Annotated in this window: 785 protein-coding genes, 6 tRNA genes, 1 other RNA gene, 2 pseudogenes and 2 riboswitches; of the genes and pseudogenes, 303 read left to right on the top strand and 491 right to left on the bottom strand. The window is 66.7% G+C overall.

Annotation, left to right across the window (positions count from 1 at the left end; genetic code table 11):
• Nucleotides 1-2,398, bottom strand: a 2,398-nt coding sequence (locus tag K3A84_RS08475) for a strawberry notch-like NTP hydrolase domain-containing protein (protein WP_225008882.1), incomplete at its 3' end; no start/stop codon positions are given.
• Between the two features lie 77 nt (nt 2,399-2,475).
• Nucleotides 2,476-3,378, bottom strand: coding sequence for a DUF7146 domain-containing protein (locus K3A84_RS08470; RefSeq protein ID WP_225008881.1), 903 nt, complete (start codon nt 3,376-3,378; stop codon nt 2,476-2,478).
• A 125-nt stretch (nt 3,379-3,503) separates the two neighbouring features.
• Between K3A84_RS08470 and K3A84_RS08465 the strand changes: the two genes are divergently transcribed.
• Nucleotides 3,504-4,166, top strand: coding sequence for a lytic transglycosylase domain-containing protein (locus K3A84_RS08465; protein ID WP_225008880.1), 663 nt, complete (start codon nt 3,504-3,506; stop codon nt 4,164-4,166).
• 12 nt (nt 4,167-4,178) lie between these two features.
• Nucleotides 4,179-4,382, top strand: coding sequence for a DUF5818 domain-containing protein (locus K3A84_RS08460; RefSeq protein WP_225008879.1), 204 nt, complete (start codon nt 4,179-4,181; stop codon nt 4,380-4,382).
• A 158-nt stretch (nt 4,383-4,540) separates the two neighbouring features.
• Here the strand turns inward: K3A84_RS08460 and K3A84_RS08455 are convergent, their stop codons facing one another.
• The gene (locus K3A84_RS08455) at nt 4,541-5,275 is read right to left on the bottom strand and encodes an NAD(P)H-dependent oxidoreductase (RefSeq protein WP_225008878.1); all 735 of its coding nucleotides are present in this window, start codon (nt 5,273-5,275) and stop codon (nt 4,541-4,543) included.
• Nucleotides 5,276-5,359: 84 nt separating this feature from the next.
• The gene (locus K3A84_RS08450) at nt 5,360-6,490 is read right to left on the bottom strand and encodes an epoxide hydrolase family protein (protein WP_225008877.1); all 1,131 of its coding nucleotides are present in this window, start codon (nt 6,488-6,490) and stop codon (nt 5,360-5,362) included.
• A gap of 89 nt (nt 6,491-6,579) precedes the next feature.
• Between K3A84_RS08450 and K3A84_RS20625 the strand changes: the two genes are divergently transcribed.
• The gene (locus K3A84_RS20625; RefSeq protein ID WP_404823122.1) at nt 6,580-6,981 is read left to right on the top strand and encodes a helix-turn-helix domain-containing protein; all 402 of its coding nucleotides are present in this window, start codon (nt 6,580-6,582) and stop codon (nt 6,979-6,981) included.
• 55 nt (nt 6,982-7,036) lie between these two features.
• Here the strand turns inward: K3A84_RS20625 and K3A84_RS08440 are convergent, their stop codons facing one another.
• From K3A84_RS08440 to K3A84_RS08410, 7 genes are all read right to left on the bottom strand, one after another.
• Nucleotides 7,037-8,026 (bottom strand): NAD(P)H-dependent flavin oxidoreductase, encoded by a 990-nt coding sequence (locus K3A84_RS08440; protein WP_225008876.1) that lies wholly within the window; start codon nt 8,024-8,026, stop codon nt 7,037-7,039.
• A gap of 48 nt (nt 8,027-8,074) precedes the next feature.
• Nucleotides 8,075-9,010: an electron transfer flavoprotein subunit alpha/FixB family protein gene (locus tag K3A84_RS08435; RefSeq protein ID WP_225008875.1), complete on the bottom strand. Its 936-nt coding sequence runs from the start codon at nt 9,008-9,010 to the stop codon at nt 8,075-8,077.
• Nucleotides 9,010-9,756, bottom strand: coding sequence for an electron transfer flavoprotein subunit beta/FixA family protein (locus K3A84_RS08430; protein WP_225008874.1), 747 nt, complete (start codon nt 9,754-9,756; stop codon nt 9,010-9,012). The genes K3A84_RS08435 and K3A84_RS08430 overlap by 1 nt, the downstream gene beginning before the upstream one ends.
• 123 nt (nt 9,757-9,879) lie before the next feature.
• On the bottom strand, nt 9,880-12,489 hold the full coding sequence (locus K3A84_RS08425; RefSeq protein WP_225008873.1) for a TonB-dependent receptor: 2,610 nt from the start codon (nt 12,487-12,489) through the stop codon (nt 9,880-9,882).
• Between the two features lie 89 nt (nt 12,490-12,578).
• Nucleotides 12,579-13,325: an SDR family NAD(P)-dependent oxidoreductase gene (locus K3A84_RS08420; protein ID WP_225008872.1), complete on the bottom strand. Its 747-nt coding sequence runs from the start codon at nt 13,323-13,325 to the stop codon at nt 12,579-12,581.
• Between the two features lie 2 nt (nt 13,326-13,327).
• Complete coding sequence (locus K3A84_RS08415) at nt 13,328-14,416, bottom strand: LLM class flavin-dependent oxidoreductase (protein ID WP_225008871.1); 1,089 nt, start codon at nt 14,414-14,416, stop codon at nt 13,328-13,330.
• Between the two features lie 61 nt (nt 14,417-14,477).
• Nucleotides 14,478-14,852: a nuclear transport factor 2 family protein gene (locus K3A84_RS08410; protein ID WP_225008870.1), complete on the bottom strand. Its 375-nt coding sequence runs from the start codon at nt 14,850-14,852 to the stop codon at nt 14,478-14,480.
• A gap of 281 nt (nt 14,853-15,133) precedes the next feature.
• Between K3A84_RS08410 and K3A84_RS08405 the strand changes: the two genes are divergently transcribed.
• Nucleotides 15,134-15,868 (top strand): TetR/AcrR family transcriptional regulator, encoded by a 735-nt coding sequence (locus tag K3A84_RS08405; RefSeq protein WP_225008869.1) that lies wholly within the window; start codon nt 15,134-15,136, stop codon nt 15,866-15,868.
• Nucleotides 15,869-15,877: 9 nt separating this feature from the next.
• Here the strand turns inward: K3A84_RS08405 and K3A84_RS08400 are convergent, their stop codons facing one another.
• On the bottom strand, nt 15,878-16,762 hold the full coding sequence (locus K3A84_RS08400) for an enoyl-CoA hydratase/isomerase family protein (protein ID WP_225008868.1): 885 nt from the start codon (nt 16,760-16,762) through the stop codon (nt 15,878-15,880).
• Between K3A84_RS08400 and K3A84_RS08395 the strand changes: the two genes are divergently transcribed.
• The 6 genes from K3A84_RS08395 (at nt 16,729) to K3A84_RS08370 (ending at nt 21,650) form a co-directional block, all read left to right on the top strand.
• Nucleotides 16,729-17,559, top strand: a complete 831-nt coding sequence (locus K3A84_RS08395) for a glucose 1-dehydrogenase (RefSeq protein ID WP_318248292.1) — start codon at nt 16,729-16,731, stop codon at nt 17,557-17,559. The genes K3A84_RS08400 and K3A84_RS08395 overlap by 34 nt on opposite strands.
• Nucleotides 17,560-17,683: 124 nt before the next feature.
• Nucleotides 17,684-18,211, top strand: a complete 528-nt coding sequence (locus tag K3A84_RS08390; RefSeq protein WP_225008867.1) for a flavin reductase family protein — start codon at nt 17,684-17,686, stop codon at nt 18,209-18,211.
• Nucleotides 18,212-18,282: 71 nt separating this feature from the next.
• Nucleotides 18,283-18,960, top strand: a complete 678-nt coding sequence (locus K3A84_RS08385) for a 3-oxoacid CoA-transferase subunit A (protein WP_225008866.1) — start codon at nt 18,283-18,285, stop codon at nt 18,958-18,960.
• A 16-nt stretch (nt 18,961-18,976) separates the two neighbouring features.
• Nucleotides 18,977-19,615 carry a 3-oxoacid CoA-transferase subunit B gene (locus K3A84_RS08380; protein WP_225008865.1) on the top strand — a complete coding sequence of 213 codons (639 nt, stop codon included), beginning with the start codon at nt 18,977-18,979 and terminating at the stop codon, nt 19,613-19,615.
• Nucleotides 19,616-19,617: 2 nt separating this feature from the next.
• Entirely contained in the window at nt 19,618-20,409 is a 792-nt protein-coding gene (locus K3A84_RS08375) for an enoyl-CoA hydratase/isomerase family protein (RefSeq protein ID WP_225008864.1), read from the top strand.
• On the top strand, nt 20,406-21,650 hold the full coding sequence (locus K3A84_RS08370; protein ID WP_225008863.1) for an MFS transporter: 1,245 nt from the start codon (nt 20,406-20,408) through the stop codon (nt 21,648-21,650). Before K3A84_RS08375 ends, K3A84_RS08370 begins: the two co-directional genes overlap by 4 nt.
• Nucleotides 21,651-21,654: 4 nt before the next feature.
• Here K3A84_RS08370 and K3A84_RS08365 read toward each other — a convergent pair whose 3' ends face one another.
• The 15 genes from K3A84_RS08365 to K3A84_RS08295 form a co-directional block, all read right to left on the bottom strand.
• A complete protein-coding gene (locus tag K3A84_RS08365; RefSeq protein ID WP_225008862.1) occupies nt 21,655-22,437 on the bottom strand; it encodes an enoyl-CoA hydratase-related protein in 783 nt (260 codons plus the stop codon).
• On the bottom strand, nt 22,434-23,846 hold the full coding sequence (locus K3A84_RS08360) for a 3-hydroxyacyl-CoA dehydrogenase (protein ID WP_225008861.1): 1,413 nt from the start codon (nt 23,844-23,846) through the stop codon (nt 22,434-22,436). The genes K3A84_RS08365 and K3A84_RS08360 overlap by 4 nt, the downstream gene beginning before the upstream one ends.
• 28 nt (nt 23,847-23,874) lie before the next feature.
• A complete protein-coding gene (bioB, locus tag K3A84_RS08355; RefSeq protein WP_225008860.1) occupies nt 23,875-24,921 on the bottom strand; it encodes a biotin synthase BioB in 1,047 nt (348 codons plus the stop codon).
• 2 nt (nt 24,922-24,923) lie between these two features.
• A complete protein-coding gene (locus K3A84_RS08350) occupies nt 24,924-25,358 on the bottom strand; it encodes a hypothetical protein (RefSeq protein ID WP_225008859.1) in 435 nt (144 codons plus the stop codon).
• On the bottom strand, nt 25,355-26,722 hold the full coding sequence (locus tag K3A84_RS08345) for an acetyl-CoA carboxylase biotin carboxylase subunit (RefSeq protein WP_225008858.1): 1,368 nt from the start codon (nt 26,720-26,722) through the stop codon (nt 25,355-25,357). The genes K3A84_RS08350 and K3A84_RS08345 overlap by 4 nt, the downstream gene beginning before the upstream one ends.
• Nucleotides 26,722-27,231, bottom strand: a complete 510-nt coding sequence (locus K3A84_RS08340) for an acetyl-CoA carboxylase biotin carboxyl carrier protein (protein WP_225008857.1) — start codon at nt 27,229-27,231, stop codon at nt 26,722-26,724. The genes K3A84_RS08345 and K3A84_RS08340 overlap by 1 nt, the downstream gene beginning before the upstream one ends.
• A gap of 70 nt (nt 27,232-27,301) precedes the next feature.
• A complete protein-coding gene (locus K3A84_RS08335) occupies nt 27,302-28,759 on the bottom strand; it encodes a pyruvate carboxylase (protein ID WP_225008856.1) in 1,458 nt (485 codons plus the stop codon).
• A gap of 49 nt (nt 28,760-28,808) precedes the next feature.
• On the bottom strand, nt 28,809-29,300 hold the full coding sequence (locus tag K3A84_RS08330; RefSeq protein ID WP_225008855.1) for an acetyl-CoA carboxylase biotin carboxyl carrier protein: 492 nt from the start codon (nt 29,298-29,300) through the stop codon (nt 28,809-28,811).
• Nucleotides 29,301-29,303: 3 nt separating this feature from the next.
• The gene (locus K3A84_RS08325; protein WP_225008854.1) at nt 29,304-30,434 is read right to left on the bottom strand and encodes an acyl-CoA dehydrogenase family protein; all 1,131 of its coding nucleotides are present in this window, start codon (nt 30,432-30,434) and stop codon (nt 29,304-29,306) included.
• Nucleotides 30,435-30,463: 29 nt separating this feature from the next.
• Nucleotides 30,464-31,654: an acyl-CoA dehydrogenase gene (locus tag K3A84_RS08320; RefSeq protein ID WP_225008853.1), complete on the bottom strand. Its 1,191-nt coding sequence runs from the start codon at nt 31,652-31,654 to the stop codon at nt 30,464-30,466.
• Between the two features lie 12 nt (nt 31,655-31,666).
• Nucleotides 31,667-32,479 (bottom strand): enoyl-CoA hydratase/isomerase family protein, encoded by an 813-nt coding sequence (locus K3A84_RS08315; RefSeq protein WP_225008852.1) that lies wholly within the window; start codon nt 32,477-32,479, stop codon nt 31,667-31,669.
• Between the two features lie 10 nt (nt 32,480-32,489).
• Nucleotides 32,490-33,332: an N-acyl homoserine lactonase family protein gene (locus K3A84_RS08310; protein ID WP_225008851.1), complete on the bottom strand. Its 843-nt coding sequence runs from the start codon at nt 33,330-33,332 to the stop codon at nt 32,490-32,492.
• Nucleotides 33,329-34,258: a PhlB family protein gene (locus tag K3A84_RS08305; protein ID WP_225008850.1), complete on the bottom strand. Its 930-nt coding sequence runs from the start codon at nt 34,256-34,258 to the stop codon at nt 33,329-33,331. The genes K3A84_RS08310 and K3A84_RS08305 overlap by 4 nt, the downstream gene beginning before the upstream one ends.
• Nucleotides 34,259-34,271: 13 nt before the next feature.
• Nucleotides 34,272-35,423 carry a thiolase C-terminal domain-containing protein gene (locus K3A84_RS08300; RefSeq protein WP_225008849.1) on the bottom strand — a complete coding sequence of 384 codons (1,152 nt, stop codon included), beginning with the start codon at nt 35,421-35,423 and terminating at the stop codon, nt 34,272-34,274.
• A 2-nt stretch (nt 35,424-35,425) separates the two neighbouring features.
• Nucleotides 35,426-36,538: a thiolase C-terminal domain-containing protein gene (locus K3A84_RS08295; protein ID WP_225008848.1), complete on the bottom strand. Its 1,113-nt coding sequence runs from the start codon at nt 36,536-36,538 to the stop codon at nt 35,426-35,428.
• A 238-nt stretch (nt 36,539-36,776) separates the two neighbouring features.
• Here K3A84_RS08295 and K3A84_RS08290 point away from each other — a divergent pair, with 238 nt between their 5' ends.
• Genes K3A84_RS08290 through K3A84_RS08270 form a run of 5 tightly spaced genes read left to right on the top strand, consistent with a single transcriptional unit; the run spans nt 36,777 to nt 42,458 of the window.
• A complete protein-coding gene (locus K3A84_RS08290; RefSeq protein ID WP_225008847.1) occupies nt 36,777-37,856 on the top strand; it encodes an amidohydrolase family protein in 1,080 nt (359 codons plus the stop codon).
• On the top strand, nt 37,753-39,411 hold the full coding sequence (locus tag K3A84_RS08285; protein WP_225008846.1) for a class I adenylate-forming enzyme family protein: 1,659 nt from the start codon (nt 37,753-37,755) through the stop codon (nt 39,409-39,411). The genes K3A84_RS08290 and K3A84_RS08285 overlap by 104 nt, the downstream gene beginning before the upstream one ends.
• Entirely contained in the window at nt 39,408-40,301 is an 894-nt protein-coding gene (locus K3A84_RS08280; RefSeq protein WP_225008845.1) for an alpha/beta fold hydrolase, read from the top strand. The genes K3A84_RS08285 and K3A84_RS08280 overlap by 4 nt, the downstream gene beginning before the upstream one ends.
• On the top strand, nt 40,294-41,499 hold the full coding sequence (locus tag K3A84_RS08275) for a thiolase family protein (RefSeq protein WP_225008844.1): 1,206 nt from the start codon (nt 40,294-40,296) through the stop codon (nt 41,497-41,499). Before K3A84_RS08280 ends, K3A84_RS08275 begins: the two co-directional genes overlap by 8 nt.
• Nucleotides 41,500-41,510: 11 nt before the next feature.
• Nucleotides 41,511-42,458, top strand: coding sequence for an SDR family NAD(P)-dependent oxidoreductase (locus K3A84_RS08270; protein ID WP_225008843.1), 948 nt, complete (start codon nt 41,511-41,513; stop codon nt 42,456-42,458).
• Here K3A84_RS08270 and K3A84_RS08265 read toward each other — a convergent pair.
• Nucleotides 42,455-43,117, bottom strand: a complete 663-nt coding sequence (locus K3A84_RS08265) for a TetR/AcrR family transcriptional regulator (protein ID WP_225008842.1) — start codon at nt 43,115-43,117, stop codon at nt 42,455-42,457. The genes K3A84_RS08270 and K3A84_RS08265 overlap by 4 nt on opposite strands.
• Before the next feature lie 170 nt (nt 43,118-43,287).
• Between K3A84_RS08265 and K3A84_RS08260 the strand changes: the two genes are divergently transcribed.
• From K3A84_RS08260 to K3A84_RS08245, 4 genes are all read left to right on the top strand, one after another.
• The gene (locus K3A84_RS08260; RefSeq protein ID WP_225008841.1) at nt 43,288-44,379 is read left to right on the top strand and encodes an LLM class flavin-dependent oxidoreductase; all 1,092 of its coding nucleotides are present in this window, start codon (nt 43,288-43,290) and stop codon (nt 44,377-44,379) included.
• A 1-nt stretch (nt 44,380) separates the two neighbouring features.
• A complete protein-coding gene (locus tag K3A84_RS08255; protein WP_225008840.1) occupies nt 44,381-45,604 on the top strand; it encodes a cytochrome P450 in 1,224 nt (407 codons plus the stop codon).
• Between the two features lie 104 nt (nt 45,605-45,708).
• Entirely contained in the window at nt 45,709-46,020 is a 312-nt protein-coding gene (locus K3A84_RS08250) for a 2Fe-2S iron-sulfur cluster-binding protein (RefSeq protein WP_225008839.1), read from the top strand.
• Between the two features lie 2 nt (nt 46,021-46,022).
• On the top strand, nt 46,023-46,421 hold the full coding sequence (locus K3A84_RS08245) for a globin (protein ID WP_225008838.1): 399 nt from the start codon (nt 46,023-46,025) through the stop codon (nt 46,419-46,421).
• Between the two features lie 233 nt (nt 46,422-46,654).
• Here K3A84_RS08245 and K3A84_RS08240 read toward each other — a convergent pair whose 3' ends face one another.
• Together K3A84_RS08240 and K3A84_RS08235 are read right to left on the bottom strand one after the other, a co-directional pair.
• Nucleotides 46,655-48,091, bottom strand: a complete 1,437-nt coding sequence (locus K3A84_RS08240) for a tyrosine-type recombinase/integrase (protein ID WP_225008837.1) — start codon at nt 48,089-48,091, stop codon at nt 46,655-46,657.
• Nucleotides 48,092-48,277: 186 nt separating this feature from the next.
• Nucleotides 48,278-48,895, bottom strand: a complete 618-nt coding sequence (locus K3A84_RS08235; RefSeq protein ID WP_225008836.1) for an SOS response-associated peptidase — start codon at nt 48,893-48,895, stop codon at nt 48,278-48,280.
• On the opposite strand from K3A84_RS08235, the gene K3A84_RS20520 reads away from it, so the two are divergent.
• Nucleotides 48,894-49,169 carry a DUF6771 family protein gene (locus K3A84_RS20520; protein WP_318248291.1) on the top strand — a complete coding sequence of 92 codons (276 nt, stop codon included), beginning with the start codon at nt 48,894-48,896 and terminating at the stop codon, nt 49,167-49,169. The two genes, K3A84_RS08235 and K3A84_RS20520, sit on opposite strands and share 2 nt — an antisense overlap.
• Nucleotides 49,170-49,502: 333 nt before the next feature.
• Here the strand turns inward: K3A84_RS20520 and K3A84_RS08230 are convergent, their stop codons facing one another.
• The 14 genes from K3A84_RS08230 to K3A84_RS08165 all read right to left on the bottom strand — a co-directional run bounded on the left by K3A84_RS08230 (nt 49,503) and on the right by K3A84_RS08165 (nt 60,012).
• Nucleotides 49,503-49,853 carry a thermonuclease family protein gene (locus tag K3A84_RS08230; RefSeq protein ID WP_225008835.1) on the bottom strand — a complete coding sequence of 117 codons (351 nt, stop codon included), beginning with the start codon at nt 49,851-49,853 and terminating at the stop codon, nt 49,503-49,505.
• 180 nt (nt 49,854-50,033) lie between these two features.
• Nucleotides 50,034-50,195, bottom strand: a complete 162-nt coding sequence (locus K3A84_RS20620) for a hypothetical protein (RefSeq protein ID WP_404823127.1) — start codon at nt 50,193-50,195, stop codon at nt 50,034-50,036.
• A complete protein-coding gene (locus K3A84_RS08225) occupies nt 50,152-50,826 on the bottom strand; it encodes a helix-turn-helix domain-containing protein (RefSeq protein ID WP_225008834.1) in 675 nt (224 codons plus the stop codon). The genes K3A84_RS20620 and K3A84_RS08225 overlap by 44 nt, the downstream gene beginning before the upstream one ends.
• 95 nt (nt 50,827-50,921) lie before the next feature.
• The gene (locus K3A84_RS08220) at nt 50,922-52,472 is read right to left on the bottom strand and encodes a YfjI family protein (RefSeq protein ID WP_225008833.1); all 1,551 of its coding nucleotides are present in this window, start codon (nt 52,470-52,472) and stop codon (nt 50,922-50,924) included.
• A complete protein-coding gene (locus tag K3A84_RS08215; protein ID WP_225008832.1) occupies nt 52,456-53,379 on the bottom strand; it encodes a DUF7146 domain-containing protein in 924 nt (307 codons plus the stop codon). The genes K3A84_RS08220 and K3A84_RS08215 overlap by 17 nt, the downstream gene beginning before the upstream one ends.
• Entirely contained in the window at nt 53,376-53,552 is a 177-nt protein-coding gene (locus K3A84_RS08210; protein ID WP_225008831.1) for a hypothetical protein, read from the bottom strand. The genes K3A84_RS08215 and K3A84_RS08210 overlap by 4 nt, the downstream gene beginning before the upstream one ends.
• Before the next feature lie 165 nt (nt 53,553-53,717).
• The gene (locus K3A84_RS08205) at nt 53,718-53,906 is read right to left on the bottom strand and encodes a helix-turn-helix domain-containing protein (protein ID WP_225008830.1); all 189 of its coding nucleotides are present in this window, start codon (nt 53,904-53,906) and stop codon (nt 53,718-53,720) included.
• A 321-nt stretch (nt 53,907-54,227) separates the two neighbouring features.
• Entirely contained in the window at nt 54,228-54,509 is a 282-nt protein-coding gene (locus K3A84_RS08200; RefSeq protein ID WP_225008829.1) for a hypothetical protein, read from the bottom strand.
• A gap of 600 nt (nt 54,510-55,109) precedes the next feature.
• On the bottom strand, nt 55,110-55,997 hold the full coding sequence (locus tag K3A84_RS08195) for a hypothetical protein (protein ID WP_225008828.1): 888 nt from the start codon (nt 55,995-55,997) through the stop codon (nt 55,110-55,112).
• 112 nt (nt 55,998-56,109) lie between these two features.
• Complete coding sequence (locus K3A84_RS08190) at nt 56,110-56,508, bottom strand: hypothetical protein (protein WP_225008827.1); 399 nt, start codon at nt 56,506-56,508, stop codon at nt 56,110-56,112.
• A gap of 80 nt (nt 56,509-56,588) precedes the next feature.
• Nucleotides 56,589-56,963 (bottom strand): hypothetical protein, encoded by a 375-nt coding sequence (locus K3A84_RS08185; protein ID WP_225008826.1) that lies wholly within the window; start codon nt 56,961-56,963, stop codon nt 56,589-56,591.
• A gap of 9 nt (nt 56,964-56,972) precedes the next feature.
• Complete coding sequence (locus K3A84_RS08180) at nt 56,973-57,548, bottom strand: type IIL restriction-modification enzyme MmeI (RefSeq protein WP_404823121.1); 576 nt, start codon at nt 57,546-57,548, stop codon at nt 56,973-56,975.
• 198 nt (nt 57,549-57,746) lie between these two features.
• Nucleotides 57,747-59,030: a tyrosine-type recombinase/integrase gene (locus K3A84_RS08170; RefSeq protein ID WP_225008823.1), complete on the bottom strand. Its 1,284-nt coding sequence runs from the start codon at nt 59,028-59,030 to the stop codon at nt 57,747-57,749.
• Between the two features lie 301 nt (nt 59,031-59,331).
• Complete coding sequence (locus K3A84_RS08165; protein WP_225008822.1) at nt 59,332-60,012, bottom strand: DUF2490 domain-containing protein; 681 nt, start codon at nt 60,010-60,012, stop codon at nt 59,332-59,334.
• Nucleotides 60,013-60,274: 262 nt separating this feature from the next.
• Between K3A84_RS08165 and K3A84_RS08160 the strand changes: the two genes are divergently transcribed.
• The 7 genes from K3A84_RS08160 (at nt 60,275) to phoB (ending at nt 67,528) form a co-directional block, all read left to right on the top strand.
• A complete protein-coding gene (locus K3A84_RS08160; RefSeq protein ID WP_225008821.1) occupies nt 60,275-61,447 on the top strand; it encodes a sensor histidine kinase in 1,173 nt (390 codons plus the stop codon).
• A gap of 92 nt (nt 61,448-61,539) precedes the next feature.
• The gene (locus K3A84_RS08155; RefSeq protein WP_225008820.1) at nt 61,540-62,586 is read left to right on the top strand and encodes a substrate-binding domain-containing protein; all 1,047 of its coding nucleotides are present in this window, start codon (nt 61,540-61,542) and stop codon (nt 62,584-62,586) included.
• A 16-nt stretch (nt 62,587-62,602) separates the two neighbouring features.
• The gene (pstC, locus tag K3A84_RS08150) at nt 62,603-63,985 is read left to right on the top strand and encodes a phosphate ABC transporter permease subunit PstC (protein ID WP_225008819.1); all 1,383 of its coding nucleotides are present in this window, start codon (nt 62,603-62,605) and stop codon (nt 63,983-63,985) included.
• A 7-nt stretch (nt 63,986-63,992) separates the two neighbouring features.
• On the top strand, nt 63,993-65,252 hold the full coding sequence (gene pstA / locus K3A84_RS08145) for a phosphate ABC transporter permease PstA (RefSeq protein ID WP_225008818.1): 1,260 nt from the start codon (nt 63,993-63,995) through the stop codon (nt 65,250-65,252).
• Nucleotide 65,253: 1 nt separating this feature from the next.
• The gene (pstB, locus tag K3A84_RS08140) at nt 65,254-66,066 is read left to right on the top strand and encodes a phosphate ABC transporter ATP-binding protein PstB (protein ID WP_225008817.1); all 813 of its coding nucleotides are present in this window, start codon (nt 65,254-65,256) and stop codon (nt 66,064-66,066) included.
• Nucleotides 66,067-66,077: 11 nt separating this feature from the next.
• Entirely contained in the window at nt 66,078-66,764 is a 687-nt protein-coding gene (phoU, locus tag K3A84_RS08135) for a phosphate signaling complex protein PhoU (RefSeq protein ID WP_225008816.1), read from the top strand.
• A 74-nt stretch (nt 66,765-66,838) separates the two neighbouring features.
• Nucleotides 66,839-67,528 (top strand): phosphate regulon transcriptional regulator PhoB, encoded by a 690-nt coding sequence (phoB, locus tag K3A84_RS08130; protein WP_225008815.1) that lies wholly within the window; start codon nt 66,839-66,841, stop codon nt 67,526-67,528.
• Between the two features lie 28 nt (nt 67,529-67,556).
• On the opposite strand, the gene K3A84_RS08125 is transcribed toward phoB, so the two are convergent.
• From K3A84_RS08125 to K3A84_RS08020, 22 genes are all read right to left on the bottom strand, one after another.
• The gene (locus K3A84_RS08125; RefSeq protein WP_225008814.1) at nt 67,557-67,829 is read right to left on the bottom strand and encodes a DUF1467 family protein; all 273 of its coding nucleotides are present in this window, start codon (nt 67,827-67,829) and stop codon (nt 67,557-67,559) included.
• 14 nt (nt 67,830-67,843) lie between these two features.
• A complete protein-coding gene (locus K3A84_RS08120; protein ID WP_225008813.1) occupies nt 67,844-69,496 on the bottom strand; it encodes a ribonuclease J in 1,653 nt (550 codons plus the stop codon).
• 24 nt (nt 69,497-69,520) lie between these two features.
• Nucleotides 69,521-70,303 (bottom strand): type III pantothenate kinase, encoded by a 783-nt coding sequence (locus K3A84_RS08115; protein ID WP_225008812.1) that lies wholly within the window; start codon nt 70,301-70,303, stop codon nt 69,521-69,523.
• 35 nt (nt 70,304-70,338) lie between these two features.
• A complete protein-coding gene (locus K3A84_RS08110) occupies nt 70,339-71,052 on the bottom strand; it encodes a biotin--[acetyl-CoA-carboxylase] ligase (RefSeq protein WP_225008811.1) in 714 nt (237 codons plus the stop codon).
• A gap of 22 nt (nt 71,053-71,074) precedes the next feature.
• Nucleotides 71,075-72,538, bottom strand: coding sequence for an NADH-quinone oxidoreductase subunit NuoN (nuoN, locus tag K3A84_RS08105; protein ID WP_225008810.1), 1,464 nt, complete (start codon nt 72,536-72,538; stop codon nt 71,075-71,077).
• Nucleotides 72,538-74,073: an NADH-quinone oxidoreductase subunit M gene (locus K3A84_RS08100; protein ID WP_225008809.1), complete on the bottom strand. Its 1,536-nt coding sequence runs from the start codon at nt 74,071-74,073 to the stop codon at nt 72,538-72,540. The genes nuoN and K3A84_RS08100 overlap by 1 nt, the downstream gene beginning before the upstream one ends.
• The gene (gene nuoL / locus K3A84_RS08095; RefSeq protein ID WP_225008808.1) at nt 74,070-76,130 is read right to left on the bottom strand and encodes an NADH-quinone oxidoreductase subunit L; all 2,061 of its coding nucleotides are present in this window, start codon (nt 76,128-76,130) and stop codon (nt 74,070-74,072) included. Before nuoL ends, K3A84_RS08100 begins: the two co-directional genes overlap by 4 nt.
• Before the next feature lie 3 nt (nt 76,131-76,133).
• Nucleotides 76,134-76,439, bottom strand: a complete 306-nt coding sequence (gene nuoK, locus K3A84_RS08090; protein WP_169492928.1) for an NADH-quinone oxidoreductase subunit NuoK — start codon at nt 76,437-76,439, stop codon at nt 76,134-76,136.
• Nucleotides 76,439-77,056 (bottom strand): NADH-quinone oxidoreductase subunit J, encoded by a 618-nt coding sequence (locus K3A84_RS08085; RefSeq protein ID WP_225008807.1) that lies wholly within the window; start codon nt 77,054-77,056, stop codon nt 76,439-76,441. Before K3A84_RS08085 ends, nuoK begins: the two co-directional genes overlap by 1 nt.
• Nucleotides 77,057-77,068: 12 nt before the next feature.
• Nucleotides 77,069-77,554 (bottom strand): NADH-quinone oxidoreductase subunit NuoI, encoded by a 486-nt coding sequence (gene nuoI / locus K3A84_RS08080; protein WP_225008806.1) that lies wholly within the window; start codon nt 77,552-77,554, stop codon nt 77,069-77,071.
• Entirely contained in the window at nt 77,551-78,594 is a 1,044-nt protein-coding gene (nuoH, locus tag K3A84_RS08075) for an NADH-quinone oxidoreductase subunit NuoH (protein ID WP_225008805.1), read from the bottom strand. Before nuoH ends, nuoI begins: the two co-directional genes overlap by 4 nt.
• Nucleotides 78,591-80,600 (bottom strand): NADH-quinone oxidoreductase subunit NuoG, encoded by a 2,010-nt coding sequence (nuoG, locus tag K3A84_RS08070; protein ID WP_225008804.1) that lies wholly within the window; start codon nt 80,598-80,600, stop codon nt 78,591-78,593. Before nuoG ends, nuoH begins: the two co-directional genes overlap by 4 nt.
• Nucleotides 80,600-81,895 carry an NADH-quinone oxidoreductase subunit NuoF gene (gene nuoF, locus K3A84_RS08065; protein WP_225008803.1) on the bottom strand — a complete coding sequence of 432 codons (1,296 nt, stop codon included), beginning with the start codon at nt 81,893-81,895 and terminating at the stop codon, nt 80,600-80,602. Before nuoF ends, nuoG begins: the two co-directional genes overlap by 1 nt.
• Before the next feature lies 1 nt (nt 81,896).
• Nucleotides 81,897-82,565 (bottom strand): complex I 24 kDa subunit family protein, encoded by a 669-nt coding sequence (locus K3A84_RS08060; protein ID WP_225008802.1) that lies wholly within the window; start codon nt 82,563-82,565, stop codon nt 81,897-81,899.
• A gap of 6 nt (nt 82,566-82,571) precedes the next feature.
• On the bottom strand, nt 82,572-82,769 hold the full coding sequence (locus K3A84_RS08055; RefSeq protein WP_225008801.1) for a hypothetical protein: 198 nt from the start codon (nt 82,767-82,769) through the stop codon (nt 82,572-82,574).
• Entirely contained in the window at nt 82,766-83,116 is a 351-nt protein-coding gene (locus tag K3A84_RS08050; protein WP_225008800.1) for a nuclear transport factor 2 family protein, read from the bottom strand. The genes K3A84_RS08055 and K3A84_RS08050 overlap by 4 nt, the downstream gene beginning before the upstream one ends.
• Nucleotides 83,113-84,324: an NADH-quinone oxidoreductase subunit D gene (locus K3A84_RS08045; protein ID WP_225008799.1), complete on the bottom strand. Its 1,212-nt coding sequence runs from the start codon at nt 84,322-84,324 to the stop codon at nt 83,113-83,115. The genes K3A84_RS08050 and K3A84_RS08045 overlap by 4 nt, the downstream gene beginning before the upstream one ends.
• Nucleotides 84,321-85,178, bottom strand: a complete 858-nt coding sequence (locus K3A84_RS08040) for an NADH-quinone oxidoreductase subunit C (protein ID WP_225008798.1) — start codon at nt 85,176-85,178, stop codon at nt 84,321-84,323. Before K3A84_RS08040 ends, K3A84_RS08045 begins: the two co-directional genes overlap by 4 nt.
• A 13-nt stretch (nt 85,179-85,191) precedes the next feature.
• Nucleotides 85,192-85,749: a NuoB/complex I 20 kDa subunit family protein gene (locus K3A84_RS08035; protein ID WP_225008797.1), complete on the bottom strand. Its 558-nt coding sequence runs from the start codon at nt 85,747-85,749 to the stop codon at nt 85,192-85,194.
• The gene (locus K3A84_RS08030; RefSeq protein ID WP_225008796.1) at nt 85,746-86,132 is read right to left on the bottom strand and encodes an NADH-quinone oxidoreductase subunit A; all 387 of its coding nucleotides are present in this window, start codon (nt 86,130-86,132) and stop codon (nt 85,746-85,748) included. Before K3A84_RS08030 ends, K3A84_RS08035 begins: the two co-directional genes overlap by 4 nt.
• A 189-nt stretch (nt 86,133-86,321) precedes the next feature.
• On the bottom strand, nt 86,322-87,752 hold the full coding sequence (locus K3A84_RS08025; RefSeq protein WP_225008795.1) for a coniferyl aldehyde dehydrogenase: 1,431 nt from the start codon (nt 87,750-87,752) through the stop codon (nt 86,322-86,324).
• Between the two features lie 25 nt (nt 87,753-87,777).
• Nucleotides 87,778-88,569 carry a prepilin peptidase gene (locus K3A84_RS08020; protein ID WP_225008794.1) on the bottom strand — a complete coding sequence of 264 codons (792 nt, stop codon included), beginning with the start codon at nt 88,567-88,569 and terminating at the stop codon, nt 87,778-87,780.
• Nucleotides 88,570-88,699: 130 nt separating this feature from the next.
• Here K3A84_RS08020 and K3A84_RS08015 point away from each other — a divergent pair, with 130 nt between their 5' ends.
• Entirely contained in the window at nt 88,700-89,893 is a 1,194-nt protein-coding gene (locus K3A84_RS08015; protein ID WP_225008793.1) for an acetyl-CoA C-acyltransferase, read from the top strand.
• Nucleotides 89,894-89,967: 74 nt separating this feature from the next.
• Here K3A84_RS08015 and K3A84_RS08010 read toward each other — a convergent pair whose 3' ends face one another.
• Nucleotides 89,968-90,453, bottom strand: a complete 486-nt coding sequence (locus tag K3A84_RS08010) for an SH3 domain-containing protein (RefSeq protein ID WP_225008792.1) — start codon at nt 90,451-90,453, stop codon at nt 89,968-89,970.
• A 121-nt stretch (nt 90,454-90,574) separates the two neighbouring features.
• Between K3A84_RS08010 and K3A84_RS08005 the strand changes: the two genes are divergently transcribed.
• The 4 genes from K3A84_RS08005 (at nt 90,575) to K3A84_RS07990 (ending at nt 93,688) form a co-directional block, all read left to right on the top strand.
• On the top strand, nt 90,575-91,603 hold the full coding sequence (locus tag K3A84_RS08005; RefSeq protein ID WP_225008791.1) for a 2-hydroxyacid dehydrogenase: 1,029 nt from the start codon (nt 90,575-90,577) through the stop codon (nt 91,601-91,603).
• A 137-nt stretch (nt 91,604-91,740) separates the two neighbouring features.
• The gene (locus K3A84_RS08000) at nt 91,741-93,057 is read left to right on the top strand and encodes an ammonium transporter (RefSeq protein WP_225008790.1); all 1,317 of its coding nucleotides are present in this window, start codon (nt 91,741-91,743) and stop codon (nt 93,055-93,057) included.
• Nucleotides 93,058-93,103: 46 nt separating this feature from the next.
• On the top strand, nt 93,104-93,382 hold the full coding sequence (locus K3A84_RS07995; RefSeq protein WP_225008789.1) for a type II toxin-antitoxin system CcdA family antitoxin: 279 nt from the start codon (nt 93,104-93,106) through the stop codon (nt 93,380-93,382).
• 6 nt (nt 93,383-93,388) lie between these two features.
• A complete protein-coding gene (locus tag K3A84_RS07990) occupies nt 93,389-93,688 on the top strand; it encodes a CcdB family protein (RefSeq protein ID WP_225008788.1) in 300 nt (99 codons plus the stop codon).
• Between the two features lie 4 nt (nt 93,689-93,692).
• Here K3A84_RS07990 and K3A84_RS07985 read toward each other — a convergent pair whose 3' ends face one another.
• The 6 genes from K3A84_RS07985 to K3A84_RS07960 all read right to left on the bottom strand — a co-directional run bounded on the left by K3A84_RS07985 (nt 93,693) and on the right by K3A84_RS07960 (nt 102,206).
• Nucleotides 93,693-94,691, bottom strand: coding sequence for an aromatic ring-hydroxylating dioxygenase subunit alpha (locus K3A84_RS07985; RefSeq protein WP_225008787.1), 999 nt, complete (start codon nt 94,689-94,691; stop codon nt 93,693-93,695).
• A 261-nt stretch (nt 94,692-94,952) separates the two neighbouring features.
• Nucleotides 94,953-96,362 carry an NAD(P)H-dependent flavin oxidoreductase gene (locus K3A84_RS07980; protein ID WP_225008786.1) on the bottom strand — a complete coding sequence of 470 codons (1,410 nt, stop codon included), beginning with the start codon at nt 96,360-96,362 and terminating at the stop codon, nt 94,953-94,955.
• Between the two features lie 175 nt (nt 96,363-96,537).
• Nucleotides 96,538-97,665 (bottom strand): peptide chain release factor 2, encoded by a 1,128-nt coding sequence (gene prfB / locus K3A84_RS07975; RefSeq protein WP_225008785.1) that lies wholly within the window; start codon nt 97,663-97,665, stop codon nt 96,538-96,540.
• A 438-nt stretch (nt 97,666-98,103) separates the two neighbouring features.
• Nucleotides 98,104-98,649, bottom strand: a complete 546-nt coding sequence (locus K3A84_RS07970; protein WP_225008784.1) for a peroxiredoxin — start codon at nt 98,647-98,649, stop codon at nt 98,104-98,106.
• Nucleotides 98,650-98,735: 86 nt separating this feature from the next.
• The gene (locus tag K3A84_RS07965; RefSeq protein WP_225008783.1) at nt 98,736-101,276 is read right to left on the bottom strand and encodes a penicillin-binding protein 1A; all 2,541 of its coding nucleotides are present in this window, start codon (nt 101,274-101,276) and stop codon (nt 98,736-98,738) included.
• 57 nt (nt 101,277-101,333) lie between these two features.
• Entirely contained in the window at nt 101,334-102,206 is an 873-nt protein-coding gene (locus K3A84_RS07960) for an N-acetylmuramoyl-L-alanine amidase family protein (protein WP_225008782.1), read from the bottom strand.
• A 635-nt stretch (nt 102,207-102,841) separates the two neighbouring features.
• On the opposite strand from K3A84_RS07960, the gene K3A84_RS07955 reads away from it, so the two are divergent.
• A complete protein-coding gene (locus K3A84_RS07955) occupies nt 102,842-105,724 on the top strand; it encodes an Rne/Rng family ribonuclease (RefSeq protein WP_225008781.1) in 2,883 nt (960 codons plus the stop codon).
• 272 nt (nt 105,725-105,996) lie between these two features.
• Here the strand turns inward: K3A84_RS07955 and K3A84_RS07950 are convergent, their stop codons facing one another.
• Nucleotides 105,997-106,626, bottom strand: coding sequence for a class I SAM-dependent methyltransferase (locus K3A84_RS07950; protein WP_225008780.1), 630 nt, complete (start codon nt 106,624-106,626; stop codon nt 105,997-105,999).
• A 166-nt stretch (nt 106,627-106,792) separates the two neighbouring features.
• Here K3A84_RS07950 and K3A84_RS07945 point away from each other — a divergent pair, with 166 nt between their 5' ends.
• From K3A84_RS07945 to zapE, 4 genes are all read left to right on the top strand, one after another.
• Complete coding sequence (locus tag K3A84_RS07945) at nt 106,793-106,996, top strand: Flp family type IVb pilin (protein WP_225008779.1); 204 nt, start codon at nt 106,793-106,795, stop codon at nt 106,994-106,996.
• 85 nt (nt 106,997-107,081) lie between these two features.
• A complete protein-coding gene (locus tag K3A84_RS07940; protein ID WP_263626154.1) occupies nt 107,082-107,864 on the top strand; it encodes a succinate dehydrogenase iron-sulfur subunit in 783 nt (260 codons plus the stop codon).
• 34 nt (nt 107,865-107,898) lie between these two features.
• Nucleotides 107,899-108,357, top strand: a complete 459-nt coding sequence (locus K3A84_RS07935; RefSeq protein ID WP_404823126.1) for a PaaI family thioesterase — start codon at nt 107,899-107,901, stop codon at nt 108,355-108,357.
• Complete coding sequence (gene zapE / locus K3A84_RS07930; protein ID WP_225008777.1) at nt 108,357-109,490, top strand: cell division protein ZapE; 1,134 nt, start codon at nt 108,357-108,359, stop codon at nt 109,488-109,490. Before K3A84_RS07935 ends, zapE begins: the two co-directional genes overlap by 1 nt.
• 217 nt (nt 109,491-109,707) lie before the next feature.
• Here zapE and K3A84_RS07925 read toward each other — a convergent pair whose 3' ends face one another.
• The 13 genes from K3A84_RS07925 to K3A84_RS07865 form a co-directional block, all read right to left on the bottom strand.
• Nucleotides 109,708-111,960, bottom strand: coding sequence for an EAL domain-containing protein (locus K3A84_RS07925; RefSeq protein WP_225008776.1), 2,253 nt, complete (start codon nt 111,958-111,960; stop codon nt 109,708-109,710).
• A gap of 98 nt (nt 111,961-112,058) precedes the next feature.
• Nucleotides 112,059-113,948: an XrtA/PEP-CTERM system amidotransferase gene (locus tag K3A84_RS07920; protein WP_225008775.1), complete on the bottom strand. Its 1,890-nt coding sequence runs from the start codon at nt 113,946-113,948 to the stop codon at nt 112,059-112,061.
• A gap of 4 nt (nt 113,949-113,952) precedes the next feature.
• Nucleotides 113,953-115,491, bottom strand: a complete 1,539-nt coding sequence (xrtA, locus tag K3A84_RS07915) for an exosortase A (protein ID WP_225008774.1) — start codon at nt 115,489-115,491, stop codon at nt 113,953-113,955.
• A complete protein-coding gene (locus K3A84_RS07910; protein WP_225008773.1) occupies nt 115,488-116,687 on the bottom strand; it encodes a TIGR03087 family PEP-CTERM/XrtA system glycosyltransferase in 1,200 nt (399 codons plus the stop codon). The genes xrtA and K3A84_RS07910 overlap by 4 nt, the downstream gene beginning before the upstream one ends.
• A gap of 10 nt (nt 116,688-116,697) precedes the next feature.
• Nucleotides 116,698-117,741 (bottom strand): FemAB family XrtA/PEP-CTERM system-associated protein, encoded by a 1,044-nt coding sequence (locus tag K3A84_RS07905; protein WP_404823120.1) that lies wholly within the window; start codon nt 117,739-117,741, stop codon nt 116,698-116,700.
• Between the two features lie 4 nt (nt 117,742-117,745).
• Nucleotides 117,746-118,579, bottom strand: a complete 834-nt coding sequence (locus K3A84_RS07900; protein WP_225008912.1) for an XrtA system polysaccharide deacetylase — start codon at nt 118,577-118,579, stop codon at nt 117,746-117,748.
• Between the two features lie 58 nt (nt 118,580-118,637).
• Nucleotides 118,638-119,882, bottom strand: coding sequence for an XrtA/PEP-CTERM system-associated ATPase (locus K3A84_RS07895; protein WP_225008772.1), 1,245 nt, complete (start codon nt 119,880-119,882; stop codon nt 118,638-118,640).
• Between the two features lie 12 nt (nt 119,883-119,894).
• Entirely contained in the window at nt 119,895-121,580 is a 1,686-nt protein-coding gene (locus K3A84_RS07890; protein ID WP_225008771.1) for a preprotein translocase subunit YajC, read from the bottom strand.
• 5 nt (nt 121,581-121,585) lie between these two features.
• Nucleotides 121,586-122,608 (bottom strand): AAA family ATPase, encoded by a 1,023-nt coding sequence (locus K3A84_RS07885; RefSeq protein WP_263626215.1) that lies wholly within the window; start codon nt 122,606-122,608, stop codon nt 121,586-121,588.
• 17 nt (nt 122,609-122,625) lie between these two features.
• Complete coding sequence (locus K3A84_RS07880; RefSeq protein WP_225008769.1) at nt 122,626-124,143, bottom strand: XrtA system polysaccharide chain length determinant; 1,518 nt, start codon at nt 124,141-124,143, stop codon at nt 122,626-122,628.
• A gap of 24 nt (nt 124,144-124,167) precedes the next feature.
• Complete coding sequence (locus tag K3A84_RS07875) at nt 124,168-124,815, bottom strand: XrtA/PEP-CTERM system exopolysaccharide export protein (RefSeq protein WP_225008768.1); 648 nt, start codon at nt 124,813-124,815, stop codon at nt 124,168-124,170.
• 208 nt (nt 124,816-125,023) lie between these two features.
• The gene (locus K3A84_RS07870; protein ID WP_225008767.1) at nt 125,024-126,250 is read right to left on the bottom strand and encodes a pyridoxal-dependent decarboxylase, exosortase A system-associated; all 1,227 of its coding nucleotides are present in this window, start codon (nt 126,248-126,250) and stop codon (nt 125,024-125,026) included.
• Nucleotides 126,247-127,773: an acyl-CoA ligase (AMP-forming), exosortase A system-associated gene (locus K3A84_RS07865; protein ID WP_225008766.1), complete on the bottom strand. Its 1,527-nt coding sequence runs from the start codon at nt 127,771-127,773 to the stop codon at nt 126,247-126,249. Before K3A84_RS07865 ends, K3A84_RS07870 begins: the two co-directional genes overlap by 4 nt.
• A gap of 100 nt (nt 127,774-127,873) precedes the next feature.
• On the opposite strand from K3A84_RS07865, the gene K3A84_RS07860 reads away from it, so the two are divergent.
• From K3A84_RS07860 to K3A84_RS07845, 4 genes are all read left to right on the top strand, one after another.
• Complete coding sequence (locus K3A84_RS07860; protein WP_225008765.1) at nt 127,874-128,824, top strand: GNAT family N-acetyltransferase; 951 nt, start codon at nt 127,874-127,876, stop codon at nt 128,822-128,824.
• A gap of 38 nt (nt 128,825-128,862) precedes the next feature.
• Nucleotides 128,863-129,132 (top strand): acyl carrier protein, encoded by a 270-nt coding sequence (locus K3A84_RS07855; RefSeq protein ID WP_225008764.1) that lies wholly within the window; start codon nt 128,863-128,865, stop codon nt 129,130-129,132.
• Nucleotides 129,133-129,332: 200 nt separating this feature from the next.
• Nucleotides 129,333-129,905: an alpha/beta hydrolase family protein gene (locus K3A84_RS07850; protein WP_225008763.1), complete on the top strand. Its 573-nt coding sequence runs from the start codon at nt 129,333-129,335 to the stop codon at nt 129,903-129,905.
• Nucleotides 129,902-130,690 carry a hydrolase 1, exosortase A system-associated gene (locus tag K3A84_RS07845; protein WP_225008762.1) on the top strand — a complete coding sequence of 263 codons (789 nt, stop codon included), beginning with the start codon at nt 129,902-129,904 and terminating at the stop codon, nt 130,688-130,690. The genes K3A84_RS07850 and K3A84_RS07845 overlap by 4 nt, the downstream gene beginning before the upstream one ends.
• A 71-nt stretch (nt 130,691-130,761) precedes the next feature.
• On the opposite strand, the gene trxB is transcribed toward K3A84_RS07845, so the two are convergent.
• The gene (gene trxB, locus K3A84_RS07840; RefSeq protein WP_225008761.1) at nt 130,762-131,736 is read right to left on the bottom strand and encodes a thioredoxin-disulfide reductase; all 975 of its coding nucleotides are present in this window, start codon (nt 131,734-131,736) and stop codon (nt 130,762-130,764) included.
• A 194-nt stretch (nt 131,737-131,930) separates the two neighbouring features.
• Between trxB and K3A84_RS07835 the strand changes: the two genes are divergently transcribed.
• Nucleotides 131,931-132,668 (top strand): hypothetical protein, encoded by a 738-nt coding sequence (locus K3A84_RS07835; protein ID WP_225008760.1) that lies wholly within the window; start codon nt 131,931-131,933, stop codon nt 132,666-132,668.
• A 175-nt stretch (nt 132,669-132,843) separates the two neighbouring features.
• Here K3A84_RS07835 and K3A84_RS07830 read toward each other — a convergent pair whose 3' ends face one another.
• A complete protein-coding gene (locus tag K3A84_RS07830; RefSeq protein WP_225008759.1) occupies nt 132,844-133,626 on the bottom strand; it encodes a tyrosine-protein phosphatase in 783 nt (260 codons plus the stop codon).
• A 121-nt stretch (nt 133,627-133,747) separates the two neighbouring features.
• On the opposite strand from K3A84_RS07830, the gene K3A84_RS07825 reads away from it, so the two are divergent.
• Nucleotides 133,748-134,719, top strand: coding sequence for an alpha/beta hydrolase (locus K3A84_RS07825; protein ID WP_225008758.1), 972 nt, complete (start codon nt 133,748-133,750; stop codon nt 134,717-134,719).
• Here the strand turns inward: K3A84_RS07825 and K3A84_RS07820 are convergent.
• The 4 genes from K3A84_RS07820 to K3A84_RS07805 all read right to left on the bottom strand — a co-directional run bounded on the left by K3A84_RS07820 (nt 134,716) and on the right by K3A84_RS07805 (nt 137,937).
• Nucleotides 134,716-135,099 carry a response regulator gene (locus K3A84_RS07820; protein ID WP_225008757.1) on the bottom strand — a complete coding sequence of 128 codons (384 nt, stop codon included), beginning with the start codon at nt 135,097-135,099 and terminating at the stop codon, nt 134,716-134,718. The two genes, K3A84_RS07825 and K3A84_RS07820, sit on opposite strands and share 4 nt — an antisense overlap.
• A complete protein-coding gene (locus K3A84_RS07815) occupies nt 135,096-136,175 on the bottom strand; it encodes a PAS domain-containing protein (RefSeq protein ID WP_225008756.1) in 1,080 nt (359 codons plus the stop codon). The genes K3A84_RS07820 and K3A84_RS07815 overlap by 4 nt, the downstream gene beginning before the upstream one ends.
• Before the next feature lie 134 nt (nt 136,176-136,309).
• Nucleotides 136,310-136,744, bottom strand: a complete 435-nt coding sequence (locus K3A84_RS07810) for a hotdog fold thioesterase (RefSeq protein ID WP_318248289.1) — start codon at nt 136,742-136,744, stop codon at nt 136,310-136,312.
• On the bottom strand, nt 136,741-137,937 hold the full coding sequence (locus K3A84_RS07805) for a M20 metallopeptidase family protein (protein WP_225008755.1): 1,197 nt from the start codon (nt 137,935-137,937) through the stop codon (nt 136,741-136,743). The genes K3A84_RS07810 and K3A84_RS07805 overlap by 4 nt, the downstream gene beginning before the upstream one ends.
• Before the next feature lie 177 nt (nt 137,938-138,114).
• Between K3A84_RS07805 and K3A84_RS07800 the strand changes: the two genes are divergently transcribed.
• Together K3A84_RS07800 and K3A84_RS07795 are read left to right on the top strand one after the other, a co-directional pair.
• On the top strand, nt 138,115-139,362 hold the full coding sequence (locus tag K3A84_RS07800) for an acetyl-CoA C-acetyltransferase (protein WP_225008754.1): 1,248 nt from the start codon (nt 138,115-138,117) through the stop codon (nt 139,360-139,362).
• Between the two features lie 131 nt (nt 139,363-139,493).
• Entirely contained in the window at nt 139,494-140,474 is a 981-nt protein-coding gene (locus tag K3A84_RS07795) for a sensor histidine kinase (RefSeq protein WP_225008753.1), read from the top strand.
• Nucleotides 140,475-140,518: 44 nt separating this feature from the next.
• Here K3A84_RS07795 and K3A84_RS07790 read toward each other — a convergent pair whose 3' ends face one another.
• Nucleotides 140,519-141,853: a M28 family peptidase gene (locus K3A84_RS07790; protein WP_225008752.1), complete on the bottom strand. Its 1,335-nt coding sequence runs from the start codon at nt 141,851-141,853 to the stop codon at nt 140,519-140,521.
• 117 nt (nt 141,854-141,970) lie between these two features.
• Here K3A84_RS07790 and K3A84_RS07785 point away from each other — a divergent pair, with 117 nt between their 5' ends.
• From K3A84_RS07785 to K3A84_RS07770, 4 genes are all read left to right on the top strand, one after another.
• On the top strand, nt 141,971-142,762 hold the full coding sequence (locus K3A84_RS07785) for a dienelactone hydrolase family protein (RefSeq protein WP_225008751.1): 792 nt from the start codon (nt 141,971-141,973) through the stop codon (nt 142,760-142,762).
• 85 nt (nt 142,763-142,847) lie between these two features.
• Nucleotides 142,848-144,779 (top strand): calcium-binding protein, encoded by a 1,932-nt coding sequence (locus K3A84_RS07780; protein ID WP_225008750.1) that lies wholly within the window; start codon nt 142,848-142,850, stop codon nt 144,777-144,779.
• Nucleotides 144,780-144,877: 98 nt separating this feature from the next.
• On the top strand, nt 144,878-146,551 hold the full coding sequence (ettA, locus tag K3A84_RS07775; RefSeq protein ID WP_225008749.1) for an energy-dependent translational throttle protein EttA: 1,674 nt from the start codon (nt 144,878-144,880) through the stop codon (nt 146,549-146,551).
• Nucleotides 146,552-146,761: 210 nt separating this feature from the next.
• A complete protein-coding gene (locus K3A84_RS07770; protein ID WP_225008748.1) occupies nt 146,762-147,727 on the top strand; it encodes an RcnB family protein in 966 nt (321 codons plus the stop codon).
• A gap of 82 nt (nt 147,728-147,809) precedes the next feature.
• Here the strand turns inward: K3A84_RS07770 and K3A84_RS07765 are convergent, their stop codons facing one another.
• Nucleotides 147,810-148,172, bottom strand: coding sequence for a winged helix DNA-binding protein (locus K3A84_RS07765; RefSeq protein ID WP_225008747.1), 363 nt, complete (start codon nt 148,170-148,172; stop codon nt 147,810-147,812).
• Between the two features lie 382 nt (nt 148,173-148,554).
• Between K3A84_RS07765 and K3A84_RS07760 the strand changes: the two genes are divergently transcribed.
• Both K3A84_RS07760 and K3A84_RS07755 read left to right on the top strand, forming a co-directional pair.
• On the top strand, nt 148,555-149,232 hold the full coding sequence (locus K3A84_RS07760; protein ID WP_225008746.1) for a prolyl hydroxylase family protein: 678 nt from the start codon (nt 148,555-148,557) through the stop codon (nt 149,230-149,232).
• On the top strand, nt 149,226-151,097 hold the full coding sequence (locus tag K3A84_RS07755) for a DUF885 domain-containing protein (protein ID WP_225008745.1): 1,872 nt from the start codon (nt 149,226-149,228) through the stop codon (nt 151,095-151,097). The genes K3A84_RS07760 and K3A84_RS07755 overlap by 7 nt, the downstream gene beginning before the upstream one ends.
• Here K3A84_RS07755 and K3A84_RS07750 read toward each other — a convergent pair.
• Genes K3A84_RS07750 through K3A84_RS07740 form a run of 3 tightly spaced genes read right to left on the bottom strand, consistent with a single transcriptional unit; the run spans nt 151,076 to nt 154,210 of the window.
• Complete coding sequence (locus tag K3A84_RS07750; protein ID WP_225008744.1) at nt 151,076-151,663, bottom strand: DUF1003 domain-containing protein; 588 nt, start codon at nt 151,661-151,663, stop codon at nt 151,076-151,078. The genes K3A84_RS07755 and K3A84_RS07750 overlap by 22 nt on opposite strands.
• A 34-nt stretch (nt 151,664-151,697) precedes the next feature.
• Entirely contained in the window at nt 151,698-152,594 is an 897-nt protein-coding gene (locus K3A84_RS07745) for an SGNH/GDSL hydrolase family protein (protein ID WP_225008743.1), read from the bottom strand.
• A complete protein-coding gene (locus tag K3A84_RS07740; RefSeq protein ID WP_225008742.1) occupies nt 152,591-154,210 on the bottom strand; it encodes a lysine--tRNA ligase in 1,620 nt (539 codons plus the stop codon). Before K3A84_RS07740 ends, K3A84_RS07745 begins: the two co-directional genes overlap by 4 nt.
• A 192-nt stretch (nt 154,211-154,402) precedes the next feature.
• On the opposite strand from K3A84_RS07740, the gene K3A84_RS07735 reads away from it, so the two are divergent.
• The 3 genes from K3A84_RS07735 to K3A84_RS07725 all read left to right on the top strand — a co-directional run bounded on the left by K3A84_RS07735 (nt 154,403) and on the right by K3A84_RS07725 (nt 157,209).
• The gene (locus K3A84_RS07735; protein WP_225008741.1) at nt 154,403-155,713 is read left to right on the top strand and encodes an O-acetylhomoserine aminocarboxypropyltransferase/cysteine synthase family protein; all 1,311 of its coding nucleotides are present in this window, start codon (nt 154,403-154,405) and stop codon (nt 155,711-155,713) included.
• Between the two features lie 75 nt (nt 155,714-155,788).
• A complete protein-coding gene (locus K3A84_RS07730; RefSeq protein ID WP_225008740.1) occupies nt 155,789-156,358 on the top strand; it encodes a hypothetical protein in 570 nt (189 codons plus the stop codon).
• 68 nt (nt 156,359-156,426) lie between these two features.
• Entirely contained in the window at nt 156,427-157,209 is a 783-nt protein-coding gene (locus tag K3A84_RS07725) for an SDR family NAD(P)-dependent oxidoreductase (protein WP_225008739.1), read from the top strand.
• A 296-nt stretch (nt 157,210-157,505) separates the two neighbouring features.
• Here K3A84_RS07725 and K3A84_RS07720 read toward each other — a convergent pair whose 3' ends face one another.
• Nucleotides 157,506-158,306, bottom strand: a complete 801-nt coding sequence (locus tag K3A84_RS07720) for a flagellin N-terminal helical domain-containing protein (RefSeq protein WP_225008738.1) — start codon at nt 158,304-158,306, stop codon at nt 157,506-157,508.
• A 148-nt stretch (nt 158,307-158,454) separates the two neighbouring features.
• Between K3A84_RS07720 and K3A84_RS07715 the strand changes: the two genes are divergently transcribed.
• A complete protein-coding gene (locus tag K3A84_RS07715; RefSeq protein WP_225008737.1) occupies nt 158,455-161,202 on the top strand; it encodes an ATP-dependent DNA helicase in 2,748 nt (915 codons plus the stop codon).
• The gene (locus K3A84_RS07710; RefSeq protein ID WP_225008736.1) at nt 161,199-161,744 is read left to right on the top strand and encodes a SixA phosphatase family protein; all 546 of its coding nucleotides are present in this window, start codon (nt 161,199-161,201) and stop codon (nt 161,742-161,744) included. The genes K3A84_RS07715 and K3A84_RS07710 overlap by 4 nt, the downstream gene beginning before the upstream one ends.
• 48 nt (nt 161,745-161,792) lie before the next feature.
• Here the strand turns inward: K3A84_RS07710 and K3A84_RS07705 are convergent, their stop codons facing one another.
• The 5 genes from K3A84_RS07705 to rpmF all read right to left on the bottom strand — a co-directional run bounded on the left by K3A84_RS07705 (nt 161,793) and on the right by rpmF (nt 165,004).
• Entirely contained in the window at nt 161,793-162,251 is a 459-nt protein-coding gene (locus K3A84_RS07705) for a MerR family transcriptional regulator (RefSeq protein ID WP_225008735.1), read from the bottom strand.
• 11 nt (nt 162,252-162,262) lie between these two features.
• Entirely contained in the window at nt 162,263-162,562 is a 300-nt protein-coding gene (locus tag K3A84_RS07700; RefSeq protein WP_225008734.1) for an integration host factor subunit alpha, read from the bottom strand.
• A 142-nt stretch (nt 162,563-162,704) separates the two neighbouring features.
• Nucleotides 162,705-163,682, bottom strand: a complete 978-nt coding sequence (locus K3A84_RS07695; protein ID WP_225008733.1) for a beta-ketoacyl-ACP synthase III — start codon at nt 163,680-163,682, stop codon at nt 162,705-162,707.
• A complete protein-coding gene (plsX, locus tag K3A84_RS07690) occupies nt 163,679-164,794 on the bottom strand; it encodes a phosphate acyltransferase PlsX (protein ID WP_225008732.1) in 1,116 nt (371 codons plus the stop codon). The genes K3A84_RS07695 and plsX overlap by 4 nt, the downstream gene beginning before the upstream one ends.
• A 30-nt stretch (nt 164,795-164,824) precedes the next feature.
• Entirely contained in the window at nt 164,825-165,004 is a 180-nt protein-coding gene (gene rpmF / locus K3A84_RS07685) for a 50S ribosomal protein L32 (RefSeq protein WP_225008731.1), read from the bottom strand.
• Nucleotides 165,005-165,225: 221 nt separating this feature from the next.
• Between rpmF and K3A84_RS07680 the strand changes: the two genes are divergently transcribed.
• Nucleotides 165,226-165,615 (top strand): MAPEG family protein, encoded by a 390-nt coding sequence (locus tag K3A84_RS07680; RefSeq protein ID WP_225008730.1) that lies wholly within the window; start codon nt 165,226-165,228, stop codon nt 165,613-165,615.
• Between the two features lie 43 nt (nt 165,616-165,658).
• Here K3A84_RS07680 and K3A84_RS07675 read toward each other — a convergent pair whose 3' ends face one another.
• Together K3A84_RS07675 and K3A84_RS07670 are read right to left on the bottom strand one after the other, a co-directional pair.
• A complete protein-coding gene (locus K3A84_RS07675; RefSeq protein ID WP_225008729.1) occupies nt 165,659-166,330 on the bottom strand; it encodes an MBL fold metallo-hydrolase in 672 nt (223 codons plus the stop codon).
• A gap of 38 nt (nt 166,331-166,368) precedes the next feature.
• On the bottom strand, nt 166,369-167,097 hold the full coding sequence (locus tag K3A84_RS07670; protein ID WP_225008728.1) for a S24 family peptidase: 729 nt from the start codon (nt 167,095-167,097) through the stop codon (nt 166,369-166,371).
• Nucleotides 167,098-167,198: 101 nt separating this feature from the next.
• Here K3A84_RS07670 and K3A84_RS07665 point away from each other — a divergent pair, with 101 nt between their 5' ends.
• Together K3A84_RS07665 and K3A84_RS07660 are read left to right on the top strand one after the other, a co-directional pair.
• Nucleotides 167,199-167,387: a hypothetical protein gene (locus K3A84_RS07665; protein WP_225008727.1), complete on the top strand. Its 189-nt coding sequence runs from the start codon at nt 167,199-167,201 to the stop codon at nt 167,385-167,387.
• Nucleotides 167,377-167,748 carry a hypothetical protein gene (locus tag K3A84_RS07660; RefSeq protein ID WP_225008726.1) on the top strand — a complete coding sequence of 124 codons (372 nt, stop codon included), beginning with the start codon at nt 167,377-167,379 and terminating at the stop codon, nt 167,746-167,748. Before K3A84_RS07665 ends, K3A84_RS07660 begins: the two co-directional genes overlap by 11 nt.
• A gap of 111 nt (nt 167,749-167,859) precedes the next feature.
• On the opposite strand, the gene K3A84_RS07655 is transcribed toward K3A84_RS07660, so the two are convergent.
• From K3A84_RS07655 to K3A84_RS07630, 6 genes are all read right to left on the bottom strand, one after another.
• Entirely contained in the window at nt 167,860-172,395 is a 4,536-nt protein-coding gene (locus tag K3A84_RS07655) for a hypothetical protein (protein ID WP_225008910.1), read from the bottom strand.
• A gap of 56 nt (nt 172,396-172,451) precedes the next feature.
• Entirely contained in the window at nt 172,452-174,392 is a 1,941-nt protein-coding gene (locus K3A84_RS07650; RefSeq protein ID WP_225008725.1) for a hypothetical protein, read from the bottom strand.
• Nucleotides 174,389-176,365, bottom strand: coding sequence for a heme-binding protein (locus K3A84_RS07645; protein ID WP_225008724.1), 1,977 nt, complete (start codon nt 176,363-176,365; stop codon nt 174,389-174,391). Before K3A84_RS07645 ends, K3A84_RS07650 begins: the two co-directional genes overlap by 4 nt.
• Nucleotides 176,365-177,780, bottom strand: a complete 1,416-nt coding sequence (locus tag K3A84_RS07640; protein ID WP_318248288.1) for a multiheme c-type cytochrome — start codon at nt 177,778-177,780, stop codon at nt 176,365-176,367. The genes K3A84_RS07645 and K3A84_RS07640 overlap by 1 nt, the downstream gene beginning before the upstream one ends.
• A gap of 220 nt (nt 177,781-178,000) precedes the next feature.
• Entirely contained in the window at nt 178,001-179,437 is a 1,437-nt protein-coding gene (locus tag K3A84_RS07635) for an aldehyde dehydrogenase family protein (protein WP_225008723.1), read from the bottom strand.
• 82 nt (nt 179,438-179,519) lie between these two features.
• Complete coding sequence (locus tag K3A84_RS07630) at nt 179,520-181,184, bottom strand: acetolactate synthase large subunit (protein ID WP_225008722.1); 1,665 nt, start codon at nt 181,182-181,184, stop codon at nt 179,520-179,522.
• Between the two features lie 340 nt (nt 181,185-181,524).
• Here K3A84_RS07630 and K3A84_RS07625 point away from each other — a divergent pair, with 340 nt between their 5' ends.
• The gene (locus tag K3A84_RS07625) at nt 181,525-183,219 is read left to right on the top strand and encodes a hypothetical protein (RefSeq protein WP_225008721.1); all 1,695 of its coding nucleotides are present in this window, start codon (nt 181,525-181,527) and stop codon (nt 183,217-183,219) included.
• A gap of 9 nt (nt 183,220-183,228) precedes the next feature.
• Here K3A84_RS07625 and K3A84_RS07620 read toward each other — a convergent pair whose 3' ends face one another.
• Entirely contained in the window at nt 183,229-184,191 is a 963-nt protein-coding gene (locus K3A84_RS07620) for a D-2-hydroxyacid dehydrogenase (protein ID WP_225008720.1), read from the bottom strand.
• A gap of 58 nt (nt 184,192-184,249) precedes the next feature.
• Complete coding sequence (cysS, locus tag K3A84_RS07615) at nt 184,250-185,713, bottom strand: cysteine--tRNA ligase (protein ID WP_225008719.1); 1,464 nt, start codon at nt 185,711-185,713, stop codon at nt 184,250-184,252.
• Between the two features lie 146 nt (nt 185,714-185,859).
• On the opposite strand from cysS, the gene fsa reads away from it, so the two are divergent.
• The 6 genes from fsa to K3A84_RS07585 all read left to right on the top strand — a co-directional run bounded on the left by fsa (nt 185,860) and on the right by K3A84_RS07585 (nt 192,794).
• Complete coding sequence (gene fsa, locus K3A84_RS07610) at nt 185,860-186,513, top strand: fructose-6-phosphate aldolase (protein WP_225008718.1); 654 nt, start codon at nt 185,860-185,862, stop codon at nt 186,511-186,513.
• Nucleotides 186,514-186,555: 42 nt separating this feature from the next.
• Entirely contained in the window at nt 186,556-188,373 is a 1,818-nt protein-coding gene (gene cobT, locus K3A84_RS07605) for a cobaltochelatase subunit CobT (RefSeq protein WP_225008717.1), read from the top strand.
• Between the two features lie 67 nt (nt 188,374-188,440).
• Nucleotides 188,441-189,148, top strand: a complete 708-nt coding sequence (locus tag K3A84_RS07600) for a nitroreductase (protein WP_225008716.1) — start codon at nt 188,441-188,443, stop codon at nt 189,146-189,148.
• Between the two features lie 23 nt (nt 189,149-189,171).
• Entirely contained in the window at nt 189,172-189,843 is a 672-nt protein-coding gene (locus K3A84_RS07595; RefSeq protein ID WP_225008908.1) for a nitroreductase, read from the top strand.
• Nucleotides 189,844-190,006: 163 nt separating this feature from the next.
• Nucleotides 190,007-192,055 carry an adenylate/guanylate cyclase domain-containing protein gene (locus tag K3A84_RS07590; protein WP_225008715.1) on the top strand — a complete coding sequence of 683 codons (2,049 nt, stop codon included), beginning with the start codon at nt 190,007-190,009 and terminating at the stop codon, nt 192,053-192,055.
• On the top strand, nt 192,042-192,794 hold the full coding sequence (locus K3A84_RS07585) for a hypothetical protein (RefSeq protein ID WP_225008714.1): 753 nt from the start codon (nt 192,042-192,044) through the stop codon (nt 192,792-192,794). Before K3A84_RS07590 ends, K3A84_RS07585 begins: the two co-directional genes overlap by 14 nt.
• Nucleotides 192,795-192,814: 20 nt before the next feature.
• Here K3A84_RS07585 and K3A84_RS07580 read toward each other — a convergent pair whose 3' ends face one another.
• A complete protein-coding gene (locus K3A84_RS07580) occupies nt 192,815-193,504 on the bottom strand; it encodes a DUF4197 domain-containing protein (RefSeq protein ID WP_225008713.1) in 690 nt (229 codons plus the stop codon).
• Between the two features lie 70 nt (nt 193,505-193,574).
• Between K3A84_RS07580 and K3A84_RS07575 the strand changes: the two genes are divergently transcribed.
• The 4 genes from K3A84_RS07575 to K3A84_RS07560 all read left to right on the top strand — a co-directional run bounded on the left by K3A84_RS07575 (nt 193,575) and on the right by K3A84_RS07560 (nt 199,327).
• On the top strand, nt 193,575-195,740 hold the full coding sequence (locus K3A84_RS07575) for a primosomal protein N' (RefSeq protein ID WP_225008712.1): 2,166 nt from the start codon (nt 193,575-193,577) through the stop codon (nt 195,738-195,740).
• On the top strand, nt 195,741-196,790 hold the full coding sequence (locus tag K3A84_RS07570; protein WP_225008711.1) for a glycosyltransferase: 1,050 nt from the start codon (nt 195,741-195,743) through the stop codon (nt 196,788-196,790).
• Nucleotides 196,787-198,358 carry a cryptochrome/photolyase family protein gene (locus K3A84_RS07565; RefSeq protein ID WP_225008710.1) on the top strand — a complete coding sequence of 524 codons (1,572 nt, stop codon included), beginning with the start codon at nt 196,787-196,789 and terminating at the stop codon, nt 198,356-198,358. Before K3A84_RS07570 ends, K3A84_RS07565 begins: the two co-directional genes overlap by 4 nt.
• A 138-nt stretch (nt 198,359-198,496) precedes the next feature.
• On the top strand, nt 198,497-199,327 hold the full coding sequence (locus K3A84_RS07560) for a 23S rRNA (adenine(2030)-N(6))-methyltransferase RlmJ (RefSeq protein WP_225008709.1): 831 nt from the start codon (nt 198,497-198,499) through the stop codon (nt 199,325-199,327).
• Between the two features lie 37 nt (nt 199,328-199,364).
• Here the strand turns inward: K3A84_RS07560 and K3A84_RS07555 are convergent, their stop codons facing one another.
• Both K3A84_RS07555 and ada read right to left on the bottom strand, forming a co-directional pair.
• Nucleotides 199,365-199,865, bottom strand: coding sequence for a ferritin-like domain-containing protein (locus K3A84_RS07555; protein WP_225008708.1), 501 nt, complete (start codon nt 199,863-199,865; stop codon nt 199,365-199,367).
• A 54-nt stretch (nt 199,866-199,919) separates the two neighbouring features.
• On the bottom strand, nt 199,920-200,960 hold the full coding sequence (gene ada, locus K3A84_RS07550) for a bifunctional DNA-binding transcriptional regulator/O6-methylguanine-DNA methyltransferase Ada (RefSeq protein WP_225008707.1): 1,041 nt from the start codon (nt 200,958-200,960) through the stop codon (nt 199,920-199,922).
• A gap of 96 nt (nt 200,961-201,056) precedes the next feature.
• On the opposite strand from ada, the gene K3A84_RS07545 reads away from it, so the two are divergent.
• From K3A84_RS07545 to K3A84_RS07510, 8 genes are all read left to right on the top strand, one after another.
• Entirely contained in the window at nt 201,057-202,607 is a 1,551-nt protein-coding gene (locus K3A84_RS07545; RefSeq protein WP_225008706.1) for a S1C family serine protease, read from the top strand.
• Nucleotides 202,608-202,777: 170 nt separating this feature from the next.
• Nucleotides 202,778-203,332 (top strand): F0F1 ATP synthase subunit delta, encoded by a 555-nt coding sequence (locus K3A84_RS07540; protein WP_225008705.1) that lies wholly within the window; start codon nt 202,778-202,780, stop codon nt 203,330-203,332.
• 32 nt (nt 203,333-203,364) lie between these two features.
• Nucleotides 203,365-204,894, top strand: coding sequence for a F0F1 ATP synthase subunit alpha (gene atpA, locus K3A84_RS07535; protein WP_225008704.1), 1,530 nt, complete (start codon nt 203,365-203,367; stop codon nt 204,892-204,894).
• A gap of 63 nt (nt 204,895-204,957) precedes the next feature.
• A complete protein-coding gene (locus K3A84_RS07530) occupies nt 204,958-205,830 on the top strand; it encodes a F0F1 ATP synthase subunit gamma (protein WP_225008703.1) in 873 nt (290 codons plus the stop codon).
• Between the two features lie 61 nt (nt 205,831-205,891).
• The gene (locus K3A84_RS07525; protein ID WP_225008702.1) at nt 205,892-206,470 is read left to right on the top strand and encodes an LbetaH domain-containing protein; all 579 of its coding nucleotides are present in this window, start codon (nt 205,892-205,894) and stop codon (nt 206,468-206,470) included.
• A 207-nt stretch (nt 206,471-206,677) separates the two neighbouring features.
• Nucleotides 206,678-208,129: a F0F1 ATP synthase subunit beta gene (gene atpD, locus K3A84_RS07520; protein ID WP_225008701.1), complete on the top strand. Its 1,452-nt coding sequence runs from the start codon at nt 206,678-206,680 to the stop codon at nt 208,127-208,129.
• Nucleotides 208,130-208,195: 66 nt separating this feature from the next.
• On the top strand, nt 208,196-208,453 hold the full coding sequence (locus tag K3A84_RS07515; RefSeq protein WP_225008700.1) for an ATP synthase F1 subunit epsilon: 258 nt from the start codon (nt 208,196-208,198) through the stop codon (nt 208,451-208,453).
• 67 nt (nt 208,454-208,520) lie between these two features.
• Nucleotides 208,521-208,982, top strand: a complete 462-nt coding sequence (locus K3A84_RS07510) for a GNAT family N-acetyltransferase (RefSeq protein WP_225008699.1) — start codon at nt 208,521-208,523, stop codon at nt 208,980-208,982.
• Between the two features lie 228 nt (nt 208,983-209,210).
• On the opposite strand, the gene K3A84_RS07505 is transcribed toward K3A84_RS07510, so the two are convergent.
• Nucleotides 209,211-210,455 (bottom strand): S8 family serine peptidase, encoded by a 1,245-nt coding sequence (locus K3A84_RS07505; RefSeq protein WP_225008698.1) that lies wholly within the window; start codon nt 210,453-210,455, stop codon nt 209,211-209,213.
• 174 nt (nt 210,456-210,629) lie between these two features.
• Between K3A84_RS07505 and K3A84_RS07500 the strand changes: the two genes are divergently transcribed.
• A complete protein-coding gene (locus K3A84_RS07500; protein WP_225008697.1) occupies nt 210,630-211,301 on the top strand; it encodes a response regulator transcription factor in 672 nt (223 codons plus the stop codon).
• Nucleotides 211,302-211,448: 147 nt separating this feature from the next.
• On the opposite strand, the gene K3A84_RS07495 is transcribed toward K3A84_RS07500, so the two are convergent.
• Both K3A84_RS07495 and K3A84_RS07490 read right to left on the bottom strand, forming a co-directional pair.
• The gene (locus tag K3A84_RS07495; RefSeq protein ID WP_225008696.1) at nt 211,449-213,989 is read right to left on the bottom strand and encodes a TonB-dependent receptor; all 2,541 of its coding nucleotides are present in this window, start codon (nt 213,987-213,989) and stop codon (nt 211,449-211,451) included.
• A gap of 114 nt (nt 213,990-214,103) precedes the next feature.
• Complete coding sequence (locus K3A84_RS07490; RefSeq protein ID WP_225008695.1) at nt 214,104-215,705, bottom strand: tetratricopeptide repeat-containing sulfotransferase family protein; 1,602 nt, start codon at nt 215,703-215,705, stop codon at nt 214,104-214,106.
• A gap of 92 nt (nt 215,706-215,797) precedes the next feature.
• On the opposite strand from K3A84_RS07490, the gene K3A84_RS07485 reads away from it, so the two are divergent.
• The gene (locus K3A84_RS07485) at nt 215,798-217,075 is read left to right on the top strand and encodes an amino acid permease (protein ID WP_225008694.1); all 1,278 of its coding nucleotides are present in this window, start codon (nt 215,798-215,800) and stop codon (nt 217,073-217,075) included.
• A gap of 13 nt (nt 217,076-217,088) precedes the next feature.
• Here the strand turns inward: K3A84_RS07485 and K3A84_RS07480 are convergent, their stop codons facing one another.
• The 3 genes from K3A84_RS07480 to K3A84_RS07470 all read right to left on the bottom strand — a co-directional run bounded on the left by K3A84_RS07480 (nt 217,089) and on the right by K3A84_RS07470 (nt 221,218).
• A complete protein-coding gene (locus K3A84_RS07480) occupies nt 217,089-218,213 on the bottom strand; it encodes an acyltransferase family protein (RefSeq protein WP_225008693.1) in 1,125 nt (374 codons plus the stop codon).
• A gap of 64 nt (nt 218,214-218,277) precedes the next feature.
• On the bottom strand, nt 218,278-219,882 hold the full coding sequence (locus K3A84_RS07475; RefSeq protein WP_225008692.1) for a phytoene desaturase family protein: 1,605 nt from the start codon (nt 219,880-219,882) through the stop codon (nt 218,278-218,280).
• 154 nt (nt 219,883-220,036) lie between these two features.
• Complete coding sequence (locus tag K3A84_RS07470) at nt 220,037-221,218, bottom strand: aromatic ring-hydroxylating oxygenase subunit alpha (protein ID WP_225008691.1); 1,182 nt, start codon at nt 221,216-221,218, stop codon at nt 220,037-220,039.
• Between the two features lie 76 nt (nt 221,219-221,294).
• Between K3A84_RS07470 and betI the strand changes: the two genes are divergently transcribed.
• The gene (betI, locus tag K3A84_RS07465; protein ID WP_225008690.1) at nt 221,295-221,897 is read left to right on the top strand and encodes a transcriptional regulator BetI; all 603 of its coding nucleotides are present in this window, start codon (nt 221,295-221,297) and stop codon (nt 221,895-221,897) included.
• On the opposite strand, the gene K3A84_RS07460 is transcribed toward betI, so the two are convergent.
• From K3A84_RS07460 to K3A84_RS07435, 6 genes are all read right to left on the bottom strand, one after another.
• Complete coding sequence (locus K3A84_RS07460) at nt 221,878-223,284, bottom strand: M20/M25/M40 family metallo-hydrolase (RefSeq protein WP_225008689.1); 1,407 nt, start codon at nt 223,282-223,284, stop codon at nt 221,878-221,880. The two genes, betI and K3A84_RS07460, sit on opposite strands and share 20 nt — an antisense overlap.
• A 566-nt stretch (nt 223,285-223,850) precedes the next feature.
• A complete protein-coding gene (locus K3A84_RS07455; RefSeq protein ID WP_318248286.1) occupies nt 223,851-224,840 on the bottom strand; it encodes an NADPH:quinone oxidoreductase family protein in 990 nt (329 codons plus the stop codon).
• A 75-nt stretch (nt 224,841-224,915) separates the two neighbouring features.
• Entirely contained in the window at nt 224,916-226,505 is a 1,590-nt protein-coding gene (locus K3A84_RS07450) for a flavin monoamine oxidase family protein (protein ID WP_225008688.1), read from the bottom strand.
• A 57-nt stretch (nt 226,506-226,562) separates the two neighbouring features.
• A complete protein-coding gene (locus K3A84_RS07445; RefSeq protein ID WP_225008687.1) occupies nt 226,563-227,018 on the bottom strand; it encodes a c-type cytochrome in 456 nt (151 codons plus the stop codon).
• Between the two features lie 55 nt (nt 227,019-227,073).
• Nucleotides 227,074-229,026 (bottom strand): tetratricopeptide repeat-containing sulfotransferase family protein, encoded by a 1,953-nt coding sequence (locus K3A84_RS07440; protein WP_225008686.1) that lies wholly within the window; start codon nt 229,024-229,026, stop codon nt 227,074-227,076.
• A 151-nt stretch (nt 229,027-229,177) separates the two neighbouring features.
• Complete coding sequence (locus K3A84_RS07435) at nt 229,178-231,715, bottom strand: TonB-dependent receptor plug domain-containing protein (RefSeq protein WP_225008685.1); 2,538 nt, start codon at nt 231,713-231,715, stop codon at nt 229,178-229,180.
• Between the two features lie 286 nt (nt 231,716-232,001).
• Here K3A84_RS07435 and K3A84_RS07430 point away from each other — a divergent pair, with 286 nt between their 5' ends.
• On the top strand, nt 232,002-232,520 hold the full coding sequence (locus tag K3A84_RS07430; protein ID WP_225008684.1) for a Rid family hydrolase: 519 nt from the start codon (nt 232,002-232,004) through the stop codon (nt 232,518-232,520).
• 22 nt (nt 232,521-232,542) lie between these two features.
• On the opposite strand, the gene K3A84_RS07425 is transcribed toward K3A84_RS07430, so the two are convergent.
• From K3A84_RS07425 to K3A84_RS07415, 3 genes are all read right to left on the bottom strand, one after another.
• Nucleotides 232,543-233,463, bottom strand: a complete 921-nt coding sequence (locus K3A84_RS07425; RefSeq protein WP_225008683.1) for a response regulator transcription factor — start codon at nt 233,461-233,463, stop codon at nt 232,543-232,545.
• A gap of 2 nt (nt 233,464-233,465) precedes the next feature.
• Nucleotides 233,466-234,959, bottom strand: a complete 1,494-nt coding sequence (locus tag K3A84_RS07420; RefSeq protein ID WP_225008682.1) for an ATP-binding response regulator — start codon at nt 234,957-234,959, stop codon at nt 233,466-233,468.
• A 195-nt stretch (nt 234,960-235,154) separates the two neighbouring features.
• The gene (locus tag K3A84_RS07415; protein WP_225008681.1) at nt 235,155-235,358 is read right to left on the bottom strand and encodes a hypothetical protein; all 204 of its coding nucleotides are present in this window, start codon (nt 235,356-235,358) and stop codon (nt 235,155-235,157) included.
• A gap of 178 nt (nt 235,359-235,536) precedes the next feature.
• On the opposite strand from K3A84_RS07415, the gene K3A84_RS07410 reads away from it, so the two are divergent.
• From K3A84_RS07410 to glgX, 8 genes are all read left to right on the top strand, one after another.
• Nucleotides 235,537-237,555 (top strand): TonB-dependent receptor plug domain-containing protein, encoded by a 2,019-nt coding sequence (locus K3A84_RS07410; protein ID WP_225008680.1) that lies wholly within the window; start codon nt 235,537-235,539, stop codon nt 237,553-237,555.
• Complete coding sequence (locus tag K3A84_RS07405; protein ID WP_225008679.1) at nt 237,555-238,082, top strand: cytochrome b; 528 nt, start codon at nt 237,555-237,557, stop codon at nt 238,080-238,082. Before K3A84_RS07410 ends, K3A84_RS07405 begins: the two co-directional genes overlap by 1 nt.
• Before the next feature lie 304 nt (nt 238,083-238,386).
• Complete coding sequence (locus K3A84_RS07400) at nt 238,387-240,810, top strand: glycogen/starch/alpha-glucan phosphorylase (RefSeq protein WP_225008906.1); 2,424 nt, start codon at nt 238,387-238,389, stop codon at nt 240,808-240,810.
• A gap of 7 nt (nt 240,811-240,817) precedes the next feature.
• On the top strand, nt 240,818-242,986 hold the full coding sequence (glgB, locus tag K3A84_RS07395) for a 1,4-alpha-glucan branching protein GlgB (protein WP_225008678.1): 2,169 nt from the start codon (nt 240,818-240,820) through the stop codon (nt 242,984-242,986).
• Entirely contained in the window at nt 242,983-244,245 is a 1,263-nt protein-coding gene (gene glgC, locus K3A84_RS07390) for a glucose-1-phosphate adenylyltransferase (RefSeq protein ID WP_225008677.1), read from the top strand. The genes glgB and glgC overlap by 4 nt, the downstream gene beginning before the upstream one ends.
• A 127-nt stretch (nt 244,246-244,372) precedes the next feature.
• On the top strand, nt 244,373-245,818 hold the full coding sequence (glgA, locus tag K3A84_RS07385; RefSeq protein WP_225008676.1) for a glycogen synthase GlgA: 1,446 nt from the start codon (nt 244,373-244,375) through the stop codon (nt 245,816-245,818).
• On the top strand, nt 245,815-247,443 hold the full coding sequence (locus K3A84_RS07380; RefSeq protein WP_225008675.1) for an alpha-D-glucose phosphate-specific phosphoglucomutase: 1,629 nt from the start codon (nt 245,815-245,817) through the stop codon (nt 247,441-247,443). The genes glgA and K3A84_RS07380 overlap by 4 nt, the downstream gene beginning before the upstream one ends.
• Nucleotides 247,440-249,266 carry a glycogen debranching protein GlgX gene (glgX, locus tag K3A84_RS07375; RefSeq protein WP_225008674.1) on the top strand — a complete coding sequence of 609 codons (1,827 nt, stop codon included), beginning with the start codon at nt 247,440-247,442 and terminating at the stop codon, nt 249,264-249,266. Before K3A84_RS07380 ends, glgX begins: the two co-directional genes overlap by 4 nt.
• Here glgX and K3A84_RS07370 read toward each other — a convergent pair.
• Nucleotides 249,246-249,914 carry an RBBP9/YdeN family alpha/beta hydrolase gene (locus K3A84_RS07370; RefSeq protein WP_225008673.1) on the bottom strand — a complete coding sequence of 223 codons (669 nt, stop codon included), beginning with the start codon at nt 249,912-249,914 and terminating at the stop codon, nt 249,246-249,248. The genes glgX and K3A84_RS07370 overlap by 21 nt on opposite strands.
• A gap of 389 nt (nt 249,915-250,303) precedes the next feature.
• Here K3A84_RS07370 and K3A84_RS07365 point away from each other — a divergent pair, with 389 nt between their 5' ends.
• From K3A84_RS07365 to K3A84_RS07345, 5 genes are read left to right on the top strand one after another with little or no spacing between them, the layout of a single operon-like run.
• Complete coding sequence (locus tag K3A84_RS07365) at nt 250,304-251,050, top strand: DUF2334 domain-containing protein (RefSeq protein ID WP_225008905.1); 747 nt, start codon at nt 250,304-250,306, stop codon at nt 251,048-251,050.
• Between the two features lie 27 nt (nt 251,051-251,077).
• Entirely contained in the window at nt 251,078-252,286 is a 1,209-nt protein-coding gene (locus tag K3A84_RS07360) for a glycosyltransferase (RefSeq protein WP_225008672.1), read from the top strand.
• Nucleotides 252,287-252,298: 12 nt separating this feature from the next.
• Nucleotides 252,299-253,228, top strand: coding sequence for a hypothetical protein (locus tag K3A84_RS07355; RefSeq protein ID WP_225008671.1), 930 nt, complete (start codon nt 252,299-252,301; stop codon nt 253,226-253,228).
• On the top strand, nt 253,225-253,755 hold the full coding sequence (locus K3A84_RS07350; RefSeq protein ID WP_404823118.1) for a DUF2141 domain-containing protein: 531 nt from the start codon (nt 253,225-253,227) through the stop codon (nt 253,753-253,755). The genes K3A84_RS07355 and K3A84_RS07350 overlap by 4 nt, the downstream gene beginning before the upstream one ends.
• A 7-nt stretch (nt 253,756-253,762) precedes the next feature.
• Nucleotides 253,763-254,941, top strand: a complete 1,179-nt coding sequence (locus K3A84_RS07345) for a glycosyltransferase (RefSeq protein ID WP_225008670.1) — start codon at nt 253,763-253,765, stop codon at nt 254,939-254,941.
• Between the two features lie 154 nt (nt 254,942-255,095).
• Here the strand turns inward: K3A84_RS07345 and K3A84_RS07340 are convergent, their stop codons facing one another.
• The 3 genes from K3A84_RS07340 to K3A84_RS07330 form a co-directional block, all read right to left on the bottom strand.
• Nucleotides 255,096-257,489 (bottom strand): TonB-dependent receptor, encoded by a 2,394-nt coding sequence (locus tag K3A84_RS07340; RefSeq protein WP_225008669.1) that lies wholly within the window; start codon nt 257,487-257,489, stop codon nt 255,096-255,098.
• A gap of 210 nt (nt 257,490-257,699) precedes the next feature.
• Nucleotides 257,700-259,073 (bottom strand): alkaline phosphatase family protein, encoded by a 1,374-nt coding sequence (locus K3A84_RS07335; RefSeq protein ID WP_225008668.1) that lies wholly within the window; start codon nt 259,071-259,073, stop codon nt 257,700-257,702.
• 17 nt (nt 259,074-259,090) lie between these two features.
• On the bottom strand, nt 259,091-261,391 hold the full coding sequence (locus K3A84_RS07330) for a TonB-dependent receptor (RefSeq protein ID WP_225008667.1): 2,301 nt from the start codon (nt 261,389-261,391) through the stop codon (nt 259,091-259,093).
• Nucleotides 261,392-261,657: 266 nt separating this feature from the next.
• Between K3A84_RS07330 and K3A84_RS07325 the strand changes: the two genes are divergently transcribed.
• Nucleotides 261,658-262,086: a DoxX family protein gene (locus tag K3A84_RS07325; protein ID WP_225008666.1), complete on the top strand. Its 429-nt coding sequence runs from the start codon at nt 261,658-261,660 to the stop codon at nt 262,084-262,086.
• Between the two features lie 76 nt (nt 262,087-262,162).
• Nucleotides 262,163-262,753, top strand: coding sequence for a nitroreductase family protein (locus tag K3A84_RS07320; protein WP_225008665.1), 591 nt, complete (start codon nt 262,163-262,165; stop codon nt 262,751-262,753).
• 19 nt (nt 262,754-262,772) lie between these two features.
• Here the strand turns inward: K3A84_RS07320 and K3A84_RS07315 are convergent, their stop codons facing one another.
• Nucleotides 262,773-263,897 (bottom strand): L,D-transpeptidase family protein, encoded by a 1,125-nt coding sequence (locus K3A84_RS07315; protein WP_225008664.1) that lies wholly within the window; start codon nt 263,895-263,897, stop codon nt 262,773-262,775.
• Between the two features lie 139 nt (nt 263,898-264,036).
• On the opposite strand from K3A84_RS07315, the gene K3A84_RS07310 reads away from it, so the two are divergent.
• From K3A84_RS07310 to K3A84_RS07295, 4 genes are all read left to right on the top strand, one after another.
• Entirely contained in the window at nt 264,037-264,729 is a 693-nt protein-coding gene (locus K3A84_RS07310) for a murein L,D-transpeptidase catalytic domain family protein (RefSeq protein WP_225008663.1), read from the top strand.
• 254 nt (nt 264,730-264,983) lie between these two features.
• Nucleotides 264,984-266,156: an efflux RND transporter periplasmic adaptor subunit gene (locus K3A84_RS07305; RefSeq protein WP_318248285.1), complete on the top strand. Its 1,173-nt coding sequence runs from the start codon at nt 264,984-264,986 to the stop codon at nt 266,154-266,156.
• Between the two features lie 10 nt (nt 266,157-266,166).
• Nucleotides 266,167-269,295, top strand: a complete 3,129-nt coding sequence (locus K3A84_RS07300; protein ID WP_318248284.1) for an efflux RND transporter permease subunit — start codon at nt 266,167-266,169, stop codon at nt 269,293-269,295.
• The gene (locus tag K3A84_RS07295) at nt 269,292-270,713 is read left to right on the top strand and encodes an efflux transporter outer membrane subunit (RefSeq protein WP_225008662.1); all 1,422 of its coding nucleotides are present in this window, start codon (nt 269,292-269,294) and stop codon (nt 270,711-270,713) included. Before K3A84_RS07300 ends, K3A84_RS07295 begins: the two co-directional genes overlap by 4 nt.
• Here the strand turns inward: K3A84_RS07295 and K3A84_RS07290 are convergent.
• Nucleotides 270,703-271,176: a hypothetical protein gene (locus K3A84_RS07290; RefSeq protein ID WP_225008661.1), complete on the bottom strand. Its 474-nt coding sequence runs from the start codon at nt 271,174-271,176 to the stop codon at nt 270,703-270,705. The genes K3A84_RS07295 and K3A84_RS07290 overlap by 11 nt on opposite strands.
• A 215-nt stretch (nt 271,177-271,391) precedes the next feature.
• Between K3A84_RS07290 and K3A84_RS07285 the strand changes: the two genes are divergently transcribed.
• The 3 genes from K3A84_RS07285 (at nt 271,392) to K3A84_RS07275 (ending at nt 272,701) form a co-directional block, all read left to right on the top strand.
• Nucleotides 271,392-271,817 (top strand): organic hydroperoxide resistance protein, encoded by a 426-nt coding sequence (locus tag K3A84_RS07285; protein WP_225008660.1) that lies wholly within the window; start codon nt 271,392-271,394, stop codon nt 271,815-271,817.
• 4 nt (nt 271,818-271,821) lie between these two features.
• Complete coding sequence (locus K3A84_RS07280) at nt 271,822-272,298, top strand: MarR family transcriptional regulator (protein ID WP_318248283.1); 477 nt, start codon at nt 271,822-271,824, stop codon at nt 272,296-272,298.
• A gap of 253 nt (nt 272,299-272,551) precedes the next feature.
• Nucleotides 272,552-272,701, top strand: coding sequence for a hypothetical protein (locus K3A84_RS07275; RefSeq protein WP_225008659.1), 150 nt, complete (start codon nt 272,552-272,554; stop codon nt 272,699-272,701).
• A 35-nt stretch (nt 272,702-272,736) separates the two neighbouring features.
• Here the strand turns inward: K3A84_RS07275 and K3A84_RS07270 are convergent, their stop codons facing one another.
• The 44 genes from K3A84_RS07270 to rpsL form a co-directional block, all read right to left on the bottom strand.
• On the bottom strand, nt 272,737-272,997 hold the full coding sequence (locus tag K3A84_RS07270; protein WP_225008658.1) for a hypothetical protein: 261 nt from the start codon (nt 272,995-272,997) through the stop codon (nt 272,737-272,739).
• A 104-nt stretch (nt 272,998-273,101) separates the two neighbouring features.
• Nucleotides 273,102-273,896 carry an NUDIX domain-containing protein gene (locus K3A84_RS07265; protein WP_225008657.1) on the bottom strand — a complete coding sequence of 265 codons (795 nt, stop codon included), beginning with the start codon at nt 273,894-273,896 and terminating at the stop codon, nt 273,102-273,104.
• Between the two features lie 382 nt (nt 273,897-274,278).
• Nucleotides 274,279-274,605 (bottom strand): Grx4 family monothiol glutaredoxin, encoded by a 327-nt coding sequence (grxD, locus tag K3A84_RS07260; RefSeq protein WP_225008656.1) that lies wholly within the window; start codon nt 274,603-274,605, stop codon nt 274,279-274,281.
• A gap of 29 nt (nt 274,606-274,634) precedes the next feature.
• Nucleotides 274,635-274,868 (bottom strand): BolA/IbaG family iron-sulfur metabolism protein, encoded by a 234-nt coding sequence (locus K3A84_RS07255; RefSeq protein WP_225008655.1) that lies wholly within the window; start codon nt 274,866-274,868, stop codon nt 274,635-274,637.
• On the bottom strand, nt 274,868-275,191 hold the full coding sequence (locus K3A84_RS07250; protein ID WP_225008654.1) for a DUF1476 domain-containing protein: 324 nt from the start codon (nt 275,189-275,191) through the stop codon (nt 274,868-274,870). The genes K3A84_RS07255 and K3A84_RS07250 overlap by 1 nt, the downstream gene beginning before the upstream one ends.
• A 179-nt stretch (nt 275,192-275,370) precedes the next feature.
• A complete protein-coding gene (locus tag K3A84_RS07245; protein ID WP_225008653.1) occupies nt 275,371-275,973 on the bottom strand; it encodes a hypothetical protein in 603 nt (200 codons plus the stop codon).
• 121 nt (nt 275,974-276,094) lie between these two features.
• On the bottom strand, nt 276,095-276,553 hold the full coding sequence (locus K3A84_RS07240; protein WP_225008652.1) for a hypothetical protein: 459 nt from the start codon (nt 276,551-276,553) through the stop codon (nt 276,095-276,097).
• A gap of 144 nt (nt 276,554-276,697) precedes the next feature.
• On the bottom strand, nt 276,698-278,968 hold the full coding sequence (locus K3A84_RS07235; RefSeq protein ID WP_225008651.1) for a prolyl oligopeptidase family serine peptidase: 2,271 nt from the start codon (nt 278,966-278,968) through the stop codon (nt 276,698-276,700).
• A 132-nt stretch (nt 278,969-279,100) separates the two neighbouring features.
• Nucleotides 279,101-281,254 (bottom strand): prolyl oligopeptidase family serine peptidase, encoded by a 2,154-nt coding sequence (locus K3A84_RS07230; RefSeq protein WP_225008650.1) that lies wholly within the window; start codon nt 281,252-281,254, stop codon nt 279,101-279,103.
• Between the two features lie 131 nt (nt 281,255-281,385).
• On the bottom strand, nt 281,386-281,811 hold the full coding sequence (rplQ, locus tag K3A84_RS07225; RefSeq protein ID WP_225008649.1) for a 50S ribosomal protein L17: 426 nt from the start codon (nt 281,809-281,811) through the stop codon (nt 281,386-281,388).
• 114 nt (nt 281,812-281,925) lie between these two features.
• A complete protein-coding gene (locus K3A84_RS07220; RefSeq protein WP_225008648.1) occupies nt 281,926-282,990 on the bottom strand; it encodes a DNA-directed RNA polymerase subunit alpha in 1,065 nt (354 codons plus the stop codon).
• 118 nt (nt 282,991-283,108) lie between these two features.
• Nucleotides 283,109-283,498 (bottom strand): 30S ribosomal protein S11, encoded by a 390-nt coding sequence (rpsK, locus tag K3A84_RS07215; RefSeq protein WP_008065643.1) that lies wholly within the window; start codon nt 283,496-283,498, stop codon nt 283,109-283,111.
• A 54-nt stretch (nt 283,499-283,552) separates the two neighbouring features.
• On the bottom strand, nt 283,553-283,921 hold the full coding sequence (gene rpsM / locus K3A84_RS07210) for a 30S ribosomal protein S13 (protein ID WP_225008647.1): 369 nt from the start codon (nt 283,919-283,921) through the stop codon (nt 283,553-283,555).
• Between the two features lie 344 nt (nt 283,922-284,265).
• Complete coding sequence (locus K3A84_RS07205) at nt 284,266-287,217, bottom strand: beta strand repeat-containing protein (RefSeq protein ID WP_225008646.1); 2,952 nt, start codon at nt 287,215-287,217, stop codon at nt 284,266-284,268.
• A 220-nt stretch (nt 287,218-287,437) separates the two neighbouring features.
• Nucleotides 287,438-288,793: an NADP-specific glutamate dehydrogenase gene (gene gdhA / locus K3A84_RS07200; RefSeq protein ID WP_225008645.1), complete on the bottom strand. Its 1,356-nt coding sequence runs from the start codon at nt 288,791-288,793 to the stop codon at nt 287,438-287,440.
• A gap of 173 nt (nt 288,794-288,966) precedes the next feature.
• Nucleotides 288,967-289,950, bottom strand: a complete 984-nt coding sequence (locus K3A84_RS07195; protein WP_225008644.1) for an SRPBCC domain-containing protein — start codon at nt 289,948-289,950, stop codon at nt 288,967-288,969.
• 47 nt (nt 289,951-289,997) lie between these two features.
• On the bottom strand, nt 289,998-290,642 hold the full coding sequence (locus K3A84_RS07190) for an adenylate kinase (protein WP_225008643.1): 645 nt from the start codon (nt 290,640-290,642) through the stop codon (nt 289,998-290,000).
• A gap of 30 nt (nt 290,643-290,672) precedes the next feature.
• On the bottom strand, nt 290,673-292,040 hold the full coding sequence (secY, locus tag K3A84_RS07185; RefSeq protein ID WP_225008642.1) for a preprotein translocase subunit SecY: 1,368 nt from the start codon (nt 292,038-292,040) through the stop codon (nt 290,673-290,675).
• 191 nt (nt 292,041-292,231) lie between these two features.
• Entirely contained in the window at nt 292,232-292,750 is a 519-nt protein-coding gene (gene rplO / locus K3A84_RS07180) for a 50S ribosomal protein L15 (protein ID WP_225008641.1), read from the bottom strand.
• An 89-nt stretch (nt 292,751-292,839) separates the two neighbouring features.
• The gene (locus K3A84_RS07175; protein ID WP_225008640.1) at nt 292,840-293,895 is read right to left on the bottom strand and encodes an acyltransferase family protein; all 1,056 of its coding nucleotides are present in this window, start codon (nt 293,893-293,895) and stop codon (nt 292,840-292,842) included.
• 184 nt (nt 293,896-294,079) lie between these two features.
• Nucleotides 294,080-294,256, bottom strand: coding sequence for a 50S ribosomal protein L30 (gene rpmD / locus K3A84_RS07170; RefSeq protein ID WP_225008639.1), 177 nt, complete (start codon nt 294,254-294,256; stop codon nt 294,080-294,082).
• 6 nt (nt 294,257-294,262) lie between these two features.
• On the bottom strand, nt 294,263-294,991 hold the full coding sequence (gene rpsE, locus K3A84_RS07165) for a 30S ribosomal protein S5 (protein WP_225008638.1): 729 nt from the start codon (nt 294,989-294,991) through the stop codon (nt 294,263-294,265).
• Nucleotides 294,992-294,993: 2 nt separating this feature from the next.
• Nucleotides 294,994-295,344 carry a 50S ribosomal protein L18 gene (gene rplR, locus K3A84_RS07160; protein WP_225008637.1) on the bottom strand — a complete coding sequence of 117 codons (351 nt, stop codon included), beginning with the start codon at nt 295,342-295,344 and terminating at the stop codon, nt 294,994-294,996.
• Nucleotides 295,344-295,877 (bottom strand): 50S ribosomal protein L6, encoded by a 534-nt coding sequence (gene rplF / locus K3A84_RS07155; RefSeq protein ID WP_225008636.1) that lies wholly within the window; start codon nt 295,875-295,877, stop codon nt 295,344-295,346. Before rplF ends, rplR begins: the two co-directional genes overlap by 1 nt.
• Nucleotides 295,877-296,272 carry a 30S ribosomal protein S8 gene (gene rpsH / locus K3A84_RS07150; protein ID WP_225008635.1) on the bottom strand — a complete coding sequence of 132 codons (396 nt, stop codon included), beginning with the start codon at nt 296,270-296,272 and terminating at the stop codon, nt 295,877-295,879. Before rpsH ends, rplF begins: the two co-directional genes overlap by 1 nt.
• A 10-nt stretch (nt 296,273-296,282) precedes the next feature.
• Nucleotides 296,283-296,588 (bottom strand): 30S ribosomal protein S14, encoded by a 306-nt coding sequence (gene rpsN / locus K3A84_RS07145; protein WP_225008634.1) that lies wholly within the window; start codon nt 296,586-296,588, stop codon nt 296,283-296,285.
• A gap of 27 nt (nt 296,589-296,615) precedes the next feature.
• Entirely contained in the window at nt 296,616-297,197 is a 582-nt protein-coding gene (gene rplE / locus K3A84_RS07140) for a 50S ribosomal protein L5 (protein WP_225008633.1), read from the bottom strand.
• Entirely contained in the window at nt 297,190-297,507 is a 318-nt protein-coding gene (rplX, locus tag K3A84_RS07135) for a 50S ribosomal protein L24 (protein ID WP_225008632.1), read from the bottom strand. Before rplX ends, rplE begins: the two co-directional genes overlap by 8 nt.
• Nucleotides 297,507-297,875 (bottom strand): 50S ribosomal protein L14, encoded by a 369-nt coding sequence (gene rplN / locus K3A84_RS07130; RefSeq protein ID WP_225008631.1) that lies wholly within the window; start codon nt 297,873-297,875, stop codon nt 297,507-297,509. The genes rplX and rplN overlap by 1 nt, the downstream gene beginning before the upstream one ends.
• 124 nt (nt 297,876-297,999) lie before the next feature.
• Nucleotides 298,000-298,269 carry a 30S ribosomal protein S17 gene (rpsQ, locus tag K3A84_RS07125; RefSeq protein ID WP_225008630.1) on the bottom strand — a complete coding sequence of 90 codons (270 nt, stop codon included), beginning with the start codon at nt 298,267-298,269 and terminating at the stop codon, nt 298,000-298,002.
• A 10-nt stretch (nt 298,270-298,279) separates the two neighbouring features.
• A complete protein-coding gene (rpmC, locus tag K3A84_RS07120; RefSeq protein WP_225008629.1) occupies nt 298,280-298,486 on the bottom strand; it encodes a 50S ribosomal protein L29 in 207 nt (68 codons plus the stop codon).
• A 9-nt stretch (nt 298,487-298,495) separates the two neighbouring features.
• Entirely contained in the window at nt 298,496-298,930 is a 435-nt protein-coding gene (rplP, locus tag K3A84_RS07115) for a 50S ribosomal protein L16 (RefSeq protein ID WP_225008628.1), read from the bottom strand.
• Nucleotides 298,931-298,933: 3 nt separating this feature from the next.
• The gene (rpsC, locus tag K3A84_RS07110; protein ID WP_225008627.1) at nt 298,934-299,644 is read right to left on the bottom strand and encodes a 30S ribosomal protein S3; all 711 of its coding nucleotides are present in this window, start codon (nt 299,642-299,644) and stop codon (nt 298,934-298,936) included.
• Between the two features lie 3 nt (nt 299,645-299,647).
• Nucleotides 299,648-300,025, bottom strand: a complete 378-nt coding sequence (rplV, locus tag K3A84_RS07105) for a 50S ribosomal protein L22 (protein WP_039334363.1) — start codon at nt 300,023-300,025, stop codon at nt 299,648-299,650.
• Nucleotides 300,025-300,303, bottom strand: coding sequence for a 30S ribosomal protein S19 (rpsS, locus tag K3A84_RS07100; RefSeq protein ID WP_169492438.1), 279 nt, complete (start codon nt 300,301-300,303; stop codon nt 300,025-300,027). The genes rplV and rpsS overlap by 1 nt, the downstream gene beginning before the upstream one ends.
• A gap of 6 nt (nt 300,304-300,309) precedes the next feature.
• Nucleotides 300,310-301,146 (bottom strand): 50S ribosomal protein L2, encoded by an 837-nt coding sequence (gene rplB, locus K3A84_RS07095; RefSeq protein WP_225008626.1) that lies wholly within the window; start codon nt 301,144-301,146, stop codon nt 300,310-300,312.
• A gap of 13 nt (nt 301,147-301,159) precedes the next feature.
• Entirely contained in the window at nt 301,160-301,465 is a 306-nt protein-coding gene (locus K3A84_RS07090) for a 50S ribosomal protein L23 (protein WP_225008625.1), read from the bottom strand.
• Entirely contained in the window at nt 301,458-302,081 is a 624-nt protein-coding gene (rplD, locus tag K3A84_RS07085; RefSeq protein ID WP_225008624.1) for a 50S ribosomal protein L4, read from the bottom strand. The genes K3A84_RS07090 and rplD overlap by 8 nt, the downstream gene beginning before the upstream one ends.
• Nucleotides 302,082-302,084: 3 nt before the next feature.
• On the bottom strand, nt 302,085-302,840 hold the full coding sequence (rplC, locus tag K3A84_RS07080) for a 50S ribosomal protein L3 (protein WP_225008623.1): 756 nt from the start codon (nt 302,838-302,840) through the stop codon (nt 302,085-302,087).
• Between the two features lie 275 nt (nt 302,841-303,115).
• Nucleotides 303,116-303,427, bottom strand: a complete 312-nt coding sequence (gene rpsJ, locus K3A84_RS07075) for a 30S ribosomal protein S10 (protein WP_011444906.1) — start codon at nt 303,425-303,427, stop codon at nt 303,116-303,118.
• Between the two features lie 154 nt (nt 303,428-303,581).
• Nucleotides 303,582-304,772, bottom strand: a complete 1,191-nt coding sequence (gene tuf, locus K3A84_RS07070) for an elongation factor Tu (RefSeq protein WP_225008622.1) — start codon at nt 304,770-304,772, stop codon at nt 303,582-303,584.
• Nucleotides 304,773-304,923: 151 nt separating this feature from the next.
• On the bottom strand, nt 304,924-306,996 hold the full coding sequence (gene fusA / locus K3A84_RS07065) for an elongation factor G (RefSeq protein ID WP_225008621.1): 2,073 nt from the start codon (nt 306,994-306,996) through the stop codon (nt 304,924-304,926).
• A gap of 99 nt (nt 306,997-307,095) precedes the next feature.
• Nucleotides 307,096-307,566 (bottom strand): 30S ribosomal protein S7, encoded by a 471-nt coding sequence (gene rpsG, locus K3A84_RS07060; protein ID WP_225008620.1) that lies wholly within the window; start codon nt 307,564-307,566, stop codon nt 307,096-307,098.
• Nucleotides 307,567-307,650: 84 nt separating this feature from the next.
• Complete coding sequence (gene rpsL / locus K3A84_RS07055) at nt 307,651-308,022, bottom strand: 30S ribosomal protein S12 (protein ID WP_169492430.1); 372 nt, start codon at nt 308,020-308,022, stop codon at nt 307,651-307,653.
• A 400-nt stretch (nt 308,023-308,422) separates the two neighbouring features.
• Here rpsL and add point away from each other — a divergent pair, with 400 nt between their 5' ends.
• Together add and K3A84_RS07045 are read left to right on the top strand one after the other, a co-directional pair.
• A complete protein-coding gene (add, locus tag K3A84_RS07050) occupies nt 308,423-309,556 on the top strand; it encodes an adenosine deaminase (protein ID WP_225008619.1) in 1,134 nt (377 codons plus the stop codon).
• A 210-nt stretch (nt 309,557-309,766) separates the two neighbouring features.
• Entirely contained in the window at nt 309,767-312,166 is a 2,400-nt protein-coding gene (locus tag K3A84_RS07045; RefSeq protein ID WP_225008618.1) for a TonB-dependent receptor, read from the top strand.
• A 64-nt stretch (nt 312,167-312,230) separates the two neighbouring features.
• Here the strand turns inward: K3A84_RS07045 and K3A84_RS07040 are convergent, their stop codons facing one another.
• A complete protein-coding gene (locus K3A84_RS07040) occupies nt 312,231-313,304 on the bottom strand; it encodes a hypothetical protein (RefSeq protein WP_225008617.1) in 1,074 nt (357 codons plus the stop codon).
• Nucleotides 313,305-314,087: 783 nt separating this feature from the next.
• On the opposite strand from K3A84_RS07040, the gene K3A84_RS07035 reads away from it, so the two are divergent.
• From K3A84_RS07035 to K3A84_RS07025, 3 genes are all read left to right on the top strand, one after another.
• Nucleotides 314,088-314,909 carry a kinase gene (locus K3A84_RS07035; RefSeq protein ID WP_225008901.1) on the top strand — a complete coding sequence of 274 codons (822 nt, stop codon included), beginning with the start codon at nt 314,088-314,090 and terminating at the stop codon, nt 314,907-314,909.
• Between the two features lie 76 nt (nt 314,910-314,985).
• Nucleotides 314,986-315,204, top strand: coding sequence for a hypothetical protein (locus K3A84_RS07030; protein WP_225008616.1), 219 nt, complete (start codon nt 314,986-314,988; stop codon nt 315,202-315,204).
• A gap of 174 nt (nt 315,205-315,378) precedes the next feature.
• On the top strand, nt 315,379-315,645 hold the full coding sequence (locus K3A84_RS07025) for a glycine zipper 2TM domain-containing protein (RefSeq protein WP_225008615.1): 267 nt from the start codon (nt 315,379-315,381) through the stop codon (nt 315,643-315,645).
• 24 nt (nt 315,646-315,669) lie between these two features.
• On the opposite strand, the gene K3A84_RS07020 is transcribed toward K3A84_RS07025, so the two are convergent.
• The 4 genes from K3A84_RS07020 to K3A84_RS07005 all read right to left on the bottom strand — a co-directional run bounded on the left by K3A84_RS07020 (nt 315,670) and on the right by K3A84_RS07005 (nt 317,909).
• The gene (locus K3A84_RS07020; RefSeq protein WP_225008614.1) at nt 315,670-316,224 is read right to left on the bottom strand and encodes a helix-turn-helix domain-containing protein; all 555 of its coding nucleotides are present in this window, start codon (nt 316,222-316,224) and stop codon (nt 315,670-315,672) included.
• Between the two features lie 91 nt (nt 316,225-316,315).
• Nucleotides 316,316-316,762: a hypothetical protein gene (locus K3A84_RS07015; RefSeq protein WP_225008613.1), complete on the bottom strand. Its 447-nt coding sequence runs from the start codon at nt 316,760-316,762 to the stop codon at nt 316,316-316,318.
• Nucleotides 316,763-316,867: 105 nt separating this feature from the next.
• A complete protein-coding gene (locus K3A84_RS07010) occupies nt 316,868-317,224 on the bottom strand; it encodes a hypothetical protein (protein WP_225008612.1) in 357 nt (118 codons plus the stop codon).
• A 64-nt stretch (nt 317,225-317,288) separates the two neighbouring features.
• Nucleotides 317,289-317,909 carry a helix-turn-helix domain-containing protein gene (locus K3A84_RS07005; RefSeq protein WP_225008611.1) on the bottom strand — a complete coding sequence of 207 codons (621 nt, stop codon included), beginning with the start codon at nt 317,907-317,909 and terminating at the stop codon, nt 317,289-317,291.
• Between the two features lie 355 nt (nt 317,910-318,264).
• Here K3A84_RS07005 and K3A84_RS07000 point away from each other — a divergent pair, with 355 nt between their 5' ends.
• The 7 genes from K3A84_RS07000 to K3A84_RS06970 all read left to right on the top strand — a co-directional run bounded on the left by K3A84_RS07000 (nt 318,265) and on the right by K3A84_RS06970 (nt 327,123).
• On the top strand, nt 318,265-319,911 hold the full coding sequence (locus K3A84_RS07000) for a sensor histidine kinase (protein WP_225008610.1): 1,647 nt from the start codon (nt 318,265-318,267) through the stop codon (nt 319,909-319,911).
• Nucleotides 319,908-320,531, top strand: a complete 624-nt coding sequence (locus tag K3A84_RS06995) for a response regulator (RefSeq protein WP_225008609.1) — start codon at nt 319,908-319,910, stop codon at nt 320,529-320,531. Before K3A84_RS07000 ends, K3A84_RS06995 begins: the two co-directional genes overlap by 4 nt.
• Before the next feature lie 88 nt (nt 320,532-320,619).
• A complete protein-coding gene (locus K3A84_RS06990; protein WP_225008608.1) occupies nt 320,620-321,000 on the top strand; it encodes a hypothetical protein in 381 nt (126 codons plus the stop codon).
• A 255-nt stretch (nt 321,001-321,255) separates the two neighbouring features.
• Nucleotides 321,256-322,251, top strand: a complete 996-nt coding sequence (locus K3A84_RS06985; RefSeq protein ID WP_225008607.1) for a sensor histidine kinase — start codon at nt 321,256-321,258, stop codon at nt 322,249-322,251.
• A gap of 116 nt (nt 322,252-322,367) precedes the next feature.
• Nucleotides 322,368-324,125, top strand: a complete 1,758-nt coding sequence (locus K3A84_RS06980) for a type I secretion system permease/ATPase (protein WP_225008606.1) — start codon at nt 322,368-322,370, stop codon at nt 324,123-324,125.
• Nucleotides 324,122-325,468: an HlyD family type I secretion periplasmic adaptor subunit gene (locus tag K3A84_RS06975; protein WP_225008605.1), complete on the top strand. Its 1,347-nt coding sequence runs from the start codon at nt 324,122-324,124 to the stop codon at nt 325,466-325,468. The genes K3A84_RS06980 and K3A84_RS06975 overlap by 4 nt, the downstream gene beginning before the upstream one ends.
• An 11-nt stretch (nt 325,469-325,479) precedes the next feature.
• On the top strand, nt 325,480-327,123 hold the full coding sequence (locus K3A84_RS06970; RefSeq protein WP_225008604.1) for a TolC family outer membrane protein: 1,644 nt from the start codon (nt 325,480-325,482) through the stop codon (nt 327,121-327,123).
• 320 nt (nt 327,124-327,443) lie between these two features.
• On the opposite strand, the gene K3A84_RS06965 is transcribed toward K3A84_RS06970, so the two are convergent.
• The 5 genes from K3A84_RS06965 to K3A84_RS06945 form a co-directional block, all read right to left on the bottom strand.
• Nucleotides 327,444-330,056, bottom strand: a complete 2,613-nt coding sequence (locus K3A84_RS06965) for a VCBS domain-containing protein (protein WP_225008603.1) — start codon at nt 330,054-330,056, stop codon at nt 327,444-327,446.
• Between the two features lie 432 nt (nt 330,057-330,488).
• A complete protein-coding gene (locus K3A84_RS06960; RefSeq protein ID WP_225008602.1) occupies nt 330,489-331,181 on the bottom strand; it encodes a glutamine amidotransferase in 693 nt (230 codons plus the stop codon).
• A gap of 49 nt (nt 331,182-331,230) precedes the next feature.
• A complete protein-coding gene (locus K3A84_RS06955) occupies nt 331,231-331,392 on the bottom strand; it encodes a hypothetical protein (protein WP_225008601.1) in 162 nt (53 codons plus the stop codon).
• 321 nt (nt 331,393-331,713) lie between these two features.
• Nucleotides 331,714-331,872 carry a hypothetical protein gene (locus K3A84_RS06950; RefSeq protein WP_225008600.1) on the bottom strand — a complete coding sequence of 53 codons (159 nt, stop codon included), beginning with the start codon at nt 331,870-331,872 and terminating at the stop codon, nt 331,714-331,716.
• 154 nt (nt 331,873-332,026) lie between these two features.
• Entirely contained in the window at nt 332,027-333,622 is a 1,596-nt protein-coding gene (locus K3A84_RS06945) for an isocitrate lyase (RefSeq protein ID WP_225008599.1), read from the bottom strand.
• A gap of 169 nt (nt 333,623-333,791) precedes the next feature.
• Here K3A84_RS06945 and K3A84_RS06940 point away from each other — a divergent pair, with 169 nt between their 5' ends.
• The gene (locus K3A84_RS06940; RefSeq protein ID WP_225008598.1) at nt 333,792-335,192 is read left to right on the top strand and encodes a helix-turn-helix domain-containing protein; all 1,401 of its coding nucleotides are present in this window, start codon (nt 333,792-333,794) and stop codon (nt 335,190-335,192) included.
• Here K3A84_RS06940 and K3A84_RS06935 read toward each other — a convergent pair.
• The 4 genes from K3A84_RS06935 to K3A84_RS06920 form a co-directional block, all read right to left on the bottom strand.
• Nucleotides 335,189-336,325 (bottom strand): ABC transporter permease, encoded by a 1,137-nt coding sequence (locus tag K3A84_RS06935; protein ID WP_225008597.1) that lies wholly within the window; start codon nt 336,323-336,325, stop codon nt 335,189-335,191. The genes K3A84_RS06940 and K3A84_RS06935 overlap by 4 nt on opposite strands.
• Entirely contained in the window at nt 336,325-337,269 is a 945-nt protein-coding gene (gene ccmA, locus K3A84_RS06930) for a heme ABC exporter ATP-binding protein CcmA (protein WP_225008596.1), read from the bottom strand. The genes K3A84_RS06935 and ccmA (K3A84_RS06930) overlap by 1 nt, the downstream gene beginning before the upstream one ends.
• A gap of 192 nt (nt 337,270-337,461) precedes the next feature.
• Entirely contained in the window at nt 337,462-338,448 is a 987-nt protein-coding gene (locus K3A84_RS06925; RefSeq protein ID WP_225008595.1) for an HlyD family secretion protein, read from the bottom strand.
• The gene (locus tag K3A84_RS06920; RefSeq protein WP_225008594.1) at nt 338,445-339,065 is read right to left on the bottom strand and encodes a TetR/AcrR family transcriptional regulator; all 621 of its coding nucleotides are present in this window, start codon (nt 339,063-339,065) and stop codon (nt 338,445-338,447) included. Before K3A84_RS06920 ends, K3A84_RS06925 begins: the two co-directional genes overlap by 4 nt.
• Before the next feature lie 297 nt (nt 339,066-339,362).
• On the opposite strand from K3A84_RS06920, the gene K3A84_RS06915 reads away from it, so the two are divergent.
• The 4 genes from K3A84_RS06915 to purQ all read left to right on the top strand — a co-directional run bounded on the left by K3A84_RS06915 (nt 339,363) and on the right by purQ (nt 343,265).
• Nucleotides 339,363-342,071 carry a calcium-binding protein gene (locus K3A84_RS06915; RefSeq protein ID WP_225008593.1) on the top strand — a complete coding sequence of 903 codons (2,709 nt, stop codon included), beginning with the start codon at nt 339,363-339,365 and terminating at the stop codon, nt 342,069-342,071.
• Nucleotides 342,068-342,262 carry a hypothetical protein gene (locus K3A84_RS06910; RefSeq protein ID WP_225008592.1) on the top strand — a complete coding sequence of 65 codons (195 nt, stop codon included), beginning with the start codon at nt 342,068-342,070 and terminating at the stop codon, nt 342,260-342,262. The genes K3A84_RS06915 and K3A84_RS06910 overlap by 4 nt, the downstream gene beginning before the upstream one ends.
• Before the next feature lie 86 nt (nt 342,263-342,348).
• On the top strand, nt 342,349-342,585 hold the full coding sequence (gene purS, locus K3A84_RS06905) for a phosphoribosylformylglycinamidine synthase subunit PurS (protein ID WP_225008591.1): 237 nt from the start codon (nt 342,349-342,351) through the stop codon (nt 342,583-342,585).
• Nucleotides 342,585-343,265 carry a phosphoribosylformylglycinamidine synthase subunit PurQ gene (purQ, locus tag K3A84_RS06900; protein ID WP_225008590.1) on the top strand — a complete coding sequence of 227 codons (681 nt, stop codon included), beginning with the start codon at nt 342,585-342,587 and terminating at the stop codon, nt 343,263-343,265. The genes purS and purQ overlap by 1 nt, the downstream gene beginning before the upstream one ends.
• Nucleotides 343,266-343,306: 41 nt before the next feature.
• Here purQ and K3A84_RS06895 read toward each other — a convergent pair whose 3' ends face one another.
• The 5 genes from K3A84_RS06895 to K3A84_RS06875 all read right to left on the bottom strand — a co-directional run bounded on the left by K3A84_RS06895 (nt 343,307) and on the right by K3A84_RS06875 (nt 347,333).
• A complete protein-coding gene (locus K3A84_RS06895; RefSeq protein WP_225008589.1) occupies nt 343,307-344,401 on the bottom strand; it encodes a zinc-binding dehydrogenase in 1,095 nt (364 codons plus the stop codon).
• A complete protein-coding gene (locus tag K3A84_RS06890) occupies nt 344,398-344,952 on the bottom strand; it encodes a cupin domain-containing protein (protein WP_225008588.1) in 555 nt (184 codons plus the stop codon). The genes K3A84_RS06895 and K3A84_RS06890 overlap by 4 nt, the downstream gene beginning before the upstream one ends.
• A gap of 20 nt (nt 344,953-344,972) precedes the next feature.
• Complete coding sequence (locus K3A84_RS06885) at nt 344,973-345,755, bottom strand: SDR family NAD(P)-dependent oxidoreductase (RefSeq protein WP_225008587.1); 783 nt, start codon at nt 345,753-345,755, stop codon at nt 344,973-344,975.
• A gap of 79 nt (nt 345,756-345,834) precedes the next feature.
• Entirely contained in the window at nt 345,835-346,500 is a 666-nt protein-coding gene (locus K3A84_RS06880; protein WP_225008586.1) for a TetR/AcrR family transcriptional regulator, read from the bottom strand.
• Between the two features lie 47 nt (nt 346,501-346,547).
• Nucleotides 346,548-347,333, bottom strand: a complete 786-nt coding sequence (locus K3A84_RS06875; protein WP_225008585.1) for an SDR family NAD(P)-dependent oxidoreductase — start codon at nt 347,331-347,333, stop codon at nt 346,548-346,550.
• 125 nt (nt 347,334-347,458) lie between these two features.
• Between K3A84_RS06875 and K3A84_RS06870 the strand changes: the two genes are divergently transcribed.
• The 6 genes from K3A84_RS06870 (at nt 347,459) to K3A84_RS06845 (ending at nt 353,057) form a co-directional block, all read left to right on the top strand.
• A complete protein-coding gene (locus tag K3A84_RS06870; RefSeq protein WP_225008584.1) occupies nt 347,459-348,631 on the top strand; it encodes an aminotransferase in 1,173 nt (390 codons plus the stop codon).
• Nucleotides 348,632-348,746: 115 nt separating this feature from the next.
• The gene (locus K3A84_RS06865; protein WP_225008583.1) at nt 348,747-349,019 is read left to right on the top strand and encodes a hypothetical protein; all 273 of its coding nucleotides are present in this window, start codon (nt 348,747-348,749) and stop codon (nt 349,017-349,019) included.
• Nucleotides 349,020-349,095: 76 nt separating this feature from the next.
• Nucleotides 349,096-350,211 carry a CaiB/BaiF CoA transferase family protein gene (locus K3A84_RS06860; protein WP_225008582.1) on the top strand — a complete coding sequence of 372 codons (1,116 nt, stop codon included), beginning with the start codon at nt 349,096-349,098 and terminating at the stop codon, nt 350,209-350,211.
• Nucleotides 350,212-350,248: 37 nt separating this feature from the next.
• Nucleotides 350,249-351,007 (top strand): DsbA family protein, encoded by a 759-nt coding sequence (locus K3A84_RS06855; protein WP_225008581.1) that lies wholly within the window; start codon nt 350,249-350,251, stop codon nt 351,005-351,007.
• Nucleotides 351,008-351,084: 77 nt separating this feature from the next.
• Entirely contained in the window at nt 351,085-352,020 is a 936-nt protein-coding gene (locus K3A84_RS06850; protein ID WP_225008580.1) for a calcium-binding protein, read from the top strand.
• A 98-nt stretch (nt 352,021-352,118) separates the two neighbouring features.
• Nucleotides 352,119-353,057, top strand: coding sequence for a calcium-binding protein (locus tag K3A84_RS06845; protein WP_225008579.1), 939 nt, complete (start codon nt 352,119-352,121; stop codon nt 353,055-353,057).
• On the opposite strand, the gene K3A84_RS20515 is transcribed toward K3A84_RS06845, so the two are convergent.
• Both K3A84_RS20515 and uvrA read right to left on the bottom strand, forming a co-directional pair.
• On the bottom strand, nt 353,054-354,946 hold the full coding sequence (locus tag K3A84_RS20515; protein ID WP_225008578.1) for a heparinase II/III domain-containing protein: 1,893 nt from the start codon (nt 354,944-354,946) through the stop codon (nt 353,054-353,056). The two genes, K3A84_RS06845 and K3A84_RS20515, sit on opposite strands and share 4 nt — an antisense overlap.
• Nucleotides 354,947-355,096: 150 nt before the next feature.
• Complete coding sequence (gene uvrA, locus K3A84_RS06835) at nt 355,097-358,021, bottom strand: excinuclease ABC subunit UvrA (protein ID WP_225008577.1); 2,925 nt, start codon at nt 358,019-358,021, stop codon at nt 355,097-355,099.
• A 307-nt stretch (nt 358,022-358,328) separates the two neighbouring features.
• Here uvrA and K3A84_RS06830 point away from each other — a divergent pair, with 307 nt between their 5' ends.
• The 3 genes from K3A84_RS06830 (at nt 358,329) to K3A84_RS06820 (ending at nt 363,088) form a co-directional block, all read left to right on the top strand.
• On the top strand, nt 358,329-359,873 hold the full coding sequence (locus K3A84_RS06830) for a M10 family metallopeptidase C-terminal domain-containing protein (RefSeq protein ID WP_225008576.1): 1,545 nt from the start codon (nt 358,329-358,331) through the stop codon (nt 359,871-359,873).
• A 162-nt stretch (nt 359,874-360,035) separates the two neighbouring features.
• Nucleotides 360,036-362,723 (top strand): beta strand repeat-containing protein, encoded by a 2,688-nt coding sequence (locus K3A84_RS06825; protein ID WP_225008575.1) that lies wholly within the window; start codon nt 360,036-360,038, stop codon nt 362,721-362,723.
• Nucleotides 362,724-362,881: 158 nt separating this feature from the next.
• Nucleotides 362,882-363,088: a hypothetical protein gene (locus K3A84_RS06820; protein WP_225008574.1), complete on the top strand. Its 207-nt coding sequence runs from the start codon at nt 362,882-362,884 to the stop codon at nt 363,086-363,088.
• A gap of 6 nt (nt 363,089-363,094) precedes the next feature.
• On the opposite strand, the gene K3A84_RS06815 is transcribed toward K3A84_RS06820, so the two are convergent.
• The 4 genes from K3A84_RS06815 to K3A84_RS06800 all read right to left on the bottom strand — a co-directional run bounded on the left by K3A84_RS06815 (nt 363,095) and on the right by K3A84_RS06800 (nt 367,686).
• Nucleotides 363,095-363,823: an ABC transporter ATP-binding protein gene (locus K3A84_RS06815; protein ID WP_225008573.1), complete on the bottom strand. Its 729-nt coding sequence runs from the start codon at nt 363,821-363,823 to the stop codon at nt 363,095-363,097.
• Nucleotides 363,820-364,782 (bottom strand): FecCD family ABC transporter permease, encoded by a 963-nt coding sequence (locus K3A84_RS06810; RefSeq protein ID WP_225008900.1) that lies wholly within the window; start codon nt 364,780-364,782, stop codon nt 363,820-363,822. The genes K3A84_RS06815 and K3A84_RS06810 overlap by 4 nt, the downstream gene beginning before the upstream one ends.
• Complete coding sequence (locus tag K3A84_RS06805) at nt 364,782-365,633, bottom strand: ABC transporter substrate-binding protein (RefSeq protein WP_225008572.1); 852 nt, start codon at nt 365,631-365,633, stop codon at nt 364,782-364,784. Before K3A84_RS06805 ends, K3A84_RS06810 begins: the two co-directional genes overlap by 1 nt.
• Before the next feature lie 139 nt (nt 365,634-365,772).
• Nucleotides 365,773-367,686, bottom strand: coding sequence for a TonB-dependent receptor plug domain-containing protein (locus K3A84_RS06800; protein WP_225008571.1), 1,914 nt, complete (start codon nt 367,684-367,686; stop codon nt 365,773-365,775).
• 110 nt (nt 367,687-367,796) lie between these two features.
• Nucleotides 367,797-367,993, bottom strand: a riboswitch (cobalamin riboswitch).
• A 193-nt stretch (nt 367,994-368,186) separates the two neighbouring features.
• Between K3A84_RS06800 and K3A84_RS06795 the strand changes: the two genes are divergently transcribed.
• The 7 genes from K3A84_RS06795 to K3A84_RS06765 all read left to right on the top strand — a co-directional run bounded on the left by K3A84_RS06795 (nt 368,187) and on the right by K3A84_RS06765 (nt 377,875).
• Nucleotides 368,187-369,404: a cell wall hydrolase gene (locus K3A84_RS06795; protein ID WP_225008570.1), complete on the top strand. Its 1,218-nt coding sequence runs from the start codon at nt 368,187-368,189 to the stop codon at nt 369,402-369,404.
• Between the two features lie 166 nt (nt 369,405-369,570).
• Nucleotides 369,571-369,897, top strand: coding sequence for a hypothetical protein (locus K3A84_RS06790; protein ID WP_225008569.1), 327 nt, complete (start codon nt 369,571-369,573; stop codon nt 369,895-369,897).
• A 258-nt stretch (nt 369,898-370,155) separates the two neighbouring features.
• Nucleotides 370,156-371,118, top strand: a complete 963-nt coding sequence (gene mdh, locus K3A84_RS06785; protein WP_225008568.1) for a malate dehydrogenase — start codon at nt 370,156-370,158, stop codon at nt 371,116-371,118.
• 257 nt (nt 371,119-371,375) lie between these two features.
• Nucleotides 371,376-374,219, top strand: a complete 2,844-nt coding sequence (locus tag K3A84_RS06780) for a 2-oxoglutarate dehydrogenase E1 component (RefSeq protein ID WP_225008567.1) — start codon at nt 371,376-371,378, stop codon at nt 374,217-374,219.
• Between the two features lie 56 nt (nt 374,220-374,275).
• Nucleotides 374,276-375,496: a 2-oxoglutarate dehydrogenase complex dihydrolipoyllysine-residue succinyltransferase gene (odhB, locus tag K3A84_RS06775; RefSeq protein ID WP_225008566.1), complete on the top strand. Its 1,221-nt coding sequence runs from the start codon at nt 374,276-374,278 to the stop codon at nt 375,494-375,496.
• Between the two features lie 155 nt (nt 375,497-375,651).
• The gene (lpdA, locus tag K3A84_RS06770) at nt 375,652-377,052 is read left to right on the top strand and encodes a dihydrolipoyl dehydrogenase (RefSeq protein ID WP_225008565.1); all 1,401 of its coding nucleotides are present in this window, start codon (nt 375,652-375,654) and stop codon (nt 377,050-377,052) included.
• A gap of 184 nt (nt 377,053-377,236) precedes the next feature.
• Nucleotides 377,237-377,875, top strand: a complete 639-nt coding sequence (locus K3A84_RS06765; protein ID WP_225008564.1) for a trimeric intracellular cation channel family protein — start codon at nt 377,237-377,239, stop codon at nt 377,873-377,875.
• An 87-nt stretch (nt 377,876-377,962) separates the two neighbouring features.
• Here K3A84_RS06765 and K3A84_RS06760 read toward each other — a convergent pair whose 3' ends face one another.
• The 7 genes from K3A84_RS06760 to K3A84_RS06730 all read right to left on the bottom strand — a co-directional run bounded on the left by K3A84_RS06760 (nt 377,963) and on the right by K3A84_RS06730 (nt 383,489).
• On the bottom strand, nt 377,963-378,958 hold the full coding sequence (locus K3A84_RS06760) for an NADPH:quinone oxidoreductase family protein (RefSeq protein WP_225008563.1): 996 nt from the start codon (nt 378,956-378,958) through the stop codon (nt 377,963-377,965).
• A 106-nt stretch (nt 378,959-379,064) separates the two neighbouring features.
• Nucleotides 379,065-379,667, bottom strand: coding sequence for a 3-isopropylmalate dehydratase small subunit (gene leuD, locus K3A84_RS06755; protein WP_225008562.1), 603 nt, complete (start codon nt 379,665-379,667; stop codon nt 379,065-379,067).
• A gap of 40 nt (nt 379,668-379,707) precedes the next feature.
• Entirely contained in the window at nt 379,708-379,872 is a 165-nt protein-coding gene (locus tag K3A84_RS06750) for a hypothetical protein (RefSeq protein WP_225008561.1), read from the bottom strand.
• A 60-nt stretch (nt 379,873-379,932) separates the two neighbouring features.
• Nucleotides 379,933-380,433: a DNA-deoxyinosine glycosylase gene (locus K3A84_RS06745; protein WP_225008560.1), complete on the bottom strand. Its 501-nt coding sequence runs from the start codon at nt 380,431-380,433 to the stop codon at nt 379,933-379,935.
• Nucleotides 380,430-381,494 (bottom strand): zinc ribbon domain-containing protein, encoded by a 1,065-nt coding sequence (locus tag K3A84_RS06740; protein ID WP_225008559.1) that lies wholly within the window; start codon nt 381,492-381,494, stop codon nt 380,430-380,432. Before K3A84_RS06740 ends, K3A84_RS06745 begins: the two co-directional genes overlap by 4 nt.
• A 106-nt stretch (nt 381,495-381,600) precedes the next feature.
• Complete coding sequence (leuC, locus tag K3A84_RS06735) at nt 381,601-383,031, bottom strand: 3-isopropylmalate dehydratase large subunit (protein ID WP_225008558.1); 1,431 nt, start codon at nt 383,029-383,031, stop codon at nt 381,601-381,603.
• An 89-nt stretch (nt 383,032-383,120) separates the two neighbouring features.
• Nucleotides 383,121-383,489, bottom strand: coding sequence for a hypothetical protein (locus K3A84_RS06730; RefSeq protein ID WP_225008557.1), 369 nt, complete (start codon nt 383,487-383,489; stop codon nt 383,121-383,123).
• A 149-nt stretch (nt 383,490-383,638) separates the two neighbouring features.
• Here K3A84_RS06730 and K3A84_RS06725 point away from each other — a divergent pair, with 149 nt between their 5' ends.
• Both K3A84_RS06725 and K3A84_RS06720 read left to right on the top strand, forming a co-directional pair.
• Nucleotides 383,639-384,154, top strand: coding sequence for a sterol desaturase family protein (locus K3A84_RS06725; protein WP_225008556.1), 516 nt, complete (start codon nt 383,639-383,641; stop codon nt 384,152-384,154).
• A gap of 5 nt (nt 384,155-384,159) precedes the next feature.
• On the top strand, nt 384,160-384,915 hold the full coding sequence (locus K3A84_RS06720) for a COG4705 family protein (protein ID WP_225008555.1): 756 nt from the start codon (nt 384,160-384,162) through the stop codon (nt 384,913-384,915).
• On the opposite strand, the gene K3A84_RS06715 is transcribed toward K3A84_RS06720, so the two are convergent.
• From K3A84_RS06715 to K3A84_RS06655, 13 genes are all read right to left on the bottom strand, one after another.
• Nucleotides 384,902-385,438, bottom strand: coding sequence for a hypothetical protein (locus tag K3A84_RS06715; RefSeq protein ID WP_225008554.1), 537 nt, complete (start codon nt 385,436-385,438; stop codon nt 384,902-384,904). The genes K3A84_RS06720 and K3A84_RS06715 overlap by 14 nt on opposite strands.
• Before the next feature lie 200 nt (nt 385,439-385,638).
• The gene (locus tag K3A84_RS06710; RefSeq protein ID WP_225008553.1) at nt 385,639-387,492 is read right to left on the bottom strand and encodes a calcium-binding protein; all 1,854 of its coding nucleotides are present in this window, start codon (nt 387,490-387,492) and stop codon (nt 385,639-385,641) included.
• Between the two features lie 126 nt (nt 387,493-387,618).
• Nucleotides 387,619-387,969, bottom strand: a complete 351-nt coding sequence (locus K3A84_RS06705; protein ID WP_225008552.1) for a YbaN family protein — start codon at nt 387,967-387,969, stop codon at nt 387,619-387,621.
• Nucleotides 387,970-387,976: 7 nt separating this feature from the next.
• Nucleotides 387,977-388,393, bottom strand: a complete 417-nt coding sequence (locus tag K3A84_RS06700; RefSeq protein WP_225008551.1) for a SufE family protein — start codon at nt 388,391-388,393, stop codon at nt 387,977-387,979.
• 42 nt (nt 388,394-388,435) lie between these two features.
• Nucleotides 388,436-388,609: a hypothetical protein gene (locus K3A84_RS06695; RefSeq protein ID WP_225008550.1), complete on the bottom strand. Its 174-nt coding sequence runs from the start codon at nt 388,607-388,609 to the stop codon at nt 388,436-388,438.
• A 33-nt stretch (nt 388,610-388,642) separates the two neighbouring features.
• Complete coding sequence (locus K3A84_RS06690; protein WP_225008549.1) at nt 388,643-388,879, bottom strand: hypothetical protein; 237 nt, start codon at nt 388,877-388,879, stop codon at nt 388,643-388,645.
• A 14-nt stretch (nt 388,880-388,893) separates the two neighbouring features.
• Nucleotides 388,894-389,208, bottom strand: a complete 315-nt coding sequence (locus K3A84_RS06685) for a hypothetical protein (RefSeq protein ID WP_225008548.1) — start codon at nt 389,206-389,208, stop codon at nt 388,894-388,896.
• Complete coding sequence (locus K3A84_RS06680) at nt 389,205-389,528, bottom strand: hypothetical protein (RefSeq protein ID WP_225008547.1); 324 nt, start codon at nt 389,526-389,528, stop codon at nt 389,205-389,207. Before K3A84_RS06680 ends, K3A84_RS06685 begins: the two co-directional genes overlap by 4 nt.
• A 37-nt stretch (nt 389,529-389,565) precedes the next feature.
• On the bottom strand, nt 389,566-389,850 hold the full coding sequence (locus K3A84_RS06675) for a hypothetical protein (RefSeq protein ID WP_225008546.1): 285 nt from the start codon (nt 389,848-389,850) through the stop codon (nt 389,566-389,568).
• A 30-nt stretch (nt 389,851-389,880) separates the two neighbouring features.
• Nucleotides 389,881-390,258, bottom strand: a complete 378-nt coding sequence (gene pspC / locus K3A84_RS06670; protein WP_225008545.1) for an envelope stress response membrane protein PspC — start codon at nt 390,256-390,258, stop codon at nt 389,881-389,883.
• A gap of 1 nt (nt 390,259) precedes the next feature.
• On the bottom strand, nt 390,260-390,565 hold the full coding sequence (gene pspB, locus K3A84_RS06665) for an envelope stress response membrane protein PspB (RefSeq protein ID WP_225008544.1): 306 nt from the start codon (nt 390,563-390,565) through the stop codon (nt 390,260-390,262).
• Nucleotides 390,566-390,569: 4 nt separating this feature from the next.
• Nucleotides 390,570-391,403 carry a phage shock protein PspA gene (pspA, locus tag K3A84_RS06660; protein WP_404823124.1) on the bottom strand — a complete coding sequence of 278 codons (834 nt, stop codon included), beginning with the start codon at nt 391,401-391,403 and terminating at the stop codon, nt 390,570-390,572.
• Between the two features lie 2 nt (nt 391,404-391,405).
• Nucleotides 391,406-391,564: a hypothetical protein gene (locus K3A84_RS06655; RefSeq protein WP_225008543.1), complete on the bottom strand. Its 159-nt coding sequence runs from the start codon at nt 391,562-391,564 to the stop codon at nt 391,406-391,408.
• A gap of 191 nt (nt 391,565-391,755) precedes the next feature.
• On the opposite strand from K3A84_RS06655, the gene pspF reads away from it, so the two are divergent.
• The 3 genes from pspF to recF are packed head-to-tail and all read left to right on the top strand — an operon-like array spanning nt 391,756 to nt 394,155.
• On the top strand, nt 391,756-392,793 hold the full coding sequence (gene pspF, locus K3A84_RS06650) for a phage shock protein operon transcriptional activator (RefSeq protein ID WP_225008542.1): 1,038 nt from the start codon (nt 391,756-391,758) through the stop codon (nt 392,791-392,793).
• Entirely contained in the window at nt 392,793-393,020 is a 228-nt protein-coding gene (locus tag K3A84_RS06645) for a hypothetical protein (protein ID WP_225008541.1), read from the top strand. Before pspF ends, K3A84_RS06645 begins: the two co-directional genes overlap by 1 nt.
• A gap of 49 nt (nt 393,021-393,069) precedes the next feature.
• A complete protein-coding gene (gene recF / locus K3A84_RS06640) occupies nt 393,070-394,155 on the top strand; it encodes a DNA replication/repair protein RecF (RefSeq protein WP_225008540.1) in 1,086 nt (361 codons plus the stop codon).
• Here recF and K3A84_RS06635 read toward each other — a convergent pair.
• On the bottom strand, nt 394,152-394,829 hold the full coding sequence (locus tag K3A84_RS06635) for an arylesterase (RefSeq protein ID WP_225008539.1): 678 nt from the start codon (nt 394,827-394,829) through the stop codon (nt 394,152-394,154). The genes recF and K3A84_RS06635 overlap by 4 nt on opposite strands.
• Before the next feature lie 117 nt (nt 394,830-394,946).
• On the opposite strand from K3A84_RS06635, the gene K3A84_RS06630 reads away from it, so the two are divergent.
• Nucleotides 394,947-395,633: an ABC transporter ATP-binding protein gene (locus K3A84_RS06630; RefSeq protein ID WP_225008538.1), complete on the top strand. Its 687-nt coding sequence runs from the start codon at nt 394,947-394,949 to the stop codon at nt 395,631-395,633.
• A complete protein-coding gene (locus tag K3A84_RS06625) occupies nt 395,630-398,167 on the top strand; it encodes an ABC transporter permease (protein ID WP_225008537.1) in 2,538 nt (845 codons plus the stop codon). Before K3A84_RS06630 ends, K3A84_RS06625 begins: the two co-directional genes overlap by 4 nt.
• Nucleotides 398,168-398,171: 4 nt before the next feature.
• On the opposite strand, the pseudogene K3A84_RS06620 reads toward K3A84_RS06625, so the two are convergent.
• The 5 genes and pseudogenes from K3A84_RS06620 to K3A84_RS06600 all read right to left on the bottom strand — a co-directional run bounded on the left by K3A84_RS06620 (nt 398,172) and on the right by K3A84_RS06600 (nt 401,354).
• A pseudogene (locus tag K3A84_RS06620) lies at nt 398,172-398,613 on the bottom strand (SRPBCC family protein).
• Between the two features lie 10 nt (nt 398,614-398,623).
• On the bottom strand, nt 398,624-399,271 hold the full coding sequence (locus K3A84_RS06615) for a glutathione S-transferase family protein (RefSeq protein WP_263626150.1): 648 nt from the start codon (nt 399,269-399,271) through the stop codon (nt 398,624-398,626).
• Complete coding sequence (locus tag K3A84_RS06610; RefSeq protein ID WP_225008535.1) at nt 399,271-399,759, bottom strand: VOC family protein; 489 nt, start codon at nt 399,757-399,759, stop codon at nt 399,271-399,273. The genes K3A84_RS06615 and K3A84_RS06610 overlap by 1 nt, the downstream gene beginning before the upstream one ends.
• Nucleotides 399,756-400,541 carry a VOC family protein gene (locus tag K3A84_RS06605; protein WP_225008534.1) on the bottom strand — a complete coding sequence of 262 codons (786 nt, stop codon included), beginning with the start codon at nt 400,539-400,541 and terminating at the stop codon, nt 399,756-399,758. The genes K3A84_RS06610 and K3A84_RS06605 overlap by 4 nt, the downstream gene beginning before the upstream one ends.
• A gap of 156 nt (nt 400,542-400,697) precedes the next feature.
• On the bottom strand, nt 400,698-401,354 hold the full coding sequence (locus K3A84_RS06600; RefSeq protein WP_225008533.1) for a glutathione S-transferase family protein: 657 nt from the start codon (nt 401,352-401,354) through the stop codon (nt 400,698-400,700).
• 79 nt (nt 401,355-401,433) lie between these two features.
• Between K3A84_RS06600 and K3A84_RS06595 the strand changes: the two genes are divergently transcribed.
• Nucleotides 401,434-402,414 carry an AAA family ATPase gene (locus tag K3A84_RS06595; protein WP_225008532.1) on the top strand — a complete coding sequence of 327 codons (981 nt, stop codon included), beginning with the start codon at nt 401,434-401,436 and terminating at the stop codon, nt 402,412-402,414.
• 53 nt (nt 402,415-402,467) lie between these two features.
• Here K3A84_RS06595 and K3A84_RS06590 read toward each other — a convergent pair whose 3' ends face one another.
• Genes K3A84_RS06590 through fmt form a run of 3 tightly spaced genes read right to left on the bottom strand, consistent with a single transcriptional unit; the run spans nt 402,468 to nt 405,243 of the window.
• Nucleotides 402,468-403,583 carry a zinc-binding dehydrogenase gene (locus tag K3A84_RS06590; protein WP_225008531.1) on the bottom strand — a complete coding sequence of 372 codons (1,116 nt, stop codon included), beginning with the start codon at nt 403,581-403,583 and terminating at the stop codon, nt 402,468-402,470.
• Nucleotides 403,583-404,338 carry a tRNA pseudouridine(38-40) synthase TruA gene (gene truA, locus K3A84_RS06585; RefSeq protein WP_225008530.1) on the bottom strand — a complete coding sequence of 252 codons (756 nt, stop codon included), beginning with the start codon at nt 404,336-404,338 and terminating at the stop codon, nt 403,583-403,585. Before truA ends, K3A84_RS06590 begins: the two co-directional genes overlap by 1 nt.
• Nucleotides 404,335-405,243: a methionyl-tRNA formyltransferase gene (gene fmt, locus K3A84_RS06580; protein ID WP_225008529.1), complete on the bottom strand. Its 909-nt coding sequence runs from the start codon at nt 405,241-405,243 to the stop codon at nt 404,335-404,337. The genes truA and fmt overlap by 4 nt, the downstream gene beginning before the upstream one ends.
• 51 nt (nt 405,244-405,294) lie before the next feature.
• Here fmt and recR point away from each other — a divergent pair, with 51 nt between their 5' ends.
• The 4 genes from recR (at nt 405,295) to K3A84_RS06560 (ending at nt 409,095) form a co-directional block, all read left to right on the top strand.
• The gene (gene recR, locus K3A84_RS06575) at nt 405,295-405,891 is read left to right on the top strand and encodes a recombination mediator RecR (protein WP_225008528.1); all 597 of its coding nucleotides are present in this window, start codon (nt 405,295-405,297) and stop codon (nt 405,889-405,891) included.
• A gap of 106 nt (nt 405,892-405,997) precedes the next feature.
• Nucleotides 405,998-406,567, top strand: coding sequence for a peptide deformylase (gene def, locus K3A84_RS06570; protein ID WP_225008527.1), 570 nt, complete (start codon nt 405,998-406,000; stop codon nt 406,565-406,567).
• 159 nt (nt 406,568-406,726) lie between these two features.
• Nucleotides 406,727-408,265 carry a DNA recombination protein RmuC gene (gene rmuC / locus K3A84_RS06565; RefSeq protein ID WP_225008898.1) on the top strand — a complete coding sequence of 513 codons (1,539 nt, stop codon included), beginning with the start codon at nt 406,727-406,729 and terminating at the stop codon, nt 408,263-408,265.
• 179 nt (nt 408,266-408,444) lie between these two features.
• Nucleotides 408,445-409,095: a hypothetical protein gene (locus K3A84_RS06560; protein WP_225008526.1), complete on the top strand. Its 651-nt coding sequence runs from the start codon at nt 408,445-408,447 to the stop codon at nt 409,093-409,095.
• 167 nt (nt 409,096-409,262) lie between these two features.
• Here K3A84_RS06560 and K3A84_RS06555 read toward each other — a convergent pair whose 3' ends face one another.
• The 32 genes from K3A84_RS06555 to ccmA (K3A84_RS06400) all read right to left on the bottom strand — a co-directional run bounded on the left by K3A84_RS06555 (nt 409,263) and on the right by ccmA (K3A84_RS06400) (nt 443,471).
• The gene (locus K3A84_RS06555; RefSeq protein ID WP_225008525.1) at nt 409,263-410,900 is read right to left on the bottom strand and encodes a family 43 glycosylhydrolase; all 1,638 of its coding nucleotides are present in this window, start codon (nt 410,898-410,900) and stop codon (nt 409,263-409,265) included.
• Nucleotides 410,901-410,969: 69 nt separating this feature from the next.
• Nucleotides 410,970-411,653, bottom strand: coding sequence for a spermidine synthase family protein (locus K3A84_RS06550; RefSeq protein ID WP_225008524.1), 684 nt, complete (start codon nt 411,651-411,653; stop codon nt 410,970-410,972).
• A gap of 37 nt (nt 411,654-411,690) precedes the next feature.
• Nucleotides 411,691-412,608, bottom strand: coding sequence for an NAD-dependent epimerase/dehydratase family protein (locus K3A84_RS06545; protein ID WP_225008523.1), 918 nt, complete (start codon nt 412,606-412,608; stop codon nt 411,691-411,693).
• Complete coding sequence (gene proB, locus K3A84_RS06540) at nt 412,608-413,741, bottom strand: glutamate 5-kinase (protein ID WP_225008522.1); 1,134 nt, start codon at nt 413,739-413,741, stop codon at nt 412,608-412,610. Before proB ends, K3A84_RS06545 begins: the two co-directional genes overlap by 1 nt.
• Before the next feature lie 93 nt (nt 413,742-413,834).
• On the bottom strand, nt 413,835-414,896 hold the full coding sequence (obgE, locus tag K3A84_RS06535; protein WP_225008521.1) for a GTPase ObgE: 1,062 nt from the start codon (nt 414,894-414,896) through the stop codon (nt 413,835-413,837).
• Nucleotides 414,897-415,007: 111 nt separating this feature from the next.
• A tRNA-Ala gene (locus K3A84_RS06530) sits at nt 415,008-415,083 on the bottom strand.
• 115 nt (nt 415,084-415,198) lie between these two features.
• Entirely contained in the window at nt 415,199-415,936 is a 738-nt protein-coding gene (locus tag K3A84_RS06525; protein ID WP_225008520.1) for a hypothetical protein, read from the bottom strand.
• Between the two features lie 202 nt (nt 415,937-416,138).
• A complete protein-coding gene (locus tag K3A84_RS06520) occupies nt 416,139-416,879 on the bottom strand; it encodes a Bax inhibitor-1/YccA family protein (RefSeq protein WP_225008519.1) in 741 nt (246 codons plus the stop codon).
• 123 nt (nt 416,880-417,002) lie between these two features.
• Complete coding sequence (proC, locus tag K3A84_RS06515; protein WP_225008518.1) at nt 417,003-417,803, bottom strand: pyrroline-5-carboxylate reductase; 801 nt, start codon at nt 417,801-417,803, stop codon at nt 417,003-417,005.
• Nucleotides 417,804-417,820: 17 nt separating this feature from the next.
• Nucleotides 417,821-418,324 (bottom strand): type III secretion system chaperone family protein, encoded by a 504-nt coding sequence (locus tag K3A84_RS06510; RefSeq protein ID WP_225008897.1) that lies wholly within the window; start codon nt 418,322-418,324, stop codon nt 417,821-417,823.
• Nucleotides 418,325-418,501: 177 nt separating this feature from the next.
• On the bottom strand, nt 418,502-420,517 hold the full coding sequence (locus K3A84_RS20510) for an SPOR domain-containing protein (protein WP_225008517.1): 2,016 nt from the start codon (nt 420,515-420,517) through the stop codon (nt 418,502-418,504).
• 199 nt (nt 420,518-420,716) lie between these two features.
• Nucleotides 420,717-422,207: a cell division protein FtsZ gene (gene ftsZ, locus K3A84_RS06500; protein WP_225008516.1), complete on the bottom strand. Its 1,491-nt coding sequence runs from the start codon at nt 422,205-422,207 to the stop codon at nt 420,717-420,719.
• 172 nt (nt 422,208-422,379) lie between these two features.
• Nucleotides 422,380-423,663 carry a cell division protein FtsA gene (gene ftsA, locus K3A84_RS06495; RefSeq protein WP_225008515.1) on the bottom strand — a complete coding sequence of 428 codons (1,284 nt, stop codon included), beginning with the start codon at nt 423,661-423,663 and terminating at the stop codon, nt 422,380-422,382.
• Between the two features lie 4 nt (nt 423,664-423,667).
• Nucleotides 423,668-424,663: a cell division protein FtsQ/DivIB gene (locus K3A84_RS06490; RefSeq protein WP_225008514.1), complete on the bottom strand. Its 996-nt coding sequence runs from the start codon at nt 424,661-424,663 to the stop codon at nt 423,668-423,670.
• Between the two features lie 6 nt (nt 424,664-424,669).
• Nucleotides 424,670-425,632, bottom strand: coding sequence for a D-alanine--D-alanine ligase (locus K3A84_RS06485; RefSeq protein WP_225008513.1), 963 nt, complete (start codon nt 425,630-425,632; stop codon nt 424,670-424,672).
• Nucleotides 425,629-426,522 carry a UDP-N-acetylmuramate dehydrogenase gene (gene murB, locus K3A84_RS06480; protein WP_225008512.1) on the bottom strand — a complete coding sequence of 298 codons (894 nt, stop codon included), beginning with the start codon at nt 426,520-426,522 and terminating at the stop codon, nt 425,629-425,631. The genes K3A84_RS06485 and murB overlap by 4 nt, the downstream gene beginning before the upstream one ends.
• A complete protein-coding gene (gene murC, locus K3A84_RS06475; RefSeq protein WP_225008511.1) occupies nt 426,519-427,931 on the bottom strand; it encodes a UDP-N-acetylmuramate--L-alanine ligase in 1,413 nt (470 codons plus the stop codon). The genes murB and murC overlap by 4 nt, the downstream gene beginning before the upstream one ends.
• Nucleotides 427,928-429,127: an undecaprenyldiphospho-muramoylpentapeptide beta-N-acetylglucosaminyltransferase gene (gene murG, locus K3A84_RS06470; RefSeq protein WP_225008510.1), complete on the bottom strand. Its 1,200-nt coding sequence runs from the start codon at nt 429,125-429,127 to the stop codon at nt 427,928-427,930. Before murG ends, murC begins: the two co-directional genes overlap by 4 nt.
• Complete coding sequence (locus K3A84_RS06465; protein WP_225008509.1) at nt 429,124-430,359, bottom strand: FtsW/RodA/SpoVE family cell cycle protein; 1,236 nt, start codon at nt 430,357-430,359, stop codon at nt 429,124-429,126. Before K3A84_RS06465 ends, murG begins: the two co-directional genes overlap by 4 nt.
• A complete protein-coding gene (gene murD / locus K3A84_RS06460; protein ID WP_225008508.1) occupies nt 430,356-431,702 on the bottom strand; it encodes a UDP-N-acetylmuramoyl-L-alanine--D-glutamate ligase in 1,347 nt (448 codons plus the stop codon). Before murD ends, K3A84_RS06465 begins: the two co-directional genes overlap by 4 nt.
• 4 nt (nt 431,703-431,706) lie before the next feature.
• Nucleotides 431,707-432,771: a phospho-N-acetylmuramoyl-pentapeptide-transferase gene (gene mraY, locus K3A84_RS06455; protein WP_225008507.1), complete on the bottom strand. Its 1,065-nt coding sequence runs from the start codon at nt 432,769-432,771 to the stop codon at nt 431,707-431,709.
• The gene (locus tag K3A84_RS06450; RefSeq protein WP_225008506.1) at nt 432,772-434,241 is read right to left on the bottom strand and encodes a UDP-N-acetylmuramoyl-tripeptide--D-alanyl-D-alanine ligase; all 1,470 of its coding nucleotides are present in this window, start codon (nt 434,239-434,241) and stop codon (nt 432,772-432,774) included.
• Entirely contained in the window at nt 434,238-435,689 is a 1,452-nt protein-coding gene (locus K3A84_RS06445; protein ID WP_225008505.1) for a UDP-N-acetylmuramoyl-L-alanyl-D-glutamate--2,6-diaminopimelate ligase, read from the bottom strand. The genes K3A84_RS06450 and K3A84_RS06445 overlap by 4 nt, the downstream gene beginning before the upstream one ends.
• Nucleotides 435,686-437,422 (bottom strand): peptidoglycan D,D-transpeptidase FtsI family protein, encoded by a 1,737-nt coding sequence (locus K3A84_RS06440; RefSeq protein WP_225008504.1) that lies wholly within the window; start codon nt 437,420-437,422, stop codon nt 435,686-435,688. Before K3A84_RS06440 ends, K3A84_RS06445 begins: the two co-directional genes overlap by 4 nt.
• Nucleotides 437,419-438,228 (bottom strand): hypothetical protein, encoded by an 810-nt coding sequence (locus tag K3A84_RS06435; RefSeq protein WP_225008503.1) that lies wholly within the window; start codon nt 438,226-438,228, stop codon nt 437,419-437,421. The genes K3A84_RS06440 and K3A84_RS06435 overlap by 4 nt, the downstream gene beginning before the upstream one ends.
• A complete protein-coding gene (gene rsmH / locus K3A84_RS06430) occupies nt 438,225-439,220 on the bottom strand; it encodes a 16S rRNA (cytosine(1402)-N(4))-methyltransferase RsmH (RefSeq protein WP_225008502.1) in 996 nt (331 codons plus the stop codon). Before rsmH ends, K3A84_RS06435 begins: the two co-directional genes overlap by 4 nt.
• Nucleotides 439,217-439,717, bottom strand: a complete 501-nt coding sequence (locus K3A84_RS06425) for a division/cell wall cluster transcriptional repressor MraZ (RefSeq protein WP_225008501.1) — start codon at nt 439,715-439,717, stop codon at nt 439,217-439,219. Before K3A84_RS06425 ends, rsmH begins: the two co-directional genes overlap by 4 nt.
• Nucleotides 439,718-440,044: 327 nt before the next feature.
• The gene (locus tag K3A84_RS06420) at nt 440,045-440,749 is read right to left on the bottom strand and encodes a GldG family protein (RefSeq protein ID WP_225008500.1); all 705 of its coding nucleotides are present in this window, start codon (nt 440,747-440,749) and stop codon (nt 440,045-440,047) included.
• 44 nt (nt 440,750-440,793) lie between these two features.
• Complete coding sequence (locus K3A84_RS06415; protein ID WP_225008499.1) at nt 440,794-441,120, bottom strand: hypothetical protein; 327 nt, start codon at nt 441,118-441,120, stop codon at nt 440,794-440,796.
• Nucleotides 441,121-441,177: 57 nt separating this feature from the next.
• Nucleotides 441,178-442,176 carry a cysteine synthase A gene (locus tag K3A84_RS06410; protein ID WP_225008498.1) on the bottom strand — a complete coding sequence of 333 codons (999 nt, stop codon included), beginning with the start codon at nt 442,174-442,176 and terminating at the stop codon, nt 441,178-441,180.
• A 54-nt stretch (nt 442,177-442,230) separates the two neighbouring features.
• Entirely contained in the window at nt 442,231-442,893 is a 663-nt protein-coding gene (gene ccmB / locus K3A84_RS06405; protein ID WP_225008896.1) for a heme exporter protein CcmB, read from the bottom strand.
• A gap of 2 nt (nt 442,894-442,895) precedes the next feature.
• Nucleotides 442,896-443,471 carry a heme ABC exporter ATP-binding protein CcmA gene (ccmA, locus tag K3A84_RS06400; protein ID WP_225008497.1) on the bottom strand — a complete coding sequence of 192 codons (576 nt, stop codon included), beginning with the start codon at nt 443,469-443,471 and terminating at the stop codon, nt 442,896-442,898.
• A gap of 48 nt (nt 443,472-443,519) precedes the next feature.
• Here ccmA (K3A84_RS06400) and K3A84_RS06395 point away from each other — a divergent pair, with 48 nt between their 5' ends.
• Nucleotides 443,520-443,813, top strand: coding sequence for a 4a-hydroxytetrahydrobiopterin dehydratase (locus K3A84_RS06395; RefSeq protein WP_225008496.1), 294 nt, complete (start codon nt 443,520-443,522; stop codon nt 443,811-443,813).
• Between the two features lie 3 nt (nt 443,814-443,816).
• Here the strand turns inward: K3A84_RS06395 and K3A84_RS06390 are convergent, their stop codons facing one another.
• The gene (locus K3A84_RS06390) at nt 443,817-444,614 is read right to left on the bottom strand and encodes an SDR family oxidoreductase (RefSeq protein WP_225008495.1); all 798 of its coding nucleotides are present in this window, start codon (nt 444,612-444,614) and stop codon (nt 443,817-443,819) included.
• A 34-nt stretch (nt 444,615-444,648) separates the two neighbouring features.
• Nucleotides 444,649-445,266, bottom strand: coding sequence for a DNA-3-methyladenine glycosylase family protein (locus tag K3A84_RS06385; protein ID WP_225008494.1), 618 nt, complete (start codon nt 445,264-445,266; stop codon nt 444,649-444,651).
• 128 nt (nt 445,267-445,394) lie between these two features.
• Here K3A84_RS06385 and K3A84_RS06380 point away from each other — a divergent pair, with 128 nt between their 5' ends.
• On the top strand, nt 445,395-445,712 hold the full coding sequence (locus K3A84_RS06380) for a 2Fe-2S iron-sulfur cluster-binding protein (protein WP_225008493.1): 318 nt from the start codon (nt 445,395-445,397) through the stop codon (nt 445,710-445,712).
• An 87-nt stretch (nt 445,713-445,799) separates the two neighbouring features.
• Here K3A84_RS06380 and K3A84_RS06375 read toward each other — a convergent pair whose 3' ends face one another.
• The 4 genes from K3A84_RS06375 to K3A84_RS06360 form a co-directional block, all read right to left on the bottom strand.
• Complete coding sequence (locus K3A84_RS06375; protein ID WP_225008492.1) at nt 445,800-446,402, bottom strand: hypothetical protein; 603 nt, start codon at nt 446,400-446,402, stop codon at nt 445,800-445,802.
• A 94-nt stretch (nt 446,403-446,496) separates the two neighbouring features.
• Entirely contained in the window at nt 446,497-447,426 is a 930-nt protein-coding gene (gene argC, locus K3A84_RS06370) for an N-acetyl-gamma-glutamyl-phosphate reductase (RefSeq protein WP_225008491.1), read from the bottom strand.
• Nucleotides 447,423-447,779, bottom strand: coding sequence for an SH3 domain-containing protein (locus tag K3A84_RS06365; protein ID WP_225008490.1), 357 nt, complete (start codon nt 447,777-447,779; stop codon nt 447,423-447,425). The genes argC and K3A84_RS06365 overlap by 4 nt, the downstream gene beginning before the upstream one ends.
• A gap of 56 nt (nt 447,780-447,835) precedes the next feature.
• Nucleotides 447,836-449,245 (bottom strand): leucyl aminopeptidase family protein, encoded by a 1,410-nt coding sequence (locus tag K3A84_RS06360; protein ID WP_225008489.1) that lies wholly within the window; start codon nt 449,243-449,245, stop codon nt 447,836-447,838.
• A gap of 53 nt (nt 449,246-449,298) precedes the next feature.
• Between K3A84_RS06360 and K3A84_RS06355 the strand changes: the two genes are divergently transcribed.
• From K3A84_RS06355 to K3A84_RS06335, 5 genes are all read left to right on the top strand, one after another.
• Entirely contained in the window at nt 449,299-450,114 is an 816-nt protein-coding gene (locus K3A84_RS06355; protein WP_225008488.1) for a DUF4163 domain-containing protein, read from the top strand.
• Nucleotides 450,115-450,166: 52 nt separating this feature from the next.
• Complete coding sequence (gene map / locus K3A84_RS06350) at nt 450,167-450,994, top strand: type I methionyl aminopeptidase (protein WP_225008487.1); 828 nt, start codon at nt 450,167-450,169, stop codon at nt 450,992-450,994.
• Nucleotides 450,995-451,319: 325 nt separating this feature from the next.
• A complete protein-coding gene (locus K3A84_RS06345) occupies nt 451,320-451,658 on the top strand; it encodes a P-II family nitrogen regulator (protein WP_225008486.1) in 339 nt (112 codons plus the stop codon).
• Nucleotides 451,659-451,806: 148 nt separating this feature from the next.
• Nucleotides 451,807-453,216, top strand: a complete 1,410-nt coding sequence (gene glnA / locus K3A84_RS06340) for a type I glutamate--ammonia ligase (RefSeq protein WP_225008485.1) — start codon at nt 451,807-451,809, stop codon at nt 453,214-453,216.
• Between the two features lie 278 nt (nt 453,217-453,494).
• A complete protein-coding gene (locus tag K3A84_RS06335; protein WP_225008484.1) occupies nt 453,495-454,232 on the top strand; it encodes a TonB family protein in 738 nt (245 codons plus the stop codon).
• Between the two features lie 149 nt (nt 454,233-454,381).
• On the opposite strand, the gene K3A84_RS06330 is transcribed toward K3A84_RS06335, so the two are convergent.
• Nucleotides 454,382-455,254: an OmpA family protein gene (locus K3A84_RS06330; RefSeq protein WP_225008483.1), complete on the bottom strand. Its 873-nt coding sequence runs from the start codon at nt 455,252-455,254 to the stop codon at nt 454,382-454,384.
• Between the two features lie 317 nt (nt 455,255-455,571).
• Between K3A84_RS06330 and K3A84_RS06325 the strand changes: the two genes are divergently transcribed.
• Together K3A84_RS06325 and K3A84_RS06320 are read left to right on the top strand one after the other, a co-directional pair.
• A complete protein-coding gene (locus K3A84_RS06325) occupies nt 455,572-456,069 on the top strand; it encodes a CHAP domain-containing protein (protein WP_225008482.1) in 498 nt (165 codons plus the stop codon).
• A 201-nt stretch (nt 456,070-456,270) separates the two neighbouring features.
• Nucleotides 456,271-456,903 carry a lysozyme gene (locus tag K3A84_RS06320; RefSeq protein WP_225008481.1) on the top strand — a complete coding sequence of 211 codons (633 nt, stop codon included), beginning with the start codon at nt 456,271-456,273 and terminating at the stop codon, nt 456,901-456,903.
• 3 nt (nt 456,904-456,906) lie between these two features.
• Here the strand turns inward: K3A84_RS06320 and K3A84_RS06315 are convergent, their stop codons facing one another.
• Entirely contained in the window at nt 456,907-459,153 is a 2,247-nt protein-coding gene (locus tag K3A84_RS06315; RefSeq protein ID WP_225008480.1) for a putative bifunctional diguanylate cyclase/phosphodiesterase, read from the bottom strand.
• A 179-nt stretch (nt 459,154-459,332) separates the two neighbouring features.
• Between K3A84_RS06315 and K3A84_RS06310 the strand changes: the two genes are divergently transcribed.
• A complete protein-coding gene (locus tag K3A84_RS06310) occupies nt 459,333-459,482 on the top strand; it encodes a lmo0937 family membrane protein (protein ID WP_225008479.1) in 150 nt (49 codons plus the stop codon).
• 115 nt (nt 459,483-459,597) lie between these two features.
• Nucleotides 459,598-461,022 carry an aldehyde dehydrogenase family protein gene (locus tag K3A84_RS06305; RefSeq protein ID WP_225008478.1) on the top strand — a complete coding sequence of 475 codons (1,425 nt, stop codon included), beginning with the start codon at nt 459,598-459,600 and terminating at the stop codon, nt 461,020-461,022.
• 228 nt (nt 461,023-461,250) lie between these two features.
• On the opposite strand, the gene K3A84_RS06300 is transcribed toward K3A84_RS06305, so the two are convergent.
• The 5 genes from K3A84_RS06300 to K3A84_RS06280 all read right to left on the bottom strand — a co-directional run bounded on the left by K3A84_RS06300 (nt 461,251) and on the right by K3A84_RS06280 (nt 470,382).
• Nucleotides 461,251-465,441: a translocation/assembly module TamB domain-containing protein gene (locus tag K3A84_RS06300; protein ID WP_225008477.1), complete on the bottom strand. Its 4,191-nt coding sequence runs from the start codon at nt 465,439-465,441 to the stop codon at nt 461,251-461,253.
• Nucleotides 465,441-467,615, bottom strand: a complete 2,175-nt coding sequence (locus K3A84_RS06295) for an autotransporter assembly complex protein TamA (RefSeq protein ID WP_225008476.1) — start codon at nt 467,613-467,615, stop codon at nt 465,441-465,443. The genes K3A84_RS06300 and K3A84_RS06295 overlap by 1 nt, the downstream gene beginning before the upstream one ends.
• A gap of 43 nt (nt 467,616-467,658) precedes the next feature.
• Nucleotides 467,659-468,507, bottom strand: a complete 849-nt coding sequence (locus tag K3A84_RS06290; protein ID WP_225008475.1) for an arginyltransferase — start codon at nt 468,505-468,507, stop codon at nt 467,659-467,661.
• Nucleotides 468,508-468,699: 192 nt separating this feature from the next.
• On the bottom strand, nt 468,700-469,959 hold the full coding sequence (locus K3A84_RS06285) for a threonine ammonia-lyase (RefSeq protein ID WP_225008474.1): 1,260 nt from the start codon (nt 469,957-469,959) through the stop codon (nt 468,700-468,702).
• Nucleotides 469,960-470,007: 48 nt separating this feature from the next.
• Nucleotides 470,008-470,382 (bottom strand): VanZ family protein, encoded by a 375-nt coding sequence (locus K3A84_RS06280; protein ID WP_225008473.1) that lies wholly within the window; start codon nt 470,380-470,382, stop codon nt 470,008-470,010.
• A gap of 113 nt (nt 470,383-470,495) precedes the next feature.
• Here K3A84_RS06280 and K3A84_RS06275 point away from each other — a divergent pair, with 113 nt between their 5' ends.
• Together K3A84_RS06275 and K3A84_RS06270 are read left to right on the top strand one after the other, a co-directional pair.
• Entirely contained in the window at nt 470,496-471,392 is an 897-nt protein-coding gene (locus tag K3A84_RS06275; RefSeq protein ID WP_225008472.1) for an NAD(P)-dependent oxidoreductase, read from the top strand.
• Nucleotides 471,393-471,537: 145 nt separating this feature from the next.
• Nucleotides 471,538-473,259: an amidohydrolase gene (locus tag K3A84_RS06270; protein ID WP_225008471.1), complete on the top strand. Its 1,722-nt coding sequence runs from the start codon at nt 471,538-471,540 to the stop codon at nt 473,257-473,259.
• A gap of 229 nt (nt 473,260-473,488) precedes the next feature.
• Here K3A84_RS06270 and tatC read toward each other — a convergent pair whose 3' ends face one another.
• The 7 genes from tatC to K3A84_RS06235 all read right to left on the bottom strand — a co-directional run bounded on the left by tatC (nt 473,489) and on the right by K3A84_RS06235 (nt 478,212).
• The gene (gene tatC / locus K3A84_RS06265; protein WP_225008470.1) at nt 473,489-474,292 is read right to left on the bottom strand and encodes a twin-arginine translocase subunit TatC; all 804 of its coding nucleotides are present in this window, start codon (nt 474,290-474,292) and stop codon (nt 473,489-473,491) included.
• Nucleotides 474,289-474,705, bottom strand: coding sequence for a Sec-independent protein translocase protein TatB (tatB, locus tag K3A84_RS06260; RefSeq protein WP_225008469.1), 417 nt, complete (start codon nt 474,703-474,705; stop codon nt 474,289-474,291). The genes tatC and tatB overlap by 4 nt, the downstream gene beginning before the upstream one ends.
• A gap of 25 nt (nt 474,706-474,730) precedes the next feature.
• On the bottom strand, nt 474,731-474,979 hold the full coding sequence (locus K3A84_RS06255) for a Sec-independent protein translocase subunit TatA (RefSeq protein ID WP_225008468.1): 249 nt from the start codon (nt 474,977-474,979) through the stop codon (nt 474,731-474,733).
• A gap of 56 nt (nt 474,980-475,035) precedes the next feature.
• Nucleotides 475,036-475,641, bottom strand: a complete 606-nt coding sequence (gene scpB, locus K3A84_RS06250; protein WP_225008467.1) for an SMC-Scp complex subunit ScpB — start codon at nt 475,639-475,641, stop codon at nt 475,036-475,038.
• Nucleotides 475,638-476,459, bottom strand: a complete 822-nt coding sequence (locus K3A84_RS06245) for a segregation and condensation protein A (RefSeq protein WP_225008466.1) — start codon at nt 476,457-476,459, stop codon at nt 475,638-475,640. Before K3A84_RS06245 ends, scpB begins: the two co-directional genes overlap by 4 nt.
• 13 nt (nt 476,460-476,472) lie before the next feature.
• On the bottom strand, nt 476,473-477,492 hold the full coding sequence (nagZ, locus tag K3A84_RS06240; RefSeq protein WP_225008465.1) for a beta-N-acetylhexosaminidase: 1,020 nt from the start codon (nt 477,490-477,492) through the stop codon (nt 476,473-476,475).
• Nucleotides 477,493-477,561: 69 nt separating this feature from the next.
• Nucleotides 477,562-478,212, bottom strand: coding sequence for a TetR/AcrR family transcriptional regulator (locus K3A84_RS06235; RefSeq protein ID WP_404823113.1), 651 nt, complete (start codon nt 478,210-478,212; stop codon nt 477,562-477,564).
• Nucleotides 478,213-478,287: 75 nt separating this feature from the next.
• On the opposite strand from K3A84_RS06235, the gene K3A84_RS06230 reads away from it, so the two are divergent.
• The 4 genes from K3A84_RS06230 to K3A84_RS06215 all read left to right on the top strand — a co-directional run bounded on the left by K3A84_RS06230 (nt 478,288) and on the right by K3A84_RS06215 (nt 482,164).
• Nucleotides 478,288-479,049, top strand: a complete 762-nt coding sequence (locus tag K3A84_RS06230; RefSeq protein ID WP_225008464.1) for an SDR family NAD(P)-dependent oxidoreductase — start codon at nt 478,288-478,290, stop codon at nt 479,047-479,049.
• A gap of 97 nt (nt 479,050-479,146) precedes the next feature.
• A complete protein-coding gene (locus K3A84_RS06225; protein ID WP_225008463.1) occupies nt 479,147-480,331 on the top strand; it encodes an acyl-CoA dehydrogenase family protein in 1,185 nt (394 codons plus the stop codon).
• On the top strand, nt 480,324-481,385 hold the full coding sequence (locus tag K3A84_RS06220; protein ID WP_225008462.1) for a phosphotransferase: 1,062 nt from the start codon (nt 480,324-480,326) through the stop codon (nt 481,383-481,385). Before K3A84_RS06225 ends, K3A84_RS06220 begins: the two co-directional genes overlap by 8 nt.
• On the top strand, nt 481,382-482,164 hold the full coding sequence (locus K3A84_RS06215) for an enoyl-CoA hydratase/isomerase family protein (RefSeq protein WP_225008461.1): 783 nt from the start codon (nt 481,382-481,384) through the stop codon (nt 482,162-482,164). The genes K3A84_RS06220 and K3A84_RS06215 overlap by 4 nt, the downstream gene beginning before the upstream one ends.
• Before the next feature lie 44 nt (nt 482,165-482,208).
• On the opposite strand, the gene K3A84_RS06210 is transcribed toward K3A84_RS06215, so the two are convergent.
• The 3 genes from K3A84_RS06210 to K3A84_RS06200 all read right to left on the bottom strand — a co-directional run bounded on the left by K3A84_RS06210 (nt 482,209) and on the right by K3A84_RS06200 (nt 485,423).
• A complete protein-coding gene (locus tag K3A84_RS06210) occupies nt 482,209-482,934 on the bottom strand; it encodes an SPOR domain-containing protein (protein WP_225008460.1) in 726 nt (241 codons plus the stop codon).
• A gap of 4 nt (nt 482,935-482,938) precedes the next feature.
• Nucleotides 482,939-484,690, bottom strand: a complete 1,752-nt coding sequence (argS, locus tag K3A84_RS06205) for an arginine--tRNA ligase (RefSeq protein ID WP_225008459.1) — start codon at nt 484,688-484,690, stop codon at nt 482,939-482,941.
• A 64-nt stretch (nt 484,691-484,754) separates the two neighbouring features.
• On the bottom strand, nt 484,755-485,423 hold the full coding sequence (locus K3A84_RS06200) for a hypothetical protein (protein WP_225008458.1): 669 nt from the start codon (nt 485,421-485,423) through the stop codon (nt 484,755-484,757).
• Nucleotides 485,424-485,542: 119 nt separating this feature from the next.
• On the opposite strand from K3A84_RS06200, the gene ispH reads away from it, so the two are divergent.
• From ispH to rnhA, 3 genes are read left to right on the top strand one after another with little or no spacing between them, the layout of a single operon-like run.
• Complete coding sequence (ispH, locus tag K3A84_RS06195; RefSeq protein WP_225008457.1) at nt 485,543-486,523, top strand: 4-hydroxy-3-methylbut-2-enyl diphosphate reductase; 981 nt, start codon at nt 485,543-485,545, stop codon at nt 486,521-486,523.
• Between the two features lie 11 nt (nt 486,524-486,534).
• On the top strand, nt 486,535-487,521 hold the full coding sequence (gene thrB / locus K3A84_RS06190) for a homoserine kinase (protein WP_225008456.1): 987 nt from the start codon (nt 486,535-486,537) through the stop codon (nt 487,519-487,521).
• Nucleotides 487,518-487,949, top strand: a complete 432-nt coding sequence (gene rnhA / locus K3A84_RS06185) for a ribonuclease HI (protein WP_225008455.1) — start codon at nt 487,518-487,520, stop codon at nt 487,947-487,949. The genes thrB and rnhA overlap by 4 nt, the downstream gene beginning before the upstream one ends.
• Here rnhA and K3A84_RS06180 read toward each other — a convergent pair.
• The gene (locus K3A84_RS06180) at nt 487,946-489,037 is read right to left on the bottom strand and encodes an NAD(P)/FAD-dependent oxidoreductase (protein ID WP_225008454.1); all 1,092 of its coding nucleotides are present in this window, start codon (nt 489,035-489,037) and stop codon (nt 487,946-487,948) included. The genes rnhA and K3A84_RS06180 overlap by 4 nt on opposite strands.
• Nucleotides 489,038-489,044: 7 nt before the next feature.
• Complete coding sequence (locus tag K3A84_RS06175) at nt 489,045-490,007, bottom strand: alpha/beta fold hydrolase (protein ID WP_225008453.1); 963 nt, start codon at nt 490,005-490,007, stop codon at nt 489,045-489,047.
• A gap of 108 nt (nt 490,008-490,115) precedes the next feature.
• Between K3A84_RS06175 and K3A84_RS06170 the strand changes: the two genes are divergently transcribed.
• The 7 genes from K3A84_RS06170 to K3A84_RS06140 all read left to right on the top strand — a co-directional run bounded on the left by K3A84_RS06170 (nt 490,116) and on the right by K3A84_RS06140 (nt 497,389).
• The gene (locus tag K3A84_RS06170) at nt 490,116-490,616 is read left to right on the top strand and encodes an A24 family peptidase (protein WP_225008894.1); all 501 of its coding nucleotides are present in this window, start codon (nt 490,116-490,118) and stop codon (nt 490,614-490,616) included.
• Between the two features lie 81 nt (nt 490,617-490,697).
• Entirely contained in the window at nt 490,698-491,741 is a 1,044-nt protein-coding gene (cpaB, locus tag K3A84_RS06165; protein ID WP_225008452.1) for a Flp pilus assembly protein CpaB, read from the top strand.
• A gap of 53 nt (nt 491,742-491,794) precedes the next feature.
• Nucleotides 491,795-493,396 carry a type II and III secretion system protein family protein gene (locus K3A84_RS06160; protein ID WP_225008451.1) on the top strand — a complete coding sequence of 534 codons (1,602 nt, stop codon included), beginning with the start codon at nt 491,795-491,797 and terminating at the stop codon, nt 493,394-493,396.
• Between the two features lie 14 nt (nt 493,397-493,410).
• The gene (locus tag K3A84_RS06155) at nt 493,411-494,076 is read left to right on the top strand and encodes a CpaD family pilus assembly protein (protein WP_225008450.1); all 666 of its coding nucleotides are present in this window, start codon (nt 493,411-493,413) and stop codon (nt 494,074-494,076) included.
• Between the two features lie 3 nt (nt 494,077-494,079).
• Nucleotides 494,080-495,357, top strand: a complete 1,278-nt coding sequence (locus tag K3A84_RS06150; RefSeq protein ID WP_225008449.1) for an AAA family ATPase — start codon at nt 494,080-494,082, stop codon at nt 495,355-495,357.
• Between the two features lie 22 nt (nt 495,358-495,379).
• The gene (locus tag K3A84_RS06145) at nt 495,380-496,351 is read left to right on the top strand and encodes a type II secretion system F family protein (RefSeq protein ID WP_225008448.1); all 972 of its coding nucleotides are present in this window, start codon (nt 495,380-495,382) and stop codon (nt 496,349-496,351) included.
• An 18-nt stretch (nt 496,352-496,369) separates the two neighbouring features.
• Entirely contained in the window at nt 496,370-497,389 is a 1,020-nt protein-coding gene (locus K3A84_RS06140; RefSeq protein ID WP_225008447.1) for a type II secretion system F family protein, read from the top strand.
• Between the two features lie 45 nt (nt 497,390-497,434).
• Here the strand turns inward: K3A84_RS06140 and K3A84_RS06135 are convergent, their stop codons facing one another.
• The 9 genes from K3A84_RS06135 to K3A84_RS06095 form a co-directional block, all read right to left on the bottom strand.
• Nucleotides 497,435-498,442 carry a fumarylacetoacetate hydrolase family protein gene (locus K3A84_RS06135; protein ID WP_225008446.1) on the bottom strand — a complete coding sequence of 336 codons (1,008 nt, stop codon included), beginning with the start codon at nt 498,440-498,442 and terminating at the stop codon, nt 497,435-497,437.
• On the bottom strand, nt 498,439-498,897 hold the full coding sequence (locus K3A84_RS06130; RefSeq protein ID WP_225008445.1) for a MarR family winged helix-turn-helix transcriptional regulator: 459 nt from the start codon (nt 498,895-498,897) through the stop codon (nt 498,439-498,441). Before K3A84_RS06130 ends, K3A84_RS06135 begins: the two co-directional genes overlap by 4 nt.
• 108 nt (nt 498,898-499,005) lie before the next feature.
• On the bottom strand, nt 499,006-499,899 hold the full coding sequence (gene mtnP, locus K3A84_RS06125; protein ID WP_225008444.1) for an S-methyl-5'-thioadenosine phosphorylase: 894 nt from the start codon (nt 499,897-499,899) through the stop codon (nt 499,006-499,008).
• Entirely contained in the window at nt 499,880-500,527 is a 648-nt protein-coding gene (locus K3A84_RS06120) for a TetR/AcrR family transcriptional regulator (RefSeq protein WP_225008443.1), read from the bottom strand. The genes mtnP and K3A84_RS06120 overlap by 20 nt, the downstream gene beginning before the upstream one ends.
• Nucleotides 500,524-501,396, bottom strand: a complete 873-nt coding sequence (locus K3A84_RS06115; protein WP_225008442.1) for a crotonase/enoyl-CoA hydratase family protein — start codon at nt 501,394-501,396, stop codon at nt 500,524-500,526. Before K3A84_RS06115 ends, K3A84_RS06120 begins: the two co-directional genes overlap by 4 nt.
• Nucleotides 501,397-501,470: 74 nt before the next feature.
• A complete protein-coding gene (locus tag K3A84_RS06110) occupies nt 501,471-502,256 on the bottom strand; it encodes an SDR family NAD(P)-dependent oxidoreductase (protein ID WP_169491682.1) in 786 nt (261 codons plus the stop codon).
• A 26-nt stretch (nt 502,257-502,282) separates the two neighbouring features.
• Nucleotides 502,283-503,455, bottom strand: coding sequence for an acetyl-CoA C-acetyltransferase (locus tag K3A84_RS06105; protein ID WP_225008441.1), 1,173 nt, complete (start codon nt 503,453-503,455; stop codon nt 502,283-502,285).
• A gap of 93 nt (nt 503,456-503,548) precedes the next feature.
• Nucleotides 503,549-504,505, bottom strand: a complete 957-nt coding sequence (locus K3A84_RS06100) for an acyl-CoA dehydrogenase family protein (protein ID WP_225008440.1) — start codon at nt 504,503-504,505, stop codon at nt 503,549-503,551.
• Nucleotides 504,502-505,641, bottom strand: a complete 1,140-nt coding sequence (locus K3A84_RS06095) for an acyl-CoA dehydrogenase family protein (protein ID WP_225008439.1) — start codon at nt 505,639-505,641, stop codon at nt 504,502-504,504. The genes K3A84_RS06100 and K3A84_RS06095 overlap by 4 nt, the downstream gene beginning before the upstream one ends.
• Nucleotides 505,642-505,743: 102 nt before the next feature.
• On the opposite strand from K3A84_RS06095, the gene K3A84_RS06090 reads away from it, so the two are divergent.
• From K3A84_RS06090 to K3A84_RS06050, 9 genes are all read left to right on the top strand, one after another.
• Nucleotides 505,744-506,550 (top strand): crotonase/enoyl-CoA hydratase family protein, encoded by an 807-nt coding sequence (locus K3A84_RS06090; protein WP_225008438.1) that lies wholly within the window; start codon nt 505,744-505,746, stop codon nt 506,548-506,550.
• A gap of 2 nt (nt 506,551-506,552) precedes the next feature.
• A complete protein-coding gene (thiL, locus tag K3A84_RS06085) occupies nt 506,553-507,431 on the top strand; it encodes a thiamine-phosphate kinase (RefSeq protein WP_225008437.1) in 879 nt (292 codons plus the stop codon).
• A gap of 109 nt (nt 507,432-507,540) precedes the next feature.
• Complete coding sequence (locus tag K3A84_RS06080) at nt 507,541-509,655, top strand: sodium-translocating pyrophosphatase (protein WP_225008436.1); 2,115 nt, start codon at nt 507,541-507,543, stop codon at nt 509,653-509,655.
• A gap of 162 nt (nt 509,656-509,817) precedes the next feature.
• Nucleotides 509,818-510,588, top strand: a complete 771-nt coding sequence (gene cobA, locus K3A84_RS06075; RefSeq protein ID WP_225008435.1) for a uroporphyrinogen-III C-methyltransferase — start codon at nt 509,818-509,820, stop codon at nt 510,586-510,588.
• Nucleotides 510,585-510,881, top strand: coding sequence for a DUF2849 domain-containing protein (locus K3A84_RS06070; protein ID WP_225008434.1), 297 nt, complete (start codon nt 510,585-510,587; stop codon nt 510,879-510,881). The genes cobA and K3A84_RS06070 overlap by 4 nt, the downstream gene beginning before the upstream one ends.
• A 2-nt stretch (nt 510,882-510,883) precedes the next feature.
• Nucleotides 510,884-512,536: a nitrite/sulfite reductase gene (locus tag K3A84_RS06065; protein ID WP_225008433.1), complete on the top strand. Its 1,653-nt coding sequence runs from the start codon at nt 510,884-510,886 to the stop codon at nt 512,534-512,536.
• The gene (locus K3A84_RS06060) at nt 512,529-512,957 is read left to right on the top strand and encodes a DUF934 domain-containing protein (protein ID WP_225008432.1); all 429 of its coding nucleotides are present in this window, start codon (nt 512,529-512,531) and stop codon (nt 512,955-512,957) included. Before K3A84_RS06065 ends, K3A84_RS06060 begins: the two co-directional genes overlap by 8 nt.
• Before the next feature lie 28 nt (nt 512,958-512,985).
• Nucleotides 512,986-513,807 carry a phosphoadenylyl-sulfate reductase gene (locus K3A84_RS06055; protein WP_225008431.1) on the top strand — a complete coding sequence of 274 codons (822 nt, stop codon included), beginning with the start codon at nt 512,986-512,988 and terminating at the stop codon, nt 513,805-513,807.
• Nucleotides 513,808-513,891: 84 nt separating this feature from the next.
• Nucleotides 513,892-515,211, top strand: a complete 1,320-nt coding sequence (locus K3A84_RS06050) for an ABC1 kinase family protein (RefSeq protein WP_225008430.1) — start codon at nt 513,892-513,894, stop codon at nt 515,209-515,211.
• A gap of 19 nt (nt 515,212-515,230) precedes the next feature.
• Here the strand turns inward: K3A84_RS06050 and K3A84_RS06045 are convergent, their stop codons facing one another.
• From K3A84_RS06045 to K3A84_RS06015, 7 genes are all read right to left on the bottom strand, one after another.
• Nucleotides 515,231-516,034: a TrmH family RNA methyltransferase gene (locus K3A84_RS06045; RefSeq protein ID WP_225008429.1), complete on the bottom strand. Its 804-nt coding sequence runs from the start codon at nt 516,032-516,034 to the stop codon at nt 515,231-515,233.
• A gap of 40 nt (nt 516,035-516,074) precedes the next feature.
• On the bottom strand, nt 516,075-516,371 hold the full coding sequence (locus K3A84_RS06040) for an HPr family phosphocarrier protein (RefSeq protein WP_225008428.1): 297 nt from the start codon (nt 516,369-516,371) through the stop codon (nt 516,075-516,077).
• A 3-nt stretch (nt 516,372-516,374) separates the two neighbouring features.
• Nucleotides 516,375-516,779, bottom strand: a complete 405-nt coding sequence (locus K3A84_RS06035; protein ID WP_225008427.1) for a PTS sugar transporter subunit IIA — start codon at nt 516,777-516,779, stop codon at nt 516,375-516,377.
• Between the two features lie 160 nt (nt 516,780-516,939).
• On the bottom strand, nt 516,940-517,863 hold the full coding sequence (gene rapZ, locus K3A84_RS06030) for an RNase adapter RapZ (protein ID WP_225008426.1): 924 nt from the start codon (nt 517,861-517,863) through the stop codon (nt 516,940-516,942).
• A 94-nt stretch (nt 517,864-517,957) separates the two neighbouring features.
• Nucleotides 517,958-518,398, bottom strand: coding sequence for an HPr kinase/phosphorylase (locus K3A84_RS06025; RefSeq protein WP_225008425.1), 441 nt, complete (start codon nt 518,396-518,398; stop codon nt 517,958-517,960).
• A complete protein-coding gene (locus tag K3A84_RS06020; protein ID WP_225008424.1) occupies nt 518,395-519,981 on the bottom strand; it encodes a sensor histidine kinase in 1,587 nt (528 codons plus the stop codon). The genes K3A84_RS06025 and K3A84_RS06020 overlap by 4 nt, the downstream gene beginning before the upstream one ends.
• A complete protein-coding gene (locus K3A84_RS06015) occupies nt 519,968-520,759 on the bottom strand; it encodes a response regulator transcription factor (RefSeq protein ID WP_225008423.1) in 792 nt (263 codons plus the stop codon). The genes K3A84_RS06020 and K3A84_RS06015 overlap by 14 nt, the downstream gene beginning before the upstream one ends.
• A gap of 285 nt (nt 520,760-521,044) precedes the next feature.
• Here K3A84_RS06015 and K3A84_RS06010 point away from each other — a divergent pair, with 285 nt between their 5' ends.
• Both K3A84_RS06010 and K3A84_RS06005 read left to right on the top strand, forming a co-directional pair.
• On the top strand, nt 521,045-522,649 hold the full coding sequence (locus tag K3A84_RS06010) for a phosphoenolpyruvate carboxykinase (RefSeq protein ID WP_225008422.1): 1,605 nt from the start codon (nt 521,045-521,047) through the stop codon (nt 522,647-522,649).
• A 162-nt stretch (nt 522,650-522,811) separates the two neighbouring features.
• A complete protein-coding gene (locus tag K3A84_RS06005) occupies nt 522,812-523,663 on the top strand; it encodes an SDR family NAD(P)-dependent oxidoreductase (RefSeq protein ID WP_225008421.1) in 852 nt (283 codons plus the stop codon).
• A gap of 17 nt (nt 523,664-523,680) precedes the next feature.
• Here the strand turns inward: K3A84_RS06005 and K3A84_RS06000 are convergent, their stop codons facing one another.
• Both K3A84_RS06000 and K3A84_RS05995 read right to left on the bottom strand, forming a co-directional pair.
• On the bottom strand, nt 523,681-524,367 hold the full coding sequence (locus K3A84_RS06000; protein ID WP_225008420.1) for a nitroreductase: 687 nt from the start codon (nt 524,365-524,367) through the stop codon (nt 523,681-523,683).
• A 57-nt stretch (nt 524,368-524,424) separates the two neighbouring features.
• Nucleotides 524,425-525,015, bottom strand: a complete 591-nt coding sequence (locus tag K3A84_RS05995; RefSeq protein WP_225008419.1) for a J domain-containing protein — start codon at nt 525,013-525,015, stop codon at nt 524,425-524,427.
• 39 nt (nt 525,016-525,054) lie between these two features.
• On the opposite strand from K3A84_RS05995, the gene K3A84_RS05990 reads away from it, so the two are divergent.
• Genes K3A84_RS05990 through K3A84_RS05970 form a run of 5 tightly spaced genes read left to right on the top strand, consistent with a single transcriptional unit; the run spans nt 525,055 to nt 528,404 of the window.
• Entirely contained in the window at nt 525,055-525,327 is a 273-nt protein-coding gene (locus tag K3A84_RS05990) for a BolA family protein (protein ID WP_225008418.1), read from the top strand.
• Nucleotides 525,320-525,763: an NUDIX hydrolase gene (locus tag K3A84_RS05985; protein ID WP_225008417.1), complete on the top strand. Its 444-nt coding sequence runs from the start codon at nt 525,320-525,322 to the stop codon at nt 525,761-525,763. The genes K3A84_RS05990 and K3A84_RS05985 overlap by 8 nt, the downstream gene beginning before the upstream one ends.
• Entirely contained in the window at nt 525,760-526,650 is an 891-nt protein-coding gene (locus K3A84_RS05980; RefSeq protein ID WP_225008416.1) for a pirin family protein, read from the top strand. Before K3A84_RS05985 ends, K3A84_RS05980 begins: the two co-directional genes overlap by 4 nt.
• 27 nt (nt 526,651-526,677) lie before the next feature.
• On the top strand, nt 526,678-527,505 hold the full coding sequence (locus tag K3A84_RS05975) for an SDR family NAD(P)-dependent oxidoreductase (RefSeq protein ID WP_225008415.1): 828 nt from the start codon (nt 526,678-526,680) through the stop codon (nt 527,503-527,505).
• 2 nt (nt 527,506-527,507) lie between these two features.
• Nucleotides 527,508-528,404, top strand: a complete 897-nt coding sequence (locus K3A84_RS05970; RefSeq protein WP_225008893.1) for an alpha/beta fold hydrolase — start codon at nt 527,508-527,510, stop codon at nt 528,402-528,404.
• On the opposite strand, the gene K3A84_RS05965 is transcribed toward K3A84_RS05970, so the two are convergent.
• On the bottom strand, nt 528,401-529,447 hold the full coding sequence (locus tag K3A84_RS05965) for a DUF2332 domain-containing protein (protein ID WP_225008414.1): 1,047 nt from the start codon (nt 529,445-529,447) through the stop codon (nt 528,401-528,403). The two genes, K3A84_RS05970 and K3A84_RS05965, sit on opposite strands and share 4 nt — an antisense overlap.
• A 54-nt stretch (nt 529,448-529,501) precedes the next feature.
• Here K3A84_RS05965 and hisG point away from each other — a divergent pair, with 54 nt between their 5' ends.
• From hisG to nusB, 3 genes are read left to right on the top strand one after another with little or no spacing between them, the layout of a single operon-like run.
• Nucleotides 529,502-530,176 carry an ATP phosphoribosyltransferase gene (gene hisG, locus K3A84_RS05960; protein WP_225008413.1) on the top strand — a complete coding sequence of 225 codons (675 nt, stop codon included), beginning with the start codon at nt 529,502-529,504 and terminating at the stop codon, nt 530,174-530,176.
• Nucleotides 530,176-531,465, top strand: a complete 1,290-nt coding sequence (gene hisD / locus K3A84_RS05955; RefSeq protein WP_225008412.1) for a histidinol dehydrogenase — start codon at nt 530,176-530,178, stop codon at nt 531,463-531,465. Before hisG ends, hisD begins: the two co-directional genes overlap by 1 nt.
• Complete coding sequence (gene nusB, locus K3A84_RS05950; protein WP_225008411.1) at nt 531,462-531,914, top strand: transcription antitermination factor NusB; 453 nt, start codon at nt 531,462-531,464, stop codon at nt 531,912-531,914. Before hisD ends, nusB begins: the two co-directional genes overlap by 4 nt.
• Nucleotides 531,915-532,033: 119 nt before the next feature.
• Here the strand turns inward: nusB and K3A84_RS05945 are convergent, their stop codons facing one another.
• From K3A84_RS05945 to astD, 4 genes are all read right to left on the bottom strand, one after another.
• Nucleotides 532,034-532,408, bottom strand: a complete 375-nt coding sequence (locus K3A84_RS05945) for a VOC family protein (protein WP_225008410.1) — start codon at nt 532,406-532,408, stop codon at nt 532,034-532,036.
• A gap of 89 nt (nt 532,409-532,497) precedes the next feature.
• Nucleotides 532,498-533,976, bottom strand: coding sequence for a glycerol kinase GlpK (gene glpK, locus K3A84_RS05940; protein WP_225008409.1), 1,479 nt, complete (start codon nt 533,974-533,976; stop codon nt 532,498-532,500).
• A gap of 58 nt (nt 533,977-534,034) precedes the next feature.
• On the bottom strand, nt 534,035-535,324 hold the full coding sequence (locus K3A84_RS05935) for an N-succinylarginine dihydrolase (RefSeq protein WP_225008408.1): 1,290 nt from the start codon (nt 535,322-535,324) through the stop codon (nt 534,035-534,037).
• A gap of 4 nt (nt 535,325-535,328) precedes the next feature.
• Nucleotides 535,329-536,744 (bottom strand): succinylglutamate-semialdehyde dehydrogenase, encoded by a 1,416-nt coding sequence (gene astD / locus K3A84_RS05930; RefSeq protein WP_225008407.1) that lies wholly within the window; start codon nt 536,742-536,744, stop codon nt 535,329-535,331.
• Between the two features lie 88 nt (nt 536,745-536,832).
• Between astD and K3A84_RS05925 the strand changes: the two genes are divergently transcribed.
• The 9 genes from K3A84_RS05925 to K3A84_RS05885 all read left to right on the top strand — a co-directional run bounded on the left by K3A84_RS05925 (nt 536,833) and on the right by K3A84_RS05885 (nt 546,468).
• Nucleotides 536,833-537,765 (top strand): LysR substrate-binding domain-containing protein, encoded by a 933-nt coding sequence (locus K3A84_RS05925; RefSeq protein ID WP_225008406.1) that lies wholly within the window; start codon nt 536,833-536,835, stop codon nt 537,763-537,765.
• A 271-nt stretch (nt 537,766-538,036) separates the two neighbouring features.
• The gene (locus tag K3A84_RS05920; protein WP_225008405.1) at nt 538,037-538,390 is read left to right on the top strand and encodes a hypothetical protein; all 354 of its coding nucleotides are present in this window, start codon (nt 538,037-538,039) and stop codon (nt 538,388-538,390) included.
• Between the two features lie 80 nt (nt 538,391-538,470).
• The gene (locus K3A84_RS05915; protein ID WP_225008404.1) at nt 538,471-540,447 is read left to right on the top strand and encodes a TonB-dependent receptor family protein; all 1,977 of its coding nucleotides are present in this window, start codon (nt 538,471-538,473) and stop codon (nt 540,445-540,447) included.
• Between the two features lie 16 nt (nt 540,448-540,463).
• Nucleotides 540,464-541,876: a PepSY-associated TM helix domain-containing protein gene (locus tag K3A84_RS05910; RefSeq protein WP_225008403.1), complete on the top strand. Its 1,413-nt coding sequence runs from the start codon at nt 540,464-540,466 to the stop codon at nt 541,874-541,876.
• A gap of 64 nt (nt 541,877-541,940) precedes the next feature.
• Nucleotides 541,941-543,230 carry an aromatic ring-hydroxylating oxygenase subunit alpha gene (locus tag K3A84_RS05905; protein WP_225008402.1) on the top strand — a complete coding sequence of 430 codons (1,290 nt, stop codon included), beginning with the start codon at nt 541,941-541,943 and terminating at the stop codon, nt 543,228-543,230.
• Nucleotides 543,215-543,796: a TetR/AcrR family transcriptional regulator gene (locus K3A84_RS05900; protein WP_225008401.1), complete on the top strand. Its 582-nt coding sequence runs from the start codon at nt 543,215-543,217 to the stop codon at nt 543,794-543,796. The genes K3A84_RS05905 and K3A84_RS05900 overlap by 16 nt, the downstream gene beginning before the upstream one ends.
• A 111-nt stretch (nt 543,797-543,907) precedes the next feature.
• Nucleotides 543,908-543,981: transfer RNA gene (locus K3A84_RS05895), tRNA-Gly, on the top strand.
• A 206-nt stretch (nt 543,982-544,187) separates the two neighbouring features.
• The gene (locus tag K3A84_RS05890; protein WP_225008400.1) at nt 544,188-545,792 is read left to right on the top strand and encodes a sensor histidine kinase; all 1,605 of its coding nucleotides are present in this window, start codon (nt 544,188-544,190) and stop codon (nt 545,790-545,792) included.
• Nucleotides 545,773-546,468 carry a response regulator transcription factor gene (locus K3A84_RS05885; RefSeq protein ID WP_225008399.1) on the top strand — a complete coding sequence of 232 codons (696 nt, stop codon included), beginning with the start codon at nt 545,773-545,775 and terminating at the stop codon, nt 546,466-546,468. The genes K3A84_RS05890 and K3A84_RS05885 overlap by 20 nt, the downstream gene beginning before the upstream one ends.
• Nucleotides 546,469-546,480: 12 nt before the next feature.
• Here the strand turns inward: K3A84_RS05885 and K3A84_RS05880 are convergent, their stop codons facing one another.
• Together K3A84_RS05880 and K3A84_RS05875 are read right to left on the bottom strand one after the other, a co-directional pair.
• Nucleotides 546,481-547,881, bottom strand: a complete 1,401-nt coding sequence (locus tag K3A84_RS05880) for a hypothetical protein (RefSeq protein WP_225008398.1) — start codon at nt 547,879-547,881, stop codon at nt 546,481-546,483.
• A 41-nt stretch (nt 547,882-547,922) separates the two neighbouring features.
• Nucleotides 547,923-548,663 carry a glutaredoxin family protein gene (locus K3A84_RS05875; protein WP_318248282.1) on the bottom strand — a complete coding sequence of 247 codons (741 nt, stop codon included), beginning with the start codon at nt 548,661-548,663 and terminating at the stop codon, nt 547,923-547,925.
• A 72-nt stretch (nt 548,664-548,735) separates the two neighbouring features.
• On the opposite strand from K3A84_RS05875, the gene K3A84_RS05870 reads away from it, so the two are divergent.
• Complete coding sequence (locus K3A84_RS05870; protein ID WP_225008396.1) at nt 548,736-549,146, top strand: MerR family transcriptional regulator; 411 nt, start codon at nt 548,736-548,738, stop codon at nt 549,144-549,146.
• Here K3A84_RS05870 and maiA read toward each other — a convergent pair.
• From maiA to hppD, 3 genes are read right to left on the bottom strand one after another with little or no spacing between them, the layout of a single operon-like run.
• Nucleotides 549,143-549,781 carry a maleylacetoacetate isomerase gene (gene maiA / locus K3A84_RS05865; RefSeq protein ID WP_225008395.1) on the bottom strand — a complete coding sequence of 213 codons (639 nt, stop codon included), beginning with the start codon at nt 549,779-549,781 and terminating at the stop codon, nt 549,143-549,145. The genes K3A84_RS05870 and maiA overlap by 4 nt on opposite strands.
• Nucleotides 549,778-550,335 (bottom strand): VOC family protein, encoded by a 558-nt coding sequence (locus K3A84_RS05860; protein WP_225008394.1) that lies wholly within the window; start codon nt 550,333-550,335, stop codon nt 549,778-549,780. Before K3A84_RS05860 ends, maiA begins: the two co-directional genes overlap by 4 nt.
• Nucleotides 550,332-551,450: a 4-hydroxyphenylpyruvate dioxygenase gene (hppD, locus tag K3A84_RS05855; protein WP_225008393.1), complete on the bottom strand. Its 1,119-nt coding sequence runs from the start codon at nt 551,448-551,450 to the stop codon at nt 550,332-550,334. The genes K3A84_RS05860 and hppD overlap by 4 nt, the downstream gene beginning before the upstream one ends.
• A gap of 131 nt (nt 551,451-551,581) precedes the next feature.
• On the opposite strand from hppD, the gene K3A84_RS05850 reads away from it, so the two are divergent.
• Nucleotides 551,582-552,043 (top strand): Lrp/AsnC family transcriptional regulator, encoded by a 462-nt coding sequence (locus K3A84_RS05850; protein ID WP_225008392.1) that lies wholly within the window; start codon nt 551,582-551,584, stop codon nt 552,041-552,043.
• A 54-nt stretch (nt 552,044-552,097) separates the two neighbouring features.
• Here K3A84_RS05850 and K3A84_RS05845 read toward each other — a convergent pair.
• A tRNA-Leu gene (locus K3A84_RS05845) sits at nt 552,098-552,184 on the bottom strand.
• Nucleotides 552,185-552,325: 141 nt separating this feature from the next.
• Nucleotides 552,326-553,120, bottom strand: a complete 795-nt coding sequence (locus K3A84_RS05840; RefSeq protein ID WP_225008892.1) for a zinc-ribbon domain-containing protein — start codon at nt 553,118-553,120, stop codon at nt 552,326-552,328.
• A gap of 204 nt (nt 553,121-553,324) precedes the next feature.
• Between K3A84_RS05840 and ftsE the strand changes: the two genes are divergently transcribed.
• Genes ftsE through K3A84_RS05815 form a run of 5 tightly spaced genes read left to right on the top strand, consistent with a single transcriptional unit; the run spans nt 553,325 to nt 557,539 of the window.
• On the top strand, nt 553,325-554,062 hold the full coding sequence (gene ftsE, locus K3A84_RS05835) for a cell division ATP-binding protein FtsE (protein WP_225008391.1): 738 nt from the start codon (nt 553,325-553,327) through the stop codon (nt 554,060-554,062).
• A complete protein-coding gene (locus K3A84_RS05830; RefSeq protein ID WP_225008390.1) occupies nt 554,059-554,988 on the top strand; it encodes a cell division protein FtsX in 930 nt (309 codons plus the stop codon). The genes ftsE and K3A84_RS05830 overlap by 4 nt, the downstream gene beginning before the upstream one ends.
• Nucleotides 554,989-554,999: 11 nt before the next feature.
• Nucleotides 555,000-555,548 carry a YdcF family protein gene (locus tag K3A84_RS05825; protein ID WP_225008389.1) on the top strand — a complete coding sequence of 183 codons (549 nt, stop codon included), beginning with the start codon at nt 555,000-555,002 and terminating at the stop codon, nt 555,546-555,548.
• Between the two features lie 10 nt (nt 555,549-555,558).
• Nucleotides 555,559-556,278 (top strand): lysophospholipid acyltransferase family protein, encoded by a 720-nt coding sequence (locus K3A84_RS05820; RefSeq protein WP_225008388.1) that lies wholly within the window; start codon nt 555,559-555,561, stop codon nt 556,276-556,278.
• On the top strand, nt 556,271-557,539 hold the full coding sequence (locus K3A84_RS05815) for an NRAMP family divalent metal transporter (protein ID WP_225008387.1): 1,269 nt from the start codon (nt 556,271-556,273) through the stop codon (nt 557,537-557,539). Before K3A84_RS05820 ends, K3A84_RS05815 begins: the two co-directional genes overlap by 8 nt.
• 17 nt (nt 557,540-557,556) lie before the next feature.
• On the opposite strand, the gene K3A84_RS05810 is transcribed toward K3A84_RS05815, so the two are convergent.
• The 17 genes from K3A84_RS05810 to K3A84_RS05730 all read right to left on the bottom strand — a co-directional run bounded on the left by K3A84_RS05810 (nt 557,557) and on the right by K3A84_RS05730 (nt 573,853).
• Entirely contained in the window at nt 557,557-558,480 is a 924-nt protein-coding gene (locus K3A84_RS05810; protein ID WP_225008386.1) for a prephenate/arogenate dehydrogenase family protein, read from the bottom strand.
• Complete coding sequence (hisC, locus tag K3A84_RS05805; RefSeq protein ID WP_225008385.1) at nt 558,477-559,610, bottom strand: histidinol-phosphate transaminase; 1,134 nt, start codon at nt 559,608-559,610, stop codon at nt 558,477-558,479. Before hisC ends, K3A84_RS05810 begins: the two co-directional genes overlap by 4 nt.
• 57 nt (nt 559,611-559,667) lie before the next feature.
• Nucleotides 559,668-560,369 (bottom strand): hypothetical protein, encoded by a 702-nt coding sequence (locus K3A84_RS05800; RefSeq protein ID WP_225008384.1) that lies wholly within the window; start codon nt 560,367-560,369, stop codon nt 559,668-559,670.
• A 163-nt stretch (nt 560,370-560,532) separates the two neighbouring features.
• Nucleotides 560,533-561,945 carry an ammonium transporter gene (locus K3A84_RS05795; protein WP_225008383.1) on the bottom strand — a complete coding sequence of 471 codons (1,413 nt, stop codon included), beginning with the start codon at nt 561,943-561,945 and terminating at the stop codon, nt 560,533-560,535.
• A gap of 21 nt (nt 561,946-561,966) precedes the next feature.
• Nucleotides 561,967-562,305, bottom strand: a complete 339-nt coding sequence (locus K3A84_RS05790) for a P-II family nitrogen regulator (protein ID WP_225008382.1) — start codon at nt 562,303-562,305, stop codon at nt 561,967-561,969.
• Nucleotides 562,306-562,498: 193 nt separating this feature from the next.
• Nucleotides 562,499-563,209 carry an endonuclease/exonuclease/phosphatase family protein gene (locus K3A84_RS05785; protein ID WP_225008381.1) on the bottom strand — a complete coding sequence of 237 codons (711 nt, stop codon included), beginning with the start codon at nt 563,207-563,209 and terminating at the stop codon, nt 562,499-562,501.
• 14 nt (nt 563,210-563,223) lie between these two features.
• Nucleotides 563,224-563,781, bottom strand: a complete 558-nt coding sequence (locus tag K3A84_RS05780) for a pyridoxamine 5'-phosphate oxidase family protein (protein WP_225008380.1) — start codon at nt 563,779-563,781, stop codon at nt 563,224-563,226.
• Nucleotides 563,781-564,653, bottom strand: a complete 873-nt coding sequence (locus tag K3A84_RS05775) for an alpha/beta fold hydrolase (RefSeq protein WP_225008379.1) — start codon at nt 564,651-564,653, stop codon at nt 563,781-563,783. Before K3A84_RS05775 ends, K3A84_RS05780 begins: the two co-directional genes overlap by 1 nt.
• Before the next feature lie 47 nt (nt 564,654-564,700).
• A complete protein-coding gene (locus tag K3A84_RS05770; RefSeq protein WP_225008378.1) occupies nt 564,701-566,227 on the bottom strand; it encodes a peptide chain release factor 3 in 1,527 nt (508 codons plus the stop codon).
• Between the two features lie 40 nt (nt 566,228-566,267).
• Nucleotides 566,268-566,672, bottom strand: coding sequence for a hypothetical protein (locus K3A84_RS05765; RefSeq protein ID WP_225008377.1), 405 nt, complete (start codon nt 566,670-566,672; stop codon nt 566,268-566,270).
• Nucleotides 566,669-567,562 (bottom strand): aldose 1-epimerase family protein, encoded by an 894-nt coding sequence (locus K3A84_RS05760; RefSeq protein WP_225008376.1) that lies wholly within the window; start codon nt 567,560-567,562, stop codon nt 566,669-566,671. The genes K3A84_RS05765 and K3A84_RS05760 overlap by 4 nt, the downstream gene beginning before the upstream one ends.
• Before the next feature lie 60 nt (nt 567,563-567,622).
• Entirely contained in the window at nt 567,623-570,022 is a 2,400-nt protein-coding gene (gene pheT, locus K3A84_RS05755; protein ID WP_225008375.1) for a phenylalanine--tRNA ligase subunit beta, read from the bottom strand.
• A complete protein-coding gene (gene pheS, locus K3A84_RS05750; protein WP_225008374.1) occupies nt 570,019-571,107 on the bottom strand; it encodes a phenylalanine--tRNA ligase subunit alpha in 1,089 nt (362 codons plus the stop codon). The genes pheT and pheS overlap by 4 nt, the downstream gene beginning before the upstream one ends.
• A 45-nt stretch (nt 571,108-571,152) precedes the next feature.
• The gene (locus tag K3A84_RS05745; RefSeq protein WP_225008373.1) at nt 571,153-572,049 is read right to left on the bottom strand and encodes a helix-turn-helix domain-containing protein; all 897 of its coding nucleotides are present in this window, start codon (nt 572,047-572,049) and stop codon (nt 571,153-571,155) included.
• Nucleotides 572,050-572,234: 185 nt separating this feature from the next.
• On the bottom strand, nt 572,235-572,594 hold the full coding sequence (gene rplT / locus K3A84_RS05740; RefSeq protein ID WP_169494485.1) for a 50S ribosomal protein L20: 360 nt from the start codon (nt 572,592-572,594) through the stop codon (nt 572,235-572,237).
• A gap of 14 nt (nt 572,595-572,608) precedes the next feature.
• Entirely contained in the window at nt 572,609-572,812 is a 204-nt protein-coding gene (gene rpmI / locus K3A84_RS05735; protein WP_225008372.1) for a 50S ribosomal protein L35, read from the bottom strand.
• A 132-nt stretch (nt 572,813-572,944) separates the two neighbouring features.
• Nucleotides 572,945-573,853 (bottom strand): homoserine O-succinyltransferase, encoded by a 909-nt coding sequence (locus K3A84_RS05730; RefSeq protein ID WP_225008371.1) that lies wholly within the window; start codon nt 573,851-573,853, stop codon nt 572,945-572,947.
• Between the two features lie 51 nt (nt 573,854-573,904).
• Nucleotides 573,905-574,014: riboswitch (SAM-I-IV-variant riboswitch) on the bottom strand.
• Nucleotides 574,015-574,152: 138 nt separating this feature from the next.
• Here K3A84_RS05730 and K3A84_RS05725 point away from each other — a divergent pair.
• Nucleotides 574,153-576,018, top strand: coding sequence for a methyl-accepting chemotaxis protein (locus K3A84_RS05725; RefSeq protein ID WP_225008370.1), 1,866 nt, complete (start codon nt 574,153-574,155; stop codon nt 576,016-576,018).
• A gap of 4 nt (nt 576,019-576,022) precedes the next feature.
• On the opposite strand, the gene K3A84_RS05720 is transcribed toward K3A84_RS05725, so the two are convergent.
• From K3A84_RS05720 to K3A84_RS05710, 3 genes are read right to left on the bottom strand one after another with little or no spacing between them, the layout of a single operon-like run.
• Complete coding sequence (locus K3A84_RS05720) at nt 576,023-577,300, bottom strand: Xaa-Pro dipeptidase (RefSeq protein WP_225008891.1); 1,278 nt, start codon at nt 577,298-577,300, stop codon at nt 576,023-576,025.
• 58 nt (nt 577,301-577,358) lie between these two features.
• Entirely contained in the window at nt 577,359-577,811 is a 453-nt protein-coding gene (locus K3A84_RS05715) for a gamma-glutamylcyclotransferase family protein (RefSeq protein ID WP_225008369.1), read from the bottom strand.
• Between the two features lie 18 nt (nt 577,812-577,829).
• The gene (locus K3A84_RS05710; protein ID WP_225008368.1) at nt 577,830-578,609 is read right to left on the bottom strand and encodes an inositol monophosphatase family protein; all 780 of its coding nucleotides are present in this window, start codon (nt 578,607-578,609) and stop codon (nt 577,830-577,832) included.
• 204 nt (nt 578,610-578,813) lie between these two features.
• Here K3A84_RS05710 and K3A84_RS05705 point away from each other — a divergent pair, with 204 nt between their 5' ends.
• Nucleotides 578,814-579,761 (top strand): helix-turn-helix transcriptional regulator, encoded by a 948-nt coding sequence (locus tag K3A84_RS05705; RefSeq protein WP_225008367.1) that lies wholly within the window; start codon nt 578,814-578,816, stop codon nt 579,759-579,761.
• Between the two features lie 3 nt (nt 579,762-579,764).
• Here K3A84_RS05705 and K3A84_RS05700 read toward each other — a convergent pair whose 3' ends face one another.
• Nucleotides 579,765-580,700 (bottom strand): ribose-phosphate pyrophosphokinase, encoded by a 936-nt coding sequence (locus tag K3A84_RS05700; protein ID WP_225008366.1) that lies wholly within the window; start codon nt 580,698-580,700, stop codon nt 579,765-579,767.
• Between the two features lie 130 nt (nt 580,701-580,830).
• Between K3A84_RS05700 and K3A84_RS05695 the strand changes: the two genes are divergently transcribed.
• The 3 genes from K3A84_RS05695 (at nt 580,831) to gltX (ending at nt 584,595) form a co-directional block, all read left to right on the top strand.
• A complete protein-coding gene (locus tag K3A84_RS05695) occupies nt 580,831-582,498 on the top strand; it encodes an NAD+ synthase (RefSeq protein ID WP_225008365.1) in 1,668 nt (555 codons plus the stop codon).
• Between the two features lie 78 nt (nt 582,499-582,576).
• The gene (locus K3A84_RS05690; protein WP_225008364.1) at nt 582,577-583,008 is read left to right on the top strand and encodes a hypothetical protein; all 432 of its coding nucleotides are present in this window, start codon (nt 582,577-582,579) and stop codon (nt 583,006-583,008) included.
• A gap of 252 nt (nt 583,009-583,260) precedes the next feature.
• A complete protein-coding gene (gene gltX / locus K3A84_RS05685; protein ID WP_225008363.1) occupies nt 583,261-584,595 on the top strand; it encodes a glutamate--tRNA ligase in 1,335 nt (444 codons plus the stop codon).
• Between the two features lie 111 nt (nt 584,596-584,706).
• On the opposite strand, the gene K3A84_RS05680 is transcribed toward gltX, so the two are convergent.
• The 3 genes from K3A84_RS05680 to K3A84_RS05670 form a co-directional block, all read right to left on the bottom strand.
• Nucleotides 584,707-585,267, bottom strand: coding sequence for a YqgE/AlgH family protein (locus K3A84_RS05680; protein WP_225008362.1), 561 nt, complete (start codon nt 585,265-585,267; stop codon nt 584,707-584,709).
• 67 nt (nt 585,268-585,334) lie between these two features.
• Nucleotides 585,335-588,082: a [protein-PII] uridylyltransferase gene (locus K3A84_RS05675; RefSeq protein ID WP_225008361.1), complete on the bottom strand. Its 2,748-nt coding sequence runs from the start codon at nt 588,080-588,082 to the stop codon at nt 585,335-585,337.
• Nucleotides 588,083-588,102: 20 nt separating this feature from the next.
• Nucleotides 588,103-589,809 (bottom strand): class I adenylate-forming enzyme family protein, encoded by a 1,707-nt coding sequence (locus K3A84_RS05670; protein ID WP_225008360.1) that lies wholly within the window; start codon nt 589,807-589,809, stop codon nt 588,103-588,105.
• A 155-nt stretch (nt 589,810-589,964) separates the two neighbouring features.
• Between K3A84_RS05670 and lgt the strand changes: the two genes are divergently transcribed.
• The 10 genes and pseudogenes from lgt to K3A84_RS20615 form a co-directional block, all read left to right on the top strand.
• Nucleotides 589,965-590,888, top strand: coding sequence for a prolipoprotein diacylglyceryl transferase (gene lgt / locus K3A84_RS05665; RefSeq protein ID WP_225008359.1), 924 nt, complete (start codon nt 589,965-589,967; stop codon nt 590,886-590,888).
• On the top strand, nt 590,885-591,928 hold the full coding sequence (locus tag K3A84_RS05660; protein WP_225008358.1) for a class I SAM-dependent methyltransferase: 1,044 nt from the start codon (nt 590,885-590,887) through the stop codon (nt 591,926-591,928). Before lgt ends, K3A84_RS05660 begins: the two co-directional genes overlap by 4 nt.
• 284 nt (nt 591,929-592,212) lie before the next feature.
• Nucleotides 592,213-592,776 (top strand): ubiquinol-cytochrome c reductase iron-sulfur subunit, encoded by a 564-nt coding sequence (gene petA, locus K3A84_RS05655; protein WP_225008357.1) that lies wholly within the window; start codon nt 592,213-592,215, stop codon nt 592,774-592,776.
• Between the two features lie 12 nt (nt 592,777-592,788).
• Nucleotides 592,789-594,078 carry a cytochrome b gene (locus tag K3A84_RS05650; protein ID WP_225008356.1) on the top strand — a complete coding sequence of 430 codons (1,290 nt, stop codon included), beginning with the start codon at nt 592,789-592,791 and terminating at the stop codon, nt 594,076-594,078.
• Nucleotides 594,079-594,109: 31 nt separating this feature from the next.
• Entirely contained in the window at nt 594,110-594,922 is an 813-nt protein-coding gene (locus K3A84_RS05645) for a cytochrome c1 (protein WP_225008355.1), read from the top strand.
• A 105-nt stretch (nt 594,923-595,027) separates the two neighbouring features.
• On the top strand, nt 595,028-595,564 hold the full coding sequence (locus tag K3A84_RS05640; protein ID WP_225008354.1) for an adenine phosphoribosyltransferase: 537 nt from the start codon (nt 595,028-595,030) through the stop codon (nt 595,562-595,564).
• Nucleotides 595,565-595,625: 61 nt separating this feature from the next.
• Nucleotides 595,626-596,327 (top strand): glutathione S-transferase N-terminal domain-containing protein, encoded by a 702-nt coding sequence (locus K3A84_RS05635; RefSeq protein WP_225008353.1) that lies wholly within the window; start codon nt 595,626-595,628, stop codon nt 596,325-596,327.
• Complete coding sequence (locus K3A84_RS05630) at nt 596,324-596,965, top strand: 2-hydroxychromene-2-carboxylate isomerase (RefSeq protein ID WP_225008352.1); 642 nt, start codon at nt 596,324-596,326, stop codon at nt 596,963-596,965. Before K3A84_RS05635 ends, K3A84_RS05630 begins: the two co-directional genes overlap by 4 nt.
• A 37-nt stretch (nt 596,966-597,002) precedes the next feature.
• Nucleotides 597,003-597,076, top strand: a tRNA-Gly gene (locus tag K3A84_RS05625).
• Nucleotides 597,077-597,123: 47 nt separating this feature from the next.
• Nucleotides 597,124-597,420, top strand: a pseudogene (locus tag K3A84_RS20615) (DUF6538 domain-containing protein); the annotation flags it as partial.
• Between the two features lie 171 nt (nt 597,421-597,591).
• Here K3A84_RS20615 and K3A84_RS05620 read toward each other — a convergent pair.
• Together K3A84_RS05620 and K3A84_RS05615 are read right to left on the bottom strand one after the other, a co-directional pair.
• Entirely contained in the window at nt 597,592-597,777 is a 186-nt protein-coding gene (locus tag K3A84_RS05620; RefSeq protein WP_225008351.1) for a hypothetical protein, read from the bottom strand.
• Nucleotides 597,778-597,948: 171 nt separating this feature from the next.
• Nucleotides 597,949-598,221 carry a hypothetical protein gene (locus K3A84_RS05615; protein ID WP_225008350.1) on the bottom strand — a complete coding sequence of 91 codons (273 nt, stop codon included), beginning with the start codon at nt 598,219-598,221 and terminating at the stop codon, nt 597,949-597,951.
• A gap of 230 nt (nt 598,222-598,451) precedes the next feature.
• On the opposite strand from K3A84_RS05615, the gene K3A84_RS05610 reads away from it, so the two are divergent.
• On the top strand, nt 598,452-599,024 hold the full coding sequence (locus K3A84_RS05610; protein WP_225008349.1) for a phage integrase SAM-like domain-containing protein: 573 nt from the start codon (nt 598,452-598,454) through the stop codon (nt 599,022-599,024).
• A 180-nt stretch (nt 599,025-599,204) separates the two neighbouring features.
• Here K3A84_RS05610 and K3A84_RS05605 read toward each other — a convergent pair whose 3' ends face one another.
• From K3A84_RS05605 to K3A84_RS05590, 4 genes are all read right to left on the bottom strand, one after another.
• Nucleotides 599,205-599,405: a hypothetical protein gene (locus K3A84_RS05605; protein WP_225008348.1), complete on the bottom strand. Its 201-nt coding sequence runs from the start codon at nt 599,403-599,405 to the stop codon at nt 599,205-599,207.
• Between the two features lie 124 nt (nt 599,406-599,529).
• Nucleotides 599,530-600,585: a sugar phosphate isomerase/epimerase family protein gene (locus K3A84_RS05600; protein WP_225008347.1), complete on the bottom strand. Its 1,056-nt coding sequence runs from the start codon at nt 600,583-600,585 to the stop codon at nt 599,530-599,532.
• Nucleotides 600,586-600,596: 11 nt separating this feature from the next.
• A complete protein-coding gene (locus tag K3A84_RS05595; protein WP_225008346.1) occupies nt 600,597-601,715 on the bottom strand; it encodes a Gfo/Idh/MocA family oxidoreductase in 1,119 nt (372 codons plus the stop codon).
• Nucleotides 601,716-602,009: 294 nt separating this feature from the next.
• Entirely contained in the window at nt 602,010-606,560 is a 4,551-nt protein-coding gene (locus K3A84_RS05590; RefSeq protein WP_225008345.1) for a beta strand repeat-containing protein, read from the bottom strand.
• A gap of 277 nt (nt 606,561-606,837) precedes the next feature.
• On the opposite strand from K3A84_RS05590, the gene K3A84_RS05585 reads away from it, so the two are divergent.
• Entirely contained in the window at nt 606,838-607,500 is a 663-nt protein-coding gene (locus tag K3A84_RS05585) for a TetR family transcriptional regulator (RefSeq protein ID WP_225008344.1), read from the top strand.
• An 84-nt stretch (nt 607,501-607,584) separates the two neighbouring features.
• Nucleotides 607,585-608,358 (top strand): SDR family NAD(P)-dependent oxidoreductase, encoded by a 774-nt coding sequence (locus K3A84_RS05580; protein ID WP_225008343.1) that lies wholly within the window; start codon nt 607,585-607,587, stop codon nt 608,356-608,358.
• A gap of 36 nt (nt 608,359-608,394) precedes the next feature.
• On the opposite strand, the gene K3A84_RS05575 is transcribed toward K3A84_RS05580, so the two are convergent.
• Complete coding sequence (locus K3A84_RS05575; protein ID WP_225008342.1) at nt 608,395-609,195, bottom strand: crotonase/enoyl-CoA hydratase family protein; 801 nt, start codon at nt 609,193-609,195, stop codon at nt 608,395-608,397.
• Between the two features lie 26 nt (nt 609,196-609,221).
• Nucleotides 609,222-610,004 carry an enoyl-CoA hydratase-related protein gene (locus tag K3A84_RS05570; RefSeq protein ID WP_225008341.1) on the bottom strand — a complete coding sequence of 261 codons (783 nt, stop codon included), beginning with the start codon at nt 610,002-610,004 and terminating at the stop codon, nt 609,222-609,224.
• A gap of 390 nt (nt 610,005-610,394) precedes the next feature.
• Here K3A84_RS05570 and K3A84_RS05565 point away from each other — a divergent pair, with 390 nt between their 5' ends.
• Nucleotides 610,395-612,740 carry a TonB-dependent receptor gene (locus K3A84_RS05565; RefSeq protein WP_225008340.1) on the top strand — a complete coding sequence of 782 codons (2,346 nt, stop codon included), beginning with the start codon at nt 610,395-610,397 and terminating at the stop codon, nt 612,738-612,740.
• Nucleotides 612,741-612,850: 110 nt separating this feature from the next.
• Entirely contained in the window at nt 612,851-614,233 is a 1,383-nt protein-coding gene (locus K3A84_RS05560) for an acyl-CoA dehydrogenase family protein (RefSeq protein ID WP_225008339.1), read from the top strand.
• A gap of 117 nt (nt 614,234-614,350) precedes the next feature.
• Here the strand turns inward: K3A84_RS05560 and K3A84_RS05555 are convergent, their stop codons facing one another.
• Nucleotides 614,351-615,049: a TetR/AcrR family transcriptional regulator gene (locus K3A84_RS05555; RefSeq protein WP_225008338.1), complete on the bottom strand. Its 699-nt coding sequence runs from the start codon at nt 615,047-615,049 to the stop codon at nt 614,351-614,353.
• Nucleotides 615,050-615,171: 122 nt separating this feature from the next.
• Here K3A84_RS05555 and K3A84_RS05550 point away from each other — a divergent pair, with 122 nt between their 5' ends.
• The 3 genes from K3A84_RS05550 to K3A84_RS05540 all read left to right on the top strand — a co-directional run bounded on the left by K3A84_RS05550 (nt 615,172) and on the right by K3A84_RS05540 (nt 618,328).
• The gene (locus tag K3A84_RS05550; RefSeq protein ID WP_225008337.1) at nt 615,172-616,467 is read left to right on the top strand and encodes an acyl-CoA dehydrogenase family protein; all 1,296 of its coding nucleotides are present in this window, start codon (nt 615,172-615,174) and stop codon (nt 616,465-616,467) included.
• 63 nt (nt 616,468-616,530) lie between these two features.
• Nucleotides 616,531-617,445: an SMP-30/gluconolactonase/LRE family protein gene (locus K3A84_RS05545; RefSeq protein WP_225008336.1), complete on the top strand. Its 915-nt coding sequence runs from the start codon at nt 616,531-616,533 to the stop codon at nt 617,443-617,445.
• 16 nt (nt 617,446-617,461) lie between these two features.
• A complete protein-coding gene (locus K3A84_RS05540) occupies nt 617,462-618,328 on the top strand; it encodes an enoyl-CoA hydratase-related protein (protein ID WP_225008335.1) in 867 nt (288 codons plus the stop codon).
• Between the two features lie 73 nt (nt 618,329-618,401).
• On the opposite strand, the gene K3A84_RS05535 is transcribed toward K3A84_RS05540, so the two are convergent.
• Entirely contained in the window at nt 618,402-620,018 is a 1,617-nt protein-coding gene (locus tag K3A84_RS05535; protein ID WP_318248293.1) for an acyl-CoA synthetase, read from the bottom strand.
• 159 nt (nt 620,019-620,177) lie between these two features.
• Between K3A84_RS05535 and K3A84_RS05530 the strand changes: the two genes are divergently transcribed.
• The 7 genes from K3A84_RS05530 to K3A84_RS05500 are packed head-to-tail and all read left to right on the top strand — an operon-like array spanning nt 620,178 to nt 627,711.
• Complete coding sequence (locus K3A84_RS05530; RefSeq protein WP_225008333.1) at nt 620,178-621,980, top strand: class I adenylate-forming enzyme family protein; 1,803 nt, start codon at nt 620,178-620,180, stop codon at nt 621,978-621,980.
• On the top strand, nt 621,977-623,047 hold the full coding sequence (locus tag K3A84_RS05525; RefSeq protein WP_225008332.1) for a phosphotransferase: 1,071 nt from the start codon (nt 621,977-621,979) through the stop codon (nt 623,045-623,047). The genes K3A84_RS05530 and K3A84_RS05525 overlap by 4 nt, the downstream gene beginning before the upstream one ends.
• Nucleotides 623,048-623,099: 52 nt before the next feature.
• Entirely contained in the window at nt 623,100-623,909 is an 810-nt protein-coding gene (locus K3A84_RS05520; protein WP_225008331.1) for an enoyl-CoA hydratase/isomerase family protein, read from the top strand.
• A 4-nt stretch (nt 623,910-623,913) separates the two neighbouring features.
• Complete coding sequence (locus K3A84_RS05515; protein WP_225008330.1) at nt 623,914-624,963, top strand: phosphotransferase family protein; 1,050 nt, start codon at nt 623,914-623,916, stop codon at nt 624,961-624,963.
• Entirely contained in the window at nt 624,960-625,892 is a 933-nt protein-coding gene (locus K3A84_RS05510; protein ID WP_225008329.1) for an alpha/beta fold hydrolase, read from the top strand. The genes K3A84_RS05515 and K3A84_RS05510 overlap by 4 nt, the downstream gene beginning before the upstream one ends.
• Nucleotides 625,889-626,962 carry a DUF2889 domain-containing protein gene (locus K3A84_RS20505; RefSeq protein ID WP_225008328.1) on the top strand — a complete coding sequence of 358 codons (1,074 nt, stop codon included), beginning with the start codon at nt 625,889-625,891 and terminating at the stop codon, nt 626,960-626,962. Before K3A84_RS05510 ends, K3A84_RS20505 begins: the two co-directional genes overlap by 4 nt.
• The gene (locus K3A84_RS05500; RefSeq protein ID WP_225008327.1) at nt 626,959-627,711 is read left to right on the top strand and encodes an NUDIX hydrolase; all 753 of its coding nucleotides are present in this window, start codon (nt 626,959-626,961) and stop codon (nt 627,709-627,711) included. Before K3A84_RS20505 ends, K3A84_RS05500 begins: the two co-directional genes overlap by 4 nt.
• On the opposite strand, the gene K3A84_RS05495 is transcribed toward K3A84_RS05500, so the two are convergent.
• The 3 genes from K3A84_RS05495 to mutM all read right to left on the bottom strand — a co-directional run bounded on the left by K3A84_RS05495 (nt 627,686) and on the right by mutM (nt 633,391).
• The gene (locus tag K3A84_RS05495; RefSeq protein ID WP_225008326.1) at nt 627,686-628,804 is read right to left on the bottom strand and encodes an NAD-dependent epimerase/dehydratase family protein; all 1,119 of its coding nucleotides are present in this window, start codon (nt 628,802-628,804) and stop codon (nt 627,686-627,688) included. The genes K3A84_RS05500 and K3A84_RS05495 overlap by 26 nt on opposite strands.
• Before the next feature lie 91 nt (nt 628,805-628,895).
• Entirely contained in the window at nt 628,896-632,486 is a 3,591-nt protein-coding gene (locus K3A84_RS05490) for a calcium-binding protein (protein WP_225008325.1), read from the bottom strand.
• Nucleotides 632,487-632,578: 92 nt separating this feature from the next.
• On the bottom strand, nt 632,579-633,391 hold the full coding sequence (gene mutM / locus K3A84_RS05485; RefSeq protein WP_225008324.1) for a bifunctional DNA-formamidopyrimidine glycosylase/DNA-(apurinic or apyrimidinic site) lyase: 813 nt from the start codon (nt 633,389-633,391) through the stop codon (nt 632,579-632,581).
• Between the two features lie 60 nt (nt 633,392-633,451).
• On the opposite strand from mutM, the gene K3A84_RS05480 reads away from it, so the two are divergent.
• The 4 genes from K3A84_RS05480 to K3A84_RS05465 are packed head-to-tail and all read left to right on the top strand — an operon-like array spanning nt 633,452 to nt 637,973.
• A complete protein-coding gene (locus K3A84_RS05480) occupies nt 633,452-634,189 on the top strand; it encodes a class I SAM-dependent methyltransferase (RefSeq protein WP_225008323.1) in 738 nt (245 codons plus the stop codon).
• A gap of 13 nt (nt 634,190-634,202) precedes the next feature.
• Nucleotides 634,203-635,762 carry a 2-polyprenylphenol 6-hydroxylase gene (gene ubiB / locus K3A84_RS05475; protein WP_225008322.1) on the top strand — a complete coding sequence of 520 codons (1,560 nt, stop codon included), beginning with the start codon at nt 634,203-634,205 and terminating at the stop codon, nt 635,760-635,762.
• Between the two features lies 1 nt (nt 635,763).
• A complete protein-coding gene (locus K3A84_RS05470; RefSeq protein ID WP_225008321.1) occupies nt 635,764-636,882 on the top strand; it encodes an acyltransferase family protein in 1,119 nt (372 codons plus the stop codon).
• Nucleotides 636,883-636,884: 2 nt separating this feature from the next.
• The gene (locus K3A84_RS05465) at nt 636,885-637,973 is read left to right on the top strand and encodes an acyltransferase family protein (protein ID WP_225008320.1); all 1,089 of its coding nucleotides are present in this window, start codon (nt 636,885-636,887) and stop codon (nt 637,971-637,973) included.
• A gap of 10 nt (nt 637,974-637,983) precedes the next feature.
• Here the strand turns inward: K3A84_RS05465 and K3A84_RS05460 are convergent, their stop codons facing one another.
• On the bottom strand, nt 637,984-638,382 hold the full coding sequence (locus K3A84_RS05460) for a hypothetical protein (protein WP_225008319.1): 399 nt from the start codon (nt 638,380-638,382) through the stop codon (nt 637,984-637,986).
• A gap of 96 nt (nt 638,383-638,478) precedes the next feature.
• Between K3A84_RS05460 and coaBC the strand changes: the two genes are divergently transcribed.
• Together coaBC and dut are read left to right on the top strand one after the other, a co-directional pair.
• Nucleotides 638,479-639,684: a bifunctional phosphopantothenoylcysteine decarboxylase/phosphopantothenate--cysteine ligase CoaBC gene (coaBC, locus tag K3A84_RS05455; RefSeq protein ID WP_225008318.1), complete on the top strand. Its 1,206-nt coding sequence runs from the start codon at nt 638,479-638,481 to the stop codon at nt 639,682-639,684.
• Nucleotides 639,668-640,138 (top strand): dUTP diphosphatase, encoded by a 471-nt coding sequence (gene dut, locus K3A84_RS05450; RefSeq protein WP_225008317.1) that lies wholly within the window; start codon nt 639,668-639,670, stop codon nt 640,136-640,138. Before coaBC ends, dut begins: the two co-directional genes overlap by 17 nt.
• Before the next feature lie 4 nt (nt 640,139-640,142).
• On the opposite strand, the gene purT is transcribed toward dut, so the two are convergent.
• The 5 genes from purT to secB form a co-directional block, all read right to left on the bottom strand.
• On the bottom strand, nt 640,143-641,315 hold the full coding sequence (gene purT / locus K3A84_RS05445) for a formate-dependent phosphoribosylglycinamide formyltransferase (RefSeq protein ID WP_225008316.1): 1,173 nt from the start codon (nt 641,313-641,315) through the stop codon (nt 640,143-640,145).
• A gap of 109 nt (nt 641,316-641,424) precedes the next feature.
• Nucleotides 641,425-642,093, bottom strand: coding sequence for a DUF4136 domain-containing protein (locus tag K3A84_RS05440; protein ID WP_225008315.1), 669 nt, complete (start codon nt 642,091-642,093; stop codon nt 641,425-641,427).
• Between the two features lie 162 nt (nt 642,094-642,255).
• A complete protein-coding gene (gene trpS, locus K3A84_RS05435) occupies nt 642,256-643,272 on the bottom strand; it encodes a tryptophan--tRNA ligase (protein ID WP_225008314.1) in 1,017 nt (338 codons plus the stop codon).
• 11 nt (nt 643,273-643,283) lie between these two features.
• Nucleotides 643,284-644,864 carry a murein biosynthesis integral membrane protein MurJ gene (murJ, locus tag K3A84_RS05430; RefSeq protein WP_225008313.1) on the bottom strand — a complete coding sequence of 527 codons (1,581 nt, stop codon included), beginning with the start codon at nt 644,862-644,864 and terminating at the stop codon, nt 643,284-643,286.
• A gap of 39 nt (nt 644,865-644,903) precedes the next feature.
• Nucleotides 644,904-645,425: a protein-export chaperone SecB gene (gene secB / locus K3A84_RS05425; protein ID WP_225008312.1), complete on the bottom strand. Its 522-nt coding sequence runs from the start codon at nt 645,423-645,425 to the stop codon at nt 644,904-644,906.
• Between the two features lie 269 nt (nt 645,426-645,694).
• Here secB and K3A84_RS05420 point away from each other — a divergent pair, with 269 nt between their 5' ends.
• The 3 genes from K3A84_RS05420 to K3A84_RS05410 all read left to right on the top strand — a co-directional run bounded on the left by K3A84_RS05420 (nt 645,695) and on the right by K3A84_RS05410 (nt 648,286).
• Entirely contained in the window at nt 645,695-646,375 is a 681-nt protein-coding gene (locus K3A84_RS05420; RefSeq protein ID WP_225008311.1) for a Tim44/TimA family putative adaptor protein, read from the top strand.
• Nucleotides 646,376-646,508: 133 nt separating this feature from the next.
• Nucleotides 646,509-647,720, top strand: coding sequence for a murein transglycosylase A (mltA, locus tag K3A84_RS05415; RefSeq protein ID WP_225008310.1), 1,212 nt, complete (start codon nt 646,509-646,511; stop codon nt 647,718-647,720).
• A complete protein-coding gene (locus tag K3A84_RS05410) occupies nt 647,717-648,286 on the top strand; it encodes a Smr/MutS family protein (RefSeq protein WP_225008309.1) in 570 nt (189 codons plus the stop codon). The genes mltA and K3A84_RS05410 overlap by 4 nt, the downstream gene beginning before the upstream one ends.
• Nucleotides 648,287-648,290: 4 nt before the next feature.
• Here the strand turns inward: K3A84_RS05410 and dapE are convergent, their stop codons facing one another.
• On the bottom strand, nt 648,291-649,433 hold the full coding sequence (dapE, locus tag K3A84_RS05405; RefSeq protein ID WP_404823110.1) for a succinyl-diaminopimelate desuccinylase: 1,143 nt from the start codon (nt 649,431-649,433) through the stop codon (nt 648,291-648,293).
• The gene (locus K3A84_RS05400; protein WP_225008308.1) at nt 649,430-650,110 is read right to left on the bottom strand and encodes a glutathione S-transferase family protein; all 681 of its coding nucleotides are present in this window, start codon (nt 650,108-650,110) and stop codon (nt 649,430-649,432) included. The genes dapE and K3A84_RS05400 overlap by 4 nt, the downstream gene beginning before the upstream one ends.
• Before the next feature lie 247 nt (nt 650,111-650,357).
• Here K3A84_RS05400 and K3A84_RS05395 point away from each other — a divergent pair, with 247 nt between their 5' ends.
• Entirely contained in the window at nt 650,358-652,202 is a 1,845-nt protein-coding gene (locus K3A84_RS05395; protein ID WP_225008307.1) for a putative bifunctional diguanylate cyclase/phosphodiesterase, read from the top strand.
• A gap of 3 nt (nt 652,203-652,205) precedes the next feature.
• Here K3A84_RS05395 and yihA read toward each other — a convergent pair whose 3' ends face one another.
• The 5 genes from yihA to rpmH all read right to left on the bottom strand — a co-directional run bounded on the left by yihA (nt 652,206) and on the right by rpmH (nt 655,558).
• Nucleotides 652,206-652,859 (bottom strand): ribosome biogenesis GTP-binding protein YihA/YsxC, encoded by a 654-nt coding sequence (gene yihA, locus K3A84_RS05390; protein WP_225008889.1) that lies wholly within the window; start codon nt 652,857-652,859, stop codon nt 652,206-652,208.
• 29 nt (nt 652,860-652,888) lie between these two features.
• Complete coding sequence (gene yidC / locus K3A84_RS05385) at nt 652,889-654,682, bottom strand: membrane protein insertase YidC (RefSeq protein ID WP_225008306.1); 1,794 nt, start codon at nt 654,680-654,682, stop codon at nt 652,889-652,891.
• Between the two features lie 71 nt (nt 654,683-654,753).
• Nucleotides 654,754-654,963, bottom strand: coding sequence for a membrane protein insertion efficiency factor YidD (gene yidD / locus K3A84_RS05380; protein WP_225008305.1), 210 nt, complete (start codon nt 654,961-654,963; stop codon nt 654,754-654,756).
• The gene (gene rnpA / locus K3A84_RS05375; protein ID WP_225008304.1) at nt 654,960-655,406 is read right to left on the bottom strand and encodes a ribonuclease P protein component; all 447 of its coding nucleotides are present in this window, start codon (nt 655,404-655,406) and stop codon (nt 654,960-654,962) included. The genes yidD and rnpA overlap by 4 nt, the downstream gene beginning before the upstream one ends.
• A gap of 17 nt (nt 655,407-655,423) precedes the next feature.
• Nucleotides 655,424-655,558, bottom strand: coding sequence for a 50S ribosomal protein L34 (gene rpmH, locus K3A84_RS05370; protein ID WP_225008303.1), 135 nt, complete (start codon nt 655,556-655,558; stop codon nt 655,424-655,426).
• 172 nt (nt 655,559-655,730) lie between these two features.
• Between rpmH and K3A84_RS05365 the strand changes: the two genes are divergently transcribed.
• On the top strand, nt 655,731-657,062 hold the full coding sequence (locus tag K3A84_RS05365) for a sensor histidine kinase (RefSeq protein WP_225008302.1): 1,332 nt from the start codon (nt 655,731-655,733) through the stop codon (nt 657,060-657,062).
• A gap of 39 nt (nt 657,063-657,101) precedes the next feature.
• Here K3A84_RS05365 and K3A84_RS05360 read toward each other — a convergent pair whose 3' ends face one another.
• The 4 genes from K3A84_RS05360 to K3A84_RS05345 form a co-directional block, all read right to left on the bottom strand.
• Nucleotides 657,102-659,414 carry a CDC48 family AAA ATPase gene (locus K3A84_RS05360; protein WP_225008301.1) on the bottom strand — a complete coding sequence of 771 codons (2,313 nt, stop codon included), beginning with the start codon at nt 659,412-659,414 and terminating at the stop codon, nt 657,102-657,104.
• Nucleotides 659,415-659,688: 274 nt separating this feature from the next.
• Complete coding sequence (locus tag K3A84_RS05355) at nt 659,689-660,435, bottom strand: class I SAM-dependent methyltransferase (RefSeq protein ID WP_225008300.1); 747 nt, start codon at nt 660,433-660,435, stop codon at nt 659,689-659,691.
• 30 nt (nt 660,436-660,465) lie between these two features.
• Nucleotides 660,466-660,942: a COG3650 family protein gene (locus tag K3A84_RS05350; protein ID WP_225008299.1), complete on the bottom strand. Its 477-nt coding sequence runs from the start codon at nt 660,940-660,942 to the stop codon at nt 660,466-660,468.
• Between the two features lie 54 nt (nt 660,943-660,996).
• Nucleotides 660,997-661,776: a universal stress protein gene (locus K3A84_RS05345; protein ID WP_225008298.1), complete on the bottom strand. Its 780-nt coding sequence runs from the start codon at nt 661,774-661,776 to the stop codon at nt 660,997-660,999.
• Between the two features lie 152 nt (nt 661,777-661,928).
• Between K3A84_RS05345 and K3A84_RS05340 the strand changes: the two genes are divergently transcribed.
• Nucleotides 661,929-662,585 (top strand): HAD-IA family hydrolase, encoded by a 657-nt coding sequence (locus K3A84_RS05340; RefSeq protein ID WP_225008297.1) that lies wholly within the window; start codon nt 661,929-661,931, stop codon nt 662,583-662,585.
• Here the strand turns inward: K3A84_RS05340 and K3A84_RS05335 are convergent.
• Nucleotides 662,582-663,448, bottom strand: a complete 867-nt coding sequence (locus K3A84_RS05335) for a LysR family transcriptional regulator (RefSeq protein WP_225008888.1) — start codon at nt 663,446-663,448, stop codon at nt 662,582-662,584. The genes K3A84_RS05340 and K3A84_RS05335 overlap by 4 nt on opposite strands.
• A gap of 89 nt (nt 663,449-663,537) precedes the next feature.
• Between K3A84_RS05335 and K3A84_RS05330 the strand changes: the two genes are divergently transcribed.
• The 4 genes from K3A84_RS05330 (at nt 663,538) to K3A84_RS05315 (ending at nt 666,858) form a co-directional block, all read left to right on the top strand.
• Nucleotides 663,538-664,248, top strand: coding sequence for a CoA transferase subunit A (locus K3A84_RS05330; RefSeq protein WP_225008296.1), 711 nt, complete (start codon nt 663,538-663,540; stop codon nt 664,246-664,248).
• A complete protein-coding gene (locus K3A84_RS05325) occupies nt 664,248-664,883 on the top strand; it encodes a CoA transferase subunit B (RefSeq protein ID WP_225008295.1) in 636 nt (211 codons plus the stop codon). Before K3A84_RS05330 ends, K3A84_RS05325 begins: the two co-directional genes overlap by 1 nt.
• A 37-nt stretch (nt 664,884-664,920) precedes the next feature.
• Entirely contained in the window at nt 664,921-665,601 is a 681-nt protein-coding gene (locus K3A84_RS05320; protein ID WP_225008294.1) for a glutathione S-transferase family protein, read from the top strand.
• A gap of 123 nt (nt 665,602-665,724) precedes the next feature.
• Nucleotides 665,725-666,858, top strand: coding sequence for an NAD(P)H-dependent flavin oxidoreductase (locus tag K3A84_RS05315; RefSeq protein ID WP_225008293.1), 1,134 nt, complete (start codon nt 665,725-665,727; stop codon nt 666,856-666,858).
• 127 nt (nt 666,859-666,985) lie between these two features.
• Here K3A84_RS05315 and K3A84_RS05310 read toward each other — a convergent pair whose 3' ends face one another.
• A complete protein-coding gene (locus K3A84_RS05310; protein WP_225008292.1) occupies nt 666,986-667,399 on the bottom strand; it encodes a DUF983 domain-containing protein in 414 nt (137 codons plus the stop codon).
• Nucleotides 667,400-667,537: 138 nt separating this feature from the next.
• On the opposite strand from K3A84_RS05310, the gene K3A84_RS05305 reads away from it, so the two are divergent.
• Both K3A84_RS05305 and K3A84_RS05300 read left to right on the top strand, forming a co-directional pair.
• Entirely contained in the window at nt 667,538-668,092 is a 555-nt protein-coding gene (locus tag K3A84_RS05305) for a glutathione peroxidase (RefSeq protein WP_225008291.1), read from the top strand.
• A gap of 11 nt (nt 668,093-668,103) precedes the next feature.
• On the top strand, nt 668,104-668,766 hold the full coding sequence (locus K3A84_RS05300) for a ferritin-like domain-containing protein (protein WP_225008290.1): 663 nt from the start codon (nt 668,104-668,106) through the stop codon (nt 668,764-668,766).
• On the opposite strand, the gene K3A84_RS05295 is transcribed toward K3A84_RS05300, so the two are convergent.
• From K3A84_RS05295 to K3A84_RS05285, 3 genes are read right to left on the bottom strand one after another with little or no spacing between them, the layout of a single operon-like run.
• Nucleotides 668,763-670,328, bottom strand: coding sequence for a DHA2 family efflux MFS transporter permease subunit (locus K3A84_RS05295; protein ID WP_225008289.1), 1,566 nt, complete (start codon nt 670,326-670,328; stop codon nt 668,763-668,765). The genes K3A84_RS05300 and K3A84_RS05295 overlap by 4 nt on opposite strands.
• Nucleotides 670,312-671,382, bottom strand: coding sequence for an HlyD family secretion protein (locus tag K3A84_RS05290; protein ID WP_225008288.1), 1,071 nt, complete (start codon nt 671,380-671,382; stop codon nt 670,312-670,314). Before K3A84_RS05290 ends, K3A84_RS05295 begins: the two co-directional genes overlap by 17 nt.
• Before the next feature lie 5 nt (nt 671,383-671,387).
• On the bottom strand, nt 671,388-671,840 hold the full coding sequence (locus tag K3A84_RS05285; RefSeq protein WP_225008287.1) for a MarR family winged helix-turn-helix transcriptional regulator: 453 nt from the start codon (nt 671,838-671,840) through the stop codon (nt 671,388-671,390).
• Nucleotides 671,841-671,976: 136 nt separating this feature from the next.
• Here K3A84_RS05285 and K3A84_RS05280 point away from each other — a divergent pair, with 136 nt between their 5' ends.
• Both K3A84_RS05280 and K3A84_RS05275 read left to right on the top strand, forming a co-directional pair.
• A complete protein-coding gene (locus K3A84_RS05280; protein ID WP_225008286.1) occupies nt 671,977-672,588 on the top strand; it encodes a lysophospholipid acyltransferase family protein in 612 nt (203 codons plus the stop codon).
• Entirely contained in the window at nt 672,585-673,376 is a 792-nt protein-coding gene (locus K3A84_RS05275; RefSeq protein ID WP_225008285.1) for a DUF1295 domain-containing protein, read from the top strand. The genes K3A84_RS05280 and K3A84_RS05275 overlap by 4 nt, the downstream gene beginning before the upstream one ends.
• On the opposite strand, the gene K3A84_RS05270 is transcribed toward K3A84_RS05275, so the two are convergent.
• Nucleotides 673,351-675,105 (bottom strand): bifunctional metallophosphatase/5'-nucleotidase, encoded by a 1,755-nt coding sequence (locus tag K3A84_RS05270; protein WP_318248281.1) that lies wholly within the window; start codon nt 675,103-675,105, stop codon nt 673,351-673,353. The two genes, K3A84_RS05275 and K3A84_RS05270, sit on opposite strands and share 26 nt — an antisense overlap.
• Before the next feature lie 150 nt (nt 675,106-675,255).
• Here K3A84_RS05270 and K3A84_RS05265 point away from each other — a divergent pair, with 150 nt between their 5' ends.
• On the top strand, nt 675,256-675,891 hold the full coding sequence (locus K3A84_RS05265; RefSeq protein ID WP_225008284.1) for a TetR/AcrR family transcriptional regulator: 636 nt from the start codon (nt 675,256-675,258) through the stop codon (nt 675,889-675,891).
• Here K3A84_RS05265 and K3A84_RS05260 read toward each other — a convergent pair.
• Entirely contained in the window at nt 675,888-676,367 is a 480-nt protein-coding gene (locus K3A84_RS05260) for a thermonuclease family protein (RefSeq protein ID WP_225008283.1), read from the bottom strand. The genes K3A84_RS05265 and K3A84_RS05260 overlap by 4 nt on opposite strands.
• A 126-nt stretch (nt 676,368-676,493) precedes the next feature.
• Here K3A84_RS05260 and K3A84_RS05255 point away from each other — a divergent pair, with 126 nt between their 5' ends.
• On the top strand, nt 676,494-676,673 hold the full coding sequence (locus K3A84_RS05255) for a hypothetical protein (RefSeq protein ID WP_225008282.1): 180 nt from the start codon (nt 676,494-676,496) through the stop codon (nt 676,671-676,673).
• Between the two features lie 4 nt (nt 676,674-676,677).
• Here the strand turns inward: K3A84_RS05255 and K3A84_RS05250 are convergent, their stop codons facing one another.
• Nucleotides 676,678-677,025 (bottom strand): DMT family protein, encoded by a 348-nt coding sequence (locus K3A84_RS05250; RefSeq protein WP_225008281.1) that lies wholly within the window; start codon nt 677,023-677,025, stop codon nt 676,678-676,680.
• A 143-nt stretch (nt 677,026-677,168) separates the two neighbouring features.
• On the opposite strand from K3A84_RS05250, the gene K3A84_RS05245 reads away from it, so the two are divergent.
• Nucleotides 677,169-677,486 (top strand): hypothetical protein, encoded by a 318-nt coding sequence (locus tag K3A84_RS05245; protein WP_225008280.1) that lies wholly within the window; start codon nt 677,169-677,171, stop codon nt 677,484-677,486.
• 5 nt (nt 677,487-677,491) lie between these two features.
• Here the strand turns inward: K3A84_RS05245 and K3A84_RS05240 are convergent, their stop codons facing one another.
• From K3A84_RS05240 to gluQRS, 5 genes are all read right to left on the bottom strand, one after another.
• On the bottom strand, nt 677,492-677,818 hold the full coding sequence (locus K3A84_RS05240) for a hypothetical protein (RefSeq protein ID WP_225008279.1): 327 nt from the start codon (nt 677,816-677,818) through the stop codon (nt 677,492-677,494).
• Nucleotides 677,819-677,870: 52 nt separating this feature from the next.
• Entirely contained in the window at nt 677,871-678,740 is an 870-nt protein-coding gene (locus K3A84_RS05235; protein ID WP_225008278.1) for a 3-hydroxybutyryl-CoA dehydrogenase, read from the bottom strand.
• 75 nt (nt 678,741-678,815) lie between these two features.
• The gene (locus K3A84_RS05230; protein WP_225008277.1) at nt 678,816-679,379 is read right to left on the bottom strand and encodes a cob(I)yrinic acid a,c-diamide adenosyltransferase; all 564 of its coding nucleotides are present in this window, start codon (nt 679,377-679,379) and stop codon (nt 678,816-678,818) included.
• Nucleotides 679,380-679,404: 25 nt separating this feature from the next.
• A complete protein-coding gene (locus K3A84_RS05225; protein WP_225008276.1) occupies nt 679,405-679,632 on the bottom strand; it encodes an HIG1 domain-containing protein in 228 nt (75 codons plus the stop codon).
• Nucleotides 679,629-680,474, bottom strand: coding sequence for a tRNA glutamyl-Q(34) synthetase GluQRS (gluQRS, locus tag K3A84_RS05220; protein WP_225008275.1), 846 nt, complete (start codon nt 680,472-680,474; stop codon nt 679,629-679,631). The genes K3A84_RS05225 and gluQRS overlap by 4 nt, the downstream gene beginning before the upstream one ends.
• A 416-nt stretch (nt 680,475-680,890) precedes the next feature.
• Between gluQRS and guaA the strand changes: the two genes are divergently transcribed.
• Genes guaA through K3A84_RS05205 form a run of 3 tightly spaced genes read left to right on the top strand, consistent with a single transcriptional unit; the run spans nt 680,891 to nt 683,346 of the window.
• Nucleotides 680,891-682,450, top strand: coding sequence for a glutamine-hydrolyzing GMP synthase (gene guaA, locus K3A84_RS05215; RefSeq protein WP_225008274.1), 1,560 nt, complete (start codon nt 680,891-680,893; stop codon nt 682,448-682,450).
• Between the two features lie 10 nt (nt 682,451-682,460).
• On the top strand, nt 682,461-682,904 hold the full coding sequence (locus K3A84_RS05210; RefSeq protein ID WP_225008273.1) for an acyl-CoA thioesterase: 444 nt from the start codon (nt 682,461-682,463) through the stop codon (nt 682,902-682,904).
• 4 nt (nt 682,905-682,908) lie between these two features.
• A complete protein-coding gene (locus K3A84_RS05205) occupies nt 682,909-683,346 on the top strand; it encodes a GNAT family acetyltransferase (RefSeq protein WP_225008272.1) in 438 nt (145 codons plus the stop codon).
• On the opposite strand, the gene K3A84_RS05200 is transcribed toward K3A84_RS05205, so the two are convergent.
• Nucleotides 683,343-684,188: a DODA-type extradiol aromatic ring-opening family dioxygenase gene (locus K3A84_RS05200; protein WP_225008271.1), complete on the bottom strand. Its 846-nt coding sequence runs from the start codon at nt 684,186-684,188 to the stop codon at nt 683,343-683,345. The genes K3A84_RS05205 and K3A84_RS05200 overlap by 4 nt on opposite strands.
• A gap of 327 nt (nt 684,189-684,515) precedes the next feature.
• Here K3A84_RS05200 and K3A84_RS05195 point away from each other — a divergent pair, with 327 nt between their 5' ends.
• A complete protein-coding gene (locus tag K3A84_RS05195) occupies nt 684,516-687,908 on the top strand; it encodes a glycosyltransferase (RefSeq protein WP_225008270.1) in 3,393 nt (1,130 codons plus the stop codon).
• Here K3A84_RS05195 and K3A84_RS05190 read toward each other — a convergent pair.
• The 4 genes from K3A84_RS05190 to K3A84_RS05175 all read right to left on the bottom strand — a co-directional run bounded on the left by K3A84_RS05190 (nt 687,843) and on the right by K3A84_RS05175 (nt 691,440).
• Nucleotides 687,843-689,237 (bottom strand): sensor histidine kinase, encoded by a 1,395-nt coding sequence (locus K3A84_RS05190; RefSeq protein ID WP_225008269.1) that lies wholly within the window; start codon nt 689,235-689,237, stop codon nt 687,843-687,845. The two genes, K3A84_RS05195 and K3A84_RS05190, sit on opposite strands and share 66 nt — an antisense overlap.
• Nucleotides 689,224-689,910: a response regulator transcription factor gene (locus tag K3A84_RS05185; protein WP_225008268.1), complete on the bottom strand. Its 687-nt coding sequence runs from the start codon at nt 689,908-689,910 to the stop codon at nt 689,224-689,226. The genes K3A84_RS05190 and K3A84_RS05185 overlap by 14 nt, the downstream gene beginning before the upstream one ends.
• A gap of 94 nt (nt 689,911-690,004) precedes the next feature.
• Nucleotides 690,005-690,769, bottom strand: coding sequence for a hypothetical protein (locus tag K3A84_RS05180; protein ID WP_225008267.1), 765 nt, complete (start codon nt 690,767-690,769; stop codon nt 690,005-690,007).
• A complete protein-coding gene (locus tag K3A84_RS05175) occupies nt 690,766-691,440 on the bottom strand; it encodes an RNA polymerase sigma factor (protein WP_225008266.1) in 675 nt (224 codons plus the stop codon). Before K3A84_RS05175 ends, K3A84_RS05180 begins: the two co-directional genes overlap by 4 nt.
• 303 nt (nt 691,441-691,743) lie before the next feature.
• Between K3A84_RS05175 and K3A84_RS05170 the strand changes: the two genes are divergently transcribed.
• Nucleotides 691,744-694,896: a beta strand repeat-containing protein gene (locus K3A84_RS05170; RefSeq protein ID WP_225008265.1), complete on the top strand. Its 3,153-nt coding sequence runs from the start codon at nt 691,744-691,746 to the stop codon at nt 694,894-694,896.
• A gap of 116 nt (nt 694,897-695,012) precedes the next feature.
• Here the strand turns inward: K3A84_RS05170 and K3A84_RS05165 are convergent, their stop codons facing one another.
• Entirely contained in the window at nt 695,013-696,182 is a 1,170-nt protein-coding gene (locus tag K3A84_RS05165) for a pyridoxal phosphate-dependent aminotransferase (RefSeq protein WP_225008264.1), read from the bottom strand.
• Nucleotides 696,183-696,330: 148 nt separating this feature from the next.
• Here K3A84_RS05165 and K3A84_RS05160 point away from each other — a divergent pair, with 148 nt between their 5' ends.
• On the top strand, nt 696,331-696,852 hold the full coding sequence (locus K3A84_RS05160) for a hypothetical protein (RefSeq protein ID WP_225008263.1): 522 nt from the start codon (nt 696,331-696,333) through the stop codon (nt 696,850-696,852).
• A 73-nt stretch (nt 696,853-696,925) separates the two neighbouring features.
• On the top strand, nt 696,926-697,714 hold the full coding sequence (locus K3A84_RS05155; protein WP_225008262.1) for a glutathione S-transferase family protein: 789 nt from the start codon (nt 696,926-696,928) through the stop codon (nt 697,712-697,714).
• 4 nt (nt 697,715-697,718) lie between these two features.
• On the opposite strand, the gene K3A84_RS05150 is transcribed toward K3A84_RS05155, so the two are convergent.
• Genes K3A84_RS05150 through K3A84_RS05140 form a run of 3 tightly spaced genes read right to left on the bottom strand, consistent with a single transcriptional unit; the run spans nt 697,719 to nt 703,272 of the window.
• Nucleotides 697,719-699,104 (bottom strand): efflux transporter outer membrane subunit, encoded by a 1,386-nt coding sequence (locus K3A84_RS05150; RefSeq protein WP_225008261.1) that lies wholly within the window; start codon nt 699,102-699,104, stop codon nt 697,719-697,721.
• On the bottom strand, nt 699,101-702,196 hold the full coding sequence (locus tag K3A84_RS05145; protein ID WP_225008260.1) for an efflux RND transporter permease subunit: 3,096 nt from the start codon (nt 702,194-702,196) through the stop codon (nt 699,101-699,103). The genes K3A84_RS05150 and K3A84_RS05145 overlap by 4 nt, the downstream gene beginning before the upstream one ends.
• Nucleotides 702,193-703,272 (bottom strand): efflux RND transporter periplasmic adaptor subunit, encoded by a 1,080-nt coding sequence (locus K3A84_RS05140; protein ID WP_225008259.1) that lies wholly within the window; start codon nt 703,270-703,272, stop codon nt 702,193-702,195. Before K3A84_RS05140 ends, K3A84_RS05145 begins: the two co-directional genes overlap by 4 nt.
• Before the next feature lie 51 nt (nt 703,273-703,323).
• Between K3A84_RS05140 and K3A84_RS05135 the strand changes: the two genes are divergently transcribed.
• Nucleotides 703,324-704,034 (top strand): TetR/AcrR family transcriptional regulator, encoded by a 711-nt coding sequence (locus K3A84_RS05135; RefSeq protein WP_225008258.1) that lies wholly within the window; start codon nt 703,324-703,326, stop codon nt 704,032-704,034.
• On the opposite strand, the gene K3A84_RS05130 is transcribed toward K3A84_RS05135, so the two are convergent.
• The 3 genes from K3A84_RS05130 to K3A84_RS05120 are packed head-to-tail and all read right to left on the bottom strand — an operon-like array spanning nt 704,006 to nt 707,462.
• Complete coding sequence (locus K3A84_RS05130) at nt 704,006-706,147, bottom strand: TonB-dependent receptor (protein ID WP_404823109.1); 2,142 nt, start codon at nt 706,145-706,147, stop codon at nt 704,006-704,008. The genes K3A84_RS05135 and K3A84_RS05130 overlap by 29 nt on opposite strands.
• On the bottom strand, nt 706,147-706,353 hold the full coding sequence (locus tag K3A84_RS05125) for a hypothetical protein (protein WP_225008257.1): 207 nt from the start codon (nt 706,351-706,353) through the stop codon (nt 706,147-706,149). The genes K3A84_RS05130 and K3A84_RS05125 overlap by 1 nt, the downstream gene beginning before the upstream one ends.
• Nucleotides 706,350-707,462 carry a PepSY-associated TM helix domain-containing protein gene (locus K3A84_RS05120; protein ID WP_225008256.1) on the bottom strand — a complete coding sequence of 371 codons (1,113 nt, stop codon included), beginning with the start codon at nt 707,460-707,462 and terminating at the stop codon, nt 706,350-706,352. The genes K3A84_RS05125 and K3A84_RS05120 overlap by 4 nt, the downstream gene beginning before the upstream one ends.
• Nucleotides 707,463-707,837: 375 nt before the next feature.
• On the opposite strand from K3A84_RS05120, the gene K3A84_RS05115 reads away from it, so the two are divergent.
• A complete protein-coding gene (locus K3A84_RS05115) occupies nt 707,838-708,650 on the top strand; it encodes a response regulator transcription factor (protein ID WP_225008255.1) in 813 nt (270 codons plus the stop codon).
• A gap of 53 nt (nt 708,651-708,703) precedes the next feature.
• Here K3A84_RS05115 and K3A84_RS05110 read toward each other — a convergent pair whose 3' ends face one another.
• The 22 genes from K3A84_RS05110 to K3A84_RS05005 all read right to left on the bottom strand — a co-directional run bounded on the left by K3A84_RS05110 (nt 708,704) and on the right by K3A84_RS05005 (nt 734,796).
• Entirely contained in the window at nt 708,704-709,009 is a 306-nt protein-coding gene (locus K3A84_RS05110; RefSeq protein WP_225008254.1) for a helix-turn-helix domain-containing protein, read from the bottom strand.
• Between the two features lie 156 nt (nt 709,010-709,165).
• Nucleotides 709,166-709,453, bottom strand: coding sequence for a hypothetical protein (locus K3A84_RS05105; RefSeq protein ID WP_225008253.1), 288 nt, complete (start codon nt 709,451-709,453; stop codon nt 709,166-709,168).
• Between the two features lie 125 nt (nt 709,454-709,578).
• A complete protein-coding gene (locus tag K3A84_RS05100) occupies nt 709,579-709,728 on the bottom strand; it encodes a hypothetical protein (protein ID WP_225008252.1) in 150 nt (49 codons plus the stop codon).
• A 225-nt stretch (nt 709,729-709,953) separates the two neighbouring features.
• On the bottom strand, nt 709,954-711,177 hold the full coding sequence (locus K3A84_RS05095; protein ID WP_225008251.1) for a glycosyltransferase family 4 protein: 1,224 nt from the start codon (nt 711,175-711,177) through the stop codon (nt 709,954-709,956).
• 122 nt (nt 711,178-711,299) lie between these two features.
• Entirely contained in the window at nt 711,300-712,460 is a 1,161-nt protein-coding gene (locus K3A84_RS05090; RefSeq protein WP_225008250.1) for a glycosyltransferase family 4 protein, read from the bottom strand.
• Nucleotides 712,457-713,635, bottom strand: a complete 1,179-nt coding sequence (locus tag K3A84_RS05085; RefSeq protein WP_225008249.1) for a polysaccharide biosynthesis protein — start codon at nt 713,633-713,635, stop codon at nt 712,457-712,459. Before K3A84_RS05085 ends, K3A84_RS05090 begins: the two co-directional genes overlap by 4 nt.
• Before the next feature lie 20 nt (nt 713,636-713,655).
• On the bottom strand, nt 713,656-715,008 hold the full coding sequence (locus K3A84_RS20500) for an O-antigen ligase family protein (RefSeq protein WP_225008248.1): 1,353 nt from the start codon (nt 715,006-715,008) through the stop codon (nt 713,656-713,658).
• Nucleotides 715,009-715,019: 11 nt separating this feature from the next.
• Nucleotides 715,020-716,156, bottom strand: a complete 1,137-nt coding sequence (locus K3A84_RS20495; protein ID WP_225008247.1) for a glycosyltransferase family 4 protein — start codon at nt 716,154-716,156, stop codon at nt 715,020-715,022.
• Nucleotides 716,153-717,415, bottom strand: a complete 1,263-nt coding sequence (gene wecC, locus K3A84_RS05070) for a UDP-N-acetyl-D-mannosamine dehydrogenase (RefSeq protein ID WP_225008246.1) — start codon at nt 717,413-717,415, stop codon at nt 716,153-716,155. Before wecC ends, K3A84_RS20495 begins: the two co-directional genes overlap by 4 nt.
• 35 nt (nt 717,416-717,450) lie before the next feature.
• Nucleotides 717,451-718,587, bottom strand: coding sequence for a non-hydrolyzing UDP-N-acetylglucosamine 2-epimerase (gene wecB, locus K3A84_RS05065; RefSeq protein ID WP_225008245.1), 1,137 nt, complete (start codon nt 718,585-718,587; stop codon nt 717,451-717,453).
• The gene (locus K3A84_RS05060; protein ID WP_225008244.1) at nt 718,584-718,814 is read right to left on the bottom strand and encodes a hypothetical protein; all 231 of its coding nucleotides are present in this window, start codon (nt 718,812-718,814) and stop codon (nt 718,584-718,586) included. The genes wecB and K3A84_RS05060 overlap by 4 nt, the downstream gene beginning before the upstream one ends.
• A complete protein-coding gene (glmS, locus tag K3A84_RS05055) occupies nt 718,811-720,634 on the bottom strand; it encodes a glutamine--fructose-6-phosphate transaminase (isomerizing) (protein WP_225008243.1) in 1,824 nt (607 codons plus the stop codon). Before glmS ends, K3A84_RS05060 begins: the two co-directional genes overlap by 4 nt.
• Before the next feature lie 14 nt (nt 720,635-720,648).
• Nucleotides 720,649-721,860 carry a hypothetical protein gene (locus tag K3A84_RS05050; protein ID WP_225008242.1) on the bottom strand — a complete coding sequence of 404 codons (1,212 nt, stop codon included), beginning with the start codon at nt 721,858-721,860 and terminating at the stop codon, nt 720,649-720,651.
• A 38-nt stretch (nt 721,861-721,898) separates the two neighbouring features.
• The gene (locus tag K3A84_RS05045; RefSeq protein ID WP_225008241.1) at nt 721,899-724,142 is read right to left on the bottom strand and encodes a GumC family protein; all 2,244 of its coding nucleotides are present in this window, start codon (nt 724,140-724,142) and stop codon (nt 721,899-721,901) included.
• A 20-nt stretch (nt 724,143-724,162) separates the two neighbouring features.
• Entirely contained in the window at nt 724,163-724,900 is a 738-nt protein-coding gene (locus tag K3A84_RS05040) for a polysaccharide biosynthesis/export family protein (RefSeq protein ID WP_225008240.1), read from the bottom strand.
• 32 nt (nt 724,901-724,932) lie between these two features.
• Nucleotides 724,933-726,240: an O-antigen ligase family protein gene (locus K3A84_RS05035; RefSeq protein WP_225008239.1), complete on the bottom strand. Its 1,308-nt coding sequence runs from the start codon at nt 726,238-726,240 to the stop codon at nt 724,933-724,935.
• A 59-nt stretch (nt 726,241-726,299) separates the two neighbouring features.
• A complete protein-coding gene (locus tag K3A84_RS05030) occupies nt 726,300-727,604 on the bottom strand; it encodes a sugar transferase (RefSeq protein ID WP_225008238.1) in 1,305 nt (434 codons plus the stop codon).
• Between the two features lie 158 nt (nt 727,605-727,762).
• The gene (gene nusG, locus K3A84_RS05025; protein WP_225008237.1) at nt 727,763-728,296 is read right to left on the bottom strand and encodes a transcription termination/antitermination protein NusG; all 534 of its coding nucleotides are present in this window, start codon (nt 728,294-728,296) and stop codon (nt 727,763-727,765) included.
• Nucleotides 728,297-728,728: 432 nt separating this feature from the next.
• Complete coding sequence (locus K3A84_RS05020) at nt 728,729-729,502, bottom strand: SDR family NAD(P)-dependent oxidoreductase (RefSeq protein WP_225008236.1); 774 nt, start codon at nt 729,500-729,502, stop codon at nt 728,729-728,731.
• Nucleotides 729,503-729,642: 140 nt separating this feature from the next.
• Entirely contained in the window at nt 729,643-731,076 is a 1,434-nt protein-coding gene (locus K3A84_RS05015; RefSeq protein WP_225008235.1) for an aldehyde dehydrogenase family protein, read from the bottom strand.
• A 29-nt stretch (nt 731,077-731,105) separates the two neighbouring features.
• Nucleotides 731,106-732,221 (bottom strand): NAD(P)-dependent alcohol dehydrogenase, encoded by a 1,116-nt coding sequence (locus tag K3A84_RS05010; RefSeq protein ID WP_225008234.1) that lies wholly within the window; start codon nt 732,219-732,221, stop codon nt 731,106-731,108.
• A gap of 163 nt (nt 732,222-732,384) precedes the next feature.
• Nucleotides 732,385-734,796: a TonB-dependent receptor gene (locus tag K3A84_RS05005; RefSeq protein WP_225008233.1), complete on the bottom strand. Its 2,412-nt coding sequence runs from the start codon at nt 734,794-734,796 to the stop codon at nt 732,385-732,387.
• Nucleotides 734,797-734,976: 180 nt separating this feature from the next.
• Between K3A84_RS05005 and K3A84_RS05000 the strand changes: the two genes are divergently transcribed.
• A complete protein-coding gene (locus K3A84_RS05000) occupies nt 734,977-735,984 on the top strand; it encodes an AraC family transcriptional regulator (RefSeq protein ID WP_225008232.1) in 1,008 nt (335 codons plus the stop codon).
• 3 nt (nt 735,985-735,987) lie between these two features.
• Here the strand turns inward: K3A84_RS05000 and K3A84_RS04995 are convergent, their stop codons facing one another.
• From K3A84_RS04995 to K3A84_RS04975, 5 genes are read right to left on the bottom strand one after another with little or no spacing between them, the layout of a single operon-like run.
• Nucleotides 735,988-736,428 (bottom strand): MarR family winged helix-turn-helix transcriptional regulator, encoded by a 441-nt coding sequence (locus K3A84_RS04995; RefSeq protein ID WP_225008231.1) that lies wholly within the window; start codon nt 736,426-736,428, stop codon nt 735,988-735,990.
• A 39-nt stretch (nt 736,429-736,467) separates the two neighbouring features.
• Nucleotides 736,468-736,920: a MaoC family dehydratase gene (locus tag K3A84_RS04990; protein ID WP_225008230.1), complete on the bottom strand. Its 453-nt coding sequence runs from the start codon at nt 736,918-736,920 to the stop codon at nt 736,468-736,470.
• Nucleotides 736,921-736,924: 4 nt separating this feature from the next.
• A complete protein-coding gene (locus tag K3A84_RS04985) occupies nt 736,925-738,790 on the bottom strand; it encodes an acetyl/propionyl/methylcrotonyl-CoA carboxylase subunit alpha (protein ID WP_225008229.1) in 1,866 nt (621 codons plus the stop codon).
• Nucleotides 738,791-738,794: 4 nt separating this feature from the next.
• Nucleotides 738,795-740,390 carry a carboxyl transferase domain-containing protein gene (locus K3A84_RS04980; protein ID WP_225008228.1) on the bottom strand — a complete coding sequence of 532 codons (1,596 nt, stop codon included), beginning with the start codon at nt 740,388-740,390 and terminating at the stop codon, nt 738,795-738,797.
• Nucleotides 740,390-741,556 (bottom strand): isovaleryl-CoA dehydrogenase, encoded by a 1,167-nt coding sequence (locus K3A84_RS04975; RefSeq protein ID WP_263626145.1) that lies wholly within the window; start codon nt 741,554-741,556, stop codon nt 740,390-740,392. The genes K3A84_RS04980 and K3A84_RS04975 overlap by 1 nt, the downstream gene beginning before the upstream one ends.
• A gap of 95 nt (nt 741,557-741,651) precedes the next feature.
• Between K3A84_RS04975 and K3A84_RS04970 the strand changes: the two genes are divergently transcribed.
• Nucleotides 741,652-742,524 (top strand): LysR family transcriptional regulator, encoded by an 873-nt coding sequence (locus tag K3A84_RS04970; RefSeq protein WP_225008227.1) that lies wholly within the window; start codon nt 741,652-741,654, stop codon nt 742,522-742,524.
• On the opposite strand, the gene K3A84_RS04965 is transcribed toward K3A84_RS04970, so the two are convergent.
• The 19 genes from K3A84_RS04965 to rpsB form a co-directional block, all read right to left on the bottom strand.
• Nucleotides 742,514-742,975: a low molecular weight protein-tyrosine-phosphatase gene (locus tag K3A84_RS04965; RefSeq protein WP_225008226.1), complete on the bottom strand. Its 462-nt coding sequence runs from the start codon at nt 742,973-742,975 to the stop codon at nt 742,514-742,516. The two genes, K3A84_RS04970 and K3A84_RS04965, sit on opposite strands and share 11 nt — an antisense overlap.
• 16 nt (nt 742,976-742,991) lie before the next feature.
• Nucleotides 742,992-744,029: an ACP S-malonyltransferase gene (locus K3A84_RS04960; protein WP_225008225.1), complete on the bottom strand. Its 1,038-nt coding sequence runs from the start codon at nt 744,027-744,029 to the stop codon at nt 742,992-742,994.
• The gene (locus K3A84_RS04955; protein ID WP_225008224.1) at nt 744,022-746,220 is read right to left on the bottom strand and encodes a thiamine pyrophosphate-dependent enzyme; all 2,199 of its coding nucleotides are present in this window, start codon (nt 746,218-746,220) and stop codon (nt 744,022-744,024) included. The genes K3A84_RS04960 and K3A84_RS04955 overlap by 8 nt, the downstream gene beginning before the upstream one ends.
• 82 nt (nt 746,221-746,302) lie before the next feature.
• Nucleotides 746,303-747,427, bottom strand: coding sequence for a glycerophosphodiester phosphodiesterase family protein (locus tag K3A84_RS04950; RefSeq protein ID WP_225008223.1), 1,125 nt, complete (start codon nt 747,425-747,427; stop codon nt 746,303-746,305).
• A 68-nt stretch (nt 747,428-747,495) separates the two neighbouring features.
• Nucleotides 747,496-748,443, bottom strand: a complete 948-nt coding sequence (locus K3A84_RS04945; protein WP_225008222.1) for a bile acid:sodium symporter family protein — start codon at nt 748,441-748,443, stop codon at nt 747,496-747,498.
• Nucleotides 748,440-749,360, bottom strand: coding sequence for a carbon-nitrogen hydrolase family protein (locus tag K3A84_RS04940; RefSeq protein ID WP_225008221.1), 921 nt, complete (start codon nt 749,358-749,360; stop codon nt 748,440-748,442). The genes K3A84_RS04945 and K3A84_RS04940 overlap by 4 nt, the downstream gene beginning before the upstream one ends.
• On the bottom strand, nt 749,357-749,956 hold the full coding sequence (locus K3A84_RS04935) for a GNAT family N-acetyltransferase (protein WP_225008220.1): 600 nt from the start codon (nt 749,954-749,956) through the stop codon (nt 749,357-749,359). Before K3A84_RS04935 ends, K3A84_RS04940 begins: the two co-directional genes overlap by 4 nt.
• Entirely contained in the window at nt 749,953-750,366 is a 414-nt protein-coding gene (locus K3A84_RS04930) for a ketosteroid isomerase-related protein (RefSeq protein WP_225008219.1), read from the bottom strand. Before K3A84_RS04930 ends, K3A84_RS04935 begins: the two co-directional genes overlap by 4 nt.
• A 78-nt stretch (nt 750,367-750,444) precedes the next feature.
• Nucleotides 750,445-750,912, bottom strand: a complete 468-nt coding sequence (gene fabZ / locus K3A84_RS04925; RefSeq protein WP_225008218.1) for a 3-hydroxyacyl-ACP dehydratase FabZ — start codon at nt 750,910-750,912, stop codon at nt 750,445-750,447.
• An 18-nt stretch (nt 750,913-750,930) separates the two neighbouring features.
• Nucleotides 750,931-751,632, bottom strand: coding sequence for an OmpH family outer membrane protein (locus K3A84_RS04920; RefSeq protein ID WP_225008217.1), 702 nt, complete (start codon nt 751,630-751,632; stop codon nt 750,931-750,933).
• Nucleotides 751,632-754,292: an outer membrane protein assembly factor BamA gene (gene bamA / locus K3A84_RS04915; RefSeq protein ID WP_225008216.1), complete on the bottom strand. Its 2,661-nt coding sequence runs from the start codon at nt 754,290-754,292 to the stop codon at nt 751,632-751,634. The genes K3A84_RS04920 and bamA overlap by 1 nt, the downstream gene beginning before the upstream one ends.
• A gap of 256 nt (nt 754,293-754,548) precedes the next feature.
• Nucleotides 754,549-755,673: an RIP metalloprotease RseP gene (gene rseP, locus K3A84_RS04910; RefSeq protein ID WP_225008215.1), complete on the bottom strand. Its 1,125-nt coding sequence runs from the start codon at nt 755,671-755,673 to the stop codon at nt 754,549-754,551.
• Nucleotides 755,670-756,833 (bottom strand): 1-deoxy-D-xylulose-5-phosphate reductoisomerase, encoded by a 1,164-nt coding sequence (dxr, locus tag K3A84_RS04905; protein ID WP_225008214.1) that lies wholly within the window; start codon nt 756,831-756,833, stop codon nt 755,670-755,672. Before dxr ends, rseP begins: the two co-directional genes overlap by 4 nt.
• Nucleotides 756,830-757,558, bottom strand: coding sequence for a phosphatidate cytidylyltransferase (locus K3A84_RS04900; protein WP_225008213.1), 729 nt, complete (start codon nt 757,556-757,558; stop codon nt 756,830-756,832). Before K3A84_RS04900 ends, dxr begins: the two co-directional genes overlap by 4 nt.
• The gene (gene uppS / locus K3A84_RS04895; RefSeq protein ID WP_263626164.1) at nt 757,545-758,189 is read right to left on the bottom strand and encodes a polyprenyl diphosphate synthase; all 645 of its coding nucleotides are present in this window, start codon (nt 758,187-758,189) and stop codon (nt 757,545-757,547) included. Before uppS ends, K3A84_RS04900 begins: the two co-directional genes overlap by 14 nt.
• 95 nt (nt 758,190-758,284) lie before the next feature.
• Nucleotides 758,285-758,842, bottom strand: a complete 558-nt coding sequence (gene frr / locus K3A84_RS04890) for a ribosome recycling factor (protein ID WP_225008211.1) — start codon at nt 758,840-758,842, stop codon at nt 758,285-758,287.
• A gap of 3 nt (nt 758,843-758,845) precedes the next feature.
• Entirely contained in the window at nt 758,846-759,568 is a 723-nt protein-coding gene (pyrH, locus tag K3A84_RS04885; protein WP_225008210.1) for a UMP kinase, read from the bottom strand.
• Between the two features lie 208 nt (nt 759,569-759,776).
• A complete protein-coding gene (tsf, locus tag K3A84_RS04880; RefSeq protein ID WP_225008209.1) occupies nt 759,777-760,703 on the bottom strand; it encodes a translation elongation factor Ts in 927 nt (308 codons plus the stop codon).
• Nucleotides 760,704-760,825: 122 nt separating this feature from the next.
• Nucleotides 760,826-761,581 carry a 30S ribosomal protein S2 gene (gene rpsB / locus K3A84_RS04875; RefSeq protein ID WP_225008208.1) on the bottom strand — a complete coding sequence of 252 codons (756 nt, stop codon included), beginning with the start codon at nt 761,579-761,581 and terminating at the stop codon, nt 760,826-760,828.
• Between the two features lie 531 nt (nt 761,582-762,112).
• Here rpsB and K3A84_RS04870 point away from each other — a divergent pair.
• Entirely contained in the window at nt 762,113-762,385 is a 273-nt protein-coding gene (locus K3A84_RS04870) for a hypothetical protein (RefSeq protein WP_225008207.1), read from the top strand.
• Here K3A84_RS04870 and K3A84_RS04865 read toward each other — a convergent pair.
• The 5 genes from K3A84_RS04865 to K3A84_RS04845 all read right to left on the bottom strand — a co-directional run bounded on the left by K3A84_RS04865 (nt 762,345) and on the right by K3A84_RS04845 (nt 765,911).
• Nucleotides 762,345-763,154: a CDP-alcohol phosphatidyltransferase family protein gene (locus K3A84_RS04865; protein WP_225008206.1), complete on the bottom strand. Its 810-nt coding sequence runs from the start codon at nt 763,152-763,154 to the stop codon at nt 762,345-762,347. The genes K3A84_RS04870 and K3A84_RS04865 overlap by 41 nt on opposite strands.
• The gene (locus K3A84_RS04860) at nt 763,151-763,900 is read right to left on the bottom strand and encodes a phosphatidylserine decarboxylase (RefSeq protein WP_225008205.1); all 750 of its coding nucleotides are present in this window, start codon (nt 763,898-763,900) and stop codon (nt 763,151-763,153) included. Before K3A84_RS04860 ends, K3A84_RS04865 begins: the two co-directional genes overlap by 4 nt.
• Nucleotides 763,901-763,959: 59 nt before the next feature.
• Entirely contained in the window at nt 763,960-764,814 is an 855-nt protein-coding gene (locus K3A84_RS04855) for an alpha/beta fold hydrolase (protein ID WP_225008204.1), read from the bottom strand.
• Between the two features lie 54 nt (nt 764,815-764,868).
• Nucleotides 764,869-765,720 (bottom strand): glycosyltransferase family 2 protein, encoded by an 852-nt coding sequence (locus K3A84_RS04850; RefSeq protein WP_225008203.1) that lies wholly within the window; start codon nt 765,718-765,720, stop codon nt 764,869-764,871.
• 105 nt (nt 765,721-765,825) lie between these two features.
• Nucleotides 765,826-765,911, bottom strand: a tRNA-Tyr gene (locus tag K3A84_RS04845).
• 181 nt (nt 765,912-766,092) lie between these two features.
• On the opposite strand from K3A84_RS04845, the gene rlmB reads away from it, so the two are divergent.
• Complete coding sequence (rlmB, locus tag K3A84_RS04840) at nt 766,093-766,926, top strand: 23S rRNA (guanosine(2251)-2'-O)-methyltransferase RlmB (RefSeq protein ID WP_225008202.1); 834 nt, start codon at nt 766,093-766,095, stop codon at nt 766,924-766,926.
• A gap of 35 nt (nt 766,927-766,961) precedes the next feature.
• On the top strand, nt 766,962-767,798 hold the full coding sequence (locus K3A84_RS04835) for a hypothetical protein (RefSeq protein ID WP_225008201.1): 837 nt from the start codon (nt 766,962-766,964) through the stop codon (nt 767,796-767,798).
• A 121-nt stretch (nt 767,799-767,919) separates the two neighbouring features.
• Here K3A84_RS04835 and K3A84_RS04830 read toward each other — a convergent pair whose 3' ends face one another.
• Nucleotides 767,920-768,192 carry an HU family DNA-binding protein gene (locus K3A84_RS04830; RefSeq protein WP_225008200.1) on the bottom strand — a complete coding sequence of 91 codons (273 nt, stop codon included), beginning with the start codon at nt 768,190-768,192 and terminating at the stop codon, nt 767,920-767,922.
• A 229-nt stretch (nt 768,193-768,421) separates the two neighbouring features.
• Complete coding sequence (gene lon / locus K3A84_RS04825; RefSeq protein WP_225008199.1) at nt 768,422-770,827, bottom strand: endopeptidase La; 2,406 nt, start codon at nt 770,825-770,827, stop codon at nt 768,422-768,424.
• A gap of 238 nt (nt 770,828-771,065) precedes the next feature.
• Between lon and K3A84_RS04820 the strand changes: the two genes are divergently transcribed.
• Both K3A84_RS04820 and K3A84_RS04815 read left to right on the top strand, forming a co-directional pair.
• Nucleotides 771,066-772,103, top strand: a complete 1,038-nt coding sequence (locus K3A84_RS04820) for a hypothetical protein (RefSeq protein ID WP_225008198.1) — start codon at nt 771,066-771,068, stop codon at nt 772,101-772,103.
• A gap of 75 nt (nt 772,104-772,178) precedes the next feature.
• Nucleotides 772,179-774,497 carry a TonB-dependent receptor gene (locus K3A84_RS04815; RefSeq protein ID WP_225008197.1) on the top strand — a complete coding sequence of 773 codons (2,319 nt, stop codon included), beginning with the start codon at nt 772,179-772,181 and terminating at the stop codon, nt 774,495-774,497.
• Here the strand turns inward: K3A84_RS04815 and K3A84_RS04810 are convergent.
• The 3 genes from K3A84_RS04810 to K3A84_RS04800 all read right to left on the bottom strand — a co-directional run bounded on the left by K3A84_RS04810 (nt 774,494) and on the right by K3A84_RS04800 (nt 777,770).
• Nucleotides 774,494-775,438, bottom strand: coding sequence for an MlaA family lipoprotein (locus tag K3A84_RS04810; protein WP_225008196.1), 945 nt, complete (start codon nt 775,436-775,438; stop codon nt 774,494-774,496). The two genes, K3A84_RS04815 and K3A84_RS04810, sit on opposite strands and share 4 nt — an antisense overlap.
• A 140-nt stretch (nt 775,439-775,578) precedes the next feature.
• Entirely contained in the window at nt 775,579-775,914 is a 336-nt protein-coding gene (locus K3A84_RS04805; RefSeq protein WP_225008195.1) for a YbaB/EbfC family nucleoid-associated protein, read from the bottom strand.
• Nucleotides 775,911-777,770: a DNA polymerase III subunit gamma/tau gene (locus K3A84_RS04800; RefSeq protein ID WP_225008194.1), complete on the bottom strand. Its 1,860-nt coding sequence runs from the start codon at nt 777,768-777,770 to the stop codon at nt 775,911-775,913. Before K3A84_RS04800 ends, K3A84_RS04805 begins: the two co-directional genes overlap by 4 nt.
• Before the next feature lie 119 nt (nt 777,771-777,889).
• Here K3A84_RS04800 and K3A84_RS04795 point away from each other — a divergent pair, with 119 nt between their 5' ends.
• Complete coding sequence (locus tag K3A84_RS04795) at nt 777,890-778,375, top strand: DUF4188 domain-containing protein (RefSeq protein ID WP_225008193.1); 486 nt, start codon at nt 777,890-777,892, stop codon at nt 778,373-778,375.
• A gap of 43 nt (nt 778,376-778,418) precedes the next feature.
• On the opposite strand, the gene ffs is transcribed toward K3A84_RS04795, so the two are convergent.
• Both ffs and K3A84_RS04785 read right to left on the bottom strand, forming a co-directional pair.
• Nucleotides 778,419-778,513, bottom strand: an RNA gene (ffs, locus tag K3A84_RS04790) — signal recognition particle sRNA small type.
• A 75-nt stretch (nt 778,514-778,588) separates the two neighbouring features.
• Nucleotides 778,589-778,867, bottom strand: a complete 279-nt coding sequence (locus K3A84_RS04785) for an ETC complex I subunit (protein ID WP_225008192.1) — start codon at nt 778,865-778,867, stop codon at nt 778,589-778,591.
• A gap of 195 nt (nt 778,868-779,062) precedes the next feature.
• Between K3A84_RS04785 and K3A84_RS04780 the strand changes: the two genes are divergently transcribed.
• Both K3A84_RS04780 and K3A84_RS04775 read left to right on the top strand, forming a co-directional pair.
• Nucleotides 779,063-779,269, top strand: coding sequence for a hypothetical protein (locus K3A84_RS04780; RefSeq protein WP_225008191.1), 207 nt, complete (start codon nt 779,063-779,065; stop codon nt 779,267-779,269).
• Between the two features lie 115 nt (nt 779,270-779,384).
• Nucleotides 779,385-779,603 carry a hypothetical protein gene (locus tag K3A84_RS04775; protein WP_225008190.1) on the top strand — a complete coding sequence of 73 codons (219 nt, stop codon included), beginning with the start codon at nt 779,385-779,387 and terminating at the stop codon, nt 779,601-779,603.
• A 180-nt stretch (nt 779,604-779,783) separates the two neighbouring features.
• Here K3A84_RS04775 and K3A84_RS04770 read toward each other — a convergent pair whose 3' ends face one another.
• Nucleotides 779,784-779,996 (bottom strand): cold-shock protein, encoded by a 213-nt coding sequence (locus tag K3A84_RS04770; RefSeq protein ID WP_225008189.1) that lies wholly within the window; start codon nt 779,994-779,996, stop codon nt 779,784-779,786.
• Between the two features lie 168 nt (nt 779,997-780,164).
• Entirely contained in the window at nt 780,165-782,612 is a 2,448-nt protein-coding gene (hrpB, locus tag K3A84_RS04765) for an ATP-dependent helicase HrpB (protein ID WP_225008188.1), read from the bottom strand.
• Between the two features lie 125 nt (nt 782,613-782,737).
• Here hrpB and K3A84_RS04760 point away from each other — a divergent pair, with 125 nt between their 5' ends.
• Entirely contained in the window at nt 782,738-783,754 is a 1,017-nt protein-coding gene (locus K3A84_RS04760) for an aldo/keto reductase (protein ID WP_225008187.1), read from the top strand.
• Between the two features lie 21 nt (nt 783,755-783,775).
• Here the strand turns inward: K3A84_RS04760 and K3A84_RS20490 are convergent, their stop codons facing one another.
• Nucleotides 783,776-786,370 (bottom strand): calcium-binding protein, encoded by a 2,595-nt coding sequence (locus K3A84_RS20490; RefSeq protein WP_225008186.1) that lies wholly within the window; start codon nt 786,368-786,370, stop codon nt 783,776-783,778.
• Nucleotides 786,371-786,678: 308 nt separating this feature from the next.
• Between K3A84_RS20490 and K3A84_RS04750 the strand changes: the two genes are divergently transcribed.
• A complete protein-coding gene (locus K3A84_RS04750; protein WP_225008185.1) occupies nt 786,679-786,828 on the top strand; it encodes a hypothetical protein in 150 nt (49 codons plus the stop codon).
• Between the two features lie 43 nt (nt 786,829-786,871).
• Here the strand turns inward: K3A84_RS04750 and K3A84_RS04745 are convergent, their stop codons facing one another.
• Nucleotides 786,872-787,885 (bottom strand): polyprenyl synthetase family protein, encoded by a 1,014-nt coding sequence (locus tag K3A84_RS04745; protein ID WP_225008184.1) that lies wholly within the window; start codon nt 787,883-787,885, stop codon nt 786,872-786,874.
• Nucleotides 787,886-787,974: 89 nt separating this feature from the next.
• Between K3A84_RS04745 and K3A84_RS04740 the strand changes: the two genes are divergently transcribed.
• Nucleotides 787,975-788,268: a chorismate mutase gene (locus K3A84_RS04740; RefSeq protein ID WP_225008183.1), complete on the top strand. Its 294-nt coding sequence runs from the start codon at nt 787,975-787,977 to the stop codon at nt 788,266-788,268.
• Between the two features lie 34 nt (nt 788,269-788,302).
• On the opposite strand, the gene K3A84_RS04735 is transcribed toward K3A84_RS04740, so the two are convergent.
• Nucleotides 788,303-788,770, bottom strand: a complete 468-nt coding sequence (locus tag K3A84_RS04735) for an Lrp/AsnC family transcriptional regulator (protein ID WP_225008182.1) — start codon at nt 788,768-788,770, stop codon at nt 788,303-788,305.
• Nucleotides 788,771-789,016: 246 nt separating this feature from the next.
• Between K3A84_RS04735 and K3A84_RS04730 the strand changes: the two genes are divergently transcribed.
• The 3 genes from K3A84_RS04730 (at nt 789,017) to K3A84_RS04720 (ending at nt 791,951) form a co-directional block, all read left to right on the top strand.
• Nucleotides 789,017-790,777, top strand: coding sequence for a sensor histidine kinase (locus tag K3A84_RS04730; protein ID WP_225008181.1), 1,761 nt, complete (start codon nt 789,017-789,019; stop codon nt 790,775-790,777).
• A 32-nt stretch (nt 790,778-790,809) separates the two neighbouring features.
• The gene (locus K3A84_RS04725) at nt 790,810-791,811 is read left to right on the top strand and encodes a polysaccharide deacetylase family protein (RefSeq protein ID WP_404823123.1); all 1,002 of its coding nucleotides are present in this window, start codon (nt 790,810-790,812) and stop codon (nt 791,809-791,811) included.
• Between the two features lie 64 nt (nt 791,812-791,875).
• Nucleotides 791,876-791,951 (top strand) — tRNA-Ile (locus tag K3A84_RS04720).
• Between the two features lie 8 nt (nt 791,952-791,959).
• Here the strand turns inward: K3A84_RS04720 and K3A84_RS04715 are convergent.
• Nucleotides 791,960-793,387 (bottom strand): sulfatase-like hydrolase/transferase, encoded by a 1,428-nt coding sequence (locus tag K3A84_RS04715; protein WP_225008180.1) that lies wholly within the window; start codon nt 793,385-793,387, stop codon nt 791,960-791,962.
• Between the two features lie 512 nt (nt 793,388-793,899).
• Between K3A84_RS04715 and K3A84_RS04710 the strand changes: the two genes are divergently transcribed.
• From K3A84_RS04710 to K3A84_RS04690, 5 genes are all read left to right on the top strand, one after another.
• Nucleotides 793,900-794,088 (top strand): hypothetical protein, encoded by a 189-nt coding sequence (locus tag K3A84_RS04710; RefSeq protein WP_225008179.1) that lies wholly within the window; start codon nt 793,900-793,902, stop codon nt 794,086-794,088.
• A complete protein-coding gene (locus tag K3A84_RS04705; RefSeq protein ID WP_225008178.1) occupies nt 794,085-796,490 on the top strand; it encodes a TonB-dependent receptor in 2,406 nt (801 codons plus the stop codon). Before K3A84_RS04710 ends, K3A84_RS04705 begins: the two co-directional genes overlap by 4 nt.
• Before the next feature lie 43 nt (nt 796,491-796,533).
• Nucleotides 796,534-797,916, top strand: coding sequence for an MFS transporter (locus tag K3A84_RS04700; RefSeq protein ID WP_225008177.1), 1,383 nt, complete (start codon nt 796,534-796,536; stop codon nt 797,914-797,916).
• A 44-nt stretch (nt 797,917-797,960) separates the two neighbouring features.
• A complete protein-coding gene (locus K3A84_RS04695; protein ID WP_225008176.1) occupies nt 797,961-798,914 on the top strand; it encodes a TauD/TfdA dioxygenase family protein in 954 nt (317 codons plus the stop codon).
• Nucleotides 798,915-799,114: 200 nt separating this feature from the next.
• Nucleotides 799,115-799,894 (top strand): winged helix-turn-helix domain-containing protein, encoded by a 780-nt coding sequence (locus K3A84_RS04690; RefSeq protein ID WP_225008175.1) that lies wholly within the window; start codon nt 799,115-799,117, stop codon nt 799,892-799,894.
• Between the two features lie 6 nt (nt 799,895-799,900).
• On the opposite strand, the gene K3A84_RS04685 is transcribed toward K3A84_RS04690, so the two are convergent.
• Together K3A84_RS04685 and K3A84_RS04680 are read right to left on the bottom strand one after the other, a co-directional pair.
• Nucleotides 799,901-800,284, bottom strand: a complete 384-nt coding sequence (locus K3A84_RS04685) for a response regulator (RefSeq protein ID WP_225008174.1) — start codon at nt 800,282-800,284, stop codon at nt 799,901-799,903.
• On the bottom strand, nt 800,281-802,320 hold the full coding sequence (locus tag K3A84_RS04680; RefSeq protein ID WP_225008173.1) for a sensor histidine kinase: 2,040 nt from the start codon (nt 802,318-802,320) through the stop codon (nt 800,281-800,283). Before K3A84_RS04680 ends, K3A84_RS04685 begins: the two co-directional genes overlap by 4 nt.
• 164 nt (nt 802,321-802,484) lie before the next feature.
• Here K3A84_RS04680 and K3A84_RS04675 point away from each other — a divergent pair, with 164 nt between their 5' ends.
• Nucleotides 802,485-804,353 carry a sensor histidine kinase gene (locus K3A84_RS04675; protein WP_225008172.1) on the top strand — a complete coding sequence of 623 codons (1,869 nt, stop codon included), beginning with the start codon at nt 802,485-802,487 and terminating at the stop codon, nt 804,351-804,353.
• A 142-nt stretch (nt 804,354-804,495) separates the two neighbouring features.
• Complete coding sequence (locus tag K3A84_RS04670; protein WP_225008171.1) at nt 804,496-805,011, top strand: hypothetical protein; 516 nt, start codon at nt 804,496-804,498, stop codon at nt 805,009-805,011.
• Nucleotides 805,012-805,035: 24 nt separating this feature from the next.
• Here the strand turns inward: K3A84_RS04670 and K3A84_RS04665 are convergent, their stop codons facing one another.
• The 3 genes from K3A84_RS04665 to K3A84_RS04655 all read right to left on the bottom strand — a co-directional run bounded on the left by K3A84_RS04665 (nt 805,036) and on the right by K3A84_RS04655 (nt 809,694).
• Nucleotides 805,036-806,253, bottom strand: coding sequence for a spinster family MFS transporter (locus K3A84_RS04665; RefSeq protein WP_225008170.1), 1,218 nt, complete (start codon nt 806,251-806,253; stop codon nt 805,036-805,038).
• Nucleotides 806,254-806,345: 92 nt separating this feature from the next.
• The gene (locus K3A84_RS04660) at nt 806,346-807,242 is read right to left on the bottom strand and encodes an alpha/beta fold hydrolase (protein WP_225008169.1); all 897 of its coding nucleotides are present in this window, start codon (nt 807,240-807,242) and stop codon (nt 806,346-806,348) included.
• Between the two features lie 91 nt (nt 807,243-807,333).
• Nucleotides 807,334-809,694, bottom strand: a complete 2,361-nt coding sequence (locus K3A84_RS04655) for a TonB-dependent receptor (RefSeq protein ID WP_225008168.1) — start codon at nt 809,692-809,694, stop codon at nt 807,334-807,336.
• A gap of 107 nt (nt 809,695-809,801) precedes the next feature.
• Between K3A84_RS04655 and K3A84_RS04650 the strand changes: the two genes are divergently transcribed.
• Nucleotides 809,802-810,419: a TetR/AcrR family transcriptional regulator gene (locus K3A84_RS04650; protein WP_225008167.1), complete on the top strand. Its 618-nt coding sequence runs from the start codon at nt 809,802-809,804 to the stop codon at nt 810,417-810,419.
• Nucleotides 810,420-810,488: 69 nt separating this feature from the next.
• Here the strand turns inward: K3A84_RS04650 and K3A84_RS04645 are convergent, their stop codons facing one another.
• The 3 genes from K3A84_RS04645 to K3A84_RS04635 all read right to left on the bottom strand — a co-directional run bounded on the left by K3A84_RS04645 (nt 810,489) and on the right by K3A84_RS04635 (nt 815,825).
• Nucleotides 810,489-812,981 carry a TonB-dependent receptor gene (locus K3A84_RS04645; RefSeq protein WP_225008166.1) on the bottom strand — a complete coding sequence of 831 codons (2,493 nt, stop codon included), beginning with the start codon at nt 812,979-812,981 and terminating at the stop codon, nt 810,489-810,491.
• Nucleotides 812,982-813,200: 219 nt separating this feature from the next.
• Nucleotides 813,201-814,451, bottom strand: a complete 1,251-nt coding sequence (locus tag K3A84_RS04640; RefSeq protein ID WP_225008165.1) for a cytochrome P450 — start codon at nt 814,449-814,451, stop codon at nt 813,201-813,203.
• Between the two features lie 249 nt (nt 814,452-814,700).
• Entirely contained in the window at nt 814,701-815,825 is a 1,125-nt protein-coding gene (locus tag K3A84_RS04635; RefSeq protein WP_225008164.1) for an acyl-CoA dehydrogenase family protein, read from the bottom strand.
• A gap of 128 nt (nt 815,826-815,953) precedes the next feature.
• On the opposite strand from K3A84_RS04635, the gene K3A84_RS04630 reads away from it, so the two are divergent.
• Nucleotides 815,954-816,721, top strand: a complete 768-nt coding sequence (locus K3A84_RS04630) for a TetR/AcrR family transcriptional regulator (protein WP_225008163.1) — start codon at nt 815,954-815,956, stop codon at nt 816,719-816,721.
• A 4-nt stretch (nt 816,722-816,725) separates the two neighbouring features.
• Here the strand turns inward: K3A84_RS04630 and K3A84_RS04625 are convergent, their stop codons facing one another.
• The 3 genes from K3A84_RS04625 to K3A84_RS04615 are packed head-to-tail and all read right to left on the bottom strand — an operon-like array spanning nt 816,726 to nt 819,523.
• Nucleotides 816,726-817,868, bottom strand: a complete 1,143-nt coding sequence (locus tag K3A84_RS04625; protein ID WP_225008162.1) for a thiolase family protein — start codon at nt 817,866-817,868, stop codon at nt 816,726-816,728.
• Complete coding sequence (locus tag K3A84_RS04620) at nt 817,865-818,290, bottom strand: Zn-ribbon domain-containing OB-fold protein (protein ID WP_225008161.1); 426 nt, start codon at nt 818,288-818,290, stop codon at nt 817,865-817,867. The genes K3A84_RS04625 and K3A84_RS04620 overlap by 4 nt, the downstream gene beginning before the upstream one ends.
• A gap of 33 nt (nt 818,291-818,323) precedes the next feature.
• Nucleotides 818,324-819,523 (bottom strand): acyl-CoA dehydrogenase family protein, encoded by a 1,200-nt coding sequence (locus tag K3A84_RS04615; RefSeq protein ID WP_225008160.1) that lies wholly within the window; start codon nt 819,521-819,523, stop codon nt 818,324-818,326.
• 119 nt (nt 819,524-819,642) lie between these two features.
• Here K3A84_RS04615 and K3A84_RS04610 point away from each other — a divergent pair, with 119 nt between their 5' ends.
• Entirely contained in the window at nt 819,643-820,653 is a 1,011-nt protein-coding gene (locus K3A84_RS04610; RefSeq protein ID WP_225008159.1) for an NADP-dependent oxidoreductase, read from the top strand.
• A gap of 12 nt (nt 820,654-820,665) precedes the next feature.
• Nucleotides 820,666-820,974, top strand: coding sequence for a 2Fe-2S iron-sulfur cluster-binding protein (locus tag K3A84_RS04605; protein WP_225008158.1), 309 nt, complete (start codon nt 820,666-820,668; stop codon nt 820,972-820,974).
• Between the two features lie 49 nt (nt 820,975-821,023).
• Here the strand turns inward: K3A84_RS04605 and K3A84_RS04600 are convergent, their stop codons facing one another.
• From K3A84_RS04600 to K3A84_RS04590, 3 genes are read right to left on the bottom strand one after another with little or no spacing between them, the layout of a single operon-like run.
• Nucleotides 821,024-821,824: an SDR family NAD(P)-dependent oxidoreductase gene (locus K3A84_RS04600; protein WP_225008157.1), complete on the bottom strand. Its 801-nt coding sequence runs from the start codon at nt 821,822-821,824 to the stop codon at nt 821,024-821,026.
• A 16-nt stretch (nt 821,825-821,840) separates the two neighbouring features.
• Nucleotides 821,841-823,400 carry an AMP-binding protein gene (locus K3A84_RS04595; RefSeq protein WP_225008156.1) on the bottom strand — a complete coding sequence of 520 codons (1,560 nt, stop codon included), beginning with the start codon at nt 823,398-823,400 and terminating at the stop codon, nt 821,841-821,843.
• Nucleotides 823,400-824,836, bottom strand: coding sequence for an aromatic ring-hydroxylating oxygenase subunit alpha (locus K3A84_RS04590; protein WP_225008155.1), 1,437 nt, complete (start codon nt 824,834-824,836; stop codon nt 823,400-823,402). Before K3A84_RS04590 ends, K3A84_RS04595 begins: the two co-directional genes overlap by 1 nt.
• A 216-nt stretch (nt 824,837-825,052) precedes the next feature.
• On the opposite strand from K3A84_RS04590, the gene K3A84_RS04585 reads away from it, so the two are divergent.
• Nucleotides 825,053-825,898: an enoyl-CoA hydratase-related protein gene (locus K3A84_RS04585; protein ID WP_225008154.1), complete on the top strand. Its 846-nt coding sequence runs from the start codon at nt 825,053-825,055 to the stop codon at nt 825,896-825,898.
• A gap of 157 nt (nt 825,899-826,055) precedes the next feature.
• Here K3A84_RS04585 and K3A84_RS04580 read toward each other — a convergent pair whose 3' ends face one another.
• Genes K3A84_RS04580 through K3A84_RS04545 form a run of 8 tightly spaced genes read right to left on the bottom strand, consistent with a single transcriptional unit; the run spans nt 826,056 to nt 834,772 of the window.
• Complete coding sequence (locus K3A84_RS04580; RefSeq protein WP_225008153.1) at nt 826,056-826,880, bottom strand: ThuA domain-containing protein; 825 nt, start codon at nt 826,878-826,880, stop codon at nt 826,056-826,058.
• Between the two features lie 9 nt (nt 826,881-826,889).
• Nucleotides 826,890-827,348: a PaaI family thioesterase gene (locus K3A84_RS04575; protein ID WP_225008152.1), complete on the bottom strand. Its 459-nt coding sequence runs from the start codon at nt 827,346-827,348 to the stop codon at nt 826,890-826,892.
• Nucleotides 827,349-827,399: 51 nt separating this feature from the next.
• A complete protein-coding gene (locus K3A84_RS04570; RefSeq protein ID WP_225008151.1) occupies nt 827,400-828,029 on the bottom strand; it encodes an N-carbamoylsarcosine amidohydrolase in 630 nt (209 codons plus the stop codon).
• Nucleotides 828,029-829,216, bottom strand: a complete 1,188-nt coding sequence (locus tag K3A84_RS04565; RefSeq protein WP_225008883.1) for a CaiB/BaiF CoA transferase family protein — start codon at nt 829,214-829,216, stop codon at nt 828,029-828,031. The genes K3A84_RS04570 and K3A84_RS04565 overlap by 1 nt, the downstream gene beginning before the upstream one ends.
• A 2-nt stretch (nt 829,217-829,218) precedes the next feature.
• Entirely contained in the window at nt 829,219-831,105 is a 1,887-nt protein-coding gene (locus tag K3A84_RS04560; protein WP_225008150.1) for a hydantoinase B/oxoprolinase family protein, read from the bottom strand.
• Nucleotides 831,106-831,120: 15 nt separating this feature from the next.
• Nucleotides 831,121-833,169, bottom strand: coding sequence for a hydantoinase/oxoprolinase family protein (locus K3A84_RS04555; protein WP_225008149.1), 2,049 nt, complete (start codon nt 833,167-833,169; stop codon nt 831,121-831,123).
• 17 nt (nt 833,170-833,186) lie between these two features.
• Nucleotides 833,187-834,095 (bottom strand): hydroxymethylglutaryl-CoA lyase, encoded by a 909-nt coding sequence (locus tag K3A84_RS04550; protein WP_225008148.1) that lies wholly within the window; start codon nt 834,093-834,095, stop codon nt 833,187-833,189.
• On the bottom strand, nt 834,095-834,772 hold the full coding sequence (locus K3A84_RS04545) for a GntR family transcriptional regulator (RefSeq protein ID WP_225008147.1): 678 nt from the start codon (nt 834,770-834,772) through the stop codon (nt 834,095-834,097). Before K3A84_RS04545 ends, K3A84_RS04550 begins: the two co-directional genes overlap by 1 nt.
• Nucleotides 834,773-834,920: 148 nt before the next feature.
• Between K3A84_RS04545 and K3A84_RS04540 the strand changes: the two genes are divergently transcribed.
• Nucleotides 834,921-837,437, top strand: a complete 2,517-nt coding sequence (locus K3A84_RS04540) for a TonB-dependent receptor (RefSeq protein ID WP_225008146.1) — start codon at nt 834,921-834,923, stop codon at nt 837,435-837,437.
• A gap of 94 nt (nt 837,438-837,531) precedes the next feature.
• On the opposite strand, the gene K3A84_RS04535 is transcribed toward K3A84_RS04540, so the two are convergent.
• The 3 genes from K3A84_RS04535 to K3A84_RS04525 form a co-directional block, all read right to left on the bottom strand.
• Nucleotides 837,532-838,524, bottom strand: coding sequence for an enoyl-CoA hydratase-related protein (locus tag K3A84_RS04535; protein WP_225008145.1), 993 nt, complete (start codon nt 838,522-838,524; stop codon nt 837,532-837,534).
• A 111-nt stretch (nt 838,525-838,635) separates the two neighbouring features.
• A complete protein-coding gene (locus tag K3A84_RS04530; RefSeq protein WP_225008144.1) occupies nt 838,636-838,956 on the bottom strand; it encodes a hypothetical protein in 321 nt (106 codons plus the stop codon).
• Nucleotides 838,957-839,122: 166 nt separating this feature from the next.
• Nucleotides 839,123-844,594, bottom strand: a complete 5,472-nt coding sequence (locus K3A84_RS04525; protein ID WP_225008143.1) for an autotransporter domain-containing protein — start codon at nt 844,592-844,594, stop codon at nt 839,123-839,125.
• 320 nt (nt 844,595-844,914) lie between these two features.
• Here K3A84_RS04525 and K3A84_RS04520 point away from each other — a divergent pair, with 320 nt between their 5' ends.
• Nucleotides 844,915-845,259 carry a MarR family transcriptional regulator gene (locus K3A84_RS04520; protein ID WP_225008142.1) on the top strand — a complete coding sequence of 115 codons (345 nt, stop codon included), beginning with the start codon at nt 844,915-844,917 and terminating at the stop codon, nt 845,257-845,259.
• Nucleotides 845,260-845,376 lie beyond the last annotated feature (117 nt).

The raw sequence follows: 845,376 nt of genomic DNA, 5'->3' as shown, positions 1-845,376 counted from the left end.
GATGGGTTCCGGGCGTCGCTGCGCGACGCGAGGGACAGGCCGACCACCGCCAGCTTTTTGGGTTAGCGCGGCGGTCGGCCTGCCCCTCATCGCGAGCAAAGGATACAGTCTGGCCAGGCGGACCTAACCGCTGCTTGGTCCCCTCAAAGATCGACAGCGCTGCGGACTTGGCCCCGGAGTTGAGCGTCCCGCCGGTCTCGCTGTCGACGATCCGCGTGGCTTCCAATGCCTCGGAAAGGTTGGCGTGGATGATCGCCCAGGCGTCGGCGTAGGCGTCGTAGACCGCGACCTGATCGGGTGTGAGGGCGTGCTCGAGGATTTCATATTCGACGCCGGCAAAGGAGAGGGCGCGCGCGGCGTAGAGCCCGAGAGCCTTGAGGTCTCTTGCCACCAGTTCCATGGCCGCGATCCCGCCTACGCGAATGTCGGCGACGAAGGCTTCACGATTGGCGAAAGCCGTTTCCGGCCCCCACAGGCCAAGCCGGGTCGCATAGGCCAGGTTGTTGACGTCCGACGCCCCGGTGGCTGACGCGTAGAGCACCCGTGCGCGCGGCAGGAGGTTCTGCAACCGCACGCCGGTCACACCCTGCTCCGATCCCTTGCTACGCCAGCGCGCGCCCTCGCCGCCCGCGGCATTGGCCATGGCGTGCGCTTCGTCGAAGATGAGGACGCCCGAAAAGTCGGCCCCTGCCCAGCCGAGGATCTGGTCGAGCCGCGTCGCGTCGTTGCGGCCCGATCGCAGCGTGGGGTACGTGACGAACAGAATGCCTTCGCCCATCGACACAGGCGTTCCGAGTTTCCAGCTGCCGAGCGGCTGAATGTCGATGGGCAAGCCACCGAGCGCTGCCCAGTCGCGGCGCGCGTCTTCAAGGAGAGCTTCGTTCTTCGACACCCAGATGTGCCTGCGCTCTCCCCTCACCCAGCGGTCGAGAATGACGCTCGCGACCTGGCGGCCCTTGCCCGCCCCGGTCCCATCGCCAAGGAAGTAGCCCATCCTGTAGGACGCGCCATTGGCATCGGGAACGAGCGTGCAGCCTCTGTCTTCCCGAATGAACTTCCCAGGCAGGTCACGCGCGTGCGCGCTCGCGGCATAGATCAAGGTTTCGAGCTGCGCGCGCGACAGAACGCCCTTGCTGACCAGTCCATCGGGCAGTTCCGGGATCTGGTCCGGGACGGGCGCGGCGATCGAGCCCATTGCCACAGATTCCACGAGTGGCGTCGGATGCTCTGCCGCGCCCTCGATGCGGATACGGCTCGGCCGATAGGGCAGATAGTGCCCGACCTGCTCGGCGAGCGGAGCGGGCTCGATCAGTGCGTCGAACGCGCAGGCAACCGCGCCCATGGCCTTGATCGCAGCGGGTGGAGGCATGACCACGGACTTACTTCGTCCCGACGGCAACAGCGGAAGCCGTCGGGCAGGCAGCACCGGTGCGGTCGCAGTCCCATGGCTGTGGCGAGGCCCGATGCCTGCCACCAGTTCGGCCAGTCGCTCGAGGTCACAGGTCCTCGCGATCAACGGCTTTCCCGTGCGATCGGCCTTGTCGATCACGACAAACCGCGTCGTGATCGATGTGCCCTGGCGGACGAAGGCGCGATCCAAGGCCAGATTGGCCCGCAAGGTTGCCGGGCCGTGCAATGTCGGCAGGAAACGGTGGCAGTCGAACCATTCGGGCAGGATTGCGACCAGTCGGCCTCCGTGACCGAGGCGCTTCCAGGCCGAACGGACGTGCCGGGCGGCGGTCTGTCCGTCGTGGCCGCGTTCGAGCCCGTGAGAATAGGGCGGGTTCATCAGCACGACCGAAGGTACGATCGAGCGTTCGAGCAGGTCGTCAATCAGTTCACCATCATGATCAGTGATTCTTGCCTGCGGAAACAGAGCCCCGAGGCACTCGCGCCGCAGCGCCGAAATCTCGTTGAGCACCAGCCGGACGTCCGCCTTGGCCGCCCAGACCGCCAGCATGCCCGTGCCGGCAGAAGGTTCCAGCACGCATTCGCCGGCGGCAATGCCGGCGGCACGCGCCGCGAGCCATGCAAGACGCGGCGGCGTGGCGAATTGCTGGAGTTCGATCTGCTCCTCGCTCCTGACAGTCTGGCTTGGCACCAGACCGCTCGCGATCTCGACAAGACCGCTGACCACCATCGGGTCTGCGTTCGGGCTGAGCCGATCGTTTCCCTGGAGCCAGAGCACCTGGCCAAGCTCGACAACCGCGTGCGCCTCGCGCACGGACCAGCGACCTTTGGCATCGCTGCCGCCAAAGGCATCGCGCATGATGGCATTGAGAACGCCGCGATCGACGCGCTGAACCGCCGTCAGCCGCGCGGCAACCGCACGCGCAGCGGCCAGCACCGGCGGTTCGGCAGAACAATCGAAAGCAAGGGCGAGACTGGAACCGGACATGGGACCTCCTGACGAAGCCCGCATGCTGTCAGGGCTTCACGGGCCCCGGCCGCCTTCTCTCCTCTCAATGGTCGGCCTCATGATGACGGTCGCTTTGCGCGCAGGACGTCATTCCAGTCGGAGCCAGCCAACTCCGGCCGTCGAATGTGCAATCTGACCGGACGGCCTGCATAAAGGCGCCGTGCGCGCGCTTCGGCAATCTCCCCGCCAGCATCCGCATCGACATAGAGGAAAAGGTCCGTCACGCTTTCGGGGATCGTCACGGTCCCGAAGCGCGCGTTCCCAAGCGCAGCCCAGCACGGCATCGAAAAGAGCTGCGCGGCCGACAGCGCGGTTTCCACGCCTTCGGCAAGGCCCAACTTGCCCTCAAATGGCCATCCCAGCCGCACGGCGCCCGTCCCGAGGTTGCCGAGCGCACGCTTTGCACCTTCAACAGCTGCCTTGCCGCTGCCTTCGGGCGCGAGGAATGTGCGGTGAATGGCGATGACACCGAGATCGGTCCTGACCGCAGCGAGCATGGCGGGCAGGAAGCGGACCGCGCCGCGGGGCCCCAGTGGGGTGCGCGGGTGGAAGCGCAGTTCTGGCGAGCAAGTTTCGATGCCGCGCCCTGCCAGGTAGGCGGCAGCCGGGCTCCCTGCGATGCCATGCGCTTGCTTCCACTGCCGGACAGCGTTGCGATCTGGCGCAGCCTTGCGTGGCTCCGTCGCGGGACTCGGCCACGGTTCCACCTCCGAGCCGAACAGATCGGCCATCTTCACACCCTGACGGGCGAGCGCCTCTATCACCGCGACGGTGGCGCAACCCGCAAAGCAGTGCAGCAGAACGGCCTGTCGACCTACGGAGATACTGAGAGACGGTGTGTGATCCGCATGGGCAGGACATCGGCACATGCCGTGCGCCCCCGTCCACTTGCCGCCGAGTGCCTCCACCAGCCGGCGTGCGCGGACTTCAATATCGTTGGACGTCAAATCTGCTGGCATTGGTGTGCTCCACAAGCTCTGCGCCTGCTCGACAGCAGCCTCCGCTCTGCCCGGCACAAACTGCTTTCACGCTAAACATGTTCCTTATATGTTCTACGCCAAGTCAGGCAGTTTCGGAACGGAACATGGCGAGAAATCACCCCCAGCCCTTCGACCTTCCCATCACTTTGATCGCAATTACCGTAGCGTCAGCAACGCCGACCACGTCGGCTGGCCAGACCCCGATTGTCAGTCGGGCGCAGGCTGATACTGCCGTCTCCATTGACCAATTGACGGGCTTCACGCTGGTAACGCACAAGCCTTGGATCGCGGAAGCCGAGCCATTCGTGCGTGCGCTTGGAGCGGATCGACGGTTTGTCGTCGAAAGTCCTCAGCGAACTGATTCGTCGCTTCAAGAGACTGCGGATTTTCGCCGCGCATCATACCTCAGGTCGATCACGGCCGCCGAAGCCCGTTATGCATTGCCTAATGGGCTGCTCGATGCGCTGGTCTGGACCGAATCCCGGTATAATGCGTTTGCCGTGAGCAGTAGGGGCGCCATCGGTTTAGGTCAGCTAATGCCCGGAACAGCACGGGATATGGGAGTGCGCAATCGACTCGACCCGCTCGCGAACATTGATGGGGCAGCCCATTACCTGCGCCTGTTGATTGACAAGTTCAGACTGATCCACTTAGCGCTCGCCGCGTACAACGCAGGACCAACTGCAGTCGAGCGCTCGGGCGGTATCCCCCTCAACGGCCAGACACCGAGGTATGTGCAGGATGTTCTCCGCCGTTGGAAATTGTGAACTGAGGATCAAGTGAACAGCGCTCGCATTCGTGTCGTCGGAATATTGAGCTGGAGCCAGCGAGGGGCAATGCTGACTACCCTGCAAAGCGAGGTATGGATCATCGAAACCGACGAGGATCTCGACACGTTTCTTGGTAAGACGATCCTAGTTGAGGGGACAATCTCCGGACTTGATCGCCTTAGTGCATACTGGATTGGCGAACTAAAAGGTTAATCCCAACACGACAGGGACATAGATTCCCGCCACACGTAAAAGCGGCCAAAACTATTCAAACAACTGCCTGAAAATATGGGCCGTGCGGCTCTCGCCAACCGTGAATTCTTCTTCCTTGAGTGAATTTCCACTGGCTGGAGAAGCAGCAGCAGCCCTTCTCAATCGATTGGCATATCCCGCACAGCGGCGAGTTTTTCAAAGCGATCCCCGAATTGCGTCAGATCCGGAAGGGGAATGCGCGGTTGCGTATCAAGTGCCAGGAAGCGCCCGGCGAGCTGGTCGAGGCAGGCTTGCCGCTCTTCCTGGGGAAGGTAGGGCGCGTGGTAGGCTCCGAAGGGCTCAATAACTTCAAAGCCGACATAGCCCAGACTTCCCTGGAAAAACGATCGGAGAAATCCGTCAACCAGGGGACCATGCAGCCCTTCCGGGCCGAACATGTATTCCCGGCCCCCAAGGCTGAACGCAGCCGTCGCCTGTTTGCCGACCAAACCGGCGCGCCCGTAAATCGCCTTGCCGCCGTAAAACAGTCCCGAAACGAAGACGCGATCGATCCAGCCTTTCAGAATGGCTGGAACGTTGAACCAGAACAACGGGAACGTGAACACGACCAGATCGGCTGACCTCACCTTCTCGATTTCCTCAAGGACGTCGGAGGACAGCGTTCCCATTTCATAGTTGTGGCGCTGCTCGAGCGCGTAAGTGAGATGGCTCTCATCGCGACGCGTCCCGAAATCCTGCGGTGAGAGCACCGGGTTCCAGTTCATCTGGTAAAGATCCGAATGCAGGAGCTCATATCCCGCTTCGGCGAGACTGACAGCGATGCGGTCGCGCATCGCTGTCACGAATGAGTCCGGCTCTGAATGAGCATGAACGAGAAGTGCTCGCCTCTGCATCTGGGGACCTCCTTGAGCAATCAGGAACTAAGATGTGAAAGGTTCATGGATTATGGCGGGGCAGTTGTTCGCGCAGCAGCGGCTTCAGGATTCCAGCATGGCGTGAAACGCGCGCAAGTCATGCAGCAGCGTGCGAGGTTGTTCTAATGCCGGAAAGTGGCCTCCCTCGGCAAACTCGGTCCAGCGACGGACGTTGTAGATGCCCTCCAGCCACTCGCGCGGTGCGCGATACGGTTCCTTGTCGAACACGGCGATTGCGGTTGGCACCTCGACTTTGCCGCCTCCGAAAGGAGGAAAGCCTTCCGCCGCCATCTCGAGGTAGATCCGTGCTGCACTGCCGGCGCTGTTTGGCAGCCAGTAAAACATGAGGTTGGTGATCAGAGTGTCGATGTCGAATGCCGCGAGCAAACCGCCGCTGGAGTCTGACCAGGCCGAGAACTTTTCGAGGATCCATCCGGCAAGGCCCATCGGTGAATCGGCGTTGCCGATGGCAAGCGAATCCGGCCTTGTCGCCTGGAGCGTCAGGTAACCGGTACCGGCAAGCCGGAACGTTTCCCAATAGTCGGGTGGCACCGCCCCTTCAGGCGGAAAGGCATAAGGCATGTTTACATGCAATGAGCGCACGCAATCCGGGTGGTTGAGTGCGATCCGGCGCCCGATGATGGTGCCCCAATCGCCCCCCTGAATGTCGAATTCATCGTAGCCCAGGACATCGGTCATCAGCGATGCGAAAGCCGCTGCGATGCGTTGCGGTCCCCAGCCCGGTTCTTCAGGCTTTCCCCCGAAGCCAAAGCCCGGGATGGCAGGAATGACCAGATCGTATTGCGGGGCGTCCGGCGTCTCTGTTTCGCTCTGGCCGGTCAGTGCATCGACCAATCCGAGAAACTCGACTTGCGAGCCCGGCCAGCCGTGCAGCAGCAGCAACGGGCGCCCGTGCCCGCCACGCGACTTGATATGGAAAAAATGGAGATCGAGGTCATCGACGCGGGCTTGAAATTGCGGGAACGAATTGATCCAGCTTTCCTGCTTGCGCCAGTCATATTGGGCAAGCCAGTATTGCTGGACTCGCTCCAGGGTTTCCGCATCCAGCCCCGTTGCCCAGTTGCTCCCTGCAAGAAGCGCCGGCCAGCGCGTTCGCGCCAGTCTTTCCGACAGGTCAGCAAGATCGGACTCTGGAACCTCTATCCGGAAGGGCCGAATATTCGCCGAGTTCATACGCTTCGCTCCCTTGCATTTGCGATAGTTCGTCAATCGATGACGGGCAGTTCGGATCAGGCCAGTTGCTCGGCTGACAGGGCATAAAGATGCGAACAGTCCGCCAGAGCGGCGGCCATCATGCCGGACGCCTCAGGCACAATCTGATCGAGATAGAAGGCAGAGGTTGCCTTCTTTTCGAGTGCACGAGACTCATCAGCATGCAGTGCTGCCGAGCGTTCGACCAGCCATCCTGCAACCGCCGTCGCGACCATGCACAGAAACGGCCCGCTCGCCGCAAGGCGGTCATCGACGCTTCGTGTCAGCAGTTGCGCCTGAGGATTTCCGCAGCAGAAAGTCTGCTGATGAGTTCGCATACAAGCCATCTGCAGATTGGCGAAATCGCCTGGCGTGTTGGCTTTACCGATCAAAGCCACTTCGCCCGGATTTTTCGCGAGGCACACGGCTGCTCCCCGTCTGATTTCAGGCGCAATTTGGTCCAGCAAGTATGATTTGGCGCCATACTGCCCCCCCTCGGCTCAACCGATGACAGCCCCATTCGTCGAGCTAAGTTGACGCGAGCCGGCACATCCCGTTCAGTCTTTGCAGGATGTGATCTTCCGCATCGACAACCATGCGTCCGATCAGATCGGAACATGATGGAATATCGTGAATCAACCCCTGCACCTGTCCCAGATAGATAATGCCTACATCCACATTTCCGCTTTCAAGAGCTTCGCGAACCCTCGCTCCGAGCACCAGATGCCGCACGTCTTCGAACCGCGCATCGGGTGCCTTCGAGAGCTCGATCACCTCTTCTGAAACCGAGTTCCGCGCGACACGGCCGGTATTGCGAAACTGACGAAAAATCAGGCGCGTATCCCGCTCATCGTTGGTGAGAATGAACTGCTTGATTGCCCCGTGTATCGGGGCTTCGCGCGTGGCGCAAAAACGTGTTCCCATGGTGACGCCATCGGCACCAAGCGCGAGTGCGGCCACAAGCCCTCGCCCATCGCCGATTCCGCCACTGGCAAGAATCGGAATGGTTACCTGATCAGCTGTTGCCGGTATCAGGATCAATCCAGGTGTGTCGTCTTCACCAGGGTGCCCGGCACACTCGAACCCGTCGATCGAGATTACATCGACCCCTATCCGCTCAGCAGATAGGGCATGCCGAACAGATGTGCACTTGTGCAGGACGACCAGTCCGTTCCCCTTGAAATCCTCTACGTGCTCGCGGGGGGATGAGCCTGCTGTTTCGACCACCCGTACGCCGCTCTCGATAATCGCCCTGCGATAATCCGCATACGGCGGCGGACTTACACTCGGCAGGAATGTCAGATTCACGCCGAATGGCTTTTCGGTCAAGGACCGGCAGCGGTCGATCTCGCGACGCAGATCATCGGGAGATGGTTGCGTCAATGCCGTGAGCATTCCGAGCCCGCCGGCATTCGAAACAGCGGCAGCAAGTTCAGCCCGACCAACCCACATCATTCCGCCCTGAACGATCGGATGTTCAATGCCGAGTAGATCTGTGATGCGAGTGCGCAGTGCCATACTACCTCCGATGGCTGCAAGATGCACTGAGGGAACGGTCGACAACAGTCACACGAGTTTGCCGACCAGTTCGGGCACGATGGTGAACAGATCGCCGACGAGGCCGAGGTCCGCGACCTGGAAGATCGGGGCGTCTTCGTCCTTGTTGATCGCGATGATGGTCTTGGAATCCTTCATGCCCGCAAGGTGCTGGATCGCGCCTGAGATGCCGACCGCGATGTAGACTTCCGGCGCCACGATCTTGCCGGTCTGGCCGACCTGGTAGTCGTTGGGCACATAGCCCGCATCCACCGCCGCACGGCTCGCGCCGATCGCCGCACCCAGCTTGTCAGCCAGCGGAGTGATCGTGGCCGCGAATGTTTCGGCATCCTTCAGCGCGCGACCGCCCGAAACGATGATCTTGGCTGCGGTCAGTTCGGGACGTTCGCTCTTGGCGATTTCCGAGCCGACGAACGTGCTGGTGCCGGCATCCGCCGCACCGCCCACGGCCTCGACCGAAGCCGAACCGCCCGTGACGTTCGCCTTGGCAAAGGCGGTGCCGCGCACGGTGATGACCAGCTTGGCATCGGCGCTTTCCACCGTGGCGATGGCGTTGCCGGCATAGATCGGACGGGTGAAGGTCTTGGGACCTTCGACCGAGAGGATGTCCGACACCTGCATCACGTCGAGCAGCGCGGCGACGCGCGGCGCAACGTTCTTGCCCGTGGTGGTGGCCGGCGCGAGGAACGCGTCGTAATCCGCCATCAGCGAAGCAACCAGCGGCGCGACGTTTTCGGCGAGCGCATTGGCGAGCGACGCGTCGTCCGCCTTCAGCACGCGCGCCACGCCTTCGATCTGCGCGGCGGCGGCGGCGGCGGCGTCGCAGGCCGAGCCGGCGACAAGCGCGGTCACTTCACCCAGCTGCGCGGCGGCGGTGACCACGGCCAGCGTCGCGTCCTTGACGGTCGCGTTGTCGTGTTCGACCCAAACGAGAACCTTGGTCATCAGGCTACTCCTAGTTCCTTGAGCTTGGCCACCAGCGCGTCCACGTCGGCCACCTTGATACCGGCGACACGGACCGGCGGTTCGCCAACCTTGAGCGTCTTGAGGCGCGGCGCAGTGTCCACGCCGTAGTCGGCGGGGGTCTTGACGCTGAGCGGCTTGCTCTTGGCCTTCATGATGTTGGGCAGCGAGGCATAGCGCGGCTCGTTCAGGCGCAGGTCGGTGGTCACCACCGCCGGCAGCGCCAGCTTCACCGTTTCAAGGCCGCCATCGACCTCGCGCTTCACCACCACCGCATCGCCTTCGACGGCAACTTCGTTGGCGAAGGTGCCCTGCGGACGGCCCAGCAGCGCGGCGACCATCTGGCCCACCTGATTGCTGTCGTCGTCGATCGCCTGCTTGCCGGTGATGATCAGCCCGGGCTGTTCCTCATCGGCAATGCCCTTGACGATCTTGGCCACGGCCAGCGGCTCGACCTCGTCATCGGTCTGGACGAGGATCGCGCGGTCCGCGCCCATCGCCAGCGCCGTGCGCAGCGTTTCCTGCGCCTTTTGCGGACCCACCGACACCGCCACGATCTCGGTCACCACGCCCTTTTCCTTGCACCGAATGGCTTCCTCAACCGCGATCTCGTCGAACGGGTTCATGCTCATCTTCACGTTGGCGAGATCAACACCCGTGCCATCCGCCTTCACACGCGGCTTCACGTTATAGTCGATCACGCGCTTCACGCAGACCAGGGCTTTCATTGCGGACAACCTCAGCAATAGCAGGCAAAAAAATCCGGCCGCCCCTGCCTGAGCAAAGACGGCCGGATAACCATGCTTCAGATTTGTGGTGCAATTGCCGACGGGACAATCGCACCCGGTCGATCAGAAGCGGTAGGCGACCGATGCACCGTAGATCGACGGCTTGCCGCGATAACGGATGTTCGTGTCGAGATACGACGATACGCCAGTGGTGTAGACCTTGTTGGTCACGTTGCGGCCATAGACCTGCAGGCGCCAGTGGCCATCAGCCGTTTCCATGCCAGCGCGGAGATCGAGCGTGGCGTAGGAGGGGATGACGAAGTCCGAGCCCGGCAGGGCGTCCGTGCTGAACGTGGCGTTCTGCTTGCCCTGATAGACCAGCGTGCCACCGACAAAGGCATGCAGGCTGTCGCTGACGGGGAACTGGTACTGAACGTCGGCATTCGCGCTGAACTTGGGCGAATAGGGCAGTTCCGAGCCCTTGAAGTTGCCGGTATAGCCCTGCGCGTTGTAGACCGCGATGCCGTCAGGCGTCGTGGAATAATCCGAGGTTACCTTGGTCTTCAGGTAAGTGGCGCTGCCCGACAGGGTCAGGCCGTCCATCGGACGCACCACCAGTTCGCCCTCGATGCCCCAGATGTAGGACTTCGGCACGTTCAGCATCTTTTCCAGCGTACCGAAGACCGGGTCGGAAATCCGGCCGCGGACCTGCTTGTTGGTGTAGTCGTAGTAGAACGCCGCACCATTGAGCTGGACCTTGCGATCAAGCAACGGTGCCTTGAAGCCAGCTTCGTAGGCCACGACCTTTTCCTGCACGGCCGGCGTGTACTGCGAAATGCGCGAGGCGCCGATCGCCGAGAACGTGCCAGCCTTGTAGCCCTGGCTGACCACGGCATAGAGCAACGTGCCCTGATCGAACTTGTAGTTCACGCCCGCGCGGAACGACACGTTGTGCTCCTTGAGGGCGGGCGGATTGACCGGGGTCACGGTCGAATGGCCGGTGGCCGGGTCGATCGGGAAGCAATCGCCGGCAGCAAGCGGACCGGCGCCGAGCAGCAGCGAATAATAGTGCGCCGTGCCCTGGTTGGTATCGCTGGCCGGGTCGTTATAGCAATAGCTCGCGTTCTGCTTGCTGTCGGTATAACGCACGCCACCCTGGACGGTCAGGTTATCCGTGACCTTGTATTCGGCGTTTCCAAAGAACGCATATGACCGCATCCGCGAGGTGAACTCGTTCAGCGTGGTGCGGATGTGGAAATATTCCCCGAATTCAACCGCAGAACCAGAATAGTCATCGAGGTAGAAGTAGTTGTTCTGCGCGGTGGTCAGCTTGTCATAGCTGCCGCCGATGATCCAGTGCAGTGCTTCAGTGTTGCCGGCCAGACGCACTTCCTGGTTGAACGAGGTGACATGACCAAACAGCGACACGTTGGCGACCGAGGCGGTCGTGCCGTCAAGGCTCTGGTTGTAGTCGAGCTTGGAACGCGCAGCCGCCGTGATCGACGTCAGCGTGATCGTGGGCGTCACGTCCACGTCTATGCGACCGGCGAACTGATAGTAGCTGTTCTGCGAAGGCCGCAGGAACCCCGAGGTCCATTCGGCCGAGCGTGCATCGTTGCGGATCGGCGTGCCGAGGATGGCCTGCGCACCGGCCGCCAGCGAAGCGAGCTGCGCCGGAGTAAGCGAGGCGTACGCCGAGTGGGCCAGCTGATCGGGCGTCATGTTAGGAATGTTCAGACGCGCGACCATCCCCGGCTGGAAGAGGAAGCCGTAGTAGGGGTTGAAGCCCGCCGAGCCCGGCGTCGTCAGATCCGCATAACGGCCGGGGTTGACCACGCCGTAGGGGTTGCCCAGCACAGCGCCGCCAGCCCAGGCGTTCGCCGAACCCGCAGCCGCTCCGGCGCTTGGGTAGTAGTTCAGGTACGAACCGGTGTATTGCGGTGCCAGTGGATCCGAATGATCGCGCGAACCGGTGGCCATCAGTTCGATCTTCACGCCATCGGTCGGCTCGATATCCACCGTCAGGCGGCCCATGATCTTGCGTTCATCGCCGTTGGTATCGTCCGGACGCGAGATGCTGCGCTGCCAGGCACCGCCCGAAACGCCCTTCACGGCAAGGCGGGCCGAAACCTTGTCACCCAGCGGCCCGCTGACGAAGCCGCTCAGTTCCGCGCGGTTGAAGCGCTCGAAGGAGGCGTTCATGCCGGCGTGGAAGTCCTTGGTCGGCTTGCCCATGATGTAGTTGACGGCACCGCCGGTCGAACTCTGACCGAACAACGTACCTTGCGGGCCCTTCAGCACTTCGACGCGTTCCACGTCGAGATCGAGCGCGTCGGACATGACCGGCACGTTGCGCGGAATCTGGTCGCTGTAGACGGACACCGAAGGCGCCGCGCCGAAGGTGGCGTCGTAGAGGCCGATGCCGCGCAGGGTGTAGACCGGGGTCGAATAGATCGACTGGGTAAAGGTGAAGCCCGGGACCAGTTTCGAAAGGTCCGCCGGCCCGGCGATACCGCGGTTGCCAAGATCGGCAGCGGTGGCCGCCTGAATGGTCAGGCCGACGCTGTTGGCGGACTGTTCGCGCTTATTCGCGGTGACGATGATTTCCGGAGCACCCGCGCTGTCTGCGCTCGCCTGCGGCTGAGCCTGCGCCTGGGCCAGAGCCGGGCTGGTGGTGGCAATTGCCAGAGCAAGGACTGCTCCACTGGCAAGGAATTGCTTGGTCTGTCGCATCACTAACCTCCCTTATGGTTTCGGGACGGGCGGTTCACCCGCCTGCCCCGCATGCTGAACCGGGCACACTCCTCTGCCCGGCGCCGGTCTCACCCGGCGATCATTCCCCCATCGACGACGTGCTCCGCGCCCGACACGAACGATGCCTCGTCCGACGCGAGAAAAACGACAACGTTGGAAACCTCTTCCGGCTGTGCCATGCGGCCCAGCGGGATTGCATCGGCAGCGCCTCCGCCGCTCTCATCGGTCGCAGCGACCATCATGGGCGTGAGAATGTAGCCGGGGTGTACCGAATTGACCCGAATGCGGTCTTTCCCGTGCCAAACCGCCATCAGCTTGCTCATGCCGCGCACGGCCCATTTGCTGGCGCAATAGGCGGCATTCGCCGAAGCAGCCGTGCCGAGCATTCCGGCGATGGACGAAATGTTGACGATCGAACCGCCGCCTGCCGCAATCATCGACGGCACCACAGCCTGCATCCCAAGATAGACACCCAGCTGGTTGACCGCGCAGACCTGCAAGAACTCCGCTTCGGTGAAATCAAGCAGCCCCTTCACCGGCCCGATAATACCGGCATTGTTGACCAGAACAGTGATCCGGCCAAAGCGCGCCTCAGCTTCGGAAACAACGTTCCGCCAGTCCGCCGCATCAGCGACGTCATGTTCGACGAATATGGCCGCATCACCGAGTTCGCGGGCGATTTCGGCACCTCGCGTGACATTGAGGTCCGTCAGGACCACACGAGCACCTTCGCGCACGAACGCCCGGGCATGGGCTTCACCCATGCCTTGTGCAGCGCCTGTGATCACCGCCACCTTGCCAGCCAGGCGTCCCATGGTCAGGCCACCGCCTCGGCGGCGTCCTGACCGATGTGCGGCGCAACTTCCTTGACCAGCAGCTCCATCGACCGTTCCCAAGGGGCCGGATTGTCGATGTAGTCATGGCTGTAGACCAGCAGCGTGCCAAAAGGACCGCCCAGATCATCGCACCACGCCTGCAGTTTCTGCCGTACGGTCTCCACCGAACCGACGATCCACACATGTTCTGCCAGGTATTCCGCGTCCACCGTCTCGGGATCGACCGAAGGATCGTGCAACAGGCCCTTCAGCACGCCAAAGCGTTTGTAGGTCGGCTTGATATAGCTTTCCCACGCGTGCCCGATGCCGCCCTCGATCGCCAGCTTGCGCGCTTCAGCATCCGTATCTGCCACGATCACGTCGCGAACAACGCGGTGTGCCGAACGGTCGCTCGCGCGCCCGGCTTTCTCCATTTCCTCGCGATAGGTCTGGAAGTGGCTGCGCAGGAATTCGTTGCCGGCATAGACCGAGGCGGGAATGTAACCGTGACGGCCGGCAAACGTGATCGAAGGCGAAGGCGCAGAGAGCCCGGTCATGGCCATCTGCATCTCGCCACCCCAGGGACGGATGTCACGCAAGGGGTGCGCCGGATCGCTCGCCGGGCAGCCTGCGTTCCAGAACTGCCCTTCCATCTGGAAGGGCTCGTTCTTCCACACGCGCTCCATGATATCGATGGCTTCGAGCATCATCGCATGGTTCTTGCTCATGTCGGTAATGCCGCGCAGGGCAGCATCGGTAGGATAGGCCCCGGTGGCCACGCCCAGCATGTAGCGGCCTTCAAGCACCTGACTGAGCCACGCGGTCTGCACCGCCAGCGTGGCCGGATGATGATAGGGCAACAGGTGCGCAAGCGGGCCGAACTTGATCTGCTGGGTCTGGAACGCGGCCGCTGCGATCACCAGTTCCGGACTGGGAATGCTTTCCCAGTCCAGCGTGCCGTGCTCACCGACCCAGTATTCGCTGAAACCGATGCGATCTGCGTGAATCGCCTGACGCACGGCCCACTGGAATACCTGCTTCGCGGTCCGCTCGGGGCGCAGGAACGGCGTCTGGAACATACCGATTTTCATGGGATCGACCTTTCTTCGTTCGGCCTTTGCCAGCCCCCGACGCGGGGTGCCGGACGGGAGATCAGCCGAAATCCTTCCATTCGACGAGCGCGCCGTCGGCAAAGCGCATGAAGCTGCAGAACTTGAGGCGGAACGCCTCGCCTGCATTGCCGAAGCCTGGCAGGTCCACGGCCGGCGTGCCAACATACCAGGCCTGCCGGATCACTGTATCACCCACCACGCAGACCATTTCGGCATCTTCAAAATGCCGATCAGGCACATAACTCGCCGCAAAACCGCGCAAGACGTCCAACAAGGCATCGCGCGAATTGAGGACGAAGTTGCGGTTGTAATGCGAAAAATCGACGTCCGGCGCGATCAGCGCGCCCATCGCGTCGAAGTCCTTGGCATTGTACGCGGCAATCAACCGGCCCGACAGTTCGGCAAGATCAGACATCGCCTTCTCCACACAGGGAGGCAGGGCCGCAGCAGCCCAATGGCCGCAAACACCCTCACCTCACATCATCGGGCCGCCGGACTCGCGACCTTCTCGATTGATGAGCGAAACCTAGATTCCCGACGAAATGCAGTCAATTTTTTTCGACGTTTTATCGGATTTTTTTGGGATAGTCCTAATTTATCCCTGTATTTCCTATGTTTTTGCATATTAAACCGACCCTTGGTCGGCAGCTATTTCCCTGATAGGGACAGGAAAAGCATTCTGAGAAGGCAACGATCATGGCAACGCAAATGCGTGGAACGCCCCCGCGCGAACAGACCCCGTCCACCGCGACAACGGACGGGCGCGGCAGCGACCAATGGGAAGCACTTCTCGAACTCGCCACCAGTCGCCCGAAGCGCGCACCCGATCGCAAGCAGGACCGCAGCAAGCGTACCGAACAGCAGATCCTCAACGCAGCCCTTCGCGTATTTGCGCGCGACGGGATTTCGCGCTCACGCATCGCGGATATCGCCGCAGAAGCAGGCATTTCGACATCCACGCTCTACGAATATTACAAGAGCAAGGAGGATCTCGCCTACGACCTCCCCACCTCGCACCTGGTCTCCTTCTTCCAGGAATATCGCCTGGCTGCCGCAGGCAAAACATCCGCGCGCGAGAAGTTGAGCCTCTATTTGTCGATGTCGGCCGATTTTGCGCGTGAACATGCCGACTGGGGCCGCCTGTTCTATCTGGAAATATGGCCCAGCGTGCTGGTCAGCGAGACGGAACTGCGCCACAGCGTGAACGACTTCGCGCGGATCGCGCTGTTCCTGATCGATGAAGGCGTGCGCCAAGGCGAATTCCCCGAAGGCCGCAACACCTATGAAACGGCGTCCATCCTGCTTGGCGCGGTCAACCAGGTCATCATTACGTGGCTGCTCTATCGCCGGCCGCGTAACCTTACCAAAGCAAGCGCGGAAATCACCGAACGGGTGCTGACGATGATCGCAAACGAACGAACGATTTCATGACCGCAGCGATCAGCGCTCCTCGTAGCGCGCGGACCGCTTTTCCAGAAAGGCAGCAACACCCTCCTCGCCGTCGGGCTTCCCGGCGAGTGTGGCGGACAGAGCCTGCGCCGCAAGATAGGCATCCATCCAGGACAAGCCTTCGGTTGCAATGCAGGCCCGCTTGCGCGCCACGATGGCCGGCAGGCTCTTGGCTGCAATCCGGCCCGCCAAGGCCATTGCCACGGACCGCACCTTGCACGAATCGACGACGTAATTGAAGAAGCCGGTCGACGCGAGTTCGCTGGCGGTAAAGCGCGCGCCGGTAAAGAGCATCTCGCGCACCTTGGCCTCGGGCATCCTGGCAAGGGCAAAGACGCCGCCTCCGCCGGCGACAAGGCCATAGTCGATTTCCGGACAAGCAAAGGTTGCCGCCGATGATGCGACACGCATGTCGCAAAGGCCCGCCAGAATCATGCCCACGCCAACCACGGGGCCGTTGATTGCCGCGATTGTCGGACGCCCGATGGCAGCAAATCCGCTCAGCGCCGCGTTGACGAATTCATAGCGCGCCTTGCGCCGAGCGGAATCCATGCCGCGAAAATCGTGGAGGTCGGCACCACCGCACCACGCACGCGCGCCGGGCAGGGCCGTCAGGACGACAGCCTTGACCTGCCCATCACTTTCCAGGCGTCCGGCTAGGCGAACCATGTCCTCGTAAACAGCGATGGAAACCGCGTTGACCGGCGGGCGGTCGAACGTGACCAGTGCCACACCCTCCGTATCGACCTCGACGACAAAGCTGCCAAATTGCTCCATGTAACCCTCCCGCCTCCGGGCCGCGTCGGCCCAGGTCTTGAAATTTTGTTGGACGCAACACTCCGATGCGCCGGAAACGCTTCCCTTATGAAGCGACAAACGGCATATACCCGAAATATCGTCGCATTTTAAGTGGGAGATTTGGGATGGGAAGGCTTAACGGCAAGGTTGCAATCATCACCGGCGCGGCCCAAGGCATGGGAGCCGAACACGCGCGCCGCTTCATCAAGGAGGGCGCCCGCGTTCTCATTACCGACATCGACGCGGCAGGCGGTAATGCGCTTGCCGGCGATCTGGGTGCGAATGCGGCGTTCTTTCAGTTGGACGTGACCTCCGATGCCGGCTGGGCGGCAGCGGTTGCCGAGGCGGAACGCCGCTTCGGCCCCGTCAGTGCGCTGGTCAACAACGCTGGAATCATCGGATCAGTGGCGAAGTGCGCGGATCTTTCCGAAGGCGAGTTCAACCGCATCTGTGCCATCAACCAGAATTCCGTGTTCCTTGGCACGAAGCACGTTATCCCTTCGATGCAGCGTGCAGGTGGCGGCTCGATCGTCAACATTTCCTCGATTTCGGGCATTGTCGCGATCTACGGCACGCCCAACGTGGCCTACGCCGCCAGCAAGTTCGCGGTCCGCGGGATCACAAAGCAGGTGGCCATCGAATACGGCAAGGACAGCATCCGCGCGAACTCTGTCCATCCCGGCTACATCAAGACCAAGATGATGACCGATGCGCTGGACGAAGAAGGCATCAAGGTCGCCTCGGCTTCGGTGCCGATCGGCCGGGTGGGCGAAGTGGAAGACGTGTCCAACCTCGTCGTCTTTCTAGCGTCGGACGAAGCCGGCTTCATCACCGGTTCGGAGTACATCATCGACGGCGGCCTGACCGCCCTGTGATGCGCAATTGGCGTCGCAGTCCCAGGCTCCGCCGCCACTCCTGCCCTTTGGGGCACAATTCGCTTGCCAGACGCGTTCGACGCGCTAATTATATCCGACGTTTTTTCGGATTTGTGAGTCAGCCATGAGCGATCAGACCCTTGCGGCCCCTCCTACGCCTGACGCAGCGCATCGCGCCGCGTTTCTTGAACAGATGCGGCGGGTGCCCGGTGCAGTGGCGGTCATCGCGGCGCGCGATGGTGACGAACGCGGCGGGCTTGTGGCCACCGCATGGTCGTCGCTCTGCGCCGATCCGCCGATGCTGCTCGCCTGCGTCAACCAGTCGGCCAGCGCGCATGACCTTATCGTGAAGGCTGGCCATTTCGGCCTCAGCCTGCTCTCGATCGATGATCCCGATATCGTCGGGCACTTCTCGGGCAAGAGCGGCCTTTCGGGCGGCGATCGCTTTGTCGAAGGCCTGTGGAGCGATGGTCCGCTGGGCCAGCCGCTGGCGCGCAACGCCGTGGTAGCCTTCGAATGCGAGATCGCGGAAACGCACCGGCATGGCACGCACACCATCCTGATCGGCCGGGTGGGCGACATGCGCCATCGCGAGGATGGCAATGCCATGCTCTATCTGGATGGCAAGTTTACCGAGACGCGCCCGGCCTGAACGCGCCGTAGCCGAATTGATGCGGATGGCATGCCCGACGCAGCGCCATCTGCGGGAGAGGAACAAGGGGCATGATTAACAAGATCGTCGACACGATGAGCGAAGCCGTCGCCGGACTGCATGACGGCGCATCGATCATGATCAGCGGCTTCGGCGACGCCGGCGCGCCTGCCGAACTGATTGAAGCCGTGATCGCGCATGGCGCCACGGACCTCACCATCATCAGCAACAATGCCGGATCGGGCGAGACGGGCATCGCCGCGCTGATCAAGGCCAACCGCGTGCGCAAGGTGATCTGCTCGTTTCCGCGCCAGGCGGCGTCGCACCACTTCGACACCCGCTATCGCGCCGGCGAGATCGAGCTTGAGCTGGTGCCGCAGGGCAACCTTGCGGCGCGGATCGAGGCAGCGGGCGCCGGCCTTGGTGCCATCTTCACCCCCACCGGCTATGGCACGCTGCTGGCCGAAGGCAAGGAAACGCGCGAGATCGACGGGCGCAACTACGTTCTCGAATACCCGATCCACGCCGATTTCGCGCTGGTGAAGGCGCGCGCGGCGGACCGCTGGGGCAACCTAGTCTACCGCAAGGTGGCGCGCAATTTCGGCCCGATCATGGCCATGGCGGCCAGAACCACCATCGTGCAGGTGGCCGAAGTCGTCGACCTCGGCGCGCTCGATCCCGAAGTCATCGTTACTCCGGGCATCTTCGTGAACCGCGTGGTGCGCACCAGCGCCGCCGCGAACGCCTGAAATCAGGAGAGAGCACATGCAGCGCATGGACCGCACCGCACTCGCCGCCCGCGTGGCGCGTGACATTCCCGAAGGCGCCTATGTCAACCTAGGCATCGGTGCGCCGACGATGGTCGCCAACTTCCTGCCCAGGGACAAGGACGTGTTCCTGCAGAGCGAAAACGGCCTGCTGGGCATGGGCCCGGCCCCGGCCGAGGCCGACATCGACTGGGAACTGATCAACGCTGGCAAGCAGCCGGTCACCATCCTCGCCGGTGGTGCCTATTTCCACCACGGTGATTCGTTCGCCATGATGCGCGGCGGGCACATCGACATCTGCGTGCTTGGCGCGTTCCAGGTCTCGGTCCACGGTGACCTTGCCAACTGGCACACCGGGGCGCCCGATGCTATCCCTGCCGTGGGCGGTGCGATGGACCTTGCCATCGGCGCGCGGCAGGTCTTCGTGATGATGGACCTTCTGACCAAGACCGGCGACAGCAAGCTGGTCAATCGCTGCACTTATCCGCTCACCGGCCTCGCCTGCGTCTCACGCGTCTATACCGACGTAGGCGTGTTCAGCGTCGGCCCCGAAGGCGCGCGGGTCATCGAGATGGTCGACGGCCTGACGCTCGACGAATTGCGCAAGATGACCGGTGTAGAGCTGGAAATGGCCTGACCATGGTGGAAAACTTCGTCCTCGGCGCCTTCACGCTGGACCTGTCGGACACCGGCGTTCTCGTCGTCACGTTCTCGCGCCCACCGGTCAACGCTGTCTCGCTGACGGTTTACGAGGATATCGGCCAGCTCGCGGACTTCGTCGAGGATGACCAGCGGATCAAGGCTATCGTGATAACCGCGCCGCCCGGCGCGCGCGCATGGTGTGGCGGGGCGGACCTGCACGAATTCAAGGGCATGACCGCCGAACGGCGCAAGGAACGCTATTGCTTCATCAACGAACAGCTCCCGCGCTTCCACGCCATCGACAGGCCCATGATTGCGGCTATCGACGGTGCCACGGTCGGCGTGGGCGTGATGCTGGCGGGCATGTGCGATCTGCGCGTGGCGAGCGAAAACGCGCGCTTTGCCTGCCCGGAAGTGGATTACGGCCTGGTCGGCGGCAGCGCCGGGCTGTTCGCCACGCTGCGCATGCCCGAGGCAAAGGTGCGCGAGATGCTCTATACCGGCCGCGCGTTCACCGCGCGTGAGCTGGAGCCAACCGGATTCTTCAACTACGTCGTGCCATCGGCCGCCGTGCTGCCGCTGGCGCTCGATCTTGCCGGCCAGATTGCACGCAAGAACACGCCGGTGCTGCGCGCGCGCAAGCGGGCCTCGCTGGAATGGGAAGGGTCCGAATGGATGGACGCCTATCTAGAGGCACAGGAGTTGTCGTCGGCGTTGGTGGAAGACCCAGCGAGCGAGGCGGCGGTTCTCGCCGCACTCGAAGCGGGCCGCAAACGCGCACGCAAATGAACGCGGCAACTGCAGAGTGGCGCAAGGGCTGGCCTAGCGTGGCGCTGACCGCGCTGGGGTTGACCTGCGCGCCGGCAACGCTGCCGGTCTACACCCTTGGCGTGCTGGTCGCTCCGCTTCAGGGGCAGTTCGGCTGGAGCCGAGCCGCCATCCAGGCCGCAATACTGTTCAGCACGGGGTTGGGCCTTGCCGGTGGCCCGCTGGCCGGGTGGATGGTGCGAAGCTGGGGTTTGCGCGCCACCGTGCTGTCCGGCCTTGCTGGCATGGCGCTTTCGCTGCTGGCCTGCGCCGGCATGACCGGCTGGATTTGGCAGCTCTATGCGGCCTACGCCATGATGTCGCTGCTGGGTGCCGGAGCAAATGCCGTCAGCTGGAGCACCTACGTGTCCTCCAGTTTCGACCGAAGCCGCGGCCTTGCACTGGGCGTCGCGCTTTCGGGCACCGGGCTTTCGGCAGTACTGATGCCGCGCATCGCCTCGTTCGGGCTTGGCCATGGCCCGTGGGGCGATGGCAGCTGGCGCGTGGCGTATCTGGCGCTCGCCACCTTCGTGGTCGTGGCAGCCCTGCCGCTGTGTGCGCTGTTCGTGCCCAAGGGGGCAAACGGATACACCAGTCGCGCCCTGCCCGCCGCCTCGGTCGGCATGGACGTGGCCGATGTGGTCCGCACCGCGCGCTTCTGGCTAGTCGGGTTGTCCTCCGCCAGCATCTACATGGCGGTGGGCGGACTCATCCCCAACCTCGTACCCGCCCTCACCGACAAGGGCCTTAGCGCAGCCCAGGCCGTTCAGATCATGGGTGTGATGGGGTTCGCCGTCATCGGTGGGCGGATCGCCGTGGGCGTTCTGGTCGATCGCCTCTGGGCGCCGCTAGTCGCGCTGCTGGTGCTGGTGCCAGCCGCAATCGGCTGTCTGGTGCTGAACACCGCGCAGCCTGCATCGGTTTACGCCATCTGCGCGGCAGCCATCGGGCTTGTTACGGGCATGGAGTTCGACATGCTGGCTTTCCTGATCGGCCGCTATTTCGGGTTGCGCGATTATGCCCGCATCTATGGCCGGCTCTACATGTTTCTGGCAGTGGCTGCCGGCGGATCGCCGATGCTGTTCGGCGCGCTGTTCGACCGTACCGGCAGCTACGCCATCCCTGCTGTGCTTTCAGCGGCCCTGTTCGTGGCGGGCGCTGCGATGTTGCTTGTTCTTGGCAAGTACCCGGACCTGCCGGCAACCGACAAGCCCGGGGCCTGATCGCTCAGCCGTTCGTCCATTCCGCATTGCGCTTTTCCATGAAGGCGGCAATGCCTTCGCGCTTGTCGGCGGTGCCGAACAGCGCGGAAAATGCCTGACGCTCCGCCGCCAGATGCGCTGTGTGCGGCAGGTCGAACGCGGCATTGACCAGCGCCTTGGCCTGGCGCACGGCCACCGGCGCGCGGCCGGCAATCGCCACGGCAATCGCATCGGCACGGGCCAGCGCCTCACCCTCGCCCACCACTTCAAGCACAAGGCCCAGCTGCTGCGCGGTCGTCGCATCGATGGGCTGGCCGAGCAGCACCATGTGCATCGCCGCCATGCGCCCGACGATGCGCGACAAGGTGGCCGTGCCGCCTGCGCCCGGAATGATGCCAAGGTTGGTTTCCGGCTGGCCAAACTTGGCCCCTGCCCCGGCAATCGCGATATCGCAGCACATCAGCAGCTCGTTGCCCGCGCCAAGGCACCAGCCTTCGATTGCCGCCACGATCGGCTTGGGGAATGCCCGGATCTGCGCCCAAATCGCGGGACGAACGTCGGCCAGAGCGCCAACGACGTCCTTTTGGGCCAGCTCGTTAATATCCGCCCCCGCCGCAAAGACTTTGGGCAATCCGCTGATCACGACACAGCGTATCGCAGTATCATCGCGTGCACTGTCGAGAATGTCGGCGATCAGCGCCAGGACCGGTGTTGCCAGCGCGTTGCGCTTGTCGGGGTTGTTCAGGGTCAGCCTCAGAACGCCGTCATCCTGACGATTGACGAGAATGAGGGTTTGCGGATCGGTCATGCCTTGGTCATCCAGTATTCTGAAGGATTGTACATCGGCTGGCCGGTTTCGGCAGCCATGGCGGCAAGCACCTGAACCAGTAGCCCTGCCCCCATCTGCCGGCCCCAGGCAATCGGCCCGAACGGATAGTTCGCGCCAAAGCGTAGCGCATTGTCGATGCCCGCTTCGTCGCTCACGCCTTCCAGCACGGCATCGCCCGCCGCATTGGCAATCTGCGCCAGCGTGCGCAGCACGATCAGGCCGGGGCGGTCAGCCACGCAGTAAGGCGCCAGCCCCCAGCTGTGGAGCACCGAAGCGGCGACCGCGGCCGCCGCTTCGTCAGACGCGGCAAACGCGGCAGCCGAGGCGGATGCTGCATCGAACCAGTCAAGCAGCGCCACCGGACGACCGGCTTCGGCGCTTTCGGCCCGCGCGGTGCGCCCGCGCGAGAAGCGCACCAGCACGCCGCCTATGTCCAATTTATCCGCGCGTGGAAGCGCCCCTTCCGGCTTGGCCGGAACGCTGGCAAGCTCCGCGGCCTCCACCGGCACGGGCGTCGGCACCGCGGCGCCATCGGCATAGTCATAAATGCCGCGGCCAGTCTTGCGCCCCAGCCAGTTGGCATCGACCAGCGCGGACTGCACCAGTTGCGGGGTAAAGCGGGTCTGGCCGAAATAGGATTCGTACACCGAGCGGGCGACCGCGAAGTTCACGTCCTGTCCGATCAGGTCGGTCAGCTCCAGCGGCCCCATGCGAAAACCCGCGCCGGCGCGGAACAACTGGTCGATCACCGCCGCTTGCGCGCCCTGCTGCTGCAGGCAGCGGAACGCCTCAGCATAGAACGGGCGGGCCACACGGTTGACGATGAAGCCGGGCACATCGGCCACGGGCACCGCCACCTTGCCCCATGCGCGGGCGAGATCGGCAATCGCCTCCGCCACGGCGGGAGCGGTCGCCGGGCCGGAGACGACCTCGACCAGTTTCATCGCCGTTGCGGGATTGAAGAAGTGCATGCCCACGAACCGGCCGGGTTCAAGCAGCGAACGCGCCAGCCGGGCAATCGGCAACGACGAGGTGTTGCTGGCAATGATGGCGTCAGGGCGAAGCTGCTCCTCCAGCTGGCCGAACAGCGCCTGCTTGACCGTCAGATCCTCGATGATCGCCTCGATCACCAGGTCACAGCCCGCCAGCGCCGAAACGTCGTCGGTCCACGAAAGGCGCGCCAGGATCGCGGTGGCCTCGTCCTCGCTCAGCTTGCCGCGCTTGGCCAGCTGGCCCAGCCCCTTGGCAATCTGCTCGCGGCTGCGCTCGCGCGAAGGCGCGAACACGTCATAGACGACCACGGTGTGCCCGGCCTGCGCTGCAACTTGCGCGATGCCGCTGCCCATGGCCCCTGCACCGCAAACGCCAACTTGCTTGATGTCGGACACTCTACTCTCCGCAACTGAATGAATCGCCTTACGCCGCGCAACCGGCCGAACAGCCTCCGACCTGGGCCTTCGTCGCACGCCCCTTGATTTCTCGGAGGGGTTCTTCGCCTTCCATGGGCTTGAGGCCAAGGCGGGCGAACATCGCGCTGTCGGCATCGTCGCCGGCGTTGGCGGCGGTCAGCAGCTTGTCGCCAGTGAAGATCGAGTTCGCGCCCGCCATGAAGCACAGCGCCTGCGTCGCGTCGGACATCGCCTCGCGCCCGGCCGACAGCCGCACCATGCTCAGCGGCATGGTGATGCGCGCCACCGCCACGGTGCGGACGAACTCGATGTCGTCGATCTTCGCCAGCGGCGTATCGGCCAGCATGTCGCCCAGCACGGTGCCCTTGATCGGCACCAGCGCGTTCACCGGCACGCTTTCGGGATGCTGTTCCAGCGTGGCCAGCGCGTGGACGAAGCCCACCCGGTCGGCGCGGGTTTCGCCCATGCCCACGATCCCGCCCGAACAGACGTTGATCCCGGCATTGCGCACGTTGTCGAGCGTCTGGAGCCGGTCGGCAAAGGTGCGCGTGGTGATGACTTCCTCATAGCGTTCGGGCGAGGTGTCGATGTTGTGGTTGTAGTAATCCAGCCCTGCCTCGGCCAGCTGCGCCGCCTGCGACGGGCTGAGCATCCCCAGCGTCATGCAGGTTTCCATGCCCATTTCGCGCACGCCCTTGATCATGGCGATAACCGCCGGCATGTCGCGCTCCTTGGGGTTGCGCCATGCCGCGCCCATGCAGAACCGCTTCGATCCGTTGTCCTTGGCCTGTGCGGCTGACTGAAGCACGTTCTGCACTTCCACCAGCTTAGTCGCCTCGACCCCGCTGTCAGCCTTGACCGACTGCGAACAGTAGCCGCAATCCTCGGGGCAGCCGCCGGTCTTGATCGACAGCAGCGTGCACAGCTGCACCTCGCCCGCACGGTGGTGCGCCCGGTGCACTTCCGCCGCGCGGAACACCAGCTCGGTGAACGGAAGGTCGAACAGCGCGGCGATCTCCTCGCGCGTCCAGTCCGTGCGGGCGGGCGCGTCCATCGTCAGGCCGCCAGTTCGATCAGCGGGGTAGCAAACTCGGCCAGATCGTCGATCCGGGCGACCTGCGCCGCCACCTTGCCGGCCTTGGCCGCGGGCACATCCAGTGTTTCGTCCAGCACGGCGAGGCGGGCGACCACCTCGCCTTCGGCAACGGCCTGTCCAACCGGGGCAAGCCAGACCACGGTCCCGACATGCGGAGCCTTGACCGTCAGCGTCTCGAATTGAGCCGAACCCACGGCAACCAAGGCGGGGGCTGGACCGGGCAAGGCCGCTTCAACCACCAGCAAGGGGTTCACAGTGCCGGGCTGGCGGGCGAGAAAATAGTCCCCCTCCTCACCGGTCACGCAGACCTCGTTCCAGCCGCCCGCCAGCATCGCGTCAAGCAGCGCACGGGCATTGTCGATGGCGCGGCGCGCGTTGTCGTCGATCTCGATCATGCCGCAGCCCCCTTCCGTTCGGCGAGCAGGACTTGTTCCAGCCAGCGGGTGTGAATGCGGTTCGTCCGGAAATCGGGGTGCGCAATGATTTCGCGGTGCAGACCAATGGTGGTGGCGATCCCTTCCACGCGAAAATCGGCGAGAGCGGCATCGAGTTTGTCGATGGCGGCTTCGCGCGTGGGCGCGTGTACGATCAGCTTGCCGATCATGCTGTCGTAATACGGCGGGATCATCGCGCCTTCGGACATGTGGCTATCGAGCCGGATGCCTTCGCCCTGCGGGGGCGACCAGTGCGTGATGCGGCCGGGTGAAGGCAGGAAATCGCGCGCGGTGTCTTCGGCGTTGATGCGGCATTCGATCGCGTGGCCGGAGAGCTTGACCTGGTCCTGCGTGACCGAAAGCGGCGCGCCGCCGGCAATGCGCAACTGTTCCTGCACCAGATCGAAGCCCGCGATCATCTCGCTGACCGGGTGTTCCACCTGGATGCGGGCGTTGACTTCGATGAAGTAGAATTCTTGCCGCTTCACGTCGAAGAGGAATTCGCACGTGCCCGCGTTGCGATAGTTGACCGAGGCGGCCAGCGCGCAGGCGCTTTCGTGCAGTTGCTTGCGCAAGTGATCGGGCATGGCGGCGCAAGGCGCTTCCTCGATCAGCTTCTGGTAGCGGCGCTGCACCGAGCAATCGCGTTCGCCAAAGTGGACCACGCCGCCCTTGCCGTCGCCCATCAACTGGACTTCGACGTGGCGCGCTTCAGGAACGAAGCGTTCCATGAACAATGTGCCATCGCCGAAAGCCGCGACCGCTTCGGCCGAGGCGCGGTGGAAGCCGGCTTCGGCCTCGTCGCCATTGTTGGCGATGACCATGCCGCGACCGCCGCCGCCGGCAGCCGCCTTGAGCAACACGGGATAGCCAATGCGATCGCCTTCGCGGCGGGCGTCGGCCGCCGTGGCGACGCCGTCGCACCCCGGCACCAGCGGCACACCGGCGGCACGGGCCATGCCGCGCGCCTGGATCTTGTCGCCCAGAGAATCGATCACGTCGGGTTCCGGGCCAACGAAAGCGATACCGTTCTGCGCGCACAGCGTAGGCAGGATGGCGCGTTCGGACAGGAAACCATAGCCCGGGTGCAAGCCATCGCAACCACTCTCACGGGCCGCGTGGACGACGAGACGCGGGTCCAGATAGCTCTTGGCGGCCTGCGCCGGTCCCAGAACCACGGTGCGATCGGCAAGCCGCGCTGCGGCGCTGTCACGATCCGCATCCGACACGGCCAGCACCGTTTCCATGTTCAGTGCCTGCGCGGCGCGGATGATACGCAGGGCGATTTCGCCGCGATTGGCGATGAAGAGACGCTGGATCGCCATCAGTCCGCCACCATCGCAAACAACGGCTGGCCTGCTTCAACCATCGCGCCGTCCTCAGCAAGGATCGCAACGATCTTGCCAGCCTGGCCGGCCTTCACCGCGGTGAACAGCTTCATCACCTCGATCAGGCAGATTTCATCGTCCGCAGCAACGCGCCCGCCGATTTCGACGTAAGGCGCCGCACCGGGCTTGGGCGCGCGATAGAAGGTGCCGAGATTGGGCGCTGCAACCACCACCGCGCCATCGGGCACGCTGGTGGACACCGGAGCTGCGGCAGCGGGCGCAGCCGCCGCGACGGGCGCAGCCGGGGCAGCGACCACCGGCGCAGCAACCGCTACGGGTGCTGCCTGCTGGCCGCCCAGTAGCGAGGGCGCCGCCGCATCGTTGGACAACAGCAGCTCGAACTCGCCCGACCGCAGATGCAGCGTGGCAATGCCCGACCGCGTGAACTCCTCCATCAGAACGCGCACGTGATCGACGGGATGGTCGATGGTTGGCTTCTGGGTCATGGTTCGAGCCGATCCTCTCACATGGCCCGGCGCGACACGCCGACCGGGCCTGCCCCGCGAGGGGGCGTTATCAACGACGAAGGCTGATGTTCAGGCCTTCGGACTTCATTTCGACGACAGGCATTGTGGCGACCTGCATCAGCTTGCGCACGTCTTCCAGTTCGGGCGACGAAAGCAGCGGGAAATCCCGGCGTACCGGCCCTGCGGCGCGCATCTTGTCGATGTCGGGCTGCGGTACGAACGCGCGGTAGAGCAGCTCATCCTCGTCCTCGGTGGCATAGCGCTTCTTCAGCTCGTCGAGGTCCGGGGCTTCCGGCGGATTGGCGAGGACTTCCCTGGCGCGCGGCGCGGCCATGATCTTGTCCAGCACGTCCGCATCGACCGGGGCCACCGTCTGGCCATAGAAGCCGCCAGCATACTGGATGACTTCGTCGGGCACGGTGCCATAGCGCTTGCCGGTGACGACATTGAGCACGGCCTGGATGCCGACCAGCTGACTGAATGGCGTGGCCATCCCCGGATAGCCCAGATCGCGGCGCACGGCGGCGACTTCATCGAGAACCTCGGGCAGCTTGTCCATCATCTTGTGCATCGCAAGCTGGGCCTTGAAGGTGCCCATCATGCCACCGGGAATCTGGTGCTGGATCGAGAACTCATCGTATTCAGCGTACTGGTCGTGGAGATTGCCCGACGCCTTGGCAACGGCACGGAAGTGATCCGCGACGGGCTGGAACAGAGATTCATCGAGACTGTGGGTGTGGCCACGCAGCTGGATGTTTCTGGCCATGATCTCGGTCGAGGGGACCGAGGGGCCGTTGGCCATGGGGCGGCTGGCGGTGTGGATGACCGAGACGCCGCAGTCGATGGCATCGAGATAGGCCTTTGCCGAAAGCCCGAGCAGGTTGTTCGAATGGAACTCGATCGGTTTGCCGCCCGCCGCCTTCACCAGCGCGGGGACCAGCTGTTCGATGCGATCCTTTTCCAGAACGCCGGCGGTATCATAGAGCAGGATGGAATCGACGTGCGGGCTGTCGGCCAGCTTCTTGGCGTTGGCGACGAAGAATTCGTCGGTATGGACAGGCGACAGTGCGAACATGATCGCGCCAGCAACCTTGGCGCCATTGGCTTCCTTGGCCACCTTGGCAAGGCGCAGCATGTTGTCCATGCCGAACAGCACGTCGTAGATCCAGAACGAGCGGATGCCGTGCGCGCACAGGCGCTGCACCCACAAGTCCATCAGGGCGGGCGGTGTTATGCCGAAGGTGACGTTGGCATTGGCGCGAAGCCCGGCGCGCAAGGGGGTGTTGGGCATCGAGGCGACCAGAAGGTCGAGCCCTTCCCAGTAGTTTTCCTGGCAATAGCGGGTGAGCACGTCGAGCATGCCGCCGCCGGTCAGGTCGATGGTGGAAAAACCGGTCTTGTCAAGCAGAGGAGACACCGGAAGGGCCATGCCGGCACGCATCCTGAGGCCCCACAGACTCTGCTGGCCATCGCGCATGGTTTCGTCGAGAAAATCGATGTGGGCCATCCCCACGCACTCCCTTTTTTATCGCCCGCGCCGCAGCCCGGACGGAATATCAATCGGCTTCGACGAGGAACAGCACCTGGCCACCTTCGACCAGGACGCCGTCTTCCACGCAGACCCTGCGGATGGTGCCGGCCTTCCCGGCCTTTACCGACGTGAACAGCTTCATCACTTCAAGCAGGCAGATCTCGGTCTCGGCATGCACGCGCTGGCCCACTTCGACAAAGGGCGCCGACCCTGGCTTTGGCGCGCGGTAGAACGTGCCGAGATTGGGGGCGCAAACCTGATGCCAGCTGGCATCTGTTGCGACCGGAGCGGCAACCGGCGAAGGTGCGTCCGCCGGGGCCGGTGCTGCCGTCGATGCCGGCGCCACAGGGATCGCAGGCGCGGCCGCGACCGCCGGGGCAGCGCCGAGGCGAGGCGCGGCACTGTCATTCGACAGCAGTACGCCGAAGTCAGAGCCCTCGACCCGCAGTTCTTTGAAACCGCCGCTGGCAAACAGCTCTGCCAGTTTTGCGATGTCGCCGGAGATGCGATTGGCCATGGCTCAGGCCGCCGCCTGTTGCGCTGCTTCGCCATCGGCAAGCGTGCGCAAGGTTTCGGTCAGCACGCGTTCGTTGTGCCAGACCGACGAGCCGAAGCTGTGTTCGATCACCTTTGTGCGGCGCAGGAAGCGGTGAATGCCCAGTTCCCAGGTGAACCCCATACCGCCGTGAACCTGGATGGTTTCGTTACAGACATGACGGGCAACCTCGCCCGCGTAGGCTTTCGCCATCGAGACGGCACGCGCACGATCGGGCGCGTTTTCGGACAAGGTCCAGACGCCGTAGTAGGTGGCGGACCGTGCCGCCTCGACCGCCACGGCCATGTCGGCGCAGCGATGCTTGATCGCCTGGAACGAACCGATGGCCTGGCCGAACTGTTCGCGGGTGCGGGCATATTCGACCGCGGTATCGAGCATGCGACCGGCAATGCCGGTAAGCAGGCACGCCATCATCCCGGCGCCGGCATCGAACAGGCGGGCAACTGTACGGGCCGGTGCCGCAGGACCGACCAGCGCATCATCGCCCAGCGCGACGCCAGCAAAGGTGACTGCAGCGTGAGCGCAGGTCGGGTCGATATCTTCATGCGCGCGGACCGAGACGCCGGCCGCGTCGGCAGGCACCAGATAGACGGCCGGACCCGAGTCCGATTGCGCGACCACGGCGAACAGGTCGGCCTGCGCGCCTTCGGCCACGAGCAGTTTGACCCCATTCAGTACCCCGCCCGCGACCTTGGCCTTCACGCTTTCGGGCGCATCATCGTCGTCCTTCTCGATCATCGCCAGGGCCACGCGCAGTTCGCCGGCCGCGAGGCGCGGCAGGTACTGTTCCTGCTGCGCCGGCGTGCCATGGCGCGCGAGCAGATCGGTGACCACGAGCGCATCGACGGCCGCGAGCGGCGCGAGGCTGGCGCCCATCGCTTCTACCGACAGGGCCAGATCGACCGGGCCGAGCCCGGCCCCGCCGCGTTCCTCGGGCACCATCATCGCGAAAAGGCCCAATTCGGCCAGCGCGTCCCAAGCCGGGCCAGCCGCATCGGCAGAGAGATCGGGCGCGACCAGCGCGGCGTGGTCTGCCAGCAGGCGGGCAACGGTATCGCCCAGGCTGGTCTGTTCCTCGTCGAAGGCAAAGTTCATGGGTCAGATTTCCTTGCGTTCGCCCGGCATCAGCGCGGCAGGCCGAGCACACGCTCGCCAATGATATTGCGCTGAATTTCCGAGGAGCCGGAATAGATCGTAAAAGCCTTGGATTGCAGCCAGCTAAGCTGGAAGCGACCGAGCGAGGCGGCGGCCGGATCGTTGCCCGAAAGCGGCGCGATGGGGCCAAGCGCGTCCATCGCCACTTCGTACATCGTCTGCGCCGCATGGCTCCAGTAGAGCTTGGTCATCGAAGCGTCCGAGCCGCGGTCCGCGCCATCGAGGAGACGGCTGAACGAACGCAGCGCGTTGAGCCGGACGATTTCGATCTCGGAGATCGCACGGGCAAGGCGCTGGCGAACCGCTGGGTTGTCGATGGCAGAGCGGTTACCCTGCATCGTCTGCGTCAGCGTGATCAGCAGTTGATCGAGTTCCTGCTTGAAGCGGATCTGGCGGCCGAGCGCGTCTTCGGGGCCACGTTCGTACGCGAGCGTGGTCATGGCGATCTTCCAGCCGCCATTCAGATCGCCCACGATGTTCTCGGCCGGAACCTCGACATTGTCGAAGAACGTCTCGTTGAATTCGGACTCGCCTGAAATCTGGCGCAGCGGGCGGATGGTGATGCCTGGGCTGCTCATGTCGATCAGCAGGAACGACAGACCCTTGTGCTTGGGTACGTCGGGATCGGTCCGCACCAGCGCGAAGCACCACTGCGCGTATTGCGCATAGCTTGTCCAGATCTTCTGGCCGTTGACGATGAACTTGCCGTCCTTCAACTCGGCCCGCGTACGGACAGAGGCAAGGTCGGACCCGGCGTTGGGTTCGGAAAAGCCCTGACACCACACCTCGTCAGACGAGATGATCTTGGGCAGGAAGCGCTTCTTCTGTTCTTCCGTGCCGTGGGCAAGGATCGTCGTACCGGCCAGGTTGTGGCCGATGATGTTGATCCCTTCGGGCGCGCGGGCGCGGGCCATTTCCTCGGCAAAGATGCCGCGTTCGATCAGAGTGGCACCACGGCCGCCGTATTCCTTGGGCCAGTTGATCCCGCTCCAGCCGCCGGCGTGGAGCTTACGCTCCCAGTCGAGGCGGAACATCGCGCGTTCGTGCTCGTCTTCCGGTTCGAACACAGTCTCACCCCAGCCCTGCGGCAGTGCGGCGGCGAGCCAGGTCCGCAATTCCATGCGGAATTCGTTTTCCGAAGGGCTGTAGTTGAAGTCCATCGACCCGCTCCGTCAGTCCTGCGCGGCAGCGGCGCGTTCGGCCGCACCCGCGAAATCAGGCGCACGCTTTTCGCGGAAAGCGGTCACGCCTTCGACGTATTCGGGCGTGAGGTAAGCGACCGTCTGGGCGTAGCCCTCGAATTCCAGCATCTGCTCAAGAGAAGCGGATTGCGACATGTTGAGCAGGCGCTTGGTCATCGCCATCGCGGTGGGCGAGCCCGAAGCGATCTGGGTGGCCAATGCGCGGGCCTCGGCCATCAGGTCGTCATGCGGCACCACCTTGTTGGCGATGCCGATGGCCAGCGCCTCGACCGCATCGACTTTGCGCGCGGTGAAGCACAGTTCCTTGGCCTTGTTGATGCCGACGGCGCGGGCCAGGAAAAACAGGCCTCCGAGATCGGGCACGAGACCGACCTTGGCGAAAGCCTGGAGGAAAGTCGCCTTTTCGCTGGCGATGATGAAATCGCACGACAGCGCGATGTTGGCGCCGGCACCGGCGGCGGCGCCGTTGACGGCGGCGATCACGGGCTTTTCCAGCTTGTACAGCGGATCGAGCACATCGCGCAGGATCCAGCGGTGGCGGGCGCGGCGCTGGATCGGCGTCAGCTTGGGGTTGCTGGCCTTGAGGTCAGCGCCGGCGCAGAAGCCACGGCCGGCACCGGTGAGGATCACTACCGACACGGCGGTGTCCGCCGCGATCTTCGGGATGAGATCCTGCAACTCGCCGTAAAGGCGGTCGGTCGTCGCGTTCATCGCGTCGGGACGGTTCAGGGTGACCGTCGCGATACGGTCGCTCACCTCGTAGATGATATCTTCGTAGCTCATGGCTGGCCTCTCAAATCTCGTTTTCGACCGGCGGTACGTGCGCCAGGTCGCCATCGGTGCTGTCCGGAATGGCAAACCACTGTTCGGGCATGTGCACCGGGATACGGAAATCGTGCGCGGGCACGACGATATCGGTGTTGTCGAGCACGCGGCGCATGGCCGCCTGCCAGGTGCGCTCGCTTTCGCTGCGGATGTTGCCAGTGAGGAAGGCATCCGACAGCGAGCGCAGCGGGTGGGCCGCAGCGCGCGGATCGGCCGGGAACCAGTAGCGATAATGGTCGCCGAGGTCCGAGACGAGGGCAACGCGGCCCTTTTCGGTGGTGACGACTACGACCTGCATGCCTTCGGTGTGGCTGGGCACGCTGAGCAGGCGGATCCCGGGGAGGAAATCGGTGTCGCCATCGACCAGGCGAAGCTGCGCCGGACGCTTGCGCCCCATCAGGTTGTTGATCGTCGACTTCCAGTAGAAGATCCGCTGCGACGGCACCGGATCGACCGCCGCCATCAGCTCGGCACGCTGCACCACGACGCACGAGTCCGGGAACAGGTCGAGGTTGTCGGCATGATCGAAATGCAGGTGGGTGCAGATGACGTAGTCGATGTCCTGCGGCGTGAGCCCCTCGGTCGCGAGGACGGCGGTGAGGCTGGCATGGCCGCCCCCTACCCCCGAGACCCGCAAGCGGGCAAGGACGGTGGGAATATCGGCCATGCCGCTATCGACGAGAATCCGGACAGACTTGCCCGCCACCTCGCCCCGCACGAGCCAGACATGCACGGGATCGCGCATGAGTGACCCGCCGTGCTGCAGGTAAAGCTCCCCGATACGGAGCGTGGTGACGGTCCAGTTGGTCACGCTTCGATCACCTCGAACCGCTCGATGTCGGACACCGCGCCCTTGCGCTCGCCCTTGGTCCAGATCGCGCGGACGCGGGTGCCCGGCTTGATCGTCTGCTTGGCGCTTTCAAGATCGTCGATCTCGATGATGTGGATCATCTTGGTCGATGCGCCGTCGAGCACGATTTCCGCATAAGCATACGGCACCGGGCGGGTCTGGCCATAGACCTCCATGTTGATCAACGAGCAGGCGCGGATCGTGCCGGTGTCGGCGCAGGCTTTCCACGTACCGGTCCGCTTGTGCGTGATGTCGTCGATCTCGCGCGGGGGCAGCAGGGCATCATCGGCGTTCGAGCCGCGCACACCCATGACAACGCCGTTTTCCTTCAGCTCGTCGAACATGCGGCCGTAGTACGGACCATAGGCGTGGTCGTAATCGAGTGCCATCGAGTAGTTGATCACGCCAAGCGGTTCAGCCGGGCCGACCAGCGGCTTCACTTCGCCAACGGGAGCGTCGGGCGACAGCACGAAACCTTCGATCGCAGTGATCGAGGTTCCGGCATCTTCACTGGCCCACTGCGCCGCGACGCGCTGACCGACCTTGCAATCGGCGAGATCGGCAAGGATGCGATGCGCAAACGCGTTTTCACAGCCATCGAGACGGACAAGGCCGATCACGACACCGTCGACGCGGGTGAACGCGGTCAGCTCGCCGTTTTCCGGCACCTGCACGAGTTCTTCGGGCTCATCGCCGTTTACCGGCGAGAAGTCCTGCGCCGGGGCGATCACCTTGCCGCCGGCAAAACGCGAGCCGACAATGCGGCGATTGGGCATTTCGGCCAAGAACGTGCCCGCCGACCGACCGGGGGTGAGCGTGTAAGGCATCGCGATCGTGCTCTTGAAGGTCGGCAGATCGATCGGAGCAGTTTCAGGTGCGTAGAACATCGGCTCTCCCTCCTCAGGCGCTCAGCACGGCGCAGCCGCGCAGGTTGGCCCAGCCGCCGCCCGATTGGACAAGCGCGGTCTTGGCACCCTGGATCTGATGGGTTTCGTTGCGGCCCATGACCTGGGTCGCGGCTTCGATCAGGCGGATCACGCCGACAGCCCCGATCGGGTTTGCGCCCATGCAGCCACCCGAGGGATTGACTGGGATGTCGCCATCCACCTGTGTCGCGCCCGAGGCGATCAGCTCCGCCGCCTGTCCCGGAGGGCACAGCCCGAGGCTTTCGTAGTAGTTGAGTTCGAAGCAGGAATAGGGCTCCTGCACCTCGACAACGTCGAACTGGCGGCGCGGGTTGGTGATGCCGGCCGCGCGATAGACGTGCTTTGAGGCAATCGCCAGCGGCTCGGACAGCATAAGCGAGCGTTCCGGGGCGTTATCCGCCTCGCAGCAATAGGCCATGCCGCGGATCCATGCCGGGCGGGTGTTGGAGTGATGCGCCACCTTGTCCGACGCGAGCACGATGGCCGCTGCGCCGTCCGAAATCGGCGGCACGTCGAGCATCTTGATCGGCCAGCACAGCGGCTTGGAATTCAGCACGTCCTCAACCGTGACGGGCTTCTTCTGGTGCGCATAGGGGTTCTTGATGGCGTTGTTGCGGTTCTTGGCCGCAACCATCGCCGCAGCTTCCTCGGTATGGCCGAGCACGTCCATGCGCGCGCGCCAGTAGGCAGCCGAGAAGCCCATGATACCCACGGCGAATTCACGGCCCCAGAAGGGATCGTAGAGCGTGGAGATCGAATACTGCAGTTGACCTTCGGACAGCTTGTCATAGGCGACGACCAGAGTGCGGTCGGAATAGCCGCCCGCCACCTGGTAATACCCGGCGAGCGCCCCGGCAAAGCCTGCACCGCCGCCACTGGTGAGACGCACGACCGACTTGCCCTGCGCGCCGATGGCATCCACAACCCACTTTTCCGGCTGGTTCACCGCAGCGAAAAGCACCGGGCCGGTGGCGATCACCACCGTGTCGATATCCTCCATCGAGAGCTTGGCGTCGGCCAGTGCACGATCAACGGCTTCGCGAACGAGGCCGGCCTGGCTGACGTCAGTACGACGGCGCGCGTGATGCGTCTGTCCGACGCCAACGATTCCTACTTCACGACCCATGATCAAACCTCGAGAGTGAAGACGCAGTTGGTCTGCATTGCGACACCGCCGGTGCCATGGACGATTGCCTTGGCCGGCGCCTTTGCGCCGCCAGCAACCGGGGTGGAGAGCTGCTTGGCCGCCTCGGCCAGACGCACAAGGCCGGTGGCCATGATCGGATCGGCAGGAAGCGCGCCGCCCGAACGGTTCACCTTGGCGTCCTGCGCCGCATCGAGGCCCTTGCCCGCCGGAGCAAGACCGAGCCCTTCGAGCGCCAGCAGTTCGCCGACGACCGAGCTGCCGCTGGTTTCCACCACGTCAGCCGCAGCAGCCGAGGCCCAGCCCGCCTTGCCCAGCGCCATCTTCGTTGCATTGGACACAGAATCCAGCCGGTTTGCAGTGCGTTCGGCAAAGCTGTGCGTTTCCATGCTGGTACCCATGCCGGTAATCAGCACCGGCGGACGACCGGCGCGGCGCGCGACGTCGGCATTGCCGATCAGAACGGCCACGGCGCCATCGACGGGACGTGCAATCATCAGATCGGTCAGCGGCGCGGCCGCTTCTTCACTGGCCAGAACGGTGCGCGCATCAGGCGCATCCCCCATGGCAACTTTGCCGCCTGCAGCAGCAGCAGCCCAGCGACGGGCAACGACTTCAGCCAGAGCCTCGTCCTTGATGCCGTGCGCGGCCAGGTAACGCTGTGCCTGGATGCCGAGCGCAGCCTTCTGGCCAAAGCCGACAGGGCGCTGGTAGAACGGCTCGACCATCGACGACCAGTAAAGGTCGACGGACGATTCCGAAGGCTTGGAATAGGCCACGATCAGACCAATCGAAGCACCGGCGCGGATCTTGTTCACGCCATACAGCGCACCCCACAGGCCATCCTCTTCAACCCGCGCCTCTTCCTTGTGATGCGCACCCAGCGCACCAAGAAAGCCGCAGTTGGAAATCGAACGACCATCGAGCACGTCACTGCCGGAATCGATCACGAAATCAACGTCGTCGATCGTGAGACCAGTGCCCTTGAACACGTTGGTCACGACCGAAGAAATTAGGTCGATATGCTGCGCATCACGCCACGCCGGACGCAATTCGGTTTGCGCGGAGGCAAGCACCGCCACCTGACTGAGACCCATCAGAATCCTCACCTGTCTTTCGCCGGAGAAGTCGCCTGCAGCAACGTCGCCAACCACTACCCCTTTTTATGCCTCTTGGATTCGCAATGTCAAAAGAAAAATCGACGATTTATCGGATTCAAAAATCGATGTGACGGAACATTCTTACGAGAAACCCGGCATCAAGCGGTATCTGGAGGGTTGCATTTTCTGTTTCCCCGAAACATTATCGGATCAGAATGACGTTGGGAGCGGATTGATGGGACTCGATGTGACGGGGCGATATCGCTATCCGCCGCCAAACCCTGAATGGCTGGCACTGACAGGCGAGCCCGTGCTCGACAGAAACCTCGCGATAGTGGATTCGCATCATCACTTGTGGGAGCAGGACGGGCACCCTTACCTGCTCGAACAGATCGCTGAGGATCTCGACAGCGGCCACAACGTGAAGGCAACGGTGTTCGTACAGGCGCACTATGGCTATCGCTCCACCGGCCCCGCCCATCTTGCTCCCGTCGGCGAGACCGAGAAGGTCACCGCGATAGCGCGACAGGCCGCGGCATTGGGGCTTCCCCGGATTGCTGCCGCGATCGTCGCTCATGCGGACCTCACCCTGGGCGACCGCGTCGAGGAGGTGCTGCTTGCCCATGAGGCTGCGGCTGATGGCGCGTTGCGCGGTATTCGGCACAGCGTTTCGCGTGATCCGAATTTTCCCGATGGTGTCGTGCTGCGCCCCGCACCTCCCGCCCTTCTCGCGGACAAGAACTATCGCGCCGGATTACGCGCCATGCAGCGGATGGGGCTCAGTTACGATGCGATGCTCTACAACTGCCAGATCACGGAGCTAACGGAGATGGCCGACGCCATGCCCGGCCTGCCGATCGTGCTCGACCATATCGGCTGCATTCTTGGCGTAGGCCTTTATGAAGGCCGCGAAGCTGAACTGCTGGCGCAGTGGCGCAAGGACATTGCCGAACTGGCGCGGCGCGACAACGTGTCCGTGAAGATCGGCGGATTCGGCATGATCGTATGCGGTGCCCGTTGGCACGAGGCAGCTCGCCCGCCCGCTTCGGACGTCCTAGCCGAAGCCTGGCGGCCTTATGTCGAAACCTGCATCGAGCTGTTTGGCGCGCGGCGCTGCATGTTCGAGAGCAATTTCCCGGTCGACAAGGCCATGTATACGTACCGCGCGCTTTGGAACGCCTTCAAGCGGCTGACCTCATCGGCGTCGCCGGATGAACGTGGCGAGCTGTTTTCTGGAACGGCTGCTCGTTTTTACCGGATCTCCGATCTCACCAATCAAAAGCATGCAACGGTGTCACATGACGAGAGAGACTGAATATAACCGGGCGAAGCACTTGCTGTCACAAGCCCGGAGCGGCGGCAATCGCATCGCCATCGAATATGGCAAGCGACGCATCAGCTTTGCCGAGCTGGCGGACATGGTCCGCGCGACAGCAGGCGGATTGCGGGCACTGGGTGTGGGCCATGGTTCACGCGTTGGCGTGATGATGCCGGCCGAGCCGCAGTTCATCGTGGTCCAGCAGGCATTGCACTTGGTGGGCGCAACGATCTCGCCGCTCAATATCTACTATCGCCCGGGAGAATTGGCCCACGCCATCGAAAGCTGCTCGCTGGAATATGTGGTGCTGCATGCCGACCTGAGCGACCGGCTGCCGCAATCTGTCCGAAATTCGGCAAACTCTCTGCGCAGCGCTATCCTGTGCGGCACGACAGAGGATAGCGCAGGGTTCTCGTCACTCGATGCTGCGGTCGCTGGAGCGGAACCGGTTCTGGATGCACAGCCGGTTGCTGCCACTGACATTGCCATGCTGCTGAACACCAGCGCCACAACGGGCAAATCGAAGGGCGTGATGCTGACGGCAGCCAACCTTGCCGCCAACTATGATGCGACACCGGGTTGGCTCGGCTTGACGTCTGAAGACGTCATCCTGTGCGCCTTGCCGCTATATAACACGTTCGGCCTAAATCAGTGCATCAATGCCATGCTGGTCAGCGGTGCAAGGCTAATCCTGCTGCCACGCTTCGACGCGGGAAAGTGCATCGACGCCATCCAGCGTTCCGGCTGCACATTCATGCCCGCTGTGCCAACGATGCTCCAGAAGATCGTCGATTTTCCCGGTCTGCGGCAAGGCGGGCTGCACACCCTGCGGCTGATCATGACCGGCGGTGCACCGGTTCCGGCACCGCTGTTGCAAAGGGTCCTGACCGCGACCAGCGCCGATGCCCGAATTTTGACGGGCTATGGCCTGACGGAAGGCGCCGCGCTGGTGACCCTGCATGAGGTGACTTGCGATGGACGGGGGGAACTCACCCACGGACGAACCATCGGACGCGTTCTCCCGGGCATCGATCTTGCCGTAATGGACGATGCGGGCGCGACCTTGCCCGCCGGGGCTACCGGCGAGTTGGTCGTACGGGGACCGAATGTCATGGCCGGGTACTTCAACGCCCCGCAAGATACGGCCCAGGCACTCCAGGACGGATGGCTCCGTACCGGCGATATCGGGTATATTGACGAGGATGGCTACGCGTACATCGTCGACCGAAAGAAGGACGTCATCATCCGGGGTGGGCAGAACATTTATCCTGCCGACATCGAAGAAGCGATTTACGCGATTGACGGCGTGGCGGAAGTCGCCGTGGTGGCACAGGCCGATGAAGTACTTGGCGAAGTGCCTGTCGCCTTCGTCGCGCTGCAGCCGGGAGCATCGGTCAGCCCAAGTGCCATCAATGCAAGCTGCGAAATCTTGCTGGCCAGCTACAAGCGCCCCTGTGCAATCCATCTTCTCGACGAATTGCCCAAGGGGCCCACGGGCAAGATCCTGCGACGGGCGTTGCGCGCCCGCCTCGCCACGCCGGCCGTCGCATGAGCGGATCGCCATCCAGCCACACTGTTTTTATCGATGGCCGCCGCCTCAACGTCACGACGTGGGGGGAAGAAAGCGCGCCGGCGGTCATCCTGATCCACGGCATGCGCGATCACAGCCGTAGCTGGGATCGCGTTGCCCACGCGCTGGCAGCGGAATACCGCGTGATCGTTCCTGACCTGCGCGGACACGGCGACAGCGATTGGGCTGATTCCGATGGCTATGCCTTGTCCGCCTATGTTGCCGATATTGCTGACATCGCCGAGGCACTCGCGCTGAAGCGCTATGCGATTATCGGTCATTCGCTTGGCGGCGCCATCGGGCTGAGGGTTGCATCGGCCTACCCGGATCAGGTCAAGGTCTTCATCGGGATCGAGTGCATCGAGTTGCCAATTCAGCGCGACGAAGCCGCTCAGCCGACGCCTTACCCTGTGCGTTTGCGGCAATGGATCGAACGCCGGCAGGCTGCCGCAGGACGTGATATGCGCCACTATGCCACGGTCGACGACGCCAGCGCCCGCATGCAGCGCGAACAACCCACGCTTTCGCCGGAAATCATCGGCGAGCTTGCCCGTCATGCCGTGGCGTTCGACCTCGGCAAAGGCTGGCGTTGGAAGTTCGATCCCCGCGTGAAACGCCGAGCCCCTGAAGATCAGCACGGAACCGATCTCGATCAGCTTCTCGACGCCGTGGCCTGCCCTGTCCTGCTTGCCTATGGCGATGCAAGCTGGGTGCCCCTCCCCGGTCCGGCGCGACTCGCGCATCTGAAGAACCACGCGATCAGCCATTTCGCCGGCGGCAGCCACTGGCTCCACCACGAATTCCACGAGCGTTTCGTGAGCGAAGCGCTCGCCTTTCTCCATGAAAACCGCAGGACATTTCAGAATGCGTGAAGCTGTTATTGTTTCCACCGCCCGCACCGGCGTCGCCCGCGCCTTCAAGGGCGCGTTCAACAACACCGATGCCCCCCGCATGACCGCACACGTGATGAACGCCGCAATCGAACGCGCCGGGATCGACCCCGCGCGGATCGAGGATGCCGCTATCGGCGTTGGCACCCAATGGGGCACGCAAGGGTCCAACCTTGCGCGCACCGCGATCTTCGCGGCGGGCCTGCCGCTCTCGATCCCCGGCACCACGCTGGATCGCAAGTGCGGATCGGGGCTCACCACGCTGGCCTACATCGCCCGCGCGATCATCGCAGGCGACATCGAAGCAGGTCTTGCTGGCGGTGCGGAATCGATCACCCACACCCGTAATGCCCATACGCCGACATACCGCGCGCAGCCGGCCGAAGTGCTGGCAGGCGCTCCCCACGCCTACATGGCCATGATCGAGACAGCAGAGATCGTCGCCGAACGCTATGGCATCTCGCGTGAGGCGCAGGACGAATTCTCAGTCGAAAGCCACGTGCGCGCCGCCGCCGCGACCCGCGAGGGCCGCCTGACAGACGAAATCGCGCCCATCACCGTCGAAAAGAACATCATCGAAAAGGACGGCACGGTCTCGGGCTCGGAAACCGTTACACTCACCAGCGACGAGGGAATCCGTGCCGACACCACGTTGGAAGGCCTCGCAAAACTGAAGCCGGTGTGGAAGGACGGGCAGATCGTCAAGGAAGGCAAGTTCGTGACCGCTGGCAACGCCAGCCAACTGTCCGATGGGGCCTCTGCCCAGGTGCTGATGGACCGCGCCACCGCCGAGCGCGAGGGACTGCCGATCCTCGGCCTCTTCCGGGGCTTCCAGTCGGTCGGCTGCGCGCCCGAGGAAATGGGCATTGGCCCGGTCTTTGCCATTCCCAAGCTGCTGGAACGCGCGGGTCTTTCGGTCGACGACATCGGACTGTGGGAAATCAACGAAGCCTTTGCCAGCCAGGCGCTGTATTGCCGCGACAAGCTGGGCATCGATCCGGCGAGGCTCAACGTGAATGGCGGCGGCATCGCCATCGGCCACCCCTTCGGCATGACAGGCAGCCGCCTTACCGGACACGCTCTGATCGAAGCGCGTCGGCGCGGAGCACGCTATGCGGTGGTTTCCATGTGCGTCGCCGGCGGCATGGGGTCGGCCGGGCTATTCGAAATCCCGGTCTGAGGGCGAGCGTCATGGCTGAGATGCGATTCGACGATGACGTCGTTGTCATCACCGGCGCGGGGCGCGGGCTGGGGCGCGAATATGCGCTCGCCTTCGCCGCGCGAGGTGCCGCGGTGGTGGTCAACGATATCGGGACGGCAGCCGATGGCAGCGGCACCGTAACGCCTGTCGCGAAACGCGTTGTGGCCGAAATCAAGGCAGCCGGCGGACGAGCCGTAGCCGACACCCATTCGATCACAGAACCGGGTGGCGCAGAAGCAGTTATCGCAGCCGGCATCGCCGCGTTTGGCAAGGTCACGGTGCTGATCAATAACGCGGGAATCATCAGCTTTGCGCCACTGAGCAGCCTGACCGACGAAGCGTGGCGCACCATGCAGTCGGTCACGCTGGACGGCGCGTTTTTCATGTGCCGCGCTGTGTGGCCGCACATGGCGGCGCAAGGGTACGGACGCATCGTCAATACGACCTCTAACGCAGGCTTTGGAGGCAACGAGACGCTGGCGCATTATGGCGCAGCCAAGCTGGGCGTGGCGGGTTTGACCAAGTGCCTGGCGCAGGAAGCGGGGGAGACCGGCATCACAGTCAACGCTGTCGCGCCCATGGCGGTCACGCGCATGAACCGCGATGCCTTTTTCGGTGGCAAGGAAGCCGAAGGCGAAGACTGGCGCGAGGACATTCGCGCGGGCCGGGTTCCTATGGGGCCGCCGGAAGCGGTAGCACCGACGGTACTGTGGCTGGCGCACCGTTCCACCGCGATCAACGGCGAAATCTTCAGCAGTTCATCGGGCAAGGTGGCCCGCGTTGGCTTCGTTGTGGGCGAAGGCTGGTTCGATCCGCACCATGCACCCGAAGACCTGCGCGATCACGCCGAAAGGATCAGGTCGTTGGGCAACTATCTCGACATCAACTGGACCGGCGACGAACTCGAGTTGATCCCAAAACTGTTTGGCGCTGCCTAACGAGGACGCGGCAGGACGGAGATGGCATGCGTCATCATATCGAGCATGTCATCGAAGAACTGCCGCGGCGTCATGCCCGAGTGCCCCGGACCGGACGCATACTGCGTCATCCCCTGCAGGAACATCGCTCCCACGCATTCCAGACGAAACGCCGCAAGCTGCGGCCCCATTGCAGACAACCGTTTTTCAAGCAGCAGCATCGCCTCGCGCAGAATCTGCGTTGCCGGACTGTCGCGGTCGACCGGGTGGTCGACGCCGCGCGGGCGGTGTGTCGCCAGATAGGCCGCATGGCAGCGCATGTAGGAAATGACGCCGTGGTCTTCGTACATGCGAAAATTCGGTTCGAACAGAATGCGCAGCAAGTAGCGCACATTGTCCAGCTGCCCCGTCTTGCGCCCCTCATCCAGCAACGCCTTGCGCTGGGGCTGAAGCTGATCCTCGCGGTATTCGAACACGGCGTAAAGCAAGCCGAGCTGGTCGCCGAAATGGTACTGCACCGAGCCCGCAAACTTCTGGTCTGCAGCCTCGCATATCATGCGCATGGTCACGCCATCGATGCCGCGTTCACCGAACAGCGTTTCCGCCTCAAGGATGAGGCGTTCGCGCGTACCACTCGCCAAGGGCTTGGTTTTTCTGGATCGGACGATCGTGGATGCCATGTCCTCCGAGTAGGACGACCGCCAGAGATGTCAATTCCTATCACACCCGTGCTATTTTTTGCCGAATCTTTTTCGAAAAATGGTAGATTATTGACCAGGATCAAGCTACAAATCGCACACGTGTAATAATTCACGGCCACCACAGAAACGCAAAAATGGAGTGAGATGCCATGGAAGTCGGTATGTTTCAGACCCCGTTCCTCCCGCCCGAGCGCACCCCGTCGGAAGTGTTCGACTGGGCCGTCGCACAAGCGGTCACCGCCGATCAGGTGGGCTTCAGCGAATACTGGATTGGTGAGCACATCACCCTGAACTGGGAAGCTATCCCCAATCCTGAGCTGGTTATCGCCGCCGCAGCGCGCCAGACCGAACGCATCAAGCTCGGTCCGCTGGCACACCTTCTGCCCTACTACCACCCGGCCACGCTGGCCGCACAGGCCGCCTGGCTCAGCCACATCCTCAAGGGCCGTTACCAGATGGGCGTGGCACCGGGCGCCTATCCGGGCGACGCGCGTCTTCGCGGACTCAAGGATCTTTCCAAGAACCACCGGATGATGACGGAATCGGTCAAGATCATGGAAATGGTGTGGAAGGGTGAAGCCTTCGATTATGAAGGTGAATTCTGGAACGCCGGCCTTCCGGAAGGCGATGCCGCCCACCCTGTGCGAGATCAGAAGCCGTGGGGCGGCTCGATGCCGATGGCCATGACCGGCCTCAGCCCCAATTCGCCGTCGATCCGCTATGCCGGCGCGCATGGCTATTCGCCCTGCTCGGTGTTTTCGAGCAACTCGGCCCTTATCGACCACTTTGACATCTACGCCAAGTCCGCTGCCGACGCCGGCCGCCCCGGCAATCGCGCGATGCACCGCGTGGTGCGTGACGTGTTCATTGCCGATACCGACGCCGAAGCCCGCAAGCTGGCGCTGGAAGGAGGCATGGGCCGCGCTTGGAAGGAATACCTGCTGCCAACCTATCATGCCTTTGGCATTGCCGAAGCCATGACCGAAGGCACCGGTCTTTCGGTTTCGGACGTGACGCCCGAATTCCTCGCCGATCACTTCTGGATAGTCGGCTCGCCTGAAACGGTACAGGAGAAGTTCGAAAAGTGGTTCGACGGCCTTGGCGGCGGGTTCGGTACCCTGTTGCTCTACAGCTACGACTACATCGACAATCCCACGCCCTGGAACGAATCGATGCGTCGTCTGGCGCAGGAAATCGCGCCGAAGCTGCCGTCGGGCGCCGTTGCGAAGTCGGAGGTCTGACATGTCCGAAGCCGCAACGCTCGCCCGGCCACCAGCCGGGGTGCCGCAGGACCGGATCGTGGATTTCGATATCTACAATCCGTTCCATGGTCAGCACGACCTGCACGTCGCATGGACCCAGCTTCGGGATTCCACGCCGCACGAGGTCGTCTGGACGCCTTATAACGAGGGCCACTGGATTGCGCTGTCGCCCGATCTCATCAACCAAGTCTATTCAGACGCCACGCGGTTTTCCAGCCGAGTCGTGCTGGTGCCCAAGAGCACCGCGGGCGAGGCCTACGGCGACTTCATTCCCCTCTCGCTCGATCCGCCAGAACACCGCCCTTTCCGCAAGGTGCTGAACGACAAACTCTACGGGTCGGCTATCCACCCGCTTGAGCCGAAGGTGCGCAAGCTGACGGTCGACCTGATTGAAAGTTTCGTCGCCAACGGCCGCTGCGACTTCGTGCATGAATTCGCCGAAGAACTGCCGCTGCGCGTGTTCATGCAGTTGGTCGATCTTCCGGTAGAGCACCTGCCCAAGTTGAAGCATCTGGCCGACCAGTTCACGCGTCCAGATGGCAGCATCACCCCAGCGCAAGCGACCGAAGCTTTCAAGGCCTACGTCCATCCGATCATCGAGGAGCGGAAGGCCAAGGGTGGTAACGACCTGCTGACCCACATCGCCACCAGCGAAGTGAACGGCCGCCCGATGACAGAAAGCGAAGCCGCGCGCCTGGCCATACAGGTGCTGGTCGGTGGACTGGACACGGTCGTGAACTTCATGAGCTTCACGATGCGGCTGCTGGCACAGGCACCCGAGGTCCAGGCCCGCCTTGCCGCCAACCATGATCTGCACCATGCGGCGATCAACGAATGCCTGCGGCGCCTGCCGCTGGTTTCTTCCGCCCGCGAAGTGGTGGCCGACGTTGAAGTCGACGGCGTCACGCTGGCACGGGGCGACATGATCGTCGCGCCGACCGAGCTGTATGCGCTCAACCCCGAAATGAACGCCGATCCGCTCAAGTACGATCTCGATCGCAAGGTACGCAATCACATGGCATTCGGCAGCGGCAATCACACCTGCCCCGGCCAGTTCCTTGCACGCATGGAAATGAAGGTGCTGCTGGAGGAATGGTTCGCGCGCATCCCGCGCTTCGAACTGGAACCCGGCCAGACACTACGGCATCGCGGCGGCATCGTCGGAGGGTGCGAGCCGTTCGTCCTGCGCTGGGACGTTGGCTAACCGGTTGGCGGAGGCTCGCTAGTGGGCCTCCGTCATCGCCCCCTCCAATTCCACAACAGGGCCGTCAGCGTGCCGCGCCGACGGAACGTGAAAGTTATTACTCCATGATTTCGCTCACCATTGTCGACCGACAGGACGTCGCCACCACCATCTCGGCCGAAGCGGGCCTTTCATTGATGGAGGCAATCCGCGATCGCGGCTTCGACCAGTTACTGGCCCTTTGTGGGGGCTGCTGTTCCTGCGCGACATGCCACGTGTACGTGGAAGACGCGGGCGTGGCCAAGGCCTTCTCGGAAGACGAAAATGACCTGCTGGATTCATCAGGACATCGCACAGACCAATCGCGCCTTTCCTGCCAAGTCATCCTGGCGGACGAGCATGATGGTCTGATCGTCCGCATCGCTCCGGAAGAATGACGATGTCGGCGACCCCTTCCACGCTCCTCGCCTCGCTGGATGCAGTCGCCGAAACCGACATCGACATCACACCGATATTCTTCGAACGCTTCTTCGCGGCCCATCCCGAGCATCGCGACAGCTTCAATCGTCCACAGGCAACACAAGGTGCCATGGTCAACGAGATGATCGAATATCTCGCGGCACTGGAAGTGAACGATCCATGGGCGCTGGAAGCAATAGACGCAATGGTCGCGAAACATCACAGCTACGGCGATATTTCGGAGTCTGTATTTGACGACGCGCTAGACATCCTCGTCGAGACACTGGAGGAGGTTGCCGGCGAGCGCTGGACCGCCCAGAATTCCGCACGTTGGCGCGCCCAGGCCAGCCGCATGAAAGGCAGGATTCGGGCAGAATAGAGTCCGAGGGAGTGTCCGTCTGATGCGAAACGGTCTCCGTTGGTTAAATGCCCCCCTTTCCCCGCGCAACAGCTCACTCCATTACGTTCTACCATTCGACAAAGGCTTCAGAGTGGCGAAGCTTGGCGCGCGGCATCGCAAGCCACCCGACCGTGACTCTACAAAGAGCGAGGCTACCATCCCACGCGGATGGTAGCCTCACGCGTCTATTCGGCCGTTTTCCCAGTAGTCGCTTAGCGGGCTTGGAGGGTTGTCTCGTCGGTAGCCAACAATGGGACCACAGCCTTAGCGGCCAGCGCATCAAGCCCGTCGGCAATATAGCGGGCGTAATGCCGCTCAATCATTACGACACTCGTATCATGGATTGCTGCGACCAACCGCAATGGCAGGTTTGCCCGAATTCCTCGGACGATGGAGGAATGGCGCAAAGCGTATGGGACAACGTCCGGTAAGCCGGTGCGTTTTCGTATTTCGCCCCACGGCCGCACAATCTCGCTCGGTGTCTGCCATGCACCACGGGCGGCCTTCCTCCATCGGATACTGCCTGATTGTTGCTCATACCGCCAACGCTCGAAGAGAATTGCAGCCTTGGGCCGCCCCGACAAAATAGGCATGAGCGTGTCGAGCACATCCTTTCCGACCGGCACCGGTGTGTGCCCGGATTTCACGCCCCTCCCCTTTCTGCTTGGCGGAACCATCAAGCGACCAGCTCCAGTCTGGACATCGACAACACGTAATCTCGCTACCTGAGAGAATCTCGCTCCCGTCGCCGCCATGACGACTATCAAGCGAAAAAGGTCGCCCTCCCAGCCTTGCTCTGCGTCAAGCTGTCGCGCGGCCTGAACAAGACTGCTGACCTGACTGTCCGAGAGAATTTGATTTTCGCGCGCGAGTGGGACCGCGTCATCTTCATCGGCCAGTTCCGCCCGTAACCCCAGCTTGATGATGCCTGGCAAACCTGCGGGCACGCGGGCACGATGTTGCTCGCACGCAGCATTCAGTGCGGCCTTCAGGTCACTCGTGAGCCGCTGCTTGGCCGTGGCCTTGAGGCTGTTTGGTAAACTGATCCGCCAATCTCTAAGGTTGGCCTCAGTGAGTTCGTGCAAGGCAACACGTGCCAATGGAGAGGCGACAACCGCCTCACCTTTGCGCAATTTTTCGCGGCCAATGACGTACTTTTCCAATCGCCGAGCCGAGTCAGAGCGAGTCTCTCGACCTACCCTGCGACTATCCCTCGCATTTCTGACCGCAATGTACGCCTCAACAGCCAGACGTACAGTCAGGGCTGGGCCATCAGCCAGCGCCCTGACGGCAATACGCGCGGTTCCGACGGTCTCAAGGGCCTGCTTGACCGCTGCACGATAATCGAGCGTGCCAACCTCAATGGCATCATCTGCCGGCCCGAGGACGGCCTGACGATATCTCTTGTCCACTCGCCAGCGCGCAATCCACATTCCACCTCGTTTGGCTTTGCGGTATCCCAGATGGACTTCGACATCGATGCTCCGCCAGTACATGCCTGCGGCCAATCGCTTCCTGGCTTCTCGGGTGGTCAAGGGTTGGTCGACGAGTGTTTTGGACATGATCTCACCGCAAAACTTGTCTATTATACGTCGAATAAACACGTACGCACGGACATGGACTGATGCGGAAAATTTCGCACCAACCATCAGAAAAATAAGGATTTATGTGGATTTTCTCAAGGGCTGAAAAGTGAATATTCCAGGCACTCTCACGGCTGAAACACGGGTTCGATTCCCGTAGGGGTCACCATTATAAATCAGTGACTTATGCCGACTTCACTCGCTGCAATCAGCCTGTTTCGGTAATATCTCGGCAATAAGCGGCGCTGAACGTCACCGAACCACGTTGGCCGTGCGGCTTGCCCAGCGGTCTTGCGTGCGGTCCACCGCCAGCGGATTCGCCCAAGTCCGGCATAGGGCGAATGCTTCAATCGGATCGCCGTTCAACCACCGCGCGCGGTCCTCGCCTGCAAGCACAACCGGCATTCGGTCGTGAACATCTGCCATGCTGGGGCAGCCTTCGACCATAACCATCGAATAGGCATCGCCCCATTCAGCGGTGGGCCTCCATAGCCCTGCCACAGCAAACAATTCCTCTCCGGGCAGCGAATACCATGTGCGGGTCATGCGGCCCTTTTCGCCCTCGGCCTCGGCCCACGCACTTACAGGAATAAGGCAGCGCCTGCGCTCGAAACTGTCCCGCCAAAACGAGGTGCGCAACTTGTCCTCGCGCGCGTTGTTCACCGGCTTGGGTTTGAGGGGTTGGCCTTGCTTGCCCTTTAGCGCCAGCGGGAAGCCCCACGTCATGCGGCGAACCTGCCCGCCAGCAACCACAAAGCCCGGATAGCCGGGGTAAACCTCGGTCCCCACGTTCGCCCCTTCGACCGGAACCGCGCCAAACAAATGGCCCACTTCCTGCGCAGAGGCTTTCATGCGGTAGAGGTTGCACATGGGGCGAAGCGTCCGCCTATGGCCATGGAGAGTCAACAGTGAGCATTCTGCCCCTTGCAGTTTTGTTCCCTTAATGTTCCAATTGATTGTGACACGAATCGAAGAGCGGCAGATTGCCGAAGCCCTGCTGACAGCGCCCGGTTGGGCACGGGTCGGCATTTCAGACCCAACCCCATGGATGCGCGAGGATGCAGCGTTAGAATTGGCCCGCGCTATCCTGAACCACGCAGAGCCGTTTTCCGCTCCAGGTGAAGCGGCTGCAACGATCCTGTGACGTGCGATGGTCAACCGATGGCATCATGGTGCCAACGTGCATACTGGAAGCGGCCACGTTTCAACGCTCGCTCATGCCGGTATGCCGATGCGGACATTCGGCCCGATTCGAAGCGCATGGCTTATGGTGGCACTTCCACCGCAGGGGTTGGGACGATCAGTTGTCCGCCGCTCGGGCGCATTTCTGGTGCCGCGTATGCGGATCGCAGCACAAGCGGAAGGTCAGACCCGATCGGCTGGAATTGGTGCCATGGAAACAGGGTGACTTTGAATTGCCGTGGCCGGATGAACGGGAATGGAAGCGTGCCGTCTCACGCCTTCGGTAGACCGCCACCTACCTCCACTCCCGCGCCAAACCCAGCCGCACCAAATAATCGCCTGCATCCTTGCCGTTCACCGTCACGCGGGCAAGCATCCGGCCATACTTGTCGGTCCCCAAGCGTTGCACCTTCACCGACCCGCCCCGCAGGAAGCCTTGCAGGGCAATGCGCGCTCGATTGCCAGCGCGGTAGTCACACCAAGCATAGGCTCGCCGGTAGTCTTGGCATTTGGGACTATCCGGCAGTTCGGGTGCGTCGATATTGGCAATGCGAATGCGCTCGGCCCCGCACCGGATCGTGTCGCCGTCATGAACGGCAGGCGAGGCGCACAGCGCGGCGGAAGCGAGAAAGGTAAGCATGGGCATCGTTGCTACCTGCCATCGTGCGTGCACCCACGCGACGGAAAATCCGTGTTAGCGTTCGATCGAAGGGGAAGCGTCGGTTTCCCGATCGGCACGTGAGAGATTTGCACCGCCCCCCCTAGCAGGCCTGCAATGCCAATTCGGGCCTTCGCGCGCGCCCGCGCGTGCGGCTCCCGAAAAGCCCTATGCCTCGCCGTCGTCTAGCAAGCGCCCTAGAGAGCGGATAAGCGCCAGCGTCTCCAGTGTGCCAGCCGATCGCGCGCCATGCTTCCAGGCGTTGCGGTTGCCCTCGGGCGCACCGCTACCCTTTCCGCCGTGCATCCTGCACCGGCTCTTGCCCTTGATCGCGGGCGAGCGGCACGGCTGGCCCGATCGGGTTCGGGCATGGCAGCGCGGGGCAAGGTGCGCCCTGTGCATGGGGTTGTTCGCTTGATTGTCCATTTCCTGTGCCCCCCTGTGCGTCGTGCTGGTGATGGTGGAATTGATCGGCAATCACCGCCTGCCCGCCGTCATTGACGTGCACATGCCGCACCGTCTGTTCGCGCGGCTGGTGCAGCTTCGCCAGCGCCTCGATCGTCGCGCGGGAATTGGCCTGCGCCTTGAGGGCAATGCGCGCGTAAATCTCCGTTGCGTGCAGGTGTTCGCCCATGTTGAGCGCCATGCGCCGGGCCAGTTCCGTGAACATCGAATCGAGCGTTACCGCCTGCGCCGCAAGCAGTCGGCTCGCAAAGTCCAGATCGCCCGCCGCGCCCTTGTCGGCAATGCCCTCTACCGCCTTGGCGTAGTCCACCACGTCGGGCGCGTTGGCGAGACTCCCCATTTGCGCCTGCATCACCTGCGCATGGGTGACACCGTGGCGAGCGCCCGGCCCGAGAATGTTGCGCGCAATGGCCTCGCCATCGCTTTCGCCTTCCTTGCGGGTCAGGTTGATCGGCTTGCCGTTCGCCGCATTCGCCTTGGTCTTTCGTGCCGTCATGCTTCACCTCGATTTGGAGAAATGCGCCCGGCCCGCACCCCCAAAACCTGCAAAAGGGTCTTTCGTAGGTTTTGAAGGTAGGTGCCGGGCAGATTTCAGGCGTTCAGCGCCTTCGGATTGACGTGATAGCGAAGGGATGGACGCCCCCCGGTTTCCACCTTTTCGCCCCGCAACCAGGAAGCATCGGCCAAGGCGTCCAGCCCGGCTTTCACCCGTTCCTTGTCGGTCAGGCCGGACCAGCCCTTTTGCTGAATTTCGCGGGCGGTGAACGGCTGGGGCAAATCACCCTTTCGAATGCGCCGCCAGATTGCGCGTGCCGCATCGGCGTTGTCGATCGCCAGCGAAGAATAGGTGCGCACCGCATGGCTTTCGAGATAGCGCGCCCAGGCGATCGCCTGCCCGATCGCCTTTGCCGACACAGGGCCGAAGTCATTGTTGGCAAGGTGGCACACCAGCGCCAGGCGCGGAACAAGCCCGCGATACTTGGCAAAGTGAGCCATCTGCGCAGGCGGCAGTTCGTCGCCGCGCAAGCGTTGCTCCAGGCCCATGCGCCATTCCGAAAACACGTCCTGTGCATCGTCGGCAAAGCGCAGGTACGGTACGCCATCGGGTCCGCTCGCTTCCTCCCACACCGCCCCGATTTCGCGCACGTCCATGCTGGCAAGGTCCGAATAGCACTCGAATGCAGCCGCCCGCGCTTCGCTGTCCGGGTAGCGGTCCACTTCCCGAAACTCGCCGCCGAAGTCCGGCCAGGCGAGCAACTGCAACCGCTGCACCATGCCGTCATCGAAGCTGCGCAGGCTTTCGCGGATATAGCCCGCAATCCGGCTCGGCTGGGTCGTGCCGCAGACCGACAGGTTTACCGCCTTGATGCGCACCGTGCCACGCATGATGCGATCGAACGTGTACGCGTCCTGCCCGCCCCAGCCCGTCAGGTAGAAGCCGCGCGCCGATGCCTTGTCCGGGTTGTCCAGATCGGCGAACAGCGAAAGCAATTCATCCCGATGCACCAGGATGCCATCGGGGTTGTCGGCGCAAATCTCGCCCAGCTTTTCCGCCGTGCCATCGCTGGTAAGGTAACGCTTCATCGCCGGGGCGGCAGGCTCCGCAATTGCGCGCAGCATGGTGAGTGCCGCATCCCGTCCCGCAGCCTTGCCCCTGTCCTTGTCCTTGAGCGCCGCCTTGGCCGCGCCCGCTGCATTGTCCTTTTCCAGCTTGAACAGGGTCTCAGCCGCCTTGAAGTCTGCAAGCGCCGCTTCGTTGGCCTTCGCCGCCTTGGCTTCCAGCCGCCGGATCGGTGCCAGCGCCTCCGCAGCCGCAGGGCTTTTCAGGCTGCCAGGCGGGGCAATGACACAGCCCCACAGGTTGCCCACTTCCAGCCAATCGGTTCGCCGTTGCGGGCGGATGCCCACCTTGCGCCCGATCAGCGCGCCTGCCGCCACCATCGCGGGAATGGCAACCAGATCGGCGGGGCAGTTCATCCGTTCGGCAATGTCCATCACCCAGGCTTGCAGTTGCCCCGGCAACAGGTTCGGTTCGAACGCCAGCACAGGCGGCAGTTCATCGCGCAGCGGCAGCGGATCGAGCCACGGGTTAAAGGGTTCGGCCTGTTCCACCCGCTCGCGCAGGTTAGCATTGGTCGCCATCAGCACGCCCCCGCAGTTCGTCGTTGAAGTCCTTGAAGCCGTCCAGCGGATGGATCACGCGCACACTCAAACCCCGTTCGGCAAAGGCACGCGCCGCTTGCCCGCCGCTTGCGCGCCCGGCTTCGTCGTTGTCCGCGCCGATCACGATCGAATGCACCTCGGGGGGAAACTGCATGGCGGGCAGGAACGAGGCGCCCGCCGATACCCACACCGCCCCGCCCAGCATCGCGGCGAGCGACAAGCCCGTTTCCGGCCCCTCGCACACCGCCAGCACGCCAGAGCCGTCCGGCTGGCCCAGGCGGATCGCGCCGCCCTTCACATGGCCCAGCGAACGCTTGGGCTTGGCAACGTCCGCCTTGCCCATGCCGTCGTGCGCCAGCCAGATACGCTGAATGCCGGTCACATCGCCGCCCGCATCCTGCACCGCGCAGACAAGGCAGGGCAGCGCGCCCAGATCGTCGCAGGGAAGCCGCAGGAAGCGCAAACCGGGCGGATAGGGGGGAAGGATGCCCCGCCATCGCAAATAGGACTCAGCGAGCGTCCCAGCCGCCGGAACAGCCCTTTGCCAGATCGCCCGCGCCGCGCCTGACGTGTCGCCTTTTACGGCTACCGAAAATTCCGGCGTCGGCAGGTCCAGCGCAGGAACCTCGCCCGCGCCCAGCATTCGCGCCGCGTCGATCAGGTCCACCCCATAGGCGCGCTGCACGAAGTCCAGCACGTCGCCCGATGCGCCACAACCGAAGCAATGGAACCGGGTGCCATCATGGTAGATCGTGAAGCTGGGGGAACGATCGGCATGGAAGGGGCAGCACGCCACCCATTCCCGCCCGGCTGGCCGCAAGCGCACCAGCTTGCCTGCAATGTCCGGCAGGGGGTTGGCCTGCCGGATGGTGTCGATGTCGATCATCGCGCGCCCCCGTCGAAAGCGAGCGCCGCCAGCATCGCGGCCCATTCGGGGCGGACGTAGTGCGCCAGGATCAGGAATTGCGCCGGATACGGCAACGGGTGAGAGGAAGGCACGGCGGCTTCGGAACGGGGTTCCTCTGGGTCGCCGTGCGCATTGGGGATAAGCTCCGTCATTGTGTCATGCCCTAAAGGCGAGCGCGATCGGTCGGCCCCGCAGACGCAGGGCACGTGCCGTCACATTCGATGTTTACGGATGACCTGAAACGGGGTTAGGACGTTCGAGCGATGAAGCGCCAACTAAGTCGCTCGAAGCCCCGGCCCCTCAGGTCGGGGTTTCGTTTATGCCTCGCCCGCAATCAGGGCTTTCAGGCTGGCGGCGGGGATCAGCGTGCGCTTGCCCACCTTCGTCGCCTTCAAACGGCCTTCGCCGATCAGCGCATAAAGGCGGGTGCGACCGATGGCCGAAACGCGCACGGCGTCGGCGATCGAATAGGCGAGCGGTTCAGGGTGGTTCAGCGAAGTGTTCATGTGGAATCCCTCATTCGTTTGAACAAGGGAAACATTAGGAACCATAATCGTGCGCGCAAGAGTTTCGCGCGCGTTGTCCACCGATGCTGTGCATAATTCGCAGAGCACCTACATTGCGTAGTGGCCGAAAGAATTTTCCATTTGCAGTCTTGCGAATGCAGTTATCCACAGCACGGAAAATCGGTTCAACGCAACGACTCGTGCTTTTCTGCGGGTCGAGGCCTTGGGAAGGGTTGACGGTGAAATTATCCCGAAAAATTATTGCCCGGTTTGCGCCCTTCAGCTGCAAGACAAGCATTCGGGTTTCCGGGCCGGTGATGATCAACTGGCCGAACACCGCTCCCGGTTAATTTCGAACAGCTTCTCCAAGATTTCGTCATCGGTCAGCAGTCCCGCGCGGAAATCATAGCCCCAGCCATAGGCATCGGCCACGGCTTCATCCAAGGCTTTGTGCGCATGGTCCAGCCAGGCGGGGCGCGCGTTGTAGAGGTTGGTCAGAGTGCGCTTGGCCAGTTCCTTCGCCGCCGCTTCGTTCACCGGCAGGATGCGATCGGGATAGCCGGGCACAACCTCGGGTTCGCGGCGCACAAGGTCTGCCAACATCTCAATGCAAATCAATGAGATGGGCCTCACAGGGCCAGAAAATCCCGAGCTTCCGCGCCATTTTGCTGATTGCGACCGAACCTCGGAGACTGCCAGGGCGGTCAAAATCGGTCTCAGACCGGCTTTCGTCTCTTTTCACCCGAACCTCACCGGAAAAGGTTCGGGTTCAGAAAACGTCGGATTTCGGCGGTTTTTCTGACCAACTTCGACCGTACCTTTTGGCACCATTCTCGGCAGGCGCCTTGGCGGAGAATCCGAGGTGGGCGTGGTGGGGCGCAATTACTCGTGCCTCTTTCGTCGCCGGTGGCGCGGCAGACCCGGCAAATCCTCGTATAGCCTCGCCCTGAGAATGGTCGTGCTCACCGGGGCAACCGGCGGCGCAGGTGGTTTAGGAGTGCGCCGGAAAGTCAGAAACGCGCACATGGTTGCCAGCACCGTTGCGATGGTGCTGGCAATGGAGAGGAGAATGAGCAAGTCCAATGGGGCCTCCCGTTTCGGTGTTACACCCACGGGAGGTAGATTCACGGCTCGTAGACTGCACGGACTTTGAAGAGAACCAGAGTGAACCGCCAATAGACGAATTGGCCGGCCCTCGACACCTTAGCCCACCATGATCCGCCAACGGTTGGATCGCTTGTAGCGTTCTAATTCGCCGCGTTTCGCCATGCCTTCAAGCCAGCTTTCCAGCGTGTATGTACCACTCGAGAAACCGGACGCACGGATGAACTTGTCCAAGAATTCGGCTTGAGCAAGTTCGCCGGATCCTGAATGACTTTGTACGTATTCGAGGAATTCCTCGTATTGACCAGCAGCTCCTAGAGCCTTTTCAACGTCTTCACGGATTTGGCTCTCAACAGCGAGGTCTTCCTCCAGAAAAACTTCACTGAAGCTGGAGAGTGCTTCTCTGTCACCTGTTTCTGCTAGGGATCGAGCTATCTGACTGACGAGATGCCAATTAAAGTCGCCGGACCAGCGATAGTCATCGAGGAAAACAACATTATCCTCGTTGTCCAGTTGTTCATCGGTCGCGGTCTCGGTCCATTGGTCGTGGTCTGATACAACCTCAATACCAGCCTTGCTTGCCTCGTTCCGCAGCCAATCCAAGGCTTCTTTCCGTAGACCTGCTGCCTCGGTGACAATCGAAACCGCCTTAGCTAACGTTGCGGAACCCTCAATATCGTTGACCGTATTGGCTCTTTTGCCGAGACGCCTGAGCGATTTAACGGGCTTAATCTGCTCAAATTTTTCAGCGATACCCCAAATTCCTTGGTCTTCGCTATCGTCTTCGAAGTAATCCTCAGGATCATCGGACTGGTCTCGTTCGACTGCCTCTCCAGAACGGATTTGTTGTGCTGCTTGTTCGAAGATTTCTGCGATCTGGCCCTCAGCAAGCCCTGCTAGGAGTAATACTCGCGCAGCGGAACTGACAACCTCTTCGGCAATCGCCTTCTGGTTAATGCCGCCAACGTTAATCGTGTATGTGACCACCGAGCCCTCCGAAAATCCAGTTCACTCCGGCCCATATACAGGCCCATCGCCCAATAGAAGGCGCAATCGAGGTTTCGGCATAAAAGCGAGAAGCGGTACTCACAGTCTCAGATTATGAGGGCGCGTGTTTGGTATCGTTAAAGATCTTATCTTTCTGGTGTTCCCACGGCAGTTTGGCCGCCATTGCCAGATCCCTAATCGCAACCGCCGGCGGCACGCTAGCGATCAGCAATCTGTCCGGCACGGCTGGTGCCAGATAGGCTAGTCGCAGCAGGCGCCCGACGTAGCGGTCCGATATGCCCTCGGCGTCGGTAATGTCCTGGATGGTCGCTGCCGCCCCGGATTCCAGCTTCCGCCGCCAACCCCACGCCTTGGCGATCGCCTTCAGCACATGCGCATCTACCCCGCCGATGTCCGGCACGATGTCCGTCGGCGGCACGATCTTCGGCCGCCCGTTGCGCTTGCGGATGGTGAGCGGGATGAACACCCGCATGGTGGTGGGCACGCTCATAGGTGTCCTCGGCACCCGTACCGGCATTGCGGCCGCGAAACCCGATGCGGGTGTAAATGCGGCGACGCGCATTGGGGCCATCAGCGATGACCGCCTCGCTGTTGAGGTAAAGGGCGGAACTGCTGCGGCTCGCCGCGAAGGCCGCGCCAGCATTGGCCGAGGACATCGCCACCGCTTCGCCAACCAGCACGAAAGCTAAAGCCCGCGAAGGGAAAAAGGCGATCGTCGGCTATTTCAGCGAAGACATGAGCGGCCAGGCTCTTTCCCACCGCCGGGTTCAACCAGTTCTCGCGCAATTCGTTCAGCCGTGCCGCAGCGGCGGCAATGGCGATGGCGCGCGGATCGGCGGCATAGTCGGCGGCGGGAATGTCGGGGGTCAGGCCAGCCGGGAACGGGAACGTGCGGAACGTCGTCGACGAAGTGTAACGTGGGCGGTCTTCTAGAGACGTGCCCATGCGCAGCGATCAAACTTCGTGAAAATGCGAGTGCGCCCGGGTGGCTTCCAGCATTCGCGTGAACATGTCGTTGGGCAGTAACTTCACATCCTCGGCGAACATGCAGAACACAAGCCGATTGACGAAGTGGGCCACGGTGTGCGGTTCATGGCCCCGATCGCGCAGCCGCTGCGCCAGCGCTGCAAGTTCCTTTGCCGCTTCCTCGGTCAGCATCTGGCGCGTCTTGGTCGGGCGCAGCGCCTCGGGATCGGTGAAGCACTGCCGCAACAGGTCGCGCTTGGCAGCGTCGGCCAGGTCGTCCAGCGCGATTTCGTGCACCGCCTGAACCGTGTTCGTCCAATTGGTGTGGATGCGGATGCGGTCCATATCCGACACGATCAGCAGCGGCGGACTTTCCAGCGCGATGGAATAGCGCAGCAATTGGTCAAAGGCCTTGTCCAGATTGGCAGCCTTGCCCTTGTATTCCCAGGCGAAGCACCCCTTGCGCCACACATCGGCCCAGCCTTCGCCCCCGCTGGTCTTGGTCGCCCTTTTCGAACGTGAACCACTCGCCCTTGGGATCGGCGGAAATCGGATCGTCCACACCCAGCAACCGGCACAGGTCGTTGAAGTGCGATTGCGATGCGCTGCGCTCTTTCAATTCGGCGTTGCGATACTTGGCGATGAAGTCGTGCGGGTTCATGCCGAATAATTAGACGGGAAGTTCAGCGCAGGCCAACCCCGTCCGCCAAAGCGGTTCCGGTTCTCCGCCTTGTCCGCCTGCGCGGTCCAAACAGTTCCGATCTACGCGGCGGCACTGGATCGCAAATCGGTCACGTTGTCGGGCGAAGTATCCACGATGCCCAGCCCCGCCGTATGCTGCCGCACCGTGTCAGCGACATAGGAAGGCGAAAGGTGCGCGTAGTGCTTGCGGGTTATCCGCTCGTCCTTGTGGCCCAACGCCTGCGCGATCACTGCCATTGGGACGCCTGCGAGTGCCAGCCGCGCGCCAAAAGTGCGGCGCAAGTCATGGAAGGCAGCGGGCGGGGTCACGTTACCGGCTTCACACGCCAAGGTCATGCGGCGGATTTGGGTCGAATCCGTCCAGCGCGCGCCGCCAGGCGCAGGAAACACAGGGGCATCGCCCGCCTTGCCGATCGTGTGCGCTTTGAACAGCGCCAGCCCTTCCCCTTCAAGGTAGCAGTCGCGCGGCTGGCCACCTTTGGTTTCGACAAGCCGGACGGTCCCGGCCCTAAGGTCGAAATCGACAACGGACACGTTGCGCAACTCGCCCCACCGCGCGCCGGTAAGCAGCGCCGCTTGCACGATCGGACGAAACTCGGGCGAACAGGCATTGACCAGCCGCCGCGCTTCGTCGTCCGACAGGTAGCGCAGCTTCGCACCATCCACGTTCTTGAAGGGCTTGACCGTGCGCCACGCATGATCGCTGGCAATGCGCCCATTGGCGAAGGCGAGATTAAGCGCGGCTTTCAAAACCGTCAGGTCGCGGTTCGCGGTTGATTTGCGCCGCCGCATCGCCTCGGGCGTATCGAGCGGGCGAACCTTCTGTTCCTCTCCCTTGCGGGTCCGCAGCCGTGCCGGGGTGTTCGCACGATCGTTCAGGAATCCTCGCACCTGCGCCGCTGTCAGCCGGGCCAAGCGAACGTTGCCCAGCGCCGGGCGCACAAACTGTTCGACGCGCCGTTTGGTGTTCGCCAGGTCTTTCTTGGTGAAGGCCTTTAGGTATTCGTCCAAGGCATCCCCCACGGTGAAGCTGGCCGTGACGGCAACACCACCTTCAACCGCCCGCAACCACTCGCGCGCCTTGTCCTGCGCTTGGCGATAATCGAGGATGCGCACGCCGTCCGCGTCCGAAGTGTCGTCCGCCTCTCCCAGCGTTGTCTTGGTATAGGCAGCCGCCTGCCCAGCCGGACGATGCCGGGCGACCCACTTGGCGGTTTGCCTCCCCCGGTAATAGCCCAGGTGGAAGCCCTCGCTCAGCAGCATCCAATAAGGTTCTGTTCGCTGTCCCAGCCGGGCGCGGGCAGCGCGGGTTTCGAGTCGGTAGTCGCGGACGGTTCTGGCCATGAAGCACCTTCGGGAATATTTCGGTAATATGCGTTACCGAAGGCAGGTGAACAAGGGTGAACGCAAATCTAAAAATCGGCGGTTTTCTGGGGTTCACTGACGTTCAGCAACGCCCTATTTTCCGCCCTCTCACGGCTGAAACACGGGTTCGATTCCCGTAGGGGTCACCAATAGCCTCGATAATTCAAGCCTGCGTTGATCCACCCATCGCGGCACGGTTTGAGCAATATCAGCATCGCGCACGAAAAGGGCCACCGTTGCCGATGGCCCCCTCTCCGAAATCGCGATTCCGGATCCGGCGTCAGAAATTGCCCGTCAGCGAGACCGACAGCACGTGGTCGTGGTTGTCCGGACCATTGCGCACGAAGCCGTGCTGCAACAGGTAGCCAGCCTCGATTCCGATCTTCTTTGACAGCGGGGCGGCGAAACCGACGAAGTTGCGCATGCGCTCTTCACCGCCCACGCGCTGAAAGGCGTTGGTATTGAGATCGATGAAGCTTTCGTGGCTGGCCACCAGGTTCACCTTGCCCGCGACGGGCACAGTGGCCTTCACATAAGGCCGCAGCCGCCAGGCGGGACCGCCCTGCCCGTCGCGCCAGCGCTCTTCCAGTCGCACGCGGCCCGACAGCTTGATCTTGCCGATCTGCGCGAAGTTGTCGACGTTGACCTGCTGGCGAAAGCGATGCTCCATGCGCGTGAAGTCGCCGTGATCGTATTGCGGGTTATGGGTATAGCCGATCCACAGCGTGACCTGCTTGCTGGGCTTGTAGCCCACCATCACATTGTCCTCGATCTCGTAGAGACCGCCGCGGTTGTCGCTGAAGCGAAGAACGGTCTCGTTGCTGGCCCGAAAGCCGCCGCCAAGATCGACGTTGACGGTTGCAGCGCCCCACCCTTGCGCATCGTCGCGCGCTTGTGCGGGGGTGGAAAGGCAGGCCGCGGCGGCGGCGGCGGCGATGATCAAAGCGAAAGACTGGCGCACGTGACGGCTCCCCGTTGGATGCGAGGCCGATTATGACGCTTAAAAGACGTTTTTGTTACAGTTTGTGACTTTCTTGATGGTTTTTTGACATTCGTTAGACAACCCAAGGGAACTCGTGTTGTTTTCCCAAGGGATTTCCCGGTCCCCCGCATCGCCCGCCTTGCCCCCATGGGTTGCCCTCGCCTAAGGGCGCGGCCAATCCGGACGTCCGGCTGCAAATCGCTGTCACGCTTCGGTAACATGGATGGTATCAAGCACAGGCATGAAAGGCTCAACGCTTCCCTGGTCGAGCATCGCCGTCGCCATCGGCACGGCGGTCGCGATGATCGTGGCCGGCGCCAATGCCTGGCTGGCGGTCGCGGTGCTGATCGTGTGGCTGGCAACGATCTGGCTCGCCCGCCCCGAACCGACCGTGACGACACGCGGACCGGACGAAGGCTCGGTCAGCCGACAGGCGATGGTCCAGTTGGTCGAACCGTTCAGCGTCCCCGTGCTGATGCTCGACAACCAGCGCATCGCCGCTGCCAACGCCGCCGCGCGCGAGGCGCTGGGCCCGCACATCGTCGGGCAGGACGCGCGCGTGGCGCTGCGCCATCCCGCCGCGGTCAAGCTGCTCGACCAGCCCGGCGGCAGCGCCATGGTGCGCGGCCTTACCGGCCCGCGCTCGATCTGGCAGGTAAACCGCGTCGCCATCGACCAGCGCTTTTCGCTGATCGAGCTGGTCAATCGCACGGCAGAGGCCGACATCAGCCGCGCCCACACCGATTTCGTCGCCAATGCCAGTCACGAACTGCGCACGCCGCTTGCCTCGATCATCGGTTACGTCGAAACGCTGTCCGATCCCGATGCGAAGATCGACAAGGCCACCACCGCGCGCTTCCACGCCACGGTGCTGCGTGAATCCAAGCGGTTGCAAAGCCTTGTCGAAGACCTGATGAGCCTGTCGCGGATCGAGGCCGAAAAGCACGAGCCGCCCAAGGAGCGCATCGATCTCGGCCAGCTCGCCGAAAGCATCGTCGGCGAAGTGGGCGCGACCGTGGGCGAAGATCGCGTCACCGTCAGCGCGGTGCCCGCCCCCGTTATCGGCGATCGCCAGCAACTCGACCAGGTGATCCGCAATCTCATCGACAATGCCATGAAGTACGGCGCGGCTGACAAGCCGGTCCACGTTTCGCTGGCCATCGAAGGGCGCGAGGCGGTGCTCGAAGTGACGGACCGGGGCGAAGGCATCCACCCCGATCACCTGCCCTACCTCACCCGGCGCTTCTATCGCACCGATCCCGGCCGCAGCCGCCAGGCCGGCGGAACCGGGCTGGGGCTCGCCATCGTCAAGCACATCGTGGAACGCCACCGAGGCAAACTCGACATCACCAGCACGCTCGGCGTAGGGACGACCGTGACCATTCGCATCGCCCTGGCGGGAGCCGCTTCGTGACAGCCTCTCCCCTTCAAAATGTTTTTGTCATAAAACCGTCACGAGATCGTCGCATTGGCCGCGCAGCCCCAGCGGAAGGAAGGATCTTCCCCATGATCACCAAGCATAACGTCGCTCTCGCCACCGTCGCCCTTACCGCTCTCTCGCTCGCCGGTTGCGGCTCGCAGGGTGGCGGCAGCCGCGATCAGGTCCGCGCCGTCGGTTCCTCGACGGTCTATCCCTTCGCCAAGGCGGTCGCCGAACAGCTCGCCAAGTCGGATGCCTCGATCAAGTCGCCGATCATCGAATCGACCGGCACGGGTGCGGGCATGAAGCTGTTCTGCGCCGGCGTCGGCCCGCAGCACCCCGATATCGAGGACGCTTCGCGCCGGATGAAGAAGTCCGAGTTCGAGGACTGCCAGAAGAACGGCGTCAAGGAGATCGTCGAGATCCAGGTCGGCCTCGATGGCGTCGCCTTCGCCGAGGGCAAGAACGGCCCCGGCATGGCCCTGACCCCGGAAGACGTCTACAAGGCGCTGGCCAAGAACCCCTATGGCAAGCCCAACACCGCCAAGACGTGGAAGGACGTCAACCCGGCGCTCGCTGCCGAGCCGATCCTCGTCTACGGCCCGCCGTCGACCTCGGGCACGCGCGATGCGCTCAAGGAGCTGATCCTGACCAAGGGTTGCGACGCGAATCCGGACATGAAGGCGCTCAAGGAAAGCGACAAGGACAAGCATGACGCCGTGTGCGGCGAAGTGCGCGAAGACGGCGCCTATGTCGATGCGGGCGAGAACGACAACCTGATCGTCCAGAAGATCGAGGCCAACCCCAAGGCCATCGGCATCTTCGGCTTCTCGTATCTCGAAGAGAACAGCGACAAGCTCAAGGGCCTGACCATGTCGGGCATCGTGCCGACCTACCAGTCGATCTCGGATTTCAGCTATCCCGGCGCACGTCCGCTCTACATCTATGTCAAGAAGGCACACCTCAAGGCGATTCCGGGCCTGCAGGCCTATGTCACGGAATGGTCAAAGGCGTGGGGCAAGGGCGGAACGCTCGCCAAGCTCGGCATGGTCGTCGCGCCGGACGACGTGCTCGCCAAGAGCGCCAAGGCCGTCGCCGACCTGCCCGTGCTCGATGGCAGCGAACTGAAGTAAGGATACCCGAAGAGTCATGTCGCCAGCCGTCCTGCTTCTGCTCGCCTTCGGGCTGGGTCTCGTCGGCTGGCTGGCGGCACGCTCCCGGGCATGGGCCTTCCGTCGCGCCGCGCCGGGAGGCCGCATCCATTCGCTGCCCAATTTCCATGCCTGGTACGTGGCACTTTGGATCGCGGTGCCGGCGCTGCTCTTCGCGTTCGCCTGGAACGCCATCAGCCCCGGCCTGATAACGCAATCCGTGTTGGCCGATCCGGCCGCCTCGGTCCTTCCCGCCTTCGGGTTCGAACGCGATTCGATGCTGTCGGAGGCCCGCGCGGTCGCCACCGGCAGCGCAGCGGCCGTGTTCAACACCGAAGCGCAAGGCCTCGTCGAGCCCTTCCGCGCGGCGATCCTGCGCTACGAAGCGATCGGCCTGATCGTCACCGTGCTGATCGCGTTTGCTGGCGGCGCGTTCTCGTTCCTGCGGCTCACGCCCGATTTCACCGCGCGCACCCGCGTTGAACGCGCGGTGATGAACCTGCTGCTGTTCGCCTCGCTGGTGGCGATCCTGACCACGCTCGGCATCGTCGCCAGCCTCGTGTTCGAAACCGCGCGATTCTTCTCGATGGTTTCGCCCATCGATTTCCTGTTCGGCACCCACTGGGCGCCCGATCCGATGAGCAGCGGCGCGGTCGATGGCAAGCAGTTCGGCGCGATCCCGCTGTTCTGGGGCACGATCTACATCGGCGCGATCATTGCCATGATCGTGGCCATCCCGCTCGGCCTGATGAGCGCGATCTACCTCACGCAATATGCCTCGAACGGCGTGCGCCAGGTGATGAAGCCGCTGCTCGAGATCCTCGCGGGCGTGCCCACCGTCGTCTACGGTTACTTCGCCGCGCTGACCGTTGCACCCGCCGTGCGCGATGCGGCGCAGGCCATCGGCATCGCCAGCGCCTCGACCGAAAGCGCGGTGGCCGCAGGGCTCGTCATGGGCGTGATGATCATTCCGTTCGTCTCCTCGATGGCCGACGATTCGATCGCCGCCGTGCCGCAGGCGATGCGCGACGGCAGCCTCGCCATGGGCGCGACCAAGGCGGAGACGATCCGCAAGGTGCTGGTCCCGGCGGCGCTGCCCGGCATCGTCGCGGGCGTGATGCTGGCGATCAGCCGCGCCATCGGCGAAACCATGATCGTGGTGATGGCAGCGGGTGCGTCTGCCAACCTCACTGCCAATCCGTTCCAGTCGATGACCACGGTCACCTTCCAGATCGTCGCCATGCTGACCGGCGAAGGCAGCTTCGACCATCCCGCGACGCTGTCGGCGTTCGCGCTGGGCATGGTGCTGTTCCTCGTCACCCTGACCCTCAACTTCATCGCATTGCGCGTCGTCAAGCGCTACCGCGAAGCCTACGAGTGACCGGCAGATGAGCGACAGCTTCGAACAGATCCAGGCCGCGCGGCGGGCGCGGATGCAGGCTGGCCTTGCCCGCCGCTACGCCGCCGACCGCCGCTTCCGCCTGCTCGGCCTTTCCGCCATCGTCTTTTCGGCGCTGGTGCTGGCCTTCCTGCTCGTCTCGATGACCTCGAACGGCATTGCCGGCTTCCAGCGCGCCGAACTGCGCCTGACCGTGCCGCTCAAGGGCACCGTGCTGATCGATCCCTCGCGTCTTGCGCAAGCCGATCCGCTGGGCGGACTGGAAAGCGCCGGACTGCCCATGGCGGTCGATGGCGCGGCCGACCAGGCCTTCGGCGCAGGCGGCGCGGGTCTGCTCGGCAACAGCGCGTGGCGCGATCTTGGCCAGGCCATCATCGACAAGCCCGCCATGCTCGATCAGCCGGAAGCGACCGTCTCTCTGCCCGCCAGCGACGATCTCGCCTCGGCCATGCGCGGCGGCGGCGAACCGGCGCTCCAGGCCACGGCGAAGCGTCTGATGAACGAAGGCAAGCTCGTGCGTGCTTTCGACTGGGGCTTCCTCGTTCGTTCGGATGCCACCAGCCCGCAGGCGGTCGGCATCTGGGGCGCGCTCAAGGGCTCGATGATGACGATGCTCGTCACGCTCCTGCTCGCCTTCCCGGTCGGCGTCCTCTCGGCGCTCTACCTCGAAGAATATGCGCCGCGTAACCGCTGGACCGACCTGATCGAAATCTCGATCAACAACCTCGCGGCGGTGCCCTCGATCATCTTCGGCCTTCTCGGCCTTGCCGTGTTCCTCGGCCTGTTTCCCAACTGGCGTTCGGCCCCGCTGATCGGCGGCATGACGCTGGCACTGATGACCATGCCGGTCATCGTGATTTCGGGCCGCAACGCGATCAAGGCGGTGCCGCCCTCGATCCGCGACGCCGCGCTCGCCATGGGCGCCAGCCCGATCCAGGTGGTGTTCCACCACGTGCTTCCGCTCGCCCTGCCCGGCATCCTCACCGGCACGATCATCGGCATGGCCCGCGCGCTGGGCGAGACCGCGCCGTTGCTGATGATCGGCATGCGCGCCTTCGTCGCCAGCGCTCCGTCAAGCTTCGTCGCCCCGTCGAGCGTGCTGCCCGTCCAGATCTTCCTGTGGTCCGACGAAATCGACCGCGGCTTCATCGAGCGCACCAGCGCCGCGATCGTCGTCCTGCTCGTCTTCCTGCTCCTGATGAACGGCCTTGCGATCTACTTGCGCAACCGCTTCGAGAAACGGTGGTAACATGAACGCCCCTGCTCCTGCCGCAGCCCCCGCCGCGGTCTTTCCCGACCCCGTCGCCGAAGCGAAGATCAGCGCGAAGAACGTCTCGGTATTCTATGGCACCAAGCGCGCCATCGATGACGTGTCGATCGACATTCCGCGCAGCTACGTCACCGCGTTCATCGGTCCGTCGGGCTGTGGCAAGTCGACCTTCCTGCGCTCGCTGAACCGCATGAACGACACCATTCCGGGCGCCCGCGTCGAAGGCGAGATCCTGCTCGATGGCGAGGACATCTACCGCTCGAAGATGGATGTGGTGCAGCTGCGCGCCCGCGTGGGCATGGTCTTCCAGAAGCCGAACCCCTTCCCCAAGTCGATCTACGACAACATCGCCTATGGCCCGCGCATCCACGGCGTCACCGGCTCCAAGAGCGAGTTGGACGGCATCGTCGAAACCTCGCTCCAGCGCGCCGGGCTCTGGGACGAAGTCAAGGATCGCCTGTCGGACAGCGGCACCGCGCTTTCCGGCGGCCAGCAGCAGCGGCTGTGCATCGCCCGCGCCATCGCGGTCGATCCCGAAGTGATCCTGATGGACGAGCCGTGCTCCGCGCTCGATCCCATCGCCACCGCGCGCATCGAGGAACTGATCGACGAATTGCGCGGGCGCTATGCCATCGTCATCGTCACCCACTCGATGCAGCAGGCCGCCCGCGTCTCGCAGCGCACAGCATTTTTCCATATTGGCAAGATCGTCGAGTACGGCACCACGTCCGACATCTTTACCAATCCGCGTGAAGAGCGCACGAAGGATTATATCACCGGGCGTTACGGCTGAAGGAACGGAACATGGTGGCCGAACATACCGTCAAGGCATTCGACGAAGACATCACCCGCCTGCGCGGCCTGGTCGCGGAAATGGGCGGCCTGGCCGAACTTTCCATCGCCGAGGCAATGGACGCGCTGGTCAGCGGCAACGAAGAACTGGCCGCCAGCGTCGTCGCGCGCGACAAGCGCATCGACCAGTTGGAAGCCGAAGTCGATCGCCTTGCCGTGCGCGTCCTTGCGCTGCGCGCGCCCATGGCCGACGACCTGCGCGAAGTGATCGCCGCCCTCAAGATCGCGGGCGTGATCGAGCGCATCGGCGACTATGCCAAGAACATCGCCAAGCGCGTCGGCCACATCGAGGGGCGCAAGCGCTTCGAGCCGCTCACGCTGCTGCCCGTGATGAACGAGATGGCGGGGGACATGGTCCACGACGTGCTGACCGCGTTTGCCGCGCGCGATGCCGTCGCTGCGGCCGAGATCGTCCAGCGCGATGCCAAGGTCGATGCCTTCTACGACAGCGTATTCCGCAACTTCGTGTCGTACATGGTCGAAAACCCCGCGACGATCAGCTCGGTGGCGCAGCTCATGTTCGTCGCGCGCAACATCGAGCGTATCGGCGACCAGGCCACGAACATCGCCGAAATGGTTCACTACGCCGCCACGGGCACCTACCTGCCCGAGCGTGAGGACGTGATTCCACCGGCCTGATCGCGATCAGGGAGTTCGTCACACGCCGGTAACACTACGCGTGTCATGCACACACGACTGTCACGGAGGAATGTGTGTCGGCTCCCAAGCTGCTTCTCGTCGAGGATGATACGGCCCTCGCCGAACTGGTCGAATATCGCTTCCGCGGCGAAGGCTACGATGTCCGCACCACCGACGATGGCGACGAAGCGCTGCTGCTTGCGGCCGAGGACACGCCCGATCTGGTCCTGCTCGACTGGATGATCGGCGGTACCAGCGGCATCGAAGTTTGCCGCCGCCTGCGTCGCAACAAGTCCACCGCGCACGTCCCCATCATCATGCTGACCGCCCGCCACGACGAGGACGATCGCGTGCGTGGCCTCGAAACCGGCGCCGACGATTACGTGACCAAGCCCTTCTCCCCGCGCGAGCTGATCGCCCGCGTCGGCGCTGTGCTGCGCCGCGTTCGCCCGGCGCTGGCTGGCGAGACGATCACCGTGGGCGACCTCACGCTCGATCCCACCGCGCACCGCGTCACCCGCCGCGGCGAATCGCTCAAGATCGGGCCGACCGAGTTCCGCCTGCTCAAGCATTTCATGGAACACCCCGGCCGCGTGTTCTCGCGCGGGCAACTGCTCGATGCGGTGTGGGGCAGCGGCAGCGACATCGAACTGCGCACTGTCGACGTCCACATCCGCCGCTTGCGCCAGGCCATCGCCCTGCCCTCGGCACCCGATCCGGTGCGCACGGTGCGCTCGGCCGGATACGCGCTCGAAGGCGTCTGACAACGTTCCTCCCCGCCCGGGGAGGCAATCAGATCCCCATCAGCCGCGACACGTCGAGATCGTCTGTCGTGATCCAGCGGTTGACGTAATTGACGTAATAAAGGCCGAACAGCACGATCGCCAGCACCGTGGCGCGCTTGGCCACGCGGCCCGGCCGCCAGTTGGCCGGCGCCGAATGGACCTGCCCCGGCACTTTCTCCACGCCCAGCTCGTCCGGGGTGCGCACCCCGAACGGCATCACCAGAAACGCCGAGAACACCCAGAACAGCGAAAAGATCGCGACGATCGACGTCCACTTCATCTGGCTGAATTCCTTCAGGATTCGCGCAGCAGAACCTGGACCACCGGCTTCTTGCCGCTCCAGCGCTGCGCCGCCCGCCTTACCGCCAGACGCACCGCTTCGGCAACCGCCACGCGGTCCCGCTTGCGATCGCCCTTGAGGGTACGCACCGCCTCGGCCGCATCGCTTTCAGCCTCGATCACGAAGTCGCCCAGATCCTCGTCCAGCGGCAGCCCGACCGGCGCGACCTGCACCGAAGAAACCAGCTTGCCCTCGCGCGAAACCGCCAGCGAAACCGCCACGATCCCGCCCTGCCCCAGCTTGCGCCGCACGCCCATCGCCTCGCCATCGGCGGGCGCGATGATGTCGCCATCCAGCACCAGTCGGCCTGCGCGCACCGCGCTCAGCTTGTGCGGCCCGTTGGGCGCCAGACGCACCAGATCGCCGTTCTTCTGCACGATCGCCCTGGGAATGCCCTCGTCGCGGCCCAGGCGCGCCTGCTCGGTCATGTGGCGCATTTCGCCATGCACCGGCACCAGCATCTGCGGGCGGATCCAATCATAGAGCGCGACCAGCTCGGGCCGCCCCGGATGCCCGGACACGTGGATCATCGACTGGCGGTCGGTGACAAGCTGGATGCCCTTTTCCACCAGCTGGTTCTGGATGCGTCCGATCGCCAGTTCGTTGCCGGGGATCTGGCGGCTGGAGAACAGCACGACATCGCCCTTTTCCAGCTTGATCGGATGCTGCTCGCCCGCGATCCGCGCCAGCGCCGCGCGCGCCTCGCCCTGCCCGCCGGTGGCAAGGATCATCACCTCGCCGCGCGGCAGGTCCATTGCCCGGTCCATGCTGATCGTCTCGGGGAAATCCTGCAGATAGCCGCAGGCCTTCGACACCGAGATGATCCGGTCGAGCGAGCGCCCCGCCACGCAAAGCTGACGCCCGGTCGCCTCGGCCACCTCGCCCAGCGTCTGCAGGCGCGCCACGTTCGACGCGAAGGTTGTCACCACCACGCGCCGACCGCTGAACTGCGAAACCGATTCGAGCAGCCCCGCGCGCACCGCGCCTTCCGAACCCGACGGGTTCGGATTGAACACGTTGGTCGAATCGCAGACGAGCGCCAGCACGCCCTCGTCGCCGATTGCGGTCAGTTCGTCCTCGGTCGCGGGCGTGCCGACGCGCGGCTCGTCGTCCAGCTTCCAGTCGCCGGTGTGGAACACCCGGCCATAAGGCGTGTCGATCACCAGCGCGTTGCCCTCGGCGATCGAGTGCGCCAGAGGCACATAGCGGATGTCGAACGGCCCCAGGCTAAACGCCGCCTCGTTGGGCACCACGTTCAGCTCGACCACCTTGTCGATCCCCGCCTCGACCAGCTTTTCGTTGACGAGGCGCGCGGTGAACGGCGTCGCATAAAGCGGCACGCCCAGTTCCTGCGCGAAATAGGGCACCGCGCCGATGTGGTCCTCGTGCGCGTGGGTCAGCACGATGCCGATCAGGTCCTTCGCCCGCTCCTCGATGAATTCGAGGTCGGCGAACACGAGGTCCACCCCCGGATAATGCGGATCGGCGAAGGTCATCCCGAGGTCGACCATCAGCCATTTGCCATCGCAACCGTAGAGGTTGACGTTCATCCCGATTTCGCCCGAACCTCCGAGCGCGAGGAAAAGCAGTTCCTTACCGGGCTTCACGGCATCTCCCTCAAAATCATGATCTTACGCCAGCGACGCCGCACGTTCGCCGAGCAGCGCAATGCCGTCCAGCGTCAGGTCCGCGTCGACGTGGTCGAAAATATCGGTGTGGTCGCCGAACAGCACGGCAAGGCCGCCGGTCGCCACCACTTGCGCCGGGCGACCGATCTCGCTTCGCATCCGCGCGATCAGGCCTTCCATCATCGCGACATACCCCCAGAACACGCCGATGTGCATCTGGTCTTCGGTATTGCGGCCGATCACGGTGCGGCTGCCCGGCGCCTCGATGGCGATGCGTGGCAGCTTGGCCGCGGCATTGACCAGCGCATCGAGCGACAGGTTGATCCCCGGCGCAATGATCCCGCCCTTGTAGGTGCCCATGAAATCGATGTGGTCGAACGTCGTCGCGGTGCCGAAATCGACCACGATCAGGTCGCCCGCATATTTGGCGTGCGCGGCAATGGCATTGACCGCGCGGTCCGCGCCCAGCGAGCGCGGCTCGTCAACGTCGGCGACAAAGCCATAGCTCGCCAGCCCCTCGCCCGCGACCAGCGCGTCGATGCCGAAGTACTTCTGCGCCAGCACCTTCAGGTTGTGCAGGGCGCGCGGCACCACCGTCGAAATGACGATCTGCTCGACCTGCTTGCGATCATAGCCTTCCAGCTGGAGCAGTTGCAGCAGCCACACCGCATATTCGTCGCCCGTGCGGCGCGGGTCGGTGGCGACGCGCCAGCGGCCCTTGATCTCGCGCCCGTCGAACAGCGCGAAGACCACGTTGGTGTTGCCCACGTCGACTGCCAGCAGCATCAGTTTCGTCCTTCTCCCGCCCGGTTCAAGGCACGTCAGCCCACCAGGTCGATGTCGCCCGCGTGGATGGCACGGGTCGCGCCATCCGCCAAGCGCAGAAGCGCAACACCGTTGTCGTCGATGCCGCCGAACGCGCCCATCAACAGGCCATGCTCGCTGTCGTTGACGCTGATCAGGCTTCCCACGCGATGCGCCCGCGCGCACCATTCCTGCCGCAAAGCCGCCCATTCGCCCTGATGCCAGCGGGTCAGCGCCCACAGCCATTCCTGCTCCAGCGCTTGCGCAAAGGCATCGCGCGTCACCGGATGGCCCAGCCCCGCCAGCGAAGCCGTCGGCCGATCGGGCAGATCGGGCGCCTGCGCCAGATTGACGCCGATACCGACCACCACGCCATCATCCTGCCGTTCCAGCAGGATGCCGGCCAGCTTGGCCTTGCCCACCAGCAGGTCGTTCGGCCACTTAAGTTGCAGATCGGCCAGCCCCGGCGCCAGCGCCAGAACCGCCTTGTGCGCGGCAAGCCCTGCGACCAGCGCCAGCGTCTGCGGCAGGGGATCGCCACTGCGCAAGTGCGCCACGGTCGATCCCATGAAATTGCCGAAGCCATCGGACCAACTGCGCCCCGCGCGCCCGCGCCCAGCGCTCTGCCGGTCGGCGACGAGCCAGGCCCCCTCGGGGTTGCCCTCGCCCGCGCCAAGCCGCGCCAGCAGCGCGGCATTGGTCGAACCGATCTCCGCGATCGTCTCGATCATGCCGCGTTGCCGTGGTTTGCCATCAGACGTGGAACAGCGCCGCCGCCGCGTTACCCGCGAGCGTGTGAAGCCAGTTGGTCAGCAGGTAGCCGAGCGGCGAGATGAACACCGAGGCGATCACCAGCAGCACGCCGTGGGCGAGGTCCGACTTGCCACGGACCTTGTCCACGGCTTCGTCGAAGTACATCACCTTGACGACCTTGAGGTAGTAGAACGCGCCGATCACCGAGGCGGCGATACCGATCGCGGCGAGCGCCACGAGGTTCGCCTGCACGGCGGCCTGGAACACCACGAACTTGCCCCAGAAGCCGAACAGCGGCGGAATGCCCGCGAGGCTGAACATCACCGCAGCCAGCGCAGCGGCAAGGCCGGGACGGGTCTTCGACAAACCCGAAAGGTCCGCGATCGATTCCACCGGATCGCCGTTCTCGTCACGCAGCATCAGCACCGCGACAAAGCCCGCCACCGACATCGCGACGTAGATCGCGATATAGACCAGCATCGCGGCCGCGCCGGGCTGGTTGGCGCAGGCGAGGCCAATCAGGATGAAGCCGACGTTGTTGATCGACGAATAGGCCATCAGGCGCTTGATGTTGTCCTGACCGATCGCGCCCAGCGCGCCGATCACGATCGACAGGATTGCGGCGAAGATCACGATCTGCTGCCACGCTGCCGGAGCCGCGCCGAACGCCATCAGGCTGATGCGCATCAGCAAGCCCAGCGCCGAAACCTTCGACGCCGTGGCGAAGAAGGTCGTCACCGGGGTCGGCGCGCCTTCGTAAACGTCGGGCGTCCACATGTGGAACGGCGCGGCGCTGATCTTGAAGGCCATGCCCGCCAGCACGAACACCATGCCGAACACCGCGCCGGTCGACAGCGTGCCCGCCGAAAGGGCGTGGCGGATGCCTTCGAAGCTGGTGGTGCCGGTGAAGCCGTACGTCAGGCTGACACCATAGAGCAGGATGCCAGAGGCGAGCGAACCCAGCACGAAGTACTTGAGGCCCGATTCCGCCGAACGCTCGTCGCTGCGCAGGATCGCGGCGAGAACATAGGAGGCAAGGCTGTTGAGTTCGAGGCCGATGTAGAGCGTCAGCAGGTCCGTCGCTGAAACCATCATCCCCATGCCCAGCGCCGCGAACAGCACCAGCAGCGGGAATTCGGCACGCATCGCCTTGAAGCGGTCGAAGAACGCAGGCGCGACGATAAGTGTGACCGCCGCCGAAGCGTAGATCAGCAGCTTGCCGAAAGCCGAGAAGGCGTCGGCACGATACTGGCCACCGAAGGCCACCGTATCGGCCCCCATGGCAGCACCGTACAGCGCGGGCGCGGCGATCAGCGCGGCAACGGTCAACACCGCAACGCTGGCGATCGAGATCGCGCGCGCAGCCTTATCACCAGCCCAGGCGGCCCACAGCAGCAGGATCAGGCCCGAAATGCTGAGGACTTCCTCGCCTGCGACGAGTTGGAGAGAGCGGACGAGTTCCATCAGTGCGCCTCCCCGTGCGCGGCTTCATGTTCGGCAGCGGGCTTGGCAGCCCCCTTCTTGACCTGTGCATCGCCCTTGGGCGCAGCGACGGCGACACGCGCTTCGAGCAACGCGATGTCCTTGCGCATCGGCGCGAGGAACGATTCCGGATAAACGCCCATCCACAGCGTCACGAGGCCGAGCGGCACCATCATCGCCCATTCGCGCGCGTCGAGATCGGGCATGGCGGCGGCATCGGCGTTCTTCTGCTCGCCGAACACGACGCGGCGATAGAGGTAGAGCATGTAGGCCGCGCCCAGGATGATGCCCGTGGTGCAGACCAGCGCCACCCAGCTCGATTCCTGGTAAACGCCCATCAGCGACAGGAACTCGCCAACGAAGCCGCTGGTCCCCGGCAGGCCGATCGAGGCCATCGTGAACAGCAGGAAGAACAGCGCGAAGTAGGGCATGTTGATCGCAAGGCCGCCGTAACGGTCGATCTCGCGGGTGTGCAGGCGATCGTAGATCACGCCCACGCCCAGGAACAGCGCGCCCGCGACCAGACCATGGCTCAGCATGATCAGCATCGAGCCTTCGAGGCCTTGCGTGTTGAAGGCGAACAGGCCGATCGTCACGATCGCCATGTGCGCGACCGAGGAATAGGCGATCAGCTTCTTCATGTCGTGCTGCACCAGCGCGATCAGCGAGGTGATCACCACCGCCGCCATCGACAGGCCCCACACCAGCGGCGCGAACTGCGCGGAAGCTTCGGGGAACATCGGCAGCGAGAAACGGATGAAGCCGTAGCCGCCCATCTTCAGCAGCACGCCCGCCAGGATCACCGAACCTGCGGTCGGGGCCTGAACGTGCGCGTCGGGGAGCCATGTGTGGACCGGCCACATCGGCATCTTGACGGCGAAGCTGGCGAAGAACGCCAGGAACAGCCAGGTCTGCGCGTGGGGCGGGAAGTTGTACTGCATCAGCGTCGGGATGTCGGTCGTGCCGGCCGCGTTCACCATCCAGAACATCGCGATCAGCATCAGAACCGAGCCGAGCAGCGTGTAGAGGAAGAACTTGTAGCTGGCGTAGATCCGGTCCGCGCCGCCCCAGATGCCGATGATCAGGTACATCGGGATCAGGCCGGCTTCGAACATGATGTAGAACAGGAACAGGTCCTGCGCCGCGAAGACGCCGATCATCAGCGTCTCCATCAGCAGGAACGCTGCGTAATATTCCCCGGCGCGCTTCTCGATCGAGTTCCAGCTCGCGCCGATGCAGATCGGCATGAGGAACACGGTCAGTGCGATCAGCAACAGCGCGATGCCGTCGATGCCCAGAGCCCACTGGAACCCGGCGAACAGGTTCGCCCGCTCCGTGAACTGCCACTGCGCGCCACCGGTGTCGAAATTGGCCCAGAGCAGCGCGCCCAGAACCAGATCGACAAGCGTCGTCACCAGCGCGATCATCCGCGCCTGTTCACGCCCCGCCTTGAGGCACGCCACCGCGCCGACCAGCGGCACCAGCAGCATGAGGTTCAGAATAGGAAAGCCGCTCATCGTGCAATCACCCAGCTGATCGCGCCGACAAGGCCGACGAGCATGACCAGCGCATAGCTGTAGAGATATCCGGACTGGAGCTTGACCGCGGCCTTGCTCCCCTTGGCGACGACCCAAGCCGCGCCGTTCGGTCCGAAGCGGTCGATGATCCCCTGATCACCCACCTTCCAGAACACCCGGCCCAGCGCCATGGCGGGACGGACGAAGATGAAGTGATAGAGCTCGTCGAAGTACCACTTGTTGAGCAGGAAGCGGTACAGGAAGCCGAACTGGTCGACGAACGCCGCAGGGAACCGGGTGTTCTTGATGTAGCCGTACCAGGCGATCAGCAGGCCCGTGGCCATGACCGCGAACGGCGCCCACTTCACCCAGTCCGGCACGCCGTGCATCGCGTGGATCAGGTGTTCGTTGAACACCAGCGCACCCTTCCAGAACTCGCCCGTGCCTTCGGAAACGAACGCACCGTGGAACACGAAGCCCGCAGCCACCGCGCCGAGCGACAGGATGCCGAGCGGCACGAGCATGTTCGCCGGGCTTTCGTGCGGGTGATAGCCCGCCGTGCCGTCCGAATGCGCATCGTGGTGGCCATGGTCGTCGTGACCGTGTGCATGGTCGTGGCCATGATCGTCATGACCGTGCCCATGCGCATCGTGAACCGCGTGCTGGATGTGCTCGCTCTGCTCCCACCGCGGCTTGCCGAAGAAGGTCAGGAACACGAGGCGCCAGCTGTAGAAGCTGGTCAGCAGCGCCGCGAAGATGCCCATGAAGAAGGCGAAGTGCGACAGTTCGGTGCCCTTGGCATAGGCTGCTTCGAGGATCGCGTCCTTCGAATAGAAGCCCGCAAAGCCCGCCACGTCGACGATGCCGACGCCGGTGATCGCCAGCGTGCCCGCCATCATCGCCCAGTAGGTCAGCGGGATGTGCTTCCGCAGGCCACCGTAATAGCGCATGTCCTGTTCGTGGTGCATCGCGTGGATGACCGAGCCCGCACCCAGGAACAGCAGCGCCTTGAAGAAGGCGTGCGTGAACAGGTGGAACATCGCCGCGCCATAAGCGCCGACGCCAGCCGCGAAGAACATGTAGCCCAGCTGCGAACAGGTCGAATAGGCGATCACGCGCTTGATGTCGGTCTGCGTGGTGCCGACCGTGGCCGCAAAGAAGCAGGTCGCCGCGCCGATGAAGGTCACGAACGCCAGCGCCGTCGGGCTGGTTTCGAACAGCGGCGAAAGGCGGCACACCATGAACACGCCCGCGGTGACCATCGTCGCCGCGTGGATCAGCGCCGACACCGGGGTCGGACCTTCCATCGCGTCGGGCAGCCAGGTGTGCAGGCCCAGCTGCGCCGACTTGCCCATCGCGCCGATGAACAGCAGGATGCACAGCACGGTGGCGGTGTCGAAGCGGTGGCCCAGGAAGCCGATGGTCGAACCGTTCAGCACTTGCGGCGCCGTGTGCAGGATCGTCGGGATCGACACGGTGCCGAACACCAGGAACACGCCGAAGATGCCCATCATGAAGCCAAGGTCACCCACGCGGTTGACCACGAAGGCCTTCATCGCGGCGGCGTTGGCCGAGGGCTTGCGGAACCAGAAGCCAATCAGGAGGTAGGACGCGAGGCCCACCCCTTCCCAGCCGAAGAACATCTGGACGAGGTTATCGGCGGTCACCAGCATCAGCATGGCGAAAGTGAACAGCGACAGGTACGCGAAGAAACGCGGCTGGTCCGGCTCCTCGCTCATGTAGCCCCACGAATAGAGGTGCACGAGCGCGGAGACGCTGGTGATGACCACCAGCATGACCGCCGTCAGCGTATCGACGCGCAGCGCCCAGGCGAAATCGAGATCGCCCGACTTCACCCACTGGAGCACCGGAACCACGGTCGCTTCGGCGCTGCCGTTCAGGAACGACAGGAAGATCGTCCACGACAGCGCGCACGAAATGAACAGCGCGCCGGTCGTCACGACCTTCGAAGGAACGAAGCCCAGCTTCTTGTTGCCGAGACCGGCGATGATCGCTGCCGCAAGCGGCAGGAAGACGATGAACAGGATGGACGACATGGTTTAGCCCTTCATCCGGTTGACGTCGTCAACGGCAATGGTGCCACGGCCGCGGAAGTAGATGACGAGGATCGCAAGGCCGATCGCCGCTTCGCCCGCCGCCACGGTCAGCACGAACATCGCGAAGATCTGGCCGACGAGGTCATGGAGCGCGGCACTGAAGGCGACCAGGTTCAGGTTCACCGACAGCAGGATCAGCTCGATCGCCATCAGGATGATGATGACGTTCTTGCGGTTGAGGAAGATGCCGAGCACGCCGAGCACGAAAAGGATCGCGCTGACGACGACATAGTGTTCGATGCCGATCATTAGAGCGAGACCCCCTTGCCCACTTCCGGCTGCACGTTGATCGTGGCGTCCTCGGGACGGCGCGCGACCTGCTTCGAGATGTTCTGGCCGCGCACGCCGCTGCGCTGGCGATGGGTCAGCACGATCGCGCCGATCATGGCCACCAGCAGGATCACGCCCGCCGCTTCGAACAGGAACAGATAGCGGCTGTAGAGCAGCGCGCCGATCGCGGCGGTGTTCGAAAGCCCGGCCGCCGCCGCGCCCGAACCGTCCGCCACGCCCAGCGGCAAGGCCCCGGCGCGATAGGCGCCCACGCCCAGCACCAGTTCAGCCAGCAGCACCACCGCCAGCACGAAGCCCAGCGGGAAGTTGTTGACGAAGCCTGCGCGCAGTTCGGCGAAGTCGATGTCGAGCATCATGACCACGAACAGGAACAGCACCGCGACCGCGCCGACGTAGACGATGATCAGCAGCATCGCGATGAATTCAGCGCCGACGAGGACCATCAAGCCCGCCGCGTTGAAGAACGCAAGGATCAGCCACAGCACCGAATGCACGGGGTTGCGGGCGAGGATGGTGATGGCGCCCGAGGCGATCATCAGCGTCGCGAAGAGGTAGAAGGCAAATGCCTGGATCATTTTCGCGGCCCCTTACCGATACGCCGCATCGGCTTCAAGATTGGCAGCGATCGCGCGCTCCCACTTGTCCCCGTTCGCCAGCAGCTTGGCCTTGTCGTAGAGCAGTTCCTCGCGGCTTTCGGTCGCGAATTCGAAGTTTGGCCCCTCGACGATGGCATCCACCGGGCAGGCTTCCTGGCAGAAGCCGCAGTAGATGCACTTGGTCATGTCGATGTCGTAGCGCGTGGTGCGGCGGCTGCCGTCCTCACGCGGTTCGGCCTCGATCGTGATCGCCTGCGCCGGGCAGACCGCCTCGCACAGCTTGCACGCGATGCAGCGTTCTTCGCCGTTGGGATAACGGCGCAAGGCGTGCTCACCACGGAAGCGCGGGGACAGCGGGTTCTTTTCGAACGGGTAGTTGATCGTCGCCTTGGGCTTGAAGAAATACTTCAAGGTCAGCCAGTGCGCCTTCACGAACTCCCACAGGGTGAAGCTCTTGATGAGCTGTGCGGCGGTCATGCGAAGTGTCCGGTAGCCATGAGGTAGCCGCTGATCACGAATACGAACAGCAGCGAGACGGGCAGGAACACCTTCCAGCCCAGGCGCATCAGCTGGTCATAGCGATAGCGCGGAACCGTCGCCTTCACCCAGCTGAACACGAAGAAGAAGAACAGGATCTTGAGCAGCAGCCACACGAAGCCCGGCACCAAGTACAGCACCGGAATGTCGAGCGGCGGCAGCCAGCCCCCCCAGAACAGCGTGGCGTTGAGCGCGCACATCAGCAGCACGTTGGCGTATTCGCCCAGCCAGTAGAGCGCGAAGCTCATCGAAGAATATTCGGTCTGGTAGCCGGCGACGAGTTCGGATTCCGCCTCGGTCAGGTCGAACGGCGCGCGCGCGGTTTCGGCCATGCCCGAAATCAGGAACATCACCCACATCGGGAACAGCAGCGGGTTCGCGACGAAACCGTTGATGATCCAGACGTGATCCTTCTGCGCGTGGACGATGGCGTTCAGGTTGAACGATCCGGCCCACAGCACCACGCAGATCAGGATGAAGCCGATCGAGACTTCATACGAGATCATCTGCGCCGAAGCGCGCATGGCCGAGAAGAACGGGTACTTCGAGTTGGACGACCAGCCCGCGATCACCACGCCGTAAACGCCCAGCGACGAGATCGCGAGCACGTAGAGCAGGCCCACGTTGACATCGGCCAGCACCGCGCCCGAATTGAACGGGATCACCGCCCACGCCATCAGCGCCACCGTGAAGGTGATGATCGGCGCGATCAGGAACAGGCCCTTGTTCGCGGCGCTCGGAATGATGGTTTCCTGAAGGAAGACCTTCAACCCGTCCGCGAACGACTGCAGCAGCCCGAGCGGGCCGACCACGTTCGGACCACGGCGCAGCGCCATGGCCGCCCAGATCTTGCGGTCGGCATAGATGATCATCGCCACGCCGAGCATCAGCGGCAGCGCGATCAGCAGGATGCCGCAAATGGTGGAAATGCCCCAGGCCCATTCGTAGGACAGGCCAAGGCTTTGGAAGAACGCGGTCATTCTGCGGCCTCCGCTTGGGCTTCACCGTGGATCAGTTCCGCCGAGCAGCGCTGCAGCGTCGGGCTGGCGCGACCGATGGCGTTGGTGAGGTAGCGATCCTTGATCGGATACCCGGCGATCGCGCCTTCCGGCTTCACGCCCGCAGGCGCGGCCGGAAGCGCGCCGTAATCGGCAAGGCCTTCGGTGCCCAGCGCCGGAACGGCGGCAACCATCGCGGCGCGCAGCTGTTCGAAGCTGTCGAAGCCCACCGTCACGCCCAGCGCATCGGCCATCGCACGCAGGATGGTCCAGTCCTCGCGGGCCTCGCCCGGCGCGAACACGGCCTTTTCGCCATACTGCACGCGGCCTTCGGTGTTGACGTAAGTGCCGTCCTTTTCGCTGAAGGCGGCTGCCGGCAGGATCACGTCGGCAGCGTGCGCCGCCTTGTCACCGTGGTGGCCGATGTGGACGATCATGCTGTCTGCGAACTTGGTGAAGTCCACTTCGTCCGCACCGAGCGAGATCACCATCTTCGGCTTGGCCGCGATCAGGTCGGCAATGCCGCCCTTCTGCGCATAGCCGAGCATCAGCCCGCCCATGCGGCTCGCCGCCATGTGGACGACATTGAAGCCATTCCAGCCTTCGCGAACGATGTTGAAGCGTTCCGACAGCGCCAGCGCGGCTTCGCGGCCACCCTTGGCAAGCCCGGCCCCGCCCACGATCACCGCAGGCTTGGCGGCGCCTTCGAACGCGGCCACGACATCGGCGGGCAGATCGCCCAGCACGGCCAGATCGTCGCCGAGGAAGGTCGCCGGATAGGTCGGATCCCAGTGCGGGCCGACGATGAAGACCTTCGCGCCCTTCTTCACCGCCTTGCGCAGGCGGGTGTTGAGCAGCGGCGCCTCGTCGCGGACCATCGACCCGATGATCAGCACCGCGTCGGCCTCCTCGATCCCGGCAAGGGTCGAGTTGAAATTGACGGCGGCAAGGTTCGAGCAATCGTAGGCAAGCCCGGTCTGGCGGCCTTCGAGCAGGCTGGAACCCAGCGCGCCCGCGAGCGCCTTGGCGGCGAACATCGTCTCGCAATCGACCAGGTCGCCCGCAATCACCGCAACCGACGAGCCCGGATTGATCTTCGCCACGGCGTCAAACGCCTCGGCCCAGCTCGCGGCGACCAGCTTGCCGTCACGACGCAGCCACGGCTTGTCGAGGCGGCGGCGGGTCAGGCCATCCACCAGGAAGCGGCCACGGTCCGACAGCCATTCCTCGTTCACGTCATCGTTCACGCGCGGCAGGATGCGCAGCACTTCGCGGCCACGGCTGTCGAGCCGCACGTTCGAACCGATCGCGTCCGAAACGTCGATGGCGAGCGTCTTCTTCAGCTCCCACGGACGCGCTTCGAAGGCGTACGGCCCGCTGGTGAGCGCGCCGACCGGGCAGAGGTCGATCACGTTGGCCGACAGCTCGTGGGTCGCGGCCTTTTCCAGATAGGTCGTGATCTGCATGTTCTCGCCGCGATAAAGCGCGCCGATTTCATCGACACCCGCGACTTCCTCGCTGAAGCGCACGCAGCGGGTGCACTGGATGCACCGCGTCATCGTGGTCTTGATCAGCGGGCCCATGTACTTTTCGGTCACGGCGCGCTTGTGCTCGTGGAAGCGCGAGGTGCCGCGGCCATAGGCCACGGACTGGTCCTGAAGGTCACATTCGCCGCCCTGATCGCAGATCGGGCAGTCGAGCGGGTGGTTGATGAGAAGGAACTCCATCACCCCTTCGCGCGCCTTCTTGACCATCTCGGAATCCGTACGGATTTCCTGGCCTTCCGCCGCCGGAAGCGCGCACGAAGCCTGCGGCTTGGGCGGTCCGGGCTTCACTTCGACAAGGCACATCCGGCAGTTGCCGGCGATGCTCAGCCGCTCGTGATAGCAGAACCGCGGGATTTCCTTGCCGGCCAGCTCGCACGCCTGGAGGACGGTTGCGCCCACCGGGACTTCGAGTTCGACGCCGTCTACTTTGACCTTGGGCATTATTCAGCAGCCTCCCGGACGTCGCCCGCGCGTGTCGCGATGCGGCGTTCGATTTCGGGGCGGAAGTGGCGGATCAGGCCCTGGATCGGCCATGCGGCCGCGTCACCCAGTGCGCAGATGGTGTGGCCTTCGACCTGCTTGGTCACCTGCTGCAGCATGTCGATTTCCGACACGTCGGCATCGCCGGTGCGCAGGCGCTCCATCACGCGCCACATCCAGCCGGTGCCTTCGCGGCACGGGGTGCACTGGCCGCAGCTCTCGTGCTTGTAGAAGTACGACAGGCGGCTGATCGCGCGGACGATGTCGGTCGACTTGTCCATGACAATGACCGCAGCGGTGCCGAGGCCCGAACCGACCGCCTTCAGGCCGTCGAAGTCCATCGGCGCGTCCCAGATTTCCGCAGCCGGAACCAGCGGCACCGACGAACCGCCGGGGATCACCGCCAGCAGGTTGTCGCGCCCGCCGCGAATGCCACCGCAGTGCTTCTCGATCAGTTCGCTGAACGGGATCGACATCTCTTCTTCAACGACGCACGGCCGGTTCACGTGGCCGCTGATCTGGAAGAGCTTGGTGCCCTTGTTGTTCTCCCGCCCGAAGCTGGAGAACCACGCCGCGCCACGGCGCAGGATCGTCGGCGCAACCGCGATCGATTCGACGTTGTTGACCGTGGTCGGGCAGCCATAGAGGCCCGCGCCTGCCGGGAACGGCGGCTTCAGGCGGGGCTGGCCCTTCTTGCCTTCGAGGCTTTCGATCATCGCGGTTTCTTCGCCGCAGATGTAGGCGCCCGCGCCGCGATGGACGAAGACGTCGAAGTCATAGCCCGAACCGCAGGCGTTCTTGCCCAGCAGGCCCGCCGCATAGGCTTCGTCGCGCGCCGCGAACAGCGTCTCGGCCTCGCGGATGTATTCGCCGCGGATGTAGATGTAGGCCGCCCGCGCGCGCATGGCGAAGCCCGCTACCAGCGCGCCTTCGAGCAGCTTGTGCGGATCGTGGCGGATGATCTCGCGGTCCTTGCACGAACCCGGCTCGGATTCGTCGGCGTTGATCACGAGGAAGCTGGGACGGCCGTCCTTCGATTCCTTGGGCATGAACGACCACTTCATGCCGGTGGGGAAGCCCGCACCGCCACGGCCGCGAAGGCCTGAATCCTTCACTTCCTGAATGATCGCGTCCTGCCCGCGTTCGAGCAGCGCCTTGGTGTTGTCCCAATCCCCGCGCGCCTGCGCGGCCGGCAGGTTCCACGGCTGGTAGCCGTAGAGATTGGTGAAGATGCGGTCCTTGTCGTGAAGGGCCATCTTACCACTCCCCTCGATAGTCGTGGTTCTCGCCCACCATCGCGGTCAGCGTGGTCAGCACGCCCACCGGCTCCACCGTATGGCGGCCCGGCTCCTGCGTGCCCGCCTTGGGGCGGCGACCGGCGGCGAGTTCATCAAGGACGAACGTCACGCGCTCTGCGGTCAGATCCTCGTAGTTGTCGTCATTGATCTGCACCATCGGGGCCGAGGCGCAGTTGCCCATGCATTCGACCTCGGTCAGCGTGAACAGGCCATCCGCCGTGGTGTGGCCCTTCTTCATGCCCTTGGCCTTGCAGGCGGCCATGATCTCGTCCGACCCGCGCAGCATGCACGGCGTAGTGCCGCAGACCTGCACGTGGAAGCGGCCCACCGGCGCGATGTTGTACATCGTGTAGAACGTCGCGACTTCGAGCACGCGGATCACCGGCATCGAAAGCTGCGCGGCGATGAATTCCATAACCGGCAGCGGCAGCCAGCCTTGGGTCTGGGTTTCCGCGCCGACCTGACGCTGCGCCAGATCGAGCAGCGGCATCACCGCCGAGCGCTGGCGCCCTTCGGGATAGCGGGCAATGATGTCGCTCGCCTTGGCCGCGTTCTCGGGCGTCCAGGCGAAGTTGCCCCAGCGCGCGCGCAGTTCGGGGCTATCGGGTTCGGGATGACGGTCAGCCATAAATCCTCAGCGCTCCCCTGCCCGCTTGAACCAGAAGCTCTGGCCGAACAGGAAAAGCTCGAAACCGCCGATGGCGGCAATCATCATCGGCATCCAGTCGGGGGTATCGGCCCCGTTGGCGAGAGCCAGAAACCACACTGCGGCGAGCAGCAGCCCGGTCACGCAGGCAAGGATCGAAAGCTGGCGGGTGGGGTCCTGCTTCACCGGATGAACTCCACACGGGCGCACTTGTCGCCCTCGAAGGAATAGACGGCGATCACGTCGAACGGCTCTACCAGCGCCGACCCGTCGGTCGCCGGCCCGCGCGTAACGTGTTCGCGCATCAGCACGTAATTGCCGATGGCCTGCGCTTCCTTGATCTCGGCGTGGTTCTGCGGCCAGCGCGCGAACGCGGCGGCAAGACCCGAACGCGTGCCTTCCTTGCCTTCGCGCACCACGTCGCCGCGATAGTTCGCCTCGCAGGCGTCGTCGGTCATGTAGCTGACGTAGGTATCCACGTCCTGCGCATTGTAGGCGGCGATCATCGCCTTGGCGGTTTCAAGATTGCTCAACGGTCGCACTCCCCGAACACCACGTCGATCGCGCCGAGAATGGCGGTAGCATCCGGCAGCATGTGGCCCTTGCTCATGAAGTCCATCGCCTGAAGGTGCGAGAACGCGGTCGGGCGGATCTTGCAGCGGTACGGCTTGTTGCTGCCGTCGCTGACCAGATAGACGCCGAACTCGCCCTTGGGGCTTTCGGTCGCGACATAGACTTCGCCCGCCGGAACGTGGAAGCCCTCGGTGTAGAGCTTGAAGTGATGGATCAGCGATTCCATCGACTGCTTCATCTCGGCGCGCTTGGGCGGGCCGACCTTGCGGTCGGTCGTCATGATCGGGCCCTGCGGCATCTGCGCCAGGCACTGTTTCATGATCCGGGCCGACTGACGCACTTCTTCCACGCGCACCATGAAGCGGTCGTAGCAGTCCGAATTGGTGCCGACGGGAATGTCGAACTCCATCCGGTCATAGACGTCGTAGGGCTGGCTCTTGCGCAAGTCCCACGGGATGCCCGCCGCGCGGATCATCGGGCCGGAGAAGCCCCACGCCAGCGCGTCTTCCTTGCTCACCAGCGCGATGTCGACATTGCGCTGCTTGAAGATGCGGTTGTCGACGACGAGGCTCATCGCGTCCTCGAACAGCGGGAACAGGCGCGTGTCGATCCACTCGCCGATATCGACCAGCAGCTTTTCCGGCACGTCCTGGTGCACGCCGCCGGGGCGGAACCACGCCGAGTGCATGCGCGCGCCCGAAGCGCGTTCGAAGAAGTTGAGGCAGTCCTCGCGGATTTCGAACAGCCACAGGTTCGGCGTCATCGCGCCGACGTCCATGACGTGCGACCCCATGTTGAGCATGTGGTTGCAGATGCGGGTCAGCTCGGCGAACAGCACGCGCAGGTACTGGGCGCGCAGCGGAACTTCGAGGTTCAGCAGCTTCTCGATCGCAAGGACGTAGCTGTGCTCCATCCCCAGCGGCGAGCAGTAATCCAGCCGGTCGAAGTACGGCAGCGCCTGCAGGTAGGTCTTGTGCTCGATCAGCTTTTCGGTGCCGCGATGCAGCAGGCCGACGTGCGGATCGATGCGCTCGATGATCTCGCCATCAAGCTCCATCACCATGCGCAGCACGCCGTGCGCCGCCGGGTGCTGGGGCCCGAAGTTGATCGTGTAGTTGGTGATGACCTCGTCGCCGGTGGTCGGCGACTGTTCGAGTGCGAAGCTCATGCCTTGCCTCCATCGGCCTTATCGGCACCGGGGCGGCTCTCGGTCGGGGCCGGAGCTTCCGGAGCCTTGCCGCCGTCCTTTGGCGCCGCCGCTTCGGCGACGGGCTTCGCCGCCTCGGCATTCGCCTTTTCGCCCGCGCCGGTCTGGGCGGGCGTATCAGTGGTCTTGGGCGTATCGACCTTCGGCGCGCCGCCCGTGACGGGCGCGGCTGCGACCGGCGCAGGCGCGGGCGACGGCGGAACCGCCTTCTCATCGCCCGGCAGCACGTAATCCGCGCCTTCCCACGGGCTCATGAAGTCGAACTGGCGCAAGTCCTGCGCAAGCTCGACCGGCTCGTAGACCACGCGCTTGTCTTCCTCGGAATAGCGCAGCTCGACATAGCCGGTCAGCGGGAAGTCCTTGCGGAACGGGTGCCCTTCGAAGCCGTAGTCGGTCAGGATGCGGCGCAGGTCGGTGTTGCCGGCAAACAGAACGCCATACATGTCGTAGACTTCCCGCTCGTACCAGCCGGCGTTCGGCCACAGCGTGGTCACGGTCGGCACCGGAGTCGCCTCGTCGGTGGTCGTCTTGATGATCAGGCGCAGGTTGCGCGTCACCGACAGCAGGCAATAGACCACGTCGAAGCGGTCCGCGCGCGTCGGATAGTCGGCGCCCGCGATGTCCATCAGCTGCTGGAACTGGTGCTCGTCGCGAAGCGTGCGCAGCGCATCGGCGATGCCCTCGCGCGCGACGTTGATCACGATCTCGCCGTGTTCCTCGCGCGCGGCGACGACCTTGTCACCCAGCGCGGAGACCACTTCATCGAGCACGCCTTCGAACGAGGCATAGCGCGGGGCGGAGTGAAGAACTGCCATGGCCGTGCCTCCCTCAGCGTTCCAGCGTGCCGGCGCGGCGGATCTTCCGCTGCAACTGCATCACGCCATAGAGCAGCGCCTCGGCGGTCGGCGGGCAACCGGGGACATAGATGTCCACGGGCACGATGCGATCGCAGCCGCGCACCACCGAGTAGCTGTAGTGGTAATAGCCGCCGCCGTTGGCGCAGCTACCCATAGAGATCACGTACTTAGGGTCCGACATCTGGTCGTAGACCTTGCGCAGCGCCGGGGCCATCTTGTTGCACAGCGTGCCGGCCACGATCATCACGTCCGACTGGCGCGGAGAGGCGCGCGGTGCGACGCCGAAGCGCTCCATGTCATAGCGCGGCATGTTCACGTGGATCATTTCGACCGCGCAGCAGGCAAGGCCGAAGGTCATCCACCACAGCGAGCCGGTGCGGGCCCACTGGAAAAGTTCCTCGGTCGAGGTGACGAGGAAGCCCTTGTCGTTGACCTCGGCATTGAGGCTGTCGAAAAACGCCTGGTCCGGCGCCGTGACGGCACCCGGGTTGGCGGTGACGAGCGAAGAAGAAGTGGCCATGTTGCTCATTCCCAGTCCAGCGCGCCCTTCTTCCAGGCGTAGATGTAGCCGATCACCAGTTCGCCCAGGAACACCATCATCGTCAGCCACCCGGCCCAGCCGGTCTGCTTCAGGCTGACGGCCCAGGGGAACAGGAACGCGGCTTCGAGATCGAAGATGATGAACAGGATCGCGACGAGGTAGAAGCGCACGTCGAACTGGCTGCGCGGGTCTTCGAACGCGGGGAAGCCGCACTCGTATTCCGACAGCTTTTCGGCGTTCGGATTGTGCGCCCCGGTCAGCCGGGCAACGCCCATCGGCAGGAACACGAAAGCCGCCGAAAGGGCGAGCGCGATCCCGAGGAAAATCAGGATCGGAAGGTATTGTGCCAGAAGGGCGGTTTGATCGACCAAGGGCCTGACTCGCGTTGCAGGTGTTCAGGGCAATTGTTTGGACCGCGCCCTAGTCCCGCCGTGAGGCACGCGCAAGTGGGGTGCGCCGCAATATGCGCTCAAACCCGCAGCCTTTTAACCAATGCTCCACACGAAAAAGGCCGCTGCCCGCCGGGGCAACGGCCTTTCGCGAACCCATCGGATATCGTGCTACTTCATCTGCATCTTCAAGGTGCGCTGCGTCGCCGCGCCATAGGGCGGCTTCAGGCCCGCCAGCTTGGCAAGATCGATCTTCGGCTGACGATACACCGAGCGCCCGTGGCTGAACGTGCGGAAGCCCTCCACCCCGTGGTAGCTGCCCATGCCCGAAGGCCCCACCCCGCCGAACGGCAGGTCGTCGGCCGAAACGTGGAAGATCACGTCGTTGACGGTCACCCCGCCCGAGATCGTGCGCGTCAGCACCTGTTCGCGCTCGCCCTCGTCCTCGCCGAAGTAGTAGAGCCCCAGCGGGCGGTCGTGGTCGTTGATGTAATCGATCGCCTCGCCGATCCCGCGATAGGTCTTCACCGGCAGCACCGGGCCGAAGATCTCCTCCTGCATGACCCGCATCTGGTCGTTCACGCCGCGCAGGATCGTCAGCGGCATCTTGTTGCCATTGGTGCTGGCAAAGTCCTCGTTCGCCGGGTTGACGACCACGGCCTCTGCCCCCTTGTCCAGCGCATCGTCGATCAGCCCCTGCAACCGCTGGCGGTGCCGCGCATTGATCACCGAAGTATAATCGTCGTTGGCGAGCAGCGACGGATACATTGCCGAGACGCCATCGCGCACCGCGTCGATCGCGCGTGCCTCCAGTTCCTCGGGCACCAGCATGTAGTCGGGCGCAAGGCAGATCTGGCCGGCATTCATCATCTTGCCCAGCGCGATGCGTTCGGCCGCCCGCTTCAGGTCGGCGCTGCGCGAAACGATCGTCGGGCTCTTGCCGCCCAGTTCCAGCGTCACCGGCACCAGATTGTCCGCCGCCGCGTGCAGCACGTGCTTGCCGATATTCGTCGCACCTGTGAACAGCAGGTGGTCGAACGGCAGCGAGCAGAACGCCTGCGCCACGTCCGCCCCGCCCAGCACCACGGAAACTTCCTCGTCCGAGAAGTACTTGGGGAACAGTTCTGCCATCAATTCCGAAGTCTGCTCGGTGAACTCCGAGGGCTTGATCATCGCGCGGTTGCCCGCCGCAAAGCTCTGGATCAGCGGCCCCATCGTCAGCTGCACCGGGAAGTTCCACGGCGCGACGATGCCGATCACGCCCTTCGGCTCATACCGCACCTCGGCCTTGGCCCCCAGCAGGTTCAGAGGAAAGTTGACGTGCCGCTTTTCGGGTTTCGCCCACTTCTTGAGGTTCTTCTGGCAGTACCGCAGCAGGCTGACCGACGGCATGATATCGGTCATCATCGACTGTTCGTGGCTGCGATGGCCGAAGTCCTCGCTCATCGCGCGGGCAAAGGCCTCGCCGTGATCCTTCATCATGGCAAAGCAGCGCTCCAGCCGGTCGTTCCGCACGCTCAACGGCTCTGGCCGCGCGGCGGTGAAGGCCTTGCGCTGGCGCTCCAGCAGATCGAGCATCGGCTGCTTGCCCGTCACGTCCATGTCCTAGCTCCCCTCTATCTCGTTGTCAGACGCCCCCCGCCCACAGGAACAAGGGCCAGGCCGCGATGGCGAGGCAGGTTCCGAGCGGCAGGACGCTATCACCAGATAGTTTACGCCCAGCCAGAAAAAGCGCAAGCGCCGCCGCGAGGCCGACGAGGCTACCGCCCAGCACCGTGTGCACCACGCCCAGCGGCCCCAGCCACAGCCCGATCGCGCCCAGCAGCGGCGGGTCGCCCCCGCCCATGCCCTCGCGCCCGCGCGTGCGACGATAGAGCGTCGCCACCAGCCACAGCAGCGCAAAGCCCAGCCCGCCCCCCGCCAGCGCATTCAGCAAGGGCGCTCCATCCTGCAAGGCAAACGCCCGCGCCCCCGCCACCGCCAGCCCGCTCGCCGCCAGAGCGCCCGTCAGCACGCGCGGCAGCCACAAGTGCCGCGCATCGAGCAGCGCCAGCAGCAGCAGTTGCCAACCGAAGACCATCGCCGCCAGCACCGTGCCCGGCGGCGCAAGCAGCACCGAGGCCATGGCAATTCCCGCCGCCCCCAGTTCCGCCGCCATCTGCCACCAGCCGATGGGCGATCCGCAGGTGCGACACTTGCCCCGCTGCACCAGCCACGACAGCACCGGCACCAGTTCGATGACGGTCAGCGCCGTGCCGCAGGAATCGCAGGCCGACCGCCCCGTCACCACCGAGCGTCCGGCAGGCAGGCGCTCCAGCGTCGCGCCGAGAAAACTACCGACGATCGCGCCCAGCACGCCAGCCCCCGCCAGCAGCACGCCTGCGCCCTGCCCGCCTGTCTGCTCCAGCCCTGCGATCACTGCTCCCGCCCCTGCTTTGCCCCCGCCTGACGACGGACACCTGTCATTTGCAATTGTTGCGCCGCACCATTAGATCGGCGAACAATCGGCCTCCCGGCCGTATGTCCTAGCACAGCAAGGAACCCGCGCCATGGCCCAGTTCTCCGCCGCCGACCCGGTCGTCATCCTCTCCTATGCGCGCACGCCGATGGGCGGGATGCAGGGCGTTCTCGCCGATGTGTCGGCCACCGATCTCGGCGCCACCGCAGTCAAGGCGGCGGTCGAGCGCGCCGGCGTCGCCACCGATGATATCGAGCGCATCTACATGGGCTGCGTGTTGCCTGCCGGGCTCGGCCAGGCCCCCGCGCGCCAGGCCGCGATCAAGGCGGGCCTGCCCACGTCGGTCGAAGCCACCACCGTCAACAAGGTCTGCGGCTCGGGCATGATGACCGTGATGATGGCGGCCGAAGCCATCGCCAGCGGCAGTGCCGACGTAATCGTCGCGGGCGGCATGGAATCGATGACCAACGCGCCGTACCTGCTCAAGAAGCACCGCTCGGGCGCGCGCATCGGCCACGACACCGCTTATGACCACATGTTCCTCGACGGGCTCGAAGACGCCTACCAGGGCGGCGCGATGGGCACCTTCGCGCAGGCGACGGCGGACGAATACCAGCTCACCCGCGAAGTGCAGGACGAATACGCGATCGAATCGCTCGCCCGCGCGCAGGCGGCCATCGCCAACGGCGGCTTTGCCAGCGAAGTCGTGCCCGTCACGGTCAAGACCCGCAGCGGCGAAGTCGTCGTCGATACCGACGAACAGCCCGGCAAGGGCCGCCCGGACAAGATCCCCACCCTCAAGCCCGCCTTCGGCAAGGACGGCACCATCACCGCCGCCTCGTCCTCGTCGATCTCCGACGGCGCCGCCGCGCTCGTCCTGACGCGCGCCAGCCTCGCTGCGGAAAAGGGCCTCGCCCCCGTCGCCCGGGTCGTCGCCATCGACGCCCACGCGCAGGAACCGGCCAAGTTCACCACCGCCCCGGTCGATGCGATCCAGAAGGTGCTGGCCAAGGCAGGCTGGACCGTCGCCGACGTCGACCTGTTCGAAGTCAACGAAGCCTTCGCGTGCGTTGCCATGTTCGCGATGCATGATCTTGGAATCGGACGCGAAAAGATCAACGTCCACGGCGGCGCCACCGCGCTCGGCCACCCGCTCGGCGCCTCGGGCGCGCGCATCATCACCACGCTGATCGGCGCACTGAAGCACAAGGGCCTCACCAAGGGCGTGGCCAGCCTGTGCATCGGCGGCGGCGAAGCCACCGCCATCGCCATCGAACTGGTCTGACGGTCTAACCTCTCCCCTCCCGCTCGCGGGAGGGGTCGGGGGGTGGGCGCGCGACAGCGCCGCTTAAGCTTGCCTCAGGGCGCGCCCGCGCCCCACACCTTTTCCGCCTCGATGAAGCCCTTGCGCCCGTCGATGTCGGCCTTGCACCAGCCGTCCTCGCAATCGTCGATCTTCGCGACAACCCCCGGCGCGGCGCGCCACAACAGCTTGCCCGATCCGTCCTTGCTCTCGCGAATCGCGGCCTCTCCGCCCTTCACCATCCCGGTGTGGGTGCGCGTCAGGAACTGCGCCAGCATCCAGCCGCGCGCGCCATCGGGATCTTCGACCAGGCGCCAGCCGCCCATCACGCGCAGCACCCGCATCGGCAGGCCCTGCCGCACATAGACCCAGCTGATACGGTATTCGCGCCCCGGCCCCACGCGCAGATTCGCGGGCTGTTTGCGCAGCGACACCCAGTAGGGCACGCCGTCATCGTCTTCGGCATGGGCGGGCGCGCTCGCTGCCGTGAAGGACAGCGACAACCCCAGCACAAGCGGCAGCAGGGCCCTGAGCTTAGGCACGGTTGTGAAGTCTCCTTGCAAACCCGTCCGATACACCGCTTGTCCGATATGACAATGGCCTGCAACCGCAACCGTCACCGCTTGACCGCCGCTCGCCAAGCAGCCTAGCGATGGACCCACGATGAGCCAGCACGCCACTTCCGCCGACTACCGCCCTGCCCGCCGCGTCGAGGGCAAGCCCCGCGTCTTCGTCACGCGCCGCCTGCTGCCCGAAACCGAGGCGCGCATGGCAGAGCTGTTCGATGTCCGCCTCAACGGGGCGGACCTGCCGCTGACGCGCGCGCAACTGGCCGAGGCCCTGCAATGGGCGCACGCGCTGGTGCCGACCGTCACCGACGCGATCGACGCGGACCTGATCGCCGCCGCCGGGCCGCAATTCGGCCTCATCGCCAATTTCGGCGCAGGCACCGAGCATATCGACCTTGCCGCAGCCCGCGCGCGGAAAATCCCCGTCACCAACACGCCGGGCGTGTTCACCGACGATACCGCCGACATGACCATGGCGCTGATCATCTCGGTCACGCGCCGCCTCAACCACGGCGGGCGCGTGCTGCGGGCGGGCAACTGGGAGGGCTGGGCTCCCTCCACGCTCCTCGGCCACCGCATCGGCGGCAAGGTGCTGGGCATCGTCGGCATGGGCCGGATCGGCCAGGCCGTTGCCCACCGCGCGCGCGCTTTCGGCCTCTCGGTCGTTTACCACAACCGCCATCGCCTGCCCGAATCGCTCGAAACGATCTTCGGCGTCACGTGGGAGCCCGATCTCGATGCGCTGGTCGCGCAGTCGGACGTGCTCAGCCTGCACTGCCCCGCCAGCCCAGAAACCCGCCATATCATCGACGCCCGCCGCATCGCGCTGATGAAGCCCCACGCCACCATCATCAACACCGCGCGCGGCCAGCTGATCGAGGAGGAGGCGCTGATCGCCGCGCTCGTCGAAGGCCGCATCGGCGGCGCCGGGCTCGATGTGTTCGAACACGAGCCCTCGGTCGATCCCCGCCTGCTGTCGCACCACAACGTGGCGATCCTGCCGCACATGGGCAGCGCCACTTTCGAAGGCCGCCTCGCCTCGGGCGACAAGGTCATCGCCAACGTGCGCTTCTGGGCGGATGGCCACCGCCCGCCCGACCAAGTGCTCGAAGGCTGGGCCTGATCGGCGTGCCGGGCGGCAGCGCACAACAATCGTTCGCCTGATGCTTGCGACACGGCATTTCGTTGCCTAGAGCGCGCCTTTGGGGGATCATCGCCCGTGCCGCACGCACGGGCGACCCAAGGGAGAGTTGTCTCATCATGCGCAAGGTTCTGGCGGCCGCCATCGCTGCCGCTTCGCTCGCCGTGCCCGTCCTGGCCCATGCGCAGGATGCAGGCCTTACCAGCAACGTCGATGTGGCAGACAGCGGCGATACCGCGTGGATCCTCGTCTCCTCGGCCTTCGTGCTGATGATGACCGCCCCCGGGCTGACGCTGTTCTACGGCGGTCTGGTACGCACCAAGGGCTTCCTCGCCGTCATGGTGCAGACCGGCGCGATTGCGGCGGTGGCGTCGCTGATCTGGATCGTCTGCGGCTACACGCTCGCCTTCGGCGATGTGACCAATGGCTGGCTGGGCAGCGGCAACGCGTGGATGCTGATGCACCTCGGCAACGTGCGCGCGAACACCGACATTCCCGAAAGCGCCTTCGCGCTGTTCCAGATGGCCTTCGCCCTGATCACCCCGGCGCTGATGGTCGGCGCATGGGTCGATCGCGCGCGCTTCGGCTGGGTGATCGGCTTTACCGCGCTGTGGAGCCTGATCGTCTATGCGCCTGCCGCCCACTGGATCTGGGGCGGCGGCTGGCTCTCGACCCGGCTCGGCACGCTCGATTTCGCGGGCGGTATCGTCGTCCACACCACGGCGGGCGTCTCCGCCCTCGTCGTCGCGCTGCTACTGGGCAAGCGCGCGGGCTTTCCCAAGACGCTGATGCTGCCGCACAGCCCCGCCCTCACCATGGCGGGTGCCGCCCTGCTGTGGGTCGGCTGGTTCGGCTTCAACGGCGGCTCGGCGCTCGCCGCCAACGATGATGCCGCCGCCGCGATCATCAACACCCACCTCGCCGCCTGCACCGCCGCGCTGGCGTGGATCCTCGTCGAACGCTTCGCCGTGGGCAAGCCGACCTCGATCGGCTTTGCCACCGGCGCGGTCGCGGGCCTTGCCACCGTCACGCCCGCGGCTGGCTTCATCGCGCCGGGCGCGGCGATCCTGTTCGGCCTTGCCGCCGTGGCGATCTGCTACCCGATGATCCTGCTGGTGAAGTTCAAGCTGCACGTCGATGATTCGCTCGACGTCTTCGCCGTGCACGGCATGGGCGGAATCACCGGCTCTATCCTGCTCGCCGCGTTCCTCTCGCCCGCGCTCGGCGGCACCGGCTATGCCGAGGGCATGACCATGACCCGCCAGTTCGTCGCCCAGTTCGCGGGCGTCGGCATTGTCGCGGCGTGGAGCGCGGTCGCCACCGTGATTGCCTCGCTGATGGTCTCGATGGTGATCCCGATGCGCGTGACCGAAGACGAAGAGCGCGAAGGCCTCGACATCACCAGCCACGGCGAACGCGCCTGGGAATTCGATTGAGGCCTGCTCCGGCAGGCTCCGGTTGACGCCAACAAGGATCATGCGCATGATCCCTGCGCATAACCGGAGCCTGCCGATGCAGCATCGTCACGATTTTCCCGACGCCAGCCGCAAGCCGACCAACGTATCGCTCGCCACTGCCCTGGTGAACGAGGCGAAGGCGCTAGGTCTCAACATCTCGCGCGCTTGCGAGGCCGGTCTCGCCGCCCAGATCGCAGCCGAGCGGGAGCGGCTGTGGAAGGTCGAAAACGCGACCGCCATCGCCGACTGGAACGCCTGGACCGACGAAGCGCCCCTTCCTCTGGCACATCACCGCCAGTTCTGACCGCAAGTGGCGCGCTTCGACGTTTTTCGCTCGCGCAGCAACGGGCCGCTCCTGCTCGATTGCCAGGCCGATCTACTCGGCGATCTGGCCACCCGCTTCGTCGTGCCGCTCCTGCCCGAAGCCGATGTGCCAAGGCCGATGGCGCGCCTCAATCCCATATTCGCAATCGACGGTCAGCGCTTCGTCATGGCCACCCACCTCGCCGCCGCCGTCCCATCGCGCGAACTCGGCGAACGCGTCGTCGCGCTCATCGATCGGCAGGATGAAATAGCGGCGGCGCTCGACATGCTGCTCGTCGGCTTCTGACGCCCTACCCTTCCTCGCGCCGCATCTGCATCAGCTTGCGCCGCGCGCGGATCGCAGCGGCATCCGAAGGCAGGATCACCGGCCGCAAGGCCCAGAAGTCCTCGCCCGCCATCGCCTGCTGCTGCGCGCGGATCATCGGTTCGTCTTCTTCGAGGAACACCTTGCGCGCCATCGCCGCCGCTTCCTCGCCGTGCCCGCGCGTGTAGAAATAGTGCGTCTCGGTGGCGCTTTTCGGCGTCAGGATGTGCGGGTTGGCCATCGGCGGCACCACCATGTCGGCGCGCCCCGTTCCCTCGCGCGCCAGCCCGATGAACAGCGCGAGCGAGGCGGGCGCGTGCCAGCGGATGTGCAGCCACTGGTCCACCCGCGCGCCCTCGCCCACCATGGGCACCGACCAGTCGGGCGCGCGGCTGCCATCCATGTCCCACTTGTTCCAGATCGCCCCGGTCTCGTCCGTCTCGACCGTCTGCCGCCCGCATTCGAACAGCGATCCGTTCACGCCGAAGGTCTCTACGTGCAGGAACTCGGCATGGCTCAGGTCGAGCAGGTTGTCCGCGATCAGCTCGTAGCCCACGTCCATCAGCAGCCAGTCCCGGCAATCGCGCTCGTCGTCGATGAAACCGAAGTCGGGAATCGTCGCAGGGTCTGCGCGGTCGGCATCGCCCGGCCAGAACCACAGCCCGCCGTGGCGCTCCACCAGCGGCAGCGTCGCCACCCGCGCCTCGGGCGGCACCTCCCGTCCGAAGGGATTGAACACGCAAGCCCCGTCCATCCCGAACGTCAGCCCGTGGTATCCGCAGGCAACTCCATCTCCCACGCGCCGCCCCCGGCTCAACGGCACGAAGCGGTGCGGGCAGCGATCGGCCATCATTGCCCAGCGTCCATCGCCGCCTTGCAGGATCAACCAGGGTTCATCCAGCAGCGTGCGGGCCAGAAAGCCCCCTTGCGGCACCTCATCGGCCCATGCTGCCATGTACCATGCGTTGCGGACAAAAGCTGGCATCGCGTATTCTCCTCCAGACAGGGGAGCGGGCGACGCGGTTGATGGTTGTTGAACGCTGCATGCCCGCACCCACACGCGGGACAGTCCCGCCCAAAAGTCGTGGGGCCTGCAGCTGACGCGAAAATCGCGTCATCCCAGACCGGCGCGCCAACGAAGCGTCAGCGCCGGTCACCAGGCTTTGCCCGCCGAAGCAGGCATTGCCGGTCTAAAATAGAATGACCATTCTTGTCAACCGGCGCGGGCCGCAGCCCGCCCGATCGCTCAATCGCCGGTCAGGATGCGATCCACCAGTTCCTTCACCGTCGGCGTGAAGCCGTTGGAATAGAACGGGTCCTGCTTGAAACGATAGGCCGCGTGGCCCGCGAACATCAGGTTTTCGTCGATCGGACCGCCATGCGCGATGTCCTGCAAGGTCTTCTGGATGCAGAAGCTGCGCGGATCGGCCAGCCGCCCGGTGGTGTAGTCGTCGTGATCCTTCCACGACGAGAACCCGCAGTGCGACAGGCAGCCCATGCAGTCGGCCTGGTCCTTGCGGATCTCCTCGCGCTCGGCGGGCGTGACGAACACGATCGTGTCGTCAGGCGTGCGCAGCGCGTCGGTGAAACCCGCGCCATGCCAGGCGCGCGCGCGGCCGAGGTCGGCGGGCGTCACCCAGAAGTTCTTGCCCTTCACGCCGACATCGAGCTGCACCGTGTGCTCGCCCGCGGCGACCTTGGAATAGGGAATCTGGCGTTCCGAGCGGGCCTCAAGGCTGCGCAGGAACGGATTGCGCACCGCCGAGGAATAGAACCCCGTGGGCGAGAAGCGGTGGAGCAGCACGTCGCCCGGCTCCAGCGTGCGCAGGTGGTCCTTCCACCCCTGCGGGATCGGGCTTTCCTGCGTCAGCAGCGGCCGCGTGCCGAACTGGAAGGCGATCGCGCCCAGTTCGGGGTTGTCGATCCAGTCGTTCCATTCGCGCAGGAACCACACGCCGCCCGCCATCACGATCGGCACGTCGTCGGCAACGCCCTCGGCGCGCATCACGTCGCGCAAGGCCTTGACGCGCGGATAGGGATCTTCAGGCTTCTTGGGGTCTTCGGCGTTCGACAGGCCGTTGTGCCCGCCCGCCAACCACGGATCTTCATAGACCACCGCGCCCAGCAGCTGCGGCACCTTGCTGTAGGCGCGCTTCCACAGCGCGCGGAAGGCCCGGCCCGACGACACGATCGGCAGGTAATGGACATTGAAGCGCTGCGCGATTTCCGACAGCTTGTAGGGCATCCCCGCGCCGCAGGTGACGCCGGTAACGAGGCCGCGGGTCTGTTCCAGCACGCCTTCGAGCACGGGCTGGGCACCGCCCATTTCCCACAGCACGTTGATGTTGATGGCACCCTTGCCGCCGGCAATGTCGTGCGCGCGCTTCACCTGCTCCACCGCGCCGTCGATGGCGTAGCGGATCAGCTGTTCGTGGCGCTCCTTGCGGGTAAGCTGCTCATATATTTGGGGAATGATCTTGCCTTCGGCGTCATAGCTGTCGGCATTCACCGCGCTGACCGTGCCGATGCCGCCCGCTGCCGCCCATGCGCCGGAGCTCATGTGGTTCGTCGCAGCGACGCCCTTGCCACCTTCCACCAGCGGCCAGACTTCGCGGCCGCCGTAGTTGATCGGCTTCAAACCCTTGAAAACAGACATAGCACTCTTTCAACCCCGCACCGCCGCGCCGGGTCCGGCGGAACAGGTGCATCAAGCTTCGCTGCGGCGAGGCTCCCCGACCTCTGCCGCTTAGAAGCAATTGCGCGCAAACGAAAGAGCGTGGCGCGCACTTTGCCGAAAAGCTGCCACAATTGCGGCAGCCCTGATCGAACTGTCAGTCGTCGTCCGAAACGTCGACCTTTTCGCCCGTGACCTTCTGCGAAAGCGCGGCGGCCATGAACGGATCGAGCGCGCCGTCGAGCACGTCGGTCGGGTTGGTCGAGACCACGCCCGTGCGCAGATCCTTCACCTGCTGGTACGGCTGCAGCACGTACGAGCGGATCTGGTGGCCCCAGCCGATCTCGGTCTTGGCGGCATATTCGCCGCTCGCCGCGGCTTCACGCTTGGCCAGTTCGGCTTCGTAGAGCCGCGCCTTCAGCATCCCCATCGCGGTCGCGCGGTTCTTGTGCTGCGAACGATCGATCTGGCTGGCCACGATGATGCCCGAAGGCACGTGGGTGATGCGCACCGCCGAATCGGTGGTGTTCACGTGCTGCCCGCCTGCACCCGATGCGCGATAGGTGTCGATCTTCAGGTCGGCGGGATTGATCTCGATATCGATGTTGTCGTCGATTTCAGGATAGACCCAGACCGAGCTGAACGAGGTGTGCCGCCGCGCCGAGCTGTCATAGGGGCTGATGCGCACCAGCCGGTGCACGCCGCTTTCGGTCTTGGCATAGCCATAGGCGTTCTCGCCCTTGATCAGCAGCGTGGCCGACTTGATCCCGGCCGCTTCGCCCGCGTGATAGTCCAGCAGCTCGACCTTGTAGCCGTGGCGCTCGGCCCAGCGCGTGTACATGCGCTGCAGCATTTCGGCCCAGTCCTGGCTTTCGGTGCCGCCCGCGCCCGCGTGGACTTCGAGGAAGGCGTTGTTGGCATCGGCCTCGCCCGCCAGCAGCGCCTGGATCTTGTCGTTGTCGGCCCGCGCGGCCAGCGCGGCAAGGCTCGCCATGCCATCGGCGATGGTGGCTTCATCGCCTTCCATCTCGCCCAGCTCGATGAACTCGATCGCGTCGGCCATTTCCTGCCCGATCTCGTTGACCGTGCCGATCGAGGCCTCAAGGCGGCGCCGCTCGCGCATCACTTCCTCGGCCTTCTTGGGATCGTCCCACAGCTTGGGATCTTCCACGCGCGCGTTCAGCTCGTCGAGCCGCCGCACCGCGCGATCCCAGTCGAGGAACTTGCGCACCAGCGCCAGCGCGGCGTTGATGCGGTCGATATGGGCCTGCCCTTCGGCACGCATGACTTTGCACTCCGGTCGAATTCGAAACCACGCCCCCTAACGCAGTGGCGCTTCAAGTAAAGGGCGGATGGGGGGCAGCCTTGCTTCGCCACACCCTCCCGTCATGGCGTGGAGACGGCCTTGCCCGTTTTTTGTCGGAATGCCGCCGTTCCGGACACGACGACAAATGCGACCTTCGCCCATGCCTGCACCAACGTCCACTTCTGGATAGGGAGCGGACAACCCATCGAACAAGTAACCCGTCGCCCCGTGCTTGACACGGGGCTTGGCTAACCTCCTTCCGGGTTCCACCCCCCCCCATCCGTGCCCGATGCCAAACGGTAGGCCGGGAGAAAAGCCCAGCCCCGTGTCAAGCACGGGGCGACGAAGGAGAGGGGAGAGATCATGTCATCCCGTTTTCACGAAGCGCGAATGGGAAGCATCAAGGGCCCCTCGCCCTCAGCGCCGCGCCTTCAGCTTCTCCACCGCCGCCAGCGTCAGCTTCACGTGGTCGCGATAGTTCATGTCCGAATGGACCAGCACCACCTTGCCGTCGCGCCCGATCACATAGCTGGTGCGCGTGGTCAGCCCGGTAGAAACGCCGTTCTGCTTCAGGTCCACGTCATAGGCCGCGATCACCGGCGGCGTCGCGGCGGCCACGGCAAACTTGTCGCGGCAGGCCTCGGTTGAAAAGCGCAGCAGCGACGGCAGGTCGTCGTTCGACATGCCCACCACTTGCGCGCCCGCCTTGTGGAATGCGCCGCTTGCTTCGGCAAAGGCGTGCGCTTCCAGCGTGCAGCCTTGCGTGAACGCCTTGGGATAGAAGTAGAGCACCACCGGCCCCTTCTTCAGCGCATGCTTGAGGTTGAAGGCGAAGGGCTTGCCCTTCAGCGCGCCTTGCGCGGTGAAGTCGGGGGCCAAGGCCCCTTGCGCCAGTTGAGCATGGGCCGAGGGAGAGGCCATAAGGACGAACGCTGTCGCGGAGGCAAGGATCGTGCGGGTCATGGGGCAGGAGACTATCACAGCCCCACCCCCGCTCAACCCCCGCGCAGAGCCGGTGCCCGCCAACTGCCCTTTGGGGGGGGCGGCGATCAGTAGATGCCGCCCTGTTCCTCCACGAAGTCGCCTTCCACGCTGCCGCCCTCGTCGCTCGGCGGCGGCAGGCCGCGTGCCGCGCGGGCGCGCTTCAGGGCCTCGATAACCGCTTCCTTGGCGGTCATTTCCTCGGCGCGCACGGTGCGCTTGGGCTCGGTATCGGGCTTGAAGGCTTCCCAGATCACGCTCGCCTTGCGCTCGTCGTCCTGCGGCACGCCGGCGAACACGCGCTTGCCCGATACGCGGTCGACCTTGACCATGCGGATACCGGCGGGAACCGTGAACGGCGTGTCCGACCAGCGGCCACGCGTTTCCAGCACGAACTGCTTGAAGATCGGCGCGGCGATCCGCCCGCCCTGCGCATAGCCGCCAAGGCTGCGCGGCGCGTCATAGCCCATGTAGATCCCGGCAATGATGTCGGGCGAACCGCCGCAGAACCACACATTGGTCGGGCCGCTGGTGGTGCCGGTCTTGCCGAACAGCGGCAGTTTCAGGTCGGCCAGCACTTCGGCGGTGCCGCGCACCACCACGCCTTCCAGCATGTGGACCACCTGGTACGCGGTGCGCGGGTCCATCACCTGCTTGCCCAGCGGCTTGAAGCGCGGCATCGGCTTGCCATCCCAGCGCGGCATGTTGCACCCCGCACAATCGCGGTTGTCGGCCTTCCACACCACCTTGCCGTTGCGGTCCTGCACGTAGTCGACCAGCGTCTGTTCGTGCTGACGGCCATGGTTGGCGAGCGCGGCATAGGCGTTGACCATGCGCGCCACCGTGGTGTCGCCCGCGCCCAGCGCCATGGAGAGGAACGGCTGGTAATCGCCGATCCCCACGTTCTTGATCGTGCGGACCACCTTGTCCATGCCGGTGTCGTTGGCGATGCGCACCGTCATCAGGTTGCGCGACTGTTCCAGCCCCCAGCGCATGGTATGCGTGCCGCCTGCCCCGCGCATGTCGAAGTTGCGGAAGCACTTCTGCCCCAGCGCCGCGCCCTGATAGACGCAGAACGTGCCATCCAGCACCGGCGAGGCCGGCGTCATCCCGTTGTCGAGCGCCGTCGCATAGACGAAGGGCTTGATCGTGGAGCCCGGCTGACGGTTGGCCTGCGTCGCGCGGTTGAACGAACCCAATCGGGAATCGAAACCGCCCTGCATCGCCAGCACGCGCCCGCTTTGCGGGTCTTCCACCACCATGCCGCCCGAAACTTCCGGAACCACGCGCACCGTCCAGCCGCCACCCGAAGGCGCGACCGCGATCACGTGGCCCGGCTTCATCGCGTCGGACACGCCCCACAGCGGCCCGGTCGAACCATCGGCGAACCCGATCGTGCCGTTCCCGCCGCCGCCCTTCAGCACCACGCCGATGCGCCAGTCCTGGTAGTTGATCGAGATATTGCTGGCGACGAGTTCGCCCTGCCAGTTGTCGTCGACATTGATCGTCGCGATCGGCCCGCTCCACGCGCGCCCCGCCGAATAGCGCAGCAGCCCGGTGCGCAGCGACGATTGCGCCGCCTTCTGCAACTGCGTGTCGAGCGAAGTGCGCACCCACAGTCCGCCCGCATAGACGCTGTTCGGCCCGTTGTCGGCGTTCTCGCCGAACTTGTCGATCAGCTGGCGCCGCACTTCTTCAAGGAAGTACCCGGCATCCGCCGTATAGTTCTCGGCGCGGCGCTGGACGAGGCCCAGCGGCTGCGCCTTGGCCTCGTCGGCCTGCGCACGCGTCGCCCAGCCGTTCTTGACCATCTGGTCGAGCACCCAGTTGCGCCGCGTGAGCGCCTGCGTCTCGTACTTCTTGCGGCCATAGCGCTCGGGCGCCTTGGGCAGGATCGCCAGGAACGCCGCCTCGTGCAGCTTCAGGTCGCCCACGTCCTTGTCGAAATAGGCGCGCGCCGCCGCCTGCACGCCGAAGCTCTGGCGCCCCAGCGGGATCTCGTTGAGATAAAGCTCAAGGATCTGCTGCTTGCTCAGCACGCCCTCGATCTTGCGCGCCAGCAGGATTTCCTTGAGCTTGCGGCTGACCGAATATTCGTCGCCGACAAGGATGTTCTTGGCCACCTGCTGCGTGATGGTGGACCCACCCTTGGCGCGCTGGCCGGACCCGTACTTCGTCGCATAATCGACCACCGCGCCCGCAAAGCCGAGGTAGTCGATCCCGCCGTGGGTCCAGAAGGTCTTGTCCTCGGCCGAGAGGAACGCGTTGATCAGCGGCTCGGGAAAATCGACGAAGCGCAGCTGCACGCGGCGTTCACGCGCATAACTCGACACGATCTCGCCATCGTTGCCGCGCACCATCGTCGGCAGCGGCGGCTGGTAGGTCAGCAGCTTGTCGGCGGACGGCAGCGTGCGGATCACCGTCACCCACACGATCGCATAGAGCACCAGGAACGCCAGCAACGCATAGCCCGCGCGCCGCACCCACTTGTTCGTCGACCACGCCTGCCGCGCCCTGCCGACAAGATCGGACTCCAGCAGCCCTGCGGCGCCGCGACGGATACGGAAGCGCTGCGCGCCGGGCTCGTTCTGGGGCAAATCATCAGCCATCGTCGCGCCCTCTAGCACGCCGCTTCCCTGCTAGGCCAGTGGCCCATTCGCGAGGGGTCAGGGCGCGCCCGCCTCCTGCCGGGCGAGCGCAATCCCCACCGCCCGCGCCAGCACCTCGGCAAAGCGCGCGCGCCACGCGGGGTCGGCCATCAGCGCCGCATCGCCCGCATTGCTGATATACCCCGCCTCGACCAGCGCCGAAGGCAGGTCGAGCGACTTCAGCACCACGAACGCCGCCTCGCGCTGCGGCTCGGCATGGAAGGCGATGCGCCCCTGCCCTTCGCGCACCACCAGCCCCGCAAAGGCCGCGCTGCGCGCGCGCATCTCGCTCTGCGACAGGTCGACGAGGATCGACGACACCGCATCCGACGCCCCACCCGCGCCCGCATCGCCCAGCCCGTCGGCCCGGTTCTCGCGCCGCGCCACCGCATCGGCCACGGCATCGCTGCCCCGGTCCGACAGCGTATAGACCGTCGCCCCGCTCGCCTGCGCATTGTCGGCCGCATCGGCATGGACCGAAACGAACAGGTCCGCCCCCAGCCTGCGCGCCAGGTCCGCGCGCTCGTCCAGCACCAGAAAGCGGTCACTGTCCCGCGTCAGCGCCACGCGCACGCGCCCTTCGCGCAGCAGCGCATCGCGCACCGCGCGCGCCAGCAGCAGCGTCACATCCTTTTCCCGCGCGCCATCCGCACCCGCCGCGCCGGGATCGTGCCCGCCATGCCCGGCATCGATCACCACCAGCGGGCGGCTGGCATCCTGCGGCCCCTCGATCGGCGGCAGCCCGAGCCGCGCGCCCTGCACGGGCAGCGGCACGCGCACGACATAGGCCTGCGCGCGCGCCACCTGCCGCGCCTGCCACAGCGCCATGCCGAAGGCCGCGAACGCCACCAGCGGCAGGGCCAGCCCCACCGCCAAAGCCGCCTGCTTCAAGATCGCCCGCCCGTTCATCCGCCCCGCGCTATGCAACGCGCGCGTGTCCCCGGTCCAGCCCGTTATGCCGGCCTGTTCTGGATGCCGACAACCCGCTCCAATCCCGTCATTCTTCCGCAACGCAATTTAATTGCCGCTTGGCAATTGCGGTGCTAGCACCCCAAGTATCGCAAGCTGGCTGGCCAAAGGCCCGCCCCGCCGGAACCTCCCGATACGCAAGAACCAAGCGCGCGGGACCGGCAGGGAACGGACAAGGTGGCACTGCCCGCCGCATGTCTTGCGACGAAGATTGCGGGAGAAGACAAGCGCATCCGCGCCCGCTCCCGCGCCAGAGGTTGATGCCGTGATGATGAGCCGAGTCCATGTCCAGCGCGAGGTTCCCTTTGGGGACCATGCCGCTCGGGCACAGGTCGGCACGCGCGCTTTCCTGCCGATCGTCATCGCCGCAGACACGAACCTGCCGCCGTCGGGCGGCTTGCGCATGGACGATCCGTCCGCGCCTGCCCCCCGCAACACCGCATTCGCGAAGCCCTGCCGCCGACCGCCGGTCGGCGCGCGCGCCTTTCGCGCCACAACAATGATCCGCGCCCAGTTCCCGGGATACGTCCCGCGGCCGCGCGGCTGGAGACTCCATAATGACCACGCGTATGCTGATCGATGCGCGCCACCAGGAAGAAACCCGGGTGGCGGTGCTCAAGGGCAACCGTATTGAAGAATTCGACTTTGAATCTGCCGATCACAAGCAGATCAAGGGCAACATCTACCTCGCCAAGGTCACCCGCGTAGAGCCGTCGCTGCAGGCGGCCTTTGTGGACTTCGGCGGCAATCGGCACGGGTTCCTCGCGTTCAGCGAAATCCACCCCGATTACTACCAGATCCCCAAGGAAGACCGCGAGGCGCTGCTCGCCGAAGAAGCCGCCCACGCCGAGGAAGAGGCCGCGCTGCGCGCTGCCGACGATGCCGAATACGACGACTACGAAGGCGAAGACGGCTACGAATCCGGCGATGAAGGCGACTTCTCGGGCGGCGTGACCGAAGTCGACACCTCCGAAAAGGATCATGTCGCCACGATCGAGGGCGGCGTCGTCGAAAACGGCTTCGACGAAGAAGGCGAGCACGACAACGAAGACGGCGCCGAAGCGTCGGACGAAAACGGCGATGAAGGCGGCCAGCGCCGTCCGCGTCGTGGCCGTCGCCAGGGCCGCGCGCAGGGCAAGGAAGCCGACGAACTGCGCGCCAAGCGCATGGCGCTGCGCCGTCGCTACAAGATCCAGGACGTGATCCAGCGCCGCCAGGTGCTGCTGGTGCAGGTCGTCAAGGAAGAGCGCGGCAACAAGGGCGCCGCCCTCACCACCTATCTCAGCCTCGCTGGCCGCTACTGCGTGCTCATGCCCAATTCGAGCCATGGCGGCGGCATCAGCCGCAAGATCAACTCGGCGGCCGACCGCAAGCGCCTCAAGACGATCATTTCCGAGCTGGAACTGCCCCGCTCGATGAGCTGCATCGTCCGCACCGCAGGGCTCCAGCGCACCAAGCCCGAGATCAAGCGCGACTTCGACTACCTCGCCCGCCTGTGGGACGAGATCCGCGAGCGCACGCTGCATTCCAGCGCGCCCGCGCTGATCCATTCGGACAGCGATCTGGTCAAGCGCGCGATCCGCGACATCTACAATCGCGAGATCGAGGAAGTCGTCGTCGAAGGCGAATACGGCTATCGCGCGGCCAAGGACTTCATGAAGCTGCTGATGCCCAGCCACGCCAAGCGGGTGAAGCAGTATGCCGATCCGGTGCCGCTGTTCCAGCGCTATGGCGCCGAGGACCAGCTGACCGCGATGTATGATCCGGTCGTGCAGCTCAAGTCGGGCGGCTATCTCGTCATCAACCCGACCGAGGCGCTGGTGTCGATCGACATCAACTCGGGCCGTTCCACCAAGGAACACGGCATCGAACAGACCGCGGTTGCCACCAACCTCGAAGCCGCGCGCGAAATCGCCCGCCAGCTGCGCCTGCGCGACATGGCCGGCCTCGTGGTCATCGACTTCATCGACATGGAATACGGATCGAACATCCGTAAGGTCGAAAAGGCGATGAAGGACGCGCTCAAGAACGACCGCGCGCGCATCCAGGTCGGCCGCATCTCGGGCTTCGGCCTGATGGAGATGAGCCGCCAGCGCCTGCGCACCGGCGTGCTCGAAGCCACCACCCGCGCCTGCCCGCACTGCGATGGTTCGGGCCTCGTCCGCACCGCCTCGTCGGCCGGCCTGTCCGCGCTTCGCATGATCGAGGACGAAGCCGCCAAGGGCAAGGGCAACGTCGTCACGCTCTATGCCAGCCAGGAAGCGGCGATCTACGTCCTCAACGCCAAGCGCACCGATCTGGCCGAGATCGAGGACCGCTATGGCGTCGCCGTCGAAGTGATTCCCGAAGGCGAGAACGAAGGCGCAAAGATGCGCGTCGCCTCGCGCGGGCCGCGCCCCGAATTCGTGCCCAAGTTCGCCCCGATCGTCGAACTGGTCGAAGACGATGAGGACGACGTCGAGGACGAGTTCGACGCCGAGGACGAAGCCGTCGAAGAGCGCGGCGAAGGCGGTCGTGAAGCTGGGCGCAATGCCGGCCGCGAAGCGCGCGATGGCGACGACGACGGCCGCGACGGCTCGCGCCGCAAGCGCCGCAAGCGCCGTCGGGGTCGTGGCCGCGATCGTCGTGACGACGAAGGTGCCGAAGGCGGCGCCAACGACGGCGAAGGCTCGGATGAAGCCGATACCGATGCCGAAGCCGAAGGCGAAGCCGTTACGGTCGACACTGCGGAAGGCGGTAACGACGACACCGGGAACGCCGAAGGCGGTGAAGACGGCAACGAGGAACGCGGCGGTCGCCGTCGTCGTCGTCGCAGCCGTCGCCGTCGCGGTGGCCGCGAAGGCGATCTGAACGGTGAAGGCGAAGCGGGCGAACAGGCCGAAGGCGAAGCCGCGGACGCAGGGGCGGAAGCTCCGGTTGCCGAAGTCGCCGTTGCCGATGCTCCGGCGCAGGACGCCCCGGCCGACGAAGCTGCGACTCCGGAAGCCCCGGCCGCCGAAGCTCCGGCAAAGCCCAAGCGCACCCGTCGCAAGAAGGCTGACACCGTCGCCGAAGCCGCGCCCGAAGCCGAAGCTCCGGTTGCCGAAGCGGCACCCGCTGCCGAAGCCCCGGCCGAGGAAGCCCCCGCAAAGCCCAAGCGCACCCGCCGCAAGAAGGCCGACGTCGTGGCGGAAACCGAAGCCGCGCCCGTGGCCGAAGCGCCCGTGGCCGAAGAGGCACCCGCCGCTGAAGCGCCCGCCAAGCCCAAGCGCACGCGTCGCAAGAAGGCCGACACCGTCGCCGCCGAAGCGCCCGTGATCGCCGAAGCGGCACCGGAAGCGGACGCTGCGCCGGTCGCCGAACCTGCGGCAGAGCCTGCAGCGGACGCGACGGCAGAGGCCGAAGGCGGCGAAGGTGCAAGCCCGCGTCGCGGCTGGTGGCAGCGCACGTTCGGCGAATGATCGCCGCAAGCCTGCTGTGAAACGCAAGAACCCCGCCGGTCGCACCGGCGGGGTTTTTCGTTCCAGCTAGGGCAGCGCAAAACCCCCTCCCGCAAGCGTTAGGGGCGCGAGACTTATGAAGCCGAAGTCGGAATTGGTCGCAGCGGGGTGGGCTGCAGCACCGACAACAGCAACAGCAACACCACGCTAACCGACACGCCCCTTCATCCCCGACACACCCGGCAACAAGAACGCCGCCCGAAGGGCGTCCTGCTCGCAACGAGCGCCATCCTCTACCCCGGCCGCACCGCCGCGCCCCATTCCATCCACCCGGCAAAGCGCGGCGTCTTCGCCATGTAGCCCTGCCCTTGCGGCGAGACCGCGAATCCGGCGCGCGCCACGCTCGATGTCACGGGCCGCGTCAGGTGGCATCCACCCATCATGCGCGTCCACAGCGGCTCGATCCGTCCCTGCCACTTTGCCACGCCATCATCGGGTGCCGCGCCGTGCTCCAGGAACAGCAGCGTGCCGCCCGGTTTCAGCACCCGCGCCAGTTCGGCCAGCACGCGCTCGGGCTGGTGCACTGAACACAGCGTGTAAGTGCACACTGCCGTATCGAAGCGCGCATCCTCGAACGGGATCGCTTCGCCCAGCCCCTCCCGCAGGTCGGCCTGCCAACCCTTGCGCGCCGCCTCGCCGCGCGCCTGCTCCAGCCCCATCGGCGAGGGATCGAGGCCCGCAAAGCTCGTCACGGACTGCGTGTCGTAGAACCGCTGGTTCAGGCCTCCCCCGCACCCCAGTTCGAACACGGCGCCGCGGGCCTGTGGCACAACTTTCGCGCGCAGGTCCATGATCCCTGGCGCCGCGCAGGCGCAGCGGATCAACCGCGGCACCACGTTCCTGTCCCACCAACCCCCAGCCATGCTCCGCTCCCCTCTTGTGTCCGGGCTACGACAATGCGCGTAGGGCGCCGGCAAGCAACCCTTCATGATGAAAGTCGATTCACCTAACTATTGTTATATTATTTTCACACCTTGGACACATGGCAGTCGCCACACGCGTGACCTTCGCAACCTTTGGGCCGCCACCATGACCAAGATCAAAGCCTTGCTGACCGACACCACCGCCGCCACCGCGATCGAATACGCGCTCATCGCCGCGCTCATCGCCGTCGCCGCCATCACCGCGATGGACACCCTCGGCACGGCGCTGTCCGCCACCTTCACCCGCGTCTCGTCGGGCATGAGCATCTCTGGCGGCGCCGACACCACGGCCGGCAACACCACGCTCTGACCGCTTGCTCCTGCCTTCGTGACCACTTGCCCCGCGCCGAGCATTCGCTAAGGACGACTCGATCAGCGCATCAGGGAACACGTTCATGGCGACCTTCACGCTTCCGAAGAATTCCAAGATCACCGGCAAGTCGCGTCACCACGCCGCGGCCACCAATGGTCGCATCCGGAAGTTCAAGGTCTACCGTTACGACCCCGACAGCGGCGAGAACCCGCGCTACGACACGTTCGAGATCGATCTCGACCAGTGCGGCCCGATGGTGCTCGACGCGCTCATCAAGATGAAGGGCGAACAGGACCCCACGCTCACCTTCCGCCGGTCGTGCCGCGAAGGCATCTGCGGCTCGTGCGCGATGAACATGAACGGCCGCAACGGCCTTGCCTGCACCACCGCGATCGAAGACCTTTCGGGCGACGTGCGCATCACGCCGCTGCCGCACATGGAAGTGATCAAGGACCTCGTCCCCGATTTCACCCACTTCTACGCGCAGTACGCCTCGATCCGCCCCTGGCTGCAGACCGTGTCGCCCACGCCTTCGGGCAAGGAGCGCCTGCAGTCGCCCGAACAGCGGGAAAAGCTCGACGGCCTGTACGAGTGCATCCTGTGCGCCTGCTGCAGCACCTCGTGCCCCAGCTACTGGTGGAACAGCGACAAGTTCCTCGGCCCGGCGATCCTGCTCCAGGCCTATCGCTGGCTGGCCGACAGCCGCGACGAGATGACCGGCGAGCGCCTCGATGAGTTGGAAGATCCCTTCCGCCTCTATCGCTGCCACACGATCATGAACTGCGCCAACGTCTGCCCCAAGGGCCTGTCGCCGGCGCGCGCGATCGCCGAGATCAAGAAGATGCAGGCCGAACGCGCGATCTGATCGACGCGTGATGTCGGAAAGCGTGATGGCCGAAATGATGTCAGGTTTCCGGGTCGAGCCCAGCCCCGAACATCCGGGCTGGCTCACTTGGGACCTGACCGACCAGACCCGCTTCAACGCCATGGCGATCGGCAAGCTGGTCGCTCGGCTCGAAGATGGCCCCGACGGCAAGAGCCGCGCGCGCCTACGGATGTTTCCCGAGCGCAAGCATTCCAACCTGCTCGATGCCGTTCACGGCGGCGCGACGCTGGCGCTGATCGACGTTGCGCTCTTCACCGGGATGCGCCTGATCCTCGACGGCAATGCCGCAGGGTCCGTGACGCTTGACCTTTCGACCCAGTTCATCGGCGCAGGGCGCCTCGGTGAACCGCTCGATGCGGTCGTCGAAGTGCTGCGCGAAACCAGGCGCCTCGTCTTCCTGCGCGGGCTGGTCGAACAGGGCGACGACACGATCGCTGCGTTCAACGGCACGATCCGCAAGCCCTCCCGCTGATGCCCAGCGTTGCCGCACGCTATGCCGAGTTGGTCGCAGCCGGTGAGTTGCGCCCCGATCCCGAACAAGCCGCCGCCGCCCAGCGGCTCGACCAGTTGCAGCAGGAACTGGAGCGCCCGGCGCCTGCCAGCGGGCTGATCGGCAGGCTGTTCGGCAAGAAGCAGGCCCCGCCCCCGCGCGGCATCTACATGTGGGGCGATGTCGGGCGCGGCAAGTCCATGCTGATGGACCTGTTCCACGACAACCTGAACGTCGGGCCCAAGCGCCGCGCGCACTTCCACGAGTTCATGCTCGACGTCCACGCGCGCCTGCGCGAGGAGCGCAAGAAGGAAAGCGGCGACCCGATCCTGCCCGTGGCCGCCGGGATCGCCGCCGAAACGCGCGTGCTGTGCTTCGACGAGATGGTCGTCAACAACAGCGCCGACGCCATGATCATGAGCCGGTTGTTCACCGCGCTGATCGTCGAACATGGCATGGTGATCGTGACCACATCGAACCGCGCGCCGAATCAGCTCTACAAGGACGGGCTGAACCGCGAGCACTTCCTGCCCTTCATCGCGCTGGTCGAACAGCGGCTCGACGTGCTGACGCTGAATGGCCCGGTCGACTACCGCATGGAGCGCATGCGCGGCCTTGGCACCTGGCACGTGCCGATCGGACCTGAATCGACCGAGGCGGTGCGTGAGGCGTTCTTCCGGCTGACCGACTACCCGCCGGAGGACAGCGCGCACGTGCCCAGCGCCGAACTCGACGTGGGCGTGGGCCGCACGATGCACGTGCCCAAGAGCCTGAAGGGCGTGGCCGTGTTCAGCTTCAAGCGCCTGTGCGCCGAAGCGCGCGGCGCGATCGACTACCTCGCGATCGCGCGCCATTACCACACGGTGATCGTGGTCGCGATTCCGCGCTTGGGCGCCGAAGTGCGCAACGAGACGATGCGATTCATCACGCTGATCGACGCGCTATACGAGCACAAGGTAAAGCTGATCGCCACCGCAGCGGCCGACCCCGTTAACCTTTACGATTCGCGTGGGCGTGGAGACGACGAAGGCCGATTCGCCTTCGACCGCACGGTCAGCCGCCTGATGGAGATGCAGAGCCAGGACTACCTGGCGCTGGGCCACGGCGAAGATTGACGCTGCAGACACCAAAAAAGCGGCTCAAACCACTGAAATTTCAGCGCTCAAATGAAAAAGCCCGGAGCTAGGCTCCGGGCTTTTCTATTCTGTGATGTGACGTTTCGGCTGCGCTTACTTAGCGCTGCCATCGCCACGGAAAAGCCACCAAAGCATCAAAGCCTCCATCCACGTTGGGTGAGGCCCGATTACCATTACCGGATATGGTTAACAATCCCTAAACGACTCCCCGTGCAGGATCGCGCGTGCGGCGGTAATCCTCGATGAATATGGTAAACGGCTGTGGCTTGCCGAGGTAGTAGCCTTGTGCATGATCGCAGCCGAGGTCGCGCAGCACGGCAAAGGTAGCCGCATCCTCGATCCCTTCAGCCACCACCGATTGATTCAACGCGTGGGCAAGCCCGATTGTGCTGGTAACAATGGCACGGTCCCGGTCGCTGGTCAGCAACCTGCCGATGAAGCGCCGGTCGAGCTTCAATTCGTCGCTGGGCAGTTCCGACAGGTAGGCAAGGCTTGCCTCCCCGGTGCCAAAGTCATCGATCGACAGGCGGAAGCCCATTGCGCGCAACTGGGTGAGGTTGTGACACGCGGCGGGCCGGTTGCGCACGCTCGATGTCTCCGTCACCTCGACGGTCAGCAAGGTCGGATCGATCCCGCGACGACGCACGATCTCGGCGAAATTGGTCACGAGGTCAGCCTTGTCGACCATCTGCGCCGACAAGTTGATGCTCATCTGGAAGCGCGGGCCCAGCGCATTGAGTTCCAGCGCAGCGGCGATGGCCTGCTCGAGCACCCAGTAGGTCAGCGTGTCGATACGCCCTGCCCGCTCGGCCTGGAGGATGAAGGCATCGGGCGCGATCGGCCCGCGCGTCGGGTGATTCCAGCGAATCAGCGCTTCGGCACCGCTGATCCGGTTTTCGCCAAAATCCCACTGCGGCTGATAGGCCATCCAGATCTCGCCGTTGCGCAGGCCTTCCTCGATCCGGGCATGCAGCGAAAGCTCCCACGGGGCTTCGGCAAGGCGTTGCGATTCGAACAGTTCGATGGAGCGCCCGTTGCCCAGCGCCTCGTTCGCGCTGGCGAGTGCCGAATTGACGCGGGTCGAGGCATCGCCCCCTTCATTGCGGTCGAGCCCGAAATGAATGTTGGTATCGAAGGTATGCGGCCCGATTTGCAGCGGGGCGGAAAACAGCGCGCGCAGCCCTTCAAGGTGCCCCAGTTGCATTTCAAGCGGACGGGCCTCCTCAGTCCAGGCGAAATGCCCGCCCTCACCGTGGAATATTTCGTTCGATCCCGACCCGACTGAAAGGCGACGCGCGATCTGCCGTGAAAACTCGCCGTGCAGGTCGCGCGGCAGCGTCGCGAGCATCTCTTCGAACCGCGCAACCACCACGACCACCACGTCGCGCCCCACGCCAAGCGGCTGTGACGAAAGGGCGACAAGGTTCGGCAGACCAGACAGGGACGTGTGCTGGATCCGCCTTGTGCGCAATTGCCACAAGCGGATCGCACCGAATATTCCTAACACGAGCAACGGCACGTCGGGGTACGTCACGACCCCGTAACTACGAGCCATGAAGGGCAATAGCAGCATCATTGCCAACACTGCGCTATACGCGAGAAGCCGGGCACGGCGCGCGCGAAGCCGCGCGATCAGCCTCATTCCGACAATCACAAGTGCAAGGAGCGGAATGAATGTGATATTCAACGATATCGGGCGGCGGAGAGCCTCTGCTCCGGCGATGTCGAAAGCCACGGGTTCGACCATTTCATGGCCGAAATACCCCATGAAAGGCGCCTGCCCCGAGGTCGAAAGAATGACGGATTTTCCGGTCAGCGCGCCAGGTTCAAGCCTGTGGGCAAATATGTCAGCCGAACTAACACGGCGGATCGAAGTCGGATCAAGCGTGAAGTCAGGGTAATAGACCGACTGCCACCCGCTTGACCGATCACTCAGGGCAGTGCTGACGGTGGAAAATCGCGCGCCGTCGATATTCACCGAGTAAGGTGCAGATTCGACCCGATAAAGAAAGTTGCTGTTCCAGGCCGAGACGAGAATCCGACTATCTCCGACGATCGCTTTGGGCGGAAAGCTGAACATGGCCCGGTCAAAACGATCCGGCTTCGCAGCCCGCACGATGAACGACACATCGCGACCGAACGAATGGACGGCATCACGCAAATCGCGATCACCAGACACATCTGTCCCCGCAGGAATTCGCGCATCGAAAAAGACTCGCTTAGGCATCTCGCGTCGCACGAGATTCAGCAGCCTTGCTTCATGCTCAGTCCCGAGTTGGGCGATGTCGTCGAGTGAAATCACCACAACAGGCTGATTTACCGGACGGTTCGCCAGCTTGAATACGTTGTTCCAGTACATGTGCCCGACAACGTCGCTCAGCCCCGCCGCCCAGAGGGCGAGGCTGGCGAGCATGGCTATGCCGAGTGTGGAACGCAGGAACTGGCGCATGGACCGTCGCGAATTGTGGCTTCTGCGACGGGGCTAGTCCGAAATGGTTGATATCCCCTTACCCCGGTTACCGCCCGTCAACCATGATCCGGCAAGGCCTACAACAACTTGGCGAGACTCCGGTCGAGCATGACCAGTTGCCACAGCAGGCGGCTGTGGTCGGCCACGCCCGCGATGTGGCTCTCCGCGATGGTCCGCAATGCCGCAGCATCGAACCAGCCGGTCCGCGCCAGCACCGCGCCGTCCGCCACGGCGCGCGCCTCTGCCGCCAGCGGACCGCGCAGCCATTGCGCGATCGGCGTGACGAAGCCCATCTTCGGGCGAAACAGCACATCGTCAGGCAGGCTGCGCCGCATTGCCTGTTTCATCAGGTACTTGCCGGTGGCCCCGCGCACCCGCATCCGTTCGGGCAGGCGCGCACCGAATTCGATCAGGCGATGATCGAGCAGCGGCTCGCGCGCTTCGAGGCTGACCGCCATGCTGGTGCGGTCGACCTTGGTCAGGATATCTCCCGGCAGGTAGAATTTCAGGTCAGCATATTGCGCGCGGTCGAGCCCGCTGCGCGCGGGCGCGTTGCGCATCAGGGCGATGAAGGGCTGTTCGGCCCGGTAATCCCCGCGCAGGCGCAGGAAATCGGACGAATAGAGCGCCGCGCGCTGTTCCTCGCTCGTGACGGCCAGCGCGCGGGCATAGCCTTCCTCGCCGCTGCGGGCGAGGCTGAGCAGGGTCGCCTTCGCCCGTAAGGGGCGCGGCGCGAAGTCCATGCGCGGGTAGAGCGCGCCCAGCCCGCCGAACAGCGGCTGGCGCAAAGCGGCGGGCAGCAGGCCGCGCACCTGCTCCTCGCGATGGTGGAACACCTGGCGGCGATATCCGGCAAAGGCCTCGTCCGCACCGTCGCCCGACAGCGCGACGGTGACGTGCTGGCGCGCCAGTTCGCAGACGCGGAACGTGGGTAGTGCCGAAGCATCGGCGAAGGGCTCGTCGAACATGCCCGCCAGCCGGTCGACGAGCGCATAATCGTCCGCGCCGACGGTGCGCGCGTGGTGTTCTGTGTGGAAGCGGCGGGCGACCTTCTCGGCGTAGCTGGTCTCGTCGAGGGCGGCCACGTCGAAGCCGATCGAACAGGTCTTGACCGGGGCCGTGCTCGCCTCGGCCATCAGTGCCACCACGGTCGAACTGTCCACACCGCCCGAAAGGAACGCGCACAGCGGCACGTCGGCCTCCATGCGCGAGGTCACGCCTTCGCGCAGGCGGTGGAGCAGGTGGACGCCAAGGTCGGCCTCGCTGCCCCGCTCGCGTTCGGCGAACGACACGTCCCACCATTGCACCGACGCTGGCGGCGCGGCATCGTGGCGCAGCAGGCGGTAGTGCCCGGCGGGCAGTTTCTCCACGCCCTTGAGGATCGCGGCGTGATCGGGGACGTAGCCCCACGTCAGGTAGTCCTCGACCGCCAGCGGGTCGATCTCGCGCCTGAGGCCCGGATGCGCCAGCAGCGCTTTCAGTTCGGAGCCGAAGATCACAGCTCCATCGCTGAGCGTTGCCGTGAACAGCGGCTTCACCCCCAGCCGGTCGCGCGCGAGCAGCAGCGTGCGCGCGCGCAGATCATAGAGCGCGAAGGCGAACATGCCATTGAGGCGCGGCAGGCAATCCACGCCCCAGCGTTGCCAGGCGGCGAGGATCACCTCGCTGTCGCCATCGGTGCGGAACCGCGCGCCCTGTGCTGCCAGTTCGCGGCGGAGTTCGCGGAAGTTGTAGATCTCGCCGTTGAACACCAGCATCGCGGCGCCGTCGCTCGACGCCATCGGCTGGGGCGATCCGGCAAGGTCGATGATCGCCAGGCGGCGATGCCCGAGGCCGACGCCCGGTGCGGTCCACACCCCTTCGCCATCGGGCCCGCGATGCGCCAGCGCATCGCACATGGCGGTCACGCGCGCGGGGTCGACCGGCTTCAGCCCCTCGGTGTGAAAGATCCCGGCAATGCCGCACATCGCCTTAGCGCTCCTGCCCGATGCGATCCATCCATGCTGGCACATCGCCCAGGGCCTGCTCGAACGCGCGGACCGATGCACCGGTCACGTCGTCCTCGCTCGACAGGATCAGCACCGAGGTCGGCTCGGCCTGCAACAGCAGGCGGTCGCGCATGGCGGCGAGCTTCAGCCGGGCATTGCTGCCGGTCACGAGGTCGCCGACACGATAGCGCGTCACGGCGAGCCGGTGGACCGGGCCAGGGGCCTGGATCAGGTCGGCGCGCGCATCGGCGAAGGCAGGGCCAGCCCCTTCCCACGCCCAGGCGCTGCCGAGCGGCTGCGCGCCCTGGCCGAAGCCCCCAGCCTCGCGCCCTTCCACTTGCGCGGAATAGAGCGCGTAGGAAACGTCGACGACATGGCCCTGCGCATCGGCATAGCGGCCGAACAGGCGCTGGTCTGCCCCCCCGTGAAGCGGACGCCAGGGCACTTGCGGGGTCAGGTCGATGCGATGCCAGCCCGGCACGTCGGGCAGGACGATGCGCGGCGGAAGGCTCGCCTCGACGCGCCCGGCCGCCGCGTCCCACGCGAGCATCAGCGCGAGGATCGCGGCCATCCCGAACAATGCCGCCGGCATCGGCAGGCGCCAGAGCGCGAAGCGTTCGAGCAGGGGCGAGCGCATCAACGCCTGTGCGTCGATGAACCGATCGTCCACCGCGCGATCGAAGAAGCGCCAGCCCGCCGCCATGGTCACCGCCATGACGATGGCGAAGAACACCCAACCGTAGAACACGTGATCGAACCCGGCGGCGAACTTCATGCCGAAGATCCCGGCGAGCCAGATCGTCCCCCACGCGCGCACGCCATTGGCCAGCACGGGCACGGCCAGCGACAGCAGCAGGAACGCTGTGCGACGCTTCCACGAGCGGAAGCAGACGTTGGCGACGAGCGCGCCATACGCGACCATGGCGATCAGGAACTTGACGCCCGAACAGGCCTCGGCAACCTCGAAATACCCGGCAGGCGTGGTGATGAACACGCCGTCAAGTGCCGCCGGGCCGCCCGCCACCGACAGCAGCGTCATGGCCAGGCGCGCTGTGACGAGTTGCAGCGTCGGGATCAGCTCGTCGCCGAAGGGCACGAGGAACAGCATGTAGGCGATCGGGAACAGCAGCCCCGCCGCCACGCGTGAGCCGAGCAGCGCGGGCACCGCTGCCTGCATCATCACCACCAGGCCCAGTTGGCGCGCGAGCGAGAAGCCGGAGAAATCCCCCAGCATCCACAGCAGCGCACCGCCGGTGAAGGGCAGCAGCGCCGACCAGCAGCCACAAGGGGTCAGCTTGCGCAGCTCGGGCCAACGCTGCGCGACCAGCCAGGCGAGGATCGCGGGCACCAGCAGGACGTGGTTGTAAGTGGACGAGTTCCACCACTGCCCCGCCATGTCGGCCAGATCGCGGAAGAACACCGTCGCCAGCGCCCCCCAGGCAAGCAGCAGCGCCAGCAGCGGGCGGCGCCACGGTGCGGGCAGGCGCGAAGCGTCCCAGGCAGCAGGTGTCGTCGCGGTCATGCGGGCAGCCCCAGCATGCGCGGCAACGGCGCCAGCACACGATCCCAGGCGTGATTTTCCAGCACGAAACCGCGCGCCGCATCGCCCATCGCGCGGCGCACCGGCGCATGGCCGAGCAGATCGAGCGCGCGCGTGCCGAAGGCCTGCGCCCCGTCGGCAATGACGAAATGCTCGCCGTCGCGCGCGGCGATCCCGGTCGCGGCACCGCGGCTGAGCAGCACCGGGCGCGCCATGGCCATGGCTTCCAGCACCTTGTTCTGCACCCCGCGCGCGATCGTCAGCGGTGCGACCACGAGGTCGGCGCCGGCAAGCCAGGGGCGCACGTCGGGCACTTCGCCGGTCACGCGCACGTCTTCCTTCGCCAGCGCCCGCACGGCAACGGTCGGCGCCCGGCCGACGATGGAGAACACGGCGTGCGGATGGGCCGCACGGATGCGCGGCATGACGTCGCGCGCGAACAGGGTCACAGCCTCGACGTTCGGCGGATAGTCCATCTGCCCGGTGAACACGATGTGCGGGCCAGCACCCGCCAGCTCTGCCACAGGGACGACGCCCGAAGGATCGAAGGCGACGGCATCGATCCCATTGCCCAGGGCCTGCAACGCCACGTCATCACGCGATCCAAGGCGCGAGGCGAAAAGGTCGCACTCCTCGACACTGACGAATAGCGAGAGATCGGCGCGGCGGGCGACCCGCTCCTCCAGGGCGCGCAACAGACGTGCCTCGCGCGCGTAGAGCCAGCGGCGCGACTGCCCGGCGGTCTGCGCATAGGCTTCGTACTTGGCCGAATCGACATCGACGAAGTCCATCACCACGCGCCCGGCAAAGTTCCTGGGCACATAGGGCGCCATCTGCCCGGAAAACACGAAGATCGCGGAAATCGGGCGTTCGCGCAGCGTCCGCGCGACATAGTCGCGCAGGGAGGGCGCGGCGAACGCGGCGACGCTGACGGGCTGGCGGCGAGCCAGCGCGGCAAGGCCTGCGCGCCCCAGCGGCGGGCGAGCGGCGCAGTGGTGGCTGACGCACAGCGCCTCGATCGCGGGCAATGCGGCCTGATCACGCTCGTCTTCCAGCAGGCAGCCGAAGTGAACCGGGGCGGCCTCCGCGATCCGGCGCAGCAGGTGCGAGGAACGGATGCGGTCGCCGCGATCGGGCGGAAACGGCACGCGATGGGCGAGGAACAGGACTTCGCTCATGCCGGCACCATCACGCAAGCCCCCGCGCGATCCATGGGCCGATCCGGTTGGCGAAACCCAGCGGCAGCTTTCGCCACAGCGCGATCCGCGCCTGATAGCGCGGGCTCAGCGGATTGACGTCGCGCGGGGCCGCGCCATCGGCAGTCCAGTGCGCATAGGCGAGCGGCTGGGGCGAAAACCCCCAGTTGCGCTTGAAGTGGTAGGCGCCGCTATCGACCTTCGAGCGCCCGAAGTCGAAACGATCGCAGCCGCGTCGGCGCGCGTGGTTCATCAGCGCATGGTACATCACGTCGTTTGCCCGTAGCGCCCGCGCGGCATGAACGCCACCGCCCCAATACGGCAGGACGGCGCCCTGATGATAAAGGCTCAGCACACTCGCCACCGGCGCGCCTTCGTGCAGCACCGTCAGTATGTCCGCATCCGCGCCGAAGCCATTGAGCACCGCATCGAACAGCGCGCGCGGGAACACCGGGGTGCCGAGGTTGCGAACCGATTCGGCATAGACGCGATAGTGCATCGACCGATCCTGCGCGTCGGTGCCGACGCGCACCTCCATGCCATGCGCCAGCCCCTTGCGCACTTCGGCGCGCTGCTTGCGCGGCACGGCCAGCAGTTGCGCCTCGTCGTCAGTGGCGAGCGGCGCGACGAACCCGGCGTGGCTGTCGGTCTTGACGTGCCAGCCTTCGCCCACCGGCAGCGGCCCGCCGCGTAGTTCCAGCGTGGGGCAATGGCGCCGCACCGCTAGTTCGCAGGCGGCATCATAGAGCGATTGCGCCGCCGCCTCGGCACCGATCATGCCACCGCCGACGGCAAAGCCGGTGGAGACCAGCGCACGCCCGAACAGCGGCGAATGCACGACATGGAGCGGTAGCGCGGCGATGGCCTGCCCCGCCTGTTCGGCCAGCAGGGTCACGGCCTCGTGCCCGGTCGCGCGTTCCACCGCCGCCTGCCATTCCGGGCGGTGGAAGGCGCTGGCATCCGGCCCGGCTGCGAGCGCCATCAGGACGCCTGCGTCGCCGGGGCCAGCCGCGCGCACGGTGATTCGCCCGGCCATGCCCCTAGCCCAACCGCGCCGCTTCGCGCGCCACGACCTCGTCCATGCGTCCCCACGCGAAATCGCCCAGCAATCGGCGCAGCTTGCCCGCCATGACCGACAGATTGGTGTAGTGCCGCAGGCGCGAACGCAGCGGCGCGTCCTTCCGTCGCGGCTGGGCGGAATCGATCTCCCACGGGTGGAAGTAGAACGCCGCCGGGCGCCCCTCACGGTGGTTGACCTGCCGGATCGCCCAGCGCGACACGCCGTAGGGCAGCAGGCGGAAGAACCCGCCGCCGCCCGCCGCCATGCGCCGCCCGGCCAGTTCCGCCGTCGTCACCGGCACTTCCACCAGCCCGGCACCGGACACCGGGCGGAAGGCAAAGCGCGGCGCCTCGCGCCAGCCGTAGTGATCGTGCGCGATCGGGGCGACGCTGGAGGAATAGGCATAGCCGTGTTCGGCCAGCACTTCGTGCGCCCAGGGCGTGCGCGCGTCGATCGAGAAGCTGGGCGCGCGATAGCCGGTGACGGCGCAGCCGGTCGCATCCTCAAGCACGCCGCGCGTGCGCGCGATGTCGAGCGCGAAGGCTTCACGCCCCAGCGTGAACACGCGGGCATGGTCCCAGCCGTGGCTGGCGATCTCGTGCCCCTGTTGCGCTATCCGCCGCATCATCGCCGGATGGCGCTGCGCCACCCAGCCGAGCGTGAAGAAGGTGGCCTTGATGCCCGTATCGGCGAACAGGCCGAGGATCGCGTCGCAATTGCGTTCGACCCGGCGTTCCAGCCCGTCCCACTGCGCGCGGGCGATGGTCTTCTCGAACGCGCCGACCTGGAACCAGTCCTCGACATCGACCGACATGCCGTTGATCACGTGGGTCTCTCCGAACACGGGGACTGGAAACCGGGTCACGCGGGGATCAGGCAGCAGCGCGCTGCTGTCCTTCGCCTTCGATCCATTCGATCAGCATGGCCAGCACGTGCCGCAGCGCCTGCTCCTGTTCGCCGCTGCGCCCTTCGAGCGCCAGCAGGCGTTCGGCCAGCAACGTGATGCGCTCGGCCAGCGCCGCCATCAGCGCGCGATCCTCTTCGGCATCGTCCTCGGCTGGGGCCGCGGGCACGGCGGCGCGCTGGTCCGAGAGTTCGATGACGGCCTGCTGCAATTCGGCGATCTGCTCGTCGCGCCGGGCCAGTTCGCGCTCGAACGTGGCGAGGTCGATCGTCGGTTCGACAGGGGCCGCCACCGCCATCGGGCGGAACACGGGCGCGGGCCGGGGCGCCGCTTGCACGCCCGGTTGCGCGGGCGCGGGGTTCGGAATGGGCGCGGGCCGCGCCTGCGCGGTGCCGAAGCCGCCGTCGCTGTCGAGATCGGCCAGCACGTCCTGCAACATCGCGGCATCCAGGCGCGTGCGCTGCTCGACCGCGCCCATCAGCAGCAGGCGATTGACGATCTGGTTGATCCGGCGCGGAATCCCGCCGCTCGCGGTGGCGAGGTCGGCATAGACCTGCGGATCGAACGCCGGATTGCCGCGCCATCCGACGCAGGCGAGGCGGTGTTCGACGTAAGGCCCGATTTCCCCCGGCTCCATCGCATCGAGATGGTGCGAGGCGATCACGCGCTGGCGCAACTGCTCCAGTTCGGGCGCGCCTTGCAGGACCCCGCGAAACTCGGGCTGGCCCAGCATCAGGATCTGCAGCAGCGGATGCGCGCCCAGTTGGAAGTTCGATAGCATCCGCAGCTCTTCAAGCGCGGCGACCGACAGGTTCTGCGATTCATCGACCACCAGCAGGCAGCGCCGCCCGGCGCGCGCCTCTTCGTGGAGCAGGGCTTCGAGGCTGGCGAGCGCCGTCGCCTTGTCGTGGCCCGCCACCTCCAGCCCGAAGGCGCGCGCGGCCATGTGCACCAGTTCCCCGCCGTCGAGGCGGCTGGTGACGATCTGCGCCGCGGTCAGCCGCTGGCGGTCGATCGTGGCCATCAGGTGCGCGGCCAGCGTCGACTTGCCCGAGCCGACCTCACCGGTGATGACGATGAAGCCCTCTCCCTGCGCCAGGCCATAGCCGAGATAGGACAGCGCCTTGCGATGCGTCACGCTCTCGAAATAGAATTGCGGATCGGGGGTTAGCTGGAACGGCCTACCGGTCAGCTGGTAGAAGTCGTCGTACATCGCGCCGCTCCGTCAGAAATTGTAGCGCAGGCCCAACTGGCCCGTGAGGATAAGCTGATCCTCAACCACTTTATAGTTAACACTATCCAAACCCAGCGCCGCGGTCGCCACCAGTCGGTCGGTCAGGCGGCGAAAATAGGAGGCCGAAACGCCCATCGCGTTGGAATCGCCCAGTGGATTGATGCGATTGCGGAACCAAGCCTCGTAGACATTGATCCCGAAGTTCGAGCGCGCATCGATCGGCCCGCCGACGCCTGCGTTGACATAGACGTTCTCGGACACCGTGCCGTTGACCAGGCCCAGCACCGTATCGCGCCCGGCGATATAGCGCCGGTTGGCATAGCCAGCGCCCAGCGTGAAGCGCAGCCGGTGCAGCGTCAGCGCATAAGTCGCGTTGATCCCGCGCCCCCGGAACGCCGACGAGGCGAGCGAGCCGAACGGCCCGTTGAGGCAGGCCCCGCCGCTGCCGCCGAAGCCGCAGCCGGTGACGCCGCCGCCGAACGGGTCCTGCCCGCCGTCGAAATCGGTCGGCAGGCTTTGCAGCTGGCTGCCAAGACTCGACCCGAAGCCGGAGATTCCGTCATAGACAGAGACCTGCAGCGAATGGCGCGCATTGGGGTTGTAGGTGAACGACCCGTAGTAAGTCGTGCTGTCATAGCGCTTGCCGATGAAGGCCGACAGCGAGGTGCGACGGCTCGGCCGCCAGATCACGCCCATGTCCCACGTCAGGCCGTTGCTGTCATAGGCCAGCTGGCGCGGCTGCGAACGGTCGACCTTGTAGTGGCCGTTGCTGTCGATCACGGGGTTGCCGCTGGCATCGCGCAGCGCATCGCGTGACGAAACCTGCGCGTGTTCCCAGCCCACGTCGCCCACCACCGCAAGGCTCAGCGTCACCGGCACCGTCACCTGCGCGCCCGCCCGCAAGGACCGGATGCGCTGGTCGAGGTTCGAGATGTCTTCCTGCGTATAACCGCCGTTGACGGTCACGCCCACCGGCAGTCCCTCACCCGGACGCACGCCTGCCGACACTTGCGCGTTCTGCGTCACCGAATGGTCGAAGATGTCGATGCGCGGGCCGCCCGGCGTCAGTTGCAGGGCGTCCTTGTCGTTCACTTCGGTATAGCCCGCCATGTAGCTGGCGTTGAGCTTCACGTCGCCGACACGCGTGGTGAAGGTCGGCCCGCCATAGACGGCATAGACCTGGCTGACCGAATCGGTGAAGCGCCCGCCATCGACCAGGCCGTTGCCTGCGCTATCGACGCGCGTGCGCGATGCCATGCCGCCCACCTCGACGCGCAAGGTGCGGTCTATCAGGTCACGCTGCACCCGCGCCAGGCCGGAAATGCTGTCGCCGTCGCGAAAGCCGCCCTTCTCGACAAAGCGCCGTTCATAGCGCAGCGAAACCGACCCTTGCGTGCGACGCCCGGCAAACTGGGCGTCCACGCCCGCTGCCAGCGCGGTGTAGGTGACGGTATCGTCGCCGGGGCGCAGTTGCTTGATCAGGTTCTGCCGAACCTCGATATAGGGCTGGATCTTCGTCCGCACGAGCCGCACGCCGCCGCCGTGGCGCGCGGGCTTGTCCGCCTCGCCGCCGGTCGGCGCTTCGGGGTCGTCCTTGGCCTGCGCCAGCGCGGGCGTGAGCGGCAAGGCGGTCAACGCCACCGCGAGGCCAAGGCCGAGATGTCGCGCCAGTGCCATCCCCTTCAGTCCTTGTAGCCATAATAGGTGCCGAAGCGGCGACCCGTGGGCGAAAAGCGCGTGCCATTGAGCAGCAGCTTGATGTCCTCGCACCCGGCAAGAATGTTCACCGCATCGCGCAACGCGGCCTCGCCCGTGCGGTCGGCGCGCACCACCATCAGCGCCTGCCCCACGTGCATCGCCAGTTCCGATGCCGGCGAGGCGGCGAGCGCTGGCGGGCTGTCGAAGATGACGATCCGACTGGGCGCCTGCGCGGTCAGCCGGTCGAGCACGCGACGCGTTCGCGCCGAGGCCAGAAACTCGGTATCGTGCCCGCTCGGATTGCCTGCGGGCAGCACGAACAACCCCGGCACGTCGGTCGCCAGGATGCAGTCCTCGACCGCGATGGCGGGATCGACCAGCGCATCCATCAGCCCCGCCCCGCCCGGCAGGCCCAGCGTGGACAGCACGCTCGGCTTGGCGAAGTCGGCATCGACCAGCAGCACCTCGTTGTCCTTCTCCGCCGCAATCGACAGCGCGAGATTCACGGCGGTGAAGGTCTTGCCTTCGCCCGGATGCGCCGAGCAGATCAGGATGCGCTCGCCATGCGGCGCGCCCCGGCCCTTGCGCGATTCCGCCGCCGTCAGCAGCAGCTGCCGCTTGACGATGCGGAACTCCTCCAGCAACGACGTGACCGGGCCATCAGGCTCGATCAGGCACAGCTCGCGCAGCCGCCCGCGGTCGATCGCATGGATCGGACGACGGAACACCTGCTGCGCCGGAATGCCATCGATCGGCGGGTCGAACGGCGCCGGTTCCGCAACCGGCGGTGCAAAAGGCGCGAACGGCGCAGGCGCGGGTTCGGCCACGCGATCGGTCTCGACCGGCGCGTCCTCAACCGCAGGCTCCGCTGCTGGGTAGACCGGAGGCGCGACGACCGGAGGCGTCACCACCGGCGGCGCGGGCGGAACCGGAAACCCGTCCAGCCCGAAGCGCCCCGCGGCCCGCTCGATCAGCGAGCGCCGCTGCGCCGTTGCGCCTTTCGGCATATCGTCGCCTCCCTCGCTCACGCGACCATCCCGCGCTTCATGTATTCCAGCGCCAGCAGCACCATCAGCACAGCGAACAGCCCCACCGTCGCCCCGCCGAACCACTTGAGCTGCTTCCAGCCCTCGGCCCGCTGCTCGCGCGTGACGGTCAGCGAGATCGAGCCCAGCACCGGCAGCCCCGTGGCGCGCTCCAGCTGGCCCGTGGTCGAATAGCTCGACCGCAACTGCCCCATCGCAAAGGCCGCGCCGCAACCGGCTACAAGGCCCACCACCAGCACCAGCGTCAGCAACATCGGCCGGTCGGGGGCCGAAGGGCTGCGCGGGGTCGTCGGGGGATCGATCACCTCGAACTTCACCGCGTTGCGCTCGCTTTCCACCTGCCCGCGCAGGCGCAGCTGTTCGCGATCGCGCAGAAGCTTGTCGTATTGTTCCTTGAGCACGTCGTAGTCGCGGTTGATGCGCGATGCCTCTGCCGCGACCGCCGGTTCGCTGTACTGCTGCGTGGAAAGCTGCGCGAGATCCTGCTGGAGCGAAGCCTTGCGCGATTGCAGCGCCACGATGCTCGCCTGCCGGTCGGCCTTGATCGATTGCAACGAGACATAGGCCGGGTTGGGCGTGCCCACCGGACCGCCCTCGCCCGCCGCCTGCCGCGAAAGGCCCGCGATCTGCGCCTTCAGCGCCTGCACGTCGGGATGGCTGTCGGTGAGGCCCCGCGCGCGCATCCCGGCAAGTTCGGACTGCGCCTGCGACAGCGCACCCCGCGCCCCGCCGGCTGCGCCCGGCACCATCAGCGTGGGCGGCGTGCCCGAAAGCTGGCCGTTGACCGCCGCCAGCGCGCTCTGCGCCGCCAGCAAGTCCGAATCGACCCCGCGCAGTTCGCTGCGCGCGCCTTCCATCCGTGCCGTGATCCCGCCACTGCCCGGCATCAGCGCAGCGTTCTTGGCCTCGAAGGCCTGGCGGCGCTGCTCGGCGGCTTCGAGATCCTTCTGCCGGTCCTGCAACTGCTGGTCCATGAAGGCGATGGTATCGGTCATCTCGCCGCGCCCGCCGGCCAGGTTTTCCTCGCGGAAGATGTCGATCATCTTCTGCACCACGTCCTGCGCCAGCTTGGCGTTCTCGACGTCGGAATAGCCCCGGCTGCCCCACGTCGCCGAAATCTCGAACAGGTTGTCCTGCTGGCTGACGACCTTGACCGCCTTGCCCAAGCTGGCAACCGCGCCTTCCATTTCCTTGTCGCTGGTCACCTTGTCGCCCAGCCGCGTTGCCCGCACGACCTTTTCCAGATTGACCGCGCTGGTCAGCGTCTGGCGCACGCGCTCGATGTCGCGCTTGCGGTCGCCGCCGATGCCGATCTGGTCGGACAGCACATCGTCGATCTGCACGAAGATGCGCGCCTTCGACTGGTAGGAATTGGGCACCATCGCCACCGACAGCCAGCCGAGCAGGCACACCACCCACGCGATCCCCAGCGCCAGCCAGCGCCGGTTCCAGATCCCGTAGAGTGCGATGCGCACTTCCTCGTAGATGTTGGTCATGGCCCCCTTTGCCCCCGATCGCGTTTAGAAATTGCTTTCGGGGATGATGATGACGTCACCCGGCATCAGCATGACGTTGGCCTTGCTCTCGCCCTTCTTGAGCAGGTCGCCGATACGCAGGTTGTATTCCTTCTGCTTGCCGGTCTGCTTGTCGAAGCGCACCAGCCGCGCGCGGTTGCCCGCTGCGTATTCGGACAGGCCGCCCACCGCGATCATCGCATCGAGTAGCGTCATGTTGGCGCGATAGGGGATCGACGAAGGCTTTTCGGTCGCCCCCACGATGCGCACCTGCTGGCTGAAGGTGCCGGCGAACTTGTTGACGATGACCGAGACGATCGGCTCCTGGATGTACTGCGAAAGCTGCAGCTTGATATCCTCGGCCAGCATCGACGGGGTCTTGCCCACGGCCGGCATGTCGTTGATCAACGGCGTGGTGATGCGCCCGTCGGGCCGCACCTGCACGCTCGCGCCCAGTTCCGGGTTGCGCCAGACGAAGATCGTCAATTCGTCGAGCGGACCGATCACGTATTCCTCGCCCGGCCCTTCCTGCAACGCCACGAAGGCAGCAGGTGGCAGCTGCTGCGCAGGCCTCGCCTCGGCGCAACCTGACAGCGCCAAGCCGCCAAGCGCTGTGGCAGAGAACAGGAAACGCAGGCGCAAGACGGTAGACATGCAAGGTCCTTCGGAGCTTCGGCGCGAACGCAGCCCACCCCGTCCACGGCCGGACATGGGGCAAGGGATTGCGACCACGCTCCCCCGGGCAATACGGCCCACTGGTGAACAGAGCGTTAGCCTTGTTCGCAATCTGCGAAGTGGCAAGCGGATTCCCCCTCGGGTCCCGAATTGGGACGCCTTGGGTGCAATGCGTTAAACCGTTGCGCTAAATGAGAATTTCTGCCGCCGGACCTTGTCCCAGAAAATGAACCGGACTGGCGCTGGCGCCATAGGCGCCTGCGCAGAACACCGCGACCAGATCGCCTTCGCCGGCGCGCGGAAATCCGCCTTTGTCGGCCAGGCGATCGAGCGGGGTACACAGGCAACCGACCACGCTCGCCTCCTCCTCCACCGGCGCATCGAAGCGGCTGGCGATGGCGCTCGGATAGTTGCGGCGGACCACGGTGCCGAAATTGCCGCTGGCTGCCAGCTGGTGGTGCAGCCCGCCATCGGTGACGAGGAAGATTTCGCCGTGGCTCTCCTTGCGGTCAACGATCCGTGTCAGGTAAACGCCTGCTTCGCCAACAAGATAGCGCCCCAATTCAATGCAGAATCGAGTTTCGCGCAACACCTCGGGCAGATGCGCGAACCGCTCGCCCAGCGCCGCACCCACGGCAGCGACATCGACCGGCTTGTCGCCCGGAAAGTAGGGAATGCCGAAACCCCCGCCGAGATTGCATTTGGGCAGGGCGACGCCGGCCTCCTGCGCCAGCCGCGCCGCCAGTTCGAGCGTCTGCGCCTGCGTCTCGATGATCGCGGCGGCATCCAGCGCCTGCGATCCGGCAAAGATGTGGAAACCGCGCCATTGCGCCCCGGCATCGACCAGCCGCCGCGCCAGCGCGGGCACCTTGTCGGCGTCGATGCCGAACTGCTTGGCCCCGCCGCCCATCTTCATGCCCGATCCCTTGAGATCGAAATCGGGGTTCACGCGAATGGCAAGGCGCGGTGTCACGCCGAGGCGCTCCGCAATGGCAAGCGCCCGATCGGCTTCGCGTGCCGACTCAAGATTGAGCGTCACACCCTTGATAATCGCGAGCTCCAACTCGGCATCGCGCTTGCCTGGCCCGGCAAAGCTGACACGCGCGAGGTCGATCCCCGCCGCTTCGGCCAGCGCCAGTTCCCCGCCCGACGCCACGTCGAACCCGTCGACCAGCCCCGCCATGTGCGCCAGCAAAGGTCCGAACGGGTTGGCCTTGACCGCGTAGTGAATGTCCAGCCGCGTCGGCATCGCGGCGCGCAGTTCCGCAAGGCGCGCGTCGAGCCGCTCGCGCGCATAGACGAATAGCGGCGTGGTGCCTGCCTGCGCCACGATGTCGCTCGCCTTGCGCCCGGCAATGGCCAGTTCGCCGTCGATCGCGGCAAAGCCTGCGGGAATGGGGCCGAGCGGTTTCATACGCGAAGTTCCTGTGCAAGTTCGGCGGCCAGCGCAACGCGATCGAGCTTGCCGTTGGGGCTGACCGGCATCGCCTGCCGCCAGTGGACATGGCGCGGCACCATGAAGTTGGGTAGCGCGCGCGTCAGCGCCGCGATCAGCGCCGCCGTGTCCGCCTCTCCCGTCGCCCGCGCTACGAGGTGGATCGCCTGCCCCAGTTGCGGATCGGGCACGCCCAGCGCCACGGCTTCAGCCACCAGCCCGGTCGCCACGGCTGCTTCCTCGACTTCCTGCGGGCTGACGCGGTTGCCGCTGGTCTTGATCATCGCATCGCGCCGCCCGACGAAGTGCAGCAGGCCTTGCGCATCGCGGCGCACCCGGTCGCCCGACCACACGGCCATGCCGCCCAGCTTCGAAAACGGCGGCGCGGGCTTGAACCGCTCGGCGGTACGCTCGGCATCCTGCCAGTACCCTTGCGCCACCAGCGGTCCGGCGTGGACCAGTTCGCCCTCCTCGTCCGGCGCGGCCTCTCGGCCATCGTCGTTGACGACGATGATCTCGGCGAAGGGGATCGCCTTGCCGATCGAAGTCGGATGTTCATCCACCAGCGCCGGATCGAGATAGGTCGACCGGAACGCCTCGGTCAGGCCGTACATCGCATAGAGATCGGCCTGCGGGAACGTGGCACGCAAGGCCCGCACCAGCGATGGCGTCAATGCGCCACCGCTGTTGGTCAACCGCCGCAGCTTGCCCGCGACTTCAGACGGCCACGGAAGTTCGACCAGTTGCAGCCACAGCGGCGGCACGGCGGCGATGGTGGTGACGGCGTGCCGGTCGACCGCCTTCACCACGTCGCGCGGCATCAGGTAGTCGAGCGGGATTACCGTGCCGCCCGTAAACCACGCCGACAGCAGCTGGTTCTGCCCATAGTCGAAGGCGAAGGGCAGCACCGCCAGCACGCGGTCGTCTGGCGCCAATCGCAGGTAATGCGCCACGCTCACCGCGCCGAGCCAGAGGTTGGCATTCGACAGCATCACCCCCTTGGGCCGTCCGGTGCTGCCGCTGGTATAGAGGATCGCCGCGAGATCCTGATCCTCGCAATTTGATGGAGAAAGAGGATTCAAATCATTGATTTCGAAAATAACCTCGCCTTCATCGAAGATCACGGCGACAGCCCGGTCGTCCGGTTCCAGCGTATCGAGCCGCGCCTTGTTGGCAACCAGCAGCTTCGCGCCGCTGTCCGCAAGGATGTGGGCCACTTGCGCGCGCTTGAGCAACGGGTTGATCGGCACGTGGACCAGCCCGGCGCGCACTGCGGCGAGCGGCATCAGGCACGTCAGTTCGCCCTTGCTCGCCCAGGTTGCAATGCGTTCACCCTTCCCCGATACCTTGCGCTTGAGCCAGGCCGCGAGCTGGCCGACGCGGCGGTCGAGGTCGGAATAGGTCAGCGTGGCGTGCCGCAGCACCAGCGCGGGCGCATCGGCCAGCCCGCGCAGCGGCAGGTGATCGAGCGGACAGACGGTGGCGTCGAGGGGTGCGGACACGCGAAATCCCTTGGGTTTGAAGGCAGGCAGGCACTTGGGAATCCGGGTCTATCACGCTGATTTGGTGCAAGCGCAAGCCGATCCCGTGCTTGCACGCCTGTTGGCGCGCTCGGATGCCAGCGCGCCGTTCGACCGGCTCGACTGGTTCACGCTGCTGGCCGACGAATGCTTTCCGGCCGACCGCTGCTTCCTCGCCGTGGCGCGCGATGAAGACCGGATCGCCGTGCTGCCCTTGCGCCAGACCGCGTGGGGGCTGGAACAACTGGGCAACTGGTACAACTTCTTCGTGCGCCCGCTGGGATCGCTCGACGCGGATCTGCTCGGTGCGATCATCGCCAGCCTGACGCAGCCGGTGCGGCTGGCGCCAATGCCCGAAGCCGAAGCCATCGCGCTCGCCCGCGCGTTTCGCGGTCAGGGCTGGTGGGGCGCAATAGATGAAAACGATATCAATCACTTCATGGACATTCCTGAAAATGGATATGAGGATTGGTGGGCGTCCCGCCCCGGCGCCCTGCGCGAAACGGTGCGGCGCAAGGGGCGCGGCGGCGCGGTTGTGCTGACCATCGCCACGGCCTTTTCCGACGTCGACTGGGCAGACTATGAAACGGTTTACGCCCGCAGCTGGAAGCCCGGCGAAGGCAGCCCCGCATTCCTGCGCCGCTTCGCGCAGGCCGAAGGCGCGGCGGGCGCGCTGCGGCTGGGATTGGCGCGCGCCGATGGGGTGGCCGTGGCCGCGCAGTTCTGGACCATCGAAGGTAAAACCGCGTGGATTCATAAACTTGCCCATGACGAGCGGGCGAAAGCGCTATCGGCGGGAACCTTGCTCAGCCACGCTCTGTTCCGCCATGTCATGACCGTGGACGGCGTCGCGCGGATCGATTTCGGAACGGGTGACGACCGCTACAAACGCGACTGGATGACGGCCAGCCGCCCCCGCTATCGCCTTGAATATCATCGACCTTCTCATCACAGAAGCTGGCCACGCCTCGCCCGGATGGGGCTGGCCAGGATGGTGCGACGCCCTCTTGTGTCGCCCGCCCCCGCTGGCTAGAGGCGGAAAAAACACGATAAATCCAGGGAGCTTTGAGGGTGAACGCCTTGGCCAATGACGAAACCGACGAACGGCTGCGCGCGATCCTGCGTGACGTGCTGGGCCTTAGCGCCGAAACCGTGGCCGCATTTGATGGCGATACGCCCCTGTTCGGCGCGCTGCCCGAGCTTGATTCGATGGCGGTGGCGGGCCTGCTGACCGAGATCGAGGATCGCTTCGATATCGTCATCGATGACGACGATATCGACGGAGAAGTTCTTGAAACCTATGGAAATCTTCTGTCGTTCACGGTCGCAAGGGTGAGATGAGCAGAACGGCACCTAAACGTACCTGAACGACACCTAAAGACACCTAACGACACCTTCACCATATTGAGCTATGGCCTGACGATACCATCACGCGCCATGAGGCTCCCCTGCTCGCGACCTGGACCTGTCCCGGCCCCGAAGGCCCGACCGAGGAGCACGCGCTTGCCTTCGATCGCGGCCGCGCGCGACGGCTGCTGATCGTGCCTCCACTGTTCGAGGAGCAGAATCGAACCCGCCGCCTGCTGGCGCAGACGATGCGGCTGCTCGATGGGGCCGGCCTCGACAGTTTCCTGCCCGACCTGCCCGGCTGCAACGAAAGCACGCAGGACCTTGCTACGCAAAGCCTGCATTCCTGGCGCCTCGCCATGGCCGATGCCGAAGCGCAGTTTGGCGCTACCGAGGTGCTGGCAGTGCGCGGTGGGGCGCTGGTGTTTCCCGCCCATCTGCCCGGTTGGGTGCTGGAACCCCAGCGCGGCCTGTCGCAGCTGCGCCAGTTGCTGCGCGCGCGGGTGCTGGCCGCGCGCGAGGCAGGCGAACCGGCGCTGAGCGTCGAGGGATTGCTGGAGCAAGGGCGCGCATCGGGGCTGACGCTGGCGGGCTATCACCTCAACCCGGCGATGATCGCGGGGCTCGAGGGGGCGTTCCCGGCGAACGAGGGCCAGCGCATGATCCACCTGTCGGAACTGGGCGGCGGGGCTGCGCTGTGGTCGCGGGTGGAGCCGGGCGAGGACGCGACGCAGGCGGCAGCGCTGGCGCGGATCATCGCGCCATGATGCGGCGACACCTGAGCTTTACGTGCGAAGGCGCGCTGCTGGCGGGCACGCTCGACACATCAGCGGCGGCGGGGCCGACCGGCGTGCTGTTCGTTTCAGGCGGCAACGAGATCCGCAGCGGCGCGTTCGGCGGCATGGCGCAGCTTTCCGCCCGGCTGGCGCGCGAGGAAGGCGTGCCCTGCTTGCGCTTCGACCGGCGCGGCGTGGGCCAGAGCGAGGGCGACAACGAGGGCTTCCGGTCGAGCGCGGCCGACATCGCCGCCGCCATCGCCGCGTTCCGGCACGATGCGCCGCACCTGAAGCGCGTGATCGGCTTCGGAGTGTGCGACGCGGCCAGCGCGCTGGCGCTGCACGGGGCCGCGCTGGGGCTGGACGGGCTGGTGCTGGTCAATCCCTGGACCCGCGACGAGGCCGATGGACGGGCGCCCGCCGTACCGCCCAAGGCGCTGTGGCGTCGCTATGCCGCACGGCTGGCGAGCGGACGCGAATGGAAGCGGCTGCTGACCGGCGGGGTCGACCTGCGGGGCGTGGCGCGCGATGTGCAGGGCGCGGCGCTGACGCCCGGCCAGACGCGGCTGGCGCGCGAGATGCAGATGTCGCTCGGCAAGTTCGCGGGGCCGGTCACCATCCTGCTGGCCGAGGGCGACCGCACGGCGCAGCTGTTCGAGGCAGCGTGGAAGCGCAAGGATGCGCGCGTACGCCGCCATGCCAGCGCAGGCCACGCCTTCGATGGCGACGAGGCGCGCGACTGGCTCGTGGCGCGGCTGGTGGAGGCGGTCGGCTAGCTTTCTAAGATGCCGTGGGGGCGGTGCAACGCCGTGGGGTCCCCGCCTTCGCGGGGCCCCCCAGTGCAACCTTACGCTACCGCTTCGGCCTTCGCGGCGGCGAAGTCGAGGTCGGCGAGGAAGCGTTCGGCGTCCAGCGCGGCCATGCAGCCCGTACCGGCTGCCGTAACGGCCTGACGATAGGTGTGATCCATCACGTCGCCGCAGGCAAAGACGCCGGGGATGGCGGTCTTGGGCGTGCCGGGCTGGACCACGATGTAGCCGGATTCGTCGAGTTCCAGCTTGCCTTTGAACAGGTCGGTCGCAGGCGCGTGGCCGATCGCGACGAAAGCGCCATCGGTCGGCACCTGCGACTTTGCGCCGGTCACGGTATCGACCAGGTCGACCGTGCCGAGCGCGCGGCCATCGGCGCTGGCCGAGAAGCCTTCGACCGCCTGGTTCCACAGCACCTTGATGCTGGGATGCGCGAACAGGCGTTCCTGCAGGATCTTTTCGGCGCGCAAGCTGTCGCGGCGGTGGATCAGGGTGACGTCGTTCGAATGGTTGGTGAGGTAGAGCGCCTCTTCGACCGCGGTATTGCCGCCACCAATGACCACGACCTTCTTGCCGCGATAGAAGAAACCGTCACAGGTGGCGCAGGCCGAAACGCCCTTGCCCGACAGCTCCTGCTCGCCCGGCACGCCAAGCCACTTGGCCTGCGCGCCGGTGGCGATGACGAGGACGTCGCCTTCGTAGATATCGCCGCTGTCGCCCGTGGCGCGGAAAGGCGAGCCATCGAGCGTGACGTCGAGGATGGTGTCCCACATCATGCGCGTGCCGACGTGTTCGGCCTGGGCCTGCATTTCCTGCATCAGCCAGGGGCCCTGGATCACGTCGCGAAAGCCGGGGTAGTTCTCGACATCGGTGGTGATGGTCAGCTGGCCGCCGGGCTGAAGCCCCTGCACGACGATCGGCTGCATCCCGGCGCGCGCGCCATAGATCGCGGCGGAAAGCCCGGCCGGGCCGGAGCCGATGATGAGCATGCGGGTCTTGTGGGTCGTCGCCATGAGGTCCTCCAGTCGCGGGTCGAGATAGAATCCCTGCCCGGTGATTACGAGTCCGCAGGCGCAGTTTTTCCCTTGTTTGATCCAAAGCAATGTTTGTGTCTGAACGTTTCTGTATTGCTAATGCAAGTTGCTCGCATTAGCTGGCGCACATCAGGCAGGCCGGGCCTGGCGGGAATCGACCAAGGGGGAATCGAATGCGGAACGTTATGATCGCGGCGCTGGCCGCCTGCGCCGTAGGCACGCTGACGCCGGGCGTGGCACAGGCAGCACCGGGGCTTGGCGACGAAGTGTACGACGCCACCACGACCAAGGGCGAACTGGAACTGGAAGCGCGACTGGGCGAACTGGCCGGTGGCCCGGACGGCGGCGAGAACGCGGCCAAGCTGGAAGTGACCTATTCGCCGACCGACCGCCTGCGGGTGGCGACGCTGCTCGAACTGGAGCGCGACAAGGGCGGCCCACGCAAGGCCGAAGCCGCCGCAGTCGAGGCGATCTATACCGTCGGGCGCTTCGCGGGGATCGATGTGGCCGTCTATGGCGAATACGAGGTAGGCCTGCAGCGCGACACATCCGACGCGGTGGAAGGCAAGCTGATCCTGCAGCGCAAGGCCGGGCCGATCGACGCGCGGCTGAACCTGATCTTCGAAAAGCATCTGGCGGCAGGCGAGAAGGTCGAAGTCGGCTATGCCGCCTCGGCGGACTACGCGGTGCTGGGTGATGAACTGCGGTTGGGCGTGGAAGCCTATGGCGAACTTGGCACCTTCCACCATTTCGCACCGCGCGCCGAACATTTCGTCGGGCCGATCGTCAAGACCGAGATCGAAGGCCTGGGCCCGGACATCGAGATCGAAGCCGGCTACCTGTTCGCCATCGACAAGGCGCGCGCGGACACCAAGGGGCAGGTCAAGCTGCAGCTCGAAGTCGAGTTCTGAGGGGCGCTGGCAATTCGCCTGGCCCTTGATCCGTCACCCCGGGCTTGTCCCGGGAGCCGCTTTCCTCTCGACGGCACAGGCCGCGGGACCCCGGATCAAGTCCAGGGTGACGGATTTATGGGAGGCACGTAAGCTTGGCAGTCCTCTCTCTCACGTGGGAGAGGGCTTCGTTTCGTTACATGACAAGGTTGGCTTCCATGGCGCTGACCGTTTCGGGACCGGCGTGGAGCAACTGTTCGGCATAGGCTTCGACCGAGCCGTATTCCTTGCGGATCGAGGCGAAGGCGGTTTCGAGGAATTCGGGGCGCACGCCCATGAGGACGCGGACGGCGCCGTCTTCCATCTTCGCGCCGAAGCCCGAGCGGACGGCGGTAGCCCCGGCGGCGATGCGCGCCTCGGCATTGCCCGCCGTGTTGGTCAAAAGGTAATCGGCCATCACATCGTCGTGGTGCACGCCGAGCAGGGTGTGGACCAGCGCGGCGGCAACGCCGGTGCGGTCCTTGCCCGCCAGGCAGTGCAGCAGCGTGGGATGGTCCTTGTCGGCCAGCGCGCGCAGATAGAGGCGGTAGGTTCCGGCCAGCACCGGGCGGAACGGCAGGCGCTCGTAGAGCGCGGTCATGGCCTTGATCGCGTCGGCCTCGCTGACCACGCCGCCTGCCATTTCCTCGTGCACGGCAACGCCCTTGAGGCTGGCGGTCTCGCCCGGTTCGTACAGCACCTTGCCGTCGAAATCGGGGTGGCGCAGGCAGGGGTAGATCGCGCGCTCGCTGTCGCCGCGCAAGTCGATAACCGTGCCGATGGCAAGATCGTGGACCGCGTGCAGGTCGGCTTCGGTAGCGCCCGCATGCTGGCCCGAGCGCCACAGCACGCCCCGCTTGAGCACGCCGTTGCGGCCCTGATAGCCACCGTAATCGCGGAAATTGTGGATTCCTTCGAGGGGGAGCACCCTGTCCTGCATCTTCGCCGATTCCCCGTGCCGGTTTCTGTTCGCAACTGATTGTTCGCCATTGGCTCGACAAGGCGGGCCCACGCAAGCACAAAGCGATCAACCATGACCAGAAAGAGAATGGAGAGGACTTGTGACGGAACCGGGTAGAACCCTGCATCTTGTCGATCCCGAAACCCTGCCGCTGTTCGATGTGCTGGGCCGGGGCGCCCCGTTCACGCGCGAAACGCTGCCCGCGATCCGCGAGGCGAGCGCGGCGCAATATGCCGCGATCGGACAGCCGGTGATCGAGCCGGTGATCGAACGCGTCGCCAGTTCGGGCGGAAAGATCGACGTGTTGTGGTACGATCCCGCGCCCGGCGCGAAAGATCGCCCCGCCCTGCTCCACATCCACGGCGGCGGCATGATCCTCGGCTCTGCGCGCGCGATGATGGCCGGGCCGGCGGGCATGGCAGCGGCGCTGGGCATTCCGGTCGCCTCGGTCGACTATCGGCTTGCGCCCGAAACGCCGTTTCCGGGGCCGCAGGAAGATTGCCTCGCGGGCCTTCGCTGGCTGGCGGACAACGCCGACCGGCTGGGCGTGGATGCCACGCGCATCGGCGTGATCGGCGAAAGCGCGGGCGGTGGCCTTGCGGCGGCGACCGCGCAGATGGCGCGCGATACCGGCGGGCCAGCGCTGGCGGCGCAGATCCTCGTCTATCCGATGATCGACCACCGCACCGGGGGCGACGCCTGCCCTTATGGCAACCGCACCACGGGCGAATTCATCTGGACGCGCGCCTACAACCAGTTCGGCTGGGAAGCGCTGCGCGGGGATTATGCCGTGGACGATGCGCGCAAGGGCTGGTTCTCCCCCAGCCTCGCCGACGATCTGGCCGGCCTGCCGCCGACCTGGATCGGCACGGGCAGCCTCGACCTGTTCTTCGACGAAAACCTCGACTACGCGCGGCGGCTGGTCGATGCGGGCGTACCGGTGGAACTGCACAGCTACCCCGGCGGCATCCATGCGTTCAACATCGTGGCCGACGCTGGCATCGCCAAGGCGTTCTCGCGCGATATGCTGGGTGCCATCGCGCGGATGCTGAAGATATCTGAGCGGCCCTAACCGTAGCGCTGCTGCTCGCCCTGCTGGGCGTTTTCGAGCGCACGCGATACGACAACGGCGGCGGGCGTGGGCTTTGGCACGAGCACCCCGCCCAGCCGCCGCACAGCCTCGTCCATGCGATCGAGATCGCCGGTATGGAGGACATAGGGCACGCCCATCGCGGCGAGCGCACGGGCGACCGGCTCGCAGGTCTGGCCCTGCCCCAGCGACACGTCGAGAATGGCGGCGCAGATCGCCTGTTCGGCGAGGATCTGCAACGCCTCTTCGGCTTCGAGCGCCGTCAGCGGCACGCAGCCTGCGTCCTCTACGGCGAATTCGAGATCGAGCAGGATCAGCGGCTCGTCATCGAGGACCAGCACCCGGCGCGGCATCTCGTTCATCCGACCTCCTCGCGCAAGGGCAGGCGCAATGTCGCGTGGAGGCCCTGTGGATGCCATTCGCGCTCGATGGCGCCCCGCGCCATGCCGAGCATGCGATCGACAATGCTGCCCGCCGTGGGGCTGAGGCCGACGCCGGCGACATCGACGTGCGGTCCGCCTTCCTCCACCCAGTCGATCACGATCGTCGGCTGGTTGGCCGCGCCATTGCGGTTCCAGCGCACGGTGACGTGCCCATCCGGCTCGCTCAACGCACCATGCTTGAGCGCGTTGGCAGCGAGTTCGTGGAGCGAGAGGCCCAGCACCGACACCGCCGAAAAATCGCTGCGCAGCCCGTTGCCTTCGAAGCGGATGCGGCGACCTTCGGGATCGTAGGGGCCGAGCACCGAACGGATCGCCTGCCCAACCTCGATCGAGCCCGAGGAGGCTTCGTCGAGCGTGGTTTCATAAGCGCGGCCCAAGGCCTGGATACGGTCGTTGATCTCGCGGGCTTCCGTCTCGATGCCGCGCGCGCGGCCGGTGAAATTGACGATGCCGCCGATCACGGCGAACATGTTCTTCATGCGATGCGACAGTTCGCGCGCCAGCTCGCGCGCGTGGCGTTCATCGGCGCGGGCGGCGCGCACGTCGGAAACGTCCCACTGGCTGCCGAAAAAATATAGCAGGCGACCATCAGCATCGTAGATCGGGCCGAGGTGGAGCGCGTTCCAGAACGCGGTGCCGTCCTTGCGGTAGTTGAGGATCTCGACCACCACCACGTCTTCCTGCGCGATCGCGGCGCGAATGCGCTTGAGTGCTTCTGGGTCGGTGCCCGGCCCTTGCAGGAAACGGCAATTGCGACCGACGATCTCGGCCTCGTCGTAGCCGGTCAGATCACGAAAGGCGCGGTTGGCGAAAACGATCGGCTGGTCCGCAGCGTGTGGATCGCACAGGCAGATCGCCATGCGGGTCTGCGCCATGGCCTGTTCGAACAGGACGCCCGATGCTCCGGCGAAGGACAACGCCGGACGGCTGGCGCGGAATCGGTCGGGGCTGTCGTCATACGCCCGATGCGCCTGATCTTCCCGATGGTTCGACAAATGAAAGTTCCCGGTCTCGTCTCTGCTTGCGCGCTGCAATCCCCTTGCGCGTCAATGCGTTGAACCTGACCGGGGTTCCCTGCCGTCCATCAAAATTCCGTCATACGGTGCAAAATGCCCTTTCGGGCAGGTGGCTATTTGCGCTCGACCGGGATCACCGCGACCGTCAGGCGCGAGATGCAGACAAGGCGGTCGGCCTCGTCGCGGATGCGGATCGACCAGACTTGCGTGGTGCGGCCGATCGCTTCGGGCGTGGCGCTGGCATAGACCCAGCCATCGCGCACCGGGCGGATATGGTTGGCGTTGATCTCCATGCCGACGCAGGCGAACTGCGCCGGATCGACGCAGAACGCCGCCGCCATCGAGCCTGCGGTTTCGGCAAGAACCACCGACGCACCGCCATGCAGCCGACCAAACGGCTGGTGGACCTTTTCCGTCACCGGCATGCGCAGCGTGAGCGAATTGTCGTCGATCGCCACGAACTCGATGCCCAGAAAGCCGGGCATGGCGACCTTGAAGCTGTTGCGCAGGTAGTTCTCGTCGGGCGCCTTGTCACCGAACCAGATCATGCAAAACCTTCCTTGAGGAAACGGGTGGCGCATCCGGCGAGCAGGGCAGTGCCGAGCGGCAGCACGCTTTCATCGACCATCATGCGCGTGGAATGGATGCCGCAGCACTGCCGCCAGTCGTCGCCTTCGTGGGATACGCCGAGGAAGAACATCGCCCCCGGCGCCTTTTCCAGCACGTAGGAGAAGTCTTCCGCCCCCATGATCGGATGCGACAGGCGATGGAATTTGCCGGGGCCGGCCAGGGCCTCGACCACCGCCTCGCCCAGCGCCACCGCGCGTTCGTCGCAGACCGTGACCGGGAAGCCCTGCTCGATGCGGACGGCGGCGGTCATGTCGTGCGCGGCGGCGATCAGCGTCGCCAGCCGCTCGATCTCATGGTGCAGGCGCGTGCGGTTTCCGGGCGAAAGCGTGCGCATCGTGCCTTTCAGGCTGGCGCGATCGGCGATGACGTTGTGCGCGGTCCCTGCCTCGATCCGCGCGACGGTGACGACCACCGGATCGGACACCGGAAACTTGCGCGTGACCATGGCCTGCAACGCGGTGACGATCTCGCAAGCGACAGGCACGGGATCGCGCGTCTGGTGCGGCATCGAGGCGTGGCCGCCACGCCCTTCGACCACGATGTCGAACTGGTCCGCGGACGCCATCAGCGCGCCTGCGCGCCCCGCGACCAGGCCGTGCGGACTATCGGGCATGATGTGCAGCGCGAAGGCGGCATCGGGCAGCGGATCGATCAGCCCATCGTCGAGCATGAAGCGCGCGCCGTGGTAGCCTTCCTCGCCGGGCTGGAACATGAACTGGATTGTGCCCGAAAGCTGGTCGCGCATCCCGCACAGCAGCTCCGCCGCGCCTGCCAGCATCGCGGTGTGGGTATCGTGGCCGCAGGCGTGCATCGCGCCGGGGATGGTCGAAGCGAACGGCAGGCCGGTTTCCTCGGGCATCGGCAGCGCGTCCATGTCACCGCGCAGCAGGACCGTGCGGCCTTCGCCTGCCGCGCCTTTCAGCGTGGCAACGAGGCCAGTGGTGGACGGCCCTTCGCGCCAGTCGAGCGGCAAGTGGGCAAGCGCGGCGCGCACTTTATCGCGCGTCTTGGGCGTGTGCAGCCCGAGTTCCGGTTCGGCGTGGATCGCGCGGCGCAGGGCCACGATGCGGTCGGACAGGGCGCGGGCGCCTTCGAGCAGGTCGGCTGACATCGCTGCGGATTCCTTGATCTGGAAGCACTTCCATAAGGTCGGGCCCACCTCCCTGTCGAGAGCGCGCGCTTTACCCTTGCGTAAAGCACACCCACCCTTTAATCGTTCGCTTAAACAAGACCGGGACTCATTGCCGGCCCCATCGGGGGGTCTCGCCGGACTGTTGAGGAGAGAACCATGGCCGAAGCCTATATCATCGACGCCGTGCGCACCCCGCGCGGCATCGGCAAGCCGGGCAAGGGCGCGCTGTCGCACCTGCACCCCCAGCATCTCGCCGCGACCTGCCTCAAGGCGATCAAGGACCGCAACAACCTCGACACCTCGACCGTCGACGACATCATCTGGTCGACGTCGTCGCAGGTCGGCAAGCAGGGCGGTGACCTTGGCCGCATGTCGGCGCTGGCTGCGGGCTATGACATCACCGCATCGGGCACCACGCTCGATCGCTTCTGCGGCGGCGGCATCACCTCGGTGAACCTTGCCGCGGCAGCAGTCATGTCGGGCATGGAAGACTGCGTGATCGCGGGCGGCACCGAGATGATGAGCTTCACCGCCAGCCACGGCGCGGAACAGGCCAACGCCGGGATCAAGCCGCTGGGCATGGGTTCGGGCAACGCCGCGCTCGACGCGATCCACCCGCAGTCGCACCAAGGCGTGTGCGGCGACGCCATCGCCGCGCTGGAAGGCATCACCCGCGAGGAACTCGACGCGCTGGCGCTGGTCAGCCAGGAACGCGCCGACCGCGCGATCCGCGAAGGCCGCTTCGACAAGTCGCTGGTCACCGTCTACAACGAAGACGGCTCGGTCGCGCTCGACCATGAAGAGTTCCCGCGTCCCGAAACCACCGCCGAGGGCCTCGCCTCGCTGAAGGCCAGCTTCGACGCCATCGCCGACTTCGACATTGGCGGCACCACCTTCCGCAAGCAGATCCTGCGCCGCTACCCCGACCTGGAATTCAAGGGCGTGCACCATGCCGGCAACAGCTCGGGCGTGGTCGATGGCGCGGCTGCACTGCTGATCACCTCGCCCGCCTATGCCGAAAAGCATGGCCTGAAGCCGCGCGGCCGCGTCGTGGCCTATGCCAACCAGGGCGATGATCCCACGCTGATGCTCAACGCCCCGGTCCCTGCGGCGAAGAAGGTGCTGGAGAAGGCTGGCCTCAAGGTCGAGGACATCGACCACTGGGAAATCAACGAAGCCTTCGCCGTGGTGGCGGAAAAGTTCATCCGCGACCTTCACCTCGACCGCACCAAGGTCAACCCGAACGGCGGCGCGATGGCGCTGGGCCACCCGATCGGCGCGACCGGCTCGATGCTGATCGGCACCACGCTCGACGAACTGGAGCGCACGGGTGGCCGCTACGGCCTGATCACGATGTGCGCCGCGGGCGGCATGGCCCCTGCGATCATCATCGAACGCATCTGATCGTGCAATAAAGACAAGGCCCGGACGGCAGGCGCATCGCGCGTCGGCCGATCCGGGCCTTGTTGCAGTTGCAAAGGAAACGATTAGCGGGCAGTCTCAAGGCATATATGCCTTACCTGCCGCGAAAACTATTGCAGCCGATACGCGGCCGACTTGCCGGATACGCGGCGGGCGTCGGCCTGTTTCTGGTCAGTTTTTCGGTGCGGCTCGCGGCGGATAACTGGTTGCCGCCGGGTTTCCCGTTCCTCACCTTCTTTCCGGGCGTCATCCTTGCGACGCTTCTTGCCGGACGCGGCCCGGGCATTGTCTGCGCGCTGTTGAGCGGCCTTGCCGCGCTCTACTACTTCGTGCCCCCCTTCCACAGCTTCGACCTGAGCGGCGGACGCGTGACCGCCATGCTGTTCTACCTGTTCGTGGTGGCGATCGACATCGTGCTGATCGACGGGCTGGTTCATCGCCAGCGCCAACTCGAAGCGAGCGAGGCGCGACTGACGCAACTGACGCAGATGCAGACGCTGCTGTTCAAGGAGCTGCAGCACCGCGTCGCCAACAACCTTGCCACCGTTGCTTCGATGTTGCGCCTGCAACGCCGCCAGATCGCCGCGAACCCACCAAGCGCGCTCGACGCCATCGACCGCGCCAACGAACGCATCGAACTGATGGGCGAAGTCCATCGCCAGCTCTACGACCCGAACGCGCTCGACCTGCCGCTGGCGCAGCAGATCCGCCGCGCGGTGGACCACGCGCGCGGCGTGTGGACGGCGGGCGACGTTCAGGTCCAGGTCGACGTGGCCGACGCGCGGCTCGAAATCGGGCGACTGATGACGCTGGTGCTCCTGATCAGCGAACTCCTCGGCAACAGCTTCAAGCACGCCTTCGACGGCCACCCCGCCCCCGCCGTGCGCGTGGTGATCGAACGCATCGGCGACAACCGGCTGCGCCTGACCGTCGCAGACAACGGACGCGGCCTGCCCGCCCCCGCTGAACAGGCCCCGGTGCGCCGGGGCCTTGGCACCGCAATCATCCAGGGCTTCGTGGCGCAACTGGGCGGTACGATGCGCGTGGAAAACGTGGGCGGGGTGACGAGCCTGGTCGAGTTTGCGGAAGGGTAGCGGGCTGCCGCCGCCCATCACCCACCGGTCCGCGGATTGAGCTCCTACTCTGTCGACGCGATGGAGTCTGCGTTGGCGACGATGGCCAGCACTTGCGTCCACGCCACGACGTTCTGTTCGAGCGCGGCGGGGTCGACCTTGTCGAGCGTGTCGTCGGGCGTGTGGTGCAGGTCGAAGTAGTGCGTGCCGTCCTGGCCGAGATCGACCACCGCCAGCTTCTGCTTTGCGATCACCGGCTCGACATCGGTGCCGCCGTTCGCGCTGCCCCGGCCCGCGACCACGCCCATCACCCCGAGCGCGGCGACAATGCGGTCGGCCAGCGCCTTGTCGGCGGGCGCGAATTTCGTCTGCACGCGCCACACACGGTCGGCACCGAAATCGCTTTCCATGGCGAGCGCGTGGGGCTCGGCATGCGCCTTGGCATAGGCCTCGCCGCCGAAGCCGCCGATTTCCTCCGAACCTGCCCACAACACGCGGATGGTGCGCAAGGTCTGCCCCTGTACTTGCGTGCGCAGCGCCGCGGCAGTGACGATGGCGCAGCCCGAGGCATCGTCGATGGCGCCGGTGCCCAGGTCCCAGCTATCGAGATGGCAGCCCACCAGCACCGGGGGCAGCGCAGGATCGCGGCCCGGCAGATCGGCCACGACATTGCCCGAAGGCAGGCCGTCCACGGTCTTGCCGGTCAGCGTCAGCGCAAGGCGCAGCGGCTTGCCCATGCCCGCCAGCCGCGCGATCAGGTCGGCATCGGGGTTGGATACCGCACCTGCGGGGATCGGCTTCACGCCTTCGGGCCAGCTGGTGACGCCGGTGTGCGGGTTGCGGTGGCTGTCGGTGCCGACCGAGCGGATCACCACGGCTAGCGCGCCCTTGCGCGCGGCAACGCCCGGTCCCTCGCGCCGGACCTGGCCATAGGGGCCATAGCCCGAGCCATCCTGCGCGGCGCGCATGGCGTGGTCGATGAAGGCGATCCGGCCGGTGAGCGAACCATCGGGCGCGGCCTTCAGCGCGGCGAGCGTGGGGAAATAGACGACCTCGCCCTCGATGCCCTTGTCGGGGGTTGCGCCGCTATAGCCGAGCGCGGTCACTGCCAGCGCCTGCGGCACGGGCGCGATGATCCGCGCCTTGTCGATTCCGCGCACGTAGCCACGGATCGGGAACGGCTCGATCCTGACGTTCCGGAAGCCCAGCGCCTTGAGCTTTTCCGCGCCCCAGTCGCGCGCGCGCGACTCAGCCTCGCTGCCGGCGAGGCGCTGGCCAACCTCGGTAGTAAGGCCCGCGACGATGTCCCACGCGACGGAATCGGCTGCCTTGGCGGGGACGGAAAGCGCACACGGCGCGGCGGCAAGCACGGCGATGGCCGGACGGACAAGGTTTCGCATGAAACCGGGGTATAAGTAGAACCCGTCGTTTTGCAAATTCCTCCTCCGTGGCCGAGCCTGCGTTTGCCAGACCGCGCGCAAACCGTCACACTGCCCGGGCAAACGGGGAGAGTGCCCATGAAGAACCGCCAGGCCTTCGCCGGGTATGAGGCGTTCGAATTCACCGACGGGCCGTGGACACGCCGCGTATGGCGCAAGGGGCATGGGCCCGCAGTGATCGTGATGCACGAAATGCCCAACCTCCACCCGCAAGTGCTGCGCTTTGCCGATCGCGTGGCGGCGCAGGGCATGACCGTCTATTGCCCCAGCCTGTTCGGCGAGGACGGGCGCATTCCGGGGCGGCTCTACACCATGGGGCAGATGATCGCCGGGATCTGCATCCGGCGCGAATTCAACGTCTGGGCCAACGGCCGGTCCAGCCCGATCGTTGAATGGCTGCGCGCGCTGGCGCGCAAGGCGCACGCCGATTGCGGTGGCCGGGGCGTGGGCGCGGTGGGGATGTGCTTCACCGGCGGGTTTGCGCTCGCCATGATGACCGAGCCTTCGGTGGTGGCCCCGGTGCTGTCGCAGCCCTCGCTGCCGCTGGGGAAGAAGGGCGCCGGCATGATCGACGCCAGCGCGCAGGAGATCGCCTGCGCCAAACGGCGGCTGAAGGAGGAAGACCTGACGATCATGGCCTTGCGCTTCCCCAGCGACGGCTTTGTCCCCGACGAGCGCTTCGCCATGCTGAAGGAGACCTTCGGCGAACGCTGCGTGACGGTGGAACTGCCCGATGCCGACGCCAACACGAACGCCCCGATCCCGCCGCACTCGGTGCTGACCTGGCATCTGATCGACGAACCGGACAGCGCGACGAAGCAGGTCGAGCAGGATGTCATCGCCTTCTTCAAGCACCGCACCGCCGCCTGACGGGCCGGAGAGCAAGACAGGCGCGCCATTTGTTCAATCGTGCAAATTGGGATAAGTAGTTTCCACATAGCGTGGAGTCCCGGCCATGGCCCTTTACATGCCCGACACGTCCGATACGGGCGGCGTCTATTCGTACACCAGCGCGGAACTGGTCAACGTGCCGATCCTGTCAGGCACCGAGACGAACTTCTTTTCAGGTCCGGCGGCGGATTCCGAAGGACTGCCCGTGCTTGGTCTGTTGATCGCGGAAGTTCCCAAAAGCTATGTCGGCATGCAACTGTCTGCCCTGCCCGACGTGGTCGATTATGGCGGCTTCCTGATCACCGACGAGGTGTTCATCGGGTCGATCGAGATCTTCGGCCACTACACCGTCACGCACAACGGCGTCCTTTTCGACGAGGGCATGAACGTTCTGGCAAGCGCGCAGAGCCAGCCGGACGAGGTGCTGCCCCAACTCTATCCGGACAAGTCGATCATCAGCAACTTTGCCAAGATCATCGTGCCCGGCCTGCCCGCCGACGTGACCGACCTCAGCGGCTATGTCACGCATTACGACAAGCTCTACGTCGTCGTGGATGGCGGCAAGGGCCTGTTCCTGCACAATGCGGGCGTCAACGACCCCGACGAGGGCCGCTTCCTGCTGGCGGTGGGACAAGTGGGTGGGCAACGCGACGACGCGTGGGGCGACTGGATCAATGCCGTCGGCCCGACGTTCCCGCAGGACCCCTACACCGCCCTGCCCGACAATTTCGTGCAGGATGTCCCCACATACGAAGCGGCGAGCGCCGCCGCGCCGGACGGCAAGGGAACCGAGGTCAAGGCATCGCTGGGCGGGCTGACCTTTGGCGAGGACGGCACGGCCAGCATCGACGATGGCCAGGGCGGTTCGTCTACGTGGACCGAGATCACCAATGCGATCAAGGACCGGATCGACGCCGGCCTGACGGCCACGCAGGCCGTGCGCGAGGCCGGCGCGAAGATCGTGGGCGAACTGGTCGATCAGGTGGTGGAAAAGATCGTCGACGACCACATCAAGACGCCGCTGATCGAGACGGTGTTCGGATCGTCGGAGACGGTCGAGGATGTGCAGGCGAAAGGCGAGATCGTGAAGGACTTTCACGAACGCTCGTTCTCGCTGCTGCAGGAGGGCATGGATTCGGTCGGATCGGGCGCCCCGGTCGACGTCAACGAGTACGACCGCAAGTTCAAGGACAACGTCAAGCAGTTCTTCTCGGACGTCTTCTCGAACCTGACCGGCATATCGCAGGACAAGGCCGACGCGCTGTTCAACCTCGGCTCGCAGATCAGCGCGCACGAGGAGCACAGCATCATCGGACTGTCGGCGGCCTATAACGACCATGCGCTGTCGGTCGTCACCACGTTCGAGGACGGCCATGCCGACACCTACGTGGGCGACCGCTTCGCCAATCGCGTTCGCCTCGGCGATGGCAACGACGGAGCGATGGGGGGCAAGGGCGACGACGTACTGTGGGGCGAGGAAGGTGTCGACCTGCTGCTGGGCGGCGATGGCAACGACCGGCTCTATGGTGGCACAGGCGGGGACGTGCTGGGCGGCGGCGCGGGCGCGGACAAACTCTATGGCGAAGCGGGCGCCGACAACATCTCCGGCGGCGGCGGGGCCGATGTGCTGACCGGCGGGCGCGGCAAGGACATTCTTGCAGGCGGGACCGGCGCAGATCGCTTCGTGTTCGAGGCGATCGCCGACTTTGGCGGCAAGACCCGCTCCACCGCCGACACCATCAGCGATTTCTCCCGCGCGCAGGCCGACCGCATCGACCTTGCCCTGATCGACGCCAGAGCAGGCAGCGGCACCGCCAACGATGCTTTCGCCTGGCTCGGCAAAGGCGCTTTTACCGGGCACGCGGGCGAGTTGCGATATAGCCTCGGTTCGAGCTGGACGCTGATCCAGGGCGACGTGAACGGCGACGGACTTGCCGACTTCGCGCTGTCGCTGACCGGGCGGGTCGCGCTGACGGCGGCGGACTTCGTGCTGTAGCGGTCCGGCGGGACGGGCAACGCCAGCCGCTTGCCCCGCCGAAGCGCGGCCTGTAGAGGGCTGCCTAAAGCATTCCAGCATCCCCCGAAGGACCAAACATGGCCGCGCAATACGCCTACGTCATGAAGAGCATGACGAAGACCTTCCCCGGCGCACCCAAGCCGGTGCTGAAGGACATCAGCCTCCAGTTCTACCAGGGTGCCAAGATCGGCATCGTCGGCCCCAACGGCGCGGGCAAGTCGACCCTGATCAAGATCATGGCCGGCGTCGACAAGGACTACACTGGCGAAGCCTGGCCGGGCGAGAACATCACCGTCGGCTATCTCGAGCAGGAACCCCAGCTCGATCCGACCAAGACCGTGCTCGAAAACGTCAAGGACGGCGCGCGCGAAGTGGCCGACATGGTCGAACGCTTCAACGCGATCGGCATGGAAATGGCAGAGGAAGACGCCGACTTCGACGCACTGGGCGCCGAAATGGCCGAACTGCAGGACAAGATCGACGCTGTCGATGGCTGGACGCTCGACAACCAGCTCGAAATCGCGATGGAAGCGCTGCGCTGCCCGCCGGGCGACTGGAGCGTGGAAAGCCTGTCGGGCGGTGAAAAGCGCCGCATCGCGCTCACCCGCCTGCTGATCCAGAAGCCTTCGATCCTGCTGCTGGACGAACCGACCAACCACCTCGACGCCGAAAGCGTACAGTGGCTGGAAAACCACCTCAAGGAATACGCGGGCGCGGTGCTGATGATCACCCACGACCGCTACTTCCTCGACAACGTGGTCGGCTGGATCCTCGAACTCGATCGCGGCTCGTACTATCCCTACGAAGGCAACTACTCGACCTATCTGGAAAAGAAGGCCAAGCGTCTCGAGCAGGAGAGCCGCGAAGAAAGCGGCAAGCAGAAGGCCCTGCAGCGCGAACTCGAGTGGATCCGCCAGACCCCGGCCGCACGCCAGACCAAGAGCAAGGCCCGCGTGCGCAAGTTCGAGGAACTGCAGAACGCGCAGGACAACCGCCCCGTCACCAAGGCCCAGATCGTCATCCAGGTGCCCGAGCGCCTCGGCGGCAAGGTGATCGAGGTGAAGAACATCTCGAAGGCCTATGGCGACAAGCTGCTGTTCGAAGACCTGTCGTTCACGCTGCCGCCGGGCGGCATCGTCGGCGTGATCGGGCCGAACGGCGCGGGCAAGTCGACGCTGTTCAAGATCATCACCGGCAAGGAAGTGCCCGACAGCGGCACGATCGAGATCGGCTCGACCGTGCACCTGGGCTACGTCGACCAGAGCCGCGACCATCTCGATCCCAAGAAGAACGTGTGGGAGGAAATCTCCGACGGGCTCGACTACATGGTGGTCAACAAGCAGGACATGAGCACGCGGGCCTATGTCGGCGCGTTCAACTTCAAGGGCGCGGACCAGCAGAAGAACGTCGGCAAGCTTTCGGGCGGTGAACGCAACCGCGTGCACATGGCCAAGATGCTGAAGCAGGGCGGCAACGTGCTGCTGCTGGACGAACCGACCAACGACCTCGACGTCGAAACGCTCTCGGCGCTGGAAGATGCGATCGAGAACTTCGCCGGCTGCGCCGTGGTCATTTCGCACGACCGCTTCTTCCTCGATCGTCTCGCCACGCACATCCTGGCGTTCGAAGGCAACAGCCACGTCGAATGGTTCGAAGGCAACTTCGCCGCCTATGAAGAGGACAAGCGCCGCCGTCTGGGCGATGCCGCCGACCGTCCGACCGCGCTGGCGTACAAGAAGCTGACGCGCTGACCTGCGCGCAACGTGGTAGGAAAACCCCGCCGGAGTCGCGCTCCGGCGGGGTTTTTCATGTCCGCGCAGCGATATTCGTTCATCAAAAACAATTTTCAGATTAACAAATGACACCTCGCCGGTTCAGGGCCCGGACATCGCGCCATGCGTAGAGAGGTCTCATACAACGCCGCGAATGGATCGCGGCGCCGCGTATCCGGAGAGATGGCCATGCGTGCCAAGTCCTTCCTCAAGACCGGCATCGGCACCACGCTCGCCCTTGCCATGCTGGCGACCGCGCTGCCTGCGAACGCGCAGGAACGCGACCGCGAACGCGGCGGTGATCGTCGCGAAATGCAGATGCCCCGCCCCGCCGAACGCCCGGTCGAGCGCGCGCCCGAACGCGTCGCCCCGCCGCAGCGTGATATCAACCGCACGTTCGGCGGCAACAACACCTGGTCGAACGGAAACCAGGGCAATCGCCCGCAGCCCGCTTGGCGCGCGCAGGCGCCCTCGATGCCCGACCGTGGCCAGCAGGCGCAAGGCGGCCTGCCCCAGCGCGGCTGGGACGGCCAGCGCTGGAACGGCGACGGCGCCCGCCCGGGCGTCCCGCAGGTCCAGCAACGCCCCGCGTGGAGCGCACAGCAGCGCGACAACGATCGGCGTGACAACAACCGCTGGGAAGGCAATAATACCTGGCATCGCGATGCCGACCGCCGAGACGGGGATCGCCGCTGGGATAACGACCGCCGCGACGGAGACCGCCGCGATGGGGACCATCGCTGGGACAACGATCGGCGCGACAACGATCGCTGGCGCAACAATGACAGCTGGCGGCGCGACGCGGATCGGCGCTGGGACAATCACCAGCGTTGGGACGGCCAGCGCCGCTGGAACAACGACTGGCGGCGCGACAACCGCTACAACTGGTATGCCTGGCGCAACCAGAACCGCAACGTGTTCCGCGGCGGCTACTACTACGCGCCATACCGCGGCTACAATTACAGTCGTTTGAGCATCGGCTTCACGCTGGGATCACCGTTCTATTCGCAGCGGTACTGGATCAGCGATCCCTGGGCCTATCGCCTGCCCCCGGCCTATGGTCCCTATCGCTGGGTGCGCTATTACGACGACGTGCTGCTGGTCGATACCTACAGCGGCGAAGTGGTCGACGTGATCTACGACTTCTTCTGGTAAGCAGACCAGAAAGGTTAACGCAGCAGGCCCCGCCGACAATGTCGGTGGGGCCGATTGCTCTTTCGGGCAATCGTTGCCACGATCAGCGCAGCGGCCCGATCGACATCAGCACGCGCTCCATCAGGGCGTGCCCTTCCGGCGTCAGCCGCACATAGCGGCGACGCGCATCGCCGCGATCGTTGGCGCGATAGACGAGGCCATCACGTTCCAGCCGGGCAATCCAGCGCAGGATCGTGGTCGATGGCACGCCCGCTTCGATGCACACGCTCGAAACCTGCAGTTCCGTGCCGCGATGGCGCGCGATGTAGAGGTCGAGCAGGATATCCCAGCCCGGCTCGCCGAACAGACCCTTGACCCCGTTGGCGGCGTCACGCCGGCGGCGCAGGTCGTAAAGCGCCCGAGCGACACGGTAAGGCTCGGCGTCGATGTCTACTCTGGCTTCCAAAAAGAACGACCTCCTCGAAGCGCTTGCCGCGCTGCCATCCGGCACAAAGCCATTCCGCGAATGTCGTTCCGCCTTAACCGACGACCATTTTTCTTTCGCGACCCAGCCACTAAGTATTCACCAATGGTTTGCCGGACCGGAGCGGCCCAGTGCCCCGTTTGGTTAACCAGGATTTCATGTCTTATTATTTTTTCAAAGTTTCAATCGTCCAGCACCGTATCGGACCAAAAGCAGGCGGGTTTGCAGCCCGAAAATTGCGCCGGATCGACGCTATTGTCCCGCAGGAAGACGCAAGGACGGCGCCTTGGGGCCTTGACACCGGTTGTCGCCGCAGGCGCAGTCTTGCCCAGGCCAGCGCCATCGGCCATGACGGGCACGCACCATGTCCTCGCCCAGCCGCACCGCCCCGCGCGATCCCGACACTCCCTTGCTCAAGCGCCTCGGCGAAAGCGTCCGCGCGCGGCTCGACGCCGATCCGGCAGCGCACCGCCTGCCGGTCGAGGGGCTCGAGATCTATGGCCTTTCAGCCTTCTTCACGCCCGCCGAATGCACGCGACTGATGGGCATCGTCGATAGCGTCGCCCAGCCTTCGGCTACCTACACGCCCGACGAAACGGCGGGACGCACCAGCTATTCGGGCGATGTCGATCCCGATGATCCGTTCATCCTCATGCTGCAGCGTCGGATCGACGACCTGCTGGGGCTTGAGCCGGGCTATGGTGAGACGATCCAGGGCCAGCGCTATGCCGTGGGGCAGGAATTTCGCGCTCACTTCGATCATTTTGCACCCAGCCAGACGTTCTGGGAAACCGAGCAGAAGCGCGGCGGGCAGCGCAGCTGGACCGCGATGGCCTATCTCAACGCGGTCGAGGAAGGCGGCACGACCGACTTTCCGCGCGTGTCGCTGTCGATCCCGCCGCAGCCGGGCGCGTTGATCGTGTGGAACAACATGGGGCCCGATGGCACGCCCAACCCGCTCAGCCTCCACGCCGGAACGCCGGTGATCCGGGGCGTGAAATACGTGCTGACCAAGTGGTATCGGGCGCGCCCGTGGTGGTGAGGCCGGTCCGCCTGCTGTGCGCGAGCGTGCTTCTGGCGCTGTCTGCCTGCGCGGTGCGGCAAGCGCCGCCTGCGCTGCTGCCCGCGCCGGCGCCCGCCTCGGCCCCGGCCCCTCTAACGCCCCCCGTCCGGGTCGGCGATGCCGAAGCGCTCGATCGCCTGTTCATCGAGGACGCGCGCAGCGAACAGGCGCTCGATCCCCTCGCCGCGCTCGAACGCGGCGAGCGGCTGTCGGCCGAACGTTTCGCGCTGCTGTTCACGCCGGACCTCACACGTAGCCTGCGCGCCGCCAACGCCGATGCGCTCGAACGCCTTTCGCACATCGACCGCGCCGCGCTGGATGATGCGCACCGCATTTCCTACGACGTGTTCCGCGCCGACAAGCTCGACGAGCAGGCGCAGCTTTCGCCAGCGATCGAGGCGCTGACCGCACCGCGCCCGTTCAACCACTTCGGCGGCTTCCACGTGGAGTTTCCGGGCCTCGTTTCGGCCGACAGCGCGATGCCACTGGAAACGCTGGCCGATTACGAGGCGCGCCTCGCGCTCGATCGCGCGCTGCCGCACGTGTTCGACACCGCCATCGCGCGCTTCCGGGAAGGCATGGCGAGCGGCGTGACCGAGCCGAAGCTGACGGTGCGCAACATGGTCGCGCAGATCGACGGCATCCTCGCCCAGCCGCCCGCGCACTCCCCCTTCCTCTCGCCCGTGCGCGCCTTCCCCCACGCCATCCGCGCCGAGGACCGCGTTCGCCTGACGCGCGCCTTCGCCGATACCACCGCGCACGACATCTATCCGGCCTATCGCCGCCTGCGCGATTTTCTTGCCAACGAGTACCTGCCCGCCGCGCGCGAGGACGTGGGCCTGTCCGCCATGCCGGGCGGCGAGCGGCTCTATCGCCTGCTGGTGCGCCAGCACACCACGCTCGATCTCGATCCCGCCGCCGTCCATCGCCTCGGCGTGGCCGAAGTGGCGCGCATCCAGCAGGAAATGCTGCAGGTGAAGACCGAACTGGGCTTCGCCGGTCCCTTGCGCGGCTTCTTCGATGCGATCCGCGTCGATCCCCGCTTTCACCCGAAGACCGCCGAGGAACTGGCGCGCGGGTTCGAAGCGGTGGGGCGCAAGGTGGATGCGCTGGCGCCGCGCTATTTCCTGCACCTGCCGCGCACGCCGCTGCTGGTGCAAGCCTATCCCGCCTATCGCGCGCAGTACGAGGCGGGCGGCAGCTACAGCCAGGGCGCGGCGGACGGCAGCCGCCCCGGGGTGTTCTACTTCAACACTTACGATCTCAAGAGCCGGTTCCTGTCGGGCGTGACCACGCTCTACCTGCACGAAGGCGCGCCGGGGCATCACTTCCAGATCAGTCTCGCACAGGAAAACGCCGCGCTTCCCGATTTCCAGCGCTTCGGCGGCAACACCGCCTATGTCGAAGGCTGGGCGCTCTATGCCGAAACGCTCGGCTACGAGATGGGCTTCTACAAGGACCCGATGCAGCACTGGGGCACGCTCGACGACGAAATGCTGCGCGCGATGCGGTTGGTGGTCGACACCGGCCTGCACACGCAAGGCTGGAGCCGCGAGCAGGCGATCGCCTACATGCTCGGCAATTCGGGCATGGGCCGCAGCGACGCGACGGCGGAAGTCGAACGCTACATCGCCAATCCGGGGCAGGCCCTAGCCTACAAGATCGGCGCGCTGACCATCCAGCGGCTGCGTCACAAGGCCGAAGCCGCACTGGGGCCGCGCTTCGACATCCGCCGCTTCCACGACCAGGTGCTGATGAGCGGCGCGCTGCCGCTGCCGGTGCTGGAAGCCAAGATCGACCGCTGGATTGCGCGCGAGCAGGATCAGCCCGCCGTTTCGCCCTGAATCGGTAAGCCAGCGACTTCGTTGACCACCGCCTCGGTGTTGATGGCAACGTCGCCCACCTGCCCCTGCAGCTGCCCCATCTTGTTGAACAGCTTGTCGATCTTGCGATGCAGCCGCAGGATTTCGAGCTGGGTGCGCAAATTGACCTCATAATCGTGGTGCGCGGTCAGCCGGTCCTTCTGCGACTGGCGGTTCTGGCTCATCATGATGACGGGGGCCTGCAGCGCGGCCAGCGTGGAGAGCATCAGGTTGAGGAAGACATAGGGGTATTCATCCCATTCGGGCACTAGCCCCGCCGCCCACCGGCTGTTGACCAGCATCCAGGCCAGCAGCACCACAGCGAACACGATGATGAACCCCCACGATCCGCCCACCGCCGCCACCCGGTCGGCAAGGCGCTGGCCGAACGTCATGTTCACTGCGGCGAGTTCGTCTGCGTCGCAATCCTCGATCTCGCCTGACGCGACGCGTTCCAGCACGCGCTGCTCTTCTGGCCCGAGCTCCTCGAACTTTCGCCCGAGCAGGTCTTCGGCAAGGCTTTCGGCGGTGGGTGAATTGATCGGCATCGCCGCCAGAACGGACGGCGCAGGCGATTGTTTCCTAACGTTTCCGAACGGGCGCCGGAGCCGGAGCACCAGCCAGCCCCAACGTCTCGGCGGCGATCTGCTGAAGCCTGACCGCGACCTGCGGGTTCATGCCCAGATCCTCCGCCGCGCGCTCCCGCGCGCCCAGCGTGCGCGGATCGACGCCGGTGATGGCGCCGAACTCCACCAGCGCTTCGAGGTAATAGCCCTCGGTGCTGGCGTGGTAGTGGTCCCAGGTCCACAGGTCGATCTTGTCGAAGGTGATCCCGTCATAGGGGTTGGGATCGGCGACCCCCGCCTCGATCGCGCGCAGCCACGCCGCGCCCACCGGCAGGGCCGCGCCGAAGCGGGCATTGCCCTCGGCGGCCAGCCGATTGGCCTGCGCCACGGTTTCGGCCAGCGCCGCGACCGGCTTGCCGGACCACGGGCTGCCGGGCCGGTAGGCGAGATCGGCGCGCGGCCAGGTCGAGACCAGCCGCACCGAGACGCGCGGATTGGCGCGCAGCATCATGTCGGCCAGCGCGCGCGCGGCAACGACGTGTTTGGTGGGATCGCCCGGATTGGCGGCATCGAGCGTCGAGAAGCCTTGCAGCACCACCACGTCCCACGCGCGGTCGATGCGCTGTCCCCGCCGTTCGAGGTGGAAGGCAAGGTCCTGCCCGCCCGCGGTCTCGAGACTGACCTGCCAATCAAGCCCGGCCTGATCGGCAAAGGTCTTGAACAGCGCGGGCACCCCGCCCACGCCCTCGCCGTTGAGGTCCATCACCCGTTCGGGATGATAGCGCCGCACCGGAGAGCCGTGGCCGTAGGTGAACGAATTGCCGACAAACAGGATGGTCCTGGCGACCGCCTCGCCCGCGCCGGTCAGCGCGAGCGTGGCGGCAAGGACCAGGCCGGCGACCTTGCGCTTCACGCCAGGTCGATCCCTTCGAGCGCCTCCGCGATCAGCGCGCGGGTATTGGCAATGCCATAGAGCGCGATGAAGCTGCCCATGCGCGGGCCGGCCGAGGAGCCGAGCAGCGTCTCGTAGAGCGCCTTGAACCAGTCGCGCAGGGCTTCGAAGCCGTAGTGCGGGTCCTTGCCGATCTCGTAGACGATGTTCTGCAGCAGTTCGGCCGTCGCATCGTCGCTGGTCGCGGCCAGTTCCTCGTCGAGCGCGGCGAGCGCGCGCGCCTCGTTCTCCTCGGGCTTGCGGCGCTGGAGCGTCGGCGCGACGAAATCGCGGTTGTAGGCAAGCGCGTTGGTGACGAGGCCATCGAGCGCAGGATGCGCCGCCGGGTCCGCGTTCTCGACGTAGTTGGCAAGGTACGACCACACCTGGTCGCGCGTGGCCTTGGCGCCAAGCACGCCGACAAGGTTGAGCAGCAGGCCGTAGGTGACCGGCAGTGCCTCCCCTTCGCCGCTTGCCGCCCCATTGGTGCGCAGCAGGTGCCACACCGGGTTGCCGAGCTGCTGTTCGATCGGCTGGGTGGGGATCTTCTCCCGGAACTGCCAGTATTCGTCGACCGCGCGCGGGATGATACCGACGTGCAGTGACTTGGCGCTCTTCGGCTCGCGGAACAGGTAGAAGCCGAGGCTTTCCTCGCTGCCGTAATCGAGCCACTGCTCGATGGTCAGGCCGTTGCCCTTGGACTTGCTGATCTTCTCGCCCTTTTCGTCGAGGAACAGCTCGTAGATCAGCCCTTCGGGACGGCGCCCGCCGAGCACTTGCGCGATCTTGCCCGACTGCGTGACGCTGTCGGTCAGATCCTTGCCGCACATCTCGTAATCGACGCCCAGCGCGACCCAGCGCATCGCCCAGTCGACCTTCCACTGCAGCTTGGACCGGCCACCAAGGATCGACTGTTCGACCACTTCACCGTTCGCATCGGTGAAACGGACGAGACCCGCCTCGGCGTCCAGCACCTCGATCGGCACCTGCAGCACTTCGCCCGTGGTGGGCGAGACCGGCAGGACCGGCGAATAGGTCTTGCGGCGTTCCTCGCGCAGCGTCGGCAGCATGATCGCCTGGATCGCGTCGAACTGGCGCAGCACGTTCTTCAGCGCCTCGTCAAAGGCACCGGAATTGTAGCGGTCCGAGGCGGAGACGAATTCGTAATCGAAGCCGAAACGGTCGAGGAAGGCGCGCAGCATCGCATTGTTGTGGTGCGCAAAGCTCTCGTGCGTGCCGAAGGGATCGGGGATGCGGCTCAATGGCTTGCCGAGATTGGCCGACAGCACGTCCTTGTTGGGCACGTTGTCGGGCACCTTGCGCAGACCGTCCATGTCGTCCGAGAACGCGACCAGCCGCGTGGGATGGCCGCCGGTCAGCACTTCATAAGCGCGGCGGACGAGCGTGGTGCGCAGCACTTCCTGGAACGTGCCGATGTGCGGCAGACCCGAGGGGCCATAGCCGGTTTCGAACAGCACGGGCACGAGCGCGCCCGACGCGTCTTTCTTGCCACCCGGAAAGCGCTTGATGAGCTTGCGGGCTTCCTCGAACGGCCATGCCTTCGAGGTCTGGGCGGCGGTGATAAGAGCATCGGTCATAGTGCTTGGCCCTTTCGCGTTTTGCGGGCGCGAAGGCAAGCGCCGAAACCGGCGCGGGAGGTTGACAGACGTGAGCGGGCCCTCAACAAAACGCCGATCCCTCCTCACGTCTTGCCTTTATCAACTGAAACGATAGACAAATAGGCGATCCCGCCGAACCACAGGCCCGCCGAACCAGAGGACTGCCAAGCAATGACCGATCTTTCCAAGGCCCGCCCCGAAACGCTGGCGCTGCACGCGGGATGGCGCGCCGATCCGACCACCGGCTCGGTCGCGGTACCGATCCACCAGACCACCAGCTACCAGTTCCAGTCGACCGAACACGCCGCCAACCTGTTTTCGCTGTCGGAACTGGGCAACATCTATACCCGCCTGATGAACCCGACCACCGACGTGCTCGAACAGCGCCTGGCCGCGCTGGAAGGCGGGGCGGCGGCGGTGGCGACGGCCTCGGGACAGGCGGCATCGACCTTCGCGGTGCTGAACCTGGCGCGCGCGGGCGACAACATCGTCAGCTCGACCAACCTCTACGGCGGCACCTGGAATCTGTTTGCCAACACGCTGAAGGACCTGGGGATCGAAGTCCGCTTCGTCGATCCGGCCGATCCCGAAGGCTTCCGCCGCGCCACCGACGACCGCACCCGCGCCTATTATGCCGAGGCGCTGCCCAACCCGAAGCTGGAAGTGTTCCCCATCGCCGAAGTGGCCGCGATCGGCCGTGAGTTCGGCATCCCGCTGATCGTCGACAACACCGCAGCGCCGCTGCTGATCCGCCCGTTCGACCACGGCGCGGCGATCGTGGTCTATTCGACCACCAAGTACATCGGCGGCCATGGCACCTCGATCGGCGGCGCGATCATCGATGGCGGCAACTTCGAATGGGACGCGATCCCCGAACGCCAGCCGCTGCTCAACACGCCCGACCCCAGCTATCATGGCGCGGTCTGGGCGCGCGACATCAAGCCGCTCGGCCCGATCGCCTATGCCATCCGCGCGCGCGTGATCCTGCTGCGCGACATCGGCGCGGCGCTGTCTCCGTTCAACGCCTTCCAGCTGATCCAGGGGCTGGAGACGCTGCCTTTGCGCATCGAGCGCCACAGCGAGAACGCCACGCAGGTCGCGGAATACCTCGCCCGGCACCCCAAGGTGACCAAGGTCATCCACCCCTCGCAGGCGCAGGGCCGTGCGAAGGAACTGGCCGCGCAATACCTGACGCGCGACGATACCCGGTTGCTCGCGGGCGGGCTCGTCGGCTTCGAACTGGCGGGTGGCGCGGAAGCGGGCAAGCGCTTCATCAATGCGCTGCAGCTGTTCTACCACGTGGCCAATATCGGCGATGCGCGCAGCCTCGCCATCCACCCCGCCTCGACCACGCATTCGCAGCTTTCGCCCGAAGAGCAGGCCGCAACCGGGGTCAGCCCCGGCTACGTGCGCCTGTCGATCGGGATCGAGCACATCGACGACATCCTCGCCGATCTTTCGAACGCGCTCGACGCGGCCTGATGGCCCTCAAGGTGCAGGTAACCCTTCGCTGATAGACCTCCCTCCGCCGGTCCGCGCCGGCGGGGGGAACCAGCGATGACCGACGACGAACTGCGCGATATAGTGCGCCGCGAACTATTGCCCGGCGAAAGCCTGCTCTGGCACGCGCGGCCCGATCCGCGCCGGCTCCACGCGCCGTTCTTCCTATGGCTGTTCGCGGTGCCATGGACGGCCTTCGCGCTGTTCTGGGAAGCCATGGCGCTGATGCCGCTGCTGGGCGGTGGCCACACGCCAGATGCCGTGCGCTACACCTTCGGCATCGCCTTTCCGATCTTCGGCCTGCCTTTCATCGGCATCGGCCTGGTCATGATGAGCGCACCGTTCTGGGCGCGCTACGCCGCCGCGCGCTCGATCTATGGCCTGACCGACCGGCGCGTGCTGCGCGTGACCGCCACGCGCAAGCGCAAGGTGCCGAGCGTGCTGCTCGACCAGATGGGACCGATCGACGTGATCGCGCGCGCCGATGGCTGGGGCACGCTGCGCATCGAGACGGGCAGCCACCTCGATGCCGACGGCGACCGCGTGACCACCCGCTTCGAGATCGACTGCGTGCCCGACGTGGCCCGGCTGGAAGCGCTGCTGCTCGACGCGCGCCGCCGCCGCTAGCGCAAGCGCCAGTGGCGCACGGCCTCTCGCCGCCCAAGATGCCGGCCACCCAACGGAGAGGACGAACGATGGATTATGGACTGGAAGGCACGGTCGCACTGGTAACCGGCGCGCGCGGCAACATCGGCGTGGCGACGTGCGCGGCGCTGAAGCGCGAAGGCGTGACGGTGATCGCCAGCGACGTTGGCGTCGATGAAGCCGCGCCCTCGCCCGATGGTAGCGAATGGCTGTCACTCGACGTGACCAGCACCGAAGACTGGGCGCGCGTGATCGCCACGATCGAGGCGCGCCACGGACGGCTCGACATTCTGGTGAACAACGCAGGAGTCGCGCCGACCGATCGCATCGACCAGATGCCGGTGGAAGCGTTCCGCCGCGCCTTCGACATCAACGTGACCGGCATCTTCCTTGGCACCCAGGCCGCCTGCGCGCTGATGGCGAAAAGCGGGGCATTGCGCGAAGGCGGCGCGTCGATCATCAACATCGCGTCGGGCGCGGCGGACAAGCCTGCGCCCTTCAGCGCGGCCTATTGCGCGACCAAGGCGGCGGTGCGCATGTTCACCCGCGCCACGGCGGTCGAATTTTCGGCGCTGGGCTACCCCGTCCGGGTCAATTCGGTCCACCCCGGCGCGGTCGAATCCGACATGTTGGGTTCGATCGTCGCGCGCTATTCGCAGATTTCGAACAGTTCGACCGACGATCTCTATGCAGCGATGCTGAAGGGCCACCCGATGGGCCGTCTGGTCAAGCCCTCCGAAGTTGCCGATGGGGTGGTGTTTCTCGCCAGCCGCGCCGCGCGCTACAGCCACGGCGCGGTGCTGCACGTCGATGGTGGCCACGCCTGCACCTGAGACCGCGTCGGGAAAGCGCGAGGTGGCGGTAAAGCCACCTCGCGCCCGATGCCGCTCCCCCTGGCCGGACGGGGTATCGATCCGGCCACAGGGTGCGGTTCGGCTAACAAATTCCGAAAAACGTGCAACCCGGATGAAATAAAACCACGGCTTCACGAAATTGCAAAGCGAAAATGCAGCCGGGTCGCGCCCTACTTTCTGAATCAAGTCCGACAATTGGCGAATGCATCAAGACGAAAAGGCGGCCCCGCTTGCGCAAGGCCGCCTTCCCGTGGAGTCGCTCCCGAAAACGGGGGTTACTTCAGGAGCGAGAGCACGTTCTGCTGGGCCTGGTTGGCCTGCGCGATCATCGCGGTCGAGGCCTGGCTCAGGATCTGCGCCTTGGCCATCGACGTCGTTTCCGCAGAATAGTCGGTGTCGAGGATGCGGCTGCGCGCGTCCGACAGGTTGGTGACATTGTCGGTCAGGTTGCTGATCACCGATTCCAGCCGGTTCTGGCCCGCACCGAACGAGGCGCGCGCGGCGCTCACTTCATCGAGCGCGGTGGTCACGTCGGTCATCGTCGTGGCGGCGGCGGTGTCGGTGGTCACATCGAAAGTGACCGCCGCGATGCCCTTGCTGGTGATGTCGACCGTGTCGGTGGTCTCGCTGCCCACCTGGATGGTGAAGGTGGCGTCGGCCGTGCCGAACACCGCGTTGCCGTTGAACTTGGTGTTGGTCAGCACGTTGTTGACCTGCGTGGTCAGTTCCTGGACTTCGGCGTCCATATAGCCGCGGTCGGTCGGCTGGTAGGTCGCCGACTTCGCCTGCACCGCCAGTTCGCGGATGCGCTGCAGCATCGCGGTCACTTCGTTCAGCGCGCCGTCGGCGGTCTGGGCCAGCGAAATGCCATCGTTGGCATTGCGGATGCCCTGGCTCATGCCCTTGATCTGCGAGGTCATGGTGGTGGTGATCGCAAGGCCCGCGGCATCGTCCTTCGCGCCGTTGATGCGCTTGCCGGTCGAAAGACGCTCCATCGCGATGCCGGCCATGTGCCCGGCGGCGTTCGATGCATTGGCCGCACGCAGGGCGGCGATATTGGTGTTGATGACGGCCATTGTTCCCATGCTCCACTTATGGGCCGGAGCGGATGAGGCTCCGTTTCAGTTTCCGAACCCAAGAACGGAAGTCGTCCGCGACGTTTAAGGGGCACGTGCGCACCGCCCATGACTTGAACCACGTTCCGTTTTCGTTCACTGATCGGCGATGGACCCGCTCGCGCTACCCGCGATTCACGCCAGCCATGGCGGCTGCTGGCTGCGCCAGGGCGACATGCTGGGCGCTGCCACGCGCGGCGTGGGCAAGGGCGAGGCGATCATGGCCGCGTCCGACACGCCGCTGCTTCTGCTCAATGCGCCGCTGGTTGCCAGCCGCCTCGGCTATCCCGACCTGTCGGGGCTCGACCTGCTCGAACTGTTCGCCTTCATCCACCCCGCGCGCTTCGTCGTGCCCACGCCCAAGGGCCTTGCCCATGCGCTCGGGCTGGAGGAGCCTGCGGGCGATGCCGCCGTGCCCGAACTGCTGCAACGTGCCGCCGCCGCGCTGCTCGCCCGCTGCGAGGCGGACGACTGGGCCGAGCGCGAAGGCGCGTGGACCGCGCTGCAATCGCTGGTGCGGCTGCGCTGGCCCTGGGCGACGCTGCTCTCCCCTCGCATCCGCAAGCCAGAGCGCGCCGAGCGCTGGCTGTTCACGCGCCTGCCCGAATGGGAGGAAGCGCCCGAACGCCCGCAACCCGCGCAAGTCACCCTTGGCGCGGCCGAGATCGGCCTGCGCCTCGCCGAACTGACCGGCGAGGGGGCAGAGGAACGCCCCGCGCAACTCGCCTTCGCCGAAGCGGCCGGCGCGGCCTTCGCTCCGCGCCGGGGCCAGCGCGAGCCGCACGTGGTGCTGGCGCAGGCGGGCACCGGCACGGGCAAGACGCTGGGCTATCTCGCGCCTGCATCGCTGTGGTCGGCGCGCAGCGGCGGCACGGTCTGGGTCTCCACTTATACCAAGGCGCTGCAACGCCAGCTGCGGCGCGAAAGCCGCCGCGCCTATGTCGAACAGCCCGGCCAGCAGCCACCCGTGGTGGTGCGCAAGGGGCGGGAAAACTACCTCTGCCTGCTCAATCTGGAAGATGCGCTGCAAGGCGGCTTCCAGGGCCGCGCGGCGATCCTCGCGCAACTGGTCGCGCGCTGGGCCGCCTATTCGCAGGACGGCGACATGATCGGCGGCGACCTGCCGGGCTGGCTGGGCACGCTGTTCCGCAAGCGCGGCATCGCGGCACTGACCGACCAGCGCGGCGAATGCGTCTATGCCGGCTGCCCGCATTACCGGAAGTGCTTCATCGAACGCTCAGCCCGCGCCTCGGCCGGCGCCCAGCTGGTGATCGCCAATCACGCGCTGGTCATGGTCAACGCTGCCCGCGCGCGCGACCTGCCCAACCGCCCGACGCGCGTGGTGTTCGACGAAGGCCATCACGTGTTCGAAGCGGCGGACTCCACCTTCTCCGCCGCGCTCACCGGAGCCGAGACGATCGAGCTGCGCCGCTGGGTGATCGGCCCCGAAGGCAAGTCGCGCGGGCGCAGGCGCGGCCTTTCGGCGCGGCTCGCCGATGTTGCCAGCTATGACGAGCAGGGCGCGCTTGCGATCTCCGAAGCGCGCGAAGCCGCCGAGGCGCTGCCCGGCGACGGCTGGCTGGGCCGCGTGGTCGAAGGCGCGCCTTCGGGCCCGCTCGAAGACCTCCTCGCCGCCGTGCGCGCGCTCGTCTACGCCCGCGACGAAAGCGGCGGCGCCGAAGCCGGCTACGGCCTTGAAACCGAAGTGGCGCAGCTCGACGGCGCGTTCGTCGAAGTGGCGGGTCGCGCGCAGGAGGCGCTGGAAATGCTGCGCCAGCCGCTCGTCCGGCTGGGGCTGCGGCTGGAGGCGCTGATCGAGGACGGGCCCGACTGGCTCGATGGCCCCGGGCGCGCCCGGATCGAAGGCGCGCGCGGGGCGATCGGCTGGCGCTGCGACCTGCTGGCAGGCTGGATCGCGCTGCTCGCCCGGCTGGGTGGCCCGGCAGACCGCGATTTCGTCGACTGGCTGGCGGTCGACCGTTCCGACGGGCGCGAATGGGACATCGGCCTGCACCGGCACCACCTTGATCCGATGAAGCCGTTCGCCGAAACCGTGCTGGCACCCGCCCACGGCGTGGTCATGACCAGCGCCACGCTATGCGATCGCAGCGGCGCCAGCGGCGATGACTGGGACAGCGCCGTGCAGAAAAGCGGCGCGCAGCATCTCGACATCGGGCCGAAGCTGTTTTCCGCCGAAAGCCCGTTCGACTATGCCGCACAAGCCGAAGTGCTGATCGTCACCGACGTGCCCAAGGGCGACATCGCCGCGCTGGCCGGCGCCTATGGCCGGCTGATCGAGGCGGCGGGCGGCGGCGCGCTCGGCCTGTTCACTGCGATCCGGCGCTTGCGCGCGGTCTATGGCCGCATCGCCGACCGGCTCGCACGCGCAGGGCTCGCGCTCTATGCCCAGCACGTAGATCCGATCGACACCGGCACGCTGGTCGATATCTTCCGCGATGATCCGCGCGCCTCGCTGCTCGGCACCGACGCCTTGCGCGACGGGGTGGACGTGCCGGGCGATTCGCTGCGCCTTGTCGTGATGGAGCAGGTGCCCTGGCCAAAGCCTTCGATCCTGCACCGCGCGCGCAGGCTGGCGGGCGGTGGCCAGCCGCACGACGACCGCATCATCCGCGCGCGGCTGGCGCAGGCCTTCGGACGGCTGATCCGCTCGGGCACCGACAAGGGGCACTTCGTGGTGCTGTCCTCGGCCTTCCCCTCGCGGCTGCTGACCGCGTTTCCGCCGGGCACGCCGGTAAAGCGCGTGACGCTGGATGCGGCTTTACAATTGGTCGCCACCGGTGTTTCAGGGGAAAGCCCGGCCGCGAGCCCGGCGCCACTCGACGGAAGGTCCGCGTGAAGACCCTGGCCCTGTTCCGCCACGCCAAGTCCGACTGGAGCGACGCGCGCGCGCGCGATTTCGACCGGCCGCTGAACTTGCGCGGCCAGCGTGGCGCGCTGGCGATGGGCCGGCACATCCGCTCCACCGGCCGCCGCTTCGACCGCATGATCGCCTCGCCCGCCGTGCGCGTGGCCGAAACGATCGAAACGTCGAGCAAGGCCTGGGGCCGCAGCTTTCCGGTCGAATGGGACCGCCGCATCTATCTCGCCAGCAGCGCCGTGCTGATGGACCTTCTGCGCGAAATCGCGGGTGATCCGGCCAGCGTGCTGATGGTCGGCCACAATCCCGGCCTCGAAGACCTGATCTTCGATCTCGTGCCAGATGACGGCGCCAGCCCCTTGCGCGCGATCGTCGAACAGAAGTTCCCCACCGCCACTTATGCCGTGATGGAACTCGCCATCGACACGTGGGCCGACCTCCAAGAAGGGTGCGCGCGGCTGGTCGAACTCAAGCGCCCGCGCGATCTCGATCCGGCGCTCGGGCCTGAACTGCCCGATTGAGGCTGTTTGTCCGCACCTGAACTGAGCAGCGCGCAGGCCTGCCCGCCCTTAGTCGGCGAGTGCTGCCGCCAGTCGTTCGCGGATGGTGTGCAGGTGCCCCGCCAGGATGCGCAAAGCTTCCACCACTTCGTCCTCGGGGCCACCATGTGCCAGCGTGGGCACGGGCGCGTCCGGCGCATGCAATTCGGCTTGTGGCTCGGCAGGCGCAGCCGCGACCCCGCCCTTGCTCTGCAGCGCCTGACGCGCGCCCTTGATGGTATAGCCTTCGCCGTGCAGCAGGCGATTGATCGTGGCGACCAGCGCCACGTCCTCAGGCCGGTAGTATCGCCGCCCGCCCGCGCGCGTCAGCGGGCGCAGCATCGGGAACTGCTCTTCCCAATAGCGCAGCACGTGCTGCTTCAGGCCCAGGGCCTTGGCTACCTCGCCGATGGTGCGCAGCGCTTCAGGCGCCTTGCCGTCATCGAAGACGGGGGCATCCTGAAGGTCTGAAATCGACGAGGCTGGCATCTACATCCTGTTCATTGCTCGGCGCAGATGCGGTCCTTGAGCATCTGGCTGGCGCGGAAGGTGAGCACGCGGCGCGGCGTGATCGGCACTTCGACCCCGGTCTTGGGATTGCGACCCACGCGCTCCGCCTTGTCGCGCAGCAGAAACGTGCCGAATCCCGAAATCTTGACGTTCTCGCCCTCGGACAGCGCCTCGCACATGTTGCGCAGGATCGCCTCCACCATGTCGAGCGAATCCGCCCGCGAGAGCCCCACCCGACGATTGATGCTTTCCGCAAGATCGGCGCGGGTCAATGTACCAATGGAACGCATTCCTCCAGATCCCCCCAGATTGAAGAATGGCGAGCATAACGCGAATTCTCGACAGCGCAATCCAATGCCCTGCGAATAAACGGAAATGCGCTTCGATGAAAAATCCGTGCGACGAACCGCCGCAAAAGGGACGGACGGGCCGTCAGACCCGCGCCAGGCAGGCGCCCCACGTGAAGCCGCCACCCATCGCTTCGAACATCACCAGGTCGCCCTTCTTGATACGCCCGTCCTTCACGGCGGTATCGAAAGCGAGCGGAACCGACGCCGCGCTGGTGTTGGCATGGCGATCTACCGTGACGATCACCTTGTCGGCGGGCAGGTCGAGCTTGCGCGCGGTGGCATCGAGGATGCGGTAGTTGGCCTGATGCGGCACAACCCAGTCGATGTCGGCGCTGGTGCGGCCGGCCGCTTCCAGCACTTCGGACAACACGCTGGCGAGGTTGGTGACGGCATGGCGGAACACTTCGCGCCCGCGCATCCGCACCTTGCCGACGGTGCCCGTGCTCGATACGCCGCCATCGACGTAGAGCATCTCGTTGTGTGCGCCATCGGCGTGGAGGCGCGTGGCGATCAGGCCCGGCGCCATCGGGTCGGTGTCGTCCACGTCCTGCGCTTCGAGCACGATCGCGCCCGCGCCATCGCCGAACAGCACGCAGGTGGTGCGGTCTTCCCAGTCGAGGATGCGGCTGAAGGTCTCGGCGCCGATCACCAGCGCGCGCCTGGCCATGCCCGTGCGCAGCATCGAATCGGCCGTCGCCATGGCATAAAGGAAGCCAGAACACACCGCCGCGATATCGAACGCGATGCCGCCATTGCAGCCCAGCTTGTCCTGCACAATCGTGGCCGTGGCGGGAAAGGTCTGGTCCGGCGTCGCGGTCGCCAGCACGATCAGGTCGATCGACTTCGCATCGACGCCCGCGGCGTCGAGCGCGGCGCGCGCGGCTTCGGTCGCCAGCGTCGAGGTCGTCTCGCCCTCGCCCGCGATGTAGCGCTGGCGGATGCCTGTGCGCTCGACGATCCATTCGTCGGTGGTGTCGACCATCGTCGCCATCTCGGCGTTGCGGACGACACGCTTCGGCAGTGCGGACCCGCTCCCCAGAATCACCGACCGCACGCTCATGCTCCTTCAGCCTGTTCGCTCTTGGCGCCCTGTTCGTTCTTGGCCGCCCCGGCTCCGTTCTTGCCGTTGCGCCCCGACGTGCGGATCGTCTCGGCGCCCACACGCGCCAGATCGAGCGCGATGCGCTCGGTCAGATTTTCCTCGAGCAGCCGCGCCGCCACCGCCACCGCATGCGCCACGCCCAGCGCCGAAGCGCCGCCATGGCTCTTCACCACCAGCCCGTTGAGGCCGAGGAAGACCGCGCCGTTGTGGTTGTTGGGATCGAGATGGTGCTTGAGCAGCTCGGTCGCCGGCTTCGAGATCAGGAAGCCGAACTTCGAGCGCAGCGACGACGAGAAGCTGCGGCGCAGCAGGTCGGCCACGAAGCGCGCCGCGCCTTCCATCGCCTTCAGCGCGATGTTGCCGGAAAAGCCGTCGGTGACGACCACGTCGACATCACCGCGCGAAAGCTTGTCCGCCTCGATGAAACCGTCGAACGAGAACGCCAGCGCTTCTGCCGCCGCCTTCAGCTCGGCCGCGGCATCGCGCAGGTTGTCGGTGCCCTTGGTCTCTTCGCTGCCGATGTTGAGCAAGCGCACGCTCGGCGCGTCCAGCCCGTTGACGATGCGCGCATAGGCAGCACCCATGATCGCGAACTGGATCAGGTTGCGCGCATCGCACTCGGCGTTGGCGCCAAGGTCGAGCATGACGAGGTCGTGCTCGCCCAAGGTCGGCAGCAGCGCCGCAAGCGCGGGCCGGTCGATGCCGGGCATGGTGCGCAGCGCCAGCTTGGCCATGGCCATCAGCGCGCCGGTATTGCCGGCGCTGACCGCGACGCCGGCCTGGCCGCGCTTCACGGCGTCGATGGCAAGGCCCATCGACGTGGTCTTGGCACGGCGCAGCGCCTGCGTCGGCTTCTCGTCGCCCGACACGACATCGGGCGCGTGGAGAATCTCCGACGCGGCACGCAGGTTGGGATGGCTTTCGAGCGCGGCCTTGATCCGCGCCTCATCGCCGACGAGGAGGAACTGGAAACGATCGTGGCGGCGACGGGCGAGCGCCGCGCCTTCGATCATCACGCGCACGCCCTCATCGCCGCCCATCGCATCAACGGCGATACGCGGCAGGCTCATCTTCTGGCGACCCCCCCGGAACCTGTCAGCTCAGAGGCCGACGGCGAGGACTTCGCGACCGTTGTAGTGACCGCAGGCCGTGCACAGGTTGTGCGGGCGCTTGAGTTCACCGCAGTTCGAGCATTCGTGGAATGCGTCAACCTTCAGCGCATCATGGCTGCGACGCATACCGCGACGGCTGGGGCTGGTCTTTCGCTTGGGGACGGCCATTTCGGCACCTGTTCCTGAATTAAAGTCGTTGTGTCACGGGCGCGATAGGGAAATCGGTTCCGTCACACAACCCCTGCACGATAGAGTCGGCAAGAAGACGAGATCGGGGATTCGCCAATCGCGGGCGAAGGCGCGGCCTATACGGATTTTCGGATGCTTTGCAAGCAGGCCCGCGCTAGCATGATCGTGGGATCACAGAATCCGGGGGAGTATAAAAGAGGATGTTCCTGCCCATTACCCTGGCCTCGGCAGCAGCCGCGGCCTTCATCAACGTGTGGCTTTCGGTGCGCATCGGCATGATCCGCACCGCCAAGAAGATCTCCATCGGCGACGGTGGCGACGAAGACCTGATCCGCCGGATGCGCGCGCAGGCGAATTTCATCGAGAATACCCCGATCGTGCTGGTGCTGATCGCCGCGATCGAGTTCGCGCGCACCGGCAATCCCTGGCTGATGGGGGTGGCCGCGGCCTATGCCCTCGGCCGCGTGGCGCATGGCGTTGGCATGGACGGCGGGCCACTGGGCTTCGGTCGCACCGTGGGCACGCTGATCACGATGCTGACCCAACTCGGTCTCGCCACCTGGGCGGTGACGATCGCGCTGGATATGTGAGGGACAGGCGGGGCGCCATCGGCACGCGCGCCCCGCCCGGCCTTCAGCTCAGCATGTAGTCGCTGACGAAGGCATTCATCTTGCGCTCGCGCCCGAAGGTGCTGGTGGGCCCGTGGCCCGGCACGAAGGTCACCTCGTTGCCCAGCGGCCAGAGCTTCTGCGTGATCGAATCGATCAGCTGCTGGTGATTGCCCAGCGGGAAGTCGGTGCGCCCGATGGAGCCCTGGAACAGCACGTCGCCCACGATCGCGAAGTTCGACGGGCCATGGTGGAACACGACATGGCCCGGCGTGTGGCCGGGGCAGTGGATCACGTCGAGCACCAGATCGCCCACCGTCACCGTGTCGCCATCGTGCAGCCACCGCGTGGGTTCGAACACTTCGCCGTCGATGCCGTACTTGGCCCCGTCCTCGCCCAGCTTGGCAATCCAGTAGCGGTCGGCTTCCTCCGGCCCCTCGATCGGCACGCCCAGTTCGCGCGCGAAGATGCCGACGCTTCCACAGTGGTCGATGTGGCCGTGGGTCACGAGCAGCTTCTCGATCGTCACGCCGGTCTTCTCGACCGCCTGCCGCAACCGCGCCAGATCGCCGCCTGCATCGATGAAGGCCCCGCGCATGGTCTTGGTGCACCACACCAGCGTGCAGTTCTGCTGCAGGGGCGTGACGGGGATGATCGCCACCTTCATCGGCGGCTCGTTCTGGATCGCTTCGGTCATGGCGCGGAAGATGGCGGCTAAGCCCTACTCACGCAAGCCTAGAGCCGCCCGCCCTTCCACACCACGCGGCCGACGATCTCGACCTCGCTCACCGCACGCTCCATGCGCGGATAGGCGGGGTTGTCGCTGATCACGCGGATCGTGCCCGCAGGCCCTGTCTCCAGCCGCTTGACCAGCAGCACGTCGTCCAGCCGAATCACATGGACGCCCGCGCGCATCGGGCGCGGGCTGCGGTCGACGAGGATCTCGTCGCCATCGCGCAACGTCGGCTCCATCGAATCGCCCTCGACCTCGATCACCGAAAGGTTGGCCGGCTCGAGCCCCTGCCCCTTGAGCCAGCGGTTGCTGAAGCGCAGGCGCCCCGAAGGAATTTCCTCGCCCGCCATCGCACCCGGCCCCGCCGATGCGCCAAGCGGCAGGCGCGGGATGTCAGCCCATTCGGCCAGGACCGCCGCCGCCGGGCGTAGTGGCTGCCGCGGCGCGACGCCGGGAAGGTCGACCACCACCACGCCTTCACGCGATGGCGCGCCCAGCTCCGTCTCGTCCACACCGAAGAACTCGGCCAGCGTACGACGGTCGTTCTCCTCCAGCTTGCGCGGGCTGCCCTTGCGCACGAACTGCTGGAGGTAGGTGGTGTTGCGCCCGATCAGCGCAGACAGCGCGGCAAGGCTCACGCCACGCGCCGTCGCCAGCCCCATCAGCCGCCCCCGCGCATCGTCGATGCCGGTTTCCCCCGCCAGATCAGCGCCTTGGCCAGACCTTGCCATTTCCTTACTCCACTTTCGAAGGACTTTTCCTAGATTAGTTGGATTTCACCGTCAACATAGGATTTATCCAATATCGAGTCGCGGAGGAAAGGAACGCTTCCATGCTCATCCAGAAGATCGAGAAGTTCATTGCAGTGACGGGAATGCCCGTGACCAAGTTCGGCCGCCTCGCCGCGCACGATCCACGCCTGATCGGCGATTTGCGCAACGGCCGCGATCCGCGTCCCGCGATGATCTCGCGGGTGGAACATTTCATGAACGAATACTGGGGGACTGTCCATGCTGCTTGATCTGAACGCGTTTCTGAACGCCGAACCGAAGGCCCCGCGCGTGCGGCCGACCACGGGCGAACGCCTCGTCGCCGCGCTGCGAAAGCTCGCCGGGGAGCGCGCCGAGATCGTCAGTCACAGCGAAACGGCCTGGGCCAGCGTCACCTTCACCGGCTCGCGTCACACGGTGCTGCTGCGCTTCAATGGGTGGGAGGCCTGCGACGATGGCGAGAACTTCGTCGCCGACCTGCCCGACCACGAATTCACCCTGCCCTGCGTGCTCGTGGCCGATGCCACGGTGACGCGCAACGAACAGGTGCTGCTGCCCGAACCGGCGATGGACGTCGAAGTCGAGCTGCTGCTGCTCGACAACCGCGACTGAGCGCTCTGGCACCACGGCGCGATCGCACACGCCGTGACGCCAAAGGGCAACCTGTCGCCGGAAGACGTCCCGGGAGCGCGAGGGTGATACCCCTCGCATTTCCCTTCTTCCTCAATCCATCCGCGATTTCGCCATCAACTGCGGCGCGGTCTTCGCACCCACCCACAGCTTCATGTCGACGCTGTTCGACACCTTGAACGGCTCACCCCGGCTGTTGAGGAACAGCTCCTCCATTTCGGTACGGTTGAAGGGCCGCGAGCCCAACCGCCCGAAGATCGCGATCTGTCCGCCGGTTTCATCGACGCCGCGATCGCGATCAAGCCCCTTGGACATGGCCAGCGCCGGGCTCGGCGTACGCGCCCAGGCGATCAGTTCGGGCTTCGGTTCGGGCGCGAAGCCATAGAAGTTGGGCTGGCTGGCCGGGCTGGTCAGCTGCACCACCTTCATCCCGTTGCGCCCATCGGCGACGTAGGCGAACAGCGAGGCATTGGTGGATGCGACGATCACGTCCTCGGCATCGTTGAGCTGACCATCCGCGGTATAGGCCTGATAGATGGCGGGCCGCGTCGGCGCGGTCACATCGACGATCACCAGCCCCTGCCCCTTGGCCGCGACATAGGCATAGGTGCGCGCGACATAGACCCGGCGCGCATCGGCGAGCGCGACGGTCGCCTGCGGCACGGGCCTCGGCTGCGCGAGGTTGGTCACGTCCATCAGTTCGAGGCCGTTGGCCGTCGTCACCCACAGGTAGCGGAACTGCATCGCGCTGGCGCGCGGATCGCGCAAGGGCACGACCGAGGTGACCATCGGGTTCAGGCAGGTAGCCTTGTCCGACACTTCACAGGGCTTGTCCGACGACCACGCCACCGGCAGGTGGACGGTCACCAATGCCTTGTCGGTGACGATATAGGCATAGTCGCCCGCCAACGTGATGTGCCGCGCGCCGGTCAGCACCCCGCCCGGATTGAACGTCAGCGCGCGGGTGAAGAAGTTGTTGCGGAACTCGCCATCGGCCAGCGTATCGACGTTGACCGCGATCAGCCCTTCGACCGCGTCGGTGACGAAGGCATAGTGATAGACCGGGCTGAACGGCTGTTCCTGGTTGATCCCGCGCAGCTCGACCGTGTTGCGCGTCGGCGCAATCGACTGGTTGGTCGGCAGCGCCATGCAGGTGGCGTTGCTGGTCTTGACGTGGGTGTCATGCCCCAGCGGCGAGAACGGCGCGGTGGTGATCCGCTCGGAGAAGCCCTTGTTGGCGACCGAGGCGATGTCATAGGCGCGGAAGCCGCCCGTGCCTTCGGCCACGAACATGTATTCGCCGCGCATCTGCAGGCACCGCACCGCGTCTGCCGTGCCCTTGGTCACGTTGGTGAACTGCTCGCGGCCCGTCGTCTCGCCCGAGAGCTTGCCGTCCATGATCGCGCCGCGCGTCCAGTCCTTCAGCTCGCGCCCGTTCTTCTCGACGTGCTGGCGGTAGAAGTCCGGATAGGCATAGCGGTGCAGGTAGGAGCCGATCACCGCCTGCGGTTCATCCCATTCGGTCACGCGCACCGCCTCGAACCCGCCGGACAGGCCGGTCCAGGCGTTCATCCCGACGAAGTTGACGGTGTTGGTGCCGAGCAGCAGCAGCTGCGCCATGATCGCGTTGTTATCGTCCTGATCCGACAGGTGGCAGTCGGTGCACTGCTTGGTTTCCTGCTTGCGGACGGTGTGCGGGAAATGCGGCGCAAAGGCCTGCGACGAGTAGCCGATCGCCGAAATCGGCGGCTGCTGCACGTAGATGCGTTCGCGGTTGATGTTGGTCGACGACAGGATCAGCGCCGAGCTGGAGCGGATCGGCGCGGTGATGGCCTTGCCCGAAACCGGGTTACCCGCCGCATCGAACTGCACCGGATCGCTGCCCGACGACTTGTTGCGCTGGTGCTTGCCCAACTGGAACATGTCGTCGCGCGCGACCTGCGGGTTATAGGTCGCATAGTTGCGGGTGTAGTCTTCCTCGTACTTGTGGACCGCGCTCTTCCAGTTGGCCTCGATCGGCAGGTGGCAGCCCGCGCAGCTCGTCGACCAGCTGAGGTGGCAGGTGAAGCACGCCATGTCGTCGTCGCGGTGCGCGCGCGCTTCCTTGGGGATGCCAAGACCGAAGCGGTACATCCCGTCCTCGGCGGCGGACTTCGCCATCAGCTTGGCGCGCGCGGCCTTGGGGTTGAACACCGGCTTGCCGTTCGGTTCGACCACGCCCTGATACTGCGGATCGACCGATTCGTTCACGAGGCTGACGCGCCAGGTCAGTTTGGGATCGATGATCGAGCGTTGCAGCAGCACGCGCCGGCCGTTCTCGACGGTCCATTCGAAGCGGCGCTGGCCATCGGCATTGCGCAGCAGCGACAGGTTGGTGCCGCCCTTGGGCGCGGCAAGGTTCGAGGTCAGCAGCGTGGGCAAGGCATCGGGCGTGCCGTGGCAATCCTTGCAGCCGATTTCCACCGCGTTGGCGACTTCGCCATAGATCAACCCGTTGCCGTGGCTGTCCTGCGCGAAGTGACAATCGGCGCACTGCATCCCGACCTGCGCGTGGATGTCCATCATGTGCACCGACTTGCCGGGATTGTCATAGCCCGGATCGACGAACTTGCCTTCCCCGGCCTTGCGCCACTTTTCCGGATCGTCGGGGCTGACGATGTGCGCCTTGTCGGTGCCATAGCTCGTCATGTCGCCCTGATCGTCCAGCAGATTGCCGCGCCGGTCGCGCTTCAGGATGGCGCGGAAGTTCCAGCCGTGGCCGTGGTAATCGGCAAACTGCGTGTCCTTGTTGCCCGCGTTGAGGTCATAGACGTTGCGCAGGAATTCGACATCGCGCCACAGGCCGCGCGCCGACGCGCCCTCGGGATTGCGATCGAGCACTTCGCGCGCCTCGACCATGGTGGGATGGAACTGCGTCTTGAATGCCTTCTGCCACTGCGCGTCGGTCAGGCCTTCTGGACGGGGCGAGGCGTTCTCGCGGCCCGGCCACATCCTCGGCGCGTCGGATTCATAGTCCCACATGATGTAGCCGAGGTAGGTGTTCAGGAAGATGTTCGGCTGGTGCATGTGGCAGTTCATGCACTGCGCCGTCGGGATCGCGCGGGTGAAGGCGTGGACCAGCGGGTGCCCGCGCTCGCGCTCCTGCATCGGCACGTAGCCCCCGGCGGCAGGGCCGTGCATCCCCTCCCCGCCCTTGGCATGGCCCTTGGCATCCAGCCCCGCCGCCGCGTGTGCCTCGGCTTGGCCCATGCGGTGATCGTCGGCCGAGCCGTGCGGGGCCACGCCCTGCGCGGGGGCAAAGGTCAGCTGTTCGGCAGACGCGATGGCGCGCGCGCAATCGCCCGCCATATCAGCGCTTTCCTCGGGGTCCGAAGCATCGCCGCCGAGGTACTTGCCCTTGCCGCCGAGCACCGTGGAGCGCACCCGCTCCTCGTGATGCTCCTTGGCGACATCATACGTGCCATAGGCGCCGGTGCGGTGTTCGCCTTCGCGCAAGCCGTTGATCGTCGGATCGACGGTGATCGTCTGCCCGTCGCGCCCGCACTTGCCATATAGCGAGGAATGGCGCGGCTCGCGGTCGTTGGCGTAGATCACGTGGCACGCCGCGCAGCCCGACGAGCGGTAGTCGCCCGGCTGGTCGTTGGTGCCCATCTGGAACAGGAACGGGTCGTTCAGGCGCGTCTTGTGGATGTTCAGCACCGGGATCGCCACGCGCAGGCCCGTAGCCGCGCCGCGATTGGATTGCTTGAGATCCGGCCGCCCCGGCTCCTCCAGCTTCTGGATCGAGCCAGTGGAATTGGGCAGGCCGATTTCGGGGAACTGCGGATTGATCGTGCGCCCGCCGTCCTCGAACACGCGGAACACGTCGCCCGGAGGGATCGAGTTCCAGCGCGGCAGCGGATAGAGGATCGGCAGCGCGCCGCGCGCCTTTTCGGCGGGCGTGACGGTGCCCCACATCGGCTTGCCGTCGGCGCCGATCTGCGTCGAGGCCGACTTGAGCAGCGCGGGCTCGCCCTTGCGGGTGAAGCTTTCGCCGAACATGTAGTTCTTGAACGGCACGATGCCGTTATTATACGCCGCCCCGCCCCACAGCATCGCGCCCGTGCTCATCAGCGAACGTTCCGACGCCTCGATCATCTGCATGTGGCAGGCCCCGCAGGCATCGCGCGCGACGCGATAGTCCGACGGATTGACGAAGCGGATGAACTCCGGGCTTTCCTTGGCCAGCAGCGCATAGGACCGCTTCGGATTGGCCGAGCTGGGCCAGCCCCACGCGCCGGGAAAGCGCGGCAGCACGTGCGCGTCCTTCAGCGCCGCCAGATAGTCGATCGAACCCCGGCTCCAGCGGCGATCGGCGATCACCTTGGTATTGCCGCCATGGCAATCCGCGCACGACAGCACCACGGCGGGGCTGGCGTGCATCGTCCGGTGGTCGCTCTGCGTGTGGCACGAAACGCAGCCCGCATTGGCGCGGTCGACGTTGGCCCACTGCTCTTGCACTGTGTCGCCCGGCTGAACGCGCGGCGCAGGCGGCGCGCGGGTATGCGTGACCTTCTGCGGAATTTCCTCGCCCGAGGCCCACAGCGCGGTGGGCACCAGCAGCGCCGCCAGAACCAGCGCCAGCCACATGGCAAGACGGCGGCGGAGCGAAGGGGCGGAAAGATCGAGAGTCATCGCGCGCACCATCAGAACGCCAGAGTCGCGTTGGCGAGAACGGAATAGAACTGCTGCCCGTGGCCGCGCTGGTCGAACAGGTCGCGGAAGCCCGATCCTGCCGCCAGCATCGCGCCCGAAAGGCGGAACACCACGTTCTGCGCCGCCTTGGGCCGCCAGATCGTGGACACCGAAAGATCCCAGCCGATGCTCTTGGGGATCGAGCCTTCATTCCGAAGAACCTGCATGATCTTGGTGTTCTGGAACCAGAGATGGTTGGCGTTCGTCGAAACGCGCAAGTTGGGCGTCAGGTCGAAATCACCGCCGATCCCGGCCAGCACGGTGCCGGGATTGGTGAAGTTCGACTGGCCCTCGTCCTTTGACGAGCGCAGCGAATTGAGAATGCCGTTGCGCCCGTTGACCGAGATCACCCGGCCCCCGCCCGCAAACGGGATCGACTGGCGAATCCAGTACGAGGTATCGGCGCCTGCAAACTGCGGGTTCTCCGAAATCGCGTCGAACCCGCCCTCGACCTTGTCATAGGGGTCGCTGTCGCCGCTGGCCCAAAGCCCTGAAAGGCGAAAGCGCATCCAGTCCTTGTCATAGCTCGCCTCGGCGGCAGCCATGAACGCGCGGATCGCGGTCGGCTTGTCGGTCAGGAAGTTGTTCCGGTCCTGCCCCAGCGCGCCATAGACCTGCCCCGTCAGGTTGATCCGCCCGAAATGCCCGTCGACCGCATAGCCGAGGTAGGTCACATCATATTCGCGCGGACGCAGCGTGCCCATCAGCGCGGGCCGCACCGGAAAACCGTTGTCGTCGATGTAGATCCGGTCCTCGCGGTTGCGGTTGTACGTGACCGAGACCTGGCTGGTCAGGCCCACCACCGGGAAATCCTGGCGATAGAGATTGCCGGTCAGGATCCAGTCGCGCCGCAGCGGCTTGGTGAAGTCGTTGAGCCCGGTGTTGGTGTCCTTCTCGATCCGCCAAAACGCGGCGAGGTTGAACTGCCAGCGGTTGTTGTCGCGGTTGCCGAACAGGCGCAGGCCCAACTGGTTGTCCTGAAACAGGAAACCCCGGAAATCCGACTGGAACGGCTGGATCCCGGCGCGCAGGCTCACGAAGTCGAACCGCTTCGTGTCGAACCGCCCGATGTGGTAATCGACGAAGGCTTCCTGCACGCCGATGAAGCCATCGGTGCGGGTCGTGCCCTTCGACGGTTCGACATAGAGCACGCGCCGCGCAGGAACCTGCACGCGGTTGATGTTGCCCGCCAGCACCAGGCGGTATTCCACGACCGGCGGCTTGAACGCGGTCAGCCCCTTGAGCAGCGATGCGCCGACGATGAAGGTCTGCGACAGGACCAGGCTGTTCGAGCGCCCGAAGGTGTCGTTCTCGCCCGGATTGGCGGTCGTCTGGTTGCCCACCGGAATCGGGAAGCTGCGCGGCTCGATCACGGTGTCGGACACGCCGTTGAGGATCAGGAACCAGTCGTCGCCCTTGAGGAAGCCCGGTCGCTTGCCCCGCGCGAGCGGCTGGTCGCCCTTCAGCAGGTTGTGGTGAAAGGGATCGGCCTTGGAATGGCAGGCCGCCGCAAGGTTGGGATAGAGCGTGAAAATGGCGCGGTCGGTCACGCCGGTCTTCGCGTCTTTCGTGGGGCACAGCGACGAAACGATGCGCCAGCGATCGGGCACCGCGACATCGAGGCTCAGCGAATCGAGCGGCCCTTCGCCATCGTACTTTTCATAGAACGCTTCGGGTTCGGGCGCGTTGACCGCGCCGGGGTTGTCCTGCTCGACCTTGTCGGGAAGCTGCTTCTCGAACCCGGGCCGGCGCCGCCCATCAAGCAGCACGTCCTCCGCCGTCCCGGTGCCCGGCGCCGCGCCCGTGCCTTCGGGCGCGGTCGTCGGCTGCGCCTGCGACACCGGCTCGGCCAGGGCCAGCGCCGGGGCGACGAGGAGCGAGGCCGCGATCACAGGCCCTCGCAGACGTTCTGCTTGTCGGTATCAAGGAACGGCGCGAACGGGCAGTTGACGTAGCGCAGCCGCACGCCCTCGCCCACGTTCACGACGATCGTGTCGGCGCGCATGTCCTTGGGCGCATTGCCGATTCCGCCCACCTTCTGCCCGCCATCGTTCGCCCCGAGGAAGGCGATCATGTCGTCCTGATCGATACCGTCGCCCGAAACGCCGATTGCGCCGACCAGTTGCGTGCCGCGATAGATCGGCACCGAACCGGGGAATATCTGGATGCCGTTGGCAAGCCGCTTCTTGCCGCCCGGCGCATCGGGCACGTTGCTGCACTGGTGCTTGACGTCGGTGCCGCTCGCCCCGGTGACAAAGCCCACGTGCGCGAACAGATCGTTGGCGATCAACAAACTCTGCAGCCCCGTGGCAAACGGACTCCACTGGTCGATCGGCAGCGAGAGCGGGCCATTGGGCCGACCCACTTCGCCATCGGGGAAATAGGGCCGCGACAGGTTCCCGCCCGAACGGTCGGCAAAGGCCTTGGTCCCGGTCAGCGCGTTCGGATCCCCCAGGAACGTGCGCGCCGCCGCCACATGACCGGCCACCCCGTCATCGCCATCGCCCAGCAACTGGCTCGCCGCCACCTTGTTCGAAAAGAACGCCGCCGTCCGCGCCTTCTGCAGCGAAACGTCGGTTCCGAAGATCGGCGCATCGGGGGCGCGCACCACGCCCAGCGGCGTGCCGTAAGTATCAACCACCGAGATCGTCACTTCGGCGCGGCTGTCGAGCGGACGGCGGATCTGCGCGCGCGCACGGCTCATCACGGTGAACGCCGCTTCCATCACGCTGCGCACTTCGGCCGCGCTCAGCGCCTGCCCCACGTCTGCGCCATCGCTGCCCGCCCGGATCGGAAAGCGGTTCCTGCCCGCACCATCGGTCAGCACGAAGGCATCGGGGTTGGAGAACTCCGCGCTCGTGGCGTAGCGGAAGCCGCTGCCTTCGCTGCCATAAGCCGTGCCCGCGATGATCGCCCCCGCGAAATAGCCGGTCACCGGCAGCAGCGTACCGCCCGTCCCGTCGATCGCGGCATAGTCGCTCTTGAGCGGGTGCAGATTGCCGACGACCGCATCGGTAAAGCGCAGCGTTGTGCCATCGACCGGAATCTTGTCCGCGCGGATCGCGGCAGGCGGTTCGAAGCCCTGGATGCCCGCCAGCGCGGCATATTCCTCGGCATCGTTGTCGACATCGGTGACGTCCGGATCAAAGCCGTAGTCCTCGTCCGCCATCACGCCGACAGCGCCGACGACCACCCCGTTCTTGTAGAGCGGCAGCCCGCCGGGATCGGCCGACAGCCCCAACGGCGAACGCTTCGGCCCGATGAACGCGCCGCTTCCGCCAGCGCTGGCGAAGCGGGTGTTGAGATCTGAACAGGGCAACTGGCTGAACTGCACGCCGAACAGCGGCCCGCTTTCCAGCCCCGGCGTGTTCGGCGCGGGCGGGAAATGCTGCTGCACGATCATGCTCGCCGTGCGCGTGGAAAAGGCGTTTCCGCTGGAAGAGAGATAGGCCGCCGTCACAGCCTTGGCGATGGCGCCCGCCGCAGAGGGCAGAAGCTTGCCCGGAAGCACGTTGTCGCCGCCGATCGGCGTGCCCGCCCCGCTGCGCGTGTTGACCGTCATGGTCATGGGCGCGCCGTTCATGTGATAGACAGCCAGCACGTTGCCCACGCGATCGACCACCGCGATCACCGCAGGCTTGCTGCGGGCCTGCGCCTCGCCCACGGCTTGCGCCACCACTTTCTGCACGTCGGACACGCTCAGCGATTCCGACGCCAGTTCGGGATAGAGCCGCCCGGTTCCCGGCGTGGACGTGGGCTGCGGCGCGACCGACCCCGACGAATCCCCGCCGCCGCACCCGGCCAGCGCCAGCGAGAGCGCGGAAACCAGCCCGACCGGCGCTTTCCTGAAAGCTGCGAGTCCCATCAGCGCAGGCTCCGGATCGAACGGATCGCGCCGCCCAGCGCTTGGCGGAAGGCGATCGGGCGATAGCCGTTGGGCTCCTTCACCGCCGCATAGGCCTGGTTGATCTGCACGCGCAGGCCCGTGGCCGCTGCGCCTGAGACCTGCCCTGCATTGACCATGCCGTTCAGCAGCGTGTCGATCGCCATGACCGACTGCACCGAACCTTCATAGTCGGTGAAGCGGTCGGAAATCGCATCGCTGGCAATGGCGTCCATGATCGCGAACGTGCGCTCGCGCCCGAACTCCGCGCCCGACATCCGCGCCGAAAGCGCCTGTGCGCTCTGGCGCAGCGCCTGCGCCGCGGCGACCGTTTCTGCGCGGTTGGCGGCCATGGCGCGGTGGAACGCCTTGGCCCGGGCATCGAACGGCCCTGCCAGATCGGGCGCGATCACCTTGGCCGCGGCCAGCAACATGATCATGTTCTCGTCGTTGAACGGCGGCATCCCCTGCGGGATCGGTCGACCGGGATTGGGCACCGCCGTCACGTGCGCGTCCTCGCCGTCGATGATGCGGCGGTGGCACGAATGGCAGTCGTAGAAGGTGAATTCGGGGAAGATCCCGGCGCTGGCCTTGCCCGGCTGGCTGAACAGTTCAAGGCTGCGCTGCACCGCCTCGGCCTGGCCCACCGCCCACATCCGCACGGAATTGGTGCGGCCCCCCTTGCGCTGGACATAGTCGGCATCCTCGTCGTGGTGCGCCTGCAGCGTCGAGAACAGGTCCAGCTCGAACGAGATGCGCGGATGCCCCGCCGCCATGATCCGGTGCGCGATGAACTGCCCGCGCCCGTCGCCTGAAAGGTGGCAATCGAGGCAGACCTGCGCGCGCACGGCGGGAACGACCAGGTCGGTCATGCCCTGCGCCACGTTGCGGCGATGACTCGCCCCCACGGCATAGTGCGTGGAGAGCCAGCCGCCCGCGGCCCCGTGGCAGGCCTCGCAATCGACGCCATCGGACAGCCGGACGGCGCCCGGCGAGGCATGGCAACCCGCGCATTCGCGCTGCACGCCCGCGCCATCGAGGCCCAGCCTGCGCGCGATTTCCTGCCCGCGCGGGCCTTCGACCACGCGCCAGGCACGGCTATGCGCTCCGCCGGGCGAGCTTTCCTCCTGCCAGCGCGCGAGTTCGTCCTGACGCACCGGGGTGCCGCTGGGCACCGATCGGCCATGGCAGGTAGAGCCCGCGCACGAGGCCACGCCCTGATGCGCGCGATCGCTTGACGCAGCGCTTTCCGCCTTGAGCGGCGCAGGCGCGAGCAACGCGGCGCTGAGCGCGGCGCTCGCCATCGCGAGACACAGCAGCACGGCCGCCCACCCGGCGCGCGGCGCGGTCCGGCAGGCAGCCAAAAGCTGCCGCAACGACGTGGATGTGCCCTGCATTGCCCCTCGTTCCTGCCGCACGTCACGGCACGCCGGGGCCTTTACCCCTTGCGCCCCGCCTTCGCGGAAGTTCTCGCAATGCGACCCCTTTTGGCGAGCCTATGCTTGTCACCGTTTCGGTTCAAGCCCGGAAATGTCGCGCCAAGGCTGCGGTTAAGGCAGTTTCCACAGCGACTTGGTCCCATTCTGGACGGACCTTGGGCAAAGTTCCCCCCCGCCCTCACACGCGCCGGATCACCATGTTGCGAATCTCGGTCATGTCCTCGATCGCGAAGCGGATGCCTTCGCGTCCGAGGCCCGAATCCTTGACCCCGCCATAGGGCATGTTGTCAACGCGGTACGACGACACGTCATTCACCACGATGCCGCCCACCTCCAGATCGTCCCACGCGTCGAGCACCTTGTGGATGTCGCGTGTGAACAGCCCGGCCTGAAGCCCGAACTTCGAATCGTTCACTTCGGCCAGTGCCTGCTCCCAGATCGAGAATTTCGACAGCGTCACCACCGGCCCGAACGCTTCCTCGACATAGAGGTCGCTCCTGCGATCGACGTTTTCGAGCAAGGCCGCTTCCAGCATCGCGCCCTCGCAGCCGCCGCCCGCCAGCAGCCTTGCGCCGCCCGCCACCGCCGCGTCGATCCAGCCTTTCAGCCGCCGCGCCTCCTTTTCGGAAATCATCGGCCCGATGAAAGTGTCGCGCGCCTTGGGATCGCCCGAAACCAGCGTCTTCACCTTCGCCGCCAGCATGTCGCGGAAGGTGTCGTAGATGTCCTCGTGGATGATCACGCGCTGCACGTGGATGCAGCTCTGGCCCGACTGGTAGTACCCGCCGAACACGATCCGCGCGAGCGCGTGGTCGAGATCGGCATCCTTGTCGACCACGACCGCCGCATTGCCGCCGAGTTCCAGCACGACCTTCTTCTTGCCCGCCTTGGCCTTCAGTTCCCAGCCGACACCGGGCGACCCGGTGAACGATAGCAGCTTCAATCGTTCGTCGGTGGTGAACAGGTCCGCCCCGTCGCGGCTGGCGGGCAGGATCGAGAACGCGCCTTCGGGCAGCACGTCGCATTCGGCCAGCACTTCGCCCATGATGATCGCGCCCAGCGGCGTCAGGCTGGCGGGCTTCATCACGAAGGGGCAGCCGACGGCGATCGCGGGCGCGATCTTGTGCGCGGCAAGGTTCAGCGGGAAGTTGAACGGCGAGATGAAGCTGCACGGCCCGATCGGCACGCGCTTCCACATCCCCATGTAGCCCTTGGCGCGCGGGGAAATGTCGAGCGGCTGGACCTCGCCATAGTTGCGCGTCGCTTCTTCGGCGGCGATGCGGAAGGTGTCGATCAGGCGGCCCACCTCGCCTTCGGAATCCGCGATCGGCTTGCCCGCCTCGACGCACAGGGCATAGGCCAGCTCGTCCTTGCGCTCGCTGAAACGACGCACGCAATGATCGAGCACCTCGCGTTTTTCGTAGGACGCCAGCTTGGCCATGGCAGGGGCCGCGCGCACGGCGCCCGCGATGGCCTCGTCGATCACGTCGGGCGTCGCCAACGCGGTGCGGAACGCGATTTCGCCGGTGAACTTGTCGGTCACCGCAAGGTCGGCGTTGGGCTGCACCGCCTTGTTGTTGAGATAGAGCGGGTAGACGTCTTTCAGCTGAACCATGGTCGTGCAACTCCCCCCTCCCGCAGGCGGGAGGGGTCGGGGGTGGGCTGGAACGGCGCGATGCCCGCGCCCGGGCGCGGGCTTACAACGCCTTCGACAAATCCTTGATGTCCTTGTTCAGGATCTGGTCGTTCTCCGAATAGTCCACCGGGCAATCGATGAGGTGGACGCCCGGCGTATCACGGCAATGCGCGAGCAGTTCCTTGAGATGGCCTGCGCTCTCGACGCGATAACCCTTCGCGCCATAAGCCTCGGCATACTTGACGAAATCCGGGTTGCCATAAGTCAGCCCGAAGTCGACGAAGCCCATGTTTGCCTGCTTCCAGCGGATCATGCCATAGCTGCTGTCGTTGAGGATCAGCACGGTCAGGTTCAGCCCCAGCCGCACCGCCGTCTCCATCTCCTGGCTGTTCATCATGAACCCGCCATCGCCGCAGATCGCCATGACCTTGCGATCAGGGTACAGCATCGCGCTCATCATCGCCGAGGGCAGCCCCGCCCCCATCGTGGCGAGCGCGTTGTCGAGCAGCACCGTGTTCGGCTGGTAGGCGGTATAGCCGCGCGCGAACCAGATCTTGTAGACCCCGTTGTCGAGGCAGATGATGGCGTCCTCGGGCAAGGCGTCGCGTACCTGGCTCACCAGATGCGGCGGAAAGATCGGGAAGCGTGCATCGGCGGCCAGCGGCGCGGTGTGCGCCACTTCCGCCGCGCGATAGGCCAGCATGTGGTCGAAGGCCCAGTCCGGGTTCGGCGTGATCGCTTCCTTCATCTGCCAGATCGCGTTGGCGATATCGCCGATCACCTCGATGCTGGGGAAGTAGACGGGATCGACCTCGGCCGTCTTGGTGGACACGTGGATCACCGGCGTGCCGCCTTCGCGCATGAAGAACGGCGGCTTCTCGATCACGTCGTGGCCGACGTTGATGATCAGGTCCGCATCCTCCACCGCGCGATGGACGAAATCGCCCGCCGACAGCGCCGCGCAGCCGAGGAACTTCGGGTGCCGTTCATCGATCACCCCCTTGCCGAGCTGCGTGGTGAGGAACGGAATCCCGGTCTTTTCCACGAATTCGCGCAGCATCTTGCCGGTCATCTTGCGGTTCGCGCCCGCCCCGATCACCAGCACCGGCGCCTTGGCGTTCTCCAGCGCGTGGACCGCCTGGTGGATCGACTTCACGTCCGCCGTCGGGCGGCGCACCTGGCTGCGCTTCAGCGGGTGTGAGGTGGTGTGTTCGTCGGCGATGTCCTCGGGCAGCTCGATATGCGTCGCGCCCGGCTTTTCCTCCTCGGCCAGACGGTACGCCTCGCGCACGCGGCTGGGGATGTTGTCCGACGACTGCATCTGGTGCGTGTACTTGGTGATCGGCCCCATCATCGAGCAGACGTCGAGGATCTGGAAGCGCCCCTGCTTCGACTTCTTGATCGGCTTCTGCCCGGTGATCATCAGCATCGGCATCCCGCCCAGCGTGGCATAGGCCGCCGCGGTGACGAAGTTGGTCGCCCCCGGCCCCAGCGTCGCGATGCACACGCCGGTCTTGCCGGTATGGCGACCATACGTCGCCGCCATGAAGCCCGCGCCCTGTTCGTGGCGCGTCAGGATCAGCTTGATCTTGGTGGAGCGTGACAGCGAATCGAGGAAGTCGAGGTTCTCCTCGCCCGGCACGCCGAAGATGTATTCGCAGCCCTCTTCTTCAAGGCACTGCACGAAAAGATCGGACGCCTTGGTCCCTTCGCCGGTTCCAGCCATTTATCCACGCTCCGCAACCAGAAGCGCGCGGGGCCACCGGCGCTTCTTCTCCCCTGTCGTTACGGCCCGTGGGGCGGTCCCGGTCGTTGGAGGCCCATGCCAAGCCTGCCCCTCGGCACAAGGCGTACCAAAGCCGGAGCGCGGCGTCACCCCATTGGTTCAACCATGGCATCACATGGAAAACAGACACGCCGGAAGCCCGGCCCGCCATAAACTATCGTTATCATTAATTGAACCAATCTATCTGTCCAAATCCACACCTATGGACTAATAACCCAAAGCCCATCGTAATTTTCGATGCACGGCGTTCGATAGTTTCTCAGAAGAAAGAGCTTCAAGGTTGGAAACTGCGCTGCGGCCCGTACCATCGCGCCATGGAGCGCTGAGCGAGGTTGCAGCGCAGCGCCTCGGCCTTGCGCTCGTGCTGATGCTCGGCGCGCTGCCCTATCTGGGCGGCCTGGGGCTCTATCTCGACGACTGGACTTTCGCGGGGCAGGAAGCGGCAACCTCCGCCAATGATTTCGCGTCGTTCTACTCGGGGCTCGCCAGCACGGCCAACGTCGCCGTGCGGCCGCTGCAGATCGTGCTCTACTGGTTCTACAGCCTGGCCACGCCGCACGATGGCGTGTTGTTTGCTCACGTCTTCAACCATCTGCTGCTGCTGGGCGCGGCGTTTGCCTTCCACCACGGCCTGCGCGGCATCCCGGCGACGACGCCGATCGCGTTCCCCTTCGCGCTCATGATCGTGTCCACCCCGTGGTTCTCGACCGCGCGGATGTGGCTGGCCAATCACATGGCCACGCTATCGCTGCTGGGTTTCGCGCTGGCGCTGTGCGCGACGGTACGTGCGTGGCGGCATCGCGACCAGCCGCAGCGACGCGTTGCGGACATGGTGCTGCTGGCGTTGGCCTGCTCGGTTTCGCTGTTCTCGTATGAACTGGCAGGCCCCGTGCTTCCGGGCCTCGCGCTGTTCGTCTGGCGTGCAGGCGGATCGTCCTGGCACGACATGCGCCGCGACCGCAGCTTCCTCGCCACGCAGGCAACGCTTGGCCTGGCGCTGGCCACCGCCATCCTGTTCAAGATCGCCGTCGGCCACGAACTGGTCGCGCCGCTGGCCGCAGGCGCGCTGATCCACCATGGCGCGTTGATGGCGGTGACGGCCAGTGTGAACCTGCTGTGGGACATGGGCGTGGCTTTGCCCTGGACGGCGTTGCGCGCTGCGCTGGGGCCGTTCGGCGGCCCTACGGTGGTGCTGGCGGGCTTTTCCACGGCGGTTGCGCTGCTCCTGATCGGCCCCGCCCGCATCGCCGCCACCCCGCCGTCGCGCATGCAGGAAACCGCTCTCCGCGCCGCGATCGGCCCCGGCTTCCTGCTCGCGAGCGGATTGCTGGCCTTCGCGCTGGGCTATGCCGCCTTCCTGCCGCGCATGGTCTATGGGCCGGAACCCTTCGGCCTCGACAATCGCAGCAACATCGGCGCAGCCCCCGGCGCGGTGCTGATCCTGCTGTCGGGCATGGTCTGGCTCGACCGCCGCCGCAATGGGCTGCTCGGCGTGCTCACGGCGCTGTTCTGCACCTGCGGGGTGATCGTCGTCGCCAGCATCGGAACCAGCTTCGTGCGGGCCGCCGAGAAGGCCGACGACATCTTTGCCGACATTGTTGCGGCCATGCCCGCGCCGCGCCCCGGCACGGCGCTGCTGCTCGAAGGGGAATGCCCTTATCTCGGCCCGGCGCCGCTCTATCCATCGGCCTATGGCCTGTCGGACCGGCTGCGGCTGCAATACCGGATGCCGAGTCTGCTGGCCGATGCGGTAACGCCGGGCACGCAAGTGACCGCGCAAGGGGTGACCGTGCGCGAATTCGGGGCGGACACGCTCTATCCCTATGGGCAGCTGCTGATCTACGATCGCCCGGCCAACCGGCTGATCCCCCTCGCGTCGCGTCAAGCCGCAACCGCATGGTTCGCCGACCATCCGGTGAAAAACTCGACGCCCTGCGCCTATCGCGAAGGTGGCGGCACCAGCCTGTTTCAATAACTCCCGGCGTCAGTAGCCCAGCGTCAGGTCTACCTGCGGCGCCAGCGGCTCACCCCGGCGATAGCGTTCGAGGTTTTCAAGGAAGCGCGCGGCAGAACGCTGGAACATCTTGTCCTGCGCGCGGCCCGACAGGTGCATGGTGACGTGCGCATTGGGCAGCGACCACAGCGGATGGTCGGCGGGGAGCGGTTCGGGCGTGGTCACGTCGAGGAAAGCGCCGCCGATCCGCCGCGCCTCCAGCGCCGCGACCAGTGCGCCCTGATCCACCACAGACCCGCGCGCCACGTTCACCAGCACTGCCCCGGTCTTCATCGCGGCGATCTCTTCCGCGCCGATCATGCCCTCGGTCTCGGGCGTGGCGGGCACGGCCAGGATCACCCAGTCGAATTCCCCCAGCCGCGCGCGCCAGGCATCGGGCGCCAGCGCATCGGCTCCACCCGAGCGGCGCACCTTCACCACCTCGACATCCATCGCCGAAAGGATGCGCTCCACCCGCTGCCCGATCGCACCATAGCCCAGCAGCAGCGCGCGGCTGCCCGCCAGTTCCACCTTGCCCGGCGAATCCATCAGCCATTCGTGCCGGTCCTGCGCGCGCACCACCTCGCGATAGCCCTTGGCCACGGTCAGCATCCCCATCACCACGTATTCGGCGATGGTCACCGCGTTGATCCCCACGCCATTGGTATAGACGACGCCGCGCTGCGCCATCACGTCGAGCGGCATCCCGTCGACGCCCGCATAGATCGAATTGAGCCAGCGCAGCCGCGTCGCCCGCCGCACCGCCTCGGCCATCGGCGCCTTGTCGTTGAGATCGAACCAGCCGATCTCCGCCTCGGGCGCGAGGTCCATCAGTTCGTCGGTATGCCGGAACGTGCGCAGGTCCACCCACTCGGGCAGGCGCCCCGCCACCAGCGGCGCGATCATCGCATTGGCGACGAGGATGGTCTTGCTGGGGTTGCCTTGCGCGCTCATCGTATTCTCTCCATGCCCTTTTTCGGCAGCATGGCGTCTCGCAAGCCGCGCGGCAAGGTCAGCCCAGCTTCCACTCCCAGCCGAGCGGATCGCCGTCCATCACCTCGACGCCCTTCGCGGCGAGGTCATCGCGCAGCGCGTCGGAGCGAGCAAAGTCCTTCTCGGCGCGGGCGGCCTTGCGGTCGGCCAGCACGGCCTCGATCTCTGCCTCGGCGAGGTCCACGCCCTTGGGGCGAAGGCGCAGCGCGGCGCGGTCGATCACCAGCAGATCCAGCCCCAGCACCGCGTCCACCGCCGCGATTGCGGCCAGCTTTTCGGCCGGATCGACCTTCTTCACCGCGACGATCTCGTCCAGCACGGTCAGTGCGACCGAGGTGTTGAGGTCCTCGCTGATCGCGGCATCGAACTTGTCGAGCAGGGGCGCAAACTTCGCGCCCGCTGCGGGCAGCACGCCATCACCCGCGCGCTCCTTCAACTGCGCCACGGCCATCACGATCCGCTTCAACCGGGTCAGCGCTGCCGCCAGCCCGTCCCACGAAAACTCCAGCTCGCTGCGATAGTGCGCCTGCAGGCACAGCATCCGGTAGGCGAGCGGGTGGTAGCCCTTGTCGATCAGCAGTTGCAGCCGCAGGAACTCTCCGCTCGACTTGCTCATCTTGCCGCTGCGTTCGACGAGGAAGTTGTTGTGCATCCACACTTTCGCGCCGCTGTTGGTCGGCACGTTCAGCCCGTTGGTGCAGCAGAACGCCTGGTTCTGCGCGATCTCGTTCGGGTGGTGGATCTCGCGGTGGTCGATGCCGCCGGTGTGGATGTCGAAGGGGAAGCCCAGCACTTGCCCGCTCATCACCGAGCATTCCAGATGCCAGCCCGGCGCGCCCCGGCCCCACGGCGAATCCCATTCCATCTGCCGCGTCTCGCCCGCCGGGGTCTTGCGCCAGATCGCGAAGTCGGCGGCATTGCGCTTGCCTTCGACGGCTTCGATGCGCCCCTCGCCCTCGTCGGTCTGCGCGCGCGCCAGCCGACCGTAATCCGCCACGGTCGAAACGTCGAAATAGAGCCCGCTCTCCAGCTCATAGCAGTGCACAGGCGCGATCTTCTGCGCAAATTCGATCATCGCTGGCACATAGTCCGTCGCGATCGTCCACTGCGCGGGCTGGCGGATGTTCAGCGCGCGCACGTCGGCCCAATAGGCCTGCTTGTAATGCTCGGCGATGTCCCAGATCGACTGCTTCTGGGCGGCCGCCATGCGCTCCATCTTGTCCTCGCCCGCATCGGCGTCGTCGGTCAGGTGGCCGACGTCGGTGATGTTGATGACGTGGGTCAGCTTGTAGCCCTTGAAGCTCAGCGTCCGCCCCAGCACGTCGGCAAAGACATAGGCGCGCATGTTGCCGATGTGCGGGTAGTTATAGACCGTCGGCCCGCACGAATAGACGCGCGCTTCGCCCTCGTGCACCGGCACGAAGGGTTCCAGGGCGCGGGTCAGGCTGTTGAACAGCGTCAGCGGGCGAGCAGTGTTTTCCATGGTCGCGGCCTTGCCCTGCCCCGGCCCAACTGGTCAAGCGGCCTGGTCAAGCTGTCAGGCGCACCTGCCCCTGCCGTCCGTTTCCAAGTGGGCTGCATCGGGCTATGGGCAGGGAATCATTCCCGCCCAAGCAGGACCATTTCCCCATGAAGTTCTTCGTCGACACCGCCGAAATCGCCGAAATCGCCGATCTTGCCGCCACCGGCCTGCTCGATGGCGTCACCACCAACCCGTCGCTGATCGCCAAGTCGGGCCGCGACTTCATCGAGGTGACCAAGGAAATCTGCAAGCTGACGCACGGCCCGGTCTCGGCCGAAGTCGTCGCGCTCGATCACGAAACGATGATGCGCGAGGCTGAAATCCTGCGCAAGATCGCCGACAACGTCTGCATCAAGGTGCCGCTGACGGTCGATGGCCTCAAGACCTGCAAGAAGCTCACCGCCGACGGCACCATGGTCAACGTCACGCTGTGCTTCTCGGCCAACCAGGCGCTGCTCGCGGCCAAGGCGGGCGCGACCTTCGTCTCGCCCTTCGTCGGTCGCCACGACGACAACGGCTTCGACGGCATGGACCTGATCCGCGACATCCGCCTGATCTACGACAACTACGCGTTCGAGACGCAGATCCTCGTCGCCTCGATCCGCCACGGCGTCCACGTGCTGGAAAGCGCCAAGATCGGCGCCGACGTGATCACCGCGCCGCCTGCCGTGATCAAGGGCCTGTTCAAGCATGTCCTGACCGAAAAGGGCATCGAAGGCTTCCTTGCGGACTGGGCCAAGACCGGGCAGAGCATCGGCTGACCTTTTCAACCGACTGACTAAATAACAGAAAGCAGCGGCCCCTTGCGCGACGAATCTCCTCTCGACCAGTTCCGCACCGTCCTTGCCGGGACGGCGCGCGCCCTTGCCGACGAATCCGAGATCGAGGTCGCGTGGACCGCCGATGCCGCCAGCCAGTCCGGCGGCAACCTGCGCGTGCCGATGCCGGGCCGCTCGCTTCCGGCCGCGCAAGTGGCCGAAGCGCGCGGCGCGGCCGATTCGATGGCGCTGCGCCTGCGCCTGCACAATGAAGCCGTGCACCGCGCGGGCGCGCCCGCCGAACCCGTCGCCCGCGCCGCCTACGACGCGATCGAGCAGGTCCGCTACGAAGCGCTCGGCTCCGAAGGCTATGCGGGCATCCGCGGCAACATCGGCGCGGCGACCGACCAGCGCATCGCATCCGACCCCATCGCGCGCGCGGGCAAGCCCGAAGACGTGCCGCTGCCCACCGCGCTCGCGCTGCTGCTGCGTGAAAAGCTGACCGGCCAGCCCGTGCCCGAAGCGGCGCAACTCGGCACCGCGATGCTGCGCAGCTTCATCGAATCGCGCACCAGCGACGATTTCGATGCGCTCAGCCGTTCGCTCGATGATCAGAAGAGCTTCCAGAAGCTCGCGCTCGACATGCTCGGCCACCTCGAGCTGACCCGCTCCGACACCCCCGACCAGCCCGACACCGAAGAGGACGAAGGCGAGGACGAGGATCAGGAAGGCGAGGAGGAGCCCGACGCCGGCGAGGACAGCCAGGAGCAGCAGCCCAGCGAAGTCGCGGGCGACACCTCCGAAGGCGACGAGGACAGCGAGACCGAGCAGCAGATCGAGGATTCGGAAGACAGCGCCGACGCTGACATGGCCGACGATGGCGAGGAAGGGATGCTCCCCACCCGCCCCAACCGCCAGTGGACCGACATTCCCGATACCTTCGACTACAAGGCCTACACCGAGCAGTTCGACGAGGTCATCGCCGCCACCGACTTGTGCGACGAGGAAGAACTGACCCGCCTGCGCGCCTATCTCGACGCGCAGTTGAAGGGCCTGCAGAGCGTCGTCTCCAAGCTCGCCAACCGGCTCCAGCGCCGGTTGATGGCGCAGCAGAACCGTTCGTGGGACTTCGACCAGGAAGAAGGGCTGCTCGATGCCGCGCGCCTTGCCCGCGTGGTGATCTCGCCCGGCCAGTCGCTGTCCTACAAGGTCGAACGCGACGTCGAGTTCAAGGATACCGTCGTCACCCTGCTGATCGACAATTCCGGCTCGATGCGCGGTCGCCCGATCTCGATCGCCGCGATCAGCGCCGACATCATGGCCCGCACGCTCGAACGCTGCGGCGTCAAGACCGAGATCCTGGGCTTCACCACCCGCGCGTGGAAAGGCGGGCAGAGCCGCGAACAGTGGCTGGCCGGCGGCAAGCCCGCGCAGCCCGGCCGTCTCAACGACCTGCGCCACATCGTCTACAAGAAGGCCGACGAGCCCTGGCGCCGGGCGCGCAAGAACCTTGGCCTGATGATGCGCGAAGGCCTGCTGAAAGAGAACATCGACGGCGAGGCGCTGCTGTGGGCGCACAACCGCCTGCTGGCACGGCAGGAAGACCGCCGCATCCTGATGGTCATTTCCGACGGTGCGCCGGTCGACGATTCGACGTTGAGCGTGAACAGCGCAGGCTATCTCGAACTGCACTTGCGCCGCGTGATCGACTGGATCGAGAAGCAGAGCCCGGTCCAGCTCGTCGCCATCGGCATCGGCCACGACGTGACGCGCTACTACCGCCGCGCCGTGACGATCATGGACGTGGAACAACTGGGCGGCACCATGGTCGAACAGCTTGCAGGCCTGTTCGAGGACGAATGAGCTTGACCGGCGGCGGTTAACCGACCAATTAAATCGGGAACAACCTTTCGGGGGAGAGTCCCAAGTCATGACCACCGCCACGCTCGAAGGGCGCGCCGCCACCGCCGCGTCCGCCACCGTTTCCGATGCCGTCCTGTCGCGCCGCTCGATCCGCGCGTTCAAGGATACGCCTGTTCCGCTCGAAACGCTGCGCCGCGTGATGGACAAGGCGCGCTGGGCGCCGTCGGGCTGCAACTTCCAGCCGTGGGAAGCCACGATCCTGACCGGCGAGCCGCTCAAGGCGCTGCAGGCCAAGATCCTGCAGAGCCCGCCGCAGGACCCGATCGAATACAGCTTCTCCGATCCCGAAGTGATCCCCGAATGCAAGGCGCGCCTGCAGGCGGTCGGCGCGGCGATGTACACTGCGATGGAAATCGGCCGTAGCGACAAGGACGCCCGGATGGAGTTCATGCAGAAGAACGCCACCTCGTTCGGCGCGCCTGCCCTGCTGGTGTGCTACATGGACCGCCGCAACAGCGCGCCGCAGTGGTCGGATACCGGCATGTGGCTGCAGACGATCATGCTGCTGCTGCGCGAAGAAGGGCTCGATTCCTGCCCGCAGGAATTCATGGCGCTCTATGCCCGGCTCATCAAGGATCACATCGGCGTGTCCGATGAAAGCCACATCCTGTTCTGCGGCATCGCCATCGGCTACCGCGAAGAGGACGAGGCGGTGAACAACTTCCCGCGCGAGCGCGAGCCGATCGACGGCAACGTCCGCTTCCTCGGCTTCTGAAGGCACGCGGCCCCACCATGACCATGGACGTTTCCGAAGCGGTCGCCAGCCGCCGCTCGATCCGCAATTTCCTGCCCGATCCGGTCGACCAGGCCGTGCTCCAGCGCGTGCTGGAAAAGGCGCAGCGCGCGCCGTCGGGCGGAAATACCCAGCCGTGGAACGCGGTCGTGCTGGCGGGCGAACCGCTCGCCCGCCTGCTCGCCGCCACGGCTGCGGTGATCCCCGAAGGATCCAAGGCCCACGCGCCCGAATACGCGATCTACCCGCCAGAACTCGACGGCGCCTATGCCGAACGGCGCTTCGGCGTGGGTGAGGCGATGTACGCCGCGCTCGGCATCCCGCGAGAGGACAAGAAGGGCCGTCTCAGCCGCTTCATGGCCAATTTCCGCGCCTTCGATGCGCCGGTGCTGATGCTGGTCCACACCCCCCGCTACATGGGCCCGCCGCAGTGGTCGGATATCGGCATGTGGCTGCAGACGGTGATGCTGCTGCTGCGCGAGGAAGGCCTCGATTCCTGCGCGCAGGAGGCATGGGCGCTCTATCAGAAGCAGATCCGCGCGTGCGTCGATATCCCCGAGGACCACGTGTTCTTCTGCGGGCTGTCGATCGGCAAGCGTGACGCCGCCGACCCGATCAACCAGTTCCCGGTCCCTCGCGCCCCCTTGTCGGAGGCGGTGCGCTTCGAAGGCTTCTGAACGCGGCAACCCGCGCGCATCCCCTCGGCAACATTTCACCGCGTCAACCTTCGTTTAGGTTCGTCTTAGGCACTATCGCCGCTTGCACGAAGCACGCGGCGGGCCTTAAGCCGTCGGGACGCCAGAACGGCTCCCATGCGGACCGGATGAGTCAGGGGAAGCGATGCCCGACAGCCAGGACCAGACCCGCGTCACGCTTGCCCAACGGCTGGGCGCCGGCCTGCGCCAGTTGGGCGCGCAGCGGATCGCGGTCATGGTGCTGTTGCTGGCCGTCGCGATCGCCGCCGCGCTCGGCAGCTGGCGCCTGCCGCTGCTGCGCGATGCCGAAGCCGCGCTCTACGATCTGCGCGCGGCCACGCTGGCCCCTGCCGTCGATACCGACAAGCGCGTGACGCTGGTTGTCTACACGCCCGACACCAACCGCAAGACGGGCAAGATCTCGCCGGTCGACCGCACCGTCATGGCGCAGGCGCTCGCCAATATCGGCAAGCTCGGCGCCAAGGCGGTCGGCGTCGACGTGCTGCTCGACAGCCCGCAGCCCGACGACCCGGTGCTCCGCGCCGCGCTCAAGGACATGCCGATCCCGGTGTTCCTCGCCTTCACCACCAACAAGGCGAGCCCCGAACAGATCACCTGGGAACAGGAACAGGACCTGCGCGCCACGATCGCCGCCGTGCGCGGGCCGACCGTCCAGCCCGCCTCGATCCTGCTCGCCAACGATGTCGACAACGTCGCGCGCCGCTGGCCCGCTCGCAAGCCGGGAATGCCCGCTCTGTTGAGCGTGGCAATGACGCAGCATACTGCCGATGCCGACCCGCGCTTTGCCAGCTACACCGGCCCGATCCGCTTCCGCCGCCCGGCGTCGAGCGACCGTCCCGTCTTCGATGAAGTGCCGATCGACTTCCTCGCCGATCCCGAAACCGCGCCCTTCGCCGAATCGCAGATCCGGGGCCGCTACGTGCTGGTCGGCGCGCACTTCTCCGACTTCGACCTGTTCGATACGCCGTTCACGCGCACCAACACCCGCATCATGGGCGAAACGCAGACGATCGGCGTCGCCATCCACGCCGCGATGCTGTCGCAACTGCTCGACCACGCGCTGCCGCGCGGCATTCCGGGCGTCGCGCTCGCAGGCTTTGCCCTGATCGCGGTAGGCCTCGGCGCGCTCAGCGCATTGTCGCGCGCGCGCACCTGGCTGCTGGTGATCGGCGTGCTGGTCCAGTTCGTGCTGCTGTTCGGCCTGCCCTTCGTGCTGGAACGCGCCCGGTTCGATACGATCCACCTGCCCGCCATCGGCTGGCTTGTCGGCTGGCTGCTCGGCTATCTCGCGGTCAGCTCGGCCCTGCGCGCGCTCAACGCCGCGCAGCGCGAATTTGCGCAAGGCGCGCTCGGCAAGTACCTGCCGCGCTCGATCGCAGCCGAGATCATGCGCAATCCCGAACGGCTGCAGCTTCACGGCGAAAAGCGCGCGATCTTCTGCCTGTTCTCCGATCTCGAAGGCTTCACCAAGCTGACCCACGCGGTCGAACCGGAAATGATCGCGCGCCTGCTCAACGACTATCTCGACCGCCTGTCCGCCGTGGTGCTGCAATATGGCGGCACGCTCGACAAGTTCGTGGGCGATGCCGTGGTGGCATTCTGGGGTGCGCCGCTGTCCAAGCCCGATGACGGCGAGCGCGCCATTGCCGCCGCCGTCGCTATGTACGAAGCAGGCGAAGCCTTCCGCCGCGCCGTGCCCGAAGGCGTGCCCCCCATCGGCCGCACCCGCGTCGGCGTCCATTTCGGCGAGGCGATCGTCGGCAACTTCGGCGGCGAAGGCCGCATCCAGTACACCGCGCTGGGCGATGCCATGAACACCGCTGCCCGCCTCGAAAGCGCGAACAAGCCGCTCGACACCACCGTCCTCATCAGCCGCGAGGCGCTCGACCACCTGGGCGATGCCGCCAGCCGCCCGCGCGTGCGCCCGATGGGCACCGTCACCCTGCGCGGCCGGGCGACGCCGGTCGAAGTGTTCGAACCGCTGCCCGCAGGCGATGCCCGCGACGCCGCGCTCGCCGAAGAACTGGTCACCGCGCACCGCGCGGGAAATCACGCCGCCGTGCGTGATGTCACAACGCGAATCGCCAAACTGGCTACCACTGATCCGGCGCTGGCGAATCTTGCCGCCCGCCTGATGAATGCGCACGAAGGAGAAAGTCATGTCCTGGGTTGATCCCGCCAAGCTCCGCAAGCCCCTGGCTCTGGCCGCAGGCGCGCTCGCGCTCGTCGCCGGCAGCGCGGCCATGGCGCAGGCCGTGGTCGTCCGCTCGACCGGCCCATCTGCCGCGCAATATCCGATGGGCCGCAAGCTGCCCGCCAACGGCACGCTTTCGCTCAAAGCGGGCGACCACGTGACCGTGATCGACAAGTCGGGCACGCGCGTCGTCAACGGCCCCGGCTCGTTCCCGGTCAACGCCGCCGTCAGCCGCGACCAGGCCAGCGCGCTCGCGATGGCGCAGATGGCCACGACGCCGGGCGGCGCACGCGTGCGCACCGGGGCGGTGCGCAGCGCGCCCACCGATGCGGCCACGCCCAACAGCGGTCCCGACAGCATCTGGTATCTCGACGTGACCAAGGGCGGCACGTTCTGCGCCGCCGATCCCAAGCAGATCGTGCTGTGGCGCCCCGATGCCGCCGAAACCGGCATGGGCAGGCTCACCGGCCCCGATGGCGCGATGGCCGACGTCACCTGGAGCGCGGGCAACCCGCTCAAGCTCTGGCCGGCCGAAGGGCTGATGCCGATGGACGGACAGAACTACACCTTCCGCAGCCCCGTGGGCCGCACGGTGATGATCCGCATCCGCATGCTGGCCAGCCTGCCCAGCGACACGCTCGGCGTCGCGACGGTGCTCGCCGACAACGGCTGCACCGCCCAGCTCGACGCGCTGGCCAACTCCACCCCGGGCGGCTGAGCCCGGGGCCTGACTGCGACTTAACTGCCGCCGAACGCGCGCTCCAGCAGGGGGTCGTTCGTTCCGCGCGGGTTGCGGCGGATCTCGGCTTCCTCGCGCCCGATCGAGCGCCAGATCGCGTCGTCGGCCTGCCGCGCCAGATCGTTGGCGATGCCGTTCACGTCCACCCCCGTCGCCAGTTGCAGCGCCTGGCCCACCAGCGGGTCCGACGTCGCGTGCAGCAGGTCGCCGAACTGCGGGAACATCACGTCGATCAGGCGCCCCGCCATCTCGCCGCGCAAATAGTTGGTCGCCTCGTCGGGGCGGCCCCGGATCAGCGCCAGCGCATCGCGCACGCCCATGCCGCGGATCGCCTCGGTCACCGCGGGCGCCGCGCGATAGGCGGCGCGCTCGGCCATGTCGTTGAAGGCGCGCGCCAGCCGGTCCTTGAACAGCGGCCCGGTCAACATCTGCTGCAACATGCCGCCGCGATTGCCCAATTGCTGCGGCAGCACCAGCCGCGCCATCTGGTCGTCCCAGAACCCGCCCGGCGCCAGCAGCCGGTCGAACGCGCGGTTGGCCGATAGCTGCAGCAGCCGCCGCACCACTTCCACCAGCGAGAACCCGCCATAACCGGCGCAGCCAGCCAGCCCCAGCGCGCCCATCCCCACCATCGCGCCCGATCCGATCATCAGCCTGCGACGGGTCAGCACTTGCGAGTGGGTGGCCATGGTACGTCTCCTCTTTTTGCCCCGGCGGGCTTTCGTCCACGGGTGATGCCCGCCATATGCAGTCCCCACGATGAACCGCGTCCGCTGCCTCGTCTTCAACGCCGCCCTCGGGCCGCTCGATTATCGCGTGCCCGATGGCATGGCGGTGGAGCCGGGCAGCGTCGTTGTCGCACCGCTGGGGCCGCGCCAGATCGTGGGCGTGGTATGGGAGGCCGAACGCCTCCCCGCCAGCGAAGTTCCGGACGCCAAGCTGCGCCCGCTGCTGCAGGTGCTCCCGGTCCCGCCGCTGCCCGCGCCCTTGCGCCGCCTGATCGAATGGTGCGCCGATTACTACGTCACCAGCATCGCCTCGGTCGCGCGCATGGCGTTGTCGAGCAATGCCGCGCTGCGCGGGGGCGGCACCGTCACCGAATACCGCCTCACCGGCCACGAACCGGCACGCCTCACCCCGCAGCGCGCGCAGGCGCTCGACCTGCTGAACGACCAGCAGGGCACGATCCGAGAACTCGCTGAAATCGCTGGTGTTTCCGAGGCCGTCCTGCGCGGCATGGTCAATGCCGACATGCTCGAAGCGGTGCTGGTCGATAGCGATCGGCCCTACCCCGCACCCGATCCGCGCCACGCCGTGCCCGACCTTGCGCCCGAACAGGCCGAAGCGGCAGGCAAGATGGTGGCAGCGGTCCGGGCACACGAATTCCGGCCCTTCCTGCTCGACGGCGTCACCGGCTCTGGCAAGACGGAAACCTATAGCGAGGCCATCGCCGCCGCGATCGCGGCCGGGCGGCAGGTGCTCGTCCTCCTCCCCGAAATCGCGCTGACCGAAACGTTTCTCAAACGGTACGAGGCGCGCTTCGGCGTACCGCCCGTCACCTGGCACTCCTCGCTCAAATCCTCCGAACGCCGCCGCGCCTGGCGGCAAGTGGCGTTCGGGCAGGCCAAAGTCGTGGTCGGCGCGCGGTCCGCGCTGTTCCTGCCCTTTGCCAAGCTCGGCCTGATCGTCGTCGATGAAGCGCACGAAATCAGCTTCAAGCAGGATGATGGCGTGCGCTACAACGCCCGCGACGTCGCGGTCATGCGCGCCCATTTCGAGCAGGTTCCGGTCGTCCTCGCCAGCGCTACCCCCGCGCTCGAAAGCCTGCACATGGCCGATGCCGGGCGCTACGAACGGCTGGTCCTGCCCAGCCGCTTCGGCGGCGCGACGATGCCCGACATCCGCATCGTGGACTTGCGCGAACAGCAGCCCGAACGCGGCCACTGGCTCGCCCCCGTGCTGGTCGAAGCGCTGAAGGATCGGCTGCTCAAGGGCGAGCAGAGCCTGCTGTTCCTCAATCGGCGCGGCTATGCCCCGCTCACGCTGTGCCGCACTTGTGGCCATCGCTTCCAGTGCCCCAACTGTTCGGCCTGGCTGGTCGAGCACCGCCTCTCGCGCCGCCTCGCCTGCCACCATTGCGGGCACGAGATCCCCCGGCCCGATGCCTGCCCCGAATGCGGCGAAAAGGACTGCATGGTCGCCTGCGGCCCCGGCGTGGAGCGCATCGCCGATGAAGTGGCCCAGATCCTGCCCGACGCGCGCGTCGCGCTCGTCACCTCCGACACGCTGACCAGCCCGGCCAAGGCCGCCGAATTCGTCGCGCAGGCCGAAGCGAAAGCCATCGACGTGATCGTCGGCACCCAGCTCGTCACCAAGGGCTTCCACTTTCCCGACCTCACCCTCGTGGGCGTGATCGACGCCGACATGGGCCTTGAAGGCGGCGACTTGCGCGCGGCCGAGCGCACCTACCAGCAGGTCGCGCAGGTAGCGGGCCGCGCGGGCCGAGGCGACAAGCCCGGCGAAGTCATGATCCAGACCCGCCACCCTGACGCCCCGGTGATCGAGGCGCTGGCCAGCGGCGACCGCGATGCCTTCTACGCCGCCGAGACCGAAGCCCGGCGCGATGCCAATGCCCCGCCCTTCGGCCGCTGGGCCGCGATCATCGTGTCGAGCGAGGACGAAGCCGAGGCACGCGACGCCGCGCGCGCCATCGGCGGCACCGCGCCACGCCTGCCCGACGTGCTGATCCTCGGCCCCGCGCCTGCGCCGCTGTCCCTGCTGCGCGGGCGCTACCGCTACCGCCTGCTGATCAACGCGCGCCGCTCCACAGAACTGCAGCGCGTGATCCGGCAATGGCTCGAACCCCTGCGTTTTGCCCCCGGAGTCAGGGTTGCGGTCGACGTCGATCCCTATAGCTTCGTGTGAATGCCCCTCCCCAAGCCCCACAGGCGCCTCCTTTTCGTCGATAGCCAGTCCGAGGTCGCCTACGACGAAACCTCGCCCGGCAACCCCGCGCACGCCATCGGCGGCAGCGAAGCAACGCTGGTGCGCGTGGCCATCGGCCTAGCCGCCGATTTCACGATCGACGTGGTCCAGCACGCGCGCGCCACGCCCCACGCGGGCGGCGGCGTGAACTGGCAGCCGTGGGACCAGCTCGACCGCCTCGCCGCGCAAGCCGATGCCATCGTCATCCAGCGCCACGATGCGCTCGCCCCGCGCCTGCGCCGCCGCAATGCCCGCGCGCGCATCGTGTTGTGGCTGCACGACTGGGTCGATCTCGACAGCGGCCCGCGCGGGGCCTTGCGCGCCGAGATGCGCGCGCTGATCTATCGCATGGTTGGCGTCACCCGCGTCTGCGTCTCGCCCGCGCACGCCGCCAATATCGCAGAGGCGCTGCAACGCGACCGGCTGTTCCCCGCCCTGTTCCGCCCCGACATCCGCGTCATCTACAACCCGGTCGTCGTCCTCCGCCCCGCCCCGGCCCCACCGGTGGACCGCGACCGGCTGCTGTTCGCTTCTGCCCCGTGGAAGGGCATCGAACAGGTGCTGGCGGCCTTCGCCGCCGTGCGCGCCGCGATCCCCTCGATGCAACTGTTCATCGCCTCGCCCGCCTACGACGTGGCCGACAATGCCGCCGCGCCCGAAGGCGTGACCTTTCTCGGACCGCTGCCGCAAGACCGGCTCCATGCCGAGTTGGCGGGCGCGCTGTGCCTGTTCGGCCCACAGGCCAAAGTGCCCGAAACCTTCGGCCTCGTCTTCGCCGAAGCCCATGCGCTGGGCACGCCCGCCCTCGCGCACGATTTCGGCGCGGCGGTCGACCTGCTTTCGCCCGAAGAACGGCTCGACGCGCGCGACCTGCCCGCCGTGGTTGCCCGCATCAAGGCCTGGCGCGATGGGGCAAGGCCGCAGGTCGCCGCCAATCCCGCCTTCGCACTCGACACGATCCTGACCCAATGGCGCGCGCTGCTGGCATGAGCGCCGACCGATCCGGCCCGGTCCTCGTCCTCATCCTCGGCGACCAGCTCTCCCCCGCCCTCTCCAGCCTCGCCGACCGTCACCCCGACGATACCGTGGTGCTCATGGCCGAAGTGATGGACGAGGCGACCTACGTCCGCCACCACAAGGCCAAGATCGCGCTCGTGCTGTCGGCCATGCGTCACTTCGCTGCCGAACTGCGAGAGGCAGGTTGGAACGTGGATTACGTCGAACTCGACGATCCCGCCAACACCGGCGCCCTCACCGGCGAACTGGCGCGCGCGGTCGCTCGCCACGGTGCGCGCGGGGTGCAGGTCACCGAACCCGGCGAATGGCGGTTGCGGCAGGCGATGGAGCAATGGCGCACCGATCTGCCCGTGCGCCTGCGCGTGCTGCCCGACACGCGCTTCATATGCCCGCTGCCCGATTTCTATGCCTGGGCGGCAGGGCGCAAGGAACTGCGCATGGAGTGGTTCTACCGCGACATGCGCCGCAAGACCGGCCTGCTGATGGAGGGCGACAAGCCGGTCGGCGGGCGCTGGAACTTCGACGCCGAAAACCGCGCCGGACCGGAACCGGGCGCCACCTTCCCCGTGCCGCCCCACTTTGCACAAGATTCAACAAGCTCTGCGGTGATCGCGCTTGTCCAACAGAGATTTTCCAATCATTTCGGTACTTTGGATAACTTCTGCTGGCCGGTGACGCGGGCTGCCGCACAAGCTTTGTGCATGCACTTCATCAACAAGCGCCTGCCGCACTTCGGTCGCTGGCAGGACGCGATGGTGACAGGGCAGGACTTCGTGTTCCACTCCCTGCTCGCGCCCGCGATCAACCTCGGCCTGCTCGACCCGCTCGACATCTGCCGCGCGGCAGAGGCCGAATACCACGCGGGCCGCGCCCCGATCGAGGCGGTCGAAGGCTTCATCCGCCAGATCATCGGCTGGCGCGAATATATCCGCGGGATGTACTGGCTCGACATGCCGGGCATGGCCACGGCCAACCACCTCGACGCGCATCGCCCGCTGCCCGACTTCTGGTGGACCGGCGAAACGAAGATGCGCTGCCTGTCCGAAGCCGTGCGCACCACGCGCGACAACGCCTATGCCCACCACATCCAGCGGCTGATGGTGCTCGGCAACTTCGCGCTGCTGGCAGGCCTCAAGCCCGCTGAGGTCGCCGACTGGTTCCTTGCGGTCTATGCCGATGCCTATGAATGGGGCGAACTGCCCAACGTCGCCGGCATGGCGCTCCACGCCGACGGCGGCCGCCTCGCGTCGAAACCCTATGCCGCGAGCGGTGCCTACATCGACAGGATGAGCGATTACTGCGGATCTTGCGCCTACAAGGTCAAGCTCAAGACCGGCCCGCAGGCCTGCCCGTTCAACGCGCTCTACTGGCACTTCCTCGCCCGCAACGAAGGCAAGCTCGGCCGCAACCCGCGCCTCGCCCAACCCTACGCCAACTGGCGCCGCATGAGCGAGGAGAAGCGCACCGAAACCCTCGCCAGCGCCGACGCTTTCCTCGCCACGTTGGAGCCCGCCGAACCGGGCTGGGCGCGCCAGGCGTGAGGCCTCGCGCAGAAGTGCTTTGAAGGTTTCCACCCGACTCTGTAACGGGCACCGGATTGGTCACTTCATCCGCCTTGCGCTCGGCTTCCACGCCCGCCAGTGCGGATGAAGACAGGCTGTCCGGGTTTTTGAATCACGATGAATTATCGCCATTCCTTCCATGCCGGCAACAGCGCCGATGTCGTCAAGCACAGCCTGCTGATCGCCCTCGTGCGCGCGTTGCAGATCAAGGAAGGCGCGCTGACCCTGATCGACACCCATGCCGGCTGCGGGCTCTACGACCTTCACGGCGACGCGGCACAGCGTACCGGCGAGGCCGCACAGGGCGTGCTGCGGGCTTTTGCCGACGCAAACCCCTTGCTGGACGACTACCGCGCTGCGGTCCGGGCGGTAAATGTCGGGGCCGAGCCGCTGCTCTACCCCGGCTCTCCGCAGATCCTGGCGCAGTTGCTGCGCCAGCAGGATTTGCTGATCCTCAATGAAAAGCATCACGAAGACGTCCATGCCCTGCGCAGCGCGATGCGTGGCACATCCGCCGCCGTGCACGAGCGCGACGCCTACGAGCTGTGGCTGGCGATGGTGCCACCGCGAACCCCGCGCGGCGTAGTGGTGGTCGACCCGCCTTACGAGCAGACCGACGAACGCGAACGGATCACCGCCACGCTCGCCGCTGCTCACCGCAAATGGGCGCATGGCGTGACGGTGATCTGGTATCCGCTAAAGGACCGCGCCACGCACGGGCGGTGGAAGGACCAGCTGCGCAAGCGCGGCATCCCGAAATTCCTGGGGGTGGAGCATTGGTTGTACGATGCCGATCAGCCCGGCCTCTACAACGGCGCGGGCCTCTTCATCGTCAACCCGCCCTACGCCTTCACGCAAGCTCTGCCGCCTCTGCTCGAAGCACTGCGCGCCGCCCTCGCGCCCGAGGGGCACAGGGGCGAGATCACGACCGAGTGGTTGACCGGCTAGAACAACCCCGCATCGCCCGATTCGCTCGCCATCCGCCTCAGCTCTCCAGCAAGGCCGCCGCTTGCATCAGGCGGTTGCCATGGTCCACTTCCTCCGCGCCGTTCTGGCGCAGCAGCGCCGCCGCTTCGGCATGGTCCAGGCTCGCCGCCCAGCCCTCGTACAGCGCCTGCCCGCCGAACTCGCCCTGCGCCAGCTTGCGCAACGCCTCGGGCGTCACTTCGGAAAAGGGCAAGGCCCCGGCAGCGAGGTAGGGGTTTTCCTCGGCAGACGGCGGTGCGAAATCGCCCCCGCCCAGCAACGTGACCACTTGCGCCGCGCGGCGCGCATGGACCATTTCCTCACGCCCGTTGTGGTGGAGCAGGTCGATGACGCCCGCATGGTCCGTGCCTTGCGCGGTCACGCGATACAGCGTCTCGCTCGCCGCTTCGACCAGCGACATGATCTTGAAATCGTCCACGCCCGGCGCGGTCACCTTGCCGATGTGCGCAAAGGCTTCGCCCAGAGTCTGCGGCCAGCCGGGTTCGAGTGCGAATGCCATGATCTTCTCCCCTTTTGTCGTTGAAGCGCAGCCTGCCCTAAACCGCCCGCGCCGTTAAGGCTTTTCGCGGTCCAGCAGCTCCTGCTTGATCGCCAGCCCATAGGCATAGCCGCCAAGGCTCCCGTCCGAGCGCACCACCCGGTGGCACGGGATCAGCACGGCCACGGCGTTCGCCCCGTTCGCGCTGCCCGCCGCGCGCACCGCCCCGGGCTTGCCCACCGCCGCCGCGATCTGGGCGTAGCTGCGCGTCTCGCCCGGCGGAATGCGCTGAAGCTCGCGCCACACTGCCTCCTGAAAGGCGGTGCCACGCACGTCGAGCGGGATGTGGCTCCCGCTTCCCGGCGTCTCCACGGCGGCCACGACTTGCGCCAGCAGCGCGGCAAAGTCCTCGCCGCCCTCGACCAGCTCGGCCTTGGGAAAGCGCCGCGCCAAGGCCTCCGGCCCTTCCGCGAACGAGAGGCGGCACACGCCCTTGTCGGTCGCTGCTACCAGCATCTGCCCCAGCGAGGTCGCCACCACCGCCCACCGGATCGTCACGCCCTGCCCGCCATTGACCCACGCCGAAGCCGCCATGCCCAATCTCCCCTCGCTCGCGGCATAGAACCGCGACGGTCCCGAAAAGCCCGCCTCATAGATCGCATCGGTCACGCGGCCCGTGTCGCTCAGCGCCTCGGTCATGCGCTCGGCGCGCAGCGCGCGGGCATAGGCGGCGGGCGACAGGCCGGTGTGCCTTGCAAACACCCGTTGAAAGTGCGTCGGCGAATAGCCCGCGCGCGCCGCCAGATTGCCCAGCGCGAGCGGCTGCTCTGCCCCCCGGATCGCCGCGATCGCCGCCAGCACCGCGCGTTCATCCCGCGCCACATCGTCGGGGCAGCAGCGCAGGCAGGGCCGCAAGCCCGCCCCCCGCGCCGCCGCACCGTCGGAAAAGAAGCGCACGTTCTCGCGCCGGGGATGCCGCGCCGCGCAACTGGGGCGGCAATAGATGCCCGTGGACAGCACCCCGGTCACGAAACCCCCGTCGAACGCCCGGTCGCGCAGCCGCACGGCGGTCCAGCATTCCTCCTCGTCCAGCGCCTCGATCATCGCTTGAGTCATGACAGGTCTCCTTCCTGCCGAAAAGACTATCCGCCCGACGCGCGCGCCGCGTCCCGCCGCTTGCGGTCAAAGCGAAACGCGGCAAGAAGTCCGCGCATGTCGAAAACGGTCGCCCGCCTCGTCGCCGCCCTCTGGCTGCTGCTCATCGCCCGCCCGGCTCTCGCAGATCCGGCGGACATCGCCGCTGCCAGCCGCAGCGTGGTGCGCGTGGTCATGCTCCAGACGGACGGCACGCGTGCCAGCATCGTCGGCCACGGCACCGGCTTTGCCGTCGCGCCCAACCTCGTCGTCACCAATGCGCACGTCGTCGAACAGCTGCGTCAGGACGATTCGCTGATCGTCGGCGTCGTCCCGCCAGAGGGCCGCGCAGGGGTGCAGGCCAGCCTCGTCGCCTATTCCCCGCGCAACGATCTCGCGCTGCTGCGCATCGATGGAAAGGGCATGCTGCCTGCCGCCACGCTCTATCCGGGCGCGGTGCAGGACAGCGCCGAAGTCTTCGCCGTGGGCTATCCCGGCAACGTCGACATGGCGCAGGGCCTGTCGATGGCCGATCTCGTCACCCCGCAAGCGGCGGTCAAGACGCGCGGCTATGTCTCGGCCGGGCGCTCGTCGAAGCAGTTCGACACGCTGCTCCACACCGCGCCGCTGGGTGCGGGCAATTCGGGCGGGCCGCTGCTCGATTCGTGCGGCCGCGTCGTCGGCGTGAACAGCTTCGGCACGGTCAGCGACAACGGCACCGATTCGGCCTTCTACTTCGCGATCTCGATGCGCGAGCTGGCGAGCTTCCTGCGGCAAGCCGGGGTCGAGCCCCACACCAGCGGATTGCCCTGCACCTCGATCGCCGATCTCGACCGTGCGGACGCCAGCCGCGCGATGGACCAGCAGGCCCGCGACGCCGCGCAAGCGCAGGCCCGCCTCGAATCGCGCCAGCGCGCGCAGGACAAGGCGCGCCGCGATGCCGAACTCGCCATCCTGTCCGAACGCGACAACGGCCTCGCGCTCGCCGCGCTGCTGCTCGTCGGCGCGCTCGCCATGGGCGGCTGGGCCTTCCTTCAGGCGCAACGCGACGAAGGCCGTGCCGCCAAGGCATTCGGCGTCGTGGCCGCCCTGCTCGTGCTCGCGGCCATTGTCGCGTGGGTCCTGCGCCCTTCGCTTACCAGCATCGACGAACGCGCCTCGGATATGCTGGCAGAGCCGGAAGCCAGCGCCTCGGCCAGCGCCGCGCCCGAATCCGCCGATGGATCGGGCAAGATGACCTGCGTGATCGACACCGCCCGCAGCCGCGTCACCGTATCGGACATCACCGACGTTCCGCTCGACTGGAGCGCCGACGGCTGCGTCAATGGGCGCACACAATACGGTCTTGCCGAAGACGGCTGGACCCGTGTGCTGGTGCCATCGGGCGAGGACACGATCTCGGTCACGCACTACGATCCGGCCAGCCGCGCCTATACCGTCGAACGCTTCCTGATGGGCCTGGACGCCATGACGCAGGCGCGTGCGGCGCGCGCGAAGCTGTCTGCGCCGGCCTGTGGCGCGGGCGAAGACGCCGCCCGCCAGTTCGGCACGGCACAGCAGACGGTGAAGGCGCTGCTGCCCCCCGAACCCAACGAACGGATGCGCTACAACTGCCAGCCGACGCCCTGAACGGAGCCGTCCGCCTGCATACGTCTGCACAGCGCATTCCGGCCTTGGCCATCTGCTCTCTTGTCAGATGGGGTCGACGTTGCTAGGCGCGCCCCGTCTGCGGGCCGTCGCGTGTTTTGCGCGGCATTGAGTGCCTGCCCGGCTCATCGGTACTAAGGGGACACAGGCGCGTGGAGATTTCCGGCGGCATTACGGCCAGCTTGGCGGGGCGTTACGCTTCGGCGCTCTATGAACTGGCGAACGAACAGGGCTTCGTCGCCGCTGTGGAGGCGGACCTCGAAAAGCTCGCCGCCGCGATCCGCGAATCGGAGGATCTGGCCGCGCTGATCCGCAATCCGCAGGTCAGCCGCGACGATGCTGCGCGCGCCGTCGATGCGGTGGCGGGGCTGCTCGGTCTTTCGCCGCTGACGAAGAACTTTCTTGGCGTGATCGCGCAGAACCGCCGCCTTTCGGCGCTGCCGGGCATCGTGCGCGCCTTCGTCACGATCGCCGCCGCCATGCGCGGCGAAGTGACCGCCGAAGTGACCACCGCGCATCCGCTCGATGATTCGCAGCTGGCCGCGCTCACGGAAAAGCTCGCCGCGCGCGAAGGCGCCACGGTCAAGGTCAAGGCTTCGGTCGATCCCGAGATCCTCGGCGGGCTGGTCGTCAAGATCGGCAGCCAGATGATCGACAGCTCGATCCGCACCCGTCTCAATTCTCTCGCCCAGGCGATGAAGGCCTAACGGCCCGCATAAAGTTTCAGGAAGGACTGAACATGGAAATCCGCGCCGCTGAAATCTCCAAGGTCATCAAGGACCAGATCGCCAGCTTCGGCGCCGAGGCACAGGTCTCGGAAGTCGGTTCGGTGCTGTCGGTCGGTGACGGCATCGCCCGCATCCACGGTCTCGACAAGGTCCAGGCCGGCGAGATGGTCGAATTCTCGAACGGCGTTAAGGGCATGGCCCTCAACCTCGAAGCCGACAACGTCGGCGTCGTGATCTTCGGCTCGGACTCGGAAATCCGCGAAGGTGACGTCGTCAAGCGCACCGGCACCATCGTCGACGTGCCCGTCGGCAAGGGCCTGCTCGGCCGCGTCGTCGACGCCCTCGGCAACCCGATCGACGGCAAGGGCCCGATCGAGAACGCCACGCGCCAGCGCGTCGAAGTCAAGGCGCCGGGCATCATCCCGCGCAAGTCGGTGCACGAACCCGTGCAGACCGGCCTCAAGGCGATCGACGCCCTCGTCCCCGTCGGCCGTGGCCAGCGCGAGCTGATCATCGGTGACCGCCAGACCGGCAAGACCGCCGTCGCGATCGACACCTTCATCAACCAGAAGGCCGTCAACGCGGGCGACGACGAAGGCAAGAAGCTCTACTGCATCTACGTCGCCGTCGGCCAGAAGCGCTCGACCGTCGCGCAGATCGTTCGCCAGCTCGAAGAAAACGGCGCGATGGAATACTCCATCGTCATCGCCGCGACCGCTTCGGAGCCGGCGCCGCTGCAGTACCTCGCGCCCTACACCGGCGCGACGATGGGCGAATTCTTCCGCGACAACGGCATGCACGCCGTGATCGTGTACGACGACCTTTCCAAGCAGGCCGTCGCCTATCGCCAGATGTCGCTGCTGCTGCGCCGCCCGCCGGGCCGCGAAGCCTACCCCGGCGACGTGTTCTATCTCCACAGCCGCCTGCTCGAGCGCGCCGCGAAGATGAACGACGAAAACGGTGGCGGCTCGCTCACCGCGCTGCCGATCATCGAAACGCAGGCGGGCGACGTGTCGGCCTACATTCCGACCAACGTGATCTCGATCACCGACGGCCAGATCTTCCTTGAAACCGGCCTGTTCTACCAGGGCGTGCGTCCGGCCATCAACGTCGGTCTGTCGGTGTCGCGCGTCGGCTCGTCGGCCCAGACCAAGGCGATGAAGAAGGTCGCCGGCTCGATCAAGCTCGAGCTCGCGCAGTACCGTGAAATGGCGGCCTTCGCCCAGTTCGGTTCGGACCTCGACGCCTCGACGCAGAAGCTGCTCAACCGCGGTGCGCGCCTGACCGAGCTGCTCAAGCAGCCGCAGTTCTCGCCGCTGGGCTTCGAAGAGCAGACCATCGTGATCTTCGCAGGCACGCAGGGCTACCTCGACAGCGTTCCGGTCAACCGCGTGACCGAATACGAAGCCGAGCTGCTGCACCACCTGCGCAACGACAAGCCCGAGCTGCTCGCCGAAATCCGCGACGCCAAGGACCTGACCGACGCCGCCAAGGCCAAGGTCATCGAAACGCTCGTCGCGTTCGGCAAGCAGTTCGCCTGATAGTTACGAGGATCTCCGCCATTCCGGCGTTCGTACCGGAATGGCGGGCCATAAGGAGCCGTCATGGCCTCGCTTAAGGAACTCAAGGGCCGCATCAACTCGGTCAAGTCGACCCAGAAGATCACCAAGGCCAAGCAGATGGTCGCCGCGGCCAAGCTGCGCAAGGCGCAGGCTGCCGCCGAGGCCGCCCGCCCCTATGCCAGCCGTCTCGCCGAAGTGATGGGCAGCCTCGCCGCCAAGGTGGCCGGGCAGGACAACGGGCCGCTGCTGATGCGCGGCACCGGGTCAGATCGTCGTCACCTCCTCGTCGTGGTCAACACCGACAAGGGCCTGTGCGGCGGTCTCAACTCGAACATCGTCAAGGAAGCCAAGCTCCAGGCGCGCGCCCTGGCCGCGCAGGGCAAGGACGTGACCTTCTACCTCGTGGGCAAGAAGGGCCGCGCGCCGATCAAGCGTGACTTCCCGAACGGCATCGCCAAGAACTTCGACACCAGCACCGTGCGCACGCCCGGCTTCGATGAAGCCAGCGCCATCGCGCACGATCTGATTGCCATGTTCGAAGCGGGCGCGTTCGACGTCGCGCACCTGGTAGCGCCGAAGTTCCGCACCGCGCTGTCGCAGGATCCGGTCACCAGCCAGCTGATCCCGGTCCCCGCGCCCGTCGCCACCACCGATGGCGGCGCAGTGGTCGAATACGAGCCGAGCGAGGAGGAAATCCTCGAAGAACTGCTGCCGCGCTACGTCACGACGCAGTTGTTCGGCGCGTTGCTCGAACGCGAAGCGTCGGAACAGGGCGCATCGATGACCGCCATGGACAACGCGACGCGCAACGCCGGCGACCTCATCAACAAGCTGACGATCCAGTACAACCGCAGCCGCCAGGCTGCGATCACGACCGAACTGATCGAGATCATCGCGGGCGCCGAGGCGCTCTGATCGACAAGGACAAAGGCCGGGGCTCGCTCCGGCCTTTTCCTTTCAAGGGAACGCGAGCCCCGTGAGCGAACCGCTTTCCGCCCAAGAAACCGGCAACCGCGAAGGCGGGCCCTCGTTCTCGCTCGGCAATCGCCTGTTCCGCGTGGCCTGGGGCCTCGCCTGGCTGCTGCTGTGCCGCTGGACCCCGCCGCCGCTCCACGCTTGGCGCGCCTTCGTGTTGCGCGCGTTCGGCGCCCGGCTGGGGCCCAAGTGCCGCATTTATGGCTCGGTCACGGTGTGGCACCCCGGCAACCTCGAATGCGGGCGCAATGTCACTGTCGGGCCGGGTGCGCTGCTCTACAACCAGGGCCGCATCGTGATCGGCGACGACGTGACGATCTCGCAGCGCGCGCACATCTGCGCCAGCACGCACCGGGTGAACGACTTCCACTTCCAGCTCGTGCTGCGCCCCGTCACCATCGAGCGCCTGAGCTGGATCGCCGCCGAAGCCTTCGTCGGCCCCGGCGTGACCGTGGCCGAAGGTTCCGTCCTCGCCGCGCGTGGTTGCCTGTTCGCCTCGACCGAAGCCTATGGCATCTATCGCGGCAATCCCGCCACTTTCCTCAAGACCCGCGTGCTTTCGAACGTGCCGCAGGAATGACCGGGCATCCCACCTTTTCCGAACTTTGCGCGCGCCGTTCGCGCATTGGTATGCACGGATATGCTCCGCTCCCGTTCACAACCGGCAATCGGTGGTGGACGATTCCGCACGACTGTGCTTAGGGGGCGTCCGACTCACCCGCCGCTTTGGACCGACGCCTCGGCCGCCCTTTTGTGGACCGAGGGAAGAAAGATAAGGAACTGACGCATGGCAACCGCCCCCGTCATCAGCACCACCGGCAAGATCAGCCAGGTCATCGGTGCTGTCGTCGACGTGACCTTTGACGGCGAGCTTCCGCCGATTCTGACTGCGCTCGAAACCGACAACAACGGCAACCGCCTTGTTCTCGAAGTCGCGCAGCACCTTGGCGAAAACACCGTCCGCACCATCGCGATGGACTCGACCGACGGCCTTACCCGTGGCCAGCCGGTCGCCAGCACCGGCGCGCAGATCTCGGTGCCGGTCGGCCCCAAGACGCTCGGCCGCATCATGAACGTCATCGGCGAGCCGATCGACGAACGTGGCCCGGTCGGCGCGGAACAGACCGCCCCGATCCACGCCAAGGCGCCGGAATTCATCGACCAGTCGACCGAAGCGGCGATCCTCGTCACCGGCATCAAGGTCATCGACCTGCTCGCGCCCTATGCGCGCGGCGGCAAGATCGGCCTGTTCGGCGGTGCGGGCGTGGGCAAGACCGTGCTCATCCAGGAACTGATCAATAACATCGCCAAGGGCCACGGCGGCGTGTCGGTCTTTGCGGGCGTCGGTGAACGCACCCGCGAAGGCAACGATCTCTACCACGAATTCCTCGACGCCGGCGTTATCGCCAAGGACGCCGACGGCAACCCGACGCCTGACGGCTCGAAGGTCGCGCTCGTGTTCGGCCAGATGAACGAGCCGCCGGGCGCCCGCGCCCGCGTCGCGCTCTCGGGCCTGACCATGGCCGAATACTTCCGCGATCAGGAAGGCCAGGACGTCCTGTTCTTCGTCGACAACATCTTCCGCTTCACGCAGGCGGGTTCGGAAGTGTCGGCGCTGCTCGGCCGTATTCCGTCGGCGGTGGGCTACCAGCCGACCCTGGCGACCGACATGGGCCAGTTGCAGGAACGCATCACCTCGACCACCAAGGGTTCGATCACCTCGGTTCAGGCGATCTACGTTCCCGCGGACGACCTTACCGACCCGGCGCCGGCCGCCTCGTTCGCGCACCTTGACGCGACGACCACGCTGAACCGCGCGATCTCGGAACTCGGCATCTACCCGGCGGTCGACCCGCTCGACTCGACCTCGCGCGTGCTGTCGCCCGCCGTCGTCGGCGAAGAGCACTACCAGACCGCCCGCCGCGTCCAGGAAACCCTGCAGAAGTACAAGTCGCTGCAGGACATCATCGCCATTCTCGGCATGGACGAACTGTCGGAAGAAGATAAGCTGACCGTGGCGCGCGCGCGCAAGATCCAGCGCTTCCTTTCGCAGCCGTTCCACGTCGCCGAAGTGTTCACCGGCATCCCGGGCAAGTTCGTCCAGGTCGAAGACACCGTCCGCTCGTTCAAGGCGGTTGTCGACGGCGAATACGACCACCTGCCCGAAGCCGCGTTCTACATGGTCGGCGGCATCGACGAAGCGGTCGAGAAGGCCAAGAAGCTGGCCGCCGAGGCCTGATAACTCCAGCCCCCGTCGACGCTACACAGAGTATCGGGCGACGGGGGAACAGGAAGGCACTGAGCGATGTCGCTGCACTTCGAACTCGTCACCCCGGCCCGTCAGGTCCGTTCGGAAGAAGTCCACATGGTCGTCGTGCCCGGCACCGACGGCGAATTCGGCGTGCTGGAAGGCCACGCGCCGTTCATGTCGACGATCAAGGACGGCACGATCCGCGTCTACCGCTCGGCGGGCGCGCAGCCGGAAGAAATCAAGGTCCAGGGCGGTTTCGCCGAAGTGGGCGACAAGGGCCTGACCGTCCTTGCCGAACACGTCGAAGGCTGATCCCCGCACCGACGGACCAGAAACAAGGCCGGCCCCATGGGTCGGCCTTTTTCGTGGGAGCGCCCGCATGACCCCATCGATCCGCCCATCGATCCGGGATGCCACGCCCGCTGACGTTCCCGCCCTGCTCGACCTCGTGCGCGAAACCGGCACGCTCGACCTGCACACGCCCTACACCTACTGGACGCTCACACACGCAGGCCTTGTCCTCGTGGCCGAACGCGATGGTCGCCTCGTCGGCCTGCTCACCGCGCTGCGCGCATGCGAGCCCGATCGCCTGTTCCTGTGGCAAGTCGGGCTCCTCGCCGCGCTGCGCGGCACCGGCCTCGCCCAGCGCCTGCTCGATGCCTTCCTGGCGCACGCCCGGGCGCTCCGCACGCGCTCCATCGACCTGACCATCGCGCCCGGCAATGCCGCCTCGCGCGCGATGATGGAGCGCTTCTGCGCGCGCCACGGCCTGTCGATGGTGGCAACGGGCGAGACCTTCGGCCCGGCGAGCGAGGAAACGCTGTTCGCGATCGGGCTTTAGGAAGAAAGGGGCAGGTCCGAGGGGCATGGCCCCTCGGGCTCCCATCACGTCTTCCGACGCGAGGTTTGTGCCAACGGCGATGACGCGCCCCACCTCACCGCTGGCGCCTTGGGTTCGTCGGGAGACGGGCACGGGGTGCAGGGGTGGTAAACCCCTGCAAAGACTTCCCCCCAAGGAAAAGGGGCCGCAAAGCAGCCCCTTTCCCCAATCCATCCGGCCTCGATGCGCTCAGCGCCTGCCCAGCGTATAGACGTCCCCCGCCACGCGCGTGACCGTCCCACCCGCATTTACGCCCGTGCCCCACAGCAGCAGCCCCGCCATGTGCGGCGTCGCCATCGACGTGCCAGAAATCGTGTTGGTGCCGCCGTTCAGCCAGAGCGACAGGATGTTCACGCCCGGCTCGATATAGTCGACCGGCGGTTGGCCATAGTTCGAGAAGCTGGCCCAGACGTTGCCCTGCGCCATGGCCGCGACGATGAAGGTATTGGCGCAGGTGACGCGCGCGGGCGAATAGTTGGTGGCCGAAGCGCCGTCGTTGCCTGCCGCGATGGCGAACAGCACGCCGGTCGCCGCCGCCTGGCACACCGCCGTGTCGAGATCGGCCGAGGCCGGGCCGCCAAGGCTCATGTTGGCGACATCGCCCGGCTTGCCCTTGGTGGCGACCGCGTTGACGCCTGCGATCACGTCCGAATAGGCGCCGCTGCCGCGCCGGTCGAGCACGCGGATCGCCACCACCGGCGCGCCCGCCGCCACGCCGACCACACCCTTGCCGTTGCCGCCGATCGCCGCGATCGTGCCCGCAACGTGCGTGCCGTGGCCGTTGAGATCCTGCGGTGAGGTTTCGCGGCTCACGTAGTTCTGGCTCAGCACGGTATCGACGTTGAGGTCCGGGTGCGTCAGGTCGATGCCGGTATCGACGATGAAGGCCCGGCCCGTGCCGCCATAGGTCTGCCCGCCGCCCACGGCGGTGATGCCCCAGGGCACGGTTTCGGTCGAGCCGCCACCACCGCCGCCACCGGGCCGGGCGCTCGCCTCGATCGGGCGGACCAGCTCGGCCACCTGATCCTGCGCGCAGTGGTCGATGTTGGGGTTCTTTTCGACCAGCACTTGCGCCGCCTGTTCAGGGAGCGTGATCGAGAAGCCGCCCAGCACCGCGTCATAGACATGGCCGGGCCTGCCGCCGACCGAGCCTGCCGCCTTCGCCGCCGCGCCGCGCACCGCCGTCGGCGCGACCTGGCCCTTGCCGAACACGCAGATCCAGCTGTCGGGAATGCCCTTGCCCGCCGCGGCCGCGATCAGCCGTCCCGTGCCCGTCGTCGCCTTCGCGCTCGGCGCAGCCGTGCCGCCGCTCCCCGCCGCCAGCGTCACGAGGTTCGAAAGCCCAGCTCCGGCCGATGCCCCGCCGCCAGCTGCGAACACCACGCCGCCTGCCGCCAATGCGGCGACCGACGCCGCCAATACCACGTTCCGCATAAACGCCCCCGTTCACATGAAATCCATGTTGCAGGCTAACCCAGTCGGCAAGAAATACGAACCGGAATTAATACCATCTCCGGACGCCCCCCGTGCGGTGTCGAACAAGCCCCCATCGTCATGCAAGCGTCACAAAATCGCGACAGATAGGCGGCGCATCAACCGTGGGGACCCATGCGCCAGATCGACATCCTGTTGACCGATACCTTGCCGGGCGGGCACGAACCGTTCGTGCACGGTGATCTGCGCGTGCAGTTCCATCCGTGGACCTGGTCGGCGCCGCTACCGCTGCTCGATGGCCGCCCCTGGGCTTTCGTCGACTGGGTCCTGCCCGAAATGTCGGGGCTCGAATTGTGCCGCCGCCTGCGCTGCGACCCGGCGACCGAGCAGGCCCACGTCACGATGATCCTGGAAGAGGACGAGGCCGAGGCCAAGCGCCGCGCCTTGCGCGCGGGCGCCGACGACTACATCGTCGGCCCGGTCGATCGCGGCGCGCTGCTCGACCGCGTGCTGTCGGTGCAACTGCCGGAACATGAGGCCCCCGGCCGCACGCTCAAGCTCGGCGACCTCAGCCTTGACCTCTCGGCATTGCAGGCCCGCTGGAAGGACCAGCCGATCGGCCTGATGCCCAACGAACTGCGCCTGCTGCGCTACCTGATGGAACAGCCCGGCAAGGTGTTCAGCCGCGCCCAGCTGATCGCCGCGCTGGGCAAGAACGACCAGCCGATCGACGAACGCACCGTGGATGCCTGGGTCAGTCGCCTGCGCCGCGCGCTGCGCGAAGTGGGCGCGGGCTACCCGCTGCGAACCGTGCGGTCCTTGGGCTACGTGCTCGACAAGCCTTGAGCGGCGATTGAACCCAAGGCTTTGCAGGGGTTTACCACCCCTGCACCCCGTGGCCGTCTTCCGACGCTCCCTTGCGCAAACCTCGCGCCAGGAGACGTTGCGGCAGCCCGAGGGGCCATGCCCCTCGGACGTGCCCTTTTCCTTGCCTCAGAACTTCGCGCCCGCGCGCAGGCCGAAGGTGCGCGGCGTGATCGGCACGAAGTACGGGCGCTGCGTGCACGAACCGCACTGGACGAAGCGCGAAAGCTGACCACGTTCATCGAACAGGTTCTGCACGAACAGTTCCAGCGAATAGGTCGGCCAGTCCGCGCCCAGCGACAGGTTCACCGTGGCGAAGTCAGGCAGTTCGCCCTGCGCCTTGGCAAAGTCCACCCGGATGTCCGAGCTGGCCTTCGACTGGTAGGCAAGGTTGAACTGGCCATAGACCTTCGCGGTATCGACCGGCACGGTATAGCGCACCGTCGTCGTCGCCTTGAAGCGCGGTGTGATCGGCAGGCGCGTGCCCGCCGGCGCGTCGATCGACGAACTGGCGCACGTGAAGGTCGGGTCGATCGCGTGGCACAGGTTCTGGCGCGTCTTGGCGTCGGTATAGGCCGCCGCCAGGTTCACACTCAGGCGTTCGATGTTGAAGCCGGCGTCGATGTCGAACCCGCGAATGCGCGCGTTCGGGCCGTTGGTGATGATGGTGAAGCTGTTCGGCCCCAGGTAGCTGAACTGGAAGTGCTTCCAGTCCTGCTGATAGAGCGCCGCGTTCAGCCGCAGCACGCCGCCCAGCGTGGTCTTCAGGCCCAGTTCGTAGTTGATCAGGTAGTCGGGCTGGTAGGCACCAAAGTCGCCGCGCCGGTTCTGGCCACCGGGGCGGAAGCCCTTCGAAACGGTGGCGTACATCATCAGCGTGTTGGTCGGCTTGTACGTGGCGTTGAAGCGCCAGGTCACGCCATCGCCCTTGGCGTGGATCGGCTTCACCTTGCCGTTCTCGAACACGCCAAGGTTGGTGCACGGGCTGCCCGCGACCACGCCCGGCAGGAACGTGTGCGAGCTGCTGAAAGTGTCGGTCGCCTTGTCGTAGAAGCGGTCGCCCGCATCGGTGAAGCACGACTTCACGCCCGAACTGCCACCCACGGCATTCGCCGGGCTGGTCATGTAGAGGCCGTCCGGCCCCGGATTACGCCCGAAGCCGAAGAAGCCGATCAGCGAGTTGTCGTACTTGAACAGGCGCGCACCGCCGGTCAGCGAAACCTTCGACGTCACGTCCCAGGTCAGTTCGCCGAACGCGGCGTAATCCTTGTCGATACGCTCCTGCTGCGTCAGCCACAGCGTGCCGGGATGGCCGTTGACCGAAAGGTCGGGCGCAAGGTTGGCGACCTGGTAGTCCTGGTGGATGAAGTTCGACTGGCGCTGGTAGAACGCGCCCGCCACCAAGCGCAGCGGCTGGTCCGAAGGCGAGGCGATGCGCAGTTCCTGGCTCAGCTTCTTGAAGTGATCGGTGCCGATCACCTTCTGGCGCGGGTCGATCGTGTTCCCGGCCGCGTCCTGGAAGTACAGGTAATTGGCGATGCCGCCGTACGAAGCGTAGATCTGGTCGTAAGCCTCGGCGTAGTCGGTGTAGTCGCTCGAGGAGAACGTCTTGCGCTCCATGTACGAGCCGGCATAGGTCAGATCCCAGTTGCCGAGCTTGCCCTCGATCGTCAGCCCCGCGCTCCAGAACTTGTCGTCGCGGTATTCGGGGAAGAAGTGCTGCACGGCCAGATCGCCGACGCTGGCGTCGGTACCATAGGAACCGTGGCTCTTGGTATCCTGGTACATCACGGTCGGCGTGAGCGTCCAGCTGTCGTCCAGATCGACCTTCAGCGCGGCGCGGCCACCGTAGATCTCGGTGTCATTGTAGTCCTTCTTCACGAAGGCCGCGTTGTCGACCTTGATGCCGTCCTTCACGCAGCCGTTGATGCTGCCTTCACCGTCGCGCGTGGGCGTGCCGCAGAACTGGCGAGTGCCCGGTACGTTGTCGATGTAGCCTGCATCGCGCTGGTAGTAGCCGACCACGCGCAGCGCCGCGTTCTGCGACAGCGGGGCGTTGATCATGCCTTCGATCTTGCCGCCCTGGCCGCCCTTGTGGACGGTGTTCACTTCGGCATCGACGCGGCCATAGAAGCCGCTGGTGTCGGGCTTGTTGGTGATGATGCGCAGCGTACCCGCTTCGGACGATGCGCCATAAAGCGTGCCTTGCGGCCCCGACAGGCTCTCGATACGCGCCACGTCGTAGATGTGGACGTCGAGGTTGCCACCGACCGTTGTTACCGGCTGTTCGTCGAGATAGACGCCGACCGACGGCAGCGAGCCCGAGTGGTTGCCGTCACCGCCCGAGGCAACGCCGCGCATGTAGATGACGTTGGTGCCCGGCGTACCGCCCGATTGCGCGACCACCGAGGGCAGCTGCTGGGTGTAGCTGTTGAAGTTGCTGACGTTCAGCTGTTCGAGCTTGGCCTCGCCCAGCGCCTGGATCGAGATCGGCACCTTCTGCAGGTTCTCGCTGCGCTTCTGCGCGGTCACGATGATCACGTCCGGGCCATCGGCGGTGGCCGAGGCCGAGGCCTGTGGCGCTTCCTGCGCCAGCACCGGCGCTGCAGCCAGCGCGCTCGACGCCATCAGGAAAACTTGCGCGAGGCGCGTCTTGCGGGACCTGCTCATGGAAATTGCCCACCCTGTTATGAATATGTCCAATAAGCAGCGTGCGCCGCGCAAGGGTACGCGGTCAAGACAGCAAGAGGTTGAAACTATCTTTCAGCAAGAGGCGTTGCCCGATTACAACGCTGTGACAGGCACGCCCGGATAGGCCTCCAGCACGTCCCCCAAGGCCGCCTTCAACTCGCCCAGCCACGGCTCGAACGGCTTCCATGCCTCGGCCCCGTCGCGGTTGATCGGGCGGCGCACCTGTTCGGAGCTCGCCGTGCGCACCGCGCGCTCGGTCTTGTGGAAGGCAAGGCACGCTTCCTCGAACGGCAGTCCGCAGGCATCGAGCAGCTTGCGCACTTGCGGCTCGAAGTCGTCGAGCAGCGCCTCGTGGATCACCCGATGGACCGCGCCCGGCTGCACCGCATCGACATGCGCCATCAGCCGCACATAATCGCGATAATAGCGCCCCATGTCGTCGAGCGAATACGTGAAGCCCTGCCCGCGCGCGAAGTGCTGCTTGAAGTTGGAAAACCCGCAGGCCAGCGGGTGCCGCCGCGCATCGATGATCGTGGCATGGGGCAGGATCAGCCGGATCAGCGGCACGTGCAGCCAGTTGTTGGGCATCTTGTCCACGAACAGCGGCCGCCCGGTGTGCCGCTGGATGCGCGTGCGCGACAGGTACTCCTCGCCCAGCGCACGCAACCGCTCGCCCGAAAGCGACGCCAGCCCCGCCGGATAGTCCTCGATCCCGCGCGCCAGCAGGGCGATATCGCCCAGTTCGCTCGTTCCTTCGACCTGGCTGTGGCTGGCAAGGATCTGCTCGACCAGCGTCGAGCCCGCACGCGGCATCCCCAGCACGAAGATCGGATCGCGGCCATCGCACCCCTGCCCCGCACCCCTTGCGAACAAGGCAGGCGTTGCCGCCGCGATCATGCGATCGACCTGCGCGGTGGTCTCGTCCGCCTTGTAAGGCATCCGCCGCTTGCGCAGGGCATTGCCCGCAGCATAGTACGCGAAGGACCGCTCCGTCTCGCCCCGGTCCTCCAGCGCCTTGCCCAGCGCGAAGTCGAGGTGCCAGCGATCCTCGGGCGAAATGTCTTCCTGCGCCAGCGCCGCCTCCATCGCGGCGATGTCCGCGTCGGAGAACCGCACGGTCTTGAGGTTCGCGAGGCTCCACCACACTTCGCCCAGCGTCGGCGTCAACTCGAGCGCACGGCGATAGGCGGCAATGCCATCGGCCTGCCGCCCCACGGTCTTGAGCATGTGGCCATAGCTCATCCATACCTTGGGCTGGTTCGGCAGTTCCTTGAGCACTTGCGCATAAAGCGCCAGCGCCTCGTCGAACTCGCCGATGCGGCCATAGGCGGCGGCCTGCAGGTTCGACACGCCGATGTTGTCGGGGTCTTCGGCGGAAACCCGCGCCAATTCCTCCAGCGCTTCCCCTGCGCGGTTGGTGCGATAGAGCACCAGCGCGAGGTTGGCGCGCGCGGGCGTGAACTGCGGTGCCAACTCGATCGCGCGGCGCAACAGGTTCTCGGCATCCTGATAGCGCCCGATGCGCCCGGCCAGCTCGGCGAACAGGCGGATCGCGCGCACATCGAAAGGATCGTCCTTCAACAGCGCACGCAACAGCGGCTCTGCCACCGGCAGGTCGTTCTCGTTCATCGCGACTGCCGCGCGAACAAGGCGTGGGTCGTAGGTGCGCGGATCGAATTGGGGAAGGCTGGCCATCAAGGGCGCAACAAACACGGTGACGCCGCGCAATCAAGCGTTACTCTGCCACGGCGACGCGGCAACGACCCGCCGCCGGGAGAAACGCCACGATGACCACCACGCGCCGGCTCGGCTTCCTGATGACGCTCGCGCTGGTCGTCGGCAACCTCATCGGTTCGGGGATCTACCTGCTGCCCGCCACGCTCGCGCCGCTGGGCGCGAACCAGCTGATCGGGTGGCTCGTCACAATCGGCGGTGCGCTGTGCCTCGCGCTCGTCTTCGCGCGGCTGGGTAGCAAGCTGCCGCTGGCGGGCGGGCCCTATGCCTATGCGCAGGCGGCGTTCGGGCCGCTCGCCGGGTTCGCCACGGCATGGTCCTACTGGACGATGATCTGGGCGGGCAACGGCGCGATTGCGGTTGCGGTGGTCAGCAACATCAGCCTGATCGCGCCCGGGATCGGCAGCACGCCCGGCGTTCCGGCGCTGCTCGCCATCGCCTGCGTCTGGCTGCTGACGGCGGTCAACATCTATGGCGTGCGCACCGCGGGCGAAGTCTCGCTGGTGACGAGCGCGCTCAAGCTGATCCCGCTCGTCGCGCTCATCGGCCTTGCCCTGTGGCTCTGGCTTTCGGGCGCGCCCACCGTTGCGCAGCCGCCCGTGCCAATCAGCGGCGGCGCCATCGCCAGCGCAGCAGGCCTCACCTTCTGGGGCTTCCTCGGGCTCGAATCCGCGACCGTCCCCGCCGACAAGGTGGAAGACGCAGCCCACGCCATTCCGCGCGCCACGATGATCGGCACGGTGCTGACCGGCGTGGTCTATATGGGCATCTCGATGGCCTTCTTCGCCTACATGCCGACCGGACAGGCCGCCGCCTCCCCCGCGCCGGTCGCGGCGTTCCTCGGCAGCCATTTCGGCGGGCAGGTCGCAGGCGTGGTTGCCGTCTTCGCCGCCATCAGCGCCTTCGGCACGCTCAACGGCTTCATCCTGCTGCAAGGCGAAGTGCCGTGGGCCATGGCGCGCGGCGGGGTGTTCCCGAAATGGTTCGGCAAGGAGACCAGCCGCGGCACGCCGATGCGCGCGCACCTCGTCTCGTCGGTCCTGCTCACCGGCGTCGCCCTGCTCAACTATTCCAAGGGGCTGGGCGACCTGTTCCAGTTCATCGCCTCGGTCAGCCTCGCAGCGGGGATGCTCTCCTACCTCATGGCGATGCTGGCCGCGATCAAGCTCCTGCCCGGCGAGCGCGGGTTGCTGCCCGTGGCGCTGGTGGCGAGCGGCTTCATAGTCTGGGCCTCGTGGGGCCTCGGCGCACAGGCCCTCACCTATGGCGCGCTGTTCGTGGTGGCAGGCGTGCCGGTCTACTGGCTGGTCCGCAGGGGCCAGCGGGCATGACCGGGCTCGCCGATCACGCCGCGCGCGATCGCCGCGCCAGCCGCTTGCCCCAGCGTATCGCTGGCTGTTCGATCCAAAGGAACGTCGCGGCCGAAACCGCGGTCACCGCCACCGCCATCAGCGGCAGCGCCACCATCGGCATGGCCCTGGCCGACAGATAGCGGAACGCGACATAGAGGAAGATGCCGTGCAGCACGTAAATGCTGTACGAAATCTCGCCCAGCACGCGCGCGCCGGGCCTGTCGAGCAGGCCGAACAGCGTGTTGCCGCAAGCCACGCACGCAAACAGCAGCCCATAGGCAAGGCCCGGCCACATCCCGTAAGGGTCCTCGGCCAGCACCATCGTCGTCCCCACCGCGATCAGCGCGACGAGCGCAGCCAGCGGCGTCGCCAGCCGCCGCCGCATCGGCTCGATCTGCCGGACGTTCCAGCTCAGGATGCCCAGGAAGAACAGTTCGACAAAACGCAGCACGCCAAAGAAGTCGATCAGCAGCGCGCACGTCAGGAAGATCGTCAGCGACAGCTTGGCACCATGGGTTCGGAACAGCGGCGCCGCCGCCATGCACAAGGGCAGGATGCCGACGTAGAATGCCCATTCCCAGAAGATCGACCACAACACGCCCGCGTTGATATAGCGGCTCGACTCCACGCCCAGCAGCGGCATTTGCAGTCCCGCGATCCAGCTAAGCACCTGCAAGGGGTAGTGCCGATCTGGCAGCAGCCCGGTTTCGGCAACGATGATCGCCGTCGCCACAAGAGCGCTGACCACGATCATCGGCACGATCCGGCACAGCCGCGAAATCGCGAAAGCCCGCCAGGGCATGGCGTGCCACCCGCCCAGCAGGCGCGGCGTGAACACCGCGCCAGTCACCATGAAGAACAGCGCCACCGGGCCAAGCCCCAGGTGCGTGACCACATTCACGGGTATCCTTGGCCACGGAGTGGCGGGTGTCGCCGCCATCCAGATTGCCAGGTGGTGCGATATCACCGACAACGCGCAGAACCCGCGCAAGCCGTCGCATTCACCGATGCGCGGCCCTTCGGGCAGGGGAAATCCGCGGTGCGCCAGCGCGCACCCCAGAAAGTACGATGCTGTCAGCGCCACCACGGTCGCCAGCAAAAGCTGCCATGTCGCCAAACTTTGCCCCCCGGTCGTTCGACGCGACCGCTATCGTCCTCCGCTGGCGCCCGGTCAATTACGCTCACCGCCGCCGGTGCAGCACTTTCCACAGCATCGAACGGTCGCTCAGGATCTCGGCGGCGGCGTTGTGGCCCGGTGCGCCGGTCACGCCGCCACCCGGGTGCGTGCCGCTGCCACACATGTAGAGCCCCTTGATCGGCGAACGGTAATCGCCATGCCCCAGCACCGGGCGCGCCGCCCACAGCTGGTCCAGCCCCATCGTGCCATGGAAGATATCCCCGCCGATCAGCCCGAACTTGCGTTCCAGATCGAGCGGCGAATGGATCTGCCGCGCGATCACCGCATTCTTGAAGTTGGGCGCATGGTCGGTGACGGTGTCGATGATCAGGTCGGCCACCGTTTCGCGGTGGGTGTCCCAATCGACGTTCGGATCGAACTGCTGGCAGAACAGGCTCGCCACGTGGCAACCCTCGGGCGCGAGGCTGTCGTCCACCGTGCTGGGGATCTTGATCTCGACGATCGGCTTCTTCGACCAGCCCTGCTGCTGCGCATCGATGAAGGCCTGGTCCATGTAGTCCAGGCCCGGCGCGATGATGATGCCCGCGGTGTGATGTTCGGCCTGCGCCTTGCCCGGCAGCACGGTGAAGTCGGGCAGTTCCGACAGCGCCACGTTCATGCGGAACGTGCCGGAGCCGGTCTTGTAGCTCTTCATCCGGCGGTTGAAGTCCTCGTCCAGATCGCTCGAGTCCACCATCTGGCGATAGAGCAGCGCCGGGCCGACGTTGGCCGCGATGATCGGCGCGTAAAGCTCCTCCCCGCTCTCCAGCTTCACGCCCGCCGCCTTGCCGTTGTTGACCAGCACCTTCGCTACCGGCGCTTCGAGGCTGATCTCGACGCCCTCTTCCTCGCAGGCCTTGGCCATCGCCTGCGTGATCGCGCCCATGCCGCCGACCGAATGGCCCCAGGCCCCCAGCTTGCCGTTCACTTCGCCGAACACGTGGTGCAGCAGCACATAGGCGCTACCCGGCGTCGATACGCCCGCAAAGTTGCCCACCACCGCGTCGAAAGCGAAGGCCGACTTGACGTGGTCGTCCTCGAACCAGCCGTCGAGGAAGTCGCGCGCCGACTTGGTGAAGATGTCGAGCAAGTCGCGCTGCGTCGCAAGGTCCAGCTTGGCCAGCGGCCAGCCCTGCATCGCCGCGTTCTTCAGCGCGGCCAGCCCACCGCCGACGTTGGGCGGGGTCTGCAAGGCGATGTCGCGCAGCACGTTGGCGACCTTCTCCAGCGCCGCGTCGTACTTGGGATAAGCTTCGGCATCCTTCTGCGAAAAGCGCGCGAATTCCGCTTCGGTGCGCCCCGGCCCGCCGCCCAGCTTCAGGTATGTATCCTCGAACGGAAAGAAGTTGCTGATCGTCCGCTCGATCACGCGATAACCGCGTTCGTGCAGCTTCATGTCGGCGATCACCTTGGGCCGCAGCAGGCTGACGGTGTAGCTGGCGGTCGAATTGCGAAAGCCGGGGTGGAACTCCTCGGTCACCGCCGCGCCGCCGACGATATGCCGCCGCTCCAGCACGCGCACCTTCATGCCCGCGCGGGCGAGATAGAACGCGCAGGTCAGGCCATTGTGGCCGCCGCCGATCACGATGGCGTCGTAGCGATTGGTCATGTGATGCTCCCCGAAATCTCGAGTGAGGCCCGGCCCACCCCTGCCCCCTCCCGCTGGCGGGAGGGGAATTGAAACGTCCCCCTGCGTCGTCTCCACTTCCCGCCAGCGGAAGGGGTCGGGGGTGGGCAGCGCCGAAACACTGCCCGTTCGAAATCTACCGCTTGCTCCACCCCGCAGGCGGCGCCTTGTGCAGCCGCGCTTCGGGAATGATCGCGCGGATCTTGCGCGCGAAGCTGCGCAGGCACACTTCGCTGCGCCCGATCGGCCCGGCGCCATAGCTGTCGCTCGCCATGCCCTGCTGCACCCGCTCGATCAGCCAGGTATCTTCCTTGTTGACCGTACGGTTGATGCGCCAGTTGGCATAGCGCGCCAGCTTCATCTCGCGCCGCTCATCGGGCAACGCATGGACCATCTCGCGCAACACGCAACTGGTCGGCCCCGTCGGCAGCCACTGCATGAAGTCGATCTGGTCGGCATAGATATCAAAGGCCATGTTCGGCCACAGCTTGTAATAGAGCCAGCGCCGCTGCGATGTCGGGGACAGATGCGGCACCTCCGGCAGATGCGCCTGGTAGAACCGCTCCCAGAAGTTGGCCGAAGGCTTGTCCACCAGATCGCCCTTCATCCGGTCGGCCCAGCCATGCGCCGAAATCTCGTAGGACCGGGCGAATATCCGAGTCAGCCCGTCGTGCGCCACCGGAATGTGCAGGTTGTCCGAATAGTTGTCGCCCACGTTCTTCCAGTTCACCGCGCGCTCGCGCAGGCGGACGTCGGAAATCCGCCGCATGTCCTCGAAGCGATAGGGCGCGACCTCTTCCTCGAACGGAGCCATCATCTCGGCCACCGAGGGGAAGCCCTTGTCCACCAGCCGCACGAACACGAAGCCGCGCCAGATCTCCAGATCGACGGCGTGAAGCGGATTGTCCTCCAGCTTCAGCGCGGGATAGTCGCCCTTCATCGGCACGCCGGTCAGGCGGCCATCGGTCTCGAACGCCCAGGCGTGATAGGGGCACACCAGCTTCTTCGCGCAGCCCGCAGGCCCTTCGACCAGCCGCATCGCGCGGTGGCGGCAGACATTGGCGAAAGCGCGCACCCGCGCATCCTCGCCCCGGATGACGACGACGCTTTCGCCCAGATAGTCGAGCGTGCGATAGTCCCCGGCCCCCGGAATGTCGCTTTCATGGCACACGATCTGCCACGAAGGACGGATGATCGCCTCGATCTCCTTCGCATAATATTCCGGATCGGTGTAGAGCCAGCCCGGCAGGCTCCAGTCGGCGTCGGGATCGACGGAACCTGCGGAAATCTCTGCCAGCGCGGAAGACAGATCACCCATGGACGCGCACCCTCTTGCGTGACTCGCAGTCGAACTTATTGTACGATCGTATAACAGAAACGGACCGAACGCCAGCATGAAAGCGCCCGCCTACCGCCGCTCCGAACCTGATGCCCGTCGCCGCAGCCTGATCGAAGCCTGCATGCGCGTGCTGGGCCGCCAGGGTGCCTCGGGTGCCAGCGTCCGCGCCATCGCCGCTGAAGCCGGCGTGTCGCCCGGGCTCGTCAACCACTACTTCGACGGCGTCGATGCGCTGGTCGCCGAATGCTACGCCGAAACCGACCGCATGGTGACGGAACACCTCGCCACGGCAGTCGAAGCGGCGGGCGACGATCCGCGCGCGCGGCTGGCCGCCTTTGTCACCGGCAGCTTCGCCTCGCCCATCGCAAGTCCCGATCTGCTGGCAACGTGGATCGCGTTCTGGTCGCTCGTCGCCGCCCGGCCAGAGATCGCCGCGCGGCACGAAACGCACTACGCCTCGTTCCGCGCGCGACTTGAGGCCCTGCTCGCCGCTTGCGGCGTGCCTGCCGCCACCTTGCGCGCCACCGCCATCGGCGTGACCGCGCTGGTCGACGGGCTGTGGCTCGAACTGTGCCTCTCGCCCGACCAGTTCGATCCGGCGGAAGCCGACGCCATCGCGCGCCGCTTCCTCGATGCCGTCATTGCGCCAGGCGGGTAAGCAGTTCGTTGAAATAGACGAGGCCCGGCCGCACGTTGGTCAGCCGCACCCGCTCGTTCAGCCCATGCGAGAAGTCTTCGCTGTCCTTGGTCATCAGCGGGCTGGCGCCATAGGCAGCAACGCCGACGCTGCGATACCACATCGAATCCGACGCACCCGACGCCTGCACCGGGATCACCGGCACGCCGGGGTACGCCGCATGGATCGCAGCTTCCGCCGCCTTCACGAAGTCGGCGCGCATCGGCGATGCGGGCGATGCGATCGAGCCTTCGGTCACATCGGTGAACTTGACCTCCGGCTCATTCGCCACCTTGGCCAGTTCGGCCATGATGTCGGCGGGCTTGTGACCGGGGAAGATCCGGCAGTTGATGTTCGCGGTCGCGCGCTGCGGCAGCGCATTGAGCGCGTGCCCGCCGTTCACCATCGTGGGCACGCAGGTCGTGCCCACCTTGCCCACCGTCGCCGGATTGGCGCGCAGCACCGCCAGCGCCTTTTCATCGCCCGGATTGGCGGCAAAGGCGCGCATCGCCGCCGCCGTCGCCGCATCGGGCTCAAACGCCGCCGCGCGCTCGAACCACGCCTTGGTCAGCGGGTTCTGCTCGGCGGCAAAGTGGTACGCGCCGATCCGTTCGAGCGCCTGGCTGAGCTGGACAATGGCGTTCTCGGGGCGCGGCGCGCTGCTATGCCCGCCCGCATTGGTCACTTCCAGCTTGTAGTCGGCATAGGTCTTTTCGGCCCCGTCCCACGTCCAGTAGACCGGCTTGGCACTGGCCTCGTCCAGCTTGCCGCCGCCGCCATCGACATTGATCACCAGTTCGGCGGCCTTCAACCGCTGCGCGATCGCCTGCGAGGTCTCCATGGTGGTTTCCTCGTCGCCCGAAAACGCGATGACCACGGTGCGCTTCGGCTTGAAGCCGCCCTTGCGCAAGTCGATCAGGCTCGACACCGCCATCGCGGCGTTGAACTTCATGTCGGTCGCGCCGCGCCCATAGAGCACGCCATCCTCGACGACGGGCACGAACGGATCACGCACCCAGTCGGCGCGCTTGGCCTCCACCACGTCCATGTGGCCCGACACCACCAGCGGCGGCAGCTTGGCATTGCTGCCCTTCCACGTCGCGATCAGATAGGCGGTGTCCTTGTAGGGCACGATCTCGATATCGCCCGGCGCCCAGCCGCCCGCGACCAGCGCATCACGGATCGCACCTGCGACCTTTCCGGTCTCGTTGCCTTCACCCACCACCGAACGCATCGCGATGATCTGCTTCGACAGCGCCAGCACCTGCGTTTCGGCGGCGGGCGTGGGCGCGGGCGCGGCCTGCGCCGCCAGCGGCGTCAGGGCGGTCAGAGCGAGCGAGGCGCTGAGGACGGATGCGAGCAGTTTCATGGACTTGACGACTCCTTTGCACCGAACTTGCCGAGCCGCCGCCGCCTGCGCAATCCCTTTCCTGTGCGATCGTGCAACAAGCCCACGCCGTCCCGGCCCTGTCCAAAAGGGCAGGCTCATGTTGCAGGTGCGTATTGCAACCGGCGCAATTGACACCCCAGAAGGTAGCGACTGCATACGAATGCAAGGCCGGGAATCTGGCGCTTTTCCAACTCCGCGCTCGCCTGATCCGCCCGAAGACGCCTCGCCATGCATCGCGGCAAGTTGCATTAAACGCAATTGAACCGGCGCGTTTCGCACTTGCCGGAATCGCCCCCCAGCCGCACATAGGACGGGCCTTTCAGGCATCCTCTCCCAAACTTTCCAGGGCCGCCCTTCGGGGTGGCCCATTTTTTTGCGCGTAAGAGACGCCGCCGATCCGTGTTCTGGACCTGTCGCTTCCGCGAAGGCGGGCGGCCAGCGAAACAGCGTGCAAGCTGTCGTTGTTCGGCACGACAGCCCATCCCCCTCCTGCAAGTGGGAGGGGTCGGGGGTGCGCAGCGCCCTATCGCAACGCTCTCCGGACTCTAGCCGTGCGGCAGCACCACCGTGCGCCCCACCACGGATCGGTCCCGCATCGCGCCATAGGCCTCGCGGAACCGATCCAGCGGCACCGCCTCGTGCACGGTCGGCGTGATCACGCCATCCTCGGCCATCTGCATGACCGCGGCGATGTTCTCGCGGCCAAGGTCGGGAAACTTGCGCCCGAACTCGCCCGCGCGCACGCCCACCACCGAGAAGCCCTTGATCAGCGGGATGTTGGCACGGATTTCGGGAATGCGCCCGCTGGCAAAGCCCACCACTAGCAACCGACCGCCAAACGCGATGCAGCGCGTCGATTCATCGAACACGTCGCCGCCCACCGGATCATAGACGATCTGCACGCCCTTGCCCCCGGTGATCTCCAACACCTTCTCACGGAACCCCGTGGGGCCAAGAATCGTGCGCTCGGGCGAGAACAGCGCGTCGACGCGCGCCAGCTTGTCCTCGCTCGACGCCACCGCGATCACCCGCAGCCCCAGCGCACGCGCCATGTCGACCGCGGCAAGCCCCACGCCGCCCGCCGCGCCGTGGATCAGCACCCAGTCGCCCTTCTGCGCCTGCCCGCAGCGCACCAGCGAGACGTACGCTGTCAGGTAGGCCGCGCGCAGCCCCGCCGCTTGCGCGAACGACAGCCGCGCGGGCTTCCGCGACACCGCCGCTTCGCCATAGAGGCCGTACTGCGCCAGCGCGCCGGTCAGTCCGCCGACGATCACTTCGTCGCCCACGGCGAAGGACGCACCGTCCCCCACCGCCGCGACGGTCCCGGCGCCTTCCATGCCCGGCACGAACGGCACCGGCGGCTTGGCCTGGTACAGCCCTTCGGTCATCAACAGGTCGGGAAAGCCGAGCGCCGCCGCCTCGATCCGCACCAGCACTTCGCCAGGACCGGGGGTTGGGACGGGCTTCTCGACGATCGAAAGCCCGGCAAGGTCAGGGGCCAGCGCCCCCACTTCAACAGCGCGCATCATGGTCATGGCAATTTCTCCCCCGCCCCCATGGGGGAGAAACTGCCAGCGCATCAAGCCTTATTCAACCGCATGACTAAGTGCTCACGCCGCCGAAGCGCGCTGGTGCAGGCGCGTGATCGCGTCGAGCGAGGACAGCAGCGCGCCTTCCTGCCAGCAGCCGTAGTACGAGCAATGCTCGCCCGCGAGCACGATGCGCCCCTCCATCGAGACGAGGTTCTGGTAGTGCGCCGCCCGGCTTTCCTCGGTCCAGGTCGCGCAGCAGCCCAGGATCCACGGCATCCGGTTCCACGCCACGGTCGCGCCCGACAGGAACTCGGCCTTGTATTCCTTGGGGTGGAACACCGAGCCTTGCTCCAGCGCGGTCTGGATGCGCTTTTCGGGCGTCATCCCCGCCAGCATGTAGGCGCCCGGCCCGAACGGATAGGCGCCCAGCAGCACCGCCGGACCATCGGTGAAACAGCCCGCGCTGGGATACGAAACCAGCGAGATCGCCTGATCGGTGAACGAGATACCGCCATAGATCGCGTGGTCGGTCTCCCAGAAGCGGCGCTTCATCTCGAGCCCGATCTTCACCGAGTTACCATAGGGCAGCGCGCGGATCGCAGCCTTCTTTTCCGCCGAGACCTGGAAGTCGATCTGGTTCAGCACCGGCGCGGGGATGGTGCAGACCATCCAGTCGGCGTGGGTTTCGCCGGTCGCCCCGGTCTTGGTGTCGGTCCACGCAGCGGTAACGCCACGATCGTCCTGCGCGATCTTGGTGACGCGGGTGTTGTAGCGGATCAGCTTGCCGACCTTGGCCGCAAAGCCTTTGCCGATGTGGTCCATGCCGCCCTTGGGCTGGAACATCGTGGTCTGCATCACGTGCTCGGCATAGAAGCCCAGCGTCTGCCACACGCCGCTGTTCAGCGTCTCGGTCAGGCTCGAGGGATCGTTGGGGATCGGCGCGCCGTTGATGCCGCCGCCCGGCGGACGTTCCCAGCCGCGCTGTTCGCCGACATGGTCGCTCTTGGTGTACCTCATGTCCTTGTCGAGCACGCCCCAGCCGCGCATCGCTTCCATCAGCTTGGCCTTGTCCTCGGCCGTCACCGCCGTATCCAGCGCGCCCGCATCAAGCGACTTGGCCAGCAGTTCGGAAACGTGGCCCTTCCAGTCGACCATCAGCTCGCGATAGGGCTGCGGCGCACCGCCGAAGGCCTTCTTGCTGTGGATCAGCGCGTTGTGGTTGATCTGGAGGAACGGCTCCAGTTGGACGCCCAGTTCCTTGCAGTAATGCAGCACCGTGCGGTGGTGATAGGGAATGCGCCACGGCCCCGGATTGAGGTAGTTGCCCGGCGCGAAGGTGACGTTCTGCTTCGATCCGATCTCGGCGATCGTATCGCCCCCGCGCACGGTATAGTTGCGCCCGCCCGCACGGCCCTGGAATTCAAGGATCTGGACCTTGTAACCCGCCTTGGTCAGTTCATAGGCGGCCAGCATCCCGGCCAGCCCCGCCCCCAGCACCAGCACGGTCGCCCCCGGCTTCGCGCCCGAAAGCTGCGGCGGGCCGGTGAACTGGCTGTCCTTGGCGTGCCCCATCACCGTCATCGCCTGATAGAGCGCGGCGGCCCCACCCGCCTTGCCGATCATGGTCAGCAGCTGGCGGCGGGTCGGCGGGGTGAATTGGTCGATCATGGAAATCCCCTCGTGGACGGGTCGGGAAACGGGTCGTGTTGTTGAATCCGGCGCGCCTCAGTGGCCGCAGGTGTTGCATTCGGGCACGGGCGGATTGGCCGCGACGATGCGGTCGATGTCGGCCACGCTGACCGGGTCGTGATAGTCGTTGAAATGGCCGCGCACGTAAGTGATCACGGCGGCGATCTGCTCCTTGGTCAGCACGCCGTTGAACCACGGCATCCCGCCACGTCCCTTCATCACGACGATGATCGGGTAGTCCTTGTCGGCAAGGTTCGCGTTACCCGCCAGCGCCGGGATCATCGCGCCGGGTTCACCGCCGCCCTTGGCGTCGGCCATGTGGCAGGCCTGGCAGATCTGTTCGTAGACCTCCTGCCCTTCGGTCGAGACTTCCACCGTCGCCCCGCCGGGGCCGGGGCGATCCTGCGCAAAGCCCGGCGTGGCGAGGCTCGCCGCAGTGGCCAGCGTCACACCCGCGAGCGCCAGCACGGCGCCCCTGATCTTCCCTGTCATTGTTCACCCTTTTCGTGGAAGCCGAACGTCATTGCGGTCAACGTCAATGCGGATGTCATGCGCGCCATCCCTCGCGAGCATCGCCAAGGCCTTGCGCCAATGGCGTCAGGAACGGTTCGAACTTGCGCCACTGGTCGATCCCGCTGCGGTAGATCGGCTGGCGCACCTGCTCGGAACTTACCGTGCGCACCGCGCGGTCGTTCTCGAAGAAGCGCAAGCAGGCCGCATCGAATGGCAGGCCCAACGCATCGAGAAGAGCACGCACCTGCCCCTCGGTATCGTCCACCAGGTCCTCGTAGATCACCGTGTACACCCCGCCCGGGGACGCGCCAAGGAAATGGCGGACGACGGCGAGGTAGGCGCGATAGTAGGCAGCAAGATCGCCAAGATCGTATGAGAACTCCTGACCCTCGGCGAAAAGCTGCTTAAAGCCCGAAAAGCACGCCGCCATCGGGTTGCGCCGCACGTCGATGATCCGCGCATTCGGCAGGATCAGCCGGATCAGCCCGATGTGGCGGAAATTGTTGGGCATCTTGTCGATGAAGCGCGCCCGGCCCAGCCGCCGATGGATCCGCGCGCGCGCCAGGTATTCCTCGCCCCACCCGCGCAATTCCTCGGCGCTGACGCGCGCGATGCGCTCGGTACCACCCTCGCGCTCGATCCGCCCGACGAGGTTGCCGATATAGGGCAGTTCCATCGTGCCTTCGATCGCGGGGTGGCTGGCAAGGATCTGCTCGACCAGCGTGGAGCCCGAGCGCGGCAGGCCGACCACGAAGATCGGCGCATCGTCGTCCGCCCCCTGCCCGGCGCGCGGCGCCAGGAACTCCGGCGTGTAGAGCGCCGCCACCGCCTCGGCCTCGGCCGCATAGTCGCGCCCCGCGCCACCGAACTTCACCCGCGCCAGCGCCGCGCCGCGCGCATAGTGGGCAAAGGCCTGCGCCGCATCGCCCGCATCCTCCAGCCGCCGTCCCAGCGCATATTCGATGCGCATCCGGTCGTCGTCGGACAGCGGGCCCGCCAGCAGGGCGCGCATGCCGGCCTCGTCGGCCTCGGTCATTGCGCCGACCTTCAGGTTGGCGAGGCCCCACCACGCCTCCCCCGCCTGCGGAGCCAGCACCGTGGCGCGGCGATAGGCCGCGATTGCCCTGTCGCGCAGGCCCGCCGTGCGCGCGGCATGGCCGTGGTTGACCGCGACGCTGGCATTGGCGGGATAGGCGGCGGCGAGGGCCGCATTGATCGCCTCGGCAGCGCGGTCATCGCCCAGCAGGCCAAGGCACGCCGCCTGAAGGTTCAGGTAAGCCGGATTGGTAGGATCGATCGCCAGCAGCGGGGCCAGTTCGGCCAGCGCCTGTTCGGCGATCCGCCCGGCGAACAGCGCGTGGGCAAGATCGAAGCGGATGCGCGTGGACCCCGGTTCCAGCGTCAGCGCGTGGCGCAGCAGCGTCTCGGCGGCATGGACGGTGCGCTGCGCGACATGGCAGGCCGCCATCAGTCGCGCGCCTTCCGCGTGGTTGGGATGTGCCAGGCAGAAGCGCCGGAGGATCGGGTCGGCCTCGGCATGGCGGCCCAGCGCGACGAGTTCCGCCGCCCGGCCCAATTCGGGATGATCGGCGCCGATCCGCGCCAGCGCCGCTTGCGCCCGGGTTTCACGCACCACATCGCCCACAGCGAAGGCGCGGTCGGCCATGGCGGCCCATGCCTCGGCATGGCCGGGATCAAGCGCGACGGCAGCGTCCAGTTGCTGCATGCCCTCGGCCTCGCGCCCCACCGCGCACAGCACCAGCCCCAGCTCATAGCGCGTGCGCGCCGCCTTGGGAAAGGCGCGGGCCAGATCGATCAGCAGCGGCAGCGCCTCTGCGGCGCGGTCCAGCCGCCGCAAGGCCGAAGCGAGGATCAGCTTCGGGCGCGGATCGGCGGGGTTTTGTTGATACAGTCGGCGCGCGGTCCGCTCGGCGGCCAACGGGCGGTCCGCCAGTTCCTTCGCAGCCTGATCGAGGGGGTTGCTCATCGCATCAAGCATTTGATTTCGCTTATTATTATTTTGCGGACCTGGATGTGCGGGAGGATGCCGGGGCACACCCTGCCCCGGCCCTCGCCATGCCCGTTCGCCGGCCCGGTCAGGGTGTGGCGAACGTGCATGACTTTCATCAACAAGCTCCTCAGAAGGTGAAGGTCGCGCGGGCGTAATAATACCCGCCATTGATGCCCCACGGTGTGAAGGTGATCGGCGGATTGTAGACGTTGCTGCCGTTGGCCGGGCGCCCGCCGACATTGGGCACGGTCGGCGCCTTCTTGTTGAACAGGTTGTTCGCGCCCAGGTCGAAGCGGATCTTCGGCGTGATCTTGTACCCGAGGTTCAGGTCGGTGATCACCGACGTGCCGATGCGCAGCACGGTGTAACCGCTGCCGTCATCGGGAACGCCATAGCCGCTGCCCGAATAGTTCGTGCGCTGGTGCGTCACGCCATAGAGCGTTTCGCGCAGGTTGATCGAGAAGTCGCCGATCGTGAACAGCGCATTGGCGATCACCTTGACGCGTGGCGTGGCAGTGGTCAGCCCGTCGATCGAGTTCGGATCGAGCAGGTTGGTCTGCTGGTAGTCCACATTGGTGACTTGCGCCGGCAGCGGGTTGATCTTGAGCAGCTTGGTCTGGTTGTAGTTGAAACCCAGCGTCCAGTTGGCCTTGGCATCGTCGCCGAAATCGCTGGTGTAGTCGATCGTCGCTTCCACGCCGCGCGTGCGGGTATCCGCGCCGTTGGTGAAGATGTTGATGCCGGCATAGCTGGTGGCATCGGCCAGGCTCACGCCCCGCGCGATGAGCGCATCGATCACCGCCTGCGACACGATGTCGGTGCCGAACGAGCCGAAGATCGCGGCCGAGGGCACGATGCGGTTCTTGAGCTTGATCTGGTAGGCATCGAGCGTGATCTGCAGGCCCGGCAGCGGGTGCGCGACGAAACCGGCCGAGAAGCTGGTGGCCTTTTCCGGCTGGAGCGGCTTGAAGCCCAGCAGCGTCGCGGCGGACGAGTTCGGCGGCAGCTGGCCGAAGGTCGAACCCGGCCCGACGTTGACCGAGGAATAGTACGATTCCGCCAGCGTCGGGGCGCGGAAACCGTTAGAGACGGTGCCACGGATGCCGAACGCCGGGCTGAAGTCGTAGCGGCCCGTGAACTTGCCGTTCCACACCTTGCCGAAGTCGGAATAATGTTCGTAGCGCCCGGCGAGGTCGAGATGCAGGCCTTCGACCGGATCGAGCGCCAGGTCGACATAGGCGCCCCAGGCCGTGCGGCTGTACGAACCGGCATCGGTGGGCGCAAAGCCCGGATAGGACTGCGCGCCGCCGCCGAAGTACGAGCCGAACTCGCCCGACTGGATGGCATAGGTGTCCTTGCGCCACTGGCCACCGAAGGCGAGCGTCAGCGGCTTGGCCATGCCCACTTCGAAGTCCTTGGTCACGCCGCCTTCGACCGCCCATTCGCTGTTGACCAGCGTGCCGTCGTAGAAGTTGCGCTGCAGGCCGATCGGATCGGCGTTCTGCGACTGCTCCTGTGCGTAGAGCGTCGGATTGGCGGAATGGATCGTGTTGAGCGCGACGGCATCACGGCCATAGGTCAGCGAGAGATCCCACATCCATTCCGAGACATTGCCCTTCAACCCGGCGGTCAGCGAGAAGTCTTCCTCGTCGAGATGTTCCTGCGGATTGAAGCCTGCGGGCAGCGGATAGACCTTCTCGCCCTCGCTGGTCGTGCCCGAAACGCGGGTCGCGCGACGATAGTTCTCGTAGGCATAGGCCTTGCGCTTGCCGTAGCTGCCGAAGGCATAGCCCGACACGGCGTCGGAGAAGTCGTAGCCTGCGTTGAAGGTGAAGTTGTAGAGGCTGTACTTGGCATCGCCGAGGATGGTGTTGACGCGCGGATAGAACGGGTTGGCCTCGACGCCCGCGGCGTCGATCGGGTTGATGTCGGTGCGCGTCGTGCAATCGATCGTCAGGTAGCGCCGGTCGCAGCCGCCGCGCTGGGTATAGTTGTGGAACTTGTATTCGCCGGTGACATTGACGAAGCCGCTGTCCCCCAGCGCGAAGCCCATGTTGAGCGCGGTCGAAGCAGTCTCGCCGTCGCCTTCATAGGTCTGCCCACCGGTGACCGAGAAGCTGCCGCCCGAAGACTGGTCCTTGAGGATGATGTTGACCACGCCCGCGATCGCGTCCGAGCCATATTGCGCCGCGGCGCCATCCTGCAGGATTTCGATGCGGCCGATGGCGTTGGTGGGAATGAAGCTGAGGTCGGTGGTGGCCGCGCCCGAATAGGGCGAGCCGCCCAGCACCGCGAGGTTGGCGGTGAAGTGGCGGCGCTTGCCGTTGATCAGCACCAGCGTGTCGTTGGGCGAAAGGCCGCGCAGCGCGGCGGTCAGCGTCAGGTTGGCGGTATCGCCGCCAAAGGCCTGGAAGTTGAGCGAGGGCAGGCTCTGCGCCAGCACTTGTGTCAGGTCCTGCTGGCCGACCGCCTGCATGGCCTGCGTGCCGACGACCTGCACCGGCGCGGCGCTATCCGCCGCGCGCATGCCCGTGACGCGGGTGCCGGTGACGATGATGTCCGACGGTGCGTCGTCGGCGGCGGGCGTTTCCTGCGCCATGACCGCAGCGGGCAGCGCGGTAGAGGCAAGCAACGAGGCAAGTGCAATACGGGACAAAGGCGACATCGTGTGGACCCCCCATTTTTTCGGGCATGTGATCGATCTGATCGTGTCGCTTTTCCGCACCCTCCGTTGGCCGGGGTCTGTGTTGTGCGCCTACGGGAATGATCCCCGGCGTTGCCCCTGGTCCCCTGCGCAAGGTTTCGGAATTGTTGCGCAGCGTGTCCCGACACAGGAGGGCAGGACGGGGCGATTGCCCATACGCCGATTGTCGTATCACGCTGGCAAGGCGGCAGCTTAGGGTGCAGATCGTCTTTCGGGGCATGTCGCCCCTGCCAGCCAAGGACCAGCCATGCGCCTTTTCACCGGCACCCGGATTTCCGCCCTCGCACTTGCCGCCACCGCGATGCTCGCACCCTTCGGCGCCGCGCAGGCGCAAGTCACCAAGATCCAGTCCAACCCGCAGGCGCTGATCCTCGATGCGGCTGATGTTAAGGCCGGCACCGACGTGATCTTCCTGTCCGGCCAGCTCGCCTCGCCGATCGACCCGGTCAAGACCTTTGCCGACGTGAAGTCGGTCGACGACCTGGGGGACACGAAGACCCAGACGATCAGCGTGCTTACCAAGATCAAGGGCATTCTGGCGGCCCAAGGCTACACCATGGCCGACCTCGTCAAGCTGACGCTGTTCGTCGCCGCCGATCCCAAGCTCGGCCACATGGACTTCGCCGGCGCCAACGAAGGCTTCAAGCAGTTCTTCAAGACGGCCGAGAACCCGACCACGGTGGCGCGCTCCACCTTCCAGGTGGCGGCGCTGGCCGGGCCCTACTTCCTGATCGAAATCGAAGGCATCGCCGCCAAGAAGAAGTGAATGCGGCGCGCCCTGGGCCTGCTCAGGGCGCGATCACCTTGATCGCCACCGCCGCGCCCGCGGCGCGGGTTTCCACGCCCAGCTTCTCGTAGATGCGCTCCAAATGCTTCTGCACGGTGCGAGGGGAAATCGACAGCACCTCGCTGATATCGGCGTTCGACTTGCCATAGCTGATCCACAGCAGCACTTCGGCTTCGCGCTCGGTCAGGCCCAGCTTGCTCTGCAACCGCGCCGCATCGACGTGCGGGTTCAGCTCATTGAGCCGGATCAGCACTTCGTTTTCGCGGTAATGGGCAATCAGCACGAGTTCCAGCGCGCCGTCGCCCTGCTCGATCCGCAGGCTCGCGCCTTCGGCGTCGCGCCGCGCGAGCAGGCGTTCGACCGTCTGGCGCAGCACCGCAGGCAGTTCGCTATGGTCGCGGCTCCAGCCCGGCGCGATGCGGTTGATCGCCTGTTCGGCCAGCGGCGTGCACCACAGCAGGAACCCGCTGGTGTCGATCGCCATCATCAGCCGCCCGGTGGCATCAAGGCTCGCCGTGCTCGCCTGCACCGCGCGCGCATGGCCAAGATGCACGCGCACCCGCGCCAGCAGTTCGTGCACGTTGACAGGCTTTCGCACGTAATCGACGCCGCCCACCTCGAAGCCTTCGATCACGTGCTCGCTCTCGGTCAGCCCGGTCATGAAAATCACCGGGACGTGGCACGTCAGCGGGTTGGCCTTGATCCGTGCCGTCGTCTCGAAGCCGTCGATGCCCGCCATCACCGCATCCATCAGCACCAGATCGGGCACGACATGGTGCAGCAGGTCAAGCGCCGCGCCGCCCGATGTCGCGACCAGCACCTGGATGCCGCCGTCTTCGAGCGTATCGGTCAGCAGGCGCAGCGAGGCCGGCTCGTCATCGACGACGAGAACCGTATCGCGGCGGGTGGGGATGTCTTCCATGGTCAAAGCCCTTCCAGCTTCCGGGCGAGCCCCGCGAGGTCGAACCGATCTAGGCAATCGTAGAGGTGCGCGACCAGCGCCCTGGCATCGGGCGCGACCACGCCGAGCGCGTGGATTTCAGCCTCGATCCCGCGCACATGGCCGATCCGCACGAGTTCGCGCAGCCTGGCGACGTGGGACCTGGCCGCATCGGGCAGCGAGGCCTGCGCCTGCGGCACCGCAACGGCGACAGCGCCTTCGCGCACCCATTCGAGGCCCAGCTGCCGGCCGATCGCATCGACCAGTTGCCCGATCTCGACCGGCTTCAACAGGAACAGGTCGTGCGCCGCTTCGCCGTGCTCGTGCTCCGGGCCGTGCCGTTCGTGCGCATTGGCCGACAGCATGACGATGCGCAGGTCGCGGCCCCGGATCGCGCGCAGGTGCGCCGCCGTGTCCCAGCCGCTGCGCCCGGGCATCTGCACGTCGAGCAGCACGAGGTCGAAGCCTTGCGCATCGCACAGTGCAATCGCCGTCTCGCCATCGGGGGCGACCGCCACTTCGAAGCCGACGTCCTCCAGCGCCTGCCGCACGAAGGCGAGCTGGCGCACATCGTCGTCCACCGCGAGGATCGAGCGAGGGGGTCCCGCATGGCCGATAATCCGGCCCGGCGGCGGCGCGTCCTCGCCCGCCACGGCGACCTTGGGCAGCATCAGCCGCACGCGGAAGCACGCGCCGCCGCCGGGCGCTGCATCGACCTCGATATCGCCACCCAGGATATGGACGATGGCGCGAGTGATCGGCAGGCCCAGCCCGAAGCCGCCGCTACGGCCCTGCTCGTCGGCGCCGCGCTCGAACGGCGCGAAGATACGCTCGCGCTCGGCTTCTGGAACGCCCGGCCCGGTATCCTCGACCGCGAAGGTCGCGATCTCGCCCGACCAGCGCACGCGCAGCGTCACCGCGCCTTCGGGCGTGAACTTGATTGCGTTGCTGACAAGGTTGATCAGCACCTGCCGCAAGCGCTTCTGGTCGGTCCGCACGAACTGCGGCAACCGCCCCTCCGCCTCGAAGCGGAAGGCAAGGCCCCTCGCGGCGGCAGACGGTTCGAACATCCGCACGATCTGGTCGAGGAACGCGGGCAGGCGCACCACGTCGCTGGCAACGCGGGTCACGCCGTTTTCGACCAGCGAGATGTCGAGCAGCCCTTCGACAAGGTCGGTCAGGTGCTCGGCACTGCGGCGGATCACCTTGGCCGCCTCGCGCGGGTCCACGCCCGACTGCCGCTCAATCAGCTGGGCATAACCGTAGATCGCATTGAGCGGCGAGCGGATCTCGTGGCTGACATTGGCGAGGTAGCGGCTCTTGGCGGCGCTGGCGGCTTCGGCGGCGTGCTTGTCGCGCACCAGCTGGGCGATTTCGTCGGCGGTCAGCGGCGACGGCGCGGCGGCCGGGCCAAATCCGAAGGCTCGGGCCAGCGCGCGCAGCGCCTTCATCGGGCCGCCGCGCCGGATGGCCCGCACCAGAATCGGTTCGGATTTCGAGAGGACTGGCGCCTGGGCGCCGGACCCCTCACCAACGCAAATTCCATCGCTGTTTTTTCGACCCCGGACGCCGTTGGTTGATCGACGTCGCTTGTTGATTGTGCACTGCAATACGAAGCGGTTCAACCCCTGCTTTGGTCGGGGCGCGCGACGTCCCGCGCCGCCGACGGGGATTCAGATCAGCTGGTCGCGTTGCAGACGCTGCATCAGCCGCTCCGCCACGGAATGGCGGATTGCCTTGCCATCGCGCAGCTTTACCCAGGTGTTGAGGCCGATGCCAAAGTGGTTCTGGATCACTTCGGGCTTCTGACAAACGATCACCGAGCGCATCTTGGCGACGATGGAAGGTTCCAGATGAGTGAGTTTCTGCTCGCGCATGGTGCCTACTTCTGATGGTGCGACGCAGCCAGATTTATGCCGCAGCGCGGCACGGCCCATACGTCATTTATCGCATGGCGGCAGCGCGACGCGCGGCGCATGGTCGACCGTTGCGCGAATGCGATGCTGACAGCGACGGCGCGACCCCTTACGGAGCGGCGCAAAGACAAGAACCGCCATGAGGATTCCGATGCGCCATCTCGCCACTGTCGCCGTGTTTGCGGCAGGCCTTGCCCAGCCTGCCTTGGCAGAAGACACCCCCGATGCGGCCGCGCAGATCGTCGTCACCGGGCGCGGCCTCGAAGACAGTGCCGCTGCCCCTGCCTACGACGTGCAGACGATCGAACGCGAAAGGCTGCTCGCCTCGGCTTCGGGCCGGATCGAGGACGTGCTGTCCTCGGTCGCCGGATTCCAGCAGTTCCGCCGCTCGGACAGCCGCTCATCGAACCCGTCGGCGCAGGGCGTGACCATGCGCGCGCTGGGCGGCAATGCCACCAGCCGCTCGCTGGTACTGCTCGACGGCGTGCCAATGGCCGACCCGTTCTTCGGCTACATCCCGCTCTCCGCCATTGCGCCCGAACGCCTGGCCGGGGTGCGCGTGATGCGTGGTGGCGGATCGGGCGCGTTCGGCGCGGGCGCTGTGGCCGGTACGATCGACATGACCAGCGCCGGGCCAGACCAGCTCGGCCTGTTCAATGGCAGCGCGATGGTCGACGATCGCGGCGAGACCGAGCTTTCGGGCACGCTCGCGCCCAAGCTCGGCGCTGGTTTCGCGGTCGTCTCGGGCCGGTGGGATCGCGGCCAGGGCTTCTGGACCACGCCCGACAACAGCCAGCGCAGCGCCGCCTCGGTCCGCGCGCGCTACGATAGCTGGTCCACCAACTTGCGCGCGGTCGCGCCGCTGGCACCCGACATCGAGTTGCAGGCGCGCGTCGCCGCCTTCGAGGACAACCGCACGCTGCGCTTCAAGGGCGCGGATACCGGCATGAGCGGGCAGGACGCCAGCCTGCGCCTCGTCGGGCGCGGAGCCTGGCAGTTCGATGCGCTCGCCTACCTGCAATCGCGCGATTTCAACAACCGCGTGATCAGCGCGACCACGTTCCTGCCCACGCTCGACCAGCGCAAGACGCCCTCGACCGGCGCGGGCGCGAAGATCGAAGTGCGCCCGCCTGTGGGCGGCGGCCATGTGCTGCGGCTCGGCGCGGACTGGCGCAGCGCCGAAGGCCACACGATCGAGGACACCTATCGCCTTGGCACGCTTTCGGGACACCGCCGCGCAGGCGGGACCAACGCCGATATCGGGCTCTATGCCGAGGACGACTGGACGGTAGGCCCGCTGGTGCTGACCGCAGGCGCGCGCGCGGATCGCTGGTCGGTGCGCAGCGGCGTGTACGAGGTCACCAACCTTGCCGGCGTGCCCCAGCCAGCCTCGGCAGTCTATCCCGACCGTTCCGGCTGGGAGGGCAGCTTCCGCGGCGGCGCGGTGTTCCACGCGGCAAAGGCCATCGACCTGCGCGGCTCGATCTATACCGGCCTGCGCCAGCCGACGCTCAACGAACTGTACCGCCAGTTCACCGTCTTCCCGGTGACGACGCTCGCCAATGCCGACTTGCGCAACGAAAAGCTGTTCGGCTTCGAAGGCGGCATCGACCTGCGCCCCCTGCCCAGCCTGACGTTGGGCTTGACCGCCTTCGACAACGAAGTGCGCCATGCCATCGCCAACGTGACGATCGACGCCAGCACGCGCCAGCGCCGCAACGTAGACGCGGTCCATGCGCGCGGGATCGAGGCGAACGCGGGCTATGTGGCAGGCGCCTTCGCGTTCGCCGGATCGGTCAGCTACACCAATGCGGAAGTACGCGAGCCCGGCCAGCGGCTCGATGGCAAGCGCCCCTCGCAGACTGCGCGCTGGGCCGCGAGCGCCACGGCCAGCTGGCAGCCCGCCCCGCGCACCCGGCTGGCGCTGACGCTGCGCCACGTCGGCACGCAGTACGAGGACGACCTCGAAACCGATGCCCTGCCGCCCGCCACCACGCTCGACGCTTTCGCGCAACTGCCGCTGGCGGGGCCGGTCAGCCTCGTGCTACGCGGTGAAAACCTGACCGACGAAACGGTGATCACGCGCAATTCCGGCGGCACGCAGGATTTGGGTGCGCCGAGGACCGTCTGGGCGGGCATTCGTGTGGAGATGCGCTGATGACGATTACCGATCCGGTTCGCTACAACTCGCTCGCGCGCGCGCTGCACTGGGCGATTGCAGCGTTGATCCTGTTCAACCTGTTGACCGGCCTGTTCGGCGAAGGGTTTGAAAAGATCTGGGCCTCGATGCCCGCGCACAAGGCCACCGGCCTGATGATCCTGGTGTTGTCGCTGGTGCGCATCGGCTGGCGGCTGAGCTGGAAGACGCCCGCCTATCCGTCCGGTTTCAGCCCGCTGATGCGCAAGTTCGCCGCCGCCACTCACGGGCTGCTGTACATCCTGATGCTGGTACTGCCGATCACCGGCTGGATCTTCTCGTCGGCGGGCAAGTGGCCGCTCTCGATCTATGGCCTGTTCGACTGGCCCAAGCTCGCCGTGACGAAGGACATGGCGGTTGTCGGCTTGAGCCACGAGATGCACGAAGTGCTCGGTTTCGCCTTTGCCGGGCTGGTGGTTCTGCACATCGGCGCGGCGTTCTATCATCATGTCGCGCTCAAGGATGCTACACTGCGGCGAATGCTGTAACCGCAATCGTTCGCCGAAGACGTATTTCTGACCGGGCAATATTGCCCCTACCGATCTGAAACAGAAAGAAAATCCCGCCCCGGCACGAACCGGCGGCGGGATTTTTTTTGCATCGCAACATGGATCGCCGCTTGTGAAAGGTCGGCGCAGTGTCTTACCCATGGTCGCGGGAGAACCGGGAGCATAGCCGCCCGGACGGAAATATCGGGCGGCACGCGCCCTGAGAGGCCGGGACAACTGGTCCGCTTGTGCGGTGGCAACGCCTTTGCGCATGGCTGGACCCCACCAGGTGGAGCGCATTGCCATGAGCCTCGATATCCCCTTGAGCACCGGCTCCAAAGCCGCCGAGATCGACGCCCACATCATCGACGTGCTGCGTCATCGCGTGGGCAAGGACGAGCGCGCGGCCAAGCCCCACGACTGGTTCACCGCCGCCGTGCTGACGCTGCGCGATGCGGTGATCGACCGCTGGATGGAATCCACGCGCAAGACCTACGACGCCAGCGGCAAGCGCGTTTACTACCTCAGCCTCGAATTCCTGATCGGCCGCCTGCTGCGCGATGCCCTGTCGAACATGGGCCTGACGCGCGAGATGGAAAAGGCGCTGGCCAGCCACGGCTTCGACCTTGCCGCGCTCGAAGACCTCGAACCCGACGCCGCGCTCGGCAACGGCGGGCTTGGCCGACTGGCGGCGTGCTTCATGGAAAGCCTCGCCAGCCTCGACATCCCGGCCTACGGCTATGGCATCCGCTACAAGAACGGGATGTTCCGCCAGCGCATCGACGATGGCTGGCAGGTGGAATTGCCCGAAACCTGGCTCAGCCACGGCAACCCGTGGGAGTTTGATCGCCGCGAAAGCGCCTATCGCATCGGCTTTGGCGGCGAAGTGATCGACCGCGGCGATGGCGTGGAATGGAAGCCTGCCGAACAAGTCGAGGCGAGCGCCTTCGACACGCCCGTCGTCGGCTGGCGCGGCAAGCGCGTCAACACGCTGCGCTTGTGGACCGCGCGCGCGCTCGATCCGATCCGGCTTGATGCTTTCAACGCAGGCGACCACGTCGGCGCGCTGGTCGAAGACGCCCGCGCCGATGCGCTGGTGCGCGTGCTCTATCCTGCAGATTCCACGCCATCTGGGCAGGAACTGCGGCTGCGGCAGGAGTATTTCTTCACCTCCGCCTCGATCCAGGACATCGTCCGCCGTCACGCACAGTACCACGGCGACGTCCGCACCCTGCCCGACAAGGCCGCGATCCAGCTGAACGACACGCACCCCGCCGTGGCCGTGGCCGAAATCATGCGCATCCTCGTCGACGTGCATGGGCTCGAGTTCAACGAGGCATGGGAGGTGACGAGGAAGACCGTCGGCTACACCAACCACACCCTGCTGCCCGAAGCACTGGAAACCTGGCCGCTGCCGCTGTTCGAACGGCTGCTGCCTCGACACATGCAGATCATCTACGCGATCAACAGCCGCGTGCTGCGCGAAGCGCGCAAGGCAGGGCTCGACGATGGCCAGGTTGCCGCGATCAGCCTGATCGACGAACATGGCGAACGCCGCGTGCGCATGGCCAACCTCGCCTTCTGCGGCGCGCATTCGGTCAATGGCGTGGCCGCGCTGCACACCGACCTGATGAAGTCGACGGTCTTTTCAGACCTGCACGCGCTCTACCCCGATCGCATCAACAACAAGACCAACGGCGTTACCCCGCGCCGCTGGTTGCAGCAGTGCAATCCGGGTCTTGTCGGCGTGCTCAAGGACGCGATCGGCGACGGTTTCCTCGACGATGCGGAAAAGCTGGCCGACCTCAACGCGCTGGCGGGCGACGCGGCGCTGGGCGAACGCATCGCCGAAGTGAAGCGCGCCAACAAGGTGGCGCTCGCCGCGCACATCAAGCAGATCACCGGCGTCCGGCTCGATCCCGATGCGCTGTTCGACGTGCAGATCAAGCGCATCCACGAATACAAGCGCCAGCTTCTGAACCTGATCGAGACGGTCGCGCTCTACGACCAGATCCGCAGCCACCCCGAACGCGACTGGGTGCCGCGGGTGAAGATCTTCGGCGGCAAGGCGGCACCGAGCTACCACAACGCCAAGCTGATCATCAAACTGGCCAACGACATCGCGCGGCGCGTCAATTCCGACCCTTCGGTCGGTGGGCTGCTCAAGGTCGTGTTCGTACCCAACTACAACGTCAGCCTGGCCGAACGCATCATCCCGGCGGCCGACCTGTCCGAACAGATCAGCACGGCGGGCATGGAAGCCAGCGGCACCGGTAACATGAAGTTCGCGCTCAACGGCGCGCTCACCATCGGCACGCTGGATGGCGCGAACGTCGAGATCCGCGACCATGTCGGCGCGGACGACATCGTGATCTTCGGCCTGACCGCCGACGAAGTGCAGGAACAACGCGCGGGCGGCTACAACCCACGCGCGGTGATCGAAGGCAGCCGCGAATTGCGCCAGGCGATCAACGCCATCGCCAGCGGCGTGTTCAGCCCCGACGATCCCACCCGCTATGCCGATCTGATGGGCGGGCTCTACGACAGCGACTGGTTCATGGTCGCCGCCGATTTCGACGCCTACCACGCCGCGCAGCGCAGCGTGGACAAGCGGTGGGAAGACCCGAAGGGCTGGCGCACCAGCGCCATCCGCAACATCGCCAACGTCGGCTGGTTCTCGTCCGACCGCACCATCGGCGAATACGCCCGCGACATCTGGGGAGTCTGACAAGGCCATGCAACCGAGCGCGCGTGCCATCGATGCCCTGCTGGAAGGCACGCACGCCGACCCGTTCGCGCTGCTGGGTGTCCACCCCGGCCCGCAAGGCGCCTTCGCCCGCGCGATCCTGCCGGGGGCGGAGGCGGCAGAGGCCTTCGCGCTCGACGGCACGACGCTGGGCACGCTGACGCGGGTCGATCCGCGCGGGTTGTTCGAAGGCACCGTCGCGGGCACCCCGCAGCCAGTGAAGTATCGGTGCAGCCATGGCCCGCACGTGTGGTGGTTCACCGATCCCTACTCGTTCGGGCCGGTGCTTGGGCCGACCGACGATTTCCTGATCGGCGAAGGCACGCACTTCCGCCTGTTCGACAAGATGGGCGCGCACCCGATCGAGCATGAAGGCGCGCAGGGCGTTCATTTCGCGGTGTGGGCGCCCAACGCCAGCCTCGTCGCCGTGGTGGGCGATTTCAACGACTGGGACCACCGCCGCCATCCGATGCGCAAGCGCGCCGATACCGGCGTGTGGGAGATCTTCCTGCCCGACATCGGCACGGGCCGCGCCTACAAGTACCGCATCGTCGGGCCGGATGGCACGGTTCAGCCGCTCAAGGCCGATCCTTACGCCTTCGCCGCCGAACTGCGCCCCGCCACCGCCTCGATCGTGGCGCGCCCCGGCAAACCCGACTGGGACGACGAGGCGCACCGCGCGCACTGGGCCGGGGCCGACGCGCGGCGCGAACCGATCTCGATCTACGAAGTCCACCCCGGATCGTGGCGCAAGCCGGGCAGCGCCGAGTTCTGCAGCTGGGACGAACTGGCCGACCAGCTCATCCCCTACTGCATCGACATGGGCTTCACCCATATCGAGTTCATGCCGGTATCCGAACATCCCTACGATCCTTCGTGGGGCTACCAGACCACCGGCCTTTACGCCCCCAGCGCCCGCTTCGGGGAACCGGCGGGCTTCGCGCGCTTCGTCGATGGCGCGCATCAGGCGGGGCTTTCCGTGCTGGTCGACTGGGTGCCCGCGCACTTCCCGACCGATGCCTTCGGCCTGTCGCGCTTCGATGGCACCTACCTGTATGAACACGAAGACCCGCGGCTCGGCTTCCATCCCGACTGGAACACCGCGATCTACAATTTCGGGCGGCGCGAGGTCGAAGCCTTCCTGATCAACAACGCGCTGTTCTGGGCCGAGCAGTACCACGTCGACGGGCTGCGCGTGGATGCGGTCGCCTCGATGCTCTACCGCGACTATTCGCGCAAAAGCGACGAATGGATCCCCAATGACGAGGGCGGGCGCGAAAACTGGGAGGCGGTGCGCTTCCTGCAGGGCATGAACCGCGCGATATACGGCCAGCACCGGGGCGTGATGACCGTGGCCGAAGAATCCACCTCGTGGCCTGGCGTCACCATGCCGGCACACGAAAAGGGTCTCGGTTTCGGGTTCAAGTGGAACATGGGCTTCATGCACGACACGCTGAAGTACATGGCCCGCGATCCGGTCCACCGCCGCTACCACCACGACGAGATCACCTTCGGGCTGGTCTATGCCTTCGCCGAGAATTTCGTCCTGCCGCTGAGCCATGACGAGGTCGTCCACGGCAAGGGCAGCCTGCTGAACAAGATGGCGGGCGACGACTGGCAGAAGTTCGCCAGCTTGCGCGCCTACTACGGGCTGATGTGGGGCTATCCCGGCAAGAAGCTGCTGTTCATGGGGCAGGAGTTCGCGCAAGCCCGCGAATGGAGCGAGGCGCGCTCGCTCGACTGGGACCTGCTGGCCCACGAACCCCACGCCGGAATGCAACGCTGGGTGCGCGACCTGAACGGCACCTATCGTGACACGAAAGCGCTCCACGCGCGCGATTGCGAGGCCGAGGGCTTCGAATGGCTGGTGGTCGACGATGCGCTGGCAAGCGTGTTCGCATGGGTGCGCAAGGCCCCCGGCGCCAATCCCGTGGCAGTGGTCTGCAACATGACGCCGGCCACGCACGATCACTATCGCCTGCCCCTGCCGCACGATGGCGTGTGGCGCGAAGTGCTCAATTCCGATGCCGCGCACTACGGCGGATCGGGCCGGGGCAACATGGGACAGATCGAGGCACAGGACGGGGCGGCGCTGATCGTCCTGCCGGGGCTTTCCACGCTGATGTTCGAATTTCTCGGGAGCGGAGAAGAAGGATGAGGGACAGGTCTTACGGTCAACCACTGGCGCGCGATGCCATGGCCTATGTGCTGGCAGGCGGGCGCGGCAGCCGCTTGAATGAACTGACCGACAACCGCGCCAAGCCCGCGGTCTATTTCGGCGGGGTCAGCCGGATCATCGACTTCGCGCTGTCCAACGCGATCAATTCAGGTATCCGCCGCATCGGCGTGGCCACGCAGTACAAGGCGCACTCGCTGATCCGGCACATGAACCGCGCGTGGAACTTCATGCGCCCGGAACGCAACGAAAGCTTCGACATCCTGCCCGCCTCGCAGCGGGTGTCGGAAAACCAGTGGTACGAAGGCACAGCCGATGCCGTGTTCCAGAACATCGACATCATCCAGGCCCATGCGCCCAAGTACATGGTCATCCTGGCGGGCGATCACATCTACAAGATGGACTACGAGCTGATGTTGCAACAGCACGTCAACTCGGGCGCGGACGTGACCGTGGGCTGTCTTGTCGTGCCGAAGAAAGAAGCCACCGGTTTTGGCGTGATGGCGGTCGATGCCAACAGCACGATCACCGCCTTCGTCGAAAAGCCCGCCGATCCACCGACGATTCCGGGCGATGATGCGCATTCGCTGGCGTCAATGGGCATCTACGTGTTCGAGACGAAGTTCCTGTTCGAGCAGCTGCGCCGCGATGCCGACGATCCCGCCTCGTCGCGCGATTTCGGCGGCGACATCATCCCCTACATCGTCAGGCACGGCAAGGCGGTGGCCCACCGCTTCACCGAAAGCTGCGTGCGCGCGGCCGAGGAGATCGAGGAATACTGGCGCGACGTGGGCACATTGGATGCCTACTTCGACGCCAATCTCGATCTCACCGACACGGTCCCCAAGCTCAACATGTACGACCGCGACTGGCCGATCTGGACCGATCAGGTCGTCGCAGCCCCTGCCAAGTTCGTACACGACCAGGAAGGGCGGCGCGGCATGGCGATCTCCTCGCTGATCTCGCAGGACTGCATCGTCTCGGGCGCGCTCGCCCGCCGCTCGCTGCTGTTCACCGGCGTGAAGATGGGCTCGTTCTCGTCCGTCGAGGAAGGGGTGATCCTGCCCTACTGCAACATCGGGCGCGGCGCGCGATTGAGCCGGGTGATCCTCGATTCGGGCGTGCGCATTCCCGAAGGCCTGGTCGTGGGCGAAGACCCCGAACTCGATGCCCGTCGCTTCCGCCGCACTGAAAACGGTGTGTGCCTGATCACCAAGCGGATGATCGAGGCGCTGGCGTGATGCCTGCTGCCTGCCCACCCCTAACCCCTCCCGCCTGCGGGAGGGGAACAAGCTGGCGTAACCTTCTCCCCTCCCGCAGGCGGGAGGGGCCGGGGGTGGGCTCGCTGCAGGCGAAAGGCGTGCGCCGATGACCAACCTGCGCGTCCTCTCCATCGCCTCCGAGGCGGTGCCGCTGATCAAGACCGGCGGCCTGGCCGACGTGGCGGGCGCCCTGCCCGCCGCCGTCGCGCCGCATGGCGTAGCCATGACCACGATCCTGCCCGGCTATCCCAAGGTGCTGGCCGCGCTGGGGAAGGCGAAGTCCGTGCATGCTTGGCCGTCGCTGCTGGGCGAACCCGCAAGGTTGCTTGGCGGAAAGCTGGGCGAACACCCGCTGCTGGTGCTTGATGCCCCTGCCTATTTCCAGCGCGACGGCGGGCCTTATGCCGATGGTGCGGCGCGCGACTGGGGTGATAACTGGCGGCGCTTCGGCGCCTTTGCACGCGCGGCGGCGGACGTGGCGGCAGGCGCGGTGAAGGGCCACGCCTTCGACCTTGCCCATGCCCACGACTGGCAGGCGGCGATGACGCCCGCCTACCTGCGCTATGCCGGTTCCGCCCTGCCCTCGGTGATGACCATCCACAACATGGCGTTTCAGGGCCACTATGGCGCGGACGTGTTCCCGGCACTGGGCCTGCCGCGCGAAGCCTTCGCCATTGATGGCGTGGAATACCATGGCGGCGTCGGCTTCCTGAAAGCAGGGCTGGAAGCCGCCAGCGCGATCACCACGGTCAGCCCGACTTATGCGCGCGAAATCCGCACGGCGGAATTCGGCATGGGCCTTGAAGGGCTGATCCGCAGCCGGGGCGAGCGAGTCCACGGCATCGTCAACGGCATCGACACGCGCGAATGGAACCCGGAAAGCGACCCCGCGCTCGCCCAACGCTTCGGCTTGCGCACCCTGCACAAGCGCGTGGCCAACAAGCACGCGCTCGAGGCCGAGTTCGGGCTCGACAGCCATGACGGGCCGCTGTTCGTCGTCATCACCCGCCTGACCTGGCAGAAGGGCATGGACGTATTGCTGGAGGTGATCGACCACCTGGTCGGTCTCGGCGGCAGGTTGGCGCTGCTCGGATCGGGCGATGCCGCGATGGAAGCAGGCTTCCATGCTGCCGCAGCGCGCCATCCGGGCAAGGTCGCAGTGCGCATCGGCTATGACGAGGCGCTGTCGCACCGGATGCAGGCGGGTGGCGACGCCATCCTCGTGCCCAGCCGGTTCGAGCCTTGCGGCCTGACCCAGCTCTATGGCCTTGCCTACGGCTGTGTGCCGGTGGTGAGCCGCACCGGCGGTCTTGCCGATACGGTGGTCGATGCCAACCTTGCCGCGCTGGCGGCAGGCGCGGCAACCGGGGTGCAGTGCAACGCCGTGACCTATGGCGCGCTGGCCGATGCGATCGACCGCACCATCGCGCTGCACCGCCAGCCGGACACATGGCGCGCGATCCAGCGCGCAGGGATGAAAAGCGACTTTTCGTGGGGCCGCAGCGGCAAGGCCTATGCCGACCTCTACGCTTCGCTGGTGGAGGCCGCATGATCACGACCGTTCCGACGACGCCCTATGCGGGCCAAAAGCCCGGCACGTCCGGCCTGCGCAAGAAGGTCAAGGTCTTCGCGCAAGCAGGCTATGCCGAAAACTTCATCCAGTCGGTGTTCGACGTGGTGCAGCCCCGGCCCGGCGCGACGCTGGTGATCGGCGGCGACGGCCGGTACTACAACCGCACCGTCATCCAGCAGGCCCTGCGCATCGCCGCCGCCAATGGCTATGGCCAGGTGCTCGTCGGCCGGGGCGGCATCCTATCCACGCCCGCGGCCAGCCACGTGATCCGCCGGTATGGCGCGAGTGGCGGGCTGATCCTGTCGGCCAGCCACAACCCCGGCGGGCCGGACGAGGACTTCGGCATCAAGTACAACACCGCCAACGGCGGCCCCGCGCCCGAAGGCGTGACCGATGCCATCTACGCCCGCACGCAAGCGATCGACCGCTGGCTGACGGTCGAGGCGGAAGACATCGACCTCGACACCTGCGGTTCGGTCGCCGTGGGCGGCATGACCGTGTCGGTGATCGACCCGGTGGCCGACTATGCCGACCTGATGGAAACGCTGTTCGATTTTCCCGCGATCCGGCAGGCGGTGGCGCGCGGCTTCACGATGGCGTTCGATGCCATGCACGCCGTCACCGGGCCATACGCGGTCGAGATCCTTGAAAACCGTCTCGGCTTCGCGCCCGGCACAGTGCGCAACGGCGTTCCGCTGGAAGACTTCGGCGGGCACCATCCCGATCCCAACATGGTCCACGCGCACGCGTTGTTCGACCTGATGTTTTCCAATGATGCGCCCGATTTCGGCGCGGCGTCGGATGGCGATGGCGATCGCAACCTGATCGTCGGGCGCAATCGCTTCGTCACCCCGTCGGACAGTCTCGCCATGCTGGCCGCCAACGCACACCTTGCGCCGGGCTACCGCCACGGCCTCAAAGGGATTGCTCGCTCGATGCCGACCAGCGCGGCGGCGGACCGGGTGGCGGCGGCGCTGGGCATTCCCTGCTTCGAAACGCCCACGGGGTGGAAGTTCTTCGGCAACCTGCTCGATGCCGGGATGGCCACGATCTGCGGCGAGGAAAGCGCCGGAACCGGCAGCGACCACGTGCGCGAGAAGGACGGGCTGTGGGCGGTGCTGCTCTGGCTCAACATTCTCGCCGCGCGCCAGCAGAGCGTCGATGCCATCGCGCGCGAACACTGGCAGCAGTACGGGCGCAACTATTACGCGCGCCACGATTACGAGGCGCTGCCGACCGAGGTGGCCGAGGTGCTGATCGCGGAACTGACCGCCGCACTGCCGGGGCTTGCAGGCAAGGCGTTCGGCGCGCTGGTCGTGGAACGGGCCGACAGCTTTTCCTATCTCGACCCGGTGGATGGTTCGACCAGCGCCAACCAGGGCCTTCGCGTGCTGTTCGAAGGGGGATCGCGCATCGTGTTCCGCCTTTCGGGCACGGGCACCGAAGGCGCGACGCTGCGCGTCTATCTCGAACGCTACGAACCGGCCGAAGGGCTGCTCGATCGGGACACGCCCGATGCGCTGGCCGACCTGATCGCCGCAGCAGATGCCGTGGCGGGGATCGTGCGCCACACCGGCCGGACCGCGCCCGACGTGGTGACGTGACCGCCCGCGTCGACGGCAGCCGCACCCGCTTCTCGGTCCGCGCGCCGTTGGCGGACGCGCTCTGGCTCTGCCTGTTCGATGGTGACGGCGAACGCCGCGTGGGCATGGCGCGGCAGGGCGACGGCTGGGCGGTCGATCTGCCCGGCGATCTTGCAGGCGCGCGCTACGGCTTTCGCGCCGAGGGGGAATGGGCGCCGGAGCGCGGCGCATGGTTCGATCCCGCCAAGCTGCTGGTCGATCCGCACGCGGTCGAACTCGACGGCCCCTTCCGCTTCGATGCGCGCCTATCGCAATTCGGCGTCGATACCGCGCCGCTTGTGCCCAAGGCGGTTGTGCCGGGCGCGCTGCCCGTGGTGCCCGCTGCCCCGCCATTGTTCCGGCGCGGCGGGGTGATCTACGAAGTGAACGTGCGCGGCTTTACCATGCTGCACCCCGATGTGCCGCAAGCGCAACGCGGCACGGTGGCGGCGCTGGCGCATCCGGCGGTGCTGGCACACCTCAAGACGCTGCACGTCACCGCCGTCGAACTGATGCCGATCGTGGCATGGATCGACGAGCGCCACCTACCGCCGCTGGGGCTGGCCAATGCATGGGGCTACAACCCGGTGGTGCCGATGGCGCTCGACCCGCGCCTGTGCCCTGGTGGGGTGGAGGAGCTGCGCGAGACAGTGGCCGCGCTCCATGCCGAGGGCATCGGCGTGCTGCTCGATCTGGTGTTCAACCATTCGGGCGAGAGCGACATGCTGGGGCCCGTGCTGTCGTTGCGGGGGCTCGACAACGCAGCCTATGCCCATGCGCCCGATGGCAGCCTGATCAACGACACCGGCTGCGGCAACACGCTCGATTTCGGTAATCCGGCCGTGCGCGCGCTGGCGCTCGATACGCTGCGGCACTTCGTGGCCCATTGCGGCGTGGACGGCTTCCGCTTCGACCTCGCCACGGTGATGGCGCGATCACCCGGCTTCGACGCGCAAGCGCCGATCTTCGCCGAGATCGCCGCCGATCCGCTGCTGGCCGACCGGGTGCTGATTGCCGAGCCGTGGGACATCGGCCCCGGCGGCTACCAGCTGGGGCAGTTCCCGGAAAACTGGCTCGAATGGAACGACCGCTTTCGCGACGACGTGCGGCGGTTCTGGCGCGGGGACGCAGGCGTCGGGCTGCTGGCGACGCGGCTGGCGGGATCGGCCGACCTGTTCGGCAAAGGCCCTTCGCGCTCGGTCAATTTCCTCGCCGCGCACGACGGATTCACGCTGGCCGACACGGTTTCGTTCAATAGCCGCCACAACTGGGCCAATGGCGAGGACAACCGCGACGGCCACGGCGAAAACTTCAGCTGGAACAACGGCGTGGAAGGGCCGAGCGACGATCCGGCGATCGTGGCGCGCCGGGTTTCGTTGATGAAAGTCATGCTGACGACATTGTACGTGTCAACGGGCACGGTGCTGCTGACGGCGGGCGACGAATTCGGGCGCAGCCAGGGCGGCAACAACAACGCCTATGCGCAGGACAACCCGACGACGTGGATCGACTGGGCGCGGCGCGACCTTGGGCTGGAGGAGCATGTCGCCGCGCTGGGCGCGTGGCGCGCGGCGAACCTGGCGCGGTTCGTCCAGTTTCCGGACGATGGGCGCTGGCTGACCTGCGACGGAAGACCAATGGATTCAGAGACTTGGGAGAATCCAACAACCACCGGCCTCAGGTGGGAGCACGGGGAACCGGCGCGACCCTTCGGCTTTGCCGTGGATCGCGTCGGCCCGTACGCCGAGCCAGTGGGAGACGCGCCCTGGAGGGATGGACGCGGCTCAGGCTCCGAGGCGTCTTAGCGCGGGATCGATGAACCGGCGCTGACCGGCGCCGTAATGCGCCGCCCCGTCATCGAGCGACAGCGGACGCGGCAACAGGCGGTTGAGCAGCAGGCGCCCGAAGGTCCAGTCGCCCAGCCCCGAGCGCGCGTTGATGTGGCCGGTGGCCCCGGCGTCGGCAAAGCTCGCCCCCCACGTTTTGGCCAGCGTACGCGCGGTACCGAAGGGCATGTAGGGATCGTCGCGGCTGGCCACGAGCACGCTGCGGAAGGGCAGTTCGCCCTGCACCACGGGCGCGAACCGCGTGAGCCGGCGGTCGATGGGCGCGTCTTCCACATCGGGCGGGGCGACGAGCAGCGCGCCGATCACCTTGCCGAGTACGTCGCCGCCCGACAGGCGTTCGTATTCCGCCCACCAAGCAACGGCGTGGCAGCCGAGCGAGTGCGCGACGAGCACCACGGGGCGGTCGGCGCGGTCGACCGCCAGGTTGATCTTGTTGACCCAGGTATTGCGGTGCGGATCATCCCACAGGCCGAGGTCGACACGGCGGCACAGCGGCAGCGTCTCTTCCCAGCGGGTCTGCCAGTGGCCCTGCCCGCTGTTGCCAAGGCCGGGAACGATAAGGAGCAGGGGATCGCCCTGCGCCGCGTTGGTCTGTTCGAAAGCCATCGGTACTCTCCTGAAAGAGGGGTGGCCGGTCGACTCGGAATACGTCCCGACAATGCAGGCAGAGATAACTCTACTTTTTAGATAGACAACAGATTGGCGACGAGGCGTGATGGATTGTCGCCCGGCTGCGACAGGAGAGGTTCGTCAAATAATGATTGCAAAAGTTCCCGCCGTGCGACAGGTCGCGCGCACCCGGTCGCAGGGCCATCGCACCCCCTTGCGCGACGGTCGGCCGCGCCGATGACCTTGAAGTTCGGGTCGCCGCGCGCCACCTGTCGCGCGTGGCGGATACCCTCGCCGGCCCCGACTTGCGGATATCCGAACCTTTGAGCCCAGCCGCCGCCTCGCACACCGCCGATCCCACCGCCCCGGAGCGGCGCAAGGGCCGCCTGCTCGCCTCGATCCACGATGTCTCGCCGCGCTCGCACGCGCAGGTCGATCGGCTGGCCCACCTGCTCGAACGCCACACCGGCACGGGCAGGTTCGCGATGCTGGTAATCCCCGACCACTGGCGCGAAGCCCCGATCGAAGGCAACGCGGCGTTCGGCACGCAGCTTCGTGCCTGGGCGGATGCCGGGATCGAGATGTTCCTGCACGGCTGGTGCCACCGCGACGAAACGCCCGCAACGCAAGGCTTTGCCGGGTTCAAGGGCAAGCACATGACCGCCGGTGAAGGCGAATTCCTGAACCTGCCGCACGACGAGGCGCTGGCGCGCATGGCCCGCGGCAAGGCGCTGCTGGAAGACGTGCTGGGCCGCCCGGTGGCGGGCTTCATCGCCCCCGCATGGCTGTATGGCGAAGGCGCGCACGCCGCCTTGCGCGAACTGGGCATGCCCCTGGCCGAAGACCACATGAAGGTGTGGCGCCCCGCCAGCGGCGAAGTGCTGTCGCGCGGCCCGGTCGTCACCTGGGCCAGCCGCAGCAAGGGCCGCATCGCCAGCTCGCTGGCCTTTGCCCGCCTTGCCCGCACGGCATTGCCACTGGCGCTGCCGACGCTGCGGCTGGCGGTCCACCCCGGCGACACGACGGTGCCCGCCCTGATGGACAGCATCGACCAGACGCTGGCGCGGTTCGTGCGCAGCCATCGCCCCGCGCGCTATGCCGATCTGGCCCGCTCCGCCCGAGGGCCGGGCTGAGGCGTGGCAGGGGACCGGACGACAGACATGGCGCGCGACGAAACCGCACTTGACGCAGCCGGGGACGCGGCACGGCACGCAGCAGGACCGGGTGTTCTGACGTTCCTGCACAGCTTCGAGCCGGGCGGCGTCGAGCGCGTGGCGCTGCGCCTGCACGATGCCTGGGTGCGACAGGGCATCGACGCACGGCTGGTGATGGGCCGCGATCAGGGCGCGATGCGCGGCGAATGGCCGGGGCTGCACTACGAAGTGCTGGACCGCAAGGGCGTGACCGGCCCGATCGAGACGCTCTACATGATCGCGCGCCTGCCCGGCGTGGTGCGGCGCCAGCGGCCCGGCGTGGTGTTCTGCGCGGGCAATTCCTACACCGTGGTCGCCGTGGTGCTGAAGCTGCTGTTGGGCCGACGCTGCCCGCCGGTGCTGGCCAAGATCAGCAACGACCTGATGCGCGCGGACCTGCCGGCGGTGGCGGCGCCGTTCTATCGGCTGTGGCTGCGCATCCAGGGGCGTTTCCTCGACCGGCTGGTGGCGATCGCGCCCGCCATGGCCGAGGAGATCCACACCATGATGAAGGTCGGCGACGACAAGGTGACGGTTATCGACAACCCGGCGCTGTCGACCGCCGAACTCGATCATCTGGCAGCCGCGCCCCGCCTCGCGCACGACGGCCCCGGCCGGCGTTTCCTGGCGATCGGGCGGCTGGCCACGCAGAAGAACTTCACCGGGCTGGTCGACGCCTTTGCGCGGATCGCACGCGCGGGCGACCGGCTGACGATTTGCGGCGAAGGCAGCCAGCGCGCCGCAATCGAAGCGCGCGCGCAACGGCTGGGCGTGGCCGATCGCGTGCATCTTCCCGGCCATACCTTTCCGGTCGACGCCGAACTGCTCGCCGCCGACGCCCTGGTGTTGTCATCCGATTACGAGGGCCTGCCGACGGTGGTGCTGCAGGCCTATGCCGCAGGGATTCCCGTGGTGGCGACCGATTGCAGCGTTTCCATGCCCGATCTGCTGGGCCATGGGCGCTTCGGCGTGCTGGTGCCCCCGCGCGATCCGCATGCGCTGGCACAGGCCATGGACCGCGTGCTCGATCTGCCGTTCGACGTCGACGCGGCCCGTGACGAGGCGCGTCGGTTCACCGTGGATTTAGCTGCGCGCCGCTATCGCCGGGCGATGGAGGACCTCGCCCCTACCCCCGAAGCCGTCGTTTCCGGCGCGCTGCGACCCGAGATCCGCTAGAGGTCCGATTCGATGCCCGATTCCACGCCCAATCTCGCCTTGGCCCCATCGCCCCTGCCCGCGCCTGCCGAGCCCGCGCAAAGCGCGCTGCGCAAATGGGGCGCCTATCTCGGCCCGGCGATCTCGGCTGCGATCCTGATCGCGGTGCTGATCGAGCTGCGCAAGCTCAACTGGGCGCTGGTCGGCACGATCCTGCCCACCAACCCGCTGATCTGGGCGGTGTTCCTGCTCAGCTACTTCCTCAGCCCGCTGGGCGACTTCGCAATCTTCCGCCGCCTGTGGGGCATTCCCTGGACGGGCATCCTGCCGCTGATCAAGAAGCTGGTCGGCAACGAGCTGCTGCTGGGCTACATCGGCGAAGTCTATTTCTACGACTGGGCGCGCCGCCATGTGAAGATGGAGGGTTCGCCCTTCGGCGCGGTGAAGGACGTGGCGATCCTTTCGGCGCTGGCCGGCAACATCATGACCGTGGTCATGCTGGTGCTGACCTGGCCGATCATCGGTTCGCTGGGCCTTGGCGTCAGCGGCGAGATCATGGCCGCCTCGCTCGGGCTGATCCTCGTGACCTCGGCGCTGATCATGTTCTTCCGCAACGGGCTGTTCAGCCTGCCGCCACGTGACCTGTGGTTTGTGTTCGGCATCCACAGCGGACGCCTGGTGATCAAGACCGGCCTGACCGCGCTGACCTGGGCGATGATCCTGCCCGAAGCGCCGCTCAGTTCCTGGCTACTGCTCTCGACCGTGCGCCTGCTGCTGTCGCGCCTGCCGTTCCTGCCGAACAAGGACATCGCCTTTGCAGGGGTGACGGCGCTGCTGGTGGGAGCGCAGGTGAAGACCGGGGTGATGATCGCGATGCTGTCGATGCTGACGATCTCGCTGCACGTCGTGCTGTTCATCCTGCTGCTGCTGTTCGATCTGGCCACAAGGGAACGCAACGCTTGAAACGAACCGTCCTTCTCCTCGCCGCCGCTGCGCTGGTTCTGGGCAATGGCCCGCTGCGCTCGACCCCGGACCTTGGCAAGGCCGAGGCGCAGTGTCGCCCCAACGAAAGCGGCCCGGCATTCATGGTCGATATCGCCGGGCTGAAGGACCACACCGGCAAGCTGAAGCTGGAAGTCTATCCGGCCAACGACGAGGACTTCCTGGCCGACGACAACCTGTTGATCATGGCCGGCAAGACCTTCCGCCGCGTGGAAGTGCCCGTGCCCGCCGCGCCCGTGCCGCGCCTGTGCGTGCGCCTGCCCGGCCCCGGTCTCTACGCGGTGAGCGTGCTCCACGACCGCGACGGCAACCGCAAGTTCAACTGGACGCGCGACGGCATCGGCTTTTCGGGCAATCCCCGGCTCGGCTGGTCCAAGCCCAAGGCACGCAGCGCCGCCACGCAGGCCGGTTCCGGCCTCACCCCGTTGCGGATCGTCATGAATTACCGTAACGGCCTTGCATCGGTGGGACCGATCAAGGGGAGCTGACGCTCTGATGAAGCTCGTCGATGTCTGCGCCTTCTATGCGCCGAAGGGCGGCGGCGTCCGTACTTATGTCGACCGCAAGTTGAAGGCGGGCGCGGCGATGGGCCACGACGTGGTGGTCATCGCGCCGGGCGATCGCGACCACGTGGAGCATCGCGGGCCCAACGCGCGGATCGTCTGGCTGAAATCGACGCTGTTCCCGCTCGATTTCAACTACCGCTATTTCTCCGACATTCCGGGGCTCTATGCCGCGCTCGATCGCGAGCAGCCCGATTTCGTCGAGGCGTCCTCGCCCTGGCGCAGCGCCTCGGTGATTGCCGAGTGGCCGGGCGATACCCCGCGCGCGCTGATCATGCACGCCGATCCGCTGTCGGCCTATGCCTATCGCTGGCTCGATCCGATCGCCACGCGCACCACGATCGACAGCCTGTTCGACCGCTACTGGCAGCACTTGCGCCGGCTGGACGAGCGCTACGACATGATCGTCAGCGCCAGCCAGGGCCTGAGCGACCGGCTGAGCGCGGGCGGGCTGACGCGGGTGGTGACCAACCCGATGGGGGTCGATCCGGGCGTGTTCTCGCCCACCTTGCGCGACGAAGCCTTGCGCGCGGGGATGCTGGCGATGTGCGACCTGCCGCCCGATGCCACGCTGCTGCTGGGCGTGGGCCGCTTCGCGCCCGAAAAGCGCTGGCCGATGCTGGTCGAAGCCGTCACGGCGGCGGGCACGCGCACGCCCGTCGGCATGGTGCTGGCAGGGCAAGGGCGCGACCGCAAGGCGATCGAGCGCAAGATCGGCGAGAACCCGCATATCCGCATTCTGGCCCCGATCACCGCACGCGGCGAACTGGCGCGCGTGATGGCGAGCGCCGACGCGCTGATCCACGGCTGCGAGGCCGAGACGTTCTGCATGGTCGCGGCCGAAGCCCGCGCCAGCGGGTTGCCGCTGATCGCGCCCGACGAAGGCGGCGCGGCGGACCAGGCGCGCGCCTCGGGCGGGTTCATCTACGAAAGCGCCGATGCCGGTGCTGCCGCCGATGCCGTGGTGGACTATGCCACGCAGCGCCTGGCAGGGCTGGCCGGCCCGCGCGCCGATCTGCCGCCGCCGCGCACGATGGACGATCACTTCGCCGAGCTGTTCGCCAGCTACGAGCGGCTGATCGCCAAGCACAAGGCACTGCGCGCCGCCTGATCTCCACCGGCTTCCGCACCTGCGCCCGCTGATCGGGGGGGCGATGTCGCGCGTCTTGCCGGCATGAAAAGAGGCGGCAGGATCGCTCCTGCCGCCTTCAGTTCAGGGTGGAACCATGCCGGGGCAGGCCGGTGAGCCTGCCCCGAACCCAGTCTCAGAAGTTCACGGTCGCGTCGAACCCGAAGGTGCGCGGCGCGTTGAAGTTGGCGTAGTCGCCCAGCGTGTTCGCATTGGCCGACGAGCGACGGTAGATGTGCGTCTCGTCGAGCAGGTTGCGCGCCCAGGCCGACAGCGTCAGCTTCTGACCGTTGTCGTTCATCGGGATGTCGGCCAGCGCGATGCGGCCGTTGACGATGAAGCTCGAGTCCGTCTTGGTGGTCTCGTTCTGGAACGAGTACATCGAGCTGGCGTAGTTGGCGTCGATGTGGAAGCGCAGGTTGGTGCCTGCACCACCGATGGGCACGTTGTAGTCGGCATAGGCCGCCGCCGCATGGTCAGGCGTGAACACCACGAACACCTGCGTGTACACCGGAGCGCCGGGCTTGCTGAGGAACGGGTTCAGCGTCGCCGGAATGTTGGTGTAGGTGTAGGCATACGAGGCACCCAGCGTCAGGTTCTGGGTCGGCTTGACGGTCAGCTCCGCTTCCACGCCGCGGATCTTCGACTTGCCAGGGGCGTTGCCGGTTTCCTCGGTGTGGAGGTTGTAGGTCGGGCTCGTCGGATCGGTATCGACGTTGTCGAAATCGATCTGGGTGCCGGTACGATCCATCATGTAGCCCGCCAGGTTCAGGCGGACGCGATGGTCGAGCAGGTCCATCTTCGCGCCGATTTCGTAGGACTTCACCGCTTCGGGGTTGAACGGAGCGAAAGTCTGCGAACGCGAGTTGGCACCGCCGGCGCGGTAGCCGGTCGAATACTTGGCGAAGACGTTGACGTTCGAGGCGACGTCATAGGCCAACGTCACCATCGGGTCGAAACGGTTCTTGTCGAAGGTGAAGGGGAAGTTGGTCGGCTTGTTCTGCACCGTGGTCAGCGTACCGCGACGCTTGTCCTTGGTGTAACGGCCACCCACGGTGATGTGGAGCGGATCGACCGGGGTCCAGGTGGCCTGTGCGAACGCGGCGTAGCTGTGCGCCACGGCGTTGCTGTCACGCTGGCGCGACCAGTTGGCCTCGTTCCAGGTGAGCGCGTCGTTGATGGTGTAGCCGGTGCCGTCCGCGTTCCACTTGTTGGTCGAAGGCGTGGCTGCGAATTCGCGGACGCTTTCGGTGAAGTAGTAGAGGCCGACCACGTAATCGACGTTGTCGAGGCTGCCGACAGCCTGCAGTTCCTGGCTGAACTGGCGCTGGTGCAGGTCCGACAGCGAATAGCGGCTGAAGTTGGCGTTGGGCGAGAAGATCGTGCGGTGTGCGCCGCCCGAGTTGTCCCACTGGTTGGTGTCGACGCCGCGCCACGCGGTGATCGAGCGCAGTTCCAGACCCGGCGCGACCTTGTACTTGATCAGCGAGGTGAAGCCGTGGGTATCGTCCACGCTCGGCTGCTGCGGCACGCCGATGTCGGCGGTAGTCATGCGCTTGCCGCCGCTGACGGTGACGAGCGGCGAAAGCGGCGCGATGAAGCCGGCAGGCACCTTGCCGCCGTTGCCGGTGATCTGTGCGATCGTGGCGATCGGCAGGCCGTTCGGGTTGTAGTTGACCAGCTGGCTGTAGAACGGCGTGTTCTCGTCACGCGCGCGGTCATACGACATTTCGACCGAGAGGCCGTCGACCGGCTCCCACAGCCCGGTGATGCGGCCACCCTTGCGGTCGTACTGGTTCCAGCCGGCCTGACCCGAAAGCGGGTTCTTCACGGTCGGGTCCTGGTGCTGCACGATGCCGTCGAGCTTGAAGGCAATGCCCGCGATCTTGGGCAGGTTGAGGTGCAGTTCACCGTTGTAGCTGCCGAAGTTGCCAGCGCCGGCCGAAACGCGACCACCGAATTCGCCGGTGGGCTTGCGGGTCACGATCGAGACCGCGCCGCCTTCGGTGTTGCGGCCGAACAGCGTGCCCTGGGGCCCGCGCAGCACTTCGATGCGCTCGACGTCGAGCAGGGCGGCGTTCAGGCCCTGCGAGCGGCCGAGGTAGACGCCATCGATGTAGACGCCGACGCCCGTGTCACGCGCAGTCTGGTTGGCGTCGAAGGGCACGATGCCGCGGATACCGACGGTCAGTGCCGACTGGCGGGCTTCGAAGGTGGCGACACGGAGCGAGGGGACCACGCCATCGGCGAGGTCGATCAGGCTCTGGACGTGGCGGTCCTTCATCGCTTCGGGCGCGAGCACCGAAATCGAGATCGGGGTCTTCTGGAGATTGGTCTCACGCTTGGTCGCGGTGACGACGATCTCGGTCAGGCCCGAGCTGTAGCCGGTGCCGCCCGACTGCTCGGCAGCGGCCTGCTCGTCAGCGGGCGCGACAGAGATCGAAGTCTGGGCAATGGCGGGGCTGGCGGCGAGCGCAAACGCGCCCGCTCCGGCCAGCAGACCGGCGCGAATCTGGTAATTGAAAGTCATGGTTCCCTCACTTGCGAAGACGTTGTTGTCCCCCCGGGCGAGGTCGCACTAGGCCTGTCGAAAGACAGTTCTGTGACAGGTTTGCTGAACGGTTTGTAATTTTTAGCGGGTTTCTGACGTCAAATTGACGGGCTCGACTTAAACAATCGGTTTTCCGTTTGTTTCGCGGTGTATGCCGCGGTCGCCGCCATCAGAAATGACATTTTTATTTCACCTTTTTGACTTCCGATTGACGATATCCAGCGCAGGCTGCTGCGAATCGGGCAGGTCGGCATTCATCAGACGCGCCAGAGTCGGGGCGATGGCGCGCATGTCGATCTGGCCGAGGCTCTGCCCGGCGGGCAGCCCCTCCCCCGTCAGCAGGAAGGTCGAGCGCATTTCGGGAAGGTCCGGAAAATGGCCGTGCATCCCTTTCACGCGCGCCGGACGCACCAGCGGCGCCGATGCCCCGGCAAAGGGCGAGGCGACCGCGCCCGACTGGAGATCGACATAGAACGCAGCCTGCGGGTTGCCCCCTTGCGCGGCGATCGCGGCGGCATCGAGCACGCGGGCGATACGCACGGCGGGATCGGCTGCGAGCTTGTCGAGGACGGCGCGGACCCTGTCGCGCAGCACGGCATCGTCGGGCCGGGCGAGAACGAAGGCCGACGAGCCACCCGAGGGCCATGGCATGGCGTCCCAGCCCGCGACCTTGCCATCGCCATCCAGCGTGATCAGGCCGGCATCGATGAAGGCGCGGAAGAAATTGACCTCGGTATCGGTCGCGGCAAAGCCGTGGTCGCTGACGACCGCCACGGCGGCATCGGGATGCGCCGCGCGTTCTGCCGCCGTGAGCGTGCCGACCAGCGCATCGAGCCGTTCCAGCGTGGCGTTGGCTTGCGCCGAACCCGGCCCGGTGGCGTGCTCCTGGTGATCGAGCCCTGCCAGATAGACGGTGATGAAGCCCGGCTTGTGCCGCGCGATCAGGCTGGCGGCGAAGCGGGCGCGATTTTCGTCGCCTTCGACCGATTCGTCGATCCCGGCGGCGTAGGGGTCGGCGCAATCGTGCTCGAGTTCGTCGACGAGGCCGTCGGTCGCCAGCGCCTTGAGCAGCTTGGCATCGTCGGCATGGCCGGTGCGCCAGATCTGCGGCAGGTTCCACGTCAGCGACTTCGCCGCCACGCTGACCGGCCAGTGGACGTTGGCGGTGGAAAGCCCTGCGTCGTGCGCGGCGTCCCACAGCGTGCGCGCCTTCTGGTCCTGCGCGTACCAGTACCAGCCGCCCTGGTTGATCTGCCTGGGATCGAACGTGGTGTTGCCGACGATGCCGTGCCGCGCGGGCGCGACTCCGGTGATCAGCGTGGTGTGGCTGGGATAGGTGAGCGTGGGCAGCACGCCGACAACGCCGGTGGCCGAGACGCCTTCTGCCACCATGCGGCGCAAGTTGGGCACCTTCAGCCCGCGCTTGTCCGCTTCCAGCACGTCGCCGGGGCGCAGGCCGTCGATGGAAATGAGCAGAACCGGGCGCGCCTGCAGCGCCCCCGGTCCGGCGAGGATCGCGGCGCTGCAAAGCAGCGCCGCGCCCTTGAGGAGACGAATGTTCATCGCTCCCTTGTGCTTCATCAGAAGCCGGCCTTCAACGTCACGAACACCTGACGCGGCGCGCCCGCGAGCAGGGTCATGTTGTCGCCCGAGAAGCCGAAGCCGCCCGAACCGATCGTGGCGATGTACCCCTTGTCGAACAGGTTGGTCGCGTTGACCTGGAGTTCGACCGGCTGGCGCATCCCCATGTCGAAGCGATAGCCCAGCGCCGCATCGACGATGGCACGACCCGGCACCGACTGGTCGTTGGTGTAGGTGAAGTAGCGCTTGGACATGTAGTTGACGCCGATGCGGCCAAACAGGGCCTTGTCGTCATAGCTGACTTCGCCGCGCAGCAGGTGACGCGGGGCATCGACCACAGTCTTGCCGTTGGTGGCATAGGTCTTGCCCGTGCCCGTGGTCACGTCGTTGCGGTACGTGGTGTCGTTGTAGCTGTACGAGGCGAACAGGGTGATCGCGTCGGTCGCCTTGTAGTCGACGGCCGCTTCGACGCCGAGTGCGCGCACGTTGCCCACGTTCTGCACGGCGCTGGGCGAGCCGACGATGTTGACCGAGGTCGGGATCGACAGCAGGCGGTTGCGGAAGTTCACCCAGTAGCCGGCCAGCACCGCGTTGAGGCGGCTGTTGTTGCTGCGCAGGCCCACTTCGTAAGTGTCCGACTGTTCGGGCTTGAGCTTGCCCTTGATCGCATCGAACCCGGCCTGCGTGGTCTGGAACGGACCGCTGAAGGTCGAGCCGACGAAAGCGCGCGTGACCTGCGTGAAGCCGGCGAAGGCTTCGACATCGCCCACGATCTTGCCGCTGATGCCCGCGTGCGGCTGGAACCAGTCACGCGTGCGCAGCTTGCCCGAAGCGCGGCTGGTGAGGTTGACCACCGGATCGGCGGTCACGTCGACGTTGAAGCCCTTCCAGCCCAAGTTCACCTTGGCAACGCCGAGGTCGATGGTGTCCTCGACGTAGTACTGGTAGGTCTTGGTGTTGAAGTCCATTTCCCATTCGGTGAAGAACGGGTTGTGCTGGAACTTCAGGTGGTCGCGACCGGCTTCGGTGCGGCTCTTGTAGCCATAGTAGCGGCGCGCGACGGTGAAGTCGTTGTTTTCGTACCAGCCGCCCACGGTGATCTGGTTCATGCCGAGATCGGCGGCGATGCTACCGAACAGGCCCGAACGGCGCAGCGTGTATTCCGACGTGCGCAGCGCCATGTTCACCCCGCTGGGCGAGGCGACATAAGGCGTGCCCCAGGTGCCCTGGCCATCGTTGCGATGGTGGTAGGCCTTGAGCTTGAGCGTGAACGCCCCACCGAACGGCGCAGTCACGCCGATTGCGCCGAGCGTGTCACGGCGCAGACCAGACGCATCGTAGTAGGCATCATCGGCGCTGGCGACCGGCGACGGATAGGTGGTGCCGGCGGCCGGGTTGAACGGGGTGGTGTTGAGCGCGGTGAGCGTGTCGCCACGGTTGGCGCCGACTTCGGCGATCTGCACGGCCAGCGCATACTTGTTGGGGCCGAGGTTGTCCCAGTTGAGGCCCAGCCGCTTGATCATGTCGAGGCTGAGGTCCTGGTAGTCCTGCTCGGCGCGGTCCGAATGGCTGAAGAAGCCGTCGAAATCGACATCGCCCACCGGCACGATCGCCTTGGCGTTGACGGCCCACTGGCGCTGCTCGCCATCCCCCTTCCACTTGTCGGTGGTGCCATAGACGAACGAACCCATGATGCGCGCGGCATCGGCCTTGCCGATCGCGGCACGCACGAAGCCGCGATAGCTGTTGTCCGAACCCGCGGTCGCACTGACATCGAGCGCCTGGTTGGCGCTGCCGAGCATCACGGCCGGGTCCATCGAGGTGAACTGGAGCGTGCCGCCGAGGTTGTTGGTCGACTGCGTGTCGATCGAACCCGAACCCTGGCTGACGGTGGTGCCGCCGATGTTTTCGGGGATGATCGCACGGCTGATGTGCAGGCCGTTGTGGTTGCCATAGGTCATGTCGCCCAGCGGAATGCCGTCGAGCGTGAAGCCGAGCTGGTTCTGGTTGAAGCCGCGGATGGTGATGCGCGTCGACCATTCGTAGTTGCCGAAGGCGTCGGCGGACTGGAAGTTGACGCTGGGCAGCTTTTCGATCGCCTTCAGCGGGCTGGAACCCGAGGCGAGAATGGTGATGTCGGCGTTCGAGATTTCCTGGACCTGGCGGGTCTGGCCAGCGCCGAAGACGACGATTTCAGGCGATGCGGCAGCATCGGCCGCGGGCGCTGCCTGATCTTGTGCAAGTGCGGGCGCGCTGGCGAAAATCGCCGCAGTGGCGAGCAGGTAGGGTACGTAACGCATTGAGCTTCCCTCATTGTGATTGTTTTGCAGCGCAGCAGCTAATCCTGCTGCATTGCAGAATCGCGCCAGATTGGTGACGGTTTGGAGTCAGCGATCGGCGAGCGCCGAAGTGCGGCATGAAGGACACGCTTTTCGGATTCATCGAACGTTCCGGACGTCTTTATCCGGATTTTGGGTGAGATAGGATGCGCCTAGGAAGGGCCTCGCCGGGACGGACAGCCGCACCGGAACCCTTCTTCCAGTCCGCTTTCCAAGGATCCCGCCCCATGACCACGACCACTGCCACTGCCACTGCCGTAGAAACCTCCGCCACGCCCGCCGCCCAGCCGCTGCTCGCCTTTGGCGGGCGCGTGCTGATTGCCGCGATCTTCGTGCTGAGCGGACTGTCCAAGGTGGCCGCGCCTGCCGCCAGCATTGCCTATATCCAGAGCGCGGGCCTGCCGCTGCCGCAGCTGGCGCTGGCCGCGGCCGTTCTGGTCGAACTCGGCGGCGGCCTCGCACTGATCGCGGGCTATCGCGTGCGCCTCGTCGCGCTGGCGCTGGCAGGCTTTTCCATCGTCACCGCGCTCGCCTTCCACAACCAGCTGGGCGACCAGAACCAGTTGATCCACTTCTTCAAGAACGTCGCGATGGCCGGCGGTCTGTTGCAGGTCGCGGCCTTCGGCGGCGGGCGGATTGCCTTCCAGCGCAGCTGACCGCACAAGATGACCCGAGCGGGGAGCGGCCAGGTGCCCTCCCCGGCCCCATTCCCTTCCCGCCAGGAGAATCCAGATGACCGCCCGCACCGCCGATCCCCGCGTGTTGCCGCTGATCACCGACCGCTGGTCGCCCCGCTCGTTCGACGCCAGCGCCATTCCCGAAGCCGACCTGCACGTGATCCTCGAAGCGGCAGGCCTTGCCCCTTCGGCCTACAACCAGCAGCCGTGGCGCTTTCTCTATGCGCGGCGCGAGGATGCGCACTGGGAGCACTTCGTCTCGCTGCTGGTGCCGGGCAATTCGGTCTGGGCCAAGGACGCGGGCGCGCTGCTGTTCGTGCTGTCGGAAAGCACCTTCCCCCGCCCCGACGGCGCGAAGCCCAACCGCAGCGCGAGCTTCGATGCAGGCGCGGCCTGGGCACTGCTGGCCTTGCAGGCGACGCACATGGGCTATCACGCGCACGCCATGGTCGGCATCGACTTCCCGCGCGTGCGCGAGGAGCTGGCGATCCCCGAGGACGTGCGCGTCGAAGCGGCGGTGGTCATCGGGCGCAAGGATGCCCCCGAAAAGCTGCCCGACGGCTATCGCGAGCGCGAGGCCCCCTCGGCGCGCAAGCCGGTGCGCGAGATCGCGGTGGCGGGCCGGTTCACCGACCTGCCGGCCTGATTATCGGGTTGAGCGCGCCTTACGCCGGGCAAGGCTTGCGCAGGTCATCGGCATCGCCCATCGCGCGGTCGCGATTGTAGACGTCGGGGTGGAAGGCGATCGCGCCGTCCGCCCCGGCCTCGGCCGTGAAGTAGGCGATGAAGATCGGCAGGCTGCGCGCCAGCTTGAGGTCGGTGGTGCGACCCGCGGCGACGATGCGGTCGATATCGGCGCGGCTGGCCTGATCGCCTAGCAGAGTGGCGGCAAGGCCCAGCGGATCTTCCACGCGCACGCAGCCGTGGCTGAACGTGCGCACCGGCTGGTCGAACAGCGATTTCGACGGCGTATCATGCAGATAGACGTTGAAGCTGTTGGGCATGATCAGCTTGACCACCCCCAGCGAATTGCCGGGGCCGGGCCGCTGGCGATAGCGCCCGCCGCCCCACACATAGCCCCGCTTGCGCGCGAGCGCGGGATGGCGGCGCACCATCGCGCCGACGCTTTCGGCGACGATGTTGGCCGGGATGTCCCACCAGGGGTTGAGCGTGACACCGCGCACCGTGGCCGAGAAGACCGGTGTGGGCGACTTCACCTTGCCCACGATCACGCGGTGGCTGTCGACCACCTTGCCATCGCGCCACAGGTCGACCCGGAAGGCGGCGGCATTGACCAGCAGGTATTCGCGCCCCGGATCGCGCGGCAGCCAGCGCCAGCGCTCGATGTTGCGCGCCAGCGTCGCCTTGCGCGCCGGATCGGCCTCTGCTGCATGGGCCGCGAGGAGCGCTGCAAAGCCGGGCTGGCGGGGCTGCAGGCCGGAAAGCCACGCCTCGAGCGCGCCCGCACCCAGCGCGCTGGCCAGTTCTCCGGCAAAGTCGATGCGCGCGTCGGTATCGGCGATGTGCCAGGCGGCATGGGCCGACGCCGGGCTCCAGCCGAGCGCGGTCTGGCGCGCGAGACACAGCGCCAGATCGGTCGCGGCATGATCGATCGCGGCGGAATCGCCAAGGCGTTCTGCCGCGACGAGCGGGGCGAGATCGGGCGCGGGCAGCGCCTGCTGCGGGGCGGTTTCGGCCGCGTGATGGAGCGCCGCGAGCGATTCGGACGACCAGTGCGGCGTGGCTGCGGCAAGAGGTTGCGCACGCGCGATGGGGCAATTCGTTCCCACAAAAGCAACGGCCAATGCCGCACAAAGCACGTTTCGCCGCATGATGTCCCCGCAAGGCTTTGAAATCGGGAATAGGCTAACCTAGATCGTGTTCAAACAACAAACGTTGCATTTCAAGAGCAATTCGGGGTCTCGCATCATGACGCTCGGCAGGCGCCAGTTCCTTGGCGCCATGGCGGCATCCGCCACCACAATGCTGTTTCCGCGATCGGCAGCCAACGCCATCGCGCCGCAGAATCCTGCGGCCAGTGGACTCGCGCTTCCGCCGACGGCGCCCTGGGGTCTCGCCGCGCCCGGTGCCGTGCCCAGCGTGCAGACCATCCCGGATGCCCCGGCCCTGCTGCCGCAGGCGCTGGCGGCGCTGCAAATGCACCATGCCCGCATCGCCGAACGCGACGTGGTCGGCGTGGTCGATTTTTCGCAACCCTCGCGGGAGCCGCGCTTCCACCTGGTCGACATCGCCGGTGGCCGCGTGCTGTCGACGCACCTCGTCTCGCACGGCAAGGGCTCCGATCCCGGTAACAGCGGCTGGGTGCAGCGCCTGTCCAACCGCCTGGGGTCGGAAGCATCGTGCAGCGGCGCGTTCGTCACCGGGCCGACCTATGTCGGCAAGCACGGCCGCTCGCGCCGCCTGTTCGGCCTTGATCCCGAAAACGACCAGGCCGACGTGCGCGGCATCGTGATCCACGCGGCGAGCTACGTCGACAACGACATGGCCGCGAGCCAGGGCCGCATCGGGCGTAGCCAGGGCTGCTTCGCCGTCTCGCAACGCGAGATCGGCCACGTGCTCGAAGCGCTCGGACCGGGGCGGCTGCTGTTCGCGGCGCGGTGAAGCGCGCCCAACTTGTAAGACACTGACGAGCAATTGTAATAATATGTCGTAGGGCGGCAATCCTTCCCACAAGGGTGGAGGATTGCCGCCCTTGCTGTGTTAACGGGCGTTCACGACTCGTCGCGCGCTGCCTTTTGGTTCAGGGCGGATACGCGGCGGGAACCCGTTCCGTCGGGGGAGCTTTCGGGGCCAGCGCCTGCTTTGTGCGCTGCACCAAGCTTCCACCGACGACCACCGCTTCGAGAGTACCTGCCTTGCGCCAGCCTGCCCCTCGCCTGCTTCCCGGCCGCCTGCTTGCCCTCACGTCTCCTGCCGCCCTCGCCCTGATGCTTGCCGCGTGCGGCGCCAAGGCCGACGACAAGCAGATGCCGCCCGCCGAAGTGGGGGTGATGGTCGCCAGGGCCGAGAACGTGCCGCTGGTGACCGAGCTTTCGGGCCGTACCGAAGCCTCGCTGATCGCCGAAGTGCGGCCGCAGGTGTCGGGCATCGTCACCGAGCGCCTGTTCAGCGAGGGCGGTCTGGTGCGCGCAGGCCAGCCGCTCTACCAGATCGACAGCCGCCTTTATGCCGCCAGCGCCAGCCAGGCGCGCGCCGCGCTGGCGACGGCGGAGGCAACCGTGGAGGCCAACCGGCTCAAGGCCGAGCGCTATCGCCTGCTCTCGGGCCAAGGCGGGGTGAGCAAGCAGGATGCCGCCGATGCGCTGGCTGCCTATAACCAGAGCCGCGCGCAAGTGGCGGCCAGCCGCGCGGCGCTGCAATCGAGCCAGGTGAACCTCGGCTTCACGCGCGTCACCGCGCCGATCACGGGGCGGATCGGGCGGTCGAGCGTGACCAAGGGCGCGCTGGTGACGGCGAGCCAGGCCGACCCGCTGGCCAAAGTCCAGCAGCTCGATCCGATGTATGTGAACATCCAGCAGTCGGGCAATGATTTCATGGCCTTGCGCCGCTCGCTTGCCAAGGGTTCGCTGGCGGCGGTGGGGTCGATCCCGGTGCGGATCGTGCTGGCGGACGGCAGCGAATATCCGGTCGAGGGCAAGCTGAACTTCACCGATGTCGATGTCGCCAGCGATACCGGGACGGTGACGCTGCGCGCCAGCGTGCCCAACCCGCAAGGCGCGCTGCTGCCCGGCCTGTTCGTGCGTGCGCGGCTGGCGCAGGCCAGCGTGCCCAATGGCATCCTCGTGCCCCAGCAGGCCGTCAGCCGCACCCCGCGCGGCGGTGCCTCGGTGCTGCTGGTCAATGCCAAGGGCGAAGTCGAGGCGCGCGACGTGACCGCCGACACCGCCATCGGCGACAAGTGGCTGGTCACGCAAGGGCTGAAGCCCGGCGACAAGGTGATCGTCGACGGGCTGATGAAGGCCAAGCCGGGCGCGAAGGTCAAGGCCGTGGCCGCGCAGCCCGTCCCGACCGCCCCAGCGGCGCAGTAAGGGTCCAGCGATGCTGTCGCGTTTCTTCGCCCACCGCCCGATCTTCGCCTGGGTGATTGCCATCGTCATCATGGCGGCGGGCGCGCTCGCCATCACGCGCATGGGCGTGGAGCAATATCCCGACATCGCACCGCCGACGATCTCGATCAACGCGACTTATCCGGGCGCGGATGCGCAGACGATCGAGAACAGCGTGACGCAGGTGCTGGAGCAGCAGCTCAAGGGCATCGACGGGCTGCTCTACTTCACGTCGAGCAGCAACCAGGGCTCGGCCTCGATCACTGCGACCTTCGAAAAGGGCGCCAATCCCGACACCGCGCAAGTGCAGGTGCAGAACGCCACCAGCCGCGCGCTGAGCCGGTTGCCGCAAGCGGTCCAGCAGCAGGGCCTCAACGTCAACAAGGCGCAGAGCGACATCCTGCTGGTGGTCGGCCTGTACGATTCGACCGGCAAGAGCACCAATGCCGACGTCGCCGATTACATCACGACGCATTTCCAGGACCCGCTCTCGCGCGTCGAAGGGGTGGGCAGCGCCGACGTGTTCGGTGCGCCCTATGCCATGCGGGTGTGGCTCGATCCGGCCAGGCTCGCTGCGGTCAGCCTGATGCCGTCGGACGTGACCGCCGCCTTGCAGGCGCAGAATACGCAGGTTTCGGCGGGCGAAGTGGGCGCGCAGCCCTCGCCCCAGGGCCAGCGCCTGAACGCCACGGTGACCGCGCGCTCGCGCCTGCAGACGGTTCCCGAATTCGAGAACGTGATCGTCAAGACCGACGCGAACGGCAATGTCGTGCGGCTGAAAGACGTGGCGCGGGTCGAACTGGGACAGGAAAGCTACGCCAACTTCAACAGGTTCGACGGGCACCCTTCGGTTGGCCTTGCGATCAGCCTCGCGTCGGGGGCGAACGCCATGAAGACCGCGCAACTGGTCAAGGACAAGGTCGTCGAACTGTCGAAGGACCTGCCCGCCGGTTATGCGGTTTCCTATCCGCGTGACAGCAGCCTGTTCGTGAAGATCTCGATCGAGGAAGTGGTCTGGACGCTGTTCGAGGCGATCGGGCTGGTCGTGCTGGTGATGTACGTGTTCCTGCTGAACTGGCGCGCCACGCTGATCCCCGCGATCGCGGTGCCGGTGGTGCTGCTGGGCACGTTCGGCGTGCTGGCGCTGGCGGGCTATACTATCAACACGCTGACCATGTTCGGGCTGGTGCTGGCGATCGGCCTGCTGGTCGACGACGCGATCGTGGTGGTCGAGAACGTCGAGCGCGTGATGCACGAGGAGCACCTCTCGCCGCTCGACGCGACGGTGAAGTCAATGGACGAGATTACCTCGGCACTGATCGGCATCTCGCTGGTGCTGACGGCGGTGTTCGTGCCGATGGCGTTCTTCGGCGGATCGACCGGCGCGATCTACCGTCAGTTCTCGGTGACGATCGTCTCGGCCATGGCGCTGTCCGTGCTGGTGGCGCTGACGCTGACCCCCGCGCTCTGCGCCACGCTGCTGGCGCGCGAGGAAAAGCCCAAGGGCCGCTTCTTCGATGCGTTCAACGGTCGCTATGATCGCTTGCAGAGCGGCTATCAGGGGCGGCTGCAACGCTTCGTCGGGCGTCCGCGTCCGTGGATGCTGGCCTTCGTGGGGCTGACCGGGGCGATGGCGCTGCTCTATGCGCGGCTGCCGACGAGCTTCCTGCCCGACGAGGACCAGGGCAACCTGATGCTGTCGATCACCCTGCCCGCTGGCGCCACGCTGGAGCAGACCCGCGAAGTGGCGTCGCGCGTTGCCGACTATATCCGCGACAGCGAGAAGGAGGACGTGGTCCACGTCTTCACCTCGGCCGGGCGCGGCAACCAGGGTTCGGGCCAGAACATCGCGATGGGCTTCGTGATGCTGAAGGAATGGAGCGAGCGGTCGGGCGCAGACCACAGCGCCAGCGCGATCGCGCAGCGCATCGGCAAGCACTTCGCGGGCGACCGCGAGGCGCAGATCCTCGCGCTGTCGCCACCTGCGATCCGGGGCCTCGGCAACTCGAGCGGGTTCGAGATGTGGTTGCAGGATGCGGGCGGCAAGGGCGTCGATGCGCTGACGCAGGCGCGCAAGACGCTGGTCGAGGCGGCCAATGCCGATCCCAGGCTGGCGCAAGTGCGCTTCAACGGGCTGGAGGACACGCCGCAGCTCAAGGTCGACCTGAACGACGGTGCGGCGACCGCCTATCGCATTTCCCCCGCCAACGTGAATTCAACGCTCTCGACCGCCTGGGGCGGGACATACGTCAACGATTTCGTCGACCGAGGCCGCGTCAAGCGCGTCTATGTGCAGGGCGATGCGCCGTTCCGGTCGAACCCGGCGGACCTTGGCCAGTGGTACGTGCGCAGCGACGATGGCACGATGGCCCCCTTCTCCGCCTTTGCCACGGCAAAGTGGGGCAGCGGTCCGCCGATCCTGCGGCGCTTCAACGGCGTGGCGGCGCAGCAGTTGCAGGGCACGGGCGCGCCGGGCACCAGTTCGGGCGAAGCCATGAACCTGATGGAAGCCAAGGCGAGCCAGCTGGGCGAAGGCTATGCCGTGGCGTGGGGCGGCCTGTCCTATCAGGAACGCGCGGCCAGTTCCCAGTCGGGCCTGCTCTATGCCGCGTCGATCTTCTTTATCTTCCTGTGCCTTGCCGCGCTTTACGAAAGCTGGTCGGTGCCGGTGTCGGTGCTGCTGGTGATCCCGCTGGGCGTGATCGGCGCGGTGCTGGCGGTGACCCTGCGCGGGATCGATAACGACATCTATTTCCAGGTGGCGCTGCTGACCACGATCGGGCTTTCGGCCAAGAACGCGATCCTGATCGTCGAGTTCGCCGAAGCTGCGCTGGAACGCGGGCTGTCGCCGCTCGAGGCGGCGATGGAGGCCGCCTCGCTGCGGTTCCGCCCGATCGTGATGACCAGCGTGGCCTTCATCGCGGGCGTGGTGCCGCTGGTGGTGGCGAGCGGTGCGGGCGCCAACGGGCGGCGCGCGATCGGCACGGCGGTGATGGGCGGGATGCTGTCGGCCACGGCGCTGGCGATCTTCTTCGTGCCGCTGTTCTTCATTCTGGTGAAGCGGCTGTTTTCGCGCAAGGCCAAGCCAGCGCCCGAAGTCGGTTCGGAGGTTGTGGCATGACGCGCGTTCGTTCGATCCCGGCGGCGGCGTCGCTGCTGGCGCTGTCGGCCTGCAACCTTGCGCCGAAATACGTGCAGCCCGCAGCGCCGGTGCCACCCGCCCTGCCGCAAGGCGCCGCCTATCCCGCGCTCGCGCCCGGCGATGGCGCAGTGGACGCGATGGGCTGGCAGGCGTTCTTCACGGATAGCCGGCTGAAGGCGGTGATCGCGCAGGCGCTGGCGGGGAACCGCGACTTGCGCGCCACCGTCGCCAATGTCGAACGCGCCCGCGCGCTCTATCGCGTGCAGCGCGCCGGGCAGTTCCCGACCATCGGCGCCAGCGCCGGGGCGAGCGTGACGCACAATTCGACAGCCTCTGCCAGCACGGGGAGCAACTTCGGCAGCGGCACGACCGAAAGCTACAGCGCCTCGGCCAGCGTTTCGGCGTTCGAGCTGGACCTGTTCGGCAAGCGGCGCAACCTGACGCGCGCCGCGTTCGAAAGCTATCTGGCGAGCGACGAAGGCCGCAAGTCGGCGCAGATCGCGCTCGTGGCCGAAGTTGCCAACGCCTGGCTGACCCATGCCGCGACCGCCGATGCGCTGGCCGTGGCGCGCGAGACGCTGGCGAGCCAGGAGCAATCGCTGCGCGTCAACAGCCGGCGCGAGGCCAATGGCGTGGGCACCGGGCTCGACGTGGCGCAGGCGCAGACGCAGGTCGACAGCGCCCGCGCGGCGGTGGCGGACTACGAAACCGATCTGGCGCAGGCGAAGAACGCGCTGGACCTGCTGGCGGGCGCGCCGGTCACGGCGGAGAACCTGCCGATGACGCTGGGCGCGGGCGATCAGGTGCTGACGAACCTGCCGGTGGGGCTGGAATCGGCGGTGCTGCTGCGGCGGCCCGACGTGGTGCAGGCCGAGCATCTGCTGAAGGCCGCCAATGCCGACATCGGCGTGGCGCGCGCGGCGTTCTTCCCCTCGATCTCGCTGACCGGGCTGCTGGGCCTTGCCAGCCAGAGCCTGTCGTCGCTGTTTTCGGGCGATGCCTTCCGCTGGAGCGCCAGCGGCACGGCCAGCCAGACGCTGTTCGACTTCGGCGGCAATGCGGCGAACCTTGCCGCCAGCAAGGCCGCGCGCGATGCGGCCCTGGCGAGCTATGAAGGCGCGATCCAGTCGGCCTTCCGCGAAGTGGCCGATGCGCTCGCCCGGCGCGGCACGATCGATGCCAAGGTGGCGGCGCAGACATCGCTGGCGGACAACGCCGCGAAAGCCGCGCGCATTTCGCAATCGCGCTTTGCCAATGGCGTGGCAAGCTACCTTGAGCCGCTCGATGCCCAGCGCACCGCCTATGCGGCGCGGCAGGCGCTGGTTGCAGCGCGCCTGGCGCGCGCAAGCAACATGGTCGAGCTGTACCGCAGCCTGGGCGGCGGGCTTACGCCTTGATGGCGGGGCCTTCCGCCTGACCACGCATCGTGGCGAGCGTGGCAGGCGTGTGCGGCAAAGCACCGATGGCGAAGGCGCGGCGATCAAGCTCGCCGATCGTGCGGTCGGGCGCGGTGCGAGCAAGGCGGCGCAGGTATTCGACGCGCAAGGGCAGCAGCACGACCGCAAGCGCGGCAACCGCGACGGCCCACCGCCAGTGCTGGAACGTGCCCGTCTGCGCCGCCGACATGAATTCGGCGGTGGTCAACCAGATCGCCACCGCGCCGAGCAGTTCCGATGCACGCTGTTCGGGAAAAGCCAGCAGCAACAGCGCGGCGAGGCCGAAGCCGCCCATGCCGACGGTCTCCACCGTCAGGACATTTTCGGCGTAGCCCACCATCAATGCCACGAAGAGCACCACGGCGGCGACACGCGCCGCGCGGACAAGGGAGCCGGGGGTGAGTCGTGCAAGGAGGCTGTTCATGAGGAGGGAGGATCGTCCCCAACCCTTCACCGCGCGCTTGATAGGCATGGTTAACACACGGCTAAAACCGGCCTGAAAGCGGCGGAATCACGGTAAGGGCAACCCTAATGCCCCCCTCCGTGAAAGCGGCAGCGCATTTTACATTGCCCACAATATTATTTGACGTAATGTATATGCAGGCAGCGCATCGCTGTCCGACAGGAGAATCGCAGACCATGAGCACGCTCTATTCCACCCGCGCCACCGCCGTCGGCGGGCGCGCCGGCCGTGTCAGCACCGACGACGGCCTGCTCGACGTCACGCTTGCCCTCCCCACCGCGCTCGGCGGCAAGGGCGGCGCCACCAACCCCGAACAGCTGTTCGCCGCCGGCTATGCCGCCTGTTTCGAAAACGCGGTGATCCACGTTGCCCGCGGCATGGGCGCCAAGGTGGCCGACGACGCCATCATCGTGGACGCCACCGTGGGCATCGGCCCCAATGCCAGCGGCGGCTTCGTGCTGACCGTGGCGCTCGATGTCGCGATCACCGGCCTCGCGCAGGAACAGGCCGAACAGGTCGTCGCCGCCGCCCATGCGACGTGCCCCTATTCGAACGCGGTAAAAGGCAATATTGACGTCGCCATCAACGTGACGACAGCCTGACGAGATGGGACATATGGAAAGCATGGCAAACCCGGCGGACGAAGTCCTGCGTCTCGACCGGCAGCTGTGCTTTCCGCTCTATGCCGCGTCGAACATCCTGACGCGGGCCTATCGCCCGCTGCTCGATCAGTTGGGGCTGACCTATCCGCAATATCTGGTGCTGCTGGTGCTATGGGAGCGTGCGCCACGCGCGGTGGGCGAGATCGGGCAGCAGCTGTTTCTCGACACCGGCACGCTGACGCCGCTGCTCAAGCGGATGGAAGCGGCGGGGCTGGTTTCGCGCCAGCGCGATCCCGAGGACGAGCGGCGCGTGATCGTGTCACTGACCGCCAAGGGATCGGACCTGCGCGAGGCCGCGCGCGCGATCCCGGCGAAGATGGCAGGCCGGATGGGAACGGACCCCGAGCTATCGCTGTGCGAGGCGCAGACGCTGCACGAAACGGTGTGGAAGCTGATCCGCTCGCTCAATCTGGCGGTGTGAACCAGCGCGTCGTCTTTGCTGCGGAACCGACGAGCGATTGCGCCCGAATTGGCCGAAAACCGGGCCCTTTCGATTGCGCGTTAATAACAATTTATGTAACGTAGACGTCGAAAGTGAAGCCTCAGGCGCGCCGATGGTGCCATGTCGTGGAACCATTGTGTGGTAGAGGTGATTGGAACGAAAGGCGTTTCCTGACGGAGACGGTCGCACATGCGGTTCCGGGCGCAGATCCGGGCCGGAACAAGGGCACAGGATGACCAGGAACCGCAGTCCACGCAACGGCGTGGCCACGACCAAATTCCAGATCGATCCGGAAGGTGTTTCGGCGACGCGCGGATTGATCATCGGCCTTGCGCTGAGCCAGGTGTTCTGGATCGGGCTGGCGCTGATCGTCTTTCGCTGAAGCAGGCGGCCTGAGCGTCCTTCCGGCGCTGCGCCTCAGCCGAACAGACCGGCCCCCCACAGGATCGCCGCCCATAGCACCGCCGAGCTGGCAATCGGAAAGCTCACCCGGAACCAGCCGGGATAGTGATCGGCATCGCGCTGGCCACGTTCGAAAATCGCCAGTTCCGACTGGAGCCGGTGGACCGGGGAATAGACCGGCGTATCGCCCACACCTGCCAGTCGCGCAACGCGCGCCGCTTCGGTTTCGGGCGCGAAACCGGCGTAATCGGGAGCGCGGAACTTGGGCTGCGGCATGACGGGACCTCCAACCGGGAGGATACCGCAGACGCCTTAAGCGGACCGGCCAGAAGCCTAGGCCTTTACCCTAAGGGATATTGCGAGTGCCCGCGCGCGCGCCGTCAGGCGCGCGATGCGCTTTCGAGCGGCTCGCCATCGTAAGGATACCCCGCTTCAGGCGGGATCGTCAGCCACTTGACCCCATCGCGCAGTTCGATGCGGGGCGTGATGGTGGTGACCGGCGTTGCCAGCGCATGGGCGCGGCACCGCTCGAAATCGGCGTGGGCGGCCAGCCGTTCGAGATTGCGCCGCGTCGGGAAGATCACCTTGATCGCGCCTTCGTCGGCCAGCCGCAGCGCTTCGCTGGCGCTGGCCCAGAACAGGTGGCGATTTTCAGTGGCGTCGACCGCGATGTCGACCGCGCCGGTGCCGAGGTCGGCGAGATAGAAGCGGGTGTCGAACACGCGGATGTGGCGGTGGCGAGGCCACCAGCGGGCCCAGGGAACCAGGCTGTCGAGATCAAGGCTCCACCCGAAATGGGCGAGCGCATCGGCGAGGCGGCCCGTGGAAATGGCGACGCGGCGCGCCTCGGCCGCGGTTTGCGCCGTGACATCGCCCGCGATACCGATGGCAAGGCCGGTTTCCTCCAGCGCCTCGCGCACGGCGGCGACGCGAGCGGCAGCGTCTTCGGGGTCGAGGTGGCTGCCAAAGCGCTGCGCCAGGTCGTGATCGTCGGGATCTACCTTGCCGCCGGGGAACACGGTAGCACCGCCTGCGAACTTCATCTCGCTGGATCGTTCCACCATCAGTATCTGCGCAGGGCCCCCGGCGGGATCGCGGCGGAACACCACGACCGTGGCAGCAGGGGTGGCAATCGGCGGGGCTTCGTTGTCCCCCAGGTCATCCGTCTCGTCCATGCATGCACCATGCGCGCGAGGGGCAGCCTTGCCAAGAGCCTGCGCGACAGGGCGCGCGCGGTTTTCGATCGTTCTGTCGGTAGTTTTTACAGTTGCCAAAGCAAGGCAAGACACATTAACCATCGTTTGGCGCTGCCTTGTGGGATTCCGTCGATTTGGCACGGAGCCTGCAAAGGTAGTGTCGTCCCGAAGATGTCTTTCTTCAAATGGGGCGGAGCCGGTCCTCAGTCTCCCGGTTCCGCCCCTCCCGGGACCTCCCCATCAAGTCCTGCACCCGGCCCTGCCCCAGATCGACGGCGCACGCGTGCCGATGCGCCACGCAAAAACGCGGCCCCGCAGTGGCGGAGCCGCGTCCTGATCTTGCGCGTGCGACGCCGGAGCGTCAGGCGGCGGTCGGAATGCCCGAATCGTGCAGCAGCTGGTGCAGTTCGCCCGCTTCGTACATCTCCATCATGATGTCCGACCCGCCGACGAATTCGCCCTTCACGTAGAGCTGCGGGATCGTCGGCCAATCGGAATAGGCCTTGATCCCCTGGCGGATCTCCTGGTCCTGCAGCACGTCCACGCCGGCATATTCGACGCCGAGGTGGTCGAGAATCTGCACGGCGCGGCTGGAGAAGCCGCACTGCGGGAACAGCGGCGTTCCCTTCATGAACAGGACAACGTCGTTGCCGTTGACGATTTCGGCGATGCGGTCTTCGGTGGCCATGGCTGTCTGGGATGTCCTTCTGTTGGCCTTCAGGTGGGAACGCCGGTGGTCAGTTGCAAGGCATGAAGCACGCCGCCCATGCGCCCGCCCAAGGCCGCATAGACGGCCTTGTGCTGGGCGACGCGGGTCAGCCCCTTGAAGGCAGCGCTGACCACATGCGCGGCATAATGATCGCCGTCGCCGGCAAGGTCGGTGATGGTCACGTCCGCATCGGGCAGCGCAGCCTTGATCATCGCCTCGATATCGGCGGCGGCCATCGGCATCAGGCTTCGCCCATCAGCTGGCGGCGGGCGTCCACGGCCTTGGCCTCCATCGCGGTGCGGATTTCGGATTCGTCGATCTCGACCCCGGCCGAGACGAGATCACCCAGCAGCTTGCGGATCACGTCCTCGTCGCCGGCTTCCTCGAAATCGGCCTGGACCACGCCCTTGGCATAGGCCTCGGTCTCGGCGGCATCGAGCCCCATGCGCTCGGCCGCCCAGACGCCCAGAAGGCGGTTGCGGCGGGCGTGGATGCGGAACAGCATTTCCTCGTCGCGGGCGAACTTGGCTTCCTCTGCGCGCTCGCGGTCGTCGAACATCGTCATGATATGGGTCCTCTGGCGATCTTGATCCAAGCGGATAGTCGGCGCGCGCGCGCGCGGCAAGCGCCGAGCGCCTGCGATTTGCGCCAGCGCAAATCCGCGCGCAAAAAAACGGGCGACCTCCGCCATGGAAGGCCGCCCGTACCGTTCGAAAGGATGTCGGTAAAGTTTACACCCTGCCCTCAGAGGCCGCGAAGGCCGCTGTAGTCGAGGTCCACCACCCGGCCCCAGGCGACGCGGCACTTGAACGAGCCGCTGTCGTAGCCGCGCAGCCCAGAGTTCCAGCCGCGATAATCGCCGCCCCAGCCCCGGCCATACCAGCCATCGCCGTTGCGCCATGCGCGGCCCGTGCTGTTGACCGCAATGCGGCCGCGCACTTCGTAGCCTTCGCGCGTCGGGCGCACGTCGCGGATGTCGGTCACGTCGGCGCGGCCGTAGGAATAGCGCGCCGCATTGCTTTCGGCGCTGCGCACGCACTGTTCCACCGCGGTACGCGGATTGCCCCGGTTGTAGTAGCCATAGCCACCACCGCGATAATAGTTGGCGCCGCCGCCATAGCCGTCATAGCCCGCGCGATCGTAGTAGCCGCGATCGTTGTCGTGGCTGGCCGAAGCCGCGATCGCGGCGATGCCGCCCAGCACCAGCGCCCCGGCGATCACCTCGCCCGCGCCGATGCCATCGTGATCGCGGGCCATGGCCGGCGTCGAAGCGGCGAGCGTGGTTGCCGCGAGCGCGGTGGTGGCGATGAGTCCCTTCAATACCGATGTATGGCCGATCGAAACCATGACCCTTGTCCTTCTCTTGCACACGGCGGCTCGGACGCCGCCTCATGCCAGGGGGTTTGCCATGTCACGGGTGATGCGGTGCTGAACCTGTCCGACAGCCATTGTTCATGAAATTGGCATCTTATATGAACATAACCGACGTCTGGCCTGCCTTGCGGGTGCAGGAGAAGCGCACCGCGTCAAAGCCGCGCAGCGCGGGCGTCCAGCCCCTGAAATCGCCCCGCCAACCGCGCCCATAGACGCGGTCGCCCGGCCGCCAGGCATGGCCCAGCCGGTTCACTGCGACCCGGCCTGTCACTTCGATGTGCCGTCGCGCGGCCATGACCGAATCGATGTCGATCACATCCGCCGCCGCGCCCGGCACCGTCCGCTCGACCTCGCCAACACAGGCGGCGAGCGCTGCGCGCACCCGGCCATCGTCGCGCAACGGATGCGCCGTGGCGTCGACCGCGCGGGCGGGCACGCGCACGATCGCGCCCGCAATTGCCGTGCCGCGCGGGACAATCGGCAACGCCTGGCTTTCCGCCCTATCAGGGACGGCGGCAACGGCAGCCAGCAGGAGAAGGACAATCCTGTTCACGCGACCTTTTGCTCTGGCAAACTCTGGCCTGAGGGGCAGGACGCCCCATCCGCCGCGCCGATGCGCTTCGTTATGGTTGACGTTTGATTTCGCGTGATTGTTCCCGTGCAAAAAGCCGGAAAATCGTCCGATCCGGTGGCTGGTTCAGCGCGGGATGGATTGGCCCGGCAGCGCCAGCCCGGTCCAGAAGGCCAGGAAAGACAGGACATCGGCTCCGCTGGCGATGGTCTTTTCCAGCGGCCTGCCCGCGCCATGGCCGCTGCGGCTCTCCACGCGCAGGAGATGCGGCCTGTCGCCGATCTGCGCGGCCTGCAGCGCGGCGATGTACTTGAAGCTGTGCGCGGGCACGACGCGATCGTCGCTCTCGCCCGTGGTGACGAGGACGGCGGGATAATCCACGCCGCTGCGCACGTTGTGATAGGGCGAATAGGCGCGCAGCGTGCGCCAGTCCGCCTCGCGGTCCGGCCTGCCATAGTCGCCGGTCCAGAACCGCCCCGCAGTGAAGCGGTCGAAGCGCAGCATGTCCATGACGCCGACGTCGGGATTAGCGGCGGCGAACAGGTCGGGCCGCTGGTTGACCACCGCGCCCACCAGCAGGCCTCCGTTGGAGCCGCCCTGCACGGCAAGCCCCCCCTTTGGCGTGATGCCTTCTCGGATCAGGTATTCGCCCGCCGCGATGAAATCGTCGAAGCTGTTCTGCTTGCGGGTCAGCCGCCCGGCATCGTGCCACGCGCGCCCGAACTCGCCCCCGCCGCGAATGTTGGCGAGCGCGAAGGCCCCGCCCGCCTCCAGCCACGCCATGCGCACCGGCGAATAGCCCGGCGTCATCGCGATATCGAAGCCGCCATAGCCATAGAGCAGCGTCGGCACGGCCTTTCCCGCCAGCGCCTTCTTGCGCACCAGGTACATCGGGATCCTGGTGCCGTCCTTCGAGGAATAGAAACGCTGTTCGACGAGGTAATCCTCGGGATCGAAGGCGGCGCGCGGCTGCGCGAACGGCGTGGCCACGCCGGTGCGCAAGTCCATGCGATAGATCGTCGGTGGCCGGTTGAAGCTGGCGAACTGGTAGAACGTCTCGTCCTGCCCCGGTCGGCCGGCAAAGCCCGAGGCCGAGCCGATGTCGTTCAGGGTGATCGCGCGGCTGGGCCGTCCCTTCAGGTCGGTGAGCAGGGCCACGCTTGCCCCACCGTTGAGGTAGGACAGGATGAAGCGGTCGCCCACGACGTTCGCGCCTGCGAGTTGCTGATCGCGTTCGGGCACCACCACCTTCCACGCGGGACTACCCGAAAGGTCCAGCTCGACAAGCCGATAATGCGGCGCGCCATCGTTGCTGACGAACCACAGGCGATCGCCGATGCCGTCGATGAACTTCCAGTCGTGGTCGAAGCCCTCGGCCACCGCCGCGCTGGCCCATTGGCCAGGCTTGCCGCTGCGCAAGTCCAGCAAGTGGATCGCGCGGACGGGTTGGGTGCCGATCTCCGAAGTGATGACCGCCCAGCGCCCGTCGACGGTGACGGCGGCCTTGTGCCCCTGTTCGGGGTGGTCGGGCGTGGCGTAGACCAGCCTGTCGGCATCCTGCGGCGTGCCCAGCCGGTGATACCACACCGCCTTGCCGAACACGGGGGCATTGGCCTCCGCCCCGGCGGCGGGTGCCGGAAAGCGCGAATAGAGGAAGCCTTCCTCGCCCACCCAGGCGATGGTCGTGTCGTTGGCCCAGGCGAGCGTATCGTCGAGCAGGCGGCCCGAGCGCACATCGGCCACGCGGATCGTGCGCCAGTCGCTGCCCGCAACCTGCACGGTATAGGCGAGCGAGCGCCCCTGTGGCGAAGGCACCCAGGCATCGAGCGCGACGGTGCCATCGACCGACCAGCCGTTGGGATCGAGCAGCGGCCGGTCAGGCCCATCGAGCCCGGCGCGCACATGGAGCACGCTCTGGTTGGCAAGGCCCGGATTGCGCAGGAAGAAATAGAAGCGCCCGGCGCGGCGCGGCAGGCTGATGCGTTCGTAGTCGAACAGGCTGCGGATGCGCCCCGCCAGCGCATCGCGCCCCGGCAGTTGCGCAAGGTAGGCCGCGCTCGTGGCGTTCTGCCCGGCAACCCAGCGCGCGACTTCGGGCGTCGTGCGCAGATCGTCTTCCAGCCAGCGATAGGGATCGGCCACGTCCTGTCCGAAGGCACGCTCAACCAGTGGCAGGCGGCGCGTGGGGGGATAGGCGGGCGTCGAGGGATAGGCGGGCGGGGGCAAGCGCGGCTGGACAAAAGCCTGCGTTCCCGGCGTGGTGGCGGGACGCAGCGGCGGGGCGACCAAAGCAGGGCCCTTGGTGGCGACCTGCGCCGAGGCATCGGTCTCATCCGCGGAGGGCCGGCCCGATTGCGCGAACGATGCAACGGGCGCGAGCAGCAGCGCGAGCGCCATGCCCGAATGCCCCCACCGGGGCCGGCTCGTCCGCCTGGTTGTCCTCTCCGACCGTTCCATGTTTATGCCCCTGCCTTAGCACTGCGGCGGCAGGTCCGGCGAGAGGGTAAAACGGCGCTTTGCCCGGTGCGTTCAGGGCCTTGGCGAAAGCCCCGTCCAATGCGCGAGGAAGGCATAGACGTCCGCTGCTTCGGCAATGATCTTGTCGACCGGCTTGCCCGAACCGTGGCCTGCGCGCGTTTCGATGCGGATCAGGTGCGGCTTGTCGCCGATGCGCGCCGCCTGCAGCGCGGCGGCATACTTGAAGCTGTGACCGGGCACGACGCGATCGTCGGTATCGGCGGTGGTGACGAGGATCGCCGGGTAGTCCGAGCCTTCACGGATGTTGTGGTAGGGCGAATAGGCGCGCAGCACCTTCCAGTCGGCTTCCCGGTCGGGATGGCCATAGTCGTCCACCCAGTACCGCCCGGCGGTGAAGCGGTCGAAGCGCAGCATGTCCATGACGCCCACGGCGGGGTGCGCGGCGGCGAACAGCTCAGGGCGCTGGTTGACCACCGCCCCCACCAGCAGGCCACCATTCGAGCCGCCTTCCACCGCAAGGCCACCCTTTGGCGCAATACCGTTGGCGATCAGCCATTCGGCAGCGGCGATGCAATCGTCGAACACGTTCTGCTTGGCCGCGCGCCGCCCGGCGTCGTGCCAGGCATCGCCATATTCGCCACCACCGCGCAAGTTGGCGATGGCATAGGCCCCGCCGCTTTCGAGCCAGGCCATGCGCGCCGACGAGAAGGCGGGCGGCAGCGAGACGTTGAAGCCGCCATAGCCATAGAGGATCGTCGGCACCGGGCCGGTCGCGTCCTTGCGGCGCACGACGAACATCGGTATCTTCGTGCCGTCCTTCGAAGGGTAGAACACCTGCTCCACCTTGAAGTCATGGGGGGCGAAGCGCAGCGCGACCTTTTCCCAGACCTTCGCCTTGCCGCTGTCCTCATCGAAGGCGAAAACGGTCGAGGGCATGGTGAAGCTGGTGAAGCCAAAATGGCCACCCGCCTTGCCCGGCTTGCCCGAGAGCCCGGCTAGCGAACCGACGCCGGGCAGCGCCAGCGTGCCGGCGGGCGTGCCGTCGAGCGTGAACAGCCGCACGTCGGACTTTACGTCGCGCAGGTAGGCCAGCACGAGCCGGTCGCCGACGATGGCCGCGCCTTCGAGATTGGCGTCGGTTTCGGGAACCACGGTGGTAAAGACCGGCACAGCCCCGGACAGATCGACGCGCACGACCTTCTTGAGCGGCGCCTCCTTGCTGGTGACGAACCACAGCGTATCGCCGATGCCGTCGATCAGGTCCCACTGCGCTGTCATGCCGGGGATCAGCGGGCGCACCTGCCAGTCGCCCTTGCCGATGGGTGCAAGGCCGATGGCCGTCAGCGGATCGGTGCCTTCGTGGCTGGTGACGACCAGCCAGCGCCCGTCGCCGGTGACACTGGCGGCATGGCCCCAACTGGGCTTGTCGGGCGTGGCATGGACCAGCCGGTCCTCGGCCTGCGGCGTGCCGAGCCGGTGATAGAACACCTGCTGGTCATAGTTGCGCGCCTGGAACGCCTCGCCCGGCTGCGGTTCGGCGAAGCGCGAATAGAGCACGCCTTCGCTGCCGACCCACGCGATGGCGCTGAACTTCACCCATTTCAGCTCGTCGGCCAGCGCCTGCCCATCGGCGGCGGCGACGAACTTCATCGTCCGCCAGTCGGAACCACCGTCCTGCACCGTGTAGGCCAGCAGGTTGCCGTCGGGCGATGGCTCCCACGCATCGAGCGCGGTGGCCCCGTCGCTGGCCCAGGCGTTGGGATCGAGCAGCACGCGTCCCTTGGGCGAGGCGGCATCGCGCACCAGCAGTTGCGCCTGGTTGAGCATGCCCGAATTGTACGCATAGAACAGCCGCCCGCCCTCTTCGCGCGGCACGCCGAAGCGGGCGTAGTTGAACAGGCCCTTCAACCGCCGCTCGAACGCCGCCCGCTCGGGCAGCGCCTTGAGATAGGCGTCGGTGAACGCGCTCTGGGCGACGACCCATTCTTCCACCTTGGAATCGGTGCGCACGTCCGCTTCCAGCCAGCGCCAGGGATCGACCACCTGTTCGCCAAAATGCGTTTCCACGACCGGCGCCTGTACGCTGGGGGGGTAGGGCGGCAGCGGCGTGGTGGCGGGCATCGGGGTACTCCGGGGCAGGACGGGACGGGCGGCGAGCGGCATCGTGGCAGCCAGCAGAAGCGCGAGCGGAAGTTGGCGGATCATCTCGATGTGCAACGTTGTGGGCGAACTTGCGCGATCCCTAGCGCGATGCGCGCGCGGCCCACAAGAAAAAGGGCGGAAGCCTCTCGGCCCCGCCCTTCCCCTTGTTTCGTCTCGGCGAACCGATGAGCCGATCAGGCTGCTTCGAGTTCGTCCTCGTCCGCGGTCTGGACCGGACCCGAGTCCTGACCCTTGGCCGCGGTGTCGCGGTCGACCAGCTCGATCACGGCGATCGGGGCGGCGTCCGACGCGCGGTAGCCGGCCTTGATGATGCGGGTGTAGCCACCGTTGCGATCGGCATAGCGGGCGGCCAGCACGTCGAACAGCTTCACCAGCTGCGCATCGTCGAGCAGACGGGCATGGGCCAGACGGCGGTTCGAAAGGCCGCCCTTCTTCGCCAGCGTGATCAGCTTTTCGAGGTAGGGGCGAAGTTCCTTCGCCTTGGGCAGGGTGGTGGTGATCTGTTCGTGCTTGATCAGGGCGGCGGCCAGATTGCGCAGCAGCGCGATACGGTGCTGCGAGGTACGGCCGAGCTTACGCTGTCCGAGCTTATGACGCATGTTCTTGTCTCCGTTCGTAGGGGGCCCGTATCAGGTAGCCCGATCCAGGCGGCAGTCGGGGTCGCCGCCAAATCACCCGAAAGCGGGGCGCCCCGAAGGACGCCCCGGAATTCCTTAGCCCAGCAGCTCTTGTTCGAGCTTCTTGGCCATCTCTTCGATGTTTTCCGGCGGCCAGCCGGGGATGTCCATGCCGAGGCGCAGGCCCATCGACGAAAGGACTTCCTTGATCTCGTTGAGCGACTTGCGGCCGAAGTTCGGCGTGCGCAGCATCTCGGCTTCGGTCTTCTGGACCAGATCGCCGATGTAGATGATGTTGTCGTTCTTGAGGCAGTTGGCCGAACGTACCGACAGTTCCAGCTCGTCCACCTTCTTGAGAAGGTAGCGGTTGAGCTGGTTGGCGTCGCTCTCTTCCGGCGCGTGCGTGGCAACGCCCCCGGCAACCGAAGGCACGTGGCCGGTCGGCAGCTGGTCGTCGAAGTGCACGAACAGCGAAAGCTGGTCCTGGAGGATGCGCGCGGCATAGGCCACGGCGTCTTCCGGGGTGACGGTGCCATCGGTTTCGACCGAGAGGTTCAGGCGGTCATAATCGAGTTCCTGCCCGATGCGGGCGTTCTCGACCTTGTACGAGACCTGACGGACCGGCGAGTAGAGCGAATCGACCGGGATCAGGCCGATCGGCGCATCGACCGGACGGTTCGACACGGCGGGGACGTAGCCCTTGCCGGTATCGACGGTCAGTTCCATGTTGAACGTCGCACCTTCGTCGAGGTGGCAGATCACGAGGTCCTTGTTCATGACCTCGATGTCGCCGGTGACGGCGATGTCGCCTGCCTTCACTTCCGCCGGGCCGGTGGCCGAGAGCTGGAGACGCTTCGGGCCTTCGCCCTGCATCTTCAACGCGATCTGCTTCACGTTGAGGACGATGTCGGTCACGTCTTCGCGCACGCCGGCAAGCGAGGAGAATTCATGAAGCACGTTCTCGATCTTGATCGAGGTAACGGCCGCGCCCTGCAGCGAGGACAGCAGCACGCGGCGCAGCGCGTTGCCGAGGGTGAGACCGAAGCCACGCTCGAGCGGCTCGGCGACGAAGGTCGCGCGGCCCTTCGGGTCGTTGCCAGACTTGATCTCGAGGGAGTTGGGCTTCTTCAGTTCCTGCCAGTTCTTGATGTTGACAGTCATGGAATTCCCCTGGGGTTTGTTCGGGAGCCGGAAGTCGGCCTGAGGGCAGGCCGCGCCCGGTCAAAGGTATTGGGCGGCCGGCGCGGTGGTACCGCCGCGCCGGCCGCCAAAAGGCAGGTCAGACGCGACGGCGCTTCGACGGGCGAACGCCGTTGTGCGGGATCGGTGTCACGTCGCGGATCGCGGTGATCGTGAAGCCGACCGCCTGAAGCGCGCGCAGCGCGCTTTCGCGGCCCGAGCCGGGGCCCTTGACTTCGACTTCGAGGGTGCGGACGCCGTGCTCGGCGGCCTTCTTGCCGGCGTCGTCCGCGGCCACCTGGGCGGCGTACGGCGTCGACTTGCGGCTGCCCTTGAAGCCCATCATGCCGGCAGACGACCACGAAATGGCGTTGCCCTGGGCATCGGTGATGGTGATCATGGTGTTGTTGAAGCTGGCGTTGACGTGCGCGACACCGCTGGTGATGTTCTTGCGCTCGCGGCGCTTAATGCGCTGAGGTTCGCGTGCCATGTGCTGAATTCCTGTCGAGAAACTGAAGGGAAGGCGCTGCCCCGGAAGGCGGCCTTACTTCTTCTTGCCGGCGATCGGCTTGGCCTTGCCCTTGCGGGTGCGGGCGTTCGTGTGCGTGCGCTGGCCGCGGACCGGAAGGCCCTTGCGGTGACGCAGGCCGCGATAGCAGGCCAGGTCCATCAGGCGCTTGATGTTCATCGCCGTTTCGCGACGAAGATCGCCTTCCACGGTGTGATCGGCATCGATCGTTTCACGAATCTGCAACACTTCGGCGTCCGAGAGATCCTGCACGCGACGGGTATGGTCGATACCCAGCTTGTCGGCGATCTGCTTGGCCTTGTGCGCGCCAATACCATGGATGTAGGTCAGCGCGATGATCACGCGCTTGTTGGTGGGGATGTTGACCCCGGCAATACGAGCCACTTGTTTCTCCGTTGCTCCACAGGGCGCCGACTCGAGTCGAGGCCCCATCTCATCGCTTCACCCTCACCCCGAAATGGCAAAAACCCGCGCAGAACAAAGCTTTTGCCTTGGCTGCCGGGGTCCCTCTCGGTTTGGAGTGAAAGGCGCGCTTAGGATGTTTGCGCGGCCGCGTCAACCATCATGGCGCGCGAAACGGCCTGAATGCCGGCGCTTCTTGGGAAGCGCGGGACCGTTCACAGCACCTCTTATACGCGATTGCACGCGCCGCGTCAAAGCCGCACGGCGCGCCGACAGGCGTGCGGTAGCAGGCGGAGCAGAGTCCCTACGCCGCCTGCGATCCCCCATCAGATCACCACGAAGTCGGAGGCGCTGAGCACGGGCTTGCCCATCAGCATCGCGATCTGCACCTGCGCCGCACCGCCCACGCCATCGGCGTCGTAGAACAGCTGGCCGTTTGCGGCGTTGTAGATGAAGTGCTGCGTGGCGGTGGTGGCCACCTTGCCGATCGCGAACTCGTTGGCCGCGATCGGGCCGCCCAGCGCGTCGGCGAGGCCGAACACCGCGTGATCGATCGCGATCTTGTCGACCCCGTGGTCGAAGTCGCGGATCTGGTCGCGGTTGGCCGAGGTTTCCAGCACATCGAACACGAAAGTATCCACACCGCCGCCGCCGGTGAGGATGTCGGCGCCGAGCCCGCCCGCAATCCAGTCCGCGCCATTGCCCGCGTTGATCGTGTCCGCCCCGGCAAGGCCGAGGAGGTGATTGGCCGCGCCATTGCCGTTGATCTGGTTGTCGCTGGCGTTGCCGGTGCCATCGAGCGCGGCCGACCCGGTCAGGTTCAGGCGTTCGATGTCCGTGCCCAGCACGAAGCTGGCGCTGGCGTTGACGGTGTCGGTGCCCTCGCCCGGCCGCTCGATGACCACGTCGGCGCTGTTGTCGACGGTATAGGTGTCGTTGCCGAGGCCGCCGATCAGCATGTCGGCGCCCGCGCCGCCGTTGAGCGTGTCGTTGCCGTCCAGCCCGATCAGGATGTTGGACTGGGCATTGCCGGTGAGCGTATCGGCAAAGGCCGAGCCGGTGACGTTCTCGATGCTGGTCAGGGTATCCAGCCCGCCGCCGAGCGTGTTCTGCGCGGTTGCAAGGTTGAGGTTCACGCGCACGCCCGCAAGCGCGTCGGAATAGGTGACGGTATCGTTGTCGGCGCCGCCGTCGATCTTGTCGTCGCCCACGCCGCCATTGAGCAGGTCGTCGCCAGCAAGGCCGATCAGGGTGTCGTTGCCACCAAGCCCGTTGAGCACGTCGGCAAATTCGGTGCCGGTGATGGTGTCGCTGCCGGTCGTGCCATTGGTGGTCACGCCGGCGCCGCCATAGGCGGGCAGATCGACGATCGTGTCACTGGTCCCCGTCTTGAAGTGGATGTGCTCGAAGTTGACGAGAGTGAATTCGGGGACGAAACCACCGGCATCGGTGCGGTCGATATCGACCACGACATAGCCGCCCGTGCCGTTCTTCACGATCGAGAACCCGGCGGCGTCCATGAACATGGTGATGGTATCGTTGCCGAGACCGCCGTCGAGGATCATCTTCTTGGGATCGCCCGAAAGGAGCGTGCCGGTGCCATCGCCGAACACGCCAAAATCGTTGTCGCTGTCGTTGAAGCGGATGGAGACCTTGGACATCCCGTCGAACGAAATGGAGTCAGACGTTTCGCGCAACCCGCTCACGCCGCCGCGGATGACGCCGGATGCATCGGTGGTGATGTAGCCTGACGCGCCCGTGGCGCCCAGTGTGCCAGCAAAGTCGGCGATGAATGTGTCGTTGCCGAAGCCGGTGATTTCGCCATCGGTGATGCCCGAGCCGACAATGTAGGTGTCCGTGCCATCGTGGCTGCCGGTGAGTTGGAGCCGCTCGACGCCGTCGATGCGCGAATTTGCGATGACCCCGGCGGCGGCATCGATGGCATAAGTCTGGCCCGTCGCGTCGTTTTCGCTGTGGCCGTACCAGGTGTCGAAGCCCGAGCCGAGATCGATCGCGGCGGTGCCGCCTTGCGTGCCGACCTGATCATCGCCGTCGCCGGTGCTGAAAACGTTGCGCGCCGCAGCGGACACCGTAATCACGTCGGCGCCGCCGCGCGTGGTGACCGTGTTGTTGCCGCCGTCCAGATCGAGCCTGAAGGTGGTGAAATGGGCGAAGGTGCCAAGGTTCGAGGTGATCGAACCATTGGCGGCAAGGGCCAGCGAAACGGTGGTGATGGCCGTGCCGTCGCTGGGCCGCGCGTCGATCTGCAACTCGTTGATGCCAAGACCACCGTCGAGCCTGAGCGAGGCATTGGCCAGCGGCGCGCTGCGCAGGTTGACCGCCGCGATATTGTCCTCATCGCCCAGCACGATATCGAGCCTTTCGATCTCGCTGAGGTTGTTGGCGTCGTCGTAGAGGCGGCCGTAGAAGCCGGTCGCGTCATAGTTGACCGTCAGCATGGCCCCGCCCTCGCCAAAGGTGCGGGTAGTGCCGCCGAAGCGCCCGGTCAGCGTATCGACGCCCGCGCCGCCATAGACCGAGAAGCGCGAATTGGTGAGGGTGAAGCTGTCGTCGCCGCTGCCGCCGGTGATCGCGCCTTCGGTGACGTTGGTCAGGGTGGTGGCGCTGGCAACGCTGGAGAGCGAGGCGCGGGCGGTATCGCCGTCGGCGGTGAAAGTCTGGTTGGCGGTAACGCTGTCGTAGTGGCCGATCCAGGTGTTGGTGCCAGCGCCGCCGTCGATCTGGTCGCCGCCGCCGTTCGAGGTGACCTTGTCGTCGCCCGCCCCCAGCGTCACCGTGTTGACGCCGCCGGCCAGGGTGATGTCATAGGCTTCGAAGCCGGTGTAGTGACCGAAGATCGACGACACGTTGCCCAGCGCATCGAGCCCGAGCATGATTGCGCCGACGCCGGTGAAATCGAGCACGAGCCGATCGTTGCCCAAACCACCCTCGATGGTCACGCCATCGCTGGCCATGGCCGAGGCGACATCGACACTGGCGGTATCGTCACCGTCCGACAACGTGGCGAGGACCGTGCTGATCCCGCTGTAGACGAGTTCGGCGGACCAGCCCCCGCCATACGGGAACACGTCGGTCTGACCGGCACCATCCTTGAAAGAGAAGGACGCGTTGGCGAGCTCGCCGGAATAATCGACCACCAGCGTATCGTGGCCGCCGCCGCCAACGACCGTGTCGAAGCCGAGCATGGGGATGAAGGTGTCATTGTCGACCGTGCCGGTCAGGATTTCGTTGTCGTTGGTGCCGGTGTACGTCGCCATGTCCCATTCTCCCCCGTTTCGGCGGGAATGAATAAGCCAGCGAAGTTAGGACCGATACTTAACCAACGTGAATTAAGACAATTCCGAGACACATCGGACCATCTAAGTATTTATACCTATACGATATAAATATTTCCCGAAATCATCCAAAATGGTTCCGGCAGATGCAAGGCGCCCGCCGGGGAGCCGGCCAACCGAGACCGCCTCCCCGGCGCAGCCCTTACACCACGCCGAAGGCCAGCATTGCATCGGCCACCTTCTTGAAGCCCGCGATGTTGGCGCCCTTGACGTAGTCGACGTAGCCGCCGCCCTGGTCGCCATAGGTCAGGCACGACTGGTGGATGCCCAGCATGATGTCCTTGAGCATCTGCTGGAGTTCGGCCTCCTTCCACGCGCGGCGTTCGGAGTTCTGGCTCATTTCAAGGCCCGACACGGCGACGCCGCCCGCGTTGCTGGCCTTGCCCGGCGCGTAGAGCAGCTTGGCCGCCTTGAACACGTGGACGCCATCGAGATCGGTCGGCATGTTGGCGCCCTCCGACACCGCCTTGCACCCGTTGGCGACGAGCGTGCGCGCGTCTTCGCCCAGCAGTTCGTTCTGCGTGGCGCAGGGCAGTGCAATGTCGCAGGGCACGCCCCACGGTGTCTTGCCTGCGTGGAAAGTCGCGCCGGGGAAGGCTTCGACGTATTCCTCGATGCGGCCGCGACGGTGGGTCTTGTGGGTCTTCACCCAGTCGATCTTGTCCTGCGTGATGCCATCCGGATCGTGGATGAAGCCGCCAGAATCCGACAGCGTCAGCACCTTGCCGCCCAGTTGCACGATCTTTTCGGCAGCATGGGTGGCGACATTGCCCGAACCGGAAATCACCGCCGTCTTGCCGTTAAGGTCCTCGCCCTTGGTCGCCAGCATGTTGGCGAGGAAATAGACCGCGCCATAGCCCGTGGCCTCGGTGCGGATCAGGGAACCGCCCCATTCCAGCCCCTTGCCCGTCAGCACGCCGGTGAACTCGTTGGTGATGCGCTTGTACTGGCCGAACATGAAGCCGATCTCGCGCCCGCCCACGCCGATGTCGCCCGCCGGCACGTCGACGTCGGCGCCGATGTGCCGGTACAGCTCGGTCATGAAGCTCTGGCAGAAGCGCATGATCTCGCGCACGCTCTTGCCCTTGGGGTTGAAGTTCGAGCCGCCCTTGCCCCCGCCCATGGGCAACCCGGTGAGCGCGTTCTTGAAGGTCTGCTCGAAGGCGAGGAACTTGAGCACGCTTTCGTTGACGCTGGGGTGAAAGCGGATGCCGCCCTTGTAGGGGCCGATGGCGTTGTTGTTCTGTACGCGATAGCCGCGCTGGACGCGGATGTTGCCCGCATCGTCTTCCCAGCAGACGCGGAACGATACGACACGGTCGGGCTCGGCGATGCGGCGCAGGATCTGCTGCGCGTGGTATTCTTCCTTGTCCTCGATGAACTCGAAGATGTCCTCGGCAACCTCCTGCACCGCCTGGACGAACTCGGTCTGGTGCGGATTGCGCTTCTTCACCCCTTCCATGAAGGTCGGAAGATCGACGTGATCGCTCACGGCCATGGCATTCTCCCCTGCGGCACGCCGTTCTTGCGGCGCACCTTGCTGCGTGGTGATGCGGCCCGTGTCATCAGGCGTCTGCGCTCAGGGAAATGGAGGCCCCCTGCCCCCGAGTCGCGCCGTTTTGATGGCGCAAGACTATACCCTTTTGCGCGCAGCGATAGCGGCGGCGAGCCCTATTGGTTCAAAGTGGGAGCAAGCTCCGCGCCCGGAGCGCCGGGGACAGGCTGCCCCGAACCCGACGGTTCGGCGCCCAAAAGCGCGTCGAAGGCGGCGTTGGCATCGTCGCGCTCCTTTTGCGCGGCGGTGGCGGCAGGCGATGGCGCGGGCTTAGCCACGGGGGCAGGCTTTGGCGCAGGCTTTTGTCCCGGTCTGGCCACAGGCCTGACGGTCGCAACTGGCCTGGGCGAAGGCGCTGGTTTGACCTCCACCGGCCTTTCGGTGGTGGCCGGTGACACGGCGCTGGTCCCCGGGCCGGGCGGCAGGCTCCAGCGCGTCGGCGGCACCTCCGCACGCGGTGCTGGCGCGGCGACGGCAGGTTCGGCAGTTTCGGCAGCGCCGGTTTCAGGTGGTGGCCCAGCGCGCGGCGTATCCGCCGCGGGCGCGCTCGCCACCGGCCCAAGCTTCGTTGCCAGCGACACCAGCTGCGCGGACAGCATCGCGTCGACGGCCGGCGCGATTTCGTCCACCGGATAGCGCATGAAGCCGCCGACGACATATTCGAACAGCACGCGGCTTCCGCCATCCATCGGCTTGATCGTGATGGTGAGCGTGCCCTGCAGCGCCTCGCTCTGCAACGGCCCGAGCGCGCCGGTCAGGCGCAAAGCCTTGCCGGGATTGGCATAGACCACGCGCAAGTGCTGCACGCCGCCTGCCCGCTCGCCCTTCGCGGCGGCCTTGGGCAGCGGCAACTTCTCGCAGAAGCAGCCGCCGGGGACAGGATCGAGCGAAAGATTGGCGGCATCACCCGAAAAGGTGTGCTGCGCGCTCCACCAGCTGGCGGGGACCACCAGCATCTTCCATGCCTCGGCGGGAGTGGCGGTGACGCGGGCTGCGGCGCGAACGACAAAGCCGTTGTCCGCCTTGGCGATGACGTCGGCCCAGGCAGGCTGTACCACCAGCCCGGCGAATGCGGCCGCAGCCACGAAAACGAAACGCATCGCAAATCCCCTGTCAGCCCGGCACATCCCTGCGCCGGGCCGGCAGACTAGCCGATAATCGCCTCGATGGCAGCCGTCACGTCATCAAGCGCGGCCATGCCGTCGACACGCGCGACGATGCCGCGCGCGTCATAGATCGGCAGGATCGGGGCGGTCTTGGCGCGATACTCGGCCATGCGGGTGCGCACCGTTTCCTCGTTGTCGTCGGGGCGGCGCTTGAACTCGTGCCCGCCGCACTTGTCGCAGGTGCCTTCGACGGCGGGCTTCTCGAACGTGTCGTGATAGCCCTTGCCGCAAGTGGCACAGGTATAGCGCCCGGTGATGCGTGTGACGAGCGCGTCCTCGTTCACGTCCAGCTCGATCACGTGGTCGAGCTTGCGGCCCCGGCTGGCGAGGATCGCGTCGAGCGCTTCCGCCTGGGGCGCAGTCCGGGGGTAGCCATCGAAGATCGCACCCTGGTCGGCGGGCATGGCATCGAGTTCATCGCCGATCAGCGCCGAGACGATCTCGTCGGAAACGAGCTGACCCGCATCCATCACCGCCTTGGCCTGCAGCCCGACGGGCGTGCCCGCCTTGACCGCGGCGCGCAGCATGTCGCCGGTCGAAAGCTGCTTCATGCCGTGGCGCTCGACAAGCCGCTGCGCCTGGGTGCCCTTGCCCGCTCCCGGCGGTCCCAACAGGATGATGTTCACTTGCCTTGCGTCCCCCTTATGGCGCTGCGCTTAGCGCAGGCGTCCCTTCAGTTTGGCCTTCTTGATCAGGTCGCCATACTGGTGGGCCAGCAGGTGCGACTGAATCTGCGTGATGGTGTCGACGGTGACGTTGACGACGATGAGCAGGCTGGTGCCGCCGAAGAACAGCGTGCCCATCCCGGTTTCCGCCATGATCCATTCGGGGACCACGCAGACCACGGTGATATAGGCCGCGCCCAGCACGGTGATGCGCGTCAGCACATAGTCGAGGTAGTTGGCGGTGTTCTTGCCCGGACGGATGCCGGGGATGAAGCCGCCGTTCTTCTTCAGGTTGTCCGCCGTCTCTTCCGGATTGAACACGACAGCGGTGTAGAAGAAGCTGAAGAAGATGATGCCCAGCGCATAGAGCACCATGTACAGGGGCTTGCCGTGGCCAAGGTACTGGTTGAGCGAAACGATGATCTGGCCGGTGGTCGTCTCGGGCGAGACGGCGTTGCCGGCGAATTGCGTGATCGTCAGCGGCAGCAGCAGCAGCGAGCTGGCGAAAATCGGCGGGATCACGCCTGCGGTGTTGAGCTTGAGCGGCAGGTGGCTGCGGTCTGCGGCCATCATCCCGCGCTGCGTCGCGCGCTTGGGATACTGGATCAGCAGGCGGCGCGTGGCGCGCTCGAAGAAGCAGATGAAGATCACCACGCCCACGATCAGCACGAGCACGCCAGCGATGGCGAAGGGATTGAGCGCGCCGGTGCGGCCCTGTTCGAACAGGTTGCCGAAGAACTTGGGCATCTGGGCGACGATGCCGGCCATGATGATCAGCGAAACGCCGTTGCCGATGCCACGGCTGGTGATCTGCTCACCCAGCCACAGCAGGAACATGGTGCCGCCGATCAGCGAGATCACCGCGCCGACCTTGAACAGCAGGCCGGGGTTGACCACCGCCTGAAGACCGCTCGATGCGCCATAGGCTTCGAGGCCCGAAGCGAGCACCCAGCCCTGGATCGCGGTCAGCAGCACCGCGCCATAGCGGGTGTACTGGTTGAGCTTCTTGCGCCCGCTTTCGCCTTCCTTCTTCATCGACGCGAGCGCCGGATGGAGCGAGGCGGCAAGCTGCACCACGATCGATGCCGTGATGTAGGGCATCACGCCCAGCGCGATGAGGCTCATGCGCTGGAGCGAACCGCCCGAGAACGCATTGAAGATATCGAGGATGCCGCCCCGCGTCTGGTCGTAGAGCGTTTCCATGATCAGCGGGTTGACGCCCGGCAGCGGCACGAAGCTCAAAAACCGGAACACGATCAGCGCGCCGATCGTGAACCAGATGCGGTTCTTGAGCTCGGTGGCCTTCGAGAAGTTCGCCAGATTCAGGTTGCTGGCGATGTTATCGGCGCGTGATGCCATTGGTCTGGTTCTATGCCTTGCTGATGGACCGGCTGCGGGGAGCCCCCGCAACGCCTCGGCTAGCGCATATAGGGAGAGTTCGCGATTGTCGAACCCCTGACTCGCCGATCCTGCGGGCCGCGTCCGATTTTTGACGCGCCAAAAGTGTGCAGACGGCGGCCGCGCGGGCCACCGCCTGCAAGATCAGCAGCTCACTTGGCCTTGTTGGCTTCGCGGCGCGCGGTCTTCTTTTCGTGTTCGCTGGGCTGCGCTTCGGGCAGGGTAACGGTGCCACCCAGCGCTTCGACGGCAGCAACGGCACCCTTCGAGGCGCCGGTCACGCTGAAGCTGACCTTGGTGGTCAGTTCGCCCTTGGCGAGCAGGCGCACGCCGTCCTTGCCACCACGCGCCAGGCCAGCGGCCTTGAGCGCGGCGTGATCGACCACGCCATCGGTGGCCAGCTTGCCCGAATCGATCGCCTTCTGGATCATGCCGAGGTTCACTTCGGCGTAGTCCTTGGCGAAGATGTTGTTGAAGCCGCGCTTCGGGATGCGCATGTGCAGCGGCATCTGGCCGCCTTCGAAGCCGTTGACGCTGACGCCCGAACGCGCCTTGGCACCCTTCTGGCCGCGGCCGGCAGTCTTGCCCTTGCCCGAGCCGATGCCGCGTCCGACGCGCATCCGGCCCTTGCGGGCGCCATCATTGTCACGGAGTTCGTTAAGCTTGGTCATAATAGAGCACTCGCTTTCGCTTTGAGTCGCGCTGAAAGGAAGCGCGGCCCTTAAGCGAAAGCACGGGGCTTGTCACCCCTTCCCCGCGCTCAGGCAGCCACCGCTGCGCGCGGCGCGGCGCCCGGTTTTGGCAGCAGCCTGTCGAACAGCGCGCTCAACGGCTTTTCGACAAGGCGATGCACCCCGATGCCGACGCACACAACAACCGCGCACGCCACAATCGAACCGACGATGGCAGCAGCCGGACTTTCGCCGAGCAGGCGCGTCACCGGAAACTTCTCGAACGCCCGGACGATGAACACGTGCGTCAGGTAGAGCGAATAGCTCGCGTTGCCGAGTTCGTGCAGGAAGGCATTCCGCCAGGCATGGCCGTGCGCCTCGAGTGCGATCGCGGCGGCAACGATAAAGAAGGACGGCAGCCCCCACGCGACGACGCGCAACCAGTGATCCGGCCGGTTGAGCGGAAACGGCCCGGCGAGCAAGGCCACGAAGCCGAGCCCCAGCGCAAGCCAGGCAAGGCGGGCATCGCGGCGGAAACGTTGCCAGAAGCACCCGATGATCATGCCACCGCAAAATTCGAGGCTCATCGGGTCGGTCAGGAACGACCACCAGATTCCGCTCTGCGGTCCGCTACCCAGCACCGTGCCCAGCACGGCGGCGACGGTGATGAACAGCAGCGGAAACAGTACGCGCCAGGCGGTGCCGATCGACAGTCCGATCGCGAAAAGCACGTAGAACAGCATTTCGAAATTGAGCGTCCACCCGACATAGACGATCGGCGACTTTTCCTGCGGCAGGAAGAACAACGAGGCGGCAAGGTGCGGCAGGTCGGCAGAGACCTGGGCGAATAAGCGCGGCAGCACGAGCGCGGCAACGAACACCGCAAACGTCAGCAGCCAGTACAGCGGCACGATGCGCACCACGCGGCTGCGCATGAACCGGACGGGGCCGGTCGCGCGCCCTTCGGTCGTATAGACCATGATGAAGCCGGAAATGACGAAGAAGATGTCGACACCCGACGCGCCGTGTTCGAGCACCGACAGTCGCCAGTCCTTAAGCACCGGCATCGCGTAGCCGAGGTGGCTCAGCGCCACCATCAGCGCGGCCAGGCCCCGCAGCACCTGCACGTTGTAGAGCTTGTTCATGTCGCGTGCTTTCCCGGTAGCCGGTGGTCGGCGCGGATCAGCAACCGCACTGCCCAGGCACCGCGAACCTAGCACCCGCGCCCCGCGCGTCAATCGCAGCGCAACATGGACGTCGCTGCAACGCAAAAAGCCCCGGCATCGCTGCCGGGGCTTTCCGTTTCTGTTCCGCGAAGGAAACCGCTGGTCAGTCGACCACGGCCACCATGTGCGGCAGCTTGGCGATCGCGCCGCGGACTTCGGCGGTGTCTTCCACCTCGACCACGCGGTTCATCTTGCCAAGGCCCAGGCCGATCAGAATCTTCTTCTGGCTTTCCGGGCGACGGATCGGCGAACCGATCTGCTTGATCTTGATAGTCGCCATGATCGCTTACTCCACGATGGCCGCGGCTTCGGCTTCCGCCTCAACCGCAGTAGCGCCGCCGCGACCCAGGAGGTCGGCAACCTTCTTGCCACGACGCTGGGCAACCGACTTCGGCGAAGTCTGGTCGGTCAGCGCGTCGAAGGTGGCGCGGATCATGTTATAGGGGTTGCTGGTGCCGACCGACTTGGTCACCACGTCCGCAACGCCCAGGCTTTCGAAGACAGCGCGCATCGGGCCACCGGCGATGATGCCGGTACCAGCCGGAGCCGTCCGCAGGTTGACCTTGCCGGCACCGAAACGGCCCTTGCCGTCGTGGTGCAGGGTGCGGCCTTCCTTGAGCGGAATGCGAACCATCTTCTTCTTGGCCGAAGCGGTCGCCTTGGTGATGGCTTCCGGCACTTCGCGAGCCTTGCCGTGGCCGAAGCCCACGCGGCCCTTGCCGTCGCCGACCACGACGAGCGCGGCGAAGCCGAAGCGCTTGCCGCCCTTCACGGTCTTGGAAACGCGGTTGATGTGGACGAGCTTTTCGATCAGCTCCTCACCACCTTCGTCCTCATTGCCACGGCCACGACGGTCGTCGCGACGGCCACCACGGCCACCACGATCGCCACCGCGATCGTTGCCGCCACGGCCCCGTCCGCGATCGCCACGGCCGCCACGACCTTCACGCTGCGGCTCGCCGCCGGTCGCTTCGACCGGAGCGGCGGCGCCTTCCAGGTTGGTTTCGTCAGCCATCGTCAGAACTCCAGCCCGCCTTCGCGGGCAGCGTCAGCCAGCGCCTTGACGCGGCCATGGAACAGGAAGCCGCCGCGATCGAACACGACGGTGGTGATGCCGGCAGCCTTCGCCTTTTCGGCGATGTCCTTGCCGACCTGGACGGCCGCGTCGACATTGGCGCCGATCGACTTCTCGCCCTTCACCAGCGACGACGAAGCGGCAATGGTCTTGCCGGCAGCATCGTCGATGATCTGCGCGTAGATGTGACGGCCCGAACGGTGAACCGACAGGCGGGGACGACCGCCCGAACGCGCCTTGAGCGCGGTACGGACGCGGCGACGACGGCGATCGAAGAGAGACAGCTTGGCCATTACTTCTTCTTCCCTTCCTTGCGGAAGATGAACTCGCCGCGGTACTTGATACCCTTGCCCTTGTAGGGTTCGGGCTTGCGCCAGCGACGGATCTCGGCCGCAACCTGGCCGACCTTCTGCTTGTCGATACCCGAGATCTGGACGGTGGTGTTGTCCGGAGTCTTGATCTCGATGCCTGCCGGCACGGCGTAGTCCACGTCGTGGCTGTAGCCGAGCTGCAGCTTCAGGTTGGTGCCCTGCGCCGTCGCACGGTAGCCGACGCCGGTGATCTCGAGCACCTTCGTGTACCCTTCGGTCACACCGGTGACGAGGTTCGACACGAGCGTGCGCTGCATGCCCCAGAAGGCGCGAGCCTGCTTGGTGTCGTTGGCCGGCTTCACGAGGATCGTGTCACCGTCGACGGTGTAGCTGATCTCGTCACGCAGCGTGAGCGTCAGGGTGCCCTTGGGGCCCTTCACGGTCAGCACGCCGTTCGCGATATCGGCGGTGACCCCGCTCGGGATCGCCACCGGCTTCTTGCCGATGCGGCTCATCAGAACACCTCCGCGAGCACTTCGCCACCGACGTTGGCAGCGCGCGCTTCGGCATCCGAAAGCACGCCGCGCGGCGTCGAGACGATGGTGATGCCGAGGCCGTTGCGGATCACCGGGAGTTCCTTGGAACCCGAATAGACGCGGCGGCCGGGCTTGGAGACGCGGGCCACATGCTTGATCGCGGGCTGGCCTTCAAAGTACTTCAGCTCGATGCGCAGCTGCGGGTGGTCACCGGTGGTGTCCTCCGAGAAGCCGCGGATGTAACCTTCGCGCTGAAGGACTTCGAGCACGTGCGCACGCAGCTTCGACGCGGGCGAGATGACAGAGTCCTTCTTCGCGCGCTGGCCGTTGCGGATGCGGGTGAGCATATCACCCAGGGGGTCGGTCAATGCCATTGGATGATCCTTACCAGCTCGACTTGGTCACGCCGGGGATGAGCCCCTTGTTGGCGAGATCGCGCAGCTCGATGCGGCACAAGCCGAACTTGCGGTAGTAGCCGCGCGGACGGCCGGTGGTGTTGCAGCGGTTGCGCACCCGGGTCGGGTTGGCGTTGCGCGGCAGCTCGGCCAGCTTGAGACGGGCGATCAGGCGCTCGGTTTCATCGAGCGATTCATCGTCGGCCTGGGCCTTGAGCGCCGCGAACTTCGCAGCGTACTTCTGAACAAGCTGCTTGCGCTTCTCGTTCTTGTTGATCGAACTCAGTTTCGCCATGGACTTAAGCTCTTCCTTGGAACTGACTTACGCGGCCTGCTGCTGGTCAGCAGCATCCAGCGGGAACGGGAAACCGAACAGACGGAGCAGTTCGCGCGCTTCCTCGTCGGTCTTCGCGGTGGTGGTCACGATGATGTCCATGCCACGCACCTTCTCGATCTGGTCGTAGCTGATCTCTGGGAAGATGATCTGCTCCTTCAGACCCATCGCGTAGTTGCCGCGACCATCGAACGACTTCGGGTTCAACCCACGGAAGTCGCGGATGCGGGGCATGGCGATGGTGATGAGACGGTCGAGGAATTCGTACATGCGTTCGCGGCGCAGGGTGACCTTGCAACCGATCGGCATGCCTTCACGCAGCTTGAACTGCGCGATCGACTTCTTCGCCTTGGTGATCACGGGCTTCTGACCGGCGATGAGTTCCATCTCCGCAGCGGCCGTGGTGACCTTCTTCTTGTCCTGGCTGGCCTCACCGACGCCCATGTTGAGCGTGATCTTCTCGATCTTCGGGATTTCCATGACGTTCTTGTAGCCGAACTTCGCCTGCATCGCCGCGGCGATCTCGGCGTCGAACTTCGTCTTCAGACGCGGCGTGTACTTGTCAGCCATCGATGGCCTCCCCGGACTTGACGGCCACACGGACCTTCTTGCCGTCGCGTTCCTCGAAGCGGACGCGGGTGGCCTTGCCATCCTTGTCAGCAACCGAAACCTTCGAGATGTGCAGAGGAGCCTCCGAACGGTCGATGCCGCCCTGGGGGTTCGTCTGGCTCGGCTTGCGGTGGCGCGTGGCAATGTTCACGCCGGCGACAACGACCTTGTCTTCCTTGGGCAGAACCTGGAGCACCGTGCCAGTGCGGCCCTTGTCCTTGCCCGAACGGACGACGACACTGTCACCCTTCTTGATCTTCGCGGCGGCCATTACAGCACCTCCGGAGCGAGCGAGATGATCTTCATGAAGCCCTTGCCGCGAAGTTCGCGGACCACGGGGCCGAAGATACGCGTGCCGATCGGCTCTTCGTTCTTGCCAACGAGCACGGCAGCATTGCTGTCGAAACGGATGACGCTGCCATCGGCGCGACGCACGTCCTTGCGGGTACGCACGATCACGGCGCGATGAACGTCGCCCTTCTTGACGCGAGCCCGCGGCTGCGCTTCCTTCACCGACACCACGATGATGTCGCCGACGCCGGCAAAACGACGCTTAGACCCGCCCAGCACCTTGATGCACTGGACGCGCTTTGCGCCGCTGTTGTCCGCGACGTCGAGATTGGATTGCATCTGGATCATTGATCCGGTTCCTTCTCACTGGCTTGCCGGAACCAGTCCGGCAGTTCCAAAATCGCAATTCGGACGGGCCCTATCGACGAGAGCGGACAATATGTCCACCCCCGCCGCGAAGGCCCGCTTCGACTCAGACGTCCGCTTCGACGGCGGCGGTCTTGCCTGCCTGGACGCGGTCGATGACCTTCCACGTCTTCAGCTTGGAGATCGGCGCCGTTTCCTCGATGCGGACGGTCTCGCCGGTCTTGAAGGCATTCGCCTCGTCGTGGGCGTGGTACTTCTTCGAGCGACGGATGATCTTCCCGTAGAGCGGGTGCTTCACCTTGCGCTCGACCTTCACGACCACGGTCTTGTCGGTCTTGTCGGAAACGATCGTCCCGACCAGGATACGCTTGGGCATATGAGCTTCCTTACGCCTTGGCCGACTGAGAACGCTCAGTCTGCAGCGTCTTGATGCGCGCGATGTCGCGACGGACTTCCTTGATGCGCGCGGGGCGCTCAAGTTGGTTCGTCGCGCCCTGGAAACGCAGGTTGAACTGTTCGCGCTTCAGCTCGGCGAGATCAGCAGAGAGCTGGTCGTCGCTCTTGACGCGAAGGTCTTCGAACTTGGCCATCATGTTCTCTCCTTACTCGCCGCCAAGGTGCGAAGTATCACCCAGGCGGGCGACGACCTTCGTCTTGATCGGCAGCTTCATCGCGGCGCGGCTGAAGGCTTCAGCAGCGAGCGGACCCGGAACGCCGTCCAGTTCGAACAGGATGCGGCCCGGCTTCACGCGGGCAGCCCAGTATTCGATCGAACCCTTGCCCTTGCCCTGGCGGACTTCGGCGGGCTTCTTCGACACTGGCACGTCCGGGAACACGCGGATCCACAGGCGGCCCTGACGGCGGATGTGGCGGGTGATCGCGCGGCGGGCCGCTTCGATCTGGCGGGCGGTGACGCGCTCCGGTTCCATGGCCTTGAGGCCGTAGGACCCGAAGTTCAGATCCGTGCCACCCTTGGCAACACCATGGATGCGGCCCTTGAAAGCCTTGCGGAACTTGGTCTTCTTCGGTTGCAGCATGGCTTAGTTCCTGCGGTCTTCGCGGGCCGGACGGACGCCGGAAGTCTGAGCTTCCATCATCAGACGGTCCTGCGCCATCGGGTCGTGACCGAGGATCTCGCCCTTGAAGATCCAGGTCTTGATGCCGATCACGCCATAGGCGGTGTGGGCTTCGGCTTCGGCGTAGTCGATGTTCGCGCGCAGGGTGTGCAGCGGAACGCGACCTTCACGGTACCATTCGACGCGTGCGATTTCCGCACCGCCAAGACGACCGCCGCAGGTGATCTTGATGCCTTCGGCGCCAAGACGCAGTGCCGACTGCACCGCGCGCTTCATCGCACGGCGGAAGGCCACGCGACGAACGAGCTGGTCGGCGATGCCCTGGGCGACGAGCTTCGAATCGATTTCCGGCTTGCGGATCTCGACGATGTTCAGCTTGACGTCGCTCGAGGTCATCGTCGCGAGCTTCGAACGAAGCTTCTCGATGTCAGCGCCCTTCTTGCCGATGATGACGCCCGGACGGGCGGCATAAATCGACACGCGGCACACCTTGGCCGGACGCTCGATGACCACCTTCGAGATTGCCGCCTGCGGCAGGTTCTCGACGATGAACTTGCGGATCTGGAGGTCTTCCTTGAGCAGCTGCTCATAGGAACGGCCTTCAGCGTACCAGCGGCTGTCCCAGGTACGGTTGATCTGCAGGCGCAGACCGATGGGGTTGGACTTGTGACCCATGGATCAGGCCTCCTCAACTTCGCGGACGACGATCCGGAGGCGCGAGAACGGCTTCAGGATGCGGGTCGACTTGCCGCGACCACGGGTGTGGAAGCGCTTCATCGTGATCGACTTGCCGACCGAGGCTTCCGCCACGACGAGCGCATCGACGTCCAGGTTGTGGTTGTTTTCCGCGTTGGCGATCGCCGAGGCGAGAACCTTGCGCGCGTCAACCGCCATCGCCTTCTTCGAGAAGGCGAGGATGTTCATCGCGTCTTCGGCCTTGTGGCCACGGATCAGCGCCGCCACCAGGTTCAGCTTCTGAGCCGAACCACGGATCTGCGTGCCGACCGACAGCGCTTCCTTGTCGCCAACGCGACGGGGTGCCTTAGGCTTGCTCATCAGCGCTTGCCCTTCTTGTCAGCGGCGTGGCCGGGGAAGTTGCGCGTCGGAGCGAACTCGCCAAGCTTGTGGCCGACCATCTCTTCCGAGACGGACACGGGAATGAACTTCTGCCCGTTGTAGACGTTGAACGTCAGGCCAACGAACTGCGGGATGATGGTCGAACGACGCGACCAGGTCTTGATCGGGCCAGCGCGGCCGCCCGCATCCTGAGCGACTTCCGCTTTCTTCAGGAGGTGCAGGTCGACGAAGGGGCCCTTCCAGACGGAACGTGCCATGGGGTGTTACCTCTTCTTCTTCGCGTGACGCGAACGGATGATCATCTTGTCCGTCTGCTTGTTGTTACGGGTGCGGGCGCCCTTGGTCGGCTTGCCCCACGGCGTCACGGGGTGACGGCCGCCCGAGGTGCGGCCTTCACCACCACCGTGCGGGTGATCGACCGGGTTCTTGGCGACGCCGCGGGTCAGCGGACGACGGCCAAGCCAGCGGTTGCGACCGGCCTTGGCAAGGTTCTGGTTGGCATTGTCGGGGTTCGACACGGCGCCAACAGTGCCCATGCAGTCGCCACGCAGGTAGCGCTGTTCGCCCGAGTTCAGGCGGACGATGACCATGCCGCGGTCACGACCGACGAGCTGGACATAGGTGCCTGCCGAACGGGCGATCTGCCCGCCTTTGCCCGGCTTCATCTCCACGTTGTGGATGATGGTGCCGACCGGCATCTGCGACAGCAGCATCGCGTTGCCCGGCTTCACGTCGGTCTTTTCGCCGGCGACGACGACGTCACCAACCGAAAGACGCTGCGGCGCCAGGATGTAGGTCTGCTCGCCGTCCTCGTACTTGACGAGGGCGATGAACGCCGTGCGGTTCGGATCGTATTCGAGCCGCTCCACGGTGGCCGGCATGTCCCACTTGCGACGCTTGAAGTCGATGAAGCGGTACTTCTGCTTGTGGCCGCCCGCGATGCCGCGGCTGGTCACGTGACCCTTGTTGTTGCGGCCGCCCGTCTTGGACTTGCCTTCGGTCAGCGCCTTGACCGGCTTGCCCTTCCACAGCGACGACTTGTCGACGAGGATCAGGCCGCGCCGGGCGGGGCTGGTCGGATTGTAGCTCTTGAGTGCCATGGTTCTACCCGCCTCAGATACCGCTGGTGACGTCGATCGACTGGCCTGCAGCCAGTGTCACGACGGCCTTCTTCACGTCGGAGCGCTTGTACGGCTTGCCCTTCCAACGCTTGGTCTTGCCCTTCTGGGTCAGCGTGTTCACGCCGGTGACCTTCACGTTGAACAGAGCTTCCACCGCAGCCTTGATCTCCGGCTTGGTCGCCTTGTCGGCGACCTTGAAGACCACGGCATTGTGCTCGGACAGCAGCGTCGCCTTCTCGGTGATGTGGGGAGCCACGATCACGTCGTAGTGGCGCGTGTCGATCGCGTCCTTAGCCATTGAAACGCGCCTCCAGCTTTTCGACCGCAGCGCGCGTCAGCACCAGCGTGTCGTGCTTCAGGATGTCGTACACGTTGGCGCCGATCGCCGGCAGAACGTTGACACCGATGATGTTGCGAGCGGCCTTGGCGAAGTTGTCGTTGACGGCTTCGCCGTCGATCACGAGCACCTTCTTGCCGAAGCCCGACTTGGCGAGCGTGGCGGCCAGCGCCTTGGTCTTGCCATCGACGTCGAGCGAATCGACGACGATCAGACCGGCCTTGGCCTTGCTCGACAGAGCCATCTTGAGGCCGAGCGCGCGAACCTTCTTGTTCAGCGAGATGTTGAACTCGCGAACGCGCGGACCGTGCGCCTTGCCGCCGCCGATGAAGATCGGCGCCTTGCGGTCGCCGTGACGGGCGGTGCCGCCACCCTTCTGACGGCCGAACTTCTTGCCGGTGCGGGCAACGTCCGAACGCTCGCGTGCCTTGCGGGCAGTGCCGCGGCGGTTTTCGAGCTGCCAGGTGACGACGCGGTGGAGGATGTCGGCGCGCGGCTCGAGACCGAACACGTCATCCGACAGTTCGACTTCGCCGTTGCCGGTGGTGCCGTCGAGGTTGAGAACCTGAACCTTCACGACTTAGCCCTCCTGACCTTCGGTCGCTTCGACAGCCGCGACGTCCGCGGGGGTGTCGGCAGCAGCCGAGTCATTGCTGTTGGCGGCCTGCTTCAGGCCGGCGGGATAGGGCGCTTCCGCATGGCGGTTGACCTTGACGGCGTCGCGCACGAGCAGCCAGCCGTTCTTCGAGCCGGGCACCGAGCCCTTGACGAAGATCAGGCCACGCTCGTCGTCGGTGCGGACGACTTCGAGGTTCTGCTGGGTGCGCTGGCGGTCACCCATGTGGCCGGCCATCTTCTTGTTCTTGAAGACGCGGCCCGGATCCTGGCGGTTGCCGGTCGAACCGTGGGCACGGTGCGAGATCGACACGCCGTGCGTGGCACGCATACCGCCGAAGCCCCAGCGCTTCATCGCGCCCTGGAAGCCCTTGCCCTGCGTGTGGCCGGTGATGTCGACATACTGGCCCGACACGAAGTGCGAGGCAGCGATGGTCGAGCCGACTTCAAGCAGCGCGTCATCGGCGACGCGGAACTCGGCGACTTCCATCTTGAGAGCGACTTCCGCCTTGGCGAAATGCTCACGCTGCGGCTTCGCAACGTTCTTCTGCTTGGCTTCGCCAGCACCCAGCTGGAGAGCGACGTAACCGTCACGCTCCTGGGTGCGAACCGAAACCACCTGGCAATTTTCAAGCGACAGGACGGTGACCGGCACGTGCCGACCATCTTCCTGGAAAAGACGGGTCATGCCCACCTTCTTCGCGATCACGCCGGTGCGCATGATCCATACTCCGTTACAGAGGCCTGCCGGGCCCATCCCGACAGGCGTGTTCAGCCCGTATGTGAAACGCGCCCCGACCGGGCTGAATGCTCCCGCTAGAAGCGGAAGCGATCGGGGGACGCTTTCCCGGCCTTTCGCGGCCCTAAGGCCAGACCGGAGGTATCCCTTTGTCGCGGCGGAGATTTCCGCCAAGCCTGCCGTCACCATGATGATTTGGGCAGGAAAGGATTTTTGGATCCGAAGATCCGAAACTCGTGCCGTCAGATCGAGGCGAATTACGCCAGCTTGATCTCGACGTTGACGCCGGCCGCAAGGTCCAGCTTCATCAGCGCATCGACAGTGGCCGCATTGGGCTGCACGATGTCGAGCAGGCGCTTGTAGGTGCGAACCTCGAACTGCTCACGCGACTTCTTGTCGATGTGCGGGCCGCGGTTGACGCAGAACTTCTCGATGCGCGTCGGCAGGGGAATGGGGCCGCGAATAAGGGCGCCGGTGCGACGGGCGGTGTCCGCAATTTCACCAGTGGCCTGGTCAAGAACGCGATGATCGAAGGCCTTGAGGCGAATGCGGATGTTCTGGGCTTCCATGTCCGTTACCGATGCGAAAGAGCGAAAACAAAAAGATCCAGCCGCCCCACCCTCTCACCCTGCCCCAGCTGATGAAGCCACGGGGAAAGCGGGCCGACTGAACCGAAAAACCGGACGGCGGGGGAGCGAATCCCCCGCCGTTGCGCGGCCTATATTACTTCGTGATCTTGCTGACAACCCCCGAACCGACGGTGCGGCCACCTTCACGGATGGCGAAGCGCAGGCCTTCGTCCATCGCGATCGGAGCGATCAGCTTGACCGACAGGGTCAGGTTGTCACCAGGCATGACCATCTCGGTGCCTTCGGGAAGGATCACTTCGCCGGTCACGTCGGTGGTGCGGAAGTAGAACTGCGGGCGGTAGTTGGCGAAGAACGGCGTGTGACGGCCACCTTCGTCCTTCGACAGCACGTAGACCTCGGCCGAGAACTCGGTGTGCGGGGTCACGGTGCCCGGCTTGGCGAGAACCTGGCCACGCTCGACTTCTTCACGCTTGATGCCGCGGATCAGCGCGCCGACGTTGTCGCCGGCTTCACCCTGGTCGAGCAGCTTGCGGAACATTTCCACGCCGGTCACGGTGGTCTTGGCGGTGTCCTTGAGGCCGACGATCTCGACTTCTTCACCAACCTTGATGATGCCGGTTTCGATACGGCCGGTCACCACGGTGCCACGACCCGAGATCGAGAACACGTCTTCGACGGGCATCAGGAACGGCTTGTCGGTCGGACGCGGCGGCTGCGGGATGTATTCGTCGACGGCAGCCATGAGCGCGTTGATCGAATCACGACCGATAGCATCGTCACGCCCTTCGAGAGCGGCCAGAGCCGAACCCTTGACGATCGGAATATCGTCGCCCGGGAAGTCGTACGACGACAGCAGTTCGCGCACTTCCAGCTCGACCAGCTCGAGGATTTCCTCGTCATCGACCTGGTCGACCTTGTTCATGTACACGACCAGCGCCGGCACGCCAACCTGGCGGGCGAGCAGGATGTGCTCGCGGGTCTGCGGCATCGGGCCGTCAGCGGCGTTCACGACCAGGATCGCGCCGTCCATCTGGGCGGCACCGGTGATCATGTTCTTCACGTAGTCGGCGTGACCCGGGCAGTCGACGTGCGCGTAGTGACGGTTGGCGGTCTCGTACTCGACGTGAGCGGTCGAGATGGTGATGCCGCGCTCGCGCTCTTCCGGCGCCTTGTCGATGTTCGCGTAGTCCGTGAACGTCGCGCCGCCGGTTTCGGCGAGCACCTTGGTGATCGCGGCGGTCAGCGTGGTCTTGCCGTGGTCGACGTGACCGATGGTGCCGATGTTGCAGTGCGGCTTGTTCCGCTCAAACTTAGCCTTAGCCATTGTTCAAACCTTCTGTTCGCTAATTGATGAATCGCTGTCGGAGGCGGCACCAGCCGGACTCGCCAGAAAATCAGGCGCCGCCCCTAGCCTGTTCCATCGGATCAGGCAAGCATTCAGGAAAACCCGTTGTTCGGACCGTCAGACGGGCCGATCAGGCGAGCTTGGACTTCAGTTCGGTCGCGACGTTGGCCGGGACCTCGTCGTAGTGCGAGAACTGCATCGTGTACTGCGCACGGCCCTGGGTGAAGGACCGCAGCTGGTTCACGTAGCCGAACATGTTCGCAAGCGGCACCATGGCCTCGACCACCTGGGCGTTGCCCCGGCTGTCGGTGCCCTGGATCTGGCCACGGCGGCTGTTGATGTCGCCGATGACGTCGCCCATGAACTCTTCCGGCGTCACGACCTCGACCTTCATGATCGGTTCGAGGACCTTGATGCCCGACTTCTGGGCCGCTTCGCGCATGGCGCCGCGGGCACAGATTTCGAAAGCCAGCGCCGACGAGTCGACGTCGTGGTAGGCGCCGTCGTAGAGCAGGACTTCGAAGTCGATGATCGGGAAGCCGATCAGCGAGCCGGTTTCGGCGGTTTCGCGGAAGCCCTTCTCGATCGCGGGGATGTATTCCTTCGGAATGTTACCGCCCTTGATCTCGTCCTTGAAGACGAAGCCCGAACCGCGCTCGCCCGGCGTGACCTTGACCTTCACGCGGCCGAACTGGCCGGTGCCGCCCGACTGCTTCTTGTGGGTGTGGTCGAGGTCGATCGGCTTTGCGAGATATTCGCGATAGGCCACCTGCGGAGCGCCGACGTTGGCTTCGACCTTGAACTCGCGACGCATGCGGTCGACGAGGATTTCGAGGTGAAGTTCGCCCATGCCCTTGATGATGGTCTGGCCCGATTCGTGATCGGTCGAAACGCGGAACGAAGGATCCTCGGCCGAGAGACGGTTGAGCGCGATGCCCATCTTCTCCTGGTCAGCCTTGGTCTTGGGCTCCACCGACAGCTCGATCACGGGTTCCGGGAACTCCATGCGTTCGAGGATGATCGGCTGCTTTTCCGAGCACAGCGTATCGCCGGTGGTCGTTTCCTTGAGCCCGGCCAGCGCCACGATGTCGCCCGCATAGGCGGTGTCGATGTCTTCGCGGTTGTTCGAATGCATCAGCAGCATTCGGCCAACCTTTTCCTTCTTGTTCTTCACCGAGTTCAGGTAGCTGCCCTTGGTCAGCGTGCCCGAATAAATGCGGGTGAAGGTCAGCGAGCCGACGAAGGGATCGTTCATGATCTTGAACGCGAGCGCCGAGAACGGAGCCTCGTCCGAGGTCGCGCGGGTGTCCGGTTCGTCGGTGTCGGGGTTCACGCCCTGCACGTCGGCAATGTCGAGCGGCGAAGGCAGGTAGTCCACCACCGCGTCGAGCAGCGCCTGGACGCCCTTGTTCTTGAACGCCGAACCGCACAGCACGGGCACGAACGACTGGTTCAGCGTGCCCTTGCGGATCAGCGCCTTCAGCGTCGCGACGTCGGGCTCGTTGCCTTCGAGGTAGGCTTCCATCGCCTCGTCGTCCTGTTCGACGGCGAGTTCGACGAGCTGCGAGCGGTAGAGCTCGGCTTCGTCGGCGAGGTCGGCCGGGATTTCCTCATAGAAGAACTCGGCGCCGAGCGATTCGTCCTTCCAGATGATCGCGCGCTGCTCGACGAGGTCGACGAGGCCCTTGAAATCGGCTTCGGCGCCGATCGGCAGGTACAGCACCGCAGGCTTCGCGCCGAGACGGTCGATGATCGTCTGCACGCAATACTTGAAGTTCGCGCCGGTGCGGTCGAGCTTGTTGATGAAGCACATCCGCGGCACGCCGTACTTGTCGGCCTGGCGCCACACGGTTTCCGACTGCGGCTCGACGCCGGCAACGCCGTCAAACGCGGCCACGGCACCGTCGAGCACGCGCAGCGAGCGTTCGACTTCAATCGTGAAGTCGACGTGGCCGGGGGTGTCGATGATGTTCAGGCGGTGATCGTTCCAGAAGCAGGTCGTCGCGGCCGACGTGATCGTGATGCCGCGTTCCTGCTCCTGCTCCATCCAGTCCATGGTCGCCGCGCCGTCGTGGACTTCGCCGATCTTGTAGGACTTGCCGGTGTAGTAAAGGATGCGCTCGGTCGTCGTCGTCTTGCCGGCGTCGATGTGCGCCATGATGCCGAAGTTACGGTAGCGCTCGAGCGGATGGCTGCGGGCCATGGGGGTTTCCTTGGGTACTAGGGGGGCCTGATGGTTCAGGCCCGCCCCATATGGTTACGTTCGTGACCGTTTAAAGACGACCAGAAACGGAAGAACGGCTTACCAGCGGTAGTGGCTGAACGCGCGGTTGGCGTCGGCCATGCGGTGGGTGTCTTCACGCTTCTTGACCGCGTTGCCACGGTTGTTGGCGGCGTCGAGCAGTTCGCCCGACAGGCGCGCCGACATCGTGGTCTCGCTGCGGTTGCGCGCGGCGGTGATCAGCCAGCGGATCGCCAGCGCCTGGGCGCGTTCGACGCGGACTTCGACCGGCACCTGGTAGGTGGCACCACCGACGCGGCGGCTGCGCACTTCGATCTGCGGCTTCACGTTGTTCAGCGCATCGTGGAACAGCTGCAGCGGGTCCGCCTTGGCGCGGGCCTGCATGGTGTCGAGAGCACCGTAGACGATCGATTCAGCGACCGACTTCTTGCCGTCGAGCATGAGGTTGTTCATGAACTTCGACAGGACCTGATCACCGAACTTCGGATCGGGCAGGATTTCCCGCTTTTCGGGACGACGACGACGAGACATCGCAATTTCCTTATTCTTCGGCCAGTTCTCTGGCCCCTGGGGGCGCCATTCCGGCGCGCCCCGGTTGATCCGGTGGAGCCGGGCTTACTTCGGGCGCTTGGCGCCGTACTTCGAGCGGCTCTGCTTGCGGTCCTTGACGCCCTGGGTATCGAGCACGCCACGCAGGACGTGGTAGCGAACACCGGGAAGATCTCGGACGCGGCCACCACGGATGAGCACGACCGAGTGCTCCTGAAGGTTGTGGCCTTCACCGGGGATGTACGAAATGACTTCGCGGCTGTTGGTCAGGCGGATCTTGGCGACCTTGCGAAGCGCCGAGTTCGGCTTCTTCGGGGTGGTCGTGTAGACGCGGGTGCAAACGCCGCGCTTCTGCGGGTTCTGCTCCATCGCAGGGACCTTGCTCTTGGCCTTCTGCGGTTCGCGACCCTTGCGGATCAGCTGGTTGATCGTGGGCATGAAGTACTCTTCACCTTGGACTGTGGCGCCAATGCACAAGGTGAAGGGAGAAAAGATCGTCAACGGCCCGGGCCGGTAGCCGGGACCAAGGCACCCGCAGGACGGGCGCATCGACGAGCTTGAAACGCTCCACCCGTGCCGAGGCCCCGGGTTACTTTGACGGGTTACACAAGGCGAAAGGCCCAGCACGCACCGGCAATGTTCAGCTCTTCCCGCAACCGAATCCGGATGCGGAACGGATGGGTCCCTAAAGGAAGTGGCGGTTGCGGTCAAGGCGCGGTCAGGCCACGGGCGTGGCGGGGAGCGGCGCACGCGTGACCGACCCGGCTTGGCACTGGACAGGCAGGGGGCTGTGTTGGGATAGACGCCCCGCAATCCAACGGTGGAGCATGGGCACGACATGAAGCTGGCGCGACGGGACATGGTGCGCGGAGCGCTGGCGCTGGGCAGCGCGGCGCTGACCGGCGCGATGGCCGGCCGCGTGCGCGCGCAGGACATCATTGTCTCCGCGCCGTCGGCCCCACCCGCCCCGCCCTCCGGCGACGCGTTGCAGATGGCCCGGTTCCTGCGCGTCATCCCCAAGGCCGAGTACCACGTCCACGTCGAAGGCACGCTCGAACCCGCGCTCGCGTTCAAGCTGGCGCAGCGCAACGCGGTTCCCCTGCCCTTCGCCGACGTGGCCGCGCTGGCGGCTAGCCGTATCGATCTCGACCAGCCGCGCTTCCTTGCCGCCTACCGCGAAGGCGTGAAGGTCCTGCTGACCGAGCAGGACTTCCACGACCTTGCGCTCGCTTATATTGCCCGGGCGGCATCGCAGAACGTGCTCCATGTCGAAATGGTGTTCGAGCCTGCGCTCCACGTGTCGCGCGGGCTGGCGGTGGAGACGGCGCTGCTGGGCATCAGCCGTGCGCGCGGCACGGCGGCGCGGCTCTATGGCATATCGTCCGGCCTCATCCTGGGGCTCGGGCGCGAGCTGGAGCCCGACGCGGCGGCGCGACTTCTCGAAAGCGCCCTGCCCTGGCGCGAGCATCTGGTCGGCGTGGGCCTCGAAGGCGATGTGCGCGGCCATGCCCCGGCGCGGTTCGCCGCACTCGTCGCCCGTGCCCGCGAAGGCGGACTGAAGGTGGCAGCGCAGTGCGAAGGCGCGCAGTTGCGGCAGGCGGTGGTAGACCTGAAGATCGACCGCATCGACCATGGCGGCGCGATCCTTGCCATGCCCGACGTGATGGCACTGGCCCGCCAGCGCGGGCTGGCCCTGACCGTCTGCCCCGGCTTTCCCGGCGAGCCGGAAGGCGGCGAAGCGGTCCGCCAGCTGCTCGACGCAGGGCTGGACGTGACACTCACCTCGCATGCCCCGGCCTATGGCGGGGCCTATCTGACCGACGTGCTCGCACGCGTCCAAAACGCGGCAGGCCTGACCCAGCGCGAATTGCTGACGCTGGCCCGCAACGCCATCGGCGCGGCGTGGATCGCCGACGAATACAAGGCGCGGCTGCTCGCCCGGCTCGACATATTCGCCCGCGCCTGGGGCTGATCCCCGCAGATTTCCCAAGTGAATCAAGGCCCTGAAAGCCCCCTGTTGCAAGAGAATCACAGGGGTGTGGCAAACCGATGCTGCACCTTCGGCCAGCATTGCGGCGCGGCGCCATGTTGCAGCATTAAGACGGGCATGGCGCCCACGCGGCGTCGACCAAGACACGACAACCAGAACACAACCCGCACAGACTTGCAGGGAGAGGATACAATGGCCCGTAACGCCACCAAGGCGCGCAGCATTCTGCTCGCGTCGAGCGCAGCGCTTTTCTCCGTCGCCACTCCGGCCCATGCCCAGAGCGCGGACGCCACGGCATCGGACGGCAACGAGATCATCGTCACCGCCACCAAGCGCGCCCAGAGCATCCAGGAAGTCCCGTTCTCGGTCAACGCGCAGACCTCTGCGCAGATCGAGAAGATGGGCGCCAATTCGATCGAGGACATCTCGCGCGCCGTCGCAGGCCTCACCGTGCAGAACCTCGGGCCGGGCCAGAGCCAGGTCTCGGTGCGCGGCGTCTCGGCCGGGCAGATCGTCCGCGACCAGCCGGGCGTGAAGGAACAGGTCGGCATCTACCTCGATGAATCGGTGACGTCGCTGTCGCTGTTCACGCCCGACTTCGACCTGTTCGACCTCAACCGCGTCGAAACGCTGCGCGGGCCGCAGGGCACGCTGTTCGGCTCGGGTTCGGTCGGCGGCACCGTGCGCTACATCACCAACCAGCCCAAGCTCGGCCGCACCGAAGGCCAGGTCGCGGGCGACGTCAACGTGTTCAAGGGCGGCGACGTCGGCTATTCGCTCAAGGGCGCGGTGAACGTGCCGCTGGGCGAAAAGGCCGCGCTGCGCGTGGTCGGCTATGGCGAGCACTTCGCCGGGTTCATCAAGGCGATCGGCCCGGCGGCGGGCAACCACGTCAACGACGGCGAACGCTTCGGCGGTCGCGCGGCGCTGCTGCTGGAACCGGTCGAAGGCGTGAAGATCACGCCGCGCATCGTCTACCAGGACATCAAGGTCAACGGCTTCAACCGCGAGGACGTCTACAACCTCTACCAGAGCCCGCTGGCGGGCGGCGCGCCGATCGACGAGCGCACGCAGTACCTGAAGCTGCGCGAGCAGTTCCACGACAAGACCACGCTGGCCGACCTCACCATCAGCGCTCCGGTGGCCGACGGCATCGAGGCGACCTCGGTGACCAGCTACATCCACCGCAACATCCTAGTCAGCCGCGACGCCTCGGCTCTGACCGGGTCGGTGGGCGTGTCGCTGAGCCTGCCCGCGGGCGCGATCGACCTGCCGTCGAACCTGCGCGACACCACCAGGCTCAACACGTGGACGCAGGAACTTCGCCTCGCCTCGTCGGGGTCGGGTCCGTTCCAATGGGTGCTGGGCGGCTTCTACAGCGACATCAAGCGCACGTACGAACAGCGCCTGCCGACCCCCGGCTACGACGCCTATGTCGACGAGGCGCTGGGCGAAGGCGTTTCGGCCTCGGTCGCCAACGGCTTCCCCTCGGATTCGCCGTACAACGCCGACATTCCGTACAAGATCAAACAGTTCGCACTGTTTGGCGAGGCCAGCTACAAGGTCGGCGATATCAAGCTGACTGGCGGCGGGCGCTATTACGACTTCAAGGAAGAGCGCAACTTCATCTCGGGCGGCTTGTTCGCCAACGGCGACCGCAACATCGGCGACAAGACCAAGTCGACCGGGTTCAACCCGCGCTTCATCGTCAGCTACGAACCCAGCCGCGACCTGTCGTTCAACGTGCAGGCCTCGAAGGGCTTCCGCCTCGGCGGCGTGAACGATCCGCTGAATATCCCGCTGTGCTCGGGCGGCGCGACCGGGACGGACGCCAAGACCTTCGGCGGGCATCCCAAGTACGAAGACGAAAGCCTGTGGAACTACGAGGCCGGAGTGAAGGCCTCGACCCGTGGCATCACCTTCAACGCGGCGGTGTTCTACAACGACATCAAGAACCTGCAGGTCACTGCCGATGCCGGATCGTGCTCGTCGCGCGTGGTGTTCAACGTGCCCAAGGCGCATTCGACCGGCGTCGAAGTCGAACTGAGCGCGCGCCCGGCGCCCGGCTTCGACCTTTCAATCAACGGCAGCGTGATCGACTCGAAGTTCGACAGCAGCGTCACCGATGCCTCGGGCAACGTCATCGCCGGGATCCGCGACGGCAACCGCCTCCCCACGGTGCCGAAGTTCCAGATGTCGGCCACGGCGAGCTATGCCTATGCCATCACCGACGACATGGACTGGACCTTCAACGCCACGTTCAGCCACGTCGGCAACCGCTTCACCCAGCCTTCCGACCAGGAGCCGGGTGCGGGCACGTTCGGCAATTCGCTCTACTTCAACCCCGGCACCGGGGCTTCGGGTTCGGGCTCGTACACCTTCGGTTCGTACCAGCTGCCGAGCTACAACCTCGTCAACCTGTCGACGGGCGTGGAATGGAAGAACGGCCTGTCGGTGCTGGTCTACGTCAACAACCTGTTCGACGAGACCCCGCTGCTCTCGCTCGACCGCGAACGCGGTGGCCGCGCGCGCATCGGCTACAACATCGGCACCCCGCGCAAGATCGGCATGACGGTGCGCAAGAGCTTCTGACGCTCCTGCCCATTGCCGAAAGCAACGACGGCGCCGCTCCCACCGGGGCGGCGCCGTTCGCGTTTCAGCGCGCGCGTTCGTCGAAGGCGGGCGTGTAGCCATGTGGCGGGAAGCGCTTGCCGCGGGCGAGCGGGAAGTACTTGTGATGCCACTGGCCGGTCACTTCGTAGATCGCGGTTCCCTTCGACCCATCGCGGGTTTCCACGACCATCTCGCACAGTCCGCCGCCGACCGGCGCGTGGTCCGCGTCGGGATCGTAGGGCTGGCTCGGGTCCGAATAGCGCTGCGCCCAGCACCCCGTCGCGTCGATCTCGATCCGCCGCCCGCCTTCCAGTGTGAACGCCACGGTTCCGGCAAGCCCCATGACGTGATCGCCGATGCGTTCATAGCTGGTCGGCTTGCCCGCCGCGTCGAGCCAGGTCAGGTCGTGTTCGAACCGCACCACCGGGATCGGGTCGCTGCCGTCGGTGGGCGCATAGCAGCCATCGGTCGCGACGATAGCGCCATTGGGATATTCCCAGTGCCACACCGCGAGCATCGCTTCAGGCAGCTGGATCGCCAGCCAGATCCAGCACGGGCAGCGATCGTGGGTGCGGATACCCCAGGAATGGTCGCGCTGCCCCACCCAGTCGGTCACTTCATAGGTCTTGCCCTCGTGCCGATACCAGCCGTCGAAGCGGCCCGACTGGAACATGTGCGACTGGTCCCAGACCAGATCATGTCCGGCCTTCATCGTCCCCCGACGCAGGCAATAGGGCTGCGTGCGCGCGGTGAAGGTCAGGTCCATCGCGACCGGCGCCTCGGCACATTCCTCGACCCGCAGGCGGATGCGCTTCAGGGGTTCCTCGACATCGATGGTCACGGGGCCGACCCTGAAATCGTCCTGGTCGCCGTCGACCGCGCGTTCGTGCAGCGCGAAAGTCGGCGCATCGCCCACCCGGCCCAGTTGCAGCGAATCCATCACGCCGCGCGCCGGATAGTGCGCAAGCGTCAGGATCACCACGTCGCCGGGCCGATCCTTCGGGTGCATGTGGTGGAACAGGCTTTCGCGCCAGTCACGGTGATAGGCGACCGTGTTCGGGAACGGCTCGGGAATCTGGTGGATGAAGCGTTCGTCGAGCTTGGTGAAGCGGGGCATGGCGGCGTCCTCTCGCGTGCGGCGTCCCTTGGGCGGGATCGTTTAAGTCAGTCAACTTATCCGTACGGATAATCGATGCAAGGCGAAGCTGGTCACCGCCTTTCCTACAGATACACCTTCGCGATATGAAACAGATCGCGAACATGGAGGCAGGCAATGGGCGTGATCGTGGCAAAGCGGGCAAGCCGGGGGCGGACGAGCGTGACGGCCCATGCTGTACCACCGCCCGCCAGTGGCGACCCGCTGCTCGATTTCATACCCGTGCCGCGCGTGGCACCGCGCCGCAATTCGCTGACCGAACCGCGCCAGCGCGCGTTCATCGCCGCGCTTGCCGCGTGCGGCGTGGTGACCGAGGCCGCGCGCAGCATCGGCGCCAGCCTCGAAGCGCTCTACCGCCTGCGCGCCGCGCCCGGCGCGGACGGCTTTCGCGCCGCATGGGAAGCCGCGCTCGACCGGGGCCTCGCCCGGCTGGAGGACCTGACCGTCGCGCGCGCGCTCGAAGGCGAGGAGCGCGTGGTCGTGGCCAATGGCGAAGTCGTCCACCGCTATCGCCACTACAACAACGCGCTGACCATGTTCGTGCTGCGCAACCGGCGCGGGCATCGCTATGGCGCGATGCGCGAGGAAGACCTCAAGCCGGGGCACCCCGTCTATGACCGCTTGCGCGCGGCATGGATCGCAGAGGAAAACGACCCCGAGAAGATCGCGCAGATTCGCGCCTCGATCAACGCCAAGCTGACGAAAACAAGGGAGGCGGTGCTGGCACGGCGGGCAAGCGAGGCGATGGAGAGCGGAACCTCGGCGCTGGCCGCGGTGGAATCGGCAGTGCGCGCGCGGCTGGCCCGCAGCGACGGGCGGCTGCTGGTGGTGGGCGTGACCGGCGCGCAAGGGTCGGGAAAGACGACGCTCGCGGCGGGCCTGGTGGCGCGCCTGCGCGACGACGGCGTGCGGGCGGCGGCGCTGTCGCTCGACGACCTGTACCGGACGAAGGCCGAACGCACGGCGCTGGCGCGCGATGTCCATCCGCTGCTGGCCACGCGCGGCGTGCCCGGAACGCACGACGTCGCGCTGGGGCTCGACACGATCGCCGCGCTCGAGCGGGGCGAGCCTGCCCCGCTGCCGCGCTTCGACAAGGGCGCCGACGACCGCGCGCCAATCGCGGCATGGGACCGCGCGTCCGCCGCCACGCAAGTGCTCGTGCTCGAAGGCTGGTGCCTGGGTGCAAGGCCACAGGATGCGGAGGCGCTGGAACAGCCGGTCAATGCGCTGGAGGCCGACGAGGATGCCGACGGGCGCTGGCGTGCCCATGTCAACGCCGCGCTGGGCGGCGAATATCGCGCGCTGTTCGACCGGATCGATGTCCAGGTGCTGCTCGAAGCGCCCGACTTCGGCGTGGTCCCGGTGTGGCGCGCGCAGCAGGAGGAGCCGTTGCGCCGCGCAGGCCGGGGCATGGACGACGCCGCCCTCGCCCGCTTCATCGCCCACTACGAAAGGCTGACCCGGCACATCCTGCGCGAAATGCCGCCCCGCGCGGACCTGCTGCTCCGCCTCGACCCGGACCGCCGGATCCGCAGCCTGCGACAGAAGGCCACCGACACGCGCTGACCGGCGGAACGGCGGCGCGCGCCGGTCCGTTGTCTCTCCATGCACCGGCCAGACGATGCCGGCGCGCAGGAGAGTGATGATGACCAGCAACAACGGCAACAAGCCCGGCGGGCAGATGGGCGGCGAGCGGCGACAGGATGCAAACCGTCAGGACGGACGCCAGCAGCAGCAGCTGCAGCAGCAGAGCGACGTGCAGCAGGGCCAGATGGACCAGCAGCAGGATCGCGAGAACCAGCTCGGCGGTCAGCCGCCCAGGCGCCAGCAGCACGACCAGACGCGCCAGCAGGATAGCTGAAGCGCCACGTTGATCCGTAGGAAGGGGCGGCGACAAACGCGTCGCCGCCCCACGCGGCATGAAATGCGACGGGCGGTTGGTCGCAGGTTTGTGGCGGGCGTTGCGGAACCACGGCAGAGTGCGCGCGTTGGCGGGGCGTTCCCCGCGCGTGTCGCACTCATGGAGAAATCAACAATGATCCGTCCGCTTCGTTCAACTCGTCCTGCCCTTCTCGCGCTGGGCGCGCTCGGCCTGCTCGCCGCCGCTCCGGCCGAAGCGCGCTGTGGCAAGCGGCTGAGCAAGACCGAAGGCGCCGTGCTCGGCGCGGTCGGCGGCGCGGTGCTGGGCAAGGTCATCGCGGGCGGCACCACCGGCACCGTGCTGGGCGCGGCGGCGGGCGGCATCGCCGGCCACGAAATCGCCAAGAAGGGCCAGCGCAAGTGCCGCTACTATCGCCGCTGATCGAGGGTCAAACCCGCCAGCGCACTATCGCGCCACGGTGAGGCCCACGTCGTCGCGCGTCGCATCATCCTCGGGATGGGGCGCGCGCGCCTTCGTCAGCGCCTTGTCGAGCGTCATGATCAAGCCCGAAAGCCAGGCGTCCATCGCCGCCAGCCCCATGTCGGTCAGCCGCACGAACGTGCGCCGGCCGTCGCGCCCGTCGTCCTCGCGCTCGACGTGGCCCTTGGCCTCCAGGATGCGCAGCCAGCGCAGCGCCGTTGTCGGCGGGACGTGCGCGCCGATGCAGGCGCTGGTGGTCGGCACGCGGCGATCCTCGCGCGCGGCGACATACAGGTCCAGAAGGATGTCCCAGGTCGGCTCGCCGAACAGGTCGCCGGTGAAGTGACGTTCGCGGCGGCGGCGCGCGACATAGAGTTCGTGCGCCAGCGCCACGGCGGCGCGGCCCGCGGCGTCGCGCGGCGCGCGCGATGTGGAAGGCGACGCCGCTGGCGGCGCCGGGATCATCGGGCTGGCGGCAGTGGCGGCGGTCGAGGACGCGAATCCCCGGCGCCCGGCGGCCATCATCGAACGGACGGTCATGGTGTGTTTCCTTGCAGCAGGCGCGGCTCCGGCAAGGGAGCACGCGTCCCGCGAAACGGCGTCGGCCGGTCGCCGCGCGAAGGCGCGAGACTCAGGCGGGACGCCAGGCGTGGTAAGCGCCGATCCGGCGCTGCCGCGCGACGTGCTTTCCCGTTCCCAGCGCCAGCACGCAAAGCTGGAACACGAAGGGCGTCTGGGTCATCGCCCAGTAGGCCCATCGCACCATGTCCAGCTCCCAGGCCTTGGCGGCGTGGCCAAGCACCACGATCACCTGCGAGGAACTCACCCAGAGCGGCCATCCGCGATTGGCGTGCAGCGCAACCCACAGCAGCGTGATGAAGGCCCAGCCATCGATCACGAGGTGTCCGGGATTGACCGCAAACCAGTCGGGCGTGCCGAGCCAGGCGTGGTTGGCGACATCGAACGCGAACGTGGCGAGCAGCACCGCGGCGACCAGCCGTTCGGGCTCTCCTCCACGCCGCACCGCGAACAGCACGGCGAGAACCAGCGCAATGCGTGGGATCCAGAGGGACATCATCTGCGCATCACGACAGCGTCATCGCCGGTCGCGGGGGGCGAGCGCACTGCCCGCCACGTGCCGCAAGGCCATGGCGGTCGTGCCCTCGCGCCCCGCCGACCCGCATCAGGCGGCCCGGACCGCGATGCCGGCATCCTCGTCGGCTTCGCGCGCGGCGGGCGGACAGGCATCGTTGCCGCCATTGGTTTCGACCGCGATCGTGCTCAGGCGCCCGTGGACGCGCGCCAGTTCGCCGCCGGCGTCGACCAGGCCCTGCTGGCTCTTCACCAGCCGCATCAGCGCGTCCTGGCCCAGGAACGGCGCAACGCCGGTCTCGCGCCGCGCGCCGACCATGGTCTGGAGCAGCCGGGCCTGCGTGACCAGCGCTGCGTCGAGCGCGGCCTCGGCTTCGTGCAGGTCGCGGGTGATGCGCAGCTGCGCCACGTCGGTGGTCATGCCCATGGCGGTGTTTTCGAACTTCATCGCTTTTCCCCTTCCATCCGGGGCTGGCCCCGGACCCGTTGCACAAGGGAGATATTGCGGCGGCTCAGTGCCCGATGATCTGCGACAGCTGCGAAAAGATCGCGAGGCCGCCGAGGATGATCAGGATCAGGAACACGGTGATCGCGGCGATCGCGCCGAGGCGCACCAGAGTCCCGTTCGGTCCGTCGAACATCTCCGGAAGGACGTGGTGATAGTCTCCGTTGACCATGACCGCCGCGCCCGTCGCTACCGTCCCCGTCTCGTGCGGGGGCTGGTGCAAACGATTGATGGCGGTCTGCCCCGGCACCTCGTCTTCCCGTTCGGCAAAGTGCATGGCCGAACGGTCATCGGCGACGTAGGACGAGTCATATATGGGTTTTTCCCATATATCGTCGGTTAGCACCGGTTCCGGCGAAGGCACGGCTTCCCGCCGTTCTTCAAGCAGGCGACGGTACTGCTGCGCCACTTCGCCGCGCGTCGCCACGTTCAGCTTGGCGCGCGCCAGCATGATCCGCTGGTCGACGGTATGCGGCGAAATGCCGAGCGCCCGCGATATTTCCTTGGATGTCTTGTGCTGGATCAGGAGATCGAGCACCTCGCGCTGCTTGGGCGTGAGTGCGTCCAGCGCGTCTCGCAACGCGTCCGACGCATCGTCATCGGCCTGCAGCGGAAAAGTCATGATCATGCCGTCTGTCGCCGTCCTGCGGCGGCGCGCCCCGATGGAGCCACGCCGGTCCCCCGTTGCCCAAAAGCCTTCATTGCGGCGACCCGTTCGCCCTTCTGCCGGAACCGGCCGAATTGACCGATTCCGGGACAGATGCACTTTTTTCGCACCTTTCTTATTGAAAATGATCTAATACGACGCTCGCTGCAAGTCGCCGTTCGTCGTTTGGAATCAAAATTCTGAGAACGGGCCTGCGCGGAAACGCGGGCCATCGGATCGGCAGCAGCACGCGGCGACTGGCGGGGGGCCGGCGCGCCGTCGTCGTGAGTTGGTCCGGCCGGATCTCGCTGGCCGCGGCAGACACGTGTGGGGGTGAATGTCAGTCAGCGATCGCCAGCGCATGTTCCTGCGCCGCACGGGCAAGATCCTCGCCACCACGCGCGCCGTGCTGGCGATGGTGTTCCTGCTCGCGGTGGCGATCGAGCCGACGCAGCCGGTGCGCGCAGGCAATATCGGGCTCTATATCCTGTCGGGCTACATGGTCTTTGCCGCGGGCCTGGTATCGCTCGCCTGGCGTAGCTGGTGGTACGATTTCCGCATCGCGCGCATCGTCCATGCCGTCGATATCCTCGCGTTCATCGCCGGGGTCTACTTCACCGAATCCGCGAACACCGAATTTGCCAGTCCGTTCATGGCCTTTGCCGCGTTTCTTCTGGTCACGGCGAACTTGCGCTGGGGCTGGGGCGGCATTGCGGTGACCGCGCTGGCGCTGCTCGGCGCCAACACGCTGGCGGGCGGCGCGCTGTTCGCGCTGAACCTCGATATCGACATCTACCGCTTCGGCCGCCGCCAGGTCTACATGCTGCTGCTGTCGATCGTGATGGTCTGGCTGAGCGGCGACCAGCGCATCGCCCGGCGGGTCGACCTGCCCGACCCCGGTGGCGTTCCGGGCGAACGCTGGCTGCGGGTGCTGGCAGAGGCGGCCGCAGAAGTGCGCCGCAGCCTGGGCGCGCGCGGTGCCGCGATCGCCCTGCTGCGCCACGAGGAACCGCTGGTCGAAGTGGTGCGCGATGATGCGGGCGTATCGACCCACGCCATGGCGCCGCCCGGTGCGCTGTCCGAGGACTTCGCGCGCAGCTGGCCGCCGACGCTGTTCGACACCATGCGCGGGCGCACCATCACCAGCCTGCCGGACGAAGGGCTGGTGGCCGCCACCGGCGCGGCGACCGTGCCGATCGCGGGCTATTGCGGCGTGACCGAGGGGCTTGTCGCCTCCTTCTCGACCGCGGCCGGCGATGGCGAACTGCTGGTGTGGGGCATCGACGACATGTGCGTCGACGACCTGCCCTTGCTCGACGCCTTCGCGCGCGAGATCGGCCTTGCGCTCGATCGTGAGGAAATGGCCTCGCTGGCGCAGGAAGCGGCCGCCTCGGGCATTCGCAATGCGCTCGCGCGCGACCTGCACGACAGCGTGGCCCAGTTTCTGGCCGGCACGCTCTTCCGCATCGAGGCGCTGCGCCGCTGGATTCGCGAAGGCAACGATCCCGAAGGCGAGATCAACGCGATCAAGGACGCCCTGCGCCGCGAACAGGTGCAGTTGCGCAGCCTGATCGACCGCCTGCGCCGCGGCGAGGACGGCGACCGCCGTACCGACCTTGCCGAAGAACTCGAAGCGCTGCTGATCGAACTGGGCCTGCACTGGCACATCGAAACGCGGCTGGATGCCTCGGTGCGGCCCCTGCCCGTGTCGATCGAACTGGCCTACGAGCTGCGGCAGATGGTACGTGAAGGTGTTGCCAACGCCGCGCGGCACGGGCAATGCAGACGCGTCGTCGTATCGATTGCCGGAGAGGGCGAAACCTTGCGGCTGCGCATCGGCGACGATGGTGGCGGATTTCCCGCCAATCGCCGCCCCCGCTCGATCAGCGAGCGGGTCGAGGCGCTTGGCGGCAGGCTCTCCATCGCTGACAACGCTCCGGGCGCGCTGCTCGATATTTCCCTGCCTGCAAGGATGGCCGCATGATCCCCGTACTCGTAGCCGACGACCATGGCTTCATCCGCGCAGGCGTCGAGGCGGTGCTGCGCGGCACGCCGTTCCAGATCGTGGCCGCCACCGCCAGCGGCGAGGAAACCGTCGCTGCGGTCGAGACGCACGATCCCGCGATCGTCCTGCTCGATATCAACATGCCCGGCATGAACGGGGTGGAGGCGCTGGAAGTACTGCGCGGGCGGGGCGACAAGCGCCCGGTCGTGCTGCTCACCGCCGAGATCAACGACCGCCAGCTGCTGTCGGTGATGCGCGCGGGCGTCGATGGCATCGTGTCGAAGGACGGTGCCGAGGAAGAACTGATCGACGTGCTCGAAAAGGTCCACGCCGGGCAGAAAGCCATCGCGCCTGTCTTCCTGCAACGCGCGCTCGACCTGTCGCTCAGCCCCCAGGCCGGGCCGCTCGACCGGCTGAACCCGCGCGAACGCAAGATCGCGCGGCTGGTCGCGCGCGGCATGCGCAACCGCGACATCGGCGCGGAACTGAACATCGGCGAAGGCACGGTGAAGGTCTACCTTCATGCTATGTATCAGAAGCTGGGCATCGAGAACCGCACCGAACTTGCGCTGCTGGCCGTCAGCGATCCCGGCGAGTAAGCGGCGGGGCCGCTCGGCCAAGGCCTGCCCTCAGGGGTGTCACGTAACAGGCGCCTAACGCTTTTCTTGCGCGCCCCGGCCTAGCACGATGGCCACCATGGCCATGACCAACGCCGAGCGGCAGCGCCGCTATCGCCAAAGGCTGAAAGCCCGTGCATCAGGCGCCGCGCTGCCCGAACAGGCGCGCGACGCGGTCGAGCGCGCCATCGCCGCGCTCTGGGCCTTTCACGAACGCCCTTCGCCGCAGGGGCTGAACTGGGCCGAGATCGACGGCTGTTCGACCATCGACCAGTATCGCTCGGAACTGGAGCGCAATCCCGGCAACTTCCTGCAGGCCTGTCGCGCCTTCCTCCCCGATTTCGGCGGCCTTACCCCCGAAGAGGCGCACGCGGTGGCAACCGTGATCGCGCTGGCCGATGCACTCCGGCTGGCTCCGCCGCGCGCGATGAACCTGTCGAACGCCGCCTGAAACCGACCGTCGCACACCCAGCCCCAGCCCCGCACCCACAAGGCAAACCGCCCATGGCCGACCACCCGTGGCAAACCATTGCAGCGTAATCTGCGGTTAACTTGTCGATAACAGGATTTCTTGTGGAATGTGTTACCTTGATTTGTTCATATATCCCATGGCGTTGCACCGGGCTGTCGCCTAAGATGGTCCGGAATGGACCAAATGATCGACGCGCAACGTCGCGCTCGACACGCTGCGGGGGAACGCGAGCGCATGACCAGAGCCACCGCGGTCCGCAAGGCGCTGACCCGGCACAGGGGATTCGCGGAACAGCTGTTCTGGGTCGCGGTACTGCTCGCCGCGCCCACGGCGCTGCGCGCGACGGTCGATCGCGGCGCGCTGGGACTACCGTTCCTGACCTATTGGCCCAGCATCCTGATCGGCTCGCTCATCCTCGACACGCGCTATGCCGTGGTGCTGGCCTGGGTCGCGGCCATGCTGTCGCAACGGCTGTTCGGCGGCGGTGCGTGGTTCTCCGAGGTCAACCCCACGCGCGTGATCTTCTTCGCGCTCTTCGCGTTTTCGGCGGGCCTGATCCTGACCGCAGGCGCGGCACTGCGCAGCGCCGTGCGCGAACTCGATGCGCTGAACCTGCAGGCCGAAGGCTTCAACCGCGAATTGCGCCATCGCGTGCGCAACATGCTGGCGATCATCCAGGCGCTCGCCTCGCGTGGGCCGAAGGCGGAAAATCCGCTCGACTTCTATCGCGAATTCTCGGGACGGCTGGAAGGCCTCGCCCACGCCAGCGACCTGCTGCGCATCGGCACCGAGACCGAAGGACGCCTGCCCGAAATCGCGCAGCGCACGCTGGAGCCCTTCGGCATGGAGGAGCGCATCCGGCTTTCCGGCGACCAGTGCGTGCTGCCGGGCGCCAGTTGCATCCCGCTGATCATGGCGCTGCACGAACTGGCCACCAACGCGATCAAGCACGGCGCGCTGTCCAACGCAGGCGGGCGGGTCGAACTCAGCTGGTTCATGGCGATAGACGGCTGCAACCTGTACCTGCTGTGGAAGGAATTCGGCGGCCCTGTGGTAAAGCCGCCCACGCGCGAAGGGATCGGCACGCGGCTGTTGATGCCGCAGCCCGGGCTCGAGGCGGTCGAAGTGAACTTCGATCGCCGCGGCCTGTGGTGCGAAATCATGATCGCAGGTGCAGCCCGCGTGGAAGAAAACGAACCCGCGCAACGTTTTCCCCGCAAGGTACGTTAACCCACCGCGACAGCATGGTCATGCTGTCGCAACAAGCCTGCGCGATGCGCGCGGGCTTGACGCTTGCGGCTGCGCCGCGATTGCTTTAGCCCGAACATCGGGGGGAACCGAAAGACGTGGACCGGCAGTTTCTTAACCTTTTCGTTCGCCGTTACCGCGGGGGACTTGTCCTCGTCGCCGTGGCCAGCATCCTGCTCAACGTGCTCGTCTTTGCGGGCTCGGCTTATATGATGCTCGTCTATGACTCGGTTCTTCCGAGCCGGTCGATCCCCACGCTGATCGGCCTGTTCCTGATGCTGGTGCTGGTCTACGCCTTCCAGTCCGTGTTCGAGGCGATCCGCAGCGAGGCGCTGCTCGGCGTCGCCAACGGCGTCCACGACGATCTGTTCGAAGCCGTCCACTACGCCACCGTCACGCGCCCCTTGCGCAACGGCGCGGAAAAGGGCGACGGGCTGCAATTCACCCGCGATCTCGATTCCATCCACACCTTCCTTGCCGGCCAGGGGCCGATCGCGCTGATCGACCTGCCCTGGGTGATCATGTTCCTGATCGTGCTCGCCTCGCTGCACTGGTGGCTGGGGTTGACCGCGCTGTTCGGCGTGCTGGTGATGGCCAGCCTCGCGCTGGTTTCGAACCGCCGCACGCAGTCCGGCTCGCGTGAGCTGGCGAACATCACCGGCCGCCGCTCCGCCGCCGCGCTGGCAGAGATCCGCTTTGCCGAATCCGCGCTCGCCATGGGCATGCAGGAACGGCTGGTGGCCCGCACCTCGGGCTGGGAAACCAGCTTCATCGAGGCGCAGTCCTACCTTTCGCGCACCGTCGCGCGCCTCGGCGGCGCCAGCCGCATGTTCCGCATGCTGCTGCAATCGCTGATCCTCTCGGTCGGTGCGCTGCTGGTGATCGACGGCAAGGCCAGCGGCGGCGTGATCCTCGCCTCCTCGGTGCTGTCGGGCCGCGCGCTCGCGCCGGTCGACCAGGCGATCGCCAACTGGCGCGGCCTCGTCGCCGCGCGCGCGGGCTGGAGCCGGGTGGTCCAGGCCGTCTCGGCCTATCGCAAGCCGCCTGCGCGCGAAGTCCAGCTCTCGCGTCCTTCGGGCGAGCTGCTGCTGCGCGATTTGTGGGTGGCCCCGCCAGGCACGCAGCGCTTCACCGTGTCGGGCGTCTCGCTGCAACTCACCCCCGGCCAGGCGCTGGCGATCATCGGGCCGAGCGCCGCGGGCAAGACCTCGCTGGTGCGCGCGATCCTTGGCATCTGGCGCCCCAACCGCGGCGAGATCCGGCTGGACGGCGCCACGCTCGACCAGTGGGACGCGGCCACGCTCGGCAGCTACTTCGGCTATGTGCCCCAGACCGTCGACCTGATGGACGGCACCATCGGCCAGAACATCGCCCGCTTCGATGAGAACGCCACCTCCGAAGCCGTGGTCGCCGCGGCCAAGGCGGCGGGCGTCCACGAACTCGTGCTCTCGCTGCCCGATGGCTATGAAACGCAGGTTTCGGCCGGCGGCGTGGAATTGTCCGCAGGGCAGCGCCAGCGCATGGGACTTGCCCGCGCGCTCTATGGCGATCCGTTCCTGCTGGTGCTGGATGAAGCCAATTCGAACCTCGATGCGGCGGGCGATGCCGCGCTCGCCCACGCGGTGATCGGCGTGCGCCAGCGCGGCGGCATCGTCATCATGATCACCCACCGCCCCGCCACGCTTGGCCCTGCCACCCACGTCGCGCTGATGCAGGGTGGCCGCATTGCCGACTATGGCGAACGCGACGCCGTGCTCGCGCGGCTGCAACAGGGCGGCGATCCCTCGCGGATCCAGCCCGGCACCAATGGCGCCGCAGCGCCGGGCGCCGCTACCGCCAAGGGAGCCACCGCATGAACGCCCAGCTTCCCACCGATCCCGCGCGCCAGTTGCTGCCCGTGCTGTGGGAGGATGGCGCCGAAAAGGCCGAGCAGCCCAAGCTGCTGCGCCGCCTGCTCTACACCGTCGCCGGGCTGTTCGTCGTGCTGTTCCTGTTCGCCGCGCTCGTGCCCATCGGCGGCGCGGTGATCGGCGGCGGCCAGGTCGGCGTCGAAGGGCGGGTCAAGCGCATTGCGCATCCCACCGGCGGCGTGATCGAGCAGATCCTCGTCCATAACGGCGAACACGTGAAGGAGGGCCAGCTGCTGCTGCGCCTTGATGACACCGTCACCGGCACCGACGCCTCGCTGTCGAACCTGACGGTCGAACAATTGCTCGCCCAGCGCGCCCGGCTCGAAGCCGAGCGTCTTGGCGAAGGCGGCATCCGCTTTCCCGCGCAGCTGACCCAGGCCAACACCGACAGCGCGCGCAAGGCCATGGCCGACGAGGAAAAGCTGTTCCGCCTGCGCCAGACCGAGGAAGGCCAGATCCGCGCCCAGCTCGCCGCGCGCGTGCAGCAGTACAACCAGGAAATCCACGGCCTCGAATCGCAGATCGCCGCGCTCAAGCAGCAGCGCGTGCTGATCGAGCCCGAACGCCAGGGCGTGAAGGATCTGTGGGACAAGCAGCTGGTCACGATCAACCGGCTCAACCAGCTCGAACGCACCGCCGTGGATCTCGACGGCAACGTCGGCGCGCTGCAATCGCAGATCGCGCAGGCCCGCGCCAAGATCACCGAGGCGCAGGAACAGTCGATCCAACTCGCCCAGACCCGCCGCGTCCAGGCCGGCACCGATCTGGCGCAGGTCAACACCGCGCTCAACCAGCAGCAGGTCCGCTCGGTCGCCGCTGCCGACCAGAGGCAGCGCACCGAAATCCGCGCGCCCTATTCGGGTACGGTCGAAAAGATCGCCTTCGCCGCGATCGGCGACGTGATCCGCCCCGCCGAACCGATCATGGAGATCGTGCCGGACAAGGACGTCTTCGTGGTCGAGGCGATGATCAGCCCGGCCGACATCGACCAGGTGATCCAGGGCCAGCACGCCCGCGTGCGCTTCACCGCCTTCAACCACGCCAGCACGCCGGAAATCCCCGGCAAGGTCGTCTACGTCGCCACCGACCGCAGCGAAAACCCCGAAGCCAAGGCCTCGTACTACATGGTCCGCATCGCGGTGGAGCAGGACAAGGTGCGCAAGGAAGCGCTCGACCTCAAGAGCGGGATGCCCGCCGAGGTCTATATCGAGACCGGCGAGCGCTCGATGCTCTCGTACCTGACCAAGCCGCTGCGTGACCAGTTCATGCGCGCCTTCCGCGACAATTGAGGGGCAGGCACGTGAAGGGGAACAGCGGGATGCGCAAGCAGATGGCCTTGCTGGCGGGCGCGGCACTGTTCGCCACGCCGCTTGCCGCGCAGGATAGCGGCACCATGGGCCCGCCCGACGATGAAACCGGCACCGGCGGGCCGATGCTCTATTCCCCCGAATTGCCCGGCGGCACCCCTGCCGACGTCGCCGAAGCGGCGCGCGCGGGCACGCCGGTCGCGGCGCTGCCGCAGGCGCTGCGGCTGGCCTACTGGACCAGCCCCAGCCTTCTGGCCCAGCGCGCCGCCGTGCGCAGCGTCGATTACCGCGTGCCCCAGGCGCGCGCCGCGTTCGGGCCTCGGCTCGATTTCCAGGTCGATTACGGCATCACCCGTTCGGGCACGCGCACGCCCGGCAACGGCTGGTCCGATGGCACCTACAAAAGCGCCACCGCCACCGCGATCCTCACCCAGCCGCTGTTCACCTTCGGCCGCAACGCCGCCGCCGAACGCTTTGCCATGGCGCAAGTCGGCTACCAGCGGCAGGTCATGCGCTCAACCGAGCAGCAGGCCATGCTCGATGCCATCGCGTCCTATGTCGGGCTGCTGCGCGACCGCACGAGCGTGACCATCGCGCGCGACAACCTCGATACGCTCGAACGCGAACTGTCGGACAACCGCGCGCGCCTGCTGCGCCGCGAAGTGACCTCCACCGACGTGCAGCAGGTGGAAACCCGCGTCGAACTCGGCCGCGCGCAAGTCTACACCGCGCAGCGCGATGCCGCCGCCAGCGAAGCCACCTTCCTGCGCATGGTCGGCGCGCCCGCAGGTGCGCTCGCTGCCCCCAACCCGCTGCGCCTGCCGGTCGAATCGCTCGAACAGGCCTATGCCTATGCCGAAGGCCACAACCCGGTGCTGATCGCCGCGCAGGAGCGCGAAAAGGTCAGCCGCGCCAGCCTCGCCTCGGCCAAGGCCGACCTGATGCCGCGCGTCGACCTGAAAGGCCAGGCCGACTACACCAATTCGTGGAGCCCGCCGAGCTTCTTCAATTCGACCGGACGGCAGGACCAGCGCAGCGTGTCCGGGCAGGTCGTGCTGTCCGGCCCGATCTACGAAAGCGGCCTGCGCCAGGCGCGCGTGGGCGAAGCCATCGCCGCCAACGATGCCGATTGGCGCCTGATCGACGCCAGCTTGCGCGAAAACCGCGCCACCCTCGCCTCGGCCTGGGACGACTGGAAGGCGCAGACCGCCGCGATCGAACGCTTTGCCGGGGCGGTCGAATCCGCGCGCAAGGCCTATGACGGGGCGCTGCTGCAGGAACGCGCAGGCCTGCGCACCACGCTCGACGTGCTCGACCTCGCGCGCGAACTGCTGCTGGCGCGCAGCAACTACAACAGCGCCATCGCCGGGGCCTATGTCGCGCAGGCGCGCGTGCTCGCCGCGATGGGCGCGCTCGAGCAGAACTGGCTGCTGCCCGACGAGGCGCGCTACGATCCCGCCACGCACTTCGACAATGTGCACCACAAGGGCGACGTGCCGCTGCTCACCCCCGCCGTGCGCGCGCTCGATGCGCTGCCGCTGGGCAACAACGCCACCCGGCCCGCGCGCGATCCTTCGGCGGGGCGCACCGCCGCGCCGGTCGCGCTCGATCCGGTGCGGGAACTGCCGGTTCCCTGATTTTTCAAGACGCTGAAGGGCAAGTCCGAGGGTTATCACCCTCGGGCTCCCGGGACGTCTTCCGGCGCAGGCCTTGCGCGCGGCGGCGGGCTTGCGGGTTTCCTTGATGAAGGCCTGATGCCGCCAACGCCTTACCGACAAGCGGCACCCATTCCCGCAAGCGCGAGGTGCCGCGGGTGGGCTTGGGAACAGCACCTCGAAAGGACGAAAGGGTTTATCGGGCGGACGGCCTCAGGCAAACCCGCGTTTACAAGCGATTGAAATCGCAAAGAAAAAGGGGCCACCGAAGCAACCCCTCCCCCTTGTTGCGCAATGGAATGTCAAAGCACGAAGTCGGAACCATCGCTGGCCAGCGCGACCGTGCCCGTCAGCTTGACCCAGAACTCGGCCGTGGTCTTGTCACCATCGGTGTCGGCATAGACGTAGGTGTCAGCGCCTTCCATACCGAACCACAGGCCATGCGCGGTCGCCGTCTGGTTGCCCCAGGCGAACGCCTGGTTGCCAGCGGCGACACCATCGGCATCGATCGTCGAAACGTCGATCTTGTCGGTACCCACCGTGAAGTCGGTGATCGTGTCGCCACGATCGGCCAGCGTCAGGTAGTAGAAGGTGTCGGCGCCTGCATTGCCCGACAGGGTATCCGCACCCACGCCGCCATAGATCCTGTCATCGTTGGCGTTGCCGGTGATCGTGTCCGAACCGCTGCCGCCGTACAGCACGTCGTTGCCCTGGCCGCCGATGATGGTGTCGTTGCCGCTGCCACCATAAAGGGTGTCATTGTCGTTGCGGCCGTCGATGGTGTCATTGCCCGGCCCACCGTAGATGAGGTCCTGAACGGTGTTGCTGCCGGTCATGCTCGGGCTGGTGATGTTGTCGTTGTTGTTGTTATCCGCCCCGGCGTTGTCGGTCGTGACAACCGCGGCGCGCGTCGCCGGTACCACGGTGTCGTTCGCCCCGTCGATGTGGATCGAAATGACCTGCGCCGTACCGTCCTCGCTGCGGACAGTGAAGCTGTCATTCAGCGATTGGCCATCGTTCAGCGCGGCCACGTCCGCGTTGTTGTTGTCGAGCGAATAGGTCCACGCGCCACCGGCGGTCATCGTGAACGTGCCGTAGCCACTCGCCGAAGCCGTGGCCGTAGCCACCGCCTGGAAGGTGTTGGCGGCATTGTCCACGTCGCTGGCCGTCAGGCTGCCCGTCGCGGTCGGCGTGCCGCCGCTGTTGGCGCTACCCGCTTCGACCACCGTTCCCGAAGTCTGGCCGCCGATCGTCGCCGGGTCGTTGACCGCGTTGACCGTCAGGTTGACCGAAACGGTGCTGCTCTCGCCCGCAGCGCCATCGCTCACCGTCACCTGGAAGCTGTCGCTGCCGTTGTAGTTGGCGTCGGGCGTGTAGGTGTAGCCGCCATTGGCCCCAAGCGTGAGAGTCCCGTGCGCCGGGCCGGTCTGGAGCGCATAGCCGAGCGCCCCGCCCGACGTGGTGCTCCCGCCGACGTCGCCGGTGATGTCGGTATCCTCGTTGCCGCTGGCGCTGCTGTCCGCCACCGCAAGGTCCGCCACCGACGCCACCGCAAGGTCGATCGTGACCGTCTTTTCCTCGCCAGCCGCAGCATCGGTCACCGTGACGGTGAAGCTGTCCGCGCCGTGATAGTTGGCATCCGGCGTATAGGTATAGGTGCCATCCCCATGGACCACGACCGAGCCATTGGCCGGACCCGTCGCCACGACATAATCGAGCGACCCGCCCGACGTGGTGCCCGCACCGACGTCGCCGGTGATGTCGGTATCCTCGTTGCCGCTGGCGCTGCTGTCGGCCACCGAAAGGTCCGCCACTGCGCCCACGCTGAGCGAGAGCGAGGCCGGGACCGAGGCGTCGTGGTTGTCGACCACCTTGTAGGTCACTTCGGCCGGGCCGTTGTAGTTGGCATCGAAGTTGACGGTGTAGGTGCCATCGCCATTGTCGTGAACCGTGGCGTGCGAGACCTGGACGTCCTCGACATGCAGCGCACCGTCGCTGTCGCGATCGGAGAAGCCCTGCAGCAGATCAGCTGCGGTGATGGTGTAGCTGGTATCTTCCGTCCCGTTGCCAAGCTCAGCCGTGGCCGATCCGGTGGGGCCATCGTTGTCGCCGGTGACGGTGACGGTGACGGTCTGGGTGATCGTGCCGCCGTTGCCATCGCTGACGGTCACGGTGAAGGTGTCGGTCTTCTGCTCGCCTTCGGCGAGATCCTGCACCGCGGCGCTGTCGTTGGCCAGCGTGTAGGTCCAGACGCCCGTTTCGGCATCGATCGCGATCGCGCCATAGTGGCCCTGCGTTTCGGCGATCGAATACGTCAGGTGGTCGCCGTGGTCGACGTCGCTGGCGACGACCTGGCCGGTGGCGGTCTGCTGGCCGTCTTCCTCGACCCGGCCGGTCTGGTCCGCGCTGACCAGCTTCGGCCCGTCGTTCTCGCCTTCGATGGTGATCGAGACCTTGGCTTCGCTCAGCGCGCCATTGGCCATCTGCACGACATAGTAGAAGCTCGCCGTCGCGCTCTCGCTGACGCCCAGCGTCTGCAATTGTGCGCGCAGGTGCTGCAGGTCGACATGCAGCGTGCCGTCGGCATTGGCCGAAACGCGGCCCATCGCCGTCGCGCCGTTGATCGAGATCGGGAACTCGACATAGCCGGTGCCCGTGGTGTTGGCCACCACGTTGGACGCGAGCTGCGACGCCGCGCTGGTGCCGCTGAGCGCCGTTGCCGACAGCGAGTAGATCTTGGCCGAGCCCGGATCGTTCGCCAGCACGTTGAGGTTGCCGTTCAGCGCCGCGTCCTCGTTCAGCCAGTTATAGGCCGAATTCGCGCCGCTGAAACTGTCGTCGCCTGCGCCGCCGGTCAACATGGCGACCTTCACGGTCGTCTTGGCTGGCGAAGTGATCTTCGTGGTAGATGCCATGGTCCTGTCCCCTCCTCGTTCGACGCGACACGGGAAGAGGATGCGAATAGCGATCGCCGGGACATGCCCGGAGGTTCGAATGGATCCTGTCCCGCGACCGACTATCGTTATTTACGATTAACCTCGTAAACCTTCGGACTACCTGTGTTGCGGGAAATTAGTCGGCAATATAGCTCTTGGTTGGGTTAACTATATCCTTCGTTACTACCCGATGGCCGAAAACTGCCAAGAGGTTGCAAATGCGAGGATTCCGATGCTGCAAAAAACAGCGCGAAGCTGGCGCAAAAAGCGCCTGCATGCACAACCGTCCCCAAATGGGATGGTACGAAGGATAATCTTAACCCTTATAAAGCATTACCGCGCGAATCGGGGCAATTTCAGAAAAGCCCTGTGCGGCCGGATGCTGCGCAGCATGGCCCGTTCTTCCCTCGCTCAGGCAAGGCCTTCCAGCCATTGCCCGATCATCGCCCTGCCAGCCGCCACGGCCTGCTGCCCATGCGCATCGTGCGCGGCGCGCAGCCGGTCGGGACACAGGCCGGCCGCGGCGATGTCTTCAGGCCCCTGTTCGATCCAAGCGTCGAATCGCGGGTCCTCGCCCATCTCGGCATGGAACTGCAGTGCCAGCAGGTTGCGCCCGCGCGAAAAGGCCTGGTGCGGATAGAGCGCGCTCGACGCGAGCAGGTCGACGCCTTCGGGCAAGGTAAAGGTATCGCCATGCCAGTGCAGCACGGGCACGTCCTCGACATGGCGCAGCGGCCCTTCGCAATCGTGCACGGTGACGGGGTGGAAACCCACTTCCTTGGCGTGGCCGGGATGGACCTGCGCCCCCAGTGCGGCGGCGACCATCTGCGCGCCGAAGCACACCCCCAGGGTCGGCCGGTCGGCTTCGAGCCGCAGCGCCAGGCGGCGCAGTTGGCAGCGGATCCACGGGTGCGCCTCATGTTCGTAGACGCCCATCGGCCCGCCCATCATGATCAGCAGGTCGGGCTCGCGCAAGTCAAGCGTGGCGAACGCGGGATCGCTCACGTCGATGCGGTCGACATGGTATCCGGCCTGCTCGATCGGCTGGCGATACCCGGCCACCCCTTCGTGGGGAACGTGGCGGATGATCAGAGCGGTCTTCATCGGGCTTCTCGTCTTCGCTTCGCTGGAACGGTGGCGGGAGAGGACGACGTCAGGGATCGAGCCTGCGCCAGAAATCCTCGGCGGACAATGCGCGCTTTGACGCAGCCGGATCGCCCTGCAGCCGCCATGACGGGTGCGGCGCACGCGGCGCGGCCAGGCGCGCGCGGGGAATGCGGGGAAGCGGGTGCGGGCGGGCAAGCGAGGGGGTCATGTCGTATCTCCGTTCATCGGAACACGAACCTGGCGTCGCCGCCCCGCATTCGTGCGCTTTAGCCGTTGGTGACGCGGAGCAAGCTGGCATCCATCAAAAGCCGCGGCCGGACGGGGCAATCGCATAGCAGAGGGAGAGGACGGCCCCGCCCGGCGACTCAATCTCTAGTACATCAGTTGAGTTATGTCGCTTCAGAAAAACTGAAGGGGTGTGAAGCGGGGCTTGGGGGCCGGCAAGGCACACGAAAAGGCCCGCCGCACCTTGGTGCAGCGGGCCTCCTTTCCTCCCCAGGAAAGTCTCGTGAAGGCGTATCGCCCGGCCTTAACGGCCCATGGCGCTGCCGAGGCGATGGTAGAGGTTCGAGAACTTCACCGATTCCGGCTGATCCTCGATCGCCTTGAGGTAGTAGAGTACGGCTTCGCGGATCAGCTTGAAGTCCTCGGTCGAGAGGACAGCGCGGGCGCGTTGCGGTTCAGACATGGGGTCGTCCTCCTTTTGGTCTTCGTGGCGTGATTGCCGCGAGGGGTATTCCGGTAAGGTCCTCTCCGCCCGCCCACGGTTGCAGCGTGATAAGGGCGGGCGGAGGGGTTTCGTCAGCCGCCGTCAGGCAGCGAACTGGTTCCCGCTGCTGCCCTTAGGCAGCAAACTGGTTCATCGTGTTGGCGGCGCCACCGGCCTTGAGCGCGGCTTCACCGGCGAAGTATTCCTTGTGGTCGTCGCCGATGTCCGAACCGGACATGTTCTGGTGCTTCACGCAGGCGATGCCCTGGCGGATTTCCTGGCGCTGCACGCCCTTGACGTAGCCGAGCATGCCCTGCTCGCCGAAATATTCCTTGGCGAGATTGTCGGTGCTCAGCGCCGCGGTGTGGTAGGTCGGCAGCGTGATCAGGTGGTGGAAGATGCCCGCCTGCGCCGCAGCATCGCGCTGGAAGGTGCGGATGCGCTCGTCAGCCTCGATCGCCAGCTCGCTCTCGTCATAGTCCACGCTCATCAGCTTGGCGCGATCATAGGCCGACACGTCCTTGCCCGCTTCGACATAGGCGTCATAGACCTGCTGGCGGAAGTTCAGCGTCCAGTTGAACGACGGGCTGTTGTTATAGACCAGCTTGGCGTTCGGGATCACTTCGCGGATGCGGCTGACCATGCCACCGATCTGGCCGATGTGCGGCTTTTCGGTTTCGATCCACAGCAGGTCCGCACCGTTCTGCAAGCTCGTGATGCAGTCCAGCACGCAGCGGTCCTCGCCGGTTCCGGGGCGGAACTGGAACAGGTTGCTGGGCAGGCGCTTGGGGCGCATCAGCTTGCCGTCGCGGGCAATCAGCACGTCGCCGTGGCCGAGATTCGCGGCATCGACTTCCTCGCAATCGAGGAACGAGTTGTACTGGTCGGCAATGTCGCCGGCTTCGCGGGTGTAGGCGATCTGCTTGGTCAGGCCAGCGCCCAGCGAGTCGGTGCGGGCCACGATCACGCCGTCATCGACGCCGAGTTCCATGAACGCGTAACGAACCGCGCGGATCTTCGCGAGGAAATCCTCGTGCGGCACGGTGACCTTGCCGTCCTGGTGGCCGCACTGCTTTTCGTCCGAGACCTGGTTCTCGATCTGGATGCAGCAGGCGCCCGCTTCGATGAACTTCTTGGCGAGCAGGTAGGTCGCCTCGGCGTTGCCGAAGCCTGCGTCGATGTCGGCGACGATCGGCACGACGTGCGTTTCGAACTCGTCGATCTTGTGCAGCAGGCGGTGGGTGTTGACCGCATCGCCAGCCGCCTTGGCCGCGTCGAGTTCACGGAACAGCATGCCCAGCTCGCGGGCATCGGCCTGCTTCAGGAACGTGTAGAGTTCCTCGATCAGCGCAGGCACGCTGGTCTTCTCGTGCATCGACTGGTCGGGCAGCGGACCGAATTCGCTGCGCAGCGCGGCGACCATCCAGCCCGACAGGTACAGGTAGCGGCCCTTGGTGGTGCCGAAGTGCTTCTTGATCGAGATCAGCTTCTGCTGCCCGATGAAGCCGTGCCAGCAGCCCAGCGACTGCGTGTACTTCGACGGGTCCGCGTCATAGGCGGCCATGTCGGCACGCATGATCTTGGCGGTGTAGCGCGCGATGTCGAGCCCCGTGTGGAAACGGTTCTGCAGGCGCATGCGCGCGACGCTCTCGGCCTCGATGCCGTCCCAGGTCTTCTGGAAGGGCGCGATCGCCTGGCGGGCCTCGTTGATCTTGCTGTGGTAGGTCATGGCAGCGTTTCCTTGGGCGCATGGGTTCGTTTGCTGAGACCCGGATAACGCCGCCCGAGGGGATTCGGACAGCCCCTGCGAAGTCCTGTTGTCAAACTTTACAGGAAATGCTTGTATAGCTGTGCAGGCGTGACAAGCGCTGGTTTGTTGAAGGCAGGAGCGTTCGCTGGTGCGTGCAGGTGTTTCATCAACAAAACCCCTCTACCTCGGCCCGCGCATCAAGCGCCTGCGCCGCGAACTGGGGCTGACGCAGGCCGCCATGGCCGAGGAGCTGGACATCTCCGCCAGCTACATCGCGCTGCTCGAACGCAACCAGCGCCCGCTCACCGCCGACCTGCTGCTGCGCCTCGCCCGCGCCTACAAGCTCGACATGGCCGACCTCGCCGCCGAAGAACGCGACGACTACGCCCGCCGCCTCGCCGACGTGCTGCGCGATCCGATCTTTGCCGAAATCGACCTGCCGCCGCTCGAAGTGGCCGACGTCGCCACCAGCTTCCCCGGCATTACCGAGGCAATGCTGCGCCTCCACGGCGCCTACGTGCGCGAACAGCAGGCGCTCGCCGGTTTGCGCGCCGATGGCGGCACGACGCGCGGCGTCGATCCCGTGGCCGAGGCGCGGCGCTTCGTGGCCGACCGGCGCAACTATTTCCCGACGATCGATTCGCGCGCCGAGGAACTGGCGGGCGAGATCGACAAGGCGGGCTCGATGCGCGAATGGCTGCGCCAGCAGGGCCTGCGTGTCCGCCTGCTGCCCTCAGACGTGATGATGGGCTCGATCCGCCGCTACGACCGCCACAACGAACAACTCCTGCTCGACGATACGCTCGGCCCTACGCAGCGCGCCTGGCAGATGGCCATGCACGCCAGCTACACCGCGCTGCGGTCCGAGATATCGGCCCTGCTGCGCGGCGAGAGCTTCGCCAGCCCGACCGCCGCCACGCTCGTCCGCCGCGCGCTGGCGGCATACGGCGCGGCGGCGCTGGTCATGCCCTACGACAAGTTCGCCCGCGCGGTCGATGCGCGCGCCTACGACATCGAAGCGCTGGCCGGCCAGTTCGGCACGAGCTTCGAACAAGTCGCGCACCGACTGACGACGCTGGGCCGTCCTGGCCAGGAGCGCGTACCGTTCTTCTTCATCCGCGTCGACGAGGCCGGCAACGTCTCCAAGCGGCTCGACGGCGCGGGCTTTCCATTCGCCGCGCACGGTGGCGGCTGCCCGCTGTGGAGCCTGCATTCGGTGTTCCGCCGCCCCGACGACGTGGTCACGCAATGGCTGGAACTGCCCGACGGCCAACGCTTCTTCTCGATCGCGCGCACCGTCAGCGCGGGCGGCGGCGCGCACGGGCGTCCGCGCACGATCCGCGCCATCGCGCTCGCCTGCGCGGCCGAACACGCGGGCAAGCTCGTCTATGCCAAGGGCCAGGACCCCGCACCCACGCCGATCGGCGTCACCTGCCGCCTGTGCAACCGCGCGCAATGCGCCGCCCGCGCCGAACCGCCGCTGGGGCGCGAAATCCTGCCCGACGACTACCGCCGAACCGCCGAACCGTTCACCTTCGCGGAGAGCTAGGCGACCGTATCCTGATAGCGCCGCACCGCCACCGTTCCCAGCACGGCGAGCATCAGCGCCAGCACTCCCATCTCGCCCGCCGCATCGGCCAGCGTCCAACCCTTCAGCATGATGCCGCGCACCAGCCGCACGAAATGCGTGGTCGGCAGCACCTCGGCCCCGATCTGCGCCCATTGCGGCATCCCGCGATAGGGAAAGGCGAAGCCCGACAGCAGGATCGACGGCAGCATGTAGAAGAAGCTCATCTGCATCGCCTGAAGCTGGCTTTTCGCCACGGTCGAGAGCGTGAATCCGAGCGCAAGACTCGTCACCATGAACAGCAGCGTGGCAAACAACGTCAGGGCGATCGAACCCATGAACGGCACGCGGAACACAAAGTGCGCGGCCATCAGGATCACCGCCATCTGCACCACGCCGATGATCAGGTAGGGCACGATCTTGCCCACCATCACCTCGACCGGGCGCAGCGGCGTGGCCAGCAGGTTCTCCATCGTTCCCTGCTCCACTTCGCGCGTGACCGACAGCGCGGTGAGCATCACCATGGTCATCGACAGCACCACCGCCAGCAGCCCCGGCACGGTGTTGTGGCTGGTGATCCCCTCGGGGTTGTAGCTGCGGTGCACCACCACCTCGACCGGCGAGGGCCCCTGCTGGCGAATGGCAAGCGGCCCGATCAGGTCATGCACCATCGCGCCGGCCACCGCCTGCTCCACCGCCGCCAGCGCATTGCCGGTAGCCGCAGGATCCGTCGCATCGGCGGTCAGCAGCAATTGCGGCCGCCGCCCCCGCACCAGATCGCGCCCGAAATCGACCGGCACGGTGACCACGAACTGCACCTCGCCCCGCGCCAGCAGCTGCTCGCCCTCCCCCGGCGCGGACACGACCCGCGTGACCTTGAAATAGCCGGTGTTGCGCAACGCTGCATCGACCGAGCGCGCGAAGGGCGAAGCATCGTTGAGTTCGACCGTCAGCGGCAGCCCACGCGGATCGTTGTTGATCGCAAAGCCGAAGATCATCAACTGCACCAGCGGCATCGCCAGCATCATGCCCACGGTGCCGGGATCGCGCGTCATCTGGCGGATCTCCTTGAAGATCATCGCCAGGATGCGCTGGAGGGATTGGGGCTGGATCATCACCGCACCGCCACCGATCGGTCCTCGGCCCCGCGCATCAGGTGGATGAACACGTCCTCCAGGCTCGGCTTCGTCTCGCGCCACGCGATGCGGTCGGCCCAAGGCGCAACCGCGTCGCGCAAGGCCTGCGCGTCCGGCCCGCAGACATGGATCGCCGCCCCGAACGGCGCGGCCATCGCCACGCCGGGCCGCTGCTCGATCTCCGCCGCCAGCCGGTCCGCGCCCCTTCCGTCTTCAAGGCGACCTTCGCCCTGCAAGGCATGGAGATGCGAAGCGGCCACCACCTCCTCGATCGTCCCGCGCGCCAGCATCCGGCCATAGGCGATGTAGGCGATCTCGTGGCAGCGCTCGGCCTCGTCCATGTAGTGGGTCGAGACCAGCACCGTCATGCCCCGCGCGGCAAGGTCGTGGATCTGCTCCCAGAACTCGCGCCGGGCCTGCGGATCGACGCCGGCAGTGGGTTCGTCGAGCAGCAGGATCTCCGGTTCGTGCAGCACGCAGGCCGCCAGCGCCAGCCGCTGCTTCCACCCGCCCGACAGACTGCCCGCAAGCTGGCCACTGCGGCTGGAAAGCCCCAGCCGCTCCAGCGCCTCGTCCACGCGCTCGCCCCGCCGGTCGAGCCCATGGACGCGCGCGAAGAACTCCAGATTTTCCGCGATGGTCAGGTCGGAAAACAGCCCGAACTTCTGCGTCATGTAGCCAACCCGCGCCTTGATCGCGCTGCGCTGCCGCCGCATGTCGAAGCCGAGTACAGTGCCCTCGCCCGCATCGGGAATCAGCAACCCGCAGATCATGCGCAAGGTCGTTGTCTTGCCCGATCCGTTCGGCCCCAAGAACCCGCAGATCCGCCCGCGCGCCACCGACAGGTCCACCGCATCGACCACCGTGCGCCCACCGAACCGCTTGGTCAGCCCGCGCACGTCGATGACGGGAGCCTCATCCATGGTACGATGACCGGGAAGATGGTTCGCGCAAAGACGCAAAGAGGCCAAGTGGTTGCGCGTGCGGCGAAGCCGCTTTTTTCTTCGGCGGCAAGATCAGGCAATATCTGCCTGCGGCGCAAACGCCTTTGCGTCTTTGCGTCTTTGCGCGAAACCTACCTCTTGTCCGGGCACCCGCGCCTCCGCCCGCCTCGCTCACCGCGCCACGCCTGCAACAGGCTCAACCGCCACCGGCAGCCCCGGCGGCAGCGGCTTGTCCACCGGCAAGGCGGCTTCGACCAGGAACACCAGCTTCGATCGCGCGTGTTCGCTGTAGATCACCGGCGGGGTGAACTCGGCGCGTGGTGCGATGTAGCGGATCGTCGCGCTCCGCGCTCCCCCGCACCCGTCGCAGGTGAAATGGACGACCTGACCCGCGCGCAACCGGGCCACCGCGTTCTGTGGCACGAAGAAGCGCAGCTTGCGCCGATCGGCGGGCAGCAGCGCGAGAACCGGCTGGTTGGCGGGCACCCATTCGCCGGGATTGAAGAAAGTCTGCTCGATCGTTCCGGCAGCGCCCGCGACGGGCGCGATCTCCGATTGCCGCCGCTGCTGCGCCTGAAGGGCCGCCGCCGCGCCAGCAACGCCGGCCGCAGCCGCCTGCTGCTGCTGCGCGCGGCCGGCGGAAAGCTCGCCGCTGCGCTCCTCGGCCAGAGCCTGCGCCACGCTTGCTGCCGCAACATCGCGCGCGGCCCGCGCCGCATCGAGCTGGGTGCGGCTGGCAAAGCCCTTGGCGGCAAGGGCCGAAAAGCGGGCATAGTCGGCCTGCGCACGCGCGAGTTGCGCCCGCGCCGACGCTTGCGCCGCGCGCGCCACGTCGAGTTCGGGCGCGCGCTGGCGGGCTCCGGCAAGGTCGGCGCGCTGCGCCTGCGCGCCTGCCAGCTCGGCGCGCGCCTGCGCTTCTGCGGCATCGACGGTCTGCGGATCGAGCGCGAACAGCAACTGCCCCGCCTTCACCGCATCGCCGCGCTGCGCGGGCAACCGCGCCAGCGTGCCCGATACCGGTGCAGCAACATAGAGCGCCTCGCCCTCGACATAGCCCAGCCAGCGGTCTGGCTCCTCGCCGGGCGCGAACGCAAGTGCCAGCGCGCCCGCCAGTGCCAGCGCGCCCACCACCAGCACGGGGCGCGGCGGGGCCTTCATGTCGGCGCCCCCGACCGGACGGCAAGGCCATCGATCACCATGTCGGCATGAAGCGCGGCCATGGCATCGACATCGATCGGCGGTGCCCCGGCGGGTTCAAACACGGTCTTCCACAGGGCGGTCATGATCACGCCGCCCGCCACGCTGCGCGCCGCCAGCGCGGGATCAGCGCAAGCAAACTCGCCGCGCGCAAGGCCGTGGCGGATGATGCGTTCGACCACGGCCAACACGCGGCTCACGCCCTCGTCGTGATATACGCGCACGAGGTCGGGAAACTGCCTCCCCTCACCCACGATCAGGCGCGGCAGGAAAGACAGATCGGGCCGGGTCAGGCGGACGAAGGCGGCGCGCAGGAACCCGCGCAAGGCATAGGGGGCAGGCACGTTGCCGAGGTTATCGGGCAGCCCCACCGGCAGCACTTCGCCCACCAATGCGTGGACGAGGCCCCGGAACACCGCCTCCTTGCTGTCGAACATCAGATAAAGCGCGGAGCGGCTGATCCCCACCCTGGCGGCCACGTCCTCCAGTCGCGTGCCTGCGAACCCACGCTCGGCAAAGGCTTCACGCGCGGCATCGAGGATGCGGGAACGACGATCGGGCGGGGTGACTCGAGGCATGGCACCATCATAACTGACGCACCCGTCAGCATGAAGCGCCGATTTGCGATGCACGGGCTTTCACGTGCGCGCGCCTTCACATTCGGCCGGGTCGGCAGAATGGCGAAAATTCAGACCGGATCGGACTATATCTTCTAAAACATACAAGTATATTTTCGTCAATTCTTCTAAGAGTTTTGATAACCGCTATCTAATCTTTGAAATATCGAAATTTTTTACTGATATAAAAATCATATTAACGGCACCTAGCCGTATTTCTGCAACCTGCCGCCCTCCTGCCGGGCAAGGGAGAACTCCATGACGACGCGCTTTGGCGAAAACATCGTGACCGATTGGCATTCGATCGTGCTGGCGGACGGCGACAATCTCATCGTGCCGGTCGGCTATCAGGTGACGTCGATTACCGCCAACGCCGTCTATGGCACGGGCACCGACCACCGCATCGTCGTGGGCGGCTCGCTATCGGGCGGCGACAGCGCCATTGCCGTGGACAACGCCGCCACCCGCCTCACCGTCACGGCGACCGGCCAATTGACCGGCGATCTGAACGGTACGCGCCTGTTCGGCAGCTTCGTGCGCGTGGAGAACCGGGGCGAGATCATCGGCTTGAGCGGCAGCGCGGTGTTCCTGGGCGCTGGCTTGGTCCAAGGCGTTGAAAAGCTGGCTGGCCCGCCGCTCAACCCTGCCGTTCTGCCCGACGAAACCGCGCCCGCCTTCCTCGTGCGCAATTACGGTGCGATCACCGGCACGATCGGGATCGAGGCGCGCAGCGGCGTGACCACGATCCTCAACGAAGGCCTCATCTCCACTACCGACACTTACGCCATCGCCACCGACCTCCAGGCGGACAAGATCGACAACGCGGGACGCATTCGCGGCGACATCGACCTGCAGGCCGGTGCGGACACGCTGGACAACGAAGGGTCGATCCGCGGCGACGTCTACCTCGGCGGCGACGATGACACGCTCAGCAATCTCGGCACGATCGCGGGCACCGTGTATGGCGGTACCGGGGCAGACACCATCGCGCATGAAACCGGCAGGATCACCGCCATCGACCTGGGCGATGGGGCCAACGTCCTGACCACCGCCGCGCGCATAACCGGCGCGGTCACGGGCGGGGCCGACAACGACACCGTCACCAACGATGGCGGTCGCATCGGCCGCCTCGCGCTGGGGCATGGCAATGACACCTTCATCAACGACGGTCGGGTCGATGGCACGCTCGATCTGGGCGATGGCATCAACACCCTGACCAACACCGGCCGAATCCTGGGCGCGATCACAGGCGGCGCGAATGCCGATTTCGTGTTCAACAACGGGGGCACGATCAAGTCGATCGCCCTGGGCGCGGGCGACAACCAGATCACCAATCGCGGCACGATCACCGTCGGCGTCATCACCGGCGACGGCAACGATTCCTTCAACAACGCAGGCGCGACCGGCACCGTCGCCATCGGGGTGGTGCTGGCAGGAGGGAACGACTTCTTCGCAGCGGGTGCGGTGGGTGAAGCGGTCGACGGCGGCACGGGAGTCGACACGCTCGATTTCACCGGCAGCGATGGTGTCATGCTCGCGCTTGACGGAAGTTTCGGTTCTGCCGGCGCGGCGCTGGGCGACAGCTACACCAACTTCGAAAACGTGATAGGGTCGGCCGGCGCTGCGAACACGCTCGCCGGCAACGAGCTGGCCAACCGCCTCGTTGGCGGAAGACTGGACGATACGCTCTCTGGCCGGGCGGGCGACGATACGCTGGTCGGCAACGACGGCCGGGACACGCTGGGCGGCGATGCCGGGAACGACGTCCTCAACGGAGGCGAAGGCAACGACGACCTGTTCGGCGATATCGGTAGCGATACGCTCAATGGGGATGCCGGGGACGACCGGCTGCAGGGCAGCTTTGACAACGACACCCTCAATGGCGGTGCGGGCAACGACCTGATGCTTGGCGGCAGCGGCAACGACATCCTGAACGGCGGGACAGGCAACGACACGTTCGGCGCGGCGGGCGACCCGCTCAACGCCGAAGAGGGCGACGACACGCTCAACGGCGGCGATGGCAACGACATCATGAACGCAGGTAGCGGCAACGATACCCTGAACGGCGATGCCGGGAACGATACGCTGCGCGGCGATGACGGCAACGACACGATCAACGGCGGGGCGGGCAGTGATGCGCTCAATGGCGAAGCCGGCAATGACGTGATCAACGGCCAAGACGGCGACGACAGCGTGAGCGGCGGCGTCGGCAACGACACGATCAACGGTGATGCGGGCGCAGACCGGCTTTCGGGCGTGGATGGCGATGACATCATCGATGGCGGGCTCGGCGACGATACCGTCGATGGCGGTCTGGGCGTCGATACCCTGCGCGGCGGCGATGGCAACGACAGCCTTACAGGCGGCGATGGCGCGGACAAACTGAACGGCAATGCGGGCAACGACACGCTAAACGGCGATGCCGGGAACGACACGCTCAACGGCGATGACGGCAACGACACGATTACCGGAGGCGACGGCGAAGACGCCATCAACGGCGATGCCGGCGGCGACACCCTTAGCGGCAGCGGCGGCAACGATACGATCAATGGCAATGCCGGGGTCGACCAGATCCTCGGCGGCGCTGGCAACGACGTCATCAACGGCGGCGATGACAACGACATCATGCGTGGGGATGGAGGTGACGACACTTACACAGGGGGCACCGGCGCAGACAGCTTCCGGTTCATGGTGCTCGATTTCAAGGATCGCATCACCGATTTCAGCCGGGCGCAAGGCGACAAGATCGACCTGTCGCTCGTCGACGCAAAATCCGGCGCTACCGGGAACCAGGCCTTCACCTTCATTGGCGCGCAGGCCTTCCACAACCTGGCCGGTGAATTGCGCGCCGTCACGTCGGGCGGGGTCACGACCATCAGCGGCGATGTCGATGGCGATGGCAGCGCCGACCTCGTGATCACGCTCGACAACGGCGCCAGCATCTTGGCTGGTGACCTCGTGCTGTGACGATCGTGCGCAGCGCCCTGCGCGGCGGCTGCCTTCTGGGCAGCATCGGTTTTGTCGCAGGGTTCGTCGGCCCGATCGTGCTGACACCGGAGGCCAATCAGGGGCCATTGCTCGGCATCCTCGTCACCGGACCGGGTGGGTTCCTTGTCGGGCTCGCCGCAGGAGCGCTCGCGGACCTGCGACGAGGCTGAGGCGCCCCCGAACTTGCCCTTCGCGGCGCTTGGGGGCATAGGGCGGCCCGAGTCCCGCATTCCAGTTTTCGAAAGGCCGCCCGCCCATGAAAGTCCGCGTCCACGTCAGCCTCAAGAACGGGGTTCTCGATCCGCAGGGCCGCGCCATCCACCACGCGCTTGAAGGCCTGGGCTTTGCAGGCGTAAACGACGTGCGCGCTGGCCGCCTGATCGAGCTGGACCTGGCCGACGACGTCAGCGACGAAGCGCTCGACGACATGTGCCGCAAGCTGCTGGCCAACATGGTCATCGAAAACTACCGCATCGAGAAGGTCGCCGCCTGATGTCGTTCACCGCCGCCGTCATCACCTTTCCCGGCTCGAACTGCGACCGCGACATGGCGGTGGCGATCGAGGAGATCAGCGGCGGCACGGTCCACCGCGTATGGCACGGCGATGCCGGTCTGCCCGAAGGGCTGGACCTGATCGCGCTGCCCGGCGGCTTCTCCTATGGCGACTACCTGCGCTCGGGCGCGATGGCCGCGCGCTCGCCGGTGATGCAGGCGGTGGTCGAACAGGCTGGCCGCGGCGTGCCCGTGCTCGGCGTGTGCAACGGTTTCCAGGTGCTGACCGAAGCGGGCCTGCTGCCCGGCGCGCTGATGCGCAATGCGGGGATCCGCTTCGTCTGCCGCGACGTGAAGCTGAAGGTCGAGAACGCGAACTCGCTGTTTACCTCGGCCTACCTGCCCGGCCAGACCATCACCATTCCCGTGGCGCACCATGACGGCAACTACTTCGCCGATGCCGAAACGCTCGATCGGCTGGAAGGCGAAGGCCGCGTCGCGTTCCGCTATCTGGAGCAGGTCAACGGTTCGCAGCGTGACATCGCCGGCGTGTTGAACGAACGCGGCAACGTGCTGGGCATGATGCCGCACCCCGAACGCATGATCGAAGCCGCGCAGGGCGGCAGCGACGGGCGCAAGCTGTTCGAAAGCGTGCTGCACGGGTTGAACGCGCTGGCGTGATGACAGGGGCCTGACAAAGCCAGCGCGTCCGGCGCCAGCCCTTACTTCCAGGGCTGGACCATGATCTTCACGTCTTCACCCGGACGCCCCAGCCGTTCGAACGCGGCCGGTGTATCGTCCAGCGATACCGCGCCGGTCAGGAACGGCGTGCCGTCGATTGCGCCCTCGCCCAGTGCCTGCAGCACTTCGGCAAACTCGTCCGGCGTGTAGGCGAACACGAAGCTGAAGCGCAGTTGCTTGTTGATCGCGATGACCGGCAGGATGCGGTCGTCTTCCTGACATGCGCCCACAACCACGACGTGCGCGGTAGGCGGGGCCTGTTCGATCAGCGATTGCAGCATGCCGGGCACGCCAACGCATTCGAAGACCACCGCATCGCGCATCGCCCGGCCCGACAGCGCTGCCGCCCCCATCGAGGCGAGCGTTTGCGGCACATCGAAGTCCTCCCAGCGCCCGTGCGGCGAGGCCTGCGCCGGATCGAGCACCACGTCCGCACCCAGCTTTTCGGCGAGCGCGCGGCGCGCAGGCGAAAAGTCAGCCGCGATCACCGGGCCGACGCCGCGCCGCTTCAGCGCCACGATCACGGCGAGGCCGATCGGCCCGCAGCCTACGACCAGCGCCACCGAGTTGTCGGTCAGGTGCGCGGCGTTGACCGCGTGAAGGCCCACCGCCAGCGGCTCGGTCAGCGCGGCGGTTTCGGGCGAAAGGCCGTTGGGCACTTCGAGGCAGAGCGCCTCGGTCAGCACCATGCGTTCGGCATAGGCACCGCGAAAGCGCGTGGAGAAGCCGATCAGTTCGCCCCCCTGCGGCCCGAAGGCGAAAGGCGTGGACACGACGCGCGTGCCGGGCTTGAACCGGCCTGCGGTTCCGGGGCCGCTTTCCAGCACTTCGGCGCAAAATTCGTGGCCCATGACCAGATCCTGCGCCGGATCGATGGTGTCGGCCGCGCCCGAACGGCGGCCCATCTCGACGGTGTGTTCAAGGCTGTGGACCGCGTGAAGGTCCGAGCCACAGATGCCGCAGGACAACACTCGGGTGAGGATCTGCCCCTCGCCCGCGGCGGCCTCGGGCACATCGTCCACCAGCAGGCGCGGGCCGCGCCGCACCACGGCCCGCATCGTTGCCCCTGCGCTCATTCGGCGGGAACCATCTGGCCTGCGAGTTCATGCGGCGGCCGTTCGCCGACCCACGCGTCCTGCTTTTCGGCAATCGCGCCGATGGTCTTGTTCCAGTAGGTTTCGGTCTTGCCGAGGAAGCGGATGTCGAACTTGTCGGCGGTGCGGAATTCCAGAACTTCCACCCCGTTCGGCCCCGGCTTGTAGGTATAGGGCACGTTGCTGCCCACGAAGAAGCCGTCGCCCGCGCCCAGTTCCTCGACGCCCAGCTTCAGCGTGCCCGCGATGATGTAGTAGAGGCAATCGGCGTTGTGGGTGTGCAGCGGCAGGGGAAAGCCGCTCTTGAACCAGGCGTAGGTCAGGCTCATCCCCGGCATCGAGAACAGTTCCTTGACGACCTGCCCGCTGTCCTTCGACGAGGCTTCGCCCGCCTTGACCAGTGCCGCCTCGATCACGGGGGTGATGCCGGCGTATTCCATGTGCGTCAGTTCGTTGAAGTCCTTGGCGGACGCCGCGCGATAGATCTTGAACGGCGCGACATCGGCCATCGCCTTTTCGGTTTCGTCGGTCATGGCACTCTCCTCTGTGTTTTTCACGCCGCGCCCATCAGCGGGCGCAGATCAGGCTGTCCGGTATGCGCGGTCAGGCCGCCATCGACGGGGATCGACGCGCCGGTCAGGTAGCTGGCGTCGTCGCTGGCGAGGAACGCCGCCACCGCCGCGATCTCGTCCGCACGGGCGAAGCGGTTCATCGGCACGCGTCGTTCCCATTCGGCGCGCAGGCCCTGAATGGCATCGACGCCGGTCACCAGGATCGGGGTTTCGACCGGGCCGGGGCAGATCGCGTTGGCGCGGATATTGTCCCTGGCATGGTCGATGGCCAGGCAGCGGGTATAGTTGATCACGCCGGCCTTGGCGGCGTTATAGGCGGTGAAGGCATAGTCCGCCGCCATGCCCGAGGCGCTGGCAGTGTTGACGATCGCGCCGCCACCGCGCTTCTTCATGTAGGGGATCACCGCCTTCGAGCCATAGAACACGGCATCGAGGTTGACCGCGATCACGCGCTTCCACGTTTCGACATCGAGGTCGGGGGTTTCACCGAAGCAGCCGATGCCCGCGTTGTTGAACAGCACGTCGATCCCGCCGAACGCCTGTTCAGTGGCGGCGGCAAGCGCGGCCATCGCGTCGAAATCGGACACGTCGACCTGGCGGTACGCCGCGCGCTCATCGAGTTCGGCGGCGAGCGCCGCGCCCTTGTCCGCATCGAGGTCGACGATCATCACGCTAGCGCCCTCGCCATGCAGGCGGCGCACGAATGCCGCCCCGATGCCCGAGGCCCCGCCGGTGGCGATCGCAACCTTGCCCGTAAACCGCATGTCCTACTCCCGCTGCGGCCTGGTGGCCGTCGTGTGCTGCGCCAAAACTGGCACCCCGCGGGGAGTCGGTCAACTCAAACTAATCAAGCGTGACCAATTTGTCGCGTAGCGCCTCGCAATAACGGCGATGGCTGGCCTTCATCTCCTCGATCGCGGCGTCGATCATCGGGCGCGGCTGCAGCAGGCGGTGCTCGATGACGAGGCCGCGCACGCTCGACACCAGCCACCAGCCGCGCGCCACGAAGGCTTCGGGATCGGGCAACCCCGCCTCTCGCGCCATGTCGACGAACTGTATGCGGATGTCCGCCTCGACCTCCTCGATGATCGGGCGGATGCCTTCGGCCAGTTCGCGGTCCCAACCTGCGGCCATGATGATCTCGTTGAGCGCGAGGCCTTCGGGGCTGGAATGCGCCGCCCACACCACTTCTGCATGGCTCGCCAGCCGTTCGAAGGCGTCGGGCCGCAGCGCCGAGTCCGCACGCGCAAGGTCGATCACCACCTGCAAGGTGCGCTCGGCGGTCGCCACTGCCAACGCCAACCGGTTAGGGAACTGGTGCAGCACCGAGCCGCGACTGATCCCGGATTCGGCCATCACCCGCTCGATCGTCATGGCGGCGAAGCCCGACGAGACGATCACGCGCACGGTCGCGTCGAGGATCTTCTCGCGCGTGTCCGCGCCGCGCCGTGTCAACTTGCGCGGGCGGGCGGCAGGGGCATCGGCAGGATCGGCAAGCTGTGTGGCCATGCGGTTCCTTCTCACCAATGCCCCGGCGCGGTCAACTGCAAGGCCTGTCAGTAGATCGTATAACCACCGTCGATCACGATCGAATCCCCAGTGTGGAAGCGCGAATGGTCGCTGGCGAGGTAGACCGCGATGGCCGAGAAATCATCGCCATCGGCCCAGCGCCCGACCGGCGCGCGAGCAATGACGTTGGCATTGAACTTGTCGTTGTCCTGCAAGCCGCCGGTCAGGTCCGACCGCACCCAGCCGGGCAGAATCGCATTGACCCGGATGCCCTTGCGGCCCAGTTCGACCGCCATCGCCCGCGTCATCGTCAGCACCGCGCCCTTGGTCGCGGCGTAGTGTTCGTTGCGCGCCGCGCCGTGGATCGCGCTGGTCGAGGAGATCGAGACGATCGAGCCGCCCCGGTCCTCGGGGCTGGCCGCGCCGCGCGCCAGCATGTGCCGCGCTGCCTCACGCATGGTCCAGAACGCACCGTGGATGTTGATGCCCTCGATCCGCTGCCAGTCCTCGATGCTGATATCGAACATGCTGGCCCGGCCGATCGAGATGCCCGCATTGGCCACCGCCGTATCGATCCGGCCGAACTCGTCGACGATCTTCTGCACGCCTGCGATCACGGCGGCTTCGTCGGCAACGTCCACCTGCTCGCAGCGCACTTCGCCGCCGAAGGCGCGCAGTTCCTCGACCGCACGCGCGTTCTTTTCGGGCTTGTTGCCCCAGATGACAACGCTGGCGCCGTGCATGGCGAGGCCCTTGGCCATGCCTAGGCCGATGCCCCCATTGCCGCCGGTCACCAGCGCCACCTTGCCGGTCAGATCGAACAAGCCCTTCATGTTACCTCTCCATCTTCCTTTTGCGCGCACGATACCCGTCCCGCCCCGCCCGACAAGTCATGATTGACCAGACTGCCGACAAAGCGCTTGGCGCGCCTTGCTCTCACCTTATAGGCTGGGACGCGATGACTTCTCCCGCCGCGCGCCTTTCGCCCGTCTATACCGGCCTGCCGCTGACCGTGTTCGAATGGATGTCGGGCCTCGCCCGCGAATCCGGCGCGATCAATCTCGGTCAGGGATTTCCCGATGCTCCGCCGCCCGCGCAACTCACGCAGGCCGTGGTCCGCGCGCTGCACGAACGCTCGCAGCATTATCCACCGATGGCCGGACTGCCCGAACTGCGCGATGCGGTCGCCGCATTCTATGCCCGCGAACAAGGGCTGGCGCTGTCGCGCGACGCCGTGATCGTCACCTCGGGCGCGACCGAGGCCGTCGCCGCGTCGATCCTCGCCGTGGTCAGCCCCGGCGACGAGGTGCTGCTGTTCGCGCCCGCATACGATGCCTATGCGCCGATGGTGCGCCGCGCAGGCGGGGTGCCGGTGTTCGTGCCGCTCGCCCCGCCGCTCTGGGCCTATGACGAGGCGCAGATCCGCGCCGCTATCACGCCCCGCACCCGCGCCCTGATCCTCAACGATCCGCTCAACCCGGCGGGCACCGTGGCGAGCGCCGCCGACCTTGCCATGCTGGCCCGCCTCTGCATCGAGCACGACCTCATCGCGATCTGCGACGAGGTTTGGGAAATGGTGCGCTTCGATGGCGTGCCCCACCGCTCGCTGCTGGCCGAACCCGGCATGGCGGAACGCACCGTGAAGATCGGATCGGCGGGCAAGATCTTCGGCGCGACCGGGTGGAAGGTCGGCTGGATGGTCGCCGCGCCAGACATGGCGGCGGTGCTGGCCAAGGCGCACCAGTTCCTGACCTTCACCACGCCGCCAATGCTGCAATGGGCGGTGGCCGAGGGTCTGGCCGACGCCGCCCTGCCCCCTGCGATCCTCGCCGAATGGGCAACCTCGCGCCGCGCTCTGATCGACGGGCTGGCCGCAGCGGGCTTTGCCGTTGCCGCCAACGCCGCGACATGGTTCGCCTGCATCGACCTTGCCGCCTCGGGCATAGCGCTCGACGATCGCACGTTCAGCGAACGGCTGGTGCGCGAGGCTGGCGTCGCCTCGATCCCCATCTCGGCGCTGTGGGAAGGCGATGGCGGCCCAACCACGATCGTGCGCCTGTGCCACTGCAAGCCGATAGCGATGATCGACGATGCGGTGGCCCGACTGGAACGGTTTCGGGACGGAGTTTGACCCAGCTTCTCCGCAACCTTCCTGCGCGAAGCCACTTACGCCCGCCGCGCAGGAGGGATTCGACTTTTGTTCAAGGATTTGCCATAGGCTCGCGCGCACTCATCCGATGCAGGACATGATGGCTAAACGCGGTCGCACGGTTACGCTGGGAGCACGCAAGGCGCGGCGACGTATCGTCGAGAGCGGCGATTGGGCGCGCACGCGGCTGTCACGCTGCCTGCAGATGGCCTATCCGCTCCAGCCGGTGCCGCAGGCGTTCGACGATCTCGCCTATGCGATCGAGAACGAAGAGATCTCGCGCCTGCTGCGCGAGATCGAAGACCTCGAAAACGAGCGGCTCGATCACATCAGCCGAGTGCTGTCGCGCCACCACGTCAACGACAATTGAGCGCCGCTGCGCTTGACCTTGCGCACCGCATCCCCGATCGCGCTTAACCGATCGGTTGAATGAGAAGGAGGCGCGCGTGAAACTGGCAGGTATCAGGGTGCTCGATCTGTCGAGCTTCATTCCCGGCCCCTACCTCACCCTCGCCATGGCCGACCACGGCGCCGAAGTGATCAAGGTGGAAGCGCCCGGCGGCGACCACACCCGCCACATCGGCCTGTCCGACGGGCCCGACACCGTCTATTTCCGCGCCTTCAACCGGGGCAAGAAAAGCGTTGTGCTGAACCTCAAGGACGAAGCCGACCGGGCCGCGTTCCTGCACCTGGTCGACAGCGCCGACGTCGTCGTGGAATCGAGCCGCCCCGGCGTCGCCGCGCGGCTGGGCATCGACTACGCCACGCTCTCTGCCCGCAACCCGCGCATCGTCTACTGCGCGATCAGCGCCTTCGGGCAGGACGGACCGCTGGCGAAACGCCCTGCGCACGATCTGGCGCTCGAAGCGATGACCGGCGTGCTGGGCGCGACGCTGGGCGCCGATGGCAAGCCCGCAATGCCGGGCATTCCCGTGTCCGACTACCTTTCAGCGCTGCAAGGCCTGTCGGGCGTGCTGATGGCGCTGCTGGCGCGCGAGAGCACGGGCCGCGGCGATTTCATCGACATCTCCATGCAGGAGACGCTGCTTTCGGCCACCTCGAACGTCATGGGGCCGACGCTGGCCGAAGGGCGGCAACCCGACGTGGCGCACGAACGCACCACGGGCGGCGGCGCGTTCTATCGCTGGTACGAATGCGGCGACAGGCGGATGCTGGCGATCGCCGGGCAGGAGAAGAAGTTCATCGAGGCACTGCTCGGCCATCTCGGGCGGCTCGACCTTGCGCCCCTGTGCAAGGAACCGGGACCGCACCAGCAGCCGGTGGTCGATCTGCTGCGCGCAACTTTCGCGCGTATGTCGCTCGACGAAGCGGGCGCGCTGCTCGACCGGCTCGACGTGTGCTGGGGTCCGGTCAAGACCTACCCCGAAGCGCTCGATGACGAACAGGTCGCCGCGCGCGGATTCATCCCCACCGATGCGCTGGGCCGTCGCCACATCGGCACACCGATCCGCTTCATGCACGAACCCGCCCGCCTTTCGCTGCACGCCCCCGCGCTGGGCGAGGACCAGGCGCTTTGTCACACGCCCGCCACACCCGCGTGAAAGGGGCGCATCCCATCCGTTCCGAAGGAATTGCAGCTTGATCCGCCCCCTGCCCGCCTCGCTGTTCGCCGCCGCGCTGGCCCTCGCCTTTCCCGCCGCCGCGATGGCGACCCCGGCCATGCCGCTGCCCGGACAGAGCAACGGCGCCGAGGATACGGTGCGCGGCGAAGGCGGCTGGCGCCCGGGCAATCTGGTGGCACCTGCGGGCAAGAGCGACCGCATCTATGGCCCGGCGGACGCCGACCTGACGCTGATCGTGTGGATCGATCCCGAATGCCCCTACTGCAAGGTCTTTGGCAACACCGGCGAGCGGCTGGTCGATGCCGCCGAGGGCAGGCTCAACCTCGTGGTGCGGCTGCTGCCCCTGCCGTTCCACGGCGAACCCGCGATGGCGGCCTCCGCGATGGCGCTGTGCGTTGCCGACCAGAGCGGCGCGGAAGGCTTCTACCGCTTCCTCGACGCCTACCTCGCCATGACCGCCACCAATGGGCGCGGCATTCCGGCGCGCGCGGGAGGTGGGGCGGACCCCGTGCTCAGCCTCGCGGTGGCATCGGGTGCCAGCGACACCGCGCTGTTGCGCAACTGCCGCCGTTCGGGCGAGACGCTGCGCCGGGTGATGGCCGAAGGCGCTGCGGGCGAGGCGGCGGGCGTTGGCGGCACGCCGTCGATCGCGATCCGCAACAATCGCAGCGGCGACAGCCTGATGGCCGACGGCGCGATCCCCGAAGAGGACATCAAGGCGGCGGTCAACTGGCTCGCCGCGCGCACGCCGAAAGCCGCCCCCGCAGGCACCTGAGCCACCATTTTCCCGTTTGCGATTGACGTCACGGAGGCATATCCTCCGAATAGACAACAATACTGAGGGGAAAGCCGATGGCCATTGTCAGCACCAGTTCGGGCGCGGGCGAAGAATGGAGCAACATGATCGACTCCGATACGGTCGATCGTTTTCTCTTCGGCCAGACGCAGGCGCCGCTGTTGAGCGGTGACGGCACCGAAGTGACCTTCACATTCGGTGACGAGCAGCTCGTGTTCACGGCGGTCGACACCTTCACGCTTGGTCCGCCGACCGGAACCATCGGCGCGTTCGAAACCTCCGACACCGTCGTCAGCGGTGTGTCTGTCCCGCTCGCCAACTTCTTTGCGCTGATCGGCGACGGCGACGTGGACGCGCTCAACGCCGCCGTATGGGCGGGCTCGGACACCATCAACGGCGGCGCCAGCAACGATACGATCCGCGGCTTTGGCGGCAGCGACACGCTGTTCGGCAACGACGGCAACGATTCGCTGATCGGCGATGCAGGATCCGACAAGCTCTATGGCGGCAACGGCGATGACCGCCTGTCCGGCGGGACGGGCGCCGACAAGCTCTATGGCCAAGGCGGCAACGACCAGCTGCTCGGCGGCAGTGGCAACGACCAGCTGACCGGGGGCGCGGGGTATGACCGGCTCGTGGGCGGCAGCGGCGCCGATGTGTTCATCTGGAAGAGCGCCGCAGAGTTCGGCGTACTCAACCCCAACCAGTTGTTCGCGGCCGACTTCGTGCGAGACTTCAACCGGGTCGACGGCGACAAGCTCGACGTGTCCGGGGTCGACGCCAATTCGGGCCTTGCGGGCAACCAGGCCTTCGCGTTCATCGGCAGCGATGCATTCGGCACCAACGCGGCGGGCCAGGTGCGCGTGGCGACGACCAGCTTCCCCGGCATTTTCCATGTCGAATTCAATACCGACGCGGATTCGGCGGCGGAATACGCGTTCGTCGTGATCGGGCTGACGGGCGCGCCGACAGCGGCCGACTTCGTGCTCTAGCGACAAGGTGAAGATGGTCCGCGGTTCATGATCTGGATCACGAAGCGTGGTCCGGAATGAAGTAGGGTGTCGGCACAGATACAAGGGAAAGGACCGCCATGACCATCGTCACCAACCGATCACCCGTGGGTGAATCGTGGACCAATGTCTTCCGCGAGGAGACGATCGAGCACTTCCTGTTCGACCAGAGCGCCCTGCCGGTGATCTCGCCCGATACGCACACGCTGACGTTCGCCATGGGCGGCAGCATGGAAACGCTTGTGCTCCACGCCTCCGACAGCTTTTCGCTGGGGCCGATCACTGGCACCATCACCGGCTTCGATACGCTCGAAACCACCGCCAGCGGGTTCTCGCTGTCGCTGGCGAGCTTCCTGACCGCGATGCGCAACGGCGATAGCGACGCGCTCAACGCGGCGCTGTGGTCGGGTGCGGACGCGATCACGGGCGGCGACAGCAACGACACGATCCGCGGCTTCGGCGGCTCGGACACGCTGCGCGGCGGGCTGGGCCGCGACACGCTGGTCGGGGATGCGGGGGCCGACCGGCTCTATGGTGGCGACAGTTCGGACGTGCTGCTGGGCGGCACCGGCAACGACCGCCTGTACGGCGATCTGGGCGCGGACCGGCTGGTGGGCGGTGCTGGCGACGACATGCTGGTCGGCGGCAATGGCCCGGACGCGATGACCGGCGGGCTGGGCGCCGACCGCTTCGTGTGGAGCAGCTATGACGAACTCAAGCGCTTCGTCACCAACGTCTTCGAACTCGATATGGTGCGCGACTTCAACCACGGCGAAGGCGACCGGATCGACCTGTCCCGGCTCGACGCCAATCGCGGGCTCGTAGGCGATCAGGCCTTCACCTTCATCGGCACCGACGCGTTCAGCGCAGGCACGCCGGGGCAGATCCGCGTGGTCTCGGCCGGGATCTCCAACGTGTTCCGCGTCGAGATCAACAGCGACAACGATGCCGACCCCGACTACTCGATCGGCGTGCTGTCGCTGAGCGGCACCTTGCAGGCGGGCGACTTCGTCCTCTAACCCGTCGGTGCCGGCGGCGGGCGCAGGCGGACGAGCGGGCGATCGCCCGCCCCGCCCGCGTCCGGCGTCAGCACGATCGTTTCGTCGGCGAACTCCGCACGGAGCCGGTTCTGGCGTGTCCAGCCCAGGCGGCGCGGCGGCGTGCCCAGAGTGATCAGGCTGCCAAGGCGGCTCAGCCCGAGGTGGCCGGGAACCGTCAGGCCGACCGCATCGCGCGGGGTCAATTCGGCATAGGCCTCGCTCGCCCAGCCCTGGCGGCGCGGTTCGAGCGCGCCGCGGATCAGCTCCGCCGTCGCACCTTCGTCCGCCGTCGCAAGGCGCACGTCGAGCCCGCGCCCATCGTCCAGCCGCGCCGCAAAGCGCATCGGTCCCCGAGGCGCGAGGTGGATCGCAGGGGCGAAATGGGTCCACTGGGTGACGGGCCGGGCTTCGAGCGGTTGCCCTTCCCCCGCCTCACCGTCGTCTGCCGCCAGATCCTCGACGATGTCGGCGATCAGCACGAAGCGCCCCGGTCGGTACAGCAGCGTGCGCACATGCGCCGCGCCGAGCCGGGGATGGACCGCGCGCGCCGACACCAGCGTGCCGAGCGGCGTCTCCTCGACATGGCGCAGCAGGTCGCCGCCCATGGGATGGGCCATGAGGTCGCCCAGCATCGAGGGCAGCGGATCGCGGCGGTCGATCTCGATCGTGCTGTGCGCGCGCGCCGAAACGGCATAGTCGCGCGCCTCGTTGGTGAGATAGGCGTACTTGCCGGTATCGGTGACGATCGGCACGCGATCGTGCCAGTGCCACGACAGGTCGTCGTTGTGCTTGTGAAACGGCGCCTGCGCACTGCCCATGAACAGGAAGTAGCTCGACGGCGCAGGATCGTTCGCGCCCGTATCGTCGCGGCGGACGAGATAGCCGGCGGCCCGGAACAGCCCGGTCTCCTTGGGCGCGGTGGTCTGGACCTTGCGCTCGGGATAGCCGTTGCTGTCACCGACCGGCGCCGCGCGGTTTTCCGGCGTGCGGAACCAGCGATAGGCCTTGCGCGCATCGGCGAGCAGCGCGGCAATGCCGTGGCCATCGAACCAGCCCGTCGCGGCCAGCAGTTCGAGCTTGCCAATAGCAAACGACTGGTAGGCGGGAGAGTTCTCGCGATGGACCCCGCCTTCGCCGAACTGCATCGCGAACAGGCGCGGCAGATGGAAATCGACGAAGGCCGCGATGCGCGCACGCCAGGGATCGGGCGGCAGGACCTGCTCCAGCGCGCCGACGCCCACGAGATCGTCGAACACGTGGTTGGACAGGCGCACCGGATTGATATCGATGATGCGCGTCGCGTGCGCCACCGCCGAAACGGCAAGGCGCCGACGCTGGAACAGCGATGCGATGCCCGGTCGCGCGCGCGCAGCGGCCAGCACATAAGCCAGCCGCGCCGCACGCTGGCCCACGATCATGTCGCCCCAGCCATAACGGCTGGAACGTCCCCGCGCGACGTGGAAATCGTACCAGTCGAGGTGCAGCGCCACCGGCCAGCGCATAAAGCGCGGATCACCCGTATGTTCGAAGCCCAGCAGGTGCCCGTCGGCCATGCGCACCATGTTGAGCTGGGCCCGCCAGTTGCGATCGCCGTGCGGGTCCTGGTCCCAATCGAGCGGCAGGGCCATCTCGAGCGGCGGCACCCCGTCGCGCGCGACGAAGGGAACCGGCGCCGGGTCGGTCGCGGGGAGGCTGCGATGCAGGATCGGCAATTGCGCGGTGTGGATCGGCAATGGCGCCGATGCATCGCGTCGCCGGGCAAAAAGGGTGCGCAAGCCGGGGAAAGCCCCGGCCTTGCCGACGCGCGCGCCGGACAGACTATCGCGCAGCCCACCGCGAACGGCAGGGCCGGTGGTGATTCTCGACACGGGCTTGGTCCCCCCGTGGGGACTGCCCCCGCGCGGATGCGCGCATGTCCCCCGTGCAAACCTACCAGCACGGTGCCGGGGTTCAAGTGACGGAACGCAGGTGCCCGCAGCGCCGTGCCTTGCCCCCTTCGCCGCGAAGGGGGCATTCGATCAGCGCGTCAGCAGCGGTTGCAGGTAGTGGCCGGTGAAGCTGCGCGGGTTCTGCGCCACCTGTTCGGGCGTGCCTTCGGCCACGAGTTCGCCGCCGCGCACGCCGCCTTCAGGCCCCATGTCGAGCAGCCAGTCGGCGGTCTTGATGACATCGAGGTTGTGTTCGATGACGACCACAGAATTGCCTTGGTCGACGAGGCGGTGCAGCACTTCCAGCAGCTTGCGCACGTCTTCGAAGTGAAGGCCGGTGGTCGGCTCGTCGAGGATGTAGAGCGTCTGGCCGGTTGAGCGGCGGGCGAGTTCCTTGGCCAGCTTCACCCGCTGCGCCTCGCCGCCGGACAGCGTGGTGGCCTGCTGGCCGACCTTGACGTAGCCGAGGCCCACTTCGTTGAGCATGTGCATCCGGTCGCGGATCGGGGGCACGGCCTTGAAGAACTCCTCGGCGTCCTCGATCGTCATGTCGAGCACATCGGCGATGGAGTGGCCCTTGAACTTCACTTCCAGCGTTTCGCGGTTGTAGCGCTTGCCGCCACACTCCTCGCAGGTGACATAGACGTCGGGCAGGAAATGCATCTCGATCTTGATCAGGCCATCGCCCTGGCACTTTTCGCAGCGACCGCCCTTGACGTTGAAACTGAAGCGCCCGGCCTTGTAACCACGCGCGGCGCTTTCGGGCAGGCCGGCAAACCAGTCACGGATCAAGGTGAAGGCGCCGGTGTAGGTGGCCGGGTTGGAGCGCGGGGTGCGGCCGATGGGCGACTGGTCGATCTCGATCACCTTGTCGCAGTGTTCAAGGCCCGTGATGCGATCGTGCGGCCCGGCGATCACGCGCGCGCCATTGAGCGCGCGCGCGGCCCCGGCGTGCAACGTGTCGATGGTGAAGCTCGACTTGCCCGAGCCGGAAACGCCGGTGACGCACGTGAAGGTGCCGAGCGGGATACTGGCCGTCACGTCCTTGAGGTTGTTGGCGCGCGCGCCTTCGACCGTCAGTTTCAGCCCGTTGCCCTTGCGACGCTGCTTGGGGACTTCAATGCGACGCGCGCCGGTAAGGTACTGCCCGGTCAGGCTGTCGGGGCTGGCGAGGATGTCGGCCAGCGTGCCCTGCGCGACGATCTCGCCGCCGTGGACGCCTGCGCCGGGGCCAAGATCGACCACGTAGTCGGCGGTCCGTATGGCGTCCTCATCATGCTCCACCACGATCACCGTGTTGCCAAGATCGCGCAGGCGCTTGAGCGTTTCGAGCAGGCGGTCGTTGTCGCGCTGGTGCAGGCCGATGCTGGGTTCGTCGAGCACGTAGAGCACGCCCGAAAGCCCGGAGCCTATTTGGCTGGCCAGCCGGATACGCTGCGATTCACCGCCCGAAAGCGTACCTGAAGTGCGGTCGAGGTTCAGGTAATCGAGACCGACATTGTTCAGGAATCCAAGGCGTTCGTTGATTTCCTTGAGAATGGCTTTCGCGATCTGGCTCTGCTGCGCGGTAAGCTGCTGATCAAGCGCGAGGAACCAGTCCACCGCCGCCGCGACCGACAGGCGGGTGACGCTGGAGATGTCGTGCCCTGCAACCTTGACGCTGAGCGCCTCGGGCTTGAGGCGCTTGCCTTCACAGGTTTCGCACGGCTGCGCGGTCTGGAACTTGGACAGTTCCTCGCGCATCCACGCAGACTCGGTCTGCAGCATGCGGCGATTGAGGTTGCCGATCACGCCCTCGAACGCCTTTTGCACGGTGTACGACTTCTTGCCGTCCACGAAGGTCAACGGCACGGCCTTGCCCGCGGTGCCGTAGAGGATGACGATCTTCACTTCAGGCGGCAGCTGATCCCACGGCGTGGTCAGGTCGAAGCCGAAGTGATCGGCAAGGCTGGAGAGCACCTGCATGTAATAGGGCGACGGCGGGTTGCTCTTTGCCCACGGCACGATCGCGCCCTGCTTGAGCGAGAGGTGTTCGTTGGGCACGACCAGCTGGGGATCGAACAGCAGCTTTTCACCGAGGCCGTCGCAGGCCGGGCACGCGCCCTGCGGGGCGTTGAACGAGAACAGGCGCGGTTCGAGCGCGTCGATGGTGAAGCCGCTGACCGGGCAGGCGAACTTTTCGGAAAAGACGATGCGGTTGGCGGGCAGGCCGGTCTTCTTCATGCCGGCCTTTTGGGCCCCCTTCCTGCCCTTGGTCTCGACCTCGACCTCGGCCTCTCGCCCCGGCACGACGCCATCGGCGAGGTCGACATAGGCGAGACCCTCGGCGAGCTTCAGTGCCTGTTCGAAGCTGTCGGCGAGGCGGGTCTGGATGCCGTCCTTCACCGCGATGCGGTCGACGACGACCTCGATGTCGTGCTTGAGCTTCTTGTCGAGCGCGGGGGCGTCCTCGATCGCCATCAGTTCGCCGTTGATGCGCACGCGGGTATAGCCCGCCTTCTGCCATTCGGCGAGTTCGCGGCGGTATTCGCCCTTGCGACCGCGCACGGCAGGCGCGAGCAGGTAGGCGCGCGTGCCTTCGGGCAGGGCCATGACGCGATCGACCATCTGGCTGACGGTCTGCGCACTGATCGGCTCGCCCGTGGCCGGGCTGTAGGGCGTGCCGACGCGCGCCCACAGCAGGCGCATGTAGTCGTAGATCTCGGTCACGGTGGCGACCGTGGAGCGCGGGTTGCGGCTGGTGGTCTTCTGTTCGATCGAGATCGCGGGGCTGAGGCCGTCGATGTGTTCGACATCGGGCTTCTGCATCATTTCAAGGAACTGGCGGGCGTAGGCCGACAGGCTTTCGACGTAGCGGCGCTGGCCTTCGGCATAGATCGTGTCGAACGCGAGGCTGGACTTGCCCGAGCCGGACAGGCCGGTGATGACGATCAGGCTGTCGCGGGGGAGATCGACGTCGATCCCCTTGAGGTTGTGCTCGCGCGCGCCGCGCACCGAAATGGTCGTGAGGGACATGAAGTGCCGTGTTCCATATTTGTTCGATTGAGGCAACGGGGTTTTGCCGGACACGCGAAGGCGAAGTCGCGATGTGGGGAGCAACCTGCACAGGGGCAAGGTGACGCGAAGGGAAGCGGCACAGCGGGGTTTCGTGCAATGCGCGCGGGTTTAGTTGATGAAGTGCATGCGCAGAGGGCAGATTGAACGGCCTCGCTTGCGCTCCGCCCCGTGCGCTTGGTCACAGCGCGTTTACCGGCCTTCGTCTAGCATTGGCGGGCATGGCGAGGCGGGGTAGTCTGGCGCATCGCAGGCGGGAGGGACGACGATGGATCTGGTGAGCGCGACACGGGCTGAGATCAACGCCGGGCTGCGCGCGCCGGGGGCGTCGCTGGGCGCGAACCAGTTGACCTTTTCGGTGGCAGTCGCGGATTCGAGCTGGGCCGGGTATGACGCCGGAAGCGAGCCGTTCACCGGCTATTCGGCGTTCGATGCCACGCAGGCGGCCAACTTCATCAAGGCGATCGCCGCGTGGGACGAGGTGATCAAGGCCAACTTCACCCAAGTGGTCGACGACGGCCAGACCAGCGGCGAAGTACGCGTGGCCTTTACCGATATCACCGATCCCGGCACGGCGGGCTACGCCTATCAGGGTGGCCCGCAGGCACCCGGCAGCGAAGTCGGCGACATCTGGATCGACAACGAATCGACCGGCGCGAGCATGGCGCCGGGCACTTACGACTTCGAGGTACTGATCCACGAGATCGGGCACACGCTGGGGCTGAAGCACCCGTTCGAGGGGACGCCGCTGCCAACGGGCTACGACGACGCGCAGTTCACCGTGATGAGCTATACCCACAACGCCACGCTGGTGACGGTGACGCTCGAGGGCAACAGCGTTTCGTCGAACTTCGAGACAGTGTCGGCCGTGACGCCGATGGTGCTCGACATCGCGGCGGCGCAGGCGATCTATGGTGTGGACACGACCACGCGCGCGAGCGCCACGACTTACACCTTCACCCAAGGGCAGGCGCAGGTCCAGACGATCTGGGATGCAGGCGGCAAGGACACCATCGACGTGTCCAACTTTACCCGCGCGTGCAACATCGACTTGCGCGCCGGAGCCTACAGCGACATCGGCGTGTGGACGCTCGACGATCAGGTCAGGTCGTTCAAGCCGGTGCGCCAGCCGGGCGAAAGCGACTTTTCATTCCAGAACCGGATGAGCACATACCAGTTCTTCGTCGATTTCGTGAACACCGACGTGAGGGATTCGATCCAGCAGAACGGGATCACTCCGTTCGAGTTTCGCAGCAATCTGGCGATCGCGCTTGGCGTGACGATCGAGAACGCGACCGGCGGCGCGGCGGCGGACACCATCAGCGGCAATGCCGTGGCCAACGTGCTGACCGGCGGCGCGGGCGCGGACGCGCTGTCGGGCCTTGGCGGCAACGACACACTGAGCGGCGGCACGGGCGGCGACAAGCTGAGCGGCGGCGCAGGCAATGACACCTTGCGCGGAGGCACGGGGCGCGACGTGCTGACCGGCGGCAGCGGCGTGGACAGCTTCGTGTTCGCCAGTGGCGAGAGCAGCCGGACGCATGCCAGCTCCGACCGGATCACCGACTTTTCGCACGCGCAGGGCGACCGCATCGACCTGTCGCGGATCGACGCCAGCAGCATGACGACGGGCAACCAGGCCTTCGCCTTCATCGGCAACGCCGCCTTCGACAAGGTGGCCGGGCAGCTGCATGTCATTACCGATGGCGGCAACACGTATGTCGAGGGCGACACCAACGGCGACGGGCTGGCCGACTTCGCCATCCGGCTGGACGGCGCGGTATCGCTGATGGCGGGCGACTTCGTGCTCTAGCCGTCCACCGCCGCTATTGTGCATGTGCTCTTGCCTTTGCGGAATAGGTGCAGCAAATCAGGCCGATAAGCCCTTCGCACCGACGCGGGGCGGCGACGTGTGCAGCATGTCGCAGCGGGATCGCGCTCCAGCCACCTTGCCGAACCGGGGACCAGACCGACCATGGCCATCTTCACCGTCCGCACCAACAACGTGCCCATCGATTTCGACGACCTCGATCTCAACTGGTACTGGCGCAACAGCACCGATTCCGACCTCACCAACGGTGACAACTTCGTCTACGAGGGCGTCACCTATCAGGACACGGCCTATATCACCGCCGCGCAGGGGGGCGATAATGGCGAAATCTATGTGGGTGGCTACGGGCTGACGTCCAATGGTTCCGGGCTGACCGGGGGCACCATCACCGGCCTGCTCGAATATGGCAATGGCGACTTGCTCTACACCATTCAGGGCGTGAGCATTGCTGCAACGTCACTGCAGGCCGCGCTGCAATCGTCAAGCGGCGTGGATGATCGCGCGCTGCTGGAACGGGCCTTTGCAGGCAACGACGAGATCTACACATCCGACGCGGCCGACCGCGTCTATGGCTTTGCAGGCAACGACTATATCGTCACCAATGGCGGCGATGACTACCTGAGCGGCGGCGCGGGCAACGACGAGTTGCTGGGTGGCAACGGCATCGACACCATGGTGGGCGGCACCGGCGACGACTGGTACCAGATCACCACCAGCGCCGACGTGGTGACCGAGGCATCGGGCGAAGGCAACGACCGCGCGCTGACGCAGGTCAGCTATACCCTCGCGGCCAATGTCGAGGAACTGTTCCTGCTCGACGTCGGTGGCACCATCGATGGCACCGGCAACGAGCTTGCCAACCTGATCGTCGGCAACAAGAGCGCCAACGTGCTGCGCGGGCTGGGTGGCGACGACAGCTTCTTCGCCAACAGCGCGGGCGACACGTTCATCGGCGGCACTGGCAACGATACCTACAACGTCAACTTCACCGCAACGACCGTGGTGGAGAACACAGGCGAAGGCACCGACCTGGTCAAGGCGGGCATCACCTATGCCCTGACCGACAATGTCGAGAACCTAGAGCTGACCGGCACGAGCGCGATCGACGCGACCGGCAACGCCGGGGGCAACCGCATTACCGGCAATGCCGCGGCCAACACGATCGCGGGCCTTGGCGGTGCGGACGTGCTGATCGGCCTTGGCGGGGACGATACCTTCCGTCCGGGCACGGGCGACGACAGCGTGGATGGCGGCGACGGGTTCGACACCGTGACGTATGCCGGGGACGCCACCGGCTCGATCGCATACTTTGGCAGCGCCGCCAGCGGGGCGGACCGGCTCGACAACATCGAGCAGGTGATCGGTTCGAACAAGGGCGATGCCTTTTATGGCAACGATTCCGTCAACACCATCCTGGGCAAGGCGGGCGACGACCGCATCGAAGGCCGGGGCGGCGACGACGTGCTGTCGGGCGGCGCGGGCAACGATACGATCCTGGCGGGCACCGGCAACGACAAGGTCGAGGACACGGGTTCGGATTCGGGCGGCAGCGACGACATCGACCTGGGCGATGGCAACGACACCGCCATGCTGACGCTGAAGACCGGCAACGTGCTGCAGGTGAAGGGGGGCAAGGGCTATGACACGATCACCGTGACGGGCCTCGCCGGTGCCAACGGGCTGGCGCATATCGAGACCGACGACGAGGCGAGCAATCCCTACGTCGGCAACGGCGCCAAGGTCGTGCTGGCCGTCGACAACGCGGTGGTGATCGGCGGCGCGAGCCAGGACACAGTGGTCTCCACGCTGGTCAAGGGCGGCGTGCAGACCTTCACGCTGGGCGATGGCAGCGACACGATCCGGCTGGGCGGTGCAGGCGCGGGCAAGGCACAGGTGACGGTGACCGACTTTGCCGCAGGCGCGGGCGGCGACGTGTTCGCGCTGGACGACCTGATCGCACGGATGACGGGCCTCGTCCCGCTGTCCAACCCGTTCGGCGACGGGCACCTGCGGCTTGTGGCCGAAGGCGGCGACACGCTGATCCAGATGGACCGCGACGGCTATGCCGGGAACACCTACGACTTCGAGACGGTGGCGCGGCTGGAAGGGCTGTTCCCCGCCGTACTCACCGCCGACAACTTCGGCGGCTATACGCCGAGCTATTCGTGGGTCTATTTCGGCACGGCGGCAGGCGAGACGCTGACCGGCACCGAACATGACGACACGATCATCGGCTTTGCCGGAAACGACACGATCAAGGGACTGGCGGGCAACGACACGCTCGACGGCGGCGATGGCGACGACACTATCCTCGGCGACGACGGGGCCGACGTGCTGAAGGGCGGCGCGGGCGCGGACATCCTGCGTGCAGGCGCATCGGCCGACACGCTGAACGGCGGCGCTGGCGACGATCGCCTCTATGGCGATGGCGGCACCGATCGCCTGATCGGCGACGCCGGCAACGACGCGCTGCGCGGCGGGACCGGGCTCGACACGTTGACCGGGGGCACGGGCGCCGACAGCTTCGTCTATGCCACGGGCGAGACGGGCAAGACCCGCGCCACGGCCGATCGCATCACCGATTTTTCCCATGCGCAGGCCGACCGCATCGACCTGTCGCTGATCGATGCGAACACCAAGGCTGCCGCCACGGGCAACCAGGCCTTCGCCTTCATCGGCACCGCGGCGTTCACCAAGGCGGGGCAGGTCCACTACGTGCAGAACGGTGGCTACACTTACGTGGAAGCCGAAACCAACGGCGATGGCGTGGCCGACCTCGTCATTCGCCTGAACGGTACGCTCGACCTGGTGGCGGGCGACTTCGTGCTGTGATCGCAGGCAACCGGGGACGGGCCTTGCGCCCTTCTCCGGTTGCACGGTCCTTGCGCTGGCAGCTTTTGCCGGGGCGAATGTCGTGTGCGTACAAGCATGAGGGCCCGCAGGCATGGTAAGAAACCTTCCAACACGGAATTGATGGAAGGAATCGTGTCGTGACCCTGGACCTGATCCGGGAGCGGAAAGACGAAGTGGCGCACCCTGCCCCACCGGCGGTGCATCTGTTCGGCGCCATTCCCCACGATCCCCCGTGCAGCAATCCTGCCATGCGCCGCAGCGAGCGCGACCACTTCGCCGCGCATTTCGTCCAGAATTTCGCGGCAGCGCTGACCGAGGCGAAAATGGAGCCGCTGGTCGGCTGATCCGCTTCAGATCAGTGCCAGCGCGCGCGCGCCGGGCTCGCCATGCCAGCGCGCCCGCACCTGCCAGACTTGCGCGATGCAAGCCTTGGTCAGCGCGGCGTGGGGCGGGCCATCGGCCACCAGTTGCCCCTTGCGCAGCACCAGCACGCGATCGGCGTGATTCATCGCCAGCGCAAGATCATGGACCACCACCACCACGCCAGCGCCGCGCCGCGCCAGATCACGCAAGCGGACGAGCAGCGCCTGCTGGTGCGCCAGGTCGAGCGCGGCGAGCGGTTCGTCGGCCAGCACCCAGTCGGGCTGCCCCGCCAGCACCCGCGCCAGCAGCGCGCGCGCGCGCTCTCCGCCCGACAGTTGCGCGACCGGACGACCGGCCAGAGCGTCGAGATCGAGCGCGGTGAGCGCGGCATCGACGATGCTGGCGTTTTCGGCTGGGCCGGTATCGTGCGGCAGGCGCCCGAGCCCGGCCAGCGTGAGCACCGACACGTTCCACGCGACTTCACCCGCTTGCGGCAGATAGCCGATGCGCCGCGCCCGTTCGCGCGGGGGCATGGTGGCGAGCGGCGCGTCATCGAGCGCGACCGGACCCGGCGAGAGCCCGGCGAGTGCCGACAGCAGCGTGGATTTGCCTGCGCCGTTGGGGCCCAGGATCGCCGTCACTTCGCCCCGATGCAATGCCACGGAAACGTCGGACAGGCGGCCCGGCACGGTGAGGTTGCGCGCGGCCAGCGTCATGCGAGATCCCGCCGCATCTGCAGCAACAGGCGCAGGAAGAAGGGCGCGCCCGCAAGGCTGAGCGCGATGCCGAGGCGCAGTTCGCCGCCGGGTAGCGGGACGACGCGGCACAGGCAATCGGCCACGAGCAGCAGCAGCGCGCCCGCAAGCGCACTCGGCAGCAGCAGTGCCGACGGGCGCTGGTCGGTGAAGGGGCGTACCATGTGCGGCACGATCAGCCCGACGAAGCCAATGATCCCGGCCACCGCCACGCCCGCACCGACCACGCAGCCGACGCCTGCCACCATCAGCCATTGCAGGCGCACCGGATCGACGCCCAGCGAGCGCGCCGCCGCCTCGCCCAGCGTCAGCGCATCGAGCGCGCGACCGGTGCGGACAAGCAGCAGGAGCCCGAGCAGCGTCGGCGGCGCGGCCACGGCAACGTCCTGCCAGCCGCGATCGGCGAGCGCGCCCATCAGCCAGGTGACGATCTCGGACAGGGCAAAGGGGTTGGGCGAAAGGCTGATGGCAAGGCTGGTGAGCGCGCCCGCAAGGCTGGCAATCATCATGCCCGCAAGCGTGAACAGTGCCAGGCCCCCGGTCCGCCCCGCGATCAGCGCCAGCAGCGCCATGGCAAGCGCCCCGCCGGTCAGCGCGAACACGGGCAGCGCAAAAGGCTGCACCGCATAGCCGGTGTAGAACGACAGCACCGCGCCCAGTGCCGCCATCGGAGCGACGCCGAACAGGCCCGGATCGGCCAGCGGATTGCGCAAGTAGCCCTGCATCGCCGCGCCCGCCGCGCCAAGTCCGCCGCCGACGATCAGCGCCAGCACCGCGCGCGGCGCGCGCAGTTCCATCAGGATCGGCACGGCGTTGCGCACGGGTGTGCCGAACGGGCTGATCCACACCTGCCCCGCCAGCAGCGAAAACGGCAGCGCCAGCGCCAGCAGCGCCGCGAGCAGGAGGACGGGCCGGGTCATCATCGCGCTGCCCGCACGGGCGTGCCGGTTCGGGCGAGGAGCGCGCGGCGCACTTCGGCAAGGCGCGCGGCGGCGCGGATGATAGTGGGGCCGCCGCAATAGAGCAGGTTGGGCGCGAAGGCGGCGCGCGTGGTGCCCGACAGGCTGCGCAGCGCCGGATGCGCCAGAGCGCGGTCATCCTCTGCCCGGGCGCCTTCGCTGGCGCTGGCCAGCAGGATCACGCGCGGCGGATCGGCCAGCATCCGTTCGAGCGGCAGGCGATCGGCCTGGTTCATGCCGCGCAAGGCGCTGAAATTGGCAAAGCCGGTATGCGTCAGCAGGTCGGAGGCAAGGGTATCGGCCCCCGGCACGATCCCGCCCGATTGCCACAGCACGGCGGAAATCGGCGCGGCATTGGCTGGCGGGGCCGCGGCCGCCAGCGCCGCGTCGATACGGGCGACGAGCGCCTCGCCACGATCGGGATGCCCGGCGACCCTGGCCAGCGCGCGCACCTGCGCGCGTGCCTGGTCGAGCGTGGCGGCCATGCCCGAGGTCTCCAGCCGCAAGCCGAGCCGGGCATAGGCCTGCGCCGTGGCGGGCGCGACGAAGGTGCTGTCGACCACCACGTCGGGCCGTAGCGCCAGCACTTCCTCGACCGTGCCGCGCGTGGTGCCGAAGCGGCGCGCTAAGCGTACGTCCATGCTGCTGGACCGGGGATCGCGGCTGTAGGGGGACAGCGCGAGGATCTGCGCGGGATCGGCGACTTCGGCCAGGATCGCGTCGGCGCAGGGGTTGAGGCTGACGATCGTGGGATGCACCTGCGGCGCAGGCGGTTCGTCGGCATGGCTGGCCGGGATGCAGGCGGTAAGCATCAGGCACCCGAGGGCCGTCGTTGCGCGCAGCACCATGCCCCGGCCCCCTCCCCGCAAGCGGAGCGGGGGAACACCCCTCGCCCTCGTGGCCCCCTCCGCTAGCGCGGAGAGGGTCGGGGCTGGGGATGGCAGAAACGCCTTAATACTTCACCCGCACGCCCGCGAAGGCGGTACGGCCCCAGGTATTGTATCCGGCCACCGTGGGCACATAGCTGTCGAACAGGTTCTCGACGCGGCCATAGACTTCCACCCGCGCGGTCACCGGCAGGCTGGCGCGCAGATCGGCGATCACGCCGCCGGGCAGGCGCGTGAAGTTGCCGGCATCGTTCCAGCTTTCCGACCGGAAACGCGTGTCCGCGCCCAGCGCGAGCCCGGCGAGCGGCGTGGTCCAGTCGATCGAGGTGGTGACGGTCGCCCACGGGCGGCGCGGCAGTTCGTTGCCATAGGTGTAGCCGCCGACGTTGCGGTCACGCGTGCGCAGCAGGCTTGCGTTGATGCGCACGGCCAGCGTCTCCACCGGGTGCGCCGCGAATTCAAGCTCCACCCCTTCGGCCCTGGTGCGACCGGCGTTGTAGTAGTAGCCGCCAAAGCCGAAGCCCGCCAGATTGGCCGCATCGCACAACGTGCCGGTCAGCCCGTAACAGCTGAAGAAGTCGACAAGGTCGCGGCTGTCGCGGCGGAACGCGGTTACGGCAGCGAAGGTCTTGGCGCGGTCGCCCCATTCGACACCCGCCTCGTAGCTGCGGCTGCGTTCGGGGGCGAGCGCCTTGGCGCCAAGCGTGACATAGGCGGCATTGCCATAAGTGGGATCGTAGAGTTCGAACAGCGTCGGGGCGCGGAAGCCTTCGCCATAGCTGGCGCGCAGACGCAGCGCCTTGCCCACGCGCAGGCTGCCGTTGGCGCCGAAGCTCCAGTTGTGTCCATAAGTGTTATGATCGTCGTAGCGCAGGCCCGCAGCGATCTGCGCACGCTCGCCATACCAGCCGAGCAGGGCATGGCCACTCCACAGGCGGCTGCGCGGCGAGGCTTCGCCTTCGCGCGGCAGGCGCTGCAATTCGCGGTCGGTGCCGAAATCCAGCGCGAAGTTCTGCGGCAGGCGCAGGCGTCCGGTCAGTTCCGCCCGCTCGCTGCGACCGGCATAGCCGTATTCGAGGAGGTCGGCGGGACTGCCATCGTAGGTATCGCGGCGCGTGTCCGAAATCGCATAACCGGCATCAAGATCGAGCGCGCTGGAACGATAGCTGAGACCGCTGCGCGCGCTGAACTGGCGGGTGATCTGGTATTCGGCGGTATCGCCAAAGGTGTAGAACGGCGGCGCGTAGCCGTCGATCTCGGTGCGGCTGCGCGCATAGCGGGCAGTGGCGAGGACGTTCAGGCCGGGCGCGACTTCGAACCGGCCGCGTCCGCCGACGCGCCACTGGTCGTAGCCATCAGCCTCGGTGCCGTCGCGCGCCGCCGAAACGCCGTCGGTGCGGTCATAGCCGCCGGTCACGCTGATCGCGCCACGATCGCCCGCAAGGCCCGCGACGGCGCTGCCCGAGAAGGTGTTGTACGATCCGCCTTCGGCGTTGGCTTCAACGCCGTTGAATTCGCGCGTGGTCACCGCCAGCACGCCGCCGATCGCCTCGGACCCCCAGACCACCGAATTGGAGCCACGCAGCAGTTCGACGCGGCCGATCCCGCCAGTCTGCAGCGTGGCGAAATCGTTGGCACCCTTGGGCGAGGACACATCGTTCAGCCGCACGCCATCGACCAGCACCAGCACGTGTTCGGAATTGGCACCGCGCACGAACAGGCTGGTCTGCGCGCCAAGCCCGCCGGTGCGCGCCAGGCTGACGCCGGGAAGCTGTTCGATCACGCGCACGAGATCGGGACCTTGCAGGCGATCGAGATCGGCGGCGGTGACGACGGCAATGGCCTGGCCGGTCTGGTCGATGGCGGTCTCGCTGCCCGTGGCCAGAACGGTGATGGGCGCGCCGTCCTCTTCGGCGTGGACGGCGGGCGCCGCGGCGGCCGCAAGCATGAAGGAAAGGGCGATGAACGACGAACGCATGTCTGTACTCCCGGCCCATGAACGATCTTGCCGTTCATGGCGGGAGATGCGCGGGGCCATCCTGGGCACGCACCATCCTCGCATACGCCCGGTACACCCCGCCCGGCCGCGGAACGACCACACACCGGCAGGTTTCCTGGCTCGCCCGGGTCATCGCATTCCGTCTGCCTTCCCGGTTTCCCAGTGGCGCGTGGACGGTCCGCTCGTCGGGCACAGTTGCGGGGGCAGCTCCGGCTGGCCTTGCGCGCAAGGCTTCCGGATTCCCTCTTAGCCCCGTCTCCGGGGCGCCGGTGGCGTCGGGACGGGCCGTTAGCGGGGATTGCCCTTGCGGGCAAGGGCCGCCGCGTGCGCAGAGGGCGGCAGTGCGCCGGTTAACCCGGCAGAAGGGGGCCGTGCCGTATCGGGACGGGTGAACATGGGATGCGGCGGCGGGCGCGGTTTTGCGCTACGGCGTTTCCGGACGGAGTTGCCCACCTTATCGACGCCATGGCCCACGCCCCTTGCCCCTGACGATCGCCTATCGCCCGGTGATCCTGCCGCCGCACGCGGTGCCCGCGCCCGTCCTGGTGCTGGGGACCGACGAGGCGCGTCCGCGCGACTTCACCGCGCGCATCCGGCAGAAGGACATGGTCTCGGTCCGCCGGTCCTTGCGCCGCCCTTCGCAGCTGCGCCAGCGGGTGGCGGGCGTGGTGGCCGTCGGCCTTGGCGCGGCGCTGCTGGGCAGCATGGGCTGGGGCGATCCGCAAGGGATGCGCGTGGCGCAGGCGCAAGCGGGATTGCAGCCCTTCGAACGGCCCGGAGAGAGCTTTCCGGGATCGGCGTTCTACTATCTGAGCCCCGAGGATTCGGGCCTGCTTTCGCCCGACAGCGCGGCTGCGGCCTGGGCGGCGCGGCGCGACGACGCAGATGCTTCCTCGCCCGCTGGTCCCGCCGCGCGGCCCCTGATCGCGCGCGGCAGCGGCGAGGACCGCTGGCGCGCGCTGCAATGCCTGACCGCCGCGGTCTATTACGAAGCCGCGAGCGAGCCGGACGCCGGGCAGCGCGCGGTGGCGCAAGTCGTGCTCAACCGCGTGGCGCACCCGGCCTATCCACACACGGTCTGCGGCGTGGTCTACCAGGGTTCGGAGCGGCCCGGCTGCCAGTTCAGCTTCGCCTGCGACGGATCGCTGGCGCGCAGGCCCGTGGCGCAGTTCTGGGATCGCGCGCGGCGCGTCGCCGCCGATGCGCTGGCGGGCGTGGTCTATGCGCCGGTGGGCCTTGCCACGCACTACCACACCTGGGCGGTGCATCCCGGCTGGGCCGACAAGCTGAGCTTCGTCGGCGCGATCGGCGCGCACCGCTTCTATCGCTGGGGCGGCAGCGCGGGACGGCCCGCGGCGTTCAGCGCGGTCTATCTGGGCGGCGAGCCGATGGCCGCACCGCACCCGCGCAGCTGGACGCCGGCGCCCGCCGACATCGCCGATCCGGTCGCGCTGGAGCGCGCGTTCGAGGAAGGGCGGCTGGCGGCGCTGCGGACGCAAGGGGCGAGCGCGACGGCGGCGACGGGGGCTGCATTCGGCCAGCAGCCCCTGCCCCATGCGACCGCGCCGGCCTATGCGCCCGAGGTGGAGCAACGCGGCGGCGATGCCGTGTTCCGGGGCGATGCCCTGCCGCAAGGGGGCGCGGTCAACCCGGCTTACGAAAACGCGGGCAAATGGATCGCCAGACCGGGCGCATAGATCTGATTTGCAACGGTTCGTCCTGAGCGCGATGCAGGATGGAGGGTTATCGCTTCCTTTACCTTGTGGACCAACCGAGTGTTCATGCAGCCTTCGCTAAGGCCTTGTGCGGAGGATGACGTCGGTGCCGCGCGCGGAACCGGCGACTGCGATGGAGACACGTCACATGCTGCGCTTTGCCCCCCGCTACGGGATCGTCTCTCCCTGCCTCGTCCGCCCCAGCCGCAGCCTGCTGCCCGCCGGGCCGACCCACCCGGCCAACGACAACGATCCCGATCCTGCAAAGGCGTTCGATCCCGAAGCCCTGCTCGACGCAGCCTTGCGCATGTTCGCGGCGCACGGTCTGTCGGCGGCGGAACGGGCGTGCGAAGCAGCGGAGATCGCGCGACGCTGCGGCGATGCCGACTCGGTGGCCTGGTGGCTGGAAGTGTGCCGCACGCTCGACCGGCGCAAGGCGCGCGAGGCCAGCCGCCGCTTCGCGCGCGAGGCCTGACACAGCCCCGCACGGGCTGCGGAGATTGGCCCGACGCGGCGTGCGAAGCCGCGTTCCCTCAAGTATATTGCTATTGCGAACTGTTATCACAAAAACCCCGAAAACAAGGGTTTTTGCGGCTTGCTTTCGCCTGAGGAGGGGCCTAGGGCGCGTGCCAGCCGCCAGGACCCTTCCCGTCACGCGGGGCGCGGGAGGACCGGATAACGGCGGAAGCCTGACCTCTTGTCCCGCGTCTTTCGGGAAAGGACCGAAAAGCTCATGGCTCGCAAGAAGATTGCCCTGATCGGCGCCGGTAACATCGGCGGCACGCTGGCTCACCTCGCCGCTCAGAAGGAACTCGGTGACATCGTCCTGTTCGACGTTGTCGAAGGCGTGCCCCAGGGCAAGGCGCTCGACCTGTCGCAGTGCGGCCCGGTCGAAGGCTTCGACGCCAAGATCACCGGCAGCAACGACTATGCCGACATCGCGGGCGCGGACGTCATCATCGTCACCGCCGGTGTTGCCCGCAAGCCCGGCATGAGCCGCGACGACCTGCTCGGCATCAACCTCAAGGTGATGAAGGCCGTCGGCGAAGGCATCCGCGACAACGCGCCTGACGCCTTCGTGATCTGCATCACCAACCCGCTCGACGCGATGGTCTGGGCGCTGCGCGAATTTTCGGGTCTGCCGCACAACAAGGTCGTCGGCATGGCCGGCGTGCTCGATTCGGCGCGCTTCAGCCACTTCATCGCGGACGAGTTCAACGTCTCGGTCAAGGACGTGAACACTTTCGTGCTCGGCGGCCACGGCGACACGATGGTGCCGGTGACGCGCTATTCGACCGTCAACGGCATCCCCGTTCCCGACCTCGTCAAGATGGGCCTGTCGACGCAGGAGCGCATCGACGCGATCGTGCAGCGCACCCGTTCGGGCGGCGGCGAGATCGTCGCGCTGCTCAAGACCGGCTCGGCATATTATGCGCCCGCCACGTCGGGCATCGCCATGGCCGAAGCCTACCTGCGCGACCAGAAGCGCATCCTGCCCTGCGCCGCCTATGTCGATGGCCAGTACGGCGTTGACGGCCTCTATGTCGGCGTGCCGGTGATGATCGGCGCGAACGGCGTGGAAAAGGTCATCGAGATCGAACTGGACGACGCCGACAAGGCGGGGCTGCAGGTCTCGGTCGACGCGGTTAAGGAACTGCTCGTCGCGTGCAAGGGCATCGACCCCTCGCTGGCGTGATGATGGATGCGGGGCGGCGCTGCGCGCGTCGCCCCGCGCCTCCTTCTGCCGGTCGGCCTTGCGCCTCCGGCAAACTACCTAGAGGCTCGCTTGGCGGGCCTTTGCACCAAAGCCCTAGGACGCGTGATCGCACCGGGGCGAATGGTTGACGATTTGGGCGGAACGTATCGCCCGCAGGAAAGTACCTGACGCGGCGCGCACCCTGCGCCCGCGCAGATCCGAAGCCCCACCCTCCCCGGGGGCAGCAGGAGTGACAAATGGGTCAGGAAGTGCACGAGTTCGACGCCGATCTGCTTCAGGAAGCCCCGCAGGCCGGGCCTTCGTGGAAGTCCAAGCGCTGGCCGATCATGGATGCCGCCGCTGGCGATGACCTGACCCAGGCGCTCGATCCGATGGCGCTCAAGCTCGAGATCGCCAAGGCCGCCAAGAAGGGCGGCGGTGCGCCCGCTCTGGACGAGGCCGCGCTGGAAAAGGCGGCGATGGATTCGATCCGCGCGATGCTGCTGGTGCGCACCTATCGCGTGCGCGGCCACCTTGCCGCCGATCTCGATCCGCTGGGCCTTGCCCGGCAGGACCTGCCCGCCGACCTTTCGCCCGCCTATCACGGCTTCCTGCCCGCCGACCTCGACCGCAAGGTGTTCATGGGCGGCGTGCTGGGCCTGACCTGGGCCACGGTGCGCGAAGTCGAAGCGATCCTGCGCAAGAACTATTGCGGCAAGGTCGGCTTCGAATACATGCACATCGCCGACGTGGAGGAGCGTCGCTTCATCCAGGACCGCATCGAAGGCGGCGACAAGTCGATCGACTTCACCCCCAACGGCAAGAAGGCGATCCTCGCCGCCGTGGTGCGCGGCGAGCAGTACGAGAAGTTCCTCGGCAAGAAGTACGTCGGCACCAAGCGCTTCGGCCTGGATGGCGGTGAATCGATGATCCCGGCGCTGGAAGCCGTGATCAAGTACGGCGGCCAGCTCGGCGTGCGCGAGATCATCTACGGCATGGCCCACCGTGGCCGCCTGAACGTGCTCGCCAACGTGCTGGCCAAGCCCTATCGCGTGATCTTCCACGAATTTTCGGGCGGCACTGCGAACCCCGAAGACGTCGGTGGTTCGGGCGACGTGAAGTACCACCTCGGCACATCCACCGACCGCGAGTTCGACGGGATCAAGGTTCACATGAGCCTTCAGCCCAACCCCTCACACCTCGAAACCGTCGATCCGGTGGTTCTGGGCAAGGCACGCGCGCAGCAGGCGTTCCGCGACGATCTGGGCGAAGGCAAGCACAAGCAGGTGCTGCCCGTGCTGATCCACGGCGACGCGGCGTTCGCAGGGCAAGGCATCGTCTGGGAATGCTTCGGCTTCTCGGGCGTGAAGGGCTACAACACCGGCGGTTGCCTGCACTTCATCATCAACAACCAGATCGGCTTTACCACCAGCCCGCAGTTCAGCCGCGGCTCTCCGTACCCGTCGGACGTTGCCAAGGGCGTGCAGGCCCCCATCATCCATGTCAACGGCGACGACCCCGAAGCCGTGACCTTCGCCTGCAAGCTGGCGATCGACTATCGCCAGAAGTTCGGTCGCGACATCGTGGTCGACATGTGGTGCTATCGCCGCTTCGGCCACAACGAAGGCGACGAGCCGGGCTTCACCCAGCCGCTGATGTACGCCAAGATCCGCCAGCACCCGGCGGTCTCGTCGATCTATGCCGAGCGCCTGACCGCGCAAGGCGTGATCGACAAGAACACCAAGGGCGAGATCGAGGACCACTTCGTCGCCACGCTGGAAAGCGAGTTCGAGGCGGCCAAGAGCTACAAGGCGAACGAGGCCGACTGGTTCGGCGGTCGCTGGTCGGGGCTGAACAAGCCCGCCGACCCGGTGACCGCGCGCCGCAACGTTTCGACCGGCATCGACGCCAAGCTGTTCGACAGCCTGGGCCGCGTGCTGACGACCGTTCCCGAAGGCCTGACCATCCACAAGACGTTGGGCCGCGTGCTCGACGCCAAGCGCGAGATGTTCACCAGCGGCGTCGGCTTCGACTGGGCCACCGGCGAAGCGCTCGCCTATGGCAGCCTCGTCACCGAAGGCTTCAACGTGCGCCTGTCGGGCCAGGATTCGGGCCGCGGCACGTTCAGCCAGCGCCACTCGGTGTGGGTCGACCAGACCGACGAGCACAAGTACGTGCCGCTGACGACGCTGCCGCACGGCCGCTTCGAGGTGCATGACAGCCCGCTGTCGGAATATGGCGTGCTGGGCTTCGAATACGGCTATGCCAGCGCCGACCCCAAGACGCTGGTGCTGTGGGAAGCGCAGTTCGGCGACTTCGCCAACGGCGCGCAGATCGTGATGGACCAGTACATTGCCGCGTCCGAAGCCAAGTGGCTGCGCGCCAATGGTCTCGTCATGCTGCTGCCGCACGGCTATGAAGGCCAGGGGCCGGAGCATTCCTCGGCACGCCTGGAGCGTTACCTGCAGCTTTGCGCCGAAGACAACATCCAGGTGTGCAACATCACCACGCCGGCCAACTACTTTCACGTGCTACGCCGCCAGATGCACCGGCCCTTCCGCAAGCCGCTGGTGATCATGACGCCCAAGAGCCTGCTGCGCCACCCGCTGGCAAAGTCGGTGCGCGAGGACTTCATCGGCGAGGGGCACTTCATGCGCATCCTGTCCGACACCAACGGCGCGTCGGATCAGGACACCCGCAAGGTGGTGCTGTGCAGCGGCAAGGTCGCCTACGACCTGATCGAAGCGCGCGATGCGGCGGAAGCCAAGGACGTGCAGATCATCCGTCTCGAACAGCTCTACCCCTTCCCCGGCGAGCCGCTGGCGCTGCGCTTCTCGCGCATGCCCAACCTCGAAGAGGTGGTGTGGTGCCAGGAAGAGCCGAAGAACAACGGTTCGTGGTTCTTCGTCGAGCCGCTCATTGAGGAATCGCTGAAAGCCGCCAAGGCCAAGGTCGCGCGTGCTCGCTATGCCGGTCGCGCCGCTGCCGCCTCGCCGGCGACGGGCCTCGCCAAGCGCCATGCCGCCGAACAGGCCGCGCTGGTGGCCGATGCGCTCTCGCTTTCGGTGCGCGGCGAAATCCGTCGCAAGCAGAAGGCCTGAGGCCCGCCGCCGCTCTTTGACCAGACACCAGAATTCTCCCCAAGGAAACGCAAGTCATGTCCATCGAAGTCAAGGTTCCGACGCTGGGTGAAAGCGTCAGCGAAGCGACGGTCGGCCAGTGGCTCAAGAAGCCCGGCGAAGCGGTGGCGCTCGACGAGCCCATCTGCAGCCTCGAAACCGACAAGGTCGCGGTCGACGTGCCCGCCCCCGCCGCTGGCGTGATGGGCAACTACATCGCGCAGGAAGGCGACACCGTTTCGGTCGGCGCGCTGCTCGGCACGATCGAGGACGGCGTGGCCGCTGCGGGCGGCGCGGCGCCGGTTGCGCGGACCGAGGCCCCGGTGCCTCCCGCGTCCGACACGATCGCGCCCAAGGGCGACGATGCAGCGGTGCTTTCGCCCGCCGTGCGCCGCGCGGTGCTGGAACACGGGATCGACCCGTCGAGCGTCAAGGGCACCGGCAAGGATGGCCGCCTGACCAAGGAAGACGTGCTGGCAGCGGCCGTTGCCAAGCAGGCGGCACCCGCTCCGGTGGTGACGGCGGCTGCGCCGGTGGTTGCCGCAGCGCCGGTTGCCGGTCGCAACGAGGAACGCGTCAAGATGACGCGCCTGCGCCAGACCATCGCCAAGCGCCTGAAGAGCGCGCAGGAAACCGCCGCGCTGCTGACCACGTTCAACGACGTGGACATGACCGCCGTCATGGAAGCGCGCGCGAAGTACAAGGACGTGTTCGAAAAGAAGCACGGCGTGAAGCTTGGCCTCATGTCGTTCTTCGCCAAGGCTTCGGTGCTGGCGCTGAAGGACATTCCCTCGGTCAACGCGCAGATCCAGGGCGAAGAGATCGTCTACTTCGACTACGTCGACATCTCGGTCGCGGTCTCCGCGCCGAACGGCCTTGTCGTGCCGGTGGTCCGCGATGTGGACAAGATGAGCTTCGCCGACATCGAGAAGGCCATCGCGAACTACGGCAAAAAGGCGCGTGACGGCGCGCTGACCATGGCCGACATGGCGGGTGGCACCTTCACCATCTCGAACGGCGGCGTGTTCGGCGGCCTGATGTCGACTCCGATCATCAACCCGCCGCAGTCGGCCGTGCTCGGCCTGCACCGCATCGAGGACCGCCCGGTCGTTCGCAACGGCGAGATCGTGATCCGCCCGATGATGTACATCGCGCTGAGCTACGATCACCGCCTGATCGACGGTCGCGAGGCGGTGACCGCCTTGAAGACGATCAAGGAAGCGATCGAGGATCCGACGCGCCTGCTGATCGACATGTGATCCGACTGGCCAGCAATGCCCCGTCATTCCCGCGAAGGCGGGAGCCGTGGGGCGGCGCTGGACCGGGTTTCCGCCTTCGCGGGAATGACGAAGGTAGGTAATGTTTCGCGCGCGCCGACTTGTTAGGAAGGGCGTGCGCAATGGAGGCCAAGACCATGGCTGATTACGATTACGACGTCCTTGTCATCGGTGCCGGCCCCGGCGGCTATGTCGCGGCGATCCGCGCGGCGCAGCTGGGCCTCAAGACCGCCTGCGCCGAAGGGCGCGAAACGCTGGGCGGCACCTGCCTCAACGTCGGCTGCATTCCGAGCAAGGCACTGCTGCACGGCTCGGAAAAGTTCGACGAAGCGAAGAACGGCACCTTCGCGACGTATGGCATCAAGACCGGCGAGGTCACGCTCGATCTCGACGCGATGCTGGCGCAGAAGGCGGATTCGGTAAAGGGCCTGACCGGCGGCATCGAGTTCCTGTTCAAGAAGAACAAGGTGACGTGGCTCAAGGGCTACGCCAGCTTCGAGGACGCGCACACCGTCACCGTCAATGGCGAGAAGGTCACCGCGAAGAACGTCGTGATCGCCACGGGTTCGAGCGTTACCCCGCTGCCGGGCGTGACCGTCGACAACGATGCGGGCGTGATCGTGGATTCGACCGGCGCGCTGTCGCTGAAGAAGGTGCCCGACCACCTCGTCGTGATCGGCGGCGGCGTGATCGGGCTGGAGCTGGGTTCGGTGTGGCGTCGCCTCGGCGCAAAGGTCACCGTGGTCGAGTTCCTCGATCAGCTGCTGCCCGGCATGGACGGCGATGTCCGCAAGGAAGCCGCCAAGATCTTCAAGAAGCAGGGCATGGAGCTGAAGCTCGGCACCAAGGTGACGGGCGTTGCCGTGAATGGCAGCAAGGCGACCCTTACCGTCGAACCGGCCAAGGGCGGTGAGGCGGCGACGATCGAAGCCGACTGCGTGCTGGTGGCCATTGGCCGCCGACCGAACGTCGATGGCCTCGGCCTCGACAAGATCGGGCTGGAGCTGAACGCGCGCGGCCAGATCGAAACCGACCACGACTTCGCCACCAGGATCGACGGCGTGTGGGCCGTGGGCGACGTGATCCCCGGCCCGATGCTGGCGCACAAGGCCGAGGACGAAGGCATCGCCGTGGCCGAGAACATCGCCGGCCTCACCGGCATCGTGAACCACGACGTGATCCCCGGCGTGGTCTACACCATGCCCGAATTCGCGGGCGTGGGCCTGACCGAGGAAGCCGCGAAGGAAAAGGGCGAGATCAAGGTCTCGAAGTTCCCGATGCTCGCCAACAGCCGCGCCAAGACCAACCACGAGCCCGACGGCTTCGTGAAGGTGATCGCGGATGCCAAGACCGACCGCGTGCTGGGCGTGTGGGCAATCGCCAGCGTTGCCGGCACGATGATCGCCGAGGCCGCGCTCGCCATGGAATTCGGCGCCACCAGCGAAGACATCGCCTATACCTGCCACGCGCATCCGACCCATTCGGAAGCGCTGAAGGAAGCCGCGATGGGCGTGACGGGCAAGCCGATCCACATCTGATCGCCTTCACCGGCACAGACGCAAGGGGCCGCGCGGGGAGACCGGCGCGGCCCTTTGGCTTTTCGGGGTAGACGCGGCGGCCCACCCCGCTTGCGGGAGGGGTTCGGGGAGGGCATTTTCGCACATCCCGGTTGCGCCTGAAACGACAGGTGCCCTCGCCCGACCAGACTGCTATCAGGACACCATGCCTTCGCCGTTGCTCCCTGCCCCCTCGCTTCCCGCCATCGTCGGCGTGCTGGACCTTGCAGGGATCGCCGTGTTTGCGCTGAGCGGTGCTTTGCTCGCTGCGCGGATGCGCCAGACGCTCGTCACGATGACCTTCTTTGCGCTGGTGACGGGGGTCGGCGGCGGATCGATCCGTGACCTGCTGATCGGCGCGCCGGTGTTCTGGGTGCGCGATCCCGCCGTGGCGCCGGTATGCCTCGGCGTGGCGCTGGTGACGTGGTTCACGCCGCATCGCTGGTGGGATCGGCCCGTGCTGGAATGGGCCGATGCGGTCGGCCTTGGCGCCTATGCGGTGCTGGGCACGGCCAAGGCGCTGGCCTATGGCGTCGCGCCCGTGCCGGCCATGCTGATGGGCGTGATCACCGGCTGCGTCGGCGGGATCATTCGCGACGTGCTGGCCGGGCGTCCGTCGATCCTAATGCGGCCGGAGCTTTACGTGACCGCTGCGGCGCTGTCGTCGGTGCTGTGCGCGGGCGGCAAGGCGCTGGCCCTGCCCGATGCGCCGGTATGGACGGTGGCGGCGCTGGCAGGCTTCGCGCTGCGCGGCGCGGCGATCCACTGGCGGCTGGGCCTGCCCACGTACGACAGCCGGAACTGAGCGCCCCTTCAACCACCGCCTGCGGTTGCACCGGAAGACGTCCACGGGGTGCAGGGGTGGTAAACCCCTGCCTTCCTCTTCTTTCGCTTACATCGTCACCACGACCTTGCCGACCGCAAGCCGGTTTTCGAGCATGGCGATGGCATCGCCGCCCTGCGCCAGCGGGAAGCGGGCCGAGACGCGCGGGCGGATCTTGCCCGCCTTGACCATGTCGAACAGCTGCGCGACTTCGGCCTTGAACTTTTCCGGCTCGCGCGCGGTCCAGGCGCCCCAGAACACGCCGCGCACGTCGCAGGCCTTGAGCAAGGTGAGGTTGAGCGGCAGCTTGGCGATGCCCGCGGTGAAGCCGACGACGAGGAAGCGGCCTTCCCACGCGATCGCGCGCACGGCGGGTTCGGAGTAGTCCCCGCCGATCACGTCGTAGACGATGTCCGCGCCGTTGGGGCCACAAGCGGCCTTGAACGCTTCGGCCAGAGCCTTGGACTGCGCCTTGTCGAGCGGCGCGCGCGGGTAGATCACCACTTCGTCGGCGCCCGCTTCGCGCGCGATCTGGCCCTTTTCCTCGGTCGAGACGGCAGCGACGACGCGCGCGCCGAACGCCTTGGACAGCTCGATCGCCGCAAGGCCGATGCCACCTGCCGCGCCCAGCACCAGCACGGTATCGCCCGCCTTGATCTGGCCGCGATCGACGAGGCCGTGGATGTTGGTGCCATAGGTCATCAGCAGCGAAGCGCCGGTTTCGAAATCGACGCCTTCGGGCAGCGCGAACAGGCGGGCCGGATCGGCCACGACCTTTTCGCGCAAGCCCCCGTTGCCGACCATGGCGATCACGCGGTCGCCGACCTTCCACTGAGTGACGCCCTCGCCCACGGAGTCGATCACGCCTGCGAGTTCACCGCCCGGCGAGAACGGACGCGCGGGCTTGAACTGGTAGAGATCGCGGATCATCAGCGTGTCGGGGAAGTTGATCGAGCACGCCTTGACCGCGACGATCACCTGGCCGGGCCCGGCAACGGGGTCGGGCAGATCGTCGAGGACGAGCGTTTCGGGTCCGCCCACGGCGTGGGTCTGCAAGGCCTTCATGAATCTGTTCTCCCGCACATCGGTTGCAGGCGCGTCGGTGCGCCCCGGTTCGCCGATCAGAAAAGCAAGATTCGCCCGCGAAGGGAAGCGGTATTTAATTGCGCGGTTAAGCAGCCGTCGCCGTGCCGTGGGTGAGGAAGCTGCGCTCGCCCGCGAGCTTCTGCTCGTAGCTGGAAATCGCGACGTCCCGCGCCAGCGTCAGGCCCACTTCGTCGAGACCGTTGAGCAGGCAGTGCTTGCGGAAGGCGTCGATCTCGAAGGTGAAGCGATCCTGGAACGGGGTGGTCACCGTCTGCGCTTCAAGGTCGATGTGGATCGGATCGGTCTTCGCCACTTCGACCAGCCGATCGACCGCTTCCTGCGGCAGAATGACGGTGAGGATGCCGTTCTTGAAGGCGTTCCCTGAAAAGATATCGGAGAACGAGGGCGCGATGACCGCCTTGATGCCCATGTCGCCCAGCGCCCAGGCGGCGTGTTCGCGGCTGGAGCCGCAGCCGAAGTTGTCGCCCGCGACGAGGATCGGCGAGCCGGCATATTCGGGACTGTCGAACAGGTTATCCGGATCCTTGCGGATCGCTTCGAACGCGCCCTTGCCCAACCCTTCGCGGCTGATCGTCTTCAGCCAGTGCGCGGGGATGATGACGTCGGTATCGACGTTCTTGAGGCCGAACGGATAGGCGCGGCCTTCGATCTGGTTCACGGGGTCCATGGCGCTTCGCTATAATCGCGGCGAAGCGCCATGCAAGAGGTCAGTCGGTTTCGGGCGTGTCGACCGGGGGAGCCTTGGAGGCCGCCTTTTCGACGCGTTCCTTGCGACGCGAGGCGTAGAGCAACGCCGCCGCAATGGCCGCCGAGCCGATCGCCGCACCCGCCATCGCCGCCTTGCCGGTCCAGTTGTCGCTCTTCTTGGTCACGCAACGCTCCTTGAGTGTTAGGCCCGCCATGTTCGGAGAGGCGGACCGCAATTGCAAGTTTCAGCGCAGGAATTTTCGCAGGGCGTTCCACGATTCCTGCTTTTCTTGCCACGTAACGCGGCAATAGGCCGGACTGCTGGACGCAAGCTGAACGAAGGCCAGCGGGCTGTTGGGGGCAAACTGGCGACGCCCGATGCGGGCCGAGGTGCCGCCGTTGAAGCCAACCGCGCGCAAGGCCGGCAGCGTGGCGGCGAGCTCTGCCAGCGGAGCCGCCTCCACCTCGCGGATCGCGGTATCGAGGCTGCCCGCCCGCCGTGCACGCGCCACGCTGTCCCACAAGCCAATGCCTGCCGCCAGCAGGGCGGCAAGGCGCGCGTCATAATCCAGCGCCGCCACATCGCGCCCGATCACGCCGCCGATCAGCCGCCAGAACTGGTTCTGCGGATGCGCGTAGTAGCGCGCGGCGCGCAGCGAGGCCTCGCCCGGCAGGCTGCCGAGCACCAGCACGCGCGTATCGGGCGCAACCACGGGCGCGAAGGCGGATTTGGGCGCTTCGTTCAAGTCGGTGCGTGCGCCTTTTCGTCCGACGCCGCGCCGCAGGTCATGCAGAAGCGGAAGAACGCCATCTTGCGCGTATCGCAGGCGTGGCAGTGATCGAACAACGTCAGCCCGCAATGGACGCAGAAGTTGGCCTCGGCCTCGCCCGTGGTGGCGATGGGGCGGTCGCAGCCGGGGCAGACCTTCGCGGCCATCTTGCGGAAGGCTTCGTCCTGATCGACGCGCGCGCGGCGCTCCGCCTCGCCCTGCGCCTCGGCCGCCTGTCGGCTGGCGAGCCAGGCGCGCATGTTGCGGATCAGGAAGTGCCCCGCCGCCAGCGTCAGCGCGATGCCCACGGCGTAGCGGACATAGCCGCCGTAGCTCGGCAGGTAGGGCACCAGTTCGACGAAGAACACGAACACGGCGGCGAGCACGAAGCCGCGCGCCAGCGGCCAGTAATCGCTCTGGCGCTTCTTCACGACCATCCACGCCGCCGCCGCCAGCATCGGCAGCGTGATGGCGAGGCGCAGGGCGAACACGCGCAGTTCCTGCCAGAAGCGCGCGCGTTCCTGCGCGGGCACCGCATCGCGCTCCGCCTGGTATTGCGCCAGCCGAATCGCACTCATGCGCTGTTCGAGCGGGACCTTGTCGTTCTCCAGCGTGGCGATGCGCGACTGGATGGTACGCTCGGTGTCCTTGAGCTGTTCGAGCGCGCGGGTGCGCGACAGCACTTCGGGGTCCTGCTGCGGATCGGTGGTGGCGGTGCGCGCGGCGATCCACGCCTTGAAGGTCTCGCTGGCGGTCTGCGAGGCGCGCTGCGCCTGGGTCAATTGCAGGCGCTGGATCTCCAGCTTGTCGTCGATCCGCGCGGCGGTGACGGTTGCACTGGCCAGTTCGGCCGAGAGGCGCTGCTGCGCCGCGCTCGGCCCGGCGGGCGCGGCGATGACCGTTTCATCGACGAGCGGCAGGTCGCCGATCACGAGATTGCCAAGCCCGATCAGGAAGCCTGCAAAGACCACCGAGACCAGCCACAGCACGCCGCCATAAAGGCGTTCCTGCGCGCGGACACCCTTGATCAGTTCCATCCCCGTCCCCTCCGTGTGGAAGGGGTGAGGCTAGTGCGCGGACGGGGGCGTGTAAACCTGCCCACCCCCAACCCCTCCCGAACGCGGGAGGGGAGATGGACGAGCCTCAGACGAGGTCGCGAACGTCGGTCAGCTTGCCCGTCACGGCGGCGGCAGCGGCCATTGCCGGGCTGACGAGGTGGGTGCGCGCGCCCGGCCCCTGGCGACCGACGAAGTTGCGGTTGCTGGTGGACGCGCAGCGTTCGCCTGCGGGCACCTTGTCCGGGTTCATGCCGAGGCACGCCGAGCAGCCCGGTTCACGCCATTCGAAGCCGGCGTCGGTGAACACCTTGTCCAGCCCTTCAGCCTCGGCCTGTTCCTTGACCAGCCCCGAGCCCGGCACGACGATCGCCCACTTGACGTTGGCGGCCTTGGTGCGGCCCTTGAGGATCGCGGCGGCGGCGCGCAGGTCCTCGATGCGGCTGTTGGTGCAGCTGCCGATGAAGATGTTCTGGACCTCGACGTCCTGCAGCCGCTGGCCGGGGACGAGCCCCATGTAGTCGAGCGACTTGCGTGCGGCTTCCTGCTTGGATGCATCGGCAAAGCTTTCGGGCGCCGGAACCACCGCGGTGATCGGCAGCACGTCTTCGGGACTGGTGCCCCAGGTGACCGAAGGCGCGATATCGGCGGCGTCGATCACCACGACCTTGTCGTACTTCGCGCCCGGATCGGTGGCGAGGCTGGTCCACCATGCCACGGCGGCATCCCATTCGGCACCCTTGGGCGCATAGGGGCGGCCCTTGAGGTAGGCGAAGGTCTTGTCGTCGGGCGCGATCAACCCGGCGCGCGCGCCGTGTTCGATCGCCATGTTCGACACGGTCAGGCGGCCCTCGATCGACAGGTCGCGGATCACGTTGCCGGTATATTCGATGACATAGCCGGTGCCGCCCGAGGCGCCCAGTACGCCGGTGATGTGCAGCACCACGTCCTTGGCCGAGACGCCGGGGGTCAGCGTGCCTTCGACGCGCACTTCCATCGCCTTCGACTGCTTGAGCAGCAAGGTCTGCGTGGCGAGCACATGCTCGACCTCGCTGGTGCCGATGCCGAAGGCCAGCGCGCCGAGGCCGCCGTGGCAGGCGGTGTGGCTGTCGCCGCACACGATCGTCGCACCGGGCAGCGAGAAGCCCTGCTCCGGCCCGACGACGTGGACGATGCCCTGTTCGCGGTCGGTCGCGCCGATGTAGCGGATGCCGAAGGCGGGGGCATTCTTTTCCAGCATGGCGAGCTGCTGCGCGCTTTCGGCGTCCTCGATCGGCAGGCGGTTGCCCGCCGCATCGCGCCGCGCGGTGGTGGGCAGGTTGTGGTCGGGCACCGCCAGCGTCAGGTCGGGACGGCGCACCTTGCGCCCGGCCACGCGCAGCGCCTCGAACGCCTGCGGGCTCGTCACCTCGTGGACGAGGTGTCGGTCGATGTAGATCAGGCTGGTGCCATCGTCGCGATTTTCGACAACGTGGGAATCCCAGATCTTCTGGTAGAGCGTGCGCGGGTTCTGAGCCATGGCCAGCGGGTTAGGCGCGCCCCGCCCGCTTTTCAAGCAGGAAAGGCGCGCCTTGTTGCCCGATCGCGTAATTTAATTACGCCCTTTGCTCAGCCGCGACGGCCATCGCGGTCCCAGCGCTCCATGCGCAAGTGCGCGCGGACATTGGCGACGCGACGTTCGAGCGTGCGATATTCGCTCCGGTCCAGCCCGCCGCGCGCGAAATAGGCGTACTGGCGCTGGATCTCGCGCGCTTCGCGGCGCAGGCCTTCGGCCTCACGGCCTGAAATGGCGCGGTTTCGTTGCGCCTTGTCGATCTGCCAGCGCAGGCCGTCGATGTCCTGGCGGATATCGGCGTTGCGCGCCGGGGTGGAATGCGCGGCATCGTTGTGATGGCGGCCCCAGCCTTGCGCGCTGGCAGGCGCGGCGGCCGACAGGATCGCGGCGGGGACAAGGGCGGCAAGAACGAGCTTCTTCATGGCGTTGGTCCTTTGTTTCCGGGCGGCGGATTTCGTGCCGCTCACCCGAAGGACCATGTCGCCAACCCCATGAATGGCCGCGAAATCGGTTGTCTCATCCCGGCCAGAAAGTGTCGCGGATTGTCGCGCGAGAGAGTAGAGACGACCCCATGGATACCGTGCTTGCCATCGTCATCGTACTCGCCACCGTGCTCGCCATGGAGGGCGTCGCGTGGTCCAGCCACAAGTACATCATGCACGGCTTCGGCTGGGGCTGGCATCGCGACCACCACGAACGCCACGACCGCTTCTTCGAGAAGAACGATCTCTACGCGCTGGTCGGCGCGGCGATGTCGATAAGCATGTTCGCGCTGGGCAGCCCGCTGATCATGGGGGCTCGGGCCTGGTGGCCAGGCACGTGGATCGGCCTGGGCGTGCTGTTCTATGGCGTGATCTACACATTGGTTCATGATGGCCTCGTCCACCAGCGCTGGTTTCGCTACGTACCCAACCGGGGCTATGCCAAGCGGCTGGTCCAGGCGCACAAGCTGCACCATGCCACACAGGGCAAGGAAGGCGGCGTCAGCTTCGGCTTCGTGTTCGCGCGCGATCCCGCCGTGCTGAAGCAGGAACTGAAAGCACAGCGCGAGCGTGGTATCGCCGTACTGCGCGAGGCGGTGGAGTAAGACGCATGGGTGACGTTCGCGGCAGCAAGGTGGCGGCGGCCACGCTCGGCTTCTGGATCATCAAGATCCTCGCCACCACGCTGGGCGAGACGGCGGGCGACACGCTGTCGATGACCTTCGATTTCGGCTATCTTGCCAGCACCGGCATCTTCGTGGCCGTGCTGCTGGTGCTGGCCATGGCGCAAGTGCGCGCGGACCGCTTCCGCCCGGCGCTCTACTGGGCGACGATCATCGCCTCGACCACGGCGGGCACGACGCTGGCCGATTTCGCCACGCGCTCGCTCGGCATCGGCTATGCCGGCGGTTCGGCGCTGCTGCTGGCCCTGGTGCTCGCCTCGCTGGCGGCGTGGCATTTCGTGACCGGCGCGGTGAAGATCGACCATCTGACCGACCGGCGCTCGGAGTGGTTCTACTGGCTGACGATCTCGCTGTCGCAGACGCTGGGCACCGCGCTGGGCGACTGGACGGCGGATACCAATGGCCTCGGCTATCTGGGCGGGGCGACCGTGTTCGCCATCGCGCTCGCAGGGATCGCGGCGCTCTACTTCACGACCCGCGTCAACCGCGTGGCGCTGTTCTGGGCGGCGTTCATCCTCACCCGCCCGCTGGGCGCGACGGTGGGCGATTTCCTCGACAAGCCGCTGGCCAAGGGCGGGCTCGATTTCAGCCGCCCGCTGGCCTCGACGGTGCTGCTGGTCGCGATCGTGCTGCTGGTGGCGGTGCTGCCGCAGCGCGCCAAGGGTGGCATCACGCCAGGTTGATCTCGTTCAGCACGCGCTTGGCCGCGACGCGGAAGCGCAGCGCATCGGGCACGGTGACCGCTTCCCCGCGCGTCGCCTCGGCCCGCAGCGCCGCGAGTTCGGCCACTTGCGCGCGGACACGCAAGTCCAACGCCTCGGTCCGGCCACGCCGCGTCAGGCGCGCCAGTCCCTCCTCGACCCGCCCCCATGCATCCAGCACGGCGGCGCTGGGCGAAATTTCCAGCAGTTGCAAAAAGCGCGCGTGATCGCCCGACAGTGCCAGCTCGGGCTCCTCGTCCGGCGCGGGGAGCGGCGGCGGAAAGGGCGCGGTGCGCTCCAGCCGGTCGAGCCGCCGCGAAAAGCGCGCCGACTTGTCGCCCCAGCGCAATTCGTCGAGCCGGTGCAACAGCGCCCGCCATTGCGCGCGGAATAGCAGCGCCATAGCGATCAACGCCAGCGGCCAGGCCAGCGCGTCCGCCAGTGCGACCAGCCGATCGAACCAGACCATCGAACCCGCCGCCTTGGCGACCGTCACCGTAACCATAGTGCTGCGACTCCAGACCTCCTGAAGCGCACGCTAGAATAAGAACATAAAGTGAACAAGTGGGGCGAAGCGGCGGGCGTGTCGGCAAAGGCTGCAGCAAAGGCTGCCATCGCCAAGGACGAGGGGCCGGCCCGCAGGTTGCGGACCGGCCCCCGTTGCCTCATCCGTTGCCGGACGCGGACGATCAGGCGATCAGGCGATCAGGCGATCATCAGGTCGTGGAACGCACGATCATAGCCGGTCGCGCCGAAGCCCGAGGTGGTGGCGAAATCGCCTTCCTCGACCTGGCTGACGCCCAGCAGCGTCAGCGTGCCGCCGCTGGTTAGCGTGACGCGGGTGTCGGCCACGCCATCGGCGTTGAAGTCGCCGTGCGTCTCGCCCTTGAACCACACGCCTTCGCCCAGCAGGATCACGTCCTGGCCGTGGGTGAAATCGGTGATCGTGTCATTGCCCGCCGGGGCTTTCTTGCCGTCTTCGAGGCGGCTGTAGTCGAAGGTGTCGCGTCCTGCGCCGCCGGTCAGGCGGTCGTCGCCACGGCCGCCGACGAGCACGTCGTTGCCGGTCATGCCATCGAGCACGTCGTTGCCGTTGTTGCCGAACAGCGTGTCGTTGTTCGAACCGCCGCGGATGGTGTCGTTGCCGTTGAAGCCGCGGATCGTGTTGGCGGCGGCATCGCCGTTCAGCACGTCGTCGCCGTTGGCGCCGTCCTGGACGTCGTCGACCTTCATCAGCAGGAGCTGGCCCTGCTCGATGGTTGCCGGATCGCCGGTCGTCTTGTGGATCTGCGCATCAAGCAGATAGGCGCGGGTGTCGGCATCGCCCCAGATCGAAGTGACGTCGATCACGCCCGAGCTTTCCTCGTCCTGCGTGATGAAACCGGCGGCCGCCGGAGTGAACTTGGCCGGGTCGAAGGTCAGGATCGACGACAGCGTGTCGGTGGCGATGTCGTATTCATAGACCTTGGCGATGTAGGCGTTGTTGCCCGGATCTTCCTGCAGGATGACCTTGCCGTTCGCCACGGTCAGGTTGTCGAACATGTGCTGGCCTTCGCTGCCATCGAGCACGGCTTCGATCGTGCCACCCGCTTCGGGGTTGCTGATGTCGGCGAAGGTCGCCTTGTAGAGGCGCGAGTTGCCGGTGAAGCTGTTGGTCGTGGTGAAGTACAGGACGTTGGGGTGTTCCGGATCCCAGGCGCTGTCTTCGGGGCGCAGGAAGCTGGTGACGCCCTGCGATTCGCTGGCGGCGTCGATCTGCGCACCGGTCTTGTTCGCGGCATCGACGATCTGTTCGAGCGAGAACGTGCCGTTGGCGGCGGTGAGGTTGGTTTCGTCGGTGAAACCGGTCACCTTGATGCCGAACAGCGAACCGTTGGTGAGGCCGGCCTTGTCGACTTCGGTGCCGGTGGCCTGCTTCTGGCCGACGTAGATGTAGACCTGGCCGTTCTGGCCGTCGTCAGTGGCGGCAACGATGGTCTTGTTCTGGGCGAAAGGGTTCGCCGTCAGATTCTCGAACGAGAGGTTGCCGAGCGCGGGCAGTTCATAGGCGGTGCCGGCGTTGGCGCCCGATACGATCGTGGCGACCGCGCGGCCTTCGACGCCCGATTCCTCGCCCGTCAGGAAGATGCGCGCATCGGTGCCGACGCCCGTGGCGACGTTGAAATAGGCCGTGGCGTCGGCCAGGTCGCCCGAGCAGAAGCGGCTGAAGTTGGTGGTGCCGGCGACGTATTGCGTGCCGTTCCAGAGGTTGACGGTCTTCATCGCATCGTCACCGCCGACAACGGCCAGGGTCGACTTGTCGATGATCATGGTGTCGATGTAGGCGCCGGTGCCGCCATGGTCGCGGACCGAACCGCCGCTGGCGATTTCGTGATCGAGGATCACGGTGACGGTGCCGTCGCCGTTGTCGAACGCGCCGATGCCGTCGGGAATGCCGCCGAACACGCCGGTGGTGCTGCCGGTCAGGGCGTCGCCCGTGGTGAGGATCGAGGTGATGGTGACGTTGGGTTCAAGCGCGAGCAGGAACGGATCGGTGGTCGTCGAAGGTCCGGTAGCCATGTTTGGTCCCCTAGGCTGGTTGGATGGGGCACAGGGCTAGGGACCAATTACGAAAGATTAACGAAGATTAAAAGTCTGCTACGTTACAAATCGATACAGTCCTGATACCGTTCGATATTGCAGCACCTATTCCGCGCGGGTCCAGATCCACGTTCCCGACAGTGCCATGACGCCCCCCGGGATCAGCACCCACGGCCAGCCTGCGGTCAGCGCCGTCACCGCCACGCTCACCGCCATGGCCAGCAGCGCCGCCTTCTTGGCGCGGCGCGGGATCACCCGCCGTTCGCGCCAGTCGCGCAAGGGCGGGCCCCATCTGGGGTGATCGAGCAGGCGCTGCTCCCACACGGGATTGCCGCGCGCAAAGCAGAACAGCGCCAGCAGCAGGAACGGCACCGTGGGCAGCAGCGGCAGGAACGCGCCCACCGCGCCGATGGCGACGAAAGCTAGGCCCGCGCCCGTCCAAAGATGGCGGCGCAAGGGCGTCCTAACCCGCGGCGGCAAGGCGCGCGGCATGGTCGCGCACCAGCGCGATCATGTTGGGCACCCCTTGCGTGCGGTTGCTGGAAAGCTGGTTCTTGAGGTCGAACGGCGCGAGACGATCGGCGATGTCGGTCGCGGCGACTTCGGCCGCAGGGCGATCCTGCACCGCCGCCAGCACCAGCGCGACGATGCCCTTGGTGATCGCGGCGTTGCTGTCGGCAAGGAAGTGCAGGTGTTCGCCCGCACCTTGCGTTACCGGATAGACCCAGACGCTGGCCGAACAGCCACGCACCAGCGTGGCGTCGGTCTTGAGCGCATCGGGCATCGGCTCCAGCTCGCGCCCCAGTTCGATCAGCAGACGATAGCGTTCGTCGCCGTCGAGAAATTCGTACTCTTCGCGGATGTCATCAAGGCTGCGCATCAGCGGGCCTTAGCAGACGCGCAGGCTGCCTCAAGCGTACCCTCAGGCAAAAATGCCGCCCGGGCGGGTGAACACGTAGTAGAGTACATAGACCCACGACAGCACGCCGTGGATCGTGGCCCACACCACCGACTTGTGCAGGCTCCACGAAATCGCGACGGCAATGGCGCTGCCAAGCCCGATCCCTGCCTTTGCGCCGTCTGATGCCTTGCTCATCGGATCGTCCTTTCGAATTGGCGGTCGCGCGCCTCAACGCTCGCGCAGCGATTCGATCTCGTGCGCCAGGCGGCGCGTCTCGGTCCCGTCGGTGACGATGCGCTCGACCACTTCGAGCCGCTTGCGCAAGTCGGCGACTTCGCGTTCGAGCTGGGCGGTATAGGCCGGATCGGGACCGCCATTGCCCGAGTGGCCGCGATAGCGTGCGGCGCGCATATTGGCGAAAGCGATGATCGCGACGATGGCGACAGCGGCGCTCCAGAATCCCACGGCGTGTCGTTCCCTCAGCTCGCCCGTGCTTCGCGCAGGGCTTCGATCTGTCCGGCCAGCGCCGGGTTCTGTTCCACGGCACGGCCGATTTCGTCGGCCAGGCTCGCGGCGCGGTCGGTGGCAATGCGTTCGAGCACGCGCACCCGCTGCTCCAGCCGCTCGGCCCCGGCGGCATATTGCGCAGCCTTTTCGGCGGTGCGCGCGGCCAGCAGCTCCAGTTCCTTCTCGCGCAGGTCCATCCGCCGCTTGTAGGCGTCCAGCCCCATGCCCATCGCGCAGATCAGCAGCAGCACCAGCGCGCAGAAGGCGAAGACCTCCATGCCGGTCATTGCGCCCTCCGGTCGAGCGGCTCCGACCGAAGCGCCTCGATCTGGTGGGTCAGCGCATAGCCGCTGTCGGTAACGATCCGCTCGACATTGGCGAGCCGGTCCTTGACCGCCCCCATCTCGGCGCGCAGCTGGGCGTTTTCCTGCGTCAGCAGCGCGACCCGCTGCTGCGCGGCATCATCGGTCTTTGGATAGACCGCCTTGCCCCACGAGTTTTCCAGCGGATAGCCGTGGCGCACGCGCAGCCAGGTATTGACCACCCAGCCGACGGTGATGGCAATGGCCGGCACGCCGATCATCGCGGGCGAAAGATCGAACGGCATTGGACTTCTCCCCTTTTGGTCTGTTGTTGCCGACGCGTCAGGCGTGGCCTGCGGGCCGGTGCGCGCCGTCATCGATCCGGCGCGTGTCGCGCAGCGCCTCGATCTGGACGGCGACGTCGTAGCCCTTGTCGGTGACGATGCGCTCCAGCACCCGCACGCGGGTCTCCAGCGCCTGGTTCTGCGCGGCGTATTGCGCTGCCTTCTCGGCGGTGGCAGCCGCGCGGATTTCGGCCAGCTTGCCGCTGTGGCGGGTCCAGATCGCAAGGCCACCCAGCAGGAACGGGGCGAGTGGGATCAGGACGAAGATGCTATCAGGATTCATCGGATTTCCCCCTGTTCCCCCGCCTGCGGCTCAACGCAGGCTTTCGATCTCGGCCGACAGGCGCGGATTGCCAGAGACGTAGAACTGTTCGACATCGGCGAGGCGGCGGTCGATGTCGCGGAACTGGGCGCGCACTTCGCGGGCGGTGCGGCCGGGCGACTGGCGCACGCCCTGCCAGAACTTCTGCTCCTGACGGTCGGCATAGAGATAGGGCGGCTTCTTCTCCGACAGGAAGCCCAGCACGATATAGGCGAGCGGCAGGAAGCCGAGGCCGCACACCGTGCCGATGACCAGGCCGAGGCGCACCCACAGCACGTCCACGCCGGTGTAGTCCGCGATCCCCGCGGCCACGCCCATGAACTTGCCGTTGACCTTGTCGCGGTAGAAACGGGTCCGTTGCGCGGTCATGTTACAGGCTCCCCTTCTTTTCGGCGAGCATACGGTCCAGCTCGCGCAGCTTCTGGTTGTCGGTTTCGCGGTCGTGATGAAGGCGCGCCGGATGGAAGTCCGGGTTGTCGGCGGCGACGAGGCGCTCGACCGTGTCCATGCGTTCGTCGAGGCGACGGGCGAGCTGGTACAGTTCCTCCAGCAGCGCCTCATCGCCCGAGGTCAGCGTGGCGGCGGTCTTCCAGCGGGTGATGTAGTGGAGGATGATCCATGGCAGGCCGACGAACAGCATGCCGACGACGCCGATGGGAACAAGCACTTCTTCCATGGCCTCAGCCCTCCTTGTTGCTCAGCGCGCGCTTCATCGCGGCCAGTTCCTCGTCGATCTTGTCCTGCCCGGCGAGCGCGGCGATCTCGTCAGCCAGGTTCGGCGCGGTGCCATCGGCAAGGCCCAGCGCATCGGCGCGGCCTTCGGCGTAATCGACGCGGCGTTCGAGCTGGTCGAAACGGGCGAGCGCTTCGTCGACGCGCTCGTTGGTCAGCAAGCTGCGCAGGCGCACACGGTTCTCCGCGCTTTCGAGGCGGGCGGCGATCGCCGTCTGGCGGCTGCGGGCTTCGCGCAGGCGGGTCTGCAGCTTCTCGATATCCTGTTCGTAGGCACGCATCGAATCGTCGAGCACGGCGATCTCGGTCGTCAGTTGCCCGACCATGTCGGCGGCCTTCTTCTTTTCGACGAGTGCAGCGCGGGCCAGATCCTCGCGGTCCTTCGACAGCGCCAGTTGCGCCTTGTCAGCCCAATCGGCCTGCAACCGCTCCAGCTTGATGACGTGGCGCTGCATTTCCTTCTGGTCGGCGATGGTGCGGGCGGCAGACGCGCGCACTTCGACCAGCGCCTCTTCCATCTCCATGATCATCAGCCGGATGGTCTTCGAAGGATCATCGGCCTTGTCGAGCAGGTCGTTGAAATTGGACGAGATGATATCGAGCGTCCGCGAAAAGATGCTCATTCCGTAACCTCCGCGATGGGATGAGGGACGCGGCTGGCCAGCCGTGTCGCGATTGGAAGACTGGCGCTGGCGCAGCGCGTCCAGCTCCGCGTCGAAGCGCGAGGCGCGGCCTTCGCCGTCCCGCGCCCGACGCTCCGGGCCGATCGGGGTCAGGTCCACGGTCACGCCAGCTCCCCGGTGATCGCAGCGCTCGATGCCAGCACCTGCGGCGCGGCGTGGAGCTGCTGGGACAGCGCGAAGCAGTTCATCGCCACCACCGCCAGGATGCTGGCGAGGCTTGCGCGGCCGAGCTTGGTCGAGAAGAAGCGGGCGGTGTACATGGTCTTTCTCCGGGGTCCGCCGGTCTGGTCCGGCAGGCTTGTTCACCTTTCAGCAAGCCCTGTGCCAAATGGCATCCGCGCCCGATTTCAGCGGCTTTTACCGATCGCCCGCCGCAACGCGTTGGGAAATCTTGCGCAAGGTTGGGAAAATATGCCATCCCTTGGCGCGTATTTGAAATGAGGGCGGAAAAGTGGATCGCGAAGTCCAGTTCATCGGCCAGTCGGGCGCCTTCCTCGATGCGGTGGAGCGCGCCAGCCGCGCCGCGCCGATGCGGCGCCCGGTGCTGGTGATCGGCGAACGCGGGACCGGCAAGGAGCTGATCGCCGAACGCCTCCACCGCCTGTCCACGCGCTGGCAGGAACCGCTCGTCACGATGAACTGCGCGGCGCTACCCGAAACGCTGATCGAGGCCGAGCTGTTCGGGCACGAGGCGGGCGCCTTCACCGGCGCCACCCGAGCGCGCGTTGGCAGGTTCGAGGAGGCCGACAAGGGCACGCTGTTCCTCGACGAATTGGGCACGCTGTCGATGGGGGCGCAGGAACGCCTGCTGCGCGCGGTCGAATATGGCGAGGTCACGCGCATCGGCGCCAGCCGGCCGATCCGGGTCGACGTGCGCATCGTCGCCGCCACCAACGAAGACCTGCCCAGAATGGCCGCGCAGAACCGCTTCCGCGCCGACCTGCTCGACCGGTTGAGCTTCGAGGTCATCACCCTGCCGCCGTTGCGCGTGCGCGAAGGTGACATCGCGGTGCTGGCCGACTATTTCGGGCGGCGCATGGCGGCGGAACTGCACTGGGACGCCTGGCCGGGCTTTGCCCCCCACGTCGCCGACCAGCTCGAACGCTACGCTTGGCCCGGCAACGTGCGCGAACTGCGCAACGTGATCGAGCGCGCGGTCTACCGCTGGGACGATCCCACCGTGCCCATCGGCCACGTCCAGTTCGATCCCTTCGAAAGCCCGTGGAAACCGGCGACCACGCCCCACACCCCTGTCCACGCGGCCGCCGCCAACGACGCGCCCGCGCGCCCCGCCCCCCTGCGCGCCGACCTTGACGACATCGCCGACTTGCGCAGCGCCGTGGAAGCGCACGAACGCGCGATCCTCGAACACCACCTGGGGCGCAACCGCTACAACCAGCGCCAGACGGCCAAGGCGCTCGGCCTCACCTACGACCAGTTGCGCCACTGCATGAAGAAGCACGGCCTGATCGAGCGGAGTGCCGGCTGATGGAGCGGGAAATCTGGTTCCGCAAATGGCTCTGGAGTTATGTCCCGGTCCACTGGAAGGGGCTGGCCCTGATCCTCGCGGCGGTGGTCAGCGTTCTGGTGTGCTTCGTGCTCCTCGTGCTGTGCGCGCAGATCTTCCAACGTCCCGCGATCGCCTTCACGATCCCGGTGCCCTTCCTCTACATCCTCATCACGACGCTGCGGATAGCGCAAAGGCACGCCGCGTAGATGGCGACGTTTGCGCCGCGCCCGCAGACGCACTAACGCCCGCCCAGCCATGGCCCTCACCCGCCTGACCCTGCGCGATTTTCGCAACCATGCCGCGACCCGGCTGGAAGAAACGCGCGCGTTCAACGTGCTGGTGGGCGAGAACGGTGCAGGCAAGACCAATGTGCTGGAAGCGATCAGCCTGCTCGCGCCCGGCAAGGGACTGCGCCGCGCCACCGCCGCCGAAATGGCGGGGCGCGACGGCGATGGCAGCTTCGCCGTGGCTGCCGAGATGGAACAGGGCGATATCGCGCTTGCCACGGCCACGACCGCTGCTGCGCCCAACAGCCGCACCGTGCGCATCAATGGTGCAGCAGGCCCGGCCACGCGGCTGGCCGACTGGCTCTCGATCACCTGGCTGACGCCTGCGATGGACCGCCTGTTCGCCGAAAGCCCCGGCGACCGGCGCCGTTTCCTCGACCGGTTGGTGCTGGCGCTGCGCCCCGATCACGCGCGCACCGCCACCCGCTATGAAACCGCGCTGCGCGAACGCAACCGCCTGCTGGCGGACCTTGCCGAGCCCGACCCGGCGTGGCTCGATGCGCTCGAAACACAGCTCGCGGAAACCGGCACGGCGCTGGCCGAGGCGCGGCGCACGCTCGTGGCAGACCTCGCGCGCGTGATCGCCACGCAGCCCGAAGCGCCGTTTGCCCGCCCCAGCCTCGCCTATGCCAGCGAAACGCCCGCTGATCCCGAGGCGCTGCGCCGCCTCTTGCGCGAAAGCCGCCGTCGCGACCGGGCTGCGGGGCGCACGCTGATCGGCCCCCACCGCGACGACCTTGCCGTCATGCTCGCCGCGAAAAACGCTCCCGCTGCCGATTGCTCGACCGGCGAACAGAAGGCGATGCTGATCGCCATCGTCCTCGCCCATGCCGCGCTGACCGCCGCGTCGACCGGGGGCGAACGCCCGCGCCTGCTGCTGCTCGACGAGATCGCAGCGCACCTCGATCCGCTGCGCCGCGTCGCGCTCTACGATCGGCTCGCCGCCTCGGGCGCGCAAGTGTGGATGACCGGGACCGAACTCGCCCCCTTCGCCGAGATCAGCGGTCAAGCGGCGCTGTGGCAGGTGGCCGACGGGAGAGTCGAACGGCTCTAGCGTTCGGCGTCCTTCAGCGCCCCGGCAACCTGCGCCTTGGTCGCCGCGACGATCCGGTCCACCCCTTGCGTATTGGGGTGCATGTGATCTTCCAGCAGCAGCGCGTTCTGGCCGATTACCGGCTGGAGGAAGAACGGCACCAGCCCAGCGTCGTATTTCTTCGCCAGTTGCGGCCAGATCGGGTTGAACGCCTTGACGTAGTCCGCGCCAAGGTTGGGCGCAGCGAGCATCCCCGTCAGCAGAACCGGGATCTTGCGCTTCTGCAACTCGGCCAGGATCGCATCGAGATTGGCGCGCGTCTCTGTCGGCGGCAGCCCCCGCAGCATGTCGTTGCCGCCCAGCCCGACCAGCACCAGCGTCGGCTTGACCGGCTGGTTGTCGAGCGTGAACGCCAGCCGCTGGCGCGCCGCCGCCGTCGTGTCGCCCGAAACGCCTGCGTTGATAACGCGCGCCTTCACCCCGCCCGCATTGAGCGCCGCCTCCAGCTTGGCGGGATAGCTGTCGGTCGGCGGCAGCTGGTATCCGGCATAGAGGCTGTCGCCGAATGCCAGGATCACCGGCGCGTCGGCGGGCACGGGCGACACCGCTGCCGCGGTTTCGACCGGCTGGGGGACCGGCGCCTTGGACGAGCAGGCCGCCAGCAAGAGGGCAAGAACAATCGACGAACGGCGCATCAGGTTCTTTCGGGAAGGTTGCAGGCCGCAACCAATCTAGGCATGGTTGCGGCTGTGACAAGCGATCCCAAAGCGCCGCCCTCCCCCATTCTTTCAGGCCCCTTCCTCTCCGGCCCGGTGATCCTCGCCAAAGGCCTGACGCTCGCGCTGGGTGAAGGCGAGGCGCGCGTCGAGATCCTGCGCGGGATCGACCTGCAGATCGGCGCGGGCGAGACGGTGGCGTTGCTGGGGCCTTCGGGCTCGGGCAAGTCCTCGCTGCTCGCGGTGCTCTCGGGCCTCGAACGCATGAGCGGCGGCACGCTGCTGGTGGCCGGGCAGGATTTCGCGCAGCTTTCGGAAGATGGCCTTGCCGCCGCGCGGCGCGGGCGCATCGGCATCGTGCTGCAGGCCTTCCACCTGCTGCCGACGATGACTGCGCTCGAAAACGTGGCGACACCACTGGAACTGGCAGGCGCCGACGACGCGATGGACATCGCACGCGCGCAGCTTGAAGCGGTCGGCCTCGGCCACCGCCTCGATCACTATCCCACCCAGCTTTCCGGCGGCGAACAGCAGCGCGTCGCCATCGCCCGCGCGCTCGCGCCCGCCCCGCGTATCCTCTTTGCCGATGAGCCCACCGGCAACCTCGACGCCGCGAACGGCGCGGCGGTGGCCGACCTTCTGTTCGCACGCGCCGACGCGGCGGGCGCGACGCTGGTCATGGTCACGCATGACGAAGACCTCGCCCACCGTTGCCAGCGCATCGTGCGGCTGGCCGATGGGCACATCGTTTCGGATGACGCCCCAAGCGGTTCTGCAGCATGAACCTGTCGTGGTCCGCCGCGTGGCGGCTCGCCCGGCGCGGGCTGGACTGGCGCTTTCGGGGCCTGCGCCTGCTGCTCGTCTGCCTCGTCCTCGGCACCGCCGCGCTGGCCGCGATCGGCACGTTGACCGGAGCGATCCGCACCGAGCTTGCGGCGCGCGGGCAGGCGATGCTGGGCGGCGATATCGAGTTCACGCTCGCCGCGCGCACCGCCAGCCCCTCCGAACGCGCCGCGCTGGATCGGCTGGGCACGCTCTCGGTCGGCACGCGGTTGCAGGCCCTCGCCCGCCGTCCGGGCGACCTTGCCGCGACTTTGCCGGTAGAGCTGAAATCGGTCGATGCGCGCTGGCCGCTCTATGGCCGCTTCACGCTGGAGGGTGGCAAGCCCGCAGGCGCGCCTGTCGGCATGACCGCATGGATCGCGCCCGGCGTTGCCGACCGGCTCGGCGTGCGGCCCGGCGACAGGCTCCAGATCGGGCAGGCCGTGCTGAACGTGGGCGGCGTGATCGGCGATGAACCCGACCGGCTGGGCGAAGGCTTCTCGCTCGGCCCGACGGTGATCATCTCGGAGCAGGCGCTCGCGGCGACCGGCCTCGTCCAGGTCGGCTCGATGGCGCGCACCAAGTACCGACTGCGCCTGCCCGCCAGCGCCGACCCGCAGGCGCAGGCCGATGCCGTGAAGGCACAGTTCCCCACCTCCGGCTTCGAGATCCGTACCCGTGACAAGGCCTCGCCCGGTCTTGACCGCTTCGTATCGCGCATGGGCCAGTTCCTCGTGCTCGTCGCGCTGGCCGCGCTCGCCATTGCCGGGATCGGCATCGGCAACGGCGTGTCCTCCTATCTCGAAGCGCGCCGGTCGAGCATCGCCACGCTGAAGATCCTCGGCGCGACCAGCGGCGACGTGGCGCGGATCTTCCTGCTGCAACTCGCCGCCGCCTCGGCCGTGGCCATCGCGCTCGGCCTTGCGCTGGGCGTCGCCGCCACGCCGCTGATCGGGCGCGCCTTGCAGGGTCTGCTACCGATCGAGACCGGCTTCGTGATCGACCCGCTCGCGCTCGCCGTGGCCGCCGCCTACGGCTTGCTGATCGCGCTGACCTTTGCCGCGCCGCCGCTGATCCGCGCGCGCGATTTTCCCGCCATGGCGCTGATGCGCGCCCGCGTCGCGCCGCTGGCCGTGCGCTGGCGCGCATCGGCGTTGCCCGTGGCGCTGGGCGTGGGCGGCATCGCCGCGCTGGCGGTGCTCACCTCGCCGCAGAAGCTGCTGGCGGCGGGCTTCCTTGGCGGCGCAGCCGCGCTGTTCGTGGCGCTGGCCGCGCTGGGATTCGGCCTGACGCGCCTTGCCGCGCACCTGCCCCGGCCCAAGGGCGCGATCGCGCGCATGGCGCTGGCCAACCTGCACCGCCCCGGCGCGCAGACCTCGGCGCTGGTGGTGGCGCTGGGCTTCGGCCTCGCCGCCTTCATGCTGCTGGCGAGCATCCAGACCAGCCTCGATGCCAACATCGCCCGCCGCGTCCCCACCAAGGCGCCCGACTACTTCGTGCTCGACCTGCCACCCGCCGCGCTGCCGCAGTTCGACGCCGTGGTGCACAAGGCCGCGCCCGGCGCGGTGATCCGCACGGTTCCGGCGATGCGCGGCAGCATCGTCGCCTATGGCCCCGAAAGCCACATGATCCGCGTCGCCGATCTCAAGGAGATCCCCGACGATGCCTGGGCGCTGCGCGGCGATCGCGGCCTGACCTATGCGGCGGACCTGCCCGACGGCAACGTGCTGACCGAAGGCTCGTGGTGGCCCAAGGACTACACCGGCGAACCGCTGGTCTCGGTCGACGAGCAACTGCGCACCGTGCTGGGCCTGAAGCTTGGCGACCGGATCACCATCACCCTGCTCGGCGTCGAACGCAGCGCGCGCATCGCCTCGTTCCGCCGCATCGACTGGGATTCGATGGGCTTCAACTATGTGCTGGTGTTCAGCCCCAACGCCATCGCCGATGCGCCGCACAACCTTGCCGCCACGGTCAGCCTGCCCGCCAGCGAGAAGCGCGCGCAAGTTCGCCGCGCGATCCTGTCGGGCCTCGTCACCGCGCTGCCCTCGTCCTCGGTGATCGAGATCGGGCCGGTGCTGGGGCAGGTGCGCGACATCCTGTCGCAGATGGGCACCGCCATACTCGCCGCCGCCAGCGTCGCGGTGCTGGCGGGCATGGCCGTGCTGGCGGGCGCCATCGCCGCCGCGCGCGAACGCCGCCAGTACGACAGCGTGATCCTGCGCGTGCTGGGCGCCAGCCGGGGCCAGTTGCTCACGCTGCTGCTCGCCGAATATGGCCTGCTCTGCGCTCTGCTCGCGCTCGTCGCGCTGGCGCTGGGCACGGGCGCGGGCTGGCTGGTGGTGACCCAGCTGTTCGATTTCGCGTGGCTGCCCGACTGGCCGCGCGTGCTGGGCGTGCTCGCACTGGGCGTCGCGCTGGTGATGGGCCTCGCGCTTGCCGGCTCGCTGTCGCTGCTGCGCACGCGACCCGCGCAGGCGCTGCGCGAGCTTTAGAGGCTCACGCCGCCTCGCACAGCGCCTGCAACTGGTCGGCGCAGGCGTTCCAGCCTTGCTCGAAACCCATCTCGGCGTGGCGCTGCATCGCTTCCTCGGTCCAATGGCGCGCGCTGGCGGTGTAGCGCGTGCCCTCGCCTTCGGGCGCGATTTCCCAGATGCCGATCATGAACGGCCCGGCAGGTTGCAGGTCCGCCGTCACCGCATCGGTCGTCACGAAGCGACGCCCCTCGTCCCACGCGAGGAAGATGCCTTCGTGTGGCGCACACTTCCCCGTCGGGTCCGTACATCGTGATCGACGAACGCCCACCGGCGCGCCGCTCCTGCGCCACGACTTCCGCGCGCCATGGCGAGGGGCACCACCATTCGGCCTGCCGGTTGGCCATGACATCCCACACCTTTTCCGGCGGTGCGGCGATCAGGCGGGTGATGGACAGTTCGTGCATGGCGGCCTCGTCAATCGCGGTCGGGCGCGCCGAGCGGGAAGTAATGGCGATAGGGCCGCGCGTCCTCGACGCAGCGCGAGACCGGCGGCAGCGCCAGCAAGTGCGCGCGCCACGCCTTGAGCCTTGCGCAGTCGTCGGGGATCGGCGCGACCCAATCGGCATAGAACAGCGCAGGCGCGGCGGCGCATTCGATCAGGCTGACACCGTCCGGCTGCGCATAGCCTTCGAGCCAGCCGTCGATCCAGCGATAGCTGCGATGCAGCCGCGCCTCGACCCGCGCGCGCATCGATTCGCCCAGCGTGCCCTCGCGCAGCACTTCATCGACGCTCTCCTGCATCGCGTTCATCACGTAGTTGTCGAAAACACGGTCGATCATGCGGGTGGCGATGGCCGCGTCGGGATCGATGGGCAGCAGCGGCGCAGGACCGGGATGGTGCCGCGCCAGATGTTCGATGATCACGCTCGCCTCGAACAGTTCGAGCGCCCCGTCGACCAGCAGCGGGAACTTGCCCTGCGGGCTTGCCGCCTGCACCCGCGCGCTGTTTTCGGGATGATCGGGCCCCACCTGCCTGAACGTGAAGGGCGTGACATTGGCATAGAGCGCGATCAGCGCCTTCCACGTATACGATGAAAAAGGATGGCCATAGAGGTCTAGCATCACGCCGCTCCCGCCCTTGCCGCCTCGATCGCGGCGATGTCGATCTTGCCCATGGTCATCATTGCCTCGAACACGCGCTTGCGCGCGGCGGGGTCGGGATCGGCCATGCCATTGGTCAGCGCGCGCGGGGTGATCTGCCACGAAAGGCCCCACTTGTCCTTGCACCAGCCGCACGCTGATTCCTGCCCGCCATTGCCGATAATGGCGTTCCAGTAGCGGTCGGTTTCAGACTGCGAATCGGTCGCCACCTGAAACGAGAACGCCTCGCTGTGCCTGAACATCGGCCCGCCATTGAGCCCGACGCAGGGCAGGCCCAGCACGGTGAACTCCACCGTCAGCACGTTGCCCTCGCGCCCGTCGGGATAGTCGGACGGGGCGCGCATCACCGCGCCGACCGTGCTGTTCGGGAAGGTCTGCGCATAGAACGTCGCGGCGTCGAAGGCGTCGCCCTCGTACCACAGGCACAGCGTGACCGGCGCCGCGCTCACTGTCCGCCCACCACGCCGAAGGCCGCGCCCTGCGGATCCGTGGCAGCGACGACCCAGTTGCCGGTCGGCACCTGGTGCGGCCCCATCAGCACGGTTCCGCCGGCCGCTTCGATCGCGGCCTTGGCGGCGCTGGCCGAAGGGACGCCGAAATAGGTCAGCCACGAAGGCGGCCGCGCCGGGTCCATGAGCGGCATCACCGCGCCCACTTGCTGGCCGTCGAAATCGATGAAGTCGTAGTTTCCCGCCGGGCCCATCGGCATGAACGTGTTGAATTCAAAGCCGAAGTGCCGGGCATAGAATGCCTTGGCCGCGGCAGGATCGCTCGTCGCCAGCTCGTTCCAGCGCGCGTGCTGCACGCCGTCGGCGTTGAAGGCGTGCGATTGCCCATCGGGGCTGCCTTCGGGCGGGCGAGGCTGCATAAGGTAGAAGGCTGCGCCCTGCGGATCGGTGAGCATGGCAAAGCTGCCCTCGGCAATGTCGGTGCGGGGCATCAGCACATGCGCGCCATCGCCTTCCAGCGCGGCGAGGCCGACAGCGAAGTCCGCCACCGCGAGGTAGGGCACCCACGCGGGCCGCGCGCCGTCCGCCTGCATCTGCGCGGTCAGCGGCAGCAGCCCGCCGGTCGGGCCGCCATCGCTGCGCACGATCATGCGATAGTCCATCGGCGAGGACGGATCGGGCGCCGACACGCTCCAGCCGATGACCTTGCCGTAAAAGTCCGCCGCGCTCGACGCGTCGGTGGTCATCAGTTCATACCAGCAGAACGGAACCGGACGGGACATGGCCGCTTCTCCCCAGCTTTTGGTCTGGGGGCAGCCTGTCACGGAATCGGGTCAGGTCAAGGACAGTCGGCCAGGGGCGTGCCCTGCCTGCGACGGGGCGTGCTGGCCCGAGCCCACCCCGCCCGCAAGCGGGAGGGGGCAGGCTCAAGACCGCGATCACCCCTCCGCCAGCGCCATGATCCGCTTGGCGAAGGCGTCTTCCTGCTCGGCCACCGCGGCCCATGAAGGCCGCGCCTTCACGCGTTCGTACCACGCCGCCGTTTTGGGCCGCGCCGCCGCATCGATGCCTAGGCCCACGTATTCGATCGAGCGGAACAGCGCCGCGACCGAGATATCGGCCAGCGTGAAGTCCGCGCCCATCAGCCAGCCCTCGGACGGCACCACGCTTTCGAGCCAGTCGGTCCAGCGCGGCAGTTCGGCCTCGCCCTGCGCGGCCACGGCTTCATCGCCGCCGACCTTCAGCAGCTTGGGGCCAACCAGCCGGTTGAACAGCACCTTGAGCCCCGCACCGCCGAGCACGGTATCGCCAAACTCGTCGAAGAACATCACCCGGCCCAGCCCTTGCGGGTCCTGCGGGATCAGGCGCGGTTCGGGATACTTGGCATCGAGGTAGAGCGCGATGGCCGACGAATCGGCCAGCGTGAAGCCATCGTCGTCGATCGCGGGAATCTTCCCCAAGGGGCTGGCGGCGAGGAAATCGGGATCGCCGCTGCCCGGCCCGCCGCGCGCCAGTTCCCAGGAAATGCCCTTTTCCGTAGCGACAACCGCGATCTTGCGCACGAACGGCGAAATCAGCGCACCGTAAAGCTTCATCGAATTTCTCCCCTCAAGACCAAAAACCTCTCCCAAAGATTATTGCAGGCCTCGGCCCGCGCGTATAGGCGAAGAGGCGATGAGCGAGATTCCGACCAATCACGCGACGACGCTGCTCGCCGCGCCCGACACCGAGATCGACGTCCGCGAGACGTTCGGCATCGACATCGACATGAAGGTTCCGGCCTTCTCGGCGGCGGACGAGCGCGTCCCCGACCGAGACGGCAGCTACGTGTTCGATCCGGACACCACGCTGGCGATCCTCGCGGGCTTTGCCTACAACCGCCGCGTGATGGTCCAGGGCTATCACGGCACGGGCAAGTCGACCCACATCGAACAGGTCGCCGCGCGACTCAACTGGCCCTGCATCCGCATCAACCTCGACGCGCACATCAGCCGCATCGACCTGATCGGACGCGACGCGATCGTGCTGCGCGATGGGCTGCAGGTCACCGAATTCCGCGAAGGCCTGCTGCCCTGGGCGCTGCAGACGCCGACCGCGCTCGTGTTCGACGAATACGACGCAGGGCGCCCGGACGTTATGTTCGTGATCCAGCGCGTGCTGGAAACCGAAGGCAAGCTCACGCTGCTCGACCAGAACCGCGTGATCCGCCCCAACAAGTGGTTCCGCCTGTTCGCCACGGCCAACACCGTGGGCCTGGGTGACACCAGCGGCCTCTACCACGGCACGCAGGCGATCAACCAGGGCCAGATGGACCGCTGGAACCTCGTCGTCGCGCTCAACTACCTGCCCGCCGACACCGAGATCGCGGTCGTCACCGGCAAGGTGCCGGGCCTCGATCCCGCGCTGATCGCGCAGATGGTCCGCGTGGCCGACTTCACACGCAAGGGCTTCATCGGCGGCGACATTTCCACGGTGATGAGCCCGCGCACGGTCATCAGCTGGGCGCAGAATACGCAGATCTTCAACGACGCGGGCTTCGCCTTCCGCCTGTCGTTCCTCAACAAGTGCGACGAGACCGAGCGCGTGCTGGTGGCCGAATACTACCAGCGCGTCTTCGGCAAGGACCTGCCCGAAAGCGTCGTCGCCAAGGCGTGAGCTTACAAGCACAGAAAAAGGGCGCTCGCCGTGTGCGAGCGCCCTTTTTTGTGTCAGCCCTGCGGCGTGATCAGGTACTTCTCGCCCGTGCGGCGGGCATTGTATTCCAGCACCGCGTCCCTGGTCAGCGCCTGTTCCAGCGTCACGCGCGCCTTGTAGTGGCTGGCGAAGGTGGTGGTGATCTCAGCCAGCACGCGCGCGCGCATCTTGTCGACGACTTCTGCCCCCAGCTTGCCCATCCACGGCGTCAGCAGCCAGCCCGAAACGTCCCACACGAACCCGAAGTTGCGCGTCAGCACGGTCGGCGACAGGTCGAGCGCGCCATAGATGAAGGCGCGCTTTTCCGCGTTCGAACCATAGCGGCTGTAGGCGGCGCCCGAATTGGCCACCTGTTCCATCACCGACAGGATCTGGCTGACGAGCTTGCCCCCGCCGATCGCGTCGAACGCCATCGTCGCCTTGGTCGCATCGATCGCGGCGGCAAGGTCGTCGAGGAAGCTGTCCTTCGAGCTGTCGACCACGTGTTCCGCACCAATGCCCTTCAACAGCGCGACCTGCGCGTCGTTGCGCACGATATTCACCAGCGGGATGCCATCGGCCTGGCAGATCTTCACCAGCATCTGGCCCAGGTTCGACGCCGCCGCCGTGTGCACCAGCGCCGAATGCCCGTGATACCGCATCGTCTCGGTAAAGCTGAGCGCGGTCAGCGGGTTGACGAAGGCCGAGGCCCCCGTTTCCGAGCTGACGCCTTCGGGCAGTTCAAGGCACATCCGCGCATCGGCCAGCGCATGGCTGGCATACATCCCGCCGGGGAAGCAGGTCACGCGCTTGCCCAGCAGCGCCTGCGCCACAGGGTCTTCGCCCGCCGCGACCACCAGACCCGCACCTTCGTTGCCGGCGGGCATCGCCATGCCGTAGCGCGCCTTCATCGCGCGCAGTGCAGGTTCCGGCATCTGCGCCACCAGCTTGCCGGGCGAATAGACCGCGTTTTCAACATCGGCGGGGCCGAACAGCAGGCCAAGGTCGGACGGGTTGATCGGGGCCGCCTCGACCTGGATCAGCACCTGGGAACCGGTGGGGGCGGGAAAGCTGTGTTCCGCCACCTCGACGGTCAGCGTGCCGTTCTCTTCCAGCGTCGTCAGCAGTTGTTGGCCGCGCACATCAGACATCACGATTCTCCCGGATAGATCGCTTTTACGAAATACAGGCCATCGGGTGGCGCATTCAGTCCCAATTTGCAACGGTTCCGCGCAGCGAGCGCCGCGCCGACATCGCCCACCGCCCAGTGGCCCTGCCCCACCAGCGCAAGACACCCCACCATCGAGCGCACCTGACGGTGCAGGAAACTGCGCGCCGCCGCCTCGATGACGATGTGATCGCCTTCCCGCCGCACGTCGAGCCGGTCCAGCGTCTTGACCGGGCTTGCCGCCTGGCAGTGGACCGACCGGAACGTGGTGAAATCGTGGTGCCCGACCAGCGCCTGCGCCGCCTCGTGCATGGCATCGGCATCGAGCGGCCGCGCGATCCGCCAGGCGCGCGATGCTTCCAGCGTCAACGGCGCGCGGCGATTGGCGATGCGATATTCGTAGGCCCGGCCCACGCACGAAAAGCGCGCGTGCCAGTCCTCTGCCACCTCGACGCAATCGAGCACCGCCACCGCGTGGCCCGCCAGTCGCAAGCGCGCGTTGATCGCTTCGGACAGACGGAAGGGCGAAAGCTGTGTCTCACTATCGAAATGCGCGCGCATGGCGAGCGCATGGACGCCGGTGTCCGTCCGTCCCGCCGCGTGCAGCGTGACGGGATGGCCGACGACCGATTCGGCTGCCTCCTCCACCGCCTGCTGCACGCTCGGCCCGTGCCCCTGCCGCTGAAAGCCCATGTAGGGCGTCCCGTCCCATTCGAGCGTGAGCGCGAAGCGGGTCATCCGTTCAGCACCGTTCCGGCTGCAATCGCCCGCCCGCGCAGCAAGGCCGCCGTTTCCATCGCGGGCCGTCCGGCGCGCTGCACCAGTGTCGGTTGCAAGGCACCTTGCCCGCAGGCGATCGTCAGCTCTTCGTCCAGCACCGTCCCCGGCGCGCCCTCGCCTGCGGCCACGTCCGCTGCCAGCACGCGATAGCGTTCCCCCTCCAGCTCGAAGAACGCGCCCGGCGCGGGCGCGAAGGCGCGCACCTGCCGTTCGACCTCCAGCGCAGGACGCGCGAAATCCAGCCGACTCTCCGCCTTGTCGATCTTGTGCGCATAGGTCACGCCGTCCTCGGGCTGCACCACCGGCGGGTACGCGCCAAGGTCGGCCAGCACCTCGACCATCAGCGCGGCACCCTTCCCGGCGAGCTCGGCGGTCAGGTCGCCTGCGCTCTTGCCATCGACCGGCGTTGCCACCGTCGCCAGCATCGGCCCGGTATCCAGCCCCCGCTCCATCTGCATGATCGTCACGCCCGTCATGGCATCGCCTGCCAGAATCGCGCGCTGCACCGGCGCTGCTCCGCGCCAGCGCGGCAGCAGCGAGCCGTGCACGTTCAGGCACCCGAGCTTCGGCGCATCGAGCACCGCCTGCGGCAGGATCAGCCCATAAGCGGCGACCACCGCGACATCGGCCTCCAGCGCGGCAAAGGCCGCCTGCTCCTCCGCCCCCTTCAGCGAGACGGGATATCGCACCTCGATGCCATGCGCCTCGGCGGCCAGCTGCACGGGCGAGGCCTGCAGCTTCTTGCCCCGGCCCGCCGGGCGCGGCGGCTGGCTGTAGCTCGCCACGATCTCGTGCCCCGCTGCAACCAGCGCCTCCAGCGTCGGCACCGCGAAGTCCGGGGTTCCCATGAAGACGATCCGCATCGCTGTTCAAAAAGCCTTTCGTTTGCTGCGCCTGGCCCTATCTGTGCAGACATGGCATCGCAAGAGATCGAGGCGCTGGCCGGCGCCCTCGCCCGCCTTCCCGGCCTCGGCCCCCGTTCCGCCCGCCGCGCCGTGCTGTGGCTGATCAAGCGCCGTGAAACCGCGCTCGACCAGCTGGTCGGCGCGTTGCAGGTCGTGCGCGATGCCCTCGTCGAATGCGATGCTTGCGGCAACGTCGATACCACCAACCCTTGCGGCATCTGTGCCGACCCGCGCCGCGATGCCCGCGCGATCTGCGTGGTCGAGGAAGTGGCCGACCTCTGGGCGCTGGATCGCGCGCGCCTGTTCACCGGGCGCTATCACGTCCTCGGCGGTCGCCTCTCCGCCTTGGAAGGCGTGCGCCCGGAAGACCTCGCCATCGGCAGGCTGCTCGACCGCGTGGCGGCGGGCGGCATCGACGAAGTGGTCCTCGCCATGAACGCCACGTTGGAAGGCCAGACCACCGCGCACTACATCGCCGAACGGCTGGAAGCCTTGCCCGTGCGCGTCACCCAGCTCGCCCACGGGTTGCCGGTGGGCGGCGAACTCGACTACCTCGACGAAGGCACGCTGGCACAGGCGCTGCGGGCAAGGCGGCCCATCAGCTGACTTCGCACTTCCCCGCCCGCAGGCGGAAGGGGTCAGGTGTGGGCAGCACCAAAGCGCAGCGTTTGTGGGCCTTGCGACTCCAACACAAGCCGCTTATCTGCGCCTCATGGCCATTCTCGAAATCCTCGAAGTCCCCGATCCGCGGCTCAAGCAGATCTCGGTCCCCGTCGACACCTTCGACGACCAGTTGCGCACGCTCGTCGACGACATGTTCGAGACGATGTACCATGCCCCCGGCATCGGTCTCGCCGCGATCCAGGTCGGCATTCCGTTGCGCGTGCTGGTGATCGACCTCCAGCCCGATGACCCGGACGCCGAACCCGAGGTGTGCCACAGCCACGGCGGCCATCATCACACGCACCAGCCGACCAAGCGCGAACCGCGGGTGTTCATCAACCCCGAGATCCTCGATCCCTCGGAAGAGCACACCGTCTATTCCGAAGGCTGCCTTTCGGTGCCCGAAATCTACGCCGACGTCGAACGCCCCTCGCGCATCCGCGCGCGCTGGCAGGACCTCGACGGCAAGGTGCACGAAGAAGAGATGGAGGGCCTCATGGCCACCTGCCTCCAGCACGAGATGGACCACCTCGAAGGCGTGCTGTTCATCGACCACCTCTCGCGCCTCAAGCGCCAGATGGCGCTGAAGAAGCTCGACAAGCTGCGCAAGGTTGCCTGATCTTCGTTCCGGGTGGCGTTTGCACGCCGCCCGGTGCCGTTCACGCACCCTCAGGTGTCGTTCTACCCCCTTTCGGCGTCTTTCAGGTCACGCTTGCCACGCGGCCTGATTTGCGTTTAAGTTCACGCTTCGTTCTAGCGGAGCCTGACCTTGGAATCGATGCCCTCCTTTGCTGTCTTCCTGCTCGGCGCGACCGTTGTCGGCTTCATCGTCGGCTGGTTTCTGGGCGGGCGCCCGGTGGCTGACTGGCAGGCGCGCCACGCCGCGCGCGATGGCGAGGCCAAGGCGCATGAGGCCACGGTCAAGGCCATGGCGGTGGACCTTGCCACCCAGTCCGAACGGCTCAAGCTGCTCGACCAGGTGAGCGGAGACCTGACCGCGATCCGCGCCGAGCGCGATGCCCTTGCCACCAGCCTCGCGACCGCGCAGCAGCGCGCCGCCGACGCCGATGCTACGCGCGCGGAACTGGTCGAAACCCGCGCTTCGCGTGAGGCGCTTCGCGCCGAACTGGCCGCGCTCAAGGCCGATGCCGAAAACTTCGCCGAACAGAAGCGCCTGCTGGTCCAAGCGCAGGAAGCCTTGCGCAAGGAGTTCGAAAACGCGGGCAACAAGGTGCTGGAAAAGGCGCAGGAAGCCTTCCTCCACCGCGCCCATGCCCGCTTCGAGGAAAGCGAGAAGACCAGCGCCGAACGGCTCAAGGCCCTGCTCGCCCCGGTCGACCAGCGGCTCAAGAGCTATGAGGAACAGGTCGGCAAGCTGGAGAAGGACCGCGTCGATGCTTTCGGCAATCTCGCCGGGATCATCGAGGAAATGCGCAAGGGGCAGGAAGACGTGAAGCGCGAGGCCCAGCGCCTTGGCAATTCGCTGACCAACGCGCCCAAGGCCCGTGGCCGCTGGGGCGAACGCGCGCTCCAGAACGTGCTCGAACAGTGCGGGCTGTCCGAACATACCGATTTCAACCTCGAACACTCGCTCGACACCGACGAAGGGCGCCTGCGCCCCGATGCGATCGTGCATGTGCCCGGACAGAAGCAACTGGTGATCGACGCCAAGGTCTCGCTCAACGCCTATCAGGCCGCGTTCGAGGCGAACGACGATGCCGAGCGCAAGCGCCAGCTCGACCTGCACGCGCGCTCGATGCGCAACCATGTGCAGACGCTGGGGGCCAAATCCTATCAAAGCCAGTTCAAGGACGCGCCCGACTATGTCGTGATGTTCGTGCCGGGCGAACATTTCGTGTCAGCCGCGCTCGAACACGATCCGACGCTGTGGGATTTTGCCTTCAGCAACAAGGTTTTGCTGGCAACCCCGACCAACCTCGTCGCGATTGCCCGCACCGTGGCGCTAGTCTGGACGCAAGACAAGCTGGCCCGCGAAGCCGCCGAAATCGGCCGGTTGGGGGCCGAGATCTACGACCGCATGGCCACCGCTGGCGAACACCTCAAGCGCGTCGGCTCGGGCCTCGAAAGCGCGGTCAGCAATTACAACAAGTTCGTGGGCAGCTTCGAACGCAACGTGCTGTCCTCGGGCCGCAAGCTGCGCGACAAGGGCATCCAGATCGGCAAGCGCGAGATCGAGGACGTGCCGCTGGTCGAGACAAGTCCGCGCTATGGTGATAGCGTTGTGGAACCGGCGGCGCTCCCCGTGATTGACGATGCGGCAGCGACGACGGGTCGACCAGTGGAGGACGCGGTATAATTCGTATCGGGGACAATGAGCTGGCCCGCATCGCGACCACCGTCGCCCTGGCCTGCCTCTTCCTGCTGACCGCGTGCGACCGGCAGCCCGATACCCCGTCCGATGTTCCGTCCGATGCCTTGTCGGATGCTGCGGCCACATCGTCCGACGTGGCGAGCGATGCGCCGCCAGGGCCGCAGGTGACCGGGTCCGCAACCGCTGTTCCGGCGACCGCTGCCCCCGCCGCGGAGGAAAGCGACACGCCCGCCGTGCGCGCGGCCATGCACTACCGCCCGCAGAACGAGTGCGCCGGGCTGCCTGGCTTTGCTGCTTTTCGCAGCAAGCTGTCCGATGCCGTCACCCGGCGCGACGCCGCCGCGCTCGGCCAGCTTGCCGCAAGCGACGTCACGCTTGACTATGGTGGCGGCCACGGTCGCGACGAACTGGTTCGCCGCCTTTCAGGCGATTCCGCCCCGGCTTTGTGGGCTGATCTCGCCACGATCCTGTCGCTGGGCTGCGATACCCGCGACGGGCTCGCCGTGCTGCCGTGGTTCTTCTGGAATGTGCCGGAAAGCCTCGATCCGGGAGAGACCATGCTGGCCGTGGGCCCGGCCATCGCCTTGCTGGCCACGCCCTCGGCCAGCGCCGAGCCGCTCGCCACGCTCGATTGGGAGATGGTCAGCCTGCTGCCCGGTTTCGATCCGGCGCGGCGCTTCACCCATGTCGCGGCCGACGGCGGCTTGCGCGGTTATGTCGAGACGCGCGCGCTGCGCAGCGTCCTTGCCCGCCGGGTGATCGTCGAGCAGCGCGACGGTCAGTGGCAGGTCAGCGCCGTCGTCGCGGGCGATTGAAGCCGGCCGCACGGGGTTGCATTTCGGCGTGTCCTGATGCATTTTACTAACTAAGGTTTTGAACTATTCCGACCTAAGGTATAGGATCACGACCAGAGGCGATGTGTCGCCCATACCCCAACACTGAGGCGGCCGGCCCCCCATTACCCCGCGCCGCCTCTCCTTTTTCAGCCCGCCCCCTGATCAAGCGCGCGATAGCGGAAGTCGCGGAACCGCACGACGCCTTCGCCGCAAGCAAACAGTGCCGGGCGCAGCGACGACAGATCGTCCACGGTGTTGGCGTTGTAGCCCGAAACTTCGCTGCGCACGCCGTGCCGCGTCCATGCCTTGCCGTCCACGCTGTAGAAGAACGTGACGATGTTCTCCTGATTGACGATCTTCAGGAACAGCCGCCGCACGGCGGGGGCAGGTTCGGGCCAGTAGCTGGCGCGCCCGCCGCGCCAGGTGGTCATGCGGGCGCCATCGTGCCCCATGCCCAGGAACAGCCGGTCGTTATAGAACAGCAGCAGCCCGCCCTGCGCGGTGCCGGACAATTCGATCTCGACGGCAATCTCGTAGCTGCGATCCCCGACCAGTTGCGTCAGCGGCGCGCAATCGGCGGGTGAGGTTCCCTTGGCGGTCAGTTCCAGCGCGCCACCGATGAACCGCGCCCGCGCGCGTTCCTGCGGAGTGGCGCCATAGAACGACCAGCGCGTGCCGAAGGCCGGCCCTGCGAAATCGTCGGAGCGGGCAATGCCGTGGTCGCCGCCGCTGCGCCCGGTGGGCATCGGCAAGGGCTTCGACAGGTCCCCGCCCAGCGCCACGGGCCAGCCTTGCGCATCCCACGCCATCGGCTCGACCAGCGTCTGCCGCCCCAGCGTGCGCATTCCGTTTTCGTAGCCGTGGTAGACCATGCACCACTGCCCACCCGGCCCTGCGACCATCGTGGCGTGCCCGCGCGACCACCACGCCTCATTCGCGCTGCGCGTGCGCACGATGGGGTTGTGCGGGCAATCGGTCCACGGCCCGTGGATCGAACGCGACCGCGCCACCGTGACCATGTGCCCGGTCGGCGGGCCGCCGGTGCCGCCAACGGCGGTGACGAGGTAGAACCAGTCGCCACGCCGGAACAGTTTCGGACCTTCGAGCGCAAAGGCCTCGACCACCCAGTCATCGGGGAAATGCCAGCCGTCATAGACCTTTTCGACCGGGCCATCGGTGGCAAGGCCATCGTCGGTCAGGCATACACGGCTGACGCCCGACAGGAACAGGTAGCGCTTGCCGTCTTCCCCCACGATGTGGCCGGGATCGATCAATCCGCCGATGTTCAGGTCCACAGGCTCGCTCCACGGTCCCGCCATGCTCTCGGCATGGATCACGTAGATGTTGGCGAAACTCTTGAGTCCTTTCGACCACGGCGCGGCCATGAACGGGATGTAGATGTAATAGCGCCCGTCGTGCTTGGCGATATCGACCGCAAAGACCGTGCCCAGCGGCTTGTCGAGGGCGGAGCAGAGCGGCGTCCAGTTGATCAGGTCGCGCGAATGCCAGATCACCAGCCCCGGCGCGGCGTCGAAGCTGGAATGGGTCATGTAGTAGTCGTCGCCGTCCTTGAGGATCGACGGATCGGGATAGTCGCCCGCCATGACCGGGTTGCGATACCAGCCGTTGCCGAGATCGGCGCGGCGCTGGCCCTCGATCCCGGCGCGCCATGGCGCTGGGGCCTTCGCCGCGCCGGAGGGAGCGGCCAATGCGGGCACGCCACCCGTCAATCCCGCTCCGACGCCCAATCCCAGCCCGGTCAGAGCTTCCCGCCGCGTCGCCATGCCATCTCCCCAGCCATATCAGAATTATCGTTCTGATTAACGCGCGGGAGCGGCCTTGGCAATTGACGATCAATCCGGGCGGGCGAACCAGATCAGGTGGCGCGGCCCCTTGCCGTTGGTGCGGGCGCGGACGACGATTTCCTCGACCGCGAAGCCTGCTTCCTCCAGCCGTCGCGTGAACCGCGGATCGGGCGCGGCCGACCACACCGCCAGCACGCCTCCGGGCGCCAGCGCATCGCGCGCCGCGCGCAGGCCCCGGCTCGAATAGATCCGGCCGTTTTCGTAGCGGACGAGGCCGTCGGGCCCGTTGTCGACATCGAGCAGGATCGCATCGTACCCGCCCGGCATCTCGCGCCGGGCCATGGCGATGGCATCGGACACATCGCCCATGCGCAAGGTGACGCGGCGATCATCGAGACACCCTGCGGCCAGGTCAGCCATCGGCCCGCGTGCCCATTCGATGATTTCCGGCACCAGTTCGGCGACCATGATCTCCGCCTGCGGCCCCAGAGCTGCCAGCGCCGCGCGCAAGGTGAAGCCCATGCCGTAGCCACCGATCAGCAGCTTCGCGTCCTTCTTGCCGCCAAGCCGCGCCAGGCTTTCCACCGCCAGCGCGACTTCCGAGCCGCTCATGCGGCTGCTCATCAGTTCGTTGTGGCCGAGCACGATCATGAAATCGCGGTCGTGGCGATAGAGCTTCAGTTCGGCGCCGTCAGGCACTTGCGCCGTGCCGATGTGTTCGCGCTGGATCATTGCCCGTTCTTCCCCGATCGCCCGTATTCTGTTGTCGTCATAGCCAGCCCGCCTCGCGATACCATGCCGCCGTCGCGTGCAGCCCCATGCGCGTTTCCACCTGCGGCTTCCACAAGGCGGGCGGCGGCTGGTTGCCTTCGCCCGCCATCCAGTCGGGGTGGCACATGTAGCCGACGCGGTCCTGCGTCAGCTTGGCGCGCTCCTTGCGGAAGAAGCGGTCGGCTTTCGCGCCGAAGCGCAGCAGGCCGGGCGAAAGCGACATCGGCGTGACCCGACGCCCCACCGCCACGCCGATGGCGCGGGCAAGGCCATGGTGCGTCCATCCGCCGGGCTGGCCGTCGTCGGGCTCGAAAGTGCGGGACGTGACATCCTCGCCACCCGGCAGCAGCGCCAGCAGCAGGCGGGCAAGATCGGCCACATGGATGATCGACAGCTTGCCTTCGGGCGGCAAGGGCATGAACCCGCGCTTCGCCAGCTTGAACAGTTCGAGCATCTCGGTATCGCGCGGGCCATAGACCGCGGGCGGACGCACCACCGTCCAGTCGAGCGGCGCAGCGGTGACGAGGCGTTCCCCCTTCAACTTGCTGGCGCCGTAGAGCGAGAGCTGCGGCTCGCGCGCGGACAGCGAGGAGACGTGGACGAGACGCGGCACGCCCGCGCGCAGGGCAGCATCAACCACGTTCAACGTGCCCGTGACGTTGCCTGCGATGAAGCCTGCTTCATCGGGCGCGTTCACCACGCCGGCGATGTGGACCACCACGGTCGCGCGGCCCACCAAGCGGCGCAGCGCGGCCTTGTCACCCAGATCGCCCTGCACCCACTCGACCCCCGCGCGCGGTTCTTGCGGGCGGCGGGCGAGCGCGCGCACTTCCAGCCCCTGTCGCCGCGCCAGATCGAGCACCGCCTGCCCGACGAACCCCGTTGCGCCGGTCAGCGCCAGCAGGTCTGCGCCCATCAGAGCAGGACCATCTGATCGCGATGGATCAACGCGGAGCGCGGCGCATAGCCCAGGATATCCTCGTGCTCGGCGCTCTGGCGGCCCATGATCGCAGCGCATTCGGCGGCATCGTATTCGGACAGGCCGCGCGCCAGCGTCGCGCCGTCAGGGCCGAGCACGGCGACGGCATCGCCACGCTGGAAATCGCCATCGATCGCGGTGACGCCCGCCGCCAGCAGGCTGGAGCCGCGCGCCAGCGCCGCCGCCGCGCCCGCATCGACATGGACTTGCCCACGCAGCCGCATCCTGCCGCCGAGCCAGGCCTTGCGCGCCTGCTTGCGACCGCGCGGCAGGAACAGCGTGCCGCGATCCGAAGCCAGCGCCGTGCCCACGGGCGACGTCGGCTGGCCATCCATGATGGCGAGCGCCATTCCGGCGAACTCGGCGATTTCGGCGGCTTGCAGCTTGCTGGTCATGCCGCCCGAACCGAGGCCAGAGGACGACCCGCCAGTGGCCATGGCGTGGATCTCCGGCGTCACGCCGCGCACCACGGGGATGCGCACGGCGCCAGGCTGGCGCGGATCGCGGTCATAAAGGCCGTCGATATCGGAAAGCAGCAGCACCGCCTTGGCGCCCGCCGCCTGCCCCACGCGCGCGGCCAGCCGGTCGTTGTCGCCGAAGCGGATTTCGTTGGTGGCCACGGTGTCGTTCTCGTTGATCACCGGCACCGCCCCCGCCGCCAGCAGCGTGCCGAGCGTAGCGGTGACATTGAGGTAGCGCCGCCGGTCTTCCAGATCTTCCAGCGTCAGCAGCACTTGCGCGGCGGTGAGGCCATGCCCTGCCAGCAATTCGGCCCAAAGCCCCGCCAGCGCGATCTGGCCGACGGCGGCGGCGGCCTGCGCGTCCGACAGGCTGCCACGCCCGCCCTTGGCGAGCCCCAGCTTGCGCGCGCCCAGCGCGATCGCGCCCGAGGAGACGACGATCACTTCCTGTCCGCGCGCGCGCATGGCGGCGATTTCGGCGACGAGCGCGGCCAGCCATTCGCGGCGCGGCTGCCCGTCCTTGCCCACCAGCAGGGCGGAACCCACTTTCACCACCAGTCGCGGACAAGTGGCGGAATCGGCGAGGTGGGACAGCTGCGTGATCTTCATGGTCGCGCGGGCTTAGGTGAATTGTGACGCAAGGTGAAGGGCGGTTCGGGCGGCGCGAGGCACGTCCCGGCGTTCCTCATCCGAACGCCCGCATCATCCCAACGGAGACCAGGGCTTGCGATCTTCCTCTTCCTCGACCTCGCCCGAGGGGCGTTCGGTGACGGTCGCGGCGGGCAGGTAGTCGAGCACCGCGTCGAGCAGCGCATCGATGCCCTTGCCCGTCGCGCCCGAGATCGGGAACACCTGATCGGCGCCTGCTTCGAGCAGTTCGGCGCTGAAGGCCTGCACCAGCTCCTTGTCGACGAGGTCGATCTTGTTGAGCACAACCAGGCGCGGCTTCTCGTCCAGGCCGGCACCATAGGCTTCGAGTTCACCCTCGACGATGTGCATCGCCTCGACCGGGTCGGTCTCGCTGTGGATGTCGATCAGGTGGATCAGCACGCGGCAGCGCTCGATATGGCCGAGGAAGCGATCGCCGATCCCGGCGCCATCCGCCGCGCCTTCGATCAGGCCGGGAATGTCGGCCAGCACGAATTCGCGGTTGCGGTGGCTGACGACGCCCAGCTGCGGGCGCGTGGTGGTGAAGGCATAGGCCCCGACCTTGGCCTTGGTGTTGGTGATCTGGTTGATGAAGGTGGACTTGCCCGCGTTGGGCAGGCCGACCAGCCCCGCATCGGCCAGCAGCTTGAGCCGCAGCCAGACGTACATTTCCGCACCCGGCCAGCCCGGCCCGCACTGGCGCGGCGCGCGGTTGGTCGATGTCCTGTAAGACAGGTTGCCACGACCGCCATCGCCGCCGCGCAGCAGGACTTCGCGCTGGCCCGCCTCGACAAGATCGAGCAGCACCGTCTCGCGATCGTCGTCGAGCACTTGCGTGCCCACCGGCACCTTGATGACGAGATCCCGGCCGCCCGCCCCCGTGCGGTTCGAGCCCGCGCCGCCCAGGCCGCGCTGCGCCTTGAAGTGCTGGGTATAGCGGAAGTCGATCAGGGTGTTGAGGCCCGCGACGGCTTCGAAGATGATATCGCCGCCCTTGCCGCCGTTGCCGCCGTCAGGGCCGCCGTACTGGATGTATTTCTCGCGCCGGAAGCTGACCGCACCGGGGCCACCCGCGCCGGAGCGGACGAAGATCTTGGCCTGGTCGAGAAAATGCATGGGTTCAGCAATCCGGGAAGAGAAAGAGCTATTTGGGCCGCCCCGCCCCTGACGGCAAGGCTATTCCCAAAACCGAAAAGGCCGCCGGTGGTCCGGCGGCCTTTCGAGACCTGGTGGAGCCGAGGGGGATCGAACCCCTGACCTCGTCATTGCGAACGACGCGCTCTCCCAGCTGAGCTACGGCCCCGTTCCAGAATCTTCCCGCCGGCGCTTCGCAAGAAGCATCCGTCGGGAGCGCGGCCCTTAGCGCAAGGGTCGCGACCTTGCCAAGAGCAAAAATGACTTTTTCGGGCGAAGGACGCTCAGAGCGCCCCGCCCTTCTCGGTCGCGCCGGGCAGCACGATTGCCGGGGCAACCGCAGCCGACGGCGCACCGAACCCGGCGCCGCCGGTCTGCGCAGAAGCCGCCTGGCCGTACTGCGCATCCCACGCGGCCAGATCGGCGCGGTACTTTTCATAGCGACGGTAGAAGTCGTCGAACACGACCTCGATGTTGGGCAGGTTCAGCACCGCAAAGCCCTGGAGATCCGCAGGCTTGACCGTCATGCCGTCGCGACTGACCGCCAGCACCGCGTCGCAGAAGTCCGACAGCGTCGGCGGCAGCGCGAAGTGGTTGTAGACCGCAGTCATGTACTGTTCGCGCGGTGCGATGAACTTGGTCCCGTACTTCTTGCGGAACTCGGCATCGACCGTCTTGTTGGCGCTGGTCAGCACCTTGGCGTTCGAGGTGAGGAACGCGCGATAGCGCACGAGGATATCGGCATGACGGGGCGCGCTGCAGTTGAGCGCGGCAACGTTGTAGGCCGAACGCAGGTTCCACAGCGCCTGCGCGGGGCTGATGTTGCGATTGACCGACTGGCGAAGGCCCACCCCATCGACCGGCGGGATCGCCAGGGTGTTGGCCGCGCCATTGGGCGGAGTGGGGCGCGGCGGGATCACCACGACCTTGGGCGGCGGCGGAGGCGGCGGAGGCGGCGGTGGCGGCGCCTTGGCGCAGGAAGCAAGCGCCAGCGCCAGCACACTGGCAGCCACGAGCGGCATGGAACGGACGAACGCGGCAGGGCGCGGCAAGAACGACATCGAAATTCCCCCGAAGGCGTGGGCAGCCGCCGAATTGGCGTTCCGCAACAAGGCCTTCTCCGGATTGAAGCGCAATCCTAACCGTATTGCGCAGCAAAGAAAATGCCCGGCAAGCCGCCTTGGCCTGCCGGGCATCGCATTTTCAGATCGGAACCCGATGCGTTCAGCGGCGATCGCCCATGAACTGCAGCAGGAACGTGAACATGTTGATGAAGTCGAGATACAGCGTCAGCGCGCCCATCACCACGGCCTTGCCCGCGAAATCGGTGCCCGCGAGGTAGGCGTACTGGTCCTTGAGGCGCTGCGTGTCATAGGCGGTGAGACCGGCGAAGATCAGCACACCCAGGAAGCTGATGCCCCAGGCAAGGCCCGGCGACTGCAGGAAGATGTTGATCAGCGACGCGATCAGGATGCCGACCAGGCCCATGATCAGGAACGTGCCCATCCCCGACAGGCTCTTCTGCGTGGTGTAGCCGAACAGGCTGAGACCAGCAAAGGCACCTGCCGTGGCGAAGAACGTCGCCGCGATCGAAGGGCCGGTGTAGACGAAGAAGATCGACGACAGCGACATGCCCATCACGATGCTGAAGGCCCAGAACAGGCCGCGCACCGCGTTGGTGGACAAGCGGTTGATGCCAAAGCTCATCACCATCACGAAGCCGAGCGGCGCCAGCGCCACCAGCCAGCGCAGCGGCGTGCCGAACACGGCGGCAGCAGCGCCGGTCGTCGCGAACAGCAGCGCGACGATGCCCGACAGCAGGATGCCCGAGGCCATGTAGTTGTAGATCGACAGCATGTAGCGCCGCAGGCCCGCGTCGAAGACCTCGCTGCGGCTGGTGGCGCCCGAAAGGCTCGGAGACGCGCCGAAGCCCGTCCGGGGCTGAGGGTCGTTCCAGTTTGCCATAATGCTCGTTTCACTCCAGTGCGGAACCGGGATCGGCTCCAATGGAGTGAATATCGCCCTTGGGCCTTCCGGATTCAAGCGAAACCGGAATGTCCGGTTTGTGACAAAATGTACAAGCGCCGCTCAACCGGCGGCGCGTGCCATTTCCGTCATCTCGGCGCTGCGGTCGCGAGCGGCGCGCAAGGTGTCTTCCATCAGCCGCAGCAGGCGCTCGTCGGCATCGAGCACGTCGAGCCCTTTCTGCGTGGTGCCGCCGGGGCTCGCCACGCGCCGGGCGAGTTCCCCCGGTCCATAAGGCGATTGCGCCGCCAGCAGCGCCGCGCCCTCGACCATGGCGAGCGCCAGCCGGTCGGCCTGTTCGCGCGGCAGGCCAAGGTTCGCTGCGCCCTGCGCCAGCGTATCAATCACGCGGTAGACGAAGGCCGGGCCGGAGCCTGCCAGCGCGGTGACAAGGTCCATCTGGTCCTCGCCCGAGAGCCATTCGGCCTTCCCCAGCGGCGCCATCAGGCGGTCGGTCTGCGCCCTGGCCTCGCCCGTCGCATCACCCACCAGCGCGATAGGGGACTTGCCCAGCGCGGCGGAAAGGTTGGGCATCACGCGCACGATCGCACCCGCCTGCGGAAAGGCCTTGCGCAGCGTGGCCATGTCGACGCCCGCAAGGATCGACAGCAACAGCGTGCCGGGGCCGACATGCGGCCCCACCGCAGCGACCGCATCGGGCAATTGCTGGGGTTTGAAGCCCAGCATCACCACGTCGGCCGGCGCTTCCCCGTCGGGAGCCTCGGCCAGCAGCCGCACGCCATCGGGCGCGGCTTGCAGGAAAGGGTCAACCACGGTGAAGTCGCCCGCCGCAAGGCCGCCCGCCAGCCACCCGGCAAGCATCGCTCCGCCCATGTTGCCGCAACCGAACTGGAGGAAACGCATCGGACTGCTCCTGAAACTCAAGCCTCGCCCGCCGCATCGACCAGCGCGCTGGCGAGCGCGTCGGCGGGGCTCTTGTCACCCCACAGGATGAACTGGAAGGCGGGATAGAAACGGTCGCATTCGTCGATCGCCGCCTCGATCGCGGTCTGCGCCTGGCCGAGACTGAGCAGGCCGTCATCGCCGAGCATCAGCGCGTGGCGGTACAGCAGTACCGAGCCGTTCGACCACACGTCGAAGTGCCCCAGCCAGACCTGCTCGTTGATCAGCGCCATCACCTCGTAGACCGCGGCGCGCTTGTCATCGGGCACGCGGATGTCAGGCAGGCAGAGGATCTGCAGCACGTGGTCCTCGGTCCGCCAGACGCAGCGCACCTGATAGGTCGCCCACGATCCCTGGATCTCGCCGTGGATCTCGTCATCGGAAACGAACTCGCACGGCCAGCCGCGGGCTTCGAACAGCGAGGCGAGCATATCGACGGGCGCCGCATCGTCGCGTTCGCTGTCGTCGTGGCCGGTCCGCATCATCGCTCTCCGGGGCCGGAGCCCATGGCGGCAGGAGGATCCTGCCGCGCGTTCAACGGTTCCATCGCGGAGTGCGCGCCGTTGAACAATTGCAGGTTAACAGCCGCTTGGGCAAAACTACACAAGGCTGTGCAAAAGCTGTGGACAGGGGGTGGAGGACGTCGCGCCGCGGCGCCTTCAGTCGAGCGACAATGTATCGACCGGCTGGCCCGCCGGGCTGGTCCACTGATAGCTGGAAACGCCGCTCTTTTTCAGCGCCTTGACGAAATCCTGCGCCGCCGCGTCGCTCTCGAACGGGCCGGTCAGCAGGCGGAAATTGCTGCGCCAGGGACTGATGTAGGGCTTGCGCCCCTTCAGCGCAGGCGCATCCTTGACGAGCTTGCGCCATTCCTTGCCCATGACCTCGTCGTTCCCGCCGCTCAGCACCTGCACCCAGATGCGGCTGGGGTGCGAAGGCTTGGCCGCCTTGCCCTTTTCGGCCTTGGTATCCTTCGCCGACTTTGCGTCCTTCGCATCCTTGCCGGACTTTGCGTCCTTCGGGTCCTTCGTGGTCTTGGAATCCTTGGCGTTCTTGTCCGCCTTGGCGTTCTTCGCCTTGGGATCGAGTTCAGCCACCCGCACTTCGCGTTCGGTCACGCGTGAAACGGCGGTTGGCGCATCGGGGCGCTCGCCACGCGGGTCAGGCCGCGCCGTCGTGGCCTTGGCTTCCTTGGCCGGGATCGCAGCGACCTTGGGCGTAACCACGGCCTGCGCAGGGCGACCGGGCCGGATCGTCGACAGATCGACCGCCGGACGCTGGGCCTGTTGCTCCGCCTCGGGCGCCTTGAAGCTGTCGAACAAGGCGCTGAAATCGTTGGCGGGCGGCGGGGTGGCAACGGCAACGCTGACGGGCTTGGGCTGGGGCGGAACCGGCGCGGGCTGGGCAGGCGCTGGTTGCAGAGCTGCCGTTGGTGCTGTCTGGGTCGACGCCACCGGCACGGGAGCGAGCACGGACGGCGCAGGCGAAGGACGCGCCGCGGCGGGCGGCGGCATGTCGATGCGCGCCAGCGGATAGGGCTGCGGTGCCGCTTGCGGTCCCGGCGTCCGCGCAAGGTCGAAACCGGGCGCGGATGTCCCGGCCAGCCCGGAGGCTGGCGACGCAGCCTGCGCCATCCGCACCGGCTGTGGAACGGGTGCTGGCGTCGGCTGCACGACCGCCTGCGGCACCGCTTGCACCACGGGGGTCGACACCAGGCGAGGCGCTGCGGCCATGGCCAGCGTCGCCGCAGTCGGCTGGGCAGGCAACGGGGCAACGGTCGGCGAGGCCTGCAACGGAGCCTGCGCCACGGCCTGCACGCGATCGGGCCGGCGCCGCTTGTCGCGGCTTGGCGCATCGCGACTGGCGAGTTGCTTGCCCTTGCCGCCCAGCGGCTCACCCGCGGGCGTCAGGGCCGTGTCGACCTTGGGCGCGCGCGGATGCAGCGCGGCATACTGCACGATGCGCGGATCGTCGCGACCGATATCCGCCGCGCGCGGGAAGTGGCCGAGGTTGGCCGCCGCCGCTTGTTGCGCCGGGGTCAGCCGCGCCATGAAGCGCAAGTAGGGCGCGATCCCGCCCGCCAGTTCCTGCGGCATCGAGGCATAGGCTACCGACACCGCCTCCTCCGTGCTGCCGGTGATGGCCATGATGAAGGTGCGCACGCGCCATGCTGCCCGATCCTGTCGCTGGATCAGTGGCGCGATCGTGGCTTCCGCGCCGCGCCGGTCGCCTGCAATCGCCAGGCTGAGCGCGTAACGACGAAGCACTTCATCGCTGGAACCGCGTGCCAGCGCGAACTGGTAATAGCGCTGCGCCGCCGCATTGTCGCCGACGAGGTCGTAGGCAAGGCCCCGGTCGGCCGCGATCGCCCCGATGTCCGCGCCCGCGCGTTCGGCGTCGTCGAAATAGGTGATGGCGTCGAGCGGTTTGTCGGCGCGCAGCATGGCGGTGCCGATCTGCGCCTTGACCTGCCCGTTGCCCGGCGCAACCTCGTTGGCGCGCGTGAAAAATCCGATGGCCGCATCGGTATCACCCAACTGCAGTGCCGCCGAGCCTGCATCGAGCAGCGCGGTCAGGTTGCGCGGATCGCGCGCCAGCCGGGTCAAGGCCGCATTGAGCGCCTGTCCGGGCGAGGTCGCGCCCGCCGTCGTCGGCTGGACGACCGGCTGTGACACCACCGCGGGCTGCGCAAGCACCGCGACGGGCGCCATCAGCGCGCAAGCGACAAGAACCAGAGGGCGGGACGACATTCGGGAGACTCGGCGCATCATCGTGCCGACCCCATAGCGGCGTGGAGATTAAGCGCAGACAACACGCTATCGCTGCGCAACGGGCGGGCGCACACCATTGCTGGCAGCGCGCCCGCCATCGCGGTTACTGGTTGTTCTGGCGACCGAGGAATCGCGGAATGCTGAGCGATCCGCCGTCGTCCTGGTCGTCCTCGTCCGCGTTGCGCGAAGCCCCGCGCGAAAGGTTGGCCATGCGTTCGAACAGCGTGCTGCCGGTCGAAGGACGCGGCGCGGCAGGCGGAACCTGCGCACCACGGCCCACGCGGGGCGCGAAGGCGTCTTCTTCGGCCGCACCGAGTTGCAGTTCATCGGCCGGAGCCGCCACAGGAGCGGCGGGCGCGGCTGCCGGCGCGGGCTCGGTCTGTTCCTCGCTGAGATCAAGCGTCAGGTCGAGCGGCTCCTCCGCTTCGGGTTCGAGACCGGCGAAGCCGGGCTGCGCCACCGGCGCGGCAGGCTCGGGCGCGGGCGGAGCGGCGACCGGCGCGGGCGCAGGCTCTGCCTGGATCACCGGAGCCGCGCCGGTGCGGGCAGGCGCCGCGCCGGGGAAGGCCGGCCCGCGCGAGGCCCCGGGGATCGCAGCGGGACGCGCGGCGATCTCGGCCATTTCGGCGCTCTGCTCGATCCCGGTGGCAACCACCGAGACGCGGATCTTGCCGTCGAGGTCCGGGTTGAACGCCGAGCCCCAGATGATGTTGGCGTTGGGATCGACCAGTTCGCGGATGTGGTTGGCCGCTTCATCGACTTCGAGCAGCTTCATGTCGTCGCCACCGATGATCGAGATGATCACGCCCTTGGCGCCCTGCATCGACACGCCGTCGAGCAGCGGGTTGGCAATGGCGCGTTCGGCCGCTTCCAGCGCGCGGTTCGGGCCATCGCCCTCGCCCGTGCCCATCATGGCCTTGCCCATCTCGCCCATGACCGAGCGCACGTCGGCGAAGTCGAGGTTGATCAGGCCGGGCATGACCATCAGGTCGGTAATCGAGCGCACGCCCTGCTGCAGCACTTCGTCGGCCAGCTGGAACGCTTCCTTGAAGGTCGTTTCGGCCTTGGCCACCAGGAACAGGTTCTGGTTGGGAATGACGATCAGCGTATCGACGTGCTTCTGCAGCTCCTCGATCCCGCTGTCGGCGCTGCGCATGCGGCGCGTGCCTTCGAACAGGAACGGCTTGGTCACCACCCCCACGGTCAGCACGCCCTTGCGGCGCGCTGCCTCGGCGATGACCGGCGCGGCGCCGGTGCCGGTGCCGCCGCCCATGCCGGCGGCGATGAACACCATGTGCACGCCATCGAGCGCGCGTTCGATGTCTTCAAGCGTTTCTTCGGCCGCGGCCCGGCCCACTTCGGGCCGCGCGCCCGCGCCCAGCCCTTGCGTGATGTCGGGACCCAGCTGGATGCGCGTGTCCGCGATCGAGTTGTTGAGCGCCTGCGCATCGGTGTTGACGACGATGAAGTCGACGCCTTCGATCCCCGCGCGGATCATGTTGGCGATGGCGTTGCCGCCCGCGCCGCCCACGCCGATCACCGTGATGCGGGGCCGAAGCTCGTCGATCGCCGGCGGGCCGATGTTGATGCTCATGTCGGTCTCTCCCTCAAGGGGTCAGATGGGTTGCGCGGCGCGTTCGACGCCACGATGCAGCTTGCCCAATCTTTGGCACACATCGTTTCGTCGAATCAAAGTTAAAGTCGGCTTTTCCACAGGATGCAGTGGCGAAATGCTCCGGATTCCGGCCAATCCGGGCGCGTCGGCTTCAGAAGTAGTTACGCAGCGCCTCCCACACGCGCCGGACCAGCTTCATGCCCGTGTACCGATGCTCGCCGGGGCGCCAGCCTGGCCCCACCGCGCGGATGTCGACCGGGTCCGCCGCAGCATAGAGCACCAGCCCCACCAGCGTCGATGAACTGGGCGTCGCATGGCCCGGCGGCAGGCCCAGCATGGTCGGGGGCGAGCCGATCCGCACCGGCCGCCCCAGCGCGCCTTGCGCGAAATCGGCCAGGCCGGGCAGTTGCGCGCCGCCGCCCGTCAGCACCACCTGCTGCCCGCTCTGCCCGGTAAAGCCCATGGCCTTCAGCGCCTTGGACACTTCTTCGGTGAAGCGCCCCAGCTGCTGGGTGATCACCGAGATCAGCTCGGCGCGCGGAATGCGGTTCTTGTCGTCGGCATGCCGCGCGATCGGCCCGCCTTCGGGATCGCCGGGTGCGTTGACCGGGATCATCTCGCGATGGTCGGCCGGGCTCGCGATGGCCGAGCCCGACATGCATTTCAGCCGCTCGGCCTGGTAGCGCCGGATGCCGAAGGCGCTGGCGACCGCATCGGTGATGTCGCCCGAACCGAACGGGATAACCTGCATCCCCAGCAGCATGCCCGCCGCATAGACCGACACCGTGGTCACTTCTGCGCCGAATTCGACCAGCGCCACGCCCAGTTCGCGCTCTTCCGGCGTCAGGCAGGCATGGCCCGCCGCGACGGGCGAGCCGACCACGGCCTCAACCTTCAGGTGCGCGTTCTCGACCGTTTCCTTGATGTTGCGGATCGGCGCGCCGTCGGCCAGCATCACGTGGATATCGACCGCCAGCCGCTCAGCGTGCAACCCCTTGGGATTTGGCACGCCATGCGCGCCGTCGAGCGTGTAGTGCGCTGGCTGGGCGTGCAGCACGGTACGCCCGTCGGGCTGGATCACCTCGCGCCCGGCGACGAGCAGGTGCTCGATATCGTCCTGCTCAATGCGGCGACCGCCGACCTCGACCTCGACCTTGGCGGTGGTGCTGGCAAGCCCAGCGCCCGAACAGCCGATCCACACCGATTGTACGCTGGCATTGGCCATCTTCTCGGCGCGCTCAATCGCGTCGCGTACCGAATGGGTGGCGGCCTGCATGTCGGTGACATAGCCGCGCTTGATCCCCTGGCTGGCGCGGTGGCCAGAGCCCAGCACGACCATTTCGCCCGTTTCGGACAGGCCCGCGATCATCGCAGAGGTGCGAAACGAGCCGAGATTGACGGCGGCAAAGACTTTGGTGATGCGCGGCACGGCCATGGCGTCAGTCCCGCGCGGTCGCGACAGGCTTGGGCACGATCGCGGCGCTGGTGGCGGCGACCTGCTGCTTCTTCGCCTCGGTCTTGGCCTGCGCGGCAGCCTTCTGCTGCGCGACGAGTTCGTCGGCATGGCCCGGCACGCGCAAGTAGATGCGATCGTGCGCGCGCATGTCGAATGCCGCCACGCGCCCGCCGAGCAGGCGGTCGACGCCATCCATCCGCGCAAATGTCACCAGCGCGGCGGCGGACTGGTCTTCGCCTTCGGGCAGCGCCAGCACCTGCCCGGTCTTGAAGGTGAGGTTCCAGCGGCGGTTGCCGATCCATTCGGCCTCGGCCACCTGCGGCTTGAGCGCGGGCGCGGCCTCCAGCAGCTTGCCCAGATCCTCCACCCGCTGTTCCGCGCCCTGACCGGACAGCACGAACATGCCCCGGGCCTTGTCCCGGCTGACCGGTTCGAGTTCATGGCCCGTCTCGTCGATCAGCATCAGCCGGTCGCCATCGCGCATCACCGCGTGCGGGCTGCGTTCGACCACGTCGACCACCAGCGTATCGGGCAGCTGGCGTGACACGCGCGCATCCTTGACCCAGGGAAGCTGCAGCAGCCCTTCGCGCAAAGTCGCCAGATCGAGCCGGCTCATCGCCTGATCGCGCTGGCCCAGAACGTGTTCATAGATCGTCTGCTGGTTCATGCGGTTGACGCCGCGCACTTCCACGCGCTTCACCTCGAAACCCGATCCCGCCGCCACCTGCGCCAGCTTGTCCTCGGCCAGCGCGGGCACGCCGGCAAAGCTTGCGATGGTCCACGCGATCGCCGCCGCGCCGCCAAGGATGCCGGTGAGAACCACGCGATGCAGCGCCTCGTCGCTGAACGGCAGCCAGCGGCGCGCCTGGCCGATGGCAGTGCCGGTCTGCTTCTTGGCGGTGGCAACCTTGGCCTTCGCGCCCTTGGCCGCAGCCGCCCGCCGCACGCCCTTGCCGCCTCGCCGGATCGTCTGCGCCATGGCGTGTCAGTCCCCCGTCCCGCTGGCCATAACCGCCGCCTTGCCGGCCAGCGCGTCGGCGATGATCGCCTCGACCAGATCCTCGTAGCTCATGCCCAGCTTGCGCGCCTGTTCGGGCACGAGGCTGAGCGGCGTCATCCCCGGCTGGGTGTTCACTTCCAGCAGGAACAGCCCATCGACACCCTGTTCATCATCCCAGCGGAAGTCCGAACGGCTGGTGCCCTTGCAGCCCAGCAGGCGATGCGCGCGCAGGGCGATGTCCTTGCATGCCTCGGCCACGTCATCGGGGATTTCCGCCGGGCAGATGTGATCGGTCATGCCGTCGGTGTACTTGGCGTCGAAATCGTAGAAGCCCGACTTGGGCTTCAACTCGGTGACGAGCAAAGCCTTGTCCGCCAGCACCGCCGTGGTCAGTTCCTTGCCGCGAATGAAGGGTTCGGCCAGCAGCTGGTCGAATTCCTGCCACGGCCCCTTGCTGTCACGGGCAATCGGCGTGCCATAGTTGCCATCGGCGGTCACGATCGCAACCCCCACCGACGAACCTTCGTTTACCGGCTTCAACACATAGGGACGCGGCAGCGGGTCGCGCTCGAACAGCTCTGCCGTCTCGACGATGCGCCCCCCGGGCATGGGGATGCCGTGCGGCACCAGCGCCTGCTTGGTCAGTTCCTTGTCGATCGCGATGACCGACGTGGCGAGGCCCGAATGGGTGTAGGTGAGGCCCATCAGGTCCATCATGCCCTGCACCGTGCCGTCCTCGCCAGGCGTGCCGTGGAGTGCATTGAACACGACATCGGGCTTGGCTTCGGCCAGACGCAGCGCAACGTCTCGGCCCATGTCGATCCGCGTGACCTGATGCCCGCGCGATTCCAGCGCCTTGGCGACGCCCTCGCCCGACATCAGCGAGACCGGGCGCTCGCTCGACCATCCGCCCATCAGGACCGCGACATGAAGTTTGGGCAGGCTCACGGACGACCGATCCTTTTGATTTCCCATTCCAGCTCGAAGCCGGAGTTTTCCTTGACCCGGCGCCGCACTTCCTCGCCCAGCCCTTCGATATCCGCGCTGGTGGCATCGCCGGTGTTGATGAGGAAGTTGGTGTGCTTTTCGCTGACCTGCGCGCCGCCCATCTGCAGCCCCCGGCAACCGGCCTTGTCGACCAGTTCCCACGCCTTGCCACCTTGCGGATTCTTGAACGTGGATCCGCCGGTCTTGCTGCGCAGCGGCTGGCTAGCCTCGCGCGCGGCGCTGATGCGGTCCATTTCGGCCTGGATGGCAGCGGGGTCGCCCGGCACACCGCGAAAGCGCGCGGCGACGACAATGCTTCCGTCGGTCAGGTCGGAATGACGATAAGTATAGCCCAGTTCCGACAGCGGCAGCGTGACCACCTCGCCCGAGCGGATCACCACGTCGCAATCGACGAGGATGTCCTTCACCTCGCGGCCATAGGCGCCGCCGTTCATGCGCACGAAGCCGCCGACCGTGCCGGGGATCGAGCGCAGGAATTCAAGCCCCGCGATCCCATTGTCGCGCGCGGTGGAGGATACGAGAATGCCGCTCGCCCCGCCGCCGCAATCGAGCGTCACTTCGTCCACGCGCTCGACCTTGGCGAAGGCCTTGCCCAGCCGGATCACCACGCCCGGCACCCCGCCATCGCGCACGATCAGGTTGGAGCCGAGGCCCAGCGCCATCACCGGCACGCGCGGATCGAGACCCGCGACGAAGTCCTGCAGGTCGGCCACGTCCTTCGGCTCGAACAGCCACTGCGCAGAACCACCAGACTTGAACCAGACCAGCGGGGCGAGCGGCGCATCGGGGGTCAGCTTGCCGCGGACCTGCGGCAGCGTCGCGCTCGTCACGCCGCCCCCCGCTCAAGCTCGATCGCCGCCGCCAGACCCGCCGCCCACTTGGTGATGTCGCCCGCGCCAAGGCACACGACCATGTCGCCCGGCTGGATCGTGCCCGCGAGTTCCTTCGCCAGCGCCTCCGGCCCGGCGATCAGGTGCGCGCTGCGATGGCCGCGCGCCTTGATGCCTTCGACCATGGCGGCGCTGTCCACGCCCTCGATGGGCTGTTCGCCCGCCGGATAGACAGGCGCTGCATAGACCACGTCGGCATCGTTGAACGCGCCCTGGAAGTCATCCATGTGGTCGCGCAAGCGCGTGAAGCGATGCGGCTGGACCACGGCGATGACGCGGCCCTTCACCCCTTCGCGCGCAGCGGCCAGCACGGCGCGGATCTCGACCGGGTGGTGGCCGTAATCGTCGATGATCGTCGTTCCGGCCACTTCGCCCACCTTGGTGAAGCGGCGCTTCACCCCGCCGAACTTGGCAAAGCCCGTGCGGATCAGGTCTTCCGAAACGCCCATCTCGCGCGCCACAGCCACGGCGGCGAGCGCGTTCTGCACGTTGTGGCGACCGGGCATCGGCAGTTCGATGTCCTCGATCCGACGGAAGCTGCCATCGCGCTGGCGCAGCACGGCGGTGAAGCGGTTTCCGCCGGGAATCGGCGTGACCGCCTCGCCCCGCACGTCGGCCTGCGCCGAAAAGCCGTAAGTCACCACGCGGCGGTCGCGCACCTTCGGGATCACCGCCTGCACTTCGGGGTGGTCGATGCACAACATCGCCGCGCCATAGAACGGCACGTTTTCGATGAACTCGACGAAGGCTTCCTTCACCCGGTCGAACGAGCCGTAGTGATCGAGGTGTTCGGGGTCGATGTTGGTCACGACCGCGATCGTGCCATCCAGCCGCAGGAACGAGCCATCGCTCTCGTCGGCTTCGACCACCATCCACTCGCTGTCGCCAAGGCGCGCGTTGGAGCCATAGGAATTGATGATGCCGCCGTTGATCACGGTCGGATCGATCCCGCCCGCATCGAGCAGGCAGGCCACCATCGATGTCGTGGTCGTCTTGCCGTGCGTGCCCGCCACCGCGACAGTGTTCTTGAGCCGCATCAGCTCGGCCAGCATTTCCGCGCGGCGCACCACCGGCACGCGCGCTTCCAGTGCGGCGACGACTTCCGGATTGTCGCGCTTCACGGCGGTCGAGGTCACCACCACCGAAACGCCATCGACGTTTTCGGCGCGCTGGCCGATCATCACCTTGATGCCCCGGCTTCGCAGGCCCTCGACGACATAGCTTTCGGCCATGTCCGACCCTTGCACCGCATAGCCCATGTTGTGCATCACCTCGGCGATGCCCGACATGCCGATGCCGCCGATGCCGACGAAGTGGATCGTGCCGATCTCGGTGCCGACGCCCTTCACTGCACCGCCTCCCGCGCCAGCGCTTCCCCGGTCTGGGCAATGGCGCTCTGCGTTTCGCTGACGCGGATCACGTCCATCGTCGGCGCACCGCCGAAACCTTCGACCAGATCGGCAAGATCGGACACGGCATTGGGCAATCCGCAGTTCCACGCGGCATGGGCGGCATTGGCGAGCGTTTCGGGATGGAGCGCCATCGTCTGGATCTGCTTTGCAAGTTCCTTGGGGGTGAAGCCGGTCTGGCGGATCGCCCGCGCCCCGCCCGCGCGCACGATCTCGCGCGTGTTGGCGGCCTGGTGATCGTCGGTGGCGATCGGCAGCGGCACGAGGATCGCAGGGCGCCCGACGGCGGTCAGTTCGGCGATGGTCGAAGCGCCCGCCCGCCCGATGAACAGGTGCGCTTCGGCAAGGCGGCTCGCCATGTCCTCGAAATAGGTGCCAAGCTCGGCCGGTATCTGGTGCCCGGCATAGCGCGCGCGCACCGCCTCAAGGTCTTCCGGGCGGCACTGCTGCGTCACCTGCAGGCGGTGGCGCAGCGCGGCGGGCAGCATGGCGAGGCCATCGGGCACCACTTCGGACAGCACCGAAGCGCCCTGGCTGCCGCCGGTCACCAGCACGCGGAAAAGGCTGTCCTCGCTGAATTCAGGGAACGGTTCGCCCCGCAGCGCCAGCACTTCAGGACGCACCGGATTGCCGATGCAATGGACCTTGTTCGCCAACCTGGGATCGAGCCGGTCGACTTCGCCATAGGCGGTGGCGATCGCATCCACGCGCTTGGCCAGAAAGCGGTTGACCCGGCCCAGCACTGCGTTCTGTTCGTGGATCACGGTGGGGATATTCGCCGCCTGCGCCGCCAGCAGCGCGGGCAGCGCAGGGTAGCCGCCAAATCCAACAACGCAGGCCGGTTCGAAGCTGTCGAACAGACGCAAGGCCATTGCCCGCCCGCGCCAGATCGCACGCATGCCTTTCATCAACGATAGGGGGTTCTTGCCCAGCCGCCCGGCGGGCAGGACGTGCGCGGGCAGGAACGCGGGCTTGCCCGGAATCTTCGCGCCGCGCTCGTCCGTCACCAGCGCGACGTGGTGGCCGCGCCGTTCCAGCTCCACCGCAAGCGCGAAGGCGGGCAACAAGTGCCCGCCCGTACCGCCAGCTGCGAGGACATAGTGCCGCGAGACACCCGGTGGACGACTGCCGCTCATTTGCGGGGAAGCTCCCTGAAGTCGAAGGATTCGCGGCTCAGATAGGGATTGCGCCGCGTAATGGCGAGAAGGAAGCCCACGCCCAACAGCAACGCGATGGTAGAAGAGCCGCCATAGCTGATCAGCGGCAGGGTCATGCCCTTGGACGGAAACAGCTGGAGGTTGACGAGGATGTTGATGAAAGCCTGCCCCGCCAACTGCGCGGTCAGCCCCGCACCAGCCAGGATCGTGAACAGGTCGTCCTCGTCGATCAGGCGCAGCATCACGCGCACCACGATCGCGCAGTAGAGCACCACGATCATCGCGCAGGCGATCAGGCCGAACTCCTCGCCGATGACCGAGAAGATGTAGTCGGTCTGCGCTTCTGGCAGCGCCATCTTGCGGCTGCCCAGCCACAGGCCGGTGCCGCTCCACCCGCCGTTGAGCAGCGTGCGCATGGCAAGGTCGACCTGGTCGAACTCGTTGCCGCCCGAAATGAAACTGTCGATGCGGTGCGTCGCGTTGGGATAGAAGAGGTAGGCGAGGATCACCACGACGATGCCGCCTGCCATCGACCACAGGATACGGTTGAGCGGCAGGCCCGACAGCAGCACGAGCACGAACCACACGCCGCCGAACAGCACGGTCGAGCCGAAGTCGGGCTGCGCCATCAGCAGCACGCCGGTCAGCCCCATCAGCCCCATCGTGATGCCGATCACCGGAATATTGGGATCACGCAGCCGCCACGACAGGATCCACGCCACCGCGATCGCAAAGCCGGGCTTGAGGAATTCGGACGGCTGCAGGCTGAACCCGATCCACAGCCAGCGCTTGGCACCCTTCACTTCGCTGCCGACCAGCGGCACCAGCACCAGCGCCACGATCATCGCGCCCGCGATCAGGATCGCCAGACGCCGCGCCGATTCCTTGGGCAGCAACGAGGCAAGGAACATCGCCACCAGCCCCACCGCCAGCCAGCGCAAGTGCAGCCAGAAGAAGAACAGGTCGCCCAGCGTCTTCTGCGAGGTCGAAAGCCGGTGCGCGCCCGCGGGCGATGCGGCGGCGACCGCGATCATGCCGACCACGACCAGCGCGAGGATCAGGCCCAGCAGCACGCGGTCGATCTCGCGCCACCAGATCACCAGTTCGCTGCGGCGGCTGCGGCGATAACGGTTGCCCCGCCCGACCACGCGCACGCCGCCATCCTTGGTCGGCGTGGTCACATGGCGGGTGGGTTCGGCCGTCGCGCTCATGCGCCCTCGACTGTCGGGCGATCGGACGGCGGGCAGGGCGCGGCACGGTCGGCGATCAGCGCCTCGACGATCTGGCGGAAGCTGTCACCCCGCGCCTCGAAATCGCGGAACTGGTCGAAGCTGGCGCACGCCGGGGAGAGCATGATGACCTCGCCTGGCTTGGCCTCGTCCATCGCCTGGCGCACGGCATCGCACAGCATCTCGCTGCGCTTCACCGGCATGATCGGATCAAGGATCTCGGCAAAGCGGGGGCCCGCCTCACCGATGGTATAGGCCTGCACCACGTGATCGAAATAGGGCGCGCAATCGTCCAGGTCGTCGCCCTTGGGCAGCCCGCCCAGAATCCAGTGAACGCGCGGAAAGGCGCCCAGCGCGGGCGCGGTCGAAGCTGGGTTGGTCGCCTTGCTGTCGTTGATGAACAGAACGCCGTCCGCTTCGGCCACGCGCTCCATCCGGTGCGGCAGGCCGACGAAGCTCTTGAGGCCTTCGCGCCACACGCCCTCGCCGATGCCCAGCGCACGGGCGATGGCGACTGCGATGGCCGCGTTCTGGAGGTTGTGCGGCCCTTGCAGCGAAGGCCAGTCCTTCTGCCCTTCGAGCGTATTGGGATCGACGATGTGGACCAGCGTGCCTGCGCGGCTGCCCGAGACTTCGCCCGCAATGCGCAGCGTGTGCGGATCGCCGCGCCCGAACACCGCGTGCTGGTCGGCCCGCTGCATCGCGAACAGGCGCGCCTTGGACGCGGCATAGCCCTCGAAACCGTCGTAGCGGTCGAGATGGTCGGGGCTGAGGTTGATCAGCGCCGCGACATCGGTCTCGAGACTGTAGGTAAGGTCGATCTGGTAGCTCGACAATTCGAGCACATAGACGCCTCCTGCGGGCAGCGGGTCCTGCCCCAGAACGGGCAGGCCGATGTTGCCGCCCATCCGCGTAGGGATGCCCGCCGCCTCGACCAGATGGTGGACCAGCGCGGTGGTGGTCGACTTGCCATTGGTGCCGGTGATGCCGACCACGCGGTGCGCAGGCAGGCTCGCGCGTGCAAGGGCGAACAGTTCGATATCGCCGATCACGGGCACGCCGAACGACGCGGCATGGGGGCCGATCGGATGGCGGTTGAGCGGCACGCCGGGCGAGACGACCACGCCTGCAAACCCGGTCAGGTCCAGCGTCAGCGGGTCGGCCAGCGTCACGCGCGGATCACAGGCGGCGCGCGCCTCCTCGCGCGTGTCCCAGGCAAACACGTCAGCCCCGCTTTCCAGCAGCGTGTTGACACTGGTCAGGCCCGAACGGGCGAGACCCAGAACAGCATAGCGCTTACCGGCAAAGGCGGAGGAGACGATCATCGCTTCATCGCACCTTCAACGTCGCAAGGCCGATCAGCGCCAGCACGATCGAGACGATCCAGAAGCGGATGACCACGGTCGATTCCTTCCAGCCCAGTTGCTCGAAATGGTGGTGAATCGGCGCCATGCGGAACACGCGCTTGCCGGTCCGCTTGTAGACGAACACCTGCACGATCACGGAAACCGCCTCCATCACGAACAGGCCGCCGACGATAGCCAGCACGATTTCGTGGTGCGCGGCCACCGCGATCACGCCGAGCGTGCCGCCCAGCGCCAAGCTGCCGGTATCACCCATGAACACGGCTGCAGGCGGGGCGTTGAACCACAGGAAGGCAAGGCCCGCCCCCATCACCGCGCCACAGAAGATCGCCAGTTCGCCCGCGCCCGGCACGTGCGGAATGCCGAGGTAATGCGCAAAGTCGACGCGCCCGGCGAGATAGGCGATGATCGCGAAAGTGCCCGAGGCAATGATCACCGGCATGATGGCAAGGCCATCTAGCCCGTCGGTCAGGTTCACCGCATTGCCTGCGCCCACGATCACGAAGGCCGCGAACAGGTAGTAGAAGGGCCCGAGCGGGATATAGAGATTGCTGAACACCGGCACATAGAGGTTGGTGTCGGTCACCACCAGCGCGGCGGCGATCCCCGCGACGACGAATTCGCCTGCAAGCCGCACCTTGGCCGGAACGCCCTTGTGCGCGTACTTCGTCACCTTGTCGTAATCGTCGAGGAAGCCGATGAGCCCGAAGCCCCAGGTCACCGCAAGGCAGGCCCACACGTAGCGGCTGGAAACGTCCATCCACAGCAGGATGCCGAGCGTGCACGAGATCACGATCATCAGCCCGCCCATGGTGGGCGTGCCGCGCTTGGCGAGGTGGGTCTGCGGGCCGTCCTCGCGGATCGGCTGGCCCTTGCCCTGGCGCACGCGCAGCATGTTGATGAAGCGCGGTCCGATCACCAACCCGATGGCCAGCGCGGTCAGCAGCGCAGCCCCGGCGCGGAAGGTCTGGTAGCGGAAGAGGTTGCTGAACCCCTCGTAGTGAAGCAGGTGCGCCAGGAGGTAGAGCATTCAGTTTTCCCTGGCCGTCAGGGCGCGTACCAGCGCGCCCAGCCCGACCGAATTCGACCCTTTTACAAGGATGGCGTCGCCACCCTGCGGCCCTTCGGCAGCGAGGCATTCCGCCGCTTCGGCCGCCGATTGGACATGATCGACTTCGATTGCCTCGGCAAGCGCACCGCTCGCGCTTTTCCCCAGCGCTTGCGCCAATGCGGCCATTTCGGGGCCGACGAGGATCACCCGGTCGATCCCTGCGGCGACCAGCGGAGTAGCCAGTTCGCGATGGTAGCGGTCCTCGTCGGCGCCCAGTTCGCGCATCGCGCCCAGAACGGCCACGTGGCGGCGGGCAGGCGTTGCGCCAAGCTGCTCAATGGTGACGCGCATCGAAGCAGGATTGGCGTTGTAGCTCTCGTCGATCAGCAGCGCCTGACCGGAGCCATCCCCGCCGCGCGCGGGCACCGTGTGGCGCGCACCACGTCCGGCAAGGCCCTCCATCTCGGCGAGCGCCAGGCCCGCCGCACCCAGATCGCCGCCGATCGCCTCGACCGCCGCCATGACGGCAAGCGAATTGGCCACCCAGTGTGCGCCCGGCTGGGCAATCGTGTAGCACAGCTTGCGCCCGCCAAGGTCCGCCGTCACCAGCGTTCCGCCGCCGATCGCGGGCACGGCATCGAGCAGCCGGGCGTTCGCCTTGGGACCGCTGCCAAAAGCGACGATCCGTTCGGCGTGCCGCTCGGCCTTGGCGCGCAAACGCATGTAATGGGGGTTGTCGGCCGGGATGATCGCCACCCCGCCCGGCTCAAGCCCCTCGAAGATCTCGCCCTTGGCGTCGGCGATGGCCTCTTCGCCCGAGAAGTGGCCGATGTGCGCGGGTGCGATGGTGGTGACGACCGCCACATGGGGGCGCACCAGCCGGGTCAGCGCGGCCAGTTCGCCCGCGTGATTCATGCCCATCTCGAACACGCCGAAGCTGGTGCGCGCCGGCATCCGCGCAAGGCTCAGCGGAACCCCGACATGGTTGTTGTAACTCTTCACCGAACGGTGCGCGCGGCCCCGGCTGCCCCGGTCGAGCGCGGCGTAAAGCGCTTCCTTGACCCCGGTCTTGCCAGCGGAGCCGGTGACCCCGATAATCCCCGCATCTACCCGATTTCGCGCGGCTTTTCCCATATCCTCAAGCGCACTTGAGGTATCGGAAACGAGCACGTGCGGCTGTTCGATGGGGCGATCGACGATGGCGGCGGCAGCCCCACGCTCGAACGCCCCAGGAAGGAAGCGGTGGCCGTCAGATGTTTCACCATTCAAGGCGAAGAACAGGTCACCGTCGCGTACTTCGCGGCTGTCGATCTCGCAGCCCGAGACCTCGAACGCGCCCGAGGCGCTGCCCCCGGTTGCCGCGGCGATCTCCTGCGCCGTCCACAGTGCAAGCCCGCGCGTGTCGATCGGGTCTACCGGCCAGTTCATCATGGCGGGATGGGCGTTCATGTGGTGCACTCCCTTGCCACCTGCACATCGTCGAAGGGCAGCACGCGCACGGCATCCCCCCGCCCTACGATCTGGCCCTGTTCATGCCCCTTGCCCGCGACAAGCACGATGTCGTCGCGTGCAGCCATGGCGATGGCCGCAGCGATGGCCTCGCGCCGGTCGCCGATCTCGCGCGCCTTTCCATCGCAGCCCTTGAGTACGGCTGAACGGATCAGCGCAGGGTCCTCGCCACGCGGATTGTCATCGGTGACGATCACCACCTCGGAGCCGGCACAGGCGCTGCGGCCCATTTCGGGGCGCTTGCCCTCGTCGCGATCCCCGCCCGCGCCGAACACGGTGATCAGCCGCCCGGCCACGTGCGGGCGCAGCGCGGCGATGGCGGCCTCGATCGCATCGGGCGTGTGCGCGTAATCGACATAGACCGGCGCGCCTGCGCGGTTGATCGCGGCGCGCTCCAGCCGCCCGCGCACGGGTTGCAGGCGTGAAAGCGCGTCGAACGTCGCGCCCGCCTCGCCACCGCTGGCCAGCACGAGTCCCGCCGAAACCAGGGCATTGGCGGCCTGATAGGCGCCGATCAGCGGCAGCGTGACCTTGCGGCGCGCACCGTCATGTTCGATCTCCAGCACTTGACCCAGTTGCGTGGGGGTACGGGAGAGCAGGCGGACCGCAGTCCCCTGCTCTCCCATCGTGAGCAGCCGCAACCCCCGTCGCCCGGCGTGCTCGACTGCCTGTGCCGACCAGGCATCGTCGGCCCAGACGACGGCGGAACCGTCATCGGCGACAACCTCGTCGAACAGGCGCATCTTGGCCGCGAAATAGTCCTCCATCGTCGCATGGTAATCGAGATGGTCGCGGCTTAGGTTGGTGAAAGCTCCGGCGATCACGCGCAGGCCTTCGTTGCGAAACTGGTCGAGACCGTGGCTCGACGCTTCGTAGGCGACGTGGGTGACGCCTTCGCGCGCCAACCCTGTCATGTTCGACAGGAAGGTCACGATGTCTGGCGTGGTCAGGCCGGTCGACACGCTCTCGTCCGCCGTGGTCACGCCCAGCGTGCCGATCGAGGCGGCGGAATGGCCCGCCATGCGCCAGAGCTGGCGCGTCATCTCGACGGTGGAGGTCTTGCCGTTGGTGCCGGTGACCGCGACGACCGTTTGCGGAACCGGCGTGAAGAACCCCGCGGCAAGGCGCGCAAAGGCGCGGCGTGGTTCGTCGGCGGCGATGTGTACCGCGCCCGAAACCCTGGCCTGCGGGCGCGCGACCACCGCCACCGCGCCTCCCTGTATCGCGGCGTCGATGAAATCCTCGCCGTTGAAGCGCGTACCCGGGAAAGCGCCGAACACGGTTCCCGGGGCGACTTTGCGATGGTCGATGGCAAAGCCCGAGACGTTGCCCTCGCCGCTTCCGTCGAAGGCGAGGCCTGCCGCCGCCACGAGCGCACCCAGCTTCATTCGCCGTCTCCGTTGCCGACCAGCGGGCTGAGGTCCGAAATGTCCACGTCGCGGCTGGCGTCGGGCACGATGCCCAACAGCGGCCCGATGCGCGGCACCACGCGGCCCACGATGGGGGCCGCGTTCCACGCGGCGGTGCGCTGGAACGAGGTGGCCTGCGTGCCCTGCGGCTCATCGAGCATGGCGATCACCACGTATCGCGGCTTGTCCATCGGAAAAGCAGCCGCGAACGTCGCGATCAGCGAAGTCTTGCGATAGCCGCCCGTGCCCGGCTTTTCCGCCGACCCCGTCTTGCCGCCCACGCGGAAGCCCGGCGCTTCCGCCTTCTTGCCGGTGCCGTCGACCACAATCATGCGCAGCAGCTGGCGCAGGCGCGCGCTGGTCGAAGCCTTGAACACGCGGCGGCCTTCGGGGACATGCCCCGGCGCGATCTTATAGAGCGTGGCGGGGCGCCACACGCCACCGTTGACCAGCGCGGCATAGGCGGCGGCGAGATGCAGCGGGCTCACCGCCATGCCATGGCCGTAGCTGACCGTCATCGTCGTCAGGCGCGCCCAGTCGCCCTTGGGCCAGATCGGGAAGCCGCGCGCGGGCAGTTCGATTGTCGGGCGCTCGTTCATGCCCAGCGCCATCATCGTGTTGCGCAGCGCCGGGCCGCCCAGCTTGTCGGCGATCTGCGCGGTAACGATGTTCGACGAATGGATCAGCGCCTCGGGCACGTTGAGCGATGCGCCGAAGTTGTGGCTGTCGTGGATGGTGAACCGCCCGACGTGCAGCGGCCCCGCCGGGTAGCGGGTCGCCATGTCGGTCACCACGCCTGCGTCGATGGCAGAGGCGACGGTCACCGGCTTCATCACCGAACCGAGTTCGTAGACCTGGTTCGACACGCGGTTGAATACGAGATCGTTGAACGCGCGGTCCGAACGGTTGGGATTGAACGAGGGCAGCGAGGCAAGCGCAACGACTTCGCCGGTATCAGCGTCCAGAATGATGCCGGCCGCGCCCTTGGCATTCGATTCCAGCATCCCCCGCCCGAGTTCATCCTCAAGCGCGCCCTGCGCCCGCGCATCGATCGACAGCGCGAAAGGCTGGCCGCGCTGCGCCGGGTCGAGCAGGCGCTTTTCCAGCACCTGCTCCATCCCGACATGGCCCTTGCCCTCTTCATCGACGTAGCCGAGTACGTGCGCGGCCAGCGAGCCCTGCGGATAGTAGCGCTGGTTCTCGCGCGGGAATTCGAGCGCGGGTTCGCCCAGCGCGAAGACCCTGTTGGCTTCCTCGGGCATCACGCGCTTGCGCAGGTAGCTCGGCTTGTCGGACTTCAGCCGCGCGACGAGGTCGGCGTAATCGGCATCGGGGAAGATGGTCAGCAGCGCCTTTGCCACTTCTTCGGGCGTCTTGACCAGCGGCGAGCTGCCTTGCCCCCCACCCTGCCCCAAGGCCTTGGGATTGAACCACAGCGAATAGGACGGAAAGGCGCGCGCCAGCACCACGCCGTTGCGGTCGGTGATCTCGCCGCGCGGGGGCAGCAGCGCGTCGGCCATCGAGCGGCGCTCGGGCGCATCCTCGAACAGGCCGAGCTGGGCAATGCGAACCAGCGCGGTGAGGGTCGCGAAGATGAACAGCAGCAGCACCCACAGCGTGCGCAGCTTGGCCGTCACCAGCGAACGCTGGCGCACGTTGGCAAGCTGGACGCGGCCAGAAGCAATCGCGGCCGAGGCGGTGAGCGCGTTCACTTGGCTGCCTTCACCTCCTTCTTCCTGGCAGGCGCAGCGGCGGGCTTGGCCTCCTTGGCCTTCGCCGCCACCTTGGTGGCCTTAACCGGCGCGGCGGCGGAGGCGGAAGCCTTGGCCTTGGGCTTGTCCACCGGCTTGTCGGACTTGACCGCGACCTTGACCGGCTTCGTCGGCTTGTCCGCTTTTGCGACCTTTTCGGGCTTGGTGATCTTGTCCGCCCTGGCGGTCTTCGCAGGCTTTTCCGCCTTGTCGCCGTCCCTGGCGACCAGTTGGCGCACGCGCGGCTTTACCGGCGCGTCATTGCCGCGATCGACCTTCGCGAGCCTTTCGCCCAGCGAGGCGGCGGCAGCGGCATGGTCGACCTTGGCCGGGCGCTCGTCGGCCTCTGCCTTCGCATCGGACAGCGGCTTGCCCGACAGCGGTGAAACCATCGCGGGGAAGGCCGCCTGCGCCACCACCGCGTCGTCGGCGCTCGCCACGCGGATCGGCGCGGGCGCGTCGGGCTCGACAGGCTTGGATAGCGCGGCCAATTCGCGCTCGTTCTCAAGGTACTGTCCCGCCATCGGCGCGACGTAGCCGAATTCGACATCGTTCCACGCCTTCAGCTGCTGCTGGTTGGCGCGCGTCTCGAACTCGGTCTCGAGGTACATCTTCTCCTGCTGCAGCGCGACGATCTTCATCTCGGCATGATGGACCTGGCTGCGCAGCGCGTTGACGCGGAACGCCAGCACCATGGTCAGCGCGGCACAAATCGCGAGCAGCACGATCCAGCCGATGGAACGCAGGCGATGGGCCGTGACGATCATGCCGCGATGCTCCCGTGATGCTCCCGCGCCGGCGCGGACGTCCGCACCGCCCAGCGCAGGGTTGCGGACCGCGCGCGCGGGTTGCGCGCTTCTTCTGCCTCGGACGGACGGATCGCCGCCGAAGGCTTCTCGAACACCGGCGCTACGGTGGGCGCGGCCTGCGGCAGGTGGCGCGAGCCCCCCGGCATGGCGCCCGCGCCTTGGCGCAGGAACTGCTTGACGATGCGGTCTTCGAGGCTGTGGAACGTGACCACCGCCAGACGTCCGCCGGGCGCGAGCACCTTCTCGGCCGCGGCGAGGCCCGCGACCAGTTCGTCCAGCTCGCCGTTGACGTGGATGCGCACAGCCTGAAAGCTGCGGATGGCCGGATCCTTGGGCGCGTTCTTGCCGCGCATGCCCGGCACATAGCCCAGCGCCTTGCGCACCACGGCCGCGAACTGCGCCGTCGTGGTGAGCGGGCGCGCGGCGACGATGGCCCGCGCAATGCGGCGCGACTGACGCTCTTCGCCGTAGCGGTAGAGGACGTCGGCAATCTCCCCCTCGCCAGCTTCGTTCAGGAAATCGGCCGCGCTGGGCCCTTCCTGCGACATGCGCATATCCAGCGGCCCATCGACGGAAAAAGCAAATCCCCGCTCAGCCTGGTCGATCTGCATGGAAGACACGCCGATATCGAGGACGACGCCCTGAACCTGCGCAATTCCGGCCTCTGCCAGCCCTTCGGCCAGCTCGGAAAAGCGGCGATGGTGCAGGACGAGACGCACAGGATTTCCACAGGTTTCTCCCCAGCGGCTCCCGGCCTCGATCGCATGCGGGTCGCGATCAAAGGCATGGACCGTCGCGCCGGCAGCCAGCAGGCGGCGGGTATAGCCGCCCGCGCCGAACGTGCCGTCGACGATCACGTCGCCAGCCTTGGGCGCCAGTGCCTGTTCGACTTCATCGAGCAGCACGGGAATGTGCGGGGCATCGGCGGGAAGATCGGGGTACTGGCTCACTTGCGCCGCCCCTTGCTCGATGCTTCGGCCATCAGCGCGCGGCACGTAGCCTTGGCAGCGTCCCAGCCCGCGCCCATCTCGAACAACACGTCGGGCGACCAGATCGTGAAGTGCGATCCGCCGCCATGGAAATAGAGCGCCTCGCCGATCGCGGCCTGATCGCCCAGATGGTCGGGCAGGACGAAGCGCCCGGATTCGTCGAAGCTGACGCGCAGGAAGCCGAAGAGCTGCGCGGCGCGCATGTCGGGGTCGAACTCTTCGCGGCGTTCGAGCGCGATGCGCTCTTCATGCGCGATCTGCTCAGCGAAGGTTTCGGCGCGGGACAGGCCGAACCCGACGAGGCAGGGGTGCTTGGCGTGCTTGTCGAGGCACAGCACGCGCTGCCCGCCCGAGGCATCCTTCACGGTGCTGCGAAAGTCTGCGGGGAGGACGAAGCGGCTCTTCTCGCCACGCGGCGAAAAGCCCTGCCCCCAATAATTTGACGGCGCTCCCGCCACGTCAAAGTCCCCGCGCGCACGAGACAAAAAGCTCCCATCCACCGGCAAGCGCGTGCGCGCTGCCAGCCATCCCCCGCGGATGCGACATGGAGTTCGTCCCGATAAGCCCAAGTCTTATCTTGGGATGGAGCGGGCCACAACGGGAATTTACGGGAAAACGCGGTCAAACGTTCGTTTTCCATGAGATTCCGCCTGTTACCCAAAGTTGCCGGCACCACCTCGGCAGCCTGATACCCTCACACGAAATGCCGAAATTGCTGGGCTTTGCGCGCGAGACAGCGCCCAACGCCCACGCCGCAGCACAGCCTTCCCGTATTTTCCCGTAAGTTATCGCCCGGCGCGGCCGAATGCTTCGTCGATCAGCCCGACGAGCATTGCCGCGCGCCACGGAGACGAGTCGCTGGTGTCCAGCAGCGCGGCATCGGCCACGGCCAGAATGCGCCCGCGGCCGATGCCGCAGGTCGCGACAAGCCCTTCGCGCGCGATCCGGCAATGTCCGCCCGGGCGCGGCGCAAAGCGCCCGGCAAGGTCGACCTGCAGGTTGCTTCCCGCGATTTCCCGCAGGCCCGCCGGCTGATCCTCATCAAAGCTCAGATCCAGGCCCCAATGCGTGAGGATGGGCGAAAGCAGCACCACATCCTGCGGGCGACGACGGTCCCCGATGGGAAACCGGCTGGGCGCGGTCAGCATCGGATCGGCGACCAGCAGCAGGCGCCCGCCAGCGCGCACCCAGCGATCGAGCGCGACGTTCTCCGCCGGATCGAGCGGGCGTGGCTGGGCGATCAGCAGGAAGCGCAAGCCGCGCAACTCGAGCAGCGTGTCGAGTGGCCGGGGGGCGAAACGCTGCTCCAGTTCCGCGCGCACCCATGTCGGCTGCTGGTTTGCATCCAGATGCGCGGAAAGGCCGTCCGCCTCGCGCCACATCACCGGCAAGCTGGTGAACACGCCGAGCGTGGGCCGCGCCTGCGACCTTGCAGGCTGCCGCGACAGGGCGAGCGCCAGCACGGCCACCCCGGCCAGCAGCACCGCCACCAGCAGCAGCCAGCGCCGCCACGCCCCTTGCGTCAGGGAAAGCCTCAGTGGTTCGCACCGCCCGCAGGCGGCTTCGGCTTCTGCGCTGCTGCGCCATCGACGGGCAGTTCGGGCGCCACGCCCATGTCGACCAGCGGATCGTTGGCGGGCGATGCGCTGGCACTCGCCGCCGCATCGGGGCCGACGCCCGCGCTGGCATCGCCGATCTGTGCGCGGTCCATGATCACGTTGGCGAGGCTGACCAGCAGCAGCATGCCCGCAAGTCCGAACAGCCCGACCTGCAGGCGATGCACCGCCTGCGCTCGCAACGCGCGCGGGCTGAGCGGCACGTGGTGAACGGGAACCAGCGGCACATCGGCCACAGGCGGCACCGGACGCGCTGCGGATCGGGAAGATATGCCGGGAAACGCCATCCCCGCGATGCTACCTTATTGCTTCAGCCAGGGGAAGACCGGCAGGCCCTTCGCTTCCAGCCAGACCGGATTATAGAGCGAGGAGAGGTAGCGGAAGCCGGTGTCGCACAGGATCGTGGCGACACGGCTCCCCTTGCCCAGTTGCTGGGCCAGCGCCACGGCGCCCGCAACATTGATCCCGCTCGACAGGCCGAGACACAGGCCTTCTTCGGCAAGCAGGCGCTCGACCCAGTAGAGGCCTTCCTCGTCGGAAATGCGGAACTGCGTGTCGATCGGCGCGCCTTCGAGGTTGGCGGTGATGCGCCCCTGCCCGATGCCTTCGGCCACCGACGAGCCTTCCGCCTTCAACTCGCCATTGGCGTAGTAGTTGTAGAGCGCCGCACCGTGCGGATCAGTCAGCGCGATGGTCACGCTTTCGTCGAACGACTTGAGGCCGAGACCCGTGCCCGCGATCGTGCCCCCGGTGCCGGCCGCGCAGGTGAAGCCGTCGATGCGATGCTCCATCTGCTCCCAGATCTCGGGCGCGGTGCTTTCGATGTGGGCGCGGCGGTTGGCGATGTTGTCGAACTGGTTGGCCCAGATCGCGCCCTCCGTTTCCTCGGCGATGCGGCGCGAGGTGTGGACGAAGTGCCCCGGATTGGAGAACGGCGCGGCCGGAACCAGCACCAGCTCGGCGCGAAGCGCACGCAAGGTATCCATCTTCTCGCGCGATTGTGTTTCGGGCATCACGATCACGGTCTTGTAGCCGAGCGCATTGGCGACGAGCGCCAGGCCGATGCCGGTGTTGCCCGCCGTGCCCTCGACAATCGTGCCGCCTGGCTTCAGCAGGCCGCGCTCCTCGGCATCGCGCACGATCCACAGCGCGGCGCGGTCCTTCACCGAAGCGCCGGGGTTGGCAAATTCGCACTTGCCAAAGATCTCGCACCCCGTGGCCTCGGAAGGTCCGGCGAGACGGACGAGCGGCGTGTTGCCGATCAGCGAAAGCGAGTTGGGGTTAAGCGCAGGGACAGTCATGCCGCTCGAGTTAGGGCGGCTTGACGCGAACGGCAATGCTTTTGCGCTTGAGATTTACTCGCGGCCCGCGCGTATCGCGGCTGCGCCCGCGAAGGGTGCGATGGCCAGCGCCGCCAGACTGCTTGCGGCCAGCAGGACAAGCCCACCCTCGCCGCCCGGTTGCAGCGAACCCGCGCCGAAGATCAGCAGCGGCACCGCAAGCGGAATCGCCAGCATCCCGCCCAGCGCAGAACCTGCGCGCAAGCCCGCTGTCAGCGCGGCGATGGTCACGCCGATCGCGGCGAGGCCGGGCGTGCCCAGCAGCAGCCCCTGTTCGATCAGCAGCAATTGCACGCGATCAAGCGAGAGCAGCCCCGCCGAAATCGGCGCGGCCAGCATCAGCGGCACGCCAAAGCTCAGCCAGTGGGCGAGGATGCGCACCGCCAGCACCGCTTCTTCGGCCAGCCCGCGCAAGGCCCACTGGTCGAAGAAGCCCGCTTCCATGTCGGGTTCGACCAGCCGGTCGAGCGGCAGGATCGCGGCCAGCAGCGCCGCCACCCAGATCACGCCCGCGCCGGTCCGCGCCAGCAGGCGGGCATCGGGACCGACCGCGAACGGGAACATCATGGCGACAGCCAGGAAGAACAGCAGCGGCAGCAGCGCCCCGCCCCGCCCCAGCGCGCCGCGCAGCAGGATGGCAAGGTCGCGCGCGAAGATCGTCAGCAGAGCCCGGCCCAGCTTCACGGCAGATGCTCCAGCAGCGAGATCGTGCGCATCGCCCGCAGCCCCAGCGGCTGGTGCGAGGCGATCACCGCGATCCCGCCCATCGCCCGATGCGCCTCGATCGCGGCCTGCGCCGCCGCGCCCCAGTGCGCGTCGAGGCCGTTCAGCGGTTCGTCGAGCAGCCAGATCCGCGCCCCGCTGGCCGCCAGCCGCGCGAGCGCGGCGCGCTTCTTCTGCCCGGTAGAGAGGTAGCCCACGGGCACGTCGAGCAGGTCTTCCAGCCCGAAATCGGCGCGCGCGCCGCCCGCATTGTCGATCCGCTCCCAGAAGGCCAGCGCCTCGCCCAGCGGGCGATGCAGGTCGAGCGCCATGCGTTCATCGCACAGCGCCATGCCGCCTTCGTGCTCGACATGGCCCCACGCCGGGCGCAGCAGGCCCGCCAGGATACGGATCAGGCTCGACTTGCCGATGCCGTTGGGCCCGGCCAGATGCAGCGCCTCGCCGCCGGCAAGCTCGAACGACACACCCCGCACCAGCACGCGATCGCCGCGCCGGCAGGCGATGTCGTAGGCGGCAAGGCGGCAGGGTTGCATGGGGCCGCGCGATAGGGGAAAGCGTGAGCCCTGCCAAGGAGACGCGAAATGGCGATTGCCCCCTTGTTGAAAGCCGAAATCGAAGCGGCGCTGGCCACCCTGCCCGGCTGGACGCTGCGCGACGACGGCCTCGCCCTCGTCAAGCCCTTCCGCTTCGCCGATTTCTCGCAGGCCTTCGCCTTCATGACGCGCGTGGCGCTGGAGGCGGAAAAGACCGACCACCACCCCGAATGGTTCAACGTCTACAACCGCGTCGACGTGACGCTGACCACGCACGACGCCAATGGCATCAGCCAGCGCGACCTTGCCATGGCGGCGGCGATGGAGCGGTTCGCCGCCTGACGCTCATCCCAGCGCGCGGCCGGCGTTGCGCACCTGCTTGCGCACCGCGCCGGGCAGGAAGCGCGAGAAGAACGCCATGCGCCGCGCCGTCGGCCCGACCAGCGTGTGTAGCTTCTGCCCCTGAACCGCCGCCCAGGCCGCATCGGCCACCGCGCCCACCGGCGTGATCTCCAGCCCCGCGCCCTGCACGCGGGTGCGGATGTCCTCGTTGCTGGCGCGGTTCGGCGCGTGATCAAGCAGCGGGGTTTCGATGAAGCCCGGCATCAGGTCGCGCACCGCGATCCCGTCCGCCGCCCATTCGCCGTCGAGCGATTCGGTCACGCCGCGCACCCCGAACTTGGTGGCGGAATACACCGACGCGCCGGGCGTGCCGTAAAGTCCTGCCGCGCTGGCCGTATTGAGCAGCACCGAGCCTGGCGCGCTCGCTTTCAGCCAGGGATGCGCCGCCTGCGCGCCGAAGATCACGCCTTTCAGGTTGATGTCGAGCGTGCGCTCGATCTCCTCGGGCGCGAGGTCCACCACCGGCCCGCCGAGCGGCACCCCGGCATTGTTGAACACCACGTCGATGCGCCCGCCAGCGGCACTCGCGAAGTCCGCCAGCGCCGCCCCCCAGGCCGCGCGGTCGCGCACGTCGAGCTTGTGCGTGGAACTCGCCCCTTGCGGCAGCAGCGCCGCCGTTTCGGCCATGCCGCTTTCGCTGATGTCGGCCAGCCCGACGAACCAGCCTTCGCGCGCGAAACGCTGCGCCACGGCGCGCCCGATGCCCGATCCGCCGCCGGTGATGAAGATCGCCTTGCGCATTGTCTTTCGCCCCTCCCGATTATCGGGGCGCAGCTTACAGCGCCGGGTTGTTGTAGCAATGCCAGGTGAAGATCGCCGCCGCCCCGCGATGCGGGCGCCACGTTTCGGCCAGCTCGCGCGTCAGCGTCTCGCTGGGGCGGTCGGCAAGGCCGAGCAGCTTGGCCAACCCCACCTGCACCGCAAGATCGCCCGCGGGCCAGATGTCGGGCCGTCCTTCGGCGAACAGCAGGTAGATCTCTGCCGACCAGCGCCCGATGCCCTTGATCTTGACCAGTTCGGCAATCGCCTCCTCGTCGTCTTCAGGCAGCGCATCAAGATCGAGTTCGCCCGACACCACCAGTTCGCACAAGGATCGGGCATAGCCCTGCTTCTGGCGTGACAGACCGCAGGCGCGCAGCGAATCGAAATCGGCGGCGAGCAGGTCGTGCGGCGGCATGTCCTCGCCCAGCAGCGCCTCCAGCTTGGCCCAGACCGAGGCGGCCGCCGATACGCTGACCTGTTGGCCGACGATCGTACGCAGCAAGGTGCGATAGCCGGTGGGGCGGATGCGCGGCTCGGGATGGCCGACCCGCTCGATCGCGGCGGCAAGGGCGGGCGTCGCCTGCGCGATGAAGGCGAGCCCTTCGGCGATCTGTCCTGCGGTCAGCCCCATCGGTGCCTCCTGTTCCTTTTCGGCCAACGCGCCGTGTCAGCCTTGCCAAATCCGGGGGGACGCGATAGCAGCCCGGCCCAAATGGGAACAGTGGGGGCGGCGTGGCTCCCTGACAGGAGACCTGGACAATGCCGAAGCTTGTTGTCGTGAACCGCTCGGGTGAAGAAAAGACCATCGACGTCGATGCCGGCCTGTCGGTGATGGAAGCCATTCGCGACAACGGGTTCGACGAACTGCTGGCGCTGTGCGGCGGCTGCTGCTCGTGCGCGACCTGCCACGTCTATGTCGACCCGGCGTTCGGCGACAAGGTTCCTGCGATGAGCGAGGACGAGAACGACCTGCTCGACAGCTCGGACCACCGCAACGAAACCTCGCGCCTGTCGTGCCAGGTGCAGATCACCGGCGACCTCGACGGCCTGCGCGTCACGATCGCGCCGGAAGACTGATCCTTCCGAAAAATTCGAGCTCGTAGAAGGGCCCGCTTCCGAAGGGAAGCGGGCCCTTTTTAGTGACAACGTAGCCGCAAAGAGAACTCAGTGAGGCGTCGGTGCGCCTAAATACTTTTGGACCTTGCCTTGGTCCACCATCGCGTTCAGCGAGTCCTTGAACGCATCGTTAATCATGCCGTTGAGGCCGTCTTGGTCGAATTTCGCTCGTTCACCCTTACCCGCCGATTTGATGATTTCGACGACTTTTTTCTGGGTGCGATCATAGATCTGCCATTCGACGGAAATCGAGATTGCCCCCTTCTGACCATTCACCGAATCGCACATCGTGACACTCGCGGGCTGAAATGTTGCGCCCATTAGAAAATCCGCTGATTCGCCGCTGCTATTTTCCTCGAACAAATTTGCAGACTTCTCTTGAACGGAAAATCCTTTTGCCTTCATCACTTCTGCAAACAGCCGCTCAAATCGCTCGTAGCTCGCCGTGCGCTCAGTGCTGCCGAAATCGAGAGGTGATCCGGCCAAGAGGCAGATCGTGCCAACTTTGACATGCTGGTTTTCTTTTGCGATTTGAGGATTCAGGATGACCTTGCTCAGTTGCACGGTGTGATGAGCAGGCGCTGTTTCCTGAGCGCAACAGACGCCAGCCCCGGATACCGCCATTGAAATACAGGCAACAAAAAACCGCATAGCTCCCCCCTTAACTGAGGAGATGACTACATTTGTGCCTGATCGGGTCAAGTAATTAGAAACCTCACAATCCGCTTATGGGGAACGTCAAGGTTTAAAGCCGCAGCCCCGCCGTCTCGTCGAGCCCCGCCATCAGGTTCAGGCTCTGCACCGCCGCCCCGCTCGCGCCCTTGCCCAGGTTGTCGAGGACCGCGACCAGCCGCGCCTGTTCGCCATCGGCGCTGCCCATCACGTGCAGCGTCAGCCCGTCCCACGGCTCCATCGATCCGCGCATCAGCATCTCGCCATCGGCCGGCAGATCCTGCGCCACGGTGACGACCTTCGAGCCTTCATAGAACTGCGTCAGCGCGCCGCGCAGCAGCTCGGGCGGCACGCTGCCGGGCATCACGCCCAGCGGCAGCGGGATTTCCACGACCATGCCGCGATGCGCGGCGATCACCGCCGGGCTGAACAGCGGCGCGATCATCAGGCCCGAATAGCGCTGCATCTCGGCCACGTGCTTGTGCCCGAAGGTCAGGCCATAGCCGCGCCAGGCGATGTCGCGGTCCTGCTCGAACCGCCCGATCAGCGCCTTGCCGCCGCCCGAATAGCCCGACACGGCGTTGACGCTGTAGGGCCACGCCGCAGGCAGCAACGCGTTGTGAACGAGCGGCGCCAGCAGGCCGATGAAGCCGGTGGGATAGCAGCCGGGGTTCGACACGCGCTTGGCATTGGCCACGGTTTCGCGCCCGACGATCTCGGGAAAGCCATAGGTCCAGCCATCGGCCACGCGGTGCGCGGTAGAAGCGTCGATCACGCGGGTGCGGTCGTTGGCGATCATCGCCACCGATTCCTTCGCCGCATCGTCGGGCAGGCACAGGATCACGACGTCGGCGTCGTTGATCGCCTCACGCCGCGCGGCCTCGTCCTTGCGGCGGGCTTCTTCCAGCGTGATCAGCGAAAACTCGCTGCGTCCTGCCAGCCGCTCTGCGATTTCAAGGCCCGTGGTGCCGACCGCGCCGTCGATGAAGACCGAGGTAGTCACGCCAGCACCAGCGCGCTTTGCGGCACATAGCCGACGAAACCGTCTTCCCCCTGCTGGCCCCACGCCCAGCCGCCCGCCATGTCGAGCACGTTGAACGTCTCGCCGCCTGCCAGATCGACGATCACCTCGCCCTCGGCATTGCCGGCCTTGCGCAGCGCCGCACCGTCGCCCGCCACCGCGTGCGGCATCGGCACGGCATAGTGCGGCACGAAGACCTTGCCCGCCAGCGCGATGTGGGCGAGGTCGCCGCGCACCGGGCGATGCAGCGGATCGAGCCTGACCGAAGGGCCGGTGAGCGCGAGTTCGCCGTCGTGCGGCTGTTCGATCAGGTCAAGTTCGGTGCTTGCGGACAATGCAGGAGGTTCCCGGAAGAGGAAAGCCGCGCGCTTACTGGCTTCCGCCCCGTCGTTCAAGCGCCGAACCGTTCGAGCAGCAGTCCCCAGGCCGCGCGCAGGCCCAGCGCATCGCCGCCCTTGGGGCGTCCGGGCTTGGGGTTGGGCCGCCAGGCGAAGGTGTCGAAGTGCGCCCAGTCGATCCCCTCGCCCACGAACCTGTCGAGGAACAGCGCCGCCACGCTCGCCCCGGCAAAGCCGTTGGCGGGCGAGTTCTGCAGGTCGGCCACGTCGGACTTGAGGTATTCGCGGTACCCTTCGTGCAAGGGCAGCCGCCAGCAGGCATCGTCGCGCGCTTGTCCTGCACGCAGCAGGGCGTCGGCCGTTTCGTCGGTCCTCGCGAACATCGCGGGCAGATCCGGCCCCAGCGCGACGCGCGCCGCGCCGGTCAGGGTCGCGAAGTCGATCACGAGAGCGGGCTTGCCCTCGCTCGCGCGGGTCAGCGCATCGCCCAGCACCAGCCGCCCTTCGGCATCGGTGTTGGTCACTTCCACGCTCAGGCCCTGCCGGGTACGCAGGATGTCGCCGGGGCGCATGGCATTGCCGGAAATGGCGTTTTCGACCGCGGGCACCAGCAGGTGCAGCCGCACCTTCAGCCCCTGCGCCATGATCAGGCCCGCCAGCGCCAGTGCGTGCGCCGCGCCGCCCATGTCCTTCTTCATCAGCGCCATGCCCGCCGATGGCTTGATGTCGAGCCCGCCCGAATCGAAGCACACACCCTTGCCCACCACGGCCACGCGCGGATGCGCCGGATCGCCCCATTCCAGCTCGATCAGGCGCGGCGCGTGATGGCGCGAGGCGGCGCGACCGACCGCGTGGATCATCGGATAGTCGTGTTCGAGCGCGTCGCCCGAATGCACGTGGATCATCGCATGGTGCGCCTTGGCCAGCGCGCGCGCCTCTGCCTCCAGCGCGCCCGGCCCCATGTCCTCGGCAGGCGTATTGACGAGATCGCGCACGGTCAGCACCGCGCCGGCCTCGGCCAGCGCCGGGCCGATCGCCTTGACGTGCTTCGTCAGCAGCACGCGCGGTTCGTTGGGCTTGGCATCCTTGCGATAGCGGTCGAAGCGGTACTGGCCCGTGACCCAGCCGTGCATCGCCTGCGCCACGCCCGGCCCCTTGGCTCCCAGCGCCTCTTCGCGCGCCAGGCGGTAGGTGCCGCCGGGCAGCACTTCGGCCAGCTTGGCGAGGCACCAGCTCGACAGCGAGGCGGTGTTGGCGATGCCAGCCACCGCGAACCAGCCGTCGCCATCTGGGACGATCGCGGTTTCGTACCCGCCGCCTTCGAATTTCTGCGCGGCGAGCGCGGAACGCTGGCCCGCGTTCAGCGTCTTCATCCAATCGGCAAGGCCCGCCTTGTCGACAAGGTGGAGGGCAATGGCGCTCTGGCCATGATCGGGCTGGATCAGCGCGTTTCTGTCGGTCATGTTGGGGACGACCTTGCCGCAGCGAAGCGGCGAGAGCGAGAGGAAAACGAACCGTGCAAAGGACTTTCGCCTGTGCAACCCTCCTGCTGGCGCTGGCCGCCTGCGGCAGCAAGGCACCGACGACCAGCAGCGCCACGCCGACGGCTGCAAGCGAAGCGGCCGCCACGCCCGCGCCGCCCGCGCCCGCTGCCCCGAAAGCGGCGGCGGTGAAGGTCAGCGAGAAGAACGATCTCTACGAGTTCAGCTATGCCTACCCCGCGCAGGCCGCGGCGATCCCGGCGCTGAAGGCACAGTTCGATGCCGACATGGCGCGGCAGAAGGCCGACATCGCGAAGGACGCGAGCGACGGGAAAAAGGACGCGAAGGACAACGACTATCCCTTCAACCCCTATTTCCATTCGACCGAATGGAAGGTCGTGACCGACTTGCCCGGCTGGCTCAGCCTGTCCACGCTGCTCGGCCTCTATACCGGCGGCGCGCATCCGAATTACGCCTTCGACGCGCTGCTGTGGGACAAGGCGGCGAACAGGCGGGTCGATGCGCTGGCCCTGTTCACCAGCAAGGCCGCGCTGGCGCAGGCGGTGACCAAGCCCTTCTGCGCCGCGCTGGCGAAGGGGCGGCTGAAAAAGCGCGGCGAAGTGTGGCAGGGCGACGGCATCTCCGATTTCGAGCAGTGCATCGATCCGCTCGACCAGACCGTGATCCTTGGCTCGGCGGGCAGGCAGGGGTTCGACCGCATCGGCTTCCTGATCGCGCCCTACAACGCCGGGCCTTATGCCGAGGGCAGCTATGAAGTGACGCTGCCCGTGACGCCCGCCGTTCTGGCCGCGGTGAAGCCCGAATATCGCGCGGCTTTCGTCGGCGGTTGAAACGTGGTGCGAGCCGCTCGCAATTCCTGATGGAAATCGCTACATCGCCGCCATGACCGAATACGTGACCGCCGACGAAACCGACGTCCAGCCCCGCGACGGGACCATCAAGCTCCACGGCCCTGCGGGCTTCGAGGGGATGCGCAAGGCCGGGCGCCTTGCCGCCGAGATCCTCGACGCGCTGGCCCCGCTGGTGGTGCCGGGCGCGCGCACCGACATGATTGACGACGTCGTCCGCCAGATGACGCTCGACGCGGGCGCGATCCCCGCCACGCTCGGCTATCGCGGCTATGCCCATTCGTGCTGCATCTCGAGCAACCACGTGGTCTGCCACGGCATCCCATCGGACAAGACGCTGAAGGACGGGGACATCGTCAACATCGACGTGACCCCGTTGCTGGATGGCTGGCACGGCGATTCCAGCCGCATGTACCTCGTCGGCGACGTGCCGCTGAAGGCCAAGCGGCTGGTCGACGTGACCTACGAATGCCTGATGATCGGCATCGAGCAGGCCAAGCCCGGCGCGCGGCTGGGCGACATCGGTGCGGCGATCCAGGCGCACGCCGAAAAGAACCGCTATGGCGTGGTGCGCGAGTTCTGCGGCCATGGTCTTGGCCGCCTGTTCCACGATGCCCCCGAAGTGGTCCATGCCGCGCGCGCCGGGACCGGGCCGGAGTTGCGGCCGGGGATGTTCTTCACGATCGAGCCGATGATCAACCTCGGCAAGCCCGGCGTGAAGATCCTCGAGGACGGCTGGACGGCGGTGACGCGCGACCGCTCGCTGTCGGCGCAGTTCGAGCATTCGATCGGGATCACCGAGACGGGTTGCGAGATCTTCACCACCAGCCCCAGGGGCCTCGACAAGCCGCCTTACGCCTGAGGCTTGTGCAAGGCGCTTGTTGATGAAGTGCATGCACGCGGCAAACGGGGCCGGGTTTGCACGAAAGTCCGCCTGCCTAAAAATCAGGCAGAAGGTGCGCAAAATTTGTGCATGAAAAAATCACGTCTGCGTAATTTCATGTTTCAGATTGGTCATTAAACAAACTGATTGTTGCGCGACCGTCATTTTTCCCGCTTTCGCAAGCGCGAGCGATGGCCTAGTGGAAACCGTGTGAGCGTGGCACGATTCTTGTTAGGTCGGGCCACAAGGGACAACTGCCTGCCGATGCACGTCGGCAGGCCCGGCGTTGCAGGGGTCTGACCAGGTGAAGAAGGTCGAAGCGATCATCAAGCCGTTCAAGCTGGACGAGGTGAAGGAGGCGCTGCACGAGATCGGCGTGTCCGGCATCACCGTGACCGAGGCCAAGGGCTTCGGGCGCCAGAAGGGCCACACCGAACTCTATCGCGGCGCGGAATACGTCGTCGACTTCCTGCCCAAGGTGAAGCTGGAAGTCGTGGTCAGCGATGCGCTGGTCGACCGCGTGGTCGAAGCGATCGCCGCGGCGGCCCAGACCGGCCGCATCGGCGACGGCAAGATCTTCGTGATGACCGTGGACAGCGCGCTGCGCATCCGCACCGGCGAACGCGACGACGACGCGATCTGATTTGCGCCGCCCCGCCGGGACCGGACGGGGCGGACGGAAATGAACCGGGGGTGGCCTTGGGACGGGCGGCCTCCACGAACAAACCACCCCTGAAAACCCCGCCCTTCGGCAGCTGGCCGAAGCGACGGGGAGGAAAGAAGGACCAGCGATGGCAAGTGCAAAGGACATCCTCGCCCGCATCAAGGACGAGGAAATCGAATGGGTCGACCTGCGTTTCACCGATCCCAAGGGCAAGTGGCAGCACCTGACCATGGTCGCTTCGATCCTGGGTGAAGACGAGCTGGAAGACGGCCTGATGTTCGACGGTTCGTCGATCGAAGGCTGGAAGGCGATCAACGAGTCGGACATGATCCTCAAGCCCGACCTCGACTCGGTCTTCGTCGATCCGTTCTCGGCCACCCCGATGCTGATCATCTGCTGCGACATCGTCGAGCCTTCGACCGGCGAACTCTACGCCCGCGACCCGCGTTCGACCGCCAAGCGCGCCGAATCGTTCGTGAAGGCCAGCGGCATCGGCGACACGGTCTATGTCGGCCCCGAAGCCGAATTCTTCCTGTTCGACGACGTCAAGTTCTATGACGGCTACGATGGCAACGGCTTCCGCATCGACGACGTCGAGCTGCCGACCAACACCAACAAGGAATACGAAGGCGGCAACCTGGGCCACCGTCCGGGCGTCAAGGGCGGCTATTTCCCCGTCGCCCCGATCGACAGCTGCGTCGACATCCGCGGCGAGATGGTTTCGACCATGCTCGAAATGGGCCTGCCCTGCGACAAGCACCACCACGAAGTGGCCGCCGCGCAGCACGAACTGGGCCTGACCTTCGGTACGCTGGTGCAGACCGCCGACCGCATGCAGGTGTACAAGTACGTCGTGCAGCAGGTCGCGCAGGCCTATGGCAAGACCGCCACGTTCATGCCCAAGCCCATCAAGGGCGACAACGGCTCGGGCATGCACACCCACATCTCGATCTGGGATTCGGGCAAGCCGCTCTTCGCCGGCAACGGCTATGCCGGCCTGTCGGACATGTGCCTGTACTTCATCGGCGGCGTGATCAAGCACGCCAAGGCGCTGAACGCTTTCACCAACCCGACCACCAACAGCTACAAGCGTCTGGTGCCGGGCTATGAAGCCCCCGTGCTGCTCGCCTACTCGGCGCGCAACCGTTCGGCTTCGTGCCGCATTCCCTACGGTGCGGGCGCCAAGGCAAAGCGCGTGGAATTCCGCTTCCCCGACGCGATGGCCAACCCCTACCTGTGCTACGCCTCGCTGCTGATGGCGGGCCTCGACGGGATCAAGAACAAGATCCACCCCGGCGAAGCCATGGACAAGAACCTCTACGACCTGCCGCCGGCCGAACTCGCCGCCGTGCCGACCGTGTGCGGTTCGCTCCGCGAAGCGCTGGAATCGCTCGAAGCCGACTACGAGTTCCTGCTCGAAGGTGGCGTGTTCACCAAGGACCAGATCGATTCGTACATCGAACTGAAGTGGCCCGAAGTGCTGCGCTGGGAAACCACGCCGTCGGCGGTCGAATTCGACATGTACTACTCGGCCTGATCCTTCGGATCACACGAGACACAAAGGGGCGTCCGGGAAACCGGGCGCCCTTTTTGGTTGGGGGCTGGCTTGGGGTGAAGGCCCAGTCGATCGCGGCATCGCCGTGCGCGTTCGGAAGGCACTTTCCGTCTACACCTGCTTATCATTCCCGCACAGGCGGGATGACGGCGGCAATAGTGACGACGTTGCGGACATTGCCATCTCCCGGCATGTCGAAGTCAGTTAGGGATAATCAATCTGACGTTCTCAGCGCGACAAGTCGAAGGGGCATTGGGGAAATGAAGGCATATATTCCGTTCATCGTGACTGCGCTGGCAATTTCCCCGGCGGTCGCACAACCAGCACCGACAGCGCCAGCAGTTGCTCCAGCCAGGCTCGTCGCAGCAAAGCCTTGTGAACCGGCTACGCCAGAAACGGGGCAGAATGGTGAATTGATCTACACCGGGTGCCAAATCAAAGCGATGGGCGGCACACTTCCCAAGCTTATCACAGCGCCCAAAGAGCCTGATCTATCAAATCTTTATCAGAAGGGCATTCAAGGTGAAGTCGTTTTCGACTTAATTATCGGAAATGATGGTACCATCCGGGATGTGGCCATCAAGGGGTCGTCCAGATCACCTGAGCTGGATGCGATTGCCATGGGCCTTGTTAATGGGAGCAAGTTCTCGCCCGCCGCAGATCAATTTGGGAAGCCCGTCGACGTTCGCGCTGCGCTGCCGATGTATTTCTGGAAGGACAGCATGATCGATCAGAAATATTTCAAAAAGTCGTGCCGGGATTTTTTGACAGACGTCAAATGGCGTGCCGAACACTTCCCTGAGGAGAGCGTTGAACAATATCGCGGCTGGCTACTCGCGAAGGGAGCGATGGTAATAGGTTCAATCCGCTCCGCCGGAGGCCTGAGCGCGATCGGTCAGAACCGCGAGTTCCCCAAAACACCCACATATTCAGATGTAGTAGATGGCTGTAAGGCAAAACCCGACAGGCCTTTTTTTGACGTCCTGACGGGTAGATAACTGAAACAAGCGGGCAGATGCGGATACGCATGGCGTGCAGACTATCAAGCAACGGCTTACGGTCTTGCCCCGCCCGCACCAAAGGCCGCCCTTCGCCAGGGCAGCAGTTTGGAGGCGCTCCTCCCACCAGGGAAGGAGCGCCTCCAATCTTAAAGCCCGTCGACGGCCTTGCTGACCAGCACGTTGATCGCCACGCGGCGGTTCTGCGCCTTGCCTTCGGGCGTCGAGTTGTCCGCCGCCGGGTCGGCCTTGGCCATGCCGGTGGGCGTCAGCATGCGGTAGGGCTTCCAGTGGCAGACCTGCTGCAGGTAGTTGGTCACCCGCGCCGCGCGCTTCTCGCTCAGCGTCTGGTTGTAATCGTCATCGCCCACGGAGTCCGTGTAGCCGATGACCAGCATCTGCGCGTTCTCGGTCGCTTCCGCCTGGCTGGCGGCACCGCACAATTCGGCCTTGGCCTGCTGCGACAGGTTCGACTTGCCGGTGTCGAAATAGACGTTGGTGGTGCTCTTGATATTGTACTTGTCGATATCGCCGAAGCGCGCGCGCAGCGCGTTGGTGGCGGCGGTCTGTTCGGCAAAGCCCTGCGCCGTGCCGGTGCGGATCATGGACGCGGTCTTCAGGTCGTTGTTGCGGAAGGTGATTTCGCTGGCCATCAGCGCGCTGCCGGCCTGCAAGGTCTTGACCGTCACCGGCAACCCGTTGAGCAGAGCGGCTTCGGTCAGCTTGGCGCTTCCGGCAAGGAAGCCCTTCTTCGCCTTGATCTTCGTCGCCTCGTTCACGGTCACGACGGTGCGCGTGCCGTCTTCGCCGAGCACTTCGATGCGGTCGCCCTGCCGCGCGGAGATGTTGCCCTTGATCTCCGGCCCTGCGACCGGCTCGGCGCTGGCGGTGGCCTGGAGGGGTTCGGCACTGGCTTCGGGCGCGGCGGCGGCGTCTTGCGGCTGGGCGGAAACGGCGCCTGCCGACAGGCACAGCGCGGCGGGCAGGATCAGGGCAGCGCCCATCTTGGAAACGGCACGCATCAAGTCACTCCTTCAAAATGCGTCTGACATCCCCGCGTGTTGAGCCCGCCCTTGCTGGCGAATGAACGATACCGGGCCGGGGGCGGGTGGAGAGGATGGCCGGAGCGCGGCTTGCGGTGAGTGGATTGCAGGGGGCGTGCCGTTCCTCCACCCATGCCAGCGCGAACGGTCCTTTTTCCGCTCGCGCGGGAACGCGGGGCCGCTCCTGTCGTTTTATCCACAGCCCTTCGCAGGTGCGGGACGAACCGTTGATCGCGCGGGGCGAGACGAGCCGGGCCCAACTGTGCGAATCCGCACAGCGCCCTAATAGTGCGGCCATGCTTCGTGCCGCCCTTGCCTCGCTTGTCGCCTTCGCCTCGCTGCTGATGATGCCCGCCACGGCCAATGCCCGGCTGCAGTGCGTCGCCTATGCGCGGCAGATCGGCGACGTGCAGCTTTCGGGCAACGGGCGCGACTGGTGGGGCAATGCCGCCGGCGTCTATGCCCGCGGGCAGCGTCCGCAGGCCGGTGCGGTGCTGGCGTTCAAGGCAAGCGGCGCGATGCCCTATGGCCACGTCGCCGTCGTCAGCAAGGTGGTCGACGATCGCCACATCCTGATCAACCACGCCAACTGGTCGGCCCCCGGCCTGATCGAGCGCGGCGTCGAAGTGGTCGACATCTCGCCCGCCGGTGACTGGAGCCAGGTGCGCGTGTGGTACGGCAAGACCCGCTCGCTGGGCCTGCGTCCCTCGCCCACGTTCGGCTTCATCTACCCGAGCCTGGCCCCGGCGACCGTCACCGCCAGCAACGACGTGGCGACACCCGCGCGCGGCTGAGGGTTTCGGCCCGCCTGAAGACTAAGGCCCTCGCTTTGCGGAGGCCTTTGTTTTTGGGGGGTACGGTCCTGCCAAATCGGCGGAGCCTGCGCTTTCCTACATTGGCGGTGCGCCATAGCCTGCCGACCGAGGCATAACGCACCCTCGGGGCGCACCTGCTTTCATTCCTGCCTGCTTCATTCTTGAACGCAGGAGACAGGCATGAACCGCAAGCCCATTTTCGATGCCGTGCGCAAGCTGCTGGGGCGCCGCTTTACCGAGGCCGAGGTCGCGGCGCTTGACAGGGCGATCGACGCCGCAACCGGCGCGCTGCCCGCCAACGAGGCGCCCGATGTGCGCGCGCCGGATTTCACCGAGACCAAGGCCGCCGTGCGCACGCTAGGCGCGGCGGGCACGGCGCTGATCAAAGGCTGGGAAGGCTGCCACAAGCTGCGCGCGGACGGCCGCTTCGAGGCCTATCCCGACCCCGGCAGCGCGGACGGCACGCCGTGGACGATCGGCTGGGGATCGACCGGGCCGGACGTGCGCAAGGGCGTGGTGTGGACCGCTGCGCAGTGCAATGCGCGCTTCGATGCCGACATGGCGCGCTATGTGGCGGACGTGGCGCGCGCGCTTGGCGATGCGCCGACCACGGCCAACCAGTTCGATGCGCTGGTCTCGTTCCACTACAACACCGGCGCGATCGCCAGCGCGGGGCTGACGCGGCTCCACCGGCAGGGGCATTACCGGCAAGCGGCGGACGCGTTCGGCACGTGGATCTACAACAACCACAAGGTCATGCCGGGCCTCGTCAAGCGACGCGCGGCCGAGGCGAAGCTGTACCGGACGGCCTGAACGTCAGCCCGCGAGGCGCAGGTCCGCGCCGTGTTCGCGCCGCCACAGCAGGGCGCGGGCCTCGGCGACGGGCAGCGCCTTCCAGAACAGGTGGCCCTGCACCAGTTCGCACCCCGCAGCCTGGACAAGGCGGCGCTGGACCTCGGTTTCGACGCCTTCGGCCACGACCTTCATCCGCAGCGTGTGGCCGAGCGAGACGATGGCGCACAGGATCGAGTGCGCGTCCATGTCGCCTTCGATGTTCTGCACGAACGAGCGATCGATCTTGATCCGTTCGAACTGGAACGAGCGCAAATACGACAGCGAGGAATAGCCGATGCCGAAATCGTCGAGCGCGATGCGGAAGCCCATGCGGTTCAGTTCGCGCAGCACGCCCATGACGTGGTCGGAGCGATCGAGCATGATGCCCTCGGTCACTTCGAGCACGACGCGGCGCGGATCGACCCCGGTTTCGGCAACGATCCCGGCAATGGTCTGGACGAAATCGGTCGCCATGATCTGCAAGGGCGAAAGGTTGACCGACACATCGCAGGCGGGCCAGCCCCGGCATTCACGGAAGACGTGGCGCAGCATCCAGTTGCCGAGCGGGATCATCAGCCCCGCCTGTTCGGCGATGGGTACGAACAGGCCGGGGCGGATCTCGCCGCGTTCGGGATGGGTCCAGCGCAAAAGCGCCTCGAACCCGCGCACGTCGCCGTTCTCGATAGCGACGATCGGCTGGAAGGCGACCGACAGTTCATCGCGGGCGATCGCGCGGCGCAGTTCCATCTCCATTTCGCGCCGCAGCTTGACCGAGGCGTCCATGTCGCGGGTGAAGCGGCGATAGCGGGCGCGCCCGCGCTGCTTGGCGCGGTAGAGTGCGATGTCGGCGCGACGCAGCAGTTCGCCAGGATCTTCGCTCTGTTCGGGGCCCCAGCTGATCCCGCACGAACAGGTGACATCGAGGTTGTTGCCCGAGATCGCGAAGGGTTCCTGCATAAGTTCCATGATCTGGCGGCCGAGTTGGTCGGCGGCGACGAGGCCTCCTTCGGCGCGGCGCATCAGCACGAATTCGTCGCCGCCGAAGCGCGACAGGAAATCGCCTTCGGGCAAGGCACGGCGCAGGCGCAGCGCGACCTGGCGGACCAGCTCATCCCCCACGTGGTGACCGAGCGTGTCGTTGACCACCTTGAAGCTGTCGATATCGAGATAGGCGACGAAAACGTCGCCCGCCACGCGGCCTTCGATGCACGCGGCGAGTTCGGCGCGCAGGCGCTGCATGTAGTGGACGCGGTTGGGCAGGCCCGACATCGCATCGTGCAGCGCATTGTGCTGCGCCTGCGCCTCGCTCGCCAGCAGCTCGCGGCCCGCGCGGCGCATCCGCCGCACGATGATGCTGCCGCCCATCACCACGCCGATGAAGAACAGGATGTATGTGGCGAGCAAGGGGGCGGTGCGGCGCACGATCGTAGGGCCGGGCGTCTTGGCGCGCCACGCCAGCCAGCCGATCGGGTGGCCATCGGCAGCCTGCAGCGCGATGGCGTTGCGGCTGGGATCGGGCAGCGTTGCGCTGAAGCCGAGGTCGGGCAGCAGCAGATCGGTGCGCATCTGGGCCAGCGGCGCGCCTTCGAGATAGCGCAGACTGGCGACATAGGCGGGACGGCGGCGGAGCAGGCCATAATCGCGATCGGGCACGATGGCGGCAACGGCGAGGAACGCCGGACGCCCGTGGTGCAGCACGGGCCGCGCCGCCCAGCGGGTGAGCGGGCGACCATCGACATCGGCAGGCCACGCGCCATCAGCCAGCGGCAAGGTGCGACGGACATCGCCGGACACAGCGCCCGGACGCTGCGCGGCGACAAGCAACGCGGCGATGTCTTGTTCGAGGCCCTTCACCGCGCCCGCGCCGGCCGGGCGTCCCTGCTCCCAGCTGTGGGCGAGGCGCCCGTCCGGGCGCAGCAGGAACAGCTTGTCGGTGCGGAAATTGTTCCAGAAGAATGCGCCGAGATAATGGTTCGACCAGTTGGTATCGTCGGCCAGCACGGCCTTGCGCATGGCATCGTCCCAGGTCAGCTGGACCTTCTGGGTAGCGACGAAATCGCGCATCGCGCGGTCAAGGTACTGCTGCGCAATGCCGCGTTCGTCCTCGCGCGCGAGTTCGTCGGCAACACTGGTGGAATGATTGAACGCCGCGATCAACGCGACCGACAGCGAAAGCAGCGCGACGAACGTCGCAAACGCCACCCACCCCGTCCGCAGGCCGTGGGCCATGCGCCGGGCGGCACGCCTTCGTCTGTTGGTGACCATCGCCATTCTGAAGGTCTTAGAAGGCGCTCTGCGAACAAATGGTTAGCGCGCATTACGCCCTGCCCCAAGGAACTTGCGCAGCGGAGCGGGGTTTGAAGCTGCAGACAACTCCACTTCGGAGTGATCCCATCGGGAGAGCCCTCATGCTTATGACCCTTGCCCTTGTCCTGCTCGTTCTCTGGGCGCTTGGCGTGTTCGCGTTCAAGGTTACTGCGGGCGTGATCCACATTCTGCTGATCGCAGCGCTCGTCGTCGGGCTCGTGCAGCTTTTCCGCGGCCGTCGAACGGTCTGACCGAGAAATCGAAGCCGCGACCGCACCTTGGACCGCATGACGGGTTGCAATCTGCCACGCAATGCTGCCATCCTCTTCCGGCGAATCCAATTCTATACAACCGGGAGTAAAAGCGATGCGCGAGCGGCTTCAACACTACATCGACGGCAAATGGGTCGATAGCGAAGGTGGCGTCCGCCACAACGTGATCAACCCGGCCACGGAAGAGCCGACCACGGTCATCACGCTGGGCACCAAGGCCGACGTGGACAAGGCCGTGGCCGCCGCCAAGCGTGCGTTCAAGACCTTCAGCAAGACCAGCCGCGAAGAACGCATTGCGCTGCTCAACCGCATCGTCGAGGAATACAAGAAGCGCGTGAACGACCTCGCCGTCTCGATGGCCGAGGAAATGGGCGCGCCCGTCAGCTTCGCCAGCACCGCGCAGGTCGGCGCAGGGATCGGTGGCTTCCTTGGCACCATCGCCGCGCTGCAGAACTTCGAATTCGTCGAAGACGCAGGTGCTTTCAAGGTTGCCTATGAACCGATCGGCGTGGTCGGCATGATCACCCCGTGGAACTGGCCGCTGAACCAGATCGCGCTGAAGGTCGCGCCCGCGCTGGCTGCCGGCAACACCATGGTGCTCAAGCCTTCGGAAGAATGCCCCACCAACGCCGCGATCTTTGCCGAGATCCTCGACGCCGCGGGCGTGCCGCCGGGCGTGTTCAACCTCGTGCAGGGCGATGGCCCGGGCGTCGGCCAGGCGATCAGCTCGCACCCCGACATCGAGATGGTCAGCTTCACCGGCTCGACGCGCGCGGGCATCCTCGTCGCCAAGGCGGCGGCCGATACGGTCAAGCGCGTCCACCAGGAACTGGGCGGCAAGTCGCCGAACCTCGTCCTGCCCGACGCCGATTTCGCCGCGCACCTCGCGCCCACGGCGATGGGCCCGCTGATCAACACCGGCCAGTCTTGCATTTCCCCCACGCGCATCCTCGTGCCGCGCGAGCGTGAAGCCGAAGCCGCCGCTTTCGTCACCGCGATGTATTCGGCGACCCCGGTCGGCGACCCGCTGGCCGAAGGCAACCACCTCGGCCCGGTGGTGAACAAGGCGCAGTACGACAAGATCCGCGACCTCATCCAGTCGGCGATCGACGAAGGCGCCAAGCTGGAAACCGGCGGCACCGACCTGCCCGCCAACGTCAACCGTGGCTACTTCATCCAGCCGACCGTGTTTTCGGGCGTGACGCCCGACATGCGCATCGCGCAGGAGGAAATCTTCGGTCCGGTCGCCACGATCATGGCCTACGACAGCCTTGAACAGGGCATCGAGATTGCCAACGACACCGCCTATGGCCTGTCGGCGGTGATCTCCGGCGATCCGGCCAAGGCCGCTGTCGTCGCACCGGAGTTGCGTGCAGGGATGGTCGCGATCAACAACTGGGGCCCCTCGCCGGGCGCGCCGTTCGGCGGCTACAAGCAGTCGGGCAATGGCCGCGAAGGCGGGCTCTATGGCCTCAAGGACTTCATGGAAATGAAGGCGATCAGCGGCCTTCCCGCCTGATTTCAGCTTTCAGCCTGAACGAAGAGGGTCGCCTGAAAGGGCGGCCCTTTTTCGTTGGAGGGATGCGCCGTGCCCCACCCACCCCGCTGCGACTAGCCCTTGCTGCGCAAGCGCAAATCTCGCTGCCCCTTCCGCTTGCGGGAGGGGATATCAGAGATTTCTTCCCCCCTCCCGCAAGCGGGCGGCGGCGGGGCGGGAGTGGGCATCGCCCGGGCGCGACGCCCCGCCTCAATAGTCCTTGCTGGCTTTGAGGTTCACCGATTCGCGCCCGATCGTCGAGACCGTGCCCAGCAGCGCGAGCCAGCGGGTGATGCGGAATTCGATCGAGGTTGCCGAGTAGCCGCGCCCATCGGTGACCAGTTCGACGAAGAAGCGGCGGCCCAGGTACTTGCCGACCGCGATCGCCGTGCCGCGCCCCGTTGCGGCATCGGCGCCGACGATGCGCAGCCTATCGAGGCCGATGGCGCTGCGCAGCTTGTTGATCGGATCGAGCCCGCCGCCGCCGCGCAAGCTGGCGAGCGCTGCGGCAAGCTGCACCGCCTCGGGCGCGGAAATCTGCGTGATCGAGCTGCCGAACAGCAGGCGGCTGAGCAGTTCTTCCTCGGGCAGCGCAGGGGTTGAGGTGAAGGCGATGGTCGGTTTCTGCGCGGTGCCGGTGATGCCGATGCGCGCGCTGATGCCGTTGGCATCACCCTCGGCCAGAATGTCGAGCTGGGGGTCGATCGGGGTTTCGCCGGTGAAGCGGATGCGGCCGCGCGTCAGTTCGAAGCGCTTGCCCGCGAACTCGTAGCCGCCGCGCACCACTTCGGCGGTGCCGAGGATGCGCGGAGCGGCGGTATCGCCGCGCAGGCGGATGTCGGCACCCCATTCGCTGTCGAGCCCCATGCCGCGCACGTCGATGCGGTTGGCGCCCGCCGCGTCGATCAGGAAGCGCCAGGGCGCGGCACGCGCGCGCGGCGGCGCGGCGTCTGTAGGCGTGTTGATCTCGGTGGTGGCGATGACCGGCAGTTCGGCGGCGGCATTGGCCATGCCCAGCCGCCAGCGCGCCTGGTCGATGCGCACGCGCCCCGCGATGGTGCCGCCCACGCCGCTGCTGACGATGCGCAAGGGACCGGTCACGGTCGCGCCCATGTCGTCGCGGTTGATCAGCTGTGCGTTGCTGGCGGCCACGCGGATATCGAGCTTCACCCCGCCGGTCGCGATGTCGGACAGATCGACCGTGCCGCTGCCGCTGACCTTGCCGCCATTGGGCGTCGTGCCCGAAAACCGCGCGAGGCTGAGGCGGGAATCGGCAAAGCTGCCCACCGCCTCGACATTGCGCACATCCGATCCGGTCAGCGTCGACTGCACGCGCAAGGACCGCGAGGCGAGCGCGCCCGACAGCACCGGATCGTCGATCGTGCCGGAAACGTCGGCGGCGACGCCCAGCGGGCCGGTGAGATCGAACACTTCCATCGCGGCGAGCCGCCACAGCGCATCGGCAGGGCCGGAATAGCGCAATTGGCCGCGCAGACGACCGGCGCGCAGGCGTTCGAACATCGCGCCGCCGCGCGGCATTTCATCGACGCGCGCCTGCAGGCGGCCGCGGACGGCGTCGCCCTCCTTCATCACCGCGCGCGTTTCGAGCGCGGCGGCTTCGAGATGCGCGACGAGGAACAGGTCGAGCGGGCGCGAGGTGAGGACGAGGCCCGAGCGCGTCAGGTTCCGCACCTGCAGCGCAGCATGGCCCTGCGGCGCGCCGGTGCCGTCGTTGCGATAGTCGATCACGCCCGAGGCGAGCCCGCCAAGGCCGAGGTCGGCCACCACGATATCGAGCACCGACAGCGGCATCCGCGACACGGCAAGGTGCAGTTCGGTCGGCCCGCCCAGTACGTGGCCATCGGCGATGATCACGCCGCGTCCGAAGTTGAGCTGCGTGGGTTGCAGGCGCCAGCCTTCCCCTTCGCGCTCCATCACCATGCGGCGCGGCATGGCGATGGTGCGACCGGCGTAGTGGCCCGCGACGAAGGCGATCAGCTTGTCCGGCTGGAACGCGGCGGTGCCCTGCAGGTCGAAGTCGGTGCCGCGCCTGCCCGACATCGACGCCGTGACCGAGCCCGCGCCATTGACCAGTGCCGCGTTGGCCGCGAGCCGCCCGATGAACACCTTGCCCACGCCGATGCCCTGCGCCGCGATCGAGGCGTCGACGGTGGAGTTGCCGTCGGCGAACAGGCCATCGACGTCGATCCGCGCCATGCCGATCGAGATCGGGTTCTTGCCGCCGAAGCGGGCGTTCCGGGCATTGACCAGCGCGACCACGCCTTGACCACTATCGCGGGGCGCAAGGTGGACACTGCCGTCGAGCCCGCCACCGCGCAGCGCCAGATCGCCGGTGATCCCGGCCTTGCCCAGCACGAGCGCGCCGGTCACGTCCGTCTGATAGACGTGAAACTGTCGGATCTCGACCCGTGTGTCGCCGCCGGGCGGGGCGACGAGGCCCAGCGTGCCATCGAACGGGCCAAGGCGCGAATCGCCCTTCGTCTCGATCGCGAAGCCTTCGGGCGTGGGCGAGAGCGCGACGCGCACATCCTTGAGCCCGGCGGCGGGCAGCGGGCTGGCCAACACCAGCACGGCGTGGGGACCGTCCTGCTCGATCGCGGCGTCAACGGTGAAGGGGCCGTAATCGGCATGGCGGCCCTTGCCGATCAGCGTGCTGCGCCCGCCGGGCAGGACCTTGCCATCGAGCGCGAGATCGAGCTTGCGCGCGGCGATCCGCGCGTTGCGCACGGTCAGCGGGATCGCGCCGCCCATGGCGAGCCCGCCGTTGAAGCGGATGTTCCCGCCGGACAACGTCTGCAAGGTGCCGTTGTCCACGCGGGTCATCCGGCCCGCCGCATTGGCCTGCAACGTCCACGGCAGGCCCCGCGCCAGCTTGAACAGGATCTTGGCATTGGCATCGACCGCGCCGAGGTTGGGCACGGCAAAGCCGCGCGCGGTAACCGGGCCTGCCAGCGCATAGCCGCCACGCGCCACGTCGCCGCGCAAGGTCAGGCGCGCAGCAAGGCCGCGCAGGTTGATCGCGATGTTATCCGAAGACAGCGCATTGCCCGCCAGCAGCAGGTCAGCGGTGGCAGTCGCCCCGGCAAGGCGCGGGTCGAGCTGCGCGTTGCCGGTGGCGAGGCGGCGCGCGGTGATGGCGAGCGGCAGGCGCAGCGCCTTGCCGTTCCAGTGCGCGGTGCCGGCGGTGCGCAGGTCCTCGCCCGTGATGGAGCCCGAATGCAGCCGGGCGACGCGCAGCTGGTGTTCGATCGACAGATCGGTGAACTGGCCGTCGAGCGTGGCGTCGAGCCGCACGCCCGCCAGTTGCGGATCGGTCAGCAGACGTTCGGGGCGGGTCACGCCCAGCTTCACCGCCAGATCGTTGGCGCGGTTGTTGGCAAGGTCCACCCCGCCGCGCCCTGCCAGACGGAACGCCTCGCCCACCGCGAAGAGCTGTCCGTCGGCAAGGCTGCGGGTGAAGGTGCCGTCATAGACCAGCGACAGCTTCTGCCCGATGGCGGCGCGGGCGCTGCCCTTGAGCAGATCGGCGGGGAACACCTGCCCCGCGACGCGGTACTGGCCGGAATGGTTGTCGACGAGGAAGGCAGCGAGCTTGCGGCCATCCTGCGAGGCCCAGGCGATCCCGCGCCACGCGCTGAAGCCGCCCTTGCCGAACACGCGCGCATGAACATCGCGCTTAACGCCCGAAAGGCCCGCGAGCAGGCCATTCTTCGGCGCATCGTAAACCAGCCGCATCTCGAAACGGTCGCGATCGGGCGCGCTGTCGAGGTGGACCGCGAGGCGATCGTGCCCGCCCAGCCGCGAATCGAAGTCGATCCGCGCGTGGCCACCGCGAATGTCCGCCTTCGACCACAAGTCGATACGACGACGCTCGCCCATGATGCCCTTGGCGATGGTCAGGTTGTCGAAGGCCAGCCGGTCGATGCGGATGTCGAAATCGGGCAGGATTGGCTGGTTCGGATCACCCGGATTCATGCGCGGGGTGCGCAGCAGCGTGGCGCGGTGGACCAGCAGCTTGCGGATATCGAGCCCGCGCTTCATCCACGAGAAGGGCCGCCAGTCCAGCTCCGCCTCGGGAATGGTCATGAACCGCCCTTGCGGATCGCTGAGCACGACATTGCGCAGCGTCGCCTTGCCGAACAGCGAGCCTTCGATGCGGCCGATGCGGATGCGCAGGCCCGATCCCGGCGTCAGCGCGGCGATGCGATCGACCACGAAGCGATGGCCGAGCGAACTGTCGAGCACGGCAAAGCCGACGAGGAACAGGCCGATGGCAAGGATCGCAGCCAGCGCGGCGCGGCGGCTCCACGCCAGCGGGCGGCGCCAGCGCGCCGCACGCGGAGCTTCCGCAGGTGGCGGGGGCGCGGTCCCGTCCGCCATCAGAACGCCTGCCCCAGCGCGATATAGACGCCGATGCGGCTATCGCCCTTCTGGCGGTTGAGCGGGGTGCCCAGATCGACGCGGATCGGGCCGAAGTTGGTATCGTAGCGCAGGCCCAGCCCCGCGCCGACGCGCAGGTTCGACAGCGCGGGGCTGGCGCCCGTGCCGACGCTGCCCGCATCGACGAAGGGCACCACACTGACCGCGCCGCCGACAAGGCCGGTCTTGACGCGCGCTTCGAGCGAAAATTCGGCGAGCGAGCGCCCGCCAGTGGGGGTGTTGGTAGCATCACGCGGGCCGACCGCCTGATAGGCATAACCGCGCACCGAGCCACCGCCGCCCGCATAGAAGCGCCGCGATGGTGCGATGTTGGCAAGATCGGTGCCCTGGATCTTGCCCAGCCGCGCGCGCGCTGCCAGCACCACTTTGCCCGCGACCGGCAGGTAGCCCGACAGGTCCACCTGCGCCTTCACGTAGTTCGACTTCGTACCGTCCTGCACCGACAGTTCGGGCGAGAGGCGCAGCCCTGCGCGGAACCCCTTGCGCGGATCCAGCAGGCTGTCGCTGCCATCGAACTGTGCCGACAGGGGCAGCGCGGCGATGAAATAGGTGGTGCGCGGCGTGCCCTTTGCCGCCGAGGCCTGCAATTCGCTCGTCGCCACCGCTTCCAGCCCCACCGACCACACGAACGGCTTCTGGAACAGCAGCGTGGTCTGGCGTTCGAAGCTGGCGATGAACGAGGCGGTGCGCGCGTTGTAGGCGTCGGTATCGCGGGTCTGGGCGTAGAGGTCCGCCGTCAGCACCTGGTCGCGGCCCCAGAAGTTGTTGCGGCGGAAGGTCAGCCCGGCGAGCTGTTCGCGCGTGCCCACCACCCCGCGCACGCGCAGCATCCCCTCGGGCGGGAACAGGTTGCGGTGCTCCCAGCTCGCTTCGGCGCGCACCCCTTCGCCCGTGGAGTAACCGACCAGACCGGCGATGGTGCGTTGCGGAGCCTTGGTCATGGTCACGTCGACATCGACGGTGCCGGGACGTCCGGCCACGGGCGCGACGGTCTCGCGCGTCTGCACGGTGACCGACGAGACGAGCCCGGTCGCCAGCACCGCCTGGCGCAGATCGTCGAGCAGCGAGCGCTGGTAGAGATCGCCGGGTTCGAAGCGGGCGATCTCTTCGAGGTGATGGCCCGACAGGTACCTGGGCAACGCGCTGGTGACGCGCCCGAAATTGTAGGTGCCACCGCTGGTTACCGGAATGGCCAGATCGCCGGTGCGCGGTTCGTGGTCGATGGTCAGCGCGGGCTGGCCCACTTTGGCGAAGGCATGGCCGGTCTCGCCCAGCGCGGTATCGAGATGGGTGCGCTCCTCGACGATCCGGTCGCCGTTGACCGGATCGCCGGGGTTCAGCTTGAAGGCGGCGCGCAGCGCAGCGCCGTTGCTCGCCTGCGCGATATCGCCAAGGTCGATCTTCGCGAACTTGTACTGCGGCCCCGGAACGACGTCGAAGCGCACCACCGCTTTGTTGGCATCGATGCGCTGGCCGGTGGGCGCGGCGCCGCCTTCGCCCGGTCGCTCGATCCCGGCGATCGACTGGATCACTTGCGCATCGTAGTAGCCGTGGACGCGCAGCACCTGCTGGAGCAGGTCGATGTCTTCCTTGGCCCGGCGCGACAGCTGGGCAAGGTTGTCATCGTTGTCGTCGAGCGCCTTGAGGTTCGACAGCGCGGCAAAGCGCGCGACCACCGCATCGCGTTCGGGAAAGACGAGATCGGGCGGGAAGGCCAGCTCGATCTGCCCGCCGACCTTGCTGATCGAGGCGTTGGCGATCTGCGTGCGGATGCTGTTGGCGCCCTCGCCTTCGGGCAGCGCGGCATCGAGCACCTGCCCTGCCTGCTTCGCCTCCTCCTCGGCCAGCGCGATATCGGGATCGGGCGAGAGCGGCTGGAGCGCGGGCAGGTCCGCCGCATCGGGCCAGGGCAGCGTGATTTCGGGCATCGCGGCCATGGGCGCGAGCGTGTCGGGGCTTTCGAGCGTGGCGATGTCGGGCACCGGGGTGCGCGCGGCGTCGGTATCGCGGGCCCAGGCATCGGGATTGTCGAGCGCCGAATCGGGGATGAGGTCTTCGAGTTCCTGATCGGCGTTGCGCGATTGCGCCTGCGCCGCGAGGGGCGCGAGCGCCACGGCCAGCGCCGTCAGCAGGCCGACCGCGCGCGCCGCCGATGCCTCAGCCGCCGCTGACGAAGCCCGCCTGTTCCAGCCCGTCCTTTCGGACCCCGCCGGGCACGGCCATGTCGGCGCGCTGCATGGCGACGGCGCGGTCGATGGCGACGGCCTGTTCATCGGGCTGGAAGCGGCTCCAGCCGTCGCGTCCGAGCTTTTCGAGGGGGCGGAAGCGGACCTTGTATTCCATGCGGTCGGACCCTTCGACCCAATAGCCGAGGTAGACGTAGGGCAGGCCGATCCTCGCCGCGTGGAGGATGTGGTCGATGATGATGAAGGTGCCAAGCCCGGTCCGCGTCTCGTGATGAGGGTCGTAGAAACTGTAAATCATCGAAAGCCCGTCGCCCTGCTGGTCGGTCAGGCAGGCTCCCACCAGTTTGCCGGGTCGGCCATCGGCCGTCGGCTCCCTGTATTCGATCACATAACTTTTCACCGGGGTATGTTCCACCATGTCGGCGAAATCGATTTCGTCCATGGCAGCCATGCCCCCGCCGGGATGGCGCACCGACAGGTAACGCTGCAACAGCTCGAACTGTTCCGGCGTGGACCACGGCTTGCAGACGGTGGCCACCAGATCGGCGTTGCGCTTGTGGATGCGCTTCTGCGAGGCGGAGGGCTGGAACTCGCCCGCCACCACGCGCACCGAGACGCAGGCGCTGCATTCGATGCAGCTGGGACGATAGGCGACGGTCTGGCTGCGACGGAACCCGATGCGGCCCAGCGCGTCGTTCAGCTCGTCGGCGTTGTCGCCCTTCAGCTCGGTGAAGACCTTGCGCTCCTGACGGCCGGGCAGATAGGGGCACGGCCCCGGACTGGTGACGAAGAAACGCGGAAAGCGGACGGGCGCGGTCACGGCCAGACGGTATCCTTCACCCCGGCAGCCCACCCGCCGGTCTTGCTGCGGCAACAATGCCCCAGCGCGCCCAATGGTGAAAGAGGATTAACCACGATTGATCGGATTCGGGCAGTATTTGCCGCGAACACGGACACCGCGCGGGCGCGCGCGTCCCGCAGCGGGACAGGCGCGCGCCGCCGGGTTAACGGATTACCCCAGCTCGACCTGGTCGACATCGTAGCCATTGCCGCGCAGCGCGGCGACGAGGCCGTCGATCTGCTCGCGGTCGCGCGCCTCGCACTCGATCTCGGCCGTCAGCCCCTTGGCCGGCAGCGAGGTGAAGATGCGGTTGTGCCAGACTTCCAGGATGTTGACCTGGTGCTTGTTGAATTCCTCGACCACCTTGAACAGCGCGCCGGGGCGATCCTGCAGCGTCAGCCGCAACCGCGCGAGGCGACCCGAACGCGCGAGGTCGCGCAGCAGCACGTTGGCGAGCAGGCGCGTGTCGATGTTGCCGCCGGTCAGCACCAGCCCGATCTTGCGGCCGGCAAAGCGCTTCTTGTGCGTCATCAGCGCGGCAAGCCCGGCCGCGCCGGCGCCTTCGACCACGGTCTTCTCGATCTGCAGCAGCAGCGCGACGGCGCTTTCCAGCGCGGGTTCGCCCACCAGCACCACGTCATCGACGATCCTGCCCAGCACCGCCGAGGTGAACGTGCCCGGCTCCTTGACCGCGATGCCTTCGGCCAGCGTATCGCCGCCGCAGGGCATGTCGAGGTGCTTCAATTTGGCGTACATCGACGGGAACAGCGAGGCCTGCACGCCCACCAGCCCGATCGAAGGCTTCAGCGCGCGCGCGGCGACGCCCATGCCGGTCAGCAGCCCGCCGCCGCCGATCGGGATCACCAGAGTCTCGATCTCGGGCGCGTCCTCCAGCATTTCCAGCGCGACGGTGCCCTGTCCCGCCGCAACCATCGGATCGTCGAAGGGGTGCACGAAGGTCATGCCCAGCTGCTTTTCCATGCTGCGGGCATGGGCATAGGCCTCGTCAAAAGTCTCGCCTTCGAGCACGACGTTGCCGCCGACCGCCTCGGTCTGCATGACCTTCACCGTCGGCGTCGTCTTGGGCATGACGATGGTGACGGGCACGCCAAGACGCGTGCCGTGATAGCTGAGACCCTGCGCGTGGTTGCCCGCCGACGCCGCGATCACGCCACGGCTGCGCTGTTCCTCGGTCAGTTGCAGCAGGGCATTGAGCGCGCCGCGTTCCTTGTAGGCGGCGGTGAACTGCAGGTTCTCGAACTTGAGCCAGATGTCGGCCCCGGTGATCGCGCTCAACGTCTTGGAATAGAGCGTGGGCGTGCGCACCACCTGCCCCGAAATTCGCTCCGCCGCCGCGCGAACATCGGCGAGGGACAGGCCGGGCACGTCGGCGCCGGGCTGCGAAGCGGTCTTGAGGGCAAGATTATCCATCGCCCGCCCGTAGTCGAAAGCGGCGCGCAAGAAAACCCGCAGCTTGCCTCAATCCCGACGCATCGGGCGCACGAGGTTCATCACCGCCACCACCACGACGATGGCGATCGTATCGGCGATCCAGTCGCGGATGTCGCAATCGCGGTGCAGCGCCGGGATCGATTGCAGGACCTCGATCAGCGCGCCAAGGAACGACAGCCGCTCGGCGATACGCAGGCGCGGCATGCGCGGAAAGGCCAGCACCGCCAGCAGCGACAGCGTGGCAAACGCGATCATGTGCTCCACCTTGTCGCCATAGCGATCGAGCGGCACGCGCGGCGGCTTGGGCAGCACCGCCATCGTCACCGCGCCCGTGGCGGCGATCCAGAACGCGAATTGCTCTGCCAACTGGATGAAAGCGCGGATTTTCTTAGGCTTCAGCATGGGGGGCGTCGGTAGCCTGCCGCCCCCGCATCCGGCAAGGGGGGAAGCGGTTCACCGCCATAGCCGTTCCGCAAGGGGTGGCGCCGCCAAACGAAGCGGTTAAGAACGCATCCATGAGCGACAAACTGAACGTATCGATGATCGGCCTCGGCGTGATGGGCGGGGCGATGGCACGGCATCTGGGCAAGGCCGGACATCGCCTGACCATCTACAACCGCTCGCCCGCGCGGATCGAGGCGTGGCAGGCGGCCAATCCCGGACTCGTCGAGCGAATCGCCGCAACCCCTGCCGAAGCCGCCGAGGGCGCGGACGCGGTGATCACCTGCGTCGGCAATGACGACGACCTCGCCGATGTCGTGCTCAGCCCTACCGGCGCCTTCGCCAGCCTGAAGCGCGGGGCGCTGTTCATCGACCACACCACGGTTTCGGCGCGGATCGCCCGCCAGATCGCGGTGGAAGGGCGCGACAAGGAACTGCTGTGCGTCGACGCACCCGTCACCGGCGGGCAGTCGGGCGCGGAAGCAGGCACGCTGGCGATCATGTGCGGCGGCAGCGAAAAGGCGATCGAGGCGGCCCGGCCCGTGCTAGCCGCCTATGCCAAGCGCGTGGTCCACGTGGGCAAGTCGGGCGCGGGCCAGACCGCCAAGATGGCCAACCAGATGTGCATCGCGGGCGCGCTGGCGGGCCTGTCCGAAGCGATCCGCTTCGCGCAGGCCGCGCGGCTCGATCTCGACAAGGTGTTCGACGCCATTTCCGGCGGCGCGGCGCAGTCCTGGCAGATGGACAACCGCTTCCACACGATGGCCAAGGGCGAGTTCGACTTCGGCTTCGCGGTCGACTGGATGCGCAAGGACCTGGGCCTCGCCATCGAGGAAGCGCGCAACCTGGGCGCAAGCGTTCCCACCACTGCGCTGATCGACCAGTTCTATGCCGATGTGCAGGCATTGGGCGGCGGGCGCGAGGACACCAGCGCGCTGATCCGGCGACTGCCGAAAAAGGGCTCGGCGTAACCTTTCTCGTGCATTAGCGTTGAGGCAGTGCTTTGACGCTGCCCACCCCCTTCCCCTCCCGCCTGCGGGAGGGACGCGAGACCTGGTCGTCCGAAGGGCTGCCTGGTCGCAGCGGGTGGGCAGCGCCGCAAACGAAGGCCTGTTGATGACCTCCAAGATGCTCCTGCCCCTCCTCCTCGCCACCACGCTTGCCACCCCGGCCCACGCCGATGTGCTGGTGGACAACTTCAAGGGCTACACGCTCGTGCCCGATGGCTCGGTCGCGCAGATCGGTGCGATGGTGCTCGACGATGCGGGCACCATCAAGGCGGTCTATGCGCCCGGGCAGAAGCCATCGAAGAAGGGCGTGAAGTTCCACATCGACGGGCAGGGCCGCGTGCTGCTGCCGGGCCTGATCGACGCGCACGTCCACGTCATGTCCACCGGCTTTGCCGCGATGACGCTCGACCTGTCGGAAACGACCTCGCTGGCCGATGCGCTGAGCAAGATCGCCGCCTTCGCCGCCGCGCATCCCGATCGGGCGTGGATCATCGGACGCGGCTGGAACCAGGAACGCTGGAAGCTGGGCCGCTTTCCCACCGCCGCCGAACTCGATGCCGCCGTGCCCGATCGTCCGGTCTGGCTGTCGCGCGTCGATGGTCATGCGGGCTGGGCCAACAGCGCCGCGCTCAAGGCCGCAAGCGTGACCGCCGCCGCGCAGGCGGCGGCAGGCGGCAGCATCGAACGCAAGGCCGATGGCACGCCCGCGGGCGTGCTGGTCGACGCAGCGATGGCGTTGGTGGACAAGGCGGTGCCGGCCCCGTCCCCGCGCGATTACGATGCGGCGCTGCAACTGGCGCAGCACGATTTCTTCCGGCGCGGCCTTACCGCCGTCGCCGACATGGGCACCGAGATCAGGGATTGGCAGGCCTTCCGCCGCGCCGGCGACGCCAACCAGCTCTACGTCCGGATCATGTCCTATGCCTCGGGCGTGGACGCGATGACGCTGATCGCGGGCCCGGGCCCGTCGCCCTGGCTCTACGCCGATCGGCTGCGCATGGGCGGGGTCAAGCTCTACATGGACGGCGCGCTGGGATCGCGCGGGGCGTGGCTCAAAGCGCCCTATGCCGACAAGCCCGATACGCGCGGGCTGCCGCAGTTGAGCCAGACGCAGCTCGGCAACCTGATGAGCCGCGCGGCGATGGACAACTTCCAGGTCGCGGTCCACGCCATCGGCGATCAAGGCAACGCCGTGCTGCTGGGCGCGATCGCGGACCTGACCGAAACCTACAAGGGCGACCGGCGCTGGCGGATCGAGCACGCGCAAGTGATCGATCCGAAGGACTGGCCGATCGTGACCCGCATCGCCGCAAACGGCGGGGTGGTCGCATCGATGCAGCCGGTCCACCAGACGTCGGACCGGGTCATGGCCGAAGCGCGGCTGGGGCCGGATCGCCTCGCCGGGGCCTATGCGTGGAAATCGCTGAAAGGCGCTGGCGCGACGCTGGCGTTCGGATCGGACAGCCCGGTCGAACTGCCCGATCCCTGGGCCGGAATCGCGGCGGCAATCAGCCGCGAGGACGAAAACGGGCAGCCTGCCGGCGGCTGGCAACCCCAGGAAAAGGTCGACCGCGCCACCGCGCTGGCGGGCTATACCAGCAAGGCCGCTTACGCCGGATTCGCCGAAAACCGCTTCGGACGGCTTGCCCCCGGCCAACGCGCCGATTTCATCCTTGTCGATACCGATCCGATGACCGCCAGCCCGGCGGACATCCGCAAGACCCGCGTGCTGGAAACGTGGGTCGGCGGCGGCAAGGTGTGGGATGCTTCCGATCCGGAGGCGAAAGGATCAACCGGGTCGGAAACCAAAACGTCCAAGGGCCGTTAGGGGCGCGACGCGGAAGGGCTGAGGGGGCGCTGCGGTTCCCCCGATGCCTGCGTTACGACGGGTTTTCAGGCGTACACCTTCCATCCCCTGTCGTATCCGGTGCGGTCCCGCCAGGGCACCTCCCCCCATCCCGTCCGATGCGGGGCCGACCGGATGAAGGCGCGAATGAATACGATGTCTCGTCTCGGGGCGGGTGGCGATGCGCCGCCTGCCCCGATCCCGTTCTGGATCAGGGAACCGGGGTGGCTGCCTGCGAGGATTCTTCGGCCGCCTTTGCCAGCGCCTCGCGCTTTTCGACGAAGCGCATGACGATCAGCGTGCCTTCGAACAGCACCACCAACGGCACCGCGAGCATGAGCTGCGACACCACGTCCGGCGGCGTGATCACGGCAGCGAGCGCGGTGATGCCGACGATCACGTAGCGGCGCGCGGCCACCAGCTGCTTGCGCTCGACGATCCCGGCGCGCTGCAACAGCATCAGCAGCACCGGCAGCAGGAAGCTCACCCCGAAGGCCAGGATGAACTGCATGACGAGGCTGAGATACTCCTCGATCCCCGGCAATGCTTCCAGCTGCAGCCCGCCCTTGTCGCCCTGGAAGCCCACGAACCATTTGAAGGCGGTCGGCATCACGACGAAGTAGGCAAGGCTCGCCCCCATGCCGAACAGCACCGGCGTGGCGATCAGGAACGGCAGAAACGCTTTCTTCTCGCGCGCATAAAGCCCCGGCGCGACGAAGGCCCAGAGCTGGTTGGCGACGACCGGGAAGCTGAACAGGAAGCCCGAGAACAGCGCCACCTTAAGGTTCACGAAGAACGCCGAATAGAGCTTGGTATAGATCAGCTTCCCGTGGCCGTCGGGGAACGCGGTCGACAGCGGATGGACGAGGATCGCGAGGATCTGGTCGACGAAATAGTACGACACCGCCGAGGCGATCGCGAGCGCGTAAACGCAGCGCAGCAGGCGCGCGCGCAGTTCGACCAGGTGGTCCATCAGCGGGGCCTGCGTCTCGTCGATGTCGCGTACCGGGATCATGGCGCCTTGGGTGCCTCCTGGGGTGCCTCAGGTGCATCCGGTGTATGGTCAGGTGTCGTTCGGGTATCGTCAGGTGCCGTCAGCCCATGCGCCGCGATTTCGGGCGCAAGGGGTTGAGGGAACGCCTGATTCTGGTCCGAAGCGGCCTCCACGGTCTGGCCGGCGGCGGCATCCGGGGTGGGATGCGCAGCCATGATCGCGGCGTTCTGCTCCTTCCACTTGCGCTCCATCTCCTCCAGCTCCGCCTCGCGGATCATGGTTTCGATGCCGGAACGGAAGTGATTGGAAACGCGCCGAATCCGCCCGATCCAGCGGCCTGCGGTGCGCAGCGCCATGGGCAGATCCTTCGGGCCGATCACGACGATCGCCACGATGACCACCAGCAGCAGCTCCGAAGGCGCTACATCGAACATGCGTCAGCCTGAAAAACGAGGGAAATCAGGCGACAGGGCCGTTGTTCTGCTGCTCGGTCGGAACCGGCTGCGGGGCGACAGGCGGCGGCACCTGCTGCTGCAACTGCGCGGGCGGCGGGCCGACGGGACGGTCGGTCTCTTCGTTCATGCCTTGCTTGAAGCTTTTGATGCCCTTGCCGAAATCGCCCATCATTTCGGAAATGCGGCCACGGCCGAACAGGATCAGGACCACCAGCGCCAGGATGATCAGGTGCGGTAGGGAAAGGCCACCCATTTCAATTCTCCTTCGGCCCCCAGATAGGACATCGCTGTCCAACTTGCCAGCAATGCTCAGGAAGATTCATCTTCCTTTTCCGAGTTCGGCCCCCTGTCTCCGTCCTCGCCCCCCGTCAATAGCGCATAGGCGTCGTCCACCGGATCGAGCAGGCCCGCCGCGCGCAATTCGTCGATTCCGGGCAGGTCGCGGCGGCTGGAAAGGCTGAAATGCGCGAGGAATTCGGGCGTCGTCGCATAGATCGTGGGGCGGCCCGGCACTTCGCGGCGGCCCGCCACGCGCACCCAGCCTGCCTCCATCAACACGTCCAGCGTGCCCTTGGCGGTCTGGACGCCACGGATCGCCTCGATTTCCGCACGGCTGACGGGTTCGTGGTAGGCGACGATGGCCAGCGCCTCGGTCGCCGCGCGCGACAGGCGGCGCACGTCCTCCTTTTCGCGGCGGAGCAGGTGGGCAAGGTCGCCCGCCGTCTGGAAGTGCCAGCGCCCGCCCCGCTCGACCAGCTCGATGCCCCGCCCCTCATAGTGCGCGGCCAACTCGGCCAGCGCCGAACGGACCATCGCGCCACCGAGATGGCGGGAAATCTCTTCTGCGGTCAGGGGCTTTTCGCTGGCGAACAGTGTCGCTTCCACCGCGCGAACGAGGTCATCGGGCGCGCTCATGCGGCGAGCGCACGCACGAGGATCGGGCCGAACGTCTCGTCCTGCAGGATCTCCGCCTTGCCCTGCTTGGCGAGTTCAAGCGCAGCGACGAAGCTGGAGGCGAGCGCCGAGCGGCGCAGCATCGGGTCTTCCCAACCCGGCTCCGCGCGCGGCGGCAGGAAGCTGCGCAAGTCCTGCCATTCGAGCGAGGTGCCAAGCAGCGCCGCCACGCGCGAAAGCGCGGATTCGAGCGTCATCACCGCGCGTTCGCGCACCATGTGGACGACCGGCGCGGTGCGCGCCTTGACCGCGCCATAGGCCTGGATCACGTCGAACAGGTCGCAGGTCCAGCGGTGGCGACGATCGACGCGCAGGCCTTCGGGCGCCGCGCGCAGGAACACGTCGCGGCCCAGCCGGTCGCGCCCCATCAGCCGCGCGCCTGCCTCGCGCATCGCGCCGAGCCGTTGCAGGCGCAGTTGCAGGCGCAGCGCGAGTTCTTCGGGCGAAGGCTGCATCTCGGGGTCGCGCGGCAGCAGCAGCAGCGACTTGAGGTAAGCGAGCCATGCCGCCATCACGAGATAGTCGGCAGCCAGTTCCAGCCGCATCGCCTCGGCACGGTCGATATAGCCGAGGTACTGGTCAACGAGATCGAGGATCGAGATCGTGCGCAGATCGACCTTCTGCCGCCGCGCGAGATCGAGCAGCAAGTCGAGCGGGCCTTCCCAGTTCTCAAGCTCCAGATAGAGCGCCGCGTCGTCGCGCGCAGGGGCGCTGGCGGGCAGGCCGTCCCACACCTCGTCGCCATCGAACAGGCTGGAGGGGGAGGCGGCCTCTTCCATCACGCGCCCCTTTTCATCCAACAAGCGCGAGCAGCTTGTCGCGCTTGTCCACCAACGCGGCTTGCGCGGCCATGTCGATCGGGCCGTCGAAGGCGGCGGTCGGCACCAGCGCGCGCTCCAGCCGCTCGGCGGTCTTGGCGCTCATCGGCGACAGCGCCTGCGCGATGCCGACCATGTCGTCCATCTTCGCCCAGCAATTCAAGGCGATGTCGCAGCCCGCAGCCTGCGCGCGGGCGGCGCGGTCGGGCACGGTGCCGCCCAACGCCTGCATGTCGAGATCGTCGGTGAGCAGCAGGCCGTCGAAGCCGATCTGCTTGCGGATGATCTCCTCGATCACGAAAGCCGAATGGGTGGCCGGGTTCTGGTCGTCCCACGCGGTGAAGCGGACGTGCGCGGTCATGGCCACGGCGGCATCCTTGAGCCTGCGGAAGGGCCGCAAGTCGCGCTCCAGTTCCTCCGCCGAAGCGGTAACGGTGGGCAGCTCCTTGTGGCTGTCGGCCTGCGCGCGGCCGTGGCCGGGCATATGCTTGACCACACCCATGACGCCTGCCCGCAGCAGGCCATCAAGCGTGGCGCGGCCCAGCGCGGCGACGCGCAAGGGTTCGCTGCCCAGCGCGCGGTCGCCGATCACGTCGTGCGCGCCGGGTTCGCGCACATCGAGCAGCGGGAGGCAATCGACGCTGATCCCGGCCTCGGCCAGATCGAGGCCCAGCGCTTCGGCATTGGCGCGCATCGCCTCGATCGCGCTGGCGGGCGCTGTATCCCACAGCCGGTCGAAGCGTTCGCCGGGAGGATAGGCGGCCCAGACCGGCGGCTTCATCCGGGCGACGCGGCCCCCTTCCTGGTCGATGCAGATGAAAGTGCGCATCCGGCCATGAAGCGCGCGCAGATCGTCGGTCAGCGCACGCAATTGCGCGCGGCTTTCGACGTTGCGGCCGAACAGGATGTAGCCCGCCGGGTCCGCATCGCGGAAGAAGGCGCGCTCGTCGTCGGTGAGGACCGGGCCGGACAGGCCGAAGATTGCCGGAAGCATGGGGGAAGATTCGGCCAGATTCCGCCGATTTGCAAGCGCGGCAGGGGATTCGGTGGGGAAAAGGACGGATCAGTCCGCGCGCGGGGCGAAACCGTTGAGGAGAACTTCGACCATGCCGTGCGCGGCCTGTTCGCGAGTCAGCGGGCCGGTGGGATCGAACCAGCGCGCGGGCCAGTTGAGCGCGCCCGCCAGCGTGAAGGCGAGCAGGCGCGGATCGGAGGCGGCGACGGAGCCGTCGGCCATGCCTTCCTCGATCAGCGCGCGCAGGGCGTCGTCGATCTCGCGCTTCTTCGCGCGGAAGCGGGCGGCGCTTGTCGGCGACAGCAGTTCCTCGCCCGTGCGGATCACGCAGCGGCCGAAGTCCTCCATGTTCACCTGGGCATAGCGTTCGAGGAAGAAGCGCAGCCGGTCGATGCCCCGCCCCGGTCGCGCGCGCGCCTCGTCCGCCGCCTGCTGCAACTGGGCGAGGCCGATCGAGACGCATTCGAGCAGCACCTGATCCTTGTTGCCAAGGTAGTGGTAGATCGTCGGCTTCGACACGCCGAGGCTGAACGCCACGTCATCGAGCGAGGTCGCATGAAAGCCGCGCTCGTTGAACATCCGCACCGCCGCGAGCAGCACCGCTTCGCGCTTTGCCAGCCTCGCGGCCTTGCGCTGCGCGGCATCGGCGAAAGGCGATGCTGGCGACGACTTGGCGTTTTGGGCAGGGGTTTCGTTCACGCCTTTCGATTGACATTTTACCCACTGGAATGCAATCTACTCGCTAGTAGATTTTTCTCGATCGGGAGTGCACGAATGCAGATCAACGGACTCGCCGCGGTTGTCACCGGCGGCGCATCGGGCCTTGGCGCCGCAACCGCCACGCGGCTGGCTTCGCTGGGCGCCAAGGTTGCGCTGTTCGACCTCAACGCCGAAGCCGGTGAAGCGCTGGCCAAGGAAATCGGCGGCAAGTTCTTCAGCGTCAACGTGACCGACGAAGCCTCGGTGCAGGCCGGCCTCGAAGCCGCCGAAGCCGCGCACGGCAAGGCGCGCATCCTCGTCAACTGCGCGGGCATCGCCCCGCCGGCGAAGGTGCTGAACCGCGACGGCAGCGCGATCGCGCTCGCCGATTTCGCCAAGATCGTGAACATCAACCTGATCGGCACCTTCAACGTGCTGTCGAAGTTCGCCTCGCGCATCTTCGACGCCGAGTTGGTGGGTGAAGAGCGCGGCGTGATCATCAACACCGCCTCGGTCGCGGCGTTCGAAGGCCAGGTCGGCCAGGCCGCCTATGCCGCCTCGAAGGCGGGCGTGCATGGCATGGCACTGCCCGTGGCGCGCGAGTTCGCCCGCTATGGCATCCGCGTGAACACCATCGCGCCGGGCATCTTCTGGACGCCGATGCTCGCTTCGCTGCCGCAGGAAGCGCAGGATTCGCTGGGCAAGCAGGTTCCCTTCCCCAGCCGCCTCGGCAAGCCCGAGGAATACGCGCAGCTGGCGCAGTCGATCATCGAGAACCCGATGATCAACGCCGAGACGATCCGCCTCGACGGCGCGATCCGCATGGGCGCGAAGTAAGGCCATCAGGCCAGCACAATGGCGGGTTGGCGCAAGCGCGCCGCCCGCCTATGGACGATGCGATTAATCGTCCGGTTAACAGAACATCGAGGGCAAGATGACGATCAGCACCGAAGCGTTGGACATGGCCGCGCGCGTCGAAAAGTTCGTGCGCGAAGTGGTGGTCCCCTATGAAAAGGACACGCGCCGCGACCACCATGGCGCGCCGACCGACGAACTGGTCCAGCACTTGCGCGGCCTTGCCCGCGAAGCTGGCGTGCTGACCCCGCACATCCGCCCCGATGGCAGCCACTTCAACCAGCGCGAAACCGCGGTGATCCTGATCAAGTCGGGCCTTTCGCCGCTCGGCATGCTCGCCTGCAACACCGGCGCGCCCGATGAAGGCAACATGTACCTGCTCGGCCACGTCGGCAGCCCGATGCTGAAGGAACGCTTCCTCAAGCCGATGGTCGAAGGCACCGCGCGCTCGGCCTTCTTCATGACCGAGCCCGCCGAACTGGGCGGCGCGGGCGCGGACCCGTCGATGATGATCACCACTTGCCGCAAGGACGGCAACCACTGGGTGATCAACGGCAAGAAGGCCTTCATCACCGGCGCAGAAGGCGCCAAGGTGGGCATCGTCATGGCCAAGTCGGAAGATCCCGACAGCAAGGGCGGCGCGTGCATGTTCCTCGTCGACCTGCCCGACCCGGCGATCCGCATCACCCACGTGCCCAACACCATCGACAGCTCGATGCCCGGCAGCCATGCCGAGATCGACATCGTGGACCTGCGCGTGCCCGCCGACCAGATGCTCGGCGATGCGGGCGAAGGCTTCAAGTACGCGCAGATCCGCCTCAGCCCTGCCCGCCTGTCGCACTGCATGCGCTGGCTGGGCGGCTGCATCCGCGCGCAGGAAATCGCCAGCGATTACGCCAACCGCCGCATGGCCTTCGGCAAGACGCTGATCGACCACGAAGGCGTCGGCTTCATGCTCGCCGAGAACATGATCGACATCAAGCAGTGCGAGCTGATGATCGACTGGTGCGCCAGCGTGCTCGACACCGGCTCGCTCGGCACGGTGGAAAGCTCGATGACCAAGGTCGCCGTGTCGGAAGCGCTGATGCGCATCGCCGACAAGTGCGTGCAGGTGATGGGCGGCACGGGCGTGACCGACAAGACCATCGTCGAGACGATGTTCCGCGAAGTGCGTGCCTTCCGCATCTATGACGGCCCGACCGAGGTTCACAAGTGGAGCCTCGCCAAGAAGATCCGCCGCGACTGGAAGCACGCCAATGTCTGACGACATTGCCAAGGCCAACGAAGGCGTGGGCGACGTTCGCGTCGCTCTCGACCAGGCCGCGCTCGAACGCTGGCTGGAAGCGAACGTGGCGGGCTATGCCGGGCCGCTCACCGTCGGCCAGTTCAACGGCGGCCAGTCGAACCCGACCTACCGCCTGACCACGCCTGGCGCGCAATACGTGCTGCGTCGCAAGCCGCCGGGGCCGCTGCTGAAGGGCGCGCACGACGTGCTGCGCGAGGCCAAGGTGCTCAAGGGCCTCGCCAATACGCCCGTGCCGGTGCCGCCGATTCATGGCGTGTGCGACGATGACGCCGTGCTGGGCAGCGCGTTCTACGTGATGGGCATGGTCGAAGGTCGCATCTTCTGGGATGCGGGCTTCACCGAGGTGCCCAAGGAAAACCGCGCCGCCTACTACGACGCGATGAACGCGACGATCGCGGCGCTGCATTCGGTCGATGTCGAAGCGGCGGGCCTGTCCGACTATGGCAAGCCCGGCAACTATTTCGCACGGCAGATCGGGCGCTGGTCGAAGCAGTACCTCGACGACGAACTGGCCGGGCGCAACCCGGACATGGACGCGCTGGTCGAATGGCTGCCGACGGCGATCCCCGAGGGCGACGAGACCAGCGTGGTCCACGGCGATTTCCGCTGCGACAACATGATCTTCCACCCCACCGAACCGCGCGTGGTCGCGGTGCTGGACTGGGAGCTTTCGACGTTGGGGCACCCGCTGGCGGACTTTGCCTACCACGCGATGATGTACCGCATGCCCGCGGACATCGTGGCGGGGATCGGCGGACTGGACCCGGTCGAACTGGGCCTGCCCACCGAAGCCGAATACATCGCAGCCTATTGCCAGCGGACGGGGCGTGACGGGATTCCCAACTGGGACTTCTACCTCGCGTTCAACTTCTTCCGGCTGGCCGCGATCTTCCACGGGATCAAGGGCCGCGTGTTGCGCGGCACCGCGACCAACGCGCAGGCCAAGGAACGCGCCGAAGCGTTCCCGCGTCTGGCCGCGCTGGCCCGCGAAGCGATGGAGAAGTGCCGATGAGCAGCGTGACCTGGACCGTGGCCGATGGCGTCGGCCGCATCGTCCTCAACCGCCCCGATCAGGGCAACGCCATCGACATGAGCGTGGCCGAAGACCTGCTGGCGGCGGCGCGCGCCTGCGCGTATGACGCAGCCGTGCGCTGCGTCGTGCTGTCGGGCGCAGGGCGGATGTTCTGCGTGGGCGGCGACATCGGCGGCTTTGCGGCAGCGGGCGACCAGATGGGCGCATTCCTGCGCGCGCTGGCCGACAAGCTGCACGAAGCCGTGCTGGTGCTGGCCGGGATGGCCAAGCCGCTGGTCGTCGTGGTGCACGGGCCTGCGGCGGGCGCCGGGCTGAGCCTCGTGGCGCTGGGCGACATCGTGCTGGCGAGCGAGGCCAGCCACTTCACCGCCGCCTATACCGGGATCGGCGTAACGCCCGATGGCGGCATGAGCTGGCTGCTGCCGCGCCTTGTCGGGCTGCGGACGGCGCAGGAGATAATCCTGACAAACCGCCGCGTCAGCGCCGCCGACGCCGTGACGCTGGGGCTGGTGACGCGCACCGTCGCGGCAGACGCGCTGGAAGCCGAAACCGAAGCGCTGGTGGCCAAGCTGGTGGCCGCGCCGACGCGCGCGCTGGGCGCGGTGCGCAAGCTGCTGGTCGAAGGCCAGACGCGCGGCCTTACCGAACAACTCGAAGCCGAAGCGGCGACCATTGCCGCTGCTGCCGATGGGCCCGAAGGCCGCGAAGGCATCAGCGCCTTCCTGAACAAGCGCAAGCCCGACTACCGGGCCGTGTGATCGACCTGCCCTCCCCGCGTTTTGGCGCGGGGAGGTTCAGGACTTTATCGCTTCACCTGACACTTGAGACCGCCCGCCTGAAGCGCGCTGCACAGCGCGTTGGCGCTGGCGACATCGCCCGAGAGCGCTTGCAGGCGATAGACGGTGCCGATGTCGGCCCGGCCTTCGACCACGCGGTGGCTGAGGCCCTTGAGCGGTTCGTGGACCGACGCGAGCTTGTTCCACGCCGCTTCGGCCGAAGCATTGCTGGAAAACGCGCCGATCTGGACGCCGACGCCACTGGCGGCGGGCTTGGCCGCTTCGCTGGCGCTGGCCGAAGGCGACGGCGCAGCGGTGGCGACCGGGGCGGGCGCGGGGTTGCTGCCCGCGATCACGGCGGGCGGCTTGCCGCCATCGCTGACGGTGAAGCTGGCATCGCCGGTGCCGGCAAAGGTCTTGCCGCCCGGCTCCTTGGGCGCGACCTTGTAGGGTTCCTTGCTCGCTTCGATCAGGCTGCCATCGGCTTGCGCGGCGGGCGAGGCGACGCGGTGCGAGACCCACCAGACCCCGCCGATGATCGCCACCAGCAGCACGAGCGCGCCGACCGCGAAGGCAATCAGGCGGCCCGCGCCGCTATCCATCGGCTCATCGAGATCGACGTCATCGGCGCTTTCGAGCCAGGGCAGGCGCTGTTCGTCGCCAAGCGCGAGACGCTCGGCCTGAACCGGAGGCTCGTTTTCCGGCAGGTCCTCGTCCCACTGGTTGCGCACGTCGTCGGCCCCGCTCATCATGCCCTCACAGTTCCTCGGCGGCCTCTACCCCGAGCAGGGCCAGCCCGTTGCGGACTACCTGCCCGATTTGTTGGGCAAGGAAAAGCCGCGCGGCGGTGAGCGCCGAGTCCTGTGCCACGATGAACCGCTTTTCGGGGCGGTCGTTGCCCACGTTCCAGTAGGCGTGGAACGCGGCGGCCAGATCGTGGAGGAAGAAGGCGACGCGGTGCGGCTCGCGCGCGATGGCCGCGCCTTCGACCACGCGCGGGAACTGCGCGGCGAGCTTGATCAGCGCCTGCTCCTCGTCGCCTAGCAGGGCAAGGTCGGTATCGGCAGGCGCAAAGCCTTCCGCTGCGGCCTTGCGCAACGTCGAACAGACGCGGGCGTGGCAATACTGGACGTAGAAGACCGGGTTGTCCTTGCTGGCTTCGACCACCTTGGCGAAGTCGAAGTCCATCTGCGCGTCGGGCTTGCGGGTGAGCATGGTGAAGCGCACCACGTCCTTGCCCACTTCCTGCACGACATCGGCAAGGGTGACGAAGTTGCCCGAGCGCTTGGACATCTTGACCGGCTCGCCGTCGCGCAGCAGCTGAACCATCTGCACCAGCTTGACCTCGAACGGCTTGGCCGTGCCGCCATCGGCGCTGGTCAGCGCGGCGACCGCCGCCTTGATCCGCTTGACCGTGCCGGCATGGTCCGCACCCCAGATATCGACCAGCGCGTCGGCGCTCTGCGCCTTCTGGAAGTGGTAGGCGAGGTCCGCGCCGAAATAGGTCCACGCGCCGTTCGACTTCTTGATCGGGCGGTCCTGATCGTCGCCGAACTTCGTCGAGCGGAACAGCGGCAGTTCGACCGGCTCCCAATCGTCGAGCGTCTTGCCCTTGGGTGCTTCCAGAATGCCGTCGTAGACGAGATCGTGCGCGCGCAGCCATGCCTCCGCCGCATCGACCTTGCCCGAGGCCTGGAGTTCGGCTTCCGAGCTGAACAGGTCGTGGTGGATGCCGAGCAGGGCCAGATCCTCGCGGATCATCACCAGCATCGCGGCCACGGCCTTTTCACGGAACAGGATGAGCCAGTCGGCTTCCGGCGCCTTGGCGTACTTGTCGCCGAATTCGGCGGCGAGCGCCTTCCCGACGGGGACGAGGTAGTCGCCCGGATAGAGGCCTTCGGGGATCTCGCCCACGGCTTCGCCCAACGCCTCACGGTAGCGGACGTGCGCCGAGCGGGCGAGCACATCGACCTGCGCGCCCGCATCGTTGACGTAGTATTCCCTGATGACCTTGTGCCCGGCCGCTTCGAGCAGCGCGGCCAGCGCATCGCCGACCACGGCGCCACGGCAATGGCCCATGTGCATCGGCCCGGTGGGGTTGGCCGAGACATATTCAACGTTGACGGTGGTGCCGCCGCCCATGGCCGAACGGCCGTAATCGCCCGCAGCACGCGCGATCAGGGCGAGTTCGCCGAGCCATGCGGCGGGCGACAGGCGCAGGTTGATGAAGCCCGGCCCAGCGATCTCGGCGGCGGTGACGCGCGAATCCTTGACCAGTTCCTCGACCAGCGCCGTCGCCAGCGCGCGCGGGTTGGTCCCGGCGGGCTTGGCCAGCACCATCGCGGCGTTGGTGGCCATGTCGCCGTGGCTGGCATCGCGCGGCGGCTCACACGTCACCGCGCCGCGCGGCAGGCCTGCGGGGAGCGTTCCAGCGGCGGTCAGCGCATCGAGCGCGGCGTCGATCACGTTCGCGACTTGCGCGAACAGGGGGGTATTCCGGTCGGTCATGGCAGGCCCGTTAGCGGACCTTGGCCCGCAACGCTACCCGCGCTTGGGCCTTACCGCGTGGCCCTTACCGCGTCGCGTTGTAGGCGAGCTGGTCGTTGGTCAGCTGGAAGCCGACGAGCAGTTCGAAGCTGGCCTTGGCGAGTGCCGCCTTGACGTCGGGCTGGGCGAGCGGATCGGTCGCGGCGTCGGCATCGCCGGCCTTGCGCTTCTTGCTCAGGCGATCGCGGATGTCCTTGGGCAGAGTCGCTTCGGTGCGATCGACATAGGAACCGGCGCGGGCTTGCGCGCTGGCGCGTTCCTGCCCGTCGGCGAAATCGAGGCCGATGGTGCCGACGCGCTTGGCCAGCACCTGGCTACCGCCGCGCATCACCACGCTGAAATAGGGCAGATCGACATGGCGCGCCCCACGCGTGTCGGCGCGGCGGGCGACGACATCGAAGGTCGCCTCGGAATAGAGCTTCGCCTCGCCTGCGGCATCGTTGCAGGTGCTGCGCAGGTTGGTAATCGCGGCGGTGACATCGAGCGCGCCCGAATCGGTGCGGCCCGGCGCGTTGAACAGCGTGATGTCGCCGGTCATCTCGGGGATGGCGACCGTGGGGCACGGGCTGCGCAGCGCGGTGACGCCGACGCTGTCGTCCACCACCAGTTCGCCCTTGTTCTTGGCACAACCGGCCAGCGCCAGCACCGCAAGGGATGCGCCAACAACGGCGAGACGGCGGAAGCTGGACTTCATCAAGGCGTATTCCTGTCAGTTAAGCGGTCGGCGCGGGCGTCACCTCTAGCCAGCCCCGCCCGCTTCGGCAATGGCGCGCGGGCTACCGCTGGCGCGAAGGCGCTGCTAAGGGGGCGGCGATGAACGCCAGCTTTCCAGACCAGCCCACCGGAGCCGATGCCGCAAAGGCGCCGCTCCAGCTCCTGATCGCCGCGCCGCGCGGGTTTTGCGCGGGCGTTGACCGCGCTATCGAGATCGTGGAGCGCGCGATCGAGCGATATGGCGCGCCGGTCTATGTGCGGCACGAGATCGTCCACAACAAGTTCGTGGTCGACAGCCTGAAGGCCAAGGGCGCGGTCTTCGTCGAGGAACTGGACCAGGTGCCCGATGGCGTGCCGGTGGTGTTTTCGGCGCATGGCGTGCCCAAGGTGGTACCCGAGGCGGCGAGCGCGCGCGGGCTCGACTGGCTCGATGCGACCTGCCCGCTCGTCAGCAAGGTCCACCGCCAGGCCGAGCGCAAGGTGGAAGCGGGCAAGCACATCCTGTTCGTGGGCCACAAGGGCCACCCCGAAGTGATCGGCACGATGGGACAGGTGCCCGAAGGCGCGATCACGCTCGTGGAAACGGTGGCGGATGTCGCCACGCTGGATTTTCCCGCCGACGCGCCGCTGGCCTTCCTGACGCAGACCACGCTGTCGGTCGACGACACCGCCGAAATCGTCGCCGCGCTGCGTGCGCGCTTCCCCCAGATCGCCGGGCCGCGCGCCGAGGACATCTGCTATGCGACCTCCAACCGGCAGACGGCGGTCAAGGCGATCGCTCCGCGCTGCCAGCTGGTGCTGGTGATCGGCGCGCCCAACAGCTCGAATTCGCTGCGGCTGGTCGAAGTGGCCGAGCGCGAGGGATCGCGCGCCCGGCTGATCCAGCGCGCGAGCGAGATCGAGGCCGACTGGCTCGACGGCGTCGAGGCGCTGGGGCTGACGGCTGGGGCCTCCGCGCCCGAACTCCTGGTGCGCGAAGTGGTGGAGCGCCTGAAGGAATGGCGCGCCGTCACGGAAGAGACCGTGGTCAGCGCCGAAGAGCACATGGTGTTCAAGCTGCCGCGCCAGCTGGTCGGCTGAAGAGCGGGACAATGGCGGTCTATACCCACCTCGGCGCCGAGGACATGGCGGCGCTGATTGCAGAATTCGACGTCGGCACGCTGGTTTCGGCCAAGGGCATCGCGGAAGGCGTGTCCAACAGCAACTGGCTGATCGAGACGACCGGACAGGCGGGAAGCGGCGCGCGCTTCATCCTGACGATGTACGAATTTCGCATCGATATCGGCGAGCTGCCCTATTTCCTGTCGCTGCTCGATCATCTGGCGGCGCAAGGCTGCCCGGTGCCGCGCACGATCCACGCGCGCGACGGGCGGCTCTACCTTGAACGGCCCAATGCGGCGGGCGAGACCAAGGCGCTGGCGCTGATCGAATACCTGCCGGGCGTTTCGGTGTCCGAGCCGACCGTGGGCCAGGCGCGCGCGGTGGGGCGCGCGCTGGCGCAGATGCACGCGGCGGCGGGCAACTTTGCCGGCAACCGCGCCAACGGCATGGGCGTGGACGAATGGCGGCGGCTGGCCGATGCATGCACGCCCGAAGGCCTTGCCGAGATTTCGCCCGAGCTGGCCCGCATCGTGGCGGAGCACCTGCCCCGGCTGGAGCGCGACTGGCCGACCGGCCTGCCGACCTCTGTCATCCACGCCGACCTGTTCCCGGACAACGTGCTGATGCTGGGCGATACGGTCACCGGGCTGATCGACTTCTACTTCGCCTGCAACGACATGACCGCCTATGACGTGGCGGTGACGCATGCGGCGTGGTGCTTCGATGCCAGCGGCCAGAACTTCCGCGCCGACCTGTCGACAGCGCTACTGGAAGGCTACCAGTCGGTGCGCGCACTGGCGGACGCCGAGCGCGCCGCCCTGCCGCTGCTGGCGCAAGGCGCGGCGATGCGCTTTGCCATGAGTCGGGCCTATGACTGGCTCAACACGCCTGCCGATGCACTGGTGATGAAAAAGGACCCGATGGCCTTCGCCCGGCGGCTGGAGTTCTACCTCGCCAATTCGGAGATCTTCGCATGAAGCACGTGCAGATCTTCACCGACGGGGCGTGCAAGGGCAATCCCGGCAAGGGCGGCTGGGGCGCACTGCTGCGCATGGGCGAGCACGAGAAGGAACTGACCGGCTCCGAGCGCGAGACCACCAACAACCGCATGGAGCTGATGGGCGCGATCAAGGCGCTGGAGGCGCTGAAATCGCCCTGCAAGGTGACGCTCCACACCGACAGCAAGTACGTGCTGGACGGCATCACCAAGTGGATCTTCGGCTGGCAGAAGAAGGGCTGGAAGACCGCCGACAACAAGCCGGTCAAGAACGAGGACCTGTGGCGCGCGCTGGTGGCGGCGACGCGCGGCCACGACATCGAATGGGTCTGGGTGCGCGGCCACGACGGCCACCCGGAAAACGAGCGCGTCGACAAGCTGGCCAGCGACGCGGCCTTGGCGGCCTAGAACCGGGACGGCGCATAGACCGCAGCGTCGATGCGCTCGGTCAGTTCATCGGGGCCGAGGCCGAGCAGCAGTTGCGCACCCAGCCGGGCGGCGGCGGGTGCGGTCTGGATGCCGAAGCCGCCCTGACCGGCAAACCAGAACAGTCCTTCGCGCGCGCGATCGAAGCCATAGACCGGCAGGCGATCGGGCGCGAAGCTGCGCAGGCCCGCCCAGCGCCGTTCGAGCGCCCGGACCTGCCAGTCGACCACCTGTTCCATGCGGTCGATGGCGACGGCAACGTCGAGTTCCTCCGCCGCCGCATCGCGCGCGACATCGGGAGTTTCGTCGTGCGGGGACAGCCACAGGCGATCGCCCTGCGGCTTGAAGTAGAAGTCCTCGTTGATGCCGAGCGTGAGCGGGAGAGCGGCAGGCGGGATCGGCGCAGTGCGCAATTGCACCACTGTCCGGCGCAACGGCCGGATGCCGAGCGGCGCAGCGCCCGCCATCTGCGCGACGTGATCGGCCCAGGCGCCTGCCGCATTGACGAGCAGCGCGGCGCGCGCCGCACCATCGCGCCAGGCGATGCGCCAGCCCGCGCCTTCGCGTTCGACCGTTTCGACCCGCGCGCGCACGCGCAGCACGGTGCCGGTGCGATTGGCGGCGACAAGGTAGTGCTGGTGCAGCCCGGCAACGTCGATGTCGGCGCAGTCCGGCTCCCACGCGGCGCAAGTCCAGTCTTCGCGCAGGCCGGGCACGCGCGCCGCCAGCGCCGTGCGGCCCAGCAGTTCGACGGAAACGCCGTGCGCGGCAAACGTGGCGACGAAAGCCTCGACCTTGGCGCGGTCCGCCTCTCGCCCGATGTTGAGCGCGCCGCGCGGGGAAAGGTAGCCGCCTTCGCGCAGGAATCGGCCCGAAGCCTCGGTCAGCGGCAGCACGCCGGGCCCGCCATAGGCCTCTTCCCAGAACGCGGCGGAGCGGCCGGTGGTGTGATAGCCGGGCGCATCCTCGGCCTCGACCAGCAGCACGCGAGCGTGGGGGGCGCATTCGGCGGCAAGGCTGGCGCCGGCCATGCCCGCCCCGATGATGGCGACGTCGAAGGTTTCCGTCATATCGCGCTCAGCCCTTAGGCGGCGGCGCCTTTCGGTCAAGGAAGTCGTCGATTCCCGCAAGGACGGCATCGCGCACCGAATCGGCCTCGCGCAGCAGTTCGTGGCGCGCCTCGCGGCCCCAGACGACGAGTTCGGCATGGGCCAGGCGCGCAGCGGCGCGCTCGATCGCCTTGCTGGCGACGAGGCCGTCGAAGCGGGCGGCAAGCAGCAGCACCGGCAGGTCCAGCGCTTCGAGCGCGCCGGGGGCATCGATCCGCGCGACCGATTCGGCGGCACGCTCCACCCAGCGCCAAGTGGCCGGCCCCATCGCCAGTTCGGGGCGGTGCTGCTTCCACCACAATTCATCGGCATAGCGATCGAGATCGTGCGTGAGCAGCGCGGCGCGGCCTTCCAGCCGCTGGCCGGGCTTTTCGCTGGCTTTCCATGCGAGGCGCTGCGGATCACCGATTCGGCACATCAGCCGCGCGACCGCGTGCTGGACGCGGGCGGGAATCGGAGTGACGAATCCGAGCATCGGCGCGCTGAGCACGAGCGCATCGGGATCGACGCGCCGCTCCATCGTGGCGCGCAGGCACAAGTGCCCGCCCATCGAGTGGCCGACGAGGACATGCGGGCCGGGCGTGCTGGCGGTCCAGTCCGCCCACAGCGCGGCGAGATCATCGATCCACACCCCGAAGTCGGGCACGTCGCCCGCCTGCGGATCGGCAGCGAAGCGCCCCGATCCTGCCTGCCCGCGCCAATCGGCGGCGGTTACGTGCCAGCCCTGATCCGCCCAGTAAGCCAGTGTTTCCAGATATTTTTCATAGAAGTCCGCGCGACCCGGAAGGAACAGCAGCGCCCCCCTGCCCTGCCCGCCCTTCGCCGCAGCGGCGGGCCAGTCGATCCGGCGGATCGCGTGACCATCGCGCGCGGACCAGATCGATTCCCGTGCGGCCGAGGGAATGCCGCGCCTGTCGAAAGCCTGCGCCATGATCCTGTCCCGCGCCCCTGCCCGTCCTTGCGCCTTATGGTCCAGACCGGAGAATGCGCCGATTTCCGCGGTCCATCTTGGTTACCATTTGGTAAGTGGTTGCCCCGTATGACTACGGTCATGCAGGAAACCATCTTCGTCTACGCACTGGTTGCAGCCCTGGCAATCGCGCTGCTCATCGCGGCCGCAACCGACATCCGCCGTCGCCAGATCGACAACTGGCTTAACGCAGGGATCGCGCTGGCAGCGCCGCTGTACTGGTGGGCGCAGGGGCTGACGCTGTGGCCCGGCGTGGCGATCCAGATCGGCCTGGCGGTGGCCGCGTTCCTCGTCTTTGCAGCGATGTTCGCACTGAAGGTGATGGGCGGCGGCGATGTGAAGCTGCTGACCGCGCTGGCGCTGTGGCTGCCGGCGCAGATGTTCCTGAAGATGCTGGTGGTCATGGCGATCGCGGGCGGGGTGCTGACCATCGTGCTTGGCATGTGGCACATCACGCGCCGCCGCCGCGACCAGATCAAGATTCCCTACGGCGTGGCCATCGCCGGGGCGGGGTTGTGGGCGCTGAGCCCGCAGCTGACCGCCGCGATGCACGCAGTCGGACTGCAATAACCGGAAAATTTACCATTTTGGCCGATTACCGGCGGCCATTGGATCACGGGTAAATCACTTCAAGAGGGCGGGATCGAAGCCATGGACAAGAAGAAGCTGTTGCTGCTGGTGGGGGCGCTGATCGTCGCGATCGGCACGGCCTTTGCCGCCAGGAGCCTGTTTTCCGGCGCGTCCACGCCGCAGGCGGAGGCTGCCGGCAAGATTGCCGAAGGCCCCAAGGTGCTGGTCGCGCAGCGGGCGCTGCCGGTCGGCACGATCATCACCGCCGATTCCATCGGCTACCAGTCCTGGCCCAAGGACATGGTGCAGGATGCCTACTTCGTCGAGGGCGAGGCCGACATGGCCAAGATGCTCGGCACGGTCGTCCGCCATCCGATCACCGCCGGCGAGCCGGTCACGCAAGGCTCGCTGGTCGCGCCGGGCGATCGTGGCTTCCTGGCCGCCGCGCTCGGGCCGGGCATGCGCGCCGTGACCATTCCGGTCAGCGCCCGCACCGGCGTTGCAGGCTTCGTCTTCCCGGGTGACCATATCGACCTGGTGCTGACGCAGACCGTCAAGGGCGGCGAAGGCGATGCCCAGGCGCTCAAGGCCGCCGAAACGATCCTGCGCAACCTGCGCGTGCTCGCCACCGACCAGTCCACCGAACAGGAATCGGTCGACGGCAAGACGCAGGTCCGCACCTTCAGCACCGTCACCATCGAAGTGACGCCCAAGATCGCCGAGGAAATCGCGGTGGCGCAGACCATCGGCACGATCAGCCTGTCGCTGCGCTCGCTGGCGGACAATTCGACCGAACTCGACCAGGCGATCGCCTCGGGCGCGGTCAAGGTTCCGGCCGGTGCGACCAAGCAGCAGGAAGAAGCCCTGCTCAAGAGCGCGATGGGCAAGCCGGTCGACAGCGGCACCACCTTCGTCACCGGCGGCGACGTCTCGCGCTTCCAGCGCAAGGCTTCGGGCCGCTCGGACTTCGAAGGCGCGTTCCGCCCGGCGGCGGCTGCCGCCCCGGTCGCCGCGCCGGCCCCCGCAGCCCCGATGGGCATGGCCACCCCGATGATGCCGCGTGGCCCCATGGTCCGCGTCACCCGTGGCAAGGACACCGTCACCGTGTCGGTTGCGAGCCACTGATGCGCCGCCTCCGCCCCGCTCACCAGACCCGCACGGCCCCGAAAGGCAAGACCATGAAGGCCCCGCTTCTTTCCACCCTGCTCGGCGCGACGATGATCGCAGGCGCGCTGGCTGCGCCCGCCTTCGAGGCCGCGCACGCCCAGAGCGTGACCAGCCCGGCCCGCTCGCTGGCGCTGTCGATCGGCCGGGGTGAACTGGTCACCCTGCCCGGCAAGATGGCCGACGTGTTCGTCGCCAACGACCAGGTCGCCGACGTGCAGGTCAAGTCAGCCAACCAGCTCTACGTCTTCGGCAAGGCCGGTGGCGAAACCACGGTCTATGCCAGCAACGCCGCAGGCGCGGTGATCTGGTCGGCCAACGTGCGGGTGGGCGCCAATATCGACAGCATCGACCAGATGCTGCACCTGGCCATGCCCGACGCGAAGATCGCCACCTCGACGATGAACAACACGGTGCTGCTGACCGGCACCGTCGCCGCGCCCGAGGATGCGGCCGAAGCCGAGCGGCTGGTCAAGGCCTTCGTCGGCGACAAGACCAACGTCATCAGCCGCCTGAAGATGGCGACCCCGCTGCAGGTCAGCCTGCACGTCAAGTTCGCCGAAGTCAGCCGCACGCTGGTGCGCAACCTGGGCATGAACTGGACGAGCATCGACGGCTCCAGCGGCTTCCGCTTCGGCATCGGCCAGGGTCGCACCGGCTGGGCGCCGACCGTCACCAACAATCCCAACCTGCCGCTCGGCATGGGCAGCTCGGTCTCGGGCTTCGCATCCGACCCGACCCAGATCACCGCGACCAACCCGCTGGGCCTCGTCGCCAAGCCGGGCACCACGGTGACCCCGCTGACCGGCGCGACCACGCTGGCGGGCCAGGGGCGGCTGTTCGGGCTCGACCTGCTCGGCGCGCTCGACATCGGCGAGACCATCGGCCTGGTCTCCACGCTGTCCGAACCCAACCTGACCGCGCTTTCGGGCGAGACGGCAGACTTCCTTGCGGGCGGCGAATATCCGATCCCGATCAGCCAGGGGCTGGGCGCGACCTCGGTCGAATACAAGAAGTACGGCGTCAGCCTTTCGTACACCCCGACGGTGCTGGCCGATGGCCGCATCTCGATCCGCGTGCGCCCCGAAGTGTCCGAACTGTCCTCGGACGGTGCGGTCTCGCTCAACGGCTATTCGATCCCGGCGCTGACGATCCGCCGTGCCGAAACGACCGTGGAACTGGGGTCGGGCCAAAGCTTCATGATCGCCGGGCTGATGCGCAACGGCAACCAGAACTCGATCAGCAAGATGCCGGGCGCGGGCGACCTGCCCATTCTCGGCTCGCTGTTCCGCTCGACCGCGTTCCGCAAGGGCGAGACCGAGCTGGTGATCGTGGTGACCCCCTACCTCGTCAACCCGGTCGATGCCAACGCGATCAAGCTGCCCACCGACGGCTATCGCGCCGCCGACGCGCTGAGCCAGCTTCTCGGCAACGTCGAAACCGACGGCGTGACCGGCGGCGACCGCGCGAAGCCGAGCGAAAAGCCCGGCTCGGTGCAGCCCTCGCCCAAGGTCGGCGCGCTCGATCGCGGCGCCACGCCGCCCGCCGACGCCCGGACCGGCACCAGGACCGATGGGGAAGCCAAGGCCGTCGCGCCCGGCTTCAGCCTGAAGTGAGAAGGGACACAACGATGCCCAAGACCAAGCCCTCCGCGACGAAGCCCGCCATCGGCGCGCTCGCCCTCTCGCTCGCCCTCGTCCTTGGCGGATGCGCCGGGATGCCGACCAACGCCTCGCTCGACAGCGTCCACCAGCCGGTGGTCCAGCGCGACAGCTACACCCTCGATCTCGCCACCGACGCGGCCGGTTCGCTCTCGCTGGCCGAACAGCGCCGTCTGGCCGGCTGGTTCGAAACGATGAACCTTGCCTATGGCGACAAGGTGACGATCGACGATCCCTCCGAACAACCGGGCGTGCGCAGTGCGATCGAAGCCGTCGCGGGCCGCTTCGGCATCGTGCTGGCCGACACCGCGCCCGTCACCGCGGGCGAAGTCTATCCCGGCACGGTGCGCGTGGTCGTCACCCGCACGGTCGCCTCGGTGCCCGGCTGCCCCGACTGGGCGGCCAAGTCCGACGCCAACTTCCACAACGCCACCTCGCGCAACTACGGCTGCGCGGTGAACGGCAACATGGCCGCGATGGTGGCCAACAAGGAAGACCTGGTGCGCGGCGCCAGCGGCCGCGGCGGCACCGTGGTGATGAGTTCGAGCAAGGCGATCGAGACCTATCGCTCTATGGAGCCGACCGGCAAGGGCGGGCTCAAGGAAACTTCGACCAAGTCGCAGGGAGGCAACTGACCCATGAGCGCCCACTGGAAAAGCGGCAATCGCGACACGTTCGCGGCCTTCATGTGCGACGAGGCCGCGCTCGACGTGCTGCGCCCGGTCGCGGTCGACATGGGCTGGCAGCCGGAAAAGTGCGCCAAGGGCGGCCTGCGCAACGCGGTGCAATCGCTTTCGATCACCGCCAGCCCGGCGATCCTGATGGTCGACCTTTCGGAAAGCGGCGACCCGCTGAACGACATCAACGCGCTGGCCGAAGTGTGCGAGCCGGGCACGGTGGTGATCGCGGTCGGCCAGGTCAACGACGTGCGCCTCTATCGCGACCTGATCGCCTCGGGCATCCAGGACTACCTGCTCAAGCCGCTCTCGCCCGGACAGGTGCGCGACGCGCTGGTGCAGGCGCAGGCGATCTTCGCTGCACCCAAGAGCCATGACGCGGCGGTGGCCAAGCGCCACATCTCGACCGCGATCGTGGGCACGCGCGGCGGCGTCGGCGCATCGACGCTGGCGACCTCGCTCGCCTGGCTGTTCAGCGCCGACCACAAGCTGCCGACTGCGCTGCTCGATCTGGACGTGCACTTCGGCACCGGCGCGCTGACGCTCGACCTTGAGCCGGGCCGGGGCCTGACCGACGCGATCGACAATCCCAGCCGCATCGATGGCCTGTTCATCGAGCGCGCGATGATCCGCGCCAACGACAATCTGGCGATCCTTTCGGCCGAAGCGCCGATCAGCGCGCCGCTGATGACGGACGGCAGCGCCTTCGTGCAGCTGGAGGAGGAATTCCGCCACGCCTTCGAGATGACGGTCATCGACCTGCCGCGCAACATGCTGATCAACTTCCCCCACCTGCTGGCGGACGTGAACGTGGTGGTGGTGGCGACCGAACTGACGCTGGCGGGCGCACGCGATGCGATCCGCTTGCTGTCGTGGCTCAAGACCAACGCCGGCCACGCGCAGGCGCTGGTCGTGGCCAACAAGGTCCATGCCGGCGTGGGCGAGATCAGCAAGGCCGACTTCGAAGCCTCGATCGAGCGCAAGATCAACGTGATCGTGCCCTACGACGTCAAGGCGGCGGCCAATGCGGCCAAGCTCGGCCAGACCTTCGTTGCCGCCAACCGCGGCACCAAGGCGGGCACCGCGATGCGCGATCTGGGCGATGCGGTGCTGGCACTGCAGGACGACAAGGGCGACGGCGAGAAGACCGCGCGCAAGTCTTCGGGCAGCAGCGGATCGCTGCTCGGCCTGATCGACTTCAAAAAGATGCTTGCCCCCAGGGCCAAGACCCCGGCGTGAGCGCGCAAGGCAGGATAGCGGCATGAACATCGCCCAGTTCCTCGTAATGTCCATCGGGATCATGGCGGTCCTGGTGCTCGGCTACGCCGCAATGAGCGGCCCGTCGCCCGGCAAGGAAAGCGCGCGCCGCCTGCAGGCGGTCCGCTTCCGGCATTCGGAGAACGCGGTCGACAAGGTCGAGGCGCAGTACCGCAAGGCCGTCGCGGCGCGAAAGCCGCGGACCTATCGCCCGGCGGGCAGCAATTCGCGGCTCGAGGCGCTGGAAATGCGCCTGCACAAGACCGGGCGCAACTGGACGCTGAGCCAGTACCTCTATTTCTCAGGCGGGCTCGGGCTGGTGGTGATGCTGCTGGTCTTCCTCAAGACCCATGCCCCGCTGCTGGCGCTGGGCGCGGGCGTGTTCGTCGGCGGCGGCGTGCCGCACTTCTTCGTGGGCAAGGCGATCAGCCGCCGCGTCGACAAGTTCGTCACGCGTTTCCCCGATGCACTCGAACTGCTGGTGCGCGGCTTGCGCTCGGGCCTGCCGATCAGCGAGACGCTGTCGCTGGTCGCGGCCGAAGTGCCCGGCCCGGTGGGCGAGGAGTTCAAGCTCGTCACCGACCGCATCAAGGTCGGCCGGACGATGGAGCAGGCGCTGCAGGACACCGCCGACCGGCTCGACATGCCCGAGTTCAGCTTCTTCTGCATCACGCTGGCGATCCAGCGCGAGACCGGCGGCAACCTGGCCGAAACGCTCGCCAACCTGGCCGACGTGCTGCGCAAGCGCGCGCAGATGAAGCTCAAGATCCGGGCGATGAGCTCGGAATCCAAGGCCTCGGCCTATATCGTCGGCGCGCTGCCGTTCATCGTGTTCGGGCTGATCTACTGGGTCAACCCGGTCTACATGGCCAAGTTCTGGGTCGATCCGCGCCTGATCGTGGCGGGCATCGGCGGCTTCATCTGGCTGGGCATCGGCGCCTTCATCATGGGCCAGATGGTCAACTTCGAAATCTGACGGGAAACGGCAAGACCCATGCTCAGCACACCGCCCGGCCCCACCCTGCTCGGCTTCGACGTCATCGCCGTCGGCTCGATCCTCGCCGGGATCGCCGCTGCGGCGGTCGTGCTGGCGATCTATGCCGCGGTCACCGTGCGCGATCCGATGGCCAAGCGCGTCAAGGCGCTGAACGAACGGCGCGAACAGCTCAAGGCCGGCATCGTCACCGCCAGTGCCCGCAAGCGCGCCAGCATCGTCCGGCGCAACCAGACGACCGATTCGATCCGCTCGTTCCTCGAATCGCTGAAGGTCCTGCAGGACAGCCAGCTCAAGGTCGTGCAGCAGAAGCTGGCGCAGGCCGGCATCCGCAAGAAGGAATGGGCGGTTGCGGTCATCCTGGGCCGCATGATCGGGCCGATCGTGCTGGGCGTGACGGCGTTCGGCTTGTTCTACCTGTCGAACATGTTCCCGGAATGGGGCTCGATGAAGCGCTTTGCCGCCTTCGCGGTGCTGGTGATCGGCGGCTACAAGGGCCCTGACCTGTTCGTCGGCAACCTTGTCTCCAAGCGCACCCTGGCGATCCGCAAGGGCCTGCCCGACGCGCTCGACCTGCTGGTGATCTGCGCCGAGGCCGGTCTGACCGTCGACGCCGCGTTCAGCCGCGTGGCGCGCGAACTGGGCCGCGCCTACCCCGAACTGGGCGACGAGTTCGCGCTGACCGCGATCGAGCTGTCATTCCTGACCGAGCGCCGCCAGGCGTTCGAGAACCTGGCCTATCGCGTGAACCTCGAAGCGGTGAAAAGCGTGGTCACCACGATGGTCCAGACCGAGCGTTACGGCACCCCGCTTGCCTCGGCACTGCGCGTGCTCTCGGCCGAATTCCGCAACGACCGCATGATGCGCGCCGAGGAAAAGGCCGCGCGCCTGCCCGCGATCATGACCGTGCCGCTGATCCTGTTCATCCTGCCGACGCTGTTCATCGTCATTCTCGGCCCCGCATCGTGTTCGATCGCGGACAGCCTGGGCAGTGGCACCGGCGGGTTCGGCGCCAAGTAAGAGAGACAGTCCCCTGCGCCGCGCCTGCGGCGCAGGGAAGCACGGTCAAGCCGCCACGACGACCTGCTCGATGGCCCCGAAGATGGTGTGACCGTGCGCGTCGGTCATGTCGATGCGCACGGTATCGCCATGGTGCAGGAACGGCGTGCTGGCCTTGCCATGCAGGATCTGCTCGACCATGCGCTGTTCCGCGATGCAGGCATAGCCGCGCCCGCCTTCGGACACCGGGCGGCCCGGCGAGCCATCGGCGTCGCAATTCGACACCGTGCCCGAACCGATGATCGCGCCTGCCCCGACGCGGCGGGTCTTCGCCAGATGCGCGACCAGGGTGCCGAAATCGAACGTGCACTCCTCGCCCGCTTCCAGCCGCCCGAACGCCTTGCCGTTGAGATCGACCGACAGGCGGCGGTGCAGCTTGCCCTCGCGCCAGGCATCGCCCAGCGCATCGGGCGTGGCGAAGACCGGAGAGAAGTGGCTGGCAGGCTTGGACTGGACGAAGCCGAAGCCCTTTGCCAGTTCATCCGGGATCAGACCGCGCAGGGACACGTCGTTGACGAGGCCCACCAGCCGGATGGCGGCCAGCGCGTCCTCGCGGCACGCGCCTTGTGCCACATCGCCGGTCACGACCACGACCTCGGCTTCGAAATCACCGCCCCAAGCCTCGTCGGGCAGGACCAGCGGATCGCGCGCGCCGCGCAAGTCGTCGCTGCCGCCCTGGTACATCAGCGGGTCGGTCCAGAAGCTGGCGGGCAGCTCCGCCCCGCGCGCCTTGCGCACCAGTTCGACGTGGTTGACGTAGGCACTGCCATCGGCCCACTGGAACGCGCGCGGCAGGGGCGCCGCCGCCTCGCGCTCGTGGAAGCGCTTGCGCGGGATCGCCTCGTGTTCCAGTTCGATCGCCAGCGCTTCGAGCCGGGGAGCGTGGCGGTCCCACGCATCGAGCAGGGCCTGCATCGTCGGCACGATGTGATCGGCGTCGGCGTACCAGGCAAGATCGTTGGACACGACGATCAGCCGACCGTCGCGTCCTTGTGGCAGCGATGCAAGTTTCACTTGGGCTCTCCCTCCATGGCCCGGACCGACGCCAGCAGCTTGTCGAGCAGGCTGCGCAGCTTTTCGATCTCGCGCGGGGAAAGCACGGTGAAGATCTTTTCGTAGATGTCCAGCGCCTGCGGCCAGATCTGGTCAAACATGGCGCGGCCTTCGACAGTCAGTTCGAGATGGTGCGAGCGCCCGTCCGCCGCATTGGGGCTGCGCTGGACGAGATGGCGCTCCTCCAGCACCTTGCATGCGCGGTTGACGGCGACCTTGTCCATCAGCGTCGAGCGGACGAGATCGCGCTGCGTCAACTGCCCGGCATCGCCCAGCACGGCCATGATCCGCCATTCGGGGATCTTGAGCCCGAATTCATTGCGGTATTCTCCCGCGATCAGGCCGCTCACCGCATTGGAGGTGATGGCCATACGGTAGGGGACGAAGTCGGCGAGGCGGGTCTGGCTTCCGGGCATGGCAATTGGTATCCACTGAAACTAGCGGAGGTGCAAGAAATTATGTGACGCGCCCGAACTGCCGCCCCTTTAGATAATGCGAAGCGGCGACACAAAGTGAAATTTTCTTTACCCTAGGACTCGCCCGGCTATCGCATCGAGCCGCGCGGCCAGCGCCGGATCGCGCAGCGGCGCCGCGGTCATGATCGCGCCATCGAGTGCGGTGTCGATGGGACTGGCTTCGCGCGTGGACGGCAGCTGCGCGGCGAGGTGCGTCACGGTCTCGCGGGCGGCGGAGGAATTGGCGTGCATGACCTTGAGCACGTCCTCGACTTCGACATGTTCGCCCTCGCGCCACGAATCGTAGTCGGTGACCATGCCGAGCAGCGCGTAGGGCAGCTCGGCCTCGCGCGCGAGGCGGGCCTCGGGCATCGCCGTCATGCCGATGACATCGGCGCCCCATTGCCGGTACATCCGGCTTTCGGCGCGGGTGGAGAACTGCGGTCCCTGCATGGCAAGGTAGCAGCCGCCACGATGGACGGTCTTGCCGGCCCGCTCCGCTGCGCTTGCCGCCAGCGCGGACAGGCGCGGGCACACGGGATCGGCCAGCGAGACGTGCGTGACGAGGCCTTCACCGAAGAAGCTGCCGACGCGCCCAGTGGTGCGGTCGATGAACTGGTCCACCGCGACGAAGCTGCCGGGTGCGTATTCCTCACGCAGCGAGCCGATCGCCGAAATGGCCAGCAGGTCGGTGACGCCGCAGCGTTTGAGCACATCGATGTTGGCGCGGTAGTTGATCGCCTCGGGCGCAATGCGGTGCCCGGCGCCGTGGCGTGGCAGGAACGCGAATTGCACGCCCGCGATCGTGCCGAGCGTGACCGGCCCCGACGGCGTGCCGAAGGGCGAGGCGACGTCGATCACCTGCACGTCATCGAGCGCGGTCAGGTCATAGAGGCCCGACCCGCCGATAACGCCGATCCGCCAGGCGCCCCCCGAGCGCCCCTCAGACAGAGGGGTGCGCAAGGATGCCCGCCATGATGAAGTCGACGGTATGTTCGCGATAACGGTCCCGCAGGTTCTCGGTCAGCGTGTCGGTGCCATAGCAATGGCGCAGCACCAGCCGGGCCGAGAAGAAGCGGTCTGCCGCCCCCGTCACGGTGAAGTAGAACAGCTGCGGGTCGATAGGCCGGAACACGCCCTTCTTCACGCCTGCGCCGATGAACCGGTCATAGGCCTGGCCGAGCGGGGTAAGGTACTTGTCGGCAATACGCTTGGCCTCGGCCTCGTCGCTGTCGCGCACCAGCCGCATCAGCAGCCGGTTGAGGTAGGGGTAGGCGTAGTAGGTGTCGATGCAGGCGGCGATGTGCCGTCGCAGCTTGACCTCCGGATCCATGCTGTCCTTGGCGACAAGCGCGTCGACCGACTTGACGATGGTCGTCATGTCGCGGTCGAGCAGGGCCTTGAGCAGCCCCGCCTTGTTGCCGAAATAGTACTTCACCAGCGCCGAGTTCAACCCTGAGCGAAGGGACAGTTCCGACAACGAGATGTCGACCTGATCCCCTTCGCGCATGATCGCCGACGCCGTATCGAGCAAAAGCTCGCGCGCGCCCTGTTGTTCCACCGCTTCCGTGCTTCCCGTCGTATCGTTCATTCGTAACCCGGCTCGTCCCACCACGGATAAAAGTCCGGCATATCCGAAGAAACGCGCGCAGGGTAGGCAGGAGCGCGCTTTTCGAGGAAACTGGCCACACCTTCCTTGGCATCGGGGCCGCGCGACAGGGTATAGATCGCCCGGCTGTCGACGCGGTGCGCCTTCATCGGGTGGTCGTACTGCGGATTGTGCCACAGCATCGCGCGGGTCATCGCGACCGACACCGAGCTGGTGTTGTCGGCGATTTCACGGGCCAGCGCGTTGGCGGCGGGCAGCAGGTCTTCCGGCTCGTGAACCGAGCGGACGAGGCCACCGCGCAGGGCTTCCTGCGCATCGAAAATGCGGCCGGTCATGGTCCATTCAAGCGCCTGCGGCAGTCCGACGATGCGCGGCAAGAACCAGCTCGACGCCGCTTCGGGCACGATGCCGCGGCGTGCGAAGACGAAGCCGAAGCGCGCCTTGGTCGACGCGAGGCGGATGTCGAAGGGCAGCTGCATCGTCACGCCGATGCCGACGGCCGCGCCGTTGATCGCGCCGATGATCGGCTTCTTCGACTGGTAGAGGCGCAGCGTCAGCAGACCGCCGCCATCGCGCACGCGCGGGTCGGACAGGTCCGCGACCTGCTCGCCGCTCGAAAAGACGTGCTTGCCATCTTCGGGGGTGAGGTCGGCACCGGCGCAGAAGGCGCGGTCGCCAGACCCCGTGATGATCACCGCGCGCACGCTGTCATCGGCGTCGGTGCGATCGAAGGCGTCGTTCATTTCCGACATCATGGTGCCGGTGAAGGCGTTCATCTTCTCCGGGCGATGCAGCGTCAGGGTGGCGACGCCATCGGCGATGTCGAGCTTGATCTGCTTGTATTCGGTCATTGGTCTGGTCTCTCCCGGGGAAGGAAAAAGGGCCGGGGTTCTTGTGCCCCGGCCCTTTTCGTTTCAGCTGGCGATCAACGCGGCGCCATGCGGATGGCACCGTCGAGGCGCACGTCCTCGCCGTTGAAGTAGCCGGTCTCGATCATGCACAGCGCAAGGTTGGCATATTCGGCCGGATCGCCGAGGCGCTTGGGGAACGGCACCGAAGCAGCGAGCGCGGCCTTGACGTTGTCCGGCGCGGCGGCGAGCAGCGGGGTGTTGAAGATGCCCGGCAGGATCGTGTTGACGCGGATGCCTTCGCTCATCAGGTCGCGCGCGATCGGCAGGGTCATGCCGACGACGCCGGCCTTCGAAGCCGAGTACGAGGCCTGGCCCATCTGGCCATCTTCAGCCGCGACCGACGCGGTGTTGACGATCGCGCCGCGTTCACCGAACTCGCCCACCGGATCGAGCGTCATCATGCCAGCTGCCGACTTGGCGATGCAGCGGAACGTGCCGACGAGGTTGATCTGGATGATCATGTTGAAGGCGTCGATCGGGAAGTGCTTGATCGAGCCGTCTTCCTTAGAACGGCTGGCGGTCTTGATGGCGTTGCCGGTGCCCGCGCAGTTCACCAGAATGCGTTCCTGGCCGATCGCGGCGCGCGACTTGGCGAAGCCTGCATCGACGCTTTCGTCGCTGGTCACGTTCACTTCGCAGAACACGCCGCCGAGTTCAGCGGCGAGCGCTTCGCCCTTTTCCTTGTTGAGGTCGAACAGGGCGACCTTGACGCCCTTGGCAGCGAGCGCGCGCGCGGTCGCGGCGCCAAGGCCGGAGGCGCCGCCAGTGATGACGGCGGAAACGGTATTATCGAGCTTCATGGGGTATATCCTCCCTTGATGGTATTTCAGAGCGCCTCGACGATGGTGACGTTGGCGACGCCGCCGCCTTCGCACATCGTCTGGAGGCCGTACTTGCCGCCGCGTGCCTTGAGGCCATGCAGCAGCGTCGCCATCAGCTTGGTACCCGAAGCGCCGAGCGGGTGGCCGAGCGCGATCGCGCCGCCGTTGACGTTGAGCTTGGCCGGGTCCGCACCCTGGTGCTTCAACCAGGCCATCGGCACCGAAGCGAAGGCTTCGTTGACTTCGTAGAGGTCGATGTCGCTGATCTTGAGGCCTGCCTTCTTGAGCGCGGCATCGGTGGCGAACAGCGGTTCTTCGAGCATGATCACCGGATCGCCCGCGGTCACGGCCAGCGTGTGGATGCGCGCGAGCGGAGTCAGGTTGTACTTCTTGAGCGCGGCTTCCGAAACGATCAGCGCGGCCGAGGCACCGTCGCAGATCTGGCTGGAGGTGGCCGCGGTCAGCTTGCCGCCCGGCGTGATCAGCTTGACGCCCGCGATGCCTTCGAGAGTGGCGTCCCAGCGGATGCCTTCATCGACGGTGTGCTGCGCCGGACCATCGGGGGTCTCGATGTCGATCGGCACGATTTCATTCTTGAAGGCGCCGGATTCGGTCGCGGCCTTGGCCTTCTGGTGGCTCTCCAGCGCGAACTGGTCCATCATTTCCTTGGTGAAGCCGTGCTTGTCGGCAATGGCTTCGGCGCCCGCGAACTGGGTCCAGCCGGCTTCGCCATAACGCTCGACGATGCCCGGCGAACGGTAGTTGCCGAGGCCTTCCTTCATGAACAGGATGGCGGGCGTGCCCATCGGCACGCGGGTCATGCTTTCGATGCCCGCCGCGATGACGACATCCTGCGTGCCGCTCATCACCGCCTGCGCGGCGAAGTGGACCGCCTGCTGCGACGAACCGCACTGGCGGTCGATGGTGACGGCGGGAACCGATTCCGGCAGGACCTTCGAGGCGAGCACGGCCATGCGGCCGACCTGCTGGGCCTGTTCGCCGCCCTGACCGACGCAACCCATGATCACGTCTTCGACAGCGGCGGGGTCAATCCCGCTGCGCAGGACGAGCGCGTCCATGGTGTGGGCGGCAAGGTCGACCGGGTGAATGCCCGCAAGGCGACCACCGCGGCGGCCGCCGGCGGTGCGCACTGCGTCAACGATATAGGCGGTAGCCATTTTACTCGACTCCTCTCGATACGATCCGTGTTTAATTGAGCGATTAAACAGGATCGGAAGAGATGGTCAAGCACCCATCGCCTGATATTTCGATCAGGCGATAAGCCGGTCGCTCCGCGCCGCCATTTCGCGCCACAATCCGTGGCCGCCCAGCGCCGCGACCTTGCGCCCGAGCGCCTCTGCCCAGACGGCGTCGCTGCCGAATTCGCTGCGCCAGTGCATCAGGCGACGCGTAAAGCGGTTGAGCGCATATTCCATGGTGAAGCCGATGGCGCCGTGGACGCGGTGCGCGATCGGCACCCCGCGATCCACGGCCAAGCCGAGGCGGTACTTGGCAGCCGCGATTTCGAACGCGGCATCGCCGGCATCGAGCGCGGCGGCGCAGGCCGCCGCCGAAGCATCGACCGCCGCTGCTTCTTCCGAAAACTCCGCCAGCGCCTGCTGCACGGCCTGGAACTTGGCAAGGGGCTTGCCAAACTGGACGCGGGTGTTGACGTGATCGATGGCCAGCGTGAAAGCGGCCTCCATCGCGCCCGAAGCCTGCGCCACGCGGGCGAAGGCGCCAAGGCCATCAAGGTCCGCGCCACAGGCCGCGCTGGCGGCGGCAGGGCCGGTGAAGCTGATGAGGTCGGACGGTTCGCCTGCCAGCGAATGCCCTTCCTCCACCGCGAATGCGCCCTTCGCATAGAGCGAGAGCGTGCCATCGCGCAGCGCGACCACCGCATCGGCGTGGCGACCGAACGGCGCGCGACCACTGGCGGCGACGAGCGTCAGCAGGCCATCGGGCGCGCCCATGCCAGCCTGCGCCAGCAGCGCATGGGCGATGATCGGTTCGGCCAAGGGCGCGGCCACGGCGTTCAGCCCGGAAAGGCGCAGCACGGCCAGCACATCGCCCCAGTCGCCGCCAAAGCCGCCCTGTTCGGCAGGCACCAGCAAGGTTGCGAAACCGGCTTCGGCAATACGCGGCCAGGCGTCCTCGAACGGCACATGGGCGAGATCGGCGAACAGCCCTTCGGCCATCTCGACGAGAAGTTGGCGGTTTTCGCTCACCGGAGTCCAAGCCCCTTTGCAATGATGCCGCGCAGCACTTCGGGCGTGCCGCCGCGCAGGGAGAAGCTGGGCGCGGCCAGCAGGTAATAGGCAAGAAGCTGCGACAGCGCGCTGTTTCCGGCCAGATCGACATCGAGCGCGGCCTGCACCAGACGCGGTAGCGCCTGTTCATAGGCGTTGCCCAGATCCTTGACGATCGCGGCTTCGACGATCGGGTCCTCGCCCGCGTCGAGTTTGGCCGCGGTCGACATCGACATCTGGCGCAGCGTCCACATCTCGGCGGTAAGCCGACCGATCAGCTGGGCGATGTCCGCCTTGGGATCGGGGCCGATGGCGTCGATCAAGGCAACCAGCAGCACGTGGCTCGACAGGTAGCGTTCGGGGCCGGAGCGTTCGAGCGCCAGTTCGGCGGTAACCTGCCGCCACCCCTGCCCTTCGACGCCGACCAGCGCGTCGTGCGGCAGCAGGACGTCTTCGAAGAAGATCTCGTTGAAGTGGTGCGTGCCGGTCATGTCGATGATCGGGCGGATGGTGATGCCCGGCGTATCGAGGTCGATCATCAGCTGCGACAGGCCCTGCTGCCGCTCGCTGCCTTCCTCGGTGCGCAGCAGGGTCAGCGCAGCATGGCTCTTGTGCGCGCCGCTGGTCCACACCTTCTGCCCGTTGACCAGCCAGCCCTCGGGCGTCTTCTTTGCAAAAGTGCGCACGCTGGCAAGGTCGGAGCCGGAATTGGGCTCGGACAGGCCGATGCAGGCGTAGATCTCGCCGCGCGCCATGCCCGGCAGGTACTTCTGCTTCTGCGTTTCGGTGCCGTAGCGCACCAGCAGCGCACCCGTCTGGCGATCGGCGATCCAGTGCAGCCCCGCAGGTGCCCCCGCCGCAAGCAGTTCCTCCAGCACCACGTAGCGTTCGAGCATGGTGCGCTCGTGCCCGCCGTATTCCTTGGGCCAGACCATGCCGAGCAGCCCTGCCGCGCCCATCGCCCGCGAAAACTCGGGGTCGAAGCTGAACCAGCAGTTGGCGCGCTGGAGCACCGACCAGCGGTGTTCATGTGCTGCGACAAGGTCGCGCACCTGCTGCCGCAGCGCAGGAATGTCGCCCTTGGGACGGAAGGGGTGGAGCGGGAATATTTGCATCGCCGCCTTGCGTATGGCAGCCCCGGGTCGACGACAAATCGAAAACCCCATTTTCAGATATATGAAATGCCCTTTCAGGCAGTGGAGCAGGAGAGAAGCCCGATGACCAGCCCGTTCCTTTCCGTCGAGCGCCGTGGCCGCGTCGCGATCCTGACGATGAGTCGCCCCGAATCAATGAACGCGATCGGCTCGCTGGAGGACTGTGACAACATCGTCGACACCTTCTTCCAGCTCGGCAACGACCGCGCGGTCAGCGCCATCGTGCTCACCGGATCGGGGCGCGCCTTTTCAAGTGGTGGAAACATCAAGGGCATGAAGGACCGCACCGGCATCGGCGTGCTTGACCAGCCCGACTCGACCCGCGCCAACTATCGCCGGGGCGTGCAGCGCGCCACGCGCGCCATGCTCGATTGCGAGATCCCGATGATCGCCGCGATCAATGGCCACGCCATCGGCCTGGGGCTGGACCTTGCCTGCCTGTGCGACATTCGCGTCTGCGCCGAAAGCGCCAAGATGGCGGCGAGCTTCATCAAGGTGGGCATCGTGCCCGGCGACGGCGGAGCGTGGACGCTCCAGAAGATCGTCGGCTATTCCAAGGCTGCCGAACTGTTCCTGACGGGCCGCACGTTTGATGCCGCCTATGCGCAGTCCATCGGCCTCGTCGGCACGGTCGTGCCCGATGCGGACCTGATCGAAACGGCGGTGGGCATTGCCAACGAGATCGCCGCCAATTCCCCGCGCGCGCTGCGCCTGACCAAGAAGCTGCTGCGCGAAGCCCAGCATGGCCGCGCGCACGATGTGCTGGAACTGTCCGCGGCCTATCAGGCGATTGCGCACGAGACCAAGGACCACGCCGAAGCGGTGGCCGCCATCCTCGAAAAGCGCGCGCCCGTCTTCACCGGGGACTGATCTTGTCGGGCGAGGCCGCGTTCATCGCCGCATTGCGCGGCCTCGCCACACATCCCGCCGCACGCGGGCTTGCCGACGACTGCGCGGTGCTGCCCTTCGGCGGCGAAACGCTGGTCCTGACGCATGATGCCATGGTCGAAGGCGTCCACTGGCTGGCGGGGCAGGACCCGGCGGACGTGGCGTGGAAGCTGGTCGCCACCAACCTGTCGGACCTTGCGTCCAAGGGGGCGGAGCCGGTCGGCGTGCTGCTCGGCTACGCGCTCGATTATGACGACACACGCTTCCTCGAAGGCCTGCGCGACGTGCTGGCGGAATATGACGTGCCGTTGCTCGGCGGCGATACCACGGGGGGCGAGGGCCGTCGCACACTGGGCCTGACCGCGCTGGGCCGCGCCACTTGCACCCCAGTCCCGTCGCGCAGCGGTGCGCGCGCGAGCGATACACTGTGGCTCACCGGCCCCGTGGGTGCTGCGATGCTGGGGTTTGAGGCCCTCAAGGCCGGGGATACCACCACCGACAGCGGCGCCTTCCGCCGCCCCGTGCCCCGCCTTGCCGAAGGCCGCGCGATCGCACCGCGTGTCACCGCGATGATGGATGTTTCCGACGGACTGCTGATCGACGCCGCGCGCATGGCGCAGGCCAGCGGCGTGACCTTCGCGATCGACCGCGCGGCTATCCCGCTGCCCGCGGACCTGCCCCGCCACCGCATCGACGAGGCAGTGCGCTGGGGCGATGACTACGAACTGCTGTTCGCCCTTCCCCCGGGCGAAATGCCACCCATCAAGGCGCACCGCATCGGCCACGCGCTGCCGCAAGGCGCCGCCGCCGTCCTGCTCGATGGCGCGGCGCCTGCCGGAAAGCTCGGTTACTTGCACGATTGACGCAGATCATCGAAGGGCTTGCGAGCCTCGCATAAAACTATAGCTTCCCCGCCATCCCGCAACGACGGGGCGCGGCTCCATGGGCCGGTTGAATAAGGGGGATGCCAACGTGAATTTAGTCGTAACCGCCATCATATTGGGGTTGCTGGCCGTCGTGTACGGCTTCGTGACCAGCCGGCAGGTGCTAGGTGCGCCCGCCGGTAATGCGAAGATGCAGGAAATCGCCGCCGCCATCCAGGAAGGCGCGCAGGCCTATCTCAAGCGTCAGTACACCACCATCGCGATCGTCGGCGTGGTCGTTGCGGTCATCGTCGCCTGGGCGCTCGGCGCCATCAGCGCGATCGGGTTCGTGATCGGCGCGGTGCTTTCGGGCGCGGCAGGCTTCATCGGCATGAACGTCTCGGTCCGCTCGAACGTGCGCACCGCGGCGGCCGCGCAGACCGGGCTGCAGGCCGGCCTGACGCTCGCCTTCCGGGCAGGCGCGATCACCGGCATGCTCGTCGCGGGCCTTGCGCTGCTCGCGATCGCGGGCTTCTTCTGGTACCTGACCGGCCCTGCCGGCCATGCCGTCAACGACCGCGTCGTGGTCACCGCGCTGACCGCGCTGGCGCTGGGCGCCTCGCTCGTATCGATCTTCGCGCGTCTGGGCGGCGGCATCTTCACCAAGGCCGCAGACGTCGGCGCCGACCTTGTCGGCAAGGTCGAAGCAGGCATCCCCGAAGACGATCCGCGCAACCCCGCCGTGATTGCCGACAACGTGGGCGACAACGTGGGCGACTGCGCGGGCATGGCCGCCGACCTGTTCGAGACGTATGTCGTCACCATCGGCGCGACCATGATCATGACCGCGCTGCTGGTGAAGAACGCCGCCAACCTCGATGCCCTGATGGCGATCCCGCTGCTGATCGGCGGCGTGTGCATCGTCACCTCGATCATCGGCACCTATTTCGTCAAGCTGGGCAAGTCGAACAACATCATGGGCGCGATGTACAAGGGCTTCCTTGTCACCGCCGTGCTATCGGTTCCGGCGATCTGGTTCGCCATGCAGTATGCCATTCACGACATGGAGGCGGTCACCGTCTACAGCGCGTTCGGCAACGAATACAGCTTCTCGGGCCGCGAACTGTTCTATGCCGGGCTCGTCGGGCTGGTGCTGACCGGCCTGATCATCTGGATCACCGAATACTACACCGGCACCAACTACCGCCCGGTCAAGTCCATCGCCAAGGCCAGCGTCACCGGCCACGGCACCAACGTGATCCAGGGCCTCGCGATCTCGATGGAAGCCACCGCGCTTCCTGCGCTCGCGATCGTGGCCGCGATGATCATCACCTACAAGCTCGCTGGCCCGCTCGGCATCGCCTATGGCGCCACTGCGATGCTGGCGCTGGCCGGCATGGTCGTTGCGCTGGACGCTTATGGTCCTGTCACCGACAACGCCGGCGGCATTGCCGAAATGGCCGGTCTCGACGATTCGGTCCGTGAAAAGACCGACGCGCTCGATGCCGTGGGCAACACCACCAAGGCCGTCACCAAGGGCTATGCGATCGGTTCGGCGGGGCTTGCCGCGCTGGTGCTGTTCGCTGCCTATACCACCGACCTGCGCGAGTTCTTCCCCTCGCTGACGGTCAACTTCAGCCTTGAAAACCCCTATGTCATCGTCGGCCTGCTGCTCGGCGCGCTGCTCCCGTACCTGTTCGGTGCGATGGGCATGACCGCCGTGGGCCGCGCCGCAGGCGACGTGGTGGTCGACGTGCGCGAACAGTTCCGCGAAAATCCGGGCATCATGACCTACGAGTCCAAGCCCGACTACGCGCGCACGGTGGACCTCGTGACCAAGGCCGCGATCAAGGAGATGATCGTGCCTTCGCTGCTGCCGGTGCTCGCACCGATCGCGGTCTACTTCGTCATCACCTGGGTGGCCGGTGCCGAGAACGGCTTTGCCGCGCTCGGCGCGCTGCTCCTCGGCGTGATCGTCGGCGGCCTGTTCGTCGCGCTCTCGATGACTTCGGGCGGCGGCGCGTGGGACAACGCCAAGAAGTACATCGAGGACGGCCACTTCGGCGGCAAGGGCAGCGATGCCCACAAGGCCGCGGTAACGGGCGACACCGTCGGCGATCCCTACAAGGATACCGCAGGGCCCGCCGTCAACCCGATGATCAAGATCACCAATATCGTGGCGCTGCTTCTCCTCGCGGCGCTCGCAGGTCACGCAGCGGGGTAACCCCGCGCGTCTGACGACCCGAGTTTGGGGAGAGAGGTGCAACCCCCGTCCGGACCCGTCCGGGCGGGGGTTGGCTTTTTTGAGGGCCGCTAAAGCTCACCTAACCCGTCCCCAAGCCATTCTCGCTGGCGACTCTTCCGCGTCCGTCCCACATCGCCGAACATGACCCAGACCCCTTCCCGCACCGGCACGGTCTTTCTCGTCGGCGCCGGCCCCGGCGACCCCGACCTGCTGACCCTGCGCGCAGCACGCCTGCTGATGCGTGCAAGCGTGGTCGTCCATGACGGGCTGGTCGATCCCTCGATCCTCGCCATGGCGCCGCGCACCGCGCGCATGATCTCGGTCGCCAAGAGCCGGTCGCGCCACACCATGCAGCAGGACGACATCAACGCCCTGCTCGTGCGCGAAGCGCTGGCGGGCAACGACGTGGTCCGGCTCAAGGGCGGCGATCCCTTCGTGTTCGGGCGCGGCGGGGAAGAGGCCGAGGCCTGCCATGAAGCGGGCGTGAAGGTCGAAGTCGTCCCCGGCATCAGCGCCGCGATGGGCGCAGCCGCAGCCGCTCAGATCCCGCTGACCCACCGCGAGAACGCCAGCATCGTCAGCTTCGTCGCGGGCCAGTGCAAGGGCCTGTCCGACCAGAACTGGGCGGGCCTTGCAGGCGTTGGCCGCACGCTGGTCATCTACATGGGCATTGCCACCAGCGAGGCGATCGCCGAAAAGCTCATCGCCGACGGCCTTTCGCCCGAAATGCCGCTGGCGGTCATCGAAAACGCCGCGCGCCCCACCATGCGCGTGCTGCGCGGGCAGCTCGCCGGGCTTGGCGCGCTGGTCAGGGACAACAAGGTCAAGAGCCCCGCGCTGATCGTCATCGGCGACGTCGCGGGCCGGGGAGACATGAAGGACATGCAACGAGTGCTGGAGGCCGTACAGTGAAGATCATCACCGGCAACGATTTGAGGACCGGCGACGTGATCTGGTGGACCGGCGAAGGCTGGTCGCGCCATGTCAACGATGCGGTCGACGTGCCCGAGGGCGCCGAGGCGATCATCGCGCGCGAGAACGCCAAGCAGATCGTCACCGACACGCAGGTGATCGACGCGACGCTGACCGACGAAGGCGTCCGCCCCGCGCACATCAAGGACCGCATCCGCGCCCTCGGGCCGACGGTGCGCCTCGACCTTTCCCTCAAGCCTGCCGATCCCGCCGCCGGCACCTGGGTGATCTGACCATGTATCAGTACGACAGCTACGACCAGAAAATGGTCGACGCCCGCGTCGCGGAGTTCCGCGACCAGGTGAACCGCCGCCTTGCCGGTGAAATCGCCGAGGACCAGTTCAAGCCGCTGCGCCTGAAGAACGGCCTCTACCTCCAGCTTCACGCCTACATGCTGCGCGTGGCCATTCCCTATGGCACGCTGAACGGCGCGCAGATGCGGATGCTGGGCGATATCGCGGACAAGTACGACCGCGGCTACGGCCACTTCACCACGCGCCAGAACATCCAGTACAACTGGATCAAGCTGGAACAGGCGCCCGATCTGCTGGCTGACCTCGCCTCGGTCGAGATGCACGCCATCCAGACCAGCGGCAACTGCATCCGCAACACCACGGCCGACCACTTCGCCGGCGCTGCTGCCGACGAACTCGTCGATCCGCGCCCCTATGCCGAGTTGCTGCGCCAGTGGTCGACGTTCCACCCGGAATTCGATTACCTGCCGCGCAAGTTCAAGATCGCCATCATCGGCAGCGAGACCGACCGCGCGGCGATGAAGCTGCACGACATCGGCATCCAGCTCGTGACCAACGACGCGGGTGAAGTCGGCTGCAAGTTCTACGTCGGTGGCGGCATGGGCCGCACCCCGATGATCGCGCCTGTGATCGGCGATTTCGTGCCGCCGCTCCAGATGATCTCGTATCTGGAAGCGTGCCTTCGCGTCTACAACCGCTATGGCCGCCGCGACAACAAGTACAAGGCGCGCATCAAGATCCTCGTCCACGAGATCGGTGCCGACGAATATCGTCGCCAGGTGGAAGAAGAGTTCGCGCATATCCTCACGCTCGGCCTCGAACCGCCGCCGGCCGAACTGGAGCGCATCAAGGGCTTCTTCGAACAGCCTGGCTTCGACGCTGCCGCCTCGGACGATCTGGACCTGTCCGATCCCGACTTCGCCGTCTGGGTGAAGCAGAACGTCCATGCGCACAAGCAGACGGGCTATGCCATCGCCACCATCGCGCTGAAGCCGGTGGGCGGCATTCCGGGCGACGCCACGGCCGATCAGATCCGCCTGATGGCTGACCTTGCCCGCGACTACAGCTTCGACGAACTGCGCGTGACCCATGCGCAGAACATCGTGCTGCCGCACGTCAAGAAGGCCGATCTCTACACGGTTTGGCAGAAGCTGGATGAGGCAGGGCTGGCCAACGCGAACCTCGACCTGATCAGCGACATCATCGCCTGCCCCGGCCTCGATTACTGCAGCCTCGCCAACGCGCGCTCGATCCCGGTCGCGCAGAAGATCAGCGAACGCTTCGCCGATCTCGGTCGCCAGCAGGAACTGGGCGAGCTGAAGCTGAAGATCTCGGGCTGCATCAACGCCTGTGGTCACCACCACGCGGGCCACATCGGCATCCTGGGTGTCGATCGCAAGGGCGTCGAGAACTACCAGCTGCTGTTCGGCGGCTCGGAAGGAGCGGATACTTCGCTCGGCACGATCACCGGCCCCGGCTTCAGCGAAGACGGCATCGTCGATGCGATCGAGAAGGCGACGAACGTCTACCTCGACCAGCGCGCCGACGGAGAACGCTTCCTCGACACCTACCGCCGTATCGGCATGGCCCCGTTCAAGGAGGCGATCTATGCCAAGGAGCCTGCCAATGGTTGAACAGAACCTGCGCTACCGCTCTGACGAGCCGGTAGCCGACCCCGCCGTCACCGTCGATGCCTTCGCGGATCAGTCGAACGCCACCGCCGTCCGCATTGAGCCGGGCGACGATGCGCGCGATCTGCTGCCGCACCTCGACCGGCTGGCGCTCGTGGAAGTAAACTTCCCCGCCTACACCGATGGCCGCGGCTATTCGGCGGCGCGGATCTTGCGCGAACACGGCTATCAGGGCGAATTGCGCGCCGTGGGCGACGTACTGCTCGACCAGCTCAGCCACATGCGCCGTTGCGGGTTCGACAGCTTCGCGCCGAACCACGACATCGACCGCGCCGCCGCCGACAAGGCCTTCGCGACCTGGCCGGAGGTCTACCAGAAGACGGTCGATGGCCGTCCCGCCATATGGGCCAAGCGTCACGGGTAACCGTGACCTGAACGGAACCTAACCGCACATGAGCAGCACCACGCGCAATTCGGCCGACCGCAAGATCGACCTGATCGACACCAATCCGCGCTTTACCGAAAGCGAGGCGATCCGGCTCAACAATCTGTTCCGTGGCACCGACACGCAGGACATGTTGCGCTCGGTGATCCGCGACGGGCTGGCGGGCGACCTTGCCGTCGTCTCCAGCTTCGGCGCGGAAAGCGCGGTGCTGCTCCACCTGGTCGCCAGCATCGATCCGTCGGTGCCGGTGCTGTTCCTCGAAACGGGCAAGCACTTTCCCGAAACCGTCGCCTACCGCGACGAGCTGATCGCCCACCTTGGCATGACCGCGCTGCAGATCGTCGAGCCCGATCCCGAAGTGCTGGCCAAGAAGGACGAAAATGGCCTGCGCTGGTCGTGGGATCCCGATGGCTGCTGCGAGATCCGCAAGGTGGAGCCGCTGGCCAAGGCGCTGCTGCACTACGATGCCTCGCTGACCGGCCGCAAGGGCTTCCAGTCGAGCACGCGCGCGGGGCTGCCGCGCTTCGAGATCGACAAGTCCGATGCGCAGGGGCGGCTCAAGATCAACCCGCTCGCCTCGTGGAACAAGGAACAGCTCGACAGCTACTTCGCCGCGCACGGGCTTCCGCGCCATCCGCTCGAAGCGCAGGGCTACCCCTCGATCGGCTGCGCGCCGTGCACCACCAAGGTCGCGCCGGGCGAGGATCCGCGCTCGGGCCGCTGGAAGGGCTGGGACAAGACCGAGTGCGGCATTCACGTGCCCGGCAGCGGCGACGTTGCGACCGGCCCGGCCAGCGAACTGCCTCCGGGGTACGACCCGGCGTTCTGAGCGGCGTGGATTCCGCCCCAAGGCGCACCTTGCGCCGCGATTGAACCGGGCCGACAGGAGCGGCTTGGTAATCGAAGGCGTCCCATGTCCGACCGATATCGCAAGGTTCCCTCTGCGCGCCTTTCGCGCCTTTCCGCCTTTGGCCGTCTGGCGGGCGGCGTTGCGGGCGGCGTCTTGGCCGAAGGGGCGCGGCGGCTGACGAAGGGCGAAAGGCCGCAGCTTTCCGACCTGTTGCTGACCCCCGGCAATGCCGTGCGCGTAACCGAGCAGCTTTCCCGCCTGCGCGGCGCGGCGATGAAGCTGGGCCAGATGATCTCGCTCGATGCGGGCGACCTGCTGCCGCCGGAACTGACCGAAGTGCTGTCGCGCCTGCGCGATGCCGCGCATTTCATGCCGCCGGCGCAGCTCAACAAGGTGCTGACAGCGCACTGGGGCCCGGACTGGCGCCGCCGCTTTTCCCGCTTCGACCCGATTCCGGTCGCGGCGGCCTCGATCGGCCAGGTTCACCGCGCCCGGCTGCTCGATGGCCGCGAGGTGGCGGTGAAGGTGCAGTATCCGGGCGTTGCCGCCAGCATCGGCGCCGATGTGGACAACGTGGCCACGCTGCTGCGCATGTCGGGACTGCTGCCGGGCGATCTCGACATCGCGCCGCTGCTGGCCGAAGCGAAGGCGCAACTGACCGAAGAGACCGACTACTTGCGCGAGGCCGCGCAGATGCGGCGCTATGCCGGGCTTCTGGCTGACGATGCGCGGTTCGTGGTACCCGCGCCGGTGGACGAGCTGACCGGGCGGCACGTGCTGGTGATGGACTTCATCGTGGCGCGCCCGATCGAGGAACTGGCATCGGAGCCGCAGGACCGGCGCGACGACGCCATGGCCGCCTTGCTCGATCTGGTGCTGGGCGAACTGTTCCGGTTCGGCTTCATGCAGACCGACCCCAACTTCGCCAACTATCGCTGGCAGCCGGACACGGGCCGGATCGTGCTGCTGGACTTCGGCGCGGCAAGGTCGGTCCTGCCGGAAACCACGGCCGCCTACCGCCGACTGATGCTGGCAGGCCTTGCCGAAGACGATCAGGCACTGCGCCTGGCGCTGCTGGAGGTGGGCTTCGTGTCCCCGCGCCAGATGGAACGCCATGGTGACCGGCTGGACGCGATGATCGCCGTGATCCTGTCGCAGGTGGGGCGCCCCGGCCTGTTCGACTTTGCGGAGCGAAGCTTTGTCGAACAGATCCGTGAACAGGCGATGCCCATGGCCGAGGACCGCGCGAGCTGGCACGTCCCGCCCGCCGCCACGCTGTTCGTGCAGCGCAAGGTCAGCGGTACGGCCCTGTTGGCCGTGCGCATGAAGGCCCGCTTGCCCTTGCGCGACATGGTGACCGCAGCGGTCGCCGCACCCGATTGAGCCTGCCCTTGCCGCGCGATCAGGCGTCCACCGCGGCCAGCACCTCGTAAGCAAGGACGGCAGCAGCGACTGCGGCGTTCAGGCTGTCGGCCCGGCCCTTCATCGGCATCGTCACGCGCAAGTCGCAGGCCATTTCGTAAGGCTCGGGCAGACCTTGCGATTCGTTGCCGACCATGACGAAGCAGGGTGCGGCATAAGGCGCGCCGCGATAGGGCTGCGCATCGCGCAAGGACGCCGCGACAAGCTGGCCTTCACCCTGCCGCAACCAGCCGAGGAACTCGTCCCAGCGCGCCTGCGCCAGCGCGACGGTGAAGATCCCGCCCATGCTGGCGCGCACCGCTTCGACCGAGAAGGGATCGACGCAATCGTCGAGCAGGATCAGGCCCCCTGCCCCCACAGCATCGGCGGTACGCAACATGGTGCCAAGGTTGCCCGGATCGCGCATGGCCTGCGCCACCAGCCAGATCGGGGCGGCGTTGCGGTCGATGCGCGAGAGCGCGGTATCCCATTCGGCGAAGACCCCGGCCACCGCCTGCGGATTGTCCTTGCCCGTCACCTTGGACAGGATGTCGAGCGGCAGTTCGATGACCTCGCCGCCCGCCGCATCCACCGCCGCTTCAAGGTCCGCCAGCAGCGGATGATCGTCGCGCCCCTGCGCCATCAGCAGCAGTTCGGGCAGCCGCCCACTTTCGCGCGCGTCGGTCAGCAGGCGCAGCCCTTCGACGAGGAAGCGCCCCTCGCGCCGACGATGCTTCTTGTCGCGCAGGGACCGCACGGCCTTGACCGTGGGGTTGGAAAAGCCGGTGATGATCTTGCGAGGCATGGGGCTGCCTTGCGTCAGTGCCGCCGCCGAAGCAAGCGGGTCAATCTTCGCCGAAGCCGTCCTTGACCAGCCCGGCCAGCTTCATCAGCACCGCGTCGGCATCGCCTTCGGCGCCGCTGACAGTGATGTCGATGCTGTCGCCCTTGGCCGCGCCCAGCATCATCAGGCCGAGGATAGAGGCGCCGTTGGCGTCGGTGCCGTCCTTGGCGACGGTCACGTCGAAGCCTTCGGGCAGCTTGGCGACGGCGTTGACGAACTTCGCGCTGGCGCGGGCGTGCAGGCCGCGCTGGTTCACGATCGTCACCGTCTCACGGGCGGCGTAAGCAGATTCCCCCATCGATCACGCATCCTGTCCGAGAAATTCGGAAGCGATCGTTATGTAATTCCGCCCCGCATCGCGCGCAGCGGCCGTCGCTTCCTTGACGCCCATGCAGGTCCGCGCCTTGGCGAGCCGGATCAGCATGGGAAGATTGATGCCCGCGATCACTTCCACCTTGCCCGCCTGCATCAGCGAGATCGCGAGGTTGGACGGGGTGCCGCCGAACAGGTCTGTCAGGATGATCACGCCAGACCCTGAATCGACGCGGCGAATCGCGTCGGCGATTTCCCTGCGGCGCTTTTCCATGTCGTCGTTCGGCCCGATGCAGACCCCGACGACATCGGACTGACGACCAACCACGTGCTCCATCGCATGGATGAATTCATCGGCGAGAGCGCCGTGGGTGACGAGAATGAGACCGATCATGAACTGGAATGGCTCCGAAGTGCGACCTTGCAACCTGCTCCTGCCTGTCTGAACGCAGGCTTGGCGAAGTCAGCGGGCACGCTTGAACACTGGCAATCCGCTTGCATGTCTTCCAGAGCCGCTCCCCTCCCGAAGCGTAATGCGATTGCGCCCTTGTCCGTCACACTTGCGGCCTTTCGACAAGATCGGCCGTGCGTGACGCCAGGTTGCGATGCAACAATGTGGGAGAAAATCCCGCCTCGCGCAAGGCGGAAGCGATGCATTCGGCCATGTAGACCGAGCGGTGTTTCCCGCCGGTGCAGCCGAAGGCCACGTGGACATAGGCCTTGCCTTGCGCCTCGAACCGCGGAAGCAGCAGCAGCAGCAGATCGCGAATCCGCGCAAAGGCTTCGTCGAAGGCCGGGTCTTCGCGAATATAGTCGCCGACCGGCGCATCCTTGCCCGTCATCGGGCGCAGGTCGTCCACCCAGTGCGGATTGGCAAGAAAGCGCATGTCGAACACAAGATCGGCGAGCGGCGGCGTCCCGCGCGAAAAGCCGAAGCTGGAGATCGTCAGCGTCGAGCGGCCCGGCGCTTCCGAACCGAACTGCGCCCGGATCGCGTGTTGCAGGTCGTTGGAGGTGAAATCGGTGGTGGACAGCACCACGTCGGCCCAGCGACGCAGCGGATCGAGCAGTTCGCGCTCGGCGGCGATGCCTGCGGTCGCGGGCTTGTCCGCGCTCATCGGATGGCGGCGGCGGGTCTCGTTGAAGCGGCGTTCCAGTTCGGCCCCGCCGCAATCGAGGAACAGCGTGCTGATCGAAAGATCCGGGCGGTCCGCCAGCGCATCGACGCGCTCGATGATCTTCATCGGGTCGAAACCGCGCGTGCGCGTGTCGAAGCCGATGGCGAGCGGCGCGCCCGCCTCCAGCCGCGCCGAACCGGGCTCGGTTTCCAGCAGGCGGTCGAGCAGGCGGATGGGGAAATTGTCGATCGCTTCCCAGCCCATGTCCTCGAAAGTGCGCAAAGCGGTGGTCTTGCCCGCGCCCAGGACGCCGGTGACCAGCAGGATGCGCTGCGGAGATTGATCCGATTCGAGAGCCATGGCGACCGTTTGCGCCCTTGCAGCCGTCAAGGGAAGTCCGCTTGACGCAGGATGGCGCGGGTAACGATTTACAACAGTTCGGTCTTGAGGCCGCTCAGTCTTCGGGCAGGCCATATTGCCGCAGCGCCATTTCCGCGCGCAGCGCCAGCACCGGCGTATCGGGATAGAGCCGGATCTGCGGCAGCGGGCACCCGGCCCGCACCGCCGTCTCCGCGCCGGACACGAAGCGCGGGGCTTCGCGATCGAGCAGCAGCACCAGCGCAACCGGGGCGGCCACGACCGAGGGCATCTCGACGATGCCCAGATTGCGCACTTCCAGCTTGCCCGCGATGTTGGGATGCGGACTCGCCAGGAGCCGCGCGCCCTCCGCGTCGAGCAGCACACCGTCATCGCCGACCAGGACCGCCCCGCGATCGATCAGCGCGAGCGCGAGGCTCGACTTGCCCGCGCCCGATGGCCCTTCGATCAGCACCGCACGTTTGCCGATCATCACGCAACTGGCCTGATGCGGCGTTCCACCAAGGCCCAGCGTCATTCTTCCTCCTCGCCGACGAGCGGCAGTTCGAGCACGAGGCACGCGCCCGGCGCGCCATCGGCGCGATCGGCGATGGTCAGCGTGCCATCGTGCGCTTCGGCGATGGTTCGCGCGATGGCGAGGCCAAGGCCGCTGTGCGCGCCGAAGGCTTCATCGTCCGGGCGCACCGAGTGGAAGCGTTCGAACACCTTGTCACGTTCGGCCACGGGCACGCCGGGCCCGTGGTCGGACACGGTCAGCCGCACGCGCGCGCCATCGGCGGTCACGTCCACCTCGACCGCAGCGCCGGGTGGCGAGAACGAGGCGGCATTGTCGAGCAGGTTGTCGAGCACGCGTTCGAGCCGCAGCGCATCGCCGTGGACGATCGCCATGATCGTGTCGCTGTGGAAACGGATCGGGCAATCGCCGCGCTGGTCGGGCCTCTGATCGAACCGGGCACCGCGCGCGGCGACGACTTGCGCGGCAAGCTCGGCCAGGTCGAGTTCGACGAACGTGGCGCGCGACAGTTCGGCATCGATGCGGCTGGCGTCGGCAATCTCGGTGATCAGGCGGTCGATGCGCTGCACGTCATGGGCCGCAATGGCCGCAAGCTGACCGCGCAGGTCGGGATCCTCGACCTTGCCCATCGATTCGAGCGCGCTCGACAGCGAGGCAAGCGGGTTCTTCAGTTCGTGCGCGACATCGGCGGCGAAGCTTTCCACCGCGTCGATCTTCTGACGCAGCGCGTTGGTCATGTCGGAAATGGCGCGGGCGAGCAGGCCGATCTCGTCCCCCCGGTCGGGCAGGCGCGGCACCACCACCTCGCGCTCGCGCCCCAGCCGCACCCGCACCGCTGCGCGCACCAGTTGCCGCAGCGGCTGGACGATGGTGCGCGCCAGGAACAGCGAAAGCTGGATCGAGGCGAGCAGCGCGAGGCCAATGATGATCACCAGCGTCTGGCGCGCGTCGCGCACGGCCTGCGTGATGTCGAGCGCGTTGCGCATCGCCAGCAGCGTTTCGCCATGGTCACCCACCGGCGTCGCGGCGGTGATGACGGGGGTACGATCGGGGGCGTAGCGCAAGTAGACTTCGGTACGGTGCGCATCGCGCGCGCGGGCGATCTCCGGCCAGTTGGCAGCACCGGGCTGCGGCGGCTCGCGATAACGCTCGATCTGCGGCGCGCCGACCACGAAATCGACGCCCCGATCCAGCCCGCGCGCGGCCTTCTGGTACCACGGCTCGCTGGCGGGATCGACGAAGGCGAACGAGGGCGGGCCAAGGCGGAAGCTGTCGTCGAGCAGGCGCCCCTTCGCATCGTAGTAGGTCAGGCGCAGCATCTGTTCGGCGCCGATCCGCGCCAGCAGGTCCTTGCGCCGGGCAGGCCCTGCGCCTTCCAGCGCATCGGCGGCGATCTCGGCTTCGGCGCGGGCGAGCTTGAAGCGTTCGGACAGCAACTGCTTTCGGTAGCTGTCGAGGTAGAAGAAGCTACCCGCGAGCAAAGCCAGCGCAATCACGTTGACCGCCAGGATGCGCGTGGTGAGCGAAACCCCGCGCGTGCGCAGCAGACGCAGGCGCGCGCCGGGCGAACGCTCAGGCTTCGGCAAAGCTGTACCCTGCGCCGTAGAGCGTCTCGATCGCGGAGAACCGCGGATCGACGGCGCGGAACTTGCGCCGCAGCCGCTTGATGTGGCTATCGATGGTACGATCGTCGACGAAGACGTCGTCGTGATAGGCTGCGTCCATCAGCTGGTTGCGCGTCTTGACCACGCCGGGGCGCACCGCCAGCGCTTCCAAGATCAAGAACTCGGTGACGGTCAGCGACACCGGCTCACCCTTCCAGGCGACGACATGGCGCGCCGGGTCCATCGTCAGGCTGCCGCGCCGGATCGGATCGGGCAACGGGGCGCTGTCGTCCTCGGCTCCTTCAACCGGCGTCGCCCGCACGATGTCGCTGCGCCGCAGAATGGCGCGGATGCGCGCGATCAGCAGGCGCTGGCTGAACGGCTTGGCGATATAGTCGTCCGCGCCCATCGACAGGCCCAGCGCCTCGTCCGCCTCGTCGTCCTTGCTGGTCAGGAAGATCAGCGGCAGCGCGCTTTTCTCGCGCAGCCGGCTGAGCAGTTCGAGCCCGTCCATGCGCGGCATCTTGATGTCGCAGACGACAAGGTCGGGCGGATTGTCGAGCAGCGCCTTCAACGCGCCCGCACCATCGTTGTAGACGCGCGTGGCAAAGCCTTCGGTCTGCAGTGCGATCGACAGCGTGGTCAGGATGTTGCGGTCGTCATCGACCAGCGCGACCACGCGCGGCTGCGCTGGCGCGGCGGCCTCCGCAAGGCCGGGTTCGGCGCGCGCATCCAGGCGGGCGGAGGGGCTGTCGGCCATGCTTCGTCTCGATACCGGGCTGGATGCGGGGCGGCGAGAACTATCGCCTGTATCGCGCGCTGGCAATCCGTCGGGGCAAGTCATGCCGGGGTAACGCGGCGGCAGTTGAATTCCATGCAACGGTCCGCGTGAAAAATTGTGTTGCCGCACGCCATTTGACGCAGCATGGGCCAGCCACTATGCGCGGTGGAAATCACTGTGCATTCGTATTTACAGATTCTGCGTGACGCACGCGGCAGGAACCCCGTCCTGCTGCGGCATGACACGCCCAACGGGAGGCTCGAAGTGTCCGATACCAGCCTGAACGTCTCGCTCTCGCAACAGGGTTATCCTGAGCCGGCGCAGCTTTTTGCCAATCTCGGCACCGGCCCGCTGGTGGAACATGCCATCCGCAACGGCGAAGGCCTGCTGGCCAAGGACGGTCCGCTGGTCGTCGAAACCGGCAAGCACACCGGCCGCAGCGCGAAGGACAAGTTCATCGTCCGCGATGCCGAGACCGAGAACACCGTATGGTGGGGCAAGACCAACGTCGCCATGACGCCGGACCACTTCGCCAACCTCAAGGCCGACTTCATCGCCGCGCTGGGTGACAAGGACAAGCTCTACGTCGCCGACCTGTTCGGCGGCAGCCAGCCCGAACACCGCGTCAACGTGCGCGTGATCAACGAGTTCGCCTGGCACAACCTGTTCATCCGCACGCTGCTGGTCCGCCCGAGCGCCGAAGAACAGGCCGCGTTCGTGCCCGAATACACCATCATCGACCTGCCCAGCTTCCGCGCCGACCCTGCGCGCCACGGCTGCCGCAGCGAGACCGTGGTCGCGGTCAACTTCACCGAGAAGCTGATCCTGATCGGCGGCACCGCCTATGCCGGCGAAATGAAGAAGTCGGTGTTCGGCATCCTCAACTACCTGCTGCCGGTGAAGGGCGTCATGCCCATGCACTGCTCGGCCAACATCGGCCCCAACGGCGATACCGCCGTGTTCTTCGGCCTTTCGGGCACCGGCAAGACCACGCTGTCCGCCGATGCCAGCCGCACGCTGATCGGCGATGACGAGCATGGCTGGTCGGATACCGCCGTGTTCAACTTCGAAGGCGGCTGCTACGCCAAGATGATCCGCCTGTCGGCCGAAGCCGAGCCGGAAATCTTCGCCACCACCAAGCGCTTCGGCACCGTGCTCGAAAACGTGGTGATCGATCCCGTCACGCGCGAGATCGACCTCGACGACAACAGCCTCGCCGAAAACAGCCGCGGTTCGTACCCGATCGACTTCATTCCGAACTGCTCGGAAAAGAACCTCGGGCCGGTGCCGCAGAACATCATCTTCCTGACCGCGGACGCCTATGGCGTGCTGCCGCCGATCGCGCGGCTGACCCCGGAACAGGCGATGTACCACTTCCTGTCGGGCTACACCGCGCGCGTCGCGGGCACCGAAATCGGCGTGACCGAGCCGGAAGCCACCTTCTCGACCTGCTTCGGCGCGCCGTTCATGCCGCGCCACCCGTCGATCTACGGCAACCTGCTGAAGGAGCGCATCAACAAGGGCGGCGTGAAGTGCTGGCTGGTCAACACCGGCTGGTCGGGCGGCAAGGCCACCATGGAAGGCATCAAGCGCATGCCGATCAAGGCGACCCGCGCGCTGCTCAACGCCGCGCTGGACGGCAGCCTCAACAACGCCACGTTCCGTGAAGACCCCAACTTCGGCTTCGAGGTTCCCGTGGAAGTCGCCGGCGTCGAAACCCGCCTGCTCGATCCGCGCGGTGCCTGGGCCGATCCGGCCGAGTACGACAAGACCGCGCAGGACCTGGTCCGCAAGTTCATCGACAACTTCGAGCAGTTCGCCGAACACGTCGACGAATCGGTCCGCCAGGCCGCGCCGGTCGCCGCCTGATCACCGCGCTCCTGCGCAAGCGGGGGCGCTGGTCCGTCGGGAAATGAGAAAGGCCTCGCCATCATGGCGGGGCCTTTTCCATTGGCGGTCCTGCCCCGAGAGCGTTGCGCGGGAAGCGTCAGTGGCTATCCTCGCGCCGAACCGCGCAAGGATAGCCCCGCCATGACCGCCCCTTCTCCGCTTCCCGCCCCGCATCCCGCTATCGCCTCGGGCCGACTCGCAGTCGTGACCGGCGGCGGCGATGGCATCGGCTTTGCCGCCGCGCAGGCCTTGGCGCGCTTCGGGATGCAGCTTGCGGTCATCGACCACGCGCCCGAAGCCCTGCGCCGCGCCCACGATGTCTTCGGCGCGGAGGCGGTCCACGATGTCGACGTGGCCGACCGGGGCGCGATGAACGCGCTCGCCACAGACCTACTCGGGCGCCACGGCCCGGCAGGCGTGGTGATGAACAACGCCGCGATCGGCAGCGGCGGCGATGCGCTGTCGAACTTCGAGGCGTGGGACCACCTGCTCGGGGTCAACCTGATGGGCGTGGTCCACGGCGTGCAGGCGTTCGTGCCCGCGATGGCCGAAGGCGACCTGCCCGGCCTCGTCATCAACACCGGATCGAAGCAGGGCATCACCCAGCCGCCCGGCAACACCGCCTACAACGTATCGAAATCGGCAGTGAAGTCGCTCACCGAGGGCCTGGCGCATACCTTGCGCGAAAGGACCGGCGGGCGGGTTTCCGCGCATCTGCTGATTCCCGGCTTCACCTTCACCGGAATGATCCGCCGCCACATCGCCCAACAGCCCGCGAGCGCCTGGACGCCCGAACAGGTGGTGGAGACAATGCTCGACGGCGTAGGCCGTGGCGCCTTCTACCTGTGGTGCCTCGACAACGAGACCAGCTGGGAAACCGACCGCCGCCGCGTGTTGTGGAACGCACAGGACATCACCGAGGGCCGCCCCGCCCTGTCGCGCTGGCATCCCGACTGGAAGGACGCCTTCGCTGCGTGGATGGACGGGGCCTGAAACCTCGGCCAGATCGTTCAGTCAAAGCCGACGAAGCGCGTGGCTTCGGCCAGGCTCTTGCGGTTGGATACGACGCTGTTGGCGGGGAAGCTTTCGTCGGGCCAGCCCATCGCCACGCAGATCATGATGACCTGATCGTCGGGGATCCCGGCGTGTTCGCGCACCACGGGCGACTGCATGATGCCCTGGCTGTTGATCACGCAGCCAAGCCCCTTTGACCACGCGGCATTGACCAGCGCATTGGTGACGGCGCCACAATCGAACGGCGCGATGTCGCTGCCCTCCAGCACTTTGTCGAACGTCACCACCACCGAGACCGGCGCATCGAACTGGCGGAAGCCGCGCAGCACCCAGTCGAGTCGACCATCCTTGTCGTCCCGCGCAATGCCCATCACGCCGAACAGCTGCTTGGCGACGTCGATCTGCCGCTCGCGATGCTGCGGGCCGATGCCGCCGCCGATGCGAAACTCGCGGCTGTCGGGCACGCCTTCGAGATTGCGGCGGGTGTTGCCCTCGCGGATGCGGTCGAGCGGTTCGCCCGCGACCACGGTGAAGTTCCACGGCTGCGTGTTGTGCGAGGACGGCGCGCGAAAGGCCAGTTCCAGCACTTCCTCGATCAACGCGCGGGGCACCGGCTCGGGCTTGAACCCCCGGATGCTGCGCCGGCCCTTGATGACCTCGGCATAAGTCGCCTGTTCGTTCATCGCTGCTTTCTCCCTCTCGCCCTTCCTTAACCGATCAGTTAAACGGAGCAAGACGGTTCAGGCGAAGGCGGGGATGGAACGCAGGTGATTGTAGGCTTCGACCACTTCCTGCAACCGGGCCTCGTGGCTGCGGTCGCCGCCGTTGCGGTCGGGGTGGTAGCGGCGCACCAGTTCCGAATAGCGGCCGCGCAGGGCCTTGCGATCGGCATCGAAGCCAAGGCCCAGCACGTCGTAGGCCTTGCGTTCCTCCGGGCCGATCCCGCGCCGCGCGGCTTCCTGCCGGTGCATTGCGTCTTCGCGGCGGGCACGGGCGCGCTTCTGGATCGCGCCCAGCGGGTCCGCAAAGTCGTTCCAGCGCGGGGCTTGGTCGATTCCCGCATCGGGGCGGAAGGCGCGGGTGTGCGTCTCCCACCCGGCGATCGGCGATTGCGCGGCGAGGATCTCGTCGGCGCTCATGCCTGCGAAGAAATCGTAGCCTGCGTTGAACTGGCGCACGTGATCGAGGCAGAACCAGCGATAATCGCCCGGCCCGTCGAAGCCGGGCGCACGCACGCCGGGCGCGCGAAATTCGCCCGGCTCTTCGCAGCCCGGCGCGTTGCAGAGGCGTCCGGCATGGTGGACGCGGCCATGGAACTTGTCTTGCTTCACCCGATTGCACATGGTGCCTCTTCATCTGGAAGGGAAGCCATGACCGGACCGATCGCGCTTGAAATCGAACGAAAGCTGGAGGCCGCTTTCGCGCCAACGCGGCTTGCCGTGATCAACGACAGCGACCGTCACGCGGGCCATTCGGGGCACGACGGATCGGGCGAATCGCACTTCACCGTGGAGATCGAGAGCGCCGCGTTTGCAGGAATTTCGCGGCTCCAGCGCCAGCGCATGGTCAATGCCGCGCTGGGCGACCTGCCCGGCGGGCGGGTCCACGCCCTCGCCATCAAGGCGCGCGCGCCCGGTGAGTGAACGGCGCATCCGCCGCGCCGCGCGCATCCTGCTGAGCGATGCAGGCGAGCGCGTGCTGTTGTTCCGCTATGATCCGCCGGGCCGTCGCGCATTCTGGTGCGCGCCGGGCGGCGAATGCGACCCGCACGAGGACTTCCCCGCCGCCGCGCGCCGCGAACTGCTGGAGGAAACCGGGCTCGACATCGACTGCGGCGTGGCGTTCGCCGCGCGCGCCGACGATTTCGTGACGCTGGAGGGCGAGCCGGTGCGATCGGACGAACATTTCTTCCGCGTGCGCGTGGATGCCCACGATGTCGTCCACCATGCCCACACCGCGCTGGAAGTCGCCATGGGCATGACCCACCGCTGGTTCACGCGCGCGGAAATCGCCGCGTGGCACGAACCGATCTTTCCCGAAACGATCCTCGACCTTCTCGATTCCGAGGTGCCGGCATGAGCGACCTGCTGATCCAGACCATCCGCCCCGTCACGCACGACATCGGTGCCTTCGCGGTGCGTCGCGCCATCCCGACGCGCGAACGCACGATGGTCGGCCCCTTCATCTTCGTCGACCAGTTCGGCCCCGCGCTCCTGCCGCCGGGCGCGGCGATGGACGTGCGCCCGCATCCGCACATCAACCTCGCGACCGTCACATGGCTGTTCGAAGGCGCGATCGAGCACCGCGACAGCCTCGGCAGCCACGCGGTGATCCGGCCCGGACAGGTCAACCTGATGACCGCCGGACGCGGCATCGTCCATTCCGAGCGTAGCCCGCAGGCCGAGCGCCTTGCCGGGCAGACGCTCTACGGGATGCAGACCTGGCTCGCCCTGCCCGACGGGCGCGAGGAGATCGACCCCGCTTTCGAAGCCTACGCCGACCTGCCGCTGATCGAGGACGGCTGCGCGAGCGCGCGCGTGATCATGGGCACGCTGTGGGGCGCGACGGCCAAGACCACGCAATATGCCTCCACCATCTATGCCGAGATCCTGCTCGCCCCCGGTGGCGCGTTGCCGATCGAGGCCGAGGCGGACGAGCGCGCGGTGATGCTGGTAGGCGGCGAGGCCGAGATCGAAGGCGAGCCGCTGGAACTCTACGCGCTGACCGTGCTGGCACCGGGCAAGGCGATGAAGCTCGCATCCGCCAGCGGCGGGCGCGTGATGCTGCTGGGGGGCGAGGCGTTCACCACGCCGCGCCATGTATGGTGGAACTTCGTCAGTTCCAGCCGCGAGCGGATCAATCAGGCCAAGCAGGACTGGGAACAGGGCCGGTTCCCGACCGTGCCGGGAGACAGCGAGGAGTTCATCCCCCTGCCCCGCATCGCCACCACGGTCAGCTATCCATAACGACACGACAGAACAGGGAGAGACAACATGGCATTTCAGGGCGAAGTCGCCTGGGTAACAGGCGCGTCCTCGGGCCTTGGCGCGGCAATGGCGCGCGAACTTGCCAAGGACGGGGCGAAGCTGATCCTCTCGGGCCGCAACCGCGATGCGCTGGACGAAGTGGCGCAGGACTGCGGCGATGACGTGCTGGTGCTGCCGTTCGAAGCGGCGGACTATGCCGCCGCCGAAGCAGCTGCCGCCACCGCTTGGGACTGGGCGGCGGCGCGCTCGGGCGGGATCGACCTGCTGATCAACAACGCCGGGATCTCGCAACGCTCGGTGGCGCTGGAGACCGCCTTCCCGGTCTATGAACGCATTGTCGCGGTCGACCTGCTCGCGCCCATCGCGCTGACACAAGCGGTGCTGCCGCACATGGCCGCGCGCGGGAAAGGGCGGCTGGGCTTCGTTTCCAGCATCGCGGGCAAGGTCGGCTCGCCCATGCGCACGGCCTACAGCGCGGCCAAGTTCGGGCTGATCGGCTATGCCGACGCGCTGCGCGTGGAAGTGACGGGCCTCGGCCTCTCGGTCCACACCATCTCCCCCGGCTCGGTGCGCACCAACGTTTCGCGCAACGCGCTGACCGCCGATGGATCGGTGCGCGGCATCAGCGACAAGGCCATCGACAACGGGCTGGAGCCGCAGGCCATCGCGCGCGAGATCATCGACGCCATCGCCTCCGGACAGCGCGACATCATCGCCGCCGTCGGCTTCGAAAAGGAAATCGGTGAACTGCGCCGCACCCCCGAAGCGCTGATGGATCGCATGGCAGACCTGTTTCAGGCGGGCTACGCCGCGAAGATGAAGGAAGGCGCGTGACCATGATGGAACAGAAGCTGGTCACGCTGAAGAACGGCATCGAACTCGCGGTGGTCGACGAAGGCCCGCGCGATGCGCCGGTACTGATCTTCCTCCACGGTTTTCCCGAATCGCATCGCACATGGCGGCACCAGATCCGCCATTTCTCCGACCGCTATCGCTGCATCGCGCCCGACCAGCGCGGTTATGGCCGCTCGGCCAAGCCCGAAGGCGTGGAGAATTACACCGCCAACAACATGATCGGCGACGTGTTCCGCCTCGCAGATGCGCTGGGCGTCGATACGTTCACCGTGGTCGGTCACGACTGGGGCGGCGCGATTGCCTGGGGCGTGGCGCTGACCGGGCAGAACACGCGCGTGACCCGCGCGGTGGTCGCCAACGCCCCACACCCCGGCGTCTTTCCCAAGCTGGTGTGGACCGACAAGGCCCAGCGTCAGGCGAGCCAGTACTTCCGCGACTTCCGCGATTCCCTGAATGACGAAGCGCTCGACAAGGGCGGCCTCAAGCCGCTGCTCGGCAAGTCCACAACCGAGCTGTTCAGCGACAAGATGGAACCGGAGGAACGCGCCGCGCTCGAAGCCGACTGGGCCGATCCCAAGACGGCCAAGGCCATGGTCAACTGGTATCGCGCCAGCCCTGTCTTCGTGCCGCCGATGGATGCGCCCTTTGCGCTGCCTGCGGACTACAAGCCGCTCAATGTCCCGGTACTGGACATCCCGACGCTGGTGGTCTGGGCGATGGATGACCCGGCGCTGTCTCCCGCCAACCTCGATGGGCTGGCCGAGACGATCCCCGAACTTTCGATCGAGCGCGTCCACGATTGCGGGCACTTCGTGACGTGGGAAGCGGCAGACCAGTTCATAGCCGCGATGGAGGCATTCCTGGCACGGACGGCCTAGGCACCAAACCACTCCACCCACGCCCCATGCGCGTGCGCGGTGCCGAGCAGGTGGTCCTCGCCATCCCCCGGCCAGAAGCGCACGCGCAACTCGTGGCGGAACGTCGCGCGGTTGGTTTCCAGCTGCACCCACGCCAGCCGCCGCCGCGCGTCGGCCCGCGCGCCCGACTCCGCCATCGCCGCCTCGATCCGCGCGCGCGTCTCGGGCGGCAGGTACTGCCAGACGATGGAGTGATAGAACACGCGCGTGGTGTCGTCCTCTTGTGGCGCGGCAAGGCGCTGTTCCACGAAATCGGCCGCGTCCATCTGTGTCAGCTTCGGCGGCTGCTGGCCGGCGAGCGCGATCGCGGCGTCGATACGCGCGATGCGCTCGGTCACTTCGGCCCAGACATAGGCCTTCAGACGCAGCGCCTGTTCGGGATCGGCAAGGTTGACCGGGGCGCGGTCGCAGCCCTCGATCGCAACGATCTCGACCGGCGCCTGCGGCGGGGGCGGCCCCTTCCATTCGGGGCGGATGTGCATGGGCGACTCGGGGCACCCGGCGCTTGTCCCGCCAAGGTCGAAACGGAAGCGCTCCATCATCGTGTTGACGCCCGCGCTCGCGCCCAGTTCGTTCATCTCGAAGCGCGGACCAAGCCGCGGCGAGAGCCACAGCAGCGCCGCCATGATCGAAGCCGAACGGCCCGCCTCATTGGTCTGCGGCGGGCCATCGAGCCACGGCAGCAGCGCCGCATCGTGGTCGCGCGTCACCGCCAGCACCAGCGCATCGACCTCGGCCTGATCGGTCACCTCGCCGCGATAGACCGCCGCCAACCGCGGATCTGCGCCGGTCAGGGCGAGGAAATGGTGCCCGCCCGCCAGCCGCAGCGGCAGCGCATCCTCCAGCGGACGCCCCGGCCAGTGCGCCAGCGCGCGGCCCACCGCCGTCCCTCCATCGAGCAGCCCAAGCTGCGCGCGCACCACGCGGCCGGTGCATGGCGCACCGTTGTTGGCAGCGTGATCGGCTTGCCAGCGGATCGCGCCCGCGACGTTCTCGATTTCCATGATCGGTTGCACGAGGTTGCCCTTTCCGGCCCTTTGCCATAGGGGCGCGAGGTCATGACCACCGCCGCCCAGCTCGTCTTCGCCCTGCCCAAGGGCCGCATCCTCGATGAAGCGCTGCCCCTGCTCGAACAGGCAGGCGTGGTGCCCGATGCAGACTTCTTCAACAAGGCCTCGCGCGCGCTTTCGTTCGCCACCAACCGGCCCGACGTGAAGATCATCCGCGTCCGCGCCTTCGACGTCGCCACCTTCGTCGCCCACGGCGCGGCGCAGATCGGCGTGGTCGGCTCCGACGTGATCGATGAATTCGACTATGCGGACCTCTACGCGCCGGTCGATCTCGACATCGGCCATTGCCGCCTGTCGGTGGCAGAGCCGGTCAGCGCGGTGGAAAGCGGCGCCAATGCGCGCGAAAGCCATGCGCGCGTCGCCACCAAGTATCCCAACCTCACCCGCCGCCACTTCGAAAAGCTGGGCGTCGCGGCCGAGGTCGTGAAGCTCAACGGCGCGATGGAACTGGCCCCTTCGCTTGGCCTTGCCAGCCGCATCGTCGACCTCGTGTCCACGGGCAAGACGCTCAAGGACAACGGCCTTGTCGAAACCAGCCGCATCCTGCCGGTCTCGGCGCGCCTGATCGTCAACCGCGCCGCCTTGAAGACCGACAGCGCGCGTCTCGGCGGCCTGATCGACGCCTTCCGCGAACTCGTCGCCAAGCGCAAGGCCGCCGCCTGATGCTCAAGCTGCGCACCCGCGACGCAGGCTTTGCCAAGGCGTTCGCCCGGCTCGTCAAGGATCGCCGCGAGAGCGATGAAAACGTCGCGCGCGACGTGCAGACGATCATCGAGGACGTGCGCCTGCGCGGCGACGAGGCGCTGGCGGAATATACCGAGCGCTTCGACCAGCACTTGCCCGCCGACGATGACTGGCGCATTTCCGCCGACGCCTGCCGCGAAGCGTTCGATGCGTTGAAGCCCGATCTGCGCGCCGCGCTGGAATTGGCCGCGCAGCGCATCCGCGCCTACCACGAAGCGCAGCTGCCCGAAAACCGCGACTATACCGACGCCGCGGGCATCCGCCTCGGCGCGCGCTGGAGCGCGGTCGATGGCGCGGGGCTCTATGTCCCCGGTGGACGCGCGGCCTACCCCTCATCGCTGCTGATGAACGCGATTCCCGCCAAGGTCGCGGGCGTCGGGCGGCTCGTCGTCGTCACGCCCACGCCCAAGGGGGTGATCAACTCGCTGGTGCTGGCCGCCGCGCACCTGGCCGGCGTGGACGAAGTGTGGCGCGTCGGCGGGGCGCAGGCCGTGGCCGCGCTCGCGCATGGTACGGCCCGCATCAAGCCGGTCGACGTCATCACCGGCCCCGGCAACGCCTGGGTCGCCGAAGCCAAGCGCCAGCTCTATGGCGTGGTCGGCATCGACATGGTGGCAGGCCCTTCCGAAATCCTCGTCATTGCGGACGCCAGGAACGATCCCCAGTGGATCGCCGCCGACCTGCTGAGCCAGGCCGAGCACGATCCCGCCGCGCAGGCGATCCTGATCACCGACGACGAAAAGTTCGCCGATCAGGTGGCCGACATGGTCGGCGTCGAGATCGCTCTGCTGCCCACGGCCCGGGTCGCCAAGGCAAGCTGGGAGGCGCACGGCACGATCATCGTGGTCGATTCGCTCGACGAGGCCCCGGCGCTCGCCAATGCGCTCGCCGCCGAACACGTCGAGATCGCCACCGACGACCCCGAACGCCTGTTCGACCAGATCCGCCATGCGGGCTCCGTCTTCCTTGGGCGCATGACGCCCGAGGCCATCGGCGATTACGTCGCCGGTCCCAACCATGTCCTGCCCACCGGGCGCCGCGCGCGGTTCTCCTCGGGCCTTTCCGTTCTGGATTTCATGAAACGCACCAGCTTCATCGCGGTCAGCGATGCTTCGATTTCGGCCGTTGGCCCCGCCGCCGTGGAACTCGCCGAGGCCGAGGGCCTTGCCGCGCATGCCCGCTCGATCGCGCTGAGGCTCGGCCAGTGAGCAGCGGCAAGGACCAGACCCGCGCCCGCTCCGCCGCGCGCCTCGCCGCCGTCCAGGCGCTCTACCAGGTCGAGATGGAGAGCCCTGAGCTGCACCTGCTGCTCGACGAATTCCACATGCACCGGCTGGGCGCCGAGATCGAGGACGTGGAATACGCGCCCGCCGATGTCGCCTTCTTCGACGACGTGGTCCGGGGCGTGGTCGCCCGCCGCGACGAGATCGACACCCTGCTGGCAAGCAAGCTGGCCGAAGGCTGGTCGCTGCCCCGGCTCGACCGCACCATGCTGCAGATCCTGCGGGCGGGCACGTGGGAGCTGATGGCGCGCAACGACATCACCGTCGGCACGGTGATCAATGAATACCTAGACGTCGCCCACGCCTTCTTCGACAAGCGCGAGGCCAAGTTCGCCAACGGCGTGCTCGATGCGGTGGCCAAGGCGGTTCGCTGATCCGCTGTTGATCGCATGAAAAAGGGCGCGCCGGTCACCCGGTCGCGCCCTTTTCCTTTTCGGCCCTCTCCCCTCCCGCAAGCGGGAGGGGTCGGGGGTGGGCACTCTGCCCGTCGCGCTTACGAACCGATGACGTGCAGCGCGCAAAGCTTGTTGCCCGCCGGATCGCGCAGGTAGGCGAGATAGAACGGGCTGCCTTCACGCGGTCCCGGCGGATCTTCGCAAGCCACGCCGCCATTGGCCACGCCCGCAGCGTGCCAGGCGTCGGCCTGTTCCGGGGTCATCGCGAAACCGATCGTGCCGCCGTTGGCGCCGCAGGCCGGTTCGCCGTTGATCGGCTGCGTGACGAGGAACATCGAGCCGTTGTGCTGATAGATCAGGCGGCCCTTCTCGTCCTGGATCGCGGGCTTGCCGCCGAACGCGGCGAAAGTCGCGTCGTAGAACTTCTTCGATGCGGCAATGTCGTTGCTGCCGACCATCACGTGACTGAACATTGAGGAATCCTCTCCCTGTTGAGCAAGGTGCCAGCGGTGTGCCCGCCCGCATGGGGGGCGGTCAAGCCTCGGTGGCCGTTTGCAACGGATTAGCGCTGCGAGAGCGTGCGCCCCACCGCATCGCGCCACAGCGCGGCCAGCGCGGCCCGGCGTTCCGGGGCCATCGCGGGCGTGAAGCGGGCGGCGCTTTCCCAGGTGCGCGACAGGTCATCGAGCCCCGACCACACGCCCGTTGCAAGGCCTGCGTGGAAGGCCGCGCCCAGCGCGGTGGTTTCGAGATTGGTCGGCTTTTCCACCGCGACGCCCAGCATGTCGGCGAGGAACTGACACAACCAGTCGTTGGCGGCCATGCCCCCGTCGATGCGCAGCGCCGAAGCGAGCGCGCCGCTGTCCTTCGCCATCGCATCGACCAGATCCATGGTCTGGAAGGCCACTGATTCGAGCGCGGCGCGGGCAAGGTGCGCCGCTGTCGCGCCCAGCGTCAGGCCGAAGATCGCCCCCTTGGCGTCCGGGTCCCAGTACGGCGCGCCGAGGCCGGTGAAGGCAGGCACCATGACCACGCCGTGGCTGTCCTCGACTTGCGCGGCAAGGCCGTGCGTCTCGCTGGCATGGGCAATCACGCCCAGCCCGTCGCGCAGCCACTTCACCGCCGCGCCCGCCACGAAGATCGAGCCTTCGAGCGCGTAAGTCATATGCCCGCCCAGACGATAGGCTGGCGTCGTCAGCAGGCGATTGGCCGAATGCGGCGCCTCGTGCCCCGTGTTCATCAGCATGAAGCAGCCGGTGCCATACGTGCTCTTGGCCATGCCGCGCGCAAAGCAGGCCTGCCCGAACAGCGCGGCCTGCTGGTCGCCCGCCATGCCGGCGATGGGCAGGCTCGCGCCGAACAGATCGGGCGCGGTCGTGCCGAACAGGCCTGAATTGTCGCGCACCTCTGGCAGGATCGCCATCGGCACGCGCAGCAGCCGGCACAGTTCCTCGTCCCAGCACTGGCGGCGGATGTCATAAAGCAGCGTGCGCCCCGCGTTGGTCACGTCGGTGGCGTGGACCTGCCCGCCGGTCAGCCGCCAGAGCAGGAAAGTGTCGATCGTGCCGAAGGCGAGGTCCCCCCGTTCGGCGCGCGCCCTTGCGTCCGGAACGTGGTCGAGCATCCACGCCGCCTTGGTCGCGCTGAAATAGGGATCGAGCAGCAGGCCGGTCCGGTCCGTGACCATCGCCTCCACGCCCTCGGCTTTCAGCGCGGCGCAGGTTTCGGCGGTACGGCGGTCCTGCCACACGATCGCGCGGTGGATCGCCTCGCCCGTGCTGCGGTCCCAGATCACCACCGTTTCGCGCTGGTTGGCGATGCCGATGGCCGCCACCTGCGCCAGCGGGACAGCCCCCAGCGCATCGCGCGCCACGGCGACGCAATCGCGCCAGATGTCCTCGACATCGTGCTCCACCCAGCCAGCCTGTGGATAATGCTGGGGAAACTCACGCTGCGCGGTGGCGACGGCGCGTGCCTGCTCGTCGAACAGAATCGCGCGGGTGGAGGTCGTGCCTTGGTCTATCGCCAGAACGTGCCGCACTTGCCTCTCCGCCGCTGTTATCGGCGCAGATGACACCGGCGATGCGACGCGCGCAAGATCACAGTTCGCCGCTGGCGAACCCCAGCGTTTCGAGCAGCGCGGCACGCGCGGTGCGGCATTGCCGCCACAGCGCCGGATGGCCGAGATCCTCGGGCGCGATCCGTTCGGGCCAATGCGCCTCGATCACCTGCGCCATGCGTTCGGCCTTCGCGGCATCAAGCAGGAAGCGCGGGTCGATCGCGGCAAAGGCCTCGTCGCTCACCGCCACGCGCAGGCGCAGGCAGGCGGGGCCGCCGCCGTTGCGCATCGATTCGCGCACTTCGACCACTTCCAGCCGCCGGATCGGGCCATTGCTGGCGACCAGTTCCTGCAACCAGTCCCAGACCTCGACCACCTCACGCACCTCGCCCGGCAGGACCAGCGCCATGCCGCCTTCCGGCAGGCTGACGAGCTGCGAGTTGAACAGGTACGACCGGATCGCGGCGTCGAGGCTGATGCGGCTGGCAGGGGCCTCGATGATCTCGACCTGCGGCAAGGCAGCGCGGATCGCAGCATGGGTGCCCGCACGGTCCTCGAAGGCCAGTTCGTGCGTGAACAGCACGGTCTCGTTGGCGACAGCGACGACATCGTTGTGGAACGCGCCCGCGGCAATCGCCGCATCGCTCTGGCAGACCAGCAGCGTGCGCGCCGGATCAAGGCCGTGGCGGCGGACGACGGCAGCGCTGGCGGCCTTGTGCTGGCGCGCAGGAAACTCCGCCCGACCCTGCTCGCCATAGACCAGCACTTCGAGGCCGGGTTCGCCATGGGCACTGGCCAGACGCATGAAGTTGGCCGCGCCTTCGTCGCCAAGGCCCGACGGCACCGGGCCGTGGATCGCAAAGTGGCGCGTGTCGGCAAAGGCGAGCTGCAACTGGCGCAGCGTCTGCGGCGCTTCCAGCGAGCGATGCAGCATGGTCGAAAGATTGGCGACCGAGATGTGGCAGCGGCCATCGGCGCAATCGGGCGCGGGGCTGACGGTCCCTGCGTTGGCAGTCCACATCGCGCTGGCCGACATGGCATTGCGCAGCAACGCGGGCTCGCTGTTCCACGCGGCCTCGCACACTTCATCGTCGCTGCCCGCAAAGCCCAGCGTGCGCAGCCAGTCGGCATCAGGGCGCGCGTGGGGCAGCAGGAAGCCCTGCGACAAGCCGAGATCCATGACGCGGCGCATCTTGGCGAGGCCTTGCAAGGCGGCGGCGCGCGGGGAGGAAACGCCGCCCGCGTTGCGCGCCGAGGCGAGATTGCCCAGCGAGAGCCCGGCGTAGTTGTGGCTGGGGCCGATCAGCCCGTCGAAGTTGACCTCGCGCATCGGATCAGTCCTTCAGGCCGACGAGATCGGCGGTCAGATCAGCCAGCGCCGGGCTTTCGAACGAGGCAACGGGATAGGCGCAGTAGTCCGCCGCGTAATAGGCGCTGGGGCGGTGGTTGCCCGAGGAACCCAGCCCGCCAAACGGCATCGCGCCGCTCGCGCCCGTGGTCGGGCGGTTCCAGTTGACCACGCCTGCGCGGCTGCGGGCGAGGAAGTCGTCCCACTTCGCCGGGTCTTGCGAAACCACCCCGCCCGCAAGGCCGAAGGCGGTGGCGTTGGCGAGCGCGATGGCCTCGTCCCAATCGCGGGCGCGGCGGACTTGCAGCACGGGCGCGAAGATCTCGGCGTCGGGCACGTCGAGGCCGGTCACGTCGAGCATCGCTGGCGTGACGAAGGCGGCGGAGCGGCCAGCGACGCCCGTCAGCGGGCGGATCACCTTCGCGCCGCCTGCGACCAGCGCAGCATAGGCGCGGTGCGCCGTCTCTGCGGCGCGGGCCGAGATCAGGCTGCCGAGCGTGGGCTGCGGGTCTTCGTCCCACGCGCCGATGGTCATGCGACCCGCCAGCGCGGCGACGGCATCGACCATGGCGTCGCCCACAGCGCCGGTCGGCACGATCAGGCGGCGCGCGCAGGAACAGCGCTGGCCGGTGGTGGCAAAGGCCGAGGCCGCCACGATCGAGGCAACCGTTTCGGGCGCGCCGTCCCATGCGATCAGCGGGTTGTTGCCGCCCAGCTCGAGCGCGAGGATCACGTGGGGGCGATCGACCAGCGCGCGGCGCAGCGCGGTGCCGGTGGTGGCGCTGCCGGTGAACAGCAGTCCGTCGATATCGGCATCGACCAGCGCCGCTCCGGTCTCGCGCGCGCCCTGCACCACCTGCAGCACGTGCGGAGGAAGCCCCGCGTCGCGCCACAGCGCGACCATCGCCTCGCCCGTCAGCGGGGTTTCCTCGCTCGGCTTGAACACCACGGTGTTGCCCGCGAGCAAGGCGGGGACGATGTGGCCGTTGGGCAGGTGGCCGGGGAAGTTGTAGGGCCCGAGCACCGCCATCACACCGTGCGGCTTATGGCGCAGCACCGCCGCGCCGAACGCAGCGGGATCAGTGCGGATGCCGGCGCGCTCGGCCTGGGCGCGGATCGACAGTTCGACCTTGCCGACCATCGAGCCGACTTCCGCCTGCGTCTCCCACAGCGGCTTGCCCGTCTCCTGCGCGATCGTGCGGGCGAGATCCTCGGCCTTGTCCTTCAGCCGTGCGGCATAGGCGCGGGCGAGCGCCACCCGCTCCTCCAGCGGCGTGCGCGACCAGCCGGGCAGCGCGGCGCGGGCGCGGGCGACGGTGGCGGCGACGGTGGCGGGATCGGCGGCCTTCCCTTCCCAGAGCAGCGCGCCGGTGGCGGGACAGGTGGAGGTGAGGATGGTCATATCAAAGGCCTGTCAAAAGCGGTTCGTTGACAATGTACAGGCGCGTCGGGGGTTTCCTAAGCCTAAACTTGGGCCTTATACATGACCAATGGTTATGAAGGACGAAGATCCGCGCCTGCTGCCGCCGCTGTCGATGCTGCGCTGCTTCGAGGCCGCCGCGCGCGAAGGCACGTTCAGCCGCGCGGCCGAGCTGCTGGGCCTGACCCAGAGCGGGGTCAGCCGCCAGATCGCGCACCTGGAGGACTGGCTGGGCACACCGCTGTTCGAACGCCACGGGCGGCGCGTGGCGCTCAATCGCGCCGGACAAGCCTACCTTGGCGAGATCGGCCCGGCGCTCGGCCTGATCCGGTCGGCGACGCGGCGGCTGGTGTCGCCGCAGGGGCGCGGGGTGACGCTGGCCAGCCTGCCCGGCTTTGCCATGCGCTGGCTGGCCCCGCGCCTGCCAATGCTGTCCGCCGTCCACCCCGACCTGATGGTCAGCGTGATCGCGCGCACCGACCTGTTCGACTTCGCCACCGAGGATTTCGACGCCGCGATCCACGTCGGCCCGCCTGACTGGCCGCCGGGCGCGGGCGGCCAGCCACTGGTCCACGAACGGCTGTTCGGCGAGGTGATGGTGCCGGTGATCGCGCCCGCGCTGGCCGACCGGCTGGACATCGAAACCCCGCAGGACCTGTTGCGCGCGCCGCTGCTGGCGCTGTCGGCACAGCCGCAGGCCTGGGGCCGCTGGTTCGCACAGGCCGGGATCGACCTGCCCGGCGGACCGCCGCGCCAGCGCTTCTCGCAATTCCTGATGCTGGCGCAGGCCGCCGCAGCAGGAGGCGGCGCGGCGCTGTTGCCGCGCTTTCTGGTCAAAGCCGAACTGGCGGCGGGATTGCTGGAAGTGCCCTTCGACCTGCCGCTGGAAGGCGGACGCGATTATTTCCTCGTCCACCCGCCGCACAAGGCGCGCGATCCGGAGTTCATGCGGTTCAAGGCGTGGATGCTGGGGGAGGCGCGGAACGATTTGGCGGAGGCATGAAGAAGGAATTGCAGGGATTTACCATCCCTGCACCCTGTTCATCGGCATCGTCATGACTGTGATGGCGGGGATCGCTGACGACGGTGCGCGGTGTTTCTAGCGGCGGGGTTCCCGCATTCGCGGGAATGACGGGTTGGGGCGGTGGGGAAAAGCGCCCTCGCCTTTCGTAGGGGGTTAACACTAAGCCGGGTGACAGCAGCACGCTTCGGGCGTAACGGCGCGGGCCATGAGGGGTTTGCGGAGCATCCTTTTGCGTAAGTCGCGGCTGGCCATGGCGCTGGTCGCGCTGGCGCTTGCGATGCGCGCGCTGATCCCCGCCGGGTTCATGCCCGGCAGCACCGCGACATCGAGCTTTACCGTGCTGGTCTGCGCCGATGCGACCGGATTGCACGCCCCCCTGACGATCAAGGTCGCCAAGCAAAGCGCGCCGCCGCAGGCGAAAGCCAACGAGCATTGCGCCTTTGCGGGCCTTGGCATGGCGGCGCTGGGCGGGGCCGATCCGGTGCTGCTGGCCGCCGCCATCGCGTTCCTTGTCGCGCTGGGCTTCGGCCCTGTCGCCCTGCCCGCGCTGCGGCGCGCGCCGCGTGTCCTGCCGCCGCCCTGCGGCCCCCCTGCCCTGTCCTGAGCCGCGCTTGCGGCTGAACTGACGCAATGATCGCGTGCTTACGCGCGGTCCATGCCACGCATTTCAGGACTGGCTTTTTCATGAAGATTTCGCGTTTTGCGCTCGCGCTGGCGAGCATGGTTCCCTTTGCCGTTCACGCGCAGCAGGCGCCCGATGAGGGCGATGCCCGCCGGGCGATCATCGTCGTGGGCAAGGGGCAGGCAGAGCTTGCCGAAGAACAGGTGAAGGCAACCCCGGGCGGCGTCGATGTGGTGCCCTATGCCGACTATGCCGACAGGACGGTGGTGTCGCTGCGCGACACGCTGGCGTTTTCGCCCGGCGTCTACACCCAGCCGCGCTTCGGGCAGGAAGTGCGCATCTCGATCCGCGGATCGGGCCTTTCGCGCAGCTTTCATATGCGCGGGTTGACGCTGTTGCAGGATGGCGTGCCGATCAACCTGTCGGACGACAACGGCGACTTTCAGGAACTGGAGCCGATCTTCCTCGACCATCTGGAGGTCTATCGTGGCGGCAATGCCCTGCGCTTCGGGTCGGGCACGCTGGGTGGCGCGATCAATGGGGTGACGCCGCACGGCGACACCGCCCACGGGGTGTTCGCGCGGATCGACGGGGGATCTTTCGCCATGATCCGGGGCCTTGTTTCAGGCGGGTTCGGCGATGAAAGCCTGAATGCGTGGGCGGGCGTTTCGGCGGACAGCCACGACGGCGACCGCGACCATGCCAGGCGCCATTCGCTGCGCTTCAACGGCAACGTGGGGGCTACGCTGGCCGAAGGGCTGACCACGCGCTTTTACGCCAGCGTCAACGACATCCACCAGAAGCTGCCGGGCGCGCTGACCATGGGTGATGCGCTGGCGACGCCCGAAAAGGGCAACCTGCTGGGCGATCAGGCGCGCGACATCACCTCGCTGCGCTTGCAGAACCGCACCACGCTGGATCTGGGCGCGGCGACGATCGAGGCGGGCGCGTTCTATAACCACAAGGAGCTGTTCCACCCGATCTATGTCGTGATCGACCAGAAGAGCGACGACAAGGGCGCCTTCGTGCGGAGCGAATGGCGGGGGGATCTGGTTTCGGCGACGCTGGGCGGCGAGATCCGCTGGGGCACGACACAGGCCCGCCAGTTCGTCAACGTCAGCGGGCATCGCGGGGCCCAGATCTTCGAAGCGCGCCAGCGCGCGCGCACGGCCAGCCTCTATGGCGAAGTGCGCGTGACGCCGACGGCGGGTCTGTCGCTGATCGGCGGCGGGATCTGGGCCGATGGCTGGCGCGAACAGGATCGCACCCTGCCCAGCGCCGTCAGGGGCCGTGCCTCGTTCCGGGCGTTCAGCCCCAAGCTGGGGGTGCTGTGGCAGCCGGTGGCGGGCGTGGACGTCTATGCCAATTTCAACCGCTCGGTCGAATTCCCGACCTTCGTGGAACTGGCGCAGAAGGCAGATTTCGTGGCCGTGAAGCCGCAGAAGGCGTGGACCGCGGAAGTGGGCACGCGTGGGGCCGTGGGCAAGCTGGCGTGGGACGTGACGTATTATCGCGCCACGCTGAAGGGCGAGATGCTGCAGTATACGGTGCGCGCGGACATCCCGGCGAGCACCTTCAATGCGGGCCGCACGCTGCATCAGGGGATCGAGGCGGGGCTTTCGTGGCAAGCTGCCGACTGGCTGCGCCTGCGCGAAGTGTGGCAGTGGTCGGACTTCCGCTTCCGCAAGGACGCGCAGTACGGCGACAACCGCCTGCCCGTGGTGCCGCGCCATGTCGTGCGCAGCGAAGTGCGCTTCGGCGACGAGGGCCTGCACGTGGCGCCCAATGTCGAATGGGTGCCGCAAGGTGGCTTTGCCGACTATGCCAACACCACGCGCACGCGGGGCTATGTGCTGGTCGGGGTGAGCGCCGGGGCCACGCTGCGTGACGGGCTCGACCTGTTCCTCGATGTGCGCAACCTCGCCGACCGCAAGGCCATCGGCGACGTGGCCGCGACGATCACGGCCAGCGGGGCTTCGGCCATCTACTACCCGGTCGAGCGGCGGGCGGTCTACGCCGGGCTGCGCGCGCGGTTCTGACAGAAGGGGACGGGACATGACCGCACAGGTGCAGCGCGCCGCGCTCTATCGCACGATCTGGCGCTGGCATTTCTATGCCGGGCTGCTGGTGATCCCGCTGGTGGTGCTGCTCGCCTGCACGGGTGCGGTCTACCTGTTCAAGCCGCAGATCGACGCATGGGAGGAACGCGCCTTTACCGGCATGGCCGATAGCGGCAGCGTATCCCCGCAAGTGCAGGTGGAGGCGGCGCTGGCCGCCTTCCCCGGCGCGACGCTGCACTATTATCGCCTGCCCGCGCGCGAGGGCGATGCCGCGCTGATCCACCTTGCGCTGCCGGGCAAGGTGGGGATGCGCGACGTGTTCGTCTCGCCGCGCGGCGCGGTGCTGGGCTCGCTGGGCAGCGAGACGCGGATTTCGGAAATCGCGCACAGGGTTCACGGGCAGCTGCTGCTGGGGCGCAAGGGCAGCTGGCTGGTCGAACTGGCGGCCAGCTGGGCGATCGTGCTGATCGTGAGCGGGCTGTACCTGTGGTGGCCGCGCGGGGTGCGGCTGGCGGGCGTGGTCTGGCCTCGGCTGGGCGGCGGGGGGCGGCTGATGTGGCGCGACCTGCACGCGGTCACGGGGTTCTGGGTTTCGGGGCTGGCGCTGGTGCTGCTGGTGACGGGGCTGCCCTGGGCGGACGTGTGGGGCTCTGCCTTTCGCGCGGTGCGGGTGGAACTGGGGCTGGTGAAAGGGCAGCAGGCGTGGACCGTGGGCGGCAAGGCCCCGCCGCCGATGATCGCGGGTGCGGACCATGGCGGGCACGATCATGCCGCGATGCTGGCCGCCGAAAGCGCGGGCGCCATGCCCATGGCGATGCCGATGGCGCACGCGCACCACGGCGGGGCACAGGGGCCGGGCCTTGCCGAGATCGTCGCCGAAGCAAAGGCGCAGCACCTGCCCTTCCCCGTCGTGGTGGTGCCGCCGGGCGCGCCGCAGGCGTTCGGCGCTCCGCCGCGCAGCGACTGGACCGTGCGTTCGGACACGCAGAACCGGCCGCTGGGGGTGACGGTGCATTTCGACGCGCGGACCGGGCGCGAGACGGGGCGCGAGACCTTTGCCGACAAGCATCCGATCGACCGCGTGGTCGGCTATGGCGTGGCCTGGCACGAAGGCGCGCTGTTCGGCTGGATCAACCAGCTGATCGGGCTGGCGACGGCGCTGATGCTGGTCATGCTGGCGGTTAGCGGCTTCGTGATGTGGCGACGGCGCAAGGATGAGGACACGCTGGGCGCACCGCCGCTGCCGCAGGTGCCTGCGCGCATCGGCGGAGTGGCCGTGATCGTGGCGGTGCTGGCGCTGTTGCTGCCGATGCTCGCGATCTCGCTGGCGGGCGTGGCCGTGCTCGAACATCTGGTGCTGCGCCGCATTGCGCCAGTGGCGCATTGGCTGGGGCTGCGCCCGGCCTGAGCATCGTCATGAAACACGTGTTGCATCACGTGGGCGGGACTGGTATTTCCGCGTGGGAGAGGACGTGGAGGACGACAGGATCGTGGAGCAGGCAACGACGACTAGGGACACCCGACTGAGCGCGCAGGCGCGGAGCCTGCTGGAAGGCATGGCGACCGACCTGTTGCAGCACCGGGCGCAAGGCACCTTCCCGCTCGAGGACGCGGTGATGCGGCTCGACGCCAGCGCCTATACCTGTCCCGAACGGTTCGAGGCCGAGAAGCAGCGCATCTTCCGCCGCGTGCCGCTGGTACTGGGGGCATCGTGCGAACTGCCCTCGCCCGGCGATTTCAAGACCATGGACGTGGCGGGCATCCCCGTGCTGGTGGTGCGCCACCGCGACGGTTCGGCGCGCGCGCTGTTCAACAGCTGCACCCATCGCGGCGCGGCGGTGGCGCAAGGCTGCGGCACGGCGGCGCGCTTCACCTGCCCCTACCACGGCTGGACCTTCGCGCAGGACGGCGCGCTGGTGGGCGTTGCGAGCGCGAGCGACTTCGGCGCGGTGGACAAGGCCGCGCTGGGGCTGAAGGCCTTTCCCACGGTGGAGCGCGCCGGGCTGATCTGGGCGATCCTCGATGCCGAAACCCCGCACGATCCGGCCGATCTGCTGGGCGGGATCGACGCCCTGCTCGATGGCTTCGGGCTGGCGGACTGGACCTTCGTGGAAACGCGCGCGTTGCCCGGCCCCAACTGGAAGCTGGCATTCGACGCGCATCTCGAATTCTACCACTTGCCCGTGCTGCACCGCGCCACTTTCGGGCCGGAGCGCAGCAACCGGGCGTTCTACTATCGCCACGGGCCGCACCAGCGCGTGATCGGCCCCGCCCCGCGCCCCGGCGATGCCGCCGCCAGCGAAGACGCGGCGGACGATCTCTACACGCTCGGGCGGCTTCCGCAGGGGGATGAGCCGGTCAATCCGTTGATGATCGGCGAATGGATCGTGTTCCCCGGCGTTTCGATCAACATCTTCCACCCCAATGGCCGGCGCGGGGTGTTCATCTCCACGGTGCTGCCCGGCACGCAAGTGGGCGAATCGGTGACGGTGCAGACCTACCTGTCGGAAACCCCGCCCGACGCGGAGACGCGCGCCAAGATCGCCGAGCTGTGCGCCTTCCTTGCCCATGTCGTGGGCGAGGAGGACCTGCCGACGTCTGCGCATCAGCAGAAAGCGCTGGCAGCAGGCGTGCTGCGCGAAGTGCGCTTCGGCCGTAACGAGGGCGGGCTGCACCATTTCCACAAGTGGATCGACATGCTGGTGGACAGCGACGATGCGGCGCTGGCACAGCTGCTCGCCGATCCATGCCGCCCTATGTAGACCACGACCTGCGCCGCCACGAACTGGCCGAAGTCGCCGCCGATCTCGTCGCCATGGGCGGCGCCGAGGCGGCGACGGTGCGCGCCATCGCCAGCGCGGGCGGCTTCAGCACCAAGGTGGTCAGCCACTACTTCGCCGACAAGCGCGCGCTGATGCTGGCGACGTATGCCCATGCCGCGACCTGCGCCGCGGCGCTGGCCGAGGCCTCGCAGCCCGCAACGGGGGCCGACGTGGCGGCATTTCTGCGCGCGCTGCTGCCGATCAGCCCGCCGGCGGCGCGCAACTGGCGGGTGTGGTTCGCCTTCTGGGGCCGCGCCATCGCGGACGCGGAACTGGCCGCCGAACAGCAGACCCGCGCCGCGCACTTCGTCGCGCGCATCACCGATGCGCTGGCCGTGGACCCGGCCCATGCCGAGACCCCGCCCGCCCTGCGCCCGGACCTCGCCGCGCGCGCCTTCAGCACATTGGTCGGCATCGCCATGCAGGCGGTGTTCGACCCCGCCGCATGGCCGCCCGAACGCCAGATCGCGATGCTGCGCGACACTTTGTCCGCCAACACGGCTTGACCTTGGCGCAGGCGTTGTGGCAAGCGCCCGTCTCCTGCGGGGCGGGCCGGACAACGGACGCCGCACCGCACGCGCCAGCCACCATGGAAGCCAAAGGCTTCTGGCCGGAATGCGGGTGTAGCTCAATGGTAGAGCAGCAGCTTCCCAAGCTGAATACGAGGGTTCGATTCCCTTCACCCGCTCCACTTTCCCGACCTCGAGCAATCCCGCCTTCACCCACGTGGCTCTTGAGACGGAGCCGGCGTTCGTGGCCCGGTGCATCGGGGTTTCGGCGGTGCGATGCAGGACCGGGGAGCGATGTTCCTTGCAGGCTGGACGGCGGCTGCCTTCACAAGCGTTGGCCGACATGGCATGGTTGTTGAACTGCAGTTCAAGAGCCGTGCCCGTCCCTATGTCCAGCTTGCGGACCTCGTCCGGCCTTTCCTTGCGCATGGCGGTGATCGCCTTGCTGCTGGCGATGATGATCGCGGCGCCCGGCGTGGTGGCTGAAGCCAACCTCGTCACCATGCGCAAGGAGAACGAGCGCGCCGGGCATGCGTCCACCGCGCTGCGCGAATACCTCGTGCTCGAAGCGATGGGCGATGCGTTCGAACGGCGCATGGCGACCGGCGGCTTTGCCACACCCGGCCAGCGCGGCGCGGCGCTCGCGGCGCTTGATGCGCAGCTCGACCGGATCGACCGCGCGACCAGCCATGAAATCACGCTGATCGGAAGCGAGGACTTCGCCACCGTCAATCGCGAGGCCCAGATCGCCGAGGAGCGGCTGCAGGAAGTCGATACCCGCCACTTGCGCGCGAGCTTCGCCCGGATGGTGGCGCAGCCCGCATCGGCATGGCCCGCCCCCGGTGGCGACTGGCGCGCGATCGTGCGGCACGGCATCGAAAACGAGCAGCTTGAAGTGCGCGCCGCGCAAGTGCGCGCGGTCGATGCGCTGGAACGCACGCAAGTGGCCTTCTTCGCCACGGCCGCCTTGCTGGTGCTGGGCGGGCTGGGGCTGATGGCGTGGACACGCGCGAACGTGCTCGATCCGCTGCAACGGCTGCTCGATTCGACGCGGCGGGTGGCGCAGCGCGACTTCGCCATGAACCTGCCCGATCGCGGCCCGCGCGAATTCCGCCTGCTGAACCGCGCGTTCAACGCCATGGCCGCCGAAACGGCGCGCGCGCAGGCGCGGCTCGAAACAGCCAACCACGATCTTGAGGACGAAGTCCGCCAGCGCACCGCCGATCTGCTGGCCGCCAACGCCTCGCTGCGCGCGCTCGATCATCACCGTCGCAACTTCATCGCCGCCGCCGGGCACGAACTGCGCACGCCGATCGCGGTGCTGCGCAGCGATGCCGAAGTGGCCCTGCGCGATCGCGCGCCGACGCTGGACGGGCTGCGCGCCAGCCTGGAGCGCATCGTGCGCAGCGCCGGCACGCTGGGCCGGCTGATCGAGGACATGCTGCGCGTGGCGCGCGCCGATGCGCCGGTGCTGTCCTACGAACGCGAGAGCGTCGACCTCGACACGCTGGTGGCGAGCGCGCTGGCCGATTTCCGCCCGGTGGTCGAAGCCGATGGTGGCAGCGTGTCGCTGACCGGCATCGGACGCCCGCTGCCGGTGCGGGTCGATCCCTTGCGCATCGGCCAGGTGCTGCGCATCGTGTTCGACAACGCGGTGAAGCACGGGTCCGAAGAGCCGTGCATCTGCGTCACGCTGGCAATGCAGGCGCACGAAGCGGTGGTCGAGATCGCCGATTGCGGCGATGGCATAGCACCCGACCTGCTGCCCCACCTGTTCGATCGCACACGCTGGCCCCGGCGGCGCGACGAGGATGGCCACGGCCTTGGCTTGACAATCGCCGCCACGATCATGGAAGCGCATGGCGGACGGATCGAAGTGCGCTCGGAAGCGGGCATGGGCGCTGTAGTGACGCTGCGGCTGCCGTGTGCGATGGATGGGGCCGACCCACTCGAAACAGGCGAAGAGGACCACAATGCGCTTGCTGATCGTTGAGGACGAAGCCGAACTGGCAGCGTCGCTGGCGCGGGGACTGACCGCGGAAGGGTACGAGGTCACCCATGCCGCTGATGGCGAGGCGGCGCTGGCCGCCGCGCTGGCGACCCGCTTCGATTTCGTGCTGCTCGACCTGATGCTGCCCGACATGAGCGGCTTCGACGTGGCCGAGGAGTTGCGCCTGCGCGGCATCGCCAGCCCGGTGATCATGGTGACCGCGCTCGACGAGGTGAAGGACCGCGTGGCCGGCCTGCGCGCGGGAGCCGACGACTACATCGTCAAGCCCTTCGCGTTCGAGGAACTGCTGGCCCGCATGGAAGCCGTGCTGCGCCGCGCCGCGCCCGCCGCGATTCCCGCTGCAAACGCAGGCGCTCCCGGCGGGCCCGTCTCGTTCGGCACGATCACCATCGACCACGTGCGCAAGCAGGCGACGATCGACGGCAAGCCCTTCGCGCTCACCTCGAAGGAGCTGGACCTGCTGATGCTGCTGATGCTCTCGCCCGGCAAGGTGTTCTCGCGCCACGAGATCCTGCGCTCGGTGTGGACGATGGACGACGATCCGCTGACCAACATCGTCGAAGTCTACATCAGCCGCCTGCGCCGCAAGCTGGCCGGGCACGGCGCGCAGATCGAGAACGTGCGCGGCTTCGGCTACCGGATCGCGCAAGCGGCCTGATCGCGGGGGGCCTCACCCGGTTATGCGCAACCGGGTGAACACCATTCCGCTGGTCGGCGTGCCGCCATAGGCGGGCTTGATCGCGTCCGGCAGCGCATACGTGCTGACAAGCCCGCCAAAATCGAGCGCGACCTTGCCGATCGGCACCGAATGGAAGCCGCCAAGGCTGAACTTGGACACGTTGAACACGCGACCCTCCAGCGGTCCGCTGTCGAACAGTTCGCCCTTGTCGCCGTTCTCGCCGCGCCCGAACACGGTCCAGCGCCCCCATTGCAGCGCGGCTTCGAGCAGGAAGGCGTCGGTGGCGTGCGCGTGGTGGTCATCGCCTGCATGATCGCTGCTGACCGGCGCATTGCGCCCCCAGGCGAAAGTCGTCTGCAGGTTGCGCGCCTTGCCCAGCGGCAGGTTCCACGTTGCCGACGCCGTGGTGCGGTGGACGTTTTCATCCGGGTGCAGGCCCTCGGGGCTCTTCAGGAAGCCGTGGCTGACCTGCAACGACAGGTTGGCCGTGGGATTCCACGTCGCGCGCGCCGACCAGCTGTCGAAACGCGGGCGCTCGATGTCCCAGCGGTTCTGGTCGGGCTCGCGGCCCGTGAAGACCGATCCTTCGAGCTTGACCGGCCCGGCCACGATCCCCGCCGTGGCGACGCCGAACGTGACGTGCGTCGAATCCAGCCAGTGGTGCGAGACCGGCGCTTCCGGGTTCGCCATGCCGGAAAAGCGGTGCATGAACGTGGTCGGCCCCAGCGCGGGCTCGCCCGGCAGGCCGAAATAGACGAAGCCCGAGACATGTTCGCCCAGCGGGTGGCTGTAGGTCGCCGCCAGCTCCATGAAGGCATCGTGCGGGTGCTGGCGATCGATCAGTTCGGTCCGGCCGTCCGCCGTCTCGCCGGTGGCGAGCAGCAGCCGATAGCCGCGCTTGCCCATCAGCGGGTCGAGGCTGCCCATCGCGCGCAAGGTGAGCGTGCCGCCTGCCAGCGGGCGCTGCGCCATGCCCATCAGCATCGAGGACGAGAACGTGCTGTTTCCGCCGCGCGGACCGCCCTGCCAGTCCTGCACCAGTGCCACGTTGCCGTGGATCATGGTCGACCAGCTGCCCAGGCTTCCCATGATCGCCTGCATCGGCGCGGAATCGGGCTGCCAGGCCGTGCCCGAGCTGTCGCGCATCATCGCATAGCCGCCCAGCGCGCCAACCATGCCGTGCATGTCGTGGTCCATCGCCGCGTGGTCCATGGCGGCGTGGTCCATGGCGGCGTGGTCCATGGCCGCGTGGTCGACGGGCGTCGGAGCGGGAGCCGGGGCATCGTGATGCATCGCGCCGTGATCCATCCCGGTCATGTCCATCCCTTGCATGTCCTGCGCCGCGGCGGGCGTGGCGAGCATAGTGAAGGCGAGCAGCAGGGGGATACGCATCGAAATCTCCGGTGAAAAACGCGCAGGAAGGGAAACAGGGCTCACATCCACAACGACCACAGCGCCATGGCGACCATCATCACGTTCTCGGTCAGCGACAGCGCGCCCAGCGGCACGTTCGACGAACCGCCCACGCAGGCGCATTTCAGCTCGCGCCGGTCGATATACACGGCCTTGATCACCGACACCGCACCGATCGAGCCGATGAACAGCGCGACCGGAATGGCGATCCATTGCAGCACGCCCGCCACCATCAGCACGCCTGCCAGCGCCTCGGCAAAGGGGTAGAGCGTGGCATAGGGCACCCAGTGCCTGGCCAGCAGGTCATAGTTGAGGAACATCGTGGCGAAGCGGTCCACGTCCTGCAGCTTGAGGATCGCCAGCACGCACATGCTCAGCGCGATGAACCATTCGCCCGCGCGCACCGTGAACGGCGTGCCAAAGGCGGCCATGCTGGTGGCCAGCGCCATCAGTGCGGTCATCGCGAAGACCGCGAGGACCGGGCGATAGCTGGTCTCGCCGGGCTTTGCCACCCGCAGGCCGAAATACCGGCGCAAGTCGTCATAGCCACCCACGCGCGCGCCATCGATGAACACCTGCGGCGTCGTCTGCACGCCGTGTTCGGCCTTGAACGCGTCGGTCGCCTCGCGCGTGGTCAGCCAGCGATCCTCGACCGCGAAGCCGCGCCAGTGCAGCAGGTCCAGCGCCTTGAGCCCATAGGGGCAAGTGTGGGTGGGCATGACCATCCGGTGGAGGACGGCGGTTTTCCGATTGCGGGACATCGTGATTGCCTGCTTGTTCAGCGTCTTGTCCCAACGCATATAGCATCCGTACCATGGTACGGAGTCAAGGGCATGGCGACGAAAAATTCCGACGAGCCGCGCGCCTTCACCATCGCCCGGCTGGCCGATGCCGGTGGCGTCGGGGTGGAGACGGTGCGCTTCTACCAGCGCCGTGGACTGCTGGCCGAGCCGGAGCGGACCGGCGGCGTGCGCCGCTACGGGCCCGAGGACGTCAAGCGGCTGCGCTTCGTGCGCGCGGCGCAGGCGGCAGGCTTCACGCTCGACGAGATCGCGCACCTGCTGCGGCTCGATTCCACCGAAGACCGCGCCGCTGCCCGCGCCATGGCGCAAGGCCGCGTCGCCGCGCTCGATGCCAGGATCGCCGAACTGCAGGCCGCGCGCGATGCGCTGGCGCGCCTCGCCACGCGCTGCGCGCACGAAGGCGCCGGGCCCTGCCCGATCCTCTCCGCGTTCGAAGGTTAGGGCGCGTCGGGCTGGCTCTCCGGCGCGGCCTGCCGGAACGCGGGCAAGGCAGCGCAGCGCGCGTCGATAGCCACGATGCGCGGATAGGGCGAAAGGTCCACGCCAAACCTGCGCGCCGAACCGACCTGCGGCACAAGGCAGCACTCGACCAAGCCCGGCGCAGCGCCATGGGCGAAATCGCCGCCCTGTTCGCCGATCATGCCTTCCAGCGCCGCGAATCCCGCCCCGATCCAGCGCGCGATCCATGCCGACACCGCCGCTTCGTCGGCGCCCAGATCACGGCGCAGGCTTTGCAATACGCGCAGGTTGTTGAGCGGGTGGATGTCGCAGGCCACCACTTGCGCCATGGCCCGCACCCGCGCGCGGCCCAGCGCATCGGCGGGCAGCAGCGCGGGCGTGGGGAATGTCTCCTCCAGCCACTCGATCATCGCCAGCGACTGCGTCAGCACCGCCCCGCCGATGTCGAGCGCGGGCACCAGCCCCTGCGGATTGAGCGCGCGATAGGCAGCTTCACCTTGCGCCCCGGTGCGCAGGTCATGCGGCACCTGTTCGTACGCCAGCCCCTTCAGCGCCAGCGCGATCCGCACCCGCCATGCCGCGCCCGATCGCCAGTAGCCATGCAGCGTCAGGCTCATGCCGGCCTGTCCGCGTCCGGATCCTGGTGCAGCCACGCCGCGTGCCGGGGCGCGCGTTTCGTGGCGCTCCACTCCTCCAGCATCGTCGGCGCCAGTTCGGCCAGTTCTGCATATTGCTCCGCCGTGCCGATGTTGCAGGCCAGCTCCAGCCGGTGCCCGTTGGGATCGAAGAAATAGATCGAGCGGAACACCCCGTGATAGGTCGGCCCCAGCACGTCGATCCCCTGCGCCTCCAGATGCGCCTTGGCCGCCAGCAGCGCGGGCACGTCCGCCACTTCGAAGGCGATGTGCTGCACCCATGCGGGCGTGTTGGGATCGCGCCCCATCTCGGGCTGGTTCGGCAGCTCGAAGAACGCCAGCACGTTGCCCCCGCCGCAATCGAGGAACACGTGCATGTACGGATCGTCCTCGCCGGTCGAGGGCACCTTGTCCTCGGCAAAGGCGGTCGTGTAGCGCATCCCCATCACGCGCTCGTACCAGTCGACCGTCTCCTTCGCGTCGCGGCAACGATAGGCGACGTGGTGGATGCGCTCCAGCTTCGGGGGCGTCGTCATGCCGCATCCTCCCCGATCTTCAGCGCGCCACGGCGCAGCTGGTCGCGCTCCATCGACTGGAACAGCGCGGTGAAGTTGCCTTCGCCGAAGCCTTCGTCCTTCTTGCGCTGGATGAATTCGAAGAACACCGGGCCGATCTGCGTTTCCGAAAAGATCTGCAACAACAGCCGTGGATCGCCCTTCTCGGTCGAACCATCGAGCAGGATGCCGCGCTTCTGCAGTTCCTCCACCGGCTCGCCGTGGCCGGGCAGGCGCTCGGCGAGCATCTCGTAGTAAGTTGCAGGCGGCGCGGTCATGAACGGGGTGCCCGTGGCCTTGAGCCTGTCCCAGCCGCCCAGCAGGTCGTCGCAGGCAAAGGCGATGTGCTGGATCCCCTCGCCGTTGTAGGCGCGCAGGAACTCCTCGATCTGCCCGCCCCCGGCCTTTGCCTCCTCGTTCAGCGGGATGCGGATCTTGCCATCGGGCGCGGTCATCGCGCGGCTGGTGAGGCCGGTATATTCGCCCTTGATGTCGAAATAGCGGATCTCGCGGAAGCCGAACACGCGTTCGTAGAACGCCGCCCAATGCGCCATGCGCCCGCCATAGACGTTGTGCGTGAGGTGATCGATGGTGTGGAAGCCCGCGCCCACCGGATGGCGATCGACGCCCGGCAGGTATTCGAAATCGATGTCATAGATCGACAGGTCGCCCTGCGGCGCGCCTTCGTAGCGGTCGATCAGGTAGATGATCGAGCCACCGATGCCGCGAATGGCGGGCAGGCGCAGTTCCATTGGCCCGGTCGTCACTTCCACCGGCTCCGCCCCCCGTTCGATCGCGGCGGCATAGGCGCTGGCCGCGTTGCGCACGCGCCAGCCCATGCCGCATGCCGAAGGGCCGTGTTCGGCGGCGAAATAGGCGGCCGGGCTGCGCGGTTCGTGGTTGGCGATCAGGTTGATTCCGCCCTGCCGCCACAGTTGCACCGCCTTGGAGCGGTGGTTGGCGATATGCGTGAAGCCCATCCGCGCGAACACCGGATCGAGCGTGCCGGGCTCGGGGGCCGAAAACTCGATGAACTCGAACCCGTCCAGGCCGAGCGGGTTGTCGAACAGGTCGGTGCTGGCCGGTTGCGCGTTCACGCCTCTCTCCATTGTTCTTGCTCGCCGATCCTACCACGAAGCGCTTGCGCCGTCCGCGCATTGTGAGCATTGAATGGACCATCAGGCGCGCACATGGCGCACCCATCCCTCAATTGACGCACGAGTGACGCATGGACGACATGGACCGCAGGATTTTGGCGCAGCTACAGAGCGATTCCGGTCGCTCGCACGCCGATCTGGCCGAGGTGGTCGGTCTGTCCGCCTCGCAGGTTTCGCGCCGCATCGCGCGGTTGCAGGCCGATGGCGTGATCCGCGGGCAGGTCGCCCTGCTCGATGAACAGGCCCTGGGGCTGCAGGTGGAAGCCTTCGTCGCAGTGGCCATGGCGAGCTACGCACCCGAAGTGGTGCGCGCCTTTCACGAGCGGATATCCTCGCTCGAAGAAGTGCTCGATTGCTGCGCGACGACGGGCGATTCCGACTATCTGCTGCGCATCGTCGCGCACGACCTGCGCGCCTATTCGCGGCTGATGAACGAACAGCTGCTGGGCCACGGCGATGTCGCCAGCGTGCGCTCCAGCGTGGTGCTGGACCGGATCAAGCAGACCACCGCCCTGCCCCTGCCCCACGCATGAACCGCAAGCACGGGGGCGCCCGAAGGCGTCGATCACATTTTCGATTGAACTGACTGGTGCGGTCGAGAAGACTCGAACTTCCACGGGCTTTCGCCCACAACGACCTCAACGTTGCGCGTCTACCAATTCCGCCACGACCGCATAATCGTCAGAGTGCCAGGGCTTCGGCAAGGCCGGAAGCAGGCGCCCCGTCGGGGTAGGAGCGCGCCCCTAGCAAACGACTCGAAGGGGCGCAACAACCATTGCAGGATTTTTTCACAACCCCTGCGCGTGGCGCTGTGCCTACTCCGGCTTCCAGCCGATTTCCGCGACTTTGGCGCTCTTCGGCACGTCGGTGACCGCTTCGTTGATCGTCACGCTCTCGCCGGGCTTCAGGCTCGCCTTGGGCGGCGTCACGTCCCAGGTGTAGACCACGCGGTCCTTGGCATCGCGCAGCACGATCAGGATCGGCGGCACGTCGCGCACGTCCTTGCCGACATTCGTGACGGTGCCGCTCGCGCCGAAATATTCGGTGCCGTTGGGCAGGGTGCGGCGATCCTGCCGCTCGGCCGGGAAGGACAGTTCCAGCTCGGTCTGCGCCGGGCCGAAGGTGGGGCGCGCCACCGGCAGCCAGTCGGGCATCCCGAACCAGGCGACCGCGCCGATCAGCGCCGCCACCAGCAATGCAAAGGCGAGCGCGGCGGCCGTCCACAGCTTCGCCATGTTGCGACGCGGGCGGAACGGCGGCTCATGCTCGAAGCTCGACGGAGCGTCCTCGAACGCGTCTGCCGCTTCATCGGCAAAACCGTACTTGCGCGGCACGCTGGGCGCGGGCGGCAGCGGCTCTTCCGCCGGCGCGACGGCGACGGGTGCTACCGGTGTGGGCGACGCGACGGGCGATTCCGGGCTAGGCTCGGGCGCAGGCGCGGCAGCGACCGGCGGCGGCGCGACCTGCGCTTCTTCCCGCTCGGGCAGGTCCGGCCCTTGCTGGAACCAGCTGTGGCGGCACTTGGCGCAGCGGACGGTGCGGCCTTCCACACCGATCGCGCTGTCGGGAATGACATAGCGCGTCGAGCAGGCGGGACAGGCAATGATCATGACCGATGGTCTAAGCATGGCGCACAGGGGCGAAACAATAGCCCGACCCCCCGCAAAATGCGTCCCCAGCCTTTTTTCCACATGGATTGACGCCTATAGCCACGCAATCGACAGCCGCTCGATATAGAAGGCCCACGCAATTCACAGGCATCGCGCCGCCGGAGGGTCCGGCGCAGCAAGGCCACAGAGGTCCGCCGCAGCATCATGACCAAGCCCGATGCCGAAATCGTCCATTTCGACAATGTCGGACTGCGTTACGGCGCGGACAAGGAAGTGCTGACCGACATCTCGTTCACGCTCTATCCGGGCTGCTTCTATTTCCTGACCGGCGCGAGCGGCGCGGGCAAGAGCAGCCTGCTGCGCCTGCTCTACCTCGCGCAGCGCCCTTCGCGCGGGCTGATCCGCATGTTCGGCACCGACGCCATCACCCTCCCGCGCGAACGCCTGCCCGGCTTTCGCCGCCGCATCGGCGTGGTCTTCCAGGACTTCCGCCTCGTCCCCCACCTTTCCGCGTTCGACAACGTGGCCCTGCCCTTGCGCGTGGCGGGCGTCAGCGAGCGCGAGATCGCCCGGCCCGTCGCCGACATGCTCGATTGGGTGGGCCTGGGCGATCGCCAGCACGCGCGGCCCGCTACGCTGTCGGGCGGAGAGCAGCAGCGCGTCGCCATCGCCCGCGCGGTGATCGCCCGGCCCGACATGCTGGTGGCCGACGAGCCCACCGGCAACGTCGATCCCGACATGGCGATGAAACTGATGCGCCTGTTCGAAAGCCTGAACCGGCTGGGCACCACCGTGGTCGTCGCCACGCACGACGTGCACCTGATCGGCAAGGTCGAAGGCAGCCTGCTGATGCGGCTCGACAAGGGACGGCTGGCCGATCCGACCGGCGCGCTGCGCTATCCCCCGCGCCGCGATGCGTCGACAGAGTTGGCCGCGCCATGACGCTGTTCGGCCGTTCCCTGTCGATCCCCCTGCCCTTCCGGCGCGATCCCGGCGATGCGCGCCTGCTGCCGCAGGGCCACCTTTCCGGCCCCATGCCCTGGGTGATCGCCATCATGATCGCGCTGACCGTGATCGCGGCGGGCAGCGGTCTTGCGCTGCGCAAGGCCGCGCGCGCCGCCAGCGCCGATCTCGAAGGCGGCGTCACCGTGCAGATCGTCACCGCCGCGCCCGTCGAACGCGACCGCCAGGCCGCTGCCGCGCTCGCCGCGCTGAAGGCCGCGCCCGGCCTTGCCACGGTACGCCGCGTGCCGCAGGGCCAGCTCGAGGACCTCCTCGCTCCGTGGCTCGGCACGCGCCCCGGCGACGATGTCGAAGCGCTGCCCATCCCAGCGCTCATCGACGTGCGCCTGTCCGCGCCCGCCACGCCCGATCGCATCGCCGCGCTGCGCGCCCGCATCGTGCCGGTCGCGCCCGCAGCGCGGATCGATGCCCAGGCCAGCTGGCTCGCCCCGGTGTTCGGCGCGATCGGCGCGCTGCAATGGCTGGCAGGCGGGCTCATCGCCACGCTGGCCTTCGCCACCGTCGCCAGCGTGCTGCTCGCTTCGCGCAATGCACTGGGCAACCACCGCGAAACGATCGAGATCGTCCACATGCTCGGCGGCACCGACCGCCAGATCGCGCGCGTGTTCCAGCGCGGCATGGCGGTCGACGGCGCGGTCGGCGGGCTGGCGGGCCTCGTTGCGGGGGTCGGCGTGCTGCTTGCGCTGGGCCGGGCCTTCGCCCCCCTCGGCTCGGGATTGGCGGGCCCTGCCATGCTCGGCTGGACCGACTGGCTGGCGCTGGCCGCGATCCCCATGCTCGGCGTGGTCCTGGCGGTGCTGACCGCGCGCCTGACGGTGCTCGCAGCGCTGCGGCAGATGCTGTAGGGATGGCCCGTATGCGCAAGCCCCCCGGCCTTTTCCGCCGCCTGCTTTCGGCCGTGCTCCTGCTGTGGGCGCTGGGATTCCTGTGGTTCGCGATCGCGCTGCCCCAGCCTGCGGGCGACGTGCGCACCGATGGCGTCGTGGCGCTGACCGGCGGCGGCGGACGCATCCCGCGCGCCATCGCGGTGCTGGACAAGGGGCTGGCGAAGAAACTGCTGGTCGCGGGCGTCGATACCGAAGTGCGCCCGCGCGAGTTCGCCGCCGAATACGACGTTCCGGCCCGCCTGCTCGCCTGCTGCGTGACGCTCGGTTATGAAAGCGTCGATACCCGCTCGAACGCGCAGGAAGCCGCGCGCTGGATCGCGGCGCAGAACATCGGCTCGGTCCGCCTCGTCACCACCGACTGGCACATGCGCCGCGCCGCGTTCGATCTGGCGCTGGCCGGGCCGAAGGGCCTCGTCATCGTGGAAGATGCGGTGCGCTCGCGCCCCAGCCTGAAGATCCTTTTCATCGAATACAACAAGCTGCTCGCGCGCGTGGTCGTCTGGGCCGCAGGCTGGTAGGACCCGCGCCATGACCGAATCCTCCGCGGCCCGCCCGGCCGACATCGCGCGCACCATCGCCTTCTATCTGGTGTTCTACCTCGGCTCGGTGCCGCTGGTGCTCGCGTCGACCGCGACGGCGTCGTTCTCGCTCGTGCTGTTCCGCAAGATCGTCCGCGCCTGGGCCGCATGGCATCGCGGGTGCGCGCGGCACCTGCTCGGCATCCGGCTCGATGTCGAAGGCTACGAACCGCGCAGCGGCGTGCTCTATGCGATCAAGCACGAATCCTTCTTCGAAGCGATCGACATGCCGCGCCAGTTCACCCTGCCCGTGGTCTTCGCCAAGGCCGAACTGCTGCGCATCCCCCTGTGGGGTTCGACCGGAGCGCGCTACGGCCTGATCGGGGTGGAGCGCGAGGCCGGGGCCAAGGCGCTGCGCGCCATGATCAGCGAAGCGCGCCATCGCATCGCCGACGGGCGCCCGCTGGTGATCTTCCCCGAAGGCACCCGCGTTCCCCACGGTACGCAGCGCCCGCTGCAATCGGGCTTTGCCGGGATCTACAAGCTGCTGGGCCTGCCGGTGATCCCGGTCGCGGTCGACAGCGGCCCGCTGTACCACCGCCTGTGGAAGCGCAGCGGCACGATCCGCTATCGCTTCGGTGCAGAGATTCCACCCGGCCTGCCGCGCGAGGAGATCGAGGCGCGCGTCCATGCCGCGATCAACGCGCTGAACCCGACGCCCGATGCCTGAGGACCAGCCCGCCGACGACACGCGTCGCAACCCGCTCGAAGTGCTCGGCCCCGGCCTCGTCACCGGCGCGGCCGACGATGATCCTTCGGGGATCGGCACCTACAGCCAGGTCGGCGCGCAGTTCGGCTATGCGCTGCCCTGGGCGCTGCTGTTCAGCTATCCGCTGATGGTCGCCATCCAGGAGATCTGCGCCCGCGTCGGCGCCAGCACGGGCCTGGGCATCGCGCAGAACCTCAAGGAGCACTATCCCCGTTCGCTGCTGCGCGCGGTGGTGGTGCTGCTGCTCATCGCCAACGTGTTCAATCTCGGCGCGGACCTCGGCGCCATGGGCGCGGCCTTTGCCCTGATCGTGCCCGGCCCGGTCCTGCCCGCGACGATCGCCTTCGGCATCGCCAGCATCATCCTTGAAGTGTTCGTCTCCTACCAGCGCTATGCCGCCGTGCTCAAGTGGGCCACGCTGTCGCTGTTCTCCTACTTCGCGGTGGTGGTGCTGGCCGGGGTCGACTGGCCCGCCGCGATCCACGGCACTATCGTGCCGCATTTCCGGTTCGACAGCGACCACGTCATGGCGCTGGTCGCGGTGCTCGGCACGACGATCAGCCCGTACCTGTTCTTCTGGCAATCTGCGCAGGAGGTGGAGGAGCAGCACCGCCGCCACGTCAAGCCGCTCTGCGTATCGCCGCGCACCGCCGGACCGGAACTCAAGCGCATTCGTACCGATACGCTGGTCGGCATGGGCTTTTCCAACCTGACCGCGATCGTCATCGTCATCGCCACCGCAGCAACGCTGCACAAGGCGGGCATCACCCAGATCGACAGCGCGGTCGAAGCCGCCAGCGCGCTGCGGCCGCTGGCGGGCGACCTTGCCTTCGTGCTGTTCGCGATCGGCATCATCAGCACGGGCCTGCTGGCCGTGCCGGTGCTGGCAGGCTCTGCCGCTTATGCCGTGGCCGAAACGTTCGGCTGGCGCGAAGGGCTGGCCCGCCGCCCGCGCGAGGCCAAGGCGTTCTACGCGGTGATCGCGCTGGCGACGCTCGCCGGGGTGGCGATGAACTTCCTGGCGATCAACCCGATGAAGGCGCTGTACTGGTCGGCGGTTCTCAACGGCCTGCTCGCCCCACCGCTGATGTTCGTGACGATGCTGATCGCCCGCAACAAGGCGGTCATGGGCGAAATGGCGATTTCGCGCGGGCTGGCCTTCGGTGGCTGGCTCTCCACCGCGGTGATGGCGGCGGTGGCGATCCTGTTCCTGGTGATCTGACCTTCAACCCCTGAACGTCAATCCTTGCCGTTGTGGTCACTTCGCCCGAAGTCGGGGCGCGCGTCGTCCTGGCCCATTTCGATGATGCCGCGCCGGATCGCGCGGGTGCGGGTGAAGTGATCGAACAGCGTGTCGCCATCGCGCTTGCGGATGGCCTTCTGCAATTCGGTCAGGTCTTCGGTGAAGCGCTGGAGCATTTCCAGCACCGCTTCGCGATTGGTCAGGAACACGTCGCGCCACATCGTCGGGTCGGACGCGGCGATGCGGGTGAAGTCGCGGAAGCCGCCCGCCGAATACTTGATCACCTCGCTCTGCGTCACTTCTTCGAGGTCAGACGCCGTGCCGACGATGGTATAGGCGATCAGGTGCGGCAGGTGGCTGGTCACCGCCAGCACGCGGTCGTGGTGCTCGGCCTCCATCGTTTCGACCTTTGCCCCCAGCGCCTCCCAGAACGCGGTCAGCGCCGCGACGTGTGCGAGGTCCGCATCGGCGGGCGGGGTGACGATGCACCAGCGGTTGTGGAACAGCGTGGCAAAGCCCGCATCCGGCCCGCTCTGCTCGGTGCCCGCGACCGGATGCGACGGGATCACCGCATGGTTGGGCAACGCAGCCGTCAGCTGCTCCATCACGCTGGCCTTGCTCGATCCCACGTCGGTCACCAGCGCATCGGCGGGTAGGTCCAACGCCAGCGCCTGTGCCGCCGCGCCCATCGCGCCCACCGGCACGCACAGCACCACGAGGTCCGCCCCGGCGACCGCTTCGCCCGGCGTTTCGGCCACGGTCCCCGCCAGCGCGATCGCGCGCGCCCGCGCCCGCACGCTCGCATCGGCGTCATAGCCGGTCGTCGTCGCCTCGGGCAGATAGCGCTGCACCGCGCGCAGCACCGATCCGCCGAGCAGGCCCAGCCCGATCACCGCCACATGGCGAAAGGTTGCGCTCATTTCGCGGCTTCGGCCATAGTCCGCAGCGCGGCGGCGATCTCGTCCATCTGCCCCGCCGTGCCGATGGTGATCCTCAGGCACTGCGGCAGCCCCTGCCCCGGCAGCCAGCGCGTGATGTAGCCATGCTCCATCAGCCCTTCATAGGCGGCTTCGGCGGTCAGCTTGCCCGAAAACTCGATCAGCACGAAGTTCGCCTCGCTCGGCAGCGGGCGCAGCCCGTGGTTGCCGAGCGCGTTCAGGGCCTCGACGAACCGCGCGCGCTCGGCGGCGTTGTGCAGGCGGCTGGCCTCGACGAAGCCTTGGTCCGCCACCGCCGCCAGCCCCGCCGCCTGCCCGGTCAGCGAAACGTTGAACGGCCCGCGAATGCGGTTGAGCATGTCGACCAGCGCGGCATCGCCCGTCGCCCAGCCGATGCGCTCGCCCGCAAGGCCATAGATCTTGGAGAAGGTGCGCGTCACCAGCACGTTGCTGGCCGACGCCGCCAGTTCCAGCGCACCGTCGCTGTGTTCGGGCGCGACATATTCGGCATAGGCCTGATCAAGCACCAGCAGGATATCGGGCCGCAGCCCCGCGTGCAGCCGCGCCACTTCGTCACGGCCGATATAGCTGCCCGTCGGGTTGTTCGGATTGGCGAGGAACACCACGCGGGTCCGCTCGGTCACCGCCGCCAGCAGCGCGTCGACATCGGTGCCATAGTCCTTGTCGGGCGCCACCACCGGCGTCGCCCCGCAGCGCCGCGCGGCGATGTCATAGACCGAAAAGCCGTAGCGCACGTAGAGCACTTCGTCGCCCACGCCCGCGAAGGCCTGCGCCGCAAGGTTGAGCAATTCGTCCGAGCCCGTGCCCATGACGATGCGATCGGCCGCGATGCCGTGCAGCGCGCCCAGGCCTGCGCGCAAGTCCGTGCTGTCGGGATCGGGATAACGCGACGGATCGAGCGCCGCCGCGCGCGCGGCGAGCGCCGCCTTGCTCGTCCCCAGCGGGTTCTCGTTGGCCGAAAGCTTGGTCAGCGGGCGGCCGTCCTTGCCGCTCGACTTGCCCGGCACATAGGCATGGATGCCCAGGATCCAGTCCTTGGGCGTGGGCCGATTTGCCGAAGCGGTCGAAGCGGGGGTCTGCTGGTCTGCCATCTTGGCTGCGCGCCTTAGCGCCCCGGCGCGGCCAAGGGAACCGCCTTGCGCGCGCCCTTAGCGGTCGAAGCGGTAGAACTTCATCGCGCCCTCGCCCCGGTGCAGCACCAGCGCGGTGCCTTGCGGATCGAGGCAGGCCTTGTCGAAGCGCACCTTGCCCATATCGTTGGGCACCAGCGTCACCAGCAGGCGCCGCGCCGCGTCGAAGGGAAAGCGCGGGCTGGTCAGGTCGTGTACCGGCTCGATCAGTTCGATCCAGCGCGGCAGGCGCTTCTCGTCGGGCGGCAGCGTCCAGCCGTCCTCCAGCGTATAACCTCCGGCCAGCGCGGCCGTGTCGCCCCCGTCGCCGAAGCCGACGCGCACCCCGATCCCCGCGATCCCGCTGCCGTTGGGCCAGACCACGCGCACTGTCGGCCCCTTGGCCACCGACTTCGCGGCCCACGCGGGCGGCTGGGGGGTGGGCTCGGTGGTCAGGCACGTGCGCGCGCCCACGAACTCCCACCGGCCCGACGCCTCCTCGTCGAGCGCGCCGGCGGCAAGGCGGTACTCGAAACGACGGTCGGCGGTGATCGCCAGCGTGCCGGCCACGTCCGGCCCGGCATCCAGCCGATACGTGCCCGTCAACTCGACCGGCACGAGCGCGGGCGGCGGCGCAGGCTTGTCCTTGCGTCGCGCCTCGGCCGTGCCCGTCGCCAGCAGCATGGCCAGCGCCAGGGTCGTGGTGCAGGCGCGCACGGCAGGATGATGGGCGATTCGCATGATGTCGAGTGTGCGCCTTCCGTGCCCCCACGAAAAGAGGCCGGAAGCGGGCTAGCGCTTCCGGCCTTAGTCTGTTCGCAGGAGGAACATCGTCTGGCGGGTCCGGGGGTTGAGAGGGAGAGGATCGGCTCCCCCGGCCCCGCCAAGTCTGGAAACTTCGGGATCAGTAGTTGTAGGCGCGTTCGCCGTGTTCGGTGATGTCGAGGCCTTCGCGCTCGGCTTCCTGGGTCGGACGCAGACCGATGGTCTTGTCGAGCAGGATGAAGAGCACCGCCGAGACGCCGCCCGAAAGCACCAGCGTCAGGACCACGGCCTTGAGCTGGGTGATGAACTGCGCCGCCATGTCGTACTTGCCGGCAACGGCGGGGAACACGGTGTAGTCGATCCAGCCCTGGCCGCCGAGCGCCGGGTCCGCGACGATCGCGGTGCCCAGCGCGCCGACGATGCCGCCGATGCAGTGGACGCCGAAGACGTCGAGGGTGTCGTCGTACTTGAGCGCGTTCTTCACGGTCGAGACGAAGACGAAGCAGATCGGCGAAACGATGAGGCCAAGGACGATCGAGGTCATCGGTGCGGCGAAGCCCGAAGCCGGGGTGATCGCGACGAGGCCGGCGACAGCACCCGAGGCAGCGCCCAGCATGGAAGGCTTGCCGTGCTTGATCTGCTCGACGATCGACCAGGAGACGGCAGCAGCGGCGGTGGCGACGAAGGTGTTGATGAAGGCAAGGGCGGCAAGGCCGTTGGCTTCAAGGTTGGAACCGGCGTTGAAGCCGAACCAGCCCACCCACAGCAGCGAAGCGCCGATCATGGTCATGGTCAGCGAGTGCGGCGGAGTGGCTTCCTTGCCATAGCCGAGGCGCTTGCCGATCACGAGGCAGCCGACGAGGCCAGCGATACCGGCGTTGATGTGAACGACCGTGCCGCCCGCAAAGTCCAGCGCGCCCCAGCCATAGAGCAGGCCGGCATCCGCGGTGTTGTCCGACAGGAAGTCGGGGCCTGCGAAGTACCACACCATGTGCGCCATCGGGAAATAGACCAGCGTCAGCCACAGCACCGTGAAGATCATCAGCGGGGTGAACTTCACGCGTTCGGCAAAGGCGCCGACGATCAGCGCCGGCGTGATGCAGGCGAAGGTCATCTGGAAGATGACGTAGGCGTATTCGGGGATGTAGACGTTGTTGGAGAACGTCGCGGCATACGTGGACGCCGAAACCCCGGCGAGGAAGGCCTTGGACAGCCCGCCGACGTAGGGCGAACCGCCCGTGAACGCCATCGAGTAGCCCCAGCTGACCCAGCACAGCGCCGCAACCGACACGATCATGAAGACCTGCATCAGCACCGAGAGCATGTTCTTGGTGCGCACCAGGCCACCATAGAACAGCGCGAGCGCCGGGATGCTCATCAGCAGGACGAGCGTGGACGAAAGCAACATCCAGGTGGTGTCGCCCTTGTTGACCATCGTGGCCATCTGTTCGACGGACGGCGCCTTGATCGGCGCGCCTTGCGCAAACGCGGTGGCGGCGGCGCCGAGCGAAAGCCCCAGCCCGGCTGCGCCACTGATCATCTTTCGGATCATATGGTTACCCCTCATATCGGTTCAGAGCGCCGTATCGCCGGTCTCGCCGGTGCGGATGCGCGTGGCAGACGCGAGGTCGAGCACGAAGATCTTGCCGTCGCCGATGGCTTCGGTGCTCGCGGTCTGCTGGATGGTTTCGATGATCTGCGGCGCAAGATCGTCGCTCGCGGCGATCTCGATCTTCACCTTGGGCAGCATGTTGGTCGAATACTCGGCGCCGCGATAGATCTCGGTCTGGCCCTTCTGACGGCCAAAACCCTTCACTTCCGACACCGTCATCCCGGCGACGCCCAGACCCGACAGCGCTTCGCGCACCTCGTCGAGCTTGAACGGCTTGATGATGGCGATGATGAACTTCATTCATGCCCCCTTTTCAGCCTACCCGCCGGGCGACCCGCCGGCACAAAAGGTAAAAGCAAGGAGCGTGCCAAATGCACGAATTGGCGGAAATCAGCGAAACAAGGGAACCGGCACCCGGTCCGGCGCATTGAGCCGCGCCCGATTCTTGTGCACTGCGAAACGGCAGGCTTGCCTAAATTTTAGGCAGCCCCGCTCAGGCGGGAAGCGCCAGCCGTGCAAAGACGGGCAGATGGTCCGATGCCACCGCCGCCAGCGTGCTGCGGTGCACGCCGATATCGTCCACCGCCCATTCGCCGCTCACCACGATGCGATCGAGCTGCGCGAGCGGCCTGCGCGCGGGAAAGCTGCGGCCGGGCGCCAGCACGCTATGGTGCGGATCGAACGCGCCCAGCGCCCCGCCGTTGCGCGACCATTCGTTGAGATCGCCCATCATCACGGCCGGCGCATCGCCCTCGCACCCCGCAAGGTGATCGCAGACTGCGCGCACCTGGTGCCTTCGGCGCAGGCCCGACAGGTCGAGATGCATTCCCACCACGCGCAAGCGCCGCCCCGCCACCGCCAGTTCGGCGCAGACCGCGCCGCGCGGCTCCAGCGTGGGCAGCGCCACCGCGCGCACGTCCAGCACCTCGATCCCGCGCCGCACCAGCAGCACGTTGCCGTGCCAGCCAAGGCTCATCGGCCGCATCCCCGGCGCGACCGGCATCCACGGGCTGTGATCGTCGAGGATATCGCGCGGGATCACCGCTTCGCGCGCGCCGAAGCGCCGGTCCGCTTCCTGCAACGCGATCACGTCGGCGTCGATCTCGCGCAGCACCGACACGATCCGGTCGGGATCGCGCCGCCGGTCCAGCCCCACGCCCTTGTGGATGTTGTAGCTGGCAAAGGTCAGGCGAAGCGGAGCCACGTTGCGGCCCCGCCCTATGGCGCCCCGAAGTAGCGGTCGGTCGGCCGCGTCGGCAACCCGTCGATGCTGGTTGTGCGCCCCGCCGTCTTGGTCATCCACGCCTGTTCGTCGGCCTGCGCGTGGTACTTCACCAGCGTGTGCCGCTCGGCGGAAAGCTCCATCACCGGCACACCCCAGCCGCAGCTGGTCTGCACGCTGTCCACCGCGATGTCGAAGATCTGGCGCGTGCCCGGCAGGATCTCGAAATGCGCGGCAAGGTCCGCCCAGTCGGCATCCTGCGGCAGCACCGCCCGGCCCGTACCATAGAGCCGCAGGATCAGCGGCGGCTGGCCGAAATTGCACATCATCACCGTGATGCGCCCATCGGCGGCAAGGTGCGCGTGGGTCTCGTTGCCCGATCCCGCCAGGTCGAGATAGGCAACCCGGTTCGGCCCCAGCACGCGAAACGCGTCATAACCCTTGGGCGACAGGTTGATGCGCCCTTCCGCCGCCGCCGTGGCGATGAAAAATACAGCCTGCCCACCGATCATCGCCTCGTGTTCGGGGAGGATCCGATCGGTGAACGTCGCCATCAGAGAAAGTCCTTCAACGTCGCGATGAAGCGGTCGAACTGGTCATGGTGCAGCCAGTGCCCGGCGTTCTCGAACTCGACCACGGTGGCATTGCGGAAATGCTGGATACGGCCATCGCGTTCCGGATTGCCCGCGGTCGAATCCGCACCGTTGAGCAGCAGCGTCGGGCAGGTGATCGCATTCCACAGCCCGTGCAGCTGGTCGAGGCTGATGTCATAGGGCGCGCCATCGACGTTGAGGTGCGGATCGAACTTCCAGCTGAATGTGCCATCCTCGTTGCGGTTGATGCCGTGGATGGTCAGGTGCCGCGCCTGCACGTCGGTCAGGTACGGGTTCTCGCTCTTCATGCGCGCATAGGCGTCTTCGAGCGTGGGATAGCGGCGCGGCAGGCGGCCCGCCGCCTTGCGCTTCTCGCCGATGAAATCGCGCACGCGCCGCGCGAACGGCACGTTCTTCAGCATCGCCTCGCGCTCGGGCGTGGGGAAGATGCCCTCGATCGCCACCAGCTTGCGCACGTTCTCGGGGAACAGCCCGGCATAGCGCAGGCTGGTGTTGGCGCCCCACGAATGCGACACGATCGTCACGGGCGCCAGGTCGAGCTGGTGGATCAGCTGCGCCACGTCATAGACGAGGTCCATCGTGCGATAGTTGCCGTCAGACGTCCATTCGCTGTCGCCATGCCCGCGATGGTCCATGGCGATCACGTGCCAGTCGTCGCGCAGCGCCTCTGCCGTCCAGTCCCACGACCGGCAATGGTCGCGCCCGCCGTGGACGAGCAGCAGCGGCGGCTTGTCCGCATTGCCCCAGTCGACATAGTGCAGCCGCAGGCGTTGCGAGATGAAGGTGTTCGAGGTCGGGCCAAGCAGGTTCATGCCCCGCTACCTGCAACCGTTGGGCCGGGGGCGCAACCCCCGGGACACTACCTTTCCTTGGTGGCCGAAAAGGTCAGCTCCGGATTGCGTTCCTGCTGGTAGCTCACGTCCCACGCCGATCGCGCCATGAACACCGGGTCGCCGTCGCGATCCTTGGCCAGGTTCGACAGGTTGAAGTCGGCAAAGCCCTTGAGCGCGGCGTCGCTGCCCTTGATCCAGCGCGCGGTGTCGAAGGGCGAAGGCTCCAGCCCCGCCTCCACCTTGTATTCCGCTTCCAGCCGCGAAATCAGCACGTCGAGCTGCAGTTGCCCGACCACGCCGACGATCCACTGGCTGCCGATCTCGGGATAGAACACCTGGATCACGCCCTCTTCGGACAAGTCGTCCAGCGCCTTGCGCAACTGCTTGGTCTTGGTCGGGTCCTTCAGCGCCACGCGCCGCAGGATTTCGGGCGCGAAGTTGGGCAGGCCGGTAAAGCGCAGGTCGTTCTTCTCGCTCAGCGTGTCGCCCACGCGCAGCGTGCCGTGATTGGGAATGCCGATGATGTCGCCCGCCTCGGCGGTATCGGCGATCTCGCGGTCCTGCGCGAAGAACAGGATCGGCGAATGCACCGCGATCGGCTTGCCCAGGCCCGACGGCGTCAGCTTCATGCCGCGCTTGAACGTGCCCGACACCATGCGCATGAACGCGATGCGGTCGCGGTGCTGCGGGTCCATGTTGGCCTGCACCTTGAAGATGAAGCCGGTCACGTCGCTGCGTTCCGGGTCGATCGTGCCCTGGTCCGACGATTGCGGACGCGGCGGCGGCGCGAACCGCGCGATCGCGTCGATCAGTTCGGCCACGCCGAAGTTCTTGAGCGCCGACCCGAAATAGACCGGCGTCAGGTCGCCGTGGCGGTACGCCTCGATATCGAATTCGGGATAGCCCGCCTGCGCCAGCTCGATTTCCTCGGCGATATCGTCGGGAATCATACCCTCGGCCACCGGGTCGCGCTTGCCGAGGAACTCGCGGCTGTCGCCCTCGGGCCGCGCGATGGTGTTGGTGGCAAAGTCCAGTACGCCCTGGAAGATGCCGCCCATGCCGATCGGCCAGGACATCGGCACCACGTCGAGCGCCAGCGCGTCGGCCACTTCGTCCAGCGTCTCGAAGACGGAGCGCCCTTCGCGGTCGACCTTGTTGACGAACGTGATGATCGGCACCGAACGCATCCGGCACACTTCGAACAGCTTGCGCGTCTGCGGCTCGATGCCCTTGGCCGCGTCGATCACCATGATCGCCGAATCGACCGCGGTCAGCGTGCGATAGGTGTCTTCGGAAAAGTCCTCGTGGCCCGGCGTGTCGAGCAGGTTGAAGACGATCCCGTCCTTCTGGAACGTCATCACCGAGCTGGTCACGGAAATCCCGCGCTGCTGCTCGATCTTCATCCAGTCCGATCGCGCGCGCCGCGCCGCGCCGCGGGCCTTAACCTCACCGGCAAGGTGGATCGCGCCGCCTTGCAGCAGCAGCTTTTCGGTAAGGGTCGTCTTACCGGCGTCAGGGTGCGAAATGATGGCGAAGGTGCGGCGATTGGACATGGGGACCGCCCCTAGCGAAGCCTCACCGCGCTGTCACGCATCAGCCGCCTGCAAGGCAGCGGCGCAGGCCTTCGCTTTCGCTTCCGGTCAGCGCCCGCCCCCCGCGCGAGGAAATCTCGATCCGCCGCCCTTTCGCGCCGCCGTCGATCACCTCGACCATCAGGTCGCGCATCCCGTTCCACGACCCGATCCGCTGCGGCGCGCCCTCGTCCGGTCGCCATCGCCCCTCCAGTGGCAGGCGCTGCATCAGGCAGGCGGACACCTGCGCGGAAGGCTGCGCGGTGATGGCGAACAGCAGGTGGCGCATTTCCTCGGCCTGCCGCTTGTGCCCGAACGTCGCGGCAAAGATCACCAGCCCGGCCAGCGCGCCCAGCAGCAGGGTCCACCCCAGCCACGGCCGCTGCGGCTTGCGCGCAGCCGCGCCTCCTGCCGAACAGCCACTCATGCCGGCCGCACCGTCACGTCCATGCGGAACCGTGCCGTCTCGCCCGGCGGCAGCAGCACCACGCCCGGCTTGTCGCGGAAATCGCCGCCGAACCCTTGCGGATCGGCCAGCCCCGCCCACGGCTCCAGGCAGATGTAGCGCGCCCCCGGAACCTGCCACACGCCCAGCATCGGGCAATCGGGAAAGGCCAAGTCCAGCCACGCCCCGCCGTCCGCGCCATAGGACAGCGCGCGGCTGGCAAGGTCGGTCCAGATCACTGCGTCGGCGCGGAACAGATCCTCGTGCAGCGCCAGCTCGCCCCCCACCACCGGCGTCGGCTCGCCCTCTGGCAGCAGCAGGCCGTCGGCTTTGCCGATGCGGCGCACGTCCTGCGGCTCTTCGGCCTCGAACACCAGCTTGTGCGCGGCCTTGTCGGCCCCGAGTCCGCTCGCACCCGGCAGCGGCCATGCGAACGCGGGATGAAAGCCGAAGCTGAACGGCAGGTCGGTGGCGTTGGGATTGAACACCCGCGCCTCCATCGCCAGCGTCCACCCCTCCAGCGCAAAGCCCATCTCCAGCACGAAGCCGAAGGGATAGGCGGCACGGGTCGCGGGCGAATCGGTCAGCCGAAACCGCGCATGGCCCGGCGCGGTCTCCACCGGCGCGAACGTGCTGCGCCGGGCAAAGCCGTGCTTGGGCAGCGTATAAGCCTTGCCGTCCAGCCGCAGTTCATCGCCCCCCAGCGCGCCCACGATCGGGAACAGCAGCGGCGCCCGGCCCGACCAGAACGCCGGGTCGGCATCGGTCATGTATTGGCGGCCCTGCGCGTCGGTCAGCGACCATAGCTCCGCGCCCAGCGGGTTGACCCGGGCGGTCAGGTCGCCGGAAGTGATCTCGATCAGGTCGTCCATGATGTCTCGCAATGCAGCACGATGCCCTGTGTGGAAACCATGCTGCACTGCGTCAAGACATCACCCGCGCAGAACCGCACCCTGCTTGGCCGCCGCCGCCACGATCTTGTCGGCAATCGCCTTGAGCGCCGCCTCGTCATAGCTCTTGTCGACCGGCTGCAAGGTCACTTCCAGCGCCACACTCTTGTGCCCCTCGGGCACGCCCGTCCCGCGGAAATCGTCGAACACCCGCGCGCCCGTGATGTTGGCCTTGTCCGCGCCCTTCACGCTGCGCAGCAGGTCGCCTGCGGGCACGCCCAGCGGCAGCAGGAACGCAAAGTCGCGCGTCACCGCCTGCAAGGCGGGCGGCGCATAGGCTGCGCGGGCAAAGCCCGACTGGCCCTTCTTCGCGGGGATGCGATCGAGGAACAGTTCGACCAACGCCACCGGTCCGTCGATGTCGAAGGCCTTGGCCGTGACGGGATGGATCATGCCGAAGCGCGCCAGCACCTGCTTTGGCCCCAGCCGCAGCGTGGCCGACTGGCCGGGATGGAACTGGCTACCCGCCTCGCCCATCACCTGCAGGTTCTCGACCGGCGCGCCCGCTTCGCCCAGCAGCGCCAGCGCCTCGGCCTTGGCGTCGAAGGCGTCGAAGCTGCGCGCCTTGCCACTCGCCCAGCCGCGCGGGGTCTGTTCGCCCGCCAGCACCACGGCAAGGCTCAGCTTTTCGTCGCTCGAACCGTCCTCGGCCCGCAGATAGCGCCGCCCGACTTCGAACACGCGCACCGACGATGCGCCGCGATCGAGGTTGCGCTTGGCCGCGCCCAGCAGGCCCGGCAGCAGCGACGGGCGCATCGCCTTGAGGTCTTCCGAAATCGGGTTGGCCAGCGTCCACACGAACTGCCCGTCGGCAAAGTGCGCCGCTTCCGCTTCCGGCAGGAACGACCACGTCACCGCCTCGTGCAAGCCCCGCGCCGCCGCCGCACGGCGCACGCGCCGTTCCAGCGCCTGCGCGGGCGTCGCGGTGGGCTTCGCCACGCCATCCGCGCGCGGCAGCGCCACCGAAGGCACGGCATCGAGCCCATGCACGCGGATCACTTCTTCAACGATGTCCGGCGCACCATCGACGTCCGGACGCCAGCTCGGCACCGACACCACCCAGTGGTCGGCCGCATCGACCACGCCAAAGCCCAACGCTTCGAGAATGCGCTGCTGTTCGCCCTTGGGCACGTCCACGCCGCCCAGCCGCCCGGCCAGCGCCGGGTCATAGGCCACGGTCTTCTGCCCCGAAGGCGGCGTGCCCGCGCGCACCACTTCGCTGGCCTCGCCGCCGCAGATCTCGAGGATCAGCTTCGTCAGCAGCGCAAGCCCGTCATCAAGGAACGCCGGGTCCACCCCGCGCTCGAACCGCGTGCGCGCGTCCGAGGACAGCGCCAGCGTCTGCCCGGTGCGCGCGATGCGCTGCGGGTTGAAGTAGGCGACTTCCAGCAGCACGTCGGTCGTCTCGTCGGCGCAGCCCGAATGCTCGCCCCCCATGATCCCGGCGATGTCGTGGACGCCCGCATCGTCGGCGATCACCGTCATCCCGCTGTCGAGGATATAGTGCTTGCCGTTCAAGGCGGTCACGCCTTCGCCATCCACCGCGCGCCGCGCCACGACCGCGCCGGTCAGCCTGGCAAGGTCATAGGCGTGCGCCGGACGGCCATAGCCCAGCATCACATAGTTGGTCGCATCGACCAGCGCCGAGATCGGGCGCTGGCCTGCGCCCTTCAGCGCGTCCTGCAGCCACTGCGGCGAAGGCCCGTTCTTCACGCCCCGGATCACGCGGCCATAAAACGCCGGGCAACCCTCGGCATCGTCGGTGCGGATCTCGACCGGGCACGGGAAGCTGCCCGCAACACCACCCGTCACGATCGGCTTCAGCGTGCCAAGACCCGCTGCCGCCAGATCGCGCGCAATGCCGTAAACGCCCATGCAGTCGGGCCGGTTGGGCGTGATCGCCACGTCGAACACCGGATCGCTGCCCAGGTAATCGGCATAGCTCGTCCCCACCGGCGCATCGGCGGGCAGTTCGATGATGCCGTCGTGATCGTCGCCAAGGTTCAGCTCGCGCGTCGAACACATCATGCCGTTGGATTCAACCCCGCGCACGGCGGCGACCTTCAACACCATGCCATTGGCGGGCACCGTCGCACCGGGCAGGCCCAGCACGCCGACCAGCCCCGCACGCGCATTCGGCGCGCCGCACACCACCTGCAAGGGCGCACCTTCGCCGGTATCGACCGACAGCACCTGCAACTTGTCCGCCTGCGGGTGCTTCTCCGCCGTCAGCACGCGCGCCACGCGGAACTTCGCCAGCGCGGCCGAGGCATCCTCGACGCTCTCGATCTCCAGCCCCAGCGCGGTCAGCTTCTTGGCGATGGTATCGGCATCCGCCTCGGTGTCGAGGAAGGTCTTGAGCCAGGACAGAGCGAACTTCACGACTTGACTCCCACGCCGCCCGAGAGGGTGGGCACGTCAAGCGCCCCGAAACCATAGTGCGCCAGCCAGCGCGCATCGCCATCGAAGAAGGCGCGCAAGTCGTCCATGCCGTACTTGAGCATGGCGAGCCGGTCGACGCCGGTGCCGAAGGCAAAGCCCTGCCATTCGTCGGGATCCAGCCCGCCGAACTCGATCACCTTGCGGTTGACCATGCCGCTGCCCAGCACTTCCATCCAGCCGCCGTTCTCGACATCGCCGCCGCCGCCGACGACACGCTTGCCGTTGACGAGGGTATAGCCGACGTCGACCTCCACCGACGGCTCGGTGAAGGGGAAGTAGCTCGGGCGAAGCCGCAGCACGATGTCGTCGCGCTCGAAGAAGGCCTTGAGGAAGGTCTCCAGCGTCCACTTGAGGTGGCCGAGGTGGATGCCCTTGTCGATCACCAGGCCTTCGATCTGGTGGAACATCGGGGTGTGGGTCGCATCCGAGTCAGAGCGATAGACCCGCCCCGGCGCGATGATGCGCAAGGGCGCGCCTTCTGCCAGCATCGTGCGGATCTGCACCGGGCTGGTGTGCGTGCGCAGCAGCATCGACCGGCCCTTGGCGTCCTGATCGGGGAAGTAGAACGTATCGTGCATCGCGCGCGCCGGGTGCGTTTCGGGCATGTTGAGCGCGGTGAAGTTGTGCCAGTCGTCCTCGATCTCCGGCCCGCTCGCCACGGCAAAGCCCAGGTCGGCAAAGATCTCGGCCAGCTCGTCCATCACCTGCGAAACCGGGTGGACCGACCCGCGCGGAGCCTCGGGCCCGGGCAGCGACAGGTCGACCGTCTCGGCCGCCAGCCGCGCGTCCAGCGCCGCGCTTTCCAGCGCGCCCTTGCGCTCTGCCAGCGCCGCCGTCACGCCTTCGCGCGCCGCGTGGATCTTCGGGCCTTCGGCCTGCCGCTGGTCCGGGCTCATGCCCCCCAGCGTCTTGAGCAGGGCGGAAACCCACCCCTGCTTGCCAAGCGCGGCCACGCGGATCGCTTCCACCGCATCGGGCGTGTCGGCCGCGGCGATCGCGGCCAGAGTCTGTTCGAGCTGTTCCATGGTGCTGCGCGCGCTAGCGCCAAACGCACCAAAAACCAAGCCGCCTTACCGGTCCGCCGGATGCTTCAGCAGCGGATTGTGCAGCGCCTGCACCGCCGCGCCAGCCGCGTCCTGCCGCGCGCGCATCACCGCTGCCAGCACCGGATGCGGGGCGGACGAATACTGGCGCGGGCTCATCCCCATGAAGCGGTGGAAGTCGCGCACGAACTGAGCCTGGTCGTGATAGTGCCCGTCGATCGCGCCGATCCACTTCAGGCTGGGATCGAGCATGTATTGCGCCAAGCTGCGCATGAAGCGCTGGCGGCGCAGCAACAGCCTTGGCGGAAAGCCGAAGTGGCGGCGGCACAGCCGTTCCAGCGTATGCGCGGGCAAGTGCGCGGCCTCGGCAAAGTCCGCCACGGTCGACAGCTCGGGATCGAGCAGCGCCGCATGGCAGGCGACGATGCGTTCCTCGTCGGGCAGGTCGAGCGGCGGGCGGGCAAGGAAATGCTCGCCGATCCGCGCCAGTTCCGCCGCCTCGTCGGGCTCGTCGCCGAACAGGCCATCGATCAGCGGGCGGAACGGGGCAAAGATCCGCTCGCGCAACGGGTCCATCAGCCGGTCGGCATAAAGGTGCGCGGGCGCATCGACGAAGCGCGCCCAGCCCAGCGGCAGCAGGCCGATGCCCCAGATCCGCGTCGTGCCGATGGCAAAGCGCACGCTGGTGCTGGTCGGCCCGGTGAAGGTCGCGGGCACCCCGCCCAGCGGATCGCGCCCGCCGATGTCGCTATCGGGCAGGCTGCCCTGGAACAGCCGCAGGTTGGCCCATTCGGGATGCAGCCAGTCGAACGTGCTGCCGCCGTGGGCGACGTCGATCTCGGTCAGGTAGAACGTGGTGAAATATGGCCGCAGCGCCGCTGGCGGTGGATGGAATCGAACCCGGACGGACACATCCCCGGTCACGCTGGCGAACCCCTTTTATACCCTTGGCCAAGGGCATAGACCCAAAATGGTTTCCAAAGATACACGCAAATCCGGCACCACCGGAAGACGCGCACGAAAAAGGGCGCCAACCGCTATGGTCAGCGCCCCAATTCTGTCAGCCTTGCTGCTGGCGGCTACGCCGGCAGAGCAGCCCCAACCAGCGCTTACGCCGGAAGAGCGGCCTTCGCCTGCGCGATGACGGCGGTGAACACGCCACCTTCGTTCATGGCGAGGTCGGCCATGGCCTTGCGGTCGAGTTCGATGCCCGCCAGCTTCACGCCGTGGATGAACTGCGAATAGGTCAGGCCTTCGGCGCGGACGGCAGCGTTGATGCGCTGGATCCACAGGGCGCGGAAGGTGCGCTTCTTGACCTTGCGGTCGCGGTACGCGTACTGGCCGGCCTTTTCGACGGCCTGACGGGCGACGCGGATGGTGTTCTTGCGACGGCCGCGATAGCCCTTCGCCTGATCCAGAATCCGCTTGTGCTTGGCACGGGTGGTAACACCACGCTTGATACGGCTCATAAGTTAAGCGCTCCTCAGTTCAGCCCGTAGGGCGCCCACTTCTTGATCACCTTCGCATCGGCGTCGGAGATCACGTCCATGCCGCGGTTCTGGCGGATGTACTTGGCGTTGTGGCTGATCAGGCGGTGGCGCTTGCCGGCGACGCCGTGCTTCACCTTGCCGGTGGCCGTGAGCTTGAAGCGCTTCTTGACGCCGCTCTTGGTCTTCATCTTGGGCATTTTCGTCTCCTAGACAAAAGCACGGAAGACCCGCCATGGCAGCCCTAGTTAGCCAGGCGAGTCAGCGATTCCGCGCAACGGAAGCGGCGCCGTTAGGGGAAGCGGACGCCAAAGGCAAGCAGAGTCGTCCCCTCACGCCCGCCCGATATCCCCCATCGCGAACGGCGTCGTCTGGTACGTCTCGTTGATCCAGTTGCCGAACAGCAGGTGCCCGTGCCCGCGCCAGGTGTTCACCGGGTGCCCCTTGGGATCATCGCCCGGGAAATAGTGCTGCGGCAGGTATCCGCCCTCATCGCGCGCATATTCGCCGGCCAGCGTCAGCGTGTCGTATTCCAGGTGGTTGAACATGTGCAGCGCGTTGTGCGCCGGATCGTCGATCAGGCACAGCCCGGTGTCGTCGCTCTCGGCCAGCACGTGCAGGCCCCGCCCTTCGGGCAGATCCTCGCGGCGCATCTCACTCCAGCGCGATACGGGCACGTCGAACACGTCGGGAAGCCCGCGCATCCACGGGTTGGCCGGCGCGCGGTTGTGGTGGCGGAACACGCCCGAAGCCTTGGCCGCAAGTTCGTGCTTTTCCACCCCGTGGAAGTGGTGCAGCGCCGCCATCGCGCCCCAGCACACCGCCAGCGTGCGATGCACGTGGGTCTGCGACCAGTCGAGGATGCGCCGCAGCTCGTCCCAATAGGTCACGTCCTCGAACGGCAGTGTCTCGACCGGCGCGCCGGTGACGATCAGCCCGTCGAACTTCTCGGCCTTCACCTCGCACCACGGGCGATAGAACGCGGCGAGGTGCCCCGCGGCGGTGTTCTTGCTGACGTGGTCGGAAATGCGCACCAGTTCCAGTTCCACCTGCAAGGGCGTTGCCCCCAGCACGCGCGCGATCTGCGTTTCTGTGGTGATCTTGTCGGGCATCAGGTTGAGCAGCGCGACGCGCAAGGGGCGGATGTCCTGCCGGGCGGCTTCGGTCTCGCCCATCACGATCACGCCCTCGGCTTCCAGCGTACGGCGGGCGGGCAGGTTGTCGGCAATACGGATCGGCACGTCTCAATTCCCTCGGACCAGGCGAGGACAGACGCTGCAGGGGCAATGGGCTGGGTTCCGCTTGGTTGCCGGACCGGCCACATCCCCCCTTGCGGAGGCGCCACCTTGCCCGGAGAGGCAGGTTGGCGTCGGGGCGTCTTCCCCAACTCTTGATGCTGGCGTCGATGTAGCGCGCCGCGCGGCCCGATGCAACCGCATGGCGCCCCGGCGACCCTGCGTAGAATCCCCGAGCCCGGGCGCGCCATTGTTCTAACGCCGCCGCCTTAACCGGCTGTGCTGAACAAAGGGACGCGTAAGCAATGGCCGACCTGCCGATTTCCCGCAAGCTGCTGCTCGCGGTCGCAGCCTTCATCCTCACGTTGCTGGTCGTCGGCAGCGTGGGCTTCTTCGGTCTTGGCTCGCTGTCCGACGTCACGCAGGATCTCGGCGTTTCACGGCGGGAAAAACTGGAAGCAGCGGCGGCCCTGTCCGGTGCGGTGTCCGACATGCACGGGGCAGAAGCCGCGCATATCCTCTCGACCACGCCGGAGGAAATCCGGCAAGCGACCGCCGCCGTGCAGGCACAGCGCCACCTGATCGACGAAAAGGTCGCCTGGCTCACCCCGCGCCTGCAAAAGCAGAACACCAAGGCCGCGCTACAAGCCTTCGTGCCCCTGCGCGATGCCTATTATCGCCAGTCCGACCAGATGCTGGCGCTGTCGGCCGCCAACCGCAACCAGGAAGCGCTCGATCAGTACCACGCCCTCGCCGCCGACTATGAACACCTCAACACCGCTGGCGACGCGATCTGGAATGCGCAGGCGCAAGTCATGAAGAAGGTGGCGTCCGACGCCGCCGGCCTTGCCTTCACCGCGCGCATGATCGTCGTCGGCGTCACCCTGCTCGCGTTCGTGCTCGCCGGGGTGCTGCTGGTGGCGCTGACCCGCGTCATCGCCAACCCGCTGGTCGAAGTGACCGAGACCATCTCGCTGCTCGCCGAAGGGCGCACCGATGTCATCGCCCGCGCCACCGAGCGGCGCGACGAAGTGGGCGACCTGTCGCGGGCAACGCTGGCACTGCGCGACCTGCTGGTCGCGGCCGAACGCGCCAAGGAAGAGCAGGCCCGGCTCATCGTCGACAACGTCGGCGCCGCGCTCGCCGACCTCTCGCGCGGCGATCTGGTCCGCCGCATCGACGCCGAGCTGCCCGGCATCTTCGCCTCGCTCAAGGCCGATTACAACGGTGCCGCCGCCACGCTGGCCGAAACGCTCGGCGCCATCGCCGCCGTCTCGCACGGGGTCGATCGCGGCGCGGGCGAGATCCGCCACGCCTCGCAGGACTTGTCCTCGCGCACCGAGGAACAGGCCGCCAGCCTCGAAGAATCCGCCGCCGCGCTCGCCGAAGTCACCCGCACCGTCGCCGATTCGGCCAGCGCCGCGCAAGAGGCGCACCGCGCGGTCGCCGGGGCCACGGGCGAAGCCACCGCGTCCGAAGACGTGGTGCGCCGCGCCATCGCCGCGATGGACGCGATCGAGGGCACCAGCCGCGAAATCGAGCAGATCATCGGCCTGATCGACGGCATCGCCTTCCAAACCAACCTGCTGGCGCTCAACGCCGGGGTCGAAGCCGCCCGCGCGGGCGAGGCGGGCAAGGGCTTCGCGGTCGTCGCCACCGAAGTGCGCGCGCTCGCCCAGCGCAGCGCCGAAGCCGCCAGCGAGATCAAGACGCGGATCGGCCAGGCCTCGCGCGAAGTCGCCAGCGGCGTCGCGCTCGTCTCCGAAACCGGCAACGCATTGGGCCGCATCGTCGACCAGATCCACCGCGTCAGCGCGCTGATGACGCGCATCGCGGAGGCCTCGGACGCGCAATCGTCGAGCCTGCTGCAAGTCAACGCCGCGATCACCGAAATGGGCAAGATGACCCACCAGAACGCGGCGATGAGCGAGCAGTCGACCGCCGCCGCGCGCAGCCTCGCCACCCAGTCGGGCGAACTGCTGCAGATGGTCGGCCGCTTCCGCCTCGGCGATGCGCAGGCCGGGCGCGCGGCCTTCCCCGGCCCCGGCCCCGTCGCCAGCCTCGCCTATTCCGCGCCGCCTCCGCCGCGCGCCATCGACACCGCTACGGCGCCCGCGCCGCGCCGGATCGCCAGCGGCGGGGCAGCGGTGGAGGACTGGTCGGAATTCTGAACGTTCAGGGCGCGGTCTTGGCCACCGCGCCCCCCTTCATCACGAAGCTGACCTTTTCCAGCGCGCGCACGTCGGCCAGCGGGTCGCCGTCCACCGCGATCAGGTCGCCATAGCGGCCCTTCTCAATCGCGCCGACGTCGCCCGTCTTGTCGAGGTACTTGGCCGCCGTCACCGTCGCGGCGCGGATCGCCTCGATCGGGGTCATGCCCCATTCGACCATCTTGGCAAACTGCAACGCGTTGTTGCCGTTGGGATAGACCCCGCCATCGGTGCCAAACAGCAGCGTCACCCCGGCGGCGTGCGCGGCGCGGAAGGTCTCGCGCTGCTTGCGCCCGATCATCCGCTCCTTTTCGAGACTCTCGGCGAACACGCCGTTCTTCGCGCCTTCGGCCAGGATGTAGTCGTCGTTGTAGATGTCCATGTCGAGCGCCGCGCCCTTTTCCTTGGCGAGCCGGAAGCTTTCGGCATCGGCAAGGCTGGCATGCTCGATCGTGTCCACCCCGGCACGCAATGCGGCGTTGATCCCTTCCGTGCCGTGGGCGTGGGCGGCCACGCGCATCCCCAGCATGTGCGCTTCATCGACCACGGCCTTCAGCTCGGCCTCGCCCATCTGCTGCGCGCCGACCGAATCGGTCTTCGAGAACACGCCGCCGGTGGCGCAGATCTTGATCACTTCGGCGCCGTACTTGCGCACCTTGCGCACCAGCGCGCGGAAAGCGTCGGGCGAATCCGCCACGCCCGGCACCTCGGCGTGGATCGAGGGCGGAAACTCGGTCGAATCGCAATGCCCGCCCGTCGCCCCCAGCGCGTAGGTCGCAGGCACGATGCGCGGCCCGGTGATATAGCCTTCGGCGATGCCCTGCTTCAGCGCCACGTCGGCATAGTCGCCCGCGCCCACGTTGCGCACGGTGGTGAAGCCCGCGTCCAGCGTCCGGCGCGCGCTGTCCACGCCCACCACCGTCCAGAACGCATCGGTGTATTCCAGCCCGCGATAGCCCGAATAGCGCGGGTCGCTGGTCAGGTGGACGTGCATGTCGATCAGGCCCGGCAGCAGCGTGCGCCCGCCAAGGTCGATCACTTCGGCGCCTTGGGGCACGGCATCGCCACGCTTGCCCACCGCCGCGATGCGTCCATCGGTGACGACGACCTGCGCATCGTCCACGCGCTTGCCCGCGATCACGTCGATCATGTGCGCGGCGCGCACCACCACCGTGCCCGCCTGCGCCGTCGGCGCCAGCGCCGCCAGTACCAGCCCGCCCGTCGCCATCATCACCTTGCGCATCGTCATCGCCCGCGTTCCCTGTTGTCCGTTCGTGCAACAGGTTGCACGCGCAACCGGATCACGCAAGCGGGACGATACTTCTGAACGACTTGCCCCGCCTCTGCGCGACAAAGCCTGCAAAATCGCCCCGATGGACGCGCAGCATTCCGCCATGCGCAGGCACGGCATGAACATAAGCCTGCGCCCGCACGGCGCGCCGCCCCAGCCGCACGCCGATCACCTGCCGCCGATATTCGCGCTGGCCCGGTCGCCGGTCGGCCGTTTCATAGGCATCGAGCAGTCGCAGCGCGCGCGGTCCGAACCCCGGCCCCGCCGCATAGAGCCAGCCGCGAGCCTCGCCGCCCCCGGGGCGCAGCACGGGATACCAGCCTTGCGGATCGCGCACCGCCAGCACCACGCCCCGCGCCGCCGCGCGCCCCACCGGGCGCAGCAGCGGCAGCACCGCGCGCGTCATCGCATTGTCGTGGTCGTGGGTCAGCGTGCCATAGAAGAAGAACAGCCGCCCGCGCATGAAGGCCCCCGATCGCGCTCAGTGCCCGCAGGCGAGCGCCTCGACCACGTCCTCCAGCCGCGCCGGGTCGCCCAGCGCCAGCACATGCCCGTCGGAGCCTGCGTGCAGCGGCTCGCCGTTCCAGTCGGCCATGACCCCGCCCGCGCCTTCGACCACTGGCACCAGCGCGGCCCAGTCGTGCAGTTTCAGGTTCGCCTCGCACACCAGGTCGAGCTGCCCGGTCGCCAGCATGGCATAGTTGTAGCAATCGCCACCCATGACCATGCGCTTGTGGTCGGTCTTCGCCGCCAGCGCCATGAAGTGCTGGCCTTGGTGATCATCGAAGTAGTGCGGCCCGGTCGTCGCCAGCGTCGCCTCGGCCAGTTCGCGGCAGGGGCGCGTGCGCACCTCGCGCCCGTTGAGCGTGGTCGGACGGCCCATCACGCCCACCCAGCGCTCGCCAATGATCGGCTGGTCGATCACCCCAAGCACCGGGAAGCCTTCGACCACCAGCGCGATCAGCGTGCCGAACAGCGGGCGTCCCGCCAGAAAGCCCGCCGTCCCGTCAATCGGGTCGAGCACCCAGCTGCGATTCGACGACCCGGCCGTCGCGCCGAACTCCTCGCCGATCACGGTGTCGCGCGGGCGCTCTGCCTTCAGCAGGCGGCGCATCGCCTCCTCGGCGGCGTGGTCTGCCAGCGTCACCGGGGTGGAGTCGCCCTTCCGCTCGGCGGAAACGCTTCGAAAATGGGGGCGAATGGCCTCGCCCGCCGCGTCGGCAAGGCGCAAGGCAAGGGCGATGTCGTCGTCGAGATTCATGGCCCGGGCATGGCGAGCATGGCGGCGCCGGTCAAGCGCGGCCACAAGCGCCCCTGACCAAATACGCAGATACCTCAATCGCAGGGGTTGGAGACGTTGTTATTTCGTGATCTAGCCTGAACTGCACGTAACGTGACGAAAATCACGAGGTCGGCATCGGCAGGATGATATCCAGCCGGCATGAGAACAAGAACGGGGAGCATAATGTCGCACAGGGGGCAGCCTGTCTTTGACAGGGCGCTGGCGTCGCGCGGGGGCGCGACGCGCGATGGTCAACCCATATCATACAGTCGCGCGCCCGCGGCGGATCTCGCCCCGTGGATCGCGCGGCTCTACGTCACCGATGTCGAAGCGCCCGCCGACTACCGGCTCGATTGCGGCCTGTTCTGCGACACCAGCTTCGTGCGCCTCCAGCTGCGCGGCGGCTGGTCCGCCATGACCGCCGATGGCGAGCGCCGGATCGACCGCGCCGCGCTGTTCTTCGGCCCCAACACCCGGCGCATGCCCATCGGCGTCACCGGCGCCTTCACCAGCGTCGGCATCGCCTTTCGCCCCGGCGCGCTGCACACGCTCGCACTCGGCCAGCAGCTCCACGATCACCTCGACCGCCTCGTGCCGATCGACGCGCTCGGCTTCTCGTCCGACCGCTGGCTGACCCTGATCGACCCGGACGACACCGCCGAAGGGTGGGTTCTCGCCATGGAGGCCGAAATCCGCGCGATCATCGGCCAGTACCAACCCGCCGAGCCCGATCCTGTCTCGGTCCGCTTCGAAGCCGCCGCCTTTTCCGATCCCGCCATCAGCGTCGCCGCGCTGGCCGACAGCTGGGGCATCGAGCAGCGCCGCCTCGAACGCATCGTGCGCCGCGATTTCGGGATGCCGCCCAAGCAGGTCCTGCGCCGCGCCCGCGCGCTCGACATGGCCAGCCACCTGCGCGGCGTCGCCGACCAGGCCGAAGCCGAAGACCTGATGCTGCGCTATTACGACCAGAGCCACCTGATCCGCGAATTCACCGCGCTGTTCGGGATGAGCCCGCGCCAGTTCGTCGGCCGCCCCCAGCCGCTGATGACGCTGAGCCTCGAAACCCGCCAGGCCCGCCGCCTCGAACTAATCGAACGAATCGCGCCCGGCGCGATCCGTCCGTGGCAGTAGAGATCAGTCGAACAGGCTCGAAACCGAGCTTTCGTCGGCGATGCGGCGGATTGCCTCGCCGATCAGCGGCGCGATCGTCAGCACGCGGATGCGGTCGCATTCCTTGGTCGCGTCGGTCGCGAGGATGGTGTCGCTGATCACCAGTTCCTTCAGCGCCGAATTGCCGACGCGCGCCACGGCCGCGCCCGACAGCACGCCGTGCGTGATGTAGGCCGCAACCCCGCTCGCGCCCGCATCCATCAGCGCCTGCGCGGCGTTGCACAGCGTGCCGCCCGAATCGATGATGTCGTCGATCAGGATGCACATCCGGCCCTTCACGTCGCCGATGATGTTCATCACTTCCGACTGGCCCGGCTTGTCGCGGCGCTTGTCGACGATCGCCAGCGGCGCGTTGTCGAGCCGCTTGGCCAGGGCCCGGGCGCGCACCACGCCGCCAACGTCCGGCGACACGACCATCAGCTTCTCGCCGCCGTAGCGGGTCTGGATGTCGGCGGCCATCACGGGCGCGGCAAACAGGTTGTCGGTCGGGATGTCGAAGAAGCCCTGGATCTGGCCGGCGTGCAGGTCCACCGCCAGCACGCGGTCGGCGCCCGCCGTGGTGATCAGGTTCGCCACCAGCTTGGCCGAGATCGGCGTGCGCGGCCCCGGCTTGCGGTCCTGGCGGGCATAGCCGAAGTACGGCACCACCGCGGTGATCCGCTTGGCCGATGCGCGGCGCAGCGCATCGATGCAGATCAGCAGCTCCATCAGGTTGTCGTTCGCCGGATAGCTGGTCGACTGGATCACGAACACGTCTTCGCCGCGCACGTTCTCGTGGATTTCCACGAAGACTTCCTCGTCGGCGAAGCGGCGCACCGCCGCATCGGTGAGCGGCAGCTCGAGATAGGCGGCAATGGCGCGTGCGAGCGGCAGGTTGCCGTTGCCGGACATGATCTTCATGGGCGTCCCTCGAGTCCTTAGCTGATCCCTTTGGCGCGCCCTTAGCCCAAGATGACAGCATTGCAACGATTCCCCGCCGTTTGCCCGCAACTCTTGCGCCGCGCCACGGTTGCCCCCTAGGAACGGGTCCATGGCCGAAAAACTCACGATCACCCTCGCGCAGCTCAACCAGACGGTCGGCGATCTTGCCGCCAACGCCGCCGCCATGCTTGGCGTTCGCGAGCGTTCGCGCCATTCGGACCTGATCGTCTTCCCGGAAATGCAGCTGATCGGCTACCCGCCCGAAGACCTGATCCAGAAGCCCGCGCTGATCGAACGCGCAGCAGCAGAGCTGGAAAAGCTCGCCGCCGTCACCGCCGATGGCGGCCCGGCCATGCTCGTCGGCTCGGTCTTCGTGCGCGACGGCGCGCTGCACAACGGCGTGGCCCTGCTCGAAGGCGGGCGCATCGCCGCCACGCGCTTCAAGTACGAACTGCCCAATTACGGCACCTTCGACGAAAAGCGGCACTTCCTGCCCGGCCCGCTGCCCGAGCCCGTGCCGTTCAAGGGCGTGATGCTCGGCCTGCCGATCTGCGAGGACATCTGGCACCCCGATGTCTGCCGCCACCTGGCAGACCTCGGCGCGGAGATCTTCCTCTGCGTCAACGGCTCCCCTTACGAGATCGACAAGGACGTGCTGCGCATCGATGGCGTGGCCAAGCGCCGCGCGATCGATACCGGCATCCCGCTCGCCTACCTCAACCGCGTGGGCGGGCAGGACGAGATCGTGTTCGATGGCGCCAGCTTCGTTGTCGGCCCCGAAGGCGCGGTGTGGGTGCAGATGCCCGACTGGGAAGAATCGGTCGTCGACACCGTCTGGAACAAGGTCGCGGGCGGCACCGGCCACCGCTGGCGCTGCGAAGCGGGCGAAGTCCATGAACTCGCCGAACATCCCGAGGACATCTACAGCGCCATGGTCCTCGCGCTGCGCGATTATGTGAACAAGAACCGCTTTCCCGGCGTCGTGCTCGGCCTGTCGGGCGGCATCGATTCGGCGATCTGCGCCGCCATCGCGGTCGATGCGCTGGGTGCCGAGCGCGTGTGGTGCGTGATGATGCCCAGCCAGTACACCAGCCAGGAAAGCCTCGATGATGCCGCCGGCTGCGCGCAGATGCTGGGCGTGCGGCTCGATACCGTGCCGATCGTGCCCGCCACCGATGCCTTTGCGCAGATGCTCGCCCCGGTGTTCGCAGGCCGCCAGCCCGACCTGACCGAAGAGAACCTGCAATCGCGCATCCGCGGCACCACGCTGATGGCGCTTTCGAACAAGTTCGGCCCGATGCTCGTCACCACCGGCAACAAGAGCGAGATGAGCGTCGGCTACGCCACCATCTACGGCGACATGAACGGCGGCTACAACCCGCTGAAGGACGCCTACAAGACCACCGTCTTCGCCATTTCCGAATGGCGCAACACCGCGCGCCCGCGCATCGGCCTCGGCCCGGATGGCCCGGTCATGCCGCACCGGATCATCACCAAGCCGCCCAGCGCCGAACTGCGCCCGGACCAGAAGGATTCGGATTCGCTGCCCGACTATCCCGTTCTCGATGCGATCCTGATGGGCCTCGTCGAACACGAAAAGAGCGTCGACCAGTTGGTCGCCGAAGGCCACGACCGCGCCACCGCCGCGCGCATCGAACGCCTGCTCAACATCGCCGAATACAAGCGCCGCCAAGCCCCCCCGGGGGTGAAGCTGGGCACGCGCAACTTCGGTCGCGATCGCCGCTATCCGATCACGCACGGGTTCCGCACCGCCTGACGCAATTGCGAACGATTCGCATTGACGCCGGAGTGCGCGCGCCATAACTTGCGAGTCGTTCGCAAGAAGGAGCTTCGCGTGCCCGCCTCCACCAGCCCCGCCCTCTCCGCCACCGTCGCCGCGCTGGCCCGCCCGCACGACATCCGCGGCCTCTCGCTCACCGCGCTCCACCTCGTCATGGCGATGCGGTTGTGCGCGCTGTTCGAGCGCGCCGGCCGCGATCCCGTCCCCGATCTGGCGCAACGCTACCGCAGCGTCGAGGCGGCCTGCGCGGTCGACGGCCTCGTCCGCACGATCATGCAGGTCTGGCCCGAACCCTTCATGGTCAACCGCCCCTGCTGCCTAGTCATGAGCCCCGATGAAACCACGCTCGCCGCCATGACGCGCAGCGCCTTGGCCGCCGACCGCGCCAGCTTCGGCGCTACGCTCCACGGCTTCGTCCGCGCCGATCGGCACGATGCGCTGCACGAAGCCACGCGCCATGCGGTCGCGACGCTGGCAGGTCGTTGAAGTAAAGAGAAATGCGAGGGCCATCGCCCTCGCGCTCCCGGAACGTCTCCCGGCGCTGGTCTTGCGGCGTGGGCAGCGTGGCGCGCGCCATCGCCGCCCGTGCCCGTCATGAAGAACCCCGCGGGCAGGATGTGACGCAGCCATTGGCATTGGCACTGCCCCATCGCCGGAAGACGATACAGGGTGCAGGGATGGTAAATCCCTGCTCTTCCCTTCTTCCCACGCCTTGCAAATCCCCCTAGTCGCAAGCCCATGTCCCAGGTCGTCACCCGTTTCGCGCCTTCGCCCACTGGCCGCCTTCATGTCGGCAACATCCGCACCGCGCTCCACAACTGGCTGCTGGCGAAGCAAGCTGGTGGCCGCTTTCTGCTACGCATCGACGATACCGACGCCGCGCGCAGCCGCGAGGAACACGTCGAATCGATCCGCGCCGACCTTGCGTGGCTCGGCCTGCATCCCGATGGCGAGGAGCGCCAGTCCGCGCGTTTCGCGATCTATGAAGAGGCGTTCGAGCGCCTTGCAGCGCAGGGCCGCGTCTATCGCGCCTATGAAACCGCGCAGGAACTGGAGCTGAAGCGCAAGGTGCTGCTCGGCCGCGGCCTTCCGCCGATCTACGACCGTTCGGCGCTCGCGCTGACCGAGGCCGATCACGCCGCGAAGGCGGCGGCGGGCGAAATGCCGCACTGGCGCTTCAAGCTCGACCACGACACGCCGATCACATGGGACGACGGCATTCGCGGGCCCCAGCATTTCGACCCGCGCCAGATGTCCGATCCGGTGGTGCGCCGCGCCGACGGGTCGTGGCTCTACATGCTGCCGAGCGCGATCGACGACGTGGCAATGGGCGTCACCGACGTGCTGCGCGGCGAGGATCATGTTTCCAACACCGCCACGCAAGTGCAGATGTTCGCCGCGCTCGGCGCACAACCGCCCCGCTTCGCGCACGAGGCGCTGCTGACGGGCGCGGAAGGCAAGCTGTCGAAGCGGCTCGGCTCGCTCGGCGTGGCCGACTTGCGCGAGGCGGGGATCGAGCCCGAGGCGCTGGTCGCGTTGCTCGCGCGCCTCGGCACCGCCGATCCGGTCGATGCCACGCTCGATGCCGACCAGCTCGCCGCCAGTTTCGACCTGTCGCGCTTCGGCCGCGCGCCTGCCCGTTTCGACGAGGCCGAACTGCAGCGCGTCAACGCCGCGATCGTCCATCGCCTGCCGTTCGAGCGCGTGAGCCCGCTGCTGCCCGAAGGCATGGGCGAAGCCGCGTGGGAAGCGATCCGCCCCAACCTCGCCCACGTGGCCGAGGCGGCGGAATGGTGGAGCGTCGTGCAGGGGCCAATCGCTGCCCCCGCGCAGGATGCCGAAACCGCCACCTTCCTGCAGCACGCCGCGCAAGTCGCCGCCGCGCTCGATTGGCAGGCCGCGCCGTGGGCCGCGCTCACCGCCGCGCTCAAGGATGCCACGGGGCGCAAGGGCAAGGCCCTGTTCCTGCCCTTGCGTCAGGCGCTGACCGGCATGGACCACGGCCCCGACATGAACGCCCTGCTGCCGCTGATCGCGCAGGACGAAGCGGTGCGCCGACTTTCAAGTAATTGAAATATAGTGATAATATGTTTCGTTGATGGGGCCTGCACGGCCTTCCGTGCAGGCACTTCATCAACAAGCCCGGAAAAAGCCGGTCTTTGCAATGCTTTGAAAGGGTCTTGTTCAGGCCCTGCCGGTCGCCGCGACCAGATGCGCAGGGTCGATCCCCTCGGCCCGCCAGGTCGCCGCCCAGCGCGCCGAACTTTGCGTGTCGAACAGGATCTCGCGCCGCCCTTCGGCCGCGTGCCAGCCGTGCTGGCGCATCTCGCCTTCGAGCTGCCCGGCGCCCCACCCGGCATAGCCCAGCGCCACGACCCACTGCGACGGCCCGCGCCCTTCCGCGATCGCGCGCAGCACGTCGAGCGAGGCCGACAGCGCGCAGAGCCCGACGACCTCGACCGTGCCTTCGCCGCCCCAGTCGGTAGAATGGAGCACGAACCCCCGCGCCGTCTCGACCGGCCCGCCCGCCAGGATCGGCACGTCGGGCGCGAGGCCCGGATCGATGCCGACATCCTTGAGCAAACCGTGGAACGAGATCCCCTCGCGCACCTGCCCGAGCCCGATGCCGAGCGCGCCATGCGCATCGTGGACGCACATCGCGATCACCGCGTGGTCGAAGCGGGGATCGCCCATGCCGGGCATGGCGAGGAGCAGGCGTCCGGACAGGTATTGCGCTTCGGTCATGCCGCCAGCCTACGCGCTTGTGCAGCACGGCGAAAGCGCCAAGGCATCGCGCCACCGCCGCGTCGGCTCAGGCCGCCTTGCGCCCGCGCTCCTCGCTGGCGGCTTCAAGCATCTTCTTTTCCACCGCGCGCATCCGGCTTTCATCGTCGACCTTTTCGCCCAGCAGGTCGGTGACGTAGAACGTATCGACTGCGCGCTCGCCATAGGTCGCGATATGCGCCGAATGGACGATCAGCCGCGCTTCGAACAAGGCCCGCGCCAGCTGCGACAGCAGTGCGGGGCGATCGCGCGAACCCACCTCGATCACGGTAAAGCGGTTGGACGCCTTGTTGTCAAAGATCACCATCGGCTGCACTTCGAAAGCATCGGCGCGCGGCCGCGCCGATGGCCGCGCCGCCAGCTGCGGCAGCAGCTTGACCCGGTTGGCCAGCGCATCGGCAATCGCGGTCTTCAGCCGCATGATCTGCGATTCCTCGTTGAGCGGGCGTCCCAGCGGGTCCTGCACGAGGAAGTTGTCCACCGCGGTGCCGTTGCGCGCGGTATGGATCCGCGCGTCGATGATGTTGCCGCCAGCAAGATGAATGCCGCCGGCGATGCGATAGAACAGGCCGGGATGGTCTGCCGCCAGCACCGTCACCAGCGTCGCCCCGCGCGCCGCATACCAGTGCGTCTCGACCGTCAGCGGCTCGCCCAGCGCGCGGTCCATCTGTTGCAGGTTCAGCGCGATGATGTCTTCGGGCTCGGCGATCCAGTAGGCATCGCCGAGCTGGCGCCCGACCGTGCCGATCAGGTTGTCGCGCTCCTTCAGCAGCGCGCCCACCGCCCTCTTCTTGGCGGCGATGCGTTCGGCCCGGCCATGCTGCTTGTGGCCCAGCCGCAGCATCTCCTCGCCCGACAGGAACAGGTCGCCCAGCAGCTGGCGCTTCCACGAATTCCAGATTCCCGGACCGACGGCACGAATATCGACGATCGTCAGCACCAGCAGCAGCCGCAGCCGCTCGACGCTCTGCACCACGTTCACGAAATCGGCGATGGTCTTGTAATCGGCCAGATCGCGCTTGAACGCGGTCGCGCTCATCAGCAGGTGCTGGCGCACCAGCCAGGCGACCAGCTCGGTCTCCGCCTTCGACAGCCCCAGCCGCGGGCACAGCTTCATCGCCACCTCGGCGCCCAGCACCGAATGGTCACCGCGCCGCCCCTTGGCGATGTCGTGCAGCAAGGTGGCGACATAGAGCACGCGGCGCGAGGAGACCTTGGCGATCACCTCGCTCGCCAGCGGGTGCTGTTCCTTCTCCTCGCCCTTCTCGATCCGCGCGAGCAGGCCGATGGCGCGGATGGTGTGCTCGTCCACCGTGTAATGGTGGTACATGTCGAACTGCATCTGCGCGACGACGCGACCGAAGTCGGGCACGAAACGGCCGAACACGCCCGCCTCGTTCATCCAGCGCAGCACCGTTTCGGGATCGTTGCGGCTGGTCAGCAGATCGAGGAACAGCGCGTTGGCGCGCGGGTCCTTGCGCACCGCGCCGTCGATCAGCCCGGCATCGCGGCTGGCCATGCGCATCGCCTCGGGATGGATTTCCAGGTTCTCGCGATCGGCGAGCGTGAACATCTCGATCAGCCGCACGGGATCCTGCGCGAAGAAATCGTCGCCATCGACACCGACCTTGTCGGCCGTCAGCGGGAACACGCCGATCTTGCGCTTGCGACGCGGCTTGAAGCGGGCGAGGAATCCGGTGCGGGCCTTCTTGGCGAACTGTTCGTCCAGCTCGGCCAGGAACACGCCGGTCAGTGACCCCACCTGCTTGGCCTGCAGGAAGAAGAACTGCATGAAGCGTTCGACCGCGCTCTTGCCCGGCCGATCGGCGAAGTTCATCCGCATGGCGACTTCGCGCTGCAGGTCGAAGGTCAGCCGGTCCTCGGCGCGCTTGGTGATGGCGTGCAAGTGGCAGCGCACCGCCCAGAAGAAGTTCTCGGCCCGACGGAACTGGCGGTATTCCAACGCCGTCAGCAGGCCGACGTTCACCAGCTCGGACGGATCGCGCACCTTGTGGATGTACTTGCCGATCCAGTAGAGCGTGTGCAGATCGCGCAGGCCCCCCTTGCCTTCCTTCACGTTCGGCTCGACCACATAGCGGCTGTCGCCCAGCCGCTTGTGCCGCTCGTTGCGTTCGGCCAGCTTCTCGGCCACGAACTGCCGCTCGGTGCCTTCGGCGACTTCGGCCCAGAAGCGCCGCGCGCCTTCCTCGAACAGCGCCTGGTCGCCCCAGACGTATCGCCCTTCGAGCAGCGCGGTGCGGATGGTCAGGTCGCTCTTGGCCATGCGCACCAGATCGTCGAGCGAGCGGCTGGAATGGCCGACCTTCAACCCCAGATCCCACAGGAAATAGAGCATCGCCTCGATCACCTGCTCGCACCACGAGGTCGGCTTGGTGGGCGTGACGAAAGCGATGTCGACGTCCGAATGCGGCGCCATCTCGCCGCGCCCGTAGCCGCCCACCGCCAGGATCGCGATACGCTCGCCGGTCGACCGATTGCTGGCGCGATAGACGTGGCCGACGACATGATCGTGGATCACGCGCACCAGCTGGTCGACGAGGAACGACTGCCCCTGCGCGCATTCGTGGCCCGCCGAAGGCTTGGCCTGAAGCCTTCGTGCCAGTTCCTCGCGCCCCTTGGCCAGCGCCGCGCGCAGCAGTTCGACCACGGCGGGCCGCGCCTTGTCGCCCTGCGCGGCAACCGCGGCGGAAATGGCGTCGGCAAGCGCGCGACGATCGACAATGGCGCGCTGGTTGGCGATCCGGGGAAGCGTCATGCCTCCCCTTTAGCCGCGAATCATTTCGCCGTCTCTGCCCATTCCGCCCGATACTTCTCGCGCAGCGACTTGCGGTCGACCTTCTCGGTGCCGAGGCGCGGCAACGGCTCGTGAACCTCCCACAGCTTCACCGGCACCTTGAACGGGGCGATGTGCTGGGCGAGGAAGGCCTTCAGCTCGTCAGGACTGACCGCGCAGCCTTCCTTCGCCAGATAGACGCCCGCCGGGACTTCACCATAGAGTTCGTCGGGCAAGCCGAACACGCTCGCCTCGCCCACGCAAGGGTGGGCATAGATCGCGGCTTCCACCTCGATGCAGGCGATGTTCTCGCCGCCGCGGATGATGATGTCCTTCTTGCGATCGACGATGAACAGGTAGCCGTCCTCGTCGAGATAGCCCAGGTCGCCCGTGCGGAAATAACCATCGGGCATGATCGCCGCCGCCGTCGCCTCCGGGTTGTTCCAATAGCCGAGGAAGTTGGCGACCGACCGGATCGAGACTTCGCCCACCGCGTTCGCCGCCATCGGCTTTCCGTCGTCGTCGAGGATCGCCATGTCGACCAGCGGGCGCGAAGGCAGCCCTGTGCTGTTGGGCTTGTTGAGGTAGTTCTCGTTGAAGTTGCCCGCGCCCACTCCGTTGGTCTCGGTCAAACCATAGCCGATGATCGGGAAAGCGTGCGGCATGGCCTTGCGCAGCCGGTCGACGTGTTCGACCGGGCGCGGCGCGCCGCCTGCGGCGAAGGTCACGCAGCTCGACAGGTCGTACTTGTCGCGGTCCGGGTGCGTGGCGATCTCGAAGCTCATCAGCGGCACGCCAACGAAGTAGCTGATCTGCTCGCGCTCGATCAGTTCCATCGCCTTGATCACGTCCCACTTGGCCATCAGCACCAGCTTGCGCCCCAGCGCGAACGACTGGAGGAACACCGGCACTTCGCCGGTCACGTGGAACAGAGGCACGTTGACCAGCGTGGACGGCTGGCGTTCGGACGGGGTCTCGCCGCGGGCGACCATCACGCCCAGGCTCATCACGCTTTGCGCCAGATAGTTGAAGGTGCCCTGCACCACCCCGCGATGGTCGGAATAGGCGCCCTTCGATAGCCCGGTCGAGCCCGAGGTGTAGAGCACTGTCGCCAGATCGTCCGGGCCAAGCTCGGGCAGCGGCGTCGTACTGCCACCACCCTTGGCCAGCAGCGCCTTCAACCCCTCGACCGGCGGCACGTCGTGGACCAGCGGCAGGATCTGCGCGCCATGCGTGTGCCCTTCGAGCCGCGCGGCGCGCGGGGCGTCGGCGATCAGGAAGCGGCAATCGACCATGTCGATGCCGTGGACCATCTCTTCGCCCTGCCACCATCCGTTGAGCAGCACCGCGCAGCCGCCCGCCATCAGCACCGCCATGTAGGCTACCACCCAACTGGCGGAATTGCGCGCGGCGATGCCGATGCGGTCACCCTTCTGCACGCCGTAACCTTCGACCAGCCCACCCGCCACTTCGCGCGCGGCAGCGTAGATCGCGCCATAGGTCAGGCGCTGGTCGCCATCGATGATGAACTCCTTGTCGGCATGTTCGGCGCAGAAATGCGCGAGATAAGCCGGGATGCTGGGGGGCGCTGCCGCGATCATCGGCAGGTCCTGCCCATACTTGCGATAGGTCGTCAGCTCGAACATTCCGCCCGACGAAATCAGGCCGTCCATCACCGCTTTCAGTTCACGATCAAGCTGCGTCTGCATCGCGTTTCGTCTCTCTCCAAAGGTCGCGCCGGTCTGTTGCCGGTTTTTGCGGTTTGCCCGCCGATTTTCCCTGTGCCAAAAGCACCGCCGAGGGATGCTTCCGCCACCTTTCGGCAAGCTGGCCGGAAAAGTCCTCAAAAGCAACCTGCACGGAGATGCGCCACTTGCTGTTCCTCTCGGCCGCCGCCGCGCTGGCCCCGCATCAGCCGCTCCAGTGGACTGACCTCGGCCTTTCGCCGATCGCACTCGACCTCGGCTTCTTCACCATCAAGTGGTATTCGCTGGCCTATCTGGCCGGGATCATGCTGGGCTACTGGCACCTGTCCAAGATGACCCGCCAGCCCGGCTCGCCGCTGGCGCAGCGCCACGCCGACGACCTGTTCTTCTATGCCACGCTGGGCATCATCCTGGGCGGCAGGCTTGGCTATGCAACGTTCTACGCGCCCGAGCTGTGGGCGCATCCGCAGAACCTGCTCAAGCTGTGGGAAGGCGGGATGAGCTTCCACGGCGGGCTGATCGGCACCACCATCGCCATCGCCTATGTCGCCTGGCGCGGCGGGCTGAACTTCGTGCGGGTGTGCGATTACATGGCGGTCTGCGTGCCGTTCGGGCTGTTCTTCGGGCGCTGCGCCAACTTCGTGAACGGGGAGTTGTGGGGCCGCATCACCACGCCCGACATTCCCTGGGCGATGGTGTTCCCCGGCGGCGGCCCGATGCCGCGCCACCCAAGCCAGCTCTACGAAGCCGCGCTCGAAGGGATCGTGCTCGGCGTGGTGCTGCTGACGCTGTACTGGAAGACCCGCGCGCGCTGGCGGACCGGGCTGCTCGTGGGCGTGTTCGGTTTCGGCTACGCGCTATCGCGCTTTACCATCGAGTTCTTCCGCGAACCCGACGCGCAGTTGCAGGACTTCGCGCACCGCTCGGGCCTGTCGATGGGCCAGTGGCTGACGCTGCCGATGATGGCACTGGGTGCGTTCCTGATCGTACGCGCGCTCAGCCGCCCGCCCGTCGCCGTCTCGTTCGCAGGCGCCGACCGCAACGCCGGCAGCACCGTGGAGACCGGAGCCGGCCAGGCGTGAGCGAACCCTTGCGCCGCGTGTTCGAGCGGCTGATCGTCAACACCGGGCCAATCAGCGTGGCCCACTACATGGCCGAATCGAACGCGCGCTACTACGACAGCCGCGATCCGCTGGGCAGCGGCGGCGACTTCGTCACCGCGCCCGAGATCAGCCAGATGTTCGGCGAGCTGCTGGGGCTGTGGCTGGCCGACATCTGGATCCGCGCCGGACGGCCTGCGCCCGCGCACTATGTCGAGCTGGGCCCCGGGCGCGGCACGCTGGCGCGCGATGCCCTGCAGGCAGCGCGGCGCTTCGGGCTGGAGACCCGGCCTCACTTCGTCGAAGGCAGCACCGCGCTGAAGGCCGCGCAGCTGGACCTGCATCCCGATGCGGTGTGGCATGCCGACCTTTCGACATTGCCGACCGATGGTCCGCTGTTGATAGTCGCTAACGAATTTCTCGATGCACTGCCGGTGCGCCAGCTGGTGAAGGCCGCGAGCGGCTGGCGCGAGCGCATGGTCGGGCTGGTCGATGGCCGCCTTGCGCCGATCGTCGGCGACCGGCCGATGGATGCGGCGATCCCGGCCGACCGTCGCGATGCCCCCGAAGGCGCGATCCTCGAAACCTGCCCGGCGGCAGCAGCAGTGCTCTATGAAGTGGCCGGGCGGCTCGCAAGCCAGGGCGGCGCGGCGCTGTTCATCGACTATGGCCATGCCGAACCGCGCCTTGGCAGTTCGCTCCAGGCGGTGCGCGCGCATCGCATGGTCGATCCCTTCGCCGCACCGGGCGAGGCGGACCTGACCGCGCACGTCGACTTTTCGGCGCTGGCCCCGATCGCGCAGTCACGCGGGGTGCGCTGGCTGGGCACGGTGGAGCAGGGGCGCTTCCTGCGCCTGCTGGGCATCGATGCGCGGGCAGACGCGCTGGCGCGCGCGCAACCGGACGAGGCCGCCGCCATCGCCACCGCGCGCGACCGGCTGATCGGCGAAGGGCAGATGGGGGCGCTGTTCAAGGTGATGGGACTCGCCGCAGCCCACTGGCCCGAAGGCGCGGGCTTCTGATCCGCCCGCAGCCATCGCGGCACCGCGCACAATAGCGCGAAACTGGCGGAAATCCGGCATTCGCCGCTGCCCAAAAAGCCTGTTGGCAAACGTGCGGATTTGCGTCTATCAGGCGCGCCAAGTGGGGTAGGGCGCGCTGTGCGTGCGCACGTGTCCATCCCGTCCGTGCGGTGACGGTTTCCTCTGGGTTTTGTCCCATGTGGCCCCGTTTCCGCCCGGTTCAAGAGGGGCAAGTTGGACCGCGCCCGGTCCGCGGGCGCGGCGGCAGCAGGCAGGGAATTTCAATGGCTGATGAGGCGACGATCGATCCGGCGGAAGTGACCGGAGAGGGCGTGCGGCGGCGCGATTTCATCAATATCGCGGCGGTTAGTTTCGCGGGCGTGGGCGGCCTTGCCGTGCTCTACCCGCTGGTTTCGCAGATGAGCGCGTCGGCCGACGTGCTGGCTGAAAGCTCGACCGAGATCGATGTCTCGGCCATTGCGCCCGGCCAGGCGATCAAGGCAGTGTTCCGCAAGCAGCCCGTGTTCTTGCGCAACCTGACCAAGGCGGAAATCGCCGAGGCCGAAAAGGTCGATGCCGGTTCGCTGCGCGATCCCCAGACGCTGGAGGAACGCACCAAGCCCGGCAAGACCAACTGGCTGATCACGATGGGCGTCTGCACCCACCTCGGCTGCGTCCCGCTGGGCGCTGGCGAAGGCGAAGTGAAGGGCGAGTTCGGCGGTTATTTCTGCCCCTGCCACGGCTCGGTGTACGACACCGCCGCCCGCATCCGCAAAGGCCCGGCGCCGAAGAACCTCGAGGTGCCTCCCTATGAATTCACTTCCGACACTGTCGTGAAGATCGGCTGAGGATAAGACCCGATGAGCTTTCCCTGGGCGAACGAATACAAGCCTAGCCACCCGCTAATGCAGTGGCTGGACGAGAAGCTGCCGTTGCCGCGCTTCGTCTACAACGCCGTCGGCGCCGGGTATCCGGTGCCGCGCAACCTCAACTACATGTGGAACTTCGGCGTCCTCGCCGGCGTCTGCCTGATGATCCAGATCGTCACCGGCGTGATCCTGGCGATGCACTATGCCGCCAACACGGGCGTGGCGTTCGACAGCGTCGAACACATCATGCGCGACGTGAACTGGGGCTGGATGCTGCGCTATGCGCACGCCAACGGCGCCAGCGCGTTCTTCGTGGTGGTCTACATCCACATCTTCCGCGGCTTCTTCTACAGCTCGTACAAGGCCCCGCGCGAGATGATCTGGCTGCTGGGCGTGGTCATCTTCCTGCTGATGATGGCAACCGCGTTCATGGGCTACGTGCTTCCCTGGGGCCAGATGAGCTTCTGGGGCGCCAAGGTCATCACCGGCCTGTTCGGCGCGATCCCGCTGGTGGGCGAACCGCTCCAGCAGTGGCTGCTCGGTGGCTTCTCGCCCGACCAGGCCGCGCTGAACCGCTTCTTCTCGCTGCACTTCCTGTTGCCGTTCGTGCTGGCGGGCGTGATCATCCTGCACATCTGGGCGCTGCACATCCCCGGCTCGTCGAACCCGACCGGCGTGGAAGTGAAGCAGGAATCGGACACCGTGCCGTTCCACCCCTACTACACCGCCAAGGACGGCTTCGGCCTGGGCGTGTTCCTGATCCTGTACTGCGCCGTGCTGTTCTTCGCGCCGAACGCGCTGGGCCACCCGGACAACTACATCGCTGCGAACCCGCTCTCGACGCCGGCGCACATCGTTCCCGAATGGTACTTCTGGCCGTTCTACGCGATCCTGCGCGCCTTCACCTCGGACTTCTTCTTCATCCCGGCGAAGCTGATGGGCGTGCTGGCGATGTTCTCGGCAATCCTGGTGTGGTTCTTCCTGCCCTGGCTGGATACCTCGCCGGTGCGTTCGGGCCACTATCGCCCGCTGTTCCGCAAGTTCTTCTACCTGTTGCTCGTCGACGTTGCCGTGCTCGGCTACTGCGGCGGCGCGCCGGCTGCGGAACCGTTCGTGATGATCTCGCAGATCGCCGCGGCGTACTACTTCCTCCACTTCCTCGTCATCCTGCCGCTGGTCTCCTCGATCGAGAAGCCGCAGCCGCTGCCGTACTCGATCACCGAGGCCGTGCTGGGCACCGACGAGGGCGCCGTCCTCAACGCTAACCCCGCCGCTGCCTGAGTCAGCCGAAGCGCAAGAGAAAGAGAACCCCATGGTCCGTCTTTTTGGCCCCCTGGTAGGCCTGTTCTTCGCAGTCGCGCTGCTCTGGTCGTTCGGTAATGGTGCCTATGTCGCCATCACCGAACCGGCTGCGCCGACCGCGGAAAAGCTGTTCCACAAGCACCCGAAGGAAGTCGAATTTTCCTTCAACGGTGCGTTCGGCAAGTTCGACAACCAGCAGCTCCAGCGCGGCTTTCAGGTCTACAAGGAAGTCTGCTCGAACTGCCACTCGCTCAAGCAGGTTGCGTTCCGCAACCTCGCCGACCTCGGCTATTCGGAACCCGAAGTGAAGGCGATTGCCAAGCAGTGGGCGACGAAGGCCAAGACCTTCGACGCCAAGACCGGCGACGCGGGCGAGCGTGACAACCTGCCTGCCGACCACATCCCGCCCGTGTACTACGCTGGCCAGGGCAGCCCGCCCGACCTGTCGCTGATCACCAAGGCGCGTCACGAAGGCTCCGCCTACGTGTACTCGCTGCTGACCGGCTACCAGGACCAGCCTGCCGAACTGCTCAAGCAGTTCCCGGACGCCAAGACCCCGGAAGGCCTGCACTTCAACCCGTACTTCGCGAACCTGAACCTCGCGATGCCGGCCCCGCTGACCGATGGCGGCGTGACCTATGCCGATGGCACCAAGGCCACCGTCGACCAGCAAGCCAAGGACGTTGCCGCGTTCCTGACCTGGACTGCGGAGCCCAAGCTCGACAAGCGCAAGCAGACCGGCTGGGCCGTGCTCGGCTTCCTGCTCGCCGCGACCGTGCTTGCCTACCTCGCCAAGAAGAACGTCTGGGCCAACGCCCACTGATCTTCTTGCCCGACGGCAAACGACAAAAGGCCACCGGAAACGGTGGCCTTTTTCGTATCCGGCGATATGCCTCCGTCCGCCCGTCACGATCGAGCGAGACCCACGATGACCCCGGAAGACCTCAAGGCGCTGGTGCGCACCGTCCCGGACTTTCCCGCCCCCGGCATCCTGTTCCGCGACGTGACCACGCTGATCGGGCACGGCACAGGCTTTGCCGCCACGATCGGCCACCTTGCCGACCGGGCGCGTGCGGCAGGCGCCGAGGCCATCGCCGGGATGGAAGCGCGCGGCTTCATCTTCGGCGCCGCCGTGGCCGCGCGGATGGACCTGGGCTTCGTGCCGGTGCGCAAGCCGGGCAAACTTCCGGTGCCGACGATCGGCGTCGACTATGCGCTGGAATATGGCCGCGACCGGCTGGAGATCGATCCGCAAGCAGTCCACGCCGGACAGCGCGTGGTGCTGGTCGATGACCTGATCGCCACGGGCGGGACGGCGCTCGCAGCAACCGAACTGCTGCGCAGCGCCGGCGCCCTTGTCGAACACGCGCTGTTCGTGATCGATCTACCGGATCTGCAGGGCGCCGCACGGCTGCGCGGCGCAGGCCTTGCCGTCGAGGCGCTCATGGATTTTCCCGGGCACTGATCGCCCCGCACTTGCTCCCTGCCCCGTGCCGTGCTGCAATGCCGGGCGGGAGAGAGAACCGATGATAGAGCTTCATACCGCACCGACGCCGAACGGCTGGAAGGTGTCGATCATGCTCGAGGAATGCGGATTGCCCTACCACGTCCACTGGGTGGACATCGGCAAGGGCGAGCAGTTCGCGCCCGACTTCCTCGCCATCAGCCCGAACAACCGCATCCCCGCGATCGTCGATACCGCCCCTGCTGACGGCGGTGATCCGGTGCCGGTGTTCGAAACCGCCGCGATCCTGATCTACCTCGCTGAAAAGACCAGCCAGTTCCTCCCCGCCGACTTGCGCGGCCGCAAGGAAGTGCTGGAATGGCTCTCCTGGCAAGTAGCAGGCCTTGGCCCCATGCTTGGCCAGCACGGCCACTTCGCGCTCTATGCGCCCGAGCGCCTGCCCTATCCGACCGAGCGCTACCGCCGCGAGACGCTGCGCCTTTACGGCGTGCTCGACCGTCGGCTCGAAGGCCGCGACTTCATCGCCGCCGACCAGTACACCATCGCCGACATGGCCTGCTGGCCGTGGATCCGCACGTGGAAGGCGCAAGGCATCCCCCTGGCCGACTTCGTCAACGTGCGCCGCTGGTACGATGCGCTGAAGGAGCGCGAAGGCCTGCGCCGCGGCGTGGCGCTGGGCGCAGATCGCGTGCGCCGCAATCCGCAGGACGACGTCGAAGCCGCGCGGACGCTGTTCGGCATTTCCGGAAAAGGGCTCGCATGACGATGACCAAGACCACGATCGACTTCTTCTTCGACCTGTCCTCGCCTTGGACCTTCCTCGCCTTCAACAACGTTCAGCCGATCCTCGCCGAAACCGGCGCACAGGTTCGCTGGCGTCCCTTTCTCGTCGGCGGCGTGTTCAACGCGGTGAACCCGCGCGTCTACGAAATGCGCGCAGATCCTGAACAGAAGGCGATGAAGCGCAGCTTCGGCTGGCTGAAGGAATGGGCGCAAGCGGCGGGCCTGCCGATGAACTTCCCCTCGCCCCACCATCCGGTGAAGTCGGTCAACGCCATGCGTTGCGCCTGCGTCCTGGAAGCGGACCAGCCCGCCCTGTTCCGGTTCGCCGACGCCGCCTTCCGCGCCTATTTCGGCGAGGCGCGCAACATCGACGACCCCGCCGAACTGGCCGCCATCGCCGATGCGATCGGGCTTGACGGCGCGGACCTGCTGCGCCGTGCGGGGGAGCAACCGGCCAAGGACGCTCTGCGCGCGAACACCGACGAAGCGATCGCGCGCGGCGCCTTCGGCTCGCCGACGATCTTCGTCCCGGACGGCAAGGGCGGCGAGACGATGTATTTTGGAAACGACCAGCTACCGCTCGTCCGCGAACGCCTCAAAACCGCAAACCAAGGTTGACGCCACGCCCCCGCCCGTGGCAAGCGCGAGCCAGCGGGCGGGTATAGCTTAGTGGTAAAGCACCAGCCTTCCAAGCTGGCTATGCGGGTTCGATTCCCGCTACCCGCTCCAAGCCTCCGCAACATCCTGAAAACACGCAGAAATCCGCCATCGAGCGAGTGGATTTGCGCGTCTGGGCCACACAAGTGGGGCACAATCATGTGCCGAATGATGGCCTAACGCTCTGTAATCGTGTCGGAAATCGTCCGCCAAAGTGGGGCACACGGTTGGGGCACAAAGCATCCATCCGAGGGTTGGAGCTGCGTGGGTCGATTTATCAGTTTCGGGTGCGAGTTCCGGTCGATCTCCGAGGCGCACTGGGCTGCTGCCACATCAAACGGTCTCTGCGCACAGACAGCCTTGCCCTAGCAATTCGATTGAGCAGGAAAGTGGCCTACGAGGTTGAGGCGATGTTCGAACAGACGCGGAAGGAGATCGGACTCGATTTCGACGACCGCCTGCTTTCGTCAGCTAACGATCCGCAGATAGGGACAGCGACGACACTGGCACGATCCCGGCGAGCGTCCGCTCCGAAAGTTGCGATCCAACCCGTAGGAGAGGTGGCAACGACAGGCAGTGTTCTCACGCTATCCGATCTCTATGGTCACGTCACGGTTCATCGACGCCCCGAGGATCGTGGTGCAGGTCGGGATGAACAGCGGCTCCTCTGGCTTCGGCTTTGGTGTCCGGCGCAGGGTCAGGAACGCGATGAGCACGCCGACGATAGCCACGCCGATGGCGATGATGGCGAGCACGATGGTGAGGTCGGTCATTCTAATCTCCTTTGAGTTGATGACCTTCCCTGCCTGCTCGATGGCGTCACATCACGGGCGAACCGCCTGCACCGCCGACAACCACGCCCAGATTTCTCGGGTCGATCTCGTGGCCCCGGACGCAAAAAGGGCGGCTCTCGAAGCCACCCTTTCCGTTGATCTGACGCTTGATCAGTCGAGTTCGAAGTAGATGCGCAGCGAGCGGAAGGTCGTCGGCGTCACCGCATACTGTCCTTCCCCTTCGCCCACCTCTTCCCAGTTGTCCCACGCGAACAGGAAGGCATTCTCGTCGCCCGTAACCGTGCGAGTGCGCTGGGTCACGCGGCCTTGGAAGTGGCCGATCTTCTCGATGCCGATGGCAGTGAGCAGTTTGGCTTGGATGATCGGCCCGTGTTCGGCGAAGACCTTGAGACCCGCGATGGTCTTGTCCGAGCAGCCAGCCATAACCACCCCACGGAGAGGCCCTTTGTTCGTTGGCTTGCTCCCGTAGCAGCCGAACCCGCAACGCGGCCAGCTTGGCTTTTGACCCGTAGCTCGGGATGCTCCGGTATCTGCTGGCTTTTTCGCGCTGGTAGCGATTTTCCATGACTTTCATCCGATAGCGCGCCTTCGCGATTGGCGCGCCCAGGAGCAGACCGAACAACCGCCTGTTCACCAACAGGTAGTGCCGCGCGTTGCTCACGCTCTCGGACATCTACGACCGGTATATCAAAGACCCCACTCGACGCCGGTCGGCCCGCACTATGCTCGCGCATGAGTCTACCCGACGCGTGGTCGAAGATGTGCTCGGAGCGTCAACGCCGATCGCCAATATCACGCGCGAGCAATGCCGCGATCTGCTGGAAACCCTTCGCTGGTTGCCAGTCAACCATAGCAAGAAGCACGGCAAACTATCGGTGCGAGATGCGGCAGCTTTGGCCAAGCGGGACGACCGAATCAAGACGATCAATCCGACGAACCTCAACGCATACATGGCGAGGTTTGCTACGATGATGAACTGGGCGGTTTCCGAGGAATACCTTGGTCGGAATCCAGCGCGCGGCCTTCAATTGGCAGAGACAGTCCACCCCCAAGATCGACGCCAACCCTTCGAAGTGTGGCAGCTACAGCGGATTTTCAACGCACCGATCTACACAGGCTGTAAGGATGCCCAGAACGGCTACGCCGTCCCCGGCCCGGTGATTGCGACCGGCGCGAGATACTGGGTGCCGCTTATCAGCCTGTTCACGGGCATGAGGCTGACTTGATCATCTCGACGAACTCATCGGACATCTCACCCCGGCACAGCGGGCAGCTCTCGATCCTAACAAGGTCGCGAGGATCGAAGCGGCGTTGAAGTCAGGCCTCTCAATCAATGCCACGGCAAAGAGGCTCAAAGTCGGCGTCGGCACCGTTCACCGGCTCAAAACCCGAATGGCAGCCTGATCTCAATCCGTCCGGGGCAAGATCGCAACGAAGCCGTCCAGCCATTCGCTGAACTCCTCGAAGGTCATTGTCACTCCTTCTGACCCAGAGGCCGCTGACTTGATCATCTCCACGAACTCATCGGACATCTCACCCCGGCACAGCGGGCAATCGTGATCATCCTGATTGTCGTTGTCGCCGCAGCGTTCACCGTCCTCAACCACGATCCTCGGAGCCTCCTCGAATGACGAAGTCCCACCATATCACAGGCTCATCAGGATCGTGCGCTCGGGTTCAGTTCCCGCTACCTCCAATTTCCCGTCAAGTTCTGCCCCGGCTGCCTTCCCGTCAGTCGAACCCCATGAGCTTGCGGTTGAGTGTGCGGTCCGACCCGCTGTCGGCGAAGTCGTCGAAGGCCTTGTCGGTGACGCGGATGATGTGGCGCTGGATGAACGGCGCGCCTTCGGCGGCACCCTGTTCCGGGTGTTTGAGCGCGCATTCCCACTCGAGTACGGCCCAGCCTGCGTAGTCATACTGCGCCATCTTGCTGAACACCTGCCCAAAATGGACCTGCCCATCGCCAAGGCTGCGGAAGCGGCCGGGGCGGTCCACCCAATTCTGGTATCCGCCATAGACGCCCATTCGGCCGCTGGGGCGGAACTCGGCATCCTTCACGTGGAAGCACCTGATGCGCTCATGGTAGATGTCGATGAACGCGAGGTAGTCGAGCTGCTGCAGCACGAAGTGGCTGGGATCGTAGAGGATATTGGCGCGCGGATGATTGCCGGTGCGCGCCAGGAACATTTCGAAGGTCACGCCATCGTGCAGGTCCTCGCCCGGATGGATTTCGAAACCGACATCCACACCGTTCTCTTCGAACACGTCGAGGATCGGCGTCCAGCGGCGGGCGAGTTCGTCGAAGGCGTCCTCGACCAGCCCCGCCGGGCGCTGCGGCCAGGGATAGAAATAGGGCCAGGCAAGCGCACCCGAGAAGCTGGCGTGGGTGGTCAGGCCCAGGCGGCGGCTGGCCACGGCGGCAAGGCCCATCTGCTCGACTGCCCATTGCTGGCGCGCCGCAGGGTTGCCGCGCACATGGGGTGCAGCAAAGCCATCGAACAGCGCGTCGTAGGCCGGGTGCACCGCGACGAGCTGGCCCTGCAGGTGGGTGGACAGCTCGGTGATCGCAAGGCCCTTTGCCGCGAGTTTGCCCGTCACCTCGTCGCAATAGTCCTGGCTTTCCGCCGCGAGCGCGAGGTCGAACAGGCGCGCATCGTTCGAGGGCAGTTGCAGGCCCTTGTAGCCGAGACCCGCCGCCCAGTCGGCGATGGCGTCGAGCGAATTGAACGGTGCTTCGTCGCCCGCGAACTGCGCCAGGAAGATGCCGGGGCCCTTGATCGTCTTCATCGGTCGGTCCTTCATATATCGAGCGCGACCCAGCCGGCACGGTCGCGGCTGGCGGAAACGGCGGTGGCGATGAAGGCCATCGAGCGCAGGCCATCGGCGATGCCAGGCAGCAACGGTGCGGCTTCGCCGCGAAGCTGCGCCGCAAAATCGCGGTAGAGGTTGGCGAAGGCTTCGAGATAGCCTTCGGGGTGCCCCGTCGGGGTGCGGCTGCGCGCTGCGGCATCGGGGCCGAGTTGCGAGCCGCCGGCATGGACGATCTCGCTCCGGCCATCCGCCGTGTTGACGGTGAGCGTGTTCGGCCGCTCCTGTGCCCACGCCATGCCGCCCTTGTCGCCATAGATGCGGAAGCGCAGGCCGTTGCGTTCGCCGACCTCGATCTGGCTGGCGAGCAGTACGCCTCTTGCACCGTTGGCGAAGCGCAAGAGCACGGTGCAATCATCGTCGAGCTGGCGGCCGGGCACCACCGCGCCGAGGTCGGCGAGAAGCTCGGTGACGGCGAGGCCGGTGACGAACTCGGCCAGTTGGAAGGCGTGGACGCCGATATCGCCGATGCAGCCGCCAAGCCCTGCGCGCGCCGGATCGACGCGCCATTCGGCCTGCTTGCCCGCCGCTTCGCCCGCGAGCCAGCCTTGCGGATATTCGACCACAACCTTGCGCACCGTGCCGATCGCGCCTGCTGCAATGCGCGCGCGCGCCTCACGCACCAGCGGGTAGCCGGAATAGGTATAGGTCAGGCCATAGGGAAGCCCGGCTGCGGCGACGAGGCCGGCCAGTTCCTGCGCCTCGGCGAGCGTCGCGGTCATCGGCTTGTCACTCAGCACCGGAATCCCCGCTGCCAGCGCGGCGCGCGCCGCGGGCAGGTGATGATGGTTGGGGCTGACCACGGCGACGAAATCGATACCTTCATCGCGCGCCGCTTCGCCTGCCAGCATCGCGTCCACGCTGGCGTAGGCGCGCGCGGGGTCGATGCGATAGGTCTGGCCCGCCGCTGCCGAGCGCACTGGATCGGACGAGAAGGCGCCCGCCACCAGCTCGATCTCGCGGTCCATTTCCGCGGCGATGCGATGGATCGGCCCGATGAACGAGCCCGGCCCACCGCCGATCATTCCCATACGCAGGCGTCGCGTCATCGTGCTCCCCCAGTCCGGCGAAGGCGAGGAAGGTCGTGCCGACCGGCACGGCATCGCATGATGGATGCGCACCTGCCCGGTCCCGCTGGTGCCGACCTTCGCCTTCCGTGTTGACGTAACCGGCGGATTGAACCGCCCTGGCCGTCGCGATCGCATTTTTGTAATCGATTGCAAATCGATCATACGTATGCGGCATTCCGGGAATTTCCGGCAGGGCATCGCATGAGCATCAACTTTGTCGTGCAGGGCAAAGGCGAGCCGCCGGACCGGATTCCCGGCCCGGCGCGCTTTGCCTTACAGCACGAAGTCTGCCGCCTTGAGCGCCGCGAACGCGCTGTCGAGGATGATCGTGAAGTCGGCCACATGGTCGCCGTCGATATCGCCCGAGAGCTCGGTGTGGCTGCCCACTGCGTCGAAGCGCAACTGCCCTGCGGCGGTGAACGCGGCCTTGCCGATGAAGGCAAAGGCTTGGTCGCCCGCAAGTGTGGAGTTGGCGTCGATGCCCGACACGTCGACCACGTCCTTCTTCTGCTTGAAGTCGGTGATGTGATCGACGCCGTTCGCCGCGTTGCTATCACTGATCGCGGCGAAGACGAACCTGTCAGCCCCACCGCCGCCGGTCAGCGTATCCGCGCCGAGCCCGCCGACGAGGCGATCATCGCCGCTATCGCCGCGCAGCACGTCGTTGCCGTCCCGGCCCAGAAGAAGGTCGTTGCCCGCGCCACCGTTGAGCGTGTCGGAAAACGCCGTGCCCGCGATCGAGTCCGCCCCTGCCAGACCGTTGATCGCCAACACGCCGGTCAGCGCCACGCTGGCAAAATCGAACACGTCGGCGCCCTTCGCGCCCTGCACGGTGAGGCTGCTGCCCGTGATCGCCTCGATGCCGGTCAGAGCGGAGAACGAGATCGCGATGCCCGCCGCCGTCGCCTGGACCGTGTCGAAGCCCTGCCCGCCGTCGATAGCATCGATGCCGTCGCCGCCGCCGATATAGATGATGTCGTCGCCCGCGCCGGTAGCAATCAGGTCTGTGCCCTTGCCGCCGGTCACGCGATCAGCGCCGCCGTGGGTGATGATCGTGTCGTTGCCCGAACCCCCGTTTATGGTCCAGTTGTTGTTGTTCACGCCATCGAAGACATCGGCTTTCTTGGTGCCGGTGTAGCTCTGCGGCTCGGCCACATCGCCCACCGCGATCGTCAGGTCCTTCTGGAACCATGCGCCCGCCGCGTCGGTCACGCGCACCGTCACGGTGTGCGACGTGATCGCTTCGTAATCGAGCACCGCGCCGCTTGCGAGCGTGAGCGCGCCGGTCGTGGCGTTGATGGCGAAGCGGCCACCGGCATTTGCCACCAGACTGTAGGTCAGCGCGGCATCGTCCACGTCCGTCCCGCTCACTCTACCCACCAGCGTTCCGCCCGCGCTGTTCTCAAGCACGGTCGCATTGTCGATCGCCAGGGCATTGGGCGCATCGTTGACGGCGGCAAGCGCATAGCCGAGGCTGGCGGCCATGGTGTCCACGCCGTCGCTCACGCCATAGCCGAGCGTGACCGCACCGTTGAAGTTGGCGCTAGGGCTGATGGTCCAGGTGCCGTCGTGGTTGTCCACCACCGTCCCGTCGCTTGCGACAAGGCCCGTGACCGCCAGCACATCGCCTTCGACATCGGTGAACCCGGCCAGCAGCGCAGCGGCGCTGACGGTATAGGCCGCATCCTCGGCGCCCGCCGCCAGGGGCGCCCGCACGCCCGTCAGCGCGGGAGCATCGTTGGCAGCCGCCAGCGTGAAGCCGAGCGATGCTGCGGTCGACGCGACGCCATCGGTCACGTCATAGGACAGCGTGACCGCGCCATTGAAGTTCGCGGTCGGCGCGATCGTGAAGGTGCCGTCGTGGTTGTCGGTCACCGTGCCGTTGCTGGCGACAAGGTTCGCCACGGCCAGCGAATCGCCATCCATGTCGCTGAAGCCCTGCAGCAATTCGGCAGCCGTCACGACATAGGCAGTGTCCTCGGTGCCCGCTGCCAGCGTCGCCTGCGCCTCCGTCAGGCGCGGCGCATCGTTCACGGCATCGAGCACGAAGGCCAGCGTTGCGTCGGTCGAACCGCCGTGGCCGTCGGTGATGGCAAAGCTCAACGTCACCGTGCCGTTGTAGTCGGCGGCGGGCGCGATGGTCAGCGTGCCGTCGCCATTGTCAGTGACGGTGCCATGGTCGGCGGTCACCGACCCCAGCGTCGGGCCGTCCTCGTTGGCGTCAGTGAAGCCCGCCAGCAGATCCGCCTTGCTCACGCAATAGGCGGTGTCTTCGGCTCCGTGCGCCAGCACCGCCGCCGTGCCGGTCAGCGCGGGCGCGGTGTTGATGCTCGAGGCCGTGACCGTGCCATCGGCGAACTGGAAGTGTTCGACGCCCGTCACGGTGTCGGTTCCGTCGGTGCCGGTCACGGTGAAGGTCGTGCCGATGCGGGTGATGGTCGAATCCGCGATATTGCCCGCGAACACGGCGGTATCGTCACCCGCGCCGCCCTTGATCACGTCGTTGCCGCCACCGCCGGTGATCGTGTCGTCGCCCGCGCCTGTGTCGATCGTGTCGGCCCCGCTGCCGCCATAGACCGCGCCGTGGAGCGTGCCGGTGTTGGTGAAGCTGTCCCCGCCATTGCCCAGCGTGACGCTGCCGTTGATCGTGCCATCGCTGACGATGGTGTTGGCCAGCGCGCTGATGATGACGATCGCCTCGCCCGAATCGCCGGTAATCGTACCATGGTTGGTCAGCGTCAGCGCGGCGAAGGCATTGCCGAGGTTGCTGTCGTCGACCTTGATGCCGCGTTCTTCGGAATGGATCGTGCCATAGTTCAGCACGGTGCCGCCGCCGATGGCAAGGCCTTCGTTGCTTTCGAGCGGGGTGTGGCCCAGCGCCTCGATCAGCCCGCGGTTGGTGATGTCCACCTGCCCGTCGACGTCGATGCCGTCGCCATCGCTCAGCCCGTTGGCGGTGCCGGTGATCGTGCCGGTCGCCTGGTTGACGATGACCGTAACCGTGGTGCCTGCGGTGTCGAGATTGAGGCCGCTGCCGCCGTGGCCGGTGATCGCGCCTGCGTTGTCGAAGCGGCCGAAGGGCAGCTTGGCAGTCACGCCGTGGCGCGCGCCGTCGATGGTGGCGCCTTCGTAGTTGTAGACTTCCGCATCGACCGCCGATTGCAGGTCGATGCCGTCCGAGCCGGTCCCGCCGGCGCTGTTCCCGGTGATCGCGCCGTAGTTGTTGATCACGCCGTTGTTGCCGATGCGCGCGCCATCGTTGTCGGCCGCCGTGATCGAGCCGTAGTTGTTGATCTGGACCTGGCCGAGATACTTCCCGTTCAGCCCTGCAAGGTCGATGCCCTGCCCGCTGCCCGCGCCGGTGGTGCGGATCGCGCCTTCGTTGTCGACCGTGAAGTTGCCGTTGAACGTGCCCGAGAACGTGCTGCGTACGGCATCGTTGGCGGATTCGATCATCGCGCCGCTACGGTTGTAGACGTAGAACGTGCCCCCCGCGGCCGTCGCGGTCAGGTCGATAGCGCGCGCCGAACCGCCGCTGATGCTCGCCCCGGCGAAGTTGACGAGCGAGATCGTCCCGCCCGAAGCATTGGTCATCGCCACGCCATTGGTCGCGCCCGCAACCGTGCCGTGGTTCCACAAGTGGAAGCTCGACGTGCCCGATACAGGCGCCGTCGCCACCGCGCCGATCGCGGTGCCGCCGGTGCTGGTGATTGTGCCATCGTTGGTCAGGTCGACACCGCCCGCCACCGAAGCGACCTCCTCGTTCCACGTCACCGGCGTGCTGCTGGCCGAAAGCGTGATGCCTGATGCGACGGTGTAGACGTCATCGCCCTGCAGCGTCAGGTCGTCGTTGGTGATCGTGCCGGTCCCGTCTGCGGTCGCGACGGTGCCGTTGACCGCGTTTGAAAGGTGGAGCGTGAAGGTCTCGTTCGCCTCCACCGCAAGATCGCCGTTGACCGTGACGGCCACGGTCTTGCTCAACTCGCCCGGCGCGAATGTCAGCGTGCCCGACGTGGCGGCATAGTCGCTGCCCGCCAGCGCCGTTCCATCGACCGTGGCGAAATCGACCGTGACCGTTTGCACCGAGGCGGAACTGAGCGTCACCGTGAAGGTCAGCGTCTTCGTCCCGCTGTTGCCTTCGGCCACGCTGACGCTGTTCACCGAAAGGCTGCCGAGCGGCGTCGCCACAAGCGCGGCGGACTGGTTGGCGCCATAGATCAGGTCGCCCGTGCCCTTGGTCCAGTTGGCGGTATTGGCGATGAAGGCTGCATAGTCAGTGATCGCGGGATAGCCGCTGTGCACGCCGCTGTAATAGGCATTGTCGCTGCCATCGGTGAAGCTGACCGCGTACTTGCTATCGAGCGTCGAAGGGATCGGGTCCTGCGCATTGCCGATGTTGATCATCGCCAGGAACGCTGTCGGCGTGCCGACCGCGCTGTCGCTGCCGGCGGTGAAGGCGTAGATCGAATCGGACGTGCTGCTGAGGCCCGGGTTGGCGCTGCCGGTGGAGACCACCCAGCTTGCCGTGCCGGTGCTGGCCACGGGCGCGTTGGCCTGGTTGCCCAGAACCTGGATCTGGATCACGGCCCCTGCCGCGACGCCGCCTGCAGGCGCAACCCACTTGAAGTAGGATTCGCCACCGCTGGGCGTGCCGTTGAACGTGCCCGACGTCGCACTGGTCAGCTCGTTGTCGGTGAAATAGATGACCTCGCCCGCAGCAATCGCCTTCAGTGCGGTAAAGGCGACCCAGTCCTGATCAGTCCCGCTGCCTGCGCCGGCCGTATTGACGCCAACAAATGCGATATCACCCTGACTGACGGCCATGAAATTCCCCACAAACTAAAGTAAAGGGGTCAAACCCCGATCAACAGGACATCGCTAACCGGGCCTTGTGGCGGACTAGTGACAAATACGTAGTCCTGGCGGGCAGCCCTGCCACGCTGCCCGCTGCCACGCGCCCTCGCGCGAAGCCAAGCCTGCCGTAGCGTCCGCCGCGCAAATGCCTTGCCGATTTGCTTGACCAATTAACGCAATGGCCCTAATGCGCCCGTTTCGATCCCGCGCCCGGTCGCACGATTGCGCGCACTGCCACAGGCCCCTGATGACCAGACCGACGACTGCCCGGCGCAAAGCTCAGCCCGCCAAGGGGGCCAGCGAGGCCCGCTCGACCCGCGACCTGCTGCTCGACGCCACCGGCGCGCTGATGAGCGAGGGCAACACCACCACGGTCAGCTTCGCCGACATTTCGGAACGCTCGGGCATCAACTCGGCGCTGATCCGCTACCACTTCGGCAACAAGCAGGGCCTGCTCGAAGCGCTGATCGAGCGCGACGCGGGCGCCAGCTACGACGGGCTCGACCGGCTCGTGGGCATGGACATTTCGCCCGAAGAGAAGATGCGGATGCACATCCAGGGGATCATGCGGCTCTACCACCGCTACCCCTACCTCAACCGCCTGCTGATCGAATTGCAATCGCAGAGCGAGACCGAGATCGCGCACCACATTTCGGAACGCTACACCCGCCGAGCGGTCAACGCGCAGGTCGCGATTCTGGAGGAAGGCTTCAAGGCGGGCGTGTTCCGCAAGGTCGATCCGATGCTGTTCCACTTCTCGCTGGTGGGCGCGTGCGATGGCATCTTCCACTCGCGCTCGGCGCTCGACCACGTGTTCGGAGTCAAGCAGATCGACGAAACCTTGCGCGATCGCTTCGCCGAGCAAGTGGCAGAGATCGTGCTGTCGGGCCTGCGCCCGGTCGGGGGCTGAACACGCACCGCACCATCTCTTTGATTGTCAATTACCTGATCAACAAATAGCGTGCGCCCGAACGGATAAACGGGAGAGACGCGCATGGATCTGGGCCTCAAGGACAAGGTTATCGTGGTGGCAGGCGCGAGCCGGGGCATCGGCCTTGGCATCGTGGACGCCTGCATGGCCGAAGGGGCGAAGCTTGCCATCGCCGCGCGCGGGGAACAGGCGCTCGAAGTACAACGCGCGCGCCTAGCCGCGCAGTACGGCGAATCCCGGGTCTGGGCCATGGCGGGCGACCTGCGGGAAGCCGCCACGATCGACGCGCTGGTGGCAGGCGCCGAGGCCAACCTCGGCCCGGTGTGGGGCGCCGTCGCCAACGTCGGCCTGCACCCCTGCCCGCCGGGTTTCGAGGTGGACGATGCCACCTGGGATGCCGGAATCAACCAGAACCTCGATTCCGCCTTCAAGTTCGCCCGCGCAGCCATGCGGGTGATGGTCCCCCGCAAGGCCGGCTCGGTGCTGATGATCAGCTCGATCGCCGGGCTGGGCGCGCTGGGCACGCCCGTTACCTACGGCACCGCCAAGGCCGCGATGAACCACCTTGCCAAGGAACTGGCGCGGGTGAGCGGCAAGGACGGGGTGCGCGTCAACGCCATCGCGCCGGGCAACATCATCTTCCCCGGCGGCGACTGGGAAGAACGGGCCAATGGCGAACGCGGCGAGGCGTGGTGGGCCTGGATCCGCCGCGAAGTGCCGCTGCGCCGCTTCGGCACGCCGGAGGAAATCGGCAATGCTGCCGCCTTCCTGCTGAGCGAACGCGCCAGCTTCATCACCGGCGCGATCCTGCCCGTGGACGGTGGCCAGACGCGCTAGCGCCCGGCCACCTCCCGCGCCGTTCAGACGTGCCGTTCAGGCATACTGGGCTTCGCGCTTCTCGAGCCGCGCCTTGACCGCCTCGCTCTGGTTGGGCGAGCCGATCAGGGCGCCGATCTCGCGGCTTTCCGCCTTGAGCATGTCGAGGGTCGAGCTATCGGCGCCCATGTTGAAGATGCGCTTGGCAGCCTTGATCGCGTCGGGGTTCTTGCCCGCAATCTCGCGTGCATAGGCCAGCGCCTCGGCGCGCGGATCGGCGCAGACCCGGGTTGCCAGGCCGATCGCCAGGGCTTCCTCGCCTTCGACGATGCGGGCCGAATAGACCAGATCGCGCGCGACGTCGGCCCGGACCAGTTCGCGCAGGATCGGGAACGCGCCCATGTCGGGGATCAGGCCCCAGTTCATTTCGAACGCGCTGAGCTTCGCATCGGCGGTCACGAAGCGGAAGTCCCCGCCGAGCATCAGCTGGAAGCCCGCGCCCAGTGCCACGCCGTGCACGGCCATGATCACCGGCACCGCAAGGTCGCGCCAGCCATAGCTTACCTGCTGCCCGCGATTGGCCCCGGTCTCGGTGCGCGGCAGGTCCACGATCGCCGCGCCGCTCTTGAACTCGCCCGAAACCATCTTGCCGAAGCTCGACAGGTCCAGCCCCGCCGAAAAACACGGGCCCTCGCCCGAAACCACGACCACCCGCACCGCCGGGTTGGCGGCGATCTCGGCGATGGCTTCGTTGATTCCGGCGAACATGGCGTCGTCGAAGGCGTTGCGCTTTTCCGCGCGGGTCAGGCGGACGTCGGCGACGCCGCCCTCGATGGTGATGCTGACACGATCGTTCATGACAATTCTCCCGGTAACCGTTGATTTCAGCGCTGGTTGAAGCGCGCCGGGCGCTTCTGGAGGAAGGCGGCGACGCCTTCTGCAAAGTCGGGGCTCTTGCCCACCTGGCGTTGCAGATTGCGTTCGAGCGCCAGTTCATCGCCGAAGCCATTGTCGGCGGCGTACCATCCCGCCTTGCGGATCAGCCCGAGCGCCAGACGCGGCCCGTTGGCGAGCTGCTGTTCGATGGCGAGCGCGGTGGCGTCGGCCTCCTCGGTCGGCACCACGCGGTTGATCATGCCCCAGTCGAGCGCCTTGGCGGCGGGCAGGCGTTCGCCCAGCAGCATCATTTCCATCGCGCGCGCGCGGCCCGCCGTGCGCGTCAGCAGCCAGGGCGAACCGCCATCGGGCACAAGTCCGATGCGGCAGAACGCCTGCAGGAAATAGGCATCATCGCCCGCAACGATCAGGTCGCCAACCAGCGCCAGCGATGCGCCCACGCCGGCCGCTGCCCCGCGCACCGAGGTGATGAACGGGATCGACAGGTCGCGGATGGTCATCATCAGCGGGTTGACGGTGTCCTGCAACACGATCCCTGCATCGATCTCACCGCTGCCCATCCGGGGGCCCGACAGGTTCGCGCCCGAACAGAACGCCTTGTCGCTGCCCGCCAGCAGCACCGCGCCGCAATCGGATTCCGCAGCGAGCAGCGCGTCGCGCAGTTCGGCGGCCATGTCCATGCCCAGCGCGTTGCGCGTGGCGGGGTCGTTGAAGCGGATGACGCAGACGTCGCCCTCGCGCTCGATCAGAAGCTTGCCGGATCCGGCCATGTCTCTTGTTCCTGTCCCTTGCGGCCCCATGCACACGGATCGCGCGTGGGCCTTGCCTTTCGCGTCCAATGCGGCATTCTCAGATTTCAATTAATCGCTCAAGTAAAATACTTCAGGATGCCCACGCGGGAACGCGAAGGAACATTATCTCTTGAACTTCAAACACTTGGATGAATTTTTGCGTAGCAAGCGGGGGATTCTTCAGCCCCGCCGACTGTCTATGGCGAGGGAATCGGGCGCAAGAGCACTGGACATATATATAACGTGATATAAAAATATCACCGCTGGCCCTCGTGCGCATCGTGCATGGCGGCCGGCGAACAACGAAAGGGACGGTCGCAGGATGCGTCGAAGCACCGGCGGGACGATCCCACAGGAGAGGATTGAACCATGTCCAGAACATCGACCGTACGCGGCCTTTGCCTGACGACCGCGCCCCTTGCCCTGCTCGCGCTTCCAGCGCTGGCCCATGCCCAGCAGGCCTCCCAGGCTGGCGCCACGACCCCCGATGACAACCTCTACGGCGCAATCATCGTCACCGCGCAGAAGCGCGCCGCCAAGATCAACGACGTGCCGATGTCGATCACCGCGGCAAGCGGCGACCAGCTGACCAAGCTGGGCGTTACAGACGCCTCGCAGCTCACCAAGGTGGTTCCGGGCTTCACCTACAACGAAACCGCCTACGGCACCCCTGTGTTCACCATCCGCGGCGTCGGCTTCCAGGAAACCAGCCTTGGCGCCAGTCCGGCCGTCAGCTCCTACATCGACGAAGTGCCGGTGCCGTTCTCGGCCGAAACCGTCGGCCTCGGGCTCGATCTGGAGCGCCTCGAAGTGCTGAAGGGGCCGCAGGGCACGCTGTTCGGCTCGAACTCCACCGGCGGCGCGCTCAACTACATCGCGGGCAAGCCCACCGACAAGCTCAGCGCGGGCTTTGACGCGAGCTTCGGCAGCTTCAACACCCTCGATCTGCAAGGCCATGTCGCTGCTCCGATCACGGATACGCTCGGCGTCCGCGTATCGGCCCGCTACACCAGCGGCGACGGCTTCCAGAAGAGCATGACCCGCCCCGGCGACCGGCTCGGCTCCAAGGACTTCCTGCAGGGCCGCATACTGCTGGTTTGGGAGCCCACCTCGAACTGGAAGACAACGCTCAACATCACCGCGCAGCGCGATCGGTCAGAATCGCTGGCGCCGCAATATTACCAGTTCGTCGCGCTCAACGATGGCCCGCTGATCCCGGACGGCTTCCGCAACTTCCCGCGCGCGCCAAAGGACAACCGCGTCAGCGACTGGGACCCGAACGTCAACTTCAAGCGCAACAACCGCTTCTACTTCGGCTCCCTGCGCAACGAGCTGGACCTGGGCGATGCCGCGCACATCACCTCGCTGACCTCGCTGCAGCGCTTCCGTCGCTACCAGCCGGTCGAAGGCGACGGCACCCCGTTCAACGATTACCGCGCAGAAAGCTACGGCAAGATCAACACCTTCTACCAGGAGTTGCGGCTCGACGGTAAGGTCGGCAACGCCACCTACATCGTCGGCGCGAACTACGAGTACGACTACGTCGACGACAACACGATCCAGATCTACCGGCAGTCATCGAGCGCCAGCGTATTCGGCATTCCGCTTGGCGACACGCGACCCAACACGCAGCAACGCCTGCGCACGTACGGTGTGTTCGGCAACCTCGATTACGAGCTGTCGGACAAGGTGACAGCGCATGCCGGAATCCGCTTCACCCAGGCCAACCGCGAACTGCTCTACGGCTGCGGGCAGGACATCGACGGCAGCTGGGGCCTCGTCTCTCAGGCGATCCAGGGCTACATCCACTTCCTGCGGGGCGAACCGATCACCTCGACACCGATCCCGGTCGGCGGTTGCGGCACGATCAACCTCGACAATGTCCAGCCCGAGGGCGCGCACGCCAAGCTCAACCAGAACAACCTATCCTGGCGCCTCGGGCTTGATTTCAAGCCGACCCGCGACGTGCTGCTCTACGCGAACGTATCCCGGGGCTACAAGGCGGGCAGCTTCCCGACACTTGCCGCCGCCACGACGCGCCAGTTTGATCCGGTGGTGCAGGAAACCGTGCTCGCGTTCGAGGCAGGCGCCAAGGTCACGGCCGCCAACGGCCGCATCCAGGCCAACGGCGCGGTGTTCTACTACGACTACAAGAACAAGCAGATCCTCGGTCGCATCCCCGACATCGCATTCGGCCCGCTGCCCTCGCTGGTCAACGTGCCCAAGTCGCGCATCTGGGGCGCCGAGCTCGATGTCACGCTGAACCCCGTCGACGGCCTGCGCATCCGCCCTGCCGTCACCTACCTCAACTCGCGCCTCGGCGACGGGTTCGTGAACTACGATTCCTTCGGCGCAGAAGGGAACTTCGGCGGCGAGCCCTTCCCCTACACGCCCAAGTGGCAGGCCAACGTTGACGCCGAATACAGCTTCCCCGTCAACGACGGCATCGACGCCTTCGTCGGCGGCAACATGCTCTACTACGGCAAGACCAACGGCGCCTTCGGCGAGTACAAGGTGCTGGCGATCGATGCCTACACCACATTCGATGCGCGCCTCGGCATTGCCAGCCACGACGACAAGTGGCGGCTCCAGTTCTGGGCCCGCAACCTGACCGACAAGTACTACTGGACCGCATCGTTCCGCGTGAACGACTCGGTCAACCGCTACCCCGGCAGCCCGCGCACCTTCGGCGCGACGCTGAGCGTCAAATACTGAACCGCAGGATGGCGCAGGCTAGCATCATCCTCGCCACAACGGCATCCGGCCAGGCCCTTGCGCCTGGTCGGCGCTGCCGCCTGCCCCAACGATAACGACGGAGAGACACGATGGATTTCAACCTGCCCCAGGACCTGCTCGATTACCTGAAGGAGCTGGACGCGTTCATCGAGAAGGAGATCAAGCCGCTTGAGGATGCCGACGACAACGTCCGCTTCTTCGACCACCGCCGCGAATGGGCGCGCACCGATTTCGAGCGCGACGGCCTGCCGCGCGAGGAATGGGAAGAGCTGATGCGCGAAGCCAAGCGCCGCGCCGACAAGGCCGGCCACCTGCGCTTTGCCATGGATCCCAAGTTCGGCGGCAAGGGCGGTTCGAACCTGTGGATGACCGTGATCCGCGAATACCTCGCGGCCAAGGGCCTGGGCCTGCACTACGACCAGCAGACCGAGCACTCGATCGTCGCCAACAACCCCTTTGCCAAGATGTTCGACGATTTCGGCACGCCCGAACAGCGCGCCGAATTCATCCAGGGCATGTTCGATGGCACCCGCCGCATCACCTTCGGCCTGACCGAACCCTACCACGGGTCCGACGCCACCCACATGGAAACGCGCGCCGTGCGCGAAACCCGTGACGGCGTCGAAGGCTGGCTGATCAACGGCGAGAAGATGTGGACGACCGGCATGCACGTCGCCACCCATTGCGCGCTGTTCGCCCGTACCACCGGCGAAGACGGCGCGGCGCGTGGCATCACCTGCTTCCTCGTCCCGACCGAAGATCCGGGCGTGAAGGTCGAGGAGTACCTGTGGACCTTCAACATGCCGACCGACCACCCGCGCGTGTCGTTCACCAATGTCTGGGTGCCCGACAGCGCGATCTTCGGCCCCATCGACAACGGGTTGCCGCTGGCGCAGTCGTTCGTGCATGAAAACCGCATCCGCCAGGCTGCAGGTTCGCTCGGATCAGCGGTCTATTGCATCGAGGAATCGGTGCGCTACGCCCGGATGCGTCAGCCCTTTGGCGAGGATCTGGCGCGCAACCAGGCGATCCAGTTCCCGCTCGTGGAACTGGCCACCCAGTGCGAGATGCTGCGCCTGCTGATCCGCAAGACCGCATGGGAAATGGACCAGATGACCCATCCCGAGGTCGAAAAGCGCATTTCGGACAAGGTGTCGATGTGCAACTACTGGGCGAACCGGCTGTGCTGCGAAGCGGCCGACCGCGCGATCCAGGTCCACGGCGGCATCGGCTATTCGCGCCACAAGCCGTTCGAGCACATCTATCGCCACCACCGCCGCTACCGCATCACCGAAGGCACCGAGGAAATCCAGATGCGCAAGGTCGCGGCGTTCCTGTTCGGCTATCTCGGCCCGAAGCGGAAGGAGTTCGCCGAACTCACCTACGACGATGTCGACTATCGCAAGCAGTCGCAGATCCGTCCGCGCAGCGGCTGGCAGGCGATCGACACGACCCGCCCGGAAGCGATGTAAGTGCCCATCGGGGACACTCCTCCCGGCAGTGCGGGCGTTCGGTTCTTGCCGACCGGCGCCCGCTGCCACCTCCTCCCAGCGAGTGCCCCCACCCGGAGGGCGGAAGGCCGCGCGTGCTTACCCCCCGCGCGCTTTCCGCTCTTCGGCCTCTTTCAGCGCGGCCTGATCGGCGGCGATCCGCACCTCCAGTCCGGGGCGCGCCGCATCGCTCGCCGCGCCGCACAGGATCAGCGCATAGCCCAACCTGATGGTCGGCCCCAACGAGGCCACGCACAGGTCGCCCGCCACCCAGTCGAGCATGACCGAGCGGAACTGGTGGTCGAGCTGGCGCAGCAGGAACGCAGGTTCGATACCCTCGCGCAGGGCCCCGGCGCGCGCGATGTCGCTCACCAGCCCCAGCCAGAACGCATCGCGGCGCGGGTTGTAGATTGCGCCGCGCACTTCGCCCGATACGGCGAAGACCTCGCGCCACAGCGTGGTGTAGAACGCCGGGTCGCCCAGGTAGAAGCCGACCGCCAGATCGACCACCGCAAAGATGTGGTCGACCGGATCGCCGGTCCGCGCCTCGGCATAGCGCGCGCGGAAATCGCGCACGTCTTCCAGCACGGCCAGCACCACTGCGCCGCGCGATCCGAACAAGTTGTAGGGCGTGGCAAGGCTGACCCCTGCACGCTCGGCCAGCGCACGCATGGAAAGGCCGGTGCTGCCGGTCTCGCGGATCATTTCCTTGGCGGCATGGATGATACGGCGGCGCCGTTCCTCCTTGCCCGCCTCGCGGCGTCCCCCCGATGCTGCGCGCAAGGTCTGCTCGCTCATTCCACCTCTTTCCGCATCCCACCGGGTCCTGACAACCCACAGGGCATAGCGCGAAAAACAATTGCTGAAACCCCGCAACCGGCCCGGCAAGGTGGCCGCAAAACCCAAGAGAGGATGTCCTGATGGATTTTACCTATACCGATCGACAGCAATACTGGGTCGATCGCGTCTCGCGCTTCATGGATGAGCACGTCTATCCCGCGATTCCGATCTACGAACAGCAGCACGAAGAAGGCGAGCGCTGGAAGGTCATCCCCATCCTCGAAGAGCTGAAGGCCAAGGCCAAGGCCGCGGGCCTGTGGAACCTGTTCATGCCGCCGCATTCGGGCCAGCCGCAGCTTGACGACACCTTCGTGTTCGAAGGCGAACAGCTGACCAACCTCGAATATGCGCCCGTGGCCGAACTGTTCGGCCGCGTCGGCTTTGCCTCGGAAGTGTTCAACTGCTCCGCGCCCGATACCGGCAACATGGAAGTACTCTTCCGTTATGGCACGCGCGAACAGAAGGAACAGTGGCTGCGCCCGCTGATGAACGGCGAAATCCGCTCGGCCTTCCTGATGACCGAGCCGGCCGTCGCTTCGTCAGATGCCACCAACATCGAGACCAGCATCGTGCGCGATGGCGATCACTACGTCATCAACGGGCGCAAGTGGTGGTCCTCGGGCGTGGGCGATCCGCGCTGCAAGGTCGCGATCCTGATGGGCAAGACCGATCCCTCCGCCGGGTCGTACACCCAGCAGAGCCAGGTGCTGGTGCCGATGGACACGCCCGGCATCAAGATCGTGCGGATGCTGCCCGTGTTCGGCTATGACGATGCGCCGCATGGCCATGCCGAAGTGCTGCTCGAAAACGTGCGCGTGCCGGTCGAGAACGTGATCTGGGGCGAAGGCCGCGGGTTCGAGATCGCGCAAGGGCGCCTCGGGCCGGGCCGCATCCACCACTGCATGCGCTCGATCGGCACGGCGGAAGTCGCGCTCGAAAAGATGGCGCGCCGCCTGCAATCGCGCATCGCCTTCGGCAAGGCGGTATCGAGCCATTCGGTGTGGGAACAGCGCATCGCGCGCGCGCGCATCGACATCGAGATGACCCGCCTGCTCTGCCTCAAGGCGGCGGACATGATGGACCGCGCAGGGAACAAGTCCGCCCGCCTCGAAATCGCGATGATCAAGGTTCAGGCGCCGAACATGGCGTTGTCGATCATCGACGATGCGATCCAGGCCTTCGGCGGCGCGGGCGTCACCAGCGATCCCGGCCTCGCCCGCATGTGGGCGGGCCAGCGCAGCTTGCGCATCGCCGACGGTCCGGACGAAGTCCACGCCCGCACCATCGCGCGCATGGAATTCGGCAAGTACGCCGACGAGTTGACGCGCGCCAAGAACGAAGCCGCCGCCAAGCTGCACGTTCCGGGCATCCGCTGAACCGCGACGGGACATGACCGGGGGGTGGCCACAACGGGCCACCCCCTACCGGGAGAGAGAACAATGGAATTCGAACTGATCACCGAAGGGCTGCAATTCCCCGAAGGTCCCATCGCCACGGCCGACGGTTCGGTCGTGCTGGTCGAAATCAAGCGCCAGACGCTCACCCGCGTCCACCCGGACGGACGACAGGAAGTGATCGCGCAACTCGGCGGCGGCCCCAACGGGGCGGCGGTCGGCCCGGATGGCGCGGTCTATGTCTGCAACAACGGCGGTTTCCAGTGGAACGAGGCTGGCGGCCTGCTGCTGCCCCACGGCACGCCCGACTACTACGTCTCCGGCTCGATCCAGCGCGTCGATCTTGCCAGCGGCGAAGTGACCACGCTTTACAGCGAATGCGACGGCAAGCCCCTGCGCGGCCCCAACGACATCGTGTTCGACAAGGACGGCGGTTTCTGGTTCACCGACCTTGGCAAGAGCAACGGCGATGTCAGCCACGTCGGCCACCTCCATTACGCCACCATCGACGGCAAGAAGATCGTGCTGGCGCGCGATGGCATGACCACGCCCAACGGCGTAGGCCTCTCGCCCGACGGCAGCCGCGTGTTCGTGGCCGAAACGCAGACCGGCCGGCTGTGGGAATTCGACATCGCCCGCCCGGGCGAACTGGCTGCACCTGCCGACATGTGGACCGCTGGCAAGGTCATGGGACCGCTGCCGGGTTACCAGCTGTTCGACAGCCTTGCGGTCGAGGCCGACGGCCGGGTCTGCGTGGCGACGCTCGTCAACGGGGGGATCACCTCGTTCAACCCGGCAGACGGCACCTGGGAGCACTATGCCTTCCCGGACCCGATCACGACCAACATCTGCTTCGGCGGCGATGACATGCAGACCGCGTTCATCACCTGCTCGGGCACCGGCAAGCTCTACAAGGCGCGCTGGCCCCGCCCCGGCCTGAAGCTGCACTTCAACGCCTGAGGCATAGGAAAAACCGATGCAATTCAGCGACATCCTCTATGCCGTCGACGGGCCGGTGGCGACCATCACGCTCAACCGGCCCGACAAGCTCAACGCCTTCACCGCGACCATGGGTGCCGAGCTTGCCCAGGCGGTGCGCCTCGCCAACGACGACGATGCCGTGCGCGTGGTGATCCTGACCGGCGCGGGTCGGGGCTTCTGCGCCGGGGCCGATATCTCGGCGGGGGCGGGCAGCTTCGACACCAAGTCGGGCGAAGGCGCCAAGAACTTCGGGGCCAGCCGCAGTGCCGATGGCGACGGCGGGCTTGGCGGTGACAGCGGGTTCGTGGGCGCGCTGTTCAATTCGAAAAAGGCAACGATTGCAGCGTTCAACGGCCCTGCCGTTGGCGTTGGGGCGACGATGGCGCTGCCGACCGACATCAAGATCGCGTCGGATCAGGCGCGCTTCGGCTTCGTGTTCGCGCGGCGGGGACTGGTGCCCGAAGCGGGCAGCGCGTGGTTCCTGCCGCGTCTGGTCGGCACCGCGCAGGCGCTGCGCTGGTCGATCGAGGGCAATGTTTTTGACGCGGCAGAAGCACTTAAGGGCGGTCTGGTGAGCGAGGTGGTGCCCCACGACCAGTTGCTTGCCCGCGCCCGCGAAATTGCGCTGGGCATCGCCGAAAACACCTCGGCGGTGTCGGTCGCGCTGACGCGGGCAATGATCTGGCGGTTCGGCTCGGCGGCACTGCCATTCGACCTTCTCAAGATCGACGGGCCCTTCGCGATGGAGCTGGGATCGGGTGGTGATGTGAGGGAAGGCGTTGCTTCCTTTATAGAAAAGCGCAAGCCCGCCTTCCCGAACAAGGTCTCCACCGACATGCCGAGCGGCTATCCATGGTGGTGAACTGAACGACACCTAAACGCACCTGAACGACACCTAGACGTGGTCGGGGGCTACCGAGCGGCCCCCGAACACGTCACGGACGCAGCAGAACCAGTCGCCCGTCCCTGATCCATTCGCGCAGTTCGCGCTTCAGCACCTTGCCCGAGGCGTTCTTGGGCAGTTCGTCGACGAAGGCGACCGCGCGCGGCTTCTTGTAGCTGGCGATGTGGTCACGACAGTGCATGACGAGATCGGCGGGCGTGGCGCTCTCGCCATTGCGACAGGAGATCACGGCGACCACTTCCTCGCCCCACTTTTCGTCCTCGGCGCCGATGACGGCGGCCTCCAGCACGGCGGGGTGCTTGTAGAGCACTTCCTCGACCTCGCGCGGGTAGACGTTTTCGCCGCCGGTGACGATCATGTCCTTCTTGCGGTCGACAATCCAGAGATAGCCTTCCTCGTTCCAGCGGCCGACATCGCCGGTGTGGAACCACCCATCGACGAAGGATTTCGCTGTAGCTTCAGGATTGCGCCAGTAGCCGGACAGGACCTGGTCCCCTTTGACGAGGATTTCGCCTTCCTGCCCTGTCGCAACGTCATTGCCATCAGCATCGACCACGCGGACGCGGGACAGCAGCATCTGGTGGCCGACCGAGTTGAGCGTGGGCAGGCCTTCGTCGACCGCGCGGTCGTGTTCCTCGGCCGTCAGGACCATGACGTTGCCGCCCAGTTCGGTCATGCCGAAGCCGGTGGCAAAGCGCACTTGCGGCCAGATTTCCCGCGCGCGCAGCAACACCGCGGCGGGCATCGCCGAAGCGCCGTAGCCGATGTTGCGCAAGCTGGAGAGGTCGTAGTTCACGCGGGCCGGGTGGTTCAGCAGCATCGCGATCATCGTCGGGGCGAGCGAGAGCGCGGTTACCTTGTGCCGCTCGATCGTGGCGAAGAATACCTCGATGTCGAAGTTCTGCATGATGACCACGGGGACGGCGCGGACGTGGTTCACCAGCAGCGCGTAGCCCGCGACGTGGTACATCGGGAAGGTGAGCATGAACACCGGCTCGGGCCCGTCGGGCGGATCCTTGTCCCAGCTGACGAGGCTGTTCATCACCGCCGCCACGACATTGCGATGGCTGAGCATCGCGCCCTTGGGCAAGCCGGTGGTGCCCGACGTGTAGAGCAGCCAGGCGAGGTCGTCCTCGCCCACCTTGACCGGCGGGGGGCTGGCTTCGCCGGTGGCGAGAAACGCCTCGAAGCCGAGCGTGCCGGGCTGCACCTGACCGATCGAGACGAAATGCCTGACGCTGGGGATCTGGCCACGGATCTGCTCGATCGCGCCCATGAACTTGTCCTCGACGATGAGGACCGAAGGCTCGGCGTTGCCGATGATCCACGCCAGCTCGCGCGGGGAGAGGCGGTAGTTGAGGAAGGTGAGCGCCATGCCCGCCGAGGGCACGCCATAGTAGGCAAGCACATATTCGGGGCAGTTTTCGGCGAGAATGGCGATGCGATCGCCCTTGTCGGCGATTCGCAGCAGCGCATTGCCCAGGGCCCACGACTTGTCGCGCATCTGGGCGTAGGTCCATGCCCGCCCCTGAAACTGCACCGCCAGCACATCGGGCGCGCGGTGCGCGGCGAGCGCCGGAATATCTCCTACCAGCATAGGCTTGTCCTCTCTCGTCCCGCCGGATTTTCCCGGTCGCGGTGAACTTATATCTTGTTATAAGTTATTCAGCGCAAGAGTCTTCGCGGACCGACATATCACCGCGTCCGCGTTTGACTAAGCGATTAACTAATGGCACTCCGCTGAGAGATCGCGAACGACCTTGCGGCCCAAGCCAGCCGCGACGGCGTTCCGGGAGAGAGAACGATCATGAACGCCCCTGCAAGCCAAGGCCAGAGCGCTCCGAAAGTCCAGCCCGGCCAGATTCCGCCCGGCTGGCCCGTCGTCAGCCTTGCCGAAACCTACGCACAAGCCTGCGCGCCCGGCGCGCCGTTCGAGATGCGCGAAACCGAGATTCGCGGACGCACCTATCGCACGTACGTCAATGCCATGGGCACCTTGCGCGAGATATTCGAGATCGGGCGCGGCTGGGGCGACCGGGAGTTTCTGGTCTTCGAAGACGAACGGCTGACCTATGATCAGGCGTTCCGCGCGGCGGGCGCGCTGGGGCGCGTATTGTCCGAACGCTATGGCGTGCGCAAGGGCGACCGGCTGGTGATCGCGATGCGCAACCTGCCCGAATGGATCATAGCGTTCTGGGCGGGCGCTTCGATCGGCGCGGTGCTGACCCCGCTCAACGCCTGGGGCACGGGCGAGGAACTGGCCTATGGCATCGAAAATTCGGGCGCGAGGGTAGCCATTGTCGATGGCGAACGGCTCGACCGGCTGGCACCGTGCCTTGCAGGGCTGGACCTTGCCGGGCTGATCGTGACGCGGGGCGAGGCGGCGCATGGTGCGGTTTCGTGGGAAAGCCTGATCGGCAAGCCTGCCGACTATGGCGCGCTGCCCGACGATCCGATGCCGGACCCGGAATGCGATACCGACGATCTGGCGACGATCCTCTACACCAGCGGCACCACCGGGCGGCCCAAGGGCGCGATGGGATCGCATCGCAACATCATGACCAACATGGTCAGCCTTGGCTTCAACGGTGCGCGCGCGGCGATCCGCCGGGGCGAAGGGTTGCCGCCCCCGCCCGATCCGGATGCGCCGCCGCCCCCGCAGAAAACCATCCTCGTACCCGTGCCGATGTTCCATGTGACCGGCACCAATTCGATGATGGTGCCCGCCATCGTCGGCGGCGCAAAGATCGTGCTGATGTACAAGTGGAACCCCGAACGCTTCCTAGAGCTGATCGAGCGCGAGAAGGTCAATTCGACCACGGGCGTTCCGGCGATGGTGTGGCAGGTGCTGGAATCGCCCGATTTCGGCAAGCGTGACCTGTCGAGCCTCGAAGCCTATTCCTATGGCGGCGCGGCCATCGCGCCCGAACTGGCGATCCGGTTCAGCCAGGTGTTCCCGTGGTTCCCCATCGGGCAGGGCTATGGCGCGACCGAGACGTCTTCGGTTTCGGCCACGCACAGCGCCGAGGATTACCTGACGCACCCCGACAGCGTGGGCGTGGCCGTGCCCTGCGTCGACCTGAAGGTGGTCGACGATGCGGGCAAAGACCTCCCGCAAGGCAGCGTGGGCGAACTGTGCATCCGCGGGCCGAACGTGGTGGCGGGATATTGGAACAACCCCGAAGGCACGGCCGCAGCGTTCACCGACGGCTGGTATCACACGGGCGACGTGTGCCGGATCGATGAAGAAGGTTTCGTCTATCTGCTAGACCGCAAGAAGGACATGCTGATCCGGGGCGGCGAGAACATCTACTGCGTCGAAGTGGAGAGCGTGCTCGTGTCGCACCCGGCGGTGATCGACGCGGCCGTGGTGGGCCTGCCCGACCGCGTGCTGGGCGAGGAAGTGGGCGCACTGGTGCAGTTGAAGCCGGGCGCGAGCGTGAGCGAGGCCGAGTTGAAGGCCTATGTCGCGCGGCATTTGGCGCCCTTCAAGGTGCCGGTGGCCATCGATGTCAGGACGGAAGAATTCCCGCGCAACGCCAGCGGCAAGACGCTGAAGCCGGTGCTGCGGGAAGAGATGATAGCCCTTATGGAAGGAAAGAGAGCATGAGCGCCAGCACCGCGGCGGTGAAGGAAGAAGGGGTCGGCCAGCGCATCGGCGCGGTGACCGACAAGCACCGCTTCAACGAGGCCGCGCTCGACCGGTGGATGGCCGCCAATGTCGAAGGCTATGCCGGCGATCTGGAAGTGCGCCAGTTTGCTGGCGGGGCCTCGAACCCCACGTTCCTGCTGATTTCCGGCGGCAAGCGTTATGTGCTGCGCAAAAAGCCGCCCGGCCAGCTGCTGCAAAGCGCGCACCAGGTCGACCGCGAATACAAGGTGATGAAAGCGCTGAACGCGACCGACGTGCCAGTGCCGGTGATGCGCGGGCTGTGCACCGACCCGGAGGTGATCGGCACGACGTTCTACGTGATGGACTTCCTCGAAGGGCGCATCTTCCGCGATGCGACGCTGCCGGGGATGGAGCCTGCGGAACGCGCGGCGATCTATGACGACCTCAACGCGACGCTGGCCAAGCTGCACAAGGTCGACTGGCAGAGCGTGGGCCTTGGCGACTATGGCAAGCCCGGCAACTACTTCGAGCGTCAGATCGCGCGCTGGACGCGCCAGTACCGCGATTGCCCGCTGCCGCCGGTGCCGGCGATGGAACAGCTGATCGAGGAACTGCCTGCGCGGATTCCCGCCGATCAGTCGGTCGCCATCGCGCATGGCGACTATCGCCTTGAAAACGTGATGTTCCATCCGACCGAACCGCGCCTGATCGCGGTGCTCGACTGGGAGCTTTCGACCATCGGGCATCCGCTGGCCGACCTCGGCTATTCGGGGTTCCTGTGGCATTCGCATGGGGCAGGCTGGGGGTCGCTCGACGGCGTGGACTTTGCCATCAGCGGCATCCCGACCGAGCAGCAGTGGGTCGATGCCTATTGCCAGCGGACCGGGCGCGAGAGCCTCGACGACTGGAACTTCCTGCTGGCGTTCTCCGTGTTTCGTTTGGCCTCGATCAGCCACGGCGTCTACGCCCGCGCGCTGGCGGGGCAGACGCCGACTGCGCAAGTGGGCGAGAACGGCTGCCCGTACCTTGCCGAGCAGGCGCTGGCGCTGCTGCACCGGGGGTGATGGAATTGCGGTGACCCGTGGAAAGCGGGCACCGGACAAGGAGAGGATGCCGATGAGCGAGGAAAACCCCGCCGACGACGTGATCTATGCCGTGGCGAACCACGTCGCCACGATCACGCTCAACCGCCCGCACCGGCGCAATGCGCTGAACTGGAACGCCTATGCGCAGCTGGAAGCGGCGTTGAAGGCCGCCTCTGCCGACGATGACGTGCGCTGCGTGATCGTGACGGGGGCGGACCCGGCGTTCTGTTCTGGCGACGACGTGGGCGAGATCATGGCGGGGCCGAAGTCGTTCGCGGCGACACGCTCTGCGCTGACAATCGTGAAGCATTCGCCGACGCCCGCCGCGATGGCCGCGCTCGAATGCGAAAAGCCGATGATCGCGGCCGTGAACGGCGCGGCGATCGGCTGGGGCATGGAACTGGCGATCTATGCCGACATCCGCATCGCTTCGGAAAAGGCGAAGTTTTCCGAGATGTTCATCAAGCGCGGCCTGGTGCCCGACGTGGGCGGGTTCTACCGCCTGCCCGCGATTGTCGGCCCGGCCAAGGCGGCCGAACTGATGTTCACGGGCGATGTGATCGACGCGGCCGAGGCCTTGCGCATCGGGCTGGTGAGCGACGTTGTGCCGCATGACGAGTTGATGGTGCGGGCGCAGGCGCTGGCGGGGCGCATTGCCGCGAACCCACCGCTAGCGCTGCGCTTCATCAAGGAGGGGCTCTCGAAGTTCTCCTATGGCAACCCGCGCGAGATCGGGGCCTGGGCGATCGAGGCGATCCGCCGGTTGATGGAGACCGAGGACCACAAGGAAGGCGTCGCCAGCTTCATCGAAAAGCGCGAGCCGGTGTTCAAGGGAAAGTGACAGAATGAGCGACGTGGCTGGCGGCGATGACCGGCACAAGTTCGACGAGGCGGCGCTGTCGCGCTGGATGGAAAGCAACGTCGAAGGGTTCGCAGGGCCTCTTGCTGTCGAGAAGTTCGCGGGCGGGCAGTCGAACCCCACGTTCCGCCTTTCGACGCCGACCCGCAGCTATGTCCTGCGGCGCAAGCCTGCCGGGCTGGTCCATGCCTCTGCCCATGCGGTGGATCGCGAATTTCGCGTGATGCAGGCGCTGGGGCGGCAGGATTTCCCTGTGCCGCGCGTGCTGGGGCTGTGCACCGACGACAGCGTGATCGGCTCGATGTTCTACGTCATGGACATGGTGCCGGGCCGGGTGTTCTGGGACCCGCTTCTGCCCGAGCTTTCACCCGCCGAACGCGCGGCGGCCTATGATTCGATGAACGCGACGATCGCACGGATGCACGCGCTGGATGCCGGTGCGATCGGGCTGGGCGACTATGGTCGGCCCGGCAACTACGTCGAGCGACAGGTGGCGCGCTTTTCGCGGCAGTATCGCGAGGATGAACTCGCCGGACGCAATGCCGACATGGACCGGCTGATCGAATGGCTGCCCGCCAACATGCCCAAAGACTGCGAGAGCCGTCGGCTGGTGCATGGCGACTACAAGATGGACAACGTGATGTTTGCGGCAGACGCGCCACGGATCAGCGCGGTGCTCGACTGGGAACTGTCGACGCTGGGCGATCCGCTGGCGGACTTTGCCTACAACGTGATGGTCTGGCGCACGCCGGCAGAGGCGGGGAACAGCCTCGCCACCGCGCGGCCCGAGGGCGTGCCGAGCGAGGAGGACTACGTCGCCGCCTATTGCGCGCGCACCGGGCGGGACGGGATTCCCGACCTTTCGTTCTATATCGCTTTCAACATGTTCCGGCTGGCGGCGATCCTGCACGGGATCATCGGGCGCACGCTGCGCGGCACGGCCTCGAACGCCAGGTCACACGAAGTGGCCCGGCGCTTTGCCCCGCTGGCGGCGGCGGCATGGCAGCAGGCCCAGCGGGCGGAGCGCGAACGTTGAGCGACAGGAAACCCAAGACTTTCGCCATCCGTCCCGGCGGCATGGGCTTTGACGATGCGCCCGCCGACGTGCCACCGCAGCGTTCGTGGCTGGAGGAGGCATGGGCCGCCCCGGTGGAAGACCGCGCGGTCGAGGTGGAAGGCGCTTGCGTTCGCTATCGCGGCTGGGGGCTGGACGACGCGACCAAGCCCGGCCTGATCTTTGTCCACGGCTTCATCGCGCATGCGCGCTGGTGGGACCATATCGCACCGTGGTTCGCCGACCGCTATCGCGTCGCTGCGATCAACCTGTCGGGCATGGGCGACAGCGACCGGCGTACAACCTACAGCCGCAAGCAGTACGCGCGCGAAGTGCTGGCGGTGGCACAGGACGCGGGACTGGAACCGCTGACCATCGTGGCGCACAGCTTCGGCGCGATCACCGGGCTCTATGCCGCCTACCTCGCGCCCGAACGGATCGAGCGCGCGGTGGTGATCGACGCGCATCCGTTCCGCGAAGGCGCGAGCAAGCTGGGTGATGCACCGGTCGAGAAGTTCTATCCCAGCCGCGAGGAAGCGCTGGCGCGCTATCGCCTCAGCCCGCCGGGAGCCTGGCCCGACAAAGACGTGCTGGGTTATGTTGCGCAGCATTCCTTGCAGCAGAGCGACAAGGGCTGGGGGTGGAAGTTCGATCCCAACACGTTCGCGGCCAGCGACCGTGAGGAAATGACGGCGGCGTTGCGCGGTCTGGCCGTGCCAGTGGACTACATTCACGCCGCTCGTTCGGACTTCGCCGGAATGGACGCCGTGCAGGCCTTCGTCGATGCCATGCCGACCTGCGGCGCGCCCGTTTCGCTGCCGTTCTGCCACCACCACGCGATGATCGAGCAGCCGGTGGCGCTGGTCGCCGCACTCAACGGCCTGTTCGCGCACCCGAGGCGCCGCGCGTGAGCTACGAGGCGGAACCGGGCACGCGCGGGCTTGACCTTGCCGGAGATCCCCTGCCGGTCTGGCCCGCCGCGCCTTCGCAGCCGATCGGCCTGTCGCCGCTGCGCCGCCACGGATCGGTACGGCGGACGATGACGCTGGAGGCCACATGGCCGCAAGGGTTGCGTGGGCCGACATCGATCGCGGGGCGCTGCCGCGATGCGTGGACCGGGGATCCGGCCCTGCCGCCGCAGGTGCTGGCAGAGGACGTGCTGGACGCACAGGCCCACGGGCGGACCATTGCGGCACTGACCGCACACCCGGAACGCCCGGCGCTCTCAAGCCTCGAAGGCGCCAAGCCCGGTGGCAAGTTCCGTGCGCTGCTGAACGAGGCTCTCCCCGATGAGCGCGAGGGCGGCACGCCACTCTACCTGATGCTCGACGATCTGGCGGGGGCGACGCTGGTGTCGCGCTGGGCGTGGAGCCGCTGGTTTCCGAACTGGTCCACCGCCCCGACCGCCGAAGGACGGCAGGCCCACGCCGCCGCGATGCTGGGCGTGTGCACGGGCCTGCGCCCGGGATCGAGCGGGATCATCGACCAGGCAGCAGAAGTGCTGGGGCAGAACAGCACCGACGTGGGACCGCTGCGCCACCCCGACGATCCCGAGGGCTGGCACCCCTTCACCGACCTGACCGGCGAAGTGCAGTTCCGCCGCGCGCGCCGGATCGACGCCTGGCGCGAAGGCGATGTCATCCACGTCGAGACGCACTTCCAGGACAGCGGCAATACCCGCGAGGGCGGCCAACGCCGTGCGCTGCACGAATACCTGCTGACCGCGCGGGCCGACGCCGCGAGCGGCCTTGTCACCCATATCGAAGGCCGCGCGGGCACGCTGCCCTATCCCGAATGCCCAGGTGCGCTGGCCAACCTGCGCTTCCTGATCGGCACCCCGCTGACCGCCCTGCGCAGCACGGTGCTGCAGATGCTGCGCCGCACCAACGGCTGCACTCACCTGAACGACGTGGTTCGCTCGCTGGCCGAAGTGCCTGCCATGCTCGCCCGCGCCGCCCCCAAGGAGAAACGCCCGTCATGACCACCGCGCCCACCACACCGCGTCCCGCTGCCACCGTGCTGCTGCTGCGCGACGAACCGTTCGAGGTTCTGATGGTCCGCCGCCACGCCGCCGCTACGTTCGCCTCGGCGCTGGTGTTTCCCGGTGGGGTGGTGGACGCGGAAGATTCGCACGAGGACTGGCTGCCGCACCTGCGCGGGCACGAGAACCTGCCCGAGCACGAGCGCGCCCACCGCATCGCCGCCGCACGCGAAACGTGGGAGGAAGCCGCGATACTGCTCGTCACCGGCGGCAACGGCGAATGCCCGCTGCCGCCCGACCGCCCCCACGGCAGTCTGTTCCGCGAGGTCGTGGCGGCGAGCGGCGGCCATCTCGACTTGGGCGCGATCGCACCGTTCGGCCACTGGATCACCCCCATCGATGCGCCCAAGCGGTTCGACACGCGCTTCTACCTTGCGCACGTGGGCCGGGAACGCGAAGCGCGCTGCGACGGATCGGAAACGGTCGAACTGGAGTGGATCGCCCCTGCCGAGGCGCTCGACCGCGCGCGCCGCGGCGATGCCGGGATCATGTTCCCGACCAAGCTCAGCCTGCTGCGCCTGACCGAAACGCCCTGCCCGCGCACCGCCTTCGAAGCCGCGTGGACGCGCGAGATCGTGCCGCTGACCCCGGTGGTCAGCGCACGCGAGGGCGGCACCGTCGTCGCGATCCCGCGCGATGCCGGCTATGCCGAGTGGGAAGAGTTCAGCCCGCGCCCGCCACTGCGCTGAACGCGGGGGTGATCCGCCGCTCGCCCATGCGGGCGAGCAGGCGGGCGAACATCGCCTCGGTATCCTCGCAATCGGCAAAGCCTGCCTGGCGCAGCTTGATCGTCGAGACCAGCACCGGAGCGCGATCGGCATCGGCGGGGGCGTGAACGCCGAACAGCAGGTCGGCATAATGGTGGCTTTCGCCCACCAGCCTTGCAAGGTCCGCTTCGCGCAAGCCTTCGCGCGCGGCGATGCGCGCCCAGGTGTCGCGATGCGCCATCAGGAAATCGACGAGGCTGAACGGCGGGCCGAAGGCGGGCTCCAGCCCCACAGCGCGGGCGATGGCGGGCCAGACATTGGCGAAGGTAAAGACATCGCCGTTGGTCAGGTTGAAGGTCTCGTCGCGGGCCGTCGGGGCCATCGCCGCCCAGCCGAGCGCCCGGGCTACAAGATCGGCGCTCACCGCCTCGGACACGCCGCCGGGCCTGCCCGGATAAGCCAGCGGCATGCCCAGTTCGCGGCAGATCGCGGCATAGGCGCCCAGCACCGGGATCATGTTCATGGCAACGCCGATCGCCTCGCCGAACACAACCTGCGGGCGCCAGATGGTCAGGGCCCAGCCCGCGCCCACGCGCTTTTCACGCAGGTAGTCTTCCTGCAGCCAGTAGAAGTTGGCGTGGGGATCGCGCGGGGCGCTCTCGCGCGCCGGGACCGCGATCTGGTGGACGTGCGCGCCATAGGCCTTGGTCCCCTGCAAGGCGCTGACATGGGTAAGCCCCGGCGCATGGGCCAGCAGTGGCTCCATCAGGTTGCCCAGCATCAGCAGGTTGCGCTCCATCTGGTCGCGCTCCAGCCAGCCGGCATAGAGCCCCGGCTTTTCGTAGAGCGCGGCATAGACGAGGTGGGTGACGCCCGCGAGCCTGGGCCCCAGCGCGGCGCACGCGGTGGGGTCGGTCAGATCGACGCCGATGTGTTCGTGGCGGACGGCAACGTCGGGCACGCGGCGCGACAGTGCGAGCACGTCCCATGCGCCGCTGCTGCCGAAATGCTCGACCGCGGCCTGTCCGATCACGCCGCTGGCGCCGGCGATCAACACCGTGGGGCGCTGCTGCATCCTGTTCTCTCCACCTTAGCCGGATCGTGCGTCCGGTCGGGGGAGAGGTTAGGGGCGGGTTGGCCGATCGGTCAATCGCGCAGGCGCATGCTCAGATCAGGAACGGCAGATCGAGCGCATTGACCTGCGCGGTCCACTGGAAGCGCAGCACCAGCTCGAAATCGGAAGCCGCCAGCGCGGTGCCGGGCGTGAAGCTGGCCAGCAGCACCTTGGCTTCGGGACCGTTGCCGTCGGCATCCACATAGAGCTTGCCGTTGGCCTTGTCGTAGATGGCGATGTCGTCGGCGTCCCGGGCGCTCGTCCCCACCACGAAGCCGCCTGCCAGCAGGGTTCCGGCAACGACATCGTTGATGACGACGATCTTGTCCGTGCCCGAGACGAAATCCGCAATCGTATCGGTGGGATCGTCGGTGGAGATCACGAAGCGATCCGCGCCTGCGCCGCCGGTCAGGCTGTCCGCGCCGCCGACGCCCCACAGGAGATCGGCCCCGCCGCCGCCATGGATCGCGTTGCCGCCCGAATTGCCGAAGATGATGTTGTCGCTCTCGTTGCCCGACAGCGCGATCGCTCCGACACCGTTGCCGACGAGGTTTTCGAAGTTGGCCGCCAGCGTCACGCTGGCCGCGGCCAGCACCGTATCGCGCCCAGCGCCCGCGTCTTCGACCAAGGTCATGCCGGCATTGGCGGCGATGTAGATGTCATCGCCCTGCCCGCCCTTGAGCGTGTCCGCCCCGCCGCCGCCATCGAGCATGTCGTTGCCGCCGAGGCCGGTGAGGACATTGGCCGCGCCGTTGCCGATCAGGCGGTTTTCCTGCTCGCTGCCGGTGCCGTCAATTGCATCGCTGCCGGTCAGCACGAGGTCGAGCTGCCCGGACACGGCGAAGCTGACCGAGGCGCGCACGGTGCCGGTGCCCGACACGGTGTCGCCCGCGTTGTCGACGATGAAAATGTCGTGGCCGCCGCCGCCCGCCATGCGGTCCGCCCCGCCCTTGCCATCGAGCACGTTGTCGCCACTGTTGCCGGTGATGACATTCGCCCCTGCGTTGCCGGTCCCGCTGATCGAGAATACGCCCGAGAGCGTCAGGTTCTCGAGGTCCGCCGCCAGCGTGGCGTCGTAGGCCGCGACGAGCGTGTCGGTGCCGCCGTCCGCCTTTTCGACCACCTCGTCATAGGGGTTGTCGACGATGTAGGTATCATCGCCCGCACCGCCGACCAGCCGGTCGTTGCCCAGGCCCCCGTCGAGCACGTTGGCGGCGGCATTGCCGATGATCACGTTGTCGAGATCGTTGCCGGTGCCGCGCCGCACGGTACCGAGCAGTTCGAGCCGTTCGACGCCATTTGCGTTCGCCAGCGAATAGCTGGCAGTGGCCAGGACCACGTCGCGTCCTCCGGCCTCCGAGATCGAATCGGCGGCATTGTCGACATGGTAGGTGTCATCGCCAAGGCCGCCTTCCATCCGGTCCGCCCCGCCGCGCCCGTCGAGCACGTCGTCGCCATTGGTGCCAGCCAGCGTGTTGGCCAGCTTGTTGCCCGTGGCGTGGCGGGCGCTGCCTTGCAGGAACAGTTCCTCGACATTGGCGGCCAGCGACAGGTCGACCGAGGAATAGACGCGGTCGCGACCTGCATCGGTGCCTTCCACGATCCTGTCGCCCGCGTTGTCGACGTAATAGGTATCGTCGCCAAGGCCGCCCGTCATGCGATCCGCGCCGCCCTTGCCGTCGAGCGTGTCGGCGCCCTTGCTGCCGGTGATGCGGTTGTCGAGCGCATTGCCCGTCAGCGTCGCCCCGGTGGTCGAAGGCAAAAGTTCGAGGTTCTCGAAATTGTCGCCGAGCGCGAAGGAGCGACCGGCGATGACCGTGTCGATCCCTTCGCCCGCCGCCTCGATAAGCCGGGCATGATCGCGCACGATGTAGGTATCATTGCCCTTGCCGCCTTCGAGGATATCGTCGCCATTGCCGCCGCCATCGTCGATGCGGTTGTCGCCATCGTTGCCCCACACGCGCTGGAACGTGCGCGTGCCCGTGAAGGTCAGATCTTCGCTGCCGGTCAGGTGGTATTCGGTCCCACCATAGAACGCGTGCAACGAGATCGACGTGTAAGTGATGGCGAATCCGGAGCGGATGACCACCTTGTCGCCCACGTTGTCGATGTAGAACGTGTCGATCCCGCCCGCCCCGCCGATCATCAGGTCGGCTCCCTTGCCACCATCGATCACGTTGTTGCCGCGCGTGCCGGTGATGGTGTTGTCGAGATCATTGCCGGTGCCATCGAGGACCACGAAGGGGTTGCTCGTCTCCAGCAGCACGAGGTTTTCGACGTTGTCGGCAAGAGTCGCGGATTCGGCGGAGCGCACCGTGTCGATCCCGCCATCGGCCTGTTCGATCACGGTGTCGAAGGCGTTCTGGATGACATAGGTGTCATCCCCGCGCCCGCCGGCAAGGCGATTGAAGCCGTCGTTGCCGGTCAGCACGTTGGCGGCATCGTTGCCGGTTCCGTCGATGTCATCGAATCCCATGAGCACGAGGTTTTCGACATTGGCGGGCAAGGCATAAGTGATCGAGGACTCGACCGTGTCGCGACCGCCGCCGACAGCCTCGACCACCACGTCGCCGAGGTTGTCGACCACATAGACATCACCGCCTCCCCGCCCGACCATGCGATCCGCGCCGATGCCGCCGTCCAGCCGGTCGCCCCGGCCAGAGCCGTAGAGCCGGTCGTCGAAGGCCGAGCCGAGCACGGCCTCGATTCCCGTCAGCGTGTCCTGCCCATCGGCCCCGCTCGACGTGCCAGCGCCAAGGTCGACCACGATCCGGCCCGCGGCATGGGCATAGCTGGCGGTATCGATCCCCCCGCCACCGATCAGCGTATCGTTCCCCAGCCCGCCTTCGAGAAGGTCGTTGCCCGCCGCGCCCGGCTGCTGGGTGAGGAAAGCGCCCGGGACATAGCTTTCCGAAACGACGATGCCGCCGTCGCCTGCCAGAAGGTCGTCGCCTGCGCCGCCGATCAGCGTGTCGTGGCCCTTGTTCCCGCCCAGCTTGTTCGCGCCGCCGTCGCCGATCAGCGTGTCGTCGAGCGCCGAGCCGGTGAGGTTCTCGATCGAGCGCAAGACATGGTATTCGCCAAAGACAAATTCCTGCGTCTCGCCCGCCTTTGCCAGCGACACGGTGTAGCCTGCGCCGACCCCGGTATTTACAGTGCTGAAATCGACCAGCACGGTGTCTTCACCCGCGCCGCCATCGGCCTCGCCATTGCTTCCGAGGAAGCCGATCACGTCGTCGCCGCCACCTGCGGTGACCAGCGAATTTCTGCGTGCGTAGATCGCGTTGGCGCCATCGGTGCCATTGATCACGGCACCGCCGCCGGTGTAGTAGACGTTCTCGACCGAAACGAGCGTGGCCAAGCGAACACCCGCAGCATCGCGGACCGTGCCCAGCGTCAGATCGATCGAGGGACGAGCGCCGACCGGGTTATCCCCGCCACTTGGGTTAAAATCGCCCCAGAAGAACGTGTCGCGCCCTTCGCCGCCGTCGAAGATGTCCTTGGTCAGATTACCCGTGGCGAAGACATCGTCACCCGCGCCCGCATAGACCTTGTCGGTGCCGTAGCCGTCGTAGATGATATCGTCGCCATCGGTGCCGTTGATGGTTTCCGACTTGTCCGTGCCACGGATGATATTGATCACGATTGCCCCCGATTCACCGATACTTGGTGCAAGGACTATCGGTAGCACAGGTCGCTACCAACCAGTTTTTATGGCCGCCGGATCGGCGAAGACTATTTCTGGCACTTCGCGCAGAAGAACGTCGAGCGTCCGCCCTGCGCCACGCGTTCCACGGTGCCGCCGCAGGGGCAGGCCTCGCCCTCGCGGCCATAAACGCGCCAGTCCTTGGCGAAATAGCCGAGTTCGCCGTCGGGCCGCGCATAGTCGCGCAAGGTGGAGCCGCCTGCCGCGATCGATTCCTCGAGCACGTCGCGGATCAGCGGCACCAGCCGTTTGAGCGCAGCCTGCGACACTTTGCCGCCTTCACGCTCCGGGTGAATGCCGGCGCGGTTGAGCGCCTCGCACACGTAGATGTTGCCAAGGCCCGCCACGATCCGCTGGTCGAGCAGCAGCAGCTTGACCGCCGCGATCCGGTTTTCGAAGGCGCGCGCCAGATGGGCGGGGGTGAGCCCCGGGCCCAGCGGTTCCGGCCCCAGCGCGGCGAAAGGCGCGAACGCATCGAGCTTGTCGGTATCGACCAGGTCCACCGAACCGAACCGGCGCGCATCGTTGAGCGCGAGGAGATGGCCATTGCCGGTTTCGAGCACGAGATGATCGTGCTTGCCCATGGCCTCGGGATCGATTCGCCAGCGCCCCGACATGCCGAGATGGAACACCATGGTTGCATTGCGGTCGGTATGGATCAGCCCGTACTTAGCGCGGCGCGAAAGCCCGGTCACCTTCGCCCCGGTCAGCACCTGCACCAGGTCGGCGGGAAACGGGCGCCGCAGATCGGCGCGGTTCACCGCGACGCGGGCGATGGTCTGCCCATCAAGGACGGTGGCAAGGCCCCGCACGGTGGTTTCTACTTCGGGAAGTTCGGGCATCGTGACGCAACCCGTAACAGTCTTTGCCGTTCGGGCAATTCCCCACTAAAGGCGCTTGCCATGACCACCACCGATACCGTGTCGTTCGGCTACGAAGAAATCCCCAGCGAGGAGAAGCAGGCGCGCGTGGGCGCGGTCTTTTCCAGCGTGGCCAAGAAATACGACGTGATGAACGACGCCATGTCGGGCGGGATGCACCGGCTGTGGAAGGATCGCTTCGTCCGCCGCGTGAAGCCGCGCGCGCACGAATCGATCCTCGACATGGCGGGCGGCACAGGCGACATCGCGTTCCGCATGGCCCCGTCGGGCGCAGCAATCACCGTGTCGGACATTAACCAGGACATGCTCGATGTCGGCATGGAACGCGCGGAAAAGCGCGGCATTCATGGCCTCGAATGGTCGTGCCAGAACGCCGAGACGCTAAGCTTCGACGACAAGGCCTTCGATGCCTACACCATCGCGTTCGGCATCCGCAACGTGACCCACATCGACAAGGCGCTGGCCGAGGCTTTCCGCGTGTTGAAGCGTGGCGGACGCTTCTATTGCCTCGAATTCTCGACCACCGAATGGCCGGGATTCGCGCAGGCCTACGACCTCTATTCGCACAAGCTGGTGCCGCAGATCGGCAAGGCCATCGCGGGCGATGCCGATTCCTATCGCTACCTGATCGAATCGATCCGCCGCTTCCCCAAGATGCGCGACTTCGAAGCGATGATCCGGACGGCAGGCTTCCGCCACACCAAGGTCGAGCCGATCATGGGCGGGCTGGTGGCGATCCATTCGGGCTGGAAGGTTTGATCGGCCAGCGCGCATGACCCGTCCTTCCACGCACATCCGCCGCCTGCTCGGCTGGGGCCGCACCGTTGCGCGGCATGGCGCACTGCGCCTGCTGGAGGAGAACCCCAACACCCCCGCGCAAGTACGCCGCCTGTGCCGCATCGCGCGTTTCGGCGCACGCCAGCCGGTGGTGCCCGATTACGCCGGTGCCTTTCGCGCGATCGGCCCCGCCGCGATCAAGCTGGGCCAGACGCTGGCGACGCGGCCCGATCTTGTCGGCGAGGAAGCGGCGCGCAACCTGCTGGCGCTTCAGGACAGCCTGCCGGCGGTCGATTTCGCGCTGATCCGGCGCGAGATCGAGACCACGTTCGAGCGCCCGCTCGAAGCGCTCTATGCCGAATTCGACCCCGTACCGGTGGGCGCGGCTTCGGTCGCGCAGGTGCACCGGGCGACCACCACCGACGGCCGCAAGGTTGCGGTCAAGGTGCTGCGCCCCGGCGTGCGCGAGAAGTTCGCGCGCGACATCGAAACCTACGAATGGGCCGCCGCGCATCTGGAAGCGCTGGGAGGCGAGGCCAGCCGGCTGCGACCGCGTCTGGTCATCGCCAACTTCAAGCGCTGGACGGTGCGCGAGTTGGACTTGCGGCGCGAGGCAGCCTCGGCTTCGGAACTGTCCGAACTGATGCATGCCTTCCACGGCTATCGCGTGCCCGGTATCGACTGGGAGCGCACCAATGGCCGGGTGATGACGCTCGACTGGATCGACGGCGTCAAGATTTCGGACAACGACGCGCTCGATGCCGCCGGGCACGATCGCAAGGAACTGGCGCAGCGGCTGGTGCTGGCGTTCCTCAGCCAGGCGATCAGCGGCGGCTTCTTCCATGCTGACATGCACCAGGGCAACCTGTTCGTCGAAGCCGACGGCACCATCGTGGCGATCGATTTCGGCATCATGGGCCGCATCGACCGGCGCGCCCGGCAATGGCTGGCCGAGATCCTCTATGGCCTGACCACGGGCAACTACCGCCGCGTGGCAGAGATCCATTTCGAGGCGCAATACGTGCCGAGCTATCATTCGGTCGACGAATTCGCCACGGCGCTGCGCGCAGTGGGCGAGCCGATGCGCGGGCGTCCGGTGAGCGAACTTTCGGTCGGCCAGATGCTCGACGGGCTGTTCGCGATCACCCGCGATTTCGACATGCAGACCCAGCCGCACCTGCTGCTGCTGCAGAAGACCATGGTCATGGTCGAAGGCATCGCCACCCAGCTCGACCCCACGATCAACCTGTGGGACACCGCTGCGCCCTTCGTGCGCGAATGGATCCGCGACGAACTGGGGCCGGAAGCCGCGATCGCCGAACGCCTGCGCACCGATGCGCAGACGCTGCTGCGCCTGCCCGACCTGATCCGCCGCATCGAGGACCGCTTTCCGCCCAAGGGCGGCGCGCCCGAGGCGCCACCGCTGCCCGAAGTGCCGCTGATGTGGGATCGCAAGGACCGATCGGCTGGCGCGCCCATGCTGGGCTATCTTGCTGCCGCCCTCGCCGGTGCTGCTGCAGTCGCGGCGGGGTCCGCGTTCGGCTGGATCGGCTGACGTGGCGCGTGTGGCCCCCCTGCCCGGTTTGCGGCTGGATAAGCGCCACTTCAACGCGCTCGACCTGTCGCGCCTGGTCGCGGCCTGCGCGGTGCTGTTCTGGCACTACCAGCACTTCTTCGTGCCACCGGTCGATTACGACTTCCAGGTCGATCGCGTGCGGCTGACGCCGCTGTACCATCCGTTGCGCTGGCTGTTCGATTATGGCCACGTCGCGGTGCAGTACTTCTGGGCGGTGTCGGGCTTCGTGTTCGCGCACGTCTATCTGGCGGACCGGCAGGCGATCGGCCGCTTCTGGCCAGCGCGCATCGCCCGGCTCTGGCCGCTGCACCTGCTGACGCTGATGCTGGTGGCCGTGTTGCAGGCGGCCTACACCGGCATCAACGGCACCGCGTTCATCTATCACCAGCAGGACGTGAAGCATTTCCTGCTGAGCCTGGGCCTTGCGCACTACTGGGGCTGGCAGACGAACCAGTCTTTCAACGGGCCTTCGTGGTCGCTTTCAACCGAGATCCTCGCCTATCTCGCGTTCTGGCTGCTGCTGCCCGCCTTGCGCCGACTGCCGGTGCTGCTGGCGCTGCCGGTGGCGGCGCTCACGCTCGGCGCCTTCTTCATGGGCGCGCCGAACGAGCCGGTGTTCACCTGCATAGGCTTCTTCTTCGGCGGCGTGGCAACGTATGGCGTCGTGCTCAAGGCAAGGCTGGGGCCGGGCGCGCTGCTGGCGATGGCCGCGCTGACCGTGGTGCTGGCGTGGTATGCACAGACCGCGTTCCATTCGCTCGATGCGACGACGCTGGCGGGCACCTTCGCCGCGCTGTTCGCGATGCTCGCGGTCGATCTTGCCGACCGACGCGACGTGCTGAAGATCGGTCGACAGTTGGGCGATGCCTCCTATGGCATCTACTTGTGGCATTTCCCCTTGCAGCTCATGCTGGTGCTGGCGATCGACGCCACGCTGAAAAGCCGCGCCATCGCCAGCCAGCCCGCGTTCCTCGTCTTCTTCGTGGGCCTTGCGATCCTGACCGGCTTTGCCTCGCATCGCTGGTTCGAACGACCGGCGCAGCGCGGCGTGCAGCGACTGGCAGAGCGCCTGCGGCCGACCAAGCCGGCCACGGCCTGAGCGTGGCGGAGCAGGCGGCCCGCCACATCGAGCGTCCGCACTTCGTCCTGCTCGACCTTGCGCGGTTCCTTGCCGCAGCCTGCGTCGTGCTGTTCCACTACGAGCACTTCTTCTGGCAGTCGCCGGACCCGAACCGGCTGCCCGATCCCGCCGTGCTGCCGTTTGCCGCGGTGCTGACCCCGATCTATCTGCATGGTGGGCTGGCCGTGCAAGGGTTCTGGGCGCTGTCGGGCTTCGTGCTCGCCCACGCCTATCTGGCCGATCCGAAAGCGCGCGCGCGGTTCTGGCCCGCGCGCATCGCCAGGCTCTGGCCGCTGCACCTGATCACGATGGTCGCGGCGGGCGCGTTGCAGGCAGCCTATGCCGCGCGCCAGGGCCACGACTTCGTCGATCCGCAATTTGGCTGGATATCGCTGCCGCGCCAGATCCTGCTGATGCAGATCTGGTGGCAGCCGGAATACTACGATTACAACACGCCGACATGGTCGCTGTCGGTCGAAGTGGCGTGCTATCTGGCGTTCTGGCTGGCGCTGCCGGCGCTGCGCAAGGCTCCACTGCTCGCCCCCGCCCTGCTGGCAGGCGGCATGTTCCTGTTCGTGCGGGCCGACGTGGTCGTCTCGCTGCTGCCGATCGGTGGGATGGTGTTCTTCGCTGGCGTGGCGCTCTACGGCGCAGCCTTGCGGGCGCAGGCCCGGCCCCGCGCCATGCTCGCGGTCTTGCTGGCAGGCACCGCGCTTGCCGTTCTGGCGATCCGGCTTGGTCTGGTCCGCACGGTGGGCAGCAACGGCGGCGTGGCGCTCGCCTTTGCATGGCTCGTCGCCGCCGAACTGGCGCTGGTGACCCCGCCGCCATGGCTGCGGCGCTGGTTCCGGACCCTGGGCGATGCGACCTATGGCATCTACCTCTGGCATATCCCGATCCAGCTCGTGCTGGTTCTGGCGCTGGGGGACAGCGCCGCAGCGCATGTCCTGTATCGCCAGCCCGCGTTCTTCGCCGGCTACCTCGTTCTGGTGCTGGGCGCGGGCCTGGCATCGCACCGCTGGATCGAGCGGCCCGCGCAACGCGCGGTGCTGCGCGCGTTTGCCCGCTGACCGAACCTGCTCAGGCCGCGATTTCCGCGATGCGGTGGTGCGGCAGATTGCGCCAGCCGAACAACAGCAGCACGACGTGGAACGCCTCGACGCCGACGGGCACGACCCAGCCATCGTACGGACCGACCAGCGCCAGGTTGACGATGCGCCCGGCCAGCGCCGTGCCGAACAGCAGCGTCGGCACCAGCAGCAGGTCCGCATTGCGACGCCATGCGCCCCACATCATGCAGAACGCGCCCACGCCGAAAAAGGCGGTGAAATCGGCGCGCAGCGTGGAAAGGCCCGCCGCGCCCAGCGGCGCAAGGCCGAAGCCTGCGGCGGTTTGCTGCGGGCTGGTCAGGAACGACACAGCCATGAACAGGTCGAACATCCCCGCCAGGAAAATCAGCGCGGTCAGGACAAGACGCATCGGCTACCCCCTCTTGATAGGGACGCATCCTGCGCCGCGCCGCGCGGATACGCAAAGGGATTGCGCGTATCGGCCACGCATTGCACAAGCCGGGCCATGAAAGCGAACCCGCGCATCCTGCTGATCATCGGTGGCGGCATCGCCGCCTACAAGTCCTGCGAGCTCGTCCGGCTGATCCGCAAGAATGGCGGGCACGTGACTTGCGTGCTGACCGAGGGCGGCAGCCACTTCGTCACCGCGATGACGCTGGCGGCGCTGAGCGAGAACCCGGTGCACACCACGCTGTGGGATCTGAAGAACGAAGTCGAGATGGGGCATATCCAGCTGTCGCGGCAGGCCGATCTGGTCGTCGTTTGCCCGGCGACGGCCGACCTGATGGCGAAGATGGCGGCGGGGATCGCCGACAGCCTCGCCACCACGCTGCTGCTCGCCACCGACAAGCCTGTGCTGGCCGCGCCCGCGATGAACGTGCGGATGTGGCAACACGCCGCCACGCAGCGCAACGTCGCGACCCTGCGCGCGAGCGGCGTGACCGTGCTCGATCCCGATGAAGGCGCGATGGCCTGCGGCGAGTTCGGCCCTGGTCGCCTGCCCGAACCCGAAGCGATCTGGAGCGCGATCAAGGCCGCGCTGGGCGATGCGCGGCCCGCGCCCGGTCCGCTGACAGGGCGCCACGCACTCGTCACCGCCGGCCCGACACACGAACCGATCGACCCGGTGCGCTACATCGCCAACCGTTCGAGCGGAAAGCAGGGCTTTGCCATCGCCGGCGCGCTGGCGGCACTGGGCGCGCGGGTGACGCTGGTCGCGGGGCCGGTCAACCTGCCGACGCCTGCGGCCGTGACGCGCATCGACGTGGAGACCGCGCGCGAAATGGCCGCTGCGGTCGAGGCCGCACTCCCTGCCGACGTGGCGGTGATGGTCGCCGCCGTGGCCGACTGGCGCGTGGCCGACGCCGCCGGGCAGAAGCTCAAGAAGGACGGCTCGGGCCAGGTGCCGCCGCTGCTGCTCACCGAGAACCCCGATATCCTCGCCACGCTGTGCCGCGTCGCCAATCGCCCGCCGCTGGTGGTCGGCTTTGCCGCCGAGACCGAGAAGGTGATCGAACACGCGCAGGCCAAGCTGGCGCGCAAGGGGGCAGACTGGATCGTCGCCAACGACGTGTCGGGCGACGTGATGGGCGGCGCGCTGAACGCTGTGCATATCGTCACTGCCGCCGGGGTGGACAGCCTGCCTGAAATGCCCAAGGACGCGGTCGCCACCGCGCTTGCCCAGAGGATTGCCGATGCACTCGCCCGATAACGTCCCTGTCCGCATCAAACGCCTGCCGGGCAACGACGACCTGCCGCTGCCAGGCTATGCCACCGAGGGTGCGGCGGGCATGGACGTCGTCGCCGCCGAAGAGGTGGACCTGTCCCCAGGAGCGCGCCATGCCGTGGCCACCGGCCTTGCCATGGCGATCCCGCACGGTTTCGAAGTGCAGGTCCGCCCGCGCTCGGGCCTCGCGCTCAAGCACGGTGTCACCGTCGCCAACGCACCCGGCACGATCGACAGCGACTATCGCGGCGAGTTGAAGGTGATCCTCGTCAACCTGGGCACCGCCAGCTTCGCGATCCGCCGTGGCGACCGCGTGGCGCAACTGGTGCTGGCGCCGGTGACGCGCGCTTCATGGCTTGAGGCGGACGAACTGGACGCGACCGTGCGTGGCGAAGGTGGGTTCGGATCGACCGGAGGCCTTTCGTCGCTGCCGGGATGAGGCTTCAGTCCTCGTAGACCAGCCGCACCTTGCCTGCCGCTTGCGCCGCCAGCTCGCGCGCTTCGTCGCTGGTGGCGGCGCGTGCCAGCGCTACGGCCATGCGGCGGTAGGGGCGCGTTACCGGCTTGGCGAAGACGCGCACGTCCATGACTTCGGCGGGGACGGCCATGGCGTCCGCCAGCCCCTCGACGCGGAAAGTCTCAGCATGGCGGTCAGCCAGCACCACGGCAGAGGCACTCGGACCGCGCAAGCCAATCTGCGCGGGGATCGGCAGGCCGAGGATGGCGCGGGCGTGGAGGTCGAACTCGGTCAGGTCCTGCGAGACCAGCGTGACCATGCCGGTATCGTGGGGGCGCGGCGAGAGTTCGGAGAAGATCACTTCTTCGCCGCGCACGAAAAATTCCACGCCGAACAGGCCATAGCCGCCAAGGTTGTCGACCACCTTGGTTGCCATGGCCTGTGCGTCGGCAATGGCCTGATCGCTCATCGGCGTGGGCTGCCATGATTCCCGGTAGTCGCCACGCTCCTGCCGGTGGCCGATCGCCGGGCAGAACGACACGCCGCCGCGATGGCGTATGGTCAGCAGGGTGATCTCGTAGTCGAAGGCGATGAATTCTTCGACGATCACGCGGCGGCGGTCGCCGCGCATGTTGGCAACGGCATAGTCCCATGCGGCTTCAAGACCCGCTTCGTCCTTGACGGTGCTCTGTCCCTTGCCGCTCGAAGACATGACCGGCTTGATAACGCAAGGGACTCCGGTATGCGCGACGCCTTCGCGCACTTCATCCAGGCTTTCGGCATAGCGGTAGCGCGAGGTGCGAAGACCCAGTTCGACGGCGGCGACCTCGCGGATGCGATCGCGGTTCATGGTCATGATCGTGGCGCGCGAGGAGGGCACCACGTTGAAGCCCTGCGCTTCGAAATCGGCGAGCACTTCGGTGCGGATCGCCTCGATCTCGGGCACGATGTAGTCGGGCTTCACCTCGGCGATGGTGGCGGCCAGCGCTTGCGCGTCGAGCATCGAGAACACGCGCCGCTCGTCGGCCAGTTGCATGGCGGGGGCATCGTCATACGAATCGCACGCGGTGACGTGGCAGCCAAGCCGCTTGGCCGAGATCACGAATTCGCGACCGAGTTCGCCCGAGCCGAGGAGGAGGATTCGTGCGGTGTAACCCATTCTGCGCTGCCCTTGCCGGTGTGTGGAGCGGCGATGCCTTGGCAGCAGCGCGCGGTCAATGGCCGGGTGCGACCGGCCCGCCGACGAACGGCGGACCGGGCGATTGCGCTTACTTCTTCTTTTCGGGCGCCACGCTGATGCGCACCGTCTCGCCGTTGTGGCCAGGGAAGTCGGTGAACATCGCCTCGACCAGATTGGGCACGAGGTAGGGCAGGCGGTTGGAGGTCGAGGCCGCTTCGGCCTTGCCTTCGAACAGGCGCTTGCCATCGGCGCGGCGGTCGATCTTCATGTCGATACCGCTGGTGTAGACGGTCACCACGTCCACCTCCTGATGGCCGGGGCCACCGAAGAACGGATCGTACCAGCCGTAGCCCCAAGGGCGCCGTCCATAGAAGCCCGGACGGCCCCAGCCGCCCCAGCCCGGCCCGTACCAGCCACCCCAGTAGGGATCGGAGAAGCCCGTGGTGCGCAGCTTGTCGCGCCCCTTGTCGACGCCATAGTCGAAGCGGACGATCAGGTCGGCGGTCTGCGCGTTGCCGGGGACGTAGCCCACCTTCTGCAACTGCGCGGCGACCAGCGCGGCATAGTTGGCGAATTCGAGGCCGCCATCGTCGCGCGGGTCCTCGGCCACGACCGCAAAGGTCTGGCCGGCGGGCGCGGGCAGTTCGCGCTGGTAACGCGAAACGTTGGCGTTGAACGGCGTGGCGCAGGCCGAGAGCGCCAGCAGCAGCGGGGCCGCGACGAGCGTGAAGCGGTTAAGGCCGGAAGACATTTTCATGCAATGCGACTCCATCAGGTGCAGCCCGGGTCCCCCGGCTGACGGCGGGCGCGGCTCATTCCTAGCATGGAGTGTCCCTAGACGGGAGGTGCTGAATGCGCGTTGAATGGCCCCTGCAACAATTGTTGCAGGGGTGCAGCATTCATCGACGATTCAAGCCCCTTAGCGAACCAGCCCAAGCGCGGCGTAGGCAGCGTTGAGCGTCGGTACCGCCAGTGCGCGCGCCTTTTCCGCGCCCTTGGCGAGGATCGCGTCGAGCACGGCGCTATCCTCGCGAAGCTCGCGATAGCGCGCGGCCATGGGGCTGAGCTTTTCCACCAGCAGTTCGCCAAGCGCGGGCTTGAACGCGCCGAAGCCCTGCCCGCCGAATTCGCCGAGCACGGCATCAGGCGTGGTGCCCGCCATCACGGCATAGATCCCGACGAGGTTGGCCGCTTCAGCCCGGCCTTCCAGCCCCGCCTTTTCCGACGGCAGCGGTTCAGGATCGGTCTTGGCCTTGCGCACCTTGGCCATGATCGCGTCGGCATCATCGGTCAGGTTTATGCGGCTCATGTCCGACGGATCGGACTTGCTCATCTTGGCGGTGCCATCGCGCAAGCTCATGATGCGCGCGGCTTCGGGCGGGATGATCGGATCGGGCTGCGTGAACAGCGGCGCGTCTTCGGAGCAGAAGTCGTTGTTGAACTTCTGCGCGATATCGCGCGCCAGTTCGAGGTGCTGCTTCTGGTCCTCGCCCACGGGGACGTGGGTGGCGTTGTAGAGCAGGACGTCGGCGGCCTGCAGCACGGGATAGGTGAACAGCGCGACGGAAGCGCCTTCGCGGTTCTTGCCCGCCTTGTCCTTCCACTGCGTCATGCGGTTGAGCCAGCCCATCCGCGCCGTACCGTTGAGCAGCCACTGCAGTTCAGCATGCTGCGGCACCTGCGCCTGGTTGAACAGGATCGAGCGGTCAGGGTCGATCCCGCAGGAGACCAGCGCCGCCACCATCTCGCGCGTGTTGGCCGCGAGTTCGGCAGGCTTGTGCGGCATCGAGATCGCGTGGAGATCGGCGAGAAAATAGAGGCAGGTCGCTCCTCGCGCCGTCCATTCGTCCTGCATCGCCACCCAGTTGCGGATCGCCCCCAAGTAGTTGCCGAGGTGGAGATTGCCGGTGGGCTGGATGCCGGAAACGATACGCATTGGAACGTGCCTTACGTGGTGGGGGTGGAGCGCTTGCGGCGCAGGAGAAGCGCGAGATCGTCGCGCGTGAAGGCCCCGAGCAGGACCGCGGCGAGGCCATAGACCACGCCGCCCGCCAAAACCAGCACGGCCAGCGCGGCGAAGCGGATCATCCACGTGCCATGGACGTAGGGCATCAGATACCCTTGCGTCGCCCACAGCACCGCGCCCATCGCGATCGCGGCAAGCGCAAGACGCGGCGCCCGGCGCCTGAGCCGCGCATCGGCGACGAAGTGCCCGCGCTGCGTGAGCGTGCGGTAGAGCATGACGACGTTGACCGTGCTGGCGATCGCGGTCGCCAGCGGGGGGCCCATGTGCTGCAAGGGCACGATCAGCGCGAGATTGCCGACGAGGTTCACCACCATCGACATCGTGGCGTAGCGCACCGGCGTCTTCGTATCCTGCCGCGCATAGAAGCCGGGTGTCAGCACCTTGACCAGAATGTAGCTGGGCAGGCCGATCGAGAACGCGGCCAGCGCCTGCGCGGTGAAGTGCGTGTCTTCGGCGGTGTAGCGGCCATAGCCGAACAACGCGGCGGCGATCGGTTCGCCCGCCAGCACCAGCGCAGTCGTGGCCGGCAGGGTGAGCAGCAGCGCCAGCTCCAGCCCGCGGTTCTGCGTCTCCATCGCGGCCTGATGCTCGCCCGCGCCCAGTTGGCGCGAGATCGTGGGCAACAGCACGGTGCCAAGGCCGATGCCGATCAGCCCCAGCGGCAACTGGTTCAGCCGGTCGGCCATGTAGATGTAGGTGACCGAGCCATGCGCGAGCAGGCTGGCGGCCAGCGCGGTCGAGATCACGAGGTTGATCTGCACCGCGCCCGCGCCCGCGGCGGCGGGCCAGATCAGCGCAAGCAGGCGCTTGACCTCGGGGTTGAGGCAGGGGCGGCGCAGCCGCAGCGACACGCCATTGCGCTTGCACGCCCATGCCAGCCACAACAGTTGCAGCGCGCCCGAGACCGACACCGCGATCGCCTGGTTGCGCGCCGTGACCAGCGGATCGGCATGGTGGAAGACCAGCAGCGCGGCGATCAGCGTCAGGTTGAGCAGGATCGGCGCGGCCGCATTGACCCAGAACTTGTGCATCGAATTGAGGATGCCACCGAACAGCGAGACGAGGCTGATCAGCATCAGGTAGGGAATGGTGAGCCGCGACAGCGTGACCGCGAAGGCGAACTGATCGGGACTGACGCCGTTGAACCGCCCCGACAGCAACAGCGTCACCGGCCAGGCGAACACTTCCAGCAGCATCGTCATTGCCAGCAGCACCGGCAACAGCACCGCCAGCGCTTGCTCTGCAAAGACGAGGCCGTCTTCAAGCCCCTTGCCTTCGGGATTGCCGACTTTCTGGTTGAACATCGGGATGAAGGCCGATGCGAACGCGCCTTCGGCGAACAGCGCGCGAAACATGTTCGGCAGGCGGAACGCGACCAGAAAGGCGTCCGAGGCGAAGCTTGCGCCGATGTAGCGCGCGAACAGGCTGTCACGGACGAGGCCGAGGATGCGGCTGGCGAGCGTCAGCCCGCCGATGGTGCCGGTCGCCTTGAGGAGATTCATGCGATCACCTTGTTGCGACCGGCTACCGAACAGAAACGATCAGGCCTGGCCCGCGCCGGCGGCCAGTTCTTCTTCCTGGCGCTGCTGTAACTGCGCGAAGTAGAGGCCGTTGAAGTCGATCGGTTCGAGCATCAGCGGCGGATAGCCGGCATCGCGCACGGCGTCCGCGATGATGCGGCGGGCGAACGGGAAGATCAGGCGCGGGCCTTCGGCGAACAGGAACGGATGAGCCTGCTCATCCGGCACGTTGCGCATGCCGATCAGCGCGGCATAGACCAGCTCGATCGCGAAGGCGGTGCCCTGGCTGGTCTTCGACGCGGCGTTGATCTTCAGCTCGATCTCATGGACGTCGGCCGCGAGCGAGCGCGCGCCGATGTTGAAGTCGATGTGCATCTCCGGCTGCTCGGTCCACTGATAGGATTCGGGCGCGTTCGGGTTCTCGACCGACAGGTCCTTCACGTACTGCGAGATCAGGCCGATCTGCGGGCCAGTGTCCTCGCCATTGGCAAGGGGGTCCTGATCGAGATTGAGGTCGGAGATGATGTTGCCTTCGTCGGCCATGGATCGTGCTTTCGTACGGGATGGGCAGGAAATACTTTGGCGCGCCGCCTAGCACCTGCCGCGGGACGCGGCAACGCCGGAGCTGTGCCGGCCCGCGCACCATCTTCCCTTGGGGGCAGGTCACCCTTGCGAGCGCGACGTAAGGGCAACTTCCTGCCGTCCACGCGTTGTTCATTTGTAATCCGTACCTATTTGAGGCACGGTGATTCACTGCCCGGCGGACGGACAATCGACCGCTCGTGCCGGGCCTGATTTCGGGACGAGTGCGCGTGATTGTTGAAATTGTCATCTTGGCGATGATCGCCGCCTTCCTGGGCCTGCGGCTCTATTCCGTGCTCGGCCGTCGGCCCGAGCAGAACGAGGAACCGCTGCGCCGCCGGATTGAACAGCCCGATCCTTCGAACGCAAGCCCGCGCAGCCTGGCGCCGCGCCTGCCCGAAAAGCCCGGTGCCGTGGGTCGTCCCGCGCCGGCCCAGCCCGAGGCCAACGTATTCGACGTTCCCGCCGAAGCAGGTGTGCGCGCGATCATCGCCGCCGATCGCCGCTTCGACGTGGGCCAGTTCCTGAATGGCGCGAAAGGCGCCTATGGCATGGTCCTCGCAGCGTTCTGGCGCGGCGACAAGGACGAGCTGGCGCAACTGTGCGACCGCGACGTCTACCAAGGCTTCGCCACCGCGATCGACGCGCGCCTTGCGGCTGGCGAGACCATCGACGCGCGCCTTATCCGCATCGAAGAAGCGCGCATCGTCGCAGCCGACTATACCGCGCCGGTCGCCCGCATCACCGTCCGATTCCTGGCCGACGTGGCCTCGGTCACGCGCGATTCGGCCGGCATGGTGATCGCCGGCTCGCTCAACGACGCCATCGAGGCCCGCGACCTCTGGACCTTCACCCGCGATCTGACCTCGGGCGATCCCGACTGGTTGCTCGACGAGACCGACGAGGCCTGAAGCCAGACCTGCCCTTTACTTCAGGGGGCTGCACTTTACCGGGCGCTTCCCTTTCCCCATAGGCCCCGAGCTTGTCGAAGGGCCGCCTTTTTCCTAGGTTCGCGGCCAGCACCGCAGGAGGCATTGGGGCGAGATGAATATCCGTGGCGCAGGCCTGCTCATGGCATTGGCCCTGCTGGGGGGCTGCGGACGCATCATTCCTGAAACCGGGGGCCCGGTAGTGGGCCCGCGTCCCCTGCCTCAGCCAACCCCGCCCGCCACCGCCGCATTGATCGGCGTGCATCCCGGCCCGCCGGCGCCGGGACTGGGCTTTGACGCGGACAACGCGCGCGCCGCTCTCGCCTCGTTCATCGCCAGCTGCCCGCGCCTGACGCGTCGCGCCGATGGCAGCGGGCTGACCCGTCCTGCTGACTGGGCGCCCGCCTGCGCCGCCGCCGGCACGTGGCCTGCCGCCGACGCCGCGCGCTTCTTTTCGAGCTATTTCGAAACCGCGCGGGTGGGCGATGGCTCGAGCTTCATCACCGGCTACTACGAGCCGGAGATCGCGGGCGTGCGCACGCGCCAGCCGGGCTTTGACGTTCCCGTCTATGCGGCGCCGCCCGATCTGGTCCGCGCCAATCCCGGTGATGCCGCGCCACTTCCCGACGGGCGCATGCCGCTTGGCCGCTATGACGAGACCGGGCGCTTCGTGCCCTATTGGGACCGAGCCGCGATCGAAGACGGCGCGCTGGCGGGCAAGGGGCTCGAAATCGCCTGGGCGGCGGACGCGGCAGAACTGTTCTTTCTGCAAGTGCAGGGCTCGGGCCGGTTGCGCGCGCCCGATGGCAGCGTCGTCCGGCTCGGCTACGCGGCGGTCAACGGCTTCGACTACACAGGCCTTGGCACGGTGATGAAGGCGCAGGGGCTGATCGGCACCGGCCCCGGCCAGTACCCCGGATCGATGCAGGGCATCCTGCGCTACATCCACGAGCATCCCGACGAAGGCCGCGCGCTGATGCGGCAGAACCGCAGCTACGTGTTCTTCCGCGAGATCACGGGCGAAGGCCCGGTCGGCGCGCTGGGTGTTCCGGTGAAGGGGCGCACCACGCTTGCCGCTGACCCTTCCTTCGTGCCACTGGGCGCGCCCGTGTTCCTGTCCACCGATCGTGCGGAAGTCGGCGGGTTGTGGGTGGCGCAGGATACCGGCGGCGCGATCAAGGGCGCCAACCGCTTCGACAGCTTCTGGGGCGCGGGCGCAGAAGCCCGCCGCATCGCAGGCGGCATGAGTGCGCGCGGGTCCGCGCTGATCCTGCTGCCCAAGGGCACGCTTGCGCACCTCGATGCCCAGCGAGCGACGACGCGATGAGAAGCCCGCGCGGGCTGTCGCCCGAGGAAACCGAGCTGTGGCGCAAGGTGGCACAGACGGTCACCCCATTGCACCCTGAGCGCCCTGCCGCCCCCTCGCCTGTGGCTGCGAGCGCGACTGCGCCAGAACCACTCCCTCCGCCCAAGCGCATCAAGGGCCGCGTTCCGCCGCAGCGCCTCGCCCCACCGACGCCAGCTCCGCCGACCCGACCGCTCACCAACCACGGGCTCGATTCCACTTGGGATCGCAAGCTGGCGCGCGGCGCGATCCAGCCCGATTTCACGCTCGACCTCCACGGCATGAACCTCGACACCGCATACACGCGCCTCGTCGGCGGCATCGGACAGGCGCTGGCGATGGGCGCGCGCGTGGTGCTGCTGGTGGCGGGCAAGCACCGCCCGCACAGCGATCATGATCAGCGCGGCGAGCGCCGCGGCGCGATCCGGGCCAAGTTGCTCGACTGGCTGGCGCATAGCCCTCACGCCAGCAACATCGCCGCCGTCCGCCCCGCGCAGCAGCGCCATGGCGGCGCAGGTGCGGTCTATATCGTGCTGCGCAAGCGGTAGGGCCTCACCCGGCCAGCGCGGTCAGCGCGATGCGGCGGTAGATGCGGGCGAGCACGTGCAGGTCTTCCATCGCCACGGCTTCGTCGGTCTTGTGCATCGTCGCGTTGCACAGGCCGAATTCGATCACCGGACAGACGGCGCGCAGGAAGCGCGCATCGCTGGTGCCGCCAGTGGTGGAGAGTTCGGGCGACAGGCCCGTCTCGGCTTCCACCGCCGCGACCACGAGGTCGGAGAACGCGCCAGGCAGCGTGACGAAGCTTTCGCCCGAAATCACCGCGCGCGCCGTGCCGCCGTGGCGTTCGGCAATGGCGGTCACGCGCTCGACCAGTCCGGCACCCGTGTGCAGGTCATTGAAGCGGATCGAGATGCGTGCCCGCGCCTCGGCGGGGATCACATTGGTCGCCGGGTTGCCGACGTCGAGGTCGGTGATTTCGAGGTTCGACGCCTGGAACCAGTCGCTCCCTTCGTCGAGCACCAGCATATCGAGTTCGGCCAGCATCGCAACAAGGCGCGGGATCGGGTTGTCGGCAAGGTGCGGATAGGCGACGTGCCCTTGCGCGCCCTTGACCGACAGCCACACGTTGACCGAGCCGCGCCGTCCGATCTTGGCCATGTCGCCGAGACGATGAACGCTGGTCGGCTCGCCGACCAGGCACAGATCGGGCAGTTCGTTGACGGCGCGCATGTGCTCGATCAGGGGCACGGTGCCGTACTTCGCCGGCCCTTCCTCGTCGCCGGTGATGATCAGGCTGATCGTGCCCGCGTTCTGCGGGATTCCCGCCACGGCGGTGACGAAGCTGGCGATCGAGCCCTTCATATCGACCGCGCCGCGCCCATGCAGCAGGTCGCCGCGCCGTTCGGCCTTGAACGGGCCGCTGGTCCAGCCCTCGCCGGGCGGCACGACGTCGAGGTGGCCCGCGAAAGCGAAGTGGCGGCTGCCCTGCGGCCCCTTGCGGATGGCGAACAGGTTCTCGACCGGGCCTTCGGGCGGAGCACCCGCGACGAAGCGGTGAACGTCGAAACCAAGCGGTTCGAGCATGGCCTGAAGGCAGGCAAAGACCTCGCCCGTCGCCGGCGTGACGCTCTCGCAATCGATCAACCGCTCGGCCAGTTGCACCGGATCGTGAGTCATGCCGCCAGTCGTCATGCCGTCTGCGCTCCTTCGAACTGCTCGATCGTCCATTCCTCGTCCTCGGCCGCTGCCACCCAGGCCTCGACCCACGGATGCTCCCACACCGCCTGCATGTAGGCCTGCGCGAAGCCCGGCACCGGCACGCCATAGGTGAGGAAGCGCGAGACCACCGGGGCATAGATGATGTCGGCGGCGCAGAACGTGCCGAACAGGAACGGCCCGCCCTGCCCGAACCGGGCACGGGCCTCGGCCCACAGCGTCAGGATGCGCACGATGTCGCCGCGCACTTCGGCGGTCACAGCCACCCCTTCGACGTGCCGCCGCACGTTCATCGGCATCTCGCGGCGCAAGGGCAGGTAGCCCGAATGCATTTCCGCCACCATCGAGCGCGCCATGCCGCGCGCCGCGTCGTCCCTGGGCCAGAAGCGATCGCGCCCGACCTTGTCGGCAAGGTATTCGATGATTGCGAGGCTGTCCCACACCACCGCTGCATCCGGGCCATCGCCATCCCACAGGATCGGCACCTTGCCCGATGACGGCGCCAACTGGCCATCTTCCTTCTTCCGCGCGTCCCAGTCGTCGCCATAAAGCGGCACGGTCAGTTCCTCGAAGGCGAGGCCCGACTGCTTGCACGCCAGCCAGCCGCGCAGCGACCAGCTCGAATAGTTCTTGTTGCCGATCACGAGCTTCATCGCGGGGGAGTCCTCGTTCGCCTCCCGCTCCGCCTAACCATTCAGCAAATGCCTGTCGAGGCTGAACGGGCCGCGCGCTTAAGGGAAAGTGCGCAAGGATGGTGCACAAGCTTGCCAAGGTCTGCCCGGTACCGTCCGGGCCATGCGCGTCACGTTCCCGCCATTCTCTTGGCGACATCCCCAGATGCCTGAGCATCGCCCCCATGCGATTGCGCAGTTCCATCGCCTCCGCCGACAGGTGCCGCCCATGTACTTCATGGTCGCGGTCAGCGCGGCGACGCTGGCCTATACCCATCTCAGGATGGCGCCGACCTGGCTGTGCGTCTACCTTCCGATCGCGCTCATCGCGCTAAGCATGATGCGCTTCATGCAATGGCTGGTGCCGATCCCGGCAGAACAGATCACCCACGCCTATGCCAGCTCGATGCTGCGCCGGACCGAGTTCTTCTCGTGCCTGATGTCGGTGGGGTTCATCATCTGGGCGCTGATGCTCGACCAGTATGGCGGGCCCTACGAACACGGCCACGTCGCAGTCTTCGTGGGCATTTCGGTGATGGGCTGCATCTTCTGCCTCACCTACCTGCCGCGCGCCGCGCATACCGTGTGCGCGATCGTGCTGGGGCCGTTCCTGATCTATTGCGTGGCGCGCGGTGCGGTCGTGCAGATGGCAATGGCGTTCAACATCCTCGTCGTCGGCCTGATCGTGCTGAAGGTGCTGCGCGATTCTTACGCCGCCTTCCTCGCGCTGGAAGCCTCCCGCGATGCCTTCGAAACCGAGCGCGCGCAGGCGCAGCGGCTGAGCGAAGAGAACGCGCGCCTCGCCCATTCCGACCCGCTGACCACCCTGCCCAACCGGCGCTACTTCTTCGCACGGCTCGATTCGATGCTGGCGCGCGCGCAGGAGGACACCACCTTCTGCATCGGCGTGATCGACCTCGACCGCTTCAAGCCGGTCAACGACACGCTGGGCCACGCTCAGGGCGACCGGCTGCTGCAGGTCGTGGGCGATCGCCTGCGCGCGCTGACCTGCGCCGAAGTCACCATCGCGCGGCTGGGCGGCGACGAGTTCGGCCTGATCGTCGAGGGCGACATGGAGAGCGCCTCGCGGATCGGCCAACAGGTCTGCGACGCCATCCATCGCCCCGTTTCGTTGGGCGATACGGCCGTGTCGGTGGGCTGTTCGGGCGGACTCGCCGCCTTCCCCGCCGCAGGCAGCACCGCGCACGACCTGTTCGACCGGGCCGACTTCGCGCTCTACCATGCCAAGAAGCAGCACCGCGGCACCTGCGTGCGCTTTTCGGGCGAGCTGGAGAAGCTCATCCGGTCCGAACAGGCGCTCGAAGCCGCGCTGCAGGCCGCAGATCTCGCGCAGGAACTGGCCGTGGCCTACCAGCCGGTGATCTCGACCCGCTCGATGCAGATGGTCGGGCTGGAAGCGCTGGCCCGCTGGACGTCGCCCACGCTCGGCCCGGTTCCGGCCGAAATGCTGTTCACCACCGCCGAACGGCTGGGTCTGGCACGCAAGGTGACGCTCACGCTTTTCGCGCGCATTCTGGATCAGGTGCGCAGCCTGCCCCACAGCGTCCACGTCTCGTTCAACCTCGCCCCCACCGACATCGCTGATCCGGATACGGTCGAGGGGCTGCTTTCAGCCATGGCGCGGACGGGAGTGCGCGCCGAGCGGCTCGTTTTCGAAATCACCGAGACCAGTCTGATCCACGACGCCCACGTCGCGCGCGCCGCGCTGGAACGGCTGCGCGCTTCCGGCGCCCGCATCGCGCTGGACGATTTCGGCACGGGCTATTCCAGCCTCAGTTCGTTGCACCAGCTGCCGATCGACATCCTCAAGATCGACCGCAGCTTCGCCACCCGGCTCGACGATCCGGTGGGGCGGCGGCTGATCAGCGCGATTCGCAACCTTGCGCGCACGCTGTCGCTGGCCTGCGTGTTCGAGGGCATCGAGACCGAGATGCAGCTGATGGAAGCGACACTCGCCGGGTTCGACTTCGTGCAGGGCTACCTGCTGGCCAAGCCCGACAGCCTCGATGCGATCCTGGCAACGCAGGAACAGCGCCGCATCGCGGCGGCGTAGCTCCTACTGCTCGGCGTCTTCCAGCACGGCGGCGCGAAGTTCCTCGATGCCCATGCGCTTTTCCGACGAGGTGACGATGATGCGCGGATAGGCCGCGGTGCGCTTGCGCGCGGCAGCCTCGGTCGCGGCGGTCACTTCGGCCAGTTCGCTCGCCTTGATCTTGTCCGCCTTGGTCAGCACCACGCGATAGCCGACGCCCGCTTCATCGAGCATCTGCATCATGTCGACATCGACCGGCTTGATGCCATGGCGGCTGTCGATCAGCAGCAGCGTGCGCTTGAGCACGACCCGCCCGCGCAGGAAATCGCGCACCAGACGCCGCCACTGCTCGACCACCTTGGGCGGGGCCTTGGCGAATCCGTAGCCGGGCATGTCGACCAGCCGCAGCCGGGTAGGTTCGCCCACTTCGAAGTAGTTCAGTTCCTGCGTGCGCCCCGGCGTGACCGAGGTGCGCGCCAGCGACTTGCGGCCCGTCAGCGCGTTGAGCAGCGACGACTTGCCGACGTTCGAACGGCCCGCGAAAGCGACTTCCGGCACCGTCGGGTCGGGCAGGAATTTCAGCGCGGGCGCCGACTTCAGGAACTCGATGGGTCCAGCAAAAAGCAGGCGCGCGCGCTCGATCAGCTCGGCCTGCGCGGCCTGTTCTTCAGGGCTCAGCGCGGGGAGCGCGGGGATGAGGGGCTCGCTCAACGTCCGGTCGGCTTCTTGCTGTCGCGCGCGGTCGCCCGGTCGATGTCCTGCTGGTCCTTCGCGCCCTGCGCCTTCAACTGCGGGTGGCGGCTGTAGAGATAGCGCTGCTGCGCGATCGTCAGCAGGTTGCTGGTGATCCAGTAGATCAGCAGGCCCGCCGCGAACGGCGCCATCACGAACATCATCATCCACGGCATGATGCCCATCACCTGCTGCTGCGCCGGATCCATGGCCGAGGGTTGCAGCTTGAACTGCGCCCACATCGTCACGCCCAGCAGGATCGCCAGCGGGCCGATGGCAAGGAAGCTCGGCGGGGTGAACGGCAGCAGGCCGAACAGGTTGAGCACGTGCAGCGGATCGGGCGACGACATGTCATGGATCCACAGGCCAAAGGGCTGGTGCCGCATCTCGATGGTCAGCACCAGCACCTTGTACAGCGCGAAGAACACCGGGATCTGCAGGAAGATCGGCAGGCAGCCGGCGAGCGGGTTGACGCCCTCCTGCTTGTAGAGCGCCATGATTTCCTGCTGCTGGCGCTGCTTGTCGTCCTTGTAGCGTTCCTGCAGCGCCTTCATCTTGGGCTGGATCGCCTTCATCGCCGCCATGCTGGCGAACTGGCGCTGGGCGACCGGGAACATGATCCCGCGCACGATCAACGTCAGCAGGATAATCGCCACGCCAAAGTTCTTGACCGCGCGGAACAGCGAATCGAGCAGCCAGAAGATCGGCTTCTCGAACCAGCGGAACCAGCCCCAGTCGATCGACAGCGACAGGTTGGTCACGCCCTGCTTTTCGTAGGCCTCAAGGATCTTGTTTTCCTTTGCCCCGGCGAACAGGCGCAAGGACTGGCTCTGCGTCTGGCCAGGCGCGACGGTCACCGGCTGGTAGAGCAGATTGGCCAGGAACAGCCCGTTGCCCAGCGCGCGATAATCGCCGTCGACCTTTGCATTGGCGTCGGGGACCAGCGCGGACAGCCAGTAGATATCGGTGAAGCCGATCCAGTTGGGCTTGCCCGCGGCAGGAACACTACCGGCGGCGGTCACATCCTTGTAGTTGGTGGCGAAGCTGACCGAACCATCGAACGCGCCGATCGGGCCGGAATGGACCTGCCAGGTGTCGATGCTGGCGGTGCGGTCGGTGCGGTTGATCTGGGCGATCGGCTGGACCACCACGGGCGCGGCGCCGGCATTGCTGACACTCTGCGTGGCGGTGATCATGTAGTTTTCGTCGATCGCATAGCGGATCGCGAAAGTCTGGCCGGTGGGGTTGGTCCACTTGAGCGTGACCGGGCTTGCCGGGGTGAGCTTGCCGCCCTCGACGCTCCACAGCGTGCGTGCATCGGGGAGCGCGACGCCCTTGCCCGCCCAACCGAGCTGCGCGAAGTGCTGCGCCGGGGTGCCGGCGGGCGAGAACAGGCGGACGGGCGCGCTGTTCTTGTCCAGCGCCTCGCGGTGGCGGGCCAGGGTCAGGTCGTCGATCACCGCGCCGACGAGGTTGATCGAGCCCTTGAGGCCCGGCGCATCGATCGCGACGCGGCTGGGCGCGGCCAGCGCCTGCACCAGATCCTGCTTTTCCAGCGCCTGGTCGGCTGCGTTCTGCAGGCCGCCTTCGCGGGTGGGCTTGGCCGGCGCGGCGTCGCCGGTTGCGGCGCCCGGGGTGGCGGGGGCGGAAGCCACGGCCTTGGGCTTCTGGGCGCTCTGCGGATAGAAATACCGCAGCCCGTAATCCCAGCCGATCAGCAGCAGGCCCATCAGGACCACCGTCAGGATCAGATTGCGCTGGTTTTCCACTATGCCTCGCGTCCGTTCAAAATCGTCTTGCAGGGGATGTCTGCGGGAAATGCGCCCAGTAGGGCTAGGCCTCAGGGCACGGGATCGTAGCCGTGCCCCCCCCAAGGATGGCAGCGCAATAGCCGCTTCGCGGCAAGCCAACCACCCTTAATCGCACCATGCTTTTCCAGCGCCTCGATCGCGTATTGCGAGCAGGAAGGCGCATAGCGGCACGATGGCGGCAGCACGCGCGAAGGGCCTAGTTGCCAGCCGCGCGCGATCAGGATCAGCAGGCGCTTCACTTCCCTCGCCCATGCGCCTTGCCCGGCCGCCTGCTCCCACCACGACTGCGCGGCGGATCGCCCTTGCCCGCAGCAGCGCGGGTCAGGGCGGCGGTCAGCTCATCGCGCAACAACGAAAAGTCGCGCTCAATGCCGGTTTCACGCCCGATCAGGACATGGTCGGCGCCTGCAATGCCGATGGAGGGGAGGAGTTCGCGCAGCAAAGCGCGGAAGCGGCGCTTCATGCGGTTGCGGACAACCGCGTTGCCGATCTTCTTGGTGACGGTGACGCCGAAGCGCTGCGATCCGTCAATGCGCGCCAGCGGGTTCACCAACAACACAAATCCGGGCCTTGCGACCCGGATTCCGCGGTTGGCGGCCAGAAAGTCCGCCCGCTTGGCTATTGTCGCAAGCTTTGGTGCCGCAAGTTGGGGCGAAGGCGCGGAAAGCGCGTCCGCCGTCACTTGCAGACCGCTCGCGATCAGGCCGACAGCTTCTTGCGACCACGGGCGCGACGGGCGCGCAGCACGTTGCGGCCGCCGACGGTGGCGGTGCGGGCGCGGAAGCCGTGACGGCGGGCACGCACGAGGTTGCTGGGCTGGAAAGTGCGCTTCATCGGTCTGCTCTTTTCGTTCGAATCGATTGATGGATCGCCGCCGCGAACGACGGGACACGGAATCAGGGGGCGGCGCATAGGCAAGAGCGGCCCCGAGGTCAAGCTTTGGCGCGGTATCGGAGCCTGCTGCGCGGTTGCCGTGCCAGCCAAGTTCCTTTAGTCACGCGAGCTTATGGCCAGCGCCCCCTCTGCCGAACGCCCTCTGGCCGAGCCCCACCCGCGCGCGCGCTGGTGGCGGCGCGCGCCGCGCATTCCCACGCTCGCACTGTTCGCTGTGGTGGCGATGGCGCTGCTGGGCACGTTTACGCTGATCTTTGCCACGGTCGAAGCCGAACGCGTGCAGCGCGAACAGGCCAACCGCACCTCGGGCGTGCTGGCCGCGCTTAACGGCCTCGTCACAGCCGCGATCAACGGCGAGACCGCACAACGCGGTTATTTCATTACCGCCGACCGGCGCTATCTCGAACCCTACTATCGCGGCCGAGCCGACTACGAACGCGAAAGCGCCGCCTTGCGCGAGCGGCTGGGCGACGAAACCACCGAACAACAACAGGCCCTGCTCGACGAGATCGACCGGCTGGGCGACGCCAAGTGGGCCGAAATGGGCGGCACGGTGAAGCTCGTCGGGCAAGGCCGCATGGTCGATGCACAAGTCCGCATCCTCAGCGATGAGGGCAAGCTCGCCATGGATGGCTTGCGCAGCGCGGTGCGACGGCTCGACGTGATGGAGCGCGGCCACCTCGACCGCGCCACTGCCCGCGCCGCCGAAGCCGAATCGCGTATCGTGCCCTCCCTCGCGTTGCTGTTCGTGGTCATCGTCTTCGCGCTGGTGCTGGGGCTGTGGCAGGCGATCCGCACCGCGCAGGCCGAAGCCACCGCTGCCAACGCAGAAGTCATTGCCGAAGCGCGCGATCGCGCGGACCTGCTCGCAAAGGAACTGAACCACCGCGTCAAGAACCTGTTCGCGGTGATCCTGGCCATTGTGAAGATGTCGGCGCGCGGCGATGCCGAAGCCGCCCCTGCGGTCGATCGCATCGCCAAGCGCATCCACGCGCTGGTGACCGCACACGACGTGACGCAAGGTTCGCCCGGCGACAGCCACGTCGACCTCGCCGATCTCGTCGGCAAGGCGCTTGCCCCCTATCGCTCGGCCAGCGAACGCTGCGAGGTTTCGGGCGGGTCGCTGGTGATCCCCGGCCGCCACGCAGTGCCGCTGGGGCTGGTGCTGCACGAACTGGTGACCAATGCCGTAAAGTACGGCGCCTGGTCGCAGCCGGGCGGACTGCTGACGGTCGAATGGCGCGAGGAGGATGGCCGGGTGCGCGTCACCTGGGCCGAACGCGGCGCCGCCCCGATCATCGTGCCCGAGGGCGGCAAGCCGGGCCGCGAAGGCTTCGGCTCGATGCTCATCCGCAGCTCCGAGCGCCAGCTGGGCGGCAGAATCGCGCGCCGCTTCGAAGCGCACGGGATCGTCGTCGAAATGGATTTCCCGCGCGAAGGCTAATCCTGGCGAAAGAAGGGCGCCCGCAAGCGCCCCTCCTCGTCAGCGATGCTTGGCGTCGCGCGTCGACTGGACCATGCCGGGGCTGAGGAAGCCGATCGGCGTGGGTTCCATCGCGCGCTTCTTCAGCTCGCCCTTCATCCGGCCGTATTCCGCTTCCATCTCCTCGGTCACGGTCGCACGCGAATCGGCTAGTGCATCGGCAAAGTCGGCAGCGTTGACCGACTGCACGTCGCCCCCTGCGCGGCGGATCGCGGCCAGCCCCGCGCGGCGCACCACGTCCTCCAGATCCGCGCCGGTGAAGCGGTCGGTCTGGCGCGCCACTGCGTCCAGATCGACATCCTCCGTCAGCGGCATCGCCGAGGTATGGATGCGCAGGATATGCGCGCGCCCTTCAAGGCTGGGCGTGCCAACATAGACCAGCTCGTCGAAGCGACCGGGGCGCAACAGCGCGGGATCGACCAGATTGGGCCGGTTGGTCGCGCCGATCAGCACCACCGACTGGAGTTCCTCCAGCCCGTCCATTTCGGCCAGGATGGTGTTGACCACCCGCGCCGTCACCTGCGGCTCGCCCACCCCGGTCCCGCGCGCGGGCACCAGACTGTCGATCTCGTCGATGAACACCACGCAGGGCGCCACCTGACGGGCGCGGGCGAACAGCCGCGCGATCTGCTGCTCGCTTTCGCCGTACCACTTGGACAGAAGGTCGCTGGACTTGATGGCGATGAAGTTGGCCTCCGCCTCCTTGGCGACCGCCTTGGCCAGCAGCGTCTTGCCAGTGCCGGGCGGGCCATAGAGCAGGAAGCCCTTGGCCGGCCGGATGCCCAGGCGGTGGAACGCCTCGGGGTTCTTGAGCGGCAGTTCCACGCCCTCGCGCAGCTTTTCCTGCGCCTCGTCCAGCCCGCCGATGTCGGACCAGCCGGTGGTCGGGGCCTGCACCATGACCTCGCGCATGGCCGAAGGCTGCACACGCTTGAGCGCTTCGAGGAAATCGTCGCGCCCGACGCGCAGCGAATCGAGCACGTCCTGCGGGATCGTCTGCTGCTCGAAGTCGAGCTTGGGCATGATCCGGCGCACCGCCTCGATCGCCGCCTCGCGCGCCAGCGCGGCAAGGTCCGCGCCGACAAAGCCGTGGGTGGTGCGCGCCAGTTCCTGCAGGTCGACACCCTCGGCCAGCGGCATCCCGCGGGTATGGATGCCCAGGATCTCGCGCCGCCCGCTCTCGTCGGGCACGCCCACCACGATCTCGCGGTCGAAGCGACCGGGACGGCGCAGCGCCTCGTCGATCGCGTCGGGCCTGTTGGTTGCAGCGATGACCACCAGGTTCGAGCGCGCGTGCAGCCCGTCCATCAACGTCAGCAGCTGCGCGACAAGGCGCTTTTCCGCCTCGCCATGGACTTCGCTGCGCTTGGGCGCGATCGAATCGATCTCGTCGATGAAGATGATCGCGGGCGCCGCCTTGGTCGCTTCCTCGAACACTTCGCGCAGGTGCTTCTCGCTCTCGCCATAAGCCGAGCCCATGATTTCCGGGCCGTTGATGGTGAAGAAGCTGGCCTCGCTCTCGCTCGCCACGGCGCGCGCAAGGCGCGTCTTGCCGGTTCCCGGCGGGCCGTGCAGCAGCACGCCCTTGGGCGGATCGACGCCCAGGCGGGTGAACAGTTCGGGATAGCGCAAGGGCAGTTCCACCATCTCGCGCAGCTGGCGGATGGTGTCGCCCATGCCGCCCACGTCGTCATAATTGACGTCGGCGCGGCTGCTGCGCGGCTCCTCGTATTCGGCTCGCAGCTCGACTTCGGTGTTCTCGTCGATGTGCACGATGCCCTTGGGCACCGTCGAGACGACCGTCAGGCGGATCTGCGTCAACGCGAAGGCCGGGGCATTGAGCATCTGGCGCAGTTGCGGCGGCATGTCGCCCCGGTCGACCTGCTGCTGTCCAGCGGTGGCGACAAGGTCGCCCGTCACCAGCGGACGCCCTGCAAAGTTGCGCTTCAGAGCCGCGGCTGGCCCCTGCAGACGCAAGTCGCGCTGCGCGGGCGCGAAGACCACGCGTTGCGCCGGGCGGGTTTCGACCTTTCGAACTTCTACATGTTCACCCGAGCCGACATCTGCGTTTGCGCGTTGCAGGCCGTCGAGCCGGATCAGTTCCAGCCCCTCGTCCTCGGGATAGGGCAGCACGGCACGCGCGGCGGTGCTGCGCTTGCCGATGATCTCGATCACGTCGCCTTCGGTCACGCCAAGCCGGCCCATCACCGCGCGGCTGATGCGCGCGATGCCGTGCCCGCTTTCTTCCTGTCGCGATCCTGCGACCTGAAGCCTGACCGCCTTGCTTTCCGGGAGTGTCGCGGCGTCTGCCATGGGCCCCTTCTTTCCGTCCAGAACGTGTTGAACCGGAGTCCCAGCTAGGAACCCGGACAAGGCATTTCAAACGCTGATGACAGAAGAAGGTTGCGATGAAGCGGGCGACCGCCGCGACGGGCAAAAAAAAGCCCGGCCGTTGCCAGCCGGGCTTGGAAGTTTTGGGAGAGGATGCCTGAAAGGCCTGTCCTATATGTCCGCGACTCGGTTTTTGTGCAAGTGCGAAATAGGCAAATCCGGTTGCATTTTCCGCAACTCACCCCTCTCGAAATGGCTAGGGTCTGCGGAATTTCAGCGCGAAACGGTCGGTTTTGCCCCGCACGGACGGATCGAAGACACCGTTGTCATGCGGATCGTCTGTGCGCCGCAACACGTCGCTCGTCCCTTCGAACACGAAGCCCGCGCCTTCGAGGTCGGCGCGCACGCGGGCGGGGTCGATGCGATGGAACTTCTCGACCACTTCACGCGGGTCGCCGGCCGGTCCCACATGGTCGACGATCACCACATGGCCGCCCGGCTTCACCGCCGCGAACCAGTTGGCCAGCACCGCAGGCACGTCGAGCGCGGGATGCTGGTACTTTTCCGAAACGAAGTAGAGATCGTGATATTCAAGGTGCGCGAACAGGCCATTGAGGCTGCCGGGCGCGAGCCATTGTGCCTGCGCAGGGGCGACCAGCGGCAGCACATTGGGGTGCGCCCTGGTGATCGCAGCCCACGCCTCAGGCTTGGCAAAGGCGGGCGAATTGATCGCATAGACCCGTCCATTCGGCCCCACCACATCGGCCAGAAGCTCGGTGTAGTAGCCCCCGCCCGCACCCCAGTCGGCCACGGCATCGCCCGCCTTGAACCCGGCGAAGGCCAGCACCTTGTCCGGCATCCGGCCCTCGTCAAGCTTGCGCGACGCCTCGCGGCGCGCCGGATCGGCCAGGGCGGCGGCGACAGGATCGGGCTTGCTCCTGGCCAGCGCCGGTTGGGCCAGCGCCAGCATGGCGAGGCCTGCGAAAACAACGGTCCGCTTCATCGGTTCTCCCCTTGGCGGCCCGCGCAAAGATCAACGCGGGCGGGCGCACCCCTGCTCGATCTCGGGACCGATCGTGCGGGTAACGCGGTAGGGATAGATGCGGTCGGACATGCCATCGCTGCAAGGGCCTTTCTCGACCCGTAGCGTCAGCGGCTTGCCATCGAGCGTGCCGCTCCATTCGGCAAAATCCGCCCCGTCGCGCCGGGCGACCGTGATCGAGATGCCAGAGGGGAAATCGGGGGTGCCGTACGTCAACGTCGTCCCGGCGACATCGGCGCTCCAGAACGGCTCGGTGCCGAGCGCGCGCAGCCGGTCGGGCAGATCGAGCGATGCCGGGGGACGGGCCGGGCCCGGGCTGGCCGGAGCTTTCGGCGGCGCGGGAACGCGGGCCTGCACGTCTGCGCTCGCCGCGGCATCGGGCGCGGTGGCATCAATCGGCGGTGTGGGCTGCTTCGAACAGGCCGCCAGGCCTGCCACGAGCAACAGGGCGCACAAGCGTCTGGTCACGCGAAAACGGTCTCCTGCCCCCGGATTGTCAGCGGCAGGATAGACCGGCCCGCCTCAATGCGCCAGCAGCAGCGGCACTTGGCTGCGATCGAGCATCGAGCGCGAAACGCCGCCCAGCAGCAGTTCGCGCAGGCGGCTCTTGCCGAACAGCCCCATCACCACCAGTCCCGCGCCAACGCGCAGCGCAGTCTGTTCGATGGTGAAGGCGATCGTGCCGTTGGGCTCGGCCTCGTGCACTTCGGCGTGGATGCCGTGGCGCGAGAGATAGCTGGCAGCCTCGCTCGCGGGGAAATCGTCGGACTTCTCGCGCACCGTCAGCAGGTGCACCGCGCGCGCCTTGGCCAGCAGCGGCAGGCTGGCGCGCAGCGCGTTGGCGGATTCATAACCGCCGTCCCACGCCACCAGCACCGGCGCATCGAAGGCCACCATCGCCACGCCGCGCGGCACGGCAAGGACCGGGCACCGCACTTCGAGCGCGACTTCCTCCAGCGCGGGATCATCGAGGCTCGCGACGATCACGTCGGCAAAGCGCGAGGCGGCGGCAAGACCCTCCACCCGGCCTTCGTCGATCACGGTCACGTCGAAAGCGACATCCTGCCGCCCCAGCCGCTCGTTCAACTGCGCTGCCAGCTTCTCGTCCTGCGTGCGCACCTCGTTGATCGCCACGGCCGAAAGGGCGGCACCACCGAACGGCTCCCACAGCGCCATCTGCGCGAACGGAGTCGCGATCTGGAATGTCACATGGCCATCGACCGCGCGGGCGAGCGCCAGCGCGGTTTCGACACGATCATCGAGCGTATGGCCGCTGTCCGCAGGGCAGAGAATGGAGCGCATGGGGATCCTCCTTCGTCTTGATCGGGCAGACAATGCACCTCGTTCCCCGATTCGCCCATGATCCACGTCAAATCATGCGATTGCGCCGCGCTTGCAGTGTTTAACCGAGCCGTTAAGGAGATCGGGACAATTAGCGAGAGAAGGCAAGGCGGATGGGGTATACGGCGGTGATTTTCGATTTCGGCGGCGTGATCACGTCATCGCCGTTCGAGGCGTTCAACCGGCTGGAGGCCGAGCGCGGCCTGCCCCAGAACTTCATCCGCACCATCAACGCCACCAACCCGGACACCAACGCCTGGGCGCTGTTCGAACGCGCCGAGATCGGGCGTGACGAATTCGACGCCCTGTTCGCCGCCGAAGCGCGCGCGCTGGGCCACGATATCGAAGGCCGCGCCGTGCTCGATGTGCTGGCGGGCGCCGTCCGCCCGGCGATGGTCCGCGCGCTCGATACGCTGAAGGAGGCGGGATTCCGGCTCGGCTGCATCACCAACAACGTGCCCACCGGCCACGGCGCGGGCATGGCCCGCAGCGCCGATTCGCACGATGCGATGGAACAGATCTTCGCCCGCTTCGAACACGTGATCGAAAGCAGCAAGGCGGGCGTGCGCAAGCCCGATCCGCGCATCTACCAGATGATGTGCGAACGGCTCGGCATCGCCGCGTCGGACTGCGTCTATCTCGACGACCTCGGCATCAACTGCAAACCCGCCGCGGCGCTGGGGATGCACGCGATCAAGGTGACGAGCGGCGAACAGGCGCTGGCCGACCTGTCGCGCGCGGTGGGGCTGGACCTGCTCGCGAACGCCTAGATCCGCAAGCCGCCCGCACGCCGGAACAGTTCAAGGATCAGCGGGTCTTCCTCGCGCGCGCGGATCGCGGCTTCGAAACGAAGCCCGCGCTCCGGGCGGGGCAACACCTCGACCAGCGCGCCCGAGGCGAGGTCGGCGCGCACCATCGGTTCGGGCAGGACCGCCGCGCCTTCACCGCCCAGCACGATCTCGACCAGCAGGCGCACGTTGTTGCAGGTGGCGATGCCGCGCGGGCTCACCCCGTTGGCCGACAGGCTTTCGCGCATCACCCCGTGGATCGGCGAGTTGGGCGGCAGCGACCACACCGGCAGGGCATGGGCAAACCCGCCCTTGGCCGCAGTTGCGGGACTGGCCACCCACACCAGCCCCACCGCCCCGATGGCGGCGGTGACGAGGCCGGGGCTGGCGACGGGGCCTGCGAGAAACACGAGGTCGCTGCGGCCTGCCTGCACCTGCTGGAGCATCCGCGCGGTCAGGTCGACCTCGATCTCCAGCGCCACGCCCGGCAGGTCCTGCTCCACCGCGTTGACGAACCCCGGCAGGCAGGTGGCCGCCGCGATCTCGCCCGCGCCCAGCCGCACCACCCCGGTCGCGCCGGCAAAGTCGCTCGCCTTCAGCAGCGCGCGTTCGAAGCCTGCAAACAACGGTTCGCAATCGCGCACCAGTTCGCGCCCCTTGGCCGTCAGCACCATGCCGCGCCCTTCCTTGCGGAACAGCGCGACGCCGAGTTGATCCTCCATCTCGCGCACGCGCGCCGAAATCGCCGGTTGCGTGGTATTGAGCCGCTCCGCCGCCGCGCGGAACGTGCCCAGCCGGGCGATCCACAGCAGTGTTTCGAGGTGGTAGAGCGCAAGGCGTTTCATAACCAACATCTATCAGATAAGATAAAAAAGTATCGCTATTTTCGATTGATTGCACGCGGTAGAGTCCCGGCATTCACAGGGAGAGTTCCATGGCCAACAAGCTCTATCCCAGCGCCGCCGCCGCCCTCGACGGGTTGCTGCGCGACGGGCTGCTGATCGCCTGCGGGGGCTTCGGCCTTTGCGGCATTCCCGAACGCCTGCTCGACGCGGTGCGCGACAGCGGCGTGAAGGACCTGACCTTCGCCAGCAACAACGCCGGGATCGACAACGAAGGCATCGGCAAGCTGCTGCGCACGCGGCAGGTGAAGAAGATGATCTCGTCCTACGTCGGCGAGAACAAGGAATTCGAGCGCCAGTACCTGTCGGGCGAGCTTGAGGTCGAATTCTGCCCGCAGGGCACGCTGGCCGAGCGGATGCGGGCGGGCGGCGCGGGCATTCCGGGCTTCTACACCAAGACCGGCGTCGGCACGCTGGTGGCAGAAGGCAAGGAAGTGAAAAGCTTCCGGGGTGAGGACTTCATCCTCGAAGAAGGCATTTTCGCCGATCTGGCGCTGGTGAAGGCGTGGAAGGCGGACGAGACCGGCAACGTGATCTTCCGCAAGACCGCGCGCAACTTCAACGTGCCCGCCGCCACCTGCGGCAAGGTCTGCGTCGTCGAAGTCGAAGAGATCGTGCCTGTCGGCAGCCTCGACCCCGATGCCATCCACCTGCCCGGCGTCTATGTCCAGCGCCTCGTGGTGGGCGCGCCCTACGACAAGAAGATCGAGTTCCGCACCGTTCGCGAAAGGGAGACCGTCTGATGAGCTGGAGCCGTGACGACATGGCCGCGCGCGCCGCGCGCGAGCTGCAGGACGGGTTTTACGTCAACCTCGGCATCGGCATCCCGACGCTGGTGGCGAACCATATCCCCCAGGGGATGACGGTGACGCTCCAGTCGGAGAACGGGATGCTGGGCATCGGCCCCTTCCCCTACGCGGGCGAGGAAGACCCGGACCTGATCAACGCCGGGAAACAGACGATCAGCGAACTGCCGCAGTCGGCCTATTTCGACAGCGCGCAGAGCTTCGCCATGATCCGGGGCGGGCACATCGACCTGACCGTGCTGGGCGCGATGGAAGTGGCCGAAAACGGCGACATCGCCAACTGGATGGTGCCCGGCAAGATGATCAAGGGCATGGGCGGCGCGATGGACCTCGTCGCGGGCGTCAAGAAGATCATCGTGGTGATGGAACACTGCGCCAAGGACGGCAGCCCCAAGTTCATCCCCGCCTGCACCCTTCCGCTGACGGGCCGCAACGTGGTGGACATGATCGTGACCGACCTCGCCGTGTTCCAGCGGCCCGACCATGCCTCGCCATTCCGGCTGATCGAGCTTGCGCCTGACGTCTCGGCGGAGGAAGTGAAGGCCAAGACCACCGCGCATTACGTCGCATGAACCGACGCGAGGGGTCGCCAGCGAAAGGAGGCTCCGCGTGTACACCCTGATCACCGCCAACCGGAACTATTCGAGCTGGTCGCTGCGCCCGTGGGTGCTCATGAAGGCGCTGGGCATCCCGTTCGCCGACCGGCTCGAACCCTTCACCAAGCCGGTCAACTACGACGCTTTCCGCGCCTTCTCGCCAACGGGGCAGGTGCCCGCGCTGATCGACGGCGACCGCACGGTGTGGGACTCGCTCGGCATCGCGCTCTACCTTGCCGACCGGCATCCCGGCGTCTGGCCCGAGGACGCCGAGGCGCGCGCCTTTGCCCAATGCGTGGTGACCGAGATGCACGGCGGCTTTTCGGCGCTGCGCAACGATTGCACGATGAACGTCGGCGTGCGCGTCGAACCGCGCCCGATGCGGCCCGCGCTCCTCAAGGATGTCGCGCGCATCCGCGAGATCCTCGAACTGGGCCTTGATCGTTTCGGTGGGCCATGGCTTGCGGGTGATCGCTTCAGCGCAGCCGATGCGTTCTACGCCCCCGTCGCCTTCCGCATCCGCACGTACGGTCTCGACGTGGGCCGTGGGCAGGCGTGGGTGGACCATGTGCTGGCCTGCGAACCGATGCGCCAATGGGAAGCCGAAGCACTGATCGAGACATGGCGCGAGGAAAGCCACGAGGCCGAACTCGCCGATGCCGGGCGGATCGTGGCGGATTATAGGGCGGGCTGAGGCAGGCCCGCCACTTTAATTATCCGCTTAGACAAAACGGCTGGAATTGTCCGTCCGCCTGTGGAACATCGCTGGCGCACAAGCGCGGGCGCAAGATCCCGCAGGCCCTGAGAGGATGGACCCATGAACAACGCCGTGTGCCGCATGGTCGGCTGCGAATTTCCGCTCTTTGCGTTCAGCCATTGTCGCGACGTGGTGGTCGCCGTCAGCAAGGCGGGCGGCTTCGGCGTGTTGGGTGCCGCGGCATTCTCTCCCGAAGAGTTCGAGCGCGAATTGGCGTGGATCGACGCGCACATCGACGGCGCGCCCTATGGCGTGGACGTGCTGGTGCCCGAAACCGTCGACCCGCGCGTGATCGAACTGTCGACCAACGCCGCGCGTTCGGCGGCGATCAGCCCGGAACACAAGGCCTTCACCAAGAGCCTGCTCGACAGCTACGGCGTGCCGCCGGTGGGCGAGGACATGGCGGTGCCGGAAGGCGCCGGGATCACCCCCGAAATCGGCATCGCGCTGATGGAGGTCGCCTTCCGCCATCCCATCCGGATGATCGCCAACGCGCTCGGCATCGCGCCGCCGCGCATGATCGAGGAAGCGCACAAGCGCGGCATCCCGGTGGGCGCGCTGGTGGGTGCCAAGGAACACGCGCTGCGCCAGGCGGCGGCGGGCGTGGACATCATCGTAGCGCAAGGCGGCGAGGCTGGTGGCCATTGCGGCGAAGTCGCGACGATCGTGCTCGTCCCCGAAGTCGTCCGCGCCTTGAAGCAGGCCGGATACGAAACCCCGGTGCTGGCAGCGGGCGGCATCATGACCGGCAGCCAGATGGCGGGCATGATGGCCATGGGCGCGCAAGGCGCATGGTGCGGCTCGGTGTGGCTGGCCACCACCGAGGCCGAGACCAGCGAGACCTTCCGCGACAAGATGGTCGCCGCGCGCAGCCGCGACACGATCCGGTCCAAGGCGCGTACCGGCAAGCCCGCGCGCCAGCTCAAGACCGGCTGGCACGAAGCATGGGAAGGCCCCGACAGCCCCGGCACGCTGCCGATGCCGCTGATGGGCCTCGTTTCCGAACCGTCGTTCCGCCAGATCGAGAAGGCGGCGGCGGGCGGCAATCAGGGCGCGCGCGAACTGGTCAGCTATTTCGTGGGGCAAGGCGTGGGGCTGGTCGAACAGGTCCGTTCGGCCCGCGCCGTGGTGCAGGATTTCCGCGAGGAATTCGCCGAAGCGGCAGGCGGCCTGCTGGCGATGATCGGGGATTGAGGCAGGCGTTGCACCAGGCCTCTGTCCACCTCTGACCCCTCCCGCTCGCGGGAGGGGGATTGAAGCACCGCGCAATCCTCTCCCCTCCCGCAAGCGAGAAGGGTTGGGCGTGGCCGCCCCGACGTGCCTACTTCTCGCCCTCGCGCGCGTTCAGCTTGGCCCACAGGCCTTCGGTCCCCGCCTCGATCGCCTTGTTCACGTATTGCGAGGCAACCAGCCAGCCCTTGAACGGGCGCAGCGTGGCAAGACAGCCCACGCCCAGAATCGGCACCGAGGTCAGCATGTGCACCCACCACGGCGGATCGTAGGCGACCTGCACCCACACCGCCACGAAGGTCAGCGGGAACGCGGTGATGCACAGTGCGAAGAAGGCCGGGCCATCGTCGGCATTGGCAAAGCTGTAGTCGAGCCCGCAGGAATCGCACTTGTCGGCCAGCTTGAGCCAGCCATCGAACATCTTGCCCTTGCCGCAGCGCGGGCACAGCCCCTTCCATCCGCATTCGACGATCCAGCGGAATTTGGGGTTGCTGAACATGGCCATCGCGAGTCCCTTCTGGTTGGGCGCGCGATAGGCCCCTCGGCCCACGGGGGCAAGCGCGCAAGGGCCATTGCCGCGTCAGGAGCGAAGGCGCATAGTCCTGGGACAAATCCGCAGGATGCCCGCTCAAAAGGAGCCGAAATGACCCAGCCGCTGGCCGATGTGCCGCTCACCCGCAACGATGGTTCGGCCGACAGCCTTGCGGCGCACCGGGGCAAGGTTCTGCTGGTCGTCAACACCGCCTCGCAGTGCGGCCTGACGCCGCAATATGCCGGGCTGCAATCGCTGCATGATCAGTACGGTGCGCAAGGGTTCGAAGTGCTGGGCTTTCCCGCCAACGACTTCGGCGCGCAGGAACCGGGCAGCGATGCGGAAATCCGCACCTTCTGCGAAACCGGCTTCAACGTCTCGTTCCCGCTCTTTGCCAAGGCGAGCGTGGTGGGCAATACCAAGCAGCCGCTCTATGCCGCGCTGACCGCCGCCGTGCCGGAAAAGCAGGGCGACCCGGAAGCCTTCCGCGAGCGCCTGCGCGGCTTCGGCATGACGCCCAACCCCGACCCCGAAGTGCTGTGGAACTTCGAGAAGTTCCTCGTCGCCCGCGACGGGAGCGTGGCGGCGCGCTTCAGCCCCACGGTCGCGCCCGATGACGCCACGCTGGTCGGCGCGATCGAGGCGGAACTCGCAAAGCCCGCCTGAGTTTGAGTATCATGACCAGCCCGCTCGCGAGGTTTCGGGCGCGGTTCCTCGACGTGCTCGCCTCGATCTACATCTACAACGAACACCGCGGCTACACCTCGCTCGACCGCGTGCTGGAAGCAGTGCGCGCGCGCTGCCCCGACGAGGCGACGTTCATTGCCGAAGTCGAGAAGCACCGCGCCGATGAGCGCAAGCATTACGTGATGTTCCGCCGCTGGTTCGAACGGCAGGGGCGCATGCCGCTGTCCGTCGATCGCACCTGCGGCCACATCGACCATTTCATTCAATCCGTGTTCGGCTGCCCGATCGAGGAACTGGCCACGGCCGAGATCGTCGCCGATCCTGAAAAGTTCGAGCAGTTGTGTCGCGTGATCATGCTGACCGAAAAGCGCGGCACGCGGCAGGTGGCGGTGCTGCTGGCCAATCGCCACGTGCTCTCCGACCCGGTGATGACGCGGATCTTCCGCATCGTCGAACGCGACGAGCCGGACCACTGGCAGCCCTACCAGCGCTGGCTGCTGGCCCATGGCCGCGCGCGCGGGCGCTGGCGCGAGCGCTGGGCCGATTACTGGATCCACAAGTCGCTGATGCTGGTGAAGCTGCCGTCGCTGTTCCTGCGCCGCTCCACCCCGCGCATGGCGCACTGGCCCGACGAGGCGCCGCTGGCGCTTTAGTGATCTGCCGCCATCTGCGGCAGCGGCCCGACGGGTGCGCGGTTGACCTTGACCAGCGCCAGCACCGGGATCGTCGCCCAGCACACCAGCCCCATCAGGTAGAAGTCGTTGAGGTAGGCAATCATAGCCGCCTGCTTGTTGACCATGCCATCGATCACGCGCGCCACGCCTTCGGCCGCGCCGCCATAGGCGGTGATGCGGTCGAGATCGAACGGCGCGCTCATCCGCGTGATCCTCGCCGCCAGTTCGGCATGGTTGCGCTGGATGCCCTGGCTCAGCAGCACCGTCACCACCGCGATGCCGATCGACGATCCGATCGAGCGGCACAAGTTGAGCAGGCCGGCCGCGTCGGTGCGATATTCGCCAGGCAGCGTGGAAAAGGCGATCAGGTTCACGGGCATGTAGGTGAAGCTCATGCCGATACCCTGCACCACGCCCGACACCACGATCGGCCAGACCGGCATGTCGGGCGACCAGCCCGCCATCATCCACAACGACCAGCCGGTCACGACCAGACCGATGCCGAGCGCCAGGCGCGGATCCATCTTCCCCATCATCTTCCCGAACACCATCATCGAGGCCAGCATCCCGATCCCGCGCGGGGCGAGCAGCAGCCCGGCATCGATCACCGGGTAGCCATAGAGATTCTGCAACAAGCCCGGCATCAGCGCCGAAACCGAAATCAGGATCGAGCCCATCAGGAACTGCAATCCCATGCTGACGACGAAGTTCGGGTCGCTGAAGATGCGACGCGCGTAGATCGGCTTCGCGGTGGTCGAAAGGTGCACCACCGTCAGCCAGGCGCCCATGGCGGCGATCACGGCATAGATCACGATCTCGCCGGATCCGAACCAGTCCTTGGTCTCGCCCCGGTCGAGCATCAGCTGGAAGCACGACAGCGCCAGCGCGAGGAACAGCCAGCCGAGGATGTCCATGCGCTGCGGTTTCAACTTCGCGTGCGGCAGCAGCGCTATCAGCACCAGCGCGGCGAAGATGCCCACCGGCACGTTGATGAAGAACACCCAGCGCCAGTCGGAATTTTCCGTGATCCAGCCGCCCAGCACCGGCCCGGCGATGGGGCCGAGCATGATGCCCTGGCTGAAAAGGCTCATCATCTTGGGCCGTTCCTCGGGCGTCGAGACGTCGAGCATCACGGTCTGCGCGAAGGGCCCCAGAAAGGCACCGAACAGCCCCTGAGCGACACGGAACAGCACCATCTGCGTCAGATTCTGCGACAGACCGCACAGCACAGAGGCGGCAGTGAAGCCGATGACGCAGATGACGAAAACGCGCCGCAGTCCGAAGTTGGAGACCAGCCACCCGCCCAGCGGCAGTGCCACCGCCGAAGCGAGGACGTAGCTGGTCAGCACCCAGGTGATGGTCTCCTGCGTCGCCGAAAGCGAGGCGCGCATGTGCGGCAGCGCGACGTTGGCGATGGTCGTGTCGAGGATCTGCATGACCATCGCGGCCATCACCGCGATGATCAGCAGCGGCCGGTTCGATGTCTGCATCGGCGGCGGAATGCGACCTTGCGGCCGCGCCGCGTCAGTCCTTGCCGACATGGACCGCAACGACCGCGCTGAGCCCGGCAATCAGCGGCCGGTCGGTCTTGCCATCAATGGCGATGCGCACCGGCACGCGCTGGATCACCTTGACCCAGTTGCCGGTGGCGTTCTGCGCGGGCAGCACCGAGAATTCCGATCCGGTGCCGGCACCGATCGAATCGACGTGGCCCTTAAGCTTCAGCCCGGGATAGGCGTCGAGCCGGATCTCGGCAGGCTGGCCGGCGCGCATGCGCGCCAGGTCGGTTTCCTTGAAGTTTGCTTCCACCCGCGCGCCATCATCGCGCACGATCGACAGCATCGGCACGCCGGCAAACACCATCTGGCCGATCTGCAAGCGGTTCACCTGCGTCACGCGGCCGTTGGCCGGCGCGCGGATGACCGTGCGCGACAGATCAAGCGCGGCCTTGGCGCGAGCGGCCTGCGCGGCAGCGACGGCGGGATTGATGCCTGGCACCTGCGCGCCGGTGGCAAGCTGGGCTTGCGACTTGGCCACTTCGGCTTCGAGCGCGCGCAGCTTGTCGCGCGCGCTGGCCATCGCATATTCGGCCTGGTCCATGCTGGCGCGGGTGTTGAAGCCCCGGTCCATCAGCGCCTTGCCCCGGCCATAGTTGGATTCGGCAAGCCGAACCTCGTCGCGCGCGGCGGCAAGGTCGGCGGCGCTGGCGCCGACGTCGGCCTGCAGCGCCGTGATCCTGGCCTGCGCGCCCGCGATCTGCGCGTCGGCCTGGCGGATCGCCACCTCGAACGAGGACGGATCGATCGTGAACAGCACGTCGCCCGCCTTGACCTGCTGGTTCTCGCGCACGTTGACCTTGACGATCAGCCCGTTGACCTCGCCTGCGACCGAGACGATGTCCTGCTTGACGTAAGCGTTATCGGTCTCGACCTCACCCGCGTTGCCGAACCAGTACCACAGCCCCGCACCCACGATCAGCGCGGGCACCACGGTCATCAGCACCAGCCGCACGCGCTTGCGGCGGGTGGCGGCGGCATGTTCCTTCGCCGCAGCAAGGGCATCCTGGTGGACGGGGAACGGATCTGCTTCGGCCATGGTCGTCACTCGGCGGCAGCCGGGGCGGCATCGCCCGGCGATTCTTCAAGGAGGTTCCCGCGCACCCGATCGAGCAGGGCGAGAAGGAACTGGTGTTCGTCTTCGGAAAAGCCTTGCAAAGCCTCGGCAAAGACCACGTCGGCGCAATCGCGCAACGAACTGATCAGCGGATCGGCGGCAGCGGTCAGGAACAGCCGCCAGGCGCGCCGGTCGGCCGGATCGGGCCGACGCTCGACAAGGCCTGCCTTTTCCAGCCGGTCGATCATGCGGCCAGCGGTGATCGCCTCGACCTCCAGCCAGGCGGCGAGCGCGCACTGGTTCATCCCCGGCGTGCGCTGGAGCGCGGCCAGCACGCGCCACTGCGGCCCGGTCACGCCAAAGCCGCGCGCGGCAAGGTCGAAGCGCTTGCGCAGCAGGCGGCTGACGTCGGCCGACAGGAAGGCGATGTTGTTCTGCATCTTTCCATGCCGATAATAGCCATGCTTATTACCGTCAAGGAAGCTGGAACATGTTCTAGGCCACGGCCCCGAAGGGCAGATGGTTCCCTTCGACAAGCGCCCGGCCGTGCGATAGGTTCAGGGCCGGGAGAGGCGAATGAACGCAATCGATGCGCCGCAAACGCGGCCAAGCCTGCCATCGCGGCTGATGCGCCGCGCGTTGTTGTGGTTCTATCGCCGGCAGGGCTGGACCGCCGTGGGCACGCCGCCCGCCGATGGCCGCTATGTCATCATCGCCGCGCCGCACACCTCGAACTGGGATTTCGTCTACTTCCTGGGCCTTGCCAACGCGCTGGGGATCGACGCGCGCTTCATGGCCAAGGACAGCCTGTTCCGCTGGCCGCTGGGGCGCTTCATGCGCGACATGGGGGGCATCGCCATCGACCGTGCGCACAAACGCAACGTGGTGCAGGCGATGATCGGCGAGTTTGCGCGGCGTGACCGATTCGTCCTGACCATCGCGCCCGAAGGCACCCGCAGCGCGGTGGCCCAGTGGCGTACCGGCTTCTACCAGATCGCGCTCGGCGCGGGCGTGCCGATGGTGGTGGGGCTGATGGACTATGCCACCAGGACGGGCGGGCTCGGCCCCGCGATCATGCCCACGGGCGACTACCAGGCCGACATGCGCCAGATCGCCGCGATCTATCGCACGGTCACGCCCAAATATCCCGAACGCGGCATCCGCAATTTCGAGGAGCTGACCCAATGACTCATGCGCTTCTGGTCAATGCCGCCGTGCTGGCGATTGCCATGCTCGCGTTGTGGCGCGTGGCGGTGCGGATCGGCGACGTCAGCTTCATCGATGCGGTGTGGGCGGGCGGCATGGCCAGCCTTGCGCTGCTGTCGCTGGCGCAGGTCGGAACGAATGCCCCGTTGCGCGCCTGGCTGATTGCAGCCGCCACCGTGCTGTGGGGCGCACGCCTTGCCACGCACCTCTATCGCCGCTGGCGCGAGCAGGGCGAGGACCTGCGCTACGCCCGCATTCTCGCCAAGGCGAAAGCCGAGGGCAAGTTCGCCCGCGCCGCGCTGACCACGGTGTTCGCGATGCAGGCGGTGCTGCTTTACGTGACCTGCCTGCCCGCGCAGCTCGGCATTCTGACGCCCGGCAACGATGCAGCGGGGCCGCTGCTGGCGGCAGGCACGCTGCTCTGGCTGGTGGGCTTCGCATTCGAAAGCGTGGGCGATGCCCAGCTCGCCCGGTTCCGCGCCGATCCCGCCAACGCGGGCAAGGTGCTCGACACCGGGCTGTGGCGCTATACCCGCCACCCCAACTACTTCGGCGATACCTGCGTGTGGTGGGGCATCTGGCTGATGGCGGCGGACGCGGGCGCGGCGACCGCCGTGGCATCGGCCATCGGCCCGCTGTTCCTGACCTTCACGCTGACGCAATGGTCGGGCAAGCCGATGCTCGAACGCGGAATGGCCAAGCGGCGGCCCGACTATGCCGAGTACGTGCGCCGCACATCGGGCTTCATCCCCCTGCCCCCGAAAAAGTGACGCGCGCTTCGGCGGGCACGGTCCGCATGGGCGCAGCGCGCAACCAGGTTTGCAGCGCTTCGAGATCGGTCGGCCCGGTCACCGCCTCTGGCTTGTCCGCAAACACGGTGAAACCGTCGCCGCCCAATGCAAGGAAGCCGTTGATCGTCACCCGGTAGCGCTGGGCCATGTCGAGCGGCTTGCCGTTGAACGTCAGGCCCGCGATGCGCGCGCCAACCGGCTGCGCGCGATCGACGCGATAAGCGAACCCCGCCGACGGCGAGAGCGCCTGCTCGGGCCCCTTGTCGTCGAAACCCTGTTCCAGCGCGGCCTTGATCTCGGCGCCCGTCAGCGTCTCGGTCACCACCTGGTTGCCGAAGGGCTGGGTCTGGTAGATGTCGCCGAACGTGACCGTGCCATCGGCAGCGGGCACCAGCGGCGCGCGAATGCCAAAGGGGTTCATGAACGCGATCTGCGCGCCTGCAGCAGCGGTCGCATCGCGTTGCGCATCGGCGATCACGTTGCCGAGCGTGCCGCCCATGCCGCTCTGTGCACCCTCGCCCTTGGTCGCAGGGCCAGAGAGCTTGCCCATGGGCCGCGCGGTGAATGCCGTGGACGCATCGACATAGCGCTGGACATAGGCCGCGATATCGGGCCGGGGCGCGAATTGCGGATAGCGATCGGTGTTGCCGAGCGGCCCCTTGGCCGAGGTATAGGGCACCGACTGCACGATCACGTTGCGCGCGCTCTTCGACACCACCCTGTGCGTGGCAGGATCGATCTCCAGCCGGATGTCGGTGATCTCCTTGCCATAGACCCCCGCACTGGTCAGCAGCACGGGATGCCCCGGATCGACCTTGCCCCAGTCGCAGACGTAGTCCCAGTGGGTGTGGCCCGAGACGACGAGATCCACGCGCGGATCGAGCCGCGACAGGATCGGAGTAATCTCGCCCACGAGTTCGTTGCAGCCGTTGGGATCGGGCGCGCCTTGCGTCTTGCCGCCCTGGTGGATCAGCACGACCACGGCATCGGCCCCTTGCGCCTTCAAAACCGGCACAGCGGCGTTGATGGTGTCAGCTTCGTCGGCGAAGGTCAGCCCCTTGATCCCGGCCGGATTGACCAGTTCGGGCGTGCCTTTCAGCGCCAGCCCGATCACGCCCACGCTGACACGACGCTTGCCCGTGCCGAACGTCTTGAGGCCGGTCGCCGGGAACAGCGTACCGCCGTTCCCGGTCAGCGTGCTGGCGGCCAGATAGCGGAAGCTGGCGCCGGGAAACTTTTCGAGCTGGCACGGCTCCTTGGCGGTGAATTTCGCGCAGCCGCCGTTCTGCATCCGCAGCAACTCGTCGCGCCCACGGTCGAACTCGTGATTGCCCACCGCGTTGAAGTCCACGCCGATGCGGTTCATCACGCCGATCGTTGGCTCGTCGAGGTAGAGCGAGGACGCAAGCTGCGAAGCGCTGATCATGTCGCCTGCCGACACGGTCAGGTGGTTGGGATACTTCGCGCGGATCGAATCGAGCGCCGAGGCGAACCACGCCGCGCCCCCCGCGGGCACCTGCACCTGTCCGCCGCTGCCATCGGGCGCGATCACCGACTGGCGCGGCGGCTCGATGCTGCCGTGGAAATCGTTGAAGGCGATCACCCCCACCTCGACCGGCGCAAAGGCGCTGCGGCCTGCCATCGGCGCGGCGCAGCCCGCCAGCAGGGCCGCCGTCAGCAGCGGGGCAAAGCGGGCGGGAACGGCCATGGGCAATCCTTTTTTTGCAAGCGTTGCAATAGCATGGCGGATCTAGCCCAGCCTTGTGACGCAAGGAAGGCACGTCGGTTCATTGAAACCATCGCGGCCACACCCTACAATCGCGAAAGAAACAAATCCCCTGCCCAACAGGAAGCAGCGATGACCCGCGCCCAGACCGATATCGAGGCGACCCGCGAACGTCTGGTCGAAATCGCCACTACCCTGCTCGAAGAGCGCGGCACCCCGGCGCTCACCATGCAGGAACTGGCGATCCGTGCGGGGATGTCCCCCGCCACCGTCTATCGCTACTTCGAGGACAAGGACGCGCTGATGGAGGCGCTGGCGGAATACTGGTTCCGCCCCAAGGTCGCCGCGATGGAAGAGGTTGTCGCCAGCGAATTGCCCGCGCGGCGCAAGATGTACGAATTCTTCGCGCGCCGTTTCACCATGATGCGCAAGCACTACCAGGCCGATCCGGTGGCGTTCCAGAGCTACATCGACATCGGCAACGAACATTTCGAGCAGGTGCGCAGCTACGTCGACCTTGCCGACCACTACCTCGGCATGATCATCGGCGAGGCGATGGGCGAAGGCCATTTCAACGGCCTCGGCGTCGACGAGACGATCAGCCTCGTCAACCAGATGGTCGCCCCCTATTGCGCGATCAACACCATGGCCATGTTCATGGAGCGGCTGACCGAAGAAAAGCTCGCGCGGATCATCGACGCCGTCTTCGATGGCCTGTCCGCCGCCGATCGCGGGGCGAAGGGCGTGACCGACCTGCGCGCCGCTTAAGCAGCAACGCCGCCGCACCAGTCGCCGCGCCGCCCCCTCCAGCGTTCGGCCAGTCCTTCGCGCTCAAGCCGGAGCCCCAGGCTTTCACCCCGGCGCGCCACCACGCGCAGCGCCCGGCCATAGCGGTCGGTGTCGCGCTTGCCTTCCACCGCCAGCGTGAACGGACCGGCGTTCAGTAGCTCGGTCAGTCGCCGCGTCGCCGCCGCGCCCAGCGCCGCTTCGCGCGGGCACGAGGGATGGCTTACTTCGGGCGCGTTGATGTCGGCGATGCGAATCTTGGTGCCACGATACCAGAAGGTGTCGCCATCGACGACGCAGGTGACGCGCGGCCCCGGCGCGCAAGGGCCAAAGCGCGCACGCTCGCCATCGGCGCGCAACAAGGCGGGGTCCGAAGGCGGGGAGGGGACGGCGCAGGCGGTCAGCAGGGCGAAGCCGCAAAGCGCGGCGAGCTTGGGGAACGGGATCATGGGCAGCATCGTGCAATGCACGGGGCACCGGATCAGTTCCGGAAAAAGATCCATAGGACAGTGCCTTAGGCCTATACCTGAGGCAAGATCGACGATCAGGAAATGCTTAACCCTTCGCCGCTAGGCTGCGCAGCCATGCTGGGTGTTGGATATAGCCGGATCTTCCGCAGCCGCTGGTCGGCCCTGTTTTGGGCGGCGGGCATTCTCGTCACTGCCTGGCGCCTGACGCCAAGCGCCGACGAAACCCCCAGCGACCAGCCGAGCGAACACGCCCACGTCAATCCTTGGGCCAAGGACCCGCCCAAGGAAGGCTGAAGGCTCAGCGCCCCACGAACAGGAAGCCCACCGCCGCCATCAGGCAGGCGAAGGCAGCGAAGTGCCGCCAGTGCAGCGGTTCGCCCAGGACGAAGACCATGAAGCCGCCGAACACGACCAGCGCGATCGCCTCCTGCACTACTTTGAGCTGGCCCGCGCTCCAGCCATGGGCATAACCGATACGGTTGGCGGGCACGGCAAAGCAGTATTCGACGAGCGCCAGCCCCCAGCTGACCGCGATCACCAGCAGTACAGGGCGGCTTTCCGCTACCTGCGGCCCGCCGCGCAAGTGCCAGTACCAGGCGGTGGTCATAAACAGGTTCGAGATGATCAGCAGCAGGATCGTTGGCAAGGCGCGCAGGCTCCGCGTTGAAAACCCCAGCTTTGGAACCGCACTGCAGCCGCTGCAAGGGACAGCATCAATCTTGGCAGATCGTTAATCCTGACTTGCTAGAATCCCGCGCAAACGACCCGGAATCCGACGGAGCGCGGCGCATGGAAATTCTGTTTCGCAATCGCTGGTTCGCCATGATCTGGGGCCTGCTCATCCTGGGCGCCGCGATCGGTCTCGCCTCGCGCAGCATGGAAAGCGCCCCTGCCCCCGCCGCACAGCCGAGCGAGGATCCCAAGGCAAAGTTTGCACGGTGGGCGGCCGAAGAACCCGCGCCCGCGCAGGAAGAAGCCGCCCCCGGCAGCCAGAAGTACTACGAGGTGCGCGTCTACGACAATGGCCGCGACGTCACCTCGCAAGTCAGCGACCTGCCGCAGAACGCGGCCAAGGAACCCGCCTTCGGCGAGCCCGGCGCACAATAGTCGCCCTATTCGGCACCACGCGGGGCGTCGTCCTCGATGCCCTGCTCGCCGTACATACCCTCTTCGTCATCGTCGCTGCGCTCGCCCCGGAACGCATCCATGTCGATCCGGCCCGAACTGACCATCTGCTTCATGTGATCGACCACGTCGGGCGTGCCATCGCCCGGCGCGTCGCCATGGTCGTCGGCGTGGGTGGTCTCACCCTCGTCGCCGGACCCGGCGCGCGCGCGGGCCAGCGCTTCGTCGGCCAGGGTCTGTGCCTGCGCGCCTTCGTCATCCTGCTCGACGTTGTGCGCCTCGGGCGCGCCATCAGCGGTTTTGCGGTCGGTCATGAGCGTATCTCCTTGCGTAGGAGATAACGCCCATGCCGTGCAGGCCGTTCCCTCAGCGCGTCGGGACCGGCACCTCGCCCGCATAGTCGTAGAAGCCGCGCCCGCTCTTGCGGCCGAGCCAGCCGGCTTCGACGTACTTGGCGAGCAGCGGTGCGGGCCGGTACTTCGAATCCCCCGTGCTGGCGTGGATCACGCGCATGATTTCCAGGCAGGTGTCGAGCCCGATGAAGTCGGCCAGTTCCAGCGGGCCCATCGGATGGTTCAGGCCAAGGCGGCAACCCTTGTCGATGTCGGCCACGCTCGCCGTGCCCGACCCCAGTACGAACACGGCTTCGTTGAGCATGGGCACGAGGATGCGGTTGACGATGAACCCTGCCTCGTCCTCGGACTGCACGGCCTCCTTGCCCAGCCGCGCGACGAAGCCCTTGACCGCGTCCACGGTCGCCGCCGAGGTGGCAAGGCCGGGGATCACCTCGACCAGCTTCATCACCGGCACCGGATTGAAGAAGTGCACGCCGATGAAGCGCGAAGGATCGGGCGAGGACACCGCCATGCGCGTGATGGGGATCGAGCTGGTGTTCGATGCCATGATCGCATCGGCGCGCAGAACCTTGCCCGCGGCTTCGAAGATGCGGTGCTTGATCTCCTCGCGCTCGGTCGCGGCCTCGATGATCAGATCGGCCTCGGCCATTGGCGCATAGTCGCCCACCGGCACGATCAGCGCCAGCGCCGCCTCCGCATCGGCGGCCGCGATCTTGTCCTTCTCGACCAGCCGCGAAAGGCCCTTGGCGATCTTCGCCTTCGCCTTCTCCGCCAGCGCGACATCGACGTCCGAGAGCAGGACCTTCAGCCCCGCCTGCGCCACCACCTGGGCAATGCCCGAACCCATCTGGCCTGCCCCGATCACCGCTACCGTCTGCATCGCATTGCCTCCGCGATCTGGGCCTGCGCCCGTTGAAACGGACGGCGGATTACGCTTGCAATGGCAGCGTGGCAATCAGCCCCGCGAGGCGCCGGGAACCCACAACGGATCGCCCCCGGCATTGGTCGCGCGGGCGAGCACGAACAGGTAGTCCGACAGGCGGTTGAGATAGCCCAGCGCCGCCGGGTTTACCGGCTCGGCCTGCGCCAGCGCCACCGCCGCACGCTCTGCCCGCCGCGCGATCGAGCGGGCAAGGTGCACCCGCGCCGCCGCCTCGCTGCCGCCGGGCAGGATGAAGCTGGTCAGCGGGGGCAGGTTTTCGTTGAGCGCATCGATCGCCGCTTCGAGCCAGTCGACCTGCGACGGAACCACGCGCAGTACCATCTCCGACGGCGTGAAGTCCTCGCCGGGCGTGGCAAGGTCGGCGCCGAGATCGAACAGGTCGTTCTGGATGCGGCGCAGATCGCGCGCCGTGCCATCGCTGGCTGCCACGGCGGCAAGGCCGACCGCGCTGTTCAGTTCGTCGACTTCGCCGATCGCCTGCATCCGCGCATCGCACTTGGCGCGGCGCGATCCATCGACAAGCCCGGTGGTGCCGTTGTCGCCGGTACGGGTGTAGATCTTGTTGAGCTTGACCATGAAGCCGCGCCTAACGCGCTTTTCGTCAGCGCGCCATCGCAAGCAGGACTGCCACGACCGCGACCGCCAGTCCCTGGTACTTGATGCGGTTGAACATCATCTTGTTCTGCAGCAGCTGCATGTCCTTGATGCCTTCATCGCCGTGTTCAAGCCCCTCGCGCGTGGTGTTCAGGAAGGCCACGATACCCCGCACCAGCGAGTAGGCGGCAAGGCCCATGAAAATGAGCAGGAGCGGGATCAGGACATAGGTCATGCTGACTGAAATAGGGTGTCAGCAAAGGAAATGCCAGTGTCCAAAAGACCATGGCGCAGTTCGGCGGCGACCGCGCGCCCGTCCTCGCCTGCCAGCCGCCGGTCCGACAGCGCGGGCGCATCGCGCCGCTTGGCAAGCTTGCGCCCATCGGCCTCCACCAGCAGCGAATGGTGGTGCCACACCGGAACCTCCAGCCCCAGCAAAGCCTGCAACAGCCGATGGACGTGGCTGGCGTGGAACAGATCCAGTCCGCGCGTCACGCAGGTCACACCATCGGCAGCGTCGTCCAGCGTGGCGGCGAGGTGATAGCTGGCGGGCGCATCCTTGCGCCACAGCACCACGTCGCCGAACACTTCGGGTCGCGCTTGCTGCTCGCCGCGCCGTTCGTCGAGCCACGTCAGCGGCCCGCACAGGTCGGTCGCCTGCTCCATGTCCAGCCGCCAGACCACGCCCGGTGCGGGGGCGATCGGGCGGTGCAGGCAAGTACCGGGATAGACCGGTCCGTCCGGCCCCATTCGCGTCGCGGCCGCCGCGATTTCGGTTCGGGTACAGCGACACGGATAGAGCAGGCCCATCGCCCGCAGCGAATCGGCGGCATCGCGATAAGTGGCAATGCGCTGCGATTGCGGCGCGACTTCGCGGAAATCGAGCCGCAGCCATTCAAGGTCGCGACGAAACGCGTCGGCCAGCTCAGGACGGCTGCGCACGCCGTCGATGTCCTCGATTCGCAGCAGGAACGCCCCATCGTCGGCCTTGGCGCGGTCGTGCCCGACAATGGCCGACCAGGCATGGCCAAGGTGCAGCGGCCCGTTGGGGCTGGGGGCAAAGCGGGTGATGGTCACGGTGCGAAGCTAATCACGTGCAGCGCATAAAGCAAAACGGCTGCCCCAAGGTTCAGGGCAGCCGTTTTGGCTTTTCAGTGCCGTGCACCGCGAACGCTCAGACGAGCGTGGCGGTGAACATCATGCCGCTGACGCCAGCCGCGATGATGATCGGCAGCACATAAGATGCGATGCTGCGCATGGGTAGTCCTCCTGTTGTGAGGCACTCTCAGGCAGTCTCCCAGTTCATCGGCGCCGGCAGGGTGGTGGATTGCAGGAGCTTGCTGAACGAGGCCGCAAATACGCTTTTCGGCGTATGCTGCAAATGCGAACAAGGCCGAGTGACTTGCAGTAAACGCAATCCACCTTGCGCAACCGTATGCCTTGGCCCCCCGCCGCATCTGGACAGAATCGCCCATGCTCTCTATCCGCCGCCCATGAGCATCCAGCCTTCAGAATCGATCCTGATCGTCGACTTCGGCAGCCAGGTCACGCAGTTGATCGCCCGCCGCGTACGCGAAGCGGGGGTCTATTCCGAAATCGCCCCCTTCACGCAGGCCGAGGCCGCGTTCCACCGGATGAAGCCCAAGGGCATCATCCTGTCGGGATCGCCCGCCAGCGTCCCCGCCGATGGCAGCCCCCGCGCCCCGCAGGTGCTGTTCGACAGCGGGTTGCCCATCCTCGGCATCTGCTATGGCCAGCAGGTGATGAGCGAGCAGCTCGGCGGCAAGGTCGAACCGGGCGATTCGGGCGAATTCGGCCGCGCGTTCCTCACCGTCACCGAACCCTGCGTGCTGTTCGACGGCCTGTGGGCCACGGGCGAACGCCATCAGGTGTGGATGAGCCATGGCGACAAGGTGACGCAGTTCGCCCCCGGCTTCCGCATCGTCGCGGTCTCGGACGGCGCGCCCTTCGCGGTGATCGCGAACGACGAAAAGAAGTACTATGGCACCCAGTTCCACCCGGAAGTGGTCCACACCCCCGATGGCGGCAAGCTGATCGCCAACTTCGTGCGCCACGTCTGCGGCTGCACCGGCGAATGGACCATGGCCGAATTCCGCAAGACCAAGATCGCCGAGATCCGCGAGCAGGTCGGCGACAGCCGCGTGATCTGCGGCCTGTCGGGCGGCGTCGATTCGGCGGTGGCGGCGGTGCTGATCCACGAGGCGATCGGCGATCAGCTGACCTGCGTGTTCGTCGACCACGGGCTGATGCGCATGGGCGAGGCCGAACAGGTCGTCAGCCTGTTCCGCAACCACTACAACATCCCGCTGGTCCACAAGGACGTCTCGCCCCTGTTCCTGGGCGGCCTTGCCGGGGTGACCGACCCCGAGGCCAAGCGCAAGTTCATCGGCAAGACCTTCATCGACGTGTTCGAGGCCGAGGCCAAGCAGGTCGGCGGCGCGGACTTCCTGGCGCAAGGTACGCTCTACCCCGACGTGATCGAGAGCGTCTCGTTCACCGGCGGGCCTTCGGTCACGATCAAGAGCCACCACAACGTCGGCGGCCTGCCCGAACGCATGAACATGAAGCTGGTCGAGCCGCTGCGCGAACTGTTCAAGGACGAAGTGCGCGCGCTGGGCCGCGAACTGGGGCTTCCGGATGTCTTCGTGGGGCGCCACCCCTTCCCCGGGCCGGGCCTTGCCATCCGCATCCCCGGCGAAGTGACGCGCGAACGCTGCGACATCCTGCGCAAGGCCGACGCGATCTACCTCGAGGAAATCCGCAACGCCGGGCTCTATGACGCGATCTGGCAGGCCTTCGCGGTGCTGCTGCCGGTCAAGACCGTGGGCGTGATGGGCGATTTCCGCACCTACGACAGCGTCTGCGCGCTGCGCGCCGTGACCAGCACCGACGGCATGACGGCGGACATCTACCCCTTCGACGCGGGGTTCCTGTCCCGCGTGGCCACGCGCATCGTCAACGAGGTGAAGGGCATCAACCGCGTGGTCTACGACTACACGTCGAAGCCGCCCGGCACGATCGAGTGGGAATAAGGCCGAGACAATGAAGCCCCCAGCATGGCGCCGGACGCGGACACCCTACCCGCACGCCTGTTCGATCCAGACCCGTTATACCGATGAGGACCGGCTCGGCCATATCAACAACATCGCCGTCGCGGCCTACTACGACGAGGCCCGCTCACTGTTCTCGCGCGCGGTCTTCGACGCGGCGGGCCGCGACGAATTTACCCGCATCGTCACCGCCGACAGCCGCGTGACCTATCTTGCCGAGGTCTTCTACCAGGACCAGCTCGAGGTGCTGACCGGCATCCTGCGGATCGGAACGGCCTCCTACGATCTGGGCCAGGGGCTGTTCCGCGGCGAGCAGTGCGTCGGCCTGTGCTCGACCACGTTCGTGCAGGCGACGCCCGAAGGGTCGAGCCCGCTCTCGCCAGCCTTGCGCGCGGTCCTCGAAGCCAAGCTCATCCATCCGCCCGAAGAGGGCTGACCGCTTGGAGCGGCGCGAAGCAGATTGCATCATCCGCCCTGCGCAGGGCGAGGATGAAGCCGCGACCGTCGCCTTGTGGCAGGCGGCAGGCCTCACCCGCCCGTGGAACGACCCCCATGCCGATTTCCGCATGGCGCTGGCAGGCCCTGCCAGCACCGTCCTGCTCGCACACGCCGACGACGCCATCGCGGGCGCGGTCATGGTCGGCTTCGACGGGCATCGCGGCTGGGTCTACTACCTCGGCGTCGATCCTGCGCGCACGCGCGGCGGCATCGGGGCAAAGCTGATGGCCGCCGCCGAGGGCTGGCTCAAGGCGCGCGACTGCCCCAAGCTGATGTTCATGGTGCGCAGCGACAACCTCGCCACCAAGGCCTTCTACACAGCGCTCGGCTATCAGGACGATGCCGTCGTCACGATGAGCCGCCGCCTCGACGGGCGTTAGGCCGCCGTCCGCAGCCGGTCGAACACGCTCGGCGTAACGTCCTGCCCGAAGCGGTACGACGATGCCGTTATCCCGCCCCGCAGGTCGTCCTGCGCATAGATGCAGGTGCCCGGATCGCCGCCCGCCGCGCCGACCGCGACCATCAGCGGAATCAGGTGATCCTCGCGCGGATGCGCCTCGCGCGCGGCCGGAGCCGCTTCCCAGCCGAGCAGCGCGGCCTCGCGGTCCTGCGGCGAAACTGCGGTCAATGCATGGCGCAACCAGCCGTCGAACGCGGCGGATGGTGCGCGCGCGCTGGGATCGAAGCGGCGCAAGTTGTGCCAGGTGAAGCCTGATCCCACGATCACCACGCCTTCATCGCGCAAGGGGGCGAGCGCCCGGCCCAGCGCGATGTGCGCGGCCACGTCGTAATCGGCGCGCATGGCCAGGCTCACCACCGGCACCTGCGCATCGGGGTAGATCGGCTGGAGCATCGAGAACGTGCCGTGATCGAACCCGCGTGTCGGGTCGGTCGCGATCGGGATGCCCGCCGCCTGCCCCAGTTCGACCACGCGCCGCGCTACCTCCGGCGATCCGGGCGCGGGGTAGCTGATGTGGTAGGTGTGCTCGGGAAAGCCGTAATAGTCATAGACCATCCCCGGCTGCTCGGCCGTCGATACGGCAAAGCCCGGTTCCTCCCAGTGGCCGGACACCACCAGCACCGCGCGCGGAGGGTCGGGCAACATGGCCGGAATCGCCTTCAGCGAAGCCTCCAGCAACGCGAATCCATCGCGGAACGGGCCGTCGAGCCAGGGCCAGGGGCCGCCGCCATGCGAAAGGAAGAAAACCGGCTGCTGAGTCATCGCGAAATGTCCTGCCAAACGCCCTGATCGTGCGATCTTCCACGTAAGGCCGGCAGACCCGCGCCAGAAGTGCGAAAATCCCCATCGCTTCGTTCGAGCGCGTCGAACAAGCCCCTACAAAGCATGGCCAAATCGTAATGATCCGCTCACCCGCAGGATCACCGCCATAGCCTATTCCGCTTCTCGACGGTGAGCAGCCGACGCCGAATCGCAACGTGACGGTCCCCTGTTCCGATTCCTCAGCGTCCGCTGCCCACCGTCACCCTTCCCGCAAGCGTCGAGGCCGCTCCTGACCCCTGGCGCCCGATCCCGCTGGAACACACCCTCGTGTCACGCCCCATCTTCTTCGATCCGACCGGCCTTCGCCGTCGTCGGACCCGCCGCATCGCCTTTGCCGTGCTGGCCCTGCTGATCGCGCTCGCTGCGGTGTTTGCGACCACCGTCGCCACCGTGCCCGCCTCGCAGCCGCTGCCGCTGGGCTTCGAACGCATGGCCCCGCTGCCGCTCAAGACGCAGGTCAGCAAGCTTTCGCACCGGCTCGCCGACCTTCTCGGTCGCCACCCGCGCGCGACCGCCACCACCGGCGCACCGCTCAGCGTGGGCTTCTACACCTCGTGGACCGATGGCAGCGCGCAAGTGCTCGCCCGCCACGTCGGCCAGCTCGACTGGGTCGCGCCCACGCTGCTGTCGATCGACCATGCGGGCCACCTGACCGTGACCGACGACGCACCGATGCGCCGCGTGCTGGCGGGCGCGCTGCACCGTCCGCTGGTCGTTCCCGTGCTCCAGAACGCCGCCGACGGCACGTGGGACGGCGCGGGCACGACCGCCGTGCTCGCCAATCCCGCGCGGCGACACGCGCTGGCCGATAGCGTGGCGCAGGCGCTCGACAAGTCGGGCGATGGCGGCGTCATGGTCGACTTCGAAAACCTGCCGCCTGCCGGGATCGCCTCGCTCCACGCCTTCCTCGCCGATCTTCACGCGCGCCTTGCCCCCAGCCACCGCGTGGTTGCGGTGACGATGCCGATCGACAGCTCCGACTGGTCGGCGCGCAGCTTTGCCAAGGTCGCCGACAAGGTCGTGCTGATGGCCTATGACGAGCACTGGCAGGGGGGGCAGAGCGGCCCCATCGCATCGCAGGGCTGGTTCGCCAGCCACCTTGCCGACCAGATCGCGGGAATCGACCGCTCGCGTCTGATCGTCGCGCTCGGCAACTACGGCTACGACTGGCACGAAGGCCGCGCCGACAGCCAGACGGTCGAGGAAACATGGCTTGACGCCCACGACAGCGGCACCGTCCCCACGTGGGACAAGGCCAGCGGCAATGTCGGCTTCGCCTTCACCGAGGACAGCCCGCAAGGCCCGGTGCGCCACGACGTGTGGCTGCTCGATGCCGCGGCCAGCTGGAACCAGATGCAGATGCTCTCGCGCCTCGGCCTGGGCAACGTCGCGCTGTGGCGGTTGGGTTCGGAAGACCCCGGCTTCTGGAACGCGCTCCGGACCTGGCGCGCGGGCGGCCACGCGCGCCCTGATCTGACGGCGATCGCCCAGACCAACAACGTCGATGTCGACGGCAACGGCGAAATCCTGCGCATCGACGCCACGCCGCAGAGTGGCAGCCGCCACATCGAATTCGACCCGCGCTCAGGCCTTGCCAGCAGCGAACGCTATGCCAGCCTGCCCACACCCTACGTCGTGCGCCGTACCGGCGACCGGCCCAAGCTGGTCGCGCTGACCTTCGACGATGGCCCGGACCCGACGTGGACGCCGCAGATCCTGTCGATCCTCGAACGCTACCACGTGCCCGGCACCTTCTTCGTCGTGGGCGAGAACGGCGTGGGCAACCGCGGCCTGCTCGAACGCATGAACGCCGACGGCGACGAGATCGGCAACCACAGCTACACCCATCCGAACATGGCCGACGAGGCCGCCACGGGCATCAAGATCGAGCTGAACGCCACCCAGCGCCTGATAGAAGCCTATACGGGCCGCTCCACCCGCCTGTTCCGCGCGCCCTATTTCGGCGATGCCGAGCCCACCACCGCCGACGAGATCGGCCCCGCGCTGGTCGCGCAGGAACAGGGCTACACCGTGGTCGGCCTCCATGCCGATACCGGCGACTGGAAGCGCAAGGGCGCGCAGGACATCGCCGACAAGGCCGTCTCCGCGATCGAAAACGCCACCCCCGATCGCACCGCCAATGTCGTCCTGCTGCACGATGGCGGCGGCAACCGCGCCGAAACGGTCAAGGCCCTGCCGCAGATCATCGAGCGGCTCGAAGCCGACGGTTACCGCCTCGTGCCCGTGTCGACGCTCGCGGGCCTCAAGCGCGACGAAGTCATGCCCAAGGTGGATGGCTGGGATCTGCTAGCGGTGCGCGCCGATGTCGCCATCTTCTCGCTGCTGGCGATGGTCATTGATTCGCTCAACTGGATCTTCTTCTTCGCCATCGCGCTCGGCGTGATCCGCGCGGTCGGGCTTGCCGGGCTGGCGCTCGTGCCCAGCCGCCGCAAGCCGCCCGTGCCGCCTGTGGGCGAGGCACGCCCGCTCGTCACCGTGATCATCCCCGCCTTCAACGAAGAGCGCGTGATCGAGGCCTCCGTCCGCCGCATCCTGGGCAGCGACTACACCCCGATCGAGGTGATCGTCGTCGACGACGGCTCCAAGGATCGCACCAGCGCGATCGTCGCGGAAAGCTTCGGCAGCGATCCGCGCGTGCGGCTGATGACGCTGGTCAACGGCGGCAAAGCCAAGGCGCTCAATCGCGCGTTGGCCACCGCCTCGGGCGAAGTGGTCGTCGCGCTCGATGCCGATACCCAGTTCGAACCCGCCACCATCGCGCGGCTGGTGCGCTGGTTCGCCGATCCCAGGATCGGCGCGGTCGCGGGCAACGCCAAGGTCGGCAACCGCGTCAACCTCGTCACCCGCTGGCAGGCGGTCGAATACGTGACGGCGCAGAACATCGAACGCCGCGCGCTGACCCGCTTCGACGCGATCATGGTCGTGCCGGGTGCGGTCGGGGCATGGCGCCGCGCCGCGCTCGATGCGGTGGGCGGCTATCCCGAGGACACGCTGGCCGAGGATCAGGACCTCACCATCGCCATCCAGCGAAAGGGCTGGCGCATCGCCTATGACGAGGATGCGGTCGCTTGGACCGAAGCCCCCGAAACACTGCGCGCGCTCAGCAAGCAGCGCTTCCGCTGGGCCTTCGGCACGCTGCAATGCCTGTGGAAGCATCGCTCGATCCTGACCGAGCGCCGCCCGTCCGGCCTTGCCTATGTCGGGATGCCGCAGGCCTGGCTGTTCCAGATCGTGTTCGCGATGGTTTCGCCGCTGATCGACCTCGCGCTCGGGATCTCGATCATCGGCACGGTCATCCGCATCGTCCAGCACGGCTGGGCACAGACGCAGACCGACGTGCTGCGCATGGGGCTCTACTGGGCGGGCTTTACGCTGATCGACCTGCTGTGCGGCTGGGTCGCGATCCGGCTGGACTTGCGCGAGGAGCGCTTCCGCCCGCTGCTGCTGCTGGGCCAGCGCTTTGTCTATCGCCAGCTGATGTACGGCGTGGTGATCCGCGCGGTCGGCTCGGCGGTGGCGGGGCTGGGCATCGGCTGGGGCAAGCTCGAACGCACCGGCCGCGTCTCGACGCCGTCAGGCGGGCAACCGGAGCGTCGCGACGAGGCCCCCGCTGCCGTCATCTCCTCCATCCCCGGCTGACAGGTCGAGCGCCCCGCCATGAAGCCGCGCCACCGCGGCCACCATCGCGAGGCCGAGGCCACCGCCCGGACGGGTGCGCGCGTTGTCGAGCCGGACGAAACGCTCGACCGCGCGCGCGCGATCCTCGGGCGCGATGCCGGGTCCATCATCGGCCACTGCCAGCACGCCCTTGCCGCCCTGCATCCGCGTGCTGACAACGATCCGCCTCCCGCCATACTTCATCGCGTTGTCGATCAGGTTGGCCAGCGCGCGGCTGACCAGTTCGCGGTCGGCCAGCACGGGCGCGGCGTGCAGCTCCGCTTCCAGCACCACGCCTTCCTGTTCGGCCAGCGGCTCGTACAGCTCGACCAGATCCTCGGCCAGCGTGGCGAGGTCCAGCGCGACGCGGCGGTCCTGCACCGCCCCGCCTTCCAGCCGACTGACTTCGAGCGCCGCCTCCAGCATCGTGCGCAAGGCCTCGGCATCGGCACGCGCGGCTTCCAGCGCCTCCAGCGCGGCCGGCTCCTCGACTCGCGCCATGGCGCGTTCGAGCGCCGCCGACAGCCGCGTGACGGGCGAGCGCAGATCGTGCGCCAGCGCGCCCGAAACCGCGCCCAACTGCGAAACCAGCTGGTCGATGCGCTCGGCCATCAGGTTGATCTGCCCGCGCAGGTGGTCGAACCCGTCGCCGGTCTCGTCGACCGCCAGCCGCGCCCCGAAATTGCCCGAGGCGAGCTGCGCCGCCGTCTCCGCGATCTCGTGCGTGCGGCGGCTGATGACGAGGCCGAGCACAGCCGCGCTCAAGGTCGCCAGCAGCACCGCCACCGCCGTGGTCACCCCGATCGCCGTGGCAAATGCCAGGTCGAAACGGCGGTCGCTGGTGCTGGCGACGCCGACCACCAGCGTCTCGCCATCGGGCAGGCGTCCCGCCACCGCCATGCCCTCGCTCGGCGGCCCGCCGGGGCTGCGGCGCACCGTTATCGGCACGGGCCGCGGCCCCACCGCCACTTGCGGCACGCGATCGAGATTTGACAGCAGCGGCGGCCCGTCCCCACCGGTCAGCGCGACGAACACGGTGGGATCGCCCGCGCTGCCCCGGCGCGACAGGATGAAGTCGGCCAGTTCGCCCCGCCCGCCGTCATAGAACGCCGCCAGCAGGTCGTCGCGCACGTCGACCACCTGCCGCACGCGATCGGCGCGCACCACTTCGACCATCTGCGTGCGCAGGAAGAAGATCGCTGCCGCGCTCGACAGCAGCTGCAGCACGAACACCGCCCCCACCAGCCGCACCATCGTCGGCGAAAAGCGGCGGCGCCCCGACGCCGCGCGGGCGTTGTCAGTCCGCGGCAAGGCGATAGCCCGCGCCGCGCACGGTATGGAAGAGCGGCGCGGCCTCGCCATCGTCGATCTTGCGCCGCAACCGGCTGATGTGCACGTCGATCACGTTGGTGCCGGGATCGAAGTGATAGTCCCACACCGCTTCGAGCAGCATAGTCCGCGTCACCACTTCGCCCTGATGCTGCATCAGGTATTCCAGCAGGCGGAACTCGCGCGGTTGCAACACGATCTTGCGCGCGCCGCGCCGCACCTGTCGGCTCAGGCGATCGAACTCCAGATCGCCGCAACGCAGGACGGTATCCATCGCCTTGGCCGGGCCACGTCCGCGCCGGGCCAAGGCCTGCACCCGCGCCAGCAACTCGCCGAACGCAAAGGGCTTCCCCAGGTAGTCGTCGGCCCCGGCATTGAGCCCCGCGATGCGATCGTCGGTGCTGCCCAGCGCCGAGAGCATGATCACCGGGGTATCGACTTCGGCCGCACGCAAGGCCTTGAGCAAGGCCAGCCCGTCCATCGCGGGCAGCATCCGGTCGAGCACCACGACATCGAACTGGCTGTCGGTCGCCAGGAACAGCCCATCGCGCCCGTTGTCCGCGCGATCGACGGTATAGCCAAGCTCCTCGAACCCTTGCGCGACATAGTCGGCGATTTGCCGATCATCCTCGACCAGCAGGATGCGTCCGCCCACTCGTAACCCTCCGCGCCATGTCAGACAGGAAGCCTAGCGCGTTCCGATGCGCGCGTCAGCCCATAGCGATGGGGGCGCTCAATGACGGGGACGCTCAATGACGGGGACCGGGCCCGCCACGCCCCGCACCGCCCATGCCAGGCCCGCCCGACATCGTCACCGGCGCGCCCGACGGGATCGAACCCGGCGCGCCGCCGGTATAGCCGAAGCCTTGCGGCAAGGCCGGTCCCATCTGCCCGCGCACGCCGGGGACCGGCGCAGCTTCGTTGGCATCGGGCGCGGCAGCGGGGCCATCGGGCGCAGCCGGCGGCATGGCCACGGCCAGGGCATCGGGCTCGGGCGAAAGCGAAGTTTCGGGCGCGGGCAACGGCGCGCCGGCGTCGTCGGCCCGCGCATCATCGGCCTTTGCCGTTGCGCGCGGCGCGACATGGCCCGCTATTGCCAGACGCGCAGGCACCTGCGTCGCGGGCGCGGCCACCACGCCGGGGGTGGGGGCCGCAACAAGGGCAGACGCCGAATCCTGCGTGTCGGCGCCGGGGGCCGAAGGATCGTCCTGGCGCGGCGCACCCACCAGCGCGAACACCGCCAGCCCCGCCGCCAGCGCGGCAAGACCTGCACCTGCCCCCACCCAGCGCCGCGGACTGCGCGCCGCCGCGTGCGAAGGCAGCTGCGCGCGCGTGGCCACCGGCGCGCGCTGCAACGCGCTCGCCGCGATCGGGGCGTCCTGCGGCAACCGCGTCACGTCCGCCTTGATCCGTGCGGCAAGCCCTTCGGGCAGGCGCGGCGCGACCGCCAGATCGAGCGCTCGGTCCAGCTCGTTCTCGCGCCATTGCGGCGCAGCCGGAGCCTTGCGCCTCACGCCGCGCAGCTTTCAGGCACGAGATCGCGGCAGCGCACGTCGCGCGCTTCGAGCAACTCGCGCAATTGCCGGCGCGCCCTGAACAGCAAGGATTCCATCGCCTTTATGTTGAGCCCCATGACCTCTGCTGCAAGGGCATTCGAAAAACCCTCGTAATAACAAAGCACCAGCGCCGCCCGATAGCGTTCGGGCAAGTCGGCCAGCGCTCCTGCCACGGCCGCGCGCGCCTGGGAAGCGATGATTCCGGCATCGGCCAGCGGGGCCTCGTCGATCTGTTCAGGCAGTTCGGGCGCCAGCACCACGCGGAACCGTCGCTTGCGATCGAAGCACAGGTTCATCGTCACCCGGTGCAGCCAGCCGACAAGGCCGGCGCCGCTCGGCTTCCAGCGCGGCGCCTGCTGCCAGGCCCGTGCGAAGGCTTCCTGCACCACGTCCTCGGCCTCGTGCGTGTCGGCCAGCATCCGCATGGCAACGCGATAGAGCGCGCCCGCGTGCCGGTCGACCAGCACCCCGAAGGCGTCGGCATCGCCGCCGGCCACCAACGCCATCAACGCCGTATCGTCGCAAGTGTCGAGCGAGGCGTTGGCAGGAGGGGGCAGGCTGGCGTCGCGCGCGAAGCCTCCCTCGCCGATCACATCGGCGTGGCGCTGGATATCGCCATGAAACATCATGCGAGGAGCCTTTGCGGCTGGCAGTGGCGCACGCGGATACCTCCGTCCATGTTCCCCCATGAACCGTGCCTGTGCTGGCCATCCCCGCCTGAACCGCAAATTTACGGAGTGGTCAGCCCCGCGCAATTTTTTTTCGCGAGGCATGCGAAGGGTTCGCCGCATCGGCAGCGTTGGGCATTCGGAAATCGTGCGGCACCGCCCCCGGACCCGTCGCGCGGTTTCCAACAGTAACACAGTCACTGGGGCCTGCGCCGCGCGCCTTACCGGCCGCACGCAGGCCCCCTTTCCCGGATGGACCCGACGATGCAGCGCCCCCGCCCCGACCGTTTCCTCAGCACGACCGCCACGCGCGCGCTGCTCGCCGCCACGCTGATCCCCGCAGGCCTCGCCGCCGCAGCGCCTGCCTTTGCCGACACGACCGTTTCGACCACCTCGACCACCCCGCTCGTCACTTCGAGCGCGGGCAACGTCACCGTGGCCAGCGGCGGCAACCTCAAGGTCGCCAGCGGCCCGGCTGTCACCGTCGATGCGGCCAAGACAGTGACCGTCGCCAGCGGCGGCACGATCACCGCCGGTGAAGACGATAACGCCACCGCGATCTTCGTCGCCCCCGTCACCACCACCATCGACAACGCAGGCACGATCACCGTCACCCAGACCTATTCGGTGCCCGACGCCGATAGCAATTCGATAGCCGACGGCCCGCTCGCCACCGTATCCAACCGCTATGGCATCCATGTCGGCCCCGGCGGCACGATGACCGGCGCGATCACCAACAGCGGCACGATCACGCTCGATGGCCTGAACTCGGCGGGCATCGCGGTCGATTCGACACTCGATGGCAGCCTGACCAATACGGGCACCATCAAGGTGCTGGGCGATAACAGCGTCGGCATTCGCACCGCGGCCGTCACCGGCGACGTCAAGGTGGGCGGCACCGTCTCGGTCGTCGGCGCGGGCACGCAAGCGCTGGTCGTGGGCGGCGATGTCGGCGGCACGGTGCGCATCAACGGCGCGCTCGGCCAGGCGACCTCGCTCACCACCGACGGTGGCACCACGCTGTCGCTGCCGCGCAGCGCGCTGCAGAGCGGCAAGGCCATTGTCGAAATCTCGGGCAACGTCGCCAAGGGCGTGCTCGTCTACGCCCCGGCCGATTCCTCGGCCAGCGACCAGACGGCGGGCGCGATCACCGCCTATGGCAACAGCCCCGGCCTGCTGATTGGCGGCACCACCAATACCACGATCGGCAGCGGCACCACGCGCCTCGGCACCTATGCGCTCGGCATCGACGGATCGGTCACGGCCAGCGCGGGCTATTCCTCGACCAATGCCTATGGCGTCGTCATCGGTGGCAAGGGCGGCAACGTGACCATGGCCAGCGGCATCGGCGTCGGCGGCTCGATCACCGCCACCACGGTCGATTCCTCGGCCGTCGCGCTGCTGATCAACGCGGGCTCGACCGTGCCCACGCTGGTCAACGACGGCACGATCAAGGCGGTGATCTCCTCGCCCGGCATCGGCCAATCCTACGCCATCCGCGACCTGTCGGGCACGCTCACCTCGATCACCAACACCGGCGACATCACCGTTACCGGGTCGAGCGAGGACCGCCTCGCCGCGATCGACGTCTCGGCCAACACCAGCGGCGTGACCATCACGCAAAAGCTCAACAGCACCGACGCCGCCAGCCAGACCACCGCCAAGGGGGCAACGGGCTACAACCCCGACACGGCGACGGTCTACACGACGATTACCGGCAACATCTACACCGGCGCAGGAAGCGACACGCTCGACATCCAGAGCGGCAAGATCACCGGCAACAGCTTCCTCGGCGCGGGCGACGACGTGGTGAAGCTGGCCGACGATTCGAAGTATATCGGCCAGATCGACTTCGGCACCGGCACCGCGACGATGAATATGGCGGGCAATTCGCGCTTCACCGGCACGCTGATCGTCAACGATCAGGCGGGCACGCTGACCCTCGCCGACGCTTCGCGCTGGCTCGGCACCGTCACCGGCGGTTCGCAGCTGGCGGTCAACGTCAACGGCGGCACCTTCGGCGCGAACGCGGTCACCACCACCACGGTCGGCGCGCTCAATGTCGGCGCGAACGGCACGCTGCAGGTCTATGTCGATGGGGCGACCGGCACTGCCTCGAAGGTCATCGCCAACACCGCGAACTTCGCCAGCGGCGCGAAGATCACCGCCAAGGTGTCCTCGCTCGCCAAGGCCGAAGGCACCTACACCGTGCTCAGCGCGGGCACGCTGACGGGCGCTGCCACGATCGATGCCTCGGCGCTCGCCATGCCGGTGCTGTTCAACGGCGCGATCGCGGCGCAGGGCAACGACCTGCTGCTGACGATCTCGCGCAAGACCGCCGACCAGCTTGGCCTCAACGCCGCGCAGGGCGCTGCCTATACCGCGCTGCTCGACAACGCGCTCAACTACACCACCCTGCAATCGAGCCTGCTGCAGGCCAGCAACGTGGCCGCGCTGCAAAGCCAGTTCGGCCAGCTGCTGCCGGTGTTCAACGGCGGGGCATTCGACCTCGTCACACGTGGCGTGCGACTGGCCGCGCAGCACGTGTCCGACGACAGCTCGATCTTCACGATCAGCGATGTCGGCGGCTGGATCGAACCGATCTACTTCAAGGGCGAGCAGTCGCTCGATGCGACCGGCCACGGCTTCAAGACCGACGGCTTCGGCATTTCCGCCGGGATCGAGCGCCGAACCGGCATCGGCAATGTCGGCGCCTCGTTCCTCTATGTCTCGGGCAACGCCAAGACCGGCGATATCCAGAAGGTCAAGGGCAGCACCTACGAAGCCGCCGCGTTCTGGCGCCTCGCGCACGGGCCGCTCTATGCCTATGCGCGGGCGGGGATCGCCACGAACAAGTTCAAGTCGACCCGCACATTCACCGGCACGGTCGATGCGGCCACGGTCACCTACACCGCCTCGGGCGACTGGAAGGGCACGCTGATTTCGGGCACCGGCGGCCTGTCGTACAAGGTCGATCTCGGCGGCGGCTTCTCGCTCAAGCCCAAGGCCGTGCTTGATTACTACCGCCTGCACGAAAACAAGTATGCCGAAACCGGCGACACCGCGATCCTGCTGAACGTCGGCGCCCGCAATTCGAGCGCGCTCAACGGCACGGCCACGCTCGTCGCCGCTTGGAGCGCGGGCCAGAGCGGCTACGAAGGCCGTCCGCTGACCATCGAAGTCGAAGGCGGCCGCCGCAATCGCCTCTCGGGCCACTTGGGCGACATTACCGCCACCACCGCCAGCGGCGACAGCTTCACGCTCGTTCCCGAGGAGATCAAGTCGGCGTGGACCGGCTCGGTCAGCCTGATCCAGGGCGGGCTCGACTACACCTGGCGCCTGACCGGCGGGGCCGAACGCACCCAAGGCGGCGGCACCTCGTACTCGGCCCGCGCCTCGCTCAGCATCGCTATGTAAGGAAGGACGGGGTGGTGCTGTAACCGGCCCACCCCAACCCCTCCCGCTTGCGGGAGGGGGAAGAAGCTCCGGGCACCCTCCCGCTTGCGGGAGGGGCTGCGACACCTGCGTCGCCGTCAGGCGGCGCCAGTCGCAGCGGGGTGGGCCGCAGCAGAAGCAGCCCTCGCCGCAAACCACGGCGTCAAACGGCGGATCGCTTCCTCCACCAGCGGCGTCGACACCGCAAAGCTCATGCGGAAGAAGCGGTTGCCCTCCACCGGGTCGAAGTCGATCCCCGGGGCGGTGCACACGCCGGTATCGCGCAGCAGCTGCTCGCAGAAGGCAAGACTATCGTCCGTCAGGTGGCCGATGTCTGCCCAGATATAGAACGCCCCGTCGGGCGGCGCGATCTTCGCAAGGCCCATGCCGGGCAGTGCCGCCAGCAGCAGGTCGCGGTTGCGCGCATACGTCGCAACGTGGCCTTCCAGCTCGTCGCGGCAATCGAACGCCACCAGCCCCGCGTGCTGGGCGAGCGAGGGCGGCGTCAGGAACAGGTTGCCCATCCGCGCCACGGCCTGCCCGACCAGCGCAGGCGGCACCACCAGCCACCCCAGCCGCCAGCCGGACATGCTGAAGTACTTGGAAAAGCTGTTCACGATCAGCGCCTGATCGTCGAGCGCCGCCACCGACAGCGCCGCTTCGCCATAAGTGATGCCGTGGTAGATCTCGTCGGAAATGATGCGGATGCCGCGGCGCTGGCACACCGCCACGATGCGCGCCAGCTCATCGGGCGCGATCACCGTTCCCGTCGGGTTGGCCGGGCTCGCCAGGATCACGCCGTGGGGCGCAGGCTTCATCGCCTCCAGCGCGGCGGCGGTGATCTGGTAGCGCTCGGCCGGGCCGCAGGGCAGCTCCACCGGCTCCATGAACAGCGCACGCAGGTTGTTGCGATAGGCGACGTAGCCGGGACGGGCGATAGCGACCCGCGCGCCCGGATCGAACAGCAGCGACAGCGCCATCACCAGCGCGGGCGAGGCCCCGTTGGTCAGGATCACCTGTTCGGGCGCGATCGTCGCCCCGCAGGTCTCGGCGTAGTGCCGCACGATCCGCGCCTTCAGCGCATCGCTCTGCCAGTACCCCATCGGATCGACGTCCAGCACGCGATGCGCCTCGGCGATGGCGGCGGCGGGCGCGCCGGTCGATGGCTGGCCGAATTCCATGTGGATCACGTCGCGCCCTTCGGCCTTCAGCCGATGGGCCAGCACGGAGACGGAAATGGCGTGGAAGGGTTCAAGCTGCGCGGTCATGGCTCATGTGCCTAGCACCGGCTGCGACAGGTTCAAATCCTGCGGCGCAATACATCGCTTTACTTAACCAAGTGATTGACAGGGGCGTCCGCCCGTGTCCCAATGCCGCGCAGACGACCGGCACGAACCGGCGCACAAGGAGAGGTCCATGTCTTCTGAATCCACGCCGGCGGCCCCGCCGCCATCGGCCGGCATTGCCGCGGCCATCACGCTTGCCGTTGTCATCCTCCTCGCCGGGTTCATTGCGCTCGGCACCGCGCTTCACCTGCAACCGCTCTATGCCGGGTTTACCCTGTTGTGGTTCTGGTCGACGGTCGATACGTCCGACCTCAAGAAGCTGCCCGCCGCCGTGATCGGCGCGCTGGCGGGCACCGGCACCAGCTACATGGTGCAGATCGGCGCGGCCACCGGCAACACCGGGCTGGTCATTGCCGCGCTGCTCCTCATCGTGCTTGCGCTGTTCCTGTTGATCGCGCAGCGCCTGCCGGTGATCTTCAACCCCAGCTACATGCTGTTTGTCACCGTGATGAACGCGCCGCTCATCCAGGCGGGCGAAAACTTCCAGAACGTGTTCGCGTCGATTGCGCTGTCCGCGCTCTATTTCGGCGGCATCTTCCTGATCGGTACCCGCGTCATGGCCAGCCGCGCCGCGCGCACCGCCAACGCGTAATCGCATCAGATCCACCCTGCGGGGCGGGAGTTCACAAACTCCCGCCCGCCTTTTTGCCCGGCAAAGGCTTCTCATGCTGCTCTACGACCACCCCTTCTCTCCTTATGGCCAGAAGGTGCGCATCATGTTGCGCGAAAAGGGCCTGTCCTTCACCCAAAGCCTGCCCACAGGGATCGGCGCGGGCGACAATGATGATTACGCCCGCCACAACCCGCGCATGGAAGTGCCCGCGCTGGTGGTCGACGATGCGCACACGCTCTACGATTCGACCGTGATCCTCGAATATATCGAGGACGCGTACCCCACCCCCGCCCTGCGCCCCGCCGATGCGCTCGAACGTGCACGCTGCCGCATGATCGAGGAAGTGTGCGACACGCACTATGAAGCGATCAACTGGGGCTTGGGCGAAATCCGCTTCTTCGGCCGCGCGCCCGACAACGTGGACGCCCTGCGCGCCGTCGCGGGCCGCGAAACCGCACAACTCCAGCAATGGCTCGAACGCCAGATCCAGCCGAGCGGCTGGATGTCCGGAGCCGACTTCGGCTGGGCGGACATTTGCGCTGCCCCCTACGTGATGATGTCGGGTATCTTCGGCTTCGCGCCTGAAAAAGGCTCGCAGCTCTCGCTCTGGCTGGACCGCATCCGCGCCCGACCTTCGGTGGCCGATACCTTTGCCGAAGCAAAGACGCAGGTCGAACCGATGAGCCAGGTGGCCCAGTTGCTCGAAGCCGGGCTGTTCAAGCGCCAGTACCGCGACCACCGCCTCGAATGGATGATCCGCGCGGGCGGCGTCGAGGTGGTGCTTGATGGCCTGGCGAAGGACAACATCCGTTTCACCGACCTGACGCGGTTTACCGCCTGACCTGTCAGCCACCCAGCGCGCGGTGACAGCCCAGCACCGCGCGCCCCACCTCCACTTGTGCGTCGCGCACTGCATCGACGCCATCCAGCGCCACCGCCTGGGCGGCCCGCAACTGGTCGCGGCTGATCTCGCCCACGGCATAGGCCTTGCCCGCCCGCGCCGCGGCCCGGTCCAGCGCCGCCGCCTGATCCTGACGGCTCGCCAGCGCGGCCCGCGCGGTCGCCAACCGGGCGAAGGCGCTTTCCACCTGCTCCCCGCCACGCAGCACCGCCCAGCGATAGCTCGCCAGCGCCTCCTTCTCGGCGCCCTTGGCGCGCGCGATCTCGGCGTCGACGCGGCCGAAATCGAACAGTCGCCAGCGCAGTCCCACCGCGCCCTGCACCACGCTCGAATCGCCGCTGCCAAAGCTCGACAGGCTGTTGCTGGCAAAGCCCAGCATCCCCGACAGGCTCAGCTTGGGCCAGTATTCGCCCAGCGCCTGCCCCACCCGCGCGTGCGCCGCGCGCAGCTTCGCTTCGGCCACCACCAGATCGGGCCGCCGCCGCAGCAGGTCCGACGGCACGCCCGCCGCCGGATCGCTCCCAGCCGGAATGCCGCTCGCCAGCGCGAGTTCGGGCAGGTCCGCCGAAGCGGGCTTGCCGACGAGGATGGCCAGCCGCCCCTTGGCCACCGCCACGCCCCCACGCGCCTGCGGCAGTAGAGCATCGAGCACCGCCAGCGTCGCGGTCGGTTCCTCCAGCGCATTGGTAGCGGCCTCGCCGACGCTCACGCGGCGGCGCATGATGTCGAGCCGCTCCTGCGCGATCGTCCGGCGCTGTTCGAGCGCGCTCAGCTGCGCTTCTGCGCCTCTCAGCCCCAGATAGGTGTCGATCAGGTCACCCACTACCGCAAGCCGCGCGGCGTCGGTCCCGGCCTGCGCCGCCACAAGGTCGGCCAGCGCCGCCTCACGCCCGCGCCGCAAACCGCCTGCCAGATCGATGTCCCAGCCCGCCTCCACGCCCAGTTGCGCGCGGGCCTGCGTCCGCCCGAACCCCGGCACATAGCGCGCCAGCCGCCCGAGACCATCTTCCAGCGACTGCTGCGAGCGTGCCAGCGATCCCGTCACGTTGGCCGAGGGCAGTTGCGCCGCCTTCGCCATCCCGGCACCCGCGCGCGCCTGGTCGACACGCGCCAGCGCCACGTCGATATCGGGATTGCCCGCCAGCGCCTGTTCCACCAGCGCATCGAGCGCCGGATCGCCAAAGCCCTTCCACCACGCGCCTGCCACCGGGCGCGGCGTCGCGGCTGCCGCCTTCCACGCATCGGCCACGGGCAGCGCGGGCGCGTTATAGGCGCTGCCCACGGCGCACCCCGCCAGCAGCAGAGGCGCGAACACGATCAGAAGCTTCATGCCACCGCTCCTTCCTCGACATGGTGCGCCGAAATCACCGGCTTGCGCCTGCGTTCGGCCCGCTCTGCCAGCAGCAGGTACATGACCGGCGTGGCAATGCGCGCCAGTACGGTCGAGGTGACCAGCCCCCCGATCATGCCGATCGCCATAGGCGCGTTCAGGCCGTTGCCTTCGACGGCCAGCGGCAGCAGCCCGCCGATCGCCGTCACCGAGGTGAGCAGCACCGGCAGGAAGCGCAGTTCGCCCGCCTTTTCCACCGCCGCGCGCACTCCCAGCCCGTCGCGCCGCAACTGCTCGGTGAAATCGACCAGCAGGATCGAGTTCTTGATCTCGATCCCTACCAGCGCGATCAGCCCGATCGAGGCGGTGAACGACAGGCTGTTGCCCGTGAGCCAGAGCGCGCCCACTGCGCCGAAGAAGCCCAGCGGCACCACGCCCGCGATCACCACCACGTTGCGGAACGTGCCGAATTCCAGCACGAGCACGGCGAGGATGCCGACCGTCGCTACCACGATCGCGGGGAGCAGCCCACCGAAGCTGCGGGCCTGCGCCTCGGCCTCGCCCGCCACCTTGAAGGCATAGCCCGGCGGCAGCACCAGATCGCTGCGCAGCTTCGCCAGCGTCGCCTCGCTCGCCTTGCTCGAAAGCACGCCGTCCTTGATGTACGAAGTCAGCGTCACCGCGCGTTCGCGTTGCACGCGCTCGATCTGCGCTGCGCCCGATTGCAGCCGCACCGTGGCCAGCGCGGACAGCGGCACGCTGCCCCCGCTGGCTGTGGGCACGAACACGCGGTCGAACGCGCCCATCTCGTTGCGGCCCTGCATCGGCAGGCGCACCGTCACCGGATAATCGTCGCCGTCCTCGTCACGCAGGATCGCCGGGTTCGCCCCGCCCAGCGCGATCTGCACCGCCTGGCGCAGCGCGCCTGCGGGCACGCCCATCGCCCGCGCCCGCGCCTCGTCCACGTCGAGCACCACGTCTGTCCGCGCCGCGCGCATGGGATTGGCCACGTCACGCAGTTCGGGCATCGCGCGCATGAGGTCCTCGCCCTTGTCGGCCAGCCGCCGCAGGGTCTCGATGTCCGGCCCGACGATGCGCACCGCGATCGGCGCCTCGATCGGCGGCCCCTGCTGGAAGTTGACGACCTTGATCCGCGCGCCGGGGATGCGGTTGAAATCGGCGCGCAGCCGCTGTTGCACGCCCGGACTGGTACGCGGGTTCCATTCGCGGAACGCCACTTGCACTTCGGCGGTGGCCGGGTCTTCGGGCGTGGGGATCGCGTTGTAGTAGAGCCTTGGCCCCCCGCGCCCCACACTCGCCACGGTCCACACCACGTCCGGCTCGCGCCGCACCCGCGCTTCCACCTGCCGCACCATGGCGTCGGTGGTAGCGAGCGCGGTGCCGCGCGGCATCTCGATCTTGATCGTGAACTGCGGCAGTTCGGCAGGCGGGAACAGGCTGGTGCCGATCGCCGACACCAGCGGGATCGACAGCAGTGACAGCCCCAGCATGATCGCCAACGCGGCCTTGGGCCGTTCCAGCGCGCGATGCAGCACGGGGGCATAGACCCGCTCGATCCCCGTCGTCATCACCCGCAGCAGCGCGTTACCGTGCGCATCGCCATCGCGCGGAAGCAGGCGGCTGGCCGCGAACGGCATCAGCGTCATCGCCACGATCAGCGACCCCAGCACCGTTCCCAACACCGCGATCGGCAGCGAGCGGATGAACGAGCCCGCCGCTTCGGGCAGCGCCACTAGCGGCAGGAAGGCGAACATCAGGCACGCCGTGCAGCCCAGCACCGCCAGCGCGATCTGCTGCGTGGCGCGGATCGCCGCGGTCATCCGGTCCGCGCCCTCGCGCAGCCAGCGCGCCACGTTCTCGATCACCACGATCGCATCGTCGACCAGCAACCCCAGCGAGATCACGAAGCCCGAGATCGCCATCTGGTTCAGTCCGACACCGCTCAGCGCGAGAATGCCCATGCCGATCAGCAGCGAAACGGGGATCGAGATCATCACCACGCCGGCCGCGCGCCAGCCCAGCGGCAGCAGCGTGATAGCCACGATCAGGAACGCGAGCAGGAAGTCACGCGTCAGCGCACCCAGCCGGTGGCGCACGTTGTCGGCCTGCACAAAGCCCACCTTCAACTGCACGCTGCCCGGCAGGGTCAGGCGGAAGCGGTCGATTTCGCTGCGCACGAGGTCGGTCAACTGGCGCACGTCCTGGTGGTCGGCCTGTTCGGCGGTGACCAGAAGCGCGCGGCGGCCGTCGAAGCGCACGATCTGCGTCGGCTCGCGCTGTGCCCATTCGACATGGGCCACATCGCCCACCAACACCGGACGTCCGCCATCCACGCGCACCGACTGGCCCGCCACCGTGGCAAGATCGGGATAGGTGCCGGCATAGCGCACGTTGAAGCGGCGGTTGCCCGCATTGACAGTGCCGATCGGCGTGTCCGCGCCCCCTGCGCGCAGCGCCTCGATCACCTGCCCCGGCGTGACGCCCTGCGCGGCCATGCGCGCGCTGTCGAGGCCCACGCGCAACTCGCTGATCGGCGCGCCCAGCACTTCGGCCTTGCGGATGCCGGGCACGCGCGCCAGCGCATCGCGCAGGTCCTGCGCCTGCTTGTCGAGCGCGCGCATCGGCAGGATCGGGCTGGTGACCGCCACCTGCACGATCGGCACGCCCGTCGGCCGCGCCCGCTGCACCTCGAAGCGCACGATCCCGGCGGGCAGGGTTGCGCGCAGCGCGTTCACCTCGCGCACCACCTCGTCGTACTTGCGTTCGGGATCAGTGCCCCAGACATATTCGGAATGGACCGCGCTCACCCCGTCGCCGGTGGTCGAGCGCACTTCGCGCAGGCCATCGAGCCCGGCAAGCGCATCCTCGATCGGCTTGGTGACCTGCTGCTCCATGTCCGCAGGGGTCGCGCCTGGCAGCACCGCCACCACCGAGAAGTTGGGGAACGACAACTGCGGGTCCTCGGTGCGCGGAATCGCGAAGAAGGCGTTCAGCCCCAGCGCCACGACCATCGCGAAGGCCAGCAGCGAGAATTGCCAGCGCCGGACGGCAAATTCGATCAGCGCGTTCATTCGGCAGTGACCACCACGGCTTCGCCATCGCCGACGAAGCCCGCCCCCGCCGTGATCACCCGCGCGCCAGGCGCAAGGCCCGAAACGCGCGCCATGCGGTCGGAAAAGCCCAGGAAACCCACCTGCGTGCGCCGCGCCCGCCCCTTGCCGTCGATCACGTAGAGCGTCGCGCGCGCACCGCCCGCCTCCAGCAGCGCCTCGGCCGGAACCGTCACGTCGCCCGCCGCCGCACTGGTCGCACCGCCTGCGAACACCGCCGAGGCCGACGTGCCGCTGGGCAGGCCGCCCGCGCTATCCAGCGCCAGATCGACCGCCACGGTGCCCGACCGGGCATCGCTGGCCGCCCCGATCCGCAGCACCCGCGCCGCGATGGGCTGCGCCCGGCCCGGCACCAGCACTTGCGCGCCCGTGCCGCGTTGCAGCCCCGCGATCCGCGCCACCGGAACCTGCACGGTGGCGAGCAATGGCGAGGAGAGGTCCGCCACGCTCGCCACCGCCTGGCCCGCGGCCAGGGTCTCGCCCAGTTCGGCGCGGCGACTCAGCACCACGCCGGCAAAGGGCATCACCAGCCGGGTCGAGGAAAGATCATATCGCGCCGCCGTCACGGCCGCGCGCGCCGCGCTCAAGGCATCGGCGGCATCGCGCGCCTGAGCCTGCGAAACCGCGCCATCAGGTGCGAGCGTGCCATAGCGCTGCGCCGCACGCCCGTTGCGCGCCGCGTCGGCCTGCGCGCGCACCAGCGCAGCGCGCCAAGGGGTGGCGTCGATCGCGGAGACCAGTGCGCCCGCGCCCAGCCGCTGGCCTTCGCGCGGCGGGCTCGAGATCATGCGTCCGCCAAGGCGGAAGGACAGCGTGGCCTCGCGCTCGCGGTGGATCAGCGCGGCATAGCTCGCGCCCGTCGCCGAAACCGCGCCTTCACCCTGCCCGCCGACCACGAAGACACGGACCGGGGTCGCCGGAGCCTGCGCCTGTGGCGCTGCCTTGGCGGTCTCCTTGCCGCTGCACCCACCCAGCGCGCCAGCCAGCAGCGCCGCGCCAAGTGCTGCACCAATCGTGATGGATCGCCGCGTCGGCATCCGAATCCCCCCTATCCCTGATAGGCTATCAATGATAGGGATGGAGTTAGGTTGTCAAGCGCAACTGATCTCGATCGCGGACATAAGGAACCGATGCGGCAGGACGACAAGCGCGGGCGCGGCGGCGAACGGCGCGAACAGATACTCGAAACGGCGCTGCGCCTGTTCGCGCAGCACGGCATGGCGCACGTCTCGACGCGGCAGATCGCGCAGGCGGTGGGCATCTCGCAGCCCTCGCTCTACGCGCACTTCCGCACCGCGCACGAAATCTCGGCCGAGCTGTGCCTGCGCGCCTTCGACCGGCTGGCGCAGGTCTCGCGCGCGGTGCTGGCCGAACCGGGCACGCCGGCAGCGCATTTTCGCCGTCTGGGGCAGGCCTATATCCACTTTGGGCTGGATCACCCGGACATGTACCGCATGGCCTTCATGATCGAAGGCAATGAACAGACCGCCGCGCTGGTGCGCGAGGCGAAGGATCCGATCATGGCCGTGGGCGAAGGCGCGTTCGACATGCTGCGCCGGGTCATCGCCGCGATGATGGGCACCGAAGCAGGCGGGGTCGATCCCGCCACGGTCGAGCTGGAGGCGCAGTCGGTGTGGGCCTCGGTCCACGGCCTCACCTCGCTGCTGATCGCGCGGCCAGCCTTTCCGTGGGTCGAGCGCGACCGACTGATCGCGCACCACCTCGACACGATCTGCGCCCGCTTCGCCGGAAACGGGCGCAGGGCCTGCATCAGAAGTCGATGGAGGCGCTCGCCTTGAAGGTGCGCGGCTGGCCTTGCAGAAGCGCCGCCGAGAACACGTCGAAGGCCGAAGCCCAGTAGCGCTTGTTGGCCACGTTATCGACGCCGAAGCGCAGCGTCACCGGCTTGTCCGCCGCCACGAAGACATAGCGCGCGCCCAGATCGAAGCGCGTCCACGCCGGGATTTCGAGCGTGTTGGCGACGTTCACCGCCTGCTTGCCGGTGTGGATCATGCGACCGGTCAGCGTCAGGCCGGTCGTGGGCACGTCCCATTCGAGACCTGCATTGGCGGTCCATTCGGGCACGCCCACCGCGCGGTTGCCTTCGTTGATCCCGCCGCTGGTCTTGCGCAGCTTCGCATCGACCACCGAGGCGCCGCCGATGAAGCGCAGGCCCTTGACGGGTTCGCCGTTGAGCGTGAACTCCACGCCCTCGTTGCGCTGCTGGCCATAGAGCCCGAAACGCTTGAGCCCACCGCCGATATCGACCGAATAGCCCACCGGCAGGTCGATGCGGAACAGCGACAGCCCGGCTTCCATGCGGCCCAGCTTCAGCTTGCCGCCGACTTCGTACTGCGTCGACTTGATGGGCGCGAGCACCGCGCCCGCATTGACCACCGACGGGTCGATCGGCGCGGTCGGCCCCTGTTGCAGCGCCTCGATGCGGTTGGCGAACAGCGACACGCCCGACACGGGCTTGACCACCAGCCCGACCACCGGCGTGATGGCCGACTTGCGATAGGTGCCCGTCAGCGAGCCCCCGTCGTAGTAGTTGTAGCTCTTGACCTGGATGTCCTGCAGCCGCAGCCCGCCCGTCAGCAGGACACGATCACCCAGCAGCCCTACCGTGTCCGACGCGAAGGCCGACAGCAGCCGCGTGCGGCTGATCGGGAACGGCGTGTCGAGATCCCCGCCGACGAAGGCCGAGGCCGGGATCTCCGCCTTGGGCGTATCGTAGATATTCGTCGCGAACCCGGCGAAGCCGGGGCCATAGAGGAAGTCGAAGGCGTTGCGGTTGACCTGCCACACCGCGCTGCCGCCGATGTTGAACTCCTGCGTCACCGCGCTGCCCAGCTTCACCCGCAGGCCCGCCTCCAGCGCCTCGTTATTGTCGGTGCGGGGCACGTAGAGCGCGTTGCCGTTGGCCGCGCCCGTCGTGGCATCGAGCACGGTCACGCCGCCATAGATGCCCTGTTCGCTGCCATCCCGCGCGCCGCCCGTCACATAGAGCATGGCGTGCTCGCCCAGATCCTGTTCGAACCGCAGCACGCCGAACACGTCGCGCAAGTCGGTGTAGGTCCACTTCTGGGCATAGTTGGCATCGGCGCGCGGCACCGCCGGGATCGTCGTCGTGCCCACCGTCACCTTCGGGCGCAGGCCGTCGACCTCGACCTTCTGGTAGCCGAGATCGAGGAAGAGGCGCGTGTTGTCGTCATGCCAGTCGAACGCGCCGCCCACCACGCTGGTGCGGCGGAACTCGCCGTCGACCGCGACGTCGCCGCTGCGGAACGCGGCGTTGATCCGCACCCCGAAGGCGCCATCGTTGCCGAAACGGCGCGATACGTCGAAGCTGCCGCCGAAATTGGCGTCCGAGGTATAGCCCAGCGTCACGCGGTTGAGCGGATCGGCCCCGGCCCGCTTCATCTGCAGGTTGACGCTGCCGCCCAAAGACGATCCCCCCGGCGCCGCGCCATTCAGGAACGCCGAGGCGCCGTTCAGCACCTGCACCGACTGGAACAGTTCGGGCGCGATCAGCTGGCGCGGCGCGATGCCGTAAAGCCCGTTCAGCCCCACGTCGTCGCCATAAAGCGCAAAGCCGCGGATCACGAACTGCTCGGCGGCATTGCCGAAGCCATAGCTGGTGCGCACCGTCGGATCGTTCTCCAGCACCTGCCCCAGCGTCTGCGGCTGCTGGTTGAGGATCAGCGCCTCGTTGTAGCTGCGCACGGTAAACGGCACGTCCTCGGCCTTCTTGCGCCCCAGCGCGCCAAGGTCGCCTTCGCCCATGACCTGCGTGGCGTTCGTCGCTTGCGCCGTCACGACGATCTCCTGTGGCGTTTCCTGCGCCAGCGCGGGCGCGGCAAAGGCGGGGACGAGCGCGGTGGCAGCGAGCAAAGTCAGGCGATTCATCATCAGGGCTTTCGTGACGAAGGCGCGCGCGCACGGCGCCGCCAGTGGACAAGGAAAAGGACGAGCGGCAGCGCCAGCAGCGCCACGCAGACAAGATCGCGGACCCCGTCGCCGGTCAGGCCCAGCACCAGCCCGGCGAGAGTCAGCGCGGCGAGCAGCAGCGGCAGCCCCAGCACGCGCGCTGGCGAGCGGGTCGGGCGCGCGGTCATGCAGCGCACCTCCGCTTGCCCAGCCAGAGCGCAAGCCCGCTCCACAGCACGCGGATCGTGGCAAGGTCGAGCAGCGCCCACACCAGCTTGAGCGGCAGCCCACCATAGTCGCCGAAATGCAGCGGCTTCGACAGCATCAGCGCCTGCATCGTTAGCGGCATCGCGCGCACGTCAGTCAGCACGCCGCTTTCGGCATCGACCAGCGCGGGCGTCAGCACATGGCTGGTCAGCGGCGTGTCGCCCTGGAAGAAGATCGCGTAGTGCCGGGGCGACGACCACGCGCCGCCCGGAAAACCGACGAACTGCGGCAGCAGCCCGCCGTGCGCCGCCTGCGCGGCCGCCATCGCCTTGTCCAGCGAGCCATAGCGCGCCGGATCGAGCGCCACTTCACCGTGCCGCGCGGCGACCATCTGTGCCAGTTCGCCCTGCCGCCAGGCCGCGGTCAGCGGATCGGCAAAGGCATTGATCGCGCCGGTCGCGCCGATCGCCAGTGTCCAGCCGAGCGCCAGCACGCCAAGCAGGTTGTGCTCATCCAGCCGCCGCACCCGCGCCGAACGATCGAAGCGCAGCGTCCCGAACGCCAGCCGGTGCATGAACGGCACGTAGAGTACCACGCCCGACACGATCGCGATCAGGAACAGCACGCCCATCACGCCGAGGAACAGCATCCCCGGCAGGCCCAGCAGCAGGTCGGTGTGGAGTTGCAGCAGAAAGGCCATCACCCCGCCGCGCTCGACTTCCCCCACCGCGCGGCCCGTGCCGCGGTCATAGGAAAACAGCCGCATCTCCGCCTCGCCCGCATCCGCGCGCGGCCCAACGGTGACGGTGATCATCGGCGTGTCGGGCGAAAACCCGACGAACAGCGGCACGCCGGCGCGATGTGCCACCCGTGCATAGTCATCCCGCGCCCGCGCCACGACCGCGTCGAGCGGCAGCCCGGCGCGCGCCGACGGCGGCCCGGCCAGCGCGACCTCGCCCTCCAGGGAATCGATCTCGTCATGAAAGATCAGCGGCAGCCCGGTCAGGCACAGGATCAGCAGCGCGAGCGTGCAGACAAGGCTGCTCCACTTGTGGATCCAGGCCCACCCCCTGATCGTTCCCGTTCCCATGCCCGCCGCCGCTAGGGCAGCGACAGCCGACAGTCAATGATAATCACTCGCATTAGCGATTTCTGACTATAACCGTGCGCCTGTCGCTGCAGCGAACGGCGTCACTCGCCTGCCGCGCACGGAGCCCGCCGCTCTGGCCACGCGCGCCACCCAGGGTGCTGGCGGGCGCGCCGTAGAATAGCGGTGATTGCTGTAATGGTTCGATTCCTGACCTGATTGCAGTTGACCCTCGAACCACCGTGAAGCAATCGATTTCGCTCGATCCGCCTCCAGTTAATGCGCCATAAACCAATCCGGTTAAACTTATGGCCTATGGATATGGGGTGAACTCTTAGGTACTTTACCTATGCGGCTAGGGTCAGGGAAAACGTACCAGTGGGCAGCGTCAAGTTCGGGCCGGGTCAGGTCGAAGAAGCATCCGATGTCCAACTGCCGGATTCGATCCGCTGGTCTTTGGGCAATGCCACCGCCTGTGGCCAGCAGGGCTATTTGCGCCCGTGCCAAAAGGTCGATTGCAGCGCGATGCCCGCCGCTTCGTTTCCCAACGCGGTCATCTGCAAAACCGACCGCGAGATGGTCTTCGTGGTCGAGGATGACGACGATCTGCGGGACAACCTCGTCGAACTGGTCGACGGGCTCGGTTTCGACGCGATGGGCTGCGCCAGCGCGGCAGAACTGATCGAACATCTTCCGCGCTACAAGACGGGCTGCGTCCTGCTCGATATCCGCCTGCCGGGGCAGGATGGCCTGGCCGTGCAGGAATGGATCAACGGCGCGAACTTCGCGCTGCCGGTCGTGTTCATCTCAGGCGTGCAGGACGTCGCAACCGTGGTGCACTGCATGAAGGCCGGCGCGTTCGACTTCCTGCAGAAGCCCTTTGGCGAAATGCAGCTGCGCAAGGCGGTGACGTCGGCGGTTGGCGAATCACGCCGCCGCTTCTGCCGCTTCGAAAGCGAACGGCTGGTGCGCCAGATGATCGAATCGCTGACGCCCACCGAAACCTATGTCGCGGGGATGATCTCGCGCGGGTATCCGACCAAGCTGATCGCGGCCGAAATGGGCCGCAGCGAAAACACGGTGAAGATCCACCGCCACCGCATCTTCAACAAGCTCAAGGTCAATTCGGCGGCCAGCGTGGCCAACATCATCCGCCACGCACGCGGCCCGGAATCACAAGACGGCGCCTGAGCGGGCCACACCCGGCAGGGGTGGCCCGCCGCCTGCCGCCAGTCGCCGCGGGCTCAGTCTTCGCCGCCCTGCGGCGCGATATCCGTATCCGGCGCATCCAGTGCGATCCCAGTGGCCAGCGCGATCCTGACGGCATCGGGGCCGTTGCGGGCCTGCAGCTTGCGCAGAACGCTGGCGCGGTGACATTCGACGGTGCGACGGCTGATGCCCAGCACGTCGCCGGTCTCCTTGCTCGAAAATCCCCAGGCCAGACACCGCAACACCCCTGCCTCGCGGTCGGACAGGCCTTGCGGTGGCCGCATCGCTGTCGTGTCGATCCCATGATCGAGAACGAAGTTGCGATTGGGCACGTTCAACATGGCAGCAGCCTTCAGAATTTGAGCGGGGCGCCTGCGCAGCGACCACACAGAGCGGTGGCGATGGCGCCGTGCATGCTCGAAAGCCCCGCAGACATGCGTAAACGGGAAGCGGGCGGCCGCCTCGTGCCGCACCGGACGCCACCCTTGTGCGGGCGATCAGGCGAAGTAGCGGACCAGCCCTATGGCGGCGCCGATGACCCCACCCCAGCCGGTGATCGCCAGACCGCCGATGATCGCGACGCGGACGATGAACGAGTATCGTTCGATCTCGGGCTCTGCGAACACAGCCCCCGCCTCCATCGCCGCACCAGCGGCCACCCTGGAGCGATCTGCCCGTCGCGTCGTACTGCGTCGCGCGACGGGCGAGATGACGGCCGCAGGGGCGCCAAGTCGCCGCATGGGGACACTGGAACGCGCTTTCGGCATGGTGATCTCGTTCTGCATGCTAGCGAGCATCGCATGCCACCTATTCTGCGGAAATCACCTAGTTGGGTGGACGCGTAAACCTTTTGACGACGTCCACCCGAAAAGACCGCTGTTCGCCCCGGACGCGGCCTGCGATCTTCGCGTCACTGGCTGACGGGGTTGTCCAGCAACTGCCACATGCCCGCACCAACAGCGCCCAGCGTGCCTAGCGCGATCCAGACCGCGGAATTGCCGTTGCCCGACTTGCAACCACCACGACCGCATGACGCCGAAACCTCGGCACTCAGCGCCAACCGCGAAGCACCCCGAGCAGATGCGGTCCCGGCACTTGCGGCAAGAAGAAGCGCGGACGAAGCCAACGCGGCAACAATAAACCTGTGCTTACGCATAACCCAATTCCCCAAACATCTTCGTAAAATCCTCTAGTGGCAAACTGGCAGGAAGCCCATGAACCAAAAGGGCTATGCCGCTGTCGCAAGGCCCCTGCACGACTGGCTCACGCACGGCCCGGGACGGTTTCAGACGAGCCGCTCCATCTGCGCGAGCATCTGTTGCGCAAGGACCGCCCGATCATACGTGTGCGCAGCGTGCGGACCGTTCCGCTTGAAGCGCTCGCGCAGCACAGCGTCGTGGAACAGCCGTCGCACGGCCTCGCACAGCGCTTCGGGGTTCTCCGGCTCGAACGTCAGACCGACGTCGTGACGCTTCACGATATCGGCCGATTCCCCCTCCACCCCGTGCAGCACGGGAATCGCCATGGCCATGCACTCGAACAGCTTGGAGGGAATGACGGTTCTGAACAGATCGTTCTTCGTCAGATGGATGATCGACGCATCGAGGATCGACCAGTATCGCACCACCTGCTCCTTCGGCACGGTGTCGACGAACACCACATTGTCGAGACCCAGATCGTGCGCCCGCCGCACGAGGCGCGCACGATGCGCGCCGTCGCCCAGCAGCATCAGGCGGCAATCCTGCGCCCACGAAGCCTGCTTGAGCAGGACCGCCGCGTCGATCAGCGTGTCCAGCCCGTGCGCCATGCCATGGGTTCCGATGTAACCGAGCACGAACTTGTCGCGCAGGCCAAGCGCTTGTTCCAGCGCAACGTCCTTGTCCATGGCCACGAAGCGAGCGGTGTCCGCACCGTTGGTGACGACGTGGACCTTGCCAGCATCGATACCACGCCTGATCAGGTTTTCGCGGAAAGCATGGGTGACGGTCACGATCGCCGTCGCCTTGCGATAGAGGAACAGTTCGAGCGCTTCGAGGCGATCGAGCACGTATTCCTTCTTCATCGCACCGACGGCACGGATCGATTCCGGCCATATGTCGCGCAGTTCGAACACCCACGGCCGACGCTTGACCACGCTGACCGCACAGGCTGCGCAAGCCGTGAAGAATTGCGGTGACGTACCCACGATCACATCGACCCGCCGCACGAACAGGGCGGCGAGAAACGCTGTGACCATGTAGCTGAGGTAATCGAGGATACGCTTCGCGAAGCCTTCGTTGCGCGCGATATAGCTCCACACCCGGATCACCGTGATTCCGGCCATGTCCTCGCGCTGCCACAGCCGGTTGCGGTAACCGCCGAACACCGCGCCCTTGGGAAAATTGGGGGCGCAGGTGATAACGGTGACGCGATGGCCGGCACGCACCCATTCACGGCAATGCTCGAACGTCCTGCTGGCAGGCGCGTTCACTTCGGGCGCGAAGTTGTCCGAAAGGAAAAGGATATGCATCTGGTTCAGGTCCAGCCGACATCAAGCGTCGCCCTCCCGCCCTGCAGGGGGGAGCACGATGCAGAGGTTTCGCCTGACGACCCCGAATGCGGGTCGGATCAGGCGTCAGATTGCGGAAGAGTTCAGCGCTGGTGTGCGAGATCCCGGCGCACGTCGCTGCGGCCGCCCAGCACGGCGCGGTAGGCCTCCAGCGTCCGGGCCGCGACATCGCGCGCACCGTAGGTTTCACGCGCGACCCGGGCAATCGCGACACGATCCCAGGCGTGGTCCAGCGCGCGCGCAAGCATCGTGGCCTGCGCGGCGGGATCGTCCACCGGCCAGAACAGCCCGTTCACCCCCGGCTCGATCATGTAGGGAATGCCGAAGGCTTTCGGGGCGACCACCGCAACCCCGCGCGCCTGCGCCTCGGCGATCGCCATCGGCGCGGTTTCCTGGCGCGAGGCCATTACCAGGCAAGAAGCACGGTCGAGCAGGGCAGCCAGTTCCGAAGACGACAAATTGCCGGCCATCCGGATACGACCCGTCAGCCCTTCGGCGGCGATGAAATCGTTGCATTTCGCGAAGTAGGCATCGTCCGAGGCGTCGCCGCAAATGGTCAGGCTCGCGTCCGGATCGTGCCTCATGACCTTCGCAGCGGCAACGATGACCGCCAGCGTGTTCTTGCGTGGGCCGATCCGTCCGACCGAAACAATATGCCGCGCGCGAGATGGACAGGTTTCGCGGTCCTGCGTGACGAACACGGGATCAAGCGGATTGGGGATCGGGTAGCGCTCGAGGCGGGCAATGTCGGGCAGCGCCTCCTGAACGTAGGGATTGATGGAGATCACGTGTCCGATCCGGCGGCGGGCTCGCTTCTCCACGATGCGGATGACTTGCCCTGCAAGGTGCCGCGCCAACAGGCCTGCGCCGATGCCTCGCGCCGAAGCGACCATGTCCTTGTGGAGAAAACCATGGACCGTCAGGATGCGGGGGCAGCTGACAAGCCTTCCGATCCCCGCGACGCCTTGCAGGTGAACGATATCGGGACGCAGGTTCTCGACCATGCGGGCAAGCCTGACGGCGTCCGAGGTCCAGTAATGCAAGGAACCGGGGCGGGCGCGCTGCATGTAGATCGTCCGCACGCCACGGTGGTCGCAGGTCGCATCCTGGCTGGCAGCTGGCACGATCAGGGTCAGGTCGACCGTGCGCGCGAGTTCGGGCAACAAGGTGTCGATGACCCGCTCGACGCCGCCGGAAATCCGCTTCCCCGGCTCCGGGTAGTCTCCGACCATCACGACTTTCATGTGCTTTGCTTTCTGTAAATCAACAGCGCGAGGATCGTTTCGAACACGATCATGATGGCCGCAACGACCGAGACTATCAGCTTGAGGTCAGCACCGCAGAGCAGGACGGCGGGAACGAGGACCAGGAGCTTGATGGCGCCCAGAGCGCTGGCCAGATGTGGCACGCCTCGTGTGTGTACGCTCAGGCTGTAGAAGCCGATCGCCGCCGCGCCCGAATACCCGAAGAAATACAACAGGAAGACCTGTTCCAGTTGCGGGAAGCGATGCCGGTAGACCATGTCGAGCCCCGCCGCGACCAGGCCCCCGCCCGCCAGCAGCCCGGCCCATACGGCCATAATCAGCATCAGGCCGCGCCTGCTCCACATCAGGCGTTCGACCTGCGATGCCGCGCCCAGCATGTGCGGCAGCAAGACGCTGCGCACCGAATAGACCAGCAACGAAACCGGCGCCGTGAACGTCACGATCAAGCCGTAGGTACCGACCGCCGTGGCATCGAGCCTTGATGCGATGACGTACTGCGGAACATAGGGCACCGCGATGAAGGCAATGGCGTTCAGATGGACGTGGGCGGCATAGCGAGCGACGCCCTGCAACTGCGGACGTGGCGCCGAAAAGGCGCGTCGCACGAACTTGCCCGATGCAGAGCCGCTCAACGCCAGGACCGGAAAGGCATAGACCGCCAGCGCCACCCACGCCACGTCCGCCCGCAGCAACAGCGCGGCAACCCCGCCCGCGGCGCGCACCAGGGCGAACACGATGCTCAGGCGGGCGAAGCTTGCATAATCCTGCCGCGCCTGATCAGCGGCGCGCATCCCGTTCCAGATGTTCAGGATCGGCCCGATGGCAATGCCCAGACCGATGTCGGCCCACCCGCACGCCCATACGGTCCCGCCGACCGCCACCCCCACGGGAACCAGCGCGAACCGGACCGCGAAGGCAAGGCCAAGATAGCTTTCGTCGCGCGTGTCGCCATGGAATTTCGTTGCCGTGGCGTTCAGGCCGAACTCCATCAGACCGCTCGACAGCATGAGCGTCGCAACGATGATGCTGAGCCGCGCGAATGCGTGGACGTCGAGTATCAACCCCGAAGCGGCCGATATTCCGAACGTCACCGCCTGGACGAGAACCGTCGAAAGGAATGTTATCGCCGCATCCTGGAAGACGCGGCGCAGCAATGGGCTGCTTGCAGACGTATTCATGGATATCTCGTGCCGAGAAGCCCGGTTTCAACGCCACCGGCCGACTGTCGCGCGCGGACGGCAAGGCCCATCGCGAGAGCCATCACCATGTTGTGGTATCGCGTCGAAAGCGCGGTATGTGTCGCCATCATATCGACCAGCAGCACGATCAGCGTGGGCAGCAAGAGATGCCACAGCGGATGACGCAGCGTGTTCGACAGCGCCGCCATCATTGCAGCAATCAGCAACAGGACCGGCAGAACCCCGCTTTCGCTCCACATCATCAGGAAGGTGTTGTGCGCCCCTTGCCAAACGCCCGCTTCCAACAGCCCGCCGACCATGTGGTGGCCGCTTCCCAGGCCGTTGCCCAGGGGAAAGGTCTCCCACGCCCGCGCCGCAGCCAGCTGCCAAAGATAGGTGCGGCCGGTCGTGGTCTCCTCGTCGATCTGCCCGCCAAGAATATCGCCGATCGCAAGCACCCGGCTCTGCTGCGCCGCACCGAGCTGCAAAGCGGGACTTTCTGCTATGCCGCGCAGAATGCCGTCCGGATCCTGCACCAGGAGGATCGCCACCACCGCGACGAGAGGCAGCAGGATCAGACCAAATCCCTTTGCCTTGCGCATCAGACTCCAGGCCAGATAGACGATCACGCACGTCATGCCGGTCTTCGAAAAGGTCAGGAACACGGCTACCGACGACACCAGCAGCCCCAGCCACTGGATCAGCCGATTGCGAAACGGCAATTCCTGCACGAACACCACGGCAAACACCGATACCATCGCCGCTTCGTTGGGGTTCGCGAAGAACCCGCCCATTCTTTCTTCAAACGAGAACGCGCGCGGTAGATTGGCGTAATACCGGTACAGGATCGGAGAGAACCAAACCGATGCCGCTGCCACCAGCAGCGCGCCCCTCACGAACAGCAGGAACGAAAGCGCGCGCCTGTCGTCATCGACCAGGCTGGCCGCATAGCCCACCGCCCCCCACAACACGACAAGCGTCCCGCCGTAGGCCCGGACGTAGTGCGCGGGATCGTCGACGGTCGCGCTGGCGCCCGAGAACATCACACCAAGCGCCAGATATGTCGCCAGCGCCCCCATCAGCAGGGAGAACGGCAGCGACCAAGCGCGCCGGCCGACGAAGATCACCAGGAACAGGGCCGAGCCCAGCATGGCGAACGAGACCAGGGCTTCCTGATCGAACACCATCCACATGACGCCGTTGATGTTCAGCAGGCAGATGACCGCAAGGATGCGTGCGGGAAGATCTGTCTTGTCGATCGCGCCGTGCCGATCCGATCGGGCCAAGAAACGGCCTGCGACGGCGGTGCCCGGTGCGTCCCGAAGGGGCGATGCGTTAATCGCTGCCACGTTTGCCCCCTTCAGTGCTTGCGTGCAATATCGCGATAGACACACGCGATGCGCGCTCGCGCCACGCTGGCGGTGAATTCGCGCCGGACCTTGTCGTAGGCAAACTGGCCGCGTCGACGTGCCTCTGAGGGGTCGCGATGGATCGCCGCGAGTGTCGCGGCCACGCCATCGGCACTCAGCTCATCGATGAAATAGCCACCGCGCTCCTCGACCACGGGCTCCAGCAGGCCGACCCGTGAGCAAGCGACCACCATGCCGCTCATCATCGCCTCGGTCACCGCGTTGGAATGTCCTTCGCTCCTGCTCGGCAGGCAGAACACGTCGTGCGCGTCCAGCGCGGCGCGGACCTCTTCATGGGGCTGGCGCCCCCGCCGATCGCAGACGAAGCCCGCGATCGGTGGCTGGCTGTCTGCGTGGTTGGCGAATTCGGGCGTTTCCGCGCCGATCACGGTCAGATGCACGGCGACACCTTGCGCGGCCAGGCGGCGACATCCATCGAACGCCTCGATGACCCCCTTGTTGGGATGGCAGAAGCCGACGAACAGAACACGCAGCGGGTCGCCCATCAGTCGTGGCACGATCGTTTCCGGCACTTCGGCATCAGGCACGAAGTTGGGGAACAGCACGCCATCGCGGCCGAACTGGCTCTTGAGAAAGGGCAGATAGAGCTGCCCTTCCGCCAGCACCGCAGCAGTGCTGGACATGATCCGATCGACCAGAAACCGGTAGGCGCGGCCCCGCGCGCGATAGGCATCGATGAACAGCGGCGCCTTGATGTCGTAGACCAGCGGCGTGCCGAACACCCGGCATAGCGCAGCCAGCAGCGCCTCGCGCGGCAGCGCCTCGTGGTAGCGCGCCAGACAATGCACCGCATCTGGACGGTGGCGCAGCAAGGCTCGCACCATGCGCAGAAAATCGATCGCGAACCGCACCGGGAACAGCGCCTTGATCCCGCTGTCCTGCCCCCGCACGGTATGGAACAGCGGGATCAGTTCGACCTCGTCGCTGGCCAGCTGGCGCTCATAGACTTCCATGTTGCGCGTGTAGCCCCCTGTCCCGCCCCCCGCTCCGCGCGGGATGGATTGGCCATAGGGCGGGCCGAACAGCAGCACGCGCAGACGTTCGCCCGGCACTGCCGCCGCCGTCACGACCAGACTCCGCGGGTATCGACGCATTGGCCGCGTGGCGCCGGACGGCCCTTGAACGGCCGGTGATCCACCAGCATCACATGGACGTCAGCCAGATCGCGCGCCTGTTCCTCGCCGACCAGACGCGCCCCTGCGAGAACGGCGGGCGCTTCTTCGATGTTGGGGTCGACCACCAGCACCGGCCCCGGATGCCGCTTGGCCAGCTGCCCTGCGATCTCCAGCGCGGGACTTTCGCGCAAGTCGTCGATGTCGGGCTTGAACGCCAGGCCATAGCACGCGAGCGTCACGTCGCCGGCCTGCACGCCGGGGTGCGAGGCCAGATGCGCCGCGATCGCCGCATCCACTTTCGCCAGCACCCAGTGTGGCTTGGCATCGTTCACTTCGCGCGCCGTCCCGATCAGGCGTGCAAGGTCCGGCGTGCGCGAAACGATGAACCATGGGTCGACCGCGATGCAGTGCCCGCCGACGCCCGGCCCCGGCTGCAGGATGTTGACGCGCGGGTGCCGGTTGGCGAGCGCGATCAGTTCCCACACGTCGATCCCCAGCCGGTCGCAGATCATCGACAGTTCGTTGGCGAAAGCGATGTTGACGTCGCGGAAGCTGTTTTCGGTGAGCTTCGCCATTTCCGCCGTGCGGGCATTGGTGACGACGCATTCGCCTTCGACGAAGTGACGATAGAGCGCCACCGCCGCCTGCGAGCAGCGCGGCGTCAGGCCACCGATCACGCGGTCGTTGTGGATCAGTTCCTGCATGACCTTGCCCGGCAGCACGCGCTCCGGACAATGCGCGATGCGGATGTCGGATTCTTCCCCCAAGTCTTGCGGAAAGGTCAGGTCGGGGCGGGCCTGCGCCAGCCATTGCGCCATCTGTTCGGTGGCCCCTACGGGCGAGGTCGATTCCAGCACCACCAGGTTGCCCGGCTGCAGCACCGGCGCAATCGCCAGCGTGGCCGCCTTGATGTAGCTGAGATCGGCTTCGTGCCCGTCGCCCACAAACGGCGTGGGCACGGCCACGAGGAACGCCTCGGCCGGTTCCGGAACGGTCGTCGCGCGCAGCAGCCCGCCCTGCACCACCGCCTGCACGACGATGTCGAGATCGGGCTCGACGATGTGGATCTCGCCCCGGTTGATGGTGGCGACGGCGTGGGGGTTCACGTCCACGCCGATCACCTTGATCTGGCGCGAAGCGAACATGGCGGCGGTCGGCAGGCCGATATAGCCCAGCCCGATGACCGAAATGGTATCGAAGGTACGTTTCATGGCGTCGGAAGTGTCCCGGATGAAGGAAGGGGGCGTCAGGCCGTGGCGGCCCAGGCACGGATCGCCGCGACGATGCGGGCCGATGCCGCGCCATCGCCATAAGGATTGTGAGCAAAGCTCATCGCTTCGTAGGCCGCCCGCTCGTCCAGCAGTTGGGCGACCGAGGAGACGATCAGGTCGGCATTCGTGCCGACCAGCCGCACGGTGCCCGCCTCGACCGCCTCGGGCCGCTCGGTCGTATCGCGCATGACGAGCACGGGCTTGCCCAGCGACGGGGCTTCTTCCTGCACGCCGCCCGAATCCGTCAGGATCACGCTCGCGCGGTTCATCAGGTAGACGAACGGCAGGTAATCCTGCGGCGCGATGAGCCGGACATTGCGCAGGCCGCCCAGCGTGCGCTCTACCGGGCCCCGGACGTTGGGATTGAGGTGGACCGGATAGACGATCTGGATATCGTCGCGCATCGCCAGTCGCGCCAGGCCTGCGCAGATCTGCTCGAACCCATCGCCGAAGCTCTCGCGCCGGTGGCCCGTCACCAGCACCAAGCGCCGGGCGGGATCGAGCGCGAACCGGCTTGCCAGGTCCGCCTCCAGCGCGGCGTCCTGCCCGATGCGCCGGACCACGTCCTGCAGCGCGTCGATCACCGTGTTGCCGGTCACATGGATCGCTGCCTCCGCGACGTTCTCGGCCAGCAGGTTCGCGCGCGACCGCTCGGTCGGCGCAAAGTGCAGCCGCGCGACCGCGCCCGCGATCTTGCGATTGATCTCCTCCGGCCAGGGCGAAAGGATGTTCCCCGTCCGTAGCCCCGCCTCGACATGGCCGACCGGAATGCGCTGGTAGTACGCTGCCAGCGACGCCCCCAGCGTGGTCGTCGTATCGCCGTGGACCAGCACCAGATCGGGCGCGAACTCCGCCAGCACGGGCCGCAGGCCCGCCAGCACGCCCGCCGTGATATCGGTCAGGTCCTGCCCCGATCTCATGAGGTTCAGGTCATAATCGGGACGGATCTCGAACAGGCCAAGCACCTGATCGAGCATTTCGCGATGCTGCGCCGTCACGCAGACGCGCGCGTCGATGTCCGCACAGGCCGCCAGCGCCTTGACTACCGGCGCCATCTTGATGGCTTCGGGCCTTGTGCCGAACACCGAAAGAACACGGATCGTTTTCGTCATGCCGGAATTCCGTTGCAAAGGCCCGTCGTGGCCAAAGTCGCATGGTCGCCCGCATCCAGGGGGCGCGGGGCGGCGATCCGGTCGAGCGTGATCTGGTGGCGGCGCATCAGGTCGTGGATGATGGACACGACCTGCTCCTTGCGGATCTCGTCGCTTTCCTGGCGCGCCTGCGCCATCTCCATGTCCCATTGGCGCGAACGCATCGACATCATCGCAGTCCGGCTCATTCGACGGTCACGCTCTTGGCCAGGTTGCGCGGCTGGTCGACGTCGGTGCCCTTGGCGCACGCCACGTGATAGGCCAGCAACTGCATCGGCACGGCATAGACCAGCGGCGCGATCAGCGGATGGACCTTCGGCATCTCGATCGTGGCAAGGCACCCCTCCCCGGCCTCGGCGATACCTTCGGCGTCGGAGATCAGCACCACCCGGCCGCCGCGCGCGCGCACTTCCTGCATGTTGCTGACGGTCTTTTCGAACAGCGGCCCGCTGGGCGCCAGCACGATCACCGGCACAGCCTCGTCGATCAGCGCGATCGGCCCGTGCTTCATCTCGCCCGAGGCATAGCCTTCGGCGTGGATGTAGCTGATTTCCTTGAGCTTCAGCGCGCCTTCCAGCGCCAGCGGATAGTCCGGCCCGCGCCCGAGGTAGAGCACGTCGCGCGCGGGCGCGATCAGGTGCGCCATCGCCGCGATCTCGTCGTCGTGGGCAAGCGCGGCCGCCATCTGTTCCGGCGCTTCCAGCAGGTGCGCCACGATCTCGCGCTCCGCCGCGCGATCGAGCCGCCCGCGCCGGACCGCGAAATTGGCGGCGAGCGCCGCCAGCACCGCCAGCTGGCAGGTGAATGCCTTGGTCGAGGCGACGCCGATTTCCGGCCCTGCGTGCGTCGGCAGCAGCAGGTCCGCCTCGCGCGCCATCGAACTGGTCGGCACGTTCGCCACCACGGCGATGGTCTGCCCTGCCGCCTTGCAGTGGCGCAGCGCGGCCAGTGTGTCCGCCGTCTCGCCGGATTGCGAGATGAACAGCGCGAGGCCACCCGGCTCCAGCACGGGGTCGCGATAGCGGAACTCGCTCGCCACATCGATATCGACCGGCAGGCGCGCGAACTGTTCGAGCCAGTACTTGGCGACCAGCCCGGCGTAGTAGCTGGTCCCACAGGCCACGATGGTGATACGGGTAATGCCAGAAAGGTCGAAATCGAACTGCGGCAGCGCCACGCTCAAGTCGGTCTGGCGGACATAGTTTCGCAGCGTCTGCGCCACCACGGTCGGCTGCTCGAAGATCTCCTTGAGCATGAAGTGGGGGTAATCGCCCTTGTCGATCGCCGCAGCCGAAGCCTCGGAAGCAACGACCGGACGGGTCACGGGCCGGTTGTCCTTGTCGAAGATGCGCACGCCGCCGGGCGTGGCGATCACCCAGTCGCCTTCGTCGAGATAGGTGATCTGCTGCGTCAACGACGCCAGCGCCAGCGCATCCGAGCCGAGATAGGTCTCGCCCTCGCCGTGGCCGACCACCAGCGGTGATCCCACCCGCGCGCCGATCAGCATGTCGGGACACGATCGGAAAGCGATCACCAGCGCGAAGGCGCCGCGCAATTGCGGCAGCACCACCTTGACCGCCTCTTCCGGCGACAGCCCGGCCTCGATCTGCTCCGACATCAGGTGCGCGACGACTTCGGTGTCGGTGTCACTTTCAAAGCTGCGGCCACGCGCGACTAGGGCCTCGCGCAAGGCGCGGAAGTTCTCGATGATGCCGTTGTGCACCAGCGCCAGGCAATCGGTCGCGTGCGGGTGCGCATTGGCCCGCGTAGGTGCACCGTGCGTGGCCCAGCGCGTATGGGCGATGCCGGTGGTGCCGGGCGCCGGATTTTCCGCCAGCTCCGTCACCAGATTGGACAACTTGCCCGGCGCACGGCGCCGGATCAGCTGCCCGCGATCGATCGTGCACACCCCGGCGCTGTCATAGCCGCGATATTCCATGCGACGCAGTCCGTCGACCAGCCGGTCGACGACCTGCTGCTTGCCGACAATACCCGTGATTCCACACATGATTCAGGCCCTTGTTAGAAGTGCTCGTCGAGCTTGCGAGGAGGGTTCCCGACGATCGAGAAATGCAGAAGATGCGCCTGCGCGACGCTCGCGCCGCCCGAAGCTACCAGACGCCAGCGCTGCGCAGCGCACCCGGGCGGAATGGAGATCTGCGCCATATAGGTTGCTTGCACAGGGTGGACCGGCGCCAGGTTCTGCCAGATCGGCGGACGGACTTTGGCACCTTCGCGCTCGTCCAAGCACCGAACGTCCCAACGTAGCGAGGCCGGATCCTGCCCCACAGGAAAGGACAGCTTCTGCCGAACGACGTAGGCACCGGGCGCCAGCAGCATGACCCGTTCGGCGGCAAGGCCGGTCTGTTCGGGCGCGACGTCGATAGCGAGGCTGCCGGACCGCGCGATCCTTGCCGAAACGATCGGTCCTTCGGCCAGCGTCCAGTTCAACGGCGCAAGGCGCGGATCCGTCGTCCCGACCGAAAATCCCGCATCGTCGAGCGCTTGCGCATCGATCCCGTCAAGCAGCCGCGCAATGCGCCCTGCATCGGCGATGCGTCCGCGCTTGATCAGCAACGGCAGCAGGCGAGCGACGATCGCGGTGCGGGCAACCGGCGTCAGCCGGGCCCTCGCCACCACATCCACGAGCGCCGTCCCATCCGACCCTTGCGCCACGGCATCGGCCAGGAAGGGTGCGAACCACGGACGCCCGCCAAAGGGCTGAAGACCGGCACGAATGCCCTCATCATCAATGGCCCGGGCGAGCACCGGGAACAGCTGTTCGCGCGAACCGGGGAACACAGTCAGCGCATGGTCGTAATGGGCCAGCGCGGCATCGATCCGGTCGGCTTGCACCGCTTGTTCGATGAGCAGATATTCGGTGGCAAGGTCGCGCCGGGACAACCGCGCCGCCAGCGCGAGCAGACGCGCTCCGCGCCGTCCATCGACCTGTCCCGTCATGTCGGCCAGCGCCATCTGACGCAGCGCCTGCGGGTTCAGCGGATCGTCCCGCAGCACCTCTACCGCCACCGTACGTAAGGCGGCGGCCGCATCGGCTGGCGCATCGCGCCGCGCCAGCAGCGCCTCCATCCGCGCAAGACGAAGGCGTGGATCGGCCGCGAGCAGCGCGGGCACCTCGCCAGGTGGCAAGGTCCGCGCCCAGGCGAGCGCGGCCTGCCAGGCCGACAGCGCTGCGACCGCGCCGGTCAAGAACAGGGCGAGGGGGCGATACATGGGGCGTGTGGTGCTTGGGGAGCCGAAACGTGGACGCCTCAGGCGTCCGCCCCGCCCGGCGCGCCGTCCGCGCGCTTGGCCCCGTAACCGTAGCCATATCCATATCCGTAGCCATAGCCGTAGCGATGGCGGGCGAAGTCGATCTTGGTCACGATCGCGCCAAAGATCGTGTTCTGGCCGGTCTGCAGGCGCTGGAGGGCATTGCGGATCGCCCGCACGGGTGCGCCATCGGCCTCGATCACGAACGCGGCGCCCTCGACGGCGCGAACAAGCAGCGGCGCGTCGGCAAGGCCGATCACGGGCGGGCTGTCGATGATGATCAGGTCGAAATCGCGCTGCATGCGTTCGAGCAGCCGGGCCAGCCGTTCCGAGCTGAGCAGTTCGGGCGCGCTGGGCGGGTTCGGCCCGGCCGTCAGCACGCACACGCCCTTGAACGCGGTATCGCGAACCAGCGCGGCGTGATCGTCGTCACCTGCCAACAGATTGCTGAGGCCCGCCTCGTTGCCCACGCCGACGAGCCGGTGCACCGACGGCGAGCGCATGTCGCCATCGACCAGCAGCACCCGCTTGCCGATCCGCCCGAACGTCAGCGCCAGCGCCAGCGCAGTGACCGACTTGCCCTCGCCCGGCTTCGTGCTGGTGACGGCGAGCGTGCGCGGCAATCCGTGCGTGGTCGCCAGCGCCAGCCCGGTGGTCACGCTGAAATAGGCCTCGGAAATCGAGCTCTTGGGATCAACCAGAACCTCGGTCAGCTCGTGCGCGCTCAAAGGAACGTTGCCCAGCAGCGGCAGCTTGAGCAGGTGCTCGACATCGCCAGGGTTGCGGATGCCCTCGTCGATCTGTTCGAGCGCGAAGACCACCGCGGCGGCCAGTCCCGTGCCCACGATCAGCGCGATGGCAAGGTTCTTGACCAGGCTCGGCGCCGATGGTTTTTCGGGCACCTTGGCCGCATCGACGACCACGATGTTCGTGGCGCCGACCGCGCCCGCTACGCCGATTTCCTTGTAGCGCTGCAACAGCGCATCGTAGAGTTGGCGATTGGTATCGGCTTCGCGCTGGTAGATGTTGTACTGGATCGTGTCGTGCTGCTGCCGGTCGAGTTGCGCCTTCAGCGCCTCGACGCGCGATTGCAACTCCTGCTCGCGCGTCAGGGCTTCGGCGTAGCTCGACTGGTGGCTGCCCTGAATGCGCCCCATTTCGCGCGCGATCGACGCATCAAGCGAATCGAGCTGGTTCTTGAGCGCGCGCGCCGCCGGATAGTTCGGCGCGAACTGTTCCAGCAACCGCGCATAGTCGGCGCCGATTTCGGCGCGGCGCGTCCGCAGGTTCTGGATGGTGCCGTTGGCGATGGCGTCCACGCTGGTCTGCTCGTCGCCAGCCCGCAGCCGGGCCTCTGCCGCGATCCGCTCGGTCTTGGCAGTATTGAGAGCGGCATTCAGCGATTCGAGATCGCCCGCAGCCAGCGTGCGCGATTCCACCACGCGCCCCGTTGGATCGCGTGAGGTCGCCAGCGTCACGATGTCGCGCGCCGACGCATAGGTCACCGCGTCGCGCTCCGACTGTTCGAGCCGGGTACGCAGGTTGGCAAGGCGGTCCTCCAGGAACCGGCGCGCATCCGCGGTCGAGGCGAACTGGTGATCCATGGTCGCGCCGATGAACTCCTGCGGCCAGGCGTTGGCGATGCGTGCCGACCATGCGGGCGACCGGCTGGTGTAGGTGATGTCGACCAGGCGCGAATTGCGGATCGGCTCGATGCTCACCGCCTTGAGCAGAAGGCTGATCGCGATGCGCTCGCGCTGCTGCTGCTGTGCCGGCGTCGGAACCATGCGCCCGCCGCGTTCCAGCGTGGCCGCGGGCATCTTCGCGCCATGGGCGGCAAAGAACGTCGGATCGTTGGCGAGCCCCAGCTTGCGCACGACGCGCTCGGCCAGCGATTCTGCCTTCAGCAACGCGTACTGGGTATCGTAGAACTCTTGATCTACCGGCGAGGCCGCCTTGTTCAGCGCCGGAACATTGGTGATGTTCTGCTGGTCACGGCTGATGTCGAGCTGCGCGCGCGCGGTATAGAGCGGCGCCATCAACAAGGTCGCAACGAACGCCAGCGCAAGCGATGCGGCAATGATCGCGGCGATGATCCGGCGCCAGCGCATGGCGGCCTGCCAGTACTGGATCAGCAGCGGCGGCAGCGACCAGTTGTCGGTCGCCGCACCGTCCTGCACGGGCAGGAAGCGCCGTTCATCCATCTGGACAGCCGGGGTCGTGGTCTGGGACGGCAGCATCATTCTTCTCGATTCTGATGGGATCACTTGGTCAGGCGATCGGCGGCGATCACCAGCGGGGTGGCCACGGCGGGCATGATCTGCAGGATGTCCTTGAAGCGGCGACGGGCCTCCGAATCGCCCACCATGACCACGTCGTTGGCAAAGATCTCGGGATCGGGATAAGCGCCGTGGCGGATCTGCCTCAGGTCATAGAGCGCGGCCAGGCGCTCGTTCTTCACGGTGCGGAACACGATCACGTCGTTCAGCTGCGAGAACTCGTCCGTCCCCTGCGCCCGCGCGATGGCGCGCATCAACGTCATGTGGCCGATGACCGGATAAAGGCCGGGTTGCTTCACCTGCCCCTCGACCGTCACCACCTGGCTGACCGTCTCGCTGAGATTGACGGTGACCTGCGGGTCGCGGACGTAGGCGGTGCGCAAACGATCGGCCAGCCGGGTCTCGATCTCGCCGGGCGTCATGCCGGCCACTTCGATGATGCCTGCCAGCGGGAAGGAAATCCTGCCGCTCGCGTCCACCTGAATGGTGCGCTTGGACAGTTCGTCGACGCCGAACACGTCGATGATCAGCTTGTCGAATGGCCCCACGAAATAGGCGCGGGCGTCGGAGACCTGATCCATGCGGTCGGGCGCGGGCAGTTCCTGCGCGCGCAGCACCTTCAGGCCGGGATCGCCGCCGAATTGCGGCGCCGATACGCATCCTGCCAGCACGCCCACCGACAGCACGAGAGGGATGGCCTTGAACAGCGGGCCGAAACGCATGGAATGATCTCCGAAAAATGCGACAGGCATCGTCACTGCGATGGCCTGGCAAGGTCTGGTGCGGAACGCGCCCCTGCCGCCCACAGGGTCGCCACCACGAACAGGCAGGCGAGCGCGGGCGTGCGCAGCGGATAGTCGCCGAGGCTGGCAAACCCGCACAGCAGCACGAGCACCAGTCCCAGCCGGGCGAAGCCGATCTCGGCGGTGAAGGCCTGTCGCGGTCGCCAGGCCCGGAAGGCCGCCACACCAAAGGCCGTCACGGCCGCAAGCAGCAGGGCCGCCGCCACGAACCCGTCGGTCACCAGCACTTCAAGCCAGTCGTCGTGCGCGTGATTGACATAGCGCGGCGACAGCAGGCGATCGGGCTCGTCCATCTGATAGACCTTGGCGAAACTGCCCGCCCCGGCGCCCAGCGGCAGCTGGTCCCGCAACAGCGGCAGCAGCACCGGAACGATTTCGATACGCAACTCGTCGACCGGCGTCGTCGCGGACAGCCGGTCCCACGCGAGCCCGCGCCCCAGCGACACCGTCATGGCCAGCATCATGGCCACCATCGCCAGTCCTGCCGCCAGCGTCCGCAGCCGCACCCCGCGTCCGACCAGCGGCATGGAGGCCAGCGCCAACACGCCGCAGACCATGCCCGAACGCGATCCCGTCACCAGCAACAGCGGCAGCAGCGGCAACGTCGCAACCAGCGCCAGCGCGCGCGACGTCGGCGTCGCGGCCAGTTGCGCGCGCAGTGCCAGCATCGGCAGCAGCATGGCCAGCAGCAAGGCCTGGTGATTGCGGTTGGCGAACAGACCTGCGGGGATCAGCCCGCCCGATGGGGCATTCAGCGTCTGGAACACGCCCATCACCGCACTCGTGGCTGCAATGGCCATCACCAGCGGCAACAACCGCTGCCGCTCCCGCCGGTCGAGCCGCGCGCCCAGAACGAGCGCGGCCAACGGCACCGACAGTGCGAACAGCGCATTGCGCGTGCCGTCGGGCGAAAGACTGATGGCACGCCAGCTGCCCTGCAGGCCGGCAGCATCGTCGATCGCCGCCACCACGCCACGTCCCGGCAGGCCGCGCCACAGCATTGGCGGCAGCGGCACCAGTTGCAGCACCAGCCACGCAACCATGATCGCCGCGATCGAAAATGCGAAACGATGCGACCTGATGTCGGCGCGGGTCAGTCCGACAAGGCCGAGACCAAGCATCGCCACCGCGAACGGGCGAAGCAGCACGAGCCCGACGACATCGCCGCGCGCGCTTCCCCCCAGCGCGAAGGCCGCCAGCAGCAGCAGCCACAGGCCCAGAGCGGCAGGGCCACGGCGCCGGCGCGCGTCGGCTGCCAAGGCGCCGAACGGCCTCGACCGGAAATGTGCGAGCTGCATGACCTGCTGCGACCGGCGTTCTACCGCGAACCGAAGCCGGTCAGGACCGTGCGCACGGTCATCAGCACGATCAGCGCGTCGAGCCAGATCGAGAAGTACTTCAGGTAATAGAAGTCGTATTCCAGCTTTTCCGCCGCTGCATCGGTCAGGGCCACGTTGCCCTGATGGATCGCCGCCCAGCCGGTGATGCCGGGGCGCACGGTATGGCGATAGGCATAGTGCGGGATCGCCCGTTCATAAGCGCGCGCGAGCCGCAGCGCTTCCGGTCGGGGGCCGATCCAGCTCATCTCGCCCTTCAGGATGTTGAAGATCTGCGGCAGTTCGTCGATGCGGTACTTGCGGATGACGTGCCCGATCCGGGTGATGCGCGGATCGCGCTCGTTGGTGTAGAGCGGCCCCGCCACGTCGTTGCGCATCGAGCGCAGCTTGTAGCAGGTGAACACGCGCCCCTGATACCCGACGCGCTTCTGCCGATAGATTGCAGGCCCCGGGCTTTCGAGGCGGATGGCCAGCGCCACCAGCGCGATCACCGGCAGGACAAGGCAAAGCACGGGGAGCGCAACGAAGACGTCTACCGCCCACTTGATCCGCAGATAGGGCTGCGAGGGCAGCAATTGCCCGAAGACCAGCTCGGGACGGGCAGCGATACGGACGCGCCCGGTCAGCTTTTCGCGCAGTTGGGCCAGATCGTAGAAATGGATCTTGCGCATCACCGCCCGCGAAAACAGGCTCTCCCATTCAGGCGTGTAGGTGATGTCGTCATCATAGGCGATCGCCACCAGATCCTTGTGGATCTTCGGCCGGGCGATGCGCACCCACTCGATCGGCATGGCTGCCAGCTTCGGCTCGATCGGCCGCGCGCTGACGACGCCGATACGGCGCAGGCCCACGCGTTCGTCGAACGAATAGATCGTGTAGTACCAGGCAGAGCCCAGGATCGCGCTCGCCACCAGATGAAACAGCTGCACGTGATGCACCGCCAGCAAAAGCGCTGCCAGGCACAGCCCAAGCGAAACGGCCATGGCCGGAACGATCAGCGTCTTCCTTTCGACCAGCGGCAGGATGCCGATCTTGCGCAGCAGCACATGCGCCAGGGTGATCGCGAAGACCGAAGCGAACAGCTCCAGCTCCCGGCCCGGAGGACATGCGATCGAGGGCCAGATGCGCGACGCCGATTGTTGCACGGCTTCCGGAAGCACGACGGCGAACAGCAGCGCGCCCGTGAAGGTCACGCGATTTGACCGGAGAAAGGCAGCCATCTTCTGCTGCTTCTCGCGGCCATTTCCGATCTGTTGCTCGAAATCGTGAAACGTCGTGAAATTCATGGACAGAATACTCCGCCTTCCTGCGGAACCCGTTAAGGTTTAGGATCGCCAAGTCGGGCGAAAATTTGGCAGGCTACCGCAGTCGAGGTACAGAGCACCCCGACCTTTGTTTCTCTAAATATTTGAAACTATTAGATATTCAGAAATTCAGAACCTGATCAGAGCATTTCTTCAATGCTAGCCACCGAACAACTCGCCTCTACTTCGCCGCCCAGGCATTGCAGCAGGATGCGCACGCGTTCGCGCGGCAGGAACTCGTCGAACCGGGCAGAAGCACCGGCCAGCGGCCCCGACACCACCTTGACCGGGTCGCCCCGCTGCAACGTGCCCACCGCGCTATCCCACACCCCCTGCGGGCAACGGGAAAACAGGGCATCCATGGTTGCGCGCGGCACGCGCGCCGGGCCGCGACTCTCGCGGCCAAGCAGCGTGCGCACACCAACCGTGCCATTGATCGACTGCCAGCGATGCGTTTCGCGGCAGAAGCTGACAAACACATAGCCGGGGAACAGCGGTGCAAGCGCAACGCTGCGCGATCTGGCTGCACCTTGCGGCACGCGCGGAAAGAAGGTCGGGAAATTCTGGCGCCGCAAGTTCTCGATCGCCATCGATTCCCTCCGGGGCTGCGTAACCGCAACATACCAGGCGCCAAAATCGCGCCGGGATGAACCCGTATTGCAAGAAACCGGCATCAAAATTCACCCGATGATTAAGTTTCCCGCCCCCAAATTATGAAGGTTTTGTGAAAAATTTTTCTGTTATTTATTGACAACCTTCAACAGCGCCTCACTATGTGTTTTCCCTTATCCGGCAAATAATTAGTTCGATCTTGCCGATAAACCGCAGGGCTACGTTGACGGCGTAATTATACTACGCGGCTCCCCGTTTGATCGACAATCCGGCCACGCACCGGGTTCATGCGTGACCGCGCGATGATTCGGGATCGAAATGGCGCACCGGGCCGGCGGTGCGGGAGTCGCTGCGACCGCCTCCGTCCACGACGGCAGCACCGCCAGCAGGATTGGCGCAGGCCAGTGCGTCTGGCGCAGACATGAAAACGCCAGCTTCGCGGTACGAAGCTGGCGTTGTCGGTCCGGTGTTCTGGAAAATGCGGCGCGGCGCGCTCAGCGCCCGTGCTGGCCGTCGTCCACGCGCACGCAAGTGCCCGTCACCGCGTCCGAGGCGGGGCTGACGAGGAACAGCAGCGCTGAATCCAGCTGCGCGGGATTGCCGAGGCGCTTGCGCGGCATGTGCTGGCTGATGTCGCCCATGCGTTCGAGCATCCCCGCCAGCATTTCGGATTCGAACGCACCCGGCGCGATCGCGTTGACGTTGATGTGGTTGCGCGACCACTCGACCGCGAGCGTCTCGGTCAGGCGCACGACGGCCGCCTTGGTCACCGAATAGAGCGCCGCGCCGTTGCCGCTATAGTAGTAGGCCGCTTCCGAGGCGATGTTGACGATGCGGCCCGGCAGCTTCTTCTCGATCAGCCGCTTGGCCACCTCCACCGCCATGATCCACGGCGCGCGCAAGTTGATGTCGAGCACGCGGTCGACCAGTTCCAGTTCCATCTTGTGCGCGCGCTGCGCATCGGGGATGCCGGCGTTGTTGACCAGGATCGTCACCGTGCCCAGCGCCGCCTCGGCCTTGGCCACCGCCGCGACGAGATCGTCGGCCTTGGTCGCATCCATGGCGATCGCCACGGCCTCGCCGCCAGCGCTGCGGATCTCTTCGGCGAGCGCTTCCAGCCGGTCCATGCGTCGCGCGCACAGCGCAACCTTAGCGCCGGATGCCGCCAGCACGCGGGCAAAACGCAGGCCAAGGCCCGACGAGGCCCCCGTCACCAGCGCGACCTGTCCGGTCAGATCGGTCGATACGTTGGGCAGCGGATAAGTCATGGCAATCCTCTCGCGGCCAGGTGGTCGTTGCCCCCGGCTCATGTCCTGTCAGATGGGGTTAGGTGTCGTTCGGGTGCGGTTAGGGGCACCTTGTCGCGCAAGGCTGCCGACCCGCCGGAACGACGGGTCGGCAGGGCCGACTACTGCGCGAAGGCCGCGTTCTTGCGGCGCACCAGCGTCTGGGCGTTGGTATATTCGAGCAGGCCTTCGAGGCCACCTTCGACGCCCACGCCCGACTGCTTCATACCGCCGAACGCCGCAAGCGGCGACAGGTGCTGCGTCTCGTTGACCCACACCGTGCCCGACTGGATGCGTTGCGCCAGTTCGAACGCCTTGTCCTCGTCCTTCGACCAGACCGAGCCGCCGAGACCGTAATCGGTGGCATTGGCACGCGCGATCACGTCGTCATAATCATCGAACTGGATCAGCGGCAGCACCGGGCCGAACTGTTCTTCCTGCACGATGCGCGCGTTCTCGGGCGGGTTGTCGAGGATGGTGATCGGGATGAAGTAGCCCGGAACGTCGGACTTCTCGCCGCCCATCAGGAACGTGTAGCCCTGATCCTTGGCGTCCTGGATCAGGTCGAGCACGCGCTCGTACTGCGGCTTGTTGTTGATCGGGCCGATCTGCGTGCCCTGCTCGGATCCGTCGCCGACCTTCACGGTCTTGGCATAGGCGACGATCGCATCGCGCAGCGGTTCGTAGATGTCCTTGTGGATGTACATCCGCTTGGTGGCGATGCAGATCTGGCCGTTGTTGGTGAACGAGGCCCAGAACAGCTGCTCGGCGATCTTTTCCACGTCCACGTCGGGCATGACGATCGCGGCGTCGTTGCCGCCCAGTTCCAGCGTCACGCGCTTTAGCGTCGGCGCGGCCGAGGCCATCACGCGGCGGCCGGTCTGGGTCGAGCCGGTGAAGCTGATCTTGTCGAAGCCGGGATGGCCGGTCATCCACGGGCCGAGGTTGTCGCCGCCGGTGATGACGTTAAGCACGCCCGCGGGCAGGATCTCGTTGGCGAGTTCAGCAAACTTCAGCGTGCACAGCGGCGTGAACGGAGAAGGCTTCAGGACCATGGTGTTGCCCGCCAGCAGCGCCGGGGCGACCTTGAACATGGCGAGGATCATCGGGAAGTTCCACGGCGCGATCGCACCGACCACGCCCAGCGGCACGTGGCGGGTGATCGAGATGCGCTCGTCCGAATCCTCGTTGACCGTCTCGGGCAGGTCGAGCGCGGTGAAGGCCTGCAGCCAGTAGCCTGCGCCCATGATCTCGCCCTGCGCTTCGGTGCCGGGCTTGCCCTGCTCCTTGGTCAGCAGGCGTGCGAAGCCTTCGATATTGCCGAAGATCGCGTTGGCCAGTTCGACCAGCTTGGCCTTGCGCTCGGCGATCGGGGTGGCGGCCCAGCCGGGGAACGCCTTCTTCGCAGCGGCCACGGCGGCATCCAGATCGGCCTGGGTGGCGTCGGGAACGGTGGCGAAGACTTCTTCGGTCGCCGGGTTGATCACGTCGAGCGTGGCGCTGCCGGAAACCAGCTCGCCGCCGATCAGCATCTTGTAGGTATCGTTGAATTCCATGGGGAATCTCCGTCAGGAAAAAGGGGAAATCAGGGGACCAGCACAACCTTGATGCATTCGCCGCGCGCCTGTGCGGTGATCGCATCGTTGATCTGCGCCAGCGGGAAGGTCTTGATCAGCTTGTCGAACGGGAACTTGCCCGCCGCCTGCAGCGCCAGCAATTCGGGAATGAAGTCCTGCGGCACGGCATCGCCTTCGATGATGCCGAGGATACGCAGCCCCGGCGTCATCAGCGCGGCGATATTGACGGTAATCGCCGCCTCCATCGCCTTGGGCACACCCACCAGCCCGATCACGCCGTGCGGCGCAAGGTTGGCAAGGCCCGTCTCGATGACGCCGACATTGCCGGTGGTGTCGAGCGCGGCATCGACGCCGAGCGGCAGGATCGCGCGAATGGCTTGCGCAAGATCGCCCGCCGCCGGATCGATCACATGAGTCGCGCCCAGTTCCAGCGCGATCTCGCGCCGCGCGGCGACGGGTTCGACCAGCAGCACGTGGCTGCAGCCCTGGACCTTGCCCGCCATCACGGCGGCAAGGCCCACCGGCCCGCCGCCGAACACGATCAGCGAGGAACCGGCCTTGCACGCCATCGACTTCATCACCGCGCCCGCGCCGGTCATCAGCCCGCAGCCCAGCGGCCCGAGGTATTCGAGCGGCAGGGTCGTGCCTTCGGGCACCTTCACCACGTTGGCCACGCGGGTGACGGCCAGCGTCGAAAACGACGACTGGCCGAAGAAGTGCGAGCTCATGCGTTCACCGTCGGGGCCGGCATAGGCGGTCGAGCCATCCTCCAGCCGCATCCCGGCATAGTTGAGCGGCACGAACGCGTTGCAGTAGCTGGGCAGGTGTTCCTCGCAACGCGGGCACCCCCCGCAGCTGGAAAAGCCGAGCACGACCTTGTCGCCCACGGCCAACCCGGTCACGCCCTCGCCCACCGCCTCGATCACGCCCGCGCCTTCATGGCCCAGCACGCCCGGCTTGGCGAAGGCATCAAACTGGTCGCGGAACACCAGGTCGGTGTGGCACAGGCCCACCCCTGCGATCTTCACGCGCACTTCGCCCGCTCCGGGCGCGGAGACCTCGATATCCTCGATGGTGAAGTCGATGTTGGCGCCGCGCGCCACGGCGGCCGTTGCAATGGTCATCCAGAACTCCCGGCTATTGGCCCGCGCGCACTGCGCCGACGCCTCTCTTTAATCGCCCAATTAAACCGCGTCCAGCCCTTCCCGTGACGCTACGGCACAAACGAAAACTGCCGCCCCTCCGCGTGGAGGGACGGCAGCTTGCCGTCAGCTTGTGCTGTTCTGCTTAGAACGCAGCGCGCATCCGGATGCCGTAGGTGCGCGGGGCACCCAGGTAACCGTTGATGTCGCCGGTCTGCAGCGGAGTCGCAAAGCCGTAGGTGAAGTAGGTCTTGTCGAACAGGTTCTGCACCCATGCCTCGACGGTCAGGCCCGACTTCGGCAGCTTGAAGCCGAGGTTGGCGTTGACCAGGCTGACGCTCTTCTGCTCGTCGAGGCCGGCCGTGTTGATCAGCTGGCTCGAGGTGTACTGGTACTGCACGCGGCCCGTGACGTTGACCGTATCGGTCACCGGCGTGTCGACGTTCAGCGTCACGTTGCCCGAAAGCTTGGGCGCGAAGCGGAAGCGCTTGTCCGACAGGACCGGATCGATGTTCGCGTCCTGGCCGAAATCGGCCTTCGGGATCCAGGTGCCGTCGATCGCCAGCGTCACGCCGTCGGTCAGTTCGAACAGGTTTTCCAGTTCGACGCCGTAGTCCTTGGCCGACTTGGCGTTGAGAACGGTGAACTGCAGGCCCACGAACTGCGCCACCTGAAGGTTGTGCAGGTCATAGTAGAACAGCGCGATGTTGGTGCGCGCGCGACGGTTCAGGTACTGAACCTTGGCGCCCACTTCGAAGGCGTTGACCGTTTCGGGCTTGTAGCTCGGATCCTTCGCCGGCGAAGGCGTCTTGCCGCCATTGAACAGGATGATCGCGGTCTGCTGGTTGGCCGGCAGCGCGGCAAACGCGGCCAGGTTGTTCAGGAACGTACCGGCAGCGTTCGCGTCGATGTTGACGCCGCCCGCCTTGAAGCCGCGGTTGTACGTCGCATAGAGCATGACGTCGTTGACCGGGCGATATTGCAGGCCGAACGTGCCCGACAGCGCCTTGTTGGTGATTTCCTTGTTGTACGCCGGGCTCGGGCCGAGGCCGAGCAGGGTGAACAGTTCGGTATCGGTCCCGTTGGGCGAGTTGCGATAGTAGGGGTTCGAGAACGAGCCCTGCTTCTTCTCGACCGAGTAGCGCAGGCCGGTGATCACGTTGACCTTGTCACCCACCGCGAAGTCGAGGTGCGCGAACCCGGCATAGGACTTGGCCTTGCCGCGCATGGCTTCGGTCGCCCAGGTGCCGGTGGCGGCATAAGGCGCGATCGGGTCAAGCCCCTTCGATGCGAGGAAGGCATTGATCCCGGCAACCGGCCCCGCCAGCACGGCATCCCAATAGGCCTGGCCCTGCGAAGCCCAGGGCAACGTACGGCCCATCTGGAGCTTTTCGTCCGAGAAGAACGCCCCGAACACCGCATCGGCGTTCAGCGCTTCGATCTTGGTGTTGTAGGTCAGTTCCTGCGAGAAGAAGCGGCTGTGGAAGTCTTCGTAGTAGCGGAAGATGTCGGCCCCGGTGAAGTCCGGGTCCATGTCCTTCTGCACCACGTTGAACTTGCGCAGCGCGGTCACCGACTTGAGCGTGCCGTTGCCAAGGCCGAGGTCGATGTGCAGCGTGCCGCCGAAGTCCTCGATCGACTGGCGGCCGTTGCCGTTGAGCGTCTGCTCCCAATCAGACGCCTTGGTCGAAGGCACCTTGCCGCCGTTGAGCACGGTCAGGTAGTCGACCAGCGGCTGCGTCGGGCCGTCCTTGAAGTTGGTGGTGGCATAGCAGCAGTTGCCGCCGCCGTGCGAATAGTCGCCGATCAGGCGGATCGTCAGGTCCGAAGAAGGCTCGAACAGCAGCTGCGCCTTGACCGCCTGGCTGGCATCGTTGTTGAGATGCTGGCCATTGGTCGGGTTGGTGTAGAAGCCGTCGCGCGTCGACGCGAGGCCCGCCACGCGCAGCGCCAGCGTATCGGTCAGCGGCACGTTGCCCGCGGCCTTCACGGTCAGCGAGTTGTAGTTGCCGTACGAAGCATCGAACAGGAACGACGACTTGTCGGTCGAAGGCTTGGCCGAAGCCAGCAGCAGCGCGCCGGCCGTGGTGTTCTTGCCAAACAGCGTGCCCTGCGGCCCGCGCAGGACCTGCAGGTTGTCGATGTCGAGGAAGTTCTGGAGCGCGGCGGCCGCACGGGTGCGGTAGACGCCGTCGATGAACACGCCGACCGAACCTTCGAACGAACGGCTGTTGCCGGTCGTGCCAAGGCCGCGGATGACGAGGTTGGCCGACGACGACGAGATGTTCGAGACGCGGAACGTCACCGAAGGCGTGATCGCGCCGATGTTCGAAACGTTGTCGACGCGGGCCTGGGCCAGCGTGTCGGAGTTCGCGGCGGTGATCGCGATCGGCACGTTCTGCAGGTTTTCGGCGCGACGCTGAGCGGTCACGACGATTTCCTGAAGACCACCGGTGTCGTTGCTGTCAGCCTGCGCTTGCTGCGCGTAAGCCGGCCCTGCGATCATAGCCGCGAGGATTGCGCCAGCGGTGCTGGCGCGCCAGATGCCTTTCATCATGCTCCCTTTCGAAAGGCGGGGCTTGCGCACCCGCCGATGCCACGTGCGCCACCCCTCTTGCCACGGGGGTTGGCTACGGGGTTGTAGGTGCGTCAATTCGTCAGTTAAATCTTGACATATCGCGACATCATCATGTCAGATCACGACATGCGCGACAGTCCCATGGCCCATGCGTCTTCCATGCAACAGTTTGTCCGCTTCGCGCGGATTTCCGGCATTGATCTCAATGCCATACTCGATCGCGACATGCTCGATCTGCTGGAAGCGAGCCGCACGGCGGAGACGGTTCCGGCCCATGCCATGGTCGATATCATGCAGCTTTGCGCCATCGTCGCGCGGCGCCCCGACATCGGCGTGGCGTTCGCCGCATGGTGCAACCTGCGCGGCTACGGCCCCCTCAGCCTGTTGTGGGACCATTGCCCGACGGTGGAAGATTCGGTGCGGATCAGCGCGCGCTTCCTCCACCTCGAAAGCCAGGCGCTCGGCTCTCGCATGACCGAGGAGGGCGACGAGATCGTGCTCCAGCAGTTCATCGCCATCCCCGCGCGCTTCGGCGGCAGCCAGTACATCGAATCGACGCTGACCCTGCAGATGCGGGTGATCCAGCTGATCCTGGGCGAGGACTGGCATCCGATCCGCATGGAGTTCGACCATCCCGCGCCGCCCAGCCTGACCTTCCACCGCGGCGCGTTCCGTTGCCCGGTGGTGTTCGGCGCGGATCGCTCTGCGCTGGTCCTCCATCGCGCCGACATGCGCCGCCCCTCGCCCAACGGCAACGCGCACCTGCTCGCCTTCCTCGAACGCCAGTTGGCGGGTGAGGAACAGGCCCGCAGCAGCCGCGACATGGTCCTGCGGGTGGAACGGCTGGTGGCGGCAAATCTTGCGAGCGGCGAAGTGACGCTGGAAACCGTGGCCAAGAGCCTCGCACTCGGCCCGCGCAGCCTGCAGCGGCGGCTGGCGGAACATGGCGAGACCTTCGCCGCCCTGCTCGCCCGTATGCGCCGCCGCGCCGCCGAGGAATACTTTGCCAACGAGCGCAAGCCCAACCTTGCCGAACTGGCCCACCGCCTGGGCTATGCCGAAGCCAGTGCCGCCAGCCGCTTCATGCGCACCACGCTTGGCGCAGGCGCCAAGGCGCTCGCTCGCCGCGCCCACGCGCGCCGCATGGGCATGGCGCGTTCGGGCTAGGTCCTAGCCCGGCCGACCGATCGCATGGTCGGCGATTTCGGGCAGCCACGGCGCCAGCTTGCGCCAGTTGTCCGCGCCGATCCGCGCGACCATCTCGCGTTGCACCTCGGCCCAGGCGCGCCGCGCCGCCGTCAGTGCCTGCTTGCCCTGTGGCGTGAGCATGACCTGCCGGCTGCGCGCGGTCAGGTCGCGCACGCTCACCCAGCCTGCCCGCTCCAGCGGACCGAGCGCGCGCGTCAGCGTGCTGCGATCCATCACCTCGCGCTCGGCCAGCCGCGACAGCGGCAGCTCGCCATGTCGGGCCAGCGTGGACAACAGCGAGAACTGCGCAAGGCTCATCCCATGGGCGCCAAGCGCGGCTTCATAGGCGCGGGTCAACGCGCGATTGGTCTTGCGAAAGCTGGTCGCGACACACGGCAGCCTGAGCGCTTCATCGGCTTGCATATGCACAACGTGCAAGCCGTCTGACCGCCGCGCAAGTCGTCAGGAACCCTTACGCTTCACGAGGGCCGAGCGCAGGCACGAACAGACCACCTCCCCGCGCTGGTTGATCAGCTCGTGCCGGAAGGTCACGATCCCGGCGCCGGGCCGTGACTTCGATTCCTTCAGCTCCACCACCTCGCTCGTCGCGCGCATGGTATCGCCGATGAACACCGGCTTGGGCATCACCAGCTTGTCGTAGCCCAGGTTCGCCACCAGCGTCCCCAGCGTGGTGTCGCCCACCGACAGCCCCACCATCAGCGCGAAAGTGAAGGTGCCGTTGACGAGGATCTGCCCGAACTCGCTCGCCTTGGCCGCCTCGACATCGATATGCAGCGGCTGCGGGTTGTGCGTCATCGTGCTGAACAGCAGGTTGTCGGTCTCGGTCACGGTGCGCCGGATCTCGTGCTCGATCCGCTCGCCCACGGCCCATTCGTCGAAGTGCTTGCCGGCCATCGTGTCAGTCCTTCTCCACGTGCGCCAGCAAGGCGTCCACCTGCACTTGCGCGCCTGCCTCGATGCTCAGCCCCGTCACCGTGCCGTCGAACGGCGCGGTCAGGGCGTGTTCCATCTTCATCGCTTCCAGCACCAGCAGCTTCTGCCCCTTGATCACCCGCGCGCCGTCGGCGACATCGACCGAGATCACCCTGCCCGGCATCGGCGCGCGGATCGCCCCGTCCGATGCCACGCCGCCCGCCCCGCCCTCGGTGCGCGCGAAGCGGACAAGAAAGCGTTCGCCGCCCTCGTCGACACTGGCCAAGGCCTCGCCCGGCCAGCCGTCGAAAACGACGTCGCCCGACAAGTCCACCTCGAACCGTCGCCCGAACTGGTCCGCCAGCCGCACGTCGCGCCGGGGGGCCGCGTTCAGCCGCAGCCCCGACCGGCTGCTCCACGGCGTTCCGCCCGGCGATCCCGCCAGCCGCAGTGCCGCCAGCGCGAGCCCCTCGACCGAAGGCTCGGGCCGCGACGTCAGGCTTTCCAGATTGCGCTCGATCAGCCCGGTATCGACCACGCCCGCCTGAAACGCGGCATGGCCCAGCAGCCGCCACAGGAACCCGCTGTTGGTCACCAACGGCCCGACCACGCCTTCGTCCAGCGTGGCCCGCAGGCCTTCGATTGCCGCAGCCCGATCGCCCCGATGGACGATCAGCTTGGCGATCATCGGATCGTAGAACGGCGAGATTTCCGCGCCCGCTTCCACGCCGGTATCGACGCGGGCCAGATGGCTTGGATAGTGGAAGTCATCGACCCGCCCGATGCTCGGCAGGAACCCCTTGGTCGGGTCTTCGGCATAGAGCCGCGCCTCGACCGCCCAGCCGTCGATGGCAAGGTCCTCCTGCCGTTTGGGCAGCGCCTCGCCCGACGCCACGCGCAGTTGCCATTCGACCAGATCGACGCCGGTGATCGCCTCGGTGACGGGATGCTCCACCTGCAACCGCGTGTTCATTTCCATGAACCACACGCGGTCCGCGCGCAGCCCTTCGGAGCCATCCGCGATGAACTCGATCGTGCCTGCGCCCTCGTAGTCCACGGCCTTCGCCGCACGCACCGCCGCGTCGCACACCGCCGCGCGCGTCGCTTCGTCCATGCCCGGTGCGGGCGCTTCCTCGATCACCTTCTGGTGGCGGCGCTGCAACGAACAGTCACGCTCGAACAAGTGGACGACATTGCCGTGGGCATCGCCGAACACCTGCACTTCGATATGGCGGGGCGAGAGGATGTACTTCTCGATCAGCACCCGATCGTCACCGAACGAGGACGCTGCCTCGCGCCGACACGAAGCGAGCGCCTCGGCAAAGTCTGCGCTCGCATCAACGCGCCGCATCCCCTTGCCGCCGCCGCCCGCCACGGCCTTGATCAGCACGGGATAGCCGATCGCGTCCGCCTCGGCCTGCAAACGCGCCTCGCTCTGGTCCTCGCCCAGATAGCCCGGCGTCACTGGCACCCCTGCCGCGATCATCCGCGCCTTGGCGGCATCCTTCAGCCCCATCGCGGTGATCGAGGCCGGCTTCGGCCCTACCCAGACCAGCCCGGCATCGAGCACGGCCTGCGCGAACGCGGCGTTCTCCGACAGGAACCCATAGCCCGGATGGATCGCTTCCGCGCCCGTGGCGAGCGCGGCGGCGATGATGCGCTCGCCCACAAGGTAGCTTTCGCGCGCGGCGGCGGGGCCGATGTGCACCGCCTCGTCGGCGCTGCGCACATGCAGCGCATTGGCATCGGCGTCCGAATAGACCGCCACCGTACGGATGCCGAGGCGGCGCGCGGTGCGAATGACGCGGCACGCGATTTCGCCACGATTGGCGATGAGGAGAGACTTTATCATCGCATCACATCCGGAACACGCCGAACGCAGGGCGTTCGGGAATGGGCGTTGCAAGGCATGCTTCGAGCGCGAGGCCCAGCACGTCGCGCGTCTGCACGGGGTCGATCACCCCATCGTCCCAGCCGCGCGCGGTGGCGTAGTAGGGGTTGCCTTCGTCCTCGTACTTCTGGCGGATTGGCGCCTTGAAGGCTTCGGCCTCCTCAGGCGTCCACTTGTCCGCGTCGCGGTGGACTGTTGCCAGCACGCTCGCCGCCTGTTCGCCGCCCATCACCGAAATGCGCGCGTTGGGCCAGGTGAACAGGAAGCGCGGGCCATAAGCACGCCCGCACATGCCATAGTTGCCCGCACCGAAGCTGCCGCCGATCAGCACGGTGATCTTGGGCACTTGCGCGGTCGCCACCGCCGTCACCAGCTTGGCCCCGTGCTTGGCGATGCCCTCGGCCTCGTACTTGCCACCGACCATGAAGCCGCTGATGTTCTGCAGGAACAGCAACGGGATACGGCGCTGGCAGGCCAGTTCGATGAAGTGCGCGCCCTTCTGCGCGCTTTCCGAAAACAGCACGCCGTTGTTGGCCAGGATCGCCACCGGCATCCCGTGGATATGCGCGAACCCGCAGACCAGCGTGGAACCGTAAAGCGCCTTGAACTCGTGGAACTCGGATGCGTCGACGATCCGCGCGATCACTTCGTGCACGTCATAGGGCGCGCGCACGTCTTCGGGGATGATCGCGTAAAGGTCGTCTGCCGGATAGACCGGATCGCGCACCTCGCGCGCGGCTGCCTGCGGCGCTTCGCCCAGATGGCTGACGATATCGCGCACGATGGTCAGCGCATGTTCGTCGTTGTCGGCAAGGTGATCGACCACGCCCGACTTGCGCGCATGCAGGTCGCCGCCACCCAGATCCTCGGCGCTGATTTCTTCGCCCGTTGCGGCCTTCACCAGCGGGGGACCTGCCAGGAAGATCGTGCCCTGCTCCTTCACGATCACGCTTTCATCGCTCATCGCCGGGACGTAGGCGCCGCCCGCGGTGCACGATCCCATCACGCTGGCGATCTGGGGAATCCCTCGCGCGCTCATCTGCGCCTGATTGTAGAAGAATCGCCCGAAATGGTCGCGGTCGGGAAAGACCTCGGCCTGGTTGGGCAGGTTCGCGCCACCGCTGTCGACCAGATAGATGCACGGCAGGCCGTTTTCCTGCGCGATGTCCTGCGCGCGCAAGTGCTTCTTCACCGTCATCGGGAAGTACGTGCCGCCCTTCACCGTCGCGTCATTGGCGAAGATCATGCACTGGCGGCCCGAGACGCGGCCCACGCCGGTGATGATGCCCGCGCCGGGCACTTCATCGCCATACATCCCGTTGGCGGCCAGTTGACCCACTTCGAGGAACGGCGCGCCGGGATCGAGCAGGCGCTCCACCCGATCGCGCGGCAGGAGCTTGCCCCGGCTGACGTGCCGCTCGCGACTGCGAGCATCGCCGCCAAGCGCCGCCTGCGCGACCCGCGCGCGCAAATCCTCCGCCAGCGCGCGATTATGCGCCTTGCGCGCCTGCGCCTGCGGGCTGGAGAGATCGAGGCTGGTCGGAAGGACGGGCGCCGACATCAGGAACCCGCTCCGATCAGTTCGCGCCCGATCAGCATTCGCCGGATCTCGTTGGTGCCCGCGCCGATATCCAGCAGCTTGGCATCGCGCAGGAAGCGTTCGACCGGCCAGTCCTTGGTATAGCCCGCGCCGCCCAGCGCCTGCACCGCCTCGCCCGCCACGCGGAACGCGCTCTCGCTCGCCAGCAGGATCGCGCCCGCCGCGTCGAAGCGCGTGGTCTGCCCGGAATCGCACGCCTTGGCCACGGTGTAGACATAGGCCCGCGCGGATTGCAGCGCGACGTACATGTCCGCCACCTTGGCCTGCATCAGCTGGAACGCGCCGATCGGCTTGCCGAACTGCTTGCGTTCGCGAACATAGGGAATGACCGTGTCGAGGCAGGCCTGCATGATGCCGATCTGCATCCCGGCCAGCACCACGCGTTCGTAATCCAGCCCGCTCATCAGCACGCCGACGCCGCCATGCAGCGGCCCCATGATATTCTCCTCGGGCACGAAGCAGTCCTCGAACACCAGTTCGCAGGTAGGGCTGCCGCGAAGCCCCATCTTGTCGATCTTCTGGCCGATCGAGAAGCCGGGCATGTCCTTTTCGATCAGGAACGCGGTGATGCCCCGGCTGCCCGCTTCGGGCGAGGTCTTGGCATAGACCACCAGCGTATCGGCATAGGTGCCGTTGGTGATCCAGAACTTGGTGCCGTTGAGGCGGAAGCCACCGGGCACGGCATCCGCGCGCAGCTTCATCGAGACGACGTCCGACCCCGCGCCCGTTTCCGACATGGCGAGGCTGCCCACGTGATCGCCCGAGATCAGTCCCGGCAGGTATTTCGCCTTCTGCGCGTCATTGCCCCAGCGCCGGATCTGGTTGACGCACAGGTTGGAATGCGCGCCATAGGACAGGCCGACCGACCCGCTCGCGCGGCTCACTTCTTCCACCGCGATCACATGGTCGAGATAGCCGAGGCCAAGCCCGCCCCATTCCTCCTCCACCGTGATCCCGTGCAGGCCCAGCCCGCCCATCGGCTGCCACAGCTCGCGCGGGAAGCGGTCGTTGCGGTCGATCTCGGCGGAAAGCGGCGCGATCTGCTCGTCGGCGAAGCGGCCCGCCGCCTCTCGGATCATCAGGGCGCTTTCGGTCAGGCCGAAATCGAGATCGGGCGTTGCGCGCAAGGCATCCTCCACATGCTGTTTGCGCCTGATGCTATCATACCTGCGAGCAATGACTACTTGGCGCGAGGCCATACAGTGCATAGACAAAAGCTATCATGGATCGCCTTCTGCTCCGCTATTTCCTCGCCGTGGTCGATACCGGCTCGTTCTCGCGCGCGGCCGACCTGACGCGCGTTTCGCAGCCGACCGTCTCGTCGGCGATCGCGCGGCTGGAACGCGATGTCGGTACGCCGCTGTTCGTACGCAGCAACCGCCGCGTCGAACTGACCGAAGCCGGCGCGCGGCTGGTCCAACCTGCGCGGCGGATCGAGGCGGCCTTCGTCGAGGCGCAGGCCGCGCTGGCCGAAACCCACGCCATAACCACGATCCGGCTGGGCCTCGCATCCACGCTGGCGGCCGATTTCGTCGAAGCCATCGTCGTCGCCTGCCGCGCGCTTCCCGGCGTGCGGCTGGAGCTGATCGAGCGCCGCGCGGGCGAACTCGCCGCGCTGCTCGACCGAGGCCGCGTGGATCTCGCCCTCGGCCCGCTGGGCGCGAGCGATACCCGGCGGGCCATCGCGCTGTTCGAGGAGCCGTACCTGCTCGCGCTGTGGGACAGCCACCCGCTCGCGCAGGCAGAGACCATCGCCGCCGAAACGCTGGTGGACGAACCGATGCTGGTGCGCCGCCAGTGCGAGGCGCTGCCGCTGGTCAGCCAGTTCTTCACCGCGCGCGGGGTGCGCCCGTTCATGGCCGCCCGCTCCATCAGCGAGGAGCGCGTGGCAGGCTACGTGCGTGCGGGGCTCGGCCTCACCGTCATGCCGCGCAGCCTTGGCGCACCCGGCGTGGCTCTGCGCCCGCTGGCGGGCTTCGGCCTGACGCGCACCGTCGGGCTGGTGCTGGAACCGGGCGAACATGGCCCGGGTAAACATGGTAGGGCCGTACGCAGCGGCGTGGTCGACGCGATCCGTTCGGCAATCAGCGGCTGAACGCGGCCACGATCTGGCGCGCTGCTGCGCGCACGTCCTCCCACGTCGCGCGGAAGTCCTGTTCGTCGCCATAATAGGGATCGATCACCGCGCTGCCTTCGCGACCGGGCACGAGATCCATCAGCAGCCCCACCTTCGCCAGCGGGCGGCGTGGCGCGATGGCATGGAGATCGCGCAGGTTCTGCGGGTCGAGCGCGTAGATGAAATCGAAAGTGCGAAAGTCCTCCACCGCCACCTGCCGCGCGCGATAGCCCGCAATGTCGATGCCATGGCGCAGCGTTTCGGCCTGCGCACGCGGATCGGGCGCCTTGCCGACGTGCCAGCCGCCCGTTCCCGCTGAATCGATGGTCAGCGCGATGCCGGCTTCCACCGCCTGCGCGCGCAAGGCCGCCTCCGCCATCGGTGAACGGCAGATGTTGCCAAGGCAGACGAACAGGATGCGCGGCTGCATCAGCCGCGGGTCCGCTTCAGGGTAAGACATTGTTCCGACATGGGATCACGATTCCTCGCTGGCTGGGTCTGCCCAGACCGATCAGGAACGCATCCTCTTCCTGCCGCGCAGAAAACCGGCTGCGCGCGGAAATGTCCAGCCACTTGTTACGTATAATTACTTGCGCAATCGCGCCCCCCAGCGTCTCGCCGGGGCCGAGCAGGATCAGCCGGTCAGGCGCAAACTCCTTGAGCGCGACCGTGATGGCGACGGTGAAGTCGTAAGGCCGCAGGATCTGGTGGCTGAAAGTGTAATCCCACAAGGCCGCCGGATCGGTCGAGGCACGCCGCCACACCGCGCCGCGCCCGTCGATCAGCGGAATATCGGGCTGCCCGAACCACGCTTGCGGCAAGCTGGCGCGGGCTGCAGCCGCGCTTTGCGCCATCAGCGGCGTGTGGAAGGGCCCGTGCCCCGGCAAGCGCAGCGGCGGGCGACCTAACGGGGGCAGAGCGGCCTCGAAAGCGCCCAGAGCGGCACCCGGCCCCGCGACAACCAGCATTCCGCCGAGCCGGATTGAAGGCAGCACCCCATGCGCCGCCATCAGGGCTTCGACGCGGGCCTCCAGCGCGGGATCGACGCGCCAGTCCTCGTCCGCCAGCACCAGTACGCTCTGCCCGCCTTCGTCGTGGCCTTGCGAATTGACGCCCATCGCATCGGCGATGCGGAAGCCCTGCTCCGCCCCCACCGCCCCGGCGCAGGCAAGCGCGGTGTACCAGCCCATCGAATTGCCGGTGACGGCAACCACCTCGAACCGCTCGCGGTCGAGGCTCAGGAAATCGAGGTACGCGCAGGCGTGGATCAACGGCGCCGCCACGTCGCCCTTCACGTGCGCGGGCGTGAATTTGGCCGCCCCGTCGAGCACCTTCAGCGCGTCCTTGCCACCCTCCCTGCGAATCGCATCGAAGCGTTCGAGCAGCGGATGCCCGGCGTGGTGGCGCGCCAGATAGCCCAGCTCGGGCGCATTGTAGGTGCCGCGACCGGGACAGACGACAACGACGCGTTCGCGCTTACCCACGGATCATCTCCAGCGCCTTGACCACGATCATGTCGCGGCTCGGCAGGGTATAGGTCGCCGCACGCGCCAGCGGGATGAAGCTGTCGGTGGCCGCAAGGCGCGCAGCGGGCGTGCCCGGCTGCTTTTCTGCGAACAGCGCCATCAGCGCCTCGCTCTGCGAGCCGGTGATGCGGCATTCGTCCACGATCAGCACCTTGTCGCAAGGCGAGGTGGTGGCGAGCAAGGCCTCCTCGGGCAGCGGCGCGAGCCAGCGCAGGTCGATCACCCGCGCCGCCACGCCTTGCGCGGCCAGCAACTGCTGCGCCTGCAACGACAGGAAGGTGCCATTGCCATAAGTCACGATGGCAAGATCGGTGCCATCGCCATGCACCGCCGGCTCGCCGATGCGCACGACATGCTCGCCCGGCGGCGGGTACAGCCCGGTCATCAGCCCGTCGCCCTCGGCATGAAGGTCGCGCGTCATGTAGAGCGCGATGGGTTCGACGAACACGACCACGCGCTGTTCCTCGTGCGCCAGCCGCACGCATTCGCGCAGCATGGCCACGGCATCGCGCCCGTTCGACGGCACCGCGAGGATCACGCCGGGAATGTCGCGGAAGACGGCCAGGCTGTTGTCGTTGTGGAAGTGCCCGCCGAAGCCCTTCTGGTAAGGCAGCCCCGCGATGCGCAGCACCATCGGGTTGGTGAACTGCCCGTTGGAAAAGAACGGCAGCGTCGCTGCTTCGCCCCGGATCTGGTCCTCGGCGTTGTGGACATAGGCAAGGAACTGCACTTCAGGCAGCGGCAGCAGGTTGTTGTGCGCAGCGCCGATAGCAAGGCCCAGGATCGCCTGTTCATCGAGCAGCGTGTTGATCACGCGGGCCGAGCCGAAACGCTGGTGCAGCTTCTGCGTGCAGGCATAGACGCCGCCCTTGGGGCCCACGTCCTCGCCGCAGACGATCGCGTTGGGATATTGCAGCAGCACGTCGGCCAGCGCCCACGAGATGAGCTTGGCCATGTGCTGAGGCTTGGCCAACGCCGCAGCCTCGTCGGCGAACAGCGCCTCGCGCGCAGGCGCAGGAGCCAGCGGGCGGTCTCCGCCTGCGCGTGCGGGCGGCACGATGCTGGCCATGACCTCGCCCGCGTCCTTCAGCTTGGGGCGGCGGATCGCCTGTTCCACCGACGCCGCGAGCGCGGCCTCGATCGCGTCGTACTCGGCGCGGATCTCGGCGGCGGTCATCACGCCTTCCTCGATCAACAGCGCCGCGCTCGCCAGCAGCGGATCGCGCGCTTCGTCGGCGGCGATGCGGTCCTTGGGCAGGTAGGCCAGCTGCATGTCGTTGCCCGCATGGCCGTAGAGCCGCACGGTCTTGAGGTGCAGGAACACCGGCTTGCGCCTGCCCCTCGCGAAGTCCACCGCCTCGCGCGCGGCGGCAAAGGCATCGGCCAGATCGCAGCCGTCCGCGGCGATGTAATGCAGGCCCGCCCGGTTCGACCAGTTGGCCTCGATCCAGCCCGGCGGCGTGCTGGTCGAAATGCCGATGCCGTTGTCCTCGCACACGAACACGATGGGCATCGGCGTGTTCTGGAACGCGGCCCACGCAGCGGTGTTGAGCGCGCCGACGGCGGTCGAATGGTTGGCGCTGGCATCGCCGAACGAACAGATCACCACGCCGTCCTGCGCCAGCACGGTGTCGGTCCAGCCCATCCGCCGCGCGATGCCGATCGAAAAGGCCGCGCCCACCGCCTTGGGCAGGTGGCTGGCGATAGTGCTGGTCTGCGGCGGGATCATCAGCCGCTTTGATCCCAGCACCTTGTGCCGCCCGCCCGAGATCGGATCCTCCGCGCTGGCGGTAAAGGACAGCAGCATGTCCCAGCCCGGCGTTTCACCCGGCACGCGGGCCGCACGGTGGATCTGGAAGGCAGCATCGCGGTAGTGCAGGAAAGCGATGTCGTCGACGCGCGACGCTTCTGCCAGCACCGCGTTGCCTTCGTGGCCCGATGATCCGATCGTGTAGAAGCCCTCTCCCCGCGCTTGCAGCTTGCGGCTGAGGCGATCGAGCTGGCGGCTGGTCATCTGCGAATGGAGCAGCGCAGCGGCCCGCGTGGCATCCAGCCCCGCTTCGGCAAGGCCAAGGTTGGAGCGGCGGCGCAAGCTGCCGCTCTCCAGGGCGCCGAGGAACTTGAGGTGGACCTGTTCAGCGGCATCCATCAGCGCGATCCGGTTTCATTGGCAATCATGCTGCACGCTTAGCGCAGCATGATTGCCCCGTCACGCCGTCAGATGATCGCCCTCAAAGACCCCAGTCGGTTTCGGCAAGCCGCCCCATCGCGGGATCGTCGGTGAAGAAGCCGTCGATTCCGGCATTGAGGAACAGCCGCAGGTGGTCGACCATGCCACGCTGGTTGCGCTCGTTCTCGTCGCCTCGCCGCAAGTTCGGCGGCAGGAACGGATTTTCGGGGCGAAACGTATAGCAGGCGACCAGCAGCTGCGCGCGGTGCGCATCGGCTAGGAAGGCGCTGCGCAAGGGGCGGCGGCCCTCTTCCAGCATCGCATAGATCCTGTCCTTGGGCGGGCAGACCCAGTCGGCATAGTCGGCCACCACGAAGAAGCCCTTCGGCGTCGCCATGTCGCCATAGGTCAGCTTGCCCCGGGCGGCCACGACATCCGCCGGGCGCTTGGCATCCTCGTCGTAGAGCTGCATCAGCTGCACATTGCCTTCCTGTCCGATTTCGGCGCGCAGGCGCCTCAGGCAGGCGGTCTCGAACGACTGCACGATCAACGGCGCGTCCTGGAGGTACGGCAGGCGCTTGTAGGCGGCGAGGAACAGGCCCTCCATGTCGAAGCCCTGCGCGGCGAAATAGGTCGAATGCTTGATCTCGGGGATAAGGCCCACCTCGCGCTTGGCCTTGATGCCCTCGGCCTGCACGAAAGCGACGATCTCGTCGAACGTCACGATCTCCAGCTTGCCGTCGAAGCTCTGGCTCTCGGGCCGCAGCGCGCCCAGCCGCTCCTTGGCGCGCAGCGTCTTCAGCTCGGCCAGCGTGAAGTCCTCGGTGAACCAGCCCTGCTGGCTCTCGCCGTCGATCTGCTTGACCTTGCGGCGGTCGGCAAATTCCGGGTGGTCGGCGACATTGGTGGTCTCGGCGATGTTCGGCTCGTGCCGGGCCACCAGCACGCCGTCCTTCGTCGGCACGAGGTCCGGCTCGACGTAGTCGGCGCCGTCGGCGATCGCGCGGGCATAGGATTCGAGCGTGTGCTCCGGGCGCAGCGCGCAGGCGCCGCGATGGCCGAACACCAGCGCCTGCGGCGGCGTCGGCTGCATCACGCGCGGGCGGCGCTGCGGCGCGGCCATGCCGCACAGCGCGAAGGCGGCGGTGCCGGCCAGAATCTCACGACGGGAAACGGTTAAGGTCATGGCGATTCCTCTTCATTGCGAAGAGGCCGCTATGACGCGCGCGCGACAGGCGCGTGACAACCAGCCGCTCAATCGCCATCCCGTTCGCCATAGCGCCGCGCCAGCGCCGCGCAGGCCATCAGCTGCACCTGGTGGAAGATCATCACCGGCAGGATTGCCGCGCCCGCCACGGCAGCGGGGAAGATGATCTTGGCCATCGGCGCGCCGCTCGCCAGCGACTTCTTGGAACCCACGAACACGATCGCGATCTCCTCTGCCGTGCCATAGCCCAGCGCGCGCGCGATCAGCGTCGTCAGCCCCAGCACCGCCACCAGCAGCAGCAGGCACAAGCCGAGCAGCAGCGCCAGTTGCAGCGGCGCGACCTTGTGCCACAGCCCTTCGACCACGGCGGCCGCGAACGAGGCATAGACCGCCAGCACGATCGTGCCGCGATCGGTGAAGGTCAGCAGCTTGCGGTTGCGCTCCGCCCATGCGCCCAGCAGCGGCCGCAGCAGGTGCCCGGCCACGAACGGCAACAGCAGCTCGCTCGCGATCTTGCCCAGTTGCGAGGCCGAGACCCCGCCTTGCGTTCCCAGCAGCGCGCTCGCCAGGAACGGCGTGATCAGCACGCCCGCCAGGTTCGAGAATGCCGCCGCGCAGACCGCAATCGCCACGTTGCCCCGCGCGATCGAGGTGAACGCGATCGAGGACTGCACCGTCGATGGCAGCGCGCACAGGTAAAGCATCCCCGTCCACAGCGCGGGCGGCAGCGCCCCCGGCATGGCCCGGTGCAGGCCCACGCCCAGCAGCGGGAACATCACGAAAGTGCAGGCCATGATGACAAGGTGGATCTTCCAGTCGGTCGCCGCCGTCACCAGCGTCTCGCGCTTCAACCGCACGCCGTGGAGAAAGAACAGCAGCGCGATCGCGCCGGTCGTGACGATATCGACCGCCGTGGCGGCCACGCCGGTTGCGGGCAGCACGCTCGCCACCGCGACCGTAGCGAAGATGATGAGCAGGAACGGATCGATCTTCACAGCAGGCTCACCACCTCAACCGTCGGCAGCGTCGCCGCGCCCGGTTGTTCGCGCCAGTGGCGCATGTTGAGCACGCCGCCATCGGCGCGCAAGGTCGCAACCAGCGTCGGATCGATCTCGGCATGGACCCAGCCCGGCTGGCCCTCCTCGCCCAGCGCCAGCACGCCATCCTCGGGCATCCCCCAGTCGCCGCCACGCACGCGATCGGGCGGACCATAGACCGCTGCTGCGCCGCGGTTGACGTCGACCGCAGGCGACCACGCCGCCTCGCCCACGGTGGGCGAATGAACGACGTAGGCCTGGCTTTCCAAAGAGCGCGCCTGCGCACCGATCCGCACGCGCCAATAGCCGTGCAGGGAATCGGTGCAGCTTGGCACCAGCAGCACTTCGGCCCCCGCCTCCACCGCCGCGCGGGCGAGCAGGGGAAATTCGCTATCGTAGCAGATCAGCACCGCGAGGCGCCCCAGCGCAGTGTCGAACAGGCGCAAGGCGTCGCCGCCGCTGATGCGCCATTGCTCGCGTTCGAAGCGGGTCATGATGAGCTTGTCCTGCGTGCCGCATTTGCCATTGGGCGCAAACAGTCGCGCGGCATTGCGCGCCTTGCCATCGGCATCGCGGCGCGGCGCGCTGGCGGCAAGGATGTGGACGCCGTGGCGCGCGGCCAGCGCGGCATGGAGCGCATCGACGCGCGGCAGCAGCGCCGAAACGCTCTCGATAGACCCTGCCAGATCACCCATCGTCGCAGGATCGAGCGAGGCGAGTTCCATCGCGCCATATTCGGGGAACACCAGCAGCGACGCCCCGCCCTCGACCGCCAGCGCGACCCAGCCTGTCAGCTTGGCCTCGTAGGCGTCCCAGCTCTCCAGCTGGTCGATCGGATATTGCGCAGCGGCGACGTTCCACGTGAGGCCGGTCATGGTGCGCTCCAGTCGCGCAGCCAATACTGCATCGGTTTCCCGCTCTCTTCCGCCTGACCATGCTCCTTCCACGCCAGTTGGGTGACCAGGCCGGGGACCGGCGCATAGCCGCGCTTCGTCCAGAACGCATCGAGCGGGGTGTAGCCCGCAGGCCGCGCGGGATGGTCCGCGGGCCGGATCACGGCGGCAAAGCACGCCGCATCGGCGCCGCAGGCGCGCGCCTGCGCCTCGCGGTGGTCGAAGAAGGCGTGGCCGATGCCGTAGCCCCGGTATTCGGGCAGCAGCACGCTTTCGCCGAAATAGAACAACCGGTCGGTATCGAGGCCACGCGCCTCGAACGGCGCGCGAAAGGCCGCCTTCTGGTGGCCCATGGGCGCGGCGGTGGCAGCGCCGACCACGCGCGCGCCATCGAACGCGGCAACCAGCACCGCGTCCTTCGCCTGCGCATAGTCGGTCAGGTACTCGGCCTCGTAAGCCGCATCGCCATCGTAGAGATAGGGGAACGCGGCAAAGACCGTGATGCGCAAGGCGGCAAGGTCGTCCAGCGCGGCGGCGATTTCCGCGCCGGTCAGCGCCCGGACGACGATCCCGCTCACGCGCCCATGACCTGCGCTTCCCAGTCGGCGAGGTTGTAGTACATCGTCAGCCGGCTGATCTTCCCGTCCTCAACGGCCAGGAACGCGCCCGCCGGCAGGACATAGGTCTGCCCGTTCGCCTCCGGCAGCCCCTCATCGGTGGCAAGATACCGGCCATGGACCACGAACTCGGCCGCCGCACGCGTGCCATCGTCGCTGGCCATCAGCACGATGTCGTCCAGCCGCTCCTGGTAGCAGCGTTCCATGTGGGCGAGAAATTCGGCGAACGCAGCCTTGCCGATCACGCGCTGGCCCTGGTTGATGTCGTGCGCGACGTCGTCTGCCAGGCAGTCGAGCATGGCCTGCCACTGCCCCGCGTTGAACGCGGCATAGTAGCGGTTCAGCAGGTCGATGGTGTCTGCGCGGGGCATCGGACAAGCCCTCCCTTGTCGTCGCCCTGGCCGGAGCGTGGAAACCGCCGCCAGCGACGACGGCGCCCCTTGCCCCGATCAGGCGTCCGCGATCATCGCGGTGAAGCTGCACTCGGTAGCGATCTTGTCGCCGAGCATGGCGCGCCCGGCGAACTTGCAGACGCGCGCACGCTTCTGGGTGAATTCGACGTGGAGGTCGAGCAGGCAGCCCGGCAGCACCGGGGTGCGGAACTTGGCTTCCTCGATCGCCATGAAATAGACAAGCTTGCCCGACCCTGCGAGGCCGAGACTTTCGACCGCGAGGACGCCGGCGGCCTGCGCCAGCGCCTCGATCTGCAGCACGCCCGGCATGATCGGACGGCCGGGGAAATGCCCTTGGAAGAACTGCTCGTTCATCGAGACCGCCTTGATCGCGTGGATGCGCTGATCCAGCACGAGTTCGACGACACGATCGACTAGCAACAGGGGATAGCGGTGCGGAAGCGCCGCCATCACCTTGGTCACGTCATAATCGAGCGGCGCCGCAGCGCCCGTTTCTTCGGCCATGCCCCCGGATGCCCTGACTTAGCGGCCCGAAGGCTGCTTCTTGTTGTTGGCCGGAGCGGCAGCGGCGGGCGCGGCAGCCGGTGCGGCACCAGCTGCGGCTGCCTGCTGGGCCTGCGCTTCGCGCTGCGCGCGCGGCAGCCAGCCGACGGGCGGCACCAGCTGCGCCGACGGGATCTGCGTGTTCAGCTCGGCCAGGATGTCCTGGTTGAGGTTGTAGACCTGGTCAGCCTTGATGATGCTCTGCGAATCGAGCACGACGGTGACCTTCTTCTTGGTCATCGCGGCCTGCGTGGCATCGTCCAGCTTGTCGCCGATCTGTTCAAGCACATACTGCTGCGACAGGTTGAGCGGGGCGAGGATCTGCTCGATTTCCTGCTGGCCAGCCTGCTGGATCTGCTGGATCTGCTCGTATTGTGCCTGAAGCGCGGCGCGGTTCGGCGCAGCAGCCTTCGAATCGGCCTCCAGCTTGGTGATCAGCGGCTTGAGCTGCGCTTCGATCTGCGACTTGCGCGTGTTGGCCTGGTCGATCTGCGCCTTGTAGGTGACGGGGCGCTGGCTCTGCGCGGTCTTGTAGGCGTTCGAGGCAGCAACCACGGCCGGCGGGTTGGCGACGGCGATGCCACCGACGACGGTGCCACCGGGGGTCGACTGCGCCATAGCGGCAGGAGCGGCCGAAACGAGAAGGCCCGCGATCAGGGCCGAAGCAATGCGGAGTTTCATCAGAACTGAGTTCCCACGTTGAAAGTGAAGGCCTGCGGGTCGTCGCCGTCGACCTTGGAAAGCACCTTGGCGAAATCGATGCGGAACGGCCCGAACGGCGAGTTCCAGTTGACGCCGACACCGACCGAAACGCGCGGCTTGGCCGAATTGCCGACATAGCTCTCGGCGAACTTGCGCGAGACGCTGTAGCCGGTAGGGACGGTGTAGTTGATCCAGTTGCCCGCGTTGTTCGGGTCCGGCGTGACCGAGACATACTTGGAATCGCCGGTCGTCGAGTTGACGATCTGCAGCACCAGCGGATTTACGTCCGGCTTCTTCACGCTGAACACCGCGCCCGCGTCGACGAAGATCGACGGACGCAGGCCCAATTCACGCGCGCCCGAACCCAGCGGGATCTCCAGCTCGGCATGCGCCAGGTAGTAGTAACGCCCACCGATGGCGTCGTCCTGCCAGTCGTTGCGGTTGGTGCTGGTGGTGCCGCCCGTGCCGTCGGCATTCAGACCGGTGTAGAACTTGCGCAGCACGCGCGGGCCCACGCCGCGGATGTCGAAACCGCGCAGCTGCGGCTGGCCGAGGAAGAAACGGTCGGTCAGGCGCACGCCATCGACCTCGTTGCCCGCTTCGTCATAGCGCTTGGCGAGCGGCTGGATCGCCCCGCCTTCGCCGCGCAGCGAGAACACGAAGCCCTTGCCAAGCGCGAAGTACTTCGAAGCGTTCGCGGTGATGCGCGCATACTTCACCGAACCGCCAAGGCCGGCGAAATCGGTGCCTACCACGACCTGCGAACCACGCGTCGGCCGCATCCGGTTGTCGAGTGTATCGTAGATCAGCGACGCGCCCAGGATCGAGCTGGTGCGCTTGCCGATGGCGTCGCACAGGTAGAAGCCCCCCTTGAACGGATCGCAGCGACCGTCCGAGTAGTAGAGCGTCTTGTCGAGCGTCACGTCGTCGAAGTTGAGCGTGTAGCGCCCCACCAGCGACATGTACTCGGTCAGCGCCACGCCGACGCGTGCCTGGAAGCCGGTGGTGGCCTGGCGATAGGTCGTGTTGCGGCTGGAGTTGTAGTAGTTGAAGCTGTTGTAGTCACGGCGGTACACGTCGATGCCGAACGAGACATTGCGGTCGAACAGGTACGGCTCGGTGAAGCTCAGCTGGACCGAACGCGAATAGCGCGAATAGTCGAGGCTGGCGCCCACCGTCTGGCCACGACCGCGGAAGTTGTTCTGCTGGATCGAAGCCTGGAAGATGAAGCTTTCAAGGCTGGAGAAGCCCGCCGAGAGCTGGAGCTGCCCGGTCGGCTTTTCCTCGACGTTGGCTTCCAGCACGATGCGGTCGGGCGCCGAACCCTGCTTCTGCTCGATCTCGAACTTCTCCTGGAAGTAGCCGAGCGACTTGATGCGGTTGGACGAACGCTTGATCTGGAACGAATTGAACGCATCGCCTTCGGCCAGGCGGAATTCGCGGCGAATGACCTTATCCTGCGTCAGCGTGTTGCCGTTCACGTCGACCCGCTCGACATAGACGCGCGGGGCGTCCGCGATGCGGAAGTCGACCGACATCGTCAGGTCGTCCTTGTTCCGCTGGAAGTCGGGCCGAACGTCGGCGAAGGCGTAGCCGAAGGTGCCGGCCGTTTCGGTCAGGCTGTCGACCGTGTCCTCGACCAGCTTGGCGTTGTACCAGTCACCCTTGTGCAGCGGCAGGCGCTTGGCCAGCACCGTGCCATCGAAGTCGCGCAGCTGGCTTTCCACCTTCACGTCGCCGAACTTGTAGCGCTGGCCTTCCTCGACCACGTAGGTGATGATGAAGTCACGCTTGTCGGGCGTCAGTTCTGCCACCGACGACACCACGCGGAAATCGGCATAGCCCTTGGTCAGGTAGAACTGGCGCAGCTTCTGCTGGTCGAAGGCGAGGCGATCGGGATCGTAGCTCGTCCCGCTCGAGAACATGCGGAAGAAGCGCGACTGCTTGGTCACCATCTCGCCGCGCAGCTGGCTGTCGCTGAACTTCTCGTTGCCGATGATGTTGATCTGGCGGACCTTGGACTTGGGCCCTTCCTGGATCTCGAACACGATGTCGACGCGGTTCTGGTCGAGCATCACCATCTTGGGCTCGACCGAGGCCGCAAACCGCCCCTGCCGCTTGTACAGCTCGATGATGCGGGCAACGTCGGCGCGCACCTTCGACCGGGTGAAGATCTGGCGCGCGGTCAGCTTGATTTCGGGGAGGATCTTGTCCTCCTTCAAGCGCTTGTTGCCTTCGAGGATGATGCGGTTGACGACCGGGTTTTCCTTGACCGTGATCGTGATCGCGCCGTTGTCGTTCTTCAGCTGCGCATCGGCGAACAGTTCGGTCGCATAGAGGTCCTTGAGGACCTGGTCGCCGGCGGCCTGGGTATAGGGATCGCCCGTGCGCAGGCGGATGTACGACAGGATCGTATCTGCTTCGAGCCGCTGCGCACCTTCGACCGTGATCGAGCGCACCACCTGGACCGGCGACGCTGGATCGACCGCCGGGGCAGCCGGCGCGGGCGCCGCAGCTTCGGTCGGGATCGGCACGGCCTTGCCCGGCTTCACCTTCGACGCCGCAAGCGCGGCGGACGGTGCCGCGACCAGCGCACTCGTCGCCAGCAGAGCCATCGTCACGGCAGAGAAACGCTTCATGGCGGGGTTGGTCCGGGCCACGTCAAATCCAGTCATCACCAAGCGCCATCCCGTATCATCGTGCGGCCGATCCACCGGGGTCTGGTCCCTGCCATCCAGCCCGGCAATCCGGCAATCGCAGCCCTGTGCCCGATGCAGCCCCGCCAATCAAGCGAGCAAGCCGACCGGAGCCCGATTAGCCCCGCAATATTGTGAAAAAATCCGTCCCGCCTTGCATGACGGCGACGGCCTGACCTTCCCAACGGGCAAGGCCCGCCTACCCTCCGAAAAACTTCAAGGACGCCACGTCGTTCAACGTCACGAACAACATCAGCCCGAGCACCAGCGCAAGCCCCGTGCGGAAGGCCCATTCCTGGCCGCGCTGGCTTACCGGCCGACGACGCACCGCCTCGGCCGCATAGAGCGCGAGGTGACCGCCATCGAGCACCGGGATTGGCAAGAGGTTGATGAACCCCAAGTTAATCGAGATCATCGCGATGAAGAACACGAACGGCTCCCAGCCGGAGGCCAGCTGCTCGCCCGAATACTTGGCGATCTTGATCGGCCCGCCCAGCTCCTTCACCTCGCGCTTGCCGGTGACGATCTGGCCGATGCCGGTCACCATCATGCCGATGATGTCGCGCGTCTGGCCCAGCGCCGAGGCGACCGCTCCGACGGGGCCGACGGCGACACGCTCGATGTTGGCGGGCCCGATGCCCAGGAAGCCAATGCGCTGCTCGTTGCCGAAGCGGTCGCGCAGGACCTTGGACCCGGCGCTCACCGGCAGGTTGATGCGCTCGCCACCGCGCTCGATCACCATGTCGAGCGGCTCTGCCGGATGTTGCGAGACCTCCAGCCGAACGTCGAGAAAGCTGTCCACCGCCCCGCCGCGCAAGGACACCACGCGGTCACCAACCTTGATCCCGGCCTTGTCCGCAACGGAGCCCGCCTGGACCGCGCCGATCACCGGCGGCACCACCACCGTGCCATAGGCAAGGTTGAACCCTGCCAGGATCAGCACCGCCAGCGCCAGGTTGGTCACCGGCCCCGCCAGCACGATCAGCGCGCGCTGCCACAGGGGCTTGGCCTGAAAGGTCCTGTTGCGCTCCTCCGCTGGCAGCGCCAGCCATTCCGGGTCAGGCTTGCCCGCCGCGTTCATGTCGCCCGCGAACTGGACATAGCCGCCCAGCGGCAGCGCCGAGAGCTTCCAGCGCGTGCCGCGCTTATCGGTCCAGCCGCACAGTTCCTTCCCGAAGCCGATCGAGAAGCTTTCGGCTTTCACCCCGAACAGCCGCCCCGCCAGATAATGCCCCAGCTCGTGAATGAACACCAACGGCCCCAGCACCAGCACGAAGGCCAGCACGGTCAGCAGCAGGCCGGGCGAATGCAGCTCAGGCGTCAACGAACAGGCTCCATCGTTTCGCGCGCACGGATGCGGGCCTCAAGATCCACCGCGATGACCTCGTCGAGCGAGGCGGGCGGCGGAGGAAGCCCGCGCGACAGCACGGAATCGGCGCATTGCACGATTCGGGTGAACGCGATCTGACCATCGAGGAACGCGGCAACCGCAATCTCGTTCGCGGCGTTGAGCACGGCAGGCGCCGCCCCGCCCGCCACCGCCGCCTCACGCGCCAGGCGCGTGGCGGGAAAGCGCACTTCGTCGGGCTGGCGAAAGGTCAGTTCGCCAATCGCGGCAAGGTCCAGCGGCGCGCAGGGCGTGTTCATGCGCGCAGGGTAGGCCAGCGCCGAGGCGATGGGCACGCGCATGTCCGAAGGGCCGAGCTGCGCCAGCGTCGAACCGTCGCGATATTCGACCATCGAATGCACGATTGACTGCGGATGGACGATGATGCGCAGCCGCTCGACGCCCACCGGGAACAAGTGGAACGCCTCGATGAACTCCAGCCCCTTGTTCATCATCGTGGCCGAATCGACGCTGATCTTCGCGCCCATCGACCAGTTGGGATGCTTGACCGCCTCAGCCGGGGTGGCCGCCTGCAGCCGTTCGAGCGACCAGTCGCGGAACGGCCCGCCGCTCGCGGTCAGCGTGATCCAGCGGACATCGGCGATGCTGTTGCCCGACAGGCACTGGAAGATCGCGTTATGCTCGGAATCGACCGGCAGCAGCGTCGCGCCCGAGCGTGCGACGGCAGCGGTCATCACCTCGCCCGCCGAAACCAGCGCTTCCTTGTTGGCGAGCGCCACGGTACGGCCTTTCTCGATCGCGGCCATCGTCGGAGCCAGCCCCGCACAGCCCACGATCGCGGCGACGGTGACATCGGCGGGGCGCGTCGCAGCCTCCACCAGCGCCGCAGCACCGCCCGCCGCTTCGATCCCGCTTCCGGCCAGCGCCTCGCGCAATTCAGGCAGACAGCTTTCGTCCGCCACCACCGCCACGCTGGCGCCAAATTCCCGCGCCAGCGCGGTCAGCTCCTTCGCCTGGCAATTCGCGGTCAGCGCGACGACCTGCCAGTCGGCCCGGTTGCGCCGCACCAGATCGAGCGTCGACGCCCCGATCGAGCCGGTTGCCCCCAGCACCGAAATGCTGCGCGGGGCGGTCACGCGCCCATTGCCCACAACGTGCCGACGACGATCGCCACCGGCAGCAGCCCGTCGACGCGATCGAACAGCCCGCCGTGCCCCGGGATGAGGCGCGAGGAATCCTTCACCCCCGCCCGACGCTTGAGCCAGCTTTCATAGAAATCGCCCGCTTGCGCCACTACCGCCAGCCCCGCGCCCGCAAGTGCGGCAAACCCGACATTGGTAATGCGCAGCGCTTCACCAAGGCTCGGCCCGGTGGGGCCAATGGCCGAAACGAGATAGCCGCCCAACAGCGTCGCCAGCGCGGTCCAGCTGCCTGCCGCCGCCATGCCGCCGGCAAGGCCGGCCCAGGTCTTCGACGGGCTGATCGACGGCGCGATCTTCGGCCCGCCCAGCGCGCGCCCGGTGAAATAGGCCCCGGTATCGGTGCAGATGACAAGGCCCAGTATGCCGATCATCAGTCCCACCGGCATGACCATCAGCGCAAACGCTGCCCAGCCGACATAGATCGCCCCGGTCAGCACCGCCGCCGACATCTTCGCCGGATTGGGCGCAATCCGCGCGACCAGGCGCACGTATTCGCCAAACACCACCAGCCCGACCAGCGCGACGAACCCGTCGAGCACCAGCCCGCCGCGCCACAGCGCAAGGCCCGCCACGGCCAGCATGACCACCGCCGAAGCGGCGCGCACCGGCAGGTCGCTCTTCTTCGGCGCTACCGGCGCGATCGGCTCAGCGTCCGCCAAAGCGACGCTCCCGCTGCGCGAACTCGGCCAGCGCCGAGGCAAGGTGTTCCGGGGTGAAATCGGGCCACAGCACGTCGAGGAAGCACATCTCGGCATAGGCCGCCTGCCACAGCAGGAAGTTCGACAGCCGCACTTCGCCCGAGGTGCGGATCAGCAGGTCGAGCGGCGGCATGTCCGCCGTGTCCAGCTCGGCGCCGATGCTCTCCACGCTCACCGCGCCCTTGGCCGCTGCCTTGGCCGCCGCGCGCGCGATCTCGTCCTGTGCGCCATAGTTGAGCGCGATGGCCAGCGTCGTGCCATCATTGTCCGCCGTGCGCGCCAGCGCCTTGTCGATCAGCTCGACGACGTCGGGCGCGAACGCAGAATGATCGCCAATGATCTTGAGCCGCACGTTGTTCGCCGCGAACTCGTCGAGATCGTCGACGATGAACCGCTTGAGCAGCCCCATCAGCGCGCCAATCTCGTCTTCGGGACGGCGCCAGTTCTCAGTCGAGAAGGCATAGAGCGTCAGTGCCTCCAGCCCCATTTCGCGCGCGGCGCGCACGGTGCGGCGCACCGCCTCCACCCCGCGCTGGTGCCCGAAGGCGCGCGGCATGTGCCGCTTCTTGGCCCAGCGGCCATTGCCGTCCATGATGATCGCGACGTGGCGCGCCCCATGGGCGTTCACGCCGCCAAGGCCCGTCGCCCGGTCGCAGCCGCTCTGGGTCTTCTGGGCCTTGAGGAAGCTCACTTGCCGAGGATTTCCTTTTCCTTCTCGGCCGCCGCTTCGTCCGCCGCCTTGATCTGCTCGTCGGTCAGCTTCTGCAGCTCGGTCTCGGCGCGCTTGCGGTCGTCCTCGGAAATTTCCTTCTTGTTCTCGTCGGTCTTGAGCGCGTCCATGCCGTCGCGGCGCACGTTGCGGATCGCGATGCGCGCCTTTTCGGCATACTGGCTGGCAAGCTTGGCCAGCTCCTTGCGGCGTTCCTCGGTCAGGTCGGGGATCGGCAGGCGCAGGTTGTTGCCATCGTTGATCGGGTTGAGGCCAAGGCCTGCCGAACGGATCGCCTTTTCCACCGGGCCGATGTTGGTACGGTCCCACACCTGCACCGAAAGCAGACGCGGCTCGGGCGCAGAAACGGTCGCCAGCTGGTTCAGCGGCATCCGCGAGCCATAGACCTCGACCGTGACCGGATCGAGCAGGCCGACGTTGGCGCGACCGGTGCGCAGGCCGGTCAGGTCTTGGCGAAGCGATTCGACCGCGCCCTTCATGCGGCGCTCGAGGTCGACCTTGTCGTACTTGGCCATGGATCAGGCTTCCTTCTGGACGATGGTCTGGGTGCCCTCGCCAGCGAGTACGCGGGCAAGGTTGCCCTGCTCGCGGATCGAGAACACGACGATGGGAATCTTGTTGTCGCGGCACAAGGCGACGGCGCTGGCGTCCATCACCTGAAGGTTGTCGGCCAGCACGGTGTCGTAATCCACCGTGTCATAGCGCTTGGCCGCCGGATCCTTCTTGGGATCGGCGTTGTAGACGCCATCAACACTGGTACCCTTGAGCAGCGCGTCGCACTTCATCTCGGCGGCACGCAGCGCGGCCCCTGAATCAGTGGTGAAATAGGGTGCGCCGACACCGGCGGCGAAGATCACGATGCGGCCCTTTTCCAGATGGCGCTCGGCGCGGCGGCGGATCACCGGCTCGCACACCTTGTCCATCTCGATCGCGGACTGCACGCGGGTGGGCACGCCCAGCCGTTCGAGCGCGCTCTGCATCGCCAGCGCGTTCATCACCGTGGCGAGCATGCCCATGTAGTCGGCCTGCGCGCGGTCCATGCCCTTGGCTGCTCCCGCCATGCCGCGAAAGATGTTGCCGCCACCGATGACGAGGCAGATTTCGAGGCCGCTGTCCTTGGCCGCCTTCACTTCACTGGCCAGCGCGGCGACGAAATCGGTATCGATGCCGAACTGCTGGTTGCCCATCAGCACCTCGCCCGAGAGCTTCAGGAGGATGCGCTTGAACGGGGGAAGGCTCATGGAAAAGGACCGATACCTGATGATATGAATGCCAAGGTGCGCGCGCGGCGGCCCTTATACGCGCAAGGGGGCGCGTGCCAAGGGCGCGGACGCAGCTTTTGTACGCCTGTACAGACGCGCTGATCCAGACGCGCCATCCAGACGTAACTGTCCCCGCGCAGGCCAGCCCATAAGGACCGCCCGCGCGGGGACAGAACAAGCGTTACGCTTACTTGATGCCGGCGGCAGCAGCCACTTCGGCGGCGAAGTCGCTCTCTTCCTTCTCGATGCCTTCACCGAGCTGGAAGCGGACATAGTCGACCAGCGTGATCTTCGTGCCGGCGGCCTTGCCGGCCTGCGCGACGACGTCGGCGATCGTGGTCTTGTTGTCCATCACGAACAGCTGGCTGAGCAGCGCGTTTTCCTTCGCGTACTTGGCCACGGCGCCGTCGACCATCTTGGCCTGGACTTCGGCGGGCTTGCCGCTCTCGGCCGCCTTCTCAGCAGCGATCTTGCGCTCGCGGGCGATCAGCTCGGCGTCGAGGTCATCGGCGTTCAGCGCCAGCGGGAAAGCGGCGGCGATGTGCATCGCGATCTGCTTGCCCAGCGCTTCGAGAACGTCAGCGGCCGCTTCGGATTCGAGCGCGACGAGCACGCCGATCTTGCCGAGGTTGGGGGCGGCGGCGTTGTGCATGTAGGGCACGACCACGCCGTTCGAGACCGAAACGTGCTTGATGCGACGCAGCTGCTGGTTCTCGCCGATGGTCGCGACGTTGTTGGTCAGCTTTTCCGAGACGGTGCCGCCATCGGGATAGGCTGCAGCCTTCAGCGCTTCCACGTCGGCCGCGCCGGTGTTCAGCGCGACTTCGGTCGACTTGCGCACGAAGTCCTGGAACTGGTCGTTCTTGGCAACGAAGTCGGTTTCCGAGTTGACTTCGACGGCCACGCCCTTGGTGCCCGAAACGGCCACGCCGACGAGGCCTTCAGCAGCGGTGCGGCTCGACTTCTTGGCGGCAGCAGCCAGGCCCTTGGCGCGCAGCGCGTCAACCGCGGCTTCGAAATCGCCGGCGGCTTCGTCGAGAGCCTTCTTGCAATCCATCATGCCGGCGCCGGTGCGCTCGCGCAGGTTCTTCACGTCAGCGGCGGTATAAGCCATCGCAGTGATCCTTTTTTGTCTTTGAAAACGGGTGGGGCCGCAGCACTTGCTGCGGCCCGTAATCCTGGTCCGGGTCAGTTCGGTGACGGATTGCTAGGCGCCATCCGTCACGCAGGAACCGATCAGGCTTCCGTGGCTTCTTCGGCCAGCGGCTCGTCCATGGCGCCAAGATCGGCACCCGAAGCGAGCATGGCGTCACGGCCACCCTTGGTCGCGGCAGCCGCAACGGCTTCGCAGTAGAGGCGGATGGCGCGGCTGGCGTCGTCGTTCGCCGGGATCGGGAACGCGATGCCGTCGGGCGAGACGTTCGAATCGAGGATCGCGACGACCGGGATACCCAGCACGTTGGCTTCCTTGATCGCCAGCTCTTCCTTGTTGGCGTCGATCACGAACATCACGTCCGGGATGCCGCCCATGTCGCGGATGCCGCCGAGCGACAGCTCGAACTTGTCACGCTCGCGGGTCAGCTGAAGGACTTCCTTCTTGGTCAGACCGGCGGTGTCGCCCGAAAGCTGCTCTTCCAGCGCCTTGAAGCGCTTGATCGAACCCGAAATGGTCTTCCAGTTGGTGAGCATGCCGCCCAGCCAGCGGTGGTTGACGTAGTGCTGGCCCGAAGCGCGCGCGGCCTGGGCGATCTGCTCCTGCGCCTGGCGCTTGGTGCCGACGAACAGCACCTTGCCACCGGCCTGGACCGTCGCCTGGATGAATTCGAGCGCACGCGCCATCAGCGGCACGGTCTGCGACAGGTCGAGGATGTGGATGCCGTTGCGCGCGCCGAAGATGTACGGCTTCATGCGCGGGTTCCAGCGGTGGGTCTGGTGGCCGAAGTGGGCACCGGCCTCGACGAGCTGGTTCATGGTGACGACGGGAGCCGCCATAGGTAATTCCTTTCCGGTTGTGCCTCCGGGAAACTGGAACGACCCGCGGAGGAACCCGCAGGAAGCACCGGCATGTGCGTTTCCCGTGTGGATTTGCCGTGCGTCATGACAGGGGCGGACATGCCCCGAGTCACCGCCCGACGGCGCGCCGCTTAACCGAATGGCCCTGCTAAATCCACCACTAATCCGCACTCGCCGCGCTCCACGCCGAATCGCAGACCTGCGCGCAACCGATTCGGGCGCAGGAATGGATCGCGCAGCCCGCGCCGAAGCGCCACCAGCGGCATCGAGAAGGACGCTGAGCGGCCACCGAAAAGCTACGATTTTTCAAAAGGATGTTCCAGCCTGCCGCACCTTCGGAGCGGAATATCGCAAAACCCGCTTGACGGGTGGGAACAAATAGGGAACAAATTTTCCGGTCAGCGAACGGAACGGAACACGCCCCGGTCGCAGGAGTTATCCACAGGCATTGCCTCCGTTGTCAAGCCATTGCGGCGCGGGGTCAAACCAGGGTTCGAAAGGCCGAAGGAAATGCTCGCACTTCTCGCTTCGCTCGCCATCGTCGGTTCCGGCATGGGCGCGATCGCCTCGATCGCGCTGACCGTGCGTGGTCAGAAGGGCGCGCTTGGCCGCCTGCTGGCCGAAGCCCGCTCGCTCGAACGCGATCGCGTATTCCTGGTGCATATGACCGGCATGGCGCCGTCCGCCTCGCCCATCAGCTTCGCCCGCCTGCGCCGCACGCCGCAACGCGCGGTGCGCAGGATCAAGGAGCGCTCGACGCAGTCGCAGCGCGCTGCCGCCTGACCCGCGCATATCGGGAAAGCCCATAGGGCACGAGCGCGAGATAGACGACGCAGATCGCCGAGAGTGTGAGCCACGGCTCGGTCAGCAAGGCGGCGATCACCAGACCCACCAGCGCAATCACTTCCAGCCGGATGGAGCGGCGCGGGCGCATCGCACCCCAGCCCAGCGTCGCCATGTTGGAAATCATCATGAACGCGATCAGCGCGGCCCATGCAGCCACCGCGATCGGCTGGCGGAACTCCTCACGACCGCTCGCGATCCACAGGTAGAGCGGCAGGAAGGCAAGCCCTGCTCCCACCGGCGCGGGCACACCCGTGAGGAAACCTGCGTTCTTGTGCGGCTGCTCGGCCATGTCGATGCGTGCGTTGAAGCGCGCCAGCCGCAGCGCGCAGCACACCGCCAGCGCCAGCGCGGCAAACCAGCCGAAGCGTGGCACTTCCTGCAAGGACCACAAGTAGAGGATCAGCGCGGGGGCAACGCCGAAGGAAATGGCGTCGGACAGGCTGTCGAGCTCGGCGCCGAAACGCGATTGCGCTTTCATCAGCCGCGCCACGCGGCCATCGATGCCGTCGAGCATGCCCGCCAGGATCACCGCCAGCACCGCGCTGCGAAAATCGCCGCCGATGGCAAAGCGGATGCCCGTCAGCCCGCAGCACAGCGCCGCAGACGTGATCGCGTTGGGCACCAGCGCGCGCAAGGTGAGACCGCGCGGCAGGCGCTGGCGACCGAAATCGTCGCCGTCCGGCTCACCCTGCGGCGCGAGGCTCACTGGCTGACGCCCTCGAGCAGCGGGGCCTGTCCGATTTCCGCGAGAATGGTCTCGCCCGCAACGGTGCGCTGGCCGATCATCACGGTCGGCTCGGTGCCTTCGGGCAGGTAGACGTCGACGCGGCTGCCGAAGCGGATCAGGCCCACGCGCTGCCCTGCGGCCACGATGTCACCAGACTTTACGAAAGGCACGATGCGCCGGGCCACCAGGCCCGCGATCTGGGTAAAGCCGATCTGCACGCCATCTCCACGCTCGACCAGGAAGTGCTGGCGCTCGTTCTCCTCGCTCGCCTTGTCGAGATCCGCGTTGAGGAACTTGCCGGGAATGTAGACCACGCGGCGGATCGTGCCGCCGATGGGCGTGCGGTTGATATGGACATCGAACACCGACATGAAGATCGAGACGCGCGTCACCGGCGCCTCGCCCATGCCCTTCACGCCGCTGCCGTCGTCGGCGGACAGTTCGCGCGGGGGCGGCACCTTCTGGATCAGCGTGATCAGGCCGTCCGCGGGCGCGACCACGAAGCGGTCGTCGCGCGGCGTGACGCGCACCGGATCGCGGAAGAAGGCAAGGATGCCGATGGTCAGCACGCCGATTGGCCAGGCCAGCGTTTCCCACGCCATGAAGGCGCAGAGTGCCGAAACCGCAGCGGCGATCAGCGCAAACTTGCGTCCTTCGGGGTGGATCGAGGGCCAGCTCCAGCCTGCGCTGCCGCGGCCCCGGTTGTCGAAAATATCTCCGGGCATCGGCCCCATCTAGGCGCTCTGCCACACCGCGACAAGCGCGGCCCGCCGTTTGCCCCCGATCAGCCTGCCGATACGCCGGAAGACACCGGCATGACTCGCGACAGGAAACCGATCACCGCCGCATTGAACAGGTCGTTGCGGTCGCCCGCTACCATGTGCCCGGCCTCGGTGATGTCGGCGACTTCCAGCGTCGGCACGCGCGCCCGCAAGTCCTCGACGCCTTCCTCCGTCACGATGTCGGACTTCATGCCCCGCACCAGCAGCGTCGGGATCCGCTTGCCCCAGTCGGAGGCGGCCAGCATGTCCGGAATCGTGTGATGATCGGGATCGCGCTGGATGAAGCGCGGATCCCAGTGCCAGCGAAAGCGCCCGTCTTCGCCCAGCCGCAGGTTCTTGCGCAGGCCGTCGAGCTTGGTCGGGCGCGGCCGGTCGGGGTAATAGGCCGAAATCGCGTCGGCAGCATCTTCCAGAGTGGCAAAGCCATCGGGATTGGCGGTCATGAAACCCACGATCCGCTCGACACCCTCGGGCGCGAGCTTGGCCACCACATCGACCAGCACGATCGCTGCCGGTTCCAGCCCATGGCTCGCCGCCGCCATCGCGGACATCCCGCCCAGCGACGCCCCGACGAAGGCATAGGGCCTGCCTGCCGCCTCGATGATGCAGCGCAGATCCTCGACCCGGCGCAGCAGCGAATAATCGCCACCCGGCTCCCAGTCGCTCTCGCCATGGCCCAAAAGATCGTAATTGAGGACATGGTAGCCCGCCGCTGCCAGCTCGTGCCCGGCCCGATCCCAGCTGTGCCGCGTCTGCCCGCCGCCATGGCCGAGCACCACCGTGGGCGCGCCCCTGGGCCCCAGTTCGTCCGCAGCGATGGCGATCCCCCCCGTTACCGGGATCCTTATCGTGTTCATAAGGGGAAAGGTGCCGCAGGCGAAGAGGGCGCGCAAGCAGATTTAAGCAGTCGATTAAGAACCTTGCGCGGACCAGCGTGTACGCGCCTCGCCCTTGAACAGCGTCCACGCCAGCACCAGCCGCGAACGCAGGTCGAGCGCGAGATGCCGCAAGGCCCAGCGCAGGAAGCGCAGCCGGTCGCGGCTGACGCCGTCATTGCGATGTTCGCCCGCGGCCTGCGCGCGGTTGCACATCGAATCGCGATGCATGCGATAGGACGACAGCACCTCTTCCAGCAGCCACACGTCCGCGCGTGCAAGGATCTTCATCAGCAGGGCGGTGTCCTCGTACATCCCGTCCCAGCTCGGCCCGCTGTCGCGTGCGGCGATGAACGCAGCGCGGCGATGCAAGGTGCTGCAGCACGCCGGGTGGCGGCTGTCGAAGCGGATCAGATCGCGCAGCAACGCGCGTCCATCGGTCCGTCCGGGCGCGAACGGGGCAAAGCTCGATGCCTCGTCCGAGCCGCCCAGCGCCGCGTCCCAGGCCCAGAACAGCGTGCAGGCAAAGACCGCCGCCACGCCTTCGCCCGCCGCGTCGAGCACCGCCGCCATGCGCGCCAGCGCCTCGCGGGCCAGCAGGTCGTCGTGATCGAGAAACAGCAGGTATTCGCCCCGCGCCGCGTCTGCGCCCAGCTTGCGCGAAGCGGCAAGCCCGTGGTTGGCGCCATCGGGATGGGCAAGGCAGCGAATGCGCGGATCGGTATCGGCGGCAGCGCGCGCCAGGGCCGGGCTCGAATCGCGCGACCCGTCGTCGACGAGCAGCAATTCCCAGTCGCGAAGGTCCTGCGCGCGCACGCTGCCGATCGCTTCTGCCAGAAAGTTCGCGCCGTTGAAGAAGCAGATGACGACGCTCACTCTGGGCGACACGACCGATCCCTTCCCGTCCACCGATCCTGCGGGCGATACCGCCTGCCCGCCACACGCGCAATCGCGCCTCTGGCGCGGGTGGTGCTCCGTCTGAGGAAAGGCTGGTGGTGGACAGGGCTAGATTCGAACTAGCGTACGCTTGCGCGGGCAGATTTACAGTCTGCTGCCTTTAACCACTCGGCCACCTGTCCACACCAGTGCTGCCGGTGCCGGGCTTCCCCCTTTTGCAAGGGCTGGTCCGTATTTTGACGCCCCGAAAGGCGCCGTCCGGCCGAGAGAGGCGCCCCTTTGGCGAAGCATCGCTTGCCTGTCAATGGGGCTGCTGGCACAGGGCGCGCGATATTTTCGCATTCCACAAAGAAGGTGCCCGCCATGCCCCCGCACAACCGAGACCAAGCCGCAAAGCCCTCCCGCGCACTGCGCGGTCGCGCGGGTCGCATGCAGGGCGGGCGCGGCTCTGGCCGGAGCAGCACCGGCACGGTGCGGCTGTGGGGCCGCCATGCCGTCGAAGCCGCGCTGACCAACCCGAATCGCAGCGCCAAGAAGCTGTGGGGCACGCGCGAGGCGATCCAGGAAATGCTCGACGCCCACGATGCCGAACTGCCCAGCTCGCTGCCGGTCGAATATGCCCAAGCCGCCGATCTTGGCCGCCTTGTGGCGCGCGATGCGCCGCATCAGGGGCTGGTGCTGGAATGCTCGCCGCTGGATGACGTGGCGCTCGACGATGTGCTGGACCAGGGCGATGGCCGCACGCTGGTGATTCTCGACCAGGTGACCGATCCGCACAACGTCGGCGCCATCCTGCGCAGCTGCGCCGCGTTCGACGTCGCCGCGGTCATCACGCAGGATCGCCATGCCCCGCCCGAATCGGGCACACTGGCCAAGGCGGCGTCGGGCGCGCTCGAAGTGGTGCCGTGGGTGCGCGTGGTGAACCTTTCGCGCGCGCTCGAATCGATTTCCGAGGCGGGTTACTGGCGCATCGGCCTCGATGGCGACGGCAAGGCGGTGTTCCCGTCTGCGCTTCCGACGGGCCCGGTGGCGCTCGTGCTCGGCGCCGAAGGGGAAGGGCTGCGTCACAATGTCGCGCAGCATTGCGATTCGATCGCACGCCTGCCGATTGCTTCTGCCATCGAAAGCCTCAATGTATCGAACGCGGCCGCCATCGCGCTCTATGCGGTGGCGACCCGCGCCGAGGGCAAGGACTGACGCCTCGTCCCCCGGCAGTTGCAGGGGGCAAGGCCATGACGATCACCCGTAGCCATCGCGCCGCCACGCTGGTCATCGCACTCGCCCTTCTGGTGGCGGGCTGCATGCTGGTGCCCGGCCGCTTCGCCAGCCAGCTCGACGTGCGGCGCGATGGCACCTTCGCCTTCGAATACCGGGGCGAGATCGTCCTCGCACCGCTCGCCCAGCCCTCTCCCCCGAGCGAGGACGAAGCCGCGTTCGAACCGTCGCCCTGCACCGACGAGGCGGGCGACACGCGCCCCTGCTCGGCCAACGAGATCGACGCACAGCGCCAGACGTGGGAAGCCGAGCGCGCCGAGCGCAAGGCGAACAAGGACAAGCAGGACGCCCAGTCGCGCAAGGCGATGCAGGGCCTGCTCGGCGGCATCGATCCGGGCGACCCTCGCGCCGCGCAGGAATTCGCAGACCGGCTCGCGCGGCAGGAGGGCTGGAGCTCTGTCGTATCCAAGGGCCACGGCGTATTCGAGGTGGTCTATGCCGCCAAGGGTCGGCTCGACCATGATTTCAGCTTCCCGACGATCGAGCGCCTGCCGATGGTCGTGCCGTTCGTCACCGTGATCCGCCGCAACGACGGCACGGTGCGGATCGAAGCCCCGGCCTTCTCCCCTTCGTCGGCCAATCCGGCGATTCCCGGCCTCGGCGATGCCAACAAGGATCAGGCCAGTGCCGCGCTGCTCGACGGTACCTTCGCGCTGACCACCGATGCCGCGGTGCTCGCCAACAACACCGACGAAGGCCCGGCCGCGGTGCCGAGCGGGGGCCAGCGCCTCTCTTGGCAGGTCAACGCCCGCACCCAGGACGCGCCCACCGCGCTGCTGCGCCTGCACGACTGAGCCGCGATTTTTCGCCGCCCACGAAAAAGCCGCGCCTGCCGGATGGCTGGCGCGGCTTTTTCGTGGCGCGATGGTTCCGGCCGCGCGCCGTTCGCGCGCTGCCGTCCAAACGCTGCGCTTCTTAGTTGACGGCGTCCTTCAGGCCCTTCCCGGCCTTGAACTTCGGCTGGGCCGAAGCCTTGATCGACATCGGTTCGCCGGTGCGCGGGTTGCGGCCGGTCGAGGCCTTGCGCTTGGCGACCGAGAAAGTGCCGAAACCGACCAGGCGCACTTCGTCACCCTTGGCGAGCGCGGCCGAGACGGAATCGAAAACGGCTTCGACCGCCTTCGTGGCATCCGCCTTGGTAAGGCCGCTCGCGTCGGCAACAGCGCTGATCAGATCGTTCTTGTTCATGTGCGGAACCCCCTACCTTTTCTTGAAAAAACTGTGGTTTGGAATCGCGTTTTTGGGTGCGCGGGAAAAGAGCCGAGAAAGAATCGGCTGTCAAAGGGATAATGCGACGGGAAACGGCCGTTCGCCTGCGAATTTCCGTCGATGCAGGCCAAAACGGAACCGGCGCGCAAGCATGTTGCGCGCCGGTCAAATCCGCAGCATCGACAAGGCGCGCATGCGCGCTACGCGCTCAGTGCGCCGTGGGCACGCTCGCCGGCCCCGGCAGGCCTGCCGCGGGCTGGCTGGCCAGGTCATCCGCCTCGGTCCACTCGATCGCCTCGGGCCGGCTGACCAGCGCGCGCGCCAGCACTTCGTCGACATGGGCGACCGGAACGATCTCCAGCCCCTGCAGGATATTGGCCGGAATCTCGGCAAGATCCTTGCGGTTCTCCTCGGGGATCAGCACCGTCTTGATGCCCCCGCGAAGGGCCGCGAGCAGCTTTTCCTTGAGACCGCCGATCGCCAGCACGCGCCCGCGCAGCGTGACTTCGCCGGTCATGGCCACGTCCGCGCGCACCGCGATGCCGGTCAAAGTCGAGACCATGGCCGTGACCATGCCGATGCCCGCGCTCGGCCCGTCCTTGGGCACCGCGCCTTCGGGCAGGTGGATGTGCAGGTCCTTGCGCTGGAAGATCGACGGCTTGATGCCATAGCTGGGCCCGCGCGCCTTGACGAAGCTGAACGCCATCTGGACGCTCTCGCTCATCACTTCGCCGAGCTTGCCCGTGGTGCGCACCGCGCCCTTGCCGGGCACGGTCACGCTTTCGATCGTCAGCAGTTCGCCGCCCACTTCGGTCCAGGCAAGGCCTGTCACCGCGCCGACCTGGTTCTCCTCGTCCGAAACGCCATGGCGGAATTTCCGCACGCCGGCATATTCATCGAGGTTGTCCGGCGTGATGACGACGGCTTCGACCTTCTTTTCAAGGATTTGCCGCAGCGCCTTGCGCGCCAGCCGCGCGATCTCGCGCTCCAGCGTGCGCACGCCCGCTTCGCGGGTGTAATAGCGGATCAGGTCGCGCAAACCGGCCTGCGTCAGCTCGAACTCGCCCGCCTTCAGCCCATGCGCCTCGATCTGCTTGGCGATCAGGTGCCGCTCGGCAATCTCGACCTTCTCGTCCTCGGTATAGCCTTCGAGCCGGATGATCTCCATGCGATCGAGCAGCGGCTGCGGCAGGTTGAGGCTGTTGGCCGTGCACACGAACATCACGTCCGACAGGTCGATGTCGGTTTCCAGGTAATGGTCCTGGAACTTGGCGTTCTGTTCGGGATCGAGCACTTCGAGCAGCGCCGAAGCCGGATCGCCGCGGAAGTCCTGACCCAGCTTGTCGATCTCGTCGAGCAGGAACAGCGGGTTGTTCGTGCCCGCCTTGCGCAGGTTGGTCACGATCTTGCCCGGCAGCGAGCCGATGTAGGTGCGGCGGTGGCCGCGGATCTCGGCCTCGTCGCGCACGCCGCCCAGCGACTGGCGCACGAACTGGCGGCCGGTCGCCTTGGCGATCGACTTGCCCAGCGAGGTCTTGCCCACGCCCGGCGGGCCGACGAGGCACAGGATCGGCCCCTTCAGCTTGTTGGTGCGCGCCTGCACAGCAAGGTATTCGACGATGCGGTCCTTCACCTTGTCGAGCGCATAGTGATCGGCATCGAGGATCGCCTGTGCGCCCGCGATGTCCTTCTTCAGCTTGCTGCGCTTGCCCCACGGCAGGCCCAGCAGCACGTCGAGGTAATTGCGGATGACGGTCGCCTCGGCGCTCATCGGCTGCATGGTCTTGAGCTTCTTCAGCTCGGCCTGCGCCTTGGCCTTGGCTTCCTTCGACAGCTTCAGGCTGTCGATCTTTTCCTGCAGCTCCTGGATCTCGTTGGCTTCTTCGCCATCACCGCCGCCCAGCTCGCTCTGGATCGCCTTGAGCTGTTCGTTGAGGTAATATTCGCGCTGGGTCTTTTCCATCTGGCGCTTCACGCGGCCACGGATCTTGCGCTCGACCTGCAGCACGCCAAGCTCGCCCTCCATGAACGAGAGCACCATTTCCAGCCGCTTGAGCGGATCGCTTTCGGACAGCACCGCCTGCTTGTCCGCCACCTTGGCAGCAAGATTGGCCGCGACCGCATCGGCGAGCTTGCCCGCTTCCTCGATGTCGCCCAGCTGCGCGCCGGCATCCTGCGGCAGCTTCTTCGACAGCTTGGCATATTCACCGAACTGGTCGACCACCGAGCGCATCATGCCCTCGATTTCGGGGCCTTCGACTTCGTCGGGCTCGATCGGTTCGACTTGCGCGATCAGCATCGCCCCGCCGCTGCCCTGCTCCTCGCGCAGGGATACGATCGACGCGCGGCGATGGCCCTCCACCAGCACGCGCACGGTGCCGTCGGGCAGCTTGAGCAGTTGCAGCACCGAGGCGACCACCCCGGTATCGTAGAGGTCGTCGCGATCGGGATCGTCGCAGCCGGGGTCGAGCTGGGCGAGCAGGAAGATGTCCTTGTCGCCGGCCATCGCCGCCTCGAGCGCGGCCACCGACTTTTCGCGGCCGACGAACAGCGGCACGACCATGCCGGGGAACACGACGATGTCGCGCAGGGGAAGCAGGGGGTAGAGGTTCATATATCGCTTTTCCGTCCAGCCAGCCGGAACGATCCACGGGTGTTCCGGCGGCGCTTGAACCAGATATGGGAGCGCGAACCCGCCCCTGCAATGGCTCTTGGCACAAGGGCTGTGGATGTCCCCCTATCGCGCGCCCGCGGGCCCCCACCCAGCCACGCGTAAACCCGATGTTAGGTATGATTGCGCATTGGAGACAAACCATGAGCGCAGAAAGGGGCAATCCGGTTCAGCCGTCGCGATGATCAGGACACGCACAGTCATCATCGTCGGCGCGGGCGCGAGCAGCGAACTGCAGATGCCGTCCGGCCCCGAACTGCTGTCGCGGCTGGTGCAGACGTTCGACTTCTCGCGCCTCGGCACCGAAGCGCAATCGAGAGAAGGCCTGCTGGTCGCGCGCCACCTCGCCAAGCTGGGCGAGCGCACCGGGCGCGATGCCAACGACATGCTTGCCGCGGCGCACCGCCTGCGCAGCGCCGCGCGCATGGGCCGCTCGATCGATACGGTGATCGACCAGAACGACCACGATCCGCAAGTCGTCGCGGCGGGCAAGCTCGCCATCGCCTTCCTTGTCGGGCAGGCCGAAACCCGCGCCACCTTGCGCGATGCGCCGCGCCTGCCGGGCGACCTGCCGCTGCTGGGCAAGCCCGAGGAAACCTGGCTCTACTGGCTCGGCCAGCTGTTCACCGCAGGCCTGCCGCGCTCCAAGCTGGAACAGGCCTTCCGCGACGTGGCGATCATCGCCTTCACCTACGACCGCTCGATCGAACACTTCCTGCCCTTCGCGCTGACGATGGCCTATGGCATGACATTGCGCGAGGCGCAGGAGATCGTCGCGCGCAACCTCGTCATCCACCACCCCTATGGCGTAGTCGGCCGTCTGCCCTGGCAGCAGGGGCAGGATGCCCATGCCGAATGGGCCGGCAGCGACCAGGCGTGGAACATCCAGGCCATCGCCGGCCAGATCAGGACCCACGCCGAACGCCAGGCCGATCGCGAATGGGTCAGCCGCATCCGCCGCACCGTGGCCGAAGCCAAGCGCATCGTGTTTCTCGGCTTCGGCTATCACCCGCAGAACCTCGACCTGCTGTTCGACCGCACGATCAGCCACAACCCCGAAGTGCTCGCCAGCATCCACGGCATCCCACCCTCCAATCGCGCCTTGCTGGCGCGCCAGCTCAAGAAGATCTGCGGGCTGGAGCACGACGAACTGCTGACGCTGGCCGACCAGAAGGCGTGGGAAGTGCTGCGCGACAACGCGCTCCTGCTGGAATCCTGACGCGTCATAGGAAAATCATCATTTCTGCCTTCCCGCCACCCGCCCGCTTGCCCTAGGCGGCACGGCGGAGGAACCATGAAGGGCGTCAGGCATCTGCTGTGGACCATGTCGCGCTGCACCGCTGCGGCGCTCGTGGCGCTATCCGGCACAACCCCGCTCGCCGCACAGACGACCGATGCACCGCAACAGATCGTCGTCACCGCGCCCGGTGGCGGGGTCGACCGCGACGATGCCCTCGCCCTCGCGCGCGACGACATTGCCCGCAACGGCCAGCCCGACCTGCTCGGCGCGCTGGTGCGCAACATCGCGGGCGTCACCTTGCAGGATGCGCAGGGCAACCCGTGGCAACCGACGCTCGTCTATCGCGGCTATCTCGCCTCGCCCCTGCAAGGCGAGGCACAAGGGCTTGCGGTCTATCTCGATGGCGGGCGCTTCAACCAGCCCTTCGGCGATACGGTGGGCTTCGACCTCCTGCCCGATGCCGCGATCCGCTCGGTCACGCTGCTCGATTCGAGCCCGGTCTATGGCTTCAACGCGCTCGGCGGCGCGCTGGTGATCGAAACCGCCACCGGGCGCACCGATCCGGGCTTCGCCTTCGATATTTCCGGCGGCAGCTATGGCCGCCGCGAAGCCAGCGTGGCGGCTGGCGCCGCGCAAGGCCGGTTCAGCTGGTTCCTGGCGGGACAGGCCCGGCGCGAAGACGGCTGGCGCGATCACAGCCCCTCGCAACTTGCCAACCTCTATGCCGACGTCGGCATCGACGGCACGGATGCGGGCCTGCACGCCAAGCTCGTCATTGCCGACACCGATCTTTCCGGCAATGGCGTGGCCCCGGTCGACCTGCTCGCCGCGCGCCGCTCGGCGGTGTTCACCTGGCCCGACCGCGCACGCAGCAGCTACCAGCGCCTCAGCCTCCATCCCCGCTGGCAGTTGGGCGACCACACCCGCCTCGAAGCGACGCTTTACGGCCAGCGCCTCACCGTGCGCGGGCTCAACGGCGACAATGCCGACATCAGTCCGTGCCTCGATGACACTGCCCGGCTCTGCGCCGAAGATCTCCAGGCGGAGGAAGCGCTGCTCGAAGGCGCCTCTGCCATGCCCATGGCCAAGGGTCGCGCCTTCGCCCCACCGCCAGTCTATGGCGTGCTCAACCGCGCGGTCTCGCGCACCCGTGGCGCGGGGCTGCTCGCGCAGCTGATCGACGAACGCTCGCTCGGAGCGGGCCAAAACCGGCTCGCACTGGGCTTCAGCCACGATACCGGCAAGACCGACTTCGCCACCACGGTGGAGGTCGCCACGATCGACGAAACCCGGCAGGTCACCGGCATCGGCCAGATGCTCGAAACGGGCGGCCCCATCGGCCCCGTTTCCGTCCATGCCCACAGCAGCGCCTGGGGCCTGTTCGCGGCCGATACCCTGCCGATCACGTCCACTCTGCGCGCCGAAATCGGCCTGCGCTGGAACCACGGCGCTATCCGCCTCGACGACCGCCTCGGCAACACGCTCGATGGCGTCCACCGCTATGCCCGGCTCAATCCGGGAATCGAGTTCGACTGGTCGGTCGCACCCGGCCTGACCTTGCGCGCAGGCTATGCCGAAACCAACCGGATGCCCACCCCTGCGGAACTGTCTTGCGCCGACGAGGACGCGCCGTGCAGCCTCGCCAACTTCTTCGTCGCCGATCCGCACCTGAAGCAGGTCGTCGCGCGCAGTCTCGAAGCGGGCGCGGGCCTGTCACGCAAGCTCGGCGGCTGGCAGATCGACGCGCTGCTGTCGCTCTACCGCACCGTCAACCAGGACGACATCCAGCACGTCGCCTCGCGCGTGCGGGGCCGCTCGTGGTTCACCAACATCGGCCGCACCCGGCGTCAGGGCGTCGAAGCCTCGCTCAAGGCGCAGCGCGGCGGCTGGCGCATCGCCGCCAGCTATGCCTTCACGGACGCGACGAGCCTGTCCTCGCTCACCATGTCGAGCCCCGGCAATCCGTTCGCCGATCCCGATACCGGCACCATCACTGTCACGCGCGGTGATCGCCTGCCCGGCATCCCGCGCCACAGCGCCACGCTCTCGCTCGATTATGCCGCGCGCGCATTTTCCATCGGCGGCGACGTGGTGGCGCGTTCAGGACAGGTGCTGCGCGGCGATGCCGCCAACCTGACGCGACCCGTGCCGGGATATGTCCTCGCCAACCTGCGCGCACGGATCGCCCTGGGGCGTGGTCTGGCGCTGACAGGTGCCGTCCACAACCTGTTCGACCGCCGCTATGCCACCTTCGGGGCCTTTGGCGAGATCGGCGAAGTCCCCCTGCCCGAAGCGCCGCAGGCCTCGGGCACGCGCTTCTACGGCCCCGGCTCGCCGCGCCGCTGGTCGCTGGGCTTTTCCGCGCGCTTCTAGCGCACGCCCGGAAGGGGCTGGATCACCGGAATCGACACGAAGGTCGGCGCGGGCGGTTCGGCGGGCACGGGCGCTGCTGCCGGGGCGACCGGCTCGGGCGCGGGAATCACCACCGGCTGCGGAACAGCCACCCGATCACGCCCGCGCAGATGGTCGATCTCGGCCTGCCGCTGGCGCAGGTAGGCCTGCCGGTACGAGCCATAGGGATCGTCGCTGTCGCGCATCTGGCGCAAGTCCGCGTCGGTCTGCACCCGATCGTCGAGCGACTTGATGGTGTTGGACGTCACGACATAGGCCGGATGCGTCAGCGGCCTGCCCACCGCCGCAGGCACCAGCGCGCGGTCCACGGTCAGGCCGAAGAGGTCGCGCACCGTGGTCGGCCCCACCAGCGGCAGGAACAGGTACGGCCCCGGCCCCACGCCATAATATCCCAGCGTCCAGGCCAGGCCGTTGCGGCGATAAGGGAGCTTGAACGTCTTCGTCCTGGCCACATCGATCAGCCCGCCCACGCCGATGGTCGAATTGATCGCAAAACGCCCCAGCGTTTCCGCCGCCTTGCCCGGCTTGATCTGCAACAGAAAGTTGAGCGCGACCACCGGCTCGGTCAGGTTCGACAGGAAGTTGCGCAGGCCCGTCCGCACCGGCTTGGGCAGCGCCTTCTGATAGCCCCGCGCCATGGGCGCGACGACCGTGTCGTCCACCTTCTGCACCACTTCGAACGACTTGGCGTTGACCGCCTCCATCGGGTCTTCGCGCGGCGCCTTGGCCTCGCCCGAGACCACGATCTCGCCATCGATCGCGGCCTGCGGCGGAGGTGCAGGCGCGGGCGTGGCCGGGGCGGACGCCACAGGCGTCGACGTCGCCGGATCGGCAGCAGGTTCGCTCGCAGGAACGCGACTCGCGGCAAGCACGGCCGTTGCGGCCAGGATCGACAGGCTCACGCGCGAACGCTCCTCAAACAAAAGGCAAGGCCGCCACCATCACGGTCGCGGCCCCATTTGTATCGCCTTGCAGAAAAGCGTCACATTGTCGACACATTGCAAGGTCGCCCAAGCGACGGACTGCCTTGCAACCGCGCCGATCAGAACGGCAGCTTGAAGCCCGGCGGAATGCCCGCCGCCATCTGCACTTTCTGCATTTCCTCGCCCGCCGCGGCATCGGCTTTGGTGCGGCAATCATTGAAGGCGGCTGCGATCAAGTCTTCGAGGATGCCCTTTTCCGAGGGTGCGAGCAGGCTGTCATCAACGCTCACGCCGATCACGCGGCCCTTGGCCGAAGCGCGCACCTTGACCAGGCCGCCGCCCGCCGCGCCTTCCACTTCGATCCCGTCGAGGCGCCCTTGCGCGTCCTCCATCTGCTTCTGGATCGTTTCGGCGGCCTTCTGGGCTGCCTGGATCATCTCTTCCATCGACTTCATGCGCGCCTGCTCCATGGTTTGCGGGAATGCTCGATCGAGCTTTCCTCGTCGACGATCCGCGCCTGCGGGAACGCAGCGAACGCTGCCTTCACCAAGGGATCGTCCATCATTTCGGTTTCGGCCTGCTTTTCGCGCAGTTCCTTCGCTTCGACAAGGCTCGGCAGCGCGATCACGCCATCGCCTGCCCGGCCCTGCTCCACCTGCCAGGCCTCGCCCGTCACGCTCTGCAAGGCCTTGCGGATGTCCTGCGTCGGATCGCCGGGCAGGCCGGGCGCCAGTTCATAGCGCAGATAGCCGCGCCGCAGTTCGATCACCCGCACCGAAAGCCGCATCGACGCGCCGGTCAGCGGCGACATATGCTCGACCTGCTCGACCAGCGCTTCCCAGTCCATCGCCACGGGCACAGGCGCGGGCGCGACCATCGCGGGGCCGCCCTGCTCCCCAATGCCTTCGCTCGCCTGCACCACCACGGGGCGCGAGGCCAGTTCCTCGAGCTTCTTCACCAGCCCAGAAGGATCGGGCATGTCGGCAGCGTGCAGCACCCGCAGCAGCGCCATCTGCGCCGCCGCCAGCGGATCGGGCGCGGTGCGCACTTCGTCGTGGCCCTTCAGCAGCAGCTGCCACAGCCGGTGCAACTGCCCGGCGCTCAGCGTCTTGCCCCAGTCTTCCAGCGCCTTGCGCTCCTCGGCGGAGCGGCCGTCGCCCGCGCCCGAGATCTGCGCCACGGTCACCTTGTGGACGATGTCCATCTGCGCGCGCATCAGCGCGATCGGCTCGATCCCCAGCGCGTACTGGTGCGCCACTTCCTCCAGCAGCGCCGAACCATCGCCCGCAAGGATCGCGCCGAACAGGCGGCGCTGCATGGTCTTGTCGGCCAGGCCCAGCATCTCGCGCACCTGCTCGGCAGAGATATGCGTCGGCCCTTCGCCGCCTGTGGCAAGGTCGGCATGGCTGATCGCCTGGTCGAGAATCGACAGGCCATCGCGCACAGACCCTTCGGCGGCCGCGGCGATCATCGCCAGCGCCTCGCTGTCGGCCTCGACGCCTTCCTTGCCGCAGATCATGGCAAAGTGGCTGGCCAGCAGGCTGGTCGGAATGCGCTTCAGGTCGAAGCGCTGGCACCGGCTCAGCACCGTCACCGGCAGCTTGTCCACCTCGGTCGTGGCGAACAGGAACTTCACGTGCGCCGGCGGTTCCTCCAGCGTCTTCAACAACGCGTTGAACGCGTTGCGCGACAGCATGTGGACTTCGTCGATGATGTAGATCTTGTAGCGCGCGCTCACTGCCGCATAGCGCACCGCCTCGATGATCTCGCGCACGTCGTCGACGCCGGTGTGGCTGGCGGCGTCCATCTCGATCACGTCGATGTGGCGCCCTTCGGCGATGGCGACGCACGGTTCGCACTGGCCGCACGGGTCGATCGTCGGCCCGCCCTGCCCGTCCGGGCCGATGCAGTTCAGCGCCTTGGCGATCAGCCGCGCGGTCGATGTCTTGCCCACCCCGCGGATTCCGGTCATCAGGAAGGCGTGCGCCAGCCGGTCGCGCTTGATCGCGTTGGCCAGCGTCTGCACCATCGCGTCCTGCCCGATCAGCTCGGAGAAGGTCTGCGACCGGTACTTGCGCGCCAACACGCGATAGGGTTGCGCCGGCGCCGGCACGGACGCTGATGCCGGAGGGGGCGCCGGGGGCGGCGGTGCAGCCGCAACCTCGGGCTCCGGGGCGGGAGCCGGAACGACTGCGGGCGGCGCAGGATCGCCGAACATCGAGGCCTGCCCGGCCGCCTCCAGCTCGGCCGCGCTCGGCCCGGCTTCTTCCTCCTGCGGAGGATCGCCAAACATATCGGTGGAATCGACCATCGCCGCTCTAGGTAGGGCCTCGCCCGTCGCTTGTCGAAGGGGGATGCGCGACTTCGCCGGGGATTGCCATCCTATCAGCGATAGGCGATACAGCCCTATCGCTGATAGGGAGCCACCGCATGGCCAAGATCATCCCCGCCCGCATGACCGCCGCGCACGACGGCCCCCTGGTCGTCTTCCTCATCGGCATGCGCTTCAACAAGCTGCACCGCATCGACAAGTGGCTGCCCGTCGTGCGCGCCATGGGACCGATGATCGCGGAACTCGCGCGCGATCCGGACAGCGGCTTCCTCGGCTGGCAGCCTTCGCTCGCCGGGCTGCGCACGCTCCTGCTCACGCAGTACTGGCGCGATTTCGAAGCGCTGGAAACCTATGCCCGCGCCCGCGACCGGCTGCACTGGCCCGCGTGGATTGCCTTCAACAAGGCGGTGGGGACCGATGGCAGCGTCGGCATCTTCCACGAAACCTACGCGGTCCCGGCGGGCGGCTACGAGACGATTTACGCCAACATGCCGCCCTTCGGCCTGGGCAAGGTCGCGGGGCTGGTCCCGGCGACCGGCAACCGCAACGCCGCGCGCGAAAGGATGAAGGCCTCCCGGATCTGACTCAGGCGCAAAAATGAAAAAGGCGGCCCGAAGACCGCCTTTTCGAAAAGGAGCCGGGCGACCCGCCGCAACTCGTTGTGGCTGCTTCCTTCCGGACCTGACCAGGTTGGCGAACGCAAACGTCCACCCGACTCCCGGTGCGCCATATGGCGAGGCAGATCCGGTTTGGCAAGCACTTGAAATCCTCCCCCTGCAAGGGGAGAATTCGCAAGCTTACCGGAAGTTGTCGGCGTAGCTTTGCAGCTTCAGGCGGCGCGGCGGCGTGGGGATCACGTGCGCTTCGATGCCATACTTTTCGGCATAGGCCTTGGCCTCGTCCGCCGATGCGAACTTGAGCGTGATCTGCGCCTGCGTGTCGCCGGAACCGGCCCAACCCATCAGCGGATCGGGGCGCTGCGCCTCCGATCGTTCGAATTCGAGAAGCCAGTCGTCGGTCCGGGCCTTGCCGGACTGCATGGCGTTTTTCGGGCGCTGATAGATGCGTGCGGACATGGGCTGCGCTTTCGGGCGAATCGCGCCGCAAATCAAGTGAGGTTTTGTCCGCGAGCGCACACAGGGTCCCCCGGTCGTGCGCAGCACGCCTTGTAATGGGCGCCGCCCATCCCCATCTCCTAACCATCGTCTGCATCGCCATGCACGCAGGTGGCTGAGAGACCGAAGCGCTCCCGCATTGTCAGGAGCACAGACTTGGATCTCAACCATCTTCTATTCCAGCACCAGGTGGCCGTTCTGCGCGCCTCTACGCCGCGCGTCGGCAATGCCCCCGCACGATTCGACCGCGCGCGCTTCGACCTTGTCCGCCACTACAAGAGCAGGATCGACCGCCTGCGTCGAAATCTCGGGGCCTCGGCCTATCCCGACTGGTGCGCGATGCCCGTCGGGGATCCGGCTTGAGCCCCGCCGCCCGCATCGCGGCCATTTCGTCCGGCAGCATTTTCGGTCGTTGCACGCCTCGGCGCGCAGGCCGCGTCCCGCTCTCACCCTGGAGGATCACGTGATTACAAGAGCCATGAACCTGGCGCTTCCCGAACAGGAAGTGCTCAACGGGTGCAAGAAGAAGGCCATCCGGATCAGTTCGATGGAGCCCTTGATGTCGGGCGGCACGCATCTGGTCTGCATCACCATCGAGGATGCGGACGAGGCCCGTCGCGTTTTCGGCAAGTCACTGATCGACGGCCCCGTCCGCCGCTTCGCCTTCCAGCGGAACGATCAATCCCGCTATCGTTGACGCGATGCGGTCAGGCAGGTTTCACGACCGCCCCCGGAAATCAAAAAAGGACCGCCCGGCCATTTCCGCATCACGGCGGAAAAGACGGGGCGGTCCTTTTGATTCAGGCGGCGCCGTTCAGCACCGCCCGATATCTCGCAAGATGCACGGGCGCCCCTTGCCTGGCGCCCGTGTCCGGCGTCAGTCCTGCGCCTGCAGGTTGACGGCGCTGGTCTTGCCGCGCTGGTCGGTCGCCAGCTCGTAGCTCACGCGCTGGTTCTGGGTCAGCGTGCGCAGGCCTGCGCGCTCGACGGCCGAGACATGGACGAATGCGTCCTGCCCACCGGCTTCCGGCGCGATGAAGCCATAGCCCTTGTCGGCGTTGAAGAACTTGACGGTTCCGGTGATGGTCATGGTGCTTTTCCTTCGTTGGCGGGCGTCCGAACGCCGGATGCCCTCGTGCAGCAAGGGCAGGGAGAGAAGGAAACGCAGCAGCCGCAAAGCGCCGAAAAACCGTCAGTGTGCGATTGGTAGCGGCCCCTAGATGGCGACTGTCGGCGAAAAATCAAGGGGTAATGCGCATCATCGCTTCTGCGCCAGAAAGGCGTTCTTGGTCTTGAGGCTGGGATCCTCGGTCCACGGAGCGTCGGGCCAGCGGTGCCGGGGATAGCGCCCCTTCATGTCCTTCACGACATCCTTCCACGATCCGCGCCAGAACCCCGGCAGGTCGGCGGTGGTCTGGATCGGCTTGCCGCCGGGCGAGGTCAGCGACAGCAGCAGCGGCCTTGGCGGCTGGCCGACGCACGGATGCCGATCAAGCCCGAACAGCGCCTGCACCCGCAGTTCCACCATCGGCCCGCCATCGTGGCCGTAATCGATCGCATGGGCCGTCCCTGCCGGCGAGCGGAACTCGGCCGGCGCCAGCTTGTCGAGCGTGGCGCGAGCATTCCAGTCGAGCCGGTTCAGCAAGGCGTCGTGCAGCTTGCCTGCCGGAACCTCCAGGTCGCGCCGCCCCGCCAGTGCGGGCGCGAGCCAGTGCTCCAGATCGGCCAGCAGCGCCGCCTCCGACAGCGGCTCCAGCCCGGCATAGGTCGCCCGCACGATCAGCGCCTTCGCGCCCGTGCCCAGCGGCAGCGCGCCCAGCCCTTCGGCCCGCACCCGCTCGATCAGCAGCGCCGTCACCGCCTCCGGGTCGGGGCGGGGATCGGGCACCCGCGCCAGCACCACCTGCCCCAACCGCCGTTCGAGCCGCGCCTCGACCCGGGCCGCTTCGGCATTCCACGTCAGCGCGTGCCGTTCGTCCAGCCGGTGGCCAAGCCAACGTGCGATATCGGCTTCGTCGAGCGCGATCCCCGCCATGATCCGCGCGCCCTTGGCCTCGCCCTGCGCATCGCCGATCACCAGCCACTTGGCCGTTACCAGCGGCGAGGCCGGATCGAGCCGATAGCCGCGCCCGCCCGAGGCCAGCCATTCCTCGCCGCTCGCCGAACGCGCCCGCGCGATGCGGTCGGGAAAGGCCTCGGCCAGCAGCACCGCCAACGGCACGTCGCCCTTGGTGCCCGGCGCGACCAGCCGCCGCGCCATCTCCGCCCAGCGCCCGGCCAGCTTGCGCGAGGCGTCCGCGCGCGCGCCGCGCTCGCCGTTCCAGCGATCCAGCCGCAGCGCCAGATCATCGCTGCGCCCGCCAAGGCCGCGCTCCTGCAACAGCAGCGCCAGCCGCGCAGCGTCCGTCTCGCAACCGAACCGTGCCGCAAACAGCAGCATGTGCGCCAGTGCGGGCTCCATCGGCAGCCGCGCCATGGCGCGTCCATGCGCGGTGATCCGCCCCTCGCCATCGAGCGCGCCGAGCGCCTGCAACTGCCCCCGCGCCGCCGCCATCGCCGGGACCGGCGGCGGATCGAGCCACGCCAACGCGCCCGCATCGCCTGCGCCCCATTGCGCCAGCGTCAGCGCCAGCGGGGCAAGGTCACTGGTCAGGATCTCGGGCGGTTCGAACGCGGGCCGCCCCGCGTGCCCCGCCTCTTCCCACAGGCGATAGGCCACGCCCGGCCCCTGCCGCGCGGCGCGCCCTGCGCGCTGCGTCGCGGCGGCCTGCGAAGCGCGATGCGTGACCAGCCGCGTGACCCCCGCCACCTTGTCGAACTCGGCCCGGCGCGAAAGCCCCGCATCGACCACCACCGACACGCCATCCAATGTCAGCGAAGTTTCGGCAATGCTCGTCGCCAGCACCACGCGCCTGCGCCCCTGGCCATCGCGCCAGATCGCCGCGCGCTGCCCCGCAGGCTCTACCTGCCCGTGCAAGGGCAGCACCAGCGCTGCAGGCAGCTTGTCGCGCAACATTTCAGCGCAGCGTTCGATCTGCGCCACGCCGGGCAGGAAGGCGAGAATGTCGCCCACCTCCTCGCGCCACGCGTGCATCACCGCCGAAGCAACCTGCTGCTCCACCTTCAGGTCCGCGCGCGCGCCAAGCCAGCGCACCGTCAGCGGAAACGCCTTGCCTTCGCTCTCGACCACGGGGGCATCGCCCAGCAGCCTCGCGAACCGCGCACCGTCGAGCGTCGCCGACATCACCAGAATGCGCAGGTCCTCGCGCAGCACCCCCTGCGCCTCGATCGCCAGCGCAAGGCCCAGATCGCTGTCGAGATGCCGCTCGTGCGCCTCGTCGAACAACACCGCAGAAACGCCGGAAAGCTCGGGATCGTTCAGGATCGTGGCGACGAAGATCGCCTCGGTCATCACCAGCACGCGCGTTTTCGCAGAGCGCTTGGCGTCGAGGCGCGTGACATAGCCGATGGTGCCGCCAGCCTCCTCGCCCAGCAGTTCGGCCATGCGCTCCGCCGCCGCGCGCGCAGCCACGCGGCGAGGCGACAGCACGATGACCTGCCCGCTGCACCACCCCTCGCCGATCAGCGCGGGCGCTACGGCGGTGGTCTTGCCCGCGCCCGGCGGCGCAATCAGCACCGCAGCCGTCTGCGCGCGCAAGGTCGCCAGCAGATCGGGCAGCACGGCATGGATCGGAAGCTCGCTCACGCTCGCGCCTTAGCCCCGCGCCCGTCGTACCCGCAAGACACGCGTCTTGACCGCGTCACCTTCCCTCGGCAGTCAGGTTGCGAAACGAAACCGGCCACACAAGGCCTCTGGGGGAAGATCGCACCATGCAACACCGCCGTCTCGGCACATCTGCCATCGTCGTCTCGGACATCTGCATGGGCACGATGACCTTCGGCAGCCAGGCCGACGAAGCCGAAGCCTTCCGCATTCTCGACGAATGCTTCGATGCCGGCATCAACTTCTACGATACCGCCGAAGGCTACCCCGTGCCGCCCGACGCCAAGTGGGTCGGCCGCACCGAGGAAATCGTCGGCCGCTGGATGAAGACCAAGCCGCGCGACGCCATCATCATGGCAACCAAGGTTTCCGGCCCCAGCCACGTCTGGTTCCGCAGCCCCTTGCGCTCCGGCATGACCGCGCTCGATCGCCGCAACATCGTGACCGCCGTCGAAGCCAGCCTGACCAAGCTCCAGACCGACTACATCGACCTCTACCAGACCCACTGGCCCGACCATGACACCCCTTACGAGGAAACCATGGACGTGCTCGACGAACTGGTGCGCGCCGGGAAAGTCCGCATCACCGGCTGTTCGAACGAGACGAGCTGGGGCCTGATGAAGTCGATCGCCGCCTCCGAAAAGCTGGGCGCGACCCGCTACCAGACGATCCAGAACAACTTCAGCCTCAACAACCGCCGCTTCGAGGATGAGCTGGCGCAAGTCTGCCGCAAGGAAGGCGTCAGCCTGATCCCCTATTCGCCGATCGCGGGTGGTGTGCTGGCGGGCAAGTACAACGGCGGCGCCCGGCCCGAAGGCGCGCGCTTCTCGCGCTATCTCGCCATGGAAGGGCGCCAGGCGCAGATGGGCCGCCGCTTCGTCAATGAAAAGTCGCTGGCCTCGACCGAACGCTTCGCCGCCATCGCCGCCGAACACGGGCTCGATCCCGTGACGTTCGCGGTGGCATGGTCGAAGCAGCACGATTTCGTCGCCTCGACCATCGTCGGCGTCTCGTGCCAGGAACAGGTCGCCCCGATCCTCGCCGCCGCCGATCTCGTCCTGTCGGACGAAGCGATGAAGGCGGTCGACAAGGTCAGCCGCGAAATCATGTATCCGATGGGCTGATGCCCCGCTGGTGGGGCGGCTTCACAGGATGAAGTCGCCCACCCCCAGCGCGGTGGAGGAAACCACCTGGAACGCGAAGTCGGCGCTCTTGTCCCCGTTCACATCGCCGCTGACAAGGTAGTAGCCGCTCATCTTCTGCACGATCAGTTCGCCCGCGTGGCCGGTGAACTTGCTGCCGATCCCGAAGGCATTGTCCAGCCCGCCGCTGATCGCGTCGATGCCCGACAGGTCGATCTTGTCGCCCTGCGCGCGCGAAAAGTCGGTGATGCGGTCGGGCGCGCTGACCGTGCTGTCGGCCAGCGCGGCAAAGACGAAGCGGTCCGCCCCCAGCCCGCCGGTCAGCGTGTCCTTGCCAAGCCCGCCATTCAGCCAGTCGTTGCCGCCACCGCCGTTCAGGTTGTCGTCGCCTGCCATGCCATAGAGCTTGTTGGCGCCGTCGTTGGCCTTGATCGCGTTGGCCAGCGCATTGCCGGTGCCCGTCACCGACGCCGTGCCGATCATCGTCAGGTTCTCGACATTGTCTCCCAGCGTGAAGCTGACGCTCGAATAGACGATGTCGCTACCTTCATTGAGGTACTCCACCACCTGGTCGCGCGCGTTGTCGACGTAATAGGTATCGTTGCCCGCGCCACCGAACATCCGGTCCGCACCCGTCCCGCCATCCATCAGGTCGGCGCCCGCCCGCGCCACCAGCAGGTCGTCGCCCGCCCGGCCATAGAGCTTGTCGTTCCCGCCGCCGCCGTTGATCGCGTTGGCCAGCGCATTGCCATAGAGCAGGTCGTCATAGGCCGAGCCGGTGAAGTTCTCGATCCCGGTCAGCGTGTCGCTGCCGAAGCCGGTTGCGTTTACGCCGCTCTTTTCCAGGTCGACCGTCACGCCCGCCGTGGCCTTGCCGAAGGTCACGTAGTCCGAAAGCCCGGCGCTGCCCACGAAGGTATCATTGCCGCCCGTGGCCACGAACGAATAGCCTTCGATGCGCACCTGGATATGGCGATCGGTATTGTCTCCGATCGGGTTGGCGCGGCTGTCGACGACGAAGTCGACCTTGTCGCCCGCGGTCAGGCTCACCCCGCCAAGGTCGAGGTGGAACCTGTTGCCGTTCGCCGGATCATAGATCACCTGGCTGGCAACCGCGTTGCCGTTGACCTTCACCGTCAGCAGAACGCCGTCGTTGGTGGCGTCGTTGACGTCCCAGTCTCCGGTCAGGCTGTAGGTGCCGGTCTTCGCCACGGTGAAGCGCTCGACGATGTCGTACTTGCTCGAATTGTCCGCAGCGCCCCAGTCGACGGGCACGATCGAGGTCGCCGTCACCGCCAGCGGGCGCAGCCACTTGCTGCCAAGGTAGGGCGTCCACGGCTCGCCCGCGACCATCCCCCCGCCCATCGTGTAGAGCGCCTCTTCCCGGCCGCTGCCCACGTTCAGCGAAAAGTACGACCACGGCCCTTCGAACCCGGTCGTGCCGCCCTCGGTGTTGGTCACGTCGAACTGGTGATAGCTGTCGGCCACTAGGTCCGTCGCGGCGAACGTTACCGACGCGGCGGTGATCGTGCCCGCGCTCTTCAGGATCACCGGCTGGTCCATGCTGATCCGGCCATCGAAATTGGTGATCTGGTTGCCCGCCAGGTCATAGGCCGTCACGCCCGCTGCCAGCGTCACCGTGCGGGCCTCGCCCCACAGCACCGCCGAATGCGTGCCGAAGGCGTAGAGATAGCTGAAATCGTCGGTGGCAAGGTGCGTGACCTTGCCGTTCTCGGCCAGCATGCCCTGCAGCACGCTGAAGGTCACGCCTGCGGGCGTCAGCGCCTTGGTGGACTGGTCCCACAACTCCATGTTGGGGAACCACGATTGCCGCGCCAGCGCGTACCAGTCCGCGCTCTGGATGCCCGCCGCGCCCATGGCCGAAACCATCTTGGCAAGATAGGTCGGCGCATCGGTCAGCGCAGCGAAGTCTTGCCCGAACTCGGTCGCGCGGATGGCGATGGTGTTGCCGACGACCGAACGCAGCACGCCGATCTGGTCTTCGAGCTGTTCGGCGGGCGTGGTGTAGGGGTGGATCGCGATCGCATCCAGCCCGTCGAGCGCGCCCAGCGCCTTGAGATCGGCGAAGTAGTCGACCGGGATCGAATGCGCCGCTCCGCCGATCACCTCGACATGCAGCCCCGCACTGTTGACCGCGCCCTGCACCGCCAACAGCATCTTCGCATAGTAATCGTCGCGCTGCCCGGCACCGGCAGCCAGCACCGCGCCGTTGACGAAGCTGTCCGAATTGTACTCGTTGCCGATCTCGATCGCGGTCACGCCGGGAAACTGCTTCAGCGTCGCCACCACGAAATCGGCGAACGCCTTGCGCCCGGCGTCGGTGTAGACCGTGCCCCCGCTGTCGTAGAGCGCGTTGTTCGGCTGGAACACCAGCGTGACCGCCGCCCCCTTGGCGATGGCCTGTCCCACCCAGGCGACCTTCGGATCGGAAAAGTCATAGACGCCCGGCGCGGTCTCGACGTAGCCCCACGCCACGCCGTCGCGGATGGCAGTGGTACCCGCCTGCTCCGCGCCCGAGAACCAGGAAAAGCTCCAGCCCTGTCCGAAATGCGTCTGCGTGCCGAGGGAGAATGCCACGATCTGTGTCCTGCTGAATTTTGCAGGGCACCAAATATGCTACGGCAAGTTCTTGCCGATACAACAATCGGCGTGAATCGGGCGTTAACCTCAATGAAACCATGCTTTACAAGCGCATGATTTATATACGCAATTACCCCTATTTTCCGCGTACCACCCCGGTTCGGACCCTTTAATCTGAAAGAGTTGCCGCCGTCCTCTTGCCCTTCAACCATTTTCGCAGTGCACAAGAACGCACCAGGTCCCGAAAGTTTTTTGGTCATGCGCCGTTCATGGCCGGTAGGCCCCGATGGGCTAGGATTCGCCGCGTGAAGACCACGTTCGAAATCGTCGTCGCGCTGGCGACCAGCATCCTGTTCACCGGCGCGACGGTGGGTGCGGGGATTCTGGGCCTTGGCGCATTGGGCGCGGGCGGGTGCTTCTGGCTGTGGCGCTGGCTCAAGGGCGAGCGCAAGTAGGCCTCAGAACCTGCACCTCAGAACCTGCGTTCAGAACCTGCGTTCAGAACCTTCTCGCCACCGCGAACTCGGCCGCCTCAATCATCGCCGCCTTGGCCGCGCCATCGGGGAAGCGCGCGATCGCATCGGCGGCGCGCTGGGCATAGTGGCGCGCGCGTTCGCGCGTGGCGTTCACCGCATCGTGGCGACGGATCAGGCTGACGGCGTGGGCCAGATCCGCATCCGAATTGCGGTCCCCGGCGATCGCCGCGCGCCAGAACGTGCGCTCGTCCTCGTCGCCGCGCGCATAGGCGAGGATCACCGGCAGGGTCATCTTGCCCTCGCGGAAGTCGTCGCCCTGGTCCTTGCCCATTTCCGAGGCGTCCGAATCGTAGTCGATCGCATCGTCGGCCAGCTGGAATGCAATGCCCAGGTTCCGGCCATAGGCATCCAGCGCCATCTCGTCCTCGTCCGACCGTTCCGCCACCACCGCGGCAATGCGGCAAGCGGCGGCGAACAGCGCGGCGGTCTTGGCGTTGATGATGGCGAGGTAGCGTTCCTCGCTCGTCTCGATCTGGCGCTGCGCGACGAGCTGGTCGACCTCGCCCTCGGCGATCACCGCGCTGGCGTTCGACAGGATGCGCAGCACTTTCAGGCTGCCATCCTCGACCATCAGCTCGAAGCTGCGGCTGAACAGGAAGTCGCCCACCAGCACCGTGGCCGGGTTGCCATAGACGATGTTGGCGGTCTTCTTGCCGCGCCGCATGTCGGACCCGTCGACCACGTCGTCGTGCAGCAGCGTGGCGGTGTGGATGAACTCGACCGTGGCGGCCAGCTTGTAGTGGCGGCTGCCGCCGTAACCGAGCAGGCTGGCGCTCGCGAGCGTCAGCATCGGGCGCATCCGCTTGCCGCCGCCCGCGATCAGGTGGCCGGCCAGCGCCGGGATCAGCGGGATGCGCGATTGCATCCGGTCGAGGATCACCGCGTTGACGCTGTTCATGCCTTCGGCGACCAGCGCCATCAGCGGCTGCAACGAAGGCGCGGCCTTGCGGGGAAGCGGGTGAACGGTGGCAGTCATGGCTTGCCCGCTTGGCGAACGGGTCGACGCTTGGCAAGTCGCAAGTTGCACCCTAGGGGACGGGAAACGCGCAGATCGGGGGTTTGACGATGAACGAGGATCAAGTTCTGGCTGGCTATCGCCAGAGCATCGACAACATCGATGCGGCCATGATCCACATCCTCGCCGAACGGTTCCGCATCACCCAGGCGGTCGGCGCCTACAAGGCGGAAAACAAGCTTCCCGCCAGCGATCCGGGCCGCGAGGAGCGCCAGATCGCGCGCTTGCGCAAGCTGGCAGAGGACGCCCGGCTCGATCCCGAGTTCTCGGAAAAGTTCCTGCGCTTCATCATCCAGGAAGTGATCCGCCACCACGAAAAGGCGGCGTCGACCACGGCGGGTTGAGCTGCACGGCGCGAACGCCGCCGCGCAGCCCCGCTCAATCCTGCAGCGGAACGCCGGGCAACTGCTTGGCGGTGCGGATGGTCAGGCTGGTCTTGACGCTGGCCACGTTGGGGGCGGGCGTCAGCTTGCTGGTCAGGAATTCCTGGAAGCTCTGCAGGTCGCGGCTGACGATCTTCAGGATGAAGTCGATCTCGCCGTTCAGCATGTGGCATTCGCGCACTTCGGGCAACCCGCGCATGTGCTCCTCGAACTGGCGCAGCGATTCCTCGGCCTGGCTCTTGAGGCTGACCAGCGCGAACACCGTGATCGCAAAGCCCAGCTTGGATGCATCCAGTTCCGCGTGATAGCCCTTGATCACGCCCTCTTCCTCGAGAGCGCGCACCCGGCGCAGGCACGGCGGCGCGGTCAGCCCCACGCGTTGCGCCAGTTCCACGTTGGTGACGCGCCCTTCGTCCTGCAATTCGGCGAGAAGGCGCCTGTCGATAGCGTCCAGTGTGGCCATTGTCCCTTACCGCAACCCCGCCTAGAGCAACGCCAAGCGGGACGTCGACGGGAAGCCCGGCAACTTTCCACACCCAATCCGCACGTCGGCGATAATATTATTGTTTAATACCGCAATCGTGACACATTGCAACGCAATCAATCTGGTGCTTTTGCACGATTCCACAATTTGTTAGGGTCTGCCAGTCTACCGCTTGGCGACCGACCTCGCCGCAGGCCGACCACGCCACAGGAGCGCACCGCAGCAATGATCGTCGACGACCGCCTAGAAACCGTGCTGCGCACCCAGGCGGCCGGGCAGCTGGCGACGAAGATCCAGTTCCGCCAGCTGGCCGATCTGCTGGGCCGCGCAGGCGAAGCGGTGTGGACGCCTGCGCAACAGGCCGCGCTCGACCGGCTCGATGCGCATGCGGCAACGCTGGGCGAGGAAGATTGCGCCGCATTGCTGCGCTCGTGCGCGCTGCGCTCGCCGCGGCTGGTGCAGCATTTTGCGTGCCGGGACGCGAGCCTCGCGCTGGCCACCATAGCCGGCGCGCGGCTCAGCGAGGAACAATGGCTCGCACTCGTGCCGCAACTGCCCGTGCCCGCGCGCGGGTTCCTGCGCCACCGCCGCGATCTCGGCGACCGGGTGGAGGCCCTGCTCGCCCGCCTCGGCATCGACGATTTCGCACTGCCCGAACCCGCCGGCTACGCCGCGCAGGTAGATGCAGCGCCCCCGCCGCCGGTTGCCCGCATCGTCGAACTTGCCCGCACTCGCGCTGCGGCAGCCGAACCCGCAACGCGCCCGGCCACGCAGACCATTCCCGACCGCGAAGGCATCGGCGCCATCGTCCGCCGCATCGAAGCCTTCCGCCGCCATCGCGAAGGGCGCCCGCCCGCTCCGCCGGTGCCCGGCCTTGCCGAAGCCGAGGACGCCTTCGTCGCGGCCGCCGAACCGCCGCAGCCGCGCGTCACAACCGCGATCGACATCCGCATCGATGCCGAAGGCATGATCGTCGCGGCCGATTCCGCCCACGCCCCCATGCTGGTCGGCCACCGCCCCTTCACCGGCGAAGTCGATGCGCCCGCCACCTGCGATGCGGGCACGCTGCGCGCCTTCCGCGCGCGCCAGCCGGTCGAAGCGGGCCTGATGACGTTCGAAGGCACCGCACCCGTCGCCGGGTCGTGGCGGGTCGACGCTGTCCCCTCCTTCGCGCGCGAAAGCGGCCACTACACCGGCTATCACGCGCGCCTGCGCCGCCCCGAAGTCGGCCTGACCGTATCGGCAGCAAACGATGACGACGGCGACAGCAGCGCCGACCGCCTGCGCCAGCTGCTGCACGAACTGCGCACCCCGATCAACGCGATCCAGGGCTTTGCCGAACTGATCCAGCAGCAGCTGTTCGGCCCCACCCCGCACCAGTACCGCAGCCTTGCCGCCAGCATCGCGTCGGATGCCGCCCGGATGCTCGCCGGGTTCGAGGAAGTCGAACGGCTGGCCAAGCTCGAAACCGGCCAGGCCGAAACCGAGCAGGGCGAATGCGATCTGGCGGCAACGCTGGCACGCCTCGTCACCCAGCTCGAACCCGCGATCGGCCCGCGCGAGGTGCGCCTGCGCCTCGCCCTGCCCGAAAGCGCGGTGACCGTGGCGGTCGAATCGCTGGAGCTTGAACGCACCTTGTGGCGGATGCTGTCGGTCATCGCGGGCTCCGCCGCGCCAGGCGAACGGCTGGCCGTCTCGCTGGGTGAAGGCGCCGGCTATGCCCGCCTCGTCCTGCCCCTGCCTGCCGCGCTGGCCATGCGCGACGATGCGGCGCTGTTCGCGCCCGACAGCAAGGGCGGCGGCGTGATGCCCGGCCAGGCCATGCTTGGCAACGGCTTCGCGCTGCGCCTCGCCGCCGCCGAAGTGCGCGCGGTCGGCGGACATCTTGCCCGCGATGGCGCCCGCCTGCTCATCGACCTGCCGCTCGCCACGGCGCGGCGCGTGCCCGAACCGGGTCTCGGCCACGGCGCAAGCGGGGCCGCGTGACCGCGCCTTCACGGTCGGCCCACAGCCCCGGCATCCTCGGCCCCGGCATTCTGGGCCAACCCGGTCCCGCCGATTTCGTGCGCTTTCCCGCCGATTTCGGCCAGCGCTTCCTCGTCACCATCGATGCCGAGGAAGAGTTCGACTGGACCAAGCCGTTCGAACGCACCGGCCATGGCCTCTCCCACGTCCCGCGCCTCGCCAAGTTCCAGCAGTTCTGCGAAGGCTTCGGCGTCGCCCCGCTGTGGCTGATCGACCACCCGGTCGCCAGCGATCCGCGCACCGCCGAAGTGCTCGGCGATGCCGTGCGCGAAGGCCGCGCCGATGTCGGCATCCAGCTCCATCCCTGGGTCAATCCCCCGCACGAGGAGGAGCTGAACGTCCACAACAGCTTCGCCGGCAACCTGCCGCCCGATTTGGAGCGGGCCAAGCTGCGGTCCTTGCGCAATCTCGTCGAACAGGCGTTCGGCGTCCCCCCGCTGGTCTATCGCGCGGGTCGCTATGGCGTCGGCCCGGCGACGGCGGGCATCCTCAACGACTGCTCGATCGCGATCGACAGCTCGGTGCGCACCCGCTTCGACTACAGCGGCCACGGCGGACCCGATTTCAGCCACCTGCCGCTGCACCCGTGGTGGGTCGATGCGGAAAAGCGCCTGATGGAGCTGCCGCTGACCACGGTGTTCTGGGGCCCGTTGCGCCGGCAAGGCCCCGCGCTCTATCCCGCGCTGTGGCGCGTGCCGCGCCTGCGCGGATTGCTTGCCCGCACCGGCCTGCTCGAACGCATCCCGCTCACCCCCGAAGGGGTCAGCGCCGACGAAGCACTGCGCGGCATCGACATCGCGCTCGACGATGGGTTGCCGGTGCTGGTGTTCTCGTTCCACAGCCCATCGCTGCGCCCCGGCCACACCCCTTACGTGCGCGACGAGGAGGAACTCGATCGCCTTTACGACTGGTGGCGCACCGTCTTCGCCTGCCTAGAACGGCGCGGCGTGCGCCCCGCCTCCATGCGCGAGATCATGGCAGCCGCGCAAGTCTAGAGCCAGATGTAGGCTCCAGGCCCCGCTTGCCAACGCGCCACAGCGCCATTAACGCGAGGCGCGTGGGCCCGTAGCTCAATGGTTAGAGCTGGCCGCTCATAACGGCTAGGTTGCGGGTTCGAGTCCTGCCGGGCCCACCATGCCTGCCTCAATCCCCCGTCGCGAAGTGATCCGCCAGCTCGTTGGCGTGGAAGCCGTGGGTGTACGATTGCGGGTCGAGCGGCAGCATCGTGGCGTTCCACGCGGCCCACTGGTCGGCCAGCGCTCGATAGGTTTCCGGCACCCTGTCCTTCAGATTGGCGCGCTCCTGCGGGTCGGCCTCGACATCGAACAGGAATGTGTTCTCGCCGATCTTCAGGTACTTCCAGCGCCCGCGTCGCGCCGCCTGCTGCGCGTGGTTCTTGTAGCGCCAGAACAGCGTGCGCTCGGGCAGCGCCCCGCCTGCCAGCGCCGCGCGAATGTCGATCCCGTCGCTGGCGAAGCCCGGCGCGGGCGCGGCACCGGCGGCGGCAAGGAAGGTCGGCAGCCAGTCCATCGTGATGACCTGCGCCGCGCTGGTCGAACCGGCTTGCGTCACCCCCGGCCAGCGCACGATCGCGGGAATGCGCAAGCCCCCTTCGAGCAGCTCGGTCTTGCGCCCGGTGAAGGGGTAGGTATCCGAAAAGCGTTCGCCGCCATTGTCGCTGGTGAAGACGACGATGGTGTTGTCCGCCTGCCCGCTGGCATCGAGCGCGGCCAGCACGCGGCCGATCTGCTCGTCCATGCGGCGCACCATCGCGGCATAGGTCGCCTGCGTGCCGCCATCGAAATGGAACAGCGCCTGGGGATCCTTCTTGGCTGCGAGGCGCGCGGCTTCATCCTCGTCACCCGGTGCCTCCCACGGCCAGTGCGGCGCGGTGAAGTGCAGGCTGAGGAACCAGGGGCGCAGGCCCTTCGCCGCCGCGCCGATCTCGGCGATGGCGTGATCGGCCAGCAGGTCGGTCATGTAGCCCGCCTGTTCCACTGGCGTCGCGCCGTCCCACAGGTCCGGCTGCCCGGCGCTGGCGGCGTGGGTGTAATAATCGACCGCGCCGCCGCGCAGGCCGTAGAAATGCTGGTATCCGCTCTTGATCGGATCGAAATCGGGCAGGCTGCCCAGGTGCCATTTGCCGACCAGCGCCGTGCGGTATCCCGCCTTGGCCAGCAGCGAAGGCAGCGTCGGGTGGCTGGGTGGCAGGCCGATGTTGGGGCGGTTGGCCAGCGGCTCCTCCAGCCCCACCGGCAGGCGATACTGGTAGCGCCCCGTGATCAGCGCGACGCGGGTGGCCGTGCAGACCGCGCTGTTGGCATAGGCCTGCGTGAAGCGCAGCCCCTGCGCCGCCAGCGCATCGAGCACGGGCGTCTGGTAATCGCGCCGCCCGTAGCACGACAGGTCGGCAAAGCCGAGATCGTCGGCCATGATGTAGAGCACGTTGGGACGCTGGCGCGGCGTCGCCGCGAAGCTGGCCGGAGCGAGTGCGAGCGAGGTGGCGGCAGCGGCAGCACCTGCCAGCGCGGCGCGGCGGGTCACCCCGCCACCGACGGTGGATTGGGTCATGTTCGATGATTCCCTGATGGAGAGGACCGCCCGCGCGTGGTCGCGTGGGGCGCGTTCCCGTGTGACATATCGCGCCCCGCCCATTTGTCTACGCATTGAATAGACTTTTCGCGCGACGCGCCGAAAAGCCCTTCTCGCGCCGCTGATAGTAAAGCTTTGGCTTGACCGTTATGACTCAACCGAATAGGTAGACATTACCCCGGCAGGGAGGCGACCGGCCTTTCCGCTCTCGTTTCGGGTTCCGGTCCGCGGCATTTTACGGGCAAGCTTTGCTCCGCGTTACCAAGTGCTAAAGCGCGCGACACCAGGGCGACAGCGCCAGGCGTCGTGTTCCCCTCAACCAATGAGGTGACATGATGCGAATGACCATGACCCGCGGCTGAGCCGCACCAGGGGACCGATGACGAGCCGCTGAGCGCCACCTTGGACGGGGCGCATCGGGCCGCATCCAGAGGTTCCGCTCCACCATACGACACATCGCTTCCGCCGCTTGCCGCGGCAGGAGGACGACCATGCACAGACTGACGCAGGCCGACCTGCGCGATCTGGGCCGGTATCCGGTGTCGCTGCAGCAGACCATCGTCGCCCTTGCGGGCGTCGAGCCCCCGGCGTGCGCCGGCGGCCTGCCGGACAGCGCGCCTGCCGCCCCCCGATCCGCTGAAGAACGGCCCGACCAACAAGGTTCAGGGATCGACCAATGAAGACCGTTTTCAACACTGCCTCGGCCGCGCTGTTCGCTTCGGCAAGCGCGCTGGCCCTTCTCGCCACTCCCGCCTTCGCTGCGGAAGACCAGGCCGCGCCCGCCGACAGCGCCGTGGCCCCTGCCGACAGCGCCGATGGCGAGACAATCATCGTCACCGGCTCGCGCCGCCGCGAGGAGAACGTGCAGGACATCCCGCTCGCCGTCTCCGTGGTCAGCGCCGCCGCGCTCGAAAAGCGCGGCGACTACACGCTCGGCCAGATCCAGCAGCAGGTGCCCAGCCTGCAGGTCTTCAGCTTCAACCCGCGCAACACCAACATCAACATCCGCGGCCTCGGGTCGAACGTGTCGCTGACCAACGACGGCCTCGAAAACGGCGTCGGCTTCTACATCGACAACGTCTACTACGGCCGCGTCGGCCTGACCCAGTTCGACCTCGTCGACCTCGAAAGCATCGAAGTGCTGCGCGGGCCGCAGGGCACGCTGTTCGGCAAGAACACCACCTCGGGCGTCATCAACATCTCCAGCCGCAAGCCCAGCTTCGCGCCCGAAGCCTCGTTCGAGGCGAGCATCGGCAACTATGGCTATCACCAGATCCGCGGCTCGGTTTCGGGCGCGGTGGTGCCCGATCTGCTGGCGGTGCGCGTGTCCGGCGCGATCAGCCAGAACAACGGCTTCACCTATAACAAGACCACCGGCACCCGCGCGCAGGACTATCGCAACGAAAGCCTGCGTGCGCAGGCGCTGTTCACGCCCTCGTCCGACCTGCAGGTCCGCGTGATCGCCGACTATTCGCGCCAGCGCCAGCATAACGTGCTCAACCTGTTCGTCGCCAACCACACGACCTTTGCCGATGGCGTGACCATCCCGAACAACTTCTCGGCCCGCGTCGCGCGCTTCCCCGGCTATACGCTGCCCAGCTTCGACGCCTTCGACCGCACGGGCGAAGCCGACAGCCACTACCAGGCCAACATGGCGGGCTATGGCGTGTCGGGCCAGGTCGACTGGGATCTGGGCGCTGCCGAGCTGACCTCGATCACCGCTTATCGCTGGTGGGACTGGGACCCGGCCAACGACGCCGACAACACTTCGCTGCCGGTGATCGTCAAGGCGCAGCAGGCCAACCGCCAGCGCCAGTTCAGCCAGGAAATCCGCCTCGCCAGCAAGGGTGCGAACACGATCGACTACGTGCTGGGCGCCTACTACTTCTGGCAGACGGTGCGCGGTTACGGCGCGACCGGCTATGGCGAGGCCGCGCCGACGTGGTTCATCCCCGCCGTGCCCGCTGCGGTCGCCAACGCGGCGCTTAACGGTTACGAGGTCAACTCGTACTCCGAACCGCGCACGAAGACTTTCGCGCTGTTCGGCCAGACCGACTGGCACGTCACGCCGACGCTGACGCTCACCACGGGCCTGCGCTTCACCCACGAGGAGAAGAAGGGCGTCTTCGAACAGTGGGTGGCCAAGGCGGCTGACATCTCGGCCTTCCCCGATGCCGCCAAGGCCGCGATCCTGGGTATTCGCGCCAACTTCAACAAGATCGTCCCGCTCTACGAAACCGGCTTCAAGGACGACAGCCTCTCGGGCCTCGCCTCGCTCAGTTGGAAGGTCGCGCCCGACGTTCTCGTCTATGGCACCTATGCGCGCGGCAACAAGTCGGGCGGGCTCAACCTCACGCAGCTGCCCGCCAGCATCACCGATGCGACCGTGCGCCCGGAAAAGGTCGATTCATTCGAACTCGGCTTCAAGTCGCAGTTCTGGGATCGCCGCGCCACGCTCAACGCCGCCGCGTTCCTGACCGAGATCAGCGACTATCAGACCGCGATCACCGACGTCGATCCGGCCAACCCGCTGGTCAACCGGCAATACATCGCCAACATCCCCAAGGTGCGTTCGAAGGGCGTCGAGGGCGACTTCAACCTCGCGTTGAGCGAGCGCTTCCAGTTCAACGCCTCGGCCAGCTACACCGAAGCGACCTACGTTACCTACACCAATGCCCCGGTCGCGCCAGAACAGCACGGCATCGTCAACCAGGACCTGTCGGGCCAGCAACTGCCGGGCGTGCCCAAGTTCGCCTATACCCTCGGCGCCGATGCCAATGCGCCGCTGGGCGACCTCGGTGGCCGCGAGGTGAGCGTCTACGCCCACGCCGACTGGTCGTACCGCACCCACTTCAACACCTCGTCGAGCAATTCGCTCTGGGCCGATGTGCCCGGGTACGGCCTGCTCAACGCGCGCATCGGCTTCAAGACCGCCGACGGCCTGTGGGACGCCTCGATCTGGGCAAAGAACCTGCTCGACAAGGATTACTACCTCAGCCTGTCCGCCGCCACGACCGGTGTCGTCACCGGCCAGGTCGGTGAACCCCGGACCATCGGCGCCACCTTGCGCACGAAGTTCTGACCCCCTCTCCGCCCACGATCCCGGACGCGAAGGAGCCCGTTTCATGCCCTATTACGCTGCCTCTGCCGATGCTGCTCCGCAGGCGCTCAGCAGGACGAGGCTCCTTCGCTTTTCGGCCATGGCGGTGCCGATCTACGCCGCCGCGCAGCCGGTCATGGCCTTCGTGCCCGCAATCCTCGCCCGTCACTACGGCATGTCGCTCGCCACGCTGGGTGTGCTGCTCCTGGCCGGACAGGCGATCAATTCGCTGCTCGATCCCGTGATCGGCGCACTGTCCGACCGGACGGTGAGCCGGTTCGGGCGGCGGCGGCCGTGGATCGCGGGCGGCGGCCTGCTGTTCATCGCCGGTTGCGCGATGCTGTTCTTCCCCCCGCCCGGCTGGGTCAGCGTCAGCTGGGTCTCGATCGCGGTGCTGCTCTACTACACGGGCGCTGCCGCCACGACCACGGCGCTGCTCGCCTGGTCGGGCGAGATCAGCGGCGATTATCACGAGCGGACCCGCATCGCCTCGCTGTTCACATTCCTGTCGGCCTCGGCGCTGGTACTCACGCTACTCCTGCCCGCCATTGCCGACCAGATCCGGCCTGACGACGGCCCGCTGCGCCTCACCCTGTTCGGCACGCTGGTGCTGGCAACCGCCATTCCCGGCCTCTGGCTGACGCTGACCGCGCTGCCCGATCGCAGCGCCGTGCGCGGCGAACAGGGCCCGTTCGACCTCAGGTCAACGCTGCGCGCGATCTTCGCCAACCCGCTGCTGCTGCGCGTGCTGGCTTCGGACACCGCAGTCACGGCGGGGCAGGGCGTGCGCACCGCGCTGCTGCTGTTCGTCATCACCATCTACTTCGGCAAGCCCGAATGGGCGGCGGGGATGTTCCTGTTCCAGTATTCGTTCGGCATCCTCGCCGGGCCGATCTGGCAGCGCATCGGCACCCGCCTCGGCAAGAGCCGAGCCGCCGTGCTGGCCGAACTCGTGCAGGCCGCGATCAACTTCGGCCTCGTGTTCCTCACCCCTGACCGCTTCGGCCTGATGCTGGCGCTCGCCTTCCTGCAGGGCCTCAGCCAAGGCTCGGGCAACCTGTTCCTGCGCTCGATGGTGGCCGACATCGCCGACCATCACCGTGCGAACACCGGCGAGGACCGCGTCGGCCTCTACTACTCGGTGTTCAGCGTCTCGCAGAAGCTGGGCGGCGCGATCGCGGTGGGCGTGGCCCTGCCGCTGGTCTCGGCCTTCGGCTTCGACCCGCGCGGCGTGGTCAACACGCCCGATGCGCTGCGTGCGCTGATCCTCGTCTTCGCGCTCGGCCCCGCGCTCGCCCACACGCTCGCCGCGCTGCTGGTCGCCGGCTTCCCGCTCGACAGCAAGGCCCACGCCGAAGTGCGCCGCAAGCTCGCGTACGAACCGCCCCGGCTCGTGCCGGCGGAGTGACAGCCCTTTCCCCTGAAGCCCCTCCAACCCTCGGAGTAATGACCATGACTGCCATCGTTACCTACGCCAATGCCAAGGACCCCGCCTCCCCGCTCGACATCGTGCCCGTCACCGGCACCATCGGCGCCGAAATCCGGGGCGTGACGCTCTCTGGCGATCTCGACGAAACGACCGTGCAGGCGATCAAGGATGCCGTGGTGCGCCACAAGGTGGTGTTCTTCCGCGACCAGCACGACCTCGACGATGCTCGACACGAAGGGTTCGCCTCGTTGTTCGGCGATCCGGTGGCGCACCCGACCGTGCCCGTGGCCGAAGGTTCGCGCTACCTGCTCGAACTCGACAGCAAGGAAGGCTACGCAGCCTCAAGCTGGCACACCGACGTGACCTTCGTCGATGCCTATCCCAAGGCCTCGATCCTGCGCGCCATCACCATTCCGGAAGCGGGCGGCGACACGCTGTGGGCCAATGGCGAAACCGCCTACGAAGGCTTGCCCGAAGCGCTGCGCCAGCTGGTGAACAACCTCTGGGCCGTCCACACCAACCTCTACGACTACGCCGCCGTGCTCCAGAACGCGCCCAAGGGCGATGCGACCGAGAACGAGCGTGCGCTGTTCCAGAAGAACGTGTTCGCCTCGACCGTCTATGAAACCGAACACCCGGTGGTCCGCGTCCACCCGGTTTCGGGCCAGCGCAGCCTGCTGCTGGGCCACTTCGTCAAGCAGTTCGTCGGGCTGAACCAGGCGGATTCGGCGCGCCTGTTCCAGATCCTGCAGGATCACATCACCCGCCCCGAAAACGTCGTGCGCTGGAACTGGCGCAAGGGCGACGTGGCGTTCTGGGACAACCAGTCGACCCAGCACCGCGCTGTCGCCGACTTCGGCCTGCAGCGCCGCACGCTGCGGCGTGCGACCGTAAATGGCGAAGTGCCGGTGGGCATCGACGGACGCCTGAGCCGCACCGTGCGCAAGGAAAAGGCCGCAGAATACCAGCCGGCCTGATCTGTTTCCCCCGGAGGCGGCCTCCCTCGGCCGCCTCCACCTGCCTTGCAGAGAGTCAGCCCGATGGTCCGCAATGCCCGTCCCGACCACGGCGGCAGGCGCCGCGGCAGTCGGGAGCCTGCATAACCAATCGGGCGATAGCGCCTCATTCCGCCATGCTTAAGGATGCCTTGCCGGCCCTCGGCAACGGATGAGATTCCTTGAAGCATGCCGCCGCCGCCCTGCGTTGCCCCGACATTGCCTTTGCTGGCGATCCGGCGGCGCTTGCAGCGGATACCCACGACGACATATCGTTCGACCGGGTTCTGCGCGGGTCGGAAATCGCTGTCCGCTATCTCGGCTTCGACGACCGAGCGCGCGATGAACGCCACGCCATGGTGCGCGCAGTGTTCCCTGATGCGCTGACCTTCTCGTTTCGCGACGCCGACACCACGTTCCTGTCGCGCCATCATGGCCCGTTCGACGTCATCCTGATCGGCGGCGCCGATCTGGTCCGGGTGGGCGCGGCCTTGCGCCGCAATGCGCTCCTGCTGCGCCATTGCGCGCGCATCGCGATCTCGCGCGATTGCGAGCCGCGCAAGGTCGCACGCACCCTTCACGCAGGGTTCGACGACGTGATCGATCTGGCCAAGACCGGCCCTGAGGAAATCGTCGCGCGCACGCGGGCAATCGTCGGGCGCTATCGTGCCAATGCGCCGCGCGACCAGGGCGATGACGTCTCGGGTATCGCCGATCCTGCCGGACTGTCCGCCCGCGAAACCGCGCTCATCGTGGTGCTCGCCGAACGCATGGGCGTGGCCGTGCCCTACGAGGCGCTGCGCGATCGGGTTGCCGAACGGGTCGAAACGCTGACCATCGAACACTTGCGCGTCATCGTCAGCAAGCTGCGCGCCAAGCTCAACACCGGCTACGCCATCGTTCCCGAAAAGGGGGTCGGCTACCGCCTGGTCGCCGCGACCGGCAAATCGCCGGGCAGATAGGTGGCCTCAGGCGCGGCGCTGGTGCCGAAGCGTTTCAGCCTGCGCCAGCACCGCGCCGAAGTCGATCGGCTTGACCATCACCGCCACCGCGCCCGACGCCAGCGCCAGGTCCTGCGTCGCCCGGTCACTGAATGCGGTCAGCATGATGATGCGCGGCAGTACGTCCATCCGCCGCCCGAGTTCGCGCAGCAGCGCGATGCCGTCGAGCGACGGCAGTTGCACGTCGCACAAGACCAGGTCGATGCCGCCCGCGACGATCACCTCCAGCCCTTCGCGCCCGTCGCCGGTCTCGATCACCTCGTAGCCCTCGTCGCGCAATTCGCCGACAAGATCCTCGCGCAGTTCGTCGTTGTCCTCGATGCAGAGGATCCGGAACGCGGCGCTGCTCATGCAGGGCGCGCCGCGACATCGACCGGCGTTGCGCCGGCCACCTCGGGCGCGCAGCTGAAGTCGAGATCTATCTCCACCACCGCGCCGCGACTGTCGGGCACCTCGCGGCGGCCGATCCGGCCGCCAAGCACTTCCAGCAAGCCATGTGCGTCGATCCGCCCGGCCACGCGCTTGCCCACCTCGTCGCCGTCCAGCAGCGGCACGTGCGGCCGCAACGGCTCGCTGGAACTTGCCGCCGCCGCTTCCAGGTGCAGCATGACGATATTGCCGGTGCGCGTCAGCACCGCGATGATCGCATCGCCGCGACAGGCGCTGCGCAACAGCACGTCGAGCGCCGCGCGTACGCCGACGAAGGCCAGCGGTTCTTCGACAAGGATCGGCGTTTCCGCCCCGTGCAGCACCAGCGGTCGGTCATCAGCAAGGTCGGCGGCCACGCTGCGCACCACGCCGGCAAGGTCGGTGGACGTGCCGCTTTGCGCGCCCAGCGTGCGCTCGGCGCGTTCGTCGGAAAATGTCACCAGCGTCTGCAACAGAGCGGAAATCCGCTCGATCGCGGCCCGCATACGCCCGACCCGCTGGCGCAACTGGTCCGCTTCGATCGTATCGGCCTTGCGGTTCAGGATCTGCGCGCTGCTGTCCACGACCGCCAGGGGCGTGCGGACGGCATGGCACAGCAGACGCACCAGGTAGGTGCGTTCGAGGTTGAGCCTGCGCTGGTGGACCAGCGCGTCCATCACCGTGCGTTCGTGCCGCGCGATCTGGGTCTGCGCATCGCCCAGCAGGTGCGCGGTGCGCGCCACGCGATGGCCCAGCTCGTCCAGCTCGCGGATGCCGGATCCGGCAAAGGCGTGATCGTATTCACGCCGCTCGATCCCGTGCAGGATCGCCGCGATCCGCCCGAACGGCTGCGCCAGATCGTCGCTCATCCGCCGCGCCCTCAGCGAAAGATAGGCGAAGAACAGCACATAGAACGCAAGCAGTGCGCCCGCCATCAGCCAGCCGACCGTGGTCAGGCGCGCCAGCAACTGGTCCGCCTCGGCATAGACGCCCGCCTGCGGTACCACCACCAGCAGACGCCAGCCCGTCCCCGGAATGGTCCGGTACGACGCCAGGTGCGGGCCATCGAGGTCGAGCGTCATCTCGCCGTGGTCGGCCTTGTCCATCGCGTCGGCCAGCGCGCGGGTGGCAGGGCGACGATGCAGGTCGAACGCCTCGGGCTTGCGCGTGTCGCCCAGGATGGCCCCGGTATAATCGTGTGCGACCAGTTCCTTGAGCCCGAAGCTCTTTTCCGCCCGCGGCGGCAAGGCCACGATCGAGCCCCGGCGATCGATCAGCAGGGCCGAGCCGCCCCAGGGCACCTGCAGGCCCACCAGGCGGTCGATCACCGTGCGCAGCGAAAGGTCGATCCCGGCCACGCCCTCCAGCCGCCCCGCCTTCCAGACCGGCGCGATCGACGAGATCATCCACCCTCGCCCGGCGGGATCGACGTAGGCGTCGGTCCACACGGCCCGACGCTCGGGGTTGTGCTTGCCATTGGCCAGATAGTAGAAATTGTAGCGGGGGATATCCATGTTGCGCGGGTACTGGGCCAGCGCATCGATGAATGGAAAAATCCGGTTGTAACTATCGGCAGTATTGAAATAAACCGAGGTGAAGCGAGGGTGGCTATGCACCAGGTCGATCATCACCGGATCCAGTGCGGCGAGGCGCGCGGCCTTGTCCAGCCTGGCCGGATCGGTGCGGCTGCGGCTGGAATAGAACCCCGCCGCGCCGCCGTCATTGCGCGGCGTATAAAGCACGCCGTCGGCCGTCTCGACGAAGCGCGCCTTTTCACTGGCGCGCACCGTCCCGGTGTCGATCGCGCGCCCTGCCTGCGCCGCCAGCATGGTCGTCAGGCTCGCCGTCTCGTCGAGCGTCCCGGCGATCGAGGCCGCCTCGCGCTCGGCGATTTCGTTAAGAAACTCGCGCGAAACCTTGCGCAGCGAGGCGACATTGCCCTGGTAGATCGCCGAAACGCTCAGCCAGTATATAACCAAGAAACTTATTTCGATAACGACAAGAGGGACTAGCGCTGTCCTAACATATGACCACCATAGCCACGCACGCAGTGGCAGCTTCCGGCGCCGGTTGTCGGGAAGTCGGACAGGGATCATATCGGGCGCTGTAATAGACGGTTAACACGGGGTTTTGGAAGGGGCGAATGACAGCGCAAAGCGCGATCCACGATCACGCCGCAGACAAGGGCGCTGCCGACGGGTTTCGCCCGCTCGGACCAGAGGCGCTGCGCGCCTTGCAGGGACTGTCCAGCCCGCTCTACATCTACGCCTTCGACACGCAGCGCGTCGCCTGGGCCAATGCCGCCGCGCTGCACTTCTGGCACGCTTCGTCGGTAGAGGAACTGCTCGGTCGTGACCTCGGCGATCAGAGCACGTCCACCAGCATCCGCCTGAACGAATATCGCGCGGCCTTCGCCCGCAACGAAGAGCGGACCGAGGGCTGGACCTTCTACCCCAAGGGGGAACCCGTCACCGCGGTCTGCCACTGCTCGGGCGTGCGCCTCGGCCCGGACGGCGAAGACGCCATGCTGGTGGAGATCGAGGCGATCCGGCCTTACGACCTGCTCGCGGGCGAACTGCGCGCGGTCGAGGCCCTGCGCCACAGCCCACTGATGATCTCGCTGTTGTCGAGCAGTGGCGAGGTGCTGATGCGCAACCCCGCCGCGCAGGCCTGCTTCGGCGCGATGGACACCGCGCTGGACGGTCACGGCGACCATTTCACCGCAATGTTCGCCGATCCGGCCGATGCCACGGTCCTGCTCGACGCCGCGCAGACCGCCCCCTTCGCGCGCCTCACCGCGCCGCTCGCGCTGCCGGGCGCGCCGCATCACGCGATCCAGCTCTCGCTGGTCACGGATCCGGCCACCGGCCGCTCGGCCCGGCTGGTCGCCCAGGAGGACATCTCGCAGCTGACCCAGATCCGGCACAAGCTGGCCGCCAGCGAGGAATCGCTCCAGGCCGTGCTCGATCTCAACGTCGCGCCTACCATCGTCGTGGCCTCGGCCACCGGCCGCGTGCTCAACGCCAACCTGTCGGCCAGCCGCCTGCTTGGCCCCCGGCTCGTGCTGGGTGAACCCGCTATCGGCCTGTTCGCGCCCGATTCCGCGCCCGAAGGCGGCTACCGCGCGATGTTCGACGACATCGCCTCGGGCCGACGCACCACCGCGCAAGTGCAGCTTCAGGGCCATGCCGGCACGTTCTGGGCAGCGGCATCGTGCGCGCGCATCCGCTACGAGAACGAGGACGCGATCGTCGCGGTCCTCACCGACATCGACGACCTCTACCGCACCGCCGCCGATCTCGAGGTCGCGCTGTCGGAAGAGCGCCTGACCACCGCACTGCAGAAGCGCTCGCTGGCTTTCGCCACGCACGAGTTCCGCTCGCCGCTGGCGCAGATCGACAGCAACGCCCAGCGTCTCGAACGCCGCGCCGATCAATTCGCCCCCGATCAGGTGCGCGACGTGGCCGGCCGCATCCGTGCCACGGTCAAGCGCCTGCTGCACCTCATCGATACCGCGCTCGACAGCGGGCGCGGCAACCGGCCGGGCCTCGCCTGCTTCCCCGCCCCGTCCGATCTTGGCCGCCTGATCGATTCGTGCGTGCGCGCCTTCGCCGAAACGCAGCCCGCGGCGCAGATCGAGGTGGCGCTGCCCCACCTGCCGCAGATCGATCTGGATCGCGCCCTGATCGAGCAAGTCTTCGCCAACCTGCTGTCGAACGCGGTCAAGTATGCCAGCGGCACGCCGCGCATCCGCATCGACGGCGACGTCACGGGCGGCGCGATCCGCGTGCGCGTGCGCGACCACGGCATCGGCGTCGATCCGGCGGACAGCGAGCGACTTTTCGGGGAATACGTGCGCGGCGGCAATGTCGGTGCGCGGCCGGGCATGGGCCTCGGGCTGTCGATCGTGCGCCACATCATCGACCTGCACGGCGGCACGATCCGCTTCGTGCCCTGCGAGGGCCCCGGCGCGATGGTGAAGATCGTCCTGCCGCTGCGGCGCACGCCCTGAACGCGCACGTATTATTCCTAAGGGAATAAACGTATATACTACACCCCCGGCCAAGCCGGTTACAGACAGCCCGCACTCCCGCCGCCTACCAGCGTAGATGGGCCAAACCCCGGTCCGCAGTCCTAACGGTGGGTCGAACATCATGGAAATCCAGCGGCACACCTTCGTCGCCAGTTCGGCCAACGCGCGCCGCGTGCTGGCCCGCGCGATCCGTCCGGCCTCGCACGCCCGGCTCGGCGCGGTGGTGGGCGAAGGACTGTGGCTGTGCGCACCGGCGCAGGACGAAGCGGGCGCGGCCCCGCTGGTCGGCGCCGATGGCCAGACCTTCGCCGTCCGCCCGCTCGCCGATCCTGGCGATTGTGCCGATCCGGCGTCCGCGCTGCTCGTGCGCGCGCGCAGCGTCGCCGCGCTTGCCGCCGCCGTTGCCGCGTTGCGCGCCCGCCTGCCGGGCGCCACGATCATCGGCGTCCTGCCCGATGCGCTGGCCACCGACGTGATCGCCCCCTTGCGCGCAGGTGCCGACGACGTGTTCGGCACCGGCATGATGACTGCCGAGGCGCTGGCCCGCATCCAGGCGATCGCGCGGAGACACGCCCTCGCGCGGGCGCATGCGGCCCCCCGCAGCGCCCCCGCCGTACGGCTGACGCTGGTCGGCTGAGCCTGCGCGCCCCGGCGGGAGCGCTCAATGCGCCGCCGGTTCGTCCACCCAGTCGCGCCGCAGGAACGGTCCAGCAAAGGCCAGGAACAGCGCGGCCACGCCGAACAGGCTCATCGCGAACAGCATCGACATGCGCAGCGCCGCCTCGCCATAGACCGGCGTCAGCGCAGTCGACAGCGCACCCAGCGCATAGATCCCGCCGCCAAGTCCGATCAGGTTGTTGATCAGCAGGAACAGCGAACTGGCCATCGAGCGTTCCGCCGGCGGCACCAGGTGCTGGATCGCGCTCAACACCGGCCCCAGCCAGACGTAGGAAAACGCCTGCGGGATCAGGAACAGCACGAAGGCGATCCACACGTTGTCGTTGAGGATCCCCGCGATGAACAGCGGCGCTGCAGCCACGAAAGCGATCGCGGGCACCCAGGCATACCACGCGCGGTCCGCCTGCCCCACGCGGTCGGCCACGCGCCCGCCGACGATCATGCCCGTCACGCCCCCCAGCAGCAGGATCGCGCCGATGAACTGCGACGTGCCCACCAGATCGAGGCCATAGCTGCGCTGCAACAGGCTCGGCAGCCAGAAGCCCACGCCATAGCCCAGCATCGAACTCGCGGTCGCGCCGAAGGTCAGCAGCCAGAACGAAGACTTGGCCAACACCTTTCGCGCCACCGGCCCCAGCCGGGGGGCATCCGCGCTGGCGATCACCGGGCGCGGCACGTCCTTGACCAGCAGGCGGAACAGCGGCGCCAGCAGCACGCCCGCCGCACCCACCGCAAAGAACGCAATGCGCCAGTCGATGTTGGCGGCGATATAACCGCCCGCCATCACCCCCAGCGCCGATCCGATGGGAATGCCCAGCGTATAGATCGACAGCGCAGAGGCGCGCTTCTCGCTCGGGAAGTAGTCGCCGATCAGGGCATAGGAGGGCGCCACGCCGCCCGCTTCGCCCACGCCTACCCCTACGCGCGCGGCAAACAGCGTCCAGAAACTGCCGGCCATGCCGCACAGCGCGGTGAACGCGCTCCATACCACCAGCGCCCCGGTGATCACCCAGGTGCGGCTGGTGCGGTCGGCGATGAGCGCCAGCGGCACCGCCATCAGCGAATAGAGCAGCGCAAAGGCGATCCCGCCCAAGAGGCCCATGCGCGCATCGTCGATGCCCAGTTCAGCCTGGATCGGCCCCGCCAGGATCGACAGGATCTGCCGGTCGACGAAGTTGAGGATGTAAACCGCAAGCAACATCCCAAGGACGAGCGCGGGCCTAGCCGGAAGAGAGACGGCCGGCAGGGCAGCAGTGGTCGTACTGGCCTGCGGCGGGCTTGCGGGGGCATGCATCAGGTCACGGTTCTCCCAAGGTGGCGCTCGATCGCGTCGAGTGCTTCTTTTTCATCGAGAATCGGAGCGTGACCCACGCGCGGCACTTCGGCAAGCGCGAACGGCCCGCTGTGGCGACGGCCCATCGCCTCGACGGTTTCACGCGACAGCAGATCGGACAAGGCGCCGCGCACCACCAGCACCGGCAGCGCATCGAGCGCATCCCACAGCGGCCACAGGTCGGGCGGCACCGTCGCGGGCGCATCGCCACCGATGCTGCGCGCGATTTCGGGGTCATAGGCGAAGACCACGCCCTCGGCGCTTTCGCGACAGGTCCGCCGTGCGAAAGCCAGCCATTGCGCGTGATCGTAATCGGGAAAAGCCTCGCCATTGACGCCTGCGCAGGCCCGCGCCGCCGCGTCCCAGTCGTCCATCGCGCCCGAAGGCCCGACATAGCCCTGGATGCGCGCGATGCCCTCGGCTTCCAGCACCGGCCCCACGTCGTTCAGCACCAGCGTCGGAAAACGCGTCGGCTGCGCGGCGGCCATGACCATCGCCATCAGCCCGCCCATCGACGTGCCGATCAGCCCCGCCCGCGCCACGCCAAGATCGGCCAGCAGCGCCATCATGTCCGCCACATAGACATCCGGCCGATAGTTGTCCGGCTCCGGATCAGGGTCCGACAGCCCCCGCCCGCGCTGGTCGGGCACGATCAGGCGGTAGCGGCGTGACAAGTGCGCAGCGAGCGGCTCGAAATCCGCCGCATTGCGCGTCAGCCCGTGCATCAGCAGCAGCGGCATGGACACGCCCCCCGAAGGCGGCCCCGGATAGATCCGCGCGGCCAGCGCCAGCCGCCCGCAGGCGCTGCGCGTGCGGTGGACGGAATAGTCCATCATCGTCTCCTGTCCTCCCGCCATGCCCTTCCCCCCTCCCGCAAGCGGGAGGGGTTGGGGTTGGGCAGGCGGCCGGAGGGAGAGGGAGCCGCGTGCCCTCGGGCAGATCGTCGCGTCAGAACTTCAGCGTCGCACTCACGAACACCTGGCGCGGGTTGCCATAGAACGCGGTCAGCGTGCCTTCCTTGCCCAGCGTCGGGATCAGCGAACCGTCGGGCCGCTTCAGGATCTCGCCGGTCTCGGGGTTGGCGGCGATGAAGGTGTAGCCAGACGTCTTGTAGTGCTTGTCGAGCAGGTTCTTGCCATGGACCCCAAGGCTCCAGCGCCCGCCCGGCGCGGTATAGACCACGCTCGCATCCCACAGCCCGTAACCCTTCTGGTCGATGTAGGGATTGGGCACCTCGAACTGGTAGGTCTTCGACCGATACGAATACGTGGTCGACAGCGACAGGTCACCCTCGCCCAGCGGCGTCGCATAGGCCAGCGTGGCGTTGCCGGTGAACTCGGGCGTGTTCTGCACCTTGCGGTACTTCGCCACGTCGACCGGCCCCTTGCCGGCGATCTGCGTCACGTATTCGCGGTACTTGGCGTCGATGTAGCCGAGCGAGCCCGACAGGCGCAGCGTGTCGCCCGCGCCGATCAGGTCGCGACCCAGCCGCGCGTTGGCTTCCAGCTCCAGCCCCTGCAACCGCGCCTTGCCCGCGTTGGTGATGATCCCGCAGAAGGTGGAAACCCCGCCCACGGTGCAGCCCGCCGAGCCGGGGATCTGCACATCCTTGTAGTCCATGCGGAACGCGGCGAAGGCGACGAACAGCGCACCGTTCCACAGGTTGCCCTTGTAGCCCACTTCGTAGCTGTCGACCGATTCCGGGCGGAAGCTCAGATAGCGGGCAATCTCGGCGTCCGAACGCACGCCGTCGCCATTGCTGTCGGGCGCGTTCACGCCCACGCCGCGCGGATCGAACCCGCCGCCCTTGAAGCCCTGGCTGAAGCTTGCATAGACGTTGTGATCGCTCGTCGGCTTGAAGCTCAGCGACACGCGCGGGGTGAACTTGGTGTAGCTCGCCCGGCCGCTGAAGTCGGTGCTGGCCGCCCCGAACGGCACGCCAAGGCCGCCGAACACGGGCGAACCGCCGCCCAGGTAGTTCTGACGCAGGATCTTCGCCTGGCGCTCGTCCCAGGTATAGCGCCCGCCCAGCGTCAGGCTCAGCTGCTTGGTGAAGTCCACGTTCACTTCGCCGAATACCGCCCAGGTGTCGGTATCGACATTGGCCTCGGTGAAGGCGGTCAGCCCCGCGAACGAGGTGAACAGGCGCACGTCGAACTGCGTGTCGGCCTTGGCGGTCAGGTAGTATCCGCCCACGATCGCGTTGATCGCGCCGCCGTTGTCCCACAGCAGCTGCACTTCCTCGCTCACCTGCTCGTTGCGGTAGAACGCGGGCACGTCGAGATCGACCGCGGGCAGCGCGTCGAAGTCGATCGGCGAGGCGCTGTCGTCCTTGCGCCAGGCGCTGATCGACCGCAGCGTCAGCGCGTCGGTCAGTTCGGCGGTCACGTTCATCGACAGGCCATAGGCCTTCACGTCCTGCTTCGGATCGTTCAGCCCGCCCTTGCTGTCGAACACGTCCTTCAGCACCGGCGCGCCCGAAAGCTGGCCGGGGATGATGCGGTGCCCGCCGCGCGGGTTGCTCTTGTCGCGGGTATAGTCGCCCGAAATGCGCACCAGCACCGGCTGGCCATAGCCGCCGATCTCCACCGTGCCGCGCCCGGCCCACACGTCCTTGTTGTAGTTGTCGAGGCCCGTCGTCAGGTTCTTGCCGAAGCCCCCGCGCGAAAGCCGCGCCACCGATCCGCCCACGCGGATCAGGTCGGACACCGGCGCCGACACCGTCAGCACGCCCTCGGCCTGGTCATACGTGCCATAAGTGCCGCGCAGCTTCAGCGAGAAGTCCTGCGGCAGCTGCTTGGTCACGTACTTGACCGCGCCGCCGATGGTGTTGCGCCCATAAAGCGTGCCCTGCGGCCCGCGCAGCACTTCCACGCGCTCTACCTCGTAGATGTCGAGCACCGCCGCCTGCGGGCGATTGAGGTACACATCGTCGAGATAGATGCCCACGCCCTGCTCGAAGCCGGAAACCGGGTCCTGCTGGCCGATGCCGCGGATGAAGGCCGACAGCGTGGAGTTGGTCCCGCGCGACACTTCCAGCGTCACGTTGGGTGCGCTCTGCGCCACGTCGGTAATGTCGAGCGCGCCCGTCTTGGCCAGCTGGTCGCCGCTCAGCGTCGTCACCGCGATCGGCACGTCGACCAGCCGCTCCTCGCGCCGCCGCGCCGTAACGATAATGCCACCTTCGTCGGCCACGTCGGCGCTGGCGGAGGTGGTCTGCGCCTCCTGCGCGGCGGCAGGCGCGGCGCAGATCAGCGAGGCAAGAACGAACGGACACGCATGGAGCGCGCGCAGGCGGGCCTTGGACATCGAAACTCTCCCCTGTGGAATCCTCGGGGATACTGTTATTGAAAGTTGAACCACTTTTCAACTTCAAGGATTTGCCACGGCCTCCAATCGTGTCTAGCTGTTGCGCGATGACCACAGATCCCGCGCTCCCACAGGCCCCCACGGCCAAGGCCCCGCGCACCGAGCGCGGTCGCCAGACCTTGCGCAAGCTGTTGAATGCAGCCGAAATTGAGTTCGGCGAGAAAGGCTTCCACGAAGCCTCGATCAACGGCATCACCACCCGGGCCGGCACCGCGCTCGGCAGCTTCTACACCTACTTCGATTCGAAAGAGGCGATCTTCCGTGCGCTCGTCGGCGATCTCAGCGCCCGCGTGCGCGAAGCCGCGCGCCAGCGGCAGGAGGACGTTCGCCCCGCGCTTGAACAGGAAAGGGTCGCGCTGTCAGGCTTCCTGCGCTTCGCCGCCGCGCACAAGGAAATCTACCAGATCATCGACGAGGCCAAGTTCGTCGATCCCGAAAGCTACCGCGAACACTACCGCTCGACCGCGCGCCGCATCCTTGACCGACTGGAGGCAGGCATCACGCGCGGCGAATTGCGCGACGATCTGGAAGAAGCGCACGCCTGGGCCATCATGGGCATGAACGTGTTCCTGGGCATGCGCTACGCCGTGTGGGACGACGAAGACCCCGACCGCATCGCCACCATCGCCGCCGACATCCTCGGCAAGGGCATCGCCCGGCCCTGACAAAAAGGGGCCGATCCTGCGACCGGCCCCAGACTGCCGCCGTGAGAGGGCGACGGCAAATTCACATCATCAGAACTTGAACGAAGCCTCCACGAACACCTGACGGCCCCGGTTCATTGTCAGCACCTTGTCGTCACCTGCCGGCAGGCTCGCCGTCGCGGCAGCCGCAGGCGTGAGGAAGGGCCTTCCCCCTGCCGTGTTCACCCACAGCTTGTTGGTCAGGTTGGTGCCCACCAGCGCCAGCTTCCAGCGCCCGCCCGGCGCCCCGATCGAGATCGAGCCGTCGACCGTGGCATAGCCATCCTGCCGGTAGTCGTCGTTCGAATCCTGCGCCGCGAGGTAGCTGCTGGTGAACGTCAGGTTCCCGCTCAGCCCCAGTTCCAGCGCGTCGGTCAGCGGCGCGGCATAATCGAACGCGACGTTGCCCGCCCAGTGCGGCGCGCGCGGCGCATCGCGGCCCTTCAGGTCCTGCCCAAGCCCGCTCAGGAACGTCTTGGTGAACTTGGCGTGCGTGTAGGCAAGGTTCGCCGACAGCGCCAGGCCCTCAAGCGGCGTGCGCCACGACCAGTTGACCTCCGCGCCCTTGGTCGTCACCTCGCCCGCGTTGAGCGTGATGAACTGGATCGCCACCGCGTCGAAGTTCTGCACCTGCAGATCCTTGAACACATAGTAGAACGCCGAGGCATTGAGCGTCATCCTGCGGTCGTCGAGCTGCGACTTGATCCCGATCTCGCCGCCCTTGGCGCTTTCCGACTTGTACTTGATCCCGGATTCCGCCGCTGCCTTCACGGCCGGATCGCTGCTGTTCAGCCCCAGCAGGCCCAGCGTCGGCAGCGCGCTGTTGTCGATGCCGCCCGACTTGAAGCCGGTCTTGTACGAGGCATAGACGTTGACGTCCGGGTTGATCTTGTAGCGCAGGCTGACTTCGGGCGAGAGATTGTCGTCATCGAACCTGATCGGCCCGGCCTTGAACCCGCTCGGTACGAAAGCCGCCGCCAGATAGGCGTGGGTATAGGGCACATCGATGATCTGGTTGCGCTTTTCCTTGGTGTAGCGAAGCCCGCCCGACAGTTCGAGCTGTTCGGTCAGGTCCAGCGTGGCGCTGCCGAACACCGACCAGGCATCGCCCTTGGTCACGATCCGCTTGCGATAGTCGGAGGTGAAGCCCGTCACCGGATCGGGCGCCACGAAGGCAATCGGCAGGATCTGCTGCGCGGTGTCGAACACCGAGCGGCGATGTTCGTAGAACGCGCCGACCATGAAGTTGAACGGCCCGTCGAGCTTGCTGGCAAGGCGCAGTTCCTGCGTGAACTGCTGCGTCTGGTTGAGCGGCGTGCCCGTGCCGACGCCCAGTTGCACGCCTGTGCCATTGGTCGCGTCCAGCGCCGGGGCGATGGCCGACAGCGGCACGCCCGGCACCAGCGAAAACGCCGGGCCAAGACCGCCATAGGAGTAGTTGTCGACGTCGAAGGCGTCGAGATCGACATAGCCCGTCACCGATGTCAGCGTGAACTGGTCGCTGATCTTCAGATCCATGCTCAACCGGCTGAACCACAGGTTGCTGCGCGAATAGGGCGCAACGCTGGTGATCGGCGCGCCCGATGTCGGCAGCTTGGCCGCCAGCGCGGGCGCGATGTCGGGATAATAGGGCTTGCCATCGACCTTGCAGTCGTAGCCCGCCGGAATGGCGACCGCGCCGCCCAGCAGGTAGACTTCGTCGGCACGACCGTTCTTGCCGCAATAGATGTCGCCGGGCCCGTTCGCGCCATCGCCGTTCTGATGGTTGTATTGCACCTTCAGGTTGGCGCGGAACGTGTTCGACGGCTCCCAAGCAGCGGTGAACCGCCCGACGAAATCCTTCAGGCCGCGATACTTGCCGTTGGCATAGACCGGCCCTTCCTGCATCGTGATGTAGCGCGTGGCGTCGTTGTATTGCGCCGCAAGACGGATGCCGAAGGTGTCGGTCACCGGGCCGGAAATGTACCCGTTGACGAGATAGCCGTGCTCCTCGAACTCGTATCCGGCCTTGCCGCCATATTGCCACGTCGACGTCGGATTGGCAGACTTGATCGACAGCACGCCCGCCGATGCGCTCTTGCCGAAGAACAGCGATTGCGGGCCTTTCAGCACTTCGATCTGCTGCGTGTCGAAAAAGCCCGACTGCACGATGCGCATGGTGCTGATCTGCACCCCGTCGAAATCGACCGCGACCGCCGAATCGAACGCGGCCGAAATGTTCGACGAGCCCACCCCGCGCAGCGAGATCTGCCCGCCCGAACCGGACCCGCCCACCTGCACGTTCAGCGTCGGCACGCGGCTCACCACGTCGGCCATCTTGGTGACGTTGTATTTCTCAAGCGTGGCGCTGCCCAGCGCAGTGACGGTCAACGGCACTTCCTGAAGGGTTTCGTCCTTCTTGCGCGCGGTGACGATGATGTCCTCATTGCTCGGGATGCCCGCCGCCGCATCGGCGGGCGGCGGGGCTTCCTCGGCCCTCGCCACGCCGAATGGAAGCGCCATGCCCAGCGCCAGCAGGCTCGCAGTCCAACGCATCACACGCATCGTTCCTCTCCCCTTGTTCGGGTCACCTGACCGATGCAGACCGGACGACTTGCCGTTTCCCCTGCCCCTCCCGCACGCGGGAGGGGCGCGAGACTTGCACCGCGATCAGGCGGCGTTCGTCGCAGCGGAGTGGGCAGCAAGGCAGCAGGACTGCAACCGGCACGATCCCCTTTGTTCCGACCGCCCTCTTACCCAGGGTCGGCCTTGTTGATCCTCACCTCATGCGGTCGCCCGCACGTGCAACGCGGCAAGGCCGCGCAGCAACTTGTTCGGCACGTGCCGGAAATCGTTCATCCCTTCGGGCAGCTCGAAGTGGTCGATGCGCGCCAGCAGCCGCTCGAACGCCACCGCCAGTTCCTTGCGCGCCAGCATGTTGCCCACGCACATGTGGATGCCGCGACCGAAGGCGAGGTGCGTGCGCGCGTTCTTGCGTTCCACGTCGAAGCGGTCCGGATCGGGATAGACGGCGGGATCGCGATTGGCCGCAGCAAAGCGCAGCATCAGCATCTCGCCCTTGGCCACCGGCACATCGCCCAGTGTGGTGTCGTGCAGCGCCACCCGCCACAACCCGCCAACCGGCGAAAGCAGCCGCAGCATTTCCTCCACCATGTTGGGAATCAGCGCCGGATTGGCCCGCACTTTCGCCATCTGGTCGGGGTGCCGGATCAGCAGCAGCAATCCGCCCGCCAGCGTCGATGTGGTGGTCTCGTTCCCCGCCACCATCAGCTGCTGCAGCACCGACATCACCTCGGCATCGTCCAGCGGGCGCTCGCCCTCGATGCGGGCGTTGACGATGGCCGACAGCAGGTCGTCCGGCCCGTTTCCGCCGCGCCGCATGTCGATCTGTGCCTTGGCGAACCGCTGATAATCCAGAATGGCGCGCGCCGCCTCGATCTCGCGCTCGCGGCTGGCCATGCCGCCCAGCCGGTCGGCGAAGGCGTCGGACCAGTGCTTCACCCGTTCGGCATCGTTTTCCATGCCGATCTGGCCCGCGATCACCTCCACCGGCAATGGCACGGCAAAGTCGTCGACGAACTCGATCGTCTCCCCGCTCGCCAGCCGATCGACCAGCCGGTCGACGATCGCGCGGATGCCGTTCTCCAGCGCGTTCACGCGCGGCATCGAAAAGGCGAGATTGACCAGCTTGCGAAAGCGGGTGTGGACCGGCGGATCGGCAGTCAGCATCGTGTCGACCGTCGGCCAGCCCTGCGCCTCGATCGCCGCGATTTCGGGATCGGCCACCGCATTGCCGCGCATCATCGCGCCAAAGTCGCTGGAAAAGTCCTGGGGCCGCCCCGCCGCCTCGCTGACCAGCGCATGGCTGAGCACCATCTTGACCGTTCCGCCCGCCACGGTGGCCACCGGCCCTTCCGCCAGCGCGCGGGCGTACCAGGCGAACGGGTTCTCGATCGTTTCTGGATCGAAGAATTCCCCCAGCGCCTGCCCCTGCGCCGTTGCGACGTCGTTCATTGGCCTCTCCTCGTCCTAGGAGTGAACCATTTTTTAGCACGCAATGCAATATATCTCGCATGGCGACGCAGGCCGCGCCGTCGGCACCGGAGGGCCCCGCCCACGGTCGGCTGGAATGGCCGTTTTCATTGCGATTCAAGGCCCTGCATCGGGTCCGGGTACGAAAGGAAAGCGGGGTGAGCGGACAGCGCCGCGTCACCCCTCACCATTTTTGATAGGCGCGTTATGTTTTTTGCCCGGCAGGCTGTTTCAGGAATGCGCTGCCATGCGCCCAAGGTGGTATTGCGCCGTGCCGAACTGGTGCTGCAGCACGTAGGCGCGCTTGAAATAGTGCGACACGTCGATCTCGTCGGTCGTGCCGATCCCGCCATGCACCTGCACCGCGCCTTCGGCCACCTGCTTCAACGCCTCGGCGACATAGGCCTTTGCCGCTGAGACCTGGCGCGACCGCTCCGCCGCCACCGCGCCGCCCGCCGCGTCCGCCTTCAGCGCGAGCGTTGCCATGGTCGCCATCGAGCGCGCGCGTTCCAGCGCCACCGCCATGTCCGCCATGCGGTGCTGCAGCGCCTGGAAGGTGCCGATGGGGCGGCCGAACTGCTCGCGCTGCTTGGCGTAGGCGACGGTGCGCTCCAGCAGCGTTGCCATCACCCCGACGGCCTCGGCACATTGCGCCCCGATTCCCGCGTCAATCGCCGCGCCGATGCGCTCCAGCGCATCTTCGTCGCCCAGATCCAGCCGTTCGCAGGTCGTGCCGGTAAAGGTCACGTCCGCCGCAGGCCGCCCGTCGATCAGCCGGTAATCGCGCCGCGTCAGCCCCGGCGCGTCGGCGCGCACCAGGCACAGCGCCGGTCGGCCATCGCCGGCCGCCCCCGTGCCCGCCTCGCGCGCGGAAACGATCAGGTGCGTCGCCAGGGGCGCTGCCACCACCAGCGCCTTGTCGCCCGTCAGCGCGCCGTCGCGCAGCATGCAACCGATCCGCGCCGGATCGCTGCGCCCCGCCTTCTCGTACAGCGCGGGCACGACCAGGGCGGAACCTTCCAGCACGGCGGACAGCAGCGACGCGCCTTGCGGCAGGCCTCGCAGCAGCGCCCCCGCCACGACCACCGCCTCGGTATAGGGCTCCAGCACCAGCGCGCGCCCCAGCTCCTCGGCGATCACCGCGATCTCCTCCGCGCCCCCGCCGAAGCCGCCATCCGCTTCGCCAAGGCCTGCGCCGAACAGGCCGAGTTCGCCCGCCAGCGCGCGCCAGACCTCGGGCCGCCAGCCTGCACCGGCCACGGCCTCGCGCCGTTCGTCGAACGTGTAGCGGCGCGCCAGGTAGCCCGACAGCGCTTCGCGCAGCAGTTGCTGCTCACCGGAAAGCTGAAAGTCCACGCCCCCTCCAAAATTATGTATCGCGCGCTACTTTTATGCCAGCCCGGCAAAATTTCAAGCACGGCTTCAGGGGCAGTTGCGCAAACCTTCGCCTTCGTCCAAATCCAACATCGTGACTGCTCATACGCGTGACCTTCGATAACATGGCCACCACCTTCGGCCCCGGCGACCTCGCGCCTCATCCCGACAAACCGCTGCTTTACTTCAGCCCCCAGATCCTCGCCCGCCGCCGCCGCCTGCTGAAGGAAGCGCGGCACATGATCGCCGAGGACGGGCTCGACGGTTTCAGCATCCGCAAGCTGTGCCAGCGCGCCGGCGTGGCCCAGCGCACGCTGTACAACGCGTTCCAGAGCAAGGACCGACTCATCGCCTTCGCCATCCGCGAGGCCTACGAGGAATTCTCCGCCTATGCCCGCACCAGCACCGAAAGCCTGACGCTGACGGGCCTGCTGTCGCGTACGATTGCCATCAACCGCCGCAACTTCCGCGTCCGCAACTACACCAAGGCCGTCTGCGCCCTCTACTTCTCGCCCAACGCCCCGCGCGATGTGTGGGAGACGCTGCAGGACATGGCGCTGATCGGCACGCGGCGCTGGCTGGCAGGGCATGGGCACGAACTGCAACCCTGGGTCGATCCCGAGCATCTGGCCCAGGCCATGAGCAACGCGCTCTACGCCACGATCAACGACTGGGCGCTGGGCCGACTGGACGACGACGAATACCTTCCGCGCCTCGCCGAGAACCTGCTGCTGCTGGTCGCAGGGTCAACCAAGGGCGCGCTGGCGAGCGAAGCCTGCGCGCACCTCGAAACGATCCGCCGGACAGGCAGCGTGGATTCGATCGTCACCCCGCTGTCGGACCCGCCACGCCGCATCGTGGCGCAGGACGACGCCTGAGCGACTAGCGCTCCAGCACGACGCAACCCGACAGGCCCGGCGCGCCATAGACCTGGCTGTAGGCGATGCGCGCGCCTTCGACCTGCCGCCCGTTGGCGCGGTCACGCAGCTGCTGGACGTTTTCGTAGACCTGCCGCAGCCCGGACGCGCCGATCGGCTCTCCACAGGCAAGGCAGCCGCCATCGGTGTTGACCGGCATCCGCCCGCCCAGCCGCGTAGCACCTTCGGCAATTAGGCGTTCCTGTTCGCCGTCCTTGCAGAAGCCGTTTTCGGCCATGTGCATGATTTCGGCCCCGCTTTCGGTGTCCTGCAACTGCGCCACGTCGACATCATCTGGCCCGACGCCCGCCATTTCCCATGCCGCTGCCGAGGCCAGCTCCACCGCCGACTTGCCGCGCTCGATCTCCAGCGCAGGCGCGAATACCTCGAAACTGCCGACCGGTCGCGTCCGGATCGCTGCGCCGCGCACCTTGGGTCCGGTCAGGCCCAGTTCGCGTGCCTTGCGCTCCGACGCGATGATCAGCGCCGCGCCGCCTTCGGCGGGCGAGCAGAACATGAACTTGGTCAGCGGGTCCGACACCATCGGCGCGTTGAGGATCGTGTCGAGATCGACCGGGCTGCGCCGCCAGGCGTGGGGCGCGTGGACCGCGTTGTCGAAGGCCTTTTCCGCGACCAGCCCCAGCGTACGCTGGCTGATGCCGTGAAGCGCCATGTAGCGCGTGATCTTGTTGGCGAAGAACTGGGTGGTCAGCATCATCCCGGTTTCACCATACCAGCGCGGCAGGCCCGAAGCTTCCGGATCGGCGTTGAATGCGCCGCGCGGGTGCTTGTCGAAACCGACGACCACGCCGATGTCGAATTCGCCCGACTTGATTGCAGAATAGCCCGAGAGCAGCGCCGACCCGCCGGTGGCACAGCCGTTGTTGACATTGATGAACGGGATGCCCGTGAGGCCAAGACGCGGCAGCACCGCATCAGCCGAACCCGCCGCCGAGGAGCCGCCGAAAGCGAACTCCATGTCGCTCCATTCCAGCCCGGCGTCCGCCAATGCTTCCCGAATGGCGAAAACGCCCTGCTCCAACCCAGTGCGCCCGTCGGTCCGTCCGAACGGATGGATCCCTGCGCCAACGATGACGATGTCGCTCATGCCTGTTCCCCTTCGCTTGCCGGGCGGAACGCGTAGGTCAGCACGGCCTCTCCGGTTTCGTTGGTACGATATGCTTCGGTCGTCACGCGCATCGGCTGCCCGATCCGCAGCGCAGACAGATCGTTGGCGACGATCCGCCCTTCCACGATCAACTGTCCGGGCAGTTCGACATAGCCGACGCCGTAGGGTTTGAAGTTGACCTCGTCCCCATCACCGTTGAACGGCGGCTTGGGCTTGAACCGCTGGATGGTGTAGGACCAGAGCGTCCCCTCGGGGGCGAGTTCGACCACGTCGAAGTCCTCGCCTTCAGACCCGCCAGGACACGGAAAGACCAGCTTCCCATTGCGCCGCGAACGCCCCGCGAGCAGCCGCGTGTCCGCGCCGCTGCCGCGAAACAGGTTTTCAGCAACCGCCAGTGCCATCCGCTTGTTCTCCCTATGCGCTTTTATTTGGCGTCAGAGCCCGAGGCTCTTGGCTATGATCCCCCGCTGGATCTCGCTCGACCCGCCGAAAATCGTGGCAGCCCGGGTGTTAAGGTAGCGTGCCGTGGGCGTGAGTGCGTAATCGGCGCCGACGTGCGCTTCGTTGGCGTGCAGTCCCAACGCGTGCCTCTGGTCCGCCACCGCATGACTGCCCAGCGCCTCGGACGTCAGCTGCGCCAGCTTCTGGTACATCTCACTGACCGAGAGCTTGAGAATCGAAGCGGTAGCGCCGTTGGTCACCTGCCCCGCAGCAAGACTCGCGATCTGGCGCCGTTCGGTCCAGTCGATCGCCATGACTTCGGTTTCGAGCCGCATGACGCGTTCGCGAAAGCGCGGGTCATCCCACAGCGGGCGGCCATCCTCGCCGGGCTCTGCCTGCGCCACCTGCCTGAGCCGTGCGAGCTGGGCATTGAGGCGCCCCGCCGACGAACCGCCCCCGCGTTCGAAGGTCAGCAGGTATTTGGCGATTTCCCAGCCCTGGTTCTCCTGCCCGACAAGGTATTCGGCGGGCACGCGCACGTTGTCGAGGAACACCTGGTTCACTTCGTGCTCGCCCGACATCGACAGGATCGGGGTGACGGTGATGCCCGGCAGATCGAGCGGGGCGAGCAGGAAGCTGATGCCCGCCTGCTTGGGCCCTTCGACGCGGGTGCGCACCAGCAGGAAGATCCAGTTGGCCTCGTGCGCGTGGGTGGTCCAGATCTTCGACCCGTTGACCACGTAATGCTCGTCCTCGCGCACCGCACGGGTTCGCAGGGAGGCCAGGTCGGAGCCGGAGCCGGGCTCGGAAAAACCCTGGCACCAGTAGTGTTCGCCCGAGAGCATCTTCGGCAGGAAAAAGTCTTTCTGCGCCTGGGTCCCGTAGGCCATGATCACCGGGCCACACAGCGCGATGCCCATGGCGGGCAGACCCGGCGTGCCGACAAGGCCGCACTCGCGCTCGTAGATGTAGCGCTGCATCGCAGTCCATCCGGGGCCGCCGTACTCCTTGGGCCAGGTCGGCGCGATCCAGCCCTGTTCGTAGAGGATGCGGTGCCAAGTCCGCGCCAGTTCGCCCTCGGCGAAGACGCCCGCCTGCCGCGCGGTTGCCTCGCGCAGGGAGGGCGTGAATTTCTCGGTGAGGAATGTGCGCACTTCGTATTCGAAAGCGAGGTCCTCGGCGGTGGGGGTCATGTCCATGTCGGTTCGCTCGAAACGGTGGCCCCGGAAATGGAGGGGCGTGGAATCGCAATCGGCTCTTGCCTTGCCGTCCCAACCGTTACACAACATTTTGCATCGCGCATCAACTTTTTATGGAGACGCTCTTGCGCTGGACCATCGCCGCCCGCCCCAACGCCCGCGAACTCGTTGCCGAAGACTTCGAAATCGACCGAAATCCGCCGCTTGGGACGCTTCAGGACGACGATCTGCGCGTCGCGGTGCTGATGCTGTCGTGTGATCCTGCCCAAAAGGGCTGGATGGAAAACGTCGCCGGGTATGCCGAGCCGACCGAGATCGGCCAGACCATGCCCGCGCTCGGCGTGGGCCGTGTGATCGAGAGCCGCAGCGCCGGATTTGCGCCCGGCGATCTGGTCCAGGGCCTGCTCGGCTGGGCCGACGAAATGATCGTCAGGGCATCGGCCATGCGCAAGGTGCGCGACGAGCCCGATGCGCCGCGCCTTGCGCTCGGACTGCTGGGATCGAGCGGCCTGACCGCCTACTTCGGGCTGACCCGCATCGGCGTGCCGCAGGCAGGCGACGTGCTGGTGGTGACCGGCGCGGCGGGCGGGGTCGGCTCGATCGTGGGGCAACTGGGCAAGATCGCGGGGTGCCGCGTGATCGGCATCGCAGGCGGGCCGGACAAGTGCCGCTGGCTGACCGAGGAACTGGGGTTCGATCACGCCATCGACTACAAGGCCGAGAAGGTGAAGGCCCGCGTGCGCGAACTGGCGCCCGAGGGCATCGATGTGCTGTGGGACAACGTCGGCGGGCAGATGCTCGACGACCTGCTGGCACGCATCGCGCGCAAGGCGCGGGTGGTGATCTGCGGCGGCATCGCCCGCTATCAGCAGCAGGGCCGCCCGCCCGGCCCCGGCAGCTATTTCAACATCGTGTTCAAGAGCGCGCGGATGGAAGGCTTCCTGCTGGGCGACTTCGCCGAGGACCACGACATCGGTCGCGACCGCTTGCGCCGCTGGCTGGCAGAAGGGCGCATTGTCCAGCGCGACGAAGTGGTCGATGGTCTGGAAAACGCGCCGCAGACGCTGATGCGCCTGTTTCGCGGGCTAAACCGGGGCAAGCTGCTGATCCGGGTCGCCGAGTGAGATGAAACCTGCATGATCGAAGTCGATTTCGTGTTGCCCGATGGAAGCCGTGAACGCGTTTACGGGCGCGAGGGATACAGCCTGATGGAAGTGGCGGTGCGCGCCGGGATTGCGGGCATCCGCGCCGAATGCGGCGGGGCCTGCGCCTGCGCGACCTGCCACGTGGCGATCGCGCCCGAATGGGCAGACCGCGTCGGCCCGCCGCATCTGGCCGAGGACATGCTGCTGGATTCGCTGGAACGCACGCAAACCTCGCGCCTAGCCTGTCAGGTCAAGCTGAAAGCGGTACTCGATGGGCTGGAGGTGCGCGTGCCGGAGTAGAGCGACATGCCAGGCCCGCTCCCCGTATAGGGAGAGGGGCCGAGCCCTTTCAGGCGTCCTGCGCCTGCATCGCGGCCATGACCGAGGCGGCGATTTCCTCCTTCCATGGGTTGCGGCGAAGGGTGAGGCCGCCGTTCACCTGCAGATTCTGCCCGGTCATGAAGCATTCGTCCGAGGCGAGCCACACGGCAGCAGCGGCGATGTCGTCCGACGTGCCGACGCGGCCCAGCGGATAGGAAGGCACGAATGCTTCCCACAGGCCCGGCGTCCGGCCGTTGGCGGCGGTCATCGGGGTTTCGGTAAGGCCCGGAGAGATCGAGTTGGCACGGATGCCGCGACTGCCGAATTCGTTGGCAACGCAGCGGATCACATGGTCGGTCCCGGCCTTGGTGCCCATGTAGGCGGCGTGGTCATTGAGCATGATCGTGGCTGTGGCCGATGAGATCTGGATGATCGAGCCGCCGTCCTGCATCGCCTCGATCATGGCCTGGAAGAACATGTACGGGCCTTTGAACTGCAGGTCGGAAATGCGCTGGAGCTCGTCCTCGGTGGTTTCGAGGAAGGGCTTGAGCAAGCCCCAGCCGGTAGCGTTGACGGCGATATCCACCCCGCCCATCTGCTGAACCGCGGAGGCAGCGAGCGCCTCATTGTCGGCCTTGCGGGTGATGTCGCACAGCGCCATGAAGCCCTTGCCGGGATGGGCGACGACGAATTCCTGAAGGTGTTCAGGCTTGCGCCCGGCGACGAGTACCTTCGCGCCTTCGGCCACCAGCCGCCGGGCGATGACCTGGCCCATGTTGTCCTTGCCCGCCGCGCCCAGCACGATCGCGCGCTTGCCTTCCAGCCGCATGGTGTTCTCCCTTTGCCTATCCGCCGATGGTGCGATCCGATGGCCAGAACGGCCGCCGCAGTTCGCGCTTGTTGACCTTGCCCATGGCATTGCGCCCGACCGTTGCCACAAGGTCGATGCTGCGCGGGCGCTTGTATCCTGCCAGCCGTTCGCGCGCGAAGGCCGCGAGGTCTTCCGCGCTGGCGCCGGACCCGCTGCGCGGGACGACGAGCGCCTTCACTTCCTCGCCCATGTCGGCGTTGGGCACGCCGATCACCGCCACGTCTTCCACCGCCGGATGGGTGATCAGCACCTGCTCGATCTCGGCGGGGTAGATGTTGACCCCGCCCGACACGATCATGTCCGACGAACGGTCGGTGATGAAGACGTAGCCGTCCTCGTCCACATAGCCGATCTCGCCCAGCGTGAAGACGCCGGGTTCGATGTGCGCGGCGGCGGTCTTTTCGGGATCGTTGTGATAGACGATGCCGCGCCCGGTGGGATCGCGGAAGTAGAGCTGGCCGACCTCGTTCGGCCCGAGCCGCGTGCCGTCCTCGGCCACCACCACCATTTCCAGCGGTGGCACCGCCTTGCCCACCGATCCGGGCTTGGCCAGCCATTCCTCCGACGTGATCATGTTGGTGGTGCCCGCCTCGGTCGCGCCATAGGCGTCGATGAACACCGGGCCCCACCATTCGATCATCGCCCGCTTGACATCGACCGGACAGGCCGCGCCGGTATGCGGCACTGATCGCACGCTCGACAGGTCGTAGCGCGACCGCACGTCATCGGGCAGGGCGAGCAGGCGCTGGAAGTGAGTGGGCACCATGACCATGGTGGCCACTTTGTGCGCCTCGATCAGCGCGAGAATCCCTTCGGCATCGAACTTCGGCAGAACCACCAGCGGGCGACCGCCACCCCACTGGCGTACCGAGCCGAGCGGGCCGGTATGGTAGTTGGGGCCCACCAGCAGCACCGGACCGGGCGGACCTTCGTCCAGGTGCATCGCATCGACCAGATCGCGCAAGGCCCGGAAAAGACCGGCAACGTCCGCTTCGCGCGGGAACATGCTGGGCGGCGTTTCCGCGCCCTTGGGCCGCCCGGTCGTGCCCGAGGTATAGTGCATGTAGGGCAGGGGCGGCATCGTCTCGGGCGGCCGTGCATCGCTGCTGGCGGCCAGCCATGCGTCCCACGGGGTGATGCCCGCCAACCCTTCACAGCGCCAGCCGATCACCTGCGGCACGCCTGCCAGACGCGCGGCTTCCACGCCCGCCACCGCCGTCTCCGGCCCCACGAACAGCGCCTGTGCGCCGCTGTCCCTGAGGATGTAGGCCAGTTCGTCGGCGGTCAGGTGGAAGTTCGCCGGAACGCCCGACACGCCTGCATGCAACAGCGCGAGATAGGCGAGCGCGCACTCGGTGGAATTATGTGCGAAGACCGCGGCGCGAGGGGGCGCGCCGAGGTCCATCGCCAGCAGGGCGTTGGTCGCGCGGTTCACCAACGGGTCGAGTTCCCCCCACGTCAGGTCCAGGCGACCGTCGGTGACGGCGAGGCTTTCGGGCATGGAACGCGCGTATTCGGTGGCAACCAGCGACATCAGGCCCCCGCCGCCGCATCGCGCGCCCCGTCCGCTGCCATCCCTTCGGCCAGCATGGCGTCGATCATCTGGTGCATCTTGCGGATGCGCAGTTCGGAATAGCGGGCGAGGTGGATCACCCCGAGGCCCGAGGCTTCCATGCCCGTCTGGACATGGGGCAGGTTGGCCATGTCCTGTTCGAACACGGCGGCCAGCCCAGCCGACATGCCGCCCTTCGGGCCATATTCGACCATGCTTTCGTCCAACCCGATCTCGAACACGCGCGCCGGCTTGGGCCGGGGCTGGCCCTTGGGCACGCGCTTCAACATGTAGATGTCCATGATCGAGGTGGTGTGATCGTGCCCGTTAGGCCGCCAGCGATAGACCAGATTGGGCATGTGCCCGGCCCAGAAGCTCATGTGCGGCCAGACGTTGTAGAGCAGAGCATCGACCATTTCGGCGTCCGAGGCGTCCGAATAATCGTGGCCATCGTCGGCCGCGAGCGACCGCCTCGTGAACTCGGCCATGAAGGTGCGCGCGGTTTCGCCATCGGGCACTTTCATCGCGCCGTCGGCCTGCCCCGCCAGCGAACGCGATCCGACGCCGAGCACGGCCTGCACCACTTCATCCTGCGTCACTTCGCGATCGTTGTAGGGGCTTGGCACCATCTGTGCCGAGAACTGCCGCGTCACGTGTTCGCTCAGGATATCGTACTGGCTGTTCACGTCGGCCAGGTAGGGCAGCAGTTGCGGGTGCGTGGTGATGGCGTGGTGGCTTTCCATGAAAGCCTCGGCCGCCGCCTTCCAGTTGCACGGCACGATCTTCTGCACGTGGAGGTGGATGTAGCGATCCTCGTGGGCATAGCCCGCGAAGTGTTCGGGCAGCGGGGCCAGCACACTGGCGAGCGGCGGGGCATCCTTGTCCATGTTGAGGAAGACATAGCCGCCCCATGTCTCGATCCTGGCTTCAGGCAACGACACGTCGCGGCCTTCCCACTGCGGGAAGTCCCAGGCGATCGGGTTGTCCTTGAAGCTGCCATCGGTGTTCCACGCGATGCCGTGATAGGGGCAACGGAATTCAGCCTTGCAGCCCCCAAATGCCGCCAGCTTGCGCCCGCGATGCAGGCAGGAATTGTAGAAGGCCCGGATGCCGCCATCTTCCTGTCGCACGATCAGGAACGACTTGCCCGCGATTTCATAGACGTGGGTGTCACCCGCGTTGGGGATTTCCTCCTCGCGGCAGGCCATCTGCCAGATCTTCGGCCAGAGGTACTTTTCTTCCGCGCGGGCGAAGGCAGGGTCGAGATAGCGCGCCACGTCGACGGGTTCGGTGCCGATATCGGGGACCGGGCCTTCGCGCAGGTGCTCGGGAACCGCACGGGAATCCCGCTCGAGAATCTCCTCGTAGGTGTCGGCCGGGTGGCGATCAGGGCGGAAATTCTTCGCTTCTACGTTCATGATGCTACCTCCGGCGGCCTTCCGGCCTATTCCTCTCGGGGTAGAAACTAACACATCATGCAAACTTGTGAAGCCCGCTGCGCGTGCTTTTGTGTATCAGGGCGTGCGCACCGGCCATCCGGCCTGATTCGAGGGCGGCCGGCGTGATTGACGCGCCGCGCACGCCCGGCCACGGTCGCGGGCGCAGGATTGGGACGAGAGCAAGGAGCGATGGATATGGCGCACGACAGCGAAGACCTCGTGCTGGTCGATTTTCCGGCCGAGGGCGTGCGGCGGCTGACGCTCAACCGTCCGGCCAAGCGCAACGCGCTGTCCAACCCCTTGCGCGCGCGGTTGTTCGAGCTGCTGGAAGCGGGCGACCTCGACCCGGCGGTGCGCGTGACCATCCTGCGCGGCGCAGGGCCGTGCTTTTCGGCGGGCTATGACCTGTCGGGCGGCACGGGGGAGCCGTTCCCCTTCCACACTGCGCCCGGCGCGGGCCACTGGGCGCGCCACGTCGTCGAAGGCGCGTTCCGCATCTGGGATCTGGCCAAGCCGGTGATTGCGCAAGTCCATGGCTGGTGCCTTGCAGGCGGGTCGGAACTGGCCACGTCGTGCGACCTCGTCTACGTGGCCGAGGACGCAAAGATCGGCTATCCCCCTGTGCGCAACATGAGCCCGCCCGACAACCAGTTCCACGCCTGGATGTGCGGGTTGCGCGGGGCGATGGAAATGATGCTGACCGGCAACGCCATCGACGGGAATGAAGCCGTGCGCCTTGGCTTTGCCAACCGCGCCTACCCGGCGGACCAGCTTGACGAGGCGGTGGTGGCGATGGCGCTTCAGGTGGCGCAGGTGCCCAGCGAGGTGCAGGCGATGAACAAGCGCTCGGTCCACCGCGCGATGGAGATCATGGGCCTGCGCGCCGCGATCCGCGCCGGAACCGAGATCCAGGCGCTGGCGCTGACCACGCAGACGAGCCGCGACGCCTTCGCGGCGGTGAAGAGCGGACTGACCGGTGCCTTGAGCGCGCGCGACGCGGCGTTCGGGGACTATCGGACCAAGGAAGGTGGCGGCGACTGAACGGTCGGCCCGTCCCCCGTCACCCCGGACCTGATCCCGGGGGGCGACGCTATTTCGTCGCGACCTGAACTTCTCACCGCGATAGGCAAGCGAGACCACGGCTCAAGGCCGGGGTGACGAGCAAGGGGCGGCAATCGCGCGGTAGCAACCCGGCTATTCAGCCACCGCGCGCCCAAGCCTTTGCTTCGGGCGTGACCACCCAGCGCAGCGCATTTTCGACCATGCGGCGATAATGCGCGTTCTGGTAGGTCACCTCGTCGTCGCCGGGCTGGAGATAGACCAGCGGGCTGTTGCGCGCAGGCTTGACCCAGCCGATCAGGTCGCTGCCGGGGGCATGGTTCCAGCCCTCGTTGGAGAACATCCGGCCTTCCATCGCCTCGGTCGCGGAATGGAAGTTGTCTCGGACAAAGGCGTAGTCGGACCGCAGCAGCGGCGTGACCGAATCGCCGAACACTTCGCCAAGGTAGAGTTCGTCCTTCATGGCGAAGGTGGCTGGAACGCCTGCCATCACCGGGTGATCGCCCGCAAGGACGTGCGCGGTATAGTCGACCGCGTGGCGATAGCCGGAATCGAGCGTCGGCTGGCCGCGCAGTTCGTCGGGGCGGTACAGGAAGCGCCCGCCGAGCAGTTCCGAATAGCCCGGCCAGCCGGGCCAGCCCGCGAGCGCGTGATGCAGCGCGACCACGCCGATGCCTTCATCGAGCAGCGCGGTCAGCCCTTCGCGCAAGGCGTCGTCCGGGCCCACCTTCGCGCCCATGTTGCCGGGCGCAAAATCGATGCCCGGCATGTCGTAGAGCAGCAGCGCGTCGAAGCTCGCGCCAAGGCCGGGGCGCATCAGCAGCGCAGCCGCGGGCTGGTCGACGAAGGTGACCGAGATCCCTTCCATGCCATCGAACAGCGCCGCCAGCGCGTTGCGATCGAACGGGTGGCCGCGCACCGCGGCAAGGACGCGCAAGGGCGCGTGATGGTCGATGGTCGGCATGGGCTTCGATCAATCCTTCCCGGTCGTATTGGGAGCGCGTGGCCGCAACAGGTTATAGACCCCCGTCATGGTCATCAGCGTGGTATCGCCGCTGAACAGGCGCCCGCTGGTGTGCGCGATCTTTCCACCGAGGCGGTCGATCCGCACCTCGGACATGAGCCAGTCGTCGAGCTTTCCCGGCGCGAGATAGTTCACCGCCATCGAGATCGTGGTGATGGGCAGGCCGCCGGGTTCAAGCAGGAACAGCTGGTAGCTGAGCGCCACGTCGGCGAAGGTCGCCAGCACCCCGCCGTGCGCCGCCGAGACGTAATTGACGTGATCGGGTAGCACGCGCATCGCCAGCCCGCGCTGGCCCGCATCCTCGGGCACGAAATACGGCCCGCTCGAATCGAGGAACGGCGTGCCGAAGCGCACGCGCTTCCAGCCGGGCTCTGGTCTCGGCCCGCTCTCATCTGGCGCTGTCGCCACACCTCATCTCCCTGCGATCATCAAATTGATACGCAGGTCAATATCGGAGGGTCAGCGGTGGAGCAAGGCCAGCGCCTCTCCCTCGCCCACGACTTCGGCGTACTTGGCCTGAAGATCGAACAGGTTCGCCTCGTGCGGCGCGCTGTGCCGGTCGCCGCAGGCATCGCGCACCACGAAAGGCACGAACCCGTGCTGGCATGCGTCAAGCGCGGTCGCCCGGATGCAGCCCGAGGTGGAGGTGCCGCAGATCAGCACGGTGTCCACGCCCAGCGCCGTCAGCGTGGGCGAAAGGTGCGTGCCGAAGAACGCAGATGCATACCGCTTGGTGATCACCACGTCGCCATCCTGCGGTGCCAGCACGGGCGGGAACGCGCCCAGCGGCGAGCCCTTCTCAAACACCTTGAGCGCGGGCACCTTGCGGAAGAATACGCCGCCGTCCGCGCCGCCGGGCTGGTATTCGACGTTGGTGAAAACGATCGGCAGCCCCGCCGCGCGCGCCGCCGCCGTCACGCGGATCGCGCTTTCCAGCGCCGCTTCGATCCCGGCGTAGAGCGGCGAATGCGGCTGGAGATAGGCTTCGACAAGATCGACCAGCAGCAGCGCCGGACGCTGGCCGAAGGGCAGCCGCCCATCGAACGCACCGGCATAGTTCGCCGTCAGGTCGACCTCGCCCTTCGCCATCAGATCACGCCCTTTTCCGTGAGCGCCGCCAGTTCGTCCGCGCCAAGGCCCAGCAGTTCGCCATACACTTCGGCGTTGTGCTGCCCGACCACCGAAGGCGCGGGACGGCGCACGCTGCTGGGCGTGGCCGAGAACTTGGGGAAGCTCGACTGCATCTTGAGCGGGCCGAAGCGTTCGGTCTCGACCTCGATGATCGCTTCGCGCGCCTGGAAGTGCGGGTCGGCCAGCATGTCGGGCGCGCGATAGACGCGGCCTGCCGGGATCGAATGCTCGATCATCAGCGCGTCGACCTCGTCCATGGTCAACGTCCTGGTCCAGTCGTTGATCAGTGCGTCGAGTTCGTCCTGATTCTCGCCCCGTGCGAGGTGCGTGGCATAGCGCGGATCATCGCCCAGCTCCTCGCGGTCCATGGCCACCGCGAGACGCTTCCATAGCGAGTCCTTGTTGGCCCCGATCATGAACTCGCCGTCGCTGCACGAATAGACGTTCGACGGCGCGATGCCTTTCAGGATCGAGCCCGAGCGCTCGCGGATCAGCCCCATGCGGTCGTATTCGGGGACCAGCCCCTCCATGACCTGCAGCACGCTTTCGTAGAGCGCGGTGTCGATCACCTGCCCCTTGCCGGTCTTTTCCTTGACGTGGAGCGCGGCAAGCACGCCCATGCAGCCGTAAGTCGCGGTCAGGGTATCGCCGATGGACACGCCCATGCGGCTCGGCGGGCGGTCGGGTTCACCCACGATGTAACGCCATCCCCCCATCGCCTCGCCGATCCCGCCAAAGCCGGCGCGGTCGGAATAGGGGCCGGTCTGGCCATAGCCCGACATGCGCGCGATGATCAGATGCGGAAATTCGGCCAGCAGCACATCCGGGCCAAGGCCCCACTTCTCCAGCGTGCCCGGCTTGAAGTTCTCAACCAGCACGTCGGCATGGGCGATGAGTCGCTTCACCAACGCCTGCCCTTCGGCCACGCGCAAGTTGGCGCTGACCGAACGCTTGTTGCGCGCGATCACTTCCCACTGCACCTTTTCGGCGCCCTGGCCCCATTCGCGCATAGGGTCGCCAGTCACCGGAGGCTCGACCTTGATGACGTCCGCACCCATATCGCCCAGCAACTGGCCGCAGAACGGGCCTGCCAGCAACTGGCCCATTTCGACGACGCGGATGTCCTTCAATGCTCCGTTATTCATGGTCACTCCGCCGCTTCCAGATGCGGCCATTCAGGTTGAATCGGCGCGGCAAGGCCAGTATCTGTTTCACAGGTCGCGCGCAGGGCCGCGATGCCGGGGCCGGTGTTGAACAGCGGCAGGGCGCCGCGTTGCTCGCGCAGTTGCGCCCGAAGCGCCCCGGTCGCCGCCGCATCCACGACACCCACCGCGCTGGCAACGACGCCATAGGCACGCGCACCTTCAGCTGTCACCAGCCCTTGCACGATCTCCTTGCCGACCAGCGCAGGATCACGCTCCAGCGGATCGCCCCAGCCGCCGCCCCCCCAGGTGACGAAGTGCAACTGGTCGCCTGCCTCGACCTCGACATCCTCGACCTTGTTGCCGACAACGATCTGCGTGCCATCGGCCTTTTCCAGCAGCTTGCGCGCGCGCTGGCCCGGTTCGCCGCCGTTGACGCCCCAAGGCGGCACGAACCAGCGGTCGTCGTGGATGGCGATCGTGCCGGGCGACAGGAAACGATAGGTCATGTGAATGCCGTTGCCGCCGCGATGCAGCCCCGCCCCGCCGGAATCCGGCTCGGTCTCGTAGCGCTCGATCATCATCGGGAAGTAGCGTTCAAGGAACTCGTTGGGCACGTTGGTAAAGCCCGGCCACAGCGAGTGCCCGTCCGGCCCGTCGCCCAGCGGACGCCCCGGAATGCCGCCGAATCCGATCTGGAACAACTGGAACCACTGGTTGCCCTTGCCGGGGCGCGCATCGTTGCCCGAATAGAACAGGTGCGGCGACGAGGAGAACCCCGCGGCATTAAGGAATTCCGGCGTCTTCTGCCCCAGCAATCCGCCGAGGATGTCGAAGATGCGGCCAAGCGCATGGGTGCGCCCCGAAAGCGCGGCGGGAAACTTCGGCTTGAGCAGCGATCCTTCGGGAATGCGCACATCGATCAGGTCGTAGAACCCGTCATTGAACAGGATCTGCGGATCGAACACCATGATCATGTAGATGCCGAAGAACATCTTGAACATGTTTTCGTTGAGGAAGAAGTTGATCGACGCCGACGACTGCGGATCTGTGCCGTCGAAGTCGAGAATCACCTTCTCGCCCTCGCGCCACATCGTGCATTTGATCTTGTATGGGCCATAGCCCATGCCATCATCGCAGATGTAGTCCTCGAAGCTGACCGGCTCCTCGCCGATCGCCTGACCCAGCAGCGTTTTCATCGCCCGGTGGTTGCGCGCCAGCAATTCCTGCGTGGCCGAGACATACACATCATCGCCAAAGCGATTGGCCATCTCGATCACCCGCCGCGCGGCAACCCGGCACGAAGCGATCAGGGCGTTGAGGTCCGCCGCGCACCAGTCGGGCTTGCGCGTCTGGTGCATCACCAGCTTCATCAGATCTTCGTTGTATTCCCCGCGTCTCCAGATCTTCACCGGGGGAATGCGCACACCTTCTTCATAGATCGAGCGCGCGTTGATCGGCATCGAGCCGACGACCTTGCCGCCGATATCGCTCTGGTGCCCGAACATCGAGGTATAGGCGATCAGCCGCCCGTCCTTGAACACCGGCAGCAGCACCAGCCAGTCGTTCGAATGGCTGATCGCGCCATCTACCGAATAGGGATCGGACAGGAAGATCATGTCCCCGTCCTCGAGCGTGCCGTCGAAGTTCTTGAGGAAGCCGCCGATGAAGCTGCCAAACTGGCCGACGATCATGCGGCCTTCAGGATCGGCGATCAGGGGAAAGGCGTCCCCCTGTTCGCGGATGCCGGGCGACATCGCGGTGCGCACAAGCGTGGCGTCCATCTCGACGCGCGCATTGCGCAGCGCGTTCTCGATGATGTCGAGCGTGACCGGGTCGATGGCGACCTTCTGGAACGGGGTGTCGTTGGTCTGGACGATGGTGGCAGGCATGGGTCGTCCCTTTCGTCAGGCCAGAGTGATGAGGATGTTGCCGACATGGTCGACGGTGGCGATGCAGCCGCTCTCGATCAGGGTGGTCGAATCCATTTCGCAGACGATCGCGGGGCCGGGGATCACGTCTCCGGCGCGCAGCTTCGCGCGGTCATAGATTACAGCCGCCTGTTCGCGCCCCTCCATCCACAGCAAGTGGTCGCGCACCTTGGCGGCCAAGGGGTTGCCGTCGCCCTTCTCCAGTTCCGCCGCGGGCAGGTCGAGCGCGCGGCCCAGCGCCACGGCGCGCAAGTTCACGATCTCGTGCGGGGTATCCATGTTGAAGGTGAACAGCCGCTTGTGCTCGGCATCGAAGCGCGCCAGCACGCCGGCGATCCCGTCGCTTTCGAGCACGGCCGCGCTGATCGTCAGCGGTACTTCGAAGGCCTGCCCGGCATAGCGCACGTCCACTTCGAAGGCGGTCTCGATCTCGGCTTCGGGCACCCCGTCGCTCAGCAGTTCGCCGCGCACTTGCGTTGCCATTTCATCGAGCACGGCAACGAGGTCCGCCGGGCTGGTATCGCGCGCGAGCCGCGACCACGACCGCGCCGTCTCGGTGCGCATGCGCGTCGTTGCATCGCCCAGTGCGCACAGCACGCCGGGACTGACCGGCGAGATGGCAGGCCAGCTCCCCATCAGCCGTGCCACGGCGTTGACATGGAGCGGCCCCGCCCCACCAAAGCCCATCAGCGCAAAATCGCGCGGGTCGTAGCCCTGCTGCACCGAGATCATGCGCAGCGCGCCGAACATGTTTTCGTTGACGATATCGATGATCCCGCGCGCGGCGGCCATCAGGTCGATGCCCAGCGCATCGGCCACGGTCTGCACCGCCGCCTTGGCACCTTCGCGATCGAGCTTGAAGGTGCCACCCAGCAGGTTCTCCGGCAGGTATCCCAGAACGACATTGGCGTCGGTGACGGTGGGGGCCGTGCCGCCTTTTCCATAGGCGACCGGCCCCGGCACCGCTCCTGCGCTCTGCGGCCCGACCCGAAGGGCTCTTGTCAGCTCAGGAACATAAGCGATCGAGCCGCCGCCCGCGCCAACCGTCTTCACGTCAAGCGCCGAGGCGCGGACGGAAAGATGGCCGACCTCGGTAGTACGCTGGCGGCGCGGTTCGAGGTTTTCGATCAGCGCGACGTCGGTGCTGGTGCCCCCGACGTCGAGCGTGAGGATATTCTTGATGCCTGCATTGCGGCCCACCCAGATCGCGCCGGTGACGCCGCCCGCAGGCCCGGACATCAGGATGTTGACCGGATGCTCCTCGGCCTTCTGCGCGCTCATCAGCCCGCCGTCTGAGCGTAGCAGCGAAAGCTTGCCGGTCATGCCTTCACTGGCCAGCCGGTTGCGCAAGTTGGACACGTACTTGCCCACCACGGGGCGCACCGAGGCATTGGCGACGGTGGTCAGCGTGCGTTCGTATTCCTGCATTTCGGGCAGCACTTCGTGGCTGAGCGAAACCGGCACGCCGGGCAGCACTTCGGCCACCAGTTCGCCGATCCGCGCCTCGTGCGCGCCGTTGGCATAAGCGTTGATAAGGCTGACGGTGACCGCTTCGACGCCGTTGTCCTTCAGCCGCCCCAGCTGGAAACGCACGTCAGCTTCATCGAGCGGGCGCACTTCCTGGCCTTCGGCATTCATGCGCCCCTTGACCGTGACGGTATCCTCGAGCGCGGCGAGCGGTTGCGGCTTGGGCCAGATGATCCACGCGGCGAGCCCCCCGGGCACGAAGCTGCGCGCAATCTGCATGATGTCGCGGTAGCCTTCGGTTGTGACAAGGCCGACCTTGGCGCCCTTGCCCTCCAGCACCGCGTTGGTGGCAACGGTGGTGCCGTGCAGGAAATAGTCGATCGCGCCCGTGCCGATCCCCGCCTTCGCGCAGATCGCGGTGACGCCATTGAGAATGCCCTCGGAACTGTCGTGCGGGGTGGACGGCGTCTTGTGCCGCCAGAACGCGCCCGTATCGGCATCGAACAGCAGAAGATCGGTGAACGTGCCGCCAACGTCCACGCCAAGCCGGTAACCCATGAACTGCTGACCCTTCCTTATGCCTGCTTCGGAAACGACGGCGCCTTGGCCACCATGCCCGGCAGGGAACGCTGCATCACCTCGCCCAGCCAGTGATTGGCTGCGACGAGCGCCGATAGATCAAGGCCCGTGCGCACCCCGGCACGCTCGAGCATGTAAACCACGTCCTCGGTCGAGACATTGCCCGCCGCGCCCGGCGCGAAGGGGCAGCCGCCCAGCCCGCCGATCGCCGCATCGACCGTCGCGGCGCCGGACAGCACCGCTGCCCACACATTGGCGAGGCCCGTGCCACGGGTGTTGTGGAAATGGACGCGCACCGGGATGTGCGGCACGGCGGCGCGCACCTTTCCCACCAGTGCGGTGACATGCGCCGGGTTGCCAACGCCGATGGTGTCGGCAAGGCCGATCTCGACTGGTCCGGCCTCTGCCAGTGCGACAGCCATGGCCACCACGCGTTCCTGCGCCACTTCGCCTTCGAACGGACAACCGAACGATGCGGCGATGGTCACCTGCCCGGTCTTTCCGGCCTCGCGCGCCATCGCGATGATCTCTTTGGCGGCTTCGACCGAACCGTCGCTGGTCTGGCCTTGATTGGCCATGGCGAAGGTGTCCGTCGCCACAGAGACAGCGCCCAATTGGTCGATCCGCCCCGTCGCCAGCGCGCGCGCCGCGCCGCGCGCGTTCATGACAAGGCCGATGTAGGTCACGTCGTCGCGCGACGGCAGGCCTTCGCAGACGGCTTCGGCGTCGGCCATCTGCGGTACCGCCTTGGGGTTGACGAAGCTCGTCACCTCGATCCGCCGCGCCCCCGCAGCGATCGCGCGCTCGACCAGCGCGATCTTGTCAGCTGTGGAGATCAGCGACTTCTCGTTCTGCAAGCCGTCCCGAGGGGCAACCTCGACCATTTCAATGGATTCTGTATACATTACTCAGCAGCCTCTCGGACCAGGCCTTGCTCTGCCAGCCCACGATGAGCGTCGGCATAGGCGTGATAGGCGCGCAGGATATGGCCAGTCATGATCGCCTCGGCCCATGCCCCGTCGCGGCGTGCGAAGGCGGCAATCAGCTCTTCATGCTCGCCGTGCGAGCGGCGTAACGCCTCGCGCCCGTACTGGTGCGCCGTGCGCCACACGACGGGCTGCTCGATCAGCGTCGAGAGCAAGGCCGCCAGCCGTCGCGACCCTGCCACTTCGAGAATCACCGCGTGAAAATCCCGATTGCCTTCGAGAAAGCCGACGACGTCGGCGACAGGCCTGCCCACCGCTTCTGCAATCCGGCGATTCGCACCGCGAATCCGATCCAGCGCCGCATCGGTCATCCGCTCGGCCGCGCGCCGCGCCGCCTTGCCTTCCAGCATAGCGCGCAGTTCGAAGGCATCGGCCACGTCGTCGATCGACCAGTCCGCCACGAAGCTGCGCTGGGTATCGGTGCGCGTGACCAGAAGATCGGATTCCAGCCGCCGCAGCGCCTCGCGCACAGGGGTGCGCGACACGCCGCACCGTTCCGCCAGCGCCTCTTCCGCAAGCTGGGCCCCGGCGGGCAGTTCGCCCGACAGGATCATGCTGCGGATCGCCTCGTAGGCACGGTCGGAAGCGCGGGACACGTTTCACTCCAAAGAACTTGACCTCGGACATTTGTATACAATAGCATTCGATCTCATCAAGCCGCGTCAAGCCATGGGGGCATAAAAAAGGCGCGCATCGATGCAACGGACGGCCCGGGATGGCCGCCCGCCATACAGGGAGGTTTCTATGCGTCTTTCCCATCGGCTTTTGTTCACCACGGCTTGCGCGCTTGCCGGCGCCGCCACGCCTGCCTTGGCGCAGGAAGCGCCGCAAGCGAACGCCGCCGCCAACGATGATGGTGGCATCATTGTCACCGCCCGCCGCCAGAACGAACGCCTTCAGGACGTACCCGCCTCAGTTGCAGTGATCACTGCTGCCGCGCTCGAACGCACCGGCGCGGTCAAGGCAGAAGACTTCGTCAAGCTGACGCCGGGCGTCACCATCGTGACCGGCACGGCCGAGGCGGGCGATACCCAGATCAACATCCGCGGCATCAACGGCGCGCGTGACGCCGAAAGCTCGGTCGCGCTGGTGGTCGACGGCATTCTCAAGACCAACACCGCCCAGCTCAACCAGCCGCAGGGCACGCTTCGCCAGGTCGAAATGCTGAAAGGCCCGCAGGGCGCGCTCTATGGCCGCAACGCAGCGGCAGGCGCGATCGTGGAGCAGACGCTGAAGCCCACCGAAACCTTTACCGGCGGGGCCAAGGTGTCCTATGCCGACTACAATACCTGGGAAGCTACCGCCCATGTCGCGGGGCCCATCGCACCGGGCGCGGGCTTCGTGCTTTCGGGCTACTATTCGAGCACGGACGGCTTCTACAAGAACGACTTCACTGGCAAGAAGACCGTCGACGACAAGGAAAACTGGGCACTCGATGGCCGCGTCATGGTCGGTCAGGGCACCGCAACGCAGCTCGATCTCAAGGCCCGCTATGCCGAGTTCCACGGCGCTTCGCTGCCATTCAACGCCTCGTTCCACCTGCCCAACTTCGGCGGCGCGTTCTACGAGGACGTGAACAAGCATCCGTTCCACTTCTACAACAACATCCGCGCGACCAACGACCAGACCAGCTTCGACGTCTCGCTCAAGCTCGACCAGCAGCTGTCCGACAGCATCAAGCTCGTCGCGTGGGGCCTCTATTCGAACGTAAATCAGGACCTTGTCGCGGACGGGACGTCGGCCGATTTCGGACGCTTCCTGAGCGCCAAGGATCCGCGTGCGCAAGGGGCCGTGGATGCCTGCTTCACCAGCACGGCCGACCTGACGGGCTATCCCGTCAACGCGCCGGGCTTCATCGGCCAGATCCCGGTGCCGTTCATCTTCGCGCCGGCCACCGGCTCGACCTTCGGCCCTTACAGCCCGACCACCTGCGACGGCACGCAGTACCAGGTACGCAAGCAGCAGGACTTCAGCACCGAATGGCGCCTGATCGGAGATGCGGGCACGATCAACTGGCAGCTCGGCGCGTATTACCTGCACATCAAGCGCACCGTCGGCGTCAGCCTTGGCGCGGACACCGGCAACGGCGTGATCAAGCAGCTCTACAACGCGCCGGATTCGACCAACCCGACCACGCTGCTGCTGGCCGACCGCTTCAACACCAACGTTTATGCGGGCTTCGGTTCGGTCGAATGGAAGCCCAACGACCAGTTCAACGCAGGCCTTGCGCTGCGCTATGACATCGAGGACCGCAAGTCGTCCTCGCTCGTCCCCACGGCGCTCGACCCCTTCACGGGCGGTCCGATCAACCCGGGGCAGGCCTTCGGAGCATTGAAGGACAAGCACGCCCGCTTCGAACAGTTCGAACCCAAGGTCACGCTCAGCTACAAGCCGACCGGCGACCTCAACCTCTATGCCAACTGGGGCATCGGCTTCAAATCCGGCGGGTTCAACAACCAGGGGTCGGCCCAGATCATCAAGGACAACTTCGTCAACTTCTTCGGCGCCGACGTGACCGTGAACGACCAGTACAAGAAGGAATGGTCGAGCGCGTGGGAAGCAGGCTTCAAGGGCAGCCTGCTCGATGGCAAGCTGACCTTCGACCTCGCGGGCTACTACACGCAGGTCCACAATATGCAGTTCTTCGAATTCTTCGTCGGCAGCTTCGGCCTGCTGCGCGTGGTTTCGAACATCGACAAGGTGGACCTCAAGGGTATCGAGGCCAGCGTCACGGTCAAGCCCGCCAAGGGCTTCAAGCTGTTCGGTTCGTTCAACTACACCGACAGCGAGATCAAGAAGAACTCCTCGCGCCCCTACACCGTGGGCAACAAGTCGCCCTACACCGCCGACTATACGCTCAACGCCGGCATGGAGATCGAGCAGCCGATCAACGATTCGCTGCGCTTCTTCACCCGCGCCGATTACCGCCTGACCGGGCCGACCTGGTTCCACACCGTGCAGGACCAGTCGATCCCGACGCTGTTCTCGGGACTTCTCCCGATCTCGCAGCTCAATGACGGCAAGGGCCTTCCGGCGTTCGTCGGCGATGGCAAGTATGACGTCGCGCACCGCAAGGCGTTCGGCGTGGTCAACCTGCGCGCCGGGCTGCAGACCGATCGCTACAGCCTGTCAGTCTTCGCCAACAACCTGTTCGACAAGCAGTACCTCAACGAGGTGATCACCGCGGTCGAATTCGGCGGCTCGTTCATCACGCCGGGCACGCGCCGCCTGATCGGCGTGGAAGGCAGCATGAAGTTCTGACCTGATCCAACCTGATGGAACGGCCCGGTTCACCACGCACAGTGGGCCGGGCCTTCCTTTTGGTCAGCGCATGAGCATCGAAGCGCCCTCTCCGTCACCCCCCGTAGCGCGGCGCCCCACCTTCCGGTTTCGCATCCCCTTCGGGCATCTCACCAGCCGCCGCGCGCGCCTCGTCCGACATCTTGTTGTCAAACGCCTGCTCGCGCCAGTCGAGCGCGGCCTTCAATCCCATCTTGTGCGAGCGCTCCACGAACTCGTCGCCGCGCGTGAAGCTGGGGCGCAGCAGCGCGATGGCGAGGTGATCCGCGCTCGATGCCATACCGGTCTTGAAGCCCATGATCTCGAACTGGCGGTTGATCGACCGCTTGGTCAGCATGATCAGGTCGGTGGGCGTCAGCGCGATCTTGCGCGCGATTTCCTCGGTGCGCGCTTCCAACTGGTCTGCGGGCACGGATTCGGTCGCCCACGCCCATTCGGCAGCCTGCTTGCCACTGATCGCCTCGCTGGTGAACATGTAGTATTTCGCGCGCGTCATGCCCATCAGCCAGGGCGTGATCTGCAGGTTGCCGGGCGACCAGTTGCGCCCCACCGGCCAGCCGATCTTGGCATCATCGGCCACGATGCGCAGGTCGCAGAACGCGGCCAGTTCCGATCCGCCCGCCAGGCAATGCCCGTGGATCTGCGCGATCACCGGCTTCTGCAGGTCAAACAGTGACGTGTAGACGCGCAAGTGCTCGTGATCGTAGGCCTGCCACGCGGTATCACGATCGGGATGGTGATAACCGTTTTCGGGCGTGTTGCGCTTGGGCTCGCCCTCGGGTGTCGGCGTGATGTCGTAGCCTGCCGAAAAGCTCGGCCCCTGCCCCTTGATGATGATGACGCGGATCTCGTCATCCAGCTCCATCTCCTTGGCCGCCATCTCGATCTGCAACAACCGCTCGTAACCCAGCGGATTGCGCTTCTCTGGCGAGTTCAGGATGATGCGGCCGATCGGCCCGTCGCGCTCGATCTCTACCAGATCGAAGTCCGGACGCTCGACGTTCTCGCCGCGATAGGGTGGCGACCACTTGACGATACGGCGGCTCATGCTGACTTTCCCTTCGATTGTTTAATCATGTGATTAAATCAATCAGGAAGGCCCACGTGGCGCAACCGGATTCTGGCGAGGACGCCCTTGCCACCCCCTCAGCGCAGGCCGTCAGCCAAGGCCCATAAAGCGATGAACGCCCACCGCCCTGCGACGACGCAGATACTTCATCGTCAGCACGCGGGCGCGCAGCCGCAGCCGTTCGCCCCACCCCGCGCGACGACGGCGCCGCTGTTCGCCAAGCAGCCGCGCCCGCAGCCAGGACGGCACGTTGGTGCGCAGGAGCGCTTCGAGGTAGAGGGAACTCAGATCCGTTACGACGGCAGGGTTCATCGCTGGCCCGTGATCGGCAAAAAGCTGGCGAAACCGATCGTCCCCCGTGCTCAACGGCCGCGCGGCCTGCCACGACGGCATCGTCCAGGCTTCATCCATGCGATTGTTCTCCCGATCAGGTCCGTTGCGGCGCAACGTTCGGGAAACACAATGGTTCCCGCAGCTTGAAGGTCGCAAAGGACGATCAGGGCAAGGCGGGTGCACAAAAAGGAAAGGGGCGCCAACATCGTTGGCGCCCCCCTCGGCTTGGTACAGGCTGAGGACCTTAGAACCTGAAGCCGATGACCGAACGGATCGCGGCAGTGTTGTTGCCGCTACCGAAGGCGTAGCTGCCACCGACCGACAGGTTGACCTTGTCGGCGATGACAGCGGTCATGCCGAGGCCCACCGTGCCGTAGCCCTTGGGCGAAACGCCTTCGAGCACGAAGGTGTTGGCGTCGATGTCACCTTCGAAGCCGACCAGGCGCGAGGTTCCGGCATTGCCCTGGAAGGTGTAGGACAGGCTGCCATAGGGACGCAGCTTCAGACCGTTGCTGTCCACCGCCAGCGTGCTGAGGCGCACGCCCAGTTCGGGATCGAATACGGTCTTGCTCTTGCCTTCGACCGCCAGCCCCACGCCAGCGCCACCGGCTTCGGTGAAGCTGTTGAGGTGCCAGTGACGGACCGAGAGGTCGGCAAACGGCGTCACGTCGAAACCGCCGGCTTCGAGCTTGTAGGCAAGGCCGAGGCTGCCATCGAGTTCGCTGCCGCGGAAGTGGCCGGTGACCTGACGCGAAAGCAGCGCCAGATCGCGGCGGCCGTCGAACTTCGAGAAGCCGTAGGCCACCTTGGCATTGACCGCGAGCGGACCGAAACCGTGGGTCCAGTAAGCCCCCAGGGTGTAGGTGTCGCCATCGACGCTCGCCGTGCCGTTGCGGGCATCGACGTTGTGCTTGGCATAGCCGAAGCCGATGCCGAACCCGCCATTGGCGCCATAGCCGATGTCGAGCCCGATCGCCGCGCCGTAGCTGGTGGCGTCGATGCGGGCCGCACCCGACGAGCCGCCGCTGAACTTGGCGAAGTTGCCGACCGGCGCGATCCACAGTCCGATCGCCGCTTCACCGTCTTCACGACGCTGGGCCAGCAGGTCCATCTGCCCTTCGAACGCAACATTCTGGTGCAGGTTGGCAAGCGAGCCGTAGATCGAAGCCGAGGCCAGTTCGTTGAACACCTGGGCGGCAGCGGTCTTGTTGAGCGTCCAGTCGAGGTTGGACACGATGTTGGCAACATCCTGCACCTTGCTCAGCTGAGCGAGCGAGCTGTAGAGCTGCTGCCCCACGGCATCGGCCGTCAGCACGCGGACAACGCCGGGAATGGCCTTGTCCAGCGCGACTGCGGCAGCTGCCGCGTTGCGGTTGTCCGCCGCCGTGGCGTAGCTGGCACGCGACACCTTGAGCACCACCGTCTTGTCGACCGTGACCGGAGCCAGGGTGACGAAGTTAGACGGAAGGTTCGTTTCGACCGACGCGGTGTTGGCAATGGTGCCGCCGACCGTGAACAGGGTCTGGTCTTCCGAGCCATCGCCGAGGAAGATCGAGCCCTTCGGCACGTAGACCTGGATCTTGCCGCCAAGATCGAGGTTGCCGCCGACCGACACGCTCGAAGCGGTGTTGATCGGGTTCCCGGTCGCTTCAGGCGTGGTGTAGGCCGTGCCGAAGCTGCCGATGGTGGTGACGATCGGGGCCAGGAAGTCATCCTGGACCGACTGCGCAAAGCGCGGCGACTGAACGAGGCTTCCGTTGACACCGACGACCACCGTGCCGGTCGAGGCGAAGTTGCCCGATACGTGGAGGTTGGCACCTTCGACGGTCGGGTTGACCGCGACGATGCTCGCGCCAGCGCCGACATTGGCGTGCTCGGTGACCACGCCGACCACCAGCTTGCCGCCCGCACCAACGGTGACGTTGCCGTTGAGACCGAAGGTCAGCAGCGGGTTCTCCAGCGTCAGGTCATAGGCGGGCTTCACCTGCACCGTGCCCGACGCGACGTTCAGCGCAAAGCTGCCGCCGGTCGCGCCGCCGACGAGGCCCGCCGAGTAGGTCGGGACCGCGTTGGTCACGCTCGCCGGAACATAAGGCGCACCGACGAGCAGCAGATCGCCGCCCTTCACGTTCACGACCGTGTCGGTGTCGTTCTCGCCGATGATCGTGCCGGTCGTGACCGAGCCGGTATTGAGGTTGATCGTCGCGGCAACCGTGCTGGTCTTGTAGACGGTGTCGCTGATGGTGACGTCGGCACCCTGGACGTGGATGTCGCCTTCCAGCGTCCCGTTCTGTTCTACGGTATAGGTCTGCGCGAACAGGCTTTCCGACGGCACGAAGGCCGGGGTCGGGAAGTCGGTGGTCGCCGACGTGACCTTCTGGGTAAAGGTACCGTTGGTGACCGAGTTGCCCAGCGTGATCTGCCCGGTGATCTTGCCCGAGTTGGTCAGCGAACCCGAAGCGCCGGAGAGATAGACGTCGCCCGCCTCACCGGCGTTGTCGATCGTGGCCGCTCCGCCCGACGGGGCGTAGGTCCAGGTGCGGTCGATCGTATGGGTCGCCGGGTTGATGTTGAAGATGTCGTTGTCGACTTGCTGGTAGGCGTAGCTTTCGTCCAGCGCGCTGGCGGAAAGGCTACCGGCCTTTCCGTTGTTGACGACGCTCGCCACCGAACGGCCATTCGCCGAAGCGAGGCCATCGACGACACCATCGTTCACGACCGAAGCCGTGCCGCCAACAGGCGCGTAGGCGTACGTGTAGACCTGTGCGCCGGTGCCGTGGGCATAGGTCGTCGACGTCGTCGTATCGACGTCGAAGTAGACGCTGTTGGCCTGCGCATCGCCGCCGACGCGCGAACCTTCGGCGATCGTGACCGTCGCGCCGGTGAAGCCATTGGCGTAGACCGAACCGACGCTGGGCAGATCCGACCCGATGTGTGCGGCCTGCTTTTCCGCCGAGGTGGCGACCGTGACCGACGCCGTGCCGCCTGCATGGGTGTAGCGGTCATGCGAGGTCGAAGCGGTCAGCGAAAGCGAGTCACCCTTGCCGGCATAGCTGCTCGTATCGGCATATTCGTGGGTGGTGCCATCGGCGGACACGGAGACCGAACCGTTGACCTGACCGCCGATGGTGGCCGCCGCGTTGCCCTTCGCTGCATCAACGCTGACGCTGCCATTGACGTGGCCATCGACATTGGCCGTGGCATCGCCCGAAGCTGCCGCCGGGCCGCTCTTGCCCGACGAGGCGAATTCACGCACGCCTTCGTCCGCGACCGGATCGTAGGTGGTGACATCGCTGCTGACGTAGCTGGTGTCGGAGCCGAACGCACCGACCGACAGGCTGCCGCCGACGGTCGCACCTGCATCGACCTGCGCGCTCGCCAGCGAGACGCCGCTGACCGACAGGCTGCCGTCGATCGTGCCAGTGCCGGTCACGCTGCCCTGGGCCGCGCCGCCGGTGACGGCGCTCGAACCGCTGCTTTCGCCGCTGTTCAAAACGGTGACGAACGATGCACCCGCTTGGCGCAGAGCGGTGGTCGTCGTCGAAGTCGACGTGGTCAAGCCCGTCGCCGCCGAGGTGACCGAACCATCGACCTTGCCGGAGACATTGACGACGCTGCCGCTCGTGCCCGTCGAAGTGACCGTGGTCGTCCCGAACGTGTCGCTGGAGAGACGGCCCGAGATGTTGACCGTGCTCGTGCCGGCATTGTTCGTGCTCGACGAGGTCGTGGTCTCGTCGAAGGCATAGGTGTTGTTGGCGGGCTTCGCCCCATCGATCACCAGCACGGCAGTGTTGGCGCTCGTCGTGGTCGAATTGTCGAGCGTCCCCGCCGTCGACGTCACCGAGCCGTAGACCGTACCCGAAACGTTGGCGGTCGAATTGCCCGAGGCCGACTGGGTGATGTTGCCCTGCTGGATCGGCGAGAAGCTGACCTGACCGTTGGTGCCCGAATAGGTGCCGGTGACGTCACCCTGGATCGCCGTGGTCGTGGTCGATTCCGACGCGGTCCTGTTCTGCGTGGACACGCCCGAAACGACCGTGGTCAGCTGGCTGGACTTGCCGGCGATTTCGGTCTTGGCGCCACCGGTGCTGACATAGGTCGAGCCGGCGATCTGGCCGGTATTGGTCACCGTCGCGCCGGTCAGGCCGAACAGCGTCGCATCGCCACCGATGTAACCGGCGTTGGCGAGGCTGGCCGCGCCACCCACCGAAGTCGAGGTCGAAGCGTAGTCGGTCGAACCGTCGCCCGAAACCTTTGTCGATGCGACGACCGTCTCGGTCGAGGTAACGTCAGTGCCAGGCTGCGCATCGACGTAGATGCTGCCCTTGACGACACCACCGACGGCATTGGTCACGCCCGCATCGCGATTGGCGACGGCCGAAACACCGCCATCAATCGCCGCACCGCCGCCGACTGCGACCGAAGCCGTGCCTGCGCTGCGGGCCGAAGTCGTATCGGTCTTGGTGGTCACGGCGTCGGCGCCATAGGCCACCGTCTGGGCGAAGGTCGTGTCGGTCGAGCCCGACTGAACGGCGTTCACATCACCCGCGACGTCGCCCTCGACGATGACCGTCGCACCGGTATTGCCCTGGGCCAGAACCAATGCATCGACCGAGCCGCTTGCGCCGATCGTCACGGCAGCAGCGCCGCCCGAACGCTTGGACGAGCTGTTTTCAGCCGTGCCCACGAGGTTCCCGCTCGCGTCGAGCGTCACTGCATACTTGTACGTCGTGTCGGTCGTCAGCGCGGTGGCGCTTGCGCCGTTGCTGCCGACCTTGCCGGCAACGGTGACGGTTGCATCGCCCGACGCCGTGGCGAAAGCGCCCGAGACGTCGCCACTGGTGCCGATGGTTACAGTCGCATCATGGTCACCATAGGCGACGTCGAACTGCGACGTCGTCGTGGTGGCGCCAACCTTCGCTTCCTGCGACGAAGAAACGACCGTGGAAGGGGTATAGCTGCCAGCGTCCGCATAGACCAGGCCAGCCTTGCCGCCCACGTTCACCGTCGCGTTGCCCGCTTCGGCATTGGCGGCCACATGCGCCCGCCCGCCATCTGCGAGCAGGGCATTGCCCTGCTGATCGACCGTGGCGTTGCCGCCGGTCGCGGTGGTGGTGGTTACATTCTCCGTCGTGACCGACTTCTTCGTCGCGTCAGCCGAAGCGTAGACCGCCCAGTAGGGCGAGCTGGCGACGATCGAACCGGTCGGCCCGGTCGTCACGCTGACATCGCCGAAGCCGTTCGCGAACACGCCACCATAGACCGTGCCGCCATTGACGATCGAAACCGCACCGCCAAAGCTCGCGACATTGAGGCCGTTGGTGATCACGCCGGTGTTGTTGACTGTCGCGGTGTTGGCTGCGCTTGCAACGCCCTTGCCGTACAGACCAACGCCGACATAGTCAGTGATCACGCCGGTCTTGACCGTGCCGATGCTGCCGGTGTTGGTGAAGGCGATCGCGCCATCACCCTGGCCAGCCGCCAGCGGGGACAGAAAGATGTCGCCACCGCTGATCACTGCAGGGGAAGAGATCGTCACCGCGATATCGGCCGCAGGCTTGGCCTCGGCCGCAAGGATCAGGGCGTTGACGCTAGCCGCGTTGTCCGAAGCCGACACGGTGACGCTCTCCGCCAGTGCCTGACCGGCATCGAGCGACACGAGAGCCGAAGTAAGGGCGAGCGCAACGCGCCGACGCCGCACGCGATCATTTTGCATGGTCGATTTCCGCTGATTAGTCATTGAGGCCCCCAATATGCCACGTGACGAATTCAAGAGAATTTTTCCGAATTATTTCAGAACAATTTAGCTCTTGAAAGCCGGATCATGCTGCTAATTACATTGTGACAATGCCGCTATTAATTTCGGGGGAATTTTATTCATGATTTAATAACATGCAAAATCATCATGAATAATCCTCGTGAAAAATCATGACATGATGATGTTGCAAAATATTCATTTGGCGTGAAAGTTTATATCGCGATCACAAAAATTCAAATACAATGTTAAATGCGTTCGCAAATCCGGATTTTACACTGATGGGACTTTTTATGAAATCTGGTGAAATAATTGCATCAGAAACAACGTGTCGCTTTAGCGCAAACGTTGCCAATCCCATTTCTGCGGAAACCATAAAGTCGGTATTTTCCGCAATGCTCGATATTGATCGCAGCGTGTTCGCAGATACAGGATTCGGTCTGCTGAGCCACGAGTTCCGGCTTATCCTGCATCTGTTCTCGAAGGACAACGTGATCGTGAAGGATGCGACGCTATCCGCGCATCTGTCGGGCCGCGCTTTTCATGAAATGCTTAAGCGCCTAGAAGCGGACGGCGTCTTGTTCATGGAGCAGAACGAAAACGACCGCCGGTCTAACCCAACTTGAACAGTGCTTTTGGAAAAGGCATTTTTGTTCAATGACATGCACGCACCGGCGCGAGTGTTACCACTACATTTTTGGGTTTGGTTGAGCTTGCAGAGGCTTAGGTTCGCGGCGGCAGTT

This window comes from Novosphingobium percolationis (assembly GCF_020179425.1).
Classification (GTDB): Bacteria; Pseudomonadota; Alphaproteobacteria; order Sphingomonadales; family Sphingomonadaceae; genus Novosphingobium; species Novosphingobium percolationis.
The sequence above is the reverse complement of the archived record's forward strand: the minus strand, read 5'-3'. Positions and strand labels throughout refer to the sequence as shown.

Bases quoted from the DNA above. Each gene is read 5' to 3' on its own strand.
- K3A84_RS08470 (WP_225008881.1), bottom strand. From the start codon at position 3,378: ATGCCAGCAGATTTGACGTCCAACGATATTGAAGTCCGCGCACGCCGG.
- K3A84_RS08465 (WP_225008880.1), top strand. From the start codon at position 3,504: ATGGCGAGAAATCACCCCCAGCCCTTCGACCTTCCCATCACTTTGATC.
- K3A84_RS08455 (WP_225008878.1), bottom strand. From the start codon at position 5,275: ATGCAGAGGCGAGCACTTCTCGTTCATGCTCATTCAGAGCCGGACTCA.
- K3A84_RS08450 (WP_225008877.1), bottom strand. From the start codon at position 6,490: ATGAACTCGGCGAATATTCGGCCCTTCCGGATAGAGGTTCCAGAGTCC.
- K3A84_RS20625 (WP_404823122.1), top strand. From the start codon at position 6,580: ATGCGAACAGTCCGCCAGAGCGGCGGCCATCATGCCGGACGCCTCAGG.
- K3A84_RS08440 (WP_225008876.1), bottom strand. From the start codon at position 8,026: ATGGCACTGCGCACTCGCATCACAGATCTACTCGGCATTGAACATCCG.
- K3A84_RS08435 (WP_225008875.1), bottom strand. From the start codon at position 9,010: ATGACCAAGGTTCTCGTTTGGGTCGAACACGACAACGCGACCGTCAAG.
- K3A84_RS08430 (WP_225008874.1), bottom strand. From the start codon at position 9,756: ATGAAAGCCCTGGTCTGCGTGAAGCGCGTGATCGACTATAACGTGAAG.
- K3A84_RS08425 (WP_225008873.1), bottom strand. From the start codon at position 12,489: ATGCGACAGACCAAGCAATTCCTTGCCAGTGGAGCAGTCCTTGCTCTG.
- K3A84_RS08420 (WP_225008872.1), bottom strand. From the start codon at position 13,325: ATGGGACGCCTGGCTGGCAAGGTGGCGGTGATCACAGGCGCTGCACAA.
- K3A84_RS08415 (WP_225008871.1), bottom strand. From the start codon at position 14,416: ATGAAAATCGGTATGTTCCAGACGCCGTTCCTGCGCCCCGAGCGGACC.
- K3A84_RS08410 (WP_225008870.1), bottom strand. From the start codon at position 14,852: ATGTCTGATCTTGCCGAACTGTCGGGCCGGTTGATTGCCGCGTACAAT.
- K3A84_RS08405 (WP_225008869.1), top strand. From the start codon at position 15,134: ATGGCAACGCAAATGCGTGGAACGCCCCCGCGCGAACAGACCCCGTCC.
- K3A84_RS08395 (WP_318248292.1), top strand. From the start codon at position 16,729: ATGCGCCGGAAACGCTTCCCTTATGAAGCGACAAACGGCATATACCCG.
- K3A84_RS08390 (WP_225008867.1), top strand. From the start codon at position 17,684: ATGAGCGATCAGACCCTTGCGGCCCCTCCTACGCCTGACGCAGCGCAT.
- K3A84_RS08385 (WP_225008866.1), top strand. From the start codon at position 18,283: ATGATTAACAAGATCGTCGACACGATGAGCGAAGCCGTCGCCGGACTG.
- K3A84_RS08380 (WP_225008865.1), top strand. From the start codon at position 18,977: ATGCAGCGCATGGACCGCACCGCACTCGCCGCCCGCGTGGCGCGTGAC.
- K3A84_RS08375 (WP_225008864.1), top strand. From the start codon at position 19,618: ATGGTGGAAAACTTCGTCCTCGGCGCCTTCACGCTGGACCTGTCGGAC.
- K3A84_RS08370 (WP_225008863.1), top strand. From the start codon at position 20,406: ATGAACGCGGCAACTGCAGAGTGGCGCAAGGGCTGGCCTAGCGTGGCG.
- K3A84_RS08365 (WP_225008862.1), bottom strand. From the start codon at position 22,437: ATGACCGATCCGCAAACCCTCATTCTCGTCAATCGTCAGGATGACGGC.
- bioB (WP_225008860.1), bottom strand. From the start codon at position 24,921: ATGGACGCGCCCGCCCGCACGGACTGGACGCGCGAGGAGATCGCCGCG.
- K3A84_RS08350 (WP_225008859.1), bottom strand. From the start codon at position 25,358: ATGATCGAGATCGACGACAACGCGCGCCGCGCCATCGACAATGCCCGT.
- K3A84_RS08345 (WP_225008858.1), bottom strand. From the start codon at position 26,722: ATGGCGATCCAGCGTCTCTTCATCGCCAATCGCGGCGAAATCGCCCTG.
- K3A84_RS08340 (WP_225008857.1), bottom strand. From the start codon at position 27,231: ATGACCCAGAAGCCAACCATCGACCATCCCGTCGATCACGTGCGCGTT.
- K3A84_RS08335 (WP_225008856.1), bottom strand. From the start codon at position 28,759: ATGGCCCACATCGATTTTCTCGACGAAACCATGCGCGATGGCCAGCAG.
- K3A84_RS08330 (WP_225008855.1), bottom strand. From the start codon at position 29,300: ATGGCCAATCGCATCTCCGGCGACATCGCAAAACTGGCAGAGCTGTTT.
- K3A84_RS08325 (WP_225008854.1), bottom strand. From the start codon at position 30,434: ATGAACTTTGCCTTCGACGAGGAACAGACCAGCCTGGGCGATACCGTT.
- K3A84_RS08320 (WP_225008853.1), bottom strand. From the start codon at position 31,654: ATGGACTTCAACTACAGCCCTTCGGAAAACGAATTCCGCATGGAATTG.
- K3A84_RS08315 (WP_225008852.1), bottom strand. From the start codon at position 32,479: ATGAGCTACGAAGATATCATCTACGAGGTGAGCGACCGTATCGCGACG.
- K3A84_RS08305 (WP_225008850.1), bottom strand. From the start codon at position 34,258: ATGTTCTACGCACCTGAAACTGCTCCGATCGATCTGCCGACCTTCAAG.
- K3A84_RS08300 (WP_225008849.1), bottom strand. From the start codon at position 35,423: ATGGGTCGTGAAGTAGGAATCGTTGGCGTCGGACAGACGCATCACGCG.
- K3A84_RS08295 (WP_225008848.1), bottom strand. From the start codon at position 36,538: ATGGGTCTCAGTCAGGTGGCGGTGCTTGCCTCCGCGCAAACCGAATTG.
- K3A84_RS08290 (WP_225008847.1), top strand. From the start codon at position 36,777: ATGGGACTCGATGTGACGGGGCGATATCGCTATCCGCCGCCAAACCCT.
- K3A84_RS08285 (WP_225008846.1), top strand. From the start codon at position 37,753: ATGAACGTGGCGAGCTGTTTTCTGGAACGGCTGCTCGTTTTTACCGGA.
- K3A84_RS08280 (WP_225008845.1), top strand. From the start codon at position 39,408: ATGAGCGGATCGCCATCCAGCCACACTGTTTTTATCGATGGCCGCCGC.
- K3A84_RS08275 (WP_225008844.1), top strand. From the start codon at position 40,294: ATGCGTGAAGCTGTTATTGTTTCCACCGCCCGCACCGGCGTCGCCCGC.
- K3A84_RS08270 (WP_225008843.1), top strand. From the start codon at position 41,511: ATGGCTGAGATGCGATTCGACGATGACGTCGTTGTCATCACCGGCGCG.
- K3A84_RS08265 (WP_225008842.1), bottom strand. From the start codon at position 43,117: ATGGCATCCACGATCGTCCGATCCAGAAAAACCAAGCCCTTGGCGAGT.
- K3A84_RS08260 (WP_225008841.1), top strand. From the start codon at position 43,288: ATGGAAGTCGGTATGTTTCAGACCCCGTTCCTCCCGCCCGAGCGCACC.
- K3A84_RS08255 (WP_225008840.1), top strand. From the start codon at position 44,381: ATGTCCGAAGCCGCAACGCTCGCCCGGCCACCAGCCGGGGTGCCGCAG.
- K3A84_RS08250 (WP_225008839.1), top strand. From the start codon at position 45,709: ATGATTTCGCTCACCATTGTCGACCGACAGGACGTCGCCACCACCATC.
- K3A84_RS08245 (WP_225008838.1), top strand. From the start codon at position 46,023: ATGTCGGCGACCCCTTCCACGCTCCTCGCCTCGCTGGATGCAGTCGCC.
- K3A84_RS08240 (WP_225008837.1), bottom strand. From the start codon at position 48,091: ATGGTTGGTGCGAAATTTTCCGCATCAGTCCATGTCCGTGCGTACGTG.
- K3A84_RS20520 (WP_318248291.1), top strand. From the start codon at position 48,894: ATGGGGCGAAGCGTCCGCCTATGGCCATGGAGAGTCAACAGTGAGCAT.
- K3A84_RS08235 (WP_225008836.1), bottom strand. From the start codon at position 48,895: ATGTGCAACCTCTACCGCATGAAAGCCTCTGCGCAGGAAGTGGGCCAT.
- K3A84_RS08230 (WP_225008835.1), bottom strand. From the start codon at position 49,853: ATGCCCATGCTTACCTTTCTCGCTTCCGCCGCGCTGTGCGCCTCGCCT.
- K3A84_RS08225 (WP_225008834.1), bottom strand. From the start codon at position 50,826: ATGACGGCACGAAAGACCAAGGCGAATGCGGCGAACGGCAAGCCGATC.
- K3A84_RS08220 (WP_225008833.1), bottom strand. From the start codon at position 52,472: ATGGCGACCAATGCTAACCTGCGCGAGCGGGTGGAACAGGCCGAACCC.
- K3A84_RS08215 (WP_225008832.1), bottom strand. From the start codon at position 53,379: ATGATCGACATCGACACCATCCGGCAGGCCAACCCCCTGCCGGACATT.
- K3A84_RS08210 (WP_225008831.1), bottom strand. From the start codon at position 53,552: ATGACGGAGCTTATCCCCAATGCGCACGGCGACCCAGAGGAACCCCGT.
- K3A84_RS08205 (WP_225008830.1), bottom strand. From the start codon at position 53,906: ATGAACACTTCGCTGAACCACCCTGAACCGCTCGCCTATTCGATCGCC.
- K3A84_RS08200 (WP_225008829.1), bottom strand. From the start codon at position 54,509: ATGTTGGCAGACCTTGTGCGCCGCGAACCCGAGGTTGTGCCCGGCTAT.
- K3A84_RS08190 (WP_225008827.1), bottom strand. From the start codon at position 56,508: ATGAGCGTGCCCACCACCATGCGGGTGTTCATCCCGCTCACCATCCGC.
- K3A84_RS08185 (WP_225008826.1), bottom strand. From the start codon at position 56,963: ATGGGCACGTCTCTAGAAGACCGCCCACGTTACACTTCGTCGACGACG.
- K3A84_RS08170 (WP_225008823.1), bottom strand. From the start codon at position 59,030: ATGGCCAGAACCGTCCGCGACTACCGACTCGAAACCCGCGCTGCCCGC.
- K3A84_RS08160 (WP_225008821.1), top strand. From the start codon at position 60,275: ATGAAAGGCTCAACGCTTCCCTGGTCGAGCATCGCCGTCGCCATCGGC.
- K3A84_RS08155 (WP_225008820.1), top strand. From the start codon at position 61,540: ATGATCACCAAGCATAACGTCGCTCTCGCCACCGTCGCCCTTACCGCT.
- pstC (WP_225008819.1), top strand. From the start codon at position 62,603: ATGTCGCCAGCCGTCCTGCTTCTGCTCGCCTTCGGGCTGGGTCTCGTC.
- pstA (WP_225008818.1), top strand. From the start codon at position 63,993: ATGAGCGACAGCTTCGAACAGATCCAGGCCGCGCGGCGGGCGCGGATG.
- pstB (WP_225008817.1), top strand. From the start codon at position 65,254: ATGAACGCCCCTGCTCCTGCCGCAGCCCCCGCCGCGGTCTTTCCCGAC.
- phoU (WP_225008816.1), top strand. From the start codon at position 66,078: ATGGTGGCCGAACATACCGTCAAGGCATTCGACGAAGACATCACCCGC.
- K3A84_RS08125 (WP_225008814.1), bottom strand. From the start codon at position 67,829: ATGAAGTGGACGTCGATCGTCGCGATCTTTTCGCTGTTCTGGGTGTTC.
- K3A84_RS08115 (WP_225008812.1), bottom strand. From the start codon at position 70,303: ATGCTGCTGGCAGTCGACGTGGGCAACACCAACGTGGTCTTCGCGCTG.
- K3A84_RS08110 (WP_225008811.1), bottom strand. From the start codon at position 71,052: ATGATCGAGACGATCGCGGAGATCGGTTCGACCAATGCCGCGCTGCTG.
- nuoN (WP_225008810.1), bottom strand. From the start codon at position 72,538: ATGGAACTCGTCCGCTCTCTCCAACTCGTCGCAGGCGAGGAAGTCCTC.
- K3A84_RS08100 (WP_225008809.1), bottom strand. From the start codon at position 74,073: ATGAGCGGCTTTCCTATTCTGAACCTCATGCTGCTGGTGCCGCTGGTC.
- nuoL (WP_225008808.1), bottom strand. From the start codon at position 76,130: ATGTCGTCCATCCTGTTCATCGTCTTCCTGCCGCTTGCGGCAGCGATC.
- nuoK (WP_169492928.1), bottom strand. From the start codon at position 76,439: ATGATCGGCATCGAACACTATGTCGTCGTCAGCGCGATCCTTTTCGTG.
- K3A84_RS08085 (WP_225008807.1), bottom strand. From the start codon at position 77,056: ATGATCCAGGCATTTGCCTTCTACCTCTTCGCGACGCTGATGATCGCC.
- nuoI (WP_225008806.1), bottom strand. From the start codon at position 77,554: ATGACCGCCGCACAGCTCATCAAGAGCTTCACCCTGTGGGAGTTCGTG.
- nuoH (WP_225008805.1), bottom strand. From the start codon at position 78,594: ATGACCGCGTTCTTCCAAAGCCTTGGCCTGTCCTACGAATGGGCCTGG.
- nuoG (WP_225008804.1), bottom strand. From the start codon at position 80,600: ATGCCCAAGGTCAAAGTAGACGGCGTCGAACTCGAAGTCCCGGTGGGC.
- nuoF (WP_225008803.1), bottom strand. From the start codon at position 81,895: ATGGCCCTTCACGACAAGGACCGCATCTTCACCAATCTCTACGGCTAC.
- K3A84_RS08060 (WP_225008802.1), bottom strand. From the start codon at position 82,565: ATGGCTGACCGTCATCCCGAACCCGATAGCCCCGAACTGCGCGCGCGC.
- K3A84_RS08045 (WP_225008799.1), bottom strand. From the start codon at position 84,324: ATGAGCTTCGCACTCGAACAGTCGCCGACCACCGGCGACGAGGTCATC.
- K3A84_RS08040 (WP_225008798.1), bottom strand. From the start codon at position 85,178: ATGGCAGTTCTTCACTCCGCCCCGCGCTATGCCTCGTTCGAAGGCGTG.
- K3A84_RS08035 (WP_225008797.1), bottom strand. From the start codon at position 85,749: ATGAGCAACATGGCCACTTCTTCTTCGCTCGTCACCGCCAACCCGGGT.
- K3A84_RS08025 (WP_225008795.1), bottom strand. From the start codon at position 87,752: ATGGACGTGACGGGCAAGCAGCCGATGCTCGATCTGCTGGAGCGCCAG.
- K3A84_RS08015 (WP_225008793.1), top strand. From the start codon at position 88,700: ATGGCCCAGTTCTCCGCCGCCGACCCGGTCGTCATCCTCTCCTATGCG.
- K3A84_RS08005 (WP_225008791.1), top strand. From the start codon at position 90,575: ATGAGCCAGCACGCCACTTCCGCCGACTACCGCCCTGCCCGCCGCGTC.
- K3A84_RS08000 (WP_225008790.1), top strand. From the start codon at position 91,741: ATGCGCAAGGTTCTGGCGGCCGCCATCGCTGCCGCTTCGCTCGCCGTG.
- K3A84_RS07995 (WP_225008789.1), top strand. From the start codon at position 93,104: ATGATCCCTGCGCATAACCGGAGCCTGCCGATGCAGCATCGTCACGAT.
- K3A84_RS07985 (WP_225008787.1), bottom strand. From the start codon at position 94,691: ATGCCAGCTTTTGTCCGCAACGCATGGTACATGGCAGCATGGGCCGAT.
- K3A84_RS07980 (WP_225008786.1), bottom strand. From the start codon at position 96,362: ATGTCTGTTTTCAAGGGTTTGAAGCCGATCAACTACGGCGGCCGCGAA.
- prfB (WP_225008785.1), bottom strand. From the start codon at position 97,665: ATGCGTGCCGAAGGGCAGGCCCATATCGACCGCATCAACGCCGCGCTG.
- K3A84_RS07970 (WP_225008784.1), bottom strand. From the start codon at position 98,649: ATGACCCGCACGATCCTTGCCTCCGCGACAGCGTTCGTCCTTATGGCC.
- K3A84_RS07965 (WP_225008783.1), bottom strand. From the start codon at position 101,276: ATGGCTGATGATTTGCCCCAGAACGAGCCCGGCGCGCAGCGCTTCCGT.
- K3A84_RS07955 (WP_225008781.1), top strand. From the start codon at position 102,842: ATGACCACGCGTATGCTGATCGATGCGCGCCACCAGGAAGAAACCCGG.
- K3A84_RS07950 (WP_225008780.1), bottom strand. From the start codon at position 106,626: ATGGCTGGGGGTTGGTGGGACAGGAACGTGGTGCCGCGGTTGATCCGC.
- K3A84_RS07945 (WP_225008779.1), top strand. From the start codon at position 106,793: ATGACCAAGATCAAAGCCTTGCTGACCGACACCACCGCCGCCACCGCG.
- K3A84_RS07940 (WP_263626154.1), top strand. From the start codon at position 107,082: ATGGCGACCTTCACGCTTCCGAAGAATTCCAAGATCACCGGCAAGTCG.
- K3A84_RS07935 (WP_404823126.1), top strand. From the start codon at position 107,899: ATGATGTCAGGTTTCCGGGTCGAGCCCAGCCCCGAACATCCGGGCTGG.
- zapE (WP_225008777.1), top strand. From the start codon at position 108,357: ATGCCCAGCGTTGCCGCACGCTATGCCGAGTTGGTCGCAGCCGGTGAG.
- K3A84_RS07925 (WP_225008776.1), bottom strand. From the start codon at position 111,960: ATGCGCCAGTTCCTGCGTTCCACACTCGGCATAGCCATGCTCGCCAGC.
- K3A84_RS07920 (WP_225008775.1), bottom strand. From the start codon at position 113,948: ATGTGCGGCATTGCCGGGATCTTTCACACCGAGGGGCTGAAGCCGGTC.
- xrtA (WP_225008774.1), bottom strand. From the start codon at position 115,491: ATGACCGCGACGACACCTGCTGCCTGGGACGCTTCGCGCCTGCCCGCA.
- K3A84_RS07910 (WP_225008773.1), bottom strand. From the start codon at position 116,687: ATGAGCGAAGTCCTGTTCCTCGCCCATCGCGTGCCGTTTCCGCCCGAT.
- K3A84_RS07905 (WP_404823120.1), bottom strand. From the start codon at position 117,741: ATGGCCGGGCGAATCACCGTGCGCGCGGCTGGCCCCGGCGACGCAGGC.
- K3A84_RS07900 (WP_225008912.1), bottom strand. From the start codon at position 118,579: ATGTCGGTCGATGTCGAGGACTGGTTCCAGGTCGGCGCGTTCGAGAAG.
- K3A84_RS07895 (WP_225008772.1), bottom strand. From the start codon at position 119,882: ATGTACGACGACTTCTACCAGCTGACCGGTAGGCCGTTCCAGCTAACC.
- K3A84_RS07890 (WP_225008771.1), bottom strand. From the start codon at position 121,580: ATGGCACTGGCGCGACATCTCGGCCTTGGCCTCGCGGTGGCGTTGACC.
- K3A84_RS07885 (WP_263626215.1), bottom strand. From the start codon at position 122,608: ATGCCGAAAGGCGCAACGGCGCAGCGGCGCTCGCTGATCGAGCGGGCC.
- K3A84_RS07880 (WP_225008769.1), bottom strand. From the start codon at position 124,143: ATGACCAACATCTACGAGGAAGTGCGCATCGCACTCTACGGGATCTGG.
- K3A84_RS07875 (WP_225008768.1), bottom strand. From the start codon at position 124,815: ATGTCTACCGTCTTGCGCCTGCGTTTCCTGTTCTCTGCCACAGCGCTT.
- K3A84_RS07870 (WP_225008767.1), bottom strand. From the start codon at position 126,250: ATGAAACCGCTCGGCCCCATTCCCGCAGGCTTTGCCGCGATCGACGGC.
- K3A84_RS07845 (WP_225008762.1), top strand. From the start codon at position 129,902: ATGATGCGGCGACACCTGAGCTTTACGTGCGAAGGCGCGCTGCTGGCG.
- trxB (WP_225008761.1), bottom strand. From the start codon at position 131,736: ATGGCGACGACCCACAAGACCCGCATGCTCATCATCGGCTCCGGCCCG.
- K3A84_RS07835 (WP_225008760.1), top strand. From the start codon at position 131,931: ATGCGGAACGTTATGATCGCGGCGCTGGCCGCCTGCGCCGTAGGCACG.
- K3A84_RS07830 (WP_225008759.1), bottom strand. From the start codon at position 133,626: ATGCAGGACAGGGTGCTCCCCCTCGAAGGAATCCACAATTTCCGCGAT.
- K3A84_RS07820 (WP_225008757.1), bottom strand. From the start codon at position 135,099: ATGAACGAGATGCCGCGCCGGGTGCTGGTCCTCGATGACGAGCCGCTG.
- K3A84_RS07810 (WP_318248289.1), bottom strand. From the start codon at position 136,744: ATGATCTGGTTCGGTGACAAGGCGCCCGACGAGAACTACCTGCGCAAC.
- K3A84_RS07805 (WP_225008755.1), bottom strand. From the start codon at position 137,937: ATGTCAGCCGACCTGCTCGAAGGCGCCCGCGCCCTGTCCGACCGCATC.
- K3A84_RS07800 (WP_225008754.1), top strand. From the start codon at position 138,115: ATGGCCGAAGCCTATATCATCGACGCCGTGCGCACCCCGCGCGGCATC.
- K3A84_RS07790 (WP_225008752.1), bottom strand. From the start codon at position 141,853: ATGCGAAACCTTGTCCGTCCGGCCATCGCCGTGCTTGCCGCCGCGCCG.
- K3A84_RS07785 (WP_225008751.1), top strand. From the start codon at position 141,971: ATGAAGAACCGCCAGGCCTTCGCCGGGTATGAGGCGTTCGAATTCACC.
- K3A84_RS07780 (WP_225008750.1), top strand. From the start codon at position 142,848: ATGGCCCTTTACATGCCCGACACGTCCGATACGGGCGGCGTCTATTCG.
- ettA (WP_225008749.1), top strand. From the start codon at position 144,878: ATGGCCGCGCAATACGCCTACGTCATGAAGAGCATGACGAAGACCTTC.
- K3A84_RS07770 (WP_225008748.1), top strand. From the start codon at position 146,762: ATGCGTGCCAAGTCCTTCCTCAAGACCGGCATCGGCACCACGCTCGCC.
- K3A84_RS07760 (WP_225008746.1), top strand. From the start codon at position 148,555: ATGTCCTCGCCCAGCCGCACCGCCCCGCGCGATCCCGACACTCCCTTG.
- K3A84_RS07750 (WP_225008744.1), bottom strand. From the start codon at position 151,663: ATGCCGATCAATTCACCCACCGCCGAAAGCCTTGCCGAAGACCTGCTC.
- K3A84_RS07740 (WP_225008742.1), bottom strand. From the start codon at position 154,210: ATGACCGATGCTCTTATCACCGCCGCCCAGACCTCGAAGGCATGGCCG.
- K3A84_RS07735 (WP_225008741.1), top strand. From the start codon at position 154,403: ATGACCGATCTTTCCAAGGCCCGCCCCGAAACGCTGGCGCTGCACGCG.
- K3A84_RS07730 (WP_225008740.1), top strand. From the start codon at position 155,789: ATGACCGACGACGAACTGCGCGATATAGTGCGCCGCGAACTATTGCCC.
- K3A84_RS07725 (WP_225008739.1), top strand. From the start codon at position 156,427: ATGGATTATGGACTGGAAGGCACGGTCGCACTGGTAACCGGCGCGCGC.
- K3A84_RS07720 (WP_225008738.1), bottom strand. From the start codon at position 158,306: ATGGCCGTCATCAACACCAATATCGCCGCCCTGCGTGCGGCCAATGCA.
- K3A84_RS07715 (WP_225008737.1), top strand. From the start codon at position 158,455: ATGGACCCGCTCGCGCTACCCGCGATTCACGCCAGCCATGGCGGCTGC.
- K3A84_RS07705 (WP_225008735.1), bottom strand. From the start codon at position 162,251: ATGCCAGCCTCGTCGATTTCAGACCTTCAGGATGCCCCCGTCTTCGAT.
- K3A84_RS07700 (WP_225008734.1), bottom strand. From the start codon at position 162,562: ATGCGTTCCATTGGTACATTGACCCGCGCCGATCTTGCGGAAAGCATC.
- K3A84_RS07695 (WP_225008733.1), bottom strand. From the start codon at position 163,682: ATGAGCGTGCGGTCGGTGATTCTGGGGAGCGGGTCCGCACTGCCGAAG.
- plsX (WP_225008732.1), bottom strand. From the start codon at position 164,794: ATGAGCCTGCCGCGTATCGCCGTTGATGCGATGGGCGGCGATGAGGGC.
- rpmF (WP_225008731.1), bottom strand. From the start codon at position 165,004: ATGGCCGTCCCCAAGCGAAAGACCAGCCCCAGCCGTCGCGGTATGCGT.
- K3A84_RS07680 (WP_225008730.1), top strand. From the start codon at position 165,226: ATGTTCCTGCCCATTACCCTGGCCTCGGCAGCAGCCGCGGCCTTCATC.
- K3A84_RS07675 (WP_225008729.1), bottom strand. From the start codon at position 166,330: ATGACCGAAGCGATCCAGAACGAGCCGCCGATGAAGGTGGCGATCATC.
- K3A84_RS07670 (WP_225008728.1), bottom strand. From the start codon at position 167,097: ATGGCAAGGTCTGGCCAAGGCGCTGATCTGGCGGGGGAAACCGGCATC.
- K3A84_RS07665 (WP_225008727.1), top strand. From the start codon at position 167,199: ATGCTCATCCAGAAGATCGAGAAGTTCATTGCAGTGACGGGAATGCCC.
- K3A84_RS07660 (WP_225008726.1), top strand. From the start codon at position 167,377: ATGCTGCTTGATCTGAACGCGTTTCTGAACGCCGAACCGAAGGCCCCG.
- K3A84_RS07655 (WP_225008910.1), bottom strand. From the start codon at position 172,395: ATGTGGCTGGCGCTGGTTCTGGCGGCGCTGCTGGTGCCCACCGCGCTG.
- K3A84_RS07645 (WP_225008724.1), bottom strand. From the start codon at position 176,365: ATGGGACTCGCAGCTTTCAGGAAAGCGCCGGTCGGGCTGGTTTCCGCG.
- K3A84_RS07640 (WP_318248288.1), bottom strand. From the start codon at position 177,780: ATGCAGGGCACATCCACGTCGTTGCGGCAGCTTTTGGCTGCCTGCCGG.
- K3A84_RS07635 (WP_225008723.1), bottom strand. From the start codon at position 179,437: ATGGTTCAGCTGAAAGACGTCTACCCGCTCTATCTCAACAACAAGGCG.
- K3A84_RS07630 (WP_225008722.1), bottom strand. From the start codon at position 181,184: ATGGCTGGAACCGGCGAAGGGACCAAGGCGTCCGATCTTTTCGTGCAG.
- K3A84_RS07620 (WP_225008720.1), bottom strand. From the start codon at position 184,191: ATGAGCGCGCAAGGCAACCCCAGCAAGACCATCCTCGTCGCCAATGCG.
- cysS (WP_225008719.1), bottom strand. From the start codon at position 185,713: ATGGAAAACACTGCTCGCCCGCTGACGCTGTTCAACAGCCTGACCCGC.
- fsa (WP_225008718.1), top strand. From the start codon at position 185,860: ATGAAGTTCTTCGTCGACACCGCCGAAATCGCCGAAATCGCCGATCTT.
- K3A84_RS07600 (WP_225008716.1), top strand. From the start codon at position 188,441: ATGACCACCGCCACGCTCGAAGGGCGCGCCGCCACCGCCGCGTCCGCC.
- K3A84_RS07595 (WP_225008908.1), top strand. From the start codon at position 189,172: ATGGACGTTTCCGAAGCGGTCGCCAGCCGCCGCTCGATCCGCAATTTC.
- K3A84_RS07590 (WP_225008715.1), top strand. From the start codon at position 190,007: ATGCCCGACAGCCAGGACCAGACCCGCGTCACGCTTGCCCAACGGCTG.
- K3A84_RS07585 (WP_225008714.1), top strand. From the start codon at position 192,042: ATGTCCTGGGTTGATCCCGCCAAGCTCCGCAAGCCCCTGGCTCTGGCC.
- K3A84_RS07580 (WP_225008713.1), bottom strand. From the start codon at position 193,504: ATGGCCACCCACTCGCAAGTGCTGACCCGTCGCAGGCTGATGATCGGA.
- K3A84_RS07575 (WP_225008712.1), top strand. From the start codon at position 193,575: ATGAACCGCGTCCGCTGCCTCGTCTTCAACGCCGCCCTCGGGCCGCTC.
- K3A84_RS07570 (WP_225008711.1), top strand. From the start codon at position 195,741: ATGCCCCTCCCCAAGCCCCACAGGCGCCTCCTTTTCGTCGATAGCCAG.
- K3A84_RS07565 (WP_225008710.1), top strand. From the start codon at position 196,787: ATGAGCGCCGACCGATCCGGCCCGGTCCTCGTCCTCATCCTCGGCGAC.
- K3A84_RS07560 (WP_225008709.1), top strand. From the start codon at position 198,497: ATGAATTATCGCCATTCCTTCCATGCCGGCAACAGCGCCGATGTCGTC.
- K3A84_RS07555 (WP_225008708.1), bottom strand. From the start codon at position 199,865: ATGGCATTCGCACTCGAACCCGGCTGGCCGCAGACTCTGGGCGAAGCC.
- ada (WP_225008707.1), bottom strand. From the start codon at position 200,960: ATGACTCAAGCGATGATCGAGGCGCTGGACGAGGAGGAATGCTGGACC.
- K3A84_RS07545 (WP_225008706.1), top strand. From the start codon at position 201,057: ATGTCGAAAACGGTCGCCCGCCTCGTCGCCGCCCTCTGGCTGCTGCTC.
- atpA (WP_225008704.1), top strand. From the start codon at position 203,365: ATGGAAATCCGCGCCGCTGAAATCTCCAAGGTCATCAAGGACCAGATC.
- K3A84_RS07530 (WP_225008703.1), top strand. From the start codon at position 204,958: ATGGCCTCGCTTAAGGAACTCAAGGGCCGCATCAACTCGGTCAAGTCG.
- atpD (WP_225008701.1), top strand. From the start codon at position 206,678: ATGGCAACCGCCCCCGTCATCAGCACCACCGGCAAGATCAGCCAGGTC.
- K3A84_RS07515 (WP_225008700.1), top strand. From the start codon at position 208,196: ATGTCGCTGCACTTCGAACTCGTCACCCCGGCCCGTCAGGTCCGTTCG.
- K3A84_RS07510 (WP_225008699.1), top strand. From the start codon at position 208,521: ATGACCCCATCGATCCGCCCATCGATCCGGGATGCCACGCCCGCTGAC.
- K3A84_RS07505 (WP_225008698.1), bottom strand. From the start codon at position 210,455: ATGCGGAACGTGGTATTGGCGGCGTCGGTCGCCGCATTGGCGGCAGGC.
- K3A84_RS07500 (WP_225008697.1), top strand. From the start codon at position 210,630: ATGCGCCAGATCGACATCCTGTTGACCGATACCTTGCCGGGCGGGCAC.
- K3A84_RS07495 (WP_225008696.1), bottom strand. From the start codon at position 213,989: ATGAGCAGGTCCCGCAAGACGCGCCTCGCGCAAGTTTTCCTGATGGCG.
- K3A84_RS07490 (WP_225008695.1), bottom strand. From the start codon at position 215,705: ATGGCCAGCCTTCCCCAATTCGATCCGCGCACCTACGACCCACGCCTT.
- K3A84_RS07485 (WP_225008694.1), top strand. From the start codon at position 215,798: ATGACCACCACGCGCCGGCTCGGCTTCCTGATGACGCTCGCGCTGGTC.
- K3A84_RS07475 (WP_225008692.1), bottom strand. From the start codon at position 219,882: ATGACCAATCGCTACGACGCCATCGTGATCGGCGGCGGCCACAATGGC.
- K3A84_RS07470 (WP_225008691.1), bottom strand. From the start codon at position 221,218: ATGGGTGATCTGTCTTCCGCGCTGGCAGAGATTTCCGCAGGTTCCGTC.
- betI (WP_225008690.1), top strand. From the start codon at position 221,295: ATGAAAGCGCCCGCCTACCGCCGCTCCGAACCTGATGCCCGTCGCCGC.
- K3A84_RS07460 (WP_225008689.1), bottom strand. From the start codon at position 223,284: ATGAAACTGCTCGCATCCGTCCTCAGCGCCTCGCTCGCTCTGACCGCC.
- K3A84_RS07455 (WP_318248286.1), bottom strand. From the start codon at position 224,840: ATGACCATGATGCGCGCTGTTGAAGTGGGGGCGCTGGCCCCTGACCTT.
- K3A84_RS07450 (WP_225008688.1), bottom strand. From the start codon at position 226,505: ATGATCGACCAATTCACCCCGCCGACCCGCCGCCAGCTGCTGACCATG.
- K3A84_RS07445 (WP_225008687.1), bottom strand. From the start codon at position 227,018: ATGACAGGGAAGATCAGGGGCGCCGTGCTGGCGCTCGCGGGTGTGACG.
- K3A84_RS07440 (WP_225008686.1), bottom strand. From the start codon at position 229,026: ATGAGCAACCCCCTCGATCAGGCTGCGAAGGAACTGGCGGACCGCCCG.
- K3A84_RS07435 (WP_225008685.1), bottom strand. From the start codon at position 231,715: ATGTCGCCTTTGTCCCGTATTGCACTTGCCTCGTTGCTTGCCTCTACC.
- K3A84_RS07430 (WP_225008684.1), top strand. From the start codon at position 232,002: ATGCGCCTTTTCACCGGCACCCGGATTTCCGCCCTCGCACTTGCCGCC.
- K3A84_RS07425 (WP_225008683.1), bottom strand. From the start codon at position 233,463: ATGGAAGACATCCCCACCCGCCGCGATACGGTTCTCGTCGTCGATGAC.
- K3A84_RS07415 (WP_225008681.1), bottom strand. From the start codon at position 235,358: ATGCGCGAGCAGAAACTCACTCATCTGGAACCTTCCATCGTCGCCAAG.
- K3A84_RS07410 (WP_225008680.1), top strand. From the start codon at position 235,537: ATGAGGATTCCGATGCGCCATCTCGCCACTGTCGCCGTGTTTGCGGCA.
- K3A84_RS07405 (WP_225008679.1), top strand. From the start codon at position 237,555: ATGACGATTACCGATCCGGTTCGCTACAACTCGCTCGCGCGCGCGCTG.
- K3A84_RS07400 (WP_225008906.1), top strand. From the start codon at position 238,387: ATGAGCCTCGATATCCCCTTGAGCACCGGCTCCAAAGCCGCCGAGATC.
- glgB (WP_225008678.1), top strand. From the start codon at position 240,818: ATGCAACCGAGCGCGCGTGCCATCGATGCCCTGCTGGAAGGCACGCAC.
- glgC (WP_225008677.1), top strand. From the start codon at position 242,983: ATGAGGGACAGGTCTTACGGTCAACCACTGGCGCGCGATGCCATGGCC.
- glgA (WP_225008676.1), top strand. From the start codon at position 244,373: ATGACCAACCTGCGCGTCCTCTCCATCGCCTCCGAGGCGGTGCCGCTG.
- K3A84_RS07380 (WP_225008675.1), top strand. From the start codon at position 245,815: ATGATCACGACCGTTCCGACGACGCCCTATGCGGGCCAAAAGCCCGGC.
- K3A84_RS07370 (WP_225008673.1), bottom strand. From the start codon at position 249,914: ATGGCTTTCGAACAGACCAACGCGGCGCAGGGCGATCCCCTGCTCCTT.
- K3A84_RS07360 (WP_225008672.1), top strand. From the start codon at position 251,078: ATGGCGCGCGACGAAACCGCACTTGACGCAGCCGGGGACGCGGCACGG.
- K3A84_RS07355 (WP_225008671.1), top strand. From the start codon at position 252,299: ATGCCCGATTCCACGCCCAATCTCGCCTTGGCCCCATCGCCCCTGCCC.
- K3A84_RS07345 (WP_225008670.1), top strand. From the start codon at position 253,763: ATGAAGCTCGTCGATGTCTGCGCCTTCTATGCGCCGAAGGGCGGCGGC.
- K3A84_RS07340 (WP_225008669.1), bottom strand. From the start codon at position 257,489: ATGACTTTCAATTACCAGATTCGCGCCGGTCTGCTGGCCGGAGCGGGC.
- K3A84_RS07335 (WP_225008668.1), bottom strand. From the start codon at position 259,073: ATGAACATTCGTCTCCTCAAGGGCGCGGCGCTGCTTTGCAGCGCCGCG.
- K3A84_RS07330 (WP_225008667.1), bottom strand. From the start codon at position 261,391: ATGCGTTACGTACCCTACCTGCTCGCCACTGCGGCGATTTTCGCCAGC.
- K3A84_RS07325 (WP_225008666.1), top strand. From the start codon at position 261,658: ATGACCACGACCACTGCCACTGCCACTGCCGTAGAAACCTCCGCCACG.
- K3A84_RS07320 (WP_225008665.1), top strand. From the start codon at position 262,163: ATGACCGCCCGCACCGCCGATCCCCGCGTGTTGCCGCTGATCACCGAC.
- K3A84_RS07310 (WP_225008663.1), top strand. From the start codon at position 264,037: ATGACGCTCGGCAGGCGCCAGTTCCTTGGCGCCATGGCGGCATCCGCC.
- K3A84_RS07300 (WP_318248284.1), top strand. From the start codon at position 266,167: ATGCTGTCGCGTTTCTTCGCCCACCGCCCGATCTTCGCCTGGGTGATT.
- K3A84_RS07295 (WP_225008662.1), top strand. From the start codon at position 269,292: ATGACGCGCGTTCGTTCGATCCCGGCGGCGGCGTCGCTGCTGGCGCTG.
- K3A84_RS07290 (WP_225008661.1), bottom strand. From the start codon at position 271,176: ATGAACAGCCTCCTTGCACGACTCACCCCCGGCTCCCTTGTCCGCGCG.
- K3A84_RS07285 (WP_225008660.1), top strand. From the start codon at position 271,392: ATGAGCACGCTCTATTCCACCCGCGCCACCGCCGTCGGCGGGCGCGCC.
- K3A84_RS07280 (WP_318248283.1), top strand. From the start codon at position 271,822: ATGGGACATATGGAAAGCATGGCAAACCCGGCGGACGAAGTCCTGCGT.
- K3A84_RS07275 (WP_225008659.1), top strand. From the start codon at position 272,552: ATGACCAGGAACCGCAGTCCACGCAACGGCGTGGCCACGACCAAATTC.
- K3A84_RS07270 (WP_225008658.1), bottom strand. From the start codon at position 272,997: ATGCCGCAGCCCAAGTTCCGCGCTCCCGATTACGCCGGTTTCGCGCCC.
- K3A84_RS07265 (WP_225008657.1), bottom strand. From the start codon at position 273,896: ATGGACGAGACGGATGACCTGGGGGACAACGAAGCCCCGCCGATTGCC.
- grxD (WP_225008656.1), bottom strand. From the start codon at position 274,605: ATGGCCACCGAAGACCGCATCGCCGAAATCGTCAACGGCAACGACGTT.
- K3A84_RS07255 (WP_225008655.1), bottom strand. From the start codon at position 274,868: ATGCCGATGGCCGCCGCCGATATCGAGGCGATGATCAAGGCTGCGCTG.
- K3A84_RS07250 (WP_225008654.1), bottom strand. From the start codon at position 275,191: ATGACGATGTTCGACGACCGCGAGCGCGCAGAGGAAGCCAAGTTCGCC.
- K3A84_RS07245 (WP_225008653.1), bottom strand. From the start codon at position 275,973: ATGGTTTCGATCGGCCATACATCGGTATTGAAGGGACTCATCGCCACC.
- K3A84_RS07235 (WP_225008651.1), bottom strand. From the start codon at position 278,968: ATGGCGCTCGCGCTGCTGCTCGCGCCCGTTGCATCGTTCGCGCAATCG.
- K3A84_RS07230 (WP_225008650.1), bottom strand. From the start codon at position 281,254: ATGATCCGCCAACTTCCGCTCGCGCTTCTGCTGGCTGCCACGATGCCG.
- rplQ (WP_225008649.1), bottom strand. From the start codon at position 281,811: ATGCGTCATAAGCTCGGACAGCGTAAGCTCGGCCGTACCTCGCAGCAC.
- K3A84_RS07220 (WP_225008648.1), bottom strand. From the start codon at position 282,990: ATGACTGTCAACATCAAGAACTGGCAGGAACTGAAGAAGCCCAACTCC.
- rpsK (WP_008065643.1), bottom strand. From the start codon at position 283,498: ATGGCACGCGAACCTCAGCGCATTAAGCGCCGCGAGCGCAAGAACATC.
- K3A84_RS07205 (WP_225008646.1), bottom strand. From the start codon at position 287,217: ATGGCGACGTACACCGGCACCAACGACAACGAAATCCTGACCGGCACG.
- gdhA (WP_225008645.1), bottom strand. From the start codon at position 288,793: ATGGCCGTGAGCGATCACGTCGATCTTCCGACCTTCATGGAAGGGGTG.
- K3A84_RS07195 (WP_225008644.1), bottom strand. From the start codon at position 289,950: ATGCGTTTCGTTTTCGTGGCTGCGGCCGCATTCGCCGGGCTGGTGGTA.
- secY (WP_225008642.1), bottom strand. From the start codon at position 292,040: ATGGCATCACGCGCCGATAACATCGCCAGCAACCTGAATCTGGCGAAC.
- rplO (WP_225008641.1), bottom strand. From the start codon at position 292,750: ATGACCAAGCTTAACGAACTCCGTGACAATGATGGCGCCCGCAAGGGC.
- K3A84_RS07175 (WP_225008640.1), bottom strand. From the start codon at position 293,895: ATGAACAAGCTCTACAACGTGCAGGTGCTGCGGGGCCTGGCCGCGCTG.
- rpmD (WP_225008639.1), bottom strand. From the start codon at position 294,256: ATGGCGACTATCAAGATCAAGCAGATCGGTTCGCCGATCCGTCGCCCG.
- rpsE (WP_225008638.1), bottom strand. From the start codon at position 294,991: ATGGCTGACGAAACCAACCTGGAAGGCGCCGCCGCTCCGGTCGAAGCG.
- rplR (WP_225008637.1), bottom strand. From the start codon at position 295,344: ATGGCCAAGCTGTCTCTCTTCGATCGCCGTCGTCGCCGCGTCCGTACC.
- rplF (WP_225008636.1), bottom strand. From the start codon at position 295,877: ATGAGCCGCATCGGCAAGAAGCCGGTGGCGATCCCGAGCGGGGTCACC.
- rpsH (WP_225008635.1), bottom strand. From the start codon at position 296,272: ATGGCATTGACCGACCCCCTGGGTGATATGCTCACCCGCATCCGCAAC.
- rpsN (WP_225008634.1), bottom strand. From the start codon at position 296,588: ATGGCGAAACTGAGTTCGATCAACAAGAACGAGAAGCGCAAGCAGCTT.
- rplE (WP_225008633.1), bottom strand. From the start codon at position 297,197: ATGGCTGACAAGTACACGCCGCGTCTGAAGACGAAGTTCGACGCCGAG.
- rplX (WP_225008632.1), bottom strand. From the start codon at position 297,507: ATGGCCGCCGCGAAGATCAAGAAGGGTGACAGTGTCGTCGTCCGTTCG.
- rplN (WP_225008631.1), bottom strand. From the start codon at position 297,875: ATGATCCAGATGCAATCCAATCTCGACGTCGCGGACAACAGCGGCGCA.
- rpsQ (WP_225008630.1), bottom strand. From the start codon at position 298,269: ATGCCCAAGCGTATCCTGGTCGGGACGATCGTTTCCGACAAGACCGAC.
- rpmC (WP_225008629.1), bottom strand. From the start codon at position 298,486: ATGATGGCCAAGTTCGAAGACCTTCGCGTCAAGAGCGACGACCAGCTC.
- rplP (WP_225008628.1), bottom strand. From the start codon at position 298,930: ATGCTGCAACCGAAGAAGACCAAGTTCCGCAAGGCTTTCAAGGGCCGC.
- rpsC (WP_225008627.1), bottom strand. From the start codon at position 299,644: ATGGGTCACAAGTCCAACCCCATCGGTCTGCGCCTGCAGATCAACCGT.
- rplV (WP_039334363.1), bottom strand. From the start codon at position 300,025: ATGAGCAAGCCTAAGGCACCCCGTCGCGTTGGCGACAAGGAAGCGCTG.
- rpsS (WP_169492438.1), bottom strand. From the start codon at position 300,303: ATGGCACGTTCCGTCTGGAAGGGCCCCTTCGTCGACCTGCACCTCCTG.
- rplB (WP_225008626.1), bottom strand. From the start codon at position 301,146: ATGGCACTCAAGAGCTACAATCCGACCAGCCCCGCCCGGCGCGGCCTG.
- K3A84_RS07090 (WP_225008625.1), bottom strand. From the start codon at position 301,465: ATGGCTAAGGACGCGATCGACACGCGCCACTACGACGTGATCGTGGCT.
- rplC (WP_225008623.1), bottom strand. From the start codon at position 302,840: ATGCGCACCGGCGTGATCGCGAAGAAGGTGGGCATGACCCGTCTTTTC.
- rpsJ (WP_011444906.1), bottom strand. From the start codon at position 303,427: ATGGAAGCCCAGAACATCCGCATTCGCCTCAAGGCCTTCGATCATCGC.
- tuf (WP_225008622.1), bottom strand. From the start codon at position 304,772: ATGGCTAAGGCTAAGTTTGAGCGGAACAAGCCGCACTGCAACATCGGC.
- fusA (WP_225008621.1), bottom strand. From the start codon at position 306,996: ATGGCCCGCAGCCATCCGCTCGAGCGCTACCGTAACTTCGGCATCATG.
- rpsG (WP_225008620.1), bottom strand. From the start codon at position 307,566: ATGTCTCGTCGTCGTCGTCCCGAAAAGCGGGAAATCCTGCCCGATCCG.
- rpsL (WP_169492430.1), bottom strand. From the start codon at position 308,022: ATGCCCACGATCAACCAGCTGATCCGCAAGGGTCGCGAACCGCAGAAG.
- add (WP_225008619.1), top strand. From the start codon at position 308,423: ATGAAGCTGGCGCGACGGGACATGGTGCGCGGAGCGCTGGCGCTGGGC.
- K3A84_RS07045 (WP_225008618.1), top strand. From the start codon at position 309,767: ATGGCCCGTAACGCCACCAAGGCGCGCAGCATTCTGCTCGCGTCGAGC.
- K3A84_RS07040 (WP_225008617.1), bottom strand. From the start codon at position 313,304: ATGCCCCGCTTCACCAAGCTCGACGAACGCTTCATCCACCAGATTCCC.
- K3A84_RS07035 (WP_225008901.1), top strand. From the start codon at position 314,088: ATGGAGAGCGGAACCTCGGCGCTGGCCGCGGTGGAATCGGCAGTGCGC.
- K3A84_RS07030 (WP_225008616.1), top strand. From the start codon at position 314,986: ATGATGACCAGCAACAACGGCAACAAGCCCGGCGGGCAGATGGGCGGC.
- K3A84_RS07025 (WP_225008615.1), top strand. From the start codon at position 315,379: ATGATCCGTCCGCTTCGTTCAACTCGTCCTGCCCTTCTCGCGCTGGGC.
- K3A84_RS07020 (WP_225008614.1), bottom strand. From the start codon at position 316,224: ATGACCGTCCGTTCGATGATGGCCGCCGGGCGCCGGGGATTCGCGTCC.
- K3A84_RS07015 (WP_225008613.1), bottom strand. From the start codon at position 316,762: ATGATGTCCCTCTGGATCCCACGCATTGCGCTGGTTCTCGCCGTGCTG.
- K3A84_RS07010 (WP_225008612.1), bottom strand. From the start codon at position 317,224: ATGAAGTTCGAAAACACCGCCATGGGCATGACCACCGACGTGGCGCAG.
- K3A84_RS07005 (WP_225008611.1), bottom strand. From the start codon at position 317,909: ATGATCATGACTTTTCCGCTGCAGGCCGATGACGATGCGTCGGACGCG.
- K3A84_RS07000 (WP_225008610.1), top strand. From the start codon at position 318,265: ATGTCAGTCAGCGATCGCCAGCGCATGTTCCTGCGCCGCACGGGCAAG.
- K3A84_RS06995 (WP_225008609.1), top strand. From the start codon at position 319,908: ATGATCCCCGTACTCGTAGCCGACGACCATGGCTTCATCCGCGCAGGC.
- K3A84_RS06990 (WP_225008608.1), top strand. From the start codon at position 320,620: ATGGCCACCATGGCCATGACCAACGCCGAGCGGCAGCGCCGCTATCGC.
- K3A84_RS06985 (WP_225008607.1), top strand. From the start codon at position 321,256: ATGACCAGAGCCACCGCGGTCCGCAAGGCGCTGACCCGGCACAGGGGA.
- K3A84_RS06975 (WP_225008605.1), top strand. From the start codon at position 324,122: ATGAACGCCCAGCTTCCCACCGATCCCGCGCGCCAGTTGCTGCCCGTG.
- K3A84_RS06965 (WP_225008603.1), bottom strand. From the start codon at position 330,056: ATGGCATCTACCACGAAGATCACTTCGCCAGCCAAGACGACCGTGAAG.
- K3A84_RS06960 (WP_225008602.1), bottom strand. From the start codon at position 331,181: ATGAAGACCGCTCTGATCATCCGCCACGTTCCCCACGAAGGGGTGGCC.
- K3A84_RS06955 (WP_225008601.1), bottom strand. From the start codon at position 331,392: ATGACCCCCTCGCTTGCCCGCCCGCACCCGCTTCCCCGCATTCCCCGC.
- K3A84_RS06950 (WP_225008600.1), bottom strand. From the start codon at position 331,872: ATGTCTGAACCGCAACGCGCCCGCGCTGTCCTCTCGACCGAGGACTTC.
- K3A84_RS06945 (WP_225008599.1), bottom strand. From the start codon at position 333,622: ATGACCTACCACAGCAAGATCAACGAGGCCCGCCAGGCGATCGCGCCC.
- K3A84_RS06935 (WP_225008597.1), bottom strand. From the start codon at position 336,325: ATGATCCAGCCCCAATCCCTCCAGCGCATCCTGGCGATGATCTTCAAG.
- ccmA (WP_225008596.1), bottom strand. From the start codon at position 337,269: ATGGATGAGGCTCCCGTCATCGACGTGCGCGGGCTGACCAAGCGGTTC.
- K3A84_RS06925 (WP_225008595.1), bottom strand. From the start codon at position 338,448: ATGAAGGCCCCGCCGCGCCCCGTGCTGGTGGTGGGCGCGCTGGCACTG.
- K3A84_RS06920 (WP_225008594.1), bottom strand. From the start codon at position 339,065: ATGCCTCGAGTCACCCCGCCCGATCGTCGTTCCCGCATCCTCGATGCC.
- K3A84_RS06915 (WP_225008593.1), top strand. From the start codon at position 339,363: ATGACGACGCGCTTTGGCGAAAACATCGTGACCGATTGGCATTCGATC.
- purS (WP_225008591.1), top strand. From the start codon at position 342,349: ATGAAAGTCCGCGTCCACGTCAGCCTCAAGAACGGGGTTCTCGATCCG.
- purQ (WP_225008590.1), top strand. From the start codon at position 342,585: ATGTCGTTCACCGCCGCCGTCATCACCTTTCCCGGCTCGAACTGCGAC.
- K3A84_RS06895 (WP_225008589.1), bottom strand. From the start codon at position 344,401: ATGAGCGCAGGGGCAACGATGCGGGCCGTGGTGCGGCGCGGCCCGCGC.
- K3A84_RS06890 (WP_225008588.1), bottom strand. From the start codon at position 344,952: ATGACCGACGAAACCGAAAAGGCGATGGCCGATGTCGCGCCGTTCAAG.
- K3A84_RS06885 (WP_225008587.1), bottom strand. From the start codon at position 345,755: ATGCGGTTTACGGGCAAGGTTGCGATCGCCACCGGCGGGGCCTCGGGC.
- K3A84_RS06880 (WP_225008586.1), bottom strand. From the start codon at position 346,500: ATGGCCACACAGCTTGCCGATCCTGCCGATGCCCCTGCCGCCCGCCCG.
- K3A84_RS06875 (WP_225008585.1), bottom strand. From the start codon at position 347,333: ATGAAGGGCTTGTTCGATCTGACCGGCAAGGTGGCGCTGGTGACCGGC.
- K3A84_RS06870 (WP_225008584.1), top strand. From the start codon at position 347,459: ATGACTTCTCCCGCCGCGCGCCTTTCGCCCGTCTATACCGGCCTGCCG.
- K3A84_RS06865 (WP_225008583.1), top strand. From the start codon at position 348,747: ATGATGGCTAAACGCGGTCGCACGGTTACGCTGGGAGCACGCAAGGCG.
- K3A84_RS06850 (WP_225008580.1), top strand. From the start codon at position 351,085: ATGGCCATTGTCAGCACCAGTTCGGGCGCGGGCGAAGAATGGAGCAAC.
- K3A84_RS06845 (WP_225008579.1), top strand. From the start codon at position 352,119: ATGACCATCGTCACCAACCGATCACCCGTGGGTGAATCGTGGACCAAT.
- uvrA (WP_225008577.1), bottom strand. From the start codon at position 358,021: ATGTCCCTCACGACCATTTCGGTGCGCGGCGCGCGCGAGCACAACCTC.
- K3A84_RS06830 (WP_225008576.1), top strand. From the start codon at position 358,329: ATGGATCTGGTGAGCGCGACACGGGCTGAGATCAACGCCGGGCTGCGC.
- K3A84_RS06825 (WP_225008575.1), top strand. From the start codon at position 360,036: ATGGCCATCTTCACCGTCCGCACCAACAACGTGCCCATCGATTTCGAC.
- K3A84_RS06815 (WP_225008573.1), bottom strand. From the start codon at position 363,823: ATGACGCTGGCCGCGCGCAACCTCACCGTGCCGGGCCGCCTGTCCGAC.
- K3A84_RS06810 (WP_225008900.1), bottom strand. From the start codon at position 364,782: ATGACCCGGCCCGTCCTCCTGCTCGCGGCGCTGCTGGCGCTGGCGCTG.
- K3A84_RS06805 (WP_225008572.1), bottom strand. From the start codon at position 365,633: ATGCTTACCGCCTGCATCCCGGCCAGCCATGCCGACGAACCGCCTGCG.
- K3A84_RS06800 (WP_225008571.1), bottom strand. From the start codon at position 367,686: ATGCGTTCGTCGTTCATCGCCCTTTCCTTCATGCTTGCGGCCGCCGCG.
- K3A84_RS06790 (WP_225008569.1), top strand. From the start codon at position 369,571: ATGCTGCGCTTTGCCCCCCGCTACGGGATCGTCTCTCCCTGCCTCGTC.
- mdh (WP_225008568.1), top strand. From the start codon at position 370,156: ATGGCTCGCAAGAAGATTGCCCTGATCGGCGCCGGTAACATCGGCGGC.
- K3A84_RS06780 (WP_225008567.1), top strand. From the start codon at position 371,376: ATGGGTCAGGAAGTGCACGAGTTCGACGCCGATCTGCTTCAGGAAGCC.
- odhB (WP_225008566.1), top strand. From the start codon at position 374,276: ATGTCCATCGAAGTCAAGGTTCCGACGCTGGGTGAAAGCGTCAGCGAA.
- lpdA (WP_225008565.1), top strand. From the start codon at position 375,652: ATGGCTGATTACGATTACGACGTCCTTGTCATCGGTGCCGGCCCCGGC.
- K3A84_RS06765 (WP_225008564.1), top strand. From the start codon at position 377,237: ATGCCTTCGCCGTTGCTCCCTGCCCCCTCGCTTCCCGCCATCGTCGGC.
- K3A84_RS06760 (WP_225008563.1), bottom strand. From the start codon at position 378,958: ATGAAGGCCTTGCAGACCCACGCCGTGGGCGGACCCGAAACGCTCGTC.
- leuD (WP_225008562.1), bottom strand. From the start codon at position 379,667: ATGGACCCCGTGAACCAGATCGAAGGCCGCGCCTATCCGTTCGGCCTC.
- K3A84_RS06740 (WP_225008559.1), bottom strand. From the start codon at position 381,494: ATGGAACTGATCAAGGGTGTCCGCGCGCAGGAACGCCTTTATGGCGGC.
- leuC (WP_225008558.1), bottom strand. From the start codon at position 383,031: ATGGCTCAGAACCCGCGCACGCTCTACCAGAAGATCTGGGATTCCCAC.
- K3A84_RS06730 (WP_225008557.1), bottom strand. From the start codon at position 383,489: ATGAAGAAGCTCGTTCTTGCCGCCCTTGTCCCCGCCGCGATCCTGTCG.
- K3A84_RS06725 (WP_225008556.1), top strand. From the start codon at position 383,639: ATGGATACCGTGCTTGCCATCGTCATCGTACTCGCCACCGTGCTCGCC.
- K3A84_RS06720 (WP_225008555.1), top strand. From the start codon at position 384,160: ATGGGTGACGTTCGCGGCAGCAAGGTGGCGGCGGCCACGCTCGGCTTC.
- K3A84_RS06715 (WP_225008554.1), bottom strand. From the start codon at position 385,438: ATGGTTACGGTGACGGTCGCCAAGGCGGCGGGTTCGATGGTCTGGTTC.
- K3A84_RS06710 (WP_225008553.1), bottom strand. From the start codon at position 387,492: ATGGCTACCGGACCTTCGACGACCACCGATCCGTTCCTGCTCGCGCTT.
- K3A84_RS06700 (WP_225008551.1), bottom strand. From the start codon at position 388,393: ATGCGCAGCCTTGATGACATCCGCGAAGAGTACGAATTTCTCGACGGC.
- K3A84_RS06695 (WP_225008550.1), bottom strand. From the start codon at position 388,609: ATGAGCAAGGCATCAGACGGCGCAAAGGCAGGGATCGGGCTTGGCAGC.
- K3A84_RS06685 (WP_225008548.1), bottom strand. From the start codon at position 389,208: ATGACCGGCATGGAGGTCTTCGCCTTCTGCGCGCTGGTGCTGCTGCTG.
- K3A84_RS06680 (WP_225008547.1), bottom strand. From the start codon at position 389,528: ATGCCGTTCGATCTTTCGCCCGCGATGATCGGCGTGCCGGCCATTGCC.
- K3A84_RS06675 (WP_225008546.1), bottom strand. From the start codon at position 389,850: ATGAATCCTGATAGCATCTTCGTCCTGATCCCACTCGCCCCGTTCCTG.
- pspC (WP_225008545.1), bottom strand. From the start codon at position 390,258: ATGACCGCGCAACGGACCCGTTTCTACCGCGACAAGGTCAACGGCAAG.
- pspB (WP_225008544.1), bottom strand. From the start codon at position 390,565: ATGGAAGAAGTGCTTGTTCCCATCGGCGTCGTCGGCATGCTGTTCGTC.
- K3A84_RS06655 (WP_225008543.1), bottom strand. From the start codon at position 391,564: ATGTACACCGCCCGCTTCTTCTCGACCAAGCTCGGCCGCGCAAGCCTC.
- K3A84_RS06645 (WP_225008541.1), top strand. From the start codon at position 392,793: ATGGAGCGGGAAATCTGGTTCCGCAAATGGCTCTGGAGTTATGTCCCG.
- recF (WP_225008540.1), top strand. From the start codon at position 393,070: ATGGCCCTCACCCGCCTGACCCTGCGCGATTTTCGCAACCATGCCGCG.
- K3A84_RS06635 (WP_225008539.1), bottom strand. From the start codon at position 394,829: ATGCGCCGTTCGTCGATTGTTCTTGCCCTCTTGCTGGCGGCCTGCTCG.
- K3A84_RS06625 (WP_225008537.1), top strand. From the start codon at position 395,630: ATGAACCTGTCGTGGTCCGCCGCGTGGCGGCTCGCCCGGCGCGGGCTG.
- K3A84_RS06615 (WP_263626150.1), bottom strand. From the start codon at position 399,271: ATGCTAGACCTCTATGGCCATCCTTTTTCATCGTATACGTGGAAGGCG.
- K3A84_RS06605 (WP_225008534.1), bottom strand. From the start codon at position 400,541: ATGTCCCGTCCGGTTCCGTTCTGCTGGTATGAACTGATGACCACCGAC.
- K3A84_RS06600 (WP_225008533.1), bottom strand. From the start codon at position 401,354: ATGAAGCTTTACGGTGCGCTGATTTCGCCGTTCGTGCGCAAGATCGCG.
- K3A84_RS06595 (WP_225008532.1), top strand. From the start codon at position 401,434: ATGAGCGAGATTCCGACCAATCACGCGACGACGCTGCTCGCCGCGCCC.
- K3A84_RS06590 (WP_225008531.1), bottom strand. From the start codon at position 403,583: ATGTCTGATGTGCGCGGCCAACAACTGCTGACGACGCTGGAAGAGAAC.
- truA (WP_225008530.1), bottom strand. From the start codon at position 404,338: ATGACCCGCTTCGCGCTCACGCTCGAATGGGACGGGACGCCCTACATG.
- fmt (WP_225008529.1), bottom strand. From the start codon at position 405,243: ATGCGGATCGTCTTCATGGGAACCCCGGACTTCGCGGTGCCGACGCTG.
- recR (WP_225008528.1), top strand. From the start codon at position 405,295: ATGGCATCGCAAGAGATCGAGGCGCTGGCCGGCGCCCTCGCCCGCCTT.
- def (WP_225008527.1), top strand. From the start codon at position 405,998: ATGGCCATTCTCGAAATCCTCGAAGTCCCCGATCCGCGGCTCAAGCAG.
- rmuC (WP_225008898.1), top strand. From the start codon at position 406,727: ATGCCCTCCTTTGCTGTCTTCCTGCTCGGCGCGACCGTTGTCGGCTTC.
- K3A84_RS06555 (WP_225008525.1), bottom strand. From the start codon at position 410,900: ATGGCGACGCGGCGGGAAGCTCTGACCGGGCTGGGATTGGGCGTCGGA.
- K3A84_RS06550 (WP_225008524.1), bottom strand. From the start codon at position 411,653: ATGATCCAGCGCGAACACATCGGCACGGCGCAAGTGCCTGACGGCGCC.
- K3A84_RS06545 (WP_225008523.1), bottom strand. From the start codon at position 412,608: ATGGGCGCAGACCTGCTGGCGCTGACCGGCGCAACGGGGTTCGTCGGG.
- proB (WP_225008522.1), bottom strand. From the start codon at position 413,741: ATGAAGATCACGCAGCTGTCCCACCTCGCCGATTCCGCCACTTGTCCG.
- obgE (WP_225008521.1), bottom strand. From the start codon at position 414,896: ATGCATTTTCTCGACCAGGCCAAGATCTTCGTCCGCTCCGGCGCGGGT.
- K3A84_RS06525 (WP_225008520.1), bottom strand. From the start codon at position 415,936: ATGCCGCTCGTGGCTGCCAGTGTGCTGGCGCTGGCGCTTGCTTCCTGC.
- K3A84_RS06520 (WP_225008519.1), bottom strand. From the start codon at position 416,879: ATGGCAAACTGGAACGACCCTCAGCCCCGGACGGGCTTCGGCGCGTCT.
- proC (WP_225008518.1), bottom strand. From the start codon at position 417,803: ATGCGTTTCCTCCAGTTCGGTTGCGGCAACATGGGCGGAGCGATGCTT.
- K3A84_RS06510 (WP_225008897.1), bottom strand. From the start codon at position 418,324: ATGCGGACCGGCCACGACGACAGCGAACGCGACGATGCGGCGCCCGTC.
- ftsZ (WP_225008516.1), bottom strand. From the start codon at position 422,207: ATGAGCATCAACATCGGCCCGCCGGCGATCGACGAGCTTCGGCCCCGC.
- ftsA (WP_225008515.1), bottom strand. From the start codon at position 423,663: ATGGCCGTGCCGCGCATCACCAAAGTCTTTGCCGCCGTCAATCTCGGC.
- K3A84_RS06490 (WP_225008514.1), bottom strand. From the start codon at position 424,663: ATGGCGCAGACGATCCGGCGAGGCGGCAAGGGCGTGCGGCGGGCGGCT.
- murG (WP_225008510.1), bottom strand. From the start codon at position 429,127: ATGAGCGGCAGTCGTCCACCGGGTGTCTCGCGGCACTATGTCCTCGCA.
- K3A84_RS06465 (WP_225008509.1), bottom strand. From the start codon at position 430,359: ATGAGCGCGACGGCCGAACCCACCCGCCATGTGACCACGCCGACCAAG.
- murD (WP_225008508.1), bottom strand. From the start codon at position 431,702: ATGATCGTCTCCTCCGCCTTTGCCGGTAAGCGCTATGCTGTTCTGGGT.
- mraY (WP_225008507.1), bottom strand. From the start codon at position 432,771: ATGCTCTACCTCCTGGCGCACCTGCTTCACTACGAGGGGTTCAGCAAC.
- K3A84_RS06450 (WP_225008506.1), bottom strand. From the start codon at position 434,241: ATGAACGCCCATCCCGCCATGATGAACTGGCCGGTAGACCCGATCGAC.
- K3A84_RS06445 (WP_225008505.1), bottom strand. From the start codon at position 435,689: ATGAAGCTGGGTGCGCTCGTGGCGGCGGCAGGCCTCGCCTTCGACGGA.
- K3A84_RS06435 (WP_225008503.1), bottom strand. From the start codon at position 438,228: ATGATCGTCACGGCCCATCGCCTGCGTTCCATCGGCTGGATCGTGCTG.
- K3A84_RS06410 (WP_225008498.1), bottom strand. From the start codon at position 442,176: ATGACTGTCCCTGCGCTTAACCCCAACTCGCTTTCGCTGATCGGCAAC.
- ccmA (WP_225008497.1), bottom strand. From the start codon at position 443,471: ATGCAACCCTGCCGCCTTGCCGCCTACGACATCGCCTGCCGGCGCGGC.
- K3A84_RS06395 (WP_225008496.1), top strand. From the start codon at position 443,520: ATGGCGATTGCCCCCTTGTTGAAAGCCGAAATCGAAGCGGCGCTGGCC.
- K3A84_RS06390 (WP_225008495.1), bottom strand. From the start codon at position 444,614: ATGCGCAAGGCGATCTTCATCACCGGCGGCGGATCGGGCATCGGGCGC.
- K3A84_RS06385 (WP_225008494.1), bottom strand. From the start codon at position 445,266: ATGGGGCTGACCGCAGGACAGATCGCCGAAGGGCTCGCCTTCATCGCG.
- K3A84_RS06380 (WP_225008493.1), top strand. From the start codon at position 445,395: ATGCCGAAGCTTGTTGTCGTGAACCGCTCGGGTGAAGAAAAGACCATC.
- K3A84_RS06375 (WP_225008492.1), bottom strand. From the start codon at position 446,402: ATGCGGTTTTTTGTTGCCTGTATTTCAATGGCGGTATCCGGGGCTGGC.
- K3A84_RS06360 (WP_225008489.1), bottom strand. From the start codon at position 449,245: ATGACCGACAGAAACGCGCTGATCCAGCCCGATCATGGCCAGAGCGCC.
- map (WP_225008487.1), top strand. From the start codon at position 450,167: ATGACCGAATACGTGACCGCCGACGAAACCGACGTCCAGCCCCGCGAC.
- glnA (WP_225008485.1), top strand. From the start codon at position 451,807: ATGGCAAGTGCAAAGGACATCCTCGCCCGCATCAAGGACGAGGAAATC.
- K3A84_RS06335 (WP_225008484.1), top strand. From the start codon at position 453,495: ATGAAGGCATATATTCCGTTCATCGTGACTGCGCTGGCAATTTCCCCG.
- K3A84_RS06330 (WP_225008483.1), bottom strand. From the start codon at position 455,254: ATGCGTGCCGTTTCCAAGATGGGCGCTGCCCTGATCCTGCCCGCCGCG.
- K3A84_RS06325 (WP_225008482.1), top strand. From the start codon at position 455,572: ATGCTTCGTGCCGCCCTTGCCTCGCTTGTCGCCTTCGCCTCGCTGCTG.
- K3A84_RS06320 (WP_225008481.1), top strand. From the start codon at position 456,271: ATGAACCGCAAGCCCATTTTCGATGCCGTGCGCAAGCTGCTGGGGCGC.
- K3A84_RS06315 (WP_225008480.1), bottom strand. From the start codon at position 459,153: ATGGCCCACGGCCTGCGGACGGGGTGGGTGGCGTTTGCGACGTTCGTC.
- K3A84_RS06310 (WP_225008479.1), top strand. From the start codon at position 459,333: ATGCTTATGACCCTTGCCCTTGTCCTGCTCGTTCTCTGGGCGCTTGGC.
- K3A84_RS06305 (WP_225008478.1), top strand. From the start codon at position 459,598: ATGCGCGAGCGGCTTCAACACTACATCGACGGCAAATGGGTCGATAGC.
- K3A84_RS06300 (WP_225008477.1), bottom strand. From the start codon at position 465,441: ATGGCGGACGGGACCGCGCCCCCGCCACCTGCGGAAGCTCCGCGTGCG.
- K3A84_RS06285 (WP_225008474.1), bottom strand. From the start codon at position 469,959: ATGGATAATCTTGCCCTCAAGACCGCTTCGCAGCCCGGCGCCGACGTG.
- K3A84_RS06280 (WP_225008473.1), bottom strand. From the start codon at position 470,382: ATGCTGAAGCCTAAGAAAATCCGCGCTTTCATCCAGTTGGCAGAGCAA.
- K3A84_RS06275 (WP_225008472.1), top strand. From the start codon at position 470,496: ATGAGCGACAAACTGAACGTATCGATGATCGGCCTCGGCGTGATGGGC.
- K3A84_RS06270 (WP_225008471.1), top strand. From the start codon at position 471,538: ATGACCTCCAAGATGCTCCTGCCCCTCCTCCTCGCCACCACGCTTGCC.
- tatC (WP_225008470.1), bottom strand. From the start codon at position 474,292: ATGATCCCGGTACGCGACATCGACGAGACGCAGGCCCCGCTGATGGAC.
- tatB (WP_225008469.1), bottom strand. From the start codon at position 474,705: ATGTTCGATGTAGCGCCTTCGGAGCTGCTGCTGGTGGTCATCGTGGCG.
- K3A84_RS06255 (WP_225008468.1), bottom strand. From the start codon at position 474,979: ATGGGTGGCCTTTCCCTACCGCACCTGATCATCCTGGCGCTGGTGGTC.
- scpB (WP_225008467.1), bottom strand. From the start codon at position 475,641: ATGAGCGCGCCCGATGACCTCGTTCGCGCGGTGGAAGCGACACTGTTC.
- K3A84_RS06245 (WP_225008466.1), bottom strand. From the start codon at position 476,459: ATGGAAGAGGCCGCCTCCCCCTCCAGCCTGTTCGATGGCGACGAGGTG.
- nagZ (WP_225008465.1), bottom strand. From the start codon at position 477,492: ATGCTTCCGGCAATCTTCGGCCTGTCCGGCCCGGTCCTCACCGACGAC.
- K3A84_RS06230 (WP_225008464.1), top strand. From the start codon at position 478,288: ATGCAGATCAACGGACTCGCCGCGGTTGTCACCGGCGGCGCATCGGGC.
- K3A84_RS06225 (WP_225008463.1), top strand. From the start codon at position 479,147: ATGACGATCAGCACCGAAGCGTTGGACATGGCCGCGCGCGTCGAAAAG.
- K3A84_RS06220 (WP_225008462.1), top strand. From the start codon at position 480,324: ATGTCTGACGACATTGCCAAGGCCAACGAAGGCGTGGGCGACGTTCGC.
- K3A84_RS06215 (WP_225008461.1), top strand. From the start codon at position 481,382: ATGAGCAGCGTGACCTGGACCGTGGCCGATGGCGTCGGCCGCATCGTC.
- K3A84_RS06210 (WP_225008460.1), bottom strand. From the start codon at position 482,934: ATGATGAGCGGGGCCGACGACGTGCGCAACCAGTGGGACGAGGACCTG.
- argS (WP_225008459.1), bottom strand. From the start codon at position 484,690: ATGACCGACCGGAATACCCCCCTGTTCGCGCAAGTCGCGAACGTGATC.
- K3A84_RS06200 (WP_225008458.1), bottom strand. From the start codon at position 485,423: ATGAAGTCCAGCTTCCGCCGTCTCGCCGTTGTTGGCGCATCCCTTGCG.
- ispH (WP_225008457.1), top strand. From the start codon at position 485,543: ATGAACGCCAGCTTTCCAGACCAGCCCACCGGAGCCGATGCCGCAAAG.
- thrB (WP_225008456.1), top strand. From the start codon at position 486,535: ATGGCGGTCTATACCCACCTCGGCGCCGAGGACATGGCGGCGCTGATT.
- rnhA (WP_225008455.1), top strand. From the start codon at position 487,518: ATGAAGCACGTGCAGATCTTCACCGACGGGGCGTGCAAGGGCAATCCC.
- K3A84_RS06180 (WP_225008454.1), bottom strand. From the start codon at position 489,037: ATGACGGAAACCTTCGACGTCGCCATCATCGGGGCGGGCATGGCCGGC.
- K3A84_RS06175 (WP_225008453.1), bottom strand. From the start codon at position 490,007: ATGGCGCAGGCTTTCGACAGGCGCGGCATTCCCTCGGCCGCACGGGAA.
- K3A84_RS06170 (WP_225008894.1), top strand. From the start codon at position 490,116: ATGACTACGGTCATGCAGGAAACCATCTTCGTCTACGCACTGGTTGCA.
- cpaB (WP_225008452.1), top strand. From the start codon at position 490,698: ATGGACAAGAAGAAGCTGTTGCTGCTGGTGGGGGCGCTGATCGTCGCG.
- K3A84_RS06160 (WP_225008451.1), top strand. From the start codon at position 491,795: ATGAAGGCCCCGCTTCTTTCCACCCTGCTCGGCGCGACGATGATCGCA.
- K3A84_RS06155 (WP_225008450.1), top strand. From the start codon at position 493,411: ATGCCCAAGACCAAGCCCTCCGCGACGAAGCCCGCCATCGGCGCGCTC.
- K3A84_RS06150 (WP_225008449.1), top strand. From the start codon at position 494,080: ATGAGCGCCCACTGGAAAAGCGGCAATCGCGACACGTTCGCGGCCTTC.
- K3A84_RS06145 (WP_225008448.1), top strand. From the start codon at position 495,380: ATGAACATCGCCCAGTTCCTCGTAATGTCCATCGGGATCATGGCGGTC.
- K3A84_RS06140 (WP_225008447.1), top strand. From the start codon at position 496,370: ATGCTCAGCACACCGCCCGGCCCCACCCTGCTCGGCTTCGACGTCATC.
- K3A84_RS06130 (WP_225008445.1), bottom strand. From the start codon at position 498,897: ATGCCCGGAAGCCAGACCCGCCTCGCCGACTTCGTCCCCTACCGTATG.
- K3A84_RS06120 (WP_225008443.1), bottom strand. From the start codon at position 500,527: ATGAACGATACGACGGGAAGCACGGAAGCGGTGGAACAACAGGGCGCG.
- K3A84_RS06115 (WP_225008442.1), bottom strand. From the start codon at position 501,396: ATGACCGAATACAAGCAGATCAAGCTCGACATCGCCGATGGCGTCGCC.
- K3A84_RS06110 (WP_169491682.1), bottom strand. From the start codon at position 502,256: ATGAAGCTCGATAATACCGTTTCCGCCGTCATCACTGGCGGCGCCTCC.
- K3A84_RS06105 (WP_225008441.1), bottom strand. From the start codon at position 503,455: ATGGCTACCGCCTATATCGTTGACGCAGTGCGCACCGCCGGCGGCCGC.
- K3A84_RS06095 (WP_225008439.1), bottom strand. From the start codon at position 505,641: ATGCAAATATTCCCGCTCCACCCCTTCCGTCCCAAGGGCGACATTCCT.
- K3A84_RS06090 (WP_225008438.1), top strand. From the start codon at position 505,744: ATGACCAGCCCGTTCCTTTCCGTCGAGCGCCGTGGCCGCGTCGCGATC.
- cobA (WP_225008435.1), top strand. From the start codon at position 509,818: ATGACCCAGACCCCTTCCCGCACCGGCACGGTCTTTCTCGTCGGCGCC.
- K3A84_RS06065 (WP_225008433.1), top strand. From the start codon at position 510,884: ATGTATCAGTACGACAGCTACGACCAGAAAATGGTCGACGCCCGCGTC.
- K3A84_RS06060 (WP_225008432.1), top strand. From the start codon at position 512,529: ATGGTTGAACAGAACCTGCGCTACCGCTCTGACGAGCCGGTAGCCGAC.
- K3A84_RS06055 (WP_225008431.1), top strand. From the start codon at position 512,986: ATGAGCAGCACCACGCGCAATTCGGCCGACCGCAAGATCGACCTGATC.
- K3A84_RS06050 (WP_225008430.1), top strand. From the start codon at position 513,892: ATGTCCGACCGATATCGCAAGGTTCCCTCTGCGCGCCTTTCGCGCCTT.
- K3A84_RS06045 (WP_225008429.1), bottom strand. From the start codon at position 516,034: ATGCCTCGCAAGATCATCACCGGCTTTTCCAACCCCACGGTCAAGGCC.
- K3A84_RS06040 (WP_225008428.1), bottom strand. From the start codon at position 516,371: ATGGGGGAATCTGCTTACGCCGCCCGTGAGACGGTGACGATCGTGAAC.
- K3A84_RS06035 (WP_225008427.1), bottom strand. From the start codon at position 516,779: ATGATCGGTCTCATTCTCGTCACCCACGGCGCTCTCGCCGATGAATTC.
- rapZ (WP_225008426.1), bottom strand. From the start codon at position 517,863: ATGGCTCTCGAATCGGATCAATCTCCGCAGCGCATCCTGCTGGTCACC.
- K3A84_RS06025 (WP_225008425.1), bottom strand. From the start codon at position 518,398: ATGACGCTGGGCCTTGGTGGAACGCCGCATCAGGCCAGTTGCGTGATG.
- K3A84_RS06015 (WP_225008423.1), bottom strand. From the start codon at position 520,759: ATGGCCGACAGCCCCTCCGCCCGCCTGGATGCGCGCGCCGAACCCGGC.
- K3A84_RS06005 (WP_225008421.1), top strand. From the start codon at position 522,812: ATGACCGCCCCTTCTCCGCTTCCCGCCCCGCATCCCGCTATCGCCTCG.
- K3A84_RS06000 (WP_225008420.1), bottom strand. From the start codon at position 524,367: ATGAACGAACAGGCGACTTATGCCGAGGTCATCAAGGGCCGGCGCAGC.
- K3A84_RS05990 (WP_225008418.1), top strand. From the start codon at position 525,055: ATGACCGGACCGATCGCGCTTGAAATCGAACGAAAGCTGGAGGCCGCT.
- K3A84_RS05980 (WP_225008416.1), top strand. From the start codon at position 525,760: ATGAGCGACCTGCTGATCCAGACCATCCGCCCCGTCACGCACGACATC.
- K3A84_RS05975 (WP_225008415.1), top strand. From the start codon at position 526,678: ATGGCATTTCAGGGCGAAGTCGCCTGGGTAACAGGCGCGTCCTCGGGC.
- K3A84_RS05970 (WP_225008893.1), top strand. From the start codon at position 527,508: ATGATGGAACAGAAGCTGGTCACGCTGAAGAACGGCATCGAACTCGCG.
- K3A84_RS05965 (WP_225008414.1), bottom strand. From the start codon at position 529,447: ATGGAAATCGAGAACGTCGCGGGCGCGATCCGCTGGCAAGCCGATCAC.
- hisG (WP_225008413.1), top strand. From the start codon at position 529,502: ATGACCACCGCCGCCCAGCTCGTCTTCGCCCTGCCCAAGGGCCGCATC.
- hisD (WP_225008412.1), top strand. From the start codon at position 530,176: ATGCTCAAGCTGCGCACCCGCGACGCAGGCTTTGCCAAGGCGTTCGCC.
- K3A84_RS05945 (WP_225008410.1), bottom strand. From the start codon at position 532,408: ATGTTCAGTCACGTGATGGTCGGCAGCAACGACATTGCCGCATCGAAG.
- K3A84_RS05935 (WP_225008408.1), bottom strand. From the start codon at position 535,324: ATGCGCGAGGTCAACTTCGACGGGCTGATCGGCCCCAGCCACAACTAC.
- astD (WP_225008407.1), bottom strand. From the start codon at position 536,744: ATGACCATCCTCACCTCCACCTGTCCCGCCACCGGCGCGCTGCTCTGG.
- K3A84_RS05925 (WP_225008406.1), top strand. From the start codon at position 536,833: ATGGTTATGAAGGACGAAGATCCGCGCCTGCTGCCGCCGCTGTCGATG.
- K3A84_RS05920 (WP_225008405.1), top strand. From the start codon at position 538,037: ATGGCGCTGGTCGCGCTGGCGCTTGCGATGCGCGCGCTGATCCCCGCC.
- K3A84_RS05915 (WP_225008404.1), top strand. From the start codon at position 538,471: ATGAAGATTTCGCGTTTTGCGCTCGCGCTGGCGAGCATGGTTCCCTTT.
- K3A84_RS05910 (WP_225008403.1), top strand. From the start codon at position 540,464: ATGACCGCACAGGTGCAGCGCGCCGCGCTCTATCGCACGATCTGGCGC.
- K3A84_RS05900 (WP_225008401.1), top strand. From the start codon at position 543,215: ATGCCGCCCTATGTAGACCACGACCTGCGCCGCCACGAACTGGCCGAA.
- K3A84_RS05890 (WP_225008400.1), top strand. From the start codon at position 544,188: ATGTCCAGCTTGCGGACCTCGTCCGGCCTTTCCTTGCGCATGGCGGTG.
- K3A84_RS05885 (WP_225008399.1), top strand. From the start codon at position 545,773: ATGCGCTTGCTGATCGTTGAGGACGAAGCCGAACTGGCAGCGTCGCTG.
- K3A84_RS05880 (WP_225008398.1), bottom strand. From the start codon at position 547,881: ATGCGTATCCCCCTGCTGCTCGCCTTCACTATGCTCGCCACGCCCGCC.
- K3A84_RS05875 (WP_318248282.1), bottom strand. From the start codon at position 548,663: ATGTCCCGCAATCGGAAAACCGCCGTCCTCCACCGGATGGTCATGCCC.
- K3A84_RS05870 (WP_225008396.1), top strand. From the start codon at position 548,736: ATGGCGACGAAAAATTCCGACGAGCCGCGCGCCTTCACCATCGCCCGG.
- maiA (WP_225008395.1), bottom strand. From the start codon at position 549,781: ATGAGCCTGACGCTGCATGGCTACTGGCGATCGGGCGCGGCATGGCGG.
- K3A84_RS05860 (WP_225008394.1), bottom strand. From the start codon at position 550,335: ATGACGACGCCCCCGAAGCTGGAGCGCATCCACCACGTCGCCTATCGT.
- K3A84_RS05850 (WP_225008392.1), top strand. From the start codon at position 551,582: ATGGACGACATGGACCGCAGGATTTTGGCGCAGCTACAGAGCGATTCC.
- K3A84_RS05840 (WP_225008892.1), bottom strand. From the start codon at position 553,120: ATGATCATTGCCTGTCCCGCCTGCTCGACGCGCTATGTCATTCCCGAC.
- ftsE (WP_225008391.1), top strand. From the start codon at position 553,325: ATGACCAAGCCCGATGCCGAAATCGTCCATTTCGACAATGTCGGACTG.
- K3A84_RS05830 (WP_225008390.1), top strand. From the start codon at position 554,059: ATGACGCTGTTCGGCCGTTCCCTGTCGATCCCCCTGCCCTTCCGGCGC.
- K3A84_RS05825 (WP_225008389.1), top strand. From the start codon at position 555,000: ATGCGCAAGCCCCCCGGCCTTTTCCGCCGCCTGCTTTCGGCCGTGCTC.
- K3A84_RS05820 (WP_225008388.1), top strand. From the start codon at position 555,559: ATGACCGAATCCTCCGCGGCCCGCCCGGCCGACATCGCGCGCACCATC.
- K3A84_RS05815 (WP_225008387.1), top strand. From the start codon at position 556,271: ATGCCTGAGGACCAGCCCGCCGACGACACGCGTCGCAACCCGCTCGAA.
- K3A84_RS05810 (WP_225008386.1), bottom strand. From the start codon at position 558,480: ATGAGCGCAACCTTTCGCCATGTGGCGGTGATCGGGCTGGGCCTGCTC.
- hisC (WP_225008385.1), bottom strand. From the start codon at position 559,610: ATGGCAGACCAGCAGACCCCCGCTTCGACCGCTTCGGCAAATCGGCCC.
- K3A84_RS05800 (WP_225008384.1), bottom strand. From the start codon at position 560,369: ATGCGAATCGCCCATCATCCTGCCGTGCGCGCCTGCACCACGACCCTG.
- K3A84_RS05795 (WP_225008383.1), bottom strand. From the start codon at position 561,945: ATGATCCGAAAGATGATCAGTGGCGCAGCCGGGCTGGGGCTTTCGCTC.
- K3A84_RS05790 (WP_225008382.1), bottom strand. From the start codon at position 562,305: ATGAAGTTCATCATCGCCATCATCAAGCCGTTCAAGCTCGACGAGGTG.
- K3A84_RS05780 (WP_225008380.1), bottom strand. From the start codon at position 563,781: ATGGCGACGTTCACCGATCGGATCCTCCCCGAACACGAGGCGATGATC.
- K3A84_RS05775 (WP_225008379.1), bottom strand. From the start codon at position 564,653: ATGAACCTGCTTGGCCCGACCTCGAACACCTTCATCTCGCAACGCCTG.
- K3A84_RS05770 (WP_225008378.1), bottom strand. From the start codon at position 566,227: ATGTCCAATCGCCGCACCTTCGCCATCATTTCGCACCCTGACGCCGGT.
- K3A84_RS05765 (WP_225008377.1), bottom strand. From the start codon at position 566,672: ATGAGTGGCTGTTCGGCAGGAGGCGCGGCTGCGCGCAAGCCGCAGCGG.
- K3A84_RS05760 (WP_225008376.1), bottom strand. From the start codon at position 567,562: ATGGACGACCTGATCGAGATCACTTCCGGCGACCTGACCGCCCGGGTC.
- pheS (WP_225008374.1), bottom strand. From the start codon at position 571,107: ATGGAACAGCTCGAACAGACTCTGGCCGCGATCGCCGCGGCCGACACG.
- rplT (WP_169494485.1), bottom strand. From the start codon at position 572,594: ATGAGCCGTATCAAGCGTGGTGTTACCACCCGTGCCAAGCACAAGCGG.
- rpmI (WP_225008372.1), bottom strand. From the start codon at position 572,812: ATGCCCAAGATGAAGACCAAGAGCGGCGTCAAGAAGCGCTTCAAGCTC.
- K3A84_RS05725 (WP_225008370.1), top strand. From the start codon at position 574,153: ATGGCCGACCTGCCGATTTCCCGCAAGCTGCTGCTCGCGGTCGCAGCC.
- K3A84_RS05720 (WP_225008891.1), bottom strand. From the start codon at position 577,300: ATGCGCAAGGTGATGATGGCGACGGGCGGGCTGGTACTGGCGGCGCTG.
- K3A84_RS05715 (WP_225008369.1), bottom strand. From the start codon at position 577,811: ATGCGCGGGCGGCTGTTCTTCTTCTATGGCACGCTGACCCACGACCAC.
- K3A84_RS05710 (WP_225008368.1), bottom strand. From the start codon at position 578,609: ATGAATCTCGACGACGACATCGCCCTTGCCTTGCGCCTTGCCGACGCG.
- K3A84_RS05705 (WP_225008367.1), top strand. From the start codon at position 578,814: ATGTCGCACAGGGGGCAGCCTGTCTTTGACAGGGCGCTGGCGTCGCGC.
- K3A84_RS05700 (WP_225008366.1), bottom strand. From the start codon at position 580,700: ATGAAGATCATGTCCGGCAACGGCAACCTGCCGCTCGCACGCGCCATT.
- K3A84_RS05695 (WP_225008365.1), top strand. From the start codon at position 580,831: ATGGCCGAAAAACTCACGATCACCCTCGCGCAGCTCAACCAGACGGTC.
- gltX (WP_225008363.1), top strand. From the start codon at position 583,261: ATGTCCCAGGTCGTCACCCGTTTCGCGCCTTCGCCCACTGGCCGCCTT.
- K3A84_RS05680 (WP_225008362.1), bottom strand. From the start codon at position 585,267: ATGACCGAAGCGCAATACCTGTCCGGACGCCTGCTCCTCGCCATGCCC.
- K3A84_RS05675 (WP_225008361.1), bottom strand. From the start codon at position 588,082: ATGACGCTTCCCCGGATCGCCAACCAGCGCGCCATTGTCGATCGTCGC.
- K3A84_RS05670 (WP_225008360.1), bottom strand. From the start codon at position 589,809: ATGCAGACGCAGCTTGATCGTGAACTGAAAGCGGTGATGGACGGCCTG.
- lgt (WP_225008359.1), top strand. From the start codon at position 589,965: ATGCGCCACTTGCTGTTCCTCTCGGCCGCCGCCGCGCTGGCCCCGCAT.
- petA (WP_225008357.1), top strand. From the start codon at position 592,213: ATGGCTGATGAGGCGACGATCGATCCGGCGGAAGTGACCGGAGAGGGC.
- K3A84_RS05650 (WP_225008356.1), top strand. From the start codon at position 592,789: ATGAGCTTTCCCTGGGCGAACGAATACAAGCCTAGCCACCCGCTAATG.
- K3A84_RS05645 (WP_225008355.1), top strand. From the start codon at position 594,110: ATGGTCCGTCTTTTTGGCCCCCTGGTAGGCCTGTTCTTCGCAGTCGCG.
- K3A84_RS05640 (WP_225008354.1), top strand. From the start codon at position 595,028: ATGACCCCGGAAGACCTCAAGGCGCTGGTGCGCACCGTCCCGGACTTT.
- K3A84_RS05635 (WP_225008353.1), top strand. From the start codon at position 595,626: ATGATAGAGCTTCATACCGCACCGACGCCGAACGGCTGGAAGGTGTCG.
- K3A84_RS05630 (WP_225008352.1), top strand. From the start codon at position 596,324: ATGACGATGACCAAGACCACGATCGACTTCTTCTTCGACCTGTCCTCG.
- K3A84_RS05620 (WP_225008351.1), bottom strand. From the start codon at position 597,777: ATGACCGACCTCACCATCGTGCTCGCCATCATCGCCATCGGCGTGGCT.
- K3A84_RS05615 (WP_225008350.1), bottom strand. From the start codon at position 598,221: ATGGCTGGCTGCTCGGACAAGACCATCGCGGGTCTCAAGGTCTTCGCC.
- K3A84_RS05600 (WP_225008347.1), bottom strand. From the start codon at position 600,585: ATGAAGACGATCAAGGGCCCCGGCATCTTCCTGGCGCAGTTCGCGGGC.
- K3A84_RS05595 (WP_225008346.1), bottom strand. From the start codon at position 601,715: ATGACGCGACGCCTGCGTATGGGAATGATCGGCGGTGGGCCGGGCTCG.
- K3A84_RS05590 (WP_225008345.1), bottom strand. From the start codon at position 606,560: ATGGCCGTCAGTCAGGGTGATATCGCATTTGTTGGCGTCAATACGGCC.
- K3A84_RS05585 (WP_225008344.1), top strand. From the start codon at position 606,838: ATGACCAGACCGACGACTGCCCGGCGCAAAGCTCAGCCCGCCAAGGGG.
- K3A84_RS05580 (WP_225008343.1), top strand. From the start codon at position 607,585: ATGGATCTGGGCCTCAAGGACAAGGTTATCGTGGTGGCAGGCGCGAGC.
- K3A84_RS05575 (WP_225008342.1), bottom strand. From the start codon at position 609,195: ATGAACGATCGTGTCAGCATCACCATCGAGGGCGGCGTCGCCGACGTC.
- K3A84_RS05570 (WP_225008341.1), bottom strand. From the start codon at position 610,004: ATGGCCGGATCCGGCAAGCTTCTGATCGAGCGCGAGGGCGACGTCTGC.
- K3A84_RS05565 (WP_225008340.1), top strand. From the start codon at position 610,395: ATGTCCAGAACATCGACCGTACGCGGCCTTTGCCTGACGACCGCGCCC.
- K3A84_RS05560 (WP_225008339.1), top strand. From the start codon at position 612,851: ATGGATTTCAACCTGCCCCAGGACCTGCTCGATTACCTGAAGGAGCTG.
- K3A84_RS05555 (WP_225008338.1), bottom strand. From the start codon at position 615,049: ATGAGCGAGCAGACCTTGCGCGCAGCATCGGGGGGACGCCGCGAGGCG.
- K3A84_RS05550 (WP_225008337.1), top strand. From the start codon at position 615,172: ATGGATTTTACCTATACCGATCGACAGCAATACTGGGTCGATCGCGTC.
- K3A84_RS05545 (WP_225008336.1), top strand. From the start codon at position 616,531: ATGGAATTCGAACTGATCACCGAAGGGCTGCAATTCCCCGAAGGTCCC.
- K3A84_RS05540 (WP_225008335.1), top strand. From the start codon at position 617,462: ATGCAATTCAGCGACATCCTCTATGCCGTCGACGGGCCGGTGGCGACC.
- K3A84_RS05530 (WP_225008333.1), top strand. From the start codon at position 620,178: ATGAACGCCCCTGCAAGCCAAGGCCAGAGCGCTCCGAAAGTCCAGCCC.
- K3A84_RS05525 (WP_225008332.1), top strand. From the start codon at position 621,977: ATGAGCGCCAGCACCGCGGCGGTGAAGGAAGAAGGGGTCGGCCAGCGC.
- K3A84_RS05520 (WP_225008331.1), top strand. From the start codon at position 623,100: ATGAGCGAGGAAAACCCCGCCGACGACGTGATCTATGCCGTGGCGAAC.
- K3A84_RS05515 (WP_225008330.1), top strand. From the start codon at position 623,914: ATGAGCGACGTGGCTGGCGGCGATGACCGGCACAAGTTCGACGAGGCG.
- K3A84_RS05500 (WP_225008327.1), top strand. From the start codon at position 626,959: ATGACCACCGCGCCCACCACACCGCGTCCCGCTGCCACCGTGCTGCTG.
- K3A84_RS05495 (WP_225008326.1), bottom strand. From the start codon at position 628,804: ATGCAGCAGCGCCCCACGGTGTTGATCGCCGGCGCCAGCGGCGTGATC.
- mutM (WP_225008324.1), bottom strand. From the start codon at position 633,391: ATGCCCGAACTTCCCGAAGTAGAAACCACCGTGCGGGGCCTTGCCACC.
- K3A84_RS05480 (WP_225008323.1), top strand. From the start codon at position 633,452: ATGACCACCACCGATACCGTGTCGTTCGGCTACGAAGAAATCCCCAGC.
- ubiB (WP_225008322.1), top strand. From the start codon at position 634,203: ATGACCCGTCCTTCCACGCACATCCGCCGCCTGCTCGGCTGGGGCCGC.
- K3A84_RS05460 (WP_225008319.1), bottom strand. From the start codon at position 638,382: ATGCGTCTTGTCCTGACCGCGCTGATTTTCCTGGCGGGGATGTTCGAC.
- coaBC (WP_225008318.1), top strand. From the start codon at position 638,479: ATGAAAGCGAACCCGCGCATCCTGCTGATCATCGGTGGCGGCATCGCC.
- dut (WP_225008317.1), top strand. From the start codon at position 639,668: ATGCACTCGCCCGATAACGTCCCTGTCCGCATCAAACGCCTGCCGGGC.
- purT (WP_225008316.1), bottom strand. From the start codon at position 641,315: ATGGGTTACACCGCACGAATCCTCCTCCTCGGCTCGGGCGAACTCGGT.
- K3A84_RS05440 (WP_225008315.1), bottom strand. From the start codon at position 642,093: ATGAAAATGTCTTCCGGCCTTAACCGCTTCACGCTCGTCGCGGCCCCG.
- trpS (WP_225008314.1), bottom strand. From the start codon at position 643,272: ATGCGTATCGTTTCCGGCATCCAGCCCACCGGCAATCTCCACCTCGGC.
- murJ (WP_225008313.1), bottom strand. From the start codon at position 644,864: ATGAATCTCCTCAAGGCGACCGGCACCATCGGCGGGCTGACGCTCGCC.
- secB (WP_225008312.1), bottom strand. From the start codon at position 645,425: ATGGCCGACGAAGGCAACATCATCTCCGACCTCAATCTCGATCAGGAC.
- mltA (WP_225008310.1), top strand. From the start codon at position 646,509: ATGAATATCCGTGGCGCAGGCCTGCTCATGGCATTGGCCCTGCTGGGG.
- K3A84_RS05410 (WP_225008309.1), top strand. From the start codon at position 647,717: ATGAGAAGCCCGCGCGGGCTGTCGCCCGAGGAAACCGAGCTGTGGCGC.
- dapE (WP_404823110.1), bottom strand. From the start codon at position 649,433: ATGACGACTGGCGGCATGACTCACGATCCGGTGCAACTGGCCGAGCGG.
- K3A84_RS05400 (WP_225008308.1), bottom strand. From the start codon at position 650,110: ATGAAGCTCGTGATCGGCAACAAGAACTATTCGAGCTGGTCGCTGCGC.
- K3A84_RS05395 (WP_225008307.1), top strand. From the start codon at position 650,358: ATGTACTTCATGGTCGCGGTCAGCGCGGCGACGCTGGCCTATACCCAT.
- rpmH (WP_225008303.1), bottom strand. From the start codon at position 655,558: ATGAAGCGCACTTTCCAGCCCAGCAACCTCGTGCGTGCCCGCCGTCAC.
- K3A84_RS05365 (WP_225008302.1), top strand. From the start codon at position 655,731: ATGGCCAGCGCCCCCTCTGCCGAACGCCCTCTGGCCGAGCCCCACCCG.
- K3A84_RS05360 (WP_225008301.1), bottom strand. From the start codon at position 659,414: ATGGCAGACGCCGCGACACTCCCGGAAAGCAAGGCGGTCAGGCTTCAG.
- K3A84_RS05355 (WP_225008300.1), bottom strand. From the start codon at position 660,435: ATGAAGCGGACCGTTGTTTTCGCAGGCCTCGCCATGCTGGCGCTGGCC.
- K3A84_RS05345 (WP_225008298.1), bottom strand. From the start codon at position 661,776: ATGCGCTCCATTCTCTGCCCTGCGGACAGCGGCCATACGCTCGATGAT.
- K3A84_RS05340 (WP_225008297.1), top strand. From the start codon at position 661,929: ATGGGGTATACGGCGGTGATTTTCGATTTCGGCGGCGTGATCACGTCA.
- K3A84_RS05335 (WP_225008888.1), bottom strand. From the start codon at position 663,448: ATGAAACGCCTTGCGCTCTACCACCTCGAAACACTGCTGTGGATCGCC.
- K3A84_RS05330 (WP_225008296.1), top strand. From the start codon at position 663,538: ATGGCCAACAAGCTCTATCCCAGCGCCGCCGCCGCCCTCGACGGGTTG.
- K3A84_RS05325 (WP_225008295.1), top strand. From the start codon at position 664,248: ATGAGCTGGAGCCGTGACGACATGGCCGCGCGCGCCGCGCGCGAGCTG.
- K3A84_RS05315 (WP_225008293.1), top strand. From the start codon at position 665,725: ATGAACAACGCCGTGTGCCGCATGGTCGGCTGCGAATTTCCGCTCTTT.
- K3A84_RS05310 (WP_225008292.1), bottom strand. From the start codon at position 667,399: ATGGCCATGTTCAGCAACCCCAAATTCCGCTGGATCGTCGAATGCGGA.
- K3A84_RS05305 (WP_225008291.1), top strand. From the start codon at position 667,538: ATGACCCAGCCGCTGGCCGATGTGCCGCTCACCCGCAACGATGGTTCG.
- K3A84_RS05300 (WP_225008290.1), top strand. From the start codon at position 668,104: ATGACCAGCCCGCTCGCGAGGTTTCGGGCGCGGTTCCTCGACGTGCTC.
- K3A84_RS05295 (WP_225008289.1), bottom strand. From the start codon at position 670,328: ATGTCGGCAAGGACTGACGCGGCGCGGCCGCAAGGTCGCATTCCGCCG.
- K3A84_RS05290 (WP_225008288.1), bottom strand. From the start codon at position 671,382: ATGGCCGAAGCAGATCCGTTCCCCGTCCACCAGGATGCCCTTGCTGCG.
- K3A84_RS05285 (WP_225008287.1), bottom strand. From the start codon at position 671,840: ATGCAGAACAACATCGCCTTCCTGTCGGCCGACGTCAGCCGCCTGCTG.
- K3A84_RS05280 (WP_225008286.1), top strand. From the start codon at position 671,977: ATGAACGCAATCGATGCGCCGCAAACGCGGCCAAGCCTGCCATCGCGG.
- K3A84_RS05275 (WP_225008285.1), top strand. From the start codon at position 672,585: ATGACTCATGCGCTTCTGGTCAATGCCGCCGTGCTGGCGATTGCCATG.
- K3A84_RS05270 (WP_318248281.1), bottom strand. From the start codon at position 675,105: ATGGCCGTTCCCGCCCGCTTTGCCCCGCTGCTGACGGCGGCCCTGCTG.
- K3A84_RS05265 (WP_225008284.1), top strand. From the start codon at position 675,256: ATGACCCGCGCCCAGACCGATATCGAGGCGACCCGCGAACGTCTGGTC.
- K3A84_RS05260 (WP_225008283.1), bottom strand. From the start codon at position 676,367: ATGCTGCCCATGATCCCGTTCCCCAAGCTCGCCGCGCTTTGCGGCTTC.
- K3A84_RS05255 (WP_225008282.1), top strand. From the start codon at position 676,494: ATGCTGGGTGTTGGATATAGCCGGATCTTCCGCAGCCGCTGGTCGGCC.
- K3A84_RS05245 (WP_225008280.1), top strand. From the start codon at position 677,169: ATGGAAATTCTGTTTCGCAATCGCTGGTTCGCCATGATCTGGGGCCTG.
- K3A84_RS05240 (WP_225008279.1), bottom strand. From the start codon at position 677,818: ATGACCGACCGCAAAACCGCTGATGGCGCGCCCGAGGCGCACAACGTC.
- K3A84_RS05235 (WP_225008278.1), bottom strand. From the start codon at position 678,740: ATGCAGACGGTAGCGGTGATCGGGGCAGGCCAGATGGGTTCGGGCATT.
- K3A84_RS05230 (WP_225008277.1), bottom strand. From the start codon at position 679,379: ATGGTCAAGCTCAACAAGATCTACACCCGTACCGGCGACAACGGCACC.
- K3A84_RS05225 (WP_225008276.1), bottom strand. From the start codon at position 679,632: ATGACCTATGTCCTGATCCCGCTCCTGCTCATTTTCATGGGCCTTGCC.
- guaA (WP_225008274.1), top strand. From the start codon at position 680,891: ATGAGCATCCAGCCTTCAGAATCGATCCTGATCGTCGACTTCGGCAGC.
- K3A84_RS05210 (WP_225008273.1), top strand. From the start codon at position 682,461: ATGAAGCCCCCAGCATGGCGCCGGACGCGGACACCCTACCCGCACGCC.
- K3A84_RS05200 (WP_225008271.1), bottom strand. From the start codon at position 684,188: ATGACTCAGCAGCCGGTTTTCTTCCTTTCGCATGGCGGCGGCCCCTGG.
- K3A84_RS05175 (WP_225008266.1), bottom strand. From the start codon at position 691,440: ATGATGTTTCATGGCGATATCCAGCGCCACGCCGATGTGATCGGCGAG.
- K3A84_RS05170 (WP_225008265.1), top strand. From the start codon at position 691,744: ATGCAGCGCCCCCGCCCCGACCGTTTCCTCAGCACGACCGCCACGCGC.
- K3A84_RS05165 (WP_225008264.1), bottom strand. From the start codon at position 696,182: ATGACCGCGCAGCTTGAACCCTTCCACGCCATTTCCGTCTCCGTGCTG.
- K3A84_RS05160 (WP_225008263.1), top strand. From the start codon at position 696,331: ATGTCTTCTGAATCCACGCCGGCGGCCCCGCCGCCATCGGCCGGCATT.
- K3A84_RS05155 (WP_225008262.1), top strand. From the start codon at position 696,926: ATGCTGCTCTACGACCACCCCTTCTCTCCTTATGGCCAGAAGGTGCGC.
- K3A84_RS05150 (WP_225008261.1), bottom strand. From the start codon at position 699,104: ATGAAGCTTCTGATCGTGTTCGCGCCTCTGCTGCTGGCGGGGTGCGCC.
- K3A84_RS05145 (WP_225008260.1), bottom strand. From the start codon at position 702,196: ATGAACGCGCTGATCGAATTTGCCGTCCGGCGCTGGCAATTCTCGCTG.
- K3A84_RS05140 (WP_225008259.1), bottom strand. From the start codon at position 703,272: ATGCCGACGCGGCGATCCATCACGATTGGTGCAGCACTTGGCGCGGCG.
- K3A84_RS05130 (WP_404823109.1), bottom strand. From the start codon at position 706,147: ATGATGAATCGCCTGACTTTGCTCGCTGCCACCGCGCTCGTCCCCGCC.
- K3A84_RS05125 (WP_225008257.1), bottom strand. From the start codon at position 706,353: ATGACCGCGCGCCCGACCCGCTCGCCAGCGCGCGTGCTGGGGCTGCCG.
- K3A84_RS05120 (WP_225008256.1), bottom strand. From the start codon at position 707,462: ATGGGAACGGGAACGATCAGGGGGTGGGCCTGGATCCACAAGTGGAGC.
- K3A84_RS05110 (WP_225008254.1), bottom strand. From the start codon at position 709,009: ATGTTGAACGTGCCCAATCGCAACTTCGTTCTCGATCATGGGATCGAC.
- K3A84_RS05105 (WP_225008253.1), bottom strand. From the start codon at position 709,453: ATGCAGAACGAGATCACCATGCCGAAAGCGCGTTCCAGTGTCCCCATG.
- K3A84_RS05095 (WP_225008251.1), bottom strand. From the start codon at position 711,177: ATGCATATCCTTTTCCTTTCGGACAACTTCGCGCCCGAAGTGAACGCG.
- K3A84_RS05090 (WP_225008250.1), bottom strand. From the start codon at position 712,460: ATGAAAGTCGTGATGGTCGGAGACTACCCGGAGCCGGGGAAGCGGATT.
- wecC (WP_225008246.1), bottom strand. From the start codon at position 717,415: ATGAAACGTACCTTCGATACCATTTCGGTCATCGGGCTGGGCTATATC.
- wecB (WP_225008245.1), bottom strand. From the start codon at position 718,587: ATGACGAAAACGATCCGTGTTCTTTCGGTGTTCGGCACAAGGCCCGAA.
- K3A84_RS05060 (WP_225008244.1), bottom strand. From the start codon at position 718,814: ATGAGCCGGACTGCGATGATGTCGATGCGTTCGCGCCAATGGGACATG.
- glmS (WP_225008243.1), bottom strand. From the start codon at position 720,634: ATGTGTGGAATCACGGGTATTGTCGGCAAGCAGCAGGTCGTCGACCGG.
- K3A84_RS05050 (WP_225008242.1), bottom strand. From the start codon at position 721,860: ATGTATCGCCCCCTCGCCCTGTTCTTGACCGGCGCGGTCGCAGCGCTG.
- K3A84_RS05045 (WP_225008241.1), bottom strand. From the start codon at position 724,142: ATGATGCTGCCGTCCCAGACCACGACCCCGGCTGTCCAGATGGATGAA.
- K3A84_RS05040 (WP_225008240.1), bottom strand. From the start codon at position 724,900: ATGCGTTTCGGCCCGCTGTTCAAGGCCATCCCTCTCGTGCTGTCGGTG.
- K3A84_RS05030 (WP_225008238.1), bottom strand. From the start codon at position 727,604: ATGAATTTCACGACGTTTCACGATTTCGAGCAACAGATCGGAAATGGC.
- nusG (WP_225008237.1), bottom strand. From the start codon at position 728,296: ATGCCGGTTTCTTGCAATACGGGTTCATCCCGGCGCGATTTTGGCGCC.
- K3A84_RS05020 (WP_225008236.1), bottom strand. From the start codon at position 729,502: ATGACTTATCCGCTGCCCAACGTATCGACCGATCTGACCGGACAGGTC.
- K3A84_RS05015 (WP_225008235.1), bottom strand. From the start codon at position 731,076: ATGGAATTCAACGATACCTACAAGATGCTGATCGGCGGCGAGCTGGTT.
- K3A84_RS05010 (WP_225008234.1), bottom strand. From the start codon at position 732,221: ATGACCATTGCAACGGCCGCCGTGGCGCGCGGCGCCAACATCGACTTC.
- K3A84_RS05005 (WP_225008233.1), bottom strand. From the start codon at position 734,796: ATGATGAAAGGCATCTGGCGCGCCAGCACCGCTGGCGCAATCCTCGCG.
- K3A84_RS05000 (WP_225008232.1), top strand. From the start codon at position 734,977: ATGCAACAGTTTGTCCGCTTCGCGCGGATTTCCGGCATTGATCTCAAT.
- K3A84_RS04995 (WP_225008231.1), bottom strand. From the start codon at position 736,428: ATGCAAGCCGATGAAGCGCTCAGGCTGCCGTGTGTCGCGACCAGCTTT.
- K3A84_RS04990 (WP_225008230.1), bottom strand. From the start codon at position 736,920: ATGGCCGGCAAGCACTTCGACGAATGGGCCGTGGGCGAGCGGATCGAG.
- K3A84_RS04985 (WP_225008229.1), bottom strand. From the start codon at position 738,790: ATGATAAAGTCTCTCCTCATCGCCAATCGTGGCGAAATCGCGTGCCGC.
- K3A84_RS04980 (WP_225008228.1), bottom strand. From the start codon at position 740,390: ATGTCGGCGCCCGTCCTTCCGACCAGCCTCGATCTCTCCAGCCCGCAG.
- K3A84_RS04970 (WP_225008227.1), top strand. From the start codon at position 741,652: ATGGATCGCCTTCTGCTCCGCTATTTCCTCGCCGTGGTCGATACCGGC.
- K3A84_RS04965 (WP_225008226.1), bottom strand. From the start codon at position 742,975: ATGCAGCCGCGCATCCTGTTCGTCTGCCTTGGCAACATCTGCCGTTCA.
- K3A84_RS04955 (WP_225008224.1), bottom strand. From the start codon at position 746,220: ATGGATGCCGCTGAACAGGTCCACCTCAAGTTCCTCGGCGCCCTGGAG.
- K3A84_RS04950 (WP_225008223.1), bottom strand. From the start codon at position 747,427: ATGACCTTAACCGTTTCCCGTCGTGAGATTCTGGCCGGCACCGCCGCC.
- K3A84_RS04940 (WP_225008221.1), bottom strand. From the start codon at position 749,360: ATGACCGGCCTCACGTGGAACGTCGCCGCTGCGCAATATCCGATCGAC.
- K3A84_RS04930 (WP_225008219.1), bottom strand. From the start codon at position 750,366: ATGCCCCGCGCAGACACCATCGACCTGCTGAACCGCTACTATGCCGCG.
- fabZ (WP_225008218.1), bottom strand. From the start codon at position 750,912: ATGGCCGAAGAAACGGGCGCTGCGGCGCCGCTCGATTATGACGTGACC.
- K3A84_RS04920 (WP_225008217.1), bottom strand. From the start codon at position 751,632: ATGAAACTCCGCATTGCTTCGGCCCTGATCGCGGGCCTTCTCGTTTCG.
- bamA (WP_225008216.1), bottom strand. From the start codon at position 754,292: ATGAAGCGTTTCTCTGCCGTGACGATGGCTCTGCTGGCGACGAGTGCG.
- uppS (WP_263626164.1), bottom strand. From the start codon at position 758,189: ATGGACGGCAATGGCCGCTGGGCCAAGAAGCGGCACATGCCGCGCGCC.
- frr (WP_225008211.1), bottom strand. From the start codon at position 758,842: ATGGCCAAGTACGACAAGGTCGACCTCGAGCGCCGCATGAAGGGCGCG.
- pyrH (WP_225008210.1), bottom strand. From the start codon at position 759,568: ATGAGCCTTCCCCCGTTCAAGCGCATCCTCCTGAAGCTCTCGGGCGAG.
- tsf (WP_225008209.1), bottom strand. From the start codon at position 760,703: ATGGCTTATACCGCCGCTGACGTGAAGAACCTGCGCGAGCGCACCGGC.
- rpsB (WP_225008208.1), bottom strand. From the start codon at position 761,581: ATGGCGGCTCCCGTCGTCACCATGAACCAGCTCGTCGAGGCCGGTGCC.
- K3A84_RS04870 (WP_225008207.1), top strand. From the start codon at position 762,113: ATGCTCGCACTTCTCGCTTCGCTCGCCATCGTCGGTTCCGGCATGGGC.
- K3A84_RS04860 (WP_225008205.1), bottom strand. From the start codon at position 763,900: ATGCCCGGAGATATTTTCGACAACCGGGGCCGCGGCAGCGCAGGCTGG.
- K3A84_RS04855 (WP_225008204.1), bottom strand. From the start codon at position 764,814: ATGAACACGATAAGGATCCCGGTAACGGGGGGGATCGCCATCGCTGCG.
- rlmB (WP_225008202.1), top strand. From the start codon at position 766,093: ATGCCCCCGCACAACCGAGACCAAGCCGCAAAGCCCTCCCGCGCACTG.
- K3A84_RS04835 (WP_225008201.1), top strand. From the start codon at position 766,962: ATGACGATCACCCGTAGCCATCGCGCCGCCACGCTGGTCATCGCACTC.
- K3A84_RS04830 (WP_225008200.1), bottom strand. From the start codon at position 768,192: ATGAACAAGAACGATCTGATCAGCGCTGTTGCCGACGCGAGCGGCCTT.
- lon (WP_225008199.1), bottom strand. From the start codon at position 770,827: ATGAACCTCTACCCCCTGCTTCCCCTGCGCGACATCGTCGTGTTCCCC.
- K3A84_RS04820 (WP_225008198.1), top strand. From the start codon at position 771,066: ATGATCAGGACACGCACAGTCATCATCGTCGGCGCGGGCGCGAGCAGC.
- K3A84_RS04815 (WP_225008197.1), top strand. From the start codon at position 772,179: ATGAAGGGCGTCAGGCATCTGCTGTGGACCATGTCGCGCTGCACCGCT.
- K3A84_RS04805 (WP_225008195.1), bottom strand. From the start codon at position 775,914: ATGAAGTCGATGGAAGAGATGATCCAGGCAGCCCAGAAGGCCGCCGAA.
- K3A84_RS04800 (WP_225008194.1), bottom strand. From the start codon at position 777,770: ATGGTCGATTCCACCGATATGTTTGGCGATCCTCCGCAGGAGGAAGAA.
- K3A84_RS04795 (WP_225008193.1), top strand. From the start codon at position 777,890: ATGGCCAAGATCATCCCCGCCCGCATGACCGCCGCGCACGACGGCCCC.
- K3A84_RS04785 (WP_225008192.1), bottom strand. From the start codon at position 778,867: ATGTCCGCACGCATCTATCAGCGCCCGAAAAACGCCATGCAGTCCGGC.
- K3A84_RS04775 (WP_225008190.1), top strand. From the start codon at position 779,385: ATGAACCTGGCGCTTCCCGAACAGGAAGTGCTCAACGGGTGCAAGAAG.
- K3A84_RS04770 (WP_225008189.1), bottom strand. From the start codon at position 779,996: ATGACCATCACCGGAACCGTCAAGTTCTTCAACGCCGACAAGGGCTAT.
- K3A84_RS04760 (WP_225008187.1), top strand. From the start codon at position 782,738: ATGCAACACCGCCGTCTCGGCACATCTGCCATCGTCGTCTCGGACATC.
- K3A84_RS04745 (WP_225008184.1), bottom strand. From the start codon at position 787,885: ATGACTGCCACCGTTCACCCGCTTCCCCGCAAGGCCGCGCCTTCGTTG.
- K3A84_RS04740 (WP_225008183.1), top strand. From the start codon at position 787,975: ATGAACGAGGATCAAGTTCTGGCTGGCTATCGCCAGAGCATCGACAAC.
- K3A84_RS04735 (WP_225008182.1), bottom strand. From the start codon at position 788,770: ATGGCCACACTGGACGCTATCGACAGGCGCCTTCTCGCCGAATTGCAG.
- K3A84_RS04730 (WP_225008181.1), top strand. From the start codon at position 789,017: ATGATCGTCGACGACCGCCTAGAAACCGTGCTGCGCACCCAGGCGGCC.
- K3A84_RS04715 (WP_225008180.1), bottom strand. From the start codon at position 793,387: ATGACCCAATCCACCGTCGGTGGCGGGGTGACCCGCCGCGCCGCGCTG.
- K3A84_RS04710 (WP_225008179.1), top strand. From the start codon at position 793,900: ATGCACAGACTGACGCAGGCCGACCTGCGCGATCTGGGCCGGTATCCG.
- K3A84_RS04705 (WP_225008178.1), top strand. From the start codon at position 794,085: ATGAAGACCGTTTTCAACACTGCCTCGGCCGCGCTGTTCGCTTCGGCA.
- K3A84_RS04700 (WP_225008177.1), top strand. From the start codon at position 796,534: ATGCCCTATTACGCTGCCTCTGCCGATGCTGCTCCGCAGGCGCTCAGC.
- K3A84_RS04695 (WP_225008176.1), top strand. From the start codon at position 797,961: ATGACTGCCATCGTTACCTACGCCAATGCCAAGGACCCCGCCTCCCCG.
- K3A84_RS04685 (WP_225008174.1), bottom strand. From the start codon at position 800,284: ATGAGCAGCGCCGCGTTCCGGATCCTCTGCATCGAGGACAACGACGAA.
- K3A84_RS04675 (WP_225008172.1), top strand. From the start codon at position 802,485: ATGACAGCGCAAAGCGCGATCCACGATCACGCCGCAGACAAGGGCGCT.
- K3A84_RS04670 (WP_225008171.1), top strand. From the start codon at position 804,496: ATGGAAATCCAGCGGCACACCTTCGTCGCCAGTTCGGCCAACGCGCGC.
- K3A84_RS04665 (WP_225008170.1), bottom strand. From the start codon at position 806,253: ATGTTGCTTGCGGTTTACATCCTCAACTTCGTCGACCGGCAGATCCTG.
- K3A84_RS04660 (WP_225008169.1), bottom strand. From the start codon at position 807,242: ATGGCGGGAGGACAGGAGACGATGATGGACTATTCCGTCCACCGCACG.
- K3A84_RS04655 (WP_225008168.1), bottom strand. From the start codon at position 809,694: ATGTCCAAGGCCCGCCTGCGCGCGCTCCATGCGTGTCCGTTCGTTCTT.
- K3A84_RS04650 (WP_225008167.1), top strand. From the start codon at position 809,802: ATGACCACAGATCCCGCGCTCCCACAGGCCCCCACGGCCAAGGCCCCG.
- K3A84_RS04645 (WP_225008166.1), bottom strand. From the start codon at position 812,981: ATGCGTGTGATGCGTTGGACTGCGAGCCTGCTGGCGCTGGGCATGGCG.
- K3A84_RS04640 (WP_225008165.1), bottom strand. From the start codon at position 814,451: ATGAACGACGTCGCAACGGCGCAGGGGCAGGCGCTGGGGGAATTCTTC.
- K3A84_RS04625 (WP_225008162.1), bottom strand. From the start codon at position 817,868: ATGAGCGACATCGTCATCGTTGGCGCAGGGATCCATCCGTTCGGACGG.
- K3A84_RS04620 (WP_225008161.1), bottom strand. From the start codon at position 818,290: ATGGCACTGGCGGTTGCTGAAAACCTGTTTCGCGGCAGCGGCGCGGAC.
- K3A84_RS04615 (WP_225008160.1), bottom strand. From the start codon at position 819,523: ATGACCCCCACCGCCGAGGACCTCGCTTTCGAATACGAAGTGCGCACA.
- K3A84_RS04610 (WP_225008159.1), top strand. From the start codon at position 819,643: ATGGAGACGCTCTTGCGCTGGACCATCGCCGCCCGCCCCAACGCCCGC.
- K3A84_RS04605 (WP_225008158.1), top strand. From the start codon at position 820,666: ATGATCGAAGTCGATTTCGTGTTGCCCGATGGAAGCCGTGAACGCGTT.
- K3A84_RS04600 (WP_225008157.1), bottom strand. From the start codon at position 821,824: ATGCGGCTGGAAGGCAAGCGCGCGATCGTGCTGGGCGCGGCGGGCAAG.
- K3A84_RS04595 (WP_225008156.1), bottom strand. From the start codon at position 823,400: ATGTCGCTGGTTGCCACCGAATACGCGCGTTCCATGCCCGAAAGCCTC.
- K3A84_RS04590 (WP_225008155.1), bottom strand. From the start codon at position 824,836: ATGAACGTAGAAGCGAAGAATTTCCGCCCTGATCGCCACCCGGCCGAC.
- K3A84_RS04585 (WP_225008154.1), top strand. From the start codon at position 825,053: ATGGCGCACGACAGCGAAGACCTCGTGCTGGTCGATTTTCCGGCCGAG.
- K3A84_RS04580 (WP_225008153.1), bottom strand. From the start codon at position 826,880: ATGCCGACCATCGACCATCACGCGCCCTTGCGCGTCCTTGCCGCGGTG.
- K3A84_RS04570 (WP_225008151.1), bottom strand. From the start codon at position 828,029: ATGGCGAAGGGCGAGGTCGACCTGACGGCGAACTATGCCGGTGCGTTC.
- K3A84_RS04565 (WP_225008883.1), bottom strand. From the start codon at position 829,216: ATGAATAACGGAGCATTGAAGGACATCCGCGTCGTCGAAATGGGCCAG.
- K3A84_RS04560 (WP_225008150.1), bottom strand. From the start codon at position 831,105: ATGCCTGCCACCATCGTCCAGACCAACGACACCCCGTTCCAGAAGGTC.
- K3A84_RS04555 (WP_225008149.1), bottom strand. From the start codon at position 833,169: ATGGGTTACCGGCTTGGCGTGGACGTTGGCGGCACGTTCACCGATCTT.
- K3A84_RS04550 (WP_225008148.1), bottom strand. From the start codon at position 834,095: ATGTATACAGAATCCATTGAAATGGTCGAGGTTGCCCCTCGGGACGGC.
- K3A84_RS04540 (WP_225008146.1), top strand. From the start codon at position 834,921: ATGCGTCTTTCCCATCGGCTTTTGTTCACCACGGCTTGCGCGCTTGCC.
- K3A84_RS04535 (WP_225008145.1), bottom strand. From the start codon at position 838,524: ATGAGCCGCCGTATCGTCAAGTGGTCGCCACCCTATCGCGGCGAGAAC.
- K3A84_RS04530 (WP_225008144.1), bottom strand. From the start codon at position 838,956: ATGGATGAAGCCTGGACGATGCCGTCGTGGCAGGCCGCGCGGCCGTTG.
- K3A84_RS04525 (WP_225008143.1), bottom strand. From the start codon at position 844,594: ATGCAAAATGATCGCGTGCGGCGTCGGCGCGTTGCGCTCGCCCTTACT.
- K3A84_RS04520 (WP_225008142.1), top strand. From the start codon at position 844,915: ATGGGACTTTTTATGAAATCTGGTGAAATAATTGCATCAGAAACAACG.